The 903721-nt window shown below is 69.2% G+C and carries 844 protein-coding genes, 22 tRNA genes, 2 other RNA genes, 2 pseudogenes and 4 riboswitches (1 of these 874 cut by a window edge); of the genes and pseudogenes, 492 read left to right on the top strand and 378 right to left on the bottom strand.

Features of this window, described 5'->3' with window-relative positions; all coding sequences use genetic code 11:
* Both galK and galT read right to left on the bottom strand, forming a co-directional pair.
* Positions 1-435, bottom strand: partial view of a galactokinase gene (galK, locus tag ACZZZB_RS04350; protein ID WP_411558034.1) — the beginning only. The gene continues 726 nt to the left of window position 1, outside the view; the window shows 435 of its 1161 coding nt (coding positions 1-435); its start codon is at positions 433-435; its stop codon lies beyond the left edge, outside the window.
* On the bottom strand, positions 432-1583 hold the full coding sequence (galT, locus tag ACZZZB_RS04345; RefSeq protein ID WP_463529074.1) for a galactose-1-phosphate uridylyltransferase: 1152 nt from the start codon (positions 1581-1583) through the stop codon (positions 432-434). The genes galK and galT overlap by 4 nt, the downstream gene beginning before the upstream one ends.
* A gap of 83 nt (positions 1584-1666) precedes the next feature.
* Between galT and ACZZZB_RS04340 the strand changes: the two genes are divergently transcribed.
* Together ACZZZB_RS04340 and ACZZZB_RS04335 are read left to right on the top strand one after the other, a co-directional pair.
* On the top strand, positions 1667-2479 hold the full coding sequence (locus ACZZZB_RS04340; RefSeq protein WP_064296618.1) for a DeoR/GlpR family DNA-binding transcription regulator: 813 nt from the start codon (positions 1667-1669) through the stop codon (positions 2477-2479).
* 38 nt (positions 2480-2517) lie between these two features.
* Complete coding sequence (locus ACZZZB_RS04335) at positions 2518-3033, top strand: YbaK/EbsC family protein (RefSeq protein WP_463529073.1); 516 nt, start codon at positions 2518-2520, stop codon at positions 3031-3033.
* On the opposite strand, the gene ACZZZB_RS04330 is transcribed toward ACZZZB_RS04335, so the two are convergent.
* Positions 2975-4093, bottom strand: coding sequence for a lysostaphin resistance A-like protein (locus tag ACZZZB_RS04330; protein ID WP_463529072.1), 1119 nt, complete (start codon positions 4091-4093; stop codon positions 2975-2977). The genes ACZZZB_RS04335 and ACZZZB_RS04330 overlap by 59 nt on opposite strands.
* 117 nt (positions 4094-4210) lie before the next feature.
* On the opposite strand from ACZZZB_RS04330, the gene ACZZZB_RS04325 reads away from it, so the two are divergent.
* The gene (locus tag ACZZZB_RS04325) at positions 4211-4567 is read left to right on the top strand and encodes a DUF2200 domain-containing protein (RefSeq protein WP_463529071.1); all 357 of its coding nucleotides are present in this window, start codon (positions 4211-4213) and stop codon (positions 4565-4567) included.
* An 81-nt stretch (positions 4568-4648) separates the two neighbouring features.
* Here the strand turns inward: ACZZZB_RS04325 and ACZZZB_RS04320 are convergent, their stop codons facing one another.
* Entirely contained in the window at positions 4649-6145 is a 1497-nt protein-coding gene (locus ACZZZB_RS04320) for an MFS transporter (protein ID WP_463529070.1), read from the bottom strand.
* A gap of 106 nt (positions 6146-6251) precedes the next feature.
* On the opposite strand from ACZZZB_RS04320, the gene ACZZZB_RS04315 reads away from it, so the two are divergent.
* The 3 genes from ACZZZB_RS04315 (at position 6252) to ACZZZB_RS04305 (ending at position 8665) form a co-directional block, all read left to right on the top strand.
* Entirely contained in the window at positions 6252-6863 is a 612-nt protein-coding gene (locus ACZZZB_RS04315) for a TetR/AcrR family transcriptional regulator (RefSeq protein WP_079705324.1), read from the top strand.
* A 4-nt stretch (positions 6864-6867) separates the two neighbouring features.
* Entirely contained in the window at positions 6868-7671 is an 804-nt protein-coding gene (locus tag ACZZZB_RS04310) for a ParB N-terminal domain-containing protein (protein WP_463529069.1), read from the top strand.
* A 301-nt stretch (positions 7672-7972) separates the two neighbouring features.
* Complete coding sequence (locus ACZZZB_RS04305) at positions 7973-8665, top strand: ScbR family autoregulator-binding transcription factor (protein ID WP_229940450.1); 693 nt, start codon at positions 7973-7975, stop codon at positions 8663-8665.
* A gap of 70 nt (positions 8666-8735) precedes the next feature.
* Here the strand turns inward: ACZZZB_RS04305 and ACZZZB_RS04300 are convergent.
* A tRNA-Lys gene (locus tag ACZZZB_RS04300) sits at positions 8736-8811 on the bottom strand.
* A 129-nt stretch (positions 8812-8940) separates the two neighbouring features.
* On the opposite strand from ACZZZB_RS04300, the gene ACZZZB_RS04295 reads away from it, so the two are divergent.
* The 3 genes from ACZZZB_RS04295 (at position 8941) to ACZZZB_RS04285 (ending at position 11354) form a co-directional block, all read left to right on the top strand.
* Complete coding sequence (locus tag ACZZZB_RS04295) at positions 8941-9570, top strand: DNA-directed RNA polymerase subunit beta (protein WP_086474394.1); 630 nt, start codon at positions 8941-8943, stop codon at positions 9568-9570.
* Positions 9571-9918: 348 nt separating this feature from the next.
* Positions 9919-10509, top strand: coding sequence for an ECF RNA polymerase sigma factor SigK (sigK, locus tag ACZZZB_RS04290; protein ID WP_229940357.1), 591 nt, complete (start codon positions 9919-9921; stop codon positions 10507-10509).
* A complete protein-coding gene (locus ACZZZB_RS04285; protein WP_229940356.1) occupies positions 10506-11354 on the top strand; it encodes an anti-sigma factor in 849 nt (282 codons plus the stop codon). The genes sigK and ACZZZB_RS04285 overlap by 4 nt, the downstream gene beginning before the upstream one ends.
* Positions 11355-11475: 121 nt before the next feature.
* Here ACZZZB_RS04285 and pstB read toward each other — a convergent pair whose 3' ends face one another.
* The 8 genes from pstB to ACZZZB_RS04245 all read right to left on the bottom strand — a co-directional run bounded on the left by pstB (position 11476) and on the right by ACZZZB_RS04245 (position 20577).
* Positions 11476-12255 (bottom strand): phosphate ABC transporter ATP-binding protein PstB, encoded by a 780-nt coding sequence (gene pstB, locus ACZZZB_RS04280; RefSeq protein WP_056007815.1) that lies wholly within the window; start codon positions 12253-12255, stop codon positions 11476-11478.
* A gap of 20 nt (positions 12256-12275) precedes the next feature.
* Complete coding sequence (gene pstA / locus ACZZZB_RS04275) at positions 12276-13376, bottom strand: phosphate ABC transporter permease PstA (RefSeq protein WP_137242105.1); 1101 nt, start codon at positions 13374-13376, stop codon at positions 12276-12278.
* Complete coding sequence (pstC, locus tag ACZZZB_RS04270) at positions 13376-14320, bottom strand: phosphate ABC transporter permease subunit PstC (RefSeq protein ID WP_064296608.1); 945 nt, start codon at positions 14318-14320, stop codon at positions 13376-13378. The genes pstA and pstC overlap by 1 nt, the downstream gene beginning before the upstream one ends.
* A 121-nt stretch (positions 14321-14441) precedes the next feature.
* Entirely contained in the window at positions 14442-15533 is a 1092-nt protein-coding gene (gene pstS / locus ACZZZB_RS04265; RefSeq protein WP_342365660.1) for a phosphate ABC transporter substrate-binding protein PstS, read from the bottom strand.
* Between the two features lie 200 nt (positions 15534-15733).
* Positions 15734-16672: an NUDIX hydrolase gene (locus ACZZZB_RS04260; protein WP_191940681.1), complete on the bottom strand. Its 939-nt coding sequence runs from the start codon at positions 16670-16672 to the stop codon at positions 15734-15736.
* Positions 16673-16724: 52 nt separating this feature from the next.
* Positions 16725-18920 carry an RNA degradosome polyphosphate kinase gene (locus ACZZZB_RS04255; RefSeq protein ID WP_079705346.1) on the bottom strand — a complete coding sequence of 732 codons (2196 nt, stop codon included), beginning with the start codon at positions 18918-18920 and terminating at the stop codon, positions 16725-16727.
* A 90-nt stretch (positions 18921-19010) separates the two neighbouring features.
* Positions 19011-19916, bottom strand: a complete 906-nt coding sequence (mshD, locus tag ACZZZB_RS04250) for a mycothiol synthase (protein ID WP_192018298.1) — start codon at positions 19914-19916, stop codon at positions 19011-19013.
* A complete protein-coding gene (locus tag ACZZZB_RS04245; RefSeq protein ID WP_175116223.1) occupies positions 19888-20577 on the bottom strand; it encodes a response regulator transcription factor in 690 nt (229 codons plus the stop codon). The genes mshD and ACZZZB_RS04245 overlap by 29 nt, the downstream gene beginning before the upstream one ends.
* A gap of 190 nt (positions 20578-20767) precedes the next feature.
* Here ACZZZB_RS04245 and ACZZZB_RS04240 point away from each other — a divergent pair, with 190 nt between their 5' ends.
* From ACZZZB_RS04240 to ACZZZB_RS04225, 4 genes are all read left to right on the top strand, one after another.
* Positions 20768-20977 (top strand): hypothetical protein, encoded by a 210-nt coding sequence (locus ACZZZB_RS04240; protein WP_463529068.1) that lies wholly within the window; start codon positions 20768-20770, stop codon positions 20975-20977.
* A gap of 133 nt (positions 20978-21110) precedes the next feature.
* Entirely contained in the window at positions 21111-21815 is a 705-nt protein-coding gene (locus ACZZZB_RS04235) for a heme-binding beta-barrel domain-containing protein (protein WP_229940355.1), read from the top strand.
* A 25-nt stretch (positions 21816-21840) separates the two neighbouring features.
* Positions 21841-22983, top strand: coding sequence for a CAF17-like 4Fe-4S cluster assembly/insertion protein YgfZ (gene ygfZ, locus ACZZZB_RS04230; protein WP_192018383.1), 1143 nt, complete (start codon positions 21841-21843; stop codon positions 22981-22983).
* 5 nt (positions 22984-22988) lie between these two features.
* Entirely contained in the window at positions 22989-24113 is a 1125-nt protein-coding gene (locus ACZZZB_RS04225) for an FUSC family protein (RefSeq protein WP_137242101.1), read from the top strand.
* Positions 24114-24132: 19 nt separating this feature from the next.
* Here the strand turns inward: ACZZZB_RS04225 and ACZZZB_RS04220 are convergent, their stop codons facing one another.
* Positions 24133-24957, bottom strand: a complete 825-nt coding sequence (locus tag ACZZZB_RS04220; RefSeq protein ID WP_137242100.1) for a class I SAM-dependent methyltransferase — start codon at positions 24955-24957, stop codon at positions 24133-24135.
* A 71-nt stretch (positions 24958-25028) separates the two neighbouring features.
* Between ACZZZB_RS04220 and ACZZZB_RS04215 the strand changes: the two genes are divergently transcribed.
* From ACZZZB_RS04215 to ACZZZB_RS04205, 3 genes are all read left to right on the top strand, one after another.
* Positions 25029-25778 carry a phosphoglyceromutase gene (locus ACZZZB_RS04215; RefSeq protein ID WP_463529067.1) on the top strand — a complete coding sequence of 250 codons (750 nt, stop codon included), beginning with the start codon at positions 25029-25031 and terminating at the stop codon, positions 25776-25778.
* A gap of 162 nt (positions 25779-25940) precedes the next feature.
* Entirely contained in the window at positions 25941-26807 is an 867-nt protein-coding gene (locus ACZZZB_RS04210) for a hypothetical protein (protein WP_463529066.1), read from the top strand.
* 109 nt (positions 26808-26916) lie between these two features.
* On the top strand, positions 26917-28338 hold the full coding sequence (locus ACZZZB_RS04205; RefSeq protein WP_463529065.1) for a chaplin family protein: 1422 nt from the start codon (positions 26917-26919) through the stop codon (positions 28336-28338).
* Between the two features lie 76 nt (positions 28339-28414).
* Here ACZZZB_RS04205 and phoU read toward each other — a convergent pair whose 3' ends face one another.
* On the bottom strand, positions 28415-29083 hold the full coding sequence (gene phoU, locus ACZZZB_RS04200; RefSeq protein WP_064296372.1) for a phosphate signaling complex protein PhoU: 669 nt from the start codon (positions 29081-29083) through the stop codon (positions 28415-28417).
* A gap of 166 nt (positions 29084-29249) precedes the next feature.
* Here phoU and ACZZZB_RS04195 point away from each other — a divergent pair, with 166 nt between their 5' ends.
* Positions 29250-30416, top strand: coding sequence for a sensor histidine kinase (locus tag ACZZZB_RS04195; protein ID WP_137242097.1), 1167 nt, complete (start codon positions 29250-29252; stop codon positions 30414-30416).
* A complete protein-coding gene (locus ACZZZB_RS04190) occupies positions 30413-31096 on the top strand; it encodes a response regulator transcription factor (RefSeq protein ID WP_064296370.1) in 684 nt (227 codons plus the stop codon). Before ACZZZB_RS04195 ends, ACZZZB_RS04190 begins: the two co-directional genes overlap by 4 nt.
* Before the next feature lie 75 nt (positions 31097-31171).
* Here the strand turns inward: ACZZZB_RS04190 and ACZZZB_RS04185 are convergent, their stop codons facing one another.
* Positions 31172-31705: a hypothetical protein gene (locus tag ACZZZB_RS04185; RefSeq protein ID WP_191940689.1), complete on the bottom strand. Its 534-nt coding sequence runs from the start codon at positions 31703-31705 to the stop codon at positions 31172-31174.
* 211 nt (positions 31706-31916) lie between these two features.
* Here ACZZZB_RS04185 and ACZZZB_RS04180 point away from each other — a divergent pair, with 211 nt between their 5' ends.
* Positions 31917-32399 carry a CarD family transcriptional regulator gene (locus ACZZZB_RS04180; RefSeq protein WP_137242096.1) on the top strand — a complete coding sequence of 161 codons (483 nt, stop codon included), beginning with the start codon at positions 31917-31919 and terminating at the stop codon, positions 32397-32399.
* A gap of 46 nt (positions 32400-32445) precedes the next feature.
* Positions 32446-33696 carry a 2-C-methyl-D-erythritol 4-phosphate cytidylyltransferase gene (gene ispD / locus ACZZZB_RS04175; protein ID WP_463529064.1) on the top strand — a complete coding sequence of 417 codons (1251 nt, stop codon included), beginning with the start codon at positions 32446-32448 and terminating at the stop codon, positions 33694-33696.
* A gap of 11 nt (positions 33697-33707) precedes the next feature.
* On the opposite strand, the gene ACZZZB_RS04170 is transcribed toward ispD, so the two are convergent.
* A complete protein-coding gene (locus ACZZZB_RS04170; protein ID WP_463529063.1) occupies positions 33708-34820 on the bottom strand; it encodes a winged helix DNA-binding domain-containing protein in 1113 nt (370 codons plus the stop codon).
* 40 nt (positions 34821-34860) lie between these two features.
* Here ACZZZB_RS04170 and cysS point away from each other — a divergent pair, with 40 nt between their 5' ends.
* Positions 34861-36315, top strand: a complete 1455-nt coding sequence (cysS, locus tag ACZZZB_RS04165) for a cysteine--tRNA ligase (protein WP_202937992.1) — start codon at positions 34861-34863, stop codon at positions 36313-36315.
* Positions 36305-37315 (top strand): 23S rRNA (guanosine(2251)-2'-O)-methyltransferase RlmB, encoded by a 1011-nt coding sequence (gene rlmB / locus ACZZZB_RS04160; RefSeq protein ID WP_137242092.1) that lies wholly within the window; start codon positions 36305-36307, stop codon positions 37313-37315. The genes cysS and rlmB overlap by 11 nt, the downstream gene beginning before the upstream one ends.
* Before the next feature lie 95 nt (positions 37316-37410).
* On the opposite strand, the gene ACZZZB_RS04155 is transcribed toward rlmB, so the two are convergent.
* Together ACZZZB_RS04155 and ACZZZB_RS04150 are read right to left on the bottom strand one after the other, a co-directional pair.
* Complete coding sequence (locus ACZZZB_RS04155; protein WP_064296363.1) at positions 37411-38691, bottom strand: DUF4032 domain-containing protein; 1281 nt, start codon at positions 38689-38691, stop codon at positions 37411-37413.
* Positions 38692-38795: 104 nt separating this feature from the next.
* The gene (locus ACZZZB_RS04150; protein ID WP_079705359.1) at positions 38796-39905 is read right to left on the bottom strand and encodes an ABC transporter ATP-binding protein; all 1110 of its coding nucleotides are present in this window, start codon (positions 39903-39905) and stop codon (positions 38796-38798) included.
* A 256-nt stretch (positions 39906-40161) separates the two neighbouring features.
* Here ACZZZB_RS04150 and ACZZZB_RS04145 point away from each other — a divergent pair, with 256 nt between their 5' ends.
* The 3 genes from ACZZZB_RS04145 to ACZZZB_RS04135 all read left to right on the top strand — a co-directional run bounded on the left by ACZZZB_RS04145 (position 40162) and on the right by ACZZZB_RS04135 (position 42270).
* Positions 40162-41130: a DsbA family protein gene (locus ACZZZB_RS04145; RefSeq protein WP_191940693.1), complete on the top strand. Its 969-nt coding sequence runs from the start codon at positions 40162-40164 to the stop codon at positions 41128-41130.
* Between the two features lie 46 nt (positions 41131-41176).
* Positions 41177-41252: transfer RNA gene (locus ACZZZB_RS04140), tRNA-Thr, on the top strand.
* Between the two features lie 61 nt (positions 41253-41313).
* Positions 41314-42270, top strand: coding sequence for a DMT family transporter (locus ACZZZB_RS04135; RefSeq protein ID WP_463529062.1), 957 nt, complete (start codon positions 41314-41316; stop codon positions 42268-42270).
* A 42-nt stretch (positions 42271-42312) separates the two neighbouring features.
* On the opposite strand, the gene ACZZZB_RS04130 is transcribed toward ACZZZB_RS04135, so the two are convergent.
* Both ACZZZB_RS04130 and msrB read right to left on the bottom strand, forming a co-directional pair.
* Positions 42313-42861 (bottom strand): nitroreductase family protein, encoded by a 549-nt coding sequence (locus ACZZZB_RS04130; protein WP_192005404.1) that lies wholly within the window; start codon positions 42859-42861, stop codon positions 42313-42315.
* Positions 42858-43277, bottom strand: coding sequence for a peptide-methionine (R)-S-oxide reductase MsrB (msrB, locus tag ACZZZB_RS04125; RefSeq protein ID WP_079705364.1), 420 nt, complete (start codon positions 43275-43277; stop codon positions 42858-42860). The genes ACZZZB_RS04130 and msrB overlap by 4 nt, the downstream gene beginning before the upstream one ends.
* A gap of 217 nt (positions 43278-43494) precedes the next feature.
* Between msrB and ACZZZB_RS04120 the strand changes: the two genes are divergently transcribed.
* The 5 genes from ACZZZB_RS04120 (at position 43495) to ACZZZB_RS04100 (ending at position 47996) form a co-directional block, all read left to right on the top strand.
* Positions 43495-43803, top strand: a complete 309-nt coding sequence (locus tag ACZZZB_RS04120; RefSeq protein ID WP_079705365.1) for a DUF3263 domain-containing protein — start codon at positions 43495-43497, stop codon at positions 43801-43803.
* A 21-nt stretch (positions 43804-43824) separates the two neighbouring features.
* A complete protein-coding gene (locus ACZZZB_RS04115) occupies positions 43825-44397 on the top strand; it encodes a LytR C-terminal domain-containing protein (RefSeq protein WP_137242088.1) in 573 nt (190 codons plus the stop codon).
* Between the two features lie 285 nt (positions 44398-44682).
* Entirely contained in the window at positions 44683-44886 is a 204-nt protein-coding gene (locus ACZZZB_RS04110) for a cold-shock protein (RefSeq protein WP_079705369.1), read from the top strand.
* Positions 44887-45090: 204 nt separating this feature from the next.
* Positions 45091-46710: a chaperonin GroEL gene (groL, locus tag ACZZZB_RS04105; RefSeq protein ID WP_064296567.1), complete on the top strand. Its 1620-nt coding sequence runs from the start codon at positions 45091-45093 to the stop codon at positions 46708-46710.
* An 80-nt stretch (positions 46711-46790) separates the two neighbouring features.
* Positions 46791-47996 carry a hypothetical protein gene (locus ACZZZB_RS04100; RefSeq protein WP_463529061.1) on the top strand — a complete coding sequence of 402 codons (1206 nt, stop codon included), beginning with the start codon at positions 46791-46793 and terminating at the stop codon, positions 47994-47996.
* Between the two features lie 31 nt (positions 47997-48027).
* Here ACZZZB_RS04100 and ACZZZB_RS04095 read toward each other — a convergent pair whose 3' ends face one another.
* The 6 genes from ACZZZB_RS04095 to ACZZZB_RS04070 all read right to left on the bottom strand — a co-directional run bounded on the left by ACZZZB_RS04095 (position 48028) and on the right by ACZZZB_RS04070 (position 54693).
* Positions 48028-48318: a WXG100 family type VII secretion target gene (locus ACZZZB_RS04095; protein ID WP_064296564.1), complete on the bottom strand. Its 291-nt coding sequence runs from the start codon at positions 48316-48318 to the stop codon at positions 48028-48030.
* A gap of 153 nt (positions 48319-48471) precedes the next feature.
* A complete protein-coding gene (locus ACZZZB_RS04090; RefSeq protein ID WP_463529060.1) occupies positions 48472-50136 on the bottom strand; it encodes a sensor histidine kinase in 1665 nt (554 codons plus the stop codon).
* Between the two features lie 10 nt (positions 50137-50146).
* A complete protein-coding gene (locus tag ACZZZB_RS04085; RefSeq protein WP_056007716.1) occupies positions 50147-50836 on the bottom strand; it encodes a response regulator transcription factor in 690 nt (229 codons plus the stop codon).
* 46 nt (positions 50837-50882) lie between these two features.
* A complete protein-coding gene (locus ACZZZB_RS04080) occupies positions 50883-52526 on the bottom strand; it encodes a DNA repair helicase XPB (RefSeq protein ID WP_137242086.1) in 1644 nt (547 codons plus the stop codon).
* 50 nt (positions 52527-52576) lie between these two features.
* The gene (locus ACZZZB_RS04075) at positions 52577-54412 is read right to left on the bottom strand and encodes a helicase-associated domain-containing protein (RefSeq protein ID WP_463529059.1); all 1836 of its coding nucleotides are present in this window, start codon (positions 54410-54412) and stop codon (positions 52577-52579) included.
* Between the two features lie 5 nt (positions 54413-54417).
* A complete protein-coding gene (locus tag ACZZZB_RS04070; RefSeq protein WP_124768896.1) occupies positions 54418-54693 on the bottom strand; it encodes a multidrug ABC transporter ATPase in 276 nt (91 codons plus the stop codon).
* Between the two features lie 135 nt (positions 54694-54828).
* Between ACZZZB_RS04070 and ACZZZB_RS04065 the strand changes: the two genes are divergently transcribed.
* Both ACZZZB_RS04065 and ACZZZB_RS04060 read left to right on the top strand, forming a co-directional pair.
* Positions 54829-55212, top strand: coding sequence for a cold-shock protein (locus tag ACZZZB_RS04065; RefSeq protein ID WP_079705376.1), 384 nt, complete (start codon positions 54829-54831; stop codon positions 55210-55212).
* Complete coding sequence (locus ACZZZB_RS04060; RefSeq protein WP_463529058.1) at positions 55205-55924, top strand: DUF3027 domain-containing protein; 720 nt, start codon at positions 55205-55207, stop codon at positions 55922-55924. Before ACZZZB_RS04065 ends, ACZZZB_RS04060 begins: the two co-directional genes overlap by 8 nt.
* An 86-nt stretch (positions 55925-56010) precedes the next feature.
* Here ACZZZB_RS04060 and serC read toward each other — a convergent pair whose 3' ends face one another.
* Positions 56011-57123 carry a phosphoserine transaminase gene (serC, locus tag ACZZZB_RS04055; RefSeq protein WP_463529057.1) on the bottom strand — a complete coding sequence of 371 codons (1113 nt, stop codon included), beginning with the start codon at positions 57121-57123 and terminating at the stop codon, positions 56011-56013.
* A 144-nt stretch (positions 57124-57267) separates the two neighbouring features.
* On the opposite strand from serC, the gene ACZZZB_RS04050 reads away from it, so the two are divergent.
* From ACZZZB_RS04050 to ACZZZB_RS04025, 6 genes are all read left to right on the top strand, one after another.
* A complete protein-coding gene (locus ACZZZB_RS04050; RefSeq protein WP_079705381.1) occupies positions 57268-57969 on the top strand; it encodes a metal-dependent transcriptional regulator in 702 nt (233 codons plus the stop codon).
* Between the two features lie 250 nt (positions 57970-58219).
* Positions 58220-59389, top strand: a complete 1170-nt coding sequence (locus ACZZZB_RS04045) for a CHAP domain-containing protein (protein WP_463529056.1) — start codon at positions 58220-58222, stop codon at positions 59387-59389.
* 428 nt (positions 59390-59817) lie between these two features.
* Positions 59818-60315, top strand: coding sequence for an HNH endonuclease (locus ACZZZB_RS04040; RefSeq protein ID WP_137242081.1), 498 nt, complete (start codon positions 59818-59820; stop codon positions 60313-60315).
* A gap of 25 nt (positions 60316-60340) precedes the next feature.
* Positions 60341-60412, top strand: a tRNA-Arg gene (locus ACZZZB_RS04035).
* 78 nt (positions 60413-60490) lie between these two features.
* Positions 60491-61333 carry a LysR family transcriptional regulator gene (locus tag ACZZZB_RS04030; RefSeq protein WP_194644251.1) on the top strand — a complete coding sequence of 281 codons (843 nt, stop codon included), beginning with the start codon at positions 60491-60493 and terminating at the stop codon, positions 61331-61333.
* A 182-nt stretch (positions 61334-61515) separates the two neighbouring features.
* Positions 61516-62169 (top strand): ScbR family autoregulator-binding transcription factor, encoded by a 654-nt coding sequence (locus ACZZZB_RS04025; protein ID WP_137242079.1) that lies wholly within the window; start codon positions 61516-61518, stop codon positions 62167-62169.
* A gap of 216 nt (positions 62170-62385) precedes the next feature.
* On the opposite strand, the gene ACZZZB_RS04020 is transcribed toward ACZZZB_RS04025, so the two are convergent.
* Together ACZZZB_RS04020 and ACZZZB_RS04015 are read right to left on the bottom strand one after the other, a co-directional pair.
* Entirely contained in the window at positions 62386-63057 is a 672-nt protein-coding gene (locus ACZZZB_RS04020) for a response regulator (RefSeq protein WP_463529055.1), read from the bottom strand.
* A complete protein-coding gene (locus tag ACZZZB_RS04015; RefSeq protein ID WP_463529054.1) occupies positions 63057-64796 on the bottom strand; it encodes a sensor histidine kinase in 1740 nt (579 codons plus the stop codon). The genes ACZZZB_RS04020 and ACZZZB_RS04015 overlap by 1 nt, the downstream gene beginning before the upstream one ends.
* 228 nt (positions 64797-65024) lie before the next feature.
* Between ACZZZB_RS04015 and ACZZZB_RS04010 the strand changes: the two genes are divergently transcribed.
* Positions 65025-66449, top strand: coding sequence for a CitMHS family transporter (locus ACZZZB_RS04010; RefSeq protein ID WP_124768902.1), 1425 nt, complete (start codon positions 65025-65027; stop codon positions 66447-66449).
* 19 nt (positions 66450-66468) lie between these two features.
* On the opposite strand, the gene ACZZZB_RS04005 is transcribed toward ACZZZB_RS04010, so the two are convergent.
* Complete coding sequence (locus ACZZZB_RS04005; protein WP_411558060.1) at positions 66469-66966, bottom strand: LysM peptidoglycan-binding domain-containing protein; 498 nt, start codon at positions 66964-66966, stop codon at positions 66469-66471.
* Positions 66967-67130: 164 nt separating this feature from the next.
* On the opposite strand from ACZZZB_RS04005, the gene ACZZZB_RS04000 reads away from it, so the two are divergent.
* On the top strand, positions 67131-68165 hold the full coding sequence (locus tag ACZZZB_RS04000) for a Gfo/Idh/MocA family protein (protein WP_124768904.1): 1035 nt from the start codon (positions 67131-67133) through the stop codon (positions 68163-68165).
* On the opposite strand, the gene ACZZZB_RS03995 is transcribed toward ACZZZB_RS04000, so the two are convergent.
* Positions 68128-69330: a glycosyltransferase family 4 protein gene (locus tag ACZZZB_RS03995; RefSeq protein WP_463529053.1), complete on the bottom strand. Its 1203-nt coding sequence runs from the start codon at positions 69328-69330 to the stop codon at positions 68128-68130. The two genes, ACZZZB_RS04000 and ACZZZB_RS03995, sit on opposite strands and share 38 nt — an antisense overlap.
* 116 nt (positions 69331-69446) lie before the next feature.
* On the opposite strand from ACZZZB_RS03995, the gene ACZZZB_RS03990 reads away from it, so the two are divergent.
* The 3 genes from ACZZZB_RS03990 (at position 69447) to ACZZZB_RS03980 (ending at position 74730) form a co-directional block, all read left to right on the top strand.
* Complete coding sequence (locus ACZZZB_RS03990) at positions 69447-70661, top strand: ROK family transcriptional regulator (RefSeq protein WP_124768906.1); 1215 nt, start codon at positions 69447-69449, stop codon at positions 70659-70661.
* Positions 70662-70796: 135 nt separating this feature from the next.
* Positions 70797-74498, top strand: coding sequence for an AAA family ATPase (locus ACZZZB_RS03985; RefSeq protein ID WP_236555390.1), 3702 nt, complete (start codon positions 70797-70799; stop codon positions 74496-74498).
* A 16-nt stretch (positions 74499-74514) separates the two neighbouring features.
* The gene (locus ACZZZB_RS03980; RefSeq protein ID WP_079705393.1) at positions 74515-74730 is read left to right on the top strand and encodes a hypothetical protein; all 216 of its coding nucleotides are present in this window, start codon (positions 74515-74517) and stop codon (positions 74728-74730) included.
* A 36-nt stretch (positions 74731-74766) separates the two neighbouring features.
* Here the strand turns inward: ACZZZB_RS03980 and mscL are convergent, their stop codons facing one another.
* Genes mscL through ACZZZB_RS03965 form a run of 3 tightly spaced genes read right to left on the bottom strand, consistent with a single transcriptional unit; the run spans position 74767 to position 76244 of the window.
* Positions 74767-75213, bottom strand: a complete 447-nt coding sequence (mscL, locus tag ACZZZB_RS03975; protein WP_274499583.1) for a large conductance mechanosensitive channel protein MscL — start codon at positions 75211-75213, stop codon at positions 74767-74769.
* Between the two features lie 51 nt (positions 75214-75264).
* Positions 75265-75612, bottom strand: a complete 348-nt coding sequence (locus ACZZZB_RS03970; protein WP_463529052.1) for an FmdB family zinc ribbon protein — start codon at positions 75610-75612, stop codon at positions 75265-75267.
* Between the two features lie 32 nt (positions 75613-75644).
* The gene (locus ACZZZB_RS03965; protein ID WP_085511023.1) at positions 75645-76244 is read right to left on the bottom strand and encodes a 5-formyltetrahydrofolate cyclo-ligase; all 600 of its coding nucleotides are present in this window, start codon (positions 76242-76244) and stop codon (positions 75645-75647) included.
* A gap of 153 nt (positions 76245-76397) precedes the next feature.
* Here ACZZZB_RS03965 and galU point away from each other — a divergent pair, with 153 nt between their 5' ends.
* The 9 genes from galU (at position 76398) to ACZZZB_RS03920 (ending at position 85376) form a co-directional block, all read left to right on the top strand.
* Positions 76398-77291 (top strand): UTP--glucose-1-phosphate uridylyltransferase GalU, encoded by an 894-nt coding sequence (gene galU, locus ACZZZB_RS03960; protein ID WP_137242063.1) that lies wholly within the window; start codon positions 76398-76400, stop codon positions 77289-77291.
* Positions 77292-77426: 135 nt separating this feature from the next.
* Entirely contained in the window at positions 77427-78080 is a 654-nt protein-coding gene (locus ACZZZB_RS03955) for a GNAT family N-acetyltransferase (RefSeq protein ID WP_463529051.1), read from the top strand.
* 84 nt (positions 78081-78164) lie between these two features.
* Positions 78165-79190 (top strand): hypothetical protein, encoded by a 1026-nt coding sequence (locus tag ACZZZB_RS03950; RefSeq protein ID WP_274499586.1) that lies wholly within the window; start codon positions 78165-78167, stop codon positions 79188-79190.
* 113 nt (positions 79191-79303) lie between these two features.
* Positions 79304-79951 carry a hypothetical protein gene (locus ACZZZB_RS03945; protein ID WP_079705398.1) on the top strand — a complete coding sequence of 216 codons (648 nt, stop codon included), beginning with the start codon at positions 79304-79306 and terminating at the stop codon, positions 79949-79951.
* A gap of 51 nt (positions 79952-80002) precedes the next feature.
* Positions 80003-80079 (top strand) — tRNA-Ala (locus ACZZZB_RS03940).
* Between the two features lie 125 nt (positions 80080-80204).
* Entirely contained in the window at positions 80205-81380 is a 1176-nt protein-coding gene (locus ACZZZB_RS03935; RefSeq protein ID WP_463529050.1) for a N(5)-(carboxyethyl)ornithine synthase, read from the top strand.
* A gap of 316 nt (positions 81381-81696) precedes the next feature.
* Positions 81697-82968, top strand: coding sequence for an HNH endonuclease signature motif containing protein (locus ACZZZB_RS03930; protein ID WP_463529049.1), 1272 nt, complete (start codon positions 81697-81699; stop codon positions 82966-82968).
* A gap of 384 nt (positions 82969-83352) precedes the next feature.
* Positions 83353-84528: a mechanosensitive ion channel family protein gene (locus tag ACZZZB_RS03925; protein WP_086474686.1), complete on the top strand. Its 1176-nt coding sequence runs from the start codon at positions 83353-83355 to the stop codon at positions 84526-84528.
* Between the two features lie 185 nt (positions 84529-84713).
* Positions 84714-85376 (top strand): MurR/RpiR family transcriptional regulator, encoded by a 663-nt coding sequence (locus tag ACZZZB_RS03920; RefSeq protein ID WP_197977484.1) that lies wholly within the window; start codon positions 84714-84716, stop codon positions 85374-85376.
* Between the two features lie 13 nt (positions 85377-85389).
* Here ACZZZB_RS03920 and ACZZZB_RS03915 read toward each other — a convergent pair whose 3' ends face one another.
* The gene (locus ACZZZB_RS03915; protein ID WP_463529048.1) at positions 85390-86853 is read right to left on the bottom strand and encodes an MFS transporter; all 1464 of its coding nucleotides are present in this window, start codon (positions 86851-86853) and stop codon (positions 85390-85392) included.
* Between the two features lie 229 nt (positions 86854-87082).
* Here ACZZZB_RS03915 and ACZZZB_RS03910 point away from each other — a divergent pair, with 229 nt between their 5' ends.
* Positions 87083-88543, top strand: coding sequence for a serine hydrolase domain-containing protein (locus tag ACZZZB_RS03910; protein WP_463529047.1), 1461 nt, complete (start codon positions 87083-87085; stop codon positions 88541-88543).
* A gap of 62 nt (positions 88544-88605) precedes the next feature.
* On the opposite strand, the gene ACZZZB_RS03905 is transcribed toward ACZZZB_RS03910, so the two are convergent.
* The 3 genes from ACZZZB_RS03905 to ACZZZB_RS03895 all read right to left on the bottom strand — a co-directional run bounded on the left by ACZZZB_RS03905 (position 88606) and on the right by ACZZZB_RS03895 (position 91267).
* On the bottom strand, positions 88606-88857 hold the full coding sequence (locus ACZZZB_RS03905) for a response regulator (RefSeq protein ID WP_079001938.1): 252 nt from the start codon (positions 88855-88857) through the stop codon (positions 88606-88608).
* Between the two features lie 25 nt (positions 88858-88882).
* Positions 88883-89848 (bottom strand): aldose 1-epimerase family protein, encoded by a 966-nt coding sequence (locus tag ACZZZB_RS03900; protein ID WP_463529046.1) that lies wholly within the window; start codon positions 89846-89848, stop codon positions 88883-88885.
* 72 nt (positions 89849-89920) lie between these two features.
* The gene (locus tag ACZZZB_RS03895) at positions 89921-91267 is read right to left on the bottom strand and encodes an MFS transporter (protein WP_463529045.1); all 1347 of its coding nucleotides are present in this window, start codon (positions 91265-91267) and stop codon (positions 89921-89923) included.
* Positions 91268-91396: 129 nt separating this feature from the next.
* On the opposite strand from ACZZZB_RS03895, the gene ACZZZB_RS03890 reads away from it, so the two are divergent.
* A complete protein-coding gene (locus ACZZZB_RS03890) occupies positions 91397-92494 on the top strand; it encodes a hypothetical protein (RefSeq protein WP_463529044.1) in 1098 nt (365 codons plus the stop codon).
* 12 nt (positions 92495-92506) lie between these two features.
* On the opposite strand, the gene ACZZZB_RS03885 is transcribed toward ACZZZB_RS03890, so the two are convergent.
* Positions 92507-93784, bottom strand: coding sequence for a DUF445 domain-containing protein (locus tag ACZZZB_RS03885; RefSeq protein ID WP_463529043.1), 1278 nt, complete (start codon positions 93782-93784; stop codon positions 92507-92509).
* Positions 93785-93867: 83 nt separating this feature from the next.
* Here ACZZZB_RS03885 and ACZZZB_RS03880 point away from each other — a divergent pair, with 83 nt between their 5' ends.
* On the top strand, positions 93868-94146 hold the full coding sequence (locus tag ACZZZB_RS03880; RefSeq protein WP_064296530.1) for a metal-sensitive transcriptional regulator: 279 nt from the start codon (positions 93868-93870) through the stop codon (positions 94144-94146).
* Positions 94147-94196: 50 nt separating this feature from the next.
* Here the strand turns inward: ACZZZB_RS03880 and ACZZZB_RS03875 are convergent, their stop codons facing one another.
* The 4 genes from ACZZZB_RS03875 to ACZZZB_RS03860 all read right to left on the bottom strand — a co-directional run bounded on the left by ACZZZB_RS03875 (position 94197) and on the right by ACZZZB_RS03860 (position 98160).
* Positions 94197-95387: an acyl-CoA dehydrogenase family protein gene (locus ACZZZB_RS03875; protein ID WP_274499593.1), complete on the bottom strand. Its 1191-nt coding sequence runs from the start codon at positions 95385-95387 to the stop codon at positions 94197-94199.
* The gene (locus ACZZZB_RS03870) at positions 95384-96298 is read right to left on the bottom strand and encodes a DUF4349 domain-containing protein (RefSeq protein WP_079705411.1); all 915 of its coding nucleotides are present in this window, start codon (positions 96296-96298) and stop codon (positions 95384-95386) included. The genes ACZZZB_RS03875 and ACZZZB_RS03870 overlap by 4 nt, the downstream gene beginning before the upstream one ends.
* Before the next feature lie 139 nt (positions 96299-96437).
* The gene (locus ACZZZB_RS03865) at positions 96438-97286 is read right to left on the bottom strand and encodes an alpha/beta fold hydrolase (protein ID WP_191940715.1); all 849 of its coding nucleotides are present in this window, start codon (positions 97284-97286) and stop codon (positions 96438-96440) included.
* A 22-nt stretch (positions 97287-97308) separates the two neighbouring features.
* Positions 97309-98160, bottom strand: coding sequence for an aldo/keto reductase (locus ACZZZB_RS03860; RefSeq protein ID WP_124768924.1), 852 nt, complete (start codon positions 98158-98160; stop codon positions 97309-97311).
* 48 nt (positions 98161-98208) lie between these two features.
* Between ACZZZB_RS03860 and ACZZZB_RS03855 the strand changes: the two genes are divergently transcribed.
* Positions 98209-98775 (top strand): NADPH-dependent FMN reductase, encoded by a 567-nt coding sequence (locus ACZZZB_RS03855; protein WP_124768925.1) that lies wholly within the window; start codon positions 98209-98211, stop codon positions 98773-98775.
* Positions 98776-98786: 11 nt separating this feature from the next.
* Here ACZZZB_RS03855 and ACZZZB_RS03850 read toward each other — a convergent pair whose 3' ends face one another.
* Entirely contained in the window at positions 98787-99995 is a 1209-nt protein-coding gene (locus tag ACZZZB_RS03850) for an MFS transporter (protein ID WP_079705417.1), read from the bottom strand.
* Positions 99996-100348: 353 nt separating this feature from the next.
* On the opposite strand from ACZZZB_RS03850, the gene nrdH reads away from it, so the two are divergent.
* The 4 genes from nrdH (at position 100349) to nrdF (ending at position 104355) form a co-directional block, all read left to right on the top strand.
* Positions 100349-100582 (top strand): glutaredoxin-like protein NrdH, encoded by a 234-nt coding sequence (gene nrdH, locus ACZZZB_RS03845; RefSeq protein ID WP_056007615.1) that lies wholly within the window; start codon positions 100349-100351, stop codon positions 100580-100582.
* 84 nt (positions 100583-100666) lie between these two features.
* Positions 100667-101080 (top strand): class Ib ribonucleoside-diphosphate reductase assembly flavoprotein NrdI, encoded by a 414-nt coding sequence (gene nrdI, locus ACZZZB_RS03840; protein ID WP_064296523.1) that lies wholly within the window; start codon positions 100667-100669, stop codon positions 101078-101080.
* 23 nt (positions 101081-101103) lie between these two features.
* Positions 101104-103209 (top strand): class 1b ribonucleoside-diphosphate reductase subunit alpha, encoded by a 2106-nt coding sequence (gene nrdE, locus ACZZZB_RS03835; RefSeq protein WP_079706251.1) that lies wholly within the window; start codon positions 101104-101106, stop codon positions 103207-103209.
* A 171-nt stretch (positions 103210-103380) separates the two neighbouring features.
* A complete protein-coding gene (gene nrdF, locus ACZZZB_RS03830) occupies positions 103381-104355 on the top strand; it encodes a class 1b ribonucleoside-diphosphate reductase subunit beta (protein ID WP_056007612.1) in 975 nt (324 codons plus the stop codon).
* Positions 104356-104443: 88 nt separating this feature from the next.
* Here nrdF and ACZZZB_RS03825 read toward each other — a convergent pair whose 3' ends face one another.
* The 3 genes from ACZZZB_RS03825 to ACZZZB_RS03815 all read right to left on the bottom strand — a co-directional run bounded on the left by ACZZZB_RS03825 (position 104444) and on the right by ACZZZB_RS03815 (position 105897).
* Entirely contained in the window at positions 104444-104659 is a 216-nt protein-coding gene (locus tag ACZZZB_RS03825; protein ID WP_191940724.1) for a hypothetical protein, read from the bottom strand.
* Positions 104660-104787: 128 nt separating this feature from the next.
* Complete coding sequence (locus tag ACZZZB_RS03820; protein WP_079705419.1) at positions 104788-105168, bottom strand: DoxX family protein; 381 nt, start codon at positions 105166-105168, stop codon at positions 104788-104790.
* Positions 105169-105264: 96 nt separating this feature from the next.
* Positions 105265-105897 carry a flavin reductase family protein gene (locus ACZZZB_RS03815; RefSeq protein WP_202939166.1) on the bottom strand — a complete coding sequence of 211 codons (633 nt, stop codon included), beginning with the start codon at positions 105895-105897 and terminating at the stop codon, positions 105265-105267.
* Positions 105898-106096: 199 nt separating this feature from the next.
* Here ACZZZB_RS03815 and ACZZZB_RS03810 point away from each other — a divergent pair, with 199 nt between their 5' ends.
* Positions 106097-106948 carry a sulfurtransferase gene (locus ACZZZB_RS03810; RefSeq protein WP_463529042.1) on the top strand — a complete coding sequence of 284 codons (852 nt, stop codon included), beginning with the start codon at positions 106097-106099 and terminating at the stop codon, positions 106946-106948.
* A 118-nt stretch (positions 106949-107066) separates the two neighbouring features.
* Here ACZZZB_RS03810 and hrpA read toward each other — a convergent pair whose 3' ends face one another.
* The gene (gene hrpA / locus ACZZZB_RS03805) at positions 107067-110942 is read right to left on the bottom strand and encodes an ATP-dependent RNA helicase HrpA (RefSeq protein ID WP_463529041.1); all 3876 of its coding nucleotides are present in this window, start codon (positions 110940-110942) and stop codon (positions 107067-107069) included.
* 188 nt (positions 110943-111130) lie between these two features.
* On the opposite strand from hrpA, the gene ACZZZB_RS03800 reads away from it, so the two are divergent.
* From ACZZZB_RS03800 to ACZZZB_RS03740, 13 genes are all read left to right on the top strand, one after another.
* The gene (locus ACZZZB_RS03800; protein ID WP_463529040.1) at positions 111131-111331 is read left to right on the top strand and encodes a hypothetical protein; all 201 of its coding nucleotides are present in this window, start codon (positions 111131-111133) and stop codon (positions 111329-111331) included.
* Positions 111285-112403: an HNH endonuclease signature motif containing protein gene (locus ACZZZB_RS03795; RefSeq protein WP_463529039.1), complete on the top strand. Its 1119-nt coding sequence runs from the start codon at positions 111285-111287 to the stop codon at positions 112401-112403. Before ACZZZB_RS03800 ends, ACZZZB_RS03795 begins: the two co-directional genes overlap by 47 nt.
* 327 nt (positions 112404-112730) lie before the next feature.
* Entirely contained in the window at positions 112731-113393 is a 663-nt protein-coding gene (locus ACZZZB_RS03790; protein ID WP_463529038.1) for a hypothetical protein, read from the top strand.
* Positions 113394-113396: 3 nt separating this feature from the next.
* Entirely contained in the window at positions 113397-113708 is a 312-nt protein-coding gene (locus ACZZZB_RS03785; RefSeq protein ID WP_463529037.1) for a transcriptional regulator, read from the top strand.
* Positions 113705-114616: an ABC transporter ATP-binding protein gene (locus ACZZZB_RS03780; RefSeq protein ID WP_463529036.1), complete on the top strand. Its 912-nt coding sequence runs from the start codon at positions 113705-113707 to the stop codon at positions 114614-114616. Before ACZZZB_RS03785 ends, ACZZZB_RS03780 begins: the two co-directional genes overlap by 4 nt.
* The gene (locus tag ACZZZB_RS03775) at positions 114616-115371 is read left to right on the top strand and encodes an ABC transporter permease (RefSeq protein ID WP_192018262.1); all 756 of its coding nucleotides are present in this window, start codon (positions 114616-114618) and stop codon (positions 115369-115371) included. The genes ACZZZB_RS03780 and ACZZZB_RS03775 overlap by 1 nt, the downstream gene beginning before the upstream one ends.
* 199 nt (positions 115372-115570) lie before the next feature.
* Positions 115571-117070 carry an aromatic amino acid lyase gene (locus ACZZZB_RS03770; RefSeq protein WP_463529035.1) on the top strand — a complete coding sequence of 500 codons (1500 nt, stop codon included), beginning with the start codon at positions 115571-115573 and terminating at the stop codon, positions 117068-117070.
* A gap of 217 nt (positions 117071-117287) precedes the next feature.
* The gene (locus tag ACZZZB_RS03765) at positions 117288-118157 is read left to right on the top strand and encodes an ABC transporter ATP-binding protein (RefSeq protein WP_137242033.1); all 870 of its coding nucleotides are present in this window, start codon (positions 117288-117290) and stop codon (positions 118155-118157) included.
* Complete coding sequence (locus ACZZZB_RS03760; RefSeq protein ID WP_079705429.1) at positions 118154-118864, top strand: ABC transporter permease; 711 nt, start codon at positions 118154-118156, stop codon at positions 118862-118864. Before ACZZZB_RS03765 ends, ACZZZB_RS03760 begins: the two co-directional genes overlap by 4 nt.
* Positions 118861-119667 carry an ABC transporter permease gene (locus ACZZZB_RS03755; RefSeq protein ID WP_463529034.1) on the top strand — a complete coding sequence of 269 codons (807 nt, stop codon included), beginning with the start codon at positions 118861-118863 and terminating at the stop codon, positions 119665-119667. The genes ACZZZB_RS03760 and ACZZZB_RS03755 overlap by 4 nt, the downstream gene beginning before the upstream one ends.
* An 89-nt stretch (positions 119668-119756) precedes the next feature.
* Complete coding sequence (locus ACZZZB_RS03750) at positions 119757-120692, top strand: ABC transporter substrate-binding protein (protein ID WP_079705431.1); 936 nt, start codon at positions 119757-119759, stop codon at positions 120690-120692.
* Positions 120693-120824: 132 nt separating this feature from the next.
* Entirely contained in the window at positions 120825-121604 is a 780-nt protein-coding gene (locus tag ACZZZB_RS03745; protein WP_159878120.1) for a DUF1684 domain-containing protein, read from the top strand.
* A gap of 21 nt (positions 121605-121625) precedes the next feature.
* The gene (locus ACZZZB_RS03740) at positions 121626-123557 is read left to right on the top strand and encodes a thioredoxin domain-containing protein (protein WP_463529033.1); all 1932 of its coding nucleotides are present in this window, start codon (positions 121626-121628) and stop codon (positions 123555-123557) included.
* 34 nt (positions 123558-123591) lie between these two features.
* Here ACZZZB_RS03740 and ACZZZB_RS03735 read toward each other — a convergent pair whose 3' ends face one another.
* Both ACZZZB_RS03735 and ACZZZB_RS03730 read right to left on the bottom strand, forming a co-directional pair.
* The gene (locus ACZZZB_RS03735; RefSeq protein ID WP_137242029.1) at positions 123592-124053 is read right to left on the bottom strand and encodes a rhodanese-like domain-containing protein; all 462 of its coding nucleotides are present in this window, start codon (positions 124051-124053) and stop codon (positions 123592-123594) included.
* A 72-nt stretch (positions 124054-124125) separates the two neighbouring features.
* Positions 124126-125499 carry an L-serine ammonia-lyase gene (locus ACZZZB_RS03730; RefSeq protein WP_229938720.1) on the bottom strand — a complete coding sequence of 458 codons (1374 nt, stop codon included), beginning with the start codon at positions 125497-125499 and terminating at the stop codon, positions 124126-124128.
* A gap of 179 nt (positions 125500-125678) precedes the next feature.
* Between ACZZZB_RS03730 and ACZZZB_RS03725 the strand changes: the two genes are divergently transcribed.
* The gene (locus tag ACZZZB_RS03725; RefSeq protein WP_194644306.1) at positions 125679-126692 is read left to right on the top strand and encodes an ATP-binding cassette domain-containing protein; all 1014 of its coding nucleotides are present in this window, start codon (positions 125679-125681) and stop codon (positions 126690-126692) included.
* Positions 126689-127504 (top strand): ABC transporter permease, encoded by an 816-nt coding sequence (locus tag ACZZZB_RS03720; RefSeq protein WP_463529032.1) that lies wholly within the window; start codon positions 126689-126691, stop codon positions 127502-127504. Before ACZZZB_RS03725 ends, ACZZZB_RS03720 begins: the two co-directional genes overlap by 4 nt.
* Before the next feature lie 24 nt (positions 127505-127528).
* On the opposite strand, the gene ACZZZB_RS03715 is transcribed toward ACZZZB_RS03720, so the two are convergent.
* The 3 genes from ACZZZB_RS03715 to ACZZZB_RS03705 all read right to left on the bottom strand — a co-directional run bounded on the left by ACZZZB_RS03715 (position 127529) and on the right by ACZZZB_RS03705 (position 132908).
* Complete coding sequence (locus ACZZZB_RS03715) at positions 127529-130804, bottom strand: BTAD domain-containing putative transcriptional regulator (protein ID WP_463529031.1); 3276 nt, start codon at positions 130802-130804, stop codon at positions 127529-127531.
* 129 nt (positions 130805-130933) lie between these two features.
* Positions 130934-131425 carry a CoA-binding protein gene (locus ACZZZB_RS03710; RefSeq protein WP_370282230.1) on the bottom strand — a complete coding sequence of 164 codons (492 nt, stop codon included), beginning with the start codon at positions 131423-131425 and terminating at the stop codon, positions 130934-130936.
* A 193-nt stretch (positions 131426-131618) separates the two neighbouring features.
* Positions 131619-132908, bottom strand: coding sequence for an O-acetylhomoserine aminocarboxypropyltransferase/cysteine synthase family protein (locus ACZZZB_RS03705; RefSeq protein WP_079705440.1), 1290 nt, complete (start codon positions 132906-132908; stop codon positions 131619-131621).
* 108 nt (positions 132909-133016) lie between these two features.
* Positions 133017-133080: riboswitch (guanidine-III (ykkC-III) riboswitch) on the top strand.
* Positions 133081-133094: 14 nt separating this feature from the next.
* On the opposite strand from ACZZZB_RS03705, the gene ACZZZB_RS03700 reads away from it, so the two are divergent.
* Positions 133095-133418, top strand: coding sequence for a DMT family transporter (locus tag ACZZZB_RS03700; RefSeq protein ID WP_079003866.1), 324 nt, complete (start codon positions 133095-133097; stop codon positions 133416-133418).
* Between the two features lie 32 nt (positions 133419-133450).
* Here ACZZZB_RS03700 and ACZZZB_RS03695 read toward each other — a convergent pair whose 3' ends face one another.
* Together ACZZZB_RS03695 and ACZZZB_RS03690 are read right to left on the bottom strand one after the other, a co-directional pair.
* Positions 133451-134470 carry a YeiH family protein gene (locus ACZZZB_RS03695; RefSeq protein WP_463529030.1) on the bottom strand — a complete coding sequence of 340 codons (1020 nt, stop codon included), beginning with the start codon at positions 134468-134470 and terminating at the stop codon, positions 133451-133453.
* A gap of 13 nt (positions 134471-134483) precedes the next feature.
* Complete coding sequence (locus ACZZZB_RS03690) at positions 134484-136046, bottom strand: dolichyl-phosphate-mannose--protein mannosyltransferase (protein WP_229938717.1); 1563 nt, start codon at positions 136044-136046, stop codon at positions 134484-134486.
* Positions 136047-136114: 68 nt separating this feature from the next.
* Here ACZZZB_RS03690 and rsmI point away from each other — a divergent pair, with 68 nt between their 5' ends.
* From rsmI to ACZZZB_RS03660, 6 genes are all read left to right on the top strand, one after another.
* Positions 136115-136972 carry a 16S rRNA (cytidine(1402)-2'-O)-methyltransferase gene (gene rsmI / locus ACZZZB_RS03685; RefSeq protein WP_463529029.1) on the top strand — a complete coding sequence of 286 codons (858 nt, stop codon included), beginning with the start codon at positions 136115-136117 and terminating at the stop codon, positions 136970-136972.
* 41 nt (positions 136973-137013) lie between these two features.
* Complete coding sequence (gene metG / locus ACZZZB_RS03680; RefSeq protein WP_463529028.1) at positions 137014-138594, top strand: methionine--tRNA ligase; 1581 nt, start codon at positions 137014-137016, stop codon at positions 138592-138594.
* Positions 138591-139496 carry a TatD family hydrolase gene (locus ACZZZB_RS03675; protein WP_463529027.1) on the top strand — a complete coding sequence of 302 codons (906 nt, stop codon included), beginning with the start codon at positions 138591-138593 and terminating at the stop codon, positions 139494-139496. The genes metG and ACZZZB_RS03675 overlap by 4 nt, the downstream gene beginning before the upstream one ends.
* Before the next feature lie 75 nt (positions 139497-139571).
* Positions 139572-140423, top strand: a complete 852-nt coding sequence (rsmA, locus tag ACZZZB_RS03670; protein WP_463529026.1) for a 16S rRNA (adenine(1518)-N(6)/adenine(1519)-N(6))-dimethyltransferase RsmA — start codon at positions 139572-139574, stop codon at positions 140421-140423.
* 9 nt (positions 140424-140432) lie between these two features.
* Entirely contained in the window at positions 140433-141500 is a 1068-nt protein-coding gene (gene mgrA / locus ACZZZB_RS03665; RefSeq protein WP_463529025.1) for an L-glyceraldehyde 3-phosphate reductase, read from the top strand.
* 40 nt (positions 141501-141540) lie between these two features.
* Positions 141541-142479: a 4-(cytidine 5'-diphospho)-2-C-methyl-D-erythritol kinase gene (locus ACZZZB_RS03660; protein WP_064296493.1), complete on the top strand. Its 939-nt coding sequence runs from the start codon at positions 141541-141543 to the stop codon at positions 142477-142479.
* Positions 142480-142551: 72 nt separating this feature from the next.
* Here ACZZZB_RS03660 and ACZZZB_RS03655 read toward each other — a convergent pair whose 3' ends face one another.
* Genes ACZZZB_RS03655 through ACZZZB_RS03645 form a run of 3 tightly spaced genes read right to left on the bottom strand, consistent with a single transcriptional unit; the run spans position 142552 to position 146631 of the window.
* Positions 142552-143346 carry a ferritin family protein gene (locus ACZZZB_RS03655; RefSeq protein ID WP_079705450.1) on the bottom strand — a complete coding sequence of 265 codons (795 nt, stop codon included), beginning with the start codon at positions 143344-143346 and terminating at the stop codon, positions 142552-142554.
* Positions 143336-145732, bottom strand: a complete 2397-nt coding sequence (locus tag ACZZZB_RS03650) for an SDR family oxidoreductase (RefSeq protein WP_191940738.1) — start codon at positions 145730-145732, stop codon at positions 143336-143338. Before ACZZZB_RS03650 ends, ACZZZB_RS03655 begins: the two co-directional genes overlap by 11 nt.
* Entirely contained in the window at positions 145729-146631 is a 903-nt protein-coding gene (locus ACZZZB_RS03645) for a hypothetical protein (protein ID WP_463529024.1), read from the bottom strand. The genes ACZZZB_RS03650 and ACZZZB_RS03645 overlap by 4 nt, the downstream gene beginning before the upstream one ends.
* 79 nt (positions 146632-146710) lie before the next feature.
* Between ACZZZB_RS03645 and ACZZZB_RS03640 the strand changes: the two genes are divergently transcribed.
* The 3 genes from ACZZZB_RS03640 to ACZZZB_RS03630 are packed head-to-tail and all read left to right on the top strand — an operon-like array spanning position 146711 to position 149870.
* On the top strand, positions 146711-147508 hold the full coding sequence (locus tag ACZZZB_RS03640; RefSeq protein ID WP_463529023.1) for an SDR family NAD(P)-dependent oxidoreductase: 798 nt from the start codon (positions 146711-146713) through the stop codon (positions 147506-147508).
* Complete coding sequence (locus ACZZZB_RS03635) at positions 147505-148209, top strand: lysophospholipid acyltransferase family protein (RefSeq protein ID WP_079705454.1); 705 nt, start codon at positions 147505-147507, stop codon at positions 148207-148209. Before ACZZZB_RS03640 ends, ACZZZB_RS03635 begins: the two co-directional genes overlap by 4 nt.
* Positions 148206-149870, top strand: coding sequence for an FAD-binding oxidoreductase (locus ACZZZB_RS03630; RefSeq protein WP_463529022.1), 1665 nt, complete (start codon positions 148206-148208; stop codon positions 149868-149870). Before ACZZZB_RS03635 ends, ACZZZB_RS03630 begins: the two co-directional genes overlap by 4 nt.
* 69 nt (positions 149871-149939) lie before the next feature.
* Here ACZZZB_RS03630 and ACZZZB_RS03625 read toward each other — a convergent pair whose 3' ends face one another.
* The 3 genes from ACZZZB_RS03625 to ACZZZB_RS03615 all read right to left on the bottom strand — a co-directional run bounded on the left by ACZZZB_RS03625 (position 149940) and on the right by ACZZZB_RS03615 (position 152526).
* Entirely contained in the window at positions 149940-150971 is a 1032-nt protein-coding gene (locus ACZZZB_RS03625; protein ID WP_463529021.1) for a diacylglycerol/lipid kinase family protein, read from the bottom strand.
* Positions 150968-151534 carry a TetR/AcrR family transcriptional regulator gene (locus ACZZZB_RS03620; RefSeq protein ID WP_463529020.1) on the bottom strand — a complete coding sequence of 189 codons (567 nt, stop codon included), beginning with the start codon at positions 151532-151534 and terminating at the stop codon, positions 150968-150970. Before ACZZZB_RS03620 ends, ACZZZB_RS03625 begins: the two co-directional genes overlap by 4 nt.
* 116 nt (positions 151535-151650) lie before the next feature.
* Positions 151651-152526, bottom strand: coding sequence for a spermidine synthase (locus ACZZZB_RS03615; protein ID WP_194644316.1), 876 nt, complete (start codon positions 152524-152526; stop codon positions 151651-151653).
* A gap of 61 nt (positions 152527-152587) precedes the next feature.
* Here ACZZZB_RS03615 and ACZZZB_RS03610 point away from each other — a divergent pair, with 61 nt between their 5' ends.
* The 4 genes from ACZZZB_RS03610 to ACZZZB_RS03595 all read left to right on the top strand — a co-directional run bounded on the left by ACZZZB_RS03610 (position 152588) and on the right by ACZZZB_RS03595 (position 157227).
* Entirely contained in the window at positions 152588-154387 is a 1800-nt protein-coding gene (locus ACZZZB_RS03610; protein ID WP_194644317.1) for an ABC-F family ATP-binding cassette domain-containing protein, read from the top strand.
* A 138-nt stretch (positions 154388-154525) separates the two neighbouring features.
* Positions 154526-155434 (top strand): MetQ/NlpA family ABC transporter substrate-binding protein, encoded by a 909-nt coding sequence (locus tag ACZZZB_RS03605; RefSeq protein ID WP_463529019.1) that lies wholly within the window; start codon positions 154526-154528, stop codon positions 155432-155434.
* A 103-nt stretch (positions 155435-155537) separates the two neighbouring features.
* The gene (locus tag ACZZZB_RS03600; RefSeq protein ID WP_463529018.1) at positions 155538-156566 is read left to right on the top strand and encodes a methionine ABC transporter ATP-binding protein; all 1029 of its coding nucleotides are present in this window, start codon (positions 155538-155540) and stop codon (positions 156564-156566) included.
* 1 nt (position 156567) lies between these two features.
* On the top strand, positions 156568-157227 hold the full coding sequence (locus ACZZZB_RS03595) for a methionine ABC transporter permease (RefSeq protein WP_064296483.1): 660 nt from the start codon (positions 156568-156570) through the stop codon (positions 157225-157227).
* Between the two features lie 102 nt (positions 157228-157329).
* On the opposite strand, the gene ACZZZB_RS03590 is transcribed toward ACZZZB_RS03595, so the two are convergent.
* Positions 157330-157824 (bottom strand): MarR family winged helix-turn-helix transcriptional regulator, encoded by a 495-nt coding sequence (locus tag ACZZZB_RS03590; RefSeq protein WP_064296482.1) that lies wholly within the window; start codon positions 157822-157824, stop codon positions 157330-157332.
* A gap of 113 nt (positions 157825-157937) precedes the next feature.
* Between ACZZZB_RS03590 and ACZZZB_RS03585 the strand changes: the two genes are divergently transcribed.
* The 3 genes from ACZZZB_RS03585 to ACZZZB_RS03575 all read left to right on the top strand — a co-directional run bounded on the left by ACZZZB_RS03585 (position 157938) and on the right by ACZZZB_RS03575 (position 160551).
* Positions 157938-158009: transfer RNA gene (locus ACZZZB_RS03585), tRNA-Gln, on the top strand.
* Positions 158010-158056: 47 nt separating this feature from the next.
* Positions 158057-159538, top strand: coding sequence for a bifunctional UDP-N-acetylglucosamine diphosphorylase/glucosamine-1-phosphate N-acetyltransferase GlmU (gene glmU, locus ACZZZB_RS03580; protein WP_463529017.1), 1482 nt, complete (start codon positions 158057-158059; stop codon positions 159536-159538).
* Between the two features lie 35 nt (positions 159539-159573).
* A complete protein-coding gene (locus ACZZZB_RS03575; RefSeq protein ID WP_079705464.1) occupies positions 159574-160551 on the top strand; it encodes a ribose-phosphate diphosphokinase in 978 nt (325 codons plus the stop codon).
* Positions 160552-160627: 76 nt separating this feature from the next.
* Here the strand turns inward: ACZZZB_RS03575 and gndA are convergent, their stop codons facing one another.
* Complete coding sequence (gene gndA, locus ACZZZB_RS03570) at positions 160628-162088, bottom strand: NADP-dependent phosphogluconate dehydrogenase (protein ID WP_079001993.1); 1461 nt, start codon at positions 162086-162088, stop codon at positions 160628-160630.
* 266 nt (positions 162089-162354) lie between these two features.
* Here gndA and ACZZZB_RS03565 point away from each other — a divergent pair, with 266 nt between their 5' ends.
* From ACZZZB_RS03565 to pth, 3 genes are all read left to right on the top strand, one after another.
* Positions 162355-162858: a gluconokinase gene (locus tag ACZZZB_RS03565; RefSeq protein ID WP_229938709.1), complete on the top strand. Its 504-nt coding sequence runs from the start codon at positions 162355-162357 to the stop codon at positions 162856-162858.
* Positions 162859-163032: 174 nt separating this feature from the next.
* Entirely contained in the window at positions 163033-163641 is a 609-nt protein-coding gene (locus ACZZZB_RS03560; protein WP_079705465.1) for a 50S ribosomal protein L25/general stress protein Ctc, read from the top strand.
* 128 nt (positions 163642-163769) lie between these two features.
* On the top strand, positions 163770-164351 hold the full coding sequence (gene pth, locus ACZZZB_RS03555; protein ID WP_086473844.1) for an aminoacyl-tRNA hydrolase: 582 nt from the start codon (positions 163770-163772) through the stop codon (positions 164349-164351).
* A gap of 7 nt (positions 164352-164358) precedes the next feature.
* Here pth and ACZZZB_RS03550 read toward each other — a convergent pair whose 3' ends face one another.
* From ACZZZB_RS03550 to folP, 3 genes are all read right to left on the bottom strand, one after another.
* Positions 164359-166401, bottom strand: coding sequence for an Ig-like domain-containing protein (locus ACZZZB_RS03550; RefSeq protein ID WP_463529016.1), 2043 nt, complete (start codon positions 166399-166401; stop codon positions 164359-164361).
* Positions 166402-166513: 112 nt separating this feature from the next.
* A complete protein-coding gene (locus ACZZZB_RS03545; protein WP_463529015.1) occupies positions 166514-167266 on the bottom strand; it encodes a pyrimidine reductase family protein in 753 nt (250 codons plus the stop codon).
* A 22-nt stretch (positions 167267-167288) separates the two neighbouring features.
* Positions 167289-168092, bottom strand: coding sequence for a dihydropteroate synthase (folP, locus tag ACZZZB_RS03540; RefSeq protein ID WP_463529014.1), 804 nt, complete (start codon positions 168090-168092; stop codon positions 167289-167291).
* Between the two features lie 261 nt (positions 168093-168353).
* On the opposite strand from folP, the gene mfd reads away from it, so the two are divergent.
* From mfd to ACZZZB_RS03465, 15 genes are all read left to right on the top strand, one after another.
* Complete coding sequence (gene mfd / locus ACZZZB_RS03535) at positions 168354-171965, top strand: transcription-repair coupling factor (protein ID WP_463529013.1); 3612 nt, start codon at positions 168354-168356, stop codon at positions 171963-171965.
* A gap of 86 nt (positions 171966-172051) precedes the next feature.
* Positions 172052-172996 carry an alpha/beta fold hydrolase gene (locus ACZZZB_RS03530; protein ID WP_463529012.1) on the top strand — a complete coding sequence of 315 codons (945 nt, stop codon included), beginning with the start codon at positions 172052-172054 and terminating at the stop codon, positions 172994-172996.
* Between the two features lie 77 nt (positions 172997-173073).
* Entirely contained in the window at positions 173074-174525 is a 1452-nt protein-coding gene (locus tag ACZZZB_RS03525; RefSeq protein WP_463529011.1) for an aldehyde dehydrogenase family protein, read from the top strand.
* Positions 174522-175190 carry a nucleoside triphosphate pyrophosphohydrolase gene (locus ACZZZB_RS03520; protein ID WP_242664484.1) on the top strand — a complete coding sequence of 223 codons (669 nt, stop codon included), beginning with the start codon at positions 174522-174524 and terminating at the stop codon, positions 175188-175190. Before ACZZZB_RS03525 ends, ACZZZB_RS03520 begins: the two co-directional genes overlap by 4 nt.
* Positions 175191-175250: 60 nt before the next feature.
* Positions 175251-176558: a histidine--tRNA ligase gene (hisS, locus tag ACZZZB_RS03515; RefSeq protein ID WP_086473719.1), complete on the top strand. Its 1308-nt coding sequence runs from the start codon at positions 175251-175253 to the stop codon at positions 176556-176558.
* Positions 176559-176709: 151 nt separating this feature from the next.
* Positions 176710-177699 (top strand): endonuclease/exonuclease/phosphatase family protein, encoded by a 990-nt coding sequence (locus tag ACZZZB_RS03510; protein ID WP_463529010.1) that lies wholly within the window; start codon positions 176710-176712, stop codon positions 177697-177699.
* A gap of 116 nt (positions 177700-177815) precedes the next feature.
* Positions 177816-179096 carry a phosphopyruvate hydratase gene (gene eno, locus ACZZZB_RS03505; protein WP_463529009.1) on the top strand — a complete coding sequence of 427 codons (1281 nt, stop codon included), beginning with the start codon at positions 177816-177818 and terminating at the stop codon, positions 179094-179096.
* A 74-nt stretch (positions 179097-179170) separates the two neighbouring features.
* Positions 179171-179947 carry a septum formation initiator family protein gene (locus ACZZZB_RS03500; protein WP_202938719.1) on the top strand — a complete coding sequence of 259 codons (777 nt, stop codon included), beginning with the start codon at positions 179171-179173 and terminating at the stop codon, positions 179945-179947.
* Between the two features lie 38 nt (positions 179948-179985).
* Positions 179986-180507 carry a DUF501 domain-containing protein gene (locus ACZZZB_RS03495; protein WP_124768964.1) on the top strand — a complete coding sequence of 174 codons (522 nt, stop codon included), beginning with the start codon at positions 179986-179988 and terminating at the stop codon, positions 180505-180507.
* A 101-nt stretch (positions 180508-180608) separates the two neighbouring features.
* On the top strand, positions 180609-181850 hold the full coding sequence (locus tag ACZZZB_RS03490; protein WP_463529008.1) for a S8 family serine peptidase: 1242 nt from the start codon (positions 180609-180611) through the stop codon (positions 181848-181850).
* A 66-nt stretch (positions 181851-181916) separates the two neighbouring features.
* Positions 181917-183467 carry an NAD(P)/FAD-dependent oxidoreductase gene (locus tag ACZZZB_RS03485; RefSeq protein WP_083397291.1) on the top strand — a complete coding sequence of 517 codons (1551 nt, stop codon included), beginning with the start codon at positions 181917-181919 and terminating at the stop codon, positions 183465-183467.
* A gap of 104 nt (positions 183468-183571) precedes the next feature.
* A tRNA-Leu gene (locus ACZZZB_RS03480) sits at positions 183572-183645 on the top strand.
* A 38-nt stretch (positions 183646-183683) separates the two neighbouring features.
* Entirely contained in the window at positions 183684-183899 is a 216-nt protein-coding gene (locus ACZZZB_RS03475; protein WP_064296464.1) for a histone-like nucleoid-structuring protein Lsr2, read from the top strand.
* 71 nt (positions 183900-183970) lie between these two features.
* A complete protein-coding gene (locus ACZZZB_RS03470; RefSeq protein WP_138946673.1) occupies positions 183971-184225 on the top strand; it encodes a hypothetical protein in 255 nt (84 codons plus the stop codon).
* A gap of 275 nt (positions 184226-184500) precedes the next feature.
* Positions 184501-184812 (top strand): rhodanese-like domain-containing protein, encoded by a 312-nt coding sequence (locus ACZZZB_RS03465; RefSeq protein WP_064296463.1) that lies wholly within the window; start codon positions 184501-184503, stop codon positions 184810-184812.
* A 57-nt stretch (positions 184813-184869) separates the two neighbouring features.
* Here the strand turns inward: ACZZZB_RS03465 and ACZZZB_RS03460 are convergent, their stop codons facing one another.
* Together ACZZZB_RS03460 and ACZZZB_RS03455 are read right to left on the bottom strand one after the other, a co-directional pair.
* On the bottom strand, positions 184870-185307 hold the full coding sequence (locus tag ACZZZB_RS03460; protein ID WP_463529007.1) for a hypothetical protein: 438 nt from the start codon (positions 185305-185307) through the stop codon (positions 184870-184872).
* Positions 185308-185414: 107 nt separating this feature from the next.
* Entirely contained in the window at positions 185415-187601 is a 2187-nt protein-coding gene (locus ACZZZB_RS03455; RefSeq protein ID WP_463529006.1) for a hypothetical protein, read from the bottom strand.
* A gap of 206 nt (positions 187602-187807) precedes the next feature.
* Here ACZZZB_RS03455 and ACZZZB_RS03450 point away from each other — a divergent pair, with 206 nt between their 5' ends.
* From ACZZZB_RS03450 to ACZZZB_RS03425, 6 genes are all read left to right on the top strand, one after another.
* Positions 187808-188437, top strand: coding sequence for a TetR/AcrR family transcriptional regulator (locus ACZZZB_RS03450; RefSeq protein WP_463529005.1), 630 nt, complete (start codon positions 187808-187810; stop codon positions 188435-188437).
* A complete protein-coding gene (locus tag ACZZZB_RS03445; RefSeq protein ID WP_137241996.1) occupies positions 188434-189690 on the top strand; it encodes an MFS transporter in 1257 nt (418 codons plus the stop codon). The genes ACZZZB_RS03450 and ACZZZB_RS03445 overlap by 4 nt, the downstream gene beginning before the upstream one ends.
* Positions 189690-190934, top strand: a complete 1245-nt coding sequence (locus ACZZZB_RS03440) for an alanine racemase (protein WP_137241995.1) — start codon at positions 189690-189692, stop codon at positions 190932-190934. The genes ACZZZB_RS03445 and ACZZZB_RS03440 overlap by 1 nt, the downstream gene beginning before the upstream one ends.
* Positions 190934-192244 carry a D-arabinono-1,4-lactone oxidase gene (locus ACZZZB_RS03435; protein ID WP_463529004.1) on the top strand — a complete coding sequence of 437 codons (1311 nt, stop codon included), beginning with the start codon at positions 190934-190936 and terminating at the stop codon, positions 192242-192244. Before ACZZZB_RS03440 ends, ACZZZB_RS03435 begins: the two co-directional genes overlap by 1 nt.
* Before the next feature lie 134 nt (positions 192245-192378).
* The gene (locus ACZZZB_RS03430; RefSeq protein ID WP_064296457.1) at positions 192379-192945 is read left to right on the top strand and encodes a LemA family protein; all 567 of its coding nucleotides are present in this window, start codon (positions 192379-192381) and stop codon (positions 192943-192945) included.
* A gap of 19 nt (positions 192946-192964) precedes the next feature.
* Positions 192965-193849 (top strand): M48 family metalloprotease, encoded by an 885-nt coding sequence (locus ACZZZB_RS03425; RefSeq protein WP_079002033.1) that lies wholly within the window; start codon positions 192965-192967, stop codon positions 193847-193849.
* An 80-nt stretch (positions 193850-193929) separates the two neighbouring features.
* Here the strand turns inward: ACZZZB_RS03425 and ACZZZB_RS03420 are convergent, their stop codons facing one another.
* The gene (locus ACZZZB_RS03420; protein WP_463529003.1) at positions 193930-195444 is read right to left on the bottom strand and encodes a zinc ribbon domain-containing protein; all 1515 of its coding nucleotides are present in this window, start codon (positions 195442-195444) and stop codon (positions 193930-193932) included.
* Positions 195445-195482: 38 nt separating this feature from the next.
* Positions 195483-196829, bottom strand: coding sequence for a winged helix-turn-helix domain-containing protein (locus ACZZZB_RS03415; protein WP_463529002.1), 1347 nt, complete (start codon positions 196827-196829; stop codon positions 195483-195485).
* A gap of 109 nt (positions 196830-196938) precedes the next feature.
* Between ACZZZB_RS03415 and ACZZZB_RS03410 the strand changes: the two genes are divergently transcribed.
* Together ACZZZB_RS03410 and ilvA are read left to right on the top strand one after the other, a co-directional pair.
* Positions 196939-198261 carry an AI-2E family transporter gene (locus ACZZZB_RS03410; RefSeq protein ID WP_137241990.1) on the top strand — a complete coding sequence of 441 codons (1323 nt, stop codon included), beginning with the start codon at positions 196939-196941 and terminating at the stop codon, positions 198259-198261.
* Positions 198258-199514 (top strand): threonine ammonia-lyase, encoded by a 1257-nt coding sequence (gene ilvA, locus ACZZZB_RS03405; RefSeq protein WP_137241989.1) that lies wholly within the window; start codon positions 198258-198260, stop codon positions 199512-199514. Before ACZZZB_RS03410 ends, ilvA begins: the two co-directional genes overlap by 4 nt.
* Before the next feature lie 87 nt (positions 199515-199601).
* On the opposite strand, the gene greA is transcribed toward ilvA, so the two are convergent.
* Together greA and ACZZZB_RS03395 are read right to left on the bottom strand one after the other, a co-directional pair.
* Positions 199602-200093: a transcription elongation factor GreA gene (greA, locus tag ACZZZB_RS03400; protein ID WP_463529001.1), complete on the bottom strand. Its 492-nt coding sequence runs from the start codon at positions 200091-200093 to the stop codon at positions 199602-199604.
* 156 nt (positions 200094-200249) lie between these two features.
* Positions 200250-200684 carry a DUF4307 domain-containing protein gene (locus tag ACZZZB_RS03395; protein WP_158596544.1) on the bottom strand — a complete coding sequence of 145 codons (435 nt, stop codon included), beginning with the start codon at positions 200682-200684 and terminating at the stop codon, positions 200250-200252.
* Between the two features lie 168 nt (positions 200685-200852).
* Between ACZZZB_RS03395 and mca the strand changes: the two genes are divergently transcribed.
* Together mca and ACZZZB_RS03385 are read left to right on the top strand one after the other, a co-directional pair.
* Complete coding sequence (gene mca, locus ACZZZB_RS03390; protein WP_194644339.1) at positions 200853-201728, top strand: mycothiol conjugate amidase Mca; 876 nt, start codon at positions 200853-200855, stop codon at positions 201726-201728.
* Positions 201725-202048, top strand: a complete 324-nt coding sequence (locus ACZZZB_RS03385) for a hypothetical protein (protein ID WP_228501534.1) — start codon at positions 201725-201727, stop codon at positions 202046-202048. The genes mca and ACZZZB_RS03385 overlap by 4 nt, the downstream gene beginning before the upstream one ends.
* Positions 202049-202091: 43 nt before the next feature.
* On the opposite strand, the gene trhA is transcribed toward ACZZZB_RS03385, so the two are convergent.
* Complete coding sequence (gene trhA, locus ACZZZB_RS03380; RefSeq protein ID WP_079705497.1) at positions 202092-202808, bottom strand: PAQR family membrane homeostasis protein TrhA; 717 nt, start codon at positions 202806-202808, stop codon at positions 202092-202094.
* A 73-nt stretch (positions 202809-202881) separates the two neighbouring features.
* On the opposite strand from trhA, the gene ACZZZB_RS03375 reads away from it, so the two are divergent.
* From ACZZZB_RS03375 to ACZZZB_RS03360, 4 genes are all read left to right on the top strand, one after another.
* The gene (locus tag ACZZZB_RS03375) at positions 202882-203664 is read left to right on the top strand and encodes an isoprenyl transferase (RefSeq protein ID WP_085510483.1); all 783 of its coding nucleotides are present in this window, start codon (positions 202882-202884) and stop codon (positions 203662-203664) included.
* The gene (locus ACZZZB_RS03370) at positions 203661-204827 is read left to right on the top strand and encodes an aminotransferase class V-fold PLP-dependent enzyme (protein ID WP_191940763.1); all 1167 of its coding nucleotides are present in this window, start codon (positions 203661-203663) and stop codon (positions 204825-204827) included. Before ACZZZB_RS03375 ends, ACZZZB_RS03370 begins: the two co-directional genes overlap by 4 nt.
* A 344-nt stretch (positions 204828-205171) precedes the next feature.
* Positions 205172-206455 (top strand): PhoH family protein, encoded by a 1284-nt coding sequence (locus ACZZZB_RS03365; protein ID WP_370282231.1) that lies wholly within the window; start codon positions 205172-205174, stop codon positions 206453-206455.
* Between the two features lie 100 nt (positions 206456-206555).
* On the top strand, positions 206556-207137 hold the full coding sequence (locus ACZZZB_RS03360; protein ID WP_463529000.1) for a prepilin peptidase: 582 nt from the start codon (positions 206556-206558) through the stop codon (positions 207135-207137).
* A 72-nt stretch (positions 207138-207209) separates the two neighbouring features.
* Here the strand turns inward: ACZZZB_RS03360 and ACZZZB_RS03355 are convergent, their stop codons facing one another.
* The 5 genes from ACZZZB_RS03355 to xseA all read right to left on the bottom strand — a co-directional run bounded on the left by ACZZZB_RS03355 (position 207210) and on the right by xseA (position 211516).
* Positions 207210-208613: a class II fumarate hydratase gene (locus ACZZZB_RS03355; RefSeq protein ID WP_082455866.1), complete on the bottom strand. Its 1404-nt coding sequence runs from the start codon at positions 208611-208613 to the stop codon at positions 207210-207212.
* Positions 208614-208680: 67 nt separating this feature from the next.
* Positions 208681-209322 carry a carbonic anhydrase gene (locus tag ACZZZB_RS03350; protein ID WP_064296442.1) on the bottom strand — a complete coding sequence of 214 codons (642 nt, stop codon included), beginning with the start codon at positions 209320-209322 and terminating at the stop codon, positions 208681-208683.
* Positions 209319-210014 (bottom strand): DUF4245 domain-containing protein, encoded by a 696-nt coding sequence (locus ACZZZB_RS03345; protein WP_167620449.1) that lies wholly within the window; start codon positions 210012-210014, stop codon positions 209319-209321. Before ACZZZB_RS03345 ends, ACZZZB_RS03350 begins: the two co-directional genes overlap by 4 nt.
* Positions 210011-210247, bottom strand: coding sequence for an exodeoxyribonuclease VII small subunit (locus ACZZZB_RS03340; protein WP_064296575.1), 237 nt, complete (start codon positions 210245-210247; stop codon positions 210011-210013). The genes ACZZZB_RS03345 and ACZZZB_RS03340 overlap by 4 nt, the downstream gene beginning before the upstream one ends.
* Before the next feature lie 9 nt (positions 210248-210256).
* Positions 210257-211516, bottom strand: coding sequence for an exodeoxyribonuclease VII large subunit (xseA, locus tag ACZZZB_RS03335; protein WP_064296441.1), 1260 nt, complete (start codon positions 211514-211516; stop codon positions 210257-210259).
* Between the two features lie 134 nt (positions 211517-211650).
* Between xseA and ACZZZB_RS03330 the strand changes: the two genes are divergently transcribed.
* Positions 211651-212682, top strand: coding sequence for a 4-hydroxy-3-methylbut-2-enyl diphosphate reductase (locus ACZZZB_RS03330; RefSeq protein WP_463530542.1), 1032 nt, complete (start codon positions 211651-211653; stop codon positions 212680-212682).
* Complete coding sequence (locus tag ACZZZB_RS03325) at positions 212679-213287, top strand: DUF6264 family protein (RefSeq protein WP_192005251.1); 609 nt, start codon at positions 212679-212681, stop codon at positions 213285-213287. The genes ACZZZB_RS03330 and ACZZZB_RS03325 overlap by 4 nt, the downstream gene beginning before the upstream one ends.
* 62 nt (positions 213288-213349) lie before the next feature.
* Here the strand turns inward: ACZZZB_RS03325 and fbaA are convergent, their stop codons facing one another.
* A complete protein-coding gene (gene fbaA, locus ACZZZB_RS03320; RefSeq protein ID WP_085510491.1) occupies positions 213350-214375 on the bottom strand; it encodes a class II fructose-bisphosphate aldolase in 1026 nt (341 codons plus the stop codon).
* Positions 214376-214451: 76 nt separating this feature from the next.
* On the opposite strand from fbaA, the gene ACZZZB_RS03315 reads away from it, so the two are divergent.
* The gene (locus ACZZZB_RS03315; RefSeq protein ID WP_463528999.1) at positions 214452-215447 is read left to right on the top strand and encodes a fructose-bisphosphatase class II; all 996 of its coding nucleotides are present in this window, start codon (positions 214452-214454) and stop codon (positions 215445-215447) included.
* 50 nt (positions 215448-215497) lie between these two features.
* On the top strand, positions 215498-216496 hold the full coding sequence (gene glpX, locus ACZZZB_RS03310) for a class II fructose-bisphosphatase (RefSeq protein WP_064296437.1): 999 nt from the start codon (positions 215498-215500) through the stop codon (positions 216494-216496).
* Positions 216497-216575: 79 nt separating this feature from the next.
* On the opposite strand, the gene ACZZZB_RS03305 is transcribed toward glpX, so the two are convergent.
* Together ACZZZB_RS03305 and ACZZZB_RS03300 are read right to left on the bottom strand one after the other, a co-directional pair.
* A complete protein-coding gene (locus tag ACZZZB_RS03305) occupies positions 216576-217955 on the bottom strand; it encodes a DNA recombination protein RmuC (protein ID WP_079705509.1) in 1380 nt (459 codons plus the stop codon).
* Positions 217956-218013: 58 nt separating this feature from the next.
* Complete coding sequence (locus ACZZZB_RS03300) at positions 218014-218595, bottom strand: exonuclease domain-containing protein (RefSeq protein ID WP_064296572.1); 582 nt, start codon at positions 218593-218595, stop codon at positions 218014-218016.
* A 132-nt stretch (positions 218596-218727) separates the two neighbouring features.
* Here ACZZZB_RS03300 and ychF point away from each other — a divergent pair, with 132 nt between their 5' ends.
* A complete protein-coding gene (gene ychF, locus ACZZZB_RS03295; protein ID WP_085510494.1) occupies positions 218728-219801 on the top strand; it encodes a redox-regulated ATPase YchF in 1074 nt (357 codons plus the stop codon).
* Between the two features lie 69 nt (positions 219802-219870).
* On the opposite strand, the gene ACZZZB_RS03290 is transcribed toward ychF, so the two are convergent.
* On the bottom strand, positions 219871-220209 hold the full coding sequence (locus ACZZZB_RS03290; protein WP_463528998.1) for a hypothetical protein: 339 nt from the start codon (positions 220207-220209) through the stop codon (positions 219871-219873).
* 143 nt (positions 220210-220352) lie between these two features.
* Between ACZZZB_RS03290 and ACZZZB_RS03285 the strand changes: the two genes are divergently transcribed.
* Together ACZZZB_RS03285 and ACZZZB_RS03280 are read left to right on the top strand one after the other, a co-directional pair.
* Positions 220353-220634 (top strand): type II toxin-antitoxin system RelE/ParE family toxin, encoded by a 282-nt coding sequence (locus ACZZZB_RS03285; protein WP_463528997.1) that lies wholly within the window; start codon positions 220353-220355, stop codon positions 220632-220634.
* On the top strand, positions 220621-220938 hold the full coding sequence (locus ACZZZB_RS03280) for a HigA family addiction module antitoxin (protein WP_079705513.1): 318 nt from the start codon (positions 220621-220623) through the stop codon (positions 220936-220938). Before ACZZZB_RS03285 ends, ACZZZB_RS03280 begins: the two co-directional genes overlap by 14 nt.
* Before the next feature lie 90 nt (positions 220939-221028).
* Here ACZZZB_RS03280 and ACZZZB_RS03275 read toward each other — a convergent pair whose 3' ends face one another.
* Entirely contained in the window at positions 221029-221547 is a 519-nt protein-coding gene (locus ACZZZB_RS03275; RefSeq protein WP_463528996.1) for a hypothetical protein, read from the bottom strand.
* 134 nt (positions 221548-221681) lie between these two features.
* On the opposite strand from ACZZZB_RS03275, the gene ACZZZB_RS03270 reads away from it, so the two are divergent.
* The gene (locus ACZZZB_RS03270) at positions 221682-222851 is read left to right on the top strand and encodes a hypothetical protein (RefSeq protein ID WP_463528995.1); all 1170 of its coding nucleotides are present in this window, start codon (positions 221682-221684) and stop codon (positions 222849-222851) included.
* 13 nt (positions 222852-222864) lie between these two features.
* Here ACZZZB_RS03270 and ACZZZB_RS03265 read toward each other — a convergent pair whose 3' ends face one another.
* Positions 222865-223212 carry a LysR family transcriptional regulator gene (locus tag ACZZZB_RS03265; RefSeq protein WP_064296432.1) on the bottom strand — a complete coding sequence of 116 codons (348 nt, stop codon included), beginning with the start codon at positions 223210-223212 and terminating at the stop codon, positions 222865-222867.
* Between the two features lie 46 nt (positions 223213-223258).
* The gene (locus ACZZZB_RS03260) at positions 223259-224398 is read right to left on the bottom strand and encodes an ice-binding family protein (protein WP_463528994.1); all 1140 of its coding nucleotides are present in this window, start codon (positions 224396-224398) and stop codon (positions 223259-223261) included.
* Between the two features lie 290 nt (positions 224399-224688).
* Here ACZZZB_RS03260 and ACZZZB_RS03255 point away from each other — a divergent pair, with 290 nt between their 5' ends.
* Positions 224689-226344 carry an ABC-F family ATP-binding cassette domain-containing protein gene (locus ACZZZB_RS03255; RefSeq protein WP_463528993.1) on the top strand — a complete coding sequence of 552 codons (1656 nt, stop codon included), beginning with the start codon at positions 224689-224691 and terminating at the stop codon, positions 226342-226344.
* Positions 226345-226360: 16 nt separating this feature from the next.
* On the opposite strand, the gene ACZZZB_RS03250 is transcribed toward ACZZZB_RS03255, so the two are convergent.
* The 8 genes from ACZZZB_RS03250 to ACZZZB_RS03215 form a co-directional block, all read right to left on the bottom strand.
* Positions 226361-226930: a carboxymuconolactone decarboxylase family protein gene (locus tag ACZZZB_RS03250; protein WP_463528992.1), complete on the bottom strand. Its 570-nt coding sequence runs from the start codon at positions 226928-226930 to the stop codon at positions 226361-226363.
* A 218-nt stretch (positions 226931-227148) separates the two neighbouring features.
* On the bottom strand, positions 227149-227364 hold the full coding sequence (locus tag ACZZZB_RS03245) for a hypothetical protein (RefSeq protein ID WP_079705518.1): 216 nt from the start codon (positions 227362-227364) through the stop codon (positions 227149-227151).
* A gap of 135 nt (positions 227365-227499) precedes the next feature.
* Entirely contained in the window at positions 227500-227700 is a 201-nt protein-coding gene (locus ACZZZB_RS03240) for a hypothetical protein (protein ID WP_064296429.1), read from the bottom strand.
* Between the two features lie 108 nt (positions 227701-227808).
* Positions 227809-228951, bottom strand: coding sequence for a cysteine desulfurase family protein (locus ACZZZB_RS03235; RefSeq protein ID WP_463528991.1), 1143 nt, complete (start codon positions 228949-228951; stop codon positions 227809-227811).
* Between the two features lies 1 nt (position 228952).
* A complete protein-coding gene (gene nadC / locus ACZZZB_RS03230; RefSeq protein WP_463528990.1) occupies positions 228953-229804 on the bottom strand; it encodes a carboxylating nicotinate-nucleotide diphosphorylase in 852 nt (283 codons plus the stop codon).
* Positions 229798-231423 (bottom strand): L-aspartate oxidase, encoded by a 1626-nt coding sequence (gene nadB, locus ACZZZB_RS03225; protein WP_463528989.1) that lies wholly within the window; start codon positions 231421-231423, stop codon positions 229798-229800. Before nadB ends, nadC begins: the two co-directional genes overlap by 7 nt.
* A 1-nt stretch (position 231424) precedes the next feature.
* A complete protein-coding gene (nadA, locus tag ACZZZB_RS03220; RefSeq protein ID WP_124769001.1) occupies positions 231425-232732 on the bottom strand; it encodes a quinolinate synthase NadA in 1308 nt (435 codons plus the stop codon).
* Positions 232729-233511, bottom strand: coding sequence for an NUDIX hydrolase (locus tag ACZZZB_RS03215; RefSeq protein WP_202939609.1), 783 nt, complete (start codon positions 233509-233511; stop codon positions 232729-232731). The genes nadA and ACZZZB_RS03215 overlap by 4 nt, the downstream gene beginning before the upstream one ends.
* Positions 233512-233662: 151 nt before the next feature.
* Positions 233663-233748, top strand: a riboswitch (glycine riboswitch).
* Between the two features lies 1 nt (position 233749).
* Positions 233750-233853: riboswitch (glycine riboswitch) on the top strand.
* A 56-nt stretch (positions 233854-233909) separates the two neighbouring features.
* Here ACZZZB_RS03215 and gcvT point away from each other — a divergent pair.
* The 3 genes from gcvT to gcvP are packed head-to-tail and all read left to right on the top strand — an operon-like array spanning position 233910 to position 238333.
* Positions 233910-235034 carry a glycine cleavage system aminomethyltransferase GcvT gene (gene gcvT / locus ACZZZB_RS03210; RefSeq protein ID WP_202939610.1) on the top strand — a complete coding sequence of 375 codons (1125 nt, stop codon included), beginning with the start codon at positions 233910-233912 and terminating at the stop codon, positions 235032-235034.
* A gap of 3 nt (positions 235035-235037) precedes the next feature.
* Positions 235038-235412 carry a glycine cleavage system protein GcvH gene (gene gcvH / locus ACZZZB_RS03205; protein ID WP_064296422.1) on the top strand — a complete coding sequence of 125 codons (375 nt, stop codon included), beginning with the start codon at positions 235038-235040 and terminating at the stop codon, positions 235410-235412.
* A complete protein-coding gene (gcvP, locus tag ACZZZB_RS03200) occupies positions 235412-238333 on the top strand; it encodes an aminomethyl-transferring glycine dehydrogenase (protein ID WP_463528988.1) in 2922 nt (973 codons plus the stop codon). The genes gcvH and gcvP overlap by 1 nt, the downstream gene beginning before the upstream one ends.
* A 75-nt stretch (positions 238334-238408) precedes the next feature.
* Here the strand turns inward: gcvP and ACZZZB_RS03195 are convergent, their stop codons facing one another.
* Entirely contained in the window at positions 238409-239221 is an 813-nt protein-coding gene (locus ACZZZB_RS03195; protein WP_307783541.1) for a CPBP family intramembrane glutamic endopeptidase, read from the bottom strand.
* 336 nt (positions 239222-239557) lie between these two features.
* On the opposite strand from ACZZZB_RS03195, the gene ACZZZB_RS03190 reads away from it, so the two are divergent.
* From ACZZZB_RS03190 to ACZZZB_RS03175, 4 genes are all read left to right on the top strand, one after another.
* Positions 239558-241168 (top strand): peptide ABC transporter substrate-binding protein, encoded by a 1611-nt coding sequence (locus ACZZZB_RS03190; protein WP_463528987.1) that lies wholly within the window; start codon positions 239558-239560, stop codon positions 241166-241168.
* Positions 241169-241243: 75 nt separating this feature from the next.
* Positions 241244-242173 (top strand): ABC transporter permease, encoded by a 930-nt coding sequence (locus ACZZZB_RS03185; protein ID WP_064296418.1) that lies wholly within the window; start codon positions 241244-241246, stop codon positions 242171-242173.
* Positions 242163-243131, top strand: a complete 969-nt coding sequence (locus ACZZZB_RS03180) for an ABC transporter permease (protein ID WP_064296417.1) — start codon at positions 242163-242165, stop codon at positions 243129-243131. The genes ACZZZB_RS03185 and ACZZZB_RS03180 overlap by 11 nt, the downstream gene beginning before the upstream one ends.
* Positions 243132-243142: 11 nt before the next feature.
* Positions 243143-244867: a dipeptide ABC transporter ATP-binding protein gene (locus ACZZZB_RS03175; protein ID WP_137241965.1), complete on the top strand. Its 1725-nt coding sequence runs from the start codon at positions 243143-243145 to the stop codon at positions 244865-244867.
* An 82-nt stretch (positions 244868-244949) separates the two neighbouring features.
* Here ACZZZB_RS03175 and ACZZZB_RS03170 read toward each other — a convergent pair whose 3' ends face one another.
* Genes ACZZZB_RS03170 through ACZZZB_RS03155 form a run of 4 tightly spaced genes read right to left on the bottom strand, consistent with a single transcriptional unit; the run spans position 244950 to position 249625 of the window.
* Positions 244950-245567, bottom strand: a complete 618-nt coding sequence (locus tag ACZZZB_RS03170; RefSeq protein WP_463528986.1) for a hypothetical protein — start codon at positions 245565-245567, stop codon at positions 244950-244952.
* Between the two features lie 48 nt (positions 245568-245615).
* The gene (locus tag ACZZZB_RS03165; protein WP_202939683.1) at positions 245616-247721 is read right to left on the bottom strand and encodes an ABC transporter ATP-binding protein; all 2106 of its coding nucleotides are present in this window, start codon (positions 247719-247721) and stop codon (positions 245616-245618) included.
* Positions 247714-248637: an ABC transporter permease gene (locus ACZZZB_RS03160; protein ID WP_079705531.1), complete on the bottom strand. Its 924-nt coding sequence runs from the start codon at positions 248635-248637 to the stop codon at positions 247714-247716. Before ACZZZB_RS03160 ends, ACZZZB_RS03165 begins: the two co-directional genes overlap by 8 nt.
* Positions 248638-248641: 4 nt before the next feature.
* Positions 248642-249625: an ABC transporter permease gene (locus ACZZZB_RS03155; protein ID WP_079705532.1), complete on the bottom strand. Its 984-nt coding sequence runs from the start codon at positions 249623-249625 to the stop codon at positions 248642-248644.
* A gap of 296 nt (positions 249626-249921) precedes the next feature.
* Between ACZZZB_RS03155 and ACZZZB_RS03150 the strand changes: the two genes are divergently transcribed.
* The 3 genes from ACZZZB_RS03150 (at position 249922) to ACZZZB_RS03140 (ending at position 254217) form a co-directional block, all read left to right on the top strand.
* Positions 249922-251646: an ABC transporter family substrate-binding protein gene (locus tag ACZZZB_RS03150; protein ID WP_165767009.1), complete on the top strand. Its 1725-nt coding sequence runs from the start codon at positions 249922-249924 to the stop codon at positions 251644-251646.
* 161 nt (positions 251647-251807) lie between these two features.
* Positions 251808-253715 (top strand): translational GTPase TypA, encoded by a 1908-nt coding sequence (gene typA / locus ACZZZB_RS03145; protein WP_056007297.1) that lies wholly within the window; start codon positions 251808-251810, stop codon positions 253713-253715.
* Positions 253716-253785: 70 nt separating this feature from the next.
* Positions 253786-254217: a hypothetical protein gene (locus tag ACZZZB_RS03140; RefSeq protein ID WP_463528985.1), complete on the top strand. Its 432-nt coding sequence runs from the start codon at positions 253786-253788 to the stop codon at positions 254215-254217.
* 67 nt (positions 254218-254284) lie between these two features.
* Here ACZZZB_RS03140 and efeB read toward each other — a convergent pair whose 3' ends face one another.
* The 3 genes from efeB to efeU all read right to left on the bottom strand — a co-directional run bounded on the left by efeB (position 254285) and on the right by efeU (position 257878).
* Entirely contained in the window at positions 254285-255649 is a 1365-nt protein-coding gene (gene efeB, locus ACZZZB_RS03135; RefSeq protein WP_463528984.1) for an iron uptake transporter deferrochelatase/peroxidase subunit, read from the bottom strand.
* Between the two features lie 113 nt (positions 255650-255762).
* Positions 255763-256974, bottom strand: coding sequence for an iron uptake system protein EfeO (gene efeO / locus ACZZZB_RS03130; protein WP_192018202.1), 1212 nt, complete (start codon positions 256972-256974; stop codon positions 255763-255765).
* A gap of 55 nt (positions 256975-257029) precedes the next feature.
* On the bottom strand, positions 257030-257878 hold the full coding sequence (efeU, locus tag ACZZZB_RS03125) for an iron uptake transporter permease EfeU (RefSeq protein WP_463528983.1): 849 nt from the start codon (positions 257876-257878) through the stop codon (positions 257030-257032).
* Positions 257879-258081: 203 nt separating this feature from the next.
* Between efeU and ACZZZB_RS03120 the strand changes: the two genes are divergently transcribed.
* From ACZZZB_RS03120 to ACZZZB_RS03105, 4 genes are all read left to right on the top strand, one after another.
* A complete protein-coding gene (locus tag ACZZZB_RS03120; protein ID WP_192018200.1) occupies positions 258082-258615 on the top strand; it encodes a hypothetical protein in 534 nt (177 codons plus the stop codon).
* A gap of 39 nt (positions 258616-258654) precedes the next feature.
* Entirely contained in the window at positions 258655-258978 is a 324-nt protein-coding gene (gene fdxA, locus ACZZZB_RS03115) for a ferredoxin (RefSeq protein WP_079705538.1), read from the top strand.
* A 4-nt stretch (positions 258979-258982) separates the two neighbouring features.
* Positions 258983-260104: a succinyldiaminopimelate transaminase gene (dapC, locus tag ACZZZB_RS03110; protein ID WP_463528982.1), complete on the top strand. Its 1122-nt coding sequence runs from the start codon at positions 258983-258985 to the stop codon at positions 260102-260104.
* 179 nt (positions 260105-260283) lie between these two features.
* Complete coding sequence (locus tag ACZZZB_RS03105; protein ID WP_064296340.1) at positions 260284-261543, top strand: citrate synthase; 1260 nt, start codon at positions 260284-260286, stop codon at positions 261541-261543.
* 88 nt (positions 261544-261631) lie between these two features.
* On the opposite strand, the gene dapD is transcribed toward ACZZZB_RS03105, so the two are convergent.
* Positions 261632-262609 (bottom strand): 2,3,4,5-tetrahydropyridine-2,6-dicarboxylate N-succinyltransferase, encoded by a 978-nt coding sequence (gene dapD, locus ACZZZB_RS03100; RefSeq protein ID WP_071261031.1) that lies wholly within the window; start codon positions 262607-262609, stop codon positions 261632-261634.
* A 51-nt stretch (positions 262610-262660) separates the two neighbouring features.
* Between dapD and dapE the strand changes: the two genes are divergently transcribed.
* The 3 genes from dapE (at position 262661) to ACZZZB_RS03085 (ending at position 265248) form a co-directional block, all read left to right on the top strand.
* Positions 262661-263758: a succinyl-diaminopimelate desuccinylase gene (gene dapE / locus ACZZZB_RS03095; protein WP_229938661.1), complete on the top strand. Its 1098-nt coding sequence runs from the start codon at positions 262661-262663 to the stop codon at positions 263756-263758.
* A complete protein-coding gene (locus ACZZZB_RS03090) occupies positions 263748-264971 on the top strand; it encodes a hypothetical protein (RefSeq protein ID WP_463528981.1) in 1224 nt (407 codons plus the stop codon). The genes dapE and ACZZZB_RS03090 overlap by 11 nt, the downstream gene beginning before the upstream one ends.
* Before the next feature lie 103 nt (positions 264972-265074).
* On the top strand, positions 265075-265248 hold the full coding sequence (locus ACZZZB_RS03085; RefSeq protein ID WP_079002123.1) for a DUF3117 domain-containing protein: 174 nt from the start codon (positions 265075-265077) through the stop codon (positions 265246-265248).
* A 92-nt stretch (positions 265249-265340) separates the two neighbouring features.
* Here the strand turns inward: ACZZZB_RS03085 and ACZZZB_RS03080 are convergent, their stop codons facing one another.
* Entirely contained in the window at positions 265341-265973 is a 633-nt protein-coding gene (locus ACZZZB_RS03080) for an O-methyltransferase (protein WP_463528980.1), read from the bottom strand.
* Positions 265974-266044: 71 nt separating this feature from the next.
* On the opposite strand from ACZZZB_RS03080, the gene ACZZZB_RS03075 reads away from it, so the two are divergent.
* Positions 266045-266485 (top strand): Sec-independent protein translocase family protein, encoded by a 441-nt coding sequence (locus ACZZZB_RS03075; protein ID WP_079705542.1) that lies wholly within the window; start codon positions 266045-266047, stop codon positions 266483-266485.
* A gap of 35 nt (positions 266486-266520) precedes the next feature.
* Here ACZZZB_RS03075 and ACZZZB_RS03070 read toward each other — a convergent pair whose 3' ends face one another.
* From ACZZZB_RS03070 to ACZZZB_RS03060, 3 genes are read right to left on the bottom strand one after another with little or no spacing between them, the layout of a single operon-like run.
* Entirely contained in the window at positions 266521-267696 is a 1176-nt protein-coding gene (locus tag ACZZZB_RS03070) for an Mrp/NBP35 family ATP-binding protein (protein WP_463528979.1), read from the bottom strand.
* A complete protein-coding gene (locus ACZZZB_RS03065) occupies positions 267689-268231 on the bottom strand; it encodes a DUF1003 domain-containing protein (RefSeq protein ID WP_071261025.1) in 543 nt (180 codons plus the stop codon). The genes ACZZZB_RS03070 and ACZZZB_RS03065 overlap by 8 nt, the downstream gene beginning before the upstream one ends.
* Positions 268209-269522, bottom strand: coding sequence for a magnesium transporter MgtE N-terminal domain-containing protein (locus ACZZZB_RS03060; protein ID WP_463528978.1), 1314 nt, complete (start codon positions 269520-269522; stop codon positions 268209-268211). Before ACZZZB_RS03060 ends, ACZZZB_RS03065 begins: the two co-directional genes overlap by 23 nt.
* Before the next feature lie 68 nt (positions 269523-269590).
* Here ACZZZB_RS03060 and ACZZZB_RS03055 point away from each other — a divergent pair, with 68 nt between their 5' ends.
* Positions 269591-270094, top strand: coding sequence for a YflT domain-containing protein (locus tag ACZZZB_RS03055; RefSeq protein WP_194644365.1), 504 nt, complete (start codon positions 269591-269593; stop codon positions 270092-270094).
* 42 nt (positions 270095-270136) lie between these two features.
* Here ACZZZB_RS03055 and ACZZZB_RS03050 read toward each other — a convergent pair whose 3' ends face one another.
* A complete protein-coding gene (locus ACZZZB_RS03050) occupies positions 270137-271534 on the bottom strand; it encodes an aminopeptidase P family protein (RefSeq protein WP_192018198.1) in 1398 nt (465 codons plus the stop codon).
* Positions 271535-271575: 41 nt separating this feature from the next.
* Positions 271576-272613 carry an endonuclease/exonuclease/phosphatase family protein gene (locus ACZZZB_RS03045; protein ID WP_463528977.1) on the bottom strand — a complete coding sequence of 346 codons (1038 nt, stop codon included), beginning with the start codon at positions 272611-272613 and terminating at the stop codon, positions 271576-271578.
* 82 nt (positions 272614-272695) lie between these two features.
* Between ACZZZB_RS03045 and ACZZZB_RS03040 the strand changes: the two genes are divergently transcribed.
* Entirely contained in the window at positions 272696-273550 is an 855-nt protein-coding gene (locus ACZZZB_RS03040; protein WP_085510529.1) for a PHP domain-containing protein, read from the top strand.
* A 238-nt stretch (positions 273551-273788) separates the two neighbouring features.
* Here ACZZZB_RS03040 and ACZZZB_RS03035 read toward each other — a convergent pair whose 3' ends face one another.
* Positions 273789-275348: a DEAD/DEAH box helicase gene (locus ACZZZB_RS03035; RefSeq protein ID WP_194601715.1), complete on the bottom strand. Its 1560-nt coding sequence runs from the start codon at positions 275346-275348 to the stop codon at positions 273789-273791.
* Between the two features lie 136 nt (positions 275349-275484).
* On the opposite strand from ACZZZB_RS03035, the gene ACZZZB_RS03030 reads away from it, so the two are divergent.
* Complete coding sequence (locus ACZZZB_RS03030; protein ID WP_463528976.1) at positions 275485-276204, top strand: ferritin-like fold-containing protein; 720 nt, start codon at positions 275485-275487, stop codon at positions 276202-276204.
* A gap of 75 nt (positions 276205-276279) precedes the next feature.
* On the opposite strand, the gene ACZZZB_RS03025 is transcribed toward ACZZZB_RS03030, so the two are convergent.
* On the bottom strand, positions 276280-276579 hold the full coding sequence (locus tag ACZZZB_RS03025) for a hypothetical protein (RefSeq protein ID WP_463528975.1): 300 nt from the start codon (positions 276577-276579) through the stop codon (positions 276280-276282).
* 2 nt (positions 276580-276581) lie between these two features.
* Positions 276582-276806 carry a DUF3107 domain-containing protein gene (locus tag ACZZZB_RS03020; RefSeq protein WP_064296179.1) on the bottom strand — a complete coding sequence of 75 codons (225 nt, stop codon included), beginning with the start codon at positions 276804-276806 and terminating at the stop codon, positions 276582-276584.
* A 141-nt stretch (positions 276807-276947) separates the two neighbouring features.
* Here ACZZZB_RS03020 and ACZZZB_RS03015 point away from each other — a divergent pair, with 141 nt between their 5' ends.
* Together ACZZZB_RS03015 and ACZZZB_RS03010 are read left to right on the top strand one after the other, a co-directional pair.
* Positions 276948-280133: a PD-(D/E)XK nuclease family protein gene (locus ACZZZB_RS03015; protein WP_463528974.1), complete on the top strand. Its 3186-nt coding sequence runs from the start codon at positions 276948-276950 to the stop codon at positions 280131-280133.
* Complete coding sequence (locus ACZZZB_RS03010; RefSeq protein WP_463528973.1) at positions 280130-283405, top strand: UvrD-helicase domain-containing protein; 3276 nt, start codon at positions 280130-280132, stop codon at positions 283403-283405. The genes ACZZZB_RS03015 and ACZZZB_RS03010 overlap by 4 nt, the downstream gene beginning before the upstream one ends.
* Here ACZZZB_RS03010 and ACZZZB_RS03005 read toward each other — a convergent pair.
* Entirely contained in the window at positions 283315-284574 is a 1260-nt protein-coding gene (locus ACZZZB_RS03005; protein WP_192018195.1) for a phosphotransferase, read from the bottom strand. The two genes, ACZZZB_RS03010 and ACZZZB_RS03005, sit on opposite strands and share 91 nt — an antisense overlap.
* Positions 284575-284637: 63 nt before the next feature.
* Here ACZZZB_RS03005 and nudC point away from each other — a divergent pair, with 63 nt between their 5' ends.
* On the top strand, positions 284638-285576 hold the full coding sequence (nudC, locus tag ACZZZB_RS03000; RefSeq protein ID WP_463528972.1) for an NAD(+) diphosphatase: 939 nt from the start codon (positions 284638-284640) through the stop codon (positions 285574-285576).
* Positions 285577-285601: 25 nt separating this feature from the next.
* Positions 285602-287335, top strand: a complete 1734-nt coding sequence (locus ACZZZB_RS02995; RefSeq protein ID WP_463528971.1) for an ATP-dependent helicase — start codon at positions 285602-285604, stop codon at positions 287333-287335.
* On the opposite strand, the gene ACZZZB_RS02990 is transcribed toward ACZZZB_RS02995, so the two are convergent.
* Both ACZZZB_RS02990 and ACZZZB_RS02985 read right to left on the bottom strand, forming a co-directional pair.
* A complete protein-coding gene (locus ACZZZB_RS02990; RefSeq protein ID WP_463528970.1) occupies positions 287223-288092 on the bottom strand; it encodes a TOMM precursor leader peptide-binding protein in 870 nt (289 codons plus the stop codon). The two genes, ACZZZB_RS02995 and ACZZZB_RS02990, sit on opposite strands and share 113 nt — an antisense overlap.
* A gap of 87 nt (positions 288093-288179) precedes the next feature.
* On the bottom strand, positions 288180-289577 hold the full coding sequence (locus ACZZZB_RS02985; protein WP_463528969.1) for a zinc-dependent metalloprotease: 1398 nt from the start codon (positions 289575-289577) through the stop codon (positions 288180-288182).
* A gap of 120 nt (positions 289578-289697) precedes the next feature.
* On the opposite strand from ACZZZB_RS02985, the gene ACZZZB_RS02980 reads away from it, so the two are divergent.
* The 3 genes from ACZZZB_RS02980 to ACZZZB_RS02970 all read left to right on the top strand — a co-directional run bounded on the left by ACZZZB_RS02980 (position 289698) and on the right by ACZZZB_RS02970 (position 294042).
* Complete coding sequence (locus tag ACZZZB_RS02980; protein WP_192018191.1) at positions 289698-290828, top strand: YlbL family protein; 1131 nt, start codon at positions 289698-289700, stop codon at positions 290826-290828.
* 71 nt (positions 290829-290899) lie between these two features.
* On the top strand, positions 290900-293824 hold the full coding sequence (locus tag ACZZZB_RS02975) for a UPF0182 family membrane protein (protein WP_124769026.1): 2925 nt from the start codon (positions 290900-290902) through the stop codon (positions 293822-293824).
* A 144-nt stretch (positions 293825-293968) separates the two neighbouring features.
* A tRNA-Met gene (locus tag ACZZZB_RS02970) sits at positions 293969-294042 on the top strand.
* A gap of 83 nt (positions 294043-294125) precedes the next feature.
* Here ACZZZB_RS02970 and ald read toward each other — a convergent pair.
* Positions 294126-295229, bottom strand: a complete 1104-nt coding sequence (gene ald, locus ACZZZB_RS02965; RefSeq protein ID WP_463528968.1) for an alanine dehydrogenase — start codon at positions 295227-295229, stop codon at positions 294126-294128.
* Positions 295230-295398: 169 nt separating this feature from the next.
* On the opposite strand from ald, the gene ACZZZB_RS02960 reads away from it, so the two are divergent.
* The 4 genes from ACZZZB_RS02960 (at position 295399) to ACZZZB_RS02945 (ending at position 299612) form a co-directional block, all read left to right on the top strand.
* Positions 295399-295881 carry an Lrp/AsnC family transcriptional regulator gene (locus ACZZZB_RS02960; RefSeq protein ID WP_079705560.1) on the top strand — a complete coding sequence of 161 codons (483 nt, stop codon included), beginning with the start codon at positions 295399-295401 and terminating at the stop codon, positions 295879-295881.
* A 397-nt stretch (positions 295882-296278) separates the two neighbouring features.
* Positions 296279-297640, top strand: a complete 1362-nt coding sequence (locus ACZZZB_RS02955) for a quaternary amine ABC transporter ATP-binding protein (RefSeq protein WP_086473641.1) — start codon at positions 296279-296281, stop codon at positions 297638-297640.
* Complete coding sequence (locus ACZZZB_RS02950; protein WP_086473640.1) at positions 297637-298644, top strand: ABC transporter permease; 1008 nt, start codon at positions 297637-297639, stop codon at positions 298642-298644. The genes ACZZZB_RS02955 and ACZZZB_RS02950 overlap by 4 nt, the downstream gene beginning before the upstream one ends.
* Positions 298645-298715: 71 nt before the next feature.
* Entirely contained in the window at positions 298716-299612 is an 897-nt protein-coding gene (locus ACZZZB_RS02945) for a glycine betaine ABC transporter substrate-binding protein (protein WP_079705563.1), read from the top strand.
* A 62-nt stretch (positions 299613-299674) separates the two neighbouring features.
* Here the strand turns inward: ACZZZB_RS02945 and ACZZZB_RS02940 are convergent, their stop codons facing one another.
* Positions 299675-300871 (bottom strand): aminotransferase class I/II-fold pyridoxal phosphate-dependent enzyme, encoded by a 1197-nt coding sequence (locus ACZZZB_RS02940; RefSeq protein WP_192018185.1) that lies wholly within the window; start codon positions 300869-300871, stop codon positions 299675-299677.
* Positions 300872-301029: 158 nt separating this feature from the next.
* Between ACZZZB_RS02940 and ACZZZB_RS02935 the strand changes: the two genes are divergently transcribed.
* The 6 genes from ACZZZB_RS02935 to ACZZZB_RS02910 all read left to right on the top strand — a co-directional run bounded on the left by ACZZZB_RS02935 (position 301030) and on the right by ACZZZB_RS02910 (position 308218).
* On the top strand, positions 301030-302691 hold the full coding sequence (locus ACZZZB_RS02935; RefSeq protein ID WP_463528967.1) for a S1C family serine protease: 1662 nt from the start codon (positions 301030-301032) through the stop codon (positions 302689-302691).
* A 121-nt stretch (positions 302692-302812) separates the two neighbouring features.
* Positions 302813-303880, top strand: coding sequence for a glycosyltransferase family 2 protein (locus ACZZZB_RS02930; RefSeq protein WP_191940805.1), 1068 nt, complete (start codon positions 302813-302815; stop codon positions 303878-303880).
* Complete coding sequence (locus ACZZZB_RS02925; RefSeq protein WP_086473636.1) at positions 303881-304708, top strand: CDP-alcohol phosphatidyltransferase family protein; 828 nt, start codon at positions 303881-303883, stop codon at positions 304706-304708.
* The gene (locus tag ACZZZB_RS02920; protein ID WP_463528966.1) at positions 304708-305592 is read left to right on the top strand and encodes a glycosyltransferase family 2 protein; all 885 of its coding nucleotides are present in this window, start codon (positions 304708-304710) and stop codon (positions 305590-305592) included. Before ACZZZB_RS02925 ends, ACZZZB_RS02920 begins: the two co-directional genes overlap by 1 nt.
* Positions 305593-305660: 68 nt before the next feature.
* Positions 305661-306956 (top strand): CDP-glycerol glycerophosphotransferase family protein, encoded by a 1296-nt coding sequence (locus tag ACZZZB_RS02915; RefSeq protein ID WP_463528965.1) that lies wholly within the window; start codon positions 305661-305663, stop codon positions 306954-306956.
* 53 nt (positions 306957-307009) lie between these two features.
* The gene (locus ACZZZB_RS02910; RefSeq protein WP_137241937.1) at positions 307010-308218 is read left to right on the top strand and encodes an acyltransferase family protein; all 1209 of its coding nucleotides are present in this window, start codon (positions 307010-307012) and stop codon (positions 308216-308218) included.
* On the opposite strand, the gene ACZZZB_RS02905 is transcribed toward ACZZZB_RS02910, so the two are convergent.
* The 5 genes from ACZZZB_RS02905 to ACZZZB_RS02885 all read right to left on the bottom strand — a co-directional run bounded on the left by ACZZZB_RS02905 (position 308139) and on the right by ACZZZB_RS02885 (position 312990).
* A complete protein-coding gene (locus tag ACZZZB_RS02905; protein WP_463528964.1) occupies positions 308139-309614 on the bottom strand; it encodes a glycosyltransferase in 1476 nt (491 codons plus the stop codon). The genes ACZZZB_RS02910 and ACZZZB_RS02905 overlap by 80 nt on opposite strands.
* Before the next feature lie 84 nt (positions 309615-309698).
* A complete protein-coding gene (locus tag ACZZZB_RS02900; protein ID WP_161578532.1) occupies positions 309699-310580 on the bottom strand; it encodes a hypothetical protein in 882 nt (293 codons plus the stop codon).
* A gap of 74 nt (positions 310581-310654) precedes the next feature.
* Positions 310655-311413, bottom strand: coding sequence for an ABC transporter ATP-binding protein (locus tag ACZZZB_RS02895; protein ID WP_191940812.1), 759 nt, complete (start codon positions 311411-311413; stop codon positions 310655-310657).
* Entirely contained in the window at positions 311413-312180 is a 768-nt protein-coding gene (locus ACZZZB_RS02890; RefSeq protein WP_085510553.1) for an ABC transporter permease, read from the bottom strand. The genes ACZZZB_RS02895 and ACZZZB_RS02890 overlap by 1 nt, the downstream gene beginning before the upstream one ends.
* Before the next feature lie 117 nt (positions 312181-312297).
* Positions 312298-312990, bottom strand: coding sequence for a phosphocholine cytidylyltransferase family protein (locus tag ACZZZB_RS02885; RefSeq protein WP_202938701.1), 693 nt, complete (start codon positions 312988-312990; stop codon positions 312298-312300).
* Positions 312991-313261: 271 nt separating this feature from the next.
* Between ACZZZB_RS02885 and ACZZZB_RS02880 the strand changes: the two genes are divergently transcribed.
* The 3 genes from ACZZZB_RS02880 (at position 313262) to ACZZZB_RS02870 (ending at position 316964) form a co-directional block, all read left to right on the top strand.
* Positions 313262-315046, top strand: coding sequence for an ATP-binding cassette domain-containing protein (locus ACZZZB_RS02880; protein WP_307783476.1), 1785 nt, complete (start codon positions 313262-313264; stop codon positions 315044-315046).
* Positions 315022-316593, top strand: a complete 1572-nt coding sequence (locus tag ACZZZB_RS02875; protein ID WP_137241934.1) for a hypothetical protein — start codon at positions 315022-315024, stop codon at positions 316591-316593. The genes ACZZZB_RS02880 and ACZZZB_RS02875 overlap by 25 nt, the downstream gene beginning before the upstream one ends.
* 95 nt (positions 316594-316688) lie before the next feature.
* The gene (locus ACZZZB_RS02870; RefSeq protein WP_064296346.1) at positions 316689-316964 is read left to right on the top strand and encodes a DUF3039 domain-containing protein; all 276 of its coding nucleotides are present in this window, start codon (positions 316689-316691) and stop codon (positions 316962-316964) included.
* A 43-nt stretch (positions 316965-317007) separates the two neighbouring features.
* On the opposite strand, the gene ACZZZB_RS02865 is transcribed toward ACZZZB_RS02870, so the two are convergent.
* Positions 317008-318336 carry a nicotinate phosphoribosyltransferase gene (locus ACZZZB_RS02865; RefSeq protein WP_202938702.1) on the bottom strand — a complete coding sequence of 443 codons (1329 nt, stop codon included), beginning with the start codon at positions 318334-318336 and terminating at the stop codon, positions 317008-317010.
* Between the two features lie 87 nt (positions 318337-318423).
* Here ACZZZB_RS02865 and murI point away from each other — a divergent pair, with 87 nt between their 5' ends.
* The 4 genes from murI (at position 318424) to ACZZZB_RS02845 (ending at position 321620) form a co-directional block, all read left to right on the top strand.
* Complete coding sequence (murI, locus tag ACZZZB_RS02860) at positions 318424-319269, top strand: glutamate racemase (protein ID WP_071260977.1); 846 nt, start codon at positions 318424-318426, stop codon at positions 319267-319269.
* Positions 319262-319996, top strand: a complete 735-nt coding sequence (gene rph / locus ACZZZB_RS02855) for a ribonuclease PH (RefSeq protein ID WP_064296204.1) — start codon at positions 319262-319264, stop codon at positions 319994-319996. Before murI ends, rph begins: the two co-directional genes overlap by 8 nt.
* On the top strand, positions 319996-320631 hold the full coding sequence (rdgB, locus tag ACZZZB_RS02850; protein WP_202938703.1) for an RdgB/HAM1 family non-canonical purine NTP pyrophosphatase: 636 nt from the start codon (positions 319996-319998) through the stop codon (positions 320629-320631). The genes rph and rdgB overlap by 1 nt, the downstream gene beginning before the upstream one ends.
* 77 nt (positions 320632-320708) lie before the next feature.
* Positions 320709-321620 carry a cation diffusion facilitator family transporter gene (locus ACZZZB_RS02845; protein ID WP_137241930.1) on the top strand — a complete coding sequence of 304 codons (912 nt, stop codon included), beginning with the start codon at positions 320709-320711 and terminating at the stop codon, positions 321618-321620.
* Positions 321621-321675: 55 nt separating this feature from the next.
* Here the strand turns inward: ACZZZB_RS02845 and ACZZZB_RS02840 are convergent, their stop codons facing one another.
* Positions 321676-322422, bottom strand: coding sequence for a DedA family protein (locus tag ACZZZB_RS02840; protein WP_064296207.1), 747 nt, complete (start codon positions 322420-322422; stop codon positions 321676-321678).
* A gap of 52 nt (positions 322423-322474) precedes the next feature.
* Positions 322475-322556: transfer RNA gene (locus ACZZZB_RS02835), tRNA-Leu, on the bottom strand.
* Between the two features lie 242 nt (positions 322557-322798).
* Here ACZZZB_RS02835 and ACZZZB_RS02830 point away from each other — a divergent pair.
* The gene (locus ACZZZB_RS02830; RefSeq protein WP_202938705.1) at positions 322799-324712 is read left to right on the top strand and encodes an anthranilate synthase family protein; all 1914 of its coding nucleotides are present in this window, start codon (positions 322799-322801) and stop codon (positions 324710-324712) included.
* Positions 324713-324780: 68 nt separating this feature from the next.
* Here ACZZZB_RS02830 and ACZZZB_RS02825 read toward each other — a convergent pair whose 3' ends face one another.
* Positions 324781-325524, bottom strand: coding sequence for an NAD(P)H-hydrate epimerase (locus tag ACZZZB_RS02825; RefSeq protein WP_463528963.1), 744 nt, complete (start codon positions 325522-325524; stop codon positions 324781-324783).
* Positions 325525-325631: 107 nt separating this feature from the next.
* Here ACZZZB_RS02825 and ACZZZB_RS02820 point away from each other — a divergent pair, with 107 nt between their 5' ends.
* Positions 325632-325904, top strand: coding sequence for a DUF2277 domain-containing protein (locus tag ACZZZB_RS02820; RefSeq protein WP_463528962.1), 273 nt, complete (start codon positions 325632-325634; stop codon positions 325902-325904).
* A gap of 39 nt (positions 325905-325943) precedes the next feature.
* Here the strand turns inward: ACZZZB_RS02820 and ACZZZB_RS02815 are convergent, their stop codons facing one another.
* Positions 325944-326336 (bottom strand): barstar family protein, encoded by a 393-nt coding sequence (locus ACZZZB_RS02815; RefSeq protein ID WP_463528961.1) that lies wholly within the window; start codon positions 326334-326336, stop codon positions 325944-325946.
* 96 nt (positions 326337-326432) lie between these two features.
* Here ACZZZB_RS02815 and ACZZZB_RS02810 point away from each other — a divergent pair, with 96 nt between their 5' ends.
* From ACZZZB_RS02810 to ACZZZB_RS02790, 5 genes are read left to right on the top strand one after another with little or no spacing between them, the layout of a single operon-like run.
* The gene (locus tag ACZZZB_RS02810; RefSeq protein ID WP_086473620.1) at positions 326433-327662 is read left to right on the top strand and encodes a CpaF family protein; all 1230 of its coding nucleotides are present in this window, start codon (positions 326433-326435) and stop codon (positions 327660-327662) included.
* A complete protein-coding gene (locus ACZZZB_RS02805) occupies positions 327659-328528 on the top strand; it encodes a type II secretion system F family protein (protein ID WP_159878302.1) in 870 nt (289 codons plus the stop codon). Before ACZZZB_RS02810 ends, ACZZZB_RS02805 begins: the two co-directional genes overlap by 4 nt.
* Positions 328525-329463, top strand: coding sequence for a type II secretion system F family protein (locus ACZZZB_RS02800; protein ID WP_192018174.1), 939 nt, complete (start codon positions 328525-328527; stop codon positions 329461-329463). Before ACZZZB_RS02805 ends, ACZZZB_RS02800 begins: the two co-directional genes overlap by 4 nt.
* A 13-nt stretch (positions 329464-329476) precedes the next feature.
* Complete coding sequence (locus tag ACZZZB_RS02795) at positions 329477-329605, top strand: hypothetical protein (protein WP_463528960.1); 129 nt, start codon at positions 329477-329479, stop codon at positions 329603-329605.
* A 48-nt stretch (positions 329606-329653) separates the two neighbouring features.
* Positions 329654-330517, top strand: coding sequence for a hypothetical protein (locus tag ACZZZB_RS02790; RefSeq protein WP_463528959.1), 864 nt, complete (start codon positions 329654-329656; stop codon positions 330515-330517).
* A 143-nt stretch (positions 330518-330660) separates the two neighbouring features.
* On the opposite strand, the gene ACZZZB_RS02785 is transcribed toward ACZZZB_RS02790, so the two are convergent.
* Positions 330661-330969: a hypothetical protein gene (locus ACZZZB_RS02785; protein WP_463528958.1), complete on the bottom strand. Its 309-nt coding sequence runs from the start codon at positions 330967-330969 to the stop codon at positions 330661-330663.
* 177 nt (positions 330970-331146) lie between these two features.
* Between ACZZZB_RS02785 and ACZZZB_RS02780 the strand changes: the two genes are divergently transcribed.
* Positions 331147-332295: a YaaC family protein gene (locus ACZZZB_RS02780; RefSeq protein ID WP_463528957.1), complete on the top strand. Its 1149-nt coding sequence runs from the start codon at positions 331147-331149 to the stop codon at positions 332293-332295.
* Between the two features lies 1 nt (position 332296).
* Here ACZZZB_RS02780 and ACZZZB_RS02775 read toward each other — a convergent pair whose 3' ends face one another.
* From ACZZZB_RS02775 to ACZZZB_RS02700, 16 genes are all read right to left on the bottom strand, one after another.
* Positions 332297-332986, bottom strand: coding sequence for a DUF2637 domain-containing protein (locus tag ACZZZB_RS02775; RefSeq protein ID WP_463528956.1), 690 nt, complete (start codon positions 332984-332986; stop codon positions 332297-332299).
* The gene (locus ACZZZB_RS02770) at positions 332986-333111 is read right to left on the bottom strand and encodes a hypothetical protein (RefSeq protein ID WP_463528955.1); all 126 of its coding nucleotides are present in this window, start codon (positions 333109-333111) and stop codon (positions 332986-332988) included. The genes ACZZZB_RS02775 and ACZZZB_RS02770 overlap by 1 nt, the downstream gene beginning before the upstream one ends.
* The gene (locus ACZZZB_RS02765; RefSeq protein WP_463528954.1) at positions 333108-333701 is read right to left on the bottom strand and encodes a hypothetical protein; all 594 of its coding nucleotides are present in this window, start codon (positions 333699-333701) and stop codon (positions 333108-333110) included. Before ACZZZB_RS02765 ends, ACZZZB_RS02770 begins: the two co-directional genes overlap by 4 nt.
* Before the next feature lie 137 nt (positions 333702-333838).
* A complete protein-coding gene (locus ACZZZB_RS02760) occupies positions 333839-334630 on the bottom strand; it encodes a sigma-70 family RNA polymerase sigma factor (protein ID WP_463528953.1) in 792 nt (263 codons plus the stop codon).
* 135 nt (positions 334631-334765) lie between these two features.
* Complete coding sequence (locus ACZZZB_RS02755; RefSeq protein ID WP_463528952.1) at positions 334766-335077, bottom strand: DUF7169 domain-containing protein; 312 nt, start codon at positions 335075-335077, stop codon at positions 334766-334768.
* Between the two features lie 29 nt (positions 335078-335106).
* The gene (locus ACZZZB_RS02750) at positions 335107-336936 is read right to left on the bottom strand and encodes a DNA polymerase (protein ID WP_463528951.1); all 1830 of its coding nucleotides are present in this window, start codon (positions 336934-336936) and stop codon (positions 335107-335109) included.
* Positions 336937-337234: 298 nt separating this feature from the next.
* Entirely contained in the window at positions 337235-337633 is a 399-nt protein-coding gene (locus ACZZZB_RS02745; RefSeq protein WP_463528950.1) for a hypothetical protein, read from the bottom strand.
* A gap of 8 nt (positions 337634-337641) precedes the next feature.
* A complete protein-coding gene (locus ACZZZB_RS02740) occupies positions 337642-340161 on the bottom strand; it encodes a phage/plasmid primase, P4 family (protein ID WP_463528949.1) in 2520 nt (839 codons plus the stop codon).
* Positions 340162-340574: 413 nt separating this feature from the next.
* The gene (locus ACZZZB_RS02735) at positions 340575-341015 is read right to left on the bottom strand and encodes a hypothetical protein (RefSeq protein WP_463528948.1); all 441 of its coding nucleotides are present in this window, start codon (positions 341013-341015) and stop codon (positions 340575-340577) included.
* Between the two features lie 118 nt (positions 341016-341133).
* A complete protein-coding gene (locus tag ACZZZB_RS02730) occupies positions 341134-341397 on the bottom strand; it encodes a hypothetical protein (protein WP_463528947.1) in 264 nt (87 codons plus the stop codon).
* 23 nt (positions 341398-341420) lie between these two features.
* Complete coding sequence (locus ACZZZB_RS02725; RefSeq protein ID WP_463528946.1) at positions 341421-341612, bottom strand: hypothetical protein; 192 nt, start codon at positions 341610-341612, stop codon at positions 341421-341423.
* Entirely contained in the window at positions 341609-341932 is a 324-nt protein-coding gene (locus ACZZZB_RS02720; RefSeq protein WP_463528945.1) for a hypothetical protein, read from the bottom strand. The genes ACZZZB_RS02725 and ACZZZB_RS02720 overlap by 4 nt, the downstream gene beginning before the upstream one ends.
* A complete protein-coding gene (locus tag ACZZZB_RS02715) occupies positions 341929-342306 on the bottom strand; it encodes a hypothetical protein (protein ID WP_463528944.1) in 378 nt (125 codons plus the stop codon). Before ACZZZB_RS02715 ends, ACZZZB_RS02720 begins: the two co-directional genes overlap by 4 nt.
* Positions 342303-342548 carry a glutaredoxin domain-containing protein gene (locus tag ACZZZB_RS02710; protein WP_463528943.1) on the bottom strand — a complete coding sequence of 82 codons (246 nt, stop codon included), beginning with the start codon at positions 342546-342548 and terminating at the stop codon, positions 342303-342305. Before ACZZZB_RS02710 ends, ACZZZB_RS02715 begins: the two co-directional genes overlap by 4 nt.
* Before the next feature lie 70 nt (positions 342549-342618).
* Positions 342619-342792, bottom strand: a complete 174-nt coding sequence (locus ACZZZB_RS02705; protein ID WP_463528942.1) for a hypothetical protein — start codon at positions 342790-342792, stop codon at positions 342619-342621.
* On the bottom strand, positions 342789-343478 hold the full coding sequence (locus ACZZZB_RS02700) for a recombination directionality factor (protein WP_463528941.1): 690 nt from the start codon (positions 343476-343478) through the stop codon (positions 342789-342791). The genes ACZZZB_RS02705 and ACZZZB_RS02700 overlap by 4 nt, the downstream gene beginning before the upstream one ends.
* A 137-nt stretch (positions 343479-343615) precedes the next feature.
* On the opposite strand from ACZZZB_RS02700, the gene ACZZZB_RS02695 reads away from it, so the two are divergent.
* Positions 343616-343918 carry a hypothetical protein gene (locus ACZZZB_RS02695; protein ID WP_463528940.1) on the top strand — a complete coding sequence of 101 codons (303 nt, stop codon included), beginning with the start codon at positions 343616-343618 and terminating at the stop codon, positions 343916-343918.
* Positions 343919-343938: 20 nt separating this feature from the next.
* On the opposite strand, the gene ACZZZB_RS02690 is transcribed toward ACZZZB_RS02695, so the two are convergent.
* The 40 genes from ACZZZB_RS02690 to ACZZZB_RS02495 form a co-directional block, all read right to left on the bottom strand.
* Positions 343939-344127: a hypothetical protein gene (locus ACZZZB_RS02690; RefSeq protein ID WP_463528939.1), complete on the bottom strand. Its 189-nt coding sequence runs from the start codon at positions 344125-344127 to the stop codon at positions 343939-343941.
* A gap of 218 nt (positions 344128-344345) precedes the next feature.
* Positions 344346-344630, bottom strand: coding sequence for a hypothetical protein (locus tag ACZZZB_RS02685; protein WP_463528938.1), 285 nt, complete (start codon positions 344628-344630; stop codon positions 344346-344348).
* Positions 344627-345031 (bottom strand): LAGLIDADG family homing endonuclease, encoded by a 405-nt coding sequence (locus ACZZZB_RS02680; protein WP_463528937.1) that lies wholly within the window; start codon positions 345029-345031, stop codon positions 344627-344629. Before ACZZZB_RS02680 ends, ACZZZB_RS02685 begins: the two co-directional genes overlap by 4 nt.
* On the bottom strand, positions 345028-345225 hold the full coding sequence (locus ACZZZB_RS02675; RefSeq protein WP_463528936.1) for a hypothetical protein: 198 nt from the start codon (positions 345223-345225) through the stop codon (positions 345028-345030). Before ACZZZB_RS02675 ends, ACZZZB_RS02680 begins: the two co-directional genes overlap by 4 nt.
* Positions 345226-345290: 65 nt before the next feature.
* Entirely contained in the window at positions 345291-346127 is an 837-nt protein-coding gene (locus ACZZZB_RS02670) for a hypothetical protein (RefSeq protein WP_463528935.1), read from the bottom strand.
* A 200-nt stretch (positions 346128-346327) separates the two neighbouring features.
* A complete protein-coding gene (locus tag ACZZZB_RS02665; RefSeq protein WP_463528934.1) occupies positions 346328-346915 on the bottom strand; it encodes a hypothetical protein in 588 nt (195 codons plus the stop codon).
* A gap of 132 nt (positions 346916-347047) precedes the next feature.
* On the bottom strand, positions 347048-347677 hold the full coding sequence (locus ACZZZB_RS02660) for a deoxynucleotide monophosphate kinase family protein (protein ID WP_463528933.1): 630 nt from the start codon (positions 347675-347677) through the stop codon (positions 347048-347050).
* Between the two features lie 112 nt (positions 347678-347789).
* Complete coding sequence (locus ACZZZB_RS02655) at positions 347790-348020, bottom strand: holin (protein ID WP_463528932.1); 231 nt, start codon at positions 348018-348020, stop codon at positions 347790-347792.
* A gap of 15 nt (positions 348021-348035) precedes the next feature.
* Positions 348036-348314 carry a hypothetical protein gene (locus ACZZZB_RS02650; RefSeq protein ID WP_463528931.1) on the bottom strand — a complete coding sequence of 93 codons (279 nt, stop codon included), beginning with the start codon at positions 348312-348314 and terminating at the stop codon, positions 348036-348038.
* Positions 348311-349390, bottom strand: coding sequence for a fibronectin type III domain-containing protein (locus tag ACZZZB_RS02645; RefSeq protein WP_463528930.1), 1080 nt, complete (start codon positions 349388-349390; stop codon positions 348311-348313). Before ACZZZB_RS02645 ends, ACZZZB_RS02650 begins: the two co-directional genes overlap by 4 nt.
* A gap of 12 nt (positions 349391-349402) precedes the next feature.
* Entirely contained in the window at positions 349403-350041 is a 639-nt protein-coding gene (locus ACZZZB_RS02640; RefSeq protein WP_463528929.1) for a hypothetical protein, read from the bottom strand.
* Positions 350042-350050: 9 nt separating this feature from the next.
* On the bottom strand, positions 350051-350386 hold the full coding sequence (locus ACZZZB_RS02635; RefSeq protein ID WP_463528928.1) for a hypothetical protein: 336 nt from the start codon (positions 350384-350386) through the stop codon (positions 350051-350053).
* An 8-nt stretch (positions 350387-350394) separates the two neighbouring features.
* Positions 350395-352152, bottom strand: a complete 1758-nt coding sequence (locus tag ACZZZB_RS02630; protein WP_463528927.1) for a Gp37-like protein — start codon at positions 352150-352152, stop codon at positions 350395-350397.
* Positions 352152-353666 (bottom strand): phage tail family protein, encoded by a 1515-nt coding sequence (locus ACZZZB_RS02625; protein ID WP_463528926.1) that lies wholly within the window; start codon positions 353664-353666, stop codon positions 352152-352154. The genes ACZZZB_RS02630 and ACZZZB_RS02625 overlap by 1 nt, the downstream gene beginning before the upstream one ends.
* A 5-nt stretch (positions 353667-353671) precedes the next feature.
* Positions 353672-356074, bottom strand: coding sequence for a phage tail protein (locus ACZZZB_RS02620; protein ID WP_463528925.1), 2403 nt, complete (start codon positions 356072-356074; stop codon positions 353672-353674).
* A 36-nt stretch (positions 356075-356110) separates the two neighbouring features.
* Positions 356111-356353 (bottom strand): hypothetical protein, encoded by a 243-nt coding sequence (locus ACZZZB_RS02615; protein WP_463528924.1) that lies wholly within the window; start codon positions 356351-356353, stop codon positions 356111-356113.
* Between the two features lie 125 nt (positions 356354-356478).
* Positions 356479-356766 carry a hypothetical protein gene (locus tag ACZZZB_RS02610; RefSeq protein WP_463528923.1) on the bottom strand — a complete coding sequence of 96 codons (288 nt, stop codon included), beginning with the start codon at positions 356764-356766 and terminating at the stop codon, positions 356479-356481.
* Positions 356767-356854: 88 nt separating this feature from the next.
* Positions 356855-357406 carry a phage tail tube protein gene (locus ACZZZB_RS02605; RefSeq protein WP_463528922.1) on the bottom strand — a complete coding sequence of 184 codons (552 nt, stop codon included), beginning with the start codon at positions 357404-357406 and terminating at the stop codon, positions 356855-356857.
* Between the two features lie 17 nt (positions 357407-357423).
* Positions 357424-357843 carry a hypothetical protein gene (locus tag ACZZZB_RS02600; RefSeq protein ID WP_463528921.1) on the bottom strand — a complete coding sequence of 140 codons (420 nt, stop codon included), beginning with the start codon at positions 357841-357843 and terminating at the stop codon, positions 357424-357426.
* Positions 357840-358115, bottom strand: a complete 276-nt coding sequence (locus ACZZZB_RS02595) for a hypothetical protein (protein WP_463528920.1) — start codon at positions 358113-358115, stop codon at positions 357840-357842. Before ACZZZB_RS02595 ends, ACZZZB_RS02600 begins: the two co-directional genes overlap by 4 nt.
* Positions 358112-358465 (bottom strand): hypothetical protein, encoded by a 354-nt coding sequence (locus tag ACZZZB_RS02590; RefSeq protein ID WP_463528919.1) that lies wholly within the window; start codon positions 358463-358465, stop codon positions 358112-358114. Before ACZZZB_RS02590 ends, ACZZZB_RS02595 begins: the two co-directional genes overlap by 4 nt.
* Before the next feature lie 97 nt (positions 358466-358562).
* On the bottom strand, positions 358563-358967 hold the full coding sequence (locus tag ACZZZB_RS02585; RefSeq protein WP_463528918.1) for a hypothetical protein: 405 nt from the start codon (positions 358965-358967) through the stop codon (positions 358563-358565).
* Positions 358968-359046: 79 nt separating this feature from the next.
* Positions 359047-360009, bottom strand: a complete 963-nt coding sequence (locus ACZZZB_RS02580; protein WP_463528917.1) for a P22 phage major capsid protein family protein — start codon at positions 360007-360009, stop codon at positions 359047-359049.
* A 16-nt stretch (positions 360010-360025) separates the two neighbouring features.
* Positions 360026-360541, bottom strand: a complete 516-nt coding sequence (locus tag ACZZZB_RS02575) for a hypothetical protein (RefSeq protein ID WP_463528916.1) — start codon at positions 360539-360541, stop codon at positions 360026-360028.
* Positions 360542-360689: 148 nt separating this feature from the next.
* Positions 360690-361463, bottom strand: a complete 774-nt coding sequence (locus tag ACZZZB_RS02570; RefSeq protein ID WP_463528915.1) for a VG15 protein — start codon at positions 361461-361463, stop codon at positions 360690-360692.
* A 15-nt stretch (positions 361464-361478) separates the two neighbouring features.
* Positions 361479-362858 (bottom strand): phage portal protein, encoded by a 1380-nt coding sequence (locus tag ACZZZB_RS02565; protein ID WP_463528914.1) that lies wholly within the window; start codon positions 362856-362858, stop codon positions 361479-361481.
* A gap of 20 nt (positions 362859-362878) precedes the next feature.
* The gene (locus ACZZZB_RS02560; RefSeq protein ID WP_463528913.1) at positions 362879-364576 is read right to left on the bottom strand and encodes a hypothetical protein; all 1698 of its coding nucleotides are present in this window, start codon (positions 364574-364576) and stop codon (positions 362879-362881) included.
* A gap of 8 nt (positions 364577-364584) precedes the next feature.
* Positions 364585-365016: a phage terminase small subunit gene (locus ACZZZB_RS02555; RefSeq protein ID WP_463528912.1), complete on the bottom strand. Its 432-nt coding sequence runs from the start codon at positions 365014-365016 to the stop codon at positions 364585-364587.
* 35 nt (positions 365017-365051) lie between these two features.
* Positions 365052-365127 (bottom strand) — tRNA-Lys (locus tag ACZZZB_RS02550).
* 6 nt (positions 365128-365133) lie between these two features.
* Positions 365134-365207 (bottom strand) — tRNA-Asn (locus ACZZZB_RS02545).
* A 664-nt stretch (positions 365208-365871) separates the two neighbouring features.
* Positions 365872-365945, bottom strand: a tRNA-Trp gene (locus tag ACZZZB_RS02540).
* Between the two features lie 88 nt (positions 365946-366033).
* Positions 366034-366276 carry a hypothetical protein gene (locus ACZZZB_RS02535; RefSeq protein WP_463528911.1) on the bottom strand — a complete coding sequence of 81 codons (243 nt, stop codon included), beginning with the start codon at positions 366274-366276 and terminating at the stop codon, positions 366034-366036.
* Positions 366273-366407, bottom strand: coding sequence for a hypothetical protein (locus ACZZZB_RS02530; RefSeq protein ID WP_463528910.1), 135 nt, complete (start codon positions 366405-366407; stop codon positions 366273-366275). The genes ACZZZB_RS02535 and ACZZZB_RS02530 overlap by 4 nt, the downstream gene beginning before the upstream one ends.
* A complete protein-coding gene (locus ACZZZB_RS02525; protein WP_463528909.1) occupies positions 366404-366553 on the bottom strand; it encodes a hypothetical protein in 150 nt (49 codons plus the stop codon). The genes ACZZZB_RS02530 and ACZZZB_RS02525 overlap by 4 nt, the downstream gene beginning before the upstream one ends.
* The gene (locus ACZZZB_RS02520) at positions 366550-366855 is read right to left on the bottom strand and encodes a hypothetical protein (RefSeq protein WP_463528908.1); all 306 of its coding nucleotides are present in this window, start codon (positions 366853-366855) and stop codon (positions 366550-366552) included. Before ACZZZB_RS02520 ends, ACZZZB_RS02525 begins: the two co-directional genes overlap by 4 nt.
* Positions 366852-367034 (bottom strand): hypothetical protein, encoded by a 183-nt coding sequence (locus tag ACZZZB_RS02515; RefSeq protein WP_463528907.1) that lies wholly within the window; start codon positions 367032-367034, stop codon positions 366852-366854. Before ACZZZB_RS02515 ends, ACZZZB_RS02520 begins: the two co-directional genes overlap by 4 nt.
* A 44-nt stretch (positions 367035-367078) precedes the next feature.
* On the bottom strand, positions 367079-367327 hold the full coding sequence (locus tag ACZZZB_RS02510; protein ID WP_463528906.1) for a hypothetical protein: 249 nt from the start codon (positions 367325-367327) through the stop codon (positions 367079-367081).
* Between the two features lie 369 nt (positions 367328-367696).
* Complete coding sequence (locus ACZZZB_RS02505) at positions 367697-367987, bottom strand: hypothetical protein (RefSeq protein WP_463528905.1); 291 nt, start codon at positions 367985-367987, stop codon at positions 367697-367699.
* 59 nt (positions 367988-368046) lie between these two features.
* Entirely contained in the window at positions 368047-368184 is a 138-nt protein-coding gene (locus ACZZZB_RS02500) for a hypothetical protein (protein ID WP_463528904.1), read from the bottom strand.
* The gene (locus tag ACZZZB_RS02495; protein ID WP_463528903.1) at positions 368181-368909 is read right to left on the bottom strand and encodes a hypothetical protein; all 729 of its coding nucleotides are present in this window, start codon (positions 368907-368909) and stop codon (positions 368181-368183) included. The genes ACZZZB_RS02500 and ACZZZB_RS02495 overlap by 4 nt, the downstream gene beginning before the upstream one ends.
* A gap of 69 nt (positions 368910-368978) precedes the next feature.
* On the opposite strand from ACZZZB_RS02495, the gene ACZZZB_RS02490 reads away from it, so the two are divergent.
* Complete coding sequence (locus ACZZZB_RS02490) at positions 368979-369734, top strand: hypothetical protein (protein WP_463528902.1); 756 nt, start codon at positions 368979-368981, stop codon at positions 369732-369734.
* 50 nt (positions 369735-369784) lie between these two features.
* On the opposite strand, the gene ACZZZB_RS02485 is transcribed toward ACZZZB_RS02490, so the two are convergent.
* The 10 genes from ACZZZB_RS02485 to ACZZZB_RS02440 form a co-directional block, all read right to left on the bottom strand.
* On the bottom strand, positions 369785-370990 hold the full coding sequence (locus tag ACZZZB_RS02485) for an RtcB family protein (protein WP_463528901.1): 1206 nt from the start codon (positions 370988-370990) through the stop codon (positions 369785-369787).
* A 326-nt stretch (positions 370991-371316) separates the two neighbouring features.
* A complete protein-coding gene (locus ACZZZB_RS02480; RefSeq protein WP_463528900.1) occupies positions 371317-371889 on the bottom strand; it encodes a M23 family metallopeptidase in 573 nt (190 codons plus the stop codon).
* Between the two features lie 23 nt (positions 371890-371912).
* Complete coding sequence (locus tag ACZZZB_RS02475; RefSeq protein ID WP_463528899.1) at positions 371913-372869, bottom strand: GH25 family lysozyme; 957 nt, start codon at positions 372867-372869, stop codon at positions 371913-371915.
* 106 nt (positions 372870-372975) lie between these two features.
* Positions 372976-373590: a hypothetical protein gene (locus ACZZZB_RS02470; RefSeq protein WP_463528898.1), complete on the bottom strand. Its 615-nt coding sequence runs from the start codon at positions 373588-373590 to the stop codon at positions 372976-372978.
* A gap of 163 nt (positions 373591-373753) precedes the next feature.
* Positions 373754-373984 carry a hypothetical protein gene (locus ACZZZB_RS02465; RefSeq protein WP_463528897.1) on the bottom strand — a complete coding sequence of 77 codons (231 nt, stop codon included), beginning with the start codon at positions 373982-373984 and terminating at the stop codon, positions 373754-373756.
* Between the two features lie 2 nt (positions 373985-373986).
* Entirely contained in the window at positions 373987-374178 is a 192-nt protein-coding gene (locus tag ACZZZB_RS02460) for a hypothetical protein (protein ID WP_463528896.1), read from the bottom strand.
* The gene (locus ACZZZB_RS02455; protein ID WP_463528895.1) at positions 374175-374534 is read right to left on the bottom strand and encodes a hypothetical protein; all 360 of its coding nucleotides are present in this window, start codon (positions 374532-374534) and stop codon (positions 374175-374177) included. The genes ACZZZB_RS02460 and ACZZZB_RS02455 overlap by 4 nt, the downstream gene beginning before the upstream one ends.
* The gene (locus ACZZZB_RS02450) at positions 374531-374752 is read right to left on the bottom strand and encodes a hypothetical protein (protein ID WP_463528894.1); all 222 of its coding nucleotides are present in this window, start codon (positions 374750-374752) and stop codon (positions 374531-374533) included. The genes ACZZZB_RS02455 and ACZZZB_RS02450 overlap by 4 nt, the downstream gene beginning before the upstream one ends.
* Positions 374749-375069, bottom strand: a complete 321-nt coding sequence (locus ACZZZB_RS02445; protein ID WP_463528893.1) for a hypothetical protein — start codon at positions 375067-375069, stop codon at positions 374749-374751. The genes ACZZZB_RS02450 and ACZZZB_RS02445 overlap by 4 nt, the downstream gene beginning before the upstream one ends.
* Before the next feature lie 266 nt (positions 375070-375335).
* Positions 375336-376892 carry a recombinase family protein gene (locus ACZZZB_RS02440; RefSeq protein ID WP_463528892.1) on the bottom strand — a complete coding sequence of 519 codons (1557 nt, stop codon included), beginning with the start codon at positions 376890-376892 and terminating at the stop codon, positions 375336-375338.
* Between the two features lie 98 nt (positions 376893-376990).
* Here ACZZZB_RS02440 and ACZZZB_RS02435 point away from each other — a divergent pair, with 98 nt between their 5' ends.
* From ACZZZB_RS02435 to ACZZZB_RS02425, 3 genes are read left to right on the top strand one after another with little or no spacing between them, the layout of a single operon-like run.
* A complete protein-coding gene (locus tag ACZZZB_RS02435) occupies positions 376991-377416 on the top strand; it encodes a TadE/TadG family type IV pilus assembly protein (RefSeq protein ID WP_463528891.1) in 426 nt (141 codons plus the stop codon).
* The gene (locus tag ACZZZB_RS02430; protein ID WP_463528890.1) at positions 377391-377879 is read left to right on the top strand and encodes a TadE family protein; all 489 of its coding nucleotides are present in this window, start codon (positions 377391-377393) and stop codon (positions 377877-377879) included. The genes ACZZZB_RS02435 and ACZZZB_RS02430 overlap by 26 nt, the downstream gene beginning before the upstream one ends.
* Positions 377880-377932: 53 nt before the next feature.
* A complete protein-coding gene (locus tag ACZZZB_RS02425; RefSeq protein ID WP_175116080.1) occupies positions 377933-378337 on the top strand; it encodes a hypothetical protein in 405 nt (134 codons plus the stop codon).
* 22 nt (positions 378338-378359) lie between these two features.
* Here the strand turns inward: ACZZZB_RS02425 and ACZZZB_RS02420 are convergent, their stop codons facing one another.
* Positions 378360-379628, bottom strand: a complete 1269-nt coding sequence (locus ACZZZB_RS02420) for an MFS transporter (protein ID WP_079705592.1) — start codon at positions 379626-379628, stop codon at positions 378360-378362.
* A gap of 46 nt (positions 379629-379674) precedes the next feature.
* On the opposite strand from ACZZZB_RS02420, the gene prfB reads away from it, so the two are divergent.
* The 12 genes from prfB to ACZZZB_RS02360 all read left to right on the top strand — a co-directional run bounded on the left by prfB (position 379675) and on the right by ACZZZB_RS02360 (position 390898).
* Entirely contained in the window at positions 379675-380784 is a 1110-nt protein-coding gene (prfB, locus tag ACZZZB_RS02415) for a peptide chain release factor 2 (RefSeq protein ID WP_079705593.1), read from the top strand.
* Between the two features lie 99 nt (positions 380785-380883).
* Positions 380884-382194, top strand: coding sequence for a cell division ATP-binding protein FtsE (ftsE, locus tag ACZZZB_RS02410; protein WP_463528889.1), 1311 nt, complete (start codon positions 380884-380886; stop codon positions 382192-382194).
* Positions 382191-383105: a permease-like cell division protein FtsX gene (gene ftsX / locus ACZZZB_RS02405; protein ID WP_064296231.1), complete on the top strand. Its 915-nt coding sequence runs from the start codon at positions 382191-382193 to the stop codon at positions 383103-383105. The genes ftsE and ftsX overlap by 4 nt, the downstream gene beginning before the upstream one ends.
* 111 nt (positions 383106-383216) lie before the next feature.
* On the top strand, positions 383217-383693 hold the full coding sequence (smpB, locus tag ACZZZB_RS02400; protein WP_056007115.1) for an SsrA-binding protein SmpB: 477 nt from the start codon (positions 383217-383219) through the stop codon (positions 383691-383693).
* Between the two features lie 137 nt (positions 383694-383830).
* Positions 383831-384199, top strand: a transfer-messenger RNA (tmRNA) gene (ssrA, locus tag ACZZZB_RS02395).
* Between the two features lie 137 nt (positions 384200-384336).
* On the top strand, positions 384337-387267 hold the full coding sequence (locus ACZZZB_RS02390; RefSeq protein WP_463528888.1) for a Na+/H+ antiporter subunit A: 2931 nt from the start codon (positions 384337-384339) through the stop codon (positions 387265-387267).
* The gene (locus tag ACZZZB_RS02385; protein ID WP_079705596.1) at positions 387264-387743 is read left to right on the top strand and encodes an NADH-quinone oxidoreductase subunit K; all 480 of its coding nucleotides are present in this window, start codon (positions 387264-387266) and stop codon (positions 387741-387743) included. The genes ACZZZB_RS02390 and ACZZZB_RS02385 overlap by 4 nt, the downstream gene beginning before the upstream one ends.
* A complete protein-coding gene (locus ACZZZB_RS02380; RefSeq protein ID WP_079705597.1) occupies positions 387740-389308 on the top strand; it encodes a Na+/H+ antiporter subunit D in 1569 nt (522 codons plus the stop codon). Before ACZZZB_RS02385 ends, ACZZZB_RS02380 begins: the two co-directional genes overlap by 4 nt.
* Positions 389308-389877, top strand: a complete 570-nt coding sequence (locus ACZZZB_RS02375) for a Na+/H+ antiporter subunit E (RefSeq protein WP_085510573.1) — start codon at positions 389308-389310, stop codon at positions 389875-389877. The genes ACZZZB_RS02380 and ACZZZB_RS02375 overlap by 1 nt, the downstream gene beginning before the upstream one ends.
* The gene (locus ACZZZB_RS02370; protein ID WP_064296237.1) at positions 389877-390140 is read left to right on the top strand and encodes an MrpF/PhaF family protein; all 264 of its coding nucleotides are present in this window, start codon (positions 389877-389879) and stop codon (positions 390138-390140) included. The genes ACZZZB_RS02375 and ACZZZB_RS02370 overlap by 1 nt, the downstream gene beginning before the upstream one ends.
* Entirely contained in the window at positions 390137-390514 is a 378-nt protein-coding gene (gene mnhG, locus ACZZZB_RS02365; RefSeq protein ID WP_463528887.1) for a monovalent cation/H(+) antiporter subunit G, read from the top strand. The genes ACZZZB_RS02370 and mnhG overlap by 4 nt, the downstream gene beginning before the upstream one ends.
* Positions 390515-390529: 15 nt before the next feature.
* Positions 390530-390898 (top strand): DUF7882 family protein, encoded by a 369-nt coding sequence (locus ACZZZB_RS02360; RefSeq protein ID WP_124769053.1) that lies wholly within the window; start codon positions 390530-390532, stop codon positions 390896-390898.
* On the opposite strand, the gene ACZZZB_RS02355 is transcribed toward ACZZZB_RS02360, so the two are convergent.
* Together ACZZZB_RS02355 and ACZZZB_RS02350 are read right to left on the bottom strand one after the other, a co-directional pair.
* The gene (locus tag ACZZZB_RS02355; RefSeq protein WP_079706267.1) at positions 390895-391878 is read right to left on the bottom strand and encodes a DNA topoisomerase IB; all 984 of its coding nucleotides are present in this window, start codon (positions 391876-391878) and stop codon (positions 390895-390897) included. The genes ACZZZB_RS02360 and ACZZZB_RS02355 overlap by 4 nt on opposite strands.
* 63 nt (positions 391879-391941) lie before the next feature.
* On the bottom strand, positions 391942-392745 hold the full coding sequence (locus tag ACZZZB_RS02350; RefSeq protein ID WP_463528886.1) for an inositol monophosphatase family protein: 804 nt from the start codon (positions 392743-392745) through the stop codon (positions 391942-391944).
* Between the two features lie 147 nt (positions 392746-392892).
* Between ACZZZB_RS02350 and ACZZZB_RS02345 the strand changes: the two genes are divergently transcribed.
* A tRNA-Lys gene (locus ACZZZB_RS02345) sits at positions 392893-392968 on the top strand.
* A gap of 383 nt (positions 392969-393351) precedes the next feature.
* On the opposite strand, the gene ACZZZB_RS02340 is transcribed toward ACZZZB_RS02345, so the two are convergent.
* The 3 genes from ACZZZB_RS02340 to ACZZZB_RS02330 form a co-directional block, all read right to left on the bottom strand.
* Positions 393352-393921 (bottom strand): hypothetical protein, encoded by a 570-nt coding sequence (locus tag ACZZZB_RS02340; protein WP_463528885.1) that lies wholly within the window; start codon positions 393919-393921, stop codon positions 393352-393354.
* 148 nt (positions 393922-394069) lie between these two features.
* Positions 394070-394258 (bottom strand): hypothetical protein, encoded by a 189-nt coding sequence (locus tag ACZZZB_RS02335; protein ID WP_079705603.1) that lies wholly within the window; start codon positions 394256-394258, stop codon positions 394070-394072.
* A 4-nt stretch (positions 394259-394262) separates the two neighbouring features.
* Positions 394263-395096: a sugar phosphate isomerase/epimerase family protein gene (locus ACZZZB_RS02330; protein ID WP_249404752.1), complete on the bottom strand. Its 834-nt coding sequence runs from the start codon at positions 395094-395096 to the stop codon at positions 394263-394265.
* Positions 395097-395153: 57 nt separating this feature from the next.
* Here ACZZZB_RS02330 and otsA point away from each other — a divergent pair, with 57 nt between their 5' ends.
* Genes otsA through ilvC form a run of 6 tightly spaced genes read left to right on the top strand, consistent with a single transcriptional unit; the run spans position 395154 to position 402688 of the window.
* Positions 395154-396737, top strand: coding sequence for an alpha,alpha-trehalose-phosphate synthase (UDP-forming) (gene otsA / locus ACZZZB_RS02325; RefSeq protein WP_192005158.1), 1584 nt, complete (start codon positions 395154-395156; stop codon positions 396735-396737).
* Positions 396734-397555: a trehalose-phosphatase gene (otsB, locus tag ACZZZB_RS02320; protein WP_079705605.1), complete on the top strand. Its 822-nt coding sequence runs from the start codon at positions 396734-396736 to the stop codon at positions 397553-397555. The genes otsA and otsB overlap by 4 nt, the downstream gene beginning before the upstream one ends.
* A 1-nt stretch (position 397556) precedes the next feature.
* Complete coding sequence (gene ilvD, locus ACZZZB_RS02315; RefSeq protein ID WP_064296246.1) at positions 397557-399251, top strand: dihydroxy-acid dehydratase; 1695 nt, start codon at positions 397557-397559, stop codon at positions 399249-399251.
* 42 nt (positions 399252-399293) lie between these two features.
* On the top strand, positions 399294-401099 hold the full coding sequence (locus ACZZZB_RS02310) for an acetolactate synthase large subunit (RefSeq protein ID WP_085510581.1): 1806 nt from the start codon (positions 399294-399296) through the stop codon (positions 401097-401099).
* Positions 401100-401101: 2 nt separating this feature from the next.
* Positions 401102-401611, top strand: a complete 510-nt coding sequence (gene ilvN / locus ACZZZB_RS02305; protein WP_064296248.1) for an acetolactate synthase small subunit — start codon at positions 401102-401104, stop codon at positions 401609-401611.
* Positions 401612-401659: 48 nt separating this feature from the next.
* Positions 401660-402688 carry a ketol-acid reductoisomerase gene (gene ilvC, locus ACZZZB_RS02300; RefSeq protein WP_064296249.1) on the top strand — a complete coding sequence of 343 codons (1029 nt, stop codon included), beginning with the start codon at positions 401660-401662 and terminating at the stop codon, positions 402686-402688.
* An 87-nt stretch (positions 402689-402775) separates the two neighbouring features.
* On the opposite strand, the gene ACZZZB_RS02295 is transcribed toward ilvC, so the two are convergent.
* The 3 genes from ACZZZB_RS02295 to ACZZZB_RS02285 all read right to left on the bottom strand — a co-directional run bounded on the left by ACZZZB_RS02295 (position 402776) and on the right by ACZZZB_RS02285 (position 406246).
* Positions 402776-404098, bottom strand: a complete 1323-nt coding sequence (locus tag ACZZZB_RS02295) for an alpha-L-fucosidase (protein ID WP_463528884.1) — start codon at positions 404096-404098, stop codon at positions 402776-402778.
* 124 nt (positions 404099-404222) lie between these two features.
* Complete coding sequence (locus ACZZZB_RS02290) at positions 404223-405224, bottom strand: Gfo/Idh/MocA family protein (protein ID WP_463528883.1); 1002 nt, start codon at positions 405222-405224, stop codon at positions 404223-404225.
* Positions 405221-406246: an N-acetylglucosamine kinase gene (locus tag ACZZZB_RS02285; RefSeq protein ID WP_463528882.1), complete on the bottom strand. Its 1026-nt coding sequence runs from the start codon at positions 406244-406246 to the stop codon at positions 405221-405223. Before ACZZZB_RS02285 ends, ACZZZB_RS02290 begins: the two co-directional genes overlap by 4 nt.
* A gap of 93 nt (positions 406247-406339) precedes the next feature.
* Between ACZZZB_RS02285 and ACZZZB_RS02280 the strand changes: the two genes are divergently transcribed.
* From ACZZZB_RS02280 to ACZZZB_RS02255, 6 genes are all read left to right on the top strand, one after another.
* Entirely contained in the window at positions 406340-407287 is a 948-nt protein-coding gene (locus tag ACZZZB_RS02280; protein ID WP_079002196.1) for a MurR/RpiR family transcriptional regulator, read from the top strand.
* A 10-nt stretch (positions 407288-407297) separates the two neighbouring features.
* On the top strand, positions 407298-408077 hold the full coding sequence (locus ACZZZB_RS02275) for a sugar isomerase domain-containing protein (RefSeq protein ID WP_192018160.1): 780 nt from the start codon (positions 407298-407300) through the stop codon (positions 408075-408077).
* Positions 408078-408172: 95 nt separating this feature from the next.
* Positions 408173-409579, top strand: a complete 1407-nt coding sequence (gene ngcE / locus ACZZZB_RS02270) for an N-acetylglucosamine/diacetylchitobiose ABC transporter substrate-binding protein (RefSeq protein ID WP_079705609.1) — start codon at positions 408173-408175, stop codon at positions 409577-409579.
* Positions 409576-410580 carry a carbohydrate ABC transporter permease gene (locus ACZZZB_RS02265; RefSeq protein ID WP_079705610.1) on the top strand — a complete coding sequence of 335 codons (1005 nt, stop codon included), beginning with the start codon at positions 409576-409578 and terminating at the stop codon, positions 410578-410580. Before ngcE ends, ACZZZB_RS02265 begins: the two co-directional genes overlap by 4 nt.
* Entirely contained in the window at positions 410577-411488 is a 912-nt protein-coding gene (locus ACZZZB_RS02260) for a carbohydrate ABC transporter permease (protein WP_079705611.1), read from the top strand. The genes ACZZZB_RS02265 and ACZZZB_RS02260 overlap by 4 nt, the downstream gene beginning before the upstream one ends.
* A 53-nt stretch (positions 411489-411541) precedes the next feature.
* Positions 411542-412297: a copper homeostasis protein CutC gene (locus ACZZZB_RS02255; protein WP_064296255.1), complete on the top strand. Its 756-nt coding sequence runs from the start codon at positions 411542-411544 to the stop codon at positions 412295-412297.
* Positions 412298-412342: 45 nt separating this feature from the next.
* Here the strand turns inward: ACZZZB_RS02255 and ACZZZB_RS02250 are convergent, their stop codons facing one another.
* The gene (locus ACZZZB_RS02250; protein ID WP_463528881.1) at positions 412343-412729 is read right to left on the bottom strand and encodes a DoxX family protein; all 387 of its coding nucleotides are present in this window, start codon (positions 412727-412729) and stop codon (positions 412343-412345) included.
* A 71-nt stretch (positions 412730-412800) separates the two neighbouring features.
* Between ACZZZB_RS02250 and ACZZZB_RS02245 the strand changes: the two genes are divergently transcribed.
* The 3 genes from ACZZZB_RS02245 (at position 412801) to serA (ending at position 415434) form a co-directional block, all read left to right on the top strand.
* Complete coding sequence (locus ACZZZB_RS02245; protein WP_463528880.1) at positions 412801-413349, top strand: hypothetical protein; 549 nt, start codon at positions 412801-412803, stop codon at positions 413347-413349.
* A 5-nt stretch (positions 413350-413354) separates the two neighbouring features.
* Positions 413355-413726: a bacitracin resistance protein gene (locus tag ACZZZB_RS02240; RefSeq protein WP_139382441.1), complete on the top strand. Its 372-nt coding sequence runs from the start codon at positions 413355-413357 to the stop codon at positions 413724-413726.
* A 115-nt stretch (positions 413727-413841) separates the two neighbouring features.
* On the top strand, positions 413842-415434 hold the full coding sequence (gene serA, locus ACZZZB_RS02235) for a phosphoglycerate dehydrogenase (RefSeq protein WP_071260923.1): 1593 nt from the start codon (positions 413842-413844) through the stop codon (positions 415432-415434).
* 107 nt (positions 415435-415541) lie between these two features.
* On the opposite strand, the gene ACZZZB_RS02230 is transcribed toward serA, so the two are convergent.
* Positions 415542-416099 carry a TetR/AcrR family transcriptional regulator gene (locus ACZZZB_RS02230; RefSeq protein WP_079705616.1) on the bottom strand — a complete coding sequence of 186 codons (558 nt, stop codon included), beginning with the start codon at positions 416097-416099 and terminating at the stop codon, positions 415542-415544.
* Between the two features lie 114 nt (positions 416100-416213).
* Between ACZZZB_RS02230 and ACZZZB_RS02225 the strand changes: the two genes are divergently transcribed.
* From ACZZZB_RS02225 to ACZZZB_RS02210, 4 genes are all read left to right on the top strand, one after another.
* Entirely contained in the window at positions 416214-417737 is a 1524-nt protein-coding gene (locus ACZZZB_RS02225) for an MFS transporter (RefSeq protein WP_463528879.1), read from the top strand.
* Positions 417738-417837: 100 nt separating this feature from the next.
* Positions 417838-418893: a 3-isopropylmalate dehydrogenase gene (locus ACZZZB_RS02220; RefSeq protein WP_138946787.1), complete on the top strand. Its 1056-nt coding sequence runs from the start codon at positions 417838-417840 to the stop codon at positions 418891-418893.
* 40 nt (positions 418894-418933) lie between these two features.
* Positions 418934-420049 (top strand): branched-chain amino acid aminotransferase, encoded by a 1116-nt coding sequence (locus tag ACZZZB_RS02215; protein WP_085510591.1) that lies wholly within the window; start codon positions 418934-418936, stop codon positions 420047-420049.
* 78 nt (positions 420050-420127) lie between these two features.
* Complete coding sequence (locus ACZZZB_RS02210; protein WP_064296260.1) at positions 420128-420892, top strand: fumarylacetoacetate hydrolase family protein; 765 nt, start codon at positions 420128-420130, stop codon at positions 420890-420892.
* A gap of 6 nt (positions 420893-420898) precedes the next feature.
* Here ACZZZB_RS02210 and ACZZZB_RS02205 read toward each other — a convergent pair whose 3' ends face one another.
* The gene (locus ACZZZB_RS02205) at positions 420899-421972 is read right to left on the bottom strand and encodes an aminotransferase class V-fold PLP-dependent enzyme (protein ID WP_463528878.1); all 1074 of its coding nucleotides are present in this window, start codon (positions 421970-421972) and stop codon (positions 420899-420901) included.
* Between the two features lie 81 nt (positions 421973-422053).
* Between ACZZZB_RS02205 and ACZZZB_RS02200 the strand changes: the two genes are divergently transcribed.
* From ACZZZB_RS02200 to ACZZZB_RS02185, 4 genes are all read left to right on the top strand, one after another.
* Positions 422054-423016, top strand: coding sequence for a LysR family transcriptional regulator (locus ACZZZB_RS02200; RefSeq protein ID WP_192018153.1), 963 nt, complete (start codon positions 422054-422056; stop codon positions 423014-423016).
* Complete coding sequence (gene gltX / locus ACZZZB_RS02195; protein ID WP_202939078.1) at positions 423009-424529, top strand: glutamate--tRNA ligase; 1521 nt, start codon at positions 423009-423011, stop codon at positions 424527-424529. The genes ACZZZB_RS02200 and gltX overlap by 8 nt, the downstream gene beginning before the upstream one ends.
* The gene (locus ACZZZB_RS02190; protein ID WP_463528877.1) at positions 424526-425446 is read left to right on the top strand and encodes an NAD(P)/FAD-dependent oxidoreductase; all 921 of its coding nucleotides are present in this window, start codon (positions 424526-424528) and stop codon (positions 425444-425446) included. The genes gltX and ACZZZB_RS02190 overlap by 4 nt, the downstream gene beginning before the upstream one ends.
* Positions 425447-425537: 91 nt before the next feature.
* Positions 425538-425612: transfer RNA gene (locus ACZZZB_RS02185), tRNA-Gln, on the top strand.
* 106 nt (positions 425613-425718) lie between these two features.
* Here the strand turns inward: ACZZZB_RS02185 and ACZZZB_RS02180 are convergent.
* The 6 genes from ACZZZB_RS02180 to ACZZZB_RS02155 form a co-directional block, all read right to left on the bottom strand.
* The gene (locus ACZZZB_RS02180) at positions 425719-426330 is read right to left on the bottom strand and encodes an arsenate reductase/protein-tyrosine-phosphatase family protein (RefSeq protein ID WP_202939076.1); all 612 of its coding nucleotides are present in this window, start codon (positions 426328-426330) and stop codon (positions 425719-425721) included.
* Positions 426327-427733, bottom strand: a complete 1407-nt coding sequence (locus tag ACZZZB_RS02175; RefSeq protein ID WP_191940852.1) for a tyrosine-protein kinase domain-containing protein — start codon at positions 427731-427733, stop codon at positions 426327-426329. The genes ACZZZB_RS02180 and ACZZZB_RS02175 overlap by 4 nt, the downstream gene beginning before the upstream one ends.
* A 106-nt stretch (positions 427734-427839) precedes the next feature.
* On the bottom strand, positions 427840-428316 hold the full coding sequence (locus ACZZZB_RS02170) for a DapH/DapD/GlmU-related protein (protein ID WP_079002213.1): 477 nt from the start codon (positions 428314-428316) through the stop codon (positions 427840-427842).
* A gap of 154 nt (positions 428317-428470) precedes the next feature.
* Positions 428471-431893: an error-prone DNA polymerase gene (locus ACZZZB_RS02165; RefSeq protein ID WP_463528876.1), complete on the bottom strand. Its 3423-nt coding sequence runs from the start codon at positions 431891-431893 to the stop codon at positions 428471-428473.
* 44 nt (positions 431894-431937) lie between these two features.
* Positions 431938-433533, bottom strand: coding sequence for a DNA polymerase Y family protein (locus ACZZZB_RS02160; RefSeq protein ID WP_463528875.1), 1596 nt, complete (start codon positions 433531-433533; stop codon positions 431938-431940).
* Complete coding sequence (locus ACZZZB_RS02155; protein ID WP_193555816.1) at positions 433530-434267, bottom strand: hypothetical protein; 738 nt, start codon at positions 434265-434267, stop codon at positions 433530-433532. Before ACZZZB_RS02155 ends, ACZZZB_RS02160 begins: the two co-directional genes overlap by 4 nt.
* Before the next feature lie 141 nt (positions 434268-434408).
* On the opposite strand from ACZZZB_RS02155, the gene ACZZZB_RS02150 reads away from it, so the two are divergent.
* On the top strand, positions 434409-435110 hold the full coding sequence (locus ACZZZB_RS02150; RefSeq protein ID WP_463528874.1) for an SOS response-associated peptidase: 702 nt from the start codon (positions 434409-434411) through the stop codon (positions 435108-435110).
* A 172-nt stretch (positions 435111-435282) separates the two neighbouring features.
* Here the strand turns inward: ACZZZB_RS02150 and ACZZZB_RS02145 are convergent, their stop codons facing one another.
* On the bottom strand, positions 435283-435486 hold the full coding sequence (locus tag ACZZZB_RS02145; protein WP_056006986.1) for a cold-shock protein: 204 nt from the start codon (positions 435484-435486) through the stop codon (positions 435283-435285).
* 372 nt (positions 435487-435858) lie between these two features.
* Between ACZZZB_RS02145 and ACZZZB_RS02140 the strand changes: the two genes are divergently transcribed.
* On the top strand, positions 435859-436953 hold the full coding sequence (locus ACZZZB_RS02140; RefSeq protein ID WP_191940856.1) for a fatty acid desaturase family protein: 1095 nt from the start codon (positions 435859-435861) through the stop codon (positions 436951-436953).
* Positions 436954-436963: 10 nt separating this feature from the next.
* Here the strand turns inward: ACZZZB_RS02140 and ACZZZB_RS02135 are convergent, their stop codons facing one another.
* Entirely contained in the window at positions 436964-437602 is a 639-nt protein-coding gene (locus ACZZZB_RS02135; RefSeq protein ID WP_463528873.1) for an MBL fold metallo-hydrolase, read from the bottom strand.
* An 83-nt stretch (positions 437603-437685) separates the two neighbouring features.
* Here ACZZZB_RS02135 and ACZZZB_RS02130 point away from each other — a divergent pair, with 83 nt between their 5' ends.
* The 11 genes from ACZZZB_RS02130 to ACZZZB_RS02080 all read left to right on the top strand — a co-directional run bounded on the left by ACZZZB_RS02130 (position 437686) and on the right by ACZZZB_RS02080 (position 448562).
* A complete protein-coding gene (locus ACZZZB_RS02130; protein WP_463528872.1) occupies positions 437686-438588 on the top strand; it encodes a diacylglycerol/lipid kinase family protein in 903 nt (300 codons plus the stop codon).
* A gap of 108 nt (positions 438589-438696) precedes the next feature.
* Positions 438697-438769 (top strand) — tRNA-Glu (locus ACZZZB_RS02125).
* 164 nt (positions 438770-438933) lie between these two features.
* Positions 438934-439989 (top strand): trypsin-like serine peptidase, encoded by a 1056-nt coding sequence (locus ACZZZB_RS02120; RefSeq protein WP_071260909.1) that lies wholly within the window; start codon positions 438934-438936, stop codon positions 439987-439989.
* Positions 439986-440912 (top strand): hypothetical protein, encoded by a 927-nt coding sequence (locus ACZZZB_RS02115; protein WP_191940859.1) that lies wholly within the window; start codon positions 439986-439988, stop codon positions 440910-440912. Before ACZZZB_RS02120 ends, ACZZZB_RS02115 begins: the two co-directional genes overlap by 4 nt.
* 806 nt (positions 440913-441718) lie before the next feature.
* On the top strand, positions 441719-442018 hold the full coding sequence (locus ACZZZB_RS02110) for a DUF4333 domain-containing protein (protein WP_079705634.1): 300 nt from the start codon (positions 441719-441721) through the stop codon (positions 442016-442018).
* A 191-nt stretch (positions 442019-442209) separates the two neighbouring features.
* Entirely contained in the window at positions 442210-443706 is a 1497-nt protein-coding gene (gene leuC / locus ACZZZB_RS02105) for a 3-isopropylmalate dehydratase large subunit (protein ID WP_463528871.1), read from the top strand.
* Positions 443706-444302, top strand: a complete 597-nt coding sequence (gene leuD, locus ACZZZB_RS02100; RefSeq protein ID WP_191940860.1) for a 3-isopropylmalate dehydratase small subunit — start codon at positions 443706-443708, stop codon at positions 444300-444302. Before leuC ends, leuD begins: the two co-directional genes overlap by 1 nt.
* Positions 444303-444321: 19 nt before the next feature.
* On the top strand, positions 444322-445692 hold the full coding sequence (murA, locus tag ACZZZB_RS02095; protein ID WP_064296294.1) for a UDP-N-acetylglucosamine 1-carboxyvinyltransferase: 1371 nt from the start codon (positions 444322-444324) through the stop codon (positions 445690-445692).
* 6 nt (positions 445693-445698) lie between these two features.
* A complete protein-coding gene (locus ACZZZB_RS02090; RefSeq protein ID WP_191940861.1) occupies positions 445699-446439 on the top strand; it encodes a lysophospholipid acyltransferase family protein in 741 nt (246 codons plus the stop codon).
* 37 nt (positions 446440-446476) lie between these two features.
* Positions 446477-447568 carry an NAD(P)H-dependent glycerol-3-phosphate dehydrogenase gene (locus ACZZZB_RS02085; RefSeq protein WP_463528870.1) on the top strand — a complete coding sequence of 364 codons (1092 nt, stop codon included), beginning with the start codon at positions 446477-446479 and terminating at the stop codon, positions 447566-447568.
* A complete protein-coding gene (locus tag ACZZZB_RS02080; RefSeq protein WP_463528869.1) occupies positions 447471-448562 on the top strand; it encodes a D-alanine--D-alanine ligase family protein in 1092 nt (363 codons plus the stop codon). The genes ACZZZB_RS02085 and ACZZZB_RS02080 overlap by 98 nt, the downstream gene beginning before the upstream one ends.
* Before the next feature lie 20 nt (positions 448563-448582).
* On the opposite strand, the gene ACZZZB_RS02075 is transcribed toward ACZZZB_RS02080, so the two are convergent.
* The gene (locus ACZZZB_RS02075) at positions 448583-449074 is read right to left on the bottom strand and encodes a DUF3515 family protein (RefSeq protein ID WP_138946803.1); all 492 of its coding nucleotides are present in this window, start codon (positions 449072-449074) and stop codon (positions 448583-448585) included.
* 25 nt (positions 449075-449099) lie between these two features.
* On the opposite strand from ACZZZB_RS02075, the gene thiL reads away from it, so the two are divergent.
* Positions 449100-450116, top strand: a complete 1017-nt coding sequence (gene thiL / locus ACZZZB_RS02070) for a thiamine-phosphate kinase (protein WP_192018141.1) — start codon at positions 449100-449102, stop codon at positions 450114-450116.
* Positions 450117-450180: 64 nt separating this feature from the next.
* Here the strand turns inward: thiL and ACZZZB_RS02065 are convergent, their stop codons facing one another.
* Entirely contained in the window at positions 450181-450753 is a 573-nt protein-coding gene (locus ACZZZB_RS02065) for an RsmD family RNA methyltransferase (RefSeq protein ID WP_192018140.1), read from the bottom strand.
* Positions 450754-450824: 71 nt separating this feature from the next.
* Between ACZZZB_RS02065 and ACZZZB_RS02060 the strand changes: the two genes are divergently transcribed.
* The 6 genes from ACZZZB_RS02060 to mutM all read left to right on the top strand — a co-directional run bounded on the left by ACZZZB_RS02060 (position 450825) and on the right by mutM (position 455975).
* Positions 450825-452993, top strand: a complete 2169-nt coding sequence (locus ACZZZB_RS02060) for an ATP-dependent DNA helicase RecG (protein WP_463528868.1) — start codon at positions 450825-450827, stop codon at positions 452991-452993.
* A 19-nt stretch (positions 452994-453012) separates the two neighbouring features.
* Complete coding sequence (gene coaD, locus ACZZZB_RS02055) at positions 453013-453495, top strand: pantetheine-phosphate adenylyltransferase (RefSeq protein WP_064296302.1); 483 nt, start codon at positions 453013-453015, stop codon at positions 453493-453495.
* 111 nt (positions 453496-453606) lie between these two features.
* Positions 453607-454119, top strand: a complete 513-nt coding sequence (locus ACZZZB_RS02050) for a YceD family protein (protein ID WP_079706272.1) — start codon at positions 453607-453609, stop codon at positions 454117-454119.
* Between the two features lie 3 nt (positions 454120-454122).
* On the top strand, positions 454123-454332 hold the full coding sequence (gene rpmF / locus ACZZZB_RS02045; protein ID WP_056006932.1) for a 50S ribosomal protein L32: 210 nt from the start codon (positions 454123-454125) through the stop codon (positions 454330-454332).
* Between the two features lie 91 nt (positions 454333-454423).
* Positions 454424-455101 carry a ribonuclease III gene (gene rnc, locus ACZZZB_RS02040; RefSeq protein WP_463528867.1) on the top strand — a complete coding sequence of 226 codons (678 nt, stop codon included), beginning with the start codon at positions 454424-454426 and terminating at the stop codon, positions 455099-455101.
* On the top strand, positions 455085-455975 hold the full coding sequence (gene mutM, locus ACZZZB_RS02035; RefSeq protein WP_079705643.1) for a bifunctional DNA-formamidopyrimidine glycosylase/DNA-(apurinic or apyrimidinic site) lyase: 891 nt from the start codon (positions 455085-455087) through the stop codon (positions 455973-455975). The genes rnc and mutM overlap by 17 nt, the downstream gene beginning before the upstream one ends.
* A gap of 3 nt (positions 455976-455978) precedes the next feature.
* Here the strand turns inward: mutM and ACZZZB_RS02030 are convergent, their stop codons facing one another.
* Entirely contained in the window at positions 455979-457061 is a 1083-nt protein-coding gene (locus tag ACZZZB_RS02030; protein WP_463528866.1) for an N-acetyltransferase family protein, read from the bottom strand.
* 149 nt (positions 457062-457210) lie between these two features.
* Between ACZZZB_RS02030 and ACZZZB_RS02025 the strand changes: the two genes are divergently transcribed.
* Genes ACZZZB_RS02025 through ACZZZB_RS02015 form a run of 3 tightly spaced genes read left to right on the top strand, consistent with a single transcriptional unit; the run spans position 457211 to position 462315 of the window.
* Positions 457211-460882, top strand: coding sequence for a chromosome segregation SMC family protein (locus ACZZZB_RS02025; RefSeq protein ID WP_463528865.1), 3672 nt, complete (start codon positions 457211-457213; stop codon positions 460880-460882).
* Positions 460883-460936: 54 nt separating this feature from the next.
* Entirely contained in the window at positions 460937-461815 is an 879-nt protein-coding gene (gene ftsY, locus ACZZZB_RS02020; RefSeq protein WP_064296361.1) for a signal recognition particle-docking protein FtsY, read from the top strand.
* The gene (locus ACZZZB_RS02015; RefSeq protein ID WP_192005129.1) at positions 461815-462315 is read left to right on the top strand and encodes a DUF2004 domain-containing protein; all 501 of its coding nucleotides are present in this window, start codon (positions 461815-461817) and stop codon (positions 462313-462315) included. The genes ftsY and ACZZZB_RS02015 overlap by 1 nt, the downstream gene beginning before the upstream one ends.
* Positions 462316-462339: 24 nt before the next feature.
* On the opposite strand, the gene lipA is transcribed toward ACZZZB_RS02015, so the two are convergent.
* Both lipA and lipB read right to left on the bottom strand, forming a co-directional pair.
* Complete coding sequence (gene lipA / locus ACZZZB_RS02010) at positions 462340-463356, bottom strand: lipoyl synthase (protein WP_192018136.1); 1017 nt, start codon at positions 463354-463356, stop codon at positions 462340-462342.
* Positions 463353-464027 carry a lipoyl(octanoyl) transferase LipB gene (gene lipB / locus ACZZZB_RS02005; protein ID WP_463530541.1) on the bottom strand — a complete coding sequence of 225 codons (675 nt, stop codon included), beginning with the start codon at positions 464025-464027 and terminating at the stop codon, positions 463353-463355. The genes lipA and lipB overlap by 4 nt, the downstream gene beginning before the upstream one ends.
* 103 nt (positions 464028-464130) lie before the next feature.
* On the opposite strand from lipB, the gene ffh reads away from it, so the two are divergent.
* On the top strand, positions 464131-465684 hold the full coding sequence (gene ffh / locus ACZZZB_RS02000; protein ID WP_064296308.1) for a signal recognition particle protein: 1554 nt from the start codon (positions 464131-464133) through the stop codon (positions 465682-465684).
* 16 nt (positions 465685-465700) lie between these two features.
* Positions 465701-466081 carry an META domain-containing protein gene (locus ACZZZB_RS01995; protein ID WP_463528864.1) on the top strand — a complete coding sequence of 127 codons (381 nt, stop codon included), beginning with the start codon at positions 465701-465703 and terminating at the stop codon, positions 466079-466081.
* Between the two features lie 10 nt (positions 466082-466091).
* Here the strand turns inward: ACZZZB_RS01995 and ACZZZB_RS01990 are convergent, their stop codons facing one another.
* Positions 466092-467234 carry a glutamate--cysteine ligase gene (locus ACZZZB_RS01990; protein ID WP_229938602.1) on the bottom strand — a complete coding sequence of 381 codons (1143 nt, stop codon included), beginning with the start codon at positions 467232-467234 and terminating at the stop codon, positions 466092-466094.
* 251 nt (positions 467235-467485) lie between these two features.
* Here ACZZZB_RS01990 and rpsP point away from each other — a divergent pair, with 251 nt between their 5' ends.
* The 3 genes from rpsP to rimM are packed head-to-tail and all read left to right on the top strand — an operon-like array spanning position 467486 to position 468813.
* Complete coding sequence (gene rpsP, locus ACZZZB_RS01985; RefSeq protein ID WP_064296311.1) at positions 467486-467911, top strand: 30S ribosomal protein S16; 426 nt, start codon at positions 467486-467488, stop codon at positions 467909-467911.
* A gap of 2 nt (positions 467912-467913) precedes the next feature.
* Complete coding sequence (locus tag ACZZZB_RS01980) at positions 467914-468165, top strand: RNA-binding protein (protein ID WP_064296312.1); 252 nt, start codon at positions 467914-467916, stop codon at positions 468163-468165.
* Positions 468166-468813, top strand: coding sequence for a ribosome maturation factor RimM (gene rimM, locus ACZZZB_RS01975; protein ID WP_463528863.1), 648 nt, complete (start codon positions 468166-468168; stop codon positions 468811-468813).
* A 93-nt stretch (positions 468814-468906) separates the two neighbouring features.
* Here the strand turns inward: rimM and ACZZZB_RS01970 are convergent, their stop codons facing one another.
* From ACZZZB_RS01970 to nirB, 6 genes are all read right to left on the bottom strand, one after another.
* Positions 468907-470568, bottom strand: a complete 1662-nt coding sequence (locus ACZZZB_RS01970; RefSeq protein WP_463528862.1) for an FAD-dependent oxidoreductase — start codon at positions 470566-470568, stop codon at positions 468907-468909.
* Positions 470565-472718 (bottom strand): molybdopterin oxidoreductase family protein, encoded by a 2154-nt coding sequence (locus tag ACZZZB_RS01965; RefSeq protein WP_229938599.1) that lies wholly within the window; start codon positions 472716-472718, stop codon positions 470565-470567. The genes ACZZZB_RS01970 and ACZZZB_RS01965 overlap by 4 nt, the downstream gene beginning before the upstream one ends.
* 37 nt (positions 472719-472755) lie before the next feature.
* Positions 472756-474174 (bottom strand): MFS transporter, encoded by a 1419-nt coding sequence (locus tag ACZZZB_RS01960; RefSeq protein ID WP_086473566.1) that lies wholly within the window; start codon positions 474172-474174, stop codon positions 472756-472758.
* Positions 474175-474351: 177 nt separating this feature from the next.
* Positions 474352-475515, bottom strand: a complete 1164-nt coding sequence (locus ACZZZB_RS01955; protein ID WP_086473565.1) for a uroporphyrinogen-III synthase — start codon at positions 475513-475515, stop codon at positions 474352-474354.
* Positions 475512-476291: a uroporphyrinogen-III C-methyltransferase gene (gene cobA, locus ACZZZB_RS01950; RefSeq protein ID WP_137241877.1), complete on the bottom strand. Its 780-nt coding sequence runs from the start codon at positions 476289-476291 to the stop codon at positions 475512-475514. Before cobA ends, ACZZZB_RS01955 begins: the two co-directional genes overlap by 4 nt.
* On the bottom strand, positions 476292-478895 hold the full coding sequence (gene nirB, locus ACZZZB_RS01945) for a nitrite reductase large subunit NirB (protein ID WP_463528861.1): 2604 nt from the start codon (positions 478893-478895) through the stop codon (positions 476292-476294). It abuts the gene before it with no gap.
* 205 nt (positions 478896-479100) lie between these two features.
* Between nirB and nirD the strand changes: the two genes are divergently transcribed.
* The 3 genes from nirD to trmD are packed head-to-tail and all read left to right on the top strand — an operon-like array spanning position 479101 to position 480984.
* Positions 479101-479475: a nitrite reductase small subunit NirD gene (gene nirD / locus ACZZZB_RS01940; RefSeq protein ID WP_079705654.1), complete on the top strand. Its 375-nt coding sequence runs from the start codon at positions 479101-479103 to the stop codon at positions 479473-479475.
* On the top strand, positions 479472-480230 hold the full coding sequence (locus ACZZZB_RS01935; RefSeq protein WP_463528860.1) for a sirohydrochlorin chelatase: 759 nt from the start codon (positions 479472-479474) through the stop codon (positions 480228-480230). Before nirD ends, ACZZZB_RS01935 begins: the two co-directional genes overlap by 4 nt.
* A gap of 46 nt (positions 480231-480276) precedes the next feature.
* Positions 480277-480984 (top strand): tRNA (guanosine(37)-N1)-methyltransferase TrmD, encoded by a 708-nt coding sequence (trmD, locus tag ACZZZB_RS01930; RefSeq protein WP_463528859.1) that lies wholly within the window; start codon positions 480277-480279, stop codon positions 480982-480984.
* 29 nt (positions 480985-481013) lie between these two features.
* Here the strand turns inward: trmD and ACZZZB_RS01925 are convergent, their stop codons facing one another.
* Together ACZZZB_RS01925 and ACZZZB_RS01920 are read right to left on the bottom strand one after the other, a co-directional pair.
* The gene (locus ACZZZB_RS01925) at positions 481014-481382 is read right to left on the bottom strand and encodes a hypothetical protein (protein WP_463528858.1); all 369 of its coding nucleotides are present in this window, start codon (positions 481380-481382) and stop codon (positions 481014-481016) included.
* On the bottom strand, positions 481379-482917 hold the full coding sequence (locus ACZZZB_RS01920; RefSeq protein ID WP_463528857.1) for a PspC domain-containing protein: 1539 nt from the start codon (positions 482915-482917) through the stop codon (positions 481379-481381). The genes ACZZZB_RS01925 and ACZZZB_RS01920 overlap by 4 nt, the downstream gene beginning before the upstream one ends.
* A gap of 112 nt (positions 482918-483029) precedes the next feature.
* Between ACZZZB_RS01920 and ACZZZB_RS01915 the strand changes: the two genes are divergently transcribed.
* From ACZZZB_RS01915 to ACZZZB_RS01865, 11 genes are all read left to right on the top strand, one after another.
* A complete protein-coding gene (locus ACZZZB_RS01915; RefSeq protein WP_463528856.1) occupies positions 483030-484283 on the top strand; it encodes an ATP-binding protein in 1254 nt (417 codons plus the stop codon).
* A complete protein-coding gene (locus ACZZZB_RS01910) occupies positions 484280-484939 on the top strand; it encodes a LuxR C-terminal-related transcriptional regulator (protein WP_463528855.1) in 660 nt (219 codons plus the stop codon). The genes ACZZZB_RS01915 and ACZZZB_RS01910 overlap by 4 nt, the downstream gene beginning before the upstream one ends.
* 77 nt (positions 484940-485016) lie before the next feature.
* Entirely contained in the window at positions 485017-485547 is a 531-nt protein-coding gene (locus tag ACZZZB_RS01905) for a hypothetical protein (protein WP_463528854.1), read from the top strand.
* A 187-nt stretch (positions 485548-485734) separates the two neighbouring features.
* Entirely contained in the window at positions 485735-486082 is a 348-nt protein-coding gene (gene rplS, locus ACZZZB_RS01900; protein WP_056006851.1) for a 50S ribosomal protein L19, read from the top strand.
* 76 nt (positions 486083-486158) lie between these two features.
* Entirely contained in the window at positions 486159-486908 is a 750-nt protein-coding gene (gene lepB, locus ACZZZB_RS01895; protein WP_064296320.1) for a signal peptidase I, read from the top strand.
* The gene (locus tag ACZZZB_RS01890) at positions 486908-487552 is read left to right on the top strand and encodes a ribonuclease HII (protein WP_463528853.1); all 645 of its coding nucleotides are present in this window, start codon (positions 486908-486910) and stop codon (positions 487550-487552) included. The genes lepB and ACZZZB_RS01890 overlap by 1 nt, the downstream gene beginning before the upstream one ends.
* 12 nt (positions 487553-487564) lie before the next feature.
* Complete coding sequence (locus ACZZZB_RS01885) at positions 487565-487888, top strand: DUF2469 domain-containing protein (protein ID WP_071260887.1); 324 nt, start codon at positions 487565-487567, stop codon at positions 487886-487888.
* Positions 487889-488010: 122 nt separating this feature from the next.
* On the top strand, positions 488011-488367 hold the full coding sequence (locus ACZZZB_RS01880) for a YraN family protein (protein ID WP_463528852.1): 357 nt from the start codon (positions 488011-488013) through the stop codon (positions 488365-488367).
* Positions 488367-489896 (top strand): YifB family Mg chelatase-like AAA ATPase, encoded by a 1530-nt coding sequence (locus ACZZZB_RS01875; RefSeq protein WP_463528851.1) that lies wholly within the window; start codon positions 488367-488369, stop codon positions 489894-489896. The genes ACZZZB_RS01880 and ACZZZB_RS01875 overlap by 1 nt, the downstream gene beginning before the upstream one ends.
* On the top strand, positions 489893-491233 hold the full coding sequence (gene dprA / locus ACZZZB_RS01870) for a DNA-processing protein DprA (protein WP_463528850.1): 1341 nt from the start codon (positions 489893-489895) through the stop codon (positions 491231-491233). Before ACZZZB_RS01875 ends, dprA begins: the two co-directional genes overlap by 4 nt.
* A gap of 57 nt (positions 491234-491290) precedes the next feature.
* On the top strand, positions 491291-492220 hold the full coding sequence (locus tag ACZZZB_RS01865; protein WP_071260881.1) for a tyrosine recombinase XerC: 930 nt from the start codon (positions 491291-491293) through the stop codon (positions 492218-492220).
* On the opposite strand, the gene ACZZZB_RS01860 is transcribed toward ACZZZB_RS01865, so the two are convergent.
* On the bottom strand, positions 492193-492717 hold the full coding sequence (locus ACZZZB_RS01860) for a murein hydrolase activator EnvC family protein (protein WP_229938584.1): 525 nt from the start codon (positions 492715-492717) through the stop codon (positions 492193-492195). The two genes, ACZZZB_RS01865 and ACZZZB_RS01860, sit on opposite strands and share 28 nt — an antisense overlap.
* A 313-nt stretch (positions 492718-493030) precedes the next feature.
* Between ACZZZB_RS01860 and rpsB the strand changes: the two genes are divergently transcribed.
* The 11 genes from rpsB (at position 493031) to ACZZZB_RS01805 (ending at position 502883) form a co-directional block, all read left to right on the top strand.
* Positions 493031-493954, top strand: a complete 924-nt coding sequence (gene rpsB, locus ACZZZB_RS01855) for a 30S ribosomal protein S2 (protein WP_064295105.1) — start codon at positions 493031-493033, stop codon at positions 493952-493954.
* 18 nt (positions 493955-493972) lie between these two features.
* Entirely contained in the window at positions 493973-494800 is an 828-nt protein-coding gene (tsf, locus tag ACZZZB_RS01850) for a translation elongation factor Ts (RefSeq protein WP_064295106.1), read from the top strand.
* A gap of 169 nt (positions 494801-494969) precedes the next feature.
* Entirely contained in the window at positions 494970-495683 is a 714-nt protein-coding gene (pyrH, locus tag ACZZZB_RS01845; RefSeq protein WP_056006822.1) for a UMP kinase, read from the top strand.
* A gap of 72 nt (positions 495684-495755) precedes the next feature.
* Positions 495756-496310, top strand: a complete 555-nt coding sequence (gene frr, locus ACZZZB_RS01840; protein WP_064295107.1) for a ribosome recycling factor — start codon at positions 495756-495758, stop codon at positions 496308-496310.
* 71 nt (positions 496311-496381) lie between these two features.
* Positions 496382-497428 (top strand): phosphatidate cytidylyltransferase, encoded by a 1047-nt coding sequence (locus ACZZZB_RS01835; protein WP_229938583.1) that lies wholly within the window; start codon positions 496382-496384, stop codon positions 497426-497428.
* Between the two features lie 55 nt (positions 497429-497483).
* Entirely contained in the window at positions 497484-498041 is a 558-nt protein-coding gene (locus ACZZZB_RS01830; RefSeq protein WP_236555416.1) for a DivIVA domain-containing protein, read from the top strand.
* 75 nt (positions 498042-498116) lie between these two features.
* On the top strand, positions 498117-498785 hold the full coding sequence (locus ACZZZB_RS01825) for an aggregation-promoting factor C-terminal-like domain-containing protein (RefSeq protein WP_079705666.1): 669 nt from the start codon (positions 498117-498119) through the stop codon (positions 498783-498785).
* A 50-nt stretch (positions 498786-498835) separates the two neighbouring features.
* The gene (locus ACZZZB_RS01820) at positions 498836-499126 is read left to right on the top strand and encodes a hypothetical protein (protein WP_071260877.1); all 291 of its coding nucleotides are present in this window, start codon (positions 498836-498838) and stop codon (positions 499124-499126) included.
* Positions 499127-499178: 52 nt separating this feature from the next.
* A complete protein-coding gene (locus tag ACZZZB_RS01815; protein WP_463528849.1) occupies positions 499179-499922 on the top strand; it encodes an alpha/beta hydrolase in 744 nt (247 codons plus the stop codon).
* A 118-nt stretch (positions 499923-500040) separates the two neighbouring features.
* A complete protein-coding gene (locus ACZZZB_RS01810) occupies positions 500041-501906 on the top strand; it encodes a hypothetical protein (RefSeq protein WP_191940891.1) in 1866 nt (621 codons plus the stop codon).
* Complete coding sequence (locus ACZZZB_RS01805) at positions 501903-502883, top strand: tetratricopeptide repeat protein (protein WP_463528848.1); 981 nt, start codon at positions 501903-501905, stop codon at positions 502881-502883. The genes ACZZZB_RS01810 and ACZZZB_RS01805 overlap by 4 nt, the downstream gene beginning before the upstream one ends.
* A 78-nt stretch (positions 502884-502961) precedes the next feature.
* Here the strand turns inward: ACZZZB_RS01805 and glgB are convergent, their stop codons facing one another.
* Positions 502962-505184 carry a 1,4-alpha-glucan branching protein GlgB gene (glgB, locus tag ACZZZB_RS01800; protein WP_463530540.1) on the bottom strand — a complete coding sequence of 741 codons (2223 nt, stop codon included), beginning with the start codon at positions 505182-505184 and terminating at the stop codon, positions 502962-502964.
* A 65-nt stretch (positions 505185-505249) separates the two neighbouring features.
* Positions 505250-507304: an alpha-1,4-glucan--maltose-1-phosphate maltosyltransferase gene (locus ACZZZB_RS01795; RefSeq protein ID WP_463528847.1), complete on the bottom strand. Its 2055-nt coding sequence runs from the start codon at positions 507302-507304 to the stop codon at positions 505250-505252.
* Between the two features lie 149 nt (positions 507305-507453).
* Here ACZZZB_RS01795 and glgP point away from each other — a divergent pair, with 149 nt between their 5' ends.
* Positions 507454-510027, top strand: a complete 2574-nt coding sequence (glgP, locus tag ACZZZB_RS01790; RefSeq protein ID WP_463528846.1) for an alpha-glucan family phosphorylase — start codon at positions 507454-507456, stop codon at positions 510025-510027.
* A 57-nt stretch (positions 510028-510084) separates the two neighbouring features.
* Here glgP and ybaK read toward each other — a convergent pair whose 3' ends face one another.
* Positions 510085-510576, bottom strand: coding sequence for a Cys-tRNA(Pro) deacylase (gene ybaK / locus ACZZZB_RS01785; RefSeq protein ID WP_463528845.1), 492 nt, complete (start codon positions 510574-510576; stop codon positions 510085-510087).
* Between the two features lie 2 nt (positions 510577-510578).
* On the bottom strand, positions 510579-512621 hold the full coding sequence (gene glgX / locus ACZZZB_RS01780) for a glycogen debranching protein GlgX (RefSeq protein ID WP_463528844.1): 2043 nt from the start codon (positions 512619-512621) through the stop codon (positions 510579-510581).
* Between the two features lie 68 nt (positions 512622-512689).
* Between glgX and ACZZZB_RS01775 the strand changes: the two genes are divergently transcribed.
* Entirely contained in the window at positions 512690-513913 is a 1224-nt protein-coding gene (locus tag ACZZZB_RS01775; protein WP_463528843.1) for a cysteine desulfurase family protein, read from the top strand.
* A gap of 60 nt (positions 513914-513973) precedes the next feature.
* Positions 513974-515092 (top strand): tRNA 2-thiouridine(34) synthase MnmA, encoded by a 1119-nt coding sequence (mnmA, locus tag ACZZZB_RS01770; protein ID WP_229938575.1) that lies wholly within the window; start codon positions 513974-513976, stop codon positions 515090-515092.
* Between the two features lie 61 nt (positions 515093-515153).
* Here mnmA and ACZZZB_RS01765 read toward each other — a convergent pair whose 3' ends face one another.
* A complete protein-coding gene (locus tag ACZZZB_RS01765; RefSeq protein WP_079705678.1) occupies positions 515154-516632 on the bottom strand; it encodes a sugar porter family MFS transporter in 1479 nt (492 codons plus the stop codon).
* Between the two features lie 151 nt (positions 516633-516783).
* Here ACZZZB_RS01765 and ligA point away from each other — a divergent pair, with 151 nt between their 5' ends.
* Positions 516784-519111, top strand: coding sequence for an NAD-dependent DNA ligase LigA (gene ligA / locus ACZZZB_RS01760; RefSeq protein WP_463528842.1), 2328 nt, complete (start codon positions 516784-516786; stop codon positions 519109-519111).
* A gap of 2 nt (positions 519112-519113) precedes the next feature.
* Here the strand turns inward: ligA and ACZZZB_RS01755 are convergent, their stop codons facing one another.
* Positions 519114-520835, bottom strand: coding sequence for a long-chain-fatty-acid--CoA ligase (locus ACZZZB_RS01755; protein WP_463528841.1), 1722 nt, complete (start codon positions 520833-520835; stop codon positions 519114-519116).
* A 90-nt stretch (positions 520836-520925) separates the two neighbouring features.
* Between ACZZZB_RS01755 and gatC the strand changes: the two genes are divergently transcribed.
* The 4 genes from gatC to ACZZZB_RS01735 all read left to right on the top strand — a co-directional run bounded on the left by gatC (position 520926) and on the right by ACZZZB_RS01735 (position 524949).
* Positions 520926-521225 (top strand): Asp-tRNA(Asn)/Glu-tRNA(Gln) amidotransferase subunit GatC, encoded by a 300-nt coding sequence (gene gatC, locus ACZZZB_RS01750; protein ID WP_064295120.1) that lies wholly within the window; start codon positions 520926-520928, stop codon positions 521223-521225.
* Positions 521222-522733 carry an Asp-tRNA(Asn)/Glu-tRNA(Gln) amidotransferase subunit GatA gene (gene gatA / locus ACZZZB_RS01745; RefSeq protein ID WP_137241850.1) on the top strand — a complete coding sequence of 504 codons (1512 nt, stop codon included), beginning with the start codon at positions 521222-521224 and terminating at the stop codon, positions 522731-522733. Before gatC ends, gatA begins: the two co-directional genes overlap by 4 nt.
* A gap of 3 nt (positions 522734-522736) precedes the next feature.
* On the top strand, positions 522737-524236 hold the full coding sequence (gene gatB / locus ACZZZB_RS01740; protein ID WP_064295122.1) for an Asp-tRNA(Asn)/Glu-tRNA(Gln) amidotransferase subunit GatB: 1500 nt from the start codon (positions 522737-522739) through the stop codon (positions 524234-524236).
* Between the two features lie 116 nt (positions 524237-524352).
* The gene (locus ACZZZB_RS01735; protein WP_194644443.1) at positions 524353-524949 is read left to right on the top strand and encodes a hypothetical protein; all 597 of its coding nucleotides are present in this window, start codon (positions 524353-524355) and stop codon (positions 524947-524949) included.
* Here the strand turns inward: ACZZZB_RS01735 and ACZZZB_RS01730 are convergent.
* Positions 524920-526245, bottom strand: coding sequence for an acyltransferase family protein (locus ACZZZB_RS01730; protein WP_463528840.1), 1326 nt, complete (start codon positions 526243-526245; stop codon positions 524920-524922). The two genes, ACZZZB_RS01735 and ACZZZB_RS01730, sit on opposite strands and share 30 nt — an antisense overlap.
* Before the next feature lie 82 nt (positions 526246-526327).
* On the opposite strand from ACZZZB_RS01730, the gene dinB reads away from it, so the two are divergent.
* The 6 genes from dinB (at position 526328) to ACZZZB_RS01700 (ending at position 531634) form a co-directional block, all read left to right on the top strand.
* Positions 526328-527626 carry a DNA polymerase IV gene (gene dinB, locus ACZZZB_RS01725; protein WP_192018113.1) on the top strand — a complete coding sequence of 433 codons (1299 nt, stop codon included), beginning with the start codon at positions 526328-526330 and terminating at the stop codon, positions 527624-527626.
* A 9-nt stretch (positions 527627-527635) separates the two neighbouring features.
* A complete protein-coding gene (locus tag ACZZZB_RS01720) occupies positions 527636-527965 on the top strand; it encodes a hypothetical protein (protein WP_079705686.1) in 330 nt (109 codons plus the stop codon).
* Between the two features lie 50 nt (positions 527966-528015).
* A riboswitch (TPP riboswitch) is annotated at positions 528016-528124 on the top strand.
* Positions 528125-528160: 36 nt separating this feature from the next.
* Positions 528161-528790, top strand: a complete 630-nt coding sequence (locus ACZZZB_RS01715) for an ECF transporter S component (RefSeq protein WP_194644445.1) — start codon at positions 528161-528163, stop codon at positions 528788-528790.
* 2 nt (positions 528791-528792) lie between these two features.
* Complete coding sequence (locus ACZZZB_RS01710; protein ID WP_463528839.1) at positions 528793-530268, top strand: ABC transporter ATP-binding protein; 1476 nt, start codon at positions 528793-528795, stop codon at positions 530266-530268.
* Positions 530265-531065 carry an energy-coupling factor transporter transmembrane component T family protein gene (locus ACZZZB_RS01705; protein WP_463528838.1) on the top strand — a complete coding sequence of 267 codons (801 nt, stop codon included), beginning with the start codon at positions 530265-530267 and terminating at the stop codon, positions 531063-531065. The genes ACZZZB_RS01710 and ACZZZB_RS01705 overlap by 4 nt, the downstream gene beginning before the upstream one ends.
* Positions 531062-531634: a nucleoside/nucleotide kinase family protein gene (locus ACZZZB_RS01700; protein WP_463528837.1), complete on the top strand. Its 573-nt coding sequence runs from the start codon at positions 531062-531064 to the stop codon at positions 531632-531634. Before ACZZZB_RS01705 ends, ACZZZB_RS01700 begins: the two co-directional genes overlap by 4 nt.
* Positions 531635-531757: 123 nt before the next feature.
* Here the strand turns inward: ACZZZB_RS01700 and ACZZZB_RS01695 are convergent.
* Together ACZZZB_RS01695 and ACZZZB_RS01690 are read right to left on the bottom strand one after the other, a co-directional pair.
* A tRNA-Arg gene (locus ACZZZB_RS01695) sits at positions 531758-531830 on the bottom strand.
* Between the two features lie 30 nt (positions 531831-531860).
* Positions 531861-532085 carry an SCO4848 family membrane protein gene (locus ACZZZB_RS01690; RefSeq protein WP_229938567.1) on the bottom strand — a complete coding sequence of 75 codons (225 nt, stop codon included), beginning with the start codon at positions 532083-532085 and terminating at the stop codon, positions 531861-531863.
* A gap of 52 nt (positions 532086-532137) precedes the next feature.
* Here ACZZZB_RS01690 and orn point away from each other — a divergent pair, with 52 nt between their 5' ends.
* The 4 genes from orn to nadE all read left to right on the top strand — a co-directional run bounded on the left by orn (position 532138) and on the right by nadE (position 534203).
* Positions 532138-532758 (top strand): oligoribonuclease, encoded by a 621-nt coding sequence (gene orn, locus ACZZZB_RS01685; RefSeq protein ID WP_064295132.1) that lies wholly within the window; start codon positions 532138-532140, stop codon positions 532756-532758.
* 50 nt (positions 532759-532808) lie between these two features.
* A tRNA-His gene (locus ACZZZB_RS01680) sits at positions 532809-532884 on the top strand.
* A 55-nt stretch (positions 532885-532939) separates the two neighbouring features.
* Entirely contained in the window at positions 532940-533290 is a 351-nt protein-coding gene (locus ACZZZB_RS01675; RefSeq protein WP_463528836.1) for a metallopeptidase family protein, read from the top strand.
* Positions 533291-533381: 91 nt separating this feature from the next.
* Positions 533382-534203 (top strand): ammonia-dependent NAD(+) synthetase, encoded by an 822-nt coding sequence (gene nadE / locus ACZZZB_RS01670; RefSeq protein ID WP_463528835.1) that lies wholly within the window; start codon positions 533382-533384, stop codon positions 534201-534203.
* Between the two features lie 69 nt (positions 534204-534272).
* Here nadE and ACZZZB_RS01665 read toward each other — a convergent pair whose 3' ends face one another.
* Positions 534273-534935, bottom strand: a complete 663-nt coding sequence (locus ACZZZB_RS01665; RefSeq protein ID WP_426736926.1) for a hypothetical protein — start codon at positions 534933-534935, stop codon at positions 534273-534275.
* A 133-nt stretch (positions 534936-535068) separates the two neighbouring features.
* On the bottom strand, positions 535069-535269 hold the full coding sequence (locus ACZZZB_RS01660) for a hypothetical protein (RefSeq protein ID WP_064295136.1): 201 nt from the start codon (positions 535267-535269) through the stop codon (positions 535069-535071).
* Between the two features lie 282 nt (positions 535270-535551).
* Between ACZZZB_RS01660 and ACZZZB_RS01655 the strand changes: the two genes are divergently transcribed.
* From ACZZZB_RS01655 to ACZZZB_RS01635, 5 genes are all read left to right on the top strand, one after another.
* Positions 535552-536004 carry a single-stranded DNA-binding protein gene (locus ACZZZB_RS01655; protein WP_463528834.1) on the top strand — a complete coding sequence of 151 codons (453 nt, stop codon included), beginning with the start codon at positions 535552-535554 and terminating at the stop codon, positions 536002-536004.
* Between the two features lie 22 nt (positions 536005-536026).
* Positions 536027-536551, top strand: coding sequence for a DUF6993 domain-containing protein (locus ACZZZB_RS01650; protein ID WP_463528833.1), 525 nt, complete (start codon positions 536027-536029; stop codon positions 536549-536551).
* A 105-nt stretch (positions 536552-536656) separates the two neighbouring features.
* Positions 536657-538102: an amino acid permease gene (locus ACZZZB_RS01645; protein ID WP_463528832.1), complete on the top strand. Its 1446-nt coding sequence runs from the start codon at positions 536657-536659 to the stop codon at positions 538100-538102.
* 13 nt (positions 538103-538115) lie between these two features.
* Entirely contained in the window at positions 538116-539798 is a 1683-nt protein-coding gene (ettA, locus tag ACZZZB_RS01640; RefSeq protein WP_285025283.1) for an energy-dependent translational throttle protein EttA, read from the top strand.
* Positions 539799-539885: 87 nt separating this feature from the next.
* Entirely contained in the window at positions 539886-540359 is a 474-nt protein-coding gene (locus ACZZZB_RS01635; protein ID WP_064295138.1) for an acyl-CoA thioesterase, read from the top strand.
* A 10-nt stretch (positions 540360-540369) separates the two neighbouring features.
* On the opposite strand, the gene ACZZZB_RS01630 is transcribed toward ACZZZB_RS01635, so the two are convergent.
* Positions 540370-541242 carry an acyl-CoA thioesterase gene (locus ACZZZB_RS01630; RefSeq protein ID WP_234993952.1) on the bottom strand — a complete coding sequence of 291 codons (873 nt, stop codon included), beginning with the start codon at positions 541240-541242 and terminating at the stop codon, positions 540370-540372.
* Positions 541243-541369: 127 nt separating this feature from the next.
* On the opposite strand from ACZZZB_RS01630, the gene ACZZZB_RS01625 reads away from it, so the two are divergent.
* Positions 541370-542050: a hypothetical protein gene (locus tag ACZZZB_RS01625; RefSeq protein ID WP_463528831.1), complete on the top strand. Its 681-nt coding sequence runs from the start codon at positions 541370-541372 to the stop codon at positions 542048-542050.
* 3 nt (positions 542051-542053) lie between these two features.
* Here ACZZZB_RS01625 and ACZZZB_RS01620 read toward each other — a convergent pair whose 3' ends face one another.
* The 6 genes from ACZZZB_RS01620 to pepN all read right to left on the bottom strand — a co-directional run bounded on the left by ACZZZB_RS01620 (position 542054) and on the right by pepN (position 549954).
* Positions 542054-543736: an FAD-binding dehydrogenase gene (locus tag ACZZZB_RS01620; protein ID WP_463528830.1), complete on the bottom strand. Its 1683-nt coding sequence runs from the start codon at positions 543734-543736 to the stop codon at positions 542054-542056.
* 55 nt (positions 543737-543791) lie between these two features.
* Positions 543792-544196 (bottom strand): globin, encoded by a 405-nt coding sequence (locus ACZZZB_RS01615; protein WP_079705698.1) that lies wholly within the window; start codon positions 544194-544196, stop codon positions 543792-543794.
* A 20-nt stretch (positions 544197-544216) separates the two neighbouring features.
* Positions 544217-545224: a mechanosensitive ion channel family protein gene (locus ACZZZB_RS01610; RefSeq protein ID WP_079705699.1), complete on the bottom strand. Its 1008-nt coding sequence runs from the start codon at positions 545222-545224 to the stop codon at positions 544217-544219.
* Between the two features lie 81 nt (positions 545225-545305).
* Positions 545306-545980: a response regulator gene (locus tag ACZZZB_RS01605; RefSeq protein WP_191940907.1), complete on the bottom strand. Its 675-nt coding sequence runs from the start codon at positions 545978-545980 to the stop codon at positions 545306-545308.
* The gene (locus ACZZZB_RS01600; protein WP_274499786.1) at positions 545977-547266 is read right to left on the bottom strand and encodes a sensor histidine kinase; all 1290 of its coding nucleotides are present in this window, start codon (positions 547264-547266) and stop codon (positions 545977-545979) included. Before ACZZZB_RS01600 ends, ACZZZB_RS01605 begins: the two co-directional genes overlap by 4 nt.
* Before the next feature lie 144 nt (positions 547267-547410).
* The gene (gene pepN / locus ACZZZB_RS01595) at positions 547411-549954 is read right to left on the bottom strand and encodes an aminopeptidase N (RefSeq protein ID WP_463528829.1); all 2544 of its coding nucleotides are present in this window, start codon (positions 549952-549954) and stop codon (positions 547411-547413) included.
* Between the two features lie 142 nt (positions 549955-550096).
* Between pepN and ACZZZB_RS01590 the strand changes: the two genes are divergently transcribed.
* From ACZZZB_RS01590 to ACZZZB_RS01565, 6 genes are all read left to right on the top strand, one after another.
* Complete coding sequence (locus ACZZZB_RS01590) at positions 550097-550720, top strand: mycothiol-dependent nitroreductase Rv2466c family protein (RefSeq protein ID WP_192018100.1); 624 nt, start codon at positions 550097-550099, stop codon at positions 550718-550720.
* A 35-nt stretch (positions 550721-550755) separates the two neighbouring features.
* Positions 550756-551244: a ribose-5-phosphate isomerase gene (locus ACZZZB_RS01585; protein ID WP_085510673.1), complete on the top strand. Its 489-nt coding sequence runs from the start codon at positions 550756-550758 to the stop codon at positions 551242-551244.
* Positions 551245-551306: 62 nt separating this feature from the next.
* Positions 551307-552308 (top strand): Fpg/Nei family DNA glycosylase, encoded by a 1002-nt coding sequence (locus ACZZZB_RS01580; protein ID WP_463528828.1) that lies wholly within the window; start codon positions 551307-551309, stop codon positions 552306-552308.
* A gap of 37 nt (positions 552309-552345) precedes the next feature.
* Positions 552346-553899: an amidohydrolase gene (locus tag ACZZZB_RS01575; RefSeq protein ID WP_463528827.1), complete on the top strand. Its 1554-nt coding sequence runs from the start codon at positions 552346-552348 to the stop codon at positions 553897-553899.
* A gap of 108 nt (positions 553900-554007) precedes the next feature.
* The gene (locus ACZZZB_RS01570; protein ID WP_463528826.1) at positions 554008-555381 is read left to right on the top strand and encodes a sensor histidine kinase; all 1374 of its coding nucleotides are present in this window, start codon (positions 554008-554010) and stop codon (positions 555379-555381) included.
* Positions 555382-555385: 4 nt separating this feature from the next.
* Positions 555386-556063, top strand: a complete 678-nt coding sequence (locus ACZZZB_RS01565; RefSeq protein ID WP_463528825.1) for a response regulator transcription factor — start codon at positions 555386-555388, stop codon at positions 556061-556063.
* Positions 556064-556144: 81 nt separating this feature from the next.
* Here the strand turns inward: ACZZZB_RS01565 and ACZZZB_RS01560 are convergent, their stop codons facing one another.
* Positions 556145-556633: a Dps family protein gene (locus ACZZZB_RS01560; protein ID WP_064295149.1), complete on the bottom strand. Its 489-nt coding sequence runs from the start codon at positions 556631-556633 to the stop codon at positions 556145-556147.
* Positions 556634-556848: 215 nt separating this feature from the next.
* Between ACZZZB_RS01560 and ACZZZB_RS01555 the strand changes: the two genes are divergently transcribed.
* Positions 556849-557385, top strand: coding sequence for a gamma carbonic anhydrase family protein (locus ACZZZB_RS01555; protein ID WP_426736917.1), 537 nt, complete (start codon positions 556849-556851; stop codon positions 557383-557385).
* On the opposite strand, the gene ACZZZB_RS01550 is transcribed toward ACZZZB_RS01555, so the two are convergent.
* The gene (locus ACZZZB_RS01550) at positions 557382-557573 is read right to left on the bottom strand and encodes a hypothetical protein (protein WP_079705708.1); all 192 of its coding nucleotides are present in this window, start codon (positions 557571-557573) and stop codon (positions 557382-557384) included. The two genes, ACZZZB_RS01555 and ACZZZB_RS01550, sit on opposite strands and share 4 nt — an antisense overlap.
* Positions 557574-557788: 215 nt before the next feature.
* Between ACZZZB_RS01550 and ACZZZB_RS01545 the strand changes: the two genes are divergently transcribed.
* Positions 557789-559063, top strand: coding sequence for an HNH endonuclease signature motif containing protein (locus tag ACZZZB_RS01545; protein WP_463528824.1), 1275 nt, complete (start codon positions 557789-557791; stop codon positions 559061-559063).
* Positions 559064-559537: 474 nt separating this feature from the next.
* On the opposite strand, the gene ACZZZB_RS01540 is transcribed toward ACZZZB_RS01545, so the two are convergent.
* Positions 559538-559608: transfer RNA gene (locus ACZZZB_RS01540), tRNA-Gly, on the bottom strand.
* Positions 559609-559801: 193 nt separating this feature from the next.
* Between ACZZZB_RS01540 and ACZZZB_RS01535 the strand changes: the two genes are divergently transcribed.
* From ACZZZB_RS01535 to clpX, 6 genes are all read left to right on the top strand, one after another.
* A tRNA-Pro gene (locus tag ACZZZB_RS01535) sits at positions 559802-559875 on the top strand.
* A gap of 55 nt (positions 559876-559930) precedes the next feature.
* Complete coding sequence (tig, locus tag ACZZZB_RS01530; RefSeq protein WP_463528823.1) at positions 559931-561397, top strand: trigger factor; 1467 nt, start codon at positions 559931-559933, stop codon at positions 561395-561397.
* Between the two features lie 84 nt (positions 561398-561481).
* Positions 561482-561988 carry a tetratricopeptide repeat protein gene (locus ACZZZB_RS01525; RefSeq protein ID WP_192018088.1) on the top strand — a complete coding sequence of 169 codons (507 nt, stop codon included), beginning with the start codon at positions 561482-561484 and terminating at the stop codon, positions 561986-561988.
* A gap of 144 nt (positions 561989-562132) precedes the next feature.
* The gene (locus ACZZZB_RS01520; RefSeq protein ID WP_056006680.1) at positions 562133-562726 is read left to right on the top strand and encodes an ATP-dependent Clp protease proteolytic subunit; all 594 of its coding nucleotides are present in this window, start codon (positions 562133-562135) and stop codon (positions 562724-562726) included.
* A gap of 30 nt (positions 562727-562756) precedes the next feature.
* Positions 562757-563425, top strand: coding sequence for an ATP-dependent Clp protease proteolytic subunit (locus ACZZZB_RS01515; RefSeq protein ID WP_071260849.1), 669 nt, complete (start codon positions 562757-562759; stop codon positions 563423-563425).
* 111 nt (positions 563426-563536) lie between these two features.
* Positions 563537-564814: an ATP-dependent Clp protease ATP-binding subunit ClpX gene (clpX, locus tag ACZZZB_RS01510; protein ID WP_064295154.1), complete on the top strand. Its 1278-nt coding sequence runs from the start codon at positions 563537-563539 to the stop codon at positions 564812-564814.
* A gap of 72 nt (positions 564815-564886) precedes the next feature.
* On the opposite strand, the gene ACZZZB_RS01505 is transcribed toward clpX, so the two are convergent.
* Genes ACZZZB_RS01505 through valS form a run of 4 tightly spaced genes read right to left on the bottom strand, consistent with a single transcriptional unit; the run spans position 564887 to position 570251 of the window.
* Positions 564887-566920: a M3 family metallopeptidase gene (locus ACZZZB_RS01505; protein WP_463528822.1), complete on the bottom strand. Its 2034-nt coding sequence runs from the start codon at positions 566918-566920 to the stop codon at positions 564887-564889.
* 33 nt (positions 566921-566953) lie between these two features.
* Positions 566954-567211 (bottom strand): hypothetical protein, encoded by a 258-nt coding sequence (locus ACZZZB_RS01500; protein WP_192005083.1) that lies wholly within the window; start codon positions 567209-567211, stop codon positions 566954-566956.
* Complete coding sequence (locus tag ACZZZB_RS01495) at positions 567211-567657, bottom strand: GNAT family N-acetyltransferase (protein ID WP_191940915.1); 447 nt, start codon at positions 567655-567657, stop codon at positions 567211-567213. Before ACZZZB_RS01495 ends, ACZZZB_RS01500 begins: the two co-directional genes overlap by 1 nt.
* The gene (gene valS, locus ACZZZB_RS01490; protein ID WP_463528821.1) at positions 567654-570251 is read right to left on the bottom strand and encodes a valine--tRNA ligase; all 2598 of its coding nucleotides are present in this window, start codon (positions 570249-570251) and stop codon (positions 567654-567656) included. Before valS ends, ACZZZB_RS01495 begins: the two co-directional genes overlap by 4 nt.
* 132 nt (positions 570252-570383) lie before the next feature.
* Between valS and ACZZZB_RS01485 the strand changes: the two genes are divergently transcribed.
* On the top strand, positions 570384-572588 hold the full coding sequence (locus tag ACZZZB_RS01485) for an acyltransferase family protein (protein ID WP_463528820.1): 2205 nt from the start codon (positions 570384-570386) through the stop codon (positions 572586-572588).
* Here the strand turns inward: ACZZZB_RS01485 and ACZZZB_RS01480 are convergent.
* The 4 genes from ACZZZB_RS01480 to ACZZZB_RS01465 are packed head-to-tail and all read right to left on the bottom strand — an operon-like array spanning position 572568 to position 577706.
* A complete protein-coding gene (locus tag ACZZZB_RS01480; RefSeq protein WP_463528819.1) occupies positions 572568-574241 on the bottom strand; it encodes a dipeptide ABC transporter ATP-binding protein in 1674 nt (557 codons plus the stop codon). The genes ACZZZB_RS01485 and ACZZZB_RS01480 overlap by 21 nt on opposite strands.
* Positions 574238-575116, bottom strand: a complete 879-nt coding sequence (locus tag ACZZZB_RS01475) for an ABC transporter permease (RefSeq protein WP_463528818.1) — start codon at positions 575114-575116, stop codon at positions 574238-574240. The genes ACZZZB_RS01480 and ACZZZB_RS01475 overlap by 4 nt, the downstream gene beginning before the upstream one ends.
* Positions 575113-576090 carry an ABC transporter permease subunit gene (locus tag ACZZZB_RS01470; protein WP_191940920.1) on the bottom strand — a complete coding sequence of 326 codons (978 nt, stop codon included), beginning with the start codon at positions 576088-576090 and terminating at the stop codon, positions 575113-575115. Before ACZZZB_RS01470 ends, ACZZZB_RS01475 begins: the two co-directional genes overlap by 4 nt.
* Positions 576087-577706, bottom strand: a complete 1620-nt coding sequence (locus ACZZZB_RS01465) for an ABC transporter substrate-binding protein (protein ID WP_229938541.1) — start codon at positions 577704-577706, stop codon at positions 576087-576089. Before ACZZZB_RS01465 ends, ACZZZB_RS01470 begins: the two co-directional genes overlap by 4 nt.
* A gap of 208 nt (positions 577707-577914) precedes the next feature.
* Between ACZZZB_RS01465 and ACZZZB_RS01460 the strand changes: the two genes are divergently transcribed.
* The 5 genes from ACZZZB_RS01460 to ndk all read left to right on the top strand — a co-directional run bounded on the left by ACZZZB_RS01460 (position 577915) and on the right by ndk (position 584332).
* Complete coding sequence (locus ACZZZB_RS01460; protein ID WP_463528817.1) at positions 577915-578565, top strand: TetR/AcrR family transcriptional regulator; 651 nt, start codon at positions 577915-577917, stop codon at positions 578563-578565.
* A 239-nt stretch (positions 578566-578804) separates the two neighbouring features.
* Positions 578805-582173, top strand: coding sequence for an isoleucine--tRNA ligase (gene ileS, locus ACZZZB_RS01455; protein WP_463528816.1), 3369 nt, complete (start codon positions 578805-578807; stop codon positions 582171-582173).
* Positions 582163-583542 (top strand): bifunctional folylpolyglutamate synthase/dihydrofolate synthase, encoded by a 1380-nt coding sequence (locus tag ACZZZB_RS01450; protein ID WP_463528815.1) that lies wholly within the window; start codon positions 582163-582165, stop codon positions 583540-583542. Before ileS ends, ACZZZB_RS01450 begins: the two co-directional genes overlap by 11 nt.
* The gene (locus ACZZZB_RS01445) at positions 583539-583913 is read left to right on the top strand and encodes a DUF4233 domain-containing protein (RefSeq protein WP_064295611.1); all 375 of its coding nucleotides are present in this window, start codon (positions 583539-583541) and stop codon (positions 583911-583913) included. The genes ACZZZB_RS01450 and ACZZZB_RS01445 overlap by 4 nt, the downstream gene beginning before the upstream one ends.
* 2 nt (positions 583914-583915) lie before the next feature.
* Entirely contained in the window at positions 583916-584332 is a 417-nt protein-coding gene (ndk, locus tag ACZZZB_RS01440) for a nucleoside-diphosphate kinase (protein WP_064295600.1), read from the top strand.
* Positions 584333-584420: 88 nt separating this feature from the next.
* On the opposite strand, the gene ACZZZB_RS01435 is transcribed toward ndk, so the two are convergent.
* Positions 584421-585020 (bottom strand): vitamin K epoxide reductase family protein, encoded by a 600-nt coding sequence (locus tag ACZZZB_RS01435; RefSeq protein WP_079705724.1) that lies wholly within the window; start codon positions 585018-585020, stop codon positions 584421-584423.
* 309 nt (positions 585021-585329) lie between these two features.
* Between ACZZZB_RS01435 and ACZZZB_RS01430 the strand changes: the two genes are divergently transcribed.
* On the top strand, positions 585330-587747 hold the full coding sequence (locus ACZZZB_RS01430) for an Rne/Rng family ribonuclease (RefSeq protein WP_192018078.1): 2418 nt from the start codon (positions 585330-585332) through the stop codon (positions 587745-587747).
* Positions 587748-587757: 10 nt separating this feature from the next.
* On the opposite strand, the gene ACZZZB_RS01425 is transcribed toward ACZZZB_RS01430, so the two are convergent.
* A complete protein-coding gene (locus ACZZZB_RS01425) occupies positions 587758-588048 on the bottom strand; it encodes a DUF4031 domain-containing protein (RefSeq protein ID WP_064295598.1) in 291 nt (96 codons plus the stop codon).
* 335 nt (positions 588049-588383) lie between these two features.
* Here ACZZZB_RS01425 and rplU point away from each other — a divergent pair, with 335 nt between their 5' ends.
* The 10 genes from rplU to ACZZZB_RS01375 all read left to right on the top strand — a co-directional run bounded on the left by rplU (position 588384) and on the right by ACZZZB_RS01375 (position 595511).
* The gene (gene rplU, locus ACZZZB_RS01420; RefSeq protein WP_079002324.1) at positions 588384-588692 is read left to right on the top strand and encodes a 50S ribosomal protein L21; all 309 of its coding nucleotides are present in this window, start codon (positions 588384-588386) and stop codon (positions 588690-588692) included.
* Between the two features lie 20 nt (positions 588693-588712).
* Complete coding sequence (rpmA, locus tag ACZZZB_RS01415) at positions 588713-588970, top strand: 50S ribosomal protein L27 (protein WP_056006626.1); 258 nt, start codon at positions 588713-588715, stop codon at positions 588968-588970.
* A 90-nt stretch (positions 588971-589060) separates the two neighbouring features.
* Complete coding sequence (gene obgE / locus ACZZZB_RS01410) at positions 589061-590635, top strand: GTPase ObgE (protein ID WP_079705726.1); 1575 nt, start codon at positions 589061-589063, stop codon at positions 590633-590635.
* A complete protein-coding gene (proB, locus tag ACZZZB_RS01405) occupies positions 590632-591411 on the top strand; it encodes a glutamate 5-kinase (RefSeq protein ID WP_079002325.1) in 780 nt (259 codons plus the stop codon). Before obgE ends, proB begins: the two co-directional genes overlap by 4 nt.
* 42 nt (positions 591412-591453) lie before the next feature.
* Complete coding sequence (locus tag ACZZZB_RS01400; protein ID WP_463528814.1) at positions 591454-592722, top strand: glutamate-5-semialdehyde dehydrogenase; 1269 nt, start codon at positions 591454-591456, stop codon at positions 592720-592722.
* Positions 592723-592771: 49 nt separating this feature from the next.
* Positions 592772-592981, top strand: a complete 210-nt coding sequence (locus tag ACZZZB_RS01395; protein WP_463528813.1) for a hypothetical protein — start codon at positions 592772-592774, stop codon at positions 592979-592981.
* Entirely contained in the window at positions 592932-593609 is a 678-nt protein-coding gene (gene nadD, locus ACZZZB_RS01390; protein ID WP_463528812.1) for a nicotinate-nucleotide adenylyltransferase, read from the top strand. Before ACZZZB_RS01395 ends, nadD begins: the two co-directional genes overlap by 50 nt.
* Positions 593606-594898: a hypothetical protein gene (locus ACZZZB_RS01385; RefSeq protein ID WP_463528811.1), complete on the top strand. Its 1293-nt coding sequence runs from the start codon at positions 593606-593608 to the stop codon at positions 594896-594898. Before nadD ends, ACZZZB_RS01385 begins: the two co-directional genes overlap by 4 nt.
* 55 nt (positions 594899-594953) lie before the next feature.
* On the top strand, positions 594954-595331 hold the full coding sequence (gene rsfS, locus ACZZZB_RS01380) for a ribosome silencing factor (protein ID WP_079002329.1): 378 nt from the start codon (positions 594954-594956) through the stop codon (positions 595329-595331).
* A gap of 107 nt (positions 595332-595438) precedes the next feature.
* A tRNA-Ala gene (locus ACZZZB_RS01375) sits at positions 595439-595511 on the top strand.
* An 86-nt stretch (positions 595512-595597) separates the two neighbouring features.
* Here ACZZZB_RS01375 and ACZZZB_RS01370 read toward each other — a convergent pair.
* On the bottom strand, positions 595598-596425 hold the full coding sequence (locus ACZZZB_RS01370) for an aldo/keto reductase (protein WP_137241817.1): 828 nt from the start codon (positions 596423-596425) through the stop codon (positions 595598-595600).
* A 162-nt stretch (positions 596426-596587) separates the two neighbouring features.
* Here ACZZZB_RS01370 and ACZZZB_RS01365 point away from each other — a divergent pair, with 162 nt between their 5' ends.
* The gene (locus tag ACZZZB_RS01365; RefSeq protein ID WP_194644475.1) at positions 596588-598078 is read left to right on the top strand and encodes a DHA2 family efflux MFS transporter permease subunit; all 1491 of its coding nucleotides are present in this window, start codon (positions 596588-596590) and stop codon (positions 598076-598078) included.
* Between the two features lie 21 nt (positions 598079-598099).
* On the opposite strand, the gene ACZZZB_RS01360 is transcribed toward ACZZZB_RS01365, so the two are convergent.
* From ACZZZB_RS01360 to ACZZZB_RS01350, 3 genes are read right to left on the bottom strand one after another with little or no spacing between them, the layout of a single operon-like run.
* A complete protein-coding gene (locus ACZZZB_RS01360; RefSeq protein WP_463528810.1) occupies positions 598100-599257 on the bottom strand; it encodes an FAD-dependent oxidoreductase in 1158 nt (385 codons plus the stop codon).
* A complete protein-coding gene (locus ACZZZB_RS01355; protein WP_290368177.1) occupies positions 599254-599970 on the bottom strand; it encodes a methyltransferase domain-containing protein in 717 nt (238 codons plus the stop codon). Before ACZZZB_RS01355 ends, ACZZZB_RS01360 begins: the two co-directional genes overlap by 4 nt.
* Entirely contained in the window at positions 599970-601097 is a 1128-nt protein-coding gene (locus ACZZZB_RS01350; protein ID WP_229938530.1) for a type III polyketide synthase, read from the bottom strand. The genes ACZZZB_RS01355 and ACZZZB_RS01350 overlap by 1 nt, the downstream gene beginning before the upstream one ends.
* Positions 601098-601152: 55 nt before the next feature.
* On the opposite strand from ACZZZB_RS01350, the gene ACZZZB_RS01345 reads away from it, so the two are divergent.
* The gene (locus ACZZZB_RS01345; RefSeq protein ID WP_463530539.1) at positions 601153-602010 is read left to right on the top strand and encodes a UbiA family prenyltransferase; all 858 of its coding nucleotides are present in this window, start codon (positions 601153-601155) and stop codon (positions 602008-602010) included.
* Positions 602011-602018: 8 nt separating this feature from the next.
* On the opposite strand, the gene ACZZZB_RS01340 is transcribed toward ACZZZB_RS01345, so the two are convergent.
* Positions 602019-603188, bottom strand: coding sequence for an aggregation-promoting factor C-terminal-like domain-containing protein (locus ACZZZB_RS01340; RefSeq protein ID WP_463528809.1), 1170 nt, complete (start codon positions 603186-603188; stop codon positions 602019-602021).
* A gap of 116 nt (positions 603189-603304) precedes the next feature.
* Here ACZZZB_RS01340 and ACZZZB_RS01335 point away from each other — a divergent pair, with 116 nt between their 5' ends.
* Both ACZZZB_RS01335 and ACZZZB_RS01330 read left to right on the top strand, forming a co-directional pair.
* Positions 603305-604477: a glycoside hydrolase family 3 N-terminal domain-containing protein gene (locus ACZZZB_RS01335; protein ID WP_463528808.1), complete on the top strand. Its 1173-nt coding sequence runs from the start codon at positions 603305-603307 to the stop codon at positions 604475-604477.
* 105 nt (positions 604478-604582) lie between these two features.
* Positions 604583-605137, top strand: coding sequence for a YceI family protein (locus ACZZZB_RS01330; protein ID WP_064295582.1), 555 nt, complete (start codon positions 604583-604585; stop codon positions 605135-605137).
* A gap of 64 nt (positions 605138-605201) precedes the next feature.
* Here ACZZZB_RS01330 and ACZZZB_RS01325 read toward each other — a convergent pair whose 3' ends face one another.
* From ACZZZB_RS01325 to ACZZZB_RS01315, 3 genes are all read right to left on the bottom strand, one after another.
* Complete coding sequence (locus ACZZZB_RS01325; protein ID WP_229938526.1) at positions 605202-606242, bottom strand: FUSC family protein; 1041 nt, start codon at positions 606240-606242, stop codon at positions 605202-605204.
* Positions 606243-606250: 8 nt separating this feature from the next.
* Complete coding sequence (locus ACZZZB_RS01320) at positions 606251-607216, bottom strand: App1 family protein (RefSeq protein ID WP_194602451.1); 966 nt, start codon at positions 607214-607216, stop codon at positions 606251-606253.
* Positions 607217-607349: 133 nt separating this feature from the next.
* Complete coding sequence (locus ACZZZB_RS01315) at positions 607350-608030, bottom strand: DedA family protein (protein WP_137241811.1); 681 nt, start codon at positions 608028-608030, stop codon at positions 607350-607352.
* 201 nt (positions 608031-608231) lie between these two features.
* Here ACZZZB_RS01315 and ACZZZB_RS01310 point away from each other — a divergent pair, with 201 nt between their 5' ends.
* From ACZZZB_RS01310 to ACZZZB_RS01280, 7 genes are all read left to right on the top strand, one after another.
* Complete coding sequence (locus ACZZZB_RS01310) at positions 608232-609653, top strand: cytochrome ubiquinol oxidase subunit I (protein ID WP_079003899.1); 1422 nt, start codon at positions 608232-608234, stop codon at positions 609651-609653.
* A gap of 9 nt (positions 609654-609662) precedes the next feature.
* Positions 609663-610667 carry a cytochrome d ubiquinol oxidase subunit II gene (gene cydB / locus ACZZZB_RS01305; protein ID WP_064295578.1) on the top strand — a complete coding sequence of 335 codons (1005 nt, stop codon included), beginning with the start codon at positions 609663-609665 and terminating at the stop codon, positions 610665-610667.
* Between the two features lie 9 nt (positions 610668-610676).
* A complete protein-coding gene (gene cydD, locus ACZZZB_RS01300) occupies positions 610677-612383 on the top strand; it encodes a thiol reductant ABC exporter subunit CydD (RefSeq protein WP_463528807.1) in 1707 nt (568 codons plus the stop codon).
* Positions 612376-614046 carry a thiol reductant ABC exporter subunit CydC gene (gene cydC / locus ACZZZB_RS01295; RefSeq protein ID WP_463528806.1) on the top strand — a complete coding sequence of 557 codons (1671 nt, stop codon included), beginning with the start codon at positions 612376-612378 and terminating at the stop codon, positions 614044-614046. The genes cydD and cydC overlap by 8 nt, the downstream gene beginning before the upstream one ends.
* On the top strand, positions 614046-615398 hold the full coding sequence (locus tag ACZZZB_RS01290) for an anthranilate synthase component I family protein (protein ID WP_463528805.1): 1353 nt from the start codon (positions 614046-614048) through the stop codon (positions 615396-615398). The genes cydC and ACZZZB_RS01290 overlap by 1 nt, the downstream gene beginning before the upstream one ends.
* Positions 615399-615514: 116 nt before the next feature.
* Entirely contained in the window at positions 615515-618076 is a 2562-nt protein-coding gene (gene leuS, locus ACZZZB_RS01285) for a leucine--tRNA ligase (protein WP_463528804.1), read from the top strand.
* Positions 618077-618228: 152 nt separating this feature from the next.
* Positions 618229-618648, top strand: coding sequence for a hypothetical protein (locus tag ACZZZB_RS01280; protein WP_463528803.1), 420 nt, complete (start codon positions 618229-618231; stop codon positions 618646-618648).
* A 65-nt stretch (positions 618649-618713) separates the two neighbouring features.
* On the opposite strand, the gene ACZZZB_RS01275 is transcribed toward ACZZZB_RS01280, so the two are convergent.
* The 3 genes from ACZZZB_RS01275 to ACZZZB_RS01265 all read right to left on the bottom strand — a co-directional run bounded on the left by ACZZZB_RS01275 (position 618714) and on the right by ACZZZB_RS01265 (position 620438).
* Complete coding sequence (locus ACZZZB_RS01275; RefSeq protein WP_202939579.1) at positions 618714-619280, bottom strand: RNA polymerase sigma factor; 567 nt, start codon at positions 619278-619280, stop codon at positions 618714-618716.
* Positions 619277-619930, bottom strand: coding sequence for a hypothetical protein (locus ACZZZB_RS01270; RefSeq protein WP_463528802.1), 654 nt, complete (start codon positions 619928-619930; stop codon positions 619277-619279). The genes ACZZZB_RS01275 and ACZZZB_RS01270 overlap by 4 nt, the downstream gene beginning before the upstream one ends.
* Before the next feature lie 91 nt (positions 619931-620021).
* Positions 620022-620438 carry a hypothetical protein gene (locus ACZZZB_RS01265; protein ID WP_463528801.1) on the bottom strand — a complete coding sequence of 139 codons (417 nt, stop codon included), beginning with the start codon at positions 620436-620438 and terminating at the stop codon, positions 620022-620024.
* A gap of 195 nt (positions 620439-620633) precedes the next feature.
* Between ACZZZB_RS01265 and ACZZZB_RS01260 the strand changes: the two genes are divergently transcribed.
* From ACZZZB_RS01260 to holA, 3 genes are all read left to right on the top strand, one after another.
* Positions 620634-621335 (top strand): ComEA family DNA-binding protein, encoded by a 702-nt coding sequence (locus ACZZZB_RS01260; protein WP_463528800.1) that lies wholly within the window; start codon positions 620634-620636, stop codon positions 621333-621335.
* A gap of 47 nt (positions 621336-621382) precedes the next feature.
* Positions 621383-623755 (top strand): ComEC/Rec2 family competence protein, encoded by a 2373-nt coding sequence (locus tag ACZZZB_RS01255; RefSeq protein ID WP_463528799.1) that lies wholly within the window; start codon positions 621383-621385, stop codon positions 623753-623755.
* A 67-nt stretch (positions 623756-623822) separates the two neighbouring features.
* Entirely contained in the window at positions 623823-624878 is a 1056-nt protein-coding gene (holA, locus tag ACZZZB_RS01250; protein WP_463528798.1) for a DNA polymerase III subunit delta, read from the top strand.
* A gap of 269 nt (positions 624879-625147) precedes the next feature.
* Here holA and rpsT read toward each other — a convergent pair whose 3' ends face one another.
* Positions 625148-625408, bottom strand: a complete 261-nt coding sequence (gene rpsT / locus ACZZZB_RS01245) for a 30S ribosomal protein S20 (RefSeq protein ID WP_064295571.1) — start codon at positions 625406-625408, stop codon at positions 625148-625150.
* A 219-nt stretch (positions 625409-625627) separates the two neighbouring features.
* On the opposite strand from rpsT, the gene lepA reads away from it, so the two are divergent.
* From lepA to hemW, 3 genes are read left to right on the top strand one after another with little or no spacing between them, the layout of a single operon-like run.
* Positions 625628-627478: a translation elongation factor 4 gene (lepA, locus tag ACZZZB_RS01240; RefSeq protein ID WP_079705746.1), complete on the top strand. Its 1851-nt coding sequence runs from the start codon at positions 625628-625630 to the stop codon at positions 627476-627478.
* Positions 627475-628119: a DUF1990 family protein gene (locus ACZZZB_RS01235; protein WP_242664435.1), complete on the top strand. Its 645-nt coding sequence runs from the start codon at positions 627475-627477 to the stop codon at positions 628117-628119. The genes lepA and ACZZZB_RS01235 overlap by 4 nt, the downstream gene beginning before the upstream one ends.
* A gap of 10 nt (positions 628120-628129) precedes the next feature.
* Positions 628130-629356, top strand: coding sequence for a radical SAM family heme chaperone HemW (hemW, locus tag ACZZZB_RS01230; protein ID WP_064295568.1), 1227 nt, complete (start codon positions 628130-628132; stop codon positions 629354-629356).
* Between the two features lie 69 nt (positions 629357-629425).
* Here hemW and ACZZZB_RS01225 read toward each other — a convergent pair whose 3' ends face one another.
* On the bottom strand, positions 629426-629983 hold the full coding sequence (locus ACZZZB_RS01225; protein ID WP_463528797.1) for a DUF4870 domain-containing protein: 558 nt from the start codon (positions 629981-629983) through the stop codon (positions 629426-629428).
* Between the two features lie 216 nt (positions 629984-630199).
* Between ACZZZB_RS01225 and hrcA the strand changes: the two genes are divergently transcribed.
* The 15 genes from hrcA (at position 630200) to ACZZZB_RS01150 (ending at position 647458) form a co-directional block, all read left to right on the top strand.
* Positions 630200-631222, top strand: coding sequence for a heat-inducible transcriptional repressor HrcA (gene hrcA, locus ACZZZB_RS01220; RefSeq protein ID WP_085510717.1), 1023 nt, complete (start codon positions 630200-630202; stop codon positions 631220-631222).
* 54 nt (positions 631223-631276) lie between these two features.
* Positions 631277-632398 carry a molecular chaperone DnaJ gene (dnaJ, locus tag ACZZZB_RS01215; protein ID WP_463528796.1) on the top strand — a complete coding sequence of 374 codons (1122 nt, stop codon included), beginning with the start codon at positions 631277-631279 and terminating at the stop codon, positions 632396-632398.
* A gap of 1 nt (position 632399) precedes the next feature.
* The gene (locus tag ACZZZB_RS01210) at positions 632400-633137 is read left to right on the top strand and encodes a 16S rRNA (uracil(1498)-N(3))-methyltransferase (protein ID WP_191940948.1); all 738 of its coding nucleotides are present in this window, start codon (positions 632400-632402) and stop codon (positions 633135-633137) included.
* A gap of 50 nt (positions 633138-633187) precedes the next feature.
* Positions 633188-633541 carry an HIT domain-containing protein gene (locus ACZZZB_RS01205; protein WP_064293856.1) on the top strand — a complete coding sequence of 118 codons (354 nt, stop codon included), beginning with the start codon at positions 633188-633190 and terminating at the stop codon, positions 633539-633541.
* 76 nt (positions 633542-633617) lie between these two features.
* On the top strand, positions 633618-634631 hold the full coding sequence (locus ACZZZB_RS01200; RefSeq protein WP_228498304.1) for a PhoH family protein: 1014 nt from the start codon (positions 633618-633620) through the stop codon (positions 634629-634631).
* Positions 634628-635095 carry an rRNA maturation RNase YbeY gene (gene ybeY / locus ACZZZB_RS01195; RefSeq protein ID WP_079705750.1) on the top strand — a complete coding sequence of 156 codons (468 nt, stop codon included), beginning with the start codon at positions 634628-634630 and terminating at the stop codon, positions 635093-635095. The genes ACZZZB_RS01200 and ybeY overlap by 4 nt, the downstream gene beginning before the upstream one ends.
* Positions 635095-636399, top strand: coding sequence for a hemolysin family protein (locus ACZZZB_RS01190; protein WP_194644488.1), 1305 nt, complete (start codon positions 635095-635097; stop codon positions 636397-636399). The genes ybeY and ACZZZB_RS01190 overlap by 1 nt, the downstream gene beginning before the upstream one ends.
* The gene (era, locus tag ACZZZB_RS01185) at positions 636396-637304 is read left to right on the top strand and encodes a GTPase Era (RefSeq protein WP_086473479.1); all 909 of its coding nucleotides are present in this window, start codon (positions 636396-636398) and stop codon (positions 637302-637304) included. The genes ACZZZB_RS01190 and era overlap by 4 nt, the downstream gene beginning before the upstream one ends.
* Positions 637305-637480: 176 nt before the next feature.
* On the top strand, positions 637481-638752 hold the full coding sequence (locus ACZZZB_RS01180) for an alpha/beta hydrolase (protein WP_463528795.1): 1272 nt from the start codon (positions 637481-637483) through the stop codon (positions 638750-638752).
* A gap of 35 nt (positions 638753-638787) precedes the next feature.
* Complete coding sequence (locus tag ACZZZB_RS01175; RefSeq protein WP_463528794.1) at positions 638788-641277, top strand: bifunctional lysylphosphatidylglycerol flippase/synthetase MprF; 2490 nt, start codon at positions 638788-638790, stop codon at positions 641275-641277.
* A gap of 146 nt (positions 641278-641423) precedes the next feature.
* Positions 641424-643184, top strand: coding sequence for a 2-isopropylmalate synthase (leuA, locus tag ACZZZB_RS01170; protein WP_086473476.1), 1761 nt, complete (start codon positions 641424-641426; stop codon positions 643182-643184).
* Positions 643185-643310: 126 nt separating this feature from the next.
* Positions 643311-644495, top strand: coding sequence for a sensor histidine kinase (locus ACZZZB_RS01165; RefSeq protein ID WP_191940953.1), 1185 nt, complete (start codon positions 643311-643313; stop codon positions 644493-644495).
* Entirely contained in the window at positions 644492-645181 is a 690-nt protein-coding gene (locus ACZZZB_RS01160; RefSeq protein WP_079705757.1) for a response regulator, read from the top strand. Before ACZZZB_RS01165 ends, ACZZZB_RS01160 begins: the two co-directional genes overlap by 4 nt.
* A 109-nt stretch (positions 645182-645290) precedes the next feature.
* On the top strand, positions 645291-646049 hold the full coding sequence (locus ACZZZB_RS01155) for an ABC transporter ATP-binding protein (RefSeq protein WP_079705758.1): 759 nt from the start codon (positions 645291-645293) through the stop codon (positions 646047-646049).
* Entirely contained in the window at positions 646046-647458 is a 1413-nt protein-coding gene (locus ACZZZB_RS01150; protein WP_463528793.1) for an ABC transporter permease, read from the top strand. The genes ACZZZB_RS01155 and ACZZZB_RS01150 overlap by 4 nt, the downstream gene beginning before the upstream one ends.
* A 6-nt stretch (positions 647459-647464) precedes the next feature.
* On the opposite strand, the gene ACZZZB_RS01145 is transcribed toward ACZZZB_RS01150, so the two are convergent.
* Positions 647465-648133, bottom strand: coding sequence for a trimeric intracellular cation channel family protein (locus ACZZZB_RS01145; protein WP_079705760.1), 669 nt, complete (start codon positions 648131-648133; stop codon positions 647465-647467).
* A gap of 83 nt (positions 648134-648216) precedes the next feature.
* Between ACZZZB_RS01145 and recO the strand changes: the two genes are divergently transcribed.
* Genes recO through ACZZZB_RS01125 form a run of 4 tightly spaced genes read left to right on the top strand, consistent with a single transcriptional unit; the run spans position 648217 to position 650627 of the window.
* Positions 648217-648954: a DNA repair protein RecO gene (gene recO / locus ACZZZB_RS01140; protein WP_064293640.1), complete on the top strand. Its 738-nt coding sequence runs from the start codon at positions 648217-648219 to the stop codon at positions 648952-648954.
* On the top strand, positions 648951-649772 hold the full coding sequence (locus tag ACZZZB_RS01135; protein WP_124769218.1) for an isoprenyl transferase: 822 nt from the start codon (positions 648951-648953) through the stop codon (positions 649770-649772). The genes recO and ACZZZB_RS01135 overlap by 4 nt, the downstream gene beginning before the upstream one ends.
* Positions 649773-649800: 28 nt before the next feature.
* Positions 649801-650481 carry a DsbA family oxidoreductase gene (locus ACZZZB_RS01130; protein ID WP_085510728.1) on the top strand — a complete coding sequence of 227 codons (681 nt, stop codon included), beginning with the start codon at positions 649801-649803 and terminating at the stop codon, positions 650479-650481.
* Positions 650478-650627, top strand: coding sequence for a hypothetical protein (locus ACZZZB_RS01125; protein ID WP_192005047.1), 150 nt, complete (start codon positions 650478-650480; stop codon positions 650625-650627). Before ACZZZB_RS01130 ends, ACZZZB_RS01125 begins: the two co-directional genes overlap by 4 nt.
* Here the strand turns inward: ACZZZB_RS01125 and ACZZZB_RS01120 are convergent.
* Positions 650618-651136 (bottom strand): aminoacyl-tRNA deacylase, encoded by a 519-nt coding sequence (locus ACZZZB_RS01120; protein ID WP_192018049.1) that lies wholly within the window; start codon positions 651134-651136, stop codon positions 650618-650620. The two genes, ACZZZB_RS01125 and ACZZZB_RS01120, sit on opposite strands and share 10 nt — an antisense overlap.
* Before the next feature lie 51 nt (positions 651137-651187).
* Between ACZZZB_RS01120 and dusB the strand changes: the two genes are divergently transcribed.
* The 5 genes from dusB to ACZZZB_RS01095 all read left to right on the top strand — a co-directional run bounded on the left by dusB (position 651188) and on the right by ACZZZB_RS01095 (position 656702).
* The gene (gene dusB / locus ACZZZB_RS01115; RefSeq protein ID WP_085510729.1) at positions 651188-652348 is read left to right on the top strand and encodes a tRNA dihydrouridine synthase DusB; all 1161 of its coding nucleotides are present in this window, start codon (positions 651188-651190) and stop codon (positions 652346-652348) included.
* A 25-nt stretch (positions 652349-652373) separates the two neighbouring features.
* Complete coding sequence (locus ACZZZB_RS01110) at positions 652374-653621, top strand: deoxyguanosinetriphosphate triphosphohydrolase (RefSeq protein WP_137241789.1); 1248 nt, start codon at positions 652374-652376, stop codon at positions 653619-653621.
* Between the two features lie 88 nt (positions 653622-653709).
* Positions 653710-655584: a DNA primase gene (gene dnaG / locus ACZZZB_RS01105; protein ID WP_137241788.1), complete on the top strand. Its 1875-nt coding sequence runs from the start codon at positions 653710-653712 to the stop codon at positions 655582-655584.
* A gap of 102 nt (positions 655585-655686) precedes the next feature.
* Positions 655687-656535 carry an ATP-binding cassette domain-containing protein gene (locus ACZZZB_RS01100; protein ID WP_079705766.1) on the top strand — a complete coding sequence of 283 codons (849 nt, stop codon included), beginning with the start codon at positions 655687-655689 and terminating at the stop codon, positions 656533-656535.
* A 94-nt stretch (positions 656536-656629) separates the two neighbouring features.
* Positions 656630-656702, top strand: a tRNA-Asn gene (locus tag ACZZZB_RS01095).
* 99 nt (positions 656703-656801) lie between these two features.
* Here the strand turns inward: ACZZZB_RS01095 and ACZZZB_RS01090 are convergent.
* Positions 656802-657734 carry a site-specific integrase gene (locus ACZZZB_RS01090; RefSeq protein ID WP_463528792.1) on the bottom strand — a complete coding sequence of 311 codons (933 nt, stop codon included), beginning with the start codon at positions 657732-657734 and terminating at the stop codon, positions 656802-656804.
* Positions 657735-657924: 190 nt separating this feature from the next.
* Positions 657925-658716 (bottom strand): hypothetical protein, encoded by a 792-nt coding sequence (locus ACZZZB_RS01085; RefSeq protein WP_463528791.1) that lies wholly within the window; start codon positions 658714-658716, stop codon positions 657925-657927.
* Positions 658717-658825: 109 nt separating this feature from the next.
* Here ACZZZB_RS01085 and ACZZZB_RS01080 point away from each other — a divergent pair, with 109 nt between their 5' ends.
* The 6 genes from ACZZZB_RS01080 (at position 658826) to ACZZZB_RS01055 (ending at position 663528) form a co-directional block, all read left to right on the top strand.
* Positions 658826-659032, top strand: coding sequence for a helix-turn-helix transcriptional regulator (locus tag ACZZZB_RS01080; RefSeq protein ID WP_463528790.1), 207 nt, complete (start codon positions 658826-658828; stop codon positions 659030-659032).
* 67 nt (positions 659033-659099) lie between these two features.
* Positions 659100-659333 carry a hypothetical protein gene (locus ACZZZB_RS01075; RefSeq protein WP_463528789.1) on the top strand — a complete coding sequence of 78 codons (234 nt, stop codon included), beginning with the start codon at positions 659100-659102 and terminating at the stop codon, positions 659331-659333.
* Positions 659334-659604: 271 nt separating this feature from the next.
* Positions 659605-660192 (top strand): hypothetical protein, encoded by a 588-nt coding sequence (locus ACZZZB_RS01070; RefSeq protein WP_463528788.1) that lies wholly within the window; start codon positions 659605-659607, stop codon positions 660190-660192.
* A gap of 627 nt (positions 660193-660819) precedes the next feature.
* Positions 660820-661431 (top strand): hypothetical protein, encoded by a 612-nt coding sequence (locus ACZZZB_RS01065; RefSeq protein ID WP_463528787.1) that lies wholly within the window; start codon positions 660820-660822, stop codon positions 661429-661431.
* Positions 661428-661964: a hypothetical protein gene (locus tag ACZZZB_RS01060; RefSeq protein ID WP_463528786.1), complete on the top strand. Its 537-nt coding sequence runs from the start codon at positions 661428-661430 to the stop codon at positions 661962-661964. The genes ACZZZB_RS01065 and ACZZZB_RS01060 overlap by 4 nt, the downstream gene beginning before the upstream one ends.
* A 361-nt stretch (positions 661965-662325) precedes the next feature.
* Entirely contained in the window at positions 662326-663528 is a 1203-nt protein-coding gene (locus ACZZZB_RS01055) for a phage major capsid protein (RefSeq protein WP_463528785.1), read from the top strand.
* A 940-nt stretch (positions 663529-664468) separates the two neighbouring features.
* Here ACZZZB_RS01055 and def read toward each other — a convergent pair.
* Positions 664469-665035 (bottom strand): peptide deformylase, encoded by a 567-nt coding sequence (gene def, locus ACZZZB_RS01050; RefSeq protein ID WP_192018048.1) that lies wholly within the window; start codon positions 665033-665035, stop codon positions 664469-664471.
* 70 nt (positions 665036-665105) lie between these two features.
* Between def and ACZZZB_RS01045 the strand changes: the two genes are divergently transcribed.
* The 3 genes from ACZZZB_RS01045 (at position 665106) to ACZZZB_RS01035 (ending at position 667605) form a co-directional block, all read left to right on the top strand.
* Positions 665106-666086 carry a DMT family transporter gene (locus ACZZZB_RS01045; protein ID WP_229939903.1) on the top strand — a complete coding sequence of 327 codons (981 nt, stop codon included), beginning with the start codon at positions 665106-665108 and terminating at the stop codon, positions 666084-666086.
* Positions 666087-666209: 123 nt separating this feature from the next.
* A complete protein-coding gene (locus tag ACZZZB_RS01040; protein WP_370582608.1) occupies positions 666210-667490 on the top strand; it encodes a glycosyltransferase in 1281 nt (426 codons plus the stop codon).
* 40 nt (positions 667491-667530) lie between these two features.
* Positions 667531-667605: transfer RNA gene (locus ACZZZB_RS01035), tRNA-Ile, on the top strand.
* A 165-nt stretch (positions 667606-667770) separates the two neighbouring features.
* Here ACZZZB_RS01035 and ACZZZB_RS01030 read toward each other — a convergent pair.
* Positions 667771-668673 (bottom strand): ROK family protein, encoded by a 903-nt coding sequence (locus ACZZZB_RS01030; protein WP_191941296.1) that lies wholly within the window; start codon positions 668671-668673, stop codon positions 667771-667773.
* Positions 668674-668889: 216 nt separating this feature from the next.
* Between ACZZZB_RS01030 and ACZZZB_RS01025 the strand changes: the two genes are divergently transcribed.
* Complete coding sequence (locus tag ACZZZB_RS01025; RefSeq protein ID WP_191940963.1) at positions 668890-669393, top strand: DUF3145 domain-containing protein; 504 nt, start codon at positions 668890-668892, stop codon at positions 669391-669393.
* 199 nt (positions 669394-669592) lie between these two features.
* Here the strand turns inward: ACZZZB_RS01025 and ACZZZB_RS01020 are convergent, their stop codons facing one another.
* The 6 genes from ACZZZB_RS01020 to aceE form a co-directional block, all read right to left on the bottom strand.
* A complete protein-coding gene (locus tag ACZZZB_RS01020; protein ID WP_463528784.1) occupies positions 669593-670831 on the bottom strand; it encodes a beta-ketoacyl-[acyl-carrier-protein] synthase family protein in 1239 nt (412 codons plus the stop codon).
* Positions 670832-670970: 139 nt separating this feature from the next.
* Entirely contained in the window at positions 670971-671219 is a 249-nt protein-coding gene (locus tag ACZZZB_RS01015) for an acyl carrier protein (RefSeq protein WP_056006457.1), read from the bottom strand.
* A gap of 59 nt (positions 671220-671278) precedes the next feature.
* Positions 671279-672283: a beta-ketoacyl-ACP synthase III gene (locus tag ACZZZB_RS01010; protein WP_079705772.1), complete on the bottom strand. Its 1005-nt coding sequence runs from the start codon at positions 672281-672283 to the stop codon at positions 671279-671281.
* Positions 672284-672303: 20 nt separating this feature from the next.
* The gene (locus ACZZZB_RS01005; protein ID WP_085510735.1) at positions 672304-673227 is read right to left on the bottom strand and encodes an ACP S-malonyltransferase; all 924 of its coding nucleotides are present in this window, start codon (positions 673225-673227) and stop codon (positions 672304-672306) included.
* A 112-nt stretch (positions 673228-673339) separates the two neighbouring features.
* The gene (locus ACZZZB_RS01000) at positions 673340-674584 is read right to left on the bottom strand and encodes a PucR family transcriptional regulator (RefSeq protein ID WP_175484370.1); all 1245 of its coding nucleotides are present in this window, start codon (positions 674582-674584) and stop codon (positions 673340-673342) included.
* 16 nt (positions 674585-674600) lie between these two features.
* Positions 674601-677327: a pyruvate dehydrogenase (acetyl-transferring), homodimeric type gene (gene aceE, locus ACZZZB_RS00995; protein ID WP_085510736.1), complete on the bottom strand. Its 2727-nt coding sequence runs from the start codon at positions 677325-677327 to the stop codon at positions 674601-674603.
* 241 nt (positions 677328-677568) lie between these two features.
* Here aceE and ACZZZB_RS00990 point away from each other — a divergent pair, with 241 nt between their 5' ends.
* Positions 677569-678039, top strand: coding sequence for a peroxiredoxin (locus tag ACZZZB_RS00990; RefSeq protein ID WP_064293656.1), 471 nt, complete (start codon positions 677569-677571; stop codon positions 678037-678039).
* Between the two features lie 39 nt (positions 678040-678078).
* On the opposite strand, the gene ACZZZB_RS00985 is transcribed toward ACZZZB_RS00990, so the two are convergent.
* Together ACZZZB_RS00985 and ACZZZB_RS00980 are read right to left on the bottom strand one after the other, a co-directional pair.
* Complete coding sequence (locus ACZZZB_RS00985) at positions 678079-678603, bottom strand: dihydrofolate reductase (protein WP_137241785.1); 525 nt, start codon at positions 678601-678603, stop codon at positions 678079-678081.
* Positions 678600-679409: a thymidylate synthase gene (locus ACZZZB_RS00980; RefSeq protein WP_079705778.1), complete on the bottom strand. Its 810-nt coding sequence runs from the start codon at positions 679407-679409 to the stop codon at positions 678600-678602. Before ACZZZB_RS00980 ends, ACZZZB_RS00985 begins: the two co-directional genes overlap by 4 nt.
* A 154-nt stretch (positions 679410-679563) precedes the next feature.
* On the opposite strand from ACZZZB_RS00980, the gene ACZZZB_RS00975 reads away from it, so the two are divergent.
* Positions 679564-679636: transfer RNA gene (locus tag ACZZZB_RS00975), tRNA-Val, on the top strand.
* Between the two features lie 194 nt (positions 679637-679830).
* Here the strand turns inward: ACZZZB_RS00975 and ACZZZB_RS00970 are convergent.
* Entirely contained in the window at positions 679831-680946 is a 1116-nt protein-coding gene (locus ACZZZB_RS00970; protein ID WP_463528783.1) for a tyrosine-type recombinase/integrase, read from the bottom strand.
* A 904-nt stretch (positions 680947-681850) separates the two neighbouring features.
* Here ACZZZB_RS00970 and ACZZZB_RS00965 point away from each other — a divergent pair.
* The gene (locus ACZZZB_RS00965) at positions 681851-682339 is read left to right on the top strand and encodes a hypothetical protein (protein WP_463528782.1); all 489 of its coding nucleotides are present in this window, start codon (positions 681851-681853) and stop codon (positions 682337-682339) included.
* Between the two features lie 284 nt (positions 682340-682623).
* Here ACZZZB_RS00965 and ACZZZB_RS00960 read toward each other — a convergent pair whose 3' ends face one another.
* Positions 682624-682941, bottom strand: a complete 318-nt coding sequence (locus ACZZZB_RS00960; protein ID WP_463528781.1) for a hypothetical protein — start codon at positions 682939-682941, stop codon at positions 682624-682626.
* A gap of 60 nt (positions 682942-683001) precedes the next feature.
* Between ACZZZB_RS00960 and ACZZZB_RS00955 the strand changes: the two genes are divergently transcribed.
* Positions 683002-683493 carry a hypothetical protein gene (locus ACZZZB_RS00955; protein WP_463528780.1) on the top strand — a complete coding sequence of 164 codons (492 nt, stop codon included), beginning with the start codon at positions 683002-683004 and terminating at the stop codon, positions 683491-683493.
* A 186-nt stretch (positions 683494-683679) separates the two neighbouring features.
* A complete protein-coding gene (locus ACZZZB_RS00950) occupies positions 683680-684585 on the top strand; it encodes an HIRAN domain-containing protein (RefSeq protein ID WP_463528779.1) in 906 nt (301 codons plus the stop codon).
* A 965-nt stretch (positions 684586-685550) separates the two neighbouring features.
* On the opposite strand, the gene ACZZZB_RS00945 is transcribed toward ACZZZB_RS00950, so the two are convergent.
* From ACZZZB_RS00945 to ACZZZB_RS00935, 3 genes are all read right to left on the bottom strand, one after another.
* On the bottom strand, positions 685551-687182 hold the full coding sequence (locus tag ACZZZB_RS00945; protein WP_463528778.1) for a hypothetical protein: 1632 nt from the start codon (positions 687180-687182) through the stop codon (positions 685551-685553).
* A gap of 170 nt (positions 687183-687352) precedes the next feature.
* Complete coding sequence (locus ACZZZB_RS00940) at positions 687353-688069, bottom strand: hypothetical protein (protein ID WP_463528777.1); 717 nt, start codon at positions 688067-688069, stop codon at positions 687353-687355.
* A 169-nt stretch (positions 688070-688238) separates the two neighbouring features.
* Complete coding sequence (locus ACZZZB_RS00935; protein WP_463528776.1) at positions 688239-690224, bottom strand: hypothetical protein; 1986 nt, start codon at positions 690222-690224, stop codon at positions 688239-688241.
* A gap of 228 nt (positions 690225-690452) precedes the next feature.
* Here ACZZZB_RS00935 and ACZZZB_RS00930 point away from each other — a divergent pair, with 228 nt between their 5' ends.
* On the top strand, positions 690453-691004 hold the full coding sequence (locus tag ACZZZB_RS00930) for a relaxase domain-containing protein (RefSeq protein WP_463528775.1): 552 nt from the start codon (positions 690453-690455) through the stop codon (positions 691002-691004).
* A gap of 44 nt (positions 691005-691048) precedes the next feature.
* On the opposite strand, the gene ACZZZB_RS00925 is transcribed toward ACZZZB_RS00930, so the two are convergent.
* Positions 691049-691750, bottom strand: coding sequence for a hypothetical protein (locus ACZZZB_RS00925; protein ID WP_463528774.1), 702 nt, complete (start codon positions 691748-691750; stop codon positions 691049-691051).
* A gap of 167 nt (positions 691751-691917) precedes the next feature.
* Between ACZZZB_RS00925 and ACZZZB_RS00920 the strand changes: the two genes are divergently transcribed.
* From ACZZZB_RS00920 to ACZZZB_RS00910, 3 genes are read left to right on the top strand one after another with little or no spacing between them, the layout of a single operon-like run.
* Positions 691918-693351 (top strand): hypothetical protein, encoded by a 1434-nt coding sequence (locus ACZZZB_RS00920; protein ID WP_463528773.1) that lies wholly within the window; start codon positions 691918-691920, stop codon positions 693349-693351.
* A 16-nt stretch (positions 693352-693367) separates the two neighbouring features.
* Positions 693368-693829, top strand: a complete 462-nt coding sequence (locus ACZZZB_RS00915) for a hypothetical protein (protein ID WP_463528772.1) — start codon at positions 693368-693370, stop codon at positions 693827-693829.
* Positions 693826-694251, top strand: a complete 426-nt coding sequence (locus tag ACZZZB_RS00910) for a hypothetical protein (RefSeq protein WP_463528771.1) — start codon at positions 693826-693828, stop codon at positions 694249-694251. The genes ACZZZB_RS00915 and ACZZZB_RS00910 overlap by 4 nt, the downstream gene beginning before the upstream one ends.
* Positions 694252-695285: 1034 nt before the next feature.
* On the opposite strand, the gene ACZZZB_RS00905 is transcribed toward ACZZZB_RS00910, so the two are convergent.
* Complete coding sequence (locus ACZZZB_RS00905) at positions 695286-695891, bottom strand: HIRAN domain-containing protein (protein WP_463528770.1); 606 nt, start codon at positions 695889-695891, stop codon at positions 695286-695288.
* Between the two features lie 218 nt (positions 695892-696109).
* Between ACZZZB_RS00905 and ACZZZB_RS00900 the strand changes: the two are divergent.
* A pseudogene (locus tag ACZZZB_RS00900) lies at positions 696110-696210 on the top strand.
* A gap of 610 nt (positions 696211-696820) precedes the next feature.
* Here the strand turns inward: ACZZZB_RS00900 and ACZZZB_RS00895 are convergent.
* Positions 696821-697135, bottom strand: a complete 315-nt coding sequence (locus ACZZZB_RS00895; protein WP_191940971.1) for an MntP/YtaF family protein — start codon at positions 697133-697135, stop codon at positions 696821-696823.
* A gap of 144 nt (positions 697136-697279) precedes the next feature.
* Between ACZZZB_RS00895 and ACZZZB_RS00890 the strand changes: the two genes are divergently transcribed.
* The 10 genes from ACZZZB_RS00890 to ACZZZB_RS00845 all read left to right on the top strand — a co-directional run bounded on the left by ACZZZB_RS00890 (position 697280) and on the right by ACZZZB_RS00845 (position 708843).
* The gene (locus ACZZZB_RS00890; RefSeq protein WP_463528769.1) at positions 697280-697813 is read left to right on the top strand and encodes a cysteine hydrolase family protein; all 534 of its coding nucleotides are present in this window, start codon (positions 697280-697282) and stop codon (positions 697811-697813) included.
* A 518-nt stretch (positions 697814-698331) separates the two neighbouring features.
* Positions 698332-699324 carry a 5-dehydro-2-deoxygluconokinase gene (gene iolC / locus ACZZZB_RS00885; RefSeq protein WP_229939910.1) on the top strand — a complete coding sequence of 331 codons (993 nt, stop codon included), beginning with the start codon at positions 698332-698334 and terminating at the stop codon, positions 699322-699324.
* Positions 699321-700247 (top strand): class I fructose-bisphosphate aldolase, encoded by a 927-nt coding sequence (locus tag ACZZZB_RS00880; RefSeq protein WP_194644504.1) that lies wholly within the window; start codon positions 699321-699323, stop codon positions 700245-700247. The genes iolC and ACZZZB_RS00880 overlap by 4 nt, the downstream gene beginning before the upstream one ends.
* Positions 700248-700301: 54 nt before the next feature.
* Positions 700302-701804 carry a CoA-acylating methylmalonate-semialdehyde dehydrogenase gene (locus tag ACZZZB_RS00875; protein ID WP_229939911.1) on the top strand — a complete coding sequence of 501 codons (1503 nt, stop codon included), beginning with the start codon at positions 700302-700304 and terminating at the stop codon, positions 701802-701804.
* A gap of 113 nt (positions 701805-701917) precedes the next feature.
* Positions 701918-702853 carry a 5-deoxy-glucuronate isomerase gene (gene iolB / locus ACZZZB_RS00870; RefSeq protein WP_229939918.1) on the top strand — a complete coding sequence of 312 codons (936 nt, stop codon included), beginning with the start codon at positions 701918-701920 and terminating at the stop codon, positions 702851-702853.
* Positions 702853-704775, top strand: coding sequence for a 3D-(3,5/4)-trihydroxycyclohexane-1,2-dione acylhydrolase (decyclizing) (gene iolD, locus ACZZZB_RS00865; protein ID WP_229939912.1), 1923 nt, complete (start codon positions 702853-702855; stop codon positions 704773-704775). Before iolB ends, iolD begins: the two co-directional genes overlap by 1 nt.
* A 42-nt stretch (positions 704776-704817) precedes the next feature.
* On the top strand, positions 704818-705741 hold the full coding sequence (locus ACZZZB_RS00860) for a sugar phosphate isomerase/epimerase family protein (RefSeq protein ID WP_191940976.1): 924 nt from the start codon (positions 704818-704820) through the stop codon (positions 705739-705741).
* Between the two features lie 42 nt (positions 705742-705783).
* Complete coding sequence (locus tag ACZZZB_RS00855; RefSeq protein WP_229939913.1) at positions 705784-706848, top strand: Gfo/Idh/MocA family protein; 1065 nt, start codon at positions 705784-705786, stop codon at positions 706846-706848.
* Positions 706849-706909: 61 nt separating this feature from the next.
* Positions 706910-707821 carry a sugar phosphate isomerase/epimerase family protein gene (locus ACZZZB_RS00850; RefSeq protein ID WP_229939914.1) on the top strand — a complete coding sequence of 304 codons (912 nt, stop codon included), beginning with the start codon at positions 706910-706912 and terminating at the stop codon, positions 707819-707821.
* A complete protein-coding gene (locus ACZZZB_RS00845; protein WP_229939915.1) occupies positions 707818-708843 on the top strand; it encodes a Gfo/Idh/MocA family protein in 1026 nt (341 codons plus the stop codon). Before ACZZZB_RS00850 ends, ACZZZB_RS00845 begins: the two co-directional genes overlap by 4 nt.
* Positions 708844-708930: 87 nt before the next feature.
* On the opposite strand, the gene ACZZZB_RS00840 is transcribed toward ACZZZB_RS00845, so the two are convergent.
* The gene (locus ACZZZB_RS00840; protein ID WP_194644510.1) at positions 708931-710364 is read right to left on the bottom strand and encodes a sugar porter family MFS transporter; all 1434 of its coding nucleotides are present in this window, start codon (positions 710362-710364) and stop codon (positions 708931-708933) included.
* A gap of 193 nt (positions 710365-710557) precedes the next feature.
* Positions 710558-711391: an SDR family NAD(P)-dependent oxidoreductase gene (locus ACZZZB_RS00835; RefSeq protein ID WP_229939916.1), complete on the bottom strand. Its 834-nt coding sequence runs from the start codon at positions 711389-711391 to the stop codon at positions 710558-710560.
* A gap of 79 nt (positions 711392-711470) precedes the next feature.
* Between ACZZZB_RS00835 and ACZZZB_RS00830 the strand changes: the two genes are divergently transcribed.
* Positions 711471-712082: an acyl-CoA-like ligand-binding transcription factor gene (locus ACZZZB_RS00830; protein WP_191940982.1), complete on the top strand. Its 612-nt coding sequence runs from the start codon at positions 711471-711473 to the stop codon at positions 712080-712082.
* A gap of 2 nt (positions 712083-712084) precedes the next feature.
* Here ACZZZB_RS00830 and ACZZZB_RS00825 read toward each other — a convergent pair whose 3' ends face one another.
* Positions 712085-712741 (bottom strand): TetR/AcrR family transcriptional regulator, encoded by a 657-nt coding sequence (locus ACZZZB_RS00825; RefSeq protein ID WP_191940983.1) that lies wholly within the window; start codon positions 712739-712741, stop codon positions 712085-712087.
* 177 nt (positions 712742-712918) lie between these two features.
* Here ACZZZB_RS00825 and ACZZZB_RS00820 point away from each other — a divergent pair, with 177 nt between their 5' ends.
* The 3 genes from ACZZZB_RS00820 to ACZZZB_RS00810 all read left to right on the top strand — a co-directional run bounded on the left by ACZZZB_RS00820 (position 712919) and on the right by ACZZZB_RS00810 (position 718302).
* On the top strand, positions 712919-714280 hold the full coding sequence (locus ACZZZB_RS00820; RefSeq protein ID WP_463528768.1) for an MFS transporter: 1362 nt from the start codon (positions 712919-712921) through the stop codon (positions 714278-714280).
* Positions 714281-714350: 70 nt separating this feature from the next.
* The gene (locus tag ACZZZB_RS00815) at positions 714351-717035 is read left to right on the top strand and encodes a family 78 glycoside hydrolase catalytic domain (RefSeq protein ID WP_463528767.1); all 2685 of its coding nucleotides are present in this window, start codon (positions 714351-714353) and stop codon (positions 717033-717035) included.
* Positions 717036-717069: 34 nt separating this feature from the next.
* Positions 717070-718302 carry a glycoside hydrolase family 1 protein gene (locus tag ACZZZB_RS00810; protein WP_229940151.1) on the top strand — a complete coding sequence of 411 codons (1233 nt, stop codon included), beginning with the start codon at positions 717070-717072 and terminating at the stop codon, positions 718300-718302.
* Positions 718303-718352: 50 nt separating this feature from the next.
* On the opposite strand, the gene ACZZZB_RS00805 is transcribed toward ACZZZB_RS00810, so the two are convergent.
* Positions 718353-719399 carry a LacI family DNA-binding transcriptional regulator gene (locus tag ACZZZB_RS00805; RefSeq protein WP_463528766.1) on the bottom strand — a complete coding sequence of 349 codons (1047 nt, stop codon included), beginning with the start codon at positions 719397-719399 and terminating at the stop codon, positions 718353-718355.
* Between the two features lie 146 nt (positions 719400-719545).
* Here ACZZZB_RS00805 and ACZZZB_RS00800 point away from each other — a divergent pair, with 146 nt between their 5' ends.
* The 3 genes from ACZZZB_RS00800 (at position 719546) to ACZZZB_RS00790 (ending at position 724352) form a co-directional block, all read left to right on the top strand.
* Complete coding sequence (locus ACZZZB_RS00800; protein WP_463528765.1) at positions 719546-721012, top strand: family 43 glycosylhydrolase; 1467 nt, start codon at positions 719546-719548, stop codon at positions 721010-721012.
* A gap of 57 nt (positions 721013-721069) precedes the next feature.
* Positions 721070-722884 carry a beta-glucuronidase gene (uidA, locus tag ACZZZB_RS00795; RefSeq protein WP_463528764.1) on the top strand — a complete coding sequence of 605 codons (1815 nt, stop codon included), beginning with the start codon at positions 721070-721072 and terminating at the stop codon, positions 722882-722884.
* Between the two features lie 97 nt (positions 722885-722981).
* Positions 722982-724352 carry an MFS transporter gene (locus ACZZZB_RS00790; RefSeq protein ID WP_191940990.1) on the top strand — a complete coding sequence of 457 codons (1371 nt, stop codon included), beginning with the start codon at positions 722982-722984 and terminating at the stop codon, positions 724350-724352.
* Positions 724353-724410: 58 nt separating this feature from the next.
* Here ACZZZB_RS00790 and ACZZZB_RS00785 read toward each other — a convergent pair whose 3' ends face one another.
* Together ACZZZB_RS00785 and ACZZZB_RS00780 are read right to left on the bottom strand one after the other, a co-directional pair.
* Positions 724411-725457 (bottom strand): SMP-30/gluconolactonase/LRE family protein, encoded by a 1047-nt coding sequence (locus ACZZZB_RS00785; protein ID WP_463528763.1) that lies wholly within the window; start codon positions 725455-725457, stop codon positions 724411-724413.
* Positions 725454-727280 (bottom strand): flavin-containing monooxygenase, encoded by a 1827-nt coding sequence (locus tag ACZZZB_RS00780; RefSeq protein WP_463528762.1) that lies wholly within the window; start codon positions 727278-727280, stop codon positions 725454-725456. The genes ACZZZB_RS00785 and ACZZZB_RS00780 overlap by 4 nt, the downstream gene beginning before the upstream one ends.
* Before the next feature lie 69 nt (positions 727281-727349).
* Between ACZZZB_RS00780 and ACZZZB_RS00775 the strand changes: the two genes are divergently transcribed.
* Entirely contained in the window at positions 727350-727808 is a 459-nt protein-coding gene (locus ACZZZB_RS00775) for a MarR family winged helix-turn-helix transcriptional regulator (protein WP_083397198.1), read from the top strand.
* Positions 727809-727855: 47 nt separating this feature from the next.
* Here ACZZZB_RS00775 and ACZZZB_RS00770 read toward each other — a convergent pair whose 3' ends face one another.
* The 5 genes from ACZZZB_RS00770 to ACZZZB_RS00750 all read right to left on the bottom strand — a co-directional run bounded on the left by ACZZZB_RS00770 (position 727856) and on the right by ACZZZB_RS00750 (position 735500).
* The gene (locus ACZZZB_RS00770) at positions 727856-729898 is read right to left on the bottom strand and encodes a beta-galactosidase (RefSeq protein WP_463528761.1); all 2043 of its coding nucleotides are present in this window, start codon (positions 729896-729898) and stop codon (positions 727856-727858) included.
* Between the two features lie 60 nt (positions 729899-729958).
* Positions 729959-730882 (bottom strand): carbohydrate ABC transporter permease, encoded by a 924-nt coding sequence (locus ACZZZB_RS00765; protein WP_463528760.1) that lies wholly within the window; start codon positions 730880-730882, stop codon positions 729959-729961.
* On the bottom strand, positions 730879-731817 hold the full coding sequence (locus ACZZZB_RS00760) for a carbohydrate ABC transporter permease (RefSeq protein WP_463528759.1): 939 nt from the start codon (positions 731815-731817) through the stop codon (positions 730879-730881). Before ACZZZB_RS00760 ends, ACZZZB_RS00765 begins: the two co-directional genes overlap by 4 nt.
* Positions 731814-733127 carry an ABC transporter substrate-binding protein gene (locus ACZZZB_RS00755; RefSeq protein WP_463528758.1) on the bottom strand — a complete coding sequence of 438 codons (1314 nt, stop codon included), beginning with the start codon at positions 733125-733127 and terminating at the stop codon, positions 731814-731816. Before ACZZZB_RS00755 ends, ACZZZB_RS00760 begins: the two co-directional genes overlap by 4 nt.
* A gap of 210 nt (positions 733128-733337) precedes the next feature.
* Positions 733338-735500: a hypothetical protein gene (locus tag ACZZZB_RS00750; RefSeq protein ID WP_463528757.1), complete on the bottom strand. Its 2163-nt coding sequence runs from the start codon at positions 735498-735500 to the stop codon at positions 733338-733340.
* A gap of 105 nt (positions 735501-735605) precedes the next feature.
* Between ACZZZB_RS00750 and ACZZZB_RS00745 the strand changes: the two genes are divergently transcribed.
* Complete coding sequence (locus ACZZZB_RS00745; protein ID WP_192005019.1) at positions 735606-736193, top strand: TetR/AcrR family transcriptional regulator; 588 nt, start codon at positions 735606-735608, stop codon at positions 736191-736193.
* Between the two features lie 70 nt (positions 736194-736263).
* Here the strand turns inward: ACZZZB_RS00745 and ACZZZB_RS00740 are convergent, their stop codons facing one another.
* From ACZZZB_RS00740 to ACZZZB_RS00730, 3 genes are all read right to left on the bottom strand, one after another.
* Positions 736264-737058, bottom strand: a complete 795-nt coding sequence (locus tag ACZZZB_RS00740; protein ID WP_197977473.1) for an ATP-binding cassette domain-containing protein — start codon at positions 737056-737058, stop codon at positions 736264-736266.
* Entirely contained in the window at positions 737055-738146 is a 1092-nt protein-coding gene (locus tag ACZZZB_RS00735) for an ABC transporter permease (RefSeq protein WP_463528756.1), read from the bottom strand. Before ACZZZB_RS00735 ends, ACZZZB_RS00740 begins: the two co-directional genes overlap by 4 nt.
* A 98-nt stretch (positions 738147-738244) precedes the next feature.
* Complete coding sequence (locus ACZZZB_RS00730) at positions 738245-739270, bottom strand: substrate-binding domain-containing protein (protein ID WP_463528755.1); 1026 nt, start codon at positions 739268-739270, stop codon at positions 738245-738247.
* 184 nt (positions 739271-739454) lie between these two features.
* Between ACZZZB_RS00730 and ACZZZB_RS00725 the strand changes: the two genes are divergently transcribed.
* Positions 739455-739859, top strand: a complete 405-nt coding sequence (locus tag ACZZZB_RS00725; protein ID WP_463528754.1) for a tautomerase family protein — start codon at positions 739455-739457, stop codon at positions 739857-739859.
* 18 nt (positions 739860-739877) lie between these two features.
* Here the strand turns inward: ACZZZB_RS00725 and ACZZZB_RS00720 are convergent, their stop codons facing one another.
* A complete protein-coding gene (locus ACZZZB_RS00720) occupies positions 739878-740639 on the bottom strand; it encodes a GntR family transcriptional regulator (protein ID WP_138946937.1) in 762 nt (253 codons plus the stop codon).
* Positions 740640-740836: 197 nt separating this feature from the next.
* Between ACZZZB_RS00720 and ACZZZB_RS00715 the strand changes: the two genes are divergently transcribed.
* Positions 740837-741928, top strand: a complete 1092-nt coding sequence (locus tag ACZZZB_RS00715; protein ID WP_463528753.1) for a transaldolase family protein — start codon at positions 740837-740839, stop codon at positions 741926-741928.
* 9 nt (positions 741929-741937) lie between these two features.
* Positions 741938-742402 (top strand): acyl-CoA thioesterase, encoded by a 465-nt coding sequence (locus tag ACZZZB_RS00710; RefSeq protein WP_463528752.1) that lies wholly within the window; start codon positions 741938-741940, stop codon positions 742400-742402.
* Positions 742403-742502: 100 nt separating this feature from the next.
* Here ACZZZB_RS00710 and ACZZZB_RS00705 read toward each other — a convergent pair whose 3' ends face one another.
* The 7 genes from ACZZZB_RS00705 to ACZZZB_RS00675 all read right to left on the bottom strand — a co-directional run bounded on the left by ACZZZB_RS00705 (position 742503) and on the right by ACZZZB_RS00675 (position 749768).
* The gene (locus ACZZZB_RS00705) at positions 742503-743261 is read right to left on the bottom strand and encodes a beta-galactosidase trimerization domain-containing protein (RefSeq protein WP_229940141.1); all 759 of its coding nucleotides are present in this window, start codon (positions 743259-743261) and stop codon (positions 742503-742505) included.
* Between the two features lie 140 nt (positions 743262-743401).
* Complete coding sequence (locus ACZZZB_RS00700) at positions 743402-744607, bottom strand: MFS transporter (RefSeq protein WP_229940140.1); 1206 nt, start codon at positions 744605-744607, stop codon at positions 743402-743404.
* Positions 744607-745875, bottom strand: coding sequence for a YcaO-like family protein (locus ACZZZB_RS00695; RefSeq protein WP_229940139.1), 1269 nt, complete (start codon positions 745873-745875; stop codon positions 744607-744609). The genes ACZZZB_RS00700 and ACZZZB_RS00695 overlap by 1 nt, the downstream gene beginning before the upstream one ends.
* Before the next feature lie 11 nt (positions 745876-745886).
* Positions 745887-747233: a YcaO-like family protein gene (locus ACZZZB_RS00690; protein WP_463528751.1), complete on the bottom strand. Its 1347-nt coding sequence runs from the start codon at positions 747231-747233 to the stop codon at positions 745887-745889.
* Positions 747230-748720 (bottom strand): CocE/NonD family hydrolase, encoded by a 1491-nt coding sequence (locus ACZZZB_RS00685; protein WP_463528750.1) that lies wholly within the window; start codon positions 748718-748720, stop codon positions 747230-747232. The genes ACZZZB_RS00690 and ACZZZB_RS00685 overlap by 4 nt, the downstream gene beginning before the upstream one ends.
* The gene (locus ACZZZB_RS00680; protein ID WP_463528749.1) at positions 748720-749487 is read right to left on the bottom strand and encodes a hypothetical protein; all 768 of its coding nucleotides are present in this window, start codon (positions 749485-749487) and stop codon (positions 748720-748722) included. The genes ACZZZB_RS00685 and ACZZZB_RS00680 overlap by 1 nt, the downstream gene beginning before the upstream one ends.
* Before the next feature lie 89 nt (positions 749488-749576).
* Positions 749577-749768 (bottom strand): streptamidine-related RiPP repeat protein, encoded by a 192-nt coding sequence (locus ACZZZB_RS00675; protein WP_086474254.1) that lies wholly within the window; start codon positions 749766-749768, stop codon positions 749577-749579.
* Between the two features lie 154 nt (positions 749769-749922).
* On the opposite strand from ACZZZB_RS00675, the gene ACZZZB_RS00670 reads away from it, so the two are divergent.
* Genes ACZZZB_RS00670 through ACZZZB_RS00655 form a run of 4 tightly spaced genes read left to right on the top strand, consistent with a single transcriptional unit; the run spans position 749923 to position 753150 of the window.
* Positions 749923-751014 (top strand): FecCD family ABC transporter permease, encoded by a 1092-nt coding sequence (locus ACZZZB_RS00670; RefSeq protein ID WP_229940135.1) that lies wholly within the window; start codon positions 749923-749925, stop codon positions 751012-751014.
* Positions 751014-751841, top strand: a complete 828-nt coding sequence (locus ACZZZB_RS00665; RefSeq protein WP_229940134.1) for an ABC transporter ATP-binding protein — start codon at positions 751014-751016, stop codon at positions 751839-751841. Before ACZZZB_RS00670 ends, ACZZZB_RS00665 begins: the two co-directional genes overlap by 1 nt.
* Positions 751838-752818, top strand: a complete 981-nt coding sequence (locus ACZZZB_RS00660; RefSeq protein WP_463528748.1) for an ABC transporter substrate-binding protein — start codon at positions 751838-751840, stop codon at positions 752816-752818. Before ACZZZB_RS00665 ends, ACZZZB_RS00660 begins: the two co-directional genes overlap by 4 nt.
* 29 nt (positions 752819-752847) lie before the next feature.
* The gene (locus tag ACZZZB_RS00655) at positions 752848-753150 is read left to right on the top strand and encodes an MmyB family transcriptional regulator (protein ID WP_463530538.1); all 303 of its coding nucleotides are present in this window, start codon (positions 752848-752850) and stop codon (positions 753148-753150) included.
* A 135-nt stretch (positions 753151-753285) separates the two neighbouring features.
* Here ACZZZB_RS00655 and ACZZZB_RS00650 read toward each other — a convergent pair whose 3' ends face one another.
* Together ACZZZB_RS00650 and ACZZZB_RS00645 are read right to left on the bottom strand one after the other, a co-directional pair.
* Positions 753286-754272, bottom strand: a complete 987-nt coding sequence (locus ACZZZB_RS00650; protein WP_463528747.1) for an aldo/keto reductase — start codon at positions 754270-754272, stop codon at positions 753286-753288.
* Positions 754273-754350: 78 nt separating this feature from the next.
* A complete protein-coding gene (locus ACZZZB_RS00645; RefSeq protein WP_463528746.1) occupies positions 754351-755226 on the bottom strand; it encodes an aldo/keto reductase in 876 nt (291 codons plus the stop codon).
* Between the two features lie 86 nt (positions 755227-755312).
* Here ACZZZB_RS00645 and ACZZZB_RS00640 point away from each other — a divergent pair, with 86 nt between their 5' ends.
* Positions 755313-756188, top strand: coding sequence for a helix-turn-helix transcriptional regulator (locus tag ACZZZB_RS00640; protein ID WP_463528745.1), 876 nt, complete (start codon positions 755313-755315; stop codon positions 756186-756188).
* 52 nt (positions 756189-756240) lie between these two features.
* Here the strand turns inward: ACZZZB_RS00640 and ACZZZB_RS00635 are convergent, their stop codons facing one another.
* Positions 756241-757980, bottom strand: coding sequence for a PHP domain-containing protein (locus tag ACZZZB_RS00635; protein WP_463528744.1), 1740 nt, complete (start codon positions 757978-757980; stop codon positions 756241-756243).
* Positions 757981-758158: 178 nt separating this feature from the next.
* On the opposite strand from ACZZZB_RS00635, the gene ACZZZB_RS00630 reads away from it, so the two are divergent.
* Positions 758159-758887: a hypothetical protein gene (locus tag ACZZZB_RS00630; RefSeq protein ID WP_463528743.1), complete on the top strand. Its 729-nt coding sequence runs from the start codon at positions 758159-758161 to the stop codon at positions 758885-758887.
* A 36-nt stretch (positions 758888-758923) separates the two neighbouring features.
* On the opposite strand, the gene ACZZZB_RS00625 is transcribed toward ACZZZB_RS00630, so the two are convergent.
* The 5 genes from ACZZZB_RS00625 to ACZZZB_RS00605 all read right to left on the bottom strand — a co-directional run bounded on the left by ACZZZB_RS00625 (position 758924) and on the right by ACZZZB_RS00605 (position 764420).
* The gene (locus tag ACZZZB_RS00625; protein ID WP_463528742.1) at positions 758924-760825 is read right to left on the bottom strand and encodes an ABC transporter ATP-binding protein; all 1902 of its coding nucleotides are present in this window, start codon (positions 760823-760825) and stop codon (positions 758924-758926) included.
* A gap of 129 nt (positions 760826-760954) precedes the next feature.
* The gene (locus tag ACZZZB_RS00620) at positions 760955-761179 is read right to left on the bottom strand and encodes a hypothetical protein (RefSeq protein ID WP_079705792.1); all 225 of its coding nucleotides are present in this window, start codon (positions 761177-761179) and stop codon (positions 760955-760957) included.
* Positions 761180-761288: 109 nt separating this feature from the next.
* Positions 761289-762341, bottom strand: a complete 1053-nt coding sequence (locus ACZZZB_RS00615) for a FecCD family ABC transporter permease (RefSeq protein ID WP_463528741.1) — start codon at positions 762339-762341, stop codon at positions 761289-761291.
* Complete coding sequence (locus ACZZZB_RS00610) at positions 762338-763345, bottom strand: iron chelate uptake ABC transporter family permease subunit (RefSeq protein WP_463528740.1); 1008 nt, start codon at positions 763343-763345, stop codon at positions 762338-762340. Before ACZZZB_RS00610 ends, ACZZZB_RS00615 begins: the two co-directional genes overlap by 4 nt.
* Positions 763346-763352: 7 nt before the next feature.
* Positions 763353-764420 carry an ABC transporter substrate-binding protein gene (locus tag ACZZZB_RS00605; protein ID WP_229938782.1) on the bottom strand — a complete coding sequence of 356 codons (1068 nt, stop codon included), beginning with the start codon at positions 764418-764420 and terminating at the stop codon, positions 763353-763355.
* 111 nt (positions 764421-764531) lie between these two features.
* Between ACZZZB_RS00605 and ACZZZB_RS00600 the strand changes: the two genes are divergently transcribed.
* Both ACZZZB_RS00600 and ACZZZB_RS00595 read left to right on the top strand, forming a co-directional pair.
* A complete protein-coding gene (locus ACZZZB_RS00600) occupies positions 764532-765350 on the top strand; it encodes a helix-turn-helix domain-containing protein (protein ID WP_463528739.1) in 819 nt (272 codons plus the stop codon).
* A 92-nt stretch (positions 765351-765442) separates the two neighbouring features.
* Complete coding sequence (locus ACZZZB_RS00595) at positions 765443-765769, top strand: hypothetical protein (protein ID WP_463528738.1); 327 nt, start codon at positions 765443-765445, stop codon at positions 765767-765769.
* A 39-nt stretch (positions 765770-765808) separates the two neighbouring features.
* On the opposite strand, the gene ACZZZB_RS00590 is transcribed toward ACZZZB_RS00595, so the two are convergent.
* The 3 genes from ACZZZB_RS00590 to ACZZZB_RS00580 form a co-directional block, all read right to left on the bottom strand.
* A complete protein-coding gene (locus ACZZZB_RS00590; RefSeq protein ID WP_229938785.1) occupies positions 765809-767254 on the bottom strand; it encodes a PepSY-associated TM helix domain-containing protein in 1446 nt (481 codons plus the stop codon).
* Complete coding sequence (locus ACZZZB_RS00585; protein ID WP_463528737.1) at positions 767251-769326, bottom strand: cytochrome c oxidase assembly protein; 2076 nt, start codon at positions 769324-769326, stop codon at positions 767251-767253. The genes ACZZZB_RS00590 and ACZZZB_RS00585 overlap by 4 nt, the downstream gene beginning before the upstream one ends.
* 245 nt (positions 769327-769571) lie before the next feature.
* Positions 769572-770189, bottom strand: a complete 618-nt coding sequence (locus tag ACZZZB_RS00580) for a hypothetical protein (protein WP_463528736.1) — start codon at positions 770187-770189, stop codon at positions 769572-769574.
* Positions 770190-770374: 185 nt separating this feature from the next.
* Between ACZZZB_RS00580 and ACZZZB_RS00575 the strand changes: the two genes are divergently transcribed.
* The 5 genes from ACZZZB_RS00575 to ACZZZB_RS00555 all read left to right on the top strand — a co-directional run bounded on the left by ACZZZB_RS00575 (position 770375) and on the right by ACZZZB_RS00555 (position 776587).
* Positions 770375-771304, top strand: a complete 930-nt coding sequence (locus ACZZZB_RS00575) for a WcbI family polysaccharide biosynthesis putative acetyltransferase (protein WP_463528735.1) — start codon at positions 770375-770377, stop codon at positions 771302-771304.
* A complete protein-coding gene (locus ACZZZB_RS00570) occupies positions 771301-772611 on the top strand; it encodes a glycosyltransferase family 2 protein (protein WP_463528734.1) in 1311 nt (436 codons plus the stop codon). Before ACZZZB_RS00575 ends, ACZZZB_RS00570 begins: the two co-directional genes overlap by 4 nt.
* Positions 772612-772746: 135 nt before the next feature.
* A complete protein-coding gene (locus ACZZZB_RS00565) occupies positions 772747-773646 on the top strand; it encodes an SDR family oxidoreductase (RefSeq protein ID WP_463528733.1) in 900 nt (299 codons plus the stop codon).
* Positions 773643-775043, top strand: coding sequence for an alpha/beta fold hydrolase (locus ACZZZB_RS00560; protein WP_463528732.1), 1401 nt, complete (start codon positions 773643-773645; stop codon positions 775041-775043). Before ACZZZB_RS00565 ends, ACZZZB_RS00560 begins: the two co-directional genes overlap by 4 nt.
* Positions 775040-776587 carry a GMC family oxidoreductase gene (locus ACZZZB_RS00555; protein ID WP_463528731.1) on the top strand — a complete coding sequence of 516 codons (1548 nt, stop codon included), beginning with the start codon at positions 775040-775042 and terminating at the stop codon, positions 776585-776587. Before ACZZZB_RS00560 ends, ACZZZB_RS00555 begins: the two co-directional genes overlap by 4 nt.
* A gap of 182 nt (positions 776588-776769) precedes the next feature.
* Here ACZZZB_RS00555 and ACZZZB_RS00550 read toward each other — a convergent pair whose 3' ends face one another.
* Positions 776770-777705: an SDR family NAD(P)-dependent oxidoreductase gene (locus tag ACZZZB_RS00550; protein WP_463528730.1), complete on the bottom strand. Its 936-nt coding sequence runs from the start codon at positions 777703-777705 to the stop codon at positions 776770-776772.
* An 86-nt stretch (positions 777706-777791) separates the two neighbouring features.
* Between ACZZZB_RS00550 and ACZZZB_RS00545 the strand changes: the two genes are divergently transcribed.
* Positions 777792-778334 carry a TetR/AcrR family transcriptional regulator gene (locus ACZZZB_RS00545; protein WP_463528729.1) on the top strand — a complete coding sequence of 181 codons (543 nt, stop codon included), beginning with the start codon at positions 777792-777794 and terminating at the stop codon, positions 778332-778334.
* Between the two features lie 113 nt (positions 778335-778447).
* Entirely contained in the window at positions 778448-779146 is a 699-nt protein-coding gene (locus tag ACZZZB_RS00540; protein ID WP_194644535.1) for a hypothetical protein, read from the top strand.
* 66 nt (positions 779147-779212) lie between these two features.
* Here ACZZZB_RS00540 and ACZZZB_RS00535 read toward each other — a convergent pair whose 3' ends face one another.
* Together ACZZZB_RS00535 and ACZZZB_RS00530 are read right to left on the bottom strand one after the other, a co-directional pair.
* Entirely contained in the window at positions 779213-780157 is a 945-nt protein-coding gene (locus tag ACZZZB_RS00535) for a GNAT family N-acetyltransferase (protein WP_463528728.1), read from the bottom strand.
* A gap of 104 nt (positions 780158-780261) precedes the next feature.
* A complete protein-coding gene (locus tag ACZZZB_RS00530) occupies positions 780262-781167 on the bottom strand; it encodes a LysR family transcriptional regulator (RefSeq protein WP_463528727.1) in 906 nt (301 codons plus the stop codon).
* A gap of 149 nt (positions 781168-781316) precedes the next feature.
* Here ACZZZB_RS00530 and ACZZZB_RS00525 point away from each other — a divergent pair, with 149 nt between their 5' ends.
* The 5 genes from ACZZZB_RS00525 to ACZZZB_RS00505 all read left to right on the top strand — a co-directional run bounded on the left by ACZZZB_RS00525 (position 781317) and on the right by ACZZZB_RS00505 (position 786952).
* Positions 781317-782471, top strand: a complete 1155-nt coding sequence (locus tag ACZZZB_RS00525) for a tyramine oxidase subunit B (protein WP_463528726.1) — start codon at positions 781317-781319, stop codon at positions 782469-782471.
* A gap of 93 nt (positions 782472-782564) precedes the next feature.
* Entirely contained in the window at positions 782565-783824 is a 1260-nt protein-coding gene (locus tag ACZZZB_RS00520; RefSeq protein WP_463528725.1) for an ammonium transporter, read from the top strand.
* A complete protein-coding gene (locus ACZZZB_RS00515; RefSeq protein ID WP_463528724.1) occupies positions 783821-784975 on the top strand; it encodes an FAD-dependent oxidoreductase in 1155 nt (384 codons plus the stop codon). The genes ACZZZB_RS00520 and ACZZZB_RS00515 overlap by 4 nt, the downstream gene beginning before the upstream one ends.
* The gene (locus ACZZZB_RS00510; RefSeq protein WP_463528723.1) at positions 784972-786204 is read left to right on the top strand and encodes an allantoate amidohydrolase; all 1233 of its coding nucleotides are present in this window, start codon (positions 784972-784974) and stop codon (positions 786202-786204) included. The genes ACZZZB_RS00515 and ACZZZB_RS00510 overlap by 4 nt, the downstream gene beginning before the upstream one ends.
* Positions 786205-786286: 82 nt before the next feature.
* Positions 786287-786952, top strand: coding sequence for an HAD family hydrolase (locus tag ACZZZB_RS00505; protein WP_202938131.1), 666 nt, complete (start codon positions 786287-786289; stop codon positions 786950-786952).
* A gap of 78 nt (positions 786953-787030) precedes the next feature.
* Here ACZZZB_RS00505 and ACZZZB_RS00500 read toward each other — a convergent pair whose 3' ends face one another.
* The 3 genes from ACZZZB_RS00500 to ACZZZB_RS00490 all read right to left on the bottom strand — a co-directional run bounded on the left by ACZZZB_RS00500 (position 787031) and on the right by ACZZZB_RS00490 (position 789735).
* Positions 787031-787513 (bottom strand): DUF4396 domain-containing protein, encoded by a 483-nt coding sequence (locus ACZZZB_RS00500; protein WP_463528722.1) that lies wholly within the window; start codon positions 787511-787513, stop codon positions 787031-787033.
* A gap of 93 nt (positions 787514-787606) precedes the next feature.
* A complete protein-coding gene (locus tag ACZZZB_RS00495; RefSeq protein WP_463528721.1) occupies positions 787607-788503 on the bottom strand; it encodes an esterase/lipase family protein in 897 nt (298 codons plus the stop codon).
* Positions 788504-788529: 26 nt separating this feature from the next.
* Complete coding sequence (locus ACZZZB_RS00490) at positions 788530-789735, bottom strand: ROK family protein (protein ID WP_463528720.1); 1206 nt, start codon at positions 789733-789735, stop codon at positions 788530-788532.
* A gap of 226 nt (positions 789736-789961) precedes the next feature.
* On the opposite strand from ACZZZB_RS00490, the gene ACZZZB_RS00485 reads away from it, so the two are divergent.
* The 4 genes from ACZZZB_RS00485 (at position 789962) to ACZZZB_RS00470 (ending at position 794815) form a co-directional block, all read left to right on the top strand.
* Positions 789962-791260: an ABC transporter substrate-binding protein gene (locus ACZZZB_RS00485; protein ID WP_463528719.1), complete on the top strand. Its 1299-nt coding sequence runs from the start codon at positions 789962-789964 to the stop codon at positions 791258-791260.
* Entirely contained in the window at positions 791257-792168 is a 912-nt protein-coding gene (locus ACZZZB_RS00480) for a carbohydrate ABC transporter permease (RefSeq protein WP_079002413.1), read from the top strand. Before ACZZZB_RS00485 ends, ACZZZB_RS00480 begins: the two co-directional genes overlap by 4 nt.
* Positions 792168-793061, top strand: coding sequence for a carbohydrate ABC transporter permease (locus ACZZZB_RS00475; protein ID WP_463528718.1), 894 nt, complete (start codon positions 792168-792170; stop codon positions 793059-793061). Before ACZZZB_RS00480 ends, ACZZZB_RS00475 begins: the two co-directional genes overlap by 1 nt.
* Positions 793062-793126: 65 nt before the next feature.
* Positions 793127-794815: a glycoside hydrolase family 13 protein gene (locus tag ACZZZB_RS00470; RefSeq protein WP_463528717.1), complete on the top strand. Its 1689-nt coding sequence runs from the start codon at positions 793127-793129 to the stop codon at positions 794813-794815.
* A gap of 30 nt (positions 794816-794845) precedes the next feature.
* On the opposite strand, the gene ACZZZB_RS00465 is transcribed toward ACZZZB_RS00470, so the two are convergent.
* The 9 genes from ACZZZB_RS00465 to ACZZZB_RS00425 all read right to left on the bottom strand — a co-directional run bounded on the left by ACZZZB_RS00465 (position 794846) and on the right by ACZZZB_RS00425 (position 804578).
* Positions 794846-795736: a siderophore-interacting protein gene (locus tag ACZZZB_RS00465; protein WP_463528716.1), complete on the bottom strand. Its 891-nt coding sequence runs from the start codon at positions 795734-795736 to the stop codon at positions 794846-794848.
* Entirely contained in the window at positions 795733-797544 is a 1812-nt protein-coding gene (locus ACZZZB_RS00460; RefSeq protein ID WP_463528715.1) for an ABC transporter ATP-binding protein, read from the bottom strand. Before ACZZZB_RS00460 ends, ACZZZB_RS00465 begins: the two co-directional genes overlap by 4 nt.
* Positions 797537-799189 (bottom strand): ABC transporter transmembrane domain-containing protein, encoded by a 1653-nt coding sequence (locus tag ACZZZB_RS00455; RefSeq protein WP_463528714.1) that lies wholly within the window; start codon positions 799187-799189, stop codon positions 797537-797539. The genes ACZZZB_RS00460 and ACZZZB_RS00455 overlap by 8 nt, the downstream gene beginning before the upstream one ends.
* Entirely contained in the window at positions 799186-799974 is a 789-nt protein-coding gene (locus tag ACZZZB_RS00450; protein ID WP_202938122.1) for an ABC transporter ATP-binding protein, read from the bottom strand. Before ACZZZB_RS00450 ends, ACZZZB_RS00455 begins: the two co-directional genes overlap by 4 nt.
* A gap of 11 nt (positions 799975-799985) precedes the next feature.
* Complete coding sequence (locus ACZZZB_RS00445; protein ID WP_463528713.1) at positions 799986-801032, bottom strand: FecCD family ABC transporter permease; 1047 nt, start codon at positions 801030-801032, stop codon at positions 799986-799988.
* Positions 801029-802126 (bottom strand): FecCD family ABC transporter permease, encoded by a 1098-nt coding sequence (locus tag ACZZZB_RS00440; protein ID WP_463528712.1) that lies wholly within the window; start codon positions 802124-802126, stop codon positions 801029-801031. Before ACZZZB_RS00440 ends, ACZZZB_RS00445 begins: the two co-directional genes overlap by 4 nt.
* 8 nt (positions 802127-802134) lie before the next feature.
* On the bottom strand, positions 802135-803196 hold the full coding sequence (locus ACZZZB_RS00435) for an ABC transporter substrate-binding protein (RefSeq protein ID WP_194644551.1): 1062 nt from the start codon (positions 803194-803196) through the stop codon (positions 802135-802137).
* 162 nt (positions 803197-803358) lie between these two features.
* Complete coding sequence (locus tag ACZZZB_RS00430; RefSeq protein ID WP_463528711.1) at positions 803359-804201, bottom strand: helix-turn-helix transcriptional regulator; 843 nt, start codon at positions 804199-804201, stop codon at positions 803359-803361.
* Entirely contained in the window at positions 804198-804578 is a 381-nt protein-coding gene (locus ACZZZB_RS00425) for a hypothetical protein (RefSeq protein ID WP_192018005.1), read from the bottom strand. Before ACZZZB_RS00425 ends, ACZZZB_RS00430 begins: the two co-directional genes overlap by 4 nt.
* Before the next feature lie 143 nt (positions 804579-804721).
* Between ACZZZB_RS00425 and ACZZZB_RS00420 the strand changes: the two genes are divergently transcribed.
* Together ACZZZB_RS00420 and trxA are read left to right on the top strand one after the other, a co-directional pair.
* Entirely contained in the window at positions 804722-805588 is an 867-nt protein-coding gene (locus ACZZZB_RS00420; RefSeq protein WP_463528710.1) for a DUF2510 domain-containing protein, read from the top strand.
* Between the two features lie 95 nt (positions 805589-805683).
* Positions 805684-806061, top strand: coding sequence for a thioredoxin (trxA, locus tag ACZZZB_RS00415; protein ID WP_056006082.1), 378 nt, complete (start codon positions 805684-805686; stop codon positions 806059-806061).
* A gap of 20 nt (positions 806062-806081) precedes the next feature.
* Here the strand turns inward: trxA and ACZZZB_RS00410 are convergent, their stop codons facing one another.
* Genes ACZZZB_RS00410 through ACZZZB_RS00390 form a run of 5 tightly spaced genes read right to left on the bottom strand, consistent with a single transcriptional unit; the run spans position 806082 to position 814602 of the window.
* The gene (locus ACZZZB_RS00410; protein WP_463528709.1) at positions 806082-808472 is read right to left on the bottom strand and encodes a glycosyl hydrolase family 95 catalytic domain-containing protein; all 2391 of its coding nucleotides are present in this window, start codon (positions 808470-808472) and stop codon (positions 806082-806084) included.
* Entirely contained in the window at positions 808472-809770 is a 1299-nt protein-coding gene (locus ACZZZB_RS00405) for a glycoside hydrolase family 27 protein (RefSeq protein WP_463528708.1), read from the bottom strand. Before ACZZZB_RS00405 ends, ACZZZB_RS00410 begins: the two co-directional genes overlap by 1 nt.
* Positions 809767-811302 (bottom strand): alpha-N-arabinofuranosidase, encoded by a 1536-nt coding sequence (locus ACZZZB_RS00400; protein ID WP_191941053.1) that lies wholly within the window; start codon positions 811300-811302, stop codon positions 809767-809769. Before ACZZZB_RS00400 ends, ACZZZB_RS00405 begins: the two co-directional genes overlap by 4 nt.
* Before the next feature lie 37 nt (positions 811303-811339).
* Positions 811340-813550, bottom strand: coding sequence for an alpha-galactosidase (locus ACZZZB_RS00395; protein WP_463528707.1), 2211 nt, complete (start codon positions 813548-813550; stop codon positions 811340-811342).
* A gap of 53 nt (positions 813551-813603) precedes the next feature.
* Positions 813604-814602: a LacI family DNA-binding transcriptional regulator gene (locus ACZZZB_RS00390; protein WP_463528706.1), complete on the bottom strand. Its 999-nt coding sequence runs from the start codon at positions 814600-814602 to the stop codon at positions 813604-813606.
* A gap of 258 nt (positions 814603-814860) precedes the next feature.
* Between ACZZZB_RS00390 and ACZZZB_RS00385 the strand changes: the two genes are divergently transcribed.
* From ACZZZB_RS00385 to ACZZZB_RS00355, 7 genes are all read left to right on the top strand, one after another.
* Positions 814861-816120, top strand: coding sequence for an ABC transporter substrate-binding protein (locus ACZZZB_RS00385; RefSeq protein ID WP_463528705.1), 1260 nt, complete (start codon positions 814861-814863; stop codon positions 816118-816120).
* Between the two features lie 82 nt (positions 816121-816202).
* Positions 816203-817162, top strand: coding sequence for a carbohydrate ABC transporter permease (locus tag ACZZZB_RS00380; protein WP_079705845.1), 960 nt, complete (start codon positions 816203-816205; stop codon positions 817160-817162).
* Positions 817162-818055 (top strand): carbohydrate ABC transporter permease, encoded by an 894-nt coding sequence (locus ACZZZB_RS00375; RefSeq protein ID WP_463528704.1) that lies wholly within the window; start codon positions 817162-817164, stop codon positions 818053-818055. Before ACZZZB_RS00380 ends, ACZZZB_RS00375 begins: the two co-directional genes overlap by 1 nt.
* Positions 818052-820412, top strand: coding sequence for a beta-glucosidase (locus ACZZZB_RS00370; protein ID WP_463528703.1), 2361 nt, complete (start codon positions 818052-818054; stop codon positions 820410-820412). The genes ACZZZB_RS00375 and ACZZZB_RS00370 overlap by 4 nt, the downstream gene beginning before the upstream one ends.
* 2 nt (positions 820413-820414) lie before the next feature.
* Positions 820415-822667: a beta-L-arabinofuranosidase domain-containing protein gene (locus ACZZZB_RS00365; RefSeq protein ID WP_463528702.1), complete on the top strand. Its 2253-nt coding sequence runs from the start codon at positions 820415-820417 to the stop codon at positions 822665-822667.
* A gap of 49 nt (positions 822668-822716) precedes the next feature.
* Entirely contained in the window at positions 822717-823727 is a 1011-nt protein-coding gene (locus ACZZZB_RS00360) for a LacI family DNA-binding transcriptional regulator (RefSeq protein ID WP_192017997.1), read from the top strand.
* A gap of 30 nt (positions 823728-823757) precedes the next feature.
* Positions 823758-824474, top strand: a complete 717-nt coding sequence (locus ACZZZB_RS00355) for a cyclodeaminase/cyclohydrolase family protein (protein ID WP_463528701.1) — start codon at positions 823758-823760, stop codon at positions 824472-824474.
* 7 nt (positions 824475-824481) lie between these two features.
* On the opposite strand, the gene ACZZZB_RS00350 is transcribed toward ACZZZB_RS00355, so the two are convergent.
* Positions 824482-825489: a diacylglycerol/lipid kinase family protein gene (locus ACZZZB_RS00350; RefSeq protein WP_463528700.1), complete on the bottom strand. Its 1008-nt coding sequence runs from the start codon at positions 825487-825489 to the stop codon at positions 824482-824484.
* 79 nt (positions 825490-825568) lie between these two features.
* On the opposite strand from ACZZZB_RS00350, the gene arfB reads away from it, so the two are divergent.
* Both arfB and ACZZZB_RS00340 read left to right on the top strand, forming a co-directional pair.
* Positions 825569-825991, top strand: a complete 423-nt coding sequence (arfB, locus tag ACZZZB_RS00345) for an alternative ribosome rescue aminoacyl-tRNA hydrolase ArfB (protein WP_124769279.1) — start codon at positions 825569-825571, stop codon at positions 825989-825991.
* 111 nt (positions 825992-826102) lie between these two features.
* Positions 826103-827089, top strand: a complete 987-nt coding sequence (locus tag ACZZZB_RS00340; protein WP_463528699.1) for an NAD-dependent epimerase/dehydratase family protein — start codon at positions 826103-826105, stop codon at positions 827087-827089.
* 12 nt (positions 827090-827101) lie between these two features.
* Here ACZZZB_RS00340 and ACZZZB_RS00335 read toward each other — a convergent pair whose 3' ends face one another.
* Entirely contained in the window at positions 827102-828433 is a 1332-nt protein-coding gene (locus ACZZZB_RS00335; RefSeq protein WP_463528698.1) for an LLM class flavin-dependent oxidoreductase, read from the bottom strand.
* Positions 828430-829785: an O-acetylhomoserine aminocarboxypropyltransferase/cysteine synthase family protein gene (locus tag ACZZZB_RS00330; protein WP_463528697.1), complete on the bottom strand. Its 1356-nt coding sequence runs from the start codon at positions 829783-829785 to the stop codon at positions 828430-828432. Before ACZZZB_RS00330 ends, ACZZZB_RS00335 begins: the two co-directional genes overlap by 4 nt.
* Before the next feature lie 212 nt (positions 829786-829997).
* Here ACZZZB_RS00330 and ACZZZB_RS00325 point away from each other — a divergent pair, with 212 nt between their 5' ends.
* The 4 genes from ACZZZB_RS00325 (at position 829998) to ACZZZB_RS00310 (ending at position 833101) form a co-directional block, all read left to right on the top strand.
* A complete protein-coding gene (locus ACZZZB_RS00325) occupies positions 829998-830657 on the top strand; it encodes a ThuA domain-containing protein (protein ID WP_463528696.1) in 660 nt (219 codons plus the stop codon).
* A gap of 177 nt (positions 830658-830834) precedes the next feature.
* Complete coding sequence (locus ACZZZB_RS00320) at positions 830835-831185, top strand: hypothetical protein (RefSeq protein ID WP_079705855.1); 351 nt, start codon at positions 830835-830837, stop codon at positions 831183-831185.
* Positions 831186-831235: 50 nt separating this feature from the next.
* The gene (locus ACZZZB_RS00315; protein WP_463528695.1) at positions 831236-832279 is read left to right on the top strand and encodes an LLM class flavin-dependent oxidoreductase; all 1044 of its coding nucleotides are present in this window, start codon (positions 831236-831238) and stop codon (positions 832277-832279) included.
* Positions 832280-832324: 45 nt separating this feature from the next.
* A complete protein-coding gene (locus ACZZZB_RS00310; RefSeq protein WP_085510819.1) occupies positions 832325-833101 on the top strand; it encodes an SGNH/GDSL hydrolase family protein in 777 nt (258 codons plus the stop codon).
* A gap of 25 nt (positions 833102-833126) precedes the next feature.
* On the opposite strand, the gene ACZZZB_RS00305 is transcribed toward ACZZZB_RS00310, so the two are convergent.
* Together ACZZZB_RS00305 and ACZZZB_RS00300 are read right to left on the bottom strand one after the other, a co-directional pair.
* Complete coding sequence (locus ACZZZB_RS00305) at positions 833127-834698, bottom strand: molybdopterin-dependent oxidoreductase (protein ID WP_463528694.1); 1572 nt, start codon at positions 834696-834698, stop codon at positions 833127-833129.
* 90 nt (positions 834699-834788) lie between these two features.
* Positions 834789-835433: an FMN-dependent NADH-azoreductase gene (locus ACZZZB_RS00300; RefSeq protein ID WP_463528693.1), complete on the bottom strand. Its 645-nt coding sequence runs from the start codon at positions 835431-835433 to the stop codon at positions 834789-834791.
* 71 nt (positions 835434-835504) lie between these two features.
* On the opposite strand from ACZZZB_RS00300, the gene ACZZZB_RS00295 reads away from it, so the two are divergent.
* From ACZZZB_RS00295 to ACZZZB_RS00285, 3 genes are all read left to right on the top strand, one after another.
* Positions 835505-836803 carry a kynureninase gene (locus ACZZZB_RS00295; protein ID WP_463528692.1) on the top strand — a complete coding sequence of 433 codons (1299 nt, stop codon included), beginning with the start codon at positions 835505-835507 and terminating at the stop codon, positions 836801-836803.
* Positions 836804-836813: 10 nt separating this feature from the next.
* Positions 836814-837740, top strand: coding sequence for an aldose 1-epimerase family protein (locus ACZZZB_RS00290; protein WP_463528691.1), 927 nt, complete (start codon positions 836814-836816; stop codon positions 837738-837740).
* Between the two features lie 133 nt (positions 837741-837873).
* Positions 837874-838113 (top strand): hypothetical protein, encoded by a 240-nt coding sequence (locus ACZZZB_RS00285; RefSeq protein ID WP_124769288.1) that lies wholly within the window; start codon positions 837874-837876, stop codon positions 838111-838113.
* A gap of 14 nt (positions 838114-838127) precedes the next feature.
* Here ACZZZB_RS00285 and ACZZZB_RS00280 read toward each other — a convergent pair whose 3' ends face one another.
* From ACZZZB_RS00280 to ACZZZB_RS00270, 3 genes are all read right to left on the bottom strand, one after another.
* Positions 838128-838292 carry a hypothetical protein gene (locus ACZZZB_RS00280; RefSeq protein WP_165766994.1) on the bottom strand — a complete coding sequence of 55 codons (165 nt, stop codon included), beginning with the start codon at positions 838290-838292 and terminating at the stop codon, positions 838128-838130.
* 80 nt (positions 838293-838372) lie between these two features.
* Positions 838373-838792, bottom strand: a complete 420-nt coding sequence (locus tag ACZZZB_RS00275; protein ID WP_064293757.1) for an organic hydroperoxide resistance protein — start codon at positions 838790-838792, stop codon at positions 838373-838375.
* A 63-nt stretch (positions 838793-838855) separates the two neighbouring features.
* Positions 838856-839755 (bottom strand): LysR family transcriptional regulator ArgP, encoded by a 900-nt coding sequence (locus ACZZZB_RS00270; RefSeq protein ID WP_463528690.1) that lies wholly within the window; start codon positions 839753-839755, stop codon positions 838856-838858.
* Positions 839756-839823: 68 nt separating this feature from the next.
* Here ACZZZB_RS00270 and ACZZZB_RS00265 point away from each other — a divergent pair, with 68 nt between their 5' ends.
* The 4 genes from ACZZZB_RS00265 to rnpB all read left to right on the top strand — a co-directional run bounded on the left by ACZZZB_RS00265 (position 839824) and on the right by rnpB (position 842513).
* Positions 839824-840441, top strand: a complete 618-nt coding sequence (locus tag ACZZZB_RS00265) for a LysE/ArgO family amino acid transporter (RefSeq protein WP_411558331.1) — start codon at positions 839824-839826, stop codon at positions 840439-840441.
* 36 nt (positions 840442-840477) lie between these two features.
* The gene (locus tag ACZZZB_RS00260; RefSeq protein ID WP_159878701.1) at positions 840478-841293 is read left to right on the top strand and encodes a Nif3-like dinuclear metal center hexameric protein; all 816 of its coding nucleotides are present in this window, start codon (positions 840478-840480) and stop codon (positions 841291-841293) included.
* A gap of 44 nt (positions 841294-841337) precedes the next feature.
* Positions 841338-842075 (top strand): zinc ribbon domain-containing protein, encoded by a 738-nt coding sequence (locus ACZZZB_RS00255; protein ID WP_463528689.1) that lies wholly within the window; start codon positions 841338-841340, stop codon positions 842073-842075.
* Positions 842076-842146: 71 nt separating this feature from the next.
* An RNA gene (gene rnpB, locus ACZZZB_RS00250) (RNase P RNA component class A) lies at positions 842147-842513 on the top strand.
* Positions 842514-842570: 57 nt separating this feature from the next.
* On the opposite strand, the gene ppgK is transcribed toward rnpB, so the two are convergent.
* Both ppgK and map read right to left on the bottom strand, forming a co-directional pair.
* Complete coding sequence (gene ppgK, locus ACZZZB_RS00245; protein WP_085510829.1) at positions 842571-843347, bottom strand: polyphosphate--glucose phosphotransferase; 777 nt, start codon at positions 843345-843347, stop codon at positions 842571-842573.
* A gap of 9 nt (positions 843348-843356) precedes the next feature.
* The gene (map, locus tag ACZZZB_RS00240) at positions 843357-844259 is read right to left on the bottom strand and encodes a type I methionyl aminopeptidase (RefSeq protein WP_463528688.1); all 903 of its coding nucleotides are present in this window, start codon (positions 844257-844259) and stop codon (positions 843357-843359) included.
* A 34-nt stretch (positions 844260-844293) separates the two neighbouring features.
* Between map and ACZZZB_RS00235 the strand changes: the two genes are divergently transcribed.
* The 4 genes from ACZZZB_RS00235 to ACZZZB_RS00220 all read left to right on the top strand — a co-directional run bounded on the left by ACZZZB_RS00235 (position 844294) and on the right by ACZZZB_RS00220 (position 851018).
* Positions 844294-844479: a hypothetical protein gene (locus ACZZZB_RS00235; RefSeq protein WP_064293764.1), complete on the top strand. Its 186-nt coding sequence runs from the start codon at positions 844294-844296 to the stop codon at positions 844477-844479.
* Positions 844480-844582: 103 nt separating this feature from the next.
* Positions 844583-846550, top strand: a complete 1968-nt coding sequence (locus ACZZZB_RS00230) for a hypothetical protein (RefSeq protein WP_463528687.1) — start codon at positions 844583-844585, stop codon at positions 846548-846550.
* Between the two features lie 97 nt (positions 846551-846647).
* The gene (locus tag ACZZZB_RS00225; RefSeq protein ID WP_079705870.1) at positions 846648-848003 is read left to right on the top strand and encodes a glutamine synthetase family protein; all 1356 of its coding nucleotides are present in this window, start codon (positions 846648-846650) and stop codon (positions 848001-848003) included.
* A 21-nt stretch (positions 848004-848024) separates the two neighbouring features.
* Positions 848025-851018, top strand: coding sequence for a bifunctional [glutamine synthetase] adenylyltransferase/[glutamine synthetase]-adenylyl-L-tyrosine phosphorylase (locus ACZZZB_RS00220; protein WP_463528686.1), 2994 nt, complete (start codon positions 848025-848027; stop codon positions 851016-851018).
* A gap of 73 nt (positions 851019-851091) precedes the next feature.
* Here ACZZZB_RS00220 and glnA read toward each other — a convergent pair.
* Positions 851092-852515 (bottom strand): annotated as a pseudogene (gene glnA / locus ACZZZB_RS00215) (type I glutamate--ammonia ligase).
* Between the two features lie 139 nt (positions 852516-852654).
* Here glnA and ACZZZB_RS00210 point away from each other — a divergent pair.
* Positions 852655-853086, top strand: a complete 432-nt coding sequence (locus ACZZZB_RS00210) for an RDD family protein (RefSeq protein WP_086473339.1) — start codon at positions 852655-852657, stop codon at positions 853084-853086.
* 88 nt (positions 853087-853174) lie between these two features.
* Here the strand turns inward: ACZZZB_RS00210 and ACZZZB_RS00205 are convergent, their stop codons facing one another.
* A complete protein-coding gene (locus ACZZZB_RS00205) occupies positions 853175-853879 on the bottom strand; it encodes a DUF4191 domain-containing protein (protein WP_071260054.1) in 705 nt (234 codons plus the stop codon).
* 131 nt (positions 853880-854010) lie between these two features.
* On the opposite strand from ACZZZB_RS00205, the gene ACZZZB_RS00200 reads away from it, so the two are divergent.
* On the top strand, positions 854011-855528 hold the full coding sequence (locus tag ACZZZB_RS00200) for a protein kinase domain-containing protein (RefSeq protein ID WP_463528685.1): 1518 nt from the start codon (positions 854011-854013) through the stop codon (positions 855526-855528).
* A gap of 30 nt (positions 855529-855558) precedes the next feature.
* Here the strand turns inward: ACZZZB_RS00200 and ACZZZB_RS00195 are convergent, their stop codons facing one another.
* From ACZZZB_RS00195 to ACZZZB_RS00185, 3 genes are all read right to left on the bottom strand, one after another.
* Positions 855559-857022 carry a 2-oxo acid dehydrogenase subunit E2 gene (locus ACZZZB_RS00195; protein WP_463528684.1) on the bottom strand — a complete coding sequence of 488 codons (1464 nt, stop codon included), beginning with the start codon at positions 857020-857022 and terminating at the stop codon, positions 855559-855561.
* Between the two features lie 61 nt (positions 857023-857083).
* Positions 857084-858457: a dihydrolipoyl dehydrogenase gene (gene lpdA, locus ACZZZB_RS00190; RefSeq protein ID WP_064293772.1), complete on the bottom strand. Its 1374-nt coding sequence runs from the start codon at positions 858455-858457 to the stop codon at positions 857084-857086.
* Positions 858458-858552: 95 nt separating this feature from the next.
* Entirely contained in the window at positions 858553-860055 is a 1503-nt protein-coding gene (locus ACZZZB_RS00185) for a leucyl aminopeptidase (RefSeq protein ID WP_202938308.1), read from the bottom strand.
* Positions 860056-860175: 120 nt separating this feature from the next.
* On the opposite strand from ACZZZB_RS00185, the gene ACZZZB_RS00180 reads away from it, so the two are divergent.
* The 5 genes from ACZZZB_RS00180 (at position 860176) to ACZZZB_RS00160 (ending at position 865937) form a co-directional block, all read left to right on the top strand.
* Positions 860176-861099, top strand: coding sequence for a proteasome assembly chaperone family protein (locus ACZZZB_RS00180; protein WP_079705876.1), 924 nt, complete (start codon positions 860176-860178; stop codon positions 861097-861099).
* 9 nt (positions 861100-861108) lie between these two features.
* Positions 861109-862416 carry an MFS transporter gene (locus ACZZZB_RS00175; RefSeq protein ID WP_463528683.1) on the top strand — a complete coding sequence of 436 codons (1308 nt, stop codon included), beginning with the start codon at positions 861109-861111 and terminating at the stop codon, positions 862414-862416.
* Between the two features lie 185 nt (positions 862417-862601).
* Positions 862602-863924 carry an RNA polymerase sigma factor gene (locus tag ACZZZB_RS00170; RefSeq protein ID WP_079706303.1) on the top strand — a complete coding sequence of 441 codons (1323 nt, stop codon included), beginning with the start codon at positions 862602-862604 and terminating at the stop codon, positions 863922-863924.
* Between the two features lie 4 nt (positions 863925-863928).
* Positions 863929-865191, top strand: coding sequence for a MurT ligase domain-containing protein (locus tag ACZZZB_RS00165; protein WP_194644579.1), 1263 nt, complete (start codon positions 863929-863931; stop codon positions 865189-865191).
* Entirely contained in the window at positions 865188-865937 is a 750-nt protein-coding gene (locus ACZZZB_RS00160) for a hypothetical protein (protein WP_202938310.1), read from the top strand. The genes ACZZZB_RS00165 and ACZZZB_RS00160 overlap by 4 nt, the downstream gene beginning before the upstream one ends.
* Positions 865938-866028: 91 nt before the next feature.
* Here the strand turns inward: ACZZZB_RS00160 and ACZZZB_RS00155 are convergent, their stop codons facing one another.
* A complete protein-coding gene (locus ACZZZB_RS00155; RefSeq protein WP_056011197.1) occupies positions 866029-866259 on the bottom strand; it encodes a DUF7455 domain-containing protein in 231 nt (76 codons plus the stop codon).
* 231 nt (positions 866260-866490) lie between these two features.
* Here ACZZZB_RS00155 and ACZZZB_RS00150 point away from each other — a divergent pair, with 231 nt between their 5' ends.
* The gene (locus tag ACZZZB_RS00150) at positions 866491-868569 is read left to right on the top strand and encodes a DNA gyrase/topoisomerase IV subunit B (RefSeq protein ID WP_229938850.1); all 2079 of its coding nucleotides are present in this window, start codon (positions 866491-866493) and stop codon (positions 868567-868569) included.
* A 92-nt stretch (positions 868570-868661) separates the two neighbouring features.
* On the opposite strand, the gene ACZZZB_RS00145 is transcribed toward ACZZZB_RS00150, so the two are convergent.
* Positions 868662-871169 carry a DNA gyrase/topoisomerase IV subunit A gene (locus ACZZZB_RS00145; RefSeq protein ID WP_463528682.1) on the bottom strand — a complete coding sequence of 836 codons (2508 nt, stop codon included), beginning with the start codon at positions 871167-871169 and terminating at the stop codon, positions 868662-868664.
* Positions 871170-871256: 87 nt separating this feature from the next.
* Between ACZZZB_RS00145 and ACZZZB_RS00140 the strand changes: the two genes are divergently transcribed.
* Positions 871257-872399 (top strand): alkaline phosphatase family protein, encoded by a 1143-nt coding sequence (locus ACZZZB_RS00140; RefSeq protein ID WP_463528681.1) that lies wholly within the window; start codon positions 871257-871259, stop codon positions 872397-872399.
* A 12-nt stretch (positions 872400-872411) separates the two neighbouring features.
* Here the strand turns inward: ACZZZB_RS00140 and sepH are convergent, their stop codons facing one another.
* The gene (sepH, locus tag ACZZZB_RS00135) at positions 872412-873530 is read right to left on the bottom strand and encodes a septation protein SepH (RefSeq protein WP_463528680.1); all 1119 of its coding nucleotides are present in this window, start codon (positions 873528-873530) and stop codon (positions 872412-872414) included.
* Between the two features lie 199 nt (positions 873531-873729).
* Here sepH and ACZZZB_RS00130 point away from each other — a divergent pair, with 199 nt between their 5' ends.
* Positions 873730-874023, top strand: coding sequence for a DUF4193 domain-containing protein (locus ACZZZB_RS00130; RefSeq protein ID WP_056005937.1), 294 nt, complete (start codon positions 873730-873732; stop codon positions 874021-874023).
* 103 nt (positions 874024-874126) lie between these two features.
* Here the strand turns inward: ACZZZB_RS00130 and ACZZZB_RS00125 are convergent, their stop codons facing one another.
* Positions 874127-874573 carry a DUF3093 domain-containing protein gene (locus ACZZZB_RS00125; RefSeq protein WP_079705884.1) on the bottom strand — a complete coding sequence of 149 codons (447 nt, stop codon included), beginning with the start codon at positions 874571-874573 and terminating at the stop codon, positions 874127-874129.
* 38 nt (positions 874574-874611) lie between these two features.
* Between ACZZZB_RS00125 and dut the strand changes: the two genes are divergently transcribed.
* The 7 genes from dut to ACZZZB_RS00090 all read left to right on the top strand — a co-directional run bounded on the left by dut (position 874612) and on the right by ACZZZB_RS00090 (position 883118).
* Positions 874612-875121 carry a dUTP diphosphatase gene (dut, locus tag ACZZZB_RS00120; protein ID WP_079705885.1) on the top strand — a complete coding sequence of 170 codons (510 nt, stop codon included), beginning with the start codon at positions 874612-874614 and terminating at the stop codon, positions 875119-875121.
* Positions 875118-875738 (top strand): DUF3710 domain-containing protein, encoded by a 621-nt coding sequence (locus tag ACZZZB_RS00115; protein ID WP_086473327.1) that lies wholly within the window; start codon positions 875118-875120, stop codon positions 875736-875738. Before dut ends, ACZZZB_RS00115 begins: the two co-directional genes overlap by 4 nt.
* Before the next feature lie 117 nt (positions 875739-875855).
* A complete protein-coding gene (locus tag ACZZZB_RS00110; RefSeq protein WP_192004936.1) occupies positions 875856-876533 on the top strand; it encodes a DUF3159 domain-containing protein in 678 nt (225 codons plus the stop codon).
* A 244-nt stretch (positions 876534-876777) separates the two neighbouring features.
* Positions 876778-879597: an aconitate hydratase gene (locus tag ACZZZB_RS00105; RefSeq protein WP_463528679.1), complete on the top strand. Its 2820-nt coding sequence runs from the start codon at positions 876778-876780 to the stop codon at positions 879595-879597.
* Positions 879598-879740: 143 nt separating this feature from the next.
* Positions 879741-881705, top strand: coding sequence for a 1-deoxy-D-xylulose-5-phosphate synthase (gene dxs / locus ACZZZB_RS00100; protein WP_064293787.1), 1965 nt, complete (start codon positions 879741-879743; stop codon positions 881703-881705).
* Positions 881706-881760: 55 nt separating this feature from the next.
* Positions 881761-882144: a MerR family transcriptional regulator gene (locus tag ACZZZB_RS00095; RefSeq protein WP_463528678.1), complete on the top strand. Its 384-nt coding sequence runs from the start codon at positions 881761-881763 to the stop codon at positions 882142-882144.
* Entirely contained in the window at positions 882141-883118 is a 978-nt protein-coding gene (locus ACZZZB_RS00090) for an aldo/keto reductase (RefSeq protein ID WP_124769310.1), read from the top strand. The genes ACZZZB_RS00095 and ACZZZB_RS00090 overlap by 4 nt, the downstream gene beginning before the upstream one ends.
* A gap of 105 nt (positions 883119-883223) precedes the next feature.
* Here ACZZZB_RS00090 and ACZZZB_RS00085 read toward each other — a convergent pair whose 3' ends face one another.
* The 4 genes from ACZZZB_RS00085 to ACZZZB_RS00070 form a co-directional block, all read right to left on the bottom strand.
* On the bottom strand, positions 883224-885365 hold the full coding sequence (locus tag ACZZZB_RS00085) for a 3-hydroxyacyl-CoA dehydrogenase NAD-binding domain-containing protein (protein ID WP_463528677.1): 2142 nt from the start codon (positions 885363-885365) through the stop codon (positions 883224-883226).
* The gene (locus ACZZZB_RS00080; RefSeq protein ID WP_064293790.1) at positions 885366-886571 is read right to left on the bottom strand and encodes a thiolase family protein; all 1206 of its coding nucleotides are present in this window, start codon (positions 886569-886571) and stop codon (positions 885366-885368) included.
* A gap of 74 nt (positions 886572-886645) precedes the next feature.
* A complete protein-coding gene (locus ACZZZB_RS00075; protein ID WP_192017970.1) occupies positions 886646-887893 on the bottom strand; it encodes an HRDC domain-containing protein in 1248 nt (415 codons plus the stop codon).
* Positions 887886-888482 carry a DUF3000 domain-containing protein gene (locus ACZZZB_RS00070; RefSeq protein ID WP_079002473.1) on the bottom strand — a complete coding sequence of 199 codons (597 nt, stop codon included), beginning with the start codon at positions 888480-888482 and terminating at the stop codon, positions 887886-887888. Before ACZZZB_RS00070 ends, ACZZZB_RS00075 begins: the two co-directional genes overlap by 8 nt.
* A gap of 25 nt (positions 888483-888507) precedes the next feature.
* Between ACZZZB_RS00070 and ACZZZB_RS00065 the strand changes: the two genes are divergently transcribed.
* Entirely contained in the window at positions 888508-889764 is a 1257-nt protein-coding gene (locus tag ACZZZB_RS00065; protein WP_285027848.1) for an alpha/beta hydrolase family protein, read from the top strand.
* A 16-nt stretch (positions 889765-889780) separates the two neighbouring features.
* Here the strand turns inward: ACZZZB_RS00065 and ACZZZB_RS00060 are convergent, their stop codons facing one another.
* A complete protein-coding gene (locus ACZZZB_RS00060; protein ID WP_071260092.1) occupies positions 889781-890215 on the bottom strand; it encodes a SufE family protein in 435 nt (144 codons plus the stop codon).
* A gap of 83 nt (positions 890216-890298) precedes the next feature.
* The gene (locus ACZZZB_RS00055) at positions 890299-891201 is read right to left on the bottom strand and encodes a sulfurtransferase (protein ID WP_192017969.1); all 903 of its coding nucleotides are present in this window, start codon (positions 891199-891201) and stop codon (positions 890299-890301) included.
* Between the two features lie 136 nt (positions 891202-891337).
* On the opposite strand from ACZZZB_RS00055, the gene zapE reads away from it, so the two are divergent.
* The 3 genes from zapE to ACZZZB_RS00040 all read left to right on the top strand — a co-directional run bounded on the left by zapE (position 891338) and on the right by ACZZZB_RS00040 (position 894471).
* Entirely contained in the window at positions 891338-892399 is a 1062-nt protein-coding gene (zapE, locus tag ACZZZB_RS00050) for a cell division protein ZapE (RefSeq protein ID WP_138947040.1), read from the top strand.
* 198 nt (positions 892400-892597) lie between these two features.
* Positions 892598-893827: an ammonium transporter gene (locus ACZZZB_RS00045; protein WP_085510852.1), complete on the top strand. Its 1230-nt coding sequence runs from the start codon at positions 892598-892600 to the stop codon at positions 893825-893827.
* Positions 893828-893925: 98 nt separating this feature from the next.
* Positions 893926-894471, top strand: a complete 546-nt coding sequence (locus tag ACZZZB_RS00040; protein WP_229938858.1) for a type II toxin-antitoxin system PemK/MazF family toxin — start codon at positions 893926-893928, stop codon at positions 894469-894471.
* Positions 894472-894490: 19 nt separating this feature from the next.
* Here the strand turns inward: ACZZZB_RS00040 and ACZZZB_RS00035 are convergent, their stop codons facing one another.
* On the bottom strand, positions 894491-894814 hold the full coding sequence (locus tag ACZZZB_RS00035) for a hypothetical protein (protein ID WP_191941086.1): 324 nt from the start codon (positions 894812-894814) through the stop codon (positions 894491-894493).
* Positions 894815-895116: 302 nt separating this feature from the next.
* Here ACZZZB_RS00035 and ACZZZB_RS00030 point away from each other — a divergent pair, with 302 nt between their 5' ends.
* Positions 895117-896208: an MFS transporter gene (locus tag ACZZZB_RS00030; protein ID WP_463528676.1), complete on the top strand. Its 1092-nt coding sequence runs from the start codon at positions 895117-895119 to the stop codon at positions 896206-896208.
* Between the two features lie 33 nt (positions 896209-896241).
* Here the strand turns inward: ACZZZB_RS00030 and ACZZZB_RS00025 are convergent, their stop codons facing one another.
* The 4 genes from ACZZZB_RS00025 to ACZZZB_RS00010 all read right to left on the bottom strand — a co-directional run bounded on the left by ACZZZB_RS00025 (position 896242) and on the right by ACZZZB_RS00010 (position 902811).
* Entirely contained in the window at positions 896242-896964 is a 723-nt protein-coding gene (locus ACZZZB_RS00025; RefSeq protein WP_229938860.1) for an HAD family hydrolase, read from the bottom strand.
* Between the two features lie 75 nt (positions 896965-897039).
* Positions 897040-900420, bottom strand: coding sequence for an ATP-binding protein (locus ACZZZB_RS00020; protein WP_463528675.1), 3381 nt, complete (start codon positions 900418-900420; stop codon positions 897040-897042).
* The gene (locus tag ACZZZB_RS00015) at positions 900417-901262 is read right to left on the bottom strand and encodes a DUF4194 domain-containing protein (protein ID WP_463528674.1); all 846 of its coding nucleotides are present in this window, start codon (positions 901260-901262) and stop codon (positions 900417-900419) included. Before ACZZZB_RS00015 ends, ACZZZB_RS00020 begins: the two co-directional genes overlap by 4 nt.
* A gap of 1 nt (position 901263) precedes the next feature.
* Complete coding sequence (locus ACZZZB_RS00010; RefSeq protein WP_463528673.1) at positions 901264-902811, bottom strand: DUF3375 domain-containing protein; 1548 nt, start codon at positions 902809-902811, stop codon at positions 901264-901266.
* 248 nt (positions 902812-903059) lie between these two features.
* Here ACZZZB_RS00010 and ACZZZB_RS00005 point away from each other — a divergent pair.
* The coding region (locus ACZZZB_RS00005) for an esterase/lipase family protein (protein WP_463528672.1) at positions 903060-903721 on the top strand (662 nt) is incomplete at its 3' end.

Here is a 903721-nt window from a genome sequence, read left to right as displayed (position 1 = left end):
CTCGGTGAGTGCGACGGCGACTGAGGCCTCGATGGCCGCGGAGGAGGAGAGGCCTGCCCCGACCGGGACGTCGGAGTGGATGTAGATGTCGACCCCGGGCACCTCCTGCAAGGGTGCCCCGAACTGGCCGAGCGCCCACGCGACCCCGAGCGGGTAGGCGGACCAGCCGTGCAAGGCGTCGGGATCGAGCGCGCGCACCGAGACCTCGACGATCTCCGGTGAGAAGCTGCTCGACACCCGGATGCGGTCGTCGTCGCGACGCCGGACGGCGGCGACGGTGCGGCGGTCGATCGCCATCGGGAACACGAAGCCGTCGTTGTAGTCGGTGTGCTCGCCGATGATGTTCACGCGGCCGGGCGCGGTCCAGAGGCCGTGCGGCTCGCTGCCGAAGGCGTTCTCGAATCCGCTCGTGGCGGTGCGCTGCAGGTCGGTCATACGGGGTTCTCCTCGTCGGCTGCGGCGATCGCGGCGCGCAGGGCGGTGGCGGTTGTCTCCGGTGGGACGTCGCCGATCCAGGCTCCCATCGCGGCCTCGGAGCCGGCCAGGTACTTCAAGCGGTCGGCTCCACGACGCGGGGAGGTGAGCTGCAGGTGGAGTCGGAGCTCGTCGCGGTGGACGCGGGTCGGTGCCTGGTGCCAGGCGGCGATGTACGGTGTCGGGGTGTCGTACAGGGCGTCGACGCCGCGCAGCAGCCGCAGGTAGAGACCGGCGAGCTCGTCGCGTTCCTCGAGCGAGGTCGCGGCGAAGTCGGGCACGTGCCGGTGGGGGAGCAGGTGTACCTCGATGGGCCAGCGCGCCGCAAACGGGACGAACGCCGTCCAGTGCTCGCCCGCGAGGACGACGCGCTCGTCAGCCTGCTCGGCGGCGAGGATGTCGGCGAAGAGTCCGGGACCGTAGGCCTCGCTCGCGGCGATGAGTCGCTGCGTGCGCGGGGTCACGTAGGGGTAGGAGTAGATCTGTCCGTGCGGGTGGTGGAGGGTGACACCGATCTGCTCCCCGCGGTTCTCGAAGGGGAACACCTGCTGGATCGAGTCGATCTGCGACAGCGCGTGCGTCCGGCGGGCCCACGCCTCGATGACCGTGCGCGCACGGGTGCGGGACAGCGAACCGAAGGAGCCGGTGCTCGACGGGCTGAAACTCACGACCTCGCAGCGGCCGACCGAGGTGCGCGTCCGGCCGATCCCGATCGTCTCGAGGTCGGCGAGATCGACCGGTGCGTTCTCGTCTTCGAGCAGCGGTCCGAAGGACGGCGACTTGTTCTCGAAGACCGCGACGTCGTACTGGTCGGGGATCTCGGAGGGGTTCGAGGGGCTCGCGGGCGCGAGCGGGTCGAGGTTCGCGGGTGGCAGCATCACGCGGTTCTGGCGGGCGGCGGCGATCGAGATCCACTCACCCGTCAGCGGGTCCTGGCGCATGGACGCGGTCGGTGGTCGTGGCGCGAGTTCGCGTGCGTCGGGCAGGCGCTCCGCGGGCAGCGTCGTGTCGACGTCGTCGAAGTAGATGAGTTCGCGACCGTCGGCGAGGCGCTGGGTCGAGCTCGCGATCGCCGGGTCGATGACGAAGGTGTCGTCGAGTGGGGGCATGGGGATCCTCAGAACGGGTTGTCGAAAGGAAACGTACAACGTTTCGCCTTGAAAAGTATAGGCAAGTCAGCGAAGATTCAAGCATGTCCGACGACGAGCCGATGCAGTTGCCCGCCCCACTGCGACGCGACCGCATCCGCGAGCTCCTCGATGAGCGCGGCTTCGTGCGCGTCGCCGACATCTCCGACGACTTCGGCGTCTCCCGGGTGACCGCCCGGACGGACCTCGACACCCTCGTCGACCAGGGCGAGGCCGTCCGCGTGCACGGAGGTGCGATGCCCGTGCAGGGACGCGGCGCCGTGGAGTCGCCGATCGAACTCGCGACCGCGACCTCGGCCCACGCGAAGCAGCGGATCGGTGAGGCGGCGGCCGCGATGGTGCGCTCCGGTCAGAGCGTGATCGTCGACGTCGGCAGCACCGGCCTCGCCCTCGCCCGCGCGCTCAAGGCTCGCCGCGACCTCGCCGACGTCGTGGTCATCACGAACGGCCTGACCATCGCGCTCGAGCTCGAGTCGGAGATCCCGAGGTTCTCGGTGATCGTCACTGGTGGATCGCTTCGGCCGCTCCAGCATTCGCTCGTCGATCCGCTCGCCGGTTCGCTACTCGGCCAGGTCCACGCCGATCTCGCCTTCATCGGGTGCAACGGTGTCGACGCAGGCCATGGCGTGACCAACGTCAACCTGCCCGAGGCCGAGGTGAAAGCCAGGATGGTTCGCGCGGCCGAGCGGGTGGTCGTGGTCGCCGATGCCTCGAAGCTCGGTGTGCGGCAGCTCGGCCGGATCGCCGGCCTGGAGGCCTTCGACGCCCTCCTGACCGACGACGGGGCCGCGCCCGAGACCATCGCGCTCCTCCGGGAAGCGGGACTCGCGGTGACGCTCGTCCCGCTCGGCGACTGACCTCGCGCGCGGACCGCCCGATGCGGCAGCATGGTCGCATGAGTGATCGAGCGCATCCGGCCGTGTCCGTCGTCGAGCAGACGCTGCGTGATCGCGGGGCTCAGGGCGAGATCACCTGGCTCGACGACGCTGCACGAACGGCGGCGCTGGCAGCGGAGGCCTTGGGGATCGAGGTCGGGGCGATCGCGAACTCCCTCGTGTTCACGCTCGACGGCGAGCCGACGCTGATCCTCACGAGCGGCGCCCACCGTGTCGACACCGCCTGGGTCGGCGAGCGGCTCGGTGGACGGCTGAAGCGTGCTGACGCCGAGGTCGTCAAGGCGGCGACTGGACAGGCGATCGGTGGCGTCGCGCCCGTCGGTCACCCGGAACCGATCCGCACCTATGTGGACGAGGCGCTCGCTGCCTACCCGGAGGTCTGGGCCGCAGCCGGCCATGCGCACACGGTGTTCCCGACGACCTTCGAGGAGCTCGTGCGAGTGACCGGCGGGCAGGTCATCGCGGTGGAGCCGCCGACGGATCCTGCGGGGTCGTCGGCAGCTGCGTCGGCGTAGCCACCGGAGCGGCCATGGCGGCCGGCGGCGTCCCCTGCTGCGTCGTCACCCGGCTCGGCGGCAGCGGAGCCGTCGCGGTCACGCCGTTCCTGCGCCCCCACCAGGTGCTCACGACGGCTGCGGCGACGCAGAGCGCCATCGGGATGAGCATGAACGGTCCGCCGGCGCCCTCGCCTCGCTCGAAGACCTGGTCGGTCTGCGACATGAGGGCCGTGGGGACGAGGAGCAGGATGTTGTTCGTCGCATGGATGAGCACCGGCGCCTCGAGGCCACCGGTCCCGCGGGCGGCGAAGGACATCGAGGCGCCGAACACGAAGTAGTAGGCGATGAGCCAGGGGTCGCCGGCGAAGTGCACCGAGGCGAAGACCGCGCCGGAGACGACCGTGCCGACGAGGAACGCGGTCATCGGTCGACTGAACCAGGATCCGACGGAGCGCTGGATGAGGCCGCGCGCCCCGTACTCCTCGCCGGCCGACTGCAGCGGCGTCGTGAGGATCACGACGGCGAGCATCGCGATCATGGTGCCGTCGACCACGATGGGCTCGAGCGGGGAGAGCAGGACGGACGCGCCGACGTACACGATCCACACCGGGCCGATGATGAGCGCGAGGCGCCCGAACCAGCGCCAACGGAAGCGCCCCTCCACCGAGGACAGCCACCGTGGACGGACGCCGAAGATCGCCCACTGGATGAGCATCGACACCGGGATGAGCGCGGCGAGCGACAGGTTGTTCGCGAGCATCGTCACCGGCGTCAGGGTCATGAGGCCGTTCGCGACGTCGTCGAGCGTGTACGCCCCGGTGGCCACGTCCACGATGAGCGCGATGCCGCCGAGCACGATCGAGAGGATCAGGAACCCCACGACGAGCAGGAGGAGCGCGAGTGCGCCACGCCACCAGGCCGGTGCGGCGCGGAGGGCGTGGTCGTACGTCGCGAGCTGCGGCTGGGGCACGGCCGGATCGACGGGCGTCGAGGCCGGCATCGACGCCGGTGTCGTCGAGGCCGGCGTCGTCGAGGGTGATGGCGAAGGCGTCTGCGGGTGCTGTCCGGGATTCGTCATGCTGCCAGGGTAGGCAGCCGTCGCGGCAGGACGCGTCCCCCGAGCGATGGACGACGAGCGACGGACAGCCGGCGATGGGCCTGGTCCCGAACGCGCGACGGTGGGAGACTCGCCGGTATGGCCGGACACCGCATCTTCACGACGAGCTTCGCCAGCGTGTACCCGCTCTACGTCGCGAAGGCGGAGCGGAAGGGCCACGCGAAGGACGAGGTGGACCAGGTCATCACCTGGCTCACGGGCTACGACGACGCCGCGATCGAACGGGTGCTCGCCGACGGTACCGACTTCGAGACCTTCTTCGCCGAAGCGCCGGCGATGCACCCCAACGCGTCGCTCATCACGGGGCTCATCTGCGGCATCCGCGTCGAGGAGATCGAGGATCCCCTGATGCAGCGCATCCGTCAGCTCGACAAGCTCGTGGACGAGGTCGCGAAGGGGAAGAAGATGACGTCGATCCTCCGCACCTCCGCCTGACGGCCGAACGCGAGCCCCTCCGATGACGCAGACGGCCGCCGCGCGAGTGCGCGACGGCCGTGTGCTCGGGACCCGCTTGGATCAGTGCGCGAGCACCGGTTCCGCGGACGCCTCCGGGGCGTGGTGCAGGGCGAGACCCTGGTTGCGTCGGCGGAACAGCAGTGCCGCCGTCAAGGCGCCGACCGCGAAGAACCCGGCGCCCCAGAAATAGGCGGTCTGGTAGCTCTGGATCGCAGCCTGCGCCAGCACCTCGGGAGTGGGCGGCGCGTTGTCGGTCACGTAGGCCGTGGCGGCGCTCGCCGCGAGGGTGTTGAGCAGCGCCACACCGATCGACCCTCCGACTTGCTGGCTCGTGTTGACCGTCGCCGACGCGACCCCGGCGAACGCCCGGTCGACACCGAGCGTCGCGGTCTGCATCGAGGCGGGCATGATCGATCCCATCGCGAAGCCGAGCACCATGAGCGCGGGCATGACGTTGCCGACATAGGAGCTGTCGAGGTCGAGTCGGGTGAGGAGGAGCATGCCGATCGCACCGAGCGTCATGCCGAACGGCACCATGACCTTCGGCCCGAAGCGGGGGACGAGGAGGTTGGTCCCCAGCTGCGCGGCGAGCACGAGCATCCCGATCATCGGGAGGAAGGCGAAGCCCGTCTGCTGTGGTGAGTACCCGAGCGAGGCCTGCAGGTAGTAGGTGACGAAGAGGAAGATGCCGAACATCCCGGCTCCGGCGATCATGACCGAGATGAACGCGGCACCGCGGTTGCGGTCGAGGATGATCGACAACGGGAGGAGCGGGTGCGCGGCCCGGCGCTGCCAGAGGACGAACACGACGAGGAGCACGGCTGCGGCGGCGAGGAAGGCCCAGCTGAGCGGCGAGTCCCACCCGTCGGTCTCGGCATTGGCGAAGCCGTAGACGAGGCTGAACAACGCACCCGAGACGAGGACGGTGCCCGGAACGTCGAGCTTGGGGCGGGGGCCGGTCGTCTTCGGGGTGGTGATGAAGAGGACCGCCCCGACGATGGCGATCACGGCGATCACGACGTTGATGTACAGGTTCCAGCGCCAGTCGAACTGCTCGGTGAGGAATCCGCCGAGGAGGAGACCGACCGCGCCACCTGCGCCGGCGATCGCACCGAAGACGCCGAACGCGCGGGCGCGCTCCTTCGGGATCGTGAAGGTGGTCGTGAGCATCGCGAGCGCGGTCGGTGCGAGGAGGGCGGCGAAGACGCCCTGGAGTGCCCGCGCGGCGACGAGGGTGCCGAACGAGTCCGCTGCGCCTCCGAGGGCCGAGGCGATCGCGAACCCGACGAGCCCGATGATGAAGGCCCGCTTCCGGCCCATGAGGTCGGACAGGCGTCCGCCGAGCAGCAGCAGGCTGCCGAAGGCGAGGGAGTAGGCGGTGACGATCCACTGGCGATCGCCGTCGGAGAACCCGAGGTCGGCCTGTGCGGCGGGCATCGCGATGTTCACGACGGTGGCGTCGAGCACGACCATGAGTTGCGCGAGGCCGACGGTGACGAGCGTCCACCAGCGGCGTGAGGAGACTGCCGGGGTTCCGGCGGCGAGATTCGAAGTCATGCTGAGGACTCTATACGGAACTGAGCAGTTTCGGAACCGAATAGTTCCAGAACGTTCGAGTTCCTGAACTATGCTGTTCCCGGAGACGAAAGGGAGGTGAGCCGCGATGACGCAGCTCGAGACCCCACCCGCAGCGCCGAAGCTCGGCCGGAAGCGCGACCACACGCGGGACGCTGAGATCCTCGACGCCGCGCTCGACGTCCTCGCCGACACGGGCTACGCCGGGATGACGGTCGACATGGTCGCCGCGCGGGCGAAGGCCGGCAAGGCGACGCTCTACCGCCGATGGGCGTCGAAGTCCGAACTCGTGATCGACGCGGTCGCCTGCATGAAGCAGATCGATCCCGACTTCTCGAAGCTGCCCGACACCGGCTCACTCCGCGGCGACCTCGTCGCGATGATCAAGGCGCCGTCCATCGCCGAGGGCGAGCGCAAGATGCGCGTGTTCGCCGGCGTGATGTCGATGATCTCGGATGCCCCGGAGCTCACCGAGTCCATCCATGCGGCGATCGTGGAGCCGCGCATGGCCGTCAACCGCTTCCTGTTGCAGCGCGCGATCGACCGCGGAGAGATCCGCGCGGACGCCGATGTGGAGACCCTTGCGCTGATCAGCCAAGCGATGGTGAGCTATCGCGTGCTCATGCTGCGGGAGCCGGTGACGCGTGACTTCCTCGTGTCGGTGATCGACGGCGTCATCATCCCGGCCGTCCGGAAGTAGCTCGATGACCGACGGATCCGCCCGATCTCGAACCGGGCTGCTCGATCACGCGGCGCCGGTCCACCTCGGGACGCCCGACGCCGCACTGCGCTTCTCCGGCTTCCGTGAGCCGGGCGGGCGCCACCTCATCGTCGATGGCGCGGAGGCGTTCGAGTTGAGCTTCCCGTGCGGAACCTGCGCGCTGCTGTTCCGTCGTCTGGACGAGGGTGCTCGGGCGCTCGCCGCAGACGCACTGCACGATCATCTGGACGAGGGCGTGCCCGCGATCGACGATCCGTCGTTACGCGACCTCGTGTCGACGATCCTGCCTGAGGGGACCTATCTGCCGCTCCTGCTGTCCATCGAGCCCGTCCTGGTTGCTCCGGGTGACGATCACGACTACTTCTCGCGGGAACAGGTCGCGCACCGCGGCATAGACCCCACGCTTGGTGCGCCGGAGGACCCGGCGACCGGCTACTACCGCGGCCCGACCCGGACGACCGGCGAGCACGAGACCCTCTTCGAGTTCCTGGTGCCGATGGTGCCGCCCGGTTGGAACGACCGCGAGCGCGTGGCCTCGTACGAGGAGCGGCTTCGGGCCGGGGGAGCGGCGACCGTGCTCGCGGTCTCCGTGCTGGACCGGACGCAGCCGTTCGACAGCGCTGACGCCCACACGGGTCTCGTGCACTTCTTGCTCGACGGCCACCACAAACTGGAGGCAGCCGCGCGTCTCGGCGTCCCCGTCACGGTCCTGTCGTTCGTCTCGGTCGACGCGAGCCTTGCGGACGAAGCGACGGTGGCCGGCCTCCCGGAGCTGCTCGCGCGCTGATCACGGCGCGTGTGTGACCGGGTGGATCACGCAGTGCTGGATCCCCCGATCCCTGCGTGACCCACCGGTCGAGGCGGTGAGCGTCGCAAACCCCCGTCGCGAATACACAGTCCACTGAGGCGTGGACTGCGGCGGCATCACCTCCACCAGTGTGTCACGAATAAGTCGTTCGTACCAGTTATCAAAAAGAGGTCGGCTGTGCGAGCTCCGAGCCTCTAGGCTGAGGCCCCGACCGGCCACGGTCGACGGATACGGCGCCGATGGATCGGAGCCGGAACACAGGCTGCCCGAGGAGGCCAGGATGCCGGGGACGCGACGAACGCCCACGCAGGAACGCGGACAGGTGACGCAGGACGCGATCGTCGAGGGTGCCGCGACCGTCTTCGACCGCATCGGCTACGGGAACGCGAGTCTGTCGATGATCGCGGAAGCGTCTGGGATCTCGCAGGGGTCCATGTACTTCCACTTCAAGTCGAAGGAGCAGATCGCCCTCGCGGTCATCCACGAGCAGCACGACCGGTCGATGCCCCTGATGGAACGGGTGTCGGAACAGTATGACGGGGTCCTCGAGCGGCTCATCCGGGTTTCGCGCGCCATCGTCGATCAACTCGAGAACGACCCGGTGGTCCGTGCCGGGATCAGACTCACGCTCGATGAGGGTTCGCTGAGCCAACCGGCCGGCGCGTTCTACGAGGACTGGATCTCGGGGACGGCCGCTCAGCTCGACGTGGCGCTGCAGGCCGGGGACCTGGAGAGTTCGATGTCGGCACCGGAGCTGGCCCGCACGCTGATCGGATTCTTCACCGGTGTCCAGCTCACCGCCCAGGCGACGGTCGGGCGCTCGGACATCGCGGCGTCGGTGGACCGCATGTGGCGGCTCGCGATCGACGCCATCGTCCCCGCGGCGCAGTGGGCCGAGGCGACGCGGGTCCGGGAGGACGCATTCGGCGCTGCGGGCGATGTGCGCCCGACACGACCTGCCACGTCGATGTAGCGACCCACGCCGGGGGATGGGCGGGCGACGACCGTCTATCCCGATGTGACGCGTTCGAGTACCGCGTCTGTGGTGGGCCCGGTGGGGCTCGAACCCACGACCCGCGGATTAAAAGTCCGATGCTCTGCCAACTGAGCTACAGGCCCATACGCGCTCTACTCTACGAGATTTCGACGGCACCCGTTGACGCGTGGGTCCGGGCCACGGGGGAGGATCGCCTGCCGGGGCGAGTACCGTTGTCGGGTGCGCGAAGCGCGTCGCGGGGAGGAGCAGGCATGACCGAGGGATTCCATCGTCCGACGAAGCTGCCGCCGTCGATGCTCGAAGCCATCCAGGGCGGTCTCGACCCGGAAGCCGTGTCGAGGATCACGCACGAGACGGCCGTCGCACTCCTCACCCGGGTGCGGGCGGATCCGGACCCTGCCGTGGTCGACCGCCTCGTGACGTACACCGACGAGCACGGGATCGACGCGATCGCCGAACTCTGGTCGCACGCCAGTCCGCGGAGCCTTCCCGGAGCCCTCTGGCGGATCTACCTGCTACGCCTGCTCATCCGACAGGACCCGGTGGGGACGAGCTTCAGCTTCCAGCGGGGCACCGAGCTCATCACCACCGTCGACCCCGTGATCGCCGGCGCGGCCGAGCCGACCGGGCCGGAGGAGATCATCGTGCTCGCCGACCAGATCCTCCGTGGGCTGTACACCGGCGACTTCGCGATCGCCCTCGAGCGGGCGGCGTCCTTCTGCCGGATCAACGCGGTCGGCTGCACCTCGCTCGCGAACGACCGGGACGCGGTCGACCCCGCCGACGCCGCGAGACTCACCACGAAGGCCGCACGGTTCAGCACCATCGCCGAGGAGCTCGCCGGCTGCGCCCGACTGTGGCGCACCGACTCCCTCGACTGATCCAGGCGCCCTGGTCAAGGCCTTCGACCTGGGAATGTCCACAGGTGATCCCTTGCTACACTGTTCTAGCCGGGCCGCAGTAACCCCGGGCTCCAAAAATCGCCGCTTCGAGCGGCCTTGCGCCGAGAGGCGTTCCTGCGGCCTGGCACTTACTTTGTGCGGATGTCTTCAGCCGCCTGCCGCCCGTTCCGTGATGACACCGGAACTGGGGTGTCGAATTGCGTCGATTCCTCCAATCGGATCCCGGGTCGGCACCGAACTCCGTGTATGACCGCCGCACTGTACACGCAGACCCGACCTCGGGTGGGCGTCGCGCAAACAGCCGGTGTCCGTGAGAAGCTAAGACTTGTGACCACGGGACCGGAAGCCGACGCTGCACCGCAGGTGTCTTTGGCGAACGTGCTCGATGCGCTGCTCATCCGCGTGGCCGGCGGCGACCAGGTCGCCTTCAGCGAGCTGTACGACCACATCGCGCCGCGGGTCCTCGGACTCGTCAAGCGGGTGCTCGTCGACCACGCGCAGTCCGAAGAGGTCACCCAGGAGGTGTTCCTCGAGGTCTGGCAGAACGCCCAGAAGTTCGAGGCGGGCAAGGGCACGGCCACGACCTGGGTGCTCACCATGGCCCACCGTCGTGCGATCGACCGCGTGCGGGCCTCACAGGCCGGACGTGACCGCGATCTCAAGATCGGCATCCGCGACTTCGACGAGCGTGTCGACAACGTGCAGGAGACGGTCGAGATCCGGATCGAGCACGAACGCGTCAAGCGGGCCTTCGTCCGGTTGAGCGAGCTGCAACGCGAAGCTGTTTCGCTCGCCTACTACGGCGGCTACAGTCACAGCGAGATCTCGAACCTGCTCGGCGTGCCCATCGGTACGGTGAAGACCAGGTTGCGAGACGGAATGATCAGACTTCGAGACGAGTTGGGGGTGCGTACATGACCGAGCGAGACGATGCAACAGACCTGGCAGCCGGAAACGCGCTGCACACCCTGACCCCGCGCGAGCAGGAGCGGTTCGACCGCCTGCGCGCCGAACACGAGTCCGTCCGCGAGGAAGCGGCGGAATTCGAGGAGACCGTCGCCATGCTCGACCTCGCAGCACCTCCCGTGCAGCCGTCGGCAGCGCTCAAGAACTCGCTCATGGCTGCGATCCAGAACCTGCCGCAGCTGCCCGCTGACGCCCCCGTCGATGCTCCTGTCGCCGAGGTGCAGCCGCTCCCGACCGCGCTCCCAGAGGTCGACGAGACGCCGGTGTCGACACCGACCGCCACGCCGGCCCCTGCAGCAGCGACCACCCCGGTGGCCGGTGCAGCGGAGCGCAAGGCCGCCTCACGGTGGCGTCGCAGTGCCGTCGGCATGGTCGTCGGCGCCGCAGCAGCGGTCGGCCTCATCTTCGGCGGTGTCGGACTCGCGAACACCTTCGGTGGCGGATCCCTCACGCAGACGGTCGCGCTCGCGGAGATCAACGCGGCATCCGACGTCCAGCGCGCCAAGGTGTCCATGGACGATGCGACGGCGACCCTCGTCTGGTCGGGCGAGCTCGGCAAGTCCGCCCTGCTCGTCGACGGACTCGGCTCACTGCCGTCAGACAAGGTCTACGAACTCTGGTACATCGGCGAGGGAGGCCCGGTCTCGGCCGGCACCTTCTCCGCAGCGAACGGCACCACCTGGCGGGTCCTCGACGGCGCCATGAGCGCAGGCGACAAGGTCGGCGTGACGGTCGAGCCGCAGGGTGGCTCCAAGCAGCCCACCACAGACCCGATCATGGTCATCGAGACGGCGTAGTCCGTTCCCTCGGCCCTGAGCCTGTCGAAGCGCGGACTTCGACAGACTCACCGACCTGCTGCAGACGACGACAGCCCCGCCCGGGATTCCCGGGCGGGGCTGTCGTGATGTCGGCGTCAGATCAACCGAAGCGACCCGAGACGTAGTCCTCGGTCGCCTGGACGGACGGCTTCGAGAACATCGTGGTCGTGTCGTCGTACTCGATGAGCTTGCCCGGCTTGCCGGTGCCCGCGATGTTGAAGAACGCGGTCTTGTCGCTGACACGGCTCGCCTGCTGCATGTTGTGCGTCACGATCACGATCGTGTACTCCTGCTTGAGTTCCTCGATGAGGTCTTCGATGGCGAGCGTGGAGATCGGGTCGAGGGCCGAGCACGGCTCGTCCATCAGCACGACGTCGGGGGAGACGGCGATGGCGCGGGCGATGCAGAGACGCTGCTGCTGACCACCGGAGAGACCGGAGCCCGGCTTGTCGAGGCGGTCCTTCACCTCGTTCCAGAGGTTGGCGCCCTGGAGCGAACGCTCGACGAGCGCGTCCTGGTCGGACTTCGACATCTTCCGGTTGTTGAGCTTGACGCCCGCGAGGACGTTCTCCTTGATGCTCATCGTCGGGAACGGGTTCGGGCGCTGGAAGACCATGCCGACCTGACGGCGGACGAGGACCGGGTCGACGCCCGGGCCGTAGAGGTTGTTGCCGTCGATCAGGACCTCGCCCTCGACGCGTGCGCCGGGGATGACCTCGTGCATGCGGTTCAGGGTGCGGAGGAAGGTCGACTTCCCGCAGCCGGAGGGGCCGATGAACGCGGTGACCGTGCGGGGCTGGATCTGGAGGGAGACGCCCTCGACAGCCATGAAGCTGCCGTAGAAGACGTTGAGGTCGTTGACTTCGATGCTCTTGGACACGGGGTTCCTTTGCTCGCGGCCTAGCGGCCGAACTTGGGGGCGAAGATCTTGGCGATGAGTCGGGCGATGAGGTTCAGCGCCATGACGATGAGGATGAGGACGAGCGCGCCGGTCCAGGCGCGGTCCACGTAGGAGGCCCCGTCGGTGCCCTGGTTCGCGTACTGGGTGTACACGAAGACCGGGAGGGTCATCATCGGGCCGTCGAAGAGGTTGTAGTTCATGCTCTGGGTGAAGCCGGCGATGATCAGGAGGGGCGCGGTCTCACCGATGACGCGGGCGACGGCGAGCGTCACGCCGGTGATGATGCCGGCGATCGAGGTCGGGAGGACGATCTTGAGGATGGTCAGCCACTTCGGCACACCGAGCGCGTACGAGGCCTCGCGCAGTTCGTTCGGAACGAGCTTCAGCATCTCCTCGCTCGACCGCACGACGACGGGGATCATGAGCAGCGACAGGGCGATGGCACCGCCGATGCCGAGCCGGACGCCCGGGCCGAAGAAGATCGCGAGGAGGGCGAACGCGAACAGGCCGGCGACGATCGACGGGATGCCGGTCATGACGTCGACCAGGAAGGTGATGCCCTGTGCCAGCCGTCCACGGCCGTACTCGACGAGGTAGATGGCGGTCAGGATGCCGATCGGGATGGAGATGACCGACGTGGCCAGTGTGATGAGCAGCGTGCCGGTGATGGCGTGCAGTGCGCCACCGCCCTCACCGACGACGTTCCGCATCGACAGCGAGAAGTAGTTGAGGTCGAACCGGGCGGCGCCGGCCGAGATCACCGTGATGGCGACCGAGACGAGCGGCAGGAGCGCGATGACGAAGGCCGCGGTCACCAGGGTGGTGAGCAGGCGGTCCTTGGCCTTCCGGCGACCCTCGACCATGAGTGACGCGACGTACACGGTGACCGCGTAAAGTGCGGCGCCGAGCACGACGGCCCCGGGGACGTTGTAGCTCTTGTCGGCGGTCGACTGCTGCAGCAGCAGGAAGATGACACCGCTGACGATGAGGCTGCCCGCGAGGATCGTGAGCGGTGCGAACTTCGGCAGCTTGCCCGCGGTGAGCGAGTTGGAGAACGGCGTGGCGATGGACGCCTGACGGCGGTCGGTCGTGGCGGTCATCAGTTCGCTCCCGAGAATTCTTTACGACGGTTGACGATGAGTCTGGCGATGAAGTTCACCACGAAGGTGATGATGAACAGGATCAGGCCGGTGGCGATGAGCTTGTTCACGTCGATGCCGAAGGACTCGGGGAAGTTCAGGGCGATGTTCGCCGCGATGGTGTTCGGGTTGCTCGAGGTGAGCAGGAAGAACGAGTAGACGGCGGCGGGGGAGAGGACGAGGGCCACTGCCATCGTCTCGCCGAGTGCTCGTCCGAGGCCCAGCATGGAGGCGGACACGATGCCGGGACGGCCGAACGGCAGGACCGCCATCTGGATCATCTCCCAGCGCGTCGCGCCGAGCGCGAGTGCGGCCTCCTCGTGGAGCTTCGGAGTCTGGAGGAAGATCTCCCGGGAGATGGCGGTGATGATCGGGATGATCATGACCGCGAGCACGAGGGCGACGGTGAGGATCGTGCGACCGGTGCCGGACACCGTGCCACCGAAGAGCGGGATCCATCCGAGGTTCTCGGACAGCCAGGCGAAGAAGGGCTGGACGAACGGCGCGAGCACGAGCGCGCCCCAGAGGCCGTAGACCACCGACGGCACGGCGGCCAGGAGGTCGATGACGTAGCCGAGGGCGACCGCGAGGCGACGCGGCGCGTAGTGCGTGATGAAGAGGGCGATCCCGAGCGAGAGCGGCACGGCGATCGCGAGGGCGAGGATGGCCGCCCAGATGGTTCCGAAGACGAAGGGGCCGACGTAGGCCCAGAAGCTCGTCGGGGCACCCGTGAACGACGACGAGTCGGCCGTGAGGGCGGGGAACGCCTGGACGATGAGGAAGATCGCGACCGCCGCCAGAATGACGAGGATGAGTGATCCCGAGACGAGGGAGAGCGTCGAGAAGACGCGGTCGCCGACTCGTTGCTTGGCTTTGGGTCTCGCAGCTAGGGCCTCGACAGCCATTGGTTCCCGTTCTCTCGATGCGATGGTGGTGCCCCTCGACAGGCTCGGGGAGCGGGTACTGCGGATGCTGGTGACGCAGGTCGAGCGTGCCGGGCAGGACCCGGCACGCTCGACCGTTGGACTACTTGATGGTCGCGATCGCGTCCTGGACCTTCTTGGCGAGGTCGGCGGAGAGCGGCGCAGCACCGGCCGACTTCGCAGCCTCTTCCTGGCCGGCGTCGCTGGCGATGTAGCCGGCGTACGCCTTGACGAGGTCGGCGACCTTCGGGTCGGCGTACTCCTGGCAGGCGATGAGGTAGCTCACGAGCACGATCGGGTAGTGGGTCGCGTCCGTGGTCTCGCGGTCGAGCTTGATGGCGATGTCGTTCGCCTCGCGGCCTTCGACGAGCGGCGAGCCCTCGACGACGGCGGCAGCACCCTCGGCGCTGTACTCGACGAACTCCTCGCCGACCTTGATCTTCGCGACACCGAGGTCGCCGGCCTTCGATGCGTCGGCGTAGCCGATGGTGCCGGTGCCTCCCTTGACGGTGTCGACGACACCGGAGGTGCCCTTGGCGCCCTCACCCGACTGGAACGGGAAGGTGTCGGCCGGCTCAGCGGTCCACACGTCGGGTGCGTTCTTGCCCAGGTAGTCGGCGAAGTTCTTCGTCGTACCCGAGTCGTCGGAGCGGTGGACGGCGGTGATGGCCGTGGAGGGGAGCTTCGCGTCGGGGTTCAGTGCGACGATCGCCGGGTCGTCCCAGCTGGTGATCTGACCCGCGAAGATCTTCGCGATGGTCGAGGCGTCGAGGTTGAGCTCGTCGACGCCCTCGATGTTGAAGATGACCGCGATGGGGGAGATGTAGACCGGGAGGTCGATCGCCTTGGTGTCCGCTGCGCATGCGGCGAAGGTGCTCGTGAGCTCCTCGTCGGACAGCGCCGAGTCGGAACCGGCGAACTGCACACCGCCGGCGATGAACGCCTTGCGGCCGGCGCCGGAGCCGTCGGGGGAGTAGTTGATGGTGACGTCCGGGTTCGACGTCTGGAAGGCGGCGACCCAGGCTTCCTGGGCGCTGCCCTGCGACGACGCGCCGCTACCGGCGAGGCTGCCCTTGAGGTCGCTGGCGGCTGCGCTCGTGGCGGTGGCGCCGCCTTCGTTGGCCGCGCAGGAGGTCAGTGCGACGGCTGCGACTGCTGCTACGACCGCGACGCGGCCGAAACGTGAGAACTTCACAGGGGTGTCCATTCATTGGTGTGGGTGCGAGCCGGTGCTGGCTCGTCAGTGACGCTAACCACGCGGCATGACGAGCATCCCCCGTGATGGTAAACAACGGGTGAACGGATATCGACGGCTTCATGGCGGCCGACGTGGCGACGCCGCGAATGCACCACGAACGGCCCCTGTTCAGGGGGGGGGGGGGGGGCACGGACGGGTCAGACGCGGGGTTCGTGCGTCTCGATCGCGATGATGCCGGAGCTCGGATTCGTCCGGGAGAGGTGCACGATGGAGAACGCCCCGGTCTCGAGTGCGGCGGCGCTGCCGAGGTAGGAGCCTCGGGTGGACCCGGTGGCGAGCGCGATCTCGTGCAGGATCTCGGGGAGGACCGGCCCGTGGCTGCAGAGGATCGCCGTCTTGAGCGCCCGGACGCGGCGGCCGACGACCCGGCGGACATCCGATTCGCCCCGCTCGTAGGCGTCCTGGCTGATGAGGTCGGAGCGTTTCGGCTCGATGCCCGCGGCCGCGGCGATCGGACTGACGGTGCTGACGCAGCGCACGGCCGTGCTCGTCACGATCTTGCGAGGGCCGAAGGCCAGCAGGGTCGGGACGTTCCCCGCGGCCTGCTTGACGCCGCGCGGCGCCAGCGGCCTGGTCGCGTCCTCGCCCGACCATTCGGAGGGGGACATGGCTTTCCCGTGGCGCATCGCGATGAGGGCGAAGGTGGCTGTGACGCCTTCGTCGACCAGCGCGGCGAAGGCGTCGAGGATCTCCACGTCGCGCTCGTAGCTGAGGTAGCTCCGTGCCCGTTTGATGGTGACCCACTCCAGCGCTGCGACCTCGCCGTTCGGGATGAACGTGCTCTCGCGGACGGCCTGGTCGGTGACCTCAGCGGACCAGTAGTGGACGATCTTCTCGCGACCGCTCGACAGGGGGTACGTGGAGACGCCGAGCGGCACGCCGAGGTGGACGCTCAGGCCGGTCTCCTCCTTGATCTCCCGCACGGCCGTCTGCGCGAGCGTCTCCCCGGGATCGACCTTGCCCTTGGGGATGGTGACGTCGCCGTACACCGTCCGGTGGATGACGAGGAGGTGGACCTTGCCGTCGATGAGGCGCCAGCACACGGCACCGGCTGCATAGATTGCCGTCGTCGTCATAGTCAGTGCCTCGTCGTGTCGTGGTGCTCGGGTGGGTCGCGGTGCGAAGTCGTCAGCGACGGTTCCTCGGCCGGCGGCGGGCCGCGGTCTCGAGCATGAGGGAGTCTTGCAGATCCGTGAGCGGTCGTCCGTCAGCGTCGACCGCGTGGCGCGTCCAGACGCCGTCGGCGTCGAGCCACCACGACGACGTCTGCTCGTCGAGTGCCTGCTCGAACATCGCGGCGGTCGCCTCGAGGTGCTTCGGGTCGGTGAGCCTGACGAGCGCCTCGACGCGGCGGTCGAGGTTGCGGTGCATCATGTCGGCGCTGCCGATGAACACGTGCGGGTCCCCGTCGTTGTGGAACGAGAAGATGCGCGAGTGTTCGAGGTACCGCCCGAGGATGGAGCGCACGCGGATCGTCTCGCTCATCCCCGGCTGGCCGGGCTTCAGCGCGCAGATCCCGCGAACCCACAGGTCGACCGGGACCCCCGCCTGGCTGGCCCGGTAGAGCGCGTCGATGATCGACTCGTCCACCATCGAGTTGACCTTGATGCGGATCCCCGAGGGCTTGCCCTCTTCGGCGTTCGTGCGCTCCTGCTCGATGTGCTTGAGGAGGCCCTTGCGCAGGTGGCGCGGCGCGACCAGGAGTCGCTTGAACTTCTTCTCGATCGCGTACCCGGACAGCTCGTTGAAGAGGCGGGTGAGGTCTTTGCCGACCTGGTCGTCGGCCGTGAACAGACCGAGGTCCTCGTAGATGCGGCTCGTCTTCGGGTTGTAGTTGCCCGTGCCGATGTGGCTGTAGTGGCGCAGGACGCCGCGCTCCTGCCGCACGACGAGCGCGAGCTTGCAGTGCGTCTTCAGCCCGACGAGCCCGTAGACGACGTGGACGCCGGCCTTCTCGAGCTTCCTGGCCCAGGAGATGTTGTTCTGCTCGTCGAACCGGGCCTTGATCTCGACCAGCGCGAGGACCTGCTTGCCGGCCTCAGCCGCGTCGATGAGTGCTTCGACGATGGGGCTGTCGCCCGAGGTCCGGTACAGGGTCTGCTTGATCGCGAGCACGTGCGGGTCGGCGGCGGCCTGCTCGATGAACGCCTGCACGCTCGTGGCGAAGGACTCGTACGGGTGGTGGACCAGGACGTCCTCACGGGCGATCGACCGGAAGAGGTCGGGCTTGCCGTTGGGCTCGTCCGGCTGGAACTGCAGCGCCGTGGTCGGGACGCGCTTCGGGTACTGGAGGTCCGGGCGGTCGATACCGGCGAGGCTGAAGAGTCCGCCGAGGTCGAGCGGCGAGGGCAGACGGTAGACCTCCTGCTCGGTGATGTCGAGTTCGCGGACGAGGAGTCCGAGGGTGACATCGTCCATGTCGTCGGTGATCTCGAGCCGGATGGGCGGCCCGAACCGACGACGCAGCAGCTCCTTCTCGAGGGCCTGGATGAGGTTCTCGGTCTCGTCCTCCTCGATCACCATGTCCTCGTTGCGCGTGACGCGGAAGACGTGGTGGTCGACGATCTCCATGCCGGGGAAGAGGTGGCCGAGGTGGTTGGCGATGACCTCCTCGAGGGCGATGTAGCGCACGCTGGGAGCGGTGTCCAGCGACGCGGAACGGCGCTCCGCCGGACCGACGCGGACGAAGCGCGGCATCATCTGCGGGACCTTGAGCCGGGCGAACTCCTCGCGCCCGGTGCGGGTGTTCCGCACTCGGACCGCGAGGTTCAACGACAGGCCGGAGATGTAGGGGAACGGGTGGGCCGGGTCGACTGCGAGCGGCATGAGCACCGGGAAGACCTGGTTGCTGAAGTATTCGCTGAGGTACTCGCGGTCGGCTGCGTCGAGTGAGTCCCAGGTGACGACCGTGACGCCGCGTTCGGCGAGGTCGGGACGGACGAGGTCGTGCCAGGCGCGGGCGTGCCGTTCCTGCAGGACGTGCGCCTGCTGCGAGATCTCGGACAGGACGTCGGCCGGCGCGTTGCCGACGTTCGTCGGGACCGCCAGGCCCGTGAGGATGCGGCGCTTCAGGCCGGCGACCCGCACCATGAAGAACTCGTCGAGGTTCGAGGCGAAGATCGCGAGGAAGTTGGCGCGTTCGAGGACGGGCAGCGCCGGGTCTTCGGCGAGCTCGAGCACACGCTGGTTGAAGGCGAGCCAGCTGAGTTCGCGGTCGAGGTAGCGGTGTTCGGGCAGCGCGGGATCGTTCCGCTCGAAGGCGGGGTCGAAGTCCTCTTCGTCTCCATCGAGGCCGACATCGAGCACGGTTGGGTCTGCTGGCATGCCTTCATCATGACACCGTGGCGGGGGTGGTCGCGACGACTGCGGTGAACACTGTGTAAATGCCGCAGCGCCACACCGCTGTGGAGGGGATCAGGCGTCGGTTCTCGCGTACTGCACGTCGATGGTGTGGTCGGTGAATCCGAGCGAGCGGTACAGCGACACCGCGGGGAGGTTGTCGGCTTCGACGTAGAGCGTGACCGCCTCCACCCGTCGATCCCGCAGGCGGGCCAGGCCGGCCTCCATCAGGAGTCGCCCGAGCCCTCGGCCGCTGGCCGCAGGGTGCACGCCGACCGCGTACACCTCGCCGACCGTGTCCTCGACCTTCAACCAGATGAACCCGAGGAGGTCGCCGTCGGAGCCTCGTGCGAGCAGGAAGTCGTCGGCGTCGAACCAGGACTCGGCCTCTCGAGCGCGGAGATCGTCGAGGGTCATGCGTCCCTGCTCGGGGTGGTCGGCGAAGGCGAGCGCGTTGACCTCGAGCCACTCCTGCTCGTCGACTCCCGGCCGGAACGTGCCGACCGTGACATCAGCGTGCCCGGCGGTGGCCGGTCGCGTGCGGCTCGCCGGTGCCTTGGTCAGGCGGAGCTGCAGCAGCGTCCTGATCGGCGAGAAGCCGAACTCCTGTGCGAGCACCCGGGAGGCGGGGTGGTCGCCGTGTGCCCAGATGCGCACCTGTGGGGGACAGTTGGCGAGGACGCCGCGCAGTGCGGCGCGACCGTAGCCGTGACCCCGCCACTCGGGCTCGACGACGAACTCGAGCTCGCCATGGCCGAGGATGGCCGCACCCACGACGGCGAAGTCGTCGGGGTCGACCGGCGGGTCCTGTGGTTCGACGGCGAGGATCAGCGTCCGGGCGCCGGAGGCGACGTCGATGAGCGACTGGTCGCTGAACGGCGGCTGGCCGTCGACGAGCGACGCCGTGCGCACGACGCGCTCGAGCGCATCCCGGGTGCGGGCGTCGTCGACGTTACGAACCGACAGCGTCAGCCGGGGCATGATCGTCCTCGTAGACGTTGAAGCGGTAGCCGACGTTGCGCACGGTGCCGATGAGCTGCTCGAGGTCGCCGAGCTTGGCGCGCAACCGGCGGACGTGGACGTCGACGGTTCGCGTGCCACCGAAGTAGTCGTAGCCCCACACCTCGCTCAGCAACTGCTCGCGCGTGAACACCCGGGAGGGGTGGGTCGCGAAGAAGCGGAGCAGTTCGAACTCCTTGAAGGTGAGGTCGAGCGGCTTGCCGTGGACCTTCGCGGAGTAGCTGGCCTCGTCGATGACGACGCCCGACGCCTGGATCTTGCTCGCCGAGTGCTCCTGCGAGGCGCGACCGATGGCGAGCCGGATCCGCGCGTCGACCTCGGCCGGCCCGGCGGATTCGAGGATGACGTCGTTCACGCCCCAGTCGGCGCTGACGGCCGTGAGGCCGCCCTCGGTCAGGATGAGGAGGAGCGGGACCGACAGCCCGGACGCACCGAGGATCTTGCAGAGCGACTTGGCACTCGCGAGATCCTGGCGGGCGTCGACGAGGACGAGGTCCGAACTCGGAGCGTTCACGAGTTGTGCGGGGTCGGCGGGGATCTGCCGGGTGCGGTGGCTCAAGAGCCCGAGGGATGGGAGGACCTCGGTGCCGACCATGGAGGTCAAGACCAAAATTTGCGCCACGCGCATCCTCCCGACTGAGTTTGGAACCATATTAGGCGAACGACCGCACCCCACGTCGCACCGGGCTCCGCCTGGTGGTCCGATGGCGTCCGCTCTGTGACAATGGGTCCGTGAGCGAAACCACTCTCTCCCCCGGCTGCGCTGGATCAGCGTCGTCTCCATCTGGGCGCTCGCGCTCGTCGGCGTCGTCGTGTCCGGCCTGCTCTGGAGCCCGGGGGAGACCTTCTTCGGGCTGTCGGCCACGCTCGGCCTCTGCACGCTGGCCGCGTTCTCGGCACAGCTGTTGACGCGACAGAAGGTGGGATTCGTCGATCGGATGTCGACGAGCGTCACTGGCGCCGTCCTCATCCTCGCCATCGGCGGTGCCGTGTATGGCCTCATCGCCCTGGCCTCGGGGTAGACTTTCCCCATGCTGCTCGCTCTCGAAATCTTCTTCATCGGCTTGCTCGTCCTCGCCAGCCTCGCCATCGCGTTCACCGCGGTGGTCGTGCTGAAGAACCTGTACCGCGGTCAGCGCTAGTCCGGGTCCCTCGATGATCGAGATCCCGAGCGGCCTGCCGAGCGAACTGGTCCCGCTGTCGTGGCTCATCGGCGTCTGGGAGGGCACCGGCGTCATCGACTACCAGGTCGGCGACGAGACCGTGACCCGCGAGTTCGGTCAGCGCGTGAGCTTCAGCCACGACGGCCTGCCGTACTTGAACTACAACTCCTACACCTGGCTCCTGCCCGAGCAGCCCCCGCGCGACGCCGAGGGGGCCTTGTCAACGGACGAGGACGCACTGTCGGACGACGCCGCTGCGGACGTCGCGCCTGACGGAGCCTCGGCGGACGAGTCCGGTGTGCCCGAGCCGCTCGTCACCGAGACGGGCTACTGGCGCCTCGAACGCCCGCTGATCGAGGGCGACCCCGGCCCGGGCATGCTCCCAGGGCAGGGCCCCCGCCCGTTCGGCACCGCGCAGTCGGTCGAGGCCCTGCGTACGTCGACCGGCGCCTTCCCCCTGCAGGTCTCGATCGTCCACCCGAACGGTGTGAGCGAGCTCTACCTCGGCCAGATCGACGGCCCGCGGATCGACCTCGCGACCGACGCCGTCGTCCGGACCGCTGGAGCCAAGGAGTACGCCGCCGCGACCCGCCTGTACGGTCTCGTCGAGAACCACCTGCTCTGGGCCTGGGACATCGCCGCCCTGGGACAGGACCTCCGGACGCACGCCTCGGCGCGCTTGGCCAAAGCCGACTGACGTGACCATTCCCAACGGAGCGGTCATGCCGGACGCGATTCCGGGCTCGCCCTTCCTCACGCTGCCGGGTGCCGTCGAACAGGCGGACGCCGTCGACCACGGCGTCCCCTCCCATTACGGCAGCCCGAACATCGAGCAGCGCCTCATCGCCAGCGGCAAGGCGATCGTCGACCTGTCGAACCGTGGCATCGTGACGGTCACCGGCCCCGATCGGCTGAGCTGGCTCAACTCCATCACGAGCCAGGAGCTGCGCTCGCTGTCCGCCGGCACCTCGACGGAGACCCTCTTCCTCGACCAGAGCGGCCGGATCGAGCACGCGGTCAAGCTGCTCGACGACGGCACGACCACGTGGCTCGTCACCGAGGCCGACGATGCTGAGCCCCTCCACGCCTGGCTCGACCGGATGCGCTTCATGCTGCGCGTCGAGGTGGCCATCGCGACCGGGCAATACGCCGTGATCGGTGCGGCGGCGGGTCTCGGGGTTCAGGCTGCAGCGCCGAACGGCATGCCGCTCGTCTGGCACGATCCGTGGTCCGAGGTCGCGGTCGGCGGGCATCAGTACGCGACGGGTGAGCACCCGGGTGCAGCGTGGACATGGACCGAGACGATCGTCGCGCGCGAGCAGCTCGGGTCGCTCGTGCAGCAGGTCCGTGCGGGGACGTTCTCCGCCGCGGGTTCGCTGGCCGCCGAGGCCCTGCGGATCGCCGCCTGGCGCCCGCGGTTGCAGTCCGAGGTCGACGAGCGGAGCATCCCGCACGAGCTCGACTGGCTGCGCTCGGCAGTCCACTTGAACAAGGGCTGCTATCGCGGTCAGGAGACGGTCGCCAAGGTGCACAACCTCGGGCACCCGCCGCGTCGCCTCGTCATGCTCCTCCTCGACGGCTCCGACGCGGTCCTGCCGCCGGCCGGTTCGAACGTGGTGCTCGTCGGCGACGGCGACGACACGACCCGGAAACCCGTCGGACGCATCACCTCGAGCGCGATCCACCACGAGTTGGGCCCGGTGGCGTTGGCGATCGTCAAGCGCTCCGCGGATCCGGCGGCCGTGCTGACGGTGGAGGCCGACGGCATCGATGTCGCGGCGTCGCAGGAGATCGTCGTGCCGGCGGATGCCGGGGCCACGGCGAACGTGCCGCGGCTGCCGCGACTCGGCGCCGTCCGGCGCTGACCTCGGTGGGGAAGGACGACGCCTCGGACCCGGGCGTACGGGTCGACCGATGGACCGCCGCGGTTCGTCGCCGCATCGCACTCGGCGACGCCTGGCATCGTCTCGTCGGATCCGTGCCGGCGGTGCTGCAGGTCAGCGCCACGGCGATCGGCGCGTACGCGTTCTCCCACTACGTGCTCGGGCACGCCGTGCCACTCCTCGCCTTGACCGTGACGATCTCGAGTCTCGGGTTCGTTCGCGACGCCCGCCCGATCCGGGTCCTCGAGACGGCCGTCGGGATGAGCGTCGGAATCGCGCTGGCCGAGATCCTGCTCCTCGGCTTCGGTCAGGGGACGTGGCAACTCGCGGTCGCGCTCGTGCTCACATTGCTCGTCGCCCGGTTCCTGTCGCCGGCGGCGTCGTTCGCGATCGCGGCGGCGGTGCAGTCCGTCCTCGTCATGCTCCTGCCCGTGCCTGACGGCGGCCCGTTCGTGCGTACCCTCGACGGACTGATCGGCGGGGTCTTCGCCCTGCTCGCGACCGCGCTCATCCCGCGCGACCCGCGCCGGAGCGCTCGCCGGGACGGCCAGCGGCTCATCGACGAACACGTCCGGACCCTCGCCTCGCTCGTCGCCGCCCTCCGTCTCGGCGACCTCGAGGAGGCGGACCGCGCGCTCGCACGGGCGAGGGCCACCCAGCCGGCCCTGGACGCGTGGCGCGGAACCCTCGACTCAGGGCTCGCCATCGCGCGCATCTCGCCGTTCCTCCGCAAGGCGGTGTTCGACCTCGAACGGCAGCGGACCATGCTCGACGGCATGGACCTCGCGACCCGCAACCTCCGGGTGATCGCCCGGCGCATCGACTACGTGTCGCGCGATGCCACGAGCCGCCCCGAGCTCGCGGACCTGCTCGCGCGGACCTCCGTCGCGCTCGGCATCCTGTCGCAGTCGATCGGCGACATCGCCCAGCAGCCGGTCGCGAGGCAGTCCCTGTTGGAGATCGCGAAGCACCTCGAGCCGGTGGCCGTCCTCCCCGACGCCTCGGTCTCCGAGCAGGCGCTCGTGCTCGTGCTCCGGCCGTACCTCGTCGACCTGCTCACGGCCACGGGTCTGCCGACGCCGGAGGCGCAGGCGGCGCTGCCCTCGCTCTGACGGGAGCGATCCCCGACACTCAGTCCGTCGAGGAGGGATTCGGGGCGACAGCCGACCACGGCAGCGTCAGCTCGCCGAGGCGCCAGCGGCTGCGACCGGCCAGCACCGGCCACCCGTTGTCGCGAAGTGTCCGGACGGTCGCCGACCAGCGCTGGACCGGGCTGTAGACCGCCAGGGGTGCGTGCACCCGCCACGCGCGGTCGAGGTCCGTCATCAGCGCATGGACACGTTCGCCCGGCACGTTGTGGTGGATCAGCGCCTTCGGCAGTCGTTCGGCCACGATGGACGGCAGCTCGAGGTCGGCGAGCCGCAGACTGATCGAGAACGACTCCGCACGCCCCTGGTCGTCGACGGCGATCCAGCTGGACACCCGTCCGATCTCGTCGCACGTCCCTTCGACGAGCACGCCGCCGGGCTGCAGCCGCGACGCCATGAGACGCCAGGCCCCCGTGACCTCGGCTTCGTCGTACTGCCGGAGCACGTTGAACGCCCGGATCACCGCGGGACGGTCGTCACCGGTCGGCACCTCGAACCCGCCGCGCGCGAAGGAGACGGCGGCCGTCGGCGTGAACCGGGTCGTGCCCGCTCGCACCTGCTGCAGCTGCGCGTGAGCGGTGCGGACGCGCCCCGGCTCGATCTCGAATCCGATGACCCGTACGTCGGGTCGGACGGCGAGCAGCCGGTCGTGCAGTTCCAACGCTGTGACGCCGCTCGCGCCGTAGCCGAGGTCCACCACCAGCGGGTTCGTCGTCCGTCTGAGCGAGGGGTGGGTCGCGATCCAGCGGTCCACCCGCCGGAGCCGGTTCGTACCCGTCGTCCCGCGGGTGATCGATCCGACGGGCATGGACCCATTCTCCCTCACGGTGCGGGGTCATCGTCCACCTCGCGGTCATGCGCCGTCGGTATGCTGGGGACATGCCTGAGACTTACACCCTCGTCCTGCTGCGCCACGGCAACAGCGACTGGAATCAGAAGAACCTGTTCACCGGTTGGGTCGACGTCCGACTCAGCGAACTCGGCGTCACCGAGGCCAAGCGTGCGGGCGACCTGCTCGCCGACTCCGGCATCACCCCGGACGTGCTGTACACTTCGGTGCTCTCCCGCGCGATCCAGACGGCGAACCTCGCCCTCGAGACCGCCGACCGCATGTGGATCCCGGTCAAGCGCAGCTGGCGCCTCAACGAGCGTCACTACGGAGCGCTGCAGGGCAAGGACAAGGCGCAGACGCTCGCCGAGTACGGTCCGGAGCAGTTCCAGACCTGGCGTCGTTCCTTCGACGTGCCGCCGCCGCCGATCGCCGATGACGACGAGTGGTCGCAGGCCGATGACCCCCGGTATGTCGGGATCGACGGCGAACTGCCCCGCACCGAGTGCCTGAAGGACGTCATCGACCGGATGCTGCCCTACTGGGAGTCCGACATCACGGTCGACCTGGCTGCCGGCAAGACCGTCCTCGTGACGGCGCACGGCAACTCGCTCCGCGCACTCGTGAAGCACCTCGACGACATCTCGGACGACGAGATCGCCGAGCTGAACATCCCCACCGGCATCCCGCTCGTCTACGAGCTCGACGCGGACTTCCGCCCGATCGCACCGGCTCGGTACCTCGATCCCGAGGCCGCAGCAGCAGGCGCCGCCGCCGTCGCGGCGCAGGGGAAGAAGTAGCGGAAACCCCACCAAACCACCACCCCGGTCGGGAGTGCGGCTTGGCGACATCGTCGCCGAAAGTGCTCCTGGCCGGGGTTTTCCATGTTGCAAAAAAGGGGTTGAACCGCCTCGGGGTTGGGCGTACAGTGACTGCACTGTAACCCGATTGGGGGGATACGCATGGAGCAGTCGACCGACGGCACCCCTTTCCCCCTGTGGCGCGCCCTGGCGCTCGGTGGCTTCGCCGCCGCGGCGTTCACGGCGATAGCCCTCTTCGGGTCGCCTTCCTCCGCGCATGCTGACGACGGTGCCACCGATCCGTCGCTCTTGGGCGCGGTGACCGAGGTCGTCGGCTCGCTCGAACAGCCCGTCGATGCTGTCGCCGAGGTCGTCGACGTCGTCGACACCACCGTGCTCGAACCGGTGGTCGACGTCGTCGACGAGACCGTCGCTGCGGTACCGGTGGTGAACGACGTGGTCGAGGAGACCGTCGGCGCAGCACCCGTCGCCGCGATCGTCGATCCGGTCGTGCAAACGGTCGACCAGACGTTGGCCGGCGTCGCCGACGTCGTCGCCGCGGTCCCGGTCCCCAGTACGCCGATCATCGATCCGGTCGTCCCAGCGCTTCCGCAGGGCCCGGCAGAGGACGTGTCGGCCACTGACTCGACCGCCGTCGGCGCGATCCTCCCGACGACGGTCCTCGGACCGCCGTCCGTCCAGCAGGGTGACTCGACGATCGTGTCGGGCGGCCAGGATCGCGAGGACACGTCGTTCACCACGGCCGTGCCCGCCGCCGTCGTCGGATCGTCCAGCCTCCCCGCCACCCCTGCGAACCTTCCGCTGCTGCCGGACGCCGACGGTCGCTGGGCCGTCACGCCGAGCGGCTCCGGGTCCTCCGGCTCCGGTGGTGCCGTCGGCGGTCCCGCAGCGGCCGAACAGTCGATCTCCGTCATCCTCCCTGCGCCCGGCGACGACCGTCGCGGACCTGCGCGAGACGAAGACCTCCCGGCTTCACCCACGTTCCCCTCCGATACCTCTCCTGACTGACGCCGGACCACTCTGCCGTTCGCGGCGGAGACCCGCCCCTGGGCGGTTCAACGGTCCGAAGCCTCCCGACCACGGGAGCACATCAGTCAATCTGCAAGGAGCAGGAATCATGAATTCGTATGTCAAGAAAGGCCTCTACTGCGGCCTGTTCGTCGCGGGACTCACGTTCCTCGGCGCTACCGCGGCCAACGCCGACACGTCCGGGGACGACAGCATCCTCGGCGGAACCCTCGTCGACGTGGTCCTCGAGGCCCCCGTCGAGATCGTCGACACCGCGGTGAGCGTCGTCGGCGATTCAACGGCGACGTCCGCACCCGAAGCGGCACCTGAGCCTGAGCCGGCACCCGCGCCGGAGCCGGCACCAGCACCGGAGCCGGCACCCGCGCCGGAGCCGGCACCTGCGCCGGAGCCAGCACCGGTGCCCGAGCCCGCGCCGGCCGCCACCACCAGTGGTGACGACAGTGTCGCGGGTGGGAACCAGGTCCAGTTGCCCGTCTCCATCCCGGTGACGGTCGAGGACAACGCGATCTCGATCATCGGCGATGCCGAGCAGTCGGGTTCGACGTCCGGACCGGTGGCGGGGGAGTCCGCCTCACCGGTCACCGAGGAGGCGACCACCTCCGGTGACGACAGTGTCGCCGGTGGGAACCAGGTGTCGCCGGTGGTGACCGTTCCGGTCACGGTCGGTGGGAACGCCATCTCGCTGTTCGGCGATTCGAGCAGTGAGCAGGCGGGTGCGCCTGCCACGTCGGGTGGTGCGGCTGTTCCGGCGGCGCCGTCGACCACGACCGGTGACGACAGTGTCGCCGGTGGGAACCAGGTGTCGCCGGTGGTGACCGTTCCGGTCACGGTCGGTGGGAACGCCATCTCCTTGTTCGGCGATTCGAGTAGTGAGGAGGCGGGTGCGCCTGCCACGTCGGGTGGTGCGGCTGTTCCGGCGGCGCCGTCGACCACGACCGGTGACGACAGTGTCGCCGGTGGCAACCAGGTCCTCGGCGACGTCGGGCTCCCGATCTCGGTGGTGGGCAACGCCGTCAGCGTGATCGGCGACTCCGAGTCGACGGGCACCTCGGCCTCCGCTCCGGCATCGTCCGGCGGCGCCACGTCTACCACGGATGGTGACGACAGCCTCGGCGGTGGGAACCAGATCGACCTCGGCCTGGAGCTGCCGGTCACGATCGGCGGCAACGCGATCTCCGTGATCGGGGACAGCGAGACCGGTGGTCCCGGGACGACCGATCCCACCACCCCGGTCGACCCGACGGACCCCACGGACCCGACCGACCCGACGGACCCCACCACCCCGGTGACCCCCGCCGTGCCGACGGTCCCCGCCACGGTGGTCACCACCGCGACGGCGGCGTCCTCGACCGGCTCGAACACGACGGCCTCGGCCGCGCGTTCAGCTGAGCCGACGCTCGCCGACACCGGCAGCGCCGCGGGTCAGCTCCTGCCGCTCTCCGGCCTCGCCACGGTCCTCGGCCTCCTGCTCCTGGCAGGCGGCGCGATCACCCGTCGTCGGATGAGCTAGTCCCGCACGAACAGACGAGCGGTGCCGACCCGGTCTCGGGTCGACACCGCTCGTCGGGGTGTCCGGGATCAGCTGGTCAGTGGTGCACCGGCGTGGTCGCCTCGGGGATCCAGTCGCCCGTCGCGAGGTACTGGACCTTCTTGGCGATGGAGACCGCGTGGTCGGCGAAGCGCTCGTGATACCGCGAGGCCAGGGTGGCGTCGACAGTCGCGACGGGCTCACCCTTCCAGGTGTCGCCGAGGACCTTCTCGAAGACGCTGGCGTGCAGCTCGTCGACGTCGTCGTCGTCGTTGCGGATCTCGTCGGCGATGCGCGGGTCCTGGGTGCGCAGCAGCTCCGTCAGCTTGCGAGCGATCGAGACGTCGAGTCGCCCCATCTCGGCGAAGGTGGTCCGCAGGCCCTTGGGCACGGCCTTGTCGGGGAAGCGGTACCGCGACAGCTGGGCGATGTGCTCGGCCATGTCGCCCATCCGCTCGAGCGACGCGCTGATGCGCAGCGCGCTCACGACGATGCGGAGGTCGCGCGCGACCGGCTGCTGACGGGCGAGGATGTCGATGGCGAGCTCGTCGAGTTCGATCGCGAGCTGGTCGATGCGGTTGTCGTTGGCGATGACCTCTTCAGCGACCGCGACGTCCGAGTTGCCGAAGGACTGCGTCGCCTTCTCGATGGAGATCGTGACGAGTTCGGCGATCTCGACCAGGCGATCCTGGACCTCTCGCAGTGACTGCTGGAATACCTCGCGCATGGCTCTGGGTGCCGTCCTTCCGTGACCTGGCGGTGGGCAGGCAGATGCCCGCTCCGCCGATGATGCCGAACCAAGGTTAACAGTTGGGGCCCCAAGCGTGAACAGTCGTCGAAGTGGCGGGGTATTCGCGAGTTCGGCGTTCGGCGGACTGAGTAACGTAGTACCCATGGACACCATGTGGTTGGTGCTGATCGCCCTGGCACTCGGCCTCATCGTCGGGGGCGGTTTCGTCGCCCTCACCTCGCTCGCCTTCCGCCGCGGAGAGCGCGCCGCGACGGTCGTCAACCCGGTCGTGCCCGACGGGGTCGACCAGGTGCTCGAAGCCCTCGACAGCGCGGGCATCGTCGTCGACCCGTCCAACAACGTGCTGAAGGCCTCCCCGGGGGCGTTCGCGCTCGGGCTGGTGCGCGACCGCGTGCTCGACAACCAGGAGTTCATCGACCTCGCGCTCGAGGTCCGACGCACCGGCGAGGCCGTCACGAGCGATCTGGAACTCGCGCTCGGGCGCTTCGGTGAGGCCACCCGGCATCTGCGCGTGCGGGCAGCGCCGCTCGGCTCTCGCTTCATCCTCCTCCTGGCCGAGGACCACACCGAGGCGCGTCGCCTCGACGAGGTCCGCAGGGACTTCATCGCGAACATCAGCCACGAGTTGAAGACGCCGATCGGCGCCATCGGGCTCCTCTCGGAAGCACTCGACACGGCGGCCGACGACCCGGAACGGGTGAAGCGGTTCGCCAGCCGGCTCGCGACCGAGTCACAGCGACTCACCCGGATGACCGCCGAGATCATCGACCTCTCGCGGTTGCAGGCGGCCGACGCCCTCCACCAGCCGGAACTCGTCCGCCTCGATCGGGTCATCGCCGCGGCGGTGGATCAGAACCGCGTGCCGGCCGAGGCGACCGGGGTGGGGCTCTCCCTCAAAGGCGGCAAGAACCTCGAGGTGTACGGTGACGAGGCGATGCTCGTCGTCGCCGTGCACAACCTCATCTCGAACGCCATCCACTACTCGCCCACCGGCGCGCACGTGGGTGTCGGCGTCCGGGCGGTCGACGACGTCGTCGAGATCGCCGTCACCGATCAGGGCGTCGGGATCGCCGAAGAGGACCGCGACCGGGTCTTCGAACGGTTCTTCCGCGTCGACCAGGCGCGGTCCCGCCACACGGGCGGCACCGGACTCGGCCTCAGCATCGTCAAGCACACCGTCCAGAACCACGGCGGCGAAGTGAAGGTCTGGTCGCAGCTGGGCCGTGGCTCGACGTTCACCATCCGCCTCCCCAGAGCAACGACCCCGCCGGAGGACCTCTCCACCGGCACGGCAAGGAGTACCCCGTGACCCGCATCCTGCTCGTCGAAGACGAAGCGTCCCTCAGCGAACCATTGAGCTATCTGCTCGAACGGGAGGGGTACGAGGTCGAGGTGGCGGAGGACGGTCCCTCGGCGGTTCAGGCCTTCACGGCTCGCGGCGCGGACCTCGTGTTGCTCGACCTCATGCTCCCCGGCATCCCCGGGACGGAGGTCTGCCGTCAGATCCGCGCGGTCTCGAGCACACCGATCATCATGCTCACCGCGAAGGACTCCGAGGTCGACATCGTCGTCGGGCTCGAGCTGGGCGCCGACGACTACGTCACGAAGCCCTACTCGACCCGCGAGCTCCTCGCGCGGATCAGGGCGGTGCTGCGACGCCGTGTCGAGGCGGACCAGGCGCAGGAGGAGGTGCTGCTCGAGGCCGGCACGGTCCGGATGGACACCGAGCGCCATGTCGTCGAGGTCAACGGGGCGCCGATCCCGATGCCGCTCAAGGAGTACGAGCTGCTCGAGCTGCTCCTGCGGAACGCCGGACGGGTTCTGACCCGTGGTCAGCTGATCGACCGGGTGTGGGGGAGCGACTACTACGGCGACACCAAGACGCTCGACGTCCACATCAAACGCATCCGTTCCCGGATCGAGGCGAACCCCTCGGAACCGGTGATGCTCGTCACCGTGCGTGGGCTCGGCTACCGCTTCGAGGCCTGACGCAGGTCCAGACGGACGAACGCCCCGCACCTCCGAAGAGGTGCGGGGCGTTCGGTCGTGTGGGGCGACGGAGCGTTATTCGGTCGGCTCCGTGGTGGGCGTCGCGAGCGGCGTCGGCGTCTCGGTGGGCTCATCCGTCGGCAGCGGCGTCGGGACGAGCGTGGAGTACTCGAGCAGCTGGCCGGTGAGGACCGGGACGCTCGCCGTGGCGCCCGTCTCGTCGCCGTACTGGAAGAAGACGTCCAGGATGGCTCCAGGCTGGACACCGAGGGACTCGATGCGCAGCGGGTCGTTCGCTCCCGAGCCGTCGAACGTCGTCAGGCCGGGCTCCGCGAGGACCTGGAACTGCTCGTCCTTGCCCTCGATCTCGATCAGCACCGTGTGGGCGCGGTCGTCGCGGTTCGCGACGCTGAAGACGAGGTTGCCGGTCTCGCCGTCGTCGGAGACGACGATGGCGTTGCGGACGGCCACCGAGCCGACGGTGACACCGACGCCGTCCGAGGCGTCGTACTGCTTCAGGGTCGCCTGCGGCGCGATGAGGTTGCAACCGCTCATGCCGAGTGCGACAGCACCCGCGACGACGATGGAAGCGATGAGACGCGCCTTCACAGAACCCTCCAAGATGTGGTGGCCCCGGGCGCAGACGAGTGACAGGTGTCCCGGGATCCGGATTCGAGTCTAGCCCACGGCTGCGAAGGGGTGTGGCCGGGTCGTGGACCCGTGATCGGCCGGTGCACCACCCGGTTCGCTGGGCACCCGGTACCCGGCTCTGATCAGGGGTGCCGTGGTATTCTGGGAGACGCTGAAGGGACCGAGACCCATGATCTTCGAAGTTGGCGAGACCGTCGTCTACCCGCACCATGGCGCCGCGACCATCACCGAGGTGAAGACCCGGATCATCAAGGGCGAGGAGAAGCTCTACCTGAAGCTCCGCGTCACCCAGGGCGACCTCGTGATCGAGGTCCCGGCTGAGAACGTCGACCTGGTCGGGGTACGCGACGTCATCGGGCGCGAGGGCGTCGACCGCGTGTTCGACGTGCTCCGTGCGCCGTTCACCGAGGAGCCGACGAACTGGTCCCGCCGCTACAAGGCGAACCTCGAGAAGCTGGCCTCGGGCGACGTCATCAAGGTCTCCGAGGTGGTCCGCGACCTGTGGCGTCGCGACCAGGACCGAGGCCTCTCCGCTGGAGAGAAGCGGATGCTCGCGAAGGCTCGCCAGATCCTGGTCTCCGAACTGGCGCTGGCGGAGCAGACCGACGAGGAGCGGGCGTCGTCGGTCCTCGACGAGGTCCTCGCCTCCTGAGCCGAGCGTTCGTTCGGACGTGTCGCCCGAGAAGTAGGCTCGTGGCATGACTGCCATTGACGAACCGGGTGCTATCGCCGATCCATCCCTGGACGGCCCGGCGGTCGGCGTGATCATCGTGGCGGCGGGTAGTGGGACGCGCCTCGGTGCCGGGATCCCCAAGGCGTTCGTGTCGCTCGCCGGCAGTACCGTGCTCGAACACGCGCTCGCCCCGGTCTTCCGCCTGCGGGACGCGGTCCAGGTCGTCGTCGTCGTCCCCGCCGATCGCGTCGGTGAGGCGGAGACGATCGGTCGTCGCGCCGCGGGGAAGGCGGCCGACCACCTCCGCGTCGTCGTCGGAGGCGACACGAGACAGTCCTCCGTCCTCGCCGGACTCGCCGCCCTGTGGCCGGGAGTGCGGACGGTACTCGTCCACGACGCCGCACGGGCACTCACCCCGACCGAACAGTTCGAACGGGTGATCGACGCCGCCGCGCGGACGGGGTGGGGGGTCGTACCGGGGCTTCCGGTGACCGACACGATCAAACGGGTCGATGCGAGCGCCCTCGTCGAGCAGACCGTGGATCGGGCCGCCCTCAGAGCCGTCCAGACACCGCAGGCGTTCCCGCGTGATGCCCTCGTCGCGGCCTTTCGCGTCGCCGAGGACCGCCTCGCGGCGGCCACCGACGACGCGGCGCTCTACGCGGACGCCGGACACCCCGTCCTCACCGTCGACGGGTCGGAGGCAGCGTTCAAGATCACGACCCCGTGGGACGCCCAGCGTGCGGAGCGACTCCTGGCGGACCGGGACCGGGATCAGCAGCAGGAGGTGGGCGCACGGCCGACCTCCTCGATCAGGACCGGCATCGGCATCGACGTCCACGCCTTCGCCGACGACGGCGAGCTGAGCCTCGCCGGCCTCAGGTGGCCGGGGGAACGGCCGCTGGCCGGACACAGCGACGGGGATGCGGTCGCCCATGCCATCGTCGACGCCCTGCTGTCCGCTGCCGGCCTCGGTGACATCGGCTCCATGTTCGGCACCGACGACCCCCGCTTCGCCGGGGCGAGCGGCGAGGTCTTCCTGCGGGCAGCTGTCGAACGGCTGCACGCCGCGGGCTTCGTCGTCGTCAACGTCGCGGTGCAGCTCGTCGGCAACCGCCCGCGGTTCGCGCCCCGTCGGACGGAGGCGGAGGGCGTGTTGAGCGCGCTCGTCCACGGGCCGGTCAGCATCGCGGCGACGACCACGGATGCGCTCGGGTTCACCGGCCGTGGCGAGGGTGTCACAGCCATCGCCACCGCCCTCATCGAGCGCCGCTGACGGGTCGGTCCTCAGTCGGCGGACGTGCCCTCGTCGACCGACGCACCGAGCCCGAGGAACCGGCCGTATTCGCCGGCGGCTCGTCGGAACCCCGCCTGCACCCGCTGCGACAGCGGTTGGAACGGCGTCGGGGTGACGACGACGCCGGTCGCGCTCGTCCGTCGGCGCCAGGTGCCGACGACGCGTCCGTCGACGGCGATCATCGGGAGGAAGATGCCGTTCGCGCCGGGGACGATTCGGTCTGCGAACGCCGCCGGGAGCGTCAGCTCGCGGTCGCGGTAGCCGAGGAGCAGTTCGTCGAATCCGGGAAGCGCGAGCACCCGTGGTCGCCGTGGAGCAGGTGACGGCTCGATGCCCTCGGACGCCGACCAGCGGGTGACACCCTCGCGCGACTCGGAGACCAGCCGTCCGGCGGCCACCTCGACGCCGCGTTTCGCCTGTGCGACGGTGAGCTTGGACCACCAGGTGAGGTCGGCGATCGTCGACGGGCCGTGGCCGGTGAGATACCGGACGACGAACTCGCCGAGCGCCTCGTCCGCCTCGAGCACCCGCGGTGCACGGATCCACTCCTCAGTCAGGACGAGTGCCTGCTGTCTTCCTGCTGGAGGTCCCCAGCAGACCACGCCCGACATCGCGAGTTCCATGATGAGGTGGGAGCCCCGTTGTCCGTCGATCGGGATCCCGGCATCGGTGTGGGCCGTCAACAGCTCCTCCCTCGTCACGCGCCGATGCCCGCTGAGCAGTCCCTCGGTGAGCGCACGGGAGCGCGAGAAGGTCTCGGCGTCGAGCTCGAGCTGACGGTGTCTGGCCGCGATCGTCGAGCGGACCCGCGGGACACCGAGCCCGAGCAGCCACCCGAGGTCCTCAGCGGCGACGAGATGCAGGGTGCCGCGCATCGGCCAGGACCGGACGATCGAGCCGTCCTCGAGCGCCGCGAGCACCTCGCCCATCATGATGCCGCTCGACCTGACGCCGACCGCCCACAGCGACGAAGCGAGGTCTTGGGCCTGGACCGCGAGCAGCCGCGAGACGACACCCGTGGGGGAGCGGTGATCGGCTCCGTCGAGGAGCTGGGCCGCCAGTCGCGCGCGGAGAACCTGTTGGTCGTCGCGTCCCGTGGTCATGGGACCATCATGCCCGGACGACGGCGGCTAGTCTGGTCTCGTGGCCCTCCGACTCTACGATTCGAAAACGCAGTCCCTCCGGGACTTCGTGCCGCTCCGCGAAGCCGAGGCGGGGCTGTACGTCTGCGGACCGACCGTGCAGTCCTCTCCGCACATCGGACACCTGCGCAGCGCGCTCGTCTACGACCAGCTGCGACGCTGGCTGACGGCCTCCGGAGTCCGCGTCACGCTCGTCCGCAACGTCACCGACATCGACGACAAGATCCTCGCGAACGCCGCCGCCGGCGTCGAGGGCGGGTTCGCCCAGCCCGGCGAGGAGTGGTGGGCGCTCGCCTACCGGTACGAACTCGAGTTCACGGCCGCCTACCGTGCCCTGGGCATCCTGCCCCCGAGCTACGAACCACGCGCGACGGCGAGCATCCCGGAGATGCAGGAGCTCATCGAGCGGCTCATCGACGCCGGGCACGCGTACCCGGCTCCCGACGACTCCGGCGACGTCTACTTCGACACCGCCTCATGGAGCCGCTACGGCGAACTCACCCGGCAGAGCGCCGAGCACATGGAGGCCGCGACCGACGCCGACCCGCGCGGCAAGCGGGATCCCCGCGATTTCGCGCTCTGGAAGGGCACCAAGCCTGGGGAGCCGCGCTCGGCGAGTTGGATGTCTCCGTGGGGCGAGGGACGGCCCGGCTGGCACATCGAGTGCTCGGCGATGTCGACCAAGTACCTCGGTGAGGAGTTCGACATCCACGGCGGCGGACTCGACCTCCGGTTCCCCCACCACGAGAACGAGCTCGCCCAGTCGAGCGCAGCCGGCGACCCCTTCGCGCGGTACTGGCTGCACAACGGGCTGGTCGCCGTCACGGGCGGGCAGAAGATGTCGAAGTCCCTCGGCAACTCCGTCTACGCCGCCGACCTCCTGGCAGCAGCCCGGCCGCTCGTCGTCCGGTACTACCTCGGTGCAGCGCAGTACCGATCGACGCTTGAATTCCATCCGGGCGCACTCGCCGAGGCCGAAGCCGCACTCGGACGAATCGAGGGCTTCCTCGATCGCGCCGCTCGCGCCGACCTGCTCACCGAGACGGGCACGGCCGCCAGTCGAGCGACGCTTCCGGCCGCCTTCGTCGAGGCGATGGACGACGACCTGAACATCCCCCGCGCGCTCGCCGTGTTGCATGACGCCGTGCGCGTCGGCAACGCCGCCCTCGATGGCGGCGACGACCTGGCGACAGCCCGCGAGCGTGCGGTCGCCGTCCTCGACATGACCCGGGTGCTCGGCATCGACCCGACCGACCCCTCGTGGTCGTCGGGCACCGACCCCGTCACTCACCGATCCCTGTCCGCACTCGTCGAGCGTCTGCTCGTCGATCGCGCGGACGCCAGGGTCGCCAAGGACTTCGCAGCGGCCGACCGGATCCGCGACGAACTCACAGCGGCTGGGATCACCATCGAAGACACCCCGTCCGGAGCACATTGGAGTATCAGTGGCAAGTAAGCCTTCCCGCCCGACCGGGCCGAAGAAAGCGAAGAAGGGTCCCACCAAGGGCACCGGTGGCCTCGGCCGCAAGGCGCTCGAGGGTCGTGGACCGACGCCCAAGGCCGAGGACCGCGCCTGGCACCCCGCCGGCAAGCGGAAGGCCGCGCAGGAGCGCTACGCGGCTTCCGGCGGCACCGGCAAGCCAAGGCAGGCGGCCGGCCAGAACGGACGCCCGTCCACGAACGGCCGGACCAAGCAGAAGTCGAGCGACGAGTCCGAGGTCGTCACCGGCCGCAACTCCGTCCTCGAAGCGCTCCGCGCGAAGATCCCGGCCACCACGCTGTACGTCGCGACCCGCATCGAGATGGACGACCGGGTGAAGGAGGCGCTCAGCATCGCCACCCGACGCGGGATCCCGGTGCTTGAGGTCATGCGTCCGGAGCTCGACCGCATGGCCGGGTTCGACGGTGTGCACCAGGGCCTCGCCATCAAGGTGCCGCCCTACGAGTACGCGCACCCCATGGAGTTGCTCGACCAGGTCATCTCCCGTGGCGAGAACCCGTTGTTCATCGCCCTCGACGGCATCACCGACCCCCGCAACCTGGGTGCGATCATCCGATCGACCGCAGCTTTCGGTGGCCACGGAGTGATCCTGCCGCAGCGCCGGAGCGTGGGCCTCACCGCCTCCGCGTGGAAGACCTCGGCCGGCGCGGCGGCTCGGACGCCGGTCGCGATGGCCGCCAACCTCACCCAGACGCTCAAGGCGTTCAAGGAGCGCGGCGTCTTCGTGATCGGTCTCGACGGCGACGGCGACGTCTCCCTTCCCGGGCTCGAACTCGCCGACCAGCCGATCCTCGTGGTCGTCGGCAGCGAGGGCAAGGGCCTGTCGCGCCTCGTCACCGAGACCTGCGACGCGGTCGTGTCGATCCCGATCTCGGCCTCGACCGAATCGCTCAACGCCGGGATCGCGGCCAGCGTGACGCTGTACGAGATCGCGCGCCGCCGTAACGCCGAGTAGGCGACCGGCGGACGCGCCGCACGAACGAGACAGGCCCTCGGAACGGATCTCCGTTCCGAGGGCCTGTCTGTCGTCAGTCGAGGTGACGGACCCGATCAGACCAGGTCTCGCCAGTCGACCGGTCCGGTCATGGCGGCGGGGATGCTGATCGCCTCGGTCGGCGGCACGATCATGGTCGCCTCGTCGCGGCGGTGCCGCAGGACGGTGTTCACGTAGGAACCCACGGCTTCCGCCAGGGGGATGTCGCGACCCTCGTTCTGCGCGAGGAACCAGCGATGTTCCAGGAGCTGGTGGAAGATCTCGGCGGGCTCGAGCTTGCCGCGGAGTTCGCGCGGGATCGCCTTCACCACCGGCTCGAACACGCGGATGAGCCACTCGTGCGCCGCCATCTCCTCGTCGAACCCGTCCTTCCCGAACGAGGCCGAGTAAGCGTCGAGGTCGTTGAGCAGGCGCCTCGCCTGGTTCTCGCCGGCGTCGAGGCCGGTGAGCCGCAGGAGCCGGCGTTGGTGATGCCCGGCGTCGACGACCTTCGGCTGGATCCGCACGGTCGAGCCCTCGTCGGTCGTCTTGATCGCGAGTTCCTCGATGTCGAAGCCGAGTTCGTTCAGGCGGTGGACGCGCTCGGTGATGCGCCAGCGCTCGGACGCGTCGAAGGACTCGGAGCCCGTGAGCTCCTTCCAGAGGGACCGGTAGGCGGCGACGATGCCGTTGCTCACGGTGACGGGGTCGAGTTCGGCGTCCGCGCGTCCGCCTGCCTCGAGATCGAGGAGCTCGCCGGCGATGTTCACCCGGGCGATCTCGAGGTCGTTCTCACGCTGCCCGTTCGACAGGCCGCCCTCGTAGAGCTTGCCCGTCTCGGCGTCGACGAGATAGGCCGCGAAGGCGCCCGCGTCGCGCCGGAAGAGCGTGTTCGACAGCGACACGTCGCCCCAGAAGAAGCCGACGATGTGCAGCCGGACGAGGAGGACGGCGAGCGCGTCGACGAGGCGGGTCGCGGTGTCGGGCCGGAGGGTGCCCTGGAAGAGCGCACGGTAGGGGAGTGAGAACTTCAAGTGCCGCGTCACGAGCACGCTCGGCAGCTCGCGGCCCTTGCGGTCGCTCCGGTTCGTGATGACCGCGAGCGGGTCGACGCAGGGGATGTCGAGGCGCTGCAGCGTGCGCAGCATGTCGTACTCGCCCTTCGCCATCTCCGCGGTCGTCTCCTTGACGGCGATGACGTAGCCGGACAGGTTCGCGAACCGGACCAGGTGGCGCGAGATGCCCTTCGGGAGCGAGGCGATGGCCTCATTCGGCCAGTTCTCGAGGGGGAGCTCCCAGGGGAGGTCGAGCAGCGCCGGGTCGACGGTGGCGGCGGTGATGTTCAATGCGCCGGACATGGTGCGGAGCGCTCCTCGGGGATCGTCGTGCTGAGACTGGACAAGCGAAAACGACGATGGTCGAGCGATCGGAGACCGACCGCTCGACCATCGTCGGCGGGAAACTAGATCGAGGAGGACACGACCGGCTTGTTGCCCAAACGCTCACCCGATGCCGAGTCGAACGCGTGCACGTGGTGCGGCGTCGGCGCGAGGAACACGGTGTCGCCGATGTGTGCGTGGTTGCGACCGTCGACGCGGGCGACGATGTCGGTGCGCTTGCCGGAGACGTCGGTGTGGCCGTACAGGTAGCCGTCGGCGCCGAGCTCCTCGACGAGGTCGACGGTCACCTCGATGCCGGAGCCCGAGTTGCTGGACACGGTGATGTCCTCGGGGCGCACGCCGACCGTGACGTTCTTCGACGGAGCGGCATCGGTGATCTCGCGCTCGACCGGGATGATGAATCCGCCGAGCTTGATGCCGCCGTCGGCGATCTCACCCTCGAACAGGTTCATGGCCGGGCTGCCGATGAAGCCGGCGACGAAGACGTTGTTCGGCTTCTCGTAGAGGTCCCGCGGGGTGCCGACCTGCTGCAGGATGCCGTCCTTGAGGACCGCGATGCGGTCGCCCATGGTGAGCGCCTCGGTCTGGTCGTGGGTGACGTAGACGGTGGTGACGCCGAGACGACGCTGCAGCGACGCGATCTGGGTGCGGGTCTGGACGCGGAGCTTGGCATCGAGGTTCGACAGCGGCTCGTCCATGAGGAAGACCTGGGGCTGACGGACGATGGCTCGACCCATCGCGACGCGCTGACGCTGACCACCGGAGAGCGCCTTCGGCTTGCGGGTCAGGTAGTCCTCGAGGTCGAGGAGCTTGGCGGCTTCGAGCACGCGGGTGGCGCGCTCTTCCTTGCCGACACCGGCGATCTTGAGCGCGAAGCCCATGTTCTCGGCGACGGTCATGTGCGGGTAGAGCGCGTAGTTCTGGAACACCATCGCGATGTCGCGGTCCTTCGGCGGCACGTCGGTGACGTCGCGGTCGCCGATGAAGATGTGGCCGTCGTTGACCTCTTCGAGGCCGGCGAGCATGCGGAGGGAGGTTGACTTGCCGCAGCCGGACGGGCCGACGAGGACGAGGAATTCGCCGTCGGCGACCTCGAGGTTCAGCTTGTCGACCGCGGGGCGAGTGCCACCCGGGTAGAAACGGGTTGCGTTGTCGAACGTCACAGACGCCATGGTTGTTCTCCTTCACCGGCAGGTACGTGCCGGACGATCCGTTGTGAATGGACGCGAACCCGTCATCGATGGCCGGTTCGCCGTTCCAGTATGCCACGACCACCTGTGAATGGAAGGTCCAGCGACCAGCGGATCTCTCGGTGGACGCACAGCCGGCTCCCGGCCTGGTTTGGGCCTCTCTCAGGCGGCAGGTCTACGATTACTCTGTTTGGCGCTGCCTCGTCTCCGCAGCGCGAGCCCCCCGAAACGAGGATCAATGTCTGGCGCTGGATCGCAGAACCGACCGACCAAGAACGAACGACGCGACGCGGCACGCGAGAAGGCGCGGGTGCTGCGCGAGCAGCAGAAGCGCCGCGACCGCCGCAACCGGGTGCTGCTCCAGGGCGGCATCGTGCTCGGTGCGCTCGCGATCGTGGCGGTGGTGGCGGTCATCATCGTGACGTCGATCAAGCCCGCCGGACCGGTCCCGACCGCGGCGAAGAACGACGGCTTCACCGTCTCCGCCGGCTTGCAGCTGGTCGGAGCCCCGGCCAGTGCGTCCACGCCGACGCCGAGCGCGACCGATCCGGCCGCCCCCGCGGAGCCCGCCCCGGCTGAGACGCCGGCAGCCACCGAGACCCCCGCCGCCGACGGCGTCGAGATCTCCGTCTACCAGGACTTCCTCTGCCCCTACTGCGGTCAGTTCGAGACCACGAACGCGGAGCAGGTCAAGGGCTGGCTCGAGGCCGGCGCCGCGACGTACACGGTGCACCCCCTCGCAACGCTGAGCAACTTGTCGCTCGGGACGCAGTACTCGCTGCGCGCTTCGAACGCGGCCGCCTGCGTCGCGGAGTACTCGCCGAACGACTTCTTCTCCTTCAACACCGCACTGTTCGAGAACCAGCCCAAGGAGAACACCGAGGGCCTGACCGACGCCGAGCTGAAGTCGATCGCCAAGGGCGTCATCTCCGGCGGCGAGAAGAAGATCAACGCCTGCATCGACGACGGCACCTACAAGTCGTGGGTGAAGGACTCGACCGACCGTGCGCGCAGCGGCCCGCTGCCCGGCACCGACGTCGCCAAGGTCGAGGGGACGCCGACCATCCTGGTGAACGGCAAGCAGTACACGGGTTCGCTCACCGACGCCGAGCAGTTCGCGGCCTTCGTCCTCGCCGTCTCGAGCGAGAGCTACTCCACCGGGACGCCGACGCCGGGTGCCAGCGAGTCGCCCGTGACCAACGGCTGATCCGCCGTCATCGTAGGATGGATGGGACCGGGGCCAGCCCCTGTCGGCCGACGTGGCGCAATTGGTAGCGCAACGCTCTTGTAAAGCGTAGGTTACGGGTTCAAGTCCCGTCGTCGGCTCCAGCCGAGAACCGCCCGCTCAGCCTCGCTGAGTGGGCGGTTCCTCATTGGAAGGAACCCTCCCGTGACCCGTGTCCCAGCGCCGCTCGCGCTCCTCATCGCCGTCGTCAGCGGTGCCTTCATCGCGGTGCAGGCAAGGCTGAACGGTGATCTCGGAGCCCGCCTCGGTGACGGGTTCACCGCGGCTGCGATCTCGTTCGGCGGCGGCTTGATCATCCTCACCGTCGGGCTGGCGGTCTCCCGCACCGGTCGTCAGGGGCTCTCCACGGTGGCCGGTGCCGTCCGACGCCGGGAGATGCCCTGGTGGACGGTGCTCGGTGGGTGTGCCGGCGCGTTCCTCGTGCTCTCGCAGGGGCTCACCGCCGCCACGCTCGGCGTCGCCCTCTTCACGGTCGCGGTCGTCGCCGGCCAGACGGCGAGCGGACTCGTGCTCGACCGGATCGGCTTCGGCCCGGGAGGCGTCGTCGGGTTCAGCGTCCAGCGCGTCCTCGGGGCGGTCGTCGCCCTCGTCGCCGTCGGCGTCGCGGTCTCGGGCGAGCTCGGCGGGAGCATCCCACTCGGACTGCTCGTCCTCCCGCTCCTCGCCGGCATCGGGATCGGCTGGCAGCAGGCGGTCAACGGTCGCGTGAAGATGCGGGCGCAGAGCACGCTCGCCGCCACGTTCATCAACTTCATCGTCGGGACGGTCGTGCTGGTCATCGCCGCGGTGCTCCACGCGGTCATCGTCGCGCCGCCCGGACCGCTCCCGGGGGAGTGGTGGCTCTACCTCGGAGGCCCGATCGGATGCGTGTTCATCGCCGTGGCGGCGTTGCTCGTGCAGCACACGGGCGTGCTCATCCTCGGGCTCGGCACAGTGGCCGGTCAGACCCTGAGCGCGCTCGCCCTCGACGTGCTCCTGCCCACCGACGACGGCGGCGTGCATGTCGCGACGGTCATCGGGACACTCCTCGCGTTCGCCGCCGTGGCGATCGCATCGGCGCGGTTCAGGCGTCGTCCCACGGCATCTTCGTCCGCCGACTGAGTCGAGCCGTCGGGCCGTCGGATGCCGTGAGCGACTCCGTCCTCAGGGCATGGAGCTGAGGTGCGCCTTCGCGTTGATCGTCTTGCGGCGCCCCGTGCGAGCGTTACCCGGCTTCCCTCCGACGTACAGCCAGCCGAGGAGCTCCTCGCCCTTCTTCAGGCCGTGTGCCTTCCGGACCGCTTTGGCGCGAGTCGCGCCGCCGGTGCGCCAGAACACGCCCCAACCGGCGTCGTCGAGCAGGAGACTGACCATGTGGGCCACTCCGGCCGCGACCGCCTCCTGCTCCCAGGCGGGCACCTTCGACTTCTTCACGCTCACGACGACGGCGAGCAACAGGGGCGCGCGGAGCGGCTTCGTCGAGGGCTTCGAGTCGCCCTCCGCCTTCGCGAGCGCCCGGCCGAGCTTCACGCGGTCGTCGCCGCGGAGGGTGATGACCCGCCACGGACGCAGGGCGCTGTGGTCGGCCACTCGACCGGCCGCCGCGAGGACCTCGAGGAGTTCCGCGTCACTCGGAGCGACGTCGGTGACCTTGGACCACGAACGCCGCCCGGCGACGGCGGCGAGGACGGGGCGCTCGACCGGTTCGGTCACTCCGTCGGCTCGGTGGTGTCGGCCGCGGCGAAGTTGAGCGCGATCGAGTTCATGCAGTAGCGGTCGCCGGTGGGCGTGCCGAAGCCGTCGTCGAACACGTGGCCGAGGTGCGAGCCGCAGTTGGCGCACCGGACCTCGGTGCGCACCATGCCGAGGGTGCGGTCCTCGATGAGCTGCACCGCCTCGGGGTTCACGGACTCGTAGAAGCTCGGCCATCCGCAGCCGGAATCGAACTTGGTACCGCTCTTGAAGAGTTCGGCGTTGCAGGCCGCACAGGTGTAGAGGCCCGCGCGCGACTCGTCGAGGAGCTCACCGGTCCAGGCCCGCTCGGTCGCCGCTCCGCGGAGGACCTGATACTGCTCCGGCGTGAGTTCCTCGCGCCACTGCTCATCGGTCTTCGACACGTCGTACGTCATGCTGCTCCATTCGTCTCGGTCATCCTACGTGCGGGGCTGCCTCGTGCATGCGGCTCCCGACGTATTCCATAACACTGCACCGAGCCTGATCCTTCCCGGTGAACGTCGGCCCTCGCCGGGGTGGATGCGGCCCGGCGGGCATCGGCTGAATAGACTTGGACGACGGCGGACCGGAGCATGACTCCACGGTCGCCGCATCGGCACCGATCGGCAGGAGATGAGCATGCAGCCAGCGTCGCGCACGCCTGCCGATGACGACGCGTCGACGCCGACGGGAGGCCTCGACCAGCGCGAGCTCGAGATCCTCGAGTTCGAGTCCCACTGGATGCAGCACGTCGGGGCCAAGGAGGCCGCCATCCGCGACCGCTTCGCCCTGTCCCCGGCCCGGTACTATCAACTGCTCGGCGCGCTCATCGACTCGCCGTCCGCCCTCGCCCACGACCCCATGCTGATCAAGCGGCTGCAGCGCACCCGCGACGCCCGACTCTCGGCGCGAGGAGCCTCGGCTCCCCGCACCGACGGCTGAGCAGCTCTCGGAGACCACACCATGGCTGAATCCTTCCCGCCCGACCGCTTCGACGAGGTCCCCGACCTCAAGCGCGTCGGCGCGCACCGTGCCCCTGCTCCCAAGGGACGCGGCTGGATCGCCTTCCTCGTCGCCGTGGTCGCCACGCTCGTACTCGTGGGGGTCGGCACCTTCGCCCTGTTCGGGTTGAACGACCGGATCGACTTCTTCGGCGGCTCGCAGAGCCCGAGCGCCACGCCCACGCCGACCCCCACCCCGACCGAGGCTGCCCCCGTCGTCGACCCCGCGGCTAGCATCCTCGTCCTGAACGGCACACCCACCGCCGGCCTCGCCGCATCGGCGGCGGCAGCGATCACGGCTGCCGGCTTCACGCAGCAGATCGGGACGAGCGACGCCAGCACGGAGGACGTCACGACGAGCGGCGTCTACTACCAGGATCCGTCGCAGGAGGGCGTCGCCCGCGCCATCGCGAACGCGCTCGGCGGCATCCCGATCCAGATCACGGACACGTACGCGATCCCCGTCGAGGAGGGCGAGGCGCCGGTCCTCCGCATCGTCGTCGTGGTCGGCGCGGACTACCAGCCTGCCGCCTGAGCGCGGCTGGAGCGGGTCGATCGCTCGGGTCGCCGGCACGCCGTGTTTCCGGAGTGTTTCCTCCATGTTGAGTTGTCGTATCACTCCGCCCCGTTTGTCGATTTCGGGGTGAATCCGCGCGGTGCTCCGGATTAGTATCTGGAACTGGCCGCTCATCCCGTCCCGTCTCGACTCGCCCCCGGGTCCACTTCGGCGCAGGGTGGTCACCGGGGTCCCGATCCCGGATGGCAGGTCCGGGTTCGGCAACAGTCGATGCCTGCGAGCACGCAGCAATGGGAGTATGAAATGGCGAACGGAACCGTCAAGTGGTTCAACGCTGAGAAGGGCTTCGGCTTCATCACGGTCGACGACGGTGGACAGGATGTCTTCGTCCACTACTCGGCGATCGACATGAGCGGCTACAAGTCCTTGGAAGAGGGCCAGGCGGTCGTCTTCGAGGTCGGCACTGGAGCAAAGGGGCCTCAGGCCGAGGGTGTGCGCCTGGCGTAGCCGCTGATCAGGTACGCGATTCCTGCGACGCCGTCCACTTCGGTGGGCGGCGTCGTTCGTCGTTCCGGGGCTGTTCCCGGGAGTTCGCTCAGGGCGCCGGTGCTCACTTGCACTCCCACCCCCTGAGTGCCAGAATCGACTTAGCACTCGTACTCATTGAGTGCTAACAACGTTCATGACGTCCGGGAGGGACGAAAAACACACATGGCTAAGATCATTGCTTTCGACGAGGAGGCCCGTCGCGGCCTCGAGCGTGGACTGAACATTCTTGCTGACACGGTCAAGGTCACCCTTGGGCCGCGCGGTCGCAACGTTGTCCTCGAGAAGAAGTGGGGCGCCCCCACGATCACCAACGACGGCGTGTCCATCGCCAAGGAGATCGAACTCGACGACCCGTACGAGAAGATCGGCGCGGAGCTCGTCAAGGAGGTCGCCAAGAAGACCGACGACGTCGCCGGCGACGGCACCACCACGGCGACCGTGCTGGCACAGGCGCTCGTCCGCGAGGGCCTCCGCAACGTCGCCGCAGGCGCCGACCCCATCAGCCTCAAGCGCGGCATCGAGAAGGCCGTCGAGGCCGTCACGGTCGAGCTCATCGCCAACGCCAAGGAGGTGGAGACCAAGGAGGAGATCGCTGCGACCGCTTCCATCTCCGCCGGCGACACCACCATCGGCGAGATCATCGCCGAGGCGATCGACAAGGTCGGCAAGGAGGGTGTCGTCACCGTCGAGGAGTCGAACACCTTCGGCACCGAGCTCGAGCTCACCGAGGGCATGCGCTTCGACAAGGGCTACCTGTCGCAGTACTTCGTGACCGACCCCGACCGCCAGGAAGCGGTGTTCGAGGACCCCTACATCCTCATCGCCAACCAGAAGATCTCCGCGATCAAGGACCTCCTGCCGATCGTCGACCAGGTCATCCAGTCGGGCAAGCAGCTCCTCATCATCGCTGAGGACGTCGACGGCGAAGCTCTCGCGACGCTCGTCGTCAACAAGATCCGTGGCATCTTCAAGTCCGTCGCCGTCAAGGCTCCGGGCTTCGGCGACCGCCGCAAGGCTCAGCTGCAGGACATCGCCATCCTCACCGGTGGCCAGGTCATCTCCGAGGAGGTCGGCCTCAAGCTCGAGACCGTCACACTCGACCTGCTCGGCCGTGCCCGTAAGGTCGTCATCACCAAGGATGAGACCACCATCGTCGAGGGTGCCGGCGACGCCGACGCCATCGCCGGTCGTGTCTCGCAGATCCGCAAGGAGATCGACAACACCGACAGCGACTACGACCGCGAGAAGCTCCAGGAGCGTCTCGCCAAGCTCGCGGGCGGTGTGGCGGTCATCAAGGCCGGTGCAGCGACCGAGGTCGAGCTCAAGGAGCGGAAGCACCGCATCGAGGACGCTGTTCGCAACGCGAAGGCTGCCGTCGAAGAGGGCATCGTCGCCGGTGGTGGCGTCGCCCTGATCCAGGCCGGCAAGACCGCGTTCGAGAAGCTCGAGCTCGTCGGTGACGAGGCGACCGGTGCGAACATCGTCAAGGTCGCCATCGACGCTCCGCTCAAGCAGATCGCGCTCAACGCGGGCCTCGAGCCCGGCGTCGTCGCCGACAAGGTCCGCAACCTGCCCGTCGGACACGGCCTCAACGCCGCGACCGGAGAGTACGTCGACATGCTCGCTGCCGGCATCAACGACCCGGTGAAGGTCACGCGCTCCGCGCTGCTCAACGCAGCGTCGATCGCCGGTCTGTTCCTCACCACCGAGGCCGTCGTCGCCGACAAGCCGGAGAAGAACCCGGCTCCGGCCGGCGACCCGACCGGTGGCATGGACTTCTAAGTCCGACAGCAACACCTGCGCAGGGCGTCTCCTTCGGGAGGCGCCCTGCGTCGTTTCCGGACGCGTATGTCGATTCCGGCATGCTGACCGCATCCGTTATGAAGTCGTCACTGGGCGGTCGCAGGTCGCCTCTGTTTCGTCTCTATGCTGAGGCTATGACACGACTCGGGGGAGCCGCGGCCATTGCCGCCACGATCTTCATGCTGACCGCTTGCGCGACCGCGCCGAAGGAGACCCCGTCACCCGAGGCGGTTGCATCGCCGTCGGCGACGCCGACGGCCACACCCGCTCCGACGTGGCCGCAGAGTCTGATCGACACGAACTGCGAGCAGCTCGTTCCGCAGGCGGTTGTGGACGCGACGTTCGATGTTTCGCTGGCCTCGGGAGCGACCGACCCCGCCCTCGCATCCTCAGGAACGTTCTTCCCGGCGGCCGTCGAGTATGCAGGAGGTCTCTCCTGCCAGTGGGGTGCGATCGACCCGGCGGCGCCGACTGATGACCAAGACGGTATCGAGGGGCCGGACAACTGGCTCGCGGTGACTGTCGCCATCGTCCCGCGCGCTTCGGACGTCGCTGAACGGATCGCGACAGAGATCGACGGGTCCGTGCCGACGGCCGATCCCGCCGGAGCCTGCGATCACGGGCTGTGTTCGACCGATATGCTCATTGGTGAATACTGGGTGAACGTCGCTGCCGTCGCCTACGTGAACGCGGACCTACCGCCGACCGAAATGCAGCAGGCGCTGTTCGATCAGGTCGCGTCCGTCGTCGGTGGCCTCGGAGCGAGTGCAGAGCCGTCGCTCCCCCCGGAGAGCGCCACCTGGCCGCGCGAGTGCGGTGCGGTCGTCTCCCTCGACGTGCTCGAATCCACACTCGATCTCGTGTCGCCGGTCTGGGTACCTGGCTTCAGCTACCGCTCCAGTAACCTCCCCTACGGCGCTGTGCTGGTCGCTGGCGGGCAGACCTGCGGATTCGCCGATGCGGAGTTCGGGCGTATGGGATCGGTCTCCACGCTGCCCGGTGCCGGTCCCGCGTTCGCCGAGTCGTTGGCGCTTGCGCGAACGGCCCCTGAAGTGTCGGTCGTCGAAATCGACGGGCTACCCGCCGAAAGCGCATTCGTGCAAGCCGGTTCGGGTGCCACAGGTCAAGCGAGGCTCGAGATGAACCTGCGAGGCACCTGGGTTACGATCACCGTGGGCTCGCCGCCGACGCCAAGAGACGGATCAGCCAGCGCCACCGCGCGGGCCATCGCGCTGGCGACGGCTATGGCGGCGGCGTCAAGCTGATCGGGCTGTCCTCGCCGCCGCCAACCGACGCTCACCCGCTGAACATGCTCGCGTTCGCCCGCTCGATCTCGGCGTACTGCGTGCCCGCGACGGCGAGCGCTCGGCTGATCTCGCCGAGGTTCTCCTCGACCTGACGCTGGGTGCCCCTCCAGCGCTCGACGACACCGTGGAACGCGGCCGCTGCAGCGCCGGTCCACTGGCCGTCGAGTGCCGCCAGCTGCGTGTGCAGGCGGGCGACCTCGTTCTGGATCTGCTCGATCGTGACGCGTGCCGCCGTGGAGGCGCGCTCGACCGCGTCGCTGTCGACCTGGAAAGTGGCCATCGGGAACTCCGTTCGTCCGGGCGATGCCTGTCATCGCCGCTACCGAGACGGTAGGTGCTCGTCACCGGCCGGAACCGGCGAGAAAGGCCTCGGGCGCGCACTCCGGAGCAGGCCTGAGCCTGTGGAGGAGGGTCGAGGCGGTCCGCCGCCGGGTCAGGCCGGAGGGCCCGCGATGACGATGGGGCTCGTGGCCGCCGACGGGGCGAGCGGCAGGATGACGCGGAACGTCGCGCCGCCGCCGGGGGTCTCGGTCACGTCGACCGTGCCACCGTGCGCCGCGACGATGGAGGCGACGATCGCCAGTCCGAGGCCGCTGCCGCCCGTCTCGCGGGTCCGCGAACTGTCGGCACGCCAGAAGCGCTGGAAGATCTTCTCGCGGATCTGCGGCGGGATGCCCTCGCCGTGGTCGACGATGGCGATGCTGGCGGTCCCGGCGCGGGCGTCCGTGCCGACCGCGAGCTCGATCGGACTGTCGGCGGGCGTGAAGCGCAGGGCGTTTCCGATGAGGTTCGTGACGACCTGCCGGATCTTGTTCTCCTCGCCGAGGACGATCGGCGGCACGGCCAGGGTCAGTGGTTCGGCGATGGGCTTCGTGTCGGGCGTGGTGGCGTCGCCGGAGGGCTTCGGCCGACGCCGGAACCGGTTGAACGTCGCGCCGAAGATCGGCCCGGTCGAGCCCGTCTGGGCTGGTGCGTCGGCAGCGGCCGGGGACTCGCCGGTGGTCTCGGAGGCATCGTCGTCGACGGCTCGCGCCATGCGTTCGTCGCGGACGACCTGGACCGTGCGCCCGGGGGCCTGGGCCGTGGTGTCGAGCGCGGCGTCGCGCGCGATCGGGAGCAGGTCGACGGGGGCGACGTTCAGAGGTCGCGTCTCATCGAGGCGGGCGAGCTGGAGGAGGTCCTCGACGAGCGCACCCATGCGGATGGCCTCCTTCTCGATGCGCTCCATGGCCTGTGCGACGTCCTGCGGCGTCTGGAGGGCACCCATCCGGTAGAGCTCGGCGTAGCCGCGCACGGAGACGAGCGGGGTGCGCAGCTCGTGGCTCGCGTCGCCGACGAAGTTCCGCATCTGCTCGATGGTCTTCCCGCGGTCCGAGTACGCGCGGTCGATGCGGGCCAGCATCGTGTTGAGCGATCGGCTGAGTCGCCCCACCTCGGTGTTCGGCGTGGAGCCCGCGAGTCGCTGGCTGAAGTCGCCGTCGGCGAACGCGGCCGCTGTCCGTTCCACCTGGCGGAGCGGCTCGAACGTGCCTGTCACCAACCACCGGGTGAGGAGCGCTCCGACCACGATGATGAGCACGCCGAGGACGAAGAAGATCGTGAGGTACGTCGCGATCGTGTTGTCGGTGCCCTGCATTGAGATGGCGACCCACGCCGCTCCCGTGCGGAACCCGTCGAGGGTGACCGGGACGGAGACCGCGTGGTACACGATCGTGCCGCTCGCGTTGGTGGTCGTGTAGATCTGGGTCCCGCTCGCGGCGACGTCGTTCGCGCTGAGGTGCGCCGGGTGTTCGGGGGCGATGCTGTCGTCCCACCCGGACGAGGCGCGGAGTTCGCCGTTCGTGTCGTACACGGCGACGAACAGCGTCGAGGGGGCGTCGAGCTGGAGCTGTCCGTCCTCGGAGATCTCACCGACGATCTTGCCCTTGGCCGCAGTGACCAGACTGTCGTTCGCCTGCTGGGTGAGGACCTCTTTGAGGAGCGGGGTCGTCCCCATGCCCGCGACGAGCAGACCGAAGGCGAGGACGAGCACCGTCACCCCGGTGATCTTCGTCCGGAGTGAGACGCTGCTCCACCAGGTGGACAGGGAATCGGCCATCGGGTGGGGGCTACGCCTTTCCGGCCTTGAGCATGTAGCCGAATCCGCGCTTGGTCTGGATGAGCGGCTCGCTGGAGAACTGGTCGAGCTTCCGACGCAGGTAGGAGATGTAGCTCTCGACGATGCCGGCGTCGCCGTTGAAGTCGTACTCCCAGACGTGGTCGAGGATCTGGGCCTTCGACAGGACACGGTTCGGGTTGAGCATGAGGTAGCGGAGGAGCTTGAACTCGGTCGGGCTGAGGTCGATGGGGGTGTCGCCGACGAGGACCTCGTGGGTGTCCTGGTCCATCGTCAGCTCGCCGGTGCGGATCACCGCATCCTCGTCGGCCTGCATCGTCCGGCGGAGGATCGCCTTGATGCGGGCCACGATCTCATCGAGGCTGAAGGGCTTGGTGACGTAGTCGTCGCCGCCGACGGTGAGGCCCGTGATCTTGTCCTCGGTGTCGTCCTTCGCGGTGAGGAAGAGGATGGGCGCCGTGTAGCCGGCGCTGCGCAGACGCTTGGTGACGCCGAAGCCGTTCATGTCCGGCAGCATCACGTCGAGGATGATGAGGTCGGGCTCCTCCTCGAGGACCGCCGAGATGGCGGCTGCGCCGTTGCCCACGGCACGGACGGCGAAGCCGGCGAATCGCAGGCTGGTGGTGAGGAGGTCGCGGATGTTCGGTTCGTCGTCGACGATGAGGATGCGGGGTCCGGTCATGACACCATTATCTGCACGTTTCTTGAGACTTTTCTGAGAGCCTGTTTCACGCGTTCTGCAGGGCGTGGGCGTCGAGGATCGTGTAGCTGTAGCCCTGTTCAGCGAGGAAGCGCTGCCGGTTCTGTGCGAACTCCTGATCGACCGTGTCGCGCGACACCAGGGTGTAGAAGCTCGCGGTGAGTCCCGTGGACTTCGGGCGCAACAGACGGCCGAGACGCTGCGCCTCTTCCTGTCGTGAACCGAACGAACCCGAAACCTGGATGGCGACGGTCGCTTCGGGCAGATCGACCGAGAAGTTCGCGACCTTCGAGACGACGAGCACCTGCTCGGTGCCGTCGCGGAAGGCCTGATAGAGCCGTTCTCGCTCGTCGACCGGTGTTGCGCCGGTCAACTGCGGGGCACCCAGCGTCTCTGCCAGCTCCTCGATCTGGTCGAGGTACTGCCCGATGACGAGGATCTGCTCACCGCGGTGCCGTTCGACGAGCTGGCGGACGACGTCGAGCTTCGCCGGAGCGGTCGCCGCGAGGCGGTACCGCTCGTCGTCGGCGGACGCGGCGTACGTGAGGCGGTCGGCCTGCGGCAGGTCGACGCGCACCTCGAAGCACGCGGCGGGGGAGATGAAGCCCTGCGCCTCGATCTCCTTCCACGGGGCGTCGAACCGCTTCGGGCCGATGAGCGAGAAGACGTCGCCCTCGCGGCCGTCCTCGCGGATGAGCGTCGCCGTCAGGCCGAGGCGACGTCGCGCCTGCAGCTCGGCGGTGAGCTTGAAGACGGGGGCCGGGAGCAGGTGCACCTCGTCGTAGACCACGAGGCCCCAGTCCATGGCGTCGAGCAGGGCGAGGTGGGCGTACTCGCCCTTCCGCTTGGCCGTGAGGATCTGGTAGGTCGCGATCGTGACCGGCTTGACCTCCTTCACCTGCCCCGAGTACTCGCCGATCTCCTCGGCCGTGAGGGAGGTGCGCTTCAACAGCTCGTCGCGCCACTGCCGTGCCGACACCGTGTTCGTGACGAGGATGAGCGTGTTGGTGGACGCCGTCGCCATCGCTCCGGCGCCGACCAGGGTCTTGCCCGCACCACAGGGCAGCACCACGACACCGGAACCGCCGGAGAAGAAGTTGTCGACCGCCTGCTGCTGATAGTCGCGGAGGTGCCAGCCGTCCTCGACCAGGTCGATCTGGTGCGGCGTGCCGGCGGTGTACCCGGCGAGGTCCTCGGCGGGCCAGCCCAGCTTCACGAGTTCTTGCTTGAGCGCGCCGCGTGCCCAGGGCTCGACGAGGAAGGTGTCCGGCGTCGGGTGCCCGATGAGGAGGGGCGCGATCCGCTTGGCGCCGGCCACCTCGGTCAGGATCGGGAGGTCCGTGGAGCGGAGGACGAGCTCGCCCTCCTCGGAGCGTTCGATCACGAGCCGGCCGTAGCGGTTGACGGTCTCGCGCATGTCGATCGTCACGGACGCGGGGATGGAGAACTTCGAATACCGCTCCAGCGTCTCGATCATCTGGTCGGCATCGTGCCCGGCGGCCCGTGCATTCCACAGTCCGAGACGGGTGATCCGGTAGGTGTGGATGTGCTCCGGCGCGCGCTCGAGCTCGGCGAACACCGAGAGATCGTGGCGGGCGTCCTCGGCGAGCGGGTGGGCGACCTCGAGCAGCACGGTGCGGTCGCTTTGGACGATCAGTGGTCCATCAGACATAACGGTCGAGTCTACCGGCGGATCCGGTGCGCAACCCCCTGAGCGAGCGCTCAGCCGGCGATCCGGACCTCGGTGATCATCGCGAGCGGCAGGGTGCGTTCGACGTCGGCCGACCGGTCCAGACCGCGCAGGCGGCCGCCGGCGAGGCTCACCGGTTCGATCGTGAACGTGGATCGGCGCTCGCCGTGCTGCAGCTGCACGGTGACCGGCGTGTGGTCGCGGACGGCGATCTCCAGCTGCTTGGCCAACCATGCGCTGCTCGTGTCGCCGCGGTCGTCGGCGCGGAGCCGCGACACCAGATCCGGTTCCGTCGAGGCGGCCGGAGCGGCGAGCGCGGTGCGCATGACCGGCTGCCGACGGATCCGGAGCGGGGCGCCGTCGTCGTCCTCCGCGACCACCGGGTAGCGCGCGTCGTGGAGGGCCCAGTAGACCGTCGCCGCCTCGATCCGGCTGGTGAGCCGGTGCTCGTCGCTCGGACGGAGACCGAGCGCCACGAGGCTCTGGTCGACTGAGATCGCCGCGATCAGGCCGGCGTCGTCGGAGCGGATGTAGCTGCTGCGTCCAGGGTCGGCCGAGGCGTCGGCCGACGCGCGGATCGTCCCGACGCGGACGAGGCCGAATCGGGATGCGGCCTCGGACACGAGATACCGCAGAGGCTGAGGGACGCCGGTCAGGGAGATGGACTCGAGGTAGGCGAGCAGGTCTTCGGCCGTGTCTCCGTCGGCGAGGGCTCGGGTGACGCTCGCGGTCGTGATGCGGTACCTCGACGCCTGGGCGCGCCCCTCCGGCTCCGCGAGGGCCCGGAGGCGGACGTCGAGTTCCGCCGTCGGGGGACCGAGCGCGATGACGGTCAGGTCGTCCTGGAGGACGACCTGCGACACCTCGGCGGGGAGCATCGACGCGAGCGCCGAGGCCGCGTCGGCCGCGTGGCCGTCGACGAGGAGTCGTCCGAACCCGCTGGTCACCCCGTCGACGGTGATCCCGAGCAGCTCGGCGACCGCGTCGACCGCCCGCGTCGGTGCCACGACAGCGTCCTCCGCCAACGGGTACCACCAGCTGAGCTCCTCGACCAGGTCGACGGAACCGCGCCGGTACGCCGTCAGGATGTGATCGCGGACCGTGGCCGGGATCGCGTCGCGCCAGGCCGTCGCGAGGCGGAGCCAGCGTTCCGCGGTGGCCGACGCCAGCCAGGCCTCGCCGACCTCGCTCAGGCGGATGCTCGAGCCGATCGCGTCGGTGAGCCCGGCCGACGACGCCGCGGACAGGGCGAGCTCGATCTGCTCGGGCGTGCTCGCCGCCGCGGCTGCGAGCCGTTTGAGGTCCGGCATGGACGGGGCTCCACGGCCGAGCAGGCGTGCGGGCTCGCGGTCGAGTTCATGGAGGCTCTCGCCGACGATGCCGACCGCGCCGGCCGCTCGCTCGCTCGCGAGGGCGTCCGTGTCGGGCGAGGGGCGGGTCGCGTGGGACGTCGGCGCCGCCGCCGGACGTTGGAGTTCTGCACGGCCTGGTCTGCCGCTCGCCGCCCACTCCTCGAACACCGCGGCCACCGCGCTCACCGGTCTGATCGGACCGGCTCCGTCGTCCAGCACGAGGATGTCCCGCTCCAGCCGCTCCAGGGCGGCATCCACCTCCGACTGCTCGCGTCCGAGCGTGGTCGCGAGCGATTGGCGCTCGGTCCCGTCCAGCGCGGCGGCGAGCACCGCGAGGGTGTCCCGGTCGAGCAGTGCCATCCGGCGGGCGACGCTCGCATCGTCCAACAGGGCCTCGGCGAAGTCGAAGAAGTCCGCTATGCGGGCGGAGGAGGCCCTGCGGTCGGGCGTCAGCCGGCGGAGCGCGTCGTCCGGGAGCTCCCGGAGGCGGCGCGCGATCGCGAAGGCCTCGCCCATGGTCGTCAGCGCGGCGACTGACCGCGGGACTCGCGGGACCGTCGTACGGCACCCACGATGATGAGCGTGATCAGCATCAGGAAGGCGATCGGGAGTCCGACGAGCGGCAGGATCGTCACGACCGGCCAGACGCCGACGGCGAAGTCGCCCTGCTCGAGGCCGGTGGCGGTGCCGACCATCACCGCGACGAACGCGGCGATCGACACGGCGACGATCGTCACGACCATGTAGGCCAGGATCCGTTCGGGCCGCGAGATGCTCGGCGTCTGCTCATCAGTCACGCTCCCAGGATAGAGGCACGCGGCTGCTGCACCGAATAGGCTGGGGGCCGAGGACCGATGGTCCTCTCGATCGCGCTTCCTGCGCGATCACCGCACGGCGCTGCATTTCTGCGCACGACACACAGCGAGGTTCCCATGCCCACCGGCAAGGTCAAGTTCTACGACGAGGAGAAGGGCTTCGGCTTCATCAGCTCTGATGACGGCCAGGAGGTCTTCCTGCACGCTTCCGCACTGCCCGCGGGCACGGCCGGCGTGAAGCCGGGGACGCGGCTCGAGTTCGGCATCGCCGACGGCAAGCGCGGCGCCCAGGCGCTGTCCGTGCGCGTCCTCGAGGCACCGCCCAGCCTCGTCAAGCTGAAGCGCAAGCCGGCCGACGACATGGCGATCATCGTCGAGGACCTCGTGAAGCTTCTCGACGGCATCGGTGGCGACCTGCGCCGCGGCAAGTACCCGAACAGCAGTCACAGCACGAAGATCGCTGCTGTGCTGCGCAAGGTCGCGGACGAGCTGGATGCCTGACGCCGATCAGGAGACCCCGGTCGAGGATCGCGACGTCACGGCCGACACGGACACACGAGCCGAGTCGGACGAGCATCGCTCGGACGCCGGCACCGATGGCGAGTCGACGCCGGCACCCGTGCCGGACGAGACCCTGATCGCCGCCGTGGAGCTCGCGCGCGAAGCGCTGCAGGAGATCACGCCCGCGAGCACGGTCGGTGAGCCGGCCGGGCACGTCGTGGTCGATGATCACGTCGTCTCGCTGCTGTTCGCGAACACGATGGCGGGCTACCCCGGATGGTTCTGGACGGTGACGCTCTCGCGGACCGCCGACGACGCCGCGCCCAACGTGCTCGAGACGGAGCTGATGCCCGGCGAAGGCGCGTTGCTGGCTCCGCAGTGGGTGCCGTGGTCGGAACGCCTCGCGGACTACCGCGCCGCGCAGGAGGCAGCGGCAGCGGCTGCGGCTGACGACGCGCTCGACGACGCGGATGACACCGACGAGTTCGACGACGACGATGTCGCGCTGTCCGGGGATCCCCGCGACCGCGACCGCGACGGCATCGAACTCGAGTACGACGAGGACGACGTCGATGCGGCGTCGGACGATTCCGACGACGACACGGATGACGACGACTCGGACGAGGACGACTCGGACGAGGAAGAAGACGACTCCGACGATGACGAAGACGAAGACTCCGACGAGGACGACGACCGGTTCGAGGACGAGTAGCACTCGCGCACCACGCGACAGAAGAACGGGCGGCCGAACCTCGAGAGGGTTCGACCGCCCGTTCGGCGTTCAGCGGGGGAGGCGGATCAGAGCGCTCCGACGACGTGTTCGATGCTCGCGATGAGCTGACGGACGTCTGCGGGGTCGATCGCCGTGAAGGTCGCGACGCGCAGCTGGTTGCGGCCGAGCTTGCGGTAGGGCTCGGTGTCGACGATGCCGTTCGCCCGCAGGGTCTTCGCGACCAGCGCGGCGTCGATGGCGTCGTCGAAGTCGATCGTGACGACGACCTGCGAGCGGTGGTCGGGGTTCGTCACGAACGGTGTCGTGTAGGAGGTGCGCTCGGCCCACTCGTACAGGGCGCCTGAGGACTCGGCCGTCCGTGCCGATGCCCAGGCGAGGCCGCCGTTGCCGTTGATCCACGAGATCTGCTCCTCGAGGAGCACGAGCGTCGACAACGCGGGAGTGTTGAGCGTCTGCTCGAGTCGGGAGTTGTCGACCGCGTTCTTCAGGCTCAGGAACTCCGGGATGTAGCGGCCGCTCGCCGCGATCCGTTCGATGCGCTCGATCGCCGCGGGGGAGCAGAGCGCGAACCACAGGCCGCCGTCGGATGCGAAGTTCTTCTGCGGTGCGAAGTAGTAGACGTCCGCCTGGCTCGCGTCGAAGTCCACACCACCGGCGGCGCTCGTCGCGTCGATCACCGTGAGGGCGCCGGCGTCGCCGGAGACGCGTCGCACCGGGGCCATGACGCCGGTCGAGGTCTCGTTGTGCGGCCAGGCGTACACGTCGACGCCCTCGACCGCCTCGGGATCGATGCGGGATCCACCCGGTACCTCACGGACGTCCGGAGCGGTGAGCCATGGGGCACCCGCCGCCTTGGCGAACTTGCCGCCGAACTCGCCGAAGACGAGGTTCTGGCTGCGCTGCTCGATGAGGCCGAAGGCGGCCGCGTCCCAGAACGCGGTCGAGCCGCCGTTGCCGACGATGATCTCGTAGCCCTCGGGGGCGCGGAACAAGTCGGCCAGGCCGGCGCGCACGCGGCCGACGAGCTGCTTGACGGGAGCCTGACGGTGGGAGGTGCCGAGGAGGGACAGGCCGGCCTCGGAGAGCGCTGCGATCTGCTCAGGTCGGATCTTGGAGGGGCCGCAGCCGAATCGACCATCGGCGGGCAGAAGGGACGTGGGAATCGTGATCTCCGGCATACGGCGATTCTAGAGGCGAGGGCCTCATGGCGTCGTGCCACGGCGCCCGGATGCGTCCACGCGGGGCGGAGTGGCTTGGCGCGGGAACGTCGCCGCCGCGCACTAGGCTTACCGGGAACGTGCAATCGGGCAGGGAGGGCGTCGATGACCGATTTGATTGACACCACAGAGATGTATCTCCGCACCATTCTGGAGCTCGAGGAGGAGAACATCATCCCGCTTCGTGCGCGGATCTCCGAGCGCCTCGGGCACTCCGGACCGACGGTCTCGCAGACGGTCGGTCGGATGGAGCGCGACGGACTCGTCGTCGTGTCGGGCGACCGGCACCTCGAGCTCACCGAACCGGGCCGACGCAAGGCGGTCCACGTCATGCGGAAGCACCGCCTGGCTGAGCGCCTCCTGAGCGACGTCATCGGGCTCGAGTGGGAGTTCGTCCACGAGGAAGCCTGTCGCTGGGAACACGTCATGAGTGAGCAGGTCGAGCGCAAGCTGCTCGACATGCTCAACCACCCCACCGAGTCGCCGTACGGCACCCCGATCCCCGGACTCGACGAGTTCGGCGACAGCCCCGCCGTCGCCTTCTCGCAGGGCGTCATCAACATCGTCGGCCTCGTCGAAGGACGCTCCGAGCCGGTCACGGCGACGGTCCGACGTCTCGGCGAGCCGGCGCAGGTCGACCCCGAACTACTCCTGCAGCTGAAGCAGGCCGGCGTCATGCCGGGTCGCTCGGGAACCTTCGCGGCAGCGGGCGGCTACGTGCTCGTCACCATCGACGGTGTCGAGGGCGGCCTCGAGCTGCCCAACGAGCTCGCGACGCACATCTTCGTGGAGACCCCTGCCGCGTGAGCATGAGATGCGTATGAGGATTCCCTCATGTTGCCCGTTTTCCCGTGATCGAAACGTGACTTTCTGAGGGGTAACCCGTAGGCTGTCACTCGTCCTGAAGGCCATGATCTGGCCCCAGGAAGACGACCGAGGCACCCCCTAGCCCGTCCCTCGGCCACACGAACCGACATCAATCGTCGGATGGGGCTGCGCCATGCCGATCGCCACACCGCGATCGTCGTCGCTCATGCGGGGTGCCGGAGGAATCCACTTGACTGCAGCTGGCGAGAGCGGCCCCGAACAGGCCGAGACGACCCCGAACGTCCCCCTCACCCGGAAGCAGCTCCGACTCCAGGAGCAGGCCGCGAAGCAGGCGGAGCCGACCACCCCGTCCCAATCCGCAACCGACGACGCGCTCGTCGCCGACGTCGCTCCGGACGCACCCGTCGAGCACCCCGAGATCATCCTCGACGATGCCGTGGTCGAGGAGGCCGACGCCGCCGTCACGACCGGCGAGGTCCGTCTCGACGAGCGGCCGCTGACGAAGCCCGCCGCGCCGGAGCCGACGACCCCGCAATCCTTCACCGTGACGTCCGCCACCGAGACCTCGTTCGCGACCGTCGCTCCGCTCCGCACCGGCGCGGACCGCGTCGCCCGCAGCAAGCCCCCGGTCAAGCCGACCGCGTCGACGGTCGCCGTGCGCAAGCCGAAGCCGTCCGGAGCCCGACCCGGATCCGTCCGCGGCGTCGCCACCATGGCCTTCCTCGTGCCGGCCCTGGTCGCCACCGTCGCCCTCCCCGCGTACGCGGCGAGCAGCAGCGCGCAGACCGAGTACGGGACCTCCGCCTCGGAGCAGTTGAAGACCTCAGGTGCCCAGAGCGTCGTCGCTTCCGACAAGGTCGCCGACGCTCCGATCTCGCGCGATCTCTACTCCGCGACGACGCCGGACGAGCTCGCCGAGCGCCAGCGGCAGCTCGATGCCGCTGCAGCTGCCAGCAACGCCACCTACTCGATCACCGTCGGTGCACGCCAGGCGGGCGACGACTACCCCTGGTTCGATCAGGCTTCCGACGACGAGGGTGGCGGGCTCTCGCCCCTGCGCTACTACTACCGCGAGTGCGTGGACTTCGTCGCCTGGCGACTCAACCGCGACGCGGGCACGCCGAGCGGGAACTGGGCCTTCACCTGGGGCAACGGCCTGCCGCCGAGCAGTGCCTACGGCTGGGCCGACTCGTGGCAGTACAACAAGGGGACGAACGCCATCGCTGGCTCCGTCGCGTGGTTCAACTACAACCACGTGGCCTACGTACAGTCGGTCAACGCCGACGGGACGGTCACCCTGGAGGAGTACAACTGGGGATCCGCGCGTCACAGCTACAACACGCGCACCATCGCCGCCAGCGCCGTGGCGCTCTATCTCTACCCGCCGGGCGTCGGCTGATCCGACCCGCTCGACCTGGATCGCGTCCCTCCATCGGAGGGACGCGATTCGTCGTCGATGCGCCGTGACCGTTCGCGACCATGCGATGTCCGTCGTCCGAAGCCGAGATGGCGCGGAGGGGAATTCTCCTGCAACGTGCGGAAATCCGGTCGGTGTGGGTTAATCTGGTGCTCTGCAACTCGGAGAGGTTCAGGAGCTGATGCACGCTATACGTCGCCACGTGGTCGCGAATGGTCGCGGCCTCTACGTGCTGCGGCATTCCAGCCAAGCGTGCCGCGGCTCCGCCGTGGGTCAAGAGGGTGCTGTCGTCATGACAGTGCCCTTTTTTGTTCCCCGGAAACGACTCGATCCGGCGCGTCAGGGACGCTGCAGGTGGTGATCGTCGACCGGTCGCGGCAGCCGTCGTGGCCCTTCGGAAGGGAACGTGCATGCGCACACTGGTGTTGAACGCGGGCTATGAGCCGCTCGCGATCGTCTCGTTCAAGCGGGCCCTCGTGCTCGTGATGCATCACAAGGCGACCGTCGTCGAGATCGACTCCTCGCATCCCGTGGTGGCGACGAGCGGATCGTTCGATCGGCCGTCGGTCATCCTGCTCACCAGATACGTCCGGATCCCGAACGCACGCAGGGTGCCCGTGACCCGCCGCGGGGTGCTGCGCCGTGACGGCCACCGCTGCGCCTACTGCGGGAAGGCTGCGACGACGATCGACCACGTGCAACCGCGCTCGCGCGGGGGTGTGGACAGCTGGGAGAACCTCGTGGCCTGCTGCCTGCGCTGCAACAACGTGAAGGGCGACCGCACGCCGGTGGAGATGAACTGGAGCCTCCGGGTCTCACCGGGGACGCCGCACGGCTCGCAGTGGATGGTGCGGGGCGTCGAGCGCTCGGAGCCCGACTGGGAGCAGTACCTGGCGCCTGCCGCCTGAGCGACCGGCTAAACTCGATGGGTCAGCCTCTGTAGCTCAATGGAAGAGCAGTTCCGTCCTAAGGAAAGGGTTGGGGGTTCGAGTCCCTCCAGGGGCACTATCGGAGGTACGGTCGTCCATGCGAGCACGGCTTCGCATGTCGGGTAGGGCTGCGAGCACGCCGTAGGCTCGAAGCATGACGCACGACCTCCACCGCCAACTCGAACGCGACGCCATCACCCTTCGTCAGCTGCGGTCGGCCGTGGTCGTCGCGGATGCTCGGACACTCGGCGCCGCGGCGAACCTGCTCGGGGTCGCGCAGCCGAGTCTCGCGCAGCAGCTGCGGCGGCTCGAGGCCGCGCTCGGGGTCGAGCTGTTCAGCGTCCTGGGGGAGGAGTACCGCCCGACGCGTGAGGGGCAGCGCTTCCTGTTGAAGGTCCGTACCTTCATCGACGTCGTCGCCGACATGGATCCCGCGTCACCGGCTCGGCACATCCGGGTCGGCCGGCCGCCGACGACGTGGGACGCGGTCGTCTCCGAGGCCGGCCGCCGCATCGACGTCCCGGCGGTCGCCGTCGCGATCGAACCGGTCGAGCAGCTGCACCTCGTCACCACCGGCCGTCTCGACGCCACCATCGTGCGTCTCCCGATCGAGCTACCGGCCGAGCTCGCCGCCGAGGAGATCGCTGCGCTGCCGCTCGGCGTCGTCATGCGCGCGGCGCACCCGCTGTCGGCGAAGGACGTCATCGAGTGGTCCGATCTCGCCGACCAGGAGCTGCTCCGTCCCGAGCCCGGCAAGGACCCGGCGTACTCGGCCTGGCTGGCCGGCGCGCTCGCGGCGCGCGGTTGGTACCCGCGCTCGCTGACGATCGATGCCGGGAACGACACCCTGTTCCTCGACGCCCTGCGCTTCGGTGAGCGACTCGTCGCCCTCCGTCCGGTGGCCGCGATGCGGGAAGGCGACGGCCTGTGCTGGCGGCCGTTCGCCGACGCGCCTGAGCTCCGCGAGCGGTTCGCCCTGGTCACCCGACGCGAGTGAGTCCGCTCGGTCGCGGTCGGTGACGACACCCTCGATGCGCCCTTTTGCGACCCGACCGGGATCTTCTCGCGATCAAGTCGGTCGACTTGTTCCGAATTTCTGCCGCGTTCGACACCGTCTTCTCAGCTCGGAGTGGGTACGCTTATCCCTGAATCGGGGGATGACAGAAGCAGGAAACGCACATGCCCGAACGACGACCACAGCAGCAACGAGGTCATGAACGACGCCAGACCGTCGTCGAAGGTGCCGCCCGCATGTTCGACCGGGTCGGCTACGGACAGGCGAGCCTGTCGGACATCGCCCGCGAGGCGGGGACGACGCAGGGTTCGCTTTACTTCTACTTCCCCTCGAAAGAGGAACTGGCGATCGCCGTCATCAACGAGCAGAGCACGCGCTCGATCGCTGCGTTGACCGCGCCGACCACCGCGCCCTCGCCGTTCGGCGGGCTGGTCCAGGCCTCCCGCCTCATCACCGAGCAGCTGCTCACCGACCCCATCACGCGCGCCGGCCTGCGGCTGTCGCTCGAGCAGGGCGTCATCCAGGCTCCGACGACCGCGTTCCACGAGCAGTGGATCGCGAGCGTCGAGGAGCGCGTGCAGGCCTCGATCGAGCTCGGTGAGTTGCGGTCTCCGCTCGAGCCGGCGGAACTGGCGAGGTCCTTCGTCGCGTTCTTCACCGGCACGCAGCTCATCTCGAATTTGCTGGCCGGCCGGACCGACCTCCTCAACGCGGTCGACACCATGTGGCGGATCCTCATCGCGGCGGTCATCGTCGCGGATCGCCAGGCCGAGGTGCTCGCCGTCCTCGACGCCGCCTTCGACGCGCAGGACGCCTGAGCGGTCGGGTGCACGTTAGGGGGTAGCCCTGACGCATACGCCGTGAGGTCACCCTAAACTGAATCGGGTGATTAACTCACTTTGCTGATCGTCGTGCGACGACGGATGGATCACGGTGTGCGGGGGCATCCCGCGTTCCATCGGCGAAGAGTTGGTTCACGTGCCGGGCTGGGCGATGTCGTGGGGGGATCGCCCAGCCGACGGCGTGTGGACGCCTCAGCGGCCGATGGCTGGCGGCGCGTACCGGTGCTCTGGACGCCCGGTGGTCCCGTACCGCAGCTGCGTCGTCAGGAGACCTCGGGCGGCCAGCGCAGAGAGATACCGTTGCGCCGTCGCGCGTGAGACGCCGACCAGCGCGGCCACCTCGGCGGCCGAGCGCTCTCCTTCCGCTTCCGACACCGCCTCGAGGACGGCCGTCTCCGTCGCGGACCTCGACCGGGTCGTCGCCCCAGCGTCGCCGGAATGCAGGATGCGCAGGGCGCGCTCGATTGTCTCCTGGTCGGCGTTCACTGCCTCGCCGAGGACGTTCCGGAACCGGGCGTAGGCGGCGAGCCGGTCCTGGAGTACCTGTGGCGGGAACGGTTTCACCAGGTACCCGAGGGCTCCGGCACGAAGCGCTCGGCGCACGGACGCACCATCAGACGCTGCGGAGACGACGATGGTGTCGATCGGGAGGTCCACGAGGAGCTCGAGCCCGTTCCGATCGGGAAGGTAGCCGTCGAGGAGCACGAGGTCGGGCGGCTCGGCGGCGATGGTCCGTGCGGCCTCGGCAGCAGACCCGACAGGACTGAGCGCACGGAACCCGTCGACCTCGTCGACGATCCGGCAGTGTAGGCGGGCGACGTGGAAGTCGTCGTCGACGACCAGCACGGTGAGATCGGCCGCCATCATCCGTCTCCCGCCATGGACGGCGCCGGTACGACCGTCCCGGGGAGCCGCGCGCAGAAGACCGCTCCGTGTTCGCCGCGGACGCCGGGAGACGCCAACCAGACGTCCCCTCCTCGACGACGGGCGATGTCGCGTGAGAGGGGCAGGCCGAACCCGTGGCCGTGGATGTCGTCCAGATCGCCGTGGTCGCTGGTGGGGGAGGCGGGTGGAGCGTCGTCCTGGCCGGTCGCCACGACGCCGTCGCCCGAGTCCATCACGGAGCAGTGCAGCTCGGTGCCGTGGTCGAGGACCTCGACCTCCACCCAGGCCGGTCGGACCCGGCCCGCGACGGCCGCGTTCACCGCATTGTCGAGCAGGTTGCCGAGGACGGTGGTCACGTCCTCAGGATCGCACAGGGAGCCGGTGACGAGGGTCTCGGAGCCGATGGTCACGAGCACCCCGCGTTCCGCAGCTTCGACGCCCTTCGCGCCGAGGAAGGCCTGGAGGTAGGGCTCGGTGAGTCGGTCCGCGTGTTGCACCGGGTACTTCAGCGGTCCATGGTCGAGCACGTTGGCGAGATAGTCGCGGGCCTCGGCGTCCTGCCCGGTCTCGAGGAGTCCGGAGATCGCGTGCAACCGGTTCGCGAACTCGTGCCGCTGCGCGCGGAGGGCGGTCGTCATCGTCGCGACCGCGTCGAGCCGCCGGGTGAGCGCCTCGACGTCGGTACGGTCGCGGACGACGACCACCCGCCCGAGGTCGACGCCGTCCTGGGACACGGGCCGGACGTCGACGAACAGGACGCGGGACCCGACGACGAGCTGGGCCGAGGTAGGGGGCGCGGCGTCGTCCGCGACGAGGTCCACCAGTGGATCGGGCAGGTCGAGGTCGTCGAACCGGCGCCCGACGACCGACCCGATGTCGAGGAGCCTGGCCGCCTGATCGGTGCACACCGTCACGACGCCGTCCGGCGAGACACCGAGGACGCCTTCGCCGACCCCGCCGAGGACCGCAGCCTGGTTCTGCACGAGCGCGGCGAGTTCCTCCGGTCCGAGGCCGAGGGTCAGCCGCCGCAGCCGGCGCCGGATGAGCATCGAAGCGACCAGGCCGATCGTCAGCGCGAGGAGCGCTGCGCCCGCGACCAGCATGGTCTCGCCCACGACGTCGGCGAACACGCGCTGCGGGGCGAACCCGACGCTGATCTCGCCGACGACCTCGCCGGCGCCGGACGAGACCACGGCCCCACCGGTGTCGGAGGACTCGGCGGCGAAGACGGGCACCTTGGCGCGCGCGGACGGGCCGAGGGTGCCGGTCTCCCACGAGACCGACTCCGTACCGGCCAGAGCGGCTTCCGCACTGGTGCTCACCCGGAGCCCGAGCTGGTCGGGGTCGGGGTGCGCCAGACGGATCCCGCGCTCGTCGGTGATGACCACGAAGAGCGCCCCGGTCCGTGCGCCGACCTCACGGCCGAGCTCCTGCAGGGGGCCGGTCCGGAGGTCGGCCGCCGTCGGCGTCCCCGGGGTACGTGCCTCGAGCGTCACGGCGGTGCGGACGTCGGGATCGCTCGCGACACTCTGGGCGATCGCGAGGGCGGTGGACTGGGCCTCCTGCACGAGGCGCTCGCTGCTCATCCAGGCGAACACACCCGTGCACACGGCGACGACCGCGATGACGACGACCAGCTGCAGCACGAGCACCTGCGCCGCGAAGCTGGAGCGCCCGCCCCGTCGTCGACCTGGCCGCTCCGCTTCGTCGCCGATCATGGCTCCGATCGTACGTCGCCGGGGCGATGGGCGGCGTCGACCGCGTGATGAGCAGAATGCGCAGAAGGTGGTGTAACCCGCAGATCCGAGCCGAACGCCCACAAGCGAGACAGCTCCGTGCCGCTCCCGTACGGTTCCGGGAACGCCCGCCGCGCTCGGTCCATCGCCCGTGTCGCCGCGCCGCGTCCCGTCGTGCACACCGCGGTGCACGCAGACGAAGGAGTCGACATGCTGGTCATTCTCGGATTCGCGATGATCCTCACCTTCATGGTGCTGATCATGACGAAGCGCCTCACCCCGATGGTGGCGCTCATCATCGTCCCCACGGTCTTCGGGCTGTTCGCCGGGGCCGGACTCGGGCTCGGCGACATGGTCATCGAGGCGATCGGCAGCCTCGCTCCGACCGCCGCCCTGTTGATGTTCGCGATCATGTACTTCGGGATCATGATCGACGTCGGGCTCTTCGACCCGCTCGTCCGGTTCATCGTCCGTGCGCTGGGCAATGACCCGGCGAAGATCGTCGTCGGTACGGCGCTCCTGGCGGGCGCGGTGTCACTCGACGGCGACGGGTCGACGACCTTCATCGTGACGACCGCCGCGATGCTGCCGATCTACCTGCGGCTCGGCATGAACCCGGTCGTCCTCACCTGCGTCGCCGGGCTCGCGAACGGCACGCTCAACATCGTCCCGTGGGGTGGGCCGACCGTCCGAGCCGCCTCGGCCCTGGGCGTCTCGCCGACCGAGATCTTCGTCCCGATGCTGCCGTCGCTCGCCGCCGGCCTCGTCCTCGTGTTCGCCTTCGCCTGGTTCCTGGGACTGGGGGAGCGCAAGCGCCTCGCGGGCGTCGACCTCCTCGGCGACGGCGCCTCCGGCGTCGCCGCACCGGGTTCGGGTTCCGGGCCCGCCGACCACCCGCTCACCGGCGGCATGTCGACGACCTTCTCGACCAGTGCCCGTGGGCGCCTCGCGACCCTCGTCCGCCCCGACGACACGGCCATGGCCGACACGATGCTCGACCCCGAGCGCGACACCCTGCGCCCGCGACTCATCTGGGTCAACCTCGTGCTCACGGTCGCGGTCATGACGCTGCTCGTGCTCGACCTCGTGCCGTTGCCCTACGTGTTCATGGTCGGCACCGCCATCGCCCTCCTGGTGAACTTCCCGCGGCTCGCGCAGCAGTCCAAGGAGATCGTCGCCCACGCCCCGAGCATCGTCGGCGTCGTCTCGATGGTGCTCGCGGCCGGTGTGCTGATCGGCGTCCTCAACGGGACCGGCATGGTCACCGCGATGGCCGATTGGATCGTCGACATCATCCCGACGGAGCTCGGTCCGTTCCTCGCGGTCATCACCGGGGTGCTCAGCATCCCGATGACGTTCTTCATGAGCAACGACGCGTTCTACTTCGGCATCCTGCCGGTGCTGGCCGAGAGCGCCTCGACCTTCGGCATCGAACCGGTCGAGATGGCGCGGGCGTCGATCACCGGTCAGCCGGTCCACCTGCAGAGCCCGCTCGTGCCGGCCATCCTCCTGCTCGTGTCGCTCGCCAGCGTGAACCTCGGCGACCACCACAAGAAGGTCCTGTGGCGCGCCGCGATCGTCTCGCTCGTGATGCTCGTCGTCGGCGTGCTCGTGGGCACCATCCCGTTCGGCTGACACCGGCGGGCGCCGAGGCTCAACGCGTGGTCGTCCAGTCGAGGTTGACGATGTCGCCGATGTAGATGTCGAGTCCGAAGCCGGGGATCGACGGGTTCATGCGGAGCAACTGCTGCTGCGGCAGGTCGAAGCGCTGCGCGATGTCGAAGAACACATCGCCGGCGACCACCGTGTAACTGATCGGATTGCCATCGGCGTCCGAGACGACCGGGCCGAGCGCACCGTCCCTCGGCCCGAGGTCGAACGCGGGGCCCTCCGGAATCGGTTCCGCCGGTTCCGCCGGCGCGTTCGGCACGATCGGCGCCGGTTCAGGAGGCAGCGCGTCGCGCGCGGTCGAGGTGGGCACCGGGGCGACCGAGGGCGACGGGTCCGGCTGCTGGGTGACGACGACCGTCACCGGAGGCGGGGCCGGCTCCGAGACGCAGCCGCTGAGGGCGAGGAGACCGACGACGCCGATCGCGAGGGTCCGGGCGTGCGACAGCGCACGTCGACGTCGGCTCGATTCCTTCGGCCCCACAACGCATCCCCCCAGGATGGACCGGGCCCTCAGCGCGGTCGGCGGGGCTCGGTCGAACCCCCAGCCTACGGCGAGGCGCCGCGAGTCCGAGCAGGGCTAACCCCGAAATCCCGAGCGCCGGAGGCCCTCCAGTAGGCTGCTGGAACGCGCATCGAAGGAGAGCCATGACGGAGCAGGACATCGACCGGACCGGAACGGGAACCCCAACGGCAGGCCCGTCCACCGGCTTGCGATGGGGCATCCTCGGCCCCGCCGGCGTCGCGAAGAGCTTCACCGCCGACCTCCGACGGCACGGCTTCGACGTCCGGGCCGTCGCCTCGCGATCCGCCGAGACCGCAGCCGCGTTCGCCGCCGAGTTCGACATCCCGAACGTCCACGTGGGGTACGAGGCGCTCGCCGCCGACCCCGAGGTCGACGTGATCTACATCGCGACCCCGCACCCGTTCCACGCCGAGCAGGCGGTGCTGGCGCTCGACGCCGGGAAGCATGTCCTCATCGAGAAGCCCTTCACCCTCAACGCCGCCGAGGCGCAGGCGGTCGTGGCGCTCGCCGCGGAGCGCGGCCTGGTCGTCCTCGAGGCGATGTGGACCCGGTTCCTCCCGCACATGGTCCGGCTCCGCGAGCTGCTTGCCGACGGTGTCATCGGACAGCCGCGCAGCCTTGTCGCCGATCACACCCAGCTGCTCTCGGACGACCCGGAGCACCGCATGAACAACCTCGAGCTGGGCGGCGGCGCGCTGCTCGACCTCGGCGTGTACCCGGTCTCCTTCGCGTCGTCCGTCTTCGGGACCCCGACGACGATCCAGGCCACGGCCGCGCTCCGCGACACGGGGGCGGACATGCAGGTCGCGACCCTCTTCGGCTACGCGGACGGCCAGGTGGCGAACACCCTGTCGGCGAGCAACACCGTCGGCCCGAACCGCGCGGCCATCGTCGGGACCGACGGCTGGATCGAGTTCGACCGCGTCTGGTACACGGCGACGACCTTCCGGGTGTTCGGCACCGACGGCGAGGTCGTGGAGACCTACCGTTCCGAGGTGGACGGCCGCGGCATGCACTTCCAGGCGTGGGAGCTCGAACGGCTCGCCTCCGAGGGCCGCCTCTCCGGTGACATCATGCCGCTCGCCGAGACGGTCGCGATCATGGAGACCCTCGACGAGGTCAGGCGCCAGATCGGCGTCCGGTACCCGGGCGAGTGACCCGAGGCACCTGAACGCGCGGGTCGAGACCGCTCCGCCGTGCCCGAGCGCCCTCGTGCAACTCGATGGCGTCACTGTAGTGCCCGATCAGCGCGCTGCTGACGCTCTTCCAGCTGCGCGGCAGGACGCCTGCCCGAGCCGCGGCACCGAACGCCGCCCGCTTCACCTCGTCGCCCACGAGGTCCTGGACGAACCCGCGCAGCTGGTCGAGCCTGCCGGGTTCGTAGAGCCACCCGGTGCGGCTGGAGTCCACGAGGTCGACCGGCCCACCTCGACCGGTCGCGACGACGGGTACGCCAGAGGCCATCGCCTCCTGGATGGTCTGGCAGAAGGTCTCCGACTCGCCGGGGTGGACGAACACGTCCAGTCCCGCCATCGCGACCGCCAGCTCCTCGCCGCCCAGGAATCCGGTGAAGACCGCGTTCGGCAGCCGCTGTTCGAGTGAGGCACGCAGTGGCCCCTCGCCGACGATGACGAGCTTGACGCCCGGAAGCCGACCGAGCACCGCGAGGTCCTCGACCTGCTTCTCGGCCGCGAGCCGACCGACGTAGCCCACGATCCGTTCGCCGCCGGGAGCGACGGAACGACGCCAGGCTTCGCTGCGCCGCTCCGGGGAGAACCGCACGGCGTCGACGCCGCGCACCCACAGGCGGACCCGCGGGATGGCGTGCGCCTCCAGCTGAGCGATCGACTGCCGTGACGGCGCGAGCGTGAGCGTCGACCGGCCGTGGAGGCGCTCGACGTGCTGCCACAGCAACGCTTCGGCGACCGGGAACCCGTACCGTCCGGCGTAGGCCGGGATGTCGGTCTGGTACACGGCGACGGTCGGGACGCCCAGGCGCTCGGCGGCCTGGACACCGCGCCAGCCGAGGACGAACGGCGAGGCCAGGTGCACCACGTCGGGGCGGAAGCCGCGGAGGAGCTCGGTGATCCGGCCGACTCCGCCGGCGGCGACCCGCACGTTCCGGTAGCGGGGGAGCGGGATCGACGGGACGCCGTCCACCCGGAAGCCCTCGTGGAGCCGTGGCGTCGAGGCTCCGGCGCCGGGGGCGATGACGAGCACCTCGTCCCCTCGGTCCGCGAAGTGCTCCATGATGCGGAGCAGGGAGTGGGTGACGCCGTTCATCTGCGGCAGGAACGACTCGGTCACGATTGCGATCCTCACACCCATGATGCTCCGCGTCGTACGGGTCGCAGCGGTGCCCGGCGGGCGACGTGTCGGTGACCATCGGGTGACATCGCGGTGCCGCACGATGAGGCGCAGCCTGCTTTACTTATCGCATGAGTGCTGGTGGATTCGGAAGCGGCGGCGGGATCGCGTCGGAGCGGATCGAATCCTTCTCGTACACCCCGGCGCGGCGGCTGCGGCCGAACGCGAAGGTCCTGCCGGAACACGCCCGTGGTCATAACCGGGCGCTCGTCCTCCAGACCCTCTTCGCCAGCGGTGCCATGAGTCGGGCCGACATCGCCCGCGCCACCGGCCTGACCCGGGTGAGTATCTCCGACCTCGTCGCCTCGCTCATCGCGGACAACCTCATCGTCGAGGTCGGCCTCCGCGAGACCTCTCGCCCGGGCAAGCCCGCCACGCTCATCGACATCAACCGCGACGAGTTCCAGATCGTTGGCCTCGACCTCTCCGACACCGAGGTGTTCAGAGGTGCTGTGCTGACCCTCGACGGCGAGGTCGTGACGATGCTCGAGGTGCCGCTCGACGGCGCCACGGGGACGGACGCGATCGCGAAGGCCGTCGCGCTCGCCGCAGACCTCGTCGAGGAGGCGACGGTCGAGGTGCTGGGCATCGGGGTCGGTTCGCCCGGCGTCGTCGACATGACCGGCACGGTCCGCAGCGCCCCGAACCTCGGCTGGACCGACGTCGACCTCCAGGGGGCGATCGAGCAGGTCGCCCAGGTGCCGGTCCTCGTCGCGAACGACGCCAATGCCGCGGTGCTCGCGGAGTACAGCTTCGGCGGGGCGGACGGCGACCTCATGCTCGTGAGCGTCGGGAACGGCGTCGGGGCGGGGCTGCTCGTGGGCGGCCATCCGCTCTTCGGGAGCCGGTTCGCCGCCGGTGAGATCGGCCACGTGGTCGTCGGCACCGACGGCGGGCCGCTGTGCGCCTGCGGGAAGCGGGGGTGTCTCGAGGCCTGGCTGGCCGTGCCGCACCTGCGCGAGCTCCTCGCGGCGGCCGAGGCGAGCGATCTTCCCGCCGCGGAGGTCGAGCAGCGTCGCGAGGAGATCCTGCGCGCCGCGGGGGAGCGCCTCGGTGTCTCGCTCGCCGCGATCGTCGGTGCACTGAACCTGTCGGAGATCGTGGTGAGCGGCCCGGAAGAATTGCTCGCCGGCGTACTCCTCGACGCGGCGATCGAGACCGTGCGGGCGCGCACGATGACCGAGTTCCACGGCGGCGTGCAGATCCGGATGAGCGAGCAGGGCGCCGACATCGTCCTGCGCGGCACCGCGGTGATGGTGCTCTCCGGCCTCCTCGGCGTCTCCTGACCCTCGGACGACGCGCGCGTCGCACATTTCCTCGGCGGACTCGGCGAAAAACCGCACCGCTTCCCGGTGTTTCCACTACCGGGCACGTATGGTGCAAGTGTGTGGCGGCTAGAGAAGAGACGGGATGACGGCGACGTGACGTCCGGAGTCGAACGGGAAGCAGCGGAGGCGCAACTCCGCGAGGGTCCCGTGGCGGCATCGGCAGGCGTGGTCGACACGGCGCTGCACGCCTGGCGTCAGCAGCTCAGCACGGTCGGCGGCCCCTCGCCGCTGCTCCACTTCGTGGACGCACCGACGACCCGGGTGGAGCTCAGCTCGACGCATCCCGGTGGTCTGCCGCAGTTCATCTCGGGCAAATCGACGCTGCTGTCGAACCTCATCCGTGACGAGATCGCGCTCCGCGGTGCGAAGCGCGCCGCCGACCGCATCACGACGAAGGGCATCGAGCTCTCCACCGTCCGCGGCATCGACGCCGTCCACCTCGCCGTCGGTCTCGCCCAGTGGACGCATCAGGGTGAGGACTTCAGCGCGCCGGTCCTGCTCCGGCCGCTGGCCATCCGCCGGTACGGTCGCGACTACGAGGTCAAGCTGCGCGGCGCCACGACCGCGAACCCGGAACTCGTCCGCGCCCTCCGCGAGCAGTTCGGCATCGTCCTCGATCCCGACGAGTTCGTCGCGCTGAGCGAGTCGGGCGGGGTCTTCAAGCCGCAGCCCGTCATCGACCGCCTCCGCTCGCTCGCCGCCGGGCTCGAGTGGTTCACCGTCCAGCCGCGTCTGCTCGTCTCCTCGTTCGCCGCCGTCGGTCACTCCCTGCTCGACGACGCCGCCAAGCTCGACCACCCGATCCTCGACGCCGTCGCCGGCGACGAGGGTGCGGTCGGCCTCGTGCGCAGCAGCTTCACGCCCGTCGACGCGCCGGGCCAGGACGACCGCCCGCCGTCGACCGACACCCTGCTGCTCGACGCGGACGTCGAACAGGAGAACGTCATCGCGCAGATCGGTGCCGGCAACTCGCTCGTCGTCACGACGCTTCCAGGCACGGGCGGCACGCAGACCATCGTGAACGCGATCGGCGTGCTCGCGTCGCAGCACAAGCGCGTCCTCGTCGTCAGCCCCCGCCGCTCCACGCTCGAGGGCATCCGCCACCGCCTGACCAAGGTCGGTCTGCCCGGTCTGTGCGCGTCGCCGTCGACCCTCCGCCGCGACCTCATCCAGGCGATTACACGCAACGAGCGCGCGATCCCGCCGCAGGTCGGCGAGGTCGACGACGCACTCGTCCGGCTGCGTCGGGTCCTCATCGACTACCGCACCTCGCTGCAGGCGAAGGACCCGGACCTGCGGGTCTCGGTCATCGAAGCGCTCGAAGCACTCTCGAAGCTCTCCAAGCTGCCGCACCCTCCGGGAACCCTGGTCCGCCTCGACCGCCAGACGCTCGTCGGGCTCGCCGCAGGCCGCTCCCGCGCGGCGGAGGCGCTCGAAGGCGCGGCCGCCCTCGGCGAGTTCCGGTACGGTCCGGGCGACTCGCCCTGGTACGGCGCGTCGTTCGACACGACCGCGGAAGCCCAAGAGACCCACGACCTCGCCAAGCGCCTGCACCGTAAGGACCTGCCGCAGCTCCTGGAGCGCGCGTACGGCCTCATCGGGCAGACGCAGATGCGGCCGTTCGAGTCCATCGACGAGCTGGGCATCTACCTGCGACTCCTCGCGGACATCCGGGAGACGCTCGACCGCTTCCAGCCCGACGTCTTCGACCGGTCGCTCGCCGACCTGATCGTCGCGACGAGCCCGCGGAAGGACTCCGCCGCGATGTCGTCGGCGAGCCGCCGGCGACTCAAGGCCTTGGCCAAGGAGTACCTGCGGCCCGGCGCACACGTACCCGACATGAACGCCGCCCTCCGCCGGATCCAGCAGCAGCGCACTCTGTGGCAGCGCTACGTGACGACCGGCGCGCCGCCCGAGGTGCCGCTCGGCATCGCGGACGTCGAGCAGGCGTACCAGACGGTCGCCGCGAAGCTCGAGCTGGTCGACCAGCCGCTCGGCATCGCCGACACTCCGGACCGCCTCGGACGCCTCGCGATCCCGAGTCTCGTCCGCACGATCTCCGAACTCGCCGCCGAGTCCGAGGTCCTCCACAACCTCCAGGAGCGCACCGCGATCCTCGCCGGCCTGCGCGAGCAGGGTCTCGGCGAGCTCATCATCGACCTCTCACAGCGACACGTGCCGCGGACGCGCCTCGCCGACGAGCTCGAGCTCGCCTGGTGGCAGTCGATGCTCGAACTCGTGCTCACCGAGGACCGCGGTCTGCTCGGCGCGAACACGAGCGTCGTCGAACGTCTCGAGTCCGACTTCCGGCTGGTGGACGAGGCGCACGCCTCCGCCTCCGGGCAGCTCCTCGCCTCGCTGCTGGCCGACACCTGGAAGATCGGTCTTGTCGACCACGCCACCGAGGGCATGGCGCTCCGTTCGCTCCTCAAGCGCGATCGACCGCTCCGAGCGGCCGAGCTCGAGCAGGCGGCCCCCACGTTGTCCCGTGTCCTCGCGCCGGTCTGGCTCGTCTCGCCGTACGAGGTGCCGCGCATCCCCGAGAGCGCGTCCTTCGACGCCGTCTTCCTCGTCGACGCGGGGGCGACGCTCCTCGCCGAGAACGTGGACGCCATCCGTCGTGCGCGTCAGGTCGTCGCCTTCGGTGACCCCGTCACGCAGAGTCCGTCGCCCTTCGAGATCCGTCTGACGGATCAGGAGGCGACCCCCGAGCAGCACGCCGACATCGCCGAACTGCACCGCGAGTCGGCGCTCGAACAGCTGAGCTCCGTCCTGCCGACCCTCATGCTCACGCGCTCCTACCGCGCGGGAGGCGAAGACCTCGCAGAACTCGTCAACGAGCGGTTCTACGGTGGCCAGATCGATTCCCTGCCGTGGGCGGGTTCGTTCCTGGGCCACGGCAGCCTGAGCCTCGATTACGTGCCCGGCGGGCTCGGCATGCCCGACCCGGTCACCGGAGCGGTGGAGAGTGTCGACGTCGAGGTCGAACGAGTGGTGGAACTCGTCCTCGAGCACGCCTCGAACCGTCCGAAGGAATCCCTGATGGTCGTGACCGCGAGCGACAAGCACGCGGTCCGGGTCCAGCAGGCGGTCCTCGCAGCGTTCTCCCGTCGGGCCGACCTCTCCGACTTCCTCCTCCGCGAGCGGGCGGAACCGTTCACCGTGCTGACGCTCGAGCAGTCCGTGGCCGAGAGCCGCGACCGTGTCATCTTCTCGATCGGGTACGGCCTGACGCCGCACGGGCGGGTCCTGTCCGACTTCGGCGCGCTGGGTCAGCCCGGCGGCGACCGGCTGCTCGCGGTCGGTATGACGCGCGCGCGGCGGTCCATGGTGATCGTCTCGTGTGTCCGCCCCGAGGACCTCGACCAGAACCGGATCCAGCACGGCATCCTCGCGCTCGCACGCATCCTCACGGACACGTCGCGCCGCGCCTCCGAGGATCAGGCGACGCACGAGGCCGAGCCGATGCTCGTCGACCTCGCGACGCGCCTCGAGACGCTCGGGATGCGGGTCGACATGGGCTACCGCGGCAAGCTCGCCCTGGTCGCCTCGTGGGGTGGCCGAGCCGTGGTCGTCGAGTGCGACGAGGAACTGGGTGACGCGAGCCTCCGTGAATCGCTGCGGCTCCGCCCCGACGTCCTGCGCCGCCTCGGCTGGCACTACGTCCGCGTGCACAGCTTCGACCTCTTCGCCGATGCCGAGGCGGTCGCGCAGCGTGTGGCCGGTGTGCTCGGTCTCAACACGACCGAGCACCTCGACACCGCGCCGATCGCCGTGCAGGTCCCGCGCCACTGATGGTCGGACACTGATCATGCAGGACGATCAGGAGCCACGGATCGTCCGCCCCCGAGGATCGAGGCGGGCGATCCGCCCCGGTGCTCCCGGAACGGATCCCGCGCCGCAGCTGCCGGCCGATCCCGTCAAGGCGGCGGAGGACACCGACGCCGCCTGGGGCGGCACCGCCAAACCCGCCGGCGGCGGTGGCAACGACGACGAGCTGCAACGCAACGTCCCGCCCCACTGGTGAGCGGGACGCGACGTCGGTGCTGCTGGACGAGCCGGACTAGCGGCCGTCGGTCGTGTCGTCGCGTGCGGGCGGCAGCGGAGCGCTCGTGCCCGTCTTCAGCACGTCGCGGATCTCGGTGAGGAGCGACAGCTCGCTCGGTGCTGCGGCCTCGTCGGCGATCGTCGGCTTCGTCGTGATGCGCTTGAAGTGGTTCATCGGCAGCACGATGACGAAGTAGACGACGGCGGCGACCAGCACGAACTGGATCGCGGCACCGAGGAACGCACCGAACTGCAGATCGGCCGTCTTCCCGTCGAGGGTCGGGATCGGGACGATGAAGGCGTCCTTCAAGCTCTCCGCCTTGAAGAGTGCCCCGAGCAGCGGGTTGAAGATGTTCTCGACGAGCGAGTTGACGATGGCGGTGAACGCGGCCCCGATCACGACGGCCACGGCCAGGTCGATCACGTTGCCGCGGAGGATGAACTCCTTGAAGCCTTTGAGCATGGGGTCTCCCTGAGGATCGGGGATGGGCAGGACCCTGGCTACGCTACCGGCTCAGGACGCGGCGCTCCCGGCGGAGGCCGGTGTGGCGCTGGAGCCGGAACCGGAGCTGGAGGAGCCGCCCGAGGAGGAGGATCCGCCCTTGGTGTCCGAGGAGGACGAGCTCGACGACCCCACCGAGGACTTCGAGGAGGCCGGGATGGAGCTCGAGCCCTTGCCGGCACCGGCGCGGGAGTCCGTGCGATAGAAGCCGGAGCCGTTGAACGTGACACCGACCGCGCTGAACAGCTTGCGCAGCTTGCCGGAGCACGCCGGGCACTCGGTGAGGGAGTCGTCGGTGAAGGACTGCTGGACGTCGAAGGCGTTGCCGCACTCGGTGCAGCGGTAGGCGTAGGTGGGCACGGGGTCTCCTGGGATGTGGTGGGTCGGCGCGCTCAGCGGCGCGGTCTGACCTGGTCGAAGTCGAGGATGCGGCTCGGGGTCACGGCACCGCCGACGGGTTCGTCGTGGATCTCGCTCGGGACCTCGTCGAGGATCTCGGTGTCGTACAGCACGGCGTAGACGGGAGGGCAGCGCTCCATCGAGCCGAGCGTCTTGTCGAAGTACCCGCGACCCCAGCCCATGCGCATGCCGTGGGCGTCGACGGCCGCCGCGGGGACGAGGATGAGATCGACGTCGTTGATCGCGATGGGACCGAGGGTGGTACCCACGACCTCGGGGGTGCCGGCGAAGCCCACCGTCTCGATGCCTTCCTCGCCGATCGTCCAGTCGAGGAGCCCGTCGGTGCGGGTGATGGGGAACAGGATGCGGATGCCCGCCTCCTGCGCCCACTGGAGGAAGGGACGGGTGTCGGGCTCGCTCGGGGAGGAGAGGTAGCAGGCGATGGAGGTCGCGCCGAAGCGGGAGACGAGGGCTCGGAGGTTGTCCGTCAGGCCGGTGGTCGACCGCTCCTTCTCCAGGGAGGTGAGCAGCTCCCGCCGCTCACGGAGCTCGGCGCGCAGCGCTCGTTTCTCGTGTTCGGCGGGGCTCGTCATGCGACCCATTCTAAACGGCTCGTCGTCGCGCCCGGCTCGTTGCCCGACCTCATAGCCGACATCCGTCGCCTCGTCCAGGGGTTCAGGGGATTTCACCCTCGATCGAGGGGGTATTCGGCGACTTCCCCGGCTCCACACGATAGGTTTTCCCTCATGACCACTCGTGTTACCAAAGCAGTCATCCCCGCAGCAGGTCTCGGCACCCGGTTCCTTCCGGCGACGAAGGCCCTGCCGAAGGAGATGCTCCCCGTCGTCGACAAGCCGGCCATCCAGTACGTCGTCGAGGAGGCCGTCAGCGCCGGGCTCGCCGATGTGCTCATGATCATCGGCCGCAACAAGAACGCCCTCGCCAACCACTTCGACCGCGTGACCGAGCTCGAGCTCAACCTCGCGAAGAAGGGCGACACCCAGCGCCTCGAGAAGGTCAACGAGTCGAGTGAGCTCGCCGACATCCACTTCCTGCGCCAGGGAGACCCGAAGGGCCTCGGCCACGCCGTCCTGCGGGCCAAGCGCCACGTCGGCCACGAGCCCTTCGCCGTGCTCCTCGGCGACGACCTGATCGACGCCCGCGACGTCCTCCTCGAGCGCATGCTCGACGAGCAGGACAAGCGGAACGCGACGATCATCGCTCTCATGGAGGTCGACCCCGATTCGATCCACATGTACGGTGCAGCAGCCGTCGAGGCCACCGACGACGCCGACGTCGTGCGGGTGACCGGCCTCGTCGAGAAGCCTGCGAAGGAGGACGCCCCGTCCAACCTCGCCATCATCGGCCGCTACGTGCTGAAGCCCGAGGTGTTCGAGATCCTCGAGCGCACCGAGCCGGGCAAGGGCGGCGAGATCCAGCTGACCGACGCGCTCCAGGAGATGGCCGCCGACGTCGAGGGCACGGGCGGCGTCTACGGCGTCATCTTCCGTGGCCGTCGCTACGACACGGGCGACCGCCTCGACTACATCAAGGCGATCGTGCAGCTTGCGGTCGACCGCGAAGACCTCGGTCCCGAGCTGCGTCCGTGGCTCAAGGACTTCGCCGGGGACCTCGACTGAGTCCACCCGACGACGCACGACGCGCCCCGGGTCCGCAGCTGCGGATCTCGGGGCGCGATGCTGTCGACGACGTGGTGTCGGTGCATCGGCGAGCGCTCCACTAGGCTCACCACAGAACGCGAGAGGGGTGGCACGGTGGCGCAGGTCGTACCCGTTCTGAGCAGTGGGCGAGTGAGCATCCGGCCGATCAAGGTCCGTGACGCGAGGCCGCTCGAGCGCGAGCTCGCGGAGAACCGAGCCTGGTTGCGCCGCTGGGAGGCGACGAGCCCCTACGGCCCGGTCCCGGCTGACAGCCGTGCAGCGATCCGGTCGCTGCAGAACCACGCACGCTCGGGTGCCGGCCTCCCGTTCGTCATCGAGGTCGACGGGGAGTTCGCCGGCCAGCTCAACGTCTCCGGCATCACCTACGGATCGCTGGCCTCGGCGTCGATCGGCTACTGGGTCTCCCAGCGGTTCGCGGGTCTGGGTGCCACACCGATCGCGACCGCCCTGGCCACCGACCACTGCTTCACCGCCCTGCAGCTCCATCGTCTGGAGATCTGCATCCGGCCCGAGAACGCTCCGAGCCTGCGGGTCGTCGAGAAGCTCGGGTTCCGGTACGAGGGACTGCGGCGCCGCTTCATCCACATCGACGGCGACTGGCGTGACCACTTCTGTTTCGGCCTCGTCCGCGAAGAAGTCCCGGGCGGCGTCCTGAACCGGTGGTTGGACGGCCAGGTACCGAAGGACGCGTGCGTGATCCCCGAGGCCGACCGTCTCGCGGCCGCGTCGCCGTTCCCCTCCCGCTGACCCGGTAGCCGTTTTCCCCGTCTATCCGGGGACACACCCGACGACTGCCCGTCTCCGGTCGTTGCACCCGCTACGGTCAGGGACATGGACGGCGGATTCCTGAGCGGTGGGGTGATCATTCTGGTCGCAGCGATGCTGTGGCTGGTGTACCTGGTGCCGTCGTGGGTGCGCGACAGCCAGTTCTCCGCCAGCGAGCGCAACGCGATCCGGCTGCAGCAGACGCTCCGTGTGCTCGCCGAGACGGCTGAGGTCCCGGAGGCCGTCCGGCTCGAGGCGACGTCGCGTGAGGTCGCCGCGCAGCGCAAGCTCCTCAAGCAGCTCGAGGCCAGGACGAAGGCGACGGCCGAGGCCGCGGCGCGCGTCGAACTCGCCGAAGCCGACCGGATCCGCCGCGAGGAGGAGGCCAGGGCTGTGCAGGCCGAAGCCGCCGCCCGTGCCGCGGAGGATGCTCGTCGTGCGGCCGCTGCCGCAGCCCGTGCCGTGCAGCGCAACGCCCGAGCGGCGAAGCTCGCGCGAAGCCGTCGTCGCTCCAGACTGCTCGCGACCACCGTGTTGGTCGCCTCCATCATCGGGTTCTGCTCCGGCGTGACCGCGTTCCTCGCGGGTGGCGGTCTCGTCCTCGGTATCTCGTCCACGGTCGTCGGTCTGCTCGCGCTCTCTGCGCTCTCCCGGATGTCGCGCATCGCCCACCGTGCCGTCGCGCCGGTACCGGCGGTCGCAGTCACGACCAGGCGTGTCGAGTCGGCGCTCTTCGAGTACAACGAGCCCGTCAAGGCGGCGTCGCAGGCGCAGACGTGGACCCCGACGTCCATCCCGAAGCCGCTCCACCTCTCCGAGGGCTCGTCGGCTGCCGCTGAGCTGGCGAAGGCCGACGCCTACGATCGCCTACGCCAGGCGGCCATGCAGGAGGCCATCGCCTCCCGCGCCGAGCGTCTCGCGCCGGTCGTACCGACGATCGTCCGTCGTCCGGAGCCCGTCGCCGCTCCGCAGCCCGAGCGCGTCGACCCGCAGCCGGCCCCGAGTCGTTTCGCCTCGATGGGTGTCATCGACGAGGGCGAGATCGCCGCCGGCGGCTCCACCCTGTTGCAGCGTCGCCGCGCCGCGGGCTGAGTCCCGACCGCGCCCGTCCGGTCGTTCATGAACCGGTCACCGGCGACGGATAGACTCGTCGAGGGGGTTCGTCGCTCGGTTCTCGTCGACGCCCTGGAACGCGAAAGGTGACCATGGGCGTGTGGCGGAAGAGCCGGCGGAAGCCGATGAAGCCCTACGTCGCGCCCCCTGAGGTGGCTCCGCCGCCGGTCGAGCACGCGGTCGAGGAAGGCCTCCTCATCGCGCGGTCCTGGACCGTGGTCGAGGTCACGAACTGGATCATCGAGCGAGCACTCCGCGACGGTGCCTCCTACGACGCCGAGGCGACGCAGGCGGCCGTCCGGCGTGAGCTGGGACGCATGGCGGACGAGCAGGAGGAGTACGCCGACCTCGCACGGGAGGCGCGCCAGACGGCGTTCCAGCGGCGGGGGAGTGCCCGCCACCAGCACGACTACCGCGCGGGTGACCTGAGCGCCCTGTCCCGTCGCCGCGAGGTGTACTCGGGGCTCGCCGCCGAACTCCGTCGGGTGAGCAAGGACGAGGAGTTCGTCGCGGCGATCGCGGAATCCGCTCGTGAGCGTGCGTGGGGCGACCTGGAGCGCGCCATCCAGGCGAAGCTCGACCGGGTCCTCGACGAGCCGGTCGTCGACGAGCACTATCGGCGTGCCCGGAGCCAGCGGCTCCGCTGGTTCCGCGATCTCGACCTCGCTGCCCTCATCGCCGCCAATCCGAAGGACGGCAGCATGCCGGTCGACGACGGCCCGAACCCCTACGAGGACTAGCGCGGCCGGTTCGAAACGGCTCGCCGGTTCTGCTAGCCTGGACGAGTAGTTGGGCCCATGGCGCAGTCCGGTAGCGCACCTCGTTCGCATCGAGGGGGTCAGGGGTTCGAATCCCCTTGGGTCCACCAGCTGCAACGACAACCCCGCACCTCACGGTGCGGGGTTGTCGCGTTTCCGGGCGTCGGCAGCGCCCGCGTCCTGTACGGTCAGGGGCACGGCGCCGCTTCGGTTCCCGTGAACGGGACGAGCAGTCATGCCAGCAGCATCCGAACCGACCCTGCAGCACGACGCCGTCCTCGGGGTGATCGGCACCTCGCTGAAACCCGACGAACGACGCGTGCCGATCCACCCGGCGCACTTCGAGCGCATCCCGGAGGAGTTCCGGTCTCGGATCGTCGTGGAGCACGGCTATGGTGCCCGGTTCGGCGTCTCCGACGAGGAGATCGCGCCCTACGTCCGCTCGTTCGCGACGCGCGCCGAGGTCATCGCGCAGGCGGACGTCGTCCTCCTGCCGAAACCGCAGCTCGAGGACGTCCAGGAGCTTCGCGACGGGCAGACGCTCTGGGGCTGGCCGCACTGCGTCCAGGACGCCGCGCTGACGCAGCTCGCGATCGACAAACGACTCACACTGATCGCCTTCGAGGCGATGAACCATTGGGCCGCCGACGGCAGCTTCGGGTTGCACGTCTTCCACAAGAACAACGAGCTCGCCGGCTACAGCTCGGTGATCCACGCGTTGGAACTCTGCGGCTCCACCGGCAGCTACGGCCGTCGCCTGACCGCCGTGGTCATCGGGTTCGGCGCGACCGCCCGAGGTGCCGTGACCGCGCTCAACGCCCATGGGATCCACGACGTGCGCGTGCTCACCAACCGCCGGGTCGCGGCGGTCGCGGCGCCCATCCATTCCGCCCGCATGATCCAGTTCGACCACGACGACGGCCCGTACCTCAGCGAGGTCATCACCGACGAGGGCCGCGTCCCGCTCGCACCCTTCTTGGCCGAGAGCGACATCGTCGTCAACTGCACGCTGCAGGACCCCAACGCACCACTGCTCTACCTCCGTGAGGAAGATCTCGGCGCGTTCCGGCCCGGGAGCCTCATCGTGGACGTCTCCTGCGACGAGGGCATGGCCTTCGAATGGGCGCGTACCACCGGGTTCGACGACCCGATGTTCACCGTCGGGCGCGGGGAGATCAACTACTACGCGGTCGACCACAGTCCGTCGCTCCTGTGGAACTCGTCCAGCTGGGAGAACAGCGAGGCGTTGCTGCCGTTCCTGCCCACCGTCCTGGCCGGACCGGCCGCCTGGGCCGACAGCCTGACCGTCCAGCGGGCCGTCGAGATCCAGGACGGCGTCATCCTCAACCCGGCGGTCACCGAGTTCCAGCACAGGTCGGCCGAGTACCCGCACGAGGTCATGCTGGGCTGATCGGCCCTTGGCAGTCCACTCAAGCAGTGGGCCGCGGCGGGCCTGTCGTTGAACGGCTGACGGAGGCGCCCTCACCCGGGAGGCCTCTCGTGGGCACTTCGACAGGCTCAGTGACCGGAGGAGGTGCACCCGTACTCGCTCCGGTCTCCGAGCGACCCTCTCCAGTCCCTGAGCCTGTCGAAGGGCGCGCGCATTCACTCCGGTTCTCGAGCAACCTCCTCCGCTCCCTGAGCTTGTCGAAGGGCCCACGAGAAAACTCGCACAATCGAGACGACTCACCATCTGGAATGTCAGTGGTCCATGGTGGACTGGTTCCATGACCGAGACCACCTCCGCCGCGATCCGCGCGAGCGACGAGTACGCCGCGTGCCTCGCGGCGTTCTCGGATCACTACGCGGACATTCAGCGTCGGCGTGCTGCCCTGGACGCCGAGGAGGCCCGGCTGCTCGCCCGTTCCGCCTCCTACGCGGACGCCTTCGCAGACGTCACGGTTCCGGCGATCTTCCCGCCCGCGGAGCGGCAGGCGCTTTCCCGCCGCTCGACCTGTGCCGCCCTCGCGATGGCGACGCGCACTCCCGAGCGGACGGTCCAGCGGGCGACGAACGACGCGGAACGGCTCGTCAATGACGCACCCGCCGTGCTGGCCTCGCTCGAGGCCGGGCGCATCTCGGCACGGCACGCGCAGACGATCATCGACCAACTCAATGACGTGCCGACCGCAGGGCGGGCGGTGTTCCTCACTGAGGTCCTGGCGGTCGCGGAAGAGTCCACCAACGCGAACCTCCGCAGGCGCGCCCGCGTCCTGCGCGAGCGCCTCCACCCCGAGTCCATTACGGCACGCGCCCGGCGGTCCGAGGCGGACCGCCGGGTCGAGTTCGAGCCCGCGGCAGACGGCATGGCGTGGGTGCACCTCTTCACGACGGCACCGATCGCGCAGGGCATCGCGGAGCGCGTCGAGGCGGCCGCGGCGGAGTCACGCAACGCCGGCGACACTCGCACCTGCGCTCAGCTGCAGGCAGATGCCCTCGCGGCGCTCGCGCTCACCGGCGTGACCCCTGACGACGTCATGTCGACCCCGGTGCTTCCGCACCCGATCGAGGTGCAGGAGCACATCAAGCCGACCGTGCAGATCACGGTCCCGGCGTTGAGCATGGCCGGTGTCAGCGATGCCCCGGCGACGCTCGACGGCTACGGTCCGATCGACCCGGAGACCGCAGCACGTATCGCGGTGAACGCCCCGAGCTTCACCCGGATCCTCGTCCAACCGGAAACCGGTGCGGTCCTTTCCGTCGGGCGGAATCAGTACCGGGTCCCGGCCGACCTGCAACGCGCGGTCCGCCTCCGGGACGGCACCTGTCGCGCACCGGGCTGCGGCAGGCGAGCCAGGGCCTGCGACCTTGATCATTCGGTTGCCTGGGAGGACGGCGGGGCAACGGATGTCGGCAATCTCGCCTGCCTGTGCCGACATCACCACCGGATGAAGCATCTTTCCGGGTGGAACCTCGACCACGGACCCGGTGGCGTGCTTGAGTGGACGACGCCTGACGGGAAGCAGTATCGGACCGAGCCGGATCGCGCGCCGTTCTGATCCCCGCCGGTCCCTGAGCCTGTCGAAGGGTTCCTCGTGGGCACTTCGACAAGCTCAGTGACCGGGAAACGTCTGTCCGCACCGCTGCGGTCCCGGAGCTGTGCCGCCCTTCGACAGGCTCAGTGACCGGAAGAGGTTTGCCCGCCATGTCTCGGTCCCTGAGCCTGTCGAAGGGCAGTCTGGGCCGCGTTACCTCGGTGAACGGGGAGGTTCGCTCGGTTCACGTGGGGCGCGTCAGGCACGTGAACACGGCCTGAGAGGTTCGTGGCAGGCCGCGCAAGCGGTCGAGCGCGGCATGCACCCGCCCCTACGCTGGACGCTTGCGCCGTACGGCATCGGTCGGCGGAGGAACACATGGTGCACGACCGGCTCGAGGAGGCAAGGATGTTCGTATGGCAGAGCTGGTGGGGTGTCGCCGCAGCGGCCGGGATAGCGCTGATCGCAGCTCTCGTCGTCATCGTGATCGTGTCGGTCTCCTTCCGGATGGCGGCGCGGCGGAGCGACTGGCCGGGCGCGCTCGCCGGGAGTGCCAGGCACCCCTTCCGAGCCCTCGTGATCCTGGTCGCCGTGTGGCCCGCGGTGGCGGCGACGCTTCCCGATGAGACCGCCCGTGGGTTCATCGACCAGACCTTCCGGATCGCCGTCATCGCCGCAGCGACGTGGCTGGTCGCCGCGCTGCTCGCCTTCGTCATCGGGCTCGGCCAGGCCCGGTACCGCATCGACGTCCCGAACAACAAGGTCGCCCGCCGCATGCAGACGCAGCTCGCGCTCGTCCGTCGCCTGGCGATCGCGGTCGTCGTCATCGTCGGTGTCGCGTCGATCCTCCTGACGTTCCCCGGCGTCCAGGGCGTCGGGGCGAGCGTGCTGGCCTCCGCCGGGGTCGTGAGCATCGTCGCCGGCCTCGCGGCGCAGTCCGTCCTCGGGAACGTGTTCGCCGGGATCCAGCTCGCCTTCAGCGATGCGATCCGGGTCGACGACGTCGTCATCGTCGAGGGGGAGTGGGGCCGGATCGAGGAGATTACCCTCACCTACGTCGTCGTCGGCATCTGGGACGATCGCCGCATGGTGCTCCCGTCCACCTACTTCACCTCCACGCCCTTCCAGAATTGGACACGGAACACGAGCGAGCTGCTCGGGTCCGTCGAGTTCGACCTCGACTGGTGGGTGAGCCCCGCGGTCATGCGGACCGAGCTGGAGCGCATCCTCGACCGCACCGACCTCTGGGACGGCCGGGCACAGGTCCTGCAGGTCACGGACGCCGTCGGCGGCTACGTGCGCATCCGCATCCTCGTCACCGCGGTGGACGCGCCGACCCTCTTCGACCTCCGGTGCCTCGTGCGCGAGCAGATGGTCGAGTGGATCCTCGCGCAGAACCCGTCGGCGATCCCGCGCAACCGCGTGCAGATGGTCGAGCAGGAGCCTCGCCCGGTGCCGAAGCGCGGCGGGCCGGTCACCGAGCCGGTCGGGCTGTTCAGCGGCAGTGCCGAGGCCGAGCAGCGCGCGAGCCTCTTCACCTCCTCGATCACCCTGCCCGACCTGGACGACGAGCCCGAACGCTGACCGTCGCCCGACCGGACGCGTGTGCACCGAATCGTTGTCGTTCCGGAGATCCTGTATGCGCTTCCCGTCGCTACCATCAAGGGAACCTCGCCGGGTGACCTGCCGGCGGGCCGTCGGTGCTGCTGCCGACACGAACGGACGGCGCCGGCCCGAACCCCGGCGACGGCATGCGAAGGAGACCGCGCGTGAACGACGACACCCTCTTCCTCACCGATGAGGACACCGCCGTCCCCGGCGAACGCCCGGAGCAGCGTCTCGAACGACGCTCCGCGTCCGTCCTGAAGCACCGGCTCCTCGAACAGGAACGGAAGCAGTTCGAGGAGTCCCTCGCCTCGGCGAAGGCGGACGGCGCCCTCGAACGCGCAGCGGCCCTCATCGTCTCCGCGCGGCGACGTTTCCTCATCGGGGCGTCGAAGTCGTTCACCTACGCGTCCCTCCTCGCCGCGGACCTCAGCTACGGCCTCGCGAACGTCACGCTCATCGACGGCACCATCGTGCGGCCGCTCGACGTCCTCAGCGACGTGCGGACGAGCGACGTCATGATCGCCGTGTCGCTGCAGCGGTACCGGAAGTACACGATCGACTCCGTCGTCCCGTTCGCCGAGGCGGGAGGCAGCCTCGTGCTCATCACGGACGCGCCGGACGCCCCGCTGACCCCGTACGCCGACGAGACGATCGTGCTCGGCCGTGCCGAGGACGGCCACCCGAGTTCCTCGATCGGGATCGCGCTCACCCTGCACATCCTCGCCACGCTCACGACGGCCAGCGCCAAGGGCGCCGGCCGTCGGGCGGTGGAGCGGGAGCGCCTCGCCGAGACGCTCGGGGTCTACGTCTCCGACGAGGACTGACCGCGGACCGGGATCAGCTTCCCGAGCCCTTCCCCTCGCGCACGATCGACAGGGGTTCCGTGATGTCCTCGAGGGACTTCCGCGCGGCGTCGACGCCGAAGATGAGGGCGATCAACCCGCCGAGGACCATCACGCCGGCACCCACGAAGTAGCCCACGGTGAGCGGCCCGCGGTCGGTGCCGTCACCGATCAGGATCCCGTAGAGCAGAGGCGCGACCGAACCCGCGATCTGTCCGATCGCGAAGAAGTAGCCGATCACCTGGCTGCGGAGCTCGAGCGGGAAGATCTCGCTCACGGTCAGGTAGGCGCTTGACGCACCGGCGGAGGCGAAGAAGAACGAGACGCACCAGAAGATCGTCTGGGTCGTCGCGTCGAGCGCACCGGCGTTGAAGAGCACCGCCGACACGGCCAGCACCGCCCCGGAGACCCCGTAGGTGAGGAAGATCATCTGGCGACGACCCCAGGTGTCGAACAGCCTGCCGAGGAGGAGTGGGCCGAGCAGGTTGCCGATCGCGAAGGGGAAGAAGTAGTACTGCGTCGACGAGGGGCTCGTGCCGTAGAAGTTCTGCAGCACGAGCGCGTAGGTGAAGAAGATCGCGTTGTACAGGAACGACTGGGTGATCATCATCGCGAGGCCGACGAAGGTGCGCTTCGGGTACTTCGAGAAGAGGACGCCGAAGATGGTCCGGATCGGGATGTGGCCCTGGGCCTGCACCGTGAGCGCCTTCGACTCGTCGACCGGCTCGATCGTCCCGCCCTGCTTGCGGACGGTGGCCTCGATGTCGTCGACCGTGGCCTCCGCCTCCTGTTCCCGACCGTGCGTCATGAGCCACCGCGGACTCTCGGGGATGTGGCGGCGCAGGAAGATGATGGCGAGACCGAGGACCGGGCCGATGAAGAACCCGATGCGCCAGCCGATGTCCTCGGCGAAGTAGTCGGTGTTCAGCAGGAACAGGTTCGCCGCCGATCCGAGGGCGGCGCCACCCCAGTAGGTGCCGTTGATGGCGATGTCGACGTGCCCGCGGTACTTCGACGGGATGAGCTCGTCGATGGCCGAGTTGATCGCCGCGTACTCGCCGCCGATGCCCATGCCGGCGAAGAACCGGAAGATGGCGAGGAACCAGAACGTGGGGGACAAGCCCGCGATGCCGCTCGCGACGAGGTAGATCGCGAGGGTCAGGATGAAGAGCTTCTTGCGGCCGAGGCGGTCCGCCATGCGGCCGAAGACGAGGGCACCCGTCACCTGGCCGAGCAGATAGATCGTCCCGAGGAGTCCGACCTCCGCCGCCGACAGCCCCAGCGACTTCTGGAATCCGGCGGAGGCGACGATCTGGATCTCGAGACCGTCCAGCACCCATGAGAAGCCGAGACCGACGACGATCATCCAGTGGAACCGGGTCCACGGCAATCGGTCCATCCTGGCGGGGACGAGGCTCCGCACCGGGGCAGGTCGCCCGGAGGTCGACGTGTTCGACATGGAATGACTCCTTCCACGGCCGTCCCGTCGACGGTCGATCCGGGAGATGACGCTACTCCCGCGGCGGGCATCGGACGTCGCTGATCGGTGCCCCTTGACTTCGTCCTGGCGGAGGAGCACCCTACGCCCGGCACCCCGTGCGATGGCGCCCGGTGGCGCGGAATGGTCGTACGCTCGAAGCGCGACGAGATCGCGGACGGCTGCCGAGGGCCGTCGAGGAGGAGGCGGCATGCACCTGGTCGAGGACAGCACCGAGACGGACATCACGCGGGTCTTCCAGGACCGGATCACCTCCGGCGTCGCCCCGGGATCGTACGTCGCCGTGTTCGACCGCGAGCGGGTCCGGTTCGAGCAGGGGTTCGGCGGGGTCGCCTTGGGCGGTCCGGTGCCGGACGCCGACACGCTGTTCCGCATCGCCTCCTGCACGAAGAGCTTCACCGCCGCCGTGCTCCTCATCCTCCGCGATGCCGGCCGCCTCGACCTGGACGCGCCAGTAAACGGGTTCGTGCCGGAGTTCGCACCGGTGCTCCCTGACGGGATCGCCGTCCGGCCGACCGTGCGGATGCTCCTGACGATGTCGGGTGGGCTCGGAACGGACGATCCGTGGGGTGACCGCCAGGAGTCGATCAGCGTGGACGAGTTCCGGCGGCTGCTCGTGCGCGGCGTCCGATGCGTCACGACACCCGGGACGGCGTTCTCCTACTCGAACCTCGGCTATGCGCTGCTCGGGCAGGTCATCGAGCGTGTGACCGGTGGCTCCTACATCGATGCGGTGACCTCGCTCCTGCTGGAGCCGCTCGGGCTCGGCGCCGTGTTCGAGCGCCCCGAAGGCGACGGGGCGGTCACGGCGACCGGTCATCGTGTCCGCCGCGAACGGGCGGTCGATGAAGACGGCCGATTCGTCGAGGTCCCGTTCTCCGGCCCCGGGGTCTTCTCCTCGATCGGCGGGCTCTTCGCCTCGGCCTCCACCCTGATCGGATGGGTGCGCTGGCTCGACGGCGCCTGGACCGGGGACGAGACCGGACCGCTGTCGAGCGCCAGCCGCCGCGAGATGCAGCAGTTGCACCGGCTCGCTCCGTCGCGGCCCACCCTCGACGGCGTGCCGCCGAGACTCGCGCTCGGCTATGGCTTCGGCCTCTTCGTCGAGGAGGACGCCGACCTCGGGACGCTCGTCTCGCACTCGGGCGGCTACCCCGGTTACAGCGCCCATATGCGGTGGCACCCGACATCAGGGTTCGGCGTCGTCGCCTTCGAGAACGCCGGCTACGCGGCCGTGGCGAAGCCCGCCGAACAGGCCCTGCGGCTGGCGATCGCCGGCGCACAGGCCTCCGGCGAGCTGCCGGAACCGGCGATCCGCCCCTGGCCGGAGACCCTCGTGGCGTCGATGACCGCGACCGGGCTGCTGTCGCACTGGGACGACCGCGTCGCCACGTCGCTGTTCGCTGAGAACGTCGCCCTCGACCGGCCACTGGAGGAGCGACGCGAGGCGGTCGACGCCGCTGTCACCGCCGTCGGTGGCATCGCCGAGGTGGCTTCGGGGCGCGCGACGCCGATCTGCGATTCGCCGGACCACCTGGTCTGGTTCGTCGAGGGGACGGAGGGGCGCCTCCGCCTGGAGGTCCGGATGACACCCGTGCTTCCGCTCCGGGTCCAGACCTTCACGGTGACGGTCGACGACCAGGGCGAGTGAACGCCGAACGCCGGCAGCTGAGGCTCAGCTACCGGCGTTCAGGTGGAACAGGGTGGTTCGGTTCAGCCGATCGAGTCGTCGTCGCCGTTGCCGTTACGGTTCGTCGGGGAGATGTCCTCCGTCGACTCGACGTACTCGTAGTCGGTCGTCGTCGGGCCGTCGTGGTCGCCGGTGTTCGTCGCTTCGCCGACGGGACGGTAGATGAGCTGGCCTTCGCCGTAGGGCAGGACGAGCTCGCCGTCCTGACCGTCTTCGAGCGGGATGATCTCGCTGTCGAGCGGGCCGCCGGTGAGTTTCGCAAGAGTCTGTGACATGTCGCCAGCCTAGCCCCGACGACTGTCAGAGTGCTGCGATGGTCCAGGACACCCGGTGTGGTGTATTGGGAGCCAGGACGACGAGATCGGTCCCGGTCGAGAAGGCGTCAGGGGGACAGGTCATCGGTTCGACGGCGAGCCCCAGTCGGTTCAGCTCCGCGACGGGCTGATCGGCCGTGTGCACCTGGACCCAGGGCAGACCGTCACCCCAGTGCATGGCGACGCCGCTGCCGGATGGCGTCGTCACGCGCACCGTGACCCGGCCGTCGACGTCGCGATCGAGCGCCGTGTACGCGTGATCGATGAAGGTGTCGCCGATGGTCCGGGGTGCGCGGAAGTCGAAGTGCTCCGTCGCCTCCGTGTCGACGGGCTCCAGCGAGACCGGGATGAGCCGGTCCGGCGTGACGGTGAGCACCTCGGCGGCGGGCAGTTCGAGCGTCCAGTCGTCGACACGGCCCTCACCCGCGACGAGGTACGGGTGCGGTCCGGTGCCGTAGGGTGCGTCGACGTCGCCGAGGTTCAGCGCCTCGACGTCGGTGCGGAGTCCGTCGTCGTCGAGCGTGTAGGTCGCGGTGACCTGGACGCGGAACGGATAGCCCTCCTGCGCCTCGATGACCACACGGAACGCTGCCGACGCCATGCTCGACGACACGAGGTCCCACTCCGACCAGGCGGCGAGCCCGTGGAGGGCGTGACCGCGAGCGGGTTCCGTGAGTGCGAGCTGGTGGTCGACGCCCGCGAAGGTGTACCGGCCGTCGACGACGCGGTTGGGCCACGGGGCGAGCATGGCGCCGCGGAACGCCGGACGGACCTCCTCGGCGTCGAACGGGACGACGAGGTCCCGGCCGTCGTGCCGCAGGAACCGCAATGAGGCACCGACCGAGGCGATCGACGCGGTGTACGCACCGTGCTCGAGATCGACCCGTCGTCCCGAGATCGGACGTCGGTCGACGGAGGCGGACGGGGACACGGCGCTGGTGGATTCGGTCACGGCCCCATTCTGTCGCATCGACGCCGACCGACCCGGCCGACTGGCGGTGCGGGTCGGGCGGTGGGACGCGGCTCAGTCGAGCGAGCGGCCGCGCATGTCCGAGAGGAACAGTGCGGCGACCGCGGCGACGACGAAGAAGGCGGCGAACACGGAGAAGAGCAGGGCCTGTCCTGCGAGGAGGAGCACCGGAACCGACAGCGGGGCGATGATCGAGGCGATGCGGCCGATGCCGGCGGCCCACCCCGCCCCGGTCGCACGGAGCGCCGTCGGATACAGCTCCGGGGTCGTCGCGTACAGGGCGCCCCAGGCGCCGAGGTTGCAGAAGGACAGGCACATGCCGAACACGATGATCATCGGTTCGGTCGTCGCCGTGCCGAACAGGACCGCCGACACCGCGGAGCCCGCGAGGAAGGTCGCGAGCGTCTGCTTCCGGCCCCAGGCCTCGATCAACCACGCCGAGACGGCGTAGCCGGGGATCTGGGCCAGCGTGATGATGAGGGTGAAACCGAAGGACCGCACGAGCGAGAACCCGGAGGCGACGAGGATCGTCGGGATCCAGATGAACGCACCGTAGTAGGAGAAGTTGACGCAGAACCACACGATCCACAGCGATCCGGTGTCGCGGCGGTGCGTGGGCACCCACAGCCCACGGAGGCGCTCGCCGGCGGAGAGGCCGGCGCTCACGGGGGTGTCGGTGGTGGTGTCGCCGGCGGCTTCCGGGTGGGCGACGCCGGCCGATGCCTCGAAGTCACGGACGACGGCTTCTGCCTCGCGGTGGCGCCCACGCGACTCGAGGAAGCGCACCGATTCCGGCAGTCGCGTCCGCACGATGGCCGCGTAGACCGCGGGCAACGCGCCGATGGCGAGCGCCCAGCGCCACCCGTCGTCACTCGTCGGCACGACCAGGTAGCCGATGAGGGCGGCGGCGATCCACCCGATGGCCCAGAACGCCTCCAGGAACACGATGATCCGCCCGCGGATCCGTGGCGGGGCGAACTCGCTCATGAGGGTCGAGGCGACGGGCAGCTCGGCGCCGAGTCCGAGGCCGACGATGAACCGCAGCACGATGAGCACGCCGAGTCCCCAGGCCAGGGCCGAAGCCCCCGTCGCAATGCCGAACACGAGGAGCGTGATCGCGAAGACGTGGCGTCGACCGACCCGGTCGGCGAGCAGACCGCCGAGCGTCGCACCGATGGCCATGCCGAGGAACCCGGCTGAGGCGATCCAGGAGAGCTCCGTGTTCCCGAGCTGCCACTGCACGGCGAGCTGGGCGAGGACGAAGGACACGAGTCCGACGTCCATGGCGTCGAGGGCCCAGCCGACGCCGGAACCGACGAGCAGTCGCCCGTGGGCCTTGGTGAACGGGAGCGCGTCGAGGCGCTCGCTGCGGGTGCGGGGTGTGGTGGGGGCGGTGGACACGTCACCATTCTGGTGCAGGATGTGCCCACCGGCGCCGGTCCGTCGCAGATAGGCTGACGACACGAACTGCAGGCGTGCGGCCGGGCAGTTCACCCGCTCCGCCCGCCGTTCCGTCGAAAGGCCACTCCCGTGACCGATGCACCGCCTCCCGACCCGCAGCAGCCTGACGGTCGCCCGCCGCAATGGCCCGCGGGTCAGCAACCGCAGCAGCCGTATGGTCAGCAGCAGAACCCGTACGGCCAACAGCAGCAGCCGCCGTATGCACAGGGACCGCAGCAGCAGAACCCGTACGGGCAGCAGCAGCCGCAGTACGGACAGGGACCGCAGCAGCAGAACCCGCACGGACAGCAGCAGAACCCGTACCAGCAGAACCCGTACCAGCAGAACCCGTATGGCGGGCAGCAGAACCCCTCCGGCGGGCAGCCGCAGCAGCCGTATCAGCCGCAGCAGACCCCGTACCAGCAGCAGCCACCGCAGGGCCCTCCAGGGTACGGTCAGCAGCCGCCGCCTCCCGGTGCCCCGAAGCGAAAGCGGACGGGGCTCATCATCGCCCTCGCCGTCGGTGTCCCGCTCGTGTTGGCGGCGATCATCACCGTCGTCGCTCTCGTCCTCACGCAGGGTGGCGCACCGGTCGCGGACCCGAGCCCCACCCGCTCGGCCACCCCGACGAAGACCGCGTCGCCGACGCCCACCGAGACGGACTCGACGCCCGAGCCGACGAAGACCTACGTCTCCATTCCTCCCGACCTCGACTTCGCGGCCGGGCAGGACGTCCCCGCCGAATGGACGGCCTACCTGACGAACGACCTGGACTCGTCCTGGGCGGCGATCGGTCCGGACCGGAACGGCGTCGAGATCTATCGGAACGCGGCGACCTCGTGCGACGTCGGACTCGGCGACATCGCGCTGACGCCTGACGAGATCGCGGTCGGAGACGACGAGAAGTCGAGTGACGCCTACATGGCGAAGTACGTCGGGGCCGACTACGTCAAAGCGGACGGCACGACGGAACAACTGAACTACAACAGCGGTGGGGGCCTCATCGAGTTCCGGGTCCTGTCGTGGACCCAGCCCTCGGGGGAGCGCACGTACTGGGGCGTCCGGTCGCTCACGAAGATGGGGATCCTCGTCGTCTTCACCTTCACGTGCAAGGACCAGGGGTCGCTCGACCTGCTCGCGAACGACGTCGTGAACCTCATCTCCGTGGAGCTGCTCCCGAGGCGCTGACCGGTCCCGGCGTCAGAACGCGCGGAGGACCGCCTGCGCGACCGTGAAGATCGCGAGGCCGGCGAGCGCGCCGACGATGGTGCCGTTCAAGCGGATGAACTGCAGGTCGCGTCCCACGAGCAGCTCGATCTTCTGGGTCGTCTCCCGGGCGTCCCAACGCTCGACGGTCTCGGTGATGATGCTCGCGATGTCGTGCCGGTAGCGGGTGACGACGTAGGACAGGGCGTCCGCGACGCGGGTGTCGACGCGGGTGGAGAACGCCCGGTCGGTCGACAGTCGCCGGCCGAAGTCCGCGATGGTGCCGGCGATCCGCACGCGGAGGTCGCTGTCGGGGGCGTCGAGTGCCTCGAGAAACGCGTTCTTCGCGGCCGCCCAGGTCTTACCGGCGACCTCCCGGACACGAGGACTGTCGATGACCTCGTGCTTGGCGTTCTCGAAGCGGGTGATGGTCGCGTCGTCGTGCTGCAGTTGCTCCGCGAGCTCGCCGAGGTAGCCGTCGAGGGCATGACGGAGCTGGTGCTCGGGGTCCGCGCGGACGGCCTGGACGAAGGACACGGCCTCCCGGTAGAGCTTGTCGTCCACCAGCCGGTCGACGAAGGACGGCACCCAGGTCGGCAGACGGCTCGAGACCAGGCGTTCGAACGCCTTCGGATTCGTGCTCAGCCATTCACCCGTGCGGTCGAGGAGGAGGTCGACCGCGTCGTGGTGCGCGCCGACGCCGACGATGTGCTCGACCCAACGGCCGATGTTCGGGGCCCACTGCGGGTCGATGAGGTGTTTGGACGCCAACGCCTCGATGACTTCGCGGACGTCGTCGTCGGACAGCGTCTCCAGCAGACCCCGCACCGCGATGGACCCCTCGGCGGTGACCCGCTCGGCGTTCGCGGGCTCGGACAACCATCCGCCGAGCTTCTCCGAGACGGAGACGGACGCGAGCTTCTGCCGCACGACCTCCTCGGAGAGGAAGTTGGTCTCCACGAACTCGCCGAGGCTGACGCCGATCTCGTCCTTGCGCTTCGGGATGATCGCCGTGTGGGGGATCGGGATGCCGAGCGGGTGCCGGAAGAGGGCGGTGACGGCGAACCAGTCCGCGAGCGCCCCGACCATGCCGCCTTCCGCAGCGGCCCTGACGTACGCCAACCACGGGTAGCGTCCCTCGAGTGCGAACGCGACGGCGAAGATGACCGCCATGACGAGGAGCAGTCCGGTGGCCAGGCGCTTCATCGAGCGCAGGGCTCGCGCGCGGTCCGCGTCGGCAGCGGTGAGTTCGAGTGTGGGGGAGCTCGTCATCCGCCCATCCTAGGCTCGTCGCCCGTGTCCTCCGGTCCGATGGAGCAGGAGGACACCGTACCCCCTGGTGGTACCCTGAGCCGGTGATCGAAGACATCAAGAAGCGGGCCCTGCACCGGACGAAGATCCTTGAGGGCCAGATGCGTGGCCTCGAGAAGATGATCGAGAACGAGGACTACTGCATGGACATCATCACGCAGTCCCTCGCCATCCAGAAGTCGCTGGGGTCCCTCAACAAGCTGCTCGTCGAGAACCACCTGCTGACGCACGTCACGCAGATGTTCGAGGAGGGCGGGGACAGCAAGGACGCCGCGGTCGGCGAGCTCCTGCGGATCTTCGAGCTCAGCAACAACCGCGGCTGAGCCGGGCCGTCAGGCCGGCCCGAGCCGTCGCACGGGCCCGAGCAGAGCCGTCACGCGGGCCCGAGCCAGGCGTTCGCGACCGTTGCGTGGGCGGACTCGTCGTCGGAGGGATGGAACATCCCGGCGAGGACGTCGCGATACAGCCGGCCCAATTCGCTCGCGGCGAAGTAGCTGCCGCCGCCGGCGACCCGGATCGCCTGATCGACGACCTCGCGGGCGGTCTCCGTCGCGCGGACCTTGAGCCCGACGAGTTTCGGGAACCAGAGCGCGCCATGGTCGACCCCGTCGTCGAGGTCCCGGGCGATGCCGGCGAGCTGTGGCAGCATGCCGTCGTACGCGATGGCGGCCGAGGCTATCCGACGGCGGATGTCGGGGTCCGCCGCGTAGCTCGCACCTCCGGCCTTCTTCGACGTCTTCCGGTGGGCGGTCTCGACCGCGAGTCGGAGGGCGCGTTCGCCGATGCCCGTGTACACGGCGGCGATGAGGGTCTCGAAGCAGGCGAAGATCCCGAAGACGATGGGGTCCGGGTTGGGCCCGGGATCGAGGCGTCGGACGATGTGCTCCGCCGTCGACTCGGCCCCCTGGAGCAGGGTCGTCCTGCTCTGGCTGGCGCGCATCCCGACGGTGTCCCAGTCGTCGAGGATCTCGAAACCGCCGCGTGAGCGATCGATGAAGCCGTAGACGACCTTCGGACCGTCGGCCGAGGTCGTGTCGAGCCCGGTCGTCCCCAGCCAGGTCCACGCGGGCGACAGCGAGGTGAAGATCTTCCGGCCGTGGAACCGATAGGAACCGTCGGGGCCCGGACGGGCTTCGGTGTCGGATCCGAAGAGCACGAGATCGTTGCCCGCTTCGCTGACCCCGAACGCGTACAGCTCGTCCCCGGCAGCTCCCTCGAGGACGAAGCGGAGCGAGTCGTCTCCTCGGGCGTGGAGCAGTCGCGCGACCCCCGTCCACACGAGATGCATGTTGATCGCGAGAGCGGTCGCCGGGGCGGCGGTCGCGAGCCGGGACTGGAGCAGCGTGACCTCGCTCAGGCCGAGGCCGAGGCCGCCGAACTCCCCGGGGACGAACGCCCGGAGATAGCCGCACGCTCGCAGCTCGGCGAGGTCCTCGTCGAAGAAGGCGTTCTCGCGGTCCGCCACGGCGGCACGTTCGCGGATGCGCTCGACGAGCCCGTCACTGAGGATCGAGGCGGGGTCGAACGATCGATCGGACGGGTGGTGCTGCGCTTGAGCGGTCACCGGTCCATTGTCGCATCGGGCCCGGCCGAGGTGGCAGGTGTCTGCGAGCGGCGAGCAGCGCGCCGACGGCCCGACCTGACGAGGAGCACCACGACCGCGGCGACGACTGCGAGGGGGAGCAGCCACGGCACCAGGACGCCGACCACGACGACCAGTCCCGAGGCGGCGGCGACGAGCGCGTTCCACCCGGCGACCACGCCGCCCCAGAAGTCGGTGGGCACACCCGGCGCGACCACGCCTGGGGCCACGAAGCTCACGAACACGGAGGAGAAGTCGACCTGATCGGCGAGCGCGTCGCGCTGGGCGACGAGCCCGTCCAGTTCCGCCTGCCGCTGGGACAGGCTGGTCTCGGCGGCGAGGAGGTCGGCCGTCGTGGTCGAAGCCGCCATGAGTCCGAGCAGTCGGTCGACCGAGGCCTGGAGGGCGGTGACCCGCGCGTCGAGGTCGGCGGCCTGTGCCGTGACGTCCACCGCGGACACGGAGAGGTTGTTCACCGTGCCGAGCGCCTGCAGCTGCGCGAGCACGTCGTCGAAGTCGTCGGCAGGGATGCGGACCGTCAGGGTCGCCTGCGCGGCCTGGTCGGAGGTGCCCGGAGTCTCGTCGCGGCTGTCGACGCGCCCGCCCGCCTCGGTGACGATCCGGGTGGCGTCCGTCGCGGTGCTGATCGGGTCGTCAGCGGTGACGGTGAGTGAACCGGTCGTGACCACCTGCTGTTGCGTGAGGTCGGGGGAGGCAGCGCCGTCGACACCGACCTGCGCGTCGCCGGCGACCTGGCCGGGCGCGGGCATCGCAGCTCGCGAGTCGCTGCCGGCCTCGGTGCTCGACCCGGCCGAGCAGCCCGAGAGGACGAGCCCGACGAGGACGGCGGAGACGAACACGGTGGTGGTGCGGGTCACTGCGGAGCGCTTCATGGCATCACCCTAGGGAGCCGCCGCACCGCGGAGGTGCAGGGACCCTGGGAAGCGGGTCACGATCAGGTCTCGCGACGCGCATCACCCGAGGGAGCCGCTGCACCGCGGAGGTGCAGGGACCGTGGGAAGCGGGTCGTGATCAGGTCTCGCGACGCGATCGCTGTTCGAGTTGCAGCTCGGCCCAATCGCCGATGGCCTTCGTGGTCTCCGCCGGGCGGTCCCGGTGCACGTTGTGACCGGCGCCCTGGACGATCGTCAGGCTGACCTGGCGGTTGGCGAGGACCTCGGCGGCGAGCGCGCCGCGGAAGAGGCTGTACACCTCAGGGTCGGAGGCGATCACGAAGGTCGGGTTGCGCAGAGCGGCCGCCGCGGGGCGGACGTCCCACGGATGGTTCTGTTCGCTCGTCTGCTCGATCGCCCACCGGCTCGCCTCGGACACCGCCTGGACCTTGATCTCCACGTCGAGTGGGTGCCACTCGGGGTTCTTCGCGCGGACGGATGCGATCGTGTTGTCGGCGAAGGCGGCCTCCTGGCTGGCCCGGATGATCTCGGCGTCGTGGTCGTCGAGCGCGATGGCGGGGTCGAGCAGCACGACCGCCGCCGCCCATCGGGGATCGGCTGCGGCGGCGACCGCCGTGGCGGCGCCTCCGAGCGAGTGTCCGACGACGAGGTCCCACGCGGCGTGCCCGACGCCGGGCACGGGGGTCGGCCTGGTGGCCAGCAGATCGGCGGCGTAGGCCTCGACCCGGTAGTCCAACGCACGCGGGGCGACGCCGTGGCCGCGGAGGTCGACCGCCTCCACGAGCCAACCGCGATCGGCCAGGGCTGCGCAGATGCGCCAGGTGCTCGGACCGTTGCTGCCGAGTCCGTGGACCACGAGCGCCCGAGCCGGCGCGTCGTGGCGACCCCAGCGGTGACGTGGGAGCTCCACGGGCGTGATCGTGCGGGCGGCGAGGCTGGAAGCGGTGTCGACGACGGGCTCGGTCATGCGTTCAGCCTACGGTCTCGCGTCAGTCGAGCCGGTCCGGGTCGGTGCCGATGCGCTCGCCGTTCTCGAGCGCCGAGATGGCGGCCAGGTCGTCGGCGTCGAGGGTGAAGTCGAACACGGCGAAGTTCTCCGAGATCCGCGCCGGTGTGGCCGACTTGGGGATGACGATGTTGCCGAGCTGCAGGTGCCAGCGCAGCACGACCTGCGCGACCGTGCGCCCGTGCTTCTGTGCGATGGCCCCGAGGTCGGAGGTGGCGTCGGATCCGTCCGCGGCGGGCGTGAAGAAGCGGCCGCGGGCGAGTGGTGACCAGGCCTCGGTCGCGATGCCGTGTGCCGCGTTGACGGCGCGCAACTCCCGCTGGGGGAGGAACGGGTGGAGTTCGATCTGGTTGACGGCCGGGGTGACCTCCGCCGACTCCAGGAGCCGTTCGAGATGGCTGCGGTGGAAGTTCGAGACGCCGATGGAGCGGGTTCGTCCCTCGGCCCGCAACCGCTCGAGCGCGCGCCAGGTCTCGCGGTACCGGTCCTGGCGCGGGGCCGGCCAGTGGATGAGGTACAGGTCGACGTGGTCGAGGCCGAGGAGGTCGAGGCTCGTGTCGAACGCGCGCAGCGTCTCCTCGTACCCCTGATCGGTGTTCCAGACCTTCGTCGTGACGAAGAGCTCGTCGCGGGGGATGCCCGACTCGCGGATCGCGACGCCGGTGCCGCGCTCGTTGCCGTACAGCGAGGCGGTGTCGATGTGGCGGTACCCGACCTCCAGCGCCGTCTGCACGATCTCGGTGCTGGCCAGGTCCGGGACCTTGTAGACGCCGAAGCCGAGCTGGGGGATCGTGTGCCCGTCGTTGAGGGGGACGGTCGGGGTGCTGTCTGCCATGGCACCAGTATCCTCGACAGGGCCACCGTCACCGTCGAAAGGGAGCCCATGCCGCAACTCATGATCGTCACTGGGAGCGTCCGTCCCGAGCGGGTGGGCGGTGCCGTCGCCGACTGGGTCGCGGGTGTGGCCGAGGCGGACGAGCGGTTCACCGTCGATGCGGTCGATCTCCGGGAGCTGGCGTTGCCGTTCATGGACGAGCCCGCGCACCCGCGGAAGCGCGCCTACGTCCACCCGCACACGATCGCCTGGAGCGAGCGGGTCGATCGGACGGACGCCTTCGTGTTCGTGACGCCCGAGTACAACTACAGCTACGCGCCCGCCCTCAAGAACGCGCTCGACTACCTCATGCACGAGTGGGCGCGGAAGCCGGTCGGGATCGTCAGCTACGGCGGGCTGTCGGGCGGAACCCGCGGTGTCGTCGCGCTTCGACCTGTCCTGCAGGCACTCGGCCTCGTCAGTACCGGTGCGAACGTGGAGATCCCGTACGTCTCACGGCAGATCGCCGACGGGGTGTTGACGCCCAACGACCGCCAGACGACGATGCTCCCGATGCTGCTGGGCGAACTGGCCGCACTCGACGGGGCCCTCGCGCCGCTGCGCGCCGCCGACTGAAGCAGGGCGGCTCAGGACGGGTGGGTGTTGATCGGCTCGGTATCGGGGATGGGGCTCGCATCGCGGCCGCGGAGGTCGGGGTGCCACCGGTGACCGATCCACGGGATGACGAAGCCGAACAGCGCGAACACGCCGGCGACCCAGAACGCGCCGACCGCTCCGGAGCCGTCGATGAGGAAGCCGGCCGCCGCCGACCCCATCGCGGCACCGATGAGCTGGCCGGTGCCGACCCAGCCGTAGGCCTCGGCGGTGTCGCTGAACTTCACGCTCGCCGAGACGATGGCGAACAGCACGGCGAGGGCCGGAGCGATGCCGATGCCGGCGATGAAGAGGGTGACCGACAGCCACCAGGCGTTGAGGAAGAGGCTCGCGACGGCGAGTCCGGCGAAGACGATGAAGATGCGCCGCGCCAGCGCGTAGGGACCGATCGGGGTGTGTCCGAGGGCGAGGCCGCCGGCCAGCGAGCCGACCGAGAAGATCGCAAGGACGATACCGGCCTCGAGGCCGTCGTGCCCGAAGGTCGCGACGACGCCCGCCTCGACGGCCGAACAGGCGCCGATGAGGAGGAAGCCGACGACGGTGGCGAGGAGGACCGGTGGGCGCTTGAGCACCTGTCCGAGTTTGCGACGGCTCCTCGGGATGCGGACGCGCCCGACCTCCGGTGAGGAGATGAACCACAGGCAGCCGACGACCATGATCACCGCCGCCAGGGCGATGCCCCAGACCGTGCCGACCTGGGTGGACACGAAGGTGGTCACGACGGGCCCGAGCACCCAGATGATCTCTTGGGCCGAGGCGTCGAGGGAGAACAGCGGGGTGAGCTGCTGGGAGGTGACGAGCTTCGGGTAGATGGTGCGGACCGCGGGCTGGACGGGCGGCGTGCTCAGCCCGGCGACGAATCCGACCGCCATGTAGGCGGGGACGGTCATGGTGACGAGGGCGATGGTCGTGACGGAGACGGCACAGACCGCGAGGGTGAGGAGGAGCACCTTGCGGATGCCCCAGACGCCCATCCACCGACTCGTGAGAGGCCCGGCGATCGCCTGCCCGATGCTCGTCGCGGCCAGGACGAGCCCGGCGGCCCCGTAGGACCCGGTGACCTGCTCGATGTGGAGCAGGAAGGCCAGCGAGAGCATCCCGAACGGGAAGCGTGCAGTGAGCTGCGCCGCGATGATCCGGGCGACGCCGGGGGTACGAAGAAGGTCACGGTAGCTGCTCACAAGGACACCAGTCTAGGGACCGGTTCCGACACGCGCGACACGCCCGCGACACGCCCAAACCGACAACGGATGTCGGAGGTGCGGCGGAGAATCTCGCCTGTGGATAGATATCCCTCAGACGGGGGAGAAAAGGCCGTCAATCCGGGATTTTCGCGTCGCCCACGAGCGTTGTACCCAGTGGAGAACCGGTGGATAACTCGCCCGAAACGGTGGAGAACCCGGTGGAAAACTACAGGGCTGTAACTACTAGCCCTTGTGGTCGACCTGAAGACCGCCATCTATATGTAGTATTGGAACCCCGGCGCAGGACGCCGTGGGAATCACCAGATTTTGAGGGGAAGGCACGAAGAGCTATGGCAATCACGGTCTACACGAAGCCCAGTTGCGTGCAGTGCACCGCGACGTACCGCGCACTCGACAACAAGGGCATCGAGTACAACATCCTCGACCTCTCGGTCGACGAGAACGCGCTCGAGCAGGTCAAGGCCCTCGGCTACCTGCAGGCACCGGTCGTCATCACCGAGGAAGACCACTGGTCGGGCTTCCGTCCCGACAAGATCGAAGAGCTCGCCGCACGTCTGGCTTGAGCCCACGGTCGCAGGCGTCATCATGAGCCGGCTCCAGCAGCACCGCACCATCCGACCGTCCGGACGTCGACGAGGAGGCCACCCGTGCAACCACGGCTGATCTACTTCTCCAGCATTTCCGGCAACACGCATCGCTTCATGCAGAAGCTCGACCTGCCCTCGTTGCAGATCCCGCTGTATGCGAAAGACGAAGCCGTGCACGCCACGGCACCCTACGTCCTCGTGACCCCCACCTACGGCGGGGGCAACGGCGACGGAGCGGTGCCCAAACAGGTGATCCGGTTCCTCAACGTGGAGGCCAACCGTTCCCTGATCCGCGGGGTCATCGCCGCCGGCAACACGAACTTCGGCGAGGCCTATGGCCTTGCCGGCGACGTGATCGCCAGCAAATGCAAGGTCCCGCACCTGTACCGCTTCGAACTCTTCGGAACCCAGGACGATGTCACCACCGTCCACAATGGATTGGAATCATTTTGGCAGCAGCGCCAGTTTCAGTGATCGACGCACCGTCGACGAGCCAGATGGACTACCACTCGCTCAACGCGATGCTCAACCTCTACGGCCCGAACGGCGAGATCCAGTTCGACAAGGACCGTGAGGCCGCGCGGGAGTACTTCCTCCAGCACGTCAACCAGAACACCGTCTTCTTCCACTCGCTGAAGGAACGGCTCGACTACCTCGTCGAGAAGGAGTACTACGAGCAGGCGGTGCTCGACAAGTACTCGTTCGACTTCATCCAGGAGCTCAACGACCTGGCCTACTCGAAGAAGTTCCGCTTCCAGACCTTCCTCGGCGCGTTCAAGTACTACACCTCGTACACGCTGAAGACCTTCGACGGCAAGCGCTACCTCGAGCGGTTCGAGGACCGCGTCGTCATGACCGCCCTCGGTCTCGCCGACGGCGACCAGCAGCTCGCGGTCGCGCTCGTCGAGGAGATCATCGCGGGTCGGTTCCAGCCGGCGACGCCCACCTTCCTCAACTCGGGCAAGGCCCAGCGCGGCGAGCTCGTCTCCTGCTTCCTCCTCCGCATCGAGGACAACATGGAGTCGATCGCCCGTGGCATCAACTCCGCGCTCCAGCTCTCGAAGCGTGGCGGCGGCGTGGCGCTCTCGCTGTCGAACATCCGTGAGTCCGGTGCACCGATCAAGCAGATCGAGAACCAGTCGAGCGGCATCATCCCCGTGATGAAGCTCCTCGAGGACTCCTTCAGCTACGCGAACCAGCTCGGCGCGCGTCAGGGCGCCGGCGCGGTATACCTCAACGCACACCACCCCGACATCCTGCGCTTCCTCGACACCAAGCGTGAGAACGCCGACGAGAAGATCCGGATCAAGACGCTGTCCCTCGGCGTCGTCGTCCCCGACATCACCTTCGACCTCGCGAAGAAGGGCGAGGACATGTACCTGTTCTCCCCGTACGACGTCGAGCGCGTCTACGGTGTACCGTTCGGCGACATCTCGGTGAGCGAGAAGTACCACGAGATGGTCGACGACTCCCGCATCAAGAAGACGAAGATCAACGCCCGCGAGTTCTTCCAGACCATCGCGGAGATCCAGTTCGAGTCCGGCTACCCGTACATCGTGTTCGAAGACACGGTGAACAAGGCGAACCCCATCAAGGGCCGCATCAACATGTCGAACCTCTGCTCGGAGATCCTCCAGGTCAACACGCCGACCACCTACAACGAGGACCTCTCGTACAAGGAGATCGGCAAGGACATCTCCTGCAACCTCGGCTCGCTGAACATCGCGCTCACGATGGACTCGCCCGACTTCGGTCGCACGGTCGAGACCGCCATCCGCGGCCTCACCTCCGTGTCCGACCAGAGCCACATCTCCTCGGTGCGTTCGATCGAGGATGGCAACGACAAGTCGCACGCCATCGGCCTCGGCCAGATGAACCTCCACGGCTACCTCGCCCGCGAGCGCGTGCACTACGGCAGCCCCGAGGGCATCGACTTCACGAACATCTACTTCTACACGGTGGTGTTCCACGCGCTGCGTGCCTCGAACCTCATCGCCAAGGAGCGCGGGGAGACCTTCGACGGTTTCGCCGACTCGCAGTACGCGTCGGGTGAGTTCTTCGACAAGTACATCGACCAGGTCTGGGAGCCCGAGACGGCTCGTGGCCGCGAGCTCTTCGAGCAGGCCGGCGTGCAGATCCCGACGCAGGCGGACTGGACGGCCCTCAAGGCGTCCATCCAGGAGTACGGCATCTACAACCAGAACCTCCAGGCCGTCCCGCCGACCGGTTCGATCTCCTACATCAACAACTCCACGTCGTCGATCCACCCGATCGCGTCGAAGATCGAGATCCGCAAGGAAGGCAAGCTCGGTCGCGTGTACTACCCGGCTCCGTTCATGACGAACGACAACCTGGAGTACTACGAGGACGCCTACGAGATCGGTGCCGAGAAGATCATCGACACGTACGCCGCGGCGACGCAGCACGTCGACCAGGGTCTGTCGCTGACGCTGTTCTTCAAGGACACCGCCACCACGCGCGACATCAACAAGGCGCAGATCTACGCGTGGAAGAAGGGCATCAAGACCATCTACTACATCCGTCTCCGCCAGCTCGCGCTCGAGGGCACGGAAGTCGACGGCTGCGTCAGCTGCATGCTCTAAGGAGCTTCGCGCTTCGTCATCCGCACTTCGACAGGCTCAGTGACCGGGTATCCGGTCCCTGAGCCTGTCGGAGGCTCATTCGTATCACCGGTCCGTCGAGGGCCATCAGCATCACCGGTCCCTGAGCCTGTCGAAGGGCCAACCCCACTTCCCGATAGAGGACACCAATTCATGTCAGAGAAGCTCAAGCTGGTCGACCGCGTCCAGGCGATCAACTGGAACAAGATCGAGGACGAGAAGGACGTCGAGGTCTGGAACCGCCTCGTCAACAACTTCTGGCTGCCCGAGAAGATCCCGCTGTCGAACGACGTCCAGTCGTGGAACACCCTGACGCCGCAGGAGCAGCAGCTCACCATGCGCGTGTTCACGGGCCTCACGCTCCTCGACACGATCCAGGGCACCGTCGGCGCCGTCGCCCTCATCCCCGATGCGATCACCCCGCACGAGGAGGCCGTCTACACGAACATCGCGTTCATGGAGTCGGTGCACGCGAAGAGCTACTCCTCGATCTTCTCCACGCTCAGCAGCACGAAGGAGATCGACGAGGCGTTCCGCTGGTCGGTCGAGAACCCGAACCTGCAGAAGAAGGCGTCCATCGTCCTCGACCGCTACCACGGTGACGACCCGCTGAAGCGGAAGGCCGCCTCGACCCTGCTCGAGTCGTTCCTCTTCTACTCGGGTTTCTACCTGCCCATGCACTGGTCGAGCCGCGCGAAGCTCACCAACACCGCCGACATGATCCGCCTGATCATCCGCGATGAGGCCGTGCACGGGTACTACATCGGCTACAAGTTCCAGAAGGGACTCGAGAAGCTGACGCAGGCCGAGCGCGACGACGTCAAGGACTACACGTTCTCGCTGCTCTATGAGCTCTACGACAACGAGGTGCAGTACACGCAGGACCTCTACGACGAGGTCGGTCTCACCGAGGACGTCAAGAAGTTCCTGCACTACAACGCCAACAAGGCGCTCATGAACCTCGGCTACGAGGCCATGTTCCCGAAGACGGTCACGGACGTGAACCCGGCGATCCTGTCGGCGCTCTCCCCGAACGCCGACGAGAACCACGACTTCTTCTCGGGCTCCGGCTCCTCCTACGTGATCGGCAAGGCCGTGGTCACGGAAGACGAGGACTGGGACTTCTAGTCACCGCGCAAGCACTGCGCTGAACACACGAGGGCCGGATGGAATCCACGATTCCATCCGGCCCTCAGGCGTTCAGCGTGTAGCGGCGTCAGCCGCCGAGGCCACCGAAGCCGGCCAGGAAGAAGTAGAAGAACGCCGTCGCGCCCTGGACGACCGGGAGGAAGAGCGCCGCGATCGCGGTGACCACGATCGTGAGGATGACGACGAGTGAGACGAGACTCACGACACCGTTGCGTCCGGCGCTCGGCGTCTCGACGGATTCGGCGACGAGCAGCTCGTCCATGGTCGCTTCAGTCGTCAGCATCGTTCTCCCTGTGGCTCTGGTGTCCTCGACCCTACCTGGCGATCCGCCGTGCGCCGCTGACTCGCCCGAGGATGTTCGAATCCGACGCGGAAACGCGCAGATTCGGGCGACTCAGCGACGGCGGGTGCTCAGCGGCGGGTGGACCAGAGGGCCCAGGCGATGAGCACGGGCTGGAAGAAGAGGCGGGTGAAGCGGCGGCTGTCCGTGTCGAGACCGAAGGCGTCGCGGCGGTTGAGCCACTGGGAGAGGTTACCCGGGAAGATCGCGGTGAAGAACGCCGCAGCGAGGTTGCCGACGGCCGTCCGCTTGACACCGGAGGCGAGTGCCGCACCCAGGGCGATCTCGACGACGCCCGAGGCGAGCACGGTGGTGTCCTCGTCGATCGGGACCCATTCCGGCACCTGTGCCTGGAAGTCCTTCCGAGCGAAGGTCAGGTGGCTGATGCCGGCGAACACGAGTGCGCCTCCGAGCAGCAGACGTGCGGCGGTGCGGGCTTTCGATCCAGCCATGAGGGTCCTCTCGACGATGGTGATGTCACCACGCTATCCGGAGATCGGTGGACCGACGGCGGGTTGCGAGTGCACAGATGTCCAGCGGCAGGCCGCTCAGCCGTCGATCTGCGAGTTCGCGTCGAGACGGTGCCAGGTGCGGTTGTGGTAGACGAGCGGTGCGCCGTCGAAGCTGGGGCTGAATGTCGGGGCGGCGGGAGCGGGCGCCTCGGCGGCAGGCTCGGCCCGGACCGGCTCCTCGGCCGCTTGCGGCTGCGAGACGCTCGACTCCAGCGCGTGCACCGCGATGACCGTCGAGGTGCCTGCCTCCATGCGGTTGACGATGCGTCCGCGGATCCAGACGCCGTTGCCCGTGAAGTACGGCTCGCCCGTCGGCAGGCGGTCCCAGATGGAGGTGTCGGCGAAGCGGTCGATCCCACTCGTCGCGCAGAGCTTCGCGATGTGCAGCTGCTCGGAACCCAGGAGGTGGACGACGACGGTGTCGGACGCGGTGATGGTCGGTGCGCTCGAGGACAGCGACGACACGGAGAAGACGAGGAGCGGCGGTTCCGCACTGACGGAGAAGACCGAGGTGGCGGTGAGTCCCACCGGCCCGCTGCCGTCGTCCGCGGTGATGACCGAGACGCCGGCCGGGTGCTGACGGAACGCCGCCTTGAAGTCGTCGGGGGACAGGGAGGCGAAACCGGGGGCGACCTCGCCACCGTCGACGGGGGACGGCAAGGCGGTCACGGAGGCGGCTGCCGGGTGGACTGAGCTCACGGGGGATCCTTCGAACGGCTGTGGACGACTGCTGCAACGCCGATTCGATCGGCGCTGCACAGGCTACGTTTCGCTCATCCGGCCGGAGCTGCAACTCTGTTACCCGGTGTGACGGCGACCGAGCGTTCGGGCGCAGGTCTCGTCGACCTCGCCTGCGTACGCTGGACGCATGCCCATTCTCATCGCCCCGGACGACCTCGCAGCCCTGATCGCCTCCGAGACGCCGGTGCGCGTCCTCGACGTGCGGTGGCGACTCGACGCACCGGACGGCCGGCCCGCCTACCTCGAGGGGCACCTGCCCGGCGCCGTGTACGTCGACCTCGACCACGAGCTGGCCGACCACGTACCGACCGGAGAAGCGGCCGTCCGAGGCCGTCATCCCCTGCCTGATCGTGAGGCGCTTCAGGGGTCTGCGCGATCGTGGGGCGTCGACGACGGCGACGTGATCGTGGTCTACGACGATCTCAAGAGCCTGTCGGCGGCGCGCGCCTGGTGGGTGCTGCGGAACGCGGGCATCGCGGACGTCCGCATCCTCGACGGCGCGTTCCGGGCGTGGACGGACGCCGGACTGCCCCTGGAGCGCGGCGAGGTCGTCCCGGAACCCGGGACGGTCACGCTGACCGCAGGTGTCCTGCCGACCATCGACATCGACACCGCCGCGACGTGGGCGGGCGAGGGACGGGTGCTACTCGACGCGCGCGCCGGCGAACGGTACCGGGGCGAGGTCGAACCGATCGACCCTCGGTCCGGTCACATCCCCGGAGCGCTCAGCACGCCGACGACCGCCAACGTCGGCACAGACGGCCGATTCCTGTCGCCTGAGACCCTCCGTGAGCAGTTCCTCGCCGCGGGCGTGCCGGAGGACGCGACGGTCGCGACCTACTGCGGCAGCGGGGTGACCGCGGCGCACAACGCGGCCGCACTCACTCTGGCCGGCTTCGAACCGGTGCTGTACCCGGGGTCGTGGAGCGAGTGGGCGAACCACCCGGAGCGTCCGGTGGCGACGGGACCCGACGCCTGAATCGCTGACCCCGGTCATCGAGCCTGTCGAGATGCGCCCTTCGACAGGCTCAGGGACCGGGGCCCTTCGACAAGCTCAGGGACCGGCGCCCTTCGACAGGCTCAGGGACCGGGGAACACTAGCCCGCGAGGACCTTCTGCAGGCGCTGCAACGAGACCGATTCGGCCGTGCCCAGCTGCTGGGCGAACAGGCTGATCCGGAGCTCCTCGAGCATCCACCGGGCCTTCACGAGGTGCTCCGGAGCCTCGGCGGGCAGTGGGATCGTGCCACCGGCGGCCTCGAACCGCGCCAACGCCGTCTGCGCCTCCGTCATCCACACCCGGTCGCGGTTCGGGTTGTCCGTCAGCCGCTCGGCGCGGTAACGGATGCCGGCGAGGTAGCGGGGCAGATGCTCGAGTCGTGCTGAGCCCGTCCGGGAGACGAAGCCCGGGAAGACCAGTCCGTCGAGCTGGCCCCGCATGTCGGTGAGGGCCGCGAGCAGCGTCATGCTCGTCGCCGCCTTCATGGCCTTCTCCGTGTCGCGCGCGGCCTGCAGGATGCGGGCGACGATGGCGACCGTCTGGAACATGCGGTCCATGACCGAGGCGGAGACGCGGTCGCGAAGCGTCTCGTACTGCAGCCGGGAGAACACCTGTCCGTCGGGTACCACACGGAACAGGACATCGTCGATGCAGGCGGCGAGGCAGTCCTCGAACAACGCCGGCGTCGACCGGTAGGGGCTCGTCGCGAGCGCGAGCTTCTCGTTGGCCTTGAGGTGCTGCTGCACGTACGCCGTCGGGGACGGGATCGCGAGCAGGAGGAGGCGGCGCACCCCCGCGGGCATGGCGCGGGCCTGGTCGGCCTCCGTGCTCATGATCCGGATCGACACGCTCGTGCCGTCGTCGACGATCGCAGGGTAGCCGCGGATCACGCCGTCCTCCTGGCGGATGTCGATGAAGCGGGGGAGGTCGTCGAAGTCCCACCTGGTGAACCCGGACCGTTCGATGGCGTTGGGCACTCTGGCGGCGGCGACCTTGGCGACGCTCGCCCGCGTGCGCTGCTTGAGGCGCTGCTGCAGCTCGACGAGGTCCTTGCCGCTGGCGAGCGTCCGGCCGCGCTCGTCGATGACCCGGAAGGTCACGAGCAGGTGCTCGGGGACGCGTTCCATCTCGAAGTCCGAAGCCGAGATGTCCATGTAGGAGAGCCGTTTGATCGCGTTCGCGAGACGGGTGGCGAAGGAGTCCTCGGCGGCGGGACTGCCGGGGGCGACCGCCGGGACGTCGGCGGGGAGCTCGGCGAGCAGCTTCGCCGCCCAGTCGGCCGCAGGCACGATGTTCCGACGCAGGGCCTTCGGGAGCGCCTTGATCATCGCCGTGATGAGGTCCCGACGGAGACCGGGGACCTGCCAGTCGAAGCCCGCGGGCGAGAGCCGGTCGAGCAGGGCGAGCGGGACGATGACCGTCACGCCGTCGTCGTCGCTTCCGGGCTCGAAACGGTAGCTGAGCTTCAACCGCTGGTCGGCCTGCACCCACTCGGCGGGGAAGCGGTCCTCATCCACCGCCGGAGCGTCCTCGGGGAGGAGGTCCTCCTGGCGCATCGTGAGCAGCTCGGGCTCGTCGACGCGCGTCTTGCGCCACCAGGATTCGAAGCCCCGCGTCGTCGAGATCTCGGCAGGGACGCGGGCGTCGTAGAAGTCGAAGACGGCTTCGTCGTCGAAGAGGATGTCGCGGCGTCGCGTCCGCTCCTCGAGCTCACTCAGCTCTTTGCGCAGTCGTCGGTTCGCGCGGTGGAAGTCGAACAGCTTGTCGCGACCGATGTCGTGGGTCCACTCGCCGTCGACGAGCGCGTGCCGCAGGAACAGTTCACGGGCCTGTTCCTGGTCGATGCGACCGAACTGCACCCGGCGGCGCGGCACGATCGGCACGCCGAAGAGGGTCACCTTCTCGAAGGCGACGGCGGAGCCATGGTTCTTCTCCCAATGTGGCTCGCTGTACGAGCGCTTGCAGAGGTCGACGGCGATCTGCTCCGCCCATGCCGGGTCGATCGAGGCGTTGGTGCGGGCGAACAGCCGACTCGTCTCCACGAGTTCCGCGCTCATCACGGCGTTCGGCTGCTTCTTCGCGAGCGCGGACCCGGGGAAGAGGACGAAGCGCGTCTGGCGGGCGCCGATGTAGTCGCCCTTCTTCGCGGTCTTCGTCGCCGGTGGAGCGTTCCGGCCCTTCACGACCGGAGCGACGGTCTGGTCCTTCAGCCCGATGTGGGAGAGGAGCCCGGCGAGGAGCGACTTGTGGATGCCGTCGGGGTTCACCGTCGGCTCGTTGATCGTCAGGCCGAGGGGCTTCGCGAGTTGACGCAGCTGGCGGTAGACGTCGTGCCACTCGCGGACGCGGAGGTAGTTGAGGAACTCGTTCTTGCAGAGCCGACGGAACGCGCTCGACGACAGCTCGTCCTGTTTCTCCTCGAGGTAGTTCCAGAGGTTCAGGAGGGCGAGGAAGTCGCTCGTGGGGTCGACGAACCGGCGGTGCAGTTCGTCGGCCTTCTGCCGGTGCTCGAGCGGTCGTTCGCGTGGGTCCTGGATGGTGAGCGCCGCGACGATCGCGAGCACCTCCCGCGACACCCCGTGCCGCTTCGACTCCACGACCATGCGCGCGAACCGCGGATCGATCGGCAGGCGGCTGAGGTCGCGCCCCACCCGCGTGAGGCGTGGACCGCCGCCCCGAGGTGAGCCGTCGGCGAAGGTGCGCGTCTCGATCGCGCCGAGTTCGGACAGCAGGTCGACGCCGTCCTTGATGCCGCGGGCGTCCGGCGGCTGGAGGAAGGGGAAGGCGGCGATGTCGCCGAGGCCGAGGGAGATCATCTGCAGGATCACCGCGGCGAGGTTCGTGCGGAGGATCTCCGGTTCGGTGAACTCCGGGCGCTTCGCGAAGTCGTCCTCCGAGTAGAGCCGGATGGCGATGCCGTCGCTCGTACGGCCGGATCGACCCGAACGCTGGTTCGCCGACGCCTGCGAGATCGCCTCGATGGGGAGCCGCTGCACCTTGGAGCGCACGCTGTAGCGCGAGATGCGGGCGGTTCCGGCGTCGATGACGTACTTGATGCCGGGCACCGTGAGGCTCGTCTCGGCCACGTTCGTCGCGAGGATGATGCGCCGGCGGAGGCCTGCCACGGTCGACGGCTGGAACACGCGGTGCTGGTCGGCGGAGGAGAGCCGGCCGTAGAGCGGCAGCACCTCGGTGCCGGGCAGGTTGCGGCCGCGGATGGCGTCGGCGGCGTCGCGGATCTCCGTCTCGCCGGACAGGAAGACGAGGACGTCGCCCATCGACTCGCGCGCCAGCTCGTCGAGGGCGGCGTTGATGCCTTCGAGGTAGTCGCGGTCGGCGGCTTCGGACTCCGGGGCGTCCTCGTCGTCGTCGGTGGGCTCGTCGGCCACGAGCGGCCGGTAGCGGATCTCGACCGGGTACGTGCGGCCGGAGACCTCGACGATGGGCGCTCCGTCGAAATGCTTCGAGAAGCTCTCCGGGTCGATCGTCGCGGACGTGATGATGACCTTGAGGTCGGGGCGCTGGGGGAGGAGCTGCTTGAGGTAGCCGAGCAGGAAGTCGATGTTGAGGCTGCGCTCGTGCGCCTCGTCGATGATGATCGTGTCGTACTTGCGCAGCATCCGGTCGCGGTGGATCTCGTTCAGCAGGATGCCGTCGGTCATCAGCTTGATCTTCGTCGCCTTCGACGCCTGATCGGTGAAGCGGACCTGGTAGCCGACGATGCCACCGAGCTCCTGGCCGAGTTCCTCCGAGATGCGTTCGGCGATCGTGCGCGCGGCCAGTCGTCGGGGCTGCGTGTGCCCGATGGATTCGCGACCGAGCTCGAGGCAGATCTTCGGCAGCTGAGTGGTCTTGCCGGAACCCGTCGCTCCCGCGACGATGACGACCTGGTGCTCGCTGATGGCACGCGCGATGTCCGCGCGGGCGGCACTGACCGGCAGCTCGGGCGGGTAGGAGATTCGGAGGTCGGACATCAGCCCTCCATCGTATCGGGCTGGACGCGTTGTGCTGCCGCTCCGGACCTCTTGATCCGGCGAGCCCTTCCTCCGGTCCCTGAGTAACCTCCTTCGGTCCCTGAGCTTGTCGAAGGGCGCACGAGGAACTTCCACAGTCGCTTCGACTCGGCATCTGGAATGTCAGTGGTCCATGATGAACTTGTTCCATGACCGAGACCACGCCAGCCGCGATCCGCGTCGGCGACGAATATGCCGCGCAGCTGGCGGAGTTCTCGGACGAGTGGACTGAGATCCACCGGCAGCAGGCCGTCTTGGACGCACGGAAGGCGCGTCTGCTGGCCCGCTCCGCCGCCTATGCCGATGCCTTTCGCGGACGTCACGGTCCCGGCGATCTTCCCGCCGGCTGAACGTCAGGCGCTCTCACGCCGGTCGACGTGTGCGGCCCTCGCGATGGCGACCCGGATGCCGGAGCGGACGGTCCAGCTTGCGACGAACGACGCCGAACGTCTCGTCAATGACGCACCGGCCGTGCTGGCGTCGTTGGAGGCCGGCCGCATCTCGGCACGGCATGCACAGGTGATCACCGACCAGCTCTGCGACGTCCCTGCTGCTGGGCGGGCGGTGTTCCTCGACCGCGTCCTCGTCGTCGCCGAGCGCACCACGGCCGCTGGCCTCCGCACGAGCGCCCGCGTGCTGCGCGAGCGACTCCACCCCGAGTCCATCACTGCGCGCGCCCGGCGCTCCGAGGCGGACCGCCGGGTCGAGTTCGAACCCGAAGCCGACGGCATGGCCTGGGTGCACCTCTTCACCACCGCACCCATCGCCCAGGGCATCATCGAGCGCGTCGAAGCAGCGGCCTCGGAATCTCGCGCAGCTGGCGACACCCGCACCTGCGCGCAGCTGCAGGCCGACGCCCTCGCAGCACTCGCGCTCACCGGGGTCACGCCCGAGGACGTGATGTCGAGCCCGGTGCTTCCGCATCCGATCGAGGTGCAGGAGCACATCAAGCCGACGGTGCAGATCACGGTGCCGGCGCTCAGCATGGCGGGCGTGAGCGATGCCCCGGCGATGCTCGACGGGTACGGCCCGATCGACCCGGAGACCGCCGCTCGTATCGCGGTGAACGCGCCCAGCTTCACCCGGATCCTCGTCCAGCCGGAAACCGGCGCCGTCCTCTCCGTCGGGCGGAATCAATACCGGGTTCCGGCCGACCTGCAGCGCGCGGTCCGCTTGCGGGACGGCACCTGTCGCGCACCAGGCTGCGGCAGGCGAGCCCGGGCCTGCGACCTCGACCACTCGGTCGCGTGGGACGACGGCGGGACGACAGATGTCGGGAACCTCGCCTGTCTCTGTCGACATCACCACCGGATGAAGCACCTCCCCGGGTGGAACCTCGACCACAAACCGGGCGGGGTTCTCGAGTGGACGACACCTGACGGGAAGCGCCATCGGACCGAACCCGATCCCGCGCCCTTCTGACCAGTTTTGGTCCCTGAGCTGTCGAAGGGGGTGGGTCCTCGTGGGCACTTCGACAAGCTCAGTGACCGGGAGAAGTCTGTCCGCACCGCTTCGGTCCCCGAGCTGTGCCGCACTTCGACAAGCTCAGTGACCGGGAGAGGTTCACCGGAGGTGATTCGGTCCCTGAGTTTGTCGAAGGGTGAGCGGGAGAGGGGCGGCCGGATGAACCCGGTCCCTGAGCCTGTCGAAGGGCAGTTGGGCTGTGGCGCCTCGGTGTGAAGCGGGCACGTCTAGCGCTGTATCGCAAACAGGGTTGTTTCGCAGAGTGGTTTGCGTTACAAAGTAGATATGACTTCACCGATGGAACCCACCGACGGCTCGGACGCGCTCGACCCGGCCGCCATGCTCGCTCTGCAGGAGCGACAGGCGAGCCGTGTCGACGACATCTTCACGAGGCCCACCATCGCGATCGTGTACATCTGGGGTTTCGCGTGGACCGTCGGGTTCCTCGCGCTCTGGTCCGCGAGCGACGAGAACCCCTGGTTCACCACGCCGCCGACGGTCGCCGGATGGCTCTTCGGAATCCTGATGGTTGGCGGCATCGTCTCGTCGTCGATCATCGGCTCCCGTGTGTCGCGCGGGATCCAGGGAGCACAGCAGGTGCAGGGGACCATGTACGGCATCGCCTGGGCGATCGGGTGCACGGCAGCGGCGGTGTTCGGAGGCGCCCTGTTCGCTGCGGGGATGGCACCCGTACTCGCCGCCATCTTCTACCCGGCCATCTACAGCCTCGTGGTCGGTCTGCTCTACCTCGCAGGTGGAGCAGTCTGGCGCGACCGCCTCATGTACGGCATGGGCATCTGGATCATCGTGGTCGGCATGGCCGCGCCGTTCTTCGGCTCGCCGGGCAACGCGCTCATCATGGCCATCGCCGGCGGAGGCGGGTTCCTCGTGTACGCGACCTTCCTCGAAGCGACCCGCCGTCGGCGTGCCCACCGATCGGCGGCGTGACCGATGGACGAACTCGACCCCCTCATCCATGCCCAGGCCCGCCTGCGCATCATGTCGACGCTCGCGGCGATCGATGCGGACAGCAGCATGTCGTTCTCCCGCCTGCAGGAGATGCTCGACATGACCGCCGGGAACCTGTCCACACACCTGCGGAAACTCGAGGACGGCGCCTACGTCCTCGTCACGAAGACCCACCGGGGACGCACCCCGGTCACCTACCTGGAACTCACCACGCTCGGGCGCCGCGCGTTCGAGGACTACATGACCGGCCTCCGAGCGATGCTCGGCGGCGCGTCGGGAACGGGGACATCATGACGATCACACCACTGGCCACCCTCGAGGGCGTGACACGACGCTACGGCGAGGTGACCGCGCTGCACGACGTCGACCTCAGCATCGAGCCGGGGTCGCTCGTCGGGCTCCTCGGACCCAACGGCGCCGGCAAGTCCACGGTGCTCTCCCTGCTGCAGGGCACCCGACGTCCGACGACCGGCACGGTGACGCTCTTCGGCGGCGATCCCGCCCAAGCGGTCAACCGCACGCGGCTCGGATCGACACCGCAGGAGACGGCACTGCCGCCCACGCTCCGCGTGGGAGAGGTCGTCGACTTCGTCGGACGGCACTTCGCAGACCGCGTGCCGACGGCCGCCCTGGCGGAGCAGTTCGGTTTCGGCGACCTCCTCCGACGCCAGACGGGCTCGCTGTCCGGCGGGCAACAGCGCCGACTCGCTGTCGCACTCGCGTTCGTCGGCAAACCGCGTCTCGTGCTCCTCGACGAGCCGACAACGGGTCTCGACGTCGACGCACGTCGCACCCTCTGGGACGCGATCCGCCGGCAACACGAACTCGGGGCGACGATCGTCCTCACCAGCCACTACCTTGAGGAGATCGAAGCGCTCGCCGAGCGCGTCGTGGTGCTGGGTGGCGGACGGGTCATCACCGATGCCCCGCTGCGCGACGTGCTCGGGCTCGTCGGCATCCACCGGGTGCGGCTCCGGACCACCGACCCCGGAGCGGTGGAGCGGCTCGCCGGGGTCGTCCAGGCGAGTCGTGACGGTGACGCCGTCGAACTGGACGTCCGTGACGCTGACGCGTTCGTGCGCGATCTCGTCCGGTCCGAGGCCCCGTTCACCGATCTCGCCGTGCGCGGCGCAACCCTCGAGGAGGCGTTCCTGACCCTCACCGCGGACGCCCGGGCGGACGCCGAACGGAGCGCCGCCTGATGGCCACCACACTCCAGCTCACCGCCCTGCACGCGCGGTACTCCTTGCTCGAGACCGTGCGCGTCCCGATCGCGCTGATCGGCTCGCTCGTCTTCCCGGCGCTCTCGCTGCTGTTCTTCGTCGTCCCGCAGGCGCAGGTCGCCGGCGATCCCGTCATCGCGACCCAGGCGGTCATCTCCCTCATCGTCTTCGCGGTGCTCGCCAACTCCCTGTTCGGGTTCGGGCTGACCATCGCCCAGGCGAGGGAGCAGGCGTGGGATCCGTACCTCCGCACGCTTCCGGTGACGGGTGTCGCCCGTGTCCTCTCGCACTTGTGCTCGGTCGGCCTCCTCGGGTTCGCGGCCGTCATACCGGTCGTCGTGCTCGGCGCGCTCCTGACCGCCGCCACCACGACTCCGATGGGATTGCTCGGCGGCATCGTGGCGCTCCTGGTGGGTGCCCTGCCGTTCATGCTCCTGGGCACCGCGATCGGGTACGCCCTCCCGAGCAAGGCCGCGATCGCCGTGGTGCAGGTGGTCATGTTCTCGCTGGCCTTCGCCGGCGGACTGTTCATCCCACCGTTCCTCTTCGCCCCGTGGCTCGACCGGCTGTCGATGTTCCTCCCGAGCCGCCAGACCCGGGAGCTCGTCGTCTGGGCGGTCCAGGGTGGCGAGTTGCCGTGGTGGTCGTGGGTCGGCGTCCTGGCCTGGACGCTCGTCCTGACCGTCGTGGTCCTCGCCCTCTACCGCCGCGACGAGGGCCGCCGCTACCGCTGAGGTCGACGGACACCTCGCCGAGCACCGGCCGTTCCCGCATGCCGTCATACGTCGACACACACCGTGCACCGGCCGCCGGGCGCTCGTACGCTGACGTCCATCCCGGCCGGACCACGGCCCATGACGAGCGGATGGAGCGACCCGTGTCCAGCAGCGCAGACCAGACGAACGCCGCCGACCGATCGACGGGCGCGCACTGATGGGAGCCCCGGTCGTGTTCGGCATCGGCCCGATCTCGGTCGACGACCTCGTGGCCGTGTCCCGCGACGACGCCATCGTCGTCCTCGACACCCCCGCGCTCGACCGCATCGGCGCCGGCCGGGCCATCGTCGACCGGCAGACGACGCCGATCGGAGTCGGTGCGCCGGGTCCTCGGTCCCAGGTTCCACGGATCCCTGGTCCCGCCGGGGGACGAGCGGCTCCGCGCACAGCGACGCTCGATGCCTCGGCGGTGGAGGAGCGCCTCGTCCATGACCGCCGTGGCGGCATCGGACTGCCGCTCTCGGTGGATCGTGCTCGGGCGGTCGTCGCCGCCCGGCTCGCCGGCTGGACCCGTGGCGCATCCGGGATCCGCCTCGAGACCGCCGTATTCGTCGCGGAGCTCCTCAACCGTGGGGTGACCCCGGTGATCCCGTCCATCGGATCCCTCGGCGACGGCGACGAGACCCACCTGGCGTCCGTCGCGACGCTCGTGATCGGACAGGGGGAAGCGGTCCTCGCTGGTGAGCGGCTCCCGGCCCAGGTCGCCCTGTCGCGGGTCGGGCTCGCACCGCTCGACCTCGCTGTGCACGAGTGCTTGGCGTTCGTCCACCACAACGCCTACTCGCTCGGCGTCGGTGCGCTCGCACTCCACCGGCTCGGCGCGCTCAGCCGACTGGCGGACACCACGAGCGCGCTCTCGTCGCGGGCCGCCGCGCGGTCCGGGCTCGGCGGCCGAGGACCGGCGTTCGACGCGACGGTCCTCACCGGCAGCCCGTCGGCGGGTACCCGGGCGAGCGGCGAGCGGATCTCCGAGTTGTTGGCGACGCCGGTCGGCCCGAAAGGTGCGCCTGGCGGGCGGGACCTGGACGGACTGCGGCTCCGGGCGACCCCGCAGATCAACGGTGCCCTCGCCGACGAGGTCACCGCGGCCGTCCAGCTCGTGGAAGCGACGCTCGGAACGGCCTCGGAGGATCCACTCATCGATCAGGCGTCGGGTGTCCTGCGGGCCGGCGGGTTGCTGCATGGCGCGCGGCTCGCCCGCGCCTTCGACGGGCTGCGCGCGGCCATCGCGCACACCGCCGCTGCCGCGGAGCGACGGCTCGGACGCATCGACGGAGGCGGGTCCGACCCCCGGGGGACCGGGCATGGGCTCGTACCGGGTCGGCTCGGTCAGTCGGCCGCGGACCTCGTCGCCGAACTGCGCGTGCTCGCGACCCCGGTCGTCGCCGCGGGCGTGCCGGACGAGGACTCGGACGACCCGGCCTCCTTCGCCGGGACCTCGCTGCGACTGCTCGAACGCTCGAACGCCCTCCTCGCGGACGTGCTGGCGGTCGAGGCGGTCGTCGCAGCGGACGTACTCGGCCCGGAGGAGCACGACGAGTGGTCGGTCGGGTTCTCCGTCGCCCACGCCGGCCTCCGCTCGGCGATCGAGCAGGAGCTGCACGGTCAGCAGCTCGTCACGGCGGCGCTCGCCGCGTTGGGCGTCGACCGATCCTGAGCGTCGGCGGCCGGCCGGTGGCCGTGCGCGGGCGCACCGACGTCGCTGCATGCCATGTATTTCGACACGTGTCGAGGGGGTGGGCGATGTCAGTGCCCTCCGGTAGGTTCGGACCACCGACCGAGAGACGTTCAGCGAGCCACCGACCGCGGCGGCGACGACCCTTGGAAGACGACCTGTCACGAACAGCCGTGCAGAGAAGAGGCATCGGTCCAGCATGATCTCCTTCGAACACGTCTCCAAGCGTTTCGACGACGGCACCCTCGCGGTCGACGACTTCTCCCTCACGATCCCGTCGCGGTCCACCACGGTCTTCGTCGGGTCCTCCGGCTGCGGCAAGACCACGCTCCTGCGGATGATCAACCGCATGGTCGATCCGAGCGAGGGCCGCATCGTCATCGACGACGAGGTCGTCTCGGCCGTCGACCCCGTCCGTCTCCGTCGCCGCATCGGCTATGTCATGCAGAACTCCGGCCTCCTCCCGCACCGCACCGTGATCGACAACGTGGCCACGGTGCCCATGCTCACCGGCGTCAACAAGAAGCAGGCCCGGGCGGACGCCCTCACCCTCCTCGACACCGTCGGACTCGACCGCGCGCTCGCCGACCGGTACCCGAGTCAGCTCTCCGGCGGCCAGCAGCAGCGCGTCGGCGTCGCACGAGGCCTGGCGATCGACCCGAACATCCTGCTGATGGACGAGCCGTTCGGAGCCGTCGACCCGCTCGTGCGTGCCGAGCTCCAGCGGGAGCTGCTCCGACTGCAGCGCGACATCGCGAAGACGATCGTGTTCGTCACCCACGACATCGACGAGGCCTTCCTCCTCGGCGACCAGGTCGTCATCCTGCAGAAGGGTGGCCACATCGCCCAGGTCGGCACGCCGGCCGAGATCGTCGCCAACCCGGCCGACGACTTCGTCGCCCAGTTCATCGGAGCCGATCGTGGCCAGCGGACGCTCCACGTCGAGCGCGTCGACGGACGCGACGTCGTCGTCGACGAGTCGGGCCGCCCCGCCGGTGTCCTCGGAGCCGGGCCAGGCGCAGGCGACCGGCCGGGGCTCGACGTCCGGAAGGACGGCGCCTCCACATGAGCTGGGTCATCGCGAACTGGGACATGATCTGGGACCTCACCCTCACGCATGTCCAGCTGAGCCTGCCCCCGATCATCCTGGGGTTCCTCATCTCCCTGCCCCTCGGCTGGCTCGCACACCGGTACCGGTGGTCGCGAGGCGTGCTGCTCACGCTGAGCGGCATCCTCTACGCGATCCCGTCCCTGCCGCTGTTCGTCCTCATGCCGTCCCTCATCGGCACGAAGATCCTCGATCCGGCGAACGTCGTGATCGCGCTCACCATCTACGCCGTGGCCCTGCTCGTCCGCACGGTCGCCGACGCGCTCGACGCCGTCGACGCCGGGGTCCGGCAGTCGGCCCAGGCCGTGGGGTTCTCCACCGGCCAGCGGTTCTGGCGGGTCGAGTTCCCGTTGGCCGGTCCGCTCATGCTCGCCGGCATCCGGGTGGTCTCCGCGAGCACGATCAGCCTGCTGAGCGTCGGCGCCCTCATCGGCGTGACGAACCTCGGCTACCTCTTCACCGACGGCTACAACCGGCAGTTCCCGATCGAGATCCTCACCGGCATCGTCGGGACGGTCGTGATCGCGATCGTGTTCGACGTCCTGCTGGTGCTCCTCGGCCGACTCCTCATGCCGTGGACGCGGATCAGCTCGAAGGGCGCGATCCGTCGTCGTCGCGCGGCCACCGAAGCCCGTGAGCTGGCGACCGCCGGGGGAGGAGCAGCATGATCAACTTCCTCGCCGCCTTCGCCTGGATCTTCGACCCCGCGCACTGGGAGGGCCCAGGCGGCATCCCCGTGCGGGTGCTCCAGCACCTGGCCGTGACCGGCCTGACCGTCCTCATCGCCTGCGTCATCGCGATCCCGCTCGGGCTCCTCATCGGGCACACCGGGAAGGGACGGGAGATCGCGGTCGCGATCACCGGCGCGCTCCGGGCGCTGCCGACCCTCGGTCTGCTCTCACTCCTCGCGCTCATCACGCTCGGGTGGGGCTTCTCCAGCACGAGTCTCGTCCCCGCGATCACCGCACTCGTCGTGCTCGCCGTCCCGCCCGTCCTGGCCGGTGCGTACGGCGGGGTCGAGTCGATCGACCGCCAGACCATCGACGCCGCGCGTGCCGTCGGGATGAACGAGTGGCAGATCCTCGGCAAGGTGGAGATCCCGCTCGCCCTCCCGCTCATGATCGGTGGCGTCCGCTCGGCGGTCCTGCAGACGATCGCGACCGCCACCGTCGTCGCGTTCCTCACCAACGGCCCCGGTCTCGGTCGCTACATCCTCGACGGCCTCCCGGTACGCGACTACGCGCAGATGCTCGCCGGCTCGATCATCATCATCGTGCTCGCCCTCATCCTCGAGGGCGTCTTCTCGCTGCTGCAGCGCGCGGTCGTGCCGCGCGGTGTCCAGGCGACCCACACGCGGGTCGACGAGACCCGGGGTCACGCCGCCACCGGCGGCGACCGCTCCACCGCACCGGACCCCGTCGTCGCAGAAGCGGAGGCGAACATGCAGACCGCGGCATACCGCAACAACTGACGCGTCCCGTCATCCCGGGTGACAGCATCGCCCGGCTCCCAGACCCACAACGGCACCACCGTTCTCGCCCATCACAGATAGGAAACACCATGTTCACAGTTCGACAGGGTCGACGCCTCGCCGTCGGCATCGCCGCGACCGCCGTCGCGGCCCTCGCACTCAGCGCCTGCTCTGCAGGCGACCCGACCGCCGGGGAGACCGCGGCATCCGACACGATCACGGTCGGCTCCGCCGGATTCCCCGAGTCGGAGATCATCGCCCAGATCTACATCCAGGCGCTCGAGGCCAACGACATCAAGACGGCCGAGTCCCTCAACATCGGCGCGCGCGACGTCTACATCGCAGCGCTCGAAGACGGCTCGATCGACCTCGTCCCCGACTACAGCGGCAACCTGCTGCAGTTCTTCGACGACTCCGCCACGGCCACGTCGAGCGACGAGGTCTACTCCGCCCTCCAGGAGGCCACGCCGAAGGGCTACGAGGTCCTCGACCAGTCCAAGGCGGAGGACAAGGACTCCTACAACGTCACGAAGGAGTTCAGCGAGGCGAACAACGTCACGAGCCTCGCCGACCTCGCGGCCCTCACCATCCCGCTGGCCATCGGCGGCGCACCCGAGTTGGCTGAGCGCCCGTACGGCCCGAAGGGCCTGACCGAGGTGTACGGCGTCCCCGCCGACAAGCTCACCTTCGTCCCGATCAGCGACGGCGGCGGCGCACAGACCACCGCGGCCCTGCTCGACGGCACGGTCCAGCTCGCCGACATCTACACCACGACCCCGTCGATCACCGAGAACGACTTCGTCACGCTCGAGGACCCGGAGAACCTGATCCTCCCGCAGAATGTCCTGCCGCTGATCAACTCGGCCAAGGCCAGCGACAAGGTCAAGGAGGTCTTGAACGCCGTGTCCGCGGAGCTGACCACCGAGGACCTCATCGAGCTCAACGCCCGCAACCAGGGCGACGAGAAGGCCGCTCCGAAGACCCTCGCGGCCGACTGGCTGAAGGACAAGAAGCTCTTCAGCTGAGCAGCAGCCACACGTCGATGGCGTCGTCCGGTTCTCCGGGCGGCGCCATCGCGCTGTTCGCGGGGAGCGCATCCGGCTGCAGCCGGATGTCCAGGGGGTCTCCGACACCTGAGGAGTTGATAGCGTCAGGGTATGAGTTCCGAGACCCCCGCAGAGTTCATCGCGTCCTGGACCGCCTGGCACACCGCTCGCGAGCGTTCCGTCCGAGCACCCCACGGTATCGCCGCCCTCCGGTTCACCCACTGGCTGACCGAGGAGGCGACCGCCCTCGAGGGCGCGCCGGGCACCTGGCGTGCGGACGCGACCGGCATCGTCGGTGAGCGGCTCACGGGTACCGGACTGACCACGCCGAGCGGCGCGCAGATCATGACCGACCGCGTCGAGCTGGTGCACGGCGACGAACTGCACTTCGGTGACGCGCTGCTCCGAGGCATGGAGCGGGACGGCGTCTACGCCCTCCGCGTGCTCGACCCGGAGGCGCCGACGCGGACCTCGCTCGAAGGCATCAGCGCCTTCGCCCCCGACGTCGCCTGGATCCGGCCGGCGCGGTTCGTGCCGTCCCCGGACGTCACGGTCGAGACCGAGTCGATCGACGGCCACGTCACGACCGAGACCCCCGTCGGCCGGGTCGAGTTCGAGCTCGGTGATGAAGCGGTGTCGCTGACGGTCACGGGCGGTCCGAACGGACTCTGGGCGGTCTTCTCCGACGGCACGAGTGGCGACGAGAGCTACCGGTTCCGGTTCATCAGCATGCCGGCCCCGACCGCGGACGGCCACGTCCTCGTCGACTTCAACCGCGCCTACCTGCCGCCGTGCGCGTTCAGCGACCACTACGTGTGCCCGCTGCCTGCGCCGAACAACCGGCTCCGCACCCGGATCACGGCGGGCGAGCGACTGCCGCTCGGCCAGTAGGTCCCGGGCAACGGATCCCGCATGACGAACCGGCTCGCCGAGGCGATGAGCCCGTACCTCCGCTCGCACGCCGAGCAGCCGGTCGACTGGTACCCCTGGGGGCCGGAGGCCTTCGCCGAAGCGGCCCGTCGTGACGTCCCCCTGCTCGTCTCGATCGGCTACTCGACGTGTCACTGGTGTCACGTCATGGCACGCGAGTCGTTCTCGGACGAGCACATCGCCGAGCTCCTCCGACGCGATTTCGTGGCGGTGAAGGTCGACCGCGAGGAGCATCCCGACGTCGACGCCAGTTACCTCGCCGCCGCCGGCGCGTTCACCCGTGACCTGGGCTGGCCGCTGAACGTGTTCGTGACGCCGCGCGGACACGTCTTCCACGCGGGGACCTACTCGCCTCCCGTGCCGCTCCGCGGGCATCCCTCGTTCCCGCAGGTGCTCGAGGCGGTCCGTGTCGCGTGGACCGAGCGACGGGAGCAGGTCGTCGCGAGCGCCGACGGACTCGCGCGGGCGATCGCCGAGACGATGTCGTCCACGGATGACGCCCCACTGCCGGAGCCCGGCGACCTCGACGCGGCGATCGTGGCGGTCGAGGCGCTCGAGGACCGGGAGCTCGGCGGCTTCGGCACGGCTCCGAAGTTCCCGATGGCCCCGCTGTTCGACTTCCTGCCGACGCCGCGCGAGGGGGAGGTCGCCCGCCGCGGTGTCGACCTCGCGCAACGCACCCTCAGGACGATGGGAGCCTCGGCGCTCCGGGATCCGGTCGAAGGCGGGTTCTTCCGGTACGCGGTCAACCGGGACTGGACCGAGCCGCACTACGAACGCATGCTGACGGACAACGCGCTCCTCCTCACCGCGTACACGCGGGCCTGGGCCGAGCGCCCGAGCTCGTGGGCGGCCAGTGTCGCCGCCGGGATCGCCGAGTTCCTCATCGGCACGCTGCAGCAGCCGAGCGGCGGTTTCGGGTCGGCGCAGGACTCCGAGAGCGTCGTCGACGGCGTCGGATCCGAAGGTGGCTACTACCGACGCGATGCGGACGGCCGGGCGATGCTGACCCCGCCGGCCGTTGACCGCAAGGTGCTCACCGGTTGGAACGGGCTCGCGATCGGCGCGCTGGCGGAGGCCTCGACGGTCTTCGACCGCCCCGAGTGGCTCGAATCAGCGAGGTGGGCGGCGGACGCGGTGGTCGAGAACCACCTCGGCTCGGACGGCACGCTCGCCCGGGCCTCGCTCGATGAGCGGCGGTCGGGTGCGTCGGCGGCCCTCGAGGACTACGGGATGCTCGCTGAGGGGCTCCTGCGCCTCGGCCTCGCGACGGGCGAGGTCCGCTACGCGGAGGTCGCCCGCGACCTCGTCGACCGGTGCTTGCCAGACGAGACCGTGACTGACGAGACCGCGACCGACGCCTCCTCCGCCGCGGTGGCCGGCTTCATCCTGCCGGGCGGCGGCGACCCGGTGCTGTCGGCCCAGGGCATGCGGATCGACGGCGACCCGTCGGAGGGCGCGTATCCCTCGGGGATATCCTCGCTCGGACGCGCGTCGCTGCTGCTGTTCCAGCTGACGGCCGACGGCCGGTTCCGGGACGCCGCCGCGGGCGCCGTCCGGTTCGCCGCGTCGGCTGCGCTGTCGGCACCGACCGCGTTCGGCGCGAGTCTGGCCCTGGCGGCATCGCTCACCGGCCCGGCGTCGCAACTGATCGTCGTCGGGCCGGATCGGGCGGACCCGGACGAGGACGAGGATCGCGCGACGGCGGACCGAGCGATGCGCGACGCGGTCAGGACGCGCCGGGATGACGTCGTGGCGGTGGTCTCCGAGCGGCAGGCGGTGGCCTGGGCGACGAGCGGGTTCGACGTCTTCGCCGAACGGACCAGTCGGGACGGCCGGTTGACCGCCTACCACTGCCGGGACTTCGTCTGCCGCCTCCCGGTGACGGACGCGGCGCAGCTCGACGCCCGCTGAACCAGCCCACCGACCGACCCGTCACGTCGACGGGTCAGGCTCCGAACGTGCCGTCCGGTCCACCGAAGCGCAGCTCGCGGGCTTCGGAGCGCCAGCGTCCGAGTCCACCGTCGAGGAGCGCGACGCGCTCGTATCCGGCTCCGGTCAGCGCCGCACGAAGGCGCTCGGCGGAGCGCCCGTCCAGCTGGTCGTACAGCACGATCGTGTGCTGCTCCGTGACGCCGATGGCGGCCGCACCGCGTCGGATCTCGTCCGCTGAGGATGCTCCGAGCCCCTGGCGCGCGTCCAGCAGCTCGACGAACACAGCACCGGGTACGTGCCCGTCGAAGAGGTACAGGTCGTAGCCGCTCACCAGCCGCACCGGGCCGCCGTCCAGCGCAGGCAGCTCGACGACACTCGCGTCGAGGACGATGAGGCTCTCGCTGCCGAGATGGTCCGCGAGCCACTGGGTGGAGACGAGCGGGTCCACCAGGAACGGCGCGTGCGTGGAGGTCATGCGCCCACCGTAGAAGGCCGCAGCCCGGATGACCACGGTGGTCGGCAACACACGGTCACACGACGCCGCGGTTCAGCACTCGATGACGTTGACCGCGAGACCGCCCTCGCTCGTCTCCTTGTACTTCGTCGACATGTCGACACCGGTCTGGCGCATGGTCTCGATCACGGTGTCGAGCGACACCAGGTGCGTCCCGTCGCCGTGCAGCGACAGACGTGCGGCGCTGACGGCAGTCGAGGAGGCGATCGCGTTGCGTTCGATGCACGGGACCTGGACGAGCCCGCCCACCGGGTCGCACGTGAGGCCGAGGTGGTGCTCCATCGCGATCTCGGCGGCGTTCTCGACCTGACGAGGTGTGCCGCCGAGGACGGCGCACAGGGCACCGGCGGCCATGGCGCACGCGGAGCCGACCTCGGCCTGGCAGCCGCCCTCGGCCCCGGAGATGGACGCGTTCGCCTTGAAGAGCGAGCCGATGGCGGTCGCTGTGAGCAGGTACCGACGGATGCCGTCGAGCGAGGCGCCCGGCACGAACCGCAGGTAGTAGCTCCCGACGGCCGGGATGATCCCCGCGGCCCCGTTCGTGGGTGCGGTCACGACCCGCCCGCCGGAGGCGTTCTGCTCGTTGACCGCCAGGGCGAACGCGTGCAGCCACTCCGTGGGGAGCTCACGCCCGCTCTCGGCCTCGGCCACGTCGAGGCGCTCACGGACGGCACGTGCCCGGCGCTTGACGCCGAGACCGCCCGGGAGGGTGCCGGTGTCGGCGAGCCCGGCGGTCACGCACTCGTGCATGGCCGTCCAGATGGCGTCGAGGCCGGCGTCGACCTCGACCGCCGACCGCAGGGCTTCCTCGTTGCGTCTCGCGATCGCGTCGATCGGGAGCCCCGTCTCGTCGCAGAGCCCGATGAGCGTCTCAGCGGTCCGGAACGGCATCGGCACGGGTGTCGACGGCAGCACCGTGCTCGGGTCGTCGCCGTCACGACGGATGAAGCCGCCGCCGACCGAGTAGTACGTCTCGGAGCGCACCGGGAGGTCGCTCCGCTGATCCCAGGCGTGGAGCGTCATGGCGTTCGGGTGGCCCGGCAGCCTCGTCCTGGGCACGAACGAGACGTCGTCCTTCGAGAACGCGATGGCACGCGTCCCGGCGAGCGTGAGCGGAGCGCCGTCGAGGTGGTCGCTCCAGGCCCGGCGGACCTCGGCGGGATCGCACCCTTCCGGGGTGAGTCCCTGGAGGCCCGCGACGACGGCGTCGGGAGTGCCGTGACCGATGCCGGTCGCGCCGAGCGATCCGTACAACGAACATGTGACGCGGTCGACCCGGTCGAGCAGGCCGTCGTCCGCGAGCCCGGTGGCGAAGGCCAGGGCCGCCCGCATCGGTCCGACCGTGTGCGAGCTGGACGGCCCGATCCCGATGGAGAAGAGGTCGAACGCGGACACGTATGCGGTCACTGGACGACCCCCTTCGGTGCGACTGGCTCCTCTCACTCTAAGCGTCTTCGGCGCCGGGTGCGGTGTCAGCGGCCGTCAGCGGGTGTCAGCGGCAGGTGAGCGATCCGTGAGTGCCCCCGCCCACACTGTTGTCCAGGTCGCCCACCGGCGGCCCACACCTGATTTCGAAAGGCATCCGCATGAGCATCAGCTCCGACTGGGCGATCGAAGCCCACGGCCTCGTGAAGACCTTCGGCGACAACCGGGCGGTCGACGGCGTCGACCTCTCGGTCCGCACCGGCACCGTCTACGGCGTCCTCGGCCCGAACGGCGCCGGCAAGACCACCACCATCAGCATGCTGGCGACGCTCCTGCGTCCCGACGCCGGCAGCGCCACCGTCTTCGGACACGACATCCAGCGGGAGTCGCAGGTCGTGCGCCAGCTCATCGGCGTGACCGCGCAGTTCGCGTCCGTCGACGAGAACCTCTCGGCCACCGAGAACCTCGTCATCTTCTCGCGACTGCTCGGGCTCGGCCGCGCGGAGGCGAAGCGCAAGAGCGCCGAACTCCTCGAGGAGTTCGGCCTGAGCGACGCGGCGTCGCGACCCCTGAAGAAGTTCTCGGGCGGTATGCGTCGTCGTCTCGACCTCGCGGCGAGCCTCATCGCCCAGCCGCCCCTCATCTTCCTCGACGAGCCGACCACGGGCCTCGACCCGCGGACCCGCGCGCAGATGTGGGACACGATCCGCCGCCTGGTCGCGACGGGCTCGACCGTCCTCCTGACCACCCAGTACCTCGACGAGGCGGACCAGCTCGCCGACCGGATCGCCGTCATCGACCGCGGTCTCGTGGTCGCCGAGGGCACCTCCGACGAGCTGAAGGCCTCCGTCGGCGAGTCGTCGCTGCAGCTGCGGCTCGCGGACCCCGCCGACCTGGAGGATGCGCGACGGGTCATCTCGAGCGTCCTCGGCGTCGACACCGTCGTCTCGCCGGAGGCCACCCGCATCACGGCCCCGATGCGCGACCCCGACGCCGTGACCGACCTCTTCATCACGCTCCGGGGAGCCGGGATCCGGCTCGCGGAGATGAGTGTCCAGAAGCCGACCCTCGACGAGGTCTTCCTCACCCTCACCGGGCACGGCGTCGAGGCGGACGACGCCGACGCCACGTCCGACACCGATTCCCTCGACACCGCAGAGCAGGTCCACGCATGAGCACGATCACCATCACCCCGGCCGCAGACCGGTCCCTCCGGAACCACGTCAGCCTCTCGCAGACGGTCCGCAACTCCTTCACCATGGCGTACCGCGGACTGCTCAAGATCAAGCGCACGCCCGAGCAGCTGATCGACGTGACGGTCCAGCCGATCATCTTCACCCTGATGTTCACGTACATCTTCGGCGGCGCGATCGCCGGCGACGTCGCGAGCTATCTGCCGATCATCATCCCGGGCATCCTGGTCCAGACCGTCATCACGACCTCGGTCGTGACCGGCATCCAGCTCCGCGAGGACATGGACAAGGGCGTGTTCGACCGCTTCAAGTCGATGCCCATCGCCCGCATCGCACCGCTGGCCGGAGCCCTCCTCGCCGACACGGTGCGCTACACGATCGCCACGACGCTGACCTTCGCGATGGGCTTCGTCATGGGGTACCGACCGGAGGGCGGCATCGGCTTCGTGGCTCTCGCCGGGCTCCTCGTGATCGTCTGCGCCTGGGCCATCAGCTGGATCTTCGCGTTCTTCGGCGTCATCGCCCGCAGCGCGAGCAGCGTGCAGGGCATCTCGTTCCTCGTCCTGTTCCCGCTGACGTTCCTGTCGAACGCCTTCGTGAACCCGGAGACGATGCCGAGCTTCCTCCAGGGCTTCGTGGACGTGAACCCCGTCTCGCACCTCGTGACCGCGGTCCGCGACCTCGCGAACGCGGGTCTCTTCGGCGGCGACGCCTGGCTGGCGCTCCTCGGTGCCGCCGTCATCGTCGCGGTCTTCGCACCGCTCACCGTGCGGGCGTACATGCGCCGCGCCTGACGACGAGACGACCGCAGCGACCGGTCAGCGCGCCGTCAGGGCTGGACTGCCGAGCAGTTCGAACGCCCTGGCGGCGCTCTCGTGCGCCTGCAGGGGGAGGGTCCGCTCGGCGATGCGGTCGCGCTCGGTCGTGGTGAGGCGCGCCGCCGCTGCTGCCTCGTGTGATGCGCGGACGAGCGACGGGATGTCCTGTCGGGAGGCGAGCGCACTGGCGAGCGCGACGAGCTCGGCGCCGATCAACCGCACCTCGTCGTCGTCCGAGCGGACGTACCAGGCGCCGAGGGCGATGACGGTGGAACCCAGCACCGGTCGGTCGAACCGGTTCGGGAGGAGGCGTCCCAGCGCGATGGTGCGGGTGCGGACCCGCCGCACGAGACGCTGGACCTCGGTGGCGTCCGGGACACCGTCCAGCACGGCGGCGGCGATCGCGGCGGAGCCGACGAGGGTGAACCACGGCGATCGTCTCGACTCACCCGGAGTGAACGCGACGAGCGCCTTCCCGTAGAGCTCGGCTCCCCGTGCGGCGTCGCCCTGTGCCCGCGCGATCTCGGCGAGACCGGCCCAGCCGATCGACCGCCGTTCGGGGAGGGGGGCGAACGCGGAGAACGAGACGTCGTCCGAGAGGAACCGGTCGAGCACGGTGGCGGCGGCGGCGTGGTCACCGCGGGCGATGTCGCCGATCGCGATCAGCCACTCGAGTTGACGGAGGTCCGCCTCGGCACCGATCGCCGTCAGACCCTCGGCAGCGCGGGCCGCCCAGACGAGCGCTTCCTCCGGCTCGTCGTTCTGGCTGTGCAGTTGGGCGAGCATGTGCGCACTCATGGCCGCACCCCAGACGTCCCCGAGCGTGAGCGAGAGGTCGTTCGCGCGCAGGGCGGCCGCTTCGGCGGCGCGGGGGTCGCCGTCGTTCTCCGCCGCCTGGGCCGACATGAGGTTCCCGAGGTTCGCGACGTGCGGGTCGGTCGACCGGGAGTACTCGCGGAGGAGGGCCTCCGCGCGTTCGGGGCGACCCGCGACCAGCAACAGGCTGACCATCGCGCGCATCCGGGGGTCCTGTGTCGTCCGCCCCCGTTCGAGTCGGCGGAGGACGCCGATCGCCCGCGCGGACGTCCGGGGATCGGCGGCGAGGAAGGTCACGGTGATGATGGCGACGGCGATGGCGGGGGTGTCGGTCGACACCGACTCCGGGTCCTGATGGCGGAGTACGTCGAGGACGGCCGCGCCGAACACCAGGACCTCCTGATGCGCGCTGCGGATCGTCCAGAAGAGGGCGAGTCCTGCGAAGACCGGGGCGACGACATCGGCGCGATCGTCGGCGACGGCCCCGCGGAGCACGTCCACCAGGGTGTCCTGTTCGAGGGCGAGGCGCGCGAACGCCGCCACCTGTCGCGGTCCCTGCATGGCGGGGAGGAGCGTCTCGGCGAGTGCGACCGCCCAGGTCCGAGTGCGGTCGAGTACGAGGTCGTCCTCGTGCGCCTCGGCGGACTTGATCGCGCCGAACTCACGGACCGTCTCGAGCATCCGGAATCGGACGGTCCCGGTGGCCGGGTCGTCCTGCACGGTGAGCAACGATTGGCCGACGAGCGCGTCGAGCGCCTCCACGACCTCGACCTCGGGGGCGAGCGCTGCAGCCGCCTCCAGATCGAAGCCGTCGGGGAACCTGGACATGCGACGGAGGACGACACGTTCGTGCTCTCCCAGGAGGTTCCAACTCCAGTCGATGACGGCGAGCAGGGTGCGGTGGCGCTCAGGCGCACTGCGATCACCGGCTGTCAGCAGGGTGAAGCGGTTCCCGAGTCGTCGCTCCACCTCCTCGACCGACATGGATCTGGTGCGCGCCGCCGCGAGTTCGATCGCCAGCGGCAGGCCGTCGAGTCTCGCGCAGAGACGTGCTGCGACGTCGAGTGGCACATGGAGTCCCGGGCGGGCGGCGCGGGCACGCTCGACGAACAGCCGTACCGCCGGGCCCGCGTGTTCGAGGTCGGTGCCGTCCACGGCGGCGTCCAGCGGGTCGAGTTGGTAGACGTGCTCGGCGGCGATCGACAACGGGCTCCGACTCGTCGCGAGGACGCGGAGGTCGCCGGCCCAGGCCAGCGCATCGGCGATCCAGCGTGCCGCCGCATCCACGAGGTGCTCGCAGTTGTCCATCACGAGCAGCGTCGGCCGCTCCGAGAGTCGGTCGATGATGCGCTCGTGCAGTTCGACCGGTTGCACCAGGATCGCTTCACTCAGCCGACGCGGGGTCGGGGCCTCGCGGATGCCGAGTGCGGTCGCGACCGCGAGTGGCAGATCGTCCGGGTCCCGCACGCTCGCCAGTTCCACCACGACGACGCCGGGCGTGTTCGTGGCGGCACGCCGGGCGACCTCCTGGGCGAGTCGGGTCTTCCCGAGGCCACCGGGGCCGAGGATCGTGGTCAGGCGGACCTCGGACACGAGCGTGCCGATCGCGTCGAGGTCGGTGTCGCGACCGAGGAGCTCGTTCGGCGCCGTCCGGAGTCCGAGCACCATGCTGGAGACCCGGGCGGCCAGGGGAGTGGCCGCCGGCGGAGACGGCTCGACGGCGTCCTGCAGGAGCGCCGCGTGTGCCGCGACCAGCGCCGACGTCGGGTCGGCACCGAGCTCGTCCCGGAGCCGGTGACGGTGGTCTGCGAAGAGCTGCATCGCGTCGGAGCGACGTCCGCTCTGCGCGTAGGCGTTGAAGAGCATCAGCTGGGTGGCGTCATCGAGCGGGTCGGCGGCGACGAGCGCCTCGAGATCGGTGATGACGGCCGCGCCGTCGCCGAGCTCGAGGCGGCTCTGGGCACGCACCCGGCGCAGGTCGTCGCGGAGCCGCGCCGCGCGGAGCGCCAGCTCGTCGCCGATCGGACCGTCCAGTTCAGCGCCGGGATCACCGGTCCAGAGGAGGAGCGCGTCCCGGGCGAGCGTGCCCGCGGTGTGCGGGTCGGCGGCGCGGACGGCCGTCGACGCCGCATCGGCCGCCTGCGCGGCGACGTGGAGGTCGACCAGGGACTGGTCGATCGACAGTCGATACCCGGCGGCCGAGGAGTCGATGAGGTCCGGCGCCGACACGGCGCGCACCCGTGAGACCAGGGTCTGCAGCGCGGCTTTGGCACCTGCGGGCGGTGCGTCGTCCCACAGCTCGTCGATGAGGGCGGCCGTCGACACGGCGCGCCCGTCCGCGAGCACCAGGATGGTCACCAGCGCTTTGGCGAGCCGGCCGCCGGGTTCGACGAGCCGACCGGTGCGTCCCTCGACGAGCACCGGCCCCAGGACGGTCACTCGGAGGTTCGACGCAGGCACGTCACGAGTGTATCCACGGCTCGTTACTTGGACCGGCCCGGTCACTGAGCCGTCCCCGGTCACTGAGCCGTCCCCGGTCACTGAGCCTGTCGAAGTGCGACCTGCCGACGAGTTCAGGGAACCGAGGCGTCAGCGCAGGGTCTTGCGGGCGGTGATCTGCCCGGTGTCGAAGCCGAGCAGATGGAGTCCACCGTGGAACCGGGCGTGCTCCACCTTGATGCAGCGGTCCATCACGACGTTCAGGCCCTTCGACTCGCCGTACTCGGCGGCCTCCTGGTTCCAGATGCCGAGCTGCACCCAGACGGTCGGTGCTCCGATGGCGACGACCTCGTCGATGACCTGCGGGATGTCGCTCGCCTTGCGGAAGACGTCGACGATGTCGGGTACCTCCGGCAGGGAGGCGAGGTCGGGGTAGGCGGGCTGACCGAGGATCTCCGTGGCGTTCGGGTTCACGAAGTAGATCGTGAAGTCGCTCGACTGCTGCAGGTAGGTGCCCACGAAGTAGGAGGAACGCGCCGGGTTCGGTGAGGCGCCGACGATCGCGACGGACTTCGCCTCGCGGAGGAGCTTCAGGCGAGCCTTCGCGTCGGGGCCCGCCCAGGTGCGCTGCGAACGCAGCAGCTTCGCGAGCGGCGAATCGGCGGGCAGCGAGCAGGTGAGACCGTTGGTGAGCCGGACCGTCTCGGTCGCGTCCTGGTCGGTCACGGTCGCGTCCACGCCGGTCACGGTCGCGTCCACGCCGGTCACGGTCGCATCCACACCGGTCACTGTCGCGTCCACACCGGTCACTGAGCTTGTCGAAGTGCTCATGCCACTACTCCTTCACCGCTGCGGCGAGCGCCTGGTCGAGGTCGTAGATGATGTCGTCAGGGTCCTCGATACCGACGCTCAGCCGGACGATGCCCGGCAGCACACCGGCGTCGACGAGCTGCTGGTCGGACAGCTGCGCGTGCGTCGTCGATGCGGGGTGGATGATGAGCGTCTTCGCGTCGCCGATGTTCGCCAGGTGGCTCGCGAGGTCGACGGACTCGATGAGCTTCTGGCCGACCTGACGGCCACCCTTCACCTCGAAGCTGAAGACCGAGCCCGGTCCCTTCGGCAGGTACTTGTTCGCGCGCTCGTGGTGCGGGTGAGCCGGGAGTCCGGCCCAGTTGACGGCGGCGATGCGCGGGTCGGCGTCGAGCCACTCGGCGACGATCCGCGCGTTGTCGACGTGGGCCTGGATCCGGAACGGCAGCGTCTCGACACCCTGGGCGAGGAGGAAGGCCGAGTGCGGTGCGAGCGCCGGACCGATGTCGCGGAGTTGCTCGGCGCGCAGCCGGGTGAGGAAGGCGTATTCGCCGAAGTTGCCCGACCACTGCAGGCCGCCGTAGCTCGGGACAGGCTGACCGAACAGGGGGAACTTGTCGGTGTTCCAGTCGAAGCGCCCGCTTTCGACGACGACGCCACCGAGGGTCGTGCCGTGGCCGCCGAGGAACTTGGTGGCCGAGTGCGTGACGATGTCGGCGCCCCACTCGATCGGTCGGTTGAGGTAGGGCGTCGCGATGGTCGAGTCGATGATGAGCGGAATGCCGTGTGCGTGCGCGACGTCGGCGAGGCCCTCGATGTCGGCGATCTCGCCCGAGGGGTTCGCGACCGTCTCGGCGAAGACGAGCTTCGTGTTCTCCTGGATGGCGGCGGCGTAGTCGGCGGCGTCGGAGGACTGCACGAAGGTGGTCTCGATGCCGAACCGGCGGAGGGTGACGTCGAGCTGGGTGATCGAACCGCCGTAGAGGTTGGCCGAGGCGACGATGTGGTCGCCCTGTCCGGCCAGCGAGGCGAAGGTGATGTACTGCGCGGCGAGGCCGGAGGCGGTCGCGACGGCACCGAGGCCGCCCTCGAGGCTGGCGATGCGCTCCTCGAAGCTCGCGACCGTCGGGTTGGCGAGGCGGGAGTAGATGTTCCCGTACTTCTGCAGGGCGAAGCGGGCGGCGGCGTCGGCGGTGTCGTCGAAGACGAAGGCGCTCGACTGGTAGATGGGCAGCGCCCGTGCGCCGGTCACCTGGTCGGGGATGTTGCCCGCGTGGATCGCACGCGTGCGGAAGCCATACTCACGATCTGCCATGCGTTCACGCTACCGGAGCACCGTCGAGCGCTTCACCGTGCTGCAACATTGCGTCGCATTCGGCCGCACTGCACAGGGCCTGCCCAGGGCGTCGGCGTATCGTGTGGGACACAGCCCTCATCGGGCTGCCGGACGAGGGCGCAGTACCCGGAACGCGACAAGACTGACCACTTGGGAGTGATCGTCATGTCTTGGATCGTACTCATCGCGTCCGGGGTCCTGGAAGCCGTCTGGGCCACCGCGCTCGGCAAGTCCGAGGGCTTCACGAAGCTCTGGCCGACCGTGACGTTCGCGGGGGCGCTCGTGCTCAGCATGGCCGGCCTCGCCTGGGCCATGCGCGACATCCCGGTGGGCACCGCCTACGCGGTCTGGGTCGGGATCGGCGCAGCGCTCACCGTCGGATACGCCATGACCTTCGGCGGCGAGCAGCTGTCGGTCGTCAAAGTGCTGCTCATCCTCGGGCTCATCGGCTGCGTCATCGGCCTGAAGATCGTGGGCGGCGAGCACTAGCCGCGCTGCCCAGGCACGCACGCCTGCCTGCCTCAGGCCAGGTGCACCGCTCCGAGCGCGAGCACCGCGATGAGGAGCCAGGAGACGAGCCCGACGACGAGCGCGCGCCACCCGGTGGTGACGAGCGTGCGGACGCGGATCGCGGCGCCGAGTGCGAAGAGCGCCATCGCCAGCAGTGCGGTCTGCACGCCGTCGGCGACGTCGAGGACGAGCTCGGGCACCGGGAGCAGGGTGCGGACGAGGACCGCGGCGATGAAGCCAGCGACGAACAGCGGGACGATCGGCGGTCGGGCTGCGGTCACGGTCCCGTCGGCATCGACCTGGGCACCGGCGCTGGCCGACACCGCCAGGAGTCGGCGGCGTTCGATCGTCGCGGCGGCGGCGACCATGGGGGCGAGGAGCACGACGCGGGTCAGCTTGACGACGACGGCGATCGCGAGTGCGCTCGTGCCGGCGATCTGGGCGGTCGCGACGACCTGACCCACGTCGTGCACGCTCGCCCCCACCCAGTGACCGAACTGCTCGTCACTGAGCCCGAGTGGGCCGCGGAGCGCCGGGAGGACGAAGATCGCCAGGGTCCCGCAGAGCGTGACGAGCGCGACGGGCGTCGCCTGCTCCTCGTCCTTCGCCTTCACGACGCCGCTCATCGCGCCGATGGCGGAGGCGCCGCAGATGGAGAAGCCCGTGGCGATGAGGAGCGGTTCGGGGCCCGCGAGCCCCAGTCTCCGGCCGAGCCAGAGGGTGACGAAGAAGGTGACGACGACGATCGCGACCGTGGTGGCGAGCGTGACCCACCCGAGGCCGGCGATGTCGACGAGGCTCAGCTTCAGCCCCAGCAGGACGACACCGATCCGCATGAACCGTTTCGCGCTCATGCCGAGTCCCGGCTTCAGGACACCCGCCGCGAGCCGCTGGAACGGCGGAAGCTGGCCCACCACCATGCCGAGCAGGACGCTCGCGGTCAGCAGGGGGACGACCGGCAGGAGGGTGTGGAGGCCCAGGGCGGCGAGCGCCGCTGCACCGGCGACGAGCACCCCTGGGAGCGCCTTCATCGTCGTCCTCCCGTCACACCCATGACGGCAACCAGGCGTGCAGGTGCCAGAACCAGTAGGGCACGGTGATGGCGGTCCAGAGCGGATACCAGAAGATGCTCAACAGCGTCGTGATGGTCACGAACACCCCGATGACGCCGACGCCGGCGAACCGTCGTTCCTCCGGGTCGTCGCGGGACCCGAGGATCTTCCCGATCGCGAAGACGAGCGCCAGGATGAGGTACGGCTCGAAGACGATCGTGTAGAACTGGAACACCGTCCGGTTCAGGTAGAGCAGCCAGGGCAGGTACCCCGCTGCGACTCCGAGGACGATGAGCCCGACCTGCCACTCGCGGTACCGGACGAGCCGGTAGACGCAGTACCCGAGCGCGACGGCGGCGCCCCACCAGATGAGCGGGTTGCCGATCGAGGTGATCGCGGAGGAGCAGGCGTCCCACGCGCAGCCGTCGGTCCCGGTGGCTGGGGACTGGTAGTACATGCTCGTCGGCCGGATCATGAGCAGCCAGCCGAGCGGGTTCGCGGCGTAGGGGTGCGGGGTGCTGAGGCCGACGTGGAAGCTGTAGGCGCTCTGGTGGTAGTGCAGGAGGCTCTGGAACCAGTGGGGGACCCACGCGAAGGTGCCGGTCCAGGCGTTGCCCACCGCATCGGCCCACTGGCGGTCGTACCCGCCGGACGTCCTGATCCACCCGGTCCAGCTGGCGAGGTACACGACGGCGGCCACCGGGACGAGGGTCACGAAGGACACGGGGCCCTGCTTGAGGACCGCCGCGCTCGCCCACAGGCTGAGGCCCAGTCGGCGACGGAGCAGGAGATCCGTGACGATCACGTACACGCCGAACGCGGCGAGGAAGTACAGTCCGTTCCACTTGACCGCGGTGGCCGCGCCGAACGCGACCCCTGCGGCGAGCAGCCACGGCCGCCACCATAGGACGGGACCCCAGGCCGGATCGGCGCCCCTCGCCCGGGCTGACGCGACCTTCGCCGCCAGGCGTGACGCGTGCCACGACCGGTCCAACAGGATCGCGCCGAATCCCGCGAGCACGAAGAACATCACGAAGTTGTCGAGCAGCGAGACCCGGGCCATGACGATCGCGTGCCCGTCGATCGCGAACAGGAACCCGGCCAGGACGGCGAGGATCGACGAGGTGAACAACCGCTTGGCGATGAGCGTGACGAGCAGGACCGCGAGCGTTCCGGCGATCACGGTGGAGATGCGCCACCCGGTGCTGTCGTCGATGCCGAACACGGCGATGCCGAGCGCGATCAGCCACTTGCCGAGCGGTGGGTGCACGACGTAGGAGGGATTCGTGCTCGGGCTGCCCGCGTCGCCGTTCGCGAAGCCCTCGTCCGCCCCGTCCGGCCAGGTGCTCTCGTAGCCGTTCAGCCACAGCGACCACGAGTCCTTCACGTAGAAGGTCTCGTCGAAGACGAGCGAGTGCGGGTGACCGAGGTTCCAGAACCGCAGCACGAACGCGAGGAGCGTCACAGCGGCCGGACCACCCCAAATCCAGAGCTTCCGGCGGCGCTCGGTGCGGAGCATCCGCTCCCACCAGCGGTCGAGGCGGGATCCCGTCACAGGGGCTTCCAGAAGATCGACCGACACCGTCTCATCTAACCACCCCGACCGGATGGGAGACTGGTCCGGTGATCATCCTCGGAGCGACCCCCATCGGCAACCTCGGCGATGCGTCGCCCCGACTCCGGGAGGCGCTGGCCGCGGCGGAGGTCATCGTCGCCGAGGACACCCGGACGGCCATCCACCTGCTGCGCGCCCTCGGTGTGGAATCGCGGCCGCGGCTCATCGCCATGCACGACCACAACGAGCGCGAACGCGCGGCCGAGATCGTCGAACTGGCCCGCGAGACCGACGTCCTCGTGCTCAGCGACGCCGGCATGCCGACCGTGTCCGACCCCGGCTTCCACCTCGTCGACGCGGCGGCGGCCGCAGACGTCCAGGTCACCGCGATCCCCGGACCGTCGGCGGTCGTGACGGCGCTCGCCGTGTCCGGCCTCGCGACCGACCGCTTCACCTTCGAGGGGTTCCTCCCGCGGAAGCCGGGCGACCGACGCAGCAGCCTCCGAGCGCTCACGACCGAGCCACGGACGATGGTGTTCTTCGAATCGCCCAACCGACTCGCCTCCTCCCTCGAGGACATCGCCTCCGTGCTCGGAGCCGATCGTCGCGTGGCGGTGTGCCGGGAGCTCACCAAGCTGTTCGAGGAGGTCAAGCGGGGGACGGCCGCTGAACTGGCCGAATGGGCGTCCGGGGGTGTGAAGGGCGAGATCTGCATCGTCGTCGCCGGTGCTGAGGCCGTCGAGGCCGATCCGGCCACCGCGCTCGAGCAGGTACTCGCGCTCGTGGCCTCGGGCACACGCCTGAAGGACGCCTCCAACGAGGTCGCCGAGGCCACCGGCCTCTCGAAGCGCGACCTGTACCAGGCGGCCCTCGCAGCCCGGCCTCCGAAGGCGTCGCCGGACGCGCAGGTGCGTCCCGCGCCGTAACAGGCACGGTGGCCACGCCCGCTCGTCCTAGGATTGACCCCATGGCCGACGGCACCTCGTTCTACATCACCACGCCCATCTTCTACGTCAACGATGCCCCGCACATCGGGCACGCCTACACGGAGGTGGCCGCGGACGTCCTCGCGCGCTGGCACCGTCAGGCCGGCGACCGCACCTGGTTCCTGACCGGGACCGACGAGCACGGCCAGAAGATCCTGCGCACGGCGACCGCGAACGGCGTGACGCCGAAGGAGTGGGCCGACAAGCTCGTGAGCGAGTCCTGGTACCCGCTGCTCGACACGATCGACATCTCGAACGACGACTTCATCCGCACGACGGACGTGCGGCACGAACAGAACGTCCAGCTCTTCCTCCAGCGCCTGTACGACGCCGGCTTCATCTACACCGGTGAGTTCGAGGGGTACTACTGCGTCGGCTGTGAGGAGTACAAGCAGGAGAGCGACCTCGTGCAGGGCACCGGTGAGTACGTCGGGCAGCTGGTGTGCGCGATCCATTCGAAGCCGGTCGAACTGCTCCAGGAGAGCAACTACTTCTTCCGCATGAGCGACTTCGCCGAGCGCCTGCTGGCCCTCTACGAGGAGCGACCGGAGTTCGTGCAGCCGGAGTCGGCGCGCAACGAGGTCATCCAGTTCGTGCGCCAGGGGCTCAAGGACCTGTCCATCTCCCGCTCGACCTTCGACTGGGGCATCAAGGTCCCGTGGGACGAGAGCCACGTCGTCTACGTGTGGTTCGACGCCCTGCTCAACTACATCACCGCCGCCGGGTACGGCTCCGACGAGGAGGCGTTCGCCGAGCGCTGGCCCGCCACGCAGATCGTCGGTAAGGACATCCTGCGGTTCCACGCGGTCATCTGGCCGGCCATGCTCATGGCCGCCGGGCTCGAGGTCCCGAAGCGGGTCTTCGGTCACGGCTGGCTGCTCGTCGGCGGCGAGAAGATGTCGAAGTCGAAGCTCACCGGTATCGCACCGAGTGAGATCACCGACACCTTCGGCTCCGACGCGTTCCGCTACTACTTCATGCGCGCCATCGCCTTCGGGCAGGACGGTTCGTTCAGCTGGGAGGACCTCTCCGCGCGGTACCAGGCGGAGCTCGCGAACGGCTTCGGCAACCTCGCGTCGCGCGTGCTCGCCATGGTGACGCGGTACTTCGATGGCGTCGTGCCGGCGAGCGGCCCTGCCGAACCGGCCGACGTGGCCATCCAGGAGACGGTCGCCCGGGCGGCTGCGGACGCCGCCGCCGCGATCGAGCGCCTCGCCATCCAGGACGCGCTCGCGGCCATCTGGCGGATCGTCGACGAGCTGAACGGCTACATCACGGAGCAGGAGCCGTGGGCACTCGCGAAGGACGAGGCCAAGCGGGAGCGGCTCGGCACCGTGCTCGCCACGGCGGTCGAGGGCCTGCGCGCCCTGTCGGTCCTGCTCCACCCCTTCGTCCCGAAGGCGACCACCAAGCTGTGGTCCGCCCTCGGCGCTGAAGCCGCCCTTGGCGAGCTCGGCGCACAGCGCATCGGCGACGTCGGCACCTGGGGGCAACTGCCCGCCGGCACCTCGGTTGCAGGGCTCGAGCCCCTGTTCCCGCGGATCGAGGCCGTCGCCGAATGAGCGGGGGCGTCGCGCCGGATCCGGCCGCCACACCGCACCTGCGGCGGCGCGAAGCGGGGGAGCGGAAGCAACTGAGCTACCCCGAGGCACCTGAGGCGCTGCCGGTCGCGGTCTACGACAACCACACGCACCTCGAACACGCCGACGGCGACGCCCCGCTGACCCCGTCCGAGCACTTGGACCGTGCGGCCTCCGTCGGGGTCCGCGGCATCGTGCAGGTCGGCACCGACGTCGAGACCTCGCGCTGGTCGGCGGCGATCGCCGCTCGCGACCCCCGCGTGCTCGCGGCGGTCGCGATCCACCCCAACGACGCACCGGACCTCGACCGCGCGGGCACCCTGGACGAGGCGCTGGCCGAGATCGACCGTCTGGCGGCGGAGCCTCGCGTCCGCGCCGTCGGCGAGACCGGCCTCGACTTCTTCCGCACCGAGGAGGACGGCCGCGCGGCGCAGTTCGCATCGTTCGAAGCGCACATCGCCATCGCGAAGCGCCACGGTGTCGCACTGCAGATCCACGATCGCGATGCCCACGACGAGGTCGTCGAGACGCTCCTCCGAGTGGGCGCTCCGGAACGCACCGTCTTCCACTGTTTCTCGGGCGGCCCGGAGCTCGCCGAGCTGTGCGCCGAGCACGGCTGGTACGCCTCCTTCGCCGGGACGGTCACGTTCAAGAACGCCGCACCGCTGCGTGAGGCGCTCGCGATCATGCCCCGCGAGTTGATCATGGTCGAGACCGACGCGCCCTACCTCACGCCCGCACCGTTCCGCGGTCGGCCGAACGCGCCGTACCTCCTCCCGTACACGGTGCGCGGCATGGCCGAGCACCTGGGCGAGGACGTCGCCGCGTTCGCGACGCAGCTCGCGACGAACACCGAGCGCGTCTACGGCTCCTGGGCCGACTGAGCGACTGAGCCCGTCGCCGAGCCTCGCGTCCGTCGTCCGACGAGGACCGGCTCCCCGATCAGGGATACTGGAGGGATGACCGCCTCCGTCGCCCTGCTCGGCCCCGCCGAGATCCGAGATCTCGCCACCCTGCTGGACGTGACGCCGACGAAGAAGCTCGGTCAGAACTTCGTCATCGACGCGAACACCGTCCGCAAGATCGTGTCGGTCGCGCACGTCGCTCCGGGCGACGTCGTCGTCGAGATCGGCCCTGGACTCGGTTCGCTGACCCTCGGCCTGCTCGAGGCCGACGCGAGCGTCGTCGCCGTCGAGATCGACGGTCGGCTCGCCAAGCAGCTGCCGCTCACGGTGGGGGAGATGGCACCGGGCATGATCGACCGGTTGTCGGTCGTCTACGAGGACGCGATGCGCATCGAGGAACTCCCGGCGCAGCCCAACCGACTCGTCGCCAACCTGCCGTACAACATCTCCGTGCCCGTCCTCCTGCACTTCCTGGAGCACTTCACCTCGCTGACGGCCGGTGTCGTCATGGTGCAGGCCGAGGTCGGCTACCGGCTCGCCGCCGGCCCGGGGAGCAAGGTCTACGGCGCCCCGAGCGCGAAGGCCGCCTGGTACGGCGCGTGGCGCATCGCCGGCCAGGTGAGCCGCCAGGTGTTCTGGCCCATCCCGAATGTCGACTCCGTGCTCGTCGGATTCGAGCGGCGCAGCGACGTCATCGGCACCGAGGAGGAGCGCATCAAGACCTTCGCGCTCATCGACGCGGCGTTCCAGCAGCGTCGCAAGATGCTCCGGCAGGCACTCGGGAGCGTCCTCGGCAGCTCCCAGGCCGCGACGGAGCAGATGGAGGCCGCCGGAGTAAAGCCGACGGCACGCGGCGAGGAGCTCACGGTCCACGACTTCCTGTCGATCGTGCGCGCGGGACGATAACGTTGGCGCATGACCGCTGATGCTCGATTCCCGCTGAACGTCCCCGACATCCACCGCCCGTACGCCGCGGCGGACGACCGCTACGCGCGGAACGACTACCGCCAGGTCGGCACCTCGGGGCTCTTCCTCCCGCCCATCTCGCTCGGCCTCTGGTACAACTTCGGCGACAACCGGCCCTTCGACGGGCAGCGCGCGCTGCTGCGCCACGCGTTCGACCACGGCATCACGCACTTCGACCTCGCGAACAACTACGGCCCGCCCTACGGCTCCGCCGAGACGAACTTCGGTCGCATGATGCGCGAGGACTTCGGTCCGTATCGCAACGAGCTCATCATCTCCTCGAAGGCCGGTTACGACTTCTGGCCAGGCCCGTACGGCAACTTCGGTTCGAAGAAGTACCTGACCGCGAGCCTCGACGAGTCGCTCGAACGGATGGGTCTCGACTACGTCGACATCTTCTACTCGCACCGGGTCGACGAGGTCACGCCCATCGAGGAGACCGTGGGCGCGCTCGACGCGATCGTGCGCTCCGGCAAAGCCCTGTACGTCGGCATCTCGTCGTACTCGGCCGAGCGGACGGCCGCCGCACACGCCGTCGCTCGCGAGCTCGGCACGCCGCTCGTGATCCACCAGCCGTCGTACTCGATCCTCAACCGCTGGGTCGAGGACGGCCTCACCGAGGTGCTGACCGAGACCGGCCTCGGCGCGATCGCGTTCGTGCCGCTCGCGCAGGGGCTGCTCACCGACAAGTACCTCGGCGACGGCCCGGCAGAACGTGCGACGAACCGTCCCTCCCTGCCCGACCGCCAGGTGAGCGAGGAGATGGCGACCCGCCTCCGGTCCCTCAACGACATCGCCGCGGAGCGCGGGCAGACCCTCGCGCAGATGTCGCTCGCCTGGGTCCTGAACAACCCCGCGATCACCTCCGCCCTCATCGGTGCCTCCCGCCCCGAGCAGCTCGACGAGAACCTGGCGGCGCTCGACGGCCCCGCGTTCACGACCGAGGAGCTCGAGGAGATCGACCGACTCGCGGAGGGCGCCGACGTCAACATCTGGGCGGACTCCTCCGACAAGTGACGCGGTCTGAGGCGCCTGCTCGATCGACTAACTTGGAACAATGACCACCGAGGCCATCCTCAAGCACGTCCACGTGCGAGCACCGGGGAAGATCAACGTCTTCCTCAAAGTCGGCGAAGTGATGGACGACGGCTACCACGACGTCGCGACCGCGTACCAGGCGATCTCGCTGTACGAGGACGTGCACGCGTACCCGGCCGACGACTTCAGTGTGTCGTTCTCCGGCTCGGTGGACGTGTCGGGTGTGCCGACCGACACGAGCAACCTCGCCATCCGCGCCGCGAAGGCCCTCGCGAGACGGACCGGGTACCGCGGCGGTGTCCGGCTCGAGATCGAGAAGCACGTGCCGGTCGCCGGCGGGATGGGCGGCGGCTCGGCCGACGCCGCGGCCACGCTGCTCGCCTGTGACGCCCTCTGGGGGACCGAACGCAGCCGCGACGACCTCCTGGCGCTGGCGGCACGCCTCGGCGCCGACGTGCCCTTCGCTCTGCTCGGCGGCACCGCTGTCGGCACCGGCCGCGGCGACCAACTGAGCAGTGCGTTGGCCAAGGGGCAGTTCGAGTGGGTGCTCGCCCTCGCCGACTTCGGCATGTCGACCCCGCAGGTCTACCAGGAGCTCGACGCCCACCGGGCGCGGCACATCCTCGACATCTCTCCGTCCGGTCGCCAGCCGACGGTCGACGCCGCGGTGCTCCAGGCGTTGCGTGCGGGCGATGCCCACCTTCTCGGCGAGGTCCTCTACAACGACCTGCAGGCCGCTGCGCTGCAGCTGCGCCCGGTGCTGGGCGAGGTGCTCGAGTTCGGCGACTCCCAGGGCGCCCTCGGCAGCCTCGTCTCCGGCTCCGGGCCGACGATCGCCTTCCTGGCTGCCGACACCGACGACGCCGTCGAACTGCAGGTGACGCTCGCCTCGTCCGGGCTGAAGGTCATCCGTGCCCACGGACCGGTCCACGGCGCCCGTATCGTCTCGCAGAGCTGAGACGCGGCCCGCAGGACACGAAGCAGCCCCGGTCGGAGATCCGACCGGGGCTGCTGTGCGAGGTGGCGCGGTTCAGGCCGCGACGCCGCGCACGCGGAGCGAGTTCTCGATGATCGTGAGCCCCTCCATGCCGGGGAGCTTGGCGATGTGCCCGTCGATGCGGCGCACCTCGGCCAGGCCGTCCTCGTCGCCGAAGAGGTGGCCCATGACGTGCGTGACCTCGGAGTCGGGCATGACGCCCGAGCCGACGGGGCCCCACACCTTGCGGAGCAGGAAGCGGGTGAGTCGACGTGCGCTCTTCGACGACTCCAGGCGCGCCTTGGCCTGGCTCGCGTAGAACGCCACGTGACGCGTCTCCTGCTTCGCGATCCGCTTGAGGAGCACCGAGAGCACCGGGTGCCGCTCCAACTGCGCGAGGCGGGTGTACGCGGCGGTCGCGGACCACTCGTTCGCCGCGCCCCAGCTCATGTGCACCGCGATGAAGTCGGTGCCAACGAGGTTGCCGAGGATCGACTGCTTGATGGGGTCGAGGCGGTCCTTCCAGCCGAGCTTCAGGCGCGTCGCCTTGAGCTCGTCGAAGTCGACCGTGATGTCGTGGGCGGCGAGGACGGCGGCGAGCGCCTCCCCGTGCCAGAACTCCTCACGGTTCCACATCGTCATGAACGCGCCGACCTCGTCGTCCTCGTGGGACGGCGTCATGAGCATGTCGCGCAGATAGCAGACCGTGTGGTACTCGATGTCGCACATGTAGCGCAGGCTGCGCAGGGTGGAAGCGGGGAGCGGGTTCGTCTTGAACTCGTCGAAGTCGAGGTCGCTCCAGTTCACCGAGACACTCGTCTCGGTGAACTTGTCGATGTCAAACGCCATGTGCGGTGGGGCGGTCGGGGATCGTGTCCTCGGCCGTCCGCTCTCCTCTCGGCTGTGCGGGGCGCGGTGCGCGGGTCAGTTCGTCTTCGGAGCGGACGCCTCCGGTGGTTCGTGCCCATTCTCGCACCGTCCACCGGCCGGCTTGCGCCAGCTTGTACAGGGTGTGGTCGGGGTTGACGGCGACCGGGTTCCCGACCAGCTGCAGCCAGGCGGCGTCCGCATGGGAGTCGCCGTAGCCGTAGGAGTGCGCGAGGTCCATGCCGTGCTGCTCGGCGTACTGCGTGAGCCAGGCGCCGCGCGCTTCGTCGACGAGCGGCGGGCTGTCGAGGTAGCCCGTGAGGCGTCCGTTCTCGGCGTGCATCGCCCCGGCCACGACCTCGTCGAAGAACGGCTCGAGCGGAGCCGTCATGAGGTCGATGGTGCCCGTGACGAGGATCGTCCGGTGACCGGCCGCCCGGTGCGCGGCGATCTGTTCGAGCGCCTGGGGGAGGAGGCGGGACCGGACGGCCTTGCCGAAGCCGCCCCGGACGATCTTCTCGAGCTGCGCCACGTCGACGCCCTCGTAGCGGCGCATGAACGTGCGGATGAACTCACCGCGGTCGCGGAGTTCAGCACCGATGTACCCCGGCATGGAGGCGCCGAGCGTGGCGATCTCGATGGGCCAGCGCGACCGTGAGGTCGCGGCGAGCCGCAGCCAGAGGTACTGCTCGATGAGGTTCCAGGCGAGCACCGTGCCCTCGAGGTCGAACACCGCGAGGACGTCGTCGCGCACGGGCAGGATCTTCTGCTGCTTCGCGGCGCCCGCCTTGCGGTTGGCGAAGGCGCGGGTCAGGGTCGTGACGGCGGGGAAGTGGATGCGCTGGAAGTAGTCGTCCCAGTCGATCGTCGTGACGTCGAACCCGCGGTCCGTCTGCTGCTCGGGCGTCAGTGAGGCGTGCAGGGCACGGGTGCGCTGGTCGTCGAACACGATCTCGCTCTGCACGTAGGAGCGGTAGAGCCCGGTGAAGTCGCGGAGCGAGCCGAGGTCACTCGACGCCTTGCGGATCCGGTCCTGCCACCCGCGGGTGGTCGCGTTCGCCGGCAGGTGGGAGACGACTCGGCCGGCCGCCGTCGTCGCCTTCTGCCGCCGGTCGATGGAGCGCTCGATCGCGCGCCCGCCGGGGAAGTTCCAGGTCGGCACGCTGATGTCGCCGGCGTCGGCCGGGATCGGGTGCTCCGTGAAGTAGCTGTGCACGTTCGCGTACATCTTGTGGAACGGCAGCGGGTTGCTGGCGCCGGAGCTCACGTGGAAGTAGCGAGCCGCAGCCGGCTCCGGCGGGGTCTGTGCCGCGGCGAGGATCGCGTTGACGACGAAGTCGACGGGGATGATGTCGAGCACGCTGTCGGGGAGGCCCGGGAAGTCGGGCAGCTGTCCGCGGCCGTAGGCGATGATCAGCGGGTCGGCGACCTTGTAGCCGTCGATCCAGCCGGGGAAGGGGTGCGCGAGCGCGCTCTCGATGATCGAGGGACGCACGACGGAGAGCCGGTTGCCCTCGCCGGCCCAGCGCTCTTCGGCGACCCGCTCGGCCATCGCCTTCGTGAAGGTGTAGACGTCGGTCCAGCCGAGGCTCTCGGCGCGGGCGCGGCCGTGGGCGACGAGTCGGGCGTCGACCCAGGCGATGCGTGCGGCCTCGGCGGCGTTCGAGACGGCCTGGGGGCCGGCCTTGCCGTGCTCGCGACGGGCGGTCTGCATGAGCTTGCGCAGGACCTCCGGACGACGGGACGACTCCTCGGTGCGGACACGCGCCGAGCGGGCTGCCTCGGCCTCGACGCGCCAGTCGACGTCGTGCGCGAGGCTGCGTTCCGGCTGGATGCCCTTCCGCGTGCCGCCGACGTAGGCGGTGGAGACGTGGACGACGTGCGGGGTCGCGCCGCTCTTCGCGAGCGCCGCGTACAGGGTGGTGGCGCCGCCGACGTTCGTGGCGAAGGCCTCGTCGATCGGCGGGTCGAAGGAGACGGTCGACGCGCTGTGGATGACGACGTCGAGGTCGGCCGGCAGCGCCATCTCGTCGAGGCCACCCTCGATCACGCTGACGCGTTCGGCCACGATCGAAGCAGCGGCTTCGGCGCCGACGCGTTCGCGCCAGGCCTTGAACACCGGCTTGCGAAGCAGGGTCTGGAGACGGTCGCTCCCGCGGACCGACCCCTTCTTCCGGATGAGCAGGCTGACGCGGGTGGTGGGGTGATCGGCGAGCAGGCGCTCGAGCACCGCCTGGCCGAGGAAGCCGGTGCCGCCGGTGACGAGCACGTGCGCGCCGTCGAGGGCATCCGGGGCGGTGGCGGGCTGCTGACCCTCCGGCTCCTGGGCGTCGGGCTGTTCGGCGTCTGGGGTGGGGGTGTCGGTCATCGGTTCTCCTCGAGGCTGCCGCGGCGTCCGCGGCGGGCAAGTCTTGCGGCGAGATGGAGGCCCGACTGACCGGGCAGCGCGTCGATCGACGCGTCGATGCCGAGGACGGCGGGGTCGCTCCAGGTGGCGGTACTGCGGAACACGAGCGCGGCGAACCGCGCCGTCTGTCGGGGGCCGTTCGCATCGGAGCCGGTGGGCCACACGGCGTTCCGGATGCGGCGACGGGTGATGCCCTGTGCACGGGGCGACGCGGCGAGGCGGTCACTCGCCTGAGCGGTGAAGAACTCGAGGTGCCTGGCCTTCGTCTCGAGGATCTCGTCGACGAGGCGGTCGAGCACCGGGTGCCGCTCGCGCTCGCGCACCGCTCGGTAGGCCGCGTGGGTGATGAGGTCGTCGATCGTCCCGATCGTCATGTGCCAGGCGATGATGTCCTCGCCGAGCACGTTCGCGATGAGGGCCTGGCCGATGGGCGCGAAGCGGTCGCGCACACCGTGGACGGTGCGGCGGAGACCCGTCGAACGCGTCTTGTCGCGCGGGGTCCCGTTCGCCTTGAGCACGGTGTCGAGGGTGTCGGTGATCCAGTACTTCTCGTACGCCCAGGTGATGAGGAACGCGGTGACTCTGGCGTCCTTGTGGGTGGGGGTGACGAGCACCCCGCGGAGGTACTGCATCGTCGCGCGCTCGATGTCCGACAGGGCGCGAAGCAGCGCGACCGTCTCAGCACTCAGCGGCGTCTCTGCGAAGGCCGCGGCGTCGATCTCCTTGCGACGACTGCCGACGGCGGACTTCGCGTAGTCGCGGACGCTGAACCCGTGGGCAGGCCGCAGCATGGCGCTCTCCTGCTCCGCGTCCTCGAGGGCCGCGGGTGCTGTTCCGCGCGGCGAATCCCGGTTCACCATGGCGTCTCCGTTCCGTGACGATCCGACCTCATCACTGTAGCTTGCAACGATACGCAACGCGTAGCGTATTCTGATCCCCATGGCTACAGCTCTCGTCACCGGTGGGACGTCCGGCATCGGTGCCGCGTTCGCCACGGCGCTCGCCGGGCGGGGCTTCGACCTGGTGCTCGTCGCCCGTGATGTCGAGCGGCTCGAGCAATCGGCCGAGCGACTGCGCGCGACCGGTCGCACCGTCGAGGTGATCAGTGCCGACCTCTCGGACCGCGCCGACGTCGCGAGACTCGCCGCGCGGATCGAGGATCAGGGGTCACCGATCGACGTGGTCGTGAACAACGCCGGGTTCGGCGTGCACGCCCGCCTCACCGACCCCGACACGAGCGAGCTCGACAACGCGATCGAGGTCATGTGCCGGAGCGTCACCACGCTTTCGGGCGCCGCGGCCCGCGCCATGCGGGAACGCGGACGCGGCACCATCATCAACGTCTCGAGCACGGCGGGGTACATCACCACCGGCGGCTACTCGGCGGTGAAGGCGTTCGTCACCACCTACACCGAGGCGCTCGCGGTCGAGCTCGCCGGCTCGGGTGTCCGCGTCACGGCGCTCTGCCCCGGATGGGTCCGTACCGAATTCCACGATCGCGCCGGCATCAGCACCCGATCGATCCCGTCGGGTCTGTGGATCGATGTGGACCGGCTCGTCGCCGACGCCCTCCGCGACGCCGGGAGGGGGGTCGTCGTCTCCATCCCGAGCTTCCGCTTCAAGGCCCTCATGGCCCTCGTCAAGTTCGCGCCCCGTGCGTCCATCCGGTGGATCTCCGGCCGGATGTCCTCGAGCCGTCGAGCCGCCAACGCCGCCCAGTCAGGAGCCCGCCGATGACCGCAGAGCCGCGGTTCACCTCCTCCCTCCACGCCAACGCACGGTTCGTCGCCCAGCGTCTGCTGTTGAAGCCGCTCGTCTGGTCGCTGACCCGCGTGACGGTGACGGGCCGCGAGCGCCTGTCGGGCGTCACCGGGCCGTACATCGTCGTCGCCAACCACCAGTCGCACCTCGATGCACCACTCGTCGTCGGGGCGATGCCGCGTCGGCTCTCGCGCTACCTCGCCGCCGGTGTCGCGGCCGACTACTTCTTCGACGTGCCCGCCCGCCGCATCTTCGCCGCCCTCTTCTTCAACGCGTTCCCGGTCGACCGCTCGGGTGACCGCAAGCGTGCAGGCGTGTCCCGGGAGCTGCTCGAGAGCGGCGTCCCGATCCTCATCTTCCCCGAGGGCGGCCGATCACGGACGGGTGAGCTCGGCCGGTTCAAGCCCGGTGCCGCGGCACTCGCCACCCGCCAGGGCATCCCCTGCCTCCCGGTGGCCGTCCTCGGCACCCACTCCGCCATGCCGAAGGGTCGCAACTGGCCCGTCCCGGGACGACCGCCGGTGCGCGTCGTCTTCGGGCAACCGATCCACCCGCAGCCGAACGAGACGCCCGTCCAGCTCATGGACCGCGTCGTCGCCGAGATCGTCGCGCTGCGCGCCTCGGTCGAGCCGGGAGCACACGTTTCGATCGACACACCACGAAAGGAAGCCGGATGACGTCTGTGGAGCACATGAAGTGGTGGGGCTGGGGAGTCGAAGGGGTCGCGTTCGAGCACAGCAACAAGCCGGACTTCGCGCCGTTCGTGAAGCAGGCCGTCGGTCTCGACCTCCGGAAGCCGGCGCAGGCACACCTCAGCTTCGACGAGCTCACCGTCCCCGCATCGCGCGCGTCCGGGGAGTTCATCGCCGAGCTGTCGACGCTCGTCGGTCAGGGTCACGTGACCACGGACGACCAGGAACGCGTCGTCCACACCTACGGCAAGAGCATCCGCGACCTGCTCCGGATCCGCGCCAACGACCTGCCCCGCACGCCCGACCTCGTCGTGTATCCGGCTGACGAGGCCGAGGTGGCGTCGATCGTCGCTGCAGCCGTCGCCGCAGACGCCGTGATCATCCCGTTCGGCGGCGGCACCAACATCGCCGGCTCGCTCGACCCGCAGCCGACGGAGGAGCGGGTCATCATCTCGCTCGACCTCGGCCGGCTCGACCGCGTCCTGTCGATCGACGAGGGCTCCGGTCTCGCCACCATCCAGGCCGGTGCGCAGGGCCCCTCGATCGAGGAGCAGCTCGGTGCCAAGGGCTGGACGATGGGCCACTTCCCCGACAGCTTCACGCACTCCACACTCGGCGGATGGGTCGCGACCCGCTCCTCGGGCATGCAGTCCGACAAGTACGGCGACATCGCCGACATCACCAAGGGCCTGCGGATGGTGCGCCCGAACGGCATCGTGGCGATCCGCCCCGTCCCGAGCGCGTCGACCGGACCGAGCGTCCGCGAGATGATCATCGGCAGCGAGGGTCGACTCGGCATCATCACCGAGGTCACGGTGCAGGTCCACCGGACGCCCGCCGTCCGCGAGGTCCTCGGCTACTTCTTCCCCACCTGGGAGGCCGGGCTCGCGGCGATGCACGAGATCGCCGAGAGCGACGCCAGCCCCTCGGTCACCCGGGTGTCGAACGCCCGGGAGAGCGGCTTCTCGCTCGCGACCCGCAAGGCCAGCACCGGCGTCTCGGCGCAGGTCACCAAGGGTCTCATGAAGGTGCTCACGGCCAGGGGCTGGGACCTCGAGCAGCTGTGCCTCTCCTTCATCGGCTACGAGGGCAGTGCGTCCCACGTGCGGTACGAGAAGGGCCTCGTCGGCTCGATCGTCCGGAAGCACGGCGGCATCGGCGTCGGCAAGGGCCCCGGCGCCCTCTACGACCAGAAGAAGTTCGACACCCCGTACCTGCGCGACTTCCTCCTCGACCGTGGAGCCGCGGCCGACGTCTCGGAGACCGCGGCACCCTGGTCGCGCTTGCAGGAGGTCTACGACGCCGCGAACGACGCTGCCAACGCCGCCTACGACAAGCTCGGGGTGCACGGGTGGATCATGTGCCACCTCTCGCACTCGTACCACTCCGGCGCGTGCCTGTACTTCACCTTCGCGTTCATCACCGGCGACGACCCCATTGGCGAGTACGAGCAGGTCAAGTCGGCGATCCAGCAGGCCTTCGTCGACCACGGTGGCACCCTCTCACACCACCACGCGGTCGGTGTCGAGCACTCGCCGTGGATGGAGCAGGACATCTCGACCGAGGGCGTCGCGATCATGCGCGGCCTCTTCGACAGCGCTGACCCCGGCTCGAACTTCAACCCCGGCAAGATCCTCGCGGACTGAGCCCGGTCGCTGAGCGGTCCTTCGGGCCCTGAGCGGTTCCTCCGGTCCCTGAGCCTGTCGAAGGGCAGCTCAGGGCCGGAGCCGACCCGACCGCGCCGCCGTCGCCGGTAGTCGGACGATGAGCGCACCGGGGTCGACGGTCAGCCGGGCCGCCGAGACCAGGCCGATCCCGTCGCCGTCCGCTTGGAACTCGGCGGGCGGTGAGACCGTCACGTCGATGCGTCGTACGCGCAGGTAGCGGAGCGCCCCGCCGGCGGAACCGGCCGTCTCGACGGCACTCGGCTGCACGCGGCGGCCCCGTGTCGGTCTGCCCTTGGAGAACCGGGCGACGGGATTGTTCGCGCGGTGCAGCCAGCGCGTGACCCGGACCCCGTCCCACCCTTCGAGGGACCGCACCATCAGGACATCGAGCACACCGTCGTCCAGGAGTGCGTCAGGGAGGACGTCGAGGCCCGCCGAGACGGTGCCGCAGTTGCCGACGAACATCGTGTGCGTCCGTCCGCTCCGGATCGGTCCGCCGTCCTCCTTCCAGGAGACGCGTGGCCGGTCGCGGCGGAAGAGCCCGCGGATGATCGGGACGACGTAGGCGATCCAGCCGAAGCGGCGCTTGAGGATGGGGTCGGCGTAGGCCACCATGTCCGCGTCGACGCCGAAGCCGGACATGACGAGGAACGGGGTGCTGCGCCGGACGCCGTCGGGGTTCCGGTACTCGATCAGGCCGACGTCGACGCTCCGGCCCTCTCCGGCGAACGCGGCCCGCACGGCGGTGGCCGTGTCGATCGGGATCCCGGCGTTCCGGGCGAAGAGGTTCGCGGTGCCGACGGGGACGACGGCGAACGGCGTCCGGGTGTGACGCATCGCCCCGGCCACCTCGCGGACCGTCCCGTCACCGCCGGCGGCGATGACGAGCGACGCGCCGCCTCCGAGCGCCTCGGCGACCTGGTCGACCGCGGTCGACCGCTCTCGGGTCGGGATCCAGCTGGTCGGTCCCCAGCCGGCCTCGGCGGCTGCTGCGTCGACGAGCCTCGTCACGCGCTCGAGCTGGATGCGCGTCGGGTTGTAGATCACCGCAGCGTGCGGCGGGGTGCTGCCTCGCGTCATGTGGCCAGTGCCGGCCAGAGGACGGACAGGACCTGGTCCGCCCAGTCGTCGTCCATGTCGGCGCCGCGGACGAGCTGTCCGAGGACCGCGCCGAGGAGGAGGGTCGCGACGAGGCGGCCGTCGAGTCCGGGCTTCAGATCGCCGGTGGAGATCCGTTCGTCGACCAGGTTGGACAGTGCGCGTGCCCGGTTCCTCGTGAGGTCGCGGAGCAGCGTCGAGAACTCGGGGTCGTCCTGGAGCAGGATCGACGCGATCGTGCCCCGGCCCACCACGTCCTCGATCATCGCTCGGGCTTCGTGGAGCAGCCAGGTGAAGGTGTCGTAGGTCGAGAGGTTCTCGGGGATCTCGACCGGGGTCTCCATGGCGCGCGCGACGGCCGCCGTGAGCAGCTCGGAGCGGTTGCGGTACCGCCGGTAGATCGTCGTCTTCGCCACGCCGGTGGTCTCCGCGACCGCCTCGATGTTGACGGCGACCGAGCCGCGCGAGCGCATGAGGTCGAGCGCTGCGTCGAGGATGCGGTCGCTCATCTGCTGAGCGCGGGAGACGCGTCGGGAGACGGGCACCGACCAACCTCCTCCGCGCGACGCCGGAGTCCGGTCGGATCGGTCCATTGCGCTACGCCCACCGTAGCGCAACGGGATGGGTGCGCATAGGGAGGGCCCTGGTGACGGTGTGGTCGTCAGTCCCAGCGAGGGTCGTCAGGGTCGGGGGAGTCCTCGCCGTCGGCGTCGGTCATGATCGTCGCCCCGTCGATCCAGGCCGTCAGGGCGTCGCCGTGCAGCTGCTCAGGGGCGGGAGCGCCGAAGAGCTGCGGGTGCGTCACGGCCGCGAGCGGTGCGTCGCTCGCGAAGACGACGACGTTGCCGAGCGGCCCCTCGTCGTCGACCGGATCGAAGTCGAGGACGACGGCGACGTGCGCGAACACGGCTCGCAGCGTCGCCGCCTGGCGTCGCGAGTAGTCGAACGGGCTGCCGTCGAGGAGGTTCACCGCGATCACGCCGTCGTCCGCCGACCGCGCCGCCACCCGGCGGTAGAACTCGAGGCTCGCGACCCGACGGTGGATCACCGCGGCGTCCCAGAGGTCGACGACGGTCACCTTCGCGTCCTGCCAGGCCGTGACGTCCGCGTCGGTGGTGGCGGCTTCGTCGATCGGCTCGTCCGCGACGGCCCTGGCGTCACCGAAGCGGACCTCGACCCGGTGGCCGTCCGGGAGCGGCAGCGCGTCCAGCATCCCGGCGTACAGCTCCGGCTCGAACTCGACGACGAGCTGCGGCGATCCCGGACGCGTCGCCTGGACGTAGCGGGGGAGCGTCAGCGCGCCGGCACCGAGGTGGACGACGAAGAGCTCCTCGCCCGCCGGGGCCTCGGCGTCGATCACGCGCGCGATGTGCCGGATGTAGGGGTACTCGAGCAAGCGGGGATCCGCGAGGGAGACCACCGACTGCGGGATGTCGTCGACGCTGAGCTCGTAGCGCAGCGTCCGCTTGTCGAGGAGGGTGATCCGGGCGTCGCGACGGCCGAACGGGAGCCGGCGGGAACGGGAGAACAGAGGCACCCGTGCAGCCTACGGTGCACGGGCGGTGGTCGACGCCCGGGCCCGGTATCGTTGACCGGATATGGCACACCTTCTCGGCGCTGAAGCGCTCCACCTCGAGTACCCGACCAAGGTCGTCTTCGACGGCATCACGATCGGGGTGAACGAGGGCGACCGCATCGGTATCGTCGGCCGCAACGGCGACGGCAAGTCCACGCTCCTCGGCCTCCTCGCCGGCCGCAAGGAGCCCGACTCCGGACGCGTGACGGTGCGCAACGGCGTCACGGTCGGCGTACTCGACCAGTCCGACACCCTCGACCACGACAAGACCGTCGGCCAGACCATCGTCGGCGGCTTCGACGAGCACGAGTGGGCGGGCGACCCGAAGGTCCGCGACGTCATCTCCGGCCTCGCCTCCGACATCGCCTGGGACGCCCTCGTCGCCGACCTCAGCGGTGGTCAGCGCCGCCGGGTCGCGCTCGCGGCCCTGCTCGTGGGCGACCACGACATCCTCTTCCTCGACGAGCCCACGAACCACCTCGACGTCGAGGGCATCACCTGGCTCGCGCAGCACCTCAACCGTCGCTGGTCGAAGAACTCCGGTGGCCTGCTCGTCGTGACCCACGACCGGTGGTTCCTCGACGCCATCTGCACGGCCACGTGGGAGGTGCACGACCGCATCGTCGAGCCCTTCGAGGGTGGGTACGCGGCGTACGTCCTGCAGCGCGTCGAGCGCGACCGCTCCGCCGCGGTCTCCGAGGCCAAGCGCCAGAACCTCATGAAGAAGGAGCTCGCCTGGCTGCGCCGTGGCGCTCCCGCCCGCACGGCCAAGCCGAAGTTCCGCATCGAGGCCGCCAACGCGCTCATCGCCGACGAGCCGCCCGTGCGCAACGCGGTCGAGCTGGCCGGCATGGCGACCGCCCGCCTGGGCAAGGACGTCGTCGACATCCTCGACGTCACCGTGTCCTACGGCGACCGGACGGTCATCAAGGACGTCGAGTGGCGCATCGCCCCGGGCGAGCGCACCGGCATCCTCGGCGTGAACGGCGCCGGCAAGTCCACCCTCCTCGGGCTCGTCACGGGCGAGGTCGAAGCGACCGAGGGGCGCGTCAAGCGCGGCAAGACCGTGCAGGTCGCGACGCTCACGCAGCAGCTCGACGAGCTCGCCGAGTACGAGCAGGACCGCGTGAGCGACGTCATCGGGCGCAAGCGCACGAGCTACGTCGCCGGCGGCAAGGAGATGACGCCGGGACAGCTGCTCGAGCGCCTCGGCTTCACGAGCGCGCAGCTGTCGACGCCGGTGAAGGACCTCTCGGGTGGCCAGCGCCGCCGCCTGCAGCTTCTGCTCATCCTCCTCGACGAGCCGAACGTCCTCGTCCTCGACGAACCGACCAACGACCTCGACACCGACATGCTCGCCGCCATGGAGGACCTCCTCGACTCGTGGCCGGGCACCCTGCTCGTCGTCTCGCACGACCGGTACTTCCTCGAGCGCGTGACCGACCAGCAGTACGCGATCATGGACGGCCACTTCCGGCACCTGCCCGGCGGTATCGACCAGTACCTGGAGCTCAACGCCGGGACGGCCGGCAGCCGCTCGCAGGAGCACGACCGCCCGACGGCCTCCGGCGGTGGCCCGACCAAGAAGACGCCGAAGCTGAGCGGTGCGGAGCTCCGGAACGCGCAGCAGGAGATCAAGGCGATCGACCGCAAGCTCCACAAGCTCAACGGTCAGATCGAGCAGGCGCACGAGAAGGTCGCGGTCCACGACCAGAACGACTTCGCCGGGATCACCGCGCTCGGCGCGAAGATCCAGGCCATGTACGGCGAGATCGCCGACCTCGAGGTCCGCTGGTTGGAGCTCTCCGAGCTCGTCGAGTAGTCCACTCGCGGCGGCCGGACCACCTCGATGGTCGCTCTGTTCCGAAGTGTTACGCACCGGTTCGTCATCCCTGCTAGGCCGACGTACCGTCGAATCAGCGTCCACCGGCGCGCACCACCCGAAAGAGGAATCACAGCAATGACCTTCTCGAAGAAGCTTCTGGCCGGACTGGCCATCATCCCCGCCATCGCGCTCCTCGCCGGATGCGCCGGCGGCTCAGGCGCAGGCGCCGCCGCTGAAGACAAGGGCACCGAGGCGAACCCCGTCAAGATCGGCGTCGTCGGCGCGAGCGATCCCTACTGGGAGACGTACAAGGAGGCCGCCGAGAAGGAGGGCATCGTCGTCGACATCATCGACTTCGGCGAGTACACGCAGCCGAACCCGGCGCTCACCGAGGGCGAGATCGACCTCAACCAGTTCCAGCACATCGTCTACCTCGCGCAGTACAACGAGGCCTCGGGTGAGGACCTCACGCCGATCGGCTCGACGGCGATCTACCCCCTCGGCCTCTACTCGACCAAGGTCGACAGCGTCAAGGACATCAAGAAGGGCGACACGATCGCCATCCCGAACGACGAGAGCAACCAGGCTCGTGCGCTCCTCGTCCTGCAGTCCGCAGGCCTGCTGGAGCTGAAGGACGGCGGCAACATCTTCTCGACGCCGGACGACATCATCGCCGACAAGTCGAAGGTCACCGTCACCTCGCTCGAGGCATCGCTGACGCCGACCTCGCTGCCTGACGTCACCGGCGCGATCATCAACAACGACTTCATCAACGACTCCGGTCTCAAAGCGTCCGACGCGATCGCCGAGGACGACCCGTCCGACCCGAACGCGCTGCCGTACGTCAACATCTTCGCCGCAAAGGCCGCAGACGCCGACAACGAGACGTACGCGAAGCTCGTGAAGATCTACCAGGACACGAAGTCCGTCGTCGACGGCGTCGTGGAGAACTCCGGCGGTACCGCGGTTCCGCTGAAGACCCCGGTCAAGGACCTCGTCAAGTCGCTCGAGACCGTCCAGAAGGACATCAAGGCCAAGGGCTGATCCAACGTTCAGAGCGTTCCTGTGGGAGGCTGTCATCCGCTCCCACAGGAACGCTTCGTCGTTTCACCGCCTCCTGATCACCCGACACACCGAGGACACCCCCATGCCACTCGTCAGCCTCCGAGACGTCGCGAAGCGGTACCCGTCTCCGCAGAAGGGCGCCGCACCGATCGCCGCGATCGACGGCGTCGACCTCGACATCGAGGCCGGTGACGTCTTCGGGATCATCGGCTACTCGGGAGCCGGCAAGTCGACCCTCGTCCGCCTCATCAACGCGCTCGAGCCCGCGACGTCGGGGAGCATCGTCGTCGACGGTACCGAGGTGACGACGCTCTCGGAGCGCGGTCTCCGCGACCTCCGCCTCGGCATCGGGATGATCTTCCAGCAGTTCAACCTCTTCAACTCCAAGTCGGTGCGGAAGAACATCGCGTACCCGCTCGAGGTCGCCGGGCGCTCCCGGGCCGAGATCCGCACCCGGGTCGACGAGCTGCTGAAGTTCGTCGGGCTGTCCGACAAGGCCGACAACTACCCCGACCAGCTCTCCGGCGGACAGAAGCAGCGCGTCGGCATCGCTCGCGCGCTCGCGACCTCGCCCCGGATCCTGCTCGCGGACGAGGCGACGAGCGCCCTCGACCCCGAGACCACGCAGGAGGTCCTGGCGCTGCTCAAGCAGGTGAACCGCGACCTCGGCGTGACCATCGTCGTGATCACCCACGAGATGGAGGTGATCCAGTCGCTCGCGACGAAGGTCGCCGTCATGGAGCGCGGCAAGGTCATCGAGCGGGGCGACGTCTTCGAGGTGTTCTCCGACCCGCAGCACGCCGCGTCCAAGCGCTTCGTGTCGACGGTCATCAAGGGCGTCCCGTCGCCGGCCGAGCTGGCGGTACTTAAGGAACGACACGTCGGGCGCATCGTCACCCTGTCCTTCCGCGACGGCGACGCCTCGCAGGCGGGCGTCTTCCTCACGCTCGCGCAGGCGGGCGTCGACTTCGAGCTCGTCTACGGCGGGATCAACGACATCCAGGGTCGTGCATTCGGCCACCTGACGCTCGCCCTCCGCGGCGACGACCAGACGATCGACGGAGCGCTGACCGCCATCGGATCCCAGGCCACCGTGACGGAGGTGCGCTGACATGGACGCACTGATCGATCTGCTCCCGAAGCTCGGCGACGCGACCGTCGAGACCCTCTACCTCGTCTCCTTCAGCCTGCTCTTCGGTGGGATCGCCGGACTCGTCGTCGGCACCGGGCTCTACGTGACGCGGCCCGGCAACCTCTACTCGCACCCGGTGCTCTACGGCGTGCTCAACGTGATCGTGAACATCTTCCGGCCGATCCCGTTCATCATCTTCCTCGCGGCCGCCCAGCCGCTCTCACGACTCGTGATCGGCACCGGCATCGGCGCGAACGCGTTCATCTTCATCATCTCCCTGGCGGCGACCTTCGGCATCAGCCGGATCGTCGAGCAGAACCTGCTGACCGTCTCGCCCGGCGTCATCGAAGCTTCGCGTGCCGCGGGTGCGAGCCGGCTCCGGACGTTGCTGAGCATCGTCCTCCCGGAGGCGCTCGGTCCGCTGATCCTCGGCTACACCTTCGTGTTCGTGGTGATCGTCGACATGTCGGCGGTCGCGGGCTTCATCGGCGGCGGTGGGCTCGGTGCCTTCGCGATCCAGTACGGCTTCCGCCAGTTCGAGCCGGTCGTCACGTGGGCCGCGGTGATCATCATCATCCTGCTCGTGCAGCTCATCCAGTTCTTCGGCAACTGGCTGGCCCGGAAGATCCTCCGCCGCTGATCGGTCCCTGAGCCACCCCACCCGGTCCCTGAGCCACCCCACCCGGTCCCTGAGCTTGTCGAAGGGCGCACTTCGACAGGCTCAGTGACCGAGCGTGCTCCGCTAGTCGAAGTCGAGGCTGAGCTTCCGCAGCAGGACGGTCAGTCGGGCCTGTTCGGTCGAGCTCAGCCCGTCGAGCAGGTCCGCCTCGGCGTCGACGAGGCGTGTGATGGCCGCGTCGACCGTGTTGAGTCCCGCGTTCGTCATCTGCACGAGGATGCCGCGGCCGTCGTTGGGGTCGCCCTGGCGTTCGACGAGTCCGCGCTCGACGAGGCGGTCGATGCGGTTCGTCATCGTGCCGCTCGAGACGAGCGTCTGGAGCAGCAGGGCCTTCGGACTCAGTCGGTAGGGGGAGCCGGCGCGACGGAGCGCCGCGAGGACGTCGAACTCCCACGGCTCGAGGTTCGACCGCGTGAAGGCCGCCCGACGCGCCCGGTCGAGGTGGCGTGACAGCCGGGCGACACGGGAGAGGATCTGGAGGGGCGAGAAGTCGAGGTCCGGGCGCTCGCGGTTCCAGGCGTCGACGATCCGGTCGACCTCATCGGTGCTAGCTGGCATCCCACCATTATCGAGGCACGGAAGCCGGTCGGCCTGAATCGGGCGCCGGATGCTGAATCGACGGTCGTCCATCCATGGCAGAATTGACCACGCTCCGCCGTCAGGCTGAGTGGTCCGCCATAGTGTAACGGCAGCACGGCAGCCTTTGGAGCTGTTCGGTCCAGGTTCGAATCCTGGTGGCGGAGCGACCGATCACCGACCGGGCGAGTGCCCGGACCGAGGGGGAGTACACGTGACCGACGACCGTCTGGCCATCATCATCCTGGCTGCTGGCCAGGGAACCCGCATGAAGTCGGCGCTGCCGAAACTCCTGCACCCGCTCGGCGGCGTGCCGATCGTCGGCCACGTGCTGGCGACCGCCCGCTCGCTCGACGCCGGGCACGTCATCGCCGTGGTCCGCCACGAGCGCGACCGCCTCGTCGAGGCCATCGAGTCGGAGCTCCCGGGTGCGACCATCGTCGACCAGGACGAGGTGCCCGGCACCGGTCGCGCGGTGGAGCAGGCGCTCCTGGCACTGCCCGACGACTTCGACGGCGACGTCCTCGTGGTCAACGGCGACGTCCCGTTGCTGAACGCCGCCACGCTCACCACGCTCATCGAACGCCACCGCAACCACGACGTCGCGGCGACGATCCTCTCGGCCATGCCCGACGACGCGACCGGCTACGGACGCATCATCCGCACCGAGGCCGGGGCACTCGACTACATCGTCGAGCAGAAGGACGCGACCGACGCCGAGCGGGCCGTCAACGAGATCAACGCCGGGGTCTACCTCTTCGGCGTGAGCCAGCTCCGCGACGCCCTCGCCGAGGTCACCACCGACAACGCCCAGGGGGAGATGTACCTCACGGACGTCATCGGCCTCCTGCGACGCGCTGGCTCCGAGGTCTCGGCGCTCCCCGTGAGCGACTCCTGGCTGGTCGAGGGCATCAACGACCGCGCCCAGCTGAGCGCCGCCGCGGCCAAACTGAACGCCCTCCTCGTGCGCGCCTGGCAGCTCGCCGGCGTGACCGTCCAGGACCCGGCCACGACGTGGATCGACATCAAGGCGCGGCTGCACGCCGACGTCACCCTGCTTCCCGGGACGCAGATCCTCGGCGCGACGGTCGTCGAGTCCGGTGCGACGATCGGTCCGGACACCACGCTCATCGACACCGAGGTCGGCGCTGGTGCGCGCGTCCGCCGCACGGACGCGACGCTGTCGGTCATCGGTGCCGGTGCCGAGGTCGGGCCGTTCGCCTACCTGCGACCCGGCACGGTGCTTGGCGAGCGCGGCAAGATCGGCACCTTCGTGGAGACGAAGAACGCGCAGATCGGTGAGGGCAGCAAGGTCCCGCACCTCAGCTACATCGGCGACACCGAGATCGGCGTCGAGTCGAACGTCGGTGCCGGCACGATCACCTCGAACTACGACGGTGTGCACAAGCACCGCACGACCATCGGATCGCACGTCCGCACCGGCGCGCACAACACGCTCGTCGCCCCGGTCAGCGTCGGCGACGGCGCATACTCCGGTGCCGGCACCGTCATCCGCAAGGACGTCCCGGCAGGGGCGCTGGCGTTGACGGTCGCGCAGCAGCGCAACGTCGAGGGCTGGGTCGAGCAGAAGCGCCCGGGTACGGCGGCTGCGACGGCTGCCGGCGCTGCCTCGGCGGCACCGACCGTGGATGCCGTGTCGGACGACACGGCTGCGGCTGGTAACGTCGACTCGTGAGTGAGGCCGGAGGATTCCGGCAGAAGGCAGGGTCTGTGTCAGGCATCACGGCGGACAACAAGAAGCAGCTGGTTCTCGTCTCCGGACGAGCCCACCCGGAACTCGCCGAGGCGATCGCGGCGGAGCTCGACTCCGAGCTCCTCCCCACCGATGCCAGGACCTTCGCCAACGGCGAGATCTATGCCCGGTACGACGAGAGCATCCGCGGCACCGACGTCTTCGTCATCCAGTCGCACACCGCTCCGATCAACGAGTGGCTCATGGAGCAGCTCATCATGGTCGACGCGGCCAAGCGGGCGAGCGCCAAGCGCATCACCGTGGTCGCCCCGTTCTACCCGTACGCCCGCCAGGACAAGAAGGGTCGCGGACGCGAGCCGATCTCTGCCCGCCTCGTCGCCGACCTCTTCAAGGCCGCCGGTGCCGACCGCATCATGTCGGTCGACCTCCACGCCGCGCAGATCCAGGGCTTCTTCGACGGTCCCGTCGACCACCTCTTCGCGATGCCGGTCCTCCTCGAGCACTTCCGTGCCAAGCTCGACGCGTCGACGCTGACGGTCGTCTCGCCCGACATGGGCCGCGTCCGTGTGGCCGACATCTGGAGCGACAAGCTCGGTGCGCCGCTCGCCATCATCCACAAGCGCCGCGACCCGCTGGTCCCCAACCAGGTCAGCGTCCACGAGATCGTCGGCCAGGTCGAGGGCCGGGTCTGCCTGCTCGTCGACGACCTGATCGACACCGGACGCACGATCGTCAAGGCGGCCGAGGCGCTCAAGAACGCCGGCGCCATCGGCGTCGTCGTCGCGGCCACCCACGCGGTGTTCTCCGACCCGGCGGTCGAACTCCTGCAGAGCGACGCTATCGACTCCGTCGTCGTCACCGACACGCTGCCGGTCGACGAGGCCAAGCGTTTCGACAAGCTGACCGTCCTCTCGATCGCGCCGCTCATCGCCCGCGCGATCCACGAGGTCTTCGACGACGGCTCCGTGACGAGCATGTTCGACGGCGCCGCGTAATCCCGTCACCCTCCGCTGGTACGCAGAACGCCCGGTCCGAACTCGGACCGGGCGTTCTGCGTCTGCAGGCCGTGGGCTAGTGGCTCGAGCCCGCCTGCTCGACCTCGCTGCGGTCGCCCGACCAGAGGGTGTGGAACGTGCCGTCGAGGTCGACGCGCTTGTAGGTGTGCGCGCCGAAGAAGTCGCGCTGGCCCTGGACGAGCGCTGCGGGCAGACGCTCGGCGCGGAGGCCGTCGTAGTACGACAGCGACGACGAGAACGCCGGTGAGGGGATGCCGGCCTGAGCGGCTGCGACGACCACGCGGCGCCAGCTGTCCTGCGCCTCAGCGACGGCGTCGCTGAAGTAGGGTGCCGTCACGAGGGCGACCAGCTCGGGGTTCTCCTCGTAGGCCTCGGTGATGCGGTTGAGGAACTGTGCACGGATGATGCAGCCGCCGCGCCAGATCTTCGCGATCTCGCCCTTCTTGATGTCCCAGCCGTATTGCTCGGCACCGGCGACGATCTCGTCGAAGCCCTGCGAGTAGGCGATGATCTTCGACGCGTAGAGCGCCTGGCGCACGTCCTCGACGAACTGGTCGGGGTCGGCGACGGTCCACTCCTCGGAGGGACCGGCGAGTTCGCGGGCCGCTGCGCGCTGCGCCGGCTTCGACGACAGCGAACGGGCGAACACGGCCTCTGCGATGCCCGACACCGGGATGCCGAGGTCGAGTGCCGTCTGCACGGTCCACGCGCCGGTGCCCTTGGCGCCGGCCTGGTCGAGGATGACGTCGACGAGCGGCTGCCCGGTCTTCGCGTCGACCTGCTTGAGGACCTCGGCGGTGATCTCGATCAGGTAGCTCTCGAGCGTGCCGCGGTTCCACTCGGCGAAGATCTCCGCGATCTCTGCCGGCGACTTGCCGGTGCCGCGACGGATGAGGTCGTAGGCCTCGGCGATGAGCTGCATGTCCGCGTACTCGATGCCGTTGTGGATCATCTTGACGAAGTGGCCGGCGCCGTCGGTGCCGACGTGGGTGACGCAGGGCTCACCCTCGGCGATCGCGGCGATAGACTTGAGGATGGGGCCGAGGGTCTCCCACGCTTCGGCGGAGCCGCCCGGCATGATCGACGGTCCCTTGAGGGCGCCCTCCTCGCCGCCGGAGATACCGGCGCCGACGAAGTTGATGCCGGTCTCGCGGACGGCCTTCTCGCGGCGGATGGTGTCGGTGAAGAGTGCATTGCCGCCGTCGACGATGATGTCGCCGGGCTCGAAGACCTCGGTGAGCTGCTGGATGACGGCGTCGGTGCCCTTGCCCGCCTGCACCATGATGATCGCGGTGCGTGGCTTCGAGAGCGACGCAGCGAACTCCTCGATGGTCTTCGACGCGACGAAGCCGGCCTCGGGGTGCTCGCTCACGAGCAGGTCGGTGCGTTCGGGGGAGCGGTTGTACACGGCGACCGTGTTGCCCTCGCGGCTCGCCAGGTTGCGCGCGAGGTTGCTGCCCATGACGGCCAGACCGACGACGCCGATGTTGGCGCGAGCTTCGGCGGTGTTCACCATGTGGTTCTCCTTCAGAGTGGGTGATGCGGGAAGCGTTCCGAGTGCTCAGGAGTCGACGGGGCGGCTGCAGGACAGCGGCGACACCCTCGTCGATCCGGGCACGGCCCGTCCTGCAACCGTAGCAAAGGGAGGTGTCGCTCCACCGCTCAATGACCTCGCGTGCAGGTGAGGTCCCAGCGGACCGTGCGGGGGTGTCCGGTATCGTGCTGTGCGGGTCGGGCGAGCCGGCCGACCGGCCGTCGGCCGGAGACCACAGGGGGTTCCGTGTGAATGCACCGCTCGTCGTCGTCATGGGCGTGTCCGGGTCAGGGAAGAGCACGACCGGAGTGCTGATCGCCGACCGGCTCGGGGTGCCCTTCGTCGACGCCGACGCCCTGCACCCGCTCGAGAACGTGCGGAAGATGGCCGCCGGAACCCCGCTCGAGGACCCCGACCGCTGGCCCTGGCTGGCCCTCGTGGGCAAAGCCCTCGCCGACGCCTCGGACACGGGCCTCGTGATGGCCTGCTCCGCACTCCGGCGGGCCTACCGGGAGGCGATCCTCGCGGAGGCGCCCGGGGTGCGGTTCGTGCTCCTGCACGGCTCGCGCGAGGTGCTCGGACGCCGGATGGAGGGCAGGAGCGGTCACTTCATGCCGCCATCGCTCCTCGACTCGCAGTTCGCGCTCCTCGAAGACCTGGACGCCGACGAGCCGGGGTTCGTCGTCGACGTCGATGCCACCGTCGACGAGATCGTGGACGAGGCGGTCGCGGGCCTCAGCGCGGTGCGATAGACTCTCCCACTGAACTTCGGCGAGGGAAGCGGCCCGTGGCAGCTTCCGTGATCGACGCGGTGGTCTGGCTTCCGGCTTTTCCTCACGCAGATACGCGTTCGAGTTGACTCATCCATTCCGCCGCGCATCGTCGCGGCACGACCAACCGGGTGCAAGACCCGTGAGGAGAACATCATGTCCGATGACCTGAAGGTCACCGCGGAACTCCGCGAATCGTTCGGCAAGGGCGCAGCCCGCAAGCTCCGTGCCCTCGGCAAGATCCCGGCCGTGCTCTACGGCCACGGCACCGAGCCCGTGCACGTCTCGCTGCCCGGCCACCAGATGCTGCTCATCCTCCGCAAGTCCAACGCGGTGCTCGAGCTCGACATCGCCGGCAAGGGCCAGCTCGCGCTGGTCAAGGACGTCCAGAAGGACCCCGTGCGCCAGATCATCGAGCACCTCGACCTCATCGTGGTCAAGAAGGGCGAGAAGGTCCAGGTCGACATCCCCGTGACCATCGAGGGCGAGTCCGCCGCCGGCACCATCCTCAACCAGGACGCCACCACGGTGAGCCTCGAGGTCGAGGCGACCCACATCCCCGAGCGCGTCACCGTCAGCGTCGAGGGCCTCGAAGAGGGCGCCCAGATCCTGGCCGGCGACCTCGAGCTCCCGAAGGGCGCTTCGCTCATCACCGAGGCCGACGTACTCATCGTGGCGATCACCGTCCCGGCCGCTCCGGCGGACGAGGAGACGGAGGCCGCTGAGGCCGCCGCCGAGGAGACCGCAGCCGAGGCCGCGGAGTAGTCAGCACTCCAGCAGACGAACCTGTCGCCCGCCCGCCCCGATAGTCTCGGTGCATGGCAGGCGGCAGGTTCGCTCGGTTTCTGGCCGGTCTCACCGGTCGCGCCGAGGCGTTCGATCAGGAAGGCAGCATGGCTGCAGACACGTGGCTCATCGTCGGACTCGGGAACCCGGGCGAGCAGTACGCCCGCAACCGGCACAACGTCGGGCAGATGGTCCTCGACGAGCTCGCGAAGCGGATCGGCGGAACCTTCAAGACCCACAAGGGCAACGCGCGCGTGGCCGAGGGGCGGCTCGTGCCGGGTGGCCCGAAGCTCGTCCTCGGCAAGCCGAACAGCTACATGAACCTCTCAGGCGGCCCGACCGCCGCGCTCGCCCAGTTCTTCTCCGTCGACCCCGACCACGTCATCGCCGTCCACGACGAGCTCGACATCCCCTTCGACTCGATCAAGCTCAAGCAGGGTGGTGGGCACGGCGGGCACAACGGCATCCGAGACATCGCCTCAGCGCTGAAGACCCCTGAGTTCCTGCGCGTCCGGGTCGGCATCGGAAGGCCGCCGGGCCGTCAGGACGCCGCCGACTTCGTCCTCAAGGACTTCGCGGGAACCGAGCGGGAGCAGCTTCCTATGCTGGTCTCCGACGCGGCCGATGCGGTCGAACTCCTCGTGAACGAGGGCCTGTTGGCTGCACAGACCCGGTTCCACGGCGCCTGACACCCGCTCAGCCGAGTGGTGCGCGGACCCGTCGGCCCTGGCGCGTGCCGGCGCCGACGAGCACCGCGCCCACCAGGAGCAGTCCGCTGATGAGCAGTGCGGTGGAGAGCGGGACCTCTGCTCCCGTCCGGACCAACGGCGCCTGCGGTTCGAGTGGCGCGACCCTCCACACGATGCCGAGCGAGGTGTGGAGCGCCCCCGTCGAGACGCGGGGTGCGTCCGGGAGCGGCAGACGACCGGTGTCGGCGGCCGTCACCGACCCGATGGCGGAGTGGTCCGACGCGCGCGAGTACCCGGTCAGGACCGCCTCGAACGCGTGGGCGAACGAGCCGTCGTCGAGCGCGGCCGGCGTCAGGACGAGCGGTTCGGTACTGGCGCAGACCGTCGAGGTGCCAGGCTCGATGAGCTGGCTGGTGCAGGTGAGGCGGGTGTCCGGCGTCTCCGCGAGCGTGATGTCGCCCAGCGCGTTCGCGCCGGTGTTGGAGACCGTCGCGATGACGCGCAGCCGGTCACCCGGGTCGGTCGTGACGGTCTCGCCCTCGACTGGAATCCATGATCCGTCGGCACCCTGGATCTCGAGGCGGACGGTGCCCTCCACGGCCAGCTCAGGGACGAGCACGCGGTAGGTGGTCTCGTCCGTGCTGCTCAGTTCCGAGGCGGTCTGTTCCACGCGGACGACCGCTTCGCCGGACTCGACGGTCACGGTGCTCGTGCAACTCCAGCGGCCGGACGCGTCGACGGTGGTCTCACACAACGTGTGGCCCTCGCCGTCGCGCACCGTGATGTCGGCGCCCGGCTCGCCCGTTCCAGCGAAGGTCGGTCGTGAGGACTCCACGAGGGCATCGGACACCGGGCTCTCGATCACGACCCGGTCGATGGCCGTCAGGGCCGGCTGCGAGCCGATGTCGAGCCCGCGGACGGCGTCACCCGCCAGGGCGACGGTCAGCGCGCCACGAGCGACCGGTGTGGCGTCGACCTCGATCGTGCAGGACTCCTCGCCTGTCGCGAGGTCGCCGGTGAACGCGATGTCGGCCCCGGACGCCGGAGCGGTCACCTCCGCCGTGCAACTCGCGCTGACGCGCGGATCGGCGGCGACCGCGAGTCCACCGGGCAAGGCCGTCTGCACGGACCAGCCGGCCTTCGCTGCGAGTTCCGGGGTGTTGCGCACGAGGAAGCGGAGGCGGACCGTTTCACCGACGACAGCGGTGTCCTCCGACAGCTCGACATCGAGGGTCGGGGTCACGTCGATGATGCTCAGATCGTCGAAGGCGTGATCGTTCCCGAATCCGCCGCCCTGCTCGTTGCGCATGACGACACCGATCGAGGTCGCATCCACCAGCATCGAGGCATCGGCGGTGAAGTGCCCCGCACGAGCGGGGACGCCGCCGTGGCTGAACGATTCGGCACGATCGTCCGTGCACGGGTCGATCGCCTGCTCGGACACCGGGTGTTCGACGCCGTCGGGGGTCCGCAGCGCGAGCTGCAGGGCGGTCGGGACCGTTGCGAAGCAGTTTAGGGACGCGACGTTCACGGAGGCGGTCAGGAAGCGGCCGGAACCGGTCGCGAGTGGGACCGGCGTGGTCGTCTCGAGCTCGACCGCGCCGTCGGGACCGTTCGTCTGGGTGTAGGCCGCAACGACGGAATTGGACCTCGGATCGGTGCCGTTGAGGATACCCAGCACTCCGGCGAGGGCTCGGACGTGCGCCAGGGCGCTCGGAACGTCCAGACAGTCGCCGGGCTCGGCGCCCGTCATGGAGGCGGACAGGATGAAGCCGTTGCACGCCGCTCGGTCCGTCCAGAAGTCGTCGGCGTCGAACCGCAGGTCCGAACGGCCCAGGTAGTCGCGGACCGACATGGGCGTACCGGTGTCGGGTGCGCGTTCGAAGTCCTCGTGGAAGACCTCCCCGCGTGGAGCACCCGCTGCGTCGGTCGTCGGCTCGGAAACCGACGCTCCGGCCGCTGACGGCTGGATCATCGAGAGCGTCCAGCCGACCGCCAGCACGAGGGTCGCGATCAGGATCGGACGGAGTGGGCTGGTCGAAACGCGCATGCAGCATCCCAAGAGATCATCGGATGGGGGGAGGCCGCCAGCGTAGCAGTACTGGTCTACTGGGATATCAGACGATCGAGGGGTGGGTGTCGACGGCGCGGAAGCCGACGGCTCAGGCTCGCATGTACCGCGAGATCAGGAGGTCGTCCGCGCGCAGGAGGTGCTGCAACCGCATCGCTCGCGGCACCTCGGACGCGGGACCTGTGGCGACCCGGACGCTTTCCCCGCCGACGAGGGTCGGACTGATCGTCAGACAGAGTTCGTCGACGGCGTCGGCAGCGATGAACGAGCCGAAGAGCGCCGGACCGCCCTCGCACAGGATCTGCCGCAGGCCACGGTCGGAGAGCGTCTGGACGACACGCGCCGGTTCGACGTGTTCGTCGCCGCATGCCACCACGTCGGCGACCGCCTCGAGTGCCGTGCGCTTCGCGGGGTCGGCGCGGTCGGTCGTCACGACGAGGGGCCGGACCGGTGCCTGGGTGAAGACCTCCGAGCGGAGATCGAGGTCGAGCGAGCCCGACACGATCGCGAAGACCGGGTGCAGGGGGAGGTCGTGGTCGTCGCGCCACGCCGCGGCGTCGACATCGAGCCGCATGGCACCGTAGCCCTCGTCGCGCACGGTCCCGGCACCGACGAGCACGACGTCCGCGAGTCGACGCAGGATGTCGAACACGGTCTTGTCGGCCGGGTCGCCGAGCCCGCCGGAGACGCCGTCGACGGTCGCCCCACCGTCCAGGCTCGTCACGAAGTTCACGCGGACGGTCGTGGCGGATCGGTCCTCGACGGTGTACGCCGCCACGAGTTCGTCGACCGACAGCGGTCGGTCCTGCGCGGGGACCAGGCTCGTGATGCTGGGGATGCTCATGCGACTCCTCGAGGGTTCCGGATCAGACGTTGTGGACGGGCGCCACCGGCCCTCGGAAGCCGAGGATCGCCTCGGTCATCCGCACGGCCGCGATCGACTCTGGTACGGCGTGCATCCGCACGATGCGGGCGCCGAGGAGGATGCACGCCGCCGCGGACACCAGGGAGCCCTCGAGGCGTTCCGACTTCGGTCGGTCGAGGGACTCGCCGATGAAGTCCTTGTTCGAGACCGCGGCGAGCGTCGGCAGCCCGAGCGCGGCGATCTCGTCGAACCGACGGGTGAGTTCGAGCGTCTGCACGGTGTTCTTGTTGAGGTCGTGCCCGGGGTCCACGATGAGCCGTGACTCGGGGACGCCGTGCGAGATCGCGAGGTCGACGCGGGCCGCGAGGAAGGCTGCGACCTCACCGGCGACGTCGTCGTAGTGTGGGCGGGGATGCGGCTGCCTCGGCCTGGCCAGACTGTGCGTGATGACGAGGGTGGCGTCGCTCGCGGCGACGACGTCCGCGAGAGCCGGGTCGTGGATCCCCGTGGTGTCGTTGATGACGGAGGCGCCTGCCGCGATGCAGGCCTCCGCCACTTCGGGGCGGAAGGTGTCGACGGAGATGACGACGTCGCTCCGTGCGGCCAACGCCTCGACGACGGGGAGCACGCGGTCGAGTTCCTCGGCGCTGGGGATCTCCGGCCCCGGGGCGAACTTGGCTCCGCCGATGTCGACCCAGTCGGCGCCCTGTTCTGCGGCGCTCACGGCGGCGTCGACGGCTCGGTCGAGTGAGAACGTCGCGCCCTGGTCGAAGAAGGAGTCCGGGGTGCGGTTGATGATCGCCATGACCGCGACCTGCTTCGAGAAGTCGAACGTCCGCGCTCCGATCCGGCGGATCGGCTGACGGATCGGGGGAGCGGGAAGCCGCCGGTCCGTTCGGGGTGTCGGTCTGACCGGGGCTCCGTGCTCGTCATGGGTCAATCATGACGCGTCCGGCGCGCGAGGATGCCGCGTGACGCGTCGTCGCAGCCGATTGACAGCGGTGCCCGGCGGTGACCGACCGGCGATCGGGTGATGGGTGTCGGTGGCTCGGCGTAGGCTGTCCCGGTGACGCTTCAGGGTTTGACTCACGCGCTTCGGCGCGCCGCAACGATCGACGGTGCCCTCGCGTACGCGGGCAAGAGCGCGGACTTCTCCGTGATCGACGGGCTGCGTGCACCGCTCCTCGCGGCGCTCATGGACGAGCGTGGTCGGCAGGGGGCCGCCCAGGCGGCCCTCGTCGTCACCGCGACCGGCCGCGACTCCGAGCGGCTCCGCTCCGCGCTCAGCGACCTCATGCCCGAGGCCGAGATCGTCGAGTTCCCGGCCTGGGAGACGCTGCCGCACGAGCGCCTCAGCCCGAGCGCCGAGATCGTCGGCCGACGCCTGGAGGCGCTGCGGCGGCTCGGCGCCTGGACGGGGGAGCGGCCGTTCCTCCTCGTCGCCTCGGTGCGCGCCGCGCTGCAACCCGTGGCCGACAACCTCACCGAGACCGCTCCGATCGAGCTCGTCCAGGGCGGTCGCGGACACGACCTCGCCGCGATCGCGCTGCGCCTCGTCGAACTCGCGTACACCCGGGTCGACATGGTGTCGCGGCGTGGCGAGTTCGCGTTGCGCGGTGGCATCCTCGACGTCTTCCCGCCGGTCGCCGACCACCCGTACCGCGTCGAGTTCTTCGGCGACGAGGTCGACGGCATCCGGGCGTTCTCGGTCGCCGACCAGCGCTCACTGCCCGAGCCGGTCGACACGATCCGCCTGCCGCCCTCTCGGGAGCTGCTCCTCAGCCCGGCTGTCCGGCAGCGCGCCGCAGAGATGCAGCACGAGTTCCCGAGCCTCACCGGCATCCTCGAGAAGATCGCGGAGGGCATCGCGGTGGAGGGCATGGAGTCGCTCTCCCCGGCCCTCGTCGACCGCCTCGTCCCGATCACCCACTACCTGCCGGATGGAGCGGCGGTCGCCGTCGTCTCACCGGAGCGCGTCGTCACGCGGTCGATCAGCCTCGCCGAGACGAACCGCGAGTTCCTCGCCGCCGCATGGAGCGCCGCGACCGTCGGCGCGAACGCGCCGATCGACCTCGCCTCCGGCGACTTCATCTCGCTCGGCGCACTGAAGGAGTCCGTCACCTTCAGCGCTCCTGGCCAGCCGGCGCCAGACCACCCGTGGTGGACGTTCAGCGGCTTCCGCGCCGGCCCCGACGTCGAGACGCTCCCGGAGCACCTCGAACTCGACGAGCTCCTCACCGTCACGGTCGACGGCGACACCGTGCCGAGCTTCCACGGCAACGTCGAGGGCGCCATCGAACACGTCGCCGACCGCATCCGCGAGGGGTGGACGGTCATCGTCGCCGCCCGCGGGGTCGGTCTCGTCGAGCGCGCGGCGGACGTCCTCGCCGAGCACGAGATCGCCGCACGCATGGTCGACGAGCTGCCGGCCGATCCGGAGCCCGGCGTCGCCTACCTGCTGCAGGCCGACGTCGAGGGCGGCTTCGAACTCGAGACGTCGAAGCTCATGCTGCTCGGCGAGACCGAGTTCTACGGACGCACCGCCGGGTACGACTCGCGCCTGGTCAAGAAGCTCGCCACCAGACGCAAGAACGTCGTCGACCCGATGCAGCTCCGGTCCGGCGACTTCGTCGTGCACCAGACCCACGGCATCGGCAAGTTCGTCGAGATGACCCAGCGCGAGGTCTCGAGCGGTGGACGCAACCCGGTGAAGAGCACCCGCGAGTACCTCGTACTCGAGTACGCACCCTCCAAGCGCGGCTACCCGGGCGACAAGCTGCTCGTCCCCACGGACCAGCTCGACCTCCTCACCCGCTACGTCGGTGGCGAGGCTCCGCAGCTCAGCAAGATGGGCGGCAGCGACTGGTCGCAGGCGAAGAGCAAGGCGCGCAAGGCCGTCCGCGACATCGCCGTCGAGCTGGTCAAGCTCTACTCGGCGCGCATGGCGTCGAAGGGGCACGCCTTCGGCCCCGACACCCCGTGGCAGCGCGAGCTCGAGGAGGCGTTCCCGTTCGCGGAGACCCCCGACCAGCTGCAGACCATCGACGAGGTCAAGGCCGACATGGAGCGCGAGATCCCGATGGACCGCCTCCTCTCCGGCGACGTGGGGTTCGGGAAGACCGAGGTCGCCGTCCGTGCCGCGTTCAAGGCCGTCCAAGACGGCAAGCAGGTCGCGATGCTCGTGCCGACCACCTTGCTCGTCAAGCAGCACTTCGAGACCTTCCAGGAGCGGTTCGCCGGGTTCCCCGTGCACCTGCGGCCGCTCAGCCGGTTCCAGTCCGACAAGGAGGCGCGGGAGGCGCTCGCCGGACTCGCCGACGGCACGGTCGACGTCATCATCGGGACGCACCGTCTGCTGACCGACAAGGTGCACTTCAAGGACCTCGGCCTCGTCATCATCGATGAGGAGCAGCGGTTCGGTGTCGAGCACAAGGACGCCCTCAAGAAGCTGAAGACGAACGTCGACATCCTGGCGATGAGCGCGACCCCGATCCCGCGCACGCTCGAGATGGCGGTCACCGGCATTCGGGAGATGTCCACGCTTGCGACGCCACCGGAGGACCGCCACCCGATCCTGTCCTTCGTCGGTCCGTACAACGGCAAGCAGGTCGGTGCGGCGATCCGGCGCGAGCTCCTGCGCGAAGGCCAGATCTTCTTCGTGCACAACCGGGTCTCGTCCATCAGCCGCGTCGCGGCGGACCTCGCGGAGCTCGTCCCCGAGGCGCGCATCGCCATCGCCCACGGGCAGCTCGGCGAGGCCGCGCTCGAACAGGTCGTGGTCGACTTCTGGGAGCGCCGTTTCGATGTCCTCGTCTGCACGACGATCATCGAGACCGGCCTCGACATCTCGAACGCGAACACGATCATCATCGACCGCGCCGACAAGTACGGCCTGAGCCAGCTGCACCAGCTGCGGGGTCGTGTCGGTCGCGGCCGCGAGCGCGCCTACGCGTACTTCCTCTACGACGAGCACAAGCCGCTCTCCGAGACCGCCCACGACCGTCTCTCGACCATCGCGGCGAACAACGAGCTCGGCAGCGGCATGCAGGTCGCCCTGAAGGACCTCGAGATCCGTGGCGCCGGCAACATGCTCGGGGGCGAGCAGGCCGGCCACATCGCGGGCGTCGGCTTCGACCTCTATCTCCGCATGATCGGCGAGGCCGTGTCCACTTTCCGTGGCGACGTCGCCGAAGGGCAGACCGAGCTGCGGCTCGAACTGCCCGTCGACGCACACATCCCCGAGGAGTACGTCGACAGCGAGCGGCTGCGGCTGGAGGCCTACCAGAAGCTGTCGGCCGCGTCCGGACCTGCGGCCAAGGACGGCCAGATCGACCTCGTGATCGACGAACTCACCGACCGATACGGCGAGCCGCCGGCGCAGGTGAGCACGCTCATCGCCGTGTCGCGGCTCCGGCAGCGTGCACAGCGCTCGGGACTCAGCGACCTCATCGCCGTCGGACCGAACCTGCGGGTCACGCCCGCCGACCTCCCCGACTCCATCCAGACGCGGCTGCGACGCATGTATCCCGGCGCGAAGTACTTGGCCCAGACGAACACCGTCATCGTGCCGTTGCCGCGCGTCGGCGACGAACCGCTGGCCGACACCGACCTCATCGCCTGGGTGCAGCAGTTCCTGAACGCGATCTACCCGCTGCCGGAGGGCTCGACGTCGTCCTAGCGGGCAGCCGCAGATGGGCCCGCGGGACGACGGCGTCGGTACCCGCGGCCGATCCGACGGTCGTCGTCCATCCCTAGCGTGGAGGGATGAAGAAGTTCCTCCGCATCGTCCTCACCGGGATCGCAGCGCTCGTCGCGCTCGTGCTCGCCGGGCTCCTCACGACCACCATCGTCAACACCGCCGCATCGGCTGCTGAAGCCACGCGCATCGAGGAGTACGGGCAGCGGGTCGAGGTCGACGGCAAACGCATGAACGTGTCGGTGACGGGGGAGGGCGACCAGACGATCGTCCTCCTGCCCGGCTTCGGCACCGGTTCGCCCGTGCTCGACTTCTCGCCGCTCGTCGGGGAGCTCTCGTCCTCCTACCGGGTGGTCGTGGTCGAGCCCTTCGGCTACGGGCTCAGCGACCAGACCGACGTGCCGCGCACGACCGAGAACATCGTCTCCGAGATCCACGAGGCGGTCGCCGGGCTCGGCATCGACCGGTACGTGCTGATGGGACACTCCATCGCGGGGATCTACGCGCTGGACTACGTCGAGCGGTTCCGCGACGAGGTGACGGCGTTCGTCGGCATCGACAGCAGTGTGCCCGACCAGCCGGGTATGGACGCCGCGCTGCCGGTCGACGCCCTGCGTGCGGCGAAGGCACTCGGCATCACCCGGGTCGTCACGGCGCTGTCGGGCGACCCGTACCCGGATCCGCCGTACGACCAGCACACACGTGAGCAACTCGGGATGATCTCGCTGCGCAACACCTCGAGTGCGACGTCCTCGGACGAGATGTCGCGCATCGCGGCGAACTTCCGTGCGGCGAAGGGGAAGACCTTCCCCGTAGACCTCCCGGTGCTGCTCTTCGCCCAGCGGGACAACCCGACGGTGGAGGGGTGGCTGCCGCTCCATGAGGAGCAGGCTGCGAGCGTCGATCGAGGCGAGGTCGTGCCGCTCGATGCCGACCACTACCTGCACCACACGAAGTCCCGCGAGATCGCGGCGGACGTCGACCGCTTCGTCACGGCTCCAGGCGTCGGGTAGCCGGTCGCCGGGCCCGGCCGTCGGCCTGCGGACGGACGTATGCTGGTGCCCACGATCCCGTCGAGTCGGAGGAACCCATGGCGACCAGCATCCGGACGAAGCAGGAGCCGAAGGTCGTCGTGGCCGACACCGTGGCCCGGCTCCGACAGACCTTCGACCGCGGCACCACGAAGCCTGTCGCCTGGCGGCTCCGCCAACTCCGTGCGCTGAAGCAACTGCTCCTCGAACGCGGCGGCGAGCTCGAGCGGGCGCTGGCGACCGACCTGGGTAAGAGCGGCACCGAGGCGCAGATCACCGAGATCGGCCTCCTCGTCGGCGAGATCGATCACACGCTCAAGCACTTGAAGCGCTGGGTGCGGCCCCGACGCGTCGCGGTGCCACTCACCCTCGCCCCGGCGTCTGCATCGGTCGTGGCGGAACCGGTCGGCGTGGTCCTCGTCATCGGCCCGTGGAACTATCCGGTCCAGCTCTGCATCGGTCCCGTCATCGGGGCGCTCGCCGCGGGTGACGCCGTCCTCCTGAAGCCCAGCGAGCTCGCCCCCGCAACGAGCGCCGCACTCGCGCGACTCCTCCCGGAGTACCTCGATGACCGTGCCGTCGCGGTGGTCGAGGGCGATGCGGAGGTCGCCACCGCCCTCCTCGCCGAGCGGTTCGACCACATCTTCTACACGGGTGGCGCCACCGTGGGCAAGGTCGTCGCCCGGGCCGCGGCGGAGCATCTGACCCCGATCACCCTGGAACTCGGCGGGAAGTCACCGGTGTACGTCGACGACACCGTGGACCTCGCGGACGCGGCCCGCCGGATCGTCTGGGGCAAGCTCATGAACGCCGGCCAGACCTGCGTCGCTCCCGACTACGTGCTCGCGACGCGCTCGGTCGCCGATCGGCTCGTCCCGTACCTGCGCGACGCGATCGCGGCGATCTACGGACCGGACCCCGCCGGCAGCGCCGACTACGGCCGCATCATCTCCGACAAGCACTTCGCCCGGGTCAGCGGTCTGCTCGACGGTCTCGAGCCGGCCCTCGGCGGCGAGGTCGACGCCTCGGAGCGGTACATCGCCCCGACGGTCGTGAACGGCGTCGACGCTTCAGCGTCGATCATGCAGGAGGAGATCTTCGGTCCGATCCTGCCGATCCTCCACGTGTCCGGGCTCGAACAGGCCATCGCGCACATCCGGGCGGGGGAGAAGCCGCTCGCGCTCTACGTCTTCAGCGACGACCGCGCCACGCGGAAGCGGTTCACACGCGACACCTCCTCGGGCGCGCTGGCGTTCGGCGTGCCGGCCGCGCACCTCCTCGTGCCGGGTCTGCCGTTCGGCGGTGTCGGGGCCAGCGGAATGGGCGCGTACCACGGTCGCCATTCCTTCGACACGTTCAGTCACGCGAAGGCGGTGTTCTCCAAGCCGCTGTCCCCGGACACGCTGTCGCTCGTGTACCCACCCTTCACCGAAGCGCGCGACCGGATCGCGCGACTGATCTCGAAGACCGGCAGCACCGACGACCGCCGCTCGTGGGGAGCCCGTCGGTGAGCAGCGAACCCGTCGGCGACACCTCCGGTGAGCGCCTCGTCGACGCCATGCGGCAGATCCGCGACCGCTGCGTCTGGACGCAGGGCATCGACCACGACATGCTCGTGCCGTACCTCATCGAGGAGAGCTACGAGCTCGTCGAAGCGGTCGAGGCCGGGACGCGCGACGAGCTCGTCGAGGAACTCGGCGACGTGCTGTGGCAGGTCGTCTTCCATGCGGAGATCGCTTCCCGTGACGCCGATGCGCCGTTCGACTTCGACGACGTCGCCGAGGCCGTCACCCGCAAGATGGTCCACCGTCATCCACACGTCTTCGGCGACGAGGCGGCTCCGACCCCGGAGGACGTCGTGCGCGTCTGGAACGCCGCGAAGGCCGAGGAGAAGGCGAAGCGCAGCAGCGCGCTCGAGGGGATCCCGCAGGGGATGCCGTCGCTCGCCCTCGCCGACAAGGTGCTGGGCAGGGCCGTGCCGTTCGGAGTGGGGCCGACGGTCGACGCCGATGTCATGGACGACGAGGACGCGCTGGGGGAGCAGCTCCTCGCCGTCGTGGCGGCAGCACGGGCGAACGGGCTCGACGCGGAACGGGCGCTCCGGGGTGCCGTCCGTCGGTTGAGCGCGCGAGTGCAGGACGCCGAGCGTCCGGTGGCGTCTCCGACCGACGACTGAGCGAGGGGTCGCCGGGCGCCTGCTCACGGTGCCGGTTCCCCGCCATGCCAGAATTGAGGCATGGCAGCTCCAGTGAACCCGCCGCGCGGCATGCGCGATTTCCTCCCCGCCGACAAGGCCCGTCGGGAGCACGCGCTGGGCACCATCCGTCGCGTCTTCACCGCGCACGGTTTCGACGAGATCGAGACGCCCGTGGTGGAGGAGTACGACCGGCTGCACTCCGGCCTCGGCGGCGACAACGAGAAGATGGCGTTCAACATCCTCCGGCGCAAGCTCACCCCGGAGGCCATCGTGGCCGCAGCCGACAACCAGACCGAACTCACCGACCTCGGCCTCCGCTTCGACCTCACCGTGCCGCTCGCCAGGTTCTACGCGACGCACCGGGCTGAGCTCCCGCCGGTGTTCCGCTCGATCCAGATCGCTCCGGTCTGGCGCGGCGAACGTCCGCAGCAGGGCCGGTACCGCCAGTTCGTGCAGTGCGACATCGACATCATCGGAGAGTCGTCGAACCTTGCCGAGACCGAGCTCATCATCGCGACCCTCGGGGCCCTCGCCGAGCTCGGCATCACCGGCTGCAGCGTGCGGATCAACGACCGCCGACTCCTCATCGGCATGCTCGAGTCGCTTGGTTTCCCCGCCGATGAGCACGCGCAGGTGCTCATCACGATCGACAAGCTCGACAAGATCGGTCAGCAGGGCGTGGTCGCCGAACTGCGCGACCGTGGCGTCGACGCCACCGCCGTCGACGCGCTCGAGGCCTTCTTCTCCCGTCCGCAGACGATGGAGTTCAACACCTTCGGCGAGCGGGCTATCCGCAAGGCGCTGCCGATCGGTGCCGACGACGCCGTCGTCGCGGAGCTGGACGCACTCGGGAAGGCTGTCGCCGCGGCCACCTCCCTCCAGGGTCAGCCGGCCGACCCCTTCGCGAACCCGCTCGTGTTCGATCCCTTCCTGGTGCGGGGCATGGGGTATTACACCGGCGCCATCTTCGAGATCGCGCACCCCGACCTCGGGTACTCGCTCGGCGGCGGCGGTCGCTACGACGGCATGATCGGGCGCTTCCTCGGCCAGGACGTCCCGGCGGTCGGGTTCTCGATCGGCTTCGAGCGCATCGTCGACCTCATCGAACTCCCCGCCGGTGCGGCCGCGGATGCCGTCGTGCTCGTGCACGACCGGGACGTGCCTCCGGTGACGCTCGTGGCGTTGAAGGCCAAGCTCGTCGCCCAGGGGCGTCGGGTGCGCCTCGAAGCCCGCGTGAAGAACGTCAAGGCCCTCCTCGACCGCGTGTCGGCGGCCGGCTTCGGTGCTTTCGCGTTCGTGTCGGCCGACTCGACGCTCGAGTCGCTCGAGTTCAAACCGCTCGACTGACGATTCGCCCACCCGCTTTCCGCTCCGCGGCGCGCTTCCGAGCCGCTGCCCAGCTCGTCGGTGCAGGATGGAACATTCGGCCGGATCGCCTCCCACGAGCGATCCGTCCGCTCTGCCCCCGATCGAAGAACTGGTTCCCCCGATGAGCGTCATGGCCCCTGCAGCGCGCCCGCAGCGCGCCCCGGAGTCGACCGGCTCGCCGCGCCGCCGGGTGAGCATGGTGCGGCGCCGGGCGACCACGCTCGCGCTGGCCATCGGCGTCCCGCTCGCCCTGCTGACGGCCGCCCACGCCCTCGTCCCCGACATCCTCGGCCTCGGGCTCGTCTGGGACAACGCCCTGCCGTGGACGTGGGTCGTGCTGCCGGTGCTCTTCCTCGTCCTCCTCGTCGCCCGCACGCCGGGCGCCGTCATCGGTCTCCTCGCGCCGACGCTCGTCTGGGCCTTCCTGTTTGGTCCCGGCGTCCTCCCGATGGGTGACGCACGCTCGGCTGTCCCCGCCGGGGCCTCCCTCACGGTCGCCAGCCAGAACCTCGGGCCGGAGGGCGATCCCTCGGTCATCGCGGCTTCCCTCCAGGCCAGTGGGGCGGATCTCATCGCGCTCCAGGAGATCGAGGACCACGACCGCGAACCGCTCGCCGCCACGCTCGACGAGCAGTACCCGTACTCCGTGCTCACGGGGACGGTGGGGCTCTGGAGCCGCTATCCGATCGCCGACTCGGTCGGTCTGAAGCTCGGCCTCGACTGGTACCGGGCGATCAACGCCGTCGTCGACACCCCGTCCGGGGCCGTGAGCGTCTATGTGATCCACGCCGACTCCGCGCGTCCAGGCGCGCACGCCGAGCGGGACGTGATGCTCGCGGAGTTGGCCGACACCGTCGCGGCGAACACCCGCGATCGGATCGTCGTCATGGGCGACTTCAACGCCTCCGCCTCCGACCGGGCGCTCGCCGCACTCCAGAGCGAGGTGTCGGAGCCCAACCAGAGCGAGGGCGGCTTCGGACTCACCTGGCCGGCCGGGACACCGCTCATGCGACTCGACCACGTCTTCGTCCGCGGCATGACCGCGACCCACAACGCCGTCGGCGACGCCGAGGGCAGCGACCACCACGGCATCGTGTCGAGCTTCCGGCTCGACCGCTGACCGCGCGCCTCGGGCGACGATCTGCGGCTCTGCGCCCGTTCAGCCGATGTCACTAGACTGAGCGCGGGCGGCCGTCGTACCCGTCCCACGTCCCAATCCCCACAAGGAGAACATCAGTGGCACTCATCGAGGCAGTAGGCGCTCGCGAAATTCTCGACTCCCGAGGCAACCCGACCGTCGAGGTCGAGGTGCTCCTGGAAGACGGCACGGTCAGCCGTGCAGCAGTCCCATCCGGCGCATCGACCGGTGCGTTCGAAGCGTACGAGCTGCGTGACGGCGATGCCGCGCGTTACCTCGGCAAGGGTGTCGAGAAGGCGGTCGACGCCGTCCTCGACGAGATCGGCCCGGCACTCGAGGGCATCGAGGCGGACGACCAGCGCCTCGTCGACCACACCATGATCGAGCTCGACGGCACCGAGAACAAGAGCCGCCTGGGCGCGAACGCGATCCTCGGTGCGAGCCTCGCGGTCGCCCGTGCCGCTGCGGACTCCGCAGACCTGTCGCTCTACCGCTACGTCGGCGGCGCCAACGCCCACGTCCTCCCGGTCCCGATGATGAACATCATCAACGGTGGCTCGCACGCCGACACCGGCGTCGACATCCAGGAGTTCATGATCCTCCCGATCGGCGCTCCGAGCTTCCGTGAGGCGCTCCGCTGGGGCACCGAGACGTACCACACGCTCAAGGGCCTGCTGAAGTCGAAGGGCTTCGCGACCGGCCTCGGCGACGAGGGTGGCTTCGCCCCCGACTTCGAGCACAACCGTGCGGCCCTCGACTTCATCGTCGAGGCCATCGAGAAGGCCGGTTTCACGGTCGGCACCGACATCGCGCTCGGCCTCGACGTCGCCTCCAGCGAGTTCTACAAGGAGGGCGCGTACCAGTTCGAGGGCAAGGCGCTCAACAGCACCGAGATGACCGCGTACTACGCCGACCTCGTCGCGAACTACCCGCTCATCACCATCGAGGACCCGCTGGCCGAGGACGACTGGGCAGGCTACGCCCACCTCACCCCCGAGCTGGGCTCCAAGGTCCAGATCGTCGGCGACGACCTGTTCGTCACGAACCCGAAGCGTCTCGCCGACGGCATCGCCAAGGGTGCGGCGAACTCGCTGCTCGTCAAGGTCAACCAGATCGGGACGCTCACCGAGACGCTCGACGCGGTCTCCCTCGCGCAGAGCTCCGGCTACACGACGATCCTGTCGCACCGCTCCGGCGAGACCGAGGACACCACGATCGCCGACCTCGCGGTCGCCACGAACGCGGGCCAGATCAAGACCGGTGCGCCTGCGCGCAGCGAGCGGGTCGCGAAGTACAATCAGTTGCTGAGGATCGAAGAGGAGCTGGGCCAGGCAGCCGTCTACGCCGGCCGCAGCGCCTTCCCCCGGTTCACCGCCTAAGCATCGTCACCTGAAGGCTCTCAGGGGTGCCGATCGGCACCCCTGAGAGCCTTCGTCGTGTGCGGGAGGCGCCTGTGAAGAAGCCATCGATGCCGGCCGGCGGCGAGTCGAAGCCCACGCCGTCCGGCAGCGGAGCAGCGTCCTCCTCGTCCTCCGGCTCGTCGAAGCAACGACCGACGTCGAAGCCCCGATCGAGCTCCGCGGATGCCTCCTCCAAGCGCGCCTCCTCGTCGTCCAAGCGCCCGACTGGAGCCACCGCGAAGCCCGCGCGCTCCGCAGGCACAGCCCCGCGGTCGACGACGAAGGCACCGCGATCCGCGTCGGCCGGTTCCTCGGCACCGCGCTCGCGGACCGGCTCGACACGGACCGCCTCGGCACGCCAGTCGGACGCCGGCGGCTGGTTGCGGAGTCTGCGACTGTCCGGGTTCAGCGTCCTGCTCCTCGGGATCCTCGTGCTCGGGGTCGTCGTCCTGGCGCCGAACCTCAAGACCTTCCTCGAGCAGCGGCAGCAGATCGCCGCGCTGGAGGCCGGTGTCGCCGACACCCAGAAAAAGGTGGACGCGCAGCAGGCCGAACGCGAGCGCTGGAACGACCAGAGCTACGTCATGACGCAGGCACGCGACCGCCTGTTCTACGCCCTGCCCGGCGAGGTCAGCTACATCATCATCAACGACGTCGACCCGGCCTCGTTGCCCACCACCGAGACACCCGTGAGCGACACGCTCGTCGACTCGCAGTCCGACTGGCTCGACGGTCTGCTGTCCTCGCTCGTCGCCACCGGCTACTCGCCGGCCCCCGTCGCGACCGACACCCCCGTTCCCACGCAGACGACGCCTCCCGCCGGCGGCTGACGTCCGGACACAGTGGTGAACCCGGCGATAATGGAACCATGAGCACCCCTCCCTTCGGCCCCGTCTCCGAGCGCGACGTCGAGATCGTGTCGGCGCAACTGGGACGCCCGGCCCGAAACGTCGTCGGCATCGCGGCGCGCTGTGTCTGCGGCGCCCCGACGGTCGTTTCCACCGCTCCTCGCCTGGCCGACGGCACGCCGTTCCCCACGTTCTACTACCTGACCCACCCGGCCGCCACGGCCGCGGTCTCCTCGCTCGAGGCGACCCAAGTGATGAACGAGTACAACGAGCTCCTGGCCGAGGACGAAGCGGTCCGCGCCGACTACGCCACCGCACACACGGCCTACCTCGCCGACCGCACCTCCATCGCCGAGGTCGCCGAGATCGACGGGATCTCCGCCGGAGGTATGCCGGTGCGGGTCAAGTGCCTCCACGCGCTCGTCGGCCACGCCCTCGCGGCTGGTCCGGGCGTCAACCCCATCGGCGACCTCGCGCTCGACCGCGCGAGCTGGAGCCCCGAGGTGTGCGCATGCGCGGACGGCCAGGCGGGGCAGGGATAGGCCCCGCACGCGACGGGGGTCGCCTGTGGGGGAGTGACGGTCCGCGACGCGGAGACCGTCGTCGTCCGCGCGGCCTCCGAGGTGCGCTGTCGGCGCTGTCCGTGGTGCTCCTGGCGTTCCTGCTCGTGGGGACGCAGGCGCTCCCGGCGTCGGCGGACACGGTGCGCGACATGCAGTACTGGCTCGGCGACTACGGCTTCACGACGGCGTGGGAGACGACGAAAGGCGCCGGTGTCACCGTCGCCGTGATCGACACCGGCATCGCGAGCGGTCCTGCGGAGTTGACCGGTGCGGTCGCGGGTGGCGTCGACGTCTCCGGGCTCGGGAGTCCCGACGGCCGGACACCGGTGGGCTCCGAGGGGAGCGAGCACGGGACGTTGGTCGCCTCGATGATCGCCGGACGTGGTCGCACGGGCGGTGCCGGGGTCATCGGTGTGGCGCCAGAAGCGCGCCTGCTCTCCGTCTCGGTCGGGTTCGGCTCCGACGGGTCGGCCGTCGTCCCCTGGGACGATCAGATCGCGACCGCCGTCCGGTGGGCGGTGGACAACGGCGCCGACGTCATCAACATGTCGCTGACGCGCAACAGCCTCGACTGGCCGACGAGCTGGGACGACGCCTTCCTCTACGCCTTCTCGCACGACGTCGTCGTGGTAGCCGCATCGGGTAACCGGGGGAGCGGGACGGTCGAGGTCGGTGCTCCGGCGACGATCCCGGGTGTGCTGACCGTCGCCGGTGTCGACCGTGCGGGGTCGGCGAGCTTCGACGCCTCGAGCCAGGGCATCACGATCGCCGTCGCTGCGCCGAGCGAGCAACTCGTCGGGGTGACGCCCGCCGGGTCCTACGTGCAGTGGCAGGGGACGAGCGGGGCGGCGCCGATCGTCTCCGGACTCGTGGCCCTCGTCCGCTCCGCCTGGCCGGAGCTCAGCGCCGCCGACGCCATCAAGCGCGTGACGGCAACGGCGAAGCAGGTGGGCGACTCCGCGCAGAGCCCCATTTACGGTGCAGGACTCATCGACGCCGCGAAGGCGGTCAGCGGTTCCGTCGGTCCGGCGGCGACCTCGCCGGAGCAGCAGCTGTCCGACTGGATCACGCTCTACCGACGGGCACCGCAGGTCCCCGATCCCGATCCGGGTGCCGAGCAGCCGTCGCCGACACCGGAGCCGGTACCCCCGGCGATCCCGGAGAACGAGGCCGTCGAGGTGCGCGCGAACCCGTTCCTCCCGACGCCGAGCACCCTGCTCTACGGCTCGCTGCCACTGGCGCTCCTCCTCGGAACTGGTAGCCTGGTCACGCTCGGTGTCATAGGCGCTACCAGGCATTTCAAGCGGGTGCTGCAGAAGTAGTACTCTGTTCCGATATTCTCAGACACTCATCTGAACCAATCGTCTTGACGTAGGAGATCGTTCGCCGTGCCCAAAATTCTGATCGTCGGTGGTGGTTACGCCGGGTTCTACACCGCATGGAAGCTCGAGAAGCAGCTTCGTCGTGGTGAGGCCGAAGTCACCATGGTCGACCCGCTGCCCTACATGACCTACCAGCCCTTCCTGCCGGAGGTCGCCGCCGGTTCCATCGAGCCGCGTCACGCGGTCGTCTCGCCGCGTCGCCACCTGAAGCACACCAACGTGATCACCGCCAAGGTCACGGGCATCAACCACGCCGAGAAGAAGGCGACCATCACGCCCGAGGTCGGTGAGCCCTGGGAGGTCGACTACGACATCATCGTCGTCACCGCCGGAGCCGTCTCCCGCACCTTCCCGATCCCCGGTGTCGCCGACACCGCGATCGGTCTCAAGACCATCGAAGAGGCCGTCGCGATCCGCGACCGCGTGCTCTCCAACTTCGACAAGGCCGCGAACCTGCCGGCCGGGCCCGAGCGCGACCGCCTGCTGACCTTCACGGTCGTGGGTGGCGGCTTCGCCGGTATCGAGGTCTTCGCCGAGCTGCGTTCGTTCGCGAGCTCGCTGCTGAAGTTCTACCCGCAGCTCTCCTTCGAGGACACGCACTTCCACCTCATCGAGGCCATGGGTCGCATCATGCCCGAGGTCAAGATCGAGACGAGCCACTGGGTCCTCAAGAACCTGGCCGAGCGCGGCGCGCTCGTGCACCTCGACACCCAGCTGCAGTCGGCTGTCGACGGCAAGATCGAGCTCTCGACCGGTGAGTCGTTCGAGTCCGACCTCATCGTCTGGACCGCCGGTGTCATGGCGAACCCGGGCGTCGTCCGCGGTGGCGACCTCCCCGTCGAGGAGCGCGGTCGCATCAAGACCCGCGCCGACCTCCGCGTCGGCACCGACGACGACATCGTCGAGGGTGCTTGGGCAGCCGGCGACGTCTCCGCCGTCCCCGACCTCAGTGGTGGTGGCGTCGGTGGCTTCTGCGTGCCGAACGCTCAGCACGCCGTCCGTCAGGGCAAGCTCCTCGCGAAGAACATCACCGCGGTCCTCCGTGGCGAGGAGCCGAAGAACTACTTCCACAAGAACATGGGTGCGGTCGCCGGTCTCGGCATCGGCGTCGGCGTCTTCCAGTCCGGCAACCTCGCGATCAAGGGCCTCCCGGCCTGGTTCGCGCACCGCGGGTACCACGGGCTGGCCATGCCGAGCTTCGAGCGCAAGTTCCGCGTGTTCGGTGGCTGGTGGAACAACTTCTGGCTGGGACGCGACATCGTCTCCCTGTCGGCCGTGCAGAACCCGCGCGAGGCCTTCGAGACCTTCGCGTCGCGCCCGAAGCCCCCGGCAGACGCTGCTGCCCCCGCAGCAGCTCCGGCGGCACCCGCAGCGGCTGAGAAGCCCGCTCGCAAGGCTCCCGTGAAGCGCAAGCCGAAGGCCGCTCCGGCCGAGGCCGCAGCGCCAGCCGCCGAGGCCCCCGCTGCCGAGGCTCCTGCCGGCACCGGCGCCCCGACCGGTGCCGACGACGAGCAGGCTTACGCGACGCCCGCTGAGGAAGTCAGCGCGAACAAGTAGTCCGGTCCGGAGCCCAGCGCTCCGTTCCTCGAGAGGCGCATGTCATCCGGTCCGCCGGGGCATGCGCCTCTCGGCGTTCGGCGCCTCGATACGATGAGGTGCACGCCCCCGTAGCCCAACTGGCAGAGGCAGGCGACTTAAAATCGCCGCAGTGTGGGTTCGAACCCCACCGGGGGTACGACGCCGTACCGCCAACCCGCATGGAAGGATGGACGCATGGCTACCCGCACGATCACGACGCTCGTCGACGACCTCGACGGTTCCGACATCCCACGCGGGCTGGGGGAGACGGTCCGGTTCGGTATCGACGGCGAGAACTACGAGATCGACCTGACCGACGACAACGCGGCGGCACTGCGCGAGACGCTGGCGTCGTACGTCGAGGCCGCGCGACCCGTCATCGCGTCGGCATCGCTCCGCCGGCTGCACTGAGCGGTCTGCACGTTCGCCTCGATCCTGCAAGGGTCCCTGCCGGGCGGGGGAGCGCGACTAGCGTGCTCAGCATGAGTACTCCGAGCGACCACGACCACGCACTGAACGACGACGAGCAGACGAGCAAGGACCGCACGTACAGCCCCTCCAGCGAGGCGGAGACGGCGGCCAAGCAGGACGACGGGCAGCCCGTCGTCCGCGATCCCGACATCGCCTCCGGCATGATCAACGTCGCCCCCGGCACCGGTGGTCCGGACGACACCGGCGACGTCGACGTCGACCCGGGTGAGCTCCACATCCCTCGCGATCCCGACAGCGCGCACTGAGACAACGATGCCTCGGGCGTTGACCCCTGAACGGGGTGCACAAAACGCACGACGCGAACGCGACACGACGGTGTTGCGTCACGCAAGGTGCCTCCAGTCCGCTACCTTCGAGGTGGGGGCGTCACCCGTGAGCCGGTCCCGGAAGCCGCAAGCTTCTTGGTCGACCGGTTGCTAGACGCCTCAAGTGAGGGCGAGGTATTCGGGTTACCTCGCCCTCACGCTTGCCCGCCGCATCTTCCGGCCCGGCCGCACGTCCTCGACGGTAGGCTGAAACGATGCAGGAGATCACCCCCACCGAACTGAGCAAGCTCGAGCAGGCCGTCATCATCGACGTCCGCGAAGCCGACGAGGTCGCCGTCGCCAGCGTGCCCGGTGCCCGACACCTGCCGATGTCGTCCTTCCTCGACCACCTCGACGAGGTGCCCCGCGAAGAGACCGTGTACGTCATGTGCCACTCCGGCGGCCGCAGTGCCCGCGTCACGGGCTACCTCGAACAGCAGGGCTACGACGCCGTGAACGTCACCGGGGGCATCTCCGAGTGGGCCGCCAGCGGCCTGCCGGTCGAGCGTCCCGCCGACGCCGGCTGAGTCGTCCCCGACGATCGGATCGCGATCGTCGCGTCCCCTGGCGCCCGGGCGATTGGATCAGCGCCGCTTGCGTCTTGCGATCTCGTCCGCGAGCTGCTGCACCAGCGCGGGGTCCGCGTCGCGCGCGAGGGCGACGTAGTGGTCCATGACGTCCGGGCGGTAGCGCACGGGCAACGTCTGTCCGGGGGCGAGTCGAGTGAGCTCCGTGATCGTGAAGTTCTCGTCGGCGATCCCGCGGAATGAGCGGCCGTCGGCGGTCTCCACGTCGAGCATCAGGACCAGGCGTGGATTGTTGTTGACCTCCCGCCAGTCGACGAGGACACCGAGCGCCAGCGTCCCCGTACGCAGTTCGGCGTTCCGCTTGCGAGCATCTCCGCTGAGGGCCGGATTCGGGGCGACGCCGGGGAAGGCGGGCCCGACGCCCAGTGCTTCCCGACTCAGGTCAGGCCTGAGCTGCGCCATGAGATCGTCGAGCTTCTTCTTCGAACCGAACATCCCGAACCCTCCCGCACCTCGGCACCGGGTTCTCGACTCGGTGTGTGGCCTTCACCGCGATTGTAGGGCAGGGCCGTTCCCAACCGCCGTCGCCGGAGGAGTGTGGCCTAGCGTGCCTCGATGAGCGGCCGGAGGTGACGGTTCCAGGCCCACGTCCCAGCGCCGACCGCCGCGAAGGCGAGCGACCCCAGCAGGAGTCCGACGAGCGTTTCACCCGCGCCCGGAACCGTCGCCGTCGGGCCCAGGAGCCCGAACAGGAGCGTGAAGCCCACGAACGCGCTGCCGAGCCACACCAGCCTCGACCAGGCGAGGATGGCGCGTCCACCGAGTGGCCCGAGGGGGAGGAGCGCGATCGACGCGGATCCGATCCCCGCGATCGCGGTCAGGTTCACGGCCTCGACGAGCATCGCGCCTGCACCGCCGCTCGGCTCGCCGGCCAGCGCCGACACGAGCCAGGCGATCGAACCGAGCCCGGCGGCCGCAGCGATCCGGGCCAGCGCGAGGCGGCCCGCGATGCGCGGCGTGATGGCATCGGAATCGGTCTCCACCCAGGCTGTCGAGCCGGCGTCATGCGTTTCGGGTCTCCGGGTCGGCCGGAGTTCGGTCAGCAGTGCGAAGAGCAGAGCCGGCTGCAGGGTCAGGAGGCGTGAGAGCGCGGTGACGACACCGACCGTCACCAGTCCGCCGACACGGACGCTGACGCGCATCGAGCCCAGCCCGGCTCGGCGGGCGACGACGAGCTGTGCGAGGAGGCCCACGACGTTGATCGCGACCACGGCGACGAGCGAGGCGAACCACAGTCGGAGATACGCCGGCTGGCCGCTCACGGGGTGCGCGAACATGAGGATGCCTGCCGCGAGCACGGCGGTCACGACGGCCATCGCCGTGCGACTCGGGAGTGGGACGGACGGGACCCGCTCGAACTCGTCCCTCGGTCGGTTGCGCCCGGTCACCGCTGCACGACGACGGTCGGCGATCGTGGCGCGCCAGGGGGCGATGGAGGTCGCGAGGAGTCGGGCCGGGATCGCGATGAGCGCCACCGCAGCGAGGGCGAGGAGGGCGGCGAGCCACCAGACCGGCTGGCCGCGGCCGTCGATCGTGGAGGCGAGGGTCTGCGTGAACGGTGTCGTCCCCGACCAGAGCCCGCCACCGCCGCTGGGTGGGGCGGCGCCGGGCACCGGTTCGCCGCTGGGCGACGGGGTCGGCTGCTGCGTTCCCGGAGCGGGTGCCCCGGGCGCGGGCGCGGGCTCGGTGCCGTCGGACGGCGATGGGGAGGCGGACGGTGCAGGCGTGGCGGGCGTGGCCGATGCGTCGCCGAACGTCAGGGTGATCGCCCTACTCGCCCCGCTCGTGTTGCCCGCGGCATCCTGCTGGATCGCCAGGACGACGTGCGCGCCCGCCGGCACGCCACCGCCCGAGCAGCTCCAGGCGCCACCGGTGACGACCGCCGTGCAGACCGACGTCGAGTCGGCGAAGACCGTGACGGTCGCGCCCTCCTCGCCGGTGCCGGCGTAGCTCGCCGCCGAGATCGGCATCGCCTGTCCGGCCGTCGGTGAGGACATCACGGGCGGAGCCGGAGCGTCGCGGTCGATGGTGAGCACGATCGGAGCGGACGCGTCGGAGCGCTGATTGCCGCTGAACGACGCCTGCTGCGTCGCCGTCACGGACAGGTCGCCGGTCGGCAGCGGCTCGCCCAGCACGCAGAACCAACTTCCGGAGCTGTCCGCCGCGAAACTGCAGGTGGCACCGGAGTCGGCGCGGACCGTCACCGTCGCCCCGGGGTAGGCGGTGCCGCGGACGCCGCCGTTGCTCGGCGTCCCCTCGGTGATGGTGGGCGGTCCGAGCGCGGACACGGAGATCTGTGCGGAGAGCGTCTCCGGGCCGCCGACCTCCACGGCGGTGATGAGCAGTCCGCCGCCGTCGGGCAGGTCGATCGTGCAGGACCAGTCGGTGCTGTCGTCCTGCGGCAGGATGCAGACCGGCTCGAGACCGTCGCCGACCTGCAGCTGGACGCCCGTGCCGGCGTCCTTCGTCCCGGTGACCGTGGTGCTGCCGCTGCCGATGAAGGAACCGGAGCCGGGACTCGTGATGGTCGGACCGTCGAGTGGCGGTGGGGTCGGCGTTGCAGCGCTCTCGCTCGGGGTGGGGAGCGGCTCGGGCGTCGCTGATGCAGGACCCGCGACGGTCGTCGTCCAGAGTCCGGCCGAGAGGAAGACGGCGAGGAGGATCGCGACGCGTCCGATCGAGCGATTCGATCGGACTCCTCTTCCTGCGCGCGCGTGTTCCCCGGTCACCGTCTCCATTCCCCCAAGATCACCGCGGGAAGTCAACCTCCCGCGCCAGATCGGGTCACATTCCCGGCCGATCCGCACGGGAAAACCATCGCGACAGGTGCGCTCGGGCCAGCGGTCCGCCATACTTGCGCGACTGGGTCATCCGTCCCAGTCGAGTCGACCGCGATGGAGCGGCACGACCCGCAGGCGCCCCAGGAAGGGTTGCGATGCCGAGGATCTCCGTTGTCGACCGACGAGCCGAGCTGATCAGCGCCGCCCTCCGCGTCGTCGCAGCCGAGGGTGTTGCCGCCGCCACGACCAGGGCCATCGTGGCCGAGGCCGGGATGTCGCTCGCCAGCTTCCACTACGCCTTCGCCTCCCGCGACGAGCTCCTCGCCGAACTGGTCGCACACGTCGTCGAGCATGAACGCGTCGTCCTCGACGTCGGCGAGCTGCTGACGGACGAGGACAGCGGTCAGGAGCATCCGCCCACCCTGGAGGCCGTCGTCCGTGCCGGCCTCGAACGCTACGTCGACCTCCTCCGCGCCGATCCGGCTCGGGAGGCGGCGATGCAGGAGCTCAGCGCCTACGCGATGCGGACGCCGGGCCTCGAGCACCTCGCGCTCGAGCAGTACCGACGGTACGAGGAGCTGGCGTGTGAGGCGCTCGCGCTCGCCGCCACGGTCAGCGGCAGCACCTGGACGCAGCCCGTCGACGAGATCGCACGAACCGTCATCGCCTTCACCGACGGCCTGACACTCGGCTGGCTGGTGCGACGCGACGATGCCGAAGCCCGGCGACTCGTCGGGACGGTGGCGCACCTCGTCGCAACCCTCGCCGAACCGGGGCCGAGATGAGCGGCCTCGGCACCGCAGCCGTCGACCACCAGGCCGACCGACGCGTCACCGGGCGCTGGGTCGCCGCCTTCGCAGTCGCCTGGCTGGGCGTCTGGATGGCCCAGCTTGCCCCGCTGCAGCTCCTCCTGCCCGCGCAGATCGACGCGACGCTCGCTCCCGAGCACTGGGTGGACAGCGTCGTCGCCTTCGGAGTCGTCGCCGGGGCGGCCGGACTCTGCTCCATCGTCGTGTATCCGCTGACGGGCGCCCTGTCCGACCGCACACGCTCGCGGTTCGGGAGACGCCGCCCGTGGATCGCCGGTGGTGCGCTCGTCTTCGCCCTGGGGCTCGTCCTCCTCGGACTCCAGACCGGCATCGTCGGCATCGGCGTCTGCTGGTGCCTCGCCATCATCGGCTTCTGCATCCTGGGAGCGGCGCTCACCGCGACCATCTCCGATCAGGTGCCCGTGGGGCAGCGCGGCTTCGTCTCGGGGTGGATCTCTGCTCCGCAGGCCGTCGGGGTCATCCTCGGCATCGCCCTCCTGCTCCTGCTCGGCACCCAGATGGTCGTGGGGTACCTGGCACTCGCCGTCCTCCTGATCGTGCTCGTCGTGCCCTTCCTCCGGCTGCCCGATCCACTCCCGACGGGCGAGCGCCCCGCGCCACTCACCGTGCACGCGCTCCTGGAGAGCCTCTGGATCTCACCGCGACGGCACCCCGACTTCGCCTGGACCATGCTCAGCCGCGTCCTCGTGAACCTCGGCAACGCCTTCAGCACCTCGTTGCTGTTCTACTTCCTGCTCTTCGGGCTGGGGGACGCCGACGCCGAGACCGACCTCCTGCTGGTCACGGTCGTCTACACGGTGTTCGTCGTCGGGTCCTCGATCCTGCTCGGCCGACTGTCCGACCGCATCGGCCGACGACGCGTCTTCGTCGTCGCGGCCTCCGCCTCACAGGCGCTCGCCGCACTCCTGCTCGCGATCTGGCCCTCGCTGCCGATGGGGTTCGTCTCGGCGGCGCTCATCGGGCTCGGCTACGGCTGTTTCATGTCGGTCGACCAGGCGCTCGCGACACAGGTCCTGCCGGACCCGGCGTCGCACGGCAAGGACCTCGGCATCATGAACATCGCCCAGGCGGTGCCGCAGGCGGTCGCTCCGCTCATCGGCGCCTGCCTCGTCGCCTGGCTCGGCGGATTCGCCGGCCTGTACCTCGTCTCCGCGGCCTGCGCCGTCGCAGGGGCGGTCGCTGTCACCCGAGTACGAGGAGTGCGCTGATGAGCATCGAACTGACCGCCGGCGGCCGGGTGTCCGACCCGATGCCCTGGCTCGACCCGAGACGGTACTGGGGCGGCATCGAGCGGGCCGTCTCGGACGTCGACTCGCCCGTCGCCGTCCTGCAGCTCGGAGCCCTCCGCCACAACACGCACGACATGCTCCGACGGGCCGCGGGGAAACCGATCCGCGTCGCCAGCAAGTCCATCCGCGTCCGAGCGGTGATCGACGCGCTCCTCAGACAACCCGGGTACGCCGGCGTGCTGGCCTACTCCCTGTCCGAGGCGCTCTGGTTGTCCGAGACGGTGGACGACATCGTGGTCGGCTACCCGACGGCGGAGCGGGGCGCCATCGCGCGGCTGGCCGCCGACGAACGGGCGGCCTCGCGGATCACCCTCATGATCGACTCCCTCGACCACCTCGACCTCGTCGACGCAGTGACGCCACCGGAGCGACGCGCACGCATCCGCGTGTGCATCGAGCTCGACGCCTCCTTCCGTGCGCCCGCCCTCGGCCACGTCGGTGTGCGCCGCTCTCCGCTGCGCACGCCGGACGAGGTCCGGGCTCTCGCGGAGGCGGTCGTCGCCCGACCCGGCTTCAGCCTGGTCGGGATCATGGCCTATGAAGCGCAGATCGCCGGGCAGGGGGACGACCTCGCGGGTCGACCGGCGTGGTCGGCTGCGCTCCGCGCGATCCAGCGGCGCTCGTGGGCCGAACTCCGGGAACGTCGTGCCGCCGTGGTCGCGGAGGTCCGAGCGGTCGCGGAGTTGGAGTTCGTCAACGGCGGCGGGACGGGATCCCTGGAGCTCACCGCGTCCGACGACTCGGTGACCGAGATCGCCGCGGGGAGCGGCGTCTTCGGCGGACACCTCTTCGACCACTACCGGGCGTTCACGCCGGCACCGGCCGCGGCGTTCGGTCTGTCGGTCGTCCGGAAGCCGTCGCCGGAGCTCGCGACGATCCTCGGCGGCGGATGGGTCGCCTCCGGTCCGCCAGGGCTCGACCGCCTCCCGCTCATCGCGTGGCCGGAGGGCCTCGAGATGCTCCCGCGGGAGATGGCCGGCGAGGTGCAGACGCCGGTCTCCGGGGTTGCTGCGGCGTCGCTCCGTCTCGGTGACCGCGTCTGGTTGCGGCACACGAAGTCCGGGGAGCTCAGCGAACGAGTGGACGCCTTCCACGTGGTCGGGGACGACGGGGTGGAAGCCGTCCTACCGACGTACCGCGGCGAAGGGCAGGGGTTCGTCTGATGGGGAAGACGACAGCGTGGACGAACTGGGCGCGGACCGAGCGGGCGTGGCCCGTGCGGGTCGAGCGACCCGACTCGGTCGGCGCGGTGCAGCGCCTCGTGCGTGCCGCAGCGGGGGCGGGCCTCCCGATCAAGGCGGTCGGAGCCGGACACAGCTTCACCGGGATCGCCGTCGCGCCCGGTGTGCTGCTCGAGCTCGACGCCCTGAGCGGCCTGGTCCGGGTCGATCGGGAACGTAACCGCGTGACCCTCCGCGCCGGCACGCGCCTCCACGACATCCCCCGTCTCCTCGAACCGTTCGGTCTCGCCATGCCGAACCTCGGTGACATCGACCGGCAGTCCGTCGCCGGCGCGATCTCCACCGGAACGCACGGGACCGGGTCGGCGTTCGGCGGCATCGCGACGCAGGTCGTCGGGGTGACGATGGTGACCGCGGACGGCGAGCTGCTGACGTCGGACGCCGAGCAGGAGCCAGAGCTCCTCCCGGCGCTGGCGCTCGGGCTCGGAGCGCTCGGGATCCTCGTCGAGGTCACGCTGCAGTGCGTCCCGGCGTTCGTGCTGCACGCGGTGGAGCGGCCGGAGCCGCTCGACGAGCTGCTGCCCGAGCTGCTCGACCGGGCCGCCGCCGTCGACCACTTCGAGTTCTACTGGTTCCCGCACACCACGACCGCCCTGACCAAGACGAACCACCGGCTGCCGGGTGACGCGCCCACCAGGCCACTCCGCCCGGTCGCGAAGTGGGTCGACGACACGCTCCTCGCCAACGGGGTCTACCGGGTCCTCTGCAACACGGGCGTCGTCGCGCCGGCCATCGTCCCGCGCGTGAACCAGCTCGCGGACCGCCTCGTCGGCGACCGCGAGTTCACCGATCGGTCGACGCGCGTGTTCACCACGAGCCGCACGGTGCGGTTCGTGGAGATGGAGTACGCGGTGCCGCTCGAGCACCTCCCGACCGCGTTCGCCCGGATCCGCGCGCTCATCGAGGAGCGAGGGTGGCGGATCTCCTTCCCAATCGAGGTTCGGGTCGCAGCGGCCGACGAGCTGTGGCTCTCCACGGCATCAGGACGAGCGACCGGATACGTCGCCGTGCACCGCTTCTTCCGTGAGGACCCGGGGGAGTACTTCCGCGCCGTCGAGGCGATCATGATCGAGTTAGGCGGCCGGCCCCACTGGGGCAAACTGCACGGCCGTGACGCGTCGTCCCTGCGTGGCGTCTATCCTCGCTTCGACGAATTCGTCCGCCTCCGCGACCGTCTCGACCCCGGCCGCCTGTTCGGGAACCGGTACCTCGCACGTGTCCTCGGCGAATGACGGCCCGCCGGGAGTCCGGTGCGTCCGCGCTGCGCGCCTGCTGCGTGCTTCCTCCGAACTCCCCAAGGGCACCGGCAGGTCGCAGGTAGAATGAGCAGACCCGCTCTCCATCGACTCACAAGGAGCCCATCCTCATGGAATGGCTGATCCCAGTCCTCATCGTCGTCGCCCTGGTCGTCATCGTCGGCATCTACTTCTGGGTGACGTACAACTCGCTCGTGACGCTGAACGTGCGGGTCGAGGAAGCGTGGAGCGACATCACCGTCCAGCTGAAGCGGCGCGCCGACCTCATCCCGAACCTCATCGAGGCGGTCAAGGGGTACGCGGCGCACGAGAAGGCCGTGTTCGAGAACGTGACGAAGGCTCGTGCCGAGACGCTCACCGCACAGGGGCCGGCGGCCGTGAGTGAGGCCGAGACCCACATGCAGCAGGCGCTGAAGAGCATCTTCGCCGTCGCGGAGGCCTACCCGCAGCTCCAGGCGAGCCAGAACTTCCTCCAGCTCCAGTCCGAGATCGTCGACACCGAGGACAAGATCCAGGCCTCGCGCCGCTTCTACAACGGCGGTGTCCGCGAGCTGAACACCAAGGTCAAGGTGTTCCCGAACAACCTGTTCGCCAAGGGCCTCGGGTTCTCGGAGCACGACTTCTTCGAGGTCACCGACAACGCGGCGATCGCCGAACCGCCGCGCGTTCAGTTCTGACGTGCGGTAGCGCAGTCCCATGTACCGCGCCATCGCCAGGAACAAGCTCAACACGGTCCTGATCTTCGTCGTCTTCCTGGTCATCATCGGCGGCCTCGGTTGGCTCGCGGGGTATCTCTACCAGAACCTGACGATCACGATCGTGGTGCTCGTCGTGGCCGTCGTGTACGCGGTGATCCAGTACTTCTTCGCGGGGCGGCAGGCCATCGCGATGACCGGCGCGCAGCGCATCGAGCTGGCCGACAACCCGAGGCTGTACCGCATCGTGGAAAACCTCGCGATCACGACCGGGACGCCGATGCCCGAGGTGTACCTCATCGCCGACCCGGCGCCCAACGCCTTCGCGACGGGTCGCGACCCCCAGCACGCGATGGTGGCCGCGACGACCGGGCTCCTGGAGATCCTCAACGATGCCGAGCTGGAGGGGGTCATGGCCCACGAACTCGGTCACGTCCGCAACTACGACATCCGCGTGTCCATGGTCGTCTTCGGCCTCGTCGTCGCGATCGGGTTCCTCTCCGACATGCTCCTCCGGATGACGATCTGGGGAGGCGGCAACCGGAACAACAACAACGGCGGCAACCCCGTCATGCTGATCATCGGCATCGTGGCGATGCTCGTGGCACCGCTGCTCGCGACGCTCGTCCAGCTGTCCATCTCACGGCAGCGCGAGTACCTCGCCGACGCGACGGGCGCCCTCACGACCCGTCACCCGGAAGCGCTCGCGAGCGCACTGGGGAAGCTCGCCGCCTACGGTCGACCGATGGCGAAGCAGAACTCGTCCATGGCGCACCTCTGGATCTCCGACCCGTTGAAGCCCGGCGCGGTCGCCCGCTTGTTCAGTACCCACCCGCCGCTCGTCGAACGGATCAAACGCCTGAGCACCATCGGCGGCGGCTTCTAGGCGAGGGCCTCCCGGCCCCGGACACACGAATGGGGCGGCACCCGGAGGTGCCGCCCCATTCGGCGTTCAGGCGAGAACCGTTACTCGGTCTGCTCGTCGGAGTCGAACGTCACCGTGACCTTGTCGTCGGCGTCGATCGTGATCTTGCCGGGGAAGTTCAGGTACGTGTCCCACACCTGCTGACCCGCCACGGCGCTGCCGTACCAGGAGGCGTCGAACGAGCCGTCGATCCGGCCGTCCGAGGTGTAGAAGTACGAACCGCTCTCATCGACCTCGACGGTCGGGGGAGAGGTGAGCGTCCACGTCACCGGGCCGACACTCGTGAACTGCTTCTGCTGCCAGTCCGGCATGACGCCACAGGTGGTGTCGAGCGTGGTGGCGTCGAGGCACTTCTCGATCATCGCGACGACCTGCTTCGTGACCTCGGTCGTGAGTGCCTCGGTGGCGGTCACGTCGATGTCGATGAAGGCCGAACCCTCGCCGGCGCTGTAGGAGCTCAGCGTGATGGTCTGGGCGTCGCCCTGCAAGAACTTGCTCTCCGGCGGAGCGACCGTGTAGATGGCCGGGTAGGCGAACAGGCTCTCGTCGGACGCGCCGTCGAAGTTGACGCCGTTGACGCTGAACGCCGTGCCACCGAGACCGGTGTAGACGTTGATGCTGCCGACGAGGGAGCTGGCGAGCTTCCACTGGTCGAAGAACAGGAACTGCTTGCCTTCGCTCTCGAGCGTGACCGAGTCCTCGTACTTCTTGCCACCGAGCTCGTACGTGACCTGCACGCGTGCCTCGCCGTTGCGGTTGTAGACGCGGCCGACCTCAGGGTTCTTGATGCGCTCGTCGGCGCCCTTCAGGACCTCGTTGGTGAGCAGAGCGGTCGGCTTGACGGCGGCCGGAGCCTCGGCTTCGCCGTCCGCATCCGGATCGGCCGACGCGGACGGATCCGGGGTCGCCTCGGGCTCTGCGGACTCCTCAGGCGCTGCGGACTCGTCGTCGGTGCTGCCGACGATCGAGGGGTCCGGTGCGACGAGGCTCGTCGCGAGCTTCGCGTCGCCGGCGGCGATGGCCTTGAGGTATTCCTCGACCTTCGCCTGCGGGCCGAACGCCGTGGTGTTCAGCACGCTGATGGTGATGGCGGCGGCGGCGATGAGCACGAGTGCGCCACCGGCGATCGACGACCACAGGATGATCCGCTTCTTCTGCTTCGGGTCCATCGGCTGCTTCGGAGCACCGGTCGCGTACGGGTTCTGCGCCGTCGCGTACTGGCCGTTGGGCTGCTGGCCCTGCTGGTACGGGTTCTGGGCGCCGGTCTGCTGACCGGTCTGCTGACCGTAGGGAGCCGGGGGTGCCTGGTTCGGCGTCTGCTGCTGCCCGGACTGGTACGGGTTCTGCTGGCCCTGCTGACCCTGCTGGTACGGGTTCGGGGTCTGCTGCTGTCCGGACTGGTACGGGTTGGGCTGCTGCTGACCGGACTGGTACGGGTTGGGCTGCTGCTGACCCTGCTGGTACGAGGGCTGCTGGTCACCCTGGGACGGCTGGTTCTGCTGCTCGCCCGGGTTCGGTCGGCCTGGTTGCTGTGGTGTGGTGTCGTCGTTGCTCATGGGCGGGTTCCCCTCGTTTCGGACCATGAAGGTGCTCATCAACTTAGCAGTCGGTGTGCATCCCCTGAGAGTGATTGCGCCTCCTGAGCATGGGGAGTAGTACCCATCTCCGACGCGCGCGAGCCGGGGAGGAGCCGGGCACCGACCGCATGCGCGAGGGGCGCCGCCAGCGTCCCGCGGTCGACAACGACCACCGCGTCGAGTCCCTGCCAGCGGGCCGTCTGTGCGAGGAGCTCCGCGAGGCGTCCCGCGATCGCGTCGTCGGCGACGGGACGAAGCCCTCTGGCGACGGCATCCTGGTGTCCACGCTCGAACCAGGCGGACTGGACCCGCAGGACCCCGGCCTGGCGGTCGCTCTTGAGATCGACGCGCGCGACGATCTCGCCGTCGATGAGGACCGGTAGCACGTAGTAGCCGTAAACGCGCTTGGGCTCCGGCGTGTAGATCTCGATCCGGTAGTGGAGTCCGAACATGCGGAGGGCGCGTTCACGGAACCAGACGACCGGGTCGAACGGGCTGAGCAGCGCGGCCCCTTCGATCCGTCGCGGCCGTCGGGCGTCGCGGTGCAGCCACGCCTCCTGCGGGCCACCGCGTCGGTCCCAGCCGGCCACGGTCACGGGTTCGAGGACACCGGCGTCCACGAGCTCGTCGACCGCTCGGCGGACGGCGGTCTGCGGCTTGATCCGGAAGTAGTCCGCGAGGTCCGCGACGGTCGAGACGCCCTGCGCTGCCGCGGCCTGCTCGACGAGCGCACGGATCGCGTCGGGCCGGGCGACCTCGAGGTCGAGGAGGTGCTGCGGCAGCACCTGCTCGGCCAGCGCGTACCGGCGTTCGAACCGGTCGCGACCGGCCGTGACCACCTCGCCATAGAGGAACAGGACCTCCAACGCCCGCTTCACATCGGACCAGCCCCACCATGGTCCGCGGCGGACGTTCGCATCGTGCTCGATCTCGCTCGCCTTCAGCGGCCCCTCGACGCGCAGGAGTGCTCGCACCCAGTCCAACATCTCCGTGTTCTGGCTCGCCCAGGTGGTCTCGTCGCCGGCATGCTTCGCGCTGTGCGCGTCCATCCGCCACCGGAACAGCGGCCACGAGTCGCGGGGGATGAAGGCGGCTTCATGCGCCCAGTACTCGAGGTACGGTGCGTCGGCTCCGAGGGTGAGTCGATCGAGCAGTGTCTTGTCGTACCCGCCGAGCCTTGCGAACAACGGCAGGTAGTGACTGCGCTCGAACACGTTGACGGAGTCGATCTGCAGGAGACCCAGGCGATCGATCGTCGAGCGCAGGGTGCGGGTACCCGCCGGGGTCGAGCGCTGCGGGGCGCCGAGACCCTGCGCACCGAGCGCGATCCGTCGGGCGAGGGCGGGGGAGAGGGAAGCGGACACGGCCCGACGCTAGCACCGGCGTCGGACACCACCGTGCACCGGCGGAACCGACGCCGCCCACCGGTGTCCGCATGCGCTCACCGGCATGTGCCAGCCATACACTTGAGCAATGGCGGACGACACTCCGAAGACCTGGTGGGGACGCTTCCTTCCCGAAGCGGCCTCGCCCGTGCGCGAACCGGACCTGAGCGGGTCGAGCAGCGTCCCGCGCGGGATGCGCGTGGCCGCAGCGTGGTCCTGGCGGATCCTGCTGGTGGCCGCGGTCGTCGCGCTGCTCGTCTTCCTCGTCGTGCAGCTCCGCCTCATCGTGATCCCGCTGCTGATCTCCGTCCTGATCTCGGCGCTCCTGAAGCCTCTCGTCGACGTCCTGGTGCGGCACCGCTGGCCGAAGGGCCTCGCCATCGCGCTCGCGATGGTCGGCACGCTCTCCGTGGTGAGCGGACTGATCTTCCTCGCCATCTCGCAGATCACCTCGCAGTTCGCCTCCGTGCAGGCCCGCACCATGACCGCCTACGGCGACTTCAAGGCCTTCCTGCTCGCCAGCCCGCTGCACGTGACCGAGACACAGCTCAACGACTTCATCGCCCAGGCGTTCGACTCGCTCCAGCAGGACAGCCAGGTCCTGCTCTCAGGCGCCCTGTCGATCGGTTCGACGCTCGGCCATGTCGCGACGGGCGTCTTCCTGACGCTTTTCTGTCTGCTGTTCATGCTCATCGACGGACGGACGATCTGGCGTTGGACGGTGCGCGTCTTCCCGAAGCGGGCACGCCCCGCCGTCGACAGCGCCGGTCGCGCAGGGTGGCGGACGCTCGGCAATTACGTCCGCACGCAGATCCTCGTGGCCTCGATCGACGCGGTCGGTATCGGACTCGGCGCGTTCTTCCTGGGCGTCCCGCTCGCGATCCCGGTGGCCGTGCTCGTCTTCCTCGGCTCGTTCGTGCCGATCGTCGGCGCCGTGGTGACCGGCGCCGTCGCCGTCTTCCTCGCGCTCGTCTACAACGGTCCCGTCATCGCGCTGCTCATGCTCGGCGTCGTGCTCCTCGTCCAGCAGCTCGAGGGGCACGTCCTGCAGCCGCTCATCATGGGTACGGCCGTCAAGGTCCACCCGCTCGCCGTCGTCCTCGCCGTCGCGGGCGGCACGCTCGTCGCCGGCATCCCCGGCGCCCTGTTCGCGGTGCCGGTGGTGGCCGTGATCAACGTGATGGTCCACACCATCGCCAGCGGCACCTGGCGGACCGGCGGCAGTGCTCCGCCGGAACCGGACGCAGACGGCGCCATCTGGCAGACCGTCCCGACCCCCAGGCGAATCCGTCCGGGCTCCCGCTCGTCCCATGAGCCGCAGGATCGCCCAGGCGATCAGGAGCCCCAGCACCCCAGCGAAGACCTCCGAGAGACCTCGTCCCCAGAAAGTCCAGGACCCCGCACACCATGACCGATACAACGACCACCACCCCCGTGTTCCCCGGCCCGTCGCTCGCCGCGTTCGAGCGAGCCAGGGACACCCTCGTCGGCACCGTCCAGCGCACGCCGATGGAGAGCTCCCGCTACCTCGCCGACGTCCTCGGCGTGCCCGTGCACCTCAAGTGCGAGAACCTCCAGCGGACCGGCTCCTACAAGATCCGCGGCGCGTACAACCGCATGTCCAGCCTGACCCCCGAGGAGCGGGCGCGCGGCGTCGTCGCCGCCTCGGCGGGCAACCACGCGCAGGGTGTCGCCTTCGCCGCCCGTGAGCTCGGCATCACCGCGACCATCTTCATGCCCGTCGGCGTCCCGCTCCCGAAGCTCGCCGCCACGCGCGACTACGGTGCGCACGTCATCCTGCGCGGCCACACGGTGGCGGAACCGCTGATCGCCGCCGCCGAGTTCGCCGCGGAGACCGGCGCCATCCTCATCCCGCCGTTCGACCACCCGGACGTCATCACCGGGCAGGGCACGCTCGGGCTCGAGATCCTCGAGGAGGTCCCCGACGTCGAGACGGTCATCGTGCCGATCGGCGGCGGCGGGCTCATCTCGGGTGTGGCGGGGGTCATGAAGCAGCGAGCGGCCCTCGAAGGACGCACCATCCGTGTGATCGGCGTCCAGGCGGCGAACGCGGCCGCGTACCCGGCGTCGCTGGAAGCCGGAACCCCGACGACCATCACCGTGCAGCCGACCATCGCCGACGGCATCGCCGTGGCCCGTCCCGGTGTGCTCAACTTCGAGATGATCAGCGCCCTCGTCGACGAGGTCGTCACCGTCAGCGAGGACGACCTCGCCCGGGCGATCGTGGTCCTCCTCGAGCGCGCCAAGCTCGTCGTCGAACCTGCCGGAGCCGCCGGTGTCGCGGCGATCCTGGCCGGGAAGATCGAGCCGACCGGCACGACGGTCACCATCCTCTCCGGCGGCAACATCGACCCGCTCCTGCTGCAGCGGGTCGTCAGTCACGGACTCGCGGCGTCGGACCGCTACCTGACCCTGCGCATCCCGCTGCCCGACCGACCGGGCCAGCTCGCACGGACGGCGGAGCTCGTCGCGCAGGCCAATGCCAACGTCATCGAGGTGCTGCACACCCGACACGGCCACGGCCTGCAGATCAGCGACGTCGAACTCGAGCTCAGCATCGAGACGCGCGGGCCAGACCACCGCGACCTCGTCGTACAGACGCTCCGCGAAGCGGGGTACGACCCGCAGATCGTCGACGACTGATCCGACTGCCGGAACGCAGCAGGGCCCCGCCGTGTCGGCGGGGCCCTTCGTGCGTCTGGTCGGTCGCGAAGGACGCGACCTGCCGGATCAGGAACCGGTGTAGGTCTCCACCGCGCTGATCGACACGGTGATCTCCTTGCCGTTCGGCGCCTCGTAGGTGGTCTTGTCGCCGATCTTCAGACCGAGGATGGCGGCACCGAGCGGGCTGCCCTCGCTGTAGACGTCGAGGTCGGTGTTGCCGGCGATCTCGCGGCTGCCGAGGAGGAACCGCTCCTCGCCGCCCGCGACGACGGCCGTGATGACGGTGCCGGACTCCACGACACCACTGGACTGCGGTGCCTCGCTCACCTTGGCGTCGCGCAGCATCTGCGTGAGCGTCCGGATGCGGGCCTCCTGCTTGCCCTGTTCGTCCTTCGCGGCGTGGTAGCCGCCGTTCTCCTTGAGGTCGCCCTCTTCGCGAGCCGCTTCGATGCGCTTGGCGATCTCCTCGCGGCCCGTCGTGCTGAGGTGCTCGAGTTCCGCCTGCAGCCGGTCGAAGGCCTGCTGGGTGAGGAACGTCTCCTGGATCTGCTCGGACACGATGGAACTCCTTTGCATGGTGGGTCCGCACACGACGGCCGAAACGCCCGTCATATGCCAGACGCCCCGGCGGAGTGCCGGGGCGTATGAAGTACTGCCTTCGAGTATCGCACGATCGGCGCGGGAGTGCGGCGCACGCGCCGACGCCGTCGTGGGTCAGGAACGGTGCTCGACCACCCAACAGGTGTCGACGACGCCGGTGTTACTGAGCTCCGTGGTGCGGACGCTCTCCGTGAACGTGCGGGTGCGCTGCTCGGACGGCGGCAGCTCGACGACCTTCCATCCGACGACCGCGAACTGCTCGTTGAGCGCCTGGACCGAGCAGGCCATGGGGGTGTCCTGCGGACCGGTGACCTCGAAGGACACGCTGACCATCGTGTCGTCGACGATCTCGTGCGCCGTGTTGCGCGACTCGATGCTCGGCCGACTGCCGTCGAGACCGGCCCACACGACCCACGCGATGAAGACGACGGCGAACGCTGCGGCGGCCAGCCAGATCAGGCGGCGGTCGCGGGCACGGTTGCCAGGGGTGCGTCCGTATCGCGCCGCGATGGCGTCCTGAGGGCCGGCATCCTGCAGGGGAGAGGTCACGTCACGGGCTCCGGTTCGAACGGTTAAGCTGGACCAGGAGTGCGAGACGCCTCGAGGTCGACACCTCAAGCGTATTGCCTCTTCCTGGATGCGGAGTCCCGACCGCGTCGTCACGTCACGAGTCGCGAAGCGGTCCCCTCGCGCAGACCAGCCGGAAGGCGGAGCACCATGACCATGAGACTGCTCGCCGTGCACGCGCACCCCGACGACGAGTCGAGCAAAGGGGCGGCGACGCTCGCACACTACCGGAGCCTCGGCGCCGAGGTCATGGTCGTCAGCTGCACGGGTGGTGAACGCGGCGACCTCCAGAACCCCGGGCTCGCCGACGTCGCGATGATCGAGCGCGACCTCCCCGGCTACCGTCGCCTCGAGATGGCCGCGGCGCAGGAGATCCTCGACATCGAGCACCGGTGGCTCGGCTACCAGGACAGCGGGATGGCCCGCGACGACGGCACGGTCCCACCCGCGAGCTTCGCCGACATCCCCCTCGGGGTCTCGACCGGTGTGCTCGTGCGCATCGTCCGCTCCTTCCGGCCGCAGGTCATCATCACCTACGACGAGAACGGGGGCTACCCGCACCCCGACCACATCCGGTGCCACGAGGTGAGCGTCGCCGCCTTCGAAGCGGCGGCCGATCCCACGCGCTATCCCGAAGCGGGCGAGCCCTGGCGCGTCGACAAGCTGTACTACGACCGCTCGTTCAGCCCCGCCCGGCTCGAAGCCGTGTACGCCTACCTGCTGGAGCACCACCCCGACGACCCGGCGGTCGAGCGACTGGCCGAGATGCGCGAGTGGATGGCCGGCCGGCCCGATCTCGCGACGACGCACGTGCGCGTCGGCGACTTCTTCGAGGCTCGCGACGCCGCGCTCCGGGCGCACGGCAGCCAGGTGCCGCCAGACTCACCGTTCTTCTTCTGGCCCAACGACGTCCTCCGTGCCGCGTGGCCGTTCGAGGACTACCAACTGGTCACGTCGCACGTCGCGTCGACCACCCCAGAGTCGGAGCTGTTCGACGGCATCGACACCAGCGAAGGAACCGCATGATGCACCACCTGTTCACCGAGGTCCTGTTGGCGGTCACGCCGTCGCCGTCGCCCTCGCCGGCGTTCGACGAGAACCAGGTGACGCCGGGACCGTGGGGCTTCGTGATCACCTTCGCCATCGCCGGAGTCGTCGTCTTCCTCGTCATCGACATGGTGCGTCGCGTGCGCCGGGTCAACTACCGCGCGGAGATCGACGAGCGGCTCCAGGCCGAGGTCGCCGAGCGGGCAGCCGCGGACCGCGCGGGGAGCGACGCCGGCAAGGCGGCCCCCGCAGGCGTCGAGGACGACCCTCGCCCGCCGTCGGACCAGTCGGCCCGCTGACACCACCACCGCGACGCCTCGCCGCTCGGTGGGCCGTCGGTCGTCAGCGGTTGTAGACCGGGTCGATCGCGATCAGCAGGATTCCGGTCCAGTGGCAGAGGAACGCGAGCACCGTGCACAGGTGGAAGAGCTCGTGGAACCCGAACCGCCCCGGCCAGGGGTTCGGTCGCTTCATCGCGTACATGACCGCGCCAACCGTGTAGAACAGGCCACCGGCGGCGACGAGCACCATCGTGGCGAAGTTGCCGCGGGCGATGTCGCCGAGGTACGCGACCGCACCCCACCCGAGTGCCAGGTAGAGCGGGACGTAGAGCCACCGCGGGGCGTTGATCCAGAACACGCGGAAGCCGATGCCGAGGAGCGCGCCTCCCCAGACGAGCACGAGCAGGAGGTTGCCCTGCGCCGGTGGCAGTGCGAGCACGGCGAGCGGCGTGTAGGTGCCGGCGATCAACAGGAAGATGTTGGCGTGGTCGATCCGCTTGAGGAGGAGCTTGACCGAGGGGCGCCAGGAGAACCGGTGGTACAGCGCCGAGTTCCCGAAGAGCAGCATCGAGGTGAGCACGAACACCGTCGAACTCCACTTCGCGGCCGCACCCTGTGCGAGCACGACGAGGACGATCCCGGCGACGATCGAGATGGGGAAGATCCCGGCGTGCAGCCATCCGCGCCAGGTCGGTTTGACCTCCTCCGGTGCGGCGGCGTCATCGGCGGCGACCTCGAGCAACGGCAGCTTCGGCAGCTCGGGATCTCCACTCGTCATGGGTCCAGGATACGGGGTGGCGCGGAACGCGTACTGGGAGCGATGCAGGAAACTGCACTAGCGTTGCAGGGTGATGACGAGGCATTCCGCACCGGTGGACGGCTTCCTGTACGGCGTCTACGCACGGCGCCTCCGGAAGGCGCTCACTCCGCAGACGCTGCCGCACCATGTCGCGATGATCATCGACGGCAACCGGCGGTGGGCCAAGCAGCTCGGGTACGACACCGCGGCGCACGGGCACCGGGCCGGTGCGGCGAAGATGCGCGAGTTCCTGACCTGGTGCGACGACCTCGGCATCGGCGTCGTCACCCTGTACCTGCTGTCGAGCGACAACCTGGTGAACCGCGCACCGGACGAGCTGGACGACCTCGTCGACATCATCGCCGACCTCGCCGAGGGGCTGTCGCACTACCGTGACTGGCGCGTGAAGCACGTCGGTTCGAGCGATGGACTCCCGGAGTCGTTGCGCACGGCGTTGACGAGCGCGGAGGAGCGCACGGCCGACCGTTCCGGCATGCACATCAACCTCGCGGTCGGCTACGGCGGCAGGACCGAGATCGTGGACGCGATGCGCGCGATCGTCGCCAAGCACCACCTCGAGGGTCGGAGCCTGGAAGATCTCGCGGCGCTGCTCACCCCCGACCTCATCGGTGAGCACCTCTACACGGGAGGCCAGCCCGACCCCGACCTCGTCATCCGCACCAGCGGCGAACAGCGGATGAGCGACTTCATGCTCTGGCAGAGCGCCCACAGCGAGTTCTACTTCGTCGAGGCGCTCGGGCCCGACCTCCGCGAGGTCGACTTCCTCCGCGCCCTCCGCGACTTCTCCAGGCGGCAGCGACGGTTCGGCGGATGAGCCGATCCACGCCCGCCTCGGAGCCGGACGAGCCGGAGACGGCGTCCCGCTTGGAGACGTTCCAAGCGGGATTCGGTGAGGTCGACGGCTATCTCAACTACGGCAGTGTCGGTCCGTTGGCCGCGTCCGTCGTCCTCGAGGCCGCCCGCTGGAACGACGTGCTCGCGAGCGCGACCCCCGGCACGCTCGGCGCGGTCGACGGGCAGGACGAACGGATGCGGACCGCCGTCGGGACGCTCACCGGGTTCCGAGCCGACCAGGTCGTCGCCCAGCCCAACACCTCGCAGGGCCTCATGCACGCGATGTTCGGCCTGAGCGGCACGGTCCTGCTCTCCCGCCTGGAATACCCCACGCTGCCGCTCGCCGCGGAGCGGGCCGCCGAGCACCGGCACCTGCTCACGCCGAGATGGCTCGAGACGCGACGCGGACACGTGACGGCCGAGAGCGTGCGCGAGCAGCTGGACGACACCGTCACCGCCGTGGCCGTGAGCCTCGTCGACTACCGCACCGGATACGTCTGCGACCTCGAAGCCGTCCGCGAGGTGATCGGCGACCGCCTCCTGATCGTCGACGCCATCCAGGGCTTCGGTGTGGTCGACGCCCCCTACGCCGTCGCCGACGTGGTCGCCTCGGGCGGGCAGAAGTGGATGCGGGCGGGCTGGGGCACCGGGTTCCTCGCCCTGAGCGACCGCGCCGTCGAGCGACTCGAGCCGGTCTTCTCCGGCGTGACCGGCACCGACGAGCCCTGGCCGTTCAGCGCTACTCCGGCACCGAGCCGATCGGCGCGCGCGTACTCGATCACCAGGCCCGACCCGCTCGCGGCGGCACGGTTCGCGGCGTCCTTGGAGGACACGGTCGCCGTCGGCACCGCGACGGTCCACGCCGCGATCGCCGAGCTCACGGCCGAGGTGATCGAGCTCGCGGACGAGTTCGGCGTCGCGGTGGTCTCCTCGCGAGACGAGCACGAACGCGCGGGCATCGTCGTCCTGGAGCCGGAGGAGTCCGTCCTCGACACACTGTGGACCTCGCTCGAGAACCACGGCGTCACCGCGACCATCCGCGCCGGGGCCGTGCGGCTCAGCGTGCACGCCGGTACCAGCCGGCAGACGCTGGACCAGCTGCGCGGTGCGCTGCTGTCGTTCGCGACGGCCGCGAACTACTGAGCCGCCGTCCGACCACCGGCGGGCCAGGAGACGGCCCCCATCTGTTCACCTCCCCGTAACAGGACACGGGGCGTGTCGTCGCGTCGATGTCGGCGGCCGGACGTACGTTCATCTCATCGGGCATGGAGCCCGGTCGAGACGGCCACACAAGTTCGGCTCGAAACCCTGCAGGCGGCCGTTTCGCACAGTGATCCGAGCATCAGATGCTCGGGGTGGGAGTGGTTGTGGCCTCGCGAGAAATCCAGAACACGTCAGCCGGGACCGAGACGCGGGACGCGTCGACGAGACGGAGCCGGCGACCCGCCGACCACACGGCGAGCGGGGGAGATCAGGCGCAGGCCGAGATCACCTACGTGCTCGACACCTCCGTGCTGCTGTCGGACCCCAAGGCGCTCTTCCGGTTCGCGGAGCACGCCGTCGTCATCCCGGTCGTCGTCATCAGTGAGCTCGAGGGCAAGCGCAACGACCCCGAGATCGGCTACTTCGCACGTCAGGCACTCCGCATCCTCGACGAGCTCCGCATCGAGCACGAACGCCTCGACTTCCCGATCCCCGTCGGTGACGGCGGATCCCTGCGGGTCGAACTCAACCACTCGAGCATGGCCTCGCTGCCGTCCGGCCTCCAGCTCGGCGACAACGACTCGCGCATCCTGGCGGTCGCGCTGAACCTGGCGAACGACGGCCTGACGGTCACAGTCGTGTCCAAGGACCTGCCGCTGCGTGTCAAGGCGGCGTCCATCGGTCTGCAGGCCGAGGAGTACCGGGCGGAACTCGCGGTCGACTCCGGCTGGACGGGCATGTCCGAGATCACCCTCGGCTCCGAGGACATGAGCACGCTGTGGGAGCGCGAGGAGGGGACGACGCCGATCATCGAGGACCTGCCGATCAACACGGGCCTCGTGATCCACTCGGACCGGGGATCCGCACTCGGGCGGGTCACGGGCAAGCGCAGCTACAAGCTCGTCCGCGGCGACCGCGACGTCTTCGGTCTGCACGGACGCTCGGCCGAGCAGCGGCTCGCGATCGATCTCTTGCTCGACCCCGAGATCGGGATCCTCTCGCTAGGAGGTCGAGCAGGGACGGGGAAGTCCGCGCTCGCCCTCTGCGCGGGTCTGGAGGCCGTCCTCGAGCGACAAGCGCACAAGAAGATCATGGTGTTCCGCCCGCTGTACGCGGTCGGCGGTCAGGAGCTCGGGTACCTGCCCGGCGACCAGGGCGAGAAGATGAACCCCTGGGGACAGGCGATCTTCGACACGCTCGGCGCGGTCGTCTCGCAGAACGTGCTCGACGAGGTGGTGGAGCGGGGGATCCTCGAGGTGCTCCCGCTGACGCACATCCGCGGCCGGTCGCTCCACGACGCCTTCGTGATCGTCGATGAGGCGCAGTCGCTCGAGCGCAACGTCCTCCTCACGGTCCTCAGCCGGATCGGGCAGAACTCGCGGGTCGTCCTCACGCACGACGTCGCCCAGCGCGACAACCTGCGCGTCGGCCGACACGACGGCGTCGCCTCGGTGATCGAGACGCTCAAGGGGCACCCGCTGTTCGCGCACGTCACGCTGACGCGCTCGGAGCGCTCGGCCATCGCGGCACTCGTGACCGAGATGCTCGAGGGGAACGAACTGGCCTAGCGGCTGTCGGCGGAGCGGGCTCGCGAGGCTCGCTCCGCCGGCTCCGGCCGCCTGTGGAGAACGCCGAGGGCCGGCGCGAGGATCCTCCTATCCTGACGGGATGCCCTCGCGACCGACCTCCACCGGCAGGCGGCTGCACCCGCGTGTCGCCACCGCGGCGATGGCCGGCTCGACGCTGCTGCTCGTAGCCGTCACCGTTGCCCGGCTCGGCCCCGACCCGCGTCCGGTCGTCATCGTGCTCGTATGGCTCGCCTGCATCACGCCGCCGCTCGTGCGCATCGACGTCGCGGAGCGGCGGCTCCCGAACCGTCTCGTGCTGCCGGCGCTCGCCATCGCGGTGCCGGTCACCGCGGTCGATGCCGCAGTGCGTCAGGTGGCCCCGCTCGAACCGCTCCTGACGGGGTTCGCGGTCGGCGCCGTCCTGTACGTGTGCGCCCTCTTCGGCGGGCTGGGCATGGGGGACGTGAAGCTGGGCGCGATGCTCGGCCTCGCGGTCGGCTGCTTCGGGACGTCCGCGGTACTGCTCTTCGCGGTGGTGTCGGTCTCCTCGGCCGGCCTCGCGGGTGTGGTCGTCGTGCTTCTCGCACGCTTCCGTGGTGGCTCCGCCGGTTGGCGCACGCGCATCCCGTTCGGCCCGTTCCTGCTCCTCGGCTGCTGGAGCGCCATCGCCGCCACAGCGTGACCACACGGACGGAGACGGCCCCGGAACCGCGTGGGTTCCGGGGCCGTCCGGTCGTTCGACGAGCGGGTCGACTCAGCCGGGGTGCGTCATCGAGAGGACGTCGAGCGCCGTGTCGAGCTGCTCCTCCGTGATCTCGCCGCGTTCGACGAACCCGAGGTCGACGACGGCCTCGCGGACGGTGAGGCCCTTGGCGACGGAGTGCTTGGCGATCTTCGCCGCCGACTCATAGCCGATGATCTTGTTCAGCGGGGTGACGATCGAGGGCGAGGAGCCGGCGAGTGCCGCGGCGCGGTCGAGGTTGGCCTCGAGGCCGTCGACGGTCTTGTCGGCGAGGACCCGGGTCGCGTTCGACAGGAGACGGATGCTCTCGAGGAGCGCCGTGCCCATGACCGGGATCGCCACGTTGAGCTCGAAGGAGCCCGAGGCGCCGGCCCAGGCGATGGTCGCGTCGTTGCCGATGACCCGGGCGCCGACCATCAGGACGGCCTCCGGGATCACGGGGTTCACCTTGCCGGGCATGATCGAGGATCCCGGTTGGAGGTCGGGGATGTGCAGCTCGCCGAGACCGGTGTTCGGGCCCGAGCCCATCCAGCGGAGGTCGTTGCAGATCTTCGTGAGGCTCACCGCGATGACCCGGAGGGCTCCCGAGGCGTCGACGAGTCCGTCGCGAGCGCCCTGGGCCTCGAAGTGGTCCTGGGCCTCGGTGATGGGCAGCTCGGTCTCCTGCGCGAGCAGCTCGATGACGAGCTGGGGGAAGCCCTTCGGCGTGTTGATGCCGGTGCCCGTCGCGGTTCCGCCGAGCGGGACCTCCGCGACGCGGGGGAGCGCCGTGCGCACGCGCTCGATGCCGAGACGCATCTGGCGGGCGTAGCCACCGAACTCCTGGCCGAGGGTGACCGGCGTGGCGTCCATGAGGTGCGTCCGGCCCGGCTTCACCGCGGTCTTCCACAGCTCGGCCTTGCGCTCGAGCGACACGGCCAGGTGGTCGAGGGCCGGGATGAGGTCGTCGATGAGGGCGCTCGTGACCGCGATGTGCACCGAGGTCGGGAAGACGTCGTTGGAGGACTGCGAGGCGTTGACGTGGTCGTTGGGGTGCACCGGGCTGCCGAGGCGCGCGCTCGCGAGCGTCGCCAGGACCTCGTTCATGTTCATGTTCGACGAGGTGCCGCTGCCGGTCTGGTAGGTGTCGACCGGGAACTGCGCGTCGTGCGCGCCGGTGATGACCTCGTCGGCTGCAGCGGCGATCGCGTCGGCGACACCCTGGTCGAGGACGCCGAGCTTGGCGTTCGCGAGTGCCGCGGACTTCTTGATCCGGGCCAGCGAGGCGATCTGCGCCGACTCGAGCCCGCTGCCCGAGATCGGGAAGTTCTCGACGGCCCGCTGCGTCTGCGCACCGTAGAGCGCGTTGGCGGGGACCCGCACCTCGCCCATGGTGTCGTGTTCGATGCGGTACTCGGTTGCTGAGGTGTCTACCACGCTGTTCGTTCTCCTTCGTGCGATTGCGGTGGTGCTGCGCTCGACCGGTCGGTGAGCGGAGTGGAGGTCATTCGGGGACGGTGACGTCGCCGATCACGATGTCGGCGACGGCGGTGCCCTCGAGGAGCTTGTAGTTCGCGCCGATGATGGCGACCGTCCCGGCCGCCACGGCGTCGCTGATGAGCTCGGAGCGCGAGACGACCTCCATGACGGTGCGGCGGAGGTGGCGTCGTCCGACCTCGGAGGTGTCGACGGAGGCTGCGTCGATCGGTGCAGGGCCGGCGACCGCACTCACGGCGGGGACGATCTGCTGGATCAGCTGGTCGATGTACGGGGGGAGCGGCGTTGCGTCCTCGATCTGCGAGTCGATGGCCGCGCGGACGGCGCCGCACTCGTCGTGCGCGAGCACGAGGATGAGCGGGACCTGCAGGACGCCGACGGCGTACTCCAGGGTGCCGAGCACCGAGTCGGAGACGATCTGGCCGGCGTTGCGGACGACGAAGAGGTCGCCGAGTCCCTTGTCGAAGATGATCTCGGCCGCGAGGCGGGAGTCGGAGCAGCCGAAGATGACCGCCTCCGGGGCCTGGGAGTGCGCGAGCGTGGCGCGGCGTTCGACGTCCTGGCGGGGGTGGGCGGGCTGACCGGCGACGAACCGCGCGTTGCCGCGCTGCATCTCGCGCCAGACGGCACCGGGGCGCTTCTGGGTCATTCTGAGTCCGTTTCTGCAGGGGCGCCCGACGGGGCGTCGAGGTTGGCGGTGACCCCGGTGCGCACGGATCGTGCGACATCGAGGACGTACTCGGGCTTCGCCGTGCCGAACACGGCGATCGTGCTCCGACCGGCGACGGTCGACAGGGCGTACGCGACGTTACCGTCGTCGGAGCCGCTGCCGTTCGCGTATTCGACCCACTCGACGCCGTCGATGGTGACGGTTCCGGTGGGCCGGGCTTCGTCGAGCTCGGCGAGGAGCCAGGTGTCGTTGGCGTCCACGCCTTGGACGAGGCCGACGAACTCGTCGTCGGGGGAGATGAGTCCGACGTTCCAGGAGCGGATGTCGGGTGTGCCGGCGACCGGTGAGGCTGCGGTGCGGACGTCGGCGTAGTTGCTGCCCCAGTCGTCGCCGAGCTCGGGGGTGAGGAGCGGGACGGGGAGGTCGGGCTGCGCCTGGCCGGCGAGCTGCGCGTAGTCGACGGTCGGGCGTTCCGGGGCCTCACCTCGGGGCACGGCGAGCACGATCACGACCACGAGGCCGACCGTGGCCAGGAGCGACAGGACGAGGTTGTTGACGGTCTTGCGCGAGCGGTAGAGGCGGGAGTTCTCCGCCTTGCGGTCTGCGGTCTCCTGCGGCGTCTCGGGGCGGCCGAGCTCGGCAACGACGCGCGGCGGCTTGGTGTCCTTCACCGCGATGCGTCCGGAGTGCCGGATCCGAGCTGGGCGGCGCGAGCCGCGTCCAGCCGTGCCTTCGCGCCGATCAGCCACTCCTCGCAGCGCTGGGCGAGCTGTTCGCCGCGCTCCCAGAGCCGGAGGGAGTCCTCGAGCGACGCCGAGCCCTGCTCCAGCTCGGACACGACACGCACGAGCTCGTCGCGTGCCTGCTCATAGCTGAGCTCCTGGACATCGGAGGGGGTTGGCATGCTTCTATCCTATTCGTCGTCGGTCCGGGCGGCAGCCGTGGCCGGGCCGGTACTGGAGGCGCCGATCGCGCCGGAGGCGAGGGTGACCAGGAGCTCCGTCCCGGCGGGGGCGTCGCCCTCCGCACGGATGACCGCGCCACCCGGGACGCCGGCCTCCGGGTCCGCTCGCTGGACGATGGCGTAGCCGCGGTCGAGCGTGCGCTGCGGCGACAGGGCGCGGAGGTGCGCGCGCAGTTCCGTCACCTCGCGCTGGGAGCGCTCGACGGCGCGGTCGATGAGCTCGGCACCCCTCGCGACCGTGCGGGTCAGCTCGTCCGCCCGCGAGTCGACGATCCAGGACGGGTCGGCGAGCGCAGGACGGGTGCGGAGGGTCGCGAGTCGGTCGATCTCGTGACCGAGCAAGGAGGTCACCCGGGAGGACAACCGGACGCGGGCCTGCTGCACGCGAGCGAACTCCTCCGCGACGTCGGGGACGACCCGCTTGGCGGCATCGGTCGGTGTGGAGGCGCGGAGGTCGGCGACGTCGTCGAGCAGTGGGCGGTCCGCCTCGTGGCCGATGGCGCTCACGAGGGGCGTGGTGCAGGCGGCCGCGGCTCTGACCACGCGTTCGTCGCTGAACCCGAGGAGGTTCTGGAAGTCGCCGCCGCCACGCGCGACGATGATGACGTCGACCTCGGGGTCGGCGTCGAGCGTCTGCAAGGCGCTCACGACGTCGCCGGGGGTGCGGTCGCCCTGGACGGCGGCGTGGACGACGCGGAACCGGACCGACGGCCAGCGCAGCTCCGCGTTGCGCAGGACGTCCTTCTCGGCGTCGGAGTCCTTGCCGGTGACCAGCCCGATGCACTGCGGGAGGAACGGGAGCGGCCGCTTGCGCGACGCGTCGAAGAGCCCCTCCTCGGCGAGCTGCCGACGGAGCCGTTCGAGTCGCTCGAGGAGGTCGCCGATGCCGACGTGCTTCATCGCCATGACCTGCATGGTGAGCGTGCCGCCCTTGAGCCAGTAGTTCGGCTTGACCAACGCGACCACGTGGTCGCCCTGCTTGAGGTCGGCGGGGATCTTCGCTCGGACGGACGACCAGATGGTGAAGCCGACCGTCGCATCGATCTCGAGGTCTTTGAGCTTGCCGTAGACGTTGCCGCCCGAGGCGCCCCATTGCGTGATCTCGCCCTCGACCCAGACCGTGCCGAGGCGGTCGATGTAGTCGCGGAGCTTCGTGCCGAGGAGCGCGACCGGCCAGGGGGCTTCCATGGTGGCCGGTGCATCGCTCATCCCTCAAGCCTAGCCGCGAGCACCGACGGCGCGGGGTCGCGGACCACCCGGGCGTTCACGGCCGACTCCCGAGCGCTGCCGCGTAGAATCCACACGTGACCGATCTCCGCGACGCCCCAGCCATCGGCCTCGGCATGCCGAGGCTCCGACGCATCGCCGGACGCCTCGCAGACCTCCCCGTCGCCGGCGAGAAGCGCGTCCTGCTCGCCGCCCCTCGGGGCTACTGCGCCGGCGTGGACCGCGCGGTCGTCGCCGTCGAGAAGGCGCTCGAGCATTATGGCGCGCCGGTGTACGTCCGGAAGCAGATCGTGCACAACGTGCACGTCGTCGACCAGCTCGAGGCCCAGGGCGCGGTGTTCGTGGAAGAGGTCGACGAGGTGCCGTCCGGCGCGCACATCGTCTTCAGTGCGCATGGCGTCTCGCCCGCCGTGGTCGATGCCGCCGCCGACCGCGGGCTGCTCGCGATCGACGCCACCTGCCCGCTCGTCACCAAGGTCCACCGCGAGGCCGTCCGCTTCGCCCGCGACGACTACGAGATCCTGCTCATCGGACACGAGGGGCACGAGGAGGTCGAGGGGACGGCCGGTGAAGCGCCCGACCACGTCACGCTCGTGACGAGCCCGGAGGCCGTCGACGACCTCGTCGTCGCCGACCCGGACAAGGTCGTGTGGCTCTCGCAGACCACGCTGTCGGTGGACGAGACCATGGAGACGGTCCGCCGCCTGCGCGAGCGGTTCCCGAAGCTCCAGGATCCGCCGAGCGACGACATCTGCTACGCGACCCAGAACCGTCAGGTCGCCATCAAGAAGGTGGCCCAAGACGCTGACCTCGTGATCGTGGTCGGGTCGGCGAACTCCTCGAACTCGGTGCGCCTCGTGGAGGTCGCCCTCGAGTACGGCGCGAAGGCCGCCTACCGCGTCGACTACGCGCACGAGATTCAGCAGTCCTGGCTCGACGGCGTCGTCACGGTCGGTGTCACCAGCGGCGCCTCCGTGCCGGAGGTCCTCGTCGACGAGGTGCTCGAAGAACTCTCCGGTGCCGGCTACGGCGCGGTGGAGGAAGTCAAGACGGCCGAGGAGGACCTCATGTTCTCCCTGCCGAAGGAGCTGCGCAAGGACCTTGCCGGCACGACCGATCCGCGCGCCCTGGGAGGGCGTCGACCATGAGCGAATCCCGCCCCCGTCCGCAGTTCGGTGAGTACGCGTCCCCCGAGGAGCAGCGTGCCCGGATCGCCGAGCCCATCGACGAACAGCGGGCGGAGGAGCTCGGCATCGCGCCGGTCGTCCCCGTCGAGCGGCAACCGCGGCAGCAGCAGGAGCCGACCCTGCGCGAGCAGACGCGTGAGCAGGCGCATGAGCCTGGGGTGGTGCAGCCGGGCGCTCCGACCGTGGCCGCCCGACGACCCGTCGCCGGAGACCGGATCGCGACGTCGATCCTGCTCGGACTCGGCCTCGTCGGCCTGATCGTGACCATGCCGGGTCTGCTCGACCTCCCCGGCCTGATCCGCCCTGCACTCGTGCAGATGGGTGTCTCGGGGTACTCCTCGGACGGTCTCGCGAGCGCCATGGGCATCCTGGCGCTCGGTCTCCAGATCGCCCTGTGGGTGGGCGCCATCATCCTGTCGAGCCGGTCCCTCCGCGCGGGTCGACTGACCTTCTGGATCCCGCTCGTCGCCGGTGTCGCAGCGAACCTGGTCGTGGTGATCTGTCTCGCCGTGGCCATGGGTGCCGACCCGGCGTTCATGGAGTACGTCCGCTCGCAGCAGCCGTAGTCGTCCACACACGAAGAACGGGCCCGGCAGCGATGCCGGGCCCGTTCTGTTGGTGCAGGTGACTAGGAGGTGCTGGTGCCGTACGAGCCGAGCTGCTTCGTCGACTCCAGGACGCGAGCGGCCATCGCCGACTCGGCGACCTTACCCCAGGCGCGCGGGTCGTACACCTTCTTGTTGCCGACCTCGCCGTCGAGCTTCAGCACACCCTCGTAGTTCGAGAGCATGTAGCCGGCGATCGAGCGGGTGAACGCGTACTGCGTGTCGGTGTCGATGTTCATCTTGACGACACCGTTCGCGACGGCCTCGGCGATCTCGGCGTCGGTGGAACCCGACCCGCCGTGGAAGACGAGGTCGAGCGGCTTGGGGCCGTGGCCGTACTTGGCGGTGAGGCCGTCCTGGATGGTCTTCAGCAGCTCGGGCTGGAGCTTGACGTTGCCGGGCTTGTAGACGCCGTGCACGTTGCCGAAGGTGAGGGCGGCCATGTAGCGACCCTGCTCGCCGAGGCCGAGCGCCTCGACGGTCGCGATGGCGTCGTCGAGCGTGGTGTACAGGTGCTCGTTGATGTCGTGGCTGACGCCGTCCTCTTCGCCGCCGACGACGCCGATCTCGACCTCGAGGATGGCGTTGATGGCCTTGGTGCGCTTCAGCATCTCGGTCGCGATCTCGAGGTTCTCCGTGAGCGGGACCGCCGAGCCGTCCCACATGTGGGACTGGAAGATCGGGTTGCGACCGGCCTTCACCTCTTCTTCGGAGGCGGCGATGAGCGGCATGACGAAGCCGTCGAGCGCGTCCTTCGGGCAGTGGTCGGTGTGGAGCGCGACGGTGACGGGGTAGTTCTTGGCGACCTCGGTCGCGAACTTCGCGAAGGCGATCGCGCCGGCGGCACGGTTCTTCACGGTGTGGCCGGCGAAGTAGTCGGCGCCGCCCGTGGTGACCTGGATGATGCCGTCGGAACCGGCCTCGGTGAGGCCCTGGAGGACGGAGTTGATGGTCTGGCTGCTCGAGACGTTGAACGCCGGGTACGCGAACCCGTTCGACTTCGCCTTGTCGAGCATCGCTGCGTACTGTTCCGGGGTGGCGACGGGCATGTCTTCTCCTTGCGTGGGGACGATTCGCCTTGAAGTCTAGTGACTCGGGCTCCGAGGCATACGGCACGATGGGGACATGATCGAGCGCACTCCGGACACCGACCTCCTTGACGGCTTCCTCGACGCCACGAGGGCCGCGGCTGCCGCGGTCGCGGGTCTCGTCGGAGGTGGAGACGGCATGCGCATCGACGGGGTCGCCGTCGATGCGCTCCGCCGAGCGCTCGAATCGCTCCCGGTCGACGGGCGCGTCGTCGTGGGGGAGGGCGAGAAGGACCGGGCGCCCATGCTCTTCGTCGGGGAACGTTTCGGCACGGGAGCGGGGCCGGCGATCGACCTCGCCGTCGACCCCGTGGACGGCACGAAGCTCGCTGCCTCCGGGAAGCCGGACTCCGTCGCCGTGATCGCCATCGCCCCGCGCGGTGCGATGTTCGACATCGGCCCGGCGTACTACCTCGAGAAGCTCGTCGCCGCCGGCGGGGGACGCGAGTTGTCGCTGGCCGACCCGATCGCGGTGACCCTCGACCGGCTCGCGGCCCGGCTGGGGCGGCCGGTCGAGCAGCTGCGGGTCGCGGTCCAGGACCGTCCGCGGAACGCGGCGACCGCCCAGGCCGTGACCGCCGCCGGTGCCGAGCTCGTGAGCTTCATGGACGGCGACGTCGCCCTGTCCCTGCGGGCCGCGGCCGCCGACGGCGACCTCGATCTGCTCCTCGGTGTGGGAGGAGCCCCCGAGGGCATCCTCACGGCTGCCGCGGTCCAGGCCCTCGGTGGTTGGATGACAGCGCGCTTCGCACCGCAGTCGCCGGAGGAACGTGCGCGGCTCGTCGAGGCCGGGACCGATCTCGATCGCGAGGTCCCGCTCGACGAACTCTGCCGCGATGACGCCTGGCTGCTGCTCAGCGCCGTCACGTCGACCGCGCTCGCCGCCGGAGCCGAACTCGCCGGAGTCCGGGTCGAAGCGGACGGCGGTGTCCTGGTCGAGTCCGTCGTCGTCGGTCCCGGAAGCCCGCTGACGAGGTCACGGAAGCGCCTCGATCGAGACGCACCCAGCGGCCTTCCCAGCCCGGTTCGATAGGCTGAAACCCTCATCCACCGAAGCGTCGTGTCCCACGAGGCGAGCGATCCATGGAGGATCCAGTGACCCAGCCTGAAACCGGCTCCCACTATCTGCAGCCCGACCGCAACCTCGCCATGGAGCTCGTGAGAGCGACGGAGGCCGCCGCGATCAGGGCGGCGCCGTTCATCGGGCGAGGCGACAAGAACGCCGCCGACGGCGCAGCGGTCGACGCCATGCGCGCCTTCCTCGGCACCGTCAACTTCGACGGCGTGGTCGTCATCGGCGAGGGCGAGAAGGATGAAGCGCCCATGCTGTTCAACGGCGAGCATGTCGGCAACGGCCGCGGCCCGTCCTGCGACATCGCCGTCGACCCGATCGACGGCACGAGCCTCACCGCCGCAGGCCGCCAGAACGCCCTCTCCGTCATCGCCGTGTCCGACCGCGGCAGCATGTTCGACCCGTCCGCGGTGTTCTACATGGACAAGATCGTCACCGGCGCCGACGGCATCGGTGTCGTCGACATCAGCCAGTCCATCGGCGACAACATCCGCGAGCTCGCGAAGGCCAAGGGCAAGCAGCCCGAGGACATCCGCGTCGCCGTCCTCGACCGACCGCGCCACGCGCAGCTCATCGAGGAGATCCGCGCGGCGGGTGCCGGGACGCGTCTGCTGCTCGACGGCGACGTCGCGGGTGGCATCAACGCCGCGCGCTACGACTCGCGGATCGACATGTGCGTCGGCATCGGCGGCACGCCTGAGGGCATCATCACCGCGTGTGCGGTGAAGGCGCTCGGCGGGCTCATCCAGGGCAAGCTCATGCCGAAGGACGACGCCGAGCGTGAGCGTGCGCTCGCGGCCGGTCACGACCTCGACCGCGTCCTCGGCGCGAACGACCTCGTCCGAGGCGACAACACGTACTTCGTCGCGACGGGCGTCACCCACGGTGAACTCGTCGACGGTGTGCAGCGCAAGGGTCCGATCATCCGCACCGAGAGCCTCGTGCTGCGGTCGCGTTCCGGCACCATCCGTCGCGTCGAGGCGGACCACCTCGCTGCGAAGTGGCTGTAGCCGTTCCTCCAGCAGCACGAAGCGCCCGGTTCCACCTCACGGTGGTGCCGGGCGCTTCGTCGTGCGGTGCTCGTGCCGGTCAGTCCTGCAGCCGGTGCGCGAGTCGCGCCTCGAGCTCGCTCGGCTCGCTATCGGACGGCTCCGGCGAGGGCTGCGCCTCCGGTGCGGTGAGGCGCTTCGGTGAGGCGTCGCTCTGGCTCACCTGACCGATGACCGTCGCCTCGTCGAGGCCGTCGAGCTTGCGCGCCGTGACGAGCACGCGGGTCTCGAACGACGAGGCGAACTGGTTGTAGTTGGTGACCGTGCTCTCGATGGACCGGCGCAGGCGGTCGGCGTGGTCCGACAGCGTCGAGAGTCGCTGGTAGAGCTCCTTGCCGAGGTCGAACAGTCGCTTCGCGTCCTCGGTGAGGACGTCCTGCTGCCAGGTGAACGCGACCGTCTTGAGGACCGCCCACAGGTTGACGGGGGAGGCGAGGGCGACCCGTTTGCCGAAGGCGTAGTCGAGCAGGCTCGCGTCGGCCTCGAGTGCTGCGGCGAGGAGTGACTCGCTCGGGATGAAGCAGATCACGAACTCCGGGCTCGACTCGAGGCCGCGCCAGTAGCCCTTCGCCGCAAGGGCGTCGACGTGCGACCGCACGGCCTTCACGTGCTGCGCGAGGAGGGCGGTACGTCGTGCGGCTTCCTCGCCTGTCGCCGTGACGGGGATGGTGCTGGCTTCGAGGTACTGCGCGAACGGCACCTTCGCGTCGACCGCGATCGACTTGCCGCCGGGGAGTCGCACGACCATGTCGGGTCGGCCGATGCCGTTGTCGGACGTGATGCTCGACTGCAGGTCGAAGTCAACGCGCTGCGTGAGGCCCGCGGCTTCCACGACGTTCCGGAGCTGGGTCTCGCCCCAGACGCCGCGGGTGGCGTTGTTGCGGAGCGCCGAGGCGAGCGACTCCGTCGTGGACCGCAGGCGTTCCTCGGACTCCGAAGCCGTCTTCAGTTGTTGGGCGAGCTCACCGTGCTGGCGGCTGCGCTGCTGCTCGAGTTCCGCGACCTTCGCCTGCATGTGCTCGAGGCTGTGCTGCACGGGCGCGAGGGCCTGCAAGACCTGGCTCTCCTCGTGTTCCTGGCGCGATCGTCGTTCGGCGTCGGCGCGGTGGCGTTCGGCGAGCTCGCGGTACTGCTCGCGCTGGGCGTTCAGCTCGCGTCCGAGCCCGTCGGCCGTGGCGTCGAGCGCGGCGAGTTCGGCGCGCAGCGCGGCGCGGAGTTCGGCCTCCCGCGCGGACGCGTCGGCGAGGAGCTGTGCCTGCTGACCGCGGAGGTCGGCGAGTTGGGCGGTGTGCCTGGCCTCGAGCAGCGCCGGGTCGACCGAACCCGCGCCGGTGCGCCGCTGCAGCAGGAGGACCGCCACGGCTGCGCCGATGACGAGTCCGATGAGGAGGCCGATCCCGAGGGCGAGTGCGCTGTCCATGCCCTCAGTGTGTCGCGGGCCGCCGACATCGGTCGGAGGCCGCGCGGCGACCGCGGGCTCAGGCGGCGACGGCCGTCCCGATCCGGCCGATCTTCACGCTCGTGAGCTGCGCGAGTTCGGCGATCGAGGAGGCGCCGTGGCGGGCGGCGGCGTGGATGATGATGTGCGCGGAGGCCTCGGCGTCGCCGGTGGCGTCGTGGTGCTGGAAGTCGTCGAATCCGGCGGCGAGGGCCGCCACGGGGAGCCGGTAGGAGTCGAGCTGGTACGTCTTGCGGGCGACGTTGAGGCTGCACAGGTAGCTGAGGTCGGGGCAGTCGAGGCCGGTGGCGGCGCAGCCACCGCGGATGACGCCCATGTCGAAGCCGGCGTTGTGGGCGACGAGGGCGTCACCCTGGGCGAAGTCGAGGAGGGTGTCGAGCTGGTCCGCCCAACCCGGCGCCCCGAGGACGTCGGTCGCGACGATCCCGTGGATGCGGGTGTTCCACTCGAGGAACGCGTCGTGTCCGGCAGGGGGCTGGATGAGCCAGCCCGCGCGGTCGACGACGATGCCGTCGCGGACCCTGACGAGGCCCACGCTGCAGGCGGAGGCGGATGACGAGTTCGCGGTCTCGAAGTCGATGGCGGTGAAATCCAGTGGCACGTCCTCACCCTCGCACCAGCGTCCGACACCGCTCGGGTGGCACGCCGCAACCCGCTCGATCGACGGTGCCGATCCGTGCCCGGAGCGGAGGCGCGACCCACGGGGACGCGCGGCCAAGTACGATAGACCCTCGTGGCTCTTACTCTCGGCATCGTCGGCCTGCCCAACGTCGGCAAGTCCACCCTGTTCAACGCGCTCACGCGCAACAACGTGCTCGCAGCGAACTATCCGTTCGCGACGATCGAGCCGAACGTCGGCGTGGTCGAACTGCCCGACGCCCGGCTGGGCAAGCTCGCGGAGATCTTCGGCAGCGAGCGCATCCTGCCCGCCGCGGTGTCCTTCGTCGACATCGCCGGCATCGTCAAGGGCGCGAGCGAGGGGGAGGGCCTCGGCAACAAGTTCCTCGCGAACATCCGTGAGGCCGACGCCATCGCGCAGGTCGTCCGCGGCTTCGCCGACCCCGACGTCGTGCACGTCGACGGCGACGTGAACCCGGCGTCCGACATGGAGACCATCAACACCGAGCTCATCCTCGCCGACCTCGAGACGCTCGAGAAGGCGATCACCCGGTTCGAGAAGGAGGTCAAGGGCAAGAAGCTCGACCCCTCCGTCCTCACGGCGGCGAAGGAGGCGCAGGACGCGCTGAACGCCGGCACCCCGCTCTCGGCGACGAAGATCGACCTCGCGCCCATCAAGGAGCTCGGTCTCCTCACGGCCAAGCCGTTCATCTACGTGTTCAACGTCGACGAGGATGTCCTGCAGGACCAGGCGAAGCTCGACGAGCTGGCCGCCCTCGTGGCACCGGCGAAGGCCGTCTTCCTCGACGCCAAGCTCGAGTCGGAGCTCGTCGACCTCGACGAGGACGACGCCCGCGAGATGCTTGAGTCGACCGGCCAGACCGAGTCCGGCCTCGACCAGCTCGCACGCATCGGCTTCGCGACGCTCGGTCTCCAGACCTACCTCACGGCGGGTCCGAAGGAGTCGCGTGCGTGGACGATCCCGCAGGGTGCCAAGGCGCCCCAGGCGGCCGGCGTCATCCACACGGACTTCGAGAAGGGCTTCATCAAGGCCGAGGTCATCTCGTTCGACGACCTCGTCGAGACCGGCTCCGTCGCTGAGGCCCGCTCCAAGGGCAAGGCCCGCATGGAGGGCAAGGACTACGTCATGCAGGACGGCGACGTCGTGGAGTTCCGCTTCAACGTCTAGCCCGTCGAAAGCGCGCGTTTCGTCGTGCAGCAGCGCCAGCGTCGACGGAATGAGCACTCTCGGTGGTGGTCACCGCTTCCGTCGCTGTTCCGCGATCCACGTGTGATCGGCGATCGCCGCTGAGACGGCGTCGCGATACTGCGTGCCGTCTGCGCTGCGGTACAGATCCCTGCTGAAGAACTGCGATGCAGGTCGGTAAGGCGCACTGTTGTGGATGCGTCCGGCGAGGTCGGACAGGACATCGTGGTCGCCCGCGAGGTAGGCGGCGAGCTCGGTGTCGTTCAGCCGGATGAGCGCGGAATCGTCGATGAGGGCGCTGTAGCTGTACCTCGCGTCGAGGTAGAGCGAACCCTCCTGCTCGACGAGGAACCACATTCCCGGTTCATGGTCCACGTAGCGCATGTTCATGCCTCGATTCTCCCGGAGGTCCGGAGGTCCGGAGGTCCGGAGGTCCGGAGGTTCGAGTAGGGGTGTTCCTACCATGAACCGGTTCATCGCAAGGAGTGTGTAACGACTCGCGTTATTAACGAGGTGCGTTATACCCTGCTACGATGATCAGGTCGTTCGGCAACCGGGATACCGAGCGATTGTGGCGTCGGGAACGAGTGCGGTCGATCGATCCTCGGATCCATCGGGTTGCGCTCCGGAAGCTTCGCCAGGTGGGTGCCGCAGAGATGCTCGACGATCTTCGGGTCCCACCGGGCAACCGACTCGAGTCGCTCAAGGGCGATCGTGTCGGGCAGCACAGCATCAGGATCAATGACCAGTGGAGAATCTGTTTCGTGTGGACGGACACAGGGCCAGAGGAGGTGGAGATCGTTGACCATCACTGACTCGAGCGGCAAGCTCGCACCGATCCACCCCGGTGAAGTCCTGATGGAGGACTTCATCGAGGGGTTCGGCATCACGCAGAACAAGCTGGCGGTGTCCATCGGAGTCGCGCCACGTCGCATCAATGAGATCGTCCACGGCAAGCGGTCCATCACGGCAGACACCGCGCTCCGGCTTGCGAAGTACTTCGGCACCTCGGCGCAGTTCTGGCTCAACCTGCAGATGCGCTACGAGCTCGACCTCGCCGAGGATCGGCTTTCGCAGCAAATCGCGGCGATCACACCGTTGAAGCCTGCTGCCGCATAGTGTCACGCTTCCACGCCGAGAGCGCGTGTTCTGTCGCCATGATCCGGGTTGTGGGACAGAACGTGCACTCTGGGCCGACGCGCTCGACCGTCACCACCAGCGCTTGGCGCGGGGGACCAGGCCCGCGAGGGTTGCGAGCCCGGCGAAAGCGCTGACCACCCCGAGGAAGCCCAGAGGGGTGTCGCGGAGCGGTCCGATGACGAGTAGGGCGCCGACTCCGAGCGCTGCCACGCCGAAGCCGGTGCGCCAGTGTCGCCTGACCTTCGCCGCTGGGCGGCGGCCGGGCAGGTCGGTGGGTCGCGGGCGCGCGCGGCGCCGTTCACTCAGCGGCGGTCCGCCGTCGTCCGGCCCGTCGACGGCACGCCCGAACACGTCGATCCACGGACCGGCACCGACCTCGGGGCAGCGGTCGTGGACGTTCGTGTCGCGGGTCGAGGCATCCGCCGGTTGGGCAGGCATGGCTGCGGCGAGATCCACGTCGAACCTGACGGAACCGTCCGGCAGGAGGGTGTCGTAGCCGACGAACCGCAGCGGCCGTCGGCGCCATCTCGACGTGCCACGGAACGCCGTCGCGCGGACGGCGACGGGGCTGTCGGGCGATTCGCGCATGGATCGATGGTGGCACATCGGGTCACCGTGGTTCAGCACCCTGGTGCTTCCGACGTCTCTCCCGCCAGCGGGGTACTGCTCCGGCGGTACGCTCGATGAGGCGCCACCCAAACGGGCGCCACGGGAGGCACCGGATGACGATCGATCTGGCGAGCATGCTGGTGGTGGCGGTGATCGTCTGCGCCGCGTGCGGGATCTTCTACGGACTCGACAGCGCGCGAACCCTCGCCGGACGCCACATGGCAGCCTGGATGTCCGGATTCGCCACCACCCTCCTCTCGGCGGTCAGCTACCTCGCCGCCACGCTCAACGGCGACTCGGTATGGATCGTCGCCGTCGCCAACGCCGCCATGGTCGCCTCGATCTCCGCCCTGTGGGTCGGGTGCCGGCTGTTCAACGGGCGCCGCAGCCTCGTGCTGCTCGGCACCCTCTTCGTCGGCGTGACGGCGATCTCCGCCGTCCTCGACCCCACCGACGACCCGGAGTGGGCCGGCACCATCGCCCGGCTCATCTCGCTCATCATGCTGTCGCTGCTGGTCGCGTACGAGGCGCGGCGGGGGCGGATGCGAGCGGCACGGGCGTCACTGGTGCTCGTCGTCGTCATGATCCTGCACGCGGCGTTCACCGCCGTGCGCCTCGCGGTCTACCTCACGGGCGGTCCCCACTCGGAGCTCTTCGAGCGGTTGTTCGGCACGGCCTTCGTCACGTACATGAACCTCGTGTTCGTGGTCCTCGTGGCGGTCGGCCTCGTCCTCCTGCGCTCCTGGGAGCGCAAGCAGCGCCTCTCCCCGGAGCGGGTGGGCGTCCGCGCGGTGGGGCGCCGGGCGTTCATCGCCGAGGCGACCCGACTCCGCGAGGGCCAGCAGTCCGATCGTCGCCTCGCGATCCTCGTCGTGGCGATCGACGGCTACGGCGACCTCCGCCGCGCTTACGGGATGGCGACGGCGGGGGAGCTGGAGGCACTGCTCGCAGCCGCGGTCTTCCGTGAGCTGCCGGCCGGGTCCGTCTGCACCCGCGTGTGGAGCGGGACGATCCTCGTGGCCACGTCGGTCGAATCGGGGCCGACCGGCCTCTCGGGTCTCCACGACCTCGCGGCACCGATCGCCGCCGGCTACCGGGAGGCCGTGACGCAGCAGCTCGACGGTTTCGCGGGCGCTGCCAACCTCGGTGTCGCGGTGGATTCGGCCGCGCCGACGCCCGTCGAGACCCTCGTGTCGATCGCACGGACGGCCCGAGCCGACGCCGAGCGGCGAGGCGAATCGGTGCGGGTCGTCGAGTCCGCGTCGGAGACGCAGGACCGCTGACGGCGGGGACGGCTCAGCGACCCTGGCGCTTCTTGTACGGCAGCGGCTCGCCCTTGACCTTCGGCGCGCGACCCTTGCCCTTGTTCGCCTTGGCTTTGCCGCCCGGCGCAGGAGCCGACTTCGCTGCTGCTGCCGCTGAGGCGTCGAGTTGGCGACGCGCCTCGATGAGGAACGCGTAGCCGGCGTCCGTCAGCTGCGTGGATTCCACGTCGCGAGCGAACAGTTCCGCTCCGACGCTCTCCTCGAGCTTCCGGACGTCGGCGACGACGGTGCTCCGCGGCACGCCGAGCGCCTTGGCCGCCTTCGCGAAGTGGAGGGTCTCCGCGGAGGCGACGAAGGAGCGCAGCTGCTTGTGATCCATGCCCTCAGCCTACGGTCACGGCGTCAGGCTGCCGACCAGTGTCGCGTCAGCCACCCAGCTGGTCGCGTCGACGACGTCGCACGATCACCGAGGCGATACCCGCGAGCAGACCGAGGCCGAGCAGGGAGCCGGCCACGATCGCGAGCGTGGATCCCTGGAACCCGGTGTCGGGGAGCCTCGTGATGTCTCCGGCCGGAACCGCCGGCTGACCGGGGACCTGCGGGGTGCCCGGCGGGACGATGACGATCGTCGATTCGATGGAGTCGTCGGGCGCGCCGCCGTTACTCGCAGTGATGGTGACCGTGTAGGTCCCGGGCGTCGTGGGCGTGCCGGTCACGCCACCGGTCACGCTATCGAGGACGAGTCCCGGGGGCAGGGCACCCGAGGTGACCGTGTACGTCGCGTCGGGGCTGCCCGTGGAGGTGACGGTGCTGTCATACGTCGTACCGACGGTGCCGCCGGGGAGCGGAGCGGAGGTGATCTCCGGGCTCGTCGTCACGACGGAGCCGCTGCCGTCGTCGCAGCCTGCAGGACGGGTGATGACCGTGTTGTCGAGCGTCACAGCACCGGTGGATGCGAGCAGGCGACCCTCGACGACCGTGCCCGATTGCGTGGAGATGGACGCGTCGGCGAGGATCGTGCCGACGAAGGGCGCGCCTCCGCGGAGCGTGGCCGAGCTGCCCACGCGCCAGAACACGTTGCAAGCACTCGCGCCGCCGACGAGGGTGACCGAGGAGCCGACGGCGGTGTCCAGCGTGCTCGCGGCCTGGAAGACCCAGACGGACTCTGCGGCGCCGGTGAGCGTCACGTTGCCGGTGAGGGAGATCTCTCCGCCTGCATAGACGCCGGGCTCGAGGTTGAGGCCGGTGAGGTCACCGACCTGCTGCGGGGCCGGCGTGAGACTGGAGGCGGTACCCATCGCGATGAGGAGGTCGTTCTTGGCGGTGGCGGCGACCTCGTTGGTCACATCCTGGATGCCGTTGACGATGCCCGGCGGGAAATTGGTCACGGCGCTCCCCGGGCTCAGCCCGAGGTCGCCGTTGATCGTGGTCGGGGAGTCGGTGTTGGTGACGGTCGACCCTGCGAGCACGCCGTACTTGGCTGCCGTGCCCAGGTTGATCGGGCCGTTGATCGTGGTCGCGGCGTTCGCCGGTCCGGCACCGATGGCCAGGAGTCCGACGGTCACGACTGCCGCTGCGGCGAAGAGGCGAGAGCGAACGCGGCCGGGTCTGGCGCTGCGGGCGGGTGGAGAGAGTTCGAGGCGCATCAGGGCCCCTTCCGTGTGGGAGGGGCGCGAAGCCAAAGAACATGGCGACATCAACCGCAACTGCTCCCTGTGTAACACCTTCGGGGGGCGCCCAGTCGGTTAGTGCGGAACGCGTACCCGATCGTGATGTCGTGCTATTCGCGGGCGGGCGCGAGGGTGGCGCGGAATGAACGGTCTCCTGCGCCCGGTCCGAGTGAGACGATTGACCTATGACTGCAACGCTCGTGGCCCAAGGCCTGGCCGGAGGACACGGCCACCGCACCCTGTTCGACGGCCTCGATCTGACGGTGGCACCGGGTGACGTGATCGGCGTCGTCGGGATGAACGGCGCGGGGAAGTCGACCCTGCTCCAGCTCCTCGGCGGCTCCCTCGAACCGCAGGCAGGCACGATCTCGCTGTCGCCCTCCGACGCCTTCGTGGGCGCGCTCCCGCAGGAACACGAGCGCGTCGTCGGCGAGAGCGTCGCCGCTTACATCGCCCGGCGCACCGGCTGTGCTGCGGCGACCGAGGCGATGGACGCGGCTGCCGCGGCGCTCGCCGAACCCCCGCAGGCAGGCGCGGACCCCGCGGACGTCTACTCCGCCGCCCTCGACCGCTGGTTGGCGAGCGGCGCTGCCGATCTCGAGGAGCGGATCCCCGCGGTCCTCGCCGACCTCGGGCTGGACCTCGACGCGGATGTCACGACCACGATGATGACCTCGCTGTCCGGTGGGCAGGCCGCTCGCGTCGGACTGGCGGCGCTGCTGCTGTCGCGATTCGACATCGTCCTCCTCGACGAACCGACCAACGATCTCGACCTGGACGGCTTGGAGCGGCTCGAACGCTTCGTGCAGGGATTGCGCGGGGGTGTGGTGCTCGTCAGCCACGACCGCGAGTTCCTCGCCCGCTGCGTCACGCGCGTCCTCGAACTCGACCTCGCACAGCAGAGCAACCGCGTCTTCGGGGGCGGATACGAGGCCTACCTCGAGGAGCGTGAGGTCGCCAGGCGGCACGCCCGCGACGCCTATGACGAGTTCGCCGACAAGAAGGCCGATCTCATTGGTCGCGCCCGGGTGCAGCGGGAGTGGTCCAGCCAGGGCGTGCGGAACGCGATGAAGAAGGCGCCCGACAACGACAAGATCCGGCGGAAGGCCTCGGCGGAGTCCTCGGAGAAGCAGGCCCAGAAGGTCCGGCAGATGGAGAGCCGCATCGCCCGGCTGGACGAGGTCGAGGAACCGCGCAAGGAGTGGCAGCTGCAGTTCACGATCGGCAGCGCACCGCGTTCGAGCACGGTCGTCGCGACGCTGTCCGAGGCCGTCGTCCGGCAGGGCGACTTCCAGCTCGGCCCCCTGTCGCTCCAGGTGAACGTGGGCGATCGCATCGGCATCACCGGGCCCAACGGCGCCGGCAAGTCCACCCTGCTCGCCACGCTGCTCGGTCGTCGCGAACCCGACGCGGGCAGTGCGAGCCTCGGCTCGAGTGTGCGGATCGGCGAGATCGACCAGGCCCGCTCACTGCTCGTCGGCACGGAGCCGCTCGCCGACCGCTTCGAGGCGATCGTGCCCGACCTCAGTCCGGGAGAGGTCAGGACGCTGCTGGCGAAGTTCGGGCTGAAGGCCGACCACGTGAACCGGCCCGTCGACGAGCTGTCACCGGGGGAGCGCACCCGCGCCGGGCTCGCCGTGCTCCAGGCGACGGGGATCAACCTGCTGGTCTTGGACGAGCCGACGAACCACCTCGACCTCGCTGCGATCGAACAGCTCGAGGAGGCGCTCGAGAGCTACGACGGAACACTCCTCCTCGTCACCCACGACCGCCGCATGCTCGACACCGTCCGGATCGAACGGCGGTGGGTCGTCGAGGCCGGCCAGGTCGCGGAGCGCTAGCCCGCGGCGGTACCGCTCAGAGGCCTCGAAGGAGCGCGTCACGGAGTTCGGGTCCGATGTCCTCGGGAACGTCGACGTCGACCGCGAGCGCCTGGATCGCTCGGCTGTAGTAGTTGCGGGCGGCCGCAGCGAGGGTGATGTCGAGGATCTCCCGGTCGGAGAAGCCGTGCTGGCGCAGGGTCAGGCTGTCGGCGTCGGTCATCCGGTCCGAGTCGCGACCCACCCGTTCGGCGTAGGCCATCATCGCGACCTCCGCGGGGCTCAGGCCGGCGTCGTGATAGTCCGCCGCGATCCGCACGAGTTGGTCCTCCTCGAACAGCGCAAGCGATCTCCGGCCGTGAGCGAGACGGCAATGCCGTGACCGCGTCCCTCGCGCCGCGGCGAGCGTCACGAGCTCGTAGCGTCGCAGGCCGAGCGGTCGGGCGATCTCACCGATCAGCGCCTCCCATGCGGCGTAGGCCCCGGGGTTCAACGCCATCACCTTCGTGTGCGCCGCGACGAAACCCTGGTCGGCGATGTCGTCGTCGTACATCGCGGCCGTCGTCGCATCGGCATCGGCTTCGGGGATGTTGTGGAGGATCGACATGTCGGCCACCTCGTCGGAACGGGCCGCGGGCCGGGCGTCCGCGGCTACCGTTCATGATGGCACTCGAGATCGGCGCTGTCAGAACCCTTTTCCGGTGGGTCTCGGCGATCACATCGGCATCACCGGCCCCGGTTGTCGCCGGGGAGACCCGCGCCCCGACAATGAGCGAGGACCCCGCGGCGTTCGCCAGGCGGGGTCCTCGTCGTTCAGAGGGCGCGTCAGTCGCGCAGCTGCTCCTTGTAGTCGTTCTTCGCCTCGGTGGTGTCGCGCTCGGCTTCGGCCTTCTTCACGTCGGCCTCCGCCTGCTTCACCTTCGCGTCGGCCTTGGCCTCGTCGACCTTGTCACCGATTCGGTCCTTGGCGTCTTCGACGGTCTCGCCGATCTTCCGGCCGGTCGCCTCAGCAGCGTCCTTGGCGTTGTCCAGGAATCCCATGTCAGCTCCGTCTCTGATCCCGACTCTCGGTCACCGTTCCAGCCTCGCGGGCCCGCGCCCGCGAGGCAACCACTTGTGTTCCGAGGCGTGGACGGCTAGATCATGAGACGATCCGGCGCGCCGGGGCGCCGTCGCTCAGGGGGCGGGGGCGCCACCGTCGGTCGGGGTCGCGTGCGGCAGCCAGTCCTTGAGGATGACCTCCTCCGGGTCGACCAGACGTTCGGTGTGGAGGTCGTACTCCGGGTCACGCTCGGCGAGGAACCGGGTGACGGCGTCAGCGTCCTCGTTGTCGTGTCGACGTCGTGCGCGGTCTGCCGCGTCCTGCTCGGTGCTCATGGATCCCACCGTAGCTCAGCCTCCGGCGGAGGGTGCCGCCAGACACCCGGCGTCGGACAGCCGTCACCGAACGCGCGGCCGGATCCGTCCGGTCGGTCGTCGTGGGGTTCAGCGGAGACCCGCGACGGCCTCCACCGAGGCGACGACGGCGCTCGCCGTCCGGTCCAGCTCGGCCGCGGTGACGGCGGCGGTCCAACTGAAGCGCACGGCGGTCTGCGCGACCTCCGGAGCGATGCCGATCGCGAGGAGGACCGGTGACGGCTCGTCGCTGCCGGCGGCACACGCGGAGCCGCTCGAGGAGATGACGCCCCGCCGTTCGAGTTCGAGGAGGACCGCCTCGCCGGAGGTCCCGGGGAACACGAACGATGCGATACCCGGTAGGCGTCGTTCGGGGTGGCCCGTCAACCGAGCACGCGGGACCTCGTTCAGGACCCTCGCGATGAACGCGTCACGCAGTCCGCTGACGCGGTCCACCGCTTCCACCCGATCACGCTCGGCGAGCTCCAGCGCCGTCGCGAGCCCGACGGCGGCGGCCACCTGTTCGGTCCCGCTCCGGCGACCGCGTTCCTGACCGCCACCGTGCAGGAGCGGTTCCAACGGCAGGGAGCCGCGCACGGCGAGCAGTCCGACGCCCTTCGGAGCACCGAGCTTGTGGCCGGCGAGGCTCAGCGCGTCCACGCCGAGGCGATCCAGTCCGAGCCGCAGCCATCCCGCGGCCTGCACGGCGTCGGTGTGGAACGGGACGCCTGCGGCCTGGGCGACGCCTCCGAGCGCCGACAGGTCCTGGACCGTGCCGATCTCGTTGTTGGACGCCATCACCGAGACGAGCACTGTGTCCGGCCGCAGTGCAGCGGCGAGTTCGGCCGGGTCGACCAGGCCGGTCCCGTCCACCGGGAGGACGGTGGCCTCGACCCCGTGGAACCGCGTGAGGTACGCGACCGATTTCGCGACCGCCTCGTGCTCGATCGGCGAGGTGACGACATGGCGTCCGCGATCGAGGGCCGCCAGGGTGATGCCCTTGACTGCGAGGTTGTCCGCTTCGGTGCCGCCCGAGGTGAACACCACGTCTCCAGGTCGGACGCCCAGCACGGTCGCGACGCGTCGCCGGGCGTCCCGCAACGCCCCGGCCGCCGCCTCGCCGACGGTGTGATGACTCGACGGGTTGCCGAAGGTGCTCGTCAGGTACGGCCACATCGCCTCGAGCACCTCCGGGCGCACCGGCGTCGTCGCGGCGTTGTCGAGGTAGAGCATCTCAGTCGACCGAGACGTCGAGTCCGAGGTCGAGGGAACGGACACTGTGCGTGAGGGCGCCGGAGGAGATGACGTCCACGCCGGTCTCCGCGATGGCCCGCACCGTCGACAGCGTCACGTTGCCGCTCGCCTCCACGATGGCGCGGCCGGCGATCAGCGCGACGCCCTCGCGGAGCTCGTCGACGCTGAAGTTGTCGAGCATGATCGTGTCGACGCCCGCCGCCAGCACCGCCTCGATCTGGTCCAGGCGGTCGACCTCGACCTCGATCGTCGTCGTGTGCGGGAGCTCCTCGCGAGCCCGCAGCAGCGCCTCGGTGACCGTCAGCCCGCGCTCGAGGAGGACCGCCAGGTGGTTGTCCTTGACCATGACGGCGTCGGAGAGCGAATGGCGGTGGTTGTGTCCGCCGCCCGATCGCACCGCGTGGCGCTCGAAGACGCGCAGGCCCGGGGTCGTCTTCCGGGTGTCGACGATGCGGGCGCGGGTGTCCGACACGGCTTCGACGTAGGCCGCCGTGATGGTCGCGATGCCGCTCATCCGCTGCACGAAGTTCAGGGCGACGCGCTCAGCGGTCAGGATGGCATGCGCCGGACCCGACACCATGGCGATGGTGTCGCCCGCAGCGAACCGTTCGCCGTCCGCGACGAGGAACGCGACCGTGATGCGCGGGTCGGTCAGCCGGAACGCCGCCTCGAACACGGCCGAACCGCTGAAGACGCCCGCCTCGCGCGCGGTCAGGGAGGCCGAGGCCGTGGCGTCCTCCGGGATGAGGGTCGCCGCCGTCAGGTCGCCCCACGGGGCGTCCTCGACGAGGGCCGCGGTGACGGTGGTGTCGATGAGGTGTGGGGTCAGCATGGTGCGAGCACGGTTCCGTTCACGGATGGGTGGGTGGTGGGCTGGGGCGCGTCGGCCGGGGTCGCGAGGGTGATCGCGATCGGCGACGCCTGATCCGGATCGACACCGGGATGGTCGTCCCTGGCGTGGGCACCGCGTGACTCGGTGCGCGCGAGGGCAGCGGCGACAACGGCCCGGGCGAGCAGCAGGAGATTGCGGTCCTCGGTGGCCGCGACCGACCGTGGCGCGGTGACGACGTCGTCGAGCTCGGTCGACCAACGGTCCAGGGTCCGGCGCGCGAGCTCAAGACCACGCGCGTCACGGACCAGCCCGGCATCCCGCCACATCACGGCGTGGAGCGCCGCGCGGCTGAAGGGCTCGACGGCGTCCGTTGGGAGTCGGAGGTCGTCATCGGACGCACGGGGATCGAGGACGACCCGCTCACCACCGAGCCTCGGGCGACCGGCGATCGGACCCGGTGCCGCATCGATCGCCGCGACGGCGCGGGCCGCGAAGACGGCACCCTCGAGGAGCGAGTTGGAGGCGAGGCGGTTGGCACCGTGGACGCCCGTGCGTGCGACTTCGCCCACGGCGAGGAGCCCGGGCAGGGTGGTCCGGCCGTCGAGGTCCGTGGCGACACCGCCCATCCAATAGTGTGCGGCCGGGGCGACGGCGACCGGTGTGCGCGACCAGTCCACGCCGGACGTTCGGAGGTGCTCGTCGATCCCCGGGAACCGCGCGGCGAGGCGGTCCGCACCGAGCGCGGTCGCATCGAGCGTCACCGGGGCGCCGCCCTGCGCGGCCATGGCCCGGGCGATCCCTCGGGCGACGATGTCGCGTGGTGCCAGCTCGGCGTCGGGGTGCAGCGCCCGCATGAAGCGTTCACCGTTCGCGTCCCGGAGGACGGCCCCCTCGCCGCGGACGGCCTCGGAGACGAGGAAACTGCCGGGTGCGGCGAGCGCGGTCGGGTGGAACTGGACGAACTCCACGTCGGCCAGCACCGCTCCAGCACGGAGTGCTGCAGCGGCGCCGTCGCCCGTCGCCACCGCCGGGTTGGTCGTGAACGGGTAGAGCTGCCCGACACCGCCGGTGGCGAGGATCACGTGGTCGGCGTCGGCGGTGAACGCACCTCGCTCGGAGGACCGGAGGTGTGCACCGGTGACCGTCCCGGCGGTGACGACCAGGTCGACGAGGACGGTGTGCTCCAGCACGGTTACCCGCCGGGCCGCAAGCGTCTCGACGAGCGCCGTCTCGATCGCCGCGCCGGTCGCGTCACCACCGGCGTGCAGCACCCGGGGGTAGGAGTGGGCCGCTTCGAGGCCCTTCGCGAAGCCGTCGCCGTCGCGGTCGAACGCCACACCGAAGGCGATGAGCTCGCGGATCCGTTCGGGCCCCTCGGTGCAGAGCACCCGGACGGCCTCCTCGTCGCACAGCCCCGCACCGGCCAGCAGCGTGTCCCGGACGTGGTCCTCGACGCGGTCGTCGTCGAACATGACGCCGGCGATCCCGCCCTGCGCATAGCGCGTGTTGCTCTGGCCGAGGACGTCCTTGGTGACGACCACGACCTCGTGCCGTTCACTCGCGTGGATCGCGGCCACGAGCCCGGCGATCCCGCTCCCGACCACGAGCACCGTCGCCATGTCAGCCGGCCTGGGTTCCGACGGCGACCGGTGGCTTCGCGGCGAGCATGCGCTCGAGCGACAGGCGGGCCGGGACGGCCACGTCGTCGGAGACGGTGATGCGGTTGAGCACCTCGCCCGCGACGAGTCCTTCGAGCACCCAGGCCAGGTAGCCGGGGTGGATGCGGTACATCGTCGAGCAGGGGCAGATCACGTCGTCGAGGCAGAAGATCGTGTGCTGCGGGTACTGCGCGGCGAGGCGCTGCACCATGTTGATCTCGGTGCCGATCGCGAACGTGGTGCCGTCCGGCGCCGCCGCGATGGCCTTCTGGATGTAGTCCGTCGATCCAGCCTCGTCGGCGGCGTCGACGACCGCCATCGGGCACTCGGGGTGCACGATGACCCGGACGCCGGGGTGCTCCGCCCGGGCGCGGTCGATCTGGTCGACGGTGAACCGCTTGTGCACCGAGCAGAAGCCGTGCCACAGGATGACCTCTGCCTGCTCGAGGTCGGTCGCCTCGTTGCCGCCGAGCGGGCGGTTCGGGTTCCACATCGGCATGTGCTCGAGCGGCACGCCAAGCTTCTTGGCGGTGTTCCGACCCAGGTGCTGGTCCGGGAAGAACAGCACCCGCTGTCCGCGCTCGAAGGCCCACCGCAGGACCGTCTCCGCGTTGCTGGACGTGCAGACGATCCCGCCGTGCCGACCGCAGAAGCCCTTGAGCGCCGCCGAGGAGTTCATGTAGGTGACGGGGATGACCGGTACCCGGCCGTCGGCGTCCGGTTCGGTCCCGTAGAGCGCCTCGAGGGCCTCCCACGCCTCCTCGACCTGGTCGATGTCCGCCATGTCGGCCATCGAGCAGCCGGCGGCGAGGTTCGGGAGGATCACGGCCTGCTCGGGTCCGGACAGGAGGTCGGCCGTCTCGGCCATGAAGTGCACGCCGCAGAACACGATCGCCTCGGCCTCGGTGCGTGCCTTGGCCGCGTTCGCGAGCTGGAAGGAGTCGCCGATGTAGTCGGCGTGCTGGACCACCTCATCCCGCTGGTAGAAGTGCCCGAGGATCACGACGCGGTCTCCGAGGGTCTGCTTCGCGGCCACGATGCGGCGGTGGAGTTCATCGTTGGAGGCGTCGCGATAGGCGGCCGGAAGCTGGCCCTGCCGAGGCGAACCGGTCGGGATGACGTCGCCCATCGACGCGCCAGGGCCGTAGCTCGGCGGCTGCAGGTCGAACACCCAGGGCCCGGCCGCGAGCTCGGGCGCGCAGGTCGCGCCGTCGGACGCACCCTCGGTGATCTGCTGGATGGTGTCGTCGACGGATGCGGTGATGGTCATGCTGGCTCCTCGGACTGCTGACGGGTGGTCGGGGTGGACGTCGTGGGCCTGCGGCCCGTCGACCGCCCGGGCGACGGGGTCTCCGGTCGGGTGACGGGCTGGGTCCACCGGTAGAGCCGCGCCGGGCGGTGGCGCCCACCGGTGCGGAGTTCGTCGGTCTGCAGGACGAGACCGGAGGACTCGACCTGGCGCCGGAAGTTCGCGGGGTCGAGCTGCTTCTGCAACACCGCCTCGTGCACCTCCCGGAGTTCGGAGAGGGTGAAGGTCTCCCCGAGGAAGGCGTGCGCGATGTGGCTGTATTCCAGCTTGTTCCGGAGTCGCCACAGGGCGTACTCCACGATGTCGCGGTGGTCGAACGCCAACGGGGGGAGCGCGTCGGCCGGGAACCAGCGCACGTTCTGGCCGAGCCGCGTGCGCTTCGCCTCGTCGGACCCGACGAGCGCCCAGTAGACGATCGAGACGACCCGCTCGGCGGGGGAGCGGTCGAGGTCGCCGAACGCGTACAACTGCTCGAGGTACCGCGGGCGGAGTGAGGTGGTCGTCTCCAGGGTCGACGAGGCCGCGTCCGCGAGGGACTCCGCGGCACCGAGCGGGCCGCCCGGCAGCGCCCAGAGGCCGTCGTAGGGCTCACGGATGCGCCGGACGAGCGGGAGCCAGATGCCCGGCTGCGGGTCGGTCGCGCCGAACCCGTCGTCGGCTCGGAGCGTGAAGATGACGGTCGAGACCGCGAGGCCGACCTGCGGGTCCGTCTGCTCCGCGGGAGTCGTCGATCGCTGCATGGGGGATCTCCGTGTTCCGGAGCACCGGCGGCACTTCAGGTAGAAATGACCTGTACTCGATACAGGCTTAGTGTACACCTGACTCGAACAAGGTCCTGCGCCGAGGCGACCACTCGCGATATGCTGGCGGCTCAATCGAACATCGGGCCGCAAACACGATGCGGGAGAGCCGGTACGCCGGCACCGAAGGAGCAAGCCTCCCCGCCAATCTCTCAGGTCCTGTACCGCATCGGACTGGCCACTCTGGAAAGCAGCGCACGTTCGTGGTGCGCTCGCCGACGGTGAAAGCAGTGTCCGCAGCAGCGGCGCTCGTGAAGCTCTCAGGCCAATGACAGAGGGGGAGTTCCCAACGGGCACCGTCAGGTGCCCGCAGCGCACCACGCGACCCCGGAGAACTCGTGACCGACCTCGAACGAACCAGCCCGCTCCATGCCGTCCACGAAGCCGCCGGCGCGAGCTTCACGGACTTCGCCGGATGGCAGATGCCCGTGCGGTACTCGAGCGACCTCGCCGAGCACCACGCCGTGCGCACCGCCGCCGGCATCTTCGACATCTCCCACATGGCCGAGATCCAGGTCGTGGGCGACGACGCCGCCGACTTCCTCGACCAGGCGCTCGCGGGCAAGCTGTCCGCCATCGATCTGCTCCAGGCCAAGTACTCCCTGCTGCTGAACGAGGTCGGCGGCATCATCGACGACCTCGTCGTCTACCGCAACGGTGAGCACGAGTACCTCGTCGTCGCGAACGCGGGCAACCACGACGCCGTCGTCGCAGCGCTCACCGAGCGGGCCGCGGCGTTCGAGCACGTGGTCGTCATGGACCGCAGCGACGAGATCGCGCTCATCGCCGTCCAGGGGCCCGCCTCCCGCGCCATCCTCCAGGCGACCGAGGGGCTCCACATCCTGGACGAACTGCCCTCCCTCGACGAGGTGAAGTACTACCGCGCGACGGGTGCCTCCTTCGAGAACGGCACGGTCTTCATCGGGCGCACCGGGTACACCGGCGAGGACGGGTTCGAGCTGTACGTCGACGCGGCCGACGCCGTGGAGCTGTGGAACGCAATCGTCGCCGCCGGGACACCGCTCGGACTGGTCCCCGCCGGGCTCGCCAGTCGCGACACGCTCCGGCTCGAAGCCGGCATGCCGTTGTACGGCCACGAGCTCGGTCCGGACATGCTGCCCGTGCAGGCCGGACTCGGCCGCGTCGTCGCACTCGGCAAGCACGGCACGTTCATCGGTCGTGACGCCGTCGAGGCCGGTCCGGCGGACGACGCACCGGTGCTCGTCGCCCTCGTCTCCGAGGGGCGTCGTGCCGGTCGTGCCGGTTACCGTGTCCTCGCCGGCGACACGACCGTCGGCGAGGTGACGAGCGGGGCACTGTCGCCCACCCTCGGACACCCGATCGCCATGGCCTACGTGCACCCCGACCACGCCGAGCCGGGCACCGTGCTCGACATCGACGTCCGCGGCACGCGGATCCCCGCGACCGTCACCACGCTCCCCTTCTATTCGAGAGAGAAGTAACCCATGGCCGACAAGACCACCCTCAAGTACACCGCCGAGCACGAGTGGATCCGCGTCGAGGGCGATCTCGCCGTCATCGGGATCACCGACTACGCCGCCGAGAAGCTCGGCGACGTCGTCTTCGTGGACCTCCCCGCCGTCGGCGCGGCGCTCTCGGCCAGCACCGTGGTCGGCGAGATCGAGTCCACGAAGTCCGTCGGGGAGCTCTTCGCGCCACTCGACGGCGAGGTCGTCGAGGCCAACGACGCCGTCGTCGACGACCCGTCGCTCGTCAACAGCGACCCGTTCGGTGCCGGCTGGCTCGTCTCGGTGCGCTACGACGCGCTGCCCGACACGCTCCTCAGCTGGGACGACTACGCCGCGCTGGTGGGCGAGTGATGGCGGACCGCTTCGCAGAACGGCACATCGGAACCGACACCGCCGCCCAGGCGACGATGCTCGCCGCCGTCGGGTACGACAGCGTCGACGCTCTGCTCGCCGCGGCCGTCCCGTCCGCGATCACGGCCGCCGAACTCGCCTCGTCGAGCATCCCCGACGCCGCGACCGAGCGCGCGGCGCTCGCCGAACTCCGTGAGCTCGCCGGCCGCAACACGGTGAACCGGAGCCTGATCGGTCTCGGCTACTTCGACACGATCACACCGGCGGTCATCAAGCGGAACGTGCTCGAGAACCCCTCCTGGTACACGGCCTACACGCCGTACCAGCCCGAGATCTCGCAGGGCCGCCTCGAGGCGCTCATCAACTTCCAGACGATGGTCGCCGACCTCACCGGTCTCGACACGGCCAACGCCTCGATGCTCGACGAGAGCACCGCGGTCGTCGAAGGCATGCTCCTCGCGCGCCGGGCCTCGAAGCTCGCCGACGCGACGTTCATCGTCGACGCCGACGCGTACCCGCAGACGAAGGCGCTCCTCCGGAGTCGCGCGGAAGCGGTCGGCATCGACCTCGTCGAGCTGCCGTTGTCGATCACCTCGCCCGAGGACCTCCCGGCGGCGTTCGGTGTCTTCGTGCAGTACCCCGGTGCCTCCGGGCTCGTGTGGGACCCGTCGGCGATCATCGCGGCGGTCAAGGCGGCCGGCGGCGTGTCGGTCGTCGCGGCCGATCTCCTCGCCCTCACGCTCATCTCCTCGCCCGGTTCCCTCGGCGCGGACATCGCGGTCGGGACGAGCCAGCGCTTCGGCGTGCCGATGGGCTTCGGCGGGCCGCACGCTGGGTACCTCGCGGTCCGTAAGGGCCTCGAGCGCCAGATGCCCGGTCGCCTCGTCGGCGTCAGCCAGGACGCGGCGGGTCACCCCGCCTACCGGCTCACGCTGCAGACGCGCGAGCAGCACATCCGCCGTGAGAAGGCCACGAGCAACATCTGCACGGCCCAGGTCCTGCTGGCGGTCATGGCCGCGATGTACGCCGTGTACCACGGGCCAGACGGGCTCAAGCGGATCGCGCAGTCGGTGCACGCGACCACCGCGAGTGCAGCCCGTCTGCTGGGGTCGGCGGGTGTCGAGGTGCTCACGGAGCACTACTTCGACACCCTGCAGGTACGCGTCGCCGACAGCGCAGCGGTGGTGTCGGGTGCGCACGACCGCGGCCTCCTGCTGTGGGCCGTCGACGAGACGACCGTCTCGATGAGCTTCGACGAGGTGAGCGCGGTCGAGAGCGTCGTCCCGACCCTCGTCGAGGTGCTCACGACCGCTGGGACCGCCACCGCCGGAGAGCCGTCGGCATACGTCTTCGACGAGGGGGCGTCCGCCTCGGCGTTCGGTCCGAGCGCCGTGTCGGAGTACCCGGCCACGCTCGCCCGCGAGACCGAGTATCTGACGCACCCGGTGTTCAACACCCACCACTCGGAGACCGCCATGATGCGGTACCTCAAGCAGCTGGCCGACCGCGACTATGCGCTCGACCGGGGGATGATCCCGCTGGGTTCGTGCACGATGAAACTCAACGCCGCCACCGAGATGGAGGCCGTCACCTGGCCCGAGTTCGCCGGGCTGCACCCGTTCGCCCCGCGTGAGGACGTCGCAGGCTCGCTCGAACTCGTCGACCAGCTCGAGACCTGGCTGGCCGAGGTCACCGGGTACGACTCCGTGTCGCTGCAGCCGAACGCCGGCAGCCAGGGCGAGCTCGCCGGTCTCCTCGCCATCCGCGGCTACCACCGCGCGAACGGCGACGAGCAACGGACGGTCTGCCTCATCCCCTCGAGTGCGCACGGCACGAACGCGGCCTCCGCCGTCCTCGCCGGCATGCGTGTGGTCGTCGTCGCGTGCGACGCGCAGGGCAACGTCGACCTCGACGACCTCCGGTCGAAGATCGAGGCCAACGCCGAGTCCCTCGCCGCGCTCATGATCACCTACCCGTCCACCCACGGCGTCTACGAGCACGAGGTGAAGACCATCACCCAGACCGTGCACGACGCCGGCGGCCAGGTCTACGTCGACGGCGCGAACCTCAACGCCCTGCTCGGGTACGCGCGGTTCGGTGAGTTCGGCGGCGACGTCTCGCACCTGAACCTGCACAAGACGTTCTGCATCCCGCACGGCGGTGGCGGCCCCGGTGTCGGGCCGGTCGCCGCCAAGGCGCACCTCGCGCCGTTCCTGCCCGGTCACCCGCTGGCGCAGCGGGCCGAGCACCCGCTGCTCGGCGGCGGGACGGTCGTGCACGACGGCGGTCCGATCTCGGCGGCTCCCTACGGCAGCCCGAGCATCCTGCCGATCTCGTGGGCCTACGTCCGCATGATGGGTTCGGAAGGGCTCCGCGAGGCGACCGGGGCCGCGGTGCTCGCAGCGAACTACATCGCTGCGCGACTGAGCGACCACTATCCCGTCCTGTACACGGGCGACAGCGACCTCGTGGCGCACGAGTGCATCCTCGACCTCCGTCCGCTCAAGGAGGCGACCGGGATCTCCGTCGACGACGTGGCCAAGCGTCTCGTCGACTACGGGTTCCACGCGCCGACGATGTCGTTCCCCGTCGCGGGGACGCTCATGGTCGAGCCGACGGAGAGCGAGGACCTCACCGAGGTCGACCGCTTCGTCGACGCGATGATCGCGATCAAGGCGGAAGCGGACGCCGTCGCGGCGGGCGAGTGGCCTGCCGACGACAACCCGCTCGTCGGGGCGCCGCACACGGCCCAGTCGGTCATCGAGGGGGAGTGGACGCACGCGTACTCGCGCGAGCTCGCCGTCTACCCCGTACACACGCTCGTGCGTACGAAGTACTGGCCGCCGGTGCGTCGCATCGACCAGGCGTACGGCGACCGCAACCTCGTGTGCGCCTGCCCGCCGCCCGAGGCCTTCGCCTAGCCGGTCCATGAGCACTCCCTCGCCTATTCGTGGGCGAGGGAGTGCTCGTCCGCCCCGTGATGGGCGAACGGGTCGTCAGGAGGACGGCGTCGCGGCGAAGATCTCCGGCCACCAGGCGACGGCGAGCGGGAAGCCCGCGAACGAGATGATGTCGATGACGGTGTGCGCGACGACGAGCGGCATCACCCGCCCCCAGCGCTTGTAGCACCAGCCGAACGCGATCCCCATGGCGACGTTGCCGAAGAACGGCCCGATGCCCTGGTACAGGTGGTAGCTCCCGCGGAGGACGGCGGTCGACAGGATGATCGTCCACCACCCCCACCCGATCTCGCGGAGCCTGGTGTACAGGTAGCCGATGATGATGACCTCCTCCTGGAGGCCGGCGCGGAGGGCGGAGAAGACGAGCATCGGGATCGTCCACCAGTACATGGTGTCGGGGAACGTCGAGACCGCGACCGTGACGCCGAGTGCGCGGCCCAACGCGTACACACCGATGCCGGGGACACCGATAGCGGCGACGAGCAGCAGACCGCGGCCGAGGTCGCGTCCGGGTGAGCGGAGGTCGAGTCCCATCCGCGCGAAGCCGCTGCGTCCGGGCTGCCAGAGCAGGTAGATGACGAGGGCGACCGGCGCGAGCTGGAAGAAGAGCCCGAGGAACTGGTAGCTGAAGTCGAGCCACTCCCGGGTGGCCTGCGTGGTGTTGATCGCCGCAGATTGATCGGAGAGCGGCGGCCCCGCGGTGAGCTTCGCGATGAGCGAGATGATCGAGTACACCGCCGACGCCCCGAGGCTCAGCGCGAGGACGATGCCGATCTCCCACCACCGACGGCTGTCTCCGGCGCCCTCGGGGAGGTCCGGTCCCCGCTCGGTGGTGTTCTGCTCGCTCACCGGTCCATTCTGCTGGCTGGTGGCTCCGAGCGCACCGCATACCATCTGCGCGTCCGCTCGGCGGATATCGGGAGATGAGCGCCTTACGATTCGTATCCAGAACGACGAAGCGACCGCACGAGTTTTGCGATCATGATCGTTCTGTTGCGTCGTGGGCGGGATCCGTGCACGAAAAAGCATCCGTGAGCAACAATCCGTCGATTGGGTTACCGCTGTGTAACGTTTGGCGTCCCAGTTTGCTCGCCGTCCTGCTTCTGCTTATCGTCAGAGTATTCAAAGAGCGATCCAGCGCACACGATGCGCTGTTTTCGCTTGCCCTTTCCCCAAGGAGGAACTGTGAAGTTCAGTCGGTTCGGCTCTGCCGCCGCCATCATCGCAGCAGGGGCTCTCGTCCTCACCGGTTGTTCCGGTGGCGGTTCCAGCAGCGAGAGCACCAGCAGCGCATCATCCGTCATCACGACCAACGGCTCCGAGCCGGAGTCGGGCCTCATCCCCAGCGACACCAACGAGGTCGGTGGCGGAAAGATCATCGACGAGGTCTTCGCAGGCCTCCGCTACTACGCGGCCGACGGCAAGCCGGTCGACGACCTGGCCGAGTCGATCGACACCGATGACTCGACCACCTTCACGATCAAGATCAAGGCTGATCAGAAGTTCACCAACGGCGACCCCGTCACCGCTGACTCGTTCGTCATGGCTTGGCAGGACGCCGTCGTCAACCTCCGCAAGAACGCCTCGTTCTTCGCTGACGTCGAGGGCTACAACGAAGACGGCCAGCCCCTCACCGGCCTGAGCGTCGTCGACGACACCACCTTCACGGTGAAGCTGTCCGCACCTGCATCGGACTTCCCGCTGCGTCTGGGCTACTCCGCCTTCTACCCGCTGCCCGCTGCAGCGTTCGACGCGGCCGGCAAGGTCACGGACGAGTTCGGACAGAACCCGATCGGCAACGGCCCGTACAAGGTCGACGGCGACAAGGCGTGGAAGCACAACGAGTCGATCAAGCTCGTCAAGAACGACGAGTACAAGGGTGGCCGCGAAGCCAAGAACGGTGGCCTGACCATCACGTTCTACAAGGACTTCGACAGCGCCTACGCCGACCTGCTGAGCGGCAACCTCGACGTCCTGGACCAGATCCCGGACTCCGCGCTCTCCACCTACCAGGACGACCTGGGCGACCGCGCGGTCAACCAGCCGGCCGCGGTGTTCCAGTCCTTCACGATCCCGGCTCGCCTCCCGCACTTCAGCGGTGAAGAGGGTCAGCTGCGTCGTCAGGCCATCTCGTACGCGATCAACCGTGAAGAGATCACCAAGGTCATCTTCAACGGGACCCGCACGCCGGCGACCGACTTCACCTCGCCGGTCATCGACGGCTACTCGAAGGACATCGAAGGTAACGACGTCCTCAAGTACAACGAGAAGAAGGCCAAGGAACTCTGGGCCGAGGCCGACGCCATCTCCCCGTGGGACGGCTCCTTCCAGATCGCGTACAACGCCGACGGGCCGCACCAGGCCTGGGTCGACGCAGTGACCAACGGCATCAAGAACGTCCTGGGCATCGAGTCCTCGGGCGTCCCGGTCGCCGTCTTCGGTGACTTCCGCGCCGGCATCACCAACCGCTCCATCGAGACGGCGTTCCGCTCCGGATGGCAGGCCGACTACCCGGGTCTGTACAACTTCCTCGCTCCGCTCTACGCGACCGGTGCTTCCTCGAACGACGGTGACTACTCGAGCCCCGAGTTCGACAAGCTCCTCTCCGAGGGTTCGTCCGAGACCGACCTGGACGCTGCGAACAAGAAGTTCCAGGACGCCCAGGCGGTCCTCTTCAAGGACCTGCCGGCCATCCCGCTCTGGTACCAGAACGTGAGCGGCGGCTTCGGCGAAGGCGTGCAGAACGTCGAGTTCGGTTGGAACTCGGTGCCGCTGTACTACGAGATCACCAAGTAGTCTTGTAGCGGCATAGCTGGGTGGGTCCGGTTCGTCCGGGCCCACCCAGCTTCACGAGTTCAGGAGTCCCACACCATGGGCGGTTACATTCTTCGTCGTGTCCTGCAGGCTATCCCCGTACTGCTCGGCACGACCTTCCTCATCTATTTCATGGTCTTCGCGTTGCCCGGTGATCCCGTGCTCGCATTGTTCGGCGACAAGACGCCGAGCGCCGCGCAGATCGCTCAACTCAACGCCGAGTACAACCTCGACAAGCCGTTCATCGTGCAGTACTTCCTGTACCTCGGCGGCATCTTCACCGGCGACCTCGGAACGTCCTTCTCCGGGCAGCCGGTCAGCGAGATCCTCGCGCAGGCCTTCCCGGTCACGCTGCGGCTCGCCGTCATCGCCGTCTTCTTCGAGATGGTCGCCGGCATCACGATCGGTCTCATCTCCGGCATCCGCAAGGGCGGCATCTTCGACGCCTCGTTCCTCGTGGTCAGCCTGATCCTCATCTCGCTCCCCGTCTTCGTCATCGCGTTCGTCGCGCAGTACGTGTTCGGGATCCAGCTCGGGTGGTTCAGACCGACGGTCGGCCCGGGCGCGCCGATACAAGACCTCTTACTCCCCGCACTGGTCCTCGCCACCATCAGCTTCGCGCAGATCGTGCGGTTGACCCGGTCCTCGGTCATCGAGACGCAGTCGCTCGACTTCGTCCGTACGGCGTACTCGAAGGGCCTCAGCCGTCGCCGGGTCATCCCCGTGCACATCCTGCGCAACTCGCTGATCCCGGTCGTGACCTACCTCGCGGTGGACTTCGGTGTGCTGATCGTCGGCGCCACGGTGACCGAGGGCATCTTCAACGTCCCCGGTGTCGGCCGCACGCTCTACCAGGCCATCCTCCGAGGAGAAGGCCCGACCGTGGTGTCCTTCGTGACGGTGATGGTGTTGTTCTACCTCATCATCAACCTCGTCATCGACCTCTTCTACGCCGTGCTCGACCCAAGGATCCGCTATGTCAAGTAATGATCAGGAGCCGACGATCAAGCGATCCCCGAATCACTTCGTCGCGCCGCTCGAAGAGACCCCCCTCGCGGTCATCGACGCCGTCAAGGTCGACGAGAAGGTCAGCAACCTCTGGACCGACGCGTGGGCGTTCATGCGCCGTCGTCCCATGTTCTGGATCTCGTCCGTCCTCATCCTGCTCGTCGTGGTCGTGGGCCTGTTCCCCTTCCTCTTCACGCAGACGCCCCCGAACAACCAGTGCTTCCTCGAGAACAGCAACGGCGGGCCTGAGGCCGGTCACATCCTCGGGTTCACGAAGCAGGGCTGCGACATCTTCGCGCGGGTCATCTACGGGACCTCCACGTCGCTGTCCGTCGGTCTCATCGTGACGCTCATCACCGCCACACTCGGGATCGTGTTCGGCGCCTTCGCCGGCTTCTACGGCGGTTGGGTCGACTCGGTGCTGTCCCGCATCGGCGACATCTTCTTCTCCATCCCGTACATCCTCGCGGCCGTCGTCGTCATGTCGGTGCTCGCGAAGTACCGGAGCGTGTGGACGATCTCCTTGGCGATCGGTCTGTTCGCCTGGCCATCCGTCGCCCGAGTGCTTCGAGCGGAGGTGCTCAGGGTCAAGAACGCGGACTACGTCCAAGCGTCCATCGCGCTGGGTGTCTCACGCTTCAAGATCCTCCTGCGCCACGTGCTGCCGAACGCGATCCCACCGGTGATCGTCGTCATCACGATCTCGCTGGCGTCCGCGATCGTCGCCGAGGCGACGCTGTCCTTCCTCGGCGTGGGGCTCGGAAGCGAGACCATGTCCTGGGGCAACGACATCAGCCAGGCGCAGCGTGACCTCCGCACGGCGCCGCAGGTGCTGATCTACCCGTCGATCGCGCTGTCGCTCACCGTGCTCAGCTTCATCATGATGGGCGAAGTCCTGCGAGACGCGCTCGACCCGAAGGCGAGGGCCCTGCGTTGAACGCGAGCCAGATGAACACCCAGCAGCCGCTGCTCGAGGTCAAGGACCTCGAGGTCACCTTCCGCACCCAGAGCGGAACGGTCCAGGCCATCCGCAAGACCGGGTTCACCATGATGCCGGGTGAGACCGTCGCCATCGTCGGTGAGTCCGGATCCGGGAAGTCGACGACCGCGCACGCGATCATCAACCTCCTGCCCGGTACCGGCAAGATCAGCGGGGGCGAGATCCTCTTCGAAGGGCGCGACCTCTCAAAGCTGTCGCGCAACGAGATCGAGGACGTCCGCGGACGCCTGATCGGTTTCGTACCTCAGGACCCGATGTCCAACCTGAACCCGGTGTGGAACATCGGCTTCCAGGTCGAGGAGGCCATCCGTGCCAACGGCATCGCCCACGGCAAGAAGGCCGTCCGTGCCAAGGCGATCGAGGTGCTCCAGCAGGCCGGCCTCTCCGACGCCGACCGTCGCCTGAAGCAGTTCCCGCACCAGTTCTCCGGCGGCATGCGTCAGCGCGTGCTCATCGGTATCGGTCTGTCGTCGAGTCCGAAGCTGCTCATCGCGGACGAGCCGACGTCGGCGCTCGACGTCACGGTCCAGCGGAAGATCCTCGACCACCTCGAGAGCCTGACCCGCGACAGCGGCACGGCGCTGCTCTTCATCACGCACGACCTCGGCCTCGCCGCCGAGCGCGCTGAGAAGCTCATCGTCATGTACAAGGGGCAGATCGTCGAGGCCGGTCCGTCGGTCGAGATCCTGCAGAACCCGGTGCACCCGTACACGAAGCGGCTCGTCGCAGCGGCACCGAGCCTGGCTTCGCGTCGAATCCAGTCGGCGACCGGATCGCTCGAGACCCTCGACCACGAGGCTCCGGTCGGTTCGGAGGGCATCGACCTCATCGTCGCCGCCGAGCACCGCGCCGCAGCGCAGGCCGCCCAGCCGGACGCGGAAGCCGCGATCGTGGTCAAGGACCTCGAGAAGGTCTACAACATCCGTGGGCAGAAGGCGGCTGAGCGGGAGCTCAAGGCCGTCGACGGCGTGTCGTTCGAGATCCCGAGGGGCACCACCATGGCGCTCGTCGGCGAGTCCGGATCCGGCAAGTCGACCGTGGCCAAGCTGCTCCTGCAGCTGGAGACGCCGACGTCCGGCCAGATCCGCATCGGTGGCAAGGCGATGGAGGGGCTCGATCGCAAGGGCCTCCTCGCGCTGCGCCGGAAGATGCAGCCGGTCTTCCAGGACCCCTACGGTTCCCTCGACCCGCTGCGGAACATCGGCAACACGATCGCTGAACCGCTCGTCACGCACAAGGTGGGCGACAAGGCCTCCCGCCGTGCTCGCGTGCTGGAGCTCCTCGACCAGGTCTCGCTGCCGCAGGCGGTCGCGACCCGGTACCCGAACGAACTCTCCGGTGGACAGCGTCAGCGCATCGCGATCGCTCGCGCACTCGCGTTGAAGCCTGAGATCGTCGTCCTCGACGAGGCGGTGTCCGCGCTCGACGTCCTCGTCCAGGCGCAGATCCTGCAGTTGCTCGCCGACCTCCAGTCGGAGCTGCAGCTGACGTACCTCTTCATCACCCACGACCTCGCGGTCGTGCGCGTGATCGCCGACAACGTCGCGGTCATGCAGAAGGGGAAGATCGTGGAGGCGTCGACCACGGACGACGTCTTCGAGAACCCGAAGCAGCAGTACACGCGCGAACTCCTCGACGCCATCCCCGGCGCCGGGATCGAGCTCGCGCTGTAACCGGCGCACCACGTCGAAGGGCGGTGCCGCGGAGTGATCCGTGGCACCGCCCTTCGACGTGGTGGGAGGCGTCCGCCGGTCGCTAGCCGAGGAGCGCCGAGGCGACGCCCCAGAGGACGAGTGCGGCCGTGACGCCGAGGGCGACGACGTCCCAGCGCGAGGTGGCGAGGCGGTCGTCCTTCGGGTCGATCCGGCCCCAGCGTTCGTGCGCACGGTCGATGAGGTCGACGGCCGTCGGACCCTCGTTCCCGGCGCGACCGGGTCGGCGGACACCCGCCGCGCGGTCCTGGTGGTCGACCCCGCGTCGTCCGGCGCGTCCGCCGATCATCGACGGGCGGTCGAGACCGGCGCTCGGCGCGCCCCAGCTCGTGATCTTCCGACCGTCGCGGAGGAGCACCGTGAGCTGGTAGCGGCTCGTCGCCTCCTCCATGCGCGACCACGGGATGTCGTGGAGACGGCCAACGTTCATGATGGTCAGCTGCGACGGCTCGATGACGATGCAGGGACGGACGAGGACGAGGTAGACCAGCCACACGACGAGGAGCTCCCACGGGAGCGCCTGGACCGCGAAGCCCCAGGCCCCGCGGCCGACGGCGTCGATGATGAAGAAGACCATGAGCAGGGCGGTGACCCCGAGGATCCAGAAGCCGCTCGTGCTCCGCAGGGTGGTCCGATTGCCGGCATTCGTCGCGTCGTTCACGTCCACCATCCTTCCAGGCCGCCGACCCGCGGGGGCCGCACGGCTCGATCAGGCGGTGACGAGCCGATCGCTCTCCGCGTGGTGGCACGCCACGAGCCGTCCGTCGACGGGGCGCTCTCGTGGATCGTCGCGTTCGCAGACCGCCTGCTTCTCCGCCGGCAGCAGCTGGAACAGCGGGCACCGGCTCCGGAAACTGCAGCCGACCCGGTCGTCGCTGGGGGAGGGGAGGTCGCCGTTCAGGAGGATGCGCTGTCGGCTGCGTTCGATCTCGGGGTCCGGGACCGGCACTGCGGAGAGGAGCGCCTGCGTGTACGGGTGCTTCGGGTCGTCGAAGATCGTGGCACTGGGTCCGTACTCGACGATGCGCCCGAGGTACATGACCGCCACGTCGTCGGCGATGTGCCGGACGACGGCGAGGTCGTGGGCGACGAAGAGGTACGAGAGTCCGAGTCGCTGCTTGAGGTCTTCGAGCAGGTTGATGACGCCCGCCTGGACGGAGACGTCAAGCGCGGAGACCGGCTCGTCGAGCACGAGGATCTTCGGTTCGACGACGAGCGCCCGGGCGATGCCGATGCGCTGTCGCTGGCCACCCGAGAACTCGTGCGGGTACCGGCCGGCGAAGGACGGTTCCAGGCCGACGAGTTCGAGCATGGCACCGACGCGGGAGCGGATCTCGGTGGGGGAGACCCCGTGGACGGTCAACGGTTCGCCGATGATGTCCTCGATCGTCATGCGCGGATCGAGCGAGGCCATCGGGTCCTGGAACACCACCTGGATGTCGCTGCGCAGCTTCCGGCGGTCGGGCTTCGACAGCGTCGCGGTGTCGACCCCGTTCACGTGGATGCTGCCGCCCTGCGTCCTGGCGAGTTCGAGGATCTCCATGATCGTCGTCGTCTTCCCGCAGCCGGACTCCCCGACGAGGCCGAGGGTGCGTCCGCGCTGGACGCTGAACGAGACCCCGTCGACCGCGCGGACGGTGCCGATGTTGCGACGGAACACGACGCCCTTCGTGAGCGGGAAGGCGCGGGTCAGGTCGCGGACGTCGAGGACGGTCTCCGGAGCGACCTCGGCGACGAGCTCCTCCGGTACCTCGTCCGGCCGAGGGAAGATCTCCGGGCGCCGCAGCGACCCGTCGGCGATCTCGCCGGCGCGGATGCACGCCGCGGTGTGGTTGACCGAGGTCGTCGGGTCCTCGACGGGACCGTCGAGGACGGGGAGCAGCGCCGGTTCACCTTCGAGGCAGGCGGCCACGGCGATCGGACAGCGCGGGGCGAAGGGGCAGCCGGTCGGCACGGTCGTCAACAGCGGTGGGCGTCCCTCGAGTGGGACGAGTCGCTCCTGTTGGTTCGCCGCCATGTTCGGCATGGAGCGCAACAGACCGATCGTGTACGGCATGAGCGGTTCGCGGAACAGCGGGACGACGGGCGCCGTCTCGACGATGCGGCCCGCGTACATCACGGCCACCCGGTCGGCGTTGCCGGCGACGACACCGAGGTCGTGCGTGATGAGCACCACGGCGGCGCCGGTGATGTCCTTCGCCTTCTGGAGCACCTCGAGGATCTGCGCCTGGATGGTGACGTCGAGCGCGGTGGTCGGCTCGTCGGCGATGATCAGCTGCGGGTCGTTGGCGATGGCGATGGCGATCATGGCCCGCTGACGCATGCCACCGGAGAACTCGTGCGGGAACGACTTGGCACGCCGCTCCGCGTTCGGGATGCCGACGATCTTCAGGAGTTCGACGGCCCGGGTCTCGGCGGCGCGCTGCGAGAGCGCCGAGTCGTGGAGACGGAGGCCCTCGGCGATCTGCTGACCGATCGTGTAGACGGGCGTGAGGGCTGAGAGCGGATCCTGGAAGATCATGGCGATGTCGCGCCCGCGGATCTTCGACAGTTCCTTGTCGGACTGGCCGAGCAGCTCGACGCCGTCGTAACGGATGCTGCCGCTCACCTGCGCGTTGGTCGGGAGCAGTCCCATGACGGCCATCGAGGAGACGCTCTTGCCGGAGCCCGACTCGCCGACGATGCCGAGGAATTCGCCTCGCCGCACCTCGTAGGAGACACCGCGGACGGCGTGCACCGGCGTGCCGGCGTTCGGGAAGGTGACGCTGAGGTCGTCGACCTTGAGGAGCGGCGCGGTCGCCTGGGGGTCAGTCACGGTTGGCTCCTGAGGTCGGGTCGATGGCGTCGCGGAGGGCGTCGCCGAGGAGGCTCGAGGCGAGCACGGTGATGACGAGGATCGCTGCGGGGAAGACGAACAGCCAGGGCCGCGTCACGGCGGCGCTCGCACCGGCGGCGAGGAGAGTGCCGAGCGAGACGTCGGGTGCCTGGACGCCGAAGCCGAAGAAGCTCAGCGTCGTCTCCGACAGGATCGCCGCGCCGATGCCGAGCGTCGCGTCGATGATGAGGAGGCTCGCGACGTTCGGGATGATGTGCCGACGGATGATCGTGAACCCGGGGACGCCCATGAAGCGCGCGGCCTTGACGTACTCGCGTTCGCGGAGCGACATCGTCTGCCCGCGGATGACGCGGGCGAGCACCATCCAGCCGAACAGGACGAGGAAGACGACGAGGGCGAGCCAGGAGAGCGACTTGAACGCCGGGCTGAGGAGCACGAGGAGGAAGAAGCCGGGGATGACGAGGAGCAGGTCGATGAGCCAGACGATCGCCTTGTCCCAGACGCCGCCGACGTAACCGGCGATGGCCCCGACGAGTCCGGCGATGATCGCCGCCCCCGGGCCGACGATCAGGCCGATGACGATGGACTTCTGCAGACCGACGAGGGTCTGCGCGTACACGTCCTGGCCGATGTTGTTCGTGCCGAACCAGTGCGACAGCGAGGGCGGCTGGCTGAAGGCGAGGCCGTCCTGGTCGGTGAAGGACCAGGGGGAGAGCAGCGGGCCGATGAAGGCCCAGAGGATGATGAAGAGGAGGACGCCTCCACCGATGCGGGCCCGCTTGGTGGCGAGCACCTTCCGGAGGATCGTGCGCCCGCGGGACTGCGGCCGCTTGGGCGCGTCCCGCATCGTCTCGGGTTCCCCGACGGTGAGGGTCGATGGGTCGGTCAGTGCCATGTCGTTACACCCGCACTCTCGGGTCGAGCGCCGCATAGATCACGTCGGAGAGGGTTCCGGCGATCAGGACGAGGATGGAGGTGAAGAGGATCGTTCCGGCGGCGGCGTTGATGTCCGAGTTCGAGACGCTCGTGAGGAGGTACTCGCCCATGCCGTGCCAGCTGAAGACGTTCTCCGTCACACTCGCGCCGGTGAGGATGAGTCCGAACGAGTAGGCGAAGAACGTCGACATCGGGATGAGCGCGACGCGGACGCCGTGTCGGATGATCGCGGAGCCGCGGGTCCGGCCCTTCGAGCGGGCGGTTCGGATGTAGTCGGCGCTCATCACGTCGAGCATGGCGCTGCGCTGGTACCGCGAGTACGAGGCGACGGCGCCGACGGTGAGGGTGATGGTGGGCAGCAGCAGATGCATCGCCCGGTCGCCGAACTGTGTCCAGAACCCGCCCTGTAGGCCAGCGGTGTACTCGCCGGTGAAGTTGATGACGTTCGTGCCGACCGCCTGGTTGAGCGACGTCGCGAGGATCATGAGCACGACGCCGATGACGAAGACGGGCATCGCGAGGATCGTGAACGAGGCGTAGGTGATGATCTGGTCGCTGGCCCGGTACTGCCGGACGGCGCCCCAGACGCCGAGGGCGACGCCGATGACCGCGCCCAGGATGGTGCCGATGACGAGGAGTCGGAGGCTCGTGCCCGAGCGCTCGAAGATGTCGGCCGTGACCTGGGTGCCGCGGGTGCTGACGCCGAGGGACCCGGTGGTCACGAGCTGGGTGACCCAGTCCCAGAGGCGTTCGAGCAGCGGCACCTTCGGGTTGACGCCCATCTTGTCGAGCGCCGCATCGATCGAGGACTGCGGAATGGGCGGGTTCTTCCCGAGGAACCGGGCCGAGGGCTGGAGCGTCATGCTCACGAGCACGTAACCCAGCATGGTGGCGATGGCGGAGAGGAACAGGTAGTTGACCAACCGCCGTGCAATGAACCCGATCATGTACCAGCCTTGCGAAGTCGTTGTGCGGGACCGCGTCGTCCCGTCAGCTGTGCTCCCCTCGTGGGGTGGAGACACTGTAACCCCCAAGTGTCGGGAATCAGAAAACGACGCGTGTTCCCAGGAAACGAAACGTATGTTTCCGGCACGTGTTGCCGATAAATCGAAACGGTAACAATTCGTGCCCACTTGTGGGGGATCCCCGGAGCGGGTGCAAGATGGTGCACATTGGCCTGCGCGCCTTCCGCTCCGCATCGGTGCGGCGTTGCGCAGTTACACGTCACGAAAGGTGGATCTCGATGAGTTCCAGAACACAGGGATCGAAGCGGCGCGGCGGGATGATCCTCGCCGGCGTCTCGATCGTCGCCCTCGCATTGACGGCTTGCACCGGAGGCGGTTCAGGCGGTGGCGGCTCGACGTCGAAGCCCGCCGAGCTGTCCGGCACCGGCTGGGAGCGCGCCGACGCCGACCAGATCGCCCAGGGCGGCACACTCAACCTCGCGGTCGACACGATCCCGGCCAACTGGAACCTCAACAACCTCGACGCCGGTACGGTCGACGACCAGTTCCTCACCAACCTGTACACCCCGTCGTTCGTCAAGATCAAGGAGGACGGCTCCTGGGAGGCGAACCCTGACTACGCGACCTCGGTCGAGCTGAAGAGCGAGGACCCGCAGGTCGTCGAGATCAAGATCAACCCCGACGCCGTGTGGTCCGACGGCACCGCGATCAGCGTCGACGACGTCGCTGCGACGTGGCAGTCCCTGAACGGCGCGAACGAGGCGTACGCACCCACGTCCACGAACGTGTGGAAGGACATCGAGTCCGTCACCGCCGGTGACAGCCCGCAGGACGTCCTCATCACGTTCAAGAACAAGAACGCCGACTGGCCGTCCATCCTCGGCAACATCTGGCCGAAGTGGCTCGGAGCGACGCCCGAGTCGTTCAACACCCTCTGGGCGACCGGACCGTACGCGGCCGACGGCACGACCTACGTGTCGGGTGGCCCGTACATCGTCAGCAAGATCGACCAGACCGGTGCCGTCGTCACCTTCGCGCCCAACCCGAAGTGGTGGGGCGACAAGCCGAAGCTCGACAACATCATCTTCAAGCAGATCTCCCGCGCCGGGCTCGCCCAGGCGTTCTCCAACAGTGAGATCGACGTCTTCAGCGTGGGTTCCAACGCCGACAACTACCAGACGGCTCAGAAGCGCAGCGACGCCGAGATCCAGCGTTCGCGCGGCACCACGTACAACCACATCACGCTGAACGGTACGTCCGAGGTGCTGAGCGACCCCGAGGTCCGCCAGGCGTTCGCCAAGTCGATCAATCGTCAGACCATCGCCGAGGCCCGCCTCGCAGCGATCGACGCACCGACCGACCTGCTGAACAACCTCATCTTCCTCCCGGGCCAGGACGGCTACGAGGACGACGCCTCCAAGGTGCTCGGCTACGACATCGACGCGGCCAAGAAGCAGCTCGAGGACGCCGGTTGGAAGGAAGGCAGCGACGGCATCCGCGAGAAGGACGGCAAGAAGCTGACCGTCCGCTACGTCATCGACTCCGACAACCCGGTCTCCGCCGAGACGTCGCAGCAGGTGCAGGCCATGGTGAAGGAGTCGGGCTTCGACCTCCAGATCGACACCGTCCCCTCGGACGACTTCTTCACGAAGTACGTCACCACCGAGACCCGCGACTTCGACGCCGTGAGCTTCGCGTGGCAGGGCACCGCCTTCCCGATCTCCAGCACCGAGTCGATCTTCTACCCGGCCGACTCCGGGCAGAACTTCCCCGGCGTCACCGACGACTCGCTCGGTGACCTCTGGGCGAGCGCCAACGCGGAGCTCGACCCCGACAAGCGCCTCGAGATCGCGAAGGAGATCGACAAGAAGATCGTCGCCCTCGCGACCACGCTCCCGCTGTTCCCGGTGCCGTACACCTACGGCGTCAAGACCGGCCTCGTGAACTACGGGCCGACCCAGTTCGAGACCATCGACTGGAAGAACGTGGGCTGGAAGAAGTAAGCGACACGACGGGTTCCTCCTGAACCCTGAGGACGACGGGCATCGGCGGGAAACCGCCGGTGCCCGTCGCCGTTCAGCCCCCGGCCAGGACTCCTGCGGTATGATGGTCCGTCGGCACCATCGTGCCCGAATCCCATCCACTTGAAGGAAGCCACCCTTTTATGGCGCTCGCCACTCGTTCCGATCTGCGCAATGTCGCGATCGTGGCCCACGTTGACCACGGCAAGACGACCCTCGTCGACGCCATGCTGCGACAGACCAACTCTTTCGCCGAACACGCCCACCTCGAAGAACGCGCCATGGACTCGAATGAGCTCGAGCGCGAAAAGGGCATCACCATCCTCGCCAAGAACACGGCGATCTCGTACAAGGGCGAACACGCCACCGACGGCCCGATCACGATCAACGTCATCGACACCCCCGGCCACGCCGACTTCGGTGGAGAGGTCGAGCGCGGCCTGTCCATGGTCGACGGCGTCGTCCTCCTCGTCGACGCGTCCGAGGGCCCCCTGCCGCAGACCCGCTTCGTGCTCCGCAAGGCGCTCGAGGCCAAGCTGCCGGTCATCCTCCTGGTCAACAAGACCGACCGCCCCGACGCACGCATCGACGAGGTCGTCGTCGAGAGCCAGGACCTCCTCATCGGTCTCGCCAGCGACATGGTCGACGACGTCCCCGACCTCGACCTCGACGCCGTCCTCGACGTCCCGGTCGTCTACGCCTCCGGTAAGGCCGGCCGCGCGTCGTCCAACAAGCCCGCCAACGGCGAACTGCCCGACAGTGAAGACCTCGAGCCGCTGTTCGCAGCCATCCTCGAGCACATCCCGGCTCCGCAGTACGACGACGAGCACCCGCTCCAGGCGCACGTCACGAACCTCGACGCCTCGCCGTTCCTCGGTCGCCTCGCGCTCCTGCGCATCTTCAACGGCACGCTGAAGAAGGGCCAGACGGTCGCCTGGGTCCGCCACGACGGCGACGTCCACAACGTCCGCGTCACCGAGCTCATGATCACGAAGGCCCTCGACCGCTACCCGGCCGAGAGCGCCGGCCCCGGCGACATCGTCGCCGTCGCCGGTTTCGCCGACATCATGATCGGCGACACCCTGGCCGACCCCGAGGACGTCCGCGCGCTGCCGGCCATCACGGTCGACGACCCGGCCATCTCGATGACCATCGGTACCAACACCTCGCCGCTCATGGGCAAGGTCAAGGGCCACAAGCTCACCGCGCGCATGGTCAAGGACCGCCTCGACCGCGAGCTCATCGGTAACGTCTCGCTCAAGGTCCTCGACATCGGTCGACCCGACGCGTGGGAGGTCCAGGGCCGTGGAGAGCTCGCGCTCGCCATCCTCGTCGAGCAGATGCGTCGCGAAGGCTACGAGCTCACCGTCGGCAAGCCGCAGGTGGTCACGAAGCGTATCGACGGCAAGGTCCACGAGCCGTACGAGCACCTGACCATCGACGCTCCCGAGGAGCACCTCGGCGCGATCACCCAGCTCCTCGCCGCTCGCAAGGGCCGCATGGAGAACATGGCGAACCACGGCACCGGCTGGGTCCGCATGGAGTTCATCGTCCCGTCGCGCGGCCTCATCGGTTTCCGCTCCGAGTTCCTCACCGCCACGCGCGGTACGGGTATCGCCAACGCGTTGGCACACGGATACGGCGAGTGGGCCGGCGCGATCACGACGCGCAACAACGGCTCGATCGTCGCCGACCGCTCCGGCGTGGTCACGCCCTTCGCGATCATCGCGCTGCAGGAGCGCATGTCGTTCTTCGTGCAGCCGACCGAAGAGGTCTACGAGGGCATGGTCATCGGTGAGAACTCGCGCAACGACGACATGGACGTCAACATCACCAAGGAGAAGAAGCTGACCAACATGCGTCAGTCTTCGGCCGACAACTTCGAGTCGATGACGCCGCCGCGCGTCCTCACGCTCGAGGAGAGCCTCGAGTTCGCCCGCGAGGACGAGTGCGTCGAGGTCACGCCCGAGCACGTGCGCATCCGCAAGGTCGAGCTCGACGCTCAGGCCCGCCAGCGCAGCTACTCGCGTCTCAAGAAGCAGTCCGAGTAGGCAGTAATCGCTCCAACCAGATGCCCGGTCCTCTCAGGAAGACCGGGCATCCGGTCGTTAAGCTGATCGCATGCGCCGACCCGCCTCCCTCGCCCTGCTGGCCGCCCTCGTCCTCGCTCCGACGCTCGCCGGGTGCAGCGTCATCGATTCCACCGTCAAGGACACCGTCGAGCAGGGCATCCGCGACGCCACCGGTGGCGACTTCGACGTGAACCTCGACGAGGGGCTGCCGGACGGATACCCCGTCGACGCGGTCCCGGTGGTCGACGGCACGGTCAACGGCGGACGTGGAACGGTCGACGGCAAGGACACCTTCGTCGTCACGGTGCAGGCGACCGACGCGGCCACCGCAGCCAAGGATGCGCTCGTCGCGGCAGGCTTCACGGTCGACGGGGAGATCGCGAACGGCGACGGTTCGATCGTGACGCTGTCGACGACGGCCTACGACGTGAAGCTCGTCGCCTCGGCGGACAGCATCCTCTACACGGTGACGGTCAAGTAGCACTTCGACAGGCTCAGTGACCGGTCAGGGAGGGCTCAGTGACCGGGGGTCAGCGTCCGGACGTGTCCTACGCGAAGAGCGTCTCGCCGACCCAGCCGTCCTTGCTCGCGCCCGGGGGCACCGCGAAGATCGCCGACCCCACGTGCTTGATGTACTCGTTCATTGCATCCGTGGCCAGCGCGCGCTGCACGTCGATGAACTGCTTCGGCGACCGCTGGTACGACATGAAGAACAACCCGGCGTTCAACCGCCCGAGGTCGTCGTTGCCGTCGACGAAGTTGTACCCGCGTCGCAGGAGCTTCGTGCCCTTAAGCTGGGTCGGGTGCGCCAGGCGCACGTGTGAGTGCTTGTCGATGAGGGGCTGATCCGTCGCGCCGACCGCGTCGAAGTCGGGCTCAGTGAACTCCTTGCCGCCCGACAGCGGTGCGCCCTCGCCCTTGCTCCGACCGATGACGCGCTCCTGCTCCTGGAGCTGCGCGCGGTCCCAGGTCTCGATGATCATCCGGATCTTCCGGACCACGAGGTAGGAACCACCGCTCAGCCAGGCGGCGCTGTCTCCGTCCTGGACCCACACCTGCTCCTCGACCGTCTTCGTCTCCTCGGACTTGACGTTCGCGGTGCCGTCTTTGAAGCCGAACAGGTTGCGCGGCGTGACCTGGCTGGTGGAGGTCGACGAGGTGCGACCGAAGCCGAGCTGCGACCAGCGGATGGAGGCACGTCCGAACGCGATGCGGCTCAGGTTGCGGATCGCGTGCACGGCGACCTGCGGGTCGTCGGCGCACGCCTGGATGCAGAGGTCGCCGCCGGTCAGGCCCGCCTGCAGGTTGTCGCCCGTGAAGCGGGGGAGCTTCTCCAACTCGGCCGGGCGCCGGTCGGCGATGCCGAACCGGTCCGTCCCGTCCTCGGCGGTGAAGAGCGTGGGGCCGAACCCGAAGGTGATCGTGAGCCCGCTGGCGGGCAGTCCGAGCGCCTCTCCGGTGTCGACCGGGGGAGCGAGCGGCGAGCCGTCCACGGCGCCGCCGTCGGAGACCTCCTGGCCTTGCGTCATGCGTGCCGCGGCGACACTCCAGTCCTGGAGCAGCTCGATGAGCTCCTCCCGGGTGGTCCCAGCCGACACGTCGTACGCGGCGAAGTGCAGGCGGTCCTGCGCCGGCGTCGTGATCCCGCTCTGGTGGGCCCCGTTGAACGGGTAGACCGTCGTGACGCCCGTGGCACTCGCCGAGGCGCTGACGGCGGCGGTGATGGCCGCGGTCGCCCCGGCTCCGGCCGCCAGCCCTGCGGCGCCTGCTCCGGCCAGGCCGAACAGCGCCCGGCGCGACAGCCCGCGCCGCGGCGGGTCGCTCGGTGGTGCGGACGCGGCGCCGGGCTCAGCCGCAGTGGGCGTCGAACCGGCATCGGGTGCAGGCATGGTGGGGGGAGTGTGCTCGGTCATCGGACCTCATGCTATTCAGGGATGGCTGGAAGGCCGCAGGGCCGGAACCCCCAGAATGCTCTGAGCGGTTCCGGCCCGGCGCGCCGCGGAGGCGGCGGTGGATCCGTTCGGTGCTACTCGGCGACGCCGAGCACCGTGTGGGTGAGCTGCGACAGCGGCTCGGAGAGGGCGTTCACCTGGTCGGAGAGCTCCTTGCGCTGCTCCTCGGTGACGGTGTCGTAGCTCACGAAGCCGCTGTCGAGGCTGCCGTACTTCGCGAGCAGGTCCTGCAGCGCCGTGAACTCGGTCTCGATCTGGCCGACGAGCTTCGTGCCCGCGTCGCCCTTGCTCGCGGCGATGTCCTTGACGTTGCCGAACGCGACCTCGGCTCCCTGCACGTTGGCCGCGAAGTCGTAGAGGTCGGTGTGGGACCACCAGTCCTCCTCGCCGGAGATCTTGCCGACGGCGACCTCGTCGAGGAGACCGATGGCGCCGTTCGAGATGTCGCCGAGGCTCACGGTGAAGTCCTTCTCGGAGACGAGGTCGAACAGCTGCTGCACGTCGTCGACGAGACCGGTGGCGAACTGCTGACGCTGCTCCGGCGTCGACGGCGTCCAGTCCGTCAGCGCGCTCGTGCCGTCCGAGTTCAGCGCGTCGGCTGCCGGTGGCCAGAGGTCCTTCTCGATCCGGTGGAAGCCGGTCCAGTCGAGTCCTTCAGCCACGGCGTCGACCTCGCGGTAGTCGATCTTCGGGTCGAGGTCGCCGAACGCCTCGGCCGTCGGCTCGATGCGTTCGTACGAGACGCGCGTCGTCGCGAACAGCTGACGGGCGGTCTCGTCGTCGCCGGCGGCGTACGCGTCGGTGAAGGCCTTCACCTGCGGCACGAGTTCGGCCACCTGCGACTTGATGTAGGCGACGTAGTTCGTCACGGCCTGGTCGGTGAGCGCCTGCTCGTCCTTCGAGACGGCGGCGTTCTCGCCCGTCACGGTGAACTCGGCGAGGCCGACCGGTGCGCCGACGAGCTGGAACTTGCAGGCCGTGTAGTAGGTGCCGGGGTTCAGCTGTGCGACGTAGGACACCGTCTGGCCCGGCGTCACGTTCTCCTTCTCGCCGACGATGCGCAGCTTGTCCGAGGCGAGGATCTCGAACTCGTTGACGTCGGTGCCGTTGTTGGTGATCGAGAAGGTCACGGCACCGGCCGTCGCCTTCGCCACGGACACCGAGCACGAGTCGTCGGTGATGGCGACGGTGAGCGCGTCGCCGCCGGTCTTGTTCGGGACGCATCCCGTGAGGGCGAGGGCGAGGACGCCCGCGCCGGCGAGGCCGGCGATGATGCGGTGCTGCATGGAGACTCCTGTCGGAAGGTGCTGGTGCTTGGTTCGTGGTGGGTCGGGGACCGGGTCAGGCGTTCGTCGCGACCGGGGTCGTGACCGCCGTCGGGCGCCGACGGCCGAGACCCGAGACGCGGATGAAGCAGATGAGCGTGACGACCAGGTACAGCAGCCACGCACCGAACTGCGCCCAGGTCGGGGCGGGGGTGAAGTTGAAGAGTCCGCCGAGGACGGTGCCGTACCAGCTCGTCGGAGGGACGACGGCGCTCAGGTCGAAGGCGGCCTGGCCCCAGCCGGGGATGACACCCGCCTCCTGGAGGTCGCCGACGCCGTAGGCGAGGACGCCGGCAGCCACGACGACGAGGAAGAGGCCGGTCCACGTGAAGAAGGTCCCGAGGTTGATCCGGACGAATCCGCGGTAGATGAGATACGCGATGACGACGGAGGTGAGGATGCCGAGGAGCGCGCCGATCGAGCCGACGACGGCGTTCTCACCGGAGTTGACGCTCGCCCAGATGAAGAGGGCGGTCTCGATGCCCTCGCGGCCGACGCTGATGAAGCCGAGGACGACGATGCCGATCGCCGATCCGGCGACGGCGGCGTCGAGTCGTGACTCGAGGTCGTGCTTGAGCTCTCGGGCGTTGCGCCCCATCCAGAAGATCATCCAGGTGACGAGCCCGACGGCCAGGATGGAGAGTCCGCCGCCGAGGATCTCCTGCGCCTGGAAGCTCAGCCCGTACGGTCCCCAGGTGAGGATGGCACCGACGCCGAGGGAGACGACGATCGCGACGGCGACGCCGAACCACAACCGGGGGAGGACGTCCCGGCGGCCGAGCTTGTTCAGGTAGGCGACGAGGATGCCGACGATGAGGCCGGCTTCGAGGCCTTCGCGGAGGCCGATGAGGTAGTTCGCGAGCACGTGACCGGACTTTCGGGCGTCGAGCAGGCGGTCGCCCGGGGGAGGCCGTCGTCTGCGGGGTGGGGATGCATCCGAGGGCGCGCCGGGCGGGGACCGTGGTCCGGGCGGGGCGCTGCGACTTCGGAACGCGGTTGGGTAAGGCTAACCTTATCCGACGTCGACCATAGTGCCTGATGCTGAGGCTGTCCAGATACAATCGGCGGATGACCGATCCGGCCCCCGACCCCAGCCTCCCAGACGGCCGCACGGCCGGCGACGACCGCTGGTTCCCGCCGACAGCGGCGCAGCAGGACGCCCCGCACGAGCAGTCCACAGCATCACGGGTGATCGGGATCGTCCTCGCGTTCCTCGTCGGTCTGGCATATGGCGCCATCGGCACGGTCGCGCACGCCTGGGCGCCCTCCGTCCTCGGTGTCTCCCTCCCGGTCGGACTGGTGCTCGGGATCCTCGGCGTGGCCATGCTCCTGGTCGGACTCCGCATCGTCCTGGGAGACCGGCTCGCAGCGTCGGCAGCGGCGCTCGGGGTCATCCTCATGATCGGCATCCTGCTGCTCGAGAGCACCGGTGGCTCCGTCCTCATCCCGCAGAGCGTCTCGGGCCTCGTCTGGACCATCGCCCCCGGTCTCATCGCCGTCCTCGTCGTGGCGTGGCCGAAGCTCCCGGAGCGCGCCCGCACGCGCGACGACCGTCCCGCGGGACCGGCGCCCGAACCGTTCCCCGTCTCGCCGCAGGCGTAGACTGGACAACTCAGTGCTCGTGAAGGGAGCCACCCGCCCGTGACCTACGTGATCGCCCTGCCGTGCGTCGATGTGAAGGACCGCGCCTGCATCGACGAATGCCCCGTCGACTGCATCTACGAGGGTGAACGGTCGCTCTACATCCACCCCGACGAATGCGTCGACTGCGGTGCGTGCGAGCCGGTCTGCCCGGTGGAGGCCATCTACTACGAGGACGACCTTCCCGAGGAGTGGGCGGACTACTACAAGGCCAATGTCGAGTTCTTCGACGAGATCGGTTCCCCGGGTGGGGCCGCGAAGGTCGGCGTGATCCCCTCGGACCACCCGCTCATCGCCGCGCTGCCGCCACAAGCCCACGAGTAGTCGCGTGGCACTGCAGCCGCTGCCCGACTACCCCTGGGACCTCATGGTCCCGTATGCGGAGCAGGCCCGTCGGCACCCCGACGGCATCGTCGACCTCTCGATCGGTTCACCGGTCGATCCGACTCCCGGCCTCATCCGGGATGCGCTCCGGGCGGCCACGGACGCACACGCGTACCCGACCACGGTGGGGACGCCCGAACTCCGGCAGGCGATCGTCGACTGGTTCGCGCGCCGTCGTGGTGTGGAGGGGCTCACCCTCGACGCCGTCCTCCCGACGATCGGCTCGAAGGAACTCGTCGCGCTGCTCGCCTTCCTCCTCGGCCTGGGCGCCGGCGACACCGTGGTCCACCCGGTGGCCGCCTACCCGACGTACGCGGTCGGCGCGGCGATCGCCGGAGCCGAGGCGTTCGCCTCCGACGACCCCGCCGAATGGCCGGAGAGCACCCGGCTGGTCTGGCTGAATTCCCCCGGCAACCCCGACGGCCGTGTCCTGTCGGTCGACGAGCTGCGTGCGGCCCGAGCCAGAACCCGCGAACTCGGCGCCGTCCTCGTGGGCGATGAATGCTACGCGGAACTCGGCTGGGAGGGGGAATGGTCCGACACGCCGACCCCGTCCGTGCTCGATCCACGCGTGACCGACGGCGACACCGAGGGTGTCCTCGCGATCTACTCCCTGAGCAAGCAGTCCAACCTGGCCGGCTACCGTGCCGCGTTCCTCGCGGGCGACGAGCGCCTGGTGCGTCGGCTGGTCACCGTCCGGAAGCACGCGGGTCTCATGCTGCCGGCCCCGCTGCAGGCCGCCATGGTCGCGGCGCTCGGCGACGACGCCCATGTGGCGGAGCAGAAGGCCCGCTACCGCGCCCGTCGTGAGGTGCTGCTCCCGGCCGTCCGCGAGGCCGGATTCCGGGTCGACCGCAGCGAGGCGGGACTGTACCTGTGGATCACCGAGGGCCAGGACGCCTGGGTGAGCATCGACCGCCTGGCATCGATCGGTGTCCTGGCGGGTCCAGGGGTGTTCTACGGCGAGGCCGGACCGCAACATGTGCGGCTCTCCCTGACCGCCTCAGACGAGCGCATCGCGGCCGCCGCGGCCAGACTTCGCGGACTCCGCCCGATTTCGGGGTGAACTCCAAGGAAGTCGCCGGATCACTGTGGGAAACAGCAGTAGGGTCCGAAGCCGATTAGGCTGTATGTGACACGCCGTCGTATCGGAGGGCGATGTCGAGTCCCTATCGCACAAAGATATGAGGAGGCGCCGTGGGCGACGTCGAGAAACAGGCTTCCACCGAGACGCATCAGGTCACCCTGAACTACCCCGGCGGAACGGCCGAATTCCCGATCCACCAGTCAGCCCAGGGCGCGTCGAGTATCGACATCTCCTCGCTCACGCGGCAGACCGGCCTGACCACGCTCGACTACGGGTTCGTCAACACCGCTGCGACCAAGTCGGCGATCACGTACATCGACGGCGACCAGGGCATCCTGCGCTATCGCGGCTACCCGATCGAGCAGCTCGCCAAGCAGTCGACCTTCCTCGAGGTCGCCTGGCTGCTCATCCACGGGGAACTCCCGACGGCCGACGAACTCGGCGGATTCGACGAGAAGATCCGGCGCCACACGCTCCTCCACGAGGACCTCAAGCGGTTCTTCTCGGCGCTCCCGCACACGGCGCACCCGATGGCCGTCCTGTCGAGCGCCCTGCAGGCCATGTCGACCTACTACGAGTCGGACGCCAATCCGCACGATCCCGACCACGTCGAGCTCACGACGGTCCGCATGCTCGCAAAGCTCCCGGTGATCGCCGCCTACGCGCACAAGAAGTCGGTCGGGCAGGCGTTCCTCTACCCCGACAATTCGCTGAGCTTCGTCGACAACTTCCTCAAGCTGAACTTCGGCAACCTCGCCGAGCCGTACGAGATCGATCCCGTCCTGTCGAAGGCGCTCGACCTCCTGCTCATCCTGCACGAGGACCACGAGCAGAACGCCTCGACCTCCACGGTCCGCCTCGTCGGCTCCACTGGCGCGAACCTCTACGCCTCCGTGTCCGCCGGTATCAACGCCCTGTCGGGTCCGCTGCACGGTGGCGCGAACGAGGCTGTCCTGCAGATGCTCGGCCGGATCCAGGAGTCCGGCGAGGGCGTGCAGCGCTTCGTCGACCGCGTGAAGAACAAGGAAGACGGCGTGAAGCTCATGGGCTTCGGGCACCGCGTCTACAAGAACTACGACCCGCGCGCCAAGCTTGTCAAGGAGAGCGCCGGCGAGGTGCTCCGGGCGCTCGGCATCAACGACCCGCTGCTCGACCTGGCTCAGGAGCTCGAGCAGATCGCCCTGGAGGACGACTACTTCAAGGAGCGCAAGCTCTACCCGAACGTCGACTTCTACACCGGCGTCATCTACAAGGCGATGGGCTTCCCGACGCGGATGTTCACGGTGCTCTTCGCCATCGGACGCCTGCCCGGGTGGATCGCCCACTGGCGTGAGATGAACCTCGACCCGCAGACCAAGATCGGGCGCCCGCAGCAGCTGTACACGGGTTCGCCCGAGCGTCCCTTCCCGACGCGCTAGTCCCCTCCGGTTCGGTCCCTGAGCCTGTCGAAGGGCGGCCCCGCATCCACCTCGGATGCGGGGCCGTTCTGCGTCCCGGGAGGCCGGGTCAGGCGTGCAGTGCCGCGTTCAGCTCGACGCCCGAGCCCGAGCGGGGGAGCACCTCGACGGCACCGGTGAGCGAGTTCCGACGGAACAGGAGGTTCGGGACACCCGACAGCTCGACCGCCTTGACCGTACGCGGCGCGCCTTCGGCCGTGGCCGCAGCACCCGCGAGGACGACCTTGGTGCCCGCGGTCACGTAGAGACCCGCCTCGACCACCGAGTCGTCGCCGATCGAGATGCCGATGCCTGAGTTGGCGCCGAGGAGGGCGCGCTGACCGATCGCCACCCGCTGCGTCCCGCCGCCGGAGAGCGTCCCCATGATCGACGCACCACCCCCGATGTCGCTGCCGTCGCCGACGACGACGCCCTGCGAGATGCGTCCTTCGACCATCGACGCGCCGAGGGTCCCGGCGTTGAAGTTGACGAAGCCCTCGTGCATGACGGTGGTGCCCGGTGCCAGGTGGGCGCCGAGCCGGACGCGTGAGGCGTCGGCGATCCGGACCTTGTCGGGCGTCACGTAGTCGAGGAGTCTCGGGAACTTGTCGATGCCGGTCGCGTGGATGCCGGCGCGGAGGAGCGACGGTCGGAGGCGGTCGAAGTCCGCGGGGTGGACGGGGCCGGCGTTGGTCCAGACGACGATGGGGAGGTGCGCGAAGACGCCGTCGAGCGAGATCGTGTTCGGCTGGACGAGCAGGTGGCTGAGCAGGTGCAGCCGCAGGTAGGCGTCCGGGGTGCTCTGCGGAGCGGCCTGCAGCTCGATCTCGACCGTGACGATGTCGATGCGGACGGCCCGGCGCTCGTCGTCGGTCGCGAGGGCCTCGAGGTCTGCGGGGGCGATCCAGCGGTCGCGGCCCTCGGGGATCCGTCCGAGCGAGGGCTCGGGGAACCAGGTGTCGAGCACGGTGCCGTCGGCGGCGATGGTCGCGAGGCCGGAGCCCCAGGCGTGAGTCGGAACAGGGGTCTCGGCAGGCGCAGCGGTCATGGCTCCAGGGTACCGGCCAACACTCAGGCCGACGGCCAATACACTGGTGCCATGCCAGCCGAAGTCCCCGTACTCGACCTGTCCGTCTCCTCGGTGGAACTCACCCAGCAGCTGTGCGACATCGCCTCCGTCTCGGGGGATGAGGCCCGCATCGCCGACGCGATCGAGGCGTCGCTCGAGGGGCTCGGGCACCTGACGATCGTGCGCGACGGCGACACCGTCGTCGCTTCCACCTCGCTCGGGCGTGCACAGCGGGTCATCATCGCCGGCCACATCGACACCGTCCCGATCAACGGCAACGTCCCGACCCGGTTCGAGGAGCGCGACGGCGAGGCGGTGCTCTGGGGTCGGGGGACGGTCGACATGAAGGGCGGCGTCGCGGTCCAACTGAAGCTCGCGGCTGAGCTCACCGATCCCATCGTCGACATCACCTGGATGTGGTACGACAACGAGGAGGTCGCATCCGACCTCAACGGCCTCGGGCGTCTCGCGCGGAACCGTCCCGACCTGTTCGTCGGTGACTTCGCGATCCTCGGCGAGCCGAGCAACGCCGGCGTCGAGGGTGGCTGCAACGGAACGCTGCGCGTCCACGTGAGCGCCCACGGTAAGCGCTCGCACGCGGCCAGGAGCTGGGTCGGCGTCAACGCGATCCACGCGATCTCCCCGGTCCTCGCGACGCTCGCCTCGTACACGCCACGGGAGGTCGAGGTCGACGGGCTCGTCTACCGGGAGGGCGTCAACGCGGTCGGGATCACCGGCGGCGTCGCCGGGAACGTGATCCCCGACCTCGTCACCGTCGAGGTGAACTACCGCTTCGCTCCGAGCCGGACGGGTGCCGAGGCGCTCGCCCACCTCGAGGAGCTCTTCTCCGGCTTCGAGGTCGTGCAGACGGACGTCGCGGAGGGTGCTCGTCCCGGGCTCGACGCGCCGATCGCCCAGGACTTCCTGGCCGCGGTCGGCGGCACACCGGCCCCGAAGTACGGCTGGACGGACGTCGCACGCTTCTCCGCACTCGGCGTCCCCGCCGTCAACTACGGACCGGGTGACCCGCTCCTCGCCCATGCCGACGACGAGCGCGTCCCGCTCGCGCACATCGAGGACTGCGAGCGCGGGCTCCGCGCCTGGCTGACCGGGCCCGATGGTCGCTGACGCGGCCCACTCGACCGAGGTCGAGGAGCGGCCGTCGATGCTCCGGCGCTGGGCCCGCCTGCGCTGGTGGGGGCGGATCACCATCGTGTACGTGCTGTCCCGCCTGGTGACGACCGCGATGTTCGCGGTCGCGAGTCTGCTGCAGGCGCCGGATTCCCGGTTCGGCGCGTTCCCCTCGCTCGGCACGCTCGCCGCCGGCTGGGACGGACAGTGGTACTGGTGGATCGCGACGTACGGCTACCCGACCCAGCTGCCGCTCGACGACGCCGGCCGGGTCGCGGAGAACGCGTGGGCGTTCATGCCGGTCTATCCGGGGGGCGTGAAGGCGCTCTCGGTCGTCACCTTCCTGCCGTGGCCGGTCATGGCCGTGATCGTCTCGTTGTGCTGCGGCTTGGGGGCGGCTCTGCTGTTCCACCGGCTCCTGCGCATCCGTCTCGGCGATGAGCGGGCGATGTTCGCCGTCGTACTGTTCTGCATCGCCCCGCTCAGCGCCGTGTTCCAGGTCGCCTACGCGGAATCGATGTTCCTGCTGCTGCTGACGCTCGCACTGCTCCTGCTCGTGACGCGCCGGTACGGCTGGCTCCTCGCGGTCATCCCGGTCATGGCGTTCACCCGTCCCGGAGTCCTGGCCTTCTCGCTCCTGCTGGGCCTCCATCTCATCGTGCGGATCGTCACCCGTCACCGCGACCCGCTCGCGCGCCGGGAGGTCGTCCTCATCCTCGCGGGCGGGGCCCTCGCCGCCCTCGCCGGATTCGCGTGGATGGTCATCGCCGGTCTCGTCACCGGGACGCCGGAGGCGTACCTCGAGACGGAGCTGGCGTGGCGGGCCGCATTCATCGGGGAGCAGCCCCTCGTCCCGTTCTCGGCCTGGATCCAGGGCGGTCAGTTCTGGTTCGGGGATGGTCCGGGCATCGCCGTCGTCGCCGCGATCTTCGTCGGCTCCGTCGTGCTCCTGTTCCTCCCGCCGGTGCGCCGGCTCGGTGTCGACCTCCGGTTGTGGGTGGGGTCGTACCTCCTCTACCTCTTCGCGGTGTTCTTCCCGCAGACGAGTGTCTTCCGGCTGCTCGTACCGGTCTTCCCACTCCTCGGTGCGGTCGCCGTCCCACGGAACCGTTGGTATCGCGGTGGCGTCGTCATCGTCTCGCTGGCGTTGCAATGGTGTTGGATCTTCGTCATGTACGGCCTCGCGAACGCGTATTGGACCATTCCCTGAGTGCGGATCCGGCGTCATCCTGCGCCTCGCCGCGCTCAGGATTATCACGAGCCCCCGTGATACGAGATAATGGGGGTCAGTCGAATAACGAGAGGGGACTCGCATGGCCGCAATGAAGCCACGCACCGGAGACGGGCCAATGGAGGCCGTGAAGGAGGGTCGGCTCATCATCGTGCGAGTGCCTCTTGAAGGGGGAGGGCGTCTCGTCGTGTCGGTCAACGACGCAGAGGCTCAAGAACTGCATGATGCACTCGCGGGTGTGGTGAGCGCGGGCTGATCCCCGTCACCGACGCCGCATGAGCCGAGAACCGGCCGTCATCACTGCTCTCAGAGTCAGGATGGCGGCCGGTTCGTCGTCGTGCGGAGGGCTCAGAGGTTCGGTTTGGTGATCTGCAGGAGGCCGTCGCCGGCGGGGGACAGGGCGCTGACGACCGCGTCGGACGCGGAGATCTCCTGGACGAGCGAGCGGAAGAGTCCTGTGGTCTCGTCCCGCTGAGCCGGATCGGCCACGCGGCCTCGCCAGAGCGCATGCGGGACGAGCACGGTGCCGCCGGGACGCACCAGACGGAGTCCGTGCTCGACGTACTCGATGACCGATCCCGGGTCGCCGTCGACGAGGACGAGGTCGTAGGAGTTCTCGTTCATCCGCGGCAGGACGTCGAGCGCGCTGCCGGTGATGAGGCGGATGCGATTGGTCGTGATGCCGGCCTCCGTGAACGCCGCGCGTGCCTGCTGCTGGTGCACGATCTCGGTGTCGATGGACGTCAGCACCGCGCTCGTGGCACCGCGGAGCAGCCAGAGCCCGGAGACGCCGGTGCCGGTCCCCACCTCGACGATGGACTCCGCGCGGGTGGCCGCGGCCACCACCGCGATCTGCGCGCCGATCGCGGGAGAGATCGGTTCGACACCCAGTTCGTGCGCGTGAGCGCGCGCCGTGAGCATCGCCGCGCCCTCGACGACGACGTCGCCCGCGTACTTCCAATTGAGATTGTGTTCTGACACCTTGCCTCCGGATCCCAGCGTATGGCCTGCAACTGCTCCGACAGCTGAGGCTCGCGCGGTAGTCTGATGTCGTGTTCGGTCTGACCTTCGACAAACTCCTCATCATCGGGGTCATCGCCGTGTTCCTGCTGGGTCCGGAACGGCTGCCGTACTACGCCTCCCAGCTGGCGCGACTCGTCCGCACCCTCCGAGACCTCGCCTCCGGCGCCAAGGACCGGATGCGCGAGGAGATGGGGCCGGAGTTCGACGAGGTCGACTGGAAGAAGCTCGACCCGCGTCAGTACGATCCGAGACGCATCATCCGCGAGGCGCTCCTCGACGACGAGCCTCCGGTGACGCCGACGGTCGCGACGACCGCTCCGCTCGACGCGGCTCCCGCAGCCGCGGCCGCCGCTGCCGCCGTTCCGTCGCTCGAGAAGCCGAAGTCGATCCAGGCAGCGACCGACGAGCGCCTGCGCCGACTCGCCGCCGGCGAGACCGCCGCGCCGCCGTTCGACCTCGAAGCCACCTGAGTCCGCTTCGGTCGCACACGTCCGGCCCGGACGGCTCAGTTCGTGCTGACGCCGAGACGACGACCGGCGAGCCCACGCGGTCTCGCAGCGAGTTGACCGGCCAGGCGGAGGATCTCGGCCGCCGCGGGATCCGTCGGATCCGAGAGCACGATCGGCAGCCCCGCGTCTCCACCCTCTCGAAGCGGGACGCTGAGCGGGACCGAGGCGAGGAGCGGTACCGGGGCGTCCTGGCCGATCGACAACCGCTCTGCGAGCGCCTCGCCACCCCCGGAGCCGAACAGCTGCAGGACACTGCCGTCGGGCTGGGGGAGACCCGCCATGTTCTCGATGACGCCGTGGACGCGCTGCCCGGTCTGGCGCGCCACCACGCCGCTGCGCTCGGCCACCTCGGCGGCGGCCGGCTGCGGTGTCGTGACGACGAGCACCTCGGCGTGGGGGAGCAGCTGGCCGATGGAGATGGCGACGTCCCCGGTGCCGGGCGGGAGGTCGAGGAGCAGCACGTCGAGGTCGCCGAAGAACACGTCGGTCAGGAACTGCTGGATGGTGCGGTGGAGCATCGGTCCGCGCCAGGCGACGGCGACGGCGGTGGTGCCGTCCGTCGGTGCGTCGATGAACATGCCGATCGAGACGACCTTCACACCGTGGGCGACGGGCGGCAGGATCATGTCGCCGACCTGCGTCGGTTTGACGGCCAAGCCGTTCTCGACCAGTCCGAGGAGCCCCGGGATGGAGAACCCGTGGACGTCCGCGTCGACCAGGCCGACCCGCAGGCCGCTGGCGGCGAGTGCGACGGCCAGGTTCGCGGTCACCGTCGACTTCCCGACACCGCCCTTGCCGCTTGTGACGGCGTACACGCGGGTGAGTGATTCCGGGCCGAACGGGATGCCGCGGGCGCTGCGGCCGCCACGCAGGCGCTCCGTGAGTGCCTGACGCTCCGCCGTCGTCATCACCTGGACGTCGACCGCGACGCTCGTCACCCCGGGGGTCGCCGCGGTGGCCTCACGCACGTCGCGCTCGATGCTCGTCGCTGCCGGGCAGCCGACGATCGTGAGCTTGATCGTGACATCGGCGGCACCGGTGTCGTCCACCGTGATCGGGCCGACCATGTCGAGCTCGGTGATCGGTTTGCGGATCTCGGGGTCGATGACGCGGGCGAGCGCGGTCCTGATCCGCTCGGCGAGGCCGATGTCAGCCGCGCCGGCGTCAGCCACGCCGACGCTCGGGCCCGTCGTGTTCGGGCTGGTCGGTGCGATCCCGATCGAGTTCCTCGAGCAGGGAGCGCAGCTCGGCGCGGATGAAGTCCTTCGACGCCATGTCCTTGAGGGCCAGTCGCAGGGCGACGACCTCACGGGCGAGGTACTCGGTGTCGGCGAGGTTGCGTTCGGACCGCTGACGGTCCTGCTCGATCTGCACCCGGTCGCGGTCGTCCTGTCGGTTCTGAGCGAGCAGGATCAGCGGCGCCGCGTACGAGGCCTGGAGCGACAGCACGAGGGTCAGGGCGACGAAGCCGATGTCGACGGAGTCGAACCGGAGGGCGAGTGGACCGTAGGTGTTCCACGCGATCCACAGGATGACGAAGAGGGTGAGGCCGAGGAGGAACCACGGCGTGCCCATCGCCCGGGCGATCCACTCGGTGAACCGGCCGAAGCGGTCGCGCGAGGCCGGGGCGCGGCGGATGGAACGGACGGAACTCCGAAGCCCCTTCGGAGCGTCGAGCCGGACCTCATTGCGGGGAGCTCGTGCCACGACCTGCCCTCCTTCCGTTCGATCCGAGCCGCTGTTCCGACGCCGGGAGTTCATCGTTCTCGTCGATGCTGCGCCAGTCGTCCGGGAGCAGGTAGTCGAGGACGTCGTCGATCGTCACGACGCCGAGGAGCCGGTGCTGTTCGTCGACGACGGGCACCTGGACGAGGTTGTAGCTCGCGAGGATCCGCGAGACCTCGGCGGCGGAGGTCCGCACGCCCACCGGATCGAGGCTCTGATCGAGCAGGGTCCCGAGGCGCTCGTGCGGCGGGTAGCGGAGCATGCGCTGGAAGTGCACCATTCCGAGGAAGCGTCCCGTCGGCGACTCGTACGGCGGCAGGGTGATGCAGACGCCGGCCGCCAGCGCCGGTGCCAGCTCGGAGCGTCGGATCGACGCGAGGGCCTCCGCGACGGTGGCGTCGGCGGAGAGGATGATCGGCTCGGTCGTCATGAGGCCACCCGCGGTCTCCGGGTCGAACCGGAGCAGCATGCGGACGTCCTCCGCCTCCTCCGGCTCCATGAGCTCGAGGAGGTGCTCACCGCGGTCCTCGGGGAGCTGGGCGATGAGGTCGGCCGCATCGTCCGGCTGCATCTGATCGAGGACGTCGGCCGCGCGGTCGTCGTCGAGCTGGGCGAGGATCTGCACCTGGTCCGTCTCGGGCATCTCCTCGAGCACGTCCGCGAGGCGGTCGTCAGACAGCTCCTCCGCGACCTCGATCATCCGGTCGCGCGGGAGGTCGAGGAGCGTGTTCGCGAGGTCGGCCGGCTTCAGGTCGGCGTAGGTCGCGATGAGCTGCTCGGCGGACTGGGCCTCGCCGAGCTCCTGCTCCTCGCGCAGCTCGTTCCAGGTGGCGAAGGTCGTCGGGCCCTTTACGAATGGGGAGGCGGTGGTCTTCGGGCGGCGGACGAACAGCTGCGACACCTGCCACTCGCCGGGACCCTGCTCCTCGATGGCGACGTCCTCGATCGTCGCCTCCTCGCCGGTGGCGCGGAAGACGACGCGTCGGCCGAAGAGTTCGGCGATCACCCGCACCTCGCCACCGCGCTGCTCGAACCGGCGGACGTTGATGAGTCCCGTGGTGATGATCTGCCCGGCGCCGATGCTCGTCACGCGGCCGATCGACACGAACACACGGCGTTTCCCGGGGATCTCGACGATGAGGCCGACCACCCGCGGGAGTTTGCCGGTGCGGTAGACGACGAGCACGTCCCTGACCTTGCCGACACGATCGCCCGCGGGGTCGAAGACGGTGCACCCGGCGAGCCTGGCGACGAACACTCTGGTTGCACTCACGACTACTAACCTACCCGCCGGTGGTCGGCCTGGAGTGCCCGCTCCGGGCGGGGTGAGAGGATGGAGGCATGAGTGATCCGCGACAGTTCGGCCGGAAGGGCGCCCCGGCGCTCGGCGTCATCCCGCGAGGCGAGATGGTGGCCAGCTACGAGAGCTACGAGTCCGCGCAGGCCGCGATCTCGTCGCTCGCCCACACCGATTTCCCGGTCAAGGAGATCTCGATCGTCGGCAGTGATCTCAAGAGCGTCGAACGCGTCACCGGTCGCCTCAGCTACGGCCGTGCTGCGGGAGCCGGTGCGGTCAGCGGTGCCTGGCTCGGACTGTTCCTCGGGCTCGTCCTCGTCATCTTCAACCCCGAGACGAACCTCATGCTGCTCGGCGCCGCGGTCCTCATGGGTGCCGCGTTCGGCATGCTGTTCGGCATCGTGTCGTACTCGGTGACCCGCAAGCGGCAGGAGTACACCTCGGCCACGCTCGTCGTGGCGACGCGCTACGACCTCATCGTCGGCGGTGAGCTCGCGAACCGCGCACGCAACCTCCTGGAGCGCGGCCCGGAGACCGACGCGGGCTGATCCAGCCGCGTCAGGCTCCGAGCCGTCGCCCGGCGGCCGGGCTCAGCGCGCGAGCCAGGCCTCGACCTCGTCCGCGGTGCGCGGGATGCCGGCCGACAGGTTCTCGGCGCCGTCCTCGGTGACGAGGATGTCGTCCTCGATCCGGACGCCGATGCCGCGGTACTCCTCGGGGACCGTGAGGTCGTCGACCTGGAAGTAGAGGCCGGGTTCGATGGTGAAAACCATGCCGGGCTCGATCACGGCGTCGGCGTACATCTCGCGGCGGGCCTGGGCGCAGTCGTGCACGTCGGTGCCGAGGTGGTGGCTGGTCCCGTGCACCATGTACCGCCGGTGCTGCTCGTTCTCCTTCAGGAGCGCTTCCTCGGCGGTGACGGGGAGCAGGCCCCATTCGGCGGTCTTGCGTGCGATGACCGCCATCGCGGCCGCGTGCACCTCGCGGAACCGGATGCCGGGGCGGACGATGGCGAAGGCCTCGTCGGCCGCCTCACGGACGGCCTCGTAGACCCGGCGCTGGACCTCGGTGAACGTGCCGGACACCGGGATCGTGCGGGTGATGTCGGCAGTGTAGTAGCTGTCGAGCTCGACGCCGGCGTCGATGAGGATGAGGTCGCCCGGGACGACCCGTCCGTCGTTGCGCGTCCAGTGGAGGATGCAGGCGTGCGGTCCGGCGGCGGCGATGGTCTCATACCCGACGCCGTTCCCGTCGGCGCGAGCCCGCCCGGCGAAGACGCCCTCGACGATGCGCTCGCCGCGCTGGTGAGCGAGGACCTTCGGGAGTTCGGCGACGACGTCGTCGAAGCCGCGCGCGGTCGCGTCGACGGCGAGACGCATCTGCGCGATCTCGTAGGCGTCCTTCACGAGGCGCATCTCGGACACTGCGCGTGTCAGGTCGTCGTCGACGTCGACCGTGAGATCGGCGGCGTCGGCCGTGAACGCCGAGAGGTCGGCGGTCGCGACCGCGAGGTCGGCGGCCACCTGGGCGAGCGACGGACGCGCACCGATCCAGAACTCGCCGATCGCGGCGTTCGTGTAGAACTCGTCGGTGTCGCGGCCCGCTCGCTCGCGGAAGTACAGGGTCGCGGTGTGGCCGGACTCCTCGGGATCGAGCACGAGGACGCTGTCGGGCTCGGTGTCGGCCGCCCAGCCGGTGTAGTACGAGAAGGCGGAGTGCGCCCGGTACAGGTAGTCGGTGTCGTTCGACCGCTGCTTCATCCCGCCCGCGGGGAGGACGAGACGCTGACCGGGGAACTGGGCCGAGAGGCGTTCACGACGAGCCGCCGCGAGGCCGGCGGTCTCCCGCGGCTCTGGCAGGACCTCGGGGCGGTCGGCCCACCCGGTGCCGATGAAGGCACGGAAGCCCTCGGACCAGGCGGCCGCCCGGTTGGAGGTCGCCTCGGTCTGGACGGTGTTCGAACTGGATGTGTCTGCGGAAGTCGCCATACCTCCATTGTCGCACTGCGGTCGCGACAGGCGCCCGACGCTCAGCTCGCCGTGCGGGGGAGCAGCGTCGCGACCACGGGTCGGTGATCGCTGCCCGTGCCGTCGACGTCGGTCAGGACGTGAGCCGACACCGTGACCCATCCCGGTGTCGCCATGACGTGGTCGATCGGTGCGCCGAGGACCGCCGGGAGCTCGGTCGGCCAGGTACCGAGCCCGGCTGCCGCGTCGGCTGCGGCGGCGTCGTGGCACGCGCCGAGATCGCCGACGCCGCGCAACCCGGCGAGGTGGTCGAGCGTCGCGTTGAAGTCACCGGCCATGATCACGTCCGCGTCGTCGGTGCAGCGGTCGGCGAGATCGGCGAGTTCCGCGCGCCAGTCGTCGAGCCGACTCGGCAGTGGGGCCGTGGTGTGGACGGCGACGAGGGTCGGTCCGCGTCCGAGGACCGGATCGGCGATGAGGGTCTCCGAGCGCTCGATGGCGGTCGGGCCGGTCGCCGTCGGTGCACGGACCGCGTACTCGCCGAGTCCGGTGCTGATGAGGAGGCTCGTCCCTCCTGCGTCGGCGTCGGTCGAATGCGCGACCATCGGCCGTCCGGCGGCGGTCATCGCGGCGGCGACGACCGCCGCGGTGTCGGACGAGGTCTCCGGCAGGGAGACGACGTCGGCGCCCTCACGCACCGCGATCGCCGCGATCGTCCCGGGGTCGACGGCGTCGCCGAGGGTGTTCCAGGCGAGGACCGTGACCTGATCCGCGAGGTCGGTCGCCTCTCCGGCGACCATCTGGTCGTCGACCCCGCGGTTGGCTGTGACGACGGCGCCGGTGACCGAGACCGCGGCGAGGACGACCGCCAGGACCGAGGGGAGCACCCGCCGGGATCCCCGGACGAGGATCGCCGTCACGAGGCAGAGGAGGGCACCGCCCGCGGCGGCGATCGCCACGAGGAGGCGGAACGCGCTCAGTTGGACGACGACCTGGGCCTGCTCGAGACCGAACAGCCCGGGGAGGACGGCGACGACGAGCAGGGCCGTGGTCGCGATCGCGAGCACGGCCGCGATGACGCCACCGACGGTCTTCAGCACCCGCGTCAGCGTAGGCGAGCGGTCTGGGAGTCCTCGGGGCAGGACCTGCGACTAGGGTGGAAGCGTGGTGAGCGCTCGAGACATGCACGGCCCCGCCGATCTGCACACGCACTCGAGCGTCTCGGACGGCACGGAGACGCCGACGCAGCTGATGCGCGCTGCCGGTGCCGCGGGGCTCGGCACGATCGCCCTCACCGACCACGACTCCACCGCCGGTTGGGCCGAGGCGGCCGTCGAGTCGCGCCGCCAGGGCATCACCCTGCTCCCCGGAATGGAACTGAGCACCCGCTACGAGTGGCGGAGCGTGCACCTGCTCGCATACCTCATCGATCCGTTGAACGGCGACCTGCTCCAGGAGACCGCGAAGATCCGGGAGTCCCGGCTCCGGCGGGCCGAAGGCATCGTGGCACGCATCGGTGGCGACTACCCGCTGTCCTGGGCGGACGTCCTCGCGCAGACCCGCGAAGGTGCGACCGTCGGACGGCCCCACATCGCCGACGCCCTGGTCGCCCTCGGGATCGTGGCCGACCGTGGCGAAGCCTTCGACGGCATCCTGCATCCGCGCACCGGCTACTACGCGCCGCACTACGCGCCCGACCCGCTCACCGCGGTCAAGCTCGTCCGCGCCGCCGGTGGCGTCCCCGTGATCGCCCACCCGGTCCCGGCCGGCCGCGACCGGATGCTGCCCGAGCCGTACTTCCGTGAGCTCGCCGACGCGGGCCTGTTCGGGCTCGAGATCGAGCATCGCGAGAACACCGAGGAGGGCAAGGTCGTCGTGCGGCGGATCGCCTCCGAGCTGGGCCTCGTCGCGACCGGTTCGAGCGATTATCACGGGACCGGTAAGCCGAACCGCCTCGGCGAGAACACCACGGACATCGACGTGGTCCGGCGTATCGTGGCCGAGGCCACCGGCTCGGCGCCGGTCCTGCCCGACTGATCTGCGGCGCGTCCGGAGTGCCCTTCGACACGCTCAGGGACCGGGGTGTACTTCTCCCGGTCACTGAGCTTGTCGAGGTGCCCACGGGGACGCAGCGGATGTGAGGGGACGCCGGTCGGAGCACCCTTCGACAGGCTCAGGGACCGGTATCCTCCGGTCACCAACCGTGTCGAGCGCAGCGCTCGCGACATGCAGAACGCCCGCATCCGGAAGGGTGCGGGCGTTCTGCGTGGCGGATCTACGCCGTGGGGGCCGGGGGAGCGGTGCGGCGCGTCCGGCTCCGACGGCGGGGAGCGCTGTTGCCGTCGCGGTGCTCCGGACCGTGGCCGTCGTGGGTGCCTGCTGCGGGCGCGCTGCGGTCGACGGTGTCGGTCGAGGCGGCGTCGTGCGTCCGCGAGTGAGCGCGGGTGCTCGGCTGGGACTCGAGCCGGGTGCTGGTCGGCTGCGTGCGGTCGCCTCCGCGTCCGCCGCGCTCACCACCGCGACCGCCGCTGGTCCGCGAACCCTCGCGTCCGCCGCCGGTCCGCGAACCGTCGCGTCCGCCTGCGCTCCGCGAACCCTCGCGCCGCGGAGCGGGCTCGACGGCCTTGGCGGGCTTCAGCCGGCCCTTCGTGCCCTCGGCGATCCCGAGGTCGGTGAACAGGTGCGGGCTCGAGGAGTAGGTCTCCGTCGGTTCCGGCTGACCGAACTCGAGGGCGCGGTTGATGAGCGCCCACTTGTGGAGGTCGTCCCAGTCGACGAACGTGACGGCGATACCCGTCTTCCCGGCGCGACCGGTGCGGCCGACGCGGTGGAGGTACGTCTTCTCGTCCTCGGGGATCGTGTGGTTGATGACGTGGGTGACGTCGTCGACGTCGATGCCACGGGCGGCGACGTCGGTGGCGATCAGGACGTCGCGCTTGCCGGCCTTGAACGACGCCATCGCCCGCTCGCGCTGCTCCTGGTTCAGGTCGCCGTGCACCGCCGCGGCGTTGAACCCGCGGTCGGTCAGTTCCTCGACGAGCTTCGCGGCGGCACGCTTGGTCCGCGTGAAGATGACGGTCTTGCCGCGACCCTCGGCCTGCAGGATGCGCGAGATCACCTCGTCCTTGTCGAGCGAGTGCGCGCGGTAGATGAGGTGCTTGATGTTGGCCTGCGTGAGCCCTTCGTCGGGGTCGCTCGCGCGGATGTGGATCGGCTTGCTCATGAAGCGGCGGGCCAGGGCCACGATCGGACCGGGCATGGTCGCCGAGAACAGCATCGTGTGACGCGCGGCGGGAGTCTTGGAGAAGAGCTTCTCGATGTCGGCGAGGAAGCCGAGGTCGAGCATCTTGTCGGCCTCGTCGAGCACCATCTCGGTGATGCCCGAGAGGTCGAGGAGGCGCTGGTTGTTGAGGTCGATGAGTCGGCCGGGCGTGCCGACGACGATCTGAGCGCCGGCCTTCAGCTGCTCGATCTGACCCTCGTAGGCCTTGCCGCCGTAGATGGAGACGAGCGTCGTCGACCGGTTCGAGATGAGGATCTCGATGTCCTCGGACACCTGGACGGCGAGCTCACGGGTCGGGACGACGACGAGGGTCTTGACGCCGGGAGCCGGGTCGAGGCCGAGGCGCTGGACGATCGGGATGCCGAACCCGAAGGTCTTGCCCGTACCCGTCTTGGCCTGGCCGATGATGTCCTGGCCGGCGAGCCCGAGGGGGATCGTCTGCTCCTGGATGGGGAATGGTTCGATGATGCCCTTGGTCGTGAGGGCGTCGACGATGTCCTGGTCGACACCGAGATCAGAGAAAGTCACGGAGATACCTGTCAGTGCAGTCATGGTCTACACCTTCGATTGCACACAGGTGTAGGGCCCCGATCCGACGCCGGGGCACGGCTATTCTACCCGGGACGCCCCGAGAGGCCGCTGGGCGCGCGGAACACGGCGATCGGCGCGCTGCGGATAGGGTGGTCGCATGGCTCGTTGGTTTGCACGACGTCGGCGTCCCGGCACCCAGACGCCTCGTCTGCGCTCGCGGGAGGACGCCGTCCAGGCGACCCGCGTCGACCTGCACGAGCTCGCGCCCGGCACCGCCGACTACCTCGGTCAGGTGGCGCAACTGCAGCTCGGGTTCTTCATGACGCTGTCGTTCGCGGTCGAGCACGCTCCGAACGACGCCGATCGGGAGACCGTCGCCGAGGCCGCTGCCACGGCGCTGCGCAAGCACCAGGCGCTCCTCGCCTGGCTCCGCCGGACGAGCGACGACCCGGGCGCCGTGCTCGAACCCTATGCACGCACGCGGGACGAGTTCCAGGCGATCCTGCGAACCGGCACCTGGGACGAACTCCTGCTGGGCGTCCTCGTGGCGCGGGGCTTCCTCGACGAGTTCTTCGCGCAGCTCGCGCGCGGCCTGGACGGGGCGGACGCCCGCGACCTGGCTGCGATCGTCGCCCCCGGTCCGGAGGAGGACCCGCTCGTCGGGATCCTGCACCGGGTGATCGCAACGCACCCCGAGCGAGCTTCGACGCTCGCGATGTGGGGCCGTCGGTTGCTCGGCGACACCATGCTCGTCGCCAGGTCCGCCCTCGTGACCGAGAGTAAGGCGCTGCCGGACGACGCCCGGGTCGAACCGGTCTACACGGAGCTCATCGCGAACCACACCAGACGGATGGACGCGCTCGGGCTCACGGCCTGACCGGTCGTCCCCTCCGACACGACGACGCCGCCACTCCTGGTGGAGCGACGGCGTCGATCGATCGAGCGCTTCGGGTCAGGCGGCGACGCCCTGCTGCAAGCGGGTCAGCATCGCCTCGTCCGACGAGGTGCGGACGCGGACGAGCACGAGGTCGACCAGCACACTCACGACGACGGACGCGCCGAAGGCGAGCACCCAGATCCAGCCACCGTCCCACGCCATGCCGGCCCACGTCGCCGCGACCCAGACGACGGCGGCGACGAGCGTCGCGACCGCCGGGATGAGCGCGGCCCCGTGCTGGTCGCGGCCGGGCAGGAGGTAGCGGACGGCGAGACCGAGGATGGCACCGCCGAGCACGACGAAGAGGAGTTCCATGATCAGCCGACGAATCCGATGCGGCGGGACTCCTCGGTTCCGAGCTCGACGTAGCCGATGCCCGCGGTCGGGATGAGGTAGCTGGTGCCCTTGTCGTCCTTGAGTGCGAGCAGCTTGGCGTCCGTCTCGAGCGCGGTCTTGACCGCCTGCTCGATCTCCGACGCCGGCTGCGAGGTCTCGAAGCCGATCTCGCGAGGGCTGTTGAGGATTCCGATGCGAATTTCCACCTTGAGTGCCTTTCGGTTGCGTAGGGCAAGACTACGGGAGTCGTGGTCCTCCGACCGGCGCGGGTCGGCTGCTGTCAGCGAACAGCGGAACGCCGGTCGGCCGTCGCGGCGATGTCGGGAGGCTCCGGTAACGTGCGGACCATGACGGTTCCCGACGCCTCCGACGATCCGACGGGTGCGGTTCGTGACGCGGACCGCGCGCCCGTCGGCGACCCGGCTGTCGGCACGGGCGTCCGGCTCGACGACTCGCAGGATGCCGTGCTGCGGCTCGCGGACGACCGGTCCGCCGTCGTGCTCGGGGCTCCCGGCACGGGCAAGACCACGACGCTCATCGAAGCGGTGGCGGAACGCGTGCACTCGCGCGGTCTGCGTACCGACGAGGTGCTCGTCATCGCCTCCTCCCGGTCGTCGGCGCAGGTCCTCCGCGACCGCCTCGAGGCACGGGTCGCGCGCGCCACACCCGGATCCCTGGCGCGCACCGCCATCTCCCTCGCGCTCGAGGTCATCGCGGGCTCCGGGGCGTTCGCCGGTTCAGGACGACCACGGTTGCTGACGGGCGGCGAGCAGGACCAGACCATCGCCGAGCGACTCCTCGGTGACGAACAGGACGCGACCGGTCCACTGTGGCTCGCCGAGCTCGGTCCCGAGGTCAGGCGCCTGCAGGGGTTCCGCACCGAGCTCCGGAACCTCATGGAACGCAGCGTCGAACACGACGTCGCGCCTGCCGAGCTGCGTCGGCTCGGTACGGAGCACGGGCGTCCCGAGTGGGTCGCGTCCGCGGGCTTCATCGAGGGGTTCCTCGCCGACGACTGGCGCGGACACCTCACGCCCGCGGCGGCCCTCGCCCGCGCCGTTCGGCTCCTCGACGAACAGGAACCGGGAACGGGCGTGCTCGGCAGCCTGCGGGTGGTCTTCGTGGACGACGCCCAGGAGGCGACCCACGGCGTCCTGCAGCTGTTCGCCGCGCTCGCCCGACACGGGGTCACGATCGTCGCGTTCGGCGACCCCGACCTCACGACGGGGGCCTTCCACGGTGCCCGAGCCGACGCGCTCGGGCGGTTCGCCGAGGTGCTCGGTCGCCCGGTGGACACGCTCGTCCTCGGGCAGGTCCACCGCGGGACGCCGGACATCCGGGCGACCATCCGCGGCGTCGCCGAACGCATCGGCACGGCCGGCGCCGGACTCCATCGCACGACCGCGCCACCGGTCGATGACGCGGAGGCCCCCGAGCACTCCGTCGTCACCGTGGCGGCCGGTTCCCCGGCCGAGCAGATCGCGGTCGTCGCACGCTTCCTCCGCGAGCGCCACGTCCTCGACGGCGTCGCGTGGGCCGACATGGCGGTGGTCGTCCGCAGCGGCGGGCTGATCCCGGCGATCGAACGGGGCTTGTCCTCCCTCGAGGTGCCCACCCGGGCGAGCACCGGCGGAGCACCGCTGCGCGACCACCCGTTCGTCAGGTCGGTCCTCCTCGCCATGTCGGTGGCGCTCGGACGGACGCCGCTCGACGCCGAGGTCGTGACCGAACTCCTCCACAGCGCGCTCGGCGGACTGGACTCGATCGGGGTCAGGCGACTCCGGGCAGCGCTCCGGCACGCCGATCTCGCTGAGGGCCTCGACCGCAGCGCGGACCGCCTGCTGGAAGAGGCGTTCGCCGTCCCCGGTGCACTCATCGGACTCGAGACACCCTCCGCCGCCCGCGCCCGCTCACTCGCCGACAGCCTTGCCGAGGCGAGCGCGCAGGCGGCGGCGGGCGCTTCGGCCGAGGAGCTCGTCTACGGCCTCTGGTCGCGGAGCAGGCTCGAGCGCTCCTGGGTCTCGCTGTCGAAGGGCAGCGGTCAGGCCGCCGAGGAGGCGAACCGCGACCTCGACGCGATCACCCAGCTGGCCGATGCGGCACGCACCTTCGTCGAGGCGGAGCCCGACACCCCGGCCTCCGTCTTCCTCGACCGCCTGCTCGAACAGACGGTCGGCGACGACTCCCTCGCGCCGACGGGCCTCCGGGAGGCGGTCACGATCGCGACGCCCGCGGCCCTGGTCGGGACCGCGTTCGACACGGTCGTCGTCGCCGGCATGCAGGACGGCGTGTGGCCCAACCTGCGGGTCCGCGACTCACTGCTCGGCGCCTCGGAGCTTGTGGAGCTGCTGGAGGGCACGGCCACGGCGACGGCGGACGCACGACGCGCCGTCCTCCACGACGAGCTCCGACTCTTCGCCCAGGCGACCTCCCGTGCGCACCGGTCGCTCATGGTGGTCGCGGTCGTCGACGACGACCACCAAGCGAGCCCGTTCCTCACGCTGCTCCCGGAACCCGATCCGCACCGGGCATCCCTGTCGCCCCTGTCGCTCCGGGGGCTCGTCGGCACCCTGCGTCGCTCGCTCACCCGCCGGATCCGCCCCGCGGACCCGGCCGAGCGTGCCGCGTCCGCCTCGGCCCTGGCCATCCTCGCGACAGCGGGAGTCCCCGGCGCTCCGACCGAAGAGTGGTACGGCGTGGCCGCACCGAGCTCGACGGCACCGCTGCACGACCCCGCCGTCGAGGAGCTGCCGGTCTCCCCGTCCCGCATGGAGGCCTTCGAGGAGTGCCCACTGCACTGGGCGATCGCCCGACTGGGCGGCGGAGCCTCCGGGTTCGCCTCCGGGCTCGGCACGATCGTGCACGCCGCGCTCGAACACGCCGAGTCCTCCGACGAGGCCGCGCTCTGGGCAGCGGTGGAGGACCGCTGGGACGAACTCCACTTCGAGGCGGCCTGGGAGGGCGCGGCGACGAAACGGCGTGCGGCGGAACTCGTCCACCGGTTGTCGGCGTACCTCCACGACGCGGAGCGGGCGGGCGTGACCTCGATCGGCAACGAGAGCCGGTTCAGCCTCCGCATCCCCATCGGTGAGTTGGGCGGCGCGGCCGTGCTCGGCGGCTCGATCGACCGCGTCGAACTCGTGCCCGACGCCGACGGGACGCGACGCGTCGTGATCGCCGACCTCAAGACCGGCGGCTCGGCGCCCAGACAGGACCGGGAGGTCGCCGACATGGCGCAGCTCGGTGCCTACCAGCTCGCGCTGGCGTCCGGTGCGATCACCGGTACTGAGGGGCTGCTGAGCGGTGGCGCGAAGCTCATCGTCGTGTCGGCCGGCACGAAGCGCAAGGAGTACTACGACCCGGCCCAGCCCGCCTTCGACGACGAAGCCCTCGAGCGCTTCCGCGAGCGTGTTCTGGCGGACGCGGTCGGCATGGCCGGCGCGGTGTTCGAGGCCCGCGTCGGGACCCACTGTCATGACCCGTTCGCGTTCGGCGAGTGCGCCATCCACGTCGTCCCGGCGGTGAGCTCGTGAGCACGGAGGAGACCTACTCGGCCGAGATGCTCGCCGGCCTGCTCGGCCTCCCACAACCGACGACGCAGCAGGTCGAGGTCATCGAGGCCCCCATGGCACCCGTACTCGTCGTCGCCGGTGCCGGGAGCGGGAAGACCGAGACCATGGCCTCACGCGTCGTGTGGCTGCTCGCCAACCGGCACGTGAACGTCGACGGGATCCTGGGGCTCACCTTCACCAGGAAGGCCGCGGGCGAGCTGGCGGCGCGGATCGGCAAGCGGATCGCCGCCCTGCAGGACATCGGGATCCTGGATCCCGCGGCCGACGCGCTCTTCGACCGTCCCGAGGTGTCCACCTACAACGCCTATGCGAACGCCCTGTTCCGCGACAACGCCCTCCTGGTGGGCCGTGAGCCCGAGTCGGTCCTGCTGTCCGAGGCGTCCGCCTGGCGACTCGCGAGGCGCGTCGTGGTCCGACACGGAGACGACCGGCTCGCCACCCTCGGCAAGTCCGTCGACCAGGTAGCCGAGCTCGTCCTCTCACTGAGTCACGAGCTCGCCGAGATCGATGGCACCACCGAGGAGCTGCTCGGCTTCGTGGAACGGTTCGTCGGCATCGGCGAGCTCCCCGACGGCGGTCGCGGGGCCTACGCGCAGATCGACCAGGCCGTCGAGGTCGTGGGTGCCCTGCCGGTCCTGCTCGACCTCGCGCACCGCTACGCCGACGAGAAGCGCCGGCAGGGACTCGTCGAGTTCTCCGACCAGGTCGCCCTCGCGCTCGCCGCCTGCGAACGTTCGCCGAAGGTCGCCGCCGTCGCACGCGATCGCGCGGGCGTCGTCCTGCTCGACGAGTACCAGGACACCTCGGTCGTGCAGACCAGACTGCTGTCGACCCTGTTCGCCGACCACCCCGTCATGGCGGTCGGCGACCCGCACCAGTCCATCTACGGCTGGCGCGGCGCGAGCGCGGCGAACCTCGCACGGTTCTCCCGCGACTTCGGTCGGGAGGTCGCCGCCACCCAGTTCAACCTGTCCACGAGTTGGCGGAACGACCGCACGGTCCTCGAAGCCGCGAACGTCCTCGTCCGCCCGTTGCAGCAGCAGGCGCAGACGGCGGGGAAGCTGCGAGTCCTCGACCTCGAGCCGAAGCCCGGCGCCGGGGCGGGCTCCCTCGCCGTCGAGTTCCCCGAGACCGGTGCCGAGGAGATCCGGATGGTCGCCGAGTGGTGCGCGGACCGGTTGCTCGCAGAACGCGGGGGAGACCCGGCCGGTTCGGCCGCGATCCTGTTCCGGGCGCGCCGACCGATGCAGGAGTTCGCCGACGGCCTCGCCGCGCTCGGCGTCCCCCACCACATCCTCGGCCTCGGCGGTCTGCTCTCCTCACCGGAGATCGTCGACGTGACGGCGGCACTGCGGGTCATCCACGATCCCGGTGCCGGGTCCTCGCTCATCAGGCTCCTGAGCGGGCCTCGCTGGCGGATCGGCGTCCACGACCTCGGACACCTCGTGGAGGTGGCCCGGTACCTGCAGGCCATCGACTGGAAGACGAAGCGGTACGACGCCGAACTGGCCGCCCGGCTCCGTGAGTCGGTCGCCGACGACGACGGGCGGTCGATCATCGACGCGCTCGACTTCATCGCCGCCGACCGCGTGCCGGCCGGCCTCGCCGCCGGGTTCACCGACGAGGCGCGTTCGCGTCTTCGGGAGGCCGGACTGGTGTTCGCCTCCCTGCGGCGTCGTGCGGGCAGCGGCCTCCCCGATCTCGTCAGAGCGGTCGAGCGCGAGTTGCGGCTCGACATCGAGGTCGTCGCGAACGAGTCGACCGGCTCCGCGGCGCGCGCTCCGGCCAGACTGCAGGCGTTCCACGACGAGGTCATCTCGTTCATCCAGGCGGAGGAGCAGGTGACGCTCGGCAGCCTGCTGGCGTGGATCGACCGCTCGCTCGCCCGAGACGACCTCGGACCGGCGAGCGACGCACCCGACCAGGGTGCGGTCCAACTGCTCACCATCCACGGTTCGAAGGGCCTCGAGTGGGATCATGTCGCGATCCCGCGGCTCGTGGTCGACGAACTGCCAGCCAAACCAAAGGACGGCAAAGGCTGGGTCCGTCTCGGGACGCTGCCGTACGACTTCCGAGGCGACGCAGCGGAGCTGCCGGAGTTCGCCTGGCGGACGGCCGAGACGCGGAAGGAGGTCGTCGACGCTCAGCTCGCCTTCTCGGAAGCGCTCGGCGAACGCGCGCTCGACGAGGAACGCCGGCTCGCGTATGTGGCGGTGACCCGCGCCAAGCACGACCTCCTGCTCACCGGCTCGTTCTGGTCGGGCGATCGGAAGCGGCCCCGTGCTGCGAGCACCTACCTCCTGGAGCTGGCCTCGGCGGGCGTCATCGCACCGCTCCCCGCCGCCTCCGCCTTCGAGGAGAACCCGGTCGACTCCGGTGCCGCGGTCCTCGACTGGCCACTCGATCCGCTCGGCGCGCGTCGGAGCGTCGTCGAGCGGGCGGCGGCCGAGGTCGACCAGCGGCGCGGGCGGTCCGAGTCCGAGCTGCTGGCGACCCTCGGCCCCCTCGAGAACGAGCTGACGCTGCTCCTCGAGGAACGACGCCGTGCCGCGACGACGACCGCGCGCGGTGAGCTCCCCGTGCGCATCCCCGCGTCCAAGTTCAAGGAGTTCGTCACGGAACCGGAGGCCGCACTCGAACGTCTGCGTCGCCCCGTCCCGCAGCGGCCCTACCGGCAGACCCGCCTCGGGACCCGGTTCCATTCGTGGGTCGAGGCGCACTACGGACGCTTCGGATTGCAGGAGCTGGTCGACGCGCTCCCAGAGGAGCTCGACGTCGAACGCCCGGGGCCGGACGCGTCGGAGGGGATCGGGTTCGACGAGCTCACCGAGCGGTTCCTCGCCTCGGAATGGGCGGACGTCCGACCGATCGAGGTCGAGACCGAGATCCACGTGCCGCTCGGCGACACCGGACGAGTGGTGGTCTGCAAGCTCGACGCGGTGTTCGAGCGCGGGGACCGGTTCGAGATCGTCGACTGGAAGACCGGCGCGGTACCCACGACGCCGGAGGACGTGCGGAACGCCTCGTTCCAGCTCGCGCTCTACCGTCTGGCGTACGCGCACCACCGGGAGGTCGACCCCGAGCGCATCGACGCCGTGCTCTACTACGTGAGCCACGACGTGCAGCTCCGGCCGGAACGCCTCTACTCGGAGGAGGAGCTCCTGTCGGAGTGGGAGCGGTCCTTCGGGGAGGCCGCCGAGTCCCAGAGCTCGAACGACGAGGTGTCGATCTGATCCGTGGCGTTCGCGTCCGCGTCGGTTCCGGCGTGGTCGCGATCCTCGTCGGCCTCACCGTCGTCGGTGTCGTCGTCGTCCGAGCCGCCGGGATCGCGGCCGAGGGCGCGCTCGAGCTCTGACCGGTCATAGGTGTCGGTCTGCATGGCGATGCCGGGGGAGGACGAGCCGATCGGCGTGCGGTCGAGCATGTCCTCGACCTCGTCGACGTCGAGGACGGGTCCGGTCGTGGTGCCGAGGGGGTCCGTCACGTCGCCGAGCACGCGGTCGACGAGCCCGTCGAGCATCGCGACCGCGTCCTCGACGATGGTCTCGTCATGGCTGTCGCGGCCGTGCAGGAGCCAGCGGGCGATCTCGAGTTCCGCGTAGAGGCGGGCGCGGAGCGTGACGAAGCGGTCGGGTCCGCGGGAACACGAGGCCGCGTAGGCGGACAGCGCCTGCTCGCCGGTCGCGCCGAGCGTCGCGATCCAGTGGAGGTCGAGGGCCGGGTCGCCGACCCGCAGCGAGCCCCATTCGATGACGCCGTTGACGAGTCCGTGGCCGTCCTGACGGATGACGAGCACCCGGTCGGCGGCGAGGGATCCGTGGATGACGGTGGGCTGGAACTGCCAGAGTGAGTGGTCCTCGACGGCCGCCTGCCAGCGCTCCCGGACGGCGGTCGGGAGGAGCCTCGTCTCGGCGGCGCGGGACACGATGCGGTGCGCGTCCGCCCGGATGAGCTCGGTGGACAGCAGCGGGAGGCCCGCTTCCGCGATGAAGGCCGTCGGGAGGGAGTGGATCGCGGCGACCGCGGCACCGAGCGAGTCGGAGAGGACCTCGTCGCGGCCGAGCGCGGTCGGGTCGAGGTGACTGCCAGCCACGAAGTCGAGCACGACGGCGCGAGTGCCGTCGACGGGCAGTTGGCCCACGACGGTTGGAGCGTCGAAGGGCAACCTGCTGCGGATACCGGGCGTGAGTGCGCGAAGGGCGATGAGGTCCGCGGACTGCTCCGTCTCGGCCTGCTGTGAGGTCGGGATGCGCACGATGAGCTCGCGCCCGTCGGCCGTCACGAGACGGGCTGCGTCGTAGTTCCCCTCGCCGCCGGCGGTGTGCGCGCCGGACCCGCGGACCTGGAGGTCGGCGACGGCCGAGGTGGCCAACGCGGCTAGAGTGAGATGGGATCTGGCCATGACATCCAGGGTACGGGGCCGTCCCGGTGAGCCGCGCTCGCCACGCCCTCAGAGAGGTTGTCCATGACGATTCAGGTTCGCGCACTCGCCGGTCTACCACTTGCGAGAGGCGGACTCGACCGTCACGGCGAGCTCCGTTCACGACCGGACGTGCTCGACGGACTGCGGGTCGATCCGAACGCCCGAGCCGTCGTCCTCCGCGGCCGGCGCGCACTCGTGACCGGCGACGCGCTCGACCTCCTGGATCCCTCGGACCTGCCCGAGCCGGAGCTCATGGTCTACCTCGGAAGCACCATTGAGGACAGCCCGGGGACACCACCGGGCACCGACATCCTGCTGTGGGTCCTCGCCGAGGCCGACGCCGACGCGATCACCGAGGACGAAGACCGCTGGTTCGACCTCCGTCGCAGCGGACATCGGCTCTCCGACCGCGACGTCGGGATCCTGGCGACATCGCTGGCGATTGCCGGGTGGCATCGTGCCGAGCCGTTCTGCGCGCACTGCGGCTCGCCGACCACGGTCCGTAACGCCGGCTGGGCACGGCACTGCCCGGTCGACGGCAACGAACTCTTCCCACGCATGGATCCCGCGGTCATCGTCGCGGTCGTCGATCCTCAGGGACGGATCCTGCTCGGGTCGAACGCGATGTGGGAGCACAACCGGTACTCACTGCTGGCCGGCTACGTCGACGCCGGCGAGTCTCTCGAGCAGGCCGTCGCCCGCGAGATCTTCGAGGAGTCGGGGATGCGTCTCGGGACGCCCGTCTACCTCGGGTCGCAGCCGTGGCCGTTCCCGCGCTCGCTCATGCTCGGCTTCGTCGCCCCGCTCGCGGAGGATCAGGATCCGGAGGCGCTCGTCCCGGACGGCCAGGAGATCCTCGACCTGCGGTGGTTCACGCGGGAGGAACTCAAGGACCCGGCCACCGACGTCATCCTCCCCGGACCGTCGTCGATCGCACGAGCCGTGATCGACGAGTGGCTTCGCGGATCCTGGTCGCGATGAGGCGCGGCACCACCGAGGGCCGCCGATGAGCAGCCCGGCCGAACTGCTGGCCGGGCTCGACCCCGACCAGGCCGTCGCGGCGGAGGCGCTCCGCGGACCCGTGTGCATGCTCGCCGGCGCAGGCACCGGGAAGACCCGTGCGATCACCCATCGCATCGCCTACGGGGTCGCGACCGGGACGTACACGGCGTCGCGCGTCATGGCGCTCACCTTCACCAGCCGCGCCGCTGCGGAACTGCGTGGCCGGCTCCGGGCACTCGGAGCCGAGGGTGTCTCCGCCAGGACCTTCCACGCCTCCGCGCTGTCACAGCTGAACTTCTTCTGGCCCCAGGTCGTCGGCGGACAGGTGCCAGCGCTCGTCGAGAGTAAGGGGCGGGTGCTCGGGCACGCGGCCGAACGGCTCCGGTTGCGGGTCGACACGGCGACCCTGCGCGATGTGGCGGGCGAGATCGAATGGCGCAAGGTGTCCGGCCTGACCCTCGAGCAATATACGGCGTCGAACCGGCCGTTGCCGGCCAAGCTGTCCCTCGAGCAGGTCGTCTCGCTCCAGGAGACGTACGAGCAGTTGAAGGACGAGCGCCGGCGCATCGACTTCGAGGACGTCCTGCTCGCCTGCGCCGGCATGATCGAGACCGAGCCCGCCGTCGCCATGCAGGTGCACGAGCAGTACCGCTTCTTCGTCGTGGACGAGTACCAGGACGTCTCGCCGCTGCAGCACCGACTCCTCGAACTCTGGCTGGGCGGACGACGGGACGTGTGCGTCGTCGGCGATGCGAGTCAGACCATCTACTCCTTCGCCGGTGCCCGTTCCGACTACCTGCTCGACTTCCCGACCCGGTACCACGATGCCACGGTCGTCCGGCTCGAGCGCAACTACCGTTCCGCCCCGCCGGTCGTGGCCGCGGCGAACACGCTCATGCGGGGTCGCCCGGGGGCACTGCACCTCTCAGCGGCAACCGCACGAGACGACGAGGGCACCCAGACCGCACGGCCCGAGACGCCGGCGGTCGGCCTGCGGCAGTACCCGAACGAGCTGTCCGAGGCGAGAGGCGTGGCCTCGGAGATCCTCGTGCAGCTGCAGGCGGGCGTCCCGGCCTCGGAGATCGCCGTGCTCTACCGGATCAACGTCCAGGCGGCGGCGTTGGAGACTGCCCTCGGCGAAGCCGGCATCCCCTACGTCATGCACGGCTCCAAGCGCTTCTTCGAGCTGCCCGAGGTGCGGCAGGCCCTGCTCCAGCTCCGCGCGGCCTCCGTCTCGATCAGCGGTGAGCCCCTGTTCAAGTCCGTGAGCGACGTGCTCCGGTCGCTCGGCTGGAGCCAGGACCCGCCCGACGGTGGTGGTGCGGTGCGCGACCGCTGGGAGTCGCTCAACGCGATCATGGGGCTCGTCGACCAGGCGCCGGAGGGGACCTCGTTCCGCGCCTTCACGGATGAGCTGCAACTGCGGCAGGCCGCGCAGCACGAGCCGACGGTCGAGGCGGTCACGCTGGCGACCCTGCACTCGGCGAAGGGCCTCGAGTGGGAGGCCGTGCACCTCATCGGGCTCTCCGAGGGCTATCTGCCGATCTCCTACGCGAAACAGTTCGAGCAGGCGGACGAGGAACGGAGGCTCCTCTACGTCGGCATCACGCGCGCCAAGCGGCTGCTCAACCTGTCCTGGTCCGAGACGCAGCAACGCGGTGGTCGACGCGAGCCGTCGCGATTCCTGGCAGAGCTCGGCATGCGCACCTCGAGTGCTCCCGGACGACGCGGCGCCTGACCCCACCGGTCGCGGCGTCGACCACCAGCTGGGTGCTCGCGAGGATGGGCTGGGACGCGTCGAGGTGTCGGAGCACCAAGCGGGTCACGCGGGTCGCGACCTCCGCGCCGAGGAGCTGGGTGTCGAGTGGTGAGCGGCGCCCGAGGAGCTGGGAGGCGACGGCCGGCCAGGCCGGATCGTCGTCGGTGCGGTGCAGCTCGACGCAGTGCAGGCACGGCCCTGAACCGGGTGTCACGAACGGCCCGATCCTCACGACACGATCGCTGAAGACGACCGGCAGGTGCGGGACGTCGTCGCGCAGCCAGCGCGTGTACCGACTCGGCGGGATGACGAAGTCGGCGAAGAGGACGGCGACGTCGACGTGGTCGGGCTGCGACCCGGATCCGGTCGACCCGGACTCCGGTGGCAGGAGTTCGACCGCCTCCTGCTCGGAGAGGAGACGTCGGAGGAGTTCGGCCGCCGGGCTCGCGCCGTCCACGACGACCCGGTGCGTCACGGTGGGTCCGGAAGCGGGGCCGTCGTGCTCGATCACCGGGTCGAGCGTCGAGAGGACGCGATCGAACTCCTGGGCTGGGATGTCGAAGGCGTCCGGCAGTCGTCGTTCGACGAGAGCCGGGAAGCCGGCACGCAGTGCCGCGACGACCTGCTCGGTCTCGGTCCGGACGCTGTCGAGCAGGACCGCTTCATCGACTCCCACCTGCAGGCTGTGCGGGGTTCGCCAGAGCAGCGGTCTCCTGGGATCGAGGCGCGTCGTCATCCATCGATGATGACGGGTCGACGACCGGTCGCGTCGTCACTCTCCACAGCCCGCCCGGAAGGACGAGCTGTGGAGCGTCGCCGTGGATCAGACCGGGGGGCCGCCGGCACCGTTCGGGCCGGAGGGCTCCGAACCGGGCTCGTCGTCGTGCTGGTCGCCGCCTTCTTCGCCACGGAGGAGGTCTTCGAGCGCGAGATCCATCTCGTCCTGCTCGGGACGCTCGCCCCTGGCCTCCGCTTCGAGGCGCGCGATGAGCGACTCCGGGGCGTCGATGTCGGCTGCGGTGGGCACGAGGTCGGGGTGCGACCACAGGGCGTCGCGCTGCGCGGTACCGACGGCGTCCGTGACCTGCTGCCACATCTGCGCAGCCTCGCGCAGCCGGCGGGGTCGCAGCTCGAGTCCCACGAGCGCGCCCAAGGCCTGTTCGGCCGGCCCGCCGGCGGCGCGGCGTCGGCGGACGGTCTCCGCGATGGCCGCGGAGCGGGGGAGACGCTCGGTGGCCGCCGCGGTGACCACGTCGACCCAGCCCTCGATGAGGGCGAGCGTCGTCTCGAGTCGTGCGAGGCTCGCGTCCTGTGCCTCCGTGCGGGCGGGGATGAGTGCCCCGCTCGTCATGGCCTCCCGGAGTTCCTCGGGGTTCGACGGGTCGAAGCTCTCGGCGAGCTCCTCGAGTCGATCGGTGTCGATCCGGATGCCGCGCGCGAAGTCGGTGATCGAGGAGATGAGATGCAGGCGGAGCCAGCGGGCGTGGCGGAAGAGTCGTGCGTGCGCGAGTTCGCGGACCGCCAGGTAGATCTGGACCTGATCCGCCGGGATGTCGAGACCCTCGCCGAAGTCGGCGACGTTCTGGGGCACCAGGGCGGCCTCGTTGTCGTCGAGCAGTGGGATGCCGATGTCGCCGCCGGAGACGACCTCCTTGGAGAGCTGACCGACGACTTGTCCGAGCTGCATGGCGAAGAGCGTGCCGCCGATGCCGCGGACGAGCTGTCCGGCGTTCGCGATCATGCTCGACAGCTCCTCGGGCGCGCGTTCCGTGAGCACGCCGGTCAGGGCGTTCGCGATGTTCGTGGCCACCGGCTCGGCGAGCTGCGTCCAGAACGGCATCGTCTTCGTGGCCCAGCGCGTCCTCGTGTACAGGGCCGGTCCGCTCGACAGCTCGGCGACGTCGGTGACGTCGGCGAGCCACAGGGAGGCGATGTGGAACGCCTGCTCGAACGCCGCACGCTGCTCGGGCGTCGTGTCCTGGGCGCCGTCTCCGGCGATGGTCTTCGCCTGCTGGAGCGAGGTGTCCCAGTTGATGCCGTCGCCACTGGAGCGGAGTGCGCCCTGGAGCTGCGACATGAGCGCAGCGAGACTGGCCGGATCGCTGGGGAGGCCGGCGGCGCCGGCGAGCTGGCTCGGGTCGAACGAACCGTTGCCGGAGAGGAGCTCGCGGAGCATGTCGCGGAACTCGTCCTCCGGACTCTTGTCGGAATCCTCTGGCACGTCAGCCGCCTCTCAGATAGCTCGGTGCTGGGCCTTCTACGCTAGTCGCACCTCGCTGAAGAATCGCCGGGGTATGGTTGGTCGGGTTTCCGCCCACCGCGAACACTCCGGAAGGCTTGCATGTCGCTCTTCGCCGATGAGGCTCCCACCGCTTCGGCGCCGACCGGTCAGGGTCGCAATCGTCGCGCCCGGTTCGGGTGGATCGTGCTCAGCCTCTCGCTCGTCCTCCTCGGCGTGCTCTCGGCGGTACCCGCGCCGTACGTCATCGAACAGCCGGGTCCAGTGTTCAACGTGCTGGGTACGACCGAGGGCGATGACGGCGACGTCCCGCTCATCGAGGTCCACGACGAGCAGACCTACGAGACCGGCGGCACACTCGACATGTTAACGGTCCAGCTGGTCGGGAACCCGCAACGGAGCCCGGGCTGGCTCGACATCGTCTCGGCCTGGTTCGACCCGAGCCGCGCCGTCGTACCGATGGACCTCTACTTCCCGCCCGGCGTCACGACCGAGCAGCGCGACGAGCAGAACGCGACCCTCATGGTCGACTCGCAGCAGGACTCGGTCGCGGCGGCGTTGCGTGAGCTCGGGTACGAGGTCCCCGAGCACATCGTGGTGGCACAGATCGCGGAAGGTGCCCCCGCGCAGGGGGTGCTGCAGCTCGACGACGAGATCGTCGCTGTCGACGGTACGCCGGTGACCGGCCTGGCCGGCCTGCGGGACGCGATCAACGCCAACGGCACGGACAAACCGGTCACGCTCGACATCGTGCGTGGGGGAGCGGCGAGCACCGTCGAGATCACGCCGACGACCGCGACCGCGTCGGACGGGACGACTTCGACCGTGATCGGCATCGGCACCAAGACCACCTACGACCTCCCCGTCGACATCACCATCCAGCTCGACAACGTCGGCGGCCCGAGCGCCGGCATGATGTTCGCGCTCGGCATGATCGACCTGCTCACCCCGGGCGAGCTCAACGGCGGGAAGGACGTCGCCGGTACCGGGACGATCGACGCCGACGGCAACGTCGGCGCGATCGGCGGCATCCGGCAGAAGCTGTTCGGCGCGAAGGACGCCGGGGCCGAGTGGTTCCTCGCGCCGGAGAGCAACTGCGATGAGGTCGCCGGACACGTCCCGGACGGCTTGACGGTCTTCGCCGTGAAGACCCTCGACGATTCGCTCGCAGCGCTCAAGGCCATCGCGGACGGAGCCGACACGAGCAAGCTGCCCACCTGCTCGGCCGGTTGACCGCTTCGGGCGCTCTCCCAGCCCGGCCGCTTTAGGATGGGTGGGACGACCCCTATCTGAAGAGGCCACACGTGACATCCGCAGCAGCAGAGAAGCCCCTGTCCACTCAGCGCCGACGCGCCCCGATCGCGATCACGGTGGCGATCATCGCCGCGCTCCTGATCGGGTTCTTCGTGTTCTCGGGGTTCTACGCCGACCTGCTGTGGTTCCAACAGCTCGGCTTCACCGAGGTCCTGACCACGCAGTGGATCGCGGCGATCGCGATGTTCCTCGTCGGGTTCGTGGGCATGGCCCTGCCCGTCTGGCTCGCCATCGAGATCGCCTACCGGACCCGTCCGGTCTACGCGAAGCTCAGCTCGCAGGTCGACCGCTACCAGCAGGTGGTCGAGCCGCTCCGCCGACTCGCGACCTACGGCATCCCGGCGCTCTTCGGCCTCTTCGGCGGTGTCGCCGCGGCTTCGCGCTGGCAGCTGGTGCTGCTGTGGATGAACGGCACCCCGTCCGGCACCAAGGACCCGCAGTTCAACCTCGACGTGTCGTTCTACCTCTTCGACCTGCCGTTCTTCCAGGCCGTGGTCGCCTTCTCCTCGGCGGTCGTGCTGATCGCCCTGATCGCCACCGCCGTCGTCACCTACCTCTACGGAGGCATCCGGGTGGTCAGCCGTGAGGTCTGGATCTCCATGGCGGCCCGCGTACAGATCTCGGTGCTCGCCGCGCTGTACCTGATCCTGCAGGCCGTCAGCCTCTGGCTCGACCAGTACACGACCCTCAACGACACCGGCACGCTCATCACCGGCGCCTCGTACACCGACGTCGCCGCCACCATCCCCGGTCGGGTCATCCTCGCCGGGATCGCGCTCATGGTCGCCGTCCTGTTCGTCGTCACCGCGTTCACCGGCCGCTGGCGTCTGCCGCTCGTCGGTACCGCGCTGCTCATCGTCGCGTCCCTCATCGTCGGCAGCCTCTACCCGTGGATCGTCCAGCGTTTCCAGGTGGAGCCGAACGCGAAGAGCCTCGAGACGCCGTACATCAAGCGGAACATCGACATGACCCGCGACGCCTACGGGATCGCCGACGTCGAGGAGGAGGAGTACGCGGCCACCACCGACGCGACCCCCGGAGCACTCCGTCAGGACGCCGAGACCACGGCGAACATCCGGATCATCGACCCGTCGCTCGTGAGCGCCTCGGTCGCGCAGCTCGAGCAGTTCAAGCAGTTCTACTCCTTCGACAAGCAGCTCGACGTCGACCGCTACAACATCGACGGCAAGACGCAGGACGCCGTCGTCGCGGTCCGCGAGCTGAACGTCGCCGGCCTCGACAATTCGCAGTCGTGGATCAACAACACCGTCGTGTACACCCACGGGTACGGTCTGGTCGCCGCGTACGGCAACCAGCGCTCGGCCTCCGGTGAGCCGGTCTTCCTCGAGTCCGGTATCCCCACCACCGGCGCGCTCGGCGACTTCGAACCGCGCGTGTACTTCGGTGAGCAGTCGCCCGACTACTCCATCGTCGGCGCTCCCAAGGGCGCGGACCCGGTGGAGCTCGACTACCCGTCGGGCACGCAAGGTGAGTCGCAGACCTACACGACCTTCGACGGCGACGGCGGGCCCAAGCTCGACAACGTCTTCAAGAAGCTCGTCTACGCGCTCAAGTTCCAGTCGGAGCAGATCTTCCTCTCCGACTCCGTGAACAGCCAGTCGCAGATCCTCTACGACCGCGACCCGCTCACCCGGGTCCAGAAGGTCGCTCCCTACCTGACGCTCGACTCCGACCCCTACCCGTCCGTGGTGGACGGTCAGATCGTCTGGATCGTCGACGGCTACACGACGAGCGCCAGCTACCCCTACTCGAAGACCGTGAGCCTGTCCGACACGATCTCCGACTCGGTCACGCCGGCGCAGAACTACGCGCTCGACGACGTCAACTACATCCGGAACTCGGTGAAGGCGACCGTCAACGCGTACGACGGCAAGGTGACGCTCTACAGCTGGGACGACCAGGATCCGATCCTCAAGACCTGGCAGAAGGTGTTCCCGTCGACGGTCAAGCCGATGTCGGACATGTCCGGCGATCTGATGAGCCACGTCCGGTACCCGGCCGACCTCTTCAAGGTCCAGCGTTCGGTGCTCGGCCAGTACCACGTCACCAACGCCGGTTCGTTCTACTCGAGCGAGGACGCGTGGGTCACCCCCAACGACCCGCAGTCGACCGACACGGAGAAGAAGTACCAGCCGCCGTACTACCTGACGATGCAGCTGCCCGAGCAGGACGCGCCGTCCTTCTCCCTGTACTCCACGTTCATCCCGCGTCAGGGCGGTGAGCAGTCGCGGAACGTGCTGACCGGCTACCTCGCGGTCGATGCGAACGCCGGCGCCGAGGACGGCAAGCGGAGCTCCGACTACGGCAAGATCAGACTCTTGACCCTGCCGAAGGACGACACCGTGCCGGGCCCCGGCCAGGTGCAGAACACCTTCGACTCCGATCCGAGCGTGTCGAGCCAGATCAACATCCTGAAGCAGGGCCAGACCGAGGTGCTGAACGGCAACCTGCTGACCGTGCCGGTCGGTGGCGGTCTGCTCTACGTGCAGCCGGTCTACGTGAAGTCCACCGGCGACACGAGCTTCCCGCTCCTGCAGAAGGTGCTCGTCGCCTTCGGCGACCAGATCGCCTTCGAAGACACGCTGGACGAGGCGCTCGACGTCCTGTTCGGCGGCGACTCGGGTGCGGATGCGGGTGACACCAACGTCCCGGGCGACAGCACGACGCCCCCGACGGACGGCACGGACACCGGCGGCGGAACCGACACGGGTTCGACCCCGAGCACGGGCGACCCGACGGTGGATGCGCAGATCAAGACCCTGCTCGACCAGGCGAAGGCAGCGATGGTCGAGAAGGACGCGGCCATGGCGAGCGGTGACTGGGCTGCCTACGGGGTGGCGGACAAGAAGATCTCCGACGCACTGGCGCAGGCGCTCGCACTGCTGAACGGCTGACTTCGAGCCTGCAATCCGAACGGCGTCGCCCTGACGGGCGGCGCCGTTCGGCGTTCCAGGAGGAGGGATTCGGCCGGAATCGGAGTGCTTGGCGGCACGCGATTTGCACGCCCTCAGAATGCATGCTAGGTTTATCTCTTGTGCCGCAGGGTGGAGCAGTTCGGTAGCTCGCTGGGCTCATAACCCAGAGGTCGTAGGTTCAAATCCTGCCCCTGCAACAGAAAAGATGAAATCCCGGTCTCCTCGAGACCGGGATTTCGTCGTTTCCGGGGAAGATTGCCCGCAGCCGGCGAGCGGTGGGTCAGCCCATCGTCGCGACGGGGAGGCCGAACGCCGCGGCCACGCCGGCGTTGGTGACCGCACCCGCGTGGATGTTGACGCCCGCGCGGAGCGCTGCGTCGGCCGCCACCGCTTCTCCCGTGCCCTGGTCGGCGATGGCGAGTGCGTACCGGAGGGTGGCGTTGGTCAGCGCGCGCGTCGAGGTCTCCGGGACGGCGCCGGGCATGTTGGCCACGCAGTAGTAGAGGCTGTCGTGGACACGGAACGTCGGGTCGTCGTGCGTCGTCGGCCGGGAGCCCTCGAAACAGCCGCCCTGGTCGATCGCGATGTCGACGAGCACCGAGCCGGGCTTCATGTCCGCCACCATGGCGTCGGTGACGAGCTTCGGGGCCTGGGCCCCGGGGATGAGTACCGAGCCGATGACGAGGTCGGCGTCGCGGAGCTGCTCCGCGATCTCGTACGCCGATGACGGTCTGGTCTGGATCTGCCCGCTGAAGCGGTTCTCCAGCTCGCGGAGGCGAGGGATGGAGATGTCGATGATCGTGACGTCCGCCTGCATGCCGAGCGCGTTGGCCGCGGCGTGCTCGCCGGCGACCCCGCCGCCGATGACGACGACCTTCGCCTTGGGGGTTCCGGGCACGCCGCCCAGCAGGATCCCTCGGCCACCGGTGGCGCGCATGAGGTGGTAGGCGCCGACTTGCGTGGACAGTCGTCCTGCGACCTCGCTCATCGGCTGCAGGAGCGGCAGGGAGCGGTTGGGGAGCTGCACGGTCTCATAGGCGATCGCGGTGGTCCCAGAGGCGATCAGGGCGTCGGTCAGCGGACGGTCCGCCGCGAGGTGGAGGTAGGTGAAGAGCGTCTGGTCGGCCCGCAGGAAGTCGTACTCGGCGGCGACGGGCTCCTTCACCTTGAGTAGGAGGTCGCCCGCCGCCCAGACGGAGGCCGCGTCGGTGGCGATGGTCGCGCCGGCGGCACGATACGCCTCGTCGAGATTGCCGGACCCGAGGCCGGCGCCCGCCTGGACGACGACCTCATGGCCGTGTCGGACGAGTTCGTGGACGCCGCCTGGCGTCGCCGCGACCCGGTTCTCGTTGTTCTTGATCTCCGTGGGGATGCCGATTCGCATGGCTGGTTCCTCTCGCAGGCTGGGCCAAGGCTCGGCTCTCCCGCTCGTCGGTGGACGGTGTGCGACTATTCTGAGGTTGCTGCGTTTCAGTCGGATGAACACCGCAGCTTCTGCGGAATTCGTGTCTGAATTCGATGATGATTCGGCTGAACAAGAGAGTGGGCGCAGGATGACGAACAATCTGCACGGACGCGCGGACCTCGACGACGTCGATCACGCACTCCTGCGGCTCCTGCAGGAGAACGCACGCATGACGAACGCACGCATGGCGGAGCTCGTCGGCATCGCCCCCTCGACGTGCGTCGCCCGGGTGCGGTCGCTCGTCGATCGTGGCGTGATCACGGGGTTCTCGGCGCGTATCGATCCGGTCGCGGTCGGGCTCGGTCTGGAGGCGCTCATCAGCGTCAACATCAGGGCGGGGGCTCGCGCCCGTATCGCCGAGTTCAGCGCCGGCATCCGACAGCTCCCGGAGGTCGTGCAGGTGTTCTTCCTCGGCGGCTCCGAGGACTTCGTCATCCATCTCGCGGCGCGGGACAGCGCCCACATCCGCGACTTCGTCGTCGAGCACCTGTCGGCCGATCCGACGGTCGCCTCGACCCGCACGAGCCTGGTGTTCGATCACTCGTTCATCGGCGTCGCGGTGGGGGAGTGAGGGTGATCCGCGGCTGTACCGGGCGCGCGAAGGTCACGAACGCATAACGAAGGAGTTCGGCGGAAAACCCTGACCATGTTCGGTTTTGCCATGGAGGCCGTGCGCGATGTCCGCCTTTTGGGGGATCCTCGATTAGCCAGCAGCTGTGAGTTTCGTTAGCGTTGTCGACGGCCCGCAAGGGCTGACCTACGTAACCGCGTCCCGCCCCCTGTCGCCCCGTGACGGCGTGCTGGACGTACGGTCGAACGCCACGCGGTAGCCGTTGTCGCCCCACGTGATCCGAGCCCGCGCGCTGTCCATCAGTGCGCCGATGGGGCGGATCGAGAGCCGTTCGACCCGGCCTGACGATCGACAGGAAGAGCGCACCGCGGTTCCGCGTGCGCTTCCAGGAGAACACATGACCGAAACGATTGCCGTCTCCGCGACGGGACTGTACAAGGTCTTCGGCAGGAAGCCGAAGGAAGCCGTGAAACGCCTGCAGGCCGGTGCGTCGCGAGACGAACTCGCCTCCGGCGGGACCACCGCAGCCGTCATCGACGCCTCGTTCGAGGTGAAACAGGGCGAGATCTTCGTCGTGATGGGCCTCTCCGGCTCGGGCAAGTCGACGCTGATCCGGATGCTCAACGGCCTGCTCGAACCGACGGCGGGCACCGTGACCATCGCCGGGAAGCCGATCTCGGGGGTGTCCTCGAAGCAGCTGCGTACGGTCCGACAGGACAACATCTCGATGGTCTTCCAGCACTTCGCCCTGCTGCCGCACCGCACGGTGCTCGAGAACGCCGCCTACGGACTCGAGGTGAAGGGTGTGCCGGCCGCTGAACGACGCGAGCGGGCCCAGGCCGTCGTCGAGCGCGTCGGGCTCGCAGGCTGGGAGGACAAGCTCCCGGGCCAGCTCTCGGGTGGGATGCAGCAGCGCGTCGGCCTCGCCCGCGCACTCGCCTCGGACACCGACATCCTCCTCATGGACGAGGCGTTCTCCGCGCTCGATCCCCTCATCCGCCGCGAGATGCAGGAGCAGCTCGTCGAGCTGCAGGCCGAGCTCGGCAAGACCATCGTGTTCATCACCCACGACCTCAACGAGGCGATGTTCCTCGGCGACCGGATCGCCGTCATGCGCGACGGCCGGATCGTCCAGGTCGGCACCCCGAACGACATCCTGACCGACCCGGCGAACGACTACGTCGCCCAGTTCGTGCAGGACGTCGACCGCGCCCGCGTCCTGACCGCCGGTGGTGTGATGGAACCCGCGCGCTCCGTCGTCTCCGCGTCCGCCGGACCTCGGGCCGCCCTGCGCATCATGCGCGACCTGCAGACCTCGACCGCCTTCGTGGTCGGTCCGGGTCGGCAGCTCCTCGGCGTCGTCCGCGACAAGGACGTGCTGCGCCTCGTCCGTGCGGGCGACCACGAGCTCGGCAGCGTCATCACCGCCGACCTCGCCACGGTCTCGCCGGAGGCGGCGCTCGTCGACCTCTTCGAGTCCGCCGTCGAGAGTGCCCTGCCCGTCGCCGTCGTGGACGAGCGGACGCGCCTGCTGGGCGTCGTCCCGCGGGTGACCCTGCTCGCCGCCGTCGGCAACGTCCCGACCAACACGGACGAGATCAGCCTCGTCGGGCCGCCGGCGACGGTGCCCGTCGAGCTCATCACGGCGACCCTGCGGTCGACCGCGGAGGACCCGCAGCACCCCGACGACGTGACCTCGTCGATCGAGACCAGCGCCGCCGAACCGGCAGCGAGCCTGCCGGAAGGGAGTGTCCGATGAACGGCATCCGTCTCCAGTCGTCCGGGTTCCTGGACGCCATCACCCGCCCCGAGATCGGAGCGTGGGTCGAAGCCTTCGTCGACTTCATCACCGACGTCTTCCAGCCCGTCTTCGACGTCATCCGGAGCGTCTTCCAGGGGCTGTACGACGGCGTCGACCTCGTGCTCAGTGGTCCGCCGTTCTGGGTGATCATCATCGTCGCCGCCCTGCTGGCCTTCGTCGCACGGGGCCCGGTGTTCGCCATCGGCTCCGCGGTCGGGCTGTTGATCATCGTCGGCGTCGAGCAGTGGGACAACGCGATGGACTCGCTTTCGCTCGTGCTCGTGGCCGGACTCATCGCCATCGTGATCGGGATCCCACTCGGCATCCTGGCGGCGCGCTCGAAGGTCGCGTCGTCGATCATCCGGCCGTTGCTCGACTTCATGCAGACGACTCCCGCGTTCGTCTACCTCATCCCCGCGCTCATCCTGTTCCGCATCGGCGTCGTCCCGGGCATCGTCGCGACGATCGTCTTCGCGCTGGCCCCGGCCGTCCGTCTCACGGAACTCGGGATCCGCAACGTCGACCGCGAGGTCGTCGAGGCCGGCAACGCGTTCGGCGCTTCCTCCTGGCGGATCCTCCGCCAGATCCAGCTGCCGCTCGCGATGCCGAACATCATGGCCGGTGTCAACCAGGTCATCATGCTCTCGCTCTCGATGGTCGTCATCGCCGGCATGGTGGGCGCCGGCGGCCTGGGTGGCGACGTCGTCAAGAGCCTCTCCCGGATCGACATCCAGCTCGGCTCCGAAGCGGGCCTGTCGGTCGTCATCCTGGCGATCTTCCTGGACCGTCTCACGGCTTCCCTCGGCGGCGGTCGCAAGCAGCGCGGGAAGCGCACGAAGGCTGCCCCGTCCTCGCCCGGCGGGATCCGACCGGCGCCTGCCTCGAGCACCACGACGACTGACAGCACCGCCTCCGGTGAGGAGCAGCGCACTCCCGCCGAGTCGCCGACCACCGTGCGGTGACCCACCGGCACACAGCTTCCATCCGACGACACCGATCCCCGCGTCACGCGGGACGAAAGGAATCATCGAACATGCAGTACCGCACCAAGATCGCAACCACCATCGCAGCGGGGGCGGCGGCGACGCTCGCCATCTCCGGCTGCTCCGCGGGCGCCTCGGACGAGACGCTCGAGAACGGCGACAAGCAGGCGGTGACCATCGCCGTGTTCAGCGGCTGGGACGAGGGCATCGCGGCCTCCGAGCTGTGGAAGGCCGTGCTCGAGGAGCAGGGCTACGACGTCACCCTCGAGGAGGCGGAGCCCGCCCCGGTGTTCTCCGGCCTCAGCACCGGTGACTACGACCTGACGCTCGACGTCTGGCTGCCGACCACGCACGCGAGCTACATCGAGAAGTTCGGTGACGACGTCGTCGACCTCGGCGCCTGGAACACCGACGCCAAGCTCACGATCGCCGTCAACGAGGACGCCCCTGTCGACTCGCTCGAGGACCTCGCGGCCAACGCGGACCTCTTCGACAGTCGCCTCGTCGGCATCGACCCCGGTGCCGGACTGACCGAGGCCACCCAGGACAAGGTCATCCCCGAGTACGGCCTCGACGACTGGGAGTTCCTGACCTCGGGCACTCCTGCCATGCTCTCGGAGCTGAAGGCCGCGACCGACGCCGGCGAGAACATCGCCGTCACGCTGTGGCGTCCGCACTGGGCCTACGACGCGTTCCCGATCAAGGACCTCGAGGACCCGAAGGGCGCCCTCGGAGATGCCGAAGGCATCCACAGCTTCGGCAAGGCCGACTTCGCGGACGAGTACCCGACGCTCGCCGGGTGGCTGAAGGACTTCGACTTCGACTCGGAGCGACTGTTCTCGCTCGAGAACGCGATGTTCAACGAGGGTGACTCGAAGGACTACGCGCCCGTCGTCAAGCAGTGGATCAGCGACAACCAGGAGTACGTGGACTCGCTCACCAAGTAGCGGATCGATGAGACGACGGGCACCGGAGCGATCCGGTGCCCGTTGTCTTGTGCATCAGGGCGTCAGCCGCGGAGTCGGGCGAGGCCGTCGACGGCCCGCTCCAGCACCTCGACGCGCTTGCAGAACGCGAACCGGACCAGTGACGCGTAGTCCGGGTCGTGCCGGTCGAGGCAGAACGCCGACATCGGCACCGCCACGACACCGGCGAGCTCGGGCAGTGCCCGGCAGAACGCTGCAGCATCGTCGAAGCCCAACGGGGTCGCATCGGCCACGATGAAGTAGGTACCGTCCGGTCGGAAGGTGTCGAAACCGGCGGCGGAGAGGCCCGCGCTCAGGAGGTCCCGTTTGCCGCGCAGGCCGTCGGCGATGGCCGTGAATGCGGCGTCGGGCAGTCGGAGTCCGGTCGCCATCGCCGGCTGGAACGGTGCGCCGTTGACGTAGCTGAGGTATTGCTTGACCGTCGTGACGGCCGTGACGAGTTCGCGGGGTCCGCTCAACCAGCCGATCTTCCAGCCGGTCGTGCTGAAGGTCTTGCCACCGGACGAGATCGTGAGTGTGCGTCCGGCGGCACCCGGCAGGGTCGCGATGGGGACGTGCCGGACGTCGAAGGTCAGGTGCTCGTAGACCTCGTCGGTCACGATGATCGCATCGTGGCGCTCCGCCAACTCGGCGATCAGGTCGAGCGTCGCGCGGTCGAGGACGGTGCCGGTCGGGTTGTGCGGGGTGTTGACCAGGATGACCCTGGTCCGGTCGGTGACGGCGGCGCGGAGCTCGTCCGGGTCCGGCTGGAAGTCGGGTGCGCGCAGCTTGACCGTCCGGTGCCGGCCACCGGCGAGGGCGATGAGTCCGCCGTACGCGTCATAGAACGGCTCGAAGGTCACGACCTCGTCGCCGTGCTCGACGAGGGCGAGGAGGGTCGCGGCGAGCGCCTCGGTCGCTCCGGCGGTGACGAGCACCTCTCCCTGCGGGTCGGGCTGGAGACCGTAGAACCGTCGCTGGTGCTCGCTGATCGCGGTGCGGAGGTCCAGGGTGCCCGGGCCGGGCGGGTACTGGTTCTCGCCGCGCTCGATGGCCGCGACCGCCTCGGCGAGGACCGCCTCGGGCCCGTCCTCGTCGGGGAACCCCTGGCCGAGGTTGACGGCTCCGGTCTGCAGCGCGAGCGCGCTCATCTCCGCGAAGATCGTCGACGAGACGTGTCCGTCCTCGTCGACGAGGCCGGCGCCTTCGGCGGTGCGCCGCCAGGGTCCGTCAACCACCATGTCGATCTCCCTCCGTGGCCGCGGGCGCGGGCCGCTCCCAATCTAGGACACCGTGCGCAGGTCCTTGCGGCGAAGCCCTAGCCGGCGCACAGCGGGCGCGAATGAAACACTCAGCTCAGCACGGGAAGCTGACTGCGCTTGGAAGGAGCAGAATCGCCATGACCGACACCGCAGACGGACAGCAGCCCGCCGAACACCCCCAGTCCACCCCGAACGGTGAGACCGCGCCGCAGTCCGCACCCGCTGAGCAGGCGGGCGGCACAGTGCCTCCCGCGGGCGAGGCACGGCCGTCGACCTCAGGAGCGTACTTCCCGCCCCCGACCGCGATGCCACCGGCCGCACCGCCCGCCGGTCAGCCGACGCAGCAGCCCTACGGCGCGGCCCAGCAGGGCTCGCCGTATCAGCAGGCGCCGCAGCACCCGTCAGCAGCCTTCTCCCGTCAGCAGCAGCCGAACCCGTACGCCGCGTACCAGCAGCCCACCGGTCAGCAGCCCACGGTTCAGCCGCAGCCCGGTCAGCAGCACGGTCCCTACGGAGCGTCCCCCTACGCCCAGCAGCCGACCGGGCAGCACCCTGGCGTCCCGACGCCACCGGCAGCGCGGACGAAGAGGACCAACCGCCCGCTGGCCGGCATGGTCGCGATGCTCGCCGTCGGCGCCCTCATCGGAGGAGCGTCCGGCGCCGGGGCGACGCTCTGGGTCACGAACGCGACGAAGTCGAGCGTCTCGAGCAACGAGGCGGGCTCGAAGGCGTTCACCATCAACGACGACGCCGACGTCAGCCTGACCACGGCCATCGCCGCGACGGCCGGGCCGAGCGTCGTGACCCTCTCGGTCCAGGGCGGGCAGAGCGCCGGTACCGGCTCGGGGATCATCCTCAGCAAGGACGGTTACGTCCTGACGAACACGCACGTGGTGACCCTGGACGGCCAGGTCGCCGACCCGACCATCCGCGTCACCGATGCGAACGGCAAGCTGTACAACGCCAAGATCGTCGGCACGGACCCGATCTACGACCTGGCGGTCATCAAGCTCGAGGACGCCTCGGGTCTCAGCCCGATGGAGTTCGCGAACTCCGACAAGCTCAACGTCGGCGAGACGGCCGTCGCGATCGGTGCGCCGCTCGGACTGGCGGGAACCGTCACGGACGGCATCGTCAGCGCCCTCAACCGGAGCATCACCGTCGCCTCCTCTGCCGTTCCGGACTCCGGATCGAGCGACGACGGCGGGTCCGGCGACTCGAACGGCGACAACCAGAGCCCGTGGAACTTCGACGTGCCGGGGCAGACCACCCCGACCGCGCCGACCTCCTCGATCTCCATCGCGGTCATCCAGACCGACGCGGCGATCAACCCCGGCAACTCGGGTGGCGCGCTCGTCGACGGCACCGGCAAGCTCATCGGTGTCAACGTCGCGATCGCGAGCGCCGGAAGCACCGACTCGTCGTCGCAGAGCGGCAGCATCGGTGTCGGCTTCGCCATCCCGGCGAACATCGCCAAGCGCGTCTCGGACGAGATCATCAAGACGGGCAAGGCGACCCACGGCCTGCTCGGCGCGACCGTGAAGGACGCCTCGAGCGACGCCAAGAGCACGGTCGCCGGCGCACTCATCGACAAGGTCACCGACAACGGCGCCGCGCAGGCCGCGGGTCTGAAGTCCGGGGACATCGTCACCGAGTTCAACGGCGTCCCGGTCACGGGTGCGAACGACCTCACCGCTCAGGTGCGGGCGCTCGCGGCCGGGGCGACGGCGAAGCTCACCTTCACCCGCGGCAACGACTCGCAGACCGCCGACGTCACGCTCGGCGAACTCGCGCTCTGACACCCGGGGCGTCATGCCCCGGAGGACGCCCGCACGGCCACCGTGCGGGCGTCCTCCGCGTCCGGGCCACCCCGACGACCGGCTGCTAGGCTCGATCGAACGAAACACGGAGTGAACCCCCATGTCGAACGACACAGGCCAGGCCGACGCACCGTCGTCGCCCGGAGTCTCCTACGTGATGCCGGTGTTGAACGACGTCCGACACGTCCGGGCAGCCGTCGACAGCCTCCTGGCGCAGGACTACACCGGCGACGTGGAGATCACGATCGCCGTCGGACCGAGCATCGACGGCACGACCGAGCTCGTCCGAGAGCTCCAAGCGGCCGACCCGCGCATCCATGTGCTGGAGAACCGCGTCGGGTCGACCCCGGCCGGACTCAACCTGGCGATCGCCGCGTCGACGCATCCGATCGTCATCCGGGTCGACGCCCATTCCGAGCTGCCCGACGACTACGCGCGACTCGCGGTCGAGACCATGCTCCGCACGGGGGCGCAGAACGTCGGCGGGATCATGGACGCCCAGGGGCGTACGAGCTTCGAGACGGCGGTGGCGCGGGCGTACGGCTCGCGCGTCGGACTCGGGGGCACACCCCACCACGTCGGCGGTCGCGAGGGGCCTGCCGACACGGTCTACCTCGGGGTCTTCGACCGCGAGATGCTCATGCGGGTGGGCATGTTCGACGAGCGCATCAAACGCGGACAAGACTGGGAGCTCAACCGCCGGATCAAGCAGGCCGGCGGCCTCGTCTGGTTCACGCCGGCGTTGCGCGTCGTCTACCGCCCGCGTGCGAGCATGCGCGCCCTGGCGCGACAGTTCTTCTCCACCGGACTCTGGCGCGGCGAGCTCAGCCGGAGCTTCCCCACCCGCGGCACGCTCCGTTACTTCGCGCCGCCGGTGCTGGTGCTGGGCATCGTGCTCGGCACGCTGCTCGGGCTCGGAGGCCTGGTCCAGCTGGGTGCGGGAGCGACGCCGTGGCTGCTGCTCGGGTTCGCGGCCCCCATCGCCTACGCGGCCATCGTGCTGCTCGCGAGCATCGTCGTCACCGGGCGGGACGGGGTGCGGACGAGCCTCTGGATGCTCGCCGTCCTGCCGTGCATCCACTTCTGCTGGGGCACGGGGTTCGTGCTCGGCTACGGCTCGCTCGCGAAGGGCATCTCCGCGCTGCGCAATCCACCGAAGGCGGTCTAGATGTCGGATCCCAGTACGGCCGGAAGCGGGCCGAGGCTCACGCCCCCGCGGACGATCGCCGAACTCCGTGCCGTGGCGCAACCGCCGGAGGTCCGCGCGCGGAAGAACGCCGAGCACTGGACCGCCGACCTCTACCTGCGAGACCTGTCGCCGTACGTCACCTGGTTGCTGCTCCGGACGAGCATCAGCGCGAACGGCGTGACGGGCCTGATGATCCTGACCGGCTGGGCGACGGCCGCCGCGCTGCTCATCCCCGGGTTCGGAGGCGCGGCTCTCGCACTCGTGCTCGGCCAGACGCAGATGCTCGTCGACTGCTGCGACGGTGAGGTCGCGCGCTGGCGGCGGACGTCGAGTCCGGCCGGTGCGTTCCTGGACTCCGTCGGCCACTACTCCACGGAGTCGCTCATCGCGATCGCGCTCGGCATCCGTGCCGCCGCGTGGCCGGTCGATGCGCCCGAGGACCTCGTCTGGATCACCCTCGGATTCGCACTTGCACTGTTCGTCGTGCTCAACAAGGCGCTGAACGACATGGTGCGGGTCGCCCGAGCCGGGTTCGGGGCGCCGAAGCTCACGTACTCGACCGAGGAGTCGGCGCCGCGCGGGGGACTGCTCGCGACGGCGCGGACGGTGGCGCGGTTCCTGCCGTTCCACCGGCTGTTCCACTCGGTCGAACTGACCATGGTGATCTTCGCCGCGTCCGTGGTCGGCCTGTTCGTCGGCGACGTGGAGGCGATGCGCTGGGTGCTCGCGATCCTCGTGCCGCTCGCGTTCCTGACGCTCGTCGGGCATTTCATCGCGATCGTCTCGTCGAAGCGGCTCCACGCGTGATGTCCGGCCCGATCCCGGTCACGCGCTCCGTCGGCGTCGTGGTCCTGACGCAGGGGAGCCGCCCGGTCGAGCTCACCGCAGCCGTGGAGAGCGTGCTCGCCCAGCAAGCGGTGGAGCTCGACGTGGTCGTGGTCGGCAACGGCTGGCAGCCGACCGGACTTCCGGACGGCGCTCGAGGCCTGGCCCTGTCGGAGAACCTCGGGATCCCGGCCGGCCGCAACCGTGGTGCCGGCGCCGTGCAGGGGGAGTTCGTGTTCTTCCTCGACGACGACGCCACCATCCCGTCCACCACGTTCCTCCGCGACGCCATCGCGATGCTCGACGCGGACCGCTCCATCGGCCTCATCCAGCCCCGGCTCGCCGCCGCGGACGGTGCAGCGACGCCGTCCCGCTGGGTGCCGCGCACCCGCGACAAGGACCCGGGGCATTCGAGCGCCGTGTTCTCCTGCCTCGAAGCGGCAGTCCTGCTGCCGCGGCCAGTGTTCGACGCCGTCGGCGGATGGGCCGACCCGTTCTTCTACGCGCATGAGGGCATCGAGCTCGCCTGGCGGGTCTGGGACCAGGGGAGGCGAGCCTGGTACGAGGCGTCCCTCGAAGCGAACCACCCGGTGACCGAACCGACGAGGCACACCGCCTACTACCGGCTCAACGCTCGGAACCGGGTCTGGCTCGCACGCCGGAACCTCCCGGTGCCGCTCATCCCGCTGTACGTGGGTTCGTGGACCGCGATCCAGGTGATCCGGTGGTGGCGGAAGCCGGACGCCCTCCGCCCCTGGTTCGGCGGCTGGCGTGAGGGCTGGCGCACGGACCCCGGCGAACGTCGCCCACTGCGTTGGCGGACGGTCTGGCGGATGACGCGCGCAGGGCGACCTCCGGTCATCTGAGCTGCGGACACCCGTCGTGATCCCACCGTGACCTGGCGTCGTTACGCTTGACGGATGCTGGAGCTGACATGGGACTGATCAGAGACGGTCGTCGTGCCATCACGCTCGCCAAGGACCTGCTCGCCAACCGCCGGGCCAGAGCCGTCCTCGCGGCGCAGATGCAGGCGGCTCCCGTGATCGAGCCGGGGCGCTACAAGGTGGCCGTGTATTTCGCGGACGGCGCGGTCAACATGTACCAGATCCGTCAGTGGTACCGCCCGCTCGCCGAGTTGTCCGAGCGGTGGCCCGTCCTGATCCTCAGCCGGGGAGCGACCGCAGCGGCGAAACTCTTCGAGGAGTCGCCGATCCCGACGGCCTATGTCCGGACGGTCGTCGCCCTCGAGCGCACGCTGGCCGAACAGGACATCCGGGTCGTGCTGTACGTCAACCAGAACGCCAAGAACTTCCAGATGTTCCGCTACGGCTCCCGTTGGCACGTCTTCGTCAACCATGGCGAGAGCGACAAGATGTACATGACCACGAACCAGTTCAAGGCCTACGACTACAGCCTCATCGCCGGCCAAGCGGCGAGGAACCGGCTGGAGCGGGTGCTCTGGGACTACGACTTCGACAAGCGCGCGATCATGATCGGCCGCCCGCAGGCCGACCACTATTCGGGCGAGCTGCCCTACACGCCCGATGAGCGGACCGTCGTCCTGTACGCGCCCACCTGGGAGGGCGACCGCGCGGCTGCGGCGTACGGTTCCATCGCGAGCCACGGCGTGGCCCTCGTCCGAGCACTCATCACGACCGGGCGGCACCGCGTCGTGTACCGCCCGCACCCGAGGAGCGGTGTCGTCGATCCGGCCTACGCGAGTGCGAACCGCGAGATCATGGCCGCGCTCCAGGAGGCGAACCGAGCGGACGCCTCGGCCCAGCACGTCGTCGACACGGGTGCCGACCTCGGTTGGCAGCTGGCGGCAGCGGACGCGGCCATCGTCGACATCTCCGCGATGGTCTACGACCGCCTCGCGAGCGGGAAGCCGCTCATGATCACCCGTCCCGTGAATCCGGAGGCGGAGATCGACACCGGAGGGTACCTCTCGGCGTGCGAATGGCTCGATGCCTCGGACGCAGCGGACATCGTCGACGGCGTCGACCGACTCCTCGGTGATCCCGAGACGGTCGCTCGACTGCAGCACTGGGTCGAGTACTACTTCGGCGACACGACGCCCGGGGTGACGACGGCGAGGTTCCACAGCGCCATCGAACATCTGATGTCGGAATGGGAACGGTTCGCCCTCGCGCACGCCGACGGCCGGCCGGAGCTCGACGAGCATGAGGACGACGAAGACGAGGATGACGACGACAGAGGACGCGCCTGACGCGCCCTGAGCCGTTGAGTCCGCGCCCAGGAGAACCGCGTAGGGTCGGGCAGGTGAATCCGTCCTCCGGGCGACTGGCCTCCCTCGACGGAGTCCGTGGCGTCGCCAGCGTCGTCGTGGTGCTCTACCACGTGTCGTTGCTCGCACGACCCTTCGCGACGGGCCGGATCTCGGAGCCCGCCTGGGACATCGCGACCGAGACACCGCTGAAGCTGCTCTTCGCCGGCACCGAGGCGGTGCAGGTGTTCTTCGTCCTGAGTGGTCTCGTCGTCGCGCTCCCGCTGTTGCGAGGCGGCGCGAGCTGGCCGGGGTTCTTCGCCGCGCGGTTCGTGCGGCTCTACCTCCCCGTGTGGGGATCGCTGCTGTTCGCCGCCGCGCTCATCCTGCTCATCCCGAGGGACCCGGCGTCGGTGACCACCGGTGAGTGGATCGCGAACGCGAACGCGACGAGTGTCGACCCGCTGCACCTCCTGACGGAGGCCACCCTGACACCGGCGAGTTACACCCTGGTGAACACCCTGTGGTCGCTGCGCTGGGAGCTGATCTTCACGCTCCTCCTCCCGATCGCCGTCCTGCTCGCTCGGTTGCTGCGCCGCTGGGCGTGGCCGGTCGCTGCGCTGATGTCCGTGATCATGGTGCTCGGACGGGTCGCGGGACTGGACGCCGCCGTGTACCTGCCGGCGTTCTTCATCGGTACGCTGATCGCCGTCCGGCTCGACGACCTCCGCGCCTGGGCTGCGGATCGGTCCCGCCCGCTGCAGTGGGCGATGCTGACGGCCGGCTCCGCACTCCTGCTCGTCGCGAGCTGGCTCTCCCGACCGTTCGTCGAGTCCTCCTCCACGCTGGGTCAGGCGCTCTGGGGTCTGTCGGGCGTGGGAGCGGCCGGCCTCATCGTCGTCGCCATCGGAAGCCCGTTCGCCCGGCGGCTCCTCGAGACTCCGCCCGTCCTCTGGCTCGGCAAGGTGTCGTTCAGCCTGTACCTCGTGCACGCCCCGATCCTGGCCACGCTCGCCTTCATGTTCGGCGACGAGCGCTGGTGGCTGGTCGGCATCGTGGGCGTGCCACTCAGCCTGCTGATCGCCGCCGGGTTCTTCCAGCTCGTCGAGCGTCCGTCCCATGGCCTGGCGCGCCGCGTCGGCCGAGGGGTGCAGACGGGGGTCGCGGCGGTGCGCTCCCGGATGCTCAGCCGACGCGAGGGACGAGCGCGTTCCGCTTCTTCCGACGAGCGGCCGCGTGCAACTCCTGAGCCCACCGACGGGTGACGGCTTCGTCGTCGTACTGCTCCGCGGTCGTTCTGGCGTTGCGACGCATCGCGTCGACCTCGGCTTCAGGAAGGGCGAGCAGGCGCTCGATGGCGGCCGACACGACGGCCGGTTCCGCGGACGGCACGAGGAACCCGTTCCAACCGTCGCGGACGATGTCGGCCGGCCCGTACGGCACGTCGACCACGATGGGAAGACACCCGGCTGCCATCGCCTCGATGAGCACGAGCGGGAAGCCCTCCGAGGTCGAGGTCATGACGAGGAACGAACCCGAGCCGAGCTGCTGCCGGGCGGAGCGGTCGTAGCCGTGGAGGACGACACGGTGCTCCGGGTCTTCGGCGATGAGGAGCGACTGCAGTTCGTCGAGCAGCTCGCCGCCGCCGTAGACGTCGAGCGTCGGGGGAGGCCCGTCCGTGGACGTGGCGGCGAGGACGGCGCGGATCGCGTGCGCCGGCCGCTTGCGAGCCGTGAGCGAGCCGAGGAACATCCCGCGGCTGCGAGGCCGAGGCGCGCGTGCGACCTCCGGGGCGACGAGTTCGCGCGAGTTCGGGATGACACTGAGCGAGGCGTGCTCGCCGAGCATGGTCGTCACGTCCGCGAGCTGTCGATCGCTGAGGAGCGCGACGAGGTCGAAGTCGTCGAGCGCCTCGAACACCGCTCGCCGCGACTCCCGCAGCCGGCCGTGTGGCCGTTCCGTGCCCTGGAGGTGCGAGGCGTGCACGACGTGCGCGGTGACGACGTTGCGCTTCCGGTAGCTCAGGACGAACGGGGCGATGGTCTTGCTGTCGACGATCATCCAGGCCGGTGCGCCCGCGGTGAGCGCGTCGAACCAGGCGCGGTACAGGGACCAGATGCGTCCCCAGGACCGGATGGGGCGACCCTGCTCGTCGCAGAGGACGACCGAGCGGCCGCCCTTCACGCCCCGTTCGCGCGTGTCGCGGCGGTCGGATAGGAGCAGGGTGCCGTCGGGTCGGTAGACGTCCACCTGCAGGATCTGACCCGAGTCGTCGTGTCGCTCGCGGCTGAGGACGGCGTCGCCGCGGCGTCGTTCGGTGCCGACCTCGTCGAGGGGGAGCGGGGTGAACCCGTGGCGCGCCAGGTCGAGGGAACCACCCGGCAGGGGGTTGTCGCGCAGCCAGTCCCAGAGGTTGACGACCCGGAGGCCGTCGATGAGGTCTCCGCGTGTGCGCAGCCGTGCCTCCAACTCCGGGTAGTCCGGTCGGTGGTCGAAGGTGAGGACGTCGACCGGGGTGTCGGCCAGTCTGATGAACGCGCGGGAGCGCTGGAGCATCGCCTCGGTCATGCCGCCGAAGTCGTCCGACAGGCCCCAGGTCACCGCGAAGTGGCGACCTTCCGGGAACGGCTTCTGGGGGCGGCGCAGGAAGGGAAGTCTCACCCTCCGACGGTACGCGATGGACCTGGAGGGATGCCGCATCCTGGGCGGCTCGGTCGGGACCGACCCGGAACCCGCCTCAGGCGGTCAGGGGTGTTGCTCGGTCCCGTCGCCGACGGCCGCATCGCCGCCTGACTCGATGGCCAGGTGCTTCCGGCGTCGGAACACCTGGTCGCGGATCTTCCCGATGCCGGACCGGCCGGAGACGGCCCGCATCCGTGGTTCGAGGTCGAGCGGGACGACGAAGGGCGCCGGTCCGAACGCCTGGCGGGCGGCACGGACGACCTGTCGGCCGAGCATGTGGTTGCCGATACCGCCGACGGCCGCTCCGACGCCGAAGGGGAGCGCCTTGCCGATGACGCCGGCGCTGCCGCTCGCCGCGAAGTGCTTCACGAAGCGCACCCGCAACTGGTCGGCGACGGGGCCCACGATCATCGACGGCAGGCCCTGGGTGATCGTCTGGCCCCAGAACGCCTGCCGTGGGACTCCCTTGCCGGCCGCCTGGGAACCGAAGTTGCGCAGGAGGTCGGTTCCGGCCTTGCCGAGCATCATGGTCATGACGAGCGCGCGGGATCGCATCGGATCCGCCAGGGCGATGCCGTGGACCTCGGTGACCGACTGGGCGAACAGGGCGGTCGCCTCGAGGAAACCCGCCGTCTCGACACCGGAGAGCGCCAGGGTCGTCGCCGTCCCGATCGCCGGGACCACAGCGGTCGCACCGACGGCGGCTCCCGTCGTCGTCACCGTCGTGAGGTACCGGCGTTCCAGGACGCGGATGAGCTGGTCGGCCGTCGCGTTCGGGTACATCCGCCGGATCGAGCGGATGTGCGCCACGACCACCGGTCGCTGGACCCACAGCAACCGGTCGAGCGCCCGCACCCATCCCGGCTCGGGCAACATGGGCTGCTGTGCTGCGGTGGTGGGGAACTGGGCGGGACCCGGAACGGGTCCCTGCTGCGGTCCGGTCATGACGACCTCCTCGTGGGCGGGGCGGCCAGTCTACGTCGACCCACTGCGGGTCGACTGACGCTTGCTGGCGGGGCTCAGCTGTTGTAGTCCGCGTTGTAGCGGTCGAGCACGTCGTCGATCGGGGCGTCGAGAACGAGCGCCCCCTTGTCGAGGTAGAGCCCCCTCGTGCAGAACCGCCTGAGGTCCTTCTCGTTGTGCGAGACGAAGAACAGGGTCCGCCCGCCCTCGAGGAGTTCCTCGATGCGCCGGTAGCACTTCTCGCGGAACGCCCGGTCGCCGACGGCGAGGACCTCGTCGACGAGGATGATCGGCTCTTCGAGCTGCGCGATCACCGCGAAGGCGATGCGCACCTTCATCCCGCTCGAGAGGTGCTTGTACGGGGTGTCGATGAAGTCCGCGATCTCGGCGAACGCGATGATGTCGTCGAACCGCCCGTCGATCTCGCGGCGGGACATGCCGTGGAGGCCGGCCGTCAGGTACACGTTGTCGCGGACCGTCAGGTCGTTGACGAAGCCTCCGGTGATTTCGATGAGCGGCGCGACACCCTCGCGGACGCCCACGGTGCCCTCATCGGGGAGGACGACACCGGCGACGAGCTTGAGCAGCGTCGACTTGCCTTGACCGTTCCGACCGACCACGCCGATCGCCTCGCCGGGGGCGACATCGAAGGAGACGTGGCGCAGGGGCCAGAACTCGCCCGGCTTCGAGCGGCGGTCACGTCCGGCGAAGAGGTCCTTGAAACTCCGCCGACCGCCACGGTTGCGCCGGAACCGGATACCTGCGTCGGCGACCGAGATCGCCGGCCGACCGGCGGTCGAGTTGCTTGTGGGCATCAGATCTCCTTCAGCACGGAGCGCTCGCAGCGCTTGAAGACGAGGAGACCGACCGCGAGGATGACGGCCGACATGGCGGCGGACACGCCCACGAGGTGCCAGTTGAGTTCCTGTGGGAAGAACGCGGAACGGTACAGCGCGAAGATGCCGCTGAGCGGGTTGAACGCCGCGAAGGGCTCGATCTTGTCGGGCAGTGCCGTCGTGCTGTAGATGATCGGCGTCGCGTAGAACATGAACCGCAGGACGAGCTTGACGGCTCGCTCGAGATCGCGGAAGAACACGACGAGCGGAGCGACGATCAGGCAGAGCCCGATGGTCAGGACGGCTTGGATGACGATGGCGAGCGGGAACAGCACGATGTCGAGGTTCACCTGGGCACCGCTGAAGATCGCGAATGCCGCGAGGACCGGAAGCGCCGCGAGGAACTCGATGCCCTTCGACAGCACGATCCGGTTCACCCAGATGGTCCGGGGGATCGTCGTCGAACGCACGAGCTTCGCCTCGCGCAGGAAGGCGCGCGTGCTGTCGGACACCGATCCGGTGAACCACATCCACGGCAGCAGGGCGGCGAGGAGGAACACGATGTACGGTTCCTCGCCGACGTCGCGCCGGAACACCTGTGTGAAGACGAACCAGTAGATCCCGCTCATGACGAGGGGGTCGAGGATTGACCACACGTAGCCGAGCGCGCTCGTCGAGTAGCGCACACGCAGGTCTCGGACGGTCAGGATCCAGAGCGCGTGGCGATACCTCGCCGAACGCGACATCCTTGGCCGCGTTTCAGCAGAAGAACTCACGTGACCAACCTTATCGAGGCGACGCAGGAACGCCGCCCGCGACGCTCAGCGTCGGGACGGCGTTCGTGTGTGATGTGGACGGGGCCCTCAGACGAAGAGGTTCGCGCGCTCGAGGTCCTCGGCGAAGTCGACCTCGACCGCGTAGAGGTCGGAGATGTCGACCGGCTCGACGAGCATGCCTTCGCGCTCGATGGCGAGCTCGATGCCGCGCTCGAAGTAGTCCTGGTCGCCGACCTTGGTCAGGTAGCGGTGCAGCATCGTCTTGTCCTGCGAGGAGATGTAGTTGATGCCCACGGCCTCGCCCAGCCCGCCGACGACGGTCTTCGAGAGCTCCTTGATGTAGCCCTCGGCGCTCGTCGTGTACTTGACCTCCTCGTCGGACACCTTGGAGGTGTTGACGGTCACGAAGGAACGGTCCTTGGCGATCATCGCGGCAGCGCGATCGAGGACGGCCGGGTCGAAGACGACGTCGCCGTTCATCCAGAGCACGCCGCCGGCCTGAGACGCGGCGAGGGCGCGCATGAGGCTCTTCGAGGTGTTGGTCTGGTCGTACTGCTCGTTGTAGACGAAGGAGGCGTCGGGGAAGGCCTCGATGATGTGCTCGAGCTTGTAGCCGACGACGATCGTCACCTTGGCGCTCGCTCCGAACGCGTGGCGGATGTTGTCGAACTGCTGCTGCATGATGGTGCGGCCGTCGCTGAGCTCGGTCAGGGGCTTGGGGAGCGAGCGGCCGAGACGGCTGCCCATCCCTGCGGCAAGGATCACTACCTGGGTGGTCACGTTGTTCTCCTCAGTGTGGGTATGGAATCACGCGGTGCCACGATGCTGTGGACGATTCACCGAGGATTAACCAAGACGTGCATTGAAAGACACTCCGTTATGCCAAAATACAGGCTAGCCGCGGTGAACTCCGTCTGTCAGAGGTTCCCAGGGTCCGTTGTCGTTTTGTGATCGACCACCCGGCGTTTACACAGCTTGGGGGAGATGTGTCAACCGTTCATCCTGAGACTCCGCTGTCCGCTGCGGCCGCCGCTGTTGGTAGGTTTGCTTGGTGACTTCCACGACTCCGCCAGATCCCGCTCAGCAGCCCGCGCCTGCCGACGGCACGTCGACGAGTCCGGGCACGCCGAACCCCGCCGACGCCGCTGGTGCACCTGCGCCGACGACCGCTTCCGACGATCAGGGCGCTGCGACGCCGACGGCACCGAAGCGCGCACCCCGCTCGACGACGCCTCGGGCTTCCGGAACGGCGAAGGCCCCGGCGAAGCGGCCGAGCACGCCCCGCACCCGCACCACGTCGGCGAACGAGACCTCGGGCGAGTCCGGGGACGCGACCACGCCGGCGCCCAAGACGACCACGGCACGCTCGACGACCGCTCGGACCTCGACGGCGAAGACCACGGCCACCAAGTCGACGACGGCGCGCACCACCGCCGCGAAGCGCACGCCCGCGAAGTCGGCAGCTACAGCCGGTGGTGCGGAGGGCACTGAGTCGGCCGAGACGACCACCGCCCCGAAGACGCCCAGGTCGACGACGGCGCGCCCCGCAGCCGCGAAGCCGGCGACCAAGGCCGCAGGCGCCAAGACGACCACCGCTCGGACCTCGACGACGAAGTCCACGACGGCCCGGACGCCGGCCAAGCGCACACCGGCGCGCACCAGCGCCGCGAAGCAGACCGAACAGACGGCAGCCGCGATCGCCGGCGTCCTCGACGAGGTCAGCGCACCGGGATCGGTCGACCGGGCGACGACGTCGGCCCCGTCCGAGCAGCCGTCCCCCGAGGTCGCCGACCGGATCGTGGTCGACGAGCCTCGGCCCGACGACACGCAGACCGCGACCCCGGCGAGCGCTTCGTCCACCGCCGAGCAGGCTGCGGACGACACGGCTCCGCAGACGACGCCGGCACCGTCGGCGTCCGTGTCGGTGGTGCCTCCGCAGGAGGAGGTCGTCGCTCCGGCGGCAGCCCCCAAGCGTCCTGTCGGTCGTCCCGCGGCGACCCCGCCGTCCGCCGCCACCTCCTCGCCCGAGGCGACGACGGCGCAGCGCACCGAGGCCGCCGCCGACGACGGTGCCCATCCCGTCGTCCTGTCGATCTCGGGACTCGTCAAGCAGTTCGGCGACACGGTCGCGGTCGACGGCGTCGACCTCGAGGTCCGCCGTGGCTCCTTCTACGGCATCGTCGGGCCCAACGGCGCCGGCAAGACCACCACGCTGTCCATGGTCACGGGTCTCCTCCGTCCCGACGCAGGGTCGATCACCGTCCAGGGCGTCGACGTCTGGCAGGATCCCGCCGAGGCCAAGCGGGCGATCGGTGTGCTGCCCGACCGGCTGCGGCTCTTCGACCGCCTGACCGGCAGCCAGCTCCTGTACTACTCCGGTGTCCTGCGGGGGCTCGACCCCGCGACCGTCAAGTCGCGGACCGCCGATCTGGCTCGTGCCTTCGGTCTCGACGACGCGCTCGGTCGTCTCGTCTCCGACTACTCGGCGGGCATGACGAAGAAGATCGCGCTGGCAGCCGCACTCATCCACTCGCCGCGGCTCCTCATCCTCGACGAGCCGTTCGAGTCGGTCGACCCGGTCTCCGCGGCGAACGTCATCGAGATCCTCCAGCGGTACGTCGCCAACGGCGGAACCGTCGTGCTCTCGAGCCACGGTATGGACTTCATTCAGCGCGTGTGCGATCACGTGGCCATCATCGTGCAGGGCAAGGTGCTGGCCGCCGGGTCCGTCGACGAGGTGCGCGGAACGGGCACGCTCGAGGAGCGGTTCGTCGAGCTCGCCGGGGGCCGCAAGTCGGCAGAGGGAATGGAATGGTTGCACAGCTTCTCCGACTGAAACTGCAGCTGACGCTCAACGCGTTCCGCCGCAGCCCCTGGCGACTGGTCGGGCTCGTCCTCGCGATCGCGGTCGGCGTGTGGATCGTCGTGCTCGCGAGCACCGGTCTCGTCGCGCTGCGCGGTGGCGATCCGGAGGTCACCCGCAACCTGCTCGTGCTGGCCGGATCGGCCGTCGTCCTGGGGTTCATCATCCTTCCGCTCGTCTTCGGTGTCGACGATCAGCTGGATCCTCGGGCGTTCTCGCTCTTCGGGCTGCCCAACCGCACCCTGTCGGCCGGCCTACTCGTGACAGCGCTCGTGTCGGTGCCGTCGCTCGTCCTCGCCGTCCTCGCGGCCTCGTCGGTGGTCACCTGGTCGCGGTCGCCGCTGCCCGCCGTCCTCGCCGTGGTCTCCGCGGTACTCGGCGTGCTGCTCTGCGCGCTCCTGGCCCGGATCGCCACTTCAATCTCCGCGAGCCTCCTTTCGACGCGTCGCGCCAAGGAGGTCATGGGTGTCCTCGGGCTGGTACTCATCATCGCCGTGGCCCCGGCGATCATCGCCCTCACCACCGTGGACTGGCAGCGCGACGGATTCGCCGTCCTCGGCCGGGTCGCTGACATCCTCAGTTGGACCCCGCTCGGCGCCGTCTGGTCGTTCCCCGGTGATGCCGCACTCGGCGGCATCGCGCCGGCGATCGTCAAGCTGCTGCTCACCGCGGCGACCATCGCCCTGCTCTGGTTCGCCTGGCAGGCGTTCGTCGCCCGACTGCTCGTGACGCCGGAGCGCCTCGGGACGGGCCGCGACAGCACCGGTCTGGGCTGGTTCGACCTGCTCCCCGGTTCCCCGTCCGGCGCCATCGCCGCTCGGAGCATGACCTACTGGCTGCGCGACCCGCGGTACCTCGTCTCCCTCGTGATCATCCCGATCGCGCCCTTCATCTTCTTCGTGCCCATGCTCGTCGCCGGCATCCCGATGAACGTCCTCGCTCTCGTCCCACTCCCGGTCGTGTGCTGGTTCCTCGGCTGGCTCCTGCACAACGACCTCGCCTTCGATTCGACCGCGGTCTGGCTGCACGTCGCCTCGGGGGTCCGCGGACGATCGGACCGGATCGGCCGGCTCTTCCCGGTGCTCCTCATCGGCATCCCGCTCATCGCGGTCGGGTCGACGCTGAGCATCCTGTTCTACGGCGACTGGGACGCCCTGCCGTCGATGATCGGCGTGAGCACGTGCCTGTTGTTCAGCGGTGCCGGTATCGCGAGCTTCGTGTCCGCGCGGTTCCCGTACCCGACGTCGCTTCCCGGCGACAGCCCGTTCCAGCAGCCGCAGGTGCCGGGCAGCAGCGGCATGTCCGCGCAGTTCCTGAGCCTGCTCGGTACGGTCCTGCTCACGATTCCCGCCGGCTGGTTGGCCGTGCTCGGGCTCACCGGTGAGCCGAACTGGAACTTCGGGGCTCTCGCGGTCGGTGCGGGCACGGGCATCCTGGTCCTCGTGATCGGGATCTTCGCCGGCGGTCGCGTCTTCGACCGCCGCAGCCCCGAGATCGTCGGCTTCGCCAGCTCGCACTGACCAGCCGCCCGCGACCGGATCCGCCCGCAGGAGACCCGGGTGCCGTCCGGCGGTACCATGGAGCCATGGCGCAGCATGACAGCACGAAGCAGCAGATGAGCACGATCGATCCCGGTGGCACGCCCGACGGTGGGAGCACGGCGATCATGGATCGTGAGCTCGAGGAGTTGATCGAGAGCGAGAACATCGAGCCCGGCGATCACGAGCGCTTCTCGCACTACGTCAAGAAGGAGAAGATCCTCGAATCGGCGTTGAGCGGCAAGCCGGTGAAGGCGCTCTGCGGCAAGAAGTGGACGCCGGGTCGCGACCCCGAGAAGTTCCCGATCTGCCCGGCCTGCAAGGAGATCTACGAGAAGCTCCTCCGCGACTGACGTTGGAGCGCACCGCGACCGACGCTGAGACGCGTCGCCGCGGTCAGCCTTCGAGGTAGACGGTCGGGAGCACGGGGTCGCCGCGGGTGAGGCTGACGGCCCGGGGTGGCAGTTCCCCCACCGCCTGTGCCCGGTGTTCCCTCGCCTGGCGCGTCCCAGCGGCGCCGAGGTACTGCTCGTCCACGAGTCCGCCTTCGACGAGCTGGACCATCAGGGAGCGTTCCGAGGCGGCGTCGGCCGCACCCTCGTGTTCGCCGGCAGGACCGTCGCCGAGGTAGATGCGCTCCTCGCGGGCGACCCCGTGCCGGTCGTAGGCGCGCGCAGCGGTCTTGCGGCCGCCGACGGTCGCCTTCTCGGCCGACTTCTTCGCGACGCTGATCCAGTCGCCCTGGTCGTCACGGTGCGCCACGAGCTTGTAGACCATGCCCATGGCGGGGGATCCGGAGCCGGTGACCACGGAGGTGCCGACGCCGTAGGAGTCGACCGGGGACGCGGCCAAGGCAGCGACGGCGTGCTCGTCGAGGTCGTTGGTGACGGTGATGCGGGTCGACGTGGCGCCGAGCTCGTCGAGGAGGCGGCGGACCTGGTCGACGACGATCGGCAGATCGCCGGAGTCGATGCGCACGGCTCCCAGCTCCGGGCCGGCGAGGCGGACGCCGAGTCGCACGGCCTCCTCGATGTCGTAGGTGTCGACGAGCAGCGTGGTCCCGGCGCCCATCGTGTCGATCTGGGCTCGGAAGGCGTCCTCCTCGGAGTCGTGCAGGAGGGTGAAGGAGTGCGCGGCCGTCCCCATCGTCGGGATGCCCCAGCTGCGTCCGGCCTCGAGGTTCGAGGTGGCGCTGAAGCCGGCGATGTACGCTGCCCGGGCTGCGGCGATGGCCGACCGCTCGCCCGTCCGACGGGAGCCCATCTCGGCCAGGGGGCGGCTGCCCGCCGCTGAGGTCATGCGCGCGGCAGCCGTGGCGACGGCGCTGTCGTAGTTGAACACGCTGAGCGCCAGGGTCTCGAGGATGACGGCTTCGGCGAACGTGCCCTCCACGACCAGGATCGGCGAACCGGGGAAGAAGGCCTCGCCCTCGCGGTAGCCCCAGATCGATCCCGAGAAGCGGTAGTCGGCGAGCCAGTCGAGCGCTGTCGTGCTGACGACGCCCTCTTCGCGCAGCCACTCGAGTTCCGATTCACCGAAGCGGAAGTGCTTGAGCAGTTCGAGGAACCGGCCGGTGCCGGCCACGACGCCGTAGCGGCGGCCGCCGGAGAGGCGTCTGGCGAACAGCTCGAACAGACACTCCCGATCCGCGGTGCCGCGGTGGAGGGCGGCGTCCAGCATCGTGAGTTCGTATCGGTCGGTGAGGAGAGCTGAGGACTCGTGCACCCGTTCAGCCTAGCCGCGAGCGTGCTCGGAACGTGGTGATCGGTCGGTCAGCGACGTCCATCGGCAGGGGCGGTAGGCTGGGTCATCGTGAACGACGCACCCATCGGCATCTTCGACTCCGGCGTCGGTGGACTCACGGTGGCGAGAGCGGTCAGCGACCAGCTCCCCGCCGAGTCCGTGATCTACATCGGCGACACGGCCCACTCGCCCTACGGCCCGAAGCCCATCGCCGACGTGCGGCGCTACTCGCTCGAGGTCCTCGACTCGCTCGTCGACCAGGGCGTGAAGATGCTGGTGATCGCCTGCAACACCGCATCGGCGGCGATGCTCCGCGATGCACGCGAACGCTACTCGGTCCCCGTGGTCGAGGTGATCCAGCCCGCTGTGCGGACCGCGGTCCGGAGCACGAGGAACGGGCGCATCGGCGTCATCGGGACCGAGGGCACGATCAACTCGCGGGCGTATCAGGACCTCTTCGAGGTCAATCCCGAGCTGACGGTGTTCGGCCAGGCCTGCCCTCGCTTCGTGGAGTTCGTGGAGGCCGGCGTCACGACCGGCCCCGACCTCCTCGAGGCCGCGGAGGAGTACCTGGCCCCGCTCCGGCACGCCGGCGTCGACACCGTCGTCCTCGGATGCACCCACTACCCCTTCCTCAAGGGCGCGATCAGCTACGTGATGGGTCCGCAGGTGTCGCTCGTCTCGAGCGACACCGAGACGGCGAACGACGTCTACCGCGTGCTCGTCACCCGTGACCTGCTGCGCGACAGCAGCGAACCTGCCACCCACCGGTACGAGGCGACCGGGAGCAGTGCCGACGACTTCATCGCCCTCGCCAACCGTCTGATGGGCCGGGAGATCTCCACCGTCTCGCTCGTCCAGACCGGCGTCATCGACCTTCCATCCCACCAGTTCGAGGAGCACATCCATGAGTGACATCGCGCGCGCCGACGGCCGCACCAACGACCAGCTGCGTCCCATCACGATCGAGCGCGGCTGGAGCGAGCAGGCCGAGGGTTCGGCACTCATCAGCTTCGGCCGGACGAAGGTGCTCTGCACGGCCTCGTTCACCAATGGCGTGCCGCGCTGGCTGAACGGCAAGGGTCGCGGCTGGGTCACCGCGGAGTACGCGATGCTTCCCCGTTCCACCAACGAGCGGATGGACCGTGAAGCGGTCAAGGGCAAGATCGGCGGTCGTACCCACGAGATCTCGCGACTCATCGGTCGGAGCCTCCGCGCCGTGATCGACACCAAGGCCCTCGGCGAGAACACGATCGTCATCGACTGCGACGTCCTGCAGGCGGACGGTGGCACCCGCACAGCGGCGATCACCGGCGCCTACGTCGCCCTCGCCGACGCGATCGAGTGGGCGCGCGGCAAGAAGTTCATCTCGCAGAAGGCGTCTCCCCTCACCGACAGCGTCTCGGCCGTCTCGGTCGGGATCATCGACGGTGTGCCCATGCTCGACCTCGCCTACGTCGAGGATGTGCGCGCCGAGACCGACATGAACGTCGTCGTCACCGGCGGCGGATCGTTCGTCGAAGTGCAGGGGACGGCCGAGGGCGCCCCGTTCGACCGCCGCGAACTCGACTCCCTGCTCGACCTCGCCGTCGGTGGCGCTGCGTCGCTCAAGGCCATCCAGTTCGAGGCCCTCGGACGCTGATGGTCGTCGAGATCGTCCTCGCGACGCACAACCAGCACAAGGTCGAGGAGTTCCAGCGGCTCGTCAGCCGCGACGTCCCCGGGATCACTGTCCTCGCCTACGACGGCCCGGAGCCCGTCGAGGACGGCACGACCTTCAGCGAGAACGCGTTGATCAAGGCGCGGGTCGCCGCAGCCCACACCGGCTCCATCGCGCTCGCCGACGACTCCGGCATCGGCGTCGAGATCCTGGGTGGATCGCCGGGTATCTTCTCGGCGCGCTGGGCCGGCTCGCAGCACGACTCGACCGCGAATCTCGCCCTCCTCCTCGATCAGCTACGGGACGTGCACGAGGAGCATCGTGCCGCCTGGTTCGCCTGCCACCTCGCCCTCGTGGTGCCGCCGGGGATCGATGGGACGGAGCCGTTCGAGCACGTCGCCGTCGGCACCTGGCGCGGAGCCCTCGCGACGGAGCCGAGCGGGACCAACGGCTTCGGGTACGACCCGGCGTTCATCCCGGACGGCGAGCGTCGGACGGCGGCGGAGCTGTCACCGGCTGAGAAGAACGAGCTGAGCCACCGCGCACTCGCCTTCCGGGCGCTCGTCCCGGTGCTGCAGCGGCTCGTGCCCGAGGGGCCCGCGTCGACCGCCAGCTGAGCATGATACTCAGGACCATTCCTATCTCGGCATGAACCCTTCCGCGGGCGCTGGGAAGCTCCTACGGTTGATGCATCATGGGTCACGATCACGCACACGCCGGCACCGCCAACCGCAGGAGACTCGCGGTGGCGATCGCCATCATCGCGACCGTCCTCGTGGTCGAACTCGTCGGCGCCTGGGTGAGTGGTTCGCTGTCCCTCCTCGCCGACGCCGGGCACATGCTGTCCGACCTCACCGGGCTGATCATCGCGCTCGTCGCCACGATCGTCGCCGCCCGCCCGGCCACCGACCGCCAGACCTTCGGGTATCAGCGCGCGGAGGTGTTCGGAGCGCTCATCAACGCGCTCATCCTGATCGCCGTCGCGGTGTCGGTCCTCATCGAGGGCGTGTCCCGCCTCCTCGAGCCGGCGGACGCGGAGGTCAAGAGCCTTCCGATGTTGATCGTCGCCGTCATCGGTCTCGTGGCGAACCTCGCCGCCCTCCAGGTGCTGCGCGGCGGCCGTGACACGTCGATCAACATGCGCGGTGCGTACCTCGAGGTCCTCGGCGACCTCCTCGGTTCGATCGCCGTGATCATCGCCGCGGTGGTCATCATGGCGACGGGTTTCGCTCAGGCCGATGCCATCGCGTCGCTCGCGATCGCCGCGATGATCGTGCCGCGGGCGTGGTCGTTGCTCCGCGACGTCGTCCACGTCCTCAGCGAGTCCGCACCGTCCGACACGGACGTGCAGGAGATCAGGGACCACCTGCTCGGCACCGACGGCGTCGTCGCCGTTCACGACGTCCACGTCTGGCAGATCACGTCCGGACAGCCGGTCTTCTCAGCACACGTCGTCGTCGAGCAGGAGGTGTTCGCCGATGGTGGCACGGGGGAGCTGCTCGACCGTCTCGGTTCGTGCCTCCACGACCACTTCGACGTCGAGCACTCGACGTTCCAGCTGGAACCCGAGGAGCACGCCTCTCACGAGGAGTCCCACCACCGCTGACGTGCGGGGCGGGCCCGGCTGTCGCGACCGCTCGTGCGAGCGGCGCCACCGGTGATCAGACCGTGTCGTTCCCGCGGTCGCGCTTGAAGACGTCCTGGTCGGCGAGCTTCGAAGCCGCAGCCCGACGCTCCTCCTCGGTGATGGTGCCCTGCAGCGCCTTCGCCTTCCGGCTCGACTGGATGTAGTGCCAGGTGGTCGGGATGAGGGTGAGGACGACGGCTCCGATCAGGATGACGTCGATGTAGTTCTGCACGAAGGTGGCGACCGGGGGGATGTACCCGAGCAGGTAGCCGAAGAAGGTGAGCCCGGCGCCCCAGATGAGCGCGCCGATGAGGTTGTAGAGCGAGTACTTCTTGTAGTTCATGTGGCCGATGCCGGCCGCCACCGGGGCGAAGGTCCGGACGATCGGGACGAAGCGCGCCAGGATGACCGCGAGGGCGCCGAAGCGCTCGAAGAAGGCGTTCGTCCGTTCGACGTTCTTGATGCTGAAGAGGCCGGACTCCTTGCGTTCGAACACCTTCGGCCCGAGCTTGTGCCCGATGAGGTATCCGACCTCGCCGCCGAGGAACGCCGAGAACCCGATCGCGAGGCAGACCCACCAGATGTCGATCTCGATGACGCGGGCGGAGCCGAACGCGAGGAGACCGGTGATGACGAGCAGGGTGTCGCCGGGGAGCAGGAATCCGACGAGGAGGCCGGTCTCGGCGAAGACGATCGCGCAGACCACGACGAGGGCCCAGGGACCGACGGCCGTGATGATGCCCTCCGGGTCGAGCCAGGGAATGAGGGCGGTGTGGACCATGCGGAGCTCCTGCTGTCGGGGGAGGGATGGAACGGCGTACGACGATGTCGCGTGCGGGAGAAGGGACTTGAACCCTCACGCTCGAAAGCACAGGAACCTAAATCCTGCGTGTCTGCCAATTCCACCACTCCCGCGGCCCGCTCAGTCTACGGGAGCGAGGTCGGGAACGTCCTGAGCTTCGGGGATGAGCCGCGGCCAGCGGAGCCCGGGTCGGCCCGTGTATGCTCGGCTCCATGCGAACGACGTGTGCAACGAGCTGGTGGCCCGCCTCCTAGGCGGACCGCGCACGTGCACACACGACGACTCGACCGCCTGACAGGGCGGTCGTTCTCGTTCGGAGGCCCTGTCGGATCGGTCCCAGCCTGAGGACACCACCATGACCACCCTGCTCCACCGCGTGCTGCACGCCGGCCCCGACTTCCCCTTCGCGGTGCTCCGCCGACACGGCAGCGACACCGTCGACCTCTACACGGGCGAGGTCGTCGACGTCGAGTCGCTCGCCGACATCCCGCTCGGATCCGCCGGCGACGACCACCAGCCCGAGGTTCTCACCCTCGTGCCCTACCGCCAGGTGCGCGAGCGCGGTTTCGCGGCGATGGACGACGGTGCCCCTCTGCGCTGCCTCGTGGTGAGCGAGCGCGAGACGGTGACGCTCGCCGAGCTGCTCGACCGACTCCCCGCCGACGCGGTCCCGCTGGTCGACGGCGGGTTCGACGTCTCCGACGAGGACTACGCGTCGATCGTGCGCCGCGTCATCGAGGATGAGATCGGACGCGGCGAGGGCGCCAACTTCGTCATCCGCCGCGAGTTCACCGCGACGACCGAGGTACCGGCCGAGCGCGCCGTCCTCGCCTGGTTGCGGGCGCTCCTGTCGGGGGAGACCGGTGCCTACTGGACCTTCGCCGTGCACACGCCGGGCGTCTCGATGGCCGGTGCGACGCCCGAGCGCCACGTCGCGGTCGCCCGCGACGCGTCGACCGGTGAACGCACCGTCACCATGAACCCCATCAGCGGCACCTTCCGCCACCCGCGCTCCGGCGCGACCGGCGACGACTTCCGCGCGTTCCTCGGCGACGTCAAGGAGACGGAAGAGCTCTTCATGGTCGTCGACGAGGAGATGAAGATGATGAGCCGGGTGTGTGCCTCCGGTGGACGCATCCTCGGCCCCTACGTCAAGCAGATGTCGCGCCTCACCCACACCGAGTACCTGCTCGCCGGGACGAGCGAACTCGACGTCCGCGAGGTCCTGCGGTTGACGATGTTCGCACCGACGGTCACCGGCTCGCCCATGCAGAACGCGTGTTCGGTCATCGCCCGCCATGAGCGGAACGCGCGCGGCTACTACTCCGGCGTGCTCGCGCTGTTCACCCCGGTGGGCGACGGCGACTACGAACTCGACGCACCGATCCTCATCCGTACCGCCTACGTCGACGACGCCGGTCTCGTCCGCGTTCCCGCCGGTGCGACGCTCGTCCGTCACTCGGATCCCGAGTCGGAGGTCGCCGAGACGGCGGCGAAGGCGGCCGGCGTGCTGACTGCGCTCGGCGTCATGGCACCCGCCGAACTCGGCCCGACCGTCGACCTCGCGGCGGAACCCGGAGTGCAGGACGCGCTCCGAGCGCGGAACGAGCGGTTGGCGTCCTTCTGGTTGCAGCCGCAGCACCCGGCGCCCGTCGGTTCACTGTCGGGCCGTACCGCGGTCATCGTCGACGCCGAGGACGAGTTCACCGCGATGCTCGCCCACCAGCTGCGCCACTTCGGGATGACTGTCAGCGTGGAGCACTGGTCGGCGGTGACCGACGCGCTCGTGGACGTCGACCTCCTCGTCGCCGGCCCGGGTCCAGGCGACCCGCTCGACCTCGCCGACCCGCGGGTCCGCCGGATGCACGAGATCGTATCCGCGCGTCTCGCCGCCGGAGCGCCGCTGCTCGCCGTCTGCTTGAGCCATCAGGTGCTGGCGATCCAGCTCGGGCTGCCGATCGAACGCCTCGACGCGCCACGACAGGGGCTGCAGCTCGACCTCGACCTCTTCGGTGAGCAGTCGCTGATCGGGTTCTACAACACCTTCACCGCACGGCTGGCGGGTGAGGCTCCGGTCGGTGGGGTCGAGATCGCCGCCGATGCGGCGTCCGGCGACGTGTTCGCGATGCGTGGTCGTGGGTTCGCGTCGGTCCAGGGGCACCTCGAGTCGGTGCTGTCGCGCGACGGGCTCCGGACCCTCGGCTCGCTCGCGGGCCACGCGCTCGCGGGTGTCGCATCAGGGCGATCGGCTGCTGCCGTCGGCTCCTGAACGTCATGCACCGCCTGGACGGTCGGTGATGCCGACCGCCCAGGCGGCGAACCGTGCGTGGCTGCTCGTCAGGCGTCCGCCTGGTCGAGCGTCGTGAACGGCGTGACGTCGGCGAGCTGCGGTCCGAGACCGATGTCGATGAGGCGGACGTCGCCGGCGTAGGCCGAGCCGGGTGGGATGAGGAGCCCGGCCTTCACCGCGCCGAAGGTGACCGTGACCTCCGCCGGCAGGACAGCACCCTCGGGGACGCTTCCCTCGTCGGGGTCGATACCGCTCGGGACGTCCACGGCGACGACGGTCGGTCCGCCGGAGTTCTGCACGACTGGGAGGACCGCCTCGACGATCGCCTTCGGCGCACCGCGCAGGGTGGGGTTCCGGCTTGCCCCGATGCCGAACACGGCATCGACGACGATCGTGGCGCCCTTGGCCTCGTCGGCGGTGTCGTCCGGTTCGGCGGGGGAGTTCATGAGGAAGCGGACACCGGCCTCGACCGCCGCGGCGTAGCCCGCCTCGTGGGCGTGGTCACCCGTCCTGGCCACGACGAGGTCGAGCGGGACGTCGTCCGGACCGGTCGTGCCGGCGAGCTCCGCCGCCGCGAAGAGGGCATCACCGCCGTTGTCGCCTGAGCCGACGAGCAGCAGGATCTTCCAGACGTCGGGTGCCTCGCCCTCGATGCCCTCAGCGCGATCGGCGAGGACCGTCCGCAGTTCTTCGGCGAGTCCGTGGGCGGCTCGCGCCATGAGCGGTTCCCCTGCGTCCAAGAGTGGTGCCTCTGCGGCTCGGACCTGGTCTGCGGTGTAGCCGTTGATCATGGCGCCCACTCTTCCGGCTCGCGTCGACCGCCGCAAGCGGTTGCGGCCTGGGACCAGCATCGAAATCACCTCTGGATCCTGGTGTGCGTCGGGGCTACCATGCCTGCATGTGCCGGAACATCCACACCCTTCACAATTTCGAGCCGGCGGCGACCGACGACGAGGTCGAGGCCGCGGCGCTCCAGTACGTGCGGAAGATCAGCGGGTCGACGAAGCCGTCCCAGGCGAACGCTGAGGCGTTCGATCAAGCGGTCGCGGAGATCGCCCACATCACCCGCCATCTGCTCGAAGACCTCGTGACGACCGCCCCGCCGAAGGATCGCGAGGTCGAGGCGCAGAAGGCGAAGGAGCGTTCGGCGAAGCGGTTCGCCACGGTCTGAGCGCGGCGGGTTGACCGCGACCGCCGGGCTCCGACCGGGTCAGGCGAGTTCGAGTCGGATGTCCGGGTGGCCGGCGAAGACCTCGAGGAGGAGGTCGAAGTAGGTCTTGCCCCGGCCGGCGTCGAGGTCGTCGAGCTGCGCGGCGATCCGGGCCGTGTCGAACGGTGCGCCCCGCTCGAGCTTCTCCTGCAACCAGGCGCGGGTCGCCGTGACGCCGAGTGCGGTGCGGCTCGCGTCATGCTCCGTCCAGACGAAGTGCATGTCGTCGAGATCGCGGAGCGAGCCGATCCCGCCGTAGAGGACGTCGTCGAGGGCGTCGAGGCTCGGGCCGAGATCCCAGTCCTCGTCCTGCATCACCAGCTCGTTCATCACCTCGTAGAACGAGGAGATGTCGTGGATGCGGGAGCCGTCGATGCGGAAGGTGGTCGGCACGATCCCCGAGCCTAGCGACCGGTCGGTGACGCGTCGAGCAGAGGGTGCTGTGGATAACTTCTGCGGGGTGTGGCCGGTGTTCGTCAGGATGGCGGCATGGGGACAGCGGCGGAGATCATCACGGCGCGCGTGCGTGACCGGGTGCGTGAGGAGTTCGGGGAGCCGGGTCGGCGTGGGGGAGCGGGGCGGATCGCCCGCGAGGAGGTGCGTCGCTACAACGAGCGCGCGCTGAATGACACGACGCCGCTGATCGACGACGAGCACGGGATGACGAGCGAGGTGCTCGCTGCGGTGACGGGGTTCGGTGCGATCCAGCCGTTGCTCGATGATCCGGGTGTCGAGGAGATCTGGATCAACGAGCCGACGAAGGTGTTCGTCGCCCGCGGCGGGGTGTCGGAGCTGACGGACGTGGTCCTCGGCGAGGGTGACGTCCGCGATCTCGTGGAGCGGATGCTGCGCGCCACCGGTCGACGGGTCGACCTCGCGAACCCGTTCGTCGACGCGTCGCTTCCGGACGGCTCGCGGTTGCACGTCGTCATCCCCGACGTCACGCGTCGGCACATGTCCATCAACATCCGGAAGTTCTCCGCGCGGATCCGTGATCTCGGTCAGCTGGTGGCCGCGGGGTCGATCAGCTATCAGGCCGCCGAGTTCCTGCGCGCGAGCATGACCGCGGGGGCGAACCTGCTCGTGTCGGGAGCGACGCAGGCCGGCAAGACCACGATGCTCGGCGCCCTCATCGCCTCATTGGACCCAGCCCTCCGCATCGTCACCGTCGAGGAGACCTTCGAGCTCGCGCCGGGCAACCGCGACGTCGTCGCGATGCAATGCCGACAGGCCAGCCTCGAGGGCACGGGAGAGATCACCCTCCGGCGGCTCATCAAGGAGGCGCTCCGGATGCGGCCGGACCGCATCGTCGTCGGTGAGGTCCGGGAGGCGGAGAGCCTCGACCTCCTGATCGCCCTCAACAGCGGGTTGCCCGGGCTCTGCAGTATCCACGCGAACTCCGCGCGCGATGCGATCGGGAAGCTCTGCACGCTGCCACTGCTGGCGGGCCGGAACATCGACTCGGGGTTCGTGCGCCCGGCCGTCGCATCCTGTGTCGACCTCGTCGTGCACTGCGAGCTCGACCGGTCCGGACGCCGACGGGTGGCGGAGATCATCGCGGTCGGAGGGAGCGGGGAGTCCCACACGATCGAGGCCTCCACCCTCTTCGAGCAGCGCGACGGAGAGCTCCGCGCCACCGGTCGCTTCCCGCTGAACGACGCGAAGTATCGTGCGGCCGGGATCTCGCTCGCATCGATCCTCGCCGTCGGCGAGCGATGAGTCTCGTCGTCGGAGCGGTCCTCGCCGCAGGCCTCCTCCTCACCGTCGCACCCTGGTGGTGGCCGGACCCTGAGCCGCTGCGCGACACCCTGGAGCGGTGGAGGCCGGTCGCTGCGCTCCGCGAACTCCTGATCCTGGCCGGTCTGCCCGGTCGGTACTGGGCGGCCGCCATCGTGGTCTCCGTCCTCGCCGGTCTCGTCTCCGGCGCAGTGGTCCAGGCGCTCTGCCGGGTCCTGCCGTTGAGCGCCGTCGTCGCCGTCGCCGGACTCGTCGCCCCGGTGATCGTGCTCCGAGCCCGCGCCACCTCTCGACGTCGCCTGCAGCGGGGACTGTGGCCGGATGTCGTGGACCACCTGTTGTCCGCGATCCGATCAGGGCTCTCGCTCCCGGATGCGGTGGCCGCGCTCGACACCGTCGGACCCGCACCGCTCCGCCCGGCGTTCGCCGCGTTCAGCGCCGACTACCGGGCTGCCGGCCGCTTCGCCGACGGCATCGACGACCTGAAGACCGCGCTCGCCGACCCGGTCGCGGACCGCATCCTCGAGACGGTGCGCATGGCCCGCGACGTGGGAGGCACGGAACTGCCGGCGGTGCTCCGAGCGCTGTCCGCGGGGCTGCGCGAGGAGTCGGCCATCCGAGCCGAGGCCGAGGCGCGACAGTCCTGGGTGGTGAACGCCGCCAGGCTGGGCGTCGCAGCACCATGGGCGATCCTCCTGCTCCTGTCGTCCCGGCCGGAGGCCTCGGCCGCCTACAACTCCCGGGAAGGAGCAGTCCTGATCATCGCCGGCGTCGTGGTCTCCGCCCTCGCCTACCAGGCGATGCTCCGCGTCGGACGCCTCCAGCCCGAACGACGGTGGTTCCGGTGAGTGCCGACGGAGCGTGGGCCGTCAGCCTCGGAGCGGTGCTCGGGGTCGGCCTCTGGGCGCTCGCGATGCTCCTGCCGGCACTCGGACGACCGCGGCTCGCGGACCGCATCGCCCCCTATGTCGCCGACCTCTCCAGCGACGCCCGCTCACAAGCCGCGCGCCGCTCGACCGACCCGCTACCGGTCCTCGGGACCCTGCTGGTCCCGGTCCTCCGCGCCGTTCGATGGTCGCTCGGGCTGGTCGGCGCCGATCAGGAACTCGTCATCCGTCGATTGGGTCAAGCCGGGGGACCGACGCTCGAGCGGTACCGACTGCTGCAACTCCTCTGGGGGCTCGGCGGCTTCGCGGTCGCGGCGGCGCTCGCCGTGTTCTCCTTCAGCAACGGTCGGCTCCCGCTCCCGTTCGCAGCACCGCTTCCCGCGGTCGGGGCGGTGGCCGGAATCGTCCTCCGCGACCAACTGCTGGCGCTCGCCGCCAGTCGCCGCCTCGCGCGGATCGAAGAGGAGCTGCCGACGGTGCTCGAGTTCCTCAGTCTGAGTCTCGCGGCGGGCGAAGCGATCACGGACGCCATGGACCGCGTGGCGCGCATCGGGTCCAGCGGGGAGCTCGGTAGGGAGTTCCGCCGGGTGATGGCGGACGTCTCCACCGGTATCCCGTTCGCCACCGCACTCCGGCAGTTCGAGGCACGACTCGCGATGCCGATGCTGTCGCGATGCGTCGACCAGATCCTCGGTGCGCTCGAACGCGGCACACCGGTCGCAGCCGTGCTCCTCGATCACGCACACGACGGACGCGACACCGCCAAACGCCGTCTCCTCGAATCCGCCGGGAAGAAGGAGGTCGCGATGCTCGTGCCCCTCGTCTTCCTCATCCTGCCCCTGTCCATCATCATCGCCGTCTTCCCCGGAGTCTTCGTGCTCCGGACCGGCTTCTGACGAAAGGTTCCACATGTCCTCCCCCTCCTTCCTCGACCGCGCGTTTCGCCGGAGTCGTTCCCTCTTCACCGAGGAGCGCGGCGACGTCCCCGGCTGGGTCCTCATCACGCTCATGACGGCCGGGTCGCTCCTGACTCAGTAAGCGCGCATGCGGGATGGGATACTGAGGTACGAAGTTTGAGGGGGAATCGTGGCCGAATGGATGCCGCTGGGGATTGACGACACGGATCCGACGTACCTGGACTTAGTCGAAGGGATCCCGGACTACCTGGAAACGTCCTTCTGGGAGTGGGCGCGGATGTGTCTCTCAGTGCGACAGTCGAATGGTTACTACGAGATTCACATTGGCTCCGTCCGACAGATGGAGCGCCTGCTTCGCGTCGCATTTCCGGTTGCAGAAAGTGAGTCTGCTTACACGAATATGCTTCGCATTCGCAAGGCAGTAAGAGGCGCCGGAATCGAAATCCGTTTCGCCGACTATCTCCTGAGCAACGCGTCAACGAAAGAGGCAGCCAGCCTCGAAGCAATGCTCAGGCAGAGTGGATCCGCTTGGACTGTGGGCGAACGAATGGGGTATACGGGGCTGCTCCGTCGCGTCCCGGAGGGGTCCCAGCTTGCCGCTGAGCACGTGACCAGGGAATCTGGCCATGCTGGATCGAGGCTCGCGGAAGCCTGGCGCGCGGCTTTCGGGGTCTCACCTGACCCGTCGAAGGCCTACTCTCTGGCGATAAAGGCGGTCGAGGATGCCATGAAGCCACTCGTAGCTCCGAATGATGCAACCACAACGCTCGGCAAGATGATCGGTCAGATAAAGGCGCAAGGTGACTGGTCGCTTCCCTTCCAGCGTGAGGATAAAGCCGCGCCGACCGCAGAGACGTTGGTGAAGATGCTGAAGGTGCTCTGGGCGGGCCAGGCCGACCGGCATGGCGGAGATCCTGACCCGGCTCTAGTGATTTCGCAAGAGGCGGCCGAGGCCGCCGTGATGCTTGCAGTCCCTCTGGTGCAAGCCTTCGTGTCTGGAGCCGCTGCGCGCCTGGATCGGGCGGAGCGCTAGGCGCGTTTTCCGTGAGAGCGGTCGTCGGAGTGTGATCCCTGCCAGTGAACTGGTGTTGAGTCTCGCGAGCATGAAAATGCCCCTCTCGGTTCGGGTTCCGAGAGGGGCTAACAATCCGGCGAGCGCCGGTGGAGGGCAGAGGTTCAGCGGCGCGAGATCCGGCCATGGGCATCGACGGTGAGGACGCGCGTCTCGATCTTCCGGTTCACGACGCGGACGATCACGACGATCAGCCAGATACCGCCGGTCAGGACGGACAGGATGATATTCCAGAACCACCCGATCCGCTTCTTGCGCTGGAGGACGGCCTGAGTGCCGCTCGTGCTCGACGAGACGGTCCAGCCCTGACGGGCGAGGTTGGCGACTTCGGCGTCCAGGACGGCGGCGCGTGCCTCGGGGGCGATCGGCTGGGGCTGAGCGGACGGGTAGGCGGAGGACGTAGGGATGGTCATGGGGCCAGCCTAGAGCTAGAATTCGAACTCACGCAAGCCGCCTCGCGTGAGTGCGTCTAGATGACTCAGAACGTGGAATGGTCGATTCCAGCCCGCTGAGAATAGGATCGTCGGACCGGGGCTGCCGGTATTCACATAGCCGTGAGTGCGCGCGGCCGTGCAGAGAGGACCCTCACCTTGGTAGCTTGGCGACCGGTTTCGAGTTGGTACAACAGTCCCGTTCGGCGGACCGGGTTCAGTCACTCGGTTACGTCAGCCAGCGCTGACGATGAGTTCTTCTGGCTGGAGCTGTCGCGTCTCGCCGATATCCCCGCCGCCGGACGAGCTCTGTTCTCAGGTACGCTTGCCGAGAAGAATCGGCTTTACGCCGAGTTCCGAAACTACGTCAGGCAGGGCCGGACATATTGGGACGCTGCCAGGGCCACCCGCGGCTCAGCTGCCGCTCTGCTCTACTACTACTCAGTCCTGCAGCTTGCGAAGGCGGAGTTGTTGCAGAGCCATCCCGCCGAGATTACCGCCGGGCGCATCGGTCACGGTCTCAGCTTCACATCGACTGCATCGGCGTCGATAAGGGGCGACAGTCTCGCAGTACAGAACGGCGTCTTCCGTCTCCTCATGGAGAAGCGCACTGGGGCCGTCCTCCCGATCCGGGAGCGAATCCCGGTTACAAACCTATTTTCACTACTGCCCGAGATCGGTATGGAAATGTCGCATTTCGGAGTCGCTCGCCCGCCAAGTCTGCATTTTTACCATGCAGTCGCGTCCTCAGGGTCGGCTGCCTGGTCGCTTCTCCTCACTAGGGGGACTCTCGATGATGCCAGGGAGCCGCTAACGCGTGATCTTCTTCGTGACTTCGATCGGATCGAGTTGCGGGACAACCAGGAGTGGAGGAGGATCTTCGCCCTAAGTACGCGGACGCCGTTCGGCGACATGGACGCATTCCAGGCAAAGAGCGAACACTCTTTCGTCGCCGCAGACGGAGCCACCTCGGCCGACTACGTTGCGGCGTCCACCGCGACCGGGACCACCCTGGGGCACCATTTCAGTTCCGCTTTTGACGCTCGGGCAGATGGGCTCCTCACGCACAACCTCTATAAGTCGAAGCCGCTGCTAGTGCCGCTCGGGCTCGCCCGGTACGCCGCGATCTTCTATCTATCGTCTCTGGTGAGATACAAGCCTGCCGCACTGGATCCGCGCGATCAGGGGCAACAGGCGTGGCTCATGGACTCTTTCTCTTCTGAGGTGAAGACAGGCCTCCTGGGTAATGCGGTAGAAGGCATCACGGGAGAGCTCACGACCTATGAGCCATCCGGCTTCCGCCTTTAGGTCATACCGGCTCCTTTGAGATCAGCGCGACGCTTTCGGCGGAAAGGAGGCGGCCGACGGTCGTCTTGCCGATGCCGACCTCGGCGGCGATCGCCCGGATGGACTTGTCTCCGGACGCCGCGAGCTCGATCACGCGGGCGCGGGTCGCCTCGTCGACGCGGGGAGCGCGGACGGGGCGGGAGACGGGGCCTCTGTCGGCGCTCGCCGCATTCGACGCGACGGCGACGACCTTCGGCACCGCGACGAGCTCGACTGTGTAGGCGGGGGCCGGGACGGGCTCGACGATCAGGTCCGCGAGGGTGTGGGTCGCCGCGAGCTGAGCGACGGGCGCAAGTCCTGCGACGATCGCGCCGGGGATCGCGACGCCCTCGGGGGCGCTGATGAAGGCGTGGAAGGCGTTCGCCGCTACGGAGGCCGTCGTAAAGAGCGCGAGGCTTGTCCACTGGACGGGAGCCGCTTCGCCGCGACGGCGCTTCACGAGCACGGCGAGCGTGTAGACGAGAATCGCGCCGTCGATCGTGACCGGGACGGTCCAAGCGAGCGCGGACGGGATGCTCGCCCAGGCCGCCGTAGCGGACAGGCCGGTGAAACTCAGGAGGAAGGCGACGGCGGCGAGGATGCCGGTCAGGGACGACGCGACGACGAGGACGGGGAGCGTGTCGGGGTTAATACGAGCGGGGCGAGCGGACATTAGCGGAGGGCCTTTCGGGCGGCGCGGGCGCGGAGCTGTCGGGCTACGCGGGGGAGGAGGACGACCGCCCAGAGGAGGGCGGCCGTCGGGAGGGTGACGAGAGCGGGGAGAGTGTCCGGGGTCATGCCGCCTCCTCCATCTGCTCGTCGTGGCACGGGCACTTCGGCGTGCCGTACTCGTCGAGCCACTTCCGCGTCATGCGGACGACGTAGCCGGAGCCCTCGCCGCACTCGACCTTCAGCATTCGCGTGCCCTGCTTCTTCGGCGAGTCCACGCCGAGCCCGGACGCGAGCGCCGCGTGAGGGTACGGGCCGAGCTCGACGGCGATCGCGTCGAGGCGCGTCTTCAGGGCGTCGCCTGCAACGGTCGCCGTCATCTTGCCTTCGAGGCCGATCCCCTTCGCGATCTTCGCGAAACGGCCCTTGTGCCCGCTCTGGCAATCGTCGATCGCGTGCACGAGCTCGTGCGCCAGGACGTCGAGGACGCGAGCCGCGTGGTCGAGGACGGGTGAAATGAAGAGCTGCGCGACGCTGTCCGCGGACTGCGAGGTCGCCCAGCACTGACCGATAACGCTGTTCTTCCGGCCATTGCCGCCGGGCCAACCGACCGACACGCGGACGGCGGGGAGCTCCTCGCCGACCTCGGCGAAGAGAGGGGCGAGCGCTGCGACTGCGGCGACGAGCCACTCTTCGCGGGTCTGGATCTGGGCGGTCATTTCGAGGTCCTCTCGGTTGGTGTGTTTACACGTTATCGGACCGAAGTCGACTCGCGCAAGTCGACTAACGGAAATGCCCGCGTTCCGTCGGCGGCGGAACGCGAGCCTTTCGTTTAGGAGCGCTTGCGCGGGTCGACTTACGCGACACCCAGTGCAGAACGCATCTTCGACAACGCTCCAGACCTCACGCGCTGGACCTTGGGGCGGGAGAGGCCCATTCGGTGGCCGATCTCGGCGTCCGGGACCGGGTCGTAGTCCGTGAAGCCGTAGGCCAGCCCGACGACGTCAGTCGCCTCCTCGTCGATCGCGCCGAACGCCAACTCGACGAGAATCCGATCTTCAGCGTCCGCGATCTGACCATCCCAGATAGAGGTCGTCACAACCTCGCCGGAGCTCTCGCCTTCGAAGTAGGCGGTCGCTTCCAAGCTCTGGGTCGCACGGAGAGCGGTCAGGACGGCGAGGAAGGTCTCCCGCTTCATCTCGTGCGCCGGAGCGAGCTCCAGGGCCTTCGTCGCGTCGCCGTCGGCCGAACGGAGGATGCCGAAGAACCGCTTCAGCGTCCGCTCGGGGACGGAGAAGCCAATCGACGAGGTCGCACTCGCGGCGACCGCGTTCCGAATGTAGCTCGGGGCCGTGGCGGCGAGCCGCTCGTGAGCGTCGAGATCAAACGCGCTGAGGGCTTCCAGGAAGCCAATGATCGCATTCTGTTGCACGTCCTCCAGGTCGGAGCGCTGCGGGTTCGTGACGAGCGTCCGGGTGTAGAGCTTCATCCCCCCGCGAAGTGCGGGCGCGTAGGCAAGGATGAGGCGCTCGGTCGCGGCGGCGTCTCCGCCCTGCGCGAGTGAGATCAACGTCCGCTCCTCGTCGAGATCTAGGGAAGTGGAAGTGCCGTTGTCGAAGACGGCTGAAAAAATGGCGCGCTGAAGCATGGTCTGTTCCTTTTTTGGTGAGTCGACTAGCGCGGCTAGATCGAGCGGCCGCGGTCGTTTGCGAGGTGCCGGAGCATCATAAGCACAACTAGTCGACTCACGCGAGTTCAAGAATCGGCGGGTCGGACTAGTGGGTCAAAGACCCCATTTGGCGAAGTCGGCCGCGAGCTGCTCGCGGGCCGTCTTCAGCGGGACGAGCGCCTCTTCAAGCGCGATCTCCGCGGCCACCACGGAGGCGCGGAGTGCGAGGCGGCGCTCGTCAGTGACGATCGACGCCGTCGGGTCGCCGTGCCCGCCGCGAGCTCGCTCCGTCGTGTCCTCGCGAGGGCGCGGCGTCAGGGCCGGGGACCACTGGGCCTCCTCGGCAGAGTGCAGGAGCGACGAGAGGGCGAGGGCCTCGGCCGTGAAGTCGGCGACGGTCTGGGGGAGAGGTCGGGGTGCGGTCATGCTGGATTCCTTTCGAGAGGGTGGAGGGTTTAAACGGGTGCGCCGTAGCCGTGGCCCCAGGAGGGGCCGTAGACCTCGGGATCCGAGACGATCGGGATCCCGTAGAACTTCGAGCCCATGAGGCGGCCGATCTCTTGGATGACCTCCTCGGCGTCGGCCTCGGGTGCCTGAGCGATCAGCTCGTCATGAACCGGGAGGAGAAGGTGATCGCCCATCCCAGCGTCGAAAATGTCGACGATCGCCTGGGCGAGGAGATCGCGCGCCGTCGACTGGACGACGTAGTTCGTCGCCGCGTAGAGGCGGTCGCGGTCCAGCGGAAGATGCCGACCGGAGACAGTGACGACCTCGCGCTTCCCGTACTGCGCTCGACTCTGGAGCCGCTGCGCGTAGCGGCGGATGCCGGGGAAGGTGTCGTCATACGCCGTCATGGCGGGCTTGACCGCGGCGACCGTCTGGCCGGTCTGCTCGGAGACGGTCTGAGCGCCTCCGCCGAAGACCTTGCCGAAGCCGATCGCCTTCGCGACCTTGCGCTGGGCCTTCGTGAAGTCGGGGCCGAACACTCGCGCGGCCGTGAAGTCGTGGAGGTCGGTCCCCGAGAGGATCGCCTCGACGAGCGTCTCGTCCTGGCAGAGAGCCGCGAGCACGCGCATTTCGACCTGTGAGTAGTCCGAGGCAATGATGAGCTGACCAGGATCCGCGACGAACGCGCGTCGGATCTTCCAGTCCGACGAGGGGAGCTGCTGAAGCGGCGGCCGGGAGACCGACATTCGAGCCGTGCGAGCCTGGAGGCCGCCGATCATCGGGTGAATCCGATCGCCACTGTCGCGGAGGTTCAGGAAGGCCCCGACATAGCTCTCCTGCCACTTGCCCGCCCGCTTGGCCCGGAGGACGGCGTCGGCGAGCGGATTCGGGTCGCGGGCCTCGATCCGGTTCCACTGCATATCGAGATCCGAGAGCGGGAGAAGGACCTTCTTGTTGACCTGGAGGGCTCCGGCGGCGGTGCGCGCCGTGAGCGTCTCGCCCATAGAGATGAGCGCCGACGAGACTTGATCGGTGCTGTTCACGTTCTCGACGCCGTAGCGAGCTGCTACGCCCTCGAAGTGCGCCGCTTCCTGGCCGAGCGTCTCGCCGAGCTGCTGGGCGTAGGGAATGTCGATCTTCATCCCCTTGCGCTGCATGAGCGCGAGGAGGCTCTGCAAGTGGTGCTCGAACTGCGAGAGCTGCGAGAGGCCGAGGTCCTTCACGAGCGGGGCGAGCTCGTAGAAGAGCCGGACGGCCAGGATCGGGTCGAGCCCGGCGTATCGGACGTAGAGCTCGTCGTCGATCGGGATACCCGCCCAGCCCGTCTCCTTCGTGAAGCCGAGCTCACGAAAACGGGCGTTCAGACCGTCTTGCGTGTCGGGAGCCGTGTCGTCGACGTAGATCTCGGAGAGCTCCTTCAGCCGGAGGCCTGCGCCGCCCTCGTGGCGCTGCCGAGGGTCGAGAAGGTGAGCGAAGATCTTCGTATCGAAGACACGGTCCGCGAGCTCCTCAATCGTCACGCCCGCGTGCCGGTCGACGACCTGGAGGTCAAAGCTCGCGTTGTGGACGGTGAACTTCCGCCGCTGACGGAGAGCGCGACGGATCGCCTCGGGGAAGAGGTCCCAGCGGAGGACCCACGCCTCCGTCCGGTTGCCGAACTGGGCGAGGCGGAGCCGGTAGCCAGGGGAGTAGATATCGAGGCCGGTGGTCTCGGTGTCGAAGCCGAGGATGGGATCGCCCTGGGCGAGGAAGGAGTCGAAGCCCACGAGGTCGGTTCGACGCTCGGGGAAGTAGATCCGGCACTCCTCGCCGCCGATCATGTGAGTCAGGGTGAGCAAGCGGGGATCCTTTCGGGATGTGTAAACGGGCCGGTCGGCCGGATACGTGGAAGCCCCGCCCCTCGGTGTGAGCACGAGAGGCGGGGCAGGTCTATATGGCGAGGGGGCGGGAGAGCGTGACAGTTGCTCTCGCCGCCCCCTGGGGATAACTCGGTCAGCGGGTAACGGTTGGGCTACGCCGGGACGGAGTCGCACGCGAAGTTACCCGCGGCCCGAAGGTGGATCAGCCAGCATCCGTAGTTCGGGCAGACATACTCGTCGGCGCGGAGCTCGACGAGCTCGCCTTCCGGCTCCACGGTCAGCGCTCCGAGCGTCGGACGACGACCGCGACGAGGGCCTCAGCGGTGATCGCCGAGAGCCCGAACTCGCGAGCGACCTCGGCGACGAGCGACGCCGGGAGCATCGTGTCTTCGACGTCGGTCCGGAGCTCGGCCGGGATCTCGGACGAGAGGACCGGCGCGGGGCGGACCTCGTCTTCGTCCTGGAGGACGACGCGGTTCACGTGAGCCCCGCGGCCGTTGCGCTCGATCGTGCCCCAGAGATCGCCGTCCTCGTCCGGGAGGGAGGTCGTCACGAAGACGTCCCCGACTCGGACGTGGTCCTCGGGGTGGTCGATCCGGCCCGTCGAGTCGACGAAGTAGGGAGCGGCCATGACGACGAAGCGGGCTTCGGCGTCGGGCGTGGCGGTGCTGTTCATGTGATCTCCTAGAGAATCGAGTCGAGATCCGCACCCTTCAGGGGCGTAGTCTCGGCGTTTTTCGTTTGGTTATCGGGAGAGAGGGCCAGGAAGCCCGATCCTGCTCGGCCGGGATCCGGCGGAGTTGCGTCTTCGTCCCGGGGCTCGGGGACCCGGTCGACTTGACGCGCTCGGCGGACGCCGTCGAAGGCGACGCCATGCTGAGTCCGCCGCTTCGAGAGGCCGCGCTCCTCCAGCGCCCCGAAGAACGTCCGACGGGTCCAGATTTCGCGCTGGGGGAGGTTCTCCTCCTGCGCCCATTCGAGATAGGCATCGAAGAGGACCTTCCCCTCCACACGGCCCGCCTCGGCGTCCTTCACGAAGACGCCAGGCATGAAGCCCGCGAGCGCGTCGGACGTATCGCGATACTCCTTCGTGGCGGTCGTGACCACGTCCGGGTCGCCGAGGCCCTGGGCGTACCACTGAGCGGCCCCGCGGACGGCCCAGGCGAGAATGCCCTCGCGCTCCGTGAGGATCTTCTCCGCGAGACGGTGGTCCCGCTCGTGGGGCGCGAAGTAGCGCTCGAAGGGGAGGAACTTCACGCGACGCCAGAGGCCCTCGTCCTGCCCGCGGAACTCCGGCTTATTGTTCGTCGCGAGCATGAGGAGAAAGCTCGGCCGGAACTCGAAGAACTCCTTCCGCATGAAGCGGGCGGCGATCATGTCGCGGCCGGTGACCCGCTTCAGGACCGCCTCGGCCATGCGCTTACCCGCCTCGCCCTCGGAGGCCATGACAAGCCGGGCACCCTTCAGCGCGGCGAGGTCGTTCGGGATCCCACCGCCGCCGCGCTCCTCGAAGGTGGAGAAGGGGGTCGTCACGGTGAGCTCGCGGAAGATCTCGGTCAGCGCGTCCGTGAGGATGCTCTTCCCGTTCGCCCCCTTACCCCAGGCGACCACGAAGCACTGCTCCAGGGTGTGCCCGGTGATGCCGTAGCCGACGAGCCGCTGAATGTAGCCGGGGAGCGTCGGGTACTTCGGGAAGATCTCTTCGAGGAAGAGCTCCCAGCGGGGAGCCTTCGCCGTCGGGTCGTAGTCGAAGTCGAGCCGTTTCGTGAGGAGGAGGCTCGCGTCGTGTGGGCCGAGCTCGCTCGTGCGGAGGTTGATAACGCCGTTGCGCACCGCGACGAGGTCGGGGTGCGCGTCGAAGTCGTCGAACCGTGCCGGGACGCCCTGGACAGCCTGGAGCTCTCGGATCAGGGAGTCCAGGCCTCGAGTTGTCTGGACGTGGGAGGCATACCGGTTCAGGCGAGCCGCTCGCTTCTTGTCGGAGTCGCCCGCGCCGTCCCGTGCCGCCTCGCCAGAGGCGACCCGCGCGAGGTCGCGGACGAGGTCGGCGACACTCTGCGCGTGGGTGCGGACACCCTGACGCTCGTCCTTCCGCCAGACGCCCTCCTCCAGGAGGAAGAATCCGACCTCCTCGGAGAAGCGCACGCCGGAGCCGAGGCTCTCGATGTAGTCGCGGAGGTAGCGAGCGCCGCCGAGGTCGCTCAGCGAGTAGCGCTCTTCATCCCAGGCAAGGAGCGCGGCCGAGCGGCTCTTGACCGGCTCGGCCTCGGCGATTGCCCGGATGACCTCGCGGGAGAAGCGGTCGGGGTCCTGAGCTCGCCAATCGGTCAGGTCGAGGCCGTCGGCGACGTCGAGGACCTTCACCCGGACGTCCCGAGCGACGAGCGCCTCGGCAAGCTGCGCGGAGAAGCGGCGTCCGGCCGGGTCGCCGTCGCCAGCGACGACAGCCTCTCGGTCGCCGATCCATGAGGCGATCTCGTCGACGATCGCGGGGTTACCGGCGTGGGACGCGCCCGCGACGCCGATCGTGTCGTAGCCGAGCGCCGCTCCGGTGAGAGCGTCCCCGGGTCCCTCACAGACGAGGACCTCCGGCCAGCCTGAGCCGCCCGCGAAGTAGCCGATCTTCGACCACGAGCCGCCGTCGGGAGACTTTGGGCCGAGCCACCGGACCGCGGCGTCCTTCTCCAGGGCGCGAGCCTGGAAGTTGCGAGCGACGCCCGCCGGAGTCCGGAACGGCACGACGAAGCGAGGGCCACCGCCGAGATCCTCGGTGTAGCCGAGGCCGAGGCGGACAAAGTCGTCCGCGCCGAGGCCGAAGCGCTCAGTCGCGTAGGCGATAGCCGCTTCGCCGACGGCCTGACCGAATGGGCCGGGGGCGGTCAGCGCTGCGGCGTACCCGTCGAGCTTTATGGCGAGGCCTGCGATCGCACCGGGGGTCGCCGGGAGGGCGGTCGAGACGGCCGCGCGAGGGGCTTCCGCCGCGCCTGCCGTCATCGTCGCGAGGTCCTTCATGGTCAGGCCGAGAGCCTTCACAACGTCTGGCGTCGTGCAGCCGGCCCGGCACTTCATGAGGACTTTCCCGGCCTCGGAGACGGACAGGCGGAGCGACTGCTGAGAGTCGGCGTGCGCCGGGCAATGCACGAGCCAGCCGTCCGCCGTCTCTTCGACGTCGGGGAGGCGGGCGAGGAGGTCTGAGAGTGTCACAGAGAAGCCCTTCCAAGGGGTCAGGGCCGCGGTCGGCCGGGGTGATATCGAATGCACGAGGAGAGAGGGCCGGAGTCGCGGAGCTGCTCACGCGACGGCGACGTAGCGGATCACGGAAGGATCACGCTCGGGAGCTGTATCCCCGATATGGGGGACAGAGGTCGGCGGGGGCCGATAGGGTTTTTTTTCTGAAATTGGTTCGACCGACGACTGTCGGAGCGTCATGCACAAACGAAGGGGTATTGCTGGTATGGAGAGCGTGGAGACGGGGACGATTCCGGTATTTGGTTTTGGCGAAGACGGGGACGAGCTGACCTACACGCTCGTCCCCGTCCTCGGGATGGTTGGCCGGTTCTGGTCCGTCTTCGCCGATGGGTCCTACTCGCGCTGGACCCCGAAGGACACTCTCCCGACTAGCCGGTAGCCGCCGGGAAGGGGCGCTCCAGGTCGGCCCTCGACTCCTCCAGGTGGAGGGCGAGTGCGTCAGCCGGTAGCGCCCCTTCTGCGCGTCTGAGGCGGAGGAGGAGCGCGGCGAAGTCGGAGATCGTCAGGACGGCATAGCCGCCGCCGACGGGCTTCCGGGCGCGCTTCACGAAGGCGACGCCGAAGGGCTCGCCTGCCCGCGCCTTCTGGAGCTGGACGCCGTCGAGGCCCTCGCGGATCGCCGCCTCCCAGCTCCGCCAGTCCTTCGCCTGCGCGACGAACGGGGAGAGCCCGTGGAGATCGCCAGTGTCCGCGAAGCCCTCTTGCGCGACCCGGCGAGGGGCCAGGCCGCCGCGACCATCGAAGAACGCTGAGAGGCTCCGGACGAGAGCCGTCTCCCAGCGGGTGCCCTTGGCCTTATTCGCGCTCATGAGTCCGCCGCCTCGTGGTCAGGGTTCGCGGCGATCTCCTCGCGGTACAGGTCAACAACTGACCGGCCCTCGATGAGCGATCGGCGCGAGGCGGCCGTCCAGCACGGCTCGCACGCGCTCACGAGGAGACCTCGCACGAGAAGGGCCAGAGGTAGCCGGGGCCGTTCTTCCCATCGTCGACCCGCGAGTGGGTGCGACCAGGCGCTCCGCACTGCGGGCACCCGCGCCCCGTTCTCTTGAATGGCTCCAGGAGCTCGACGACCTGCTTCAGCGCCTCTCGGATCTCGCCCTCGGCGGGGTCGACCCGGAGACCGCGGAGGTTGGCGAGAGCCGTCTCGGCGCGGGAGTGAACGGTCCTCGCTTCGGTCAGGACGTAGGACACGCGACGCCCGTCCCGCTCGGCGCTCACGGCGCGGCCTCCACGTCGGCCCGAGCTCGCGCGACGAGATGCTCCAGCACCCGGAGGGCGGCTGCGCCTCCGCCCGGACCATAGTGGAGCTCGACGGAAGCTCCGGGCTGCACCCGTACCGTCCCGCCCGTGTAGTCCCGTTGCTCGTGCGCCTCCTGGGAGTGCTCGACGCGGATCCGCGCGGTCATCGTCGCCGACCTTCGCAGAGGGTGCAGTCGTGGAGCTTCCCGCACGGGGCTTGCTCCAGCGACCCGGGGAAGCACTCCGGGCAGAGACCGCACACTTCGCCCTCCTGCGCTTCGAGCTCGGGGAGCGGCTTCTCCTTGTCGAGGATCTCGCGCGCCTTCCCGAGGGTCTCGGCGAGGGCGGCGTCGATCTCCGCGCGGGTCGCCAGCGGCGGCCACGCGACGCGCACCTCGGCGGTGATCTGGGCGACGTAGGCGTTCGGCGAGACCCCGCCGTCAGCGGGCCGCCGGGTGATCGCCGACAGCGACGGCCGGGCGCTCACTTCGTGGCCTCCGTCTTCCGGACCCAGGGGAGCCGGGCGGCGGTGTATCCCCGCTCCAGGCTCGCGCCGACATAGCCGTCCTCGACGATGCCCGCGCGGGCGAGCACGGTCAGGAGGTCGACGTAGGTGTCCCAGTCGAGCTCCTTGTCGATGTACAGGTGTGCGTGCCCCTCCGTGCTCGACGGGACGAGTTTCGCCGGGAGGTCGAGGTCCAGGATTACCTTGTGCATCCGGCTACCCGCGACGCGCGACGTGATGACGTCGGCCGACGTGAGGTCGTCCGTGTCCGTGCGCTCGGCGGCGGGCGTGTAGTCGCCAGTCATGACGGGCACGCGCTGGAGGACCATCCCCGCGAGGGGTGCCTCGGCGGTCACGCGCGGATCCCCGCGATCAGGTCGGGGCGGAAGCCGCTCCAGACTTCGGGCTCGACGCCGTCCCGGAGGATCTCGACGATCGGAGCCTGGAGGAGGTTCGCGGCCTTGAAGCGAGCCGCGTCGGCCGCGTGCTCGGGCGCGCTGAGGTCGGCTTCCTCGTAGGGGATCCCGAGCGCGTTCAGGCGCTTGTAGGTCATGGAGCACTGCGAGCAAACGGGGAGCGTGTAAACGGTAATTTTCATCGGGTTGTCCTTTCGGGACAAGAAAGCCCCCGTCCCGGTGATGAGCCGAGACGGGGGCCGTCAGGTGTTCTTAGTCGTCCGCGCGAGTGACCGCGGCGGCGAGGAGGAAGAGACCCATCCAGAGGAAGAGCGTCGTCGCGGCGGCGGCCCCGAAGACAGGGATCGTCACGCCGAACGCGACCGCGCCGAAGAGGCTGGTCAGGGCCGCGAGGCCCCAGACGGTCGCCCTCTGGACGCGGGTCATGCCGCCGAGCCCTTCAGCTCCAGCTTCGAGGCCGTGTAGCTGACCGTCTGACCGGCGCGAGGACCGTTCTTCGCGACGAACTCGACCGGCTCCAGGCGGAGGACGGCCTTCGTCGGGCCGTCCGCTGCGGCGAGCTGACCGGCGACGTCCTCGGCCGCCAGGTCGCGGGCGAGACCCCACGAGCCGGACTGGAACTTGAAGATGCCGCGATCGGGGTCGGCCGCCAGACGAAAGTAGATCTCGATCTGAGGAGCCGGGCCGATGCCCTCCTGGGCCTTCTGCTTGCGCTCCTGGAAGCTCAGCTCGGAGTCCGGGTCAGGCTTGCCGTCGGCCAGCGTCTCGCCGTCCGAGTCGATGATGAGCTTCCCGGCGCGGCTCCAGAGGACGAGGCGCTCGCGGAGGGCCTTCGGGCCTTCGAGAATGACCTCGATCTCACTCGAAGCGGTGAACACTTCGAGGTTGTCCTCGCCCTTCGTGTCCCACTGCTGCGGGTTGTCACCGCCGAAGAGGTCGAAGACGGCGTCCGCGACCTCGGGGTCTCCGGTCGTGATTCGCCACTCCGTGATCGAGGCGGGGCGGCCGTTGAGCTGGTGGCCGGAGCGGAAGCGGCCCACGACGTCATCCTTGAAGGACTGACGCGGCTTCGGCTGGTTCTCGGGGTCGGTGCCGAAAATCTTCAATGCCATGTGTGTTTGATCTCTCTGTCGTTTTGATCTCGCCGCGGCGCGTTTGCCGCTGGAGGGGGACAGGAGGTAAGAGGGCCGAGAGGGGGTCGCTGCTCAGGCGAGTTGATCTCTGGAGTATTCGAAACTATGTTCGAGTCATGGGATCGAACCGCCGGTATGGGAGCGACGTCTCACGGGACGCCGTGAACGCTGCGAGGTTGCGTCCTCGACCGGTGTCGCTCTCCCGCGAGGAGCTCGAAGAGCGGGACGTAACGGAGCCGGACCGACCGATCGACGTTGAAGCGTGGGTCCGGTTCCCGGAGGCGGCGGTCCGTGTAAACGGCCGGGCCGTGGCCTGGACCGATCGGGCCGTGTGGGTCGAGCACGAGACGCCGGACGGGGCGCGCGTCCGGACGTGGGTCTGGGCGTCCGCCGTAACGCGAAAAGCCCCCTCGCGCTGAGTGCGGAGGGGGCTTCAGGGTCAAGCGGGCGGCAGGAGTTCGGCGTGTGCCTTCACCTTCTCGACGAGGGCGGGCAGGGTGTCGGCGCGGACTACGACGCGAGCGACCTCGTCGACCGTGCGAGCCTGCGTGCTCTTGACGTTGTCGTATCGGTCCCAGACTTCGCTCGCGGGGGTCGTCTTCGTGATTTCGATCGTGGCGGTGTACATGGAGGGTCCTTTCGTCTCGATCGAAGAGAGGGCCGACCGCGACGAGCTGCTCGCGTAAATGCGAAGACCCCCTCGCGCCGAAGCGGGAGGGGGTCTTCTCGGGGGGGGGGGGGACTATCTGACGTCGACGAGCTCGACGACCGGAGAGGCGACGCCGTCGGAGTCGACGACGAAGCCCTTGCGGACGAAGAGGAAGCCGATCAGCGGCCGGGGCGTGGTCACGAGGGGATCCGCACGAGTCGGCGGAGTCCGGGCTCGATCACGACGGCGCGGCCAGGCTCGCCGGTCCGCCAGTCCGGCGGGCCGGTTACCTTCATCTTCAGAGTCCGGCGACTCGACCACTGCGACGAGCTCCACTGGAGCCCGATCACGGTCGCGAGGCGGAGCGCGGCTCGGTCGCCCTCTCGGACGGCGTAGGCGATCCGGTCGCCGACCCGGATCGGGACGCCGTCGAGGCCCTCGACGCTCTCGGGGAGCTCGGGGGCCTCGTCGACTGCCGTCACGCTGCGGTCGCCGGTTTCGCGATCCCGGCCGGGCGGGTCACGCGCGGGCCAGGGATCGAGGACGGGCGGCCGGATCTCGACGGGTCGGGCCGGTAGGCCCTGACCGCGAGGACTTCGGCGATCTTGCCGGAGCGGCGCGAGCCCATGTGCGGGAGGATCGCGCGCATGATCTCGGCGGCTCGGTCGCCGGAGATCTCCGTGTGCCACGTCGGCTTAGCGGGCGCGTCGTGGAACGCGAGTCGGATCGTCGCGTCCATGAGGGACGCCGCACGGCCGACGACGTCTCGGTCCGTCATGGCGAGGCGGATCCGCGGGTACTTCCCGCGGTGAGCGTCGAAGCTGCCCTCGCCCTCCAGGAGCCCGGCGAGCCAAAGGAGGTCGTTTTCGTCACCGTGGATCACTTCGCCTCCTCCGCCCAGACGAGCTCCGCGACCTCGATCTTGAAGGTCGGCGGCGGGCCGAAGTCGCGAGGGGCGCGCCCGTAGGCCTTCGCCACACGCTCGTCGTGCTCGACGGTCCACTCGTGATCGCGGATCGCCTTGCTACCGGCGCGGACCGCCGGGCCTCGCGTCGAGTAGGCGCGCGAGTGGGTCACCCGTTCGCCCTTCGTGATGCGAGCTCGGAAGGCCCGCTCGCCGATCGCTACGGCCGGTCCCGCCACTACGCGGTTACCTTCGCTCGCGGCGTGCGACGTTTCGGGCCGGTCGGAGCGCCGTCGGCGGGGCCGGAGGCGACTTCACGGCCGACGACGGTCGACTTGATCTCCTTCTCGTAGTGGAAGATCTCGCGAAGGTGGAGGAAGATCTCGAACATTTCCTCGTCGGCCTTCACCGGGACGAGCTTCCAGCCCTCGGGGCGGACGTGAAGCACCGCGCCGCCGTCGGCCTTCGGCATCGGGATGCGGGAGCCGTCGGGGCGAAGGATGCAGTCCGCGTACCGGTATCCGGCGAGCTGGATCCCGACCTCCTCGTGGACGCCGGAGCGGGTGGTCTTGTTGTCGAGCCAGACCTTCTCGCCGTCGATCGTTGCGTAGGCGTCGAAGCTACCGGCGTAGGCGAGCTTCGGGCCGCGGGAGTCGCTCCAGACCGTCTCCTCCATGAAGTGGTACTCCGGCTTGCAGACCTTCAGGTACTCGTCGAAGTGACGGACGTAGGGCTCCAGGTCAGGATGCACCCGGCCGAGCGTCTCGCCCTTCGCCATGCGCTCGAAGAGGTCGTGCGCTGCGGTGCCGGTGTCGGCGGCCTTCCTGGTCTGACGGTCCGGGGCTTTCTTCAGGTGATCGACCGCGGCTGACGGGTCGCGGAGGGCCATTGCGACGACGACGCCGAGCTCCTCGACGGCGGCCTCGGCGACGAGCTTCTGGCCCCAGTAACGAAGGAAGTCCTTCGGGAGCATTCCGACGACGGAGGTCACTCCGGGGACCTTCAGGCCGGACTCCGGCTCGACGTAGAAGCGCGATCCGCCGCGCTTGATGGTATTGATTTTGGGGGTCGTCATGGACGGCCCTCCTCTCGTGTTGGGGACACGAGGTAAGAGGGCCGGGGGCGGGTAGATGCTCAGTAGGGGGCGAGCGGATCCGGGCGGAATGTCGAAATGACGAAACGAACGTCATTTCTCTATCCGGCTATTAGTTGAGACTCAACTAGTAGAGAGATAGAGAATGACGTTCGTTTCGTCATTCCGTCATGCGGAGGAAGTCAGGAGCGCGCCGAAGCCTTGTCGGCGAGGCCAGCGGCGAGCGACTCGATCGTCCGGAGCTCCTCGGCGACCGCCCGGCGCTCGGTCTTTGATAGGCCGACGAGGGCCTCGACCGGGATTCGCCGGAGTGCTCCGGTGATGAGCATCGTTGCGGACTTGATGCCCGACGGATCCGTGATCTCCGCGCCGCCGCTGAAGATCTGGAGCGTCTCGGATCGCTCGGCTCGGCGGGCGATCTGCTTCTCCTGCGGCGTCTCCTTTCGGAGGCCGAGATCGTCGAGCACGTCGGCGGAGAGGCGCTCTCGGAGTATGTTCCCCGAGTGCCAGCGGACAGCGGCCTGGACCGTCGAGAGCTGCGCTGCGGGGACGCCTGCTCCGTCGAAGACCTCTCGGACCCACGTCCGATAGACATGGGTCCGCCCGAGCCAGTCGGGGTTTCCCTCGCGGGTGAAGAAATGCTCCCGAGCCGAGACGAGGGCCTCGGCGACCTCTCGGAGGAGGCCCCCGCGGTCGTCCTTCTCGGAGGTCTGGTGACGACGAAGCGTCTCGATAGCGGAGAGCTGAAGAGCGTCAAGCTGCGTTTGCATAGCGCCACAATAGCGCGCGTGAGTCGATTTGCGCGAGGACTCTCGGCGGTCTAGCGGAACCGCCCATTAAAGCGACAAAGGCCCCGGCTCCCGTCATCGGAATGCGACAACTGGGGGCCGGGGCCTTCGGGGTTACTCAGTGATGAAACCCGCCAGGACACGGGCGGCGGAGCGGATCGCGTCTAGCTCGGCGTCGTTGTGGAGGTGGAAGTCCTCGGGGTAGTCGTCGAGCGCCGTCTCGGACTTGTGGAGGTCGTCGTCGGGGAGGCCGGGACGGGACACGCGGACGATGTAGCCGCCGCGGGCTCGGATCGCGTCGGCCTCATTCGGGAAGCGGCAGTCCGTCAGGATGACCGGGGCTTCGCGCCCGTCGATCCGCTGCTCGGCGATCCGGACCCAGAAGTCCGGGTCGAGCGCGCGGATTCCATCGGTCCCTAGGCGCTGGAGGGTCTCGCGGACGAGGGGGAAGCGCTCCTTCGAGACCTCCCAGCCGAAGAGGAGGACGGCGTCCTGAAGGCGGATGACCTCCACGGCTTCCGGGTCGTGCTCGTCGCCCGCGTATTCGACGTGGATGATCGGGTTCAGCGCCAGCGCGACCTCGCGGAGCGGGTCAGCGAAGGCGGCTTCGCCGAAGCCGAAATCCTGGAAGACGGCGGCCACGGTGTTCTTTCCGGAGCGCTTGCGGCCGATCATGCCGACCAGCGGGATCTCGGGACGGGGGCGGTCGAGGATGGTCAGCGGGAGGGCGGGGTCGTGAGGCACTGGAGGCGCTCCTTTCGAGACTGGTACTCGTGAAGAGGGCCAGTCGCGCGGAGCTGCTCAGAAGAGACGAAAAGGCCCCGTCTCCGGTGAGGGAGGCGGGGCCAGGGCGCGACTAGGCCGCGTGCTTCGCCGGGTTGACGAGCGACGCGGACTCGTCGCCGAGACGCGAAGCGACGATGCTCTTCAGGACCGACACGGCGGCGGCGAGACCGGCAATCGAGCCGAGCTGGACCCAGTCGATCTCAGCGAGGCCGCCGAGGGTCACGAGGACCGCGATCGCGGCCTGAGCTGCGGTCGAGACGGCACGCTCGGCGGCGTCCTTCAGGAATGCCAGGGTGAACATGTAGGGGCTCCTTTACTAGCCAATGGTGATGCGATCGAAGATCGCGAGGACGGCGACGAGGACCGTCGCCGCGGATGCGAGGGCGGTCCAGAGTTGCCACGGGGAGATCGTCTTCTTCTCCTCGACAGCACGAAGGCGGGTCTCGTGGTCGGAGAGCTGCGAGCCGTGCGCCCCGAGGACGACGTCGACCTTCGTCTCCATGCGGGTGAACGCGACGAGGAGCGATTCGGGCGGAGCGCCGCCTTCCGGCTGGACGTGAATGGTTGCGGCCACGATGGGTTCCGTTTCTGTCATGTGAGGTCCTTCCAGGTGCCCGAGGAAGCGTCGAAGCGCTTCGCGGTCTGGAGGTCTCGCCAGGTGCCCGAAGAGGCGTCCCAGCGGCGGGCGGTGGCGGTGGGCTTCCAAGAGGCCGTCCCGTCGTCCCAGCGACGACCTCCCGCGGGGACAAAGAGGTCCGGCGAGGTTGTCAGCGGGGAGTCGCCGATCTCGTTCCGGGCCAGTCCGCGGAAGCGGTAGGACGTCCCGGCGTCCAGATTCGAGTACGTGTAAACGCGGTCGGGGGCGAGGACAGCGGCGCTCCAGGTGGCCCCGTTGTCCTTCGAGTGCTGGACGTAGTAGCCGGACACGGTCGCGCCGCCCGTCGACGAGGAAGCGCCGAGGGACACGGTCACGGATCGGGCGTCCCGAGAGAGCGAGATCGAGCTCGGGGCGGTAGGGACGTCCGGGACGACGAACGTCCCGGACTCGGCCGCGCTACCCTGGCCCGCCTCGTTGATCGCCCAGGTCCGGAAGCGGTAGCTACCGGGGGACAGGTTCGTGTAGGTCGTAGACCCACCGCCGCGCTGGTCGCTCCAGGCGGCCCCGTTACGGGACAGCTGGACCGCGTAGGCAGTGACGCCGGATCCACCGTCGGAGCCGGGAGGGGTGACGGTCACCCGAATGTCCCGCTTCGTCCGGCTGACGCTCATGCCCGGCGGTGTCGGGACGGTGACCCAGTTCACCGCGCCAGCGAGCCGCCCGCCCCACGTGCCGCCGTCGCCCTGGTCGACCACGACGCCGGGCTGCCGCTCGTCACGGCCGAAGTACATTCGGCCGGAGCCGTGGTTGACCTGGAAGCGAGCTGTCCCGCCGGAGTCATTGAACGTCGTGTATCCGCTGGTCACGACGCCCTGATAGACGAGGTAGGGCGTGATTCCGGTCGCGCCAGTCGCGTACCCGATCGCTATGTTCAGGAGGCGGATCACCCGGCGACCGAAGATATCCGGGTTGCCGATCGGCATCGGGATGCCGTCGGAGTGAATCGCACTATTCGGGTAGCTCGTCGAACCGTTGTTGTTCGTCGGCTCACCCCAGACGTGAGTAGGTGCCATGCGCGGGCCTCCTTACCAGAGGTGGATCTGATTGGGCTTCGGGTTCGACGGGGCCGCCGACTGGACGGCGATCATGGAGGCGTCGAGGAGCTCGACCCACGCCGAGCCGTCGTGACCCTCCCAGCGGCCGGTCGTGCCGTTGAAGCCAAAGAGAGCGGTTCGGGCTGCGGGGCGAGTGGAGGTCGCCCAGTTGCCGACGTTCTTGGAGATCAGGCGGCGGCGGCTCGTGACGTTCGCCGCGTTGATGGTCGCCGCGTTGTTCGCGACGGCGACGTTCGCGAGCGGCTCCTCCCAGACGCCCGTCGGGTCCTGAGTGAGCGTTGGGGCCTGCGGATTGGTCGAGGGAGTGCCGACGCGGACGACGAGGGCGACGGTGTGCGCAGCGTTGTAGTCGCGGCGTAGGACGACCGTGTCGATTCGAGCGTTCCCGCTCGTGTTCGCGGCGATCGTCAGCGGCTCGACGGCGTCCGACTTGAACGCACAACCGGCGACGACGGCGAAGCCCGCGGCGACCTTGACGTTCAGGCCGGTTGAGTCGCCGGAGACGACGAGCTCGCTCGCGCCGCGGACGCCTGTTCCGATGATCTCGGAGAAGAGCTCGGCGTACTGAGCATCGGTCGTACTGCCGCCGACCTTGGGGTAAGACGTCATGACCATGTGTTAGACCTCCTGAATAGGGTCGGGTTCGGTGGTTTCGACGGGGTCGTCGGGATCGGCCGGCTGTGGGTCGAGCGGCTCGGGCTCGGGCTCCGGCTCGGGCTCGGGCTCGGGCTCGGGCTCCGGTTCCGGCTCGGGCTCCGGGAGAGGGAAGTCGAGCTCGATCCGCTCGGCGAGATCCCTCAGAAGCGGAAGCGCTGAGGTCGGGAGGCTGAGCGCCCCGCCGCCCTCGACGTCGTAGAAGGTGATCGTCGCGCGGCTGCCGTCGACGCGAGCGGTGAAGCTGGAGGTCGGCCCCGCGTAGAGCGGGGTCACGAGATCCGTTCGGTCAATCGACATGGGGACTCCTAGGTCTTGATTACGGCGAGGGCGGTAAAGGAGGGCTGGATATTGTTGTGGGCGGCGTTCGATCCGCCGTTGTTGAACTGGAGGCGCGCGCCGATCGAGCTCGCTCCGCCGGTCGTCCCGCCGGGGGCCTTGTACCCTGACGCGTAGATCGGGGACGAGGCGAAGACGCCGGTCGGGCTCCAGAGGCCGGAGCCGCCCTCGCCGCCGTGGATCGCGACCGTGCCTTGCTGGTTCGGGAGCTCGGCGCTCGTGAGGGAGTGCGTCTTCGAGCCGGACTTCTGGCCTCGGGTCCCGAACTCGGCGGAGCCGACCTTCTGGCCCACGAGCGCCCGCTCGGTGAGGTCGGGGAGATTGAAGGTCGTCGTCCCGTTGCCCGCTCCGTAGACCGTGCCGATCGCCGCGTAGAGGTCGGGATAGGCAGACTTTGCGACGGCTCGACCGTCGGCGGCGAGGAAGCCGTCTGGCACCACGGCCCAAGCTCCGTGGAGGAGCGTCCCGGCTGGAAGGCCCGGTGTCGGGGTGGTTGCCTCGGCGTTGCGCTCCAGGGCGGAGACTCGGCCTTCTGTCGAGCTCGCGCGAGAGTGAGCGACGTCCTCCGCCTCGAAGCCGGTCGGGTCACCAACGGTAACGCCCACCTGGACCCCCTCCTTCACGAGGAAGGCGGCCTCGGTGACGCGGGCCGTTGTGGTCGTCTCGCCGACGGTCACGGCGACGAGGTCGCCGAGCTTCCAGTCGCGGAGGAACACCGTCGGGAGGTCGTCGGCAGGGGTGACCTGCATTGACTCGACGGTCACGCCCTCCTCGGAGAGGAGCGCCTGCCCGGCTTGCTTCAGCTCGTCGAGCTCCTCAGTGCCGCGCTTGTCGACGAAGCGCTCGATCCGGCGGCCCCATCGGGTCTCTGCGTCGAGGGCGGCGCTTGACGAGCTCTCGACGATCATCCGCTCCGTACCCTCGCCTTGGCCTGCGATCAGCGGGCGGGTAGCCGTCGGCGCACCGAAGCCGAACTCGACAGAGTCGAGCTGCTCATTCCAGACGTCCATACGGACGAAGGGAGAGCGGTCCGCGGGCTCCCAGATTCGAAACTCGAGCACCGCGTCGAGCTGGACGACGTCGAAGGCCAGGCCGCCCGCCGCGCCGATGCGCTGCGCGAGATCGAGGAGGTTGTCGAACCGCGGCGAGAACGTCAGCGCAGGGCCGCGTCCGAGGTTGTTCGGTTCGAGGCGAAGCTTCCGACGCATTCCGACGAGGCGGCCAGCGGGAGCCCAGCTCACGGCCGGGGTAGCGATCGCCCCGTTACAAACGTTGTAGGCGACGAACTGCCGAAGGATCTCTTCGGCGGTGCCCTTCCGGACGTCGTTCGTGCGCGACTGATAGAGGGGGTTCGCCGTGCTCGGGTCGGGGTAGGCGACGCCGTCCTGGAGGAGGACGAGGTCGGACACTCCGGTGATGGTCCAGGAGCCCGCGGGCTCCGCGGCCGTGGCGGAGTAGAGCGCCTCCGTCATCGGCCCCGAGAGGATCACCCCGTCCGGCCCCGTCACGATGAGCCCGGCGCCCTCCGTGCGGAGGACCTTCGAAAGTGCGTGCGGGATCTCGACGCCGTTTTCGTCCAGGACGGTGTCCGGGAGCTCGATCTCCCAGGAGCCGACGGCGTTCAGCCGAGGGACGACGGTCAGGCCTTCCAGGTCGGACGCGAGGAGCTGCCCGACGCGGCGGAGCTCCGAGTCTCGTACTTCGACGATCAGGTCTGCGACGTCCATTAGATGACGACCTCCATTCGTGGGCGGAAGTAGACGTCGACCTGGGAACGGCCGACGAGGTTCGAGGCGTACTGGACGGAGGCGGAGGCGTGCGTGTTACCGCTCCACTCGAAGAATCCGCGCGCACCGTTCGCGGTCGCGCCGGAGAAGTAGTCGCCGAGCTGGGCGCTCTGCTCGACGAGGACGCCCGTCGCGCCGATGTAGTCGCCCGGCTGGTGCGAGCCCGCGGATGAGCTGATTCGGATCCTGACCGTCATCCAGGCGGCCGTCTCCGGGGCTACGACAGCTCCGGTAGTGATGCGCTGCCAGGTGCCGGGCGAGTCGTAGCGGTCGGACTGCGGGTAGACCTCGCCGGTCAGCGCCACACCCGCCGCGTTGTAGAAGATGTAGCCGACGCGAGCGTATCCGGCGACCTGAGAGGCCATGACGTAAGCGGAGATCGTGTAAACGGCTCCGGCGGTGACGGCGATCCCGCCGGTTCCGGTGCCGGTCGTGTTGAAGCCGATCGGGGAGGCCGTGGTCGCCTTCGTGCAGAGCATCCCGAAGTGGGTCGCCGCGACGTCCGTCGGGCCACCCTCCGCGGCGAGCGAAGTCCAGGTGCCCCCTCCGGTCTGCTGCCCCCATCCAGCGGTCGTGCCGCCTGCCGGGTTCCGGTGGAGGTTCGTCCGGGTGCGCTCGCCCTTCACCCATTCACCGGGCGCGGCGTTGCCGATCGAGACGTCCACTTGGGACGATCCCGACGGGACCGGGAAGAACTTCGGCGCGGGGCCGAAGCGGTCGTAGACGCTCGTCCCGTCGGCCAGTGTCGCGGTCTTCGTCGTCGCGTCGACCGTGACGACTTCACCCGCCGCGACTGGGCCGAGCTGCCAGGAGCGACCGCGGCACGATGCCGTGACGAGGCTCGCTGGTCCCTGGATCCGGGCGACGGGGAAGGACGGGAGCTCGCCGGGGTTCGTGACCGTCGTCGACCCGGACGCCGTCGAGGGGGCGATCCGAAGCTTCGCGAGCTCGGGGAGGAGGCCGATCGGCTCCGAAGCGCCGGTCACCTGGAAGGACACCGCGTTACGGGCGGTCCAGAAGGGGTCGGGGAAGGTGACCTCGACCGGGATCTCCAGGTGCCCGCCTGCCGTCGTGGGCTCCAGGTCTTCCGCTCCGCCTGTGAAGACAAAGGGGAGCTCGTAGGCCTCGCCGGTCGGGTAAGTCGCGACGAGGCGCGGCGACGGGAGCTCGGGGACGAAGCGGAGAGCGGCGGCGAGCCGACGAACGTTCGCCGTCAGGTCGTCGCCGTCCTTCCCGAAGACGAGGACGCGGAGGACGGAGTCGCGAGGGGCGACTCGGACGCTCCGAAGGCGGCCACCGTCGCCCGACGAACTCGCGATCTTGACCTCGCGCGTTGCGAGGCCGAGCCCGGACGAGCCGACCATGAGGCCGTAGGGCGACCGGGTCCCCGGCCGGGTCGCGAGCGTGAGCTCGTCACCGGCCGGAGAGACGATCGAGAGGTCAGCGGTAGCCATGTGTCCTACTTCCGGATTGCTTGCTTCAGACGGCGCGAGGCCTTCCGGAGCTCCTGCTCGGAGCTCAGGCCTTCGCCGCCGACTTGCGTGTAGTCGAAGTCGACGTAGGTGTCCCCGCGGCCGGAGCCGTAGCCCGTGCCGTCGGAGTCGATGCCGAGCGACGCCGAGGAGGCGAAGCTCGGGGCCTCGGGGATCAGCGAGTCCGAGGCCTTGTCGATCAGGTGGGCGTTGTTCGAGATACCCAGGGCCATGCCCTCGGCGGTGTAGCCACCGATCTCCATAAAGAGACGTGAGGGGGAGTGGATCCCGAGGAAGTTCTTCACCCCGTCCACGGCGTCCGAGATCGGGCCGAGGATCGCGTCGGCGATCGAACCGGCCATGTTCTGGATGCCCGAGATCAGACCGTTAATCAGGTCCTCACCCGCGGAGAGAAGGAAGGAGCCCATGTCGCCGAGGGCTCCGAGGATCTGCCCCGGAAGGTTCGTGAAGAACGTCACGACGTTGTTGATGCCCGTCGAGACGGCCGTCGTGATGTTCGTCCAGGCCTCGCCGAGGAAGGAGGAGATCGCGTTCCAGGCACCGGACCACGTCGAGCCGATGACGGAGAGCACCGCTCCGATCACCGACAGGACGAGGTTGATCGCGCCGGAAATGACGGCGACCATCGAGTCCCAGACGCCCTTGGCAATGTTCTGGATGCCCTGCCAGACCATGTCCCAGTCGCCGGAGATCAGGCCGGTTACGACCTGGATGATCCCCTGGATGATCGTCATGGCCGCCGTGATGACGTCGACGATGACCTGGAAGACCGTCACCACTACCGGCATGAGCGCTTCGAGAATCGGCATGAGGAGGCCGATGATCGCCTCGACGATCGGCATAATCGCCGTCGCGACGAGCTGGAGGAGCGCGACGACCGGCGGAAGGACCGCTTCGACAAGCTGGATGAAGATCGGGGCGAGTTGCTCGATTAGGGTGGTCACGAGCGGGAGGATCGCGGCGAGGATCGCAGAGACGGCGGGCATGACAGCGGCGAAGGCGACTGCCAGTGCGTCGACGAGCGTTGCGATCGTCGGGAGGATCGCCACGAAGACACCCGAGAGGGTCTCGACGAGCGTTCCGATGAGCGGAGCAACCGTCGATAGCGCCGTCGCGAGCCCACTTGCGAGCGTGCCTGCGACCGTCCCGAGGAGGGCTGCGATCTGCGGGAGCACCGGGAGGAGGGCTTGGAAGACGAGGCTCAGGGGCGAGAACATCGGGAGGACGCTCGCGATCGTGGAGCCGAGCTCCCCGATCGAGGAGCCGAGCGCGCCGCTGAAGGCTTCGCGGAAGGCGTCGCCGATCGCGACGATCGTCCGAGCGACGTCGGCGAGGGGGCCGGTCGCGGGACCGAAGTCGAGTGAGGAGGCGGAGCCGTTCGCGACCTGGACGACGTAGGAGACGGCCGAGACGACCGTCTGGACTCCGCCCGCGATCCGGTCGAAGGTGGCGAGTACGTTGTCGGCGAAGGCGGCGATCATCGGACCGGCGACGGCTGCGAAGGCCCCGCCGATCGCTGCCGCTGCGGGCTTGATCTTCTCTGTGATGCCGTCGACGGCAGTCGTTACGGCGTTGAAGGCGTCCTTCACGAGCGGGAAGAGCTCGGAGGTCAGAGCGACGCCGAAGCGGGAGAAGGCCGCCTTCATGTTGGCGAGCGCGCCGCGGGTGGTCTCACCCGACTTCAGCGCGGCCCCGCCGAGGCCGTTCTCCATCGCGTTCGCGAAAATGTCGAAGTTGATCTCGCCAGCGCTAGCCATCTTCGCGGCCTCGGCGGCGGTCACGCCCATTTCCTTCGCGACCATCTGGAGGATGGGGACACCGGCGTCCTGGAGCTGGGCGATTACGTCGCCCTGGAGCTTGCCGGAGGCTGCGACCTTGTTGAAGATCGAGCCCATTGAGGCCATGTCCGTACCGGCGATCGTCGCGGCGTCCGCGGTCAGCCGGAGGACTCGCTCCAGGGCCTTACCCGGTGCGATACCAGCGGCGGTTGCGCCAGCGGCCACGGTCGCGGCCTCGCCCATGCCGTAGGCGGTGCCCTTCACAGCCGCGAGGGCGTTGTCCATGATCTGCTTGACGCCCTCGGTCGAGTGACCCAGGCCGGTGAGCTTCGCGGTCGCGTCTTCGATCTGAAGCTGACGGGCGATTCCGCCCTTGATCGCGAGACCGCCGATGATGCCGCCGACGGCCGCGACGGCTCCCGCCGTTATTGCGCCGACCTTCAGGGCTGCGCCGCCGATGGAGGAGAGTAGGCCCTTCGAGGCGGTCGCCCCGGTCTGCTGGACTGCGGGGTTGACTTCGCCGGTCAGCGCGCGAGCGAAGCCCCTCGCGGACGGGATGACGGTCAGAGTTGCGTAGCCGACATTCGACACGAGGCCTCCTCGGGGACGGGAAAACCCCCGAGGCGTTTACACGGCCTCGGGGGTTTCGGGTGTGGTGCCGAGCCGGGAGCGCTGCTGCTCCAGGCGACGCCGGAGGTCGGCGTAGCGCGAGGAGCGGCCCTTCCCCTTCGGCGGCTCAGGGCGCGAGGGGTGAGGCTTCCCGGTGAAGGCGTGGAAGAGGTCAGCGAGGAGGAAGGAGTCCAGCGTCCAGCCGACCGGGAGGGATGCGTGCTTGCGCCAGGTCGCCGAGTCTGCAGGCAGGTTCGCCACGAGGACCGACAGGCGGCGCGGGGAGAGCTCGCCGCGCCAGAAGTCCGCCAGGTCCAGGCCGTAGAAGCGCTGAAGGTCAGCTTCTAGGGCGTCGGACTCGTGGCGGATGAGGCGGGCGAGCTGCGTCAGTTTCCCTCGATGCCGAGAGCCTTCGAGGCCGCCTGGAAGAACTCGGTCGTGACGGCAACCGTCGGGCGGGTCGCCTTGAAAGCGGCGTGCTGCTCGGTGCCGAGGACGTACCGGAGGAAGGTCGCGATCTTGCCCTCCTCGATCGCTTCGAGCGCCTCATACGGCCAGTCCTGAGTCGTCAGGAGAAGGTAGTCGACGCCGCCGAAGGACAGCGGGACGCGCTCGTCGAGCGCTTCGGCTGCTGCTGCGGTCTTCGGGGCGGGCTTGCGGGTGGACGTTGCCATGAGGGCTCCTTAGTGCGGGTGGGGAGGGGGCGTGCGGGTAGGGGTGAAGACCGGAGGCCGCCCCGCACAGACGGCCCCCGGTTTGGTGTTACGCGCTCTCCGTGTCCGTCTCGACGGTCGTGTAGAGCGTGCCGTCGGACTCGGGGAAGAGCACGACGGTGATCTCGTAGACGGTGGGATCCGTCTCGGACTCCTTGACCTCGCCGATCTCCTGGACCTCGGCGTAGCGGGCGACTCGCCGCTTGACACGGTCGCCGTCGCGAGTCTCGAAGCCGATCGCGAAGCGAGCTCCGGCCGTCGGGACCTTGATCTTCGAGGAGCGGATCCCCGACGCTGCGGTCCGGTCGCTGCCGGGGTTGACGAGGCGGAAGACTGCGTCGTTGTCCTCCAGGGCTACGAACTTGAACGTTCGCTTGTGCTTCGAGCTCGTGCGCTTGAAGAGCACGCCGCCCCAGGCGTAGTGCTCGGCGGTGTCGCCTTCGCGGCCTTCGGTGAAGCCCTCTTCGCCGTCCAGGAGGCCGACGGCGTCCCAGGCGGAGGCCCAGGCGGTGGAGAGGTCGGTCGGCCCGGCGGTCGCCTCGGGGGCGATATACACGTCCGCGCCCGACCAAAGGGCAGTGTTCTTAGCTTCGCCAGTCATCGGGCGAGCTCCTTTCGTTAGGTGAGCTGGATCGGACGGGTCCGAACCGTGAGGGTCACGAAGGCGAGCGGGAGATCCGCTTCGTCGTCGTAGGTGGTCAGCGGTCCCGTTGAGGAGCGGACGCCGCGGACGGAAGAGCTTCGAGCGGGGAGGAGGAGGGCCTCGCACAGACCGGCGAGGTCCTCGGCGTCGCTCTCTTCCTCGTCCCAGACGACGAGCCGGACGAGCTCACGGCCGTCCAGCCGGGAGTTTCGGTAGCGGCCGTCGGATCGGAGCTGGACATACGGGAGGGGGCGCTTCGCGTCGGAGCCGGGGAGCGGCTTTGTCGACACGGTCACACCCTGGGCGTAGCGCTCGGGGCGGCCCGCGAGGAGCCCCCGGAGGAGGTCGCGAGTCGCCAGCGTGGCGCGGGGGAACTGGATCGCGGGAGTCGTCATGTGTTGACGTCCAGGCCTGCCGCTTCGGCGGCTCTTGCTAGCGCGCCGTGCTTCGCCTCGATCGCCAGTCCGGCGGGGTGGAGGATCGTCACGGCTGCCGCTGCGCGGTCGGTCGTGTACATGCGGTAGTCGACGTCGACTGGGCCGTCCGAGGTCGTGTGGTTCACGCCCGCGGCGACGGCTCCGGCGCGGTCCTCGATCGCGGAGGCGACCTCGGCGCTCTGAAGCATCGAACGGATACCGGCGTGGTCGAGCCGGATTCGGGTACTCATGCGAGCTCCTTTCCGCGGACGCGGGCGAGGGCCTGGGACGTGTAAACGCCCATTGCCAGGCCGCGCCGGACGATCGGGTCGCCGACGAGGCGGTAGATCTCGTCGCCGTACTGGATCCGGTCCTCGGCGCGGAGGTCGAGGCGGCCGGGGCCGTAGAGCTTGCGCTCGTCGCGGAGCGGGCCGGACGAGGGGCCGGGGTCCTCTTCCGTCGAGCGGGCCTGGACGGTCGCCCCGCGGAGGATCTTCCGGCCGGGGTTGCTCCAGTCCGCGACGGGGTCGCCGTCGGAGTCGAGCTTCGTTCCGGCTCGGAGCCGGACAGGGATGGGGCCGCGCCCCGACGAGATCAGCACTAGAGGTCCTCCTCGTCGAAGAGCGGGGCGGGACGCTGGACGTCGCCGGTCAGGGTGACGACGGGGACGTAGACCGTCCCGTCGACGACGACCTGAGTCATAGGGCGTCCTTCGGGTAGCTGCTCGGCGTGCGGATGGAGCCGACGTAGCCCTTCGAGCGGCCGATCGCTGCTCGGCGGATCTGACCGATCTCGCGGGCGGTGAGGTACACGCCCGAAGTGTCGGAGAGGCCGATCGTGTGCTCGCCGAGGGTTTCCTGATTCACGCCGCGAGGGTTGTCGAACTCGCGTCGGGCGGCCTTCAGGACGACGAGGATCGCGACCTTCGGAGCGTCGGCCTCCCAGCGGGCGGCGACGTTCTTCGGGGCTTCGGCTGCGACGAGGGTCGCGGCGTCTTCGAGGGCTTCCTCGGCGCGGAGCTTGTCCTCGTCGGCGAGCTCGCCTTCGGGGAGGCCGAGTCGGCGCTCCAGTGAAGCGAGCGGGGGGAGAAGTGGGGAAGGCATGTGGAGAGCGCCTCTCAGTCGCGAGAGAGCCCCCCGAGCGGCTCCGAAGAGTCGCCCGAGGGGCTCAGAGGGGGAGTGCTTACGCGCCGGACGCCGCGGTGTCCAGGTGCAGGACGCCGCCGTTCGCGAGCTCCGTCACCTTGACCTCGCGCGTCTCGTAGTCGCGCGCGATCTTGAAGGTCGGGAGGATGCCGACCGCCGAGAAGAGGGCGACGATCGAGCGGTCAACCGTCTTCATGGCGTCGTAGTCGCGGAGGTAGCGCATGGAGAAGCCACCGGCCGAGGCCGAAGCGCCGAACGATGCACCGGCCGGGACGGCAGGAGCGCGGGTGACGAGCGTGACCGCGTCGCGGTGGAACGCGAGGATCTCGGTCTCGGGGACGCGGATCGACTCCACGATGGTGAAGCTCCGGAGCTTGCCGACGCCACCCTCGCGGAGAGCCGCGGTCGAGCCGGACTCGGACACGTCGGTGATCGCCTTCTCGTCGAGGAGCTGCGCGTACACCTCCGTACCGACGACGACCTGGAGGCCCTCGGCGGAGACGCCGTTGTCGCGGAGCTGCTTACGAAGCGCCGTGAAGTAGGCGATCGGGTCAGCGCCGAACTCGATCTTCGCGCCCTTGCGGGACAGGTCGGTGACCGGGACGCTCAGGAGCTTCGACGCGAGCTTGTGCTCCAGCGCGTCGACGATGGAGTCCGTCTGCGGCTTCAGCACCTGAGCGCTGAAGTCGGTGAGCTCCAGCGCGAGGTCCTGCTCCGAGAGCGGGACGGCGCTGTAGTCCATGACGCGGTCGAGGTTGAACGTCTTCCGCTCTTCCTTGATCTCGTCGAGGACGATCGAGCTGGTCGTGTCGGTGAGCTCACGCTCCCGAGCGATCAGGGTCGTCGGCATCTTGATGCTGACCGGCGCGCCGCCCTTGCCCGGAGCGAAGACCTCGTCCTGGTAGTTCTTCGACACGAGGGCCGAGAGGAAGGCGTCGTCGCCGACGAGCTTCGCGGAGACGGTGGCCGCCTCGGCGGGGGTATAGAGGTCGTTTGCCATGTGGCGGTTCCTTTCGTTAGCGGGACGCGGTCCGCGCTGCGGCGGCGATCTGGTCCAGGTCGCGGACGGGGGCGGAGTCTCCGCCGTGTCCAGGGGTGAGGTTGGGCTTCGGGCGCTCGGGGAGCTTGGGCTCCTCCGGGTCGGCCTTCGGCTCGTCCGCCTTCGGGGCGGGTGCCTTGCCGAGGGCCGCGAGCTTGACCGCCTGAGCGGTCAGCTCCTCCTCCGTCGAGCCGGTAAGGAAGTCGGCGAGCTCGTCGGAGAGCTCGTGCTTCGATCGAACGGAGTCGACGAGGATCGTTCGGGCGTGACCGTCGCGCTCGGCCTCGACGTCCGTCACTCGCTGAGTGAGGGTCGTGACTTCGGCGGTCGCGGTGTCGCGCTCGCCCTCCGCGGCCGTGAGCTTCTCCTGAAGGGAGGACTTGTCGGCTCGGAGGTTCTGGACGAGGTTCCAGGCCTTCTCGGCGTCGAAGTCGTCGCCCCAGGGCGGCGTCTGCGTCTTCGGGTCGGTCTGGGGGTTCTCGGCATCGGGCATGTGTTACGTCCTCCTGGGGCGTTGTGCCGCCGCGGGCCTGCCGGGCGTGCGAAAGACCCCGCCTGACTTGCCGGGCGGGGTGAGTGGGGGTGTGTAAACGGGGAAGGTGTCCCTATGTCGTCAGAGGGCCAGCTCCCGCGGAATCGGGCTACGCGGCGAGGGCCTGAGCGCCTCGCGGCGTGAGCGTGAGGAAGGTCTTCGAGGTCGTGTCGGCCATTGCGTCGCCGTAGGTCTTCCGCCAGTCGACGATCGTCTGGGAGTCCCAAAGCTCGCGGAGTGTCCGGGCCTCGGGGCTCCAGCCGCGCGTCGGATCGTTCTTGAACGCCGGGCGGACAGAGCACCCGCACCCGTCATGAGCCTGGAAGGCGACGGTCCCGGCCGAGTACACCGGGCCTCGGCTGACGAGCATTGCGCAGAAGTAGCACGGGTCGGCGTCCGCAACTCGAGCCCAGCCCCTCGCGTCGTCATCCTCGGCCGACATAGCGACGAGGCGCTGACGCCCGGCCTGGAGGGTTCGGCGCTTCGCGCTGCGGAGCATGGCCGCTTTCGCGAGGACGACGGCCTGGGACGGAGACCGGCCGAGCTCGACGCTCTTCAGCGCCGTAGCTCGTCCCGTCGCATAGAGGGACTGACGGGTCGCCGCCTCCTCGAAGAGCTGACGAGCGACCTCCGGGGTCGCGCCGGAGTATCCGGCGATCGCGCGAAGGCCCTCGTAATACTGCTGGGCGGTCAGTTCGCCCCGAAGACGGCCCGCGTTGATGATCGGGAGCGCTTGCTCCGCGAAGATCGCGAAGGTCGCGTCAAAGCGGGACGGGTCGATCGTCTTATCCCACAGGCGACCTAGGAGCGCCTGGATGACCGCGACTTCGCGGACCTGCTGCCGCATATGGGCTTTTGCCAGGGCGTTGTAGTCGACGGTCATCCGAGCTCCTTCGGGCTAGGCGGCGGCCGGGACCTCTTCGGTCGGGCCTGCCGGGATGGGTGGGAGCTGCGACGCGGCGGATCCCGCCTGCTTCGTGATCTCGGCGGCGAGGGCCGAGATCGGGTCGGAGTCGTGGAGGCTCTTCCAGTAGGTGAGCTCCGCGTCCGTGACGCCGGGCACGCGCTCCCAGAGGGCTTGCACCGGGACTTCGAGCATCTGCGCGAGCTTGCCGAGGCCGTCGACGGTCTGGGCCAGCGATCGGGCTTCGGTGTCCCGCCAGCGAGCCTCCGCCTGAGTGTCCGCGGCGGCGGTCTTGTCCCCGGCGGCCTTCGCGGCGAGCCGGAAGCCGGACTCCCAGGACTCGCCGAAGAGCGTCTCGTACTCGTTGAGCTTGCGCTGAGTCGTGTCCTGGAGCTGGGCCAGGGCCTCGGCGGACAGGTTCACGAGATCGCCGGTCAGGATGTTGGGGGAGATCTGCGAGATCGCCGCGAGCGAGCGGACAGTCGTGTCGTAGGCGGTGTGGTGTCCCGAGAGCTCTGTCTGAGCGAAGTCGCCGAAGCGGGCTCCTTCGTCGTCCGTGACCCAGAGGCGATCCACGGCCGCCTTGAACGGCTCGACGGCGTTCCCGTCGTCGTCCTCGGGGATGGAGAGGCCGGTCGCCCAGCGCTGCCGGAAGCTCGCGTACTGGAGCGCGATCATGGTCGAGAAGACGACCTCGTTCACGCGGTCCTGAAGGGTGATGATCGGCCGAATGATGCCGGTCGCCTCGCCGTCCAGACGGTCGCGGAAGCGGACGAAGGGCGTCACGCCGAGGCCGTGAGCGTCCTCGGTCCTCAGCGTCCAATGCTGGGCGTCCTTCGTCCGGACGAAGGTGTAGACGTTCGTCGCGTCGAAGATCTCGACGATGCGTGTCCCGTCCGCGGACGTCCCCTTCCGGCGGAGGGCCAGCTCGGGATATTCGTCGTCCTCGTCCTCGTACCAGGCGCACGAGCGGAGCGGGGACAGGGGACGGAAGAACGGGACGTCCGTCTTCGACGGGAGGACGAGGGCGTAGGCCGTCCCGTACTCCAGCGCGCCGCGGTGGGCCACGCTCTGACGGGCGTCGAGTCCGTTCGCTTGCCAGTAGCGCCAGGGGCCGGAGTTGTCCGACTGCTTCGCGGGACGGTAGCCGTCCAGGAAGAGGCCCTTCGCGAACGTGTCCGCGACGAGGGGCGTCCAGTTCGTGATCGAGCGCTTCGCCAGGTGCTCGTATTCCTTCTTCGCGCCGGTCGGCATGTACGGGAGATCGTGGTCGCCGCCGAGGTAGCGACGGACCTTCCCGAGGCGGCCGTCCTTTCGGAGATCGGTGTCGAGCTCGGCGTCCAGCTGGTCGGCGAGGGTGGCGTCTACAGCCATATGGTGTCCCTCCTGAGGGGTTAGAAGCCGACGAGTCGGCCGGGTGCTTTGCGGTGCTTCTTCAGGCCGCCGTCCGCGAGGACGCGGGTACGGGCCATGCGAGCGAGGACGAGGGACGCGAGGGCGTCCACCTTCTTCGGGGACTCGCGGGTCTCCTTGCCGAAGGACACGCCCCATCGGTTCGGTCGACGGCGTCCGTTGAGGACGTGACGGGTCAGGATCTCGTCGGCGCGGTACTGTCCCGCGCCGGGACCGGCGAGGAGGTCGTGTCCGCGCCAGGGGAGCTCGCCGTCCGTGATCGCCCGGTGGAGGGCCTCGACGGATCGGGTCGTGTCCATCTGGTGGCCGCGCATGTCGTAGCCGATCGCGTGGCGGGTGGTCGCCTTGACGAGGAGCTTCTCCCCGTAGGTGTCGCGCCAGGCGTCGACGTCCGTCTCCCAGTAGGCGACGTCAGAGAAGAACGCGACGACGTCGAGGACGGCGAAGGCGTAGTCCACGGCTCCGCGGACCTGCTCCTTCGGGACCTCCCAGCCTGCGCCGGACGGCCCTTCGGGCTTCTCCCAAATCGCGAGAAGGAAGGCGGCCCCGTCCTCGACGCGCACGGCGACGAGGGCCGTGGAGTCGTCGGTCAGGGATCCGTCGAAGCCGAGCGTTACGGTGTCGCCCTTGTGGCGCTTCGAGCCGGGCTCGCCGAGCTTCAGCGGGGCGATATCGTCCTTGCGGTTGCCCTGCCACTCGGCGGGAGTCACCCAGGAGTCAGCGGCAGCGACGATCTGGTTCAGGTAGAAGCGGCGAGCTTCCTCCGGCGGGGTATCGGGGTCGTAGACCTCCGCGAGGATGCGCTCCAGGTCGACCCATGAGGCGTCACCGTAGGCGGCGCGGAGGCCCTGGAGGACTTGGGCCTCGTCGCCGAGGTCAATGTCGCTCGGGGCCTCGCGGGTGTCGTAGAGGATGCCCGAGGCGCGGGAGCGGCCCTCGATGATCGAACGCCAGGCGAGATAGGAGCCCTCGGCGACGGACTCGTGGCCGGGCTCGTGCGCGTTCGTCGTCTCGATCACGCGGGCGGACCCGTCGCGGCTCTTGGCGAGGTTGCGTCGCACGACGCGCGCGAGCTTCGCGCCGCCGTTGGACTTCGTCCAGTGATGCGTCTCGTCCATGATCGCGAAGGACGGGCGAGCGCCCTCCTGAGTGGCGGCGTTCGCGGTGACGGGGACGATCTTCCCGCCGGACGGGATGAGGATCCGGGTCATGCCGACGTCGAGGCCGAAATCGTCGATGAGGGCCGAGCCCTCGCACATTGCGCGGATCGCGGCGAAGGTGTTCTCGGTCTGAGTCTCAGATACCCCCGCGATCACGACCCAGGGCATTGGGTGCGCTGCGCCGACGGGCTCGCCGTCGTCGTCGAAGTAGGAGAAGCGGACCGGGCCGCACAGTTCGGCGAGAGCGAGAGCGCCGAGGAATGGCGACTTGCCCCATCCCTTCGCACGGCGGAGGACGCCGCGACGGTGGACGAACTTTCCGCCCGCGTCGACCGCGTACCACCACAGAATGAAGTTGAGTTGCTCGCGGGTGAACGTGAACGGCTCCCCGGCGTCGTCGCCGTCCGGCTGGAGGCAGTACGACTCGACGAACGCGATCACGCCCCATCCGAGAGTCTTCACGGATCCGTCAAGCGGGAAGTCGTCGAGTGAGACGAGGGGCTCGATCGTGTTCGCCATGCGGACTCCTAGGGCTTGTCGCCCTTCAGTCGGGCGGTGACGTCGACGCGGCCGACGGCATGAAGTTGGGTGACGGGGGCGGCCTCGCGGGTGTCGCGCTCGACGCGGATCTTCGCCCGAAGGCGGTCGACGACGAGGGCGCCGAGGCGCTCCTCGTTGAGGCGGATCTCAGAGAGAGCGGCGGCCGACGGACGGCGGAAGTAGCCGTCGACGATCGGCGCGAGGAGCTGGAGACGGCCCCAGTCGGTCGACTCGAAGAGCTGCGCCTGAGGCGACTTCCTCCAGGTCGTGTACCACGCGACCGTCGGCGGGGCGTAGACGCCTTCGAGCTCTGGGCCGCGGAGCTCGCCGTCGTCGGTGACGACCTGGACGTCCGCCTGACGGCGCTTCGTGTCGCGCTCGCGCTGATGCTGCGCCTTCGGCGCTGGTCCTGCTGCCATAGTGGACGCCTCCCTTCGAGGTCGTGTAAACGGGCTGGTCCCTCGCCGCGGACTCGAACCGCGGACCTCCCGATTAAGAGTCGGGAGCTCTACCAACTGAGCTAGCGAGGGGTACTGCTCCCCGACGAGGACTCGAACCTCGGGCCTCCCGCTTAACAGGCGGGCGCTCTTGCCTACTGAGCTATCGGGGAATGGCGGAATGGGGCGGGATCCGGCCCTGACAAACCGTGTGCGGTTTGTTGAGAGGGGGAATGAGCCGGTCCGGGGGACCGGAAGGAGGGCATTTGTCGAAACCCTCAGACTTGCGCGCACAGAGAGGCGCTATGCCGAACCGGTCCGGCGCGGTGGGGGTGAGGGGGTCCCTCCCCTCCCCTCGGCCCGCCGGTCAGAGCTGGGAGGGGTGCCGCTCGGCCGGTCGTGCTTGGGTCACGCGAGGCCTTCGCGCCGCGGTTCCTTCAGCGGAAGACTTCCTCGCGTGATGCCAGCGACAGAGCGCTTCGAGGTTGTCTTCGTCGTGGTTCGATCCGCGCTCGATGTGATCGACTTGGTTCGCGGGAGCGAGACACTTCACGCCGACAGAGTCGCGAGCCTGACAGCGGTAGCCGTCTCGACGAAGGACGCGGACCCGGCGGGTACTCCAGTCCGCGGGGAGCTCAGCCTTCCGGTTGCTCGTGTCCCAGGCCATAGCCCTACCTCCTTCGTGTGGGTACAGGAAAGGCCCCCGGCTCTCCGCTACCCCCGCGGTAGTCGCGTGGGGTAGGGGTGCCGAGGGCCGAGGCGGGGGGGTCTGTTTGAGACAGGCGCCCCTACCAGAAAGCACCCCCAGAGGTGCCCTTGTGAGCGCGTGGCGCTCTGCGGTGGAGCGAGGGACTCGAACCCCCATCCGCCAGATTTGGAGTCCGGCACTCTTCCGATTGAGCTAGCTCCCCAAAGAGGAAGGCCCCGGCCCGAGCGCCCTCGATATCGACGAGGCGCAGCTCTGGGACGGGGCCTTCCTATGCTGATAGAGGTCCGGGGTTACGCGGAATCGGCGTTTACACGAGCCCGGTATCCCGAGGAGTCGCACTCACGGCAGTAGCGCCGGAGAGCGTCCGTCTCGCGGGAGTCACGGGAGAAGTCGCCGAGGGCCTTCCGCTCGTCGCACCGCTCGCACTCCTTCCCGGATCCGGCCTGGAGACGGGCGAGGCGGGCGAGCGTGGACTCGACGAGGTCGGAGTCGTAGGAGGCGGCCAGGGCGGCGACCTCCTGCTCCAGCGTCACGAGCTGCCCGCCTGCCGGACGAGCTGCTCCAGGCCGAGGTACATAGCCCCGAGCCGGAAGACGTCGAGCTCCAGCTCGTCGAGACGACGGCCGGCGTACAACGGGAGCGCCGCTCGCTGCTCGGGGGTCATCCGAACGCCGCCAGGAGGATGACGGAAAGGACCGACCACACGACCCAGCCGAGGAGCGCCCATAGGGCGACCGGCCACACGATGACGCCGCTCAGGGCCAGGACGACGAGGACGAGGACGACCACAGAAGAGATGGAGAGCGTCACTCGGCGGCCTCCTTCTCGGCGATCGTGCGGAGCTCGGTCAGGATCTCGCCGACGCCCTTCCGCTGCTTGCGGAGGTCGAAGTCGCGGCGGAGCTCCTCGACGAACTCAGCCGCCGACTGGGCGGTCAGCCCGTAGTCGCTCCGGCCGCCGTAGCAACCGACCGACAGGCGGACGTCGTAGAAGCCCGGACGGTCCTCGTCCTCCTCGACGACGAGCTCCTCAGCGGTGCCGCCGCACTGCTCGCACTCCGCCGTGCCGAGATCGACCGTCCAGTGGCGAGCCTCCTGCTCGTCGGCGCTCACGCGAGGCTCCCGTCGATCTTGGCCTTCGCGACACCGGCTCGGACTATGTAGCCGAGGGCGGCCATGCCGAGCGGCAGGAAGAGCCACCACGCCGAGACGAGGCCGAGGATCGCCAGCACGAGGAGGGCGGCGAAGACGAGTTGCGGGACGTGAAGATGGACGAGAGTAGGGGTGGTCACAGGGTGCTCCTTGCAGGATTCATTAACAGATGGGCGAGTTGCGGTTATGACTGCGGGGTGAGGATCCGGCCGTCATCGGTCAGGCAGAGCGAGAAGCTCTGAGGACCGGCCTGCCACTTCAGGCCGTCGGTGGTCCAGACGTAGCCGCTCTTCCATTCCTCATGGGTCGTGTAGGTGCCGCCCGCTTCGGTACAGGCGTCTTCCACGGGGTCCGTGCATCCGGTCAGGCCGACGGCCAGCGCCGCGAGGACGCCGAAGGTCGCGATCGCCTTCCGGGGGTGTTTCAGGGCCACGAGGGCTCCTCTCTGTCGTGTGTAGGGGACAGGAGGTAAGAGGGCCGACAGAGGCCCCGTGCTCACGCAAAAAGGCCCCCTCCCGACGATGGGAGAGGGCCTTCAGAGGGTTGGGCTAGGCGATAGTGGCGGGGTGGTACTTCAACGTGCATTCGCAGTCCTGGCAGCCGTCCGCCGTGGCGTGATTCGCGGAGTCGTGCTTGCAGAAGCCACATACGGACGGAGGAGGGTCTTCGGGGAGCGCCGCCAGCGCCTCGCGGAGAAGTGCCTCGGTGTAGAGGTGCATTTCGCGCCGGGACTCGGGGGCTAGCGTCGCATTGGCCTTGTGGGCGTTCGCTGCGAGCTCAAGCCGGACGCGGAGTGACTCGCTCACTTCGTCTCCCACTTCGAGCGGATGACCTCGTGCCCGAAGACGGGGCCGTACTCCTCGGTAACCCGCTGCCCGGCCGCCGGACCGCTGCCTTCGACTCGGACGTTCTTGCGGGGCGGCTGCGCTGCGGCGTTGCGCGCGTGAGCCTCGCTCAGTGCGTCCACGATGAACCGCTCCAGGACGGTCCCGCTCTTGTCGACGTAGGAGACGCCGTAGCCCCAGGCCGTCGTCGTGCCGGGGGACGTCTTCCCGCCGGGCGAGCCGCCGAGGGGGAATGGTGGTGTGGGCATGCGAGGGTCCTTTCGGTTGTGCGCCTCCACCCTACGAGGCAAGTGGGGTATAGGTCGACTCACGCGAGGAGGCCGACGCGGGTCATGGTCAGCTCGAAATGCCACTCCTCGAAAGACGGGGCGACGCCGACCGCGCGAAGGTGGGCCGTCTCCGAGGCGTATACGCGCCGGAGGCCGACGAGCTCCGCCCCGCTCACGCGAGGACCGTCGCTTTCGTCGGGCGGGTGAACCGGGCGAAGGCCGGGTCATCGTCAGCGGGGGAGGAGGTCGCCGTGAACCGGACGCGGGAGCCGCGCTCGACGTCCTGGAGGATCGAGCGGGGGACGGAGCCGAAGGCCTTCCAGCCCTGCCCCTCGACGAGCATCTTCCAGACCGTGCCGTAGTCACCGTCGTAGGACTTGATCGACAGGACTTCGCCCTCGATCTCGACGCGGCCCTCGGGAGCCGGAGACTTCCCGGCCTCGCGCTCAGCGATCGTCGCGAGGGTCGCGTCGATGATCTCGAAGGCGTCGGCGTCGGCGTTGAGGTCGAGGACGACGAGGTCGAGCGCCTCGCCGAGGTCACGCTTCAGCGGGTCGCCGTCGCGGAGGGCGTCGTGAGCGACGATCGCGGATGCACGGCGCTCGCCGTACTGAGCATTGAACGCGGCCAGGCGCTCACGGAAGAGACGGTTATCCTCGGCGAACTTCTCCGCGGAGCGAGCCCAGCGGCGAGCGCGCTCACGGGCGGAGGCGACGAGGATCGAGCGTGAGCCCGTGCCGTTGCAGGGTAGGCAGAAGGGCACGCCGTGGCCGTCCTTGATCGACGTCGGGGCTGTGTAAACGCCGGAGCCCGCGCACTTGCCGCACGTCTCCTCGACGCGCTCGGAGCCGGAACGGCCGGGGTACGGGTCGGAGTAGGTAGCGGGGATCGTGTTCGCCATGGCTCCATCATGTTTTACGTGAGTCGACTTGCGCAAAGTGAGTTCAATCGACGCCAGTAGGGTGACAGCATGGGGAAATTGCTAAGCGGAGAGAGTTGGATAGTCCACAAGTGGGGACGTGGGGGACAGGTCGCCGTCACGGCGTTCATGGTCGGGGCGATAACGCTGTATTGCGCGCTCATTCTGAATACGACGGACGTTGCTCAATATCAGCCACTTTGGCTCAGCTTCGTGGTGCTCTCAGGTGGGGCTATCGGGGTGATCTGGTGGCCCGACGCCTCGCGGGCGCATTCGGTATTCATCCTCGCTACCTGGCTGCTGACGGCTGTCGCGGCTGTCGGGTCGGCGCTTCGATGGCCCGTCGGCTGGACGGTTACCGTCGGGGTGCTGTCGGCCGCGGTGCTCGCAGTTCAGCCGTGGGCCACTATGAAGATCGAGGGCGAGCGGGCTTCGCCTCAAGGGGAGGAAGGCGGCGCTCCGGCAGTCACGAAAGGCGACTTGCGTGAGTCTTGTGAATCGGGTATTGTCGATCCTGTTCGGGAGAGCCCCGAACAGGAGGGAGAGTCCGATGGAAGTGGTCGGACTGCTCACAGCGGCAGTCAATCTGATTACCGCCGTGATCCTCTGGCAGACTGCGAAGCGAAACCGCCGAGACAGAAGCTAGAGGAAGGCCCCCGGATAGATTCAGTATCCGGGGGCCAACCCCCTCGATCATATGGAGGACCGATGGAAACCGTAACCCTCGCCGTCGCGCTGACGGCGCTCGCCGTATCCCTGGGCGCCCTCGTAACCGCCGTCCGAGGGCTGCTGCGGACTCGCCGCTAGGACGACCGAAGGCCCCCTCCCGATTCGTCGGAGAGGGGGTCTTCGTCATGTCAGCCCTTCACGCAGAGGACGGTCCGGAGGTGCTGGACGACGTCGACGAGGTCGCGCTGATTCGCGATCACGGAGTGAATGTCCTTATAGGCCGCCGGGATCTCGTCGACGACGCCCTGGTCCTTCCTGGACTCAATGCCGGCCGTTTGCTCGATCAGGTCAGCTACCGTGTAGGCCGCCCTCGCCTTATTCCGGCTCAGGCGACGCCCCGCGCCGTGGGAGGCCGACTGGAAGCTCGCCGGGTTGCCGAGGCCCCGCACGACGAAGGAGCCCGTACCCATCGACCCCGGGATGAGTGCGAGGTCGCCAGAGCCCGCCCGGATCGCTCCCTTCCGGGTGACGAGCATCTTTCGGCCGTCGATCTCCTCCTCGGCGACGTAGTTGTGGTGGCAGTTGATCTCGTCGGCGAAGTGGATCGTCCGGGTCCCGAAGTGCTCCGCGACGACCTGCTTCACGAGGCGGAGCATGATCGAGCGCGAGAGCATGGCGTAGTCCTGAGCCCAGGAGAGATCCCGGCGGTAGGCGTCCATCTGGGGCGTACCCGCGAGGAAGACCGCGAGATCCCGATCGGGGAGGTCCTGATTCTGCGGAAGGGTCTTCGCGATCTCGATGTGGATCTCGGCGAGCTCCTTCCCGATGTTTCGGGAGCCGGAGTGCAGGGTGAGCCACACGAAGCCCTCCTCGTCCACACAGACCTCGATGAAGTGGTTTCCGCCGCCGAGGGTCCCGAGCTGCTGACCGGCGCGGCCCATGCGGGACTGCACAGCAGGGTGGAGACCGGAGAAGCTCTCGGCGAGACGGAGGCTCGCGGCGTGGAGCTTGTCGCCGACGGCACGACGGCCGAGGGCGGTGTCGTGGGAGTGGAAGCCGACAGGGACACGGTTCTCGATCGCTGTGCGGAGCTCGGAGAGGCGTTCGAGGTCCTCCTCGCGGAGCGACGTCCGGACAGCGTTCACGCCGCACCCTATGTCGACGCCGACGGCGGACGGAGAGACGGCCTGCTCCATTGCGATCACGGAGCCGACGGTCGCGCCCTTGCCTAGATGCACGTCGGGCATGACGCGCACGCCGTGGACCCAGGGGAGATCCCCGATCCGGCGGAGCTGCTGGAGCGCCTGAGCTTCGATCTCGTGCTCGCGCGCCCAGAGAAGCGTCTCGGCGCGGGTGCCGCGGAGGGGCTGGGGAAGGGTGAAGGGGTCAGTCATGGCCCGGTCCTCTCGATAGGGGTATTTGCAGAGGAAGAGGGCCGGGAGGCTGGAGCTGCTCAGGGAACGCGAAAGCCCCCCCTCCCGGAGAGGGAGAGGGGCTCACTAGGCAAGCTCAGCTACGCTCGCCGCATGGAACTACTTGGCGTACAGAAGCGGCACGAGGACGGCGACACTATGGAGCTCGCCCTTTTGCTACCGAATGAGCGGCCGGTGAAGCCTGGTGTGAAGCTCAACTGGATTCGGCCGAACGGTGATCGCGTGAAGCCCACCGATCGCGAGTTGGAACAGTACGGCGGACAGCGCTCCGGGAAGACGTACGCCGACTAGACGCGAGCGTTAAGCCAACTCAACGGATCGATCTGGACGCCGTCGACCTGGATCTCCAGATGCAGATGCGGCCCGGTCGCGTTGCCGGTCGCTCCGATCACGCCGATCTGCTCGCCGCCAATCACCCACTGGCCGACGGAGACGCGACGGCCTCCGGGCGGCATGTGGGCGTAGAGGGCGTCGAAGGTGTCGCCGTTGATCTCCGAGCGGATGACGGCGTAGAAGCCGTAGCCCGCTGGAGGTCCGCCGACCTCGACGACGACACCCGGCGCGACCGCGTAGATCGGGTCGCCCCAGACGCCATTCGAGAAGTCGACACCCTTGTGGTCGGCGAGGCACCCCGCGCACGGAGGCCCGTCCGCCCGAGGGCCGAAGACGTCCGTAATCGGGGTCGAGGCCATGACGGGCCAGTGATACAGCGAACTCGAGTACCCGTCGCGTGTAAAGGGGACCGCTCGGACCGTGTCCGGCACGATGAGCGAGACGGACGGGACCGGCGGGGGATCCGGGATCGGGTCAGGACGCTGGAGCCCCGACAGTGCCGACACGACCACGAGGGTGGCCGACACTGCCAGGGCTAGCGCTCGACGCACTACGGCCGTTCGAGGCCGAGCGCGAAGCCCGCCCAGGATGCCGCGCGGGGGTCGCCATCCTGCGGGCCGGTGTAGTCGCCGAACCGCTTCGCGTAGGCCTGGATCCCCTTCGCCGCGCCAGCGCCGAGGACGCCGTCGATCACGCCGACGAAGGCCTGGGAGTAGCGGAGCGTGACTTGGACGCCCTTCCGGGTCGACGGTCCGAAGACGCCGTCCACGGGGCCGTCGTAGCGACCCTTCGCCTTCAGGGCCGCCTGGACTCGCTTCCCGAGAGCGCCCGAGGGCTCCCACGGTCCACTACCGGCGCTCGCCGCGAAAGGGGCCGGTCCGGCGACCACTCCGCCCGCGTAGTCGAAGGCCCAGTCCTGGAAGAGGCTCAGGTCGATGACGACGCCGCCAATCGTCCCGCGGCTCGTGTACTGGTGACCGGCCCAGACGTTACCGAAGCGACCGCCCGGGTTCGGCTCGTGGTCACGGTCGCCGCTGTTCGCGCCGTAGCTCGCGACGATGAGCCGGGCTCCCGTGCGCTCCGTCTCCGTCCACGAGCGCCCACGGAGATCCGCTGCGCCCGCGTACATGAAGACACGAGACGTCGGGATCCCAAGACGAGCCGAGACCCGACGGATCCACGAGGCCGCCTCGCCGTCCGAGTACATACGCCCGGAGTCCAGCTTCTCGTTATCGAGGACGAAGAAGTCCGAGGCGGTGACGCCCCGGAGCGAGTCCACGAAGTAGTCCGCTGCGACGACGGGATCCGCATCGCCCGGCACCCAGTAGTGGCCGACGATCATCCCGACGGATCGGGCCTTGTCGACTTGGGCGGCGTAGTGCGGCGCGACGTAGCGGGAGACGTTGTCGCCGCCCAGCTTCACGTAACAGGCCCGCACGCCGACGCGGAAGGCCTCGGCGAAGTCGAGGTTCCGCTGACTCGTGCCGGTGTCGATTCCAAGAATCAAGAGTGGTCCTTTCGTAGAGCCCCGGCGGGGTTGCCGGGGACAAATGAGGACGCCCGCCCCTGGAGCGAGGAAGACTCCAGGGACGGGCGAGGGGGTGAGGGCGGGGCTAGATCTTCCGGAACGGACCCGACGGACGCATTTCGTCTTCGGTGACCGTGCGGGCCTGGCCGGTGCGGTCGAGCTTCGTCCAGGAGACGCCGTCACTCGCGAGGGTGTAGATGTTGCCGAAGCCGTTCCGCGAGCGGTAGAAGCCCGGCTCGGTCGCGATGCGCTGCTCGATCTTCGGGAGCTCGACTACGTTGCCGACGACGAGCGTCACAAGCTCGAACGGATTCTTGGGGTTCCTGGCGTTGTGCTTCACGAGGCGCTCTTTCGCTTTCGCCGCGTCGCCGTCGAGCTCGGAAGTGTGGAGATACTCATCGTTTTCGAGGTCCAAGAATCCGTCCTGGTCGAAGAGCTTCAGCGCACCGTCCGCCGCGCGGAGGGCGTAGCCGACGACTTCCGGGGCCTCGACCGGAGCGGGCGTGTAGGCCCCCCGGTTCCACAGGGCGATCCCGAGCGAGGACCCGTTGTTGAGTTTCTCGGCGGTCAGCTCGGACAAAGCCTTGTAGGACAGGGCCGTCCCGAAGCTCGCGGCGCGCTTCAGGCCGTGGTCGAGGACGGCGTAACGCCCGAGCTTGTCGAGGCCAGCGGTGAATCGGGGTTTGGTCGAAGTGGTCATGCTTGCTCCATTGGTCGGAGTTGAATAGGGGAAGGAGAGGGGAAGCCGAGGAGCTCGCGCTCCCCCTCGGCCAGACCGTCATGCACGGCCCGGCCGAGGGGGCGGGAGTCGAAGAAGGGCCTCCCGGGGTCGAGATACCAGGGCTCGCCCAGGAGACCGCCCACTAGCGAGCGGCCTTGCGCTCCGCGCGGGCCGTGGCCTTCGCTTCGCGGGCACGACGCCGGGCAACCGCTCGGAGCTCGCGGGCTCCGCGCGAGAGCTGCGAGGCGAGCTGACGGAGGGCCGCCGGGTCGCCGAGGTCAGCCCCGCCCGCGGTGAGCTGGGCTGCGTTCGGCGCGACGATCTCGACGAGGACGTAGGGCCGGAGCCCGAGGAGAGGCGTTGAGAGCTCCACGGCTACCCCTTCCGGTTCAGGCGACGGGCGGCGCGAGCGGCCTTGCCGGTCTTCCGACGGCGAGCACGCTCGGCGTCCGAGACGGTCCCGCCGTAGATGTGCTTCCGGAGGCGGTTCAGTCCGAGGAGGATCCGGAACTGGTACGGGTTGACCTCGGGGAGGAGGGGGGCCGCGGACTTGGTCGTCGGGTTCACGCGGCCACCCCCGAGAACGTGCCGAGGCGGTAGGACGAGAAGAGGTGGTCGACGCTCTTTCCCGCCTCCAGGAGGTCGCGAACGTAGACGGCCGACTCGAAGACGGAGAAGGGGTACTCGACGCCCCGCTCGCGGTCGAGGACGACGAAGCCGTAGCCCTCGCTCTTCTCGACGATCTCGCGGGCCGGAGCCTCCGGAGCGCTGGAGAGCGCCGCGGTGATGGAGTCGAGGACGCGGGACACGACCTCGGAGAGCTTGGCGAACATGAGACGAACCTTTCGAGCGGCCTCGTGGAGCGCGACGCGCACGAGGAGGGAGAGGGGAAGGGAGAGGGCGACGGGAGCGGCGACCGTCATTCGTAGATCAGCTCCTCGACGTCGTCCGGGTGGAAGACCGGCGGACGGCCACGGCCACCGCTGCGGACCGTCCAGAGGTAGGGGTCCGTCGTGTGCGGGTGGATCGTGCCGGTCAGGACCCGGCCGTCCGTGAGCGTGATCGTGACGACCGCTTCGGACTGAGCCGCGTTCGCGACGAGCTCGGCGGGCTGCGGGTCGGACTGAGTCACGCCGTTCACGCTGCGACCTCCTCGGAGGGAGCGGCCGTGGCGACCGGCTCGGCGACCGGCTTCGGCTTCGAGGGTCGCTTCGTCGAGGTCGCCTTCGGCGTCTCCTCGACCGCTGCGGCCTCGGTGGTCTCTGCGAGCCCGGGAGTGGCCTGGAGCTCGGCGACCGGCGCGTCAGGGGCGCTCAGGGCGAGGAGCGCCTCGACGGACGCCTCGGCGAGGAGAGCGGCTCGACGGTCGGAGACGACCGGGTAGATCCGAGCCTGGGCCATGAGGCCGAGGGCGTTCGAGCGGTGCTCGGTGGCCGTCTGGGGGAGGGGGGAAGTCATGAGCTTGGAAGCTCCTCTCGTGTCATTTGTTGGGGACACGAGGTAAGAGGGCCGCTGCTCGGAGGCTGCTCAAAAATGCTCGAAGTAATTTCGGCATGACGGAATGACGGAAGTTGCGTCATACGGCATTCGGGCTACTAGAGAGGTCTAACTAGTAGAGAGATAGAGAATGACGTTCGTTTCGTCATTCCGTCATGCTGAGACGACAGAAGGCCCGTAGAGAGGCGTTTACACGCGCTCCCGGCGGGCCTTCCGGCGTCAGAGGGCTACTCGCTCCCGGCGTCGAGCTCGCGCTCGGGATTCCAGAAATAGGAGATCCGGTCCGGGTGATAGCCGGTATGCCCCTTCGAGTCCGTCACCGTCAGCTCGACGTGGTCGAGGGCGAAGAGAAGGAGTTTCCGGCGCGCGACGAGGTCGCCCTCGGCAGAGGCCCAGGCGTCACCGATCGTGCGTCCGGTTGGGACAGCGCGAACGGTGATCGTCGAGGGAGCGGCTTGGAGCTCGGCTCGACGAACCTTCAACGTCTCGACGCGACGGAGCACCGCCGCCGTGTCGACGTCGTCGGAGGCGAGCTCAGCTAGGGATGCCTGGATCGCGTGCTCGACGTCGGAGAGCGCCGCAACGGTCGCGGGTGCGCTGACCTCCTCGACCTCGTCATATTCCGGCCAGGCTCCCGCGATCGAGAGGAAGGTATCGGAAACGGCGCGATCGGCGTTGTCGACCTTCATGTTCGGGCCGGTGCAGCGGCCAGCTCTGCGAGCGCACGTGTATACCGTCCGGCCGCCGCTCGTGGTCACCCAGAGCTTTTGACCGCACTCCGCGCAGAAGATGACGCCGGAGAGGAGGCGGGACTTCCTGGTCCGTCGAGGCGAGGCTACTGGGCGTCCTCGCTCCTTCGGGTCGCGGAGGACCGCGCGAAGCCGGGTGACGGTCGGGGCGTCGAGAAGGGGCGGGTAGGCCTGAAGTGGGAGTCCGTCCTCGTCTCGGACGGTGTCCCAGACCTTGCGCGTCAAGCCGGAACCGTCAACGACCGTGCGGCTATGCGAGATCCGGCCGAGGAGTGAGTCGCCGGTCCAGACCGCGGAGAGGCCCGCGTAGGACCACGAGCCGCGGTCGAGGCCCTCAGGGTCGAGCCCTTTCATTTCGGCGACGCGGTAGGCGCTCCGTGTCGTCGGCACCCCCTCGGCCACGAGAGCGTCGCAGACGGATGCCTGGGACGAGCCCGCAAGGAGCTGCTCGGCGTACTTCCGAATGACTGCTACCTCCGGCGGGTGAGGTACGAGTGTCCGGCCACCCTCGGCGCGCTCCGCCGTGCGGTACCCGAACGGGACGGTCCCACCGACGAAGCGGCCCGCTTGCCGGTTCGATCGGATCGAGGAGCGCACTCGAAGAGCCGTGTTGTCCGCCTCCGTCTTCGCAACCTCGGAGAGGACCGCCGCAATGATCCCGAAGGCGGCTTGATCGGAACGGAGGCCGTCGCGGAGGGCGACGAAGAGCGAGCCCGGCGTCTCCTCCAGAGTCCGCATGAGGTCGCCGATCGCGGACAGGCCTTGACGGGTCCAGCGGTCGAGTTTCCAGACGACGAGGACCTCGGCCTCTCGGTCGCGAATCATGCGCAGCGCCTCGGCGGCGTTCGTCCGGGCCTTTCGCCCGGAGATACCATCGTCGGCGAGGATGCGCTCCTCGTCGATCTCCCAGCCTTCGCGCGCTGCTAGCTCCTCCAGATCGGCTCGCTGCCGGAGGATGCTATCCGAGATCTCGTCGCCCTGCGCGAGGCTCAGGCGGAGATACAGAACGGCGCGTTTCCGGGGCGAGTGCGACATGCCTCCAGCTTACTAGGTCAAATCCGGCGGGCTCGTCCTCCTCATCTGGGGTGTCGCCGGCCCGGCGCTCACGCAGGTGTTCGAACAGGCCATCGACCGTGTCTCCGGCATCTGAGCCCGAGATCGGCGGATGGCGGACGCGACTCCTGCGCGGCGAGGACGGATCAGCCGTCGCCGAGTTCGTGTTCGTCGGAGCGATCCTCACCGTCCTGATGATGTCCGTGGTCCAGCTCGCGCTCGCCTTGCACGTCCGGAACACGCTCATCGACGCGGCGGCGGAGGGTGCCCGGTTCGGCGCGTTGGCAGACACCGAGCTGCTCGACGGCGCCGACCGGGCACGCCAGCTCATCGCCGTCGCCGTGGGGGAGGGCTACACGGGTGACGTCGGCGCCACGCTGGCCGATCATCGCGGAGCAAGCGTCGTCACCGTGACCGTCCGCGCACCGCTTCCGGTCGTGGGCTTGATCGGTCTGCCCGGCGTGTTGGAGGTGGAGGGTCATGCGGTCCTCGAGACACTCGAGTGATGAGCTGCGTCGCCGACCGACCGCGCTGGACGACGACGGATCGGCCTCCCTCGAGTTCATCACCGTCGGTCTGGTCCTCCTCGTGCCGATCGTCTATCTCATCGTCGCGCTCGCCGAGGTGCAGGCCGCAGTGCTCGCGGCTGGCGGGGCTGCGGCGCAGGCGGCGAAACTCTACGCTCGGGCCGACGACGACGCCAGGGGTCGCGACCGCGTCGAGGACGCGCTCGCACTCGCGCTCGACGACTTCGGGCTCGACCGGTCCCAGTCGTCCGTCACGCTCGACTGCGCACCAGCCGGCCTCCCGTGCGGGCAGCGCGGCGGTGCCGTCACGGTCACCGTCAACATCCTCGTCGTCCTGCCGCTGATGCCCGACATCGTCGGCGTCCAGGCGGCGGTCCCCGTGACCGGCGCGGCGACGGCGCCGATCTCCCGGTTCGACGACCGGTTCAGTGAGGCGGAATGAGGGTGCCGGGCGGACGCCGACGTCCGGACCTCGGCGAGGAGGACGGGTCCACCATGCTCCTGACGATCGGATTCGCCGTCGTGGCGCTCGCCGTGGTCCTCGTCGGGAGCGCCGCCACATCCTTGTACGTGGAGCACAAGCGGCTCCTCGACCTCGCCGACCGCCTGGCCGCGACCGCCGCGGAGTCCTTCTCCATCGACGACGTCACGATCCAGCCCGACGGGACCTTCCGACCTGTCCTCGATGACGACTCGGTCCGTTCGAGTGCGCGCGACGACCTCATCACCGGCGGTGCGGGTGCGCTCACCGGCGTCGAGATCGTCGCGGCGCGGACCCCAGACGGCCGGAGTGCGGAGGTCTCGCTGGCGTCGGATTGGCGGCCACCAATGCTGACGCTGTTCGTCCCGCAGGGCCTCCGGATCGAGGCGACCGCGAGTGCGCGCAGTGTCTTCTGGTGACGGCGGACGGGCCCCCCGACGATCAGGGGAACGGGCGCGTGCCGCGGTCGATGAAGCGGGGTATGAACCGGAAGAGGAGGAACGCTCCGATGAGCCCGACACCGCCGATGGTGCCAGCGGCGAGGGAGATCGACGCAGCCGCGGTGATCCCGGACATCGCCAGGGGAGCTGCGGCGGTGCCCGCGTCGCCCAGGAAGCGATAGGCGCCGAGGAACGGCGCGGGTCGGTCCGGTGGCGCGAGGTCGGAGCCGAGGGTCATGAGGATGCCGCTACCGAGGCCGTTGGAGAGTGCCAGCACGAGGGCGACAGCGATGAACCAGACCCGCGCTTCATCGAGGTCGTGCGTGAAGGCCAGGACGATGAACCCGGAGCCCAGCCCGATCATCGACGGGACGGCGGTCCAGATCCGCCCCCAGCGGTCCATCACCTGACCGCTGGCGTAGAAGAGGGCGAACTCCACCGCGCCGACGACGCCGATGATGAGCGCCGTGTCCGTCTCCGAGACGCCGATGCTCACGGCCCACAGGGGGAGCAGGACCGCCCGACACGAGCGCAGGGCGCCGACGAGTGCGGCGGTCGTCCCCATCCTGGTGAGGACCGCGCCGTGGGCTCGGATCGAAGCGATGAGGCCACTCGACTCCTCGGACGCGAGCTCTTCTCCCTCGGTCCGCTCCTCGCCGTCGGCGGTGCGCGTCGACGGCGGTCGACCGAACATCTCCGCCGGGTCGGGGAGGACGAGCAGGGTGATCGCCGACCCGGCGCAGCAGATGACCATCACCCAGAACGCCGCCTGCGACGTCCCGGTGAGGTGGATGACGCCCGCCGCGAGGAACGGGCCGATGAACGTGCCGGCGCGGAAGACGCCGCCGAGCGAGGAGAGCGCCCTCGCCCGGTACCGCATCGGTACGTACGTCGTCATGAACGCGTGCCGTGCCAGACCGAACACGGCGGTCGCGAGCCCGATGCAGAAGATGCCCACGGCGAGGACGAACGGATTGGGGGAGATGGCAGCCGTCGCGACCCCGACGACCGCGAGCAGCGCCGCCCACATCATCGCGAAGCGTTCGCCGATCCGACTGACGATCCACCCTGACGGGACGTCGCCGACGAGTTCGCCGAGCATGATGAGCGAGGAGATGACGCCGGCGACGGCGAGCGTCGCCCCCAGGTTCCCGGCGACGGCCGGGATGATCGGGATGATGGCGCCTTCACCGATCGAGAACAACAGTGTGGGGAGGAAGACCGAGACGGCCACGGAGCGCAGCTGGAACGGGCGTTCGTCGGAAGTCATCCTCTCGATCGTACGCCCGCGGCCCTGCGCGGTAGGCTGAAGCCAAATGTTTGACTTGGACCTCTCCACACAGATCAGTACCCTCCGCTCGACCTTCGACGACATCCGCACCGTCGTCGACGTCGACCGTCTCGAAGCCGAGATCGCGACGCTGAGCGAGCAGGCGGGTGCCCAGGATCTCTGGGACGACACGACGAACGCGCAGAAGGTGACGAGCGCCCTCAGCCACCGTCAGTCCGAGCTCGCCCGCATCACCAGCATCGCGAACCGGCTCGACGACCTCGAGGTGCTCATCGAACTCGCGACCGACGCCCAGGACGAGGAGTCGGCCGAAGAGGCCCGCCAGGAGCTCATCAGCCTGCAGAAGGTGCTCGGCGACCTCGAGGTGCAGACGCTGCTGAGCGGCGAGTACGACCCGCGCCCCGCCGTCGTCACCATCCGCGCCGGTGCCGGCGGTGTGGACGCCGCCGACTTCGCCGACATGCTGTTCCGCATGTACCTGCGGTGGGCCGAGCAGCACAAGTACCCGGTCACCGTCATGGACACGAGCTACGCGGAGGAGGCCGGCATCAAGTCGGCCACCTTCGAGGTCGACGCACCGTACGCCTTCGGCACGCTGAGCGTCGAGGCGGGCACGCACCGCCTGGTGCGCATGAGCCCCTTCGGTGCCGCCGGCAAGCGACAGACGAGCTTCGCCGCCGTCGAGGTCATCCCGCTCATGGAGGAGACGGAGATCGTCGAGATCCCCGAGTCGGACATCCGTGTCGACGTCTTCCGGTCCAGCGGCCCTGGCGGGCAGTCGGTCAACACCACCGACTCCGCCGTTCGCATCACCCACCTGCCGACCGGCACGGTCGTCTCGATGCAGAACGAGAAGAGCCAGATCCAGAACCGCGCCGCGGCCATGCGCGTGCTCCAGTCGCGACTCCTCCTCATCCAGAAGGAGCAGGAGGCCGCGACGAAGAAGGAGCTGGCCGGCACCATCACGGCGAGCTGGGGCGACCAGATGCGCTCCTACGTGCTCGCGCCGTACCAGATGGTCAAGGACCTGCGCACGGAGCACGAGCAGGGGAACCCCGCAGCGGTGTTCGACGGCGATCTCGACGGGTTCATCGCCGCGGGCATCCGCTGGCGGTCGATGTCGAAGCCGGAGTAGCGCAGCGCGGCATAGTGTTCGCCCAGCCCTCGTACAGGGTACGGATCGCGGGCGTGTCCTGCCCGTAATCGGCAGGTCGCTCCTTAAGCTCAAGGAGCCATGATTCGGTTTGATCACATCTCCAAGAAGTATCCGGGAACCTCGCGTCCCGCGCTCAACGACGTCGATTTCGAGATCCTGCGGGGAGAGTTCATCTTCCTCGTCGGTGCCTCGGGGTCGGGGAAGTCGAGCTGCCTCCGCCTGATGCTCAAGGAGGACAAGCCGAGCAAGGGCAAGATCCATGTGCTCGGCCACGACCTCGGTTCCATCTCGAACCGCAAGGTGCCGTACTTCCGGCGCAGCCTCGGGGTCGTGTTCCAGGACTTCCGACTGCTGCCGAGCAAGACGGTCTACCAGAACGTCGCCTTCACCCTCCAGGTGATCGGCAAGTCGCGCGGCTTCGTCCAGGAGGCCGTCCCCGACGTCCTCACGATGGTGGGACTCGACGGCAAGGCGCAGCGCCTGCCGCACGAGCTGTCCGGTGGTGAGCAGCAGCGCGTCGCCATCGCCCGCGCGATCGTCAACAAGCCGCAGATCCTGCTCGCCGACGAACCGACCGGTAACCTCGACCCCGCCACCAGCGCCGGCATCATGCAGTTGCTGGAGCGCATCAACGCCGGTGGGACGACGGTCGTCATGGCCACGCACGAGGCCGGCTTCGTCGACCAGATGCAGCGTCGGGTGATCGAGCTGCAGGACGGCCAGATCGTCCGTGACGAACGCCACGGTGGATACGGCACGACCGCGGCCATCCCGGGTCTCGTCAGAGGATCCTCCAAGGCTGCCGCCCCGTCGGCACAGACAGCTCCCGCTACGGCCTCGACCCCGGTCGCACCCGCCGTCGAGACCTCGTCGGTTCCGGTGAAGACCACGACCTCCTCCGTCGCTGCCAGCTCCGAGCCCACGACGAGTGCCGTGGCCGCAGCCGCGGTCGCCGCAACCGCGGCCACGCCGACCGCTCCAGCCGCACCGACCGCGCCCGCCGCGGTCTCGCGCGAGACCACGCCGCGGGCCGACACCGACGAGGTCGTCACCCGGGTGTCCGGCTCGACGCCGATCCAGGAATCGGCCGCGGCTCCCGTCGCCGAGCCTGAGACGCCGGCGACCCGAGCCGAGGAATCGACACCGGAAGCGCCCGAGGCCGAGCCGACGACGCCGGAAGCGGAGCCCGCCGTACCACCGGCGGCCGCGGTCCCGGAGGTCGCGCCTCCACAACGCCTGAGCAACGCCACGGGCCCCATCGGGCTCCCGGCACGCAACGAGATCGACCCCATCGAGGTCGAACACCTGTCGCTCGCCGAGCGACTCGGCCTGCGTGCCGCGGCGCGCGGCACTGAAGACGGAGAGCAGAACGTGGGGCCGACCAAGTGAGACTCGCTCTGATCTGGTCCGAGGTCTGGAACGGCCTGCGTCGCAACGTCTCGATGGTCGTCTCCGTCGTGCTCGTGACGTTCATCTCGCTCACCTTCGTCGGTACGGCCGTCCTGCTGCAGATGCAGATCGGCCAGATGAAGAACTACTGGTACGACCGCGCACAGGTCGCGATCTACCTCTGCACCGCCGACAGTGCGGGCGACACCTGCGCCGCCGGCGCCGCGACCGAGGAGCAGCGCGCCGCCGTCCAGAGCGCCCTGGAGTCGTCGACCCTTGCGCCCTTCGTGGACAAGTTCTACTTCGAGGACCAGGCGCAGGCGTTCACGAACTTCCAAGAGCAGTTCAAGGGCAACGACATCGCACAGTTCGTCACGGCGGACCAGCTGCCCGAGACCTTCTGGGTGAACATGAAGGACGCCTCGCAGTCCGACGTGCTCGTCGAGGCGTTCTCCGGCGTCGCGGGCGTGGAGCAGGTGACGGATCAACGCCAGTACCTCGACCAGATCTTCTCGGTCCTGAACATCGCCAGTTACACGGCGATCGGGATCGCGGCACTCATGCTGGTCGCCGCAGCCCTGCTGATCGCTACGACCATCCGATTGTCGGCTTATTCGAGACGCCGGGAACTCGGCATCATGCGATTGGTCGGTGCATCGAACCGGTTCATCCAGACACCGTTCATCCTCGAGGGTGTGTTCGCCGCGCTCATCGGCTCCATCCTCGCGGCCGGGGCGGTGATCACCATCGTCCAGGTGTTCGTCCAGGGATACCTGGCGGACCGCATGCGGTACGTCAACTTCGTCGATCTCGGTGACGCCTTCGTGGTCCTCCCGATCCTGCTGCTCGTCGGCGTGCTGTTGGCGGCGATCTCGGCCAACTTCGCGATCTCGCGGTACCTCAAGGTCTAGCGGGGAGGCAGTGCGGCCACCGCGCCGCTCGCTCTGCGTTAGACTGACAGGCTGCCGCGATCGCGGCCGGTCCGTTCCGATGGATCCGAACCAGAACGTCAGGAGTACACCGTGCCGAGGGAACGGGGCGAGAACGTCGTGGCCACGAACCGCAAGGCCCGCCACGACTACACGATCGAGGACACCTACGAGGCCGGCATGGTCTTGACGGGTACCGAGGTGAAGTCGCTGCGAGCCGGGCGGGCGTCGCTCGTCGACGGGTACGCCTTCATCGACCGCCGTGAGGCGTGGCTCGACGCGGTACACATCCCCGAGTACGGCCAGGGCACGTGGACGAACCACCCGCCGCGGCGCAAGCGCAAGCTGCTGCTGCACCGCGAGCAGATCGACAAGATCGCCCACAAGATCGCCCCCGGTGGTTTCACCCTCGTGCCGTTGAAGATCTACTTCAAGGACGGCAAGGCCAAGGTGGAGATCGCCGTGGCGAAGGGCAAGAAGGAATACGACAAGCGGCATGCGCTGCGCGAGAAGCAGGACACCCGTGAGGCCGCGCGTGCGATGGCCACCAGGAACCGTCTCGGCGAATAGGTGACAGGCGCCACCTCGGCGCGGTACACTTGAAAGCTGCACCGCAAGGTGCTCGTCCACCGCTCGCGGTGGATTGACAATTCGACAGCGTGTGACAACGGCCCTCTTCGCCTCGTACTCCGAGGCGCTGAGTCCATGGGGATGATCGGTTTCGACATTGCCTGCGAAACTGCGAGAAGCGGGTCGAGGATGCAGGGTTATCTCGTTAACGATCTCTGCAAAACAACAAGTGCCAACTCTAAGCGCACTGACTTCGCCCTCGCTGCTTAAGCGAGCCCGATAGTCCGTCAGACCGAGCGTGTCCCCGTCTCGGATCCTGGCGTCATCTAGGGGACTTGCTGGATGACGGAGCCGCGACGTCATCCGGGACTTTTCTTCGGCTGGGCCCGTCGACCAAGATGCCCTTGTCAATGGTCGGGGCCGAGTAGAACGCATTAAGGGATACGCCCGTAGAAGGCGCAGAATCACAGCAGTGGACGGGGGTTCAATTCCCCCCATCTCCACTCCGGACGTTGTCACACGCTGCCGAGTCGACGACAGGCCCCCGCTTCGGCGGGGGCCTGTCGTCGTTCCTGGGGTCGGAGGGGTACCGACGGGCTGCTAACCTGGGAGTCCAGAGGCCGCCACCACCCGGGAGACCTGCATGGCGACAATCCTGCTTGTTTTTGCTGCGATCGCCGTCGCCACGCCCACACTCACTCGAGTGCTGTCGACGAAGGTCTTCTACGTCATCGCGTGTATGCCCGCGGCGGCATTCGTCTGGACGCTCTTCCAAACCGGCACGGTCACGGCCGGCGGCACGGTCGTCGAGACGATCGAGTGGATCCCGCAACTGAGCATTGCGCTCTCGTTCCGGATGGACACGCTCGCCTGGCTGCTGTCCCTCGTGGTCACCGGCGTCGGTGCTCTCGTATTGCTCTACTGCGGCCGCTACTTCTCCTCGACCGAGCCCGGCCTCGGTCGCTTCGCCGCGCTCCTCTTCGCCTTCGCCGGCACGATGTTCGGTCTCGTGACCGCCGACGACATCATCGTCATGTTCATGTTCTGGGAGATCACGAGTGTGCTCTCCTACCTGCTCATCGGGCACTACACCGATCGCAAGGAGAGCCGCGGTGCCGCGCTCCAGGCGCTCCTGGTGACGACCTTCGGCGGGCTCGTCATGCTCGTGGGCGTCATCATGATCTCCGTGCAGGCGCAGAGCACCTCGCTCGCCTCGATCGTCGAACAGGGCCTGACCGGCCCCGCGACCACCGTCGCCATCCTCCTCATCCTCGTCGGCGCGATCTCGAAGTCGGCGCTCGTCCCGTTCCACTTCTGGCTGCCGGCCGCGATGGCCGCACCGACGCCCGTGAGCGCATACCTCCACGCTGCGGCGATGGTGAAGGCAGGGATCTACCTCGTCGCGAGGCTCGCACCCGGCTACGCCGACACCCCGGGCTGGGACGCGATGCTCGTCGGCCTGGGCGTCCTCACCATGGTCGCCGGTGCTTGGCGGTCCCTGCGTCAGTACGACCTCAAGCTGGTCCTGGCCTACGGGACGGTGAGCCAGCTCGGATTCCTGATGGTCATCTCGGGGTACGGCACCCGCGATTCGGCCCTGGCCGCCGTCGCGCTCCTGCTCGCCCACGCCATCTACAAGGCGGCGCTCTTCCTCGTCGTCGGCATCATCGACCACCGCGCTGGGACGCGTGACTGGAGGCATCTCTCCGGTCTCGGGCGTCAGACGCCGGTGCTCGCCGTCATCGCGGCGATCGCGGTCGCGTCGATGGCCGGCATCCCACCGCTCTTCGGGTTCGTCACGAAGGAGGCCGTCTTCACCTCGCTGCTGGAGGGCGCGCTCGAGGGCGACGTGTGGGGTTGGATCGCGATCGTCGGGACCGCCGTCGGGTCCGTGCTGACCGTCGCATACAGCGCCCGGTTCCTCTGGGGCGCCTTCGGAGACCGGCGCGGCGCCGCGCCGACCGAACTGCATGCCGAATCCGGAACGATCATGATCGCGCCGGGCATCCTCGCCGTCGCGACCATCGCTCTCGGCTTCGCGACGAAGCCCATCGACACGGTGCTCGCGCCCTACGCGGACTCCGTGGGGGAGGGCGACTACCACCTCGCGCTCTGGCACGGCCTCGAGCCGGCGCTCGGCATCTCGGCCGTCGTCGTGCTGCTCGGTCTGCTGCTCTTCCGCTGGAGGCTCCCGGTCGCGCGTCTGCAGGACCGCCTGCCACCCCTCATCGACTCCTCGAAGGGGTACTGGGCGGCGACCCAGGGCATCGACCGGCTCTCCGCGAAGGTCACCCTGTTCGCCCAGCGCGGCGGGCTCGTCCAGTACCTGTCCACCATCCTCGTGGTCTTCGTCCTGACCCTCGGCACGATCGCCCTCCTCGGGCGCACCTGGCCGAGTGAGATCCGGCTGTGGGACTACCCCGCGCAGGTGGCCATCGCCTTCATCATGGCGACCGCGGCGATCGCGGCCGCCCGGGCGAAGCAGCGCATGGCCGCCGTGCTGCTCGTCGGCGTCACCGGCTTCGGGCTCGTCGCACTGTTCGCCCTGCACGGTGCTCCCGACCTCGCGCTGACCCAGGCCCTCGTCGAGACGATCACGATCGTGGTGTTCGTCCTCGTGCTCCGCCGACTCCCGGCCAAGATCGCCCAGCGCAACGCCCCGGTCCACCGCGTCCGTCGGGTCGTCATCGGGACGTTGACCGGCCTGGTCATGGGGCTCATCGGGATCATCGCCCTGGGCGCCCGACAAGCCGAGAGCATCGCGACCGAGCTGCCCAGGCTCGCCGTCGAGGAGGGCCACGGCAAGAACATCGTCAACGTCATGCTCGTCGACATCCGGGCCTGGGACACCATGGGCGAGATCTCGGTGCTCGTCGTGGTGGCCACCGGTATCGCGAGCCTGCTCTTCGTCTCACAGCGTGGCGCCGAGGTCCCGCGCCTCAGCGGTGCGCGGCGTCGACGGATCCCGGGCCTCCGATCCCAGGTCGTGTCGGACCCCCACCTCGCGGACAGCGAGATGGAGGCACCTCGCGACGCGGTGGGGCGGCACTCATGGCTCATCGGTGGCCGGGCGATCGCCGAGGCGAACCGTTCGATCCTCCTCGAGGTCCTCGTGCGGCTCCTCTTCCACCCGGCGATCGTCGTCTCCGTCTTCCTGCTCTTCGTCGGCCACAACGAGCCGGGCGGTGGCTTCGCCGGCGGTCTGCTCGCCGGCCTCGCGCTTGTGATGCGGTATCTCGCCGGCGGACGCTACGAGCTCGGCGAAGCCGTGCCGATCGATGCGGGCAAGGTGCTCGGCGTCGGACTGCTGCTCGCTGTGGGGACGGCCGTCGGTTCCCTGTTCTTCGGCGGTGAGGCGCTCCAGTCCGCGTACTTCTCGGCCGACGTCCCGATCCTCGGACACCTCTCGTTCGGCACGTCCAGCATCTTCGACATCGGCGTCTACCTCGTCGTCGTCGGACTGGCGCTCGACATCCTGCGCAGCCTCGGGGCCGAAGTCGACCGTCAACAGGAGGAAGCCGACATCGACGAGCAGAGTACGGACGAGTTCTCGGCGAGTGAGGCCGAGCAATGAGCGCCTCACTGACCCTCGTCGTCCTGATGGCCGTCATGTACGGCACCGGGGTGTACGTCATGCTCGAGCGGAGCCTCACCAGGTTCCTCATCGGGTTCGTGCTCGTCGGCAACGCGACGAACCTCCTCATCCTGATCATGAGCGGCCCGAGCGGCACCGCACCGCTCGTCACGGGCACCGCCTCCGACGACCGCATGGTCGATCCGGTGCCGCAGGTGCTCATGCTCACGGCCATCGTCATCAACTTCGGTGTGACCGCCTTCATCTTGGCGCTCATCTACCGGACCTGGTGGTTGGCACAGCTCGGCGACGAGGGTGACACCCTCAGCGATGAGCACGCCGACGACACCGAGGCGGCGACGGAGGCGGTCTTCAACCAGGTCGACCTGGACGACGAGGCCATCCAACGGGTCCTCGACGAGAGCAACGAGCACGGCGACGACAGTCACACGACCAGGAAGGGGGCAGGCGAATGAACGCACTCGTCCCGCTCGTGGTCATGATCCCGCTGATCGGCTCGGCGATCGCGCTCATGTTCCGCAACCGCCGCAAGACGCAGGTGGCGATCAGCGTCGTCGCGCTCACCGCGGTGACCGTGATCAGCGCGATCCTGCTCGCGGCAGTCGACCAGAGCGGCACGATCGTCGTGGAGCTGGGCGGCTGGTCCCCGCCGTGGGGCATCGTGCTCGTCGTCGACCGGCTGTCGGCGATCATGCTGCTCGTCGCGGCCCTGATGCTGCTGGGCGTCCTCATCTTCGCCATCGGTCAGGGCATCGTCGACGGCGACCGCGAGACGCCGGTGTCGATCTTCCACCCGACCTACCTGGTCCTGGCGGCCGGGCTGTTCGACGCCTTCGTCGCGGGCGACCTCTTCAACATGTACGTCGGCTTCGAGATGCTCCTCGCCTCCAGCTACGTGCTCCTCACCCTGGGCGGCACCGGAGCACGGATCCGCGCCGGCGTCACCTACATCGTCATCAGCCTCATGTCGTCGCTGCTCTTCGTCGCCGCGATCGCCCTCATCTACGGCGCGACGGGCACGGTGACGATCGCCCTCGTGGCGGACCGCGTGCGCGACCTGCCGATGGAGGTGCAGGCGATCCTCTGCGCCGCACTGCTGCTCGGGTTCGCGGTGAAGGCGGCGGTGTTCCCGCTGTCGTTCTGGCTGCCCGACTCCTACCCGACCGCGCCGGCGCCGGTCACGGCGGTCTTCGCCGGCCTGCTGACGAAGGTCGGTGTGTACGCGATCATCCGGACCGACACGCTCATCTTCAAGGACGTGCCGCTGGCGACACCGTTGATGGTCATCGCCTTCCTGACCCTGCTCATCGGCATCTTCGGCGCGGTCGCCCAGGCCGACATCAAACGACTGTTGTCGTTCACTCTCGTGAGCCATATCGGCTACATGATCTTCGGCATCGCCGTCGGCGGGGTCGCCGGTACCGCCGCGACGATCTACTACATCGTCCACCACATCGTCGTCCAGACCACGCTGTTCCTCACCACCGGTCTCGTCGAGCGGATCGGCGGGACGACCTCCATCTCCCGCCTCGGCGGGATCCTGAAGGCCTCGCCGATCGTCGGCGTGCTGTTCTTCATCGGAGCGATGAACCTCGGCGGCATCCCGCCGTTCTCGGGCTTCCTCGGCAAGATCGGGCTGTTCCAGGCGGGTGTCGCCCTGGGTGACCCGCTGTCGTACATCCTCATCGCCGCCGGAGCCGCGACCTCGCTCCTGACCCTGTACGCCCTCGCGCGCGTGTGGAACATGGGCTTCTGGCGTGGGAAGGACGAGGTCGCCGGATACTCCTCGCCGTTGCTCGACCAGCTCGCGGAGAGCCCCGAGGACTCGGGGTCGGTCGACACCAAGACCATCTCGCGCCCGATGATCGGTGCCACGACCGGCATGGTCGCGTTGACCCTCGCCCTGACGGTCTTCGCGGGGCCGCTCTTCGGACTGGCCACACGGGCCGCTGAGAACATCGAGGACCCGGACAACTACATCACCGCGGTCTTCCCCGACGGAACGGAGCACCTGAAGTAATGCAACCGTCACGTCGTCGCGCCCTGTTCAGCCAGGCCCTCCTCCTGGCCGGACTCATCCTGCTCTGGTGTCTCCTCTGGGGGATGTTCGACCTGCTCACCCTCGTGACCGGCCTCGGGGTCGCGTTGCTGGTGTCGTTCCTGTTCTACCTGCCGGCCGTCGAGCTGAGCGGCCGCATCAACCTCTGGCGGACCGCGATCTTCCTGGGCAAGCTCCTCGTCGACATCGTGCGGGCGAGTGCGGAGATCGCGTGGCTCGTCCTCAAGCCGAGGTTCCGTTCCAGTAACGCGGTGATCGCGGTCCGTCTGCGGACGACCTCCGACCTCATCATGAGCTGGACGGCGGAGGCGGTCTCGATCGTCCCCGGCTCGATCGTGGTCGACCTCGACCGCACGGCGTCGACGCTCTACCTGCACGCGTTGAACGTGCATGACGACGCCGACATCGACGAGGTCGTCGCCGAAGTCCTCGGAACGGAGCGACGGCTCATCCTCGCGATCGGTTCGCGCGCCGAGGCCGACGCCCTCCGCCACGACCATGACCACGTCTCGATCGGAAGGGGGCAGTGATGCTCGTCGTGATCATCATCGTCTCCGTGCTGTTCGGTGCCGCGGCCCTCGCAGCGGTCTACCGGATCATCCGCGGGCCGAGCCTCCTCGACCGCGTGATCGCCTCCGACGTGCTCGTCGCCACCGTCATGTGCGCGATCGGGGCCGAGATGGCGATCAACCGTCACACGGACGGCCTGCCGGTCCTCCTGGCGCTCGCGATGTTCGCGATCGTCGGCTCGGTCAGCGTCGCGCGCTTCATGTCGAAGCAGGACGACGCATGACCGGCGATCTGATCCGCGACATCGTCACCGGTGCCCTCGTGCTCGTCGGGGCGATCATGTGCTTCGCCGCCGGCGTCGGCCTCCTGCGCTTCCCCGACGTGTTGTCCCGCCTGCACGCGGCGACCAAGCCGCAGATCCTCGGGCTCATCGCGATCATGGCGGACGTCGCCGTCTCGAGCCCGACGGTCGGGACGATCACGATCGCGATCGCGATCATCGTGTTCCAGAGCCTCACCGCGCCGATCTCCGCGCACATGGTCGCCCGGGCGGCGTACCGGAGCGGCAACTTCGACGCGGCCGTCCTCGTCCGCGACGAGCTCGCGGGACGCGAAGAACTCGGCGAGGAACGACATCCCGGCCACACGCCCGAATAGCGGCACAATGTCCCCATGGGAATGCTCATCTACGGGTCCGGCGACGAGTACGAGATCGAAGACCGCGCGCTCGCGCACCTGAAGGCCGTCATCGGGGCGAAGCTGCGCCGACAGGAGAGTTTCTTCCTCAGCTGGGCGAACGATCCCGAACACGGTTCGGGACGACGGTCGCTCTGGTTGTCCCCGAGCATCCCGCTGCAGTTCCGCTTCTTCGGGAGCCGCCCGCCGGAACTCAACCGCGCGTGGCTCGAGGTCCTCTCGGATTCATCGCACACCCCGCGAGGGCTACAGCTCATCCCGGAGTCCGAGGTCGAGGGGCACCTCGCGGGGAACGGGGCGTCGCGCGACGCGGGCACCGAGTCCCACGACCAGGACCACGGCTAGGACGATTCGTCCGTCCCCACGAGCAGGACGCGGAGCGCCGTCTCCGGTGAGCCGCGACCGTCCGGAGGGATCGTCTCGCCGTGCGTATAGCGATCGACGACCCGCGGGTCGACGTAGCTGGACTTCGCGATCGCCGGGGTGTTGCCGAGGACCGCTGCGGCGTCGCGCATGGCCTGTGCGATGACCTTCGAGCGTGCCGTCTTACTCTGCACGGGTCCGGCCTTCGCCAGGCTCTCCGCGGCCGCGACGGTGCCGTGCAGCGTCCGGAAGTCCTTCGCGGTGAACTCGCCGTTCGTCTGCGCCCGGACGTAGTCGTTGATCTGGCTCGCCTGGAGGTGGCGCCACCGGTTCCCGTCCTTCCAGGCCAGGAGGCGGGCGTGCGGTCCACGGCGCTTCAAGGAGCGGATGAGCGAGGCCAGGTCGGCGTCGACGATGTCGGACTCCCAGGGCTGTCCGCTCTTCGCCGGGAACTTCAGCGCGACGGTGTCGCCGCTCACACGAGCGTGCGCTCCCTCGAGGGTCGACAGGCCGTGACTGCCGTTGGCCTCCGCATACTGCTCGCCGCCCACGCGCAGGGAGCCGGTGTCGAGCATGCGGAACGCGCCGGCTGACACCCGTGCCAGCGGGTATCCCTCGAGCCGGAGGTCCCGGGTGACCCGACCTCGCGCGGCAGGGAGCGCCTCTGCGAGGGCCAGGGCGCGGTCGAACTTGCTCCGGTCCTGACGCTCGCGCCACGACGGGTGGTAGAGGTACTGCCGTCGCCCGGCTGCATCGATCCCCGTCGCCTGGATGTGCCCGTTCGCGTAGGGGGTGATCCAGACGTCGTTCCACGCCGGAGGGACCACCAAGCCGTCGATCCGTGCCCGGATCTCCTGATCGTCGAGGAGCGAACCGTCCGGCATTCGATAACTGAAACCGCGCCCGGATCGAACCCGTCGGATGCCCTGTCCGTTCACGTCGCTGCGCCTCAGTCGTACCATCCGCCCAGGCTACGACGCGGTCGGATACCGCTCGGCGGGCTTGCGCCGTGCCGTGCGCTCGTGTCAGCCGACGGGTGGCAGCTCGGCGAGGAAGGCGTCGTGCAGGCGCCCGTTCGTCGCGAGGGAGCTCCGCGTGGAGATGGTCTCGATGCCGTCGATGTCCGTGAAGCGACCGCCGGCCTCGAGGACGATCGGCACGTGGGCGCCCAGGTCGTACTCCTGCACGCCGAATTCGGCCACGGCGTCGATCGAGCCCTCGGCGAGCAGCATGTAGGGCCACATGTCACCGATGGCCCGATCGCGCCACAGGGAGCCGCACAGGGCCAGCAGCTGGGGGATCCGCCCGACCGAGGCCCACTGCGCGATGCTCTGGAAGCTGAAGGACGCGTCGGCGAGGTCGGAGACCCCCGAGACGGACAGCCGGCGTGGGGTGGTCTCGCCGAACCGGACGCCCCACGCGCCGTGTCCGATGGCACCCCACCAGCGGGCGTGCATGGCGGGTGCGCTCACGACGCCGACGACAGGTACGCCGTCGACGGCGAGGGAGATGAGTGTCGCCCAGTTCGAGACGCCGCGGAGGAAGTTCGCCGTCCCGTCGATCGGGTCGATGATCCACTGCCGATCCGTCGGGCCCTGCGCGCCGTACTCCTCGCCGAACACGCCGTCGTCCGGGCGCTCGGTCTCGAGGATGCCGCGGATGGAGCGTTCGACGGCGAGGTCGGCGTCGGTGACGTGCGAGCGGTCCGGCTTGGTGGAGACCTCGAGGTCTCGGGCCTCGAAGCGGTCCATCGCGATGCGGTCGGCCGCGTCGGCGAGCCGGAGCGCGAGATCGAGGTCGGCGGGGGAGACGGTCACGGGTTCGGTCACCTCTCCAGGATAGGGTCGCGCGGGCCGGATCGAACGACGCTCGTGGGGTCGGCGACGTGCCGCCGCGACACGCCGACCGGCTCGATTTCGCACCCGGGCCAGTTGGGTGCTAGTGTCATATCTCGGTTCGGAACACTCCGAAACCACGCACCTCTAGCTCAATTGGCAGAGCAACTGACTCTTAATCAGTGGGTTCCCGGTTCAAGTCCGGGGGGGTGCACCACACCAGCAACGGCCTCGTCTTCGGACGGGGCCGTTCTGCGTTTCGGCTCGACTCGCGTTCGGGCTTACGGCCCGACGAAACGCTCCGGTGACGTTTCGCGACAGCTCCCGTCCGATTCGCGTCATCGGAACCGAGTAGAGCGCGGGCATGAGACCCTGGAAGGGTCGGCAGCATGGCGGGATCGGGTCCTGCCCTTGCCGACGAAAGCCTCCGCGTGGTCACCCCACCGTGCGGAGCAGAGCGACGGTCGGGCATTCGTGCCCACCAGCGCCGTGACGCCTCATCGATTCGGGTTCGATGAGGCGTCATGCCCGCTCAACGGCCCGGTACGACGAAACGGCCGCCCACCGGAGTGGACGGCCGTTCTCGACGTGCGTGGCCGGTCAGGCGACCGAGCTGCGGCGCGCCGGCACCGGGTTGACGAGGCTCGCGTCGATGAACTCGGGTTCGGCCCAGACGGTGATGGGGTAGTGCTGCGGCTCGAGGAGGGTTCGCTCGACGAGCGTCGGCTCAGTGTCGTCAGCCGCGGCATCGGGGTGGTCGTCATCGGTCTGCGCCTCGGACGGCGCGTCGATCGTCTCGGTGACGGCGGCAGGTTCCTCGACGACGGCCGGCTCGATGACCTCGACGGTCTCGACCTCGTCGGCGACATCGACCGCGGCTTCTTCCTGGCCACGAGACCACAACCGCCATCCGCGCGCCGGAGCGGCCTCGGCACGGACCGTCACCGCAGCCTGCTCGAGGTCGATGTCCGTCGCGATGTCGTGGGCGAGCTGCTGGGCATAGACCTCGTGGAAGATCTCATCGCCGGAGCTCGGGGTGCGGCGCGACAGCACCCAGGCACCGTTGGCGCCGAGCTCGCTCGCCAGTCGAGCGTGGACGAGGTCGAACAGCTGCTTCTCGGTCAGCTTCGATGCGGAGACTGGTGCTGCGTGGCGTCGGCGACCGAACATGGCGGGCCCTTCATCGAAAGCGGATCATCCGTGAGGCTGGACTCCCTTCATTGTCGATCACGAGGCGCGGAACGACGCGGAGACACGCGGGTGAGTGCCCCAATTCTCGGGTTCTCCGGGCGCCCGTGGTAGCGCGGTCGGCGCGACCTCAGCGGCCGATCTCAGCCTGCTTGCTGTCGTCGAGCACCGAGCTGATCGCGAGGGCGAGCGAGATGCCCCAGCTCACCCAGAGGAGGGCGAGCTTCCAGTCCCGCGGTCCCTGTCGGGTCGCCTGGAGGGCGGAGATCCCGCCGAAGACCGTGGAGATCATGCTGCCGTTGAAGAGGAATTTGCGCATGACTTCACGCTAGCCGGTAGGGGAGGCCCCCCGCATCCGGGCTTTCCTTCGGGTTCTCGCCTGTGCTAGCGAATGCACGCTTCGCGAAGGCCAGTGAGGCGCGCAGCTGGCTGAGGCGGAGCGCGTCGCCGCCGGTCGCGGGCAGGTGCACCTCCGCGACGATGCTTCCCGACCAGTCCGCCGCGCGCAGCAGCTCGAGGACCTCGGCGACCGGCTGCTCACCGTCGCCCGGGAGGAGGTGCTCGTCGAGGAAGGCACCCCGCGGCGACGGTGCGGTCCCGTCGCACAGGTGCACGTGGCGGAGGCGGCCGCCGTAGCGGGTCGCGATCTCGAGCGAGTCCTCACCCGCGAGGGCCGCATGGGAGAAGTCGAGCGTCAGGGCGGCGCAGGCGAGCGGGGCCGGGTCGTAGCCGAAGGCGAACGGCTGCACCCGGAGCCCGCGGCTCTGGAAGCACGCCATGTTCTCGACGGCCAGCTCGAGTCCGTGCGTCTCGCTCAGCTCGGCGACGAGGTCGACGAAGGCGTGCGCGTAGCGCCGCTGCCAGCGGAACGGCGGGTGGACGACGACGGTCGACGCGCCGACGGCGGCGGCGAGCTCGGCCGAGCGGCGGAGCTTCTCCCGATGGTCGCGGCCCCAGACGAACGCGGTCCGGGTCAGGACCGGCGCGTGGATCGAGAGGATGTCGAGCCCGGTCTCGGCGGCGAGGGCGCGGAGGGCGTCGGCGTCCTGCGTGAGGCGGTCCTGGGTCACCATCACCTCGACGCCGTCGTAGCCGGCTTCGGCGGCCAATTCGAACGCGCGCCGGGTTCCCAGCGGGTAGACGCAGGAGGTGCTCATGCCATGGCGGATCATCAGCGCAAGCATATGCTCGCCGTCTGAACACGCGGTTTCGCCATGCGGAACGCTGCTAGCCTGAACAGCGAACCCGAGTACCCCGGGAGGGCCATCATCACCAGATATTCCGCGCCTGACGGCGGATCAGCGTCGACCTTCGACTTCATCGTGGTATCCAACCGGCTGCCGGTCGACCGCGTCGTCGATGCAGACGGCGCCGAGAGCTGGCGGACCTCGCCCGGTGGACTCGTGACCGCCCTCGAACCCGTCATGCGCGGTGCCGACGGCGCCTGGATCGGATGGGCCGGCTCCGCCGACCTCGAGATCGAGCCGTTCGACAACGACGACATGTGGATCATCCCGGTCCCGCTGTCCGAGGACGAGATCGCCCGCTACTACGAGGGTTTCTCGAACGACACCATCTGGCCGCTCTACCACGACGTCATCGCTCCGCCGAGCTACCACCGCGAGTGGTGGGACTCCTACGTCGCCGTGAACCGACGGTTCGCGGAGGCGGCCGCAGCGGCCGCGTCCGACGGCGGGACCGTCTGGGTGCAGGACTACCAGCTGCAGCTCGTGCCGAAGATCCTGCGTGAGCTGCGACCCGATCTCACGATCGGCTTCTTCAACCACATCCCGTTCCCGGCCTACGGCATCTACTCGCAGCTCCCATGGCGACGCCAGATCATCGAGGGACTGCTCGGCGCCGACGTCATCGGCTTCCAGCGCGTCGCGGACGCGGGTAACTTCTCCCGGGCGGTCCGCCGCCTGTTCGGGTACGAGACGAAGGGAGCCGCGATCCAGGTCCCGCTCGATGCGGCACTCGTGTCGGTCACGACGGACGCGGCACCGGTCGCCTCGAAGCGCGGCGCCCCGTACCGCACGGTGATCGCCCGGCACTTCCCGATCTCGATCGACAGCAAGGGGTACCAGGCCCTCGCGCAACGCCCCGACATCATCGCCCGTGCCAAGCAGATCCGCGAGGAGCTCGGCAACCCGGAGACGATCATGCTCGGCGTCGACCGCCTCGACTACACGAAGGGCATCGGGCACCGACTCAAGGCCTTCGGAGAGCTCCTCGCACAGGGCAAGCTCGCGGTCGAGGACGTCACGCTCGTCCAGGTCGCCAGCCCCAGCCGCGAACGCGTCGAGACGTACCGTCAGCTCCGCGACGACATCGAGCAGACGGTCGGCCGGATCAACGGCGACTTCGGCACCATCGGCCACACCGCGATCCAGTACCTGCACCACGGGTACCCCCGCGAGGAGATGGCTGCCCTCTACCTCGCCGCCGACGTCATGCTCGTCACAGCCCTGCGCGACGGCATGAACCTCGTCGCGAAGGAGTACGTCGCCGCTCGCTACGACAACGACGGCGTCCTCGTGCTGAGCGAGTTCGCCGGCGCGTCCGACGAGCTGAAGCAGGCACTCAAGATCAACCCGCACGACATCGAGGGGATGAAGTCGGCGATCCTCCAGGCCGTGCACATGACGAAGGCCGAGCGTGGTCGTCGCATGCGGGCGCTGCGCAAGCGCGTCATGGAGTACGACGTCGCGCGGTGGTCGGCGTCCTTCCTCGACGAGTTGCAGCGTGTGCGTGACCAGTCACCGACCATCGAGCAGGGGAGCACCACCCAGTCATGAGCACCACCGACGAGCCCACCGACACCCTCGGGGGGCTTCCCCTCGGACTGCGTGCGGAACTCCGCCGCCTGGCCGACGTCCCGAAGCTCCTGGTGGCCCTGGACTTCGACGGCACGCTGGCACCCGAGGTCGACGACCCGGACCAGGCGCGCGCGCTGCCCGCGGCTCGCAAGGCCGTGTTGGCGCTGATGGACCTGCCAGGGACGCGCGTCGCACTCGTGTCCGGGCGCGCGATCGACAGTCTCGTGGCGGTGGCCGAGCTGCCCGATCACGCGCTGTTCGCCGGCTCGCACGGCGTCGAGATCCGCCTCGACAACCCCGACGACGCCCTCGCCCTCGACGATGAGGAACGCGAACAGCGGGAGACCCTCCAACGGATCCTCCAGGACGTCGCGGAGGGTTACGATAATGTCTGGATCGAGCGGAAGCCGGCAGGGTTCGCCCTGCACACGAGGCTCGCCAGTGAAGAAGACTCCAGGATCGCCCACCTCGAAGCACTCGCCCACACCAAGGACGAGTTCGGCGCCCTGACGGTTCGAGAGGGCAAGAACGTCCTCGAGTTCTCGCTCAGGAGCGCGACCAAGGGCGAAGCCGTCGAACACCTCCGGCGGTACACCAAAGCAGATGCCGTGTTCTACGCGGGCGACGACGTCACGGACGAGGACGCGTTCGGCGCACTCGGCCCCGGCGACCTCGGGGTGAAGAGTGGCACCGGCGTGACCGCCGCCGACTTCAGGGTCGAAGGACCCTCCGAGATCGCGCGCGTCCTCGGCATGCTCGCGGAATATCGAAGCAACAAGGAAGCCGTAGACTCTTAAAATGCCAGAGATCGACATCAAACCACGCAGTCGTGCCGTCACCGACGGGATCGAGGCGACCACCTCGCGCGGCATGCTCCGCGCCGTCGGCATGGGCGACGAGGACTGGGACAAGCCCCAGATCGGCATCGCGAGCTCGTGGAACGAGATCACGCCCTGCAACCTCTCGCTCGACCGCCTCGCACAGGGTGCCAAGGAGGGCGTGCACTCGGGTGGGGGATACCCGCTGCAGTTCGGCACCATCTCCGTCTCCGACGGCATCTCCATGGGCCACGAGGGCATGCACTTCTCGCTCGTCTCGCGCGAGGTCATCGCCGACAGTGTCGAGACCGTGGTCATGGCCGAGCGCCTCGACGGCACGGTCCTGCTCGCCGGCTGCGACAAGTCGCTCCCGGGCATGCTCATGGCCGCCGCGCGGCTCGACCTCTCCTCGGTCTTCCTCTACGCCGGATCGATCGCGCCGGGTTGGGTCAAGCTCTCCGACGGCACCGAGAAGGAGGTCACGATCATCGACTCCTTCGAGGCGGTCGGGGCCTGCAAGGCCGGCAACATGAGCGAAGAGGACCTGAAGCGCATCGAGTGCGCCATCGCCCCGGGCGAGGGTGCCTGCGGCGGGATGTACACGGCCAACACGATGGCGTCGGTCGCCGAGGCGCTCGGCATGAGCCTCCCGGGTTCGGCATCGCCGCCCTCGGCCGACCGCCGTCGCGACTACTTCGCGCACCGCTCGGGCGAAGCCGTGGTCAACATGCTCCGACTCGGCATCACCGCGCGCGACATCCTGACGAAGGAGGCGTTCGAGAACGCCATCGCCGTCGCGATGGCATTCGGCGGATCGACGAACGTGGTCCTGCACCTGCTCGCGATCGCCCGCGAGGCCGAGGTCGACCTCACACTCGACGACTTCAACCGCATCGGCGACAAGGTGCCGCACATCGGCGACCTGAAGCCGTTCGGCCAGTACGTCATGAACGACGTCGACCGTCACGGCGGCGTCCCCGTCGTCATGAAGGCGCTGCTCGACGCCGGTCTGCTGCACGGCGACTGCCTCACGGTCACCGGCAAGACGGTCGCCGAGAACCTCGCCGACATCAACCCCGACCCGATCGACGGCACGGTCATCCGCACGCTCGACAACCCGATCCACGCGACCGGCGGCATCACGATCCTCAAGGGCTCGTTCGCGCCCGAGGGCGCCGTCGTGAAGACGGCCGGATTCGACGCCGAGGTCTTCGAAGGACCCGCGCGGGTCTTCGAACGTGAACGCGGAGCCATGGACGCGCTCACCGAGGGCAAGATCAACAAGGGCGACGTCGTCATCATCCGCTACGAGGGCCCGAAGGGTGGGCCGGGGATGCGCGAGATGCTCGCGATCACGGCCGCCATCAAGGGCGCCGGACTCGGCAAGGATGTACTACTGTTGACGGACGGTCGATTCTCAGGCGGCACAACCGGACTGTGCATCGGCCACATAGCACCCGAAGCGGTGGACGCAGGTCCAATCGCCTTCGTGCGCGATGGTGATCTGATACGGGTCGATATCGCTGGCCGCTCGCTCGACCTACTCGTCGACGAAGCAGAGCTGGAAGCCCGCCGCGACGGCTGGGCGCCTCTTCCCCCGCGCTATACCCGTGGCGTTCTCGCAAAGTACTCTCGTCTCGTGCACTCCGCAGCGGAGGGCGCGATCACGGGATAACCGAGCATCTCGTTCGTGCATCTCATCGCTGAAGGAATCATCATGCCCACGGAATCCCAACCCGTGCCTCATCCCAGAACACCTGCGGCCCCGGCCGCACCGGAGATCCTGACGGGAGCCCAGGCGATCGTCCGATCGCTCGAGCTCCTCGGGGTCACCGACATCTTCGGTCTGCCCGGCGGAGCGATCCTGCCGACCTACGACCCGCTGATGGACTCGACGAAGCTCCGCCACATCCTGGTCCGACACGAGCAGGGCGCCGGCCACGCGGCCGAAGGATACGCCGCGGCCGGTGGCGGGATCGGCGTGTGCATCGCGACGTCCGGCCCCGGCGCGACGAACCTCGTCACCGCCATCGCCGACGCCTACATGGACTCGGTGCCGATGGTCGCGATCACCGGTCAGGTGTTCTCGACCCTCATGGGCACTGACGCGTTCCAGGAGGCGGACATCGTCGGCATCACCATGCCGATCACGAAGCACTCCTTCCTCGTCAAGACCCCGGAGGAGGTCCCGGCGGCCATCGCCGCGGCCTACGAGATCGCGGGTACCGGCCGTCCCGGACCGGTGCTGGTCGACATCACGAAGGACGCCCAGCAGGCTGAAGCGCCGTTCATCTGGCCGCCGAAGGTCGACCTGCCCGGCTACCGCCCGGTGACGAAGGCGCACGGCAAGCAGATCCAGGCCGCTGCGCAGCTGCTCGTCAACGCCAAGAAGCCGGTGCTGTACGTCGGCGGCGGCGTGATCCGCTCCAAGGCCTCCGAGGAACTGCTCGCGCTGGCCGAGGCGACCGGGGCTCCGGTCGTGACGACGCTCATGGCTCGCGGGGCGTTCCCCGACTCGCACACGCAGCACCTCGGCATGCCCGGCATGCACGGCACCGTCCCGGCAGTGCTCGCGCTGCAGGAGGCCGACCTGCTCGTGTCGCTCGGTGCCCGGTTCGACGACCGCGTGACCGGCAAGGCCTCGCTCTTCGCGCCGAACGCCAAGGTCGTCCACGTGGACGTCGACCCGGCCGAGATCTCGAAGATCCGCATCGCGGACGTCCCCATCGTGGGCGACGCGAAGGACGTCATCGTCGACCTCCAGTCGGCGTTCGAGGCAGCCGCCCGCGAGGTCACCCCCGACATCGCCGAGTGGTGGTCCTACCTCGACGGTCTCCGCGAGGAGTTCCCGCTGGGCTACGCCGAGCCGACCGACGGTCTGCTCTCGCCGCAGCACGTGATCTCCCGCATCGGCGAGATCACCGGTCCGGAGGGCGTCTTCGCGTCGGGCGTCGGCCAGCACCAGATGTGGGCGGCGCAGTTCATCAAGTACGAGCGTCCGAACTCCTGGCTGAACTCCGGCGGTGCCGGGACCATGGGCTACTCGGTCCCCGCGGCCATGGGCGCCAAGGTGGCCCAGCCCGATCGCCACGTGTGGGCGATCGACGGCGACGGCTGCTTCCAGATGACCAACCAGGAACTCGCGACCTGCACGATCAACAACATCCCGATCAAGGTCGCGATCATCAACAACTCCTCGCTGGGCATGGTCCGCCAGTGGCAGACGCTCTTCTACGACGGTCGCTACTCGAACACCGACCTGAACACCGGGCACGACACCATCCGGATCCCCGACTTCGTCAAGCTGGCCGAGGCCTACGGTTGCCTCGCGATCCGCGTGACGAAGGAGGAGGAGGTCGACGCCGCCATCAAGCTCGCCCTGGAGACGAACGACCGTCCGGTCGTCATCGACTTCGTCGTGAGTGCCGACGCGATGGTGTGGCCGATGGTGCCGCAGGGCGTCAGCAACAGCTACGTCCAGTACGCCAAGGACCACAGTCCGTCGTTCGATGAGGAGGCCTGAGCATGAGCAGCCACGTCCTGAGCCTCCTCGTCGAGGACAAGCCCGGTCTGCTGACCCGCGTCGCCGGGTTGTTCGCCCGCCGGGGCTTCAACATCGAGAGTCTCGCGGTCGGCCACAGCGAGATCGAGGGTCTGTCCCGGATCACGGTCGTCGTCGACGTCGAGGAGCTTCCGCTCGAGCAGGTGACGAAGCAGCTGAACAAGCTCATCAACGTCATCAAGATCGTCGAGCTGGATCCGGCGCAGTCCGTCCAGCGTGAGCACCTGCTCATCAAGGTCCGCGTCGACAACTCCACCCGTTCCCAGGTGCTGGAAGCCGTCAACCTGTTCCGGGCCCGCGTCGTCGACGTGGCGACCGACGCCCTCGTGATCGAGGTCACGGGCGACTCCGGGAAGACGACCGCGCTCCTCAAGGTGCTCGAGCCCTACGGCATCAAGGAGATCGCCCAATCGGGTCTCCTCGCCATCGGGCGCGGCTCGAAGTCCATCACCGAACGCGTCTTCAAGAACTAGTCGCATCTGCGGCATATTGCGAAACCACAACCAAGGAGAGAACCACCAGTGACTGAGATTTTCTACGACCAGGACGCAGACCTGTCGCTCATCCAGGGCAAGAAGGTTGCCGTTATCGGCTACGGCTCGCAGGGCCACGCACACGCGCTCAACCTCCGCGACTCCGGTGTCGAGGTCGTCGTCGGCCTGAAGGACGGCTCGAAGTCGATCGCCAAGGCCGAGGAGCAGGGCTTCACCGTCAAGAACGTCGCCGACGCCTCCGCATGGGCCGACGTCATCGTCATCCTCGCTCCGGACCAGCACCAGCGCACGATCTTCGCCGAGTCCATCAAGGACCAGCTCGCTCCGGGCAAGGCGCTCGTCTTCGGCCACGGCTTCAACATCCGCTTCGGCTACATCGAGGCTCCTGAGGGCGTCGACATCTTCATGGTCGCCCCGAAGGGCCCGGGCCACACCGTTCGTCGCGAGTACGAGGCCGGCCGCGGCGTCCCCGTCATCGTCGCCGTCGAGAAGGACGAGACCGGTGGCGCCTGGGCGCTCGCCTGGTCCTACGCCAAGGCGATCGGTGGCCTCCGTGCCGGTGGCATCAAGACCACCTTCACCGAGGAGACCGAGACCGACCTCTTCGGCGAGCAGGCCGTCCTGTGCGGTGGCGTCTCGCAGCTGATCCAGTACGGCTTCGAGACCCTGACCGAGGCCGGGTACCAGCCGCAGATCGCCTACTTCGAGGTGCTCCACGAGCTGAAGCTCATCGTCGACCTCATCTGGGAGGGTGGCATCGCCAAGCAGCGTTGGAGCGTCTCCGACACGGCTGAGTACGGCGACTACGTCTCCGGCCCGCGCGTCATCGACCCGAGCGTCAAGACCAACATGCAGGCGGTCCTCAAGGACATCCAGGACGGCACCTTCGCCAAGCGCTTCATCGACGACCAGGACGCCGGCGCGCCCGAGTTCCTCGAGCTGCGCAAGAAGGGCGAGGACCACCCGATCGAGGCCACCGGTCGCGAGCTGCGCAAGCTCTTCGCGTGGAACGCCTCGAACGACGACGACTACGTCGACGGCAGCGTCGCCCGCTAGTCTCCGCTCGTCCAGCCGCTCAGCGGCACCGAGCCAGAACGCCCGCCCCGATCCGTCGGGGCGGGCGTTCCGTCGTCTGCGGGAGCCTCAGGCCGTCGCTGCTCCGGTCGTGCCGGGCTCGAGGAAGATCTCGATGACCGGGATCGGGGTGTCGGGTTCACCGATCGGCAGGTGCAGGGTCACTGTGTCGGGACCGAGTCCCTTCGGTTGGGTGTGCTGGTTCGGCAGATCGTGCTCCGGGCGATGCACTTGGAACGGCACCTCGGAGCCGTCCGACAACAGCTGCGCGTAGCGCACCCGGCCGCCGAGACCGGGCAGGTGCAGGTGCACGAACGGCCAGGCGAAGACGTGGACGTACAGCCGGTCGCCGCGTTGCGTGTATCGGACGTCGGTCGGACTGCTGAACTCCGACGGGCCGCATCCTCGGATCGCCCGCTCGTGGAGCGCGAACCAGTCGGCGAGGACGTCGAGTCGTTCGATCGCGCGAGGATCGATCGTCCCGCGCGCGGTCGGTCCGATGTTCAGCAGCATGTTGCCGTTCTTCGAGACCGAATCGATGAGCATCCGCAGGAGCAGCTCCGGCGACTTGTAGTCGAGGTTGTCGCGGTCGTACCCCCAGCTGCCGTTCAGGGTCTGGCAGGCCTCCCACCGGAGGGGGTCGCCGTCGGGACCGACCGGTGTCACCACGGGCTGGTACTGCTCGGGGGTGGTGACGTCGCCCGGGAGTTCGAGGCGGTCGTTGATGAGGATCTCCGGCTGCAGCCCGCGGATCATCTCGACGAGTTCCTCGGAGCCCCAGTCGGCGGCGCCCTTCCCCGGCAGACCTTCGATGCCCTGCGAGTAGCTGAAGTCGAAGAAGAGGTAGTCGATCGGGCCGTAGCCGGTGAGCAGCTCGCGCACCTGGCCGTGCAGGTAGTCCCGGTAGCGGGACCAGTCACGGTCGGCGTTCGCTGCGAGCGCCTCGGGGTCGTCGCGTCGCGGGTGGATGCCGTCGACCGTGAAGTGGGGGTGATGCCAGTCGATGAGCGAGTGGTAGAAGCCGATCCGGAGCCCCTCGGCGCGGAAGGCCTCCACGAACTCCGCCACGAGGTCACGGCCGGCGGGCGTGTGCATGGACGTGAAGTCGGTGAGTGCCGAATCCCACAGGCAGAAGCCGTCGTGGTGCTTCGTCGTGAGCACCGCGTACCGGAAGCCGGCCGCCTTGGCCTGCTTGGCCCAGGCGCGGGGGTCGAACCGGTCTGGGTCGAAGTGCTCGCGGTAGCGCTCGTACTGTTCGGCCGAGAGGTGTTCCCGCGTCTGCACCCACTCATGGCGTGCGGGGAGGGCGTAGAGGCCCCAGTGCAGGAACAATCCGAATCTCGCCTCGTCGAACCAGGCGGTGTCGGGTCGGGGGATGGTGGTCTCGGTCACGGCGGCCCTTCGATCGTCGAGTGGGTTCACGGCGGTGCGGGGGCAGGCTAACACGAAAGGTCGGATGTCTGCTGTCCGGTGGGCCGGCGTGGTCAGGACGTCGGACCTCCTGCGCGTCGACGGTTCAGGCATCGTGGGGTTCGAAGACCTGCACGGGCACGCCGGTGTCCAGCGATGCCTTCGCCGCCAACGCGACCGACAGGGCCGCGAGGGCACTCCGGCCGGTCACTCGGAACGGTTGGACGTCTCGCTCCACGCAGTCGAGGAAGGAAGCCATCTGTCGTCGGTAGGGATCGGTCTCGTCGAGGTCGTAGGGGCCGTGCGCGGCGGCCGATCCCAGCGCGTCGACCGAGAGCGGCGGTGCGTGGGTCGGGGACGCACCGACGAATCGGTGGGCGATGAGCCCGGTGCTGCCGAGCACCTCGATGGCCGAGCTGAATCCGAAGGCCGGCGGGAGCTCCATGGAGGTGAGGACGCGCCCGATCCCGCCGTCGGCGTAGTCGACCGTCGTCTCGATCGGGCGACCGGTGCCGGTGCGTCGTGCTGACACGGATCGCGGCTGACCGAGGAGCTGGTTCAGCTGGTCGAAGTCGTGGATCGCGAAGTCGACGAGGGGGCCGCCGGAGCGTCGCTCGTCCTGCCACCACGGTGACGGGCCGGCGGGGGAGCTCAGCCGTTCGGCCGTGACGGCGAGGGGTGTGCCGACAGCCCCGGCCCGCACCGCGTCGTCGATCACCTCGTACCCGCCGAAGAACCTGACGACGTGCGCGACCATGAACGTCCGGCCGGACTCGTCGGCGGCCTGCAGGATCGCGTTGGCGTCGGCGAGCGTCAGGGCGATCGGTTTCTCCAGCAGGACGTGCTTGCCGGCACGGAGCGCCCTGACGGCGAGATCCCGATGGGTGTCGGTCGGCGTGCAGATGACGACGATCCCCACGGAGGCATCCAGGAGCACCTCGTCGACCGAGGTGGTGAGTCGTGCGTCCGGTGCCTCCGGCATGGCTCTCGGCGACCGAGCCGAGCACAGGTAAGTGATCCGGTCGGCTGCACCGAGTCCGGCGAGCGCGCGGACGTGCGCCAGTCCCATGGCACCGGTGCCGATGACGGCGATCCGGTCCGCCGTCACCGCGTCGCCCCAGCAGCCAGGTCCTCGCGCAGGCGGCTGAGGGTCGCGTCGTCGACGTCCCCGCCCAGCATCCTGATGCCCAGGGCGGCGGCTCCGACGAGGCCGTCGGCGACCGGGACGAGTCGGGCACCGGCGGCAGCCGACGACAGGCGCTCCGCGGCTGAGGGGACGGAGGGGAGGAGTCCATCGACGAGCACGCTGCCGCCGACGACGAGCGTGCTCTCTCTGTGGTCCGAATCCGGAGCCAGCACCCGTTCCACGAGGACCGCCAGGCGGTCGACGGCAGCGTCGAGGATGGACCGCGCGACGTCGTCGTCCGCGGCTTGGAAGGCGAGCGGCGCCAGGCGGGCGATGGCGATGGGGGGACCGTCGTTCACCGAGCGGATGAGTGTGTCGAGTACCGGGGACCGGCGGTGGTCCGCGTCACCGGATGAGGACGGGTCCGGCGTGAACCCGACCGCCTGGGAGAGCAGCGGGGTGAGTCCCGTGCGGGGTCCGATGCCGTCGAGGTCGGCGGCGACCGCGCGGATCACGCGCCGGGCGATCCAGAATCCGGAGCCGCCATCGCCGAGGAGCCAGCCGGCACCGCCGACCTCCCGGACGACGAGACGGTCCCTGATCCGTCCCGCGACGCTCCCGGTCCCCGCGACGAGCACGACGCCGTCCGGCGACGCCGAGCCGGAGCCGTACATGCCGAGCAGATCCGGTTCGATGACGACCGGTCCGAGTCCGAGCGGTACGAGGTGCGCGTCCAGGGCGCGGCGGTAGGCGTCGGACACCTGCCCCGCCTGTGTGATCACCACGAGCGCCCCGGACGGGAGGGGCGGTATGGACGACGTCGTCCTGGCCTGGTCGAGTGCGGCACGAGCCGCGAGCGCGATCTGCGTGGCAGCGCTGTCCACACCGGACGACGTCGGATTCCCGCCGCCCGCGCGCCCGGAACCGAGGCGACGTCCTGAGGCGTCCACGAGCACCGCGCGGGACGAGGTGCCGCCGGCGTCGACCGCCAGAGTTGTTTTCATCATCGTCATCATCTCGAAACATGTTGCCGTGGGCCACAACGTACTGTAAGAATCAGTTTCGCGTCACTCCAACGAAGGAGAAAAGGAATTTCCATGACTGTTTCCATCCGCACCGACCCACCGGTCGAGCACGCCACCGGCGTGACCAACCGGATTCGGTCGCGGATGCCGGAGATGTCCGGGGTCATGCTGCGTATCGCGGACTACCTGTTGGAGAACCCCGACGCGCCCCTCACACTCACGATCGGTGAGCTCGCAGCCGATTCGGGCGTCTCAGCGGCGACCATCACCCGCTTCTGCCGGATCATCGGATACACGGGCTACGCGCCGTTCCGGGTCGACCTCGCCAAGGACTTCGGTCGCAGCACCGCTCGCGACTCCTGGCAGACCGACATCGGCCGGGCGTTCGGCCCCGACGACTCGGCTCCGGACGTCCTGAGCACCCTGCTCAACGCGCACACCCGGACGCTGCGCGAGACCGCCGATGTGATCGACCTCGAGGTCATGCTCGAGATCGCCGCAGCCATCGCGCGCAGCCGGAACGTCGACATCTACGGTGTCGGCGGCAGCGCGATGCTCGCCGACGAGATGCAGGCCAGGCTGTACCGCATCGGCATCAGCACGCACGCCTGGTCGGAGGTCCACGCGGGCCTCACGAGCGCGGCGATCCAGGGCCCGGACTCGGTCGCCCTGGGGATCAGCAACACCGGGCGCACCGAGGAGACCATCCAGATGCTCCGCCAGGCGGGTCGCGCGGGCGCGCTCACCGTGGCGATCAGCAACAACCCGGACTCCCCGCTCGTCGCCGCGTCGACGCTGGCCATCATCACCTCGGCCCATGAGCGGTTCCTGCAGCCCGACGACCTCTCCGCCAAGCACGGTCAGCTGTTCGTCCTGGACCTGTTGTACCTGTTCGTCGCGCAGCAGAACTTCGAGCGCACGACCAAGCGCCTCGCGGCCTCCGCCCTCGCGGTCGCCCCACACCGCCGACCGACCAAGGCCGGAGCCCTGTCCGAGACCGCCTCGCCCGTGGGCGTCTGAGAGGAACCGAATGAGCACCACATCCACCACGACCTGGACCGATCACGTCGATCGCTACACCGACGAGGTCACCTCGCGCCTCGCGGACATCACCCAGGCGGCACGGTCCGGCGAACTCGACCCCGCGATCGACCTGCTGGTCGCGGCCCTCGAGCGCGGAGCGGTCATCCAGGCGTTCGGTACCGGCCACTCGGAGGCGTTCGCGATGGAGATCGCCGGCCGCGCCGGTGGATTGATCCCGACGAACAAGATCGCCCTGCGGGACGTCGTCCTCCGCGGTGGACGGTCCGTCGACGACCTCGGTGGTGCCGCGCTGGAGCGCAGCGGCGACGTCGCGGCGGAACTCTTCGCGATCTCCCCGGTGGGGGAGGGCGACGTGTTCATCATCGCGTCGAACTCCGGTGTCAACGGGTCGATCGTGGGACTCGCCCTGATCGCCAAGGAGCACGGCCACCCCGTCATCGCCGTGACCTCGCTCGAGCACACCTCGCGCGTCGAGCCGAAGCACCCGAGCGGGCTGCGGCTCTCCGAGGTGGCCGACGTGGTGCTCGACAACCGTGCTCCGTTCGGCGACGCGACCATCGAGGTCCAGGACGGCGTCCCGGTCGGCGCGGTGTCCTCGATCACGGCGGCCTACCTCGCGCAGCTCCTCACCATCGGCGTCGCGGCGAGGATCGCGGCAACCGGCGAGACCCCACCGCTCTACATCTCGGCCAACATCCCGGGCGGCGACGAGCACAACAGTGTGCTCGAGGACCGCTACCGGGGCCGGATCAGACGTGACGCCTGAACCCGAGGCGTCGCACCACCCGCACCACACACCCGACAACACCACCCCGACAGCACCACACCCGGGCAACACTCGAATCACTGGAAGGTAGACCGATGGACAAGCAGCCAGCAACGCTCCAACGCCGCGATTTCCTGCGAGGAGCACTCGCGACCGCGATCCTCCTCCCGCTGGGCGGGACGCTCGCGTCCTGTGTCGGCGGCGGAGGCGGGGCGACCACCACCGGCGGACCGGTCTCGGCCGACAACCCGTTCGGCATGGCCGCCAACTCGACGGTCGACGCCGTCATCTTCAAGGGCGGGTACGGCATCGAGTACACCGAGTTCGCCGGGAAGCTCGTCGAGAAGCAGCAGGCGGGCTCGACCGTCAAGGTCACTGCCGCGACGAACATCGCGCAGACGCTCCAGCCGCGGTTCGTCGCAGGCAACCCGCCGGACGTCATCGACAACAGCGGCGCCGGCCTCATCGGCATCAACACCATCCGCGAGCAGCTCGCCGACCTGACGGACGTCATCGAGGCGAAGAACTACGAGGGCAAGGTCATCAAGGACACCCTGTACCCGGGTGTCGTCGAGCCGGGCACCTTCGACGGCAAGTTCGTGCAGCTGAACTACGTGCTGACGGTCTACGCGGTCTGGTACTCGGCGGCGCTCTTCGAGGCGAACGGCTGGACGCCCCCGAAGACCTGGGCCGAGGCACTCGATCTCGGTGCGAAGGCCAAGGCGCAGGGCAAGTACCTGTTCGGTTGGGGCACCGAGGCGGCCACCTACTACCTGACGATGGCGATCGCGTCCGCGATCAAGGAGGGCGGCGACGAGGTCCGTCTGGCGCTCGAGAACCTCGAGGCGGACTGCTGGTCGAAGCCGGCCGTCCAGGACGTGCTCAAGGGTCTCAAGGCGATCATCGACGCCGGGTACGTCAAGCCCGGTGGCGCCGGAACGCAGTTCACCGCTGCGCAGGCGCAGTGGAGCAACTCGGAGGACTTCATCCTCTACCCCTCGGGTGGCTGGATCGAGAACGAGATGAAGACCCAGACGAAGGACGGCTTCAAGATGACCGGCGCGCCCGAGCCGACGGTCTCCGCCGACTCCGCCCTGCCGTACTCGGCGCTGCACAGCACCGCAGGTGAAGGGTTCATCGTCCCGTCGCAGGGCAAGAACGTCGGCGGTGGCAAGGAGTTCCTGCGGGCCATGCTGTCGAACGACGCCGCGGTGAACTTCGCCAAGACGACCTTCTCGTCGACGATCGTCAAGGACACGATCCCCGAGGACGGCTTCGGCTCGACGGCGCTCGTGTCCCAGGTGAAGATGTTGAACGACGCCGGCACCGACGTGTTCTCGTGGAGCTTCATCGACCTGTACGGACTCAACACGGACCTCCTCGTCCTCTGGAACACGTTCCTGCAGGGTGGTTCCGACGTCGCCACCCTCACCAAGGGCATGCAGGACATCTCCGACAAGGTCCGCAACGACGACTCCGTGGACAAGGTCACCGTCAAATGACGGCGGTCGGCACGCCGATCGGGAAGGTGGGAGGGGCTACCCCTCCCGCCGCCCGGCGGTTGCGCCGCCGGGACTTCACGTTCGACCGGGTCTCGTTCTTCCTGGTCTTCCTGATCGTGCCGGTGGTGGGGTACGTCGTCTTCGTGGTCTCGCCGTTCGCGCAGGCGGCGTACTACTCGTTGACGAACTGGTCCGGGTTCTCCCCGGGCATGGACTTCGTCGGGTTCTCGAACTACACGAAGCTCTTCCAGGACCAGACCTTCCTCCAGTCCATGGGCAACAGCGTCGCGCTCGCGATCGTCCTGCCGCTCGTGACCCTCGGGATCGCGTTCCTCTTCGCCTCCCTCATCACGATCGGCGGACCGAGCAACGGTCCGATCCGCGGCCTCCGCAACTCGAGCGTGTACCGCGTGATCACCTTCTTCCCGTACGTCGTGCCGGCCATCGTCATCGGCCTCATCTGGAAGCAGATCTACGACCCGTCGTCCGGGCTGCTGAACGGCTTCCTGACCGGCATCGGGCTCGACCAGTTCACCTCCTTCGCCTGGCTCGGTTCACCGGACACGGCGATGATCGCGACCATGTTCGTCATCGTCTGGGGACTCATCGGGTTCTACACGGTGCTCTTCATCGCGGCGATCAAGGGCGTGCCGGCCGAGGTGTACGAGGCGGCACGGATCGACGGCGCGGGTCGCCTGCGGACCGCGCTCACGATCACGATCCCGCTGATCCGCGACAACATCCAGACGGCGTACATCTACATGGGCATCCTCGCCCTCGACGCGTTCGTGTACATGGCCGCGTTGAATCCCGGCGGCGGCCCGTCCAACACGACGCTCGTGATGTCGCAGCAGCTCTTCACGACGGCGTTCACCAAGGGCCAGTTCGGCTACGCCTGCGCGATGGGGGTCGTGCTCGCGCTCGTCACCCTGATGTTCGCGGGCGTCGTCTTCCTGGTCAGCCGACTCACCGGCGGCAACGATGAAGGGGTGGCGGAATGACCGTCCAGACCACGGCGACGACCGCGAACCCAGCGGTCGTCGGAACCGGCACTCGCACACCGGCCAGCCGCAAGCCGACCACGGGCGACCGCGTCGTCGGGACGGCATCGCACACGGTGCTCATCATCTGGTCGATCGTGGTCGTCGTCCCGCTGCTCTGGACGGTCATGTCGTCGTTCAAGACGAGCTCCGAGATCTTCGCCTCGCCGTTCTCGCTGCCGTCGAAGTGGAACTTCGACAACTACGTGAACGCGTGGACGACGGCCGGTATCGGCAGCTTCTTCCTGAACTCGATCGTGGTGGTGTTCGGCGCCCTGATCGTGACCATGCTGTTCGGCTCGATGTGTGCGTACGTGCTGGCGCGGTTCCGCTTCTTCGGGAGCCGGGCCATCTACTACCTGATGCTCGCCGGCCTCACGTTCCCCGTGTTCCTCGCGATCGTGCCGTTGTTCTTCGTGCTGCAGAGCCTCGGGTTGCTCAACTCGCTCCCGGGACTCATCCTCACGTACGCGGCGTTCGCCTTCCCGTTCACGGTGTTCTTCCTGTTCTCGTTCTTCAAGTCGCTGCCGGTCTCCATCGCGGAGGCGGCCGCGATCGACGGAGCGGGGGAGTGGCGGACCTTCTTCCAGGTGATGCTGCCCATGGCGAGGCCGGGGCTCGCGACCGTCGCGATCCTCAACTTCGTGGGGCTGTGGAACCAGTTCCTCCTGCCGGTGGCGCTCAACTCGAACCCGCAGAACTACGTGCTGACGCAGGGGATGGCGTCCTTCGCCGCCCAGGCCGGGTACTCGGTGGACTTCGGTGCGCTCTTCGCGGCGTCCGTGATCACCGTGGTCCCCGTGCTCATCGTGTACCTGATCTTCCAGCGCCAGCTGCAGGGTTCGGTGTCGCAGGGCACGGACAAGTAGCGCAGCGGCGTGCGCGTCCTCGGCTCGAGCGGATCACTGGAACAATGGGTCCAATGAGCCTCCAGTCGCCAATCGCCGTCGAGATCGCCGTCCAGGACGTGGAGGGGGTCCGCATCGCCATCCGCGAGGGAGCCCAGCGGGTCGAGCTGTGCCAGGCCCTCGGCACCGGTGGGCTCACCCCCTCCATCGGACTGGTCATGGCGGCGGTCCGCGCTGCGGACGAAGCCGGGCTCAGCGACTTCGTGCACGTCCTCGTGCGTCCGCGAGAGGGCGGTTTCGTCTACTCGCCCGCGGAGATCGACGTCATGTCCGGCGACATCCTCGCGCTCGAGGCCGCGGGTGCTGCGGGCATCGTCGTCGGCGCCCTCCGGTCCGATCGCACGATCGACCTGGAGGCGCTGGCGCAGCTGCGTCAGGCTGCGGGCTCGCTCGCGGTGACGTTCCACCGGGCCGTCGACGCGACGACCGACCCCGTCCGGTCCGCCGACCAGCTGCGCGACGCCGGTGTGGACCGTCTGCTGACGTCCGGCGGCGCGCGGGCGAGCATCGACGGCGCGGAGAAGCTCGCGCAGATGGCCTCGAGGGGCGACAGCTCGATGCAGATCATGGCCGGTGGCGGCGTCACGATCGATGCGATCCCCGCCCTCGCGCGGGCGGGTGTCGACGCGGTGCACCTCTCCGCCCGTCGTCGTGCCGGCCGGGTCACGGAGACCGGCCCCGGCGGAGGGTCGCCGAGCTACGACATCACGGACGCGACGACCGTCGCTCGCGCGGTGGCCGCGGCCAGGCGCGCTGCCGTCGCCGTCTGAGATCCGTCGGCACTGACGGGATCGTCGACAGGTCCCGTCGAGCGATCAGATCGCCACGATGACGAGGGCGAGGATCAGCACGAGCTGACCGATGAGCCGTGGGACGAACGGCACGGCGAGGCGGCCGAACCGCTCGGGCTGCCGCGCGGCCGCGGCGTTCGCCGGGAACACCGCGACGAGGAACACGATCAGGCAGACCACTGCGGCGAGCCTGGTGGGTGGGACGAGCAGGCCGACGCCGCCCGCGATCTCGCACACACCGGTGATGGCGACGAGCATCCGCGGTGTGATGGTGCTGCCCCGCAGGAGTCCCGGGATCATCGCGGCCATGGTCCTCGCCGGTCCCGGGAGGAAGTGGAGGACTCCCATGCCGATGAACATGATCGCGAGGACGACGGTCAGGGCGGACTGCAGGAGCGGGAACGGGTTCACCAGGCAATTCTGCTCCGTCGCGTCCGGATCGCCGCACTCGGTGGTCGGCCCGGCGGCGATAGGCTGGCGGTATGACTGAGCCGCGGGACGAAGACGCGCTGAGCTGGGCGGGCGACGACGATCCGACGCTCGACGCCTCGGCTTCCGGCGACCGGACCACGTTCGAGCCCGCATCGCCGGAGCCGATCACGCGTGGTCGGGCGACCGCGTCGGTCCAGCCGGCCGCGGAGTCGGCCGGTCCAGGTGCGGAACCGGTCGCCCCTCCTGTCGAGGTCGACGTCGCGAAGCCGACCGACCGGGTCACGGACGAGGCTGCCGCCGGAGAGCGCGAGCAGATGAGTTCGGTCATGCTGGTCACCCTCGGCATCTTCGGTGGGGTCTTCCTGCTGTACAGCGTCGGTTGGCTGATCTCGGCGTTCCGTCCTGACGCGGCCGTGCCGAGCGACGCGGTCGGCAGGTTCATGTTCGATCTCGGACAGGGACTCGCGGTCGCCGCGGGACCCGTGTGGATGGCCGCGACGCTCTGGTTGACGCGTGGCGGCAGACCCGTCGTCAGGATCGCGATGCTCCTGCTCGGTGTCGTGCTCGTCCTGCCCTGGCCGTTCCTCCGAGGAGTGTGACCCTGATGCCCTCCACCACCGCGGACCCCGTGTCGAAACCCGCCGCCGAGCGACCCGGCTGGCTCAGCTGGTCCATCGCCGTCCTGTTCGGCCTGTTCTTCGCTTATGACGTCTTCGAAGCCGTCGGCAACCTCGTCGGCATCGTCGGGACGGCGAACGGCCTCGCCGTTCCGGTCCTGCCGCTCGGCTGGGTCGTCCTCATCGGCGGCCTGCTCCTGCCGGTCGTGGCCTTCGCGATCGCCTTCTGGACCGGTCGCGAGCGGTCGCTCGGCGAGCAGGCCGTGCGCTACCTCGTCGCCCTGTGCGTCGTCGCGGCGATCTCGCTGTCGGTCCTCGCGATGTTCGGCGCGCAGCAGCTGATCGACCTCTCCGTCTGACCCGGCCGCCGCATCGTCACACGACGAACCGCCCGGTGCGCCTCCGATAGGCTTGCGATGGCCGCCGGACACCGACGCGCTGCCCACCCCACTGCTACTGCGAAGGAACCGTTCCGTGTCGAAACCGGTCGTACTGATCGCCGAAGAACTCTCACCAGCAACCGTCGACGCCCTCGGGCCCGACTTCGACGTGCGCTCCGTCGACGGGACGGACCGCCCGGCTCTGCTCGCGGCGATCGCCGACGCCGACGCCATCCTGGTCCGATCCGCGACCAAGGTCGACGAGGAGGCCATCCAGGCGGCCACCCGGTTGAAGGTCGTCGCGCGCGCGGGTGTCGGTCTCGACAACGTCGACATCAAGGCCGCCACGACGGCCGGGGTCATGGTCGTCAACGCACCCACGTCGAACATCATCTCCGCGGCCGAGCTCACCGTCGGCCACATCCTGAGCCTCGCCCGCCACATCCCGGCCGCGCACGCCGCGCTCGCCCAGGGGCAGTGGAAGCGGTCCAAGTACACCGGTACCGAGCTCTATGAGAAGACCATCGGCATCATCGGCCTCGGCCGTATCGGTGCCCTCATCACGGCCCGTCTGCAGGCGTTCGGCACGAACGTCATCGCGTACGACCCCTACATCACGTCCGCTCGTGCGCAGCAGCTCGGGGTGCAGCTGGTCACGCTCGACGAGCTGCTGGCGCAGTCCGACTTCATCACCATCCACATGCCGAAGACGCCGGAGACGACGGGCATGATCGCCGGCCCGCAGTTCGCGCTCATGAAGCCGACGGCCTACGTCGTCAACGTCGCTCGCGGCGGCCTGATCGACGAGGACGCGCTGTACGAGGCGCTGTCCAACAACGTCATCGCCGGTGCCGGCCTCGACGTCTTCGTCAGCGAGCCGCCCACCGACACGAAGCTGCTCGGGCTCGAGAACGTCATCGTGACGCCGCACCTCGGTGCGTCCACGGATGAGGCACAGGAGAAGGCCGGCGTCTCGGTCGCCAAGTCCGTGCGCCTCGCGCTCGGCGGCGAACTCGTCCCGGACGCGGTCAACGTCGCCGGCGGCGTGATCGACCCCTACGTCCGTCCTGGCATCCCGCTCGTCGAGAAGCTCGGGCAGGTGTTCGCCGCGCTGTCGACCTCGTCGCTCACGAGCGTCGACGTCGAGGTCCACGGCGAGCTGAGCGGGTACGACGTCAGCGTCTTGAAGCTGGCCGCGCTCAAGGGGATCTTCACGAACATCGTCAGCGAGACGGTCTCGTACGTGAACGCCCCGCTGCTCGCCGAGCAGCGCGGTGTCGTCACGCGCCTGCTCACCGACGAGGTGAGCGAGGAGTACCGCAACGTCATCACGCTGCGCGGAGCCCTCAGCGACGGATCGCAGATCTCGGTGTCGGGCACGCTGACGGGCACGAAGCAGACCGAGAAGATCGTCGAGATCAACGGCTACGACGTCGAGGTGCCGTTCGCGAAGCACCACATCGTGATGGTCTACACCGACCGACCCGGCATCGTGGCCGTCTACGGCCAGCGGTTCGGCGAGGCGGGCATCAACATCGCGGGCATGCAGATCGCCCGTCACGAGGCCGGTGGCCCGGCGCTCAGCGTCCTGACGGTCGACTCGCCGGTCGCCGACGACGTCCTCGAGGTCATCCGCGAGACGATCGACGCGACGCTGCTCCGCGAGATCGACATCACCGAGCAGTAGCCCGACCGCTGCTCCGACCCGATGCCCCGCGCCGTCCGGTGCGGGGCATCGTCGTCCGCAGGCCGAGGCGCCGACGCCGTTCCGATGCGCCCGGCGGGCGTCGCGGCTCAGCGCCCGCCGGCGGGGAGCAGTCGCGCGATGACGGCCAGGAGTCGCTCGATCGACTCGTCGCTGCCCTCATCGGGGTCGCTGACCCCCATGCCGAGCTGCGCCGTGTTGGCGTAGAGGCCGTCGGACATCAACACGATGGCGCGAGCGGTGTCGGGGTCGCCGACGGCGTCCTCCACCGTGCGCAACCAGCTCCGGCGGATGTCTGCCATCGCGTCGCTCGCCTGGGCGTGCTGTCCTTGCGCCAGCCGCGCGACGGCGATGATCGTCCGGTCGAAGGGGGTGCCGCAGTCGACGGAGGTGCGCACGAAGTACTCGACCACGCCCTCCGGGGCCGCGAGCATCCGCGCCGTGTCGGCCTCGCTCATGTCCGAGAGCCGCTCGATGAGGCCGTCGACGAGGGCCTCCTTGCTGCCGAAGTGGTAGAGCAGTCCGCCCTTGGAGACACCGGCCGCCGCGGCGACGGCGTCGAGGGTGGCGGCGCGTTCGCCCTGCTCGATGAGGAGTTCGGCGAAGGCGTCGAGGACGCGTTCTCGGGCTGCGGTCTGCTTCGCCATGGCTCCATCGTATTCGGCTCGTCGGATTCGGATTGATACTATACCGGCTGGACGGTATAGTCGAGCGGGCGGCGCCTGACCGGCGCCGTTCTCCACGCTTTGAAAGAGGTCACCGTGTCCACCGCCACCGAACCCACCGCCGTCGCCGCTCCCCGTGCCGGTCGGCGAGCCTGGTTCGCGCTCGCCGTCCTCATGCTCCCCGTCCTGCTGGTGTCGGTCGACAACACGGTCCTCAACTTCGCGTTGCCCGCGATCTCGAGCGCGCTCACCCCGACCGGCACGCAGCTGCTCTGGATCGTCGACATCTACCCGCTGGTCCTCGCCGGCCTGCTCGTGTCGATGGGCAGCCTCGGCGACCGCATCGGTCGTCGTCGCCTCCTACTCATCGGCTCCATCGGATTCGGTGTCGTGTCCGTCGCCGCGGCGTTCGCGCCCAGCGCCGAGCTCCTGATCTCGGCTCGGGCGGCGCTCGGGTTCTTCGGAGCGATGCTCATGCCGTCGACGCTCTCGCTGCTGCGGAACATCTTCCTCGACCGCGACCAGCGACGGTTCGCCATCGCCGTCTGGGCCAGCGGGTTCGCCGCCGGCAGCGCACTCGGGCCGATCGTCGGTGGGATCATCCTCGAGCACTTCGCCTGGGGCGCGGTGTTCCTGCTCGCCGTCCCGGTGCTCCTGCCGCTCGTCGTCCTCGCGCCCTTCCTCATCCCGGAGTCGAGGGACCCGAACCCCGGACGCATCGATGTCCCGAGCATCCTGCTCATCCTCCTGACGATGACGCCGCTCGTGTTCAGCATCAAGCACCTGGCGGAAGCCGGCTTCGACCTGCTCACGGTGGTCTCGATGGTCGTCGGCGTGGTCAGTGGTGTCCTGTTCATTCGCCGTCAGCTCCGCCTCGAGCATCCGCTGCTCGACCTGAGCCTGTTCCGGCGGGCCTCGTTCAGCGGTGCCGTGGTCATCAACCTGTTGAGCGTGACGGCGCTCGTCGGTGGGCTGTTCTTCGTGTCGCAGCACCTGCAGCTGGTGCTGGGCCTGCAGCCGCTCGACGCCGGGCTCGTCCTGCTTCCCGGCCTCATCGTGATGATCATCGCCGGCCTCGTGATCGTGCCCATCTCCAAGCGGATCCGTCCGGGCATCGTGGTCCCGATCGCACTCGTCGTGTCCGCCGTCGGCTACGCCTCCATCGCGATCACCGGGGGAGACGTGTCGGCCCTCGGGATCGGCCTCGCGTTCGTCGCGCTCGGGCTCGGCATCGGCTCCGCCGAGACGGTGTCGAACGAGCTCGTGATCGCGAGTGCGCCGCCGGAGAAGGCCGGTGCGGCGTCCGGTGTCTCCGAGACCGCCTACGAGCTGGGAGCGGTGCTCGGCACGGCGACGCTCGGTACGGTGCTCACCGCGTCCTACCGTTCCTCGGTCGTCCTGCCGGACGGACTGACCCCTGCGCAGCAGCAGGCGGCGGGGGAGACCCTGGGTGGTGCGGCGACGGTCGCCGAGCAGCTGCCCGGCGACCTCGCGGGTGCGCTCATGGACTCCGCGCGGCACGCCTTCGACAGCGGTGTCGGTGTCGCAGCGTGGATCGGCGTCGGCCTCATCGTGGCCGCCATGCTCGTCGCGGCGATCGGTCTGCGCCGGGTCCGGTAGGGCTCCGCGGATCGTGCCACCCGGAGACGGGTGGCACGATCCGCCCGAGGTCGGAGGCGTTAAGCTGGGCGCACACCGTCGTCGCATCCTCAGGAGTCGCATGTCCCGCACCGTCAAGCTCGCAGTCATCCCCGGCGACGGGATCGGTCCCGAGGTCGTCGGCGAGGCGCTCAAGGTCCTCGATGCGGCGGTGCAGGGTGGCGACGTCCGGTTCGAGCAGACGCCCTTCTCGCTCGGCGCCGCGCGGTTCCTCGAGACCGGCGACGTGCTGACCGACGCAGACCTCGCCGCGATCGCCTCGCACGACGCCATCCTCCTCGGAGCGGTCGGCGGCGTGCCCGGCGACCCCCGGCTCGCGAACGCGAACATCGAGCGTGGACTGCTCCTCAAGCTCCGGTTCAGCCTCGACCACTACGTCAATCTGCGCCCGACCGTGGTGTACCCGGGTGTCCCGAGCCCGCTGAGCGAGCCCGGCGACGTGGACTTCGTCGTGGTCCGTGAGGGCACGGAGGGGCCGTACGTCGGCAACGGCGGAGCGATCCGCCAGGGCACGCCGCACGAGATCGCGAACGAGGTCTCGGTCAACACCGCCTACGGGGTGGAGCGGGTGGTGCGCTACGCGTTCGCCGCTGCGGCCGCGCGTCGGGGGAAGCTCACCCTCGTCCACAAGACCAACGTCCTCGTCTTCGCCGGTTCGCTCTGGAAGCGCGTCGTCGACGCGGTGTCCGCGGAGTTCCCCGACGTCGCGGTCGACTACCTGCACGTCGACGCGGCCACCATCTTCCTCGTCACGGATCCTGCTAGATTTGACGTCATCGTCACGGACAACCTCTTCGGCGACATCCTCACCGATCTGGCCGGCGCGATCAGCGGCGGCATCGGACTCGCGGCCTCGGGAAACATCAACCCGGACGGCACGTACCCGAGCATGTTCGAGCCCGTCCACGGATCGGCGCCCGACATCGCCGGGAAGCAGCTGGCCGACCCGACCGCCGCCATCCTCTCCGTCTCCCTGATGCTGTCGCATCTCGGCCTCGAGACGGAGGCGGCGCGAGTCGCCACTGCCGTCACCGCCGACATCGCCGCCCGCACCGGCGCAGCACGCACGACGACCGAGGTCGGCGATGCGATCGCGGCCCTCGCGGCGAACCGGTAGACGCCCACCAGACACGCAGATCACGACGGAAGACACCATCATGACGATCAACCTCCCCATGGCGCAGCGCGAACTCGCCTTCACCGTGACCCCCAACGAGCAGCCCGTCCCCGCCGCAGAGCGCGACGCGATCCTCGCCGATCCGGGCTTCGGGCAGCACTTCACCGACCACATGGTCGACATCTGCTGGTCCGAGCGCGGTGGATGGCACCGCCCACGGGTCCAGGCCTACGGTCCGATCTCGCTCGACCCGGCTGCCGCCGTCCTCCACTACGCCCAGGAGATCTTCGAGGGCCTGAAGGCGTACCGTCACGCCGACGGCTCCATCTGGTCGTTCCGCCCCGACGCCAACGGCCGCCGCCTGCAGCGCTCGGCCAAGCGGCTCGCGCTGCCGGAGCTCCCGGTCGAGTACTTCGTCGAGTCGATCAAGCAGCTCATCGCCGTCGACGGCTCCTGGGTGCCGTCCGCGCCGGAGACCAGCCTGTACCTGCGGCCCTTCATGTTCGCCAAGGAGGCGTTCCTCGGCGTCCGCCCGGCGAAGAAGGTCAACTACTACGTCATCGCCAGCCCGGCCGGCGCGTACTTCACCGGCGGCGTCACCCCCGTGTCCATCTGGCTGTCCACCGACTACAGCCGTGCGGGCAAGGGCGGCACCGGGGCGGCGAAGACCGGCGGCAACTACGCGTCCTCCCTGCTCCCGCAGGCCGAGGCGTACGAGCACGGGTGCGCCCAGGTGCTCTTCCTGGATGCACAGGAGGCGACTTACATCGAAGAGCTCGGCGGGATGAACGTCGTCCTCGTCAAGCGCGACGGCACGCTCGTCACGCCGGAATCGGACTCGATCCTCGAGGGCATCACCCGCGACAGCATCCTGCAGCTCGCGGAGGACCGCGGACACCGGGTGGAGCGCCGCCGGGTCACGATCGACGAGTGGCGCGAGGGCGTCGAGAGCGGCGACATCGTCGAGGTGTTCGCCTGCGGGACGGCTGCGGTCGTCACGCCGATCGCGCAGCTGAAGGCCAAGGACTTCACCGTGGGCGACGCCGACGCTCCGGCGGGCGAACTCACGATGTCGCTGCGCCAGGAACTGACCGACATCCAGTACGGCCGCCTGCCCGACCGCCACGGGTGGATGACGCGTCTCGACGCCGAGTAGCCTCCGAGCAGCCTGGGAAGCCCCGCACCTCGTGCGGGGCTTCCGTGTCGCCGGGGCACCTCGGGATAGGCTGGCCTGGTGAAAATCGCTCGCTTCAGTCACGATCAGGCCATCCGCTACGGCATCATCGACGATGCGGATCTCGTCGTCCTCGACGGCGATCCGCTCTACTCGGGCTTCGAACCGACGGGGGAGCGCGTCCCGCTCGCGGATGCGGTCCTGCTCGCGCCGGTCATCCCTCGCTCCAAGGTCGTCGCCGTCGGCAAGAACTACCACGACCACGCAGCCGAGATGGGTGGGGAGGCTCCCACCGAGCCGCTGCTCTTCCTGAAGCCCAACACCTCCGTGGTCGGGCCGGGAGACGCCGTCGTCTTCCCCAAGCAGTCCGAGCGCATCGACTTCGAGGGTGAGCTCGCCATCGTGATCGGCGGCGTCGCCAAGAACGTCAGCGCGGAGCGTGCCGACGAGGTCATCTTCGGCTACACGATCGCGAACGACGTCACGGCCCGCGACCTCCAGGAGTCCGACGGTCAGTGGGCCCGCGCGAAGGGCTTCGACACCTTCTGCCCGCTCGGCCCCTACATCGAGACGGAGTTCTCCTTCGACGGCGCGACGATCGAGACCCGCGTCGACGGTGAGGTCCGCCAGCACGCCCCGCTCTCCGACATGGTGCACTCCATCGGCGCGATCGTCGAGTACGCATCCGCCGTCTGGACGCTCCTCCCGGGCGACGTCATCCTGACCGGGACGCCGGCCGGCGTCGGACCCTTCACCGACGGCCAGGTCGTCGAGGTCGAGGTCTCGGGCATCGGCATCCTGCGGAACACCGGCCGCCGGCCCTGACCCGCGTCAGCTGCGCTGACCGAGAGCGGTCAGCGCAGCTGCGACGTCGTCGTCGGTGTTCCAGAGGTGGAACGCGACCCTCGCCCGGCCTGCGCGACCCGATGCCGTGATCCCGGCCGACTGCAGCGCCCGGAGGTCGTGTCCATCCGGATCCGTCCACGTCACGATGGCCGAGGCCGTCCCGGTGAGGAGCGACCGGCTCTCGCCGATGCCCGCCCGGAGCGCCGCTGCGAGCCGGGTGTCGTGCTCGTACACGGCGACGGCGTCGACCGCCGCGAAGAGGGCGATGGCGGGCTCGGCGCCGACCCAGGCCTGCCACGCGGGGGAGACGTCGAACCGTCGTGCGCTCTCGGCGAGATGCAACGACGGGCCGTAACAGGACGACCAGACGTCGTCACCCGAGTACCAACCGGCCTGGCTCGGTCGGAGGCGGTCCATCACCTCGTCGCGCACCGTCATGAAGGCCACACCTCGTGGCGCGCAGAGCCACTTGTAGGCGTGGCACACGGTGATGTCGTCGGCCGAGGCGTCGACGGGGAGCCACCCGGCCGCCTGTGTGAGGTCGTTGAACGTCAGCGCGCCGTGGACGGCCGCCGCCTCACGGATCGCGACCACGTCGGCGACCGCGCCGGTCGCGGACTGCACTGCGGAGTAGGCGACGAGCCAGGTCGAGGCGTCGATATGGGAGGCGAGTTCGATGAGCGGTGCGTGGCGGACACGCACGCCGCGGTGCGCCTGCATGAGGAATGGAGCGACGAGTGAGCTGAAGTCGCCCTCGACGCAGAGGACCTCGGCGCCGTCCGGCACCGACGCCGCGACCATGGCGACCATGGCGGAGGTCTGGGATCCGATCGCGACCGAGCGGACCGGCACGTGGACCAGCTCGGCGAAGGAGCCGCGCACCCGCTCGACGACGGCGCCGTAGGCGGCTGCATCGGTTCGAGCCGCCTGCCACGCGGAGAGGTCGGCCATGATGGCGTCCGTCGTGCCCGTCGTCGGCAGTCCCAGCGTGCAGGCGGCCAGGTAGCCGGGTGCGGATGGGAAGGATCCGCTGGCTTCCTGGAGGCTGAGGGTGCTCATGCATCCAGTCTCTTCGCCGGGTATCCATGCCACAAGGACCGGCTCTCGATGAGAACCATAACGAGCGATTATGCTTCGAGGATGTCCACCCTCTCGCCGCCGCCCTCGTCATCGGCCCTCGACGCCGGTTCCCTCCTCGTCGTCGGCGCCATCGCCTCGACCGGGTCGATCACGGCCGCCGCGCACGCGCTCGGCTCGAGTCAACCGGCGGTGAGCCAACATCTCCGCCGGCTCGAGCGTCGGCTCGGCATGCCGGTCGTCGAGCGCGTCGGTCGCGGCGTCCGCCTCACCGAGGCCGGTGCGATCCTCGCCGGACACGCGGTGGCGGTGGACCGAGCGGTGCGCGCGGCGTCCGAGGAGGTCGCGGCACTCGCGGGGTTGCGGAGTGGGCGGGTGCGCCTCGTCGCCTTCCCGTCGGCGTCGTCGATGCTCGTGCCGCAGCTCCTCGCTCGCCTGGCCGACGAGCATCCGGGGATTGGCGTCTCCTTCGTCGAGGCCGAACCGCCGGAGGCCGTCGCCGCGGTCCGTGCCGGTGAAGCCGACGTCGCGATCACCTTCAGCTACCCGGACGATCCGGACGACCCGCATCGGGAGAGCGCGGCCGGACTCCGCGTGCGCCGGTTCGGAACCGACCCGATGCGTCTCGTACTCCCGGTCGGCCACGCTCGAGCCGGTGACCGACAGGTCGACCTCGCGGCCCTCGCCGGTGAGCGTTGGATCGCGGGTTGTCCGCGTTGCCGAGGTCATCTCCTCGGTCTCTGCCGGTCGAGCGGCTTCGAGCCCGTCATCGCGCACGAGACCGACAACGCGATCGCGGTCACCGCCCTGGTGGCGGCCGGGCTCGGCGTCGCCCTGCTCCCAACCCTCGCGCTCGCGGCCGCACAGCTGCCGACCGAGGTGGTCGTGCTGCCGACGCGCAACGACGACGACCGGGCGCTCCACCTCGTCAGCGCCGAGCACGCGGACCGCATCCCCGCCGTCGCTGCACTCCTGCGGATCGCCGCGTCCCTGGGCGGCGCGACTAAGATGACAGGCGATGTCTGACACGATTACGCACCCCTTCTCCACGGCTTCCGGCACCGACGTCCGCGTCCGGTTCTGCCCGTCGCCGACCGGCACGCCGCACGTCGGTCTCGTCCGCACGGCGCTGTTCAACTGGGCGTACGCCCGGCATACGGGGGGCAAGCTCGTCTTCCGGATCGAGGACACCGATGCCGCTCGCGACAGCGAGGAGAGCTACGAGCAGCTCGTCGACGCGCTCACGTGGCTGCGGCTCGACTGGGACGAGGGCGTCGGCGTCGGCGGACCCCATGCGCCGTACCGGCAGTCCGAGCGGAGCGACATCTACGCCGACGTGATCGCGCGGCTGACGGCTGCCGGGCACCTCTACGAGAGCTTCTCGAATGCCGACGAGATCGACGCCCGCAACGAGGCGGCCGGCCGGCCGAAGCAGTTCGGGTACGACAACTTCGACCGCGACCTCACCGACGAGCAGCGCGCCGCATTCCGAGCCGAGGGCCGCGAGCCGGCGCTCCGTCTGCGGGTCCCGGACGACGACCTCAGCTTCGACGACCTCGTGCGCGGTGAGATCACCTTCCCGGCCGGGTCGTTCACGGACTTCGTCCTCGTGCGCCCGAACGGCAAGCCGCTCTACACGCTCGTGAACCCCGTCGACGACGCCATCATGCAGATCACCCACGTCCTCCGCGGCGAGGACCTCCTGCCGTCGACGCCGCGGCAGATCGCGCTGTACCACGCGCTCATCGACATCGGTCTCACGACCTTCGTCCCGCGGTTCGGTCACCTGCCGTACGTCATGGGCGAGGGCAACAAGAAGCTCTCGAAGCGGGACCCGGAGGCGAACCTCTTCCACCACCGCGACCGCGGCTTCGTGCCGGAGGGGCTCATCAACTACCTCGCGCTCCTCGGGTGGTCGCTGAGCGGCGACCGCGACGTCTTCTCGATCGACGAGATGATCGCCGCGTTCGACGTCGTCGACGTCAACCCGAACCCGGCGCGCTTCGACCTCAAGAAGGCGGAGTCGATCAACGGCGACCACATCCGACTGCTGGAGCCGGCCGACTTCCTTGGCCGCATCACGCCGTACCTCGTCGAGGCCGACGTGGTGGGCGAGCCCGTCACCGAGGCGCAGCAGGCCGTGCTCGAGCAGGCCGCCCCGCTCGTCCAGGAGCGCATCGCGCTGCTCGGCGAGGTCCCCGCGCTCCTCGGCTTCCTGTTCCGCGGTGCCGCGGAGCTCGAGTACCAGGAGGACGCGCTCAAGGGGCTTCCGGCGAACGCCGGTGAGGTGCTCGCCGCGTCCATCGGCGCACTTGAGCTCGTCCCCGAGTCGGAGTGGACGGCTGGTTCGATCCAGGACGCGCTCGCCGGCGCGCTCATCGAGGGCCTCGGACTGAAGCCCCGTATCGCCTACGGCCCGCTGCGCGTCGCCGCGTCCGGGCGTCGGATCTCCCCGCCGCTCTTCGAGTCGCTCGAGATCCTCGGGAAGACGGAATCGATCACGCGACTCGATCGGCTCTCCGTGCACCTCGCGTCATGAACGACTCGTACGACGTCGTCGTGGTCGGCGCGGGACCCGCGGGACTCTCGGCCGCGCTGAACCTGGCGCGCGCGCGTCGGCGCATCCTCGTGCTCGACGGCAATCGCCCACGGCACGCTGCGACGCTGCGCTCGCACGGTTTCCTCACCCGCGACGGCATCGCTCCGCTGGATCTCCGGCGAATGGGGCGCGAGGAGGTTGCCGCCTATGCGAACGCGGAGGTCCAGTTCGCGTCCGTGCAGTCGATCGAGGCGACCACCGACGGCTTCCACGTCGTCGCCCAGGGGGTCCGCGGCGAGCCGGATCGCGACGTCGTGACCCGGACGGTCGTCGTCGCGAGCGGTCTCACGGAGACGCTGCCGAAGGTCACGAACCTGCGGGCCTTCTACGGAACGGATCTGCACAGCTGCGTCGAGTGCGACGGGTACGAGAAGGCCGACGCGCCGCTCGCGCTCATCGGCGAGACGACGGACCTGGCGGAATGGGCGATCCTCATCGCACAGTGGTCGTCGGACCTCATCGTCTTCACGAACGGTACCGACACCGTCACCGGTCCCGAGGAGGCCGCGCTCGCCTCCGCGGGCATTCGGGTCGAGCGCGGAGCGATCGCGGAGCTCGACGGCGGTCGCGACGGCTTCACCGGTGTCCGCCTCGCCGACGGTGCGCTCATCCCGCGCTCCGGGGGCTTCGTGCGGCCGCAGTGGGCCGCGCCCCTCGGATATCTGGAACAGCTCTCACTCGATCGCGACACCGACGGGTACGTCGTGGTCGACGCCTGGGGTCGCACGTCCGTGCCGGGCGTGTACGCCGCCGGGGACATCACGCCTCCCGGCCCGCAGCAGCTCATCGTCGCGGCCGGGAACGGCGCTCGCGTGTCCAGGGCACTCAACCGGGACCTCGCGGGCATCCCTAGCTGAGTGACCCGCGACGCGCCCGGGACGCTTCGATTTGAGACGGCCGCCTCCGTAGGCTAGTGTTGTTCTTCGGTCGGGGCTTCGGTTCTGACAGTGGGGTATGGTGTAATTGGCAACACGACTGATTCTGGTTCAGTTGTTCTTGGTTCGAGTCCAGGTACCCCAGCCAGACGGCAACATCACGACGAAGGCCCGCGATTATCGCGGGCCTTCGTCGTTTCCGGCGTGCTGTGCAGCTCCGTGGGCTGGCGACGCCGCCGAACCACCGACGTCTCTCACCGCGGCTCCGAATCCTCCTCCACGGATGTGCGCTCGAATGCGATGATGCGCTCGACGGCCGGGATGATCTGCGAGGCCATCCGACGGAAGACCTCCGGGCCCTGACCGAACGGGTCGACGACGTCGTCCTGCGCCGGATCAGGGAGTCGCGCGCTCGTCCGGTTGGCCGCCAGTTCGGGGCCAAGATGCTTCCAGCGCCCTGCTCGAGGGCGGGGGAGTCGTCCCGAGTCGACGGTGTCGAGGAGCCGGGCGAACTCACGCAGGGAGAAGGTTCGACGCAGCGCCTCCGGGCATAACCTGAGGACGGCGCTGCGATGCTCCCGCGTCATGGTGAGGACGACGTCCTGTCGAGCCACGAGGTCGGCGGTGAGCTGCGTCGCGGTGAAGTCGGCGGCCGTCGCGGCGAGCGGACCGAGCAACGCCGCACTCGAGGCGTCGATCGGGTGTCCGCGCAGCGCCCCCGTCCCGGCGCTCCGCACCTCGAAGCCGCACGCGTCGACCTCCGCCAGCCCGCTCGTGAGGAGGAACTCGGCATACGGGGACCGACAGATGTTGCCGGTGCAGACGATCAGGATTCGGGTCGGAGGCGGATCGAGCGGGGTGTTCATGCTGTGGTCCGCCGCGGTCGACGCGTCGGGGCGGTCCGGTGGTAGTACGCGTAGGACGACGACTGCTCTCCTCGAGCCACCTCGACGCGGTTGAGGACGACCCCGAGGAGCTTCGCCTGGACGAAGCTGAGGTTCTCGAGGGACTGCCGGAGCTGATCGCGGTGCAATCGCCCGTCGGCCGACGCCACGAGCAGAACCCCGCTAGCGAGGGTCGACAGTGCTGTCGGGTCCGAGACGTTGATGAGCGGGGGTGTGTCGATGACCACCACGTCGTACGCGCGTTCCATCTCGGAGAGCGCGCGCTCCATCGCCGCCGATCCGAGGAGTTCACTCGGATTCGGCGGCAGCTCGCCGGAGGTGAGGACGGCGAGACGCCCCGCCCCGTCGACCGCTTGCGAGGCCTCGCCGAGGCTGATCCTGCCGGTGAGCACGGTCGTGAGCCCGACCGCATCCTCGAGTCCGAACATCTCGTGCTGGCGGGGTCGGCGCAGGTCCGCATCGACGAGGAGGACGGCGTTCCCCGCCTCTGCGAGGACGAGCGCGAGGTTCGCCGCGGTGGTGCTCTTCCCCTCGCCCGGGACCGAGGACGTGACCATCACGCTGCGGAGTCCGCCGTCGATGGAGGCGAACTGGAGGTGCGTCCGAAGTTGCCGGAAGCTCTCGGCGCGCCGGCTGTAGCTCTCCGTCGATCCGAGGATGAGTTGCGCCGCGTCGGTGGGCTCCGTGTGGAAGGCGCCGAGGATGCTCGTGTCCGTGAGCTTCTCGATCGCCGAACGACCACGGAGTCGGGTGTCGAGGACCTCGATGAGCAGTGTGATCCCGACGCCCAGGGCGAGGCCGGTGAGGACGCCCACCGCGAGGTTCTGCAGCACGTTCGGCGCAACGGGCGACCGGGGTGGAGACGCCGGTTCCACGATCGTCAGCCCGACCGGGGTCGGATCACCTGGTGCACCGGCGGAGCCCACCTCGTTGGCGCTCTCGACATCGTCGACCAGGTCGACGAGCACCTGGGCTGCGGTGTTCGCGATGCGGGCTGCTGCAACCGGATCGCTGTCGACGGCGGAGATGTTGATCAGGACCGACTGCGCGGGATTGGACGCTGAGATCGTCCCGATGAGCGACGCGGGGTCGAGGTCGAGGCGGTCAGCCACCGTGGACCGCACCGTCGAGCCGGTGGCGAGGATCACGTATGAGGCGACGCGGCTCTGGGCGAAGGTGTTGCCCTGATTGAGGTCGCCCACGGAGTCTCCACCGGTGACGGCCACGAACAGCTGGCCCGTCGATTGGTAGACGGGTTTGGTGATGAGCGTGTATCCGTGGGCGAGTGCGGTGGCCCCCAGCGTGATCGCGACGATGAGCAGCCAACGATGGCGGAGGATGCGCAGGTAGTCCTTCAGGTCCATCCTGATATGTTAGTCGTCTGGCATGTCCGCCGCGTCGGCGGACATGACGCAGGGCCTGGACTCACGAGTCCGGGCCCTGCATGACGGTGGTGGGGCGGTCTGCCGTTCAGGCGGCCTTGCCGAACCGGTCGGTGCCGTTCGCACGAGGTCGGCGCGGGGCGCGGTTCGTCTGACGGACCGTCGGTTCGGTCATGACGGGTCGTTCACTGCCGACCACGGTGCGGTCTGCGACCCTGGCATCCCGATCGACGCTCGCGCCGTGGGCGACCTGGACGTCGGCACCCAGACGGGCGTCGCTTCCGACCCGCGCTCCGCGTCCGATGACACAGCGCTCCCCGATGTGGACGTTCGCGCCGATGAAGGCGCCTTCCCCGATCACCGCGGACCGGTCGATCCAGGTTCCGGCACCGATCCAGGCGTTGGCACGGATGTCCGCGTCAGCCTCCACGAAGGTGGTGCGTTCGATGAACGCCGACGGATCGATCAGTGCACGAGCTGCGACCATGCCCTTGCCGTTCGGGTGGTGACGGTACCGTTCCACCTCGCCGGTCCGGCCTTCGATCTCTTCGTACACTCTCGCCATGGGTGACCCCCTTCTGGTCTACTCAACACTGGGGACAACGCCGGGTGGCTCCCGGTCATTCCTTCCCGGGGCCTGCCTGGGAATCCCATGAGTCTCGTGCTGTGCTGTAGAGGGTGTTCGGAGGAGGAGGCCGCCGCGGTTTGGTCGTGACCGGTCATTGGAAGTCGCGCGAACGGGTGTTCGCCCCGATCCGGAGCGCTTCCAACCGATCCGCCACCAGATTGACGATGCCTTCCGGTGATCGCTCCAGCATGCCGCGGACCACCATCGCCGGGGCTTCCCTGGCCACGCGGCGATACCGGTTCCAGACGCCGACACTGCAGATCACGTTGACGAGTCCCGCTTCGTCCTCGAGGTTCATGAAGGTGATGCCGCTCGCCGTCGCCGGCCGTTGCCGATGCGTCACGACACCCCCGACCTCCACGCGACGGTCCGTCTGCGCCGTCAGGAGTTCGTCGGACCGCAGCGCACCTCGTCGTGTGAGATCGGCACGGACGTGGCGGATGGGGTGGTCGTCGGTCGACATCCCGGTCGACCAGATGTCGGAGATGAGTTGTTCGGCGGCCGTCGGAACCGGGAGCAACGGCGGCTGCACGGTCGTGAACGTCCCCTCGAGCTGGTCGGGACGATGCCGACTGGCCTGCGCTGCGCCCCACATCGCCTCACGACGGGTGAGGCCGAATCCGTCGAAGGCGCCCGCCGCCGACAGCGACTCCAACTGCGAGGAGCTCAGGCCGATCCGCCTGGCCAGGTCGGCCTGGCTGGTGAACAGCCCTCCGGACTCCCGTTCGGCGACGATCCGCTTCGCGAGCTCCTCACCGATCCCCTGGACGGAGGAGAGACCCAGCCGGACGGCGAGTGCGCCGTCGCGCCGGTGTCCTGCCGAATCGTCGGGAAGGAGTGGATCGAAGAGCCCGGTCGGTCCCTGATCGTGTTCGAGGCAGCGCGTGCGTCCGCCGGGAGCGACCGGGGCACCGGGGGCGGCCTCCGGGTCGAGCGCTTCGAGGCCGGCCTGTGCGCCGGAGCGATGCAGATCGGGACGAAGGACGGAGACGCCGTGTCTGCGGGCGTCGGCGACGAGGGTCATCGGCGAGTAGAACCCCATGGGCTGTGCCCGGAGCAGGGCCGCGAGGAAGGCCCCCGGGTAGTGCAGGCGCAGCCAGGCGCTCACGTAGACGAGGAGGGCGAAGCTCAGGGAGTGGCTCTCGGCGAAACCGAAGTTGGCGAAGGCCTGGATCTTGGCGTACACGGCATCGGCATCCGCACCGACGATGCCGTTACCGGCCATGCCGAGGTACAGCGTGTCCTTGAGGCTCTCGATCTTCTCCTCGCCGCGCTTCGATCCCATCGCCCGGCGCAGGAGGTCAGCATCCTCGGCCGAGCACCCACCGACGGCCATCGCCATCTGCATGAGCTGCTCCTGGAACAACGGCACGCCGAGCGTGCGTTCGAGGACCGGTTCGAGACTCGGGTGGAGGTAGGTGATGGGCTCCTGGCCGGTCTTCCGGCGCAGGTAGGGGTGCACCGCGCCGCCCTGGATGGGCCCAGGGCGGATCATGGCGACCTCGATGACGAGATCGTAGAACCGGCGGGGGAGCAGACGCGGCAGCATGCCCATCTGCGCGCGACTCTCCACCTGGAAGACCCCGATGGTGTCGGCCCGGCAGAGCTGGTCGTAGACGCCTGCTTCGTCCTTCGGAATGGTCTCGAGGGTCCAGCGCTCTCCGGTGTGCTCGGCCACGAGGTCGAAGCAGTACTGGATGGCCGAGAGCATGCCGAGACCCAGGAGGTCGAACTTGACGAGACCCATCCAGGCGCAGTCGTCCTTGTCCCATTGGAGGACCGTGCGACCGTCCATGCGTCCGTGCTCGATCGGGCAGACCTCGCCGACCGGGCGATCGGTCAGCACCATGCCGCCCGAGTGGATGCCCAGATGCCGGGGCAGGGTGAGCATCTGCTGCGCGAGGCCGACGACGCGCTCGGGGATGTCGTGGTCGGTGCTCGACATGACCCCGCCCCAGCGCTCGACCTGTTTCGACCAGGCGTCCTGCTGACCGGGGCTGTATCCGAGCGCCTTGGCGGTGTCGCGGACGGCGAACTTCGGCCGATAGCTGATGATGTTCGCGACCTGAGCGGCGTTGCGGCGTCCGTAGGTCTCGTAGACGTACTGGATGGCCTCCTCGCGCCGGTCGGAGTCGAAGTCGACGTCGATGTCGGGCTCCTCCTCCCGCATGCTGGAGAGGAACCGTTCGAACGGCAGCTCGTAGAAGATCGAGTCGACGGCGGTGATCCCGAGCAGGTAGCAGACGGCCGAGTTCGCGGCGGAACCGCGTCCCTGGCAGAGGATGCCCCGGCCGCGGGCGAAGCTGACGATGTCGTGCACGATCAGGAAGTACCCGGGGAAGTCCTTCTGCTCGATGACCTCGAGCTCCCGTTCGATGCGTCGGAGGTGTTCGGGAGTGGCGTCGGGGTACTTGACGGGGACGGCTTCGAGCACGAGGTGCCGAAGCCAGCTCATGGGCGTATGGCCCTCCGGGACGCGCTGTCGCGGGAGCTTCGGGCGAACCGCCCGCAGGCTGAAGGCGAGTTCGTCGGCCAGCTCGACGCTGCGTGCCACCGCTCCCGGGTATCTGGCGAACCGGTCCGCCATCTCGGCTCCGCTCCGCAGGTGCGCGGTTCCCGCCGCGGGAAGCCATCCGTCGAGCTCGTCGAGGCTGCGTCGCGCTCGGACGGCCGCCAGCGCGGTCTGGAGTCGATGCTGCTCGGGCGTGGCGTAATGGACGTTGCCCGTGGCGACGACGGTGAGGTCGAGCAACGCCGCGATCTCGGCGAGTGCATCGTTCTCCGCCGAATCCTCCGGGTGGCCGTGGTCGCTCAACTCGACGACGACGTGCTCCGGACCGAACAGGGCGACGAGTCGGTCGACCGCGGCGGCGGCGGCCTCCAGACCGTGCTCACGGAGCGCGGTGCGGACGAACCCCTTGCGGCACCCGGTGAGCACGGTGACGTGGCCGGCGACGGAGGCGGCGAGCCGCTCGAGGTCGTAGATCGGGTGACCCTTCTCGGCTCCGTCGGCGAGTTGTGCGTCCGTGATCGCGCCGGCCAGGCGGTGATACCCCTCTGCTCGACGGGCGAGCAGGAGCAGATGATGTCCGACGGGGTCGGGGACGCCGTTCTGCGGCCGGTCCAAGCCGATGGACAGTTCGGCACCGTAGACCGTCCGGAGGTCGGGGAACCGTTCCGCCGCCTCGGCCATCCGGACGACACCGTAGAAACCGTCGTGGTCGGTGAGCGCGAGCGCGTGCAGGCCGAGTGCCGCAGCCTCTTCGACGAGCCGCTCCGGCGGGCTCGCGCCGTCGAGGAAGCTGAAGCTCGAGTGCGCGTGGAGTTCCGCATAGGGGACCCGCGTCGTCGGCGGGCGCTGCTCTGGTGGTTCGGGGACATACGGTTGACGCTTCCGCGACCAGGCCGGGCTGTCCCCGCCGTCGGCTCCCAGCGGCAGGGTGGCCGGACGGCTCGCGTCGGACAGACGGCGCTCGAACTCCGACCATGAGACCGGGGGGTTGTTCCATCCCATGCTGGGCTCCTTCGTCATGCGGTGTGGTGCGGACGTGATGCGGTTCAGTCGTAGCGGGCCTCGGCCCTCCAGTGCTGCTCCTCCAGCAGGAGCAGCCAGGCGTCACCCGAGTCGTCGAGGACCTGGAGACGGTGGACGCGATGGTGGCCGTCGTCGTCCCACCAGCGTTCGTCGATGCTCCAGGGGCCGGCCCAACCGTCGATGACGTGCCAGTCCGAGAAAGCGAAGAACCGTGCGGGTGCTGCACTCACGGTGCTGCGCTCGTCGACCGCCACAGCCTGGCCCGTCGCGTCGACGACCTCGACCGGCACGGCGGTGTCGAAGACGGTCGAGGGAGCCGCTCCCGGGATGGTCCCTGGCCACGGCCGGTTCCGACGTTCGGCCACGGCTGCCTCACCACCCGGCGGAACGCTGCCCCAGGGGACGAGGATGCGGCGGTCGAGGAGGAGGCGGCCGCCGGACGGCACCGCGGTCACGACGCCGTCGTGGCCGAGCATGCTCTGGACGCGGGCGAGTCCGCTGTGGATGCGTTCGTCCGGTCCGCTGCCCCAGAGTCCTTCCTCGTGTTCCGCAGCGTCGTCGAGGGTCTCCGGGACGACCTCGACGAGTTCGACGGGAGAGGCGAGTCCGTGATCGATGTTGGACGCGCCCTGCAACTGCCAGCGCACGCGATCGAGGACGTCGCCGGCGGTGAACCAGCGTGGGTGGAGCCAGGTGCGGGTGGAGCGCTCCCCGCGCTCGCTCCGCATGCTGATCGTGATCGCGGTGGTCACGAGGCCGGCCTCCGCCAGGCCGGTGATGAACCGTTCCGCGGACTGCCGGAACCCGAAGGTCAGCTGGTCGATGCGGTCGAGCGGGGGCTCGAAGGCGATCGACACGGCCAGCTCGGTCGGCGGCACGCGAGGGACGACGCTTCGGGCGTCCGCGCCGGCTGCGAGGCGGTGCGCTCGGGCGCCGTCGGGGCCGAAGCGGTCGCGGACCTCGGTCGCGGGCAGTGCGCCGAACGCCCCCAGGGTGCTGATCCCGAGCCGGTGCAGCAGTGAGCTGAGTTCGGGGCGCCCGAGGGTGGACAGGGGGAGCGGGGCCAGGAAGGCGGGAGAGGCTCCGGAGGGGATGACGATGATCCGGGAACCGTCCTGTTGGAACGCGGTGGACCTCGCGGCCTGCTCCGCGGCGAAGGGGCCGTCGGCGATGCCGATTCGTGCATCGGGGACACCGAGCTCGTCGAGGCGGGCCAGGAGGACCTCTGCCGCAGCCGACTCGCCGCCGTAGTATCTGCTCGGTCCTCGGGATCGGATGGCGCAGAGCCCGGCCCGGAAGGGCTGGACGCCCGGCATGAGCTCCTCGATGCCGAGGAGGATCGGCTCGAAGGCGCGGGTGTCGACGACCGGGTCGTAGTCGGCGGTCGCCAGTTCCGGACAGCGGGCCTCGGCCTCGCGGACACGGAGTCCACGCCGCACTCCTGCTCGACGTGCGCTGGCGTCGCAGGCCAGGACCTCACCATGCTCGACCAGGGCCAGCGGAGCGTCTGCCGTGTCCTCGGACAGCGTTCCAGAGAGTCGTGCCGCCACGACCGGCCAGTCGGGGCACCAGAGGACCATGGTGCGCTCGACCGGTCCCGCAGGCGGTTCGGTCGTCATCGGTTCACGACCATCGGGAGCCGGACGACGGTGTCGTCGTCGAGGAGACCGGAGCCGGCGAGCGGTGCGGTGCGACCCTCGGTCGATCCCAGGGGCAGCGTCAGGTGCGCGGTCCTGGGCCGGCCCGCAGCCCCCTGGCCGAGCATCGAGCTGACGGTGAGCCGCCGATGCCGGAGATGTCCGTGCCCCGCCCCGAGGCCGCTCCAGGAGCTCTCGGTCACGCGCAACGTCGCATCGCTCTGCGGCCAGGAACCGAGGACGATCAGTGCGGCCTCGCGCTGCCGGAGGCGAGCCGCGAGTCTGGCGGCGTCGCTCGGGGCGATCCGTCCGGGAGGCGCTGTGATGAGCACGCCGGCGACGTCGGCCATGGCCGCGGTGACCGTGAGCCAGTCCGGACCGGGCTGGGGGACGAGGACGAGTCGTTCGAGGTCGATGCCCATGGAGGCCGCCGCCTCCACGCCGAACGACGGGAGACCGATGACGGCGCACCAGGTCCCGGCTGCTGACGGCCCGGCCATGAGCGACATGGCGAGCGCCGTGGAGCCGAGCACGGAGTAGCTGCCTCCGGCCTGGAGGGCGCCACCGGGCAGGAGCCGGGAGAGCTCAGGAGCGGTCGGCAGGGATCGGGTGTCGAGGCGCGTCCCCTGCATCCGCTTGATGCGCCCCTGGAGTTCGTGCAGCTCGGTCGCGGTGTCCGCCCTGACGGGGGAGTCGACGAGTGCGCGGAGAGCCATGGCTCAATATTCGAACATATCTTCGAACAAGTCAACCGGCTCGATCCGGTCTCGACGGCGACTGACGGATGACTCGACCATGGTCCGGCATCCCACCGACACGCGGTCCGCGGTGTCAGCGGCGCCCGGTACGCTGGGCCCATGTGCGGACGTTTCGTCGTGACCGAATCCACCGAGGAACTCATCGAGCTCTTCGACATCGACCACGCGGCTGCCGAGCTGCCCGGGCCCTCGTACAACGTGCGCCCGACCGAGCAGATCCCGATCATCCTCGACTCGGTGAAGACGGGGCCGGTGGTCCGCCGGCTCGAATCGGCGCGGTGGTCACTCGTGCCGTCGTTCGCCGCCGAGCTGAAGAGTCAGTACCCGACCTTCAACGCTCGCGCGGAGGAGGTCACCACCAAGCCCACGTTCGCGCCATCGGTCAAACAGAAGCGCGCATTGGTCCCCGCCGCCGGGTACTACGAGTGGCACACCGAGGGCGCGACGAAGACCCCGTACTACGTGCAGACCGCTGGTGGTGAACCGATCGTCTTCGCGGCCCTCTACTCGTGGTGGCGCGACCGCTCGCTACCGGACGACGACCCGCGGCGTTGGGTGCTGAGCGCGACCATCCTCACGCGGCCGGCGGTCGGTCCCTTGCAGGAGCTGCACCCACGGACGCCCGTGACGCTGCCGCCGGAATGCTGGGACGCCTGGCTCGATCCGCACCACGAGGCCGACCAGGACGAGGTCGACGAGATGGTGTCCGCAGCGACCGACGTCGCGGAGCAGCTCGTCTTCCACCGGGTGGCGCCGTTGCAGGGCGATGGACCGGAGCTCATCCTCCCCGTCCAGGAATAGCCGCAGGAGAGTCGGCCGGAGGCGCGGAACGGAACCGCCCCGGAGACACGAAACCTACCCCGGACACACAGAACCGCCCCTGACGCGAACGTCAGGGGCGGTTCTCGGTGTCTCAGACGCGAGGGCTGGAATGACCGGCCGCTCGGATCGTCAGCTCCGACTGATCAGAGAATCAGAGGGGGCGGATGTTCTCGGCCTGCAGGCCCTTGGGGCCCTGGTTGGTCTCGAACTCGACCTTCTGGTTCTCCTCGAGCGAGCGGTAGCCGCTCGTCGCGATGGCGGAGAAGTGTGCGAAGACGTCGGCGCTGCCGTCGTCAGGAGTGATGAATCCGAAGCCCTTTTCGGCGTTGAACCACTTCACAGTTCCAGTTGACATGTATTTCCTCTTTCATGAGTGACCGTTCCCGACTTTCGGGCCCGTTCGTCGCGGTGTTCTTTGCTCGCTCCTCAGAAAAGCAGCGTATCCATCGGTGGAAACGCGGCTTGAAATACCTGCGCAACACAACAACTTCGATCCACGTTAGCCCATCTCGGCTCGAAACGGCAGCCGAACACGTAACGGATTGGCCAATTCTGCATCTTTTTCCGACATTCGACGTGATGCCTGGGTATCTCCAGCGGATCTCGCGGTCTGCGGTGATTCCCCAGCCGTCGACCGTAGGCTGAGGCCATCTGCAGAGCGCATGCTCGCCCGAGCGTCCGCTCACCACCCCGGCTGGGAAGTCGACACGATTCCTCCGGAGTGCCCATGTCAACTGAAGCCATCCTCGGCCCGGTTCGTGCCACGAGCCCCCGCAAGCCCGGCGCCACGAACGTCACCAGCTCCTACTCGTCGCTGTTGAAGACGGTTCGCGAGGCGGGACTCCTCCGCCGCCACCGCATGTTCTACATCCTGACGTTCTCGTTCCTCGTGATCGCGCTCCTCGGCTGCGTCACCGGGTTCGTCCTACTCCGCGAGTCCTGGTTCCAGTTGCTCATCGCCGGCGCGCTCGGCATCATCCTCACCCAGTTCGCCTTCCTCGCCCACGAGGCCTCGCACCGTCAGGTCTTCGAGTCGGGCCGCGCGAACGACCGCGCCGGACGCTTCCTCGCGGCGGGCATCGTCGGTATCAGCTACTCGTGGTGGATGACGAAGCACACGCGCCACCACGCGAACCCGAACCAGGTCACCAAGGACCCCGACATCGAGATCGACACGATCTCCTTCATCGAGGAGGACGCGGCGAAGGCCAAGGGCCTGCAGGCGCTGATCACCCGCAAGCAGGGCTACCTCTTCTTCCCCCTCCTCATGTTGGAGGGCATCAACCTCCACGCGCTGTCCTTCAAGACCCTCTTCGGTCCGGGCAAGGTGGACGGCCGCGCCGCCGAGATCAGCATGATCGTCGCCCGCGTCGGTCTGTACCTGGCAGCGATCTTCCTCTTCCTGCCCGTCGGCATGGCGTTCGCGTTCCTCGGCGTCCAACTCGCGGTCTTCGGCGTCTACATGGGTGCGTCCTTCGCGCCGAATCACAAGGGCATGCCGATCATCCCGGCCGACATGAAGCTCGACTTCCTCCGCAAGCAGGTGCTGACCTCGCGCAACGTCCGCGGCTTCGGCATGGCCACCTTCATGGGCGGCCTCAACTACCAGATCGAGCACCACCTGTTCCCGAGCATGCCTCGCCCGGCTCTGGCCCGTGCTCGCGTCATCGTGCGGGAGCACTGCGAGACCCAGCAGGTGCCGTACACGGAGACGACCCTGCTGCAGTCCTACGCCATCGTCATCGAGTACCTCAACCGGGTCGGCCTCTCAGCCCGCGACCCGTTCGACTGCCCGGCGGCGGCGAACTTCCGCCGCCGGTAGTCGACCGGTCTCAGACCTCGAGCGTGTCGAGCGGGGCGAGCGGGTAGTAGGTCCCGCCGCCCTGTTCGGTCGCCCACTGCAGGCGGTCGTGCGACATGCTCTGCCCCGGCCCGGAGAGCACCATCTCGTGCGTCCCGAACGCGCGCTTCGGTGCGACGGCGGTGACGAAGTCCATGCCCTCGGAGATCTTCATCCACGGTGCACCCGCCGGCGCGGCCAAGAGGTCGACGTCGACGCCGTCCGGGACGGTGAAGGAATCGCCGGGGTAGTACACGAGGTCGTTGATGAGGACGCCGACGTTGTCGATCACCGGGATCGACGAATGGATGACCGCGTGGGTCCCGCCGAAGAAGCGGAGCGTGAACGGCCCGGCTTCGACCACGTCTCCCGGGGCGACGACGGTGATGTCATAGCCGTCCGCGGCGGCGGCGACACCGGCCGGTCCGTAGAGGACGGCCTCCGGGCTCGCGGCGAGGATGCGGTCGAGGTGCTCCGCGGTCCAGTGGTCGGGGTGCAGGTGCGTGATCAGGACCGCCGCGGTGTGCTCCACATCGGAGATCGGGGACGTGAACGCACCCGGGTCGACGATCAGCTTGGCGCCGTCCGTCTCGAGGAGGAATGCTGCATGTTCGAACTTCGTGAGTCTCATAGGACGAGTGAATACCGTGGGAGCGCCGGGGGCAACCCGGTGGTCCGGGTGTCCACCCGCTGTAGGCCTGTCAGAATCGGCAGGTGACCACGCAGCCCCGACGCATCGGCGTCGCCATCAACCCGACCGCGTCGTTCGGATCGACCCGAGCCGTGGGCCCGATGGTGCTCGACGCCCTCGAGCAGGCCGGGCACCGCGCCGTCCGCCTGCAGGAGCAGACGGTCGGGCAGCTCCGGAGCGCGGTGCAGACTGCGATCGAGGCCGGCTTGGACGCGCTCGTCGTCGTCGGAGGCGACGGCATGGTGAGTCTGGCCGTCGAGGCGGTACGCGACTCGGGCCTGCCCTTCGGCGTGGTCCCGTCCGGTACGGGCAATGACATCGCCAGGGGACTCGGGATCCCGTTGGGTGATCCCGCGGCCGCGATCGCGTCCCTGCTCCGTGCGCTCGAGGGCGAGCCGCGCGTGATCGACGCCGGCACGGTGACGGACGGCGAGCGGACGACCTGGTTCGTCGGTGCGGTGTCCGCAGGCTTCGACGCCCTCGTGAACGAGCGGGCGAACCGCATGCGACGTCCGCGCGGGCGCAGCCGGTACACGATCGCGATCCTCCGGGAGCTCCTGGCCCTGAGGCCCCGCCGGTACGAGCTGACCGTGGACGGGGCGCCGGAGACGGTCGATGCCGTCCTCCTCGCCGTCGCGAACAACACCTCGATCGGTGGTGGCATGCTCATCGCGCCGCAGGCGGACCTCGCCGACGGCCGATTCGACCTGTTCATCGTCGCACCCGTGTCACGGTTCCGGTTCCTCCGGCTGTTCCCCAAGGTCTTCTCTGGTGCCCACACGGATCTCGACATCGTGCGACTGTCTCGGGTCCGTTCGGTCTCGATCGCCGCGGACGGTGTCACCGCCTATGCCGACGGGGAGCGGATCGGTCCGCCGCCGGTCACGATTGACGTGGTCCCGGGTGCCCTCCGCGTGCTCGCCTGAGCCGGTTCGCCCGACCGCGGCCACCGCGCGACACGCCCGTCGGATGCCGCTGGTGGCCTCGATTTGTACGGCTCGAAATCGTATGGCATACTCGTATCCGTTGCTTACGGCCCCATCGTTTAGCGGCCTAGGACACCGCCCTCTCACGGCGGCAGCACGGGTTCAAATCCCGTTGGGGTCACAACACCGAACGAAGCCTCGCTCTCCTGAGTCATCAGGGAGCGGGGCTTCGTTCATTTGGCGGCTCGAGCGTGCCCCGGGAGGTCCACGCAGGCTCTCCGGGATGCGCGGAAGGCAGGGCCCGCACCGATCTCGCCGAGTGCCGCTGCGTGCTAGCTTGGCCGGGTGACCGTGAAGCAGAAGCGCCGCGCTCCGGCGACAGCCGCAGTCCTGATCCTCGCCGCCCTGCTGACAGGGTGCTCCATCCCGGTGACGGGGGAGCCCGTAGCCGGCGGTGCCGGCCCCGTCGTCGACGTCGCCGGCGGCACCGACGACACCCTGCGCAAGGACTTCGACGCGAGTCCCCAGGAGGTCAACGACTACTGGACCGACGACAAGTTCGGGGGAGCGACCGCACCGGACCTGAAGCCGGGCGAGGACACGCTCACGGGCGACCAGGCCACCGGCGTGGTCGTGCACCCGAGTACCGGCGTCGGTCCCGACGTCGACGTCAAGGCCATCGCTCCGACAGCGGCGGGCGACCCGTACCCGGCGACCGGGCTGGCGGCGGCCACGCAGGGACGTCTGTACTTCTCCATCGGCGGCGCCACCTACGTCTGTTCCGCGAGCGTCGTCAATGCCCCGACCATGGACCTCGTCTTGACGGCAGGCCACTGCGTCTGGGACACGTACGGCAAACAGCTCGCAGAGAACATCATCTTCATCCCGGCCGACGCGGCCAACGGCCAGACCCAGCCCTACGGGCAGTGGGCCGGGGTCAGCACCTACGTCCCCGACGAGTTCACGAGTGAGGCGACCTCGGACGCCAGCGGTGCGACGAGCGGCAACGGTTGGGCCTACGACTTCGCCTTCATCCGCCTCGCCCCGAACGCTGCAGGCCAGAAGATCCAGGAGGTGACCGGCGGTCAGGGCATCTCCTTCGGTACCCCGCCTGAGGGCATCACCGTGATCGGCTACCCGTCCGCCGCCCCGTTCGACGGACAGTCGCAGCGCTACTGCGCGAGCCAGGCCGCCACGAAGGGATACGCCGGATACCGGGTCGACTGCCTCATGACCCCGGGTTGCTCGGGCGGGGGCTGGCTCACCCGCCTGGATCCCGCCACCGGCGCCGGGTACGTCACCTCGGTCACCTCGCGCGGCGACGGTTCCTGGCTCGAGGGCCCCGTCCTCGGACAGCGGGCGCTCACCCTGTACAACGACGCTCTGGCGGAGGGGTCATGACCGCCAGCGCGAGTATGACGCGACGCCGGCGGCGGATCGGCGTCCTGGCTCTGGCCGGGAGCGCCGCGCTCGCCTTGAGCGCGTGCACGACGCCCGGATCGGCGTTCCCCGACGCCGCCGCCCAGCAGAGCTACATGCAGGATCTCGCCGAGGCGAGGTTGGAGTTGCTGTCAGCCCAGATCGGCCAGGCGCCGGACGTGATCGGGTCGGCATACGTCCACGCCGTCTCGGGAGACCTCGAGTCGCACGAGAACGACTCGGTCGTGCTCTTCGGCGACCCGACCGCGTCGTTCAGCCAGGACAAGGGCTCGGCCGACGGGGACACCGTCGACATCTATCACCAGGCGGGAGTCGACTACGACCTCCTGCTGCTCGGCGGTGAACTCAAGGAGCTCGCGCCCACGGAGTGGGTGGCCGTCCAGACGCAGTACGTGGCTGACGAGGACGCCGAAGGTTCGCTCGGGCCGGCCTGCGTCTACCCCGGCATCTCCATCGCGTGCGACATCTACAGCGCGGTCGAAACCACTCGCAGCTCGGGGGACGGCGCGCTCAGCAGCGTCGTCGTCTCGATGCGCAACGACGGCTCCTCGCAGATCTCGACGAGCGCGAGCCTCGAGAGCGTGCTGGCCGTCGGGACGCTGTTCGACCTCCCGGACGACCTCGTCGCGTCGTTCAGCGAGGACGACCTCGCGACGCTCCTCCCGGTGACGATCTTCCAGAACGCCGAGGGCGGCCTCGTGAAAATGGAGTTGAGCGGGACGGTCGAGAGCAAGACGACGCTGCAGTTGCAGGCCGGCTTCGAGGTGTCGGGCACGTCGACGCTCGAGGACCTGCCGACCGCACCATCAGGATTCGACGTGACGGTGATCCCGGCGGCCGATCAGGCCGCGTTCTGGGATCGGATCGAGGAGTTGAGGAAATGACCGACGACCAGAAGCCCGAGGACCTCGGAAAGCCCCCGGTCGGCGGCCCCCTGCGCCCCGACCAGCAGCCGCCGGGATTCCCCGACCCGAACGCACCCCGCCTGGAGTTCGGACCGGGAAGCCCGCAGCGTCAGACGCCGCCGCAGAACGGTGCACCCCAGAACGGCGCGCCGCAGGGTCAGAACGGACCACCGCAGGGCGTCCCGTCGCAGAACGGCCCGTCTCAGCCGTCCGCGCCTGGTCAGGCCGGCGGAGGGCCCCGTCCGCAGGGAGACGCCCCAGGGCAGCAGTCCAACGGTCCAGCGCCGCAGCCGCCCACCCAGCCTGGAGCGCCGTTCGCCGGCGCGCCCGGTGGGCAGCCGTGGGTGCAGCAGCAGCGGCCCTCGAACGCAGGCCCGAACCAGCAGCCGCAGCAGCAGGGGCGGCCAGGCGGTCCGGACGGGTTCCGGCCCCCGACATCGACTGGTCAGCCCGGTCACGCGCCCGGGGGTCCTCAGCAGGGTCGGGCCCCCGGTCAGGCTCCACAGGGACGTCCATTCGGCGCGCCGCAGGGCCAGCCTCAGGGGCCGCAGGGTCAACCTCCTTACGGTCAGGCACGCCCGACCGGGCCACAGCCCTTCGGTCCGGGACAGGCGCAGCACCCGACCGGCCCGTTCCAGCCAGGTCCGCAACAGCAAGGATCGCAGTCCGGTCCACAGCAGACCGGTCCGTTCCGTCCCGGCCCCGAGTACGGCGTCGCGGGCCAGCAGCCTGCTCCGAGCCGGAAACCCGCGCGCAAGCCACTTGGGCGCAAACTCTGGACCGGCGTGCTCATCGGTGCGGTCGCCGCATCGCTCATCGCCGTCCCGCTTACCCTCCTCTCGGTCGGTCGCCTGTTCACGCCGATGCTCGACCGCGGCTCGGTGCAGACCGGTGTGGCCGAGGTGCTCAAGCAGGACTTCGGCCTCGCAGACGTCGAGAAGGTCGAGTGCCCGAGCGATCAGCCGGCCACGACCGGGACACAGTTCGAGTGCACGTTCTCGTACAACGCGAAGAGCTACCCGGTGGCCGTCGAGGTCATCAACGACCAGGGGCAGTACCGCGTCGGGATCGACGCGCCGAAGTAGCACGGTGTCGGCACCGGCGTCCCCTCGAGCGACGACGGTGCCGACGGCTTCGCCACGGACCGGGTGGTACGCTGGGCGAATGTTGTCCGGGCTGCTCCTCCTTCCCAGCCGCGACGAGGCCTAGATCCAGGCTCCCTCGTCGCGGAGGTCGCTGACGCCTGACCACTCATCGTTTGAAGGAATTCCACGACATGTCGCAGCTGAACGCCGATCCGTCCGTCCCGAGCATTCCCGAGCACCCGCGCACGCTCGCCGAGAAGGTCTGGGACGACCACCTCGTCGTCAAGGGTGAGGACGGCACGCCCGACCTCATCTACATCGACCTGCACCTCGTCCACGAGGTGACGAGCCCGCAGGCCTTCGACGGTCTCCGCCTGGCCGACCGGCCGCTGCGTCGCGTCGACCTCACGATCGCGACCGAGGACCACAACACCCCGACGCTCGCGATCGACAAGCCGATCGCCGACCTCACCAGCCGCACGCAGATCGAGACCCTCCGTCGCAACGCCGCGGAGTTCGGGGTGCGGATCCACTCCCTCGGCGACCTCGATCAGGGGATCGTGCACGTCGTCGGGCCGCAGCTCGGCCTCACGATGCCCGGGATCACGGTGGTCTGCGGCGACTCGCACACCTCGACCCACGGCGCCTTCGGGGCCATGGCCTTCGGCATCGGCACCAGCGAGGTCGAGCACGTCATGGCCACGCAGACGCTGCCGCTGAAGCCGTTCAAGACCATGGCGATCACCGTCGAAGGCACGTTGCGGCCGGGCGTGACCGCGAAGGACATCATCCTCGCCGTCATCGCGAAGATCGGCACCGGCGGCGGGCAGGGCTACGTCCTCGAATACCGCGGCTCGGCGATCCGTGCGCTCTCCATGGAGGGCCGCATGACGATCTGCAACATGTCGATCGAGGCCGGTGCCCGTGCCGGCATGGTCGCCCCGGACCAGATCACCTACGACTACCTGCAGGGCCGCCCGCACGCTCCGACCGGAGCCGACTGGGACCAAGCCGTCGCCTACTGGGACACCCTCGCGACCGATGAAGGCGCCGCCTTCGACGCCGAGGTCTTCCTCGACGCCGACGCGCTGGAACCCTTCGTCACCTGGGGCACCAACCCGGGCCAGGGCGTCTCGCTCAGCGAGAACGTTCCCGACCCCGCGGCCATCGCCGACCCGAACGAGCGCTCCGCCGCCGAGCGCGCGCTGGAGTACATGGCACTCGAAGCCGGTACCCCGATGAAGGAGATCCCGGTGGACGCGGTCTTCATGGGCTCCTGCACGAACAGCCGGATCGAAGACCTGCGGGCGTTCGCATCCGTCATCGAGGGCCGCACGAAGGCCGAGGGTGTGCGAGTGATGGTGGTCCCGGGTTCCGCCCGGGTTCGGATCGAGGCGGAGGCCGAGGGGCTCGACAAGATCATCACCGACTTCGGTGCGGAGTGGCGGTTCGCCGGATGCTCCATGTGCCTCGGGATGAACCCCGATCAGCTCGCTCCGGGGGAGCGCTGCGCCTCGACGTCGAACCGCAACTTCGAGGGTCGCCAGGGCAAGGGCGGCCGCACGCACCTCGTCTCACCGCTCGTCGCCGCGGCGACCGCCATCCGAGGCACGCTCTCCAGCCCGGCCGATCTCGAGGTCGAGCCCGGCAGACACGCGGCCACCGAGCAGGAAGGCGTGCACGCCTGATGGACAAGTTCACGACCGTCACCGGCGTCGCCGCTCCGATGCGGCGCTCCAACGTCGACACCGATCAGATCATCCCCGCCGTCTACCTGAAGCGCGTCACGAAGACGGGCTTCGAGGACGCACTCTTCGCCGGATGGCGCCAGGACCCCGACTTCATCCTGAACCAGCCGGCCTACCAGGGCGCGAGCATCCTCGTCGCCGGGCACGACTTCGGCACCGGCTCGTCGCGTGAGCACGCCGTGTGGGCCTTGCGCGACTTCGGGTTCAAGGTCGTCGTGTCGTCCCGCTTCGGCGACATCTTCCGCGGCAACTCCGGGAAGCAGGGCCTCCTGGCCGCCCAGGTCACGGAGGAAGAGCTCGAGCAGCTCTGGGCTGCGATCGAAGCCGCTCCCGGCTCCGATTCCGTCGTCGACCTCATCACCCGCACCATCACGGTCGGCGATCTCACGGTTTCGTTCCAGGTCGACGATTACACTCGGTGGCGGCTCATCGAAGGACTCGATGACATCGGGCTGACGCTCCGTAGCGAAGAGCAGATCACCGCGTTCGAGGCCCGGCGGCCGAACTGGCTGCCCCGCACCATTCCCGTCAAGTAGCAAGGCAGTAGGTACCGGTTTGAATTCACTCGTCCAGGCGTCACAGGCGGCAGGCTCGTCGGTCGGACTCGATGTCGACCGCATCACGATCAACGGCGGTATCCCGCTCAGAGGCCGGATCGAGGTCAAGGGTGCCAAGAACCTCGTGACCAAGGCGATGGTGGCCTCGCTGCTCGGCGAGAACGTCAGCGTCCTGCGCAACGTGCCGAACATCAGCGACGTCCGGGTGGTCCGCTCCCTGCTCGAGATCCACGGCGTGGACGTGACGGAGGGCGAGAACCCGAACGAGCTCCGCCTCGACCCGACCAACGTCGAGTCCGCGCACATGGAGGAGATCGACGCACACGCCGGCTTCTCCCGGATCCCGATCCTGTTCTGCGGGCCGCTGCTCCACCGCCTCGGGGCGGCGTTCATCCCCGACCTCGGAGGCTGCCGCATCGGCGACCGCCCCATCGACTTCCACCTCGACGCGCTCCGCAAGTTCGGCGCGGTCGTGGAGAAGCTCCCGCAGGGCATCCGTCTCTCGGCACCGAACGGTCTCCACGGGACGACGGTGCATCTGCCGTACCCGAGCGTCGGCGCCACGGAGCAGGTCCTGCTCACGGCGGTCCGTGCCAAGGGCACCACGGAGCTCAAGGGTGCGGCGATCGAGCCGGAGATCATGGATCTCATCGCCGTCCTCCAGAAGATGGGCGCGATCATCTCCTACGAGCCGAACCGCGTGATCCTCATCGAGGGCGTGGACAAGCTCGAGGGGTACGACCACACGGCCATCGGCGACCGCAACGAGGCAGCGAGCTGGGCGTCGGCCGCGCTCGCGACCGACGGCGACGTCTTCGTCGGCGGCGCGAAGCAGCAGGACATGATGACGTTCCTCAACATCTTCCGCAAGGCGGGCGGCGGGTTCGACATCACCGACGACGGCATCCGGTTCTACCGCAAGGAGGAGCTGAAGCCCGTGGTCATCGAGACCGACGTGCACCCCGGCTTCATGACGGACTGGCAGCAGCCCCTCATCGTCGCGCTGACGCAGGCGACGGGCGAGTCGATCGTCCACGAGACCGTCTACGAGAACCGGTTCGGATTCACGGACGCGCTCAACACCATGGGCGCGAACATCGTCGTGCACCCCAACGGGCTGTCGGGTACGCCTCGTCGGGTGCCGCGGCGCAACCTCGAGCAGGCCGCCGTGATCAACGGACCGACTCCGTTGCACGGTGCCGACATCGAGGTACCCGACCTCCGCGGTGGCTTCAGCCACCTCATCGCGGCGCTCACCGCCGAGGGCAAGTCGACGGTCAGCAACGTCGGCATCATCAGCCGTGGGTACGAGAACTTCATCGTGAAGCTCCAGCAGCTCGGTGCTGACTTCGTCCTCGAAACGAAGTAGTCCGCCGTGGGGGTGGAACGGTCGAGGCCGTCGATCTACTGGTTGCTGTCGTCGATCGCGATCCCGCCGTTCAGTGCTCTCGTCAAGCTCCGCGTCCGGCACGGCGAACGCCTGCCGCAGGAGGGGCCGTTCATCCTGTCGCCCAACCACGACAGCGAGTTCGACCCGCTGATCATGGGCGTGGCCGTCTGGCGGCTCGGGCGACAGCCCCGCTTCATGGCGAAGGGCAGTCTGTTCAAGGTCCCGGTGGTCGGGTGGTTGTTGCGGAAGTCCGGCCAGATCCCCGTCGAGCGCGAGGGTTCCGCCCGCGGGATGGACCCGGTCAGCGCTGCAGCACACCTGACCGAACGCGGTCAGGGCGTCGTCGTATACCCCGAGGGTTCGCTCACCCGTGATCCGGGCCTGTGGCCGATGCGCGGGCGCACCGGCGCGGTCCGGATCGCCCTCACGCACGGCCTGCCGATCATCCCCGCGGCGCACTGGGGCACGCAGGAGGTCATGCCCCGGTACGGCAAGCTGCGGGTGTTCCCCTTGCGGAAGCGCGTCGAGGTCGCCATCGGCGAGCCGGTGGACCTCTCGGCCTTCGCCGGGCGGCAGCTAGACTCGAAGACGCTGAACGAGGCGACCGAGGTCGTCATGCAGGCCATCACCGCCCTCTGCGAGGAACTGCGCGGTGCCCAAGCTCCCACGGAGCGTTGGGATCCCTCGAAACACCAGCAGAAGGAGACAGGCCGCTTTGAGTCCTAGGAACGTTCCGCAACCACCGGCCGCCACGAGGGTCGCCGTGCTCGGAGCGGGCAGCTGGGGCACGACGTTCGGCAAGATCCTCGCAGACGGTGGCTCCGACGTGGTCATGTGGGCCAGACGGCCCGAGCTCGCCCGCGAGATCACCGAGGCCAAGCGCAACAGCGACTACCTGCCCGGGATCAATCTGCCGATGCGGATGACGGCGACCGCGAGCATGGTCGACGCCGTGCGCAGTGCCTCGGTCGTGTTCCTGTCCGTCCCGAGCCAGTCCCTGCGCGACAACCTCATCGCGCTCCGCCCGCACCTCGAGGACGGCACCATCGTCGTCTCGCTCATGAAGGGCGTCGAGCGTCGCAGCGGATCCCGGATGAGCGAGGTCATCCGCGAGACCCTCGACATCGACCCGTCACGCATCGCCGTCGCCTCGGGCCCCAACCTCGCGCTCGAGATCGCCCGCGAGCAGCCGACGGCCGCCGTGATCTCCTCGGAGAGCCTCGAGACGGCGCAGACGGTCGCGCTCCTCGCGCGCAACCGGTACTTCCGCAGTTTCGTGAACACCGACGTCATCGGCACCGAGTTCGGCGGTGTGCTCAAGAACCTCATCGCCGTCGCGATCGGCATCGTCGACGGCGTCGGCTACGGCGAGAACACGAAGGCCTCCATCATCACGCGCGGGTTGGTCGAGATGACCGACTTCGCGGTGGCCCACGGCGCGCAGCCGGAGACCCTCTCGGGCCTGGCCGGGCTCGGCGACCTCATCGCGACCTGCCAGTCGCCGCTGTCCCGCAACAACACGGCGGGGCGTCTCCTCGGCCAGGGGTATCAGTTCGACGACGTCGTCAAACAGATGCAGCAGACCGCGGAGGGGCTCGCGTCCGTGGCGCCGGTGCTCGAGCTGGCCAAGGCGAAGGGGGTCGCGATGCCCATCGTCGAACAGGTCAAGCAGGTGCTCGACGGCACGCTCGACCCGAAGGACATCGCACCGCACCTCACGACCGACGACGACGAACCCCAGGGGGAGAGAAGCAACGATGACGCACAAGACCGGAGTGGTGGTGCTCTTTGGAGGCCGTTCAAGCGAGCACTCGATCAGCTGCGCAACGGCGGGCGGCGTCCTCGCCGCGATTGACCGCGAACGGTACGACGTCTACCCGGTCGGGATCGCCCACGACGGCTCGTACGTCCTCGAGGTCGACGACCCGAGCCGGTACGCGCTCGATCCCGCCCACCTGCCGGAGGTCGACCCCTCGCGGCCGGCCGTGCGCTGGCCTGAGCGCGTCGGGAGCCGTGAGCTGACCGTGGTCGGGGAGGACGGCGTCCCGTTCAACCTCGGTCCCATCGACATCGTCTTCCCGATCCTCCACGGTCGGTTCGGCGAGGACGGCACCGTGCAGGGCATGCTCGAGCTCGTCGACCTCCCGTACGTCGGCTCCGGCGTCCTCGCGTCCTCCCTCGGCATGGACAAGCACTTCACGAAGACGGTGCTCCAGGCCGCCGGGATCGCCGTCGCGCCGTGGGTGCGGTTCACCGCCCACGAGTGGGCCACAGCACCCGAGGAGGTGCTCGCATCGCTCGGATCGCTCGGGTCACCGGCGTTCGTGAAGCCGGCGCGAGCCGGTTCGAGCGTCGGCGTGTCGAAGGTGTCGACGCCGGACGCGTTCCGTGCAGCGATCGAACTGGCCCTCGCCGAGGACTCGACCGTGCTCGTCGAGACCGGTCTGGTGGGCCGAGAGGTCGAATGTGCGGTCCTCGAGTCCCTCCCCGGCGAGGCACCTCGGGTCTCGGTGGCCGGCGAGGTCGTCGTGACCGGACGCGACTTCTACGATTTCGAGGCGAAATACCTCGACGCACCCGGTATCGAGCTCGTCTGCCCCGCCGACCTTCGTCCCGAGCAGTTGTCGGAGATGCAGGACCTCTCGCGTCGAGCGTTCGAGGCGTTGGGCTGCGCGGGGCTCGCCCGGGTCGACTTCTTCCTGACCGCGGACGGCTTCGTCGTCAACGAGGTCAACACCATGCCGGGGTTCACTCCGATCTCGATGTTCCCGAGCTGCTGGTTGGCCTCGGGGCTCAGCTACCCCGAGCTCATCACCGAGCTGATCGAGGTCGCGCGCGCCCGCTCCTGAATGCAGCGGCGCCGGAACGGTCAGCCGTCGGTGGGGATCGGGAGGTCGGCGTCGCCGAGGGCGGTGCACTTCCCGGTGACGGGGAGCACGGACACGGCAGGCGCCAGATCGGCCAGGACGGTGCTGCTGGCGACGGCGTCGCCGTCGAGCACGATCTCGACCGCGGGCGTGCGCCCGAAGGTGGTGAACCGGTAGTTCGGCGCGTCGGCGTCGTCGATGATCCAGTCGACCCCGTTCACCGACTGGCACTGCTGCGTGGTCGGGCCGGGGATCGCGACGCCGCAGTGCAGGAGGACCGTCGCGGGATCGCCCCAGGCGCCCGTGGCCTGGGCGTCGGTCCCTCGCTCGGGAAGTTCGGCGACGACGTCGGGCAGACGCACCGTGACCTCAGCGCACTGCGGGTTGTTCGCATCGGCGGCGGGTTCGAGCGCGACGGCGGGCGCGCAGCCGGCGAGGGCCAGGGTTGCGGCTGCGGCGAGGGCGGTGGCGAGGAGCACACGAATCGGGGACATCGCCCACCAGGCTACCGTTGATCCCATGAACGAGTCTGGGAGCGCGTCCGACGATCACGGAACGGTCGGGCCCTGTGTCGGGGACCTCGCCGAGGGGGAGCTGCTCGAGCGCATCTTCCCTCGCCTGCCGCACGCCGACGCCGAACTCCTCGGGCCGGGTGACGATGCCGCGGTGGTCCTGGCGCCCGACGGTCGGTTCGTCGTCACGACGGACACGATGATCCATGGGCCGGACTTCCGGCTGGCGTGGTCGAGCGCCCACGACCTGGGGTGGAAGGCAGCGGCCAGCAACCTGGCGGACGTCGCGGCGATGGGGGCGCGTCCGACGGCACTCGTCGTCGCACTCGCCATGCCCAAGCACCTGCCGGTCGCCGTGCTCGACGGGTTCGCAGACGGACTGCGCGACGCCTGTGCCGAGCTCGCGCCCGGCTGCGGTGTCGTCGGAGGCGATCTGGCCGTGTCCGACGTCTTCATGATCGCGGTGACAGCGTTCGGCGACCTCGAGGGTCGTGCCCCCGTCCGACGCGACGGAGCGCGACCCGGCGATGTGGTCGCGGTCGCGGGGGAGTTGGGTTCGGCTGCGGCAGGCCTGCGACTCCTCTTCTCACGCGGGGTCGACGCCGACGGCGTGCCCTCGGTCGAGGCAGCGGCCGGCCTGCGACGCGATCACCGGGTCGAGGTGGAGGCACAACTCGCGCCACGGCCACCGATCGCCGCCGGTGTCGTCGCCGCCGTCGCCGGTGCCACGGCGATGCTCGACCTGTCGGACGGGCTCGCGCTCGACGCCGGTCGCCTCGCGCGGGCGAGTGGGGTCGCGATCGACCTCCGGGCCGAGGACCTGGGTGCCGACGTGGCGCTCGCCCTCGCCGGCGGCGAGGACCACTCCCTCCTGGCGACGTTCCCGGCCGCCACCACGATCCCCACCGGCTTCCGGACCATCGGCACGGCCCGGACCGGTGCCGGAGTCCTCGTCGACGGTCTGGCCTACGACGGTCGCGCCGGTTGGGACCCCTACCGCGACTGGGACGACGCGTCCGGTTGAGCGGTGTTCCCGGCCGTTGTGGCGCGAGGACCGTGCGGTGACGCGGTGACCGTGACGCGCTGACTCAGACCGGCGTGATCCACCAGACGACGGTCTCGCCGTAGGTGCTCTTCCGCAGGACCTCGAGCGCTGGGGGAAGGGTCGGTTCGGGCGAGCGTGAGCTCCGCTCGACGAGCACGAGCCCGTCGTCGGTGACCAGACCGACGAGCGCGGCGAGGTTGGCCGTGAGCTCCGCCTCGGGGAGGTCGTACGGGGGATCGATGAAGACGAGGTCGGACGGGACCGTCGCCCCGGACAGGTAGGCGCCGACCGACTTGGCGTGCACCGTGATGCGTGGTGCCGCACCGCGAGGTGCTGCCGAGGTCACGATCTTCGCGTTGTCGCGACACAGCTTCGCCGCCTCCGACCCTCGGTCGACGAGGGTGACGACCGCGGCACCCCGGCTGGCACACTCGAGTCCCAGCGACCCCGACCCTGCGTACAGGTCGAGCACCTCGGCTCCGGCGAGCACGTCGCGGGCCTCCAACGCGGAGAAGAGTGCCTCGCGGACGCGATCGCTCGTCGGTCGTGTCCCGCTGCCCGGGACCCGGATCGTGCGTGATCCGGCGAAACCCGAGATGATCCTGATGCCGGCCATGGTCCCATCCTCGCAGGCTGCGCGAAGCCGGGCGAACCGCCGTGTCCGAGGTCCCGAATAGAATCGACGGCATGACGGGGATCGAGCTGGGCACGAAGCTCGGCGGTGTCCTCGGCGGACGGACCGCGACGGCACTCCAGAAGGCGTTCGGCGTCGAGACCGTCGGCGACCTCCTGGAGCACTACCCGCGTCGCTACGCGAAGCGCGGCGAGCTGACGGTCATCGGCCTGCTGCCGCTCGGCGAGGACGTGACGATCGTCGCCGACGTCCTCGAGGTCCGCGACCGCCAGATGAAGCAACGCAAGGGTTCCATCCTCGAGGTCGTCATCTCCGACGGTCAGGGTCGGCTCAACCTCACCTTCTTCAACCAGCCCTGGCGCGCGAACGAACTCCGGCCGGGACTCCGCGGCATCTTCGCAGGCAAGGTCGGCGACTACCGCGGCAGTTATCAGCTCGCCCACCCGCAGTACCAGATCTTCCCCGACGACGCTGAAGCCCCGGCGCTCGCCGACGCCCAGGCGAAGGCGTGGTCGGAGGCGCCCATCCCGATCTACCCGGCGACGAGCACGATCACGAGCTGGAACCTCAGACAATCCGTCGAGCTGGTTCTGGACGCCCTGCCGCCGCAGGAGGACCCCGTCCCGCGGTCGGTCCGGGCGGCGAGGGGTGAGCTCTCCTTCGACGCCGCGATCCGTGCCGTCCACCGCCCGACGGTCGACCGCGACTGGCAGCGCGGTCGCCGCAGCCTGCGGTACCAGGAGGCGTACCTCCTCCAGACGGCCCTGCTCCAGCAGCGTGCGGCCACCCGTGCGCTGGCGGCCGAACCCCGCGTGCCGAAAGCCGGCGGCTACCTCGAGCGCCTCGATGCCGCGCTCCCGTTCGAGCTGACCGGCGACCAGCAGACGGTCGGCACGGAGATCGCGGCCGACCTCGCGCAGCCCAATCCGATGAACCGGCTCGTCCAGGGCGAGGTCGGTTCGGGCAAGACGCTCGTCGCCCTCCGGGCCATGGCGGCCGTCGCCGACAGCGGGGGACAGTCGGTGCTCCTGGCGCCCACCGAGGTCCTCGCGGCGCAGCACCTGCGGTCGATCGTCCGTTCGCTCGGCCCCGACCTCTCGGCCGAGCTCATGCCGACGCTGCTCACCGGCCAGCTGCCGACGTCCGATCGCAAACGCGCGCTGCTGCGGATCGTCGCAGGCCAGGCGCGGATCGTGATCGGGACGCACGCGCTGCTGGGTGACGCCGTGACCTTCGCCGATCTGGGGATGGTCGTCGTCGACGAACAGCACCGCTTCGGCGTGGAGCAGCGCGACCAGCTCCGTCAGAAGGGACGCACACCGCCGCACGTCCTCGTGCTGACCGCGACGCCGATCCCACGGACCGTGGCCATGACCGTCTTCGGCGACCTCGACGTCAGCATCATCAAGGAGCTGCCACGCGGGCGGCAGGGGATCGAGAGCTTCGTGGTCGCCCTGGCCGATCACCCGCGGTGGATCTCCCGCGTCTGGGAACGCCTCGCCGAGGAACTCGCGCAGGGACGGCAGGGGTTCGTGGTGTGCCCGGCGATCGACGCCAAGGAGGTCGAGCCCGGTGAGGCGCTCGAGGAGGACGCCGACCCGGCGCGCCCGATCGCGTCCGTGCTCACCACGGTGGAGCAGCTGCGTACCCACCCACTGCTCGCGTCACGACGCATCGACGTCCTCCACGGCCGGATGAGCGCGGAGGAGAAGGACCGGACGATGCGGGCCTTCGCCGCCGGTGAGATCGACGTGCTCGTGGCGACGACGGTCATCGAGGTGGGCGTCGACGTCCCCAACGCCTCGACGATGGTCGTGCTCGACGCGGAGCGCTTCGGGGTGTCGCAGCTCCACCAGCTCCGCGGACGCGTCGGCCGAGGCGGCGTCCCGGGTCTGTGTCTGCTCGTCACCGCGGCGGAGGCGGAGAGCACCGCACGCGAGCGCGTCGACGCGGTGGCCGCGACGCTCGACGGCTTCGACCTCGCGCAGGTCGACCTCGAACTGCGGCGCGAGGGCGACGTCCTCGGCAGCATGCAGTCGGGCGGGCGGTCCTCGCTCAAGCTGCTCCGGGTCGTGCACGACAGCGAGGTCATCATCGAGGCGCGGGCGGATGCCGCCGAACTCCTCGACACCGATCCCGACCTCGCCGACCACCCGGTGCTGGCCGAAGCGCTCCGCCGGCGCCTCGACGAATCCGACCGCGCCGCGCTCGCCAAGAACTGAGCACCGATAGGCTGGCGGCATGAAGCGGATCGCCGTCGTCCCCGGATCGTTCGACCCAGTCACCCTCGGTCACCTGGATGTCATCGAGCGGGCGGCGCGCATCTTCGACGAACTGCACGTGCTGGTCGTGCACAACCCCGACAAGTCCGCGCTGCTGCCGATGCCGCAGCGGGTGTCCCTGCTCGAGCGCTCCATCGCCGACGGCGGGTTGCCCGACAACATCGTCGTCGCGCAGTGGAACGTCGGCCTGCTCGTCGACTACTGCACGGACGTCGGCGCGAGCGTGCTCGTGAAGGGCATCCGCTCGCAGGTCGACGTCGCGTACGAGACGCCCATGGCCATCATGAACCGCAGCCTCGCCGGCGTGGAGACGGTCTTCCTCCTGCCTGATCCGGCACACGCGCACGTCTCCAGTTCACTCGTCCGGCAGGTGGCCGCGCTCGGTGGCGATGTCAGCCCGTACGTCCCGCAGGTGGTGGCGACCTTCCTCCAGGAGGGCTAGGGCGTCCTCCCGGTCGGGTTCGGCGTAGAATCGTCGATCGTGACTAGGAAGAGAACGAACAATTCGCCGTTCAGCGTCAACGTGCGCGATCTGGTGAACCGTCCCGGGGAGATGCGCGAGCACGACCTCGAGGTGGTGCTCGCCGAGCGCTGGGGCGAGGGTCTGGTCGCCGTCCAGGAGGGCACGACGCTCTCCGAGCAGGTGCGTCTCGAATCCGTTCACGAGGGGATCCTCGTGACCGTCGACGTCGACGCACTGGCGACCGGCGAGTGCGGACGCTGCCTCCGCGACATCGAACTGCCTGTCGAAGTCGAGATTCAGGAACTTTTCGCGTATCCTAATTCGGAAGCGTCTGACTTCGAGGTTCACGACGACCACGTGGATCTTGAACCTCTGGTCAGAGATGCGGTAGTTCTCGCATTGCCGTTTCAGCCGGTGTGCCAGCCGGATTGCCCCGGACTCGACCCCGAGACCGGTGAGCGGCTGGCCGAACGTCCGGAACGACACCCTCACGACGTCGCAGATCCTCGCTGGTCTGCGCTCGCGGGCTTGTCCTCAGACTCCGTACTTGACACAGACGCCAGTAGCGCCCAGCGCGCCGCTGCAGACACAGAAGAGAGATAGATCATGGCTGGAAACCCCCCGAAGCGGAAGGTCTCGCGCTCGAACACCCGCTCGCGTCGCTCGCAGTGGAAGGCCGCCGTGCCGACGCTCGTGAAGACGGTGGAGAACGGCCGCGTCACGTACAGCCTGCCGCACCGCGCCAAGGTCGTCGAGGACTCGCAGGGCACCGCCCTGTACCTCGAGTACAAGGGCCGCAAGGTCGCAGACGTCTGATCCGCGCGTTGAACGTCCGCGTTCGAACAGCGTGAACACGAATCATTCCGACCACACCGGAATCGGCTCCGCATCGGAGACCGATCCCGGTGTGGTCGTTTTCGCACGGCAACTGGGTGTCGACGTCTCGTACGAGCTGCTCGACTTGGCGCTGACGCACCGCTCGTACGCGTACGAGCACGGTGGACTCCCGCACAACGAGCGCCTCGAGTTCCTCGGCGACTCGATCCTCGGGCAGGCCGTCACCGTCATGCTCTACCGCGACTTCCCGCACCTCGACGAAGGGCAGCTGGCGAAGCGTCGGGCGAGCCTCGTCTCGACGATCGCGCTCGCCGAGGTCGCGCGTTCGATCGGTCTGGGCGAGCGGATCAAGCTCGGCAAGGGCGAGGACCAGACCGGAGGCCGCGACAAGGCGTCCATCCTGGCCGACACGATGGAGGCCGTCATCGGCGCGACGTACCTGTCGGCCGGACCCGACGCCGCGACGGCACTCGTCCTGCGCCTGGTGAACCCCCTCCTCGAGAACCCTGAGCGCTTCGGCGCGGCGATGGACCCGAAGACGAGCCTCCAGGAGGCCGCCGCGGCCATCGGTGCGCCGACGCCCGTCTACGAGATCGCCAGCTCCGGCCCCGACCACAACCGACGGTTCGTCGCGACGGTCACCGTGGGCACCGCGGTCACGGCGACGGGCTCCGGCACGAGCAAGAAGCACGCCGAGATGGCGGCGGCCCTGGAAGCCTGGTCGAGGATCAGTGCCGGAACTCCCTGAGGTCGAGGTCGTCCGCGCCGGCTTGGAGCCCGCCGTCAGCGGGGCGACGATCGCCGGCGTCGAGGTCTTCGACGAACGCTCCCTGCGCCGCCACGCGAGTGGTGTCGCCGACTTCACGGCACGGCTGACGGGGCGGACCATCCGATCTGCCGTCCGACGCGGGAAGTTCCTCTGGTTCCCCCTCGACGACGATGAGGCGATCGTCGGTCACCTGGGCATGAGCGGGCAGATGCTGCTCCGGTCACCTGGCGATGACGCCGACCGACTCCTGCGCATCCGCTTGCAGCTGGAGCATCCCGAGCACGGCGAGCTCTGGCTGCACTTCGTGGACCAGCGGATCTTCGGCTCCATGGCGGTGACCGCGCTCGTCCCGACGACGGACGGAGCCGCAGGTGGGTTCGGCGACGAGGTCGCGATGGTGCCGGACCAGGTCGCGCACATCGCCCGCGACCCGATGGACCCGGCCTTCGACGACGCCGGCTTCCTCCGACGACTGCGCGAGAAACGCACCGGCGTGAAGCGGGCGCTCCTCGATCAGACCCTGGTCAGCGGGATCGGCAACATCTACGCGGACGAGTCGCTCTGGGCGGCGCGCATCCACCCCGAGCAGGAGACCGCCCGTCTCGGGCTCGGACGCGCCGGCCGGCTGCTCGAGGAGGTCCGTGCCGTGCTCGCCAAGGCCCTGGCCGAGGGCGGGACGAGCTTCGACGCCCAGTACGTGAACGTCAACGGTCAGGCGGGGTACTTCGCCCACAGCCTGAACGCCTACGGAAGGCAGGGCAAACCGTGCGCGCGCTGCGGCACGCTCATCGTCCGCGAGCAGTTCATGAACCGGGGCTCGCACCGCTGTCCCGTGTGCCAGCGCCGCACCTGACGATCAGTCGCTGCGGGGGAGTCGGCGCTGCCACTCTCCGGAATAGCCGACGATGCGGAACCCGAGTCGGTCGTTGATCGCGAGCATGTGCGCGTTCTCGTCGGCGTTCCAGGTGTAGATCCGGGACCGCTCGGGTGCCTGATCGGCGAGTGCGAGGAGGTTCGCCGCCTTCATCCAGAGTCCGAGGCCGTGTCCCCGGTGGTCGGCGAGCACGAGCGTGTCCCACTGCTCCGCGTGTTCCTTGCCCTCGCCGAGGACGAGCTCGCTGTACCCGGCGACCGCGCCGCTGTCGTGGTGGACGGCGGCGACGACGATCGCGTGGTCGCCAGACGCCGCCAGCTGTGCCTCGCGGGCGCGGACCCGCTCGGGCGTCCAGACCTCGGGGTCGAGCTCCAGATCGGCGGCCGGGATGTCGGTCGCCATGTGTTCGCGGGCTGTGGCGAGTGATCCGAGCAGCTCGTCGGGGGTGCGGTCCACCCAGTGCACGAGGCGGTACTCGTGTCCGGCTCGGGCGGTCGACGTCGCGACGATGTCCGGCAGCTCCCCGAGCGTCGTGGCGAGGTCGCAGCGGTTGGTCCGCTCGACCTGCGCGAGGGCGTATCCACGATCGAGCATGAACCGGCTGGCCGCGGCGTTCGCGGGGATCGCCCGATCGCCGACGCTCGCACCGAGGAGCGGTTCGCCGGCCGGGATGTCGTCGACGGCGTGCTGGGTGAAGGCGGTCACTGTCGGGCGACCGGCCGCGAGGGCCCGTCGCTCCAGCTCCAGCAGGAGCGCTGTGCCGATCCCACGACGACGCGCGTCGGGGAGGACACCGACGTCCAGGGAGGCCGTCACCGCGTCGGCCTCGGCGCCGTACCCGAGCCAGCCGCGACCGACCACACGGCCGTCGAGGGCGGCGGCGAGCAGGACGCGTCGCTGGAACCGCTGGCTGCGGTACTCGGGCAGGGTCATTGCGGAGGTCAGAGCGAAGTCGTCGGTGGACCAGATCTCCGCTTCGAGCGTGTTCGCGACCTCCTGGACCGCTTCGAACACGGCTGAGCTCCCGGACGCCGGGATCTCCACCTCGTCGATCGTGACGCGCATCGTCGCCTCCCTCCCACACCAGACCGTCCTGGGTGATGCGGTCCATGGTACGACCGCCCCGGCGGGCCGGCACAGCGTGGTGTCCCTCGTCCGTCCGCGGATTCGCTACCGTAGTGCACAGCATCCGCGACGCGGGAGAGGAGGTGCGCGTGTACCTGAAGAGCCTGACGCTCAAAGGGTTCAAGTCCTTCGCGCACCCCACCACCTTCGCGTTCGAGCAGGGCGTCACCTGCGTCGTGGGTCCCAACGGCTCCGGCAAGTCGAACGTCGTCGACGCGCTCGCCTGGGTGATGGGCGAGCAGGGGGCGAAGACCCTCCGCGGCGGCAAGATGGAGGACGTCATCTTCGCCGGCACGTCGACCAGGGGACCGCTCGGTCGAGCCGAGGTCACGCTCACCATCGACAACAGCGACGGCGCACTGCCCATCGAGTACACCGAGGTGACGATCAGCCGCACCCTGTTCCGCAACGGCGGGAGCGAGTACGCCATCAACGGCGACACGTGCCGGTTGCTCGACGTCCAGGAGCTCCTGAGCGACTCCGGTCTGGGCCGCGAGATGCACGTCATCGTCGGACAGGGGCAGCTCGACGCGGTGCTGCGGGCGACGCCCGAGGAGCGACGCGGCTTCATCGAGGAGGCGGCCGGCATCCTGAAGCACCGCCGACGCAAGGAGAAGACGCTCCGGAAGCTCGAGGCGATGCAGACCAACCTCACGCGGTTGAGCGACCTCGCCGGCGAGATCCGCCGGCAGCTGAAGCCGCTCGGTCGTCAGGCGGAGATCGCCCGGGAGGCGCAGACGATCGCCGCGGTCGTCCGCGACGCCCGCGCTCGGATCCTCGCGGACGACGTCGTGGGCCTCCGGCGTTCCCTCGACGAGCACAACCGCTCGGAGAGTGAGCGCCACAGCGAGCGCCTCGTCCTCCAGGAGCAGCTGGAACAGGCGGAACTGCGGATCAACCGGATCGAGCAGGCACAACTCGGCGACGCGGTCGACGACGCCCGCCGGATCACCTTCGAGCTCGAGAGCGTGCAGGAGCGCCTCCGGAACCTGTACACGCTCGCCAATCAGCGGCTCGCACTCCTCGGCTCTTCGACGGACGCGACGGCCGCCGAACCCCGGATCACGAAGCAGATGGTCGCCGACGCGACCGCGGAGATCGACGGACTGCGGGTGGCGGTCGCCGACGCGGAGCGCGCGTTGCAGGAGGCGCAGGCGGACACCCGCGCGAAGCGCGCCGCACTCGACGCGGTGGACGTCGAGATCGCAGCGCAGAGCGCGCTCGTGTCACGACACGACCTGGAGCTCTCCAAGCTCGCGGGTGCCGTCGACGCCGCCGGGTCCAAACTCGCCGCGGTCCGTGGCGAGGCGTTGCGCCAGCAGAACGCGATCGACGCCGCTGCCCTCCGTCTGGACGCCGCGCGGCTGGAGTATGAAGCGCTCGAGGACGACCCGACCCTGGCGGACGCCGCCGACTCCGGACTCGACGACGCCTACGAGGCGGCCCAGCGCGGCGCAGCGGAGGCCGAAGGGGAGATCGAGGGCCTGCGCGAGCAGCTCCACACCCTCGAACGTGAACGCGATTCGCTCGGCGCCAAGACCAGTGCACTCTCGCGCGCCCTCGACCTCAAGACCGGCTCGGCCGAGCTCGCTGCGAGCGGTCTCGACGGGATCGACGGGATCGTCGCGGACCGGGTGCAGGTCCGACCCGGCCACGAGTCGGCTGTGGCCGCAGCGCTCGGCACGCTCGCGGAGGCCGCCGTCGCCGTCGACCGGCACGCTGCCCGTCGGGCGCTCGATCACGCGGCCGACCAGGAGCTCGGCCGGGTCGAGATCGTCATCGCCGACGGTGCGCGAGACGTCCCGGACGTGCCCGCCGGGTTCACCTCGGCTGCCGAGCTGGTGGATGCCCCTCCGGGCGTGCTGGGGATCCTCGCCTCGGTCCTCGTCGTCGACTCGCTCGACGACGCGATCGCGGCGTACGACCGACTCGGCTCGTCGCTCAGCGCGTTCACCCTCGTGACCCGCGACGGCGCAGTGGTAACGGACAGCATCGTCCGCGGGGGGAGCGGCGGAGCGCAGAGTCGCATCGAGCTGCTGGCCGAGCGCGATGCTGCCGCCGATCGACACGGTGAGGTCGAGTCGCTCATCGAACGGGCGCGCTTCGCCCTGGCCGAGCAGCGCACGATCCTGCAGGAGGCGAAGCAGACCGCGCAGGCGGCGCTCAGCGCCCTCCGCGAGTTCGACGCCAACCGTGCCTCACAGGCCGAGCGCGTGAACCGGGTCACGGTCCGGTACGAATCCGCGCAGGCCGAACACGACCGCCTCCTCGCAGCTGCCGGGACGGCGGAGGCGGCCGTCGCCGACGCCGCTGCCGCCGTGGAACGGGCCAAGCTGGACCACGACACCGCTCGCGCGCGTCCACGACCGCTCCTCGACGTCTCGGCACGCGATGGGCTCTCCGCCGAACTGGACGCGGCGCGCGAGGCCGAAGTGCAGCGCCGCCTCCTCCTCGAGACCGCGCGCGAACGCGTGCGGGCGGAGGAGCTCGCGATCGCGAACCTCGAGCGGCAGCGGCAGGCCGACCAGGCCGCAGCTGAGGAAGCGGCTCGGCGTGCCGTCATCCGTGCGCGCCAGGCCGCGGCCGCCACCGCCGTGACGGAGGCGCTCCCGCCCGTCCTCGACTCGGTCGACCGGTCGGTCACCGAGGCCCGCGTCGCGCTCGCGGCAGCCGAGGCGACGCGGTCCAGCCGGAACGCCGAGCTCGTGCGACTGCGCGGCGAGGAGCACACGCTCCGGCAGCGGCTGCAGGTCGTCACCGAGAGCGTCCACGGCCTCGAACTCCAGATCTACGAGAAGAAGCTCCACTTGTCCGGTCTGCTCGAGCGCGCCGGGTCGGAGCTGGGACTCGTCGAGGACGTGCTCGTCGCCGAGTACGGGCCCGAGGTTCCGGTGCCCGTCGACCCTCCGACACCCCGCGCGACCGCCCGCTCGGCTGTGCGAACGGCCGACGACACCGGTTCGGAGGTCTCGCCCGAGACGACGACGCCCGACTCGGACGAGGCACCCGAGGCACTTGCCGACGGACCCGCGGCGCCGGACGCCGAGCCGGAAGAGGAACCCACCGAGGAGTCGGACGACGTGCCGACGACGCCCTACGTCCGCGCCGAGCAGCAGAAGCGTCTCGTAGCAGCGGAGCGCACCTACGCCCAACTCGGGCGGGTCAACCCGCTCGCGCTCGAGGAGTTCGCGGCACTCGAACAGCGCCACCGCTTCCTCACCGAACAGCTCGCCGACCTCACCAGCACCCGCGCCGACCTGCTGTCGATCATCGAGGACATCGACGGGAAGATGGAGGTCATCTTCGCCTCGGCGTTCGCCGACACCGAAGCCGCCTTCACCGAGGTGTTCCCGATCCTGTTCCCGGGCGGCACGGGCAGCATCTCGCTCACCGACCCCGAGCACATGCTCACCACGGGTATCGAGGTGTCGGTCAAGCCCGCCGGTAAGAAGATCGAGCGCCTGTCGCTCCTGTCGGGTGGGGAGCGCTCGCTCGCCGCGGTCGCCCTCCTCATCGCCATCTTCAAAGCCCGGCCGAGCCCGTTCTACATCATGGACGAGGTGGAGGCGGCCCTCGATGACGCGAACCTCGGGCGGCTCCTCACCATCTTCGAGGACCTCCGTCAGACGAGCCAGCTCATCGTCATCACGCACCAGAAGCGCACCATGGAGATCGCCGACGCCCTCTACGGCGTCTCGATGCGGCAGGACGGGGTGTCGGCCGTCGTCGGTCAGCGCGTGGCAGCAGAACGCGCGAGCTGATCCGGTCTCGTGCCCACGCGACGGGACCGCGTCGCCGACGGCTACGCTGAGACCATGGCTGCACGCACACCCTGGTCACTCTCCGGTGCCCTCAAAGGCATGTTCCAACGTCCGACGATCGACGAGACCACCTGGGAGGACCTCGAGGATGCGCTCATCGGCGCCGACTTCGGTCCCGACGTCACCGAGTCGATCGTCACGGGCCTGCACGCCTCCGTCGACCGCTACCGCACCACCGACCCGCGCGACCTCCAGCGCATGCTGCGCGAGGAGGTCGAGGAGCGGCTGTCGAAGTTCGACACGACGCTGAAGCTCAGCGAGCGTCCGGCGGTCGTCCTCGTCGTCGGCGTCAACGGGGTCGGCAAGACGACCACCATCGGCAAGTTCGCGAAGTTCCTGCGCAACTACGACCGCACCGTCGTCGTGGGCGCCGCGGACACCTTCCGTGCCGCTGCCGTGGAGCAGCTGGCGACGTGGGCGGAGCGCGCGGGCGCACAGATCGTCCGCCCCCAGCAGCAGGGACAGGACCCGGCGTCCGTCGCCTTCCAGACGATCGAGTACGCCAAGCAGACCGGCACCGAGATCGTCATCATTGACACCGCTGGCCGGTTGCAGACGAAGGGCGGGCTCATGGACGAGCTGTCCAAGATCCGTCGCGTCGTCGAGAAGCAGGCGCCCATCGCCGAGGTCCTCCTCGTCCTCGACGCGACGACCGGTCAGAACGGTCTGTCGCAGGCGCAGGCGTTCATCGAGCACGCCGGGGTGACCGGGCTCGTCCTGACGAAGCTCGACGGCTCCGCGAAGGGCGGGTTCGTCCTCGCCGTGCAGGAGAAGACCGGCATCCCGATCAAGCTCGTCGGTCAGGGTGAGGGCATCGGCGACCTCACCGGCTTCACGCCGCACGTCTTCGCACAGAACCTGGTGGGCAGCTGATGGCGATCGAACACGACTACTTCGGCATCATCGCGACCGAGCCTGGTGGTGGCGTCTACTGGTCCGACAACATCGACGTCGGGGAGCAGTCCGTCTCCATCTCGTTGAGCGCCCCCGACGAGGACGACATCCCGGCCGACGCACTCGACCTGGCGGCGGCGATGATCCTCGCCCTCGAGGGCTTCGACCTGCGCTCGCGTGAGGCGATGCTGAGCGAGGTCGACGACCGCACCTCCGAGGTGACCGAGTACATCATCCAGGCCGTCGAGGAGCTGGGGGAGTCCCTGCCGGACGTCCTGGTCGACGAGTCCGGAGACCGCGACGTCGACGTCATCAGGTCGATGACGCTGCTGAGCGTCGGGTTCGCGCCGCATCAGCACAACGGCGACGAGGCGTTCGCGATCTTCGAGTACTCGCTCGACGCGGACCAGCTCGACGGCGTGCTCATGGTCGCGTACAGCTCCGACGGCGAGGTCACCGGGGTCACGAGCGAGGACTGAGCCCGTCCGGTCGAGGCGTCGGCCTCAGACCGCCTGGGCGAAGCCGAGTGAGGCGTCTGCGAGGTGCTGCAGTCCCTCGGGGACCTCGCGGCCCTTCGCCGTCATCGACTGCGCCCAGAGACGTCCGGCGCGATAGGACGATCTGACGAGCGGTCCCGCGAGCACACCGAGGAACCCGATCTCCTCGGCCTCCTCCTTGATCTCGAGGAACTCCTGCGGCTTGACCCAGCGGTCGACCGGGAGGTGCCGAGGCGTCGGCCGGAGGTACTGGGTGACGGTGATGATGTCGGTGCCGGCCTCGTGCAGATCCTCGAGCGCCTGACTGATCTCGTTCCGGTCCTCGCCCATCCCGAGGATGAGGTTGGACTTCGTGATGAGGCCGGCGGCACGCGCCTGGGTCAGGACGTCGAGGGAGCGCTCGTAGCGGAAGGCGGGCCTGATCCGCTTGAAGATGCGTGGGACCGTCTCGACGTTGTGTGCGAACACCTCCGGACGGGAGGCGAACACCTCGCCGAGGAGGTCGGGGTTGCCGGAGAAGTCGGTCGCGAGGATCTCGACGCCCGTCCCCGGGTTCGTCTCATGGATGCGCCGGACGGTCTCGGCGTGCAGCCACGCCCCCTCGTCGGGGAGGTCGTCGCGCGCCACACCGGTGACGGTCGCGTAGCGCAGGCGCATCCGCTGCACCGAGTCGGCCACCCGCCGTGGCTCGTCGCGGTCGTAGTCGGCCGGCTTGCCCGTGTCGATCTGGCAGAAGTCGCAGCGCCTCGTGCACTGCGACCCGCCGATGAGGAAGGTCGCCTCGCGGTCCTCCCAGCACTCGAAGATGTTCGGGCAGCCGGCTTCCTGGCAGACCGTGTGGAGGCCCTCCTCCTGCACGAGCGCCTGGAGCTGTCGGTACTCGGGTCCCATCGTCGCGCGGGTCTTGATCCAGTCGGGCTTCCGCTCGATGGGGGTCTGGGCGTTCCGGACCTCGAGTCGCAGGAGCTTCCGTCCGCCGGTGTCCGCCGCGGGAGCGGGTGCCGGTGCGCCGCAGCCGCTCACGCGGCCGCTCCGATCGTGGTCACGGACGCGGCCGTCCAACCGGGCCGGAGCGCTTCGAAGATCTCGGAGACGCGCTCGGCGACGTCGCTCGGCGTGATCCGTCGACCGAGCTCGGCGCTGATCGTGGTGACCCCGGCATCGGCGATACCGCACGCGACGATGTGGCCGAAGGGCTCGAGGGAGTTGTCGCAGTTGAGCGCGAAGCCGTGCAGCGTGACCCCCGCCTGCACCCGGACACCGACGGCGCCGATCTTCGCGGCCGGTCCGCCGGCGACGGGGTCGACCCAGACACCCGACCGGCCGTCGACGCGGCGACCGATGACGCCGAGCTCGGTGATCGTCTGCAGCATGACCTCCTCGAGCAGGCGGACGTGCGCGACGACGTCGACCGGCTCCGGGAGGCGGACGATCGGGTAGCCGGTGAGCTGTCCGGGTCCGTGCCAGGTGATGCGGCCGCCGCGGTCGACCTCGACGACCGGTGTGCCGTCGTCGGGACGCTCATGCGGCCGGGTCAGTTTGCCCGCCGTGTACACGGGCTCGTGTTCGCACAGGATGAGGTGCTCCGGCCCCACTCCGCTGACGACCGCCTCATGGACCCGACGCTGCAGCGCCCAACCCTCGCGGTACGGGACGAATGCGGGCGCGAGCCCGGCGATGAGGAGCTGAGTCATGGCCGCCACGATAGCATTGTTGGACGCCGTCCAAATAGTCATCTTCCGACCGTGGCGGCGATCGACCGGGTCGCGTCGCGGTCTGCCCTAAACTGGAGGGATCATGGCAACGTTCGGCACACTCTCTGACCGCCTCGCGGATACGTTCAAGAACCTCCGCACCAAGGGCAAGCTCTCCGCGGCCGATGTCGACGGCACCGTCCGCGAGATCCGTCGCGCCCTCCTTGACGCGGACGTCGCACTCGACGTCGTCAAGGACTTCACGGGTCGTGTGCGCGAACGCGCCCTCGGCGACGAGGTGAGCAAGGCCCTCAACCCGGCGCAGCAGGTCGTCCAGATCGTCAACGACGAGCTCGTCACGATCCTCGGCGGACAGCAGCGCCGTCTCGAGTTCGCGAAGAAGCCGCCGACCGTCATCATGCTCGCCGGACTCCAGGGTGCCGGAAAGACGACACTCGCGGGCAAGCTCGCCAAGTGGCTCAAGAAGGACGGCCACACGCCGCTCCTCGTCGCCTCCGACCTCCAGCGCCCCAACGCCGTCAACCAGCTCCAGGTCGTCGGCGAGCAGGCGGGCGTCCCCGTCTACGCTCCCGAGCCCGGCAACGGGGTCGGCGACCCGGTCAAGGTCGCCCGCGACGGCGTGCGGTTCGCCGAGCAGAAGCTCTACGACACCGTCATCGTCGACACCGCCGGACGACTCGGCGTCGACGCCGAGCTCATGAAGCAGGCGTCGAACATCCGCAAGGCGGTCGATCCCGACGAGGTCCTCTTCGTCATCGACGCGATGATCGGTCAGGACGCGGTCGCGACGGCCAAGGCCTTCCTCGACGGCGTCGACTTCACCGGCGTGGTGCTCTCCAAGCTCGACGGCGACGCCCGCGGTGGTGCGGCACTCTCCATCGCCTCGGTCACCGGACGCCCCATCATGTTCGCGTCGACCGGTGAGGGTCTCGACGACTTCGAGCCGTTCCACCCCGACCGCATGGCGAGCCGGATCCTCGACCTCGGTGACATCCTCACCCTCATCGAGCAGGCGCAGCAGAACTTCGACGAGGAGGAGGCGCGCAAGGTCGCGGAGAAGTTCGCGACCGACTCCTTCACGCTCGACGACTTCCTCAAGCAGATGCAGCAGCTGCGCGGCATGGGTTCCATCAAGAAGATGATGGGCATGCTCCCCGGCATGGGGCAGATGAAGGAGCAGCTCCAGAACTTCGACGAGCGCGAGATCGTCCGCACCGAGGCCATCATCCAGTCGATGACCACGGCCGAGCGCACGAACCCGAAGATCCTCAACGGATCCCGGCGCCTGCGCATCGCCAAGGGTTCCGGCATGACCGTCACCGAGGTCAACGCCCTCGTCAACCGCTTCGAGCAGGCGGCCAAGATGATGAAGACCGTCGCCAAGGGTGGCGTGCCGAACATCCCCGGGATGGGTCCGGTCCCCGGTGCACGGACGAACCGACCGAAGCCGCAGGCCAAGAAGAAGGGCTCCCGCTCAGGCAACCCGGCCAAGCGCGCGGCGGAGAACGCCGGCGCCGTCGAGACGCAGGCTGCCGCCACTGGCGCTGGATTCGGCCTCGGCGGCGGTTCGTCGTCGGGATCAGCGGCCCCGACCGAGGCGGAGCTCGCCGAGCTGCAGAAGTTCCTGGGTCGCTGAGTCGAGCGGAGGCGGTATGCGCGCGCTGAGGGCGGCGGCCTCGGTCGTCGCAGTCGTGCTGGCCGCGGGCATGCTCGCCGGGTGCTCCGCTCCGTCTCCGGGCGAACGCGTCCTGGGCACCTGGGGTGAGGGGACCGGCGCCGCCGACCCGCACCTGGTGTTCACCGACGACGGTCGCGTGAGTGGTTCGGACGGCTGCAACAGCCTTTCCGGCTCCTGGCGCGCCAAGGACGACGCGGTCATCGTCTCCGACGTCGCGAGCACCCTGATGGCGTGCCCGGGCGTCGACACCTGGCTGCGGGGGATCGCACAGGCGACGCTCTCGGACGACGGCGGCCGCCTGACCGTGACCGACGACGCCGGCACGCGGATCGGGAGGCTCGACCGCGCGGAGTGACACCGCCTCGTCAGGCGGAGGGTTGGACCCCGTGTCGCAGCTCCTTCGCGAGCGAGCTCACGACCGCCTGCAGGCTGCCGCCGTTCGCCTGGGCGACGGCGAGCTGCCGCTGGTAGCTCGCGCCGTGCTCGATGATTTTGGCGATGCTCGCCAGTTCGTCCGCACAGCCGAGCCGACGGGCGACCGGCGCGAGGGTGTCGAGCAGGTCGTGCAGGTCGTCGGTCACGAGGCGCTCGTGGCCCGAGGAGTCGAGGATGATCTCGGCGTCCAGGCCGTACCGGGCTGCGCGCCACTTGTTCTCGCGGACGTACCACGGCTGCAGGGTCTGCAGGCGCTCTCCGGCGTCGAGACGGTCGGACAGGTGCTCGGTGAGGCAGTGGATGAGCGAGGCGAGGGCCCCGAACTCGGCGACGGTCGACGCTCCGTCGCACGCACGCATCTCCACCGTGCCCCACTGCGGCGACGGTCGCACGTCCCAGCGGACCTCGGTGTGGTCCTCGATGATGCCGGTCACCGTCATGTCGTCGACGTAGGCCTCGAACTGCTCCCAGTCGGAGAGCTGGTAGGGGAGGCCCGCCGTCGGGAGCTGCTGGAACATGAGCGCGCGGTTCGACGCGTACCCGGTGTCGACCCCGCCCCAGTAGGGGCTGGACGCCGACAGCGCCTGGAGGTGGGGCAGATAGGTCAGCAGCCCGTTCATGATCGGGAGGACCTTGTCGACCGTCTCGACGCCGACGTGCGCGTGCACGCCCCAGATCATCATGTTGCGACCCCACCACTGGGTGCGGTCGATGAGCTTGTGGTACCGGGGCTTGTCGGTGACCTGCTGGTCGTACCACTGGCCGAACGGGTGCGAACCGCTGCAGATGAGTTCGACGCCCATCGGATCCGTGATCGCCCGCACCTCGGCCAGCTGGCCCTCGAGGTCCGCGATCGCCTCGGGGACCGTGTGGTGCACACCCGAGACGAGTTCGACGGTGTTGAGCAGCAGCTCGTTGGTGATCTGCGGATGATCGGAACCGTCGCTCGGGCGGAGTTCCGACAGGACGGTGTCCGCTGCGCCGACGAGATCGCCGGTGTCGCGGTCGACGAGGGCGACCTCCCATTCGAGGCCGACGGTCGAACGCTCGGATCTGGCGAACTCGATGGGCATTGGCGTCGACCTCCCGCAGGGCGCGGCCGGATGCCGCGCGCCAGCCCATCTTCACACGGGGTGGAGGGGTCATCCGGTATCGGTGTCGCCGGATTACCCAGATCGCCCGATGTCTGGCAGAATAGAGAGTTGAGTCTGCGCGGAGTTCGACCCTCTATCCGACGCCCGCAGCAACCACAGTTTTCGCGTCGAGCGTGTGGCCCCACCTTTCGGCAGCGAGCACATCAAACATCACATCATTCAGGAGAATCGTGGCTGTCAAAATCCGTCTCAAGCGTCTCGGCAAGATCCGTGCGCCGTACTACCGCATCGTCGTCGCAGACTCGCGCACGAAGCGCGACGGTCGTGTCATCGAGGAGATCGGCAAGTACCACCCCACCGAAGAGCCCTCGTTCATCGAGGTCGACTCCGAGCGTGCGCAGTACTGGCTCAGCGTCGGCGCCCAGCCGACCGAGCAGGTCGCAGCACTCCTCAAGCTCACCGGTGACTGGGGCAAGTTCAAGGGCGACAAGGACGCCGTGAGCACCGTCCGCGTCAAGGAGCCGAAGGCCGCCTTCGTCGCCGACGAGAAGAAGAAGCCCGTCCTCAAGCCGAAGGCTGAGGCCCCCGCGGCCAAGGCTGCTCCGGCCGAGGCCGAGGCGCCCGCTGCCGACGCCGCTGAAGCAGAGCAGGCGTAGTCTTGCTCGCTCCCGCGCTCGAACATCTCGTCAAGGGGATCGTCGATCACCCGGATGACGTTCGCGTCACGGCACAGAACTCCGCCCGTGGCGAGGTCCTCGAGGTTCGTGTGAACCCCGAGGACCTCGGCCGGGTCATCGGTCGTGCTGGCCGGACGGCCAAAGCCCTGCGCACCCTCGTGGCAGCGCTGGCAGACGGTCGGCGGGTCCGAGTCGACGTGGTCGACACGGACGCCTCCGGCGCCAGCGCGTAAGTGGCGGACGAGACGGAGCCGAAGACCCAGTTGCGGGTCGGTCGGCTCACGAAAGCCCATGGCCTGAAGGGCGCCCTGAAGGTCGAGCTCTACACGGATGAGCCGGAGCACCGGTTCACCCCGGGCGCGACGTTCACGCTCCAGGTCCCCGCAGGATCGAAGTGGCGCGGCAAGACGCTCGAGCTCATCGAGCTGCGCTGGTACAACAGCCAGCCGGTCGCCTTCTTCGTCGGCATCTCCGATCGCAGTGAGGCGGAGACCCTCGTGAAGGCGATCCTCTGGGTCGAGCAGGACCCCACCGAGCTGCCGGTCGACGACGACGCGTGGTACGACCACCAGCTCGTCGGGTTGGCCGTGCACCGCGACGGCGTCGCCGTCGGTACCGTCGCTCGCGTCGACCACTTCCCGGCTCAGGACCTCCTGATCGTGAAGACCGGCGACGGCGAGGTCATGGTCCCGTTCGTCAAGGCGATCGTCCCCACGGTCGACATCGCTGCCAGGATCGTCACGGTCACGCCGCCAACCGGCCTGTTCGAGGAACTCCCGGAGGCCGACGACGCCCCCGAGACGACGACGGCCGCTCCAGTCGAGTCCGAGGCCTCCGACGAGGCTCAGGACGACACCGGAGCGTCGCAGCCGGAGCAGTAGATCCCGTTCCGACTCGGTTCTCCCGGCTCGGAACACCCACGACGGAGGCGTCGGTTGCGTGCAACCGGCGCCTCCGTCGTCGTTTCCGGCCGATCAGGCCGGTACGGGCTCGCCCTGACGGTCACCGTCCGCGACCCGCTCGAGGACCGCGGCGATCCGGCCGGCGCACCCACCGCAGCCGGTACCGGCGCGGGTCGCCTTGCCGATGCAGGCGACCGTGGTGTTGCCAGATCGCGCGGCATCCATGATCCTGCCGACCGTCACGCCGTTGCACGTACAGACGGTGGTCGAAGGGGCGAACGCATCGGCGGAGGCACCGCCTGTCGCGTCCGGCCCGTCGAGCCGGAGGAGGACCGAGCGATCCGCCGGCAGCTCGCCGCCCGCGTCGTACAGGAGCGTCAGCTCGGCCGCCGTGCGTGGCATGCCGACGCAGACGAAGGCGGTCAGGACCCCGGCGCGGGTGATCATCTTGACGTAGCGGCCGTGGTCGGGGTCCGCCCACACCGAGACGCTGCGCGGAGCAGGCGAATGCACGCCGCACGCGTCAGCGGTCGTCGGCTCGAGGTCCCAGGGCTCCGCCTGGACGTCGCCGACCGCGACGACGTCGACCCGCTCGGCCTTGAGTGCGACGGTGCTCGCCCGCTCGACCGGTGGCGGAGCCAGCTCGAGCGGTGGTCCGCCGGCCGCGGCCTCGATGAGGAATCGAGCGGCGAGCCACTCGGCCTGCCGCCATCCTGGGCCGATGAGCCCCGACGGGCCGCCGGGGACGATGCGTTCGCGGCGCAGGTCCGGTGTCGGCGCCAGCACGTGCGCGCAGTCGCCGATGGCGAAGATCCGTTCGTCCGACCAGCTGCTGAGGTCTTCACCGACGAGCACGCCGGAGCCGACACGGACTCCGGCGAGGATCGCCAGATCGGAGCGTGCGCTCACCCCGCACGACAGGACGAGCAGATCGCCGGTGATCCGTTTCCCATCAGCGGTGATCAGCGCGTCGAAGTGCCTCCCGCCCGCGGGGTCGTCCCGATGACCGACCGCCTCGGCGCGGCTGTGTGCGATGACCTCCACTCCTGCTGCCCGGAGCGCCGCGGCGAGCACGGAGCCGCCGCCGCGGTCGAGGTTCCGCGGCATCGGGGTGGGGCCGTGGTGGACGACGACCACGTCTGCGCCGGCGCGCGCGGCAGAGAGCGCGAGCTCCAGTCCCAGGACGCCGGCACCCAGGACGACGATCCGGCCGCCCGATCGGACGACCTCGGCGACGGCGTCGGCGTCCGCGAGGTCACGCAGGGTGCAGACGCCGCGGGGGAGGTCGTGGTCGGACAGCAGCAACGACCATCCGTACTTCTCGAGCGCCGGGAGGTCCCGCTTCCGTCGATCGACGCCGTCGAGTGTCGGAACGTTCGCGCGCGCACCCGTCGCCAGGACGAGGCGGTCGTAGGGGAGCGTCTCCCCGGTGTCGAGTTCGACGGTCCGTGTCTCGCGATCGATCTGCATCGCGGTCGTGCCGCGCAGGACACGGATACCGTCCAGGGCGAGGTCCTCGGCACTGACGAGCGTCATGTCGGCGAGTCCGGTCGAGCCGACCGCGTGATCGGCGACCAGCACCCGGTTGTACGCGTCGACCGGCTCCTGCCCGACCACGGTCACCTGGAGCGATCCGTCCCGCACGCCGGGGGCGACCTCCTCGGCGAATCGCGCACCGACCGGGCCGAATCCGACCACGACGATGCGGAGTGCGCGACCTGGTCGCAGACTCATCGGAGGGCTCCGGTCGCTGTGGCTTCCGGCAGTGGTGCGCCAGCGGCCGGGCGCAGCCGCACCACCGCGCGCTTGAAGTCCGGCATCCCCGAGATCGGATCGACCGCGTCCTGCGTCAGGAGGTTCGCCGAAGCGTCCCCCGGGTAGTGGAACGGCAGGAAGACGGTGTCGTGACGGATGTCGCCGTCGACACGGGCTCGGACCGTCAGCGTGCCCCGACGGTTCGACACCTCGACCAGTCCGCCCTCGACGATCCCGAGTCGTGCCGCCGTCGCGGGGTGGACCTGGACGAAGACTTCGGGACGGGCGTCGTCGAGCTCGGGGACGCGGCGGGTCTGGGTGCCCGACTGGTAGTGCTCGAGAAGGCGTCCGGTCGTCAGGGTGAGTTCCTCCCCGGTCTCCGGTGACTCCGAGACCTTCGCGGGGCGGACCGGGACGATGCGGGCGAGACCGTCGTCGTGTGCGAACCGTTCCGTGAACAGCCGGGGCGTGCCGCCGCTGCCGACGGGGAACGGCCAGTGCGCGGCGAGCCCGGTGTCGAGCAGGGCGTGGCTCAGTCCCGAGTAGTCGGCGAGGCCTCCGGCGGATGCGGCCGCCAACTCGTCGAACACGATCGACGGGTCCAGCTCGAATCGGCCCGGAGCATCGAGACGACGGGCGAGTTCGTGCATGATCCAGAGCTCGCTGCGGACGCCGACCGGGGCATCGAGCGCCCGCCGGCGGCGGATCACACGCCCCTCCAGCGAGGTCATGGTGCCATCCTCCTCCGCCCACTGCGTCGTCGGGAGGACGACGTCCGCGAGCGCGGCGGTCTCCGACAGGAAGAAGTCGCAGACGACGAGCAGCTCGAGGCGGCGGAGTCCGTCCCGGACCGTCTGCACGTTCGGAGCGGATACGACGACGTTCGAGCCGTGGACCAGGAGCGCGTGCACACCGTCCGGTTCACCGAGTCGGTTCAGGAGGGCGACGGCCGGCAGCCCGGGACCGGGGATCGATTCGACCGGCACACCCCACACCTCGGCGACGTGACGGCGGGCTTCCGGATCGGTGATCTTGCGGTACCCGGGCAGTTGGTCGCATTTCTGACCGTGTTCGCGGCCGCCCTGGCCGTTGCCCTGGCCGGTGAGCGTGCCGTAGCCAGATCCCGGCCGGCCCGGCAGTCCGAGCACGAGTGCGAGGTTGATGGCGGCGGTGGCCGTGTCGGTGCCGTCGACATGTTGCTCGACGCCGCGACCGGTGAGGATGTAGGTGCCGTCCGAGGCGGCGAGCCGACGAGCCACGTCTCGGAGGACCGGCGCCGGCACGCCGGTCACGGATTGGACGCGTTCCGGCCACCATGCGCTCACGCTGCGGCGCAGGCCGTCCAGCCCGGTCGTGCGCTCGGCCAGGTAGGCCTCGTCGGCGAGTCCTTCGGCGAGGACGATGTGCGTGAGCCCCAGGAGTAGGACCAGATCCGTTCCGGGCGCGGGCTGCACGTGGAGTCCACGACCGGTCTCGGTGAGTCGCGCGGTGGCCGAGCGGCGCGGATCGACCACGACGAGGCCACCGGCGGCCTGAGCACCGACGAGATGACCGATGAACGGGGGCATCGTCTCCGCGACGTTGGATCCGAGGAGCAGGATGGTCGACGCGTCGTCGAGGTCCTCCAGTGGGAACGGCAGCCCCCGGTCGATCCCGAACGCGCGGTTGCCCGCTGCCGCGGCGGACGACATGCAGAACCGACCGTTGTAGTCGATCCGGCTCGTCCCGATTGCGATCCTCGCGAACTTGCCCAGCTGGTAGGCCTTCTCGTTCGTGAGGCCACCGCCTCCGAAGACCCCGATCGCGTCCGCCCCGCGCTCACCGCGGATGCGGAGGATGGTCGATGCGACGAGATCGAGGGCCGCATCCCAGCTCGTCTCGACCAGCGCACCGGTGGCGTCGCGCACCAAGGGGGTCGTGAGGCGATCGCCCCGCGCGAGGAGCTCGGCCGACGTCCACCCCTTCTTGCAGAGGCCGCCCCGGTTCGTCGGGAAGTCCCGCCCGGCGACGTCGACCGGGAGCCTCGGAGCGACCCCGTCCACCGCCGCCGTTCGGGTGAGGGACATCGCGCACTGCAACGCGCAGTACGGGCAGTGGGTGTCGGTCACCGGGGCGGTGGGACGAGGCATGCGTTGTCCTTCGATCAGGAGCGGGTGGAGCGCCGGCTCAGAGTCGCTGGCCGGCGAGCGACGCGTTCTTGCGGAAGTAGACGAGGAAGGTGACCGCGAACAGGACGACGTACGCGCCGATGAAACCGATGAACGCGGCCGAGTAGCTGCCGGTCGCGCCGTGCGAGAGCCCGAGGATCTGCGGGATCACGAAGCCGCCGTAGGCACCGATCGCGGAGATGAGCCCGAGCGCGGCGGCGGCCTTGCGCTGCGTCCCGACGTCGCCGCTGCGGTGGTGGGCGTCGCGCAGGCCGGATCGCGCCGCGAAGACGCTCGGGATCATGCGGTACGTCGAGCCGTTCCCGACACCGGCGGCGACGAACAGGAGCAGGAAGCACCCGAGGAACAGCCAGAAGTTCGCCAGCGGCAGGGTCCACAGCACCGCGAGCGCCCCCAGGGCCATGACGGCGAACGCGCTCATCGTGACGACGGCCCCACCGAAGCGGTCGGCGAGACGCCCACCGAAGGGTCGTGCCAGCGAGCCGATCAGGGCTCCGAGGAACGCGAGCGAGATCGATGCAGAACCGACGGCGAACGAGGAGAAGTCGGGGAACTGGTCCGCGATGAGCTTGGGGAACACACTCGCGAAGCCGATGAACGAGCCGAAGGTGCCGATGTACAGGAGTGCGAGGAGCCAGAGGTGCGGTTCCCGGAGCGCGGCGGCGGATCCGCGGAGGTCCGCTTTCGCTGACGACAGGTTGTCCATGTAGCGGTAGGCGCCGAACATCGCGAGGAGGATGAAGGGGACCCAGATCCATCCGGCGAGGCTCAGGTTGAGAGTGGCGGCGGCTCCGACGGTGACCGCGATGGGGACGACGAACTGCGCGACCGCTGCACCGAGGTTGCCGCCCGCCGCGTTCAGCCCGAGCGCCCAGCCCTTCTCCCGCTGCGGGTAGAAGTAGGTGATGTTCGACATGGAGCTGGCGAAGTTGCCACCGCCGAAGCCGGCGAGCCCGGCGACGACGAGCATGACGCCGAACGGGGTGTCCGGATTGCCCACACACAGCGCGAGCGCGATGGACGGGATGAGGAGCAGCCCCGCCGAGATGATCGTCCAGTTCCGCCCGCCGAAGCGCGGGACCATGAACGAGTACGGGAACCTGAGGGTCGCACCGACGAGGCTCGGCATCGAGATGAGCCAGAAGGTCTCGGCCGTGGAGAACGAGAACCCGGCCGTCGGGAGCATGACGACGACGATGCTCCAGAGCTGCCAGACCACGAAGCCGAGGAACTCCGCGAAGATCGACCACCGGAGGTTCCGCCCGGCGATGCCGCGGCCCTCCCTGTCCCAGAACGCGCTGTCCTCGGGGTTCCACCCGTCGATCCAACGACCGGGTCGGTGGGTCAGGGCGACCGGGGTGACGGTCGGTGTCGCCGTGGTCGGTGGGGCGTCGGCTGCTTCGAGGTTCGTGGTCATGGCTGCTCCGAGCGTTCGGTGAAGCGGGACGGGACGTGTGCTGTCTCCGAAGCTACCGACGCCGTGTTTCGGTGCCCCACCCGCGAGGTAACACCTGGATCACCGCCTGCTCACAGGCACTCATCACCCTGGTGAGGCGGATGACCGCGCGCGGTCCAGGGACCGGACCGGCCGCCGTCAGACGTCGAGGCGGTAGCCGCGCTTGACGATCGTGTTGATGAGTCCGGGGACGCCGAGCGTCTGGCGGAGGCGGCTCATCTGCACTTCGAGCGCGTGATGGTCCGCGGCTGCGGGCAGCGCGTCGGCCAGTGCGGAGCGCGAGAGGACGGCTCCGTTCGCGCGGACCAGGGCGCGGAGGAGCGCGAGGGAGTTCGGGGGGAGCCGGACCCTGGACCCGGGCAGCTCCACGATGGCGCCACGGATGGCGATCGGGCCGTGCAGCGTCTCGGCTCGGAGGATCGCGTGCTGCTCGAGGTGTTCGCACAGCAGCCGGATGAGCGCCCCCATGCGGAACCGCTCGGGGACGATGGGCCGGATGTCCTGAGCGAGCAGTGGGGCCGCCGTGACCGGGCCGACCGCTGCGCACAGCACGTCGCGACGGAAGGCGTCGACGACGGCGTCCTCCTGACCGAGTGCTTCCGCGGCCGTGAACAGGGCGACGACCGACGGGGCACTCGTGAAGGTGACCGCGTCGAGCGAGCCGCTCACGATCGCCTCGACGAGTCGCCGCACGCGCTCGTCGGTCGCGTCGGGGTCCGTCCACCGGTACGGGGCGACCGTGTGCACCTCCTGATGGACGGCACGGAGCCGTTCGAGCTGGCGCTCGTCGGTGTACCCGTGGAGCTGGACGGCGACGCGGAGACCGGCCGGGTAGTCGGCGACGACCTTGTCGACCAGGGAGGCGGTGGTCTCGCGGTCGCTCATGCCCACGTCGTTCAGGCCGGCGGCTCGGATGGCACCGCGTGCCTTGGGCCCACGGACGAGGATGGCCGTCTCGGCCAGCGCTTCGAGGAGTTCGTCGCCGAGTCCCGCGGCGTCCGCGACCTCGAACCACCGTCGGATGCCGTACGAGGTCGTGGCGAGCAGGACGTCGGGGCGCGCGGCGATGATGTCGCGGGTGTCGTCGATGAGCGGTTCGTCGTGCTGTGCGTGTGCGATCCGCAGCGTCGGTGCGTGCACGACGGTGGCACCGCGTCGCTCGAAGGCGTCGATGAGGTCCTGCGATCGGCGGTCGCTCGTCACCCCGATCCGGAAGCCCTCCAGCTGGTCCGCGCGGAATCCCGGGACCGGGGTCGTGACGTCCGGGCCGGCGTCAGCGGCCGGCGGGGTGGTGTCGGTCACGCCGATGCCCCCAGACGTTCGGCCCGCGCCAGCAGTTCCGAGGCCTCGGCGTCACCGTCGAAGGCGAAGGCGACGACGTGGCCGATCACGATGACGGCCGGTGACCGCACACCGGCGGCTGCGGCGACGTGGAGGATCGTCCCGAGGTCTGCCACGGTAGTGCGCTGGGTCTCGCTGTAGCCGCGCTCGATGATCGCGACGGGGGTGTCGGCGGCGAGCCCCGAGGTGAGGAGTCCGTGGGAGATGGAGGGCAGCGTGCCGACGCCCATGAGGACGACGATCGTCCCACCGAGGCCGGCGAGGTGACGGTGTTCCTCGTCGGAGAGCGGCGCATGACCGCTGACGACGGTGAAGAGATGACTCAGGTTCCGGTGCGTGAGGGGGATCCCGGCAGCCGCGGGCACGGCGACGGAACTCGAGACGCCCGGGATCACGCGGACGGGGATGCCCGCGCGGTGGCAGGCCAGGACTTCCTCGCTGCCGCGCCCGAAGACGTACGGGTCGCCTCCCTTGAGGCGGACGACCGCCGCGCCGTCGAGCGCGTGTTGCACCATGACGGTCTCGATGCCGTCCTGTCCGATCGGGTGATGGCCGGGGCGCTTGCCGACGTCGACGAGGAGCGCGTTCGGGGCGAGCTCGGGGAGGGTGTCGTGGGGTGCGAGCCGGTCGTAGAGGACCACGTCCGCGTCGCGGAGGGCCTCGACGGCGGCGACGGTCAGCAGCGCGGGATCGCCCGGTCCGCCGCCGACGAGCGTGACCCTGCCTGGACCCGACATCTACGCCCCTTCCCTCACTGGAATGGTAGGCCCTGCGAGATAGACGGCCTCGCCGCGCTCGATCTCCTCCGTCGTCGCGGGCCGGTACTGGCCTCGCTCCGCGACCCGCGCGAGTCGCGGTTTGGCGTCCCCCGGCTCGTTGACGAAGGAACGGAACCGGCGGAGGCGCTCCGGGTCGGCGAGGGTCGCCGCCCACTCGTCCTCGTACCCGTCCACATGGGCGGCCATGGCCTGTTCGAGTTCGGCGGCGAGTCCGAGCGAGTCCTCGACGACGACCTCCCGCACGTGGTCGAGTCCGCCGTCGAGGTCCTCCATCCACCTGGCGGTGCGCTGCAGTCGATCCGCCGTCCGGATGTAGTACATGAGGTACCGGTCGATGTACCGGATGAGCGTCTCGTCGTCGAGGTCTCCGGCGAGGAGCTGCGCGTGGGTCGGCTGGAACCCTCCGTTGCCGCCGACGTACAGGTTCCAGCCCTGCTCGGTGGCGATGATCCCCACATCCTTGCCACGTGCTTCGGCGCACTCGCGCGCGCACCCGGAGACCCCGAACTTGAACTTGTGCGGTGCCCTGAGGCCGCGGTACCGGAGTTCGAGGTGGACCGCCATGCCCACGGAGTCCTGCACACCGAAACGGCACCAGCTGGACCCGACACAGCTCTTCACGTTGCGGAGCGACTTCCCGTACGCCTGTCCGGACTCGAAGCCGGCGTCGACGAGGATGCGCCAGATGTCGGGCAGCTGTTCGAGGCGGGCGCCGAACAGGTCGATGCGTTGACCGCCCGTGATCTTCGTGTACAGCCCGTAGTCGGTGGCGACCTGTGCGATGACCGCGAGCTTCTGCGGCGTGATCTCGCCACCGGGGATCCGGGGGACCACGGAGTAGGTGCCGTCCTTCTGCATGTTCGCGAGCGCCCGGTCGTTCGTGTCCTGCAGCGTCCCCCGGCCGCCGTCGAGGATGTACCCACCCTGCTGGCTGGCCAGGATGGAACCGATCACCGGCTTGCACACGTCGCAGCCGCGGCCGGTGCCGTAGCGCGCGAGGATCTCGTCGAAGGAGGTGAGGCCGAGCACCCGGATGGTCTCGAACAGCTCCTGGCGGGACAGTTCGAAGTGTTCGCAGAGTGCCCGCGAGACGGCGATGCCGGACTTCGTCAGCTCCGTCTCGAGGATCTTCTTCACGAGCGGGACGCAGGAGCCGCACTGGGTCCCGGCACGGGAGCAGGTCTTGAGCGCCCCCAGCTCGGTGCACGCCTCGCCGTGCACGCCCGCGATCGCGTCGCGGACGGTCCCCGCGGTGACGGCGTTGCATGCGCAGACGAGCGCTGCGTCGGGGAGCTCGTCCCCGGCCGGTGCCTCGATCCCTGAGGCCGACAGGTAGGCGGCCGGCTCACTCGACAGTTCAGCGCCGAGGAGCGGACGCAGCGAGGCGTAGGGCGAGGCGTCGCCCACGAAGACCCCGCCCAGAAGGGTCTTGGCGTCGTCCGTCATGACGAGCTTCTGGTACAGCCCACGCGCCGGGTCCGCGTACACGATCTCGAGACTCTGCTCCGTGCGTGCAAGTGCGTCGCCGAAGCTCGCGACGTCGACACCGGAGAGCTTGAGTTTCGTCGCGTCGTCGACGGTCGTGAACTCCGCCTCGCCACCGAGCAGCCGATCCGCGACGACCTCGGCCATCGCGTTCGCCGGCGCGACGAGACCGGTGCATCGACCGTCGAAGCATGCGACCTCGCCGATGGCCCAGACACCAGGCGCAGACGTCCTGCAGTCGGTCCCGATCACGACACCGCCGCGGTCACCGAGCTCGATCCCGGCATCGCGGGCCAGCTCGTCCCTGGCGCGGATCCCGATCGCGAACACCACGATGTCGACGTCGACCTGCTGGCCGCTCGAGAACTTCACGCCCGAGACACCGCCCTGCTCGTCCACGAGGATCGACCGTGGCCTCGTCCCCAGGTGCAGACCGATACCCTGGCCGCCGATGATGCGCCCGAGGGCTCGACCGGCTCCCTCGTCCAGCTGGGCGGACATGAGCCACGACCCGGAGTGCACGACGCTCGCCTCGGCACCGAGCCGTGCCGCACCACCGGCAGCCTCGAGCCCGAGCAGCCCGCCGCCGGCGACGATCACCCGGGCGGGACGACCTCGCAGGGAGCCGATGCGCTCGATCTCCGACACCAGCAGGTCCACGTCATCGATCGTCCGGTAGACGAGGGCGTGTTCCGAACCGTCGATCTCGGGCACCGGGGCCGAGGAGCCGGTCGCCAGGACCAGCTCGTCGTACGCGACGACCCGCCCCAGGGAGGTGTGCACCGTCCGGGCCTCGCGGTCGATCCGCTCGGCGCGTTCGCCCAGCAGGAGCGACACGTGCTGCTCGTCCCAGACGCCCGTCGGCGCGAGCGTGAGGTCGATCGCCGCGTCGTCGAGACGCTTGCTCAGCGCCACACGATCGTAGGGGCGGTGGAGCTCCTCGCAGACGACCGTGATGTGCATCGTGCGCCCGGCATCGCGACTGTGCAGGGCATCGACCAGACGGTGCGCGGCCGGGCCGCCGCCGACCACGACGACGCGACGCGCCAGATCTCCTGCGGTGGGATCGATCATCATGGGCCCCCTCGGCTCGTGTTCCAGCGAGCGTACTGACGCGGCGTTTCCGGACCGTTGCCCGCATGTGTCCCGAACGCGTCCAGGACCGCACACGACGCCCGGGCGGATGTGAGGTCGGTTTCACCTCACCGAAACGTCACGAGTGATCCGACGAAACACCCCGCCCGTAGCGTCGGTGCTCCGACGCACGACCAGGAGGCCGACGATGAGCATCACGATGCAGGAGCACACCGGGCGGACGGCGCTCGCCGAGTGGCGACGCGTCTGCGCCATCGACGACCTCGAACTCTCCTGGGGCGAGGTGGCGTTGCTCCGCGCCCGGCAGATCGCGGTGTTCCGCATCGGCGCAGATGAGGTCTACGCCGTCGACCATCGGGACCCGCACACAGCCGCGCCGGTGATGGCTCGCGGCATCGTCGGTTCTCGAGGGGAGCGACCGACGATCGCGTCACCGTTGCACAAGCAGGTGTACGACCTCGGCACGGGTGAGTGCTTCACCGACCCGAACCTCTTCCTCCAGACGTTCCGCACCCGCATCGTGGGCGGGTTCGTGGAGATCGAGCTGGGGGAGGACGCATGACCTTGCTCGAGACCGCGGTGCGCCGCCCGCAGACGCGTCCGCGGACGAGTCCGGCGCTCCTGGCCGTGTCCCACGGGACGAGTTGCCCGATCGGACAGGCCTCCATCGCCGCGCTCGTCGACGCCGTCGGACGATCGCGTGCCGACCTCCACGTCGCCGGTGGCTTCGTCGACGTCCAGCAGCCCGACGTCCCGGCCACCCTCGGTTCGATCGAGCCCGAGCGGCCCGCGGTGGTCGTGCCGTTGCTCCTGTCCGCGGGGTTCCACGTCCACGTCGACCTCGTCGAGGACCTCGAGGCGACGGATCGGCCGACGGCACTCGGACGGGCGATGGGACCGGACGACCGCCTCGTAGCGGTCCTCGCCAGGCGACTGGAGGCGCTGCACGTGACGCCCGACGATCGGATCGTGCTCGGAGCGGCCGGGTCCACCGACGCCAGGGCCGTCGCCGACTGCGTCGACATGGGACGTCGACTGGAGTCGCGACTGCGGGTGCCGGTCGAGACGGCGTTCGTCTCCGCGGCTCAGCCGTCGGTGCCCGATGCGGTGGTCGCGGCTCGAACGAGTCGACCGCGAGGGCGGGTCATCATCGCCACCTACCTGCTGGCGCCCGGCTACTTCGCGCGGCTGCTCGAGGAGGCGGGAGCGGACCTCGTGACGCCGCCGCTCCTCCACCTCGGCGAGGTTCCCGATCCGGGCATCGTCGACCTCGTGGTCGACCGCTACGAGGAGGTCTCGGCCGGGCTGTCGGGCTGACCGACGCGACCGGGACGACGACCGTCGCGCGAATAGACTGCTCCTCATGCGCATCGACATCGTCACGATCTTCCCGACCTTCTTCGATGCCCTGGACCTCTCGCTGCTCGGCAAGGCGAAGCAGAGCGGGCTCATCGAATTGGACGTCCACGACCTGCGGGATTCGACGCACGACCGTCACCGCACCGTCGACGACACCCCGTACGGCGGGGGAGCCGGCATGGTCATGAAGCCGGAGCCCTGGGGTGAGGCGCTCGACGGCATCCTGGGTGACGACACCGAGGAGGAGCCGCTGGTCATCTTCCCGTCTCCGGCGGGCGAGGTGTTCACCCAGGCGATGGCCCGCGAGCTCGCTGCCGAGCCGCACCTCGTCTTCGGTTGCGGCCGGTACGAGGGCATCGACCACCGCGTCTTCGACCACACCGCCAGCCGAGCGCGGGTCCGGCTGGTGAGCCTCGGCGACTACGTCCTCAACGGGGGAGAGGTCGCCGTGATGGCGATGATCGAGGCGATCGGTCGGCTCGTCCCGGGGGTCGTCGGCAACCCCGAGAGTCTCGTCGAGGAGTCGCACGAAGACGGGCTCCTCGAGTACCCGAGCTACACGAAGCCTGCCGAGTGGCGAGGACTCCCGGTACCGCCGGTGCTGCTGAGCGGCAACCACGGTGCGATCGCCACCTGGCGTCGGCAGCAGCAGATCGAGCGGACCCGCGAGGTCCGCCCGGATCTGCTGCCCGCTGACCAGCCGAACGCCTGAGCGCGCCGGGGTCCTGTGCGTGACGGCTGTCAGGGCCGACGTCGCACGGCGGCGGCGATGCCGGCGATGACGAGGACGGCCCCGGTCGCGATGATCGCCCCGGTGATCCACCCCAGGGGGTCGATGCGCACCTCGGTGAGGTTGGTGACGAGCATGGCGCCGGCGAAGACGAGCAGGAGCACGCCCCAGAGGATCGTGCCGAAGCGCGGCGCCCGACCACCTCGATCCGTCGGGCCGACATCGGTCCTCGGCTCACCGGCCGGCTGCGCAGTGGTCGGCCGAGTGGCGGCCGACTCCGTGGCGGCCGACTGATCGGTCTCCGAAGGAGTCGGTTCCGTCGTCGCGTCGGCTGGGGACGACATGTCCGCCGCTCCGGTCCGGTCGTTCTGCTCGCTCATCGTCCCGCCTCCGCTTCCTCGGTCACGACCGTGTTGCCGGCGACCGTCCACACCCGTACCCGCGTCGTGTCGCTCGATGTCGTGCGGCCGTACCGCGCATCCTCTTGGAAGAGAGCCCCGCCACGTCGGTCCGTTCCGTCCCGACCGTCGCGGTCCGTCTCCAGGGTGCCCGCGATCGCCGAGAACTCGACGATGACCGGCACGTCCTCGGGGAGGAGGACGTCGACCTCGCCGGCGACCATCCACACGTCGATGGTCCCGCCGCGCAGCGCGTCGTCGTCGGCGAGCTCGCGGAGGTCGAGCGTGGGTTGGCCGGCGATCATCACGTAGCCGCGCCGATCATCCGTCCCCGCTGCAGCGACGGTCCAGGTCGTGCGACCGACAGGAGAGAACGTGGAACCCGCCGGGAACACCCCGGCGACGAGCAGCGCGATCACGGCGGCCCAGGTGAAGAGGCCGAGCCAGCCGCTCTCCCGGCCACTGATCCCCGCGATGATCGTCGCGACGGCGAGCGCCCCGAGCGCACTGGCGAGGCCGATGACCACGACGACCGGGATCGAGAAGCCGGCGCCTGCAGCGATGACGGCCGCACCCGCACCGGCGAGCAGTGCCAGGCCGAGGGTGATCGCCACGAAAGCTGCTCCAGGCTGCTTCGACCGGTGCTCCCGCGCCTTCGTCTCGCGTTCGGCCTGCTGTTCGGCGCGCTGCCGGTTCATCTCGTCCCGGAACTCCTGGCTCGTCCAACCGCGCTGCTGGCTCGGAGCCCCGTCCCACGCGGTGGCGGTGGCGGCTCCGGGGAGCGGGACGGTCGCGCCCGCATCACCTGGCGAACCGTCGACCTTCGCGAGCGACACCGGGTTCGCGGCACCGCGGGAGGCCGGGGCCGAGCCGGCAGGGCCCGAGGGGGAGGCCGGGGCCGAGCCGGCAGGGCCCGAGGGGGAGGCCGTGGGCGATGGTGCCGTCGGCTTCGGGATCGAGGCGTCGCTGGTCCACGGGTCGCGCTGCGGCGGTGTCTCAGACGGAGTCGCCCGCCCTGGGTCGCGGCGGGAGAACATCACGATCAGCCAGACAGCTGCGGCGACCAGGGCGATCACCCAACCGGCGGTCATGGTCGACTCCAGCCACCCGGGCAGGTTCCACGCATGCGGCACGCCGTCCCACCAGAGGCCGCGCATGAACGGCACGGCGGTGAGGACCGCGAGGATGCCGATCGCGACGATCGCCGGGTCGAAGACGCCCCGGATCGCACGCTCGAGGTGGATCCGACCCTGCTGGTCGGGGATGAGTGCCCAGCCCGCGGCGTAGACGAAGAGGACCGGTCCGCCCAGGATCGCGATGACGATGAGGGCTCCTCGCACGATCATCGGATCGAGGCCGAGTCGCGCCGCGACACCGCCGGCGACACCGCCGAGCCAGGAGTCGCTCGAGCGACGGAGACCGGTGGACCGCCACCAGTCGAAGAAGCGGGTCGTCGGATCCTGCGGGGCTGGTGCCCCCGGTTCTGCTCCGGTGGGCGGCGTGCTGTGGTTCGTCATGGTCCGATTCTGGCGAAGCGTCCGGGTCGGGCCCATCCGGCATGACCCTGAGTGCACCCTGATCCTGCCGTCCCAGGGTGCCGACCGCACCCCGAACTGCTTGGATGGCTCCATGGGAACCGAGGTGATGATCCGTCCGAGGCGCCGCCTGCTCGGCGGTGTCTGCGCCGGCTTCGCCGAGCACACCGGTCTCCCCGTCGCCGCGGTGCGGACGGCGACGGTCATCCTCGCGTGCTGCGGCGGAGCGGGCCTGCTCCTCTACGTGTGGCTGTGGGTCATGACGCCGACGCAGGGCGCGGATGCACCGCTCGATCCCCGGGAGCACCTGCTCCGGCCTGCCTCGAACGACGACGGAGACGACCTCGACGGCCCCCGTCGCGCGCCGATCACGGAGGTGCTGCTCGGGATCGCCCTGCTCGCGGCCGGGACCGCACTGATCGCGACCCGGACCGGGCTGGACATCCCGCTCGAGGCCGTCATCCCCGTCATCGTCGTCCTCGCGGGAGCCGCACTCGCATGGCGGCAGTTCGGCGAGCGTGGTCGCGGTGAGGGCTCACGTGCCCTCCTGATCCGCGTGCTCGGAGCGCTCGTCCTCGTCGTCCTCGGCATCCTCCTGTTCTTCGTCACCGGTGACCGCCCGAACATGTGGACGGTCATCGTCGCCGCGATCGCCGTGCTCCTCGGGGTCGCCGTGGTCATCGCCCCCTGGGCGCTCCAGCTCAACCGCGACCTCGCCGACGAGCGCGCCGCGCGGATGCGCGAGGCCGACCGCGCCGAGATCGCCGCGCACCTGCACGATTCCGTGCTCCAGACGCTCGCGCTCATCCAGCAGCAGGCCGGTCCGGGGAGTGAGGCGTCCCGTCTCGCACGGGCGCAGGAGCGCGAGCTGCGGAACTGGCTCTTCTCCGGCGGGACCGCTCCGACGGGCGATCTCGCGACCGAGCTGCGGACCATCGCGGCCGCGGTGGAGGCCGACCACGCGGTGCGCGTCGACGTCGTCGCGGTCGGGCGTGCGATCGACGACGCTCCGGAGCCGCTCCTCGCCGCCGCGCGGGAGGCCGTGCTCAACGCGGCACGTCACGCCGGCGGCGACGTCTCCGTCTATCTGGAGACGGCGCCGCAGCGGATCGAGGTGTCGATCTCCGACCGCGGCCCCGGCTTCGACCTGGAACAGGTCCCGCGGGACCGCCTCGGGGTGCGAGAGTCGATCATCGGCCGCATGCAGCGCATCGGTGGCGAGGCGACCATCCGTTCGAGGCCAAGCGGACGAGGTACCGAGGTCCGTCTCGTCCTGCCCGTCCACGACGCCGCGGCGACGGCGCCGCAGCCCGACACCGCCCCGACCGTTCCGAGGAGCCGACCATGAGCGACCGACGACTGACCGTCGTGATCGTCGACGACCATTCGATCTTCCGTTCCGGGCTGCGCAGCGAACTCGATCCCGGCATCGAGGTGCTGGGGGAGGCCGGCGACGTGGAGGAGGCGATCCGGGTGATCGGGGAGACCCGCCCGCAGGTCGTGCTGCTCGACGTCCACCTGCCGGGTGGCGCCGGCGGTGGTGGTGCGGACGTGATCGCCGGCTCGGTGACGACCGCGCCCGCCACCCGGTTCCTCGCGCTCAGCGTCTCGGACGCCGCCGAGGACGTCGTCCGAGTGATCAGGGCCGGCGCGCGTGGCTACATCACGAAGAGCTCCTCGGGGGCCGAGGTCGCGGAGGCCGCACGGCGGGTCGACGACGGCGACGCGGTCTTCTCGCCCCGGCTCGCGGGCTTCGTCCTGGACGCCTTCGGTGCCGTGACGGGGGAGACGGCGGAGTCCGTCGACGAGCTCGACCGGCTGTCCGCCCGTGAGCAGGAGGTCATGCGCCTCATCGCCCGCGGCTACGCCTACAAGGAGGTCGCGACAGAGCTGTTCATCTCCGTGAAGACCGTGGAGACCCATGTGTCGAGCGTGCTGCGCAAGCTGCAGCTGTCCTCGCGCCACGAACTCGCCGCCTGGGCGCTGCAGCGCAAGCTCCTCTGACGACGCTGGCCGGAACCGACATCGGCCGACAGCGAACGGCCAGTGCGCGCTCAGGAGCCCGGCGGTAGCCTGAAGGCATGATCATCCGTCGGGCGTTCTACTACTGGCGATTCGCCGCGATCTTCGTGCTGCCCGCCTGGCCGTTCGTCGGATGGGGACTCTTCGGTGAGAGCGGCTGGAGCCTGTTCGGGCTCTTCATCGCCATGCCGATCCTCGCCATCGCGCTCGCCGCGATCGCGTTCCTCATCTCCGCCAGGGTCAGCGTCCGGACGACGAAGCTCGTGTCGTGGACGGACGTCGGCCTGCTCACGCTCTGGCACGTCACGATCATCTGCTTCGGCTCGTTCAGCTCGGGCGTCGCCCTCTGGGCGGTCCTCGGCGTCGTCGCAGGCCTTGCCGCCTTCTGGGGCGTCATCGCGCAACTCATCTCCGAGACGGCACGCCGCGCCCGGGAGACGATGGCCGAATTCGAGCGCATGGCTGCTGCCGCCGGGCCAGGCACGGTCCCCGGATCGGCGATCCCGCCGCAGCCGCGGTTCGATCCCGGTCCGATCGACGGCGGCGAGTTCATCGTGATCGAGGAGTCCAAGCCCGACGAGCGTCGCTGAGCGGCCGTATCCGCCGCTGTCGCCTGCGCCGTATCGGGGCCCGGTTTCCCATCCGAGGCCCTTTCATGACACAATTGCTGTTTGTGCCTCCGCAGTTCTGCCACAGGGGAACGCCGGCATCGGGCACACCCTTCCTTCCGAACGTATTCAGCGGTCGACCTGTGGCGGTCGCAGAGATGGAATCATCATGCACATTCTCGACTCAGTCGATGCAGCATCCCTCAAGTCGGACATCCCCGACTTCCGCGCCGGCGACAACGTCAAGGTGCACGTGAACATCATCGAGGGCAACAAGTCCCGTATCCAGGTCTTCCAGGGTGTCGTCATCGGCCGCTCCAACGAGGGTGTCCGCGAGACCTTCACGGTCCGCAAGGTGAGCTACCAGGTCGGCGTCGAGCGCACCTTCCCGGTCCACTCCCCGAACATCGACCACATCGAGGTCGTCACCCGCGGTGACGTCCGTCGCGCGAAGCTGTACTACCTCCGCGAGCTCCGTGGCAAGAAGGCGAAGATCAAGGAGAAGCGCGACAACTAGTCGTCCTCCCGGTCGCCCTCCGCGATCATTCCTGAGCTCCCCACCGGATAAGCTGGTGGGGAGCTCAGGCGGTTAAATGACAGACAATTCCCTGGCGGCAGACGCGTCGCCCGACCACCAGCAGCGCCCCCGCGGCAAACGCGGAGCGCTGCTCTTCCTTCGCGACCTCCTCATCATCTTCGTGGTCGCGCTGCTGGTCTCCTTCCTCATCAAGACCTTCCTCGTGCGGTCGTTCTACATCCCGTCCGGGTCGATGGAGAACACGCTGCAGATCCAGGACCGCATCCTGGTGAACGAGCTCGTCCCCGACGTGGTCTCGCTGAATCGAGGCGACGTGGTCGTCTTCCAGGATCCGGGCGGCTGGCTCCCGCAGACGGTCGAGGCTCCGCAGCCTCCCGTCACCGCAGCCGTCGAATGGGTGCTGTCGATCTTCGGCCTCGTCGCTCCCGACAGTGACGACCACCTCATCAAACGCGTCATCGGCCTGCCGGGCGACCACGTGTCATGCTGCAACCCGCTCGGGCAGATGACGGTCAACGGTGTTCCGCTGAACGAACCGTACGTGAAGCTTCCGGCAGGCACCGAGAAGGTGTCCGGAGACCCGTTCGACATCGTCGTCCCGGAGGGCTCGCTCTGGGTCATGGGTGACAACCGGTACAACTCGAAGGACTCCCGGTACAACGGCGACACCCCCGGTGGGGGCTTCGTCCCGATCGACAACGTCGTGGGGCGTGCGTTCGTCATCACCTGGCCGTCCAGCAACTGGGCCTGGCTCGACAACTACCCGTCCGTCTTCCAGGGCATCCCCGCCCCAGAAGAGGAGTGATGGCCGTCAGCGAACCGACCCTCGAGGTCGAGCACGAACTATTCGCTGCGGGTGTCCCGTCGGTCATCGGCATGGACGAGGTGGGTCGCGGAGCCATCGCCGGTCCGGTGGCCGTCGGCGCTGCGGTCGTCGCCCCGGCGTGCGGGCCGTTCCCTGAGGGACTCCGCGACTCGAAGCTGTTGAGCGAGCGAGCGAGGACCCGCCTGGAACCGTTGGCCCGCGAGTGGGTGTTGTACGGGGCCGTCGGACTCGCGAGTCCCGCGGAGGTCGACGAGCTCGGCATCACCGCGTGTCTCGGACTCGCCGGCCGTCGGGCACTGCTCGAACTGCACGCCGTCGGCGCGGACGTCACGGGATCGACCGTCCTGCTCGACGGCAACAGCGACTGGCTGAGCCGGGCGCTCCAGCGACCGCTCACGATCGCCACGAGGGTCAAAGCGGATCGGGACTGCGCCTCGGTCGCCGCGGCGTCCGTACTCGCCAAGGTGCACCGCGACCGACTGATGATCGAGTTGCACGAGGCACTGCCGGAGTACGGGTGGGAGGGCAACAAGGGATACGGCTCGGCGCAGCATCTGTCGGCCCTCTCCGAGCACGGCCTGACCCTCCACCACCGGAGCAGCTGGCTGCCCGCCTACACGTAGACTGGAGAGACCATGGACGAAGACGAGTTCGAAGACTACGACCGCGAGGTCGAACTGGCCCTCTACCGCGAGTATCGCGATGTCGTGGGGCAGTTCAAGTACGTGATCGAGACCGAGCGCCGGTTCTACCTCGCCAACGAGGTCGACCTCGTGCGACGCGACACGGCGAACGACTTCTACTTCGAACTCTCCATGACCGACGTGTGGGTGTGGGACGTCTACCGGTCCGACCGGTTCGTCAAGAGCGTTCGAGTGCTCACGTTCAAGGACGTCAACGTCGAGCAGTTGTCCTCGCGTGACTTCGAGCTCCCGAAGGAACTCACGCTCGACGAGTAGGGCTCGGTTCCCGCGACCGACAGCGCTCCACAGGCACGCCTCGCCGCGCGCTCGTCGACGACAGACCCACCTCCGGGTAACGAGCCTCGTCTGCACGCTTGGCTGGATGCCAGGAGGTGCACATGGCACGGAAGGACGAGCTCGGCCGACGCGGCGAGCAGGTGGCGGCGGATCATCTCGAGGCGTGCGGATACCGCATCCTCGACCGCAATTGGCGATGCCCGCAGGGTGAACTCGACCTCGTCGCGGACGACGATGGCACGCTGGTCTTCGTCGAGGTGAAGACCCGTTCCGGCGTCGGCTTCGGCGATCCCGCGGAGGCGGTCACGCCGAGCAAGCTGGCCCGGATCGGTCGCCTCGCCGGAGCCTGGTGCGCTGAGCACCGACCGCGCTCGAGGCGGATGCGCGTCGACGTCGTCGGCATCGTGCTGCCCTCCGATGGGGACATGCGACTCCAGCACCTGCGGGGAGTCTCCTGATGGCCGTCGCACGCACCTGGTCGGTCGCGCTCGCCGGCCTCACGGGCGCGATCGTGGAGGTCGAGGCGTCAGCCGCCGCGACCGTACCGGGAATGGCGATCGTCGGGCTTCCCGACAAGTCGCTCGGTGAGGCCGCACACCGCATCAAGAGTGCGACGGCGAACTCCGGCTGCGAGCTGCCCGGTGGCAAGCTCACGATCAACCTGTCTCCCGCGTCGCTGCCCAAGCAGGGGAGCGCCTTCGACCTCTCCATGGCGATCGCCTGTCTCGCCGTGGGCGGCCTCGTCCGCCGGGAGTCCGCCGAGCGGGTCGTCCACCTCGGTGAGCTCGGGCTCGACGGTCGGCTCCGTCCGCTCGTCGGCGTGCTGCCGGCCGTCCTCGCCGTCGCCCGCGCCGGTTACGACGCGGTGATGGTGCCGACAGCAAACGTCGAGGAGGCGCAGCTCGTGCCCGGCGTCACGGTGATCGGGGCGACCTCGCTGCGTGATGCGGCCATCTGGCACGGTGCAGAACTCTCCGCGATCGACCTCGAACCCGTCCGACAGCGGGTCGATCGGCTGCCCATGCCCGACCCGCTCGATCTCGCGGACGTGGTCGGACAACCGGACGCGGTCGACGCGATGGTCGCTGCGGCTGCCGGCGGGCACCACGTCATGATGGTCGGACCTCCCGGTGCCGGCAAGACCATGCTGGCCGCCCGGCTCCCCGAGATCCTTCCCGACCTCGAGCCCGAGGCAGCGGTCGAGGTCAGCTGCCTCCGCTCGCTCATCGGTCTGCCGCCGGACGGCGCGCTCGCCCGAAGACCACCATGGGAGAGCCCGCACCACTCGTCCTCGGCGGCGGCGATCATCGGTGGCGGTTCGCGCCAGATCCGGCCTGGGGCAGCCGCGCGCGCGGCGCACGGCGTGCTCTTCCTCGATGAAGCACCGGAGTTCCGCGCCGACGTCCTCGACTCGCTGCGTCAGCCACTCGAAGCCGGCGTGATCACCGTGCATCGTGCGCACGGCAGCGCGACGTTCCCGGCCGCCTTCCAACTCGTCCTCGCCGCGAACCCCTGCCCCTGCGGTCAGTACGGCACGGCGGACGGCGTCTGCACCTGTCCACCGCAGGCCCGTCGACGCTATCTCGGGCGGATCTCGGGGCCGCTCCTCGACCGGATCGACATCCGCGTGCGGGTGCACCGGATCACCTCGGCACTGACGAGTCTCTCGCAGGAGGGTGGGGTCTCCACCGCTGAGGCCCGTTCCCGCGTCGAAGCGGTGCGAGCCGCGAGTGCCGAGCGGTTGGCCGGCACCGGCTGGACCACGAACGCACAGGCGAGCGGCACCTGGCTCAGGAGCCCGCGGATGCGGCTGCCCAGATCCGTCACCAGCGCGTTGGACCGCTGCCTCGAGCGGGGAGGCATCACCATGCGCGGCTACGACCGGATCCTCCGATTGAGCTGGACGCTCGCCGACCTCGACGGCGCCGACAGCCCCACAGCCGAGCACTTGGGGCGCGCCCTCTTCCTGCGGAAGGGCATCTCATGAGTGCGTGGTTCGGCTTGGACCGCGAGTTGGTCGAGCGCCTCGTCCGCGGACTCGGCGGCCTGGAGCCGTTCGAGGCCGCGGGCCGTCCTCGCGCAGATGGAGGTGCCGAGCGCGTCTCGGACGCCGACGACAACGTCGGCACCGCCGGGATCCGGGCGGCGTTCGCTCGGGCGGCCTGGACGATGATCGCCGAACCGGGCGATGGCGTGGCCGGGCTCGTGGTCGGTGCGCTCGGCCCTGCTGGCGCACTGTCAGCGGTTCTGGAACGGGTGGGGCCGACCGAACTGCAGCGCCGTATCCTCGGCAGCGAGTGGTCGAGAGGCTCAGGCTCGACGTCGGCCGATGCCGAGTCCGAGGATCCCGCCGCGATGCCCGCCTCCCGCGTGCTCGGAAGTGCGCTGGAACGCTGGCGCCCCCGTCTCGTCTCGGCTGACCTCGTCGCCGCATGCGAGGTGGCCATCGAGGTCGGCGTCCGACTACTCCTGCCAGGCGCTCCGGGCTGGCATGCGGGGTTCGACCACCTCGGTGTGCACGCGCCGCACGCCCTCTGGCTGCGTGGTTCACCCGACGTCCCTGCGGGAGAACGCGCCATCGCGTTGGTCGGGGCCCGGGCCGCGTCCGGTTACGGCGAGCACGTCACCCTCGAGGCGGCGGCCGGGCTCGTCGATCGGGGCTTCGCGATCGTGTCGGGTGCCGCGTACGGCATCGACGGCGCGGCGCACCGAGCCGCCCTCGGGAGCGGGGGCGTCACCGTGGCCTACCTCGCAGGCGGGGTCGATCGGCCGTACCCGGCCGGTCACGATGCGCTCATCCGGCGGATCCGCGAAGCCGGTGGAGCCGTCATCAGCGAATCACCGTGCGGGTCCACACCGTCCAAATGGCGATTTCTGCAGCGGAACCGACTCATCGCCGCAGCCTCGGCTGCGACAGTGGTCATGGAGGCCGGCGACCGCTCCGGGTCGATCAACACGGCGGGTCACGCTGCGTCCCTCGGGCGTCCGCTCGGAGCCGTGCCCGGCCCGGTCACGAGTCCGTCGTCGGCGGGCTGTCACCGCCTGATCCGTGAGTACGCCGCCACCTGCGTGACGAACGCCGAGCAGATGGCGGAACTCGCCGGATGGACCGCGGTCGACGCGGACGCGCAGGCGTTCGCCTCGCCAGAGGAACGCCGGGTCCGTGATGTGATGAGTGCCCGCTCGCCGCGCACCGTCGAGGCGCTTGCGAAAGCGAGTGGGCTGAGTCCTCGCGAGGTCAGCGGCGTGCTCGGTGCGCTCGATCTCGCCGGGGCCGTCGAGGAACGCGAACGAGGGTGGGTGCTCGTCGGGGGACGGGCGTGAGGTGATCGGTCGGCGGGGGAAGGCCACGGCGTCGGACGCGTGGGGCATGCTGTCCACGTGGACATCTGGAGCAGCATCGACGGGTTCTCGGAGCACCTCGCTTCCGAGCGTCGGCTGTCGCCGCAGACCGTTCGCGCCTACGCCTCCGATCTCCGGCAGCTCGCCGACTTCGCCACCGGACGCGACGTCGAGCTCGTCGACGGCGTGACGCTGGACCTCCTCCGCGACTGGCTCTGGGCCGCTTCCGAGGCCGGCTCGTCCAAGGCGACGCTCGCGCGACGCACCGCCACGGCCAAGGCCTGGAGCGCCTGGCTCCTGCGCACCGGCAGGGTCGATTCGGACGTCGCGGCACGTCTCCGGAGTCCGAAGACGGGTCGGACCCTGCCACGCGTCGTCGGCCGGGGCCCGTTCGACGACCTCCTCGCGGGGCTCGAGGACCGCGCCGCATCGGGTGAGCCGAACGCCCTCCGCGACCTCGCCGTCGTCGAACTGCTCTACGCCTCGGCCCTCCGCGTGTCCGAGCTGTGCGGACTCGACCGGGACGACCTCGACCTCGACCGGCTCACCGTCCGTGTCACGGGCAAAGGCGACAAGGAGCGGGTCGTGCCGTTCGGCGTCCCCGCTCAGTCGGCGATCGTCGACTACCTCACGAGCGCCCGCCCGCAGCTGGTCGCCCGTGCAGCCGCGAACGACCGCGGACCGACGCCCGGCGCAGCCCTCTTCCTCGGCGCACGCGGAGGACGGCTCGGCCCACGCTCCGTCTACACGCTCGTCGCCCGGCTCCTCGACGCCGTGCCCGGTGGTGGTCCGGCAGGGCCTCACGCCCTGCGGCACACCGCCGCGACGCACCTGCTCGACGGGGGAGCGGACCTCCGCGCGGTCCAGGAACTCCTCGGCCACGCGAGTCTCGCGACGACGCAGATCTACACGCACGTCTCCGTCGAACGCATCAAGGAGAGCTACCGCAACGCCCACCCGCGGGCCTGAGCCCCCGCCGTCGTGGTCAGTGGGAGCAGGACGGCCGGTGGCACCTCGCCGATCAGCAGCATCGGATTGACGTAGACGCCGTCGAGCCGCACCCCGAAGTGCACGCAGCCGTCGGCGCAGTGTCCGCCGACGCCGACCGTCCCGATCGGTGCCCCGCGGGTCACGCGGCTACCGACGTCGACCGAACCCACCACCGGCTCGATGCTCGAGAGGTGTCCGTCGTCGTGCCGGATCACGACGAGTGGGCGGTCGACCACCGTCCCGCTGAACGTCACGACGCCGGCGGCTGCTGCGGCCACCGGCTGACCGGGCGATGCCGCGATGTCGATACCCCGGTGGCCGGCGCTGTACGGGTCGGGCGGCGCGACGAACGGCTCGGTGACGACGTGCGGGGGAGCGATCGGCCAGCTCCAGGCCGGCGCCGCCCCAGACGTGCTCACGGGTGCGAGGAGCACCAGGCAGGAGATGAGGAACCAACTGGCGATCGAGGTCATCATGATCCGAGCCTGACGGGCTCGGGAGAGCGAGGGCGGGTGGGCGCCTCGGAGCGGGGAGACGGACCTGGTCGGACGGCCTGTGGAGCGCCGTCATCACGGTGGCCTGATGCTATGCTGAACGGAGCACCTCGCTCGTCGGGGTGACTACGCGTGCCATTTCGGCCACCACTTCCAATCGGTCCTCGCTCTCCGGAGCGTGGCGGACGTGCGCCGGGCACCAGGGACGAGGCCATCCGGTCCGTCAGACAACCGAGGCACTCCCACCCGTCCGCGTCAGCGGTGCGGTGGCGAGCGCAGAACAGGAGAACGGCTCATGGCCGTCGTAACCATCCGCCAGCTGCTCGACAGCGGCGTGCACTTCGGGCACCAGACCCGCCGTTGGAACCCGAAGATGAAGCGCTTCATCTTCACCGAGCGTTCCGGCATCTACATCATCGACCTGCAGCAGTCGCTCGGCTACATCGACCAGGCCTTCGACTTCGTCAAGGAGACGGTCGCCCACGGCGGCACCATCCTCTTCGTCGGCACGAAGAAGCAGGCGCAGGAAGTCATCGCCGAGCAGGCGACGCGCGTCGGCCAGCCCTACGTCAACCAGCGTTGGCTCGGTGGCCTCCTCACCAACTTCCAGACGGTGTCGAAGCGACTCGCCCGCATGAAGGAGCTCGAGGAGCTCGACTTCGAAGACGCCTCCAAGAGCGGCTTCACCAAGAAGGAACTCCTCATCAAGAAGCGCGAGCTGGACAAGCTCCACAAGTCGCTCGGTGGTATCCGCAACCTCTCGAAGACGCCGTCGGCGCTCTGGGTCGTCGACACCAAGAAGGAGCACCTCGCGATCGACGAGGCGCGCAAGCTCGGCATCCCGGTCATCGGCATCCTCGACACCAACTGCGACCCCGACGAGGTCACCTACCCGATCCCGGGTAACGACGACGCGATCCGTTCCGTCGGCCTGCTGACGCGCATCATCGCCGACGCCGCCGCCGAGGGTCTCATCCAGCGCCACCAGAAGCCGACCGAGGGCGACGCCCCGGCCGAGCCGCTCGCCGAGTGGGAGCAGGAGCTGCTCCAGGGCGGCGAGCAGGGTTCCGCCGAGACCGAGAAGGTCGCCGATGAGGCGATCGCCGCAACCGACGCCGTCGAGGCAGCTCCGGCTGTCGAAGACGTCGAGGTCGCTGCAACCGAGTCCGCCGCCGACGCCGAGGGCGCAGCTGCCGCCGTCGTCGCCGACGAGAAGTAATCAAGGAGGACACCAGCAATGGCCAACTTTTCTCTCGCTGACCTGAAGGTGCTGCGCGAGCAGCTCGGCACCGGCATGGTCGACACCAAGAACGCTCTCGTCGAAGCCGATGGCGACGTCGAGAAGGCGACCGAGATCCTGCGTCTCAAGGGTGCGAAGGGCAACGCGAAGCGTGCCGACCGCTCCACGAGCGAGGGCCTCGTCGCCGCGAAGGAGAACGGCGACACCGCCACGCTCATCGAGCTCGCCTGCGAGACCGACTTCGTCGCGAAGGGTGAGAAGTTCCTCGCCCTGGCCGACCTCGTCCTCGACGCGGTCGTCGCCGCCGGCGCGACCACCGTCGAAGAGGGGAACGCGGCCCCGGCCGACGGCAAGACCGTCGCCGAGGTCATCGCGGACTCCGCTGCGATCATCGGTGAGAAGTTCGAGCTCCGCCGCCTCGCGGTGGTGCACGGTGAGCACTTCGCCGTCTACCTCCACAAGACCAACAAGGACCTGCCCGCGCAGGTCGGCGTGGTCGTCGGCTACACGGGCGACGACGCGGAGACGGCTCGCAGCATCGCGCAGCACATCTCGTTCGCCAACCCGTCCTACCTCAGCCGCGACGACGTCCCGGCCGACGAGGTCGAGAAGGAGCGCGAGATCGTCACCGAGATCTCGAAGAACGAGGGCAAGCCCGAGGCTGCACTGCCGAAGATCGTCGAGGGCCGCGTGACCTCGTACTTCAAGCAGGTCGCGCTCCTCGAGCAGGACTACGCCAAGGACAACAAGCTGTCCGTGCAGAAGGTGCTCGCTGACGCGGGCCTCACCGTGACCGGGTTCGCCCGCTTCAAGGTCGGCGCGTAGCAGTTGTGACGGGGTCCGGATCGCCAGTGGCGATCCGGACCCCTTTGCGTGCGCGGCCATACCCGTGCACGTGGGATCGGTGACGATCCAGCCAGCGAGTCGACGGCTGTCGCGGACAGCGGGCGGCTCCTGACGCTAAGTTGTGTGAGGGACGAGGAAGGACAGGCGGATGCCGGAGAAGAAGCGCAGGGTACTGCTCAAGCTGTCAGGTGAGGCGTTCGGAGGCGGCCAGTTGGGCGTCAACCCCGACGTGGTCGGGTCGATCGCCCGCGAGATCGCTGAGGCGACCGCCGAGGTCGAGGTCGCAGTGGTCGTCGGAGGCGGCAACTTCTTCCGCGGAGCCGAGCTCAGCCAGCGCGGCATGGACCGCGGCCGAGCCGACTACATGGGCATGCTCGGAACGGTCATGAACGCCCTGGCGCTGCAGGACTTCCTGGAACAGGCCGGCGCCGCCACGCGCGTGCAGTCCGCCATCGCCATGACGCAGGTCGCCGAGCCCTACATCCCGCTCCGCGCCGAGCGACACCTCGAGAAGGGTCGCGTCGTCATCTTCGGAGCGGGCGCCGGACTCCCGTACTTCTCGACCGACACCGTCTCGGCACAGCGCGCGCTCGAGATCGGAGCCGTCGAGGTCCTCGTCGCCAAGAACGGCGTCGACGGTGTCTACACCGCCGACCCCCGCGTCGACCCGACGGCGACGAAGATCGACACCATCTCCTATCAGGAGGCGCTCCAGCGCGGCCTCAAGGTCGTCGACTCGACGGCCTTCAGCCTCTGCATGGACAACGGCATGCCGATGCGCGTCTTCGGCATGGAGCCAGCCGGCAACGTCACGGCGGCCATCCGCGGTGCCGCGATCGGCACCCTCGTCACCTCCGCCTAGGCGGCAGGGCGGCCAGGCCGAGGCCCGCCGCCCGACTAGACTGAACCCAGTAATGCAATCAAAGGAGTGCTCGTGATCGCGGATGTCCTCTCGGATGTTGGTACCCGGATGTCGAAGGCCGTCGAGGCCGCGAAGGATGACTTCGCCACGGTGCGTACGGGTCGCGCCAACCCCCAGCTGTTCCAGAAGGTCCTGGTGAGCTACTACGGCACGCCGACGCCGCTGGCGCAGCTCGCCTCCCTGCAGAACCAGGAAGCTCGCACGATCGTCGTGACGCCCTACGACAAGTCCGCACTGCGCGACATCGAGCAGGCGATCCGCGACATCCCGAACCTCGGCGCCAACCCGACGAACGACGGCACCGTCATCCGGGTCACCATGCCCGAACTGACCGCTGAGCGTCGCAAGGAATACGTCAAGATCGTCCGCGGCAAGGGTGAAGACGCGAAGGTCTCGATCCGCAACATCCGTCGCAAGGGCAAGGATGACCTCGAGGCACTCAAGAGCGAGGTCGGCGATGACGACGTCGCACGCGGCGAGAAGGAACTCGAGGCCGTCACGAAGTCGCACATCGACGCCGTCGACGCCGCGCTGAAGGCCAAGGAGACCGAGCTGCTCTCCATCTGAGCCGCTGTCCCACCGCTGATTCCGTTCGCCGACCGGTCCCTCGACCGACGGCACGCCCGCTGGAGGTACCTGTGGAAGACGATGTCGCTCCCGGGCGATCGAGCGATCCGTCGAAGCCCGAACCCGGCCGGTCCGGCAAGTCGGGTTCGCAGGAATTGCGTTCCCAGCTGAAGGACCGCCGCGCGAAGTTCGAGCGGCAGGTCGACGCCAAACGCGCCGACATCGAACGGCAGGTCCAGGCGACGAAGGCGCAGTTCGACGCGACGAACGAACGCATCGAGGCGCGGGTCGGCCGCAACCTCGTGAACGCCATCCTCATCGGGGTGGCCGCGGGCGGCATCATGCTCGTGAGCCTGATCATCTTCAAGGTGATCTTCGTCGTCCTGGCCTCGGCCGTGGTGGCGTTCGCCACGCTGGAGCTGCGGAAGGCCCTCGAGCAGACCGGGCGCCGGGTGCCGGCGATCCCGACCGTCATCTCGGCCGTCGCGATGCAGCCGGCGGCGTTCTTCCTCCACGACGTCTGGCGATGGTCCGTCGTCCTGCTCGGCATCCTGCTGGTCATCGTCTGGCGCGTCGCCGAGCAGGCCACCGCCTCCAAGCGGACCGACCTTCCCACGCTCGTCCGCGACCTCGCGTCCGGGACGTTCATCCAGGTCTACGTCCCCTTCCTCGCCTCCTTCGCCGTGTTCCTGGTCGCCCAGCCCGAGGGCGAATGGTGGACGCTGGCGTTCCTGATCCTCGTGATCTGCGTCGACGTCGGCGCTTATGTGAGCGGCCTGTCGTTCGGCAAGCACAAGATGGCGCCGGTGATCAGCCCGAACAAGACCTGGGAGGGCTTCGCCGGGGCGGGGGTCGTCTCGGTCGTGGCCGGCGTGCTGCTCGCGATCCTCATGCTCGGTGTCCCGTGGTGGGTCGGTGTCCTGCTCGGTCTGCTGCTCCTCGGCAGTGCCACGGTCGGCGACCTCGCGGAGTCGCTCATCAAGCGCGACATCGGCGTGAAGGACATGAGCTCGTGGCTGCCCGGGCACGGGGGATTCCTCGACCGCCTGGACTCGATCCTGCCGTCGGCGGTCGTCGCCTACGTGGTCTACCTCCTGTTCGGCGGACTCGCGGTCTGAGTCCCGGCTCGGTCCGATTTCGCCCGATCAGCCCCTCATGGGGGAGAATGGTCCGGTGAGCACGATCTTCCCCACCGCAAAACGTTCGAAGCGTGGCTACGATCCGGCCGAGGTCGACGAGTTCCTCGACCGCGCTCGCGCCGCCTACGGGCAGGACACCGACGCCGACGCCGATGCGATCCTGAGCGCGGAGGACATCCGGCACGTGGCGTTCCGGCTCGTCCGGGGTGGCTACAGCACCGAGCATGTCGACGCGGCGCTCGAGCGACTCGAGGACGCCTTCTCGCTCCGCGAGCGGGAGCGGTCGGTCGAGGAGCGCGGCGCCAAGGAATGGCTGCGCGACGCCCGCGGCACCGCGCAGGTCATCCTCAACCGGCTGACGAGGCCGGAGGGGCAGCGGTTCCAGCGCGTGAGCCTGCTCGCCCGCGGCTACAGCCGGAAGGACGTGGACGCCCTCGCGGATCGCCTCGTCGCCTACTTCCACGACGGGACGCCGCTCAACGTCGACCGCGTCCGCACGGCCGTGTTCCGCAACGAATGGGCCGGTTACCGCGAGTCCCAGGTCGACGCACTGCTCGACAGCGTCGTGGACGTCATGCTGGCGGTTCGCTGAGCGTCGGGCGACCAGGTGGCCTGATCAGGCATTCTCGGCTACCATCGATGCATCGTGCCTCAAGACTCAACTGACGTGACCCCGTGGAAACCATCAGCCCAGCCGAACACCGGTAAGGCTGTTCAGCCCTACCGTCGGCCGCGCTCTCGCGGCAAGAAGGTCCTCGGGATCTTCGCGGCGACGGCTGCGTTCGGCTTCGTCGCCGTGACGATGGTCGACCCGACCTCGAGCGTCGTGGCATCCTCCTATGCGGAGAAGCAGGCGCAGTTCGGTGGCAACGCCGCGCAGTCTGTCGTCGCAAGCTCGAACTACCAGTACACCTTCGCCCGCGACAGCTACGAGGTCGTCGCTCCGCCCCCGCCGCCTCCCGTGGCGACGCCGGCCGCGACCGGCGGCGGTTCCTCGTCCACGGGCAGCGCTCCCGCGGCAGGCACGCCCGACCCGGGTACGGCTCAGGCCATCGCCTACGACATGGTCATGGCCAACGGCTGGGGCGAGGGCGAGTACAGCTGTCTCGTCTCCCTGTGGAACCGTGAGTCGGGTTGGAACGTGTACGCCTACAACGCCAGCTCCGGCGCCACGGGCATCCCGCAGGCGCTTCCCGGCTCCAAGATGGCCTCGGCCGGAGCCGACTGGGCGACCAACCCCGCGACGCAGATCACCTGGGGTCTCGGATACATCACGAGTCGGTACAGCACGCCGTGTGGCGCGTGGGCCCACTCGGAGTCCAACGGCTGGTACTGACCGGAACCGCCTCCCGACACGGTCGTGGAGGCTGAGCCTAGACTTGACCCATGCCCCGACACCACCGCCACCGGCCACGGCCCGGCGACGACGAGGGTAACGGTCTCGAACGGCTGATGGCGGGGTGGAAACGCACCGAGGACCATCGAGACGGATCCTGGTTCGTCCAGCCCGTCAGCGGTTCCAGTGCGCAGAAGACCTATGTGTGTCCTGGATGCGGACAGTCCATCCCGCCCGGCACCGCCCATGTGGTGACGTGGCGCGCTGACGGGGTCCTGGGCGACCAGGCCGACATCGCTGCCCGGCGGCACTGGCACTCCCACTGCTGGCGGATCCGGTGAACGCCCGCACGCCGCGAAACGACCCGACCACACTGCCCCGGAGGACCCACTCATGACCGACACCATCGAGATCCGTGGTGGCGCCGAGCTCCCCGCCGTCCGCGAGGAGATCGAGCTGCACACGGCCGACGGCCTGACCCTCGTCGGTGAGCTCGCGGTGCCGGCCGACGGCGAGATCGTCGCGACCCTGGTGACGCTCCACCCGCTGCCGACCGCCGGCGGGTTCATGGACTCCCATGTGCTCCGCAAGGCCGCGGCGCGCCTGCCTGCGCTCGCGGGGATCGCCGTGCTCCGCTTCAACACCCGCGGCACCTCGTCTCCTCGAGGGACGAGCGACGGCGCGTTCGACGGCGGCGTCGGCGAGCGGGCCGATGTCGAGGCCGCGCTGGCGTTCGTGGCCGAGCGCGGGCTTCCGCATCCGTGGATCGTCGGATGGTCGTTCGGGACCGAGCTGGCCTTGAAGTACGGGCGCGACCCGGCCGTCGACGGCGTGATCCTCCTCTCTCCGCCGCTGCACCGCACGACGGAGGACGAGCTCCGGGCCTGGGCCGGCGACGACCGGCCGATGGTCGTCCTCGTGCCCGAGTTCGACGACTACCTCCGACCAGCGGAAGCGGCGGAACGGTTCGGCGTGCTCCCCGGTGCCACCCTCGTCCCGGTGGACGGTGCCAAGCACCTGTGGGTGGGGGAGAGCCAGACCCGACGCGTGCTCACCGAGATCGTCGCTGCAGTGCGTCCCGAGGCGCTGCCGCTCCCGACCCACTGGCCGGCCCCTGGCCTCCCAGCGGCCGTCTAGCCGCCTCCCAGTCATTTCCGATAGCCTGAACCACCTGCGTCTCCTGCCGGCCCGACCCGCCGGATCCCGTCGGACGCAGGATCACCCGCGTCGCTCCGACGCCAGAGGAGAGTAATCCGTGCGTTTCGTTCTCGCCATCGCCGCGTTCGTCGTGGCAGCCGTCATGATCGTGACGGGAATCGCGCAACGGACCGTGTTCCTCTCGCCCGGCACCTTCAGCCTGTCCACGACGGTCGACAGCGGTGACCGGTTCATCGTCATCCCCGGGAGCGTGCTGCAGTCGCAGCCGGGAGCGCAGTCCATCGTGGCGGGCGCGGGCGGCGACACGCAGGTGTTCATGAGCTACGGGCGCTCCGAAGACATCACGGCCTGGCTCGGCGACGAGCCGTACAGCCGCGTCGGCGTCAACAGTGCTGGCACCGCCCTGACGACCACGACCGTCACCGCCGAGGCGGACGCCACCGACGACGACGGGGCGACCCCGAGTCCCGAGCCGTCGGCGACGCCGGCCCCCGAGGCCACCGACGACACCACCACCTCCGAGAAGGGCCCGGACCCGCGCGGATCCGACCTCTGGCTCGGTGAGTACGACGAAGCGGGCGCGGTCATCGCGACGATGAACCTGCCGAAGGACATCGACGTGCTCATCGCGACCGACGGCTCGGCCGCTGCTCCGGATTCCCTCCGCCTCTCCTGGCCACTCGACAACGCCACCCCGTGGGCAGGTCCGCTGATCGCCGGTGGCATCCTCGTGCTCCTCGCCGGCATCGTGCTCTACCTCTCTGGGATCCAGCGCATGCGTCGCTCGCGAGGCCCGCGTCGCAAGGGTCCGGGACAAGGACAGAAGGGCATCACGAAGATGTCGAGACAACCGAAGCCGCGCCGCCCCCGTGAACTCGGGGCCGGCAAGACGAAGCGCTCCCCGCTCCGCCGCTCCCTCGTCGTGGGCGTCCCGCTCGTCCTCATCGGCACGCTCGGCCTGAGCGGCTGCTCCCAGGACTACTGGCCGACCATCGGAGCGTCGTCACCGACGCCCACCGTCACCGCGACGGACCTGCCGGCCGACAGCCAGGACCAGGACTTCGCGGCGCCCGTCGTCACCGTGCCACAGGTCGAACGGATCGTGTCGCGGATCTCGACGGCGGCGTCCGAGGCCGATGCTGCGCTCGACGGCACCGCTGCGGCCGTCCGATTCTCCGGGCCGGCGCTCGAGGAGCGCACCGCGAACTACGCCCTCCGCTCGAAGGTGGCCGACGCCGCCGGAGCGACCCCCATCCCCGCCTCGCCCGTTACGCTCACCCTGCCTCAGGCGACAGACGCCTGGCCACGGACGGTCATGACCGCGATCCAGGACAAGGCCGACGAGACGGTGTCGCCGACGGTCCTCGTGATGACCCAGCAGGACCCGCGGTCGAACTACCAGGTCGTCTACGCGGAGAAGCTCCTCGAGGGCGCCCGACTCGAGAACGTCGCGCCCGCGACCATCGGTGCCGCGAGCGTCCCGCCGGACTCCAAGCTGCTCGTCATGCCGCCGGAGGAGATCGCCGCGGCGTACGCCGACATCATCACGAACGGCGATGCGAGCACCTTCGCCGGCCTGTTCAACGCCGATGGCGACGTCTTCCGCACGCAGGTCGCCGCGGACCGCGCCACGAAGGCCGCGAGCCTCCCCACCACGGCGAGTATCGCCTTCTCGGCGGCCGCCGGTACCGGCCCGAACGTCGCGCTGGCGACCAACGACTCCGGTGCGATCGTCGCCGTCAACGTGCAGGAGGGGGAGGTGGTCTCCGTCGTCACAGCCGGTGCTACCGTGAAACCTTCGGGTGCGGTCGCCGCTCTCTCCGGGATCACCGAGAGCGCGAAGGGGACGCAGGCCACCTACGGCGACCAGCTCCTGTTCTACGTGCCAGCCGTCAACTCCGGAGAGAAGATCACCTTGCTCGGATTCACCCAGACCCTCATCGCCGCATCGGAGCTCCCGTGAGTGCCGCGGAGCCGAGCGCAGCACACCTGCGCGGCGCCGTCGACCTCTCCGGCCTCGCGCGTCGCCACCAGACGCCGCCTGCTGCCACACCGAACCAACCGGGCGCACCTGCGGAGACTCCCGGTGCGACGACCGGCCAGACCGTGCAGGTCCCGTCACTGGTCTTCGACGCGACGGACGACGGGTTCGGTCAGGTCGTCGAGCTGTCCTCCGTGGTGCCCGTCGTCATCGACCTCTGGGCCAAATGGTGCGGACCGTGCAAGCAGCTCTCGCCGGTGCTCGAGCGCCTCGCCGCCGAATACGCGGGTCGCTTCGTGCTCGCCAAGGTGGACGTCGACGCGAACCCGCAGCTCTCCCAGGCCTTCCAGGCGCAGTCGATCCCGATGGTCGTCGCCGTCGTGGGCGGACGCCCGGTGCCGATGTTCAACGGCGCGATCCCGGAGTCGCAGGTGCGCGATGTCATCGAGCAGCTGCTGCAGCTGGCCGAGCAGAACGGGGTCTCCGGTCGGGCCGTCGTCGCCGATGGCGACGCCGCAGCTCCCGCCGAGCCCGTGGAGGAGCCGCTGCCGCCCCTCCACGCCGAGGCCTACGAGGCCATCGAGCGCGCCGACTACCCGACGGCCATCGCCGCGTACGAGAAGGCCATCGCGCAGAACCCGAAGGACGACATGGCTGTGGCCGGCCTCGCCCAGGTCCGTCTGCTGCACCGCCTCACGGGGAAGACCCTCGATGAGATCCGCGGACGAGCGGCCGCCGCTCCCGACGATCTCGACGCCCAGCTGACCGTCGCCGACCTCGACCTCTCCGGAGGGCACCTCGAGGACGCCTTCGACCGTCTGCTGACGCTGTTCCCCGACCTCGACCAGTCGGGCAAGGACACCGTCCGGACGCGCCTGCTCGAGCTGTTCCAGGTCGCCGGCGTCACCGATCCGCGCGTCATGAAGGCCAGGGCCCGGTTGACCGGCCTGCTCTACTGACCGACCGATGCACGACGAAGGCCCGCCTCCCTCGGGAGGCGGGCCTTCGTCGTGCATCCGGGTGCCGCGGAAGCCTGGTCAGCCGACGTGCTTGAGCCAGATCATGCCGAGCGGAGGGAGCGTGAGCTCGGCGGAAGCCGGGCGTCCCGCCCACGGTGACGCCGACGCCTCGATCGATCCGTAGTTGCCCACGCCGGATCCGCCGTACTCCACGGCGTCGGTGTTGAGCAGTTCCTCCCACCGACCCGCGCGGGGCAGACCGACCCGGTACGGGCCGACGGGGGCGCCGGAGAAGTTGACGAGCGCGGCGATCACGTTGCCGTCGTCGTCCCAGCGCAGGAAGGAGAGCACGCTGTTCTGCGCGTCCCCAGCATCGAGCCATTCGAAGCCGGCGGCGTCGTGGTCGAGGGCCCAGAGGGCCGGGTGCTCCGTGTACACGGCGTTGAGTCGGGACACGAGGCCGAGCAGTGCCCGGTGGCTCGGCTGGTCCAGGATCCACCAGTCCAGCCCGCGTTCCTCCGACCATTCGGAGGGCTGACCGAACTCCTGGCCCATGAAGAGCAACTGCTTGCCGGGGTGGGCCCACATGAAGGCGAGGTAGGCCCGCATGTTCGCGAGTTGCTGCCAGTGGTCCCCGGGCATCTTCGCGAGGAGGGACCCCTTGCCGTGGACGACCTCGTCGTGGCTGATCGGCAGGAGGAAGCTCTCGCTGAAGGCGTAGACCATCGAGAAGGTGATCTCGCCGTGGTGGTGTGACCGGTAGAGCGGGTCGTGTTCGATGTACTGGAGCGAATCGTGCATCCAGCCCATGTTCCACTTCAGGCCGAACCCGAGTCCGCCCTCGCTCGTCGGCGCGGTGACGCCGGGCCAACTCGTCGACTCCTCGGCGATCATCACGATGCCGGGGTTCCGTCGATAGGCCGTCGCGTTCGCCTCCTGGAGGAGACTGATCGCCTCGAGGTTCTCGCGCCCGCCGTGGACGTTCGGCAGCCACTCGCCGTCCTTCCGCGAGTAGTCGAGGTACAGCATCGAGGCGACGGCGTCGACGCGCAGGCCGTCGACGTGGAACTCCTCGAGCCAGTAGAGGGCGTTGGCCACGAGGAAGTTCTTGACCTGGGGTTGCCCGAAGTCGAAGACGAGGGTGCCCCAGTCCGGCTGTTCGCCGCGTCGCGGGTCGGGGTGCTCGTAGAGGGGCTGACCGTCGAAGTTCGCGAGGGCCCACTCGTCCTTGGGGAAGTGGCCGGGCACCCAGTCCATGAGGACGCCGATCCCCGCGCCGTGGAGACGGTCGATCAGGTACTTGAGGTCGTCGCTCGAACCGAAGCGGCTCGTCGGCGCGTAGTAGCCGGTGACCTGGTAGCCCCAGGAGCCGCCGAAGGGGTGCTCGGCGAGTGGCATGAACTCGACGTGCGTGTAGCCGAGCTCAGCGATGTACTCGATGAGCTGGTCCGCGAGGTTCCGGTAGCCGAGCCCGGGACGCCAGGAACCGACGTGCAGCTCGTAGACGCTCATGGGTCCGTTGTGCGGATCGCTCGCGGCCCGCCGATCGAGCCACGCCTCGTCCGTCCAGCGATAGTCGCTGACACCGGTCACGGATGCGGTGGCGGGGGAGCGCTCGGTGAACCGGGCCATCGGGTCGGACCGACGGACCCAGTCGCCGTGCTGGGTCAGGATCTCGAAGCGGTACAGCTCGCCGGCGCCGATGGTGGGGATGAACAGCTCCCAGACACCCGTCGCACCCATGTTGCGCATGGCGTGCGCCGTGCCGTCCCAGGAGTTGAGATCGCCGATGACCCGGACCGCACGTGCGTGAGGTGCCCAGACGGCGAACGCGGTGCCGGCGACCGACTCGGTGACCCCACGCAGCTCGGTGACGTGTGCGCCCAGGGCGTCCCAGAGCCGTTCGTGGCGACCCTCGCCGATGAGGTGCAGGTCGAGTTCACCGATCGACGGCGCGAACCGGTACGGGTCGTCGGCGTTCCAGATCGACCCGTCGCTGTAGCGGGCGTCGAGGGTGTAGTCGATGATGCCGTCGACGTGGAAGCCCTGCCAGATGCCTGCGCGGACGTGCGCGAGCTCCACGCGCGCACCGTTGGCGAGCACCGCCGTCACCTGCTCGGCCAGCGGGCGTCTGGCGCGGACGACCACGAGGGGGTCGCTCACCCCGCCGAGGTCGACCAGGTGCTGGCCGAGGATCTCATGCGGATCGTGGTAGCGGCCCTCCGCGACGGCGTCGAGGATCCAGTCCTCGACGGAGGGGAGCGGGAGCTCCCGGGGCGCCGGTGTGGCGTCGACCGGCATCGGTGCGGCTCGACGGCCGGAGCGCTTCGGTGCAGCGGCTCCGTCTGGGGTCACAGGGCTGGTCGTCATGGTCGGATCCTCACGCTCAGGATGTGCACGGGCTCGGTGAAGGCGTCGAGTCGCACGAAGTTGCTGTCGGACCAGATCCACTCGGCTCCCGTGACGAGGTCCGTGACGTCGAAGCTGCCGCCCGGGACACCACCGAACACGGTCTGGTCGAGGTGCACCATGGTCTGTCGGACCGAGTGCGGATCGAGGTTGGCGACGACGAGCAGGGTGTCGTGCTCACCGGTGCCGGTGAACCGCTGGTCGAGATGCTTGCTGAAGACGAGGATCTGGTCGTCGTCGCTCCAGTGGAAGCTGATGTTGCGCAACTGCCGGAGGGCGGGATGCGCACGCCGGATCTGGTTGAGCAAGGTGAGGTACGGGGACAGCGAGGTGCCGGCGGCTTCCGCAGCGGCCCAGTCCCGCGGACGGTACTCGAACTTCTCGCTGTCGATGTTCTCCTCGGCTCCGGGACGGGCGACGTTCTCGATGAGCTCGTACCCGGCGTAGACCCCCCACGTCGGAGCGGCGGTCGCGGCGATCGCCGCACGCACCTTGTACGCCGCCCGGCCACCGAACTGGAGGTATTCGGTGAGGATGTCCGGCGTGTTGACGAACAGGTTGGGCCGGAGGAAGTCGGCGGTCTCGGTCGCTGCCGCGCCGAGGAACTCCTCGAGCTCCTCCTTCGTGTTGCGCCAGGTGAAGTAGGTGTAGCTCTGCTGGAACCCGACCTTCGCCAGACCCTGCAGCAGGGCCGGACGGGTGAAGGCCTCCGCGAGGAACACGACGTCGGGGTCTGTCCGGTTGACGGTCGCGAGCAACCACTCCCAGAAGTCGAGCGGCTTGGTGTGGGGGTTGTCGACGCGGAAGATGCGCACGCCGAGCGAGATCCAGTGGCGGACGATGCGCAACACCTCGGCCCGGATGCCCTCGGGGTCGTTGTCGAAGTTGACCGGGTAGATGTCCTGGTACTTCTTCGGCGGGTTCTCGGCGTACGCGATCGTGCCGTCGGGGAGGGTCGTGAACCACTCGGGGTGCTCGGTCACCCAGGGGTGGTCCGGCGATGCCTGGAGGGCGAGATCGAGGGCGACCTCCAGGCCGACCTTCTTCGCCTGGCGGACGAACGCGACGAAGTCCTTCTCCGTGCCGAGGTCGGGATGGATCGCGTCATGACCGCCCGCGGCACCACCGATCGCCCAGGGGGAGCCCGGGTCGTGCTCGCCGGGCGTGAGGGTGTTGTTCGGTCCCTTGCGGAACGTCACGCCGATGGGGTGGATGGGCGGCAGGTAGAGGACGTCGAACCCCATCGCGGCGACGGCCGGCAACCGACCGGCTGCGCTGCGGAAGGTGCCCGACGTCCAGGAGCCGTCCGGGTTCCGCTCGGCACCCTCGGACCGCGGGAAGAACTCGTACCAGGAACCGACGCCGGCCCGGGTGCGCTCGACGCGGACCACGCGCTCGTCGCTCGTGCTCGCGAGACCGGCGAACGGCCGGCGGTCGGCGATGGCCAGGAGTTCGGGGTCGTCGAGCACCGCGAACCGGGCTTCCGGCTCGGCGTCGGTGTCTCGGAGGAGCTTGGCGGCGGCGATGAGGAAGCGGCGGTCCTTCGCCGGGCGGAGCTTGTCCGTCGCGGCGCGCTCGAGGAGTTCCGCGCCGATGAGGTACATGAGCTCGACGTCGACGCCGGCCTCGATCTTGACCCGCGCGTTGTGCTCCCAGGTCGAGAACTCGTCGGCGAAGGCGCGGACCTGGTACCGCCAGGAGCCCTCCGTCGCGAGTTGGACCTCGACCTCGAAGCGGTCGGTGCCCGGGGCGCCCGGAGCCATCCGATGCGCGACCGTCTTCCCGCGCGGATCGGTCAGCAGGAGCTCGACGCCGATGAGGTCGTGTCCTTCGCGGAACGCGGTCGCGCCGAACGGCACCACCTCGCCAGCGAACGCCTTGGCCGGCCAGCGGCCACCTTCGACCGAGGGGGTCGGATCCAGGATCGGGATGCGCCCGATGCTCGGGGACAGCGTGAGCGACACCGGTACGGCGTCGTCGACGGTGGAGGACTGCGGTACTGACTTCGGCATAGTGCGTTCCATCTCCTTCGGTGCCACTGGTCCGACCGTACCGCGAAACGACCACCGATGAAGGGGCGCGCGGGGTGTCGCGCGTCATGCTAAGGCCTCGGGCGCTGCCGTGTCCTGAGCGGCCGCTGCGGTTGCCATAGAGTGAGCGCGTGAAGGCTATCCGCAGGTTTACCGTCCGCGCGCTCATCCCCGAGTCCCTGACCTCGCTCACCGCCCTTGCTGCGAACCTGCGGTGGTCGTGGCACGAGCCGACGCAGCGCCTGTTCGACGAGATCGCACCGGACGTCTGGCGCGAGTCCGACCACGATCCGATCAGCGGCCTCGGACTCGTGACACCGGAGCGACTGGCGGAACTCGCCGCCGATGCGGACTTCGTCGGGCGGGCCGACGCCTTGCACGCCGACCTCCGCCGGTACCTGGAGGAGCCGCGGTGGTACCAGGGCCTCCCGGACCCGAAACCGCAGACGATCGCCTACTTCTCGCCCGAATTCGGTATCGCCGCGGCCCTGCCGCAGTATTCGGGCGGCCTCGGCATCCTCGCCGGCGACCACCTGAAGAGCGCGTCCGACCTGGGTGTGCCGCTCGTCGGCGTGGGCCTCCTCTACCGCTCCGGATACTTCGCGCAGTCGATCACGAACGACGGCTGGCAGCAGGAGTCCTATCCCGTGCAGGACCCCGACGGACTCCCGGTCACCGTGCTCCGGGAACCGGACGGGACACCGGTCACCGTCACCCTGGCGCTCCCCGACGACCGGAGCCTGTCGGCACGGGTCTGGATCGCCGAGGTCGGTCGGGTGCCACTGCTGCTGCTCGACACGGACATCCCGGAGAACGTCGCCGACCTGCGCGGGGTGACGGACCGGTTGTACGGCGGTGGCGGCGAGCATCGACTCCTGCAGGAACTCCTCCTCGGCATCGGCGGCGTCCGAGCGATCAAGCAGTGGAGCGAGCTCACGGACCACGCGCTGCCGCAGGTCTACCACTCCAACGAAGGCCACGCCGGTTTCCTGGGGCTCGAGCGGATCAGCGACCTCGTCGGGAACGGACTCTCCTTCGACGAGGCGCTGCAGCTCGTGCGCGGCGGGACCGTCTTCACGACGCACACCCCCGTTCCGGCCGGGATCGACCGGTTCGACCGTGAGGTGATCACGCGCTACTTCAGCGGTGACCTACTCCCGGGCGTCGCCGCACCGGACGTCCTCGCACTCGGCGACGAGACGGCGAACGGCGGCTCGGCCGACGTCTTCAACCTGGCGATCATGGGCCTGCGTCTGGCGCAGCGCGCGAACGGCGTCAGTCGGCTGCACGGCGAGGTGAGCCGGGCGATGTTCCGAGGCCTCTGGCCCGGCTTCGACGTCTCGGACGTGCCGATCACGTCGATCACGAACGGAGTCCACGCCCCGAGCTGGACCGATCCGTCGCTCGTCGACCTCGCCGTGGACCGGTGGGGGACGACCGACACGAGTCGGGCGGACTGGTCCGATCCGTCGCTCTCGGACGCCGAGCTCTGGTCGCGCAAGCACGGGATGCGGGAGCGCCTCGTCGCCGACGTACGGCGCCGGATCGCCGATGGTTATCGGACCCAGAACCCGCAAGCGGTGCTCCCGTCCTGGATCGACGAACTGCTCGACCCCGAGGTGTTGACGATCGGGTTCGCCCGGCGGGTGCCGAGCTACAAGCGGCTCACCCTCATGCTGCGCGATCCCGACCGACTGCGCGCGATCCTGCTCCACCCCGAACGGCCCGTCCAGATCGTCGTCGCGGGCAAGGCACACCCGGCGGACGACGACGGCAAGCGACTCATCCAGCGCCTCGTACAGTTCGCCCAGGATCCCGAGCTCCGATCGCGCATCGTCTTCCTGCCGGACTACGGCATCGGGATGGCCAAGACGCTCTACCCCGGCTGTGACGTGTGGTTGAACAACCCGCTGCGTCCCCTCGAGGCCTGCGGGACGTCCGGCATGAAGGCCGCGCTCAACGGTGCCCTGAACCTGTCGATCCTCGACGGATGGTGGAACGAGTACGCGGACGGCGAGAACGGTTGGGTCATCCCGTCGGCGGACGGGGCGGCGGACGACGAGGAACGCGACGCCCTCGAGGCCACGGCGCTGTACGAGATCCTCGAGCACCAGCTGGTGCCACGGTTCTACGAGCGCGGAGACGACGGTCTGCCGCAGCGTTGGATGCAGATGGTGCGACACACGATCTCGACGTTGTCCGAACCCCTCAGCGCCGACCGCATGGTCCGCGAGTACACGGAGCGCATGTACCTCCCGGCGGCGGCGATGGAGCGCGAGCTGAACGCGTCCGATCAGCAGCGGGCGCGCGAGCTGGCGGCCTACAAGCAGCGGGTGCGCGAGGCCTGGCCGCAGCTGGCGGTCGCCCATGTCGAGAGCGGCGGTGTCGACGCGGTCCCGCAGGTCGGTGACGTGCTGCGGCTGCGCGCCTACGTCCAGCTGGGATCGCTGTCACCCGAGGACGTGACCGTCGAGGTGGTCTGCGGGGTTCCCGGTGCCGGAGGTGAACTGCTCGACATCCGGACGCAGCCGCTCGAGCAGCAGCAGTCGCCGTCGACGAGTCGGCCGGAGCACACACTCGAGTACGCCGGGACGCTTCCCCTCGATCGGGCCGGCGGGTTCGGGTACACGGTGCGCATCGTGCCGAGACACGAGCTGCTCCTCACCCCCGCGGAACTCGGGCTCGTCGCCGTGGCGGACCAGTAGGGCGATCTCCTCCGACGCGCCGGTGCGACCCTCGGGCCGGTGCGTCGAGGGATCCGACTATCTGGCGATCCGCGCGACGACGGCGGCGACGGCCGATCTGAGGTCGGACGGGGCGAGTTCGAGGTCGAACCCGCGCCGACCGCCCGAGACCAACACCGTCTCGTGCTCGAAGGCGCTCTCGTCGAGCACCGTCGGGAGCGTGGTGCGCTGCCCGATCGGGCTGATGCCGCCGACCACGTAGCCCGTCTTCCGCTCGGCGACGGCAGGGTCCGCCATCGTCGCCCGCTTCCCGTCGAGGGCCGCCGCGAGCGCCTTGAGGTCGAGTTGGTCGGCGACCGGGACGATCGCGACGACGAGCGACCCGTCCACCTCCGCCAGCAGGGTCTTGAACACCCTGGGCGGGTCGACGCCGAGCGCCGTGGCGGCTTCGAGACCGAAGGCCGTCACCGACGGGTCGTGTCGGTAGGCGCGCGGGGTGAAGGGGATGCCCAGCGAGGTCAACGTCACCGTCGCCGGCGTGCCTCCGCCCTCGACCCTGCGCTTCGCCATCGTCAGACGGCTCGGAAGAGTTGCATCGACGTGGCGGAGACCGGGACCGTCTGGCCGGGGACGAACTGCTCCTCCTCGGACATCGGTGCGTCGTCCGCGGAGTTCCAGATGCGCACGAACGCGGTCACGCCCTCGTGCTCGGGCAGGGTGACCTCGACCGGCTGCTCGACGCCGTGCACGATGAGCAGCACGCGGTCGAGCTCCTCGGACTCCGGCGTGCTCGTCGAGAAGAACTGCAGTGTCCGGTTCCGCGGACTCGTCCAGTCCTCGGTGCTCATGGTCGCGCCCGAAGCGTCGAACCAGTCCATGACGCTCGCGCCGGGCACCGTCGTCCCGGCGGCGGCGAAGTGCTCCGGTCGGAGGGCGGGGTGTTCGCGCCGGAGTTCGAGGAGCCGACGGCTGTGCGCGAGCAACTGGTCCTGCCAGGGCTCCCTCGTCCATCCGACCCACGTCAGCTCGGAGTCGTGACAGTAAGCGTTGTTGTTGCCGCGCTGACTCCGCCCGAACTCGTCGCCTGCCGTGAGCATCGGGACACCCGCCGACAGCAGGAGCGTGCCGAGCAGGTTCCGCATCGCCTTGCGACGAGCGGCGAGGATCGCGGGGTCGTCCGTCGGGCCCTCGGCACCGTGGTTGAAGGAGCGGTTGTTGTCCGTCCCGTCGCGGTTGGACTCGCCGTTCCCGACGTTGTGCTTGACGTCGTACGAGACGAGGTCGGCCAGGGTGAACCCGTCGTGGGCCGTGATGAAGTTGACGGAGGCCAGCGGACCGCGCTCAGCGGAGAAGGTGTTGCTCGATCCGGCCAGACGGGTCGCGAACCCACCGATCCCGACCGGGGCGTCCGCCCGTCTCGCGTAGTCGATGTCGGAGAGCCAGAAGTTGCGGACACGATCCCGGTACCGGTCGTTCCACTCGTGCCAACCGTCAGGGAAGTTCCCCGTCTGCCAGCCGCCCATCCCGACGTCCCAGGGCTCGGCGATCATCTTCGCGTCGACGAGCGACGGGTCGTGGACGATCGCCTCGAGCAGGGGATGGTCGGACGTGAACTCGACCGCCTCGTTCCGACCGAGCGTCGCGGCGAGGTCGAACCGGAAGCCGTCGATCTGCACCTCGTCCGCCCAGTACCGCAACGAGTCGAGTACGAGCTGCTGCGGGACCGGGTGGCCGAAGTCCACGGTGTTGCCGCAGCCCGTCACGTCGATGTAGGCGCCGGTGGCGTCCTGACGGTAGTAGGTCGCGTTGTCGATGCCGCGGAAGCTCGTGCGGGGGCCGCCGGGACCCTCCTCGGCGGTGTGGTTGTAGACGACGTCGAGGATGACCTCGAGGCCGGCCTGGTGCAGCAGCTTCACCATGCCCTTGAACTCGCGGAGGACCTCGTCCGCTCCACCCGCCTGAGCCGTCTTCGTCGCGTAGGAGGCGTGTGGACTGAAGAAGTTCAGGGTGTTGTAGCCCCAGTAGTTGACGAGGCCCTGCTTGATGAGACGTTGCTCAGAGGTGAACGCGTGCACCGGCAGCAGTTCGACGCTCGTCACGCCGAGATCGTGCAGATGCGCGATCATCGCGGGGTGGGCGAGGCCCGCATACGTGCCCCGCAGCTCCTCCGGGACATCCGGGTGCAGCTTGCTCAGCCCCTTGACGTGCGCCTCGTACACGACGGTCCTGTCGAGCGGGACACGGGGTTTCTGCACACCGCCCCAGTCGAACGCGTCGTCGACGACGACGGAACGCCACTGCTCGGCCGACACCCGGGCGAGGCCGCGGGCGTAGGGGTCGAGCAGCAGCAGGCTTGGGTCGAAAGCGTTGTTCGGCGAGGACGGCCCGGAAGCGCGGACCGCGTAGCGTCGGCCGAGCACCAGCTCCTCGGAACTCCCACTCCAGATTCCATCGTCGTCTCGGGTCATCTCGACCGAGTGGGTGATCCAGTTCAGATCCTTGTCGTCGAAGATCACGAGTTCGAGGGCATCCGCGTGCTCGGACCACACACGGAGCTCACCACCGGACGGGCCGAGGCGGACGCCGAGATCGTGGAAGGGGTCACCAGCGTTCATGGGTTCTACAGTAGTGAGTGCGGGAGTGCGCGAAGATCCGCGGACACCGCGGCGAGGGGAGGAGCGGCATGGTGGTGTACCTGGACCACGCCGCGACGACCCCGGTGCGACACGAGGTGATCGAGGCCTACGCGTCCGCGATGGCGACCGTCGGCAACCCGGCCTCCATCCACGGCCCCGGGCAACAGGCCCGCCGCCTCCTCGAAGAGGCGCGTGAGCGGGTCGCAGCGACCCTCGGGTGCGACCCCATCGAACTCGTCTTCACCTCCGGCGGCACCGAATCCATCAACCTCGCCCTCAAGGGGCTCTACTGGCACCGCCAGCAGGATCGACGCCGTGCCGCCGTACTCGCACCGGCGGGGGAGCACCACGCCACGCTCGACACCGTCGAATGGCTCGAGCGCCACGAGGGTGCAGCCCCGCTCTGGATCCCGCTCGACGACCTCGGCCGGGTCTCACTCGACACGGCGGCCGAGCGCTTCGCCGACCACGGCCCCGACATCGCCGTGGCGACGGCGCTCTGGGCGAACAACGAGGTCGGCACCATCCAGCCCGTCGTCCGGCTGGCGGCGCTCGCCGCAGCAGCCGCGGTGCCGTTCCACCTGGACGCGGTCTCGGCCTACGGACACCTCCCCATCGACCTCGCCGACCTTCGCGCCGCATCCGGATCCGTCGGTGCCAGCGGTCTCGTCGCGCTCAGCGTCTCCGCGCACAAGATCGGTGGTCCTGTGGGGATCGGAGCGCTGGTCGTGAGCCGCGCAGCCGTGGTGGAGCCGTTGCAGCACGGTGGCGGACAGCAGCGCGGACTCCGCTCCGGCACGCAGGACGTCGCGGCAGCCGTCGGATTCGCCGTCGCCGCGGAGCTCATGGCGCTCGAGCGGACCGCGGAGCAGGAGCGTCTCGGCACCTTGCGAGACCGACTCGTGGCCGGCGTGCGGGCGACCGTTCCGGAGGCCGAGCTGACGGGTGATCCCAGCGAGCGACTCGCGTCGAACGCGAACTTCGTGTTCCCCGGCGCACAGGGAGACTCGATGCTCTTCCTCCTCGACCTCGCAGGGGTGGCGGTCTCGACGGGTTCCGCCTGCCAGGCCGGCGTCCCGGAACCGTCACATGTCCTGCTCGCGATGGGACGCCCGGAGACGGAGGCCCGATCGGTCCTCCGGATCACGCTGGGCCGGACGACGACCGAGACGGACGTGGACGACTTCCTCCAGGCCCTGCCGCGCGCGTACGCACAGGCGAGTCGGGCCGGTTCCGCCGACCGCGACACGGCGCTGGGCGCTCGTCCCTGAGCAGCCGCACCGTCACCGCTTGCGGGTGGCCGTCCAGCGGCTGGCGCGTAGACTTGCCCGGTGAAAGTTCTGGCAGCGATGAGTGGCGGAGTCGACTCCGCCGTGGCAGCGGCACGCGCCGTCGACGCAGGCCATGAGGTGGTCGGCGTCCACCTGGCGCTCAGCCGGATGCCGGGCACGCTCCGGACCGGCAGTCGCGGGTGCTGCACCATCGAGGACTCGATGGACGCCCAGCGTGCGGCGAACCTGATCGGCATCCCGTACTACGTGTGGGACTTCTCAGAGCGCTTCAAGCTCGACGTGGTGGACGACTTCATCGCCGAGTACCGCGCCGGCCGGACCCCGAACCCGTGCATGCGTTGCAACGAGAAGATCAAGTTCGCGGCGTTGCTCGAGAAGGCGCTCGACCTCGGGTTCGACGCGGTCGTGACCGGTCACTACGCCACGATCGTCACGAGCCCCGAGGGCGATCGTGAGCTGCACCGCGCGAGTGCCTGGGCCAAGGACCAGTCGTACGTCCTGGGCGTGCTCACCGCCGAACAGCTCGCGCACTCGATGTTCCCGCTCGGCGCGACGCCGTCGAAGGCCGAGGTCCGAGCCGAGGCCGCGGAGCGCGGCTTCACGGTGGCGAACAAGCCCGACAGCCACGACATCTGCTTCATCCCCGACGGCGATACGAAGGGCTGGCTGGGGGAGCGGGTCGGCACCGAGACCGGCCAGGTCCTCGACCGAGACGGAGCCGTCGTCGGTTCGCACGAGGGTGCCCACGCCTTCACCGTCGGCCAGCGCAAGGGCCTGCACCTCGGCGTGCCCGCGCCGGATGGACGTCCGCGCTTCGTCCTCGAGGTGCGCCCGAAGGACAACACGGTCGTCGTCGGGCCGAAGGAGGCGCTCGCCATCGGCGAGATCGCCGGTTCGCGCTTCACCTGGGCTGGGAGGGCTCCGGAGGTCGGTGTCGCACCGATCCCGTGCGACGTCCAGATCCGTGCGCACGCCGATCCGGTTCCCGCCGCACTGACGCTCGTCGACGGCGAGCTCGTCGTCCACCCGGAGACGCCACTCGACGGCGTCGCTCCCGGACAGACCGCCGTGCTGTACAGCGGGACGCGCGTCCTCGGCCAGTTCACGATCGACCGCACCGTCAGTGCGGTGCCCGTCGGAGCCGCCGCCTCCGCCTGAGGACCCCAGGAACGACGGAACGCCCGACGAGCCAGGCTCGTCGGGCGTTCTGCGTCGGTCGTCAGGATCGGGTCTGTGCGCCCGCCTTGGACTTCTTGGGCTTCTTGACGAAGAGGGTCTCCGCCTCTTCGAGCGTCAGGCCGTTCGTCTCGGGGATCTTCGCGAGGACGAAGACGAACGAGAGGAGCGCGAACAGCGCGTACATGCCGTAGGTCACCGGCAGGGAGAACGCGGCGAGGGCCGGGAAGCTGACTGTGATGAGGAAGTTCGCGATCCACTGCGCCATCGCCGCGACACCGAGCGCCTTCGCGCGCAGGCGGTTCGGGAAGATCTCGCCGAGGAGCACCCAGACGAGCGGTCCCCACGACGCGCCGAACGCGACGACGAACACGTTGGCGGCCACGAGGGCGATCGTGCCCCAGGGCTGGGGCAGCGAGACCTCGCCGGCGCTGTCGGTGACCGACTGCGTGAACGCGATCGCCATCGCGCCGAGCGAGACCGTCATACCGATGGAACCCGCGAGGAGGATCGGCCGTCGACCGATGCGGTCCACGAGCAGGATGGCGACGACGGTGACCGCGACGTTCGTCACCGAGGTGATGACCGAGATGAGGAGCGAGTCGGACTCCTGGAACCCGACGGCCTTCCACAGCGTCGTCGAGTAGTAGAAGATCACGTTGATGCCGACGAACTGCTGGAAGATCGACAGGATGATGCCGATCCAGACGATCGGCAGGAGCCCGAAGCGTCCGCCCCAGAGGGTCGCCTTCTTCTGCTGCTCATCGTCCTTCACCGCCTGCTCGGCGAGCTTGACGGCGCGATCCACCTCCTCCTGCGGCCAGACGGTCGCGAAGATCCGACGGGCCTCGTCCGACTTGCCCTTGCGGACGAGGAACCGGGGCGACTCGGGGAGCCGCATCGCGAGCACGCCGTAGACCACGGCCGGGAGCGCGCAGGCGATGAACATCCAGCGCCAGGCCTCGACGCCGAACCACAGCGGGTTCGAGGCGCCGCCGGCGGCGCCCGCCAGGACGGAGTCGGACAGGAGCGCGGCGAAGATGCCGAGCGTGATGGCGAGCTGCTGCAGCGAGGCGAGACGGCCGCGGATGGCGCTCGGGGCGATCTCGGCGATGTATGCCGGAGCCACGACCGAGGCGATGCCGATACCGAGCCCGCCGACGATGCGCCAGATCACGAGGTCCCAGGGGGAGAAGGCGAAGCCGGCTCCGAAGGAGGAGATGAAGAACAGGCCTGCACCGAGCAGCATCGTGAAGATGCGGCCGCGGCTGTCGGCGATCCGGCCCGCGAGGTAGGCGCCGAGCGCGCAACCGAGCAGCGCTGACGCGACCGCGAAGCCGATGAGCGCCTCACTGAGCGCGAAGTGGTCCTGCATCGCGTCGACCGCGCCGTTCACCACGGAGGAGTCGAATCCGAAGAGGAAGCCACCGACCGCGGCCGAGACGGAGATGCCGATGACGCGCGCGGTCAGCTGCTTGCTGGTAGGAGCCGCCCCCGTTCCCGGACTGCTGGACTGCGACATGGTTCCTCCGATTCCGCGCGCATGGTTCCTGCGGCACTGCGACACCCTACTCCTCGATGAGACCCGCCCCGACCCGGTTGCGCACATCTGGGAGGACGTGCCGGGTGTCAAGCGCCCGCCGGTGTCGGACGCCGCTCGTAGACTGGACGCCGTGGCGAACAGCACCGGACAGACCCTCCAGCAGGCATCGACCGAGGCCGAGGAACTCACCTCGCGCATCCTCGAGCTTCGCGACGCGTACTACGAGCGCAACGAGTCGCTCGCCTCCGACGAGGAGTACGACGCGATGCTCCGTCGGCTCGAGGAGCTCGAGCGTCTCTTCCCCGAGCTGCAGAGCCAGGACAGCCCCACCCAGACCGTCGGCGGGCGTGCCGAGACCACGCTGTTCGCCCCGGTCACCCACCTCGAGCGCATGCTCAGCCTCGACAACGTCTTCTCGATCGAGGAGTTCCTCGCCTGGGCCGCCAAGGTCGAGCGCGACGCCGGAGGGTCCGTCCAGTACCTCTGCGAACTGAAGATCGACGGCCTCGCCATCAACCTCCGGTACGAGCGCGGCCGCCTCGTGAGCGCGGCCACGCGCGGCGACGGCGTCGTCGGCGAGGACGTCACGGAGAACGTGCGGTACATCCGTTCCATCCCCGAACGCCTGACGTCGTCCGACCCCGAGGTCGAGTTCCCGGAAGTCGTCGAAGTCCGGGGCGAGATCTTCTTCCCGGTCGAGGCCTTCCGTGAACTGAACGCCAACCAGGCGGCCGCCGGTGAACGGGTCTTCGCCAACCCGCGCAACGCGGCGAGCGGTTCCCTGCGCCAGAAGGCGGAGAGCAAGAACCCGGCCCAGCTCGCACTCATGCACGACCGGCTCGGCCGACTGCAGATGCTCGTCCACGGCATCGGCGCGTGGGAACAGCCGCCCGTCGCCCGGCAGTCGCAGGTCTACGAGTTGCTGCACAGCTGGGGGCTCCCGACCTCCTCGCACTACCGGGTCCACGACGAGGCGACCGGTGCGGCGGAGTTCATCGAGTACTTCGGCGCCCACCGCGACAGCGTCGAGCACGAGATCGACGGCGTCGTCGTGAAGGTCGACGATCTCGAGCTCCACGGCGAGCTCGGCGCGACGAGTCGTGCTCCGCGATGGGCCATCGCCTACAAGTATCCGCCCGAGCAGGTGAACACGAAGCTCCTCGACATCGTCGTAAGCGTCGGGCGCACCGGTCGCGCCACCCCGTTCGCCGTCATGGAGAAGGTGCTCGTCGCCGGCAGCGAGGTGCGTCAGGCGACCCTGCACAACCAGGACGTCGTGAAGGCGAAGGGGGTGCTCATCGGCGACACCGTCGTCCTCCGGAAGGCCGGCGACGTCATCCCCGAGGTCCTCGGCCCGGTCGTCGAGCTCCGCGACGGTTCGGAGCGCGAGTTCGTCATGCCCGAGCACTGCCCAGAGTGCGGTACCGCCCTCGCCCCCGCGAAGGAGGGCGACATCGACCTGCGCTGCCCGAACGCGCGGAGCTGCCCGGCGCAGGTGCGCGGACGCGTCGAGCACATCGGCTCCCGTGGTGCGCTCGACGTCGAGGCGCTCGGCGAGGTGGCGGCAGCGGCGCTCACCCAGCCGGTGGAGCCCGCGGAACCACCGCTGACGACCGAGGCCGGACTCTTCTCGCTCACGATGGCCGACATCTTCCCGGTCACCGTGATCGTCCGCGACAACGAGACCGGGCTGCCCAAGCTCAACGAGGACGGATCCGAGAAGCGCGTCACGCCCTTCCGCCGCCGACGCGCCAAGAAGGACGGCGTGCACGACCCGGCCGCGGACGAGTTCGACGGCGACGAGTCCTCGGTGCCGTCCAAGAACGCGATCGAACTCCTCGCCAACCTCGACGGCGCGAAGACCCGCCCGCTCGCGCGGTTGCTCGTGGCACTGAACATCCGCCACGTCGGCCCGGTGGCCGCCCGGTCACTCGCGGAGTACTTTGGCTCGCTCGACGCCATCCGTGCGGCCACCCGCGACGAGCTCGCGGAGGTCGACGGCGTGGGCGGGATCATCGCCGACGCGCTCATCGCCTGGTTCGAGGTCGACTGGCATCGCGAGATCGTCGAGGAGTGGACTGCGGCGGGCGTGCAGTGGGCGACACCCGGACACCCTGGGCCTGGCGCGGCGGTCGCGGCCGGTGGTGTGCTGTCCGGTGTCACCGTCGTCGCCACCGGTTCGCTTGAGGGCTTCACCCGGGAGGGTGCGCTGGAAGCGATCGTGCAGGCGGGCGGGAAGGCAGCGTCGAGCGTCTCGAAGAAGACCGACTTCGTCGCCGCCGGCCCGGGTGCCGGGTCGAAGCTCGCGAAGGCCGAAGCACTGGGTCTGCGGATCATCGACGCCGAGCAGTTCGCCTTGCTCGTCTCCGAGGGTCCAGCAGCACTCGGAGAGCCGGAGGCCCCGGCCGCGGATGAGGCCGAGGGTGCGGCGTCCGCCGACGAGGCGCCGACCGACTGAGCTCAGCCCGCGTCGGCCTGCAGCAGCTCGTCGCGGACCTGGCGGCGCAGCACCTTGCCGATGAGCGACTTCGGGAGTTCGTCCACGACGACGACCCGCTTCGGCACCTTGTACGGGGTGAGGATCTCGCGCGCCCAGGCTCGGAGGGCATCCGGATCCACGGTGGCACCGGGAGCCGCGACGACGGCCGCGACGACCTGCTCGCCCGAGTGGGGATCGGGGAGCCCGACGACGGCGGCGTCGGCGACCGATGCGTGCCCGCGGAGGACCTGCTCGACCTCGCTCGGCGACACATTGAACCCGCCGGTGATGATGAGCTCCTTGATCCGGTCGACGACGGTCATGAACCCCTCCTCGTCGATGGACACGATGTCGCCGGTGCGGAACCAGCCTCCTGGGAGCAGGACGGCGGCGGTCTCCTCGGGCTTGTTGTAGTAGCCGTGGAACACCTGCGGGCCGCGGACGAGCAGCTCGCCCGCCTCGCCGGCCGGACGATCGGTCGCCGGGTCGTCGGGATCCACGACGCGCACCTCGGTGCTCGGCAGCGGGAGGCCGATCGTCCCGGGCTTCCGTGCGGTCGAGACCGGGTTCGCGGAGATGACCGGGGAGCACTCGGAGAGGCCGTAGCCCTCGACGAGGAAGCCGCCGGACGCGGCTTCGAACGGGACGACGAGGTCGTGCGGCAGCGGCATCGCGCCAGAGATGGCGATCTCGGTGCCCTGCAGTGACACGCCCTGCTCGGTCGCCGCGGTCAGGAGTCGGTCGGCGATGGGCGGGACGGCGGGCAGGAAGGTCGGCGGGCGCTTCTTCATGACCTTGAGGACGAGCGCCGGGTCGAACTTCGGGAAGAGGACGAGGCGCGAGCCCATACTCATGGCGAACGTCAGGCAGAGCGTCAGGCCGTATGCGTGGAACATCGGGAGCACCGCGTAGACGACGGCCTCCCCACGCTTGACCGTGGGCACCCAGGCGCGGGACTGCGCCGCATTCGCGAGCAGGTTGCCGTGGGTGAGTGCGGCCCCCTTGGGCGAGCCCGTCGTCCCGCTCGTGTACTGGATGAGTGCGAGGGCGTCGGTCGCGGGCTTCGGATGGCTCGCCGGCAGCGGCCCCGAGGTCAGGAGCTGCTCCCACCGCACGGTGCCCGAGACCGGCGCGGTGAGCTGAGCCCGTGAGGCTCTCGCCTTCGGGATGGGCAGACGGAGAGCAGCACGCATGTGGAGCGGCATCGCCCGGGTCACGTCGATCGTCACGAGCGAGTGCACCGCCAGATCGGCCGGGAAGTCCTGCAGGTGCTCGGCGACCTTGTCCCAGACGATCGCGAACGTCGCGCGGTGGTCCTCGAACTGGTGGCGGAGCTCTTGGGGGGTGTAGAGCGGATTGTGCTCGATGACGACGGCGCCCAGCCTGAGGACCGCGTAGAACGCGACGATGTGCTGCGGGCAGTTCGGGAGCATGAGGGCGACGGGGTCTCCCGCCCGGACACCGAGTGCGCGCAGGCCGGCGGCGGCACGGGCGATGAGCGCCTCGAGCTCCGTGTAGGTGGTGGTCGACCCGAAGAACTCCAGCGCGACGGCGTCCGGGTAGCTCGCGGCGGAGGCTTCGACGAGATCGCCGAGGCTGCCGGTCTGCTCGGGGATGTCGTCCGGCACGTCGGCGGCGTAGCTCGCGAGCCAGGGACGCTCGTGCGGGGGACGGGGACGGCTGCTCGAGTCGTTCTGGGTCACCGTCCCACTGTAGGGGCGGAGCCCGACGGACGACCACGTCCCTGGCGAATAGACTGGAGCGACCGCCACCGCTACACGTACGGGAGACGCATGTCGGAAATCACTACCGAGCAGGTCGCGCATCTCGCGAACCTCGCTCGAATCGCCCTGAGCCAGGACGAGATCGCCCACCTCACGACGGAGCTCGACTCCATCGTGGACAACATCCAGAAGGTGCAGCAGGTGGCCACGCCTGACGTCCCGGCGACGAGCCACCCGATCCCGCTCGAGAACGTGTACCGCGACGACGTCGTCGGCAACACGCTCACGCGGGAGCAGGCGCTGCAGAACGCGCCGGAATCGGCCGACGGTCGCTTCAAGGTCTCGGCGATCCTGGGGGAGGAGCAGTGAGCGGGTTGATCGGTCTCACGGCAGCCGAGCTGTCGAGCAAGCTCCGCGCTCGCGAGGTCTCCAGCGTCGAAGCCACCCAGGCGCACCTCGACCGCATCGCGCAGGTCGACGGCGACGTCCACGCCTTCCTCCACGTCTCGGACCACGCACTCGACGTCGCCGCCGACATCGACGCACGCCGTGCCGCGGGCGAGGACCTCGGTGAGCTGGCGGGCGTCCCGCTCGCCATCAAGGACGTCCTGGTCACGACGGACATGCCGTCCACCTCGGGGAGCAAGATCCTCGAGGGATACCTGTCACCGTTCGACGCGACCGTGGTCGCCCGGTCACGTGCCGCCGGTCTCGTCCCGCTCGGCAAGACGAACATGGACGAGTTCGCCATGGGCTCGAGCACGGAGCACTCCGCGTACGGCCCGACCCACAACCCGTGGGACCTCGACCGCATCCCCGGCGGTTCCGGCGGTGGCTCCGCTGCCGCGGTCGCCGCGTTCGAGGCGCCCATCGCCCTCGGCAGCGACACCGGCGGGTCCATCCGCCAGCCGGCGCACGTGACCGGCACGGTCGGCGTGAAGCCCACCTACGGCGCGGTCAGCCGCTACGGGGCGATCGCACTCGCCTCCTCGCTCGACCAGGTCGGGCCGGTCAGCCGCACGGTCCTCGACTCGGGCCTCCTCCACGACGTCATCGCCGGGCACGACGCCCTCGACTCCACCTCGCTCCGCGACGCCTGGCCGTCGATGGCCGCTGCGGCCCGCGAGGGAGCGCGCGGCGACGTGCTGCGCGGCCTCCGGGTCGGCGTCGTCACCGAGCTCAACGGTGAGGGCTTCCAAGCCGGCGTGAAGAGCCGCTTCCAGGAGGCGCTCGCGGTGCTCGAGGCGAACGGAGCCGAGATCGTCGAGGTCTCCGCTCCGAACTTCGAGTACGCCGTCGCCGCCTACTACCTCATCCTCCCGGCCGAAGCGTCGAGCAACCTCGCGAAGTTCGACTCGGTGCGCTTCGGCATGCGGGTCACGCCCGAGGGTGGCGGCACGGTCGAGCAGGTCATGTCCGCGACGCGCGAGGCCGGCTTCGGTCCCGAGGTGAAGCGACGGATCATCCTCGGCACCTACGCACTGAGCGCGGGCTACTACGACGCCTACTACGGCAGCGCCCAGAAGGTCCGGACGCTCATCCAGCGCGACTTCGCGGCGGCCTTCGACCAGGTCGACGTCCTCGTGAGCCCGAGCGCCCCGACGACGGCGTTCAAGCTGGGCGAGCGTATCGACGACCCGCTGGCGATGTACCTGAACGACGTCACCACCATCCCGGCGAACCTCGCCGGCGTGCCCGGCATCAGCGTGCCGATCGGTCTCGCCCCGGAAGACGGACTGCCCGTCGGCATCCAGTTCATGGCGCCAGCACGGGAGGACGCCAGGCTCTACCGGGTCGGCGCCGCCCTCGAGGCGCTTCTCGAATCGACGTGGGGGCACACCCTCATCTCGCAGGCACCCGCTCTCGGAGGTCGGTAACCCATGGCCAAGGACAAGCTCCTCTCCTACGAAGAAGCCCTCGAACTGTACGAGCCGGTGCTCGGCTTCGAGGTGCACGTCGAGCTGAACACCAAGACGAAGATGTTCTCCTCGGCGCCGAACGGCTTCGGCGACGCTCCGAACACGAACATCTCGCCGGTCTGCCTCGGTCTGCCCGGGTCGCTCCCGGTCGTGAACGAGCAGGCGGTGCGGTACTCGATCAGCCTCGGGCTCGCCCTCGGCTGCTCGATCGCACCCTCGAGCCGGTTCGCGCGGAAGAACTACTTCTACCCCGACCTCGCGAAGAACTATCAGATCTCGCAGTTCGACGAGCCGATCGCCTTCGAGGGCTCGGTCGACGTCGAGCTGGCCGACGGGACCATCGTGACGGTGCCGATCGAGCGCGCGCACATGGAGGAGGACGCCGGCAAGCTCACGCACATCGGCGGTTCCACCGGCCGTATCCAGGGTGCCGAGTACTCGCTCGTCGACTACAACCGCGCGGGTGTGCCGCTCGTCGAGATCGTCACGAAGCCGATCTACGGCACCGAGCACCGGGCGCCCGAGATTGCGAAGGCCTACGTCTCCGCGATCCGCGACATCGTCGTGGCGCTCGGCATCTCCGACGCGAAGATGGAGCGCGGGAACCTCCGCTGCGACGCCAACATCTCGCTGCGCCCGCGCGGCCAGGAGAAGCTCGGCACGCGCACCGAGACGAAGAACGTCAACTCCCTGCGTTCCGTCGAGCGCGCCGTCCGCTACGAGATCCAGCGGCAGGCCGCGATCCTCAAGGACGGCGGATCCATCGTCCAGGAGACGCGGCACTGGCACGAGGACACCGGTGCCACGTCCGCCGGCCGGCCCAAGAGCGACGCTGACGACTACCGGTACTTCCCGGAGCCCGACCTGCTCCCGGTCGTGCCGTCGCCCGAACTCATCGAGGAACTCCGAGCGGCCCTGCCCGAGCAGCCGGCTGTCCGTCGTCGCCGGCTGAAGAGCGAGTGGGGCTTCACCGACCTGGAGTTCCAGGACGTCGTGAACGGTGGTCTGCTGAACGAGATCACGGCCACCGTCGAGGCCGGTGCCGCTCCGGCAGCTGCACGGAAGTGGTGGACGGGCGAGATCTCGCGGATCGCGAACCAGCGCGACGTCGAGGCGACGAGCCTCGTGTCGCCCGAGCACGTCGCGGCACTCGCTGCGCTCGTCGAGGACGGAACACTCAACGACAAGCTCGCGCGCCAGGTGCTCGAGGGCGTCATCGACGGGGAGGGCACTCCTCAGGAGGTCATCGACGCTCGCGGTCTCGCGCTCGTGTCCGACGACGGGCCGCTGATCGCCGCCATCGACGAGGCACTGGCCGCTCAGCCGGACGTCCTCGCCAAGATCCGCGACGGCAAGGTCCAGGCCGCCGGCGCGGTCATCGGCGCCGTGATGAAGGCCATGCGCGGACAGGCCGATGCGGCGCGTGTGCGCGAACTCGTCCTGGAGCGCGCCTCGCAGTAGCGGTCACTTGCTGCACCCTCGGGCCCGTGCCACCGTCGATGACGGCGGTACGGGCCCGATGTCGTCGGCCAGGGGAAGCCCTGGTGCCGACTGCTGGCCCGGCATACACTTCCGCCATGCTGGTCGAAGGCACCATGCGGTGGCAGGTCACGGAAGACGCTCCGATGGCCCTCATGCTGGCGCTCGCGTTCCGCGACATGGCAGGGCTCGGGGGGCGATGCGTCGCGCAGCTTCCGGCAGTCACGCCGGGGCTGGAGCGGATCGACGTCGCCGGCCTCGACCTCGACGCGCTCGCCGTCCAGTTCGACGGCTGGTGGACCGGGATCGCCCGTCGCGACACGCGCCTGTTCATGGCCGAGGTCCGCCCACCCCACTTCGAGGTGTTCGATCGAGCCCTCGACCTGCAGGAGCTCGCCTACCGGGCGTACGACGACGCGCACCGCTGGGCGTCGGCTCGCATCCGGGAGTACGAGCGCGCGCTCGCAGGCCGATCGCCGAGTCGCCTCACCGACGTCTACGAACTCATCCGCGAGCGTCAGTTCGAGTTGCGCCGGCAATCCAGCTCGTTCCGGTTGGACCTCGAGGTGCTCCCGATCTGCCGACCGGGTGCCTGGGTGGTCGCGCCCGACACGATCGTGGTCAGTGAGTCGCTCCGGGACGACCGGGAGGCCTTCCGCGAATGGCTACGGCCGCTGGTCCACGGCCTGGTCTGATCCGCTCGCGACGCGCTCGACCGGCCGACGGGTCGGGTTCAGGAGCACGACCGCGATGATCGAGCCGACAGCGCCGGCAGCCGCCATCGCGGCGGTGAGCGGGTGGGAGATCTCCGCGAAGGGCATGATGAAGGCGCTCGCGAGTGCGATCCACACGGCGACGTGTGCCGGCTTGCGTTCCGGGTCGAGGCGCAGCTTGCGGGGGTGCTCGACGCGGCCGAGGAGTGTGCCGACGCCCGCGAGCAGGACCGCGACGACGAGCAGCACGACCGGTCGGGTCCACCACCACGCGGCGCTCAGCGGTTCCGCGAAGGGGATGCCGAGGGCGAGCTGGAGACCGGCGACCGCGATGATCAGGGGGAGATGCCAGAGGTACACCGTCATCAGCCGGGACCCGATGAGGAAGACGACCGCTCGCGCGGCGCGGGTCCGCATGATGGCGGTGAGTAGCGGGTGCACGAGGGCGAGCAGGGCGAGCTGCCCGACGCCGAGGACGACGAGGGGGAGCGTCGGCGGGTTGAGGTTGCCGAGCATGCTGGTCGAGTACGGCATCCAGGTCGTGATCGGCACGAGCGCACCGTAGGAGACGAGCACCACGGCCACGAGGACGAGGCGCGGAACGGAGCGGAGACGTCCGTCGGCCAGGAAGAACCCGAACTGCTGCAGCAGCGGCCAGACGAACACCAGGTTGACGAGACCGATGCCCAGGAGGCCGGTCGAGTAACGGACCACGTCGACGAGTATCACGCCGGCTAGCAGCGCCGCACAGGTCAGGAAGGGGTGGCGGTCGTGGCAGGTGGCGAGGAACGGGGCGACCGCCTGGCACAGCAGGTAGGCGGCCAGGAACCAGAGCGGGGACCCGACGCCTGCGGCGACGGCCTCGATGATGGCGGGGTCGACACCGAACGCCCCGGCGAGCCACAGCCCCGCGGCGAGGAAGAGCAGGACCGGGATCGTCGGCAGGGCGAGTCGGAAGACCCGGGACCGGAGGAAGTCGCTGGTCCCGCCACCACGTCGGACGGTGCTGCGCCAGCCGGTGATCGTCGCGAAGCCGCCCACGATGAAGAACAGCGGCATGATCTGGCCGAACCAGGTACCCGTGTCGAACCAGGGTTGCTGCTCCAACGCTCGGGAGATGCCGATCGTGCCGTCCGGCTCGACCGCCACCGCGACCATCAGGAGGTGGACGATGACGACCGTCACGACGCACGCGACGCGCACGAGGTCGAGGGCGAGGTCCCGCCCGGAGAGGTCTGGGACCGCCGGGGCCGACCCGGTCCGCGTTCGCGTGCTCATCGCCGGACAGCCTAGCGTCGCCGGGCCCTCCCGCCTCGGCCCTTGTGGAGAGCGTGTCGGAGGCGACTGCGACAATGGAGGCATGAGTCGGCAGGATGGAGCGTCTCGTCGCGTCTCGGCGCACGATGCCGACGACAGCGGTACCCCCATCCTCCACGTCGACATGGACGCGTTCTTCGTCTCGGTCGAGCTCTTGGAACGGCCCGAGCTGCGCGGTCTGCCGATCATCGTCGGCAACAAGGAGGGGCGGTCGGTCGTCACCTCCGCCAGTTACGAGGCTCGCCGGTACGGCGTGCGCGCGGCGATGCCGGTGTCCCAGGCGATGCGCCTCTGTCCGAGCGCCGTCGTGCTGCCGCCCCACCACGGCAGGTACCGCGAGTACTCCGACCGGGTGATGAAGGTCTTCGAGTCGGTGACGCCGCTCGTCGAGCCGCTGAGCATCGACGAGGCCTTCCTCGACGTCTCCGGTGCGGTCCGGTTGCTCGGGAGCCCGCGGACGATCGCCGCGCTCGTGAAGCAGCGGGTCCTCGACGCGACCGGCCTGCCGTGCTCGGTCGGCCTGGCGTCGACGAAGTACGTCGCGAAGCTCGCCTCCGGCCTGTCGAAGCCCGATGGTCTGCTGGTCGTACCAGCCGACGAGACCTTGGCGTTCCTCCATCCGTTGCCGGTCGGTGCGCTATGGGGCGTCGGTGGTCGGACGGAGGAGCAGCTGACGAACCGGGGCATCCGGACCATCGGTCAGCTCGCCTCCACCCCGCTGTCGATGCTCCAGCGCGCGGTCGGTGAGGCCTCCGGTCGCCGACTCCTCGAGCTCGCGAACGGGATCGATCCGCGCGGCATCGAGCTGGCACGACGCGAGAAGAGCGTCAGCCACGAGGTGACCTTCCCGACGGACGTCTCGGACCCGACCATCCTCAAGCGCGAGCTGCTGAACCTCGCCGGCCTCGTCGCGATCCGGCTCCGGAAGGGCGGCTACGCCGGACGGACGATCAGCATCCGCGTCCGCTATGCGGACTTCAGCGTCATCACCCGGTCGCGCACCATCGGCGAGGCCACGAACGTCGGGCGTCGGGTCTACGACGAGGCGGCGTCGCTGTTCGACGACCTCGATCGCGGCGGACGCCTCGTGCGCCTCGTCGGGGTGAAGGTCGACCAGCTCGTCCCCGCCGATGAGGCCGGTGCCGGGCTCTGGGACCCGGACGAGGAGTGGCGTGAAGCCGAGCAGACGATCGACCGGGTCGCGAGCCGGTTCGGCGATCTCGCGATCGCTCCCGCCTCCCTCCTCGGCAAGCCGAGACGTCGCGGACTCGGCAGTCGCGGAGACTCGCAGGGTGCTGGGAGCACGGATCAACCCCTTGGACCGGCGGATACCGAGCGGTAGCCTCGCGGTATGACGAATCTCGTGGAGAAGCTGGCAGAACAGGCGAAGGGGCTCGGCGTGTCCGCAGCCTACGGGGAGCAGCAGGACGTCGACGGCACGAAGCTCGTGCCCGTCGCGCTGACGTACTACGGCTTCGGCGGCGGCTCCGAGGGCGACGGCGACGACGCCCCGAGCGGCGGCGGCGGCGGTGGCGTCTCGATCCCGGTCGGTGCCTACATCAAGACCGACGAGGGTCTCCGTTTCGACCCGAACCTCATCTCGCTCATCGCCGTCGCGATCCCGTTCATCTGGGTGAGCGGCAAGGCTCTGGCCGGCCTGATCAAGGCCCTCAAGAAGTAGCCCTCCCCGTCGAACCCCTGTCGTGCGACTGCGCACGGCAGGGGTTAGACTCGTGCCACCACGGGAGTCCGGTGAACCGGGCTGAGAGGAAGGTATTCGCCTTCGACCGTCGAACCTGATCTGGATCATGCCAGCGCAGGGAGACCATTTCTCGCTATCCCGTGCTCTTTTCCGTCTACAGGAAGGGCACGTATCGTGTCAGCATCGACCAAGATCTCACCCTCTGAACGCGTTGCGTCGCGGACCTTGCGCTGGAGGGTCGTCGACATCGTCGTGGTCGCCGTGCTCGGCGTCGCGACCGGCCTCATCTTCTGGGCGTGGAACACGCTCGGATCACTCTGGTACGCGGGCGCCAGCGCCGTCACGCCCGGTTTCGGCGGGATCGCCGTCGGAATCTGGCTCCTCGGTGGGGTGCTCGGCGGACTCATCATCCGGAAGCCCGGCGCAGCGCTCCTCGTCGAGACCATCGGAGCGATCGTCTCCGCGCTCATCGGCAACGCATGGGGCGTCACGACGGTGTACTCCGGGCTCGCTCAGGGCCTTGGCGCCGAGCTGGTGTTCGCGGCGCTCGCGTACAAGCGCTTCGGCCTCGTTCCGGCGATCCTCGCCGGTGCCGGAGCCGGGGCCGGCGCGTGGCTTCTCGAGCTCGTGATGTCGGGCAACCTCGAGAAGGGTGTCGAGTTCAACGCGATCTACCTCGGTTCGCTGCTCGTCTCGGGCGCGATCCTCGCCGGTGTCGTCGGCTGGGCCCTCGTCAGGGCACTCGCGTCGACCGGAGCGCTCAGTCGGTTCGCGTCGGGGCGGGACGCTCGGCGCGAGGTTTGATCGTGCCGGGAGCTACCGGTCCGGCGCGCGTCGTCGCGCGGGACTGGGGGTGGCGTCATGCCGGTCGGAAGGCCTGGGCGGTGCACGACCTCGACCTCGTGATCGAACCGGGCGAACGGGTCCTCCTCCTGGGGGCGTCCGGTGCCGGCAAGTCGACGCTGATCCACGCACTGGCCGGCGTCCTCGGCGGTGCGGACGAGGGGGAGTCCCACGGCTCGCTCGTCGTGGACGGCGTTCCGCCTGAACGAGCGAGGGGTCGCATCGGGCTCGTGCTGCAGGATCCCGACTCGCAGGTGATCCTGTCCAAGGTCGGCGACGACGTCGCCTTCGGCTGCGAGAACCTCGGCGTCGAGCGCGAGGAGATCTGGCGCCGCGTCGACGCCTCGCTGGAGGCCGTCGGACTGGACCTGCCGCTGGACCACTCGACCTCGGCGCTGTCCGGCGGTCAGAAACAGCGGCTGGCCCTCGCCGGCGTACTCGCCATGCACCCCTCGCTCCTCCTGCTCGACGAACCGACCGCGAACCTCGACCCGGCCGGGGTGGCCGAGGTGCGGGACGCCGTCGCTCGGCTGGTCGATGACGGTTCGTCCACCCTGGTCGTCATCGAACACCGCGTCGACGTCTGGCGCGAGCTGATGACCAGGGTCGTCGTGCTCGACGCCGACGGCGGTGTCCTCGCCGACGGGCCACCCGACCTCGTCCTCGACGACGTCGGGCAGCGCCTGGCCGATGCGGGCGTCTGGGTGCCGGGCATCCCGCTGGGGTTGGCCCCTCGTCCGGTGTCCGGCCCACCAGCGGCGGTCATCACGACCGACGACCTGGCGATCGGTCGAACGCGGAAGCAGCCGGTGCAGGAGCACCTGGGGCTCGCGGTGCCCGAGGGCGCGGCGACCGTCATCGTCGGCCCCAACGGCGCGGGGAAGTCCACGCTTGCGCTCACGCTGGCGGGCCTGCTGCCGGAGATCACGGGGACGGTGACCGCCGCTCCGCAGCTCGCCGGCAGGCTGGGATCCCGGCCGATCCGCTGGAAGTCCACCGAGTTGCTCACACGCATCGGGACGGTCTTTCAGGATCCCGAGCACCAGTTCGTCTCATCGACCGTGCGGAACGAGCTCGGTGTCGGCCTGCAGGCCCTCCGCTGGTCCCGGACCGCCATCGACGAGCGGGTCTCCGAGATCCTCGAGGCGCTCGGTCTCGGTCGTCTTGCCGAGGCGAACCCGTTCAGCCTCTCGGGCGGTCAGAAGCGCCGGTTGTCGGTGGCCACCGTCCTCGCCGCCCGGCCGGCGGTCATGGTCCTCGACGAACCGACGTTCGGGCAGGATCGACGCACGTGGTTGTCACTCGTCCGCCTGCTGCAGCACGAGCTCGAGCGCGGCGCGACGATCGTCTCCGTCACGCATGACGCGGGGGTCGTCGAACATCTGGGCGACCATCGCATCCTCCTCGAACCGCTGGAACTCGGGAGGCGGGCCGCATGACGAGCCTCACGGCAGCGGACCGCTCGACGGTGTTGCACCATCGACCGCCACTCGACCGCGTGAATCCGGTGACGAAGGTGCTGGCCGTCCTCATCCTGTCCGTCCCGTTGCTGCTGACGATCGACTGGGTGAGTGCGAGCACGGCGGTGCTGCTCGAAGTGATGCTGTTCCCGCTCTCCGGCCTGCGGTTCACCGCGCTGCTGAAGCGGGCACTGCCGGTGCTCGTCTTCGCGCCCATCGGCGGGATCAGCATGCTGTTGTACGCGAAGCCGGGAGGGACGGAGTACCTGTCGCTCGGGTTCGTCAGGGTGACGGACAACTCGATCGAGCTGGCGGTCGCCGTGACGATCCGCGTGTTGGCGCTCGGTCTCCCGACGATCCTGCTCTTCGCGCGGGTGGATCCGACCGATCTGGCCGACGGCTTGTCGCAGATCACGAAGCTGCCGTCGCGGTTCGTGCTCGGGATCCTTGCTGGGGCGCGGATGCTCGGACTCTTCATCGACGACTGGCGCAGTCTCGCGCTCGCCCGTCGTGCCCGTGGGCTGGGGGACCGGGGAGTGGTCCGGCGGTTCGCGTCCATGGCGTTCGTGCTGCTGGTGTTCGCCATCCGCCGCGGGAGCAAGCTCGCGACGGCGATGGAGGCGCGGGGGTTCGGGGCACCGAACGAACGCACCTGGGCCAGACCGTCCCGCCTGGGCCGGGCTGACCCCGTCGCCGTCCTGGTGACGATCGTGATCATGGCTTTCGCGCTGTCCACGGCGGTCCTCGCCGGCACGTTCCGGGTCGTGGGCCAGTGAGCGCGGTTCCGCCGGTCCTGCTCATCGACGGACGGTCGGGCACGGGGAAGACGACGCTCGCCTCCTCGGTGGCGTCCGCATTGACGGCCAGCACGGTCGTCCACATGGACGACCTGTATCCGGGGTGGGAGGGGCTCGACGAGGGTGCTCGACTCCTCGTCGAGTGGATCCTCACACCGTTCTCCGAGCGGCGCGCGGGGGAGTGGCGGCGCTGGGACTGGGAACGGTCCGCCCGTGCGGAGGCGCACCTCGTGCCGAGTGACCGTCCACTCATCGTCGAGGGTTGCGGGTCGTCGTCGCGGGCGTCGCGAATACTCGCCGACACGGTGCTGTGGCTCGTCGCGCCGGTGGTGCAGCGCACCGACCGCCTCATCGGGCGCGGTGACGGCGTCGACTGGCTCGCGGGGTGGACCCTCCAGGAGGACGCGTTCATCGAGCGGGAGCGGCCCGACCTCGACGCCGGTCTCCGCATCGAGGCGACCGGCGCCGCGGACCAGGTCTCCGCGCTCGTCCTCGACGCCCTCGCGCGCGACGAAGCGAAACGCTGGAGCCCCTGGCTCCGTTGCTAAAACCCAAGGTCCTGGTTCTCGGTCCCTGAGCTGGTCGAAGGGTCAGCTTCCGGTCATCGGTCCCTGAGCGTGTCGAGGGGTCAGGACTCGGGTTCCGGTCCCTGAGCTTGTCGAAGGGTGGTGTGCCCCCGGCAGGATTCGAACCTGCGACCAAGAGATTAGAAGGCTCCTGCTCTATCCCCTGAGCTACGGAGGCGGGCGTCGTCCAGGATACCGCAGCGGTGTCTCAGGCGCCGACGCCGAGGAGGCCGAGGACTCCGAAGACGAGCGACAGGGCTGCAAGGACGAGGGCGATGCTGATGAGGATGACGTGGACGCGTAGGAACGTCGTCGCACGTCCCTGATCGTCGCGGGCACGCGGGTCGGCGACGATCCGCTTGAGGAAGCGGGGCCAGACGACGACGTTGTAGACACCGTTGACGAGCAGCAGGGCGGAGATGGCGATGATCACCGCTCGAGTCTACGGAACCGGCGGCGTCGGTCGTGCTGAGTAGACTCGACCCATGAGCACAGCTGGGGACCGTCTGGTCTGGATCGACTGCGAGATGACCGGACTCGAGCTGGAGGTCGACGAACTCGTCGAGATCGCCGTCGTGATCACCGACTTCGAACTGAACATCCTCGACCCGGGTTACTCCGTCGTGATCAAGCCCGACCAGTCGGCACTCGACAACATGGGTGAGTTCGTGACGAACATGCACCGCACGTCGGGGCTGCTCGAGGAGATCCCGAACGGCGTGAGCGTCGCGGACGCCGAGTTCCAGGTCATCGAGTACATCCAGCGCTTCGTCCCCGATGAGTCGAAGGCTCCGCTGGCCGGGAACACCATCGGGACCGACCGAGGATTCCTCGCGCGGTACATGCCGCGGCTCGACGCCCACCTGCACTACCGCAACGTCGACGTCTCCTCCATCAAGGAACTGGCCCGTCGGTGGTACCCGCGGGTGTACTTCAACGCCCCGTCGAAGCACGGCGGACACCGCGCGCTGGCGGACATCCTCGAGTCGATCCGTGAGCTCGCCTACTACCGCGGAGCGTTGTTCGTCGACCTCCCCGGCCCGTCCTCCGACGACGCGAAGCAGGTTTCGGAAGCGGTCGTGTCACGGTACGCCCCAAACATGTAATAGACTCGTCCAGTCGCTTGTGACGCGGTCTCCGCGGAGCAGGTCGCATGGTGGGTATAGCTCAGTTGGCAGAGCGCCTGGTTGTGGTCCAGGAGGTCGCGGGTTCAAGCCCCGTTACTCACCCCATGTCGTACAGAAGCCGGAGGATCCCTCCGGCTTCTGTCGTATCCGGGGAGCGGGCATGTTGGAGCTGGACACCGAGGCGTTCGAAGCCCTCGTGGTGGACGAACTCGACCGCTTGCCCGACGAGATGGTCGACGGTCTCGACAACCTCGTCTTCGTCGTCGAGGACCGGCCTGAGAACGGCACGCTCGACACGCTCGGGCTGTACGACGGCGTCGCCCTGACGGAGCGCGACCGCTACGGCTTCGGCGAGATGCCCGACCGGATCATCGTCTACCGCGAGCCGCATCTGGCGGCGTGCGAAACAGTCGACGAGCTCGCCGACGAGATCCACACCACCCTGGTCCACGAGATCGCGCACTTCTACGGCATCGACGACGAGCGGCTGCACGAGCTCGGCTGGGCCTGAGACCCGCCTCGCCCACCGAGCCGTGTTTCCGGTGTGTTGCAAGTGCCTCGGAGTTCCGGGTGCGCCTCCGGTGAGCGAGTAGCCTGGGGACATGCGCGAGATCCAGGCCCGCACCATTGCGGAACTCCATGTCAGCCCCACGATCGACCCGTCGGCCGAGGTCCGTTCCCGGATCGATTTCCTGAAGTCGTACCTGCGGGCGACGCACACGAAGGGGTTCGTGCTCGGGATCAGCGGGGGACAGGACTCGTCGCTCGCCGGGCGCCTGTGCCAGCTCGCGGCGGAAGAGGTCCGAGCCGAGGGTGGCGAGGCCCGGTTCGTCGCCGTCCGTCTGCCGTACGCCGTGCAGCACGACGAGGACGACGCCCAGTTGGCGCTGTCGTTCATCCGCCCGGACGACTCCGTCGTGTTCAACATCCAACGTGCGGTCGACGGGTTCGAAGCCGAGTACGCGGATGCGACCGGCGAACCCCTCAGTGACTTCGTCAAGGGCAACGCGAAGGCGCGCGCACGGATGGTCGCGCAGTACGCTATCGCCGGTCAGCAGGGGCTCCTGGTGGTCGGGACGGACCACGCGGCCGAGGCGGTCACCGGCTTCTTCACGAAGTTCGGCGACGGCGGGGCCGACGTGCTCCCGCTCAGTGGCCTGACGAAACGTCAGGGGCGGGCGCTCCTGGAGTCGCTCGACGCTCCGGAACGCCTGTATCTGAAGGCCCCGACCGCCGATCTCCTCGACGGCACCCCCGGCCAGACCGACGAGGAGAACCTCGGACTCAGCTACCAGCAGATCGACGACTTCCTCGAGGGGAGCGAGATCGATCCGGTGGCCGCCGAAGCGATCGAGGCCCGGTACGCGGCGACGGAGCACAAGCGGCAGGTCCCGGTCAGCACGTTCGACACCTGGTGGTGCTGACCACGCACCCCTGACACGAAGACGGCGGCCCGATCGGATGATCGGGCCGCCGTCTGTCAGTCGCGGTGGTCAGCTGACGCTGGACTGCTTGCGTTCGGCTTCCAGGACCGCGACGTCGTCGATGATGCGCTGCGTCGTGCTGGTGTTGATCGTGCCGCCCGTCGAGCGGGTGATGTCGCCGGGCCGTGCAGCCGGGGCGGTGGACGCGGGCTTCACAGCGGCGTACTGCTCGTGGTGCTGCTTGGCGACCCACGACTCCTGCTCCGCGACGAGCGCCTGTTCCGATCCTGTGGACTCGGCGCGCCAGCGACGGAGGTCTCCGTCGAAGTCCTTTCGGGCCCGTGCCGGCTTCTTCGACCACTCGACGAGGCGGTCGCGGAAGTCCTCGACCACCGGGTCCAACTCGTACCCGAACGTGGCGGAGTTGCGCTTCATCTCGTGGAGCTGGTGGTTCGCCCAGTCCGCGGCGACGGCCGCACCCTTGATCGGGCTGAGTCGCACGAGGGTGTCGGCCTGGGCGACGGCCCGATCGCTGAGCACCTGCTCCTGCGGGGTGAGCGAGTTCCAGACGCTGGCCTCGGTGGCGGCGTCGACGAGCGCCAGGATCGCGACGTTCTTCTGCTCTCGGTCGCGTTGGTCCACGATGGCTCGCAGCGCGCGACGGCTTGCGCCGGCGGCGACGAGGGAGGACACCACGACGGCCACGATGAAGAGGGCCGCAGCGAACAGCATGGGGCGGACCTCAGCTGAGGTCACCCACTCTACGAAGTCATTCCACCACTGCATGGGCCGCAGACTACCCCTCGTTCGGGCGTGAACACGGGCGACGCACCGGGTTCGATGGGAACGGCGGGAGGGTCGTCGCTCAGTTGCGGAAGGCGTCGATGGCGACCGCGAGATCGCTGAAGCTGCCCAGTGGGGCGTACCCGAGGACCGCCGGTCTGAACCGGTTGGCCCGGTACTCCGGAACGCCGTCCGCTCCGACGGCCTCGATGTTGCCGAGCACGCGGCCGTCGGGGGTCGTCACGCGCCAGTAGCCGGGACGGATGCTCAGGGCGTTGGGCATGGGACTCCTCGTGCGCTGGTGGGGCGATACCGGACTGGGACTGCCGGCTGGTATTCGTCAGCGTATGCGGGGCCACCGACATCGGCCCTGGTCAGAGCGGAGCGAGGGTCCTCCACAGCGAGGTGCGCGGTTGTGGACATCGACGAGGGCCGCCCGGCTCGCCACGGGGCCTACGGGATCGGAGAGGCTGGCAGCGCGTCCGGGGCGGCGATCGGCACGGACCCGCCCCGGACGCTTCCGCGATCCGCCGCCAGGATCGTCGGACCGACAGGAGAGGAACCCATGAACGACCAGATCACCGTCTGCGGACACGTCGCGACAGACCCCAAGCACCATCGCACGACGTCCGGGCTGGACATCACCAGTTTCCGCCTGGCGTCGCAGCAACGTCGGTACGACCAGAAGCAGGGTTCCTGGGTCGCGCAGGAGACGAACTGGTACACGGTGAGCGCCTTCCGCGGATTGGCGACCGCCTCCGCGACATCGCTCGTCAAAGGACAGCGCGTCATCGTGCTCGGTCGGTTGCGGATCCGCGATTGGGAGCAGGGTGAGCGACGAGGGACGTCGGTCGACATCGAAGCCGATCACATCGGGCCCGACATCGGCTGGCAACCGAAGGGGTCCGGTGAGTCGCCGGTCGGAGCGGGGGCGAACCCGGCGCCCGCCGCATCCGAGTCGACCGGTTCCGGAACCGGGGAATGGGCGTCGGCACCGCCGCAGGACACGCCGTTCTGACGCGCCGCGTAGACTGCTCGGCGTGCAGAAGAGCCTCCGCGACCGCCCCGTCTCAGCCGTCACCTCGATCCGTCGCCGCTCGTCGATCGCCGGCGTCCGGGCCGGCGTGGTGCTCGGCCTGCTCGGCATCGTCGTGACCGGTTGCACCCAGACCGCTCCCGAGCCGACGGCCACGCCGAGCCAGACGCCGACCGCCACGGAGACCGCTCCGGCGGCGCCGGTGCTGCTCCCCGAGGGCACCGCCACGGACAACCTGCCGTTCTTCGACGCCGTCAATGCCGCGACGCTCGCCGCGAACCCCGCCGCAGGCGGCCAGGCGATCATCGACGGTCTCGTCGCCGCCGGCTTCCCGAAGGCGGAGATGGAGGTCTCCTCGGACACGACGAGCATCGGCGAGCCGGCCGACTCGATCCAGTTCGCCATCCGGTGGCAAGGGCAGTGCATCCTCGGGCAGAACGGGCCGGCGACGGGGTACCACTCGTCGGTGGTGTCGCAGCTCGACACCGGTCGATGCCTCATCGGGGTCACCCGCGCGATCGACTGGTAGAGCCGCCGACCGCTTCCGGACTGGTGCAAGTCGTGGGCATGCCATAACCTGAAATTTCAGATGTTGCCACCTCTTGGGTGGCTCGATCCGGAATCGAGGGACTGCATGACCGCCAACCCATCACCTGGCGGGGAACCTGCCACCGAGGCTGTCTTCCTGGCCGACGAACGTCTGGCCGTCGCGCCGACGGCGCTCGCGCACACGCTCAAGCCTCGTCATCTGGCGCTGATCGCCCTCGGTGGCATGATCGGCGCCGGGCTCCTCGTGGCGTCGAGCACGGCGATCCTCGCAGCAGGGCCCGGCGTGATCCTCGCGTACGCCCTGGCCGGCGTGGTCGTGGTGCTCGTCATGCGCATGTTGGGGGAGATGGCCTCCGCATCGCCCGAGACCGGGTCGTTCTCCGCCTACGCCTCGCGATTCATCGGTCCCTGGGCCGGTCTCGCGATCGGATGGCTCTACTGGTGGTTCTGGGTCGTGGTCGTCGGCATCGAGGCGACGGCCGCAGCGCAGATCGTCAGCCAGTGGGTGCCCGGTCTCCCGCAGTGGATCCCGGCGCTCGTGATCACCGTCGCATTCCTCGCCGCCAACCTCGTCTCCGTGAAGTCGTTCGGCGAGTTCGAGTTCTGGTTCTCGTCGATCAAGATCGCGGCCGTGATCCTGTTCATCGCGCTCGGATCGCTCATCATCGTCGGCGTCATCCCGACCGAGACGGCGACCGTCGCCAACCTCGCTCCGACCGACGGGGGCTTCCTGCCGTTCGGTATCGGCGGCGTGCTGGCTGCGCTGTTGCCGATCATCTTCTCGATGTTCGGTGCCGAGGTCGCCACGATCGCGGCGGGAGAATCGGTGGACCCGAAGGGTGCCGTCCGGCGAGCGGTGAACTCGGTCGTCTGGCGGATCCTGCTGTTCTACATCGGCTCGATCCTGGTCGTCCTCATCGTGGTGCCGTGGACGGAGATCACGCCGGGGATCAGTCCCTTCGTCACCATGCTGCACGCCGCCGGGATCCCCGGTGCCGGGGTGGCGATGGACATCATCGTCTTCACGGCCCTGCTGTCGACGCTCAACGCCTCGCTGTACACGGCGTCGCGCATGCTGTTCTCACTCGGCGGCCGCGGGGAGGCCCCGCGAGCGGTCCGCGCGACGACACGACGCGGCACACCGGCGGTCGCGATCCTGTGCTCGGCCATCGTCGGGCTCGTGTGCGTCCTGTTGAACTACCTCGCACCGGACGAGGTCTTCACGTTCCTCGTCAACTCCACCGGCGCGATCGCGATCTTCGTGTGGATCGTGATCGCCGTCGCTCAATTGCGCAGCCGACGGTTCGATCAGGTCTCGGCGTCGGAGAGCAGCGACCGCGTCGGCGGGATCCGCATGTGGGGACACCCGTGGCTCACCCTCGTGGTCGTCGTCGCGCTCGTCGCGCTGCTGGTGTCGATGTTCTTCGGCGGACCCGCCCGGCTCCTCGAGGTGACGACGAGTTGCGCGATCGCGGCGGCGGCCGTCATCGCGGGCGTCGTCGTGCAGCGCAAACGGAGGGTCCGCCCGTAGACTGGACGGCGACATGGCTGAATACATTTACTCGATGGTCCGCGCCCGCAAGGCGGTCGGCGACAAGCTCATCCTCGACGACGTGACGATGGCGTTCCTGCCCGGAGCGAAGATCGGCGTCGTCGGCCCGAACGGTGCCGGTAAGTCCACGATCCTGAAGATCATGGCGGGGATCGACACCCCCTCGAACGGCGAGGCGAAGCTCACGCCGGGCTTCAGCGTCGGCATCCTCATGCAGGAGCCGGAACTCGACGAGGACAAGACGGTGCTCGAGAACGTCCAGGAGGGCGTCGGCGAGATCAAGGGCAAGATCGACCGCTTCAACGAGATCTCGCTCGCGATGGCCGAGCCCGACGCCGACTTCGACGCCCTGCTCGCCGAGATGGGCGTGCTGCAGGAGGCGATCGACGCCGCTGACGCCTGGGACCTCGACTCGCAGCTGGAGCAGGCGATGGACGCCCTGCGCTGCCCGCCGTCCGACGCCACGGTCGCCCACCTCTCCGGTGGTGAGAAGCGTCGCGTCGCGCTCTGCAAGCTCCTCCTGCAGAAGCCCGACCTCCTGCTCCTCGACGAGCCCACCAACCACCTCGACGCCGAGAGCGTGCTCTGGCTCGAGCAGCACCTCGCTCAGTACGCGGGCGCCGTGCTCGCCGTCACCCACGACCGGTACTTCCTCGACCACGTCGCAGAGTGGATCTGTGAGGTGGACCGCGGTCGCCTGTACCCGTACGAAGGCAACTACTCGACCTACCTCGAGAAGAAGGGCGAGCGTCTCAACGTCCAGGGCAAGAAGGACGCGAAGCTCGCCAAGCGCCTCGCGAGCGAACTCGAGTGGGTCCGCAGCAACGCGAAGGGCCGCCAGGCGAAGTCGAAGGCTCGTCTCGCTCGCTACGAGGAGATGGCGACGGAGGCCGAGCGCACCAGGAAGCTCGACTTCGAGGAGATCCAGATCCCGGCCGGTCCGCGACTCGGCTCGACGGTCCTCGAGGCCAAGAAGCTCGAGAAGGGCTTCGACGGACGCGTCCTCATCAACGACCTGTCCTTCAGCCTGCCCCGCAACGGCATCGTCGGCATCATCGGCCCGAACGGTGTCGGTAAGACCACGCTGTTCAAGACCATCGTCGGCATCGAGCCGCTCGACGCCGGCGAGCTCAAGGTCGGCGAGACCGTCAAGCTCTCGTACGTCGACCAGTCCCGTGGGGGCATCGACCCCAATAAGACGCTCTGGGAGGTCGTGTCCGAAGGGCTCGACTACATCCAGGTCGGCAACCAGGAGATCCCCTCCCGCGCCTACGTGTCGACGTTCGGGTTCAAGGGCCCGGACCAGCAGAAGAAGGCCGGTGTCCTCTCCGGTGGTGAGCGGAACCGCCTGAACCTCGCGCTGACGCTCAAGCAGGGCGGTAACCTCCTGCTGCTCGACGAACCGACCAACGACCTCGACGTCGAGACGCTCTCGAGCCTCGAGAACGCGCTCCTCGAGTTCCCGGGTTGTGCCGTGGTCATCACCCACGACCGGTGGTTCCTCGACCGCATCGCGACGCACATCCTGTCGTACGAGGGCACCGAGGAGAACCCGTCGAACTGGCACTGGTTCGAGGGCAACTTCGAGTCCTACGAAGAGGACAAGATCAAGCGCCTCGGACCGGACGCGGCCAAGCCGCACCGCTCCGCGTACCGCAAGCTCACGCGCGACTAGGACTCGTGCGAACGGCCCATCGGCTTCTGCCGGTGGGCCGTCGTCCGTTCACGACCCGTACGTCCCCGACCCACGGAGGGCCCAGCAATGACCAGACTCCACGTGCCGATCCCACTGCGGTGGGGCGACCTCGACGCCTTCAACCACGTCAACAACGCCTCGATGCTCAAGCTCCTGGAGGAGGCGCGCGTCCGCGTCTTCTGGATCCCGACGCTGGCGTCGGAGGACGTCCCGCCGACCGCGGTCATCGATGCGAGCCTCGAGGCCGAGACGCTGACGCTCGTGGCGCACCAGGAGATCGAGTACCTGGCCCCGATCCCGTACCAGCGCGATCCGCTCGACGTCCAGCTCTGGATGGGCAAGATCGGCGGAGCCAGCCTGCAGGTCGCGTACGAGGTCTACTCGCCGCTGGGCGGGGCATCGCAGACGCTGTACGCCCGAGCCTCCACGACGGTCGTCATGGTGGACGCCAAGACGCTCAAGCCGCGCCGGATCTCGGACGTCGAACGTGCCGCATGGGAGCCGTTCCTCGAGGATCCGATCGAGTTCTCGCGGCGCTGAGCGACGCCGGTCACCGAGGCGTCGGGAACCGCACCATGCCCTCCTGGGCGACGCTCGCAACGAGGCGACCCGCCCGATCGTAGATGCGCCCGAGGGACAGACCTCGTCCGCCCGTGGCGCTCGGGGAATCCTGCAGGTAGAGCAGCCACTCGTCGACGCGGGCGGGTCGGTGCCACCACATGGCGTGGTCGAGACTGGCGATCTTGATGCCCGGGGTGGCCCACGGGACGCCGTGTCGACGGAGCACCGGCTCCAGGATCGTGTAGTCGCTCGCGTAGGCGAGCGCGGCACGGTGCAGCGCCGGGTCGTCGGGCAGGTCCTCGATCGTCTTGAACCACACCGCTTGCCGGGTGGTCCGCTCGCCCTCCACCCGGAGGTAGACGGGGGAGCCGACGTGTCGGAGGTCGAAGGGGCGTCCCGTCGCCCACGCCTCGGCCGCCGGGTGGTCGATCCCGCTGAGGAGCTCGGCGGCTGACGGGAGCGTCTCCGGGTCCGGGATCCCGTCGGGCAGCTCGATCTGATGCTCCGGGCCCTCGTCCTGGGTCTGGAAGGACGCGATCATCGAGAGGATCGGCACCCCGTTCTGGTATGCCTGGGTGCGCCGGGTGGCGAACGAGCGTCCGTCGTGGATGCGGTCGACCGCGAAGGTGATCGGCAGGTCGACGTCGCCTGGTCGGAGGAAGTACCCGTGCATCGAGTGGATGATGCGCTCGGCGTCGACGGTCCGGGTAGCGGCGACGACGGACTGGGCGAGCACCTGACCACCGAAGACCCGCCCCTGCGGCATCCATTGGGACGGACCGGTGAAGATGTCCTCGTCGGTCCGGACACCGGGAGCACTGAGGTCGAGTGCGGTGAGCAGGGAGTGGATCGGTTCCTTCACGCGAACACGCCTTTCATCCGGGGGGCCGAGGCTCGGTCGTCGATGCTCGACCCGACCCGCCGAGTCTATCCAGGCCCTGGCGACGCGGTGCCGGAGCGCACGCGGCGGTGGCGTAGATTGAGAGGAGATGTCCACCACCTTGCAGCTCCTCGACGCCACCTCGCTCGCCGACCTCCGCACCTTCCTCGCACGCGCCGCCCGGATCGACGACTCCGGCGTGCGACTCCTGGCTGCCGGGGACGTCCTGGCGGTCTCCGCCCCGGTGCTGCACCCGCAGGGCCTGCTCGACCGGAGTCCGACGATCATCGGGATGCGCACCTTCGCCCTCGCCGAACCCGCCACGGCCGACGTCCTCGCGACCCCGCGTGAACTCATCGACCGCATCGTCCGAACGCTCGGCGGGGTCGCTGCCGAGGACCTGATAGCGGATGCCCGCGAGACCGTGCCGCTCGAGCTGCCGCCGTCCACCAGGACGGCCCCGTGGGTCGGGCAGGCACCGCCCCGTGGCGGCTGGGAACGTGCGGGCGACATGGACACCATCGAGCTGGAACTCGTCGCCAGGACGGGGGCCTCGGAGATCGCCGAGACGCTCCCCACCGCGGTGGGCGATCAGATCGTCCAGAAGGTGCGGTCGCAGGTGTGGTCGCGGCCCCTCGGCGACGGCCACGGACTCCCGACCGGTGCCGCGTTCGCCGCGGTGGGCCTCGGCTTCATCGCCGAGCCGGAGCGCGCGGCCGTCTTCCGCTCAGGCGGATGGGTCCGCTTGAGCACCCGACGCGGGCATGTGCTCGCGGGCGCCGTGTCCTGATCCTCAGGCGCCTGCCATCGCGCGGCCGGCGGTCCGACCGCTGAACAGACACCCGCCGAGGAAGGTCCCCTCGAGCGCGCGGTAGCCGTGGATCCCTCCACCGCCGAAGCCAGCCGCCTCACCGGCGGCGTAGAGGCCGGGCACCGGGTTCCCGTCCGGGCCGAGGACCCGACTCGCGAGGTCGGTCTCGAGTCCACCGAGGCTCTTACGGGTCAGGACGTGCAGCTTCACCGCGATGAGCGGTCCGGCCTTCGGATCGAGGAGCCGGTGCGGTGCGGCGACGCGGATGAGTTTGTCGCCCCGGTAGGAGCGGGCACCGCGGAGCGCGGTGATCTGCAGATCCTTCGTGAACGGGTTGTCGATCTCGCGATCGCGAGCCTCCACCTCGGCGATGACGTTCCCCGCGTCGATGGGCGTCTCCGGGCTCAGCTCCTGCATGCCGGCGATCAGTTCGGTGAGCGTGTCGGCGACGACGAAGTCCGCGCCGTGCTCCTTGAACGCCTCGACCGGCCCGGGCGCTCCCGGGCCGATGCGCTTCGCGAGCAGCCCGAGGTCCTTCCCGGTGAGGTCGGGGTTCTGCTCGCTCCCCGACAGCGCGAACTCCTTCTCGATGATCCGCTGGGTCAGCACGAACCAGCTGTGGTCGTGGCCGGTGGCGCGCAGGTGCGCGAGGGTACCGAGCGTGTCGAAGCCCGGGAAGAGCGGCACCGGGAGCCGCTTCCCGGTCGCGTCGAACCAGAGCGAGGACGGCCCCGGCAGGATCCTGATGCCGTGTTGCGGCCAGATCGGATCCCAGTTGGTGATGCCTTCGACGTAGTGCCACATCCGGTCGCCGTTGATGAGATGCCCGCCCGCACGCTCACTGATCGCCAGCATGCGTCCGTCGACGTGCGCGGGGACACCGGAGAGCATGGTCGTCGGCGGCGTCCCGAGCCGGGCCGGCCACTGTTCGCGGACGAGATCGTGGTTCCCCCCGATGCCACCGCTCGCGACGAGCACCGCGGGCGCCTTGCACGAGAACTCGCCGACGACCTCGCGCGAGCTCGGAGCCCCGCGCTCGGCATGCGACGGGGCCAGCACGGAGCCGCGTACGCCGACGACCGCGCCGTCCTCGGTGAGCAGCTCGTCCACACGGTGCCGGAAGTGAGCCGACACCGTGCCGTCCTCGACGCCGGCGTTCACCCGTCGGACGAAGGGCGCGACGACACCGGGTCCGGTGCCCCAGGTGATGTGGAAGCGGGGAACGGAGTTGCCGTGGCCGATGGCGCCGTAACCGCCCCGTTCCGCCCAGCCGACGACCGGGAAGAACCGCACGCCCTGGTCGTGGAGCCAAGCGCGCTTCTCGCCCGCGGCGAAATCGAGGTACGCCTCCGCCCAGCGCTTGGGCCAGTGGTCCTCGGGACGGTCGAACGCTGCTGCGCCGAACCAGTCCTGGGTCGCGAGCTCGAGCGAATCACGGACGCCGAGGTGGCGCTGCTCGGGGGAGTCGACCAGGAACAGGCCGCCGAACGACCAGTGCGCCTGGCCACCGAGGTTCGACTCCGGCTCCTGTTCGAGCAGGATGACCCGCTTGCCGACGTCGATGAGCTCTGCGGCGGCGACGAGCCCGGCCAGCCCGCTGCCGATCACGATCGCGTCGGCCTCGGTTCGATCGGCGGACGGGTTGGGCGGGACGGCTGCTGGCATCTGCTGACTCCTTCGGCACGGACGTGCGTCCGATCCTACGACCGTGCGGCCGGAATCAGAGAAGACTGCGGCGCGGTGCCCCTGGGTCCTCGTCGAAGGTGTTGACCATGGCGTGGGCTGCCCGCTCGAGGTAGTCCCAGAGCGTCGCCTCGTGCACCGGCGCGAGGTCGAGGCTGTCGACGGCGGCGCGCATGTGCAGCAGCCAGCGGTCGCGAGCGTCGGGGTTCACGTGGAAGGGCTGGTGTCGGAGCCGGAGACGCGGGTGGCCGCGTTCGGCGCTGTAGGTGCCCGGCCCACCCCAGTACTGCTCGAGGAAGAGCATCAGCCGGTCGGCCGCCGGACCGAGGTCCTCCTCGGGGTACATCGGTTTCAGGACGGGGTCGCCGGCCACGCCGCGGTAGAACTCGTCCACGAGGGCCTTGAAGGTGGCGTGTCCGCCGACCTGCTCGTAGAAGGACATGCCTGGTGCCTGGGAGTCGGTCACTGCTGCCCTCTCGGGGGTCGCTTGGTCTTCGGCGCCCGTGGAGGGACCACCGTGGTCGGGTGGGTGCGCGGGGGACGCGAACCGGTCACGCTTGCGGCACCCTCGAAGCCCGAGAGGACGATGCTATTGAGCGACGGCAGTTTGACGTCCATCTCGTCGACGGCCCGCTTCAACCGCATCCGCAGTTCGCGAGCCACGTCGTCCTTGGCACTCGTGCGCGTCTTGATGACGAGGCGTATGACCAGTGCGTCGCCCGAGATCGACTCGAGACCCCAGAGTTCGGGCTTCTCGAGAATGCGGGAGCGCCACTTGGGGTCGTGGGCGAGTTCGTTCGCCGTGTCGAGCATGCGCTCCTGGACGGCCTCGACGTCGGTGTCGTACGGGATCGCCAGGTCGATGATGACCCGCGACCACCCCTGTGACATGTTGCCGACCCGCAGGATCTCGCCGTTGCGGACGAACCAGAGCGTGCCGTTGACGTCGCGTACCTGGGTGATCCGGATGCCGACGGTCTCGACCACACCGGTGGCGGGTCCGAGGTCGACCACGTCGCCCACGCCCAGTTGGTCCTCGACCACCATGAACAGGCCGTTGAGGATGTCCTTGACGATGTTCTGCGCGCCGAAACCGAGGCCGGCACCGACCGCGGCCGTCAGCAGGGCGAACGAGCCGATGATGCTCGAGTCGATGACGTTGACGACGAGGATGGCCGCGACGATGACGATGGTGACGTTGACGATGTTGCTGAGCACGGTGCCGAGGGTCCGCGTGCGTTGGACGAGTCGGACGGCGGCGAGCGGCGAGGCGAGCAGCGATTGCGTGTCGGTGACGTCGGCGCTCTTCTTGACGCCACTCACGATGCGGCCGACGACGCGTCGGATGACGAATCGGAGCACCCATGCGGCGGCGAACGCCAGGCCGATCACGACCACCACGCCGATGATCTTCCACCCCGCCGTCCAGAGGAAGGCGGTCACGTCAGGCCAGATCTCATCCCAGTTCATATGGGCCTCAGTGTATCGAGCGACCCGGAGTGAACCGTGCGAGCCGCCCGAGTGCGAGCCGGACGGTGCCTGCGTGAATGGTCATGGACGCACGAGTCCGTGCTTGTAGGCGAAGATGACCGCCTGCACGCGGTCGCGCAGCTGCAGCTTCATGAGTACGCGACCGACGTGCGTCTTCACCGTCGACTCGGAGAGGACGAAGTGGGCGGCGATCTCCGCGTTGCTCAGCCCCTCCGCCATGGCGACGAGGATGTCGTGCTCCCGCGGTGTCAGCTCGGCGAGTTCTGCTGCCGAGCCGTCCTCGGCGGCCGTGGGGGTGCCGGGGAGGGCCGTCGCGAAGAGTTCGAGCATCCGCTTCGTGATGCGGGTCGAGACGGCGGCGTCGCCGGCGTGGACCGCGCGGATCGCGGACGTCAGCTCGTTCGGCAGGGCGTCCTTCAGGAGGAAGCCGCTCGCGCCGGCCCGCAGCGCTCCGAAGGCGTACTCGTCGAGGTCGAAGGTCGTCAGGATGATGATGCGGCTGTCGGGGTTCGCGGCGACGATCCTCCTGGTCGCCTCGATCCCGTCGAGTCCCGGCATCCGGACGTCCATGAGGATCACGTCCGGCCGCAGGCTGGCGGCGAGGTCGATCGCCTCGGCGCCGTTCGAAGCCTCACCGACCACGTCCAGGTCGTCCTCCGCGCCGAGCACGAGACCGAAACCGAGCCGGATGAGCTGTTGGTCGTCGACGAGCAGGATGCGGACGGGATCGGTCATGGTGTGGTTCCTCGTGGTTCGGTGGTCGGCGGGGACGTTCTCGTCGGGCGTGGCTCCAGCGGCAGGACGGCATGGACGCGCCACAGCCGATCGCCGACGGCTCCGGCGGTGACCCGACCCCCTTGGAACGCGACGCGTTCGCGGAGGCCCAGCAACCCCTGGCCGGCGCCGAGCGACGGCGCGTCCGGAATCGACCCGTCGTTCTCGACGATGAGCTCGAGGTGCTCGTCGTCGGTGGTGATGACGACGTCGACGCGCTTCGGCCGCTCCGAGTACCGCAGCGCGTTCGTGAGCGCTTCCTGCGTGATGCGGTGCACGGCGAGCAGGATCGACGGGTCGTCCGTCGACGGCCCCGAGACGGTGAGTGCGACCGGCAGGCCGAGCCCGCGGAAGGTCTCGACGAGCGCGGGGATCGACGCGGCGTCGGGTTGCGGAGCGAGGGGTGCGCTGCCGGTCTCGCGGAGGACGCCCAGCATGCGTCGCATGTCGACGAGGGAGCCGCGGGCGGCGTCGGTGACGGCGGTCATGGCGGACCGGGACGCCGCCGGGTCCTTCGTCGCCAGGGCCCCCTCGCTGAGCGCGACGATGACGGTGAGACTGTGGGAGACGATGTCGTGCATCTCGCGGGCGATGCGGGTCCGCTCGGCGACGGCGGCGAGCTGGGCCTGCTGGTCGCGCTCGCGGGCCAGCTGCGCCGCCCGATCGACGAGTGCTTCGACGTACCGCTTGCGATTGCCGACGTTGATCCCGATCAGCAGCCCGAAGAGCGCGAAGAGGACGACCGAGATGATGGTCTGCTGCGGCTCTCCCGGCTCATGTGGTGCGGCCCAGGGCAGGAACGGGGCGAGGACGGCGACGACCGCGGCGGCGGCGAAGGCCTGCCAGCCGAGTGCGACGGTCCGGTACACGGCCACCGAGTAGAGCAGGATCGGCACGGCGAACGCGTCGACGCCCACCGTCTGTGCGACCGAGACGAGCCCGACGGCGATGACGAGCACGGTCATCGCGAGCGGGCGCCGTCGCCTGAGCAGGACGGCGAGTGTCGTGATGCCCACGATCGCGACGGCGAGCGCGATGCGGCCGGGCTGGGCGGCCAGGTCGACGTCGAACCACTCGACGGTGCTGACCGAGAGCGCGACGAGGAGGTACCCGGCGGCGATGAGCGAGTCGGCGGTCCACGGATGCCTCGACCACCAGCGTCGGACGACCCCGGGTGGGCGCGGGAGCATCAGTGCGGCCTCCGTCGCGGCCCGGTCCCGGTCGGAGGACGGCTTCCGAGCGGTCACGACGAGGACGACCCTGAGGGTCGGTCGTCGTTCACTGGTCGGCGCATCCCTCCAGGATACGGAGAACCCCTCCACAGCGGGTCGTGCCGTGGAGGGGTTCTCGCCAGAGGATCCTGGTACCGGAGTGCTATCCGGCCGAGTGGATCACGCGGCGTCCCGTGCCTGTGCCGCGAGCGCCCGCTCGACCCCGGCGAGGGCTTCGACGAGCATGCGTCGGAGTGCCGGGACATCGGCGTTGGCTTCCAACCACGCGCGGGTGCGGTCGCGGAGCTCGGTGGAGGCGAGCGCCGCCGGGTAAAGCCCCTCGACGATGTACTCGGCGATCTTGTAGCTGCGCGACTCCCAGACCGAGGTGAGCGCGGCGAAGTACGGCTCGACGAGCGGCTGCAGGACGGCCGGGTCGATGACATGCCCGAACCCGAGACCGACGTTCCGGACGATCGCATTCGGCTGGTCGTCGTGCTCGACGACCGAGTCGAACGCTGCGCGCTTGCCCTCGACGGTGGGGATCGTCGCCCGTGCGCGAGCGGCCGCCTGCGCACCGTTCGCCGTGTTGTCCTCGGCGAACGCCGCATCGATGTCCGAACCGTCCGCGAGACCGAGGAGGACCAGGCCCTCGAGGAGCTCCCAGCGCAGGTCGGTGTCGATCTCCAGGCCCGGGAGTGCCGCGGAGCCGTCGCGCAGTGCACGCAGGTGCTCGCCGTGCTCGGGGGTCGAGGCGAGGGCGGCGAAGAACTTCACGAACTGGAACTGCGCATCGGAGCCGGCCTCCGCCTCCTGGGCGAGCGTCCAGAGCGCGTCGCCGACCCGGGAGATGGTCGCCAGGCGGTGTTCCGGAGCGACGTAGTTGCGCGCGGCCAGACCGAGCTGGCCGAGCGTGGTGCGCAGGGTCGTCGACTCGGTCTCCGTGGCGATGTTCCCGAGGACGAGCTCCACGTAGTCGGAGGCGCTCGACTCGGCGTCGCGGGTCGCGTCCCAGGCGGCGCCCCAGACCAGCGAGCGTGCGAGCGGGTCCTCGATCGAGGCGAGGTGGCCGATCGCCGTCGCGAGCGACCGCTCGTCGAGGCGGATCTTCGCGTAGGCGAGGTCGTCGTCATTCAGCAGCACCAGGTCGGGCTGCGTCTCACCGACGAGCTCCGGCACCTCGGTGAGCGCCCCGTCGACATCGAGTTCGACGCGTTGGGTGCGGACGAGCTTGCCGTCCTGCAGTCGGTACAGGCCGATGGCGAGGCGGTGCGGACGCAGCGTGTCGTAGTCCGCGGGGACCGTCTGACGGACGGCGAACGCGGTGAACGCGCCGTCGGCGTCAACCGTGAACTCCGGGCTCAGCGTCCCGACCCCGGCGGTCTCGAGCCACAGCTTGGACCACTCGCGGAGGTCGCGGCCGCTCGTCGCCTCGAGCTCGACGAGCAGGTCGTCGAGCACGGTGTTGCCGAACTCGTGCTTGCGGAAGTAGTTGCCGACGCCGGCGAAGAACGCCTCGATGCCCACCCAGGCGGCGAGCTGCTTCAGGACGGAGCCGCCCTTGGCGTAGGTGATGCCGTCGAAGTTGACCTGGACGTCCTCGAGGTCGTTGATGGTCGCGACGATGGGGTGCGTCGACGGCAGCTGGTCCTGGCGGTAGGCCCAGGTCTTCTCCATCGCGTTGAACGTCGTCCACGCCTCGGTCCACTCGGTGGCCTCAGCGGTGGCGATCGTCGAAGCCCATTCGGCGAACGACTCGTTCAACCACAGGTCGTTCCACCACTTCATGGTGACGAGGTCGCCGAACCACATGTGGGCGAGCTCGTGCAGGATCGTGACGACCCGGCGCTCCTTGATCGCGTCGGTCACCTTCGAGCGGAACACGTAGGTCTCGGTGAAGGTCACCGCGCCGGCGTTCTCCATCGCGCCCGCGTTGAACTCGGGGACGAAGAGCTGGTCGTACTTCTCGAACGGGTACGGGTACGCGAACTTCTCCTCGTAGTACGCGAAGCCCTGACGCGTCTTCTCGAAGATGTAGTCGGCGTCGAGGTACTCCGCCAGGCTCTTGCGAGCGAAGACGCCCAGCGGGATGGTCCGGCCGTCGCTCGAGGCGAGCTCGCTGCGCACCACGTCGTACGGGCCGGCCACGATCGCGGTGATGTAGGAGGAGATGCGCTGCGTGGGTGCGAAGCTCCAGGTCGCCGCGCCGTCGTGAGCCGGCACCGGCTCAGGCGTCGGGGAGTTGCTGACGACCTGCCAGGCCGCGGGCGCCGTGATCGTGAAGGTGAACGTCGCCTTCAGATCGGGCTGCTCGAAGACCGCGAACACCCGACGGGAATCCGGCACCTCGAACTGGCTGTACAGGTACACCTCGCCGTCGACGGGGTCGACGAAGCGGTGGAGACCCTCACCGGTGTTCGTGTACTCGGCGTCCGTGTCGACGACGAGCACGTTCTCCGCAGCGAGGCCGTCGAGCTGGATGCGCACGCCGTCGGAGACGGTCGACGGGTCGAGCTCGACGCCGTTCAGCGTGACGGAGTGGACGGTGCGCGTCATGGCGTCGATGAAGGTCGAGGCACCCGGTTCACCGGTGAAGCGCACCGTCGTGGTGCTGCGGAACACCTCGGGACCGGTCGTGAGGTCGAGCACGACCTCGTAGCTCGACGTGTCGACGAGCGCCCTGCGCTCCTGGGCTTCGACTCGGGTGAGGTTCTCTCCTGGCACAACTGCTCCCTGGTGTTGATGGACACGTGACGTGTGAACTGCACGTGGTCGCTCGTGACGACCGCGGCACGGTCAACCAGCCTAGACCCGCCGTCCATCGGTTTCGGGGGAGTCGACGGGGATCGGCGCGTAGGGTGACGGCATGACGACTTCCGCTGCAGACACCACCCGCGTCGACTTCTGGTTCGACCCCTCCTGCCCGTGGGCCTGGATGACCTCGCGTTGGGTCGACGAGGTCACCGAAGCCCGGAACCTCGACGTCCACTGGCACATCATGAGCCTCGCCGTCCTCAACGAGGACCAGGACGTCAGCGACGACTACCGGGCCTTCTTCCCCCGGGCGCTCCGATACACGCGGCTCGTCGCCGCCGCGGCAGCCGAACACGGACACGCGGTCGTCAAGCCGCTCTACGACGCGCTCGGCACGCGGATCCACCCCGGCGGACGCGCGGAGGACGTCGACGCCGTGATCGCCGAAGCCCTCGCCGAGACCGGGCTCCCGGCGGCGCTCGCCGAAGCGTCGACGACGGACGCCTACGACGGGCCCATGCGCGAGAGCCACTTCGACGGCATCGGACGGGTCGGCCAGGACGTCGGCACCCCCGTCATCGCGATCGACGACGTGGCGTTCTTCGGACCCGTCATCTCGCCGGCGCCGAAGGGCGAGCAGGCGCTCGCGCTGTGGGACGGTGTCGTCGCCGCTGCCGCCTACCCGGGCTTCTTCGAGCTGAAGCGCAGCCGCACGGCGGACCCGATCTTCGACTGACGCGACGCCGGCGCCCGGAACCCTAGACTTTCCACATGCGCATCCACATCGCCACCGATCACGCCGGTCTCGAGCTCAGTCAGTTCCTGCAGGACCACCTGCGCGCGGCCGGTCACGACGTCGTCGACCACGGCCCGGCCGAGTACGACGCGTTGGACGACTACCCGGCGTTCTGCATCAACGCGGCGAAGGCCGTCGTGCGCGACCAGCAGGCCGGTGTGGACGCCCTCGGCGTGGTGTTCGGCGGCTCGGGTAACGGCGAGCAGATCGCCGCGAACAAGGTCGTCGGTGTCCGCGCGGCGCTCGTCTGGAACCTCAGCACGGCGCAGCTGGCTCGGCAGCACAACGACGCCAACGTGATCTCGATCGGTGCGCGCCAGCACAGCACCGACGAGGCGGTGTCCTTCATCGACGCGTTCATCGCCGAGCCGTTCAGCCTCGAGGAACGTCACGCCCGTCGGATCGCCCAGCTCGCCGAGTTCGAGGCGACCGGCACCATCGCCGGCAAGCACGTCGACGCCTGACGCGTCCTCCACCGCCACCGCGCGGCGCGCCGGATCGCGCCCCCACCGAGTGAGGAGTCACCATGCCCGAGGGGCACTCCGTCCATCGCATCGCCCGACAGTTCGCTCAGAACTTCGTCGGACACCGGGTCGCCGTGTCGTCTCCCCAGGGGCGCTTCGCCGAGGGTGCCGCCGTGCTCGACGGCCGGACGGTCACCGACGCCAAGGCCGTGGGCAAGCAGATGTTCCTCGAGTTCGACGACGGACTGTGGTTGCGGGTGCACCTCGGTCTGTACGGCGCGTGGGACTTCGCCGGTGAGATCCGGTCGGACCCGACCATCGCCGCCTCGAACGGCCGCATGGGGCAGACGAACCAGCGCGGGACGGTGCTCGACGACGACGATGCGCCGATCCACGATGCGGACGGGGAGAACTCCCTGCACAGCATCGGTGCACCGCGCCGGGCCAGGGTCCGGATGTCCGAGCAGTCGAGTCCACTCGCCGAGATCGACGAGCGGTTCCCACCCGAACCGGTGGGTCAGGTGCGCGTGCGGCTGTTGACCGAGACGACCGTGGCGGACCTCCGCGGGCCGACCGCCTGCGAGGTGATCGACGCCGCCGGGGCGCAGGCCGTCATCGATCGGCTCGGACCGGATCCACTGCTCGACCCGAGCGCGGAGGCGGGGGAGCGGTTCGTGTCGCGTGCACACCGCAAGGGTTCCCCGATCGGTCTGCTCCTCATGGATCAGCAGATCATCAGCGGGATCGGCAACGTCTACCGCGCCGAACTGCTGTTCCGCGCCCGTCTCGATCCGCACCGCACCGGGAAGACGGTCCCCGTCGAGACGCTTCGCGAGATCTGGCTCGACTGGACGCGGTTGCTCGCGACCGGGGTCGAGACCGGCCAGATGATGACGATGGACGACCTGTCGGCGGCCGACTACCGCCTCGCGATGGCCAACCGCGCTGATCGCCACTGGGTCTACAAGCGGGAGGGACTGCCGTGCCGGGTCTGCGGGACGAACATCCTCCTCGAGGAGATGGGCGCCCGCAAGCTGTACTGGTGCCCGAACTGTCAGCGCTGAACCGAACCCGCCTGCCCAACCGACGAGGACCGATGTGATGACCGAGCACCGCCCTGGACCCGACAGCGACCTCGTCACGACGATCGCCGACGTGCACCTGTCCGGACCGCGCCGCGGAGGCTCGTCCGACGCCGAACGGGTCGACGTCCTGCTGGAGGACGGCTCGATCGCGGCGATCCGACCCGCCGACCCCGAGGTCCTCCGTAGCAGCGCCCCCGGTGTGTTGGACGGCGGTGGTGGCTTCCTCCTGCCCGGGCTCTGGGACCACCACGTGCACTTCACCCAGTGGGCGCGTACGGCCAGGCGCGTCGACCTGTCCTCGGCCGCATCCGCCACCGAGGCGGTCGAGTTGGTCGCTGAGCGGATCGCTCAGGGGGCCGACGGTGACGGCTGGGTCGAGGGCGCGAAGTTCCGGGACGCCCTCTGGCCGGACACGCCGACGTTCGCACTCCTCGACGCGATCGCCCCGGACCGCGAGGTCGTGCTGGTCAGTGCCGACTTGCACTGCTGCTGGCTGAACAGCGCGGCGCTCCGGGCCACTGGCTTCGCCGACCATCCCACCGGCCTGTTGCGGGAGGAGGAGTCGTTCGCCGTCCTCAAGCAGCTCGACCAGGTCGCCGACGAGCTCTCCGACCGCTGGGTCGACGCCGCAGCCGATCAGGCGGCATCACGCGGCGTCGTCGGTGTCGTCGACCTGGAGATGCGCTGGAACGCCGCGGACTGGATCCGTCGGGTCGGGAACGGGACCCGCGCGCTCCGTATCTCCTTCGGTGTGTACGCCGAGCACCTCGAGCGCGCGATCGACGCCGGGCTCGTGACCGGGGGAGTGCTCGCCGGAACGGACGGCCTGGTGCAGGTCGGCCCGTTCAAGGTCATCACCGACGGATCCCTCAACACCCGCACGGCCTGCTGCGAAGCGCCCTATCCGGGTTCGGCCCCCGGAACCGACGCGCACGGGATGCTCAACGTCCCGCCGGAGCGACTCACCGCATTGCTCACCCTGGCGACCGCCAACGGCCTCCACTGCGCGGTGCACGCCATCGGTGACCGCGCCAACACCCTCGCGCTCGACGCGATCGAGACGACCGGCGCGAGGGGCACGATCGAGCACGCGCAGCTGCTCCGGGCCTCGGACCTGGAGCGGTTCGCGCGGACCGGGACGGCTGCGAGCGTCCAGCCGGAACACGCGATGGACGATCGGGACATCGCCGAGGTCCACTGGGCCGGGCGCACCGACCGTGCCTTCGTACTCCGCAGCCTCCTCGACGCCGGCGCCACGCTCCGACTCGGTTCCGACGCCCCGGTCGCTCCGCTCGACCCGTGGGTCTCCATCGCCGCCGCCGTGACGCGCAGCCGCGATGGACGCGAGGCCTGGCACGGGGAGCAGGCCATCACGGTCGAGGAGGCACTGGCGGCGTCGACCAGAGGAGACGATGACGTGGTGGCCGTCGGCCGCCCCGCCGACCTCGTCGTCGTGCCGTTCGACCCGTTCTCCTGCGCACCGGAGGCCCTGCGCACCATGCCGGTCCGTTCGACGATGCTGGGTGGGCGCCTGACGGCGGCTCCATCCGTCGACCCGGCCGGGGGATAACCCCCGATCGGAATGGGGCGTCCACCGGATGCCGTTCGTCGGCGGAGCCGAACAGACTGAGGTGACCGGTGCGAGAGCCGGGACCGCTCCGTCGAAAGGACCTCCTTCATGACCACCGCCATCGGCCGACAGCTCGACGCGTCGGCGAAGCCCGATCCCTCCACCCGAGGCGCATGGCGATACGGTCGGCTCTGGCGGGACGTCCCCGGATCGCTCCTCTTCCTGCTGCCCAACCTGCCGATCGTGATCGCCGGAAGCATCGTGGCCGTGGTGATCCTCTCCCTCGGCTTCGGGCTCGCGATCCTGGGGGTCGGTCTCCTGATCATCGTCGGCGGCCTCTGGGTGTCGCGGGCGTTCGTGGAGCTCGAGGTCGCGCGTCTCCGCACGACGGGGCTCCCGCCGATCCGAGGAGGAGCCTGGCGGTCGTCCATCGGGACTGAGACGACACTGGGTGCCGTGCTCGCTCCACTCGCCGGACCGCGTTGGTGGCTCGCGGCCCTGCACACGGTCATCGTGAACCCGATCGTCGGGGGCATCACCTGGGGGCTGACCATCACCTGGACCGTGGGTGCCGTCGCCGGCACGACGTACTGGATCTGGGCGGACCGGCTCTCGGCTGGTTCCTCCTCGGGCTTCGCGGAGCTGCTGGCTCCCACGCTGGACCCGTCGGACGCGTTGCTCGCCGACAAGCTCTGGAACCTCTCGCTCGGCGTCGTGTTCCTCGTGACGCTTCCGCTGGTCCTCCGGGTGCTGGTGCTGCTGCACCACGCCATCGCCTCCGGGCTGTTCGGTGCGCGGCCACAGGAGGAGCTGCGAGCCGAGCTCCTGGCGGAGCGGCGTGCACGCGGTGCCGCCGTCTCGGCTGAGGCGGGCGCGGTGCGGCGGCTCGAACGGGACATCCACGATGGTCCGCAGCAGCGACTCGTCCGGCTGCAGATGGATTTCGCGGCCGCCGAACGACGCCTCGACACGGACCCCGCCTCGGCACGCTCGCTCCTGGGTGAGGCGCGCGCCCAGGCCGCCGAGACGCTCGACGAACTTCGTGCGCTCTCGAAGGGCCTGATGCCGCCACTGCTGCAGGACCGCGGCCTCGTCGCCGCACTCGACGACCTCGCCGCGCGGTGTCCGGTGCCGACGAGGACGGAGCTGGCGGTCGTCTCATCGGTGACGCTGCCTCGTGAGACGGAACGTGGGATCTACTTCATCGTCGCCGAACTCCTGACCAACGTGTCGAAGCATGCGGATGCGCGGCGCGCCGGCGTCGAGGCCCACGTGACAGTGGACCAGCAGCTGGGTTCGCGGCTCTCCCTCCGCGTGACCGATGACGGTCGGGGCGGCGTGCACCTGGAACCGGGCCACGGTCTCGAAGGCCTGACGGAACGCGCGCAGGGCCTCGGCGGGAGACTGGTGATCGAGCCGGCCCCGGTGTGGGACGGCGTCGCACGTGGCAGCGCCGTCTCGATCTCGCTCCCCGTAGGCTGAACGCGTGATCAGCCCTGACCGTGCCGGTGGAGGACCGCTCCGCATCGTGATCGCCGAGGATTCGACACTCCTCCGCGAGGGCTTGATGCGGCTGTTCGACGAGGCCGGCTTCATCACGGTCGCCGCCTACGCCGATGCGGAGGCGCTCCAGCGCGGGCTCGCGGCGGACCGACCGGACCTCATCGTCATGGACGTCCGCATGCCGCCCACGTTCCGGGACGAAGGGGTCCGCGCAGCGATAGCGCTGCGCGCCGAGCATCCCGACCTCCCCGTCCTGCTGCTCAGCCAGTACGTCGAGACCGTCTACGCCCGGGAGCTGCTCGCGGACGGCGGGCGTGGGATCGGCTACCTGCTCAAGGACCGGGTCGCCTCGTTGGAGGAGGTGCAGGACGCCATCCACCGGTTGGTCGAGGGAGGGACCGTCCTCGACCCCGACGTGGTCCGCACCCTGTTCGCAGCACAGCGCGACCCGTTGGCCGGCCTGACCCCACGTGAGACGGAGGTGCTCTCCGCCATGGCGGAGGGGCGCACGAACACGGCGATCGCCGAACGCCTGCGGGTCGGTGTCGGTGCGGTCGAGAAGCACATCTCGGCCATCTTCCAGAAGCTCGGTCTCGAGGACTCCGGGAGCGACCACCGACGGGTCCTCGCGGTCCTCGCCCTGCTCCAGCGCAACGATTGATGGGTGACACGCGCGACGAAGGGGCAGTCACGGATGACTGCCCCTTCGTGGGTGATGCTGGCGGGTCGCCCCGCCGGGGTGCTACCGGCTGAGGTGGGCGAAGAGGAACCAGCGGTCCTTGTCGAGGCCGCGGGCGATCTCGATCGCGATGTCCTGGCTGGTCTGGTCGAGCTCGTCGAGCTCGTCGACCGCGGTGTTGACCGAGGCGGAGGCCGCGTCGATGAGGGCGATGACCTCGGCGATGGTGCGGTCGGACTGCTGGAAGCCCTCGCTCAGCTCGGGCGTGCTGGTCTTCGCGGCGACGGTGCTGAGGCGTGCGTCGACCGGGAGTCCGAGGGCGACGATGCGCTCTGCGGCGAGGTCGGCCCACTCCTGCGCGTGGTCGACGATGTCGTCGAGCAGCTCGTGGACGCCGATGAAGTTCGCGCCACGCACGTGCCAGTGGGCCTGCTTGCCGTTGACGACGATGGCGGTGAGGTCGACGACGACGGGGCTGAGGAACTGCGCGGTGCCTGCTGCGACGTCCGGGTTGGCGACGGCCTGCGGAATGGAGGTGGTGATGTCGGTCATGGTGTTTCCCCTTCGTTGACGAGTGAGGCCCTGGTCGGGCGGATTCGTCGGTCTGCTTGAATGCAACGGTACTCAGCCGCAGACATTCCGCAAGGAAGTCGAGGCTCGGCTTACGAAGGGTGCACTCAGCAAGGAAAGCCTGACCGTACCGGCGATTCACCCCGGAACGACGCGGGTTCCCGACGGCTGGGGCCGCCTGCGATAGCGTGGCCGGTATGACGCTGCACGGTACGGTCAGGAAACTCTCAGACGGACGCTCGCCCCAGATCGACCCGAGTGCCTACACGGCGCCGGGCTCCGTGCTGGTGGGCGCCGTGACGCTCGCCGCGGATTCGAGCGTCTGGTACAACGCCGTCCTCCGCGCGGACTCCGACTCGATCACGCTCGGCACAGGGTCCAACATCCAGGACGGGGTCGCCGTGCACACGGACAGCGGCCACCCGACGGTCATCGGATGCAACGTCTCCGTCGGGCACAACGCGGTCGTCCACGGCTGCACGGTCGAGGACGACTGCCTCATCGGGATGGGTTCCGTGGTCCTGAGTGGCGCCGTGATCGGTGCCGGGTCGCTCGTCGCCGGGGGAGCGGTGGTCCTCGAGGGCATGATCGTGCCGCCCGGTTCGCTCGTCGCGGGGGTCCCGGCCAAGGTGCGGCGGGAGCTGACGGCCGACGAGCAGGAGGCGATCCGACAGAACGCCGCACACTACGTCGCCCTCAGAGCGGTCCACGCCGCAGCCGTCGACGAGGGTTAGCGGCGGCGTGCGTCGCGCTTCCTGAGGCGACGCTGCGCGGCGAGCGAGCCGGACAGACAGACGACGCAGCCGATCATGCAGATGAGTCCGACGCCGAGTCGCCCGGTCGCGAGTGCGTACACCCCGACGAAGAAGACGAGCGCACCGGCCACCGTCCAGATGTGGGGCCAGATCGCGTCGAGTCGCATGCGCTCAGCCTAGGGCGTCGGGCATCCTGTCCTCCGTCCTCCCCAGGCGACGACCTGTCGAAGGGCACGGGTGGGACCTCCCGCTCCGGTGGCCTTCTCCCGGTCCCTGAGTAACCTCTTCCGGTCCCTGAGCTTGTCGAAGGGCACACGAGCGACTTCCACAACCGATCTCACTCACCATCTGGAATGTCAGTGGTCCATGGTGAACTTGTTCCATGACCGAGATCACCCCCGCCGCCGCGATACGCGCTGGTGACGAGTACGCCGCGCAGCTGGCTGAATTCTCGGACGAGTGGGCGGAGCTCCACCGGCAGCAGGCCGTCCTGGACGCGCGGAAGGCGCGCCTCCTGGCCCGCTCCGCCGCCTATGCCGATGCCTTCGCGGACGCCACGGTCCCGGCGATCTTCCCGCCGGCTGAACGTCAGGCGCTGTCCCGTCGGTCGACGTGTGCGGCCCTCGCGATGGCGACCCGGATGCCGGAGCGGACGGTCCAGCTTGCGACGAACGACGCCGAACGTCTGGTGAATGACGCACCGGCTGTGCTGGCGTCGCTGGAGGCGGGGCGGATCTCGGCGCGGCATGCGCAGGTGATCACCGACCAGCTCTGTGACGTCCCGACCGCGGGACGGGCAGCGTTTCTCGACCAGGTCCTGCCAGAGGCGGAGCGCATGACCGCCGCAGGCCTCAAGAACCGAGCCCGCGTCCTGCGGGAGCGTCTCCACCCGGAATCCATCACCGCCCGCGCCGTCCGCTCCGAGGCTGACCGCCGCGTCGAGTTCGAACCCGCAGCCGACGGCATGGCCTGGGTGCACCTCTTCACCACCGCACCCATCGCGCAGGGCATCATCGAGCGCGTTGAAGCCGCCGCGGCCGAAAGCCGTGCCGCGGGTGACACCCGCACCTGCGCCCAGCTCCAGGCCGACGCCCTCGCGGCCCTCGCCCTCACCGGAGTGACCCCGGAAGACGTCATGTCGAGCCCAGTGCTCCCACACCCGATCGAAGTGCAGGAGCACATCAAGCCCACCGTCCAGATCACGGTGCCTGCGCTGAGCATGGCCGGCGTCAGCGACGCCCCGGCCACCCTCGACGGCTACGGCCCGATCGACCCGGAGACCGCAGCACGTATCGCGGTGAACGCACCCAGCTTCACCCGGATCCTCGTCCAACCCGAAACCGGCGCGATCCTCTCCGTCAGCCGCAACCAGTACCGGGTTCCGGCCGATCTGCAACGGGCGGTCCGCCTCCGGGACGGCACCTGTCGCGCACCCGGCTGCGGCAGACGCGCCCGGGCCTGCGACCTCGATCATTCGGTCGCCTGGGAGGACGGCGGGACGACAGATGTCGGGAATCTCGCCTGCCTGTGTCGACATCACCACCGGATGAAACACCTCCCCGGATGGGACCTCGAGCATCGGCCGGGCGGGGTCCTCGACTGGACGACACCCGACGGGAAACACCACCGGACCGAACCGGATCCCGCGCCGTTCTGACCTCCGAACGACAAGGCGTCCTCGTGGGCACTTCGACAGGCTCAGTGACCGGGAGAAGTGTGCCCGGAACGCTTCGGTGTCTCAGTGTGTCAACGGGTGACTCGTGGGCACTTCGACAAGCTCACTGACCGGGAGAGGTGTGCCCGGAACGCTTCGGTGTCTCAGCGTGTCAACGGGTGACTCGTGGGCACTTCGACAAGCTCAGTGACCGGGACAGGTGCGCCCGGAACGATGAGGCGTCCTCGTGGGCACTTCGACAGGCTCAGTGACCGGGAGAGGTTCGCTCGGGAAGTTTCGGTCCCTGAGCCTGTCGAAGGGCAGCTCGACACGTGCCACTTCAGTGACCGGGACAGGTGCGCCCGGGACGTTTCGACCCCTGAGTCTGTCGAAAGGGCTCGGCGTCAGAAGGCCGCTGGACCGGAGCCGAACCGTCGCGCCTGCTCGCACGGCGCTGCATGGTTCTGACGAACGGAGAGGGGATGACGGGAATCGAACCCGCGTAATCAGTTTGGAAGACTGAGGCTCTACCATTGAGCTACATCCCCGAGGCGTCGCAATGCGACGAACTCACCCGGTAATGCTACTGCATCCCGAGCGCCCATCCGTGCAGCTTCGTGTCCCGAGGCCGGTTCCGCCCCGGAAACCGCACAGGGGCCGCACAGATTCTGGGCTAGACTGACCGAGGCCATTTCGCCCGCCGCTCGTCGGTCGGGCCGGCTGGCCGGATTGTCGCCGATCCGGGGCGTAGCTCAGCTTGGTAGAGCGCCCGGTTTGGGACCGGGAGGTCGCAGGTTCGAATCCTGTCGCCCCGACTCCGTTTTGCGTCCTCAACTGAGGCAGAATCCCCGACACAGGAGAAGTAATCACGTGAAGACCACGGTCGAGAAGCTGAGCCCCACTCGCGTCAAGCTCGCCATCGCGGTGACGCCCGAGGAGCTCAAGCCGAGCATCACCCACGCCTACGGACACATCGCCGAGGACATCAACGTCCCCGGCTTCCGTAAGGGCAAGGTGCCACCGGCGATCATCGACCAGCGCGTCGGCAAGGGCGCCGTGATCGAGCACGCCGTCAACGAAGGCCTCGACGGCTTCTTCCGCAAGGCACTCGAGGAGAACGAACTCCGTCCGCTCGGTCGCCCGCAGGCCGACATCGTCGAGTGGCCGAACGAGAAGGACTTCTCCGGCGACCTGCTCGTGAACATCGAGGTCGACGTCCGTCCCGAGATCACGCTTCCCGCCTACGAGGGCCTCGAGCTCACCGTCGACGCTCAGGAAGCCGGCGAAGCCGACGTCCAGGACGAGCTCGACCGCATCCGTGCACGCTTCGGCACGCTCGTGACCGTCGACCGCCCGGCCAAGACGGGCGACTTCGCCCAGCTCGACCTGGTCGCCAAGATCAACGACGCCGAGGTCGACCGCGCGAGCGGCGTCTCCTACGAGATCGGTTCGGGCGAGCTGCTCACCGGCATCGACGAGGCACTCGACTCCCTCACCGCCGGTGAGACCACCACCTTCACCTCGCCGCTGCTCGGTGGCGAGCACGAGGGCGAGGACGCCGAGGTCACCGTCACCCTGACCGCCGTCAAGGAGCGCGAGCTTCCCGAGGCCGACGACGACTTCGCTCAGATCGCGAGCGAGTTCGACACCATCGACGAGTTCAAGGCGCAGCTGCGCGAGGTCGTCGAGCGCCAGCAGGTCATCACCCAGGGCCGCGACGCACGCACCGCGCTCGTCGACGCCATGCTCGAGGCCGCGCAGATCCCCGTGCCCGAGAGCGTCATCGAGGACGAGGTGCACCGTCACCTCGAGGGCGAGAACCGCCTCGAGGACGACGAGCACCGCGCCGAGGTCACCGAGTCCAGCGAGAAGGCACTGCGCACGCAGCTCCTCCTCGACGCACTGGCGGAGTCGCTCAACGTCCAGGTGAACCAGAACGAGCTCACCGAGTACCTCATCCAGAGCGCGTCGCAGTACGGCATGGAGCCCGGTGAGTTCATCGAGGCACTCGGCCAGCAGGGTCAGATCCCCGCCATGGTCGGCGAGGTCGCCCGCAACAAGGCCATCGCCATCGCGCTCGGCAAGGCCGAGGTCGTCGACTCCAACGGCAAGCCCGTCGACCTGAGCGACTTCGTCGCCGTGGTCGAGGACGAGGACGCCGCCACCGAGACTGCAGCCGACGAGACGACCGAGGCTCCGGCCGAGGACGCCGCTGACGAGGCTCCGGCCGAGGCCGAGCCGAAGAAGGCCGCCGCCAAGAAGGCACCTGCGAAGAAGGCGCCCGCCAAGAAGGCACCGGCCAAGAAGGCCGCTGCCGACGAGGCCGCTGCCGAGTAGAACAGCACCAGCAGTGACGACAGGGGCGGAAGCGATTCCGCCCCTGTCGTCGTCTCCGGACACGTCAGCCGAATGGGAGCCATCATGACGACGACCGACGCAACCGGCTGGGACGACCGCGTCGCAGCCGTCTGGGCCGACGAGACCATCGACGACGAGCAGCGCATCGCGGCCATCGACGCCCTGGTCGCCGAGCGTCCGGCGCGTGACGCCCGCGCCGCCTTCGAGGCGGCCGGCGCGCGCGACTCCGCCGGCCACGAGGTCGAGGCCGAGGTGCTCTACCGGGCCGCCCTCGAGGCCGGGCTCGACGAGGAGCACCGTCCGCAGGCGATCATCCAACTGGCGAGCACCCTCCGCAACCTCGGCCGGACCGCTGAGAGTGTCGTCCTGCTCGAACAGCAGCTCGCGGACGATCCGACCGGTCCGTACGCGGACGCGACCGCGGCCTTCCTGGCCCTGGCGCTCGCCAGCTCGGGGGACCCGCGTCGAGCGACCGCCGTCGCGCTCCGCGCTCTCGTGCCGCACCTGCCGCGATACCACCGGTCCGTCCGCGCCTACGCCGACGAACTCGAGACGGATCCGCTCCGCTGAGCCCCAACGGTCGCGCGGTCCGTCCGCTCGCCGTCCGCCTCCGGCGAACCCCGCCGCCCGGGAGTCTGCCGAGGGCGAACAGGGCGTTGGTCGCGCGTCGCCTCCGATAGATTCGAACCACTGCACAACCGAAACGGAGCGATAATGGCCGAACCACAGTTCTCGCCCAGTGTCTTTGACCGCCTGCTGAAGGACCGGATCATCTGGCTGGGCGCCGAGGTCCGCGACGAGAACGCGAACGAGATCGCGGCCAAGCTGCTGCTCCTCGCCGCGGACGACCCGAAGCGCGACATCTACCTCTACATCAACTCGCCCGGTGGCTCCATCACGGCCGGCATGGCCATCTACGACACCATGCAGTTCGTGCCGAACGACATCGTCACGGTCGGTATCGGCATGGCCGCGTCGATGGGTCAGCTCCTCCTCACGGCCGGCACCAAGGGCAAGCGCTACATCACCCCGAACGCCCGCGTGCTCCTCCACCAGCCGCACGGCGGATTCGGCGGGACGTCGAGCGACATCCAGACCCAGGCGCAGCTCATCCTCGACATGAAGCGCCGTCTCGCCGAGATCACCGCGGCGCAGACCGGCAAGAGCGTCGAGCAGATCAACGCCGATGGCGACCGCGACCGCTGGTTCAACGCCGAAGAGGCGCTCGAATACGGTTTCGTCGACCACCTCCGTGAATCCGCGCTCGACGTGGCCGGCGGCGGCGGAACCGTCGACAGCGACAAGTAACCCGGCTTCGACCAGACAGGAATGCAACACATGGAGACTCCAACGTTCAGTGCGGCGGGCCGCTCGCTGCAGATGCCGGGTGCTCGCTACATCCTCCCGAGCTTCGAAGAGCGCACGGCCTACGGCTACAAGCGCCAGGACCCGTACGCGAAGCTCTTCGAGGACCGCATCATCTTCCTCGGCGTGCAGGTCGACGACGCATCGGCCGACGACATCATGGCCCAGCTGCTCGTGCTCGAGAGCATGGACCCCGACCGCGACATCGTCATGTACATCAACTCACCCGGTGGCTCGTTCACCGCGATGACGGCGATCTACGACACGATGCAGTACATCCGTCCGCACGTCATGACGGTGGTCCTCGGACAGGCGGCCTCCGCCGCTGCCGTGCTCACCGCCGCCGGTACGCCGGGCAAGCGCCTGGCGCTCCCGAACGCCCGCATCCTGATCCACCAGCCCGCCGTCGGCGAGGCCGGCCACGGACAGGCTTCGGACATCGAGATCCAGGCGGCCGAGATCCTCCGCATGCGCGGCTGGCTCGAGTCGACCCTGGCACACCACTCCAACCGTTCGGTGGAGCAGGTCAACAAGGACATCGACCGCGACAAGATCCTCTCGGCCGCCGAGGCGCTCGAGTACGGTCTCATCGACCAGGTGCTCACCTCACGGAAGAACCCGATCGCGGCCATCACGGCCTGACCCGGTTCCCGTGCTCACGACTCGGCGCGTCATCCCAGCGGGGTGGCGCGCCGAGTTGTCGCAGGGACAGGTTAGGCTCGGAGCACCGAATCTCCAGGGAGAGGGAAAGACATGGCACGGATAGGCGAAAGCGCCGATCTGCTCAAGTGCTCGTTCTGCGGCAAGAGCCAGAAGCAGGTCCAGCAGCTGATCGCTGGTCCCGGCGTGTACATCTGCGACGAGTGCGTCGAGTTGTGCAACGAGATCATCGCCGAGCGACTCGCTGAAGCGAGCGAGGAGACGGTGAGCGAGTTCGACCTCCCGAAGCCGAAGGAGATCTTCGCCTTCCTCGAGGAGTACGTCATCGGCCAGGAGGCCGCGAAGAAGGCGCTCTCGGTCGCGGTGTACAACCACTACAAGCGCGTCCGCTCCCGCGCCACGCTCGCTCCCGCCGAGACGGTGCACGACGACATCGAGATCGCGAAGAGCAACATCCTCCTCATCGGCCCGACGGGCTGCGGCAAGACGTATCTCGCGCAGACCCTCGCGAAGCGACTGAACGTCCCCTTCGCCGTCGCCGATGCGACAGCACTGACCGAGGCCGGCTACGTCGGCGAGGACGTCGAGAACATCCTCCTCAAGCTCATCCAGGCCGCCGACTACGACGTCAAGCGCGCGGAGACCGGCATCATCTACATCGACGAGGTCGACAAGATCGCACGCAAGGCGGAGAACCCCTCCATCACGCGCGACGTCTCCGGCGAGGGCGTCCAGCAGGCGCTCCTCAAGATCCTCGAGGGAACCGTCGCCTCGGTACCCCCGCAGGGCGGCCGGAAGCACCCGCACCAGGAGTTCATCCAGATCGACACGACGAACGTTCTGTTCATCGTCGCCGGGGCCTTCGCCGGGCTCGAGGAGATCATCTCCTCCCGCGCGGGCAAGAAGGGCATCGGCTTCGGCGCACCCCTGCACAGCAAGGGCGACGACGTGAACCTCTTCGGCGAGGTCCTGCCGGAAGACCTCCATAAGTTCGGCCTCATCCCCGAGTTCATCGGTCGCCTGCCGGTCGTCACGACGGTCACGCCGCTCGACCAGCACGCGCTCATGGAGATCCTCACGGTCCCGAAGAACGCGCTCGTGCGTCAGTACCAGCGCATGTTCGAGATCGACGGCGTCGAGCTGGAGTTCGACCAGGCAGCACTCGAAGCGATCGCCGACCTCGCCGTCCTCCGCAAGACCGGTGCCCGAGGGCTCCGAGCCATCATGGAAGAGGTGCTCGGGCCGATCATGTTCGAGGTGCCCTCCACCGACGAGGTCGCTCGCGTGGTCATCACCCGGGAGTCCGTCGTCGAGAACGCGGCCCCGACGATCGTCCCTCGTGCGGCTCGCCGCCAGGAGAAGTCGGCCTAGACGACATCCAGCGGTGAACAGCCCGCCGCAGCGCCCCGGAACCTCCGGAGCAGCTGCGGCGGGCTTCGTCGTTCAGTCCTCGAGCCCGCGGCGTCGGAGGAGCGGCTCGATGACCGCGTCGCGTCCACGGAAGTCGCGGTAGGCCTCCAGAGGATCCTTCGAACCGCCGACCCCGAGGAGCTTGGTGCGCAAGCGGTCGCCGTTCTCCCTCGTCATTCCGCCGTTCTCCGTGAACCAGTCGACGGTGTCCGCGTCGAGCACCTCGCTCCAGATGTAGGAGTAGTAGCCGGCGTCGTATCCACCCGAGAAGGTGTGGGCGAAGTACGTGCTCGCGTAGCGGGGCGGGACGGCCGGATTGTCGAGTCCGGCGGACCGGAGTGCCGCCGCCTCGAACGCCTCGACGTCGTCGACCCGGTCTTCTGCACCGATGCTGTGCCACGCCTGGTCGAGCATCGCCGCAGCGAGGTACTCGCTCGTCGAGAAGCCCTCGTTGAACCCCTCGGACGCCTGGAGCTTCGCCACCAGTTCCTGCGGCATCGGCTCACCGGTCTCGACATGCCTGGCGTAGCCGGCGAGCACCTCGGGCCACAGCATCCACATCTCGTTCACCTGGCTCGGGAACTCGACGAAGTCCCGGAAGACGTTCGTACCGGAGAACCGCGGGTACTCGACCTCCGCGAAGAGACCGTGCAGCGCGTGGCCGAACTCGTGGAAGAAGGTCGTGACCTCATCGAGGCTCAGCAGGGTCGGCTCACCCTCGGCCGGCTTCGGGACGTTCAGGTTGTTGACCACGACGGTGGGCTGGTCGAGCAGGCGGTTCTGGGAGATGAGCGCGTTCATCCAGGCGCCGCCGCGCTTGCTGTCGCGGGTGTACAGGTCGAGGAGGTACAGGCCGAGGCCGGAGCCGTCCTCGTTCCAGACCTCGAAGACACGGACGTCGGGGTGGTAGCCCTGGAGATCGGCCCGTTCGGCGAAGGTGATGCCGTAGAGCTTGGTCGCTGCGGCGAACACCCCGTCGAACAGGACCCGCTCCGCCTCGAAGTACGGGCGCATCACGCTGGTGTCGACATCGAACCGGTCGATCCTGACCTGTTCGGTCGCGAACGGCCAATCCCAGGCCTCGACGGTCTCGAGACCAGTGACCCGCTCGAGCTCGCGCTGTTCCCGATCCGCGTTGCGGGCGGCGGGGATCGCCAGACGGGAGAGGAGCGCTGCGACGGCCTCCGGGGTCCCCGCGGTCTGGTCCGCGGTGACCACTGCCGCGTGCGACGGGAACCCCAGGAGCGCGGCGCGCTCGGCTCGGAGGCGGGTGATCTCGAGGACGAGGTCGCGGTTGTCGTTCGGCCCGCCGTGTGTGCCTCGGGCACGGGAGGCCGTCATGATCCGCTCGCGGACGCCACGGTGCGTCAACGACGACAGCGCCGGATGGCCGGTCGGGAGGACGAGGGTGACGAGCCAACCGTCGAGGCCTCGCTCGGCGGCCGCCTGGGCCGCGGCGGAGATCTCGCCCGCACTCAGGCCGTCGAGCTCTGCGGCATCGGTGAGGTGGACGGCGAGCTCGTTGGTGTCGGCCAGGAGCTGCTTCTCGAACCGGGTGGTCAGTGTCGAGAGGCGGAGATTGAGGTCGGAGAGCCGCTGCTTCTCCTCGGCGTCGAGACCGGCGCCCGCGAGCGTGTGTTCGCTGTACACGCGTCGGACGAGGTAAGCCGCCTCGTCCGTCAGCTGGAGGTCGTCGAGATTCGCGTGGACCGCCGCGATCCGCGCGTACAGCGCGGGGTCGAGCCTGATCGCGTCCTCGTGGGCGGCCAGCTGCGGAGCGAGCTCCTCCTCGAGATCATTGGTGAACGCGGAGCTGTCCGCCGAACTCTGATTGAAGAAGACCGCTGCGACCCGCCGGAGGATCGCGCCGCTCCGTTCGAGTGGGATCAGCGTGTTCTCGAAGGTCGGCGCGTGGTCCTGCGCGGTGATCGCCGCGATCTCGTCGAGTTGCTGCGCGAACCCGGCGGTGAAGGCGGGGCGGAAGTGCTCCTCGCGGATCTCGCCGAACGGCGGCAGCTGATAGGGGAGTGTGCTCGGCTGGAGGAACGGATTCGTGTGTGATTCCATACCTCACCCTATCCAGCGTGCCGGGGAGGAGGCTCAGTCCTCGTCGTCGTCGTGGTCGTCGTCCGGCCGGGTGAGGCTGACGGATCCGTCCGCGTGTTGACGGATGATCGTACCGTCGTCGAGCTCGACGACGGGTCGGCGTTCGAGCCAGGTGAGGGTCCAGCGCCACGAGGACGTGTCGACACCCTGCGCGAGCAACTCCTGCTCCTCAGCGGCGATGGCCGTCTGCACAGGCGTCGGCACGTTCTCCGGTGGCTTGGCGCCGACGGCCCAGCGGGTTCCGAGTTGCATCACGGCTCCAGGTCGTAGGTGACCCAGCTCGTGCGGGTCGCCAGCTTGTCGTACACGGCCTGGGCGCGCTCGTTGTCGGCGGCGGTGATCCACCGGACGACGCTGTGGCCGTCCGCCTTCGCGAGGTCGCGGACGTGCTCGATCAGCGCGGTCCCGACCCCGCCGGTGCGGGCGTCCTCGGCGACGAAGAGGTCGTCGAGGTAGAGCCCGGTCCCGCCGGCGAGGGCACGGGGGAACACGCGATAGTGGGCGAGCCCGACGAGGGCGCCCTGTGCGTCCTCCGCGACGAGCGCGGTCAACGGGTGGGTCGGGTCGCTGAGCCAGCGCCACACGAGGACGGCCTTCTCGTCGGTCAGGGGGTTGCCGTAGAACTCCCCGTAGCCGGAGTACAGCGCGTGCCAGGCGAACAGGTCGCTCTCGACGGCGGGACGGATGGTGACGCTCATGCGCGTGCCTCCTCGGCGTCGGCCGCCGGCGTGAAGACGATGTCGCCGACCGACAGGACGTCGGCGGTGCGGAACTCGAGGGACTCGATGCGTCCGACGGCGCGGAGGTCGTCTGCGACGAGCGCGAGCAGCTCGATCGATGCGGCGGGTCCGGCGATGACCGCGGAGTCCACCGGGGTCTTCTGGGAGGCCTTGGCGTCGGTCTTCGCGCGCCGGATGCCCGTGAGCGCCTCGCTCGCGAGCTGCAGCACCTGCGGTTCGCCCGCTGCGAGTCCTGCGAACTCCTCGTCGGTCGGCCAGCTGGCACGGTGCACGGAGCCGTCGTGCGTCCAGGACCAGGCTTCCTCGGCCGCGAACGGGATGAACGGGGCGAACAGGCGGAGCAGGGTCGAGAGCGCGATCCGCAGCGCGGCCACCGCCGAAGCCTGCTCAGGGCTCTCCTCGCCGTAGGCCCGTTCCTTGACGAGCTCGAGGTAGTCGTCGCAGAACGTCCAGAAGAACGCCTCGGTGAGCTCGAGCGCGCGCGCGTGGTCGTAACCGGCCAACGCACTGCTGGCGTCGGCGACGGTCTTGCGGAGGACGCTCAGCATGGCGAGGTCGACGGCCTCCGTCACCGGGGCGTCGTCACGACCGGTGAACCCGAGGATGAACTTCGAGGCGTTGAGCACCTTGATCGCCAGGCGCCGGCCGATCTTGATCTGCGTCGGGTTCTGCGGGTCGAAGGCGGCGTCGGTGCCGAGACGGCTCGAGGCCGCCCAGTAGCGGACGGCGTCCGAACCGTGCTGTTCGAGCATGGCCGCCGGCGTGACGACGTTGCCCTTCGACTTCGACATCTTCTTGCGGTCGGGGTCGACGATGAAGCCGGACACGGAGGCGTGCTCCCACGGCTTCTGGTCGTACTCGAGGACGCTGCGGAGCATGGTGGAGAACAGCCAGGTGCGGATGATGTCCTGACCCTGCGGGCGCAGCGAGTACGGGAACACGAGGTCCCAGAGCTCGGGGTCGCGCTCCCAGCCGCCGGCGAGCTGCGGGGTGAGGCTCGACGTGGCCCAGGTGTCCATGACGTCGACCTCGCCCATGAACCCGCCGGGCACGCCGCGCTGCGACTCGTCGTAACCGGGTGCGGCATCGCTGGACGGGTCGACGGGCAGAGCGGCGTGGTCTGGCGCGATCGGCTGGTCGTAGACCGGGTTGCCGTCGGCGTCGAGCGGGTACCAGAGGGGGATCGGCACACCGAAGAAGCGCTGGCGGGAGATCAGCCAGTCGCCGGACAGGCCACCGACCCAGTTCTCGTAGCGCACGCGCATGAAGTCGGGGTGCCACTCGAGCTCCGAGCCGAGTTCGAGGAGGCGGCTGCGGAGCTGTTCGTCGCGGGCGCCGTTGCGGATGTACCACTGGCGGGTCGAGACGATCTCGAGCGGCTTGTCGCCCTTCTCGAAGAACTTCACCGGGTGGGTGATCTGCTTCGGCTCGCCGATCAGGTCGCCCGAGGCGGCGAGGAGGTCGACGACGGTCTGCTTGGCGCTGAAGACGGTCTTCCCGGCGAGCTGCGCGTACGCCTCGAGGCCGGCTTCGGAGGTGATCGCCTCAGGGGCCTCCGAGATGACGCGGCCGTCGAAGCCGAGGATCGCGCGGTTGGGGAGGTCGAGTTCGCGCCACCACACGATGTCGGTGATGTCGCCGAAGGTGCACACCATCGCGATGCCGGCACCCTTGTCGGGCTGGGCGAGGTGGTGGGCGAGCACGGGCACCTCGACGCCGAACACCGGCGTGGTCACGGTCGTGCCGAACAGCGGCTTGAAGCGCTCGTCGTCGGGGTGGGCGACGAGGGCGACGCAGGCGGGGAGGAGCTCCGGCCGTGTGGTCTCGATCTCGATGGTGCCGCCGTCTGGGCGGTGGAAGGAGAGCCGACGGTAGGTGCCCGGCTGCTCCTTGTCCTCGAGCTCCGCCTGGGCGACCGCCGTGCGGAAGGTGATGTCCCAGAGGGTCGGCGCCATGGCCTGGTAGGCCTCACCGCGGTCCAGGTTGCGCAGGAACGCGAGCTGGCTCGCCGTGATCGACTCGTCGCCGATGGTGCGGTAGCTCTGCGTCCAGTCCACGGAGAGGCCGAGCGCACGCCAGACGGCCTCGAACTGCTGCTCGTCCTCGACGGTGAGGCGCTCGCACAGCTCGATGAAGTTGCGACGCGAGATCGGGATCTGGTCGGCGGCCTTGGTGCTCTTGTTGTCGCCACCCTCGAACGGCGGGGTGAAGTCGGCGTCGTAGGGGAGCGTCGGGTCGCACCGGACGCCGTAGTAGTTCTGGACGCGGCGTTCGGTCGGGAGACCGTTGTCGTCCCAGCCCATGGGGTAGAAGACGCGCTTGCCGGTCATCCGCTGGTAGCGGGCGATGACGTCGGTGTGCGTGTAGCTGAAGACGTGACCGATGTGCAGGGAGCCGGATGCGGTCGGCGGCGGGGTGTCGATCGAGTAGATGCACTCACGCGTCGCGCCGTCGCGCTCGAACCGGTAGGTCCCCGCGGACTCCCAGGAGGAGCCCCACTTCTGCTCGAGACCTTCGAGGGCCGGCTTGTCCGGGATGCTGGCAGCGGTCATGAGGCGATCTCCTGCTGATATGTGCGGCACCGTGTCTGCGTGCCTGAGTGTGTGGGAACATCCCATGCTATCGCAGGGGAGCGGGAGGACGCCGGACCGCAGGCCGTCATCCTCCGCCGATAGCATCGGACCGTGTCGACCAGAGCCGCCTCCGGCCCCGTGAGAGCCGACCTCCAAGGCCTTCGCGCCGTGGCGGTCTCGCTCGTCGTGGTGTTCCATCTCTGGCCGGGGCTCGTGCCGGGCGGGTTCGTCGGCGTCGACGTGTTCTTCGCGATCTCCGGGTTCCTCATCACGGCGCACCTCCTCGCCGAGGTCGAGCGGTCCGGTTCGGTCCGACTCGGGCGGTTCTGGGCGCGGCGCGCACGACGGCTGCTCCCCGCTGCGCTCACCGTCCTCACCGCGACCCTCGTCGCGAGCTGGTACCTCGCGCCACTCGGGGACCTGCCCCGGTTCCTGCGCGAGATCGCGTGGTCGGGCCTGTACATCGAGAACTGGGCGCTGGCCGGATCCGCGGTCGACTACCTCGCGGCGGCGGATGCTCCGTCGCCCGTGCAGCACTTCTGGTCGCTGTCGGTCGAGGAGCAGTTCTACCTCGTCTGGCCGATCCTGGTCCTCGTCGCCGGCTGGCTCGCCGTGCGGTTCGCCCGACGCTCGGCTCCGCCGACGGTACGGCGTCGGGGCGTCGCGATCGCGATCGGACTCGTCTGCATCGCGTCGGCCGCGTGGTCGGTCGTCTTCACCGCGCAGGACCCGTCTCCGGCCTACTTCGCGACGACGACGAGGGCCTGGGAGTTCGCCGCCGGGGGACTGACGGCGATCCTGGTGGCCGAGGGAGCCCGGCGCGGGTGGGCGCTGCGGGCGGGTGCGCGCACGGTCGTCGCCTGGCTCGGGTTCGCCGCGATCGGGGCGGCTGCCGTCTGGTATTCGGGGGAGACGCCCTTCCCGGCGTTGACCGCGGCGCTGCCGGTGGGCGGCACGATCGCCGTGATGGTGGCCTGGGCCCCGGACGTCCGGTGGTCGCCGACCGCGCTGCTCGCCCGGGCGCCGATCCAGTGGCTCGGCGACCGCTCCTACGCGGTCTACCTCTGGCACTGGCCCCTCATCGTGTTCGGCGGGATCGTGCTCGCTCGGTCGGCCACCGTCCCCGAGCAGCTCGTCCTCCTCGTCATCACCGGCGTCCTGGCGGAGGTGACGACGCGGTTCGTGGAGCGCCCGATCCGGTTCGGGCGCATCGCCGGTTGGCGGCCCCGACGGGTCATCGGCGCGACCGCCCTCGCGATGAGCGTCCTGTTGGCCGCCTCGATCGGGGTGCTCCCCGGTGCCGAGGCGCGCATCGCGGCCGAACAGCAGCGCATCGAGACCCTGGTCGCGACCCCGTCGAACTGCCTCGGTGCCGCGGAGCTCGTCGATGCTGCGGCGTGCCCGCGAAGCGGCGGAGCGCCATCGGACGGTACGGACGGTTCTGGTGGCGAGACCTCGCGCGACGGTTCCTCGGCGTCGCCCGGGGACGAGACCCGCGGGGTCGTCATTCCCGACGCGTCGCTCGCCGACCTCCCGCCGGACCGCTGCATCACCGACATCCGGGCTGCCGCGTTCGAGGTCTGCGCCTACGGTGCCAGCGCGGAGCAGGCGACGAGGACGGTGGCGCTCATGGGCGACTCGCACGCCGAGCAGTGGTTGCCGGCGTTCGCGACGGCCGCCGAGGCGAACGGGTGGCGGCTCTTGGTCGCGGCGAAGAGTTCCTGCCCGTTCAGCGACGCCGAGCGCACCGAGCCCGGGACCAGCGCGGCGGTGCTCGCCGAGATGCGCGCCGGGTGCTTGAGCTGGAACCGCGACGCCCTCGAGCTGCTGCAGGACGAACCGGAGATCGACACGCTCGTCGTCTCGGCGCGCGCTCGGAACCCGGTCGTCGCCGAGGGGGACCGCGACTGGCGGGAGGTGGCCGCGGAAGCCTATGCGGAGCGCTGGGCGCTCGTGCCCGCGACGATCGAGCAGATCGTCGTGCTGCGCGACACCCCGACGATGTCGGACGACGTGCTGGAGTGCGTCCGCGACGACGCTGACCCGGAGGACGGGTGCGCCCGGAACCGGAGCGACGCGCTCACGGAGGATCCGCAGTACGAGGCCGCCCTCGCGAGCACCGACCCACGGGTCCGACCCGTCGACCTCTCGGACGCCCTGTGCGCGTCCGATCGGTGCTCGCCGGTGATCGGCGGTGTCCTCGCGTACCGCGACCACCACCACCTGAGCTGGGTGTACGCCGAGACCCTCGCGCCCGTCGTCCAGGCGGTGCTGGATCGGATCCCGACGCCGGAGTCAGACGGCGTCGCGCCCTGACGCCGCACCGGGCGCGATGAGGCGCGGAGCGTCGGCTGCGAGTCGGGCGGTGTAGGGGTGGGCCGGGGCGGTGAACACCTGCTCGGCGTCGCCATGCTCGACCACCCGTCCGTGCTGCATCACGGCGACCCGGTCGCTCATGTGCCGGATGACGCCGAGGTCGTGGGAGATCAGCAGGTAGCTCAGGCCGTGGCGTCGCTGCAGCTCGTCGAGGAGGTCCAGGATCCTGGCCTGGACGGTGACGTCGAGCGCGGAGACGGGTTCGTCGAGGATAAGCGTCGACGGTCGACTCGCGAGTGCCCGGGCGATCGCCACGCGTTGCCGCTGCCCGCCAGAGAGCGTCCGCGGGCGCGCGCGAGCCAGCGAGGGATCGAGGCCGACGTCCGCGAGGAGACGGGTGATGTCGCGAGGTGCGGCTTCGCGTCCACGAACGGCGTCAGCGAGGATGGCGTCGACGCGCCAGCGTGGGTCGAACGAGCTCAGCGGATCCTGCGAGACCCAGCCCAGACGGTTCCGTCGTGGACGACGCGCTTGCTCCGGGAGCTCCGACCACGGTTCGCCCTCGAAGAGCACGGCTCCCGACTGCGGCGCCGTGAGGCCGAGTGCGATGCGAGCGAGGGTGGTCTTGCCCGAACCGGACTCGCCGACCACGCCCAGGGTCGTCCCCGGGTCCAGGCGGAGCGAGACGTCGTCGACCGCGAGGATCGCCGAGGCGCCGCGGCCGCGTTCGAAGCTCCGGGTGACGGATCGGAACTCCAGCGCGGGTGCGTCCGATCCGGTCTGCGTCGTCGGGCGGGTGCCCGTCGCCGGCTGTTCGGCCATCGGGGCCGAGTCGACCGCCGGGTCCGCGCTGAGGCGCGTCCCTCGAGCGCGGTCGGTGGGGACCGCGGCGATGAGGGCTCGGGTGTACGGGTGTGTCGGCCTGGTCAGCACCTGCTCGGCCGGCCCCTGCTCGACGACGACACCGTGCTGCATCACGACGAGGTGGTCGGCGATCGACGAGACGACGGCGAGGTCGTGGCTGATCAGGAGGAGGCCCGCGCCGCGCCGCTTGACGTCGTCGAGGAGGCCGATGATGCGAGCTTGGACGGTGACGTCGAGCGCGGTCGTCGGTTCGTCGGCGATGAGGAGGTCGGGGTCCAGTGCGATCGCCGACGCGATGAGCGCGCGCTGGCGGAGCCCGCCGGAGAGTTCACCGGAACGTTGGCCGATGCGGGAAGCCGGGTCGGGCATGCCGACGGATTCGAGGAGTTCGAGCACCCGCCGGGTGCGGGCGGTCCGGTCGAGGTCGGTGCCGAGTCGGAGTGCGTCGTCGATCTCGCGCCCGATCGGTCGCAGGGGGTCGAGCGACACGAGCGCGTCCTGGAGGACGAGTCCGATGCGACGCCCGCGCAGGCGTCGCCAGGCCGATGCTCCGAGTCCGCGGAGATCGGTGCCGTCGAAGTCGAGTCGAGCGGCCGTCACCCGCGCCGATGCGCCGGCGAGGCCCAGGAGCGTTCTGGCGGTCACGCTCTTGCCGGAGCCCGACTCGCCGACGATCGCGACGCAGGTGCCGCGCTCGACGTGGAAGGAGACGCCGGAGACGACGGCGTCCCCGCTGCCGAATCCGACCGTCAGTGCTTCCACCTGGAGCAGTGGAGTGGAGTCGCTCATCGGCCGTCCTCCCGAGATCGGCGCTGGAGACCCCGGCCGAGGACCGTGGTGGACAGGGCGGTCGCGACGATCATCAGACCGGGGAACGCCGTGAGCCACCACGCCGTCGCGAGATACGTGCGTGCTGCGGCGAGCATGGCACCCCACTCCGGCGCGGGTGGTTGCGCCCCGAGCCCGAGGTAGCTCAGGGCGGACGCCCAGACGACCGCCTGTCCGATGCCCAGGGTCGCGAGGACGAACAGCGGGGCGACGGCGTTCGGGAGGATGTGTCGGAACAGGATCCGGGCCGGCCCGTGCCCGAGCACTCGCGCGGCCTCGACGAAGTCGGAGGAGCGGACCTGGAGCAGTTGACCGCGGATGAGGCGCGCGTAGCCCGGCGCCGTCGACAGGCCGACCGCGATCGTCGCCGTGACGGGACCGGGCCCCGCGATGACGATCACGAGGAGCGCGAGCAGCAGGCCGGGGAACGCGAAGAGCACCTCGAGGACGCGTCCCACGGTGAAGTCCGCGATCCGGCCGCCGACTGCGGCGATCGTCGCGAGGACCGCTCCGAGGATCAGTCCGATGGCCGTCGTGGCGACGCCGATGAGGAGCGAGGTCCCCGCACCGTGTACGACCCGGCTCCAGACGTCGCGGCCGGACTCGTCCGTGCCGAACCAATGGGTGAGGGAGGGCGGCGAGAACGCGGCCCGCGGGTCGACCGCCGTCGGTGATGCTGTCGCGAACAGCTGGGGGACGAGCGCACAGCCGAGCAGGAACAGCACCACCACGGCCGCGACGATCTCGGGTGCGCCGAATCCCGATGACCGGCGCCATCCGCGGCGGACCCGGGCGTCGGCGCTTCCGGACGTCGGCGTGAGCGCGAGCCCGCTCATGAACCGGACCGCCGGATCCGGTCGCGTGGGTCGAGCAGCTCCGCCGCGAGGTCCGCGAGGAACATGACGACGACGTAGGCCACCGCCGAGCTCAACACCACGCCGGTGACCACCGGGACGTCGCGCACGGTCACCGCCTGGAGCAGCGTCCGTCCGAGACCGGGCCGGGCGAAGATGGTCTCCACCACCACCGCGCCGCTGATGAGGTATCCGAAGGCCCATCCCGACAGGTTCACCGCCGGCACGGCGGCGTGGCGTAGGCCGTGTCTGAGCAGCAGGCCGGTCGTCGACTCACCTCGGGCGGCCGCGGAGACGGCGAACGGTGCGCTCCCCGCGTCGAGCAACGGTTCCCGCATCACCTGGGCCAGGAACCCGGCGACCGGGATGGCCAGGGTCAGCACCGGGAGGATGAGACCGACCGCATCACCCGTGCTCACCGGAGGGAGCCATCCGAGCCAGGTGCTGAAGAGCGTGATGAGGACGGTCGCGAGCCAGAACTGGGGGAGCGACGCCGCCACGAGCTCGACGGCCGATCCGAGGGCCGCGGACACCCGCCCGCCACGGGTCGACCAGACCGCGAGGCCGAGCGCCAGGAGCCAGGCGACGGCGAGCGACGCCGTGGCCAGCACCAGCGTCCCGCCGAGCTGTTCGGCGAGCACCTGGGCCACCGGCGTGCGGAGGGACGCCGACGCGCCGAGATCTCCCTGGACCAGCCGGACCAGTTGCGCCAGGTACTGGACGAGGAGCGGCTGGTCCAGGCCGTACTGCTCGCGCACCCGCGCGAGCGCTTCCGCCGACGCCTGGGAGCCGGGGCCACCGAGATAGGCCTGCGCCGGGTCGCCGGGGATCAGCCGGACGGCGAAGAAGGTGACCGTCGCGACCGCCCAGAGCACGAACACAGCACCGGCCAGACGTGCCCCGATCCGCCCGGCCAGGCGGCGGAGGTCGCGTCCCGAGCGGCCGACGGAGCTCACTCCACGAGCCAGGCGTCCCCGAAGACCGGCGTCGACACCGTCGGCAGCGCGCGGACGCCCTGCAGCGAGGTGCTCAGCAGGAAGTGGTTCTGCTGGTCGTAGAGCGGCAGGATGTAGTAGCCGTCGAGGATGATCTGCTGCGCCTGCTCGTAGAGGAACGCCCGTTCCTCGGGATCGAGGGTGTCGCTCGCCTGCTTCAGGATCTCGTCGAGCGCGGGGTCGTCCAGCTGGGCGTGGTTCGCGAAGTAGCCGCTCGGCGCCGGGACGATGCCCGAGGAGTCGTAGAGCACGCGGAGGACGTCCGGTCCCACCTTCGTGTACGGAGCGCTGACGGCCTCGTAGGCGTTAGAGCCGAGCGCCTCGTACCAGCTCGAGAGGTCGAGCAGCTCGAGCTGCACGTCGAAGCCGGCGTCGCCGGCTCCGGCCTGGATCTGCTCGAAGAGCGACTGCTCGGCCGGGATCGACTGGTTCGTGCTGACGGGGAACCGTACGGTCAGTCGGACGCCGTCCTTCGTCCGCACGCCGTCCTCGTCCTTCTCGGTCCAGCCGGCCTCGTCCAGGAGCGTGTTGGCCGCATCGAGGTCGTAGCCGAACAGGCTCTCGTCGGAGTAGGCGGTCGCCTCCGCACTCGACAGCGGGGAGTAGGAACGCTTCGCCGTACCGAAGAACAGGGACTCGATGCCGGCGTTCACGTCCGTCGACCGCACGAAGGCCTCTCGCACGCGCTGGTCGTCGAACGGCGCCTGTCCCGCGTTGAGCTCGATGCGGTTCGAGGCACCGGGGCGCGGTGCGTCCAGGTCGACGATCGTCTTCGAGTCCTTCGCCTGCGCGATCGTGTCGGGCTGCGCGTTGTCGATGATGTCGACGTCGCCGCTCTGGAGTGCCGCGAAGCGCGACGCGGAGTCGGGGATGAAGCGCCACGTGATGCCGTCGAGGTACGCCGGCCCGTCGTTCGCGGCGTCGCTCGGTGCCGAGTCGTACGCGTCGTTCCGGACGAGCGAGACGTGGTCCTGCTTCACCCACTCGTCGACGACGAACGGTCCGGTACCGACCGGCGCATCGCAGTTCGCCGCTTCACCGCGGGCGATCCCCGTCGGGGACTCCATCGCCGTCCACGGCTGCGACAACGACTCCAGGAGCGCGCTGTCGGGAGCGGAGAGGATGAACCGGGCCGTCGTGGCGTCGACCGCCTCGACCGACGCGACCTTGCCCACCGCGAGGTAGCCCGTGGATGACTTCGTCGCCGGGTCCTGCAGGTGCTCGATGTTCGCCTTGACCGCCGCCGCGTCGAACGGGGTGCCGTCGGTGAACGTCACGTCCGACCGCAGCGTGAACTCCCAGGTCAGGCCGTCCTCCGACGTCGTCCAGGATTCGGCGAGCCACGGGATGATCTCACCCTTCGCGTCTCGGGAGACGAGCGGCTCGAGGAACTGCGCACTCAACAGGGCCTGCGGGTAGTTGCCACCGACGTGCGGATCCAGACACGTGGGCTCGGCGTCCCCGCTGGCGTAGACGAGCGTCCCACCGGCCTTCGGCGTGCTCGACGCGGCCGGCGTCCCCGGTGCACACGCTGCGAGCAGGACCGCGAGCGGAACGAGCGCCGCGGCGATGCGCAACGGACGACGCGAGGATGCAGGGCGTCGACGGGCAGAGGAGGGGGATGCGGGCACAGGGACTCCAGAAGGCGATCGACCGGGTGCTGAGGGCCCGGTGGCGGCGTCGGACGAATTATTGGACGCCGTCTCGGAACCAGCATAGAGCCTCAGCACCACGCCCCGACCCCTCGCACGACAGCTAGGCTCACAGGCGGCGGAAGGAGCCCACATGGCACGACCACCGGCACGGAACGCCGTCGGCAGACCCCGACGATCCTCCCGACGCGTCCTCGAGGAGGCGGCCGCCGAACTCTTCCTCGAACAGGGATACCCCGGCACCACCGTCGACCAGATCGCGAGCCGCGCCGGCGTCAGCCGCAACACCTTCTTCAACTACTTCGGCTCCAAGAGCGACGTCCTCTGGGTCGACGTCGACGCCGCGCTCGCCGGACTCGAACGGGCGCTCGCCGCAGGCGGGGACACCCCTGCAACGGACGTCGCCGACGCGATGCCGTCCCTACAATCCGCCCTCCTGGGTATCGCCGAGGAGCGCTCGAACGGCGCCGTGCCCTGGGCACTGACACAGATCGAGCTGATGGACACCGCGTGGGAGCTGCAGGCGTCCGGTCTCGAACGTCTGCTGCGTCTCCAAGCCGTGCTCCGGGTCTCGCTCGCCCGCCTCGCCGTCCGCGCCGACGAGCTGACGATCCGTTCCGCTGCAGCGGCACTCGCCGGCGCGATCGTCGCCGGCGCCGGGGCCTGGGCGGCCGCAGGTGTCGGCCGGGGCGAGCTCGGCGACTACCTCCGCCGCGCGATCGCTCCGGTGGTGGACGGGTACGGCCGCGCCCTCGCCCGGATCGACGGGCCGAGCTCCTCGTAGCCGACCCTCCTCGCAGCCGCTCCGCAGGCTGTACGATGGGACCATCGACATCGATCCGGCCATCACCGGGGAGTCCTCGGCAGAACAGCGACCGCTCAGCGGGAGCCCAGTAGAACCGAGCGGGTCAGGCCCGTCACAGCCGATGCAGAGCGGCCGTTCCAGTGGAGCGGCAAGCGGGGTGGTACCGCGTCGGCAACGCCGGCGTCCTCGCAGGACCCACGAGACCTGCCAGGAGAACGATGAGCTACCCGAAGTCCCAGGAACCGACCCCAACCGAGTCGGCGTCGAACGGCGCTGCGTTCGGCGTGACGCCGTCGCCCAGCTTCCCCTCGATCGAGGAGGGGGTGCTCGCCCGTTGGGCCGCCGACGGCACCTTCCAGGCCTCCATCGACCAGCGCGAGGGCGCTCCGGAGTGGGTGTTCTACGACGGCCCGCCCTTCGCGAACGGCCTCCCGCACTACGGTCACCTCCTCACGGGCTACGCCAAGGACCTCTTCCCCCGGTTCCAGACGATGCGCGGCAAGCAGGTGCACCGCCGGTTCGGCTGGGACACCCACGGCCTCCCCGCCGAGCTCGAGGCGGAGCGCCAGCTCGGCATCACCGACAAGCGCCAGATCGACGAGATGGGGCTCGCCGCGTTCAACCAGGTCGCACGCGACTCCGTCCTCCGCTACACGGAGGAGTGGCAGGACTACGTGACGCGCCAGGCGCGTTGGGTCGACTTCGAGCACGACTACAAGACCCTCGACGTGACCTACATGGAGTCGGTCATCTGGGCCTTCAAGCAGCTCCACGACAAGGGCCTCGCCTACGAGGGCTACCGGGTGCTGCCCTACTGCTGGCGCGACCAGACGCCGCTCTCCAACCACGAGCTGCGGATGGACGACGACGTCTACCGCTCCCGCCAGGACCAGACCGTCACGGTCACCTTCCCGTTGGTCGGTCCGAAGGCCGAGAGCCTCGGGCTCACCGCCGTCCGCGCGCTCGCCTGGACGACCACGCCCTGGACCCTGCCGACGAACGCCGCGCTCGCCGTCGGGCCCGACATCGAATACGCGGTCGTCCCGGCCGGCCCGAACGGCACCCCCGACGCCACGGTGCTCCGCGAGGAGGGCTCCGCCCACGCCGACACCGAGGTCCTCGGCGGCGAGTACCTCATCGCCTCGGCGCTGCTCGGCAACTACGCGAAGGACCTCGGCTACGACTCCGCGGCCGAGGCGCAGGCCGCCGTCTCCCGGACGATCGTCGGGCGCGAGCTCGAAGGCGTCTCCTACGACCGCCTCTGGGACTACTACGCCGACGCCGAGTGGGGCATGGAGCAGGCCTGGCGCATCCTCGTCGCCGACTACGTGTCGACCGAGGACGGCACCGGCATCGTGCACCAGGCCCCCGCCTACGGTGAAGAGGACCAGAAGGTGTGCGAGGCCGCCGGTATCCCGGTGATCGTCTCCGTCGACGACGGCGGGAAGTTCCTCCCGGAGGTGTCCGACGTCGCAGGTCTCCAGGTCTTCGACGCCAACAAGCCGCTCACCCAGTTGTTGAAGGCACAGGGCCGCCTCCTGCGTCAGGCGAGCTACGAGCACTCCTACCCGCACTGCTGGCGCTGCAAGCAGCCGCTCATCTACAAGGCTGTGTCGAGCTGGTTCGTCCGCGTGCCCGAGTTCCGCGACCGCATGGAAGAGCTCAACCAGGAGATCACCTGGGTCCCGGAGAACGTCAAGGACGGACAGTTCGGCAAGTGGCTCGCGGGTGCGCGCGACTGGTCGATCAGCCGCAACCGGTACTGGGGCTCACCGATCCCGGTGTGGAAGAGCGACGACCCTGCCTACCCGCGCATCGACGTGTACGGATCGCTGGACGAGCTCGAGGCCGACTTCGGCGTGCGCCCGACCGATCTGCACCGCCCGTACATCGACGAGCTCACGCGGCCGAACCCCGACGACCCCACCGGCCGGTCGACGATGCGCCGCATCACCGACGTCCTCGACGTCTGGTTCGACTCCGGATCGATGCCGTTCGCCCAGGTGCACTACCCGTTCGAGAACCGCGAGTGGTTCGACTCGCACAGCCCCGCGGACTTCATCGTCGAGTACATCGGCCAGACGCGTGGGTGGTTCTACCTCCTGCACGTGCTGTCGACCGCGCTGTTCGACCGGCCGGCGTTCACGAGCGTCGTGAGCCACGGCATCGTCCTCGGCAGCGACGGCCAGAAGATGTCGAAGTCGCTGCGCAACTACCCGGACGTCAACGAGGTCTTCGACCGCGACGGCTCCGACGCCATGCGCTGGTTCCTCATGTCGAGCTCGGTGCTGCGCGGCGGCAACCTCGTCGTGACGGAGGAGGGCATCCGTGAGGGCGTCCGCCAGGTGATGCTGCCGTTGTGGAACACCTGGTACTTCTTCTCGCTGTACGCCAACACGGCGGTCCCTGGTGGCTACGACGCCGAGTGGCGCACGGACTCCACCGACGTCCTCGACCGCTACATCCTCGCCAAGACACGTGAGCTCGTCGTCACGGTGACCGACCACCTCGAGGCGTTCGACGCGACCCTCGCAGCGGCCTCGCTGCGGGACTTCGCGGACGTCCTGACCAACTGGTACGTGCGTCGTTCCCGCGACCGCTTCTGGTCGACCGACGGCGGCGTCTTCGACCGCGACGCCTTCGACACGCTCTACACCGTCCTCGAGACGTACTGCCGGGTCGCCGCTCCGCTCCTGCCGCTCATCACGGAGCAGATCTGGACCGGCCTGACGGGCGAGCGCAGTGTGCACCTCACCGACTGGCCGGAGCCCGAGGCGTTCCCGGAGGACGCGGCACTCGTCGAGGCGATGGACCGGGTCCGCGAGGTCTCGGGTGTCACCCTCGCCCTCCGCAAGCAGGCCGGTCTCCGTGTCCGGTTGCCGCTCGCATCGCTCACCGTGGTCACGCCCGACCCCGCGTCGCTCGCCCCGTTCGAGGCGATCCTCCGCGAGGAGCTCAACCTCAAGGCCGTCTCCTTCGCCGAGTTGACCGACACCAGCGGCACCGAGTTCGGCGTCACCTCGCGCCTCTCGATCAACGCCCGCGCGGCGGGCCCGCGCCTCGGCAAGACGGTGCAGCAGGCGATCAAGGGCGCTCGGAGCGGCGACTGGTCCGAGGTCGACGGCACGGTCACGGCCGGCGGCATCGAGCTCGTCGACGGCGAGTACGAGCTCGTCATGGAGGCGTCCTCGGGCGCCGCCGGTGGCGTTGCGCTCGCGCTCCTGCCTTCGGGTGGCTTCGCCCTACTCGAGACCACGCTGACGCCCGAGCTCGAAGCGGAGGGACTCGCCCGAGACATCATCCGTGCCGTGCAGGACACCCGGAAGGCGGCGGACCTGCAGGTGAGCGACCGGATCCGGCTGCAGCTCCGATTCGAGGACGACGCCGACGAACGCGCGGTGCGCAGTGCCCTCGACGTGGTCGACCTCGCCGGCGACACCCTGGCGACGTCCCTGACCTGGTCCGACGACGAGGCCCAGGCTGGAGCGTCGGGCTTCGCCCAGTCGTTCGCGGCCGGGAAGTTCGGCAACGCCGGAGCCTTCACCGTGACCGTCGCACGTGCAGAGGAGACCGCCGATGTCCGATGACCTGATCCCCGGAGACGAGTTGTCCGCGGCCGATGCCGCCGACGCCGTGTACCGCGAGCTTCTGGAACGGCTGGGGGAGGCGCAGCCGCAGCCGCGTCTCGGTGCCACCAAGCGGGCGCTCGAGCTCCTCGGCAACCCGGAGTCGTCCTTCGCGATCATCCAGATCGCCGGAACGAACGGCAAGACGAGCACGGCCCGCATGATCGAGAGCATCCTCCGCGCCCACGGGCTCCGCACCGGTCTCTTCACGAGCCCGCACCTCGTCCGGTTCACCGAGCGCATCGGGATCGACGGCGAGCGGATCTCGGACGAGGCCGTCGCCAGGAACTGGGACGACATCAAGCCGTATCTGGCGATGGTCGACGCCGAGCTGACGGAGGCGGGTGAGCCCGCGCTGACCTTCTTCGAGGCGCTCACCGTCCTGGGATTCGCCTGCTTCGGCGACGCCCCCGTCGACGTCGCCGTCGTCGAGGTGGGGATGGGCGGTGCCTGGGACTCGACGAACGCCGCCGATGCCGAGGTCGCCGTCTTCACGCCGATCGACCTCGACCACGTGCAGCGGCTCGGCAAGACGATCGCCGAGATCGCGCGCACCAAGGCCGGGATCATCAAGCCCGGTGCGCAGGTGGTCTCGGCCGCGCAGCACCCCGACGCGCGTCAGGCGATCGTCGACGCCGCCGCGGCGGTCGACGACCCGGCCGTGTTCGAAGGTGAGGAGTTCGCCCTCGTGCAGGACGCCGTGGCGGTGGGCGGACAGCTCATCACCGTCCGAGGGCGCGCCGGCACCTACCCGGAGCTGTACCTCCCGCTCTACGGGGACCACCAGGGACGGAACGCGACGCTCGCGATCGCCGCGGTCGAGGCGTTCCTCGGCGGAGCGACCCAGCCGATCGCGGAGGACGTCCTCGCGGAGGGCCTCACCGAGGTCGCCTCCCCGGGGCGTCTGCAGCTCATCGGCACCGAGCCGACCGTGCTCGTCGACGCTGCGCACAACCCGCACGGTGCTGCATCCCTGGTCGCCGCACTCGGCAGCTACTTCGACGTCGACGAGATCGCCTTCGTGGTCGGCATCCTCCAGGACAAGGACGCCGCCGGCATCCTGACGACCCTGGCGCCCGCCGCATCCGGCTTCTTCTTCACCCAGTCGGAGTCGGAGCGGGCGATCCCCGCCGAGGAGCTCTCGCGCCTCGCCGCGTCGCTCGACCTGCCGGCGTCGACCTTCGCCGACACGCTCGACGAGGCCGCTGAGGACGCACGGCGCTGGGCCGAGGAGGCGCCGCGCCGGCTGGTGGTGATCACCGGCTCGATCACCCTCGTGGGCGAGGCGATCGAGATCGCCGACGACCGGGAATGGAAGGCGACCGCATGAGCGGCATGGCACGGAGTCGGGCTCCACGGAGCATCAAGCAGACCCTCGGATCGATCATCCTCGGCTTCGAGATGATCGTCATGTTCCTCGGCGCGCTCGTCATCTTCGGGCTGAAGGCCCTCCCGGCCCCGGTCGCGTTGATCGGCGGAGCGGTGCTGTGTCTGATCATCGTCGCGACGATCCCGCTCCTGCGATTCCGCTGGGGGTATTGGCTGGGCTGGGCGGTGCAAGCCGCTATCGTGGCTACCGGCCTGCTCGTGCCGATGATGTTCCTCGTCGGCGGGATGGCCGCAGCCGTCTGGACCTATGCGATGGTCCAAGGCGACAAGATCGAGCGTCAGCAGGCGCTCTACCGAGAAGCGAAGGATTGACCGTGGCTGTTGAAGAAACCCTGGTACTCGTGAAGCCTGACGGCGTCGCACGCAACCTGACCGGCGAGATCCTCCGTCGGATCGAGGCGAAGGGCTATTCGCTCGTGGACCTGCGCATGGTCGAGCCGGACCGCGAGCTGCTGGCCGCCCACTACGCCGAGCACGAGGGCAAGCCGTTCTACGAGCCCCTCGTCGAGTTCATGCTGAGCGGTCCCGTCGTCGCGATCCGCGTCGCCGGCAACCGTGTCATCGAGGGCTTCCGCTCGCTCGCCGGCACGACCGACCCGACCACCGCCGCGCCCGGGACCATCCGCGGCGACTTCGGCCGCGACTGGGGCCTCAAGGTCCAGCAGAACCTCGTCCACGGCTCGGACAGCCCCGAGTCCGCCTCCCGCGAGCTCGCGCTCTGGTTCGCCTGACGCACCGACTCCGCACGACGAAGCCCGCCTCCGATTCCGGGGGCGGGCTTCGTCGTGCGCGTCCGGCGGCCGTTCGGGCCGCCACCGGCTACAGGTAGGACAGGACGTCGAGGCGGAGCTGGGCGATGACCGCCACCACGAGGTAGCACCCGAGCGTCACCACCACGATCCACGAGGACACGACCCCGGCGACGCGGCGGACGGCGGGGGACGCCGGGATGATGCCGTTCCGCAGGGTGAACGAGGTCACCGCGATGAACGAGGGGATCGTCACCGACCAGGTGACCATGCACCACGGGCACAGCGTGCCGAGGACGAAGATGCTCTGCGAGATCAGCCAGATGACGAATCCCAGCGCACCGAGGAACCCGATGTTGAAGGCGATCCAGAACCACCGCGCGAACTGCGCACCGGCGAGGACCGCGACGCCGACGGCGATCGGGGCGATCCAGGCGGCGAGGCCGATGATCGGATTCGGGAATCCGAGGATGGCACCCTGCCAGGAGTTCAGGTTGACCCCGCACTGCACGAGGATGCTCAGATTGCAGCCGAGCTGGGCGTTCGGATCCTGCAGGAGCTGGAACTTGTCGAGGGTGAGCGCGAACGCCGCGATCCACCCGATGACACCTGCGACGATGAGGAAGATCGCGAGGCCCCTGGGGCGCGCGTCGATGACCGGAGTTGACACGCCCTGATTCTCGCACGCCCGCCTGAACGGTGGCGGGACATGCCCGGGTGGTCCGTACTCAGGACCGTCGGCCCTGTTCGTGCGATAATCGTGGGGTGGTGCCCGAGCCGCGCTCGACCGCACGACACAACAGGCTTGTTGGGCAATGAGAGCCCAGGACCCGCCGGCACGTGCCGGCACGATCGTGAGAGCTCCGAGAGCCAGCGATCACACAGGATTTGCGAACGGCTGCACCCGCGGCCGCACGCACGAGACGAAGAACCGGAGGGTGGCGCGGCCACCGACCCGGCATAGGGGAGTACACCAGGAATGGTGAAAGAGCACACCGAGGATCCGGCCACGCCGGGGACCGAGCACGAACCGACCGACCAGCACCTCACGACGCCCGAGACGGCGGACGAGTCGACCAGCACCGAGACGGACGCCCAGGCGACCGGGCCCGACGAGCAGAAGACTGCGGCCGCACCGGTGCGTCCACCGACCACCATGCTGCTGTTCCAGGCGCCCGACCTGCCGCCGATCGTCCACCGCGACGACGAACCGCTCGAGGCGGAGCTCAGCTCGTCGAGGCGTCGCACGCGTCGTCGTGCCGGCGAGGACGGACCGGAGCAGGGCGAGCGGGGTGGCGACTCGCGCCCCGACACCCGCAACGTGGTCAAGGTCCGCACGCCGCGTGAGCCGGAACTCATCACCGAACCGCAGAAGGTGCGCGGCTCGACGAGGCTCGAGGCCAAGAAGCAGCGTCGCCGTGACGGACGCGACGCCGGTCGTCGTCGTCCGGTCGTCACCGAGGCCGAGTTCCTCGCCCGCCGCGAATCGGTCGACCGTGTCATGGTCGTCCGCTCCAAGAACGGCAAGACGCAGATCGGCGTGCTGGAGGACGGCGTGCTCGTGGAGCACTACGTCGCCAGGAGCCAGGAGGCGTCGCTCATCGGCAACGTCTACCTCGGCCGTGTGCAGAACGTCCTGCCCAGCATGGAGGCGGCGTTCGTCGACATCGGTCGCGGACGCAACGCGGTGCTCTACTCCGGCGAGGTCGACTGGGACTCCGTGGAGACGGGCAACCAGCCCCGCCGGATCGAGCTCGCGCTCAAGGGCGGCGACAAGGTCCTCGTCCAGGTCACGAAGGACCCGGTCGGACACAAGGGCGCGCGCCTGACGAGTCAGGTCTCGCTCCCCGGTCGGTACCTCGTCTACGTGCCGAACGGCTCGATGAACGGCATCTCGCGCAAGCTGCCCGACACGGAGCGCGCCCGCCTGAAGAAGATCCTCAAGGAGGTCCTCCCGGAGAACGTCGGCGTCATCGTCCGCACGGCCGCCGAGGGCGCGACCGAGGAACAGCTCACGCTCGACGTCACGCGGCTGAAGTCGCAGTGGTCGGAGATCTCCCGTCAGATCGAGACGGTCCAGTCACCGGCACTGCTGCACAGCGAGCCCGACCTGCTCATCAAGATCATCCGCGACGTCTTCAACGAGGACTTCCACAAGCTCGTCATCCAGGGCTCGGACGCGCTGCAGGACATCCAGAGCTACCTGCGCGGCGTCGCCCCCGACCTGCTCGAGCGTGTCGAGCCGTACGACGGCACGGGCGACTCCTTCGTCGACTACCGCATCGCCGAGCAGATCGAGAAGGCGCTCGACCGCAAGGTCTGGCTGCCGTCCGGCGGATCCCTCGTGATCGACCGCACCGAGGCCATGACGGTCGTCGACGTCAACACGGGGAAGTTCGTCGGTTCCGGCGGCAACCTCGAGGAGACGGTCACCAAGAACAACCTCGAGGCCGCCGAGGAGGTCGTGCGTCAGCTGCGACTGCGCGACATCGGCGGGATCATCGTCGTCGACTTCATCGACATGGTGCTCGAGTCGAACCGCGACCTCGTGCTGCGCCGCCTCGTGGAGTGCCTCAGCCGCGACCGCACGAAGCACCAGGTCGCCGAGGTCACCTCGCTCGGTCTCGTGCAGATGACGCGTAAGAAGCTCGGCCTCGGCCTGCTCGAGACGTTCAGCGAGCCCTGCGAGGTCTGCGCCGGACGCGGCGTGGTCGTGCACCACGACCCCGTCGTGAAGCACCGCCAGACGCCGCAGCCGGAGCAGCAGCGTCGGCGCGGCAAGGGCGGGTCCCAGGGCGGCCAGCCGTCCTCGAACGGCCAGGGCGCTCAGCAGAAGCCGGCCGGACAGACGCACGGGATCACCGACGACGCGAAGAACGCGCTCGCCTTGATCGCGGCGCGCACGCTGCACCACGAGGAGCTCGCCGCCGCCGAGGCCGTGGCCGACGCCGTCGTGGCCGAGGCACAGCACACACAGTCGCAGCACGTAGAGGCGCAGGGTTCCGAGGAGTCGGTCGCGGACGAGTCCACGACGTCACCGGAGGATCAGTCCGGATCGCACGACGGTCGTCGGAGCCGGCGCGAGAAGCGCGAACCGCGTCGTCGTGGCGGTGACGGGTCCCGCCGGGGTGCTTCGGAGGAGCGCTCCACCGAGGCGCCGACCGAATCCGCGGCCCCGACGCTGGCCTTGCTCGACCTGCCGATCGCACCGGTCGCCGACAAGCCGCGTCGCGCAGCCGTCGCGGACCCCGAGCACCTGCTCGAGTCCGTCCTCGACGCGCTCCCCGAGCCGAAGCAGCCGGGCCAGGGTCGCGGCCGGAGCCGCCGGGTGTCGACCGCTTCACTCGCGGGCGGACAGGCCGTCGGCTCGGACGGCGCCCAGCGTCAGGCCGAATAGTCAGGTCGCATCAGGACGGCGCGTCTCCTCGGGAGGCGCGCCGTTCGCGTGCGGTGATGCGCAAGCCGCTGGCGATGAGTCGACGAACGAGTTCGCCGCCGGTCACCGCGACGGCGCCGGCCGCCACGAGCGAGGCATGGCGCTCGGCGGGGACGTCGTAGTGGTCGAGGTCGAACGATCGCGGCGGGAGCCCGGTGCGTCCGGCGAAGGCGTGCAGCTCCTCCAGGGAGCTGTCGCTCACCACGTGGGACCAGAGCGTGCCGTGCGCCGGCCACAGCGGGGGATCGATGAGCACCGTCATGCCTCCATCCAACCATCGGGCCCCTCGCGCGATTCCCGTCCGTGGCCGGACGCGCCGGGCACCCGGCCGGCGTTCAGGAGCCCCCGGGGTACACTGGTCGAGTGCGTCCGGTGTGGGAGCCGTGAGGAACAGCCTCGGTCACGAGGTTCTGTGCCCACTGGTTTGACCTGGACTGCACGATGAAGTAAACTCGACCGTTGGTGTGCATTGAGTTTTCAATGCCACGCCCAACGGTTTTCTGCCATCAAGGTGTCCCACGTGTTCGAGCCTTTCCGAGCAGTAACTTCCAGCAACAGTCAGTCGGAGCGTTTCGCTCCCCAAAGAACGGGTACGTAGTGGTTTACGCAGTTGTGCGCGCCGGAGGACGGCAGGAGAAGGTCGAGATCGGAACCATCGTCACGATGGACCGGGTCAAGGCCGACAAGGATGGCAACATCGAGCTTCCCGCGGTGCTCCACGTCGACGGTGAGAAGATCATCTCCGACGCGAAGTCGCTCGCCAAGATCACGGTGACGGCCGAGGTGCTCGAGAACCTCCGCGGTCCGAAGATCATCATCCAGAAGTTCAAGAACAAGACCGGTTACAAGAAGCGTCAGGGGCACCGTCAGGAGCTCACGCGCGTCAAGATCACCGGCATCAAGTAAGGCATCGAGGAGAAGAAGAGATGGCACACAAGAAGGGTGCGAGTTCCACTCGCAACGGTCGTGACTCCAACGCACAGCGTCTCGGTGTGAAGCGCTTCGGCGGCCAGGTCGTCCTCGCGGGCGAGATCCTCGTCCGTCAGCGCGGCACGCACTTCCACCCCGGCGCCAACGTCGGTCGTGGCGGCGACGACACGCTGTTCGCCCTCGAGGCCGGCTCCGTGCAGTTCGGCAACAAGGGTGGCCGCAAGGTCGTCAACATCGTCGCTGCTGCAGAGTAGCAACAACGTCTTTCCAGCAGGGGGCGGGCTTCGGCCCGCCCCTGCTGTCGTACAACCGAGTTCCATGATCCAGAGAGGGGCTGAGCGTCCATGGTCACATTCGTCGACCGGGTCACACTGCACCTGCGAGCGGGCGGCGGCGGCAACGGCTGCGTCTCCGTGAAGCGCGAGAAGTTCAAGCCGCTGGCCGGCCCCGATGGCGGCAACGGCGGACACGGTGGTGACATCGTGCTCGTGTCCGATCCTCAGATCACGACGCTGCTCGGATACCACCGGTCACCGCACCGGAGCTCCGACACCGGCGGCTTCGGCATGGGCGACCACCGCAACGGGTTCCAGGGCGAGACGCTCATCCTGCCGGTCCCCGTCGGGACGGTCGTCAAGGACGTCGACGGCGTCGAACTCGTCGACTTCGTCGAGCCCGGCATGGAGTTCGTCGTCGCTCCCGGCGGCCAGGGCGGCCTCGGGAACGCGGCACTCTCGTCGACCAAGCGCAAGGCCCCAGGCTTCGCGCTGCTCGGCACGCCCGGCTGGGAAGGCGACGTCCTCCTCGAGCTGAAGACCGTCGCCGACGTCGCGCTCGTCGGGTACCCCTCCGCCGGCAAGTCCAGCCTCATCGCGGCGATGTCCGCGGCGAAACCCAAGATCGCGGACTACCCGTTCACCACCCTGCACCCGAACCTCGGCGTCGTCGAGGCCGGCGAGGTCCGCTACACCATGGCGGACGTCCCCGGACTCATCGAGGGCGCAAGTGAGGGCAAGGGCCTCGGTCTCGAGTTCCTGCGTCACGTCGAGCGCTGCTCCGCGCTCCTGCACGTGCTGGACTGCGCGACGCTCGAACCGGGACGCGACCCCATCAGCGACCTCGACATCATCCTGGCCGAGCTCGCCGCCTACCCGGTGCCGGAGGGGCAGACGCCGCTGGTCGAGCGTCCGCAGCTCATCGCGCTCAACAAGATCGACGTCCCGGAGGCGAGGGAGCTCGCGGAGTTCCTGCGTCCCGACCTCGAGGCGCGCGGCTACAAGGTCTTCGAGATCTCGACGGTCTCGCGCGAAGGCCTCCGACAGCTCTCGTTCGCGTTGAGCGAGCTCGTCGAGGAGAGCCGCGCCCGCGCAGCCCTCGAGGCCGCGAAGCCCCGGATCGTGCTGCGCCCGAAGCCCGTCGACGACTCCAAGTTCACCGTCACGGTCGAGGGTGGCACCTACGGCAACCTCTACCGCATCCTCGGCGCGAAGCCGGAACGCTGGGTGCAGCAGACGGACTTCAACAACGAGGAGGCCGTCGGGTTCCTCGCGGACCGACTGGCGAAGCTCGGCGTCGAAGAGGCGCTCTTCAAGGCCGGTGCCGTCGCCGGCGCGACCGTGATGATCGGTGCGGGTGGCGGTGTGGTCTTCGACTGGGAGCCCACACTGACGAGCACCGCGGAACTGCTGACGCAGCCGCGTGGAACGGACCCGCGTCTCGATGCGAGCCACCGCCCGACGCGCAACCAGCGTCGCGACGAGTACTTCGAGCGCATGGACGCCAAGGCCGAGGCCCGTGCCGAGCTGCTCCGCGAACGTGCGGCCGGTCTCTGGAACGACGACGAGGGCTTCGAGGTCGGCTCCGTGCCGGCCGACGCGCAGCAGGACGAGGGCGTCACGACGGAGGACGACGACCGGTGACCATCCACCAGCGCAGTGGCATCCCCTCGGCGCGACGCATCGTCGTGAAGGTCGGGTCCTCCTCGATCAGTGGCGACAACGCCGGGCAGATCACTGCGCTGGTCGAGGCTCTGGCCGAGGCGCACGCCCGAGGCACCGAGGTCATCCTCGTGTCCTCGGGCGCCATCGCGACCGGGATGCCCTACCTCCGCCTCGACGCCCGTCCGAGCGACCTGGCGACGCAGCAGGCGGCTGCCGCCGTCGGGCAGAACGTGCTGATCTACCGGTACCAGGACAGCCTCGACCGGTTCGGCATCGTCGCGGGCCAGGTGCTGCTCACCGCCGGCGACCTCGAGAACCCCAGTCACCGGAGCAATGCCCAGCGGGCGATGGAACGCCTCCTCGGGTTGCGCATCCTGCCGATCGTCAACGAGAACGACACCGTCGCGACACACGAGATCCGGTTCGGCGACAACGACCGCCTTGCCGCCCTCGTGTCGGTCCTCGTCGCGGCCGACGTCCTCGTCCTGCTGAGTGACGTCGACGCGCTGTACACCCGCCCTCCGCACGAAGCGGGTGCCGAGCGCATCGAGGAGGTCCCGTTCGGAGACACCCTCTCGGGCGTCACCTTCGGCGACATCGGCTCCGCGGGCGTCGGCACCGGGGGAGCGGGCACGAAGGTGTCGGCCGCCCGGTTGGCCGCCGAGGCGGGGACGTCCGTCCTCGTGACGTCGACCACGAACGTCGCGTCCGCCCTCCGCGGTGAGCACCTCGGCACCTGGTTCCAACCGGCGTGACGCGGAGAGCGTCCACCAGACGCCGCTGAGTAGAATCGACGCATGTCGTCGCCAACCACCACCGTGCTGCCGCTCGCGGATCGTCTCACCGCTGCGAAGCGTGCCTCCCGGGTCCTCGCCCAGGCGACCACCGCGCAGAAGAACCGGGCCCTCGAGGCCATCGCCGTCGCGATCGTCGAGGGCGCGGATGCGGTCATCGCCGCCAACGAGCGCGACCTCGTCGCGGGACGCGAGCAGGGCATCAGTGTCGGCCTGCAAGACCGTCTCCGCCTCGACCGGGGCCGCATCGACGGGCTCGCGGTGGCGGTCCGCGACGTCATCGCGATCGTCGACCCGGTCGGCCAGGTGGTCCGCGGAAGCAACACTCCGGACGGGGTGAAGCTCGAGCAGATACGCGTCCCGTTCGGCGTGGTCGGCGCGATCTACGAGGCGCGCCCGAACGTCACGGTCGACATCGCCGCCCTCGCGATCAAGAGCGGCAACGCCGTGGTGCTCCGCGGCGGGTCAGCGGCGGAACACTCGAACGCGGTCCTCGTGGGACTGCTGCGATCGGCGCTCGAGTCCGTCGGTCTTCCCGGGGACGCGGTACAGACCATCGACGAGTTCGGTCGCGACGGTGCGAAGCAGCTCATGAACGCCAGAGGCCTGATCGACGTCCTCATCCCGCGGGGGAGCGCGTCACTCATCGAGACGGTCGTCAGAGAGTCGACGGTCCCCGTGATCGAGACCGGCGCCGGCGTCGTCCACGTGTTCCTCGACGAGAGTGCCGAACTCGACTGGGCCGTCGACATCGTGCGCAACGCCAAGGTGCAGCGGCCATCGGTCTGCAACGCGCTCGAGACGATCCTCGTCCACCGCGCTGCGGCCGCGCGCCTGCTGCCCGCCGTGCTCGGCGACCTGCGCGAGCACGGGGTGCTCATCCACGCGGACGAACGTGCCGGCGAGGTCTTCGCCGACGTCGTGCCAGCCGTGGAGGAGGACTGGTCCACCGAGCACATGTCGCTCGAGCTCTCGGTGCGCGTGGTCGATGACCTCGACGCCGCGCTCGAGCACATCGACCGATACTCCACCGGACACACGGACGCGATCATCACGAACGACGTGGTGAACGCCGACCGGTTCCTCGCCGAGGTCGATTCGGCCGTCGTCATGGTCAACGCCTCGACCCGCTTCACCGACGGCGCCGAGTTCGGATTCGGCGCCGAGGTCGGCATCTCGACGCAGAAGCTCCATGCCCGCGGACCGATGGGACTGCCGGAACTCACGAGTACGAAGTGGCTCGTGCGTGGTTCGGGCCACACCCGTCGGTAGTCGCTAGACTGGTACGGGCGTCACGAGGCGTCGCACAGAAGGAGAGATCATGTCGATTGCCGCGTCCGTCTTGGCCACCGCCGTACTGGCTGAATCGGAGCACGCTGTCGAACTCGCCGCACCGACCTGGGTGTTCGGCGCGGTCGCCCTCGTGCTGTTCGCCATCCTCGGCGCCGTGACCTTCAGCTACCGCGACGTCGCCAACCGCCATGCCGACAAGGGCGAGTCGGGCTCCGCTCACGGCGAGCACGGCCACTAGGCTGTCCGGCGTGAGCGCGCCCGTCACCGAGACGACGACCCGTCGTCCTCGGATCGGGGTCATGGGCGGGACGTTCGACCCGATCCACCACGGGCACCTCGTCGCCGCCTCGGAGGTCGCGCAGCACTTCGATCTCGATGAGGTCGTCTTCGTCCCGACCGGCATGCCGTACCGGAAGTCGGGCGTGAGCGACAGTGAGCACCGGTACCTCATGACCGTGATCGCCACTGCAGCGAACCCCCGCTTCACCGTCAGCCGGGTCGACATCGACCGAGCCGGACCGACGTACACGATCGACACGCTGCGCGATCTGCGCCGCAAGCGTCCCGATGCCGAGCTGTTCTTCATCACGGGTGCCGATGCGATCGCCCAGATCCTCAGTTGGAAAGACGTCAGAGAGGTGTGGGACCTCGCTCACTTCGTCGCTGTGAGTAGACCGGGACACGATTTGAACGTTTCCGGATTACCACAGCACGACGTAAGCTTGTTGGAAGTTCCGGCCCTAGCGATATCGTCGACGGATTGCCGGAGCCGGGTGAGCAAAGGCTTTCCGGTCTGGTATCTGGTTCCCGACGGTGTCGTGCAGTACATCACCAAGCACCACCTGTATCGGAGTGAAGCCACATGACCGCGTTGCCAGAGGATGCGCCCCTGACCAGGCGACAGGCTCGAGCGAGCCAGCAGCCGTCGACGTCCGCTGACGAAGCGACGACGGACGCTACTGCGCCACGGACACGACGCGCGTCGACATCCGATCCCGTCGCCGGGGGAGCGATCCCCGAGCAGACCACGCCGCGCGATGAGAGCGCTCCAGCGCCTGCGTCCACGTCACCCGCGCCGTCGTCGAGCGCTCCGGCATCCGGTGCACCTGCTCCGGCACCGACCGGTGGACTCACGCGCCGTCAGTTGCGAGAACTCGAGCGCACCGGCTCGATCGAACAGGTGGGCTCCCCGGCAGCGCCGGTCGCTCCTCCGGTCGAGCAGCCGGTCCCCTCGGTAGCCCTGCCGCCGCGGACGCCCGATCAGGTGGTCGCTCCGCCCCAGAAGCAGAACAAGGCGGCCCGTCAGCAGGCCGCGAAGCTCGCGCAGCAGGAAGCGGACGCCAAGGCTGCCGCTGCAGCCGAGCAGGAGCGCCGCGAAGCCGAGGCCAGCAAGCAGGCCGAGCAGCGCCAGGCCGCCGAGCGCAAGGCGGAAGAACAGCAGGCCGCAGAACGCCAGGCCGCCGAACGCAAGGCGGCTGAACGCAAGGCCGCTGAGCGGGCCGCCGCCGACGAACGCGCAGCCAAGGCCCGGTCCGCCGAGGCGCCGACGCCTCCCGCGACTCCCGCCGCTGCGGCGCCGGTGGCCACCGGTTCGCTCTTCGACGTCTCGGACCGCGACGACATCTCCGAGGACCCCGCGTCGACCCTGTCGAAGGGGTTCGGGCGCGACTCCATGCTCGTGGCGGCACTCGAAGCCGAGAAGGCTTCGCAGGCCGACAAGGAGGTCGCGTTCGAGGACCTCCTCGGAAGCGGCATGACGAGCACGGGGCAGATCACCACGAGCTCGCTCATCATCCCCGTCGCTCCGGCGCAGGCTGAGGCGGGCGCCACATCCAACTCCACGGGCGAGATCCTCATCACCGGAACCATCGATCTGCCCCGTGGATTGGGTTCCGCCGGTCAAGACCCGAACCACTTCGACGGTGCAGGGATCGACCGACTCATCGAGGGCGACGAGCTGCCGGCCTCGGTCACTGCAGCGTCCCCGGTCGCTGCCAGCCGCGCGGTCAGTAGCCACGGTTCCACCCGCGACGTCGTCCCGGCCACCACCAACCAGAGCAACAAGCTGCTGATGACGCTTGCGATCGCCGCCGCGGTGCTCGCCGCCGGCGTGATCGCGGTGCTCATCATCGGTTTCTTCGGCGGAGCGTTCTAGCCCTGCCGGCATTCATCCGATCGCGCACCATGCGATCGCCAGAGGAGTACACCACATGACCCTGTCCGACACCACACTGGACGCCGTCCAGCTCGCAGCGACCGCAGCCGAGTCCAAGGGGGGCGAGGATCTCGTCGCACTCGACGTCTCCGGTCCATTGCCGTTCGTCGACGCCTTCCTCCTCGTCACCGGTCGGAGTGAGCGCAACGTCGTCGCCATCGCCGGCGAGGTCGAGGACCGCCTGAACGCGAGCGGCGTGAAGACGCTGCGACGCGAAGGCAAGTCCGAGGGGCGGTGGATCCTGCTCGACTTCGGCGAGGTCGTCGTCCACGTCTTCCACGAGGAGGAGCGGATGTACTACTCGCTGGAGCGTCTGTGGAAGGACTGCCCGGTGATTCCGCTGGTCTCGTCCGCACCGCAGCCCGCGAACTGACCATCCCGTCGGTGCCGAGCACCGAAAGTGGTCACAACCGCTCTCAAGATGTAGTAACCTATTCAAGTTGCTTCCGCTGAAACAGCAGGGGCAAGCAAGTTGAATACGGGTCTGTGGCGCAGCTGGTAGCGCACCTGCATGGCATGCAGGGGGTCAGGGGTTCGAGTCCCCTCAGATCCACCCGAACACCGAGAAGTCCCCGTCAGCCGAACAGCTGACGGGGACTTCTGCGTTGGTCAGACCCTGGGTTTGGCGGGACCCTGAGGTCAGTTCACCTCGTCGGGGTGGCTGCCGACGCGCTTGCCCGAGTCGAGGGCGTCGATGGACGCGATCTCGTCGGCGGACAGCTCGAAGCCGAAGACGTCGAAGTTCTGGGCGATGCGCTCGCGCGAGTTCGACTTGGGGAAGACGATAAGCCCGTTCTGCAGGTGCCACCGGATGACGACCTGCGCCGGCGTGACGCCGTGTGCCTCGGCTGCAGCAGAGACGGCCTGCTCGCCGAAGAGGTCGTACTTGCCCTGACCGAGCGGGCCCCAGGACTCGATGTGGATACCGTGCTCGGCACCGAAGGCGCGCAGCTCGCGCTGGGCGAACGCCGGGTGGAGTTCGATCTGATTGACCGCAGGGACCGTCTCGGAACCGGCGATCAGCTTCTCGAGGTGCTCGACCTGGTGGTTGGACACGCCGATCGAACGCGCCTTGCCGGCCGCCTTGATCTCCTCGAGGGCGAGCCATGCTTCGAGGTAGTCGTCCTTGGCCGGGGTCGGCCAGTGGGTCAGGTACAGGTCGACATGGTCGAGCCCGAGCTTGTCGAGGCTCTCGTCGATGGCAGTGTGCGCGGACGCCTTCTGGTGGCGGTCGTTCCAGAGCTTCGTGGTGATGAAGAGTTCGTCGCGGGGGATGCCCGACTTCGCGATGGCGGCACCGACGCCCTCCTCGTTCTTGTAGATGGCCGCGGTGTCGATGTGGCGGTAGCCGACCTCGAGCGCGTCCGAGACGATGCGCTCGGCCTCCTGCGGGTCGACGAGGAAGACGCCGAAGCCGAGCTGAGGGATGGTGTGGCCGTCGTTCAGGGTGATGGTGGGAACAGTCATGACTTCATGCTGGCACCGGAACCGTCCGTCCGGAACGGGTCTTCGCCCTGCGCGTAACCGGATGACACGCATGGGAATACCATCGGCGACATGACGCTTGTGTTTCGAGAGGGCAGGCGTCTGCCCGCACGACGGCCGAGGCCTGAGAAGGATGACACCGCTATGACGACTGAAACCGTGCCGAATCCGACCGGTTCCGTCCCGACGACCGGGAAGCCCTCGGACGACCGCCTTCCACCCGGGTCGAAGCTCCTGATCGGGCTGCTCCTCGTGTCGGCGTTCGTCGTCATCCTCAACGAGACGATCATGAGCGTCGCCCTACCGCGGCTCATGGAGGACCTCGACATCACGGCGAGTTCCGCGCAGTGGCTGACCACCGGTTTCATGCTCACCATGGCCGTCGTGATCCCCGCGACCGGGTTCCTCTTGGAGCGGTTCTCCCTCCGGACGATGTTCATCACCGCGATGGTGCTGTTCAGCCTCGGCACGCTCATCGCCGCGCTGTCCCCGGGATTCGGCACCCTCCTGCTCGGTCGTGTCGTCCAGGCCAGCGGTACCGCCATCATGATGCCGCTGCTCATGACGACCGTGCTCAACGTCGTGCCGGTCTCGGCACGTGGCCGGACGATGGGGGCGATCTCGATCGTCATCTCGGTCGCGCCGGCCGTCGGGCCGACCGTCTCCGGGCTCATCCTGAGCGTGCTCGACTGGCGCTGGATGTTCTGGATCGTCCTCCCCATCGCCGTCGCCTCGCTGGTCCTCGGCGCCATCCTCGTGCGGAACGTGACGGAGCCGCGTCGGGTCCGCTTCGACGTGCTGTCGCTCGTCCTCTCCGCCTTCGCGTTCGGTGGCCTGATCTTCGGTCTCAGCAGCATCGGCGAGTCCGCCGAGGGACACGCGCTCATGCCCGTCTGGATCCCGCTCACGGTCGGTGTCCTCGCCCTGCTCGCCTTCGTCCTCCGCCAGCGCGCTCTCGCACGCGACGACCGGGCGTTCATGGACCTCCGCACCTTCGCGAACCGCTCGTTCTCCGTCTCGATCATCCTGGTCGCGATCGTCATGATGGCGTTGTTCGGCTCGCTGATCATCCTGCCGATCTATCTGCAGACCGTGCTCCAGGTCGACACCTTGACCACGGGCCTCATGCTGCTGCCGGGTGGCCTGACGATGGCCGCTCTCGCGCCGCTGGTCGGGTCGCTGTTCGACCGGTTCGGTCCGCGTCCGCTGGTGATCCCCGGGGCCTTCGCCGTGAGTGCTGCGCTCTGGCTGCTGACGATGCTCGGCGTCGACAGCGCCATCGTCATGATCATCGCCGTGCACGTGCTGCTGAGCGCCGGTCTCGCGTTCATGTTCACGCCGCTGCTGACCTCAGCGCTCGGTTCACTGAGGCCCGAGCTCTACCCGCACGGCAGCGCCATCGTCGGCACGGTCCAGCAGCTCGCCGGTGCGGCGGGGACGGCGTTGTTCATCACCATGATGTCGACCACGTCCGCAGCACGTGCGGCGGTCGGGAGCTCCGCGGTCGACGCGACGGCAGCCGGCGTGCAGGCTGCGTTCATGTGCGGCGCCGTGCTCTCACTGCTCGCGATCGGAGCGTCGTTCCTCATCCGGCGGACGGACCAGGCTCCGGCGGGCGTGCACGTCGGTCACTGAACCGCAGGACCTCGGACGGCGTCAGCGCAGCCAGCGCATCGTGTAGGCGTCGGCGAGGATGGGCATCGCGGGGCCGTTGAGCGCTGTTCGCAGCGTGAGGTCCCGGATCCCGACGAGCGGGCCCGGCAACGGACGCCCCAAGCGCATGTTGAGCTCCGCCTGCCGTGATGCCCGACGGATCGCGCGCTGTTGGCGGGAGACGGCCGCGGCCACGTCGTGCTGTGTCGAGAGATGTCCGGTGGTCATGTGAGCGATCAGTGGCGCGAAGACCCGTGCGTCGGACCAGCCCAGGTTCATGCCCTGCCCGCCGATCGGGCTGATCTCGTGGGCGGCGTCGCCCAGGTAGACGACCCGACCGTCGACGACGCGCTTCCGTCGTCGACGAAGCACGCCGAAGGCGCTGAGCATGGTGTTCGTCGCCGGATCCACGTCGTCGCCGGTGCGGTCGGCGACGAGGGACGCGAGGTCGTACGCGGTGGGTTCCGGGCGGGCCGCGTCCTGATCGTCCGAGTACCCGGTGTGCACGACGTATCGTCGCATGCCATGGGGGAGCGGGAAGGACTCGACGACCCCTCGGTGGTGCAGGTGCACCCTGGCGATGGAACCTGCCCCACTCCGATCCGCGACGTCGCCCATGAGGTACCGGTCCCGATATCGGTGCACGGGGCCCGGAGCCTGCATCCCGGCGACGGTGGCGCGTCCGCCTGCTGCGACGACCACGACGGCGGCGCGGATGCTCACCGTTCCGTCGGCGTCTTCGCCGGACACGAGGACGCTCTCCTCGGCCGGAGTCAACCGCGTACAGCTCGTCCCCGTCCGGAGCGATCCCGGCGCGACGGCTTCGAGTCGAGCACGGAGGATCCGTTCGGTCCGCCATTGCTCGAGCGCGGCGACGTAGGGGTGCGGTACGGGCCGATCACGGAACACGACCGCCCCGAGGCGTCGGCCGGCGTTCCAGGCTTCGCCCTGGTCGATCCGGACGGCGTCGCGGCGGATCTCGTCGAGGACGCCGAGCTCCTCGAACAGGTCGAGCGACGGCGGGTGGATCCCGATCGCCCGGGTGCCGGAGGGGGCGTCCGACCGTCGTTCCCAGACGGTCACGTCGACGCCGGCCTGAGCGAGGAGGATCGCCGACACGAGGCCGACCGGTCCGCCACCGATGACGAGCACCTCGGTCACCGAGGGCCGTCCGCTGCCGACGGGACGGTCTGCGAGAGCAGGAGTCGCATGGGGAAGCTTCGCTCGACGATCCAGTCGTTCGGCACGACGCGCCGCAGCTCCTCCTGGCGATAGCTGCGACGGATCGAGCGGAGCCCGTCGATGTGGAGGAAGGAACGCCTTCGCCCTGCACGGGTGGCGAGACCGTAGACCGCGTACGCGAGTCGGTTGCGCTCGAGGTCACTGTGCAGGACGAGTCGTCTGGCGATCCGTGAGCTGTCGGCGAGCAGGCTCGACAGGCCCGCGTGATCGAGGTGGTGGAGCACGTGGTTGGACAGGACGATGTCGGCCTCCTCACCGGCGGCGACGAGGTCGCTGCTGTGCGCCGGGCGGAAGGCGACGGGACCATCGGGGTACCGGCGACGGGCGAAGGCCACGGACCGCTCGTCGGGATCGATCCCCACCACCTGCACGGGGAGGTGGTCGGCCCTCGCCCAATCGGCGATGGCCACGGCGACATCGCCACCACCGAAGCCGATGTCGAGGATCGTCGTGGTCCGGGACGGGTGGAGGAATGGACGGATGCGCGACCGGTACAGGCCACGCCAGCCCGAAACGAGCCGGTTCACCGTCGCGAACCTGGCGTAGGTGGCGTCCAGTAGTGCGGGATCGCAGTCGGGATCGTCCATCAGTTCGAGGAGATCCGTCGCACGGCGGCCGAGGTCTGGCAGCATCAGGCTCGCCCGGCCCGGAGCCGGAGCAGCGCACTCTCGATCGTCAGTCCCGGACCGAAGGCGAGGGCGCACACCCGCTCGTCGGTGTCGGCCGGCGCATCGTCGAGCAGTCGCTGGAGGATGAAGAGCACGGTCGCGCTCGACATATTGCCGTACTCGCGCAGCACCGTGCGCGACGGAGCCAGCAGTTCGTCGTCGAGCCCGAACCCTCGCTGGACGCGGTCGAGGATGCTCCGGCCACCGGGATGGATGGCCCAGCGGTCGATCGACGACACCGGGGCGTCGTCGGCTGCGGCGAGGAGTGGACGGAGGGCGATCTCGAGGTGCTCGCCGATCAGCTTGGGCACGGCGCCGCTCAGGACCATCTCGAACCCGTGATCGCCGATCGTCCAGGCCATCTCCGTCTCGCCGTCCGGCACCAGCGCGGTGGACCAGCCGTCGAACTCGAGCACGGGCGCGGACGAACCGGTGTCCCGACCGGTCACGACGGCAGCCGCGGCTCCGTCGGCGAACACCGAGGAACCGAGGATCACGTCGGGGTCGTCGGAGGAACGGAGGTGGATGGAGCAAAGCTCGATGCAGACAACGAGGACGACGGCGTCGGGGTCGGCTGTGCAGAACGCCTCTGCGGCGCGAAGGGCGGGGAACGCGGCGAAACACCCCTGGAACCCCAGGTGGTAGCGCTCCGTGCCCGGGTCGAGCCCGAGGTCGCGCACGAGGAGGTACTCCGGCCCGGGCGCGAAGAACCCGGTGCAGGACGCGGTCACGACGTGGGTGACGTCCGCCGCCGACAGACCGGGGGCGGCGTCCAATGCCCGCCGTGCGGCCTCCAGGAGCAGCGGGGGAGCGTGCTCGATGTAGGCGTCGTTCCGCACGCCGGTGGGCGGGGAGAGCACCTGCCGCTGAGCAGCGTCGTAGAAGGCGGCCGTGGTCGTCTCGACCTCGTGGTCGAAGGCGTCGATGACGGTGTGCCTGGTGTCGATCGCGGACGCGTCGAACGCGGCGCCGATGAGACGTTGGGCGAGACGGCTCCGCCCGGGTTGGTCGCGGAACACATCCCTGATCTCGTCTTGATGAAGGATGGTCTGAGGAACGGCCACGCCGATCGCCCTCACGGAGACGGTCATGCTGCAGTGTAGCGCCGTCACCCGGGTGTCACCCTAAGCTGAGGCGGTGTTCTCCATGGCCCGCCGTCTGTTCGCGTCCTCGCATCCCGGGCCGACCGTCGCGGTGACCGTGCTCACCGTCGTGCTCGGATCGGCCGTCGGCCTGCCACCCCTCCGGACAACCCTGCTCGCCGTGGTGGTGTTCGTCGGGCAACTCTCGATCGGCTGGTCCAACGACTGGCTCGACGCCAGGCGGGATCGTCGCTCGGGACGACAGGACAAGCCGGTCGCGCGCGGCGACCTCAGCGTCTCGGCAGTCCGGGCGGCGGCGCTGCTGGCCGGTGCGGCGAGCATTCCGCTCTCGGCATCACTCGGCTGGGCGTCGGCGGCCTCGCACCTGCTGTTCCTCGTCTGCGGATGGGCCTACAACCTGGGTCTCAAGGCGACGGCCTGGTCGGTGGTCCCGTTCATCGTGGGGTTCGGCGCACTGCCCGCGGTGGTCACCTTCGCTGCCGTCCCGCCGATCGTGCCGGCCGCGTGGACGCTCGCCGTCGGTGGTCTGTTCGGTGTGGCGATCCACTTCACGAACGCCCTGCCCGATCTCGAGGACGACCTGCGGACCGGCGTCCGCGGTCTGCCGCACCGGCTCGGCGCGCGGACCGCCGGTCGGACGGCCTTCGTCGCCCTCGGCGTCTCCGGCGTGGTCGCCGTCCTCGGACAGAGCGGGATCTTCGTCGGCAGGCCCATCGCACCGCCGATCGTCGGGGTGCTGGGCGCCGTCGGTGTCCTCGCGCTCGTCGTGTGGGGGCTCGTGCTCGTCGGAACCCGAACGCCGGACCGTCTGCTGTTCCGGCTCATCATCGGGGCCGCCCTGCTCGTCACCGTGGTGCTGGCAGTGGCCGGGACGAATCTCGGCGCAGCCCAGGTCGGTTGAGACGGGCGTCAGTACCAGTTGGTCGCTTCCGAGTGCGCCCATGCGCCGCAGGGGGAGCCGTACCGGCTGTCGATGTAGTTCAGGCCCCAGTTGATCTGCGTCGCCGCATTGGTGCGCCAGTCGTCGCCGGAGCTGGCCATCTTGCTCCCGGGCAGGGACTGCGGGATGCCGTAGGCGCCGCTGGACTCGTTGTAGGCGTTGACGCGCCAGCTCGACTCCCGGGTCCAGAGCTGCAGCAGGCACTGGAATTCTCCGCTGCCCCAGCCGTAGGCGCCGATCGCGGACTGCGCGTACGCCTTCGCGCCGGCCGGGTCGGCTGCGAGGTCCGGCGGCGGGGCGCTCGTGGATCCCTCGCCACCGGTGGCCTCGTTGCGTCGCTGCTCTTCTGCGGCGATCGCCTCCTGGCTCTGCGCGTAGGCCTGTTCCACCGCCGCGGTGGTGTTCTTGAGGACGGCGAGCTGCTGGTACAGCCGGTCGCGGTTGGCCTGCTGCTCGGCGACCGCCGCATCGGCGGCGTCGCTCGCGGACTGCGCCGTCTCGTAGCTGGAGTCCGCCGCCTCCGAGAGTCGCTGACGTTCGGTTTCGGCCGCCGTCGCCTGCTCGGCGAGCGCGGTCGCCGTGTTGCTCGCGGCGGTAGCGGACGCGAGGTCTTGAGCCGAGGTCTCGCTCAGCTTGCTGATCGCGCTGAGCTTCGAGAGGAGGTCGTCGTCGGCCGCCCCGGACAGGACCAGGGAGAGCGTCGGGTCGACGCCGCCGGTGCGGGTCATCTGCGCGATGACCGCTCCGGCCTGACGCTTGCTCGACGCTGCTGCCGACGCTGCGGCGGTCGCCTGCGCACTGATCGTGTCGGCGACGGTGGCCTGCGCGTCGAACGCCGCCTTGGCCTCACCTGCCGCCGCACCCTGGCGGACGGCTTCATCGCCGAGCCGGGCGGATTCATCGCGCAGTCCGTCGAGGAGGGAGACGATCCGGTCGGCTTCCGCCTGAGCGGTCGATTCGTTCGCCTTGGCAGCCTGGACGTCGTCCCAGCTCGGGTAGTCGGCGGTCCGGAACGAGGTGGGGGTCACGGCGACTGCCGGGCTCGCGACCGACACCGCGATGACGAGCGCGGCTCCGAGGGCGGCGGCTCGCGAGACGCCCCTCGAGCGGGGCGAGAGGGCTGTCAGCGGCTTGCGCATGCGTCCATCCTGGCGGTCACCCACGCAAGTGTAGCCGCCGATGTCACATTCGTCACTCCTGCCACACCGGGAGCGACGCCCAGCCTGCGTGGAAGATCCGAGCCTAGAGTGGGCCGGTGCAGCTGGGACGACGAGGGTTTCTCGCAGTCGGCGCCTCGATGGCGGCGGGTGCCGTCCTCGGCCTGTCCGGGTGCACCTGGCCAGGATCCTCGAAGCCCTCGGAACGCCCCACGAGCACGACTCCGGCTGCCGCCGACCAGCGGGCGGCCGCCGAACTCGCCGCGATGAACCTGGAACAGCGGATCGCATCCATGCTGATGCTGCACGCTCCGGGCACCGACCCGGGCACCCTCCGGGCGTTCGTCGAGCGGTATCAGCCGGGCGGGTTCATCATCATGGGCGACAACGTGCCGGGCCTCGCAGGGCTGCCCGCGGTGACGAGCGCCCTCAGCCCCGACCCGACCATGCCGCTGCTCATCGGCATCGACCAGGAGGGCGGCGATGTCCGACGCATCGACGAGGACGTCTTCGCCGCTGCCGACACCCTGAAGTCGCAGCCGCCAGCTGCGAGCGAGGAGGCGTTCCGCCAACGAGCGGCCATGCTCGCCGATGCGGGCTGCTCCGTGAACTTCGGCATCGTCGCGGACGAGACCGCCGATCCGAGCTCCTTCATCTACGACCGTGCCCTCGGGACGACGCCGGACGCCTCGGCGGAGCGGGTGGCCGCGGCCGTCCATGGCGAGCGGGGCGCGGTGCTCAGCACCCTGAAGCACTTCCCTGGCCATGGACAGGCGCCGGGGGACTCCCACTCGACGGTCCCGACGACGGCCATCGGTGCCGCGGACTGGGCTGCGACCGATGCCCTGCCGTTCGTCGCCGGTATCGACGCCGGGGCCGAGGTCGTGATGTTCGGCCATCTGGTCTACTCGGCGGTCGACGCTGCACCGGCGACGCTGTCGGCGGTCTGGCACGAGCGCCTCCGGAACGACCTCGGCTTCACCGGCATCACCATCACCGACGACATGCTCATGCTGCAGCACACGGGCCTGCCGGAGTTTCAGGACCCCTCGGAGAACGCGATCCGCGCCGTCGCCGCCGGCAACACGATGCTGCTCTACGTCCTCGGGACGGACCCGTCGTCGACCGGTGTCGACCCGGCCGTGCTCGTGGCCGACATCGCCGCCGCGGTCCGATCCGGGAGGATTCCGGAGTCGACGGTCGCCGGGGCGGCGCACCAGCTCCTCCGCGCCCGACTCGGCGTCGCGTCCATGCGTCCGATGTCGCGCTGATGTCGGTGAGGAGAATTTCTCGGGGATGCGGGAATAGCTCCCAGGTCCGTGCGTTTGAATAGAACGTGGCGCGAGCGCGCCGCACATCGACGCAAGGAGTACCGCATGACCGACACCCTGACGATTCCCGGCTACAAGGTTGGCACCTGGGAGGTCGACACCACGCACAGCGAGGTCGGCTTCAGCATCCGCCACATCATGGTCTCGAAGGTCAAGGGCAAGTTCGAGCGCTTCAACGCGACGTTCGTCACGCCGGAGAACCCCCTCGAGACGAAGGTCACCGCGTCCGCCGAGGTCGCATCGATCAACACGAACCAGCCCGACCGCGACGGTCACCTCCGCACCGGCGACTTCTTCGACGCCGAGACCTACCCGACGATCGACTTCGTCTCGACCGGCGCCCGCGCCAAGGGCGACGACTTCCTCGTCGACGGCGACCTCACGATCAAGGGCGTGACCAAGCCCGTCACCTTCACCGTCGAGTTCGGCGGCTTCGCGACCGACCCGTACGGCAACTACAAGTTCGGCGCCACGGCGACGACCAAGATCAACCGCGAAGACTTCGGCCTCACCTACAACGCGGCGCTCGAGACCGGCGGCGTGCTGCTCGGCAACGACGTCACGATCACCATCGAACTGCAGGCCGCGCACCAGGCGTAGTCCCAGGACGTCGAAGGGCCGGTGGAGCATCGCTCCGCCGGCCCTTCGTGCATGTCCGGCCGACTCAGGTCGGCTCGCCGACGATTTCGTCGCGCACGCGACGGAGGTCCTCCATGAGCGATCCGATGAGGATCCAGTGCTGGGGGTGCGGGCGGGCGATCACGAGGGGAGCGGTCAGCGCCGGGATCTCCGCGGTCTCGGTCGGCGGCTCGTCGGACGCGGCGCGATCGTTCACCAGCAGCCTGAGATCGTGGGCCGCCCGCGTCAGCTCGACGGCGATGTCCGCCACCGTCGGCTCCTCGTGCAGGGTCGGGTCGTCGTGGTCGTGCACCGAACGCGCCATGCCCAGCGTCCGCGTGACGACCGGCTCCAGTCGACGCAGCAGCAGGCGCTGACGGTCGAGCTCGTCACGGTGCCTCGATCGACGGGGGTTGAGCAGCAGGCTGTCATCGCCTTCCTTCACCGCGGCGATCGCCCTGTCCCGCAGGGGCTTCAGCGCCCGAGCCTCCTGGAGCAGCGCCACCAGCTCCGCGTCCGAGTTCGCACGCGTGAGTGACGTGGCGAGATGATCCAGGGTGTCGGCGCACGCGAGCGCGAGGGTGGTCACCGCCGCCTTGGCCGGACCGAGGAGGACCGGTGCGACGAGGACGACGTTGACGAGGAGCCCGATGCCCGCGCCGAGCACGGTCTCGACGATCCGCGCGACCGCGTAGTCCGGGGTCGCCGCGCCGATCGACAGCACGAGCATCGCGCTGATCGGGATCTGGTTCGCGGATCCGGGCCCGAGGCGGAGGACCCATCCGAGCAGGATGGAGATGACGATGGCCAGGAGCACGATCCAGGCGGAGTGTCCGAAGACGATCCCGATGGCCGTCGCGAGGATGACGCCGGTGATGACCCCGAGGCTGCGCTCGAGCGCCTTCCCGAACGACTGGTTGACGCTCGGCTGCACCACGAGGATCGCCGCGATGGCGGCGAAGACCGGGAGCTGGCCCGGGATGATCGTGATCGCGACGATCCAGGAGGCGACGGCGGCCAGCGCCGTCTTCAGCACCTGGAGCAGGGGCAGCCGCGATCTGGTGCGCAGGACGGGGACGACGGACATCGGTGCCGTCAGAGCTTGTCGTGGAGCTGGTCGAGCAGTTCCGCGCCGTTCCCCGCGTAGACCCAGGGGGCGCCCGCGTGCTGGGCGCCGACCTTCGAGCGTCCACCGGCGAGGACCGCCTCACCGGGGGAGAGCTGGCGGATCGCCACGGCGGCGACGCGGTCGGGGTGGCGTTCCTCGAAGCTCCGGTAGAGGGCTTCGTCGTGCTGTCCGTCGTCGCCGACGAGCAGCCACCGCAGACGCGGGAAGTCCTCGGCGAACCGGTCGAGGTTGTTGCGCTTGTGCTCGCGACCGCTGCGGAAGAACCGGTCGTGCGTCGGGCCCCAGTCGGTGAGGAGGAGGGCGCCGGCGGGGTAGAGGTTGCGCGAGAGGAACCGGGTCAGCGTCGGCGCGACGTTCCAGGCGCCGGTGGAGAGGTAGATGATCGGGGAGCCCGGGTGCTCGCGGGCCGTGCGCTCGAGGAACACCGCCATGCCGGGCACCGGTGTCCTGGCGTGCTCGTCGAGGACGAAGGTGTTCCAGGCCGCGACGAGCGGGCGGGGGAGCGCCGTCACCATCACCGTGTCGTCGATGTCGGACACGATGCCGAACTCGATGTCGTCGGCGACGATGAAGACCGGCGCTTCGACCGGGTCGCTGCCCTCCGAGCTCAGTCTGAGGGTGTGCCAGCCGGGGGTGAGCGATACCTGGACCACCGCGTCGACCACGCCACCTCGGTCGCCCGTGACCGTGTGACGCTGCCCGTCGACCTCCACCTCGACCGTCGGGTCGGCGATGCTCAGCGCGAAGAAGCTCTTCCAGCCGCGCACCTTCTGCTGCGGTTGGACGGTGGTCTTGCCCGGTTCCGCCAGGACGACCCTGGCCAGGACACGGATCCAGGACGTCGATCCGTAGCCGGTGAAGGGGATGACCGCCGCCTCGCGTCCGTGCCGCCTCGCACGACGCTGGCGGCGCAACTGGACGGCGTCCTCCATCCGTGCGGCGAAGTGCCGGATCTGCTCGGCGGCGTCGGAGGAGGCCGTTGGACGATCGTCGGATGCCTTCACCCGTTCAGTCTGTCATGCCGGTGCGTCCGGCCCGCCGTCTCGCGGCGATGAGGGTCGTCTGCTACTGGGGCGTCGAGCCGTCGTCGGGTGGTGTCGCGTCCTCCTGGGCCAGCATGTGTCGCTCCTCGCTCCGCTGGAGGAGTCGCTTCACGACGAGGACCACGACGGCGAAGACGACGATGATGCCGACGAACACGTAGCCCGCCCAATGGAGGCGGTCCGACAGCTCGCGATAGCTGCCCGCAGCCAGTGCGCCGACGGAGACGTAGGCCGAGGACCAGATGACGCAGGCGGGCAGCGTCCAGGAGATGAAGCGTCGGTAGCTCATCGTGCTCATCCCGACCGTGAGAGGGATCAGCGAGTGCAGGACCGGGAGGAACCGCGAGATGAAGACGGCGATGCCACCCCGCCGGTCGAGGTAGCGCTCGGCACGGGCCCAGTGCCGCTCGCCGATCCGTCGGCCGAGTCTGCTGGCACGGATGCGCGGGCCGAACCAGCGGCCGAGCGCGAAGCCGACCGACTCGCCGATGAGCGCGCCGGTGATGACGACGAGGATCATCGAGATCCACTGGACGGGTCCGACGACGGCGGTGCTCGCGACGATGACGACCGTGTCGCCCGGGACGACGAGGCCGACGAGGACCGAGGTCTCGAGCATGATGCCGACGCCGGCGAGGATCGTGCGCGTCACGGGGTCGACGCTCTGCACCAGGTCGAGCAGCCAGCCGAGCACGTCGTTCACGGCTCAGAGCCTACTGCCGTGGATGTGTGAGCGGCTCGGAAACCCCTGTTAGGACACCCTTGGATGTGTGGTCTGACCACAGGCGTGAAGTCCTGTACGATTGATCTCGACGACATGGATCGAAGCCACGGGGATGACCACCCCGATCGGGCCGCACCTGCGCCGCCTTCCCTGGATGCCGCGAAAAATGGAGTGTTCATCGTGAACGACCTTCTCGACCCGCTACTGCTGTCCCGATGGCAGTTCGGCCTCACCACCGTCTACCACTTCATCTTCGTGCCGCTCACCATCGGCATGGCGGTGACGGTCGCCGGGTTCCAGACCGCGTGGGTCCGGACCGGCAAGCTGCACTACCTGCAGCTCACCCGATTCTTCGGGAAGATCTTCCTCATCAACTTCGCCATGGGCGTCGTGACGGGCATCGTCCAGGAGTTCCAGTTCGGCATGAACTGGTCCACCTACTCCAGGTTCGTCGGCGACGTCTTCGGCGCCCCGCTCGCACTCGAGGGCTTGCTCGCGTTCTTCCTCGAGGCGACGTTCATCGGACTCTGGATCTTCGGCTGGGACAAGCTGTCGCCGAAGCTCCACCTCGCCACCATCTGGATCGTGGCGCTCGGCACCGTGCTGTCGGCCTACTTCATCATCGCGGCGAACGCCTTCATGCAGAACCCGGTCGCCTTCCGGATCAACGAGGAGCGCGGCCGCGCCGAGCTCACGAACATCTGGGAGCTGCTGACCAACAAGGTCGCCCTGGCCGCCTTCCCGCACACGATCTTCGCGTGCTTCATGGTCTCCGCAGCCGTCATCATCACCGCCGCCGCCTGGCACCTCGCCCGGGGCCAGCACGTCGAGGCGATGCGCCCGGCGCTCAAGGTCGGTGCGTGGAGCATGCTTCTCGCGGGTGGTGCCACCATGCTCGCCGGCGATCAGCTCAGCCTGGCCATGGTCGAGACCCAGCCGATGAAGATGGCGGCTGCGGAGGCGATGTACAACACGGCGAGCGGTGCCGACGCCTCGTTCTCGATCTTCACCCTCGGCACGCCCGACGGCGTCCACGAGCTCTTCTCGATCCGTATCCCGTACCTCCTGTCGTTCCTCTCGACCCACACCTTCGACGGCACGGTGGAGGGCATCAACGACCTGCAGGCGCAGTACACCCAGCTCTACGGTCCGGGCGACTACTCGCCCGTCATCTGGGTCACCTACTGGGCGTTCCGCTGGATGATCGGTCTCGGCCTCGCCTCGATGCTCGTCGCGGCCGCCGGTCTCTGGTTCACCCGCAAGGGCCGCGAGCCGAAGCGCTGGATGTGGCGCGTCGCGGTCTGGGCCGTCCCGATGCCGTTCCTCGCCATGACCATGGGCTGGGTCTTCACCGAGATGGGCCGCCAGCCGTGGATCGTCTTCAGCCTGTTGAAGACGGAGGACGCGGTCTCGCCGAACACCACTGGGCTCGACGTCCTGATCTCGTTGATCGCCTTCACCGTCGTCTACGGGTCGCTGCTCGTCGTCGAGTTCGGACTCCTGAAGAAGACGATCAAGGCCGGGCCCGACCCGATCGAGCTGTCCGAACCCGACGAGGACGGCGTGCAGAAGCCCGCCGCCCCCGCGACCACGGTCTACTAGGAGCGCATCATGGACCTCACGATTCTCTGGTTCTGGATCATCGCCGCACTGTTCGTCGGCTACTTCGTCCTCGACGGTTTCGACTTCGGCGTCGGCATGACGATCCCCTTCCTCGGGAAGGACGAGACCGACCGCCGGATGCTCATCAACACCATCGGGCCGGTCTGGGACCTCAACGAGACCTGGCTGATCGTCGCCGGGGCGAGCCTCTTCGCCGCGTTCCCCGAGTGGTACGCGACCTTGTTCAGCGGCTTCTACCTCCCGCTGCTGTTCATCCTGCTCGCGCTCATCATCAGAGGGGTGTCGTTCGAGTACCGGCACCAGCGGCCGGAAGCCTCCTGGAAGCGGCGCTTCGACCTCATGATCATCGTCGGCTCAGCCCTGCCGGCCTTCCTCTGGGGCGTCGCCTTCGCGAACATCGTCCAGGGCGTCCCGCTCGATGCCGACCACAACTTCACCGGCACGCTCTTCACCCTGCTCAACCCGTACGGCATCCTCGGGGGTCTCACGACGCTCGTGCTCTTCTTCGCCCACGGAGCCGTGTTCGCCTCGCTGAAGACCGAGGGCGACATCCGCGAGCGCGCCCGCCGCCTCGCGAGCCGAGCCGGGCTCGTCGCCATCCTCCTCGCCGCGTCGTTCCTCGGGTGGACCGTCCTCGCGCACTTCTCGCTCCCGGTGCTGATCCTCGCGGCCATCGCCGCGGTCTCGCTCATCAGCGCCTGGTTCGCGAACAGCCGAGGGCTGGAAGGCCGTGCGTTCGCGCTCATGGCCGTGACCGTCGCCGCGGCCGTGCTCACCCTGTTCACCGCGCTCTTCCCAGCGGTGATGCCGGCGAGCAACGACCCGGCGAACAGCCTGACGATCGCGAACGCCTCCTCGACGGAGTACACCCTCACGGTGATGTCGTGGACCGCCCTGATCTTCCTGCCGCTGATCCTCGCCTACCAGGGATGGACGTACTGGGTGTTCCGCAAGCGCATCACGCGGAAGCACATCGAAGCCGCCGCGCACTAACCTGTCATCGTGCGCCCCCTCGATCCGCGACTGCTCCGCTATGCCCGCGGAGCCCGGTCGGTCCTCGGACTCGGTGCGGTCATCGCGCTCGTCCAGACCGCCTGCACGCTCGGGTTCGCCTGGTTCGTGGCCCAGCTCGTGTCCCGGTCGATCGCGGGGGATCCGGTCGAGGAGCTCCTGCCGTCGCTCTGGCTGCTGATCGGCATCGTGGTGCTGCGTGCCGGGACCGTCCTGGCATCCGACTCGGTGAACGCCCGTGGCTCCGCGATCGTCCGCAGTCAGTTGCGGCGGGCCCTCGCGGGCGCGTTCGAGACGCTCGGGCCGGGGTGGGTCTCGCGTCGGAGCTCCGCCGCACTGACGACCGTGGCGGGCCGCGGGCTCGACGCCCTGGACGCGTATTTCGGTCGCTATGTCCCGCAGCTCATCCTCACGGCGATCGCCATGCCGATCATCGCGGCGGTGATCTTCATCCAGGACCCGCTCAGCGGCATCACGGTGATCGTGACGCTCCCGCTCATCCCGGTCTTCATGATCCTCATCGGATTCGCGACCCAGGCGGTGCAGCGGCGCCAGTGGGAGACCCTGGCCCACCTGTCGCGCGGGTTCCTGGAGCTCGTCGCGGGCATGGCGACCCTCAAGCTGTTCGGACGGCAGCACCGGCAGGTGCAGCGGATCCGAACCGTCACCGAGGAATACCGCGTCGAGACCATGAAGGTCCTGCGGTTCTCGTTCGTGAGCGGCTTCGCCCTCGAGCTGCTGTCGAGTCTCGCGGTCGCCGTGGTCGCGGTCGGCATCGGCCTGCGGCTTCTCGACGGCTCGCTCCTCCTCGGAACGGGGCTCTTCGTCCTGATCCTGGCCCCGGAGGCCTTCCTGCCACTGCGGAACGTCGGTGCGAACTACCACGCGGCTGCCGAGGGCGTCACCGCCGCCGACGAGGTCTTCGAGATCCTCGACGAAGCGAAGGCCGTGCGCGAATCGCCGTCGGCTCCTGATCAGGTCGGCGATTCGGCAACGGTCGGCGACTCCGCTCGCCGGACGTCTGGCCTGGTACTGGACGGTCTCGGCGTGCAGTACGACGAGCTGCGGGTACTGGACGACCTCGACGCGACGTTCCCGGCCGGCGTGGTGACGGCTGTCGTCGGCGCCAGCGGAGCCGGGAAGACGAGCATGGCGTCGGCGATCCTCGGATTCGTGAACGCCACCGGATCGATCCTGCACGACGGCGGACGCGTGCCGCCCACGCCCGGTGGAAGACGCTGGCTCTCGTGGGCGCCGCAGCGTCCAGTCCTCATCGCGGGGTCGGTCGGCAGCAACGTCGCGCTGGGCGATGACGCACCCGACGAGGCGCTCATCGTCGAGGCGTTGTCGGCACTCGGGCTGTCCGCGCTGCCACTCGGACACCCCATCGGCGCGGTCGGCGACGGCGTGAGCGGTGGGCAGGCGCAACGGATCGCGATCGCGAGGGCCCTCTACCGACTGCGGCGCACCCCCGTCGATGCCGGAACGCCTGTGCTGCTGCTCGACGAGCCGAGCTCGGCACTCGACGTCGCGTCCGAGGCGCTCGTCATCGACGCCGCGCGCGACGCCGCTCGGGCCGGGGCGGCCGTCATCGTCATCACCCACCGACCCTCGATCGTCGAACACGCGGATGCCGTGCTCGAGATCCGCGTGCGGTCGGAACGCGTCCAGGACGACGAGGTGATGCTCCATGGATGAGCGCGTCCGACAGATCATCCGACTGGCGCAGCCGCCGGCTCGCCGCTTCGTCCCTGGTCTCCTCGCCGGGATCCTCTCCGCCGGGGCCGCCGTCGCCCTCCTCGCTTCGAGCGCGTTCCTCATCACGAAGGCCGCCGAGCAGCCCTCGATCGTCGAGCTGGGTGTCGCCGTCGTCGGGGTGCGCGCATTCGCGCTGGCCCGGGCGTCCTTCCGGTACCTCGAACGCCTGCTCAGCCACGACGCTGCATTCCGTCAATTGGCGCAGCTGCGCGCCGGCATGATCGAACGCGTCATCCCGGTGGCTCCCGATGGACTGCAGCTGACCGGCCGCGGCGACCTCCTCACCCGCCTGGTGACCGACGTGGACGAGCTGCAGAACGTGCCGTTGCGGGTCGTCCAACCGCTGGTGGTCTCGGGCGTCGTCGCCGGCGCCTCCGTCATCCTCACGACCGCGCTGCTCCCGGCCGCCGGGATCGCGCTCGCTGTCTGCCTCGTCGCGGCGTTCCTCGTCTCGTGGTTGCTCGTGAGTCGGGTGGCGGCGCGCGCCGAACGCGAACTCGCGCCGCTGCGCGGTGCACTGTCGGAAGCCCTGCTCGAGCTCGTCACCGGTCTCGACGTGCTGACCGCTTACGGCGCTGTCGACGCCGCGCGGGCACGGATCGAACATGCCGACGCGGCACTCACGCGCGCGATGGTGCGGCGGGCCGCGGGCGCCGGGGTTGCCGGCGCCGTCCTCTCCCTGGCTTCCGGGGCGTCCGTCGTCGCGGCGCTCTGGGCAGGCATGCCGGCGTTGGGAACGATCGGCGGCCCCGCGCTCACCGTGATCGTCCTCGTCCCGCTCGCCGTGTTCGAGGTCTGCGCGATGGTGCCCCTGGCTTTCGGGGCCTGGCGGGAAGCGGTCGCGAGCGCCGAGCGCGTGGCGGACGCGGTCCCGAGCGAGCGCCCCGACGAGATCCCGGACGAGGAGACCGGCAGCATCCTCACGCCGGTGTTCGACGGCGTCATGCTCGAGGCGGAGAACCTCAGCGCACGGTGGCCCGGGAGCACGGCGGCGGCGCTCGCACCGATCAGCTTCCGGCTGTCGGCCGGCGACCGGCTGCTTGTCGAAGGTGACAGCGGAGCCGGGAAGACCACCCTGGCGCACGCCCTCGTCCGCTTCCTCGAGTACGAGGGTGGGTACCGCGTCGGCGGTGTCGAGGCACGCGACCTCCGCCCGGATACATTGCGCGAGTCGGTCGGGCTCGTCGAGCAGCGTCCGTTCCTCTTCGACGCCGACATCCGCCAGAACCTCCTCTTCGCCAGGGACACGGCCGACGACGCTGAGCTCGAGGCCGTGCTGGAGCGGGTCGGGCTCTCGTCCTGGCTCGCCGAGCGCGGCGGGCTCGACCGCCCGGTGGGGGAGCACGGCGCGCTCGTCTCCGGGGGGCAGGCGCAACGCATCGCCCTCGCCCGTGCGCTCCTCCGCGAGTTCCCCGTGCTCGTGCTCGACGAGCCGACCGCCAACGTCGATCCCGAGCGCGCGACCGCCCTGCTCGAGGACCTGCTCGGTGTCGCGGGATCCGAGGGTCGTGCGGTCATCGTGATCTCGCACACGCCGGTTCCCGACGACCTCGTGACCGGTCGCCTTCGGATCGTCGCGCCGCCGATCGCGGCCGTCGGCTGATGCGATCCACCGGAGCGCGCCGGCAGGTCCTCCTCCCGGCCTGGTCCGAGCCGGAGGACGTCTACCGACGCGTGTTCGCTGACGAGCCCTGGGCTGCCTGGTTGGATTCGGGCCAGGGCGCCCGGACCGGCGTCAGTCTCATCGGGCGCGGGACCGAACGCCTCGTGGCGGACGTCCGGCTCGGCACGGTGAAGCGCGTCAGCCCGGTGGCCGCCTCGGTCGACCGGACGACGATGCTCGACGCCCTCCGTACCGTGCGTGCCGACGACGACCCGGGCGATTGGGTCGGGTGGTTCGGCTACGAGTCGGGGGCCGGTCTCGTCGGGGTTCCGGCACACGCGGCCGCCTCCCCGGACGCGCTCTTCCTGCGCCTCGACGACCAGGTGCGGTTCGACCATGCGGCGCGGACGGTGACGATCTCGTCGGACGATCCCGACTGGATCGCGACGACCGTCGAGCGGTTGAGTACGGCGACCGAGCCTCCTCCCGTGGCCGAGGCGGCCGGCGGGGTCTGCGCGCCCCGTCACAGCGATGTCGCATACGTGCGGCTCGTCGAGCGGTGCCAGGAGCACATCACCCGTGGGGACGCCTACCAGCTGTGTTTGACGAACCACCTGCGCGTCGACGGGGTCCACGACCCGCTGGCGACCTATCTGCGGCTGCGCACGACGAGCCCCACGCACCACGGCGGCTTCCTCCGGTTCGGTTCGATCAGTCTCGCGAGCGCGTCTCCGGAGCAGTTCCTCGAGGTCTCGGCCGACGGCCGCGTCCGGACGAAGCCGATCAAGGGGACCCGGCCGAGAGGTGCCGATCCCGAGGAGGACGCCCGTCAGCGCGCCGATCTGCTCGCGAGTCCCAAGGAGCGCGCGGAGAACCTCATGATCGTCGATCTGATGCGGAACGACCTCTCCAGAGTCTGCGAGCTGGGTTCCGTGGCGGTCACGGCACTCCATCACGTCGAGAGCTACCCGCAGGTGCACCAACTCGTCAGCACCGTCGAAGGACGGTTGCGCGGAGGGCTGGACGCACTCGACGTCGTCGAGGTCGCGTTCCCGGCCGGATCGATGACCGGGGCCCCGAAACGCCGGGCGATGGAGCTGCTGTACGACCTCGAAGCGGGACCGCGCGGGGTGTACGCCGGTGCCTTCGGCCTGCTGTCCGCGGACGGATCGATGGACCTCGCCATGGTCATCCGCTCGATCGTGATCGATCCGCAGGGTGCCTCGATCGGCACGGGTGGCGGCATCACGGCGCTGTCCGACGCCCGGGAGGAGCTCGAGGAGACGTGGACCAAGGCGGCGGCCCCGCTGGCGGCACTCGGCGTCGGACGTCCGCCTGCCGAATCCCGGTAGGCTTGACCGTTGGACGGAGCGCCGTCGTGCGCTCCAGCCCGTCCATCCTGCGGCCGAGCGCCGTGCGAGCAACCCACGGGATTCCACCCCCAGCACCTGCAGTGATTGAGAGTGACGTGTCAGACGAGCGCAACACCGACGACCGCCGAGACGGCGAGCGGTACGACTTCCAGGCGATCCAGGAGAAGTGGCTTCCCGTCTGGGACGAGCTGAAGCCCTTCGCGGCAGGCGACCCTGCCGACAAACGTCCGCGCAAGTACGTGCTCGACATGTTCCCGTACCCCTCGGGCGACCTGCACATGGGTCACGCCGAGGCGTTCGGCTTCGGCGACATCGTCGCGCGGTACTGGCGTCATCAGGGCTTCAACGTCCTGCACCCGATCGGCTGGGACTCGTTCGGTCTCCCCGCCGAGAACGCGGCCATCCAGCGCGGTGTCGATCCGCGCGAGTGGACCTACGCGAACATCGCGCAGCAGAAGGCCAGCTTCCGTCAGTACGGCCCCTCGTTCGACTGGGACCGCGAGCTCCACACGAGCGACCCCGAGTACTACCGGTGGAACCAGTGGCTGTTCCTCCAGCTGTTCGAGAAGGGCCTCGCGTACCGCAAGGCGAGCCCTGTCAATTGGTGCCCGAACGACCAGACCGTGCTCGCCAACGAGCAGGTCGTCGACGGACACTGCGAGCGCTGTGGCGCCGAGGTGACGAAGAAGAAGCTCACCCAGTGGTACTTCCGCATCACCGACTACGCGGACCGCCTGATCGACGACCTCAACCAGCTCGAGGGCACTTGGCCGGCCAAGGTCCTCAGCATGCAGCGGAACTGGATCGGTCGATCCAACGGTGCGGACGTCTCGTTCTCCATCGAGGGTCGTGCCGAGCCGGTCTCCGTGTACACGACGCGCCCCGACACGCTGTACGGCGTGACGTTCATGGTCGTGGCGCCCGACTCGGAGCTCGCAGCCGAGCTCGTCGCCGACACCTCCGACGAGATCAAGGGGCGCTTCCAGGCCTACCTCGACAGCGTCAAGGGTGAGAGCGAGATCGCGCGGCTCGCGACCGACCGCCAGAAGACCGGCGTGTTCCTCGAGCGCTACGCGATCAACCCGCTGAGTGGCGAGCGCCTGCCGATCTGGGCGGCCGACTACGTCCTGGCCGACTACGGTCACGGGGCGATCATGGCGGTTCCCGCGCACGACCAGCGCGACCTCGACTTCGCGCGGGCGTTCGACCTGCCCGTGCGCGTCGTGGTGGACACCACCCAGCCCGTCACCGGTGCCATCCCGATCATCGTCGACGGTGAGCTGCCGGAGGACCTCCCGTCGATCGATCCCGCCAAGACGGGTGTCGCGCTGACGGGCGACGGTCGCCTGAAGAACTCCGGCCCTTTCGACGGCCTGAGTAAGGCGAACGCGATCCCGAAGGTCACGGCCGCGCTCGCATCGAGCGGCCTCGGCGCGAAGACGAAGAACTACCGCCTCCGCGACTGGCTGATCTCGCGACAGCGCTACTGGGGCACGCCGATCCCGATCATCCACTGCGACGCCTGTGGCGAGGTGCCGGTTCCCGAGGACCAGCTCCCCGTGCGGCTGCCGGACGCCGCGGGTCTCGACCTGCGTCCGAAGGGCATGAGCCCCCTCGCGGCGGCCGAGGACTGGATCAACGTGGACTGCCCGTCGTGCGGGAAGCCTGCGAAGCGCGACTCCGACACGATGGACACCTTCGTCGACAGCTCGTGGTACTTCCTCCGGTTCCTGAACCCGACCTCCGACGAGATCGCGTTCGACCCGAAGGAAGCCGACAAGTGGGCCCCGGTCGACCAGTACGTCGGCGGTGTCGAGCACGCGATCCTGCACCTGCTCTACTCACGGTTCATCACGAAGGTCCTGTTCGACCTCGGCAAGGTCGGCTTCACCGAGCCCTTCAGCGCGCTCCTCAACCAGGGCATGGTCATCCTCGACGGTTCGAAGATGAGCAAGAGCAAGGGCAACCTGGTGGAGTTCGCCCAGGAGCTGCGGTCGTACGGCGCCGACGCCCTGCGCGTCACGATGGCGTTCGCCGGTCCTCCGGAGGACGACATCGACTGGGCGGACGTCTCGCCTGCCGGGTCGGCCAAGTTCCTGGCACGCGCCTGGCGGGTCGCGCACGACGTCACCAGCTCGCCCGACGTCGCCTGGAAGGACGGCGACGAGAAGCTGCGGAAGGTCACGCATCACTTCCTCGCGGAGGCTCCCGGGCTCATCGAGGCGGGCAAGTTCAACGTCGTCGTGGCACGGCTCATGGAGCTCGTCAACGCGACGCGGAAGGCGATCGACGCCGGGCCCGGTGCGGGCGACCCCGCGGTGCGCGAGTCCGCCGAGGTGACCGCCATGGCGCTCGACCTCTTCGCACCGTTCACCGCCGAGGACATGTGGGCCAAGCTCGGCTACCAGCCGTCGATCTCGCTGGTGCCGTGGCGGAAGGCCGACCGGTCGCTGTTGGTCGAGGACCAGGTGACCGCGGTGGTGCAGGTCGACGGCAAGGTCCGCGACCGGCTCGAGGTGTCGCCGAAGATCTCCGGCGAGGAGCTCGAGCAGCTCGCGCGCGCGAGTGCGGCGGTGCAGCGTTCCGTGGGCGACCGCGAGATCGTCAACGTCGTGGTGCGTGCCCCGCGCGTGGTGAGCATCGCCACGAAGGGTTGATGCGGTTCGGGGCGGGCCCTGCGGCCCGTCCCGAACACGCTCGGAGCGCTCGAGCACGACCATCGAGTCGGACCCCGTGTCCCATCCGACGGCAGGGTGTTCTCGGATCGCGTCCCGCCCGGTTGCCTGTGCTTCCTCGGTAGCATGACCGGGTGACCGCTCTCGCCCCATCAGTACGAACGCTCCGCGTGTTCCAGATCCTGTGGGTGATCGGCTTCCTGATCGGAACGACCACGCACACCGCGGATCTGATCCTCGGCGGGTTGGACGTCTACGGCGGTTTCCCGCCCGGCGTCCGGCTGTTCTGGGTGACACTCACGGTCTTGGACCCCATCACCGCGGTGCTGATCATCCTTCGGCGGCGCGCCGGCATCGTGCTCGGCATCGCGGTGATCGTCGCTGACATCGCGGTGAACTGGACCGTCTTCGTTCTGCTCGGCGGACTGTCGTGGTTCGGCGTCATCAATCAGAGCCTGTTCGCGGTGCTCATCCTCGCCACGGCTCGCCCCCTGTGGATCTGGTTCGGGCGATCTTCGACACGAGAGCGGGCTGAGCCAGCCAGAGCGGCTTGATCGCCCTCAACGGATGGATCCGCTGCAGTCGGAGGTCGAGGGAATCGACAAGCAGACGTCCTCGATCAATGGTCGACATGCGCGGCCGATTTCTCGAGCGGGACGCGAACGCGCACGTCCTGCTCGCCCGGATCCCGCAACAGCTGGCGGAGACGCAGACGCGCGCGCTGGTATCGGCCACGGGCAGTCGACTCACGCACACCGACGATGCTTGCTGCCTCGATGACCGTGAACCCGTCCCACAGCACGAGTTTGATCAGTTCTGCTTGATTCCGAGGGAGCTCGGAGATAGCCGCCAGCACGGATTCGGTGGTGTCGTCCGTCTGCGTCGGCTGGAGCGTTTCGAGGTGTTCGCCCAGACGAGCGGTGAGTGCGTCCCTGCGATCAGAGCTGCGGCGGGCATTCGACGCCACCCGGCGTGCGACTCCGAAGAGCCACATCCGCGCCTGTACGGGGTCCGCTGGCATCCGATCGATGTGTCTCCATGCTGCGATGAAGGTCTCGCTCAGCGCATCGGCGGCGTCTGCCGGGGTCGTGACCCGTCGGCCGAGGAACGAGAGCACATCGGCCGCGTTGTCCTGGTGAAGTCTCTCGAGTCGTTCCTGGCGGGCGCGACGTTTCGCGTCGGTCACTGCGCATCCTCCGCGGTCTCGCCACAGTCGCCGGCGACGTCGATCGAGGTCCCAGTCCGCAGGAAGCCAGCCTTCTCGAATGCATCGAAGATCTTCGTCGCCATCAGGTTTCCGGCCACGGATTCCGGGGTTGCAGCTGGCGGCGGCGTGGTTCCATTTACCTCGGCGATCGTTGCCAGTTCCGTGCGTCGAGCTTGTTCGATGGCGAGCGCTGCGTCGATGTCTGCTGTGGTGATCGAAGCGACGACCCTGTCCCAGTCGTATTCGGTCAGGAAGACGCGGGCTTCTTGAGTGCGGCGATCGGCCTCAGCCGTGCTGATGTTCCGGTATTCGGGGACCACTCGCGCAACGAGCTGGCACACCGCGCCGTCCTCGCCGATGTCGAACGATCGTTGCACCGTGGCTTCGGGTGTCCAGCCGACCCAGTCGAGCACAGCCGGGGCCGCCGCCGCAGCGCTCACACCGACCGTGAAGAGTCCGGCGGTCACACCCAGGAGGCTGAGGTAGCGCTTGTATCGGGATCTCAAGCCGGAAGGTCGTGCTCGGGACGCAGCCTCCTGGGCTACGAAACGAGCGTACTCGGCGGCTTCCGCATCCTCTCCGAAAGCGCGCGGCGCGGATCGTTGTATCTGTGCGTCAAGATCATCCATGGAAACCCCCTCGAGTGCACACCGTCACTGATGACATGTCCGGCATCCATCGAGTCTTAACGCGTGCGGCACGAACTGCGCGCGTTGATGTTCAGCTGCTCGGCCGCCACGATGAATCGCTCCAGTAGTCTCCGCGCACGACCAAGACATCGTTGCCGAACTCCTCCGCCGACACGGTGATCGGCCTCGGATCCCACAGGGTGCCGTCCATCCGGCCACGATCGACGAGATAGATCTCCTCGAAGGCCACTCGGTCGGCGCCCGCTGGGGGTCGCACGGTGAAGAGTGACCAGCACCCGCCGTTCGCGCATTCGCTGCGGGCGCTCAGCAGCGCGGTGCCTTCCGGGAACCGCATTGCCTCTGCAGACGGGACTCCGGCGCCATCGATTCGTTCGACGTCCAGGATCATGAGCCGAAGCGGATACAGGTGCATGGAGACGTCCAGCACCAGCGCCGCGGCGATGAGGATCGCCGTCAGCCAAGCCTGTCGACGTGACTTCGCCTGCATGCTGCCCCCGTTTCACCGGCCCCCGCCGGAGACTCGACGGTAGCAGGGCTCTGCGCCGCGAGGTGGGGGCCGGGGCTGGACGTCAGGCCTCGATGCGCGTCTCAAACGCGCTCCACAGGGGCGGGCGCGGGGTGTTCGGTCCCGTGGCGACGGCGAGCGTGTGGTGCGGGGCGTCCGGGCTCGTAGCGTTCGAGGATGACCATCGAACCGGAACCCACGTCCCGCCCGGTGCCGTCCAGGCGTTCGTCGACGCGCCGTTTGCTCGGTGAGCTACCGCGCCCGGAGTTCCGTGCCGGGGCGGTTGTCGTGCTGGTGATCGCGGCCCTCGTCGTCGCCATCCTCGTCTCGCTGTTCACCTCAGGCGGGGCGGTCAGGACGATCGGAGGGGCGGAGCTGTCGGCTGACGCGAGCCCCGTACCCACCGCGACACCGGGATCGACCGCGCCCGCCGGCTCGGCGACGGGGGAGCTGTTCATCCATGTACTTGGAGCGGTCGCGGCCCCTGGTGTCTACCGGCTGCCGGACGGATCACGTGCGTTCGATGCGGTGGCGTCCGCCGGCGGCCTCCTGCCGGAAGCGGACACCAGTGCCGTGAACCTCGCGCGGTTCGTGAACGACGGCGAGCAACTGTACGTCCCTGTGGTCGGCGAGGTGCCACCTGGTGGAGGCGCGAGCGGGTCGGCTGCCGGGAGTCCGTCCGGCTCGCAGCTCGTCAACGTGAACACGGCATCCGCGGCCGAACTCACCGCACTCCCGCGGATCGGAGAGGCCCTCGCCGCACGCATCGTCGCCTGGCGGGAGGCGAACGGACCGTTCGCCACCCTCGACGACCTGAGCGCGGTCGAAGGCATCGGCGCGAAGACCCTCGAGGGGCTTCGCGCGGCGGCGACGGTGTGACCACAGACGCGGCCACCGGACCGACATCCGGGCGAGGTGAGAGCGCGATGCGGTTCCCGCGCCTGCTCATCCCGGCGGCGGTCACCTGGGTCGGTGCGGCCGTCTGCAGCGCGGCTCCAACGCTGGCCTGGGGTGGCGTACTGGTCGCGTTCCTCGTCGCCTCCGCCTGCCTCGGGTGCAGCACGGTCGTCCGGCGTCGCCGTGCGGAGCATCGCCCCGGGGAGCGTCGGACAGGGTCTGTCCTCATTACGACACTCTTGCTCTGCGCGTGCTCCGCGGCGCTGTTCGGCATGGTCGCCGCGTCGCTCGCCGCACGCGCGCCTGACCGGCAGCCGGAGGCTCTGCTCGAGCTCGGGACCACGCCCGTGACCGCCGAGGTCGTGGTGACCGGCGACGCCGTGCCCACCGGTTCGGTCACGACGGGATCCGGCATCCGCTTCGCGGCCGACCTCGTGACGGCCAGTGGAGACCACAGCGTCCTGGAGCGCCTCTCGGTCCCGGTCCTCGTCTTCGCGCCGGTGCCGGCGGATCGGGCGCCGAGGATCGGTGAGCGCTGGCGCGTCGACGGCTCGCTCCGATGGAATGCACCGGGTGATGCGCGGGCAGCGCTGCTCTTCGCGCGGGAGGAACCCGAGCTGCTGGGGGAGCCGTCGGCGATCCTCGACTGGTCGGCGTCGCTCCGTTCCGGCCTCGTCGGCGTCGCGTCCACCTTGCCCGGCCCGGGTGGGGAACTGCTGCCCGGCCTCGCGATCGGCGATGTCAGCCAGGTGAGTGACGCGGTCACGGAGTCGATGCAGCGCAGTTCACTCTCGCATCTGACGGCCGTGTCCGGAGCGAACTGTGCGGTCATCGTGTGGCTCGTCAGCACGGCGGTCGCGGCAGTCGGTGGTGGACGGAAGCTCAGGATCTCGTGCGCCCTGCTGTGCCTCGTCGCCTTCGTGATCCTCGTGACGCCCCAACCGAGCGTGCAACGGGCGGCACTCATGGCTGCCTTCGTCCTGGTGCTGGGCGGCTTCGGGCGGCCGATCCGTGGCCTCGCCGCGCTGTCGTTGGCGGTGGTCGTGCTCCTCGTCGCCGACCCCTGGCTGGCCGGGCAGTACGGGTTCGGGCTCTCGGTGCTCGCGACCAGCGGTCTGCTGCTTCTGAGTGGACCCCTCACGGACTTGCTGGGTAGATGGCTGCCGCGAGGGATCGCGGCCCTCATCGCGATCCCGGCAGCCGCCCAGCTCGTCTGCCAGCCGATGCTCGTCCTCCTCGACCCCGCGATCCAGCTCGGCGGTGTCCCCGCGAACCTGCTCGCGGGCCCGGCCGCAGCGCCCGCGACCATGCTCGGGCTGCTCGCCTGCCTGCTGGTCCCGTTCGCACCACCACTCGCGCTGATCGTCGCGTGGCTCGGGTGGGTGCCCGCGACGTGGATCGCCGCGGTGGCCCGGTGGTTCGAGGGCATCCCTGCTGCGCGGGTGCCGTGGCCGGAGGGGCCACTCGGCGTCGTGCTCGTCACCGTACCGACGGCCCTGATCGCCACGCTCCTGCTGTTCCGTCGGGATCTGCCCCCGCGGTGGTCGAGGACGATCGGGTTGGCGGTGGTCGTGTCGCTCGTGGCACTGTGCGGTCGGGCGGTCGGGGACGGACTCGGCCCGGCCCTGCATCGACCGGGCGACTGGATCGTCGCCGCCTGCGACGTCGGTCAGGGCGACGCGGTCCTCCTGCGACAGGGCGGCGCCACCGCCCTGGTCGACGTCGGGCCCGACCCCGAATCGCTCCGCGCGTGCTTGGACGAACTCGGGGTGTCCCGCATCGAGCTGCTCGTCCTCACCCATTACGACCTCGACCACGTCGGAGGCCTCGACGCGGTCGTCGGCAGGGTCGACGAGGTGCTGCTCGGTCCGGTCGACGACCCGGAGGACGAGCGCATCGCGCGAGTGCTCCAAGCGGCCGGTGCCGAGGTGCGACAGGCCGGCGCCGGGGACCAGGGGGTGCTGGGGGATCCGGAGAGCGCGGCGCCGTGGCGCGTCCTGTGGCCGGACCCCGCGGCAGGCGGCGTCGAACCGGGGAACGATGCGAGCGTGGTGGTCCGGTTCGACCTCCTCGCCGCCTCGGTCCTGCTGCTCGGCGACCTCGGTGAGGAGGCACAGGACCGGCTGCTCGGACGGCACACACTCGGGGACGCGGTCGACATCGTCAAGGTGTCGCATCACGGTTCCGCCGATCAGAGCGACCGCCTGGCGCGCCGGGTGGGCGCGACGGTTGCGCTCGTCTCCGTCGGGGCCGACAACGGCTACGGGCATCCGACGCGCTCAGCGCTCGAGCTCTACGAGGCCACCGGGGCCGAGGTCCTCCGCACGGACGAATCTGGGACCATCGTCCTCGGCCCGGGCGACGGTGGTGGGTTCCGCGTGTGGTCGGAGCGCGGCGGGTGAGCTGCCGTTCCCGACCCGTCTGGCGTCGGCGGTCGCCGGTAGACTCGGACGGTCGAGAGGAGCCGCTGTGGCTGCACCACGTTCCGCCGGTCGCGGCAAGGCCAAGACGGCGGCCAAAGCCTCGGCGGCGATCCCGCAGCTCGGCTGGTCGGAGATCCGCCCGGCGCCGATCGTGTTGGTGACCGGCACGGAGTCCTTCCTCGCCGACCGGGCGATCCGCCGGCTGCGCGACTTCCTCGTCTCCGAAGACCCCTCGCTCGAGGTCAACGACGTCGCCGCCGACAGCTACGCCCCTGGGGAGCTGCTCACGGTCGCGAGCCCGTCGCTCTTCGGTGAGCCCCGGCTCGTCCGCGTCAGCCAGGTCGAGAAGTGTTCCGACCAGTTCCTCACCGAAGCCATCCGGTATCTCGAAGCACCGCCGGAGGGCGCCTACCTCGTGCTGCGGCACAACGGAGGCGTGCGCGGCAAGAAGCTGCTCGACGCCATCCGCTCAGGCACCGGCGGCGGTGTCGAGATCGTCTGCACCGAACTCAAACGGGACAGCGACAAGGCCGACTTCGCCGCGGCGGAGTTCAAGACGGCGGGTCGTCGCATCACGCCCCAGGCGCTCCGTGCACTCGTCGGCGCCTTCTCCGACGACCTCGCCGAGCTCGCTGCCGCGTGCAGTCAGCTCATGGCCGACGCCTCCGAGGAGATCACCGAGCAGACGGTCAACAAGTACTACGGCGGTCGACTCGAGACGAGCGCGTTCGACGTCGCCGACGCCGCGATCGCCGGACGACACGGGGAAGCGCTGCTCGCCCTGCGGCAGGCGCTCGACTCGGGTGCCGACCCCGTACCGATCGTCGCCGCGTTCGCGATGAAGATCCGCACGATGGCCAAAGTGTCGTCGGCACGCGGCGGGTCCGGGCAGATCGCCCAGCAGTTCGGCCTCGCGCCGTGGCAGGTCGACCGCGCCCGTCGGGACCTGTCAGGCTGGACCGACGCCGGCATCGGCCGCGTGGTGCAGATGCTCGCAGAGACCGACGCCGGAGTGAAGGGCGCGAGCCGCGACCCGGTGTTCGCGCTCGAGCGGCTCGTCGGCGTCATCGCGGCACGCGGGGTCGATCTGTCGGAGCGGTAGCCCGCCGAGCGGGCCGTGGTGGCGGGCGGATGCCCTTCGACAAGCTCAGGGACCCGTTTGCGCTCAGGGACCTGTGTGCGCTCAGGGACCCGTTTGCGCTCAGGGACCTGTGTGCGCTCAGGGACCTGTGTGCGCTCAGGGACCGGTCGGGTGCTGAGGGACCGCGGTGTGCGCTCAGGGACCGCGTGTGCTCAGGGAACGGAATGCCCCGGGAACGCGAAAGGCCCCGCACGTTCCGAGGAACGCCGGGGCCTTGCAGCTGGTGTCGCTTAGAGCGCGTTGACCTGCTTGGCGATGGCCGACTTGCGGTTCGCTGCCTGGTTCTCGTGGATGACGCCCTTGCTCACGGCCTTGTCGAGCTTCTTCGAGGCGAGCTTGAGTGCGGACTCAGCCTGAGCCTTGTCGCCGGCGACGACGGCCTCACGGGTTGCGCGGATGGCGGTCTTCAGCTGGCTCTTGACGGCCTTGTTGCGCTCGTTGGCCTTCTTGTTGGTGCCGATGCGCTTGATCTGCGACTTGATGTTTGCCACGTTGGGTCAACTTTCGGTTCGAGGAAATGATGTTCGGTGCCGTCGGACGGAAGAGGGCGTCTTCAAGCGAGTTCTCGTGTGGTCTCAACTCACACGCAAGCCAACAGGCAACATTACCAGTCGGGCTGAGTTCTGGCAATCCAGGGCACCGCAGCACGGGTGCTCCCCGCCGTGGGACAATGAAGGTTGCCCGATTCCACCCCTGACCCCGAGGAACGCGTGAGCCCCCAAGCAGTGAAGGCCCTCGAGCCGGCATCGACCGACCCGGCGTTCATCCGGAACTTCTGCATCATCGCCCACATCGACCACGGCAAGTCGACCTTGGCGGACCGCATGTTGCAGATCACCGGCGTCGTCTCGGACCGCGACATGCGGGCGCAGTACCTCGACCGCATGGACATCGAGCGCGAGCGCGGCATCACCATCAAGAGCCAGGCCGTGCGCATGCCGTGGTCGCTCAACGGTGAGACCTTCGCGCTCAACATGATCGACACCCCCGGCCACGTCGACTTCACCTACGAGGTCTCACGGTCACTCGCCGCGTGCGAGGGCGCGATCCTCCTCGTCGACGCCGCACAGGGTATCGAGGCGCAGACACTCGCGAACCTCTACCTCGCCCTCGAGAACGACCTCGAGATCATCCCGGTGCTCAACAAGATCGACCTCCCGGCGGCCGACCCCGACAAGTACGCGAAGGAGCTCGCGAGCCTCATCGGCGGCAAGCCCGAAGACGTCCTGCGGGTGTCCGGCAAGACCGGTATGGGTGTCGAGGAACTCCTCGACCGCGTCGTCGGCCGCATCCCGAACCCGGTGGGCGACCCGGACGCACCCACGCGCGCCATGATCTTCGACTCCGTCTACGACACCTACCGTGGCGTCGTCACCTACGTCCGCATGATCGACGGCCAGCTGAGTCCGCGCGAGCGCATCCAGATGATGTCGACGCGCGCAGTGCACGACCTCCTCGAGATCGGCGTCAGCTCGCCCGAGCCGACGCCCACGAAGGGCCTCGGCGTCGGTGAGGTGGGCTACCTCATCACGGGCGTGAAAGACGTCCGGCAGTCGAAGGTCGGCGACACCGTCACGACCGCGGTGAAGCCGGCGACCGACGCCCTCCCGGGCTACACCGACCCGAAGCCGATGGTCTTCTCCGGTCTGTACCCGATCGACGGCAGCGACTACCCGATCCTGCGCGACGCGCTCGACAAGCTGAAGCTCTCCGACGCCTCGCTCAACTACGAGCCGGAGACGTCCGTCGCCCTCGGCTTCGGGTTCCGTGTCGGCTTCCTCGGCCTCCTGCACCTCGAGATCGTGACCGAGCGGTTGCAGCGCGAGTTCGACCTCGACCTCATCGCCACGGCACCGTCGGTCACCTACGAGGTGAAGACGGAGGACAAGCAGGTCGTCACCGTCACGAACCCGAGCGAGTTCCCCTCCGGCAAGATCCTCGAGGTGTCTGAGCCGATGGTCAAGGTGGGCATCCTCGCCCCCAAGGACTACGTCGGCACCATCATGGAACTCTGCCAGAGCCGTCGAGGCGCGCTGCTCGGCATGGAGTACCTCGGCGAGGACCGCGTCGAACTGCGGTACACGATGCCGCTCGGTGAGATCGTCTTCGACTTCTTCGACCACCTGAAGAGCCGCACGCAGGGGTACGCCTCGCTCGACTACGAGCCCTCCGGTCAGCAGGCCGCCGATCTCGTGAAGGTCGACATCCTGCTGCAGGGCGACCAGGTCGACGCGTTCAGCGCCATCGTCCACCGCGAGAAGGCGTACGCCTACGGTGTGCTCATGACCGAGCGCCTGAAGAAGCTCATCCCGCGCCAGCAGTTCGAGGTGCCGATCCAGGCCGCCATCGGTGCGCGGATCATCGCCCGCGAGTCGGTCCGTGCCATGCGCAAGGACGTCCTGGCCAAGTGCTACGGCGGTGACATCACCCGCAAGCGCAAGCTCCTCGAGAAGCAGAAGGAGGGCAAGAAGCGGATGAAGATGGTCGGCAAGGTCGAGGTGCCTCAGGAGGCGTTCATCGCAGCGCTCTCCGGGGACGTGGAGACGAAGGACAAGAAGTGAACGCACGACGCAGTTCGTTCGAGGACGAGGCGGTCGACTACGCGGCCGTCGGCGCCACCCAGCGGACCGACCTCATGCAGTACCCGCCGGAGGGCTACGTGCCGTCGGAGGACGAGTTCCGCCTCGGGAGCGGTGAGGAGCGGTTCGCCCTCGCGAGCAGCGCCCTCCTCACCTGGGGACTGCACCGCTCGAGCGGCGTGGAGATCTCCGAGGTGCACCCCGGCACGGGCGTGCAGTACGGCGGCATAGCGTTCGCCGAGGACGGTACGCCGCTGGAACCCATCGAGACGCACGAGGAGCAGCGCTTCGCCGAGGACGGCACGCCGTTCATCACGCCGGGCACGACGGTCGTCTTCGCCGGCACCGTCGGCGGGGAACCGCTCGTCGGGCCGCATCGCGTCATCTCCGTCACCGAGGAGCCGGGTCACGTGAGCCTCGCCATCGGCACGATGGAGGGCGATCCGGAGAGCGGCGAGCAGTCCTTCACGATCGAGCAGCGCGAGGACGACTCCGTCTGGATCGTCGTGCGCTCGTTCTTCCGCCCGACGAAGGGTGCCGCGAAGCTCGTCGGCTCCAAGCGCCGCCGCAAGACCATGAACGACGCCTACCTCCGCGCACTCCTGCCGTCGCGCGGCGTCTGAGCGCCGGACCGTGCCGAGCGCCCTCCCACTCGCCGATCCGGCCCCGTCCGACGGACTCCTCCCGGAGACGGCGGCCGTCGGTGCCCACGAGCGCAACTTCGGGGTCTACCTGCACGTCCCGTTCTGCCGGGTCCGATGCGGCTACTGCGACTTCAACACCTACACGGCGACCGAGCTCCGCGGCGCGAAGCAGTCGGACTACGCCGACGAGGCGGTCGCGGAACTCCGCTTCGGCAAGTCCGTCCTGGCGTCATCGACCGTCCCCGACCGCCCGGTCTCGACCGTGTTCTTCGGAGGCGGGACGCCGACCCTCCTCCCCGCTGACGACCTCGTCCGGATGCTCCGTGGCGTGACGGACAACTTCGACCTCGCGCCCGGCGCCGAAGTGACGACCGAGGCGAACCCCGACTCCGTCGACGCCGCCTACCTCCGCACGCTCGCTGAAGCCGGATTCACCCGGGTGTCCTTCGGGATGCAGTCCGCGGTGCCGAGCGTGCTCGCCACCCTCGAGCGCACGCACGATCCGGCTCGGGTGCCGCTCGTCGTGCAGTGGGCTCGCGAGGCCGGACTCGGCGTCAGCCTGGACCTCATCTACGGGACGCCGGGGGAGACCCTGGCCGACTGGCGCGTCTCACTCGAGACGGCGATCGCCTGCGCACCGGACCACGTGTCGGCTTATTCGCTCATCGTCGAACCAGGGACGAAACTCGCGCGCCAGATCCGCTCGGGCGTGGTGGGGACCCCCGACGAAGACCTGCAGGCCGACATGTACGAGCTCGCCGACGATCTCCTCACCGAAGCCGGCTACGGCTGGTACGAGGTCAGCAACTGGGCGACCGACGACACGCACCGCTCCCGGCACAACCTCTCCTACTGGACCGGCGAGGACTGGTGGGGCGTCGGCCCGGGCTCGCACAGTCACGTCGGCGGGGTGCGCTGGTGGAACGTCAAGCACCCGGCGGCCTACGCCCAGCGGATCGCGGCGGGGGAGTCGCCGGCCGCCGGCCGGGAGACCCTGGACGACGAGACCCGGGAACTCGAACGCATCCTGCTGCTCACCCGGACGAGGGACGGCATCCCGATCCGGACGCTCGCCCCCGAGGCTCGCACGGCGGTCGCCGGGCTCATCGCCGAGGAACTGGTCGACGCACGGCAGGCCCTGCTCGGACGGCTGGAGCTCACGCGCCGCGGACGGCTCCTCGCCGACGCGGTCGTCCGCCGTCTGGTCGGCGACTGACCCTGCCCGAGGCGCAGAACAGCCCCGCCCGGCGGACCGGACGGGGCTGTTCTCGTGCGACTCGACGGGTCAGGCCTTGATGAACTGGATCGTGAGCGGGTAGCTGTACAGCTCGCCCTTGTTCGCCTTGATCGCGGCGATGATGCTGAACACGATCACGACGACGTACACGGCGATGATGATGAACAGACCCACGACGACGATCGTCAGGATCGAGCCGACCACGAGCGCGATCAGCATCGTCAGCTGGAAGTTCAGGGCGGTGAGCGTGTGCGCCTTGATGAACGGGCCGCGGTCCTTGAGGACCAGGTAGCCGATCAGCGGGGGGATGAATCCGAAGAAGATCCCACCAATGTGGATGAGCGTCGACCAGAGCTTCTCGTCCGACGGGCTCATGGGCTGAGCGGCGGCGTACGGCTGCTGGTACTGCGGGGCGCCTGCGGGCGGCGGCGGGTAGGAGCCGGCAGCGGGCGGCGTCGGCGCGTAGCCACCGGCGGGCGGGGGCGGGTAGGCGCCTGCGGGCGGCTGCTGCGGAGCTGCGGGAGGGGGCGTCGCGCCGTCTCCTGCAGGCGGAACCGACCCGCCCTTCGCTGGGTCGACGGGCGGCTGAGCGTTCGGATCGGACATCTTCGCACCTTTCACGGAGAGTGATATTCAATTGGTCCAGCTGAGCGTATCGCACCAGGTGTTGCTGATCAGGGACCCACGCCTGCGGCCAACGGTATTCCTGGGGCACGGGGCCGCGCAAGGGACGGCTGCGCGGAGGCCGCGATATGATTGGCAGTCAGGGTCTTCGAGTGCTGATGGTCGGTGCTCCGAGGTGGATGACGGGAGGAGATCGAGATGGTGTCGGATCGCGGTCTCGAAGTGCTCCGCGTCATCGTGCAGGACTACGTCGCCTCGCGTGAGCCCGTCGGTTCCAAGACGATCGTCGACCGCCACTCCTTCGGGGTCTCCGCAGCCACCATCCGCAACGACATGGCGCAGCTCGAGGACGAAGAGCTCATCGCCGCTCCACACACCTCTTCCGGCCGGGTGCCGACCGACAAGGGTTACCGGATGTTCGTCGACCACCTCGCCGACCGCCGTCCGCTGAACAACGCCCAACGGACGGCGATCGAGACCTTCCTCGGCGCGTCCGGCGACCTCGACGAGGTCCTGCACCGCACGGTGCGGCTGCTGTCGCAGCTGACGAACCAGGTCGCACTCGTCCAGTACCCGATGTTCTCCCGGGCACGTGTCCGGCATCTCGAGTTGGTGAGCGTCACCCCGAACCGTGTGCTCGCGGTCATCATCCTCGACAACGGCCGCGTCGAGCAGCGGCTCATCGAGACGGAGAGCCCGGTCGACGACGACCTCATCTCGCGTCTCCGCTCGCTGTGCAACGAGGCGGTCGCGGGCCGTCCACTCCTCGACGCCCACGACGCGATCGGCGACGTCCCCGCCGACATCGCCGACCTCGACCGCGCGGCGGCCGTCCGCATCGTCGACGCGGTGCGCGAGCAGCTGTCGGCGCAGCGCCAGGACCGCCTCGTCATGGCCGGCGCCGCCAACCTCGCCCGTACTGAAGACGACTTCCCCGGCAGCATCTATCCGGTCCTGGACGCCATCGAGCAGCAGGTCGTGCTGCTTCGGCTCTTCGGTGAGATGGAGTCCGAGCGCGACAGCGTGGTCGCCAGCATCGGGCGGGAGAACGCGTCCTTCGGCCTCGAGACCACGAGTGTCCTCGCCGGGAACTACCGTTCCTCTGGTGGCGAAATCGCCCGGCTCGGCGTCCTCGGCCCCACGAGAATGGACTACGCGAGCAACATGGCTGCGGTCCGCGCCGTCGCCAGGTACCTCTCGCGCATCCTCGACGCCGAGTGACGCATCCTCGTCGCGTCCCCCAACACCTTCCGCACCTCGAACGAAAGGCCCTCAGTGGCTGACTACCCCGACCACTACGCAGCACTCGGTGTCGCCAAGGAGGCGACGCCCGAAGAGATCAAGAAGGCGTACCGCCGCCTCGCACGCGAACTGCACCCCGACGTGAACCCGGGTTCCGACGCCTCGGAACGGTTCAAGGAGGTCACGCACGCCTACGACGTGCTGAGCGACCCCAAGCAGCGCCAGCAGTACGACCTCGGTCCGCAGGCTGGTGGGTTCGGTGGCGGCGACGCCGGGTTCGGCGGCTTCGGCGACATCTTCGACACCTTCTTCGGCGGGGGCGGCCAGCAGCGCGGGCCCAAGTCCCGTCGCGCACGCGGGGAGGACGCCCTGTTGCGCGTCGAGCTCGACCTCGACGAGGTCATCTTCGGCACCCACCGCGACCTCGAGGTCGACACCGCCGTGCTCTGCAGCACCTGCAACGGCTCCTGCTGCCAGCCCGGCACCTCACCGGTGACCTGCGACATCTGTCACGGCTCCGGCTCCATCCAGCGGGCCGTCCGCTCGCTGCTCGGCAACGTCATGACGTCGGCGCCCTGCGGCACCTGCCGCGGCTACGGCACGATCATCGCGACGCCGTGCGTCACCTGCCAGGGTCAGGGTCGGCTCCGTGCGCGCCGCACCGTCTCGGTCGACATCCCGGCCGGCGTCGACACCGGTCTGCGTCTGCAGATGCCGGGGAGCGGCGAGGTCGGCCCGGCCGGCGGCCCGAACGGCGACCTCTACCTCGAGATGAAGGTCAAGCACCACGACGTCTTCAGCCGCGACGGCGACGACCTGTTGTGCACGCTCGAAGTCCCGATGACCGACGCCATCCTCGGCCGCCAGGTCACCGTCCACGCGCTCGACGGCGACGTCGAGGTCGAGCTGCGGCCGGGCGTGCAGAGCTCGGAGGTCATCACGGTCAAGGACCGCGGCGTCACCCGCCTCCGCGGGAACAGCCGGGGCGACCTCAAGATCGGCGTCCAGGTCGTCACCCCGACGAAGCTCGACCACCGCGAACGCGAGCTGATCAAGAGCTTCGCCTCGGGACGACGTCAGGGTGCTCCGGCGCTCGCGCAGTTCCAGCAGGGCCTGTTCGCGAAGATCCGCGACCGCTTCCACGGCGTCGGTTGAGATGAGTTCGCTGTACCTCCGCGAGGATCTCGAATCGACCGGTGTCGGCGACTCGGTGACCCTCCGCGGGCCCGAGGCGAAGCACGCCGTCGCCGTGAGTCGGTTGCGGGTCGGCGAGACGACATCGATCGGCAACGGCCGGGGCCTGATCGCGACCGGACCGGTCGTGCGCAGCGAGCCGGGGGAGTTGGAGATCCGCGTCGAGTCGGTCGTGGTGCACCCGGAGAACCGTCCCGGGCTCGTCCTCGTGCAGGCGCTGGCCAAGGGCGATCGCGACGAACTCGCCATCCAGGCGGCGACCGAGCTGGGTGTCGACCGCATCGTCCCCTGGAGCGCCGAGCGCAGCATCTCCAGGTGGCAGGGCGACAAAGCGGTCAAGGGCCGTGCGCGCTGGCAGCTCATCGTGCGCGAGGCGTCGAAGCAGTCGATCCGCGCCCGGGTGCCCGAGGTGGCCGAGGTCGTCGACACCCGAGGACTCTCGGCGATCGTCGCCGGCCGGACCGTCCTCGTGCTCGAACCCAGCGCGGCACTCGCGCTCTCGGAGCTCGACCCGTCGGCACTGCTCGCCGAGGAACTCGTCCTCGTCGTCGGTCCGGAGGGCGGCATCTCGCCGGCGGAGCGAGAGCGGCTCGAAGCGGCCGGCGCGATCGAGGTCCGGATCGGCTCCGGCGTCCTGCGCACCTCGACGGCAGGGCCTGCGGCGATCGCCGCGCTCAACGTGTTGCTCGGTCGGTGGTGACGATCCACCAGCCCGCGCATGAGGCCGCCACGAACCTTAGACTGGTGGACATGAGTGAAGCACCGTCGGTATTCAGCCGCATCGTGTCGGGGGAGATCCCGACGACCCTCCTCGCCGAGACCGATCGGGTGATCGCGTTCGCCGACATCGCACCGCAGGCGCCCGTGCACCTCCTCGTCGTCCCGAAGACCGCCGAGTACCGCGACGTCGTGGAGTTGGCCGCTGGCGACCCTTCCTTGCTCGCTGAGATGGTCGAGGTGGCGTCGTCGCTTGCGAAGGAGCACACGGGTGGCGAGTTCCGACTCGTCTTCAACACCGGCGAGTCCGCCGGGCAGACGGTCTTCCACGTGCACGCGCATGTCCTCGGCGGTTCCCTGCAGGAGGGCACCCTTGGCGGAGCCTGAGTCCTCGAACCCAGACCGACCCGCCGCTGCGCGGACGGATGAGGTCGAGCACGTCCTCCTGGTGGACGGGCTCGCCATGGTCCGTCTCCTCGGCCCACAGGACCGCCTCCTGACGACCGTCGAGCGTGAACACCCCGGTGTCTCGGTGCACGTGCGCGGCAATGAGATCACCATCACCGGCCCGGCGCCGCAGGCCGACGCCGCCAGACGACTCGTAGAGGAACTCATCACCATGGTCCGAGAAGGACACGACCCGGGGCCGGCGGAGGTCAGCACCTCCGCCCGCATGCTCGGGCAGGACGGCTCGGCCTCCCCGTCGGAGGTGCTCGGGCAGGTCATCCTCACCTCGCGTGGCAAGACGATCAAGGCGAAGACCGTCGGGCAGCGGGCGTACGTGGACGCGATCGACGAGAACACGATCGTGTTCGGCATCGGCCCCGCTGGTACCGGCAAGACGTACCTCGCGATGGCGAAGGCGGTGCAGGCTCTGCAGCGCAAGGAGGTCAACCGGATCATCCTGACGCGCCCGGCCGTCGAGGCCGGCGAGCGACTCGGGTACCTCCCGGGCACGTTGACGGACAAGATCGACCCGTATCTGCGTCCGCTCTACGACGCGCTCAACGAGATGATGGACCCGGAGATCGTCCCGAAGCTCCTCGCGGCCGGGACGATCGAGGTCGCACCGCTCGCCTACATGCGTGGCCGGACCCTCAACGACTCGTTCATCGTCCTCGACGAGGCGCAGAACACCACGCCCGAGCAGATGAAGATGTTCCTCACCCGGCTCGGGTTCGGGTCCAAGATCGTCGTGACCGGCGACGTCACGCAGATCGACCTGCCCACCGGTGCGTCCGGCTTGCGGCTCGTCACCCGCGTGCTCAAGGACGTCGACGACATCCACTTCGCCCACCTCACGAGCGAGGACGTCGTCCGCCACACCCTCGTCGGTCGGATCGTCGACGCCTACGGCGAGTACGACGCCGTCCGACAGGCGCAGCGGTTCGAACGCGAGCAGGCCGCCGAGTTCGCCAACCGTGCCGAGCGTCGCGGCGCAGCCAGAGACCACCAGCCGAAGCGAGGACGCTCATGACCATCGAGATCAACAACGAGTCCGGCGTCGCCGTCGACGAATCGCGCATCCTCGCCCTGGCGTCGTTCGCGCTCGACGCGATGCACGTGAGCCCCGATGCCGAGCTCGCCATCGTCCTGGTCGACGAGGGCGCCATGGAGCAGTTGCACGTCCAGTGGATGGACGAGCCCGGACCGACGGACGTCCTGAGCTTCCCGATGGACGAGCTCCGTCCCGGCACCGAGGAGAACCCGACGCCGCCCGGGCTGCTCGGCGACATCGTGCTCTGCCCGCAGGTCGCCGAGACGCAGGCGGCCGCCGCGAAGCACTCGACGATGGACGAGCTCCAGCTCCTCACCTGCCACGGTGTGCTCCACCTGCTCGGGTACGACCACGCGGAGCCCGACGAGGAGAAGGAGATGTTCGGCATCCAGCGGGACATCCTCCTCGCGTTCGCGCTCCAGGAGAGACGACGCACCAGCTGATGTCCCTCGTCGCCGTCTTCGTCATCGTCGCGTTCCTGCTCGTCGCGTTCGCGGGTCTCATGGCCGCAGCCGACGCCGCGATCGGCGTCCAGTCGGGCGCGGACATCCTCGACCTGGCAGAGGGCGCCCGCTCGGGATCCGCGCTCCGCGCCATCGCAGCCGATCCGGGTGCGCACGTCAACGCGATCAACTTCATCCGGATCCTGGCCGAGACCACGGCCGCCGTCCTCGTCACCCTCGCACTTGCCTCGTCGATCGACGAGTTGTGGGTCGTCCTCGTCCTCGCGGTCGTCATCATGACCGGCACCTCCTTCGTGCTCGTCGGTGCGAGCCCGCGAGGCGTCGGACGGACCCACGCGAGCGGAGTGCTGCGCTTCAGTGCCCCCGCCATCCGTGCCGCACGCGTGGTCCTCGGCCCGGTCGCGAACGTCCTCGTCTCCCTGGGCAACCGGGTGACCCCGGGGCTGCCCCGTTCGGTCTCCTTCACCTCGGAGGAACAACTGCTGAGCATGGTCGACGAGGCCGCCGCGCACTCGGTCCTCGAGGAGGACGACCGCGAGCTCATCCACTCGATCTTCGAGTTCAACGAGACGCTCGTCCGCGAGGTGATGATCCCGCGCACCGACCTCGTGAGTCTGCAGCGCGATCTCAGCGTCCGCGAGGCGCTCGAGGTGTTCCTGGAGACGGGGATCTCGAGGGCGCCCGTCAGCGACGGCGACATCGACGACCTGGTCGGCATCCTGTACCTGAAGGACCTGGTGCGAGCGATGTTCGGTGGCGACGGCGTCACCGAGGTGGGCTCGATCGAGCCGCTCCTGCGGCCGGCGAGCTTCGTACCCGAGTCCAAGAAGGCCGATTCGCTTCTGCAGCAGATGCAGAAGGAGTCCAACCACATCGCGATGGTCGTCGACGAGTACGGCGGCATCTCCGGTCTCGTCACCCTCGAGGACCTCATCGAGGAACTCGTCGGCGACATCTCCGACGAGTACGACACCGACACCCCCGAGATCACCGACCTGCACGACGGACGGTTCCGGGTCGATGCGCGTCTCCCCGTCGACGAGCTGGGGGAGTTGTTCGGCCTCGAACTCGACGACGACGACGTCGACTCCGTCGGCGGCCTCCTCGCGAAAGCCCTCGGTCGGCTGCCCGTCGTCGGATCGACGGTGTCGACCAACGGCCTCGAACTCACCGCCGAGCGCGTCGAGGGGCGGCGGGGACGCATCCTCACCGTCATCGCCCAGCGCGACGACCAGCTGCAGGACGCCCAGCAGGCGTCCACCGACCACCGGGAGCACCCATGAACGACACCACCCCTCCGTCCGACTTCCGAGCGGGGTTCGTGTCCTTCGTCGGGCGTCCGAACGTCGGCAAGTCCACGCTGACCAACGCCCTGGTCGGCGAGAAGGTCGCGATCACGAGCTCGAAGCCGCAGACCACGCGTCGCGCGATCCGCGGGGTCGTGCACCGCGACCACGGCCAGCTCATCGTCGTCGACACCCCCGGCATCCACCGCCCGCGCACCCTGCTCGGCCAGCGGTTGAACGACCTCGTGCAGTCCACCCTCTCCGACGTCGACGTCATCGGGTTCTGCATCCCCGCCAACGAGAAGCTCGGCCCCGGCGACCGCTTCATCAACGAGTCGCTCGACGGCTTCCCGCGCGCCAAGAAGGTGGCGATCGTCACGAAGACCGACACCGCCAGCCGGACGACGATCGCCGAGCAGTTGCTCGCGATCTCGGAGCTCCGGGACTGGGACGCGGTCATCCCGCTGTCCGCGGTGACCGACGATCAGCTCGACATCCTCGTCACCGAGGTGACGAAGCTCATGCCGCTCTCGGAACGCCTCTACCCGACCGAGGCCACCACCGACGAGACCGTCGTCGACCGCGTGTCCGAGCTCATCCGTGAGGCCGCGCTCGAGGGCGTCCAGGACGAGCTGCCCCACTCGCTCGCGGTGACCATCGACGACATGATCCCGCGCGAGGGGACCGACCTGCTCGACATCTACGCGAACGTGTTCGTGGAGCGCGACAGTCAGAAGGCGATCATCATCGGCAAGGGCGGCTCCAGACTCCGCGACGTCGGAGCCCGGGCCCGTGCCGGGATCGAGCCGCTCGTCGGATCGCGGGTCTTCCTCTCCATCCGCGTCAAGGTCGCGAAGGACTGGCAGCGCGACCCGAAACTGCTCGGTCGCCTGGGATTCTGACCCGGATCCGGTCGACCGTCGGCGCCGTGGGCCCGTGCGGATCAGTGCGGGTGGTCTCCGTTACCTGAACGTGACTTGCGTGTCTGCTTTGGGCCCGCTGTGGAACCCTTCGTCTGGCCGACAGGCGCGCGAGCGCGCGGACATACTGGTCCTCGGGGTCGCGAGAAGGAGTCCGAGTGTTCGACTGGTTGCTGGCCATCAGGCTGGATCGTCCGGAGCTCCTCGTCTGGGTCGGCGGTGCCGCCGTCCTTCTGGCGATCCTCCTGTTGACCGGGCGCCGAACGGTTCGCGGCTGGCTGACGATGCTGCTCGTGGCGAGCGGTGGGGCGCTCCTCGCCTATGCCACGGCCTGGTTGCTCGGTGACGTGTTCGACGTCTTCGGGATCGAACTGACGCCGGTCACCCGTGCGTGGGCGGCGGTCGGGTTCGCCGGTGCCGCCCTCGCGATCGCCGCGATCGTGCGGACCCGGGCGTGGCGGGTCGTCGTGGCAAGCCTCGCGGTCCCGGTCTTCCTGCTCATCGGGGCGGTCGGCGTGAACCAGGACTTCGGTGAGTTCGCGACGGTGCGGGCGGCGCTGGGGATCAGCCCGTACCAGTCGTTCTCGGCCCTGCCTGCCGCCCGGGGGACGACGACGACGTGGCAGCGACCCGCCGATCTGCCGAGCGGCGGGCGGGTCGAACACGTGGACATCCCGGCGACGACCTCCGGGTTCGCCCACCGGGACGCGCTCGTCTACCTGCCACCGGCCGCCCTGGCCGCACACCCGCCGGCACTGCCGGTCATCGAGGCGTTCAGCGGTCAGCCGGGAGAGCCTGCCGACCTGTTCGCGTCGGCTGGGATCGCCGGGATCCTCGACCGCTTCGCCGCCTCGCATGCGGGTCTCGCACCGATCGTGGTCGTGCCCGACCAGCTCGGCGCTCCCGACCGCAACCCGATGTGCGTCGACGGGCCGCTCGGCAACTCGGCGACGTACCTCACGGTCGACGTCCCCGCGTGGATCTCGGCGCACCTCCCGGTGTCCGCATCGCGGACGGACTGGTTCATCGCCGGGTTCTCGCAGGGAGGGACCTGTTCCATCCAGCTCGGCGCCGCGCACCCCGAACGCTACGGCGGCATCCTCGACATCTCGGGGGAGGTCGTCCCGTCCATCGGACCGACGACGATCGCACAGGGCTTCGGCGGGTCGGCGACGGCGTACGAGGCCGCGGCCCCCTCCGCGATCCTCGCCGCGCACACCCCGTACGCGGACACCGTCGGCGTCTTCGGCTACGGCAGCGACGACAGCCGCTACGGTCCCGGCGTCCGGCGGGTCGCCGCGATGGCCTCGGCTGCCGGCATGCGGACGACGACCTTCGTCTCCGACGGGACGGCGCACGACTGGCACACCGTCCACACGGTGTTCGAGCGAGCGCTACCCGTGATCGCCGCACGATTCGGGCTCGCCTGATGCGCGTGGGGAGGGCGACGCCGTTCGGTCGACTCGTGACCGGCGTGATCCGGTCGGTGCCGATGAGCATCGGGATCACGGCGCTGGTGCTCGTGGTCAGTGCGTTCGTCTGGCGCACGCCGCCGGTGGCGACGCCCGCCTGGCGGTCGGCGATCCGTGAGGCGGCCGGCGTGGGGTACGAGCAGGTCGTAGTCGACGGACACTGGTGGGCGCTCCTGACCGGCGCCCTGGGAACCGACGGGGTGCTCGGGCTCCTCGCCTTCCTGCTGATCGGCGTCCCCGCACTGGTGCTCGCCGAGCGACGGTTCGGTGCGGCCAAGACGCTCCTGGCTGTGCTGGTGACCGCTGTCGCCGGGAACGCGCTCGCCATCGGGCTCCAACTCCTCGGCACGCTCGGCGGCGAGTTCTGGAGCGGCGAGGTCGCCCGCATCGTGGCATTCGACCCGGTGGCCGGCGCGCTCGGCGCCCTCGCCGCGTCGAGTGCGTTCCACGGGCCGCTCTGGCGTCGACGGATCCGCGCGTTCGTCGTCGTCGGTGCCCTGATCGTGCTGCTGTACTCGGGCCTTCCGCAGGATCTCGCACGACTGTTCGCAGCGCTGGTCGGCGTCCTGTTCGGGATCGTGCTCGCCGGGGTCACCCCGTCGGTGCGACGCGTGCGGAGCTCGCACCACGAGACCCGGGTGCTCCTGGCGTCCGTCGTCGCGATGATGGGAGTCGGACCGCTCATCACCTTCCTGTCCGGCCGGCACCTCGGTCCGCTCGCGCCGCTCGTGCTCCTGCTCGAACAGAACATCCCGGACGCCGGACGGGTCATCGGGCAATGCCGCACGGTCGGCGTGTCAGCACAGTGCCTGCGCGACCTCACGCTGGTGCGCGTCGACGGCTTCGGAGCGGTGCTCCTGTCGGTGGTCCCCATGATCGCCCTGCTCTTCGCAGCGTGGGGCCTGCTCCGCGGCAGACGGTTCGCGGTCTGGTTCGCCACGGCGATCATGGTGTCCTTCGCCGTCCTGAGTGCGCTGTCACTCGGGGCTGGGGTGCGACTCCACCCGACGGGACACCCCTCGTCGTTGCTCGGGACGGGGCACGGTGCGCAGCAGCGGTCCGTCGAGATCGCGATAGCACTGTGGGCGGCGATCCTGCTGCCGCTCGTCGTGGCGGCGCTCCTGGTCGTGCTCCGTCGTGGGTTCCCCGTGCGGGCCACCCGACGCAGCGCCTGGGGGTATCTCGCCCTGGTCGGCGCGTCGTGGGTCGTGCTCGCCGCGCTCTTCGTCGTCGTCGCCCTGCTGCAACCCGGAGGATTCTCGCCGAGGCCCGACGTGTGGGAGGTCCTCCGTGCGGCGCCGGAGCGTTTCGTCCCCGCCGCGTACCTGCGGAACGTCCTCCCGGGCTTCGTGCCGGTCGCGCCGCTCACCGGCGTGGTGTTCCACGCCGTCGGACCCGTCTGGTGGAGCATCATCCTGCTCGGCGCGGTCTGGCCGCTGAGCCGGGTCGCGAACGCCATCGCGCCGGCCGACGAGCGCCGCCTGCGCGAGCTCCTGGCCGAGGGCAGCGACTCCATCGGGCACATGGCCACCTGGCCGGGCAACCTCACCTGGTTCGACCCGGAGCGCAACGCTGGCATCGCCTATCGGATCGTCGCCGGGGTCGCGGTCACCACGGGCGGATTCTTCGGGATGCACCGCCACGAGCAGGGGGTGCTCGAGCGGTTCATCGAGCACTGTGAGGACTCGGGCCTGACGGTGGCGTTGTACAGCGTGGACGAGCAGACCGCAGGAGCGCTCCACCGGATCGGTTGGCGCACCGTGCAGGTCGCCGAGGAGACGGTCCTGCACCCGCAGGGCTGGAGCATGGTCGGCAAGCGCTGGCAGGACATCAGATCCTCCGTGAACCGAGCCGATCGTGCGGGGATCACCGCTGTCTGGTCGACCTACGGGGCGCTCGGCGTCGGGCTCGCGGCGCAGATCGCCGAGATCTCCGAGGAGTGGGTCGCCGAGCGGAAGCTGCCCGAGATGGGGTTCACCCTCGGTGGGATCGACGAGCTCGTCGACGAGGAGGTCCGGCTCCTGCTCGCGGTCGACGAGCAAGGACGGCTGCACGGTGTCACGAGCTGGCTCCCGGTCCGACGCGACGGTGAGCTGGTCGGTTGGACCCTCGACTTCATGCGGCGTCGGACGGACGGCATGAACGGCGTCATGGAGTTCCTCATCGCCGAGGCCGCCGCGCGGTTCAAGGAGGACGGCATCGAGGAGATGAGCCTCTCCGGAGCTCCGCTCGCGCGCTCGAGGAGCGCCGAGCAGCCGGAGACGGACGGGATCGACCGGGTCCTGACCTACCTCGGGAACGTGCTCGAGCCCGTGTACGGGTTCCGCTCGCTCCTCGCCTTCAAGGGGAAGTTCCAGCCGGAGGAGCGTCCGCTCGTCCTCGGCTACGCGGACCCGCTGACCCTGCCGGCGATCGGCATCGCGGTCGGGCGCGCGTACCTCCCGGACGTGTCCGTGCGAGACCTCGCCTCGTTGGTCACCTGATCGGCCGCGCGGGGGAGTGCTATGCTGACGACGTGTTCTCCGGTCTGCTCCTCCTTAGCTGCCGCGACGAGTCCTAGTTCCAGGCCTCCCTCGTCGCGGAGTTCGTCATTGGCTCACCCCCAATCCCACGAGGAGATCCCAGGATCATGAAGAACACCCAGACCCCATCAGGCATGCCGGTCCATCGCTACCGCGCCTACCAGGACCAGTTCGACGTCTCGCTGCCCGATCGCACGTGGCCTGACCGTCGGATCACCGAGGCCCCGCGCTGGTGCGCCGTCGACCTCCGCGACGGCAACCAGGCCCTCATCGACCCGATGAGCCCCGAGCGCAAGCGCATCATGTTCGACCTGCTCGTGAAGATGGGCTACAAGGAGATCGAGGTCGGGTTCCCGAGCGCGAGCCAGACCGACTTCGACTTCGTCCGCAGCCTCATCGACGAGGGTGCGATCCCCGAGGACGTCACCATCCAGGTGCTGACCCAGGCACGCGACCACCTCATCGAACGCACCTACGAGTCGCTGCGCGGCGCGAAGCAGGCGATCGTGCACCTGTACAACTCGACGAGCATCCTGCAGCGCGACGTCGTGTTCCGCAGCGACAAGCAGGGCATCATCGACCTCGCCCTCCACGGCGCCCGGAAGTGTCGCGAGATGGAGTCGACCGTCCCCGGGACGCAGATCTACTACGAGTACTCGCCGGAGAGCTACACCGGTACCGAGCTCGAGTTCGCCGTCGACATCTGCAACCAGGTGGTCGAGGTCCTCGAGGCGACCCCCGACCGCAAGGTCATCATCAACCTGCCGTCGACGGTCGAGATGGCCTCGCCGAACGTCTACGCGGACTCGATCGAGTGGATGAGCCGCAACCTGGCCAACCGCGAGAACATCATCATCTCGCTGCACCCGCACAACGACCGCGGGACCGCGATCGCGGCGGCCGAGCTCGGCTACCTGGCCGGCGCAGACCGGATCGAGGGGTGCCTCTTCGGGAACGGTGAGCGCACCGGCAACGTCGACCTCGTCGCGCTCGGTATCAACATGTTCACGCAGGGCGTCGACCCGCAGATCGACTTCAGCGACATCGACGAGGTCAAGCGGACGGCCGAGCACTGCAACCAGCTGCCGGTGCACGAGCGGAGCCCGTGGGCGGGCGACCTCGTCTTCACGGCGTTCAGCGGTTCGCACCAGGACGCGATCAAGAAGGGCTTCGAGGCGATGTCCGTCGACGCCGTCTCGCAGGGCAAGGACGTCGCCGACCTCGAGTGGGCCGTGCCGTACCTGCCGGTCGATCCGCAGGACCTCGGGCGCAGCTACGAGGCGGTCATCCGCGTGAACTCGCAGTCGGGCAAGGGCGGCGTCGCCTACCTGCTCAAGACCGATCACGCGATCGACCTGCCGCGTCGCCTGCAGATCGAGTTCTCCGGCGTCGTCCAGGCGAAGACCGACGCCGAGGGTGGCGAGGTGACGAGCGGCCAGATCTGGTCGATCTTCCAGGACGAGTACCTTCCGGCAACGGTCGCGGACGCGAAGTGGGGTCGGTTCGAACTGCAGTCCACGAAGACGTCGAGCGACCTCACCGGCACCGTGGTCCTCGAGGTCGCCCTTCGCGACGGCGAGCAGGTCGAGGAGCGCACCTCGACCGGCAACGGACCGATCGCGGCCTTCCTCAACCTGCTCTCCGGGCGCGGCATCGAGGTCACGCTGTACGACTACGTCGAGCACACGCTGAGCGCCGGAGGCGACGCCGAGGCGGCCGCCTACGTCGAGCTCCAGGTGAACGACCAGCGCCTCTGGGGCGTCGGCATCGACGGAGACATCGCGACGGCCTCGCTCAAGGCAGTTGTCTCGGCGGTCAACCGGGCCGTGCGCACGCAGGTCGAGGCGCGGGAACTGGCCTCCATCTGACGATCCCGCTGCGCCGGGTCGGCCTTCGGGTCGGCCCGGCGCAGCGCTGTCCTCCGGTGTACACCCGGAGGATGATCTTCCCGCGGGAGGACGGGGTGACCGGCCGCCAGGTCGTACGGTTGGGGGATGCTCCGCTCGCTCCGACCCGGCCAACTGGCCCTCGACATCGCGCTGCCCTCGGTGCTGTTCCTCGTCACGTTCGCGGCATACGCCGCTCGGCCGACCCAGTACGTCATCGTCCTGCTCGGCATGTGCGTGGCGCTCGCCCTCCGCCGCCTGGCTCCCGGGATCTCCCTCGCCGTCGCCTGGGTCGCGGCGCTGGCGCAGATGCTGCTCCTCCTGGCACCAGATCCCGCGAACTTCGCGATCCCGGTCGTGCTCTACGCGGCGGCGAGTTACGGCGGACGGGCCCTGCGCTGGATCTCCTTCGCCTCCGCGTTCGTCGGAGCCGCGCTCATCGCGTTCTATGTGATCGTCGTCCCGAGCTGGACCTCCAACATCTCCGCTGAGATCAGCACCTTCGGTCTGGCGAACGACCTGACACCGGTCGCGCAGGTGACGGTCGGGCTGTTCATGTTCCTCGCGTTCGCCGCCTTCTTCGGCCTCGCTTGGACCGCAGGTGTCCTCATGCGCACCTGGCGGCTCGCCCGCGAGAGCCGACAGGCGCAGCTCCTGGCCGAGCGCGACGTCGCGGTCGAGCAGGAGCGCAACCGGATCGCGCGCGACATGCACGACGTGGTGGCACACTCCCTCGCCGTGGTCATCGCGCAGGCCGACGGTGCCCGATATGCGCTGGCCGCAGACCCGGACTCGGCCGACCAGGCGTTGCGGACGATCTCGAGCATCTCCCGCGAGGCCCTCGCCGACGTCCGGGTGTTGCTCGCGCAATTGCGATTCCAACAGACCGAGGGCCCGCAGCCGGTCATGGCCGACCTCGACCGGCTCTACGAGCAGTTGCGAGGAGCCGGACTGGACGTGGTGGTCCAGAGCCACGGTCAGGAACGACCGGTGGCGACCGGTTCGCAGCTCGCCGTCTACCGGATCATCCAGGAAGCGCTCACGAACGCGCTCCGACACGGCGACCATCGGGGGCCGATCGACGTCCACCTCGACTGGACCGGACCCGAGCTGCAGCTCTGGGTCGTCAACCGGGCCAAGGTCGAACCGCCGAAGGCCGGCACGGGGCACGGACTCGCCGGGATGAACGAGCGCGCTACGCTGGCAGGCGGCAGGTTCGGGACGACCCTGGTGGACGGTCTCTTCACCGTCTACGCATCGATCCCGTACGCGACGGTGGGAGTGACGAGATGACCGATCCGAGTGATGCGACGGCAGCGGGGGCGATCACGATCGCGCTGGTCGACGACCAGGCGCTGTTCCGAGGCGGGATCCGCATGCTCATCGGTTCGCAGCCGGACCTCCGCGTCGTCGGCGAGGCCTCCGACGGGCGTCAAGCGGTCGAGCTGGCCGCACGGACACGTCCGCAGGTCATCCTCATGGACGTCCGCATGCCGGTCATGGACGGGATCGAGGCGACGAAGACGATCCTGGCTGAGGCGGACGCGCGCGGGGGCGAGCGGCCTCGGATCGTCGTGCTGACCACCTTCGACCTCGACGAGGCGGCCGCGACGGCCATCCGAGCCGGCGCGAGCGGGTTCCTGCTCAAGGACGCGGAGCCGGAGTTCCTGCTCGCAGCGATCCGCACCGTCCATGCCGGGAACGCGGTCATCGCCGCGTCGGCCACCCGCGAGCTGTTCGAACACTTCCAGCAGGCGCCGGCCGCTCCGGCCGCACCGCAGCGGTATGCCGAGCTCACGGCGCGCGAGCGCGAGATCTTCCTCCTCGCGGCGCGCGGGCTGAGCAACTCCGAGATCGCCGCTGCCGAGTTCCTCAGCGAGGCGACCGTGAAGACCCACATCAGCCGGATCTTCGCGAAGCTCGAGGTGCGCGACCGGGTCCAGCTCGTCGTGTTCGCCTTCGAACACGGCTTGGTCTGACCGCGGTCCAGCACGCACCCGCGGAGTGATCGAGGATCATCCCCAGGATGTACCAGGGTCGCTCGTGCGCCCGACGCGCACCCGGCACCTCACTCCGTAGCTTCGGAGTATGACCACTTCAGCACAGCCGTCCGTCGTCGCCAGCGTCCACGGACTCAGGAAGAGCTACGGACCCGCCGACAACCAGGTCGTCGCCCTCGACGGCGTCGACCTCGAGATCGAGCGGGGCCGGTTCACCGCCATCATGGGCCCGAGCGGCTCGGGCAAGTCGACGCTCATGCACATCATGGCCGGCCTCGACCAGGCCACAGCTGGCCGGGTGCGCCTCGGTGACCAGGACATCACGGACCTCGACGACGGGCAGCTCACGATCCTCCGTCGGCGTCGTGTCGGCTTCGTGTTCCAGGCGTTCAACCTGGTGCCGACGCTCGACGTCGCGGCCAACATCCGGCTGCCCTTCGAGCTCGACGCCCGCCGTCCGACCGGTGAGGAGCAGAGCTGGATCGACGTGCTCGTGAGCACGCTCGGACTCGCCTCCCGACTCGGGCACCGCCCGCACGAACTCTCGGGCGGACAGCAGCAGCGCGTCGCGATCGCGCGTGCCCTCGCGACGCGACCCGAGCTCCTCTTCGCGGACGAACCGACCGGCAACCTCGACTCGCGCACCGGGCGGAGCGTCCTGGCCCTGCTGGCGGCGGCCAGCACCGAATACGGGCAGAGCATCGCGATGGTGACGCACGACCCGATCGCCGCGAGCTACGCGGACCGGATCGTGTTCCTCGCGGACGGCCGGGTCGTCGAGGACCGTCCCCGATCGACCGCTGAGCAGATCTCAGCGCTCATGCTCGGCATGGAGCGTGCGGCATGAGCCGGGCCGATCTCGGGCCCCGGGCCCGCGAGCATCGCGCGAGTCTCCTCGTCGCGACGCTCAGCGCCTCGTTCGGCGTCCTGTTGCTCATGGTCACGAGTGTGCTCTCCACCTTCATCCTGGCCGACGACGTCACGGGGTCCAGCGGCACCGTGGTGATCATGCTCATCCTCGCGGCCGCCGTGTTCGTCTCGTTGGCGGTCTACGTCGGTGCGATCGTCACGGCGAACACGTTCGCGACGATCGTCGCCGGGCGGACGAGGACGATCGCGCTGCTCCGCCTGATCGGTTCGACGGCGCGGTCGCAGCGTTGCGCCGTCGCGAAGGAGGGCGTCGTCGTCGGCCTGCTCGGCGGGGGAGCCGGGCTGCTCGTCGGGCTCCTGGCGACCTTCGCGCTCGTGCGGATCGGGGTCGCGACCGGTGTGCTGCCCGAGCTGCCGTACGCGATCATCGAACCGGCCGTCCTCTTGCCCGTCGTCGCAGTCGTCCTGACCACCTGGCTCGCGTCCTGGATCGGCGCACGTCGCGTCCTCACGGTCACCCCGATGCAGGCGATCGGAGGATCGCAGGAATTGAGCCGGGAGGAAGCCACCGCGAGGCCCGCCCGGAACGCTGTCGCGATCGGTCTCTTCGTGGTCGGCGTCCTGCTCCTGCTCGCCGGTGTCGGCGTCGGGCTCGTGTCGCCGCTGGGCGTGCTCATCGGCATCGTCGGCGGGATCGTCTCCTTCTCCGGCCTCGTGCTCGGTGCGCACCTCGTGATGCCGCCGGCACTGCGGCTGGTCGGCCGGCTGTTCGGCACCTCCGCGACGGCCCGACTCGCCGCCGAAAACGCCGTCCGCTACCCGGAGCGCAGTTCACGAACAACGATCGGTCTGGTGATCGGCGTGACCCTCGTGACGATGTTCGCGGTCGCAGCGGCCAACTTCCAGGAGTTCGTGATGAACGCGCAAGCGATGGAGCCGGAACTCTACGAGGGGACGCAGGCCGTCGTCGCGACGACCGTCGGCGTCTTCTCCGCGCTCATCGGACTGAGCGCGCTCATCGCCGCGGTCGGGATGGTCAACAACCTCTCGCTCAGCGTCCTGCAGCGCACGCGCGAACTCGGACTGCTCCGCGCCCTGGGGTTCTCCGCAGCGCAGATCCGTCGCATGATCGTGATCGAGGCGGCGCAGCTCACCATCGCGGCCGTCGTCGTCGGCCTCGTCCTCGGGACGTTCTACGGCTGGGCCGGCGCCCAGTCGATGCTCGGCGCGATCAACGGTTCGCCCGGGCTGATCTTCCCGGTCATCCCGTGGGCCATCGTCGCCGTGATCGTCGTGCTCGCCGCACTCCTCACGGCTGTGGCCTCGGTCGCCCCGTCCCGTCGGGCGACCCGGATCGCACCTGTCGCGGCACTCGCGGTCGACTGAGACGACTCAGCCGCGCGTCGAGCGGCGCCAGATCCGCCATCCGCCGATCTGGCGCTGCTCGGGCAACGTCCACCCGAACCGGACCGCCAGGAGGCGGATCACCGCGGTCGAGGAGACGCCGACGATGGCCGCGATCCCGAGCGGCGCACCGAAGGTCACGGCGAGGACGAGGAGGGCGGTGCCGACCGCGGCCGCCACGGCGTAGAGCGACCCGACGTGCATGAGGGCGACGGGGACGCCGAGCATGACGTCGCGGAGCACCGATCCGCCGACGGCTGAGACGGTTCCGACGAAGATCGCCGGGATGACCGGCAGGCCGGCTGCCAGGGCTTTGGTGGAGCCGATCGCACCGAACATGCCGATCGTCAGGGCGTCGAGACCGATGATGACCGGCCCGAGCCTCGTGATGGTGCGCAGGAGGAACATCCCGAGCAGGGCGGCTCCCGAGGCGACGGGGAGGTACCAGTTGTTCTGGAGGGATGCCGGCACCTGTCCGAGGAGGATGTCGCGGATGAGACCGCCACCGAGTCCGACGACGACGCCGATGATGGCGACGCCGAGCCAGTCGAGCTGACGATCCTGGAATCTGGCCGCGAACATCGCGCCCTGGACGGCGCCGATGGCGACCGCCGAGAGGTCGACCCACAGCGGAACGACGAAGAGGACCTCGTTCACGGCTTCATCTCTCCAGGCGCTCCTTCGATCCCCGACGGCGGTTCCCGGGTCACGTTGTCGGTGCGAGGCGGGATAATCGATGCGTGCCGGTATATCGAGACGAAGTGGTGGTGTTGCGGACCCACAAGCTCGGCGAGGCCGATCGCATCGTCACCATGCTCTCACGCAGCAGGGGCAAGATCCGGGCGGTCGCCAAGGGTGTCCGTCGCACCGGCTCCAAGTTCGGGTCCCGGCTCGAGCCGTTCATGGTCGCCGACGTCCAGTTCTACGAGGGCCGCAGCCTCGACACCATCACCCAGGCCGAGTCGCTCGGTTCGTACGGCGCCGAGATCAGCGCCGACTACGGGAGCTACACCGCCGCCAGCGCGATGGTCGAGACGGCCGATCGCCTGACGGAGTCCGAGGGCTCCCTGCAGCAGTACCTGCTGCTCGTCGGCGCCCTGCGGTCGCTCTCGAAGCATGAGCACGGTCCGCGGCTCACCCTCGACTCCTACCTGCTCCGGGCGTTCTCGCTCGCCGGTTGGGCACCGAGCTTCGGCGCCTGCTCGAGGTGCGGCACGGAGGGCGAGTACTCCCACGTGGTCGTGCAGCTCGGCGGGGTCGTCTGCGACGACTGCGCGCCCTCGGGCAGCCCTCGCTTGGACGCCGACACCCTCTCGCTCCTCGGAGCACTGCTCTCCGGCGACTGGGAGTACGCGGAGGCCGCCGCCGAGCAGACGGCGTCACGGGCGAGCGGGTTCACCGCCGCCTACGCGCAATGGCATCTGGAGCGCGGCCTGCGGTCGCTCGCGCACCTCGAACAGGATCGGAGCCGCGGGTGACCCCGAAGCCATACACCCACCGCGACGCGGTGCCGTTCAAACCGATCGACTGGACGGGGGAGGTCCCGCCCGAGTTCGCGAAGGGCGAGGTGCCGTCGCACGTCGCGATCGTCATGGACGGCAACGGCCGGTGGGCGAACCGACGCGGACTCACGCGTGTCGAAGGGCACAAGGCGGGCGAGGCCGCACTCCTCGACGTCGTGGCCGGTGCCCTGCAACTCGGGATCAAGCACCTGTCGGTGTACGCGTTCTCGACGGAGAACTGGAAGCGCTCACCCGACGAGGTCCGCTTCCTCATGGGGTTCAACCGCGAAGTGCTCCATCGACGGCGCGACCAACTGAACGAGTGGGGCGTGCGCGTGCGCTGGTCGGGGCGTCGGCCGCGGCTGTGGACCTCGGTCATCAAGGAGCTTCAGACGGCGGAGGAGCTGACGCGCGACAACGACCGCCTGACGCTCACCATGTGCGTCAACTACGGCGGTCGCAACGAGATCGTCGACGCGGTCCGCAGCATCGCCGACGACGTCGCCGCCGGCCGCATCAAGCCGTCGGCCGTCTCGGAGCGTCTCGTCCAGAGTCGGCTCTACCTGCCCGACCTCCCGGACGTCGACCTCTTCGTCCGGAGCTCCGGGGAGCAGCGCACCAGCAACTTCCAGCTGTGGCAGTCGGCCTACGCGGAGATGGTCTTCCTCGACACCCTCTGGCCCGACTTCGGGCGGCGTCAGCTCTGGGAGGCCGTCGAGCGGTACGCCGGACGTGACCGCCGCTTCGGCGGCGCGCGCGACGTGCCAGACGCCCCGGCGCCCTCGGGGGAATGACCGACGGGTGTCGGTGGTTGGCCCTGACATGAGTGAACCCATCAAGATCGACATCTGGTCCGACATCGCCTGCCCGTGGTGCTACATCGGCAAGCGCAAGTTCGAGCGGGGTGCGGCGGAGTTCGCGCAGCTCGGCGACGGACGCGAGGTCGAGGTCGAGTACCACTCCTTCGAGCTGGCACCCGACACCCCGGTCGACTTCGACGGCACCGAGATCGACTTCCTCGTGAAGCACAAGGGCATGCCGGCCGACCAGGTGCAGCAGATGCTCGATCGGGTGACGGGGATCGCCTCGGACGCCGGTCTCGAATACGACTTCGGCATCCTCCAGCACACGAACACGGTGAAGGCGCACGAACTGCTGCACCTCGCCAAGGCGGAGGGGAAGCAGCTCGAGATGACCGAGCGCCTCCTGCGGGCCTACTTCACCGAGGGCCGCCATGTCGGTCGCATCGAGGACCTCGCCGACCTCGCCGTCGAGGTGGGGCTCGACCGGTCCGCCGTGGTCTCGGCACTGGAATCCGGCCAGTACACGCAGGCGGTCCGCGAGGACCAGGCGACGGCACAGGGGTACGGCATCCAGGGCGTCCCGTTCTTCGTCATCGACGGCGCCTACGGGGTGTCCGGGGCGCAGGAGGCGGCCGCGTTCACGCAGGTCCTCGAGCAGGTCTGGACGGAACGCGCGAGCACCGAGCCGGTGCAGGCGTGAGCACGGAGACGACGTCCCCTGAGCGCAGCGTCGATGATCAGCAGCCCGCGACGGTCCGGCCGGCGCTCCGACTCCTCGGGGGCGACGCCGTCGTCTGCGAGGGCGACAGTTGCCTCGTGCTCCCGCCGGAGCCGGCTCAGGACTGAGGCTCCTCCGGCTCGGTGAGGTCCGCGGTGACGGCGCCGATGGCGGTGAGGTACTCCGCCGCGTCGACGAAGGCGCTCCACCCGTGCTCGCCGGCGCCGATCGAGATGCGCCCACCGCGCTCGAGGATGCGCTCGTCCGCGTAGACGGGGAGTGGAGCGCTCGCACCGAGGACGGTGATGGTGCCCCGCTCGTAGCCGGTCGCCTGGAACGCGGTCGCCGCGTCCGGCATCGCGAGCTTGTTCACACCGAGCAGCGTGCGGAACGGCGGCCAGGAGATCTTGCGGCCGCCGGGCACGAGGGCGAAGAGGTAGTCGCCGCTGCGACGCTTCACGACGATCGTCTTGACGATGTCCGCGGGCTCGATGCCGAGCAGCTCCGCAGCCTCGTGGAGACTGCGCGCGGGCGGTCGCTCGACCAGCTCCACGTCGAGACCGAGTGCGGCGGCCGCTGCTCGGACGCGCTCGCGGCCGGACGGCTGGAGGTCGGCGGGCGGGACGGCGTCTGACATGTGGTCCTCACTGGGCGCGGGAGCGCCGATCATCTGGGAGAATCGAGGGTGATGTCTCTTCCTACCACGCTCTCGCAGCGCCCGAGCCTCGCGATCGGGCCCATCGTGCTCGACTCGCCGGTCGTGCTCGCCCCCATGGCCGGGATCACCAACACGGCGTTCCGTCGCCTGTGCCGCGAATACGGCGCCGGACTGTACGTCAGCGAGATGATCACCTCCCGTGCGCTCGTCGAACGCACGCCGGAGACCATGCGGCTCATCCAGCACCACGAGAGCGAGACGCTCCGGTCCATCCAGCTCTACGGCGTCGACCCGAAGACGGTCGCCGAGGCCGTCACCATGCTCGTCGCCGAGGATCGCGCCGACCACATCGACCTCAACTTCGGCTGCCCGGTGCCCAAGGTCACCCGCAAGGGCGGGGGAGCGGCGCTGCCCTGGAAGACCGGGCTCTTCCGCGACATCGTCGAGGGCGCGGTCCGTGCCGCAGGCGACGTCCCGCTCACGATCAAGATGCGCAAGGGCATCGACTCCGACCACCTCACCTACCTCGAGGCCGGCCGGATCGCCGAGGGCGCCGGCGTGGCGTCGATCGCGCTGCACGCCAGGACCGCCGCCGAGTTCTACTCCGGCCACGCGGACTGGTCGGCGATCACCAAGCTCAAGGAGACGGTCACCTCGGTGCCGGTCCTCGGGAACGGCGACATCTGGTCGGGCGAGGACGCCCTCAGGATGGTCGACGAGACGGGTTGCGACGGCGTCGTCGTGGGCCGCGGTTGCCTCGGTCGCCCCTGGCTCTTCGGCGACCTCAGCTCGGCGTTCGCCGGCGAGGGCGGCAAGGCAGAGCCGTCCCTGGGCGACGTCGCGGCCGCGTTCCGGCGTCACGCCGAGCTCCTGGCCGAGTTCTTCGAGAGCGAGGAGCGCGGCTGCCGCGACATCCGGAAGCACGTCGCCTGGTACTTCAAGGGCTACCCCGTCGGTGGTGACCTCCGCGCGAGCCTTGCGACCGTGGAGTCGCTCGACCAGCTCGACGACCTGCTCGCGACCCTCGACTGGACGGCCCCCTACCCGGGTGCCGCAGCCGAAGGCCAGCGTGGGCGCGCCGGCACGCCGAAACGACCGGCACTGCCGTACGGCTGGCTCGACTCGCAGTCGCTGGGTGCCGACGAGCAGACCGAGATCGCGGGAGCGGAACTGGACCACAGTGGCGGATAGCATCATCGAGCGGGGGAGCGTCTCCATGGACCGGGACGGCTACACCCTGCACGACGAAGAACGCTGGATGCCCGAGCACCACTCGACGCGACGCTCCGACTTCGCCCGCGATCGTGCACGGTTATTGCACTCCAGTGCCCTGCGGCGACTCGCCGCCAAGACACAGGTGCTCAGCCCGACGAGCGGTGTCGACTTCGCGCGGAACCGTCTGACCCATTCCCTCGAGGTTGCGCAGGTCGGTCGCGAGCTGGCAGCCAGCCTCGACCTCGCTCCGGACGTCGTCGACACGGCGTGCCTCGCGCACGACCTCGGTCACCCGCCGTTCGGTCACAACGGCGAACGAGCACTCAACGACTGGTCCGCCGCGATCGGCGGGTTCGAGGGCAACGCCCAGACCCTGCGGATCCTCACGCGCCTCGAATCCAAGGTCTTCGGTCCCGACGGCGAGCCGTACGGTCTGAACCTCACGCGCGCGAGCCTCGACGCCAGCTGCAAGTACCCGTGGCCGGCCGCCCAGTCGGTGCCGGATCCCGGTGGTCGCGCCAAGTTCGGGTTCTTCGACGAGGACTCTGCGGCCTTCCGCTGGTTGCGAGCCGGCGCTCCCGAGCGCGTCCGCTGCGTCGAGGCGCAGGTCATGGACCTCGCGGACGACATCGCGTACTCCGTGCACGACTTCGAGGACGCCGTCGTCGGGGAGTACATCGACCCGGCGTTCCTGAACGCGCGCGCAGGACACGACCGCCTCATCGACACGGCGCTGTCCTGGGCCGGCGACGACTTCACCCACGAGGACCTCGCCGCCGCCTTCGACCGGCTGCAGTCCTCGCACACCTGGATCACCGCCTGGGACGGCTCCCGGCGCGACCTCGGTCGCCTCAAGAACTTCACGAGCCAGATGATCGGTCGGTTCGCCGGTGCGGCGACCGCGGCGACCCGCGAGGCCTTCCCGCAGGCCAGCCTCGTGCGGTTCGGGGCTGACGTCGTGGTGCCCCACGGCATCCAGGCCGAGATCGCCCTCCTCAAGGGGATCGTGGCCGCGTTCGTGATGTACAGCGACTCCCGCCAGCCGCTGTACGTCCGGCAGCGGGAGATCCTCATCGAACTGTCGGACGCGGTGTTCGCGCTCGGCGAGTCGGCCCTCGACGTCGGCTTCGCGGCGGACTGGCGGGCAGCCGGGTCCGACGCGGAACGCCGTCGCGTCGTCGTCGACCAGATCGCGAGCCTGACCGATCAGAGCGCCCTCTCCTGGCATGAACGGCACGTCGGCGCCTGACGCTCCTCCACACGGGAGCGGGCCTCCGACTCCGCTGCGCGGAGGCCCTCAGGGATGGACGATGGACGCACGAGACTAGGATCGAAGCATGGCCGGACGGATTCGACAGAGCGATGTTGAAGAGGTCAAGGCACGCACCAATATCGGCGACGTCGTCGGCGACTACGTCTCGCTGAAGTCCGCCGGCGTCGGCTCGCTGAAGGGCTTGTGCCCCTTCCACGACGAACGCAGCCCGAGCTTCCACGTGCGCCCCACGGTCGGGCTGTACCACTGCTTCGGCTGTGGCGAGAGCGGCGACGTCTACAGTTTCCTGCAGAAGATGGACCACGTGACGTTCGCGGAGTCGGTGGAACGTCTCGCTCAGCGCATCGGGTACCCGCTCAGCTACGAGGAGGGCGGCGGCAAGGTCGATCACGGCAACCGGGCTCGGCTCTTCGCCGCCAACCAGGCTGCCGCCGAGTACTTCCAGCAGCAGCTCCACGACGGCGACGCCGACCTCGGGCGGCGGTTCCTCGGCGAACGCGGCTTCGACGCCGCCGCTGCCGACCACTTCGGGATCGGGTTCGCGCCTGCCGGCTGGGACCACCTCATGAAGGCGCTGCGGTCTCGCGGATTCTCCGACGAGGAGATGCTCGCGGCCGGGCTCGTGTCGAGCGGCGACCGCGGGGTCTACGACCGGTTCCGCGGACGCCTCATCTGGCCCATCCGCGACACGACCGGGCAGGTGCTCGGCTTCGGCGCCCGGCGCCTCCGCGACGACGACAAGGGGCCGAAGTACCTCAACACCCCGGAGACGGCGATCTACCACAAGGCGCAGGTCCTCTACGGCCTCGACCTTGCCAAACGCGACATCTCGCGCGGCAAGCGCGTCGTCGTCGTCGAGGGGTACACCGACGTCATGGCCTGCCACTTGGCGGGGGAGACCACCGCGGTGGCGACCTGCGGGACCTCGTTCGGGGTCGACCACATCAAGATGATCCGCCGCGTCATGGGCGACGACTCCGCCACCGGCGAGGTCATCTTCACGTTCGACCCTGATGAGGCCGGGCAGAAGGCTGCGACGCGTGCGTTCGGTGAGGAGAAGCGGTTCTCCGCCCAGACGTACGTCGCCGTGTCCTCCGACGGCCTCGACCCCTGCGACCTCCGCCTCAACCGCGGCGACGGCGCCATCCGGAAGCTGGTCGACGGCCGCGAGCCGATGTTCGAGTTCATCATCCGGCGCACGCTGGCGGGATTCGACCTCGAGACGGTCGAGGGCCGGGTCGGCGCACTCCGGGCGGCCGCTCCGGTCGTCGCCGAGATCCGCGATCCCTCGCTCCGTCCCGGGTATACCCGGGTGCTCGCGAAGCAGCTCGGCATGGAACTCGACGAGGTGGCCCGCGCCGTGCGGGCTGCCGGCGGTGCCGCCGCAGGAGGCTCACAGAACTCCGCACGAGACGCCCGCCAGCAGGGCACCGGCGCACCCGCTGCCGAGCCGCCGCGCGAGCGACAGGCCTCGCTCAACGACCTGCCCAAGGACCCGTCGACGCGCCTCGAGCAAGACGCCCTCCGTGCGATCCTGCAGCTGCCCCAGCACCTCGAACGCCCCATGCTGGAGCGCGCGGTCCAGAGCTCGGTCGCCAACAGTTCCCTCGCCGTGGTGCGCGACGCCATGAGTGTGAGCCTGGACCACCTCGGGACGAACGCCTGGCTCGAGACCGTCATCGCACAGGTCCCACCCGGCTTCGACGGACTGGTCCGCGAGCTCGGGGTGTCACCACTGCCCGAGACGAACGAGGAGAAGCTGCCGAGCTATGTCCGGGACATCGCGCGGGCGCTGATCGACCGCGACCTCCTCGGTCGGAAGGCGGCCTTGCTCGGGTCGTTGCGCCGTACCGACCCCCGCGACGAGTCGCACCGGGAGATCACGCGGCAGCTCGCGGACGTCGAGGCGGAACGGCGTGCGCTCCGCGCCGAGGCCTGACGCGGTCCGCCTCCACCGAGCGTGGCACGTGGCCCCGCCGGGATCGCCGGATACACTCGATGGCGATCCGGTGGCTCCCCGTGCACCGGAAGGAGAGGTCTCATGAAGCACCCAGAGCAGGACGGACCGGCGGTCCGGGCGAGCGATCTGAGCGTCGACTACGCCGCGCACGGCGTGAGCCCGAGCAATCGAGCCCTGGACGGCATCAGCTTCGAGCTGCCCGTCGGCGGCTCGCTCGGGGTCATCGGCAGCTCGGGCTCGGGGAAGAGCACGCTCCTGCGCGTGTTGTCCGGACGCCACCTGACCGGAGCGGACTCCCGTCCGTTCGTGTCCGGCGGCGACGCGAGCACGCTCGGTCGCTCCATGCGCAAGGTGGGCCGCAAAGAACTCACGAAACTCACGTTCGAAGTGTCGCTGCTCGAGCAGGAGGCCGGTGCGCACCTGAAGCCCGAACTCACCGTCACGGAGCTCATTTCCGAACCCGTCCTCGCGCGCGACAAGAAGTTCAGCGAGCAGGCGCTCGGCGTCCGGGTCGCCACACTGCTGGACGCCGTGCAGATGCCCCTCTCCAGCCTCGACAAGTACCCCTACGAGCTGAGCGGTGGTCAGCGGCAGCGCATCGCGATCGCGCGCGCCCTCGTCCTCGGTCCGAAGGTGTTCATCGCCGACGAACCGACGGCCGGCATCGACATCACGGTCCGGCACACGGTGACCGAGTTGCTCGACGGGTTCCGACGCGACGGCGGCACGGTCATCGTCGTGACGCACGACCTCGCGATGCTCCGCGAGGTGACCGACGACGTCCTGGCGCTCCACCAGTCGCGGGTCGTGGGCTACGGCCCGATCGACGCGATGCTCGCCGATCCGCCGCACGAGTTCCTCGCAGCGCTCGCCCAGTCGGGCGGCACCGAGACCCAGTACGAGACGCCCGAGGCCGTCGGCATCGATTGATCGCGTGTCGATTTGGAGTCTGCGAATCCTTTGCTACAGTAGATACGCGCTGCAACGCAGAGGCCGGATTCGTCCGGCCGGTCGAAGCACGTATTCCTCGATAGCTCAATTGGCAGAGCAATCGACTGTTAATCGATAGGTTGTTGGTTCGAGTCCAACTCGAGGAGCTTTTCACCCCGTGATTCCGCGGAAGTTCGGCAGGCATCAGTCCTGCCGAACACCGCGGCTCACCAGAAACTCACCAGATACGCTGAACCACAATCGGTTCAGAGCCGCTCCAACTCGTTCGCGGCCCGCCGAGTGTTCGTCCGCCTAGCCATGTACACGTCCTGTGTCATCGAGGCCTGAGCGTGGCCCAACTGGTCCGCGATATCCCGAGCCGACAGCCCCGCCGCGTCGAGGTAGGTCGCAACGCTCTTGCGGAACGAGTGGAATGTGATCGACCCGAGACCGAGCCGCGCCGTGGCCTCGCGCCAGTCCCGAGACGTGTTCGACGGGTCCCGCACGTTCCCCAGCGCCGTCGGGAACACCAGCCCCTCCGCGTTCGCCGGCTGCTCCACCTGACGGCGCAGCAACAGCTCCTGTAGGCGCAGCGGCACCGCGAGCACCCGCTCCTGCCCCGTCTTGGTGTCCTCCTGCACCTGCAACCCCGAGCCCGGCACTCGGACCACCGTCGCCGCGATCGTCACCTCGCCGCGCACCAGATCGACCCGAGACCACCGCAAGCCACACGCCTCACCGATCCGACACCCGGTCCCGATCATGAACTCGATCAGATCGACCATGTCCAGCTCGGCTAGCCGCACGTCGCCCGCGATCGCCGCCCGCAGCGCCTGCATCTGCCCCGCCGGCACCGCCTGAGCGCCCTTGCCGGCCTGCCGGATGCGAGTGACGTCCCGCACCGGGTTCGACGGCATCAGCCCGTACCGCACGACGACGCCCATCACGCCCGAGAGCACCGAACGACAAGACTTCGCGGACGCGGCCCCGTGCTCCTCCGCGACAACCCGCAGAAACTGATCCAGCCGCGCCGTCGTCGCCTCCTGGATCGCCAACTGGCCAATCCGAGGCGTGATCATCCGCCGGCACACATCCGCGTACGCAGCCAACGTCGTCGGACGAAGGCCCTTCTCTCGCTGCTGCCCGAGATACGCCTCCACCGCCCGCGACAGTGGATCCGTCCGACGCAGCTCGCCCACCCCCGGAGCCTCACGCTCCGTCAACGCCGCCAACAACTTCGCCCGCGCGCTCGCCGCAGACGGCCCACGCCGGCTCACTGACCTCAGGTGCCCGTCCTGGTCCCGAACCCACGTCCGCGCCTCGTGCGCCACCCGCCCCGATTGCTCGAGCGTCCGCACCGTCACGGACCCGTGCGCCCCCAGCGGGGTCCTAGGCCGGGCCATGCTGCACTGCCGCACCGCCGGCCGCGTCCACCGCCACGATGGGATAGCGAACCACCCCGCCCGGGATCGCCTCAACTGCCGACACCACCGGCACCCACGCCGGCTCCGCGATCACGCTCGACTCGTCCAACCCCGGTGGAAGGGCCGGCACTGGCAACCCTTCACGCCTAATGTCCTCCCGGGCAGCGTTCATAGACCCCAATGCCCCCCGAACACCCCGCGCGTTCTGCAACAGGTGGGACAGGTCCACCCCGTCCGGCACGTCCGGCGAGCCAGCCGACACCACCCGCGCCGCCTCGAACGCCAACGTCGCCGCGATCCGGTTGTAACTCTGGAACAGCGCCACCGAGTGGAAGTAACGCTCGTACAACGCCGGCACCTTCGCATCCCCCGGCAACGGCCGATTCAACCCCGGCTCCATCACCGGACCCGTCTCCACACCCGACCACCACTCGGCCGCCACCGCAGCATCCACCACCGTCTCTGGGAGAACTTCAGTGCGCTCGCCGGAGTGCACGGGGAACAGCAGCCGGATCGGGGGCACGTCGAGCGCTCGTCCGATCGCGGATAGCTCCTGAACGCTGATGCCCTTCCGGGCTCGGAACGTCAGGAAGGTCGCGAGGGTGCCTCGCTTCATCGGGAATCCCAGCTCGGTGGCGCGGTCGGCGATCCACTGCGTGGACACGCCCCGCTTGTCCCGATAGTGGGTGATCGTCTCGGCGATCTGTGCGGAGAGCCGGTATTCCCAGCTCTGCTCGTCGTCGTGGGGAGTAGTCATAATTGCGACGGTATCATCACACAGGAGTTGACACCTATCCGGTCGAGCGATTAACGTCCATAACTATCCCGCTCGTGACAATCTCGTCACACAAACCGAAAGAGGCGTCATGGACACCCAGACCGCACCCGCAGGACTCTCCACGAAGCTGCTCACGATCGATGAGCTCAGCGAACAGATCGGTATCCCGAAGGCAACGATCTACTCCTGGCGCGGACGCGGCGAGGGGCCTCGCGGCGTCAAGCTCGGGGGCGCACTGCGCTACCGACCGGCGGACGTGGCCGCGTGGCTCGAAGCCGCCGCCGACACCCGCTGAGCTGCTCCGCGCGACACCTCCCCACGAAGCACACCGGCTGCACTCCGCCGATCGAAGGACCATCACCGTGGGAACTCTCACACCTGCTACCCGCCAGCTCGGCTCCCGCCTCGCAGGCGTCGTCTCCGCCGGGACCTCAACCCCGCAGGCCGTCGCCGACCTCCGCCGAGACTTCCGAGCCGCCGCCGCTGCCGACACCCTGCAAGCCGAACTCGCGAAGGCGCCGGCACTCACCCGATCGCAGTACGACCGCCTGCACGAACTCATCCGCCGGCATCAGCTCACCGGCGGTGCCCGATGACTACTGACGCCTCACACACGGCGACGACCCCGGCAGAACGCAGAACACCCCCGCCGTGTAGCGTCACGGCGAGGGTGTTCGACTCGAAAGAAGGCCTGGAAGGTGCCTCGTCGCCAACCATAGCGGGCACCCCCGACACCGAAACCACCGACCGACGGAACGGACCGCCCGGGCCACGCAGAAGGCCCCCGGCGGTAACCGGGGGCCGAGGCTCTGAATCCTTGCGACAGGGAACGAAAGCACTCCCGACGATACCAGCCGAGGCCCGCTGATGGGCGCTCAGCTGGCTCGCAAAGCGTTCGTCGTCGCCGCTCGCGCAGGACTCAAGCCCAACGAACGCGCGCTGCTCGTGTACATGGCTCTAACCGCGCTAGACACCGACCCGGTGCCGCTCTACTTCGCTGCTCGCGAGACCTCAGCACTTGCGCTCGGACGAATCGTCCCCGACGAAGTAGCGCCGGACGCAGCCGACCACGCTTCCGTTCAAGCCGAGCGGACCGCGGCATTCCAGGCGGTCAAGTCAGCTGTCGCCGGGCTCACCCAAGCCGGCGTCATCGTGCGCCAGAGACGCGGTCGCGAGGGTGCTCGAGCGGAGTTCCGTCTCGCACTCGACCTGTTGATAACCCCCTCCTCCGCCGAGCCGAAAGGAAGGGAAACCCTTCCCCTCGAAAGTAGGGAAACCCTTCCCCTCGAAAGTAGGGAAACCCTTCTCTCAGGGGAAGGGAAAACCACCCCCAGAGGAACCACTGAGGAACCACTCCAGGAACTAGGCCCAGGATCAACCTCGGCACCCAGCCGCAACCTACGTGAACTCCCCACAGCTCGAAGCGGATTGAGTGACGTCCGGGTGGCCTCGTGAACCTCTCAACGATCGCTACCGCAGACCGGGGGTGGCAGCACAACCCGGGGGTACCCCATCTCGACGCTCTGCCCCTCCCCACACCGACTCGGACCCTACCGCCGACCAACGGCTCCCGACGGCTCAGGCGGGCACTGAGCGCCTCGACCGCGGTCAGCTCTGACCTCACCGCCTCGACGGTTGCACGGCGCTCGCCGCATCCCGTCGTGTCTCGAGGCGCGCGCTGCTCGGTGCTGTCGCGTCGGGATCTCTCGGCCGTGCTGTCGTGCTCGACGTCGGAGGTCACGCCTCGCTCGGTCGGTAGCTGCTCGTGCCGCTCGTGCTCGTGGCAGCTGTCGCGCTCGGCCGTCGACGCGCGAACGCATCGGGTCGCCTGCTCGTCGGCTCCGAGCGTGTGTGCCCGCTCTCGTCGGGCTCAGCGCGAACGCGATTCGATGGGCCGTGCGCGGCCACTCCGTCCGGCCACCGGGGGTCGGGCGGGGGAGGGGGAGTCCAAAAGTGCGCGGGGTCCGCCAGAGGGCGCGACACGGTTTTCTGAACGCGCGGAATCTCAGAATGGAGACCCCCCTTGGATCGCCCCGAAATCGCATCAAATCAAGCTTCATCACCTCTCGAAAGGACCCCAAATTGCTTCCAGACACCGAAATTCGTGTCGACGCCGACGCGTTCATTGCGCCCGTCACGTTCGACGCGATCGTCGACTACATCGTCGGCCGAGTGCTCGCCGTCGAGCCCGTGCAACCCACCGAGCTCGCTGAGCTGATCGAGGACGACGGCGACCTCCGGCCGGCCATTGCTCACCTAGCCCGCATCGTCGGATTGATCGACCTCCGTCCAGCTCACCTGTCCAGCGCCCAGTACCTCCGCCGGGTGGTCCCGCTCCTCGTGGACAGCGTGGCGGCGGACCCGTGGACGGCGACGCCCGGCGACGAGGTCGAGCTGCTCACCGCCGCCGGCGTCACGGACTGGCCGACCGCGGGGCTCATCTCCTCGCCGGTCACCTTCGCTTCGGTGGTCGGGTACTTCCTGACCGAGCCGGAGCCGTACCTGCCGCCCGGGCTGGCCGAGCGCATCGAGGACGACGACCAGCTCCGGCCGGCGCTCTCGCACCTAGTGCGCCTGATCGGCCTTCTCGACCTGAAACCAACGGCGATGAACTGCACGCAGTACCTGCAACACCTCGTCCCGTTGCTCGTCGACGCCGAGCCAGTGACCGACGACCAGGAGACCGGACGATGACCTACGAGCCGTCTCGAATCCGGAAGCTCGCCGACGAACACCTCGCGATCGCCAACCGTGCGGCCAACGATCGCCGGCCGTTCACCGAGGGCGAGAGCGCACGCGCGGCGCAGATCGCGGACCACCTGTCGCGGCGGTACTCCGGATCGCTCGTGACCACGCCCGGTCAGCCCGAAGCTGCCGTGCCCGAACCGTGGGACGAGGCGCTGATGTTCTCCGACGTCGCAGCGTGCGTGCTGCACGGCGACGTGGAGTCCATCACCGCGTTCACCGCCTCGCTCTCGGACGCGGACTCGGTTCGTGCGTTCGCGGTGCTCGGTGCGCTGTGGGTCGGCCGCGACGAGGAACGCGCGTCGCTCGGCCCGCTCGTCCGCGACGTGCGGCGCGAGACCCGCGACGGGACGTTCCTGTCGATCGTGCTCTCCTGGCAGTCGAACCTCACCGAGCCGCTGTTCGAGGGCGACCGCAGCTATCTCGTCGCCATGGTCGCCCTGTTCCAGCGTCAGGCGACCGTGCTACGCTCACCCCAGTAGTCAGCGGCCGACCAGACCAGCGCGTCCCCGGGTAGCATCCCGGGCAGGTCCGCCAGCAAGAACTACACGATCCGAACGGTTCACCCGGGTAGCTCCCGGGACGCGGGTAGCTCCCGCGGTAGCAGCCGCCACAGATCACCCAGACGACACCGCAGCCCCAGCGTGGGCCTCTTGCGACACGTCTGAACCGCGAGTAGCCGGCCGCTTCGCCGCCGACCTCGCAGCATCACCGCACCGCCCGCACCGCCAGCCATTCTCGGCCCGCGTAGCTGCAACCGGTGCACTCCATCGCATCGCGCCGCCGGCCGCTCTCCGTGGCCGGCGGCAGCGATGCCCCACATCCACCGAAAGTAGAAATCTCATGAATCTCGTTGAACAGCGCAACGCGCTCGTCGCCCGTCTCAAGGCCGTCGCCCAGACCGCCCAGGGCCGCGGCTTCACCCCGACCGAGGAGGCGGACGTGAAGTCGATGATGACCGAGGTCAAAAGCCTCGACGTGAAGATCGCGGCGCAGAAGGCGTCCGCGGACATGGCCGGCCAGGTCCGGGACTTCCTCGCCGGCGACGGCGCACCGTCCGGGAAGCGGGCGAAGGGCCGCACGGTCGACGACTCGTGGGCGAAGGCGATGACCAACGCCGTGCCGCAGCTCAGCGGCGCCACGCACGGCACGAAGTCACTCTCGATCCCGAGCTCGTCCACCTTCGAGGTCCCCGCTCCGGGCCTGTCGATCGCCGCCCCGGGGATCGCGTTCTCCACGCTCCTCGACGTCATCACGATCGATGACAGCCTGAACGCTGGCGCGATCTCGTACCTGCGCAGCGTGCAGCGGGAGCGCGCCTCCCGCGTCGTGGCTCCCGGCGCGGTCAAGCCGACGAAGGTAGCGAAGCTCGAGCGCGTGGACGCCCCCGCGCTCACGATCGCGGTGCTGCTCGACAAGATCGCCCGACAGGACCTCGACGACTACGCCGACCTCGTGCGCTGGCTCGACTTCGAGCTCAAGGGGGACCTCGCGCAGACGCTCGACCAGCAGATGCTCCTGGGAACCGGCCTCAAGGACACCGCCGCGACCCCGCCGCGTCCAGACGACGAGTTCGAGGGCATCTTCTTCACCGAGGGCGTCCAGATCCAGGACTTCGACCAGAACGCGTCCCGCTCCGTGCGCCTCGCCATGGCGAAGGTCGAACAGGTCGGGCACGCCAACACGGCGATCGCGCTCAACCCCCTCGACTACGCCGAGCTCGAACTCGAAATCGGTGGCCCCGGCGCGTACCGGGGCGACCGGTCCCCGGCCGGCGAGGAAGGGCCCCGCACGGTCTGGAACACACCCGTGGTCAGCACGCCGCAGATGCCCCGCGGCCTGTCCGTCGTCGGTGACTTCTCTACCATCGGGCTGTGGGAGCGCAACGTCGCCGAGGTCCGGATCGTCGAGACCAACGAGGACGACTTCAAGCGGAACCAGTTCCTCGCACGCGCCGAGCTCCGCGCCGCATTCGGCGTCACGGTGCCGATCGCCCTCACCGCGGTCAAGCTCAACGCCACCGTGAAGCTGCCCGGCCAGGCCTAGCAGCCGCTCAGCCGGGCCCAGACGCCCTCGGACGCCCACACAGGTCGTCCGGGGGCGTCTCGTCATCTCCCGGGGCTCCTGCCGGCCGCAGCGCCCCATCCTGCGCCGCCACCCGTCGACGAACGACACGTCGCGACCGGATCCGCGACCCGTCGCCCAGCGATCGCCACGGCGCAACGCGACGCCGACAGCCGAACACCCGCCCCGCGCCCCTCAGCTACCTGCACGGCCGATCGGTGGGCGGAAACCGCCCCCACAGACGCGCCGACCGCTCTCAGCGGCCCACAGCGCCACTCGCCGCCCGACTGGGATACCCGGAACCGTCGCCCGCGGCCAACCACGACGCGTCGCGCACCGCGGCCGCACACCGACAGGCACCAGCCACTGACACGAACCCGCGCCGGCGCTCGCCGCATCCCGCCGGCGCACGACGACACCTGGTCGGCGCGACGCGTCGCCCCTCGAGGGACTCCCGCGACGTCGGCCTGCAGCCGCGACACGTCATCACGGAGACGACGGCGCTCGCCGCAACCATCCGTCGCGTCCGCCGGCTGTTCAGCGGGACTGAGCACGCGGGCGCTCATCATCTATCCACCAGATTCGCTCGTAAACAGGCCCAAATGCTCGGTAATGGACCGCAACCTGACCGGAGGGAATGCCTAGTCATGGCAAGAATCCATGACCATGCGCTACTTCCGTCACGAAATCGATAGGTTGTTGGTTCGAGTCCAACTCGAGGAGCTGCACAGAATCCCTCGGTCCATATGGACCGGGGGATTCGTCGTTCGAGGCCGGTTTCACGAAACCGGCAGGGACGCCGTAGACTAGGCAACGAGGCCCGAAGACTCCACTCTTCGGGCCTCGTTGCATGTCCGGACACCCTGCGCCTGTCGAGGGGACACCGTGCCGATCGTGCCGGCGTCGTCTCCGTCGAGCTGGTTCAGCCCTCGAGGTCGTCGCGACCCGGCAGCCAGGAGATCCCGGGGACGCCCCAGCCAGCCTTGCGGATCGCCTTCGCCGCTCGGCGCGAGTGCGGCAGTTCCAAGCGGTCCACGTAGAGCACACCGTTGAGGTGGTCGAACTCGTGCTGCAGGATGCGTGCGCGCCAGCCGACGACCCGCAGCTCGACCGGGTCGCCCTCGAGGTCGGTCCCGGTGAGCATGGCTGCTTCCGCGCGACGGAGCGGGTGCCGCTCGCCGGGGACGGAGAGGCAGCCCTCCGACTCGGCCTCCTCGTCGAGCTCGCCCACCGGCGGGGGACTGATCCACAGCACCGGGTTGATCGCGACGCCACGCCACGGCTGGCCGTCGTCGTCCTCGTAGCTGTAGACGAAGAGGCGGAGCGGGACGCCGACCTGCGGGGCCGCGAGTCCGACGCCGGGAGCGAGGTCCATGGTCTCGTACATGTCGGCGACGAGCCGTCGGAGGTCGTCGTCCACCGTGGTGACCGGCCGGGCGACGGAGTGGAGCACCGGGTCACCGGTCACGTGGATCTCGAGAATTGCCATTGCTCGAGCCTATCCGCTGGGCTCGGCCTGCCGCGCCGGGATCAGTGGGACCGCGGGGTACCCTCGACGGGTGATCCACTCCGCCATCGACATCGCCGACCTCGCGGACGACTTCACCCGCAACCCCTCGCAGCTCCTCGGTATCCCGTTCGCGCTCCTCGGCGCTGTCTTCCTCTCGCTCGGCGCGCAGCTGCAGCACCGGGGCGTGGCCAAGGTCGAGTCGTCGAGCGGCACCGACGCGACGTCGGGGCTCAACGTCGCTCAGCTCCTGGCGCTGCTCAGTCGGCCGTCCTGGGTGACCGGAACGGTGATGCTCGGGCTCGCGATCGTGCTCCAGCTCGGCAGTCTGTCCCTCGCACCGATCACCCTCGTCCAGCCGTTGGGTGCGGTCGCGCTCGTCATCACCGCGGTGGTGAACAGCAGGATCAGCGGCGTCCGGTTGAACCGTCGATCGGTCGTCGCGATCGTCGCCTGCGTCGGCGGCGTCGGTCTGTTCGTGACGATCGCGGCGGTCTTCACGGGCGAGCACCGGATCACCGAGGCCGAGCTCGTCACGATCCTGGTGATGCTCGGCGTCGTGCTCGTCGTGTTCGGACTCGGTTTCATGGTGTTCCGTTCCCGCTTCACGGCCATCTTCTACATCGTCGGGACCGGCGTGCTCTACGGCTTCGTCGCGACGCTCGCCAAGGTCATCATCGGACGGCTGCAGCAGGGCGAGTTCGACTGGCTCACGGTCCTCTGCGGGCTCGGCCTCGTCGCCGCGAGTGCGCTCGGCGGCTACTTCGTGCAGACCGCCTACTCCTCGGGGCCGCCCGACCTGGTCATCGCGGGCCTCACCGTCATCGATCCGATGATCGCGGTCGGCATCGGCATCATCGTGCTGGGGGAGGCGAGCAACGCACCGTTCTGGGCTGGCTTCGGCTTCGTCGTGGCCGGCGCGATCGCCGTGTGGGGAGTCTTCCAGCTCGCTCGCCATCACCCACAGGTGAGCCAGACGCCGGCGGCCGCAGCAGCCGCGAAGGCCCTCGCGACCGGCGACGCGCCCGCCTGAGCCCTGGAGCCCGAACGGGCTGCAGGTATGCTTGAGCATGGCGTTCCGCGCCGCATCAGGGTCGTGAGCGACCGCCCGCACCCCCTCACATCACTGGCCAAGCACAGAGGAATCACCGATACCTTGACTTCTCCCGACGACCAGCACCTCGCGAAGGCGTCCAGCACGACGCCGAGCGCCGACACCCACAAGCCGCTGCGGGTGGTCATCGGTGCCGACACCTTCTCGCCCGACGTGAACGGCGCCGCACGCTTCGCCGAACGCCTCGCGGCCGGACTCGTCCGCCGAGGCCACGACGTCCACATCGTGGCGCCCGCCGGCTCGCGCAAGTTCGGCACGTGGAAGGAGACCCACGAGGGTCAGACGATGACGGCGCACCGCCTCTTCAGTCTCCGGTGGTACCCGCACGACTGGCTGCGCTTCGCGATGCCGTGGTCGATGCGACGGAACGCCCGGAAGATCCTCGACCGCGTGAAGCCCGACGTCGTGCACCTGCAGTCGCACATCGTGGTGGGCCGTGGCCTCTCGATCGAGGCCGAGCAACGCGGCATCCGCATGGTGGCGACGAACCACATCATGCCCGACAACATCCTCGACTTCACCGTCATCCCCAAGCGCACCCAGGAGTGGCTCGTCCGGACGCAGTGGGCTGCCGCCCGTCGCGTCTTCGATCGTGCCTTCGCCGTGACGACCCCGACGCGCAAGGCCGCCGACTTCCTGGAGCAGTTCACGGGCCTGACCGGTGTGCACGCGATCTCCTGCGGGATCGAGGCCGGACAGTACACGCCGTCGTTCGAACCGCGGAAGCGCAACACCATCCTCTTCGTGGGTCGCATCACGAGCGAGAAGCAGATCGACGTACTCCTGCGCGCGCTCACGAAACTCCCGAAGGAACTCGACGCCCACGTCGACGTCATCGGTGGCGGCGACCAGGCGAAGAACCTCGAGCAGCTGACCCAGCAGCTCGGCATCGGCGACCGCGTCCGATTCCTCGGCAAGGTGTCCGACGATGAGGTGAAGCAGGCCTACACGAACGCCACCGTCTTCGCGATGCCGTCCATCGCGGAGCTGCAGAGCATCGCGACGATGGAGGCCATGGCCTCCGGTCTCCCGGTGGTCGCGGCCGACGCCATGGCGCTGCCCCACCTCGTGCACGATCAGGTCAACGGGTACCTGTTCGAGCCGGGCAACGTCGACGCCCTGGCCGAGCGGCTCGCGACGGTACTCAGCGCCGCGCCCGAGGAGTACCGCCGGATGCAGGACGCCTCGTTGGAGCTCGTCTCCGCGCACGACATCGAGCGCACGCTCGACACCTTCGAAGCGCTCTACCGTGGCGAGCAGGTCGTCGACCCGACGACCGAGCGTCACACGGCGACCGCAGACCGCCAGGAATCCCGCGACTGACTCCCGCCCGGCGGGCCACTCGGTACACTGGGTTCCGCACGGGGCGGTAGCCAAGCTGGTGAAGGCATTCGGCTCATAACCGAACGATGCGTGGGTTCAAGTCCCACCCGCCCTACCGAGATCCGGCCCCTGAGCCTTGGTTCCGGTCCCTGAGCTTGTCGAAGGGCGCCCTTCGACAAGCTCAGGGACCGGGATGGGGCGGTTCAGGGACCGGAATGGGGTGGCTCAGGGACCGGGATGGGGTGGCTCAGGGACCGGTGCAGGGTTGCTCAGGGACCGGTCAGTCCGCGAGGACGAGGGCGGCGGCACCGATGAGCGGCCCGTCGGCGTCGAGCCCGGCCGGGACCACGCGCAGCTCACGGGCGTAGGCGTGCAATGCCGAGGCGGTCGCAGCCTCTTGGACGAGGTCGAGGTAGTCGGGGGAGACCCGCGAGAAGCCGCCTCCGATCGCGACGCGTTCCAGGTCGAGCAGGGTCGTGATGCTACAGAGGGCTTCGCCGACGGCCTCGGCGGAACGTCGGACGGCGCGGATCGCGATTTCCGTTCCAGCTGCGTAGTCGGCGCCGAGCTGTTCGCCCGTCGTGCCGGTCCATCCCTGGGCGCGCGCCCAGGCGACCGTCGCGGTGCCTGACGCGATGCCCTCCAACGTCCAGGGTGTGCCGACGGCATCCGGTTCGCGTCGGCGGAGCTGCATCTGTCCGAGGTGGCCGGCGTTGCCCGAGGTGCCGGGGACGAGTCGGGATCCGAGGATGATCCCGCCACCGATCCCGGTCGAGACGACGATGCCCATACTGTTCTCGGTTCCGCGGAGTGCGCCCTGCCAGTGCTCGGCCAGGGCGATGCAGGTGCCGTCGAGTCGGAGTTCCACCGGACCGGACGTGAAGCGCCGGAGCTCCGCCACGACGGGGAAGACGGCGAGTCGGGGGAGGTTGATCGGCGAGACGGTGCCGTCGGCCCTGCCGATGGGGCCCGCCGAACCGATTCCGACACCGGACACCGGCCCGCCATGGGCCGCGACGCTCCGTTCGGCGGTCTGGAGGATCGACGCCACGAGCTCCTCGCGGGTGGCCGCGGCGCCCGTCGGACCGCGGAACCGGGTGCCGGGCAGGATCCGTCCCTCAACGTCGACGACGGCCGCTTCGACCTTCGTGCCGCCGATGTCGATCGCGAGGGCCTCGTGCATTACCGCTCCATCCTGAAGGGCCGTCAGTCCGGGCCGGCTCCCGATCCAGCGTACTGGGAACGACACGGTTGTCATTCCTCCAGGTCATGGGGCATAATGCTCGTATCGGCGCGAGTCGAACAACTGCATACACGGAGGTCCGGTCAGCCGGACACCGGCATGGATCACACTGCATGGGTCGTTGGGGAAGACGCACCCGGACGCAGTGGAGGAATCATGTCGACACCGATGACGAAGGGTGTGCTGTTCGTGCACTCGTCGCCTCGCGCGCTCTGCCCGCACCTCGAATGGGCGGCAGGTCGCGCTCTTGGTCGTGCCATCAGTTTCGACTGGGAAGACCAGCCGATCCTCCGCGGTGCGCAGCGTGCCGAGGTCTTCTGGGAAGGCCCGCACGGCACCGGAGCCGCACTCGCCTCAGCCCTGCGCGGCTGGGAGCACCTCCGCTACGAGGTGAGCGAAGACCCGGCCCAGGGCGCCGACGGTGCCCGGTGGATGCACACGCCCGACCTCGGGATCTTCTACGCGCAGACCGACAGCATCGGCAACGTGGTCGTCCCGGAGGATCGCATCCGGTACGCCATGGAGGTCGGCGCCGGGAACGCCGCCGAACTCCAGCGCGAACTCCGCGTCGCGCTTGGACAGCCGTGGGACGACGAACTCGAGCCGTTCCGTCACGCCGGCGACGGGTCCTCCGTCATCTGGCTGCACAACGTGGGCTGATCCGGCCCCGCCGGCGCGGCGGCACCGCGCACGCGAGACAACTTCACAGACGACAGGGTGCCCACGTGGCGTGGACCGTGCGAGGTCGGTGACACTCCCGGCAGACACGAGGTGACGAAACGGCGGCACCCTGGTCAGTAGACGACGACGGGTCGTGGTGCGTGCACCACGACCCGTCGTCGTCTCCGTCGCGGACGGCTCAGTAGCTTCGGAACGCGACGACCGCGTTGTGACCGCCGAACCCGAACGAGTTGCTGATGGCGAGCAGGTCGCCGGCCCCGAGCTCACGCGGCGTCGTGACGACGTCGAGCGGGATCTCCGGGTCCTGGTTGTCGAGGTTGATGGTCGGCGGGATGACCCGGTGGTGCAGGGCGAGCGCCGTGTAGGCCGCTTCGATGGCGCCCGCGCCGCCGAGGAGGTGGCCGGTCGAGGCCTTGGTGGCCGTCACGGCGATGTCGTCGAGGTGGGCACCGAAGACCCGACGCAGCGCGTTGTACTCCGCGATGTCGCCGACGGGCGTGCTCGTGGCGTGTGCGTTGACGTGCACGACGTCGTCGAGCGACGCGCCGCCGTTCTCGACGGCCGCACGCATGGCGCGGGCAGCAGCCGAACCCTCGGGATCGGGAGCGGTGATGTGGTACGCGTCGCTCGTCACCGCACCACCGAGGAGCTCGGCGTAGATGCGGGCGCCACGGGCCTTGGCGTGCTCCTCGGTCTCGACGATGAGCGCTGCGGCGCCCTCACCGAGGACGAATCCGTCGCGGTCGACGTCGTAGGGACGCGAGGCAATGGCGGGGTCGTCATTGCGCTTGGACAACGCCTGCATCGCTGCGAAGGACGCGAGCGGGAGCGGGTGGATGGCGGCTTCGGAGCCACCGGCCACGACGATGTCGGCGAGGCCGGCCTGGAGGTGGTCGTAGGCGTTGGCGAGCGACTCGGTGCTTGACGCACAAGCGGAGACGACGGTGCGCTCTCCGCCTCGGGCACCGAGGTCCATGCCGATCGCCGCTGCCGGGCCGTTCGGCATGAGCATCGGGACGGTCATGGGGAGGACGCGGCGGGGGCCCTTCTCGCGCAGGGTGTCCCAGGCGTCCAGGAGCGTCCACACGCCGCCGATGCCGGTGGCCCAGTCGACGAGGAGTCGCTCCGGGTCGACCTCGGGGGCGCCGGCGTCCTGCCAGGCCTCGCGCGCGGCGATCAGGGCGAACTGGCTCGACGGGTCGAGGCGCTTGACCTCACGACGGTCGAGGATGTCCGCGGAGGGGACGGCGGCCTGTGCGGCGAAGCGTACGGGCAGCTCGAGCTCTTCGGCCCATGGCTGCTCGAGACGGCTCGCACCGCTCTTGCCGGCGAGGAGGTTGTCCCAGGAGTCGGTGGCGTTGCCGCCGAGGGGAGTGGTGGCACCGATGCCGGTGATGACGATGCGTTTGGTGGTCATTCAGTCAAACCTTCTGTGGAGACGACGAGGGGGTCCGAGCCCTGCGGCGGTCGAGCCCGTGTCCGGACGGACGAGCCGCCTCGAACGCCGAAGGGCCGGTCGGCCAACTGCCGGCCGACCCTTCAGCACTGCGCTGGGACTAGCCCTGAGCCTTGACGATGAAGTCGACGGCGTCGCCGACGGTCTTCAGGTTCTTGACTTCTTCGTCCGGGATCTTCACGTCGAACTTCTCCTCCGCGTTGACGACGATGGTCATCATGGAGATCGAGTCGATGTCGAGGTCGTCGGTGAACGACTTGTCCAGCTCGACGGTGTCGGTCGCGATGCCGGTCTCGTCGTTGATCAGCTCGGCCAGGCCGGCGAGGACTTCTTCGGTGGACAGTGCCATTGTTCTACTCCTTGGGTGAGGTTTGACCGTAGTCGAGTGTAGTCGCGTCGGGCGTCCTGCTACGGCAGGACGACGACCTGAGCGCCGAAGACCAGTCCGGCACCGAATCCGATCTGCAGGGCGAGGCCGCCGCTGAGCTCGGGGTGCCCCTGGAGGAGCCGGTGGGTGGCGAGCGGGATGGATGCCGCCGAGGTGTTGCCGGTGGTCTCGATGTCGCGCGCGATGACGACGGTCTCCGGCAGCTTGAGCTGCTTGGCGAACTCGTCGACGATGCGCATGTTCGCCTGGTGGGGGATGAAGGCAGCGAGGTCGGAGGCTTCGACGCCCGCTTCCTCCAGGGCCTGCTTGGCGACCTTGGCCATCTCCCAGACCGCCCACCGGAAGACCGTCTGGCCCTCCTGGCGCAGGGTCGGCCAGGCGGCCGTGCCGTCGCGGAACTCGGTGAGCGTGCCGCTCATGCCGACGGCGTCGGCCTTCGAGCCGTCGGATCCCCACACGGTGGGGGAGATGCCGGGGAAGTCGCTCGGACCGACGACGGCCGCGCCTGCACCGTCGCCGAGGAGGAACGAGATCGACCGGTCGGTCGGGTCGACGATGTCGGACAGCTTCTCTGCGCCGATGACGAGCGCGTAGTGTGCCGCGCCCGATCGGATGAGTGCGTCGGCCTGGGCGATCGCGTAGGCGTATCCGGCACATGCGGCGTTGAGGTCGTAGGCGGCAGCGGGGTTCGCTCCGACGCGGTCGGCCACGACGGCCGCCATCGACGGGGACTGCTGGACGTTGCTGATCGTCGCGATGAGGACGAGGTCGACCTGCTCGGGCGAGATGCCCGCGGCCGCGATGGCCTCGGCGCCGGCTTCGGCTGCGAGGTCGACGGCGCTGACGTCGGCCGACGCCCGCGTGCGAGTGACGATTCCGGTGCGCTGCTGGATCCACTCGTCGGACGAGTTGATCGGACCGACGAGGTCGTCGTTCGGGACGCTGAGGTCTCCGCGAGCTGCGCCGAGGCCGAGGATGCGGGTGAACTCGGGACCGCGCGACTGCTTGAGGGTGGGGGTGGTCATTGACTGGTTCTCCGTCTGCGCTACTGCTGGGCGATGAGGTCGAGGGCTGCCGGCAGGTCGTCGGGGGTCTTGATGGCGACCGTCGGCACGCCCTTCAGGCCGCGACGTGCGAGTCCGGTGAGCGCCCCGGCGGGGGCGAGCTCGATGAGTCCGGTGATCCCTGCGGCGCTGAACGCGTCCATGCACAGGTCCCAGCGTACCGGGGAGGCGACCTGACCGATGAGGAGGTCGAAGAACGCCGTACCCGAGGTGACCTCGGTGCCGTCGTGGTTCGTCCAGATGCGGAGCGTCGGATCCTGGGGCTCGACCGTGCGGCTCGCCCCGGCCAGCCAGTCGCGGGCCGACTGCATGTAGCTCGTGTGGAAGGCGCCTGCGACCTGCAGCGGGATCACCCGCGTGCCCTTGAGCGGCTCGTCGGCGAGGCGGGCGAGGGCGTCATGCGCGCCGGCGACGACGATCTGGCCGCCGCCGTTGTAGTTGGCGGGCTCCAGCCCGAAGGAGCGGACGTGCGCGACGACGGCGTCCTGGTCGCCGCCGAGGACGGCACTCATGCCCGTCGGGGTGGTGGCTGCTGCTTCGGCCATTGCTACGGCGCGTTCGCTCACGAAGCTCATGGCGTCGCTGTCCGAGAGGATGCCGGCACCGTAGGCCGCGGTGATCTCGCCGACGGAGTGTCCGGCGATGCCGCCGAACGGCGCGGCGTCGGCGGGGAGGGCCTTCCGCAGGGCGTCCAAGGCGACGATGCCGGCCGCGACGATGAGCGGCTGGGCCACCGCGGTGTCGCGGATGGTGTCGGCGTCGGAGACGGTGCCGTGCTTGACGAGGTCGAGTCCGGCTTCGTCGGAGAAGCGCGCGAGCGCGTCCTTCGCGGAGGCGTCCTGCAACCAGGGGTCGAGGAAGCCGGGGGTTTGGGAGCCCTGTCCAGGGCAGGCGATGACGATCACCGCTCTAGTCTGCCAACCGGAGGACGCCCAGCAGTGGAGCAACACCACGAACCTTTGGAAAATGTGTTGTGTGGACTCCACAAAGCCGACCGGTCGAACGGCCCTGCCAGCGTCAGGAGGTCAGCCGACGTCGGGACGGCTCAGGCTCAGCGATGGCGCCGAGGATGAGGGCCGCCTGCAGGATGAGCGACTCGCGGGCACCGGTCGCGTCCCATCCGATGACCTCGGAGACCCGCTTGAGGCGGTACCGGACGGTGTTGGGGTGCACGAACAGCTCGCGCGCGGTCGCTTCGAGCGAGCGGCCGTTGTCGAGGTAGCACCAGAGCGTCGTCACGAGCTCGCCGGAGTAGTCCTTGAGCGGGCGGTAGACCCGCTCGATGAGCGTGGTCTTCGCGAGGTTGTCGCCGGCGAGGGCGCGCTCAGGAAGGAGGTCGTCCGCCGCGACCGGTCGAGGTGCGTGACGCCAGGACTTCGCGACGGCGAACCCGGCAAGCGCGGCCTTCGCGCTGCGCGATGCCTCGATGAGGGACGGCACAGCGTGACCGAGCACGAGATGCCCCGGCCCGAAGCCGTGCTCGAGCTTGGCGGCGATGTCGAGGAAGGTGAGTTGTGAGCTGGTGCGGGCGTCCGCGGCGGCCTGTTCGGCCTCGTCGACGGGCTCGCCGTCTCCGGGCTCGGTGCTGGGCAGCTCAGCGCGACCCAGGACGAGCACGAGCCGGTTGCCCTGGACGCCGATGAGCACGTCGGCGTCGAGGTGTCGGGCGGTCCGGCGGAGCATGTCGACATCGAGCACCCGTGGGGTCGTCCCGACCAGGACGCAGGCCTCGCCGTGACCGTGCCACCCGAGGGCGGCGATGCGGCTCGGTAGCTCGTCGTCGGCCTCGCCGCTGAGGATCGAGTCGACGACGAGGGCCTCGAGGCGGGCATCCCAGAGTCCGCGGGCTTCGGCCGCACGGGCGTACACGTCGGCCGACGCGAATGCGATGTCGCGTGAGTAGAGGAGGATCGCCTCACGGAGGTCGACGCTCCCGGACGCGACGCGTTCCTCGACGACCTCGACGGTGACCTTGATGAGTTGCAGCGTCTGCTGCAGGCTGACGGAACGGAGCAGCTCGCGAGGAGCCGCCCCGAACACGTCGGCGGCGATCCACGGCGTCGACCGGGGGTCGTCGAACCACGAGATGAACGAACTGATGCCCGCCTGGGCCACCAGGCCGACCGCTGAGCGGCGGCCTGGTGGCATCTCGGCGTACCAGGGAAGGGTGTCCTCGAGGCGTTTGAGCGTCGCGGTCGCGAGCTCACCCGAGATCCGGCGGAGCCAGTCGAGTGTCTCGGCCTTCGTCTTCGTCTTCGTCACCGTGGTAGCGATGGAATCAGCTCTCGCCACCCGCGTTACCGGTGTTGCCGGCGTTCACGTCGTGGAGGCGGTAGCGGTCGATCGCCTGCTGCGGGAGGCTCGCATCGACCTCACCTCGAGCAGCGAGCTGCTGGAGGGTGCGGACGACGAGCGAGGGGCCGTCGATCTTGAAGAAGCGACGGGCAGCGGCGCGCGTGTCGGAGAAGCCGAAGTCGTCGGCGCCCAGCGTCGCGAAGTCGCCCGGCACGAACTGACGGATCTGGTCCGGCACGGCGTGCATGTGGTCGGTCACGGCGACGAACGGGCCTGCGGCACCGCTCAGCTTCTCCGTGACGTAGGGCACACGACGCTCCTCCTGCGGGTGCAGGAAGTTGTGCTGGTCGGCGGCGAGACCGTCGCGACGGAGCTCGGTCCAGCTCGTGACGCTCCAGACGTCTGCGGAGACGCCCCAGTCGTCGGCGAGGAGCTGCTGTGCCTCGATCGCCCACGGGACCGCGACACCGGAGGCCATGAGCTGAGCCTTCGGCCCCTGCTTGTCGCTCGTGCTGATGCGGTGGATACCGCGCACGATGCCGTCGACGTCCACGCCCTCGGGCTCGACGGGCATGACCATCGGCTCGTTGTACACCGTGAGGTAGTACATGACGTTCGGGTCCTCGTGCTCGCCGCCGTACATGCGCTGGATACCACTGCGCACGATGTGCGCGATCTCGTAGCCGTAGGCCGGGTCGTAGCTGACGACCGCGGGGTTCGACGACGAGAGCAGCAGCGAGTGGCCGTCGGCGTGCTGGAGGCCCTCACCCGTGAGCGTCGTGCGACCGGCGGTCGCGCCGATCATGAAGCCACGGGTCATCTGGTCGCCGGCCGCCCAGATGGCGTCGGCGGTGCGCTGGAAGCCGAACATCGAGTAGAAGACGTAGACCGGGATGAGCGGCTCGCCCTGCACCGAGTACGAGGTTCCGATCGCGGAGAAGGCCGCGACGGCGCCCGCCTCGTTGATGCCCACGTGCACGATCTGACCCTGCGGGCTCTCCTTGTAGGCGAGCAGCAGTTCGCGGTCGACCGAGGTGTAGTGCTGACCGTTCGGGTTGTAGATCTTCGCGCTCGGGAAGAACGCGTCCATACCGAAGGTGCGTGCCTCGTCGGGGATGATCGGGACGATGCGGTTGCCGAAGTCCTTGGCGCGGAGGAGGTCCTTCAGCAGTCGGACGAACGCCATCGTGGTGGCGATCTCCTGCGTGCCGGAGCCCTTCTTCGCTGCCGCGTACGCGGAGTCGTCGGGCAGGTTCAGCTGCGTGTACTTGCTGCGACGCTCGGGGACGTAGCCGCCGAGCGCGCGGCGACGCTCGTGCAGGTACTGGATCGCCTCGTCGTCCTCGCCCGGGTGGTAGTAGGGCGGGAGGTAGGGGTTCTCTTCGAGCTGCGAGTCGGTGATCGGGATGCGCATCGTGTCCCTGAAGGTCTTCAGGTTGTCGAGCGTCATCTTCTTCATCTGGTGGGTCGCGTTGCGGCCCTCGAAGCTCGGGCCGAGGCCGTAGCCCTTGATGGTGTGCGCGAGGATGACCGTCGGCTGACCCTTGTGCTCGCTGGCCGCCTTGAACGCCGCGTAGACCTTGCGGTAGTCGTGGCCGCCGCGCTTGAGGTTCCAGACCTCGTCGTCGGTGTAGCCCTCGACGAGCTTCAGGGCGCGCTCGTCGCGGCCGAAGAAGTTCTCACGGACGTAGGCGCCGTCTTCCGTCTTGTACGTCTGGAAGTCGCCGTCGGGCGTGACGTTCATGAGGTTGAGGAGCGCGCCGTCGGTGTCGCGGTTGAGGAGGTCGTCCCACTCGCGGCCCCAGATGACCTTGATGACGTTCCAGCCTGCGCCGCGGAAGAAGCTCTCGAGCTCCTGGATGATCTTGCCGTTCCCGCGGACGGGGCCGTCGAGGCGCTGCAGGTTGCAGTTGATCACGAAGTTGAGGTTGTCGAGGCCCTCGTTCGCGGCGACCTGGAGCTGACCGCGGCTCTCGACCTCGTCCATCTCGCCGTCGCCGAGGAACGCCCAGACCTGCTGGTCGCTGGCGTCCTTGATGCCACGGTTGGTGACGTACTTGGCGAGGTGTGCCTGGTAGATCGCGTTGATTGGTCCGAGACCCATCGAGACCGTCGGGAACTGCCAGAAGTCCGGCATGAGGCGCGGGTGCGGGTACGAGGAGAGCCCGTGCGGCGCGTGCGACTTCTCCTGACGGAAGCCGTCGAGCTGGTCGGTGCTGAGGCGGCCCTCAAGGAAGGCGCGGGCATAGGTGCCGGGGGAGGCATGGCCCTGGATGTAGATCTGGTCGCCACCGCCCGGGGCGTCCTGGCCGCGGAAGAAGTGGTTGAAGCCGACCTCGTAGAGCGCGGCCGACGACGCGTAGGTGGAGATGTGTCCGCCGACACCGATGCCGGGGCGCTGCGCGCGGTGCACGGTCATGGCCGCGTTCCAGCGGATCCAGGCGCGGTAGCGGCGCTCGATGTCCTCGTCGCCCGGGAAGTCGGGCTCGTTCTCCGAGGCGATGGTGTTGATGTAGTCGGTGGTGGGCACCATCGGCACGCCGAGGTGCAGTTCCTTCGAGCGCTTCAGGAGGCTCAGCATGATGTCGCGGCCGCGACCGCGGCCACGTTCGTCGACGAGGGCGTCGAGGGACTCATTCCACTCGGACGTCTCCTCAGGATCGGCGTCTACGTGGTTGGACGAGTATGGATCCTGGTCGTGAACAGTCACCGTCGACCTTTCTCTCGTGGCAGATCGTGCCTGGGTTGTGATGGTGAACTCCATGCGTCCTGATGGGTATGGACGCGGGCGCCACCTTTCACCCTATCCGGTCACCCCAGGGAACGGTGACCGAGCGGCGCACCCCTCCGGGTTTGTGCAGCTGCGGTGCGGGGTTAGGATGTGTGACCGGATCGGACCCGTCCACCGCTCGGGCGATCCGGAGCAGGCGAACCCGCCTGAAAGGACCCTCATGGCACTCGAGAACGACACCCTGGCACCCGACTTCGAACTGGCGAACCAGTTCGGTGAACTCGTCAGGTTGAGTCAGTTCCGCGGCAGTTCGGCTGTCGCCCTCGTCTTCTTCCCGTTGGCGTTCTCCGGCACCTGCACGGGGGAGCTGTGCGAGTTGCGCGACAACCTCAGCCTGTTCACGGACGACCAGGTCACGCTCGTCGGCATCTCCGTCGACTCCAAGCACACGTTGCGCGCGTGGGCGGAGCAGGAGCAGTACGGCTTCCAGCTGCTCGCCGACTTCTGGCCGCACGGCCAGGTCGCCAAGGAGTACGGGGTGTTCCTGCAGGAGAAGGGGTTCGCGAACCGTGCGACCTTCCTCATCGACCAGCAGGGCATCATCCGGGAGAGTTTCATCACGGCACCGGGTGAGGCTCGCTCGCTCGCGGCCTACCGCGCCGCGCTCGAAGAGCTGCGTCAGCCTGCCTGAGCCGCGTCTCACGCCGGCTGATCCGGATCGCCCGGTGTCTCAGCCGGTGATCGTGACCTCGGGCGCACGCTCGTAGCGGATGAAGCGGTAGGGGACGCCCGTTCGTGACTCTGACCAACCGTGTGCCGGGTCGATCGTGACCGGCACCCACTCCTCGCCGATCGTCGGCGCGAAGGTGTCGCCCGCGACGTCGAGGTCGAGTTCGGTGACCTCGAGCCGGTCGGCGAGCGCGAGCGCTTCGGTGAAGAGTCCCGCGCCGCCGGTGACCCAGGCCTGGCCGTTGCCGGCGAGCTGCGCCGCTTCGAATGCGTCCTCCAGGGAGTGCGCGACGATCGCGCCGTCGGCGGACCACGCGTGATCGCGGGTGACGACGATGTTCGGGCGTCCTGGGAGCGGACGGAACCGCGGGGGGAGTGAATCCCAGGTACGGCGTCCCATGATCACCGCGTCGGATCCGGTGAGCGCCTTGAAGTGCGCGAGGTCTTCGGGGACGTGCCAGGGCATGTCGCCGTCGGCGCCGATGACGCCGTCGTGGGCCTGGGCCCAGATGAGCGCCAGGCTCATACGGCGACGGCCGCTCGGATGGCGGGGTGGTGCTGGTAGTCGACGATCTCGAGGTCGTCGTACTCCACGTCGAAGATGCTGTCGCGCTTCGTGTTGATGCGCAGCTTCGGGTAGGGGAACGGTGCGCGCGTGAGCTGCTCCGTCACCTGCTCGACGTGGTTGTCGTAGATGTGGCAGTCGCCGCCCGTCCACACGAAGTCGCCGACCTCAAGGCCGACCTGCTCGGCGACGAGGTGGGTGAGGAGCGCATAGCTGGCGATGTTGAAGGGGACGCCGAGGAAGAGGTCTGCGCTGCGCTGGTAGAGCTGGCAGGACAGCTTGCCGTCGGCGACGTAGAACTGGAAGAAGGCGTGGCACGGGGCGAGCGCCATGTTGGGGATGTCGGCGACGTTCCAGGCGGAGACGATGATGCGGCGCGAGTTCGGATCGGTGCGCAGCTGGTCGATGACCTGCGAGATCTGGTCGATGTGCGAGCCGTCGGGGGTCGGCCAGGACCGCCACTGCACGCCGTACACGGGACCGAGCTCGCCCTGGTCGTCGGCCCATTCGTCCCAGATGGAGACGCCGTGCTCCTGGAGCCAGCGGACGTTGCCGTCGCCGCGGAGGAACCACAGGAGTTCGTAGGCGATGGACTTCCAGTGCACCCGCTTCGTGGTGATGAGCGGGAATCCCTGGGAGAGGTCGAAGCGGAGCTGGCGGCCGAACACACTGCGCGTGCCGGTTCCGGTGCGGTCGCCTTTGGTGGCGCCGTGCTCGAGCGTGTCGCGCAGGAGGTCTTCGTACGGGGTGGGGATCGTCGTATCCATCCCCTCGATCGTACGGCCAGCGACCGTCACCGCGCCCGACCGATCGTCCGGTGTCGCGACGGATGCGCGCGGACCCGGGTTGTGGAGCGTTCCGGCTCCGACGGCGACTCCGGCTAGACTCGACGAGTCGCATCGGATGGTTCCATCCGATCGCGGGCCTTTAGCTCAGCTGGTAGAGCGCCACGTTTACACCGTGGATGTCGTCGGTTCGATCCCGGCAGGGCCCACCGTAGAATACTCCCCGAGATCATGCGGATCTGGTGGCTTAAGGTTGTCGCGTTCCGGGCCTCGACGGTGACTGCGTTGTTGGCATTCGTCCCCATCTCGTCCCCCGAGCGTCCCCGCGGCTGCAGTTTCAAGCAGCGTGCTTGGCCGTCCGGGACCGAACCCCGTTGCAGATTTGCGGCGGACGGAGCTGACCTCAGAAACTCGGGCCTTGTTCCGGACGCTCGTGGTGCCGGTGTGATGGTGCCGCTGCGCCGAGCAGGTGGTCGATGCGCGCGACGGCCGCTGCATCGCCGTCGGTGCCAATCCAGTGGGAGTAGGTGTCGAGCGTCAAGGTCGCGGACGAGTGGCCCAGCCAAGCCTGGACCGTCTTCGGGTCGATGCCGTTGGTCAGCCAGAGCGTCGCAGCGGTGTGACGAAGGTCGTGCACCCGTCGACCATCGCAGTGTTTCGCCCAGTCCACTGCGCGTTTCCAGTTGGGGCCATTGAGCCGGCCGCCCTCTGGAGAGCGGAACAGGAGTTCGTTCGGTGGCCGATCCCGAAGGAGAGGTGACACAATCTGCCAGACCTCTGCCGGTAGCGGGACGGTCCTGGCGCTGCCGCCTTTTGTTGTCGTGCGGATGGGTTGCCCGTCTGGGGCAGAGCGCGACACGCGGAATCCCGGATAAGGGGTCGCTTGGACATCCCGGACTCGAAGCGCTACCAGCTCGCCCCAACGCAAGCCAGTCAACCCGAGAACGAGCACAAGGTCGCCCTGGTCAGGCGACGCGTCTTTCGTTGCTGCGTGGAGCGCACGCAGACCCGGAAGCGTGAACGGAAACACCTCAAGACGCTTCTCCAGGCCTCGCCCTCGCGAAACCCGGGAGTCGAGCGCGACGTTTCGATCGATGAGGCGGTTGCGTTCGGCCCAGCCGAAGAACGAAGAGAGCGTGTTGCGGAAGCGCATCACTGTTGATCGACCGAGTTTTCGCAGCAGCGACGCGTATAGCGCATCCAGGTCGGCGGGTTGGATGGACGCGATCGGACGGTTCGCGAGCTTCGCGGGGAGGTGCGCCGGCAACGCATAGCGCTCAGTTTGCAGCGTCTTGGATGCGACCGAGTCCGCTCGTGACTCCATCCATCGATCGATCGCGGACTTCAGAGACTCCTTGCCAGCGCGAGGGTCGACGAACTCGCCCAGCGTGAGAGCACGCCGTTGCTTCGCTTCCCATAGCGTTGCATCCGCCTTCCGCGCGAAGGTCTGATCCGCCACAACGACGCGCCCCGCTTTTACTCGCACCCGCCAGTGGCCGGCCGCCGTCTTGTTGATCATCGGCTCTATGCGCGTCCAGCCGGCTGTTCCTCGGTTTCGATCCAGCGATCGATGGCGATTAGTCGGTACCGAGGACGCCCTCGGACGGTGATGAACGGTGGACCGGAACGGTCTTGCCGCATGCGGCAGTGTGTCGCCTCGGATACCCGGAGATATGCCGCGACAGTCTTACTGTCGAGAAGTGATGGGTTTGAAATGTCCGTCGTCATGCGGCCTCCACTGAACGTTGAGTATCTGAGAGGCCTTGTGAGTTGATGCAGGCAGACGCGGACCAACTTCCAGTTCTGGACCGTCCTCGCCGACGAGGTCGGTATTTGAGCTGCCCCGCGGGCACGGCGTTGCTCGCATCACAGTCAGACGACGGACATGGTCCATCTGGGACGCTGAGGTCACCTACCGTCGAGCTGACGAACCTTCCAGGGGCCGGCGCAATGGAGACCCCCACGTTTCGATCGTGTACTGATGTTGAAGTTTGCCACTCTGGGTAGAACACCAATCCCGAAAACGGCGGCCACCTTTCGTGGATCAACGGGTCTTGCTGCCCTATCGAGCGGGAATCTACACCAGTCGATGACCTCGGCCGAGGTAGCGTCAGCGTGTCACTATACGGTCTTGGTTGAGCCGTTCTGGTGAGTGAGCGATGGCGGGGAAGCTCCAATCGGTACTTCGGCGCTGGCGGATGCACCGACGACGCGGCGCGGGGTTCTAGCGCCAGGGGTGCGACCTCCGATTCGCAGATGCGGAGAGGTGCTATAACTGGTAGAGATCGGGCCCAGGGGTAACCGACGAGAACTCCAGCCATCGAATCGAATTGTTCGGGGGAACAATGTCAACTGAATCAGAACCATCACATCCCGCCGCTGGTGAGACGCGGACTGCCGTGGTTGACACTCCGCTTGGACCCGTGAACTATGCACTCGCGATACCTGCCGGGTTGCTGGTGCTAGTCGGTTTCATCCTGGGTCTATTTGGCGTAAGCGCGCAGTATGATCCTGGTTCTGCTCAGACAGGTACAGTTCTCGTATATGTGGCTTTTGGTCTGCTGGCTTTAGCATTCTTGGGTGTGCTTTTCGGCGTAGCGATCGGCGCATCAGCAGAGCAGGGCATCAAAATTTCTTCGTACAAGATCAGCGTCGCCTTGGGATTTGTATCACCAGTGATAGCGGCGGCACTGGGCGGCTTGATCGCCTTTAAATTGGACGCGGTCAGCTACATCGCAGCTGTCACCGCAGTGGCGGTATTCATTCAAGTTGTCATCCAGGCCTTGCTTAAATCTGATGTCAAAGCGGATCGAAGGGATGCGCTCGAGCTCGCAGGAGTCTTGAACGGTGTGGCTGCTGCGGTTTTGGTGGTGCTTGGAGCATTCCAGCACGCCCCTGCCTGGCCGCTCTAATTGAGGAGCCACGAGCGCCAGCTGGCGACAGTGCGTGCGCTGCCGGAGCCAGTGGGGCGTTACTGGCGTGTCCCGGATGTCGCGCTCGCGCTCGCGTTCGAGCGCGACATCCGGGAGGTGCTCGGCTCGCAGATGGGGCAGACGGCGTGCGCGTGGCATGCGTCCTCATTCGGACGGTCGTCGGTGGGGACTGTGCATCCCCACTTCGAGGTGCCGTGCGGAGGCTCGGGGCGATACCCAAGCAACCGCACTCCTCGCACGTTTGGCTTGGGCGGACTCACGCCCTACGGACCGTGGGCGACCGATCCTGAGCCGCAGCAGCGTCCGCACGGCTCCGGTGTTGGTGTGACCGCCTCGCGAGTTTCTAGAGCTGGTGTAGCGATAGGGACACCAGCCCCGTCGTACTCGACGCCATCGATGCTGAGCTGGACGACGAGCGCGCCGACGTCGGCGTACCCGAGCAGGTTGATCCCCCCGGGGCTGTAGCTGCCTCGGATGGCGACGGCGATGGTCTCGGCGAGGGCAGCGATGTTGACGGGGAGCGGCCCGGTGGAGTCGGTGGCGTGGATCGTGAGGGCGAGGGAAGCCGTTGAACTGGTCATGCGGTACTCCGAACGAGAGGTGCGCACGGCTGGAGCTGCGAGCGTCGACGTCTCGGGCCGATGTCAGATGAGGCCGATCGACCACAGTCGACCCGCGCGGGCGGCGTCCTGAAACCCGGCGAAGCGGTAGCGGGTCACGTCGCCTTCGACGAACACGGCGAGCACGAACAAGTGGGCCGGCGGCGATGCTTCAGAGGCGTTTCGGTAGGCGACCGCGGCGGCGAGTCCGGCATCGTCGAGGCGGCCGCTCCGGTCCTCCTCGAGGCGGCACGGTCAATCAAGGGCGAGGACTACAACGGGCTGTCCTCCGGCAACGGCAAGGCCACGATCGTGCAGCTCGTCCGCGCGCTCGCTGAACACGGGCACCCCGTGGACCCGGATCTGTGGACCCGCGCGTACCTCACCGTCGGCGAATGCTTCCGTCACGCCGCCTCAGTGTCGAGGCTCGTCACGGAGATGCGACAAGGCACCAGGCACCGGGTAAAGGACCACTACCGGCCCGAGATCTACGAAATCCTGCTTGAGCGCGCAGAGGGCAGCGAGCTGAACTGATCAGACCGCGTCGCTGCCGGCAACCAATATCGCGTACGTCCTCAAATGGCTATGTGCCGAGCTGTACCCAGACGCTCCAGCGCGGGCCGGGTCCTGATGAGGATCGGTCCCACCGTCGAATGCGGGGGCATTGGCTGTGGACAGGACCTTACGACGTCCTCCTTGCGTGCGCATAGGGCAGAAAGCATGCTTGATCTTTCTGACAGGATTCAGGACATGGGGATATTGAAGAAGCTATTCGGCAGCTCTGGCGACACGTCCAACTCGGTGACGCAGGCGCCACAGGACGCTGTGAGGTCGGAACCACGTGTCCAGGTCAGCGTATCGATGGCGGTCGCGCAGGATCTTGTTCAGTTGACCGGCACGACGACGTTCGCGAAGGACGCGATCACCCGGCTCGCCGAGCGTCACCGCATCGCCGCAGGTGGATATCTAGAAGTAAGCGGCACCATCCAGCGCGAACCCGAGAACCCAGCTGATCCTCACGCGATCGCAGTCCATGTTGAGGGTGAAAAGGTCGGCTACCTGCCTGGCTACCTGGCCAGGACGATTGATCTCCCGAGCGGTGGAGCTCAAGCTGTCCAGATCCAGATGTTCACTGAGCTGCTGCCAAAGGGCCTGCGCGCTGAAGCGTGGGCATGGTTGGGCAGAGGACCTGCGAAATGGCAGTACTCGGAGACAGAGCGCCCTCCAATGTCGTCCAGCGCGAAGGCCGCCGCGCATCAAACGAGCATCGACCAGATGGTCACCGACGCTCTTGCAGGCGGGGGTGATCGAGCAGAGTCGTTCCACCGAGGCATGGTCGGGGGAGTGCATTACCTACAGCTGGTCGAACCGATCAAACAGCTCAAACGAGACGGCCGACTCGACGACGCCCTCGTGCTCTGCTACGCCGCAATCGAAGGCGCCGAGGGAGCACGTAACGGGCTCGAACCCGCACCTTTCTACACCGAACAGGCTGCGATCATCCACCGCAAACTCGGGCAGCGAGACAAGGAAGCTGCCGTTCTGCGGCGGTGGCTCGCATACTGCCCGCCAGATCGGCGCGAGGGCAGCAGCATCAAAGAACGCCTCGACAGGCTCACCGGATAGGTGCGGGAAGCGGTGCGTCCTGGATTGATCCGATCCGCCGACTCCGCATTTACCTGACCGGGAATGAAGTCACGGCGTGTCACTAAATGCGCATCCGTCGCTCCCCGAAAGTTCATCTCATGAGGCTGTTCGCTGGTAGACGCCGCGGGGCTGCGTACCCGAGCAATGTAGAGCTCGGGAACGCAGTCCGGCCGCCTGAGGACCACGGCGAGGCTCATGGCGGCGTTCGCAGGAGTCAGGCGTTATCGGATGACTCTAGAGCTGCATTCCTGCCCCGGAACCAGATCGATGCGGAGGATGGGCGTCTCGGATGGCTTGGTCTGAGCGTGGTCGCAGGGCTCTCATGGAGAGTTTCCGAGCTAGTTCGGCCAAGCGTCGGCTCTGATCGAGCGGCTGTGCGTTCACGGGGTCTTCGCGTGCGTTCGGCTCCACCACCTCTTGGCGACTGTCTCGGAGCTCTCGAAGGTAGCCCGCGGCTGGGTCCTCGTCCGGAGTCCAGTCGACGAGACGGGGTGGCTCTCGCCACCTCGAAGCGGAGGTCGACGGCGCGATTTGTGGGCTCGCAGGCACGGAACCTGCCGCAGCTTCGTGAACGTCGTCCAACGGAAGGTACAAGTCCGGACGCCAGAGCGGCCCGCCGGTCTGCGAGAGAACCTGGTCAATGCTCTTCAGTTGTTCATCGATCACTGGATCCCGACCATTCCACGTTCCGGCCAAGACGTAGAACGTGTCGAGCCAGGAATCGGGGTCGACGTCGAAGTATGACGCCCCGGTGAACCGGAGGAGCAGATCCAGCTGTGCTTGGACAATTCTTCGTTGAATATCTTCCTCAGCCTGACGTGGGTCGCTGTGGGCGTCCAGGTAGAACGGACGGAGATCTCCCATTCGCATTCCATAGCGATAGGCCCTCACCCACCCATGCTGATCCTGGCTCAGGTACGATGAGGGGCCGGTCTGTTCTTCGCTCATCCTGCGAGTCCCTTGGCCGAGTCGGTCAGGCTGGCTCGACGCCGCACGACACCACGAATGACGACGGGCGAGGCCCCGAGGAGCATCGTGGCAGTAGCGCCTGCGGCGAGCGTGGCGCCGTCGAAGCCGGTGCTCGCGTGCTTCTGTCCGGGGTGGTCGAGGAAGAGGGTCTGCTCATCCTCCTGCCCACAGACACCCTCGCTGAGGAGCACCTGCTTCCGGTCGTCGGCATAGGTGCGCTCGATCCAGTTGACCCCGGTGCCCATGTCGCGGGTGGCAGTGAATGTCGGCCCGGGCACATCCGTGCGGCCGTTGACCAGGATCGGCGCCGACTCCGGAAGGTATTCGGTGGTGGCATCGCAGACGGGCTGGCCGTCGGTGATGCGGTAGGCGGTGAAGGTCTGCACGGCGGTGTCGGGGTAGAGGGCGACATCTTCGTGGCGGGCGGTGTCGCCGTACTGCTCTCCCTCCATCACCGACGGCACGGCCTTCGTCGTGACACGGGGGATGACCGTGGTCTCGTCGGGCAGCCCGAACTCGTCGTGCCACGGTCCCTGCAAGACGGACTTGGTCGTGTCGGACTGCTGGTCGAGATCGAGTGACCAGACTGCGGTGATCGGACCGTCGGCCTCATCGGGTCGGGGGAAGGAGACTTCCATGACGTCGCCGACCCCGTCGCAGGTGGCGATGGCCGTACCGAGTGCGGGGCGGCCGTCTGGGACCTCGGGGAGACTGTCTTCTCCGGGGAGCTTGGCGTAGATCGCGACGTCCCAGATGATTTCGACGCCGTCGCCGTCTTGGTTGTGTCGCCAGGCGGTGCTCGTGCTGTCGGGGGAGAGGTCGCAGGTGGCGTGGTCGACGATGGTGCCGCCGACGGGGACGAGGGTCTGCTGCATCTCGCTCGTGACGATCGGCTGGAAGATGGTCGAGGCGGTGGTGCTGGCAGCCGAGGTGAACGGGATGGGGGAGCGGTCGTCGCTGCCGCGGGCGAGGCGTTGTTGGCCGAGCGTCTCGTACATCCATGCCTCGGAGGCGTAGCCGCCAGGCATGCTCCAGGAGCCGTCGGCGCGGATGTCGTAGTCCGCGATGCCGTCGGCGGGATCGCCGGTGATGTCAATGCGGGATCCGTTGCCGACGGCCACCGAGGACGCGCCGGTGCTGGTTTCGTGTGCGCCGGTAGCGGCTACGGGGTCGACGGTCACGTCGATGTAGCCGGTGGTGCTGTCGGTCATGGTGATGGTTGTGGTCGCCGTCTTCGAGCCGGCTGCGGCAGCCCAGTTCTCGCCGACCCATGCCCAGATACCGTTGAACGCTGCAGTCACGGCGGCGTCGTGGCCGTCGGCCTTCTGGCCGATGTAGTGGATAGCGCCGTCGTAGCCGGGGTGGTTTTGCGAGGTGAAGGCGTAGACGAACGCGGCGACGGCTGCTGCGGTGTCGTTGTCGGTGGTCTGCCCGAACTGGGAGAGGCCGGCGTTGAGCATTGTGAGTTCAGTGCCGCCGACGTCGAGTGTCCCGGCTGTCGCTCCGATGCCGCCGACGAGCATCCCGCCGCCGGTTGCACCGGATGGCCAGTCGGCTTGGACATCAATGTAGTACGCGAGCGAGCCGTCCGGGGTGACGTAGTTCACGAGCTGGCCCCACCCATAGGCGGTTGTGGCTCGAGGGGATGGAGTGGTGCTGTCCGCAGCGGCCGAGGTATCGTCCGCGGCGGGAACCGAAGCGCTCGCCGAAAGGGCAGGCAAGCTCAGCGTGGTGGCAAGCAGAATCGACGCGCCGGCCGCGCTCAGGATGCGTCGGCTCATGCGGCGCCCTCCACCCGAGCTCGGCTTCGTCGGCTCCGCAGTGCGAGGGCCGCACCCGCCGCGATCGCGAGCAGACCTCCCACAGCGCCGGCGAGGAAGAGTTCTTCGTTCGCACCGGTGACAGCCAGCTGCCGACGCTTGATCCCGCCGCTCCCGCCAGACTGATCTGCGACGACATCGATGGCAGTCCCGCTGCCCTCGTCCTCGTCCTCGTCCTCGACGGGTGGCTCAGTCCCGTCGCCGTCCTCCGGGTCGATGACGGCCGGTTCGGTGACATCGACGACGGACGACTCATGGATGATCAGGTCGAGACCCTCCGGATCGTTCGGGTTGTCGAGCGTCCAGGCGTACCCGCCGGCGGCCGAGACGCTCACGCAGTCGCCGTCGTAGCTCCACTCGGAGCCTGTCCAGGTCGCGGAGAACGAGCCGACCGTCGCTGCATCGGCGAGTGAGCCGACCGGGGGCCAACCGTCGTAGGGTCCGGTGAGTGCCGCGGTGATCGGTTCGATCGCGATGCCGTCTTGGACGCCGGACACGTCGAGTGTGAAGCCGACGCAGTCGCCTACCTCAGCGATGGAGGGACTCGCTGTGCCGGAGGCGGTGACGAGAGGCGAGGGGGGTGTGACGTTAATGGGTGCTGCTGCACCGGTGGTGCCGAACGCTGTTGCGCTCAAGGCTGCTGCGGCGATCTGTAGTGAAATGGGCAGGGTCATGGAGTCCTTCCGTCGCTTGCGCGAGTTGAAGTGATCGCTGGTGCGTCACCTCCTCCTCTTGCGCTGCCGTCCCGCTGGTTGCGGACCATGCGCTCGGCCGAACGGACTAAGCGAACACCGCTGTCACCGATCGAGGCAGTGACGGTCGAAGGGGTGTGCCGGCTGCCTTTCAATCACTGGGTCCATCACCGGAAGCGTGTTGTGTCCAGCATGTGACTGTGGAGCCCTCTGGCATCGACGGAGCTACTGAGCTGCGCATAAGAGACTCCAACTGCGCAACCAACGGATGATTCTGGCTGGAGGAGATGTCGCGTTGCGCGGCGAACACTCTGCGCACGAGCGCTTCGACGCCGGGGTATCGCTCTTCGACAGCGAGGCGAAGTACTCGCCGCAACGACGGAATAGCTTCTTTCGCGGCGAGAACCTCGAGCCCGATCGCCGCCGCCGCGTATGTGAGGTCGGATTCGGACAATAGCGGCTTACCCCTCCACCTGCACGCTCGCCGTAGTTCAAGCAGTGTTAGGAGTGCAATCCCCGGAGACGCTCCGTTCGCGTCTTCCATGTAGGTGCGCAGGTGCGACATCGACACCTCGACAGAGTCGTTGATCTCATTGACTCCGACGGTCACAGAAAGAGGACGGGAGGTGTCACTGGACGTGAGAGCATACGCGAGCGATAAGCGGCTCTGCTTGGTTTCGCCGATGGTGAATAGCCAATGACCGTCATTCTCCTCGGCGTCTAGGAGCTCAAACTCGTTTCCTGCCAGCCACGCTCTTGCGATGAGGAAACTGCTCTCTGAAGCGAGACTCCCCGGAAGTCGCGGCACTTCGATGGCTCGTCGAGACAAAGCAGCCGTTAGCGCCCACGCGGATGCACTGAGCGACTCCAGGAGCTTGAGGACAGTGTCGATCAACTGGTCGTATGTGATCGGATCTCGATCGACGTTCAGCTTGAAGTGGATAGCTGACCCCTGTATTTCGACTGCCTCGGCGTGTTGGGCGGCGTGCCTGAGCTGGACGTCCGCCCCCTGGAAAATCTCTTTCAGACGCTCGTCGCCTGCGAACGACCTAGCTAGGTCAGCAGCCCCAGATCGTATCAACTTGGCGTACGGTCTGCTCTTTACGCCTGTGAGAAGGGCGTACCAGGCGAAGATTGAGCAGGCGACGTCCTCAAATAGTTCGCCGTATATCTTGACCAGACGGCGAATAGCCGCGTCCTGGTTTAGCTTCGCGTTACTCAACGTTTCGACGACCGTGAAACACTCGTACAGAGCCCGATCGCTGGAGGCTAGACCCAGCAGGGCTCCCGGCATATCAGCCACCTGCTCCATATGCTGACTTTCCTCGCAGACCTTTGAAGCATCGATGATCACGGACCGGAGTCTGTCGGGGTGCATCGCGCACCCACTGAGCACCTGAAGAACGAGATACCCTGCACCGTGGCCGGCATCTACCGGCAGGTCTATCGCGGTTGAGGCCGCGGCTGATCCGAGCGAGGCTATCTCGAACAGGGAGAGTTCGGGGTGCATCGAGTCCATGAGGGCTAGTGTTCGCTCCATGAGTGTCCCTCTATCTGGATCTTGAACAATCTCGGCGAGCTTCTCCAGCCTGCGGTATTCCTCGAGGTCGGCGAACGCAGTATCGATGAGGTTCTGGGCCTCTCGAGAGCGCGTTTGAGCGAGATGCATGGTGGGGGATGTGAGGGCCTCTGCGTAGGCCGGCCAGAGGAGCGCAAGACGTTCCAAGACGGTAGTCGTCGCGCGGATGACCGCTATCCGTGGTCGCAGCCGGGGCGTCTGTTCTGCACGTCTGACCATCGTCTCGAGGCAATGGAGCGTATCGATCAGGCGTCGCTCCTCGCCCTCGGTCGGCGTTCCGTAGCCGAGGGGTACCAGTGCGTCCAGAAACTCGTGGAGAAAGCCAGAGAGTTCAGACTCCTGCGGAAGCTCCCCAGGATCTGCTCCGTCTGTGCGAATGTCCGCGCCTTCGATCAGCTCCCGGTTGATCCTCCGAACCATGGTGCGCCGGCGCACGACGTATGCGTTGACCTCTCCTGGTCGTGAGGATTTCCCGCAATTCGCGCATGCCGCGGCCAGGATGCGGTCGGCTCCGCAGCGAAGGCATGGCTCGATCTGAAAGTTGATGCGGATCGGCATAGTCGAATCTTCCCACGGTCCTACGACGTTGGGTCGGGGCTCGGGCTGGAGCGCGATTCCCATGTTGCATGACGGAACAGGCACCCGGGGTGCGGCAAAAACCACCGGCCGGATTCTGATCGACAGCATGGATTCACGTAGGCACCGGGGTGGCCAAGTCCGCTCGGGTTGTCCGCCATCGGCAAGAGCTTGCGAGGCGGCACGACCGCCTCTGGCAAGGAGGCGCTCGTGCGCGGCGGCATGGTCAGGTGGAAGCGAGGCATCGCTTCTCAAGGACTCCGGCAGGCCGTCGACTACGCGCTCGGCGGTTCCTGCGACGCAACTGTCGGTACCCCCGCTGGCATCGCCCGCGCGCTCGGCTACGCACCCGAGACCGTCACCCGCTTCATCGTCGCGAACGAACAGATCACCTCCGATCAGCTCGATCGACAGAAGCTCGCCGCCTGGGTCGCCGGCCGTGATCCCGACACCGAGGTCAGGCGCGGCATCCGGAACCCATCACCTCGAGCAGATCTCTTCCTGGACGCCACCATCAACGCGTCGAAGTCGTTCTCCATCGCTGCGATCCTCGACCCAGAGGTAGCAGCCGCCTACGACGCACTCCAGGATCGCCTTCGCGAACGCATCATCTTCGCCTGGCAGCGTGAGCTCAATGCCCGTCGTGGGAAAGCCGGCCACCGTCGCATGCCGCTGACGCGCATCGAGATCGTAGAGCTCCGTCACGCCCGGTCGCGCGCGCATGATCCCCACCAGCATCGGCACCTGTGGCTCAACATCTAGGTGCTCGGAGAGGATGGGCGCTGGAGCAACATCGGAGAGGCGGGTTAGATCCAGCTCTGCTTCTCGAACGCTTCCCCGTCGAGAAAGTGCAGAAAGTCCGCCCCTCGGTAGCTGAGCGCATGTTCGAGCTTGACGACCTCGTGGCCGCTGAGGACGCGCTCTCGGACGTCCCGAGTGCGAACGAGACCTTCGTTGAGTAGGTGCTGGAATCGCTGGCTGAACCGCTCCCGAATCATCGGGGTGGTCCAGTCCTCATCGACCCAGTGTCGCTCAGCGCTCTCCCACCTCATGGCGAACTTGAGTGACGGCTCGGCCGCCTCGGCGGTCTTCCGCAGCACTGCGACCTGTTCAGGCTGGAGCCTACGCGCAAGGTCAAAGTAGTCGAATGCCTCGCGGCTCCATCCGAGTTCGATCCCTCGAATTAGCGCCTTCGTCATCTGTTCAATATGTTCGGGATCGGCCGTCTCGTCGGCGCTGTTAAGAAGTCGCGTGAGAGCGGCGAGGGTGCCATCGGTACTGAGATCTGAACTACCAATCTTCCCCTCTGCGATTGCAGCGTCAAGGTCTTCGCGGATCTTGGCAACGATCGTCTCCAAGCGGCGCATTCGAGCCGAGCCCATAGTGCGATTGACGAGGACTGCGACCGGCCCGCCGATCACAGGAAAGGCGGCAATGGCGGCCTCGAAAATTGCTGCTGCGCCATCCTCGATGGCGTCCTTCCGAGCCTCGTCCTGGTCCTCATGCATGTCAGAATTCTACGGGTTCGGATGAGCCATCGCCACCGATCGACGCCCGAAGGGCCCTTCAGGCTTCGGGCGCTTTAGCTTCGCTGCCGCAAATTGACGCAATCTCCGCGAGCCTCTGAAATACTGATCTCTTCGAGGTTTCCTCGACGGAGAGAAAGCAGGACTAGGTGACAGACCCGACGGCGATAGTCCCCTTGCAGCCTGCGGGCGCACTGGACATGACTGCGACCATTACGCAGTTCGAGAACGCTCTGCTGGCACAGGCCGAGATCATGGGCTTGCCCTCATCTGGCGTACTGGTCGAGGTCCGCCAGCGCGTGCAGGTCCTGTCCAACATGGACGGTGCGATGGCTGGGCTGCCGCGTGAGAAGCGCGCGACCTCCATGTACCTGTCGAAGTTCATGCTGGCCGTGAGCGCTGGCTTGTTCGATGCCGCATTGAACTACCTGTGGGACGAGACGATCGGCGAGCTCCGCAAGCGGATCATCGACTACGACCTCGACTACTTCTTCGATAATGCGGTTTCCACAGACAAGCGCAAAGAGCTGAAGGGTCCTGAGGACCTAATCAAGGTCACTGATGACGAACTGATCCGGGCTGCCCAGAAGGTCGGTTTCATCTCGCCCCTCGGCCAGCAGCAGCTCGACTTGGTGCGGCACATGCGCAATCACGCGAGCGCCGCCCACCCGAATCAGCACGAGCTGCAGCCGTACTCGCTGCTGGGGTACATGGAGACCTGCATAAAGGAGGTAATCACCCTTCCGCAGTCGCCGACGATGGTGCAGACGGGCCGACTTCTCGCGAACGTGAAGACAGCGACCGTGACGAAGGAGGAGGCCGCCGCTTTCGCCACCCTCTTCGCCGGGCTGCGCCGTGACCAGTCCGAGACCTTGGCCAACGGCTTGTTCGGCATCTACGTGTCTCTCGACTCCGGTCCTGTCATCCGCGACAACGTGCGCCTCTTATTGCCGCACCTATGGCCCAACCTGTCGGAGGATGTGAAGTTCGCATTTGGTACGCGTTTCGCGCGCTTCAAGGCGAGCCTGGATATTGCTCAGGCGGATCTTGCTAAAGAGTTTCTCCAGTCGGTCGATGGGTCGTCCTACCTGCCTGAGGACGTTCGAGCCGCGGAGATCGACGTACTTCTCGATCGTCTCCACGGTGCGCACCTCGGGATGAACAACTTCTACAACGAGCCGCCGATAGCAAAGGAGCTCGCTGCCTACATAGGGTCGCTGCCCGTGCCGCCTGGCGTGCGGGCGAAGTACGCGAACGGGCTCGTCGACGCGTTCCTGGCGAGATCGAGCGGCATCGCGTACGCCGCTGACGGGCTGTACGAGCAGATGCTCCTCAGCATGACCCCAGCGGAGGCCAATCTGGCTCTGCTCTACGCAACCGGTGCGGACGCGTCTTCCAAATATCTCGGCGAGACCCCAAGGAAGCAGCTGGATCGCCTCATCGCGCTCCTTACCCCCAAGCTGGTCAGTCGCCCCGCTCAGGACCTCATGGCACATGTCAACGCGTTCACAGGCCCGCGCCAGAGTATGGCCATCGATTCGAAGATGGTCGACCTGCGTAACAAGCTCGCAGTCACGCTGTAGCTGACAGGATGATGTCGTGATGTGGCCGAAGGCGTTAAATCTAACCTCAATCTGGCGCGCCCGCTTCACGATCCTTGGGGTCATCGGGATCATCGTCGGGCTCGCCATCTCTGCGAAACTCGCGTCCGACGCGTCATCCGAGACACCCCCTAGCGTCGCTCAAAGTGCCCTATTTGTTGTGCTCGCGGGGCTCTTCCAGGTGGCTGGAACAGGCTTGTTTGCTTACGGTCGGCCGAGCCAAGATCGCACCCGCACGACGCTGCGCCACTTGGGCAAGACGCTGGAGAAAATTGTCGAAGCCAAGGTAATCGCCGAGACCGCCCTGGACGACGGCACCGCAACGGTCACGAAGGCCGCCGTTGGAGAGCTTTCTTTCCGCCTTGACACCATTGAGCAACAGCTGACGACCGAGCTCGAGGACTGGTCAATTGGCCACCCTGCTCTCGTCCATGAAAAGTTTCTGGAGGAGCAAACATGACCGACGAAGTAATTCGGGGAAAGGTTGCTCGAGTTCTGAACTCGACTGACTTGGCGATCAATCGTGGCAGCGAGAACGGCGTGTCGGTCGGGATGCGATTTGCAGTCCTCAGTGATCGCGGTGCAGACATCAAGGACCCCGACTCCGGTGAGGTGCTCGACTCCATTGAGATTGCTAAGACGCTCGTGAAGGTAATCTCCGTAACCCCTCACCTTTCAGTGGGTCGGACCTTCCGGACCAAGGGAGGGGGCGGCATTGCTGCCGCGCTCAGCATCGTTGGCTCCCTTCGCGACGAGACTTTGCGAACAGATGAACGAAGGTTGCAGCAAGAGCTGGACCCAAAGGATTCGTTTATCAAGGTCGGCGATGAGGCAGTTCAGTTTACGGGCGAAAGCTATGGCGGGATTGTCTACGACTTCTGACAGGCGCAGTCTCTTCGAATTGATTGCCCCGGCGGTGGCCAGGATGGCTGAGGCGACGATGACTTTCTTCACGAGCATGACTCCTGAGCGGTGATCGCTACTAGTTGCTTTGGTGACTTAGGACGCCGGCAGGCCAGTTGACCGTTTACTGCGGAAGTGTTCCAGGCTGTAGTCCTGGGTGCATGGGTAGCCGTTGACTCTGGCGGCGAGGTGGAAGTTGTACTGGTGCTGGAGCCTAGACTTAATCGACGTCGCGGACGCACCGAACCTAGCCTTCCACTCGTCTCAGCCTGCGACGTGGAAAGCGGCTTGGCGAGCGATGTTTCCGCCGTCGCCTCCACCACCACTGAGTATGACTGCTCCGAGCGGAGTCACCCATGCGCTGTAGCGGTAGTCGCCCGGTGGGGTTCGCGCTTGAAATCGGTAACGAGACCACCGGGCATGAATGCAACGATTGACAGCAACGCGGTGCAACCGTTACGAACGGTGGCGGATGTGATTGAACACAATCCCTGGTCAGCGGACTATCGCGAACGACGACGGAGCCCATCGCCCTCACTCGTAATGAGCAAGTCAGCCCACGGCCAAGTCAAGCCCTGTATCTTCACCTGCAGCATGTCCCCGAAGCGTCCCCTCGTGGTGCAACGCAGGTGGCCAGGCCCACGTCTTGGCGACACGATGCGCCCGGAAACACCCGGAGGTTCTCGGGTCGGGAGTCCTTGAACCGTGAACGTCGTCGGATCGATCTCGGCAGGGCCCATCACACGACGAACTCCGAGATCCTGCGGATTTTCAGGTTTCTTATTCGGCGATCCCTGTGGCTGGACGGTCACGGGCTGTTGCATTCGTCCCCGTATCGTCCTCGAGCGTTCCAGATACGGCGCCTGCTGGACGAGGTCTGCGCGAGCTAGACGAACTGCCGGTGCAGCCATTCGGCGGGCGATGGCTGACGAAGCCCGCTCTGACCATGGTTCGGAGGACCTGTTTGAGCGCTACAGCGCGGGTGCCAGCGGCGCGGCGACCGTCTCGCGCGGTCAGGGCCGCAATCGGCCAACCAGGTGGTGGAGAACGCGCGACTCAGCCGCAATCGCTTTCGGGGGATCAGCGGAGATCACGTACGCGGATAGCGCCTGACCACCGTCGAGGAGCTTTGCCATGGAGCGGGCGGCGGCTTTGTTCCAGTACCCGCAACGGATGCCGTTCTGATGGATCGCGACCGCGTTGGTGTCGAATTCGTTAGCCGGTTCGCGCACGAGATCAGCCGGCCCGATCCGAAGCACGCCCGCCGCATACTCATCGCCGCGAACGCGCACGCTCCAGATTCCGAGACGGCTGAGGGCGCGAGACCCGGCGTTGACGAGCCGTCCGGTTGACGTCTCCGACAACCACCACTCGTCGCGGAACTCCACAATTCGGAGATTGGGCAACCCGTCGTTGTCTAGGTTCAAGAGTGCGTCGGCCTCCTCGGCCGACAAGTAGGGAGACACGTAGCCGTCTGGTTTCCCGCCGGAGCGGTAGGCCGAGACCGTGACCCCAGCTCCAATCTCGCGTTGCGAGATGAGAAGCGGCTCAACGGGAGTTCCGCGATCGCCGGGGCTCACCTCGGGCGGTCGTCTGCGCAGCCAGTCTCGAAGTCCCATCCACGGAGGCTAGCTCAGCAACTACAGGCATGAGTCCAAAGTCGCCACGTACCCCGTCGCCTCGTCCCCGGCGCATCTCCTCGTCTTGCCCACTCGAAGGAGTGACCTGACGAGGGGGCGCAGTGTGTCGCTCGACGTCACTCGAAGAAGTGCGCGCCTCAGGCGCTCGCGGCTCGTCCCCGAGGCGTCCCCTCACTCTGCAATGTGAGAGCCTAACGGGGCCTTTGGGCAAGCGCTGAGGCCCGGAGAGACGGGGGAACTGAGCGATCCGAGAGTCCTTACACCGTGGATGTCGTCGGTTCGATCCCGGCAGGGCCCACCGAGAGCTATCCTCGAGATGACGCCAATCTCCTGAGGACGGCCTTCAGCTACGCAGGAGAGGACGTCTCACCCGAAACGGTGGATGCGCACGCTCGTTCGCTGACCCAGCCTGAAGTCATGACTGACGAACTCCCCGGCCGACTCGGCGACGTCTCCATGTCCCGCTGTCTCTCCGGACCCTAATCATCCGAGGCAGGCTCTCGTCGGGGTGATGACCTGCCCGGAGCATAGCGCCGCAGAGCACGCCGTGTCCGATCAGATGTGCGAGCCCCGGGCTCCGGGCTGGTGGCGACGCGCCCGCCAGGCCGTGGGGGGCGACCAGCAGCCCACCGTCGTCGTCGACGATGACCTTCGCGCTGAGACCGAAGACCTGCAGGAGCAGTTCTGCGGTGATGTGTAGAACAGCAGGCCACCCAGCATGAACGATCTCCGCGCGCGAGACGTAGCCAAGCTGCGCTACTGAGCCCCAGGTGCGAGCGCTCGTCGACGACGCGACCGTCGTCGAATGCGCGTCAACCTGACGTGAAGTCGCCCGCCACAGGCGAGGAACTACGGGTCGACCCGCAGCCGTCGTGCCGATGCTCAGCGCCCGGCGGGCGCCGTGCGCGCTAGTCCGGTTGTTCGGTTGCGCGCCGTGTGCTGGGCGCTTGGTGGAGAGATCGAACGGCGTGCACGACGGCGCCGGCGAGCAGCCAGAACACGGCGATGGTCAGTCCTGCCAAGATCAATGAGAGACCACCGGCCGCGCCGCTGTAGCTCGAGAACGTTGCAGCGGTGACCAACAGACCGATCGCCACCAGAATGGCGGCCGCCAATCCCATCGTTCGCAAGTATGGATTGGAGTAGCGCTCTCGCGGCGTGTTGGTGTTGTACTTGGCCTCGATCTCTTCACGGCTGATGGGAACGTTCGGCTGGTCGGTCATGCCGGCGAGCCTAGCGGCCGCATTCGGTGCTTTGTCCGGAAATGGGGGCCTTCTGGCGCGATGGACATGGCACCTCCGGCGGGCCCGCTGCACAGTGGAAGCATGAACGATCCAGTCACCGCCCGGGAGAAGACCGCGCTCCTCGTGATCGACGTCCAGCAGGCATTCGACGATCCACAGTGGGGGCAACGCAACAGCCACGATGCCGAATCGAACGTCGGGATGTTGTTGAGCGACTGGCGCCTGGCCGGTCGACCGGTGTTCCACGTCAGACATCAGAGCGCCAGCGAGGGTCAACTGTTCTCGCTGGGTGGGCCCGGTTACGAGGTCAAGCCGGAGGCTCGCGAGGTCGCGGGGGAGCCGGTCGTGGTCAAGACCGTCAACAGCGCGTTCATCGGCACTGATCTGGAGGTGCAGCTGCGCCGTGCCGGCATCTCATCGTTGGTCATCTGTGGCCTGACGACCGATCACTGTGTGTCCACCACAACCCGCATGGCGGCCAATCTCGGTTTCCACGTCACCATCGTCAGTGATGCGACGGCGACGTTCGAGCGACTCGGTCCCGATGGGCGACGGTGGTCGGCGACCGAGCTGCACGACGCCGCCCTGGCCAGCCTGCACCAGGAATTCGCGGTGGTCCAGACGACGAACGAGGTCGTCCGCGCGGCATGCTCGTGAACTGACAGGACGTCGCCGTTCTCCAGGTCGCTATCGGTTTGCCAGGGCGGCATCGACCCTGACGGTCGCCGCTGTGCCGGTCGGAGTGAGCTCTCCCGTTGGCCGGACGGGCCCATCTGTCCGCCACGATCTGAAGCCGTGACTTCCAACCCGCCGCTCGTCCCCGAGCCGTCCCCTCACGATGCAACAGCTGCTGCAGTGAGGAGCGTCGAGCAACGCCTGAAGCGCGGAAACAGGCGGAACTGCCCTATCCGAGAGCCTTTACACCGTGGATGTCGTCGGTTCGATCCCGGCAGGGCCCACCGAACAGCAAGCCCCGAGATCATGCGGATCTCGGGGCTTCTTCGTATGGACGCCCAGCAGGTCTTGGCTCCCACTGTTGGCTACGTCCCCGTGGCGTCCCAGCGGACGGGTTGGCCCGTAAGCAAGATTCTCGATCCATGTTCATTTGTTAAGACATTCTGTGTATGCTGGTCATGGCCTCACCGAACAGCTCACAGAAAGTTGTACAGAGACGTATGACCGCTCCATCAGCCACCACGTACGACGTCGTCACCATGGGACGCGTCGGCGTCGACATCTACCCGTTGCAGGACGGCCTCGGGCTCGAGGACGTCGACACCTTCGGCAAGTATCTCGGGGGGAGCGCCGCCAACGTCGCTGTCGCCGCCGCCCAGCACGGGCACCCGACGGCGCTCATCAGCAGGACAGGCAACGACCCCTTCGGTCGATACGTCCATCGCGAACTCGAGCGCCTCGGCGTCGCTGACGAGTTCGTCGGTTGGGAGGCGGACTTGCAGACGCCGGTCACCTTCTGCGAGATCTTCCCGCCGGACGACTTCCCGCTGTACTTCTACCGGAAGCCGAAGGCGCCCGACCTGACGATCACGTCGAAGTCCCTCGACCTCGACGCGATCTACCGCGCCAAGGTGTTCTGGGCGACGGTGACGGGGCTCAGCGAGGAACCGAGCCGCTCGGCCCACTTCACCGCGTGGGAAGCCCGCGCCCGCCGGCCGCTGACGATCCTCGACCTCGACTACCGTCCGATGTTCTGGAACTCGGCCGCGCAGGCCTCTGCGCAGGTCGGGCGAGCGCTCGAACACGTCACGGTCGCGGTCGGCAACCGTGAGGAGTGCGAGGTGGCTGTCGGCGAGACGGATCCGCACCGCGCTGCAGACGCCTTGCTGGAACGCGGCGTCGAACTCGCCGTCGTCAAACAGGGTCCGAAGGGGGTCCTCGCCAAAACGCGCGACGAGACCGTCGAGGTCCCGCCGTACTTCGTGGACGTCGTGAACGGACTCGGCGCGGGGGACAGCTTCGGTGGCGCCCTCTGCCACGGACTCATCGAAGGGTGGGGTCTCGAGAAGATCCTGCGGTTCGCCAACATCGCCGGGGCGATCGTCGCGTCGCGGCGGGAGTGCTCGACGGCCATGCCGAACTCCACCGAGGTGCTCGAGATCCTCGACACCATCGGCACCGTCGGTGCAGCAGAACTCGGAGGTGCCCGATGACCATCGTGAACAACGCCAGGACATCGCGGTTCCTCCGCGAAAGCGAGTTCGAGCGCCTGCGAGAGGTCCGCGCATCCGACCCGGCCGCCATCGCCCGTGCCCATGCCGGCCGGCGTCGGCGCGAGCTCATCCGCGGTGACGGTCGACTCTTCATCGTCGCTGCCGACCACCCGGCTCGCGGAGCCCTCGGTGTGCGCGACGAGTCGATGGCCATGGCCGACCGGTACGAGCTTCTGGACCGCCTCGCGCTCGCGCTCTCGCGCCCTGGTGTCGACGGCGTGCTGGGCACCCCGGACATCGTCGACGACCTCGCCCTCCTCGGCCTGCTCGACGACAAGGTCGTGGTCGGGTCGATGAACCGGGGTGGGCTGCGCGGCGCCGCGTTCGAGATGGACGACCGTTTCACCGGCTACGACATTCCCGGGATCGTGCGAGACGGTCTCGACTTCGCCAAGACACTCCTCCGGGTGAACCTCGGCGATGCCGGATCGGTCGCGACCATCGAGGCGAACGCCCGTGCCGTAGACCAGGCGGTCGAGGCTCGTGTGCCGATCATGCTCGAACCGTTCATGAGTGAGTGGCGCGAGGGACGGATCGTCAACGACCTCTCAGCCGAGGCGGTCATCACCTCGATCGCCATCGCGTCCGGTCTCGGATCGAGTTCGGCGTACACCTGGATGAAGCTGCCGGTCGTCGAGGAGATGGAACGCGTCATGGCTGCCACCTCGATGCCGACACTCCTGCTCGGTGGCGAGCCGAACGGCCATCAGGACGACGTCTACTCGTCCTGGGAACGAGCCCTCGAACTGCCCGGTGTCCGCGGCCTGGTCGTCGGACGCACCTTGATCTACCCGGCCGACGGCGATGTCTCCGCTGCAGTCGACACCGCGGCGGGGCTCGTCCACGCCGACCTCCCCTCCTGAGCCTCCCGATCCGCCGCGATCGCTGATCCTTCACAGATTGGAACCACCCGCATCATGAGCACTGACTCCCTCCCCGTCGTCCCGCACTGGATCGACGGAGCCGAAGCCCCGTCCACCTCCGGTCGCACCGCCCCGGTCTACGACCCCGCGCTCGGTGTCGCGACGAAGCACGTCGCGCTCGCCGATCAGGACGAGATCGCCGCAGCTGTCGCGTCGGCTGCCAAGGCCTTCCCGGCTTGGCGCGACTTGTCACTCGCGAAGCGTCAGCAGGTCGTGTTCAAGTTCCGTGAGCTGCTCGAGGCGAAGAAGGGTGAGCTGGCGGAGATCATCACGGCGGAGCACGGCAAGGTCGTCTCCGACGCGTTGGGTGAGATCACGCGCGGTCAGGAGGTCGTGGAGTTCGCGACCGGTCTCGCGCACCACCTCAAGGGTGAGTTCTCCGAGCAGGTCTCGACCGGTGTCGACGTGTACTCCACGAAGCAGCCGCTTGGGGTCGTTGGCATCATCTCGCCGTTCAACTTCCCCGCGATGGTGCCGATGTGGTTCTTCCCGATCGCGATCGCGGCTGGGAACACGGTCGTGCTGAAGCCGAGTGAGAAGGACCCGTCCGCGGCGATCTGGCTCGCGAAGCTCTGGAAGGAAGCCGGCCTCCCCGACGGGGTGTTCACGGTGCTGAACGGTGACAAGGAGGCCGTCGACGGGCTCCTCACCCACCCCGACGTCCGTGCGATCTCCTTCGTGGGTTCCACGCCGATCGCGAAGTACGTGTACGAGACCGGCACCGCACACGGCAAGCGCGTCCAGGCGCTCGGCGGGGCGAAGAACCACATGCTCGTGCTGCCCGACGCCGACCTCGACCTCGTCGCCGACTCCGCGATCAACGCCGGTTTCGGCTCCGCGGGCGAGCGGTGCATGGCGATCTCCGTGGTCGTCGCTGTGGAGCCCGTCGCGGACGAGCTCATCGGCAAGATCGCCGAACGCGCGGCGACCCTGCGGATCGGTGACGGACGTCGGAACTGCGACATGGGGCCGCTGGTGACGAAGGTGCACCGCGACAAGGTCGCGTCCTACCTCGACATCGCCGAAGCCGATGGCGCGACAATCGTCGTCGACGGCCGCAACACGCCCATCGACGGCGACCCGAACGGGTTCTGGCTCGGCCCGACCCTCATCGACAACGTCCCGACGACGTCGAAGGTGTACACGGAGGAGATCTTCGGACCCGTCCTCGCGGTCGTCCGCGTGGCCTCGTATGAGGAGGGTGTCGCGCTGATCAACGGCGGCGCGTTCGGCAACGGGACCGCGATCTTCACCAACGACGGCGGCGCCGCCCGACGGTTCCAGAACGAGATCCAGGTCGGCATGATCGGCATCAACGTGCCCATCCCCGTCCCGGTCGCGACGTTCTCCTTCGGCGGGTGGAAGGACTCCCTGTTCGGCGACACCAAGGCCCACGGTGCCGAGGGTGTGCGGTTCTTCACCCAGCAGAAGGCCATCACCTCCCGCTGGCTCGACCCCTCCCACGGCGGCATCAACCTCGGCTTCCCCCAGAACTGAGGCTCCCGGACGTCCCTTCGGCAGGCCCATGGAACGGCGCGGTGCCCGAGCCGACATCGTTCCGCAGTCCTGTCGAAGGGCATGATCGAATCACACACGACGGAGTGAACAACATGCAGTGGATGTACGAGCGGGGTGACCTCGCCCGAGACGGCTGGGAGAGCGTCGTCGACGGCTCGATCGACGGCTGGGCGCACACGGGTCTCCGCGTCGCGGTCCTCGCCGACGGTGATGCCATCGACCTCCCGGCGGGCGATGTCGAACGGATCGTCGTCCCGCTCGCCGGATCCTTCAGCATCAGCTGGTCGGACGCTGAGCAGCGGTATGGCACCACGGCGCTCTCCGGCCGTCGATCCGTCTTCGACGGACCGACCGACGTCCTCTACGTGGGTGCAAGGACAGCGTGCGTCCTCAGCGGAGTCGGTCGAGTCGCTGTGGCCGAGGCCCCGACGACGGCGATCCACCCGACGCGTCACGTCGCTGCGGAGGAGATCCCCGTCGAGCTGCGCGGCGCGGGCCGGTCGAGTCGTCAGGTCCACAACTTCGGCACGCCGGACGCGCTCGACGCCGCGAAGCTCATCGTGTGCGAGGTCGTGACGCCCGCAGAGAACTGGTCGTCCTACCCCGCCCACAAGCACGACGAGCACCTGCCTGGGGCGGAATCGCGCCTCGAGGAGATCTACTACTTCGAGTCCGCCGTCTCGAAGGGTCTGGAAGCATCGACGGCCGCGGACCCCTTCGGGATGTTCGCGACCTACTCCTCACCCGCCGGGGAGATCGACATCAACGCGATCGTCCGCACCGGTGACATCGCGCTCGTCCCCTTCGGATACCACGGTCCTGCCGTCGCCGCGCCGGGGTACGACCTCTACTACCTGAACGTCATGGCCGGACCCGACCACGAACGGGTCTGGAACATCAGCGACGACCCCGCACACGCGTGGATCCGCCAGAGCTGGGAGGGCCAGGACATCGACCCGCGGCTGCCCTACGTCGGTCCCACAGCTACTCAGACGAACACCCGCACCGACGCAGAAGGACAGCAGTGATGGCGACGAACCCCAGGACGAAACGGATGACGGTGAGCCAGGCGCTCGTCGAGTTCCTCGGTCACCAGTGGACCGTGGACGGCGACCACCGTGAGCGGACCATCCCCGGCATGTTCGGCATCTTCGGACACGGCAACGTCGCCGGACTGGGTCAGGCACTCAAGCAGGCGAACTCCCTACAACCCGATCTCATGCCGTACTTCCAGGCACGCAACGAGCAGGCGATGGTGCACCAGTCCGTCGGGTACGCCCGCATGCACCGCCGCCTCGGCACCTTCGCGAGCGCGGCCTCGGTCGGCCCGGGTGCCGCGAACATGCTGACCGGTGCGGCCCTCGCCACCACCAACCGGCTTCCGGCGCTGCTGCTGCCCAGTGACACCTTCGCGACGCGCGTCGCAGACCCGGTCCTCCAGCAGCTCGAGCTGCCCCACGACATCGGCATCACCGTCAACGACGCGTTCCGTCCGCTGTCCCGGTTCTTCGACCGGGTGCAGCGGCCCGAGCAGCTGTTCTCGATCGCCCTCGCCGCCATGCGTGTGCTCACCGACCCCGCCGAGACGGGTGCGGTCACGATCGCCCTGCCGGAGGATGTGCAGGCGGAGACCGTCGACGTCCCACTCGAATTCCTGCAGAACCGTGAATGGCACCTGCGCCGTCCGCTGCCGGAACGAGCTGCGCTTGCCCGCGCCGTCGCGGCGATCCGCGGGGCGAAGCGTCCGATCATCATCGCCGGCGGGGGAGTGATCTATTCGAACGCGGAGGAGGCGCTGCGTCTGCTCGTCGAGGCGACCGGCATCCCCGTCGGCACCTCGCAGGCCGGTGGTGGGTCGCTCGTCTGGGACCACCCGCAGAATGTCGGCGCGATCGGCGCCACCGGGACGACGGCGGCCAACCGTCTCGCGGCGGAGGCAGACGTCGTGATCGGCATCGGCACTCGCTACAGCGACTTCACCACGGCGAGCCGCACGGCGTTCCAAGCCGAGGGCGTGACCTTCGTCAACGTCAACGTCGCGAGCTTCGACGCCTACAAGCATGGGACGCAGATCGCCGTCGTCGCCGACGCGCGGGAGACGGTCGAAGCGCTCCACGATGAGCTCGCTCGGTTCCGAGTCGCTGCCGACTACGCCGAGACCATCCGCCGTGAAAAGGCGGCATGGGACGCGACCGTCGACGCCGCTTTCGAGCCGTCGGGACTCGCCCTCCCCGGACAGGCGGAGATCATCGGTGCCGTCCAATCGTCGACCCAGCCTGAGGACGTCATCGTCCAGGCGGCGGGATCACTCCCCGGCGACCTCCACAAGTTGTGGCGCGTGCGGGACGCCCTCGGCTACCACGTCGAATACGCCTTCTCCTGCATGGGCTATGAGATCGCCGGCGGTCTCGGCGTGAAGCGCGGTGCCGAGGCGAGCGGGTCCGACCGTGACGTGGTCGTCATGGTGGGCGACGGGTCGTACCTCATGCTGCACACGGAGCTCGTGACCGCGGTCGCCGAGGGCATCAAGCTCATCGTCGTCCTCATCCAGAACCACGGGTACGCCTCGATCGGACACCTGTCGGAGACGGTCGGTTCCGAACGCTTCGGCACCTGGTACCGCAGCCTCGACCCCGAAGCCCGCAACTTCCAGGGCGAGCAGATCCTGCCCGTCGACCTCGCCGCCAACGCGCGCAGCTACGGCGTCGACGTGATCGAGGTCGAGCCCGGCGCATCGTCGATCGACGACCTCAGGGCTGCCATGGCGACTGCGAAGGCGTCCGACCGGACGACGCTCATCCACATCAACAGCGACCCGCTGCTGTACGCCCCCGATGGCGAGGGTTGGTGGGACGTCCCCGTCCCGGCGGTCTCCGAGCTGCCGAGCACGAAGCGCGCCTACGAGGAGTACGCCGAGATCAAGGCCACCCAGAAGCCGCTGCTCGGCTGAGTGACCGTCCAGAATCCCACGAACGAGTATCGAAGGAACCCGATGTCAGAACCCACCACCACTCCGTCGATCCGCATCGGCACCGCTCCCGACTCCTGGGGCGTCTGGTTCCCCGACGACCCGAAGCAGGTCCCGTGGGAGCGATTCCTGGATGAGGTCGTCGCCTCCGGATACGAGTGGATCGAACTCGGTCCGTACGGCTACCTCCCCACGGACCCGAACCAGCTCGCCGATGAACTCGGCTCCCGTGGTCTCAAGCTGTCGGCCGGAACGGTCTTCACGGGGTTCCACAAGGGCGACGACCAGTGGAAGCGCGCCTGGGACCAGGCGCTCGACATCGCCGGCCTCGTCTCGAAGCTCGGGGCCGAGCACCTCGTCGTGATCCCGGACCTGTGGCGGAGCGACGCGACGAGTGAGGTCCTCGAGGCGCGCACACTGGACGACGAGCAGTGGGCGAAGCTCGCAGCTGGTCACGATCGCCTCGGCAAGGCCCTCCTCGAGGAGTTCGGGATCAAGCAGCAGTTCCACTCGCACGCCGACAGCCACGTCGGGACGACTAGGGAGGTCGAGCGCTTCCTCGCCGAGACCGACGAGCGGTACACGAACCTCTGCCTCGACACCGGCCACTTCTCCTACTACGGCGGCGACAACCTCAAGCTCATCGACGACCACCCGTCGCGGATCGGCTACCTGCATCTGAAGCAGGTCGACACCAGCCTGCTGTTCGACGTGCTGAAGAACGACGTGCCGTTCGCGGAGGCCGTCACCCAGGACATCATGGTCGAGCCGCCGTTCGGCGTACCGGAGCTCGGCCCGATCATCGAGCGCGTCGCGGCACTCGACCCGCAGATCTTCGGGATCGTCGAGCAGGACATGTACGGCTGCTCGATCGACCGCCCGTTCCCCATCGCCAAGCGCACACGCGAGCACATCTTCGGCGAGACCGCCGCTGCACGCGTCAGCTGAACCCACTTCGACCAGTCAGAATCCACGGAAGGCACCGACGCCATGAGCACCACCACCCAGACCACCGACCGTCCCACCGGGACCGACGCCCGGACGGGCGACCTCCGGGTCGGCATCGTCGGAGCCGGCCTGATGGGAGCCGACCACGTCAAACGGATCACCGAGCGGGTGAGCGGTGCGGTCGTCGCTGCGATCATCGAACCCGACGCGGGCCGTGCCGCGGCAGCGGCGGCCAACGCCCCCGGCGCCCAGGCGTTCACGCGGATCGAGGACGCGATCGCGGCCGGCGCCGTGGACGCGGTCCTCATCGCGACCCCCGGTCAGTTCCACGAGCCGGTGCTCCTGCCGGCACTCGCCGCCGGACTCCCGACCCTCTGCGAGAAGCCGTTGACGCCCGACTCCACCTCGTCGTGGCGGGTGCTCGAGGCAGAACAGCAGCTCGACCGTCCGCACATCCAGGTCGGGTTCATGCGCCGCTTCGACGCGGAGTACCAGCAGCTGCGTGCCCTCGTCGAATCGGGCGACGCCGGCGAGCTCCTCATGCTCCGCGGTGTCCACCGCAACGCGGTCGTCCCCGACACCTACACACAGACGATGCTCATCACCGACTCCGTCGTGCACGAGTTCGACGTGCTGCCGTGGGTGGCCGGCTCGACCGTCGCGAGCGTCGAGGTGAAGTACCCGCGTCGCAACCGGCTGAGCCCTGACCACCTGCGCGAGCCGATCCTCGTCATCATCGAGCTCGCGAACGGTGTCCTCGTCGACGTCGAGATGAACGTGAGCGTCCAGTTCGGCTATCAGGTCGCGACCGAGGCGGTCTTCGCCGAGAGCATCGCGCGGATCGGTCAGCCGTCCGGCCTCCAGCAGTGGAAGGACGGCCGCTTCAGCGTCGCCGACCACACGAGCTTCGTGACGCGGTTCGCCGCGGCGTACGACGAGCAGGTCCAGCGCTGGGTGAACGCGGTCCGCGGGGGCACCCTCGTCGACGGGCCGAACGCCTGGGACGGCTACAAGGTGGCGCTCGCCTGTGAAGCGGGAGTCGCGGCCCTCACCACCGACGGCCCGGTGCCGGTCGCCATTCCCGAGCGCCCCGCGTTCTACGCTTGATCCGCGTCCGGCCGGCAAGCCTCGCGATGCCGGCCGGACGCACTGACGAAGGAGTTCCCCGATGGTCCGCATCGCCCTCGATCCGACCCCGTATCACCACGACCATGCACTGCTCGACTTCCCGGACCTCGCCGCGCGGCTCGGATACGACCATCTGCAGCTGACGCCGCACGCCGACTTCGGGCCGTTCTTCCGGTACCCCAAGGCCGACGACGCCCTCGTCGCCGCCCTGCGCAAGCGCGTCGCCGACGCCGGGATCACGATTCCGGCGCTCCTGCCGGTGCAACGCATCTCCTCACCGGAGGAGCAGCAGCGGGAGGCGGCCGTGCGGAACTTCTCGCGTACCATCCACCTCGCCGTGGAACTCGGCGTCGACACCCTCAACACCGAGTTCAGCGGGCGCCCGGAGCGCAGTGAGGACTCTGAAGCGGCGTTCTACCGCTCGATGGAGACGTTGTTGCCGCTGGCCGAGCGGGAGGGTGTCCGGATCAACTTCGACCCGCACCCCGACGACTTCGTCGAGGACGGTCTTGAGGCATGGCGCATCATCCGCGGTCTCAACTCGGCATCGGTCGGCTTCGTGTACGTCGCGTCCCACACCTTCCACTACGGCGACCGCGCGACGACCCTGCTGCCCGAGATCGGCGACCGGCTCGGCGCGGTGTACGCGGCCGATTCGTTCGACCACCACCGCTCCCACGGACTCCGGTACATCAGCAACCCGCCGGGGAACGCTGCCCGGGTGCACCAGCACCTCGCGATCGGCGACGGCGACGTCGACTGGGCGGGACTGTTCGCGACGCTCGGACGCACGGGCTTCCTCGATCGCGAGGATGCGATCGTCGTCTCCAACGTCTTCGCAGAGGACGAGCGCGCCGACGAGGTCTCGCGGTTCCAGCTCGAGCGCCTGCGTGCGCTCATCGACGCCGGCCGCGCGGCCGCTTCGGGTGAGGGAGCGGGCACCGGAGCGTGAGGCTCGGCCTCGTCGGCTACGGATTCGGCGGACGCACCTTCCACGCCCCGTTCGTCGCCGCTCTCGGCGAGGGGGTCCTCGCCGGGGTCGTGACCCGTTCTGCTGCCCGCCGGGCGGAGCTCGCCGTCGACCATCCCGGGGTGCCCGTGTACGACACCGTCGACGATCTGCTCGCAGCGGGTGTGGACATCGTGACGATCTCGACGCCGCCATCGGGTCGGCTCGACATCGCCAAGCGCGTGATCGACGCCGGAGTCCCGGTGATCGTCGACAAGCCGATGGCGAGCAGTATTGCCGAGGCGCGTGAACTCGTCGCCTACGCGGCTGATCGAGGCGTCCTGCTCAGCGTCTTCCAGAACCGGCGTTGGGATTCCGAGGCCCGTACGCTGCAGGCGATCGTGCGCTCGGGCGCCGTCGGTGACATCCGCCTCGTCGAGAACGTCCTCGACCGGTGGGAACCTCGCGCGACCGGAGACGGATCCGGCGGCGGTCAACTCTTGGATCTGGGCAGTCACACCGTGGACCAGGTTCGTGACGCGCTCGGGCCTGTCGAGCGGGTGTTCGCAACGATCGACCGCCGACCGGGTGACGAGTACGAGTACGCCTTCGACCTGCTCCTCGAGCACCAGGGTGGTATCCGGTCGATGGTCGCTTCCGACGTCCTGCAACCCGACGGGCGCCCACGCCTGCGGGTGACCGGAAGCACCGGGACCGTCACCGTACGCGGGCTCGACCTCCAGACGGACCAAGTGCTCGCCGGGCTTCGGCCCGCCGACCATGGCTGGGGCGTCGAGCCGCACGAGCGGTGGGGCACGCTGACGACGACGGCCGGTGAGCAGCGACCATATCCGCGCGCGGACGGTCGCTGGCAGGATTTCTACGCCGGAGTGCGTGAGGCGATCGACACCGGGTCAGGCGTCCTCCCCGTCGCCGTCGAGGGCTCCCTCGCCACATTCGCGATCCTCGAGGCTGCTCGCCGGAGCGCTGAGCTCGGAACCTGGGTGCACGTCTCGTCCGTCTGACATTCCTCGGTGCGTGTTCCCGGCACAGCAGAACGGCCCGTCCTCTCGATGAGGGCGGGCCGCTCTGCGCTGTGGTGCGGACCAGGATCAGAAGGTCTTGTACTGCTCTTTGAAGTGGTCCTCGAGCGACTCGAGGCTCTTGCCCTTCGTCTCCGGGACGCTCGTCGCGACGAAAAGGATGGCGAGGAGACCGACCGCTGCGAAGAGCAGGAAGGTTCCGAATCCGAGGGACTCGACGAGCGAGGGGAACGCCAGCGAGATGATCGCGTTCGTGGACCAGAGCACCAGGACGGTGATGCCGATCATGACGCCGCGCATCTTCAGTGGGAAGATCTCGGCGATCATGAGCCACGCGAGGGGGCCGATGGTGCCCTGCATGATCCCGATGAAGAGCAGGATCGCGATGAGGAGAAGCCACGGGCGGACGGGGTTGTCCTCTGGGAGCCCCAGGCCGATGGCGCCCACGAGCAGGTGCATCGTCGTGGTCCCGATGAAGCCGAACAGCATCAGCGAGCGACGGTTGAAGCGGTTGATGATGGAGAGCGCCACGAGCATCGCCGTGACGGACATCACGCCGTTCAGCACGTTGAAGCTCAGTGCGGCGTTCCGTGTGAAGCCGGCGGCCTCGAGCACCTGGGTGCCGTAGTACATCATCGAGTTGATGCCGGTGAGCTGCTGGTAGGCGGCGATGCCGATGCCGATGAAGAGGAGGCGTCGGATCCACGGGGTCCGTACGATGTCCATGAAGGTGCCGGACTGCTCGTCCTTCTCGATCACGGAGAGCTGCCGGACCTCCTCCATTTCGGCGACGGCCCGCTCCTCGGAGCGCACCTGCCGGAGCACCGCGAGGGCCTCGTCGTCGCGACCGCGAGCGAGGAGCCAGCGCGGACTCTCGGGCATCCGGAGCATGCCGAAGAACAGGACGAACGCCGGGATCACGGCGATGGCGAGCATATAGCGCCAGACGTGGTCGTTGGAGCCCCAGACATTGCCGATGATGGCGTTGATGGCGAAGGCGAGGAACTGCCCGCCGACGATCATCAGTTCATTGCGGGAGACGAGGCTTCCGCGCTTCTCGAACGGGGCGACCTCCGCAAGGTAGACCGGGACCGTGACCGAGGCACCACCCACGGCGAGACCGAGGATGAAGCGGAAGACGAGGAGGATCTCGTAGCTCGGAGCGATGACGCAGCCGCCGGCGCCGATGAAGAACAGGACGGCGATGATGAGGATGTTGCGCTTCCGACCGAGTCGGTCCGACAGCCGCCCGCCGAAGAAGGCGCCGACAGCAGCACCGATCAGCAGAGTGAAGGTGATGAGGCCCTCCTGGAAGGAGTTGAGCCCGAAGTACTCCATCATGAACGACAGGGCGCCGTTGAGCACCCCGGTGTCGTAGCCGAAGAGGAGCCCACCGAATGTCGCGATGACGGCGACGAGGCCGAGACGCTTGTTGTAGGGGCCATTGCCGAGGGGCGGCAAGGCCACCTTCACGGCGTTGGTGATCGTTCCACCATGAGACACGTTGTTCGCTCCTTTGCGTGTTCCCGCCTCCGACCCCGATGGGCCGGTTGTCGACGCTGAACCGGGTGAGAATGTGTCCTAATGTTAGGACATTCTGCCACGGATCGCTAGTGCGTCGAGAACTCGACGTGAACGCTCGCTCAGAATCGATCCAGCTGCGGCCTGAAACGCACGGGCCCCATCGATGTCGGGATCAGAGTGTCTCGCCCGCATCTGCCAGGAGAGTGCTCCCCGTCATGATCATGGACAGGTCGCTCGCCGCGAAGAGGACGACGCGCGCGATGTCGTCTGGGGTGCCGAAGCGTCCGATGAGGCTCTGGTTCATGACATCGAGTTTCGGGAGTTCGATGCCGGCCGCAGCGGCGGCCTCCGCGGCCGCGGCTGCGACGGCGAGGTTCCCCTCCGTGGGCACGAAGCTCGGTGCGACACCGAGGACCCGGACGCCGAGCGGCGCGAGGTCGACCGCGAGTGACTTCGTGAGTCCGAGCGCCGCGTGCTTCGAACTGACATAGGCGGACATGCCAGGGAAGGCCACCTGGAACCCGGCCGTCGAGACGATGTTCACGATGACGCCGCCGGACCCGTCCGCCGTCATGCGTCGTGCCGCTTCGCGGGCTCCGAGGAAGACGCCGCGGGTATTGACGGCGAAGACCCGATCCCAGGTCGCGTCGTCCATCTCGAGTACGGGGGCGTTGGGGAAGACGCCGGCGTTGTTCACCCAGACGTCGATCCCGCCGAGCTCGGCGACGGCGATGTCTGCGGCGGCCGCGACCGAGGCGGCGTCGCTCACGTCGGCGCGGGTCCCGAGGGCCGTGACACCGAACCGCGCGCGGAGCTCGTCGGCCGCTGCGCGCGCGGCGTCCTCATGCAGGTCGACGATCAGGAGGTCGGCACCGGCCTCCGCGAGTCGGGCGGCGATGGCCTTGCCCAGTCCTTGCGCGCCTCCGGTGACGACGGCTCGTCGCCCGGCGAGGGAGAGGAGGTCTGCGAGCGGGGTCTCGGAGACATCGGGAAAGGGGTAGGGCATGACGACCTCCATGTCGTGACAACGGTATTGGCAGAGTATGTCATAAAGCCACCCGCGGGCGGGAGGCTAGCGTGGGTACATGACCGCCAAACGGGGCCCAGGCCGCCCGCCCGTCTCCGAGCCTGACGAACTCCGGTCCCGAGCGCTCGACGTGCTCTACCGCCGTGGGTACCAGGGCACGACGATGGGCGTGCTGGCGGACGAGGTCGGGGTGAGTGTCCGCACCCTGCACCGGTACTTCCCGACGAAGGCCGACATCGTCTGGGGTGGCATCGAGGGGGCGATCGATGCGCTGGCCCACGGCTTCGCGACGGCCGACGATTCACTGCCGATCACCGACGCCATCACCGCCGTCGTACTCGACGTGTTCGACCAGGACGCCGACGCCCTCGCCGTCGGCCGCGCGCGGATGCGCCTCATCGCGACGACCCCGGAGTTGCGTGAGACGAGGCCGGAGACCTACCAGCGGTGGCGCGAGCAGACCATCGCATTCGTCGCGCGGCGCCTCGGGGCCTCGCCGTCCGACATCGTCCCGCGAGCCGTCGGGGCCGCGGTCCAGGCCGCGATCGACGAGGCGCTGGCCTGGTGGGCGGCCGGTGATCGCCATGCCTCTCCCGCGCAGGCGGTCGCGGAGGCGCTCCGCGGCTTCGACGTCATCCGTGCGAGCGGGGTGGACTCGCCGACCCGCTGACGTCAGCCGGTCGTGGCGGCGCCGTCCTCCGGTGATGCGATCAACCGCATGAACGCTTCGAGCAGCGGAAGGGTTTCGCGGTCCGGGTCCAGGAGCGCCTGGATGCGGAGCCCGTCGATCATCGCCAGCGTCATCGTCACCTTGTCATCGGCGGTGAGCTGCTCCCCGTCGGCGGCCGTCGACAGTCGCTTGTCGGTGAAGTGCTCGCGCATGCGGGCTCGGCGGGCCATGAAGAAGTCGTGCGCGGGGTGGTGCGGGTTCGTCGCCGCGATCGTGATCGCGAGCCAGTTGCGTTGCTGCTCGGGGTGGGCGAAGTCCTCCTCGAGCACCGCGCTCAGGACGCGGTCCGCCGGCAGTCTCGACTGCATGATGCGCTGGGCGAGCTCGAGGTCGTCGGCGTCGCGCTGCGCGAGGGCGGCCAGGAGGAGGTCGTCCTTCGTCGCGAAGTGGCGGAGGAGCGCGGCGTGCGTGACGCTCGCGCGGGAGGCGATGTCCCGCAGTGAGGCCCGCTCGTAGCCGTGCTCGGCGAAGCTCGCCGACGCCGCCCGGATGATCTCGGCGCGGCGCGCGGGTGTCGTCGCATAGGGTCCGCGAGGCCCCCGGCGCGCCGAGGGGTGCGGTGCCTCAGGCGTGGTGTCCGTCACCGTGCTCGTCGTCATGCCGGGCCCTCCTCCCGCGGATCGGACCGGTGCCGCGCGGGACTTGCCAATTGTATCCGGGGTGGTTACTGTTTCCAAACAGTAACCATGGTGGTTACAGTTTGCCGGAGTCGCACACCGCTGTCGCCCGGACGCAGACCAGCACCGTAGCCGGTCGACACACCCGATGAAGGAGTCATGGTGTCCCCGAACGAACCCGATCCCACCGCGCGCACAGCCGCCGGTATCGCCGCCGCCCAGCCCACCCCCGGCGCCCAGGCCGAACCCGACGGACTCGACGCCGCGCCGGCCGCCGTGCAGGAGCCACAGGCCCCGGTCAGCCGCTCCTACATCTTCTGGCTCATGCTCGCCAGCTTCGGCGCGTCCATGGCCATGATGGTGCCGCTGTCGTACGGCATCGCCGTCCGCATCTCCGAGCTCGCGCCGGGACACGAGGAGGTGCTCGGCTACATCACCGGGACAGCCCAGCTCATCTACCTCCTGATCAGCCCCATGATCGGCATCTGGAGCGACCGCGTTCGCTCGCGCCTCGGGCGCCGCACGCCGTTCATCTTCCTCGGCGTCGGGATCGGCCTCATCGGCCTCATCGTCATGGGACTCGCACCCGACCTCCTCATCGTCGGTGCCGGCTGGGTGCTCGGCATGTCCGGCTGGTCCATCTGCGGCGCGGCGATCCAGACCCTGCAGGCGGACAAGCTCCCCGAGTCGCAGCGCGGCAAGGTGTCCGCGCTGACCGGACTCATGACGCAGATCGCTCCGGTCCTCGGCATCGGCGTCGCGTACGCGGTGTCCTCCAGTACCTTCCTCGTGTTCCTCGTGCCCGGCGTCATCGGCGCCGTCCTCCTCGCGATCTTCCCGCTCATCAAGCCGGAGGGGAGCTCCAAGCACCTCGCGAAGACGGACACCGTCACGGTCGGCTCCGTCGTCCGCAGCTACGGCTTCAACGTCCGCAAGTACCCGGACTTCGCCTGGAACTGGCTCGGTCGCTTCGTCTTCTTCATCGGCCTCTACTTCAACACCACGTTCGGCACCTTCTTCTACGCGCAGCGGCTCGACCTCCCGGTCCGCGAGGTCGCCGGGGTCGTCGCCACGATCGGGATGCTCGGCGTGGTCGCCGCCGCCGGTGGGGCGCTACTCGGCGGGTTCCTCTCCGACAAGCTCAAGCGTCGGCGGCTGTTCGTGCTCATCGCCTCGCTCCTCTTCGTCGCCGGCGCCCTGGCCGAGGCCTTCGCGTGGTCACTGCCGCAGCTGATCATCGGTGCGGTGCTGATGCAGACCGCGATCGCGGTGTTCGCGACGGTGGACCAGGCGATCATCTTCGCCATCCTGCCGAACCGCGAGGAGGCCGGCCGGTACATGGCGGTCGTCGCCTTCGCGCAGAAGATCCCGAGCGCCGTCGCACCGCTGCTCGCCTCGGTCGTCATCACCCTCGGTGCCACCGGTGCGGAGAAGAACTACACGATCCTCTACCTCACGGGTGCGGTCCTCGCGCTCCTCGGCGGGATCATCGTCTCCACAAAGGTCAAAGCCGTTCGCTGACCCGGTGGGATCGACCGCCTGACGTCACCGCCGACACCCCGACCAGCACCACCCAGCAGAAAGCCACAGTATGCACGCGACACCCCACGATCTCACCGTCGACAGCGGCGGCGACCAGTTCGTCGTCACCGGGGCGACGCCGCGGCTCTCCTGGAAGCCGGGAGACGGCGCGATCGGCGGCTTCGAGCTCGAGGCCGTGATCGACGGGGTGCGGCAATCGGTCGTGCTCGCGGACGGGCACCGCTACGTCGCTTGGCCGTGGTCGGCGCTGCGCAGCCGTCAGCGCGTCGAGTGGCGGGTGCGTTCGGCCGATGCGGGTGCCGAGTGGTCCGAATCGGCGTCGTTCGAGGTCGGCCTCCTGGACGAGGACTGGCGGGCGGCCTGGATCTCGCCCGTCGAGACAGATGATCCCGGCTACGGGAACCGCCCGGCGCACCTCCTCGGCGTGGAGTTCACGCTGGAGGGCGAGGTCCGGTCCGCGCGGTTCTATGCGACCGCCCTCGGTCTGTACACCGCGGCGGTCAACGGGGTGCGGGCCGGCCGGGCCGAGCTCTCCCCTGGGTCGACCTCCTATGACCGCACCCTGTACGCCCAGGCCTTCGACGTCGCCGCCGCCCTGGTGACCGGCACCAACCGCCTCGACGTCGACCTGTCCGACGGCTGGTACCGAGGCCAGGTGGGGGCGTTCCGCATCCCGTCGGGCTGGGGGTCCGTCCTCGGTCTCCGCGCCGAGCTGCACGTCGACTTCGCCGACGGGGGCACCCTCGTCGTCCGTTCGGACGACCGCTGGGAGAGCCGGCCGTCCACCATCACCCGGGCCGACCTCATGGACGGCCAGACGGTCGACCTGACGGTGGCCGATGTGGAGGCCGCCGACGAGACGGTCTCGTCCGTGCTCATCGACGCCGTCGTGGACCCACCGGCCATCGACTGGTCGCCGGCGCCCGCCGTGACGGTGGTCGCCTCGCGCGCCCCGAGCAGTGTCCGCGAGCTGCGCGAGGGCGTGTGGGTCGTCGACTTCGGCCAGAACGCCTCCGGATGGCTCCGGCTCGGAGATCTCGGCCCCGCGGGCACCCGGACCGAGATCGACTACGGCGAGTACGTCGGAGCGGACGGCGACCTCTCGACGACCCACCTCGACTCCCACCGTCCGGGCGAACCGGTACGGGTCTTCCGACAGCACGACGAGGTGGTCGCGGGGGAGACGCCGGCCGTCTTCGAACCGCGGCACACCGTCCACGGCTTCCAATACGCACGGATCGTGCGACACGGTGCGCCGCTCGACCCCGCGACGATCTCGATGCAGATCGTGCACACCGACCTCGCGCAGGCCGGGACGTTCTCGTGCAGCGACCCCGATCTGAACGAGCTCCACCGACTCGCGGAGTGGAGCTTCCTCGGCAACGCGGTCGACGTCCCCACCGACTGCCCGACCAGGGAACGCCTCGCCTGGAGCGGGGACTATCAGGTGTTCGTCTCCACGGCGACCCGGCTCCGCGATGTGAGCGGGTTCAGCAGGAAGTGGCTGCGCTCCGTCCGCGACGACCAGCTCGACGACGGACGCATCACGAACTTCTCGCCCGACGGTCGCCGCATCAAGCAGCGACTGGACGACCAGTTCGCGATGATGACGGGTTCCGCGGGCTGGGGCGACGCGATCGTCGCGGTGCCTTGGGAGCTGTACCGCAGCTACGGCGACACCGCAGTGCTCGCGGAGAACTGGGGGGCGATGGTCCGCTGGGTCGACTGGGCGCTCGACCGCGCCCGGGAGACCCGCCACCACGCCCGGCAGCAGCGCTCGCCGGAACCTGAGGCGTTCGAGGAGTTCCTCTGGGACGGCACCTTCCACTGGGGTGAGTGGACGGAACCGAGGGAGCTCGATGCCGACGGCAACGGCATCGACCCGATCGTAAACGACCCGATGGCCTGGTTCATGGCCGACAAGGGCGAGGTCGGCACGGCTTACCTCTTCCGTTCCGCGTCCACGCTGGCGCAGATCGCGGCGATCCTCGGGCAGGACGAGGCGGCCGGTCGCTACGCGCTGGTCGCCGAGCAGGTCCGGTCCGCCTGGCAGACGGCCTACCTCCGGCCCGACGGCACGACAGAGACGGACACGCAGGCGGCGTACGTCCGGGCGTTGTCGTTCGGCCTCCTCCCGGAGGACCGTCGAGCCGCGGCGCTGGATCGTCTCGTGGAGCTCATCCGGCTGGCCGGCACCCACCTCGGCACCGGCTTCCTGTCGACGGGGGACCTCCTCCCCGTGCTCGTCGAGGGAGGTCGCGCCGACGTGGCATACGAGCTGCTCACGCAGCGCTCGGAGCCCTCCTGGCTCACCATGGTCGACCGCGGCGCGACGACCATCTGGGAGGCCTGGGAGGGCATCGACGCGGACGGCGTGGCGCACGAGTCGCTCAACCATTACAGCAAGGGGACGTTCGCGCGCTTCCTCCACGAGTACACACTCGGGCTACGACAGGCCGAGGACTCGATCGCGTGGGAGTCGATCGTCATCGCGCCGGTCCCCGGCGCAGGGCTGTCCTGGGCGCAGGGCTCCCACGAGTCGCCGAACGGGACGATCACCGTCCGCTGGGGGCACGAGGGCGGCGAACTGCTCATCGACGCGGAGATCCCGGCCGCGACCACAGCACGGATCGTCTTCCCGGACGGCACCGAGTTCCGGTCGGGACCTGGCCGCTTCAGTGCCCGCCGCCCACACCGCACCTCCGAGGCCGAGGCCTCGGTCGCCACCATCTGACCATCGCACCACGAACGAGAGAGCACCGACGACCATGACGACGACCTTCCCCGACGGGTTCCTCTGGGGCGCGGCGACCGCCGGCCACCAGATCGAGGGCAACAACGTGAACAGCGACTGGTGGGCGCGCGAGCAGTCCATGCCGGGCATGGAACTGTCCGGAGACGCCTGCGACAGCTACCACCGCTACCGCGAGGACATCGCGCTGCTCGCCGATGCAGGCCTCACCTCCTACCGCTTCAGCCTCGAGTGGTCGCGGATCGAGCCGGTGCAGGGGCACTTCTCACGGGCGGAGCTCGCTCATTACCGGCGCATGATCGAGTGCTGCTTCGAGCACGGTGTCACCCCAGTGGTCACCCTGCAGCACTTCACGACCCCCCAGTGGTTCGCCGATCGAGGCGGCTGGTTGGCGCCCGACGCCTCGGAGCGGTTCCAGGCGTACGTCGCCGAGGCGACCGCGATCCTCGACGGCGTCGAATGGGTCGTCACGATGAACGAGCCGAACATGCAGGCGGCGATCATGACCGCGATGCGACGCATGCAGCAGGCCGGTGGACAGTGGCAGAGTCCGACCGTTGAAGCGGACGGAGAGGAGGAGCAGCAGTCGCACAGCGACTTCCTGACCTACGCCGATCCGGAGATCGGACGGGCGTTCACGGCCATCCATCATGCGGCGCGGGCGATCGTGCGCGAGCGCACCGGCGCGAAGGTCGGCTGGACCATCGCCGCCGGCGCGCTCACCGCGGCTCCGGGCGGCGAGGAGAAGCTGCTCGAGATCCGGTACGGCAAGGAGGACGTCTACTGGGAGGGCAGCCGTGGTGACGACTTCGTCGGGGTGCAGGCGTACTCCAGCCAGCAGGTGGATGCGCGCGGACTCGTGCCGCACCCGCCCCACCCGGACAACACCCTCGTCGGCACCGCCTACCGCCCGGACGCCCTCGCGATGGCCGTGCGGCACGCGTGGGAGGTCACCGGTGGGGTACCGGTGATGATCACCGAGAACGGCATCGCGACCGCCGACGACGGGCAGCGCATCCGATACACCAGGGAGGCGCTCGAGGGCCTCGCCGGCACGATGGCCGACGGGATCGATGTGCGCGGGTATCTCCACTGGTCACTCCTCGACAACTTCGAGTGGGGCCACTGGGAGCCGACCTTCGGCCTCATCGCCATCGACCGCGAGACCTTCGTCCGCACCCCGAAGCCGAGCCTCGCGTGGCTGGGCGACGTCGCCCGACGGAACGCGCTCGACGCAGTCGGCGCCTGACAACCGGGTGCGGGGTCATGTTCGTGGACTCCGCACCCGGCATCCTCGCTTCAGTTCTGGACGACCGGCCCGGTCGACTCTCGCACGACGAGCGTCGTCGTCAGGCCGGGTTCCTCGTCACCCCGAGGCGTTCCGCGCACTTCGGCGACGAGACGGTGGACGGCAGCCTCACCGATGGCGGCAAGGGGGCTGCGGACGGTCGTCAGCGACGGGCTGGTCAGATCGGCGCTGAAGATGTCGTCGAAGCCGATGACGCTGAGTCTGCCGGGTACCGGGACGCCCGCTGCCCTGCACGCCCGCAGCAGTCCGAGGGCCATGAGGTCGTTGTAGGTGATGACCGCGGTCACGCCGGACGCGATGATCTTCGGCAGAGCGTGTTCACCGCCATCGACGGTCGGCCGGCTGGCGGTGAATATCGCGATCGACAGGCCGCGTGCACGGGCCGAACCGAAGATGCTGTCCCATCGGGTGCGGTTCATCCACGACACGGCCGGTCCTGCGAGGTAGCCGATCGAGCGGTGGCCGAGGTCGGCGAGGTGGCCGATCGCCTGCGCGACACCCGCAATCACGTCGGGGGTGATGGACGGGAGGCCGGGAACGACGCGGTTGGCCAGGATGACCGGCTTCGTCGCGGCCAGCTGACTGATCTCGTCGTCGCGCAGGCGGGAGCCGACGAGGAGCAGGCCGTCGACCGCGGACTGCAGGCGGCCGGCGGTGGCGAGCTCGAGCTCGCCGGACTCTTGCGACTCCGCGTACACGAGTGTCTGTCCAGTGGCGGCGATCGCGCGTTCTGCTCCGCGCACGAGGTCGAAGTAGACAGGGTTGGTGATGTCGGAGATGAGGATTGCCAAGGTGTCGGTGCGGCCGGTCGGGAGTGCACGCGCCATCGGGTTGATGCGGTAACCCAACTCCAGGGCGACCGCGCGGACGCGCTGCTCCGTCGCGCGATTGACCCGCCCGGGCTTGTTGAGCGCCCTGGAGACCGTCGACGCGTTGACGCCGGCCGCCCGCGCGACGTCGTAGATGGTCGGAACGAGGCGTCGCCCGCCCGCCCGGGCCGGTGTCTCCTCGGCGAGCTTGCCCTGTGGATCATCCATGTCGTCCTCTGTCCGTCTTGCGTCGGATTGCCGGTGCTGCGCCCGTAATGGCAAGTTCTGGCAATCGGTTGACAGATTTTGTCTTGCTCAGTCAAAATAGCACCACGAGCCCCTCGCACCGTCGCGGAGGAAGAAGGAAACCACCCATGACGAACACCCCGGTCATCCCCGGCTATCACCCCGATCCGTCGATCTGTCGTGTCGGAGCGGACTACTTCCTCGCCACCTCGAGCTTCGAGTACTCACCCGGTGTGCCCATCTTCACGAGCACGGACCTCCGCTCGTGGGACCAGCTCGGCAACGCCCTCGACCGCGAAAGTCAGCTGACGGTGCGGACCGGCGTCGATGGCGCCAGCGGCGGTGTCTACGCACCCACCCTTCGACACCATGACGGCCGGTTCTGGCTCACGACGACCAACGTCGACGAGATCACCCGGGGGCATCTCATCGTGCACGCGGAGCGTCCCGGGGGGCCCTGGAGCGAGCCGGTCTACACGGAGGGCCTGATCGGGATCGACCCCGACCTCGCCTGGGGTGACGACGGGGTCTGCAGGCTCACATGGGGCGATGTGATGCGCGGTTGCATCTCCCAGGTCGAGGTCGATCCGTCGACCGGTCGGGTCCTGTCCGAACCCGTGGTGCTCTGGCGTGGCATCGGAACCGGCGACACCCATCCCGAAGGCCCGCACGTGTTCAAACGCGGAGACTGGTGGTACCTGCTGGTCGCCGAGGGCGGCACCGGTCCTGGCCACATGGTGACCATCGCGCGATCGGCGAGCATCGACGGCCCGTTCGCGGGGAACCCGGCGAATCCGATCTTGTCGCACCGCAGCACGACGCACGCCGTCCAGTCCACCGGACACGCCGACCTGGTGGAAGCTGAGGACGGCAGTTGGGCGATGGTCCACCTCGGCGTCCGACTGCGTGGGTCGTTCCCGCGATGGCACACGAACGGCCGCGAGACCTTCCTCGTCGGCATCGACTGGGTGGACGACTGGCCCGTCGTCGTGGAGGACCGCTTCGCGGGTGTGACCACGGAGACCTCGTTCGTGGACACCTTCGACGCTGCAGGTCTCCACCCGCGGTGGATCGCCCCGGGTCGGGCCCCGGCATCCTTCGCGCACGTCGGGAACGGTGCGTTGCGTCTGGCGGCCGGACGTGCGGCGGTCAGCCGTGACGCCGAACGGCTGCTGGCGGTGCGCGCACGTGACGAGCAATGGGCCGTCGAGGTGGTCGCACCCGATGGCGACATCGCGCTCGGCGTCCGCATCGACGACGCGCATCAGGCCATGGTCCAGCGGATCGGTGACCGCGTGACGGTCCGGGTCGTCATCGGCCCGCTCGACCAGCTCGTCGCCGAACGGACCGGCGTCGACCGGCGCGAGCCGTTGGTCGTCCGGGCCATCGCGAACCCGCAACAGCGCCCAGGCGCGCGCACCGGCCCCGACCGCATCGTCCTCGGCTTCGGCACCGAGCCGGACGTACTCGCCGACATCGACGGTCGGTACTGCTCGACCGAGGTCGCCGGCGGGTTCACGGGTCGCGTGATCGGCGTCGAGGCGCTCGGCGGCGACGCGACCGTCACGCGGTTCTCCTACACCGCACTCCACTGACACCAGCCCCGCCTCATCGACCGTCACCACCTCGCATCGTCGCGAAGAAGGAACCCCATGTTGAAACCCCGCTCCACCCCCACCCGAGACCTCGTCAACCTCGACGGCCTCTGGGCGTTCGCGCTCGACTCCGCCGTCGAAGACGAGCCCTGGCTCGGACGCCTGTCGACGAGGCTGGAGGCCGCCGTCCCAGCCAGCTTCAACGACCAGTTCACGTCCTCGACCATCCGCGACCATGTGGGATGGGTGTACTACCAGCGCACGGTGACCATTCCCCGCGGGTGGACCGATGAGTGCGTGCGGTTGCGGTTCGACGCCGCCACGCACGCCGCACGGGTGTATGTCGACGACGCATTCGTGGGCGAGCACCAGGGCGGATACACGCCGTTCGAGATCGACATCACCGGGCGGGTCCGGCCAGGGGACACCGTCCGGCTGACGGTCGGCGTCGACAACCGACTCACGAACGTCACCATCCCGCCCGGCATCATCAGCGAGGCGCCGGACGGACGCGCGAAGCAGACGGTGCTCCACGACTTCTACAACTACGCGGGGCTCGCTCGCTCCGTCTGGCTGTACAGCTCGCCCAAAGTCCGCGTGGAGGACGTGACCGTCGTCACGGACGTCGACGGGTCGGACGGTGTCGTGCGATACCGCATTGAGACGAGCGCTCCGGCCTCGGTCCGCGCGCGGGTTCTCGACCCCGACGGCACCGAGGTCGCCACCGGCGCAGGGGACTCCGCCACCGTCGTCATCCCGGAAGTCACCCTCTGGCAGCCTGGCGCGGCCCACCTCTACGACCTCGTCGTGGAACTGTTCGACGACGAGATCCTCATCGACAGCTATACGCAGTCGTTCGGCGTCCGCACGGTCGAGGTCCGCGGAGCACAACTCCTCATCAACGGTTCGCCCTTCTACTTCACCGGCTTCGGCAAGCACGAAGACACCGCCATCCGAGGGAAGGGGCACGACAACGCCTACCTGGTCCACGACTTCCAGCTCCTCGACTGGATCGGCGCGAACTCCTTCCGCACCTCGCATTACCCCTACGCGGAGGAGGTGCTCGAGTTCGCCGACCGGCAGGGCATCGTCGTGATCGACGAGACGGCGGCAGTCGGCCTGAACCTCGGCGTGCAGGGCGGGCTCACCGGTATCCCACCGACACCGACGTTCGCACCGGAGAACTTCGGTGGGGTCACGCGCGAGGTCCACGCCCAGCATCTCCGAGAGCTGATCGACCGCGACAAGAACCACCCGAGCGTCGTCATGTGGTGCATCGCGAACGAGCCGGCGTCGAACGAGGAGGGCGCGCGCGAATACTTCGAACCGCTCGTCGACCTCGCCCGCGAGCTCGATCCGACGAGGCCGCTCACCTACGCGGCGGTCATGTTCGCGAACGCGCAGAATGACAAGATCGCCGACCTCTTCGACGTCCTCAGCATCAACCGCTACTTCGGCTGGTACGTGTTCACCGGTGACCTCGCCACGGCCGAGCATTACCTCGAGCAGGACCTGAGGGGCTGGGCCGAGCGGTTCGGGAAACCGATCATGATGTCCGAGTACGGCGCGGACACCATGCCCGGCCAGCACTCCGTGTGGGACATGCCATGGAGTGAGGAGTACCAGACCGACTACCTCGCCATGAACCACCGCGTCTTCGATCGGATCCCCGAGTTCATCGGCGAGCACGTCTGGAACTTCGCCGACTTCCAGACGTCCCCCGGCATCCACCGCGTCGACGGCAACCGCAAGGGCGTCTTCACCCGCGATCGCAAACCGAAGGGTGCCGCGTTCTCGTTGCGCCGTCGGTGGACCGGGCTCGACGGGTCGAAGCCCGGACAAGCGCCCGACGGAGGCACCGACGACCGGTGACCCCTCCATCCGCGTGCGGCCCCTCGGGGGTGAGGGCCGCCGTGGGTGATCCTGAACCCGAACCACACCCGCACCACCCGATCCGAAGAAGGAACCCATGGGCATCAACGACGAGCTCACTCCAGAGGAGTCCTCACGCATCACCATCGCCGCTGCCACGGCGCGTCCCATGACCTCCGGCACCGCCGCAGGTCCCACCACCACCAACCTCCCGACGCCGGACGGACCGACGCGGCCGGTGAGCGCGCGGTTCATCGTGACGATGATGCTCGCGAACTTCGGATCCTCGATGGCGTTCATCGTCCCGCTGTCCTACTCGTTGGCCCTCCGGATCCAAGAGCTCGTTCCCGGCCACGAGGAGGTCCTCGGGTACGCCACGGGCCTCGCGCAGGCGGTGTTCATCCTCACGGCGCCGCTCATCGGCATCTGGAGTGACCGCACCCGCTCCCGCATCGGTCGTCGGCGCCCGTTCATGCTCGGCGGGATCGTCTTCGGTCTCGTCGGTCTCCTCGTCATCTCGGTGGCGCCCAGCGTGCCGGTCCTCATCATCGGCTGGATCATCGCCATGTTCGGCTGGGCGAACGTCGGGGCGGCGATCATGTTCCTCCAGGCGGACCTCGTGCCGGAGCAGCAGCGCGGCAAGATCTCCGGGCTCACCGGTCTGACCGCCCAGGTCGCACCGATCCTCGGTATCGGCGTCGTCTACGCCGTGGTCGACATCAGCACCATCCTCGTGTTCCTGCTGCCTGGCGTCATCGGTGCCGTCACCGTGCTCGTGTTCGTCTTCCTCGGCAAGGACCCGGACTCGCGCGGCATGGCGCTGCCGAACGACCGGATCTCCCTCAGGAAGGTGTTCTCGAGCTACGCCTTCAACCCGCGGAAGTACCCCGACTTCGGGTGGAACTGGCTCGGACGGTTCACCTTCTTCATCGGGCTGTACTTCAACACGAGCTTCGCGACCTTCTTCTACGCGCAGCGGCTCGGGCTGCCGGTCTCCGAGATCGCCGGCGCCGTGACCGTCATCGGCCTCCTCGGGGTCGTGGCCGCCGTCATCGGAGCGCTCGGCGGCGGGTGGGTGTCCGACAAGCTGGGACGCCGGAAGCTCTTCGTCCTCATCGGTGCACTGCTCTTCGCGGTCGGCGCGGTGATCGAGGCCACCGCGTTCTCCTTCCCGCAGCTCGTCATCGGAGCTGTCATCATGAACCTCGCCCTGGCGGCGTTCGGCGCCGTCGACCAGGCCATCGTCCTGGCGATCCTCCCCGACCGCTCTGAGGCCGGTCGCTACATGTCGGTCGTGTCCTTCGCGCAGAAGCTGCCGAGCGCGATCGCCCCGCTCCTCGCCCCAGCGATCATCGCGATCGGTGCGGTGGACGGAGTGAAGAACTACACGCTGCTGTATCTCGTCGGCGGGGTGTTCGCCCTGCTGGGCGGCTCGATCATCCTGACGAAGGTGAAGGGCATCCGGTAGGCGCCCCGCGAGGCTCGGTGAGCGGACATCCGTCCGCCGAGCCTGGCGAGGGGCACCGTCACCCGCCGTTCGACTGCCGGATACCCTCGCCGAGCGCAGTGAACCGGTAGACGTACCCGCCCGCTTCGCCGCTGACCGTCACATACGCGTCGGTCGTCCCCGGCTCGATGGCGACGTTCGTCGCCGATCCGACCCCGTCCTCGTCGTGGGGCATCTCCACGGTGGCGAGGTGCTCGCCGGTGTCGCTGTAGACGAGGACCGCCGCCCGACCGTGGAGACCGAGGTAGAGGTTGCCGTCGGCGTCCACCGCCGCCGAGTCGACCTGCGTCGTCCCGCCGTCGATGTGAAGTGCGGGGAATGCCGTCACCACCCGGGAGCCGGTCTCGTCCAGCCGGACGAAGTCGACCTGGTTCCCCGTGTTGTGCGTCACCCAGAGGCCGTCGAACCCGGGGGTGAAGGCGACGCCGTTGGGGGCGGCGAGCCCGTCGGCGAGGACGCTCGGCTCCGCGGTCGAACCGTCAAGCCGGATGAGCCGGCCCGACGCCTCCCAATACGGCCGGTCGTACCCGGCGGAGTCCGAGACATAGAGGTGACCCGCCTCGTCGAAGGAGACATCGTCCGGGTGGATCGGGGCCCCGTCGACGTCGCCGGCGAAGAACTGCCTGAGATCGTCGCCGTCCGCAGTGATGCTGTCGATCCGGCCGCCGATGAAGTCCGTGAGGTACAGCCGGTCGTCCACGGGGCTGAACTGCGCGGAGGTGTACGCGCTCGTCGAATCCGTGTGGATGGGCGTGACGTCGAGGGACTCGGTGTCGATGCGGAGCACCTTCGGTTCGCCGGGAGGTGCCGTGACGTCTACCACGTAGAGGTCGCCGTCGGGTCCGAATGTCGGGCCCTCGAGGAGTGTCATCCCCGTGAGTTCGTGCGGTGACGTGACCTGGAGGAGTTCGGTGGCGGTGATGGTGGTCGCCCCTGCATGTCCCGTCGTCGACGAGGCGGCGGGCGCGGTGGTGGCGGTGGTGCATCCGGCCAGCGTCGTCGCCAGGACGAGGCCGCCGAACACCCGGACGTCGCGGCGTCGCCACACGGCGGTGTCGGCGCTCATCGGCTCGCGCCAGCGGTCGCGATCTCGGCGGTCACGAGCACCTCGTGCAGCCCGTTCGCCCGCCACTCGGCCAGCAACCGTCGGAACTGGAGCGGGCTGCCCGAGTACGAGGCGCCGGTCATCGACCGCGTCCCCTCCCCGTTGTAGTACCCGGGCGTGCAGGCGGCCTGGTAGGCGGTCACGTCTCGGGCGGTCCGGGCGATGGTCCGCACCCAGGCCTCCTCCGCTTCCGCCGTCGGCTCGACACGGACGACGTCCGCCGCGCGTGCCTCCTCGACGACCGCAGCGATGTGCTCGGCCTGGTCGCGCAGGATGTGCGCGAAGTTCACCGAGGTCGCGTTCTGGATCGGGCCCAGCTGGAACAGGTTCGGGAAACCGTGGGTCATGAACCCGTGCAGTGTCCGCGGTCCGCGGCCCCAGGCCTCGAGGAGGTTCCGACCGTCGCGTCCAATGACGGGCAGAGTGCCTGAGACGACGCCGGACACCCCGGCTTCGAACCCGGTGGCGAAGATGACGCAGTCGACCTCGTACTCGGTGTCGCCGACCACCACGGAGCGCTCGGTCATGCGTGTGATCCCGCCGTGGTCGGCGGTGTCGACCAGGGTCACGTTCGGACGGTTGAACGTCTGCAGGTAGTGGTCGCTGAAGGCCGGACGCTTGCACATGTAGCGGTACCACGGCTTCAGGACGGCGGCCGTGGCCGGGTCCTCGACGACCGCGTCCACCCGCGCTCGGATGCGGTTCATCGTGGCGGCGTCCTGGAGCTCCTCGAGCAGCTCCCGCTCGTCGTCGGGGATCGTGGTGTCGACCCGCCCCGACAGCACCTTCCGCTGCAGCGTCGCCGTCGCCGTCCAGCCGTCGTCGACCAGCGACTCCTCGACCGGTTCGCCGGAGAGCACGGCGACGAAGTTGTCCATCCGTTCGCGCTGCCAACCGGGACGGAGCGACGCCGCCCAGTCCGGGTCCGTCGGCCGGTTGTCGCGGACGTCGACGGTCGAAGGCGTCCGCTGGAACACGATGAGCTCCTGGGCGTCGCGGCCGAGGTGGGGGATCACCTGGATGCCCGTCGCCCCGGTACCGACGACCGCGACCCGCTTGTCCGCGAGGCCGGTGAGTCCGCCGTCCGCGCTTCCGCCCGTGTAGTCGTAGTCCCACCGACTCGTGTGGAAGGTGTGGCCGCGGAACGTCTCGATGCCGGGGATGCCGGGGAGCTTCGGTTGCGTCAGCGTGCCGGAGGAGGTGATGACGAACCGCGCCGTCATGCGGTCGCCGCGATCCGTCTCGACGATCCAGTGGCCGCCGTCGTCATCCCAGGTGAGCCCGGTCGCGCGGGTCTGGAACAGGGCGTCGGAAAGGAGCCCGTAGTGCTCGGCGATCGCGTCGGCGTGCTGCCGGATCTCCTCGCCCGGGGAGTACCGCCAGTTCGGGACGGTCCCGATCTCCTCGAGCAGGGGCAGGTAGACCGAGGACTCGACGTCGCAGTGGATGCCGGGGTAGCGGTTCCAGTACCAGGTGCCGCCCACACCTCCGGCCTCGTCCATGAGTCGGATCGACTCGACGCCGGCGTCGCGGAGGCGTGCCGCGGTGAGCAGACCGCCGAATCCGGCGCCGATGATCAGCACCTCGACGTGGTCGGTCCGGGGCTCGCGCTCCTGCCAGGCCGTGTAGGGGTCCTTCGCGTAGTATCCGAACGCACCCGCGGCGCGGCGGTACTGGGCCTGGCCGTCGGGGCGGAGTCGACGATCGCGTTCGCGCGCGTACGTTGCGCGGAGGGCGTCGAGGTCGATGTCGTCGGTCTCGGGGAGCGGGGCTGTCGTGGTCATGGGAAAAGCTTAGCTTTTGGCTAAGTAAATAGTCCTGGGGATCTGCTGAGTCACCACTACCGTGGTCTCATGAGCGCAGCGGAACGGGGTCGGGACGCGGTCGTCCGCAGCGTCGAGGCGCTGGCGCTCACCATCTCGATCCGGTCGATCCCCATGAGCCTCGAGCCGCTCCTGAAGACCGACCTCACCATCGCGCAGCTCAAGGTGCTCTCCCTCGTGGTCACGAGCGAGGACGGCGCGACCGGCGGGGGACTCGCGGAGACCTTCGGCGTCTCGATGGCGACCACGTCGAAGCACGTCGACCGTCTCGTGGAGCAGGGGCTCGTCACCCGCGAATTCGACGCGGACGACCAGCGCGTCCGGCGGATCCGTGCGACCGAGCTCGGCCGGGCCGTGGTGCTGCGCATGATGGCGTCGCGTCCGGAGCTCGGCTCGGAGGTCCTGCGGGACCTCGCCACCGAGGATCTCCGAGCGCTCGAGCAGGGGCTCCGCGCCGTCGACGAGTTGCTGCGAGCCCGGCGCGGCTGACCGGCCGGTGCCGCACCGGCTTCCACATCAGGCCGAGGGGTTTCCCCTCAGGCGCCCCTCACGACCGCGACGCCCTGGGACCCCAGACGGAGGCCGGCCGCCGAGGCACCGCTCAACAGGTCGATGCCGGACAGGGTCAGTGTGATCGGCGTTGCACCGTGGTTGATCACGACGGTGAGGTCCCCACGACGGACGGCCTCGACCCACGACGGCGTCGGCTCGTCGTGGACCCGGAGTGGCGCGATGCCCGCCTCCGCCACCAGCGCGCGGATGAGTGCACGGGTGTCGTCGAGACCCAGGCGCGTCGCCAGGTACCACGCGGTCCCGTCGCCGCTGACCCGACGGGTGAGCGCGGGCCGACCGCTCAGCGGTCCGTCGGCGAACACCGCCTGCACGTCGGCGTCGTGCACCCGGACGGCCTCGCTCCACTCGACGCCGATCGCGGCGCCGTCGGCGAAGACCGGACCCTCGACCCGGACGGACGGGGCGACGGTCGACTCCGGACGCACCGGGATGGCTCCAGGCCGGTCCCAGGCGCCGGCGAGCGGGACGAACTCCTCGATCCAGACACCGAGGGTCTGCTGCAACGGCCCCAGGTAGCCGCCGAGCCGTGCCCGGTGCGTCGTGTCCACGATCGCCGACTGCGGCGTGACGAGCAGGACGGAGCCTCCGCGGACGGCGGCGTCGAGCGCGGCGAGCCGCGCATCGTCGGCGACGAACATCGCCGGCGCGACGATCAGCGCGTACCCCGAGAGGTCCTCGTCGCCGCGCACGAAGTCGACCACGACACCCTCCTCCGACAAGGCCGCGTGCCACGGCGCGATGAGCGACGGGTAGCTCGAGCGCATTGGGAGCCCTCGGTGTTCGATCGCCCACCAACTCTCCCAGTCCAGGACGATGGCGGCCCGCGCGCGGACCGGCGCACCCGTCACCGCGTCGAGCGAGCCGAGCTCAGAGCCGAGCGCCTCGATCTCGCGCCAGATCCTGGTGTCGGTCCCCGCATGCGGAAGCATCGCGGAGTGGAACTGCTCGGCGCCGACGGCGGATTGCCGCCACTGGAAGAACAGGATGCCGTCGGCTCCGCGGGCGATCGCCTGATAGGACAGTGCGCGCATCTGGCCGGGGGCCTTCGGCGCGTTGCTCGGTCGCATGTTCGCCGCGCCCGCCGCCTGTTCCATGAGGAGCCAGGGGCGCCCGCGCCCGAGCGACCGCATCAGGTCACGCGCCAGGGCCGCGGACCGGGCCGCGTCGGGATCGGCCGGATCCGGGTAGAGGTCGTCGGCGACGACGTCGACGTGTGGCGCCCATCGCCAGTAGTCCAGACCGCGGAACAGGCCCATGAAGTTGGTGGTGACCGGGATCTCCGGGGTGACCCGCCGGAGGACGTCCTTCTCGGCCAGGAAGCAGTCGAGCAACTCGTCCGAGCTGAAGCGGTCGAAGTCGAGGAGTTGCGACGGGTTGCCGTACGCGGGTGTCGTGCGCGGGGGCTCGACCTGATCGAAGGAGGTGTAGCGCTGCGACCAGAATGTCGTGCCCCATGCTTCGTTCAGGGCGTCGACCGTGCCGTACCTCCTGATCAGCCAACGGCGGAAAGCGTTCTCCGACTCCTCGCAGTAGCAGCGCGACACATGGCATCCGTACTCGTTGTTGACGTGCCAGAGCACGAGGGCGGGGTGGTCGCCGTACCGCTCGGCGAGGGCGGTGACCAGTCGGACCGCCGCTTCGCGGTAAGCGGGCGAACTCGGGCAGTACGCCTGCCGGGAACCGGCGTGCAGTCGAACGCCGTCCGCCGTCACCGGAAGGGACGCGGGATACCGGTGGGAGAACCACATCGGCGGCGATGCCGTGGCGGTCGCCAGGTCCACTCGGATGCCGCCCGAGTGCAGTGTGTCTAGCACGGTGTCGAGCCAGGCGAAGTCGTAGACGCCTTCCTCCGGTTCGAGCAACGCCCAGGAGAAGACCCCGACGGTCGCGAGCGTGACGCCGGCCTGCTGCATGAGCGAGACGTCCTCGTCCCAGACCTCGCGCGGCCACTGCTCCGGGTTGTAGTCCCCGCCGAACCAGGGGGTTGCTGCGAATGCTGAACGCATGGGTCGTGATCCTCGTTCCGTGGGGCGGTCGATCCACGACCGCCCCGCTCCGGTGATGGGTTACTTGATGGCGCCGGCGCCGATGCCCTTGACGATGTGCCGCTGCGCCAGCAGGTAGAACACGACCACGGGGACGATCGAGATGGTCGTCGCCGCCAACAGGATCTGCTGCTGCGGGGTGTCGGCCGAGGTGAACGCGGTGAGGCCCCGTTGGATCGGCATGAGCGCGTTGTCGTCGAAGATCACGAGCGCCATCAGGTACTCGTTCCACGCCCCGAGGCCTTGGATGACCGCGACCGCAGCGAGGCCAGGACGCGCGAGCGGCAGGATGACGCTGAAGAAGGTGCGAACCGGCCCCGCGCCGTCGAGCGCGGCCGCCTCCTCCAGGTCGCGTGGCTGGCTCACGAAGAAGCTCCGCATGATGAGCGTCGACATGGGGATGCCGGAGGTGATCAGGATGAGGATGTAGCCGACGGGGTTGTTGGTCAGCCCGAGCGAGATGAGGAGTTTGTACTGCGCGAGGAACATCGCGGGTGCCGGGATGATCATGACCGCCAGGATGACGACGGTGAAGACGCCCTTCCCGGCGAAGTCGAGGCGGGCGAGCGCGTACCCGGCGAGGCTCGAGACGACGAGGATGCCGACGACCGCGCAGCCGGTGTAGACGACGCTGTTCCGCAGGTAGGTGCCGAGGTCGCCCTGCACCCACGCGGTCACGTAGTTGGCCCACTGCGGGGACGCCGGGAGGAGGCTGTCGTTGGAGAGCAACTCCGTGAGGCTCTGCAGCGACCCGGAGAGCATCCACAGCAGCGGGAGGAGCGCCGTCAGGGCCGCGACGACCAGGAGACCGTAGAGGCCGACCTGGTCCGGGCGGATCCTGCGTCTCCGGTGCGGCGGCTTCGGGCGAGGCCCGCGGTCGCCCGAAGGCCGAGCGGTCGTCAGCGACCGCGTGCTCTGCTGGTCGGGTCCAGTGGTGATCGTCACCGTCGTGACCTCCATCCGGTGATGGCGAGTTGGAACACGGAGAGCAGCACCAGGGCGCCGCCGAAGACGACGGACATGGCGGCTGCGCTGCCGTACCGCCAGTTGACGAAGGCCTCGTTGTAGATCGCGAGCGTCGGCACCATGGTGTGGTACCCGGGCCCGCCGTTCGTCAACACCTGCACGGTGCCGAAGATCTGGAGCGCCGCGAGGAGGGTCAGGAGACTCACGATCGAGGTCACGGGTGCCAGGTGCGGCCAGGTGATCGATCGGAACGTGGTCCACGGCCCCGCGCCGTCGAGCTCCGCCGCCTCGTAGAGTTCCTTCGGCACGTCCTGCAGGCCGGCGAGGAACAGGAGGAAGCCGAACCCCCAGTGGAACCAGATGAACACCGCTGCGACGGCGGGGAGCGCGACGGCCGGGTCGCCCAACCAGTTCTGGGCGAGGGTGCCGAGGCCGAGGGTCTCGAGCACGCGGTTCAGGACCCCGCTCCCCGGGGCGAGGATGAACGAGAACAGGAGTCCGACGACGACGACCGACAGCACACCCGGCAGGTAGAACACCGTTCGGAAGAAGGTCTTGCCCCGGGTGATGCGGTTCACGGCGAGTGCCATGCCGAGCGCGATGCCGTTACCGAGGAAGAACCCCACGACGCCGAAGAAGAGGACATTCCGCATCGAGGCCCAGAAGACGACGTCGCCGGCGATGAACTCGTAGTTGGCGAGGCCGACCCAGGGGGTGTCCGGGCTCACGCCGTCCCATGACTGGAAGCTGAGCAGGATCGCCTGGGCGAACGGCGTGATCGTGAAGACGCCGATCAGGGCGATCGCCGGAGCGAGGAACAACCAGCCGGTGAGGTTCCGGCGCATGGGGCGGCCCCCGCCGCGCGCGCGGGTCACGCGCACGGCGGCGGGGGCCAGGATCGGCTGCGAGGTCATGGCGTGCGGTCCTGTGCGGCCTGGATGTTCGCCAACACCTCGTCGACCGTCGCCTCGCCCAGGACGAGTCGTTGCGCCTCGGCGACGATGGCCGTCTTGACGTCGGTGGTGAAGGTCGCCGACATGACCTGGACGTCCTCGACACCGGCGGCGTAGCCGGCCAGCTGCTGAGGCACGTCACCGGCGGCCAGCAACTCGGGGTTCGTCGGCAGGATGCGACCGACCTCGGCGAAGACGCTCTGCTGCTCCGGTTCGGTCAGCCACTTCACGAAGTCGAGTGCCTCCTCGGGGTGTGAGCCCTTGGGGTTGATGACCGCGCCCTTCCCGGGGATGCCGGGGGAGCGTGGGTCGAGGGTCGCACCGTCGAGCTTCGGCAGGGGGAGCGAGAAGTAGTCCTCGAACTCGGGGTTGGTGCGGAGCCCGACGGAGACGCCGGGGGAGGCGTCGAAGATGGAGCCGCTCGCCTGGGTGAAGAACGACGTCTCCACGTTCGGGTTGTCGTCCTGACCGCCCGGCAGTGCGTCGTTCGCGATGACGCCGGCGTCCTTGAGGTCGACGAGGAACTGGAAGGCGTTGCGCCAGCCGTCGGCCTCCCAGCTCGCCTCGCCGTTGAAGGTGGCCTCGATCTCCTCGTCGGTCAGCCAGTTCGAGGCCAGTCCTTGGATGAGCTGCGGGGTGAGCGACGCGGCGACGCTGAACTTCTCGCCGGCGGCCGAGGCCGCGAGCGCGTCGACGAACTCGGCGCCGGTGGTCGGGGCGTTGTCCTGGCTGATGCCGGTGAGTGCTGGGTTGACCAGGAATCCGTACGTCTGGGTCTCCCAGTGCACGGTGTAGATCCCGGCGGGCACACCGAGGTTGTTCCCCTCGTCGAAGGTCGACATCTCGATGACGGCGGGGCTGAAGTCGTCCGCCCAGCCGCCGTCGAGTTCCTTGGTCAGGTCCATCGCCCACCCGGCCTTGTAGAAGGGCGCCATGTCGGTGGCGTTGAACGAGGAGTAGATGTCTGGCATGGACTTCGACTGCGCCTTCGCCTGCAGTTTGGGGAGGTAGTCGGCCGGTCCGGGGGAGTCGATCGTGATCTTCACGCCCGTCTCCGTCGTGTACTGCTCGGCGAGCTGGGTCAGGGCGGCCTCCTGGCCGCGCGACTGGTTCATGAAGGTCAGTTCGACCTCACCGTCGGTTGCGGGCTCGGCGGCGGAGCAGCCGCTGAGGAGGAGGGCGGCGACGGCTGCGATCGAGCCGCCGACGACGATCGTGGCGCGTCTGCGCGCTCCACCGATCGGGGATGGGGTGTTCTGGAAACTGTGCATGGTCCTCACCTTTGAAAGCCAGGGATGACTCCGGTCGGGTGATCGGAGTCCGGCGATCCGTTCGGTCGCCGTCGTTCGGGTGGTGCGTGTGTCGTCGTGCGGTGCGTCATCGTGGACGACGGGTGTCAACCGGTTGCCAAGCTGTGCCTCGTCTCATGTCGGTGTGTGGGGTCGTGGGGCCGTGGGGTGGTGGAGCCGGTGCGATCGGCGTCAGGGAGCGCCGGCGAGGCCGCGATCGAGGGAGTCGGCGCGCACCGATTCGAACCCCTCGGCGACGATCGACCAGCCCGGGGGGAGTGCCGCGCCGTCGCGGTGGGCCGCGACGAGGTGGGCCGTCGCGGCCAGGAGTCCGCCGTTCGCCGGCAGGTAGAGCGAGAGGAAGCCCGGCATCTGCGGGTTGTGGCCGTTGTTCAGGTAGACGTTCTTCGGCGACGTCATGAGCAGCCCGTCGATCGCACGTGACAGGTCGCCCAACCGCGCTGCGGTCATCGCCATCACGGAGTAGTCCCACCCCCAGCTCGACTGCAGGTCCCAGTGTTCCCACACGCTGTCGAGTGTCGCGGACATGATCGACGGATCGATGAGCTCGGTCGGAGGCAGCCAACCGTACGCCATCAACATCGACGGGTGGTCCTTCCGCACCAGGAACGGTGGTGTCGCGACGGCGGCGTAGGTCCCGTCGTCGAGCACGGTCGGCGATCGCATCCCCTCGGAGACCCGACGCCACCGGGGGTCCTCAACAAGCCCGAGCCGCTCCCGCCAGGTGTTGGCGACAGCGAGGGCCCAGGACCAGTAGGCGAGCTCGAAGGTCGGGTCGGCCGTCGTCTCCCGCTCGGCGAGATAGCTCTCCTGGGCGGGGATCAGGGGCGGGGGGAGCGTGAAGGAGTCGTTCCGTTCGGCGACGACGTCGGCCATGAAGGTCGCCGTCGCCTCGACGAGCGGATAGTGCCGGCGGAGGAACGCCTCGTCCCGGCCGCTCGCGTGGAGGAGTTCGAGCAGGTGGATCACGTGCGGCTGCTGCCAGACGAGGAACACCCCGATGTTACTCGGGGACTCTCGGGCGGACGGATCGGTCTGCTTCGGCCATCTCGCCCCGCGATACCCCTGGTGGCGAGCCGTCTCGCGAGCCGCATCGAGCGACCGGTGGTAGAAGTCGAGGCTGCGTTCGAGCAGTGCGCCACGGTTCCACAGGGCGAAGTGCGCGGCGTGCCACCAGTGCATCTCGAGGTGGAACTTGCCGGACCAGCTGTTGTACGTCAGGCCCGTCTCCGCTGGAGGTGTGCGGCCGGCGCAGTTGACGGCGAGGAGGTACTGGGAGAGGACGAGTCGACGTTCCAGTTCGGTCGCCCGCTCGTCGGTGCTGTCGCCGAGGTCGACCGCAGAGCCGTTCTCCCAGTATCGGCACCACCATTCGGCGGCGGCGGAGCAGACGTCGGTGAACGTGGAGCGCTCCGTGCGATCGAACGCTGCGGGACCGGGTCGGAGCGCCACCACGACGTCCAGCTCGGGGCGGTCGGTCGCGGCCGCGACGCCGTCGGGGCCGTGCTCGCGCAGCTCGCCGGTCGTGGTCACGTGGACGGCATACGCGGTGGCCTCGACCGTCCGTCGTGCGATCCAGTCCTGCGGCGACCGAGCCTCCCAGCTCGTGGTCTCCTCCAGTGGATGTTCGAACGGGGCCAGATCATCGGGCTGCGGATCGAACACCCACGCGACGCCCCAGCCCTCGGCCAGGAGGGAGGAGCGCACCTGGACCGCGAACCGATCGGCGTCTGGGTCGCCGACGGTGGTCACCTGGACGCGGTGCCCGAGCACCGAGTAATCCGCGTCGACCCGACCCGACCAGAGGTCGAGGGTTGTCAGGGCGTCGTCGATGATCGAGGGGTCGAGTGGCCCGGGGTGGTCGAGGCGGACGAGCGCGAGCCGACCGAGGTGGGCGCGGCGCGGGTTGTAGTGGAACCAGGCCCCGGCGGTGAACTCGGGAGCGATCGGGTCTCCCGGGCGCTGCAGTCCCATGCGGTCCAGGTAGGGGACCGGGCCTCGCTCGGTGGCATGGGTGGTCTCGGCCTCGGCGAGTTCGAGCGGCCGGGTGGGGCGCGTCTCGTACCAGCCCCAACCGGACTGGGTCTGCAGCGGGATCTGGAAGTCGTCGCGGTCGAACGCGCGAGGTCGCTGCTCGGGGAGGGCGTCGAGGCCGTCGCGAGGCACGCGGAGCGGGTCGGGGCGGAGCCGGTGGACCTCGGGGAAGGACTGCAGCCCGGAGAGGTCGACCGTGAGGGCGGCGTCGCCGTTGCCCACCGTGAACACCTCGGTGGGGTGGGCGGAGGTGATCACCGGGTTGTGTCGGCGCACGAGTCTCCGTCGATCGATCGCCATGCCGTCACCACCAATCCTCTACGCTAATTCTGAGTCGTCTATCACTTTGGTGCGTTGAACATATCATTGCACCGGCAGACGTTCAAGAGTCGACGAGGAGTCTGGATGCGAGAGAAGCGCGGGCCGTACGCGAAGTCCGATCAGCGACGGAGGGCACTCAGCGAGGCCGCACTGCAGCTCGTGCAGGAGCGAGGGCACCGGGCGGTCGCCGTCTCGGAGATCGCAGCGCTCGCCGGAGCCAGTGAGCCGACGGTCTACTACCACTACCCGACCAAGGAGAGCCTGCTCATCGCGGCCCTCCAACAGCACGACGACGAGAACATCCGCGAGCGAGGGGCCGAGGCCGGAGCGATCGCCGACATGGGTGACCGTGCCGCGCTCGGCGTGCAGCGGACGAACTTCGGGCGACTCTACAACGAGCTCGCCGGAGCGGCGGCGGATCCCGAGCATCCGGCGAACGGGTACTTCCAGCGACGTTGGGAGCGGTCCGTGGAGGTGGTCGCCACGGACATCGAGCGCCTGCAGGAGGCGGGACAGGTGCCGAGGGAGGTCGATGCGGATCAGGCGGCGCAGCTCCTGCTCGCCGCGTGGGAGGGGCTCCAGCTGCGGTGGATGCAGGGCCCGCCGTTCGACATCCGAGCGCTCATCGAATCGCACATCCGCGCCCTGCTCGGACCCGACGCGTTGGCGTGACCAGGGCGGACGACCGCTGCGGCCACCCCGCCGTCACGGCAGGGCGACCGCAGCGGTCGGGCGGGGCGGTTCAGAAGCGACCGGCGCGGAACCGTTCGACTCCGACGGCGCCCTCCACGACCGCGGCGGTGAGTTCCTCCACGCTCGTGTCCTCACGGCGGACGTCGAGGATCTTCCGTCCGTGGTTCATCACGATATGCCGGTCGCACACCTGGTAGGCGTGGTGCAGGTTGTGGGTGACGAGCACCGAGCTGACGCCCTCCGACTTCAACTGCCGAAGATAGTTCAGCAGTGCCTCGGTCGCGCGCACCGCGAGGGCCGAGGTGGGTTCGTCGAGGATGAGGAGGCTCCGCTTGAAGTGGACGGCGCGGGCGATGGCGACCGCTTGTGCCTGACCGCCTGACAACGAGGCGACAAGCTGCTTCGAGGACTTGATGCCCTCGATCGTCACGACGGTGTCAAGGATCTCGGAGGTGATCGCGTCCATCTGCTTCATCTTCATGAGTCCGAGGCGGTTGGTGATCTCGCGACCCATGAACAGGTTTCGGGTGATCGACATCTGCGGGACGAGAGCCGAGTCCTGGAAGATCGTCTCGACGCCGAGCTGCTCGGTGAGCGCTCGGTTGACCGTGTCGTGGTGCTGTCCCTGCCAGGTGTAGGAACCAGATGTCATCTGGACGACTCCGGACAGGATCTTGACGAGCGTGGACTTGCCCGCTCCGTTGTCGCCGAGCAGTCCGACCACCTCGCTGTTGCCGATGTCGAAGGAGACGTCGTTGAGGACGGTGTTCGCTCCGTACCGCTTGGTGACGCCCTCGATCCGCAAGAGCGGGGTCGCGGTGTCGATGGTGGCGTCGATGGTCACGAAGCCTTTCCTTCCATGAGCTTGTTGAAGATGGCGGCGATGACGATGATGAGTCCGACGAAGAGTTGGATGTAGAAGCCGGGGGCCTTGGCCAGGATGAGGCCGTTCTCGATGATCCGGATCAGCGCGGCGCCGATGATCATGCCGACGATGCTCCCTCGGCCACCGAGTAGGGAGGTTCCGCCGACGACGGCGGCCGCGATGGCCATCAGCGTGTAGTCGTCGGTGCTCCCCGGCTGCATCGACGACGTGCGGACGGCGATCAGGATCGCGGCGAAGCCGACGAGTCCGCCGAAGATGCCGAAGGCCATGAGTCGGACCGCCGAAGGGTTGATCGAGATCGCCTTCGCCGCTGCAGCGTTGCCGCCGACGGCGTAGACGTGGTTGCCGCGCTTGTGCCGGTGCAGGAAGAGCCAGGCGATGACGCCGATGACGAGCAGCCAGACCAACTGTGAGCGGAAGAGCCCGAAGTCGCCGGCGAAGAGCGTCACCAGGGTGTCGTCCTTCGCGCTGGACAGGATCGCCGGTGACGTCCCATTCACGAAGAGGCTCGCCCCGGTCCAGAAGAAGCCCATGCCGAGCGTTGCGATGAACGACGGGATCTTGGTGACGACCACGATGAGACCGTTGATGAGCGCGATGCCTGTACCGCAGGCGATCGCGGCGAGAGCTCCCCATCCCCAGCCCACCGCCTCTGAGATGCGGATGAAGATGATCGCGGAGAAGCCGATGTTCGCGCCGAGGGACAGGTCGAACTCGCCCGCGATCATGAGGATCCCTGCTCCGATACCGAGGATCGCGAGCACTGGTATGGACTGGGAGATCACTCCGGAGAGGTTGCTCGGTGAGAGGAACGGGAACGCGTCGGGGGCGACGATGCCGGCGATGACGAAGCCGAGGAGCACGATCGCGAAGATGATGCCGATCTCCAGCGCGCCGCGTCCGCGGGTGTAGGTGATCGTGTCCCGGAGGCGGGCGGCGAAGCCCTGCGGCTGGTTGTCCGACAGTCTGCGAGGCTGCGAGATGCTCTCCGTGGAGAGCGGAGCGGTCAGGATGGGCGCGGGATCGCGCGTGGGTGGTTGAGACATGGGGGTCCTTCGGTGCGCGACGGATCGCGGTCGGTTCGGGGAGGGGGGACCGTGCGCCGAGGGTCGTCGAGCGATCCCCGGCACACGACGGACGAGTGTCAGTAGCGGACGCCCTGCAGATCCTTCTCCTCGAGGAAGGAGACGTTGGATTTGTCGATCAGCCCAAGGCCGCCGGAGTTGATGTTGGCGGGGGAGAGGCCGAAGTCGATCGACAGGATGCCCTGCATCACCGACTGGTACCCCTGCACGTATCCCTGCTGGTCTGCCGTGGCGAGGATCTTGCCGTCCTTGATCCCCTGGATCACCTGCGGAGAGGTGTCGAAGCCGACAACCGGTACCGAGACGCCGGCGGCTTCCATGGCCGCGACGACGTTGCGGTGCGGGGTTCCGCCCAGCGGGACGATCGCCTTGACGTCGGGGTTCGCCGTCAGCCATGAGGTCATGGAGTTGAGCGCCTCCTCGTCGGCGCCGGAGGTACGGAGGTACTCGCCCTTCGCGCCGACCGAATCCAGCGCGTCCTGAACGCCGCCGCCGCGCTTGATCGCGTAGTCCTGCTCGGGCTCCTCGGCCGGGAACATGACCTTGTCGCCCTCCTTGAGGTCGACTTCCTTCAGGAGCCGCTCACCGACGAGCTTGCCGACCTCGGTGAAGTCCTGACCGACGAAGCCCGAGACGCAGTCCTTGGCGCTGTCCGGAGCGGGAACGTTGTACGCGATGACCGTGATGCCGGCGTCGTGGGCGTCGCAGGCGACCTTCGACCACTTCTCGCCCTCATTGAACGGCATGAAGATCAGTGACGGCTTCGTCGCGATCGCGGTGCCGACGAGGTCGACCATCTTGTCCGGGTCACCTTCGGCCGTCTGGTGCGTCAGATTCAGGTGGCCGAGCTCGGCCGCGTCCTCGCCGCCCTTCAGGATCTGCGCCCAGAACGGGTCGCTCGCCGGGTTGTAGTAGGTGAAGAAGTAGGCGTCGCGGTTGTCCGCGCGCGATCCGAAGCCGGAGGCGAGACCGGCGTCCGAGGTGCTGCTCGCACCCGCGGTGGCGGTGCAGCCGGAGAGGGCGAGTGCGGCGACGCCGACGAGGGCGATCGCGCCGAGGAGCGAGCGTCGTGCTGAGGTTTTCACTTCGTTGTGTCCTTTCGAGGGTCGGGCCTCGGGCGGCCCGTGCATCATTGCAGGGCTCAAGCTAGTGAAGAACTGACAAGAGGGCAATAGTAAGTCAGGACATATTGACTTATTGATGACAAACGGGACTTTGGGAGGTAGCGTTCTCATGTCCTAACAAACTCGAACCGATCAGGAGACCCTCATGCCGCTCGTCAGGATCGACCTCGCCGCAGGCCGCGACGCCGCAGGCATCCGGCAGATCGCAGACGCCATTCATGAGGCGATCGTCTCCGTCTACGGGATTCCGCCTCGTGACCGCTTCCAGATCGTCACGGAACACGCGGCTGGCCAGATCATCGCGGAGGATGCGGGGCTCGGTTTTGCACGCTCCGAAGGCGTCGTCATGATCCAGATCTTCACGCAGCGCGGTCGAAGCGATGAGACGAAGCAGGCGCTCTATGCGGCGACGGCCGACCGTCTCTCCGAAATCGGCGTCGATGGTGCGGATGTCTTCATCGGTTATGTCGAGAACGGTCCGCAGGACTGGTCCTTCGGCTTCGGTCGCGCGCAGTACCTCACTGGGGAGCTCGCCGTTCCGGCACGCTGAGGTCGCGCGATCGGCTCGCTACCGGTCGACGAGGGTGACTTCGAAGGAGTACAGGTCGGGTCGGTAGACGTGCTGGCCGAATTCGACCGCCCGACCGGAGTTGTCGAAGGCTGTTCGCGACATGGTCAGGAGTGCGCTGCCCTTCCGGACATCGAGCATCTCGCTCTCCGGGCCTGACGCCTCCCGTGCGCCGATGCGTTGCTTGGCGACACGCATCGTGACGCCGCGTGCCCTGAGGAGTTGGTAGAGCCCGTGGTGCTCGAGGGCTCCGAGGTCGAGGTCGGTGAGGTCTTCGGGGAGGAAGTTCTCGAGGATCGCGAGTGGGACACCGTCGGCCCGGCGCAGCCGCCTGATGTGGACGATCGGGCTCCCGGTCGCCACGCCGAGGGCGTCCGCGACCTTCTCGTCCGCCGTCGTGACCTCGGCCGAGAGGATGTCGGTCTCCGGCTTCTGCCCCGTACGCTCCAGGTCCTCGAACAGGCTGGTGAGCTCGACGTTACGCGTCACCTTGCCGTGGACGACCTGTGTGCCGATACCTCGGCGACGGACGAGGAGACCCTTGTCCACGAGTTCCTGGATGGCACGACGGATCGTGGGGCGGGAGAGTCCGAGGCGGGTGCCCAGCGCTACCTCGTTCTCCAGACGTGATCCGGCTGGCAGTGTCTCATCATGGATGGCCTGCTCGAGCCTGGTTGCGATCTGGTAGTACAGCGGCACCGGTCCGGATCGATCGAGGTCGAGGAAGAGTTCGACTGGCAGCGTCTGCTCGGGCTGTGCCATGAGGCTCCTTCGATCGGGAGAGAGAACTTGTCCTGACAATATCAGGGCTTTCCAAAATGGGGGTATGTCAGGTCACCCGATCAGTTCGCCCGAGTCACGCAAGATTGTTAAGACATGCTGTCAAACTTCGGGTATGTTGATCGGACTGCGTCGCCGCAGCTCTGGCGATCGCCAACTCGACTCCCGGAGGCACTTCGATGACCGACACCCTCACCCCTGCCGACACGCTTCCGCTCGCAACCGCGGCGGCCTCGACGCCCACAAGCCTGTGGAACGACTCCGCCGACCCCGACGAGCTCGCCAGGTCGATTGCGTTCGGTGCGGTCGGCGCGACCTGCAACCCGGTCATCGCCCTCGCGGTCATCTCCCAGAATCTCGACGTCTGGGCGCCGCGGATCGCCGAACTCGCTGCCGAGTTCCCGGCGGCGGGGGAGGCCGAGCTCGGCTGGAAGGTGGTCGAGGAGTTGTCGATCCAGGCCGCCGTGCTCCTCGAGCCGGCGTTCCGGGAGAGCAACGGCCGGAACGGTCGTCTGTCGATCCAGACCGATCCACGCCTGCACCGGGACGCTGAGGCGCTCGTCGAGCAGGCCGTTCGGTTCTCGGCACTGGCAGAGAACATCATCGTGAAGATTCCTGCAACCGCTGTCGGTATCCGCGCGATCGAGGAGGCGACCTATCGCGGGGTCAGCATCAATGCGACCGTGTCGTTCACGGTGGCCCAGGCCGTCGCGGTCGGCGAGGCGATCGAGCGCGGTCTCGAGCGACGGGCCGCCGAGGGGCTCCCGGACTGGGAGTTCGGCTCCGTCGTCACCATCATGGGCGGGCGCCTGGACGACTGGCTCAAGGCGTCCGTCGCCAAAGACCGTATCCTCATCGATCCTGGCTACCTCGAATGGGCGGGCGTGGCAGCGTTGAAGGAGGCGCACCGCATCTTCACCCGACGCGGGTTCCGTTCGAGGATCCTCTCCGCCGCATTCCGCAACCACCTGCAGTGGTCCGAGCTGGTCGGCGGCGACCTCGTCGTCTCACCACCGTTCGACTGGCAGCTGCGCATCAACGAGAACCGGGTCCCTGTCGACCCGCACCGCATCGACGTGCCGGTCGCACAGCACATCATCGACACGCTCCTCGAACGCGTCCCGGAATTCCGCAAGGCGTATCTCGTCGACGGGATGGCGGTCGCCGAGTTCGACGATTTCGGTGCGACGCGGCGGACCCTCCGTCAGTTCCTGGAGGCGGATGCACAGCTGGATGCGCTGGTTCGTGACATCATCCTTCCCGTGATCTAGGAGGGACGCGTGACCACTTCGAAGGATTCGGCCGTCGCCGACGGAGTCGATGACAGGGAGCGCATCACCTTCCGGTCGAGGCGCTGGGTGCGGCCCGAGGATCTCAACGCGCACGGCACGCTCTTCGGGGGCAGTCTGTTGCGGTGGATCGACGAGGAGGCGGCGATCTACGCGATCCTACAACTCGGCAACCCCAGGGCCGTGACGAAGTACATCTCAGAGATCGACTTCGTCTCCTCGGCGTTGCAGGGCGACCTGATCGAGATGGGCCTCCGCGCGACCGCCTTCGGGCGGACGTCGCTCACCATGCGGGCAGAGGTCCGGAACATGGTCACCCGGCGGAGCATCCTCACGATCGACCGCATCGTGTTCGTGAGTCTCGACGACGACGGACAACCGCTTCCGCACGGGTACACCGATACGACCTACGACCGGGATCGACTACCGACCTCGGCGGGGTCTCGCACGACCTGACGGTGCCGGACGGCTCCGTCGCGAGCGTGCTGGTCCGGGAATGACACGGGGCGCGCTCACTGTCCATGGACGCCGGGTCGGAGTCCGACGACATGGGAACTCAGCGGCGCACCATCCGCCAACCGTAGGGCTCTAGCTCGACCTCCCCGACCTGCAGGCCGGTGCGCACATCGGTACAGTCGACCGTGATGTGCTGGGACTCGGGTCCATGGTTGATGACCGTGAGGACGTCGCCGCGGCGAGCGACTTCGACGACGGGCGGGAGTCCTTGCAGTTCGGGCTCGACACCGGAGGACTCGAGGAGCCACGCGAGGACCACGCGCATCCCGTCGTCGTCGGGGACGGTCGCGAGGTAATAGGCAGCCCCCGCACCGTGGTCCTTGCGGGTCAGCGCGGGCCGGCCGTCGAGCCGTCCGTCGTCGAAAATGCCGACGACCTCGGCGTCCAAGATGCGCAGCTCCTCGGCGAAAAACTCACCGCGGACCCGTCCGAACGGCGCGCCCACGGTGCTGTGCGCTTGGCCGGGGTCGTCCGCTCCCGGCGGCACGAGGGCCCCGAACTCCTCGACCGTGACACCGAGCAGCTCGCGGAGTCCCACCAGGAAACCGCCCGGGCGAAACGCATCGTCCTCATCGACGACGTCGGTGAACGCCGAGACGAACACGGTGCCGCCGTTCGAACCGTAGCGCGTGACGTTGCGCGCACCCTCATCGTTGAGCAGGTACAGCTGTGGCACGACGAGGAGCGCGCACGACGACAGCTCGCTCGTGGGAGTCGGTGTCGGAGCATGCCACGCGAACCAGAGGACGGCGGCGGGGCTCCAGAGCAATGCGGTCACCGCGCTGGCGGTGATGACCATGCTCGGATCGGGAGGGTTGTTCGGCCTTGTTCAGGGCGACGACACTCCTGGGCGAGGGCCGGGAGCCGTCGCCACCGTCCAGCTGGAGAGCATCGTCAGCGCTTCCGCCGACGCGCTGAGCACTGACGCCGACTCGCGCGTCACGTCGAGAGTGCCGCAAGCGGTGGGCCGCGGAAGGTGGACAGCGTCGTAGCGACGATCGCCGTGAGCAGCGCCACGGCTGCGGCGATGAGCAACGCCGTGCCCACGTCGATCGTGTCGGCGAGGATGCCGGCTGCGCCCGCGCCGATCGGTTGACCGCCCCAGGCGATCATCCGTGCGGTCGTGTTGACGCGGCCCTGCAGGTTCGCGGGGGTGAGGGTCTGGCGGACGATGATGCCGTTGAGCGAGACGGTCGTCGTTCCGATCTGCCAGGCGATAAGCGCCACGCACCCGACGGCGAACGATTGTGCGACGCTCCAGCCCGCGATACCGAGTGCCGACAGGATCAGCCCGACGACGGTGATGACGCCGGGCCTGGCCCGGCGCTGGAGCGGACCGATGAGCCAGGACGCCGAGAGTGCACCCACCGCTCCCGCACCGAAGAGGACACCGATGGCTGGGGAGTCGGTGTCGAGGCCGAGCGTTCGGACGGCGGCGACGACGAGCAAGCCGGCGACGGCTCCACCGGCGAGGCTGTTTCCGATGCCGAGCAGGGTGAGGTCACGGATGATGGGAACGGACCGGATGAAGCGGAGACCCTCGACGATGCCGTCGCGGAGGCGCGTCCGCCCGGCACCGTCGGCCGTCGGGTTCCTCTCCAGCGCTGCGATGCGGCCGAGGAGGAGCGCGCCGAGGAGATACGACACGGCGTCGATCAGGAGGACGACCGGCCCGCCCGCGGTCGCGGCGATGAGACCGCCGAGTGGTGGTCCGGCGATCCCGATGAGGGTGCTGACGGTCATCATGCGGGCGGTCGCAGCTGCGATCCCGGCGCGTCCGACGATCGCCGGGATGGCCCCGAAGCTCGCGGCGTCGAAGAAGACGAACGCGACCGAGGTCGTCAGCCCGACGACGACGAGGTGTGCGGGGGTGAGCGCGTCGAACGCGGCCGCGATGGGAACGCTTCCTGCCGCCACGGCGCTCACGATGCTCGACACGGTCAAGGTCGAACGAACGCGCCATCGGTCGACGAGCGCACCGACGGGCAGGCCGAGCACGAGATACGGGAGGGCTTCGACGGCCGCTAGGAGTCCGGCGAGGGCGGCACTGCCCGTGAGTTGGAAGAGCATGAGGGGGAGTGCGACGGCGGTGAGGGCATTGCCGGTCCAGGAGATGCCGCGGGACCAGAGGTAGCGACCGAACATCAGTGCGGAAGCGGGGTCGGGCGTCCGACCGGCTGCACGGGGCGGCGGCCGCCGACGAAGGGCAGGGCATGTGGGGCGTTCGAGATCCGGCCGGGGACGAGCATCCTGACGACGTGGAGTCCGGATGGCCTGATGTCCTCTGTCGCGAGGTCGATCGTGATGACCCGCTCATCGAGTTCCGTGAAGCGGTCGACGAGTTCCTTCAGTGTCGGACCGAGGGGGAGGGCGTCCAGATCGATCTGGCCGATGATGCTGCGGTCGAGCTCCTCAACGAAGCGGCTCTGCATGGTCGGATCGAGATGCAGTTGCAGATGACAGCCGTAGTCGAGGACGTCCGACAGGTCCTCGGCGTACGACTCGGAGTACCGGCGGTCGGCGCGGTGCGGTGCCAGCGGACTCCGCGGGTCAGCTGCGGCCTGGGCGTAAGGCCCTTCGGGGTCGTCGAGGTCGGCCGCGAAGAGTTGCAGTTGGAGCGCCTCACCGAGAGCTTTCACTGCGCTTGCCTCGGGATCCGATCCGGTGCCGATTCCGAGCGCCAGGTAGCCGGTGCTGCAGTCGTGCAGGAGGGCACCGACGACGGGCACACCGGTGTCCGTCGGAAACAGCAGCCAGCGCGGCTGCAGGAAACCGCGCGGTCCCGCAGCGAAGGTGTCGAGCCACCCGGGCACCCGCAGTTCCAGGATGCCGCTCCCGCCGACCCAGGCGCGGGTCATCGCGTCACGTTCGACGATCTCACGGAGGCCACCGAATCGTGCAGCGTCGAGCGAGCGCTCGGTGGCGAGGCCGGCTTGCATGACGGGGTGGAGCAGCGGTCGTGCCTGGAGGCTGTAGGAGACCCAGACGGTCGAGGCCGGGACGAGTACCTCGGTACCGTTCGCGTCGTGACCGATCGTCCAGTCGGTCACGGTGTCCGAGGTGAAGCGGGAACGGATCGGGAGCGCCAGGTGGTCGGGGTCGACGTGATCCACCCCGTGCAGGTCGCGGGCGCTGGAGCGTACGAGCGGCCCGGTGACGAGGTTGCCGCAGTACCGTTCGACGGCCTCGCCGATCGCGGCCCCGAGCATCGCTTCATGATCGCCGAATGTGTAGCCCGCACCGCTCGAGTCCGAGCGCCACGAGGCGAACGCGGAGGTGTCGGCGAGGACGGCGTGGAGGAGGGTGAAGGGTTCCGGGAAGTGGGACGGGATCCTGCGTGGTTCGAGTGCGCGGATCACGCCGGCGCGTGCGTCGACGAGCGGAGCGAGTGTCGGCGGAAGGTCGAGGTACATCGATGATCCCATCAGGCGAGGGGGAGCGGGAGTCGGGACAGCTCAGCGGTCGAGATGGGCTGAGCGTCCCAGCCGAGGGCGCGCGGTACGTGCAGGTAGCGGTCGGAACCGCGGAGCGGGAACGCTGGAGGACCGTTTCCCACGAGGCCCGCTGCGACGACTCGGATGACGACGAGCCCACAGCTGCGGACGTCCTCCGTCGTGACGTCGACCGAGACCGTGCGGACGCCGCGGGTGGCCAGCATCGCCACCCGGTCGCCGGTGATCGGAGCCAGCGAGCCGAGAGCGAGACGTCGGGCGGGGCGCAGCCGGGGCAGGACTGCTCCGGCCATTCGGGGATCCAGGTACAACTGAGCGACTGGAGGGAGGTCGGTGAGGGTGCTGAAGTCCTCCGGTATCGCGTCCCGATAGCTCCGATCGGCGCGGTAGGGCAGGAAGACATGGGCCTCGATCGCATCGGCCTGGACCGCTCGCCAGACCTCGGATCCGGGATCGAGGAGCTGACGGGTGATGCGGCGGAGGCCGAGCGCTTCCATGACCGCCTTTCGTGCAGCTGACGAGGGGTCGCTCCGACAGGCGGTGCCGAACGCCAGGAGTCCGTCCTGTTCCGGATCGCCGTCCTCGATGACGGCCGCGACGACCCTGCCGGGGAGATCGGTGGGGATGTCCAACAGCCGCACGTCGAGGCCGCTCTTCCCGAGCATGCCGCGGATCACGCCACCGTCGTCGAGCTCATGGGTCGAGGCTCCGGAGGCCCACCACACGGTCGTCGCGTCGCGTTCGATCAGTTCGTCGATGGCGCCAGTCTCCGCGCTCGCGCGGTCCTGCCCGGTCGCGATTCCGGAGTACATCAAGGAGTGCGTCGAGCGCTCCCCGGGACGGTTCGACGCCCGCGCGTCCAAGTACACGAGTGACGCGGGTACCCAGACCGCTGCTCCCGTCTGCATGTCTCGACCACGGGCCCATCGAACGGGGAGGTCTCTGGTGAAGGGTGTGAACGGGAATCCGGGGAGCTGGTACTGCTCGGGTGCATACAGGGCGAGGGTCTGCGGGTCCAGGGCGTCCTCGCCACGGAGCGCATGGTCCTCCCAGCTGCAGAACGGGAGGTGTCCGGGCACGGCATTGCCGCAGTATCGTTCGACGGCTTCACCGATCGCGGCGCCGCGCGCCGCGTCGAGATCACCGAGGGACGCTCCGAACCCGAACCCGTCGGCCCGCCACGCTGCGAAGCGTTCGGTGTGCGCGACCGTCGCGCCGTGCGAACGCCAGAACGACGGATCGTCGGCCGACGGCGGCTGCGCCTGCGTGGAGGTGAGGATCCCGGTTCGCGGGTCGATGAGGCGATCGACGTCGATCATGAGACGCCCCCGTCGTCGCCGATGGCGGGCAGGCTCAGGCGGCCACGGTCGACGGTTTGGATGATGCGGTGTGGCAGGTCGTCGATCCCGACCCGGTACCGGTCAGCGCTGCCCGTGTTCCTGGCGAGGCGGGGGAGGTCTGCAGCCGTCAGCTCGAGCACGAGCGATTGGCCGGGTTGCACCTGGATCGACAGTGGGCCGAGCGCGAGTCGAAGGTCCACCTCGGGCGTCTCGGTGCTGGCTTCGGCCACGGCGAGTTCGACGGCTGGACCGCTCTTCGACACGAGGAGGAGCCGGAGGATCCAGTCGCCGGTCTCGGTGTCGCATCGGCCCTTCAGATCCACGGAGCCCCACCCCACGAACCTGGTCGCTGCCGTGGAGATCGGCCACCGGACGGCGTCGGTGCGCGCGAACAACGGGCTGCGATCCACCGCCTCTGCCCGGCTCGGGAAGGGAGATCGAGGGTCGCTGTGCAGGATCGCCGGTCGGAGGTCGTGCACGTCCGGGGTGCTGGTCGGAGGCCAGTTGTCTGCGGTGTCCCAGGTGTCCGCTCCCATGACGAAGGTGTCGGCCCGCCGCAGCGGGAGGCGTCCGGTCAGGGCGTCGTCGATCCAGGTCAGCAGCTCGGTCGCCCAGGCGATCCGTGATGCCTCGCCGTGGTCGAGTTCCCCCACCCGGGTTCCGGCGGAGAACACCAGGTCGTGCAACCACGGGCCGACGAGGAGCCGTTTCGGCGTGACGGCGTCTCCGACGAGCTCCCAGTGTCCGAGGGTCTCGTCGACCAGCAGGTCGTGCCAGCCGCCGACGTGCAGACTCGGCGCGCGGACGGCCGCGAGGTCGGATGCGGTGATCTCCTCACACGTCCGCGCTTCCGGTCCCGCGTCGATCACGGCGGTCCAGCCGGGCATGGTGACGCCGAGTCGATCGGCGATCTCGACGACCGGGAGATGGTCGAGCACGGTCGGGTGCTCCCGGAAGATGATGGCGGACAGACCTTCCCTGCTCGTCCGGGCGTCGGCTCGTTCCGCCCACCAGGCGGCATGCTCGCCAAGACGCAGGACGCCCGACGGCGAGAACTTGGTGCGGGCGAGCGACATGGACGGACCGAGGCTGACGATCGCAGCGGTCGCGTCGGGCCGTTCGACAGCCATCGCCCAGGCCGTGTACCCGGCGTATGATCCGCCGATCACGATGATCCGTCCGTCGCTCCATGCCTGCGCGATGATCCAGTCGACGAGGTCGGCACCGTCGGCACGCTCGTTCCGGTACGGCTCCCAGGTGCCGTCGGAGTCGTAGCGGCCTCGGACGTCTCCGACGACGAACGCGTAGCCGCGCGCGGCCCAGCTGCGGCCCTCTTCGAGATGCTTCGAGCGACCGTACGGGGTTCGGAGCACGACGGTCGGTACCCGATCGTCGGTCGGCGGCCGATGGACGTCGTAGGCGAGCGCTGTCCCGTCGGCGGTGAGCAGACGTCGATTCGCGAACATCACAGCGAGGTCACCGTGGGGAGTGGGAGCACGGGATGGCGGCGGAGCGAACCGTCCACACGGATCTCGATCTCCGTCGTGGCGTTCGGGATGTCGGTCCCGGCCGCCCAGGCGAAGAGGTCTGCAGCGATCACCGCGGCAGCGAGACAAGCCACGCCGGGTGTGGCATCGAGCGGTGATGTGGGCAGTGCATCGAGGTGAGTCCAGAGCGCCTCCAGTTCTTCGAGGAGCGGGTCTGCGGCACGTCGGCGACCGCGGTAGTCGAGGTACGAGGCCGTGCGTGCATCGACACTGAACGGCCCGACGAAGAGGGCGAGACCGTCGTCGTGGCAGCGGTGCAACGGGATCTGCCGTGCAGCGAATTCCATCCAATGTCGGTCTCGGAACCACGGTTCGACCGAGATGACGGCGTCTGGTTCGGCGTCGTCGAGGATCATCTGGATGAGGCTCGGCTGTGCCTCCAATGCCCGCTGCAGTGCATCGACCACGGGCCCCTGCCCCAGAATGCAGACCTGCTTCGGTGTCTCGGGAGGTGTCGCCTGCGTCGTGTCGTCGATCAGCGCGCCCCGGCGGAGGAGTTGCTCCCCGAGCGCTTCGGCGTCCGGTCCGAGCGACGCCAGCTCGGTGCCGCTCGAGAGCGCCTGGGCGATCAGTGTCAGCCGGTCGTCCGGCCCCGCGATCCGTTGATACCGGCCACCGGGTTCGGCGAGACGCCAGGAATCGGGTGCCGTGGCGTAGAGGTGGTATCCGGGGGCGAAGCGGAGCATGATGTGTGGCCTTCCGATGACGTGGCGGACGAGTTCGTTCCAGCGCAGAGCGGTGGCCGCCGCGCCGGAGCGCGGCGACCACCGGGTTCTCACTCCGCGTCGAACGCGAAGGGGTTGTGCACGAGAGCGTTCGTGCCCGGACCCTGCGGCGCGCTGAGCACGCCCGCGGGAGCGATCGTCTCGAACGCGAACGGGTTGTGCACCAACGCGTTCGTGCCCGGTCCCTGGGGTGCGCTGAGCACTCCGGAGGCGGCGATCGGTTCGAGGGTGATGTTCTGCATGACATCGTCCTTTCTGTATTGAGAACCATTCTCAATTAACCCGACCTTAGGGAGTGCATCTCGACTTCGCAAGCGGATCGGCGATTCACGTCGTGGCGACTTAATGAGTATGGTTCTCAATACGCGGCGTCTTGCCGCGATGGAAAGGCATCAGATGCACGATCGACAAGCGCCCTTCGCGAGCGCACCGCGCACCGGGCTCCTCCTGGTGGTCCTGACCGTGATCCTCGTCATCCTCGGTGTGATGGCCCTGGCCATCGGGTCCGTCGGGATCGCGTTCCCCGAGGTCTTCGGCGTGGTCGCGGCTCATCTCGGTGGACCTCCGCCGGCCTCCGCGGCGGTCAATCAAATCGTCTGGGAGGTCAGAGCGCCGCGAACCGTCCTCGCGATGGTCGCCGGGGGAGGGCTGGCGACCGCCGGTGCCGTGATCCAAGCCGTGGTCAGGAACCCGCTCGGCGATCCGTCGCTCATCGGCGTGACGCCCGGTGCATCCCTCGGTGCGGTCGTCGTCATCGTCCTGGGCGGCGGAGTACTCGGCGGCTTGCCGTTGACGCTCGCTGCGTTCCTCGGCGCGCTCGCGACTTTCGCCGTGGTGTTCCTGCTCGGACGGTCCGCGGGTCGGATGCCTCCGACTCGGCTCATCCTCGCGGGGGTGGCCATCGGTTACCTGGTGTCCTCCATGACGTACTTCCTCCAGACCATCGCCACACCCAACCAGGTGCAGCGCGTGCTGTTCTGGAGCCTCGGCAGCGTGGGCGGCGCGGACTGGGGTGTGCTGCCGATCCCGGTGATCGTCGTCCTGCTCGGGACGGCATGGATCCTCGTCAACGCCGTCGCACTGAACGCGATCGTCGGCGGTGACGATCTCGCCGCATCCCTGGGGATCGATGTGCCTCGGTTGCAGGTGACGCTCCTGGTGCTGGTCGCCGGCATGACCGGGTCGCTCGTGGCGGTCGCCGGGGGCATCGCGTTCGTCGGCCTCGTCGTACCGCACATCGCGCGTCTCCTCGTCGGTGCGGACCATCGCCGCATGTTGCCGGCGACGGCTCTGCTCGGCGCGATCTTCCTGTTGCTGGCCGATCTCGTCGCCCGGACCGTGCGTGCCCCTGCCGAGCTGCCGATCGGCGTCATCACCGCGGCGGTCGGCGCGCCCTTCTTCCTCTGGTTGCTCACCTCCGGCAGGACGGCTCGCGCCGGTCGTGCGCCCGCCGGCGGCACCCCTGCGCTCCGGACGGCGGAGCGCTGATGCGCGTCGAGATCGATCAGGTCAGCGTCCACGCCCAGGGCTCGATCCTGGTCGACGAGGTGTCCCTCACCGCCCCTGCCGGTGCGACGGTCGGGCTGCTCGGACCCAACGGGTCAGGGAAATCGACCCTCCTGCGTGCCGTCTACCGCGCTCACCGTCCGACGTCGGGCACCGTCCACATCGGCGGTGAGGACGTCTGGCATCTGAGCGCGCGTGAAGCCGCGCACCGCACCGCGGTGGTCCTACAAGAGGACCGGCACGAGTTCGAGTTCTCCGCTCGCGAAACCGTCGAACTCGGGCGCATCCCGCATCGGCGGACGGGGCGCCGCACCGCGGACACAGACGACGAAGCCGTCAGCCGGGCGATCGACCTCTGCGGGATCGGCGGTTACGCGCACCGTCCGCTCGGATCACTGTCCGGTGGAGAACGACAGCGCGTGGCTGTGGCCCGGGCCATCGCGCAGGACACCCCGGTCCTGGTGATGGATGAACCGACGAACCACCTCGACGTCCTCGCTCAGATCGAACTGCTCGAGCTCGTGTCCGGGCTCACGACGACCACCATCGTCGCGCTCCACGACCTCGGGCTCGCGGCCGCGTACTGCGATCACGTCGTCGTGCTCGACCGGGGGCGCGTCGTCGCAGCCGGTCCTCCGGAGACGGTGGTGACGGCAGCACTCATCGCCGAGGTCTACGGCGTCATCGCCGAGATCGGCGTGAATCCCCTCACCGAGCGTCTCGCTGTGCACCTCGGTGCGACCATCCCTCGAAACACCACCAGTCCCGCGGCCCGGTCCGCGGCGCGAAAGGAACCCCGACACCCATGAACCTGCACCCGAACCGCGCTGCCATCGGCGCCTCCATCCTGGCCGCGATGCTCCTCGTGTCCGCAAGCTGTTCGAGCGGAAGCGCGCCCGCCTCGACGGCCGCCGCCGCGACCGGCGACGCCTATCCCGTCACCGTCTCCAGCTGCGGTGCCGACTACACCTACGACCACGCACCGCAGCGCGTGCTACTCGGCGCCCCAGGCGTCATCGACACCCTGGACGCCCTCGGCGTCGGCGACCGCGCGATCGGCTACGCCCTGGCCGACCTCGACCGCGGGGAAGCAGCGGCTCACCCACAGCTCACGGAGAACACCACCGACTGGACACCCGCGAAGGAATACCTCGTCGGCGCGGCACCCGACCTGTTCATCGCCAACGACGAACAGCAGTTCTCCGGCGATGGTGCCGCCGGGCTCGACGACCTCCGAACGCTCGGTTCCGGTCTGTACGTCCTCGGCGACTACTGCGCCAGCGGGTCCGCTGAGCCATCGGTCGACGCCGTGTATAACGACATCGACGCGCTCGGGACCATTTTCGACGTCCCGCAGCGGGCGAAGGCGCTGAATGAAGAGCTGCGGGGCCGCGTCTCGGCCGCGGCCGCTCTGCGCGGAGATCAGCAGCTGACCGCCGCCTCGGTGACCATCGTCGACGGGACGGTCTACGCGCTCACGGGCGCCGGGTACCAGGCCGTTCTCAACGCCCTCGACCTGACCAACGTGTTCGCCGACGCCGGTTCCAACTTCACGCAGATCAGCCGTGAGGACGTCATCACCGCCGATCCGGACGTGATCTTCGTCACCTTCGCGGGAACGGGCGAGGAGGACGCGGCGATCGCTTCGGCGAAGACCCTGTTCGCGGGCTCCGGCGCGGTCGGCGACGGGCGTGTCTTCGGCCAGGACGAAAACGCCTTCCAGGCCGGAGGGGTTCGCATCATCGGGGTCATCGAGCAGGCCGCGAAGGACGCCTTCGTCGACTGAGCCCGGATGCTCGACGGTCGTGCTCGGTGATGGTCGCGGTCTGGAACCTGTCGAAGCTGTGCACGTTCGACAGCTTCCACTCGAGCAAGGCCCGGAGGTCACACGTCCGGTTCGACCGCACCGGCACGAAGGCCTTCCACCACCCGACCCTCGGGGACTTCGAGCTCACTTTTCAGGCGATGCAGCTGCCGGGGGATGGAGGGCTCATGCTCTTCGCGTACACGGCAGCACCGGGCACGCCCGCCGCCGATGCGCTCGCTCTCCTAGCCACCTGGGCTGCCACCGAGCGGACCGCGACCGGTGCGACGAGTCCGAATTCGAGGAAGTCATGACCGCTCAGGGTGACGCAGAGCGCCGGTGCCTGCATCGTGAACGGATGGGTGGCGACAGGTTCGGAGGCCACGGTCTCATGACCGCCGGTCTCGCGCTCCGAATCGAGCAACCGGTGTTCCGATGTCGCTTCCCCGTCAGAACCCGCCGGCGGCGCGGACGGCGTAGTGCTCGGTGAGTGCGGTGACTTCTTCCGGGGTGAGGGAGGTGTCGACGGCTGCTGCAGCGTCATCGAGGTGGTGGGGTCTGGTCGCTCCGATGATGGGGGCGGCGACGACGGGATTGCTGAGCACCCACGCCATGGCGATCTGCGCCATGGGGACGCCGCGGCTTTCCGCGACGCGTTGCACGGCGTCGATGACGGGGCGGTCACGTTCGGTGTCGGCGAAGAAGCTGTTGCCGACCGGGTCGTCGGAGGAACGTTCCGTCTGCGCTCCGGCAGGTCGGGCGACACGGCCCTTGGCGAGGGGGCTGTAGGGGATGCTGCCGACGCCTTGGTCCGCGAGCAAACCGAACATCTCGCGCTCTTCCTCGCGGTAGAGGAGCGAGTACTGGTCCTGCATGGACACGAAGCGGGTCCAGCCGTGGAGGTCTGCAGCATGCTGCATCGTCGCGAATTGCCACGCCCACATGGCGGACGCGCCGAGGTAGCGGACCTTGCCTGCCTTGACGACGTCGTGGAGGGCTTCCATCGTCTCCTCGATCGGGGTCTCGGGGTCGAAGCGGTGGATCTGGTACAGGTCCACGTAGTCGGTGCCGAGGCGGGTCAGGGACGCGTCGATCTGCTGCATGATCGCCCTGCGAGACAGCCCGGCGACGTGCAGACCAGGTCCAGTGCCGGGGGTGTCGGAGAAGTGGGCCTTCGTGGCGAGGACGATCTCGTCGCGGTTCGTGAACTGGCGCAGCGCTTCGCCGACGATACGTTCGGAGTCCCCGTAGGAGTACACGTTCGCGGTGTCCCAGAACGTGATGCCGAGGTCGAGTGCCTGCCGGAAGTACGGCAGGGCATCGTCCTTCGGGAGGGACCATGGCAGGTGGCCGCTGGCGGGATCGCCGAAGCTCATACAGCCGAGCGCTATGCGGCTGACTTTCAGGCCTGAGTTGCCGAGACGGGTGTATCTCACGAGGTGTCCTCTCATCGGAGACGGTTGTGCGTGAGCGCCCGGGACGGGCGCTTGCGGGGTTCAATGGCCGAGAGCGGGTCAGGCCTCGGGGATATCGCGGCCGAATGCCTCGAGGGTGACCGCTTCGGGCTCGGGGCCGCCGCGGACGCCGGTCTCGAGGGCGTCGATCTGCGCGAGCTCGTCGTCGGTAAGGGCGAAGCCGAACACGTCGAGGTTCTCCGCGATGCGCTCGGGCTTCGTCGACTTCGGGATGACCTGGCGGTCTTCCTGAATGTGCCACCGCAGCATCACCTGAGCGGCCGACTTGCCGTACCGCTCACCGATGCCGAGGATGACGGGTTCGTCGAAGCTCCGTCGCGCAGCGTCGCGGTAGGACGTGATGCCGCCGATCGGTGACCACGCCTGGGTGAGGATGCCGTGCTCAGTACCGAACGCGTGGACCTCGCGCTGCTGGAAGTACGGGTGGACCTCGATCTGGTTGACCGCGGGCACGACGCTCGTCGCGTCGAGGAGGCGGGTCAGGTGATCGACCATGAAGTTGCTCACGCCGATCGCCCGGACCTTGCCGTCGGCGAGGAGCTGTTCGAGGGCCCGGTACGCACCGATGGTCTGCTCGAACTCGCTCGGGAGAGCCTGGTGGAGGATGAGCAGGTCGAGCTGTTCGACACCCAACTTGCCGGCGCTCTTGGTGAAGGAGTGCAACGTCTCGTCGTAGCCGTAGTCGCTGATCCAGATCTTCGTCTCGATGAAGACCTCGGAACGGTCGAGGCCGGATGAGGCGATCGCGTCACCGACCCCGCGCTCGTTCGCGTAGGCGGCCGCGGTGTCGATGTGGCGGTAGCCGGCTTGCAGGGCGGCGGTGACCGCGGCGGTGGTCTCATCCGGCGGGGTCTGGAAGACGCCGAGCCCGAGAGCGGGGATGACGACGCCGTTGTTCAGAGTGAAAGTGTCCATACGTCGACGCTACGAGCACGGCCCAGCGGGGTGGGAGTTAAGGACGGTACCTCCCACGAGCGATCGCGGCGACGTACCGTTACAGGGTGGACATCACAGCGCAGGTGCAGCAGTTCCTGACCAGTCGACGTGCGAAACTCACGCCGCACGACGCTGGGCTCCCGGACCTGAGCGGCCAGCGGCGCGTCGCGGGGCTTCGCCGCGAGGAGGTCGCGATGCTCTCCGGTGTCAGCGTCGACTACTACGTCCGGCTCGAACGCGGCAACCTCGCCGGCGTCTCCGAGAGCGTCCTCGAAGCGCTGTCACGCGCCCTGCAACTCGACGAGGCCGAGCACGCCCACCTGCTCGATCTTGCTCACGCCGCGAACGCCTCCCCGGTCGCACGCCGAAGAACACCTGCGAACCGGGTCCGCCCGACGATCCAACGACTCCTCGACAGCATGGGTGCCCCCGCCGTCATCAGGAACGGACGATCCGACATGCTCGCCACCAACACGCTCGGACGGGCACTGTACGCACCGATGTTCATCGACCCGGCCGGGACGCCGAACTCCGCGCGGTTCACGTTCCTCGACCCTCGCTCGAAGGACTTCTACCCCGACTGGGACCGCCTTGCTTCCGACCTCGTCGCCTCACTTCGCGGTGAAGCCGGCCGACGGCCCTATGACAAACGGCTCACCGATCTGATCGGCGAACTGTCCACCCGGAGCGAAGACTTCCGGGTCCGCTGGGCCGCGCACGACGTCCACGCCCACCGCGCCGGTAAGAAACGCATCCATCACCCCGTCATCGGCGACATCGAACTCACCTTCGAAGCCATGGACCTCACCGCCGACGATGGCCTCTCACTCGTCGCTTACGGCGCGGAACCGGACTCATCCTCGGAACAGGCGCTCGCACTGCTCGCGAGCTGGGCGGCCACCCAAACGAACTCCAGACGTACTGATGCGAGGACAACCTGACGACATGTGTGGACGGATCCGGGTCGCTGGCACGGACCGGGCCCGACCCGGCTCAGCTCACGCTGATGAAGATCGGATTCGTGTACAGCCAGGTGTCGGCCCAGGGGTCGGCTGGGGAGACCGGGTACGGCTGGGGTGCACGTGAGTCGACCTCGGCGCCGAGCGGACCGACCCCGTGCACCTGGCCATCGCTGCCGCGAAGGCGGACGTAGCCGTCCTCAGTGGCCGGCGCGAGCGGCACCACGACACGGAATGGGGAGTCGCTGCGGTCGGCGACGTCGAGCATCTCGACGACTCGGGTGCCTGGTGCGCGCTGTTCGTCACGGTCGGCGACGAGCCCGGTGACGCGCCCGCGGATCAGGTCGAGGTGCGCGAGTCTCGGCGTCGTGCCCCGCGAGGTCGGCGTCGTCGTGGGCGTGACATCGACCACGAGCTCGAGGGCTGTGCCGCTTTCGACGGTGAGGGTCCCACCCAAGGTGACGCCGGTCTCCGGCTGGTCGGTGGCACGGAGCACGACGGAGAGCCCGGCGACGAGGTGCCCGTGGTCGACCCAGACACGGCCGGCGCGGATTGCGTCGAGCAGGGAGACGCACGACCGGTCGACGGCCCCGACGTGCGTCCGACTGAACTCGCCCGGCCAGAAGTCGGCGCCGTTCTGGGGCGTGGCCGTGGCGATCGGGTCCGGCCGACGGCCGGCGCGGTTGAAGTTCGCGAGCGTCGCCCCGGCTTCCCAGCCCGGCCCCGTCGGGAAGTCGCCGACGCGTGTCGCGTCGGACTCCTTGAGGTGCAGATCACTGTTCGTGGTGATCCACCAGCGCCTTCCCTCGCTCAGGAGCGAGTCCCATACGCCGCCGACGACGGCCGTGGTCCAGTCGAAGCCACCGTGCGTCAGATAAGCCTCCGCGGGGTAGCCGGGAAAGGAGAACTCGCTGGGGGTGTTCTCGTACTCGCCACGCCGTGAGCGTTCGGTCGCGTTCGCTGCGATCGCTCCGGCCTGGGCGCCGGGAGCGCCCTCCATGCCGACGAACACCTCCGGGTCGGCGTCCTGCCAGGCACGGAGCTCGCCGGGCGAGTCGATGCCGAGGCGGCTCGGGTGGTTCGCCAGGACGATCACGTCGTCGATGACGCCTGCACGCTTCTGGGCGCCGAGCCAGGCGATCCCGTCGGTCGCGTGCACGAGCCACTCGGCGGCGTCTTCGGTGCCGGGGCGCGGTTTCTCCCATCCGTTGAGCTTGCCGTCGTGGTCGAGCTCGAAGCGGCGCAACACGAGGGTCGTCTGGGGCCCGGGCGCGATCAGCACGGTCGCGTGCTCGGCTCCCGGGATGTACCACTCGAGCCCCTGGAGCACGAGCATGTCGGGGCGAGCCGCCCGCGCGGTGTCGATCTCGCGTGCCGCGTTGAACACCCCGCCGACGTTGGCATGCCCCTTGTTGCTGTGCTCGGTGAAGGCGATCGCGTCGACCGCGAAACGTTGCGCCTGGTCGAGGATCGTCGTCATCGGGTACTTGGCGTCGTGCGAGTAGACCGAGTGCACGTGGTGGTCGAACACCAGCCAGGAGAGCGCGTCCGGGTCGACGACTGCCGACGCGGACGGCAGCGGCGCGGCCTGGGCAGAAGCCGCGCTCCCGAGCCCCTGGGCGGTCGCTCCCACGGCGACCGTCGCAGCGACGGAAGCCCCCAGGAATGACCGGCGGGAGAGGCCGGGCCGGGCCGATGCGCCCCGCTTCACCTCGGGCACGGAGGATGAGCCACCAGTTGGCGCGGGCTGCTCGAGGCGGGGATCGAAGGGCATGGCATCACTTTCATCGGACGGACGCGCCGATCGTAGGCAGCGGAGGTGAACCTCGGCCCAACGGCCGGTGCCCTGAGTGACGCCCCGCGTTTACGACCCATTCACCTGCGTGGGCGATAGTCCTGGCGTCACCGGGTATCCCCGTCCCGGAGGCCCACCGCACCCACCAAAGGTCCCGATGTCTTCCACCGTTCGCGTCATCCACCGTTCTCCGCTCCGTGCCGCAGGGCGCACCCTGCTCGTCACGGCAGCGCTCAGCGCCAGCGCGGTGCTCTGCCTCGCCGGCGCTGGTGATGCCGTCGCCGCCTCGGCGCCGGCACCGCTCACGCTGCGCGACACCGCCGGCGCCGCGGTCACGTCAGGTGACGCGCGCGCCGTCCCGTCGTTCGGCTCCGCGGTGCTCGCCGCGGGCTGCCCAGCCGATGCGGACGACGCCGCCCGACTCTCCGTGACGGCGGGAGGGGTCACCGTCGTCACGTCTCCGACCGTCACGGTGGCCGTCGGGCAGCCGGTCGAGGTGCCGATGGCCATCTCGTTCCAGGAGGTCGTGGACGGCGTCGAACAGGGAGATGCGACCCTCGCGCTCGAGTGCCTCGTTCTCGAGTCAGGCATCCCGTCGTCGGTGGTCACGGCGGCGACCCTGCCCGTCACGTTCGCCGCGGGAACCTGGTCCGTTCCCGGCGCTCAAGTCGAGCCGGTCCCTCCGACGGCCACTCCGACCGCCGGCCCGCCCTCGGGAGGTCCTGGAGCAGGGGCGATCGCGTCGCCGAGCCCGTCGGCCGCAGCACGACCCTCCGCTGACGGAGACCTGGCGCTGACGGGCTGGCAGCTCGGCGGGGCCGGCGTCGTCGCCGCCGGCCTGCTCGCGGGCGGAGCCGCCCTGCTCCTGCGCAGGCGTCTCCGGTAACCCATCGGCACGGAGGCTCCGCCGCAGCGACCGCGGTCAGGTCCCGCTCGGTGTGTCCTCATCCGCTGCCAGGTTCTTCTGGACGGCGAACTGCGTGCGGTGCAACTCTTCGTACCGCCCGCCGGAAGCCAGCAGCTCGTCGTGCGTGCCCCGCTCCACGATCGAGCCATCCTCGACCACGAGGATCAGGTCAGCACTGCGGATGGTCGAGAGCCGGTGCGCGATGACCATCGCCGTCCGGCCTTCGAGGGCCTCGCTGAGCGCCGCCTGCACCGCCGCCTCCGAGGTCGAGTCCAGTGCCGCTGTCGCCTCATCGAGGATGACGACGCGCGGCTGGGCGAGGAGCAGCCGCGCGATGGTCATCCGTTGGCGCTCACCACCGGAGAGTCGGTAGCCACGCTCGCCCACCATGGTGTCCAGCTGGTCCGGCAGGGACCGGATGAGCGGTTCGAGCCGCGCGCGGCGGACGGCGTCCCACACCTCGTCCTCGGACGCCTCCGGACGTGCGAGACGCAGATTGGAGCGGATGGTCTCATGGAACAGGTGACCGTCCTGCGTCACCATGCCCAGGGTGTGCCGCATGGAGGCGAAGGCGACATCGCGGACGTCCGTCCCCGCGAGACGCACGGCGCCCTCGTCGACGTCATACAGCCGCGACAGCAGCTGCGCGATCGTGGACTTACCCGCTCCTGACGAGCCGACGAGGGCGACGGTCTGCCCCGGTTCGATCCGGAAGGAGACGCCGTGCAGCACCTCCTCGCCGCCTCGGGTGTCCAGCGTCGAGACCTCTTCCAGAGAGGCGAGGGACACCTTGTCCGCCGACGGGTAGGCGAAGTGGACGTCGTCGAACTCGACGGACACCGGACCCTCGGGGACGGTGACGGCGTCGGGCTTCTCCCAGATGAGCGGTTCGAGGTCGAGCACCTCGAACACGCGCTCGAAGCTGACCACCGCGCTCATGATCTCCACCCGGGCGTTCGCGAGGCCGGTCAGCGGCGCGTAGAGGCGGGTGAGCAGGAGCGCCAGGGTGACCACCTCACCGGTGTCCAGTTGCCCGGCGAGTGCGAGGAAGCCGCCGAGGCCGTACACGAGGGCGAGCGCGAGGGCGGAGACGAGCATCAGCGCGGTGAAGAAGACGAACTGCAGCATCGCCGTCCGGACGCCGATGTCGCGGACGCGGGCGGCACGGACGCGGAACTCCTCGGCCTCCTGATCCGGTCGGCCGAACAGCTTGACGAGCGTGGCACCGGGCGCTGAGAACCGTTCGGTCATCTGCGTGCTCATGGCCGAGTTGTGGTCGGCGGCTTCGCGACGCAGCGCGGCGAGACGGCTACCCATGCGGCGCGCGGGTACCAGGAAGATGGGGAGCATCACCACGGCGAGGACCGTCACGAGCCAGGACGTGCTGAGCATGACGATCAGTGTGAGGATCAGGGCCACGAGGTTCGTGATCACGCCGGACAGCGTGCCGCTGAAGGCCTGCTGCGCGCCGATCACGTCGTTGTTGAGGCGGCTCACGAGCGCGCCCGTCCTGGTGCGGGTGAAGAACGCGATCGGCATCTGCTGCACATGGTTGAAGACGGCCGTGCGGAGGTCCAGGATCACGCCTTCGCCGATTCGCGCCGAATACCATCGCGTCACGAGCGACACGGCGGCGTCCGCCACGGCCACGAGGGCGATGACGACGGCGAGCCGGACGATCGTGGCCACCTCGCCCCGGGCGACGATGACGTCGACCACCTGGCCGGCGAGCACCGGCGTCGCGACTGCGAGGAACGCTCCCGCGACGGAGAGGCCGATGAAGACCAGCAACTTGGACCGGTAGGGCACCGCGAACGTCATGATGCGCCGCACGGACTCACGGGAGATGCCGTGCTTGCCGTCCTTGGCGGTTGAGATCTTGTACAGCGAGCTCCAGGCCGCGCTCTCCATGCTCATTGCGACTCCTCACGCCCCGCTGCGCATGAGCACGTCCCCGACCCCGGTCACGACCCGGGTGGCGACGCGAACGCAGACCTGCGAGAGCGTATCAGCCTCGCCGTTCCCGACCTGAACGCTCTGGCGTCGTCAGCGTTCGGCGCGCAGGGCCGTCCACATCACGACGAAGGCGGCGGCGATGCCGAGCACGCTTCCGGCGAGCCCGACGATCATGGCGGGATGGCCGGTGTCGGCGAGGCCGATCGAGCAGGCGACCACACCGACGCCGGACGCCATCAGCGCGACGAAGCTGAAGGCGGCGAGGATGAAGCGCTTCGTGGTCCGGGTGGGATCGGGGGCGGGAGGGAGCGACATCGTGTCTCGTTTCCGCCGTCGCGTGGGCTGCGTCGGCTCTTCGGCATCAGGCTAGAGGGCCGCCGATCGATGCGGTGAGGGGGTATCCCCGGTCCTCACGACAGAACGGTCACGAGCGTCTCCGGATCTCGTGGACGAGGAGCCAGACGAGGTAACCGCCACCCACGATCACGGTGACGACCCCCACCGGCAGTGACGTCGGCAGCAGGTGCTGCGCGACGATGTCGGATGCCAGCAGCACGAGCGCCCCGAGCAGAGCCGACGGCACCAGTGCGATGCCGGCGGTGCGGGTGATCCGCTGCGCGATCTGCGGGGCGGCGAGGGCGACGAACGCGATGGGTCCGGCCGCGCCCGTGACGACCGCCGTGAGCGCGACGGCGCACGCCAGGAGACCGAGCCGCGAACGTTCGACCCGCGATCCGAGGGCCTTCGCCACGTCGTCGCCGAGCTCGAGCTGTCGGAGTGATCCGCCGAGCGGACCGAGGGCGATAGCGATGGCGATGATCACGACTGCGGCGGGGACGAGCTGCGCCCAACCGACGCTGTTCAGCGAGCCAGCACCCCACACGGTGGCGAGCATCGCGACTTCGAGCTTCGCCCGCAGTACGAGGTAGGAGCTGAGCGCTTCGAGCATGGCCGAGACACCGATGCCCACGACGATGAGACGGAAGCCCTGGACGCCTCGACGGTAGCTGAGGAGGTAGACCAGCGCTGTGGCGATCAGCCCGCCACCGATGGCGCCGCCCGCGACGGCTGCCGAACCGGCGCCCGCGCCGATCACGATGATCACGATGAGACCGCCCGCGTACGACCCAGCGGTCAACCCGATGATGTCGGGGCTCGCGAGCGGGTTCCGGGTGAGGGACTGGAAGATCGCACCGGAGAGCCCGAGGGCTCCTCCGAACAGGAGGGCGGCGAGGACCCGTGGGAGGCGCCACTCGAGCACCACCGTCTGCACCAGGGTGCTCGGTCCGCCGAGGAACGCCGACGCCACCTCCTCGACCGACAGCGGCAGATCGCCGAGACACAGCGCGAGCAACGCCAGGGCCAAGAGGACCACGCAGAACACCCCGCACACGACGATCGTGCGCAGCCGGACACGGAGGGAGAGCGAGCGCCGCCGCCACACGACCGCGCGCGGTCCCGTCTCGACCCCGGTCACAGTGCGCTCGCCTTCGCGCGCCGCACGAGGTGGATCAGCACGGGCGCACCGATGAACGCGGTGACGATCCCGACCGGGACGTCACTCGGCCAGAGGATCACGCGACCGATCACGTCGGAGGTGAGCAGCACGGCCGGCGCGATCAGGATCGAGTACGCCACGATCCACCGCTGGTCGGGGCCGACGATCCAGCGCGCGATGTGGGGCACCATGAGGCCCACGAAACCGACCGGTCCGGCGATCGCGGTCGCCGCACCCGCCAGCAGGGTGATCGCCACGACGGCGAGCACGCGCGTGCGCACGAGGCGCGTGCCGAGTGAGGAGGCGAGATCCTCGCCCAGCGCCAGGGCGTTCAGCGACCTCGCACTGAACAGCGCGATGACGACGCCCGCGAGGACGAAGGGGAGTGCGGGCAGGATGACGTCGAAGCCGCGTTCAACGAAGGACCCGGCGTTCCAGCCGCGGAGCTGCCTGAACGTGACCGGATCGAGGAGCATCATCGCGGTCGTGACGCCGCTGAGCACAGCGGCAAGGGCGACGCCGGCGAGGGTCAGCCGGACAGGATCCGCGCCACCACGTCCCGCCGAGCCGATCAGGTAGACCAGGGCGGTCACGATCAGGGCTCCCAGGAACGCGAACGGGAGGTACTGCACAGGTGTGCGAGCGCCGAGCAGGACACCGATCGCGACGAAGAGCGCCGCGCCCGCGTCGACGCCGAGGATGCCCGGATCGCCGAGGGGATTGCTGGTGAGGCCCTGGATGAGAGCGCCCGAGACGCCGAGCCCCACACCGACGACGAGTCCGGCCACGGTGCGGGGGATCCGCAGATCGAGGACGACCAGATCGGTGACGGAGCCATCGGGCCTCGTGAGTGCCCGCCAGACGTCCGTCGAGCCCACGGGGTGAGACCCCACGAGGACGCTGAGCAGGATCGCGGTCGCGAGTGCCGCGACCGCGATCCCGAGCCCCAGCGAACGGCGCCCGCGAGGGGTGCGGGAGGTCACCGACGGGTCAGCCGTCGACGCTCTGTGGAGCTGTGCCGGCGACGGCGTCCACCAGGCGCGGCACCAACTGCTCGAGGACGTACTTCTGGCTGAGTGGGGTGAGGAAGTAGATCGCACCGGCGAGCTCGCCGTCGGTGAAGACCGCTCGCCCGCCGGTCACGGCGTCGAGGCTGGAGGTGGTGCCGAAGCCCAGCACCTCCTGGACGGCATCCGCGGACTCAGTCGCGAAGACGATCACGTCAGCGTCGATGACACCGACGTTCTCCGCGGCGATCTGCGCCTGTCCGCCCTCGCTCGGGACGTACTGCTGCAGCCCGGGCGTGATCGTGAACCCGAGATCCGTCAGGAAGTCGGTGTTGAGGCCGTCGGGGTAGACCCACAGGTTGCCGTCCCACGGCCCACCCTGCGAGAAGGTCGCCGTGAGGCCCGCGAACTCCGGGTGCGCTCCAGCCGCCGCGGCGTAGGCCTCGTCGACGCCCGTGATCAGTGCTTCGCCCTCCGCTGAGCGCCCCACGGCCTGGGCGACCATCCTGGTCTGGTCCCGCCAGTCCGCGAAGTAGAGCCCAGCGCCCTCCTCATTGGTCACGGTCGGCGCGATCTCCGCGAGCTTCCCGTAGTTCTCCTCGGTCATGCCGGCGTTCGTCCCGATGATCAGGTCCGGCCGCAGCGATGCGATCTTCTCGTACTCGAACCCGTCGGTCGTGGTGAGGACGGTCGGCTCGGCATCGCCCAGGAGATCCGTCGCCCACGGCCACACCGCATACGGCTGCTCGCCGTACCATTCCGTCGTCGCGATCGGTGTGACACCCAGTTCGAGGAGGATGTCCTGCTCGGTCAGGCCGACCACGACGATCCGCTGCGGTTCCGACGGGATGACCGTCTCGCCGTACTCGTGCTCGATCGTCACCGGGAACGAGTCGCTCGGCTCGGTCGTGTAGTTCGGGTTCTCGGCGGTGGTCGACGCGGCGCTCGAGCAGGCGGAGAGCGCGACACCGACGAGGGCGAGAGCGCTCACCGCGGCAAGCAGGCGAGCGGTCCTCGCGCTCGGGGCGCGGTGGTGCTTCGGAACGATCATGGGGTCCTTCATCGGTTCGGCTGGCGGGATGACGACAGTCAGGTTAGCCTTGCCTAATCGCTTCGCGCTATCGCGCTGAGCGGACAGAACTTGTCGAATGGAGACAGCTGGATGTCTGGTCGCGGTCACTCGGGCGGCGGGATCAAGCTCCTCGGCCCAATGGATGACGCCGAAGGGACATCGGGGGAGTTCCGGGTTTCCCGCTCGCGGGTCGACGCGACGACACGGTTCGACGAGCACTCGCACCGCGAGGACCAACTCGCGTGGATGAGCTCCGGCGCGATGGAGGTGTCGGTCCTCGGCGATCGACGGCGACTGCGGCGGGAGCACCTCGCATGGATCCCCGCGGGGATGGTGCACGAGATGAGTTTCGGCGAGCCCGGAGAGCTCATCAGCGTCTATGCCGACCCGATGCTTCGCCCCCAAGGGGGACGCTGGAACGGCGCACGGACCGTCCGGGTCGACGAGCTGTCGGCCGCGCTGCTGGCCCACCTGCTCGACGCCGACCCGACCGGGCGCCGGCGATGGCGATGCTGGTCGCTCCTGGTCGACCTACTGTCGGCGGCGGCTCGCGACGATGAGGCGTTGGCCATGCCCCGTGAACCGCGCGCGCGTGCCATCGCGTCGGCCCTGATTGCCGACCCCGCCGACCCGCGTGGGCTCGACGACTGGGCCTCGGCGGCGGGCGTCAGCTCGAAGACGATCGGCCGGGCGTTCGTGGACGGCACGGGGTGCACCTTCCGCGAATGGCGGGTCCGCGTGCGCCTGCATGCTGCCGCGGGCATGCTCGGACGGGGTGCCGCCGTGCAGGACGTCGCACCCGCGGTCGGCTACGAGTCGGTGAGCAGCTTCATCGGGGCGTTCCGGGCCCGGTTCTCCATGACCCCCGCCGTCTACGCCGCGAGGAGCCGGTCGGCGGAGGTCGTCTGATCCGAAGACGGGTGCGGCTTCATGCGATTTGGGAAGACCGACCACCTCCGTCGGTCTGGCCGACGCCTCTTCTTCCGCTCTAGGGTGGCCGTATGGCCCACCCGCAAGAACGACAGGCGATCACCCGGACACATCTCGTCCTCCGGGTGATCGCCGGTGTCGTCGCCGCGTCGGCCGCCACCGTGTTCCTACTGGCGATCTGGATGGTGGTGTCGAGCCGGTTCGGCTGGGACGATCGCGACGTCCACGGCTACAGCCTGCTCTTCGGAACCCCGATTGCACTCTTCGCCGGGCTGGTCATGGCAGTCTCCTTCCCGCTGGCGCTGCCGCCGGCGCACCGGAGCCGTACGCGGGCCGTGTCCCTGGGAGTGCTTGCGGCGACCGTCGTGCTGCTCGTCATCGCGGTCGTCACCGCCTGAATCCGCCCAGCGTGACCTCTCCTCATCGCTCCTCAGCGATCAACCGGTCTCGGCCGATCGTAGGCGGGCTCGGAGTCCGAGCAGGACGTCGACCACGACGAAGGCGGCCAGGCTGAGGCCGAGGAGCGGCAGGAGCGTGCCGATACCGACCGCGACGATGAGGACCACGGCGACGCCCCACCAGGGTGCGCGGCGGAGCGCTCCGCGTGCCGGGGCCCGGCCGACGATCCGTCCGGGCTCGCGGGTCGGTCGTCGCTGCCACCACATGACGTAGCCCCAGACGACCATGGCGATGATCCCGGACGCGAGGGCGAAGAGGAGCAGCTGGTTCGGGAGGCCGAACATGGAGCCCATGTGGGTGTCGACGCCCCATCGGGTGAGCTTCGCGGCGAGGGGGAAGTCCGCGAAGTCGACCCGATCGGTGACCTGCATCGTCCGTCCGTCGATCGCGACCGCGTCGACCTCGGTCGGGAAACTGCGCTGGATCTCCTGCACCACCCACGCCGTGCCCGCGGTGGCCGGTGGCGTGATCTCGACGAGGCCCGTGTTGACGTTGACCTTCCGGGCGACGGAGAGCACCGCGTCGAATGTCGCCGGGTTCGCCGTCACCGTCTCGGGATCGGATGTGGGAGCCACGGTGCCTCCGTGGCCGGCATGCTCATCGGCCGGTGCGGACTCACCGCCGAGGTCGGTGGTCACGGATGGCGTGGACCAGTCGAAGGCGGCGCGGAGGGTGCCGACGTTGCCGCCGCCGTAATGCGACCAGGTGATGCCGGTGGCGGAGAGGAACAGTGCGCCGACGAGGAGCCAGATGCCGGTGGAGGTGTGCCAGGAGAGGATGCGCCGGTACCCCTTGGCTCGGTTGTTCGGGCGGACGAAGTCCTTCTTGGTGCGAGCTTTGCGGATGCGGGCGATCCAGAGGCCGAGGCCGGCGAGGGCGACGACACCGAGCCAGGAGGCGGCGAGTTCGCTGTAGAGGCGTCCGACCTCGCCGAGGTGCAGGTTGCGGTGGAGCTGGTCGATCCAGGTGCGCAGCGGCAGTGCTCCGCTGGTGCCGTACGCGGTGAGGTCGCCGCGGATCTGGGCGGTGGCCGGGTCGACGAACACGGCGCGGGTCTCGCTCTCGCCGAGCCCGTCACCGGTGTACATGACGCGCGTGGTGTCGCCGGGGTTCGGTGCGGGGCGCACGGCGACGATGGTGTCCTGGTCCTTCGTGTACGCGTTCGCAGCTTCGATCTGGTCTGCGAGCGGCAGATACTCGTCGGCCTCCGGCGCATGGAGCTGCTCGGCGTACACGAGCTGCTCGAGTTGCGGGGTCAGGGCGTAGAGCGCGCCGCTGGTCGCCGCGACGAGGATGAACGGTCCGACGAAGATCGCGGCGATGAAGTGGAGGCGGAGCAGCAGCTGCGGGAACCAGCCTCGGCTGCGGTCCGGTTTCGGGGGTGGTCCATCGGCGTGGAGATGGGCCGGTGCGTGTGTGGTCACGGGTGGTCCTTTCGAGGAGCCTGGTCGTGGTCGTTGATGCGGGCGAGGCGGGCGTTGTAGTCGGTGAGTTCCGCGTCCCCGTCGCGGTCTGCTCGGCGGTCGTAGCGTTTCGCGGCACGTTCGTCACTACGGACCCATTGGGAGACGACGATGAGGGCGACCAGGACGGCGGGGATCTCGCCGACGCTCCACGCGATACCGCCGCCGACCGCTTGATCGGCGAGGAGCGCTGCGGTGTTCGTATAGCCGAGCGCGGTCCACCACCCTTCCGCGAGCACGGTGGCGCTGGACATGATCGCGAGTCCGAAGAAGGCGTGGAAGGCGAGTGTCGCGAGCAGCAGGATGATCCGGAACGGATAGGCCGGGCGGTTCGGGCCCGGGTCGATGCCGATGAGGACCCAGAAGAACAGGTACCCGGTGGCGAGGAAGTGCACCGTCATCAGGATGTGACCCTGGTGGGCGAGCATCGCCCATTCGAACCAACCGGTGTAGTAGAACACCACCAGACTCCCGGCGAAGAGCACTCCTGCGACGGCCGGTTTCGACAGCAGCCGCAGGTACCGCGAATGCACGACGGCGAGGATCCACTCCCGGAGGCCTCGGCCTCCGTCGGTGCGACTCGGCAGGGTCCGCAGTGCAAGGAGGATCGGGCCGCCCAGGACGAGCAGCGGCGGCACGATCATCATGAGCGCCATGTGCTGCAGCATGTGCGTGCTGAAGTGGATCTGCCCGTAGACGGCGAGGCCACCGCTGGTCGCGTACAACAGCGCCGCGCAGCCGGCCAGCCAAGCGATCAGGCGGACCACGGGCCAGGCGTCGCCGCGGCGCCGGAGCGTGCGGAACGCCCACAGGTACCAGGCCGCACCGACCACGGCGAGGCCGGCCCACATCCAGTCGACGTGCCACTCGGTGAACATCCGCAGTGGCGTCACCTCCGGCGGGTAGGCGAACCCGAGGAGCCGGCGTCGGACGTCGTCGGCGACCGGCTCCTGCGACACCGGCGGTTGGCTGCGCGACAGCGCGACCGAGACGCCCATCGTGACCGCCATGACGACGACCTCGACGACGGCGAGCCGGATGAACGTCGACCGCTTCCCGGGTTCGGCCTGCAGCCGGGGGATGAGCCGGAGCCGGTGCCACACGCCGGCGAGTCCGAGCAGTACGAGCGCGACGGTCTTCGCGACCAGGAGCAGCCCGTAGGGGGTGAGGAGGTCCATCGGGCCCGCGAGTCGCAGCGAGGCGTTCACGACGCCCGAGAAGGCCACCGCACCGAACGCCCAACCGGCGAGCACCGAGTAGCGTGCGACGACCGCGCCGATCTGATCGCCGACCTTCCGACGGAGCAGGATCACGGCCACGAGACCGCCGACCCAGGCGGTGACGCCGATGAGGTGGATCGCGAGCGAGTTGACCGCGTTCCCGTGCTCGTCGGAGCCTGCAGCATGACCCGACAGGGACAGCGGAAGCAGTGCGAAGACAGCTATCGCGTTCGCGGCCGCGATCCACGCCAGACGTCGGGCGAGGAGCACGATGCAGAACACGACCAGCACGCACGCGAGCGAGAACACCAGGGTCTGCCCGAGCTCCAATTCCGTCGCGTAGAACAGGAAGGTCTTCGCGAACGTCGGCGAGGACACCGGTACACCGATGGAGTTCGCCGCGGTGAACACCAGCACCGCGATCCCCGCCGCGAGCCAGACGGAGGCCGCCCAGGCCGCCCAGCGGATCGCCTTCGACTGCGAGAACGAGACGACACCCGGGAGGATCCGCTGCCCCGGCAGCAGGAAGGTCGCCGCGATGAGCAGGCCGATCGTGACCGACGCCGCGGCATCGTGGACGACCCTCGCGACCGGCAGACCGCGAGTGACGATCACCCCCGGATCCGACAGCAGCGTGCCGGTCGTGAACGCACCGGTGAATTGCAGCGCGGAGAGCGCCACGACGACCGCCACCGGCAACGCAGCCAGCATGACGGCTTCAGGTGCACGGATCGGCACGAGGACGGGCGACTGGCCTCGCTGACCACTCGGATCGGCTTCGGGCGCATTCGACGGAATGGTTGTTTCTGCCACAGGAGGTGGCTCCTTCCCCGCGGGCTCGAGTGGACGAACCCAGCGGCACAGCTCACCCGGTGAGCCCGCGACCGCACCCGAACGGGCGCCGGGGCAGGACCGAGCGGCGGAAATGGTGGCACTCCGCCGGTGCGCGGCGCATCGGGACGACCATGGTTGGAGCGTCGTCGTCGAGGAAGCGTCCTACGCGCACGCAGCGGTGACCGGCGACCGAGCGTGCAGCTCGGCGAGGTCGTGCCGTGATCTCAGAGGAAGGAAAGCGCCGGAGGCCCGCGCAAGACGGTCGTCTCCGGATACACACCGAGTGGGCGCAGGATCGGTACATCGCGCTGCGGCAGCACCCGTGCCGGCAGCACCGGCGACGCCAGGGCCGCGAGGATCGCGGGCACCAGCCGTGCGAGGACGAACTCCGTGATGGCTCCGGCCGTCGACAGCAGCGTCTCTGCTCGGTGGAGCGCGGCGATGGTCACGAGGCCGGCGACGAGGTGGGCGAACCACATGCCGACACCGGCGTGCCCGTCGTGCATCATCGGCATCGACGACGTGTCGAGGATCACCGGTGATCCGTGGGAGAGGTGTCCGCTCGGCGTCGCCGTCGAGGTGGTGCCCTGGGCGGTGCCGAGGACGAAGAGCGTGTGGAACAGGACCTGACTCACCGCGACGGAGACGGACAGACGGACGATCGACAGCCGTCTGCCTGCGAGCAGGACGCAGACGACGGTCGAGAACACGAGTGGCACGACGACACCGAGGACGCCGGGCATCGAGCCGCCGCCGGCGACGTGCGACAGGAGTGCGACGAAGGTCGAGAACGCCGCGGCGACCACACCACGAAGGGTGCGGGTCGAGCGGGCGGACGACATGTGCCCATTCTTGCAGACCGTCACCACCGTCATGAGGCCGCGCCGTGCCGCCAGGCGAGCAGCGCCACCCCGATCGAGCGCGGTGCTGACGCGCATGCCCGGCGCTGATGGCAGACCGCGGCTTCCCGGCGCAACCCCGATGCGGCAGGACCATGCCAGGTTCGGCGACGGTATACCGTCGAGGCATGAGCCACACCCTGGAACCGGGTACGACCGCTGCACCCGCCGGGTCGCCGATCGAGGCACGCCGCAGGCACTACGCGGAGTTCTACGGCCTCGCTCCGTTGCCGACGGACTTCGGGGTGGTGCTCGGCAACTGCCAGGCGGAATCCCTGCGCACCGTGATGGATGCGCCGGACCGCCGGTTCGTGCGCGTGCCGGCCGTGCATGAGATGACCCCCGAGGATGCGGAGCGACTGCACGAGGTGGTCGGCGTCGCGCACACCGTGGTGTCGCAACCCGTACGGGACGACTACCACGATCTGCCGCTCGGCACGCGTCAGGTGGCAGCCTCCACGAGCGGCCGCGTGCTCACGGTGACTCCGGTGCGGTTCGGGGGCTTGCATCCGTTCCAGGCCGCCGTCCGGATCCCCGGCGTCGAGGAGAACCCGCCGATCGTGGCGTACCACGACGTCCGGACGCTCGCGGCCGCCGCAGGCCTCCCCGTCGCGTCTGCGCTCCAGCCGGACGCCGTGCGCGGGATCGGCCGCGCCTCCGTCGAGGAACTGCGGAGACGCGAGGCCGCGACCGACGTGCCGGTCTCCGACCTCTTCGACTCGGTCACCGCCGACCACGCGCGCACCGTCAACCACCCGGGGAACGCGATCTGGCTGCCGCTCGGCGCCCGCATCCTCGAAACCCTGGGGGCCCCTGGTGGCGTCACCGAGCCCGGACGCCCTTTGCTCAACGCGGTGCGCGCGCCCATCGCGCCCGAGGTCGTCGACGCCTGGTCGTTGACGGACGAGCCCCGCGACCATTGGATCGTCGAGGGCGTCGAGATCGACGACGCGGAGGTGCGCGCCGCCCACACCGATTGGTATGCGTCCCACCCCGAGTTCGTCGTCGCTGCCCTCGACCGGCTCTCGGCCCTCCTGACCGTGTGGCGCAACGCGTGACCGGGAGTGCGCAGCCGTGGGTCGTCGGCAACCGGTGGGACACGCTCGACGACGTCCATCCTGATCCGCTGCCACGCGTCTCGGTGATCGTCGCGCACTACGACCAGCCCGGTGAGCTGCTCCGGACCCTGCACGCCCTCGCCGCGCAGGACTACCCGCGTCACCTCCTGGAGGTGATCGTCGCCGACGACGGATCCCCGGGTGACGTGATGGTGCCGGACGACGTGATCCTCGTCCGGCAGGAGGACCAGGGGTTCCGGCTTGCCGCCGTCCGCAACCTGGGCGTGCGGGCGAGCAGTGGCGAGGTGTTGTGCTTCCTCGATGCCGACACGGTCCCCGAGCCGGGGTACGTGCGCGCGCTCACGCGGCTGCCCGCCCTGCTGCCCGAGGCGGTCACGGTGGGGCGGCGTCGCCACGCCGATTTCGCCGGGGTCGCCCCGGATACACCGGTCGTCGAGGCGGCCGCCGGCCGTGAGCTCGCCGAACCGGCGTGGCTCGCCGAGGAGTACGCGCGCAGTCGGCATCTGCGCGACGCGGACGACCGCTCCTATCGATTCATGATCGGCGCGGTCCTCGCATGCTCGCGGAGCCTGTTCGACGAGGTCGGCGGATTCGACGAGTCCTTCACCTCCTACGGTGGGGAGGACTGGGAGTGGGCGCACCGCATGTGGCAGGCGGGAGCGGTCTTCGCCCACGTCCCGGCCGCGGTGGCCTGGCACGACGGCCCCGAATGGGCCGAGCGCGACGGCTCAGGCGTGGACCGCGCGAACGCCCAGACCATGCGGCTCCTCACGTCGATCCCCGTGTCGGGGTCAGCGCCACGAGCGCTCTGGTCGGACACGGTGGATCTCGTCGTGCGGTTGCGGGGCGCCCACACGGCGGCCGCTCGGTTCGTCGCGGCGGACTCGCTGTTCACCGCCTTCCCGCAGGCTCGGTTCGTCCTCGAGGACGGCGGAGCTGAGGAGCTCAGGGCAGACCCGCGCGTCCTGGGTGAAGTAGCCGGAGTCGACGCCCGAGTGACGTGGGAGCTCGACCGTCCGGTCGTGATCCTCGACCCGACGTGGATCGTCGATCTCGTCGCGCGCCTCGGCACCGGAGACGTGGGCACCGTCGAGCTCGTCGACCCGGACGGCGCGTTGCTCGGCCGCGTGCGATCCCGGCGGGCCGCGCGGCGTGAGGAACGCTGGGGCAGTCCCGATGCCTTCGAGACGCAGCAGCTCGTCGCCGACGGCGTCCACCAGCTCCGGCCTGATCCCCGGGTGGCGGCCTGGGTCGGCGGCTGGGGCGGACCCTCATCGTTCTGTTGACCCGATCGGCGACGACGCGCTCCACGCATGGATCACGCGGCCCGAACGCCGGCCCTCCGTCGGACGTCTGCACCACCGGACGCGCTGAGTGCAACCCCACCGGTTCCGGCCTGCGTCTCGTTTAGCGTGGTCGTCATGTCTCCGCGCGACCAGTACGACCTGACCAACCCCGTGACCCAGTACGACCGGGTCGAGCCCCCGCTGCAGCACCAGCCGGAGCCCGGCGTGCAGGCCAGGATGACCCCAGTTCCCGACCTCGGTGAAGCGAGCTACCGGGGCAGCGGACGCCTGACCGGTCGGAAGGCGCTCATCACAGGAGGCGACTCCGGTATCGGTGCGGCAACAGCGATCGCGTTCGCCCGCGAAGGCGCGGACGTCGTCATCGCCCACCTGCCTGGTGAGGAGGAGGACGCCGAGCACGTGCTGTCGCTCATCGCCGAGGCAGGGCGCCGAGGTAAGGCGATCGTCGCCGACATCTCGCACGCCGACCAGTGCCGCCGGCTCGTCGCGGAGGCCGCGGACTTCCTCGGAGGCCTGGACGTCCTCGTCAACAACGCGGGCAAGCAGATCGCGGTCGACCGGGTGGAAGATCTCAGCGATGAGCAGTTCGAGGAGACCTTCCGGACGAACGTGTTCGCGAACTTCTGGATCACCAAGGCGGCGCTCGCGCACCTGGGCGAGGGCGCGAGCATCGTGAACACGGCGTCGCTCGAGGCGTACAAGCCGTCACCCGACCGGCTCGACTACGCGGCGACGAAGGCCGCGATCAACAACCTCTCGAAGGGGCTCGCGTTGCAGCTCGCTTCGCGCGGGATCCGCGTGAACGTGGTCGCTCCCGGCCCGGTGTGGACCGCGTTGCAGGTCTCCGACGGTGTCTCCGACGAGCAGATGGAGCACTTCGACGACGAGAACACGTATCAGCGTGCCGGGCAGCCGGCTGAGCTCGCGCCGGCGTACGTCTACCTCGCCTCGGCGGAGTCCGGTTACGTCTCCGGGGCCACGTTGAACGTCAACGGCGGCATGGTCACCCCGTGACCGCGGATGTGTGCACGGTCTTCTTCCTCCCCGGGCTGGGCCTCGACGCCGCCGCTGTCGCACCGATGGCCCGTGAACTCGACGCTCGGTTCCGGGTGATCGCCGTCGAGCTGCCCGGCCAGGGCGACACGGCCGACGCGCCGGACGGCTCGGTCGAGTCGCAGGTCGACGCTGCCCTCGCCGTGATCGCGGAGCAGGCCGACGGCGGACCCTGGATGCTGTGCGCCCACAGCATGGGCGGCAAGGTCGCCGCCGGGATCGCCGCCCGGGTCCGCGACGGTGACGTCCCCGTGTTCGGGCTCCTCGGCGTCGTGCTCCTGGCACCGTCACCGCCCACGTCCGAGCCGATGCCGGACGCCAAGCGCCACCAGATGCTCACCTGGGTCGAGGACGGGCCCATCGCCGAGGCGGACGCGCAGACGTTCGTGAATGACAACGTGGGTGCGCCCCTGCCGGCCGAGCTGCAGGCCGCCGCCGTGGCGTCCGTGCAGGCCATGTCGCCTGTCGCGTGGCGCCGCTGGCTGGAGCAGGGCAGCGTGGAGGACATCGCGTCCTCCGTCGGCACGCTCGACCTCCCGTGCACCGTGCTCGCCGGAGATCAGGACGAGGCACTCGGAGCCGCGGTGCAACCGGAGCTGCTCTCGGACGTCTATCCCCGCGCTCGATTCGTGCCGTTCGCCGGAGCCGGACATCTGCTCTCCTTCGAGCGTCCGGTCGAGGTGGCGCGCGCGATCACCGAGCTGTGGGACGAGATCGTCGCACACAGTGCGATCGTCCCCGCGGAATGGGGGCTCGTCATCGCGTCCCCGCGGACCACGTCGCGGGTACGGAGTGCGCTGGCACGACGCGCCCTGCCGGACGACCCCCGGTATCGGCCCCGCGCGCTGAGCATGAAACAGCTGGACCTGCTCCGCGCCGTCGCCGATCGCTTGGTTCCGCAGCCGGCGGGTGGGCGGATCGACGTCGCCGCGCGGGTCGACGCCGACCTCGCAGCCGGCGGCGGCGACGGATGGCGGCCGGTCGGAGGGCTCACGGACGACGAGGCGTACCGCGCTGGGCTGGACGACCTCCGAGTCGCCTGGCCGGATTCGACCGACGGTCAGGAGGCGTTGATCCGCGCCGTGATCGACGGCCAGGGCGTTCCAGGGGGCACGATCGACGGAGACGATCTCCGGCGCTGGTTCGAGGACCTGCGCGTGGACGTCACGCGGGAGTGGCTCATCCACCCCGCGTCGTTGGCCAGGGTCGGGTACGACGGGTTCGCGACCGGCGCTGAGGACGTCGACTTCGCCGGTTACCGCGAGCTCGGTGCCGACACCCGGGATGACTGGGAGCCCTCCGACCTCGGCGCCGCACCCGCCCCCACACCCGCACAGCAGCAGGAGGACACAGCGTGAACCTGGACGCGATGAAGACCTACGACCTCGACGACAGCGTCGACGTCGTGGTGGTCGGGACCGGTGCGGGTGGCGCACCACTGCTCGCGCGACTCGCTGAGGCGGGGCTGCGCGTCGTCGCTCTCGAGGCAGGGCCGAATCACGACCCCGCGGAGTCCACGCCGGACGAGGTCGACGCGACGACGATCAACTGGATGTCCAGCCGGTTCAGCGGCGGGGACGCTCCGACGGCGTTCGGCCCGAACAACAGCGGGTTCGGCGTCGGCGGTGGCACCGTCCACTGGGGCGCGTTCACGCCCCGGCCGGACGCCCGGGACCTGCGTCTGCGCAGCGAGACCGGTCTCGGGCGCGACTGGCCCGTCGACCATGCGGAGTTCACCCGCTACGTCGAGGAGGTCGAGGCGACCATCGGTGTCTCCGGGCCGACGCCGTATCCGTGGGACCCGTCGCGCACCTACCTGTATGCCCCGCCGAAGCGCAACGCCCCGGCGGACCTCATGGCGAAAGGCGCTGAGTCGCTCGGTATCCGTGCGACCGACGCACCCGCCGCGATCATCACGCGCGACCGCGATCAGCCGCACCACGGCCTGCGACGCGCCACGACGAACGTCGGCTCGATCCACCAGGGCGAGCGCCACGGTGCGAAGGCGACGACCGCCATCACCTACCTGCCGGCTGCGGTCGCGGCGGGAGCGGAGATCAGGCCGGACGCCGTCGTGCACACCATCGAGCGGGATGCCCGCGGTCGGGTGACGGGCGTCGTCTATCGCCAGGACGGCGTCGACAAGCGGCAGCGCTGCGAGGTGCTCGTGTTGGCCGGCGGCGGGGTGGAAACTCCTCGGCTCCTGCTGCACAACGACCTCGCGAACGCCAGCGGTCAGGTCGGACGGAACTTCCTCGCCCATGGCGCGGTGCAGGTTTGGGGGCGGTTCGACGAGCAGATCCGCGGCTACCGCGGCTACCCGTCGGCGCTCATCACCGAGGACTTCGTCCGCCCTGACGGTGCTGACTTCGCCGGAGGGTATCTGCTCCAGAGCCTCGGCGTCATGCCGTTCAACTATGCGACCATCCTCGTGCGCGGCGGCGGTCTCTGGGGCACTGAGCTCGTCGACGAGCTCGACGCGTCACGGTACAACGCCGGCATCGGGATGAACGCCGAGTGTCTGCCCGCCGACGGCAATCGGCTCGAACTCTCGTCGGAGGAGGACGAGTGGGGTCTGCCGCGTGCGACCATCTCGTTCTCGCCCGGCGACAACGAGCGGGCCATCGACCGCCACGCCATCCGCACGATGACGGACATCCTCACGGCGGCCGGTGCGCGGAGCACCAGGGTGCTGGCGCGCACGGCACACACGCTCGGTACGTGCCGGATGAGCGACGATCCGAGTGACGGCGTGGTCGACGGAGAGGGTCGATCGCACGACATCGACAACCTGTGGATCTGCGACAACTCCACGTTCCCGAGCGCGCTCTCCGCGAACCCGGGCCTCGCGCAGATGGCGTTGTCGCTACGCACGGCCGACCGGATGCTCGCGGCACGGTAGCCGCCACAGCACGGCTCGGCGAGGAGCCGGACCGTGCTGTGGCGCGTTGACGCGCACGAGCAGTGGGCCGAGGCGCTTCGCACCTTCATCGATGCGCAGTGAGATGACACGCACCGCATCAGGTCGGGCTCATCTCTCCGAACGTGCCGGCTCGACGAGGCGGGCACCGGGCTCGCCTCGCGTCAGGCTCCGACGTCGATGGGTACGCCAGCGAGCTCCTCGACCTGCCGCCAGAGAGACGACGCCGCGTCGCCCGCCGGCGTGGCAGTCCTGGCCGGCGGAACGATGGCGACGGGAGCGCCCCGAAGTCGGCCGACCGGCGAGAAGTACTCGCCGCCCCGGACTTCGGGATCCGTGAGCGCCCTGACCGCGGACCAAGCGGCGGTGTCCTTCCCTTGTGCCCAAGGCGTGTAGGGATTCCGCTGATATGGAGTCGTGTCGTCGCGGACGCCAGGTCGCTCCGGAGTCTTCGCGTCGACGCCGACACCGGGCCGGGTAACGACCGATGCGGCGGGCAGTCCGGCCGCTCGGAGCCTGCGGTCGAGCTCGAAGGCGAACACCTCCGTCGCGGTCTTGGCCTTGGTGTAGGCCACGACCCCGATCGCGGGCACCTGGCGGAGGTCGTCAACGCCGACACGCAGCAGTTGGACGAACCCGGTCGAGGTGTGGACGACTCGAGCCACCGTGCCATGATCCACGGCCGTGGCGACCAATGTCGGGAGCACCCTGGCCAGCAGTCGGGCATTGGCGGCCAGATGGGTGCCGAGCAGGAGGGGCAATCCATCCGCAGTCAGCTCGCGTCGGTTCATGCTCATCGCACCGCCGTTGAGCAGGACGGCGTCGAGACGGGGAAGCAGGGCGAGTTCGGCAGCTGCCTCGTCGACGGCGGTGAGCGAGCCGAGCTCGAGTGCCACGTGGCGGACCCGGGCCTGCGGGACTCGGCTTCGAATGGAGGTGGCGGCCCGCCGCAGCTTGTCATGCGATCGGGAGGCGAGCACGACTTCCGCGCCAGCGGCAGCGAGCTGCTCTGCGGCGAAGTACCCGATTCCGGCGGTGGAACCGGTCACGACGATGGTTCGTCCGGTCTGGTCTGGCAAGCGGGCGGGGTCCCAGGTCATATTTTCCTCACTTCTTAAGCGGATGATCTATCCGTTTGGACCATAGCACAAGCGGATAGGCCATCCGTTTGGCGTAGAGTGGTCCTATGGCCACTCTCCGTTCCGACGCAGCACGTAGCCGGGCGAACATCCTCGATGTCGCCCGGACCCACGACCGCGCGACGCTTCGACTCAACGACGTCGCCCGTGAGGCCGGGGTCGGGGTCGGAACCGTCTACCGGCACTTCCCGACGGTCCACGCACTCATCGAGGCGCTGTCAGCCGACGCGCTCGACGCGATGCTCGAGACCTCTCGGCGTGCCGCAGCCGAGCCGGATCCGAGCGATGGGCTGGCGCTTTACCTTGGTTCGGCACTCAGGCTGCAGCTCGAGGACGGCGGTCTGCAGGCTGTCCTCCTCTCGCCGGAGGACGAGGCCGACTCCGTGCGGAACGTCAAGCGCGAGATCTTCGAATCCTTCACGACCGTCCTCGAGGCGGCCCGCGCCGCGGGTGCCGTCCGCGCCGATCTCACGGTCGACCGTCTGTCGCACCTCGTGTGCGGAATCGAGCACGCGGTGCGGCTCGGTACTCCCGAGGACCTGCCCCTCCTCCTGCAGGTGATGCTCGACGGGCTGAAGCCTCGACCGTGATCACCGGCTCAGCCCCGATGGACCCGACTTCGGCGAACTCGGCCGCGCCGTGCGGACGGTTCTGGGTGGCCCTGTCGCCTTCCCCCGGCACGCGGTCGGCGTAAGGTCGGCACATGCACCCCGAGCGAACCCGCCAGCCGGCCCTGCGGCGAGCACCATCGAGGCCGCCGGCCGCGTCATCCACTGCGGCAGCCTGGAACGCCTTCCTGCTCCGACCTGAGGCGAGAGCGTGGATCAGTGCCACCGAGCGTGGACAGCGACAGCCTGAGGTCGGCGACGTTGCGCTGGAGGTCCTGCTCCTGGAGTACCGTCGCCCGGCCCGCCTGGCGCTCGGGCTCGTCTCGTCCGTAGCACTCGTCGCGGCCGCCACCCTCTCCGTCGCGACCGTGACCGTCCTCGGTCCGTTCTGGGTGGGGGAGAGCGGGGCGCTCTTCGGCTTCGTCGTCCTCATCGGGTTCGCGGTCGCGTTGACGAGCGTCGTCATCCTGCTCGGGCTGCAGGTCTCCGAGAACCGCATCATCCACGCCATCTCCGTGTGGTCCGGCGTCACTCCGGGAACCGGCGGCCCGCCGGAGCCACAGACGGCGACTGCGCAGTCCGTGGACCGGCGGGAGGCGGCGGCGACGCGCACCCTCTTCCTGGCGGTCTCGGGCGCAGGGATCGCCGCAACCGTCGTCTCGATGGTCTGGCTGTCCTCCGCCGAAGGCGGGTCGTTCGTGCTGCCACTCGTCGTCGCTGCGGTCCTGCAAGCGATCATCTGGCTCGCGGTCTGCGCCGGGGTCGTCCGCGTACTGCGGTCGTCGCGGGTCTGACGAGCGCGACGGTCGACCGTGTCGCGGTGCTCAGCTGACTCGGTCGGAACCGAGCCCGGGGCGAACCTACTGCTCGTGAACGATCCGAACGCGCGTGACCGAGAAACCGGCTCGATCGAAGGCGCCGCGCATCGGGGTGTTCGCGGCGTCCGTGGTGCCGACGATCCGGTCCTGCCCCGACCCGTGGTGCACGTGGACCATCTCCGCCAGGAGGTCGTGCACGTAACCGTGTCCGCGGTGCTCGGGCAACACGCCCAGATAGCTGATGCTCGCGTCGTACGCCGTCCTGGTCGGAATGATGAACCCGACCATCGTCCCGTCGAGGAGCTCAGCGACCCGCCAGGCGTCCCGTTCGCCGGGGAGTGATCGGTAGAACGCCAGGTCGTCGTCCGCGAGGGCCTGGAGTCCTTCGCGCGCGACCATGTCCTGCGTGTGCGCATCGAGGGTGCCGGTCGCGACCAGGGCGAACAGCTCGTGGAACGCGTCGTCCGGGGCGGCGACGAAACGGAGGCGCTGCGATCGTGCCGGCACCGGATCGGAGCTGGACCTCGCGAAGCTGACCCGCTCGGTCGTGCGCGAGAACCCACCCGCGCGTGCAGCCTCATGGCGCCACCGCACCGCCTCCACACTCGCAGCGTCATCTGCCCACGCAGGGGAGACGTCGACGTTGAACTCCAGTGCGGGACCTGCGCCGAAGGCGTCCAGTCCAGCGCGGATGAGCGCAGCGCCGACACGTTCGGGCTCCGCGACTTCGACCGTGGTGGTGAGGCAGTCGAGCGTGGCGGGCCGGTTCGCGTCCGCCTGGCCCCACCAGAGTGCTCGTGCCATCGGGCGACCGTCCTGCTCGGCGATCCACGACCATTCCGGCCGATAGTTCCGACTCGCGAGTTCGGCGGTCAGCCGCTCCGGGTCGATCCAGGCGACGGGTTCGTCGCAGCTCCACGCCTGCAGGAGGGGGACGTCGTCCAGGGTGGCTCGGCGGATGGTGAAGTCGTCGCGGGTGTCGGTCATCGGTCCCAGCTTGGACAGACGCGACTCGTTTGTCCAGGCCGGGCAGAAACACCTGGGCTACGCCGCCGAGACGGGAAGCGGACGCGCGGTGTTCGAGTGGGCGTTCACCCGAGCTGCGCGGCCGCATCACGGAGACACGCGATGAACGCGTCGTGGACCGGGCTGTCGTCCGCCCGTTCCTGACGAGCGGCCAGCAGGCGTGTCGTCGGCGACCCGGCGAGCGGCACGACGACGATCGACGGCGGCACCAGCTGCCGCACCGACTCGGGCAGGATCGTCATGCCCACGCCGGCCGCGACGAACCCGAGTGCGGTCTCCTGATGGACGACCTCCTCGACCACCTGCGTCCGACTCGACGTGCCGAGGACCTCCGCGACGCGGTCCACGAATCCTGGCATGAGCGCCCGCGGGTAGGAGATCATCGGGACGTCCATGAGCTCCTCCGCGGTGACCTCGGGTCGGCCCGCCAGCGCATGACCCACCGGGAGGCACGCCACGAGACGCTCCTCGAAGACGACCTCGGTGGTGAGCGCTGGAGAGCTGTCGGATGGCGTCTGCGGGACCTCGTCACGGACGATCCCGACGTCGAGCGTGCCGTCGCGGAGCCGGTCGAACTGTTCTCCTGAGGTCAACGGCACCAGGCGCAGCGTCACCCCGGGGCGGCTCGCCCGGAACAGCTGCACGACACCGGGGAGGACCGTGTAGTTGGCCGAACTCACGAACCCCGCGGTGAGCTCCCCGGCGAGACCGTCGACGAAGTCGCGCATCTCACCCCGGACCGTGTCGAGCTCCTCGACGATGTGTCTCGCCCGCGCCTGGAGATGTCGTCCAGCGGGGGTCAGCGCCACCCGCCTCGTCGAACGGTCGAACAGCGCGGTGCCGACCTCCTGCTCGAGCCGTGCGACCTGGACGCTCAGCGGTGGCTGCGACATGTGCAGCCGTCGAGCGGCGCGCCCGAAGTGGAGCTCCTCGGCGACGGCGAGGAAGTAGCGCAGCTGGCGGAGCTCCATCCCATCGACGATACGACCCTCGTATTACCGCGCTGTTTCGTCCAGATTGCGAGCGGAACGCTCTCAATCGAGGTTCGAATCGGTATTTGACCAGGGGGATCGCGACCGTGTTCGCTGAGGACCACACACCCCGACCTGGAGGACCACCCGTGACCGCAGACGCTTCCCCGAACACCCGGATCGACATGCTCTACCTGAGCGAACCGGAGGTCATCGCCGCCGGCATGAAGGACATGGCCCACTGCATGGAGGTCATGGAGGGGGTGTTGGTGCTCGTCGCGAAGGGTGACTACCGGATGGCCGGCCCGACCGCCAACTCGCACGGAGCACCGATCGGGTTCCCTGCCACCTCACCGTTCCCCGGCATGCCGCTGGACGCCGCCGACCGTCGGTTCATGGCGATGCCCGCCTACCTCGGCGGACGCTTCGACACCGCCGGCGTCAAGTGGTACGGGTCGAACGTCGACAACCGCGAGCGGGGCCTCCCGCGCTCCATCCACCTCATCGTGCTCAACGACAAGGACACCGGCGCGCCCTACGCGATCATGTCCGGCAACCTCGAGAGCGCCTACCGCACTGCTGCCGTGCCGGGAGCCGCCGCGAAGCTCCTGGCACCGGTGGACGCGAAGTCGCTCGGCATCATCGGGCCCGGCGCCATGAACAAGAGCGCCCTGCACGCCATGACCACCGCCCGTCCCTCGCTCGACACCATCCGCATCCACGGGCGCCGACGGTCGACGTCCGAGGCGTTCGCCGACTACGTCCGCGAGCACTACCCGCAGTTCACGACGATCGAGATCGCCGAGACGGTCGAGGCCGCCGTGCGTGACTCCGACATCGTCTCCGAAGCCGTCACCGGCCTGGTCGGCTCGGAGAACTACCCGTTCATCGACGGCGACTGGATCAAGCCGGGCGCCTTCCTGAGCCTGCCCGCGAACCTGCGCATGGACAAGGAGTACACCCTCTCCGGCAAGGCGCGCCTCATCGCGGACGCGAAGAAGATCTACGAAGCGTGGGCCGAGGAGTACCCGGCGCCGTCGCACGAGACCGCGTTCGGCATGATCGGCCTCTACTGGCAGGACCTCATCGGGACCGGCGAGCTCGACGAGTCCCGCGTGGTCAACATCGGAGACGTCTTCGACGGGAACGCCGTCGGGCGCGAGTTCCCCGAGCAGCCGGTGCTCTTCAGCGTCGGAGGGATGGGCGTCGAGGACGTCGCGTGGGCGAAGACGATCTACGAGAACGCCGTCGAGCAGGGGATCGGCACGAAGCTCAACCTCTGGGAAACCCCAGACCTGGCCTGACCGCCGACCGGCACCGAGCACCGACACCTGTTCCACCCGAACCCGACGCCGTGGCCGTCCGGCCGCTGTGCACCTCGAACGATGGAGTGATTTGTGGACGCTGGAAACGTCGCCTGGATCCTGACGAGCTCGGCTCTTGTCGCCCTCATGATCCCGGCCCTGGCGCTGTTCTACGGCGGGATGGTCTCGTCCCGCCGCATCCTCAACATGATGATCATGTGCTTCGGCGGGGCCAGCCTCGTCGCGTTGCTCTGGGTGGCCTTCGGGTACTCGCTCGTCTTCGGTGACTCCGTCGCCGGGCTCGGACTCATCGGGAACCCGTTTGAGTTCGCAGGGCTCGACCAGGCACTCGTCGACGACCCCGATGCCGGCATCCCCCTCGCGCTCTTCGCGGCGTTCCAACTGCTGTTCGCCGGAGTGACGACGGCGCTCGTCGCCGGTGCCGCCGCCGGTCGCATGAAGTACGGCGCGTGGTTGTTGTTCGCCGGGCTCTGGGCGACGCTCGTGTACTTCCCGGTCGCGCACTGGGTGTTCGCCTTCTCGAACGACACGGCGACCGGTGGATGGATCGCGAACACCCTCGGTGCCGTCGACTTCGCGGGCGGGACGGCCGTGCACATGAACGCCGGCGTCGCGGCGCTCGCACTGGCCCTCGTGCTCGGGAAGAGCAAGGACTGGGGCGGCAAGCTCCGTCCCCACAACCGCCCGCTCGTCCTCGTCGGCGCCGGGCTGCTCTGGATCGGTTGGTACGGCTTCAACGCCGGCTCGGCGCTGGCAGCCGGCAATGCGGCGAGCATCGTGTTCCTCAACACCACCGTCGCCGCCTGTGCCGGGCTCATCGGCTGGTCCATCGTCGACCGGCTCCGCCACGGGGCGGTCACGAGCCTCGGCAGCGCATCGGGGATCATCGCCGCCCTCGTGGCGATCACCCCCGCCTGCGGCGCCGTCTCGCCCATCGGTGCGATCATCATCGGGGCCATCGCGGGCGTCGTCTGCTGCCTCGCCATCGAGTGGAAGTTCCGGCTCGGGTTCGACGACTCCCTCGACGTCGTCGGGGTCCACCTCGTCGGAGGCATCATCGGGACGCTCCTCATCGGGGTGTTCGCGACGGATGCGGCTCCGAACGGACGCTCCGGTCTGCTCTACGGCGGCGGATTCGAACTCCTCGGCGTGCAGACGATCGCGACCGTCGCGGTCCTCGCCTACTCGTTCATCGTCACCTGGGTGATCGCGAAGGTGATCCAGATCACCATCGGTCTGCGGATCCCCGAGGAGCACGAGGTCGCCGGCATCGACGAGCACGCCCACGCCGAGCGCGCCTATGAGGACGAAGACCAGGAAGCACGCGCATGACGAGCGTCATCGTCATCGGAGCCGGGCTCGCCGGTGCTGCGGCGGCCTGGCGCCTGGCCCAGGCCGGGCACGACGTCACCGTCCTCGAGCGGAGTCGCCCGGCCAACGAGTGGGGATCGTCCCACGGATCGGCCCGGATCTTCCGCTATGCCTACCCGGAGGCGTCCTACACCCGTCTCGTCCTCGCGGCGGCGTCTGGGTGGGACGAGCTCGGCCTGGAGCATGGGCGTCCACTGATCACGCAGACGGGTGCGCTCGATTTCGGTGCGACCCGTCGCCCGGAGCACCTCGCGTCGGTGCTGGCCGAGCACGGCATCGATCACGAGCTGCTCTCCCGAGACGAAGCCAGAGCCCGTTGGGACATCGGCTTCGACACGCCCACCCTGTGGCATCCGGGAGCCGGCGTGATCGACGCGGAGCAGGCGGTGACGGCGATGCTCGAATCCGCCGTCCGCGCCGGGGCCACAGTCCTGAACGATCAGCCGGTCGAGCGGGTCGAGCGGACTGCCACCGGGTACCGGGTGCTCGGATCTCGGGGCAGTGCGTTCGATGCGGAGCAGGTGGTCGTCGCAGCCGGCGGCTGGCTTCCGGACCTCCTCGGCGACCTCGCGCTGCCGGGCGGGTTCCTCGACGCGTTCCCGGCCCTCGAGGTCCGACAGGAGCAGGCATACCACTTCCCGTATCGGGACCGACTCGGCGTCGCTGCGGAAGACCCGGCGCGATCCGGTTCAGTGTGGCCCACCTTCATCCACAAGTCCGAGCGGATGCAGGTCTACGGGCTCCCCGGAGGGCGCGACGCCGACTGGCGTGGTCAGAAGGTCGCCGAGTACAACGGTGGCAGGCGCATCCCCTCGGCCGCCGATCATGACGGCGTCGTCGACGACGCGAACCGCCGACGGGTCGTCGCCTACGTCCGCGAGTTCCTCCCGAGCCTCGTCCCGGAACCGTACGCCGAGACGACCTGCCTGTTCACGAACACCCCGACGGAGGACTTCGTCATCGACCGGGTCGACGGGATCACGGTCCTGGCGCCCTGCTCCGGCCACGGTGCCAAGTTCGCGCCGCTCATCGGCGACTACGCCCTCGCGCTGATCGAGGGGCGAGACGATGTGCCGGCGATGTTCCGTCCGAGCCTGGCAGCCTTCCGGTGACCCGCGACACCGTGGTCTCGCTCCTGGACGAGATCGCGGGGATCGGTCGGGACCACCGTCGGGGAGGGTACTCGAGGCCCGTCTACTCCACCGCCGAACTCGAGCTGCGGGAGTGGTTCGTCGGTCAGGCCGAGCGCCGCGGCCTCGACGTGGACATCGACGGCAACGGGGTCATCCGCGCCTGGTGGCATGTGCCGTCACGTTCGACGACGGGTGCGGTGGTCACCGGGAGCCATCTCGACTCGGTACCGGGCGGTGGCGCCTACGACGGACCACTCGGGGTCGCATCGGCGCTGATCGCGATCGACCACCTGCGCTCGCGAGGCGTCGAGCCGACCAAGCCGATCGTCGTCGCGGTCTTCCCGGAGGAGGAGGGCTCGCGCTTCGGCGTCGCATGCCTCGGCTCGCGGCTCCTCACCGGTGCGATCAGTCCGGATCGGGCGCTGGCCCTGCGCGACGTGGAGGGGGACACGTTCGCCGAGGTCCTCGCACGCAATGGTGTCGATCCGCGGGGTGTTGGTCCAGATCCGGCCGGGCTCGGAGCGATCGACGCGTTCGTCGAGCTCCACGTCGAGCAGGGGCGGGCGCTGGTCGACCTCGATCGCCCGGTCGCCATCGGCTCGAGCATCCTCGGGCATGGACGGTGGCGGGTGTCGATCCGCGGTGAGGGGAACCATGCGGGGACGACGCTCATGCAGGATCGACGGGACCCGCTCGTCGCGGCTGCGCGGATGATCACCGAGATCCGCACGATCGGGCGGGCCACGCCGGACGCTCGGGCGACCGTCGGTCGGGTGCTCCCGTTGCCGGGAGGCACGAACGTGATCGCGTCGAGCGTGGACTTCTGGATCGACGTCCGTCATCCTGACGACGTCGTGACCGCCGCGATCGTGGCGGGGATCACCGAACGCTTGTCGCTCGTCGCAGCGGAGGAGGGATGCGAGGCCGCGATCACCGAGGAGTCGTTCAGCGCCACGACCGACTTCGACCCGTTCCTCCGCGGGCGCCTCGAACGGATGCTGCCGGAGGCGCCTGTGCTCGGTACCGGAGCGGGGCACGACGCCGGAGTGCTCGCGTCGCACGTGCCGACCGCGATGCTCTTCGTCCGCAACCCGACCGGCGTCTCCCATTCGCCGGAGGAGTACGCCGAGGACGCCGATGCTGAGGCCGGTGCCGTGGCACTCGCAGACGTCCTGCAGGGACTGGCGGTCGGCGTCGGGCCCACCTGAGCGGGGGAGCCACCGGCCTCGTCGGATCCGACCGCTGTCGGCCGATCGTGTGAGACTCGACCTCGTGCACGAGAACGTATCCATGACCATCGACGCGGTGTGCTGGGACTGGAACGGCACGCTCCTCGACGATGTCGAGGTGGCGCTTGCCGCGATGAACACCGTCCTCCGGCAGCGGGGTCTTGCCGAGATATCCGACCAGGAGGCGTATCGGGCCGTGTTCGGCTTCCCCATCCGGGCTTTCTACGCCCGGCTCGGTGTCGATGCAGCCGACTTCCTGGAGGCGGCCGACGAATATCTCGCGCTGTTCGCCGCCGGCGTGGGAGCGGCGTCGCTCCAACCGCAGGCCCGCGCCACCCTTGCGGCGATCGACGCGCTCGGCGTCGAGCAGGTCCTCATCTCGGCGACCCCAGAGGTCACCCTCGAGCGTCAGCTGGCTCCCCACTCGCTGCACGGCCATTTCGCACACGTCCACGGCATCACCGATGTCTATGCGGCGTCGAAGGAGCATGTCGTGACCGCGTGGTTGGAGGACTCGGGCCATGATCCCCGGCGGGTGTTGATGGTCGGCGACACCAATCACGACGAGGAGATCGCCGAAGCGCTCCAGGTGCGGTTCCTGCGATTCGACGGTGGTCACCAGGACGCGCCTTCGCATCGACGTCACCCGGTCATCAGCAGCCTCGGCGAGATCGTCGGCAGTCTCACCCCGTCGCCGGAGGCACTGCGAGACCTCCGCCGACGATGAAGCAGGCGGGCCCCGCCGACGACAACGCGCCGTCCGAACGACAGTCGCAGACCGCGAGGTCGGAGGCCCATCATGGCCTCAGTGGTGGAGTCCGTGGACGACGGCGTGCCCCTTGCCGCGGCTGATCAACCAACGGTTGACCGGTGTGGTGACCATGAAGGCCAGGGCGAGAGCGGCGACCAGGGAGCCCCAGAAGAGGCCGCTGGTGAGGCCGGCGTCCATCGCTCCGGGGATGGCGAGCATCGCGGTGTTGTCGATGATCTCCATGACCGCGATCGACACGGTGTCCGCGGCCAGCGCGACACCGATGGCGGCGCGCCAGGACAGGCCCGCGCGGAGCACGCCGCGCATCGTGAGCGCGTAGCCGAAGACGAAGGCCAGTGCGATCGAGAGCACCACGGTCCCGAGATTGTGCAGTCCGAGACCGGTGCCGATCACCATGCCCAGCACCTCGCCGATGGCACAACCGGTGAGGCAGTGGAGGGTGGCGGTGGCGGCCATCCGCCAGGAGGTCGCGTTGTCGGATGCTTGGCCGTGACTGTGGTGGGTGTGGTCGCTCATGAGCACTCCTTCGGTTCGTTCAGCAAGCCGAACGATACCCCTCCGGGGTATATTCCAAAGCGCTGGTCCGCTTGCACGGACATCGACGCCGACTCAGGATGTGAGCGCCTCGTCGATCACGGAGAAGACCTCGGGATCCCAGGTGAGCGCGCGCTCCCACGGGAGGTCGAAGGCGTCGGCGAAGAAGATGCTGTGGACGTCCTCCTCGGAGGAGTGGCGGACCACGAGGGGGAGCACGTCGACCGGGACGTCATCGGCTCGGGCACTTCGCAGTGCCACCAGACCGTCGTGCGGCCACAGCTGTCGCGGCTCGACCGCCGTGTGGAAGTGGCCCGCCCCGATGGCGGTGACGGCGAGGTCGTCGAGGAACCCGGCCTGTGTCGTGTTCCACTCGTGCAGGAACCGGCGTGAGACCTCGTCGGCAGCGCCCTGTGAGTTCTCGGCGGCATAGCCGCTCGACCCCTTGAGGATCGTCGTGGTCCCCTCGTCACCGTGGGCGTCGTGGACCGAGACCTCGCCGGTGAGTACATCGCCGAGGAGCGATCCCTCCCACGGCGTGCCGAGGGTGACGAGCCGGCCGATCGACAGCCCGGAGCCGCGCAGTTCTCGGATTGCGGCACGAGAGAAGAGACCGCCCATGGAGTGGGCGACGAGGTCGACGCTCGCGAAACCGTGTTCGTCGGACAGCCACCGCAGGAAGGCGGCCAGGCTGGCTCCGCCGGCGTCGATCCCACCGACGGCGTTGACGGTCACCTCGGCGGGCAGCACGATCGAGACGTCGGCGAACCCCTGCCAACCCGTGTCCTCGTGCACCTCCCCAGCACCGATGCGTGCGGGTGCGGTGAAGACCGGGATATCCCGCCCCAGCAGGTGCGCACGCAGCGCGGTGAGGGTGTTCCCGGCGGCGAGGCCGGAGCCGGCGGCATGGTCCGGACCCGTGAACGGGGTCACGGCCGCACCCCCTGACACGAGGACGATCGCATCGGCCATGGTGCTCCTTCCGGCTGGCTACGACGTCAGCGTACTGGTCGGGCGAGGTCGATCCGCAGTGCGTTGCGACGCACGTCGTCGATCGCGGTCGCGACCGCACCCTGCGCCACCATGTCGGCACCGAGTTCCGACGCGACGAGCACGGGAGGTTCCGCGCTCATGTAGCCGGGGATGCGCTCCGACGCGACCTCGAGCAGCTGCGACATCGACGGAGCTATCCCGCCGGCGAACACGATGCGCTCGACGTCGAGCAACCCGCCTAGGATGGCGCTCATCCGCGCGATGCGATCACCCATCCGGCGCACCAGGTCGAGCGCGACCGTGTCGCCATGGTCCGCTGCAGCGAGGACCGACTGCGCATCCACCTGCGCGACCGGTATGTGACTGAGCGGGCTGCTCTCCGGGAGCCCGCCGCTCTCGCGGTACTCGCGACCCCAGTCGCGCAGGAGTGCGGCGATGCCTCGCGACGAACCGACGCCGTCGACGAGGTCGAGGAGGTGCAGCTCGCCCGCCCGGCCGCGACCGCGGACGAGACGACCGTCGACGACGTATCCGGCGCCGAGCCGCTCACCGGTGACGACCGTGATGTAGGAGTCGACGCCGACGCCGGCGCCGATCGCTCCCTCGGCGACGGCGGCGAGGTTGGCGTCGTTGTCGGTGACGACCGCGCAGCCGTGGTCGCGGATGCGCTCACCGAGCCGAGGGTTCATGCGGTCCCAGAAGACGTTGCCCTCGGGTGACCGTCCGAGTGCGTCGATGGGGGCCGGGACGCCGAGCACGATGCAGAGCGGCGGCCTCGGTCCGCACTGCTGCACGGCCTCGTCGATCGCCGCGTCGACGGCTTCGACCCGTGCCTCAGCGGTGGCCGCCGGATCGACGGTGTGGTGCGATCTCGCGAGTTCCCGACCGCGCAGGTCTGCGGCGATGGCGGTGATGGAGTGGGCTCCGGCGTCGACACCGACGACGATCCCGGCGTCGATGCGCAACTCGTAGCGTCGGGCGGGGCGACCTTTCCGATAGGCGGCACCAGCCTGACGTGCGTCATCGAGCTCCGTCAGCCAACCCAGTCCGATGAGTTCGTCGGAGAGCGTGATCGCCGTCGATCGTGACAACCCGGTGGCGGTGATGACGTCGGCCGCGGTGAACGCGGACGTCGCCCAGGCGTGATCGAGGACGGCGGTGATGCTGGAGGAGCGCGGCTCCGCTGCCCGCTCCGTCGTCGTCGCTTCCATGACCGACAACGATATCCACGATCCGCAGACCGCGCGCGGATGCCGAGCCGGGGAGGCGCTGCACCGTGCGCAGAACCGTGAACGATCACGGCGTCCGGCCCGTGGATGTCGTGATGGAACCGGTGCTTGACCAGACGCCGAACGGATGGCAGAGTTTCCGTCATCAGTTGATTTACTCTCTGTATTTAGTCAGCGGATCCATCGAGGGTTCCGCGGAAGGACAACGATGTCGAACCCACTGAAACGCGCGATACGCGCCACAGCCGGAGTGGCGGGTGTGGCGCTCCTGGCCAGCGTCCTCGTCGGTTGCTCGAGTGATGGCCGGGAGACCATCCACTTCACGTTCAGCAAGCGTGAGGCGTTCACCTTCATGAACCAGGCCGTCGCGGACTACAACGCCTCGCAGCAGCAGTACGAGGTCGTCATGGACACCTCGGGGCCCGATCCGCTCGCGGCGAGCTTCGTCCGTGGCAACCCGCCGGACCTCATGCTCTCGAACTACAACCACGAGGTGTCGCGTTTCGTCGAACGGTGCGCGCTCTCCGACCTGTCCGACACGACAGCGGCGGCGTCCATCCGCGACGACCTCCAGCCGTTGCTCGACCAGTACGGCGTCTGCGAGGGACGCACGAGTGCGCTGCCCTACTCGGTGATGGCCGCTTCCGTCATCTACAACAAGACGATCTTCGCCGAGTACGGCCTCGAGGTACCGACGACGTGGAGTGAACTCATCGCCGTCTCCGACACGCTGAAGGCGGCCGGCGTGGCGCCGTTCTACGCGACGTTCGCCGATGCCTGGACCGCCAACCAGGGCTGGTTCGACTACTCGGTCGGTGGCGCCGTCGACATCCCGGACTTCTACGACCGGCTCGCGGAGGAAGGCACCGAGGTGGGACCGGATGCTCCGGTCTCGTTCGAGAAGGACTTCCTGGAGCCCATCGAGAAGATGCAGCTGCTCGCCAAGGAGTACACGCAGGCTGATGCGCCGAGTCGCACCTACGACGCCGGCAATGTCGCCTTCGCCGAGGGCAAGGGCGCCATGTACCTGCAGGGCCCGTGGGCGTTCAGCCAGATCGCACTGACCGCACCGGATCTCGACCTCGGGACCTTCCCGCTGCCGATGACCGAAGACCCGAAGGACCTCAAGGTTCGCGTCAACCTCGACCTCGTCACCATCATCCCCGAGGAGGCGAAGAACCCCGAGGGTGCCCGCGACTTCCTCGAGTACCTCTTCCAGCCGGAGGTCATCCAGGCCTACAACGAATCGCAGCTCGGGTTCGTCCCGACGGACGACGGCAAGGCTCCCGACGACCCGCGCGTCGCGGGCATGATCCCGTACTACGACGCCGGCGCGTTCTACCAGGGGCCGGGCGTGCTCAACCCCCGCGCCATCCCGACCGAGAACTACGCGCAGTCACTGGTCCTCGGCACCGACGCGGCGTCGATGCTCCGCACCATGGACGCGGACTGGGCACGACTCGCGTTCCGACAGCCGCCCGTCACGAGCAAGGAGGGTTCCGAATGAGCGCCACCACATCGATCGTGACCGGGGGCAACCCGAAGGTCCGACGCAGCACCAAACGGGTCGAGCCGATCTACTACTTCTTCCTGTTCCCAGCCGTCATCCTGTTCACGCTCGCGATCACGCTCCCCGGCGTCGTCGGCATCTTCTTCAGCTTCACCGACTCCATCGGGATCGGCGACTGGGAGTTCATCGGCTTCACGAACTACATCGCCGCGTTCAGCGATCCGGCCATCCTCACGAGCTTCCTCTTCACCTTCGGGTTCTCGCTCGTGACGGTCATCGCGGTGAACGTCATCGCGTTCCTACTCGCGGTCGGCCTGACCGCGAAGATCCGCTTCAAGATGGGACTTCGCGGGATCTTCGTCATCCCAATGGTCATCTCGGGCATCATCATCGCCTACGTGTTCCAGTTCCTCTTCATGAACTCGGTACCGGCCGCCGGCTCGGCGCTCGGGATCCCGTTCCTCGAGACGAGCATCCTCTCCAACCCGGACCTCGCCTGGCTCGGCATCGTGATCGTGACGGCCTGGCAGTCGATCCCCGGCACGCTGCTCATCTACATCGCGGGTCTCCTCGCAGTCCCCGGCGACGTCTACGAGGCGGCGTCGCTCGACGGCGCGAACAAGCGCCAGCAGCTGCTGCGGATCACCCTGCCGCTGGTGATGGGATACGTCGTGATCAACGTGATCCTCGGCTTCAAGAACTACCTGAACGCCTACGACATCATCGTCGGCCTGACCAACGGTGGCCCGGGCACCTCCACGCGGAGCATCTCGATGACGATCATCCGCGGGTTCCAGACGGGTGACTATGCCTACCAGATGGCCACGGCCACCCTGTTCTTCATCATCACGATCATCATCGCCCTCGTGCAACTCTCGGCGACGCGCGGAAGGAACGCACTCTGATGGCCACGCCAACCGTGCTCAGCACCCAGTCCATCACCACGGCGAACGCGTCCCCGAAGCAGCGGACCAGGGGAGAGCGGGTGAGCTGGTCGACGACGATCATCCTGCTGCTCTGCGCCGTGACCGTCCTGCTGCCGCTCTACGTGACGATCTCGATGGCGTTCAAGACCGACACCCAGTCGGTCGACGGCAACGCCTTCTCGCTCCCGGCGCCGTTCAGCATCGACGGCTTCGTCCAGGCGTGGACGCTGACGAAATTCCCGGTCGGCTTCGCGATGTCGCTGCTCGTCACCGCAGGGACCGTGGTCGCGACGATCATCCTGGCCTCCTTCGCCGCGTACGCCATCGTGCGCAACTGGGATCGCCGACTGTTCCGCTTCTCGTTCTTCTACCTGCTCGCCGCGATGTTCATCCCGTTCCCGGTCGTCGCCCTCCCACAGATCCAGCTGACCGGTCGCGTCGGACTCGACAACCCGTTCGGGGTGATCATCCTCGCCACGATGTTCCAGCTGAGTTTCAGCGTGCTGCTGTTCACGGCGTTCCTGCGATCGATCCCGATCGAACTCGAGGAGAGTGCGCGCATCGACGGTGCGAGCACCTGGCAGACGTTCTGGAAGCTGATCTTCCCGCTCCTGGCTCCCATGAGTGCCACCGTCGGCATCTTCGCGTTCCTCTACGCCTGGAACGACTTCATGATGCCGTCGCTCATCATCTCGGATGCGGGACTCCAGACCCTCCCGGTGCGGCAGAACCTCTTCCAGACCCAGTTCAGCAGCAACTACAACGTCGCCTTCGCCTCGTACCTGATGGCGATGGCCCCCGCGATCATCGCCTACCTGTTCGCGCAGCGTTGGGTGATGTCGGGCGTCACCCAGGGTGCCGTCAAGGGGTGACCCGTCCGACCGACGGACCGACACCGGATCCACCCACCATCAGAGAAATCGAGGACCACGCCGTCATGACCGACGCACTACTCGTCGACACCGACACCGACACTGAGTCCGCCGACGCCACCTGGTGGCGTCAGGCCGCCGTGTACCAGATCTACCCGCGGAGCTTCGCCGACGCGGACGGGGACGGTCTCGGCGACCTGCCGGGCATCCGTTCCCGGGTCGGCTACCTCGCGGACCTCGGGATCGACGCGATCTGGCTCAGTCCGTTCTATCCCTCAGCGCTGGCCGACGGCGGGTACGACGTCGCCAACTACCGCGACGTCGACCCGCGGCTCGGCACGCTGGAGGACTTCGATGAACTGATCGCCGCACTGCACGAGCGCGGAATCCGGGTCATCGTCGACATCGTGCCGAACCACACCTCGGATCTGCACGAGTGGTTCCAGGAGGCGCTCGCCGCAGGCCGCGGGTCGGCGGCTCGCGACCGGTACGTCTTCCGCGAGGGGAAGGGCGCATCGGGGGAGGAACCGCCCACCGACTGGGAGTCGGTCTTCGGCGGCCCCGCCTGGGAGCGGGTCGAGGACGGCCAGTGGTACTTCCACAACTTCGCCACCGAACAGCCGGACCTCAACTGGGACCACCCCGAGGTCCGCGCCGACTTCCTGAAGACGTTGCGGTTCTGGTCGGATCGGGGCGTGGACGGCTTCCGGATCGACGTCGCGCACATGCTCACGAAGGACCTCACCGAGCCGCTGCCGAGTCGCGCTGAGCTGGAGCAGATGCCGCAGGACGGCACCCACCCGCTGCTCGACCGCGACGACGTGCACGAGGTCTACGCGGAGTGGCGGCGGGTGTTCGAGGAGTACGACCCGCCGCGCACCGCGGTCGCCGAAGCGTGGGTGAGTTCGCCGGAGCGTCGGGCCAAGTACGCATCGGCGGAGGGGCTCGGCCAGGCCTTCAACTTCGACCTGCTCGAGGCGGACTTCGACGCCGCCGAGTTCCGCACGGTCATCACCGACAACCTGGCGCAGGCGGCGGAGACGGGGTCGTCGACGACGTGGGTGCTGTCCAACCACGATGTGACCCGTCACGCCACGCGGTACGGACTCCCACCTCTGGCCGGGCGACCGGTGAAGCAGGGCACCGAGTGGGTCGCGGCGGGTGGTCCCGAGGCCGACATCGATCGCGACCAGGGGCTCAGACGCGCCAGAGCAGCGACGCTCCTGCTCCTCGGGCTTCCCGGAAGCACCTACCTCTACCAGGGCGAGGAGCTCGGCCTGCAGGAGGTCGCCGCGATCACGGCGGAGCAGCGCCAGGACCCCGCGTTCTTCCGGGGCGGCGAGTACGACGGGCTGGGTCGCGACGGCTGCCGCGTGCCGCTGCCGTGGTCTGCGGACCAACCGGCCTTCGGCTTCGGAGGTGCGGTCGCGCACCTGCCGCAACCGGCCTGGTTCGCCGAGTACGCGGTCGACGTGGAGGCTTCGGATCCGACCTCGACGCTCTCGCTCTACCGCGAGGCGCTCCGACTGCGGAGGCTGCTCCAGACGGCGGAGCACCTCGAGTGGGTCGAGACGGGGCGGACGGACGTCATCCGATTCGTGCGGCCGAACGGTTGGCAGGTCCTGACCAACTTCGGCACTGAGCCGTTCCCGCTCGAGGCGGAGCACGATGCCGTCGTCCTGGGCGCCCTTCAAGCCGGCGCGGTTCCGGGGGAGTCCACGGTCTGGATCGCGCCGGTCGGCTTGCTGGGGTGATGGTGGCCGTGGGCGCACGCCCCACCGCGGTCAGAGGCCGAGGCGGTCGAGCTGCTCCTCGAATCGGATCTGCACGTCCTCCGGCTCGGCGTCCTCCTCGGTGCTCCAGATCGCGTCGAGCTCCTGTTGGACGGACGCCGGCAGGGCGGCGAACTTCTCGTCGCACGCGGTGATCGGCGTCCAGTACCCGACCACCTTGAAGCGGGTGGCGGGTAGTCCGAGCTCCTTGCGCAGATACTTGCGCACGTCGCGGAGGGCCACCGTCTCACCCGCCACCCAGATGTAGCCCTGATCGAGCGGGAGGCGCTCGTCCACGACACTCCGGACGAGTCGGCCCAGCGCACTCGGGCCATGTCCGTTGCCGCCTACCACCCAGGTGACCGTCACGTCGTCGTTCGTCTCGATCGCGATCCGATCCTGCTCGCTCGGTACCTCGAGCACCACGCGGGTCCGCAGTCCGGGCGGTGTCTGTGCGACGATGCGCTTGACCGCGGGAAGACCGGTGAGGTCAGCGACGAGGACCTGCCAACCGATGTCGGCGGGCGGCGCGTACAGGCCGGTGGGCGAGTTCAGGCCGAGCACGTGCCCGGGCTGGGCGCGAGCCGCCCACGGCCCCGCGACCCCGGCCTCGTGCACGACGAAGTCGATGTCGATCTCGACCGGATCCTGCCGCACGGCGCTGATCGTGTACGTCCGCATCGGTGCCTGCGGGGAGCCCTCCGGCGTCTCCCACCAGTCGCCTGCCGGTACCGGGAGCGAGACCTCCGTCGGGTCGGCACCGTGGGGGAAGAAGACGCGGACGTACTCATCACCCGTGCCGGTGCTGACGAAGTCCTCGACGCCCGGACCGCCGAGGGCGATGCGGATCAGGTTCGGACTCAGGGGTGTCGCTGCGGTCACGATGCCGCGGTGGATCTTCATGGCGTCTCGGCCTCTCGGGTCGGTTCGGTGTGCTGGGTCGGGTGCGGCCTGTGCGCGAGCCAGGACTCGCGGTAGGGGCCGGGGGAGGCGAGGAGTTCCGCGTGCGTGCCGTGTTGGACGATCCGACCGTCCGCGAAGACCGCGATCCGGTCGGCGGTGGCGGTCTGCTCCAACCGGTGCGCGATCAGCAGCGCGGTCCGGTCCGTCCGGAGGACGGCGATCGCCGCTTCGACGGCGTCGCGATGGTGCAAGCCGACGTCGGCCGTCGCCTCATCGAGGATCACGATCGCCGGGTCCGACAGGAAGGCCCGAGCGACCGCGAGTTGCTGGATGCGTCCCTCGTCCAGCGGCACGGGCGACTCTCTCGAGCCGGTCGGGTCCGCCGCCGGGTCGTCCCGCAACGCGGTGACCGCCCACTCGGCTCCGACGGCACGGAGCGCCGAGACCATCTCGTCCGGGCCGGCGTCCGGAGCCCCGAGTCTGAGATTGTCGGCGATCGAGCCGCGGAAGTGGTGGAGCTCCTGCGACAGGTAGTACGGGGTCTCGTCGACGAGCACCCGCCCCGACGTCGGGGGATGGTGTCCGGCGACGACCCGCGCCAGGGTGCTCTTGCCCGAGCCGGACGTGCCGACGAGCGCTGTGGTCGTGCCGGGCGGTACGTCGATGGTGACCTCCGCGATCCCACGGTCCGTGGTCGGATACCGGAACGTCAGGTCGCGCACTCGGATCCCAGGCGCTGCGGCGACGCCGCCTGCGGCACCGCCGACGGGCGAGCGCGACTCCGGCATCGCGGACGACGCTGCTGCGAGGTCGATGACCCCGACGAGCCGAGCCAGCCCGACCGTGGCCCGCTGGATGTCGTCGAGCCCGAAGATGAGCCGGCCGACCGGATCGAACAGCCGGTGGAACAGGAGCGCGGCGGTGGTCACGAGTCCGACGGTGATCGTGCCCTGCAGGTTGAGGAGGAAGCCGGTCGCCAGGATCGCCGACAGCCCGACGAGCTCACCCGAGTTGATCCATCGGAACAAGCGGTTCGCGACGCGCACGCCCTCGATCTGCGCGTCGATGGAGGCGGCCGCGCGTTCCCGGACGCGTTCGAGCGCGTGGTCCGTGCCCGCGAACGCGGCGAGGGTCTCCGCGCCGTCGACCGCGTCCAGCACGGCCTGACTGCGCGATGCCTCGCGGATCCTGACCGTGCGGAACACCACTCGGGATCGCCGGAGGAACGCACGGGTCCCGAGGACGTAGCACGGCGCCGAGGCGAGACCGGCGAGCGCTAGCCACGGGTCGACGGCTGCCAGGGCGACGGCCGACACTCCGATCGCGAACCCGGCGGAGAGGAGTGTCGGGGCGACGTTCCCGCCGGCCTCCGCGACCGCGTCGACGTCGCCGGTGACCCGGGACAGGAGATCGGCACGCTCGCCGTCGTCGACGGCGCTCACCGGGAGCCGCATGGCCGAGGCGAACACGTCCTCGCGCAGTTCTGCGAGGAGGTCCTGTACCAGCCCCGTGAGCACCCGAGTCGCCCACAGCGTCACCGCGACGGCCCCGACAGCGCCGACGGCGGCTGCGGCCACCCAGCCTGAGACGACGCTCAGTCCGGCATCGGAAGCGACGGCGTCCACGATCCGCCCGAGACACGCGGGCATCACGACGCCCAGTGCAGCTGCTGCAAGGAAGAGGACCACCACGGCGGCGGTCCGTCCGCGGTGTCGTCGGAGGAGGGCACCGACGACGGTTCGGACGCGGGAGCCGTCGGCGACGGGGAGCATCTCGGCGGTGGTGGGCTCCGTGGCGTGATCAGTCATGGCGGGTCTCCGAACTGGGAATCAGCTCGACGACGCGGTCGCAGGCGTTCAACAGGACCGGCGAGGTGGTGATGACGACGACGGTGCCGTCGTGCGCCGCGAGCGCTCGGGCGATGCGGGTCTCCGTGAGGACGTCGACGGCCGACGTCGGTTCGTCGAGGACGAGCACGTCCGCACCGGCATGGAGCGCCCGGGCGATGCCGACGCGCTGGCGCTGCCCGCCGGAGAGCCGTCTGCCCGCCTCACCGACCGGTGACGACCAGCCGCCGAGCTGCACGACCGCGTCGTCGAGCGCCGCCATGCCCACGAACATCGCGTCCGGGTCGCCGGTCACGTCATGACCGCGGACCGCCTCCGCCAGGGTGCCGCTCATGATGCGCTGGCCGTGCGGTGGCGCGACCACACGACGGCGGTACGCCACCGGGTCGAGGTCCAGCTGATCGACGAGTCTGCCGTCGACGGCGAGCGAGACGCTGCCGCGCTCGGCGGGGGTCCGCATGCCGAGCAGACGGGAGAGGGCGCGCGCCGTGTCGCTGTCGGGCGGCCGGACGCCGAGCAGTTCACCAGCACGGACGTCCACCGGTCGGTCCTGGTGTTCGGGGTGGAAGGACAGCACGACGTCGGTCGCAAGGCCGGAGTCGGACGGCTCGTCCAGCCGACCGCCCGCTTCGAGCAGGTCGTCGGCGTCGACGACCGCGGCCAAGCGCTTGGCGGAGGCGAGCTTGTGGATCCAGTTGGACGGGAATGATCCCGCCTGTGCGAGGTATCCGCTGATGAACTGCGCGAGACCGAGCACCGTCACGAGCTCGCCGATGCTGATCCGCCCCTCCGCGGCGAACCACGCGGACAGGCCGACGAGTGCGGCCATGACGAACGCCGCCAGCGTGCCGCTCACGGCGTCGAAGAGGGCGAGGGACCGCCCGGCGGCCGTCGCAGCGCGTCGTGAGACGTCACTGGCGGCGTCATATCGCCGGACGGCTTCAGCCCGCCCGCCGATGCCGACGAGCACTCGGAACCCGCTCATGAAGTCGGCGGCCACCGCTCCGGCCTCGGTCGCCGCCCGTTGCTCGGCGAACCCGCGGCGCTCCAGCGGGCGTGACACGACGCGCATGACGAGCATCATCCCGATGGTCGACACGAACACCACGATCGTCGCCACGGGCGAGATCACCGACATCGCCAGGGCGGCTCCGATGATCGCAGCGATGGTGGCGGACTGCTGCGCGACCGACCAGGCGACGCCGGCCACCCGGTAGGTGTCGGACGTGACGACCGTCAGGGCCTCACCCGCCGAAAGGTTCTGTCGTGAGAGCTGCGGCCGAAGCATCCGGGACAGCGTGAGGTTCCGGAGCGCCTGTTCGCCGTGCCCGTAGATCGACACCATGAGCCGCGAGGCCGACTGGTAGCTCACCGTCAGGACGAGGAAGGTTCCGACCAGGACACCGATCCAGACCCCGAGGGCGACCGGATCGGACGGCACCACCGCGCGGTCGATGGTCGCCCCGATGATCACGGGGATCGCCGCCTCCGACAGGGCGTGCACGATGAGGAGGCCGGTCGCGGCGACGAGCATGGCGCCGCGACCGTCCGCTCCAAGCGCGATGCCGAAGAGGCGCCGCGGCGTACTCGTCGTCGTCCCGCTCACCGGCTCCACCGTCCGAGCGGGAGCACCAGCGGGGTACCAGAGACGGGGTCGGTGATGACCTGGCATGGCAGGTCGTACACGGCCTCCACGAGGTCGGCGGTGATGATCTCCTGCGGATCGCCCTGGGCGACGATCGCGCCGTCGCGCATCGCGACGAGATGCGTCGCATAGCGGGCGGCGTGGTTGAGGTCGTGGAGGACCGCGACGAGGGTGGTGCCGCTGCGGTGCAGATCCGTGAACAGCTCCATCAGCTCGATCTGGTGCGCGATGTCGAGGAACGTCGTCGGCTCGTCGAGCAGCAGGTGCTTGGTCTGCTGGGCGAGTGCCATCGCGACCCAGACGCGTTGCCGTTGGCCGCCCGAGAGCTCGTCGACCAACCGGCGGGACAGCTCCGTGACCCCGGTCGCGGCCATCGCCTCCGAGACCGCCGCTTCGTCGGCGCTGCTCCACGTCCGCATCGCGCTCTGGTGCGGGAACCGCCCACGCCCGACGAGGTCGGCGACGGTGATCCCGTCGGGGGCGATGGCGGATTGGGGGAGGAGCCCGAGTCGGCGAGCGGTGTCCTTCGGCTTCGACGCGCGGATGTCCGCCCCGTCGAGGAGGACGGCACCGGCGGTCGGGCGCAGGAGCCGTGCGAGTCCGCGGAGCAGGGTCGACTTGCCGCAGGCGTTCGGTCCGATGATGATCGTGAACGAGTCGTCCGGCACCTCGAGCGACAGCTCGGAGACGATCGGAGCATCGCCGTAGCCCAGGGTGAGGTCGCGGGCGAGGAGCGACGTGGTCATGGGAGTTCCTTTCACGTGCGGCGCACGAACTGGGCGGCCAGCAGGCAGGTCAGATAGATGCCACCGACCGAGAGCGTCACCACACCGACCGGGACCGCGAGCAGCTGCGCGACGGCGTCGGAGACGACGACCAGGGCGGCTCCGGTGAGCATCACCGGCGCGAGGCCCATCGGGGTGTTCGAGCGGGTGAGCCGTTGAGCGATCTGCGGGGCGGCCAAGGCGATGAACGAGATCGGGCCGGCGGCGGCGGTGACGAGCGCGACGAGGGCCACACCGACCACCATGGCGATCAGGCGAGTGGGTCCAGGACGCACCCCGAGGGCCATGGCGGCGTCGTCGCCCATCTCGAGCACGGGGAGCGATCGTCGGAGTGGCCCTGCCAGCAGGGCGAACACGACGAAGGCCGTGGCGGCGGGGAGCAGCTGGTCGAAGCCGAGCGAGGCGAGAGAGCCTGCGCCCCAGGTGGCCGCCATCATCGCCTGCTCGACGCTGACGGAGATGAGGATCCAGGAGGTGAGGGAACCGAGCCCGGCCGAGACGCCGATGCCGACGATGATCAGCCGGAAGGACGACATGGTGTGGCGGTTCGCGAGGATGGCGACGAGCAGGGCGGTCAGCAGACCGCCGACGAGTGCCCCGGCGGCTTTGAACAGGTAGGTGTTGAGCCCGAGGACGAGCATCGTCAGCGTGACGCCGAACTGCGCGCCGACACCGAACCCGATGATGTCCGGTGAGCCGAGCGGGTTGCGGGTGAGCGACTGGAAGATACCTCCGGAGAGCGCAAGTGCCGCTCCGCAGAGCACCGCGAACAGCACCCGCGGCAGTCGCCACTCGGTCACGACCTGGCGGACGTCCGGGTCGGACGCGGGGTCGACGATCGCCCGGATGACCGCGTCGAAGCCGATCTCGTACGCACCGATCGTCATCGCGAACAGCCCTGCTCCGATGATCACCACGACGAGTCCGAGGCACACGAGGACGGACCGCACGGGTACGAGCGTCGCGATGTGCGCGGTCTCCACGCGGATCAGGCGTCGGCCGTGATCGATGACGCTCACAGTCCGCTCACCCGCTTCCGACGCACCAGCATGATCAGGATGGGAGCGCCGAGGAGCGCCGTGACGATCCCCACCCGGAGCTCTCCGGACGGCAACACGATCCGGCCGAGGACGTCTGCGAGCAGCAGGAACGCGGGGCCGATCACCATCGAGTACGTCAGCACCCAGCGCTGGTCGGGGCCCGTGAACCACCGGACGACATGGGGGATCATGAGGCCCACGAAGGCGATCGGACCGGCGGCTGCGACGCCCGTACCGGCCAGGAGGGTGACGGCGACGACGACCCACACCCGGGTGCTGCGCACTCGCGCCCCGAGCGCCTGGGCGAGTTCGTCTCCCAGGGTCAGCGCGTTCAGCGACCGGGCGCAGAGCAGACCGATCACGAGGCCCGCGACGATCAGCGGAGCAGCCCACGTGAGCTGGTCGAGGGTGCGGCCCCCGATGGATCCCACGCTCCAGAAGCGCATGACCTGGAGGGTGCCTTCGTCCCGCAGCACGATCGCGGTGGTGAAACCGGTGCAGGCGGCACCGAGGGCGACCCCCGCGAGGGTCAGTTTCATCGGGGTCGCGCCCGAGGCCCCGACGGATCCGAGCGTGTAGACGATCACCGTGAGGATGAACGCACCAGCCAGGGCGAACGGGACGTAGGTGCCGGGAGTCGTCAGTCCCAGGACACCGACCGCGAAGGTCACGGCGAACGACGCACCGGCGTTCACCCCGAGGATGCCCGGGTCGGCGAGCGGGTTGCGGGTGAAGGCCTGGATGAGCCCGCCGCAGACGGCGAGCGCCGCACCGACCAGGATGCCGAGCAGCGTCCGTGGGACGCGCAGCTCCATGACCATGAGGTGCAGGGGGTTCGCGTCGTCATAGGCGACGAGCGCGCGGACGACGGTCAGTGGATCGATGGCCCGATTGCCGATGGCGAGCGAGGCGACGGCTGCGGCGATCAGCACCACGGCGGCGACGAGGAGCCCGGCGGCGAGCGTCCCGGTGCGGTGGGGCGAGACGTCCGCGCGTCCGGCCCCACCGGGCGTCGGGACGTCCGCCGCCCCGCCCGCAGCCGGCGCTGCTGACGGGGCGGCGGACCGGGACATCTCTGACGTCACTTGCCGTCGATGGTCGGCTCGCCCTGCAGCGCCGCTGCGAGGTCGTCGACGTAGCCGGGCAGGACGTACTGCAGGGACAGGACGGTCGGCGCGCTGATGGCCGAGGCCTTGGCGGCGTCGGCGTAGATCACGTAGGACCCGGCGGCGATCGGCGCCCAGCGCGACACCACGGCGTTCTCGACCGTGTAGGTCCCTTCCTCGGCGCTTCCGCCCCACGCGGCGAACAGGTCGGCGTCCACGTCGTAGAGCTGCTCGAGGCTGACGCCGGTGTACCAGTTGTCGCCCTCGGCGCTCGCGAGGAAGCTGTCCATCGCCGACGTCGAGGTGAAGCCGAGTGCTTCGGTGATGCGGACCCGCGGGTCGTACTCGAGGTAGACGCCGAGGTCCGTCCCGCCCTCGTTCAGGGTGAGGCCCCAGACGAAGCTCTTGTCGTCGAACTCGGGGTGCGCGTCGGCGAGGGAGGTGATGAGGTCCTCGGTCTCGCCGATGAGCTCCTCGGCCTTGGCCTCCTCCGACATCGCCTTCCCGACGGTGCGGGTCATGCCCTCCCAAGTGCCCGGGTTCCAGGGTCCCTCGATGTACGGGACGGTCGGGGCGATCTCGGTGAGCCGCTCGTATTCGATGTCGGTGACACCGGAGTAGAGGCTGAGGATCAGGTCGGGCTTCAACGACTTGATCGCCTCGTAGTTCGGGCCGTCGTCCGTGAAGGGGATGATCTCGGGCATCTCGCCGTACGCCTCGGAGACGTAGTCCTCGAACCAGGGCTGGTAGCCGCTCTCACCGGCTCCCCAGACCTCTTCGATGCCGACGGGGTTGGTGCCGAGGGCGGCGACGATGTCGGGCGTCATCCACCCGAGAGCCACGATCCGTTCCGGCTTCTCCGGGATGACGGTCTCACCGTGGGCGTGTTCGATGACGACGCCGTCGGTCGATGCCGTCGTCGATCCGGTGTCGCCGGTGGCGGCCGAACATCCGGCGAGGGCGAGAGCGGTGGCGATGACGGCGGCGAGGAGGGTGGATCCTCGGCGGACGTTCGGGCGCGCGAAAGCGTGCGGCATGGGGCTCCTTTGAAGAGGGGGGAGTGGGATCACCGCTGGCGATCCAGAAGTTAGGTAAGCATGTCCTAACAGAACGATCGTAGGGCGCTTCCGCGCGCGACAGTGTCGAGTATCCGACGAGTTCTGTCGCCGATCCGACACGACGATGCGTGCCCGGGTGGATCAGCGCCAGTAGAGCTGATGGGCGGGGTCCGCCTGCACCCGTTCCACGTACTCCCGCGGGGTCATGCCGAACCGGGCTCGGAAGCTCGCGGAGAAGGCGCTCGAGGACGCGTACCCGCACCGGTGCGCGGCCGCCCCGATCGGCATGCCGTCGATGATCAGCCGCGCCGCCAGCGTCATCCGGACGCCCGTCCGCCACCGGGCGAAGCTCATCCCGGTGTCGTGCTGGAAGATCCGTAGCACGGTGCGCTCGTGGAGGCCGTGCACGTCGAACAGCTCGCGCGCGCCCCGGAGGTCACCCGGGTCGGCGAGGATCGCACGGACGAGCGGACGGACACGATCGTCTGACGGCATCGGGATCTCGCCCCAGCCGTCCGCCGTCTCCGGCGCGGGCTGCTGCAGCATCTCGATGAGGACCGCCTGCGCACGGACCCGGAGGTCGGTCGGCATGTCGTTGATCCCGAGGTGCAGCAACATCTCCTGCACCGCGCGCGGGACCAGGACCTGGGTGACGGTCTCGACGGGCGCGATCAGCGAGGTGGCGGGGAGGTAGGTGTAGCACCCGGTGGAGTCGCGTTCGTGGTGCGCGGTGTGCGGCGTGTGTGCTGGGATCCAGACGCCCTGACCCGGTGCGAGGCGCCACATCGCGTTCGGGAGATGCACCCACACGGTGCCGCGGTAGCACCAGGCGAGCATGGCGTCCGGATGACGGTGCGGTGGCGAGAGCGGGCGACTCCCGGTGTCCTCGTCGGTGACGACACCGGTGCCCATCAGATACGGTTCGGCGACGGATGACGGATGCTCGGGGCTCGCGTCCCAGTCGACCTGGCTGTACGGGCTCAACGAGCGCTCGTGCCGGCGTCGCCGATCAGCGGGAGGCCGTCGTCGTCGAAGCGGACGCCTTTCGCGGCCAGCCGGCGTTCCGCCTCGTGGTGGACGACGCCGCGCTTGCGCGGATCGGCTTCGAGGAGACGGAGCAGGAGCTCGTCGGTCGCGTTCGGGTGCAGCGCGATCTCGATGCGCGCACCCCAGAAGCGGTCCTTGAGGAAGAGCTCCAACGCCGCTGGGTCGGCTGCCGGGTTGTGCGCCGCAGCGGCGCGGATCGCCTGATTGGGGTCGTACGCGAGGACGGAGAACTCCTCGAACGTGCTCGCCGATCTCGCGAGCTCGTAGCGACGTTCCTCGTCGGCGATCTGCTCCGGCGTCTTGCGTCTGGCCACGGTGGTCCCTTCGTCGCGTCGCCGTCAACCTACCTGGCTCGCACGATGTTCGACAACGGCGGCTTGCCGCGATGACCCGCAGACGGGACACTGGGGTCGCTGCATGGACGTCATGAGCGTGATCTTCGGGGGAAGGAGCAGCGATGACCGCTGCACCGGGATGGTACGAGGCGGGGACGCCGGGCAAGCTGCGCTGGTGGGATGGAACGCAGTGGACTGCTCAGGAGGCCGACGCCGCGCCACGGGTGAAGCAGCAGGCGCCGACTCCCATGGTGTCGCCGTCGCAGCTGCCGTCCGGACCGCAGCTGGGCTGGTATCCGACGAGGCCGGATCAGCTCCGATGGTGGGACGGCTCGCATTGGACGGGGCTCAGGGTCAAGAACGGGAAGCCCGGGACCGATTGGGCGACCACCGAGCAGCCGAGCTTGGCCTGGGTGTTCGGATCGGTCTTCCTCGTGCTGGCGATCGCGCAGTTCAGCCTCGGCGCGCTGTCCACCCACCTGTCGTTCAACGGATTCCCGATGCTGCTCCTGACGCTGCTCTGGTTCGGTATCGCCGCCCAGACGACGGCCGTGCGGCGGATCCCGCAGCCGGTCGGCACCCCGGTGGTCACGGACGTGGTCCGTCCGTTACCCGGTGAGCAGGACGGTCCCGGTGCCGGTTGGTACTCCGTGTCGTCTCGGGCGACGAGGTGGTGGACCGGCTCACGCTGGGCCCAGTACGTCGGAACCCAGTACGGCATCCGGCCGACGTTCCATGGAGCGCGCGCGTTCCGCACCTATCTCGTCATGTCCTGGGTCGTCCTCGGGATCGGTGTGCTCGCCTTGGCCGTCGGCGTGGTCATCCTCGTCAACAGCAGCGGCGACGGCTACGGCTTCCTCGGAGGGTTCATCGGCGGCATCGTCGTCGGTGGCGGCGTCCTGTTCGCGGTCCTCGGCGGGGTGCTCCTGATCATGTCGCGGATACAGCGCCGGCTCCTGCTCCTCCCGGAGCAGCCGCCCGGGCACTGACCGCGGCGCGGCACAAGGGGAGGACGGCCCGTCGTCCGCGGGTAGGCTCGTCAGTCGGATGCGAAGCGTCCGACCACCGATCCGAAGGGCACATGATGACCACGCAGGAACTGACCATCTCGAACTTCGAGGACACCGTGTCGGCCGAAGGCATCGTCCTGGTCGACTTCTGGGCCGAGTGGTGCGGCCCGTGCAAGGCTTTCGGCCCCGTCTTCGAGCAGTCGAGCGAGCAGCACCAGGACGTCGTGTTCACCAAGGTCGACACTGAGGCGAACCAGGAGCTCGCGAGCGGGATGCAGATCACGTCGATCCCCACGCTCATGGCGTTCCGCGACGGCGTGCTCGTCTTCTCGCAGGCCGGTGCCCTCCCCGCGCCGGCACTCGAGGACCTCATCTCGCAGGTGCGCGGTCTCGACATGTCCGAGGTGCACGCCGCCATCGCAGCGGCGAAGGCCGAGGCACAGGCCGAGTAGCCGACGTCCTGAGGAGGCGGTCAGTCTTCCTGATCGCCGGGCGGACGCGCGAACTCGAGCCGGTGGACACCGGGCTCGTCGAGCCTGATCCGCAGCCGCCCGGCCGGCGCGCCGTCCTCCAGCCGTGTCGGCAGTGCGCCGCCAGGGCCCGTGATGGCGATCGTCGAGCCGTCGTCCGGCAGCTCGACGAGCACGCCGCCAGCCGTGAGAAGCAGGGTAGCCGCGACGGGGCGATGACGGCTCCACTCGACATCCGCGACGTGTCCACCCCGGACCCGGAACCCTCGGAACCGTCCCGCCGACCACTCGGCCGGGAGGGTCGGCAGCAGCGACAGGACACCGCCGTGTCCCTGGACGAGCAACTCGACGACACCGGCCGTCCCACCCAGGTTGCCGTCGATCTGGAACACGTCGTCGAGGTCGCCCATCGGGTGCAGGTCGAGCAGCGAGGCCGATGACAGAGGACCCAGCAGCGTGTCGAGCGCCTCGGACGCGAGCCCTGGATCACGGAGTCGTGCGGCCAGGCAGAGGACCCAGGCCATGCTCCACCCGGTTCCGGCACCGCCGTTCGCGAGTCTCCGTCGCAGTGCGCGTCGGGCTGCCTCGAAGTGCTCGGGCGTGGCCGATTCGGTGATCCGGGTCCCCGGGTACAGACCGTACAGGTGGGAGAGGTGTCGGTGGCCAGGCTCGGTCGGCTCCCGCTCCTCGGCCCACTCCAGGAGCGTTCCGTCCGCGCCGACCTGCGGCAGTCGGAGGGTGGCCAGGGTGTCGCGTGCTCGAGCCAGGAGCCCGACGTCCGCGATGCCGTCGCCGACCCGCTCCGCGAGGGCGAGGTACTCGCGGAGGCACTCGTGCGCCAGCTCCTGGTCCATCGCCACGCCGGCCGTCATCGCCGCCGCGTGATCCGCGTCGACCACGAACCGGTTCTCCGGTGAGGTCGACGGACTCACGACCAGCGATCCGGCGGCATCCGTGACGACCATTCCCAGGACGAACGAGACCACTGGCTCGACGGTCTGCAGGACGGCGACGCGCGCGGCGTGATCAGCGCCACCGTCGTCCAGACGGCGGTGGAGGTGCGCGACGAGCCAGGGGAGCGCGCTCGGCCAGTTCGCCCAGTGCGCGTCGAGCGGCACGGCGTCCGTGTGCCTCCAGAGGTCGCTGTTGTGGTGGGCTGCCGCCCCGTCGAGGCCGTAGGACTCGCCGGCGGTGCGCCGCCCGGCGTCCACCAGTTCGCCGATGAACCGGGTGAGTGGCTCGACCAGGTCACCCAGGCCGGTGCTCTCCGCCGGCCAGTAGTTCATCTGGAGGTTGATGTTGGTGGTGAAGTTCGCGCTCCAGGGTGGCCTGACCTGATCGTTCCAGACTCCCTGGAGGTTCGTCGGCTCACTCCCCGGTCGGGAGCTGCCGATGAGGAGCGCCCGACCGAGGTCGAAGTAGCGCTCCGCGAGGTCGGCCGAGGCGGACGCCGACGCCGAGAGGTCCAGCTCGACGCGGTCGAAGAGCGACCGATGGTCGGCGACGTGCCGGTGGAGCAACGCTTCGCCGGATCGCTGCAACGCACGCGAGACCGTCCCCTGGGTGTGCTCCAGCAGCGTCGACGGGTCGCCCGACGGTCGTTCTTGCCACCCGCGGTGCCCGGAACGTACACCGGCGACGAGGCGGAACCCGCCCGGGATCGGTTGCACCGCGATCGTCAGCGCCCAGGCCATGCCCGTGTCGACGAGACCCTCGGCGTCCGGGACGTCGGTCGGGTACCGGACGGCCTCGTCCTCGTCACCGCCGAGATATGAGGGTCGCACGCTCGCCGGCGCACGGCCGGTCGCCGACCACCACCGGGTGTCGCCGACCGTGCGCTCCTCCGTCGTCGACGGGTGCGGCGTCGCGAACCCGACCAGCGGTTCACGGACACCGTCACCCAGCAGCTCGACGACCAGCACGTCGTCCACCGCCGACACGAACGCGTGGAGCGTGACCGCCTCGCCACCGCTCGTGGACGTCGTCTCGACGACGCCGCGCGCGAGATCGGAGGTCCGTGTCGAGCGCGAACCGCTGTCGGGCGACGCGTAGTCGATGGTGAGGCGCCCGAGCGGCTGGAAGGACTCGGTGAACGTGGTCCCGCGCAGTGCAGCCGAGCGGGCATCGGCCGCCACGGGATCGCCGTCGGCGATCGCCCGGCGCACGGACTCCAGCGGACTGGGAAGCGAGCGGCCCGCCGGCCCGTCGCCAGGACGTCGCGGACCTCCAGACCACAACGTGTCCAGGGAGAGGTCGATGCCCTCCCGTCCGGGCACACCGTCGAGCGCCGCGCCCAACGTCCCGTTCCCGATGAGGAACCGATCGACGAACCGGGTGGCCGGTCCGTCGAGTTCGATTCGATGACGCTCGACGCGCTGCTGTCGGAGGTCCATCAGTGGCCGAGTCGGAGCAGCACGGCACCGTGCGCGGGCAGGGACGTGTCGACGGCGCCGTCGACGACCGGCAACGGCCGACCACTCCACAGCTCGGTGACGGACGATCGATCGGCGCAACCGAGATCGGCCAGGTGCACCCGCAGCTCCGTGTCCCCATCGCCGAGCCAAAACACCGCGCGCCACCGGGTCTCGCCGAACTCAGCCGCCCAGACGACGAGGTCGCCGTCGCGGATGATCTCCCGGCTCCCGTCGCTGCCGAGCAGTGCGAGCACGTCCGGGTTGGTCAGGAGCGCGAGCGTGTGCGCCGGGGTGTCCGGGAGGTGGCCGCCGAAGAAGAGCGGCGACCGGCCGATGCACCAGAGGGTCATGAGCGTCCGTTGTTCGTCCAGGGTGAGGCGACTCAGCCGGTCCGAACCGACGTGGGCGCGGATGCCGATCCGCCCCAGCGGGAGCATGTCCGCATCGGCCCACGCCCCCGGACGTTGGAGGGGCGCCCAGCGGGCCAGGCGCTGGAACTGTTCGAGCACCGCCGACCAGTCGTCCCAAAGATCGTCGGAGATCCGCCACAGCTGCGCCGTCGATCGAAGGGTGTCGAGGTGCTCGGTCGAGAGTCGCTTCCCCGGGGACAGGCTGAGCACCATCGGTCGACCGGTCGCGTCGATCGCCCGCGAGATGGCCACGATCTCGGCGGTCTGGATCGGTGGGTAGAGCACGTCGTCGAGCTTGATGAGGTCGACACCCCAGTCCGCGAGCTGTGCCATGACCGAGTCGTAGTAGGCCTGGGCGCCCGGGGCGGTCATGTCGACGCCGACGTTGTCGGGGTTCCACGAGCAGACGTTGGACGGATCGGCGATCTCCCCGCAGCGGGCGGTCGAACCGAGGATCGGTAGGTCGAGGTCGACGGCCAGACGCGGCACGCCACGCATGAGGTGCACCCCGAAGCGGAGCCCGAGCGCGTGGACGCGGTCGGCGAGCGCGCGGAAGCCGCCCGACGCCGCAGACGGGAACCGGTTCGGAGCGGGTTGCGGTCGGCCCCAGGCGTCGAGCGTCGGCTGGGAGACGCGCTCGTAGTCGCCGACGCCGGGCGCCGGTTCGTACCACTGGATGTCGACGACCACCGTGTCCCAGCCGACGGGCAGCAGGTGCTCGGCCAGGAACGCGGCGTTGGCAAGTACCTCGGCCTCCGTGACGGACCCTCCGAAGCAGTCCCAGCTGTTCCAGCCCATCGGCGGGCGGTCCGCCCGCGCCCGACGTGCTGCACGCACCTCGGTGACCGCGATCTCAACCTCGCTCATGGCGCGACGACCTGAGCCGTGATCGTTGCGAACGAGTGCGGTGGGAGCGTGACGCGAAGACCCGTCGGTGTGACGTCGAGACCCGTGAGCGGTCGCGGTGACACGGCGTCGGTCTCACCGGGACGGTTGTGGGCGTCGGGCCGCGCAGCGGTGAGCAGCCGGCCGTGCGGCTCGACCACGGACCCGCCACGGACGTCGACCTCGATGACGAGTGGCGCGTCGAGGTCGACGTTCGTCAGCGAGCAATGGAGGACGCCGTCCTTGACGCTCGCCGAGGCGGAGACGGTCGGGATGCCACCCGCGTGTGCGGCGTCGGCGTCGCGGACCGGCCCGACCACGTGCGTCGGGAGGGACGTGGCGTCCTGGTGCGGGCTGTTCATCTCGAAGACGTGGAAGGTGGGCGTCCGGACCATCTCGCCGCCGTCGGGATCGGTCAGGAGCATCGCCTGCAGGACGTTGACCGTCTGCGCGATGTTGGCCATGCGCAGCCGGCCCGCGAATCGGTGGAACACGTCGAAGTGCCAGGCGGCGACCATGGCGTCGCGGATGGTGTTCTGCTGGAACAGATGCCCGGGGTGCGTGCCCGGCTCGACGTCCCACCAGGTGCCCCACTCGTCGAGCACCATGCCGAACCGTTCCTCCGGGTCGTACACGTCCATGACGGCGGCGTGCGACGACAGCAGCTGCTCGACGCCCTGTGCTGCGGTGATCGTGCTCCAGTACTCCGCAGCGTCGAACCCGGTCGCGCTGCCCTTCGCCTTCCAGCTGCCGCCGATCGTGTAGTAATGCACCGAGACGGCTTCCCAGGGGGTCGCCGAGAACGGGTGGGTGGCCACGTCGGCGACGACCTCCATCAGCGTCTTGGTCCAGGCCACGTCGAACCCGTCGGCGCCGGCGGCGACCCGGTAGAGCGGGACCTTCCCGCCGCTCTCGCAGAAGGTACCGAATTGGCGTGCCAGGTCCGCGTACGCGCCGGCGCGCAGGTTGCCACCGCATCCCCAGGGCTCGTTTCCCAGCCCCCAGAACGGGACGTCCCAGGGCTCCTCCCTGCCGTTCGCCCGACGCAACTCGGCCATCGGGGTCTCCCCGGCACCGGTCAGGTACTCGATCCAGTCGGCCATCTCCTGCACCGTGCCCGAACCGAGGTTGCCCGAGACGTAGGCGTCGGCGCCGAGGAGCTCGCACAGCTCCATGAACTCGTGGGTGCCGAACGCGTTGGTCTCGCTCGTCCCGCCCCATTGCGTGTTGACGAGTTTCGGGCGGTCCTCGCGAGGTCCGATGCCGCTCGTCCAGTGATAGCGGTCCGCGAAGCATCCGCCCGGCCAGCGGAGGTTCGGGATGCGCAGTTCGCGGAGCGCCTCCACGACGTCGAGCCGGATGCCGCCGATGTTCGGCACGGGCGAGTCCTCGCCGACCCAGAAGCCGTCGTAGATCCCGCGCCCGAGGTGTTCCGCGAAGTGGCCGTAGACGTGTCGATTGATCGTGGGGCCCGGCCGGTCGAGGTCGACGGTGACGGTCGCAGTGGAGTCCATGGGTGATGTGGTCCTGTTCTGTGCAGCGGGTCGTGGGTCAGACGGCGGTCACGAGGATCGTGATCGCGCGGTCGGGCTGGAAGGTGGGGAGGTCGAGGCCGATCACGGCGAGCTGGCCACCGCTCAGCACGGGCGCCGCCGCGAGCGTGGCCGGGTCGGCGTCGAGTGGCGGCGCATCCCGGAGCCACCGGGGGATCACCCAGCGCGGGCCGAGGGAGTCGTCCTGCGCGACGGCGAGGCGGTAGTGACCGTCCGGGCGGAGTCCGGGAAGGCGGACCCGACGACGGGAGTCGGCCGACCGCGGGGGAGTCACGAGGGTGTACAGCGCGGTGGTACCGTCCTCCGCGACGACCCCGCGCAGGGTCGGAGCGTCGTCGTCCCACTCGCCGTCGCCGACGACGCGGCCGGTGGCGATGAGTCCGCGATGACGCGTGAACACGGCGATCCATCTGGCGAGGGTCGTCCGATCCGCATCGTCGAGCTCGCGCAGGTCCCACTCCACACCGAAGTGCCCGAGCAGCGCGATCGCGCACCGGGTGTGGAGCGTGTGCGTGCGTCCGGTCGTGGCCGATCTGGCCGAGGCCACGTGCGACCCGAGCATCTCGGGCGGGACGAGGAGCCCCGTCCACCGGAGCATGCGGGCCCGCTCGATCGGGTCGTGGTTGTCGGAGGTGTGGACGCGATCGGACCGCTCGAGGATGCCGAGGTCGATGCGGCCTCCACCCGAGGCGCAGCTCTCGATCTCGAGGTGCGGGTGCCGCGATCGGAGCTCGTCGAGCAGCCGGTAGAGGGCTTCGGTCTGGTCATGCACGGCTGCCCGCCCGGTCGACGGATGCCCGGCATCGACGAGGTCGCGGTTGTGGTCCCATTTCAGGTACGCGATCCCGAGCTCGCGGACCAGTGTGTCGATGGCCTGCAGGATGTGGTCGAAGGCCGCCGGATTGCCGAGATCGAGCACGTGCTGATGTCTGACGGGCGACGGGAGCTCGTCCCTCGCCCGGAGGATCCAGTCCGGGTGCTCCCGTGCCAGGTCGGAGTCCTCGTTGATCATCTCGGGTTCGAACCACAGCCCGAGCTCCATGCCGAGTGATCGCACCCGGTCGGCGAGCGGCGCGAGACCGTCCGGCCAACGCTCGGGGTCCGGTGTCCAGTCGCCGAGGCCGCGGGTGTCGTCGTGACGTCCGCGGAACCATCCGTCGTCGAGCACGTAGCGCTCGACGCCGATGGCCGCGGCCCGGGTCGCCAACTCGGAGAGGACGTCAAGGTCGTGATCGAACAGGACCGCCTCCCAGACGTTCAGGGTGACGGGGCGCGGACGCCGAGCCGCCCGCGAGGTCGAACGCAGCCACCGGTGGTAGCGCGACGAAGCGGCATCGAGGCCGACGCCGTGGGCCCCGTACACCCATGGGGTCCGGTGGTCCTCGCCGGGGCCGAGTCGGACCTCGCCGGGCAGGAGCAGCTCGCCGCCACGGAACGCGAGGTGTCCGTCGGTGCGCTCGACGCCGATCGTGTGGTTGCCGCTCCAACCGACATGGCACAGCCAGACGTCACCGGTCCGGCTGTCGAACCCCGGTGTTCCGATCGCGGTGACCCCGGTGGCGTCGAGACCGGGACGACCGTGCCGAGACTCGCGGAGGTGCGTCCCGGTCGTGACCGGAAGCCGCTGCGGCAGCTTCTCGTTGCCCCACCGACCGGTGAAGTCGACGATCTCCCGAGCCGACGTCGGGATCGGGAGGGCCGGCACGACACCCTCGATCTCCAGGAGGTCGTCGCCCCGGTTCGTGACCGTCACGCGCGTGCGCAGCAGGCCACTCGGTGTCAGTTCGATCGCCACGAGGAGAGCGCTGCCGGTCTGGTCGTCGAGCGCGGTCACCTCGACCAGCGCGGCGCCGTACTGCCGCACCTCGCCGGCCGTGAGGGCCGCCCCGTCGACCTCGACCGAGGCAACGTCGAAGCGCGACGACCAGGCCGTCCCGGCGCGATGCGCGCGGAGACCGGGGAGACCAGGCCAGCCCGACGCGTGCTCGGGCAACAGGCTCGGTTCGTACGGCGCGTCCGAGCCGTCGACGAGGTCGCCCCGCACGGTGGCCGTGGCCGCGGCCAGCCAGTCGAGGTCGTCGGCCTCGACGGCGGCACCCCAGTGCGCGATCGTCGGGAGACGGGTCCCGTGCTGGACGAGGACGACGGAGACGCCGTCGCACTGCAGATGGACGACGCGGTGTTCGAGCGTCGCTGCGAGGTCGGACATGGTTCCTCCGAACCGGTCGGTGAGGCGTGTGTGACGGCCGGGCAGGCCGAAGGTCAGGCTGAGTCCCGGACGACGAGCGTGGTGTCGAGCCAGCGCGGAGCGGTCGTCCGGCCGGCGATGAGCTCCATGACGAGTTCCGCGGCGACCCTGCCCATCTGCTCCAGCGGCTGGCGGACCGAGGTCAGCGGTGGCTCCGCCGTGGCCGCGACGACCGTGTCGTCGAATCCGACGAGCGCGATGTCGTGCGGGACCGTGCGGCCGCTGGCCTCGAGGACGCGCATCGCTCCGACCGCCATGAGGTCGGAGCCCGCGAAGACGGCGTCGAGGTCCGGGTACCGGGAGAGCAGCCGCGCCATGGCCGACGACCCGCTCGGCATGGTGAAGTCGCCTCGGGCGACCGCGCGGGTGTCGAGGTCACGTTCGGTGAGGACGTCCCGCCAGCCTCGGACGCGGTCGCTCGAGGCGGCCATGTCGGCGGGGCCCGAGATGACGCCGATCCGCGTGCGGCCAAGCGCGATCAGGTGTTCGGCCGCGAGTCGACCGCCGGCGTAATTGTCGGAGTCGACGAAGGTGACGTCCTCCGTGTGCTCACCCATCGGGCGGCCGACGAAGACGATGGGGAGGTCCACCGAGGCGAGCGCCTGGGTGATCGTGCTGATCTCGTGCTGCAGGATCACCACCGCCCCGTCCACGTAGTGCGCCGCCAGGTAGGCGACGAGCGCGTCGAGTTGGCGCGGGTCGGCGAGGAAGAGCGCGGGCTGCTGGGCTGCCGACAGGAGCGCGGCGGTGGCGCCCTTCAGCGGTGCCGCGACGAACGATCCGGAGAACGGTTCGAGCTCGCCCGCCGCGAGGACGATCGCGACGGCGCCCGTCCTGCCTCCGGCGAGCGACCGGGCTGCGACGTTCGTGCGGTAGGCCAGTCTCGCGGCCGCTTCGCGCACTGCGACGACCATCGAGGCGTCGACCGTCGAGGCACCGGCGAGGACCCGCGATGCGGTCGCTCGGGAGACGCCGGCCTCTCGGGCGACGTCGACCAGGGTCGGTTTGCGCATCCTCGCTCCTTTGCGATCCTCCACCTGCCGGTGGTCTGGCAACGAGCATCGCAGAATCCGAGAGAGCGGTCTCCGAGTTGCGCAATATTGCCCTGGTGCCCTGGAACCCCGCTGCCTATGGTGATCACCACGCCCGAACGGTCCGGATGCTCCCCGATCCAGTCGACATCGGCGCGAGCCGGAGAGCGATCTCCGGCCGGTGACCGCAACGTAGCGCGACACCGCGGAACACGATCCCGCATAGGAGGGGGATTTCCAGTGAAATTCCGTCTTGCAGCAGCAGCAACCGTCGCCGTCATGGTCGGCGCCCTGATCACCGGTTGTTCCGGGTCCGGCGGCGGCGATGACAAGACCTTCCAGTTCTGGTCCTTCACGGGCATCAACCAGAAGGCCGATGTCGAGAAGTACAAGGAAGCGCACCCCGACATCACCGTCAAGCTCACCGAGGTCGGCAGCACGCAGGAGACCGCCCAGGCGCTCACCGCGGCGTTGGCCGGCGGCAAGGTCCCCGACCTGGTGCTCATCCAGGGGGACGACATGCCCAACTTCGTCGCGAACCCCGACAACTTCGTCGACCTGAGCACGATGGGCGCCGACGACATCTCCGGGGACTACCTGCCGTGGGTCTGGGACCAGGCGGTGGCCCAGAACGACGCCGTCATCGGGGTGCCGACCGACGTGGGCGGGATGTCGATGGCGTACCGCGCCGACCTCTTCGAGGCCGCCGGCCTGCCGTCGGAACCGGACGCGGTCGCTGCGCTCTGGCCCACCTGGGACGACTTCATCTCCGTCGGCCAGCAGTACGTCGCCGCCACCGGGAAGCCGTTCCTCGACAACGCCGGCACCTCGGTCTTCTTCCAGACCGTGAACCAGGTCGACGAGAAGTACTACACGCCCGAGGGTGAACTCGTGTACGACACGAATCCGCAGGTGAAGGAGGCGTTCGACATCTCGATCAAGGCGATCGAGGCCGGTATCACCGCGAACGTCCCCGCCTTCTCCACCGGCTGGAGCACGGGCAAGACCAACGGCGCCTTCGCCGCGATGGCAGCTCCCTCCTGGATGCTGAAGAGCATCAAGACGGACGCTCCCGACACCTCGGGCCAGTGGCGCGTGACGACGGTGCCCAAGGTCGCCGGCAACTGGGGTGGCAGCTACCTCGCCATCCCGAAGCGCGCGGCGAACCCGGAGGCGGCGTGGGCCTACATCAAGGAGATGCAGTCGCCCGAGTCGCAGCTGAAGAACTTCACCGACACCGGCGCCCTGCCCAGCACGGTCTCCGCGTACGAGTCCACGGCGATCGCCGACTACACCGACCCGTTCTTCGGCGACTCGAAGATCGGTGCCGTGCTCGGCAAGTCCTTGCAGGAGTTCAAGCCGTTCTTCAACGGTCCGGAGACGGCGACGATCGGTTCGGCGATGATCAACACCGTGACGGACGTCGAAGCCGGCAACACCCCACCGGACAAGGCCTGGGACGTCGCGATGAAGGCCGTGAAGGACGCCCTCGGCGGCTGACCCGACGACCCCGTCCACCCGTCCGCTCCGACCCGGGGCGTTCCGGCCGAGCAGCACGCCGGAACGCCCCTGAAGGATCATCGTGACCACGCACATCGCCCCACCTCGGCTGCTGCCGAAACAGTCGCCACCCGGTATCGGGACGCGGATCCGCAACACCCTGCCGGAACGCTTCGCCCCCTACGTCTACATCGCCCCGTTCTTCCTGATCTTCGCCGTCTTCGGCCTGATCCCGCTCCTGTTCACTTTCGTGGTGTCCCTCTTCGACTGGAACCCGATCGGTCAGCAGACCTTCATCGGCTTCGACAACTTCACCAGGCTCGCGGCCGACCCACGGTTCTGGAACGCGATGCTCAACACCTTCGCGATCTTCATCATCTCCACGGTGCCGCAGCTGGTCATCGCCCTGGGCCTCGCCCATCTGCTGAACCACGTCCGCCTGCGCTTCGCCACCGGGTTCCGGATGGCGATGCTCGTGCCGTACATCACCTCGGTCGCCGCGACCACGATCGTGTTCGCCCAGCTGTTCGACCGTGACTACGGGCTCTTCAACTACCTCATCAGCTTCTTCGGCGGTGACCACGTCGACTTCCTCAACGACAAGGTCGGCTCGTGGTTCCTCGTCGCGCTCATGGTCGTCTGGCGGTGGACGGGCTACACGACGCTGCTGTACCTGGCGGCGTTGCAGGCCATCCCTCGTGACGTGTACGAGGCGGCCGCCGTCGACGGCGCCGGCGGCTGGAAGCAGTTCGTCTACATCACCATCCCGTCGTTGCGTCCCATCATCGTGTTCACGATCGTCACCTCGACGATCGGCGGGCTCCAGGTGTTCACGGAACCACTGCTGGTGAACCCGGCCACCGGCCTCACCTGTGGTGCGGCACGACAGTGCCAGACGCTCACGCTGTTCCTCTACGAGCAGGGCTTCGGCCAGTTCGAGTTCGGATACGGCTCGGCGATCGGCGTCGCGCTGTTCGTGATCGTCGTGCTCGTCGCCCTGCTGAACTTCTTCCTGTCCACCCGCACCCGAGGAGGACGCTGATGTCCGAGACGCTCAACTCCACCCAGCTGATGGCGAGCGCGACCTCGGTCGGCCGGAAACGGAACGGCGGCCGGATCGGCCGCATCCCCTGGTACACCTACGTCCTCCTCGTATGCGCCGTCGTCGTGAGCATGTTCCCGCTGTACTTCATGTTCGTCGTCGCGACCACGGACTCGGCGACGGCGACCACCCTGCCACCGCGGCTGTACCCGGGCGACAACCTGTTCCACCTCGTTGGGCTCGTGCTCGAGACCGTGCCGTTCATCCAATCGATGATCAACAGCCTCATCGTCGCGCTGTCGATCGGCGTCGGATCGGCCCTGCTCTGCGCCCTGGCCGGGTTCGCCTTCGCGAAACTGGAGTTCCGCGGCCGCAACGCGCTGTTCATCCTCGTGGTCCTCACCATGACCGTGCCGACGCAGCTGAGTGTGATCCCGCAGTACCTGATCATCTCCGCGCTCGACTGGGTGGACACCCTGCAGGCACTCATCGTCCCCGGCCTCGCGAGCGCGTTCGGCATCTTCTGGATGCGTCAGCACATCTCGAGCTCCGTGAGCGACGAGCTGCTCCAGGCCGCGAGACTCGACGGTGCCAACACCTGGCAGATCTTCTGGCGGATCGTCTTCCCGGTCATCCGACCGGCGGCGTTCGTCCTGGGACTACTCGGCTTCGTCGGATCCTGGAACGACTTCCTCTGGCCGTTCATCGTCCTGAAGTCGCCCGAGATGTACACGGTCCAGATCGCGATCAAGGCCCTGCAGTCGCAGCGGTCGATCGACCTCGGCCTGGCGATGGCCGGGTCGTTCCTGGCCACCATCCCGCTGCTCATCGCGTTCATCTTCGTCGGCAAGCGCATGGTGACGGGGATCATGGACGGAGCGTTCAAGGGATGACCCTGCAACACGACGGCGTCACGCCGACCACGTCGGGCATCGTCCGCGGCGTCTGGAACGACCGACGGGCGTCACCCGACGAGCGGGCGCGAGCACTCCTCGATGAGATGACCCTCGAGGAGAAGGTCGGTCAGCTCGGTTCGGTCTGGTTCACCGACACGGCGGGCGACTTCGCGCCGAGCGTGGGTGGCTCCGACGACCCGGCTGCGCCGACATCGGCGCCCACCGGCGACTTCACGGGTGGCCTCGGGCAGTTGACGCGCATCTTCGGGACCGAACCGGTGACGGTGGCCGAGGGTGTCGATCGCCTGCGGGAACGGCAACGGCAGGTCGTGGCCGGCAACCGGTTCGGCATCCCCGCGATCGCACACGAGGAGTGTCTGACAGGGTTCGCCGCGTACGGTGCGACCGCCTTCCCGACGCCGCTCGCCTGGGCCGCCTCGTTCGACGAGGAGCTCGTTGAGCGGATGGCTGAGGCGATCGGAGACGACCTCCGTTCGGTCGGTGTCCATCAGGGACTCGCGCCGGTCCTCGACGTCGTCCGGGACTACCGCTGGGGCCGGGTCGAGGAGACGCTGGGAGAGGACCCCTACCTCGTCGGCCAGCTCGGCGCCGCGTACGTGCGTGGTCTCGAGCGGTCCGGGGTCGTGGCGACGCTCAAGCACTTCGCCGGCTACGCCGCGTCCCGAGGCGCGAAGAACCACGCCCCGGTGAGCATGGGGCGCCGCGAGCTCGCCGACGTCGTGCTTCCGCCGTTCGAGACGGCGATCCGGCTCGGGGGAGCGCGAAGCGTGATGAACGCCTACACCGATCTCGACGGCGTCCCCGCCGGTGCCAGTGTCGAATTGCTCACCGGCATCCTGCGCGACGACTGGGGTTTCGACGGCACCGTCGTCGCCGACTACTGGGCGATCCCGTTCCTGGCGACCATGCACCATGTCGCGAGCGACGCGGCGGAAGCCGGCGCGCTCGCCCTCACCGCCGGGATCGACGTCGAGCTCCCGGAGACCGCCGGCTACGGCGCCGTCCTCGTCGGGCTCGTCCAGGACGGGGCGCTCGACGAGCGGCTGGTCGACCGGGCCGTGCTCCGGCACCTGCGGCAGAAGATCGAGCTCGGCCTGCTCGACGGGGGTCCGCTCGTGCCGGAGCATGCCGCATCGACCGATCTCGACGGCCCCCGCAACCGCGCCATCGCGACGCGTCTGGCCGAGGAGTCGGTCGTCCTCCTCCGGAACCGCGCCGTCCTCCCACTCCAGACCGCCGCGCGCATCGCCGTGATCGGGCCGGCGGCCGACCAGTTCCGCAGTCTCGTGGGCTGCTACGCGTTCCCCAACCACGTGCTGTCGAAGCACCCCGGGCACGATCTCGGCATCACCATCCCGACGATCCTGGACGCGGTGCGTACCGAGTTCCCCGCGGCTGACATCGTCGTCGAACCGGGATGCAGCATCACCGAGACCGGTCAGGAGGACGTTCCGGCCGCCGTCGAGGCCGCCCGTTCAGCCGACGTCGTCGTGCTGGCCGTGGGCGACATCGCGGGCCTGTTCGGCGATGGTACTTCGGGAGAAGGCTGTGACGCCGAGGACCTGCGCCTCCCCGGGGGCCAGCACGACCTCGTGCTCGCCGTCCTCGCGACCGGGACGCCCGTCGTCCTGACCGTGCTGTCCGGGCGACCCTACGCACTGGGGGACTACGACCGGGCCGATGCACTGGTCCAGGCGTTCTTCCCCGGTCAGGAGGGCGCGGCGGCCGTCGCGGGGCTGCTGTCCGGCCGGGTGCAGCCGAGCGGACGGCTCCCGGTGCAGATCCCTCGCTCGCCGGCCATGCCGGGCACGTACCTGCAGCCGCCGCTCGGTCTGGCGTACCGCGGGATCAGCGTGCTCGACCCCACGCCGCTCTTCCCGTTCGGTCACGGCATCACCGCCGGGGACGTCCGCTACCGATCGCTCACGAGTGCAGCGGAGCTCGCCGTCGACGGCGAGGTCCTCGTCGATGTGACGGTCGAGAACGTGGGTGTGGAGGACGCCGTCGAGGTGATCCAGCTCTACGGCACGGATCCGGTCGCCTCCGTCGTGCGTCCCTCGGTCGAGCTGCTCGCATTCGCGCGCCTCACGGTCGCTGCCGGGACGTCGGCCACGGTGCGTTTCTCGGTGTCGGCCGATCGCTTGTCCTTCACCGGAGTCGACGGCCGTCGGGTGATCGAACCGGGGACGTACGTCCTGTCCGCCGGGCCGTCGGCACTCGAGCGTCCGCTCACCCACACGATCGAGGTGACCGGCAGCAGGCGGGAGCTGGTCGGGCCGCGCGAGCTCCGCGTGGACTGGCGGCGTGTCGACGCGGTCGCGAGGAAGGCCTGACCATGCCGTTCGTCCCGATCTCCCAGGTCACCCTCACGGGTGGGCCCCTGTTCCAGGCGCAGGAGGCCGACCGCGCCTACCTGCGAGCCCTCGAGCCCGATCGTCTGCTCGCCCCGTTCCTCCGTGAGGCGGGCCTGGAGCCCCGGGCGGCGTCCTACGACGACTGGGAGGTGCGCGGACTCGACGGCCACACCGCCGGGCACTACCTCTCGGCCTGCTCCCTGATGGTCGCCTCGACCCGGGACGACGTCCTGCGCTCCCGACTGGAGTACACGGTCGCTGAACTGGTCCGCGCACAGGACCACCTGGGTACCGGGTACGTCGGTGGAGTCCCTCGGAGTGCCGAGCTCTGGGCCGAGGTCGCAGCGGGGATCACCGAATCGACGTTCCGCGCCGGCCGCTGGGTGCCCTGGTACAACCTGCACAAGCTGTACGCCGGTCTCATCGACGCGGCCCGATTGACCGGGAATCAGGTGGCACGCGACGTCGTCCTGCGCCTCGCCACGTGGTGGGAGGAGCTCGCCGCCGGGATCGACGACGAGCACTTCCAGCTCATGCTCGAGACCGAGATCGGCGGGATGAACGAGGCGTACGTCGACCTCTTCGACCTCACGGGCGATCCCCGCCATCTCGCGATGGCAGCCCGCTTCACGTCGACCGCCCTCAGCGGACCGCTGTCGCGTCGTTCCGACGAACTGACCGGCCTGCACGCCAACACCCGCATCCCGCAGTTCGTCGGGTTCGCCGCCCTCGCCGCTCGGAGTGCTGATCCGGCCCTCGCCCGCGCGGCCCGGTTCGCCTGGGAGACGATCCTGACCCGGCGCACGGTCGCGATCGGCGGCAACAGTGTCCGCGAGCACTTCCACGCCATCGACGACTTCACCCCGATGACCGAAGACCGCGAGGGCCCGGAGACCTGCAACAGCTACAACCTGATCAAGCTGGGCCGACGGCTCAGTGCCGACGAGTCCCACCCGGCGATCACCGACGCGCTCGAACGGATCCTCTTCAACCACCTCCTGTCATCGCAGCACCCTGAGCACGGCGGGCTCGTCTACTTCACCTCGATGCGACCCGACCACTACCGCGTCTACTCCTCGCCGGAGCACAGTTTCTGGTGCTGCGTCGGGACCGGCCTGGAGAGCCACGCGAAACACGGTGAGTCGCTGTACCGGTTCGACGACGACACGCTGTCGGTCGAGCTCTTCGCGCCCTCCGTCGTGCGGATCCCGGAACTCGGTCTCGAGCTGGAGCAACGCACGGCCTTCCCCTCCGACGGCGTGGTCAGACTCACCCTCGGGCTCACCGGTCCGCGGCGGTTCCGGCTCCGCGTCCGAGTCCCCGGGTGGAGTGTTCCGACACCCGAGGTGTTCGTCAACCGCGCTCCGGTGACCGCCGGACTCGAACGCGGCCACCTCGTCGTGGATCGCGAGTGGAGCGACGGCGACACCGTGTCGTTCGAGCTCCCCATGGGCGGTCGTGCGGAACCGTATCCGGACGGCTCGGACTGGACCTCGCTCCTCTGGGGTCCGTCCGTCCTGGCTGCCCGTGGCGAGTCGCTGCCGACCGACGTGGTGCTGGCCGGCCGCGCCCACGCCCCGCACACCGCCGTCGGCCCGCTCACCCCGCTCGCCTCGGCACCGATCGTCCCGCGGTCGGCTGTGCCCTACCGGGACGCCGACGGGCGACTCCGGATCGACTCCGACCGAGGACCGATCCCGTTGGAACCGTTCGCAGGCCTGCACGACGCGCGGTACACCGTCACGTTCCCCGTGGCGTCGACGGCGGACGAGGACGCCGTCGCTCGGCGCCGCACCGCCTTGGTCGAACGGGACCGACGCGCCGCGAGCATCGACGGACGGACGGTCGACCGGGTCGCGCTGGGCGAGCAGCAGCCGGAGGCGGATCACGCGTTCGAGGGGGTGGCCAGCGCCAGCGGCGCGGTGGGTGGTGTCCGCTGGCGGAGCACGGCCAAGCGTCTGTCCGTGACGCTCGTCGACCCGCATCTCCTCGGCCGGGTCGTCAGAGTGACCTGGCTGCACGACCCGGCGGGCCACGGTCTCACCCTGGAGATCGACGGCACGCCGGTCGCTCCGCAGGAGGGCGGGCGAGACGACGACCTGGAGTGGGCGGAGTACCCGCTGACGCCCACCAGCGCCGGGTGGGGTGTCCGGCGGTTCGCGCTCGTCGCGCAGCCGGATCGCGAGACCCCGCGGTGCACCGAGCTCCGCGTGCTGACCGCCGAGGGAGTCTGACCACCGGGGTGGGCACGCGCAGCACCCCGGGATGCGGGACCATGGAGCCATGACGACGACGCCGGAGCAGGACGACCTCAGCGTGACGCTCGCGGACGTAGCCGCGAGGTCCGGGTGCTCGGTGTCGCTCGTCTCCCGGGTGCTCGCCGGGAAGCGCCATGCATCCCCGGACACCCGTGACCGCATCCTCGCTGCAGCGCACGACCTCGGCTACGACCGCGCAGCACAACGTCGCGGCCGACCTCGCTCGGTCCCGCGCCTGCTCGACCTGGCGATGAGTCAGTGGGACGACCCCTGGGCGAACACGGTCGTGACGAGTGTGCGGCGGGCGGCCGCTGCGGCGAACTACGACCTGGTGCTCACGCCCGAGAGCGAGTCGATGGTCGACGACTGGCCCAGTCGGGCACGTGCGCGGGGATCTGCCGGTGTCGTCGTGTGCCTCATCCGTCCCAACGTCTCCCAGCTCGACATCCTCGCCTCGGCCAACATCCCCGTCGCGCTCCTCGATCCGCGTGCGGAGCCGGCGCGGAGTCTGCCGAGCGTCGGGTCCACCGACTGGCAGGGCGGCTTCGACGCGGGTCGGCATCTCGCCCGGCGGGGGACACGTCGGTTCCTCATCATCACCGGCCGGCCGAAGTACCGGTTCGGCCGTGCGAGGGAGGCCGGTTTCCGAGCGGCGGTCGAACGGCACGCCGACGGGGCGACGGTCGAGGAGATCTCGTCGCCCTGGTCCTCGGAGAGTGCGTTCGTCTCCGTGCGCAAGCTGCTCAGGCAGGGCGGGCTCCCGATCGGCGTCTTCAGCTGCAACGACGAGATGGCCTACGGCGTCTACCGCGCCGCTGAAGAGCTACAGCTCCGCATCCCCGACGACATCCGGGTCGTCGGCTTCGACGATCTCCCGCAGTCCAGGTTGATGCCGCCGCCGATGACGACCGTGCGACAGCCGATGCGCGCGATGGCCGCGCGTGCGGTCCAGCTCGTCCTCGAGGCGGAGCCCGGGACGGACCCGGGGGACCGCGCGGAGTTCCCGACCGAACTCATCGTCCGCGCCTCGAGCTGACGCGGACGCGGACGCGGGAGAATGGTCGCCATGACGGGATCAGCGGACACCGACGAGGTGTCGACGGAGCACTCGAGCGTGTCGACGTGGATGCAGGCGCTCGGCACGGCGACCGGGAACCCCGGCGGCGGGGCCGCATCCGGACTCATGCTGGCGATCGCCGCCGGCCTCACCGCGATGGTCGCCGGCTACACCCGAGCCACGCACGCCACCGAGGACGCGAACGGGCAGGACGAGAACGGGTCCGAGGCCGAGGCCGAAGTGACGATCGCCGCACTCCGTACTCGCGCCGAGGCGCGCTCCGAGCTGGCGCTGCGTCTTGCCGACGAGGATGCCCATGCCTCGCGGGCGTTCGGCAGTGCCTTCCGTCTGCCGGCCGGCGTCGAACGCGACGAGGCGATCCGTGCTGCGTCCATCGAGGCGGCCGCGGCCTCCGCGCGGCTGGGCGAGCATGCCGTCGACGCGATCGACGATCTCGCGTGGCTGACCGAGCACGGCAACCCGGCGTTGATCGCCGACGTGGCGGTGGCGATCGGTGCACTCCGCGCGGCGATCACGGGAGCGCGGACCAACGTCAGCTTCGATCTCGGTTCGGTCCGCAGCGCACACGGCTCCCTCGAGGAGATCCGCGCCGACGAGCCGCGCCTGTGGGAACTCGTCCCCGTGTTCGACCGCGCCCTCGAGCGGATCGACCGGCTCGCGGCGTCGATCGACCCCGAGGCCGCTCCCACCGACGCGGCGTCGTAGCCGGTGGTCAGCGCCCGCCGGGGCGCGCAGCCGGGCCGCTCGGAACCCGGACGATCAGGGCATGGTGCAGGTTCGTCAGCGAGACCGAGATCACGGAACCGTGCGAGTCGCCGTCCAGTTGGATCTCCTGCGGCTCCGCGAGTCTGAGGTGCATCGTCCGTGCCTGTGCGTAGCTGATCGCGCGTGCCTTGGGCGAGAGTCGTCCGACCAACCGGCCGAACCGCGTGCGGTGCAGCATCCGGTTGAACGTCAGGCGGTAGCCGATGTTCCCCCAACCCGGACCCTTGCCAGGGCGCAACATGACGGCATCGAGCAGGCCGTCGTCCACGACGGCCTCGGGGAGCAGCAGGACCCCACCGGTGAGCGTGCCGGAGTTCCCGACGATGATCGTGTGCGCTCGGGCAGCCGCCTCCGGACGGTCGTCGAGTCGATAGTGCAGGTCGAACTGCCGGTTGCCGATGATGCTCCGCGCGATCGGGTCGGAGTAGGCGAGCCAGCCGATCCGTCGCTTCAGCCGCTCATTGGTGTGGCCGGCCATGTGTGCGTCGAGGCCGATGCCGGCCATGACGAGGAAGACCTCGTCCCGGTTCGTGCCGTCGCTGCGCCCGAGACTGACCTGGCCGACGTCGACCACCTGGTCACGCCCTGAGCAGGCGATGTCGACCGACCGCTTGAGGTCCCCCAGCGGGAGGCCGAGCGCTCGGGCGAAGAGGTTCCCCGTTCCGGCCGGGACCAGCCCGAGGGGGATGCCGGTGGACGCGATGGCCTCGGCGGCGACCCGCAGTGTCCCATCACCTCCCGCGACCAGGATGACCGAGGGTGTCGAGGCGATCGCGGCCGAGGACGCACCCCGGCCGTCGTCGTCGGCGCTCGTCTCGTGCCAGGTGGAGGGTGCCAGTCCGTGCGTCGACTCCGCGGCTGCGACCACCGAGCGGAGGACCGTGATGTCGACCTTGGAGGGATTGACGACGACGGCTGCGCGTCGACGTCCGCGTTCGGCTGGTGCATCGTTCACAGCGTCAAGGATAGGAGGCACCGGCTCGGAACCAGCGGTGGACGCGAGCTGTGCCGCGGGTTCGTGAGACGCTTGCCCCATGGACCTCGAGGTGTCGCCCGGACTGATGATCCCGGCAGCCGAACTGCAGTGGCGTTTCTCCCGGTCGTCCGGCCCGGGCGGACAGCACGTCAACACCTCCGACAGCCGTGTCCAATTGACGTGGAGTGTGGGCGAGTCGGCCGTCCTCACCGATGAGCAGCGCGACCGACTGCTCGAGCGGCTCGGCGCCCGGCTGGTCGGCGGAGCCATCACCGTGACCGTCTCCCGCGAGCGATCGCAGCTCCGGAACCGCGAACTCGCACTCGAAGCGCTGGCGACACGCATCAGGTCGGCTCTCGCGCCGCCGGCGCCGACGCGCCGGCCCACGCGTCCGACCCGCGGATCGGCGCGACGCCACCTCGCCGCGAAACAGCAGCGGAGCGCCACCAAGCAGCAACGGCGACGTCCCTCCGACGACTAGCGGGTCACACCGTCGCCTCCCGCAAGGGCGTGCGTCGGACGGTCCGGTCCATTAGCGTTCCCGGAGAGCGCACCCGTCGACGCCGTCGTCGTGCGCGAACGGAGGAACACCATGCGCATCGTCGTCATCGGCGGGACCGGCCACATCGGCACCTTCCTCGTCCCGCGACTCGTCCGGGCCGGCCACGAGGTCGTGAGCGTGAGCCGCGGCGATCGTTCGCCGTACACGGACGCGCCCGAGTGGGACCAGGTCGAGCGGGTCCGGGCCGATCGGGAGGCCGAGGACCGGGACGGTGTCTTCGCGCGACGCATCGCGGACCTCGGCCCGGACGTCGTCATCGATATGGTCTGCTTCACAGTCGCCTCGGCGACGGCGCTCGTCGAGGGACTGCGCGGCAACATGGGTCAGCTGCTCCACTGCGGATCGATCTGGCGCTACGGTCCCAGCGCGTCCGTCCCCATCGTCGAGGGCTCCGGGACGCCGCCGTTCGGCGACTACGGCGTCCAGAAGGACCAGATCGCCCGGCTGCTCCAGCAGGAGACCGCCGACGGAGGACTGGTGACGACCTCCCTGCATCCCGGACACATCGTCGGACCGGGGTGGGTGCCCATCAACCCGCTGGGCAACCTCGACCTCGGGGTCTGGCGGACCCTCGCACTCGGTTCACCGCTGCGCATCCCCGGGCTCGGTGCCGAGCTGCTGCACCACGTGCACGCCGACGACGTCGCGCAGGGGTTCGAGCTCGCCGTCGCGAACCGGGACCGTGTCGCCGGCGAGGACCTCAACGTGACCTCGGCCGCCGCGGTGACCGTCCGCGGCTACGCCGACGTCGTCGCCGGCTGGTTCGGACGCTCGGCCGAGCTCGAGTCGGTGACCTGGGAGCACTTCCGAGCCGAGACACCGACTGAGCACGCCGACACCACCTGGGAGCACCTGGTACGGAGCCACTGCGCGTCGATCGACAAGGCACGGTCGCTGCTCGGATACGAACCCGCCTACACCTCGACGGAGGCGGTCCTCGAGTCCGTCCGTTCGCTCGTCGCCCGCGGGGAGGTGGACCTGCCCGAACCACGAGCAGCCCTGAACACGAGCCGCTGACGACGCGATCCTTCAGGGGGCCTGCAACGAGCTCCGGAGCCCGTGCGGTGCGTCGACCTTCGGACGCTGAAGGATCCCGCGGCGCCGGAGGATCGGTACGAGTTCGTCGAGCATGCGGTGCACCGTCACCGGGTGGAGGTCACCCGAGAAGATGAACCCGTCGTTGTCCGCTTCACTGCCGGCGCGTTCGATGTGGTCGGCCACCTCAGCCGCCGTGCCGACGACACCGCTGCCGTCGGTGATCCGCCCGAGTCGTGCCTTCGGCACGAGCAGCTCCCGGAGCGTCACCGCCGCGAAGGACTCGTGCCGGCCGCGCAACGCGTCGAGGCTGCCGCGCGACACGTGGTCGCCGAAGACGGCCGGGTCCACCGGTCGGTCGAGGTCGAGCGCGGTGAGGTCCGTCTCCAGGTCGCTCGACCACGCGAGTGCGACGGAGCGCAGCGTCTCATCGTCCGGCTGTTCCGAGGCCGCGACGAGTCGATCGGCCTCGGCACTGCTCGACACGATGACGGGCTTGAACACGAACAGGATCGCGGGAGGGGTGTCCCGACCGACGGCAGCCGAGGCGTCGAGGACCCGCCTCCGGTACGCACGGAGGCTCGCGATGTCGAGCGGTGCGAGGGCGAGCTGGACGTCCGACTGTCGTCCGGTGAAGGCGAGCCCTCGCGGCGAGGAGCCCGGCGACACGATGACGGGCTCCCCACCGGAGTCCTCGTCGAAGGGGAGGGCGTTGAGCGGCCCGTCGAAGTCGTAGTGTGCGCCGCGATGCTCGACGCGGTCGAGGTGGCGGCCGTCGGCGAAGCGTCCGGAGGCGGTGTCGCCCACGTACGCGCCAGGTCGCCAGCTCCGCCAGAGCGCGCGCACGCCGTCCAGCCACTCCTCCGCCCGCTCGTAGGCGATGTCGTGCGGCACGACCGGCTCGCCGAAGTGACGGCTGCTGCCGACGTCGGTCACCACGTTCACCCCGAACCGTCCGCGGCTGAGGTGCTGCAGGGTCGCGAACTGCCGTGCCGCCTGGTACGGCGGCAGTTGCAACGGGTTCACGGTCGGGATGATGCCGATGCGCTCCGTCACCGCGAAGAGGAACGGGGCGAGGCTCAGTGGGTCGTGCTTCGGCCCGCCGTAGGCGCCGCGGATGCGGAGGTCGAGCGTCTCGGGATTCCCCAGCGAGAGGGCGTCCTCGATGATCAGGAGGTCCAGACCCGCCTGCTCGAGCTCGCGCACGGCCTGCTGGTAGAGCGCGGGCTCCCGCCAGCGGTAGTCCCAGTCGAGGTACGGATGCCCCCAACCGTGCGGACCGAACCCACGTGACAGGAACCAGCCGAAGCGTTGCCGGGCGCTCACGCGGCGACCGCCTCGTCCGCCGTTACGCTCGCGCCGGTGCTCGTCGACGGTTCCCGGACCGGGAGCGCGTCGAACGCCGAGGCGAGATCCGCGATGAGGTCGGCGACGTCCTCGATGCCGACGGAGATCCGCACGAGTCCTTGGCCGATGCCGCTCGCCGCGAGCTGCTCGGCCGAACGCTGGGCGTGCGTGGTCGAGGCCGGGTGGAGGATCAGCGACCGGACGTCGCCGAGGTTCGTCATCCGCGTGAACAGGCCGACGTGGTCGATGACCGTCCGCGCTGCGTCCCGTCCGCCGTGCAGGGTGAACGAGAACACCGATCCCTGTCCATCCGGCAGGTACCGGTCCGCCAGGCCTCGGAACGGACTGTCGCTGAGCCCCGAGTAGTCGACCGAGGCCACTTCCGTCCGTCCCGCCAGCCACGCCGCGAGGGCGAGGGCGTTCTCGCTCTGGCGTTGGACGCGGAGTGACAGCGTCTCGATGCCCTGTGCGATGAGGAACGCGTTGAACGGCGAGGGCGTCGGGCCGAGACGCAGTGCGACCGATGCCCGTGCGTAGGCGGCCAGCGCTGCACGCCCATCCGCCTCGACGTGGCTGAGCCCGCCGAGCGCGGCGAGCGGCGAGGTGAGGTGTCGGTAGCGGTCTGCGCGAGCGGCCCAGTCGAACGTGCCGCCGTCGACGACGACGCCGCCCAGCACGGTGCCGTGGCCCGCCAGGAACTTGCTGGCCGAGTGGACGACGATGTCGGCGCCGTGCTCGATGGGACGCAGGAGGTAGGGCGTGGCGAAGGTGTTGTCGACGACGAGCGGGACCCCGTGCGCATGGGCCACGTCGGCGACGAGACGGAGATCCGTGAGGTCGTTGCGGGGGTTCGGGATGGACTCGACGAAGATCGCGCGCGTCTCGGGTCGGATGGCACGCGCCCAGGCGTCGGCGTCGAGCGGATCGGCGACCTCGCTCGTGGTGATCCCCAGCCGGCCGAAGTTCTCCGTGAAGAGGCTCCGCGAGCCCTCGTACAGACTCGGCGCGGTGAGCAGGTGGTCGCCGGCCTCGAGCAGGGAGAGCAGCGCGACGCCGACGGCCGCCTGTCCGGAGCCGAGGAGCAGCGCGTCCACACCACCCTCCAACGCGGCGAGACGGCGCTCGACGGCGTCGATCGTCGGATTGCCGACCCGGCTGTAGCTGTATCCACCAGGGTCCGGTCCGAACCGCCGCTCCGCCTCATCGAAGTCCGTGAACACGAACCCGGCACTCGCGTAGATCGGCAGTGCCCGCGGCTGGAGCGGCGCGTCGGGTGCACCACCGGCGTGCAGCTGTCGGGTGCTGAAGCCCCCTCGGTCCCGCTCGTACATCGCCTCGTCCTCTCCGTCAGCTCGGCCTTCGTCGACGCCCCGGCGTCGGTGACAGGCACTCTACGGTCGGGACCGGGGCGGGCGCAGGTGACGACGACATGCGCGGACACAATTGACCGGCGACCCCGCCGTCGGGGGAGGCCCCGTACCCTGGAGAGGCGTCGGCCGCGGACACAATCGACCGGCGCCGACGGATCGGACGAGGGGGAACCGTGAAAGCACTCATCGCATCGGGGAGCGGTCGGTACGCGGATCCGTGGCACCCGTACGCGCGCACGAGCCCGCTCATCGCGGAGGTCCTGGAGACGGCCGGCTTCGCGGTCGAGATCGACGAGGACGTCGACCGTGCGATGACGCGACTCGAGGGCGTGGAGCTCCTGGTGGTCAACGCCGGCGACCCGTGGCGGTCCGAGGATCAGGGCCGAGCGCCTGCTGCCGCGATCGACGGTTTCGCGGAGGCACTCGGTCGGGGGATCGGTGTCCTCGCGATGCACGCGGCGCTCGCCTCACTCCGCGACTACCCGGACTGGGCGCCGACGATCGGGGCGCTCTGGCTACCCGGTGTGTCCTGGCATCCGCCGATGGGCCCGACCGTCGTCCGCGGCCTGGCGTCTCCCGACGGCGGACCGCTCGCCGACATCCCGGTGGACGACGAACAGTACCTGCGGCTGCAACCCGTCGGTCGGAGCACCACCGTCGCCGAGCACGACGTCGACGGCGAGCGGTTCCCTGCGGTGTGGGTCCGCGAGGTGGGGCCCTCGCGCGTCGCCGTCGACGCACTCGGACACGACGAGCGTTCCTACGCCTCGGCGGAGCACCGTGCCCTGCTCGCAACGCTGGCACGGTGGGCGGCCCGGGCACCGTCCGCGTGATCCGTCACGGATCCTCGACCGGCCTCGTCTGTGTCGCGACCCCCGTCGGCGCAAGCCCCCGTCGAACGGGAGTCGGGCGTCCTGAGCGGGTCTATGCTCCTGTTCGGGGCTGCGAGCGACCATGATCGCCGGCCGCGGCCCGCGTCAGGAATCGGAACCTCGAGAAAGCCGCACCACGTGTCACAGGACCTCATGTCACCTGAGAACAACGTCCAGCGCATCATGCGCACCGGAACCGTCTGGTTCGGCGTCGCGGTCGGGAGCACCGCGATCGTCCTCGGACTCCTCCTCAGCTCTGGCTGGCGGCCGGCCGTCCTCGCCGAGGGACTCCGCGTGGTGTGGTGGTGCTGCTCGGTCATCGTGGGTCTGAGCATCGGCCTGCTGGGCTGGTCCGGGTGTCCGATCCTCGAGGTGGACGTCCCGACCGCGTCACGCAACAAGTCGCTGACCATGCAGCTCGGAACGATGCTGTTCATCCTCGGAAGCCTCGGCGCCATGTTCACCGTGCTGGCCGGGTCGCCGAGCTGACACCCGCGGCGCGGGCACGTCCGGCTCCGGCGGCGTCGTAGAGTCGATGCATGGCCCGATCCTCAGCACCGCTCCGCAGACTCGGCTTCCTCACGATGGGCCTGTTCGACCCCGAGGAGCCGGCGGCGGGGCACGAGGCGACCCTGCAGCTCATCGAGCTCGGTGAACGACTGGGGTTCGACAGTGCCTGGCTGCGGCACCGGCACCTGCAGTTCGGCATCTCCTCACCGGTCGCCGTCCTCGCCGCCGCGACGCAGCGCACGAAGCGCATCGCACTCGGCACCGCGGTCACACCGCTCGGCGCGGAGAACCCCTTCCGGCTCGCGGAGGATCTGGGCACGGTCGACGTCCTCTCGGGAGGCAGACTGCTTCCCGGCTTCAGCACCGGGGAGCCGATGCGGTTCGACGCGTTCAAGCACGCGATCTATCCGTCGACGCTCGACCAGGAGGACCTCGGCTACGACCGCGTCCTCCGCCTCCGCTCCTTCATCCGCGGTGACGTCGTCAGTGACAGCGCCGGTCGTGAGGGCCAGGAGGACTACTCCTCGCGGGTCGAGCCGCATGCCGACGGTCTGGCGGAGCGGCTCTGGTACGGAGCCGGCAGCCTGCGGTCGGCCGGTTGGGCCGGCGAGCACTCCTTCAACCTGCTCACGAGCAGCGTCATCGCCGCCGAGGACGGCACGACGGACTTTGCCGCGAACCAGGCCGCCCAGGTGCGTCGGTTCCGAGAACTCCACCCGGCGGGTGAGCAGGCCCGCGTGTCACAGGGGCTCGTGGTCATCCCGACGGACTCCGCGACCGCGTCCCAACGCGCCCGGTACCACGAGTACGTCGACTCGAGACGGCACCGCGTCGGTGTCGCCCATGGACCGCGTCGGATGCTCTTCGCGGAGGACCTCGTCGGCAGCAGTGCGGAGATCGCGGAGCGGCTGCACGAGCACGCCGGATTCCAGGAGGTCGACGAAGTCGCCTTCGCCCTGCCGTTCACGCTCGAACCGGACGACTACACGCAGCTGCTCACCGACATCGCCGGCGCACTCGGGCCCGCCCTCGGCTGGCGACCGGCCGCGGACGGGGAGTCCCGTCCGGCCTGAGCGGACCGGTCGGAGACGGCTTCCGGTCGCGCGTACAGTGCAGGTATGACGCAGCACGGGTTCAGACGGTACGTGGCCATCGGCGACAGCTTCAGTGAGGGCTACGGGGATCTCCGGGAGGACGGCACCCTTCGCGGGTGGGCCGACTTCGTGGCCCTCGGCCTCGCCCGGGCGTCCACGGAGACGGTCAGCTACGCGAACCTCGCCATCCGCGGGCGGAAGCTCCTACCGATCCTCGACGAGCAACTCGACCGAGCGATCGCGATGGGTCCGGACCTCGTCAGCTTCAACGGCGGCGGCAACGACATCATGCGCCCGCGGGTGTCGATCGACGGTGTCGCGGACCGCTTGGACGGTGCGGTCGAGCGACTGCGTGCCGGAGGTGCCCACGTGCTGCTGCTGAGCGGGGCGAACCCCTCGGCCCACATCCCGATGGGTTCGCTCCTCGCCCGCCGCGGCGAGCAGCTGGCCCAGGCCGTCAGGGTGCGGTACCCGCGCGAGGGGGTCACCTTCGTCGACAACTGGGCCGATCGGACGCTCGCCGACCTCCGATACTGGTCGGTGGACCGCCTGCACCTCAACGCCCTCGGCCACGCCCGGGTGGCGAGCAACGTGCTGACGGCGCTCGACGTGCCGGTCCCGGAGGAGTGGGGTATCGACGACGTCGCTGCTGCGCCGCCCGGTCCGCGTCAACGTCGCACCGCGGCCTACTACCGCGAGCACGTGCTGCCGTGGATCGGGCGCCGCCTGACCGGTCGGTCCTCGGGCGACGGTCGCGAACCGAAGATCGCCCAGCTGCAGCCGGTCGACACCCGCGGCTGACCGACACCGGTCAGCCGCGGGTCGGTCAGCCGACGCGGACGAGCGTCCGCTGCCAGCCGGAGGATCCGTTGGGAGCGATCGGCGCCTGCTCCTCGATCTGGAGGTTCCCGGCCTTGTCGGTCGCACGGACGGCGACGTAGTGCGTACCGGCGGTCGCCTCCCAGTCCATCCACCACTGCACCCAGGTGTCGTCGTTGATGGCGGTCGTGAGGTTGACGCTCTGCCAGTCGCCGTTGTCGATGCTGACCTCGACCTTGGCGATCCCGACCGTCTGCGCCCAGGCGACGCCCGCGATCTTCGCCGGTCCGGCCGGCAGCTGCTTGTCGATGCGGGGCGTGTCGATCCGCGAGGAGAGTTTGATCGGCGCCTTCGCGTCGTAGCCGCGCGGGGTCCAGTAGGCCTCGTCCTTGTCGAAGGTCGTGACCGTCAGCTTCGTCAGCCACTTGGTCGCCGACACGTAGCCGTAGAGGCCCGGGACGACCATGCGCACGGGGAAGCCGTGCTCGAGCGGCAGCGGCTCGCCGTTCATCGCCACGGCGAGGATCGCGTCGAGGCTCGGGTCGGTGAGCGACTCGAGCGGCGTGCTCGCCGTGAAGCCGTCGACGCTCGTGGACAGGACCATGTCGGCCTTCGAGTCGGGCATCGCCCGCTTGAGGACGTCGCGCACGGGGATACCGAGCCACTTCGCGTTGCCCAGGAGGTTGCCGCCCACCTCGTTCGAGACGCAGGTCATGGTGATGACGTATTCGTCGAGCCCCATGGCGAGGAGCTCCTCGAAGGTGATCTGCACCTGCTCGCCGACCATGCCGTCGATCGTGAGCGTCCAGGTGGCCGGGTCGACCGTCGGCACGGTCAGCGCGGTGTCGACGCGGTAGAACTTGTCGTTCGGTGTGAAGAGCGGGCTGAGGCCGTCGACGTCCGCCTCGGCTCCGTCGGGGATCGTGACGGTCGACTTCGGCGCCGGGAGCTTGAGGGCGTCGCGGACGGCCGTGATCGACGAGGTGGTGACGTTCACGAGGCGTGCGCCCACGCCGACGACGACGGCACCGGCCGCCGCGATGCCGGCCACGCGGAAGAAGCCTCGGCGGTCGAACGCCGCGCGCTCGTCGTCCGAGCCGTTCGCGGCTCGCTTCGGCAGGCGACGACTCAGGAGGACGAGGATCACGACACCGGCCGCCAGACCGAGGATCACGGGGACGACGGCGAGCGGGGTGGCACCGGCACGGGTGACGGTCGTCGCACCGGCGAAGACGCCGGCCGCGATGAGGACCACGACACCGAGCGGTGGACGGATCTGCTGCAGGACCCCGGCGATCGCCGCGGCGATCACGACGGCGACCCCGAGGCTCACGAGGAGGAAGATCTTGTCGTTGCCACCGAAGGTCTCGATCGCGAACTCCTTCGCCCACCGCGGGACGATGTCGATGACGAACGATCCGACGGTGAGGAGTGGACTGCTGCCGCGGGCGAACAACAGCGCCGCCAGCTCGGCGATCGCGAGGAACACCGCTGCTGCGACGATGCCGGACAGTGCTGCAGCGAACCAGACGAGACGTCGTCCGCTCCGTGTGGTGCCGGTCTGGTGCTTCGATGGCATGTGCTACTCCCTGATCGTGGCTCGACAGGAGTTCGGAGCACTGCCCGGATCAGACGGGTCGGATCCGCAGTCCGCCAGCCGTCTCGGCGTTCAGGCCGTCGAGACGGCCAGCCGCAGTCCCGTCTCGGACGCAAGTCGGAGGGCCTCGGCGAACTCCTGCTCGCTCCGTTCGCGCTGCGCTGCGAGCGCCGGGTCACGGTCGGCGAGGGTCAGACTCGTCGTGATGACGTGGACGTCCATGCCGAGCGCCCCGCCGAACAGCGTCCGCAGCGCCGGCACCTCGTGATCCCAACCCTCGGTCGGGCTGCCCGCGTCGTAGGAGATCCCGCGGCTGGTGGCGATGACGACCGGCCGGCCGGTGAGCGCTCCCGTGTCCGCGGAGGTGACACCAGGCACGTGGATGTGGTCGATCCACGCCTTGAGTGACGATGGAATCGAAAAGTTGTAGAGCGGCGCGCCGATCACGACGATGTCGGCGCCGAGCAGCTCGTCGAGCAGGACGCGCTGGAGCGTCTCGGCCTCGGCGGGCGGGTTCGTACCGGGGCGGCGGTCGGCCGGCGCCCAGTGGAGACTCGCGTCGGCGAGGTGGGGGAGCGGATCCAGGTGCAGGTCGCGACGGACGACGATGCCGGTGGGGTCGGCGGTCGACCAGGCGTCCACGACGGCCTGCGAGAGCCGGCGGGACCGGGAGGTGTCGAGATCGGCGGAGGAGTCGAGGTGCAGGAGGGTTGGCATGCGGCAACGCTAGCAAGCCGGGTCCCGTCCGCTTCCTTGCGGCGCGCACCGGAGGCGGTTACCGTCGCAGGATGGTCGACGCCCCAGCCCCCACCACGTCCGCCCGCCAGGACGCACAGGTCCTCGACGAGGCCGACCCGCTCGCGGAACACCGCGCGGCGTTCGTCCCGGCCGAGGGCGTCGTCGCCTACCTCGACGGGAACTCCCTGGGGCGGCCGTTGCGGGCCACGGCGGAGCGGCTGCAGTCGTTCATCGCGGGAGAGTGGGGGACGCGGCTCATCCGGTCGTGGGACGACCGCTGGTTCGAGCTGCCGCTGACCCTCGGCGACCGCCTGGGATCGGTCGTGCTCGGTGCAGCACCCGGCCAGACGGTCGTCGCCGATTCGACGACCGTGCTGCTGTACAAGCTGATCCGCGCGGCGGTCGACGCGACGACCTCCGCCGGAGGGGCCGCTGGGCGCGACGAGCTCGTGATCGATGCGGGGAACTTCCCGACGGACCGCTTCGTGATCGAGGGGATCGCCGCTGAGCGGGGTCTGCGCGTCCGATGGATCGACGCCGACCCGGTCCACGGTGTCGCCGCGCACCAGCTGCGCGAGGTGGTCCACGAGCAGACCGCGCTCGTCGTGCTCAGCCAGGTCGACTACCGGTCCGGAGCCCTGCTCGACGTCGAGGAGCTGACCGCGATCGCCCATCAGGCGGGAGCACTCGTCCTCTGGGACCTGTGCCACTCCGCCGGTGCGGTCCCGATCGAGCTCGACGAGTGGGGCGTGGACCTCGCGGTAGGCTGCTCCTACAAGTACCTCGGCGGCGGGCCCGGTGCCCCTGCGTTCGCCTACGTCGCGGCGCGCCATCAGGACCGGCTCCTCCAGCCCATCCAGGGGTGGATGGGCGCCGCCGACGTCTTCGCCATGGCCGACGCCTATCAGCCGGCCGTCGGGATGCGCCGGTTCCTCAGCGGGACACCACCGATCGTCGGCATGCTGCCGCTCGAGGACTCGCTGACGCTCATCGAGTCCGCCGGTGTCGCCGCTATCCGGGCGAAGTCCGTGGCGCTCACCACGTTCGCGATCTCCTGGGCCGATGAGCACCTCGCGGGCTCCGGTGTCAGGGTGATGACCCCTCGTGACGCGGCGCGTCGCGGTGGACATGTGACGCTCGGTCACCCGTCGTTCCGCGAGATCACCCCGCTGCTCTGGAATGCGGGCGTGATCCCCGACTTCCGGCACCCGGACGGTCTCCGCATCGGGGTCGCACCCTTGAGCTCCGGCTTCGCCGAGCTCGAACTCGGGCTGATCCGGATCGCCGAGGCCGTCCACCGGTGGGCGGCTTCACACGGATCCACCCCGCCTGGCGGACGTCCGTCGTAGGCTTGGCGGCATGCCCGCTGCCTCTGGAACCCAGTACCGTCTCCACCACGCCGGTCCGCGGGGCGAGGTCCGAGCGACGGTCACCGAACTCGCCGCCGGACTGCGCGAACTGACGGTCGGCGGACGCACCCTCGTGCAGTCCTTCGGTGAGGACGTCGTCGCCCCGATGGGGTGCGGGATGGTGCTCGTGCCGTGGCCCAACCGCGTCCGCGATGCCCGGTGGACACTCGACGGTGAACCGCAGCAGCTCGACGTCACCGAGGCAGCGACCGGGAACGCCTCCCATGGTCTCCTGCGCAACACGGGATACCGGGCGGGGGATCACACCGATCACGCGGTGACCCTGCTCGCCTCGGTGTTCCCGCAGCACGGCTACCCGTTCCGCCTGGACACCTCGGTCGCCTACACGTTGGACGATGACGGCCTGCGGGTGACCCACACCATCGTGAACCGGTCGGGTCGCCCCGCGCCGGTCGCCGTCGGCGCTCACCCCTACCTGGCGCTCGGCGACGTGCCGACCGCCGACCTCACCGTGACGGTGGCCGCCGACACCTGGTTCGAGACGGACGAGCAGCGCATCCCGGTCGTCTCCCGTCCCGTCGACGGGACCCCGTACGACCTGCGCTCGGGTGCTCGCGTGGGCGACCTCTCGATCGACGTCGGCCTGGGTTCGGTCCAGCAGGTCGACGGTGCCGTCCGACACCGGCTCACCGCACCGGACGGCGACACCGTCGAACTCTGGGCGGACGACGACTTCCGGTTCGTCCAGGTCTACACGCCGAAGAACTTCCCAGCGGCAGAGGGACCGACGCAGGCCATCGCCATCGAGCCCATGACGGCCCCCGCCGATGCGCTGAACAGCGGGACCGGACTCCGGTGGTTGGAGCCCGACGAGCGGTGGTCGCTGTCCTGGGGGATCCGACTCACGCAGGTGTGACCGGCACGCCGTTCGGCGGACGGTCGACCGTCCCACGGGCGGAGGAGGATCAGCTCAGAGGATGACGCCACGGGGGCGATGATCGCCCCGGCGTCCGATGTGCCGCCCCCGGGTGTCGACGGACACTGGTGGCATGACCACGCACCTGGACACCAGCCCGAATCTCTTCACCCTGTCCACGCCCCGAGTCGCGCAGACCGAGCGGCTTCAGGTGGCGCGGTCGACGGCTCGACCCCGCGGACGGTTCGGGGCCTTCGTGGGCGTCCTCCTGGGGAACATCGTCCTCTGGAGCACGCTCTTCATCACGATCGGCATCGTGCTCGCGCTGCAACTCGGCATCGTCGGCGTCATCGCCGCGTCGATGTTGCGCTGAGCGCGATCTCCGCGTCAGGTCCCTGAGCCGGCGAGACCCGTACCGGATTCGTCTGCTGCGTCCTCGGCGGGCGCGTCGTCATCCAGCGCCTCGTCCTCGACCACGGCATCCGGGAGCCCCGGCAGCATGGCTGCCGCGCCCTCGTCACGGATGCCTTCGACCGCCCCGAAATCAGACATAATGCTTCCTCTCGATCGTCGTGCCCGCCAGCGTAACCGGCGGACACGACGATCGACAGCCCTTGCGGGCGGGAGCTTCGTCAGTCGACGATCGACACCGTCACGTCGATGTTGCCGCGTGTGGCGTTCGAGTAGGGGCACACCTGGTGCGCCTGGTCGGCCAGCTGCTGGGCTTCATCGTGCGTCACGTTCGGCACGTAGACGTCGAGCTCGACGGCCAGGCCGAAACCGCCCTCACCGTTCGATCCGATGCCGACGCTCGCCGACACCTCGGCGTCCTTCGTGTCGAGCTTCGCGGTGCGCCCGACGGCGTGGAGGGCGCTGAGGAAGCACGCGGCGAAGCCAGCGGCGAACAACTGCTCGGGGTTGGTGCCCTCGCCGCTGCCGCCGAGTTCCTTCGGGGGACGGGTGTCGAAGTCGAGGAGGTCGTCCTCACTGCGGACGTGTCCGTCTCGTCCGCCTCCGGTGGCATGGGCAACTGCTGTGTACGCGATATCCATTGCTCCATCCTTGCACCGTCGTGCGTGACCGGTGCACCTTCTCCGGGACCTCTCGGCAGTCGTTCAGTGCAGCGTGGATCGGGCCGCGTCGACCACCGCCGTCGTGAGGAGCTCGAGCAGCCGGGAGTGGAGTCGCCACTGCTGCCAGAACAGCGGGACGTCGACGCCGCCCGTGTCGTCGAGCACGACGAGCTCGCCCCGGCGCAGCGGCGCGTCGGACTGCGCGTCCGGGAGCATGCCCCAGCCGAGACCGAGGCCGACGGCGGTCGCGAAGTCCGCCGAGGCCGGAACATGGTGTCGCGGCGGGTCGGCGGGGTCGACACCACGTCGTCGGAGGTAGGCGTCCTGGAGATCGTCCTTCCGGTCGAACACGACGACGGGCGCTGCGGTGAGCGCCTGAGCGGTCGCCCCGTCCTCGAACCAGCGCGTCGCGAACGCGGGTGCCGCCATCGGTCGGTAACGCATCCGGCCGAGAGGCCGCACCGTACAGCCCTGGACCGGCTCGGCGTTCGACGTGACCGCGGCCATGACGCTGCCCGCACGGAGGAGGTCGGTCGAATGGTCCTGGTCCTCGCGAGCGAGGTCGAAGACGATCGACTCCCGTGCTGCGACGTCCGCCAGCACGGGCAGCAGCCAGGTGGCGAGGGAGTCGGCGTTCACGACGATCGGGATCACCGCCGGGGTGACCGGCGTGAGCGGGTCGTCGGCGTGCAACTCGAGCGCCGCGTCGTGACCGAGCAGGTGCACCGCGCGGCCGAGGCGGAGCACGATCTCACCTGACGCCGTGATGGTGATCGGTTTGGTCCGGAGCAGGAGGACCCGTCCGACGCTCTGCTCGAGGGCCTTGATGCGTTGACTGATCGCCGACGGCGTGACCATCAGCTCCCGGGCGGCCGACTCGAAGGTGCCGTGGTCGACCGCTGCGACGAAGGCCCGCAGTTGCTCGAAATGAAAATCCATCATAAGAGGATCTTACGATTCATCAGAATATTGAACTGGATTCATCATGCTGAGCCTCTTACGGTCGGAGCATGACCTCTGCACTGCAGGCCGCGATCGCGGGCCTCGGCCTCGGCCTCTCACTCATCGTGGCCATCGGCGCCCAGAACGCCTTCGTCCTCCGGCAGGGCATCCGGCGCGAGCACGTCCTGCCGGTCGTCCTCGTGTGCGCACTCTCCGACGCGGTGCTCATCATCGCCGGTGTCAGCGGCATCGGCTTCGTCGTGGAGCGGTTCCCCGTGGTCCTCGTCGTCCTCCGTTGGGCCGGCGCGGCCTTCCTACTCGGCTACGGTCTGCTGGCCGCACGCCGTGCGCTCGCCCCGTCCGGTCTCGCCGCCGACCGCGGTGGCAACGGCCTCTCACTCAGGGCGGCGGTGCTCACCGTGGTCGGCCTCACCTGGCTGAACCCCCACGTGTACCTCGACACCGTCCTCCTCCTCGGCTCGATCGCGAACACGCACGGGGAGGTGGGGCGGTGGTGGTTCGCCGCCGGCGCGGTCCTCGGGAGCATCCTGTGGTTCACCGCTCTGGGGTACGGCGCTCGGTTGCTCCGCGGGGTCTTCGCGAAGCCCGTGGCCTGGCGCATCCTCGACGTCGCGATCGCGGCCGTCATGATCGCCCTCGCGATCATGCTCGTCCTGCGCCCCTGAGCGTGCTCGAGGGGGCCTGGTTAGGATTGCCGGGTGATGAGAACCCTGCGTGAGGTCAACACGGTCGTCGAGCGCCTCTGGCCACTGTCCGGAGCCGAGGACTGGGACGCCCCGGGGCTCCTCGTCGGCGACCCGGACCAGCCGGTCGGGCATGTGGTCCTCGCGGTCGACGCGGTCGGCGTGACCGTCGACGAGGTGCTCGAGCGCCCCGACGGCCTGCTGCTGGTCCATCACCCGCTGCTGATGCGCGGTGTCACGACCGTGGCGGGTGACCGCTACAAGGGGTCGCTCATCACGCGCCTGATCCGTGGCGGCGCCGGACTCATCGCCGCACACACCAACGCCGACGTCGTCGTCGACGGGACCTCGGACGTCCTCGCGCAGCGGCTCGGCCTGCACGACCCGGCTCCGATCGTCCCTGCCGCCGACGGCCTGACCGGGCTGGGTCGGGTCGGCGACCTCCCGGAGGAGACGACGCTCGGCGCGATCGCACGTGCCCTCGCCGAGATCCTGCCGGCGACCGCCACCGGGGTCCGTGCCTCCGGCGACTACGACCAGGCCGTCCGGAGGATCGCGCTCTGCGGGGGAGCGGGGGACTCGCTCCTGTCCCACCCCGCGGTCCGCGCGGCCGACGTGTACATCACAGCCGACCTCCGCCATCACCCGGCATCCGAGGCCCGGGAACAGGCGCTCCTCGGCGGCGGGCCGGCGCTCGTCGACGTCTCCCACTGGGCGAGCGAGTGGCTGTGGCTGGAGGGGGCCGCCGATGCGCTCCGACGAGAGCTCCCGGGACTCGACGTCCGGGTCAGCGAGCTGCGTACCGACCCGTGGGACTTCGTCGTCACCCAGTAGTCGGCGCGGCCGGTAGGGTGATGAGTCGAGAGTTTGGAACAGACGTGAAAGCCAGCCCAGCAGACCAGAAGACGTTGCTCACCCTGCAGAGCATCGACACCGGCGTGCAGCGCACCGCCCACCGCGCGGCGAACCTCCCCGAGGCCGCGCGCATCGCGCAGCTCCAGGCCGAGATCGAGACCGTCCGCCTCCGTCGCCTGGAGCGGGTCGGCGTCCGCGACGACGCACAGACCGAGCTCGGGCGCATCGAGTCGGACGTCGCCGTCGTCGCGGCCCGCATGAAGCGCGACGCCGACCGTCTCCAGTCGTCGACCTCCGTCAAGGACGTCGAAGCGCTGCAGAGCGAGATCGCCTCGTTGCAGAACAGGCAGAACAACCTCGAGGAGATCCAGCTGAACGTCATGGAGCGGGTGGAGGCCGCGGAGGACGCCGTCGCCCAGGTCGATGCCGAGCGCGCCGGACTCCAGCAACTCCTCGACGAGGTCGTCGCCAAGCGCGACGCCGAACTCGTCGAACTCGAGGCCGAACGGGCACGACTCACCGCCGACCGCGAGTCACTCGCACCCGGCATCCCCGCCGACCTCCTGGCCCTCTACGACCAGCGCCGCGCCCGCGGCGGTATCGGTGCAGCACTGTTCCGCGCCGGCACCTGCGGCGCATGCAAGATGTCGCTCACCGGCAACGACCTCCAGGCCGTCCGCGCAGCACCGTCCGAAGACGTCGTGCAGTGCCCGGAGTGCGCCGCGATCGTCGTGCGGACGGACGAGTCCGGCCTCATCTGAGCCGGACGCGGTCTGCACCACACCGGCGGTCCGCGGCCGCTGTCACGGGCCGGTAGACTCGTCTCCGTGAACGGGCCGGCTAGACGGTCGCGTCACCGAGACCTCCGGGTGTCGGTGCCGAGGAACGTCCGGGCTCCACAGAGCAGGGCGGTGGGTAACACCCACCCGGGGTGACCCGCGAGACAGTGCCACAGAGAACAGACCGCCGTGGGCGACCACGGTCAGGGTGAAACGGTGGGGTAAGAGCCCACCAGCGACCGGGGTGACCCGGTCGGCTCGGTAAACCTCGTCCGGAGCAAGGTCAACAGGGAACGCTGAGGCTGCTCGCCAAGTTCCCGGGTAGACCGCTAGAGGGCGGCGGCAACGTCGTCCCGAGAGAGATGGCCGTCCAAACGCGAGAGCGTGGGACAGAACCCGGCGTACCGGTCGACCCGTTCACACCCAACGCCCACTACGTGCGCTGCGACGGAACCGCCGCAGCGCACCCCGCAGCGCTCAGGCGATGCGTTCGGCGGGGCCGGCGGCGAGCGCGGCTGCGCCGAGGATGCCCGCGTTGTTCCGGTGCACGGCGGGGATGATCGGGGTGTCGAGCTTCAGGAGCGGCAGGAAGTGGTCCGCGTGCTTGGACACGCCGCCGCCCACCACGAACTGATCGGGCGAGAAGAGGAACTCGAGGCGCTCGTAGTACTTCTGGAGGCGCTTGGCCCACTTCTCCCAGCTCAGGTCCTCGCGCTCCTTGACCGCGTAGGACGCCCGCGTCTCGGCGTCCTTGCCGTCGATCTCCAGGTGCCCGAGTTCCGCGTTCGGGATCAACGTGCGGTTGTAGATGAGCGCCGTGCCGATGCCGGTACCGAGGGTCGTCAGGATCGTGAGACCGCTGGCGCCCTTGGCCGCTCCGAACTCGGTCTCGGCGTAACCGGCCGCGTCGGCGTCGTTCACGAAGGTGATCTCACGCCCGAGGCCCTGCTCGAACAGCTGCTCGGCTTCGAGGCCGATCCAGGCGTCGGAGACGTTCGCCGCGGACATCGTCCGGCCGTTGCGGACGATCGCGGGGAAGCAGACGCCGAGCGGGAGTCCGTCGGAGGCCGGGGACAGCTGCTCGAGCACCTCCCGCACGGTCACGACGATGTCCTTCGGCTCGCCACCCTTCGGCGTGGGGATCTTCACCCGATCGGTGAGGAGGGCACCCGTCGTGAGATCGACGACCGCACCTTTGATGCCGGTCCCTCCGATATCGATGCCGACGGCGGACCGGGGAGCTGCGTTCGTCATGCGTCCAGCCTAGAGCGCCGCGGGCGCTGCGGCGGTGTCGATCGTGCTCGGAAGGGTCAAGACCTCGGCCCCGCGTTCGGTGACGACGAGCGTGTGCTCGAACTGCGCGGTCAACGACCGGTCGCGGGTCGTGACCGTCCAGTCGTCGTCCCACTGCTCCCAGTCCTGGGAGCCGATCGTGAGCATCGGCTCGATCGTGAACACCATGCCCGGCTCCATCACCGTGTCGTACAGCGGCGCGGCGTCGTAGTGGGGGACGATCAGCCCCGAGTGGAAGGACCGGCCGACGCCGTGGCCCGTGAAGTCACGGACGACGCCGTACCCGAACCGCTTCGCGTAGGACTCGATCGCACGACCGATGACGTTGATCTGCCGGCCGGGGGCGACGGCCTTGATACCGCGGTTGAGGGCTTCCCGGGTGCGCTCGACGAGGAGACGGGTGTCGTCGGCGACGTCGCCGACGAGGAAGGTCACGTTGCTGTCGCCGTGCACGCCGTCGAGGTAGGCGGTGATGTCGATGTTCACGAGGTCGCCCTCGCGCAAAGCGGTGTCGTCGGGGATGCCGTGGCAGACGACCTCGTTGACCGAACTGCAGATCGACTTGGGGTAGCCGCGGTACCCGAGCGTCGACGGATAGGCGCCCTCACCGATGACGAACGCGTGTCCGATGGCGTCCAGTTCATCGGTGGTCACCCCGGGGCGGACCGCCGCGCCGACGGCCTGGATCGCATCGGCGGCGATGGTCCCGGCGATCCGGATGCGTTCGATCTCCTCAGCCGAATACAGGTCGCCCCGGGTGTCGGTGGCCGGTGCGGCGCGGCCGACGTACTCGGGGCGGACGATCGTCTCCGGCACCGATCGGGGGCGGCCGACGCGACCGGGGATCAGGTGACCTGCGGTGTCGAAAGGCATAGGATCAAGCCTAACCGAGCAGGGGAGACGCGCCGTGGCGAAGGAACCATCCGAGCAGTACTGGTACAACACGAAGACCGGTCAGGTCGAGTTCGGCTTCGAGTCGAGTGTCGTCGACCGCGTCGGTCCCTTCGAGACGGCTGCGGAGGCCTCGCACGCACTCGAGCGACTGCGTGCCAACAGCGCGAAGTGGGACGCCGACGAGGCTGCCGAGGACTGAGCCGCCCGGGTCGCAACGCGAGCGGATTGCGGGTCAGCCCTCTTCCGCAGGCGTGGTGTGATCCGCCAGGATGGGCCGAGCGATGAAGCTCGAGCGGGGGAACATGCACAGGATCGACCGTCCGCGGAGGCGACCGATCGCCGTCGGACGAGGTGCCGTCGCGGCCCTCAGCCTCGGACTCCTCCTCATGCCGACGTCGCCAGCCGGTGCAGCGCCGACGGTCGCCGCCGAGGTCACTACCGCCGAGTGCGTCACCGCGGTGCCCGGTGGTTCCCGCTGCGGCGTGTTGACGGTGCCCCTGTCGCGCGCGGTGCCGGACTCGGCGGAGGCGACCCTGCCGTACGTGCTCGTACCGGCCGCCCTCGAGACCGGGCGATCGCCGCTCGTCTACCTCGCCGGCGGGTCGGCGCTCTCGACGCTCGACATCCAGCAGCTCGCGGTCGAGGGCGGGCTTGCCGCCGACCGCGACGTGGTGTTCGTCGAACGCCGGGGCGGTCGCGACGCCACGCCGTCGCTCGACTGTGCGTCGGCGACCGCCGCCATCCGCGCGTCGCTCGGCGCTGACGGGGACCGCGCAGCGCGCGTCGCCGCGATCGGCACGGCCTTCGCCTCCTGCGCCGCGGCCTGGCAGGAGGACGGCATCGTGCCGAGCGACTTCGGCGTCGCGCCTGCGGCGGCGGACCTCCGCGACCTCCGTCAGCAGCTGGGCTACGCGCGATGGACCATCCTGGCCGTGGGCTCGTCGGCCGGCGTGGCCCTCGCGGCGTCCGACGCCGATCCGGGTGGCGTCGACGGCGTCGTCCTCGACGGCCCCGACCTGGGTGCACCCGGGATCGTCTCCGCGGGCGGTGTGGCGGCCGCCCTGGCCGTCGTCCGTGCGCGCGGCGTCGAGCCGCAGGGTCCCGTTCCGTCCCCGCCGGCGGCACCACAGGCCGCCGCCGCCGAGGAACCGGAGACCGCGACCCCGGACACCGCGCCGACCGAGGTCGCACGTTCGGCCGGGATCCTCACCGCCGCCACCGATGCGCTCGTCGCCGAACCGCACCGCACCTCCGGACCGCGGCCGATCACCCTCGGTGGCGACGCGCTCTTGGCGATCGCCTCACACGCCTTGTCCGAACCCACCGCCCAGGCGGCACTCCCGGTGCTCCTGAGCTCGGTCGCGGACGGCGACAGCACGGTGCTGGACCCCGTGTCGAACGATGCGATCGCCCAGCTGACCGACCCCGAAGGCATCCTCGACCGCGTGCTCGGGTGTTCGACCACCGGCTGGCCTGGGGCGATCGAACGCTCGGACGCGGAGGTCACCACGCCGACGTTGCTGGACGACGTCGCGGCCGCCGCCTGCTCCTCGTTCGCCGTGGGTGCGACGCCGCCGCCGGGAGCGATCGGGACGTCTGTCTTCGTGCTCAGCGCACCGGAACAGGCCGCCGCCCTCGTCGTCCCCGTCGCCGACGGCACGGCGGACGCCCTCGTGGCGGTCTTCCCCGGGTCGGGAGCCGTCCCATCGGTCAGCAGTGCGTGCGCGCGGGTCGCGGTGCGCGCGTGGCTCAGCGATCCGGCGAGCTATCGGGCGGCGCTCTGCGACGCCGACGACGCGGCCGTCGCCGTCGTCGATCGAGCCGATGTCGCGGCGAGCCCGCGATGGGCCGAGCAGACCTCGTCGGACACCGGTGGCGGGTGGCTGCTACTGGTGCTGCCCATCCTGTTCGGGCTCGTGGCCATCGGATGGTCCGTGGCGTGGGGCTACCGGTTGATCACCCAGGCGCTTCGGCGCCAGCCGGTCCAGGACGGTCTCCTGCTGGGGATCGCTCCGGTGTTCGGAGCGACGTGGGCGATCGGCGGAGCCGTCGTGCTCGTCCGTGCGGCTGCCTCGAGTCCGGCGATCGCTCTCGTCGGGGTGCCCGCCGCCTTGCCGTGGCTCTCCATCGCCCTCCTCGTGAGTTGCCTCGGGTTGGTGCCCGTCTGGCAAGGGGCCCACCGTGGATCGCGGCTGCGGATCGCCGCACTCTCGCTGCTGTGGGCGGCGACGGCCGGCTGGACCGCACTCTTCGTCCTCGCCTGGTGGTGAGCCGTGGATCGCCCACGCCCGGCGCGCGCTGATGAGCGGGAACCGGGACGGAGCCAGTAGCCTAGACACGGGCCGCCGGCCGAAGGAAGAGGGGCAGATGGATAAGCAGCGCGACTTCGTTCTCCGCACGATCGAGGAGCGGGGCGTCAAGTTCGTCCGGCTGTGGTTCACCGATGTCGTCGGGACGCTCAAGTCCGTCGCGATCGCCCCGGCCGAAGTGGAAGGCGCGTTCTCCGAGGGCCTCGGCTTCGACGGATCGGCGATCGAGGGGCTCAGCCGCTCCTACGAGTCGGACCTCCTGGCCCACCCCGATCCGACGACCTTCCAGATCCTGCCGTGGCGCGGCGAGATCGACCCGACGGCGCGCATGTTCTGCGACATCACGACGCCTGACGGCCAGCCCGCCGTCGCCGACCCGCGGAACGTCTTGAAGCGCACCCTGGCGAAGGCCGCCGACATGGGGTTCACGTTCTACACGCACCCCGAGATCGAGTTCTACCTGCTGAAGTCCTCGCAGTACGGCGTCGACGGACCGGAGCCGGTCGACTCCGCGGGCTACTTCGACAACGTCCCCGGTGGCACCGCGCACGACTTCCGTCGACGTTCCGTCCGGATGCTCGAGGACCTCGGGATCTCCGTCGAGTTCAGCCACCATGAGGCGGGCCCCGGCCAGAACGAGATCGACCTGCGGTACGCCGACGCCCTGACGACGGCCGACAACATCATGACCTTCCGCACCGTCGTGAAGGAGGTGGCGATCGAGCAGGGCGTCTACGCGACGTTCATGCCGAAGCCGCTCGTCCATCAGCCCGGCAGCGGCATGCACACGCACATGTCGTTGTTCGAGGGCGACTCGAACGCCTTCTACGAGGCGGGTGCGCAGTACCAGCTCTCGAAGACGGGCCGGCAGTTCATCGCCGGACTCCTGACGCACGCTCCGGAGATCACCGCGGTGACGAACCAGTTCGTGAACTCCTACAAGCGACTCTGGGGTGGTGTCGGTCCGAACAAGCTGTCCGAGGCCCCGAGCTTCGTCTGCTGGGGCCACAACAACCGCTCCGCACTCGTGCGCGTGCCGCTGTACAAGCCCAACAAGGGCCAGAGCGCTCGGGTCGAGTACCGCGCCATCGACTCCGCCGCCAACCCGTACCTCGCCTTCTCGCTCATGCTCGCCGCTGGGCTGAAGGGCATCGAGGAGGGCTACGAGCTCCCGCCGGAGGCCGAGGACAACGTCTGGACCCTCTCCGACACCGAGCGTCGGGCACTGGGATACAACGCCCTGCCCGCCAGCCTCGATCGCGCGGTCAGCCTGATGGAGGGTTCCGAACTCGTGGCGGAGACGCTCGGCGAGCAGGTGTTCAACTACGTCCTGCTGAACAAGCGACAGGAATGGCACGAGTACCGGGCCCAGGTGACCCCCTTCGAGTTGGCCAGCAACCTGGAGATGCTCTAGACGAGGGGACCGGTCGGTCGCATGGTCCGCGAGAACATCTCTCTGAGCACGCTCGCCCGACTCGGGTTCACCGGTCTGGGTGAGGCCCGGGGCCGGCTGGACGAGCTCGCCGAGCTCGTCCAGCTCGACCCGGCGTCGCTGTCGCCCTCCTTCGCCGTCGCGGCCGACCCCGACGCCGCGCTGGTCGGTGTGCTGATGGTCGGTCGGAAGTCACCCGACGAACTGTCGGCGCTCCTGGCGGACCAGGCCTCGGCCGAGCGACTGTTCCGACTGTTCGGCGCCTCGCAGGGGTTCATCGACTTCTTCCTCCGCCACCCCGACCAGCTGTCGGTGTTCGAGTTGCCGGTCACCCGCGTCCCGACGCTGCAGGAGGCGCGCGACGAACTGCTCGCGAGCGTCGGTGCCGAGGACGGCTTCGCCGCGATCGTCGAGGAGCCGGCCTGGGACGCGATCCGCGTGGTCTACCGCCGACTGCTCGCAGAGGTCGCCCTCTTCGACCTCTGCGCCCCGGACCCGATCGTCGTGCTCGACCGGGTCGCCAGTGCCCTCTCCGACCTCGCAGCGGGTGCGTTGGAGGCCTCCATCGCCGTCGCACGCACGCAGACGAGCGGCCCGAGGGGGCCCGGCGTGTACCCGCGCGAGGAGGTCGCGGCCACCCGCTTCGCCATCATCGGCATGGGCAAGGCGGGCGCACGAGAACTGAACTACGTCTCCGACGTCGACGTCATCTTCGTCGGTGAGGGTTCGGGCGACGACGAGGACGGGCTCGACAACGGGCGTGCCGTCGAGATCGCCACCCGGCTCGCGGTCCTCACCATGCGCGGTCTCGGACAGGCTGGTCTCGAGCCGAGCCTGTGGGAGGTCGATCCGAACCTCCGTCCGGAGGGGAAGGCCGGCGCCCTCGTCCGCACGCTCGAGTCGCATCTCGTCTACTACGACCGCTGGGCGAAGAGCTGGGAGTTCCAGGCCCTCCTCAAGGCACGGGCCCTCGCCGGCGATCCCGAGCTCGGTGCCCGCTACATCGAGGCGGTGCAGCCGAAGGTGTGGGGGAGTGCGTCCCGCGAGGGCTTCGTCGAATCCGTGCAGCGCATGCGCGAACGGGTCACCGAACACATTCCGGCGGAGGACGTCCACTACCAACTGAAGCTCGGCCCGGGCGGGCTCCGCGACATCGAGTTCACGGTCCAACTGCTGCAGCTCGTCCACGGACAGCTCGACGACTCCGTGCATCAACGCGGAACCCTCGCCGCCCTCGACGGCCTCGCGACCGCCGGATACATCGGTCGCGCCGAGGCGCAGGAGTTCGCGCACGACTACCGCCTGCTCCGTGTGCTCGAACACCGCCTGCAGCTGACACGCCTACAGCGCACGCACATGATGCCGCGCGACGAGCCATCGCTCCGCTCCCTGGCCCGGTCGAGCACGCTCGCGACGACCGCACAGGCCCTCGTCACGCGCTGGGAGGCCACGAAGCACGGTGTCCGGCAGCTGCACGAGCGGTTGTTCTACCGTCCGCTACTCTCGGCGGTCGCGGCCCTGCCCGAGAGCGGGCTGAGTCTGACGAGCGGTCAGGCGGAGGCGCGACTCGCGGCGATCGGCTTCGTCGACCCCCGCGGCGCGCTCGCCCACATCGGGGCGCTCACCGCCGGTGTGTCTCGACGCGCCAACATCCAGCGGCATCTGCTCCCCGTGATGCTCGGCTGGTTCGCGGACGGCGCCGACCCCGACTACGGATTGCTCGCGTTCCGGCGGCTCAGCGAGTCCCTCGGCGAGTCGCACTGGTTCCTGCGGATGCTCCGCGACTCCTCAGGCGCGGCCGAGCGGCTCACGCGGGTCCTCTCGGGGTCCCGGTTCATCGGCGAGCTCATGGACCGCATCCCCGAGTCGGCCGCTTGGCTCGCCGGAGACGAGGACCTCCTCCCACGATCGTCGACCGCGCTCGGCGAGGAGATCGCCGCCATCCTCAGACGACACGACTCGCCGGACACCGCAGCCGCCGCCATCCGCGCGGTACGGCGACGCGAAGTCCTCCGGCTGGCGATGTCGTCGACCGTCGGCATGCTGGACGTGCAGGGCCTCGCCGCCGGACTGACGGACGTGTCGACGGCCACGCTCGCAGGGCTCCTCGGCGCCGTCAGACGCATCGGCGGCCTCGGCGCGGACATCGAGTTCGCCATCATCGCCATGGGCCGCTACGGCGGCGCAGAGCTCGGACTCGGTTCAGACCTCGACGTCCTCTACGTGTTCCGGCCGAAGGACGGGGTCGACACCCAGGACGCACAGCGGCAGGCCGGAGCGATCGCCGCAGAACTCAAGCGTCTGAGCGAGGACGCCCGGCTCCCGCTCGACCTCGACCTCGACCTCCGTCCCGAGGGGAAGAACGGTCCGCTCGTGCGCTCCCTCGACTCCTACCGGAACTACTACGCGCGCTGGTCGCTCACTTGGGAAGCCCAGGCGCTGCTCCGCGCCGCCGGAGTCGTGGGCGACACCGAGCTCATCGAGGCGTTCACCGAGGTGGCGGACACGGTCCGCTACCCAACGGCGATCAGCGAGCAGTCCGTCCGCGAGGTCAAACGGATCAAGGCACGCGTCGAGAACGAGCGGCTGCCGCAGGGCGCCGACCCGACGAGACACCTGAAGCTCGGGCGCGGCTCGCTCAGCGACGTCGAGTGGTTCGTGCAGCTCCTCCAGCTCGAGCACGGCGCGGCGGTACCGTCGTTGCGCACCACCTCGACGCTCCGAGCGCTCGACGCGGCGGTGGAGGCGGATCTCGTCGATCGGGAGTCCGCCGAACGACTCCGTGAGGCCTGGATCCTCGCGTCGCGGATCCGCTCGGCCATGACGCTGTGGTTGAACAAGACGCAAGACGTGCTGCCGAGCGATCGACAACAGCTCGAAGGCGTGGCGCGACTCCTGGAGTACCCGACCGGATCGGCGAGTCTCCTGGAACAGGACTACCTCGCGGCCACCCGGCGCGCCCGGACGGTCTTCGAGCACGGCTTCTACGGCATCTGAGCGGACCGCCTCGACGACACGGAACCGCCCGCCATCCGAGAGGATGACGGGCGGTTCGTGGTGCCGAGTGGGCTCAGACGCCGTAGTACAGCTCGAACTCGAACGGGTGCGGGCGCTGGGCCAGCGGCTTGATCTCGTTCTCGCGCTTGTACTGGATCCAGGTCTCGATGAGCTCCGGCGTGAAGACGTTGCCGGCGAGGAGGAACTCGTGGTCCGCCTCAAGTGCCTCGAGCGCAGCACCGAGCGATGCGGGCACCTGCGGGATGTTCTTGGCCTCCTCGGGGGAAGCTCGTAGAGGTCCTTGTCGACGGGCTCGTGCGGCTCGATGCGGTTCTTGATGCCGTCGAGGCCGGCCATCAGCTGAGCGGCGAACGCGAGGTACGGGTTGCCGGAGGCGTCGGGCGCGCGGAACTCGATGCGCTTGGCCTTCGGGTTCGTGCCCGTGATCGGGATACGGATCGACGCCGAGCGGTTACCGGCCGAGTAGACCAGGTTGACGGGAGCCTCGAAGCCGGGGACCAGACGGTGGTACGAGTTCACCGTCGGGTTCGTGAACGCCAGGACGGCGGGGGCGTGCTTCAGCAGACCACCGATGTACCAGCGGGCGAGGTCGGAGAGACCGCCGTAGCCGTTCTCGTCGTAGAAGAGCGGCTTGCCGTCGCTCCACAGCGACTGGTGCGTGTGCATGCCCGAGCCGTTGTCGCCGAAGAGCGGCTTCGGCATGAAGGTCGCGGTCTTGCCCCACAGCTCGGCCGTGTTCTTCACGATGTACTTGAACTTGAGGATGTCGTCAGCCGCGGCGACCATGGTGTCGAAGCGGTAGTTGATCTCGGCCTGGCCGCCGGTGCCCACCTCGTGGTGCGCGCGCTCGAGGATGAGGCCGGCGTCGATCAGCTTGAGGCTGATGTCGTCGCGGAGGTCGGCCTGCTTGTCGACGGGGCTGACGGGGAAGTAGCCACCCTTGTACGGCGTCTTGTTGCCGAGGTTGCCGCCTTCTTCGGCGCGGCCGGTGTTCCAGGCTCCCTCTTCGGAGTCCACCGAGTAGAAGCTCGAGTGCTGGTTCACCTCGTACCGGACGTCGTCGAAGATGTAGAACTCTGCCTCAGGCGCGAAGAACGCGGTGTCGGCGATGCCGGTGGAGGCGAGGTACTTCTCAGCCTTCTTGGCGACCTGACGCGGGTCCTTGGAGTAGATCTCGCCGTTGCGGGGGTTGTAGATGTCGAACACCATGATGAGCGTGCGCTCGGCACGGAAGGCGTCGATGTAAGCGGTGGAGACATCCGGGATGAGCTGCATGTCCGACTCGTGGATGTTGGCGAAGCCACGGATGGACGAACCATCGAAGAGCTGGCCGACGGTGAAGAACTCCTCGTCGACGGTGCTGGCCGGGATGTTGAAGTGCTGCTGCACGCCGGGAAGGTCCGTGAAGCGGATGTCGAGGAACTTGACATCGGTGTCCTTGATGAACTTGAGCACTTCGGAAGAATCACTGAACATGTGAATGGCTCCAAATGGGGTTGGTACAGGGAGGCTGCACAGCGCAGCCATCTGTGAGACTACGGGGAGGGGGTTACCCCGCCATGACACCCATGTTTCGTGGATGTTACGAGAATCCCCGCCCGAATAGAATGGCACAGTGCCCCACACCCCGCAGAATCCACGGACCTTCGGAGAGCTTCCTCCCAGCGCCTTCCCCGGTGAACGCCTCGGACTCCCGGAGAGCGGCGTCCGATCGGTCGCGCGGGTCGGTCGGCGCATCACCGCGCTCGTCATCGACTGGGCCATGGCGGTCGTCCTCTCCGTCGCGTTCTTCGCCTACGACGCCACCGCGACGCTCGTGATCTTCGCCATCATGCAGTTCGTGTTCATCCCGACCATCGGCGGCAGTCTCGGTCATCGCCTGTGCGGCATGCGACTCATGCCGCTGACCGGCGGTTGGGTCGGACTCTGGCGGCCGGCCGTGCGTACCGTGCTCCTCTGCGTGCTCGTCCCGGCGCTCGTCTGGGATTCGGACCAGCGCGGCTTCCATGACAAGGTCGCCGGCACGGTGCTCCTGCGGGTGCGCTGAACGCAGCCGGAAACGCGAACGGCCGCCCTCCGTCAGGAGGGCGGCCGTCGTTTCCGTACCGCGAGGTGTTCCGAGCGGGGTCGGTGGGTCAGCGCGCGCGCTGCGGGCGGACCCGCATCGGGTCGACGCCCTTCGGGATGGGGAGCTGCGTACCGAACGAGGACAGACGGTTGCTGACCGCGAGCACCTCGGGGTTGGTCAAGGACTTCTTGACCTTCCGGAGGGCGCCGGAGAGCTGACGGAGCTGCACGGAGTCGGCGTCGGGGCCGACGTGGAAGACCGTGATCGGCACGTTCGGGAGGATACGGGTGACCTTACGCTTCTCGTCCTCGAGCAGGCGTGAGGTCCGCGATCGGGGTCCTTCGGCGATCAGTGCGACGCCACCACGGCCCACGGCGCGGTAGATCGCGTCCTGGGTCTTCGGGTTCACGGCGACGGGCATCTCGCTGGTCTGCCACGAGCGCGGAGCAGCGCGGAGCACCTGGCCCACCGCGCCCGGCCGACCCTCGATCTGCGTGTAGACGACCTTGTCCGCGCGCCGGGTGAGGATGAACAGGGCCGCGAGGATACCGGCGAGCACTCCCGCGATGATCCACATGACGAGCGCGAAGATGTTGCCCGCCGAGAACAGCAGCGCGACCGCGACACCGATGAGCACCGGCAGGATGAAGCCGCCGAGCATCAACCACTGCGCCGCCTTGTCGTGGCGACGGGTGAGCTGGAACACCTGCCAGAGCTGCTTGATCCGCCCTGGTTCCTTCTGCGCCGCCGGGGGCGCGTCCTTCTGAGCCATGCTCCCAGGATAGCCGGTGACGGAGGGTCCTGATGCTGCGTTCTGCTCCACAGGCCGGCGGCGCGGGGAGCTTGTCCACAGCCGCGTGCGCCGACGCCGTCGGACGGGGCTCCGCGTCGGAGGATCGAGCTATGGAAACACTGCCAGACCCGTCGGCCACCACAACCCGAGTCGCCGGCCGTCGTCTCGTCCGGCGCTTGGGCGAGGGCCGGGAGTGGACGGCCTACTCGACGGTGCTCGCCCACGCCGGATCCGCGCACGGAGGGCGTACCGACCAGGCCGCCCCGGCGGGCGACGCCGTGCTGCTCCGAGCGAGGGCGGACGCCGCCGAACGCAACCTCTGGCGTCGCGCGGCCATCCTGTCCCGACTCGACCACCCGCACATCGTGAGACTCGTCGACGTCGCCGAGGATCCGAACGGCCTCCCGTGTCTGCTGGTCGAGCGGCTCGCCGGTGGCACGTTGGGAGAACTGTTGCGCCGCCGGGAGTCGATCGCTCCCGGTGAGGCCGTCACGATCCTGGCACCATTGGTCGACGCCATCCGCGCAGCGCACCTCTCCGGGATCAGCCACGGGTCGATCAACGCTTCGGCCGTGCGCTTCGCCGACGACGGCCGACCGGTCCTCTCCGGCTGGTCGGGCGCAGCTCCCGTGGACCACCAGACCATCGATGGTGGGCTCGGCCGCACCGCTCCGGCGTTCGCTGCCGATTGGACGGCGTTCGCGGGGCTCATGGACGGTGTCCTGCAGGCGACCGACCCCGACGAGACCCCCTCGACCGTAGCCTGGGCCGACGTCGTGCCTGAACTCGCCGACCACGAGATCGCCAATCGACTGCAACAGCGGATCCACGCCCTGGCACGACCGCTCCCGGTCCTGCTCGACCGCGTCGACCCGCCGTCCGCATCACCTGCCGATGCCATCCGTGCTTCCGCCGATCGCGCGCAGCGGACCGCTCCGCTCCCGCCGACCCGACGAGCCGCGGTCGAATCGAGGCGTCGGTCACGACATCCCGCGTCGTCGCTGCGTCGTCGTCTGGCCTGGCGACCCGGTCGAGGCACACGGGTAGCGGCCGCCGGCCGCTCGACGCCGTCCGTCGACTCCAGCCCGAGACGTCGTCGACTCGTGATCGGAGCGGCGGGCGCGGCAGCGGCACTGGTGTCGGCTGCGATGGTGTTCCTGCCGTCCGAAGACCCGAGCACCGCGATCGCGCCGACGCCGGCCGGTTCGGTCGGCCCGGCGTCCGCGGCGGTCACGACGATCGCGCCACCGGTGGAGACACCGACGTCAGCGGCGGACGAAGCCGGCGCCGTCGACGTGGTCACCGGTGACGATCCGGCGGCCGCGGCCCGCGAGCTCGTCCGTCGACGGGATCAGTGCCGCACGACGGGGGAGGAGGGGTGCGTCTGGGACTCCGTCGAACGCGGGTCCCCGTTCGAGGACGACGAGCACCTCGGTGTCGGGATCGGATCGATCGATGCGGCGAGTCTGGACCTCGTCGACCTTCAGGGCGACGCGGCGGTCCTCCGCGGCACGGCCGAGCCGTCCGAGACGGACGAGGCCGCCGCAGGACGACGACAGCCCGTCACGCTCCTCGTGGTGAGGGGCGAGACGGGCTGGCGTCTGCGGGAGGTGTTCACCGCCGGATGAGGCGATGCACACAGCGCGATCGGTTCGGGATCAGATCCCGAGCGAGTCGCGGAAGTCGCCTGCTTCGAGGCGGTTCTTCACCTGGACGAGGAAGCGTGCAGCGTCCGCGCCGTCGATGATGCGGTGGTCGTAGCTCAGCGCGAGGTAGACCGTCGAACGGATTGCGATCGCGTCTGCACCGTCGACCGTGACGACGACCGGCTTCTTCGTGACGATACCCGTACCCAGGATCGCCGACTGCGGCAGGAACACGATCGGGGTGTCGAACAGGGCGCCGCGCGAACCGGTGTTGGTCAGCGTGAACGTGCCGCCCGACAGCTCGTCCGGCTGCAGCTTGTTGTCGCGAGTGCGCTGCGCGAGATCGGCGATCTCGGCGCCGAGCTCGGCGATCGACTTGGAGCCCGAGTTGCGGATGACCGGCGTCAGCAGGCCACGCTCGGTGTCCACGGCGATCGCGAGGTTCTCCGTCTCCGGGTACACGATCTGGTCGCCATCGACGGTGGCGTTGATGATCGGGTACGTCTGGAGCGCCTCGCTGGCGGCAAGGGCGAAGAACGGCAGGAACGACAGCTTGTTGCCGGTCTTGGCGAGGAACTCGTCCTTGACGGCCGTGCGGAGTGCCGCGACCTTCGTGACGTCGACCTCGACGACGCTCGTCAGCTGGGCGGTGCCCTGCATCGAAGCGACCGCGCGCTCAGCGACGACCTTGCGCAGACGCGACATGGCCTTGCTCGTGCCACGCAGCTCGGAGACCTGGACGGTCGGAGCAGCGGGCGACTCCGTGGCGCCACCGGCGCTCTGAGCCTGCAGGACGTCTTCCTTGCGGATACGTCCGCCGACACCGGTGCCGGTGACCGTGCTGAGGTCGACGCCGTGCTGGTTGGCGAGACGACGCACCAGCGGCGTGACGTAACCGGAGTTGACGACCCTGCCGGCGGCAGGCGTTGAAGCGGCGGCCGGAGCAGCAGCAGGTGCAGCGGCAGGTGCCGGAGCAGCAGCAGGCGCAGCGGCGGGAGCCGGAGCAGCAGCGGGAGCCGGAGCAGCAGCAGGAGCCGGAGCAGCAGCAGCAGGTGCCGGTGCAGCGGCAGGTGCCGGTGCAGCAGCAGGCGCAGCGGCGGGAGCCGGAGCAGCAGCGGGAGCCGGCGCGGCAGCAGGTGCCGGCTCGGGCTCGGCCGCGGGAGCGGGCTCAGCCGGAGCGGGCTCGGCAGCAGCCGGTTCCGCGGCGGGCGCGGGCTCCTCGGCCGCAGCCGCACCCGAACCATCACCGATGGTCACGAGAGCGGTGCCGACCTCGACGGTCTCGTCCTCCTGGACGAGGATCGCTTCGATGACACCCGCGACGGGCGAAGGAATCTCGGTGTCGACCTTGTCGGTCGACACTTCGAGCAGCGGCTCGTCGACCTCCACGGTGTCGCCGACATTCTTCAGCCAGCGGGTGACCGTACCCTCGGTGACACTCTCGCCGAGTGCCGGGAGGCTGACGGATTCGCTCATGACCTTGTCTCCTTTGAAACCTGTTGTGTGTTCACTAGCTTATTGGGGTGTTCGGAATGCGTCACAGCGCGTGCAGGGGCTTGCCTGCGAGCGCGAGGAATGCTTCGCCGAGCGCCTCGTTCTGCGTGGGGTGCGCGTGGATCAGCGGCGCGATGTCCTCGGGGTAGGCCTCCCAGTTGACCGCGAGCTGGCCTTCGGCGATGAGCTCACCGACGCGGGCGCCGATCATGTGCACACCGATGACGGGGCCGTCGTTGACGCGGATGACCTTGACGTTGCCGCTCGTGCCGATGATCTCGCTCTTGCCGTTGCCGGCGAGGTTGAAGTCGTAGCTCGTGATGTTGTCGGCGCCGTACTGCTCGGCCGCCTTGGCCTCGCTGAGACCGACGGACGCGATCTCGGGGTCGCTGTAGGTGACCTTCGGGATGTTGACGTCCTCGATGATGACCGGCTTGAGACCGGCGATCTCCTCGGCCACGAAGATGCCCTGCTGGAAGCCGCGGTGCGCGAGCTGCAGGCCGGGGACGATGTCGCCAACGGCGTAGAGGCCGGGGATGTTCGTCTCGAGACGGTCGTTGGTGATGACGAAGCCGCGGTCGATGGTGACACCGACCTCCTCGAAGCCGAGTCCGGCGGTCGACGGGCCACGGCCGACGGCGACGAGCAGCAGCTCGGCGTCGATCGTCTTGCCGTCCTCGAGCGTGATGTGCACGCCCGAGTCGTCCTGGGTGACGCCCTGGAACCGCACGCCGAGCGAGTACTCGATGCCGCGCTTGCGGAACGCGCGCTCGAGGGCCTTGCTGATCGACTCGTCCTCGTTGGGGACGAGGTGGGGGAGTGCCTCGATGATCGTGACCTCGGTCCCGAACGACTTCCAGACGCTCGCGAACTCGACGCCGATCACACCGCCGCCGAGGACGGCGACCTTCTTCGGCACGAAGTCGAGCTGTAGCGCCTGCTCGCTCGTGATGACGCGGCCACCGATCTCGAGACCGGGGAGCGAGCGGCTGTAGGAGCCCGTCGCGAGGATCACGTTCTTGCCGGTGATGAGGTCGTCGCCGACCTGCACGCTCGTCGGGGAGACCAGACGGCCCTCACCCTCGATGGTGGTGATGCCGCGGGCCTTCACGAGGCCCTGGAGTCCCTTGTACTTCTTCGCGACGATGCCCTCGCGGTACTTCGTGACGCCCTCGATGTCGATGCCTTCGAAGGTGGACTTGACGCCGTACTTCTCCGACTCGCGCGATGCGTCCGCGACCTCGGCGGAGTGCAGCAGCGCCTTCGTCGGGATGCAACCGCGGTGGAGGCAGGTGCCGCCGACCTTGTCCTTCTCGATCATGCCGACGGTGAGGCCGAGCTGCGAAGCGCGCAACGCCGCAGCGTATCCGCCGCTTCCGCCTCCCAGGACTACCAGGTCAAAATTCTGCTCGGACACTCCGTTGCTCCTTGTGTGTGCTTCGTGGTCGATCGGAAACCGTCGTGGTGTGTTCGGCGGCGTCGAGGCGGGTCGAACCGCCCCCACCGACCTTACTACGGGTGGCTAATCTCCTCGGCCATTGCGAGGAGGGTGCGGACCGCGACGCCGGTCGGGCCCTTGGCGGTGAAGCCGTAGGGGGCGTCGCCGTTCATCGCACTCCCGGCGATGTCCAGGTGGGCCCACGGGATGCGGGTGGTGCCGCCCTCCTCGTCGGTACGCTCGGCGATGAACTCCTGGAGGAACGTGCCTGCGACGAGCATGCCGCCCGCGGTGGTCCCGGGCTTGGCGTTGGCGAGGTCGGCGACGTCGGAGTCGAGGACCTTGCGCAGCTCCGCGGGGAACGGCATCGGCCAGAACAGTTCGTCCACACCGGACCCGGTCGCGATGAGGTCGGTGACGAACGAAGCGTCGCCCATGACGCCCGTGTAGCGGTTGCCGAGCGCGACCACGGCGGCTCCCGTCAGGGTCGCCACGTCGATGATGGCGTCCGGGCCCTCCTCGCCTGCGGCGACGAGTCCGTCGGCGAGGACCAGCCGGCCCTCGGCGTCGGTGTTGGTGACCTCGACCGTGAGTCCGCCCCGGATGGTGAGGACGTCGTTCGGCCGGATCGCCGTGCCCGACGGGAGGTTCTCGGCGAGGCAGAGCCACGCGGTCAGCCGGGTGGGCACCCCGAGACGCGCGGCCGCGGCCAGGACCGCGAGCACGGTCGCCGCGCCGGTCATGTCGTACTTCATGCCGACCATCGAGACCGGCGGCTTCAGGGAGAGGCCGCCGCTGTCGAAGGTGATGCCCTTCCCGACGAGGGCCAGGTGGCTCCGGGCCGCCTCAGGGTGGTAGCTCAGCTTGACGAGTCGCGGAGGCCGAGAGGAACCCTGCCCGACACCGAGGATGCCGCCGAAGCCGTCCTCGGCCAAGCGGGTCTCGTCCCATTCCTCGACCTCGACGTCGAGGCCGTCGACCGCTGCTCGGGCCGCGTCGGCGAAGGTCGCCGGGTAGAGCTCGTTCGGCGGCGTGTTGACCAGGTCCTTCACGAGCGCGATGGCCTCGGCGACCGCGGTGGCGTGCTCCGCGAGCCCGGCATCCGGTGCGTCCACGGTCGACGGGACGACGACGGTGATCTGCCCGAGCGGTGTCGGTGCCGGCGCGGATCCGACACCGCGCGACGCGGTGTAGCGGTAGGCGCCGATGGCCGCCCCCTCGAGGACGGCTTCGGCGGCGGCGGCCGTCTCCTCCGCCAACGCGAACGCGATCGAGGCCTGGCCGTCGATCGTCCTGGTCACTGCACCCGCGGCTCGTCGGAAGGCCGCGTCGTCCGCATCCGGACCGAGGCCGACCAGCACGAGACCGGACGCCGCGCCGAACCGGTCCGGGAGGCGTCGCACCTGGTCTTCGGATCCCGTGACACCGGAGGCGCGCAGCTCGTCCGCGAGCGGTGCGTAGACATCGGGCGCCAGGAGCTCCGGTCCGTCATCGCCCTTCCTCACCGCGAGGACGAGCAGCTCGGCCTCGACTCCCTCGGCGGCGGCGGACAACACGGAGAGCACGGGGATCGTCATGCCTACATCGTAGGCACGTGCCGTTCCGGTCCGAGGCGGGGCCGCCGGTGTTCGCTCTCGGCGGTACCGCCGACGCTCGGAGGGGAAGGGCGCTGCGACACCCCCGTTTAGAGTTGAACCATGCCTACGCCTGACGACCTCTACGAGGTGCACCCGGAGATCGACATCCCCGCCGGCCTCCACCTCGTCGCGGGGCTCACCGGGTTCTCCGACGCCGGCGGCGCGGTCGGGCAGTTGAACGCCTACCTCGACGACGTCCTCGACACGACGGTCATCGCCGAGTTCGACGCCGACGTCCTGCTCGACTACCGGGCCCGCCGGCCGATCATCTCGTTCGACCAGGACCACCTGACGGAGTACCGGCCACCTCGGCTGACCCTGTCGCTCGCCCACGACGAGCTCGGGTCGCCGTTCCTCCTGCTCACCGGTTTCGAGCCCGACTTCCTCTGGGACCGCTTCGTCGCGGCTGTGCTCGAGCTCGTCGACCGCTTCCGGGTCAGCGACACCACGTGGGTGCACGCCATCCCGATGCCGGTCCCGCACACCAGGCCGATCGGCGTCACCGTCAGCGGCAACCGGTTCGACCTCATCGAGTCGCTCTCGGTCTGGCGCCCCCGCACCCAGGTGCCGTCCAACGTGCTCCACCTCCTCGAGTACCGCCTCTACGAGCGCGGCGACAGCATCGCGGCGTTCGTGCTCCTCGTGCCGCATTACCTCGCCGACACGGAGTTCCCGGCCGCGGCGATCACGGCGATCGAGAGCCTCAGCGCGGCGACCGGCCTCATCTTCCCCACGGACCGCCTCCGCGAGGACAGCCGCGACTTCCTCGTCAAGATCGACGAGCAGGTCGGGACCAACCACGAGCTCGGCCAGCTGGTCACGACGCTCGAGGAGCGGTACGACGCCTACATGGCCGACAACTCGCCGAAATCGCCGCTCACCGACATCGACGGGGCGCTCCCGACGGCCGACGAGATCGCCGCGGAGCTCGAGAAGTTCCTCGCGAGCCGGCGCCACGGCGACGAGGACCGCTCGACCACCTAAGCTGGATCGGTGGGATCTCGACGCGTCTGGTGGGTGTTCGGCGTCGGGGTGTTCGCCTACCTCATCACCGTCATGCAGCGGTCGACGCTCGGCGTGGCAGCGGTGGACGCCACTGAGCGGTTCCAGATCGACGCCGCCGCGCTGTCGACCCTCGCCGTCGCGCAGCTCATCGTGTACGCCGCGATGCAGGTCCCGGTCGGGGTGCTCATCGACCGCCTCGGACCTCGCGTGCTGATCCTCGCGGGGCTGGCGGTCGTCATGGCGGGCCAGGTCTGGCTGGGCCTCACGACCGAACTCGGCGGCGCGATCGTCGGCCGGATGCTGGTCGGCCTCGGCGACGCCGCGGTGTTCACCTCCGTGTTGCGGCTCGTGAACTCCTGGTTCCCGACCCGTCGGGTGCCGATCGTCTCGCAATGGGTCGGCAACATCGGGCAGATCGGACAGATCCTTTCGGCGGTGCCGTTCTCCTTCGTCCTGCACGCCTTCGGCTGGTCGCCGGCGTTCCTCAGTGCGGCCGGACTCGTCCTCCTGGCGCTCGTCGGGGTGGTGATCGTCGTCCGCGACCGGCCGTCCGGTTCCGACGAGGCGCCGCGCCCCGAGACGTGGGGCCACGTCGTCCGCGAGGTCGTCATCAGTCTGCGTCGGCCAGGGACGCGTCTCGGGTTCTGGTCGCACTTCGTCACCCAGTCCTCCGGTACGGTCCTCACGCTCCTCTGGGGCTTCCCGTTCATGGTCTACGCCCTCGGCTACCCGCAGCCCCTCGCCGCATCGTTGCTCATCGTCATCGTGGTCTCCGGCATGATCGCCGGACCCATCCTCGGGGTGCTCACCGCCCGGTTCCCCTACCGGCGGAGCAACCTCGTGCTCGGGATCGTCACGGTCATGGGCGTCGCCTGGGCCGCACTCCTCCTCTGGCCGGGCGTCCCACCGATGTGGCTCGTGATCGTCCTGTTCGTCGTGGTCGGAGTCGGCGGCCCCGGTTCACTCATCGGGTTCGACTTCGCCCGCACCTTCAACCCCATCCGCGCGCTCGGCGGGGCGAACGGCATCGTGAACGTCGGAGGGTTCCTCGCCAGCTTCGTCATGATGTTCCTCATCGGTCTCATCATCGACGCGGTCAGCGGGGGATCCCGTGCCGACTACTCCATGGACAGCTTCCGGATCGCCTTCTCCGTGCAGTACCTGGTGGTCGGATTCGGGGTCGCGATGCTGCTCGTCGCCCGGTCCCGCACGCGGAGACGCTTCGCCGAGGACGAGGGCATCGCCGTCGGTCCGCTGTGGATCGCTGTCCGTGCCAGGCTCGGTCGCCGTCGCTGAGCGTTCGCTTCGTCCACCGATCCCACCCTTGACAAACGGCCTGTGGCTCTGAGGTCTTCCGCCGCGCGCTATAATGGAACACGGACCCGTTCACCTCTCGGAATGTCGGCGGCCCTTTTCGGGTTGCACTGCACCAAGACTTGACATGGGTCCTCGTAATGTCCGAAATCACGGACGATCCGGCGATGACTGTCCATGCCGGGTCCGAACAGGAAGGTGCAGCTATGGCCACCAAGACGGCTCGCGCAGACGAAGCAGCGCCAGCAGACGAGGCCACGGAGGCTCCCGCAGCGAAGGCTCGGACCACCAAGGCCACCACGACCCGAGCGAAGGCTGCTCCCAAGAAGGCCACCCGCGCCAAGGCGGGTACGAAGTCGAGCACGGAGCCCGATGAGGGCACGGACGACGAGGACGTCGTCGTCGAGGTCGTCGCCGACGACGCCGTGGTCGACGCGCCCGCAGGCGACGCCACCGAGGCGGTCGAGGAGGAGGACGACAAGTCCGTGCCGGAGATCACCCTCCCCACCGACGCACTCGTGCTCTCCAACAGCGACGACGACGAGATCCCGGTGTACTCGGCCGCGATCACCGGCGCCACCGCCGACCCGGTCAAGGACTACCTCAAGCAGATCGGTAAGGTCGCGCTCCTCAACGCGGCCGAAGAGGTCGAACTCGCGATGCGCATCGAGGCGGGCCTCTTCGCCGAGGACAAGCTCGCCCAGCTCTCCGACCTCGAGAAGCGCTCGCGGGTCGGCCGTGAGCTCCAGTGGGTCGCGAAGGACGGCGCCCGTGCCAAGAGCCACCTCCTCGGGGCGAACCTCCGACTCGTCGTGAGCCTCGCCAAGCGGTACACGGGCCGCGGCATGCAGTTCCTCGACCTCATCCAGGAGGGCAACCTGGGCCTCATCCGTGCGGTCGAGAAGTTCGACTACACCAAGGGCTTCAAGTTCTCCACCTACGCGACCTGGTGGATCCGTCAGGCCATCACGCGCGCCATGGCCGATCAGGCGCGCACCATCCGCATCCCGGTGCACATGGTCGAGGTCATCAACAAGCTCGCCCGCGTCCAGCGGCAGATGCTCCAGGACCTGGGCCGCGAGCCCACGCCCGAGGAGCTCAGCCGCGAACTCGACATGACGCCTGAGAAGGTCATCGAGGTCCAGAAGTACGGCCGCGAGCCCATCTCGCTGCACACGCCCCTCGGCGAAGACGGCGACAGCGAGTTCGGCGACCTCATCGAGGACACCGAGGCGGTCGTGCCGGCCGACGCCGTCAGCTTCACGATGCTGCAGAAGCAGCTGGAGTCGCTCCTCGACTCGCTCTCCGAGCGGGAAGCGGGCGTCATCCGGATGCGCTTCGGCCTCGGCGACGGCATGCCGAAGACGCTCGACCAGATCGGCGACACCTTCGGGGTCACCCGTGAGCGCATCCGGCAGATCGAGTCGAAGACCATGGCGAAGCTGCGTCACCCGAGCCGATCCCAGTCGCTCCGCGACTACCTCGAGTAGGAGCATGCGCTACGCCCCGGCCATCCTCGCCGGTCGTGCCGTCCGATTCCTCGCCAGGCTGCGCAAGCCGGGCGGGGGATCGGCCGTTCCCGGCCTCGTGGTCAACCGCATCGCGCCCGGGTTCCTCCCCGACACGTTGAACGCCTTCCCGCGTGGTCTCGTGATCGTGAGCGGCTCGAGCGGGAAGTCGACGACGACCAAGATGCTCGTCGGCATCCTGCGTGCCCACGGCGTGTCGGTCTTCACGAACCCGTCCACGGCGAACATCTCCCAGGGCCTCACCTCGGCTCTCCTCGAACGAGCCGACCTCCGCGGCCGGATCGACGCCGAGCTCGGGGTGCTCGAGATGGATGAAGGACACGGCGCGCTCATCGCGCCGCGACTCGCGCCCGCCCACGTCATCCTGACCAACGTGTCCGTCGACCAGATCGACCGCTTCCACGACGCTGCCATGGTGGCGCGCATGCTCGACGCGATCGCTGCCCGATCGAGCACGTCGCTCGTCCTGAACGGCGATGACGCGCTCGTCGACGCCGTCGCGCCAGGCAGCGACGCGACGCGGTGGCGGTACGGCGTCTCGACGGCCGTGCTCGGCGCCAGCGCACGCGGCCTCGGGTACAGCGCGACCTCGTCCGATCGGGTCGATCCCGGGTCCGGAACCGTCGTCGAGGCCCTCGACGGCGACCTGGTGTCCATCACCCACCGCGGCGAGACCGTCCGGTTCCGTCTGCCGGCTCGCGGCGTGCACTACGCCGTGGATGCGGCTGCAGCCCTCTCCGGCGCCGCCGCGATCCTCGGCCCCGAGTTCCAGCTCACCACCGCGGCTGAGTCGTTCCGCGCGCTCACGCCGGTGTTCGGCCGCGGTGAGGTGACGACCGTCCGCGGTGTCGAGGTCGAGTTCGTCCTCGTTCAGAACCCCGCGAGCTTCCAGCTCAACGTCGACAGCCTCGCGGCCGACACGGAGCAGATCCTGGTCGCCGTCGGGAGCGACGTCCGCGATCCCTCGTACCTCTGGCCGGTCGACACGTCCAGGCTCGGTCGTGTGGCGCTCGTGTCGGGGTCCAAGGCCTGGGAGGCCGCGCTGCAGCTGGGCTACGACGGCGTCGAGATCGACCGGATCGAACCGGACCTCGGCACGGCGTTGGACGCGTTCCTCGCACTCCCTGCGCCCGCGCACGGTCGGAAGACCGTGATCTTCACCGCCGACTCGATGCGCCGTACCCGCGCGCACCTCGGCCTCGCCTCGAACGATCAGGACGACGCATGACGACCGAGCCGACGATCACCATCGCCGTCCTCCTGCCCGCGAGCTGCAATGTGAACGGCGACGCCGAGAACGGCGCGGTCCTCGCTCGCCGGGCACGCGCGCGTGGCCTCGCCGTCGAGCTCGTCCCGGTGGAATCGGTCGCCGAGCTCCCGAGCACGGTCCACGCCGTCGTCCTCGGGTCGTGCGACGACCCGTCGGCGCCACAGGTGCTCGAGGCGCTCCGGCCGTTCCGCGACGCGTTCATCGCCTGGGTGGAGGCCGGCGTGCCAGTCCTCGCTGTCGCCAACGGGTGGAAGCTCCTCACGCGCCGGCTCGAGCTGGTGCCGGGGAACTGGGTCGAGGGCCTCGCCATCATCGAGGGCGACGCCCCGTTGCGGCGCACGCGGGCGAGTGACGACCTCGTCGTCGTGCCGAGCGGCGGCCTCGAGCTCGACGCCCCGGTACTCGTCGGGTACGAGAACCACGGGCGGGACTTCCGAGCCGGGACGGGCGTCGAGTCGATCGGCACCGTGCAGCACGGACGAGGCAACGGCGACGGCACGGAGGGTGCGCTGGTCGGACCGTTCGTCGGAACCCACCTGCACGGTCCGGTCCTCGCCAAGAACCCGGAACTGGCCGATCGGCTGCTCCGTCTGGCGATCACGGTCGCCGGGGGCACCTCGATGCTCGACGAATCACCGGAACTCCACGCACTCGACGAGATCGCCGCCAACGCCAGAGCGCAGATCGTCTCGGCGCTCGCCTGAGTACGCGCGTTCTCGACTCCGCGCTTCCTCGATGACATGACGAAGGGCCCCGGATCTCGGATCCGGGGCCCTTCGTCGTGATGCCGGTGGACTAGGCGCGCTGCTCGGTGAAGAGTCGCGCGGACTCGTCGTGCCAGTCGGTCGCGACCTGCGTCAGCTTCTCCTGGTACTTCTTGCCGTGGTGCGCGCAGAACAGCAGCTCACCGCTGTTCATCTGCACGCGGATGTAGGCCTGTGCTCCGCACAGATCGCAACGATCGGCGGCAGTCAGTTGCTGGGCGTCGAGGTCACTCGGCGTGCTCTCGGTAGCAGTCTGTGACATGTGCTCCTCCTGACTCGGGCGGCTACGAAACTCGTAGTACTCATGAAAGCACGCGATTGTCACAACGGGGTCCCATTCCGTGTTCTTTTCGCTGTGCGCGTAGATGATTCGGATCAACCGTGCAGCCGGATGGGTCGGCGGCCCGCGACAACGCGCCGTCGAGCGGCTCCGGACGATCGCGCGCCGAGTGTCTCCCTCGGCGTGTCGGCGGCGACGACTACGCTGGGAAGCGTGAGCAGCGACTACTCCGCCAGGCATCTCTCCGTCCTCGAAGGCCTCGAGGCGGTGCGCAAGCGACCGGGCATGTACATCGGTTCCACCGACTCGCGCGGCCTCATGCACTGCCTCTGGGAGATCATCGACAACTCCGTCGACGAGGCCCTCGGCGGGTACGGCGATCAGATCGAGATCGTCCTCCACGCCGATCAGAGCGTCGAGGTGCGCGACCACGCACGTGGTATCCCGGTGGACATCGAGCCGAAGACCGGCCTCTCCGGTGTCGAGGTCGTCTTCACCAAGCTCCACGCCGGCGGGAAGTTCGGCGGCGGCTCGTACGCCGCGTCCGGCGGGCTGCACGGCGTCGGCGCATCCGTCGTCAACGCCCTGTCCGAGCGACTCGACGTCGAGGTCGATCGCGGCGGCAAGACCTACGCCATGTCCTTCCACCGCGGTGAGCCGGGGATCTTCGCCGACACGGGGGAGCCGACCCCGGACGCACCCTTCACGCCGTTCGAGAAGCAGAGCGAGCTCCGCGTCATCGGCAAGACGAAGCGCGGCGTGACCGGCACCCGAATCCGCTACTGGGCCGACCGCCAGATCTTCACGAAGGGCGCCCAGTTCCAGGCCGAGGAGCTCCTCGGCCGCGCGCGCCAGACCGCCTTCCTCATCAAGGGGCTCGGCATCCACATCCGCGACGAGACCGTCGAGGAGCCGACCGAGGCGATGTTCCGCTACGAGGGCGGCATCTCCGAGTTCGTCGACTATCTCGCGGGCGACACCGCACTCACCGACACCTGGCGCCTCACCGGCAGCGGCACGTTCACCGAGACCGTCCCGGTGCTGTCGCCGTCGGGCACCATGGTCGCCACCGAGGTGGAGCGCGAGGCAGAGGTCGACATCGCGCTGCGGTGGGGTACCGGGTACGAGACGGTCATGCGCAGCTTCGTCAACATCATCGCCACGCCGAAGGGCGGCACGCACCAACTCGGATTCGATCAGGGCCTCCTGAAGTTCCTCCGCGCCCAGGTCGAGCAGAACGCCCGTCGACTCAAGGTCGGCACGGACAAGCTCGAGAAGGACGACGTCCTCGCCGGCCTCACAGCGGTGCTGACGGTGCGCCTCGCGGAGCCGCAGTTCGAGGGCCAGACGAAGGAGATCCTCGGCACGCCGGCCGTCCGCGCCATCGTCGCCAACGTCGTCACGAAGGAGCTCAAGGAGCGGTTCGCCTCGACCAAGCGCGACGACAAGGCGCAGACCGCGCTCGTGCTCGAGAAGATCGTGTCGGAGATGAAGTCCCGGATCTCCGCGCGGACCCACAAGGAGACGCAACGCCGCAAGAACGCGCTCGAGAACTCGTCGCTCCCGGCCAAGCTGGTCGACTGCCGCTCGGGCAACCTCGAGTCCAGCGAACTCTTCATCGTCGAGGGCGACTCGGCACTGGGCACGGCGAAGCTCGCCCGAGACAGCTCCTACCAGGCGCTGCTCCCGATCCGAGGCAAGATCCTCAACGTGCAGAAGGCCTCCGTCTCCGACATGCTGTCGAACGCGGAGTGCGCGTCCATCATCCAGGTCATCGGCGCGGGCTCCGGACGATCGTTCGATCTCGACGCCGCCCGCTACGGCAAGATCATCCTCATGAGCGACGCCGACGTCGACGGCGCCCACATCCGGACGCTCCTGCTCACGCTCTTCTTCCGGTACATGCGGCCGCTGATCGAAGCGGGTCGCGTGTTCGCCGCGGTACCGCCGCTCCACCGCGTCATCGTCATCAACCCCGGCTCCAAGCCGAACGAGACGATTTACACCTACTCCGAAGCCGAACTGCACGCGGTGCTCAGCGACCTCAAGCGCACCGGCAAGAAGCACCAGGAACCGATCCAGCGCTACAAGGGCCTGGGGGAGATGGACGCCGACCAGCTGGCCACGACCACCATGGACCGCCGTCACCGGACGCTGCGCCGTGTCCGAGTGGAGGATGCGGAGTCGGCCGGACGGATCTTCGAACTCCTCATGGGCAACGACGTCGCCCCCCGCAAGGAGTTCATCGTCGACAGCTCCGACCGGCTGTCACGGGAGAGCATCGACGTCTGATCGTCGGTCGTCCACCGAGAAGCAGGACCGACGACGAAGGCCCGGATCGAGCAGTGCGCTCGATCCGGGCCTTCGTCAGTGTGCAGCTCCGATCAGGACGATTCGTCGCTCGCTGCCGCCTCGTCCGTCACCGGTGCTGCCGGTGCGGTGATCGCGCCGCCGATGAACCCGACGGGGGCGTCGAGCGGCACCCCTGAGGCATCCCGCTTCGCGCCGACCTCCGGGAGCGTCCGCGGTGTCCCGTCCGTCCCGACGGCGTGCGCCGGAGCGGCGCCGACCCACGCGACGGCCAGCTGGTCCTCGCCCTTCAGGAAGCGCTGCGACCGGACACCGCCGGTCGCACGACCCTTGGCGGGGAACTCGGAGAACTCCGAGACCTTTGCGCTCCCGGTGTCCGTTCCGGCGAGCGTCAGCGAATTGGTCGCGACGGTCACGACGACGACGTCGTCGGTGGACAGGACAGCAGTGAACGAGATGACCTTCGCACCGGCCGCCAGGTTGATGCCGGCCATGCCACCCGCTGCCCGCCCCTGCGGACGGACGGACGTCGCGGCGAAACGGAGCAGTTGTGCATCGGAGGCGACGAAGACGAGTTCCGCGTCGTCGCCGACCTGGGTGGCCCCGACGACGTGGTCGCGCGGCTTGAGCGTGATGACCTCGAAGTCCGGCTTGTTCGGCAGGTCGCCGGGGATGACCCGCTTGACGACGCCGGTCTCGGTTCCCAGCACGATCGGCTGCTCCGAGGTCAGCGAGACGATCGCCAGCACGCGCTCGTCACGGTTCGGGAGCGACAGGTATTCGCCCATCCGGACGCCGGCCGCGAGCTGGATGGAGGCCGCCGGCACCGCGGGAAGGTCGAGCGGGGTGAACCGGATGACACGACCGAGGCTCGTGACCGCACCGAGTTCGGTGCGGCTCGTGGTCTCGACGACACTCAGGATCGCATCGTGCTTGCTCCGCCGACCGGGTCGTGGTGCGGGTGCGTCCTGCTCGAGGTCGACGCGGAGCGCCCGTCCGGTCGCGCTGAGGTAGACGCGGCACGGGGTGTCGGCGAGCTCGAGCACCGGGGCGCTCTTCCCTCGGCCGGTCGTCGCGACGCTCGGCTTGGCATTCGTCAGCATGGTCCGGCGCGGCGTGCCGAACTGCTCGGCCGCAGCGGCGAGCTCTGCGGAGACCGCGGCCCGGATGAGTCGTTGGCTCCCGAGCAACCGCTCGAGTTCGGCGATCTCGGCCAGCAGCTTGTCGCGCTCGGCCTCGAGCTCGATCCGCGAGAACTTGGTGAGTCGTCGGAGACGGAGTTCGAGGATGTACTCGGCCTGCAGCTGCGAGAGGTCGAAGACCTCGATGAGCCTCGCGCGGGCCTGTTCGGAGTCGTCGCTCGCGCGGATGACCTGGATGACCTCGTCGATGTCGAGGATGGCGATGAGGAGCCCCTCCACGAGGTGGAGGCGTTCCTTGCGTCTCGCCAACCGGAACCGGCTCCGGCGGGTGACCACGCTGATGCGGTGGTCGACGTACACCTGCAGCAGTTCCCGGAGGCCGAGCGTCTGCGGGCCGCCGTCGACGAGCGCGACGTTGTTGATGCTGAAGGAGTCCTCGAGCGGCGTGTAGCGGTAGAGCTGCTCCAGAACGGCCTCGGGGGAGAAGCCGGTCTTGATCCCGATCACGAGGCGGAGCCCGTGGATGCGGTCCGTCAGGTCGGTGACGTCGGAGATGCCGTTGAGCTTCTTGGAGCTGACACCGTCCTTGATCTTCTCGATGATCTTCTCCGGACCGACCAGGTAGGGCAGTTCGGTGATGACCAGACCGGTCTTCCGCGCGGTGACCGGTTCGACGGAGACCTTCGCGCGGGTCTTGAAGGAGCCGCGACCGGTGGCGTAGGCGTCCTTGATGCCGTCCAGACCGACGATCGTGCCGCCCGAGGGGAGGTCGGGACCCGGGACGAACTCCATCAGGTCCTCGAGGGTGGCCTGAGGATGCGCGATGAGGTGCCGTGCGGCACCGATCACCTCGACGAGGTTGTGCGGCGCCATGTTGGTCGCCATACCGACCGCGATGCCGCTGGCGCCGTTCACGAGGAGGTTCGGGAACGCGGCCGGGAGGACCTCGGGCTGCATGAACTGGTTGTCGTAGTTCGGGACGAAGTCGACGACGTCCTCGTCGAGGTCGGCCGTCAGGGCGAGCGCGGCGGCGTCCAGCCGGGCCTCCGTGTACCGCGGCGCGGCGGGCCCGTCGTCGAGTGAGCCGAAGTTCCCGTGCCCGTCGATGAGCGGGACGCGGAGCGTGAAGGGCTGAGCGAGGCGGACGAGTGCGTCGTAGATCGCCGTGTCGCCGTGCGGGTGCAGCTTCCCCATCACTTCACCGACGACGCGGGCCGACTTCACGTGGCCACGATCCGGGCGCAGGCCCATCTCGGTCATCTGGTACAGGATGCGGCGCTGCACCGGCTTCAGGCCGTCGCGCGCGTCGGGGAGGGCACGGGCGTAGATGACCGAATAGGCGTACTCCAGGAAGGAGGTCTGCATCTCCGACGAGACATCGATGTCCTCGATGCGCTCGCCACTGGTCTCCGTCGGCGGGGTCTGCTGTTGGCGGGTCATTCCGTGTCTCTGCTGAGGGGAGTCGAGCCGGTGCTCGGCGAGGATGGCGGGGCGTGGTCGTCAGCGCGGTGTGCGAGACTGAGCCCGATGACCACCATGCTACCGACGGTCGATCCGGAGTCACGCAGCCTTGCCGGTGTCCTCCCGGATTGCCTCGCATCCCTGACGGTGGGCGGTGGATCGCTGCCCGCGGCCGACCATGCCGTCGTCGTCCTCGTCGACGGCCTCGGCGCCGCGAACCTCCGCGGAGCCGCCGCCCACGCTCGGTTCCTCGCGCCGCGCCTCGGCCCGCGCTCCACCACGACCTCGGCGTTCCCGTCGACGACCGCTGCCGGGATCGCGACGCTGACCACCGGCGCGTTGCCGGGTCGGCACGGCCTCGTCAGCTACCGCGCACGGGACGTGGCGGGGGACCGGGTCGTGAACCAGCTCAGTGGCTGGGACGCCGGCATGGTGCCCGAGACGTGGCAGCGCCTCCCGACCGTGTTCGAGCGAGCGAGAGCCGAGGGCGTCACCACGACGGTGATCGGTCAGGAGCGATACCGCAATTCGGGCTTCACCCGAGCCGTGCTCCGAGGGGCGGACTACCGGGCCGGACGCTCGATGGCGGACCGCCTCGACGCGGCCCGAGAGATCGTGTCCACGACCGCCGGCCCCACACTCAGCTACGTGTACGTCCCCGAGCTCGATCAGGCGGCGCACGAGTACGGGTGGGAGTCGGGCCGCTGGACGGCGCTCCTCGAGGAGCTCGACGGCGATCTCAAGCGGTGGTCGTCACGTTTGCCCGCGTCGACCGGCGCGCTCATCACCGCCGACCACGGGGTGATCGACGTCGCACAGCACCAGCACGTGCTCTTCGACCAGGTCCCCGAGCTGGTCGCCGGTGTCCGCCACATCGGCGGCGAGCCGCGATGCCTTCACCTCTATCTCGACACCGATGCAGGCCCAGCGGATCGGGAGCGCCTGGCTGAGGCCTGGCGAGCCGAGGAGGGCGGCCGCGCCTGGATCGCGACACGCGAGCAGGCGATCGACCACGGCTGGTACGGCGAGGTCGACCCTGAGGTGCTGCCACGGATCGGCGACGTCATCGTCGCAGCCCGGAAGCGCATCGCCTACTACGACTCACGTCCCGCCGATCAGAGCGCGAGGGGCATGATCGGACAGCACGGATCGCTCACCGACGACGAACGCCGGATACCGCTCCTCGGCCTCGGTCGTTACGAGCCCTGAAGCCCTGACCGATCAGACCGGGTCGTCGTCGGACTTCGCTCCGAACACGATCTCGTCCCAGGACGGCATCGACGCCCGGCCGCGGCGCGCCTTGGCTCCGGACGGCGTGCCGCCATCGGAGGACTCGGAATCGCCCGCGCGCCGTTGCTGCGCCGCCTCGAACTCACCGGTGTCGAACACCGCCAGCGGCGTCTGCTGATCCGGGACGGCGTGCGGCGCACTGGGGCGCTCGGCAGGTTCGGGTTCGCTGGGGGCGGACTCCCGCTCGCCACGGCGCTTGCGGAGCGCCTCGAGCAAGTCGGCGGTCTGGTTGTGCTGCTCGGGGCTCGAGGCCTCACGGTTGATCGCGGCCTGCGTCGCAGCCTTCGAGGACGGTGCACGGCCGAAGCCCGTGTCGGCCGCGAACGGCAACGGCTCGATCGGACGCGTCTCGGCGGGACGGTCGGTCTCGCTCTGCTGCGGCGTCGACACGCGGTCCAGGGAGAACGCGCCGCTGTCGAAGCGTGAGGTGTCGGGGGAGTCGTCGGTGTCGACAGCACGCAAGCGGGGGATCAGCGCGGCCGGCAGGTCGCCCTGACGCGAGAGGGTCGTGGCCTCACTGCCGATGGGCGTGAGGGCGAGCTTCTTCGGCTCGAACGCCCAGCGGGCGTCGTGGTCGACCTGGTCGGCCGTGAAGGACAGCTTGACGATCCAGCCACCCTCAGGCTCCTTCCAGCTCGTCCACCGTTCGTCGGTCGCGCCGAGCTTCTCGAGTCGAGCCCGGATGACGTTCCCGAAGGTGGCTTCGATGTCGTCGGCCGAGGTGTCGGTCGTCGGCAGGACGGCGACGCCCAGGGCCGTGCCGACGATGTGCTCGCGCTCCGCCATCACCGGACCCTCGAACCGCTGCACGTACTCCAGTGAGGCACCGGTGACCGCTGCGACGTCCTCGGCGGAGAGCCCGCTGCGGATGTGCGCCTGCACTTCCCTCGGAGAGATCTTGGTGTTCCCACCGATCGGCGCACCGGCCGGCTTCGCCCGCCGCAGGTGGACGTGGAACGAATCGTCGACGATGAGGCGGTATTCCTCCTCGTTCCGATCTGCAACGATCAGAGCGCCGAGCTCCGCTCCGACTACCTTCAATTCCTGCATGATGAATGCCTCTCAGCGTGCCACGTGATTGACCCACGTTCTCACGGATCACGGGCGTATTCGGGGAATACGCCGGGCGTGCCGTCAGTTGCACGGGAAGGTTCCGCACACCCTCCCGAACACGGTTTGCAATTCATGCGGAACTGATGCAAACTGTGCCCGCCGATTTTGTTCCGACGGCATCGAGAAGTGGATAGGCATGGCAACTGATTACGACGCTCCCCGCAAGACCGACGACGATTCCGAGTCGATCGAGGCCCTGAAGGAGCGCGTTCCAGACAAGCTGTCCGGAGTCGTCGACTCCGAAGACGCTGACAACCCGGGTGACTACAACCTGGGTGGATCCGACCTCTCCGACCTCGACCTCGACGTCGTCGTGCTCCCGCCCCAGGCGGACGAGTTCACCTGCATGGAGTGCTTCCTCGTGAAGCACCGCTCGCAGCTCGACCACGAGGGCAAGTTCGGCCCGATCTGCGCGGAGTGCGCAGCCTGACAGCACCGCCGCGCGAGCGGCACACAGAACCCCTCCGGATCACGATCCGGAGGGGTTCTGTCGTTGCGGCTTCAATCGGAGACCGATCCAGACTGTGTCCGCCTCAGGCGTGCGTGCGCGCGGCGGCGATCGCATCCGCCAGGGCCTGCGGCCGACGGGACGACAGCAGCCAGTACGGCGTCGGGTCGGCGGGGTCGACGATCTCCACCTTCACGAGGCTGTGCACCCACCCGCGGATCATGAGCCAGGCGCGTGCATCGAGCTTGGTGCGGAGCTGAGCGGTCGCGTCCGTCCCGGTGTACACCACGACCTCACCGATGAACCCGAGCGGGATCGACGCCTTCCCGACCGACAGGCTCGACTCGGAGACCTGGATCCTCGGCGCCGTCCCGAACGCCAGCGCAAGGCACCCGCCGTACAGCACCACCGCCCCGACGATCCCCGCCGCAAGCGAAACGGGCGCGAGGACGAGCATGGTCGCCGGCACCACGAGGGCGAGGGCGATGATGACCCAGGGGCTGGGCCAGAGGGTTTCACGGTACGGCTGCATGTCTGCCTTGTCTCAGAGAACTGCACTACCCTCGATTCGTGACCGAAAGCGTTGACGTACTCATTATCGCGCCGGATCTGCCCGGCTATGCACACCCCGGCGATGCGGGTGCGGATCTCGTGTCCGCCGAGCACGTCGTGCTCGAGCCGGGTGAGCGCGCCCTCGTCGGCACCGGCGTCTCGATCGCACTGCCCGACGGCCATGCCGCGTTCGTCGTCCCACGAAGCGGTCTCGCGGCGAAACACGGCATCACCGTCGTCAACTCGCCGGGCACGGTCGACGCCGGGTATCGCGGCGAGATCAAGGTCACGCTCCTCAACACCGACCGTCACACCTCTTTCACCGTCGAACCGGGCGACCGCATCGCCCAGCTCATCGTGATGCCGGTGTCCCGCGCCAACTTCATCCCGGTGGAGCGATTGCCAGGCAGTGCACGAGGAGCCGGAGGCTTCGGTTCGACCGGCGTCGGCTCGCTCGCCACGACACCGGCCGCCACCGACCCAACCATCAGCACCGACGGTGCCGCGCAGACAGGAACCCTCGCATGAGCGAACTCGAAGACCTCCCAGACCTCGACCTCGACGCGGAGCTGCCCGACGACGCGAAGTCCGCACCCGAGGACCGCGAGACCGCCGGCCCGTTCGACGAGAGCGAGGCGAACCCCGTCCGCCCCTACATCGACCTCGGTGGCGTCAAGGTGCTGCCTCGCGAAGGACTGAACCTCCGCCTCGAGGTGGAGGAGGCGACGAAGCGGGTCGTCGCGGTCGGTCTCGACTACGCCGGTTCCACCCTGCAGGTCCAGCCGTTCGCCGCGCCGCGGTCGACCGGCCTGTGGAACGAGACCCGGTCGCAGATCGCCGAGCAGATCGCCCAGCAGGGCGGCACCGTGACCGAGCGCGAGGGCGAGTTCGGCCCGGAGCTCGTCGCCGAGGTGCCGACCGGTGGTGCCGCAGGCACCGACGCGACCCACCTGGCACGATTCATCGGCGTCGACGGTCCGCGCTGGTTCCTCCGCGGCGTCGTCGCGGGGGAGGGCGCGTCGAAGCCGGACGCCGCAGCGCTCGTGGACGACCTCTTCCGCAGCCTCGTCGTCGTCCGGGGCAACTCGCCCATGCCGCCGCGCGACCTCATCCCGCTGCGTATGCCGACCGCCACGAGCGCGTAGTCGATGACGGACGCACGAGAACCGGAGCCCCGCGGAGTCGACCCGGTCGATCGCCGTGACGCGTCGGGTTCCCCTGATGCCACGGGAGATGCGGATCGGCAGCGGCTCGGTGAATCGATGTCCGCTGCGTTCGGTGCCGCCGCACGCAAGTCCGGTCTGGGCGCGATGGCCGAGGGCGACGCCCCCACCGGCAAGGCGTTGCTGCTCGCCATGGGCGGCGTGCGCGGCATCGTCGAGGCGATCCTGCCCGGACTCCTGTTCCTCGTCGTCTACACGCTGACCCTCGACCTGCTCCCGTCGATCATCGCTCCGGTCGCACTCGGGGTCCTCTTCTCCATTGCACGCCTCGTGCAGCGGCAGCCGGTGACACAGGCCGTCGGCGGCCTCCTCGGCATCGCACTCTCAGCAGCCCTGGCCCTGCTGTCCGGGCGCGCTGAGGACTTCTACGTCGTCGGGTTCTGGACCAACGGCGCCTACGCCGTGGCCCTCCTCGTCTCGGTGCTCGTCGGGTGGCCCGTCGTCGGACTCGTGGCCGGCTACCTCATGGGCAGCGGCACGAGCTGGCGCTCCCACCCCGGACAACGACGCGCCATGCGGTGGCTCACGCTGGTGTGGGTGGCCATGTTCGCCGCACGACTCCTCGTGCAGCTGCCCCTCTACTTCAGTGGGAACGTCGAACTCCTCGGGACGCTCCGGCTCCTCATGGGCATCCCGCTCTACGCACCACTGCTCGTCCTCAGCTGGCTCGTCGTCCGCGCCGTGTTCCCGAAGGCGCCGCAGGCATCCACCGAGTGATGCGCCGAGAGCCCGGCCCGACGCGTCAGCGTGTCGGGCCGGGCTCTCGTCATGTCCAGAGGACCCGATCCTCGATGCTAGAATTGTCTCGACATCAAGATAGATGAGCGATGTCGAGATGACACGACGCGCCCCAGCCTGTAGTTAGGCAAGCCTTGCTAGCCGCGGAGCACCCGCCAGCAGCAAGATTGGTCGGAACGCACGTGAGTGAGCACTCGCCGCCGCCAACGAAGGAGAAGACGATATGTCCACCGTGAACAGCTTCGGGGCGAAAGACACCCTGACTGTCGGGACGACCGACTACGAGATCTATCGCATCGACACGGTGGAGGGTCACGAGAAGCTGCCGTTCAGCCTCAAGGTGCTCCTCGAGAACCTGCTGCGCACCGAGGACGGTGCCAACATCACCGAGGCACACATCCGCGCGATCGGCGACTGGGTTCCGACCGCGGACCCCGACACCGAGATCCAGTTCACCCCGGCTCGCGTCGTCATGCAGGACTTCACCGGCGTGCCGTGCATCGTCGACCTCGCCACCATGCGCGAAGCGGTCGAGGCACTCGGCGGCTCCGCCGACAAGATCAACCCGCTCGCCCCGGCCGAGATGGTCATCGACCACTCGGTCATCGCCGATCTCTTCGGCAGCGAGAACGCGCTCGAGCGCAACGTCGAGCTCGAGTACGAGCGCAACGGCGAGCGGTACCAGTTCCTCCGCTGGGGCCAGACGGCGTTCGACGACTTCAAGGTCGTCCCGCCGGGAACCGGCATCGTGCACCAGGTCAACATCGAGTACCTCGCCCGCGTCACCATGACGCGCGAGGTCGGCGGCGTCCTGCGCGCCTACCCCGACACCTGTGTCGGCACCGACTCGCACACGACCATGGTCAACGGCCTGGGCGTGCTCGGCTGGGGCGTCGGCGGTATCGAGGCGGAGGCCGCCATGCTCGGCCAGCCCGTCTCGATGCTCATCCCGAAGGTCGTCGGCTTCAAGCTGAACGGCTCCATCCCGACGGGTGTCACGGCGACGGACGTCGTCCTCACCATCACCCAGATGCTCCGCAAGCACGGGGTCGTCGGCAAGTTCGTCGAGTTCTACGGAGCAGGCGTCGCCGAGGTGCCGCTCGCGAACCGCGCCACCATCGGCAACATGAGCCCCGAGTTCGGCTCGACGGCCGCCATGTTCCCGATCGACGACGTCACGCTCGACTACCTGCGCCTCACCGGTCGCAGCGACGAGCAGATCGCACTGGTCGAGGCCTACGCCAAGACCCAGAAGCTGTGGCACGACGCCGACCAGGAGCCGGTCTTCAGCGAGTACCTCAAACTCGACCTCGCCACCGTCGTCCCGTCGATCGCCGGCCCGAAGCGTCCGCAGGACCGCATCGAGCTGACGGACGCGAAGGCCCAGTTCGAGCGCGACCTCGTCGACTACGCCACGGTCGAGCACGACATCGTCGACCTCGTCGGCGCCGGTTCCTTCCCCGCCTCCGACCCGGCCGGCACCACGCCGCAGGACGAGGACGAGAACAACCACCACCACCACACGCACCGCAGCCACGCTCCGGCGTCCCTCTCGAAGCCGACCCAGGTCACCCTCGAGGAGAACGGGGTCGACTTCACCCTCGACCACGGCGCCGTCGCGATCGCCGCGATCACCTCGTGCACCAACACCTCGAACCCGTCGGTCATGCTGGCCGCAGGCCTCCTGGCCCGGAACGCCAGCAAGAAGGGCCTGAAGGCGAAGCCGTGGGTCAAGACCACGCTCGCTCCGGGTTCCAAGGTCGTCACCGACTACTACGCGAAGGCCGGTCTCACCGAGTACCTCGAGGACCTCGGCTTCTACACGGTCGGCTACGGCTGCACGACCTGCATCGGCAACTCCGGTCCGCTGCTCGACGAGATCTCGACCGCCGTCCAGGACAACGACCTCGCCGTCACCGCCGTCCTCTCGGGCAACCGCAACTTCGAGGGCCGGATCAACCCGGACGTCAAGATGAACTACCTGGCGAGCCCGCCGCTCGTCATCGCCTACGCCCTCGCGGGGTCGATGAACTTCGACTTCGAGGTCGACGCCCTGGGTGTCGACGCCGACGGCAACGACATCTTCCTGAAGGACATCTGGCCCGACGCGGCAGAGGTCCAGGACACGATCGACTCCTCCATCAACAAGGAGATGTTCGACCACGAGTACAGCGGCGTCTTCGACGGCGACGAGCGCTGGCGTTCGCTCCAGACCCCCGAGGGCTCGACCTTCGAGTGGGACGAGGAGTCGACGTACGTGCGGAAGCCCCCGTACTTCGACGGCATGACCATGGAGACGACCCCCGTCTCCGACATCGTCGGTGCCCGCGTCCTCGCGAAGCTCGGCGACTCGGTCACGACCGACCACATCAGCCCGGCCGGCAACATCAAGGCCGACTCGCCCGCAGGCCGGTACCTCGACGAGCACGGCGTCGGCCGTAAGGACTACAACTCCTACGGCTCGCGCCGCGGCAACCACGAGGTCATGATCCGCGGCACGTTCGCGAACATCCGCCTGAAGAACCAGCTGCTCGACGGCGTGGAGGGCGGCTACACCCGCGACTTCACGCAGGCCGACGCACCGCAGTCGTTCATCTACGACGCGTCGCAGAACTACCAGGCCGAGGGCACGCCCCTCGTCATCTTCGGTGGCAAGGAGTACGGTTCCGGTTCCTCACGCGACTGGGCGGCGAAGGGCACGAGCCTCCTCGGCGTCAAGGCGGTCATCACCGAGAGCTTCGAGCGTATCCACCGCTCGAACCTCATCGGTATGGGCGTCGTCCCGCTGCAGTTCCCGGAAGGCGAGAGCTGGGCCTCGCTCGGACTCGACGGCACGGAGATCGTGTCGATCGCCGGTCTCGAGGAGCTCAACAACGGCACCACGCCGAAGACGGTCCGCGTGAGCGCCGTTCCGAGCGAGCACTCGGCTCCCGGCAAGGAGCCGGTCGAGTTCGACGCGGTCGTCCGCATCGACACGCCCGGTGAAGCCGACTACTACCGCAACGGCGGCATCCTGCAGTACGTGCTCCGCAGCCTCGTCTGACGACGAGGCTCTACCACCAGGCCGGTCCCGACAGCAACCGTCGGGGCCGGCCTGCGGCGTTCGCCGCCCACCCCGCTCACGACGCGTACACTCGAAAGACGGGCTCCGAGCGATCGGTCGGCCCACGGTGGAGGGACGACAGCATGACAGTGCTCGATCAGGTGAACGGACCCCGGGACCTCGACGGCCTCTCCGAGGCGGAACTCGTCGAACTCGCCGGCGACATCCGCGCCTTCCTCATCGCGAACGTCTCGAAGACGGGCGGACACCTCGGTCCGAACCTCGGCGTCGTCGAGCTCACGATCGCGATGCACCGGGTGTTCGACTCCCCGACGGACCCGATGGTGTTCGACACCGGTCACCAGTCCTACGTGCACAAGCTCCTGACCGGCCGCCAGGAGTTCAGCGGGCTCCGGACCCGGGGCGGCCTCGCCGGCTACCCGCAGCGTTCCGAATCCGAGCACGACATCGTCGAGAGTTCACACGCCTCGAGCTCGCTCAGCTGGGCGGACGGCATCTCCCGCGCCTTCCAGATGACCGGCCAGGACGAGCGTCACGTGGTGGCGGTCGTCGGCGACGGCGCGCTGACGGGCGGCATGACGTGGGAGGCGCTCAACAACATCAGCGACGACAACACCCGCCGGCTCGTCATCATCGTCAACGACAACGGCCGGTCCTACGCGCCGACCATCGGCGGTATGGCGCGGTTCCTGAGCGGCGTGCGGACCCGCCGGAGCTATCGCGACCTGCGCGAGCGCAGCCAGCGGGCCTTCAACCTCCTCGGCGGTCCGGGACGCGCGCTCTATCGGGGCGTCCGCGGAGGCGCCCACGGGTTCCTGTCCCGCCTCACGAACAACGAGGCGCTCTACTCCAACCTCGACATCAAGTACATCGGGCCGGTTGACGGACACGACATCCACGCGATGGAGGAGGCCCTCACCCAGGCGAAGCACTACGGTGCGCCGGTGATCGTCCACGCGATCACCGAGAAGGGTCGCGGGTTCCAGCCGGCACGGGACGACGACGCCGATCAGTTCCATGCCGTCGGGGTGATCGACCCCGAGACCGGGGAGCCCGTCGGGGCGGCCGCCCGCCCGTCCTGGACGGCCGTGTTCAGCGAGGAGATGCTCGCGGTGGCCGAGGCCGACGACCGCGTCGTGGCCATCACGGCCGCCATGCTGCGACCGGTCGGGCTCCACGCCTTCGCCGAACGCTTCCCTGAGCGCGTGCACGACGTCGGTATCGCCGAGCAGCACGCCTTCACCTCGGCGGCCGGGCTCGCCTTCGGTGGACTGCACCCGGTGGTGGCCGTGTACGCGACGTTCGTGAACCGTGCCTTCGACCAACTGCTCATGGACGTCGCGCTGCACCGTGCGGGGGTCACGGTCGTCCTCGATCGCGCCGGAGTGACCGGCCCCGACGGACCGAGCCACCACGGCATCTGGGACCTCGCGATCCTGCAGGTCGTCCCGGGTATCCGGATCGCGGCACCGCGTGATGGCGAGCGGCTGCGCGAGGAACTGCGCGAAGCCGTGTCGATCGACGACGCCCCGACCGTCATCCGGTTCCCGAAGGGCAGCGCCCCCGCCGAGCTCCCGGCCGTCGAGCGTCTCCACGACGGTGTCGACGTCCTCCGGACGACCGAGCAGCCGGACGTCCTCATCGTCGCCGTCGGCCCGATGGCGCCCATCGCGATCGACGTGGCGGACCGACTCGCCCAGCAGGGCATCGGCGCGACCGTCGTCGACCCCCGCTGGGTTGTCCCCGTCGCCGAATCGCTCGTCGAGCTCGCCGCGGCGCACCGGCTCGTGATCACCATCGAGGACGGCATCCGCGTCGGAGGTATCGGCACCCGCATCAGGCAGACCCTCCGCGAGGCCGGCGTCGACACGGCCGTGGACGAGCTCGGCGTGCCGGACGAGTTCATCGACCACGCGTCCCGCGAGCAGATCCTCGAGGATGCGGGCCTCACGGCGCAGCAGATCGCCCGCGACGTCGTGGCACAGGTCCTCGGCAGCCGGATCCCCGTGGCCCGCCCACTGCCTGACGACCGCGTCGAGCAGGACACGTCTTCGGAGCGGAGCACGACGAGGCCGCACGGCGCCTGACCGCGGGCTGTGGCGCGCTTGACTTCGAGTGCACTCGAAGTCGTATCGTGTGGACATGACCACTCTCCACGAGGGCTACGCCATCTCCGACGTCGCCGAACAGACCGGACTGAGCGTCCACACGCTCCGGTACTACGAGCGCGCAGGGCTCATGCCACGTCCGATCGGCCGCAGCTCATCGACGCACCGCCGCTACAGCGAGGGCGACGTGTCCTGGGTCGTGTTCCTGACGAGGCTCCGATCGACGGGCATGCCGATCGCGACGCTCCGCGAGTACACGGTGTTGGCTCAGCGCGGTGACGACACCGCCGAGGCGAGGCTCGAGCTGCTGCTGCGGCATTGGATCTCGTTCCTGGCCCGCCTCGAGGAGATGCAGCAGTCGCTGGAGGTCATCGATCGCAAGATCGAACTCTACACAGAACAGGTGGCAACACGATGAAGCACATCACACTCGGCACAGCCGGACCAGACATCGCCCGGATCGGCCTCGGCTGCATGGGGATGTCGGCGTTCTACACCGGTGCCGCCCTCGACGATGCGGCATCCACCGCGACGATCCACCGCGCCCTGGACCTCGGCGTCACCTTCTTCGACACCGCTGAGATGTACGGTCCCTACCTCAACGAGGAACTGCTCGGCGCTGCACTCGGGTCACGCAGGGACGAGGTGACCCTCGCGACCAAGTTCGGGACGATCCGCAATTCCAGTGACGGACAGTTCGGCGCCGATGGCAGCGCCGCGAACGTGCGTCTGTCGATCGAGGGATCGCTGCGTCGGCTCGGGACCGACGTCGTGGACCTCTACTACCTCCACCGCGTGGATCCGGGCGTTCCCATCGAGGAGACGGTGGGTGCACTCTCGGAGCTCGTCACCGAGGGCAAGATCCGGTACATCGGTCTGTCGGAGGCGGCTCCGGACACGATCCGGCGTGCACACGCCGTGCACCCGATCACGGCTCTGCAGACGGAGTACTCGCTCTGGAGCCGCGACCCCGAGGCGGAGATCCTGCCGACCGTCCGTGAGTTGGGCATCGGCTTCGTCCCGTACTCGCCGCTCGGTCGCGGGTTCCTCACCGGTACGATCCGATCGCTCGACGTGCTCGACGAGACCGACTTCCGTCGCGCCAACCCGCGCTTCACGGGGGACAACCTCGCTGCGAACATCGCGATTGTCGAAGAGGTCGACCGGATCGCCGCGTCGCTCGATGCGACACCGGCCCAGGTGGCGCTCGCCTGGTTGCTGGCCCAGGGTGACGACATCGCGCCGATCCCCGGCACGAAGCGGATCCCGTACCTCGAGGAGAACCTCGGCGCCGACGAGCTCTCCCTGTCGGCCGACGCGCTCGCTCGACTCGACGCACTCCGTCTCCCTGCCGGCGACCGGTATCCGGACATGAGCACCGTCAACCGCTGAGCTCCGGCAGGCGCTGAGGGCCGGCGTCGCTCGAGGCTCAATCATGAGAGCGGGGTGCCGTCCACCGATGGTGGAGGACACCCCGCTCTCGCGACACCGCGCGGACTACGCCTGGACGCCCCGGATGGGCGGGTGGTGGAAGGTGTCGCCGAAGGCACGCTCGCTCGCACCCACGCGGTCCAGGTACGGCGTCGCTCCGCCGTCCTGGAACGGCCAACCCGCACCGAGGATGAGCCCGAGGTCGATGTCCTGGGCGGCTGAGACGACGCCCTCGTCCAACATGAGCTTGATCTCCGACGCGAGGCCGTCCTCGACCCGTCGCAGGATCTCGTCCTCGCTGAGCGGGCTGTCGCCCGTGACGAGCACCTTCTGGGCCTGCTTCGTGAAGCCGGTCACCTTGCCGCCCTTGTCCTTCTCGACGACCGAGTCCAGGCCGGCGAGCCGGTGGAGGTTCTCCGACGCGAAGAACCGGTCGGGGAACTTCCCGACCATCGTGTCCTGCACGTGCGCGGCGACCTTCCAACCGACGAGGTCGATGAGCTGGAAGGGCGTCATCGGCAGGCCGATGGGCGCGAAGGCACGTTCGACCGTCAGCAGCGGGGTGCCGGCGTCCAGGGCGTGCGCCGCCTCACCCATGACCTTCGCCAGGAGTCGGTTGACGATGAAGCCGGGAGCGTCGGCGGTGAGGATGGCGCTCTTCTTCAGCTTCGCCGCGGTGGCGAAGGCCGTCGCGAGCGTCTCGTCGTCCGTCTGGGGTGTGCGGACGACCTCGAGCAACGGCATGACGGCGACCGGGTTGAAGAAGTGGAAGCCGACGAGCCGCTCGGGGTGCGCGAGCTTCGCCCCGATCTCCTCGACGGAGAGCGAGGAGGTGTTCGTTGCGAGGACCGCCTGCTCCGAGACGTACTGCTCGACCTCGGCGAACACGCTCTGCTTGACGCCGACCTCTTCGAAGACGGCCTCGATGACCCAGTCGCAGTCCGCGAAGTCGGCCTTGTCCGTGGTGCCGGACAGGAGCGCCTTCAGGCGGTTCGACTCGTCGGGGGAGATGCGCCCCTTCCCGCGGAGGGTGTCGATCTCGCCGTGGATCCGGGCGACGCCGGCGTCGACGTGGCCCTGGTCGAGGTCGGTGATGACCACCGGCACCTGGAGTCGCCGGAGGAAGAGCAGCGCGAACTGGCTCGCCATGAGCCCGGCGCCGATGATGCCGACCTTCGTGACCCGCCGGGCGAGCTGCTTGTCGGGCGCTCCTGCCGGGCGCTTGGCGCGCTTCTGCACGAGGTCGAACGCGTACATGCTCGCCTGGAACTGGTCGCCGACGATGAGCTCGGACAGCGCCCGGTCCTCTCGCTCGAACCCCTGTGCCTTCGTGCCGCTGCGGGCGGCCTCGAGCAGGTCGAGCGCCGCGTAGGGCGACTTCGCGACCGTGCCGATCTTGCTCTCGAGCATCTTGCGGGCGGTGCTGATGGCGAGCGGCCACTTGATCGTCCGCTCCACCTTGCCCGGCACGTTCTTGCGCTGCACGGCCACCGTGCCACCGAGCACCCCGTCGGCCCAGCGCAAGGAGTCCTCGAGGAAGTTGGCGGACGGGAACATGACGTCCGCGATGCCGTAGGCGAGCGCGTCCTGCGCCTTGAGCATCCGGTTGTTCTTGAGCGGGTTCGAGATCACGACGTTGAGTGCGTTCTCGATGCCGATCAGGTTCGGGAGCAGGTAGGCGCCGCCCCAGCCCGGGATGAGTCCGAGGAACACCTCGGGGAGCGCGATCGCGGGCGCCGAGGCGTCGACGGTCCGGTAGTTCGCGTTGAGGCCGATCTCGAGTCCGCCACCGAGCGCGAGTCCGTTGATGAAGACGAAGGTCGGTACGCCGAGGTCCTCGAGCTTGCCGAAGACATGGTGGCCGAGCTGCGCGAGCTTGGTCGCGACCTCACGGGAGGGGATGTCGCCGACCTTGCTCAGGTCGGCGCCGGCCGCCAGGATGAACGGCTTGCCCGTGATGGCGACACCGTCGATCTCGCCGGACGCGGCACGGGTCCGTTGCGTCTCGAGGACGCCGTCGAGCTCGAGCAGCGTGACCGGGCCGAGGGTGTTCGGCCTCGTGTGGTCGCGTCCGTTGTCGAGGGTGATGAGCGCGATCGTGCGCCCGCTCGCCGTGGTGATGTCCTTGACGAAGGAGCGCGTCACGACCTCGTCGTCGCCGCTGATCGCGACGAGCTCCGAGAAGTCGATGGTCGTGTAGTCGGTCATCTACTTGCGTCCCTTCTTGCCGGTGAAGTACGGGTTCTCCCAGATCACGGTGCCGCCCTGGCCGAGGCCGACGCACATCGCCGTGAGTCCATAGCGCACCTCGGGGTGCTCGGCGAACTGCGCCGCGAGCTGGATCATGAGTCGGACGCCGGATGCCGCGAGCGGGTGCCCGACGGCGATCGCGCCACCCCACGGGTTCACCCGCGGGTCCTCGTCGTCGATGCCGAAGTGGTCGAGGAAGGAGAGCACCTGCACCGCGAAGGCCTCGTTCAGTTCGAACAGACCGATGTCCTCGATCGACAGGCCCGCCTTCCGAAGGGCCTTCTCCGTGGACGGCACGGGACCGATGCCCATGATCTCGGGCTCGACGCCCGCGAACGCGAAGCTGACGAGGCGCATCTTCGGAGTGAGACCGAGCTCCTTCGCCGTCGAGGCACTGGCGAGCAGACTCACCGTGGCGCCGTCGGTCAGCGGCGAGGCGTTGCCTGCGGTGACACGGCCGTGGGGCCGGAACGGCGTCTTCAGTCCGGCGAGCCCCTCCATCGTGGTCTCGGGACGGAGCCCTTCGTCGCCGGTGGCGAGTCCCCATCCGCTGTCGCTCCGGAGCGCGACCGGGACGAGGTCGGGCTGGATCCGTCCGGCTTCGTAGGCGGCCGCGACCTTCTGCTGACTACGCATGCCGAAGCGGTCGGAGCGTTCCTTCGTGAGCTGCGGGAACCGGTCGTGGATGCGCTCGGCCGTCTTGCCCATGTTCAGCGCGTCCTCACTGACGAGGCGCTCGGCGAGGAACCGCGGGTTCGGGTCGGCGTCCAGCCCCATGGGGTGACGTCCCATGTGCTCGACGCCACCGGCGAGGACGAGGTCGTAGGCACCGAATGCGATGCCGCTGCCGAGCGTCGTGACGGAGGTCATCGCTCCGGCGCACATGCGGTCGATCGCAAATCCGGGTACGGACTTCGGGAGGCCGGCGAGCAGCGCGGCGGTCCGGCCGAGCGTGAGCCCCTGGTCGCCCTGCTGGGTCGTCGCCGCGATGGCGACCTCGTCGATGCGGTCGAGCGGCAGACCGGGATGACGTTCGAGCAGTCCGATGATCGCCTTGACGATCAGGTCGTCAGCCCGGGTGTTCCAGTACATGCCCTTTTCGCCGGCTCGTCCGAACGGTGTCCGGACTCCATCAACGAATACGACGTCGGCTTGTTCGGCCACGTTGCCTCCTCATTCTCGGGGTACGCCCCGATCCTAGGCGGCAGACACGGGTGGACACCCGGGTGCAGCGCTTCCTACGAAGCGTCCGGGTCAGGCTCCACCGGGGATTGGGCCGACTCGACAAAGGCGTCGGTGATCGCCCGGGCGGTCGCGTCGATCTGCCAGGGGCGTGCCTCGTGCTCGGCGAGTGCTGCAGCGACCGTCTCGACGGTGAGTGGTTCGGGCGGCGTCCAGGCCAGTCGGCGCAGCGTCTCCGGCGTGAGCAGGTTCTCGACCGGCATCGTCAGGAACTCCGCCGTCGCGAGGATCTTCGTCCGTGCCGCGGTGTACCTGGCGTGCGCGTCCGGATTCTTGTCGGACCAGCTGCGCGGGGGTGGCAGCGTGTCGCTCGCTGGTCGGGCACCGGGGAGGTCCTCGGTGGTCTGGCCGGTGTGGATCGCGTTCCACCAGAGGTCCAGTTCGGTGCGGCTCGCGCGCCCACGGAAGTCCGAGAGCGCTGCGAGGTCGCGCTTCGAGCTGGGGTTGGCCTTCGCGGCCGCGGTGATCGAGGCGTCGGGGATGAGCCGCCCGGGGGCGGTGTCGCGGCGCTGCGCGAGTTCGTCACGCGCGACCCAGAGCTCGCGAGCGACGGCGAGGTTGCGTTGTCCGCGCACGGCATGGAGTCCGGAGAGGCGGCGCCAGGGCTCGGCGCGGGGTGCCTTGGCCTCCCGGGCGAGCGTGGCCTGGAACTCCTGCCGCGCGATGTCGCTCTTCCCGGCATCCTCGATGCGGGCTGCCAGTTCCTCTGCGGCGTCGACGAGCAGCTCGACGTCGAGCGCCGCGTACTCGAGCCAGGAGGCGGGGAGCGGGCGGGTCGACCAGTCGGCGGCGGAGTGCTCCTTCGCCAGATGGATGCCCAACAGTTCTTCGACCACGGCGCCGAGCCCGACACGCGGCAGCCCCAGCAGACGGGCACCCAGCTCGGTGTCGAAGAGCTCGCTCGGGTCGATGCCCACTTCGCGCAGACAGGCGAGGTCCTGGCTGGCCGCGTGCAGGATCGACCGCTCGCCCTGGATCAGGGCACCGAGTTCGGCCATGGAGCCGATGGCGGGCGGGTCGTAGAGGAAGACCCCGGCACCGCGACGGTAGACCTGGATGAGGTAGGCGCGCTGGGAGTACCGGTAACCCGACGCGCGTTCGGCGTCGAGCGCGAACGGTCCGTGACCCGCGGCGAGCACCTCGAGTGAGGCGAGGTAGGCCTCGCGGGTGTCGGTGACGACCCGTGGTGCGGTGGGCGCGGGCGGGGGGAGGAGCGGTGCTGATTCGGGCGCCGCGTCACTCACGGTGAGCTCGTTTGACGGACAACAGGGAGACCCCTTCGGTGGTCGGAGGCAAGCCGGCGAGCATGCACAGCAGCTCTCCCCATCCTTCCACGTGCGCCGCGACGTCGCTCTCCAGCGGTGTCCACGACGCTCGAAGCTCGATCTGTGCGCCGTCGCCCTGCCGGGCGAGCTCCCCGAAACCGCTCGAGATGATCTTCGTCGCGGTGCCGGACGCCGCCTGGTAGGAGGCGCCGCGGGTGTCGAGGGCGTCCACGAGCCAGGACCAGGCGACCTCGGCAAGGAACGGGTCGAGTCCGATCTCGGTCTCCAGGGGGGCCTGGGCGAAGCAGACGACGCGGAAGCGTCCACCCCAGGCGTCAGAGCCGTCCGGGTCGTAGAGGAGGACGAACCGCCCCGTACCGAGGTCGGAGTCGGCATCGTGGCGACTCGGTGAGACGTCGGCCGCGAGGGCGATGGCGAACGGCGCGAGATTGCTCGGCGCGGGGATCTCCGTGACTCTCAGATCGGGCCGGACGGCTGCAGCGCGAACAGCGTCCACCGCTCGGGCGAACTCTTCGGGAACCTTTGCCGTCGTCGGACTCTCTACCACGAGTGAAGACTAGAGTTACATCCCGATGAATGGGCAGAGGCACGCCGGGCGGAGACGCGGACCCGGGTCGCAGGCAGGCGGTCGAGGAGCGGCGAGCACCGGCATTCGACGGCGGGGTTCGGCGACGGATGCGATCGTCATCGCCGGTGGAGCCGCTGCCGCCGTCGGCGCCCTCGGACTCGCCGTCGTCGCGACCATCGCCCGCAAGGTGGTGGTCCCGGCTCGGGACCGCCCGAGTGAGGCTCGCATCGTCGGGTTGGACCGTGCCGGTGGGACGGTCGAACTCGTCGCGACGCCGGACACCGTCGTCCCCGGCCGCTACGGCAGCTGGGTGACGAGACGGGCCGCCTACGTGCAGCTGGGCGACATCCTCGAGGTGCGGCAGCACACCGTGGTCCGGACGCTCCTCGGCGGCGACGTCGACGCACTCCGCGTCGGCCAGGAGGCCGAGTTCAGCGGGTGGTTCTTCCGCCGCCCGGAGGAACTGGGCCTCGCCCACGAGGACGTGCTCGTACCGACCCCACTCGGGCCGGCGCCGGCGTGGGCGATCCACCCGGAGGACGGACCGTCCACCCGCTGGGCCGTCCTGGTGCACGGCCGGGGGACCACGCGATCCGAAGCGCTCCGAGCGGTGCCGAGCTTCCGCAACGCCGGGTACTCCTGCCTGCTCGTCTCCTACCGCAACGACGGCGACGCTCCGCCCGCGCTGGACTTCCGCTACGCGCTCGGAGACGAGGAGTGGCGCGACGTGGACGCCGCCATCGGTTGGGTGCGTGAACAGGGCGCCGCCGACGTCGTGCTCATGGGCTGGTCCATGGGCGGAGCGATCGTGCTCCAGGCCTCACGACGGACGACGCACCCCGAACTCCTCCGCGCCGTGGCGCTCGATTCGCCGGTCATCGACTGGGTGGACGTCCTGCAGCACCAGGCCCGGGAGAACCGGATCCCCAGTGTGGTCGGTCGGGTCGCCCTGCTCGCCATCAGCCGCCGGTGGGGACGCCTCCTGACCGGGCAGGCGACGAGCATCGATCTCGGTCGGCTCGACTACGTCGCCAACGCCGCCGACCTCGCCTTGCCGATCCTGCTGATGCACAGTGACGACGACGGTTACGTCCCGGCAGGGCCGTCGCGGGCGCTCGCTCTCGCACGACCGGACATCGTGACGTTCGTCCCGTTCACCGTCGCCCGTCACACGAAGCTCTGGAACTACGACCCGGAGCGTTGGACCGCAGCGGTCTCGGACTGGCTCGACGAGCTCGTGCCGCTACCGCCCGGGCACTGACCGACGGGCCGACGACTCAGGCGAGTTCGCGGAGGCGGCGCTTCGTCCGGCCGAGCAGCGCCGACATCCCGCGCAGTCGCAGTGGCGACACCGCCCGGGAGAGTCCGATCATCTGCGGGAAGTCGTCGGGGACGGCGAGCACCTCGTCGACGGTGAGTCCGGCGAGCCCCTGGACGAGGATGCTCGCGAACCCGCGAGTGGTGGGCGCTTCCTCGGGAGCCGTGGCGAAGAGGTGCACGATGCCGTCCTCGTCGACCTCGACGAAGAAGAACACGGGTGCCTGGCACTCGAGCACCCGCTCCATGAGATCGGGGTGGTCGCGGTAGCGCTCCGGGAGGTCCGGCAGCTCGTCGCTGAATTCGAGGAGCAGCTGCAGCCGTGAGCGTTCCTCGACGGCGAGGAACTCATCTCGGATCTCGGCGAGGTTCGGGGCGAGGAGGGAATCGGTCATGGTCACTCCAGTATCGCAGCCGGGAACAGCGGACCGCCCTCCCGCACAGTGCAGCCGTGCGGAAGGGCGGTGGGTGGACGAGCTCAGCGCGTCGGTGCGTCGCCCGGCTCGGCGCCCTGCACGATCGGCACGCGCACGGCGCTGCCCCATTCCGTCCAGGACCCGTCGTAGTTGCGGACGTTGTCGAACCCGAGCAGGTGCTGCAGGACGAACCACGTGTGACTCGACCGCTCGCCGATGCGGCAGTAGGCGATCACCTCGTCGCCCTCGGCGAGGCCCGCGCCGTCGCGGTAGATCGCGTCCAGCTCCTCGGCCGGCCGGAAGGTGCCGTCCTCGGCGACCGCCTTGCCCCACGGGACGCTCTGCGCACTCGGGATGTGACCGGCGCGGAGCGCACCCTCTTCGGGGTAGGCGGGCGCCGTGGTGCGTTCACCGCTGTACTCCTCGGGGGAGCGGACGTCGATGAGCGGCTTGCCGAGGTGGGCGAGCACGTCGTCCTTGTAGGCGCGGAGGGCCGTGTCGTCGCGCTCCACCACGGGGTACTCGACGGCGTCGCGCTCCGTGGCTTCGCGGGTGATCGCCCGGCCGTCCGCGATCCACTTGTCGCGTCCACCGTCGAGCAGCCGGACGTCCTCGTGTCCGAAGAGGCTGAAGACCCACAGGGCGTAGGCGGCCCACCAGTTGTTCTTGTCGCCGTAGATGACGACGGTGTCGTCTCGCGAGATCCCCTTGGACCCGAGCAGCGCGGCGAACGCGGCTCCGTCGATGTAGTCGCGCTCGACCGGGTCGTTGAGGTCGGTGTGCCAGTCGACCTTCACCGAGCCGGGGATGTGGCCGGTCTCGTAGAGGAGGACGTCCTCATCGGACTCGACGACGACGAGACCGGGTTCACCCAGGTGCGCTTCAAGCCACTCCGCCGTGACGAGGCGCTCGGGGTGGGCGTAGGCGGTGAACTTGGTCGAGGTCGAATCGGCGTCGACGGTCATGGGTACCTCCGGTCGTGCAGCTGGCTGCGGTGGGGCTCGGGTGTCGTGCATCTAGGCTGGAAGCCTGTCCCTTCGACAGTACGCCGTCCGCACCACCGAACCGCACCGATGCGTCAGACGCCGTAACCCAGCACCCATGCAGAGCCAGAGGTTTGCCGTGACCACGCCTTCCGTCCCGACCGGATTCCGCAGCCTCACCGACCGTGTCCCCACGGTCAGTGGCGCCGAGATCGTCGCGAGCCTGACGCCGCCCCGGCAGTTCGAGCAGGCGAGCTTCGACTCGTACCGTCCGGATCCCGACTTCCCGGGCCAGGCGGCCGCGGTCGAGAAGCTCCGCGGCTTCTTCGCGCCTCAGGCCGGTGGCGGCGGCGGCTTCTTCGGCCGGCGGAAGTCCAAGGCGCCGGCGGCCAAGCCGGGCATCTACCTGGACGGTGGCTTCGGCGTCGGCAAGACCCACCTCCTGGCCGCGCTCTGGCACGACGCTCCCGGTCGGAAGAAGTACTTCGGCACCTTCATCGAGTACACGGCCCTCGTCGGTGCGCTCGGCTACGCGGCGGCGGTCGCGCAGCTGACGGGCGCGACGCTCATCTGCATCGACGAGTTCGAGCTCGACGACCCGGGCGACACGATGGTCATGACCCGACTGCTCGGGGAACTCGTCGCGACCGGGACGAGGATCGCGGCGACCTCCAACACGCCGCCGAACGCCCTGGGGGAGGGCCGCTTCGCCGCAGCCGACTTCCTCCGCGAGATCCAGGCCATGAGCGCCAACTTCGAGACCCTCCGCATCGACGGCACCGACTACCGCCGCCGCAGCATCGAGGGACACGCCGTGGTGAGCTCCGAGGAGCGGTTCGACGCCCGCACCGCGGAGGCGGCGGCCGCCGACCGTGATGTCACGGTCGACACCTTCGACGGTCTCATCACCCACCTCGCCGCCGTCCACCCCTCACGATTCATCGGACTGCTCGACGGCGTCGACCTGATCGCGCTCCGCGACGTCCACGAGTTGACCGACCAGGGCCAGGCGCTCCGGCTCGTCGCGTTCATCGACCGGGTGTACGACGCACAGATCCCCGTGGTCACGACCGGCACGGCCCTCGACGAGGTGTTCGGTGGCGACATGCTCAACGGTGGATACCGCAAGAAGTACCTGCGCGCGATGTCGCGCATGATCGCCCTCACCTCGATGGACTGATCGGCCCCACCTGGTCACGAAACACGCTGTTTACCTGAGCGGCACTCGCGTAACACGTCGGAAACACGCTGACAGTCGTGCGGAAACCTCCGTTCCCCAGACTGGTCGCTGTACCGAGTCGGACGGCGAGGCCGAGCTCAGCCAGTCCTCACCATCTCGGGCACCCGTTGCAAGACCACGATGTGTGAGGAAGATCCAATGGATACAGGCAGTATCGCTTGGGGAGTCACGGCAACCGCTCTGGTGCTGTTCATGACCCCCGGCGTCGCATTCTTCTACGGCGGCCTCGTGAAGGCGAAGAGCGTCGTCAGCATGATGATGATGAGCTTCGGCGCACTGGGCCTCATCAGCGTGCTGTGGATCCTCTACGGCTTCAACATGTCGGCCGTCGGCAGCCCGCTGGAGTTCGCGGGCAACCCGTTCTCCGACTTCGGGATGACCGCACTTGCGAGCGGCGAGACCGCGAACACCGACCTCGTGGGAGCGACCTATGGCGCCACCTTCGCGATCATCACGATCGCGCTGATCTCCGGCGCCATCGCCGACCGCGCGAAGTTCGGCTCCTGGATGATCTTCGCCGGCCTTTTCGCGACCATCGCGTACTTCCCGATCGCCGCATGGGTCTGGGGCGGCGGCTGGATCATGAACCTCGGCACCACGCTCTTCGGTGAGGATGCAGGCATCGGCGTCATCGACTACGCGGGTGGAACCGCGGTGCACATCAACGCCGGAGCCGCAGCCCTCGCCCTCGCCCTGGTGCTCGGCAAGCGCATCGGTTTCCAGAAGGGCATCACGAAGCCGCACAACGTGCCGCTCACCCTCCTCGGAGCCGCCATCCTGTGGTTCGGCTGGTTCGGCTTCAACGCCGGCGCCGAGTGGCTGAACGAGCTCGCGAACGTCGGACTCATCGTCGTCAACACCGTCGGGGCCACCGCGGCCGCCATCATCGGCTGGATCGTCGTCGAGAAGTTCAAGGACGGCAAGGCGACCTCGGTGGGCGCCGCCTCCGGTGCCGTCGCTGGTCTCGTCGCCATCACCCCGGCGTGCGCGAACCTGACCCCGGGTTGGGCGCTGCTCCTCGGCATCGTGGCCGGCGCCGTCTGCGCCATCGCCGTCGAGCTGAAGTTCAAGCTCGGCTTCGACGACTCCCTCGACGTCGTGGGCATCCACCTCGTCGGTGGCCTCATCGGCACCCTGTACCTCGGCTTCTTCGCGACCGAGACCGGCCTCTTCGTCGGCGGCGGCATCGAGCAGCTCGCGGTCCAGGCCATCGCCGCCTTCGCCGTCCTCATCTACTCCTTCATCGTGGCCTTCGTCATCGGCTTCGCGATCGAGAAGACGATCGGCTTCCGCGTCAAGAACGAGGACGAGATCGCAGGCGTCGACACCTCCGTGCACGGCGAAGAGGGGTACGCCCTCGTCGACTGACCTCGATCGCCTCTGCTTCGCCGAACGGGCGTCGTCCACCAGGACGGCGCCCGTTCGGCGTTCCCTGCGGTGGGAGCCGCGGACGATAGGGTGACGGCGTGTCAACCTTCACCTCGATCATCCGCCGCGTCGCGAACGCACTCCTGGGCCCCTCCACTCGCGCCGCCTCCAGTGCGGTGCGCACCGCCGGCCTCGCGACGCCACCGACCACCACCGCCGCTTCACCCGGACGCTCAGGCCGGACGGCGACGGTCGAGGTCGATCCGCGGGCGGTCGGCGCCGTGTCCATCGACTACGCCCCGGCCGTCGACGGCGATCCCGATCCCGGCGAGATCGTCTGGACCTGGGTGCCGTACGAGGAGCGCGACGGACGTGGCAAGGACCGTCCGGTGCTCATCGTGGCGCGCTCGACCGGAGGCTGGGTGCTGGCGGTGCAGCTGACGAGCAAGGATCATTCGCAGGACGGTGAGTTCGTGCCGCTCGGCACCGGCGGATGGGACAGTGCCGGCCGTCCGAGTTGGGCGAACCTCGACCGCGTCTTCCGCGTGCACCCCGACGGGATGCGGCGGGAGGCGGCTCAGGTCCCGCGTGATCGCTTCGCCCGGGTCGCCACTGGGCTCCGTTCGCGGTACGGGTGGCGCTGACCGACCTGCGACCGGTCGCTCAGGCGTACCGGTCGCTCCGTCGCGGCGCGGCGTCCCACGGCACCTGCCCGTGCTCCCAGGCGTCCGCGGAGCTCGGGGTGGCCGGTGCAGCGGACCGGCGTCCACCCGGCACGGCACGCTCCGCCTCGGCGAGCGTCGCAAACCGACCGATCAATCGGCGGTCCTCTGAACGCGGAGCCCAGGTGACGCAGCGGAAGTAGGCCGGTGCGCCGCTCGGAGCGAAGTACTTCACGAGACCGGCCGGCCGGTCGGGTATCTCTCGCATCACGATCCACTCGGCCTCGCCGATGCGGATCGGCGGGGCAGCGGGGCGATCGGACATGATTCGAACATATGTTCGATTCTGGGGGATGTCAAGGCGACACCGATGATGACGATGTGACAGGACAATCGCCGCAGTGCTGTCTCACCAGGCGGGTGGAAATGGACCGGTACTCGGCTCAGGGACGAGATCCGAGATAGTGCAGGATCGCTGTTCGGCAGAATTCCTAGGCCGATACCCCTGTCACCCAGCAAGCTGGCTGCATGTCGTCACGAGAACCGGCCCGTCTGTCGAGCCGGACAGCGTTCATCGTGGTCGCGGCGGTCCTCGGCCTGTCCTAGTGGGCGAGTGGGTCGCCCGCGATGGTCTATCCGATCTACGTCGACGAGTGGGGCGCTACCCCCGCGCTGACGACCGCCCTCTTCGCCACGTACCCGCTTGCGCTCGTCTTGGCTCTCACGGTCGGCGGCACCCTCTCCGATGCGCTTGGACGACGAAGCGTCCTCCTGGGCGGTATGAGCGTCGTAGCCCTCGGCACGCTCGTGTTCCTCATCGCGGGAGAGCTGCCGTGGCTGTTCGTCGGCCGTGCTGCACAGGGCATCGGTGTGGGTATCGGACTGAGCGCGGCCGCCGCGGCCCTGACCGACTTCAACGTGTCCGCGCGTCCCGCCAGAGCGAGTGCGGTCAACACCGCCGCGACATCGATCGGTGCCACGGTGGCGATCATGGCGGGTGGCGCACTCGTGCAATTCAGTGCAGCCCCGGCGCGGGCGCCCTTCGCGCTACTGCTCGTCGTCGTCATCGTGACGCTGGTGCTGCTCTGGTTCCTGCCCGAACGCGAGACGGTCCGTGCACCGTGGCGGCCCACGCGGCCCCATGTCCCCGTGGCGGGTAGACGCTCCTTCGTCATCGGCACTGGAACAGTGCTGAGCGCGTTCGTGATGGGCGGTGTCTTCTTGGCGCTCGGGGCCCAGATCGCGAAGGAACTCGTCGGCTCACAGAACGCGTTCGTCACGAGTCTGGCGCTCGCGAGTTGGCCACTTGCAGGGGTTCCGGCCGCGTTCGTCGCGAACCGGATACGGGTTCGAACGGCGAGTCTGATCGGTGGCGGGGCGGCCGCTGTCGGGTCCGTCCTCCTGCTCCCGGCGGCTGCGCACCACTCGTTCCCGATCTTCCTACTGGCCAGCGTGGTGAGCGGATTCGGATACGGGCTGATGTTCTCCGCAGGATTCTCACTCGTCTCGGCAGCAGCTCCGGAGAAACAGCGGGCAGGTGCTCTGTCGACGATGTACCTGACGGTCTACATCGCTCAAGCTGTCGGTGCCGTCGCAATCGGCGTTGTCGCGACCAGCGCAGGGCTCGCCACGGCGCTGACGTTCGGCATGCCGGTCATCGCACTGCTCTGCGTTCTCGCGGCGGTGTGCGCGCTACCGAAGTCGAAAGAGCCGTCGTAGCGCGTCCGTGTCAGCGCTCGCCTGGGCCGTTCGCTACGGGCTCGCCAGGGCGAACGCTCGCCACGTCCCGTCCGGGGGCACGATCAGGCATGGCATCCCCAAGGCGGCACCGCCGACATCGTCGTGCGCTGAGTCGCCGATCATGAGGCAGTCCGCCGGATCGACGCCGAGCGCGTCCGCGGCCAACCGGAAGATCCGCGGATCGGGCTTCACACATCCGACCTCGTAGGACAGGATCACCGCGTCGATCGCGTCGGCGATGCCCCATCGCCCGAGCGCCGGGCGGATGTCCAACGCGATGTTCGAGACGATTCCGAGACGCGTCCCCGCCGCGGATGCTCGGGCGATGAAGTCGGATGCGCCTGCGTTCAACATCCATTGGTTCGGCATCACCGCGTACAGCGCGTCCGCGACATCGATCGGTATCGCGTCGTCATGGCTCAGGGTCGAGACGAAGGCGTGCCGATGCGCGGTGGGGTCGAGGTCCCAGTCCAGAGCCGGGAACAGCCGCCTGGCTTCAACCCACACGTTTCGGATCCGCTCACGTGGGATCGCCCCCGGTGCAGGCCCACTCGCGAGCAGGTCGCTCGCTTCGTCGATCCACTCGTCCACCGACCGGACGACCGCCAACGTGTTGTGGAAGTCGAGGAGCACCGCGCTCGGGCGCACACCCGACTGGTGCGACGGTCGCGCCTCAGCCTGCCCCGTCGCGCGCACAGGCTGACCGGAAGCTCCACCACCGTTGTCGTCGCTCATCCCAGCAACCTAGCTCAGCGCCGCACCCGGAGGGATCGGTCACCGCGCATGGTGGCGGGTCGGCGGGTCTCCTGCCTATCCGACGCGTTCGAGCGGCTCGACCGGAGCCGACCGCTCGATCTCGGCGACCCAGGCGTGTCGGGTCTCCGGATCCTTCCGGATCGACAGGAGACGGTCCATGTAGGGCTCGAGCGCCGTCACCTTGTCGAGTGGGGCCCCGATCACGAGCTGGAAGCCGAGCCGCAGCCAGGCGACCACCGCACGGCCGGCGAACTCCGAGTCCGCCTTGATGAAGCCCTCGTCGAGCAGCACCGGTGCGAACCTCGGACGCGGGCGGTCCTCGTCGCCGAGCTGGTAGCGCAGGGCAGCGCCGACGATGAACGCGACGAGCTCCTGGGTCTCGCCACCGCTCTTGTCGCCGAGCGAGGAGTAGACGCTGACGTCCTGCCCAGACGTGTCGTAGCGCACGGCGGTGATCTCGACGTGACGGCGCACGTCGAGCACCTGGTCGCGGGTCGACTGGGACCCGGCACCCGTGTCGCGCATCGACTCCATGAACCGGCGGAGCCGCTGGAAGCGGGCCTCCAACTCGTCGTCGTCGAGGTTCGCGGTGACTTCGCTCGACAGCGCCCGAAGCTCGCGCCGGAAGGCTGAGGCCTCCTCGCGATGCACCCGGCGGAGGACGATCTTCAGACGATCGTGCGCTGGTCCGAACGGCAGGTCGCGCAGGATGTCGTTGACCGGGACCAGGCGGTCCTCGATCTCCTCGACGGCGCTGTCGAACGCGCTGCTGAGGGGGACCAGGTCCTCGCCGCTCCACTGGGACAACCGACGGCGCCACTCCTGACGGCGCTCGGGGAGACCGGTACCGAGGATGCCGTCAAGGATCGCCCGGTAGTCGCCGTAGGAATCGAGCGTCGTGCCGAGGTTGGGGTCGTGCCAGATCGACTGGTACTGCTCGAACACGTGCACCTGTGTGAGCGCGGCCTGCTCCGCTTGGCGGACGGCCGAGGACAACTCGTCACCGAGCCGGGTGCGGAGCCGCTTCATCGCATCGCCGAACCCGCCGAGTGACGGCACGCCGCCCACCGCTGCGAGGGCGGCTTCGATCCGGTCGACGTCGGCGGGGGAGACCTCCTCCACCTCGGAGCGCTCGAAGCGGTCGATGACCGTCGTCGCCGCGTCCTGCTGATCGACGAGCACCCCGTGCTCTTCGTCGAGGCGTCTGATGAGATCCTCGGCCGGGAACCGCTCGGCGTTGGCGGCGTCGAGTTCACGTTGGGCGGCCGCCACCGAGCCCTGGAGCTCCTGCAGGACGTCACTGGCGTCGAGCAGACGCTCCAGCTCGGCCGCGGCGGCGTCACGATGCGCCGCAGCTCCGGCGACGTCGATCCTGGCCCACTCGGTGTCGAGTCGGTACCGGTGGGCGGCCCGCTCGGCCTCACGACGCGACAGCCGCTGCTGGATGCCGGCCTGTCGACCGGCGATGAGCTCGAGGCGCCCACGGATCTCGGCCGTCTCCGCCTCGATCGACGCGATGCGTGCCTCATTGGTGAAGCCGAGGATCGGTGCGCCGCCCGTGTCGCCGTGGGAGCCGCGGCGGCCGTCACGCAGCTGGCCGTTCACGGTCACGCGGCGCCCGCCACCCGAGAGTTCCGACGGTGTCTCCACACACCGCGCGTCGATCCGGTCCGAGGTGACGCGCTGCTCGATCCACGTGCTGAACGGGGAGGTGCGGTATGTGACGCGGCCGGAGATGAACGCGGGGTCACCCGCTTCCGGGGAGGACGGCTCATGCAGCGGAACACCTTCGAACTGCAGGCGGACCGGGATCCGGACGGCGTCGATCGCGCGGCCGAACGCGTCGAGGTGTTCCTCGTCGACGAGGACGGTCCTCGCGAGACCGTGCAGGGTGACCTCGATCGCGGGACGCCAGGCGGCATACGCGGGAGCGACGTCGATGAGCTCGGCCACGAACGGCAGCTGTTCCGGGTCGAGTCCGGCCGCCTCGGCGAGGGCGAGCCTCGCCCGGTGGAGTCGATCGGGGACCGCGCCGTCACGGCCGCGAAGCGATTGCAGCTCACGGCGGAGCTCGGTGTTGCGCTCCTCGAGAGGGAACGCTTCGCGATGCAGCTGGGCGCGATCGGTCTCGATGGCGTCGAGCGCGGTGTCGTCGTCGGCGAGGAAGTCCTCGCTGCGGCCGAGCGCACGCCGGAACGAGTCTTCGTCCTCGATCGGATCGTCGAGGACCTCGGTGCGCTCGTCGAACAGCGACCTGGCTCGTGCCACCTCGGCGTGCGTCGCCTCCGCGGCCTCACGGCGTTCCTCGGCACGCCGCAGCGCGCTCCCGCCCTGCTCCGACACCTGCCGCTCGAGTTCACGGACGCGGACACCCGCCGCAGCGGCTCGTGCCCGCGCCGCCTCCAACGTGGCCCCGGCCTCGAGCTTCTCCCGCCGATTCCGGGAGACCGCTTCATCGAGCAGAGCCTCGTGTGCGCGACTGCGCCAGACGGTGAACGGGGTCGTGCCGTCCTCGGTGAAGCCGAGGCGCTCGAGGTCGGCCGCCGCCCGGTGCCCGTCCTCGTACTCGCGACGCAGCTCACCGAGCCGCTCGAGCACTCGAGCCTTGCGGCTCTCGGTCTCCATCGCGAGGTATGCCTCGTCGAGCGCTTCGAAGTGCGACAGCGCCCGGTCGGCCGCGTCGTACGTGCTCGGACGCTCCAGCACCATCGACTTGTACAGGCCGTCGACCGTCGGCAGGTGCTGGCCCGCCTGGATCCGGGCCAGCAGACGCATCGCCCGACCACCGTCGCCACCGGCACCGATGCCGAGACGGGTGTGCAGCGTGTAGGACAGCTCCGCGTAGGTGTCGCGGACGACGAATCCGGGGATGCGACCCTGGAGCTCACCGGCGTCGAACCGCTTCGGCACGAACGCCTCGAGATCCGTGAGCTCGAACGGCCCGTCGACGGTCGCCATGGTCATCGACAGGTCACCGGTGCGCAGCGCACGTCGGGGGACGAGGTAGGCGCGCACGACGGTGAAGCGACGGTCGTCGTCGTTGAGGAACGTCACCGCCACGGCACCCCAGGTGAGCTGATCCGTGCCGCGCAGGTTGATGTCGCGCATCGCCCCGGTCTGCGGGTCCCGTGCCGAATCGATCTTGCCGCGGAGATACGTGAGCAGGTTGCGCTGGTCGGGATTCCGTGCCCGTCCGACCGCCGCGTCGTTGGAGGCTCCGTTGAACGGCACGTCCGAAGGCATCATGACCGCGAGGTACGCGTCCATGAGCGAGCTCTTCCCGGTTCCGGAGGCGCCGGAGATGAGCGTCGCGCGGGAGGCGAAGTCGACCGATCGGTACCCGTCGAACCCACCCCAGTTGATGACCTGCATCCGTTCGATGCGCCACTGCTCGACGAGGTTCAGCAGGGTGTCGGTGTCCGTGGAGCGGCTCATCGGTCGTCCTCTGCTGCTTGTGGCTGGGTCTGGTCGTCGGGGGAGTCCTGCGACTCGGCTGGGGTGCCGTCGGGCTCGTCGCCCGAGTCCGCGTCGGCATCGGTTCGCGGCTGTTCGGAGGCCGGATCGACAGCTGCGGTCTGCGTTTCGAGCCACTCCAGGAGTTCCTGGAGGCGCTCGAGGGGGAGCAGCGTCTCCACCACCGACGCGATCCGGTGGCGGCGGGCGTCCTTGGTCCGCAGCAGGACGCGCGCGGTCAGCAGCTTGTCGATCGCGCGCTCGACGCGTCCGTCGTCGCGGGCGCGGTCGGTGGCGTGCTCGGGCCGGAAGCTCGCGACGAAGCCGAGGAGCTCGTCGTGTTCGACGATCGCGGCCCGTGCACCGTTGGCCAGTTCGGTCCGGAGACGCGTCCGCAGGTAGACGAGCAGGATCGTCTCCTCGCGGCTGTAGCTGGTGTCGTGCAGCAGGGTCGGGAAGGGACGCCGCCCGCTCTCCGAGCCCGCCTGGCGCTTGAAGGCGACCTCGGCCGAGCGGTCCACCTCGAGCTCCAGGAACAGCTCGTTGAGGCGGGACCGCAGCAGCGACTCGGACTCGAGGACCGTCCGCCACTCGGCAGGCTGGAGCGCGGGGCTGACGTAGCGGTGCTTCAGCAGAGCGACCAGCGCACGACGTTGAGCGGCGTCGAGGCGTCCCTCGTCCCCTTCGAAGAGGGCGAACGAGTCGTCGTCCGGGCCGGCGACCGGCGCGTCGGCGGGTGCGACGGCGTCGAGTCCGTCCGTCGTCAGGTCGTCCGACGTCGAATCGGTCGTCGCCGTCACGGTGGGATCCGTCTCGGAGGTCATGTCATTCCGTTCCGCGCCCGGCCTGGTCGGCCGGAGCAGTCGTCGTGGTCGTCGTGGCTCGCGTCAGCGCTGCGACACCGGCCTCACCCAGTGGGAAGGCCGGGAGTTCGAACGCGGTGGTCGTCCCGTCCGGACGGACCGTCTCGTAGCGACGGCGTGGTGCCTGCTCGTCGTACGTGCCCAGCTGGGTCATGAGGTGGACGAGGCCGAAGAGCTCCACCGGTCGTCGGAGTTCCGGATCGAGCCCGGAGAACGCCACATGGGCGTCCTCGGCACCAGAGGTCACCGCGTCGAGAAGTCCGGCCCGGAGTTCGTCGAGGAGCGGACCGCCCTGCGACCGGAGGGTGTCGAGCGACATCGCCGCGCCGTCGGTCCGTTCGACGGTCGTCGCGATCGGCGGCGGAGCGACCTCGACGTCCGGATCGTAGAACCGCTCGCGCAGGTGCTCGATGTCGATGGTCTCGGGGAGGAGCGGCAAGTCGACGGTGGCGCGTGGTCCCGCAGTCCGCATCCAGATGCCGAGGCGCTGGTTCAACGCTCGCAGGGTCGTGTCGAGCTCGCGGTCCTGCACGACGTCGTGATGCACGATGTGGTCGCGGAGCGTCGCGGTGAGCCGCCGACGCTGCGCGAGGACGTCGTCGATCCCCTGTCGGATGATCCCGACGGCACCCCGGAAGCCACGGAGCTCCGCGGGCCCGAGCCTGGACGAGAAGGGGTGGTCGAGGATCGTGGAGAGGTCGCGCTTGAGGTCCTGCAGCAGATCGTCGTTGCGGAGGAGCTCGAAAGCGCCCTCGAAGGCCCGACCCTCGGCCGTCGCCGTCATCAGCTCGTCGGTGCGCCGGAGGTAGTCGTCGAGGATCTCGCCGATCGGACGGGTGTCGTTCCGGAAGTCCTCGACGATCCGCCGGTGCATCGCGATGACCGACTCCTCGACCCGGCGGAAGTCGCTCGGGAGCTGACGGATGAGGTCGGCGATGTTCGCGTAGCCGTCCTGCATCCGGTCATCGCTCGCCGCGACGACGATGCCGCCGGCTGCGACCCGTTCGCGTTCCGCCTGGAGCTCGGCGAGCTGCGCGTCGATACGACGCAGATGCTCGTCACGATCCGGGTCGGCCTGGAGCGCCCATCGGCGCACGGAGTCGAGGATCATGGTCAGGCGCGACTCACTGATGAGGGCGCGGTCGTGTGCGAGTCCGTCGACGAGCGAGACCGCTTCGAGCGCGTGCGAGGTGAGCGAGTACTGTTCCTCGCCGTCGTCGGTGCTGGTCCGGACGAGCCACTGGTCGTGGACCCACTCCCGGCAGAGGGACCGTCCGCCACCGCGTTCATCGCCGCCGGCCGGGATCCGCGCACCGCGCGCCGCGAGTTCGCCGAGGTACTCCTCGACCTGCAGGTGGAAGCGGTCCGCTGCGACGAACTGGACGTCTCGGCCGAACGTGGTACGGAAGATCGCGACCACCGCGGGTGCGGTCGGTCGGCTCAGCAGCCGGATCGCAGGACGCTCCAGCGCGTCCCGGACGCGGCCGAACTCTCCGTCGATCTCTCCCACTGCACTCCTCGATCGTCCGGGCACACGAACACCCCGAGGCCACCGCAGCTGCCAGATTATCAGCGCACCGCACCCGTGGTGAGCCACGCTGTGCATCGACGCTCCCGATCCGCCCGGGCCCGGTCCGGCCGCTGTCAAGGTCCAGGGTCAGGCCGGGTGGTCCGGTTACGGTGAGGACATGGGAACAGAGCGATGCCCCGAGGTCCTGCGGGGAGACGGTTGAGCCGCGCGAACGGTGATCGCCGGTGATCCGTTCGGCGCTGCGGACGCTCGGTTGGTGGGCGCGCGACTACGCCTACGCACTCGTCTGGCAGGTCCGGGCCTTCGTCAGCCGGACCGACCCGCACGACTTCCTGTCCGGCGACCGGTCACCGATCGTCGTCCTCCCGGGCGTCTACGAGACCTGGCGGTTCCTCGAGCCGCTCATCCGCCGACTGCACGACGACGGACATCCGGTGCACGTGATCGACCCGCTCGGACGCAACGACCGCTCGGTCCCGGTGGCGGCACGACTCGTCGCCGACTACCTCGAGGCGAACGGGCTCGGCGACGTCGTCCTCCTCGCGCACAGCAAGGGCGGGCTCGTCGGCAAGTACGTCATGTCGCTCGGCGGCGGCGGAGCCCGGATCTCCGGGATGCTCGCCGTGGCGGCGCCGTTCGCCGGGTCACGGTACGCGAGGCTCATGCTCCTCCCGAGCCTGCGCATCTTCACCCCCGACGACCCGACCATCCTCGCGCTCTCCCGAGAGGCGACCGTCAATCCGAGGATCGTCTCCGTCTACGGGCGCTTCGATCCGCACATCCCGGGCGGCAGCAGACTCGACGGCGCCAAGAACGTGGAACTCGACACCGGCGGACACTTCCGGATCCTCGCCCACCCGCGGGTGTTCGCGGAGGCACAGCTGCTGGC

It is taken from the genome of Plantibacter sp. AC185 (assembly GCF_979258065.1).
The sequence above is the reverse complement of the archived record's forward strand: the minus strand, read 5'-3'. Positions and strand labels throughout refer to the sequence as shown.

Coding starts and splice junctions, on each gene's coding strand:
- galT (WP_463529074.1), bottom strand. CDS start 1,583: ATGCCCCCACTCGACGACACCTTCGTCATCGACCCGGCGATCGCGAGC.
- ACZZZB_RS04340 (WP_064296618.1), top strand. CDS start 1,667: ATGTCCGACGACGAGCCGATGCAGTTGCCCGCCCCACTGCGACGCGAC.
- ACZZZB_RS04335 (WP_463529073.1), top strand. CDS start 2,518: ATGAGTGATCGAGCGCATCCGGCCGTGTCCGTCGTCGAGCAGACGCTG.
- ACZZZB_RS04330 (WP_463529072.1), bottom strand. CDS start 4,093: ATGACGAATCCCGGACAGCACCCGCAGACGCCTTCGCCATCACCCTCG.
- ACZZZB_RS04325 (WP_463529071.1), top strand. CDS start 4,211: ATGGCCGGACACCGCATCTTCACGACGAGCTTCGCCAGCGTGTACCCG.
- ACZZZB_RS04320 (WP_463529070.1), bottom strand. CDS start 6,145: ATGACTTCGAATCTCGCCGCCGGAACCCCGGCAGTCTCCTCACGCCGC.
- ACZZZB_RS04315 (WP_079705324.1), top strand. CDS start 6,252: ATGACGCAGCTCGAGACCCCACCCGCAGCGCCGAAGCTCGGCCGGAAG.
- ACZZZB_RS04310 (WP_463529069.1), top strand. CDS start 6,868: ATGACCGACGGATCCGCCCGATCTCGAACCGGGCTGCTCGATCACGCG.
- ACZZZB_RS04305 (WP_229940450.1), top strand. CDS start 7,973: ATGCCGGGGACGCGACGAACGCCCACGCAGGAACGCGGACAGGTGACG.
- ACZZZB_RS04295 (WP_086474394.1), top strand. CDS start 8,941: ATGACCGAGGGATTCCATCGTCCGACGAAGCTGCCGCCGTCGATGCTC.
- ACZZZB_RS04285 (WP_229940356.1), top strand. CDS start 10,506: ATGACCGAGCGAGACGATGCAACAGACCTGGCAGCCGGAAACGCGCTG.
- pstA (WP_137242105.1), bottom strand. CDS start 13,376: ATGACCGCCACGACCGACCGCCGTCAGGCGTCCATCGCCACGCCGTTC.
- pstC (WP_064296608.1), bottom strand. CDS start 14,320: ATGGCTGTCGAGGCCCTAGCTGCGAGACCCAAAGCCAAGCAACGAGTC.
- ACZZZB_RS04260 (WP_191940681.1), bottom strand. CDS start 16,672: ATGACGACGACGGCAATCTATGCAGCCGGTGCCGTGTGCTGGCGCCTC.
- ACZZZB_RS04255 (WP_079705346.1), bottom strand. CDS start 18,920: ATGCCAGCAGACCCAACCGTGCTCGATGTCGGCCTCGATGGAGACGAA.
- mshD (WP_192018298.1), bottom strand. CDS start 19,916: ATGCCCCGGCTGACGCTGTCGGTTCGTAACGTCGACGACGCCCGCACC.
- ACZZZB_RS04235 (WP_229940355.1), top strand. CDS start 21,111: ATGATCGAGATCCCGAGCGGCCTGCCGAGCGAACTGGTCCCGCTGTCG.
- ygfZ (WP_192018383.1), top strand. CDS start 21,841: ATGCCGGACGCGATTCCGGGCTCGCCCTTCCTCACGCTGCCGGGTGCC.
- ACZZZB_RS04220 (WP_137242100.1), bottom strand. CDS start 24,957: ATGCCCGTCGGATCGATCACCCGCGGGACGACGGGTACGAACCGGCTC.
- ACZZZB_RS04215 (WP_463529067.1), top strand. CDS start 25,029: ATGCCTGAGACTTACACCCTCGTCCTGCTGCGCCACGGCAACAGCGAC.
- ACZZZB_RS04210 (WP_463529066.1), top strand. CDS start 25,941: ATGGAGCAGTCGACCGACGGCACCCCTTTCCCCCTGTGGCGCGCCCTG.
- ACZZZB_RS04205 (WP_463529065.1), top strand. CDS start 26,917: ATGAATTCGTATGTCAAGAAAGGCCTCTACTGCGGCCTGTTCGTCGCG.
- phoU (WP_064296372.1), bottom strand. CDS start 29,083: ATGCGCGAGGTATTCCAGCAGTCACTGCGAGAGGTCCAGGATCGCCTG.
- ACZZZB_RS04195 (WP_137242097.1), top strand. CDS start 29,250: ATGGACACCATGTGGTTGGTGCTGATCGCCCTGGCACTCGGCCTCATC.
- ACZZZB_RS04180 (WP_137242096.1), top strand. CDS start 31,917: ATGATCTTCGAAGTTGGCGAGACCGTCGTCTACCCGCACCATGGCGCC.
- ispD (WP_463529064.1), top strand. CDS start 32,446: ATGACTGCCATTGACGAACCGGGTGCTATCGCCGATCCATCCCTGGAC.
- ACZZZB_RS04170 (WP_463529063.1), bottom strand. CDS start 34,820: ATGACCACGGGACGCGACGACCAACAGGTTCTCCGCGCGCGACTGGCG.
- ACZZZB_RS04155 (WP_064296363.1), bottom strand. CDS start 38,691: ATGTCCGGCGCATTGAACATCACCGCCGCCACCGTCGACCCGGCGCTG.
- ACZZZB_RS04150 (WP_079705359.1), bottom strand. CDS start 39,905: ATGGCGTCTGTGACGTTCGACAACGCAACCCGTTTCTACCCGGGTGGC.
- ACZZZB_RS04145 (WP_191940693.1), top strand. CDS start 40,162: ATGTCTGGCGCTGGATCGCAGAACCGACCGACCAAGAACGAACGACGC.
- msrB (WP_079705364.1), bottom strand. CDS start 43,277: ATGACGTACGACGTGTCGAAGACCGATGAGCAGTGGCGCGAGGAACTC.
- ACZZZB_RS04120 (WP_079705365.1), top strand. CDS start 43,495: ATGAGCATGCAGCCAGCGTCGCGCACGCCTGCCGATGACGACGCGTCG.
- ACZZZB_RS04115 (WP_137242088.1), top strand. CDS start 43,825: ATGGCTGAATCCTTCCCGCCCGACCGCTTCGACGAGGTCCCCGACCTC.
- ACZZZB_RS04110 (WP_079705369.1), top strand. CDS start 44,683: ATGGCGAACGGAACCGTCAAGTGGTTCAACGCTGAGAAGGGCTTCGGC.
- groL (WP_064296567.1), top strand. CDS start 45,091: ATGGCTAAGATCATTGCTTTCGACGAGGAGGCCCGTCGCGGCCTCGAG.
- ACZZZB_RS04100 (WP_463529061.1), top strand. CDS start 46,791: ATGCTGACCGCATCCGTTATGAAGTCGTCACTGGGCGGTCGCAGGTCG.
- ACZZZB_RS04095 (WP_064296564.1), bottom strand. CDS start 48,318: ATGGCCACTTTCCAGGTCGACAGCGACGCGGTCGAGCGCGCCTCCACG.
- ACZZZB_RS04090 (WP_463529060.1), bottom strand. CDS start 50,136: ATGGCCGATTCCCTGTCCACCTGGTGGAGCAGCGTCTCACTCCGGACG.
- ACZZZB_RS04085 (WP_056007716.1), bottom strand. CDS start 50,836: ATGACCGGACCCCGCATCCTCATCGTCGACGACGAACCGAACATCCGC.
- ACZZZB_RS04080 (WP_137242086.1), bottom strand. CDS start 52,526: ATGTCTGATGGACCACTGATCGTCCAAAGCGACCGCACCGTGCTGCTC.
- ACZZZB_RS04075 (WP_463529059.1), bottom strand. CDS start 54,412: ATGGGCGAGGCCTTCGCGATCGCGCGCCGCCTCCGGGAGCTCCCGGAC.
- ACZZZB_RS04065 (WP_079705376.1), top strand. CDS start 54,829: ATGCCCACCGGCAAGGTCAAGTTCTACGACGAGGAGAAGGGCTTCGGC.
- ACZZZB_RS04060 (WP_463529058.1), top strand. CDS start 55,205: ATGCCTGACGCCGATCAGGAGACCCCGGTCGAGGATCGCGACGTCACG.
- serC (WP_463529057.1), bottom strand. CDS start 57,123: ATGCCGGAGATCACGATTCCCACGTCCCTTCTGCCCGCCGATGGTCGA.
- ACZZZB_RS04050 (WP_079705381.1), top strand. CDS start 57,268: ATGACCGATTTGATTGACACCACAGAGATGTATCTCCGCACCATTCTG.
- ACZZZB_RS04040 (WP_137242081.1), top strand. CDS start 59,818: ATGCGCACACTGGTGTTGAACGCGGGCTATGAGCCGCTCGCGATCGTC.
- ACZZZB_RS04030 (WP_194644251.1), top strand. CDS start 60,491: ATGACGCACGACCTCCACCGCCAACTCGAACGCGACGCCATCACCCTT.
- ACZZZB_RS04025 (WP_137242079.1), top strand. CDS start 61,516: ATGCCCGAACGACGACCACAGCAGCAACGAGGTCATGAACGACGCCAG.
- ACZZZB_RS04020 (WP_463529055.1), bottom strand. CDS start 63,057: ATGGCGGCCGATCTCACCGTGCTGGTCGTCGACGACGACTTCCACGTC.
- ACZZZB_RS04015 (WP_463529054.1), bottom strand. CDS start 64,796: ATGATCGGCGACGAAGCGGAGCGGCCAGGTCGACGACGGGGCGGGCGC.
- ACZZZB_RS04010 (WP_124768902.1), top strand. CDS start 65,025: ATGCTGGTCATTCTCGGATTCGCGATGATCCTCACCTTCATGGTGCTG.
- ACZZZB_RS04000 (WP_124768904.1), top strand. CDS start 67,131: ATGACGGAGCAGGACATCGACCGGACCGGAACGGGAACCCCAACGGCA.
- ACZZZB_RS03990 (WP_124768906.1), top strand. CDS start 69,447: ATGAGTGCTGGTGGATTCGGAAGCGGCGGCGGGATCGCGTCGGAGCGG.
- ACZZZB_RS03980 (WP_079705393.1), top strand. CDS start 74,515: ATGCAGGACGATCAGGAGCCACGGATCGTCCGCCCCCGAGGATCGAGG.
- mscL (WP_274499583.1), bottom strand. CDS start 75,213: ATGCTCAAAGGCTTCAAGGAGTTCATCCTCCGCGGCAACGTGATCGAC.
- ACZZZB_RS03965 (WP_085511023.1), bottom strand. CDS start 76,244: ATGACGAGCCCCGCCGAACACGAGAAACGAGCGCTGCGCGCCGAGCTC.
- galU (WP_137242063.1), top strand. CDS start 76,398: ATGACCACTCGTGTTACCAAAGCAGTCATCCCCGCAGCAGGTCTCGGC.
- ACZZZB_RS03950 (WP_274499586.1), top strand. CDS start 78,165: ATGGACGGCGGATTCCTGAGCGGTGGGGTGATCATTCTGGTCGCAGCG.
- ACZZZB_RS03945 (WP_079705398.1), top strand. CDS start 79,304: ATGGGCGTGTGGCGGAAGAGCCGGCGGAAGCCGATGAAGCCCTACGTC.
- ACZZZB_RS03935 (WP_463529050.1), top strand. CDS start 80,205: ATGCCAGCAGCATCCGAACCGACCCTGCAGCACGACGCCGTCCTCGGG.
- ACZZZB_RS03930 (WP_463529049.1), top strand. CDS start 81,697: ATGACCGAGACCACCTCCGCCGCGATCCGCGCGAGCGACGAGTACGCC.
- ACZZZB_RS03925 (WP_086474686.1), top strand. CDS start 83,353: ATGTTCGTATGGCAGAGCTGGTGGGGTGTCGCCGCAGCGGCCGGGATA.
- ACZZZB_RS03915 (WP_463529048.1), bottom strand. CDS start 86,853: ATGTCGAACACGTCGACCTCCGGGCGACCTGCCCCGGTGCGGAGCCTC.
- ACZZZB_RS03910 (WP_463529047.1), top strand. CDS start 87,083: ATGCACCTGGTCGAGGACAGCACCGAGACGGACATCACGCGGGTCTTC.
- ACZZZB_RS03905 (WP_079001938.1), bottom strand. CDS start 88,857: ATGTCACAGACTCTTGCGAAACTCACCGGCGGCCCGCTCGACAGCGAG.
- ACZZZB_RS03885 (WP_463529043.1), bottom strand. CDS start 93,784: ATGACGAGCTCCCCCACACTCGAACTCACCGCTGCCGACGCGGACCGC.
- ACZZZB_RS03870 (WP_079705411.1), bottom strand. CDS start 96,298: ATGAAGCGCTCCGCAGTGACCCGCACCACCACCGTGTTCGTCTCCGCC.
- ACZZZB_RS03865 (WP_191940715.1), bottom strand. CDS start 97,286: ATGACCGAGCCCGTCGTCGACACCGCTTCCAGCCTCGCCGCCCGCACG.
- ACZZZB_RS03860 (WP_124768924.1), bottom strand. CDS start 98,160: ATGGCAGACAGCACCCCGACCGTCCCCCTCAACGACGGGCACACGATC.
- ACZZZB_RS03855 (WP_124768925.1), top strand. CDS start 98,209: ATGCCGCAACTCATGATCGTCACTGGGAGCGTCCGTCCCGAGCGGGTG.
- nrdH (WP_056007615.1), top strand. CDS start 100,349: ATGGCAATCACGGTCTACACGAAGCCCAGTTGCGTGCAGTGCACCGCG.
- nrdE (WP_079706251.1), top strand. CDS start 101,104: ATGGACTACCACTCGCTCAACGCGATGCTCAACCTCTACGGCCCGAAC.
- nrdF (WP_056007612.1), top strand. CDS start 103,381: ATGTCAGAGAAGCTCAAGCTGGTCGACCGCGTCCAGGCGATCAACTGG.
- ACZZZB_RS03825 (WP_191940724.1), bottom strand. CDS start 104,659: ATGCTGACGACTGAAGCGACCATGGACGAGCTGCTCGTCGCCGAATCC.
- ACZZZB_RS03820 (WP_079705419.1), bottom strand. CDS start 105,168: ATGGCTGGATCGAAAGCCCGCACCGCCGCACGTCTGCTGCTCGGAGGC.
- ACZZZB_RS03810 (WP_463529042.1), top strand. CDS start 106,097: ATGCCCATTCTCATCGCCCCGGACGACCTCGCAGCCCTGATCGCCTCC.
- hrpA (WP_463529041.1), bottom strand. CDS start 110,942: ATGTCCGACCTCCGAATCTCCTACCCGCCCGAGCTGCCGGTCAGTGCC.
- ACZZZB_RS03800 (WP_463529040.1), top strand. CDS start 111,131: ATGACCGAGACCACGCCAGCCGCGATCCGCGTCGGCGACGAATATGCC.
- ACZZZB_RS03795 (WP_463529039.1), top strand. CDS start 111,285: ATGCCTTTCGCGGACGTCACGGTCCCGGCGATCTTCCCGCCGGCTGAA.
- ACZZZB_RS03790 (WP_463529038.1), top strand. CDS start 112,731: ATGACTTCACCGATGGAACCCACCGACGGCTCGGACGCGCTCGACCCG.
- ACZZZB_RS03785 (WP_463529037.1), top strand. CDS start 113,397: ATGGACGAACTCGACCCCCTCATCCATGCCCAGGCCCGCCTGCGCATC.
- ACZZZB_RS03780 (WP_463529036.1), top strand. CDS start 113,705: ATGACGATCACACCACTGGCCACCCTCGAGGGCGTGACACGACGCTAC.
- ACZZZB_RS03775 (WP_192018262.1), top strand. CDS start 114,616: ATGGCCACCACACTCCAGCTCACCGCCCTGCACGCGCGGTACTCCTTG.
- ACZZZB_RS03770 (WP_463529035.1), top strand. CDS start 115,571: ATGGGAGCCCCGGTCGTGTTCGGCATCGGCCCGATCTCGGTCGACGAC.
- ACZZZB_RS03765 (WP_137242033.1), top strand. CDS start 117,288: ATGATCTCCTTCGAACACGTCTCCAAGCGTTTCGACGACGGCACCCTC.
- ACZZZB_RS03760 (WP_079705429.1), top strand. CDS start 118,154: ATGAGCTGGGTCATCGCGAACTGGGACATGATCTGGGACCTCACCCTC.
- ACZZZB_RS03755 (WP_463529034.1), top strand. CDS start 118,861: ATGATCAACTTCCTCGCCGCCTTCGCCTGGATCTTCGACCCCGCGCAC.
- ACZZZB_RS03750 (WP_079705431.1), top strand. CDS start 119,757: ATGTTCACAGTTCGACAGGGTCGACGCCTCGCCGTCGGCATCGCCGCG.
- ACZZZB_RS03745 (WP_159878120.1), top strand. CDS start 120,825: ATGAGTTCCGAGACCCCCGCAGAGTTCATCGCGTCCTGGACCGCCTGG.
- ACZZZB_RS03740 (WP_463529033.1), top strand. CDS start 121,626: ATGACGAACCGGCTCGCCGAGGCGATGAGCCCGTACCTCCGCTCGCAC.
- ACZZZB_RS03735 (WP_137242029.1), bottom strand. CDS start 124,053: ATGACCTCCACGCACGCGCCGTTCCTGGTGGACCCGCTCGTCTCCACC.
- ACZZZB_RS03725 (WP_194644306.1), top strand. CDS start 125,679: ATGAGCATCAGCTCCGACTGGGCGATCGAAGCCCACGGCCTCGTGAAG.
- ACZZZB_RS03720 (WP_463529032.1), top strand. CDS start 126,689: ATGAGCACGATCACCATCACCCCGGCCGCAGACCGGTCCCTCCGGAAC.
- ACZZZB_RS03705 (WP_079705440.1), bottom strand. CDS start 132,908: ATGGCAGATCGTGAGTATGGCTTCCGCACGCGTGCGATCCACGCGGGC.
- ACZZZB_RS03700 (WP_079003866.1), top strand. CDS start 133,095: ATGTCTTGGATCGTACTCATCGCGTCCGGGGTCCTGGAAGCCGTCTGG.
- ACZZZB_RS03695 (WP_463529030.1), bottom strand. CDS start 134,470: ATGAAGGCGCTCCCAGGGGTGCTCGTCGCCGGTGCAGCGGCGCTCGCC.
- metG (WP_463529028.1), top strand. CDS start 137,014: ATGGCCGACGGCACCTCGTTCTACATCACCACGCCCATCTTCTACGTC.
- ACZZZB_RS03675 (WP_463529027.1), top strand. CDS start 138,591: ATGAGCGGGGGCGTCGCGCCGGATCCGGCCGCCACACCGCACCTGCGG.
- rsmA (WP_463529026.1), top strand. CDS start 139,572: ATGACCGCCTCCGTCGCCCTGCTCGGCCCCGCCGAGATCCGAGATCTC.
- mgrA (WP_463529025.1), top strand. CDS start 140,433: ATGACCGCTGATGCTCGATTCCCGCTGAACGTCCCCGACATCCACCGC.
- ACZZZB_RS03660 (WP_064296493.1), top strand. CDS start 141,541: ATGACCACCGAGGCCATCCTCAAGCACGTCCACGTGCGAGCACCGGGG.
- ACZZZB_RS03655 (WP_079705450.1), bottom strand. CDS start 143,346: ATGGCGTTTGACATCGACAAGTTCACCGAGACGAGTGTCTCGGTGAAC.
- ACZZZB_RS03650 (WP_191940738.1), bottom strand. CDS start 145,732: ATGACCGACACCCCCACCCCAGACGCCGAACAGCCCGACGCCCAGGAG.
- ACZZZB_RS03645 (WP_463529024.1), bottom strand. CDS start 146,631: ATGGTGAACCGGGATTCGCCGCGCGGAACAGCACCCGCGGCCCTCGAG.
- ACZZZB_RS03640 (WP_463529023.1), top strand. CDS start 146,711: ATGGCTACAGCTCTCGTCACCGGTGGGACGTCCGGCATCGGTGCCGCG.
- ACZZZB_RS03635 (WP_079705454.1), top strand. CDS start 147,505: ATGACCGCAGAGCCGCGGTTCACCTCCTCCCTCCACGCCAACGCACGG.
- ACZZZB_RS03630 (WP_463529022.1), top strand. CDS start 148,206: ATGACGTCTGTGGAGCACATGAAGTGGTGGGGCTGGGGAGTCGAAGGG.
- ACZZZB_RS03625 (WP_463529021.1), bottom strand. CDS start 150,971: ATGACGCGAGGCAGCACCCCGCCGCACGCTGCGGTGATCTACAACCCG.
- ACZZZB_RS03610 (WP_194644317.1), top strand. CDS start 152,588: ATGGCACACCTTCTCGGCGCTGAAGCGCTCCACCTCGAGTACCCGACC.
- ACZZZB_RS03605 (WP_463529019.1), top strand. CDS start 154,526: ATGACCTTCTCGAAGAAGCTTCTGGCCGGACTGGCCATCATCCCCGCC.
- ACZZZB_RS03600 (WP_463529018.1), top strand. CDS start 155,538: ATGCCACTCGTCAGCCTCCGAGACGTCGCGAAGCGGTACCCGTCTCCG.
- ACZZZB_RS03595 (WP_064296483.1), top strand. CDS start 156,568: ATGGACGCACTGATCGATCTGCTCCCGAAGCTCGGCGACGCGACCGTC.
- ACZZZB_RS03590 (WP_064296482.1), bottom strand. CDS start 157,824: ATGCCAGCTAGCACCGATGAGGTCGACCGGATCGTCGACGCCTGGAAC.
- gndA (WP_079001993.1), bottom strand. CDS start 162,088: ATGGTGAACACCGCCGAAGCTCGCGCCAACATCGGCGTCGTCGGTCTG.
- ACZZZB_RS03560 (WP_079705465.1), top strand. CDS start 163,033: ATGTCCGATGACCTGAAGGTCACCGCGGAACTCCGCGAATCGTTCGGC.
- pth (WP_086473844.1), top strand. CDS start 163,770: ATGGCTGCAGACACGTGGCTCATCGTCGGACTCGGGAACCCGGGCGAG.
- ACZZZB_RS03550 (WP_463529016.1), bottom strand. CDS start 166,401: ATGCGCGTTTCGACCAGCCCACTCCGTCCGATCCTGATCGCGACCCTC.
- ACZZZB_RS03545 (WP_463529015.1), bottom strand. CDS start 167,266: ATGAGCATCCCCAGCATCACGAGCCTGGTCCCCGCGCAGGACCGACCG.
- folP (WP_463529014.1), bottom strand. CDS start 168,092: ATGGCGATCATCAACCGCACCCCGGACTCCTTCTTCGACCAGGGCGCG.
- ACZZZB_RS03530 (WP_463529012.1), top strand. CDS start 172,052: ATGAAGAAGTTCCTCCGCATCGTCCTCACCGGGATCGCAGCGCTCGTC.
- ACZZZB_RS03525 (WP_463529011.1), top strand. CDS start 173,074: ATGGCGACCAGCATCCGGACGAAGCAGGAGCCGAAGGTCGTCGTGGCC.
- hisS (WP_086473719.1), top strand. CDS start 175,251: ATGGCAGCTCCAGTGAACCCGCCGCGCGGCATGCGCGATTTCCTCCCC.
- ACZZZB_RS03510 (WP_463529010.1), top strand. CDS start 176,710: ATGGCCCCTGCAGCGCGCCCGCAGCGCGCCCCGGAGTCGACCGGCTCG.
- ACZZZB_RS03495 (WP_124768964.1), top strand. CDS start 179,986: ATGAGCACCCCTCCCTTCGGCCCCGTCTCCGAGCGCGACGTCGAGATC.
- ACZZZB_RS03475 (WP_064296464.1), top strand. CDS start 183,684: ATGGCTACCCGCACGATCACGACGCTCGTCGACGACCTCGACGGTTCC.
- ACZZZB_RS03470 (WP_138946673.1), top strand. CDS start 183,971: ATGAGTACTCCGAGCGACCACGACCACGCACTGAACGACGACGAGCAG.
- ACZZZB_RS03465 (WP_064296463.1), top strand. CDS start 184,501: ATGCAGGAGATCACCCCCACCGAACTGAGCAAGCTCGAGCAGGCCGTC.
- ACZZZB_RS03460 (WP_463529007.1), bottom strand. CDS start 185,307: ATGTTCGGTTCGAAGAAGAAGCTCGACGATCTCATGGCGCAGCTCAGG.
- ACZZZB_RS03450 (WP_463529005.1), top strand. CDS start 187,808: ATGCCGAGGATCTCCGTTGTCGACCGACGAGCCGAGCTGATCAGCGCC.
- ACZZZB_RS03445 (WP_137241996.1), top strand. CDS start 188,434: ATGAGCGGCCTCGGCACCGCAGCCGTCGACCACCAGGCCGACCGACGC.
- ACZZZB_RS03440 (WP_137241995.1), top strand. CDS start 189,690: ATGAGCATCGAACTGACCGCCGGCGGCCGGGTGTCCGACCCGATGCCC.
- ACZZZB_RS03435 (WP_463529004.1), top strand. CDS start 190,934: ATGGGGAAGACGACAGCGTGGACGAACTGGGCGCGGACCGAGCGGGCG.
- ACZZZB_RS03430 (WP_064296457.1), top strand. CDS start 192,379: ATGGAATGGCTGATCCCAGTCCTCATCGTCGTCGCCCTGGTCGTCATC.
- ACZZZB_RS03425 (WP_079002033.1), top strand. CDS start 192,965: ATGTACCGCGCCATCGCCAGGAACAAGCTCAACACGGTCCTGATCTTC.
- ACZZZB_RS03420 (WP_463529003.1), bottom strand. CDS start 195,444: ATGAGCAACGACGACACCACACCACAGCAACCAGGCCGACCGAACCCG.
- ACZZZB_RS03410 (WP_137241990.1), top strand. CDS start 196,939: ATGGCGGACGACACTCCGAAGACCTGGTGGGGACGCTTCCTTCCCGAA.
- ilvA (WP_137241989.1), top strand. CDS start 198,258: ATGACCGATACAACGACCACCACCCCCGTGTTCCCCGGCCCGTCGCTC.
- mca (WP_194644339.1), top strand. CDS start 200,853: ATGACCATGAGACTGCTCGCCGTGCACGCGCACCCCGACGACGAGTCG.
- ACZZZB_RS03385 (WP_228501534.1), top strand. CDS start 201,725: ATGATGCACCACCTGTTCACCGAGGTCCTGTTGGCGGTCACGCCGTCG.
- trhA (WP_079705497.1), bottom strand. CDS start 202,808: ATGACGAGTGGAGATCCCGAGCTGCCGAAGCTGCCGTTGCTCGAGGTC.
- ACZZZB_RS03375 (WP_085510483.1), top strand. CDS start 202,882: ATGACGAGGCATTCCGCACCGGTGGACGGCTTCCTGTACGGCGTCTAC.
- ACZZZB_RS03370 (WP_191940763.1), top strand. CDS start 203,661: ATGAGCCGATCCACGCCCGCCTCGGAGCCGGACGAGCCGGAGACGGCG.
- ACZZZB_RS03360 (WP_463529000.1), top strand. CDS start 206,556: ATGCCCTCGCGACCGACCTCCACCGGCAGGCGGCTGCACCCGCGTGTC.
- ACZZZB_RS03350 (WP_064296442.1), bottom strand. CDS start 209,322: ATGACCCAGAAGCGCCCCGGTGCCGTCTGGCGCGAGATGCAGCGCGGC.
- ACZZZB_RS03340 (WP_064296575.1), bottom strand. CDS start 210,247: ATGCCAACCCCCTCCGATGTCCAGGAGCTCAGCTATGAGCAGGCACGC.
- xseA (WP_064296441.1), bottom strand. CDS start 211,516: ATGAGCGATGCACCGGCCACCATGGAAGCCCCCTGGCCGGTCGCGCTC.
- ACZZZB_RS03330 (WP_463530542.1), top strand. CDS start 211,651: ATGCCGAGGCTCCGACGCATCGCCGGACGCCTCGCAGACCTCCCCGTC.
- ACZZZB_RS03325 (WP_192005251.1), top strand. CDS start 212,679: ATGAGCGAATCCCGCCCCCGTCCGCAGTTCGGTGAGTACGCGTCCCCC.
- fbaA (WP_085510491.1), bottom strand. CDS start 214,375: ATGCCCGTCGCCACCCCGGAACAGTACGCAGCGATGCTCGACAAGGCG.
- ACZZZB_RS03315 (WP_463528999.1), top strand. CDS start 214,452: ATGATCGAGCGCACTCCGGACACCGACCTCCTTGACGGCTTCCTCGAC.
- glpX (WP_064296437.1), top strand. CDS start 215,498: ATGGAGGATCCAGTGACCCAGCCTGAAACCGGCTCCCACTATCTGCAG.
- ACZZZB_RS03305 (WP_079705509.1), bottom strand. CDS start 217,955: ATGGACAGCGCACTCGCCCTCGGGATCGGCCTCCTCATCGGACTCGTC.
- ACZZZB_RS03290 (WP_463528998.1), bottom strand. CDS start 220,209: ATGAACATGCGCTACGTGGACCATGAACCGGGAATGTGGTTCCTCGTC.
- ACZZZB_RS03285 (WP_463528997.1), top strand. CDS start 220,353: ATGATCAGGTCGTTCGGCAACCGGGATACCGAGCGATTGTGGCGTCGG.
- ACZZZB_RS03275 (WP_463528996.1), bottom strand. CDS start 221,547: ATGCGCGAATCGCCCGACAGCCCCGTCGCCGTCCGCGCGACGGCGTTC.
- ACZZZB_RS03270 (WP_463528995.1), top strand. CDS start 221,682: ATGACGATCGATCTGGCGAGCATGCTGGTGGTGGCGGTGATCGTCTGC.
- ACZZZB_RS03265 (WP_064296432.1), bottom strand. CDS start 223,212: ATGGATCACAAGCAGCTGCGCTCCTTCGTCGCCTCCGCGGAGACCCTC.
- ACZZZB_RS03255 (WP_463528993.1), top strand. CDS start 224,689: ATGACTGCAACGCTCGTGGCCCAAGGCCTGGCCGGAGGACACGGCCAC.
- ACZZZB_RS03250 (WP_463528992.1), bottom strand. CDS start 226,930: ATGTCGATCCTCCACAACATCCCCGAAGCCGATGCCGATGCGACGACG.
- ACZZZB_RS03245 (WP_079705518.1), bottom strand. CDS start 227,364: ATGGGATTCCTGGACAACGCCAAGGACGCTGCTGAGGCGACCGGCCGG.
- ACZZZB_RS03240 (WP_064296429.1), bottom strand. CDS start 227,700: ATGAGCACCGAGCAGGACGCGGCAGACCGCGCACGACGTCGACACGAC.
- ACZZZB_RS03235 (WP_463528991.1), bottom strand. CDS start 228,951: ATGCTCTACCTCGACAACGCCGCGACGACGCCGGTGCGCCCGGAGGTG.
- nadC (WP_463528990.1), bottom strand. CDS start 229,804: ATGCTGACCCCACACCTCATCGACACCACCGTCACCGCGGCCCTCGTC.
- nadB (WP_463528989.1), bottom strand. CDS start 231,423: ATGGCGACGGTGCTCGTGGTCGGGAGCGGGATCGCCGGGCTCGTGGCC.
- nadA (WP_124769001.1), bottom strand. CDS start 232,732: ATGACCATCACCGCATCCGTCGACGACACCATCCAGCAGATCACCGAG.
- ACZZZB_RS03215 (WP_202939609.1), bottom strand. CDS start 233,511: ATGCAGCGATCGACGACTCCCGCGGAGCAGACGGACCCGCAGGTCGGC.
- gcvH (WP_064296422.1), top strand. CDS start 235,038: ATGGCCGACAAGACCACCCTCAAGTACACCGCCGAGCACGAGTGGATC.
- gcvP (WP_463528988.1), top strand. CDS start 235,412: ATGGCGGACCGCTTCGCAGAACGGCACATCGGAACCGACACCGCCGCC.
- ACZZZB_RS03185 (WP_064296418.1), top strand. CDS start 241,244: ATGGGCGGTTACATTCTTCGTCGTGTCCTGCAGGCTATCCCCGTACTG.
- ACZZZB_RS03180 (WP_064296417.1), top strand. CDS start 242,163: ATGTCAAGTAATGATCAGGAGCCGACGATCAAGCGATCCCCGAATCAC.
- ACZZZB_RS03175 (WP_137241965.1), top strand. CDS start 243,143: ATGAACACCCAGCAGCCGCTGCTCGAGGTCAAGGACCTCGAGGTCACC.
- ACZZZB_RS03160 (WP_079705531.1), bottom strand. CDS start 248,637: ATGGCACTGACCGACCCATCGACCCTCACCGTCGGGGAACCCGAGACG.
- ACZZZB_RS03155 (WP_079705532.1), bottom strand. CDS start 249,625: ATGATCGGGTTCATTGCACGGCGGTTGGTCAACTACCTGTTCCTCTCC.
- ACZZZB_RS03150 (WP_165767009.1), top strand. CDS start 249,922: ATGAGTTCCAGAACACAGGGATCGAAGCGGCGCGGCGGGATGATCCTC.
- typA (WP_056007297.1), top strand. CDS start 251,808: ATGGCGCTCGCCACTCGTTCCGATCTGCGCAATGTCGCGATCGTGGCC.
- ACZZZB_RS03140 (WP_463528985.1), top strand. CDS start 253,786: ATGCGCCGACCCGCCTCCCTCGCCCTGCTGGCCGCCCTCGTCCTCGCT.
- efeB (WP_463528984.1), bottom strand. CDS start 255,649: ATGACCGAGCACACTCCCCCCACCATGCCTGCACCCGATGCCGGTTCG.
- efeO (WP_192018202.1), bottom strand. CDS start 256,974: ATGCAGCACCGCATCATCGCCGGCCTCGCCGGCGCGGGCGTCCTCGCC.
- ACZZZB_RS03120 (WP_192018200.1), top strand. CDS start 258,082: ATGACCGATCCGGCCCCCGACCCCAGCCTCCCAGACGGCCGCACGGCC.
- dapD (WP_071261031.1), bottom strand. CDS start 262,609: ATGACCGCTGCGCCTGCCGAGACCCCTGTTCCGACTCACGCCTGGGGC.
- dapE (WP_229938661.1), top strand. CDS start 262,661: ATGCCAGCCGAAGTCCCCGTACTCGACCTGTCCGTCTCCTCGGTGGAA.
- ACZZZB_RS03090 (WP_463528981.1), top strand. CDS start 263,748: ATGGTCGCTGACGCGGCCCACTCGACCGAGGTCGAGGAGCGGCCGTCG.
- ACZZZB_RS03085 (WP_079002123.1), top strand. CDS start 265,075: ATGGCCGCAATGAAGCCACGCACCGGAGACGGGCCAATGGAGGCCGTG.
- ACZZZB_RS03055 (WP_194644365.1), top strand. CDS start 269,591: ATGAGTGATCCGCGACAGTTCGGCCGGAAGGGCGCCCCGGCGCTCGGC.
- ACZZZB_RS03050 (WP_192018198.1), bottom strand. CDS start 271,534: ATGGCGACTTCCGCAGACACATCCAGTTCGAACACCGTCCAGACCGAG.
- ACZZZB_RS03040 (WP_085510529.1), top strand. CDS start 272,696: ATGCACGGCCCCGCCGATCTGCACACGCACTCGAGCGTCTCGGACGGC.
- ACZZZB_RS03035 (WP_194601715.1), bottom strand. CDS start 275,348: ATGACTGCACTGACAGGTATCTCCGTGACTTTCTCTGATCTCGGTGTC.
- ACZZZB_RS03030 (WP_463528976.1), top strand. CDS start 275,485: ATGGCTCGTTGGTTTGCACGACGTCGGCGTCCCGGCACCCAGACGCCT.
- ACZZZB_RS03025 (WP_463528975.1), bottom strand. CDS start 276,579: ATGGAACTCCTCTTCGTCGTGCTCGGCGGTGCCATCCTCGGTCTCGCC.
- ACZZZB_RS03015 (WP_463528974.1), top strand. CDS start 276,948: ATGACGGTTCCCGACGCCTCCGACGATCCGACGGGTGCGGTTCGTGAC.
- ACZZZB_RS03005 (WP_192018195.1), bottom strand. CDS start 284,574: ATGGCCAGATCCCATCTCACTCTAGCCGCGTTGGCCACCTCGGCCGTC.
- nudC (WP_463528972.1), top strand. CDS start 284,638: ATGACGATTCAGGTTCGCGCACTCGCCGGTCTACCACTTGCGAGAGGC.
- ACZZZB_RS02995 (WP_463528971.1), top strand. CDS start 285,602: ATGAGCAGCCCGGCCGAACTGCTGGCCGGGCTCGACCCCGACCAGGCC.
- ACZZZB_RS02990 (WP_463528970.1), bottom strand. CDS start 288,092: ATGACGACGCGCCTCGATCCCAGGAGACCGCTGCTCTGGCGAACCCCG.
- ACZZZB_RS02980 (WP_192018191.1), top strand. CDS start 289,698: ATGTCGCTCTTCGCCGATGAGGCTCCCACCGCTTCGGCGCCGACCGGT.
- ald (WP_463528968.1), bottom strand. CDS start 295,229: ATGCGAATCGGCATCCCCACGGAGATCAAGAACAACGAGAACCGGGTC.
- ACZZZB_RS02960 (WP_079705560.1), top strand. CDS start 295,399: ATGACGAACAATCTGCACGGACGCGCGGACCTCGACGACGTCGATCAC.
- ACZZZB_RS02955 (WP_086473641.1), top strand. CDS start 296,279: ATGACCGAAACGATTGCCGTCTCCGCGACGGGACTGTACAAGGTCTTC.
- ACZZZB_RS02950 (WP_086473640.1), top strand. CDS start 297,637: ATGAACGGCATCCGTCTCCAGTCGTCCGGGTTCCTGGACGCCATCACC.
- ACZZZB_RS02945 (WP_079705563.1), top strand. CDS start 298,716: ATGCAGTACCGCACCAAGATCGCAACCACCATCGCAGCGGGGGCGGCG.
- ACZZZB_RS02940 (WP_192018185.1), bottom strand. CDS start 300,871: ATGGTGGTTGACGGACCCTGGCGGCGCACCGCCGAAGGCGCCGGCCTC.
- ACZZZB_RS02935 (WP_463528967.1), top strand. CDS start 301,030: ATGACCGACACCGCAGACGGACAGCAGCCCGCCGAACACCCCCAGTCC.
- ACZZZB_RS02930 (WP_191940805.1), top strand. CDS start 302,813: ATGTCGAACGACACAGGCCAGGCCGACGCACCGTCGTCGCCCGGAGTC.
- ACZZZB_RS02925 (WP_086473636.1), top strand. CDS start 303,881: ATGTCGGATCCCAGTACGGCCGGAAGCGGGCCGAGGCTCACGCCCCCG.
- ACZZZB_RS02920 (WP_463528966.1), top strand. CDS start 304,708: ATGTCCGGCCCGATCCCGGTCACGCGCTCCGTCGGCGTCGTGGTCCTG.
- ACZZZB_RS02915 (WP_463528965.1), top strand. CDS start 305,661: ATGGGACTGATCAGAGACGGTCGTCGTGCCATCACGCTCGCCAAGGAC.
- ACZZZB_RS02900 (WP_161578532.1), bottom strand. CDS start 310,580: ATGACCGGACCGCAGCAGGGACCCGTTCCGGGTCCCGCCCAGTTCCCC.
- ACZZZB_RS02895 (WP_191940812.1), bottom strand. CDS start 311,413: ATGCCCACAAGCAACTCGACCGCCGGTCGGCCGGCGATCTCGGTCGCC.
- ACZZZB_RS02890 (WP_085510553.1), bottom strand. CDS start 312,180: ATGTCGCGTTCGGCGAGGTATCGCCACGCGCTCTGGATCCTGACCGTC.
- ACZZZB_RS02875 (WP_137241934.1), top strand. CDS start 315,022: ATGGTTGCACAGCTTCTCCGACTGAAACTGCAGCTGACGCTCAACGCG.
- ACZZZB_RS02870 (WP_064296346.1), top strand. CDS start 316,689: ATGAGCACGATCGATCCCGGTGGCACGCCCGACGGTGGGAGCACGGCG.
- rph (WP_064296204.1), top strand. CDS start 319,262: ATGAGTGACATCGCGCGCGCCGACGGCCGCACCAACGACCAGCTGCGT.
- rdgB (WP_202938703.1), top strand. CDS start 319,996: ATGGTCGTCGAGATCGTCCTCGCGACGCACAACCAGCACAAGGTCGAG.
- ACZZZB_RS02845 (WP_137241930.1), top strand. CDS start 320,709: ATGGGTCACGATCACGCACACGCCGGCACCGCCAACCGCAGGAGACTC.
- ACZZZB_RS02840 (WP_064296207.1), bottom strand. CDS start 322,422: ATGGTCCACACCGCCCTCATTCCCTGGCTCGACCCGGAGGGCATCATC.
- ACZZZB_RS02830 (WP_202938705.1), top strand. CDS start 322,799: ATGACCACCCTGCTCCACCGCGTGCTGCACGCCGGCCCCGACTTCCCC.
- ACZZZB_RS02825 (WP_463528963.1), bottom strand. CDS start 325,524: ATGATCAACGGCTACACCGCAGACCAGGTCCGAGCCGCAGAGGCACCA.
- ACZZZB_RS02820 (WP_463528962.1), top strand. CDS start 325,632: ATGTGCCGGAACATCCACACCCTTCACAATTTCGAGCCGGCGGCGACC.
- ACZZZB_RS02810 (WP_086473620.1), top strand. CDS start 326,433: ATGGGGACAGCGGCGGAGATCATCACGGCGCGCGTGCGTGACCGGGTG.
- ACZZZB_RS02805 (WP_159878302.1), top strand. CDS start 327,659: ATGAGTCTCGTCGTCGGAGCGGTCCTCGCCGCAGGCCTCCTCCTCACC.
- ACZZZB_RS02795 (WP_463528960.1), top strand. CDS start 329,477: ATGTCCTCCCCCTCCTTCCTCGACCGCGCGTTTCGCCGGAGTCGTTCC.
- ACZZZB_RS02785 (WP_463528958.1), bottom strand. CDS start 330,969: ATGACCATCCCTACGTCCTCCGCCTACCCGTCCGCTCAGCCCCAGCCG.
- ACZZZB_RS02775 (WP_463528956.1), bottom strand. CDS start 332,986: ATGTCCGCTCGCCCCGCTCGTATTAACCCCGACACGCTCCCCGTCCTC.
- ACZZZB_RS02770 (WP_463528955.1), bottom strand. CDS start 333,111: ATGACCCCGGACACTCTCCCCGCTCTCGTCACCCTCCCGACGGCCGCC.
- ACZZZB_RS02765 (WP_463528954.1), bottom strand. CDS start 333,701: ATGACCGCCCAGATCCAGACCCGCGAAGAGTGGCTCGTCGCCGCAGTC.
- ACZZZB_RS02760 (WP_463528953.1), bottom strand. CDS start 334,630: ATGCTTCAGCGCGCCATTTTTTCAGCCGTCTTCGACAACGGCACTTCC.
- ACZZZB_RS02755 (WP_463528952.1), bottom strand. CDS start 335,077: ATGACCGCACCCCGACCTCTCCCCCAGACCGTCGCCGACTTCACGGCC.
- ACZZZB_RS02745 (WP_463528950.1), bottom strand. CDS start 337,633: ATGAACAGCACCGCCACGCCCGACGCCGAAGCCCGCTTCGTCGTCATG.
- ACZZZB_RS02735 (WP_463528948.1), bottom strand. CDS start 341,015: ATGAGCGCGAATAAGGCCAAGGGCACCCGCTGGGAGACGGCTCTCGTC.
- ACZZZB_RS02725 (WP_463528946.1), bottom strand. CDS start 341,612: ATGACCGCGCGGATCCGCGTCGAGCACTCCCAGGAGGCGCACGAGCAA.
- ACZZZB_RS02710 (WP_463528943.1), bottom strand. CDS start 342,548: ATGAAAATTACCGTTTACACGCTCCCCGTTTGCTCGCAGTGCTCCATG.
- ACZZZB_RS02705 (WP_463528942.1), bottom strand. CDS start 342,792: ATGACCCGCGTCCAGAGGGCGACCGTCTGGGGCCTCGCGGCCCTGACC.
- ACZZZB_RS02700 (WP_463528941.1), bottom strand. CDS start 343,478: ATGGCATTGAAGATTTTCGGCACCGACCCCGAGAACCAGCCGAAGCCG.
- ACZZZB_RS02695 (WP_463528940.1), top strand. CDS start 343,616: ATGGGATCGAACCGCCGGTATGGGAGCGACGTCTCACGGGACGCCGTG.
- ACZZZB_RS02690 (WP_463528939.1), bottom strand. CDS start 344,127: ATGTACACCGCCACGATCGAAATCACGAAGACGACCCCCGCGAGCGAA.
- ACZZZB_RS02670 (WP_463528935.1), bottom strand. CDS start 346,127: ATGACGACCCCCAAAATCAATACCATCAAGCGCGGCGGATCGCGCTTC.
- ACZZZB_RS02665 (WP_463528934.1), bottom strand. CDS start 346,915: ATGCAAACGCAGCTTGACGCTCTTCAGCTCTCCGCTATCGAGACGCTT.
- ACZZZB_RS02655 (WP_463528932.1), bottom strand. CDS start 348,020: ATGTTCACCCTGGCATTCCTGAAGGACGCCGCCGAGCGTGCCGTCTCG.
- ACZZZB_RS02650 (WP_463528931.1), bottom strand. CDS start 348,314: ATGACAGAAACGGAACCCATCGTGGCCGCAACCATTCACGTCCAGCCG.
- ACZZZB_RS02645 (WP_463528930.1), bottom strand. CDS start 349,390: ATGGCACCTACTCACGTCTGGGGTGAGCCGACGAACAACAACGGTTCG.
- ACZZZB_RS02640 (WP_463528929.1), bottom strand. CDS start 350,041: ATGACGTCTTACCCCAAGGTCGGCGGCAGTACGACCGATGCTCAGTAC.
- ACZZZB_RS02635 (WP_463528928.1), bottom strand. CDS start 350,386: ATGTCGATTGACCGAACGGATCTCGTGACCCCGCTCTACGCGGGGCCG.
- ACZZZB_RS02630 (WP_463528927.1), bottom strand. CDS start 352,152: ATGGACGTCGCAGACCTGATCGTCGAAGTACGAGACTCGGAGCTCCGC.
- ACZZZB_RS02625 (WP_463528926.1), bottom strand. CDS start 353,666: ATGGCTACCGCTGACCTCTCGATCGTCTCTCCGGCCGGTGACGAGCTC.
- ACZZZB_RS02610 (WP_463528923.1), bottom strand. CDS start 356,766: ATGGCAACGTCCACCCGCAAGCCCGCCCCGAAGACCGCAGCAGCAGCC.
- ACZZZB_RS02605 (WP_463528922.1), bottom strand. CDS start 357,406: ATGACTGGCGAAGCTAAGAACACTGCCCTTTGGTCGGGCGCGGACGTG.
- ACZZZB_RS02600 (WP_463528921.1), bottom strand. CDS start 357,843: ATGACGACTCCCGCGATCCAGTTCCCCCGCGCCACGCTGGCGACTCGC.
- ACZZZB_RS02595 (WP_463528920.1), bottom strand. CDS start 358,115: ATGAGTACCCGAATCCGGCTCGACCACGCCGGTATCCGTTCGATGCTT.
- ACZZZB_RS02585 (WP_463528918.1), bottom strand. CDS start 358,967: ATGCCTTCCCCACTTCTCCCCCCGCTCGCTTCACTGGAGCGCCGACTC.
- ACZZZB_RS02580 (WP_463528917.1), bottom strand. CDS start 360,009: ATGGCAAACGACCTCTATACCCCCGCCGAGGCGGCCACCGTCTCCGCG.
- ACZZZB_RS02575 (WP_463528916.1), bottom strand. CDS start 360,541: ATGCCCGATGCCGAGAACCCCCAGACCGACCCGAAGACGCAGACGCCG.
- ACZZZB_RS02570 (WP_463528915.1), bottom strand. CDS start 361,463: ATGACCGTCGACTACAACGCCCTGGCAAAAGCCCATATGCGGCAGCAG.
- ACZZZB_RS02565 (WP_463528914.1), bottom strand. CDS start 362,858: ATGGCTGTAGACGCCACCCTCGCCGACCAGCTGGACGCCGAGCTCGAC.
- ACZZZB_RS02560 (WP_463528913.1), bottom strand. CDS start 364,576: ATGGCGAACACGATCGAGCCCCTCGTCTCACTCGACGACTTCCCGCTT.
- ACZZZB_RS02555 (WP_463528912.1), bottom strand. CDS start 365,016: ATGGCAGCAGGACCAGCGCCGAAGGCGCAGCATCAGCGCGAGCGCGAC.
- ACZZZB_RS02530 (WP_463528910.1), bottom strand. CDS start 366,407: ATGACCCCCGAGCAGCGAGCGGCGCTCCCGTTGTACGCCGGCCGTCGT.
- ACZZZB_RS02505 (WP_463528905.1), bottom strand. CDS start 367,987: ATGCCCACACCACCATTCCCCCTCGGCGGCTCGCCCGGCGGGAAGACG.
- ACZZZB_RS02495 (WP_463528903.1), bottom strand. CDS start 368,909: ATGGCGAACACGATCCCCGCTACCTACTCCGACCCGTACCCCGGCCGT.
- ACZZZB_RS02490 (WP_463528902.1), top strand. CDS start 368,979: ATGGGGAAATTGCTAAGCGGAGAGAGTTGGATAGTCCACAAGTGGGGA.
- ACZZZB_RS02485 (WP_463528901.1), bottom strand. CDS start 370,990: ATGACTGACCCCTTCACCCTTCCCCAGCCCCTCCGCGGCACCCGCGCC.
- ACZZZB_RS02470 (WP_463528898.1), bottom strand. CDS start 373,590: ATGACCACTTCGACCAAACCCCGATTCACCGCTGGCCTCGACAAGCTC.
- ACZZZB_RS02455 (WP_463528895.1), bottom strand. CDS start 374,534: ATGACGGTCGCCGCTCCCGTCGCCCTCTCCCTTCCCCTCTCCCTCCTC.
- ACZZZB_RS02445 (WP_463528893.1), bottom strand. CDS start 375,069: ATGACTTCCCCCCTCCCCCAGACGGCCACCGAGCACCGCTCGAACGCC.
- ACZZZB_RS02440 (WP_463528892.1), bottom strand. CDS start 376,892: ATGTCGCACTCGCCCCGGAAACGCGCCGTTCTGTATCTCCGCCTGAGC.
- ACZZZB_RS02430 (WP_463528890.1), top strand. CDS start 377,391: ATGCGGTCCTCGAGACACTCGAGTGATGAGCTGCGTCGCCGACCGACC.
- ACZZZB_RS02425 (WP_175116080.1), top strand. CDS start 377,933: ATGCTCCTGACGATCGGATTCGCCGTCGTGGCGCTCGCCGTGGTCCTC.
- ACZZZB_RS02420 (WP_079705592.1), bottom strand. CDS start 379,628: ATGACTTCCGACGAACGCCCGTTCCAGCTGCGCTCCGTGGCCGTCTCG.
- prfB (WP_079705593.1), top strand. CDS start 379,675: ATGTTTGACTTGGACCTCTCCACACAGATCAGTACCCTCCGCTCGACC.
- ftsE (WP_463528889.1), top strand. CDS start 380,884: ATGATTCGGTTTGATCACATCTCCAAGAAGTATCCGGGAACCTCGCGT.
- ACZZZB_RS02390 (WP_463528888.1), top strand. CDS start 384,337: ATGGCGACAATCCTGCTTGTTTTTGCTGCGATCGCCGTCGCCACGCCC.
- ACZZZB_RS02385 (WP_079705596.1), top strand. CDS start 387,264: ATGAGCGCCTCACTGACCCTCGTCGTCCTGATGGCCGTCATGTACGGC.
- ACZZZB_RS02380 (WP_079705597.1), top strand. CDS start 387,740: ATGAACGCACTCGTCCCGCTCGTGGTCATGATCCCGCTGATCGGCTCG.
- ACZZZB_RS02375 (WP_085510573.1), top strand. CDS start 389,308: ATGCAACCGTCACGTCGTCGCGCCCTGTTCAGCCAGGCCCTCCTCCTG.
- ACZZZB_RS02370 (WP_064296237.1), top strand. CDS start 389,877: ATGCTCGTCGTGATCATCATCGTCTCCGTGCTGTTCGGTGCCGCGGCC.
- mnhG (WP_463528887.1), top strand. CDS start 390,137: ATGACCGGCGATCTGATCCGCGACATCGTCACCGGTGCCCTCGTGCTC.
- ACZZZB_RS02360 (WP_124769053.1), top strand. CDS start 390,530: ATGGGAATGCTCATCTACGGGTCCGGCGACGAGTACGAGATCGAAGAC.
- ACZZZB_RS02355 (WP_079706267.1), bottom strand. CDS start 391,878: ATGGTACGACTGAGGCGCAGCGACGTGAACGGACAGGGCATCCGACGG.
- ACZZZB_RS02340 (WP_463528885.1), bottom strand. CDS start 393,921: ATGTTCGGTCGCCGACGCCACGCAGCACCAGTCTCCGCATCGAAGCTG.
- ACZZZB_RS02335 (WP_079705603.1), bottom strand. CDS start 394,258: ATGCGCAAATTCCTCTTCAACGGCAGCATGATCTCCACGGTCTTCGGC.
- ACZZZB_RS02330 (WP_249404752.1), bottom strand. CDS start 395,096: ATGAGCACCTCCTGCGTCTACCCGCTGGGAACCCGGCGCGCGTTCGAA.
- otsA (WP_192005158.1), top strand. CDS start 395,154: ATGCGGAACGCTGCTAGCCTGAACAGCGAACCCGAGTACCCCGGGAGG.
- otsB (WP_079705605.1), top strand. CDS start 396,734: ATGAGCACCACCGACGAGCCCACCGACACCCTCGGGGGGCTTCCCCTC.
- ilvD (WP_064296246.1), top strand. CDS start 397,557: ATGCCAGAGATCGACATCAAACCACGCAGTCGTGCCGTCACCGACGGG.
- ACZZZB_RS02310 (WP_085510581.1), top strand. CDS start 399,294: ATGCCCACGGAATCCCAACCCGTGCCTCATCCCAGAACACCTGCGGCC.
- ilvN (WP_064296248.1), top strand. CDS start 401,102: ATGAGCAGCCACGTCCTGAGCCTCCTCGTCGAGGACAAGCCCGGTCTG.
- ACZZZB_RS02285 (WP_463528882.1), bottom strand. CDS start 406,246: ATGAAAACAACTCTGGCGGTCGACGCCGGCGGCACCTCGTCCCGCGCG.
- ACZZZB_RS02280 (WP_079002196.1), top strand. CDS start 406,340: ATGACTGTTTCCATCCGCACCGACCCACCGGTCGAGCACGCCACCGGC.
- ACZZZB_RS02275 (WP_192018160.1), top strand. CDS start 407,298: ATGAGCACCACATCCACCACGACCTGGACCGATCACGTCGATCGCTAC.
- ngcE (WP_079705609.1), top strand. CDS start 408,173: ATGGACAAGCAGCCAGCAACGCTCCAACGCCGCGATTTCCTGCGAGGA.
- ACZZZB_RS02265 (WP_079705610.1), top strand. CDS start 409,576: ATGACGGCGGTCGGCACGCCGATCGGGAAGGTGGGAGGGGCTACCCCT.
- ACZZZB_RS02260 (WP_079705611.1), top strand. CDS start 410,577: ATGACCGTCCAGACCACGGCGACGACCGCGAACCCAGCGGTCGTCGGA.
- ACZZZB_RS02255 (WP_064296255.1), top strand. CDS start 411,542: ATGAGCCTCCAGTCGCCAATCGCCGTCGAGATCGCCGTCCAGGACGTG.
- ACZZZB_RS02245 (WP_463528880.1), top strand. CDS start 412,801: ATGACTGAGCCGCGGGACGAAGACGCGCTGAGCTGGGCGGGCGACGAC.
- ACZZZB_RS02240 (WP_139382441.1), top strand. CDS start 413,355: ATGCCCTCCACCACCGCGGACCCCGTGTCGAAACCCGCCGCCGAGCGA.
- ACZZZB_RS02230 (WP_079705616.1), bottom strand. CDS start 416,099: ATGGCGAAGCAGACCGCAGCCCGAGAACGCGTCCTCGACGCCTTCGCC.
- ACZZZB_RS02220 (WP_138946787.1), top strand. CDS start 417,838: ATGTCCCGCACCGTCAAGCTCGCAGTCATCCCCGGCGACGGGATCGGT.
- ACZZZB_RS02215 (WP_085510591.1), top strand. CDS start 418,934: ATGACGATCAACCTCCCCATGGCGCAGCGCGAACTCGCCTTCACCGTG.
- ACZZZB_RS02205 (WP_463528878.1), bottom strand. CDS start 421,972: ATGAGCACCCTCAGCCTCCAGGAAGCCAGCGGATCCTTCCCATCCGCA.
- ACZZZB_RS02200 (WP_192018153.1), top strand. CDS start 422,054: ATGTCCACCCTCTCGCCGCCGCCCTCGTCATCGGCCCTCGACGCCGGT.
- gltX (WP_202939078.1), top strand. CDS start 423,009: ATGTCTGACACGATTACGCACCCCTTCTCCACGGCTTCCGGCACCGAC.
- ACZZZB_RS02190 (WP_463528877.1), top strand. CDS start 424,526: ATGAACGACTCGTACGACGTCGTCGTGGTCGGCGCGGGACCCGCGGGA.
- ACZZZB_RS02180 (WP_202939076.1), bottom strand. CDS start 426,330: ATGAACACCCCGCTCGATCCGCCTCCGACCCGAATCCTGATCGTCTGC.
- ACZZZB_RS02175 (WP_191940852.1), bottom strand. CDS start 427,733: ATGGACCTGAAGGACTACCTGCGCATCCTCCGCCATCGTTGGCTGCTC.
- ACZZZB_RS02170 (WP_079002213.1), bottom strand. CDS start 428,316: ATGGCGAGAGTGTACGAAGAGATCGAAGGCCGGACCGGCGAGGTGGAA.
- ACZZZB_RS02165 (WP_463528876.1), bottom strand. CDS start 431,893: ATGGGATGGAACAACCCCCCGGTCTCATGGTCGGAGTTCGAGCGCCGT.
- ACZZZB_RS02160 (WP_463528875.1), bottom strand. CDS start 433,533: ATGACGACCGAACCGCCTGCGGGACCGGTCGAGCGCACCATGGTCCTC.
- ACZZZB_RS02155 (WP_193555816.1), bottom strand. CDS start 434,267: ATGGCTCTCCGCGCACTCGTCGACTCCCCCGTCAGGGCGGACACCGCG.
- ACZZZB_RS02150 (WP_463528874.1), top strand. CDS start 434,409: ATGTGCGGACGTTTCGTCGTGACCGAATCCACCGAGGAACTCATCGAG.
- ACZZZB_RS02145 (WP_056006986.1), bottom strand. CDS start 435,486: ATGTCAACTGGAACTGTGAAGTGGTTCAACGCCGAAAAGGGCTTCGGA.
- ACZZZB_RS02140 (WP_191940856.1), top strand. CDS start 435,859: ATGTCAACTGAAGCCATCCTCGGCCCGGTTCGTGCCACGAGCCCCCGC.
- ACZZZB_RS02135 (WP_463528873.1), bottom strand. CDS start 437,602: ATGAGACTCACGAAGTTCGAACATGCAGCATTCCTCCTCGAGACGGAC.
- ACZZZB_RS02115 (WP_191940859.1), top strand. CDS start 439,986: ATGACCGCCAGCGCGAGTATGACGCGACGCCGGCGGCGGATCGGCGTC.
- leuC (WP_463528871.1), top strand. CDS start 442,210: ATGTCGCAGCTGAACGCCGATCCGTCCGTCCCGAGCATTCCCGAGCAC.
- leuD (WP_191940860.1), top strand. CDS start 443,706: ATGGACAAGTTCACGACCGTCACCGGCGTCGCCGCTCCGATGCGGCGC.
- ACZZZB_RS02080 (WP_463528869.1), top strand. CDS start 447,471: ATGACGCACAAGACCGGAGTGGTGGTGCTCTTTGGAGGCCGTTCAAGC.
- ACZZZB_RS02075 (WP_138946803.1), bottom strand. CDS start 449,074: ATGTCCCCGATTCGTGTGCTCCTCGCCACCGCCCTCGCCGCAGCCGCA.
- thiL (WP_192018141.1), top strand. CDS start 449,100: ATGAACGAGTCTGGGAGCGCGTCCGACGATCACGGAACGGTCGGGCCC.
- ACZZZB_RS02065 (WP_192018140.1), bottom strand. CDS start 450,753: ATGGCCGGCATCAGGATCATCTCGGGTTTCGCCGGATCACGCACGATC.
- ACZZZB_RS02060 (WP_463528868.1), top strand. CDS start 450,825: ATGACGGGGATCGAGCTGGGCACGAAGCTCGGCGGTGTCCTCGGCGGA.
- coaD (WP_064296302.1), top strand. CDS start 453,013: ATGAAGCGGATCGCCGTCGTCCCCGGATCGTTCGACCCAGTCACCCTC.
- ACZZZB_RS02050 (WP_079706272.1), top strand. CDS start 453,607: ATGCGCGAGCACGACCTCGAGGTGGTGCTCGCCGAGCGCTGGGGCGAG.
- rpmF (WP_056006932.1), top strand. CDS start 454,123: ATGGCTGGAAACCCCCCGAAGCGGAAGGTCTCGCGCTCGAACACCCGC.
- ACZZZB_RS02030 (WP_463528866.1), bottom strand. CDS start 457,061: ATGCGCGTCACGATCGACGAGGTGGAGATCCCGGCGTCCGGGAGCTCA.
- ftsY (WP_064296361.1), top strand. CDS start 460,937: ATGGCTGCACGCACACCCTGGTCACTCTCCGGTGCCCTCAAAGGCATG.
- ACZZZB_RS02015 (WP_192005129.1), top strand. CDS start 461,815: ATGGCGATCGAACACGACTACTTCGGCATCATCGCGACCGAGCCTGGT.
- lipB (WP_463530541.1), bottom strand. CDS start 464,027: ATGACTCAGCTCCTCATCGCCGGGCTCGCGCCCGCATTCGTCCCGTAC.
- ffh (WP_064296308.1), top strand. CDS start 464,131: ATGGCAACGTTCGGCACACTCTCTGACCGCCTCGCGGATACGTTCAAG.
- ACZZZB_RS01995 (WP_463528864.1), top strand. CDS start 465,701: ATGCGCGCGCTGAGGGCGGCGGCCTCGGTCGTCGCAGTCGTGCTGGCC.
- ACZZZB_RS01990 (WP_229938602.1), bottom strand. CDS start 467,234: ATGCCCATCGAGTTCGCCAGATCCGAGCGTTCGACCGTCGGCCTCGAA.
- ACZZZB_RS01970 (WP_463528862.1), bottom strand. CDS start 470,568: ATGAGTCTGCGACCAGGTCGCGCACTCCGCATCGTCGTGGTCGGATTC.
- ACZZZB_RS01965 (WP_229938599.1), bottom strand. CDS start 472,718: ATGCCTCGTCCCACCGCCCCGGTGACCGACACCCACTGCCCGTACTGC.
- ACZZZB_RS01960 (WP_086473566.1), bottom strand. CDS start 474,174: ATGACCACGAACCTCGAAGCAGCCGACGCCCCACCGACCACGGCGACA.
- cobA (WP_137241877.1), bottom strand. CDS start 476,291: ATGTCGGGTCCAGGCAGGGTCACGCTCGTCGGCGGCGGACCGGGCGAT.
- nirB (WP_463528861.1), bottom strand. CDS start 478,895: ATGATGATCGATCCCACCGCAGGAGATCTGGCGCGTCGCGTCGTCGTG.
- nirD (WP_079705654.1), top strand. CDS start 479,101: ATGAGCATCACGATGCAGGAGCACACCGGGCGGACGGCGCTCGCCGAG.
- ACZZZB_RS01935 (WP_463528860.1), top strand. CDS start 479,472: ATGACCTTGCTCGAGACCGCGGTGCGCCGCCCGCAGACGCGTCCGCGG.
- trmD (WP_463528859.1), top strand. CDS start 480,277: ATGCGCATCGACATCGTCACGATCTTCCCGACCTTCTTCGATGCCCTG.
- ACZZZB_RS01925 (WP_463528858.1), bottom strand. CDS start 481,382: ATGAGCGAGCAGAACGACCGGACCGGAGCGGCGGACATGTCGTCCCCA.
- ACZZZB_RS01920 (WP_463528857.1), bottom strand. CDS start 482,917: ATGACGAACCACAGCACGCCGCCCACCGGAGCAGAACCGGGGGCACCA.
- ACZZZB_RS01915 (WP_463528856.1), top strand. CDS start 483,030: ATGGGAACCGAGGTGATGATCCGTCCGAGGCGCCGCCTGCTCGGCGGT.
- ACZZZB_RS01910 (WP_463528855.1), top strand. CDS start 484,280: ATGAGCGACCGACGACTGACCGTCGTGATCGTCGACGACCATTCGATC.
- ACZZZB_RS01905 (WP_463528854.1), top strand. CDS start 485,017: ATGATCATCCGTCGGGCGTTCTACTACTGGCGATTCGCCGCGATCTTC.
- rplS (WP_056006851.1), top strand. CDS start 485,735: ATGCACATTCTCGACTCAGTCGATGCAGCATCCCTCAAGTCGGACATC.
- lepB (WP_064296320.1), top strand. CDS start 486,159: ATGACAGACAATTCCCTGGCGGCAGACGCGTCGCCCGACCACCAGCAG.
- ACZZZB_RS01890 (WP_463528853.1), top strand. CDS start 486,908: ATGGCCGTCAGCGAACCGACCCTCGAGGTCGAGCACGAACTATTCGCT.
- ACZZZB_RS01885 (WP_071260887.1), top strand. CDS start 487,565: ATGGACGAAGACGAGTTCGAAGACTACGACCGCGAGGTCGAACTGGCC.
- ACZZZB_RS01880 (WP_463528852.1), top strand. CDS start 488,011: ATGGCACGGAAGGACGAGCTCGGCCGACGCGGCGAGCAGGTGGCGGCG.
- ACZZZB_RS01875 (WP_463528851.1), top strand. CDS start 488,367: ATGGCCGTCGCACGCACCTGGTCGGTCGCGCTCGCCGGCCTCACGGGC.
- dprA (WP_463528850.1), top strand. CDS start 489,893: ATGAGTGCGTGGTTCGGCTTGGACCGCGAGTTGGTCGAGCGCCTCGTC.
- ACZZZB_RS01860 (WP_229938584.1), bottom strand. CDS start 492,717: ATGATGACCTCGATCGCCAGTTGGTTCCTCATCTCCTGCCTGGTGCTC.
- rpsB (WP_064295105.1), top strand. CDS start 493,031: ATGGCCGTCGTAACCATCCGCCAGCTGCTCGACAGCGGCGTGCACTTC.
- tsf (WP_064295106.1), top strand. CDS start 493,973: ATGGCCAACTTTTCTCTCGCTGACCTGAAGGTGCTGCGCGAGCAGCTC.
- pyrH (WP_056006822.1), top strand. CDS start 494,970: ATGCCGGAGAAGAAGCGCAGGGTACTGCTCAAGCTGTCAGGTGAGGCG.
- ACZZZB_RS01820 (WP_071260877.1), top strand. CDS start 498,836: ATGCCCCGACACCACCGCCACCGGCCACGGCCCGGCGACGACGAGGGT.
- ACZZZB_RS01815 (WP_463528849.1), top strand. CDS start 499,179: ATGACCGACACCATCGAGATCCGTGGTGGCGCCGAGCTCCCCGCCGTC.
- glgB (WP_463530540.1), bottom strand. CDS start 505,184: ATGCCGGTCGACGCCACACCGGCGCCCCGGGAGCTCCCGCTCCCCTCC.
- ACZZZB_RS01795 (WP_463528847.1), bottom strand. CDS start 507,304: ATGCCGAAGTCAGTACCGCAGTCCTCCACCGTCGACGACGCCGTACCG.
- ybaK (WP_463528845.1), bottom strand. CDS start 510,576: ATGGCGAAGCGCAGGGTCGAGGGCGGAGGCACGCCGGCGACGGTGACG.
- glgX (WP_463528844.1), bottom strand. CDS start 512,621: ATGAACGCTGGTGACCCCTTCCACGATCTCGGCGTCCGCCTCGGCCCG.
- ACZZZB_RS01775 (WP_463528843.1), top strand. CDS start 512,690: ATGGTGGTGTACCTGGACCACGCCGCGACGACCCCGGTGCGACACGAG.
- ACZZZB_RS01765 (WP_079705678.1), bottom strand. CDS start 516,632: ATGTCGCAGTCCAGCAGTCCGGGAACGGGGGCGGCTCCTACCAGCAAG.
- gatC (WP_064295120.1), top strand. CDS start 520,926: ATGTCGGAAATCACTACCGAGCAGGTCGCGCATCTCGCGAACCTCGCT.
- gatB (WP_064295122.1), top strand. CDS start 522,737: ATGGCCAAGGACAAGCTCCTCTCCTACGAAGAAGCCCTCGAACTGTAC.
- ACZZZB_RS01735 (WP_194644443.1), top strand. CDS start 524,353: ATGCTGGTCGAAGGCACCATGCGGTGGCAGGTCACGGAAGACGCTCCG.
- ACZZZB_RS01730 (WP_463528840.1), bottom strand. CDS start 526,245: ATGAGCACGCGAACGCGGACCGGGTCGGCCCCGGCGGTCCCAGACCTC.
- dinB (WP_192018113.1), top strand. CDS start 526,328: ATGAGTCGGCAGGATGGAGCGTCTCGTCGCGTCTCGGCGCACGATGCC.
- ACZZZB_RS01720 (WP_079705686.1), top strand. CDS start 527,636: ATGACGAATCTCGTGGAGAAGCTGGCAGAACAGGCGAAGGGGCTCGGC.
- ACZZZB_RS01705 (WP_463528838.1), top strand. CDS start 530,265: ATGACGAGCCTCACGGCAGCGGACCGCTCGACGGTGTTGCACCATCGA.
- orn (WP_064295132.1), top strand. CDS start 532,138: ATGAGCACAGCTGGGGACCGTCTGGTCTGGATCGACTGCGAGATGACC.
- ACZZZB_RS01675 (WP_463528836.1), top strand. CDS start 532,940: ATGTTGGAGCTGGACACCGAGGCGTTCGAAGCCCTCGTGGTGGACGAA.
- nadE (WP_463528835.1), top strand. CDS start 533,382: ATGCGCGAGATCCAGGCCCGCACCATTGCGGAACTCCATGTCAGCCCC.
- ACZZZB_RS01665 (WP_426736926.1), bottom strand. CDS start 534,935: ATGCTGTTCGCTGCGGCCCTCTTCATCGTGGCCGTCGTGGTGTCCTCC.
- ACZZZB_RS01660 (WP_064295136.1), bottom strand. CDS start 535,269: ATGCCCAACGCCCTGAGCATCCGTCCCGGCTACTGGCGCGTGACGACC.
- ACZZZB_RS01655 (WP_463528834.1), top strand. CDS start 535,552: ATGAACGACCAGATCACCGTCTGCGGACACGTCGCGACAGACCCCAAG.
- ACZZZB_RS01645 (WP_463528832.1), top strand. CDS start 536,657: ATGACCGCCAACCCATCACCTGGCGGGGAACCTGCCACCGAGGCTGTC.
- ettA (WP_285025283.1), top strand. CDS start 538,116: ATGGCTGAATACATTTACTCGATGGTCCGCGCCCGCAAGGCGGTCGGC.
- ACZZZB_RS01635 (WP_064295138.1), top strand. CDS start 539,886: ATGACCAGACTCCACGTGCCGATCCCACTGCGGTGGGGCGACCTCGAC.
- ACZZZB_RS01625 (WP_463528831.1), top strand. CDS start 541,370: ATGTCCACCACCTTGCAGCTCCTCGACGCCACCTCGCTCGCCGACCTC.
- ACZZZB_RS01620 (WP_463528830.1), bottom strand. CDS start 543,736: ATGCCAGCAGCCGTCCCGCCCAACCCGTCCGCCGATCGAACCGAGGCC.
- ACZZZB_RS01615 (WP_079705698.1), bottom strand. CDS start 544,196: ATGTCCTTCTACGAGCAGGTCGGCGGACACGCCACCTTCAAGGCCCTC.
- ACZZZB_RS01610 (WP_079705699.1), bottom strand. CDS start 545,224: ATGAACTGGGATGAGATCTGGCCTGACGTGACCGCCTTCCTCTGGACG.
- ACZZZB_RS01605 (WP_191940907.1), bottom strand. CDS start 545,980: ATGACCGATCCCGTCCGCATCCTGCTCGTCGACGACCAACAGCTCATC.
- ACZZZB_RS01590 (WP_192018100.1), top strand. CDS start 550,097: ATGACGACTTCCGCTGCAGACACCACCCGCGTCGACTTCTGGTTCGAC.
- ACZZZB_RS01585 (WP_085510673.1), top strand. CDS start 550,756: ATGCGCATCCACATCGCCACCGATCACGCCGGTCTCGAGCTCAGTCAG.
- ACZZZB_RS01580 (WP_463528828.1), top strand. CDS start 551,307: ATGCCCGAGGGGCACTCCGTCCATCGCATCGCCCGACAGTTCGCTCAG.
- ACZZZB_RS01575 (WP_463528827.1), top strand. CDS start 552,346: ATGACCGAGCACCGCCCTGGACCCGACAGCGACCTCGTCACGACGATC.
- ACZZZB_RS01570 (WP_463528826.1), top strand. CDS start 554,008: ATGACCACCGCCATCGGCCGACAGCTCGACGCGTCGGCGAAGCCCGAT.
- ACZZZB_RS01560 (WP_064295149.1), bottom strand. CDS start 556,633: ATGACCGACATCACCACCTCCATTCCGCAGGCCGTCGCCAACCCGGAC.
- ACZZZB_RS01555 (WP_426736917.1), top strand. CDS start 556,849: ATGACGCTGCACGGTACGGTCAGGAAACTCTCAGACGGACGCTCGCCC.
- ACZZZB_RS01550 (WP_079705708.1), bottom strand. CDS start 557,573: ATGCGACTCGACGCGATCTGGCCCCACATCTGGACGGTGGCCGGTGCG.
- ACZZZB_RS01545 (WP_463528824.1), top strand. CDS start 557,789: ATGACCGAGATCACCCCCGCCGCCGCGATACGCGCTGGTGACGAGTAC.
- ACZZZB_RS01525 (WP_192018088.1), top strand. CDS start 561,482: ATGACGACGACCGACGCAACCGGCTGGGACGACCGCGTCGCAGCCGTC.
- ACZZZB_RS01520 (WP_056006680.1), top strand. CDS start 562,133: ATGGCCGAACCACAGTTCTCGCCCAGTGTCTTTGACCGCCTGCTGAAG.
- ACZZZB_RS01515 (WP_071260849.1), top strand. CDS start 562,757: ATGGAGACTCCAACGTTCAGTGCGGCGGGCCGCTCGCTGCAGATGCCG.
- clpX (WP_064295154.1), top strand. CDS start 563,537: ATGGCACGGATAGGCGAAAGCGCCGATCTGCTCAAGTGCTCGTTCTGC.
- ACZZZB_RS01505 (WP_463528822.1), bottom strand. CDS start 566,920: ATGGAATCACACACGAATCCGTTCCTCCAGCCGAGCACACTCCCCTAT.
- ACZZZB_RS01500 (WP_192005083.1), bottom strand. CDS start 567,211: ATGCAACTCGGAACCCGCTGGGCCGTCGGCGCCAAGCCACCGGAGAAC.
- ACZZZB_RS01495 (WP_191940915.1), bottom strand. CDS start 567,657: ATGAGCGTCACCATCCGTCCCGCCGTCGAGAGCGACCTGTTCGCCTGG.
- valS (WP_463528821.1), bottom strand. CDS start 570,251: ATGACCGCTGCCAGCATCCCGGACAAGCCGGCCCTCGAAGGTCTCGAG.
- ACZZZB_RS01480 (WP_463528819.1), bottom strand. CDS start 574,241: ATGAGCGACTCCACTCCACTGCTCCAGGTGGAAGCACTGACGGTCGGA.
- ACZZZB_RS01475 (WP_463528818.1), bottom strand. CDS start 575,116: ATGAGCGGGCTCGCGCTCACGCCGACGTCCGGAAGCGCCGACGCCCGG.
- ACZZZB_RS01460 (WP_463528817.1), top strand. CDS start 577,915: ATGGCACGACCACCGGCACGGAACGCCGTCGGCAGACCCCGACGATCC.
- ileS (WP_463528816.1), top strand. CDS start 578,805: ATGAGCTACCCGAAGTCCCAGGAACCGACCCCAACCGAGTCGGCGTCG.
- ACZZZB_RS01450 (WP_463528815.1), top strand. CDS start 582,163: ATGTCCGATGACCTGATCCCCGGAGACGAGTTGTCCGCGGCCGATGCC.
- ACZZZB_RS01445 (WP_064295611.1), top strand. CDS start 583,539: ATGAGCGGCATGGCACGGAGTCGGGCTCCACGGAGCATCAAGCAGACC.
- ACZZZB_RS01430 (WP_192018078.1), top strand. CDS start 585,330: ATGGTGAAAGAGCACACCGAGGATCCGGCCACGCCGGGGACCGAGCAC.
- ACZZZB_RS01425 (WP_064295598.1), bottom strand. CDS start 588,048: ATGACGGTGCTCATCGATCCCCCGCTGTGGCCGGCGCACGGCACGCTC.
- rpmA (WP_056006626.1), top strand. CDS start 588,713: ATGGCACACAAGAAGGGTGCGAGTTCCACTCGCAACGGTCGTGACTCC.
- obgE (WP_079705726.1), top strand. CDS start 589,061: ATGGTCACATTCGTCGACCGGGTCACACTGCACCTGCGAGCGGGCGGC.
- ACZZZB_RS01400 (WP_463528814.1), top strand. CDS start 591,454: ATGTCGTCGCCAACCACCACCGTGCTGCCGCTCGCGGATCGTCTCACC.
- ACZZZB_RS01395 (WP_463528813.1), top strand. CDS start 592,772: ATGTCGATTGCCGCGTCCGTCTTGGCCACCGCCGTACTGGCTGAATCG.
- nadD (WP_463528812.1), top strand. CDS start 592,932: ATGCCGACAAGGGCGAGTCGGGCTCCGCTCACGGCGAGCACGGCCACT.
- ACZZZB_RS01385 (WP_463528811.1), top strand. CDS start 593,606: ATGACCGCGTTGCCAGAGGATGCGCCCCTGACCAGGCGACAGGCTCGA.
- rsfS (WP_079002329.1), top strand. CDS start 594,954: ATGACCCTGTCCGACACCACACTGGACGCCGTCCAGCTCGCAGCGACC.
- ACZZZB_RS01370 (WP_137241817.1), bottom strand. CDS start 596,425: ATGACTGTTCCCACCATCACCCTGAACGACGGCCACACCATCCCTCAG.
- ACZZZB_RS01365 (WP_194644475.1), top strand. CDS start 596,588: ATGACGACTGAAACCGTGCCGAATCCGACCGGTTCCGTCCCGACGACC.
- ACZZZB_RS01355 (WP_290368177.1), bottom strand. CDS start 599,970: ATGCTGCCAGACCTCGGCCGCCGTGCGACGGATCTCCTCGAACTGATG.
- ACZZZB_RS01350 (WP_229938530.1), bottom strand. CDS start 601,097: ATGACCGTCTCCGTGAGGGCGATCGGCGTGGCCGTTCCTCAGACCATC.
- ACZZZB_RS01345 (WP_463530539.1), top strand. CDS start 601,153: ATGGCCCGCCGTCTGTTCGCGTCCTCGCATCCCGGGCCGACCGTCGCG.
- ACZZZB_RS01340 (WP_463528809.1), bottom strand. CDS start 603,188: ATGCGCAAGCCGCTGACAGCCCTCTCGCCCCGCTCGAGGGGCGTCTCG.
- ACZZZB_RS01330 (WP_064295582.1), top strand. CDS start 604,583: ATGACCGACACCCTGACGATTCCCGGCTACAAGGTTGGCACCTGGGAG.
- ACZZZB_RS01325 (WP_229938526.1), bottom strand. CDS start 606,242: ATGTCCGTCGTCCCCGTCCTGCGCACCAGATCGCGGCTGCCCCTGCTC.
- ACZZZB_RS01320 (WP_194602451.1), bottom strand. CDS start 607,216: ATGGAGGACGCCGTCCAGTTGCGCCGCCAGCGTCGTGCGAGGCGGCAC.
- cydB (WP_064295578.1), top strand. CDS start 609,663: ATGGACCTCACGATTCTCTGGTTCTGGATCATCGCCGCACTGTTCGTC.
- cydC (WP_463528806.1), top strand. CDS start 612,376: ATGGATGAGCGCGTCCGACAGATCATCCGACTGGCGCAGCCGCCGGCT.
- ACZZZB_RS01290 (WP_463528805.1), top strand. CDS start 614,046: ATGCGATCCACCGGAGCGCGCCGGCAGGTCCTCCTCCCGGCCTGGTCC.
- ACZZZB_RS01270 (WP_463528802.1), bottom strand. CDS start 619,930: ATGGATGATCTTGACGCACAGATACAACGATCCGCGCCGCGCGCTTTC.
- ACZZZB_RS01265 (WP_463528801.1), bottom strand. CDS start 620,438: ATGCAGGCGAAGTCACGTCGACAGGCTTGGCTGACGGCGATCCTCATC.
- ACZZZB_RS01260 (WP_463528800.1), top strand. CDS start 620,634: ATGACCATCGAACCGGAACCCACGTCCCGCCCGGTGCCGTCCAGGCGT.
- ACZZZB_RS01255 (WP_463528799.1), top strand. CDS start 621,383: ATGCGGTTCCCGCGCCTGCTCATCCCGGCGGCGGTCACCTGGGTCGGT.
- ACZZZB_RS01225 (WP_463528797.1), bottom strand. CDS start 629,983: ATGTCCGATCCGAACGCTCAGCCGCCCGTCGACCCAGCGAAGGGCGGG.
- hrcA (WP_085510717.1), top strand. CDS start 630,200: ATGGTGTCGGATCGCGGTCTCGAAGTGCTCCGCGTCATCGTGCAGGAC.
- ACZZZB_RS01210 (WP_191940948.1), top strand. CDS start 632,400: ATGAGTTCGCTGTACCTCCGCGAGGATCTCGAATCGACCGGTGTCGGC.
- ACZZZB_RS01205 (WP_064293856.1), top strand. CDS start 633,188: ATGAGTGAAGCACCGTCGGTATTCAGCCGCATCGTGTCGGGGGAGATC.
- ACZZZB_RS01200 (WP_228498304.1), top strand. CDS start 633,618: ATGGTCCGTCTCCTCGGCCCACAGGACCGCCTCCTGACGACCGTCGAG.
- ybeY (WP_079705750.1), top strand. CDS start 634,628: ATGACCATCGAGATCAACAACGAGTCCGGCGTCGCCGTCGACGAATCG.
- ACZZZB_RS01190 (WP_194644488.1), top strand. CDS start 635,095: ATGTCCCTCGTCGCCGTCTTCGTCATCGTCGCGTTCCTGCTCGTCGCG.
- era (WP_086473479.1), top strand. CDS start 636,396: ATGAACGACACCACCCCTCCGTCCGACTTCCGAGCGGGGTTCGTGTCC.
- leuA (WP_086473476.1), top strand. CDS start 641,424: ATGAAGAACACCCAGACCCCATCAGGCATGCCGGTCCATCGCTACCGC.
- ACZZZB_RS01165 (WP_191940953.1), top strand. CDS start 643,311: ATGCTCCGCTCGCTCCGACCCGGCCAACTGGCCCTCGACATCGCGCTG.
- ACZZZB_RS01160 (WP_079705757.1), top strand. CDS start 644,492: ATGACCGATCCGAGTGATGCGACGGCAGCGGGGGCGATCACGATCGCG.
- ACZZZB_RS01155 (WP_079705758.1), top strand. CDS start 645,291: ATGACCACTTCAGCACAGCCGTCCGTCGTCGCCAGCGTCCACGGACTC.
- ACZZZB_RS01150 (WP_463528793.1), top strand. CDS start 646,046: ATGAGCCGGGCCGATCTCGGGCCCCGGGCCCGCGAGCATCGCGCGAGT.
- ACZZZB_RS01130 (WP_085510728.1), top strand. CDS start 649,801: ATGAGTGAACCCATCAAGATCGACATCTGGTCCGACATCGCCTGCCCG.
- ACZZZB_RS01120 (WP_192018049.1), bottom strand. CDS start 651,136: ATGTCAGACGCCGTCCCGCCCGCCGACCTCCAGCCGTCCGGCCGCGAG.
- dusB (WP_085510729.1), top strand. CDS start 651,188: ATGTCTCTTCCTACCACGCTCTCGCAGCGCCCGAGCCTCGCGATCGGG.
- ACZZZB_RS01110 (WP_137241789.1), top strand. CDS start 652,374: ATGGACCGGGACGGCTACACCCTGCACGACGAAGAACGCTGGATGCCC.
- dnaG (WP_137241788.1), top strand. CDS start 653,710: ATGGCCGGACGGATTCGACAGAGCGATGTTGAAGAGGTCAAGGCACGC.
- ACZZZB_RS01100 (WP_079705766.1), top strand. CDS start 655,687: ATGAAGCACCCAGAGCAGGACGGACCGGCGGTCCGGGCGAGCGATCTG.
- ACZZZB_RS01085 (WP_463528791.1), bottom strand. CDS start 658,716: ATGACTACTCCCCACGACGACGAGCAGAGCTGGGAATACCGGCTCTCC.
- ACZZZB_RS01080 (WP_463528790.1), top strand. CDS start 658,826: ATGGACACCCAGACCGCACCCGCAGGACTCTCCACGAAGCTGCTCACG.
- ACZZZB_RS01070 (WP_463528788.1), top strand. CDS start 659,605: ATGGGCGCTCAGCTGGCTCGCAAAGCGTTCGTCGTCGCCGCTCGCGCA.
- ACZZZB_RS01060 (WP_463528786.1), top strand. CDS start 661,428: ATGACCTACGAGCCGTCTCGAATCCGGAAGCTCGCCGACGAACACCTC.
- ACZZZB_RS01055 (WP_463528785.1), top strand. CDS start 662,326: ATGAATCTCGTTGAACAGCGCAACGCGCTCGTCGCCCGTCTCAAGGCC.
- def (WP_192018048.1), bottom strand. CDS start 665,035: ATGGCAATTCTCGAGATCCACGTGACCGGTGACCCGGTGCTCCACTCC.
- ACZZZB_RS01030 (WP_191941296.1), bottom strand. CDS start 668,673: ATGCACGAGGCCCTCGCGATCGACATCGGCGGCACGAAGGTCGAAGCG.
- ACZZZB_RS01025 (WP_191940963.1), top strand. CDS start 668,890: ATGTCGACACCGATGACGAAGGGTGTGCTGTTCGTGCACTCGTCGCCT.
- ACZZZB_RS01020 (WP_463528784.1), bottom strand. CDS start 670,831: ATGACCACCAAACGCATCGTCATCACCGGCATCGGTGCCACCACTCCC.
- ACZZZB_RS01015 (WP_056006457.1), bottom strand. CDS start 671,219: ATGGCACTGTCCACCGAAGAAGTCCTCGCCGGCCTGGCCGAGCTGATC.
- ACZZZB_RS01010 (WP_079705772.1), bottom strand. CDS start 672,283: ATGACCACCCCCACCCTCAAGCAGTCGCGCGGTCCCGAGTTCACCCGC.
- ACZZZB_RS00990 (WP_064293656.1), top strand. CDS start 677,569: ATGGCACTCGAGAACGACACCCTGGCACCCGACTTCGAACTGGCGAAC.
- ACZZZB_RS00985 (WP_137241785.1), bottom strand. CDS start 678,603: ATGAGCCTGGCGCTCATCTGGGCCCAGGCCCACGACGGCGTCATCGGC.
- ACZZZB_RS00980 (WP_079705778.1), bottom strand. CDS start 679,409: ATGGATACGACGATCCCCACCCCGTACGAAGACCTCCTGCGCGACACG.
- ACZZZB_RS00970 (WP_463528783.1), bottom strand. CDS start 680,946: ATGATCAACAAGACGGCGGCCGGCCACTGGCGGGTGCGAGTAAAAGCG.
- ACZZZB_RS00960 (WP_463528781.1), bottom strand. CDS start 682,941: ATGACCAGTTCAACGGCTTCCCTCGCCCTCACGATCCACGCCACCGAC.
- ACZZZB_RS00955 (WP_463528780.1), top strand. CDS start 683,002: ATGTCAGATGAGGCCGATCGACCACAGTCGACCCGCGCGGGCGGCGTC.
- ACZZZB_RS00950 (WP_463528779.1), top strand. CDS start 683,680: ATGCTTGATCTTTCTGACAGGATTCAGGACATGGGGATATTGAAGAAG.
- ACZZZB_RS00940 (WP_463528777.1), bottom strand. CDS start 688,069: ATGACCCTGCCCATTTCACTACAGATCGCCGCAGCAGCCTTGAGCGCA.
- ACZZZB_RS00935 (WP_463528776.1), bottom strand. CDS start 690,224: ATGCCGATCCGCATCAACTTTCAGATCGAGCCATGCCTTCGCTGCGGA.
- ACZZZB_RS00925 (WP_463528774.1), bottom strand. CDS start 691,750: ATGCATGAGGACCAGGACGAGGCTCGGAAGGACGCCATCGAGGATGGC.
- ACZZZB_RS00910 (WP_463528771.1), top strand. CDS start 693,826: ATGACCGACGAAGTAATTCGGGGAAAGGTTGCTCGAGTTCTGAACTCG.
- ACZZZB_RS00905 (WP_463528770.1), bottom strand. CDS start 695,891: ATGGGACTTCGAGACTGGCTGCGCAGACGACCGCCCGAGGTGAGCCCC.
- ACZZZB_RS00895 (WP_191940971.1), bottom strand. CDS start 697,135: ATGACCGACCAGCCGAACGTTCCCATCAGCCGTGAAGAGATCGAGGCC.
- iolC (WP_229939910.1), top strand. CDS start 698,332: ATGACCGCTCCATCAGCCACCACGTACGACGTCGTCACCATGGGACGC.
- ACZZZB_RS00880 (WP_194644504.1), top strand. CDS start 699,321: ATGACCATCGTGAACAACGCCAGGACATCGCGGTTCCTCCGCGAAAGC.
- ACZZZB_RS00875 (WP_229939911.1), top strand. CDS start 700,302: ATGAGCACTGACTCCCTCCCCGTCGTCCCGCACTGGATCGACGGAGCC.
- iolB (WP_229939918.1), top strand. CDS start 701,918: ATGCAGTGGATGTACGAGCGGGGTGACCTCGCCCGAGACGGCTGGGAG.
- iolD (WP_229939912.1), top strand. CDS start 702,853: ATGGCGACGAACCCCAGGACGAAACGGATGACGGTGAGCCAGGCGCTC.
- ACZZZB_RS00860 (WP_191940976.1), top strand. CDS start 704,818: ATGTCAGAACCCACCACCACTCCGTCGATCCGCATCGGCACCGCTCCC.
- ACZZZB_RS00855 (WP_229939913.1), top strand. CDS start 705,784: ATGAGCACCACCACCCAGACCACCGACCGTCCCACCGGGACCGACGCC.
- ACZZZB_RS00850 (WP_229939914.1), top strand. CDS start 706,910: ATGGTCCGCATCGCCCTCGATCCGACCCCGTATCACCACGACCATGCA.
- ACZZZB_RS00835 (WP_229939916.1), bottom strand. CDS start 711,391: ATGCCCTACCCCTTTCCCGATGTCTCCGAGACCCCGCTCGCAGACCTC.
- ACZZZB_RS00830 (WP_191940982.1), top strand. CDS start 711,471: ATGACCGCCAAACGGGGCCCAGGCCGCCCGCCCGTCTCCGAGCCTGAC.
- ACZZZB_RS00825 (WP_191940983.1), bottom strand. CDS start 712,741: ATGACGACGAGCACGGTGACGGACACCACGCCTGAGGCACCGCACCCC.
- ACZZZB_RS00820 (WP_463528768.1), top strand. CDS start 712,919: ATGGTGTCCCCGAACGAACCCGATCCCACCGCGCGCACAGCCGCCGGT.
- ACZZZB_RS00815 (WP_463528767.1), top strand. CDS start 714,351: ATGCACGCGACACCCCACGATCTCACCGTCGACAGCGGCGGCGACCAG.
- ACZZZB_RS00810 (WP_229940151.1), top strand. CDS start 717,070: ATGACGACGACCTTCCCCGACGGGTTCCTCTGGGGCGCGGCGACCGCC.
- ACZZZB_RS00805 (WP_463528766.1), bottom strand. CDS start 719,399: ATGGATGATCCACAGGGCAAGCTCGCCGAGGAGACACCGGCCCGGGCG.
- ACZZZB_RS00800 (WP_463528765.1), top strand. CDS start 719,546: ATGACGAACACCCCGGTCATCCCCGGCTATCACCCCGATCCGTCGATC.
- uidA (WP_463528764.1), top strand. CDS start 721,070: ATGTTGAAACCCCGCTCCACCCCCACCCGAGACCTCGTCAACCTCGAC.
- ACZZZB_RS00790 (WP_191940990.1), top strand. CDS start 722,982: ATGGGCATCAACGACGAGCTCACTCCAGAGGAGTCCTCACGCATCACC.
- ACZZZB_RS00785 (WP_463528763.1), bottom strand. CDS start 725,457: ATGAGCGCCGACACCGCCGTGTGGCGACGCCGCGACGTCCGGGTGTTC.
- ACZZZB_RS00780 (WP_463528762.1), bottom strand. CDS start 727,280: ATGACCACGACAGCCCCGCTCCCCGAGACCGACGACATCGACCTCGAC.
- ACZZZB_RS00775 (WP_083397198.1), top strand. CDS start 727,350: ATGAGCGCAGCGGAACGGGGTCGGGACGCGGTCGTCCGCAGCGTCGAG.
- ACZZZB_RS00770 (WP_463528761.1), bottom strand. CDS start 729,898: ATGCGTTCAGCATTCGCAGCAACCCCCTGGTTCGGCGGGGACTACAAC.
- ACZZZB_RS00760 (WP_463528759.1), bottom strand. CDS start 731,817: ATGACCTCGCAGCCGATCCTGGCCCCCGCCGCCGTGCGCGTGACCCGC.
- ACZZZB_RS00755 (WP_463528758.1), bottom strand. CDS start 733,127: ATGCACAGTTTCCAGAACACCCCATCCCCGATCGGTGGAGCGCGCAGA.
- ACZZZB_RS00750 (WP_463528757.1), bottom strand. CDS start 735,500: ATGGCGATCGATCGACGGAGACTCGTGCGCCGACACAACCCGGTGATC.
- ACZZZB_RS00745 (WP_192005019.1), top strand. CDS start 735,606: ATGCGAGAGAAGCGCGGGCCGTACGCGAAGTCCGATCAGCGACGGAGG.
- ACZZZB_RS00735 (WP_463528756.1), bottom strand. CDS start 738,146: ATGTCTCAACCACCCACGCGCGATCCCGCGCCCATCCTGACCGCTCCG.
- ACZZZB_RS00725 (WP_463528754.1), top strand. CDS start 739,455: ATGCCGCTCGTCAGGATCGACCTCGCCGCAGGCCGCGACGCCGCAGGC.
- ACZZZB_RS00720 (WP_138946937.1), bottom strand. CDS start 740,639: ATGGCACAGCCCGAGCAGACGCTGCCAGTCGAACTCTTCCTCGACCTC.
- ACZZZB_RS00715 (WP_463528753.1), top strand. CDS start 740,837: ATGACCGACACCCTCACCCCTGCCGACACGCTTCCGCTCGCAACCGCG.
- ACZZZB_RS00705 (WP_229940141.1), bottom strand. CDS start 743,261: ATGGTCATCACCGCCAGCGCGGTGACCGCATTGCTCTGGAGCCCCGCC.
- ACZZZB_RS00700 (WP_229940140.1), bottom strand. CDS start 744,607: ATGTTCGGTCGCTACCTCTGGTCCCGCGGCATCTCCTGGACCGGCAAT.
- ACZZZB_RS00695 (WP_229940139.1), bottom strand. CDS start 745,875: ATGTACCTCGACCTTCCGCCGACACTCGCTCCGCTCGTCGACGCACGC.
- ACZZZB_RS00690 (WP_463528751.1), bottom strand. CDS start 747,233: ATGATCGACGTCGATCGCCTCATCGACCCGCGAACCGGGATCCTCACC.
- ACZZZB_RS00685 (WP_463528750.1), bottom strand. CDS start 748,720: ATGTTCGCGAATCGACGTCTGCTCACCGCCGACGGGACAGCGCTCGCC.
- ACZZZB_RS00680 (WP_463528749.1), bottom strand. CDS start 749,487: ATGCTCCGCTTCGCCCCCGGATACCACCTCTACGCCACGGCACCCGAT.
- ACZZZB_RS00675 (WP_086474254.1), bottom strand. CDS start 749,768: ATGCAGAACATCACCCTCGAACCGATCGCCGCCTCCGGAGTGCTCAGC.
- ACZZZB_RS00670 (WP_229940135.1), top strand. CDS start 749,923: ATGCACGATCGACAAGCGCCCTTCGCGAGCGCACCGCGCACCGGGCTC.
- ACZZZB_RS00665 (WP_229940134.1), top strand. CDS start 751,014: ATGCGCGTCGAGATCGATCAGGTCAGCGTCCACGCCCAGGGCTCGATC.
- ACZZZB_RS00660 (WP_463528748.1), top strand. CDS start 751,838: ATGAACCTGCACCCGAACCGCGCTGCCATCGGCGCCTCCATCCTGGCC.
- ACZZZB_RS00655 (WP_463530538.1), top strand. CDS start 752,848: ATGGTCGCGGTCTGGAACCTGTCGAAGCTGTGCACGTTCGACAGCTTC.
- ACZZZB_RS00645 (WP_463528746.1), bottom strand. CDS start 755,226: ATGGACACTTTCACTCTGAACAACGGCGTCGTCATCCCCGCTCTCGGG.
- ACZZZB_RS00635 (WP_463528744.1), bottom strand. CDS start 757,980: ATGCCCTTCGATCCCCGCCTCGAGCAGCCCGCGCCAACTGGTGGCTCA.
- ACZZZB_RS00630 (WP_463528743.1), top strand. CDS start 758,159: ATGTCTTCCACCGTTCGCGTCATCCACCGTTCTCCGCTCCGTGCCGCA.
- ACZZZB_RS00625 (WP_463528742.1), bottom strand. CDS start 760,825: ATGAGCATGGAGAGCGCGGCCTGGAGCTCGCTGTACAAGATCTCAACC.
- ACZZZB_RS00620 (WP_079705792.1), bottom strand. CDS start 761,179: ATGTCGCTCCCTCCCGCCCCCGATCCCACCCGGACCACGAAGCGCTTC.
- ACZZZB_RS00605 (WP_229938782.1), bottom strand. CDS start 764,420: ATGATCGTTCCGAAGCACCACCGCGCCCCGAGCGCGAGGACCGCTCGC.
- ACZZZB_RS00600 (WP_463528739.1), top strand. CDS start 764,532: ATGTCTGGTCGCGGTCACTCGGGCGGCGGGATCAAGCTCCTCGGCCCA.
- ACZZZB_RS00595 (WP_463528738.1), top strand. CDS start 765,443: ATGGCCCACCCGCAAGAACGACAGGCGATCACCCGGACACATCTCGTC.
- ACZZZB_RS00580 (WP_463528736.1), bottom strand. CDS start 770,189: ATGTCGTCCGCCCGCTCGACCCGCACCCTTCGTGGTGTGGTCGCCGCG.
- ACZZZB_RS00575 (WP_463528735.1), top strand. CDS start 770,375: ATGAGCCACACCCTGGAACCGGGTACGACCGCTGCACCCGCCGGGTCG.
- ACZZZB_RS00565 (WP_463528733.1), top strand. CDS start 772,747: ATGTCTCCGCGCGACCAGTACGACCTGACCAACCCCGTGACCCAGTAC.
- ACZZZB_RS00550 (WP_463528730.1), bottom strand. CDS start 777,705: ATGACCTGGGACCCCGCCCGCTTGCCAGACCAGACCGGACGAACCATC.
- ACZZZB_RS00545 (WP_463528729.1), top strand. CDS start 777,792: ATGGCCACTCTCCGTTCCGACGCAGCACGTAGCCGGGCGAACATCCTC.
- ACZZZB_RS00540 (WP_194644535.1), top strand. CDS start 778,448: ATGCACCCCGAGCGAACCCGCCAGCCGGCCCTGCGGCGAGCACCATCG.
- ACZZZB_RS00535 (WP_463528728.1), bottom strand. CDS start 780,157: ATGACCGACACCCGCGACGACTTCACCATCCGCCGAGCCACCCTGGAC.
- ACZZZB_RS00530 (WP_463528727.1), bottom strand. CDS start 781,167: ATGGAGCTCCGCCAGCTGCGCTACTTCCTCGCCGTCGCCGAGGAGCTC.
- ACZZZB_RS00515 (WP_463528724.1), top strand. CDS start 783,821: ATGACGAGCGTCATCGTCATCGGAGCCGGGCTCGCCGGTGCTGCGGCG.
- ACZZZB_RS00505 (WP_202938131.1), top strand. CDS start 786,287: ATGACCATCGACGCGGTGTGCTGGGACTGGAACGGCACGCTCCTCGAC.
- ACZZZB_RS00500 (WP_463528722.1), bottom strand. CDS start 787,513: ATGAGCGACCACACCCACCACAGTCACGGCCAAGCATCCGACAACGCG.
- ACZZZB_RS00495 (WP_463528721.1), bottom strand. CDS start 788,503: ATGGCCGATGCGATCGTCCTCGTGTCAGGGGGTGCGGCCGTGACCCCG.
- ACZZZB_RS00490 (WP_463528720.1), bottom strand. CDS start 789,735: ATGGAAGCGACGACGACGGAGCGGGCAGCGGAGCCGCGCTCCTCCAGC.
- ACZZZB_RS00485 (WP_463528719.1), top strand. CDS start 789,962: ATGTCGAACCCACTGAAACGCGCGATACGCGCCACAGCCGGAGTGGCG.
- ACZZZB_RS00480 (WP_079002413.1), top strand. CDS start 791,257: ATGAGCGCCACCACATCGATCGTGACCGGGGGCAACCCGAAGGTCCGA.
- ACZZZB_RS00475 (WP_463528718.1), top strand. CDS start 792,168: ATGGCCACGCCAACCGTGCTCAGCACCCAGTCCATCACCACGGCGAAC.
- ACZZZB_RS00470 (WP_463528717.1), top strand. CDS start 793,127: ATGACCGACGCACTACTCGTCGACACCGACACCGACACTGAGTCCGCC.
- ACZZZB_RS00465 (WP_463528716.1), bottom strand. CDS start 795,736: ATGAAGATCCACCGCGGCATCGTGACCGCAGCGACACCCCTGAGTCCG.
- ACZZZB_RS00460 (WP_463528715.1), bottom strand. CDS start 797,544: ATGACTGATCACGCCACGGAGCCCACCACCGCCGAGATGCTCCCCGTC.
- ACZZZB_RS00450 (WP_202938122.1), bottom strand. CDS start 799,974: ATGACCACGTCGCTCCTCGCCCGCGACCTCACCCTGGGCTACGGCGAT.
- ACZZZB_RS00440 (WP_463528712.1), bottom strand. CDS start 802,126: ATGTCCCGGTCCGCCGCCCCGTCAGCAGCGCCGGCTGCGGGCGGGGCG.
- ACZZZB_RS00435 (WP_194644551.1), bottom strand. CDS start 803,196: ATGCCGCACGCTTTCGCGCGCCCGAACGTCCGCCGAGGATCCACCCTC.
- ACZZZB_RS00420 (WP_463528710.1), top strand. CDS start 804,722: ATGACCGCTGCACCGGGATGGTACGAGGCGGGGACGCCGGGCAAGCTG.
- trxA (WP_056006082.1), top strand. CDS start 805,684: ATGACCACGCAGGAACTGACCATCTCGAACTTCGAGGACACCGTGTCG.
- ACZZZB_RS00410 (WP_463528709.1), bottom strand. CDS start 808,472: ATGGACCTCCGACAGCAGCGCGTCGAGCGTCATCGAATCGAACTCGAC.
- ACZZZB_RS00405 (WP_463528708.1), bottom strand. CDS start 809,770: ATGAGCGAGGTTGAGATCGCGGTCACCGAGGTGCGTGCAGCACGTCGG.
- ACZZZB_RS00400 (WP_191941053.1), bottom strand. CDS start 811,302: ATGGACTCCACTGCGACCGTCACCGTCGACCTCGACCGGCCGGGCCCC.
- ACZZZB_RS00395 (WP_463528707.1), bottom strand. CDS start 813,550: ATGTCCGACCTCGCAGCGACGCTCGAACACCGCGTCGTCCATCTGCAG.
- ACZZZB_RS00390 (WP_463528706.1), bottom strand. CDS start 814,602: ATGCGCAAACCGACCCTGGTCGACGTCGCCCGAGAGGCCGGCGTCTCC.
- ACZZZB_RS00375 (WP_463528704.1), top strand. CDS start 817,162: ATGTCCGAGACGCTCAACTCCACCCAGCTGATGGCGAGCGCGACCTCG.
- ACZZZB_RS00370 (WP_463528703.1), top strand. CDS start 818,052: ATGACCCTGCAACACGACGGCGTCACGCCGACCACGTCGGGCATCGTC.
- ACZZZB_RS00365 (WP_463528702.1), top strand. CDS start 820,415: ATGCCGTTCGTCCCGATCTCCCAGGTCACCCTCACGGGTGGGCCCCTG.
- ACZZZB_RS00360 (WP_192017997.1), top strand. CDS start 822,717: ATGACGACGACGCCGGAGCAGGACGACCTCAGCGTGACGCTCGCGGAC.
- ACZZZB_RS00355 (WP_463528701.1), top strand. CDS start 823,758: ATGACGGGATCAGCGGACACCGACGAGGTGTCGACGGAGCACTCGAGC.
- arfB (WP_124769279.1), top strand. CDS start 825,569: ATGGACCTCGAGGTGTCGCCCGGACTGATGATCCCGGCAGCCGAACTG.
- ACZZZB_RS00340 (WP_463528699.1), top strand. CDS start 826,103: ATGCGCATCGTCGTCATCGGCGGGACCGGCCACATCGGCACCTTCCTC.
- ACZZZB_RS00330 (WP_463528697.1), bottom strand. CDS start 829,785: ATGTACGAGCGGGACCGAGGGGGCTTCAGCACCCGACAGCTGCACGCC.
- ACZZZB_RS00315 (WP_463528695.1), top strand. CDS start 831,236: ATGGCCCGATCCTCAGCACCGCTCCGCAGACTCGGCTTCCTCACGATG.
- ACZZZB_RS00310 (WP_085510819.1), top strand. CDS start 832,325: ATGACGCAGCACGGGTTCAGACGGTACGTGGCCATCGGCGACAGCTTC.
- ACZZZB_RS00305 (WP_463528694.1), bottom strand. CDS start 834,698: ATGCCATCGAAGCACCAGACCGGCACCACACGGAGCGGACGACGTCTC.
- ACZZZB_RS00300 (WP_463528693.1), bottom strand. CDS start 835,433: ATGCCAACCCTCCTGCACCTCGACTCCTCCGCCGATCTCGACACCTCC.
- ACZZZB_RS00295 (WP_463528692.1), top strand. CDS start 835,505: ATGGTCGACGCCCCAGCCCCCACCACGTCCGCCCGCCAGGACGCACAG.
- ACZZZB_RS00290 (WP_463528691.1), top strand. CDS start 836,814: ATGCCCGCTGCCTCTGGAACCCAGTACCGTCTCCACCACGCCGGTCCG.
- ACZZZB_RS00285 (WP_124769288.1), top strand. CDS start 837,874: ATGACCACGCACCTGGACACCAGCCCGAATCTCTTCACCCTGTCCACG.
- ACZZZB_RS00280 (WP_165766994.1), bottom strand. CDS start 838,292: ATGTCTGATTTCGGGGCGGTCGAAGGCATCCGTGACGAGGGCGCGGCA.
- ACZZZB_RS00275 (WP_064293757.1), bottom strand. CDS start 838,792: ATGGATATCGCGTACACAGCAGTTGCCCATGCCACCGGAGGCGGACGA.
- ACZZZB_RS00270 (WP_463528690.1), bottom strand. CDS start 839,755: ATGATGGATTTTCATTTCGAGCAACTGCGGGCCTTCGTCGCAGCGGTC.
- ACZZZB_RS00265 (WP_411558331.1), top strand. CDS start 839,824: ATGACCTCTGCACTGCAGGCCGCGATCGCGGGCCTCGGCCTCGGCCTC.
- ACZZZB_RS00260 (WP_159878701.1), top strand. CDS start 840,478: ATGAGAACCCTGCGTGAGGTCAACACGGTCGTCGAGCGCCTCTGGCCA.
- ppgK (WP_085510829.1), bottom strand. CDS start 843,347: ATGACGAACGCAGCTCCCCGGTCCGCCGTCGGCATCGATATCGGAGGG.
- map (WP_463528688.1), bottom strand. CDS start 844,259: ATGCCTTTCGACACCGCAGGTCACCTGATCCCCGGTCGCGTCGGCCGC.
- ACZZZB_RS00230 (WP_463528687.1), top strand. CDS start 844,583: ATGCACAGGATCGACCGTCCGCGGAGGCGACCGATCGCCGTCGGACGA.
- ACZZZB_RS00225 (WP_079705870.1), top strand. CDS start 846,648: ATGGATAAGCAGCGCGACTTCGTTCTCCGCACGATCGAGGAGCGGGGC.
- ACZZZB_RS00220 (WP_463528686.1), top strand. CDS start 848,025: ATGGTCCGCGAGAACATCTCTCTGAGCACGCTCGCCCGACTCGGGTTC.
- ACZZZB_RS00205 (WP_071260054.1), bottom strand. CDS start 853,879: ATGGCTCAGAAGGACGCGCCCCCGGCGGCGCAGAAGGAACCAGGGCGG.
- ACZZZB_RS00200 (WP_463528685.1), top strand. CDS start 854,011: ATGGAAACACTGCCAGACCCGTCGGCCACCACAACCCGAGTCGCCGGC.
- ACZZZB_RS00195 (WP_463528684.1), bottom strand. CDS start 857,022: ATGAGCGAATCCGTCAGCCTCCCGGCACTCGGCGAGAGTGTCACCGAG.
- ACZZZB_RS00185 (WP_202938308.1), bottom strand. CDS start 860,055: ATGACGATCCCCGTGCTCTCCGTGTTGTCCGCCGCCGCCGAGGGAGTC.
- ACZZZB_RS00180 (WP_079705876.1), top strand. CDS start 860,176: ATGCCTACGCCTGACGACCTCTACGAGGTGCACCCGGAGATCGACATC.
- ACZZZB_RS00170 (WP_079706303.1), top strand. CDS start 862,602: ATGACTGTCCATGCCGGGTCCGAACAGGAAGGTGCAGCTATGGCCACC.
- ACZZZB_RS00165 (WP_194644579.1), top strand. CDS start 863,929: ATGCGCTACGCCCCGGCCATCCTCGCCGGTCGTGCCGTCCGATTCCTC.
- ACZZZB_RS00160 (WP_202938310.1), top strand. CDS start 865,188: ATGACGACCGAGCCGACGATCACCATCGCCGTCCTCCTGCCCGCGAGC.
- ACZZZB_RS00155 (WP_056011197.1), bottom strand. CDS start 866,259: ATGTCACAGACTGCTACCGAGAGCACGCCGAGTGACCTCGACGCCCAG.
- ACZZZB_RS00145 (WP_463528682.1), bottom strand. CDS start 871,169: ATGACCCGCCAACAGCAGACCCCGCCGACGGAGACCAGTGGCGAGCGC.
- ACZZZB_RS00140 (WP_463528681.1), top strand. CDS start 871,257: ATGACCACCATGCTACCGACGGTCGATCCGGAGTCACGCAGCCTTGCC.
- sepH (WP_463528680.1), bottom strand. CDS start 873,530: ATGCAGGAATTGAAGGTAGTCGGAGCGGAGCTCGGCGCTCTGATCGTT.
- ACZZZB_RS00130 (WP_056005937.1), top strand. CDS start 873,730: ATGGCAACTGATTACGACGCTCCCCGCAAGACCGACGACGATTCCGAG.
- ACZZZB_RS00125 (WP_079705884.1), bottom strand. CDS start 874,573: ATGCAGCCGTACCGTGAAACCCTCTGGCCCAGCCCCTGGGTCATCATC.
- ACZZZB_RS00115 (WP_086473327.1), top strand. CDS start 875,118: ATGAGCGAACTCGAAGACCTCCCAGACCTCGACCTCGACGCGGAGCTG.
- ACZZZB_RS00110 (WP_192004936.1), top strand. CDS start 875,856: ATGTCCGCTGCGTTCGGTGCCGCCGCACGCAAGTCCGGTCTGGGCGCG.
- ACZZZB_RS00105 (WP_463528679.1), top strand. CDS start 876,778: ATGTCCACCGTGAACAGCTTCGGGGCGAAAGACACCCTGACTGTCGGG.
- dxs (WP_064293787.1), top strand. CDS start 879,741: ATGACAGTGCTCGATCAGGTGAACGGACCCCGGGACCTCGACGGCCTC.
- ACZZZB_RS00095 (WP_463528678.1), top strand. CDS start 881,761: ATGACCACTCTCCACGAGGGCTACGCCATCTCCGACGTCGCCGAACAG.
- ACZZZB_RS00090 (WP_124769310.1), top strand. CDS start 882,141: ATGAAGCACATCACACTCGGCACAGCCGGACCAGACATCGCCCGGATC.
- ACZZZB_RS00085 (WP_463528677.1), bottom strand. CDS start 885,365: ATGACCGACTACACGACCATCGACTTCTCGGAGCTCGTCGCGATCAGC.
- ACZZZB_RS00065 (WP_285027848.1), top strand. CDS start 888,508: ATGAATGGGCAGAGGCACGCCGGGCGGAGACGCGGACCCGGGTCGCAG.
- ACZZZB_RS00060 (WP_071260092.1), bottom strand. CDS start 890,215: ATGACCGATTCCCTCCTCGCCCCGAACCTCGCCGAGATCCGAGATGAG.
- ACZZZB_RS00055 (WP_192017969.1), bottom strand. CDS start 891,201: ATGACCGTCGACGCCGATTCGACCTCGACCAAGTTCACCGCCTACGCC.
- zapE (WP_138947040.1), top strand. CDS start 891,338: ATGCAGAGCCAGAGGTTTGCCGTGACCACGCCTTCCGTCCCGACCGGA.
- ACZZZB_RS00045 (WP_085510852.1), top strand. CDS start 892,598: ATGGATACAGGCAGTATCGCTTGGGGAGTCACGGCAACCGCTCTGGTG.
- ACZZZB_RS00035 (WP_191941086.1), bottom strand. CDS start 894,814: ATGTCCGATCGCCCCGCTGCCCCGCCGATCCGCATCGGCGAGGCCGAG.
- ACZZZB_RS00030 (WP_463528676.1), top strand. CDS start 895,117: ATGGTCTATCCGATCTACGTCGACGAGTGGGGCGCTACCCCCGCGCTG.
- ACZZZB_RS00025 (WP_229938860.1), bottom strand. CDS start 896,964: ATGAGCGACGACAACGGTGGTGGAGCTTCCGGTCAGCCTGTGCGCGCG.
- ACZZZB_RS00020 (WP_463528675.1), bottom strand. CDS start 900,420: ATGAGCCGCTCCACGGACACCGACACCCTGCTGAACCTCGTCGAGCAG.
- ACZZZB_RS00015 (WP_463528674.1), bottom strand. CDS start 901,262: ATGACCTCCGAGACGGATCCCACCGTGACGGCGACGACCGATTCGACG.